Raw genomic sequence first — 920,199 nt, 5'->3', positions numbered from 1 at the left:
GTCATTCACCTCCTCGGCGGTAACGTTACGGCTCAGGGTTACCGTCAAATCCACAATCGACACCACCGGAACCGGCACGCGCAGGGAATACCCGGTCAGTTTACCGTCAAGTGAGGGGATCACTTTCCCCAGCGCTTTCGCCGCACCGCTGGAGTAAGGCACAATCGACAGCGCTGCCGCACGTGCACCGCGCAGATCCTTCTCTGGCTGATCGTGCAGTGCCTGACTGTTGGTATAAGCGTGCGTGGTGTTCATCAGGCCATGCTCAATACCGAACTGCTGATGCAAAACCTGAGCGGCGGGGGCCAGACCATTGGTCGTACAACTGCCGTTACTCACTACGTAATGCTGAGCCGGATCGTACTGTTCATGGTTGACGCCCATGACCACCGTCAGGTCATCGTTTTTGCCAGGGGCGGAGATGATGACGCGCTTAGCCCCACCGTGCGTGATATGCACGGCTGCTTTTTCCCGCTCCGTAAAGAAGCCAGTGGCTTCAATAACCACGTCAACGCCGGCGTCACGCCACGCGATATTCGCCGGATCGCGTTCGCTAAAGACGACGATCCGCTGGCCATCGACCTGCAGCGCACCGTCCGCGGCTTCAACGGGAGCCGGCAGCGTGCCGAGAAGGGAATCATGTTTGAGCAGATGGGCGAGGGTTTTGCTGTCCGTCAGATCGTTAATTGCCACAATCTGCACATCCGGGTTACCCAGCGCCGCGCGCAGGAAATTACGTCCGATACGGCCGAAACCGTTAATACCGACCTTAACCATAATGCACTCCTTATCTCTGTTGTCTGGAGTCACTGTAGGCGTCAGGCCGGATGGCGTAAACGACAAAAAAGGATCACATTATGCCATTTTGCGACAGTGGAAGCGCTGACGATACTCGCCAGGCGTGAGGTGGAGTTGTTTCTCAAAGACGCGACGCAAATTGATGCTGCTGCCAAACCCGCTCTGCTCAGCAATGCGTTCGAGAGGGTAGCTAGTCTGTTCAAGCAGTTGCCGGGCGGCGGCAAGGCGTGCTTCGGTGACATAACGCGCCGGAGAGGCGCCTGTTTCACGGGTGAACACGCGGGTGAAATTGCGTGGGCTCATCGCCGCTTTTTGCGCCAGATTTTCCACGCACAGGTCAGCGGTCAGGTTCTCCAGGATCCAGGTTTGCAGGTCGCTTATCGGGCCGGAGGTGCCGGGCTGCTGAAGATTATAGCGACTGAACTGCAGCTGCCCGCCGGGGCGGCGCAGATACATCACCATATCCTGCGCCACCTCGCGAGCGAGGGTAAAACCGTAATCGTCTTCCACCAGCGCCAGGGTCAAATCAAACCCGGAGCTAACCCCACCGGAGGTCCAGATGGGACCGTCCTGAATATACAGCGGGCCACCTTCCACATGGATGGCCGGGTACTGGGTTTGCAGGGTCTCCAGCAGCCGCCAGTGGGTGGTCGCCCGGCGTCCATCAAGCAGGCCAGTCTGGGCCAGCAGCATCGCGCCGCCGCAGATGGAGGCTATCCGCCGCGCGTGTGGCGCAGCCAGGTGCAGCCAGTCCACCACCGCCGTGCTCTCCTGCTCGTTCATTCCGCGGCCGGTGATAATAATCGTATCAAGCGGTTCACGCGGATCCAGCTCCGGCAGGCGATAATCCGCCAGCAGATTGAGGCCGGACTGGCCGTGGATCACCTGGTGAGGCTGGGTGGTGGCGATGATAATGCGGTAACAGGGATGGGCTAGGCCTTCCGGATGCAGCCGGTTCGCCTGCATCAGAATGTCTGCGATACCGGCGGCTTCAAACAGCATGCCGCCGTCAGGGACGATAATCAGGATCTTCTTCATGTCCTGAAAAGTACCTTTATTGCAAAATAAGTCAAGCTACGAACGAGAGGGAGATCTCGCGCTGCCCGCGTTTCTGGCAAAGCAAAGCGATATAAGTTCTTTGTTATTTCAGGCGTTTTCCCCGATCGTCAGGGCATTCTCTCTGGCGAAACGGCGTCTGAAGGCATGGGTAAACGAAGCTCCCTCTATTTACATCCGCAACAACGCGATCAAATTCATCACCTCGCCTCGGGGTTTTTGTGGCGAAGCGAACTGCCCACGTGGATCGTTATCATCACCCTTTACAGTGGCTGGTTTGCCACGCTGGCGTACTGGAAAACGCTGGGATTGCTGCCCGCCACGCTGCTGCTCATCGGATTTACCACCTGGTATATGTCACTCCAGCATGAACTGATCCACGGCCATCCCACGCGCTTTGCCTGGCTTAACGCGCTGTTTGGCACGCTTCCGCTGGCGGTGTGGTATCCGTATGATCTGTACCGAGACTCTCATCTTGCCCATCATCGCCACGATAGCCTGACGATCCCGGTGGATGACCCGGAGTCGTACTATTTTACCGAGGAGAGCTGGGCACGCTTTTCGCCCTGGCACAAGCGCGTGATCCATGCACGGAATACCTTCTGCGGCCGGCTGTTGCTGGCACCGCTGCTGGATATCCTGCAGACGCTGGCCAGCGCCGTGACGGCGTTTCGCCATCTTCACCTGCGCGCAATGGCAATGTGGCTCGTCCACGCGTCGTTGCTGGCAGCGCTGTTTGCCTGGATGATGCACAACGGTTTCTCGCCCGTCTGGTTTGTGCTGGCGGTAAGTTATCCGGCGCTGGCGCTGACTAAAGTGCGCTCCTTTTATGAACATCGCGCGGCGGATGATCCGCTGGCGCGTTCTGTCATCAACGAAGCAGGGCTGTTCTGGCGGGTGCTGTTTTTAAATCTTAACTACCATTCAGTCCATCACGATTTACCGGGTGTTCCGTGGTATGGGCTAAAAAGCGTCTATCTGCAAAACCGGGCGGCGTACCAGCGGCGTAACCACGGTTTTGTGGTCAGGGGTTATAGTGAATGGATGCGACAGTTTTGGGGGCGGGCGGTCAACGTCACCGCTCATCCAGGGCGTCAACACGAGGGAAGTCATGAGTAACCCGCTGGCGTTTCCGATGTATGCCATCAATCGCGCCGACACGGATGCCCTCTGGCGAGCGGTACAGCACCTGCTTGCCGAACGCGGCGTGCCGGTGAGCGAAGGCGTACCCGATGATTCTCTGCTGGCCCACTGGCAGCAGCCCGGGCTTGTCCTCAGCCAGACCTGCGGCTACCCGCTGATGACGCAATTGCCGGACGTACAGGTCGTGGGCTGTTTTCACTACCAGGCGCCGGGCTGCGAAGCGTTTTATTACCGTAGCCTTCTGGTGACGCGCGCCCAGAAGCGCTCCCGGACACTGGCTGATTTTCGCGGCCGATGGGCGGTATGCAATTCTGCGGATTCGCAGTCCGGTTATCACGCGCTGCGAAAAAAAGTGGCGCCACTTGCACCCGATGGCCATTATTTTGCCCGGACGACCTTTAGCGGCAGCCATCGCCAGTCGCTAATTGATCTAAAAGAGGGTAAGGGCGATATCGCCGCTATCGACTGCGTGACGTACGCGCTACTGCAGCGTCATGAACCGGCGTTGCTCGACGGGCTGGTGGCGATCGACAGTACTCCCCTGACACCCGGGTTACCGCTGATTACCGCGCACAACACATCCCCTGAAACGCTTAACGCTCTCCGTGATGCGCTGAACACGCTGGTGAATGCCCCGCAATACCGGGACGTTTGCAAGGCGGTGCTGATCTGCGGGTTCAGTGTGGTGACGCGTCAGTCTTATTCGGTGTTGCTCGACTGACGCGTTATCACCTCACTCAATGCCGTTGTTCTCTGCAAGATAAAGCGCCTGCGCGTCGGTGAAACAGCGCAGTGCCAGTGAGGAGACGGGGGCCTGTCGCCGCATGATCAGGCCGATCGGGGCTTCGATGTTCGAGTCGGTTATGGGGGTTATCCGGAAGTGGCTGTTCAGGTTCTCCAGCCCGTTGTTCAGCGGCATCACGGCACAGCACACGCCGCTTTGTACCGCCTGAATGATCTGGAACGTGGAATCGCTTTCAAAGACAGACTCGGGATTAATGCCGGCAGATTTAAAGCTCACCTCCATATGCTCGCGATAATGCATCCCCTTGGTCAGAAACCCCAGCGGAAATGCCATCAGTTCCTGCCAGGTCAGCGTCTCCTGATCCAGCTGGAAGTGGCGGATATCGTGCAGCAATCCCATTTCGGTTTTTGGCAGCTGGATAATGTCAAACGGACGGGTGTCGATACTGTTCAGGTAGCAAATCCCCAGTTCAAGCTGATTCCGGCTGACGCCGTCGGCAATTTGTTGCGAGGACATTGAGTAGAGGCTGTAGGTCAGCTCCGGGTATTTTTGCGTCAGCTGGCGGATAAAGATCATCGGATCCACGCTGGCCAGTGGCACCATTCCCAGACGCAATTCACCCACCACTTGCCCTTTGCACAGCGAGGCTTCGGCCTGCAGGCCGTCGTGAGCGGCCAGTACCGCGCGCGCCCATGCCAGAATGCGTTCGCCTTCGGGCGTAAAGCCTTCAAAACGTTGCCCGCGAGTAATCAGCACCAGCCCCAGCTCCTCTTCCAGGCTGCGAATACGCATGGAGAGGGTCGGCTGGGTGATGTTGCACTGCGAGGCTGCTTTACCAAAATGCCGGGTCTGATCGAGTGCGATTAAGTACTTTAACTGTTTTATATCCATCGTATTTCTCTGCGCGGAAAGCCTTACAGCACGCGGATCTCTTTCGAACGCAGGATGAGGCGGACCGGAACCGATTTATAAGACGGCGTACCGCTGTCCTTATCCAGATAATCAAGCGGAACCAGTACGTTGGCCTCCGGGTAGTAAGCTCCGACGGAACCCGGCGCAATGCTGTAGGCCACAACGGTAATGTCTTCCAGACGCTGAACGCTCCCCGGCAGGGCGGTTTCGATATCCACGCGATCGCCATGCTCCAGGCCTGACTGCGCCATATCGTCTTCATTCATAAACAGCACATCGCGACGGCCAAAGACGCCGCGGTAGCGGTCATCAAGGGCGTAAATGGTGGTGTTGTACTGGTCGTGGCTGCGCAGCGTGATCAGGCGCAGCACATTATCGCCTTCACCACTGGCGTTCTCATTGACGCCGTCGAAAACCGAAAACATCGCTTTGCCCGTCGCCGTTGGCCAGATACGTTCTGTGGGCGGCAGCGGCATGCGAAAACCACCAGGAATGCGGATCCGTTCATTGTAATTCTCGAAGCCCGGAATGGTCTGCTCAATCAGGTTGCGGATACGGTCATAATCCTCAACCAGCGTCATCCAGTCTACGCGGGTCTCCCGAAGGGTGGCTTGCGCCATTCCGGCGACAATGGCCGGCTCAGCGCGCAGGCGCGGAGAGGCGGGTTTCAGCTTACCGGAAGAGGCATGCACCATCGACATCGAGTCCTCCACGGTAATGGACTGGCGTCCGGTGGCCTGGACATCCAGCTCGGTACGACCGAGGCACGGCAAAATAAAGGTCTCTTTCCCCACCAGCAAATGGGTGCGGTTGAGCTTGGTACCGATGTGAACGCTCAAATCCAGCGTATTCATTGCCGGAAAACCGTTCTCGTGATCGGGCATCGCCACCGCAAAATTTCCCCCCAGACAGATCAGCGCTTTTGCACGTCCGTCGATCATGGCCTGCGTTGCCTGCACCGCATCATGGCCGTGGTGAGCAGGGGGCTCAAAACCGAATACCTCCTTCAGGCGGTTGAGAAATGCCGGTGTCGGTTTCTCGCTTATACCCACGGTGCGGTTACCCTGAACGTTCGAGTGGCCGCGCAGTGGGCATATCCCCGCGCCGGGTTTGCCAATGTTACCGCGCAGCAGCAGCAGATCAGCGATCAGGCGGACATTCGCGGTGCCTTTATTATGCTGGGTGATGCCCATCCCGTAGGTGATGATGGTGGCATTCGATTTTGCGTAGGCCTCGGCCACGGATTTGAGCGCTGCCCGGCTCAACCCGGATTCACGCTCAATGGCCTCCCAGTCGGTTTGCGCAATATCCGCAGTAAACGCCTCAACGCCCTGGGTGTGTTCAGCAATAAAGGCGCGATCGAGCACGTTTCCGCGTTCGCTCTCCATCTCCAGCAGGTGTTTTGCGATCCCTTTTAACGCAGCGGCATCGCCCCCGGCTTTCACCTGGAAATAGGTGGAGGCGATATCGGTAGAGCTGTAGGTTGCCATCTCAATAACGCTTTGCGGATCCGCGAAACGTTCCAGCGCGCGCTCGCGCAGGGGATTAAAGACGATAATCGGTACGTTGCGGCGAGCCAGCTCATGCAGCGTGCCCATCATCCGCGGATGGTTGGTCCCAGGGTTATGACCAATGGAGATAACCAGCTCCGTTTTATCGAAGTCATCAAGTGAGACGGTCCCTTTCCCGATACCAATGGAACGGGGTAAACCGACGCTGGTGGCTTCATGGCACATATTCGAGCAGTCGGGGAAGTTATTGGTACCGTACTCGCGGGCGAACAGCTGGAACAGATACGCTGCTTCGTTCGAGGCTCTGCCGGAGGTATAAAATTCGACCTGGTCAGGCTCAAGACCGCGCAGCACCTCACCGATACGCTGGAAAGCGTCGTTCCATTCCACTGGCTGGAAGGTATCACTTGCCCGGTCATAGCGCAGGGGATGGGTGAGACGACCGTAACCTTCCAGCTCAAAATCAGATTTAGCCAGCAGCGAGGACACGCTGTTTTTGGCGAGAAAATCCGTGGTGACGCGTTTATTGGTGGCTTCCCAGGTGACGGCTTTCGCCCCGTTCTCACAGAACTGGAACGTGGATTTGTGTTCTTTATCGGGCCACGCACAGCCAGGGCAGTCAAAACCGTCAGGCTGGTTTGTGCGCAGCAGAGTTGCGGGGGCATCCAGCGTATCCATTTGGGTACGTACCGCAATGGCCGTCGCCTTTAACGCCCCCCAGCCACCGGCTGGGCCGTCATAGTGCCTGATACCGGGAACTGAGCGTCTTTTCTTATTCATACCAACTCCTGACTTGTGCGGTCATGACATCACCTGCGTCTATAAACCACCGGGTTTGCCAATAAGCGAAAACAATGATGGCGTCTGTTACCAGAGGCTAGAGCAAAGTTAAATGCATTGAATTGAATGGCTATATTTTACAGTGACTTACAAGCTAATCGGCGTAAACATTTAAAGAAATTATAACGAAATTTTATCATTTTTATAATAAATCTTATCTATCACCTGTTCACTCTGCGCTATGGCGAAAGCGAAGCGATGATGAAGTCAGCGTTAAATTTCAGATGAAGGTGGCTGAAGGGCAGGGCGACGAAGACCCCTGCAGGCAGGAGGAATCGGTGCAAATTAATCGTCGCTTTAACCAGGAATATGTAGCTGTGCTTAATTGTTAATATCGGAAAATTACCAGATTAAATCCGAAAGGGAGATTAAAAGACAAACTTATTTTGAGGTGTAAAATTAACTTTTCTCAGTTTCCCTGAAACAATTTCATATATTGAGACAGGTCTGGCTGAAATTGAAAGTTACCTCGATAATGCAACAAATAATTCATATTGGATATATTTTCTTTGCCCCCCATAAAGCCAGATTCTACTAATTATGGTAGTAGCAGTGATAGGGTTATTGCGTTAATGAAAGTGATTCTCTTTTGTGGAATTTCATTTTAAATCAGATGGATATGTGATTTTGGCTTGAGGGGAATAGACGATTTTAGCTAAATCGTATTTTTTTCTCAGATTAATCCTATAATGTCTCGAGTGCTTCATTAACCATCAGTTATGAAGCGGTAAATATTGAATTGGTGGCAAGCTCATGTAAACTTGCTTACCGTTTGTCAAAATATGTCAGGAAGACGCTGGGCCTTATTCTGAAGGGCTCGTGCGGTAGCTATGCCCTTAAATAGTAACGCCCCGAAAATATACTGACTATTTTAACAATAGCACCTAAGTCAAACTTCATCCCCTTTATCTCCATCATCGAAATATCGCTACGGAAAAGCATATGAAAATGCGCGTACTGTTTTCACTTCTGTTTGTAATGGCGGTGGCGGGCTGTAAAGCGCCGCAGAAACCTGTGATCAACGACGACACGATCGTGACCAGCCAGGTCAATGGCGTCACGTTAACCCACCGTCATGCTGTTTTACCTCCAGCAGAGTTTACTCAGCTCAATGAGCCGTATCGTGCCATGTATCCGGCCTCGCTGATGAGCCGTCCTGACTTCGGCGGAAAGGTTATCCGTACCCTGGAAACCGGTAAAACGTATGTGGTCCTGGGTCAGGTTGAGCACTACTGGATGGCGCTTGCCGATGAGGGAAATGATCAGCTGATTGGCTACGTCCCGATGCGTGCAGTGATCAAAGCCGATCAGTACGAAGCGACCGTCCGTAAGCAGGCCCAGCGTGCGAAAGTGCGTAAGAAGGCAACCTGTGTTGATGTGGACGGTAACAGCAAAGCCTGCAAAGACAGCGCTAACGGTACCTGGATCCTGAACTAAACCGCATCCCTGAGCGTATTTTTATGAATAATAAAAATTTTCATTGGTTGTGGTCCGTCTTTTACGCGGCGATTTTCGCCCTTGTCAGTGGTTGTACGTCGTCTTCACACAGCGACCCTTCCCGCTACAATCTGCAGTTTCAGGCTCATCCACAAATCAATGAATCTGCGCCGCTAAAAGTCAGAGTGCTGTTGCTGAAATCCGATGCGGATTTCATGTCCAGCGACTTCTATTCCCTGCAGAACAACGCGTCAGCCACGCTTGGCGCGAATCTGCTGAACAGCGATGTTTTCTTCCTGATGCCGGGTCAGCTCTCGAAAACCCTGAGTGGACAGAGCTCTCCCGACGCCCGCTACATTGGTGTGATGGCGGAATATCAGATGCTGGATGGCAAAAAATGGCGCGTTTCACTCCCTCTGCCTGTGCCAGGCGAAAACCATATCTACCAGTTCTGGAAATGGTCAGCGGATGAACTCCAGGCCAACGTTTTTCTCGACGTGAATGGCATCCGGGTCATCAGCCAGTAACGCGCTTCATAACAGGAATTACATCATCATGACGAAAGCAGAAAAGGTCGTCTGGACCGAAGGCATGTTCCTGCGCCCACACCATTTTCAGCGGACTGAAAGCTATCTGCTCAACCACGTTCGTGAATGGGGTGCGCTGCAGCGTTCATACCTTTGGGGCTTTCTCGACGTTGAGCTGGACGAAGCGATGCTGCGCCAGGGATGCATTGCCCTGAGCTACTGCAGCGGACTGCTGCCTGACGGAACCTTTTTCCAGGTGCGCAACGGCCGCAATGGTCCGGTGCCGCTGAAAATCCCTGACAATCTCACCAATGAAAAGGTGGTGCTCGCACTGCCGGTTCGCCGTGGAGAGAGAGAAGAGGTGATCTTCAGTGAAGAGCCGGCCTCGCTGGCGCGCTTCATCGCCTTTGAGCAAGAGGTGGAAGACGACAACGCCATGTCGGTAGGCGATGCCACCGTGCAGTTTGGCCGTCTGCGTCTGACCCTGATGCTGGAAAAAGATGTAACGGCAGAGTGGACCGCTATCGGCGTGGCGTTTGTGACCGAGAAACGCAACGATAACCACGTGCGTCTCGATAGCAGCTACATTCCGCCGATGCTGAATGCCAATAACAGCCCGCAGATCTACAGCATGATTAACGATCTGCACGGCTTACTGGTGCAGCGCAGCCAGCAAATTGGCGGTCGTCTGCGCCAGCCTGGCCGCTTTAATACCTCGGAACTGATTGAATTCACGCTGCTCTCACTGGTGAACCGTCATCTGGGCGAGGTTTCGCATTTAAAAACGCTTCCGCTGCTGCATCCGGAAACACTCTGGCGCAGCTGGCTGCCGTTTGCGACCGAGCTCGCTACCTGGGCGTCTCAGCGTACCGCTGAAAGCGTGCTGCCGATTTACGATCACGACGACCTCGCGGGTTGCTTCAGCAAACTGATGATGCTGCTGCGTCAGGGGCTGTCTCTGGTGATGGAAGACCATGCCATTCAGCTGCCGCTTAACGAGCGTTCCCACGGTCTGAACATCGCGACCGTGCCGGAAACCAGCATGGTGCGTGAGTTCGGTTTCGTGCTGGCGGTCAAAGCCAACGTGCCGGGCGAACACCTGCAAACCCATTTCCCTGCCCAGATGAAAGTGGCGCCGGTCTCGAAAATTCGCGATCTGGTTCAGCTGCAACTGCCTGGCATTATGCTGCGCGCCATGCCGGTCGCACCGCCGCAGATCCCCTGGCATGCAGGCTACAGCTACTTCGAGCTGGAGAAGGGGAGCGAGCTGTGGCACGAGATGGATAAGTCCGGCGCTTTCGCCCTGCATCTCGCAGGCGAGTTCCCGGGACTTGATATGGAGTTTTGGGCCATCCGTAGCCCGACTGAATAATAAAGCGAGCGCTTAATATGCAGGAACGACAGGATACCGGCAGTGATGCCGCGTTTACCGGAGCCAGTAGCAACAATCAGCTGGTGGCGGCCGCCAATCCGCTGCTCAATGCGATTCCGCAAATCCGTCATTCGGTATCACATGACGATCAGGTGGCGTTGCGCCAGCGCCTGATCGATGAGATCCGCCGGTTCGAAGTGCGCTGTCAGCAGGCCGGTCTGGCCTATGAGGTGATCGTCGGGGCACGTTACTGCCTCTGTACGGCACTTGATGAGGCCGCCGCGCTTACCCCCTGGGGCAGTAGCGGCGTCTGGTCCAGCAATGGTCTGCTGGTGACGTTTCATAATGAAACCTGGGGCGGCGAAAAGTTCTTCCAGCTGCTGGCGCGTCTGTCGCAAAACCCGCGCGAACATATTCTGCTGCTGGAGATGATCAACTACTGCCTGCTGCTCGGCTTCGAGGGGCGCTATCGGGTGCTGGATAATGGCCGCACCCAGCTTGAAACCATCAAACAACGGCTGTGGCAGATGATTCGTGGCGTGCGTGGCAGTTACCCGCCACAGCTCTCTCCGCATCCGGAAGATCGTCCGGTACTGCGCAAGCTATGGCGACCCATGGTACCTCTGTGGGCCTGCGTGGCGCTGGCCGGGTTTATCGCCTGCCTGTTCTATATCGTGCTTAACTGGCGGCTTGGCGATAGCACCAACCCGGTATTAGCAAAAATTTATCAGTCACAGCTTCCCGAAACGACTATCCAGCAACCTGCCCGCCAGCTGCCTGCGGTGCTGAACCTGCGTGGTTTCCTGAAGCCGGAAATTGAAGCCGGTCTGGTTGCGGTAAAAGATGAAGCGGACCGTAGCGTGGTGATCCTGAAAGGGGACGGCCTGTTTGCTTCCGCCTCAACCGTGGTACGCGACCGTTATGAGCCGGTAATAAACCGTATTGCACAGGCCATGAATAACGTCAGCGGTAAAATTCTGGTGGTGGGCTACAGCGACAACGTGCCAATTCGCAGCGCGCGCTTTGCCTCTAACTATGAACTGTCGCTGGAACGTGCCCGGTCAGTTCAGAAAATGCTGCAGGGAAGCCTCTCTCAACCTGAACGTGTGAAAGCGGAAGGCCGCGGCGAGATTAATCCAGTGGCACCTAACAATACGCCGGAAAACCGTGCCCGTAACCGCCGGGTGGAAATTACTCTGCTGGTGTCGCCTGAAAATACCCAGGCTGAGCTGAACGGATTGCCGCAAGGAAACTAAGGATGCTGACTACTCTTCTTTCCATTTTGACCAATCGCATTCTGTGGAGCTTCCTGGGCGTCACTGCGCTTGCGGCGGTTATCTGGATGATTGGCCCATTGTTGTCCATCGTGGACACCCGACCGCTCGAATCTGAACAGAACCGCATCATCAGTATTGCGGTGGTTTATCTGCTCTGGGCGCAGGGCCACATTCTGCCGCGGCTGTACAATGCCTGGCTGAACCGCAAGCTGATGGACAAACTCAATGAGAACACCACCAGCCCGGAAGCAGCGGATCCGCAGAAGCGACTGAACAGCGAGGAGCAGATCCTCGCCAGCCGTTTTGACGAAGCCGCACAGATGCTGAAAAAAGCGCACTTCAGCAAAGCGGGACAGGGTGCCCAGTGGACGCAGCGCTTTAGCACGCAATATTTGTATCAACTGCCGTGGTACGTCATCATCGGCGCGCCGGGCAGCGGTAAAACCACGGCGCTGGTCAACTCCGGGCTGCAATTCCCGCTGGCCGACCGTTTCGGTAAGACCGCGCTGCGCGGGATCGGCGGCACGCGTAACTGCGACTGGTGGTTCACCAACGAGGCCGTACTGCTGGACACCGCGGGTCGCTATACCACCCAGGAGAGCGAACAGGTTCAGGACGCCGGTGAATGGCTTGAGTTTATGGGGTTACTGCGTAAGTATCGCCGTCGCCAGCCGATCAACGGTGTGATTATTACCATCAGCATTTCTGACCTGCTGACGCTCTCGCCTGAAGCGTCACGCCAGCAGGCGGTCAACCTGCGCCAGCGTCTCTCTGAGCTGCATGAGCAGCTGGGTATTCGCTTCCCGGTGTATGTCATGGTGACCAAAGCTGACCTGCTTAAAGGCTTCCGTGCCTGGTTTGCCGATTACGACAAAGCGCAGCGCGACCAGATCTGGGGCTTCACGCTGCCGTGGGAGCAAACTAAACACGCTGATTACGACCTGATGGGTAACTTCCAGCAGGAATTTTCCCTCTTACAGCAGCGCCTGGATGCCGGACTGCCGGAAACCCTGCTGCAGGAGCATGACGTAAAAGCGCGCGCGGAAGCGTATCTCTTCCCGCAGGAGTTTGCCGCACTGCGTCCGCTGCTGGCTGACTACCTGAGCACGGTCTTTGCCCGCTCTAACTTTGAAACCGAATTTTCCCCGCGCGGGATCTATTTCGCCAGTGGTACCCAGGAAGGTATGCCGTTTGACCGGGTGATGGGCGAACTTAACCGTGCGCTCTCCTTGCCGGAAGGTGAAGAGGGAAATCGCTGGGACTCCGTCAGCAAAGAGGCTCCGATTCCGGGGGCGAAAGGGCAGAGCTTCTTCATCAAGAACCTGCTGCAAAACGTCATTTTCCAGGAAGCCGGCATCGCCGGGGAAAACCGCTGGTGGGAACTGCGTAACCGCGCCGTCATTTGGTCCGGCTATGCGGCGCTGCTGGCCCTGCTGGTGATCCTTGGTGGACTGTGGCTGACCAGCTATGCCAGGAACAAGGCTTATCTGGAAGAGGTGGACGCAAAGGTGCCGCTGCTGGATCAGCAGAGTAAGGCGCTGCAGAATCAGCCTCAGCGCGATCTGTTTGACCTTCTGCCCTTGCTGAATGGCCTGGTCGATCTGCCGAAAAGTGACGCGTTTGATGTTAACGATCCGCCTGTCTCACGCCGTATGGGGCTCTATCGTGGGGATGACGTCAGCGATGCATCGCAGTCTCTGTACCAGAAAGCGCTGGACCAGATGCTGCTCCCTGCCGTGGCGATGCACATCACCACCTGGCTGCGCAACGATAACGGCAGCGATGTGGAATACAGCTATGAAGCGCTGAAGGCCTACCAGATGCTCTATCAGCCGAAGCACTATGACGGCAAATTCCTGCACTCCTGGGTAATGCTCAATCTGCAGCGCAACCTGCCGCAGAACGTGACTCAGGCGCAGCTTCAGCAGCTTGAATGGCACCTGACACAGCTGCTTGAGCCGAAAATTCAGGCCTCGCCGTACGCGCAGGATGAATCCCTGGTCGCGCGTGAAAGGGCGCTAATCAACCAGCAGCCACTTTCCACCCGGGTGTATGGTCGTCTGAAGCGTCTGCTGGAGCATGATGAAAACCTGAAACCGGTATCGCTCTCCGACCTGGGCGGTCCGCAGAGCGAGCTGGTGTTTTCACGCAAAAGCGGCAAGCCGGTGAGTGAAGGCGTACCAGGTCTTTATACCCCGGACGGTTACTGGAAAAGCTTCAACGGCCAGATTGACAGTGTCACCACTGCCCTGCATGAAGACGATGCGTGGGTGCTGGGGGCGACCTCAGCCCAGGAAGATAAACAGCAGATCGATAACGCCGTGCGCCAGCTCTACATGCGCGACTTTATCGCCAACTGGGATCGCTTCCTCGCCGACATTCAGCTTAATAACAGCGCCGATCTCTCCCAGCGCATCAATACCGCGCGTCTGCTCTCCGGGGCAAACTCGCCGCTGCGCCGTCTGGTGCTGAACCTGAGCCAGGTCCTGACGCTTTCACGTAATGCGCCAGCCCCGGACGATGCCGGTAAAGCGCAAGCGCAAAGCAACCGTGCCACCCGCACGCTCGAAGCGTTATTCAGTAATAATGACAATGCCCCGACGCAGGCCGCGGTGGTCACTCAGGCACCTGAACAGCTGGTAACCGATCACTATGCTCCAATGATTGAGCTGGCGCAGCCGCTGGAGAAGGGCGGGAAGACCATCGTCTTTGATGATTTTCTCAAGCAGGTCGATGAACTTTACCGCTACCTGACTGCCGTTCAGGACGCGGCCAACAGCGGCATGCCTGCTCCGGGAGGCGAGGCGATTAGCCGTCTGCAGGCCAGTGCCGGTCGTCTGCCGGGCGGTCTGCAAACCATGTTCAGCAATATGGCGGTGGGGGCCAGCAGTGATACCCAGCGTCGCGACCTCGAAAACGTGCGTAAGCGGATTAACGTCGAAGTCGGCGGTTTCTGCCGTCAGGCAATCGCTGGCCGTTACCCGCTGGTGCGCAGCGCCAGTACGGAGGTCACGCCGGACGATCTCGCGCGCATGTTTGCGCCAGGTACCGGGCTGATGGACACCTTCTTTCGTGACAACCTGACCAATAAAGTCGATACCACGCAGGCGAACTGGCGCTTTATGCCGGGCATTGATGGAAAAACGCTGCCGGGAAGTGAAGGGCTCCTGAGACCGTTCCAGCAGGCGCAGTCCATTCGCGATGCTTTCTTTGCTAACGGTGCCACCACGCCATCTTACAAAGTGACGGTGCGCACCGTCAGAATGGATAACACGATCCTTAACCTGACGCTGGATGTTGACGGTCAACTGCTGCGCTACAGCCACGGTCCACAGGCTGTGCAGATCATGAACTGGCCGGGGCCGGGCGGGACCAACCAGGTGCGTATGCAGCTGGGTCTGGCTAACGGCAGCACGGCTACGCTGGTGACTAACGGTTCCTGGGCGCTGAACCGCTTTTTCGATAAAGCGCGTACCAGCCCGGGGGCGGGAAGTCTGAGTCGCCAGGCGACCTTCAACGTAGACGGACATCAGGTTACGCTGGAATTTGCGCCAAACAGTATTCGTAACCCGTTCCAGCTTCCCCGTTTCTCATGCCCATAACCGCAAGGACAGCCGTATGACGAATACCCCTGCGATGAACCGCTACAGCTGGTATGGCAAACTGCCCAGCGCCGGAGATTTTTTGCAGCGTCGCTTTCCTGACACCCTGCAACGCCAGTGGTCACACTGGTTCCAGGTCGGCCTGCTGGCCTGGCAGCAGGAAGAGCAGCGCAGCGGTGAGCGCCCGTTTAACAAAGCGCCGGTCTGGAATTTTGTCGTACCGCCGATGCTGGGCAGCCAGATGATTCAGATGGGCTGCCTGCTGCCGGGACGTGACAGCGTTGGTCGACAATATCCGGTCTGCATTCAGCTCAGCTTTGCCCCCGCGGACTGGTCATCACGTCTGCTCAGTCAGGCTGAAAGCTGGTATCAGCAGATTGGCCGTCTGGGCCTGCATGCGGTACGTAACAGTTTTTCTGCCTCACAGCTCGATGACATGCTGATGTCCATTCCGGCACCGCAGCCCGTCGAGCCGCAAAAGCGCTCAGATATTCTCGATGTGATTGGTTATGACGAAGACGGCCAAAGCACGCTGGGCTGGCCTCAGGCAGCAGAGTGCTTTGACCCGCTTCGCCAGACCAGCTACTGGTGGACCAACCGCTGCGACGGCTACCCGCTCTACACCCATGTTCACAGCGGGAACTTTACCGGGCAGCTCTTTACGCTGCTGTTCGACCCGGCAGGTGGCGCCCGCCCGGGCCGTCACGGTCTCTATCCGCCTATGTTTGAATAAGCAGGGATCTTATGAATATCGAAGAATTTCTCGCGCCAATAAGCCCCGACAAGCCCTGTGGCGAAAACCTGGAGTATGACGCTGATTTCCAGCTGATGAATCAGGCCAGCCAGGGCAAAGCAGAGCAGCAGTTTGGCGACACCATCATTCCGGCAGAACCTGCTGACTGGAATACGGTGGAAAAATTCGCCACCAGCCTGCTGAGCCGCACCAAAGATCTGCGCGTCATGCTGGCGTTAACGCATGCATGGACACGTCGCCGCGGCCTTGCGGGCTACGCCGACGGGCTGTTACTGGTGCAGGAGGCGATCACGCGTTACTGGGAGCCGCTCTATCCGCTGCTGGAAGAGTATGGCGAAACCGACCCGTTTTACCGCATTAACGCCCTGGCCGGGCTGAGTGATAAGTCTGACCTGACCGTCGCCGTGCGTAACGCCTCGCTGCTGCGATCAAATGGCGATGAAATTTCACTTCGCGACGCTCAGGCACTGCTGGATGGCAGTAAAACCGAATGTCCGGATTACCCCGGTGGCCGCCCAAGACTGATTGACGAGCTGGCCCGCGGCGATCAGCCGGGCACATCGGCGGTGATAGTGATTAACGAACGGCTGCTGGCCATTCGTGAGTTGCTCACCGGCCACCTTGGTGAAAGCGGCGTTCCGGAGATGGAACAGCTGCTGAAAACCGTCGGGCTGGTCGCCAGCGCCTGTCAGGTGACCGACATCAGCAAGCTGCTGCCCAACCGGGAGGCACAGGCTGAGCTCAGCGCTGAACCTCAACCGGCGGTCGCACAACCCGTTCAGCAGGTTACAGACTGGCGCAGCGTGCAGGTCACCAGCCGCGCCGATGCACAGCTGATGCTGGAGAAAGCCAAACAGTATTTTGCGCAGTACGAACCGAGCCACCCCGCACCGTTGATGATTGAACGGGTGCAGCGGCTGTCAGAACTTAACTTTATGGACATTATTCGCGACCTGGCGCCAGACGGCGTTAACCAACTGGAAAACATCTTTGGACGCCGCGAATAACGCGTCCTGGCATTATGACGACAGGCATGGAGCCTGCCGTTTCACCTTCACCGCGCATCTTTGATGGAGAACATCATGGCAATGAGTAACAGTGGGCAGAAATTTATCGCACGTAACCGTGCCCCCCGCGTGCAGATCGAGTACGACGTAGAGATCTACGGTGCAGAACGTAAAATTCAGCTGCCGTTTGTGATGGGCGTCATGGCCGATTTGGTCGGCAAACCGGTGGAAAACCTGCCGGCAGTCGATGAGCGTAAATTCCTCGAAATCGACATTGATAACTTTGACGAGCGCATGAAAGCGCTGAAACCTCGCGTGGCGTTCCAGGTGGATAACACGCTGACCGGCGAAGGTAAGCTCAACGTTGATCTGACCTTCGACAGCATGGACGACTTCCTGCCGGACGCGGTAGCCCGTAAGGTTGAGCCGTTGAACAAGCTGCTGGAAGCACGTACTCAACTCTCCAACCTGCTGACCTATATGGATGGCAAAAACGGCGCGGAAGAGCTGATCGCTAAAATTCTGCAGGATCCGACGCTGCTCAAATCTCTGAGCCAGTTGCCGAAAAATGACGAAAGTGCGAAAGGTAGCGAGGAATAATCGATGAGCAACCAGACTCAACAACACGAGCAGCAGAGTGGTCAGGCGTTCAGCCAGGATGAATTCAGCGCGCTGCTGAACAAAGAGTTCCGCCCGAAAACCGATCAGGCGCGCTCCGCGGTGGAAAGTGCGGTAAAAACGCTGGCGCAGCAGGCGCTGGAAAATACCGTTACCTTCTCCAGTGACACCTACCGCACCATTCAGAACCTGATTGCCGGTATCGACGAGCAGCTGTCTCAGCAGGTGAACCAGATTATTCACCATGAAGAGTTCCAGAAGCTGGAGAGCGCCTGGCGCGGTCTGAGCTACCTGGTGAACAACACTGAAACCGACGAGATGCTGAAGATCCGCTTTATGAGCATCTCCAAGCAGGAGCTGGGTCGTACCCTGAAACGCTTTAAGGGCGTGGGCTGGGACCAGAGCCCAATCTTCAAGAAAATCTACGAGCAGGAGTACGGTCAGTTTGGTGGCGAGCCGTTTGGCTGCATCGTCGGCGACTACTACTTCGACCACAGTCCGCAGGACGTTGAACTGCTGGGCGAGATGGCGCGTATCGGCTCGGCGGCCCACTGTCCGTTTATCACCGGTACCGCACCGGGCGTGATGCAGATGGAGTCCTGGCAGGAACTCGCGAACCCGCGCGACCTGACCAAAATCTTCCAGAACACCGAGTATGCCGCGTGGCGTTCACTGCGTGAATCCGAAGATGCACGCTACCTTGGCCTGGTGATGCCGCGCTTCCTGTCGCGCCTGCCGTACGGTATTCGCACTAACCCGGTCGACAGCTTCGATTTCGAAGAGCAGACCGATGGCGCGAACCACAACAGCTACTCCTGGGCGAACGCCGCGTATGCCATGGCTGCCAACATCAACCGCTCCTTTAAAGAGTACGGCTGGTGTACCTCAATCCGCGGCGTGGAGTCTGGCGGGGCGGTTGAAAACCTGCCATGTCACACCTTCCCGAGCGACGACGGCGGCGTGGACATGAAATGCCCGACCGAGATCGCCATCAGCGATCGTCGTGAAGCCGAGCTGGCGAAGAACGGCTTTATGCCGCTGGTTCACCGCAAAAACTCTGACTTTGCCGCCTTCATCGGCGCGCAGTCTCTGCAGAAACCGGCTGAGTACCACGACCCGGATGCGACCGCTAACGCGCGTCTGGCATCCCGTCTGCCGTACCTGTTCGCCTGCTGCCGCTTTGCCCACTACCTGAAGTGCATCGTGCGCGACAAAATTGGCTCCTTCCGTGAACGTGAAGAGATGGAACGCTGGCTGAACGACTGGGTGATGAACTATGTGGACGGCGACCCGGCTAACTCCTCACAGGAGACCAAGTCCCGTAAACCGCTGGCGGCTGCCGAAGTGCAGGTGCAGGAAATTGAAGATAACCCGGGCTACTACGCCGCGAAATTCTTCCTGCGTCCACACTACCAGCTGGAAGGTCTGACCGTTTCTCTGCGTCTGGTTTCTAAACTTCCGTCACTGAAGACGAAAGATGCGTGATGTGCGTTGCCGGTCCTTCGGGGCCGGTAATATTAGTTTAATGGCGAGACAGCTAATGAATTTAGCGAGCAAAATGATGACGAGGAAATTCATTAGTTATTTTGTAGCATATTTACTGTTGTCGATTTCGTTTATGCTGTTTTTTAGCGTATCCGGTTACTATCTCTTTATCTTTGACTGGTCAAAGGGCGCTCTGATAGTTACGGTGCATGGTTTCTTACTATTCGGACTGATTGCACTCTCGATAGCTATCTATGCTGTCGCGGAAAAAATGAAAGAGCGCAGCTAAACGGCGATTCGTCAATTGTATATATTTTGATAATGAGATCTCACCTGGGCAGGAGAAACTATGAAGTTACTTACCCGATATACGTTGTTAGTTGCTGGTCTACTTGGCGCAACTTACCTCTGGGCTGACAGTGGCCAGGACGATTCATCAAATCTGCTGCGTAATCCTAATACACTGTCCCGCAATGACGTGAGAATGAGTGGTGAGAAATTTATTGCAGCGTGGCTAGCAAAAGATAACGAACAAGAACAGCTTAAAGCCAATATGTATCTTCTTGGCGTAATGGATGCGACAGAAAATAAGGCATGGTGTGGTTATAGCGTCGCGCTACCTGGTTCATTACGAGAGAGTATCTACAACTACTTCAAAAAATTGCCTCAGGATCGTAAAAAAGAGGCCGCTTCGGCATTAATTACAGAAGCCCTTTCACAGGATCTACCGTGCAAGAAAGGAGCACAATCGTGAAGCCACTTTATGCGCAATTAAAAACCCACCATTATTCCTCAAACGAATCACGTCCAGGTTATGTACCGCGTGACGATCTTTTTAACGAAATAGGTTACGACGCCAGTGTGTTAATCAAATCCAATCCGGGTTATATGAACACCTGCGCGGTCCGTATGAGCCTTGCCCTGTTAAAATGTGATGTCAATTTTGAAGGTCGACTGACTATTAAAAGTGGCCCCTATAAGGGGAGAAAAATTGAGCCGGGGGCAAAGCTCTTGGCCGATCAACTCTATAAAGCCAGTGTATTTGGCAAGGCAGAGATTTATACCGATATTCGTCAGGCGGGTGAAAAACTCCGTAATCGAAAAGGTGTGATCTTCTTTAACCGAATCACTAATTATAATGGTGGTCACATCGACCTGCTGGAGCCCGTTGGGGATAACATGATGCAATGTAACTCAGACTGTTATACCGACTGCAAAGAAATATGGTTCTGGGAGCTGAAATAACTTCCTTCTATGCATTAAGATATCATGACGGTAAAGAAAATAGCGCGGCAGGACATAAAGATTTCACACTGGCACGTTGCTTGTCCTGGGGGCTGATAAAAAAGGTCAATTACCTGCCGACACGGCTATGAGCGCAAATTCCACAATTAATTACTGGGAATCCTGAACGAACCTGGATTCAGAATAACCCGCAGTAGTAAAGACTTCACATTCTTTCCTTTCATTCAGGGGGAATGTCAAGACTGTCAAATGACACGGGTCATTTGATATGAGGCAGAGGTAAAATATGGACGGTTTTATTCAGCCCCATGCTTTCCTGTTTGCCATATAAGTGCTTTTTCGAAAGCAATATTGTTCATCCACGAAGAGTAGATATTATGGCTATTGATATGTTTCTGAAGGTCGAGGGTGTTACGGGCGAATCTAAAGATTCTAACCACACCGGCTGGACTGATATTACCTCCTTCTCCTGGGGCGCTTCCCAGCCAGGTAATATGAGTGTTGGTGGCGGCGGCGGTGCCGGTAAAGTTAACTTTAACGATCTGCACGTTAACGCTCTGATCGACAAATCCACTACAGCAATTCTCAAACACTGCGCAAGCGGTAAGCACCTGACTAAAGTTGAACTGTCCGTGTGCAAAGCGGGTGGTCAGCAAGTTGAATATACCCGCATCACACTGGAAGATGTGCTGGTAACTTCTGTTCAGTACACCGGTGCGGACAACGGCGACACCGTTGGTGTGACCTATGCATTCCAGGCTGCGAAAGTGAAACAGCAGTACTGGGAGCAGACCACTGCTGGTGGTAAAGGTGCTGAAAGCAGCGCTGGCTGGAACATCAAAGAAAACAAAGAAGCGTAATGATAGTGGGCCCGAAAGGGCTCACTTTTACGTGACCTTCTTAGGGTGGAGAAAGAAGAATGTCTGCTATGCGTCCTGCTTTTGGTGCTGCCTGGAACAGATTCAGAGAAGTTAACGTTAATGTGGAACAGGTTGGCAAATTATTGGGTGGAAAAGTTCAGCATAATATCGATGCTGGTATTTTTAAAAATGCCTGTCCCATTCGTATGAGCTATGTTTTGAATTATTGTGGTATACCTATTCCGTCTAATAGCAAATACGCGACAGTGACCGGAAATGACAAAAAACGCTATATGTTCCGCGTTAAAGATATGATTGCATTTCTTCCTACTGTTCTGGGTCATGCAGATATGTCAGTCGCCTCTCCTACACCAGCACAATTTTCAGGCAAGCAAGGCATTATTATCTTTACCGGCCATGGGTGGCGTGACGCAACCGGACATGTAACACTCTGGAATGGAAATATTTGCTCTGATGATTGCCATTTCCTTGGATCACCCGGCAATGGTTCGTTTATTCCTACGAATGCAACATTCTGGAGCCTGAAATGAAACGTTTATTACTGCTCGCATTAGCATTAAATGCCACCGTTGTTTATGCCCAAACATTGCCTGATGTCAGTGCTTTTACTCAACAACAAATTTTTGAAAGCTGGGTGCAAAATCGTTGTATCAGTAAGATTGCGGACAGTAAGAGTTTAAAAGATGATGCAGAGGCCAGCGCTGCCGCATGGCTCGAAGCAAGCAATCTACCTGCAGAGAATTTTGAAAAAGCGGACAACATTATTGTTTCCTTACTTAAAGAGAAGGTAGGCGGTAGCGAACCGGGCCATTATCAGGTGTTGAAGTGCAGCTTAATCACCAACAGCGACGCAATTCGAAAGCTAAACACCCAAAAATAGAGTCATTTGGTGGTCATGTAGAAGCTTGCAGGCAAATGAATAATTTTAATATTACGTGAAGAATGATGTGAGTTCGAATATGTTCTCCACGTTATAATTTTTTTTGTTCTGGTGATGAGTTCTTATATATTGATTGTCTAAACCATTCAAGTGAGACTCCGTGAGTCTATCAGCCATTAACGCAAACTGGGTTGCTACGAAAAGAAGATTCCCATAAGTATAATGGCACTCCGTCTGGTTCTGAAATAGTCTGGCTCTCTTCACATAACGAAAAAATTATTTTCACGGTGGCTTTTTTAATGTTTTAATTTTGAAAGGTATTAATTGATTCTGAGTGTTAATTAACTTTACACCCAAACGTCGCTGCTGGGCGGTTGTGATTTTATGCTCCATTGGGCGCGGCACGGATAAAAGCTTCAAAATGAGTAGCTAGATTTGCCAAAGGGATTAGCAAATTGACTTGTTCGGGAGGTAAGTAAATGTCTGAATTAATGCGCTTAATCTTGCTCTCATCAGTATTCTTAGGGTTGTTTATTTCTTTGGTGTTGTATATTTATTTTTATCGAAAGTACTCGCAAGAACTTACAAAAGCATTTCACCTTCTAAGTAGTAAACAGTACTTAGATATAAATGATTATCTTTTTTATAACCAGCTTGGTTTGCCTGGCTTTGCTCATCGTGTTTTTTTAATGAGAAGAATAATTGCGTGCAAGCCGATTAAGCCAGATGATAAAAAGCAAATCACCCCAGAAGCCGGAACATGTATATTATCAATATTTCGATTCCCCTGGATTGAAACGTTTCACAAATTAACAATTTTTGTGGTGATGTTAATGTTATTGTTATTTGTGCTGGTTGCTACTGGGCAATAGTCATGCCATTCCAAAGGATGTTTACTTTTTTATAAATTACTTAAAATGATCTTTGCCTTAACCCCCAAACGCCGCCGTTCTCGCCCCGAGAGCGGCAGCGTTTGAGCGCTAATCATACCAGCAGGAATACGCCATGCGATTCACGATTATTTCTACAAAACCCGGTCATCAGCCGCCGCAGAGCAGCTGTGATTTTTATGCCCCGGGCGGCACCATTGGGCGCGGTACGGATAACAATCTGGTATTGCCGGACAATGACCGCACCATCTCGCGTTTGCAGGCCATTGTTCACGTTGACGCCCAGGGCGAATGCCGCGTCACTAACCGTGGCAGCGTCACCCGCGTGGTATTAAATGACATTCCGCTTGAGCGCGGGCGCCAGGTTGAGCTGCAGGATGGGGACATTCTCGGTATTGATGATTACCGCATCGAAGTGACCGAACTGATTCATGATACGCAGCCAGTCAGCCGCATGGCGGCGACCATGCAGCAGCAGGCGCGTCCAGCCGCGGCCCCTGCGGCAGCCCCGCAGCCAAAGCCTGCGAGCGCCGCCCCGCGCGGGAAGGCGGAACCGACTGCTGTGCCGTCGGAAATCTGGGATAGCCTGATGCAGGAGTTCTCTATCTCCGACAGCATTTCCAGTTCTCGGGCGAAGCCGCAGCCGGCAGCGTCGCACGATCCGTTCTCCCAGCCTGTCGCACCTGAGCGTAACGCTGAAGATCCGCTGGCGATGTTCAATGACAGCGATCCGAAGCTTGAGCGTAAGAACGTGGATCCGGATACGCTGTTCAGTGATGAAGCGTTGTTCAAAAAAGAGAGCATTTTTGACGACGTCACCCCGTCTACGCTGGTGCCGCCCAATGAAGCTAAACCTGCGCAGCCACAAGAAGAGCAGACGGATGAACTCGATCCGCTGGCACTGTTTGGCGGTAGTGCCAGCGCACCTGCTGCACGAAATGATGACCCCCTCGGGTTGATGGGCGGGGCACCGTTAACCCATCCGGATGAGATTGTCGGCGATAAGCCAGAGACCGTCGTTGAGCCAGAACTGACGCCGGAGCCGCAAGCAGAACAGGAAGAGGACGTCCTTGCCGCTTCTCCGCTGTTTGCTCCTGAGCCGCAGGTGCCGCCGCGCGCGGAAGAAGAAGAGCCGGCGCGACCGGATTATGCCGGCTTCACCATGCCAACCCCGCAGGCCGTGGCGCGCAGTAATGCCCAGGCACCTAAAGGGCGTTTGCGTATTGACCCGGTCAAAAACGCGGCGTCGCCAGCAGCCCATAATGGCGAAAAGGGTGAAGTATTGCAGGGCGAATTACTTGAGGCACTGCTGGAAGGGATGGGGCTCAGCGAAATGCAGCCCGTCCCGCAGTTTGACCGTGAAAATATGCGTCAGCTGGGGCAAATTCTGGGCATGTTCTCTCAGGGCACCGTGGCGCTGCTTTCTTCGCGCTCCATTCTCAAGCGCGGCGTAAAAGCCGATATGACCATGGTACTTGATGATGCCAACAACCCGTTCAAACTGTTGCCGACCGGGAAAACCGTTCTGATCCAGATGTTCGGTACGCCAATGCCGGGCTTTATGCCGCCGACAAAATCTGTGCGTGACGCGCTGATCGATCTGCAGGCGCATCAGCTGGGTATGATCTCCGGTATCCGCGCCATCATTGCCGCCATGCTGCAATCCTTCAACCCGGAACAGCTGGAAGAGCAGGCGAAGCAGAACGGGATGACCTCCCGACTGGCGTTGCCGGGCAGCCGCAAAGCCGCACTGTGGGACTACTTTGTCCGCAGCTACGGTGAAACGGCAGGCGAGATTGAGGATGACTTCCACACCCTGTTTGGCGAAGCCTTCCTTCATGCTTATGACATGGAGGTAAATCAGTACAAAGACTCACAGAGCGGATCGGAAGAAAAATGAATATCGCAACGGCTTCTCTCTCCCGCCAGGGGACGCGCGCCAGCAACCAGGATCAGACGGGAGAAACCATAGGGGAACGTTCAGCCTGCTTTGTCGTCTGTGATGGTATCGCTGGTCTGCCGGGCGGTGAGGTGGCCGCTGAACTGGCCCGCAACAGTATTATCTCCCGTTTTGATGGCGACAAGCACCTGAACGCGCAGCATATTCGCGACTATGTGCAAACGGCGAATCGCACCATTCTCAGCGAACAGCAGGCGGTTCAGGATTATCGTCGGATGGGCACCACGCTGGTCAGTCTGTTTATCGACAGAGATTACCGGCTGGCCTACTGGGCACATGCCGGGGACAGCCGCCTGTATCTGTTTCGCCGGGGATGGCTGTGGCATGTCACCACCGATCACAGCCTGGTTCAGCAGATGAAAGATGCAGGGCACGACACCGATAACCTCAACAGCAATTTGCTCTATCTGGCGCTGGGTATTGAAAACGGTGGGCCAGAAGCGAGCTACAGCGATGTGGTGCAGGTCGAAGACGGAGATGCATTTCTACTCTGTACAGACGGTTTCTGGCACGGCGTCAGCGAAGAACAGATGAAACAGTCGCTGCACATGGTTAACACGCCGCAAGAGTGGCTGACCTTAATGAACCAAATCATCCAAAAGAATGGCGAACAGGAGGGGAATGCTCAGGATAACTATACCGCCCTGGCGGTATGGATGGGCAACCCTCAGGACACCACTTTGCTGCATACGCTTTCTGACGCAGCACAATTTCTTCCCTGCGGAACTGATTAGACACACAAGGAACGATATGAAACTTTGGCTATCGGGTTTAGCACTTCTGGCGGTGGCGTCCACCGCGCAGGCTGAGAATTTCCGCATCGTGCAGTCTCCTGCGCAGAAGCTGGATATCTGGATTGATAACATCAAAGACAACACCCCACAGAGCTGGTGTAAGTCAGAGATTGCGCTGCGTATCGTGGCGAACGGCAACAAAGACGTTTCGGTTCTGGAGAACTTTGTCCCGCGTCTGGGCTCGCTGCTGGAACACCAGTGCAGCAAAGTCAGTAAACTGAGCTGGACGCTGAACGATCCGTCCGGGACGACGCTGGCGCAGGGGACAGCAGGCAAAGCGCAGGACTGGGCGCTGGTGGTAAAACAGCAGCAGACTGCGCCAGTGAGTACTCCGGCCAGCGGTGCGTTGCTGCCGCCGGACCAGAACGCGGAAACCCACACGGTTGCTGCCGATCGCACGCCGTGGCAGGAATTTACCCTTCAGGACGGCTGCCATCTGCGTACCTTCTGGGAAGGGGGCTCGTCTGCTCCGGCGCTCTTTATTCCGGATTCAGACACCACCCGCTGCGGAAACGGGAGCTGGCTGAGTGGACACACGGTTATCTCCCAGTCCCGTAGTGGTGGACAAAAAGAGATACCGGTGACCTACATTCACGGCTTCCCGGTCATGGGACTGAATCAAAGTGCCGACCCGGAAAACGCGCTGATCACCTCCGTCAACAAAGAGCGCATGGTTTTCAGCACCTCCAACAGCGACCAGAGCTGGATGATCCTGCCTTACGACAGCAGCCTCAACGGCTGGAAAAGCAACGGCACGGTGGCCGTGGAGATTTCACGTGAGACCGCCAGCGACGATGCAAAACTGCAGGCGCGTATCGCCGCGGTGAAAAAAATCTGGGGCGCCTGGGTTACCCCTGGCACAACGCTCAATATCGTCCTGATTGACACCCTGCGCCCTCAGCTGCGCGATCCGGCAGTCGGCGCCTGGCACGCGGCAAACTAAGGAATGGCTATGAATACGCTCTATCAACACCTGGCGGGTGAATCGCTGAGTGACGCGCTGGTGCGTCTTGAAGCTGAGATCAAAGCCCGTCCGGCCGATGCCGATCTCCGTGCCGCGTTTGTGCAGTTTTTGACCCTCAGTGGTAACTGGACGCGTGCCCTGACTCAGCTGAAAAGCTGGCTGGCACTTAAGCCCCAGGCTAAACCAACCGTTACCCTGCTGGAGCAGTCCATCCAGGGGGAGCTGCAGCGCGCGCAGGTGATGGCGGGGCAGGCTCGTCCTGCCATGCCTGAAACGCAGTGGCCATGGCTTACCACGCTTGCCGCCGCGCTTAATGACGCGGGAGAGCGTGCTCAGGCGCTGCGTCTGGAAGCCCTTGAGCAGGCGCAGGCAACGGCGGGTCAAATCACGCTTGAGAATGACGAGACGCAGGCATTCGCATGGCTGATGGACGGCGATGCTCGTCTGGGGCCCGTGTGTGAAACCATCGTCAACGGCCGTTATTTCTGGCTGCCGTTTAACGCCATCGCCGAGATCCGTTTCCAGGCGCCTGCCAGCGTGACTGACCTGGTGTGGCGTCATGCGCTGGTGCGCCTGACGGACGGTACCGAACAGGTTTGCCAGATCCCGGCGCGCTATCCTTTCGCAGCGGATGCGTCTGACGCGGTTAAGCTCGCGCGCACCACCGAGTGGCTGCCGCTCGACAATGACGGCACGCTGTATGAAGGCATGGGGCAGAAAGCCTGGCTTAGCGAGCAAAGCGAAAGCCCATTGCTGTCGTTGAACCTGGTGACGTTTGCTGCGGATGGAGCCCATGAGTAATCCCGCTGGCGAAGGCGATCTGCTGCGCAGCGGCTGGCAAGCCCGCAGCAAGCAGGAAAAGGTGGGGGCGCGCGATAAAATGCAGCCCTCGCTGCTGGATCGCCTCACCGATAACGACCCGGAAAAAAAACGCGAGTCCGCCAACAGTAATCTGATTACCCACGCCGCCCTGCGCCGCAACGTCCTGCGGGATCTGCAGTGGTTGTTTAACACCATCAACCATGACGCATCCGGTGACCTGAGCGCGTTGCCGCATGTGAACCGCTCGGTGGTTAATTTTGGCGTCGCGCCGCTGGCCGGGAAAAGAATGTCAGACATTGAATGGCACGACATTCAGCGCAAGCTTACCGAGGCCATCATTAACTTTGAACCGCGTATTTTGCCGCAGGGACTGCAGGTCCGCTGCGTGTCAGACACCTCGTCACTGGATCTGCACAACGTGTTGTCCATTGAGATAAAAGGGCGTCTGTGGTGTGTGCCGTACCCGCTGGAGTTTCTGTTTCGCACCGATGTCGATCTGGAAAACGGCCATTTTGAACTGAAAGATGCGGGGTGATCATGGAAAGTAAACTGCTCGAATATTACAACCGTGAACTGGCCTATTTGCGTGAAATGGGCGCTGAATTTGCCGAGCGCTATCCCAAAGTCGCGGGTCGACTGGGCATGCGCGGCATCGAAGTGGCGGACCCGTATACAGAACGCCTGATGGAGGGGTTCGCGTTCCTGACCTCCCGCGTGCAAATGAAAATGGATGCGGAGTTCCCGCGCTTCTCCCAGCGTTTGCTGGAAATGATTGCGCCAAACTATCTCGCGCCAACCCCCTCAATGGCGATTGCTGAAATCCAGCCCGACAGCACGCGTGGCGATCTGAGCAACGGTTTTAAGGTGCCGCTCGGCACCATGATGGACAGCCTGGCGCTGAAAAAGACCGGGGTCACCTGCAGCTACACCACGGCGCATGAAGTTAATCTGCTGCCGCTGAAAATCGATAAGGTCGAGCTGGGCGGTGTGCCTGCCGATCTGCCGCTGGCGCAGCTGGGCCTGAGCCAGCGGGGGATCAACAGCGCGTTACGGATCCGCATTGCCTGCGATGGCCCGCAGCATCTTGGGCATCTGGATTTTGACCGTCTGGAGTTTTTCCTTAGCGGCCCGGATATTGAAGCGCTCAAGCTGCTTGAGCTGGTCATGGAGCACCACGCCGGGATTGTCTGCCAGACCGTCAGCAAGCACCCGCAGCGACAGCTGCTCTCTGCGGATGCCTTGCGACAGGAAGGGTTTGAGCCGGACCAGGCGCTGCTTCCGGACGACCTGCGCAACTTTGACGGCTATCGTCTGCTGCAGGAATACTTTGCGTTTCCGGCACGGTTCCGCTTTATCAGCCTCAGCGGTCTGGGCAAGCTTATCCAGCTCTGTGAAAATGAAAAAGCGTTCGATATTTTCATCCTGCTGGATAAAAGCGATGAGCAGCTGGAGCGGGTGGTTGATGCCAGCCATCTTGCGATGCATTGCACGCCGGTGATCAACCTTTTCCCGAAAGTGGCGGCGCGGCAGAAGCTGAGCGAGAGCCAGCATGAATATCATCTGGTGGTGGATAACATCCGTCCCCTGGATTATGAAATTTATGCGGTAAACAAAATCTTCGGCAGTGCCGACGGCCAGCGTGATGACCAGACATTCCGACCTTTCTGGAGCACCTGGAGCGGTGATGCGGGCAACTACGGCGCCTATTTTTCCCTGCGCCGTGAGCAGCGAGTGCTCTCTGAACATGCCCTGCGCTACGGCACCCGAACCGGTTATATCGGCTCCGAAGTCTTTGTTTCGCTGGTGGATGAACAGCATGCACCCTGGCAGGAAAATCTGCGCTATATCTCCGCGGAAGTATTGTGCACCAGCCGCGACCTGCCGCTGATGCTTCAGCAGGAGCTCGGACAGTTCATCATGGCCGATTCCATGCCGGTGAAATCCCTGACCCTGCGAAAAGGCCCAACGCCGCCGCGTCCGGCTCTGGCCGAAGGGTTTAGCACCTGGCGATTGATCAGCCAGCTGCAGATGAACTATCTCAGCCTGATGGACAGCGAAAACGAAGAGGGCGCCGCCGCCCTGCGTCAGCTGTTGGGGCTGTATGCTAACCTGGCGGAGACGCCGGTTGCACGTCAGGTTGAGGGCGTTCGCCACTGCGTGCTGGAGCCGGTTCACCGTCGCGTCCCGGAGCCGGGTCCGGTGGTCTTTGCGCGCGGGATCGGCATTACTCTGACGGTGGATGAGCGTGCGTTTTCCGGCGCCAGCCCCTGGCTTTTCGGCAGCGTGCTGGAACGCCTGTTTGCCCGTCTGGTGTCCATCAACAGCTTTACTGAATTCACGCTGAAGAGTCAGCAGCGCGGTGAGATTGGCTATTGGGCACCGCGCATGGGGAAAAGGGCACTACTATGAGCGAAGTCGCCTCCGCGCCGCTGCGTGTCCATCGCCTGACGCCGTTGCCGGACGCTTTCTGGCGCGGCGTTCGCGAGACGCCGTGGCGCTACGATCTGTTCCAGCTATTAAGACGCATTGATGCCCAGGGCGGTGAACGTTATCCGCTGGGGCGCGCGCCGCTGCCGAAATTTGAGCCGTTACGTATCGGTCAGCAGCCATCGATGAGCTTTGCGCCGTCGACCCTCGCGCAGGTGCGCCAGCGTGAAGAGAACGGGCTGCACGAGGTGTCTATCCTCAGCTTCGGTCTGTTTGGTCCAAATGGCCCGCTGCCTGTCCATATGACAGAGTACGCCCGGGAGCGTATTCATCATCATCAGGACACCAGCCTGAGCGCGTTTGCCGATCTGTTCCATCATCGCCTGACGCTGTTGTTTTACCGTGCCTGGGCTGATGCGCAGCCCGCCGTCTCTCTTGACCGCGCGGACAACAAACGCTTTGAGGGGTACCTGGCATCCTTGATCGGGATGGGCCAGCCGGGGCAGATGACCAAAGGCAGCCTGAGCGCACATGCCCGTTTTACTCACGCCGGACACCTGACTCGTCACGCACGGGATCCGGAAGGGCTGGAGAAGATCCTGCGCAACTATTTTAACGCCCCGGTAAAACTGGTCACGAACGTGGCGCAGTGGATGCCGCTTTCGCCGCGTGAACAGGCGCAGTTGGGTGAAGGGCGTCGTCTGCCGCGGATGGGAGAATCCGCTTTTCTCGGCGTTGCGGTGCGCGACGTGCAGCACAAGTTTCGTATCGAAATCGGCCCACTGAGCGCGGAAGAATACAACCGCTTCCTGCCAGGCGAAGCGTGGGTCACTGAACTGCGCGACTGGGTACGCCAGTACGCAGGGGTGGAATTTGAATGGGAAACTCGGGTTATTCTGCGCGCCGACGCGGTGCAGGGTGCCTCGCTCGGTAGCGCCGGGCGGTTAGGTTACAACACCTGGCTGGGCCTTCAGCCTCAGCCTGTCCCACGTGGCGATCTGGTGTATCGCGCAGAGCGATAATTTTTCTAACGCATTGTTATCAACGGAACCGAACATGTCAGAAATCAGCCGTGCCGTGCTTTTCGGCAAACTGGATACGCTGTTATTTACCTCACTGGAAAGCGCCACCGCGTTCTGCAAGCTGCGCGGCAACCCCTATGTTGAGCTGGTGCACTGGCTGCATCAGCTGATGCAGCAGCAGGATGGCGATCTGCAACAGGTGATACGTCATTTTGCTCTCGATGAACAGCAGCTGACGCGCGATATCGTGGCCGCACTGGATGCGCTGCCACGTGGCGCGAGTTCTGTTTCCGATCTGTCAGAACATATCGACAGCGCCGTGGAGCGCGCGTGGGTGTTTGGCTCGCTGAAGTATGGCGTCAGCCGTATTCGCGGCGGGCATTTGCTGATTGGCATCCTGAAAACCTGGAATCTGGCTAACGTGCTGAAAAGCATCTCGGCGCAGTTCAGCCGCCTTAACGTCGACGTGCTGATCGAGCAGTTTGATGCGATTTGCGCTCAGAGCAAAGAGACGCTGCAGGCGGCCGCTGCCGCGGATACGCCAGCCGGTACGGTGCCTGCCGCACAGGGGACGTTGGCCCAGTATGGTCAGGACCTGACTGCGCGCGCCCGTGAAGGGAAGATTGACCCGGTTGTCGGGCGCGATGAAGAGATCCGCCAGATGGTCGATATTCTGATGCGCCGTCGCCAGAATAACCCGCTGCTGACCGGGGAAGCTGGCGTTGGAAAAACGGCGGTGGTGGAAGGGCTGGCGCTGCGTATCGCCGAAGGCGACGTGCCGGCACCGCTGCAGAATATTCAGCTTTGGCTGCTGGATATCGGCATGCTGCAGGCCGGCGCAGGCATGAAAGGCGAGTTCGAGGCGCGTCTGCAAGCCCTGATTAATGAAGTGCAGTCCAGCGCTACGCCAGTCATTCTGTTTATCGATGAGATCCACACCCTGATTGGCGCAGGCGGCCAGCAGGGTACCGGTGATGCCGCTAACCTGTTAAAGCCGGCTCTGGCGCGCGGGCAACTGCGCACCATCGGTGCCACCACCTGGGCGGAATACAAAAAATACATTGAGAAAGATCCGGCGCTGACCCGTCGTTTTCAGACGGTACAGGTTCACGAGCCGGACGAAGCCAAAGCGATTCTGATGCTGCGCAGCACCGTGTCACCGCTGGAGACGCATCACCAGGTACTGCTTCTCGACGAAGCGGTCAGCGCGGCGGTCAAGCTTTCACATCGTTATATTCCGGCGCGTCAGTTGCCGGATAAAGCCGTTGCGCTGCTTGATACTGCCTGTGCCCGCGTGGCGGTCAGCCAGAGCGCGCCACCGGCACAGCTGGAAGATTGCCTGCGCCATCTCGCGGCCCTGGATGTGGAGATCGAGATTGCCGGACGCGAAGCGCGCGTGGGTGCCGGCGATCCGGAGCGCGTCGCAGCCTTGACCGCCGAGCGCGATACATACGAAACAAAGCGCGAAGCCCTGACCCAGCGCTGGGAAGAGGAACGTGCTCTTGTGACTGAAATCATCCGCCTGCGTGCCGCGCTGTTTGCCGCGGGTGATGACGAGACCGGCGAACTGCGCAGCGCGCTTAACGCGCAGCAGCAGGCGCTCAACGCTTTACAGGGCGACGAGCCACTGCTGTTTGCGGCGGTGGATGAAAATGTGGTGGCGGCGGTGGTCTCTGACTGGACCGGTATCCCGCTGGGCCGGATGGTAAAAAACGAAATTGATGCGGTGCTCAACCTGGCTGATACCCTCAACCAGCGCGTCATCGGCCAGCGTCACGGCCTGGATCTGATTGCTCGCCGCGTGAAAACCTCGCGGGCGAAACTCGACGATCCGAACAAACCTGTTGGCGTATTTATGCTCTGTGGCCCGTCCGGCGTGGGGAAAACGGAAACCGCACTGGCATTGGCGGAGTCGCTTTATGGTGGTGAGCAGAACGTTATCACCATCAACATGAGTGAATTCCAGGAAGCCCACACCGTTTCCACCTTAAAAGGTGCGCCTCCGGGATACGTGGGTTATGGTGAAGGCGGGGTATTAACCGAGGCCGTTCGCCGTCGCCCGTACAGCGTGGTCTTGCTGGACGAAATTGAAAAAGCGCACCCGGATGTACATGAAATCTTCTTCCAGGTCTTCGATAAAGGCTGGATGGAAGATGGCGAGGGCCGCCATATTGATTTCCGTAACACCATCATTATTCTGACGTCCAACGTCGGCACCGATCTGATCAGCGCCATGTGTGCCGATCCGGAACTGATGCCTGAGCCTGAGGCGTTAAGCGGCGCGTTGCGTCAGCCGCTGCTGGAGGTCTTCCCGCCGGCGCTGCTGGGCCGTCTGCTGGTGGTGCCGTATTATCCACTGAGCGACGAGATGCTGGGGCAGATTGTCCGCCTGCAGCTCAAACGCATTCAGCGTCGTCTGCAAGAGAATCACAATATTATTTCCGAGTTTGATGACAGCGTGGTGGAACAAATTGTTCAGCGCTGTACCGAGGTGGAGTCTGGCGGCCGCATGGTGGACGCTATTCTGACAAACACCTTGCTGCCTCAGATGAGCCAGATATTACTTACCGCCAGCCGCAGCGATGAGCAGTACCGACGTCTGCACGTCACCTGTGAGCAGGGCGAGTTTCACTGTCAGTTTGCCGCGTAATAATCATCAAGAGAACTGTAAAAGATGACGGATAATGATAACAATCGGACTGTCCCAAACGCGCTCCCGGTCGGGTATCGCTTCAACGAGTTTGAAATTAAAGAGGTGATCGGCGGCGGCGGGTTCGGCATCGTCTATCGCGCGTGGGATCATCAGCTCGAACGCACTATCGCTATCAAAGAATTCATGCCTGCCTCGCTCGCCGTGCGCGGCGACGATATGACGCTGGTACTGCGCAGCGAACGTTTTGGCAAAGCGTTTTCCGCCGGCCTGAACAGCTTCATTCAGGAAGCCCGCCTGCTGGCGCGCTTCAACCACCCAAACCTGCTTCACGTGCTGCGTTTCTGGGTGCAAAACGATACGGCCTATATGGGAACGCTGTTCTATAGCGGTACCACGCTCTCCCGCCTGCGCGAACAAAAACCGGAGCTGATTAACGAAGCCTGGATCCGTCGTATGCTGCCCATGCTGTTCGGTGCCATTAAGACAATTCATGACGAAGGCTATCTGCACCGCGACATCTCTCTGGATAACATCCAGATTCAGGATAACGGGCTGCCGGTTCTGCTCGATTTCGGCTCAGCGCGCCGCACCATTGGTAATCTCTCCGACGAGACGGAAACCATGCTGCGCCCGGGCTTTGCGCCGATCGAGCAGTACACGGACGACAACGAAAGCGAGCAGGGCCCGTGGACGGATATTTATGCCCTCGGCGCCGTGCTGCGTACCCTGATTGTCGGCTCACCGCCGCCGGTCAGCGTGGTGCGCTCAATTCAGGACACCTGCAAACCGCTAGTGGAATTGCAGCCACAGGGCTATTCCCTCTCGCTGCTGCAGGCCATCGACCGGGCGCTGGCGTTGCACATGGAAGACCGACCGCAGTCCATCGATGAATTCGCGGCGCTGATTGAGATGCCGGTAGCGGGTATCGACGATGTACTGAGCGCGAAAAAACCGGGCACGATGCTGGTACCGGTAGAGGAAGAGGCACCGGCTTCTGCACTGGACTGGCACCGGTACAAAATCCCGGCAATGGTTGCTGCGGGCGTGCTGGTTGGCGTCGTCGCCGGAGCGATGCTGTTTAGCGGTGGCGACCATGATGCGCCAGAGCAGGCGGCGCAGGCCCCCGCTGAGACGCGCCCCGTTGAAACCGCATCGAACGCGCCGGAAGTGAAACCGGAAACGGCGAAAGCCAGTGAACAGACTGCACCGACTGCGACAGCGCAACCGGCCACCCCGCCGGTGGATGCCAGCCCGGTTGCACTGGTCTATATCCGTATTCTTGACGGTGAGACCCTGAAAGTGAACGGTGAGCCAAAAACACTGCGTCCGGCGAATAACGGTTATGCATCGCTCAAGCTACCTGCGGGCGAGGCCAGAATTGAACTGCAGGGCAACGGGAAAACGCGTACCCAGACGCTGGATATCGCGAAGCCTGGCACCTGGCTGGTGAATCCGTAAGTAAGGTAAGCAGGGACTGGTAACAGGACGGAGCGAATGTATAACCTCAAGTTTGTCTATCTTTTCAGCGAGAATGTCTCGCCAGCGCTTTTCGCGAAAATTATCCGCCCGTCCGTAGCCGGGCAGTGGATAATGTCAGTTCCCGACAATTCGCTGCGCTCGCTGTTTACGCGTTACGATTTGCTGCATTCCATCACCGGGGCGAATCCCTATCAGTCAGGACGCGATACCCGTAAGCTGATCGTGCAGGATCTCGATATCGGCAGGATCGTTGCCATCGACGAGAGTTTCCGTAACTGGTCATCGGTAACGGAGATATTTTATATCAATGCCGATGGCCGACTGCAGGCGGCCTCGCTTACCGGTCTGGGCTGGTATCCGGTAAGCACAATCGTCGATCGCTACGAAACCATGGTGCGAACCTACGGTGCCCGTCCTGCGCCGACGGTACTGCCGAAGCAGGTGGTGAAATCCAAAGCGGCACAGGTGCCGGATGAGGCCACGCCGGGCAAAGACGGTAAAACCTATGCTTCGCAGCTACAGCAGATGACCAAGGCGGAACGCTGGCAGGCGCGTAAGGATCTGATCGCGAAGGGTAGTAATAGCCTTTACCCGGATGCGCAGATCGCCGCTAAACGACTGGCGGCGAATAATATTGCGGTGGAGAAAGCGAAGCTTGCTGAGAATGTTTATAAGACAGTGAATCCGCTGGAGACAACGCCGGGAGTGCCAGAGGGCTGGAAGGATATAAGCAACGATGCATCGGCGCTGGATAAATTCGGTCTTAAAAGCAATGAGCTTTTCGATAAGGCAGAGTCGCCTGATTTTCTTTCTCGCGTGTATCAGCCTGACCCGGACGTTTTCGGTAATGATATGAACCCTACACTGGTATTTAGGGGGTCGAGAGTACCAGAATTTCCGTCGCTCCAGGAACATATCGATTCGCTGAAAAACAGTAAAGAACTGGCATCGGTCAAAAATAGCGCTGACTGGTTGAATAATTTTAAACAAGGAATGGGTTTTGAAGCACCTTATTACCGAAGTGCAGTAATCATCGGTGAAAAACTCGCTATGACAAAACAGCCCATTGATATCGCAGGACATTCATTAGGCGGTGGTTTAGCCTCGGCAACTTCTATGGCAAGTGGAAAAGCGGGTTGGACATTTAATGCCTCTGGGCTTAATAGCGGGACTGTCGAAAAATATGGCGGGCGTTTGCTGGGTAGCACTGAAAACATTCAGGCCTACCGCATCAAAGGTGAACTGCTAACTAAAGTTCAGGAAGTAGATCTTGTGGAGGACTTTAAAACAATGAATGGGCACATTCCATCGTTGATTGCTAAAGAAGAATTGTCAGCGCTTGCCCCTAATGCTGCAGGTATTCCACACGATTTATCCGGTGGAACAGGCGGAGCTTTTGATCGCCACGGCATAGGAGAAGCCATAAATTGTATCGAACAGCAAAAAGACGAAGACATCGCAGTAATCAGGAGTCGTTTGTGAAAAAATTATATACAATTTTTTTGGCGCTTTTATGTTTATTTATGATTCAAGGGTGTAAGCAAAATATGGATTTAAATCCTCAAGATTATTTCAGCGGCCAGCAATTGAGTCTGGCTGAAGCTATTCAGCGCGGGGATATAGATGAAGTAAAAAAACTTGCGTCACAGACTGAACTGAACAAGCCCGGTAAGCAAGATATGACACTTCTGTTCTGGGCCCTGGGGAATAGTATAAATGAGAATAAAACGCCTAAACATTTAAAAATTATTACTTTGCTTGTAAAGTCGGGAGCTGATCCCTTACAGCCAAGACCACAGGGAAAAAACAGTCCTGCAGAGTTTGTATTAAATGCAGATAGCGCAGACTGGATCAATGCGCTGCTTGATGGAGGGCTTTCCCCAAATGCTAAAGACAAAACGTTTCATGAACCTATAATTTTTGAAACCATTAAAGCAAAAAATACTGACACGCTCGATGCTATGCTCAAACGAGGGGCCGACATTAATATCACCGATTCGCTAAATAGTTCACTGTTGTTTGAAGCGTTGAATTATCACGCTTATGACCACGTCATTATGCTTTTAAAACGGGGTGCTGATCCTGAAATAAGAGCCAAAAATGGCTGGGCGATGGGTAATCAACTTCAACGTTATCTGAACAGAACAGAAGAAGGCAGTGAAGAATATAAAAAACTAACTGAAATCAAAGAGACGCTTATTCAACATGGTGGTAAATGGCCGCCAGCACCAGTCAAATAAAGGTTAGGGCGAGCATGACCGCGAAAAATAAAATCTTCTATTTCTGGGGTGTTATGGATGTCATCGGGATTGTGTTTTATTCGATTGGTCCATACCATTTACTTGAGTCATGGTGGGTTTCCACCGGAGGAAATCCGGGTGTAATTATTTTTATGCTGATAGCAGGTGGCGTAAACGGAATAGTGACAGGTGCTTTTTATCTTGTTTATCTCCTCATGCCAGTTTCCTTGCTTTTTTCTGCCTGGTTTTTTTTCACAAAACATCGATATGCGGTCGGTTTTGCTCTTATACAAGAAGTGCTGCGCGTTATCATCTTCAGTTGCTCAGTGACACTTTTCCCTATGGCGATCGTTGGTTTAGGATTGAGCGTTATTTCCATTAATATTGCTTTATTTATATTATCGGAAATAATAAAGATAGGCTCTCTCATATATATAATCAAAACAGTTCGCGCTAAATAACCAATCTGACACTGCATAGTATTGCCATGACACATTTAGTGCCGTGAGTCTTTGCATTGCATAAGCCATACGGAATAAAGATTATGCTCAACCGAATTACCGTTCAGCTCCCGGTGGAGGGGCTTCTGTTCTGGAAACTCACAGGTCGCGAGGCGATGTCCGAGTCGTTCGCCCTGACGCTGACCTTGCTTGGCACGGATGCGCGCATTGACCGCAGCAAACTGCTGGGTCAGCCGGTCACGGTGACCATCCCGACGCAGAGCCTGCTGACGCCCCGCTATATCAATGGAAAAATCACCCGCGTGGCGGTGAGTGCCGTCGAGCTGACGGGCACCCGCTATGCGGTGTATCAGCTGACGGTGGAGCCGGACCTGTGGCCGATGAAGCGCGACCGTAACCTGCGTATCTTCCAGGGTCAGACGGTGCCGCAGATTGTGAAAACCCTGCTGGCTGAACATCAGGTTAACGTGGAAGATAAGCTCACCGGCAGCTACCGGGTGTGGGACTACTGCGTGCAGTATCAGGAGTCGAGCCTGGACTTCATCAGCCGTCTGATGGAGCTGGAGGGGATTGCGTATCACTTCAGCCACGAGGCGGACAAGCACACCCTGGTGCTCACCGACGCCGCGACGCAGCATCAGCCGTTCAGCGGCTACGAAGTCATTCCTTACCACCAGACGCCGTCCGGCGGCAGTACGGATGAAGAAGGTATCAGCCAGTGGGCGCTGGAGGACAGCGTCACCCCGGGGATTTACAGCCTCGATGATTACGACTTCCGCAAGCCGAACGCGTGGCTGTTCCAGGCGCAGCAGAACCCGGCGTCACCGAAACCGGGCAGTATCGACGTGTACGACTGGCCGGGACGGTTTGTTGAGACCGGGCATGCGGAGTTCTACGCCCGTATCCGTCAGGAGCGCTGGCAGGTGGAGCACCAGCAGATTCAGGCGACGGCCACGGCCGCGGGTATTGCACCGGGGCACACCTTCACCCTGACTAACGCCCCGTTCTTCAGTGATAACGGTGACTATCTGGTCACGGCGGCGGGTTACCATTTCGAGGAGAACCGCTACGCGAGCGGCGAGGGGGAAACCCTTCACCGCACTGATTTCGCGGTCATCCCGGCGTCGGTGTCATACCGTCCGGCGCAGAGCACGGCGTGGCCGCGTACTTACGGGCCACAGACCGCAAAAGTCGTGGGTCCAAACGGCGAAAGTATCTGGACGGACAAATATGGCCGCGTGAAGGTGAAATTCCACTGGGACCGTCTGGCGAAGGGGGATGACACCAGCTCCTGTTGGGTGCGCGTGTCGAGCGCCTGGGCGGGGCAGGGGTACGGCGGGGTGCAAATTCCGCGGGTCGGCGATGAGGTGGTGGTGGACTTTATCAACGGTGACCCGGACCGTCCGATTATTACTGGTCGCGTGTACAACGAGGCGAGCATGCCGCCGTGGGCGCTGCCGGCGGCGGCGACGCAGATGGGCTTTATGAGCCGCACGAAGGATGGCTCCGTGGATAATGCCAATGCCCTGCGCTTTGAGGACAAGGCGGGCGCAGAGCAGGTGTGGATCCAGGCCGAGCGCAATCTGGATATTAACGTCAAAAACGACGAAACACATTCTACTGAAAAAAATCGAACCCAGTTTGTTGGTGAAGATGAAACCTTACGGGTAGCGAAAAACCAGAAATCAGGGATTAAAGGCGATGTGGTATGCCTGACGGGGAACAGTCGAAACGATAAGGTCGTTAATAATTTTATACTTTCCGCAGGTAATACGCTGAGACTGGAATGTGGTGAAAGCGCCATCGAGCTATCAAAAGACGGTAGCGTTCATATCATTGGTAATAACTTTAACTTTACTGCAAAACAGAACGCACAAATTAATACGCTTTCCGGCGAATTGCACTTGAACCCTGATGACGGACGAAATGTCATCGATCCGCCTGGTGCATCCCTTCAGGGTGAAATCCAACAGGAAGTGGATAGTTTTTTTGTTATTAATGGCAACAAGTAAGAGTAACCCGAATGGCTGATTATATTCTTCAGGAAGCAACACTCGCCTTACCCGATGTATTTAAAGACAGAACCATGAATTTATTCACCATGAGTGATAACGGAGCTAGCGAGTTTACTTTTGTTGTTTCTCGTGCGACGGCAAAAAACGAAGATAAAGTCCATGATGCGGCCACCCGACTGGCGCGTGAACTGGAAATTACGGTGCCCGACTTTCGTCTTGAATCCTCTCAGATGACTTCTATTGATGGTCATCCGGCGGTAGAGCTTTTTTATCAGTTTAAAAATGATAACTCGGTCATTTTTCAGAAGCAGACGGTGATTTTACTCGCTGACCATCCTGGCGGGCAAAAGATGGTGTGTTACATCGGTACATGCCCGGGCGAATTTAGCGATTATTATCATAATCAATACCAGGAAATTATCCGTAGTATTAAGTTTCACAAACCTGCTCAAACGGATCCCAAAGAAATGCTCGCTGCCGACAGCCAGGGGCCTTTTTTTGCGCTTGATAGTGAGAGTAAAATTCTCCGTGTCTTTGAAAACATTCAGGAACTTTATGGACATCTTTCGCTTCAGCGGGCGAAAGAGGGTCAATATTTACTTTATGAAAAAAAAGGTAAACCACTCAGTATTGCACCCGTTCCGGACAGCCAACCCCTTCGTTATGCGCTCTGGACGACTTCCTCAGACAAATCACATCACTTGCTTCCACAACTTTCCGTATGCCGCCAGGTCTCTGGTTCTGACCAACTTAATACACCCGATCGGATACGTGGGTATCTGATGGCACAGCGAGCCGAATAGTTATGTCAGAATGTCTGGCCGCACGCGTAGATGATGAGATTGCTCATACAGCCTCAAAAGGCTGGATGATCGCAGGATTGGTGGGTGGGGCAATTCTGGGCGCTGCTGCCGTTGTCGTCACCGGAGGGACCGCGCTGGTTGCTGTTTCTGCCGTTGCGGCTGGGGCATGTGCTGCGGGTGGGCTGGGTGAACTCCTCGGCAGTATGTCATGGGCACCGCGTCACACGACAGGTACGCTGAAAGAAGGTTCACCCAATGTTTTTATCAACAGCCGAAAGGCGATCCGCGCACATCTATCAGCCGGAGAGTGTGATGAGCACAGCGGCAGCCTGCAACGGGTCGCGGAAGGTTCGATAAAAGTTTACATCAACAACTTCCCCGCCTCTCGCACAGGCGATAAATTGACATGCAGTGCTGAGATTAGTCAGGGATCGCGTAATGTTATTATCGGCGGAAGCAAGGTCCAGACCGATGAAATAAGTCCTGAAATCCCGGAATGGGTGAACTGGACGATGCTCGCCGTTGGTGCCGGAGCTATGGCGGTGCTCGCCAGTCCTGCTATCGCACTTCTGAGTACCCTCGGGGCGATGGGGGGTGGAACGGTTGGTAGCTACGCAGGTGGGATGCTGTTTGGCGAAGGTAGCGACGGTCAGAAATGGGGGATGCTGATCGGCTCGGTTATCGGCGGCGGGGCTGGCATGAAAGGCGGGGCGCGGTTTGATGCGTGGCGAGCTGGTAAATCAATGCCGCGCGTTAGTGCGGAACCCATTACAGCCCCAGCTTCGCCGAGGATGAGCTTAAGCGAAGCCGTAGGGAAACAACGAGCTGAAAAATGGATTACTCGTGGCAGAGAATTGGCAGATAATCGTGATCCTGCTTTGTCTGCTTTACTCAGTGATGAGCAAGTAGGCGCATTGTATGGTTATACTACCGATCCTGGCTACCAAATGGTAAACCCAGCATTACGAGGTATGAAACCAATGACTAAAGAAATGGAAGCATTTACTCAACATATAAATGATGGCCTGGACCAGCTTCCTGCTTTTAGTGGAGAGACATACCGCGGGATGAACAGCTTACCTTCACACATCTTGGATGGATATACTCCGGGCAAAACAGTTATCGATCCAGCCTTTGTTAGTACTGATGTTAATCAAGGCTTCAGCGGTCCTATCCAAATGCGTATTGAAGGTTTTTCCGGCCGGAAAATTGACTTCCTTTCAGAATTCAATGCAACAGAGACTGAAGTGCTATTTAAGCCTAATACATCGTTTGAGGTTATCAGCAGGTCAGATGAACTTGGGATAACAAATATAGAATTAAGGGAAATACCATGATCGACCTTCATACTGAAGACTCTGTAATCAATCATTATGCCGATCGCTATCGTACATACATGCCAATTAATGTCCGTAAGGCAATAAAAAATGACGGTATTGATGGTTTGAGTTCTTCACAAGCCTGGGATGAAACATTACCTTTAATTACGACTGAAGATATTTCACGTGATAAAGCACTTGGGGCGCTGGTCGGTTTGGCTGTTGGGGACGCAGTCGGCACTACTCTTGAGTTTAAGAAAAGAGACAGTGAACATGTAGCGGATATGATTGGTGGCGGACCTTTTCATTTAAAACCCGGTGAATGGACGGATGATACGTCCATGGCATTATGTCTGGCGGAAACTTATCTTTCAGAAAACAGAATGCATACCGATATACTTAGAAAATATCTCGTTAAATGGTATCTTAACGGTGATAATAGCAGTAATGGTCGGTGTTTCGATATTGGCAATACGACGCGATTTGCGCTTGAACAGTATTTGCGTATCGGGCCTTCCTGGTATGGTAATACCGAGAAACACACTGCTGGTAATGCTGGGGTTATTCGTCAAGCTCCGGTGTCTATCTTTCGTCGAAAATCGCTGCGCGCGATTTACTTCGAATCCCAGGCTCAGAGTCGCGCAACTCATGGCGCGGTAGAGTCAATTAATGCATGCCAATTTCTCGGATTGGTATTGCACTATTTAATTAACGGTTATAAAAAAGAAGAAGCTTTTTCCCCTCATGTTTTCCCACTATGCGCGCGTGTAATGATCATAAATGCGGGTGAGTATAAGCAAAAAACTCGCGATCAGATTCGTTCAAGTGGTTATGTAATAGATACGCTTGAGGCCGCGATGTGGTCCGTATGGAATACGGATAATTTCAGAGATGCTATTCTGTTGGCCGCCAATCTTGCCGATGATGCTGACAGCGTTGCGGCGACGGCAGGACAAATAGCGGGAGCATTATATGGTTATTCTGGTATTCCGTCGGAGTGGAAAAACAAACTTGTACAACACGCGCGTATCGCCAAAATGGCAGGTGAACTGTTTGATAGAGCTCCTGAGGATAATTTTTTATAATTGAATAATTCATATGGCACGGCTATTGTAGCGTGCCATTCAGTTGGAGAGAAAATGTTGGGTTAATGTGAAGTTACATGTGAGGAAAACAACTCACTTTGCCAGCATAGAAAATATACTGAATTATGCAAAAAAAGTAGAGTAGTTCGGTAATATTGCTTCCCGTGCCTGGTATTTGGCTAGTTAAAAATATCCCTACCAGCCAAAAGGTAGGGGGTACAGAATTTATTAAGATAAAAATATGTCTAAAAGTGCTCATGAATAAAGAAAATTATAACGAGCTGAATTATATCAATGATGCCATTAATATAATCAATAAACGATTGGAAACAAAACCTGATTTTTCACTGTATGTTATGGTGAAGTGCCAGTTGGATTATATTAAATCTGTTTTGGTTGGCGCTGAAAAAGATAAAAGTAAATTACATTCATTGAATCTTGGAGTACTTGCATCTAAAGAATTTGATACAACAGATGCCGAACTTGCTGAGCATTTATCTAATGCTAATTATATAGCTTCGCAGATGGGGAAAGGATTGAAGATCATTCTTCCTCATGAACAAGATGTGGAATATTTGAAAAGACAAAAAAGACATCTCAAATGATTAAGTTTTTTGTTTTAATGTATGAAGGTTGTGAATGTTTTAGCCCGGTCGGTCTTATTTTTAATGTTTGTATGGTGATGCTGGAAATATGAGTGGAGAATGAAAAGGTGAAATGGATTGGTTGTATATTTTTCATTTTTGTCACTTTGGCATATATCTGGAATGGAAAAGATTTCTTCAATAAAAAGCAATGGTTCCTGGCCGGATTGATGTTTTTTCTAGTGTTAGTGGCTACGGTCGTTATCGGATTTACGTTGAAATGGCTCGCTCAGTCAATGTCATTATTCTCCGTTGCAACGGCAAAACACTATTCGATTATCTTTTCTATGTCTTTTCTGTGCGTATGGGGACTAAAAGTTACCGTTGTGCTGCTCTGCACGATCTTTTCCGGAATTATAGGGAGGCACAAAAAATACAATGCGGAAAATTATGGAAAAATATCGTCTATGACTCACGTCGTTGCGCCTGGCTTACTTATCATTGCCAAAATTGTAGTTTCCCTGGGTAGCGTCCTTATGTTTTCAGGTTTATGGCTTAAATAAGCACGACATTGACTCAAATTATCTAAATTGAACTTCAGGAAAAGTAGTCTTGTTTTGTGGCAAGGGAAGTAACTCTTACAGCTACTCATCATCACATTAACAGCGCTCCCGCTTTGCTTATCGACGATGAGTTAACTTCTGGCATTGAGATTAGTCCATAGTGGAAGAAAGATTATGCTCAACCGAATTACCGTTCAGCTCCCGGTGGAGGGGCTTCTGTTCTGGAAACTCACAGGTCGCGAGGCGATGTCCGAGTCGTTCGCCCTGACGCTGACCTTGCTTGGCACGGATGCGCGCATTGACCGCAGCAAACTGCTGGGTCAGCCGGTCACGGTGACCATCCCGACGCAGAGCCTGCTGACGCCCCGCTATATCAATGGAAAAATCACCCGCGTGGCGGTGAGTGCCGTCGAGCTGACGGGCACCCGCTATGCGGTGTATCAGCTGACGGTGGAGCCGGACCTGTGGCCGATGAAGCGCGACCGTAACCTGCGTATCTTCCAGGGTCAGACGGTGCCGCAGATTGTGAAAACCCTGCTGGCTGAACATCAGGTTAACGTGGAAGATAAGCTCACCGGCAGCTACCGGGTGTGGGACTACTGCGTGCAGTATCAGGAGTCGAGCCTGGACTTCATCAGCCGTCTGATGGAGCTGGAGGGGATTGCGTATCACTTCAGCCACGAGGCGGACAAGCACACCCTGGTGCTCACCGACGCCGCGACGCAGCATCAGCCGTTCAGCGGCTACGAAGTCATTCCTTACCACCAGACGCCGTCCGGCGGCAGTACGGATGAAGAAGGTATCAGCCAGTGGGCGCTGGAGGACAGCGTCACCCCGGGGATTTACAGCCTCGATGATTACGACTTCCGCAAGCCGAACGCGTGGCTGTTCCAGGCGCAGCAGAACCCGGCGTCACCGAAACCGGGCAGTATCGACGTGTACGACTGGCCGGGACGGTTTGTTGAGACCGGGCATGCGGAGTTCTACGCCCGTATCCGTCAGGAGCGCTGGCAGGTGGAGCACCAGCAGATTCAGGCGACGGCCACGGCCGCGGGTATTGCACCGGGACACACCTTCACCCTGACTAACGCCCCGTTCTTCAGTGATAACGGTGACTATCTGGTCACGGCGGCGGGTTACCATTTCGAGGAGAACCGCTACGCGAGCGGCGAGGGTGAAACCCTTCACCGCACTGATTTCGCGGTCATCCCGGCGTCGGTGTCATACCGTCCGGCGCAGAGCACGGCGTGGCCGCGCACCTACGGCCCACAGACGGCAAAGGTTGTGGGACCAAACGGGGAGAGTATCTGGACGGACAAATATGGCCGCGTGAAGGTGAAATTCCACTGGGACCGTCTGGCGAAGGGGGATGACACCAGCTCCTGCTGGGTGCGCGTGTCGAGCGCCTGGGCGGGTCAGGGGTACGGCGGAGTGCAAATCCCGCGAGTCGGCGATGAGGTGGTGGTGGACTTTATCAACGGTGACCCGGACCGTCCGATTATCACCGGGCGGGTGTATAACGAAGCAAGCATGCCGCCGTGGGCGCTGCCGGCGGCGGCCACGCAGATGGGTTTTATGAGCCGCACGAAGGATGGCTCCGTGGATAATGCCAATGCCCTGCGCTTTGAGGACAAGGCGGGTGCAGAGCAGGTGTGGATCCAGGCTGAGCGCAACATGGACACCAGCATTAAGAACGATGAAACGCACAGCGTCGGTGGCGAGCGCAGCCATTATGTGAAGAAAAATGAGCTGCATCGGGTGGAAGCGAATCAGATCCAGGCGGTGAAAGGCGGAACAGAGATCCTGACGGGCAAAGGCAAGCTGGATGCGGCGGTGGAGCAATATGTCATTGCTTCCGGTACGAAGCTACGGCTGGTCTCTGGTGAAAGCGCAATTGAGCTGAACGCTAACGGCAAGATTAACCTCATCGGCAAAGAGTTTAATTTCTTCGTTGAAGGGGATGGTCATATCACCACCGGCGGTAAGCTGCACCTGAATACGTCTGGCACACAACCGGGCACCACGGCGCCGGGTTCCGGGCATAAAGGGGATATTGATGCGGCGGTGCAGGAGAAATTTACGACGCCGGAAGAGTAACCGTTTTCAGTCTGCCGCCGGGTTGTCTATGGCGGCATGTAAATCCCTTCAGCAATTTGAGACACGAGTTCAGCGATGAAATATACCCTCCAGGAAGGTTCGTTTTCCCTTTTTCCTGCTGCCTGGCAGGACAACAGTATGAATATTATTCGCGATAACGAAAGCGGATTGTCCGTCGTGGTCAGCCGCGGCGGTATCCCGGATGGCAGCGACTATGAGAAAGAGTTTCACCGCCAGTGGGAACTACTACGTCCGCAGATGGGCGAGATTGCCCAAAGCGCATTCCAGGGCGTAAAGGTCGGGCCTGACGGAAAAATTAACGCGCTGGAAGTCGAGACGACTTTTGACAGTAACGGACAGCGCATTTGGCAAAAACAGCTGGCCGTACAAACGCCGGGCAAGCCGGTGTTGATGATTTTTACCCTCTCGGCGCTCAGAGCATTCACCGCAGAGGATGAGGTGCGCTGGAGCGCACTTAAGCAGAGTCTGACGCTAAACGACAACCGGAATGTGTAAGGCATGAGCGATAATAACGCGGCCCGTCAGGGCGACGAGATCATTCACTCCAGCATTTTTGCGGATATCACCAGTATTGTGGCGGAAGGTGCGGCCTATGCCGTTATCGGCGCTGCCGTGGGCGCGGCGGCAACCGTTGCTGCTCCGCTGCTGGGGGCGGGTGCCGCCGCTGCGGGCGTGGCGGCTATTGGATCCAGCTGTCTGTTAAGTGGGATCATTGGCGGCGTACTGGCAAACGTGGCAGGTATAACTGACGATATCAGCAACGCCGCCGAAGGCTTAGGCAACGCGCTGTTCCCACCGTCGCCAGCGGGCAAAATCACCACCGGGTCTGATAACGTTCTGACGAACGCGATTCCCGCTGCACGAGCGGCCGGGACGCTGACGCCCGCCGACACACCGTCACCTGAACCACAGTCTCCGGGCAGCTTTGCCGATTACGCCGGCATGCTGCTTTCCGCCGCTGGACAGTTTGGCAGCGAGATGTGGCAGCCGAGCGTGGCTTCTGCCGCCGCGGGAACCTCGCCGCTGGAAGAAGACAAGGTGGCGTGCGAAAAGCACTCCGGGCCGCAGTATCTGGCGGAAGGCTCTAAAAGCGTCTTTATCAACGGACAGCCCGCGGTACGTGCAAAAGATCGCACCACCTGCGAAGGCACCGTTTCCGACGATGTCTCCCCGAATGTGATCATCGGCGGGGACACGCTCACGGTCCGCGATATCAAAAGCGGTAAAACGCCGGGTCTGGCGCTGGGGATGATTGCGCTCTCCCTGCTGCGCGGACGTCCGGGTAAAATCCTGAAAAATATGCCCTGTGCACTGGCGGCAGCCGGCGGTGGCATGCTGGCCGATATGGCCGTTAATGCTGTGTTTGGCTCCTCGCACCCGGTTCACGCCGCCACCGGCGTAAAGGTGCTGAATGATGACGATGAACTCGATTTCTCACTGCCGGGACGCATCCCGCTGCGCTGGCAGCGCAGCTACAACAGCCTGACCACCCGTGAAGGGCTGTTTGGTCTGGGTTGGGCGACAACCTTTGACAGCTATCTGACGCTCGAAGAGAACAACGCGACCTGGTTCGACGAAACCGGCCGTGAGCTAAGCTTTGAGCTGCCGCCCGTCGATCGCGCGTTTTACAGCATCAGCGAAGGCATCATCATCCGCCGCAATGAGAGCGGCGACGTGGCGATTGCCGACGATGACGGCGCGGTATGGCGTCTGTATAAACCGACCCGGGCGAATCCCACCATCCTGCGTCTGGCCTCCCTCAGCGACGAATACGGTAACGCGCTGCTGACGGAGTGGGATGAACACGGCAGGCTGGTCAATCTTCACGATGAGCCACGGGCGATTGATGTCACCCTGCGCTATGAAGATGAGCGTTTCCCACAGCGCGCCACCTCTGCCAGCCATTTTGACGGCAACCGTACCTGGCCGCTGATGCAGTGGGGTTACGATGCGCGTGGCCAGCTGGCGAGTGCGACGGATGCCTCTGGCGTAGTAACGCGTGAATACCGCTATAACGACCACGGCCTGATGGTCTGGCACCGCCTGCCAGGCGGGCTGGAGAGCGAATACCGCTGGCAAAAATTCGACCACTGGCGCGTGGTGGAAAACCGCACCAGCACCGGCGACGGCTGCCGCTTCACCTATGATTTAGCCGCCGGGCTGACGACCGTCGAGCACTACGATGGCCAGACGCGTAAGCACTACTGGAACGCGCAAAATCTGATTGTCCGCTACGTTGACGAGCGCGGTGAAAACTGGTGCTACGAGTGGGATGAAAACGAACTTCTGACCCGTCGCGTCGATCCCCTCGGGAACGCCGTCACCTTCGTCTACGACGAAATGGGCAACCGGGTGCAGGAAATCGACGCCGACGGCAATACCCGCACCACCACCTGGCTGGAGCACCGCGCGCTGCCGTCAGCCATCATTGAAGCCGACGGCAGTGCGACCCGTTTCTGGTACGACGAACATCACGGGCTGAAGCGTGTGGTAGACCCGATGGGGCAGACAACATTGCTGCGCCGGGACGAGTTTGGTCAGGTCGTTGAAGAAGTTGATGCCGCGGGAAACCGTCGCTACCAGGAGTACAACGAGGCCGGGCAGGTCATTCGTGCCACAGACTGTTCAGGACGAATAACCCGCTATACCTATCATCCGCTGGGCTGGTTAACGACTGAGATCGGCGCTGACGGCGAAGAGACGCGCTATCGCTACGATGCCGCAGGGCGTCCGGTGCAACTCGATCGACCGGAAGGCTGGACAGAGTCGCTCGCATGGAACGAACGCGGCCTGCCGGTGACGCATGCGGGCGCTGATGGCAAAGAAAGTGAGTTTAAATATGACGAGGCAGGACGATTAACCGCTACGCGTAATACTCAGGGTGAAGAGGTCCGCCGCCGCTGGGACAGCCGCGGGCGACTGATTGCCCTGGAAAATGAAAACGGCGAAGCGTACCAGTTCCGCTGGGGCGCGGACTCGCTGCTGCTGGAAGAGGTGGGGCTCGATGGCGTGGCCTCACAGTATCGCTATGACGCCTGCGGGCGTACGATAGCGCGCACGTTTGCCGCCGGTCATCCGGAAGCCATCACCCATGCCTTCGCCTGGAGCGCCAGTGGCCAGCTGGTTGCCCGCACCACGCCGGAAGGGCAGACCCGTTATCACTACACACCGTCAGGTTTGCTGAGTCGTATTGGACTTCATCCGGCACTTTCCGTTGACGCCTGGAGTGCAGAGGCAGAACAGGAACTTGCCTTTGAGTATGACGCCCTGGGGCGTGTCACGCGTGAAGTGGGCGAGCACGGTGAGCTGGCATGGGAGTATGATGCTCTCGGCAACCGCACTTCCGTCACGCTGCCCGATGGCCGCGAGCTGAAACAGTTCTACTACGGCAGCGGGCATCTGCTCAGCATTGCCCTCGATAAGCTGTCGGTCTCTGATTTTACCCGTGACGAACTCCACCGTGAGACCAGCCGCACCCAGGGGCTGCTGACCACCCGTAGCGAATACGATCGTCTTGGGCGACTGCATCGCCGGGACGTCTTTACCGGCAATGCCCAGCGCCCGTCGCCGCGCCGCTGGTCCCGCCGCTGGGATTACGACTACCGCAATAACCTGGTGCGGGAAGAGCGGGACGATAACCCGTTCAGCTGGTACCGCTGGCAGTACGACAGCGCCGGGCGTTTGCTTGTTCAGGACGGCACGCTGCCTGGCCAGGAGCAGTGGCGCTGGGATGCTGCCGGTAACCCGCTTGAAGGTTCTGCTGAGAAGGTCACGCACAACCGCCTGACGCAACTGAACGGCATTCGCTGGCGTTATGACATCCACGGCCGCACCGTGGAGAAGGATAACGGCCAGACCCGCTGGCACTACCGCTACGACGGTGAGCACCGTCTGACGGAAGTCATCAGCCAGCCGCGGGACCGCAACAAACCGCAGACGCAGGTCAGCTTCCGCTACGATCCACTCGGGCGACGCATCAGCAAAACGCGACGCCAGATGCTGGGCGGACAGCCAACCGGCAAGCCGGTTACCACCCGGTTTGTCTGGGAAGGGTTCCGCCTGCTGCAGGAGGTGCACGGGGATGTGCCGCTGACCTACGTCTACAGCGATCAGGACAGCTACGACCCGCTGGCGCGTATTGACGGCGTAGATGCCCCGGAGATCTTCTGGTTCCACTGTCAGCCCAACGGCACGCCGGAGCGGATGACGGATATCGAAGGGCTGGTGCGCTGGGAAGGGGTGAACAGCGCCTGGGGCAAGCTGCTGCGGGAAAGCGAGACGCAGGTATCAGGATATTCTCAGAACCTGCGCATGCAGGGGCAATACCTGGACCGTGAGACAGGGCTGCACTACAATCTCTTCCGGTATTACGACCCGGACTGCGGGCGGTTTACGCAGCAGGACCCGATAGGGCTGGCGGGGGGGATAAACTTATATAAATATACTATTAACCCTCTTACCTGGATAGATCCTCTGGGTTTAGCTGGTTGCACTTTAACAAAATCGAAGTCAAAAAATTACGAATACGTTTTGAAATTGAAACGCTCTGAATATCCTGCAACGTTTGGTCACATATCAGACGCGATCGATTTAGGGCATGCAAAGGTTGTAACAATCCAACGAGGCACTGCGAAAGCTAACAGGAAAACGAGTCTAAAAAATATCAAAACAAAGCCTGGTTATGATCGTGATGAATGGCCTATGGCGATGTTTAAAGAAGGCGGTGATGGCGCTAGCGTAAGATATATAGATCCTAGTGATAACCGTGGTGCAGGTTCAAGTATTGGTAATGTTTTATCAGAACTGCCAGATGGAACAAGAATAAAAGTCGAGGTAATATAATGAGTGATAAGAGCATGCAAACAGTAGATCTACTTATTTCGCATAGTCAAATATTGTTACGATCCCGAGACTATGACGAAAAGCTGAGTCAGTGGGGAAAAGGCAATGTTTCTCAAGGCGCTGTTCTACACAAGGATTATGTTATATTCGATCCATTACCAGAGGACGCGTTTGGAGCAAACGTCAATATCAAAATAGAGAATGCTTTCAAATTGGATGAAAATGCTCAGCGCTGTATTGTTGTACCATTTTTCATTACGGATAAACATAAGCTGCAAATCGCTTCTGCAACGGAGAAATTCGATTTAAATATAGATGTGAACGATAAAGTTTATTCACTCTTTTATGAGATTTGTGAAGGCGATGAAATTTACTATAATTTCACTCTTGTACCGGCAAAAGAAGCTGTTGCTGCTAAGTTTTTACTAGATGACCCTTGGGGAGGAATAAAAGATCATCCTCTCAAAGAGGGGGTTTTTTAAATGTAATACTAACCGGGGAATTAATCTTGGAATAAAAAAATCCACGCCAAAGCGTGGATTTTTTTCATTCAAAACAAATCAAACGTTAAACAGGAAGTTCATCACATCGCCATCTTTAACGATGTAATCTTTCCCTTCCGCACGCATCTTGCCTGCTTCTTTCGCGCCTTGCTCACCCTTGTAGGTGATGAAGTCTTCAAATGCGATAGTCTGCGCACGAATGAAGCCTTTCTCGAAGTCGGTGTGGATCTTACCGGCCGCCTGAGGTGCAGTCGCACCGACAGGGATGGTCCACGCACGCACTTCTTTCACGCCTGCGGTGAAGTAGGTCTGTAGGTTCAGCAGCTCATAGCCTGCACGGATCACGCGGTTCAGGCCCGGCTCTTCCAGACCCAGCTCGGCCATGAATTCATCACGGTCAGCGTCGTCCAGCTCTGCGATGTCGGATTCAACGGCAGCGCAAACCGCTACAACCACTGAACCTTCAGCCGCCGCGATTTCACGCACTTTGTCCAGGTATGGGTTGTTCTCGAAACCGTCTTCGTTAACGTTGGCAATGTACATAGTTGGCTTCAGAGTCAGGAAGCTCAGGTATTTGATTGCCGCCTTGTCTTCTTCCGTCAGGTTTTTCAGCGCGCGCAGCATGCCCGCGTTTTCCAGCTGTGGCAGACATTTTTCCAGCGCAGCCAGTTCTGCTTTCGCGTCTTTGTCGCCACCTTTGGCTTTCTTCTGCACGCGGTGAATAGCGCGTTCACAGGTGTCGAGGTCAGACAGTGCCAGCTCGGTGTTGATCACCTCGATGTCGTCAGCCGGGTCCACTTTGTTGTTAACGTGGATGATGTTGTCGTTCTCGAAGCAACGCACAACGTGACCAATTGCTTCCGTTTCACGGATGTTGGTCAGGAACTGGTTACCGAGGCCTTCGCCTTTGGATGCACCTTTCACCAGGCCCGCGATGTCCACGAACTCCATGGTGGTCGGCAGAATGCGCTGCGGCTTCACGATTTCCGCGAGCTGGTCCAGACGCGGATCGGGCATTGGCACAACGCCGGTGTTCGGTTCGATGGTACAGAACGGGAAGTTCGCCGCTTCAATACCTGCTTTGGTGAGCGCGTTGAACAGGGTGGATTTGCCCACGTTTGGCAGACCGACGATACCGCATTTGAATCCCATTTCTAAATCACCTTAATATCTTGATAATCAATCCGTTAACGATAACCGATTGATGAAAAGTAAATAACTACGCCTATTATACACGTTACCCGCACCACGCGCGGTAAAAAAGCCGTATCGGGCGGATTATTGCGCTTTGAAAGCGTGTAAGCGGTTTGTCGCTTTGGTTAGGCCATCCTGCAGCCAGATTTCAGTGCAGCGCACCGCTTCGTCGACCGCTTCGTCAATCAGTTTCTGCTCAGAAACCGGTGGCTTACCCAGTACGAAACCGACAACTTTGTTTTTATCGCCCGGATGGCCGATTCCCACACGCAAACGGTGGAAATTGGGGTTATTGCCCAGCTTGCTGATAATGTCTTTCAGACCATTGTGACCGCCATGACCACCGCCCAGTTTGAATTTTGCCACACCGGGGGGCAGGTCCAGCTCATCGTGGGCCACCAGAATTTCATCCGGGTTAATGCGATAAAACGTCGCCATGGCTGCAACAGCTTTGCCGCTCAGGTTCATAAAGGTGGTGGGCACCAGCAGACGAACATCTGCGCCAGCAAGATTGATACGTGAGGTATACCCGTAGAATTTTGGTTCTTCACGCAGGGGAGCACGTAACCGTTCGGCCAGCAGATCAACGTACCAGGCACCGGCATTGTGGCGGGTCGCCGCGTACTCTGCGCCTGGGTTCGCGAGGCCGACAATCAGTTTAATCGTCACGATTCAATTCCTAATGGGTTCCAGATCTGGCGCGTAGTTTACTGTCTGACGCGCCGCTTGACAAAATTCTGCTGCCCGAACCGCGAGATATGAATAATTACTTATCTGAACAATTAGAATTTCAAGCTGTTCAATGTGTTATTTGTAAACTTTTGTCTGGGAGTTATCTGTAAATGTGATCATTCACGCAACTCATAAAAGAGCCGTTGTCTATACTTTACACACAAGGATCAGGGGCTTTTCCCCTTACAACCCAAAGTTCCGGAGGTGACATATGAAACGCAAAAACGCTTCGATACTCGGTAATGTGCTGATGGGGTTGGGACTGTTTGTGATGGTCGCTGGCGTGGGTTATTCAATTTTAAACCAATTGCCGCAGCTTGACCTTCCGCAATACTTCGCGCATGGCGCGGTATTGAGTATCTTCCTTGGTGCAGTGCTATGGCTTGCCGGTGCACGCGTGAGTGGACATGAAGAAGTCTGCGATAAATACTGGTGGGTGCGCCATTACGATAAGCGCTGCCGCAGGGACCAGCACAAACACAGCTAACGTGCTACGACGAAAGAACACCGAAACGGCTCCTTATGGAGTCGTTTTTTTTTGCATGAAAGGTTGACCCTCACGTAACGTAAGGCTTCAGAGTGGTGCCACTGGCAAAGTAAAAGGAGCAGTTATGTTGATTCAGGTGGGTGAACTCGCGAAACGTGCCGGGATCACCGTGCGAACATTGCATCACTATGAGCAAACAGGGTTGTTACTGCCTTCTGCCAGAAGTGCGGCAGGTTACCGGCTGTATAATCTGGCGGATGTGCAACGTCTGCATATGATTCAGGTGCTGGCAAAAGCCGGGCTGGAACTTGCTGAAATCAGGGATTTTCTGAAACAAGAGTCGCTGTCGTTAACCGAATTACTCGATGCGCAAATCAGTTTGCTGGATAAGCAACTGCGCAGCATGCTGACGCTGCGCGAGAGACTGGTGGAATTGCGTACCGGGCTTACCAACGATGCGGCACCCAATCTGGAATCCTGGCTACAGACTCTGGAGTTAATGAATATGTACGAACGCTGGTTTAGCAAAGAGGAGTTACAGCAGTTGCCGTTTGCCGTACAGAAGGAGGCACTTGCGGATATCTGGTCAGGTCTGGTTGCTGAGGCAAATAACCTGCTGAAGCATAATATCGACGTTTCGGATCCCCGTGCCAGGGATCTGGCGACGCGCTGGATGTCACGCCTGGAGCAAGATACGGCAGGTAAGCCGGAATTTCTCACCCGGCTGAACGAGATGCACAGCGTCGAGCCGCAGATGCGTGAGCAGACAGGTATTACGGCGGAAATGACTGACTATATTACGCGGGCGTTTGCCGAATCGAAGCTTGCCATCTGGGAAAAGTATCTCTCTGCAGAAGAGATGGCCTTTACCCGCGCACACTATTTTGATCGCATGATGGAGTGGCCGCCACTGGTAGCGAAATTGCATCAGGCGCAGCGGGAAAACCTTGACCCGTCTTCCGGTGAGGCGCAGATGCTCGCTGAACACTGGCGGGTATTGTTCCAGTCATACGCGGGAACGAATCCTGAAACCCAGCAAAAGTTTCGCGTTGCCATGCAGCAGGAGCCGCATCTGATGAAAGGAACATGGATGACGCCTGCCGTGCTTGCATGGCTCCAGCAGGCGATAGCCGTGATGATGCAGAGACGTTTCTCTGCATCAGGGCATTCACAGATCCGCTAACGCGGCTTCACGGTTGGGATAAAAGGCCAGGCGGCCAGGGATCGGTTGCACGCCAGCGCGCGCCATGGTGCGCAGCGGCTGGAATTCGAGATTACTCACCCGCAGTTCACAGCCTTCCGGCAGACGCGAAACGAAGCGCTGGAAGGCATCCAGACCACCCGCATCCAGCACCGGCACGGCATCCCATTTCAGCACAACAATGCGTTTGCCCACGATACGGGTTTCCAGTTCGCTGAACAGACCTTCCGCGGCAGCAAAGAACAACGGGCCAATCACACGCAGCACCAGCACATCGTCAGGTACCTCTACGTTAACCGGGGAAAGGCGCGTCATCTGCGCAATACGGCGCATAAACAGCAGGGAGGCCAGCACGATCCCGACGCTGATGGCGATAACCATATCGAACAGCACGGTCAGCGACATACAAATCAGCATCACGATGATGTCGTCTTTCGGTGCGCGACGCAGCAGATTGACCACCTTATGTGCTTCGCTCATGTTCCACGCCACCATCAGCAGCAGGGCTGCCATGGCTGAAAGCGGCAGCCAGGAGAGCAGCGGGGCGAGGACCAGCAGGGCGAGGATCACCAGCACGGAGTGGATAACTGCCGATACCGGCGACGTCGCCCCGGCACGTACGTTTGCCGCAGAGCGGGCGATGGCCGCTGTTGCCGTAATACCGCCAAAGAACGGGGCGATGAGGTTGCCCAGACCCTGCCCAACCAGTTCGCTGTTGGCTTTATGCTTGGTGCCGGTCATGCCGTCCAGCACGACGGCACAGAGCAGGGATTCAATGGCCCCCAGCATCGCCATTGAGAAGGCCGCGGGCAGAAGGGCGCGCAGGGAGTCCCAGCTTAAGGTGAAGCTGGAACCCGGCATATCCCATGGCAGTACCAGTTGCGGTAACAGTTGAGGAATACCGCTTCCCTGTGAACCGTCAGCGAGAACATAGTGAAACTGAGATCCAATGGTCGCGACGTGGCCACCAAAGAGATTAACGATGGCCATCACCGCACAGCCCAGCAGCAGGGCGGGCAGGTGGCCAGGCAGACGAATGCCTAAACGAGGCCAGATAATCAGCGTGCCCAGGGTAACAATCCCGATGGCGGCATCGCCCGGGTTGGCGGTGGGGAGCGCCATAAACAGCGCCCCGACTTTTTGCAGGTAATGTTCAGGGACGTGGGCCATCTGCAGGCCGAGGAAGTCCTTGATCTGCATTGTCCCGATGGTAATGCCAATCCCGGAGGTGAACCCCAGCGTCACGGAAAGGGGAATGTATTCAATCAGCCGGCCAAAACGGGCCAGACCAAACAGGATCAAAAAGACGCCGGACATCAGGGTGGCGACCAGCAGGCCTGCCAGGCCAAACTGCTGAGAAACGGGATAGAGGATCACCACAAATGCGGCTGTCGGGCCGGAAACGCTGAAGCGAGACCCGCCCGTTAGCGCAATCACAATCCCGGCGACGGCCGCCGTGTAAAGCCCATACTGCGGTGCTACGCCGCTGCCAATTGCCAGTGCCATGGCGAGCGGAATGGCGATAATCCCGACGGTGATACCGGCAATAAGGTCACGCATAAAACGTGAAGCGGTGTATTTCTCTTTCCAGCAAGCGTCGATGAGGGCGCGAAAGGGAAGAACATGTGAGGAGGTTACGTGTTTCACAATTATCTCTCATCCGTGTGCGCATCATCTGTCATATGAATGGCAGGTGAAGGAGGCATTGATCATACAAATAAATATCAGAGACAAAAAAACCCGCCGCAGCGGGTTTTTCGGCCGTGTTCGATTAGTGTTCGAACATTGCTGAGATAGATTCTTCGTTGCTGATACGACGAATCGCTTCGGCCAGCATCCCGGACAGGGTCAAGGTGCGCACGTTTGGCAGCGCTTTGATCTCGTCACTCAGTGGGATGGTATCGCACACCACTACTTCGTCGATAACGGAGTTGCGGAGGTTGTTTACTGCATTGCCGGAGAAGATCGGGTGAGTCGCGTAGGCGAATACGCGCTTGGCACCACGCTCTTTCAGCGCTTCTGCTGCTTTACACAGCGTACCGCCGGTATCGATCATGTCGTCAACCAGCACGCAGTCACGGCCAGCAACGTCACCGATGATGTGCATCACCTGAGAAACGTTAGCGCGTGGACGGCGTTTGTCGATGATTGCCATGTCGGTATCGTTCAGCAGCTTAGCGATAGCTCGAGCACGTACCACGCCGCCGATGTCCGGAGAAACCACGATTGGGTTATCCAGATTCAGCTGCAGCATGTCTTCCAGCAGGATTGGGCTACCGAATACGTTATCAACCGGAACGTCGAAGAAGCCCTGGATCTGTTCTGCATGCAGGTCAACGGTCAGAACACGGTCAACGCCAACGCTGGAGAGGAAATCAGCGACAACTTTGGCAGTGATTGGCACACGCGCGGAACGGACACGACGGTCCTGACGAGCATAGCCGAAGTAAGGAATAACAGCAGTGATACGGCCTGCTGAAGCGCGACGCAGGGCGTCGACCATAACAACCAGTTCCATCAGGTTGTCATTTGTTGGAGCACAGGTGGACTGGATGATGAAAATATCACCACCGCGTACATTTTCATTGATTTGTACGCTGACTTCGCCGTCGCTAAAGCGACCTACAGCGGCGTCGCCGAGGGAAGTGTACAGGCGGTTGGCAATACGTTGTGCTAGTTCCGGGGTGGCGTTACCAGCAAAAAGCTTCATATCAGGCACGAGAAGAACCTCAGGCATGCGTCCAGTGGTGGATAGCGTTCGCCGCAAACTGTGCGGGCCAGGCGAAATGCTATCCAGGCGGTGTATTAAAGAGCGCGATGCAACGTCTGGAACAGGGTGACGTTGTCACCGAAACTCAGTCTGCGCCAGAATGGCTTGCTGTAGGGGGGAGGTGTTCATCCCACGTGCTACAAAACCATGCAGCCAAACCGGCGCTTGCTCAAGCACCTGACGAGCGGCGGATTCGGTGTCAAATTCAGCAAAGACACAGGCCCCTGTGCCAGTCAGGCGCGACGGCGCGTATTCTAACAGCCAGGAAAGCACCGCATCAACCTCGCGAAAACGTTTTCTTGCGATAACCTCGCAATCGTTGCTGAATTCACAATTTAATAACGTTTCTATTGACCGCACCGGGGTATTCCGTGGCAGGTCAGGATCGTTGAAGATGACCGGGGTCGGAATGCTGACGCCCGGGTGGGCCACCAGGTACCATTTTTCCGGCGGCTCGACCGGGGAAAGTATTTCGCCCACCCCTTCAGCAAACGCCGCATGACCGCGCACAAAGACCGGGACGTCCGCCCCCAGCGTTAAGCCTAACGCTGCCAGCTCATCCTGAGATAATCCGCAGCCCCAGAGGTGATTCAGGGCAACCAACACGGTGGCGGCATTTGATGAGCCACCGCCCAGTCCACCGCCCATCGGCAGACGCTTCTCAATACGGATATCCGCGCCGCTTCCTGCCGGCAGGCGACCGGTGTCCGACGCCGCTTTCATCAGCAGACGTGCAGCGCGCACGATCAGGTTATCTTCATGCGCCACACCGTTAACCGGCGTCAGCAGGCAAACCTCGCCGTCCTGACGCGGGTCAATCGCGATCGTGTCGCCGTAATCAAGAAACTGAAACAGCGTCTGCAGGGTATGGTACCCGTCAGCACGCTGTCCGGTGATGTATAAAAACAGGTTCAGTTTTGCCGGAGAAGGCCAGTGGGTCATCATTTAACGATCCAGTTGTCCATTTTCAGCTTGATGCGCTGGCTGCCCTGGGTCAGTTCCATGTTGGATGGCAGGGAAGGCCTGGTGTTGCTGTCATAGGCGCTGTACACCACTTTCCAGGTTTTGCCGTTCTGGGTGTAGTTCACCTGGCTCAGACGGTACTGGTCGTCAAGCTGGTAGTCGGTCGCGTCACCCGGCAGGCCCAGGATCCACTGGCGCAGGCTGTTCAGCGGAATAGGCATTCCGGTCAGCTTGCCGATCATCTCTTCGGCGTCGGTGGCGGTATAGTGCTGGCCTTTGTTGTCGGTGATCTGCGCTTCACCCGGTTTGGCGATAAGCTCCAGTTCGGTGCTGCCCAGTGGGTTTAACAGCAGCAGGCGATAGTTGTCCTGCCCGGTTTGCTGCCAGAAGAAACGCGCATACACTTTTTGTTCATCAGAGAGATAAGCGAAGGCACCACGGGTCTGGTACTGGCTCAAATTGCGGACGTCCTGCTGGTGCTGACGCCACTGCGGTGAATCAGGGCTTTTGCCCGGGCCTTTAGGTTGGGTGACGGTACATGCGGTCAGAACCAGTGCCGCCAGGGGCAGCAGGCGAATCAGTCGGGTCATAATGAGGACAAATCCTTGAGATACGTTGCAGTTATAACTGTTAATGCTAGCGTCGAAGGGTGCCACCGTCTACGTTCAAATTATCTCAAAGCATTGTATAAGCTATTACTCCGAAAGGGGGCAGTCTCTTTTATTGATCTCGCGCATCCTGTATGATGCGTTCTGCTAACCTTATTAACGCTGGTACTACTCCCGCTCAACATGACCCTATTAGCACTCGGTATTAACCACAAAACAGCCCCGGTTTCGCTGCGAGAACGCGTCACGTTTTCGCCGGATACGCTTGACCTGGCGCTGGACAGCCTGCTTGCACAGCCGATGGTGCAGGGTGGCGTGGTGCTCTCGACGTGCAACCGTACTGAACTCTACCTAAGCGTTGAAGAGCAGGACAACCTGCATGAAGCGCTGATCCGCTGGTTATGTGATTACCACAACCTCAACGAAGAAGAGCTGCGTAATAGCCTCTACTGGCATCAGGATAACGATGCAGTCAGCCATCTGATGCGTGTGGCCAGCGGCCTGGACTCGCTGGTGCTCGGCGAGCCGCAAATTCTCGGTCAGGTGAAAAAGGCGTTTGCCGATTCGCAAAAAGGGCATCTGAAAGCCAGTGAACTGGAGCGTATGTTCCAGAAGTCATTCTCCGTGGCGAAGCGTGTGCGAACCGAAACCGACATTGGTGCCAGTGCGGTTTCTGTTGCTTTCGCGGCCTGTACCCTGGCCCGTCAAATCTTTGAATCCCTGTCGACCGTCACTGTGATGCTGGTCGGGGCGGGTGAAACCATCGAACTTGTGGCGCGCCATCTGCGCGAACACAAAGTTAAAAAGATGATTATCGCTAACCGTACCCGCGAACGTGCACAGGTGCTGGCGGACGAGGTGGGTGCCGAGGTGGTTGCGCTGAGCGACATCGATGAGCGCCTGAAAGAGGCAGATATCATTATCAGCTCTACCGCCAGCCCGCTGCCGATTATCGGTAAAGGGATGGTCGAGCGAGCGCTGAAATCCCGCCGTAATCAACCGATGCTGCTGGTGGATATTGCCGTCCCGCGCGATGTCGAACCGGAAGTCGGTAAACTGGCGAACGCCTACCTTTACAGCGTGGACGACCTGCAAAGCATCATTTCGCATAACCTTGCCCAGCGTAAAGCGGCGGCGGTTCAGGCGGAAACCATTGTAGAGCAGGAAACGAGTGAGTTTATGGCCTGGCTGCGCGCGCAAAGCGTCAGCGAGACTATCCGCGAGTACCGCGGTCAGGCGGAGCAGGTGCGTGATGACCTGACCGCCAAAGCGCTGGCCGCCCTTCAGCAGGGCGGCGACGCAGAAGCCATTATGCAGGATCTGGCCTGGAAACTGACCAACCGCCTGATCCATGCACCAACCAAATCTCTTCAGCAGGCTGCCCGTGACGGGGATGATGAACGCCTGACTATTCTGCGCAACAGCCTCGGGCTGGAATAGCGCCCTATACCCATTTTCTATTACAAGGTGCATTTACGCCTATGAAGCCTTCTATCGTCGCTAAACTGGAAGCTCTGCACGAGCGCCATGAAGAAGTACAGGCGCTGCTCGGCGATGCCGGGACCATTGCTGACCAGGAACGTTTTCGCGCGCTCTCGCGTGAATACGCGCAGTTGAGTGATGTATCAAAATGCTTTACCGACTGGCGACAGGTCCAGGAAGATATTGAAACCGCGCAGATGATGCTCGACGACCCTGAAATGCGCGAGATGGCGCAGGAAGAGTTGCTGGATGCAAAAGCGCGTTCTGAAGAGATGGAGCAACAGTTGCAGGTGCTTCTGCTGCCAAAAGATCCGGACGATGAGCGTAACGCCTTTGTCGAAGTCCGCGCCGGGACCGGCGGTGACGAAGCGGCACTGTTTGCCGGCGATCTGTTCCGTATGTACAGCCGCTACGCCGAAGCGCGTCGCTGGCGCGTTGAGATCATGAGCGCCAACGACGGTGAACATGGCGGCTACAAAGAGGTTATCGCTAAAATCAGCGGTGACGGCGTGTACGGTCGACTGAAGTTTGAATCCGGCGGTCATCGCGTGCAGCGCGTACCTGCCACCGAATCTCAGGGGCGAATTCACACTTCTGCCTGTACGGTTGCGGTGATGCCAGAGCTGCCTGAAGCAGAATTGCCCGACATCAACCCGGCGGACCTGCGTATCGATACCTTCCGCTCCTCCGGGGCAGGTGGTCAGCACGTTAACACCACCGATTCCGCTATCCGTATTACCCACCTGCCAACCGGCATCGTGGTGGAGTGCCAGGACGAACGTTCACAGCACAAGAACAAAGCCAAAGCCTTATCCGTGCTGGGTGCGCGTATCCACGCGGCTGAAATGGCAAAACGTCAGCAGGCGGAAGCCTCCACGCGTCGTAACCTGCTGGGCAGCGGCGATCGCAGCGACCGTAACCGTACCTATAACTTCCCGCAGGGCCGTGTTACCGACCACCGCATCAACCTGACCCTGTACCGTCTGGACGAAGTGATGGAAGGAAAGCTGGATATGCTGATTGAGCCTATCGTGCAGGAATACCAGGCCGACCAGCTGGCAGCACTGTCCGAGCAGGAATAATGGAGTTTCAGCACTGGTTACGGCAGGCCGCCAGTGAGCTTTCCGCGAGCGAAAGCCCTAAACGTGACGCCGAAATTTTGCTTGAGTTTGTGACGGGGAAAGCCCGCACTTACCTGCTGGCTTTCGGCGAGACTCAGCTGAGCGCTGAGCAGGAAGCGCAGCTCGCTACGCTGCTTGCCCGACGCAAAACCGGTGAGCCGGTGGCGCATCTGGTCGGGGAGCGTGAGTTCTGGTCACTGCCGTTGTACGTCTCCCCAGCGACCCTGATCCCCCGTCCGGACACCGAGTGTCTGGTGGAGCAGGCGCTGTCGCGTTTACCCGCACAAGCCTGCCGAATTCTCGATCTTGGAACCGGCACAGGTGCAATTGCCCTGGCGCTGGCCAGCGAGCGTCCGGACTGCGAGGTGACGGCGGTTGACGTGATGCCCGATGCGGTAGCGCTGGCGCAGCGTAACGTGGCGCGTCTGGGCTTCCCGAACGTCACCGTTCTGCAAAGCAGCTGGTTTAGCGCGCTGGATAACCGCACGTTCGGGATGATTGTCAGCAACCCTCCCTATATCGACGAGCATGACCCGCACCTGACGCAGGGGGACGTGCGTTTCGAACCGCTGACGGCGCTGGTCTCTGCCAACGAAGGGCTGGCGGATATTGTGCATATTGTGACAACGTCACGACAGCATTTGCTCCCCGGCGGCTGGCTGCTGGTGGAGCATGGCTGGACGCAAGGGGACGCGGTGCGTGACGTGTTCATCGCTGCAGGTTATCGTGCGGTGGAGACCTGCCGCGACTATGGCGGCAACGACCGTCTGACGCTGGGACAATGGGCATGAGTCTGTTTACCGTGCTGATCACGGCCCACCTGATAGCCGTTGCCCTGACCATCAGCTTTTTCATCGTCCGTTACGGGTGGCGTTACAGCAATAATCCGCTGATTGACGCCCGCTGGGTGCGTATTGCGCCGCACTGTATTGACACGGTGCTGTTTCTCTCAGGGGCCGGATTAATGTGGAAGACCGGCTATCTGCCATTTACTGATAAAGGCGCATGGCTGACTGAAAAGCTGTTTGGCGTTATCATCTACATCGTTTTGGGTTTTATCGCGCTTGGGCGTCGTCGTCCGCGCAGCCAGCAGGCCGGTTTTATCGCCTTTCTGCTGGGGCTGGTGGTGCTGTACATCATCATTAAACTCGCCACCACAAGAATACCGTTACTGGGGTAAGTCATGAGGTCCTTAGCCGATTTCGAATTTAATAAAGTGCCGCTTTGCGATGGCATGATCCTGATTTCGGAGATGATCCGCGACGATTTTACGTCGCAGTACGTCTACGAAGAGCTGGAGAATCTGGTCAGCCTGGCGCGTGAAGAGATCAATCAGGCGCGCCCGCAGGACTGGCAATTAGAGAAGCTGCTTGAGCTTTTCTACGGCGAATGGGGTTTCTGCGACACGCGTGGCGTGTATCGTCTGTCTGACGCACTATGGCTGGATCAGGTCCTAAAAAATCGTCAGGGCAGCGCGGTTGCGCTGGGTTCCATTTTGCTGTGGGTCGCGCATCGTCTGGATATTCCACTGGTGCCGGTCATTTTCCCGACGCAGATGATCCTGCGAGCGGAGTGGCTGGACGGTGAGATGTGGCTCATCAATCCGTTTAACGGCGATACGCTGGATGAGCATACGCTGGACGTCTGGTTAAAAGGCAATATCAGCCCGGTTGCCGAGCTCTTTAATGAAGATCTCGACGAGGCGGATAACGCCGAGGTGATCCGTAAACTGCTGGATACGCTGAAATCTGCGCTGATGGAAGAGCGTCAGATGGAACTGGCATTACGTGCCAGCGAAGTGCTTCTGCAGTTTAATCCGGAAGATCCGTACGAAATCCGCGATCGCGGGCTGATTTATGCCCAGCTTGATTGCGAGCATGTGGCGCTGAACGATCTGAATTATTTCGTTGAGCAATGCCCGGAAGACCCGATTAGCGAAATGATTCGTGCGCAGATCAACGCGATCTCACACAAACAAATTACACTGCATTAATCTTAATTCCGATTCACACCTGAATAAGGCGATCCTATGAAACAAAAAGTGGTTAGCATTGGTGATATCAACGTGGCAAACGACCTGCCGTTCGTGCTGTTTGGCGGTATGAACGTGCTGGAATCCCGTGATCTCGCGATGCGTATCTGCGAGCACTACGTGACCGTGACCCAGAAACTGGGTATCCCGTACGTGTTTAAGGCCTCTTTTGACAAAGCCAACCGTTCCTCCATTCATTCTTACCGTGGCCCGGGCCTGGAAGAGGGGATGAAAATTTTCCAGGAACTGAAACAGACCTTTGGCGTGAAAGTGATCACCGACGTGCACGAAGCTTCTCAGGCGCAGCCTGTTGCGGACGTTGTCGACGTTATCCAGCTGCCGGCGTTCCTGGCGCGTCAGACGGACCTGGTGGAAGCGATGGCGAAAACCGGCGCGGTCATCAACGTGAAGAAACCTCAGTTCGTGAGCCCTGGCCAGATGGGTAACATCGTCGATAAATTTATCGAAGGCGGCAACGACAAAGTGATTCTGTGTGACCGTGGCGCAAACTTCGGTTACGACAACCTGGTCGTTGATATGCTCGGCTTCAGCGTGATGAAGAACGTGTCCAACCAGTCTCCGGTCATCTTCGATGTGACCCATGCGCTGCAGTGCCGCGACCCGTTTGGTGCAGCTTCTGGCGGCCGCCGTGCGCAGGTCACCGAGCTGGCGCGCGCCGGTATGGCGACTGGCCTGGCCGGTCTGTTCATTGAAGCGCACCCGGACCCGGACAACGCGAAGTGCGACGGCCCATCCGCATTGCCGCTGGCTAAACTGGAGCCGTTCCTGAAACAGATCAAAGCGATTGACGATCTGGTGAAGAGTTTCGACGAGCTGGATACCAGCCACTAATAAAAAAACCCGCTTCGGCGGGTTTTTTTTTGGTTATTCCTCTTCCGATGGAAGGGGGGGCGGGTGTGGCCTCAGAGCCTCACCGAACAACGCTTAGGCAAATATCGTCATCAGATAGGCCACAAACAGCGCCATGTGCGCCGCGCCGTTCAGCACGTTGGTGCGCCCGGTCGAGAAGGATATCTGACACAGCAGCAGTGAAGCCACCATCACAATCATCTCTGGCGCACCCAGCGCGAACTGCAGCTCGTTACCGGTCATAAAGGCAATCAGCGTCACCACCGGCACGGTGAGTGAGATTGTCGCCAGGACCGAGCCAAAGAACAGATTCATTGCGCGTTGCACCTGATTGTTCAGCACCGCTCTCAGCGCCCCCAGACCCTCAGGCGACAGGATAAGTAGCGCCACCAGGAAACCGGTAAACGCGACCGGGGCATTCACCTCGGTTAACAGCGTCTCCAGCGGGTTGGCGTTCATTTTGGTCACGGCGATAACCGCAATCAGATGTACGATCAGCCAAACCGTATGCCACGCGCTGCTGTGAGCCGACGGCTTACCGTGATGCGGGTCGTCGCCATCATCTTCATGTTCATAGACGAACAGGCTCTGGTGCGTTTTGGTCTGAATCAGCAGGAATACACCGTACATGGCTGCGGAAATCAGCGCAACCAGCAGCGCCTGACCGGTTGAGAAATTGGCCCCCGGCAATGCCATCGGGAAGACCAGCACAATAATTGCCAGCGGGAAAAGGGCAATCAGATACTGTTTTATGCCGAACAGATTCATGTACTGGGTCGCAAATTTGCGGCCGCCCAGTAACAGTGAAAAGCCCACCAGACCACCTGTCACAATCATAATGATGGAGTAGAGGGTGTCACGCATCAGGGTCGGTGCGGCGTCACCGGTCGCCATCAGCGCGGAAATCAGACTGACTTCGAGGATAACCACCGAAAGGCTGAGAATTAGCGAGCCGTAAGGCTCACCCAGGCGATGGGCTAATACGTCCGCATGGCGAACAACGCTAAAGGCGCTGGTTAAGATACCCACCAGAGCAAGAATATTGATACCAACTACCACTGGCAGTGACTGACTGCTTCCCCAGAAGAGCAGCACAGCCAGTGCCAGGACCGGGAAAATGAGTGATGTCTCCTTGTGGCGGGTCTTCACCGCCTCGTGTGCTGCTGTCATGTGCTTCTCCATCAATGCAGGTGCTTGTAATTATAGATAGAATTTTCGGTCATTAAATTAACAGATCTCTGTTAAATACCCTTGATTTTTTACTCAATTTTACTGTTTGTAATTTTTTGGCTGTGTGGGGTCGATAATATGGTGTGTTCTATAATTAATCCTTTAATAACATAATATTAAAATTATCATTTACGCATAATTCTTAATTGACTGGCACCATGCCGTATCGTCGTCCACACTTACCTCTTTAACCAAAAGAGGGGTTAGCTATGCCATATAAAACGAAACGCGAATTACCAGACAGCGTGCAACACGTATTGCCCGCGCACGCGCAGAATATCTACAAAGAGGCCTTTAACAGCGCCTGGGATCAATACAAAGATAAAGAAGATCGACGTGATGATGCCAGCCGTGAAGAGACCGCGCACAAAGTCGCCTGGGCCGCAGTAAAACATGAATATGAGAAAGGAGACGACGATAAATGGCATAAAAAGAAATAGCCGTGAAATCATTCGCTGCCTTCGTTTTGACTTTTCAGGCGGTTGAACTTCCGTTGTATTGCAACTGGCCCGTGAATTGCTTATCGTTACTCAACTGCTGGCAAAATGACCAGCACACAATGCCGGGAAGGCGGATTACAGATGTCGCAAGGAAGCATGCAGTGGCGGAGGTGGAAAGTGTTAACGCGTGATTTCTTAATGAAGGCAGATTGTAAGACGGCATTTGGTGCTATTGAGGAATCGCTTCTCTGGTCAGCTGAACAACGTGCGGCGTCGCTCGCTGCCACGCTGGCGTGCCGCCCGGATGATGGCCCGGTATGGATTTTTGGCTACGGTTCGCTGATGTGGAACCCGGCTCTCGAATTTGTCGAATCGGCAACAGGTACACTTCCTGGCTGGCATCGCGCATTTTGTTTGCGCCTGACGGCCGGTCGAGGTAGCGCGTGTCAGCCTGGACGCATGCTTGCACTAAAAGAAGGCGGACGCACCACGGGGGTGGCCTACCGTCTGCCGGATGCAACGCTGGAAGACGAACTGACGCTGCTGTGGAAGCGCGAGATGATCACCGGCTGCTATATGCCGAGCTGGTGCAAGCTGGAACTCGATGACGGACGTACCGTTAACGCGCTGGTGTTTATTATGGATCCGCGCCATCCGCTGTATGAAGCGGATACCCGCACGCAGGTTATTGCCCCGTTGATCGCTGCCGCCAGTGGACCGCTGGGCACCAACGCGCAGTATCTCTTTTCGCTCGACCAGGAGCTGACGCGCCTCGGCATGAAGGACGATTGTCTGAATGAGCTGGTGGTGAAAGTGAAAGCGCTGCTGGAAGGGAACCCGCTGAATAATACGCTGCGTCCCGGTTTTGCCTGAGAATGCGCCCGGCTGCGTGAGCTGACCGGGCGTTTGTCTCTTATGCAGCAACGTAGCTTACGGAATGCTCCAGTGACTGGCTATGGCTGTCAATCAGGACATCCCACGTGCCGGTGTACGGCACGGTAAGCCATGCCTTGTCATCCTGCACGGTCAGGATATCCGCCTGCGAGTGTTGTTGTGCTTTCGAACTCATCAAATGAATGCGGCAGCGCTCAGAACACCGCACCACGACCGTATCCCCGCCAAACAATTTCAAACTTGTTTTTACCAGTGCCATTTTTTACCCCGTAGTCTTAAACAACGCTCTCCCTGCTGCCATATCCGAGCGTGATATTGTTCACAATTCACTCATGGCATAACACCAAAGGGGGAGGGTGAGGATGCTGACTTTGATCAAAAAATGGCGTAACGATTAAACAAAAATGACAAAATTCCTGAAAATTTACTCTGGCGCGCGTTTTGCCCGGTGAACGCGCGCCACCCTAACATTAAATGCGGAAATGCCCGGCAGTTTCAGCAAGGTCGCCCGCCTGGCTCTGCAGCGCGCCGGCTGCAGCGGCAGATTGCACCACCAGTTCGGCGTTCTGCTGAACCATTCTGTCCAGATGGGTCACCGCATGGTTAATCTCCTGGATGCCTTTCATCTGCTCGCTGGTGGCGATGGAGATTTCACGCATGATGCCCGACACGCTACCGATGCTGGAGCGGATTTCGTTCATGCTTTCCCCGGCCAGATGAACGTAGCGGGAGCCGGTGGCCACGCTGTTGGTGGTGGAATCGATAAGCGTTTTAATCTCTTTCGCCGCCTGCGCGCTGCGGCTGGCCAGATTACGCACCTCGCCGGCCACCACGGCAAACCCACGGCCTTGCTCTCCGGCGCGTGCGGCTTCCACCGAGGCATTCAGCGCCAGGATATTGGTCTGGAAGGCAATCCCGTCAATCACGCTGGTGATGTCGCCAATCTTCGCGGAAGCCACTTCAATGGACTGCATGGTGCTGATGGCCTGAGATACCACCTCGCCGCCGCGAGCCGCCGCCGCAGAGGCCTTACTCGCCTGGTCATTGGCTTCAGCCGCAGACTCGTTCGACTGGGTTACCGACGCGGTGATCTCTTCTACGGCGCTGGCCGTTTCGCGAAGGCTGGAGGCGGCCTGCTCGGTACGCCCTGAGAGGTCCTGGTTACCTGCCGCAATTTCCCGCGCGGCGTTTTTCACCGATGCGCTGGCATCCCGCAGTTGTACCATCACCACCGAGAGCTTGTCGCTGAAGGCGTTAAACGCCTGCGCTATTTGCGCCACTTCGTCATCGCCGCTCTCCGGCAGGCGTTGCGACAGATCGTTAGTGCCGTTCGCAATGTTATGCATCGCATCGCGAATGTCAGACAGGCGCTTCAACAGACGCGCAATCAGGAAGTGAACAATGGCGCCGCTGAGTAAGGCCAGGATCACCAGCGAGATGGCCGAGGCTTTCAGCAGCGAGCGCATTCCGGAGGTGGCATCGCCTGTGTCCAGGGCAACAACCAGCATCCAGTTCGTGCCCGGCACGGCGGTTGCCACGAAGGTTTTTTCGGCGCCATTGAAGGTCCCGTTTACCGGGTTTCCGCTTTTCAGCGCCGCAAAGTCGATGCCTTTGAGGGTTTCGGCGAACGGTTTAAGCGTCAGGGCAGGGTCGCTGGCGGCAATGACGGTGCCATCGCTATTCAGCAGCAGTCCGCTGCTTGCCGGGGTTGGGTGGATCCCGCGCACGTTAGCAACCACGCTGTCCATCGCCACATCGCCAGCCACCACGGCTTTCAGGGTACCGTTTTCTTTCACCGGCACGGCAAACGTCACCACCAGTTTTCCACTACCGGCGTCAACATATGGCGCGGTCACGACCGGGCTATCCTGGTTTACGACCTGCTGATACCAGGGACGGATCGTGGGGTCATAATCCGCCGGTACGCCCGCTGGTTCAGAGAATTTCGCCGTTTTGCTGGCATAGCCAACGTATACGTTAGTGAACCCACCCGCCTGGGCAAGCTGTTTAAAGACCGGAACCGGATCGTCACTGAGCGCAACGGTTTGTGCGGAGGCGATAACCGTCATTTTGCTCTTCACCCAGTCCGCAATCGCCATGTTATGGCTGGCGCTGGTGCTGGTCAGGATGTCGCGCTGTGACTGCTGGTTATCCTGGCGTGTGACCTGAAAATTGATGACAGTATTAAGAAGAAGGGCGACGACCAGACAACCTGTCGTCGCGGCAATGATGCGTGCACGAATGGATCTGAACATAAGTGAAATACCTGCTGTGTTGTTTCCATGCCTATCGGCAACCCTGCAGGTAAACTTGATGCTGAAACCGCGTCCATAAGAAAATAATATTTTTACGGGTTTATTATTAAAAAGTTAATACTTTATCGGCGCGCAGAGTCCACTCGGCCAGCTCAACGAGCGTGCCGATTTCCACACCTTCAATCAGCGGCAATCCGGTGATGCCGCGCCCGTCGGTGCAGGTCTTGCACAGTTTGACCGGAACGTTTTGCGCGGTCAGGATCTCCAGCATCTGCTGGATGTTGTAACCCTCTGCCGGTTTTTGTCCCTTCAGCCCGGCGGTGACCGCATCCGACATTAAAAAGAGCCGTAACTCCAGTTCACTCTCTCTATCACGTAGCGCAATCGCCAGGCGCAGGCTGTTAAAAAGGGATTCGCTGCCGTAAGCCGCACCGTTGGCGACGATAACAATCTTTTGCATGTTGACTCCTGTTCTTTTAAAGGCACGAATATTGCTTAGCTATCCAGGGTTTCGCTGTCCGGGAGAGTAAGCATGACATTAATGGCTGGCATTTCGCCAGGTGCGACCGAATGGCTCCAGCGTGCAAGGTCGATGCGCCGGGAGCAACTGAGCAGGCTGGCACAGCTTGGCGTGCTGGTTAACGCCATCAGCCTGCTGGTGCATATGCTGCAGTGCGAGCGTGGAGCCTCTAACGTCTGGCTCTGCTCACAGGGTAAGCTGTACGCTGCCGAATGCAAAGCGAGCCGGGCGCTGGTGAATGAGAACCTCACTGCACTTTATGACGTTCTGGATAATCACTCCCCGTTCCAGGGCAGCGGCGTGTGCGAACGTATAGCCGGCGCGCTGCTCAGTCTGGATAACCTGTCAGCCCTTCGTGACGGTGTTATTCAGCAAACCATTACGGCCCCGCAGGCGATGGATCACTATTGTCGCATCCTGCGTCATCTGCTCAGTATCGTACCGCAGCTTAATGACAGCATTGACGATCCGCAAATCGCAGGCCGTTTTGTCGCGCTTTATAGCCTGATGCAGGGTAAAGAGCTGGCGGGACAAGAGCGGGCGCTGGGCGCCATTGGCTTCACGCAGGGCTATTTTGACGATGGCATCCGTCAGCGGCTGGTGGACCGGATTGACGGACAGCAGGCCTGCTTCGAGATTTTCATGACCCACAGCACGGCGGATGTGCAAACCACCTTTTCCCAGAATTGCCAGCCTGACCGTGAGACGGAGCAACTGAGGCGCCTGGCCTGTACCCGCCAGCCAGCCGCTGACAATGGCCATACCGCGCTGGCCTGGTTTGCTCTGCAAACGGCACGCCTTGAGCATCTGCGCACCCTGGAGGAGATGGTTATTGCCGATCTGATGATCGCGGTGGACGAGCATATCCATCGACAGGAGGACTACACGCTCCCGGCTGAGGAGCAGGACGATCCGCTGGCCTCTTACCCGGATAAGCCCTTGTTAACCCTGGTTCGCCAGCAGGCGCGCGAGATAGAACAGCTTTCCCGTCAGCTTGCGTCACTGCGCGATACGCTCGAAGAGCGCAAAACCATCGATAAAGCGAAAAGCGTACTGATGACCCATCAAAAGATGAGTGAGGAACAGGCATGGACGGCGCTGCGTAAAATGGCGATGGACAAAAACCAGCGCATGGTGGATATCGCCCGTGCGCTGCTCACCGTGAAGAGCTTGTGGCAGGTAACCCCTAAGGAGTAGGTGCACAATCAGTGGGCATTTAGTGCCTGATTGAGGTGCGCGGTCGTGGGGAAATTCCCGGTAAACGCCCGGAAAACAGGGCAGTAAAACCTGGCATTCCCTTTGCATTATCTGATTAACCATTTTTGACGGTGCGCCAACGGCGGTGCATCTGTCTTCGGGATAAAGGCGTCCAGCGGTGCTTCGGCACGGGTGGGCGCTTTTTTTTGTCTTTTTTTCAGGAGTGGTCATGGCGGATTTGTCGAGACGGCGGTTTTTACAGGCCAGCATGCTGGCGAGCGGCGCCATGTTGTTACCGGGCGTCATGCAGGCCGCGTGGGCGGCAGGCTCGGATAAACCGGAGCAGGAGACGGTGCGCATCGGGTTTATACCGTTAACCGACTGCGCGCCGGTGGTTATCGCGGCGCTGAAGGGGTTTGATAAAAAATATGGCATCACCATCGTGCCAACCAAAGAGGCAAGCTGGGCAGCCGTGCGCGATAAGCTGGTGGCCGGCGAACTGGACGCCGCCCACATTCTTTACGGCCTGCTGTACGGGCTGGAGCTGGGGCTTGCCGGTAAGCCACAGCAGATGGCAAACCTGATGACCCTGAACCAGAACGGTCAGGCCATCACGCTCTCCAGCGATCTGGCAGAGAAGGGCGTTCGCGATCTTGACGGGCTGAAAACGCTGATTGGGCAGCAGGCACCCGGCACTTACACCTTCGCACACACTTTCCCGACCGGTACGCATGCGATGTGGCTGTACTACTGGCTGGCCAGCGCGGGCATTAATCCGTTCGATGACGTCCGGACCGTGGTTGTGCCGCCGCCGCAAATGGTGATGAACATGCGGATTGGCAACATGGTCGGCTTTTGCGTTGGTGAGCCGTGGAATGCGCGCGCCATTAACGACCGCATCGGGTTTACCGCCGCAACGTCCCAGTCGATCTGGGCCGATCATCCGGAAAAAATTCTTGGCACACGCCGCGACTGGGTGGAGAAAAACCCGAACACCGCGCGGGCGCTGGTGAGTGCGGTACTGGAAGCCGCACGCTGGATCGATGCATCACCAGACAACAAACGTGAGACCGCCCAAATCCTCTCTCGCCGGGCGTGGCTGAACACCAAAGAGCAGTATCTCACCGGACGGATGCTGGGAGAGTACGACAACGGGCTTGGCCAGCGCTGGCAGGATGCGCATCCGATCCGTTTCTTCAACGAGGGTGCCGTCAGCTATCCGTACCTCTCCGACGGGATGTGGTTTTTAACCCAGTTCCGCCGCTGGGGCTTGCTCAAATCGGCGCCGGATTATGCCGCCATCGCGCAGCGCATTAACCAGACCTCGGTCTGGCAGGATGCCGCCACGGCGGTGGGAGGCATATCCACCCCGTCATCACCGTATCGCAGCAGCACCCTGATGGACGGTACCGTCTGGAACGGTACCGATCCGGACGGTTACGCCAACCGCTTCGCTATTCACCGTAAAGGGGCCTGATTATGCAGCATCTGCACAGCACGAAATCGAAAGACGAGACGCCGGCGAGCGGGGAAGTGATTACCCTCCCTCCGGTGCAGGTTCGCCGCCGCGCACCGACGTTCACGCGACGGATGAATGACCTTCTGCAGCGCGTGATCCCGGCGCTGCTGGGGCTCGGGTTACTGGTGTTGCTCTGGCAGCTGGCCGCGATCAACAGCAAAGGGTTCCCGACGCCGCTCAGCACGCTGGATTCCGCATTAACGCTCTTCGCTGACCCGTTTTACCGCGACGGGCCAAACGATATGGGTATCGGCTGGAACGTGCTCGCTTCGCTGCAGCGCGTGGCGGTGGGCTTTGGTCTGGCGGCGCTCGCGGGGATCCCGCTCGGTTTCCTGATCGGTCGCTTCACCTTTTGCTCGCGCATGTTCAGCCCGTTGATCGCACTGTTACGCCCGGTCAGTCCTTTAGCCTGGCTGCCTATCGGCCTGCTGCTGTTCCAGAAAGCGGAGCCCGCCTCCAGCTGGACCATTTTTATCTGCTCAATATGGCCAATGGTGATTAACACCGCCGAAGGGGTACGTCGTATTCCGCAGGATTACCTCAACGTTGCCCGCGTGCTGCAGCTCTCCGAGTGGACCATCATGCGGCGGATCCTCTTCCCGGCCGTGCTGCCCGCGGTGCTGACCGGGGTTCGCCTCTCAATTGGCATCGCCTGGCTGGTCATTGTCGCCGCCGAGATGCTCACCGGTGGGCTGGGGATCGGCTTCTGGATCTGGAATGAGTGGAACAACCTCAACGTCGAAAACATTCTCATCGCCATCGTCATCATTGGCGTGGTCGGGTTGCTGCTGGAGCAGGGGCTGATGCTGATCGCCCGTCGCTTTAGCTGGCAGGAAAAATAAGGAGCGAAGATGAAACCATTAATTCAGGTCCAGGCCGTGAGCCAGCGTTTTTCTACCGCCAGCGGCGAGTTTCTGGCGCTGCAGAACGTCTCTTTTGATATTCACGAAGGCGAAACCGTCAGCCTGATTGGCCACTCCGGGTGCGGCAAATCGACGTTGCTCAACCTGATTGCCGGGATCACCCTGCCGACCGAAGGTGGGCTGATTTGCGATAACCGCGAAATCGCCGGGCCAGGACCGGAGCGTGCGGTGGTGTTTCAGAACCATTCTCTGCTGCCGTGGCTCACCTGCTTCGACAACGTTGCGCTGGCGGTGGATCAGGTCTTTCGCCGCACCATGAGCAAGGCGGAGCGCAAGGAGTGGATTGAACACAACCTCGATCGCGTCCAGATGGGGCATGCCCTGCATAAACGGCCTTCGGAAATCTCCGGCGGCATGAAACAGCGCGTTGGCATTGCCCGTGCGCTGGCGATGAAGCCGAAGGTCCTGCTGATGGATGAACCGTTTGGCGCGCTGGATGCGCTCACGCGCGCGCATCTGCAGGACTCGGTGATGCAAATCCAGCAGGCGCTGAACACCACCATCGTGCTTATCACCCACGATGTGGACGAGGCTGTGCTGCTTTCTGACCGGGTACTGATGATGACTAACGGCCCGGCGGCCACCGTCGGCGAGGTGCTGCACGTTGACCTGCCTCGCCCGCGTAATCGGGTTCAGCTGGCGGACGATAGCCGCTATCACCATATGCGTCAGCAGATCCTCCATTTCCTCTATGAAAAACAGCCTAAAGCGGCGTAACGGAGGCGGTGATGCGACTGATCGTTATCGGTAATGGGATGGCCGCAACACGGCTGATTGCCTCGCTGACCGAGCGTGCGCCCGGTCGCTTCACGATCACCGTGTTTGGCGAGGAGTCGGAACACGCTTACAACCGCATCATGCTCTCGCCGGTACTGGGCGGGGAAAAACAGGCGCAGCAGATCCGCCTGCAGGACGACGCCTGGTATCACGCACGGGGTGTGACGGTACGACGTGGCGAAAAGGTGCTTTCCGTGGATGTTGAGAAACGCGAGGTCCGTACCACAGCAACCACGCTGGCCTGGGACGAACTGGTCTTTGCCACCGGGTCGACGCCTTTTGTACCTCCCATTCCGGGCGGTGACGCTCCGCATGTCTTCACCTTTCGTACGCTGGCCGATATCCGCGCGATTCAGGAGAACCCGGGGCCAGCTGTAGTGCTGGGCGGTGGGGTGCTCGGCGTTGAGGTCGCTGCGGCACTGGCCCGGTCTTGTGACAACGTCACGCTGGTGCATCGTGGTGCGTGGCTGATGGAACAGCAGCTCGATCGCCAGGCAGGCGTTTTGCTTGAAGAGGCGCTGGCGGAGCGCGGCGTTCGCTGCGAACTGTCATCGGGAATGACCGCCATTGCGGCGGATGCCGTGACGTTACACAACGGACGCAAGATTAACGCCTCTCGCGTGGTGCTGGCGACCGGCGTGCAGCCCAATGTCGCACTGGCAAAAGGCAGCGGCATTCACTGTGTCCGCGGCATTGTGGTTAACCACCAGATGCAGACCTCAGTCCCGGCGATCAGCGCCATCGGTGAGTGCTGCGAAATCGACGGCCAGACGTTCGGCCTGGTCGCACCTTGCCTGGCGCAGGCGGATATCCTCGCCGCCCGGCTGGCTGGGGAGGCTAGCACGCCATTTGCCCTGACCGACAGCGGCATGCGCCTCAAAGTGCCCGGTGTGGAGCTGTTCAGCGCCGGGCGAGTAGAGGTTCTGCCAGACGATGTGGTCTGGAGCGCCTGGGATCCGCTGACCCGTCACTATCGCCGTTTGTTACTGCATCGCGGTGCGCTTGCTGGCGTGCTGCTGATGGGGGATTGCCGCAACGCGGCAACATTCACCGATTTACTGGCAACGGCTGCGCCCGCCCACGCGGACTGGCTGTTCAATCGATTCACTACGCAACCGCAGGTTGCAGGACAAAACGCTATGACAAAACCTACGCTGGTGGTGGTTGGACACGGTATGGTCGGCCATCATTTTCTTGAAGACTGTGTGAAGCGCAATTTGCACCGGCAGTACCAGATTATCGTTTTTGGCGAAGAGCGCTATGCCGCCTATGATCGTGTGCATTTGTCAGAGTATTTTGGCGGACGAAGCGCAGAATCGCTCTCACTGGTGGACGGTGATTTCTTTGCTGAACACGGCATTGAGCTTCGCCTCTCGCAGCAAATTGTGAGTATCGATCGCGACGCACACGTCGTGCGTACCGCCAGTGGGCATGAAACCCACTGGGACAAACTGGTGCTGGCGACCGGCTCGTACCCGTTTGTGCCTCCGGTACCGGGCAGCACGCTGCCAGGCTGCTTTGTTTACCGTACGCTGGACGACCTGGATAACATCGCCGCGCAGGCAAAGCAATCCCGTCGCGGGGTGGTCATTGGCGGTGGCCTGCTGGGACTGGAAGCCGCGAATGCCCTGAAACAGCTGGGCCTGGAAACGCACGTCGTGGAGTTTGCGCCACACCTGATGGCGGTACAACTCGACAACGACGGTGCGGCCATGCTGCGCAAAAAGATCGAAGCGCTTGGCGTGGGCGTTCACACCAGCAAATCCACCACCGACATCGTCTCTGCGAACGGCGGGCTGGTAATGCGCTTTGCGGACGGTGAACAGCTGGAAACTGATATCGTGGTCTTCTCTGCAGGTATTCGCCCGCAGGATGCACTGGGGCGCAGCAGTGGCCTGGCGACCGGAGAGCGCGGCGGGATTTGCATTGATAACCAGTGCCAGACTTCCGATAAAGACGTGTTCGCTATCGGCGAATGTGCACTGTGGGAGGGTAAAATTTTTGGCCTGGTCGCCCCGGGTTATCAGATGGCGCGGGTGGCATCGGCCACGCTGGCGGGAGAGGCGAGCGCCTTTACCGGGGCTGACATGAGCACCAAACTGAAGCTGCTGGGGGTAGATGTGGCCTCGTTTGGCGATGCCCATGGAAGAACACCCGGCGCGCTAAGCTATCAATGGACGCATGGTCCGCAGCAAATCTATAAAAAGATCGTGGTCAGTGAGGACAATAAAACCCTGTTGGGCGGCGTACTGGTGGGGGATGCCAGCGAATATGCGACCCTGGTGCAGATGATGCTCAACGGCATAGCGCTACCCAAAGAGCCTGAAACGCTGATTTTACCTTCCTTCGCCGGGAGCGCGCCAAAAGCCCTCGGCGTGGCGGCACTGCCTGACAGTGCGCAGATCTGCTCCTGCCATAACGTCAGCAAAGGTGATATCTGTCAGGCGGTAAGTGCCGGTGCCGCGGATATTGGAGCCATAAAACAGTGCACCAAAGCCGCGACCGGTTGCGGAGGATGCAGCGCGCTGGTGAAACAGGTGATGGAGTACCAGCTTGCGGAGCAGGGCGTGGAGGTGAAAAAGGACATCTGCGAACACTTTCCGTGGTCGCGTCAGGAAATCTATCACCTGGTGCGCGTCAATCATATTCGTACCTTCGACCAGCTTATCAGCCGTTACGGGCAGGGGCACGGTTGCGAAATCTGTAAACCGCTGGTGGGGTCAGTGCTCGCCTCCTGCTGGAATGAGTACCTGCTGAAACCGGCACATCTGCCGCTGCAGGACACCAACGACCGTTACTTTGCCAATATTCAGAAAGACGGGACGTACTCCATTGTGCCCCGGATGCCTGCAGGGGAAGTGTCGGCCGACGGCTTGATAGCTATCGGCCAGATCGCCAAACGCTACCAGCTGTACAGCAAAATCACGGGTGGGCAGCGTATCGACCTCTTTGGCGCCACGCTCGACCAGCTGCCGGCGATCTGGCAGGCGCTGGTGGAGGCCGGATTTGAGACCGGTCACGCGTACGGTAAATCCCTGCGCACGGTGAAATCCTGCGTCGGGTCGACCTGGTGCCGCTATGGCGTGCAAGATTCCACGCGTCTCGCGGTCACGCTTGAGCACCGCTATAAAGGCTTACGCGCGCCGCACAAAATTAAAATGGCCGTGTCCGGTTGTACCCGTGAATGTGCGGAGGCTCAGAGCAAGGACGTGGGCGTCATTGCGACCGACAAAGGCTGGAACCTTTATCTCTGCGGTAACGGCGGCATGAAACCGCGCCATGCGGATCTCTTTGCCAGCGATCTGGATGACGAGACGCTGATCCGCACCGTCGACCGCTTCCTGATGTTCTACATCCGCACGGCGGATCGCCTGCAGCGTACCAGTACGTGGATGGACAATCTGGAAGGGGGGATCGACTACCTGCGCGAGGTGATTCTTCACGACAGCCTGGGCATTGCGCACGAGCTGGAACAGGAGATGGCCCGCGTGGTGGAAACCTACCAGTGTGAATGGCAGACCACGCTTAACGATCCGAGCCGTCTGGCGCTGTTCCGTACCGAAGTGAATCGTCAGTCGGTGGAGGAGAATAAACGCTGGCAAGCGGTCTGCGCTATCGATGAGATCCCTGAGCAGGCGGGGATCGGCGCCCGGCTGGGGCGAAAACCGATTGCGCTTTTCCGCTTTGGTCAATCCGTCTATGCCCTCGACGACCTCGAGCCGGGCAGCACAGCAAACGTGCTTTCACGCGGCATTCTCGGCGATGCTGCCGGCGAGCCGGTGGTCATCTCTCCGCTCTATAAGCAGCGTATCCGTCTGCGCGACGGCTGTCAGGCCGATAACGGGGAACCTGCGGTGCGCGCCTGGCCGGTGAAAATAGAAAACGGTCAGGTGTGGGTCGGGAACGACGCGCAGATCTTGCGTGCGGAGGCGTCATGAATGAAACCCGAACGACGTGCCCCTACTGCGGGGTGGGCTGCGGCGTGATCGCAACGGTAGAGGGCGAGAAGGTCACCGTGCGCGGAGATGAACGCCATCCCGCCAGTTTTGGACGCCTGTGCGTTAAAGGCTCGGCATTAGGCGAAACGACCGGTCTGCAGGGGCGACTGCTGCACCCGGTGGTCGACGGGCAGGCGGTGGAATGGTCCCGGGCGCTGGCGGCGGCAGGTGAACGGCTGCAGACCATCATCGACACCTGGGGACCACAGGCGGTGGCGTTTTACGCCTCCGGCCAGCTGTTGACTGAGGACTATTACGCCGCCAATAAGCTGATGAAAGGGTTTATCGGTGCGGCAAACATAGATACCAACTCGCGGCTCTGTATGTCGTCCGCGGTGGCAGGCTACAAGCGCGCGTTTGGTGAAGATGTGGTGCCGTGCAGCTATGAGGATGTGGAAAACAGCGATCTGGTGGTGCTGGTCGGGTCAAATGCGGCATGGACCCATCCGGTGCTGTATCAGCGGCTGGTACAGGCGCGCCAGAACAATCCTGCGATGAAAGTTGTGGTTATCGACCCACGCAAAACGGCCACCTGCGATATTGCTGACCTGCATCTGGCGCTTACGCCCGGCAGTGACGCCGGGCTGTTTGTCGGTTTACTCAATCTGATTCAGGGAACCGACGCGTGGCCCATCGCCCGGGTGGCTGAGTTTTGTGGACTCTCAACCGAGGTCGTGGGGACCTTCTACGACTGGTTTGTGACTGCGCCGCGGGCCATCACGCTCTACACCATGGGCATTAATCAGTCCTCAAGCGGCAGCGACAAGTGTAATGCCATCATCAACGTTCATCTGGCCAGCGGAAAATTCGCCCGTCAGGGTTGCGGACCGTTTTCGCTGACCGGACAGCCTAACGCGATGGGGGGGCGGGAGGTGGGTGGGCTGGCGAACCAGCTTGCCGCTCACATGAATTTCGAGCCGGAGTCTCTTTCGCGGGTGGCGCGTTTTTGGGGTACAGAAAGACTGGCCCAGACGCCGGGCCTGATGGCGGTGGAGTTGTTTGATGCGATCGCCCGCGGCGAAGTGAAAGCGGTGTGGATCATGGGCACCAATCCTGCCGTCTCGCTGCCGGACAGCCACGCGGTGTGCCAGGCGCTGGAACATTGCCCGCTGGTGATTGTCTCCGAGGTGATGCAGGAGACCGACACCAGCCGCTATGCCCATATCCGCTTCCCGGTACAGGCGTGGGGGGAGAAAGACGGTACGGTAACCAATTCCGAGCGGCGTATTTCGCGCCAGCGCGCCTTTCTGCCGGCGCCAGGCGAGACCAAACCGGACTGGTGGGTCATCGCCCGGGTGGCACAGGCGCTGGGCTATGGTGAAGCCTTCGCCTGGGAACATCCGCAGCAAATTTTTTGTGAGCATGCAGCGCTCTCGGCCTTTGAAAATGACGGCGCGCGGGCGTTTAACCTTCATGAACTGGCGTCACTTACCCGTGAGGAATGGGACCGGCTTGAGCCTTATCAGTGGTCAGCGGGGGCCTTTGCGCGCCGGGAAATTGTGCCGGTAGAGCCTCAGCCACACGGTGCGGCAATAAACGCACTATACCCGCTGATTCTCAATACCGGACGTATCCGCGATCAGTGGCACACCATGACCCGGACGGGATACGTCCCGAAACTGATGCAGCATAGTGCTGAGCCGTGTGTTGAGATCGGCGCCGCCGATGCCATGCGCTTCTCACTGTACGACGGACAGCTGGCGCGCATCAGTTCTCCGCGTGGGGTGATGCTGGCAAGAGTGCATATCACTGACGGGCTGCGAGAAGGTGAGCTGTTTGTGCCAATGCACTGGAATGCCCAGTTTGCCCGCCAGGGGAAGGTGAATGCGCTGGTGGAAGGGCGCTGTGACCCGCTGTCCGGTCAGCCCGAGAGTAAACAGACGGCCGTCAGGATTATGCCCTGGCAGCCGGGCTGGCAGGGCGAGCTTTATGCCCGTGAACTGCCGGAGCTTCCACCCGCTGTCTGCTGGTGGCGTAAAGTCTCACGTCTGACGGTGGCGGGGGATAAGCCGTTGCTGGCGTGGGTTATGCAGTACGCCAGTGAACGGGGCTGGCAGCTGCAGGTCGCGCAGACCAGCGAGCGCAGCAGCGTGCTGGCCTGGCATGACGGACAACTGATGCTCGGGTTCTGGGAAGGCACTGCGTTACCGACACTGGCGCACACGGTAATTGAAGCCGCGTTTCGTTCACCTCCCGTGACGCTTGCTGAGCGCCACGCGTTGTTGAATGGACAGGGAACAGGGGACAGTGTCGATCCGGGCCGGATCATCTGCAGCTGTTTCAGCGTGGGGGAAACCGTCATACGCGAGGCGATTGGGGGAGGGTGTGATTCCGTCGCGGCGCTGGGCGCCAGGCTGCGCTGCGGAACGAACTGCGGCTCCTGTGTGCCTGAACTAAAAACAATGTTTCAGGATATTCCGGAAAATTCCTCTTAAGGCTGCAAAACGTGAGGAATAACGGTAAGGTACCCGGTGTTCTCACGTAAGCATCGGGTATTTCTTACGACGTTAATGGCTGTTTCATCTCATCTTCGTTTGCTTGCTTTACTCCCCCTCATTCCGGTCGGAGCCGTTCACGGTGCGCCGAATTCCTTTGTGCAACAGGCACAGAACCCCTTTGATAACAACGGGGATAATCTGCCCGATCTCGGCATGGCGGCGCCCACGACCGAGGGCGAAAAACATCTGGCAGAAATGGCGAAAGCGTTTGGCGAAGCCAGTATGACCGATAACGGCCTGACGACAGGCGAGCAGGCGCGTCAGTTTGCCTTTGGCAAGGTGCGTGACGCGGTGAGCGGCGAAGTGAACCAGCATATTGAATCCTGGCTTTCGCCGTGGGGGAACGCCAGCGTGAACTTGCTGGTGGATGACGACGGCAAATTTAACGGCAGCAGCGGCAGCTGGTTTATTCCGTGGAACGATAACAATCGTTATCTGAGCTGGAGCCAGCTTGGCCTGACGCAGCAGACTGACGGTCTGGTGAGCAATGCCGGCATTGGGCAGCGCTGGGTTGCCGGAAAATGGTTGCTCGGCTACAACACCTTTTACGACAACCTGCTGGATGAAAACCTGCAGCGTGCCGGGTTAGGTGCGGAAGTGTGGGGCGAGAACCTGCGTCTGTCTGCGAACTATTATCAGCCCTTTGCCGGCTGGCGCGATCGCTCTGACATTCAGGAGCAGCGCATGGCCCGGGGGTACGACGTGACCGCTAAAGCGTGGCTGCCGTGGTTCCATCACCTGAATACCAGCGTCAGCTTTGAGCAATATTTTGGTGATAACGTTGACCTGTTCAACAGCGGTACCGGTTATCATAACCCGGTGGCGGTCAATCTGGGGCTGAATTATACCCCCGTTCCGCTGGTAACCCTCACCGCCGGGCATAAGCAAGGAGAGAGTGGGGTGAGCCAGAATAATCTTGGCCTCAAACTCAACTACCGCTTTGGCGTGCCGCTGGTGAAGCAACTTTCTGCCAGTGAAGTCGCCGCCACCCGTTCTCTGCGCGGCAGTCGCTATGATTCGCCAGAGCGGGATAACCTGCCGGTGATGGAGTTCCGCCAGAGCAAAACGTTGTCCGTCTACCTGGCGACACCGCCGTGGGATCTCAAAGGGGGCGAAACCGTGATGCTTAAGCTGCAGATCCGCAGTAAGCACGGGATTCGCCAGCTGCACTGGCAGGGAGATACGCAGGCGCTGAGTCTAACGTCGCCGGCCAACAATACCAGTGAAGACGGCTGGAGCGTGATTATGCCTGCCTGGGATGACAGTGAGGGCGCGAGCAACCGCTGGCGGCTTTCGGTGGTGGTAGAAGATAATGATGGCAAGCGCGTCTCGTCCAATGAGATCACGCTGGCTGTGGCGCAACCGCTTGTGGCATTACCCACCGACGATCCGCGCTGGAAGCTGCTGCCGGATGAGTAATGCTTAAAAAATACGTTCCTGGTGTACCCATACCGCGGCTTCAACCCGGGATTTTAACTTCATTTTCTTCAGCATATGTTTCACATGCACTTTGACCGTGCTTTCGGTGATATCCAGGCGACGCGCAATCATTTTATTCGGCAGGCCCTGGGCAATCAGCTTCAGAATATCGCGCTCACGTGGCGTTAACTGGCTGACATCGCGATCCGAGGTGGCGCGGTTTGCCCGCAAGCTGGCGGCCAGCACCGGCGTTAAGGCTTCGCTCAGTACCATCTCACCCGCGGCGGCCTGTTGCAGGGCCTTGAGCAGATCTTCCGGCTCCATATCTTTCAGCAGGTAGCCGTCCGCGCCACGCTTGAGCGCCGTCACCACATCCTCTTCATGGTTCGAGACGCTAAAGACCACTACGCGTCCGGAGAGCGATTTTTCCCGCAGCTTGTCGAGCGTTTCCAGACCGTTCATGCCCGGCATGTTGAGATCGAGCAGGATCAGATCGGGATCAAGCGATTCGGCAAGCTCAATGCCCTGTTCGCCATTGCTGGCTTCGCCAACGACGGTGATATCGGGTGCCATGCTGACCAGCTGTTTAACGCCAGTACGCAGCATCGGATGGTCGTCGATCAACAGGATGGATGCCGGTTCCTGATTAGTCATGGGTTTCTCCTTGAGCAGTTGTGAGCGGTTTTTCGGGAATAAAGGTGACCACGACTTCCGTGCCACCTGTCTCTCGCCGGCGAACCTGGCAATCACCGCGCAGGCTTTGGGCGCGGTCTCGCATGATAATTAAACCATAATGGTTAGTTCTTTCGGCATTTTCCGGCACGCCGCAGCCGTTGTCATGAACCGTGAGCCTGACCTGATTATCGTGCTGGCTGACGGTAACGGTGACCGCCGTCGCGTCAGCGTGTTTGAGCACGTTGCTCAGGGCTTCACGGGCGATCTGCAATAGATGAATCGCCTGATGGGAGGGGACAAACCGCGGCGGCAGCTGATAATCAAGCTTCACCGGGAACCCCAGTCGGGCGCTAAATTCATGGCAGCTGGACTCCAGCGCGGGGCGCAGGCCAGGCTCGGTCAGCTGCAGGCGGAAGGTGGTCAACAGCTCGCGAAGCTGAATCCATGAGGTATTGAGTTCGTTGCGGATCTGGCTCAGCAGCTGTTTGTTGCTTTCCGGCATCTCCGCATCCTGCATCTGCAGACAGCTGACCTGCATTTTCATACAGGAGAGCGACTGGGCGATGGAGTCATGCAGTTCGCGCGCGATAGTCGCACGCTCTTCCATGACGATCAGCTGTTGTTGCTTTTCCTGATGGCGGTCGAGCGCCAGTGTAGCGGTCAGCTGCTCCACCAGCGTATCGACCAGCTGCTGCTGATCGTGGCTCAGATGCCGCCCGGCGGGCAGCGTGGCCAGCAGGATACCGTACTGGGTATGGCTGTCCGTCAGTCGCCACTTCAGCGTCGTACCGCCGGAGGTCAGGGGCGGCAAGCCTCGCGGGCAAAGATGACAGCCTTTGTCATCGCAGGACATGTCGGACTGACAGGTAAATTCCTGATGATTATCTTCATCTTCCACATCGTAGACCCGCAGCTCCAGGTCATGCAGCAAGGTAAGATTTTGCAGGCCATTCAGCACCGGCGAGAGGCGTTCACATAACGGCACCTGCATATGCAGACGACGGTTGGCCTGCCACAGGAAGGAGAGGATTTCATTTTTCTGCTCCAGCCCTGCCGTTTTCTCCTGCACGCGTTTTTCCAGCACGGCGTAGCTTTCGGAGAGTTCTTCCGACATGGTATTGAGCGCCTGGCCCAGCATCGCCATTTCATTCCGCCCGCTGATATGCGTGCGCTGGGTAAAATCACGTGCGGTCACCGCGCGGGCCATCGCCAGCAGCTGTTTCCAGGGGTTCAACAGCCGGGCGCGCAGCCAGAGGATGGTGAAAATCAGCAGCAGCCCCATAAACAAGGCCATGGCGCGGTGAACCATCAGCACCCGGTCGATACGCAATTCGGTGGTCTGATCGAAAGAGGAGACCAGCGCGTCAATGCGCGACACAAAACCCGCGACGTCCCGTGCCACGGTCTCAGTATTGCGTGCCTGTTTCAGACCAGGCTGAAGCTGGGTGTGCCAGTAGTTTTGCAGGGATTTAAGCTGTGATTCCTGCCCGTCACGGATGGCGGCGCGTTCCAGCTCCGGGCTGAACGCGGTACGCTCCATTTCGTCGATCAGAGGCTGATCGTCTTCCGTCAGCGGTACCGACGCCAGCAGGCGATAACTCTGCATGCGTAGAGAGCCTGCCTCGTTGATGGCATGCGCATTACCCTGTACGCCCTGTACCAGCCAGCCAGAAATCGCCATACCGGTCACACCAAGGGCGGTGGACAGCATAACGATCAGTGCCAACTGGTTAACCAGTGTTAGCGGAGATAAACATCTTTTTAACATAGAGTTGCCGGGCTCCTGACGTGGCCTGCTTGCAGGAATGGCGCTATTCTGGTGCATACCCAGGAGTATACCCATACCAATAAAGGATTACCCCTAAATTGCCAACGGAGTAAGCGGCAGGAGGAGGCGGTATCGGAGACGCTTCAGTGCCGTGAAAAACCACGTCTTTTTTACTGAAATAGCCTACTCACTAAGGATAAGGGCTTTTTTTGCGCTGTAAAACCTCCCACTTTTCCTTTGATTTATATCAACTTACCTCCGCCCTAAAACCCTAATGTTTGCAGCATCATTCGAGAATCAGAGGTGTCTATGAGTCACTCATCCGCTCCCGAAAGGGAAAATGGTGCCGTTATTACTGAATGGCGTCCAGAGGATCCGGCGTTCTGGCAACAGCGCGGCCATCGTATAGCGAGCCGGAATCTGTGGATTTCCGTTCCGTGTTTGCTGTTAGCGTTTTGCGTATGGATGTTGTTTAGTGCAGTGGCAGTCAATCTGCCAAAAGTGGGTTTTACCTTTACGACCGATCAGCTGTTTATGCTGACTGCGTTGCCGTCGCTGTCCGGCGCGCTGCTGCGCGTCCCTTACGCGTTTATGGTGCCGGTGTTTGGCGGTCGTCGCTGGACGGCGTTCAGTACGGGCATCATGATCGTACCTTGCGTGTGGCTGGGTTTTGCGGTGCAGGATACCTCCACGCCTTTCAGCGTGTTCGTGATTATCTCCCTGCTGTGCGGTTTTGCTGGCGCTAACTTCGCCTCCAGTATGGCGAACATCAGCTTCTTCTTCCCGAAAGCGAAGCAGGGCGGTGCGCTGGGTATTAACGGCGGTCTGGGAAACATGGGCGTAAGCGTGATGCAGTTAATTGCACCGCTGGCAATCTCTGTCTCCATTTTTGCAGCCTTTGGTGGCGGTGGCGTCGAGCAGGCGGATGGTTCTTCCCTGTACCTGCAAAATGCGGCGTGGATTTGGGTTCCGTTCCTGGTGGTCTTCACCCTGGCGGCATGGTTCTTTATGAACGATCTGTCGGCATCTAAGGCTTCGCTGAGCGAGCAGTTGCCGGTGCTGAAACGCGGCCACCTGTGGGTCATGGCGCTACTTTATCTGGCAACATTCGGGTCGTTTATCGGTTTCTCCGCAGGCTTTGCCATGCTGTCCAAAACACAGTTCCCGGAAGTGCAGATCCTGCAGTTTGCCTTCTTTGGTCCGTTCATCGGTGCCCTGGCGCGTTCACTGGGCGGGATGGTGTCTGACCGTCTGGGCGGAACACGCGTGACGCTGGTGAACTTTGTGATCATGGCTATTTTCTGTGCGCTGCTGTTCCTGACGCTGCCAGCCAATGGCCAGGGTGGCAACTTTACCGCCTTCTTCGGCGTGTTTATGGTGCTGTTCCTGACGGCCGGTCTGGGTAGCGCATCGACCTTCCAGATGATTTCCGTTATCTTCCGCAAGCTGACGATGGATCGCGTTAAAGCGCAGGGCGGAAGCGAAGAGCAGGCCATGCGTGAAGCCGCGACGGATACGGCTGCTGCACTGGGCTTTATCTCTGCCATCGGCGCAATTGGCGGTTTCTTTATTCCGAAAGCGTTCGGTATCTCTCTGGACCTGACCGGCTCTCCGGCAGGAGCAATGAAAGTCTTCCTCGTTTTCTATATCGCCTGCGTAGTGATTACGTGGCTGGTATATGGCCGTAATACCAAGAAAAATAAGTAAGTGTGATTATCCGTTTGCGCGGCCTTCGGGCCGCGTTTTTTTATTACTACAGTAGTTACAACATACTGATGGCGTTTGAGGAACAATGCCTGTGGGTAACACTGTGATCGCCATCGCTTTACAGGGCGGTCTACCCCTTAATACCTAAGATGTTAAATTTAGCCCTCCTTTTTGTACGATAAATTATAAATATCATTATAAATTAATGGCTTATAAAAATTAAAAATCTACCGCTTTGGTGGTATCCGATCTAATACCCCACCTGAAACTCCCTCTCCGCCTTGATCGTTATCAATTCTCGCCATCTATCAGAGCGTTACCTTCGCTGCAAATCAGCAATGTCGATTTAGAGAGCCACAGGCTCCACACAGGAGATACCCGATGAGCAAATTTTTGGACCGGTTTCGCTACTTCAAACAGAAGGGTGAAACTTTTGCCGATGGGCACGGCCAGGTTCTGGAGACCAACCGGGACTGGGAAGACGGTTACCGTCAGCGCTGGCAGCATGACAAAGTCGTCCGTTCGACCCACGGCGTGAACTGCACTGGCTCATGTAGCTGGAAGATTTTCGTTAAAAACGGCCTGGTGACATGGGAAATGCAGCAGACCGACTATCCGCGTACCCGTCCGGATATGCCAAACCACGAACCTCGTGGCTGCCCGCGTGGTGCAAGCTACTCCTGGTATCTGTACAGCGCCAACCGTCTGAAATACCCTCTGATGCGCAAACGCCTGATGAAAATGTGGCGTGAAGCGAAAGTGCTGCACAGCGATCCGGTTGATGCCTGGGCATCCATTATCGAAGATGCCGACAAAGCAAAAAGCTTTAAGCAGGCGCGCGGTCGCGGTGGCTTTGTTCGTTCTTCCTGGAAAGAGGTCAACGAACTGATTGCTGCCTCTAACGTTTATACCGTCAAAACCTACGGACCGGACCGCGTCGCGGGCTTCTCGCCTATCCCGGCGATGTCGATGGTCTCTTACGCCTCAGGTGCTCGTTATCTGTCGCTTATCGGCGGAACCTGTCTGAGCTTCTACGACTGGTACTGCGACCTGCCGCCAGCCTCTCCGCAGACCTGGGGCGAGCAGACCGACGTGCCGGAATCCGCTGACTGGTACAACTCCAGCTACATTATTGCCTGGGGTTCTAACGTTCCACAGACCCGTACGCCGGATGCCCACTTCTTCACGGAAGTGCGTTACAAAGGCACCAAAACCGTTGCGGTGACCCCGGACTATGCGGAAATTGCCAAGCTGTGCGACCTGTGGCTGGCACCTAAACAGGGTACCGACTCCGCGATGGCGCTGGCGATGGGCCACGTGATGCTGCGTGAGTTCCACCTCGATAAACCCAGCCAGTACTTTACTGACTATGTCCGTCGTTATACCGACATGCCGATGCTGGTCATGCTGGAAGAGCGTGATGGCTATTATGCAGCGGGCCGCACGCTGCGTGCCGCCGATCTGGTGGATGCGCTGGGTCAGGAAAACAATCCTGAGTGGAAAACGGTCGCCTATAACAATAACGGCGAGCTGGTGGCACCCAACGGCTCTATCGGTTTCCGCTGGGGCGAGAAGGGCAAGTGGAACCTCGAGCAGCGTAACGGTACCACCGGTGAAGAGACTGAATTGCGTCTGAGCATGCTGGGTAGCCAGGACGAAATTGCTGATGTGGGCTTCCCGTACTTCGGCGGCGAAGGGTCCGAGCATTTCAACAAAGTTGAGCTGCAGAACATCCTGATGCATAAGCTGCCGGTCAAACGTCTGCAGCTGGCGGATGGGTCGACGGCGCTGGTGACCACCGTGTATGACCTGACGCTGGCCAACTACGGCCTGGAGCGCGGCCTGAATGATGAAAACTGCGCAACCAGCTACGACGACATCAAAGCGTATACTCCGGCCTGGGCAGAGCAGATTACCGGCGTGCCGCGTGGACACATCACCCGTATCGCCCGTGAATTTGCTGAAAATGCTGACAAGACGCATGGCCGTTCAATGATCATTGTTGGTGCCGGTCTGAACCACTGGTATCACCTTGATATGAACTATCGTGGCCTGATCAACATGCTGATCTTCTGCGGTTGTGTGGGTCAAAGCGGCGGCGGCTGGGCGCACTATGTCGGCCAGGAAAAACTGCGTCCGCAGACGGGCTGGCAGCCACTGGCGTTTGCCCTCGACTGGCAGCGTCCGGCGCGTCATATGAACAGTACGTCTTACTTCTACAACCACTCCAGCCAGTGGCGCTACGAGACGGTAACGGCCCAGGAACTGCTGTCGCCAATGGCGGATAAATCCCGCTACAGCGGCCACCTGATCGACTTCAACGTCCGCGCTGAACGCATGGGCTGGCTGCCGTCTGCACCTCAGTTAGGGACTAACCCGCTGCGCATTGCCGACGAGGCGAAGAAAGCGGGCATGACCCCGGCGGATTACACCGTCAAGGCACTGAAAGAAGGCACCATTCGCTTTGCGTCCGAGCAGCCTGAAAACGGCAAAAACCATCCGCGTAACCTGTTTATCTGGCGCTCTAACCTGCTGGGCTCCTCCGGTAAAGGCCACGAGTACATGCTGAAATATCTGCTGGGTACTGAAAACGGTATTCAGGGGAAAGATCTGGGCAAGCAGGGCGGCGTGAAACCAGAGGAAGTGGAGTGGAAAGACAACGGTCTGGACGGCAAGCTGGATCTGGTGGTGACGCTGGACTTCCGTCTGTCCAGTACCTGCCTGTATTCCGATATCGTGCTGCCAACCGCCACCTGGTATGAGAAAGACGACATGAATACCTCGGATATGCATCCGTTTATTCATCCGCTGTCTGCAGCCGTTGACCCGGCGTGGGAATCCAAAAGCGACTGGGATATCTACAAAGATATCGCGAAGAAATTCTCCGAAGTGTGCGTAGGACATCTGGGCAAAGAGACCGATGTGGTGACCCTGCCGATTCAGCACGACTCTGCAGCCGAACTGGCGCAGCCGCTGGACGTGAAGGACTGGAAAAAAGGCGAGTGTGACCTGATCCCGGGTGTGACTGCGCCGCACATTATTCCCGTTGAACGTGACTACCCGGCAACGTACGAACGCTTTACCTCTATCGGCCCGCTGATGGAAAAAATCGGTAACGGGGGTAAAGGGATTGCGTGGAATACCCAGAGCGAAATGGACCTGCTGCGTAAGCTCAATTACACCAAAGCGGACGGCCCGGCCAAAGGCCAGCCAATGCTGAACACGGCCATTGATGCTGCAGAAATGATCCTGACTCTGGCACCGGAAACCAACGGTCACGTGGCGGTGAAAGCATGGGCGGCACTGAGTGAGTTTACCGGTCGCGATCATACCCATCTGGCGACGAATAAAGAGGAAGAGAAGATCCGCTTCCGCGATATTCAGGCTCAACCGCGCAAAATTATCTCCAGCCCGACCTGGTCTGGCCTGGAAGATGAACACGTCTCCTACAATGCTGGCTACACCAACGTTCACGAACTGATCCCATGGCGTACCCTGTCCGGTCGTCAGTCCCTGTATCAGGATCACCAGTGGATGCGCGACTTCGGTGAGAGCCTGCTGGTTTATCGTCCGCCAATCGATACCCGCTCCGTGAAAGCGGTAATGGGTACGAAATCGAACGGTAACCCGGAGAAGGCGCTGAACTTCCTGACGCCACACCAGAAGTGGGGCATTCACTCCACCTACAGCGACAACCTGCTGATGCTGACGTTGTCCCGCGGTGGCCCGATTGTGTGGATGAGCGAGACGGACGCCAAAGATCTGGGCATTGAAGATAACGACTGGATCGAAGTGTTCAACAGCAACGGTGCGCTGACGGCGCGTGCGGTTGTCAGCCAGCGTGTTCCGGCCGGGATGACCATGATGTATCACGCGCAGGAACGTATCGTTAACCTGCCGGGTTCTGAAATCACCGAGCAGCGCGGCGGCATTCACAACTCCGTGACCCGTATTACGCCAAAACCGACGCACATGATCGGCGGCTATGCGCAGCTGGCCTACGGCTTTAACTACTACGGCACGGTAGGATCTAACCGCGATGAGTTCGTGGTGGTACGTAAGATGAAGAATATTAACTGGTTAGACGGCGAAGGTAATGACCAGGTACAGGAGAGCGTAAAATGAAAATTCGTTCACAAGTCGGCATGGTGCTGAATCTGGATAAATGCATCGGCTGTCATACCTGCTCAGTCACCTGTAAAAACGTCTGGACCAGCCGCGAAGGGATGGAGTACGCGTGGTTCAATAACGTGGAAAGTAAACCCGGCACAGGCTTCCCGACCGACTGGGAAAACCAGGAGAAATGGAAGGGCGGCTGGATCCGTAAAATCAACGGTAAACTGCAACCGCGCATGGGTAACCGTGCGATGCTGCTCGGTAAAATCTTCGCCAACCCGCATCTGCCGGGCATCGATGATTACTACGAGCCGTTTGATTACGACTACCAGAACCTGCACAACGCGCCGGAAAGCAAACATCAGCCGATCGCACGTCCACGCTCGCTCATTACCGGACAGCGTATGGATAAGATCACCAGCGGTCCAAACTGGGAAGAGATTCTGGGCGGCGAGTTCGAAAAACGCGCCAAAGACCAGAACTTCGAGAACATGCAGAAGGCGATGTACGGCCAGTTCGAAAACACCTTCATGATGTATCTGCCGCGTCTGTGCGAGCACTGCCTTAACCCGGCGTGCGTGGCGACCTGTCCGAGCGGAGCCATCTATAAGCGTGAAGAAGATGGCATTGTGCTGATCGACCAGGACAAGTGCCGCGGCTGGCGTATGTGTATTACCGGTTGCCCGTACAAAAAAATCTACTTCAACTGGAAGAGCGGCAAGTCTGAGAAGTGCATCTTCTGCTATCCGCGTATTGAAGCCGGTATGCCAACCGTCTGCTCTGAGAGCTGCGTGGGCCGTATTCGTTACCTCGGCGTGCTGCTGTACGACGCGGACGCGATTGAAAATGCAGCCAGCACCGAGAACGAGAAAGATCTCTATCAGCGTCAGCTGGACGTTTTCCTTGATCCTAACGATCCGAAAGTGATTGAGCAGGCGCTGAAAGACGGCATTCCGCAGAGCGTGATTGACGCGGCGCAGCAGTCTCCGGTGTACAAAATGGCGATGGACTGGAAGCTGGCGCTGCCGCTGCATCCAGAATACCGCACGCTGCCGATGGTTTGGTACGTGCCGCCGCTGTCTCCGATCCAGTCTGCTGCGGATGCGGGTGAGCTGGGCAGCAACGGCATTCTGCCAGACGTGGAAAGCCTGCGTATCCCGGTTCAGTATCTGGCAAACCTGTTAACCGCAGGGGATACCCAGCCGGTCCTGCTGGCGCTGAAACGTATGCTGGCGATGCGCCACTTCAAACGCGCTGAAACCGTTGACGGTGTTAACGATACCCGTGCACTGGAAGCGGTAGGTCTGACCGAAGCCCAGGCGCAGGAGATGTACCGTTACCTGGCGATTGCCAATTACGAAGACCGTTTCGTGGTGCCGAGCAGCCACCGTGAACTGGCTCGCGAAGCCTTCCCGGAGAAAAATGGTTGTGGCTTTACCTTTGGCGACGGTTGCCACGGTTCAGACACGAAATTCAATCTCTTCAACAGCCGCCGCATCGATGCCCTGGATGTGACGAGCAAAACGGAGCCGCACCAATGATTGAACTTGTCATTGTTTCGCGCCTGCTCGAGTACCCGGATGCTGCGCTTGCGCAGCATCAGCAGGAGCTCTTTGATGCACTCGCGTCATCTGAAAATCTTGAGAAAGAGGATGCCCAGACACTGGCCGTTTTCCTCCGGGACCTGTTAGCGCGCGATTTACTGGATGCGCAGGCGGATTACAGCCAGCTGTTTGACCGCGGACGCGCGACGTCGCTGCTGCTGTTCGAACATGTTCACGGTGAATCACGTGACCGCGGTCAGGCGATGGTTGACCTGATGGGACAGTACGAGCAACACGGCCTGCAGCTCGACAGCCGCGAGCTGCCGGACCACCTGCCGCTCTACCTTGAGTATCTGGCGCAGTTGCCTAAAGAGGAGGCGCTGGGGGGGCTGCAGGACATCGCGCCGATCCTGGCGTTGCTCGGCGCACGACTTCAGCAGCGCGAGAGCCGTTACGCGGTGCTGTTCGACCTGCTGGTGAAACTCGCCAACGCATCGGTCGACAGTGAAAAAGTTGCGGAGAAGATCGCCGATGAAGCCCGCGATGATACGCCACAGGCGCTGGATGCGGTCTGGGAGGAAGAGCAGGTGAAATTCATGGCTGACCAGAACTGCGGTGAGTCTGAAATCTCCGCTCACCAACGTCGTTTTGCCGGAGCCGTTGCCCCGCAATATTTGAATATCTCTAACGGAGGACAGCAATAATGCACTTCCTGAATATGTTCTTCTTTGACATTTACCCGTATATCGCGGGCACCGTGTTCCTGGTGGGAAGCTGGCTGCGTTATGACTACGGCCAGTACACCTGGCGTGCTGCCTCCAGCCAGATGCTCGATCGCAAAGGGATGAACCTAGCTTCTAACCTGTTCCACATCGGGATCCTGGGGATTTTTGCGGGTCACTTCCTCGGAATGCTGACGCCGCACTGGATGTATGAGTCATTCCTGCCGATTGAGGTGAAGCAGAAAATGGCGATGATTGCCGGCGGTGCCTGCGGCGTGATGACGCTGGTGGGCGGTTTACTGCTGCTCAAACGCCGTCTGTTCAGCCCGCGCGTTCGCGCGACTACCACCGGCGCGGACATTCTGATTTTGTCCCTGCTGATGGTGCAGTGTGCGCTGGGTCTACTGACCATTCCGTTCTCGGCTCAGCATATGGATGGCAGCGAAATGATGAAGCTGGTCGGCTGGGCGCAGTCTGTGGTGACTTTCCACGGTGGTGCGTCTGAGCACCTTGACGGTGTGGCGTTTATCTTCCGCGTGCACCTGGTGCTCGGGATGACGCTGTTTGTGCTGTTCCCGTTCTCTCGTCTGGTGCATATCTGGAGCGCACCGGTGGAGTATCTGACGCGCAAATATCAGATTGTTCGCGCCCGTCGCTAATTTGCTGATTTGATCCCAACCCCGCACTCGCGGGGTTTTTTCTCGCCCCAGCCCAGGTTATTACCTGCCGCCGCAAACAGTATCAATGCACCACCTGCCAGTTGCGTGATATTCAGCGAGTGTCCGAACACCACGTTATCGACAATTATGGCCACCACGGGATAGATAAAAGACAGAGAACCGGTAACGGACGTCGGGAGCTTCTGGATCGCGCTATACAGCAACTGATACATGATCCCGGTGTGGACGACACCTAACGTCAGTAAAATCGGCCAGGGAAAATCAGCTGAAAATGCCGGTTGGTGGGCGAAGGGCAACAGCATGACTACGCCGGTCAGTACCTGAATAAAGGCGATATGCTGGGGCGCAACTGATTTCAGTCTGCGGGCGATTATGGCTGTCAGTGCGTAGAAGAAAGCGGCCCCTATCGCCAGACCGATTCCTGCGAGCCAGCCTTCGCCCTGTGCGCCATTCAGCTCACTGGAGAGCAGGATGACCACGCCGCCAAAGGCGAGAACGAGCCAACCCCATTTCACCAGGCTCACGCGTTCACCTAAAAACATCCCCATCAACACCAGCATAAACGGCTGGGTGTTATAAACCACGGTAGAAAGGCCGATTGAAATACATTCATAAGCCGCGAACAGCAGCAACCAGTTCACCACTAACGCAACACCGCCCAGAATTGCCAGCAACAGCGTGACCCGGGTGAGCGGACTAAATGGTTTTCGACTTATTCGGATGAAAATAAAAAGGGCCATCGCCCCGATCAGGCATCGCCAGAAAACCACTTCCGTCACCGGCAGGCCGGAAAGCAGAACAAACGCGCCAATCGAGCCGGAAATTAACATTGCCAGGCTCATCTGCCAGACGCCTTTTTGTACATAACCCATTATTCACCTCCTGATTAATGACGATATTGTCGAATACCGCTGTCGGGAATGACATGGCTGATATAAGGTGAAAGACAGTGATGACTTTTTTAAATTAGGTAAAAACGATGGAAAACCTTCTCGATGACATCGATCGCCAAATCCTGGCCTGTCTGGTTGAGGATGCGCGCATGTCGCTAAAGGTACTCAGCGGACGTATTGGACTGACATCTCCCAGTACAGCTGAGCGTCTGAAAAGACTGGAAGAGCGCGGGGTGATTGAAGGGTATGGCGCGCGCGTCAATCTGACGGCGTTGGGGTATACGTTGCAGGCGCTGGTGCGTGTTCGTCCTTTACCGGGGTTGCTGCAAAAGGTAGATAAGTACATTCAGGCCATGCCGGAATGTATTGAGAGCGATAAAGTCACCGGTGAAGACTGCTTTGTTATCAGGCTGGTCGTGCGGTCGATTGAGCAACTGGATGCGTTGCTTGATGGTCTGGCGGAACATGCTCAGTGTAATACGTCGATCGTAAAAAGTTCACCGGTGAAGCGCCGGTTGCCACCGATGTGATCGTCTGTTGCTATGCATGACACATCGTTGAAATACATCACTGGATTGGCTTTGAGATGATGGTGGTGGGGGAAGGATTCGAACCTTCGAAGTCGATGACGGCAGATTTACAGTCTGCTCCCTTTGGCCGCTCGGGAACCCCACCAGGGGTAATTCAAATTTTGAAGTAATGCTGAGAGATGGTGGTGGGGGAAGGATTCGAACCTTCGAAGTCGATGACGGCAGATTTACAGTCTGCTCCCTTTGGCCGCTCGGGAACCCCACCACGGGGTAATGCTATTTACTGGCCTGCTTCCTGCTGGAAGCGGGGCGCATCATATCAAATGAGACGCCCCTGTAAAGCGTTACCACAATAAAAATAAACTGGTTGCCTGAATTTTACGCGTTAAGCTGTAAAGCTAACCAGTTCATTTTCTTGTCGATTAAAGAATAATCGTTCTGTTACCGTAAACGAACACACGTTGTGCCAGCACCTGATAGAGCGCACGACTGAGTACGTTCTTCTCTACGTCACGCCCGGCGCGCATCATATCTTCTGCGGTATAGGTGTGATCCACGTGAATCACGTCCTGCATAATGATTGGGCCTTCGTCCAGATTGTCATTCACGTAGTGCGCGGTGGCACCGATGATTTTCACACCGCGTTCGTACGCCTGGTGATAAGGACGTGCACCGATAAAGGCTGGCAGGAATGAGTGATGGATGTTGATGATCTTGTTCGGGAAACGCGCCACGAAGGATGGGGTCAGCACACGCATGTATTTCGCCAGTACCACGTAATCCGGGTTATGCGCTTCGATAGCATTGGCCATCAGGTTGTCATGTTCTTCACGGGTATGGCCTTCATGGCTGACCAGCTCAAACGGAATATCAAAACGTTCAACCAGCGTGCGCAGCGTCTCGTGGTTACCGATAACGGCAGCGATTTCAACATCGAGGCCACCGTAGTTTGCTTTCATCAACAGATCGCCAAGACAGTGGGCTTCTTTCGTCACAAGAATAACAACGCGACGACGGCCAGCGGGTGTCAGTTCACGCACGGAGCCTTCAGGCAGCGCGCTGTCGAGATCGGCAAGCAGGGTGGTGTCGTTGAAAATCCCTTCGAGTTCGGTACGCATAAAGAAGCGTCCGGTACGGTGGTCAACGAACTCGTTGTTCTGCACGATATTCAGTTCATGCTTATAACAAATGTTGGTAATTCGTGCGATCAGCCCTTTTTGATCGGGACAGATGGTGCGCAGAACTTTACGTTGTAGTGATTGCATCGCCGGGAAATCCTGTTTGAGTATTTGCGAAGTCTGGGTTGTCAGGCATTACTGCCCGCAACACTTTTTAAATTTTTTACCTGAACCACAAGGGCAGGGATCGTTACGACCAAACTGTGGGCGCGTTCCGTCAATATAATACCATTGCCCGCTTTCCTTTAAGAACCGGGAACGTTCGATAATGGCACCGGGCTTATTGCGTTCGATAAAGCGGGCAACGAAGCTGACATAACCTTCATCAGCATCACTTCCCGTTGACGATTCATAGACGGTAAGGCCGAGCCATTGGGTATTAGCAAATCCGGCTTCAATATCCTGTCTGAAATCGGCAGCGTGGCAGGACGGGTGCCAGGTTTTAATCAGGTAGTCTGCGTCTTTGATCACAAAAGCAGTATACCGTGAACGCATGAGGTGTGACGGGTCTGGTGCAACCTGATCGCCAGACAGATATCGCTGGCAACATAGGCTATACTCCAGAGCGCTACCACAAGGGCAGAGTTGAGACACGATTCTCTTCCTGGAACAAAAAATAAGGGCGTTAAACGCTTCGGGTAGCACCATGTTAACTGAGCAGTTGCGTTGATGCTATGTCAGGAATCCAGGGGACGTAAAACAGGGCTAATGAGAAAGGTTAAAATTGGACTGGCGCTGGGCTCAGGTGCAGCCCGGGGATGGTCGCACATCGGCGTGATAAATGCCTTAAAGCAGATGGGCATTGACGTTGATATTGTTGCAGGGTGTTCAATCGGATCGCTTGTGGGGTCCGCATACGCGTGTGGAAAGCTTCCGGAACTTGAAACCTGGGTACGCTCCTTCAGTTACTGGGACGTATTGCGCCTGATGGATCTCTCGTGGCAGCGCGGTGGGTTGCTGCGCGGTGAACGGGTCTTTAACCAGTTCCGTCAGATTATGCCTCTCGATGACTTCAGTCATTGTCAGTTACCCTTCGGTGCCGTTGCGACGAACCTCAGTACCGGCCGCGAACTCTGGCTTACCGAAGGGGATATCCATCTTGCCGTTCGCGCGTCCTGCAGCATGCCCGGCTTAATGGCCCCTGTTCCACACAACGGTTACTGGCTTGTCGACGGAGGCGTTGTTAACCCGGTCCCCATTTCCCTGACCCGCGCTATGGGTGCCGATATCGTTATTGCTGTGGATTTACAGCACGACGCTCATCTGATGCAACAAGACCTGATGCCAGTCAATCTTCAGAGTGAAGATGCCGAGGGCGAAAAACTGGCCTGGCATGAGCGTCTGCGCGGACGTCTCGGGCGCATGGCCGCCCGGCGTGCGGTAACTGCACCCACGGCGATTGAAATTATGACGACCTCAATCCAGGTCCTGGAGAACCGCCTCAAGCGCAACCGCATGGCTGGCGACCCGCCGGATATTCTGCTTCAGCCGTATTGTCCGCAAATTTCTACCCTTGATTTCCATCGGGCTGAGGCCGCCATCGCAGCGGGCTCGTTAGCCGTCGAAAAGAAAATAGATGAGTTGCTGCCTTTTGTGCGAACAGCACGTTAAGCACCTTTTTTTGACTACTTCAGCAAAATCTGACAGGCGACAGTGCCGATAGCATGCCACTATGTAGTTACTGTCAGCCAGGGGAGGAACCATGACGAAGCCATTGGCCGGAAAACACATTTTGATTGTTGAAGACGAGCCCGTTTTCCGATCGCTACTGGATTCGTGGTTATCATCACTGGGGGCAAACACTTCACTGGCTGACGATGGCATCGACGCGCTGGAAAAAATGGTCAATATCACGCCTGATCTGATGATTTGTGACCTTGAGATGCCACGGATGAATGGACTGAAGCTGGTCGAACATCTGCGCAATGAAGCCAACCAGATGCCGATACTGGTGATTTCCGCCACAGAGAACATGGCGGATATAGCCAAAGCCTTGCGTCTGGGGGTTCAGGATATTCTGCTTAAACCGGTTAAAGATCTTAACCGACTTCGTGAAACCGTCTTAGCCTGTCTTTATCCCAATATGTTTAATTCCCGTGTTGAGGAAGAGGAGCGCCTTTTCCAGGACTGGGACGCCTTAGTGAGTAATCCCCCTGCGGCGGCGAAACTGTTGCAAGAACTTCAACCGCCGGTGCAACAAAATATTTCTCACTGTCGTGTGAATTATCGCCAGTTGGTGGCCGCTGACCAGCCAGGGCTGGTGCTCGATATTGCGCCATTATCGGATTCAGACCTTGCATTTTATTGTCTTGATGTCACCCGGGCAGGGGATAATGGTGTATTAGCCGCGTTATTACTTCGTGCGCTATTTAACGGGTTGCTGCAGGAACAACTCTCCCATCAGGGTCAGCGGCTTCCCGAGTTAGGCAGTTTACTCAAACAGGTAAACCAGCTTTTCCGTCAGGCCAATTTACCCGGACAGTTTCCGCTGTTGGTAGGTTATTACCACAGCGGTTTGAAAAATCTTATCCTCGTTTCCGCGGGGCTTAATGCCTCGCTGAATACCGGGGAACATCATATTCAGGTCAGTAACGGTGTCCCGCTTGGAACATTGGGTACGGCTTATCTTAATCAAATTAGCCATCGCTGTTCCTCCTGGCAGTGCCAAATTTGGGGTGCCGGGGGACGGCTACGCTTAATGTTGTCCACGGAATAAGCAGTTGGATCTTAATTTTAAGATTGCTTTACCTGTGATTTACGGGGAGTGCTACTATCGCTGCCCGGAATCATGCGTATTTGTCCTAATTGATCGGCAACGCGTTCTTTTCAGACCCGGACTGCGGGATGAGGCTGATATACTTAACGCGTTATTTATTGCATAAAAGTTCAAAACTTGAACAGCTCAGGAGAATTTGAATGGCTGCCCTAAATTCGAAAGTCAGAAAGGCCGTCATCCCGGTAGCGGGATTGGGGACCAGGATGTTACCAGCAACTAAGGCGATTCCTAAAGAGATGCTGCCTCTGGTTGATAAGCCATTAATTCAGTATGTCGTTAACGAATGTATCGCGGCCGGCATTACTGAAATTGTGCTGGTTACACATTCATCAAAAAACTCTATCGAAAACCATTTCGATACAAGTTTTGAACTCGAAGCCATGCTGGAAAAACGTGTTAAGCGCCAGCTGCTGGAAGAAGTTCAGTCTATTTGCCCGCCACACGTCACCATTATGCAGGTGCGTCAGGGTCTGGCTAAAGGTCTGGGTCACGCAGTCATGTGTGCGCATCCCGTTGTAGGTGATGAGCCTGTTGCGGTGATCCTGCCTGACGTTATTCTGGACGAATATGAATCAGATCTTTCTCAGGACAATCTGGCTGAGATGATCAAACGCTTCGATGAAACAGGCAGCAGCCAGATCATGGTTGAACCTGTGGATGACGTTACCGCATACGGTGTTGTTGACTGCAAAGGCGTTAACCTTGAACCGGGTGAGAGCGTGCCGATGATTGGCGTGGTTGAGAAGCCTAAAGCCGACGTAGCGCCTTCTAATCTGGCGGTTGTAGGTCGTTATGTCCTGAGTGCTGAAATCTGGCCTCTGCTGGCGAAAACGCCTCCAGGAGCGGGTGATGAAATCCAGCTTACCGATGCCATTGATATGCTGATCGAGAAAGAGACCGTTGAAGCTTACCATATGAAAGGTAAGAGCCATGACTGCGGTAATAAGCTCGGTTATATGCAGGCGTTTGTAGAATATGGCATTCGCCACAATACGCTCGGTGAAGAATTTAAAGCCTGGCTCAAAGAGAGCGCGGGTATTAAGAAATAACTCAGGCTTCATTTGATCTGAACCGGTGAGGCTCTGCCCACCGGTTTTTTTATGCCCATAACACACCGTCATCACGTCCGATTGTAAGGCAAGCTAAATAGCCAAATAACGCTTTATGACAGAGTGTAAGGGGATGTTTGCGGTAAATTGCGGGTAAAAAAAATCCCGCATTACGCGGGATTTTTCTGAAAGCGAGATGATTAATCCTTGATCAGGAAGTCATCCAGCTGTTTACCTTGCTCGTCCATTGCTTTCTTGATAACAGCAGGAGTACGACCCTGGCCGGTCCAGGTTTTAGTTTCGCCGTTCTCGTCAACATAGCTATATTTAGCAGGACGAGCAGCGCGTTTTGCTTTGGTACCGGTTTTAGCTGCAGCCATGCTGTTCAGCAATTCATTTGGATCGATACCATCAGCAATCAGCATTTCACGATATTGCTGCAGTTTACGAGTACGCTCTTCGATTTCAGCAGCAGCAGCGCTTTCTTCTTCGCGACGTTCATTAACTACAACTTCTAATTTTTCCAGCATTTCTTCAAGCGTTTCGAGGGTACATTCTCTTGCCTGCGCACGAAGAGTACGGATGTTGTTCAGAATTTTAAGTGCTTCGCTCATTGTAGTAATCTCAAACTTATAATGGGGGGTGGTTTGTTGTCCTAATAATAGAGCGATAAATTCAGTTGTGCAATAGCTGGGAATGTAAGGAATTCAAAAAATAGTGAATATTGCCGCTATTATTAATTACGCTAACTTAAATTTCATAACCCGCCAGTCCCGCTTGTTATCACGTAAAGTGGCTAACGCAGTCGATTGCATCTTTTTTTTGTGACATTTGCCTCAGGAATTATAGTTGCGGCGGATAAATATCAGCCTTTTGTATTAGTTTACACCGGGTATGTTAAGGCAGAAATAGTTAATAAATAGTGAATTTTAATGAACGATGATTCCACTATAAAATGAAGTGTTATGTTTGGCTGACCCTATAACATATTGGCTGGGGTGGATGCGTTTACTTCATGTTTTAACGGATTATTTTTGCAAAATGCCGGCGGTAAACCTCGCGCTGAACCGCATAGTCTGTGCGTCGTATCGCTGATAACCAGACAAAATATGGTACAATGAATCATCGGTAATATTACACATTGATTAGGGTTTTACGGCCAATGGCACAACTTTATTTCTACTATTCGGCAATGAATGCCGGGAAATCGACAGCGCTACTGCAATCCTCATACAATTACCAGGAACGTGGGATGCGTACCGTTGTTTATACGGCTGAAATTGACGACCGCTTTGGTGCAGGGAAGGTGAGTTCCAGAATAGGCCTCTCATCGCCTGCGAGGCTGTTTAACCCGCAAACTGACCTGCTGGAGGATATCCGCACAGCGCATGCTTCACAGCCCATCCATTGTGTTCTGGTTGATGAAAGCCAGTTTCTGACGCGTGAGCAAGTTCATGCGCTTTCAGAGGTTGTCGATGAGCTTGATATTCCCGTTCTGTGCTATGGGTTGCGCACTGACTTTCGTGGTGAGCTATTTGCCGGCAGCCAGTATTTACTTGCGTGGTCGGATAAACTCGTTGAACTTAAAACCATCTGTTTTTGCGGCCGTAAAGCCAGCATGGTGCTTCGCCTCGACCAGGCTGGAAAACCCTATGCTGATGGCGAGCAGGTGGTGATAGGTGGCAATGAACGCTACGTATCAGTGTGCCGTAAGCATTATAAGGAAGCGTTGATTGTCGGCTCACTGACAGCGCTTCAGCCTGACAATCGCAAATAATCCTTCACAGTAAAATGCAGACATAAAAAAACCCGCCAGAGGCGGGTTTTTTATCAGGCTTTCAGTTACGCGTTTTTCTTCGCTTTCTTGTCAGCTTTAATGACAGGTGCGTCTACTTTCACAGCAACAGTGTCATTTTCTTTGAACTCGCGGCCGTAGAAGGTATCCAGCAGGATCTGTTTCAGCTCAGAGATCAGCGGGTAGCGTGGGTTAGCACCGGTACACTGGTCATCGAATGCATCTTCAGACAGCTTATCAACATGCGCGAGGAAGTCAGCTTCCTGAACGCCCGCTTCACGGATAGATTTAGGAATACCCAGCTCAGCTTTAAGACTTTCCAGCCATGCCAGCAGTTTCTCAATCTTCGCCGCAGTACGGTCGCCCGGTGCGCTCAGACCCAGGTGGTCTGCGATTTCAGCGTAACGACGACGTGCCTGTGGGCGGTCGTACTGGCTGAAAGCAGTCTGCTTGGTTGGGTTGTCGTTCGCGTTATAACGGATAACGTTGCTGATCAACAGGGCGTTCGCCAGACCGTGAGGAATGTGGAACTGTGAACCCAGTTTGTGTGCCATTGAGTGGCAAACACCCAGGAAGGCGTTAGCAAACGCGATACCGGCGATGGTTGCTGCACTGTGAACACGTTCACGGGCAACCGGGTTTTTAGACCCTTCATTATAAGACGCTGGCAGGTTTTCTTTCAGCAGTTTCAGAGCCTGCAGAGCCTGACCGTCAGAGAACTCAGAAGCCAGTACGGAAACGTAAGCTTCCAGGGCGTGAGTCACTGCATCCAGACCACCGAACGCACAGAGTGATTTCGGCATTTCCATGACCAGGTTGGCATCAACGATAGCCATGTCTGGCGTCAGCGCGTAGTCAGCCAGTGGGTATTTCTGACCGGTTGCATCGTCGGTTACAACAGCAAACGGCGTGACTTCTGAACCTGTACCGGAAGTGGTAGTAACGGCGATCATTTTCGCTTTTACGCCCATTTTCGGGAACTTGTAGATACGTTTACGGATGTCCATAAAGCGCAGCGCCAGTTCTTCGAAGTGTGTTTCTGGGTGCTCGTACATAACCCACATGATTTTCGCGGCGTCCATTGGGGAACCACCACCCAGTGCGATGATCACATCGGGTTTGAAGGAGTTCGCCAGTTCAGCACCTTTACGCACTACGGTCAGGGTTGGGTCAGCTTCAACTTCAAAGAACACTTCAGTTTCAACGCCAGCCGCTTTCAGAACAGAAGTGATCTGGTCTGCGTAGCCGTTGTTGAACAGGAAACGGTCAGTCACGATGAGCGCACGTTTGTGGCCATCAGTAATCACTTCATCCAGCGCGATTGGCAGAGAGCCACGGCGGAAGTAGATAGATTTCGGAAGTTTGTGCCACAACATGTTTTCAGCTCGCTTAGCAACGGTTTTCTTGTTGATCAGGTGTTTTGGACCAACGTTTTCAGAGATGGAATTACCACCCCAGGAACCACAACCCAGAGTCAGGGAAGGTGCGAGTTTGAAGTTGTACAGGTCACCGATACCACCCTGAGAAGCCGGGGTGTTAATCAGGATGCGCGCAGTTTTCATCATCTGACCGAAGTGAGCAACGCGCTCTGGCTGGTTATCCTGGTCGGTGTACAGGCAAGAGGTATGACCGATACCCCCCATTGCAACCAGTTTCTCTGCTTTTACTACCGCGTCTTCGAAATCTTTCGCACGGTACATAGCAAGCGTAGGCGAGAGTTTTTCGTGAGCGAACGGTTCGCTTTCGTCGACAACTTTAACTTCGCCGATCAGAATCTTGGTGGTTGCCGGAACGGTAAAGCCGGCGAGTTCAGCGATTTTATAGGCTGGCTGACCAACGATGGCGGCGTTCAGCGCGCCGTTTTTCAGAATGATATCCTGAACGGCTTTCAGCTCTTTGCCCTGCAGCATGTAGCCGCCGTGGCTGGCGAAACGTTCGCGAACTGCATCATAGACGGAGTCTACAACAACAACGGACTGTTCAGACGCACAGATAACACCGTTGTCGAAGGTTTTAGACATTAGTACAGATGCAACAGCACGTTTGATATCGGCCGTTTCGTCGATAACAACAGGCGTGTTACCCGCACCTACACCGATAGCCGGTTTACCGGAGCTGTATGCTGCTTTAACCATGCCAGGACCACCGGTTGCCAGGATCAGGTTAATGTCCGGGTGGTGCATCAGGGCGTTAGACAGTTCAACAGACGGTTGGTCGATCCAGCCGATCAGATCTTTTGGCGCACCCGCAGCGATAGCAGCCTGCAGCACGATATCCGCTGCTTTGTTGGTGGCATCTTTAGCACGTGGGTGAGGGGAGAAGATGATTGCGTTACGGGTCTTCAGACTGATCAGCGATTTGAAGATGGCAGTAGACGTTGGGTTAGTCGTTGGAACGATACCGCAAATAATACCGATAGGTTCAGCAATGGTGATGGTACCGAAGGTATGATCTTCAGCCAGGACGCCGCAAGTCTTCTCATCTTTATAGGCGTTATAGATATACTCTGAAGCAAAGTGGTTTTTGATCACTTTATCTTCAACGATACCCATGCCGGATTCAGCAACGGCCATTTTAGCGAGAGGGATTCGAGCATCTGCAGCAGCCAGAGCGGCCGCGCGGAAGATTTTATCAACCTGTTCTTGGGTGAAATTGGCGTATTCACGCTGGGCTTTTTTCACGCGCTCGACGAGTGCGTTCAGTTCAGCGATATTAGTAACAGCCATAATGCTCTCCTGATAATGTTTAAACTCTTTTAGTAAACCAGCGCTCGATACGTCTGACAGTATAGACAGAGCCACTACGACTTGCGTTAGATAAAGTAAAACAAAGAGTTACTTTATGCTCTGGCGCGCTAACTTACTAAAAGAGCCTTACCTTAACATCATCCCTTTGTGACAGGTGACCTTCCTGGGGGGCGTAATCAAGATTACTCACTTCTGAGTACGAAAATCATGATCTGCGTCAATTTTTCCCCAAGCTGATACCTTTCAGCAGGGTTATTTATTGTAGATATTTCCAGTGTTAAATAATTAAGTAACTATTGGAATCGACGCTATCACGGATTCTACATCTGTTTAACATCCTGAAAGGATAACGTTTAGGCACAGATTTCTGGTGAAGTATGCTCATAAAAAGCGTATCTTCAGCGCGATTTTTCATGACAAAGTGTCAGTCCCGGGCATGTGCATAAGCGGAGCAAAACGTGATCCAAACGCTCTTTGATTTTCCAACGTATTTTAAATTTTTTATTGGTCTGTTTGCCCTGGTCAACCCGGTAGGGATCATCCCTGTCTTCATTAGTATGACCAGTTACCAGACGGCGGCGGCCAGGAACAAAACCAACCTCACCGCTAACCTGTCAGTGGCCATTATCTTGCTCACCTCGCTTTTCCTGGGTGATGCCATTCTCCAGCTGTTCGGCATTTCAATTGATTCTTTCCGCATCGCGGGTGGCATCCTGGTGGTGACCATTGCCATGTCGATGATCAGCGGTAAGCTGGGTGAGGATAAGCAGAACAAACAGGAGAAATCAGAAACCGCCATTCGCGAAAGTATCGGCGTGGTCCCGCTTGCGTTGCCTTTAATGGCAGGGCCTGGGGCAATCAGTTCCACCATTGTCTGGGGGACACGTTACCATAGCCTGATGCACCTGATTGGCTTTTCTGTCGCCATCGCTATCTTCGCACTGTGTTGTTGGGGGGTTTTCCGCATGGCACCCTGGCTGGTGCGCTGGCTGGGGCAAACGGGCATCAACGTCATTACGCGTATCATGGGCCTGTTGTTGATGGCGTTAGGCATCGAATTTATTGTCACCGGTATTAAAAGCATTTTCCCCGGCTTACTGCACTAATATTTCAAATGAAAGAACGGGGCCTGAGGCTCCGTTTTTTTACGTGATTATCAGCAAATCATATAACTAAAGTTGAAATGCTCACATATCATAATAAATTCTACTAATAATCCGCTTTTCTTATATTTCAATAAGTTATCAATTTGCTTCGTGCCTCTCTGCGCATAAAACCTTCAATCGATCTGTTATTTTACTCACATGATACTCTGGGGCTTGCTGAGTCATAACCGAAATGATATTAGTAATTTCAACGTTCCCCTAGAGGAATGTGCTAAATAATAATCAGTTGTTAAATTTTTGTACAAAACCACTCGATGATAGCGCAGCGACGCGTTTGTAGAGAATGTTTTCTCTATCATATTGAATACCAATGTTTTTATGCGGTATTTGATGTCAGGCAGGGCTGCCCCCCGAGATACGGTACTCACCGTAAAAGAGAATTGCTTAACAAATTTGCAAAATGTATTGGCGCGCGTTTACGCCATTTGATACTTTCCGGCCTAATATTTTGCAGCATAAAACAAGCAGATGAGAATTATTTTCATATAGTCCTCTTCTCAGATATCCAGCACAGGCCTCAGACAGGGGAGACCTGTGAAGAATCGACGCAAGACGGCCATACGAGCGGTCAGTAATAAAAAAGTCGGTGATAGCAAGAAGTAAAAAGAAGAACCTGACAGCAGCAAAAAAAACTCCTGCGCTGTACAGGCCCCAACAGGGGATTACACAGCTGGCGAAGGCCAGTAATTATAATGAGTGGAGTACCAACACAATGTCCATCATCACAAAAAAAAATCTGGTAGCGGCGGGGATTTTAACTGCGCTAATCGCGGGCAACGCTGCAATGGCTGCGGACGTTCCTGCAGGCGTTCAACTGGCTGAGAAACAGACGCTGGTTCGTAACAACGGTGCGGAAGTGCAGTCTCTTGATCCGCACAAAATTGAAGGTGTTCCGGAGTCTAACGTCAACCGCGACCTGTTCGAAGGCTTGCTGGTGACCGACGTAGACGGCCACCCGGCACCGGGTGTGGCGGAAAAATGGGAAAATAAAGATTTCAAAGTTTGGACCTTCCATCTGCGTAAAGATGCGAAATGGTCCGACGGTACGCCGGTTACCGCCGAAGATTTCGTGTATAGCTGGCAGCGTCTGGCGAATCCAACCACCGCCTCTCCGTATGCGAGCTACCTGCAATATGGCCACATCGCCAATATTGATGACATCATCGCCGGTAAAAAACCGGTCACCGACCTGGGTGTGAAAGCGATTGATGCCAATACCTTTGAAGTGACGTTGAGCGAGCCTGTTCCGTACTTCTACAAATTACTGGTTCACCCGTCCGTTTCCCCGGTACCCAAATCTGCGGTGGAAAAATTTGGTGAAAAATGGACTCAGCCTGCCAATATCGTGACCAACGGTGCTTATAAACTGAAAGACTGGGTGGTCAACGAACGTATGGTTCTGGAGCGTAACCCGCAGTACTGGGATAACGCGAAAACCGTCATTAATCAGGTAACCTACCTGCCAATCTCTTCTGAAGTTACTGACGTTAACCGTTACCGCAGCGGCGAAATCGACATGACCTATAACAACATGCCGATTGAACTGTTCCAGAAGCTGAAAAAAGAGATCCCGAAAGAAGTGCATGTTGATCCGTATCTCTGCACTTACTACTACGAAATCAACAACCAGAAAGCACCATTCACTGATGTGCGCGTGCGTACAGCGCTCAAGCTGGCACTGGATCGCGATATTATCGTGAACAAAGTGAAAAACCAGGGCGACCTGCCGGCATACAGCTATACCCCTCCTTATACCGACGGTATGAAACTGGTTGAGCCTGAGTGGTTCAAGTGGTCACAGGAAAAACGTAACGAAGAAGCGAAAAAACTGCTGGCTGAAGCCGGTTATACCGCTGACAAGCCGCTGACGTTTAACCTGCTGTACAACACGTCTGACCTGCATAAAAAACTGGCTATCGCCGTCGCGTCTATCTGGAAGAAAAACCTGGGCGTGAACGTGAAGCTGGAAAACCAGGAATGGAAAACCTTCCTGGATACCCGCCATCAGGGGACGTTCGACGTGGCGCGTGCCGGCTGGTGTGCGGACTATAACGAACCAACATCCTTCCTGAACACCATGCTGAGTGACAGTTCGAATAACACCGCGCACTATAAGAGCCCGGCATTCGATAAGATCATTACTGATACGCTGAAAGTCACAGACGATGCGCAGCGCGCTGATCTGTACGCGAAATCAGAAGAGCAGCTCGATAAAGACTCTGCAATTGTACCGGTCTATTACTACGTTAACGCCCGCCTGGTGAAACCGTGGGTAGGGGGTTATACCGGTAAAGACCCGTTGGATAATATTTCCGTTAAGAATCTTTATATTATCAAGCATTAATGGCAATACGTGGGGCAGGCCTGGCTTGCCCCACTGTGTCTACTTTGTAACATTCATCAGGCACACGCCAGAAGGTACGGGCAATGTTGAAATTTATCCTGCGTCGCTGCTTAGAAGCGATACCAACGTTATTTATTCTAATTACGATTTCCTTCTTTATGATGCGTCTCGCGCCAGGAAGTCCATTTACCGGTGAACGTACGCTGCCACCGGAAGTGATGGCCAATATCGAAGCGAAGTATCACTTAAACGATCCTATCTCCACGCAGTACTTCAACTATCTGAAGCAACTGGCGCACGGTGATTTTGGGCCGTCATTCAAATACAAAGACTATTCCGTTAACGACCTGGTGGCGTCCAGCTTCCCTGTCTCGGCGAAACTGGGTGCTGCGGCATTCATCCTTGCCGTCGTTCTCGGCGTCACCGCGGGCGTTATTGCCGCGCTCAAACAAAATACCAAATGGGATTATACCGTAATGGGGGTGGCGATGACCGGGGTGGTTATACCCAGCTTCGTTGTCGCGCCATTACTGGTGATGATATTTGCCATTACGCTGAAATGGCTGCCCGGAGGCGGCTGGAACGGTGGGGCGCTGAAGTTCATGATTTTGCCAATGGTGGCACTTTCCCTGGCCTATATCGCCAGTATCGCGCGTATCACCCGCGGTTCCATGATTGAAGTCCTGCACTCGAACTTCATCCGTACCGCGCGTGCGAAAGGGCTGCCGATGCGCCGGATTATATTCCGCCATGCGCTCAAGCCTGCGCTCCTGCCCGTGCTCTCCTACCTGGGGCCGGCATTCGTTGGGATCATCACCGGCTCAATGGTTATCGAAACCATTTACGGTCTGCCGGGCATTGGTCAACTGTTCGTTAATGGCGCGCTGAACCGCGACTATTCACTGGTACTGAGCCTGACAATCCTTGTCGGCGCACTGACCATTTTGTTTAACGCTATCGTCGATGTGCTGTATGCCGTTATCGACCCGAAAATCCGTTACTGATACTGGAGCACGCCATGATGTTGAGTAAGAAAAACAGCGAGGCGCTGGAAAACTTCAGTGAAAAACTGGAAGTAGAAGGTCGTAGCCTCTGGCAAGACGCCCGTCGTCGCTTTATGCATAACCGTGCCGCGGTCGCCAGTCTGGTTGTTCTGGTGCTCATCGCGCTGTTTGTCACCCTGGCGCCGATTCTGTCGCAATTTACCTATTTCGACACCGACTGGGGCATGATGTCCAGCGCACCCGATATGACGTCCGGGCACTATTTTGGTACGGATTCCTCAGGGCGCGACCTGCTGGTGCGTGTCGCTATCGGTGGCCGTATTTCGCTGATGGTCGGTATTGCTGCCGCCCTGGTGGCGGTGATCGTGGGTACGCTTTACGGCTCACTCTCAGGCTACCTTGGCGGTAAAGTGGACTCCGTCATGATGCGTATGCTGGAAATCTTAAACTCCTTCCCGTTCATGTTCTTCGTTATCCTGCTGGTGACCTTCTTTGGCCAGAATATCCTGTTGATCTTCGTGGCAATCGGGATGGTGTCCTGGCTGGATATGGCGCGAATCGTTCGTGGTCAGACGCTGAGTCTTAAGCGTAAAGAGTTTATCGAAGCGGCGCAGGTGGGCGGTGTCTCCACCGGTAATATTGTGGTTCGCCATATCGTTCCTAACGTGCTCGGCGTGGTGGTGGTATATGCCTCGCTGCTGGTACCAAGCATGATCCTGTTTGAATCTTTCCTGAGCTTCCTGGGCCTGGGTACACAAGAGCCACTGAGCAGCTGGGGCGCGCTTCTGAGTGATGGTGCAAACTCAATGGAAGTCTCACCGTGGTTGCTTCTGTACCCGGCGGGCTTCCTGGTCGTCACCCTGTTTTGTTTCAACTTTATCGGCGATGGCCTGCGTGATGCCCTCGACCCGAAAGACCGTTAAGGAGCGCCGTCATGACGATTATTGAAACGGCCACTGCGCCACAGGCGCAACAGCAGGGTAACCTTCTGCTGGACGTAAAAGACCTCCGCGTGACCTTTAAAACGCCGGATGGCGATGTGACCGCCGTGAACGATCTCAACTTCAACCTGCGTGCGGGTGAAACGCTGGGGATCGTGGGCGAGTCGGGTTCCGGTAAATCCCAAACCGCCTTTGCGTTGATGGGGCTGCTGGCGTCTAACGGTGTCATTGGCGGTTCCGCCAAATTCAACGGGCGTGAGATCCTCAACCTGCCGGAATACGAGCTGAACAAGCTGCGCGCTGAGCAGATTTCGATGATATTCCAGGACCCGATGACCTCGCTGAACCCGTATATGCGTGTCGGCGAGCAGCTGATGGAAGTGCTGATGCTGCACAAAGGCTTGGGCAAAGCAGAAGCCTTTGAGGAGTCCGTCAAAATGCTCGACGCGGTGAAAATGCCGGAAGCGCGCAAGCGTATGCGCATGTTCCCGCATGAGTTCTCCGGCGGTATGCGTCAGCGTGTCATGATTGCGATGGCGCTGATGTGCCGGCCAAAACTGCTGATTGCCGATGAACCGACCACCGCGCTTGATGTGACCGTCCAGGCACAGATCATGACGCTGCTGAACGAGCTTAAGCGTGAGTTCAACACCGCGATTATCATGATCACTCACGATCTGGGCGTCGTGGCCGGTATCTGTGACAAGGTACTGGTGATGTATGCCGGTCGCACCATGGAATATGGTAAGGCGCGCGACGTGTTCTACCAGCCTGCACACCCTTACTCCATTGGTCTGCTGAATGCGGTGCCGCGCCTCGATGCAGAAGGGGAATCCCTGCTGACCATCCCTGGCAACCCGCCAAACCTGCTGCGTCTGCCGAAAGGCTGTCCGTTCCAGCCACGCTGCCCGCACGCGATGGAAATCTGCAATACGGCGCCGCCGCTGGAAGAGTTTGCACCAGGCCGTCTGCGCGCCTGCTTTAAGCCGCAGGAGGATCTGGTATGAACGCATTAGATGAAAAAAGAAATGTCCTGCTCGAAATTGCTGACCTTAAGGTGCATTTCGACATTAAAGATGGAAAACAGTGGTTCTGGCAGCCGCCGAAAACCCTGAAAGCGGTCGATGGCGTAACGCTTCGTCTGTATGAAGGGGAAACCCTGGGTGTGGTGGGTGAGTCCGGTTGCGGTAAATCCACGTTTGCGCGTGCCATCATAGGCCTCGTGAAAGCCACCGACGGCAAAGTTGCCTGGCTGGGTAAAGATCTGCTGGGCATGAAGCCAGACGAGTGGCGCGATGTGCGTAGCGACATCCAGATGATTTTCCAGGATCCGCTGGCCTCATTGAACCCGCGTATGACCATCGGGGAGATCATTGCTGAGCCACTGCGGACCTATCATCCGAAGATGCCGCGTCAGGAAGTACGCGACCGTGTGAAGGCAATGATGATGAAAGTGGGCTTGTTGCCTAACCTCGTCAACCGTTACCCGCACGAATTCTCCGGTGGTCAGTGCCAGCGTATCGGTATCGCCCGCGCCTTGATCCTTGAGCCGAAGCTGATTATCTGTGACGAGCCCGTCTCGGCGCTGGACGTCTCTATTCAGGCGCAGGTGGTTAACCTGCTGCAGAAACTGCAACGTGAAATGGGGCTGTCGCTGATCTTCATTGCGCATGACCTCGCGGTGGTGAAACATATTTCTGACCGCGTACTGGTGATGTATCTGGGCCATGCGGTGGAATTAGGGACTTACGATGAGGTGTACCATAACCCACTGCACCCCTATACCCGGGCACTGATGTCTGCGGTACCGATTCCCGATCCGGATCTGGAAAAAAATAAAACCATCCAGCTTCTGGAAGGTGAATTACCGTCCCCGATTAACCCGCCGTCCGGTTGTGTATTCCGTACGCGATGCCCGATGGCCGGGCCGGAATGTGCAAAAACACGTCCGGTTCTGGAGGGCAGTTTCCGACATGCGGTTTCCTGCCTGAAAGTAGACCCGTTATAATCGCAAGGGCTGACATGATGTCAGCCCTTATTATTTGCGAGGTTAATGTGTCGCGATTATTCACCTCAGCCCGTCGGCGGCTCTATCATCTTTTATTCGATCCTGAAACGGTAACCGGAAGGCGTTTTGAAGCCCTCTGCGCGCTGTTTGCGCTGCTCAGCGTGGTGATCATTTTTATCGAATCGGGCGTCGGAACGCAGTATCACCTGACGCTGGAAGAATGGCATCTTTTTGTCTGGCTGGAGCTGGTCATTACGCTGGTCTTTACCGCTGAATATTTCCTGCGGGTATTCTGTTGGCCTGACCCGGCCAAATATGTCTTCAGCTTCTGGGGATTTATTGATTTAGCCACGATCCTGCCGCTCTATGTCATGTGGCTATGGCCAGAAATCAGTCTGAGCTATGTTTTTGCCTGGCGAGCGATGCGCGTTATTCGGGTGTTACGCATTCTTAAACTGCTGCGGTTTATGCCGTCATTGCGGATATTTTGGAGTGCCATCGTCAGCGCGCGGCATCAGCTGATCCTGTTTTATTCATTTATTGCCATCGTCATGGTGATATTCGGCGCGCTGATGTATTTGATAGAAGGGCCGAAGAATGGCTTCTCAACGCTGAATGCTTCTGTTTATTGGGCGATTGTGACCGTCACAACCGTTGGCTATGGTGATATAGCCCCTCACACTCCGCTGGGACGGATTGTCGCCTCGGTACTGATTCTGATTGGTTATTCGGTGATTGCGGTCCCGACAGGGCTCATTACTACGCACATGAGCAGCGCCTTTCAGAACCGTAAGGCGCAACGAAAATGCCCGAAATGTCACCAGGGTGAACATGAACACAACGCGCGGTTTTGTAATCAGTGCGGAAGTGAGTTACCGGATTAAATAAAAAAGGCTGCAATCGCAGCCTTTTTTATTATTCGCGCCAGAGAATATGACACAGCTTGTGGTCTTTCTCGCGACACAGCAGGACGCGGGCGAAGATGTCGTTAATTTCACCGCCATCTTCATCGGCCAGGCCAATCACCACTTCGGCAAAGAAGTCAGGATTGAGGTCGAAATCCACATGTTCAGCCCAGTCTTCAGAAGGGTCGAACAACTCGGCGCCCCCGCGCTCTTCAAACTGGAGATTAAAGAGGATCACGTCTGCGGGATCGAGGTTATCAACCGCCAGTTCGAGAAAAATGTCATAGGCCTGTTCGAGCGTTTCGTCTTCGGTCAGGCGATTGTTCAGATCCATTTCCATGATGACTACCTGTTTAACATCGTTGGGCACGTTTTACAGCAACGGACTAAAGAAGTAAAACAGTCGTTCGGTAATTCTCTGCCACAGCGGGCGTTTAACCCACAGTCTGGCATCCAGCAGTCGCGAGCGGGAGATATAATCATCCTGGACCGCGGCCAGATCGCCGCCAAAGCCGGCATCATCGATCACCAGTGTGATTTCAAAGTTCAGCCACAGACTGCGCATATCCAGGTTAACCGTACCCACCAGACTTAACTCGCCGTCGACAAGCACGCTCTTGGTATGGAGTAATCCGCCTTCGAACTGGTAGATTTTCACCCCCGCAGCCAGGAGTTCACTGAAGAATGCCCGGCTGGCCCAGCCCACCAGAAGCGAGTCATTTTTGCGTGGCAAGATGATACTCACATCGACACCGCGCTGTGCCGCGGTACAGATGGCGTGCAGCAGGTCATCGCTGGGAACAAAGTAGGGGGTGGTCATGATCAAATATTCACGCGCTGCGTAAGTGGCCGTCAGCAACGCCTGATGGATCAGGTCCTCCGGGAAGCCCGGTCCGGAAGCGATAGTATGGATGGTGTGCCCGCTGGCCTCTTCAAACGGCATTATATTGCCATCCGGTGGTGGCGGCAGGATACGTTTCCCGGTTTCTATCTCCCAGTCGCAGGAATAAACGATGCCCATCGAGGTGGCAATGGGCCCCTCCATTCTCGCCATCAGGTCTACCCACTGCCCGACACCCGAGTCCTGCTTGAAGAACCGCGGGTCAACCATGTTCATGCTGCCGGTATAGGCAATATAGTTGTCGATCATGATCATTTTACGGTGCTGGCGAAGGTCCATCCTGCGCAGAAACACACGCAAGAGATTGACCTTCAGCGCCTCAACCACTTCAATACCGGCATTACGCATCATGCCCGCCCAGGGACTACGGAAGAAGGCGACGCTGCCAGCGGAATCCAGCAACAGTCGGCAATGAATGCCCCGACGCGCAGCGGCCATCAGCGATTCTGCAACCTGATCGGCCATGCCGCCAGGCTGCCAGATATAGAACACCATCTCGATATTATGGCGAGCCAGTTGAATATCGCGGATGAGGGCCTGCATGACGTCATCCGAGGAGGTCAGCAACTGGAGCTGGTTGCCCTTAACGCCGCCAATACCCTGACGGAGTTCGCACAGCTTAAACAGCGAGGAGGCAACACTGCTGTTCTCCTCGGCAAAGATATGTTTGCAGGCTTTGAGATCGTTGAGCCATTTGGCGGTTGAAGGCCACATGGCGCGGGCACGCTCGGCACGGCGTTTACCCAGATGAAGCTCACCGAAAGAGAGATAGGCAATAATCCCCACCAGCGGCAGGATGTAGATTATCAGCAGCCAGGCCATGGCAGAGGGTACGGCTCTGCGCTTCATCAGGATGCGCAAAGTCACACCCGCGATTAACAGCCAGTATCCCAGAATGACCAGCCAACTCACCACGGTGTAGAAGGTTGTCATAGGTAAAAAAATCCTTTTGAAAGCGTATTGTTATGAGTGTACGCATCAGGAATCATCTGGCAAATAAAAACGCCAGTTAAAAGCGCTGGTTTGCTGCGGGGTTGGGTTTATAATGGGGTTTCTGTTAGAGAAAGAGTTGTAAACATGAAGCGCAGTAGAACAGAAGTAGGGCGCTGGCGCATGTTGCGACAGGTGAGTCGTCGCAAGGCTCGTTGGCTGGAAGCACAATCCCGCCGCAATATGCGTATACACGCCATCAGAAAATGTGGAATGACCAGACACCGTAACGCGTTGCTGTTCGCTACACAGGTTATCTGAGAACCATCAGGGCACCGTTAAGGTGCCCACTGATTTTCAGGCTATCATTTTTCGCAGTCTCTCCCCCGATTCATTCCGCGATATACTCCGCCCTCTTAATCTTATGCATTTCAAAGATGAATCCTTATCTCTGGGTATTTATTGTGCTGCTTGCGCTGGATGCGATCAGGGAAAACGCAGGATTATCGTCATTATCGTCATTATCCGCGTTGATTAATTTACTGCTCAGCGGGATATCGCACTGGATAAACTAAAAAGGAAAAGAGATGAACGGAAAAGTGGTTGCTGCCCTTCTTGGGATTGCCGTGTTGAGCGGTTGTGCCAGCAGTAAAACGTCACCGGAAAGGCATGCTTATTATTTCGTGTCGCATAAAACCAATTTTACTGGCGGCAATTTTACGTCAAGTGTATCGCAAAATTATCGTCTGAATGTTCCTCAGTTCCGTGAGCTGTATGAGCAGGGGAAAACCGATCGCGCTGCAGGACGCACACTGTCTGAGGCTAACCAGTACGCCCAAAGCATTCGCGATCAACTGAAGAATCAGGCGAAAACGGAGCATGCTTTCGACGGTAATACCGCGGATAAATGGACGTCTCAAATGGAAGAGAAGGACGCCGTTTTATTTGGTAACGAACTGGCTACGACTTATCTTGATGGCTATAACGGCGTACAATAGCGTCTGATTTTGGGGATATCGTATTTGCAGCGATATTCCCGTCGTTTTTTAGCAAAAGGAGGGAGAGGTGTTTGCGGAGTTTGGTGTACTTAATTTCTGGACCTATGTTGTAGGGGCATTTTTTATCGTGCTGGTGCCTGGACCGAACACATTGTTTGTACTGAAAACCGGTATTGGGCACGGTGTTAAAAAAGGGTATCTCGCCGCCACTGGCGTATTTATCGGCGATGCAGTGCTGATGTTTCTGGCCTGGGCGGGCGTCGCAGCATTAATCCAGACGACCCCGGTTCTGTTTAATATTGTGCGCTACCTTGGTGCTTTCTATCTTCTGTGGCTCGGCGGCAAAATGCTCTGGTCAGTCATCACCCGTCAGAAGAATAGCCATGAGAGCGGAACCGAGCCTGCGAGCATGATCATGAAACGCTCGCTGGTGCTGAGCCTGACGAATCCGAAGGCTATTTTGTTCTATGTCTCGTTCTTTGTGCAGTTCATCGATGTGAATGCGAAAAACACGGGCACGTCTTTCCTGATCCTCGCGACCACGCTGGAGCTGATTAGCTTTATGTATATGAGCTTCCTGATCTTCTCTGGTGCGTTTGTCACGCGTTATCTGAAAACCAAAAAGAAACTGGCAAAGCTGGGGAACGGGCTGATTGGGCTGCTGTTTGTCGGATTTGCGGCGCGCTTAGCGTCACTGCACTGAAGAGATGAGTGGCTCCTTTCGGAGCCACTTTTGCATCAAAACACTTTCTTGTACGGGCGAACCGTCACCTTCGCATAGACACCTGCGGCAACGTACGGGTCTGCATCAGCCCAGGCCTGAGCCGCTTCCAGGGATTCAAACTCGGCGATCACCGTGGAGCCCGCGAAACCGGCAGCGCCAGGGTCATTGCTGTCTACCGCAGGCATTGGACCCGCGGTCAGTAATCGACCTTCATCCTGGAGCAGTTGTAAACGCGCCAGATGGGCAGGGCGAACGGACTGGCGTTTTTCGAGGGAATCAGCGACATCTTCAGAGTAAATCACGTAAAGCACGGTGAAGCTCCTTAACCATTAAAAGTGTCAGTAACGTTATGTGAAAGGGCAACTGACTGCAATGTAAAGATAAAAACAATGTTAAAACCCTGATCTGAATGCGCCTTTTTTGGCCTCTCTTGCGCTTAAATTGCGCCAGGACAAAGTGTCTTATTGAATATGATTGCTATTTGCATTTAAAATCAGTGTTCGGTTTTTTAACGTTGATGATTATGACTTCGATGACCCTTGATTTACCTCGCCGCTTTCCCTGGCCGACGCTGCTTTCTGTCGTTATTCACGGTGCTGTCGTGGCGGGTTTGCTTTATACCTCGGTTCATCAGGTTGTTGAAATGCCAGCGCCCGCACAGCCTATTTCTGTGACGATGGTATCGCCAGCGGATCTCGAACCGCCGCAGGTTGCGCCTCCGCCGCCACAGCCCGTCACCGAACCGGAACCCGAACCTGAACCGGTGCCGGAACCGCCAAAAGAAGCTCCGGTGGTGATCCACAAACCCGAGCCGAAGCCGAAACCTAAGCCGAAGCCAAAACCGGTGAAAAAGGTAGAAGAACGTCCAAAACGCGAAACGCGTCCGGTTGAACCCCGCGCCACGCAGACGGTAGAAAACGCAGCACCTTCGCGTCCGGTGATGAATAACACCACGACGACCGCCAAACCGACAGTTACCGCACCCGCGGGACCGCGTGCGGTCAGCCGTAATCAGCCGCAGTATCCGGCTCGTGCTCAGGCATTACGTATTGAGGGGCGTGTACGGGTGAAATTTGATGTTACGCCGGAAGGGCGTGTTGAGAACGTGGAAATACTGTCCGCGCAGCCGTCTAATATGTTCGAAAGAGAAGTGAAAACGGCGATGCGCAGATGGCGTTATGAAGCCGGTAAACCGGGCAACGGACTGATCGTGAATATTGTCTTCCGCCTGAATGGCGGGGCACAGATGGAATAAAAAAATCCTCCGCAAGGAGGCTTTTTTTTACCGGGCAATCAGGCCTGAGGAAGCGGTCGGGGTTTACCTTCGTTGTCCACGGCCACATAAATAAACAGCGCTTCTGTCGCTTTATAACGCTGTCCAATGGGTTCGGACGAGACCTTTTTCACCCACACTTCTATGTTAATGGAGATGGAGGTATTGCCACGTTTTACGCAACGCGCGTAACAGCAAACCACATCACCCACTGCAACCGGGCGCAGGAAGGTCATGCCATCCACTCTCACCGTCACTACCCGGCCATGTGCAATCTCTTTTGCCAGAATAGCGCCGCCCATATCCATTTGCGACATCAGCCAGCCGCCAAAAATATCGCCATTGGCATTGGTGTCAGCGGGCATTGCCAGTGTGCGTAAAACCAGTTCGCCCTGAGGGGCGTTATTTGTTGTCATTGTTTTAACTCGTAACTGAAGACTTCAGGCGGGATGCTACTATGATTTCAGGCTGGAGAGAATAGACCAGAACGCCTGCTGCACACGTTCTGGTCGGTGAACGATCAGTGCTGGTCGTCCTGTGGCATGTGGCGATAGATATAAACGCCACTTAACAGCGTGAAGATGAGCGTCAGAGCCGTCAGGCCAAAGACCTTGAAGTTGACCCAGATATTCTGCGGCAGCCAGAAAGCAATATAGATATTGGCAAGACCACAGAGAATAAAGAAGATCGCCCAGGCGATATTCAGTCGAGACCACACTTCCTGAGGCAGCGTCAGCTCTTTGCCCAGCATGCGCTGGATCAGCGGCTTCTTCATCACCCACTGGCTAATCAGTAACGCACCCGCAAACAGAGCGTAAATCACCGTGACTTTCCATTTGATGAATTCATCGTTGTGGAAGAACAGGGTGAGTCCACCAAACACCGCGACCAGGACGAAGGTCACCAGCGCCATTTTTTCAACTTTACGGTAGCGAACCCAGCTGTAGATCAGCACAACCGCTGTGGCCACGATCAGTGCAGTCGTGGCGGCATAAATGTCATACAGCTTGTAGAAAGCGAAAAAGACCACGAGCGGTAAAAAATCAAGAAACTGCTTCATTCTGTGATTCCATCTTCTGTGTAGGGCCGGGCTGACGTTCCCGGCCACAGGATTACTGACGAATTAACATATACAGGCGGAACAGATAGACCAGCAGTACCGCTGAAATGAGGTTGCTCAGCGTATTTGCCACCACCGCGCCAACATTTGGCGTGAGTACCGCAAAATTCGGGGCAAACAGCAGCAGGAGCGTTTTCGCCAACAGCCAGCCGATAACAGCCGGTGCCACCAGGCGTATATTTGCCCAGGCGAGCCGGATGCTGCTGCGCATCGCGGTAAAGATCCCCAGTTTATCCTGCACGACCATTACCGGCGCGAAAGAGAGCACGATAGCCAGTAATACACCCGGCACGACGACCAGCATAATCCCCATTTGCACCAGCATGGTGGTTAAAAAGATGAGGATAAACAGCTTCGGTAATACCGGCGCGCTGGCACCAATCGCCCGCAGGGCGCTGACGCGCTGACCGGCGGAAACCAGCTGAATCATCAGCAGAACGCCACCTGCCAGAATCGCATTGCCGATAAGACCAGAGAATGTCGAAGCAGCGGAAGCCCGCAGCAGGATTTGTTGCTGCTCCGGCGTCATGTTTTGTACCAGTTCAAACAACCCCACGCTATCTGCAAGGTTGTCGCCCTGGCTCAGGCTGGCAATCTGTTCGTCACTTGGCGAGAACGCATGGCCAAGCACCACTGTAATGAAGGCGCATAGCAACGCGATCAGTAAAAAGGTTAAGAACTGATTGCGGAAAAAGTTTCCCGTGTCACGGTAGACAGACTTCGCCGTGATAGACATGCACTCTCCTTGAGTATTGCAGGTGTTAATTAGCCGGCAATTGTACACCGGATAACACTGTCGTGGCAGCATCAAGGCTTGTATGGAAAAGCATATCTTTGTAAAGCGGCGGTAATCCAAAGCGCGCACGGGCACGATTACAGGCTTCATTGACCTGCCCATCCTCACCTGACATGGAAAATTCCCGGCACGGGCTGGGGCGGTGCTCGTAGATAGAGCACCGGGTGGACACCCCAGGTTCACCTTGAAGCGCAGCGCATCGGCACGGTTTTTGGTTGGTGCCGCTCATGCAGCGCAGAAAAGGCGTTAACGGTTCAGTGAGATGAACCGGAACGGTACCGCCGCCATCGCTGGCTTCGGCCCAGTAGAAAGAGACTCGAAAATACGCACAACAGGCTCCGCACGTCATGCACGGGTTAACATCACTCATGGCACACCTGCAAAAGAAGAACGCATCAAATCAACTTGTGAGAGCGCTAAATTATCCAGCCGCGAGAGGAAGAGCAAGAGGGTGAAAAGAGAAAATTTTGTAACGCCGAAATGCCAGAAATTGACCTGACGACAACTTATCGCTTTACGGTGTGTCACCAAAAATTAACCCAGATCAATGAATGTTAACTTACTGGTTTTAATGTGATCTGTAGCAGATCACTTATTACTCATTTGTGAGTATATTCTCCTCCGCGACTAAAACCACAACGATGGAGCGGATATGAAAAAATTAGCGGTGGCAGCCCTTGTATTAAGCAGTCTCTCTGGCGGCGCGTATGCGCATGAAGCAGGTGAATTCTTTATTCGTGCCGGTTCGGCAACGGTGCGTCCAACAGAAGGCTCTGATAGCGTTCTGGGTATGGGCGGTTTTAACGTCAGCAACAATACCCAGCTCGGTTTGACCTTTACGTATATGGCGACGGAGAACATTGGTGTTGAGCTTCTGGCAGCAACGCCATTCCGTCATCGCGTCGGTTTAGGGCCAACCGGGGATATCGCGACGGTGCACCATTTACCGCCAACACTGATGGCGCAGTGGTACTTTGGTGATGCTAACAGTAAGGTGCGTCCGTATATTGGCGCAGGGGTGAACTACACCACCTTCTTCGACGAGAAATTTAACGATACCGGTAAAGAAGCCGGGCTTACCGATCTCAGCCTGAAAGACTCGTGGGGTGTTGCGGGGCAGGTGGGGCTGGATTATCTGATTAACCGTGACTGGTTAATTAACGCCTCGGTTTGGTACATGGACATTGATACCGACGTTCGCTTTAAAGCGGGCGGTGAACAGCAAAGTATCAGCACTCGCCTCGATCCGTGGGTGTTTATGTTCTCCGCGGGTTATCGTTTCTGATTTATCCCCTGAGACTGGCCTGGTTATGGCCAGTCTTGCTTCGGGGGGCGATTAAGGTTGCCCCTCCATATTCCAGCGTGCTGAACTCATCTCATCAAATACATGCTGAACCGTAAACGGCGGAAATACTGCCCGTTTAGCCGCGTCAGTCAACGCCTGACCATAACCTATTCACACCATTCCTAAAGTCGAGGTGCAGGTTGCATCGCTTACCGCTTACCGCTTTATGCGTGAGGATCGGTCAGTGCGGCGTCCAGTGATTGCTCAATGGCGCAGGCCTGTAGCCAGTGGATATTGTTATCCGAGGCTTTACCGGAATGCTTATAAGTACAGGCATCGGGGGCACGTTGTTTGTGACAGCGTTTAGGGGGAAGGGGAACACATCCGGCAAGCACAGCAGTAATACACACTGACGAAAGAATTTGATTCATGAGAAAGTCCATTTATGAAAGTTATTCCGCAAGCAGGCTATCGGAGTTGGGAGGAGATTAATGCCAGATGCCGCAATATACTGTTCTCGAAAAGCGAGACGTTAAATTTTACAGGACATAATATTGAAAAGAATAATTATTGCGGCTGCGGTTATGCTCATTTCTGGCTGCCATCAACAGCCCATGCAACCTGAACCGGCGCAGAAACCGTGCAATGGAATAACGAATAAGCCTTTCCCTGCCATGCCCGTAAAGGCACAGGCGCTGGGCATTGAGGGTAACGTTGTTGTCTCTTTTTCTGTGGGCGACGATGGTCATCCACACGATATACGTATTGTCTCTGCACAGCCTGAAGGGGTGTTTGAACGCGAAACGCTGCGTGCCGTGCAATTATGGTGTTTATCACCGAATAAAAGCCGTCAAACAGAAACGGTCACTTTCACAGTAAATAAGCCCCGATAGCCCGGGGCTTATCTTTCCTCGCAGGCACGCTAACGCACCACCAGCACCGGGCATTTTGCGTGGCGCACGACGACCGCAGCGTTAGAGCCTAACAGATAGGTCGAAATATCAGGTCGATGAGACGCAATAATTATCAGGTCTGCATTGATACTCTCAGCCAGTTTCAGGATCTGATCTTTAGGCGTGCCAGAAATGGCGTGGGTCTGAATGCGGTCGGCCGGTAAATTGAACTGCGTAACGATCTCATTCAATTTCGCCAGCGCCTCCTGCTGCATTTCTTCCAGTTTTGGCATCTCAACGGAATAGGCCAGACCAAGAGAGGAATAGTAGGGGAAAGAAGGAACGACAGTCAGAAAATGCACTTTGCCGTTACTGATTGCTGCGTTCGCCTGAACATAGGGAATCACCTGTTCGGTCAGGCGACGCTCTGAAATATCGACAGGAACGAGAATTGACGCAAACATGCCACACCTCCTGTTTGTTTTTTATCCACTTTAAGTGTAGTTCCGGGGGAGAGCAGGGGACTGTATTTACCGCCAAAGTGGGACGTAAGGCGGATTTTTGGGGCAGGAGACGCCCCCGGTTAAGGAGCGTCTGTGGCGGGATTATTTCTGTATCAAATAACGAATGGTTGGCCCATCCTGTTGAATGTCCAGCACGGTGTAACCGTGGTTTTTAGCATCCAGAGGAATGTTGTTGATAGACTGCGGGCAGTCGCTCACCACCTCCAGAATTTCCCCTTTCCTGAGCTGAGGCAGGGCTTCCAGCGTAGCGACAGCGGGATAAGGGCAGGGTTCGCCCACCATATCCAGACGATAGTCAGGCACGATCTCTTTCATGCGGCATTCTCCTGCGTTTCATTTTTGACAGCGGCACGGCGGAAGAACCGTTTCTCCTGCGCAATCACCAGTAAAAAAGCGACCAGCAGTAGGGCGTACGTTACTAACAGGCCACCGAGCGGGCCGAACGTGCTGAGCAGGTTGACCTTATCCCAGTTTGTCGCGAGGACAGGAGAAAGGGAATCCCAGTAGTACGCAAGGAGAGTTGACCCGAGCACGTTCCCCAGGCCAACCCACCAGTAATGCACCTGACCTTCAACGGCGCGGTACATCCAACCGGTTTCACAACCGCCAGCCAGCACAATCCCGAAGCCAAACAGCAGGCCGCCAATCACCGCATTCGGGCCGGCCCACATGATTTTCGGTTCAACACCTAACTGAACATAGCTGAAGATGCCGATAGCACTCACCGCCATCCCGGCAATAATCGCTTTTGCCATCATTGTCCGCCCGGTGATCCACATATCGCGAAACGCTGAAGTAAAGCAGATCTGCGCGCGTTCAATAAGCAAACCAAAGCCCACGCCAAACAGCATTGCCAGACCCAGTTTAGGTTGATTGAGCGCTGTACACAGTCCCCATGCCACCATGGCGAAAAAGACCAGCATCCCCAGGCGGAAACGACGGTGTGCCTGAGCCGGTTTTTGCGTCAGCGGCGATGCGGCGCTGACCTTAACCATCCTGACGGGAATACGGAACAGCGGCAAAAGGGTAAATTTTGCGCCAAAGTAAGAACCGATGGCGGTAGCGACGGCAAAGAACCAGGCATGTAGCGAAAACTGTGGGATACCGGTAAAGAAGGCGGCAAGGTTACAGCCCATCGCCAGGCGCGCACCGAAACCGGCAATCATGCCGCCGATGACCGCCTGTACGATGCGGATCCGACTTTTTGGCATTCTCAGCTTAACGTTGTTTGCCCACAGCGCGGCGGCAAAACAGCCGCCGAACATGCCGATGATCATCATCCCGTCGATGCGGGTCAGCGGAGTGCCTTCCAGATGAATGAGCTTAAAGTAACCCCACTCTTCAGCATGCACACCGGCAAGCTGCAGCAGCTGTCCACCCCAGCGGGTAAACTCGCCGGTTACAGCCCAGAACGTACCGGTAATGCCGAAGTAGTAAGTAGACAGGATCCCCGCTGCGATAACGGCGGGTACAGGTGACCAGAACTTAACCAGGTAAGTCTGTTTGAAGTATTGCCATGACATGAGTAAGCCTCTGAACTCAGAAGGTATATTTGGATTTAACGGGCTGGAATATATAACTTTTTTTCTTGCTCCAAAACCTCTCCAAAACTTTTCTCAAAAATACCTACCTTTTTTATGACCTCCGTCATCAAATCTTCCTGATATCTCCTGGCAATCACTCACCCGGCTGCAAAATATTCACTCTTTTCGCGGCCCCTCACGCAGAATACGCGAGCGGCAGACATCCAGAATTTCGTCAGCGAGCGCAGAATTATCCGGGCAGGCACGGGACAACACCAGAGCCCCGACAAGATGTGCAAAGGTGTCTATCAGGTCAGCACGTGAGACATTTTCGTCACTTAACATTGCCAGCTGACGTTCAACCCCAGCCGCAAATGTCTCTTTGATGGACTCGGACTGACGGGCGGTGTCGGTGCCCAGGGCAGACATCACACAACCCCTGGCCATATCATCGCGATGCTGTCGGGAGAGGTAATATTCAATGAATTTTTCTCGATCCACACCCGCCAGGTTTTCCGCGGCGTGTACAAAACCACAGTTCATGGCTTCTGACATCAGATCGGCCTTTGAACCAAAGTGCTTATAAAACCCGCCGTGGGTTAAACCCGCCGCAGACATCAGCTCCGCCACGCCCACGCCGTCATAGCCGCGCTCACGAAAAAGTTCTGATGCCGTTTCAACAATGCGCATCCGGTTTTCCCGAACCTGCTCTTTTGACACTTTCATGCTTTCCCGCCCCCTTACAAAACAAGGCTTAATTATACATTGATGATGATCATAATCAAACCAGTTGACTTTATAGATTATGATCATCATCATTAAATCCATGTCCCCGACGGCGCTTCGCAGAGGTATGCGCGCTCCGTCAGTCTGACTGAGATCAGCAAAGAGAGCCGGACATATCCCCGGATTTACCTGCATCGAACAGTGCAGATTCTGTTCAACATTGAATAAAGAAGATCACATATGACGAAAACTTCAGTTCTCATTACAGGCGCATCGACGGGTATTGGTGCTGTTTATGCGCAAAGGTTTGCGAGCCGTGGACATGACCTGGTTCTGGTTGCCCGCGATAAAACAAAATTAGACGCACTCGCCGAGCGTCTGCGACAGGAGAAGGGCGTTTCTGTAGATGTTCTGCCAGCCGATCTCACTCAGGCAGCGGATTTAGCGACGGTGGAAGCTCGTCTTCGTGAAGACGAAAAAATAGGGGTGCTGATTAACAACGCGGGCATGGCACAGTCGGGCAATTTTACCGGCCAGACGCCTGAGGCAATTGAGCGTCTTATCGCCCTGAACGTCACTGCGCTGACGAGGCTTGCCAGTGCCGCGGCGCCTCGGTTTGTCAAAACCGGAGAAGGCGCAATCGTCAATATCAGTTCCGTCGTTGGGCTCGCCCCGGAATTTGCCATGACGGTTTACGGTGCAACCAAAGCCTTTGTGCTTTTCCTGTCGCAGGGATTGCATCTTGAGCTGTCCTCCGCGGGCGTTTACGTCCAGGCGGTACTTCCGGCCGGCACTTACACCGAAATCTGGGAACGTGCAGGTATTGATATCAGTAAGGCGCCCGAGATGATGGAAGTGGGTCAGTTAGTTGACGCAGCCCTGGCCGGCTTTGATCGTCGCGAACTCGTCACCATCCCTCCTTTACAAAATGCTGCCCACTGGGATGACCTGGAGACGGCGCGTCAGGCTCTGCTGGCGGATATCAATCAGGCTAAAGCGGCAGAACGGTACACAGTGTAGCCACGGGGATTCGGCATAACCCTATGCCGCGTTGTTTCCCTGCAGCGTGTTGTTGCGCTGCAGGGTGAGCAGGACTCCATCAAGAGAGCGTAGTGAGAATGACAAAAAAACGTGTAGCACTGGTGACCGGAGCTTCTTCGGGGATCGGTGAGGCGTCGGCTAAAAAACTGCTGGCCGCGGGGTATACGGTCTATGGCACCAGCCGGCGCGGTGCGCAGGCAGGCACGCATCCCTTTGCGTTATTAACGCTTGATGTGACGGACGATGCGTCCGTGAGCGCCGCCATTGAGGCGTTACTGCACCTGGAAGGGCGGATAGATTTGCTGGTGAATAATGCGGGCTCTGGGGTTGCTCCTGCGGCCGCGGAAGAAAGTTCGATTGATCAGGCCAGGCGTATTTTCGACACCAACTTTCTTGGCCTGGTCAGAATGACGCGGGCAGTGATCCCGCACATGCGCCGTCAGGGCAGTGGCCGCATCATCAACATTGGTTCGATATTAGGGATTGTCCCGCTACCTTACGTGGCACTGTATGCAGCCAGTAAGCATGCGGTTGAAGGGTATACGGGCGCGCTGGACCATGAACTGCGCACACAGGGTATCAGGGTTTCCGTGATCGAGCCGGCCTATATAAAGACACAGTTCGACGCAAACAATGTAGAACCTGACGCGAAGCTAGAAGAATATGAACCGCTCCGGGCTAAGCTGAACAACGTCGTCAGCAAGGCAATGGACGAGGCGGAACGTCCGGAAGTGGTGGCTGATGTGGTGGTAAAGGCTGCCCAGTCTTTACGGCCTAAGGTGCGTTATACGGCGGGCACGCTGGCGGGGAAACTGAATTTCATTCGCCGCTTTGCGCCGGCTTCACTTCTGGACAAGGTAGTACGCAACAGTCTTCAGCTCGACGCGAAAGAATAAGAATATGAAATTTTCTCAACTGACTATTCTGACTGCCGGGTTGTTTTTCATCCTGGCGGCGATATGGATGTTCTGCCCGCAACTGCTGTTAACGCAGTGGGGAATCACGCCAACACCGGGAACAGATGTGCTCGGCCATCGCTCTGCCGCCCTGTACGCGGGCCTGGGGGTGATGTGTTTATTCGCCAGGCACGCAGAGCCCTCGCTGGCCCGCTATGCCCTGGCAGCAGGGATCGGTACGTTATGTTTGATTTTAGCCGTGTCCGGCGTTGTTGAGTGGTATGCAGGACACGTTAATGGGCAGATCGTTATTGCAGTATTTATCGAGCTATTCCTGGGTATCGCTTTTTTACTCAGCAACAGCGTTGGTAAGAAACACGCCACCGGCAAACCCGGCAGAGTAAAAGACAAATGAATAAGAAGACGATGAAAGCATTTACGTTCAAACGCTATGGTAAATCCCCTGAACTGGGATTCGACGACGTAGATTTTCCGTCCCCTGGTGATGATGAAATTCTGGTCAAAGTGTATGCAGTAGGTCTGAACCCGATCGATAACATGATCCCGACCGGCATGTTCAAACGTGTTCTGCATTTCAGTCTCCCCGCGACGTTGGGCAGTGACGTGTCCGGCGTTGTCGTTGCCACAGGACGCCGCGTGACGCGTTTCAACGCAGGCGACGAGGTGTTTGCCAGTATTTTTGACAGGGGAACGGGTTCGCTTGCTGAATTTGTGCGGGTGCCAGAAAACCTTGCAGCGTTAAAACCCGCCACCCTGGATTTCGTACAGGCAGCGTCGCTTCCGATGGTCAGTCTCACCTCCTGGCAAGCGCTGACGGAACGCGCGAAGCTGCGAGCGGGGCAGAAAGTATTTATCCCGGCCGGCTCCGGTGGAATTGGCAGTTTTGCTATCCAACTGGCAAAACACCTTGGCGCAACGGTAGGGACGACAACCAGCACCGCCAACATTGACTGGGTGAGCCGCCTTGGTGCAGATGAGGTGGTTGACTATAAAAAGCAGGAATTCGAGAAAGTGCTGAGCGGCTACGATATTGTCCTCGGTACTATCAGAGGTGACGCGATTGAGAAATCCACCCAAATCCTTAAACCGGGAGGGAAGATAGTTTCCCTGATCGGGCCGTTGGATACGGCTTTCGCCCGGGAAAGACACCTCAATGTTTTCCTGCGTTTCGTATTAGGGCTGATGAGCCGCAAAATCATGCAACTATCAAAAAAACGAGGATTAACCTATTCGTTTCTCTTTGTCCGCCCTGATGGCAGCCAGCTTAGCCAAATCGCTGAACTCATGGACGCTCAACGCATCAAGCCCGTTATCGACAACGTTTTCCCCTTTGCCGAAACTGGCGACGCCTTCGCGTATCTTGCTCGTGGGCATGCAAAGGGGAAAGTGGTGGTTAAAATTCATGAGTGATAGCGACGAAGGCTTGCCTCTGCGCTAAGCATAAATGACCAGGGTTATCGCCTTAGGGGAGAGGTATAGTCACTATCACCGTTCGTATCAGTTATAACCTTCCGTCTTCATCGCATAATGCGGCCAGATATCAGGATCGTGCCCGGGAATAATTTCCGCATTATGCTTCTGGGTAACCACTCTTAGTTTTGCCACCGATCGTGCCACCTGACTGGCCGATGTCATCAAGCCAGGCAGGGCTTTATCCTGAAAATGGTCAAGCGTATAGGCAGCATCTATCGCCAGGGTGAACGATTTTCCACTCGGCAGGGAGACGACAAAAGATTGATGACCCGGTGAGTGGCCTGGCGTGTAAATGATTTTCAGAACGCCATCGCCATACAGATCAAAACCGTCATCGGCATCTCCTGCCAGAAACTGCCATTTGAGACCTTCGCGATGAAAATCTTTCCGACAGTAGGCCCCGGCGGTAAACCAGTCCGGTGAAAAGGCATAGTCGTACTCAGCACGTTGCACAAGATGAGTGGCTTCAGGAAAGCGGCCAATCGCGCCGGTATGGTCAGAGTGGAGGTGGGAGAGTAAAACATAACGCACCGATTCTGGCCTTATTCCGAGCTTCGCCAGTTGTCTTCTACAGCCCTGGTTTGTATCCATGATGGGTTGATACTGGTCAACAGTCGGTCCCCAGTAGGCGCGGGGATCCTTCAGCCCTTCCACCGCAAGACCACCGTCAATAACAACATTCCCCTGCGGATGCGTCAGTAAAAACCAGGGGACAGGTATAATGTAGTCGGAGCCTTCACCCTGATTCATCCTGATATCGTGATATTTACAACGCTGATAGCCCGACTGGAACATATAAAGCCTGATATCTGACATGCTTCTTTTCCCGTAAAAAATGAAATGTTCTGTGCGCCATAGCTACACCAGCCGTGGACGCACAGATTTTCATTAATCGAAGGGCCTGCCAGTAGAGGGGCGGGACCACTTTCATTTATCGGTTTTACCAATATAATCGGTGAATGGATTTACTTACGGCAATGCGTATTTTCATTCGGGTGGTTGAGCGCGGAAGCATGTCTGCCGCTGCGCGCGATCTCGGCATCGGACAGCCGGCGGTCAGTGAAAGGATAGAGCGTCTGGAAGCTCATCTTAATACCCGCCTGCTGCGACGTCACACGCGCCGAATGTCTCTCACCAATAGCGGGACGCTGTTCTATGAACGGAGCAAAAGCGCCATTGCAGCGGCTGACCATGCGCTGGCAATCGCGGATAATGGTGAGGCAATTAGTGGAACCCTGCGCATTGCCGCACCCTATGGTGCCGGGGAAGAGTTACTTATGCCCGCCCTGCTTAAACTGCAATTGGCCTATCCGGGCATCAACATTGATCTGGTGCTCAGTGACAGAGTGACGGACCCGGTCACCGAAGGTGTGGATATCTCGCTACGTCTTGGTGAGGCGGGGGAAGGATATTATGTTGCCCGCCCGTTGGGGAAAATTGAGCGGTTGCTGGTGGCCTCTCCCGAGTATTTGCAGCGTTATGATATGCCCCGTACACCGGGCGAGCTCGCCCGACATGCGTTTGCTCGTGTTTCGGGCCTGTTTATGAATAACCATGTGAGGCTGATCGCGCCTGACAACGCGTTACTCACCGTCCCTGTGAGAATAACATTCACTTCCAGCCACTGGCGGCCGTTACGTACTGTGCTTCTGGCAGGAAAGGCAATCGGGGTATTGCAGTCTCCGGTTTGCCGACAGGAGATTGCCGACGGGCATCTCGTACCTGTGTTACCCGACTACCTTGTTCCTTCATTCCCTGCATATCTACTTTATCCTCCGGCTAATATCATCTCCGCTGAAACACGAGCATGTGTCGCTTTCCTTGAAAACGAACTTCGCACAAGCCTTACGCGCTCGGTAACAAAAGGGCAGCTATAGTTCTCAAACTCGAATATGAGGCTGTTTAATAAACGGTTGAACAAAATTTCGTGCCTGCCTGAGGTACACCCCGGTTAATGACTTGCCCAGTCGAGCATGCGTCATTCGCTGCTACGGCGCGGCAACTCTCCGGAAGCTAAATATTCTGCGCGGGTTTGAAACTACTGCAGTGACGTCTTCCCCCACTGCCTGACGTGTTCAATCAGAGCCCGCAGCTTGGGGGCCATATTTCGACGTTGCGGGAAGTACAGATAAAACCCAGGAAAAGGCGGAAGAAAATCATCCAGTAATGAAACAAGCTGTCCTTTTTCAATAAATGGCCTGAATGTTTCATAGGTTGCAAAGGTAATTCCTCCTCCCGCAAGCGCGAGCCTGAGCATGAGACGGAGATCGTTGGTGGTGATATGCGGTTCAACCGCCACGTCGAAAGGTATTCCCGCTTCCTCAAATTCCCAGCGATAGGGCGCGACGTCTGGCGATGGGCGCCAGCCGATACAGCGATGGCGGATAAGCTCTCGCGGATGGCGCGGTGCGCTGTGGGCCGCCAGATACGTTGGTGATGCCACCACCACTTCCCGTTGCTGTCCCGTCAGAGGGACAGCAATCATGTCTTTTTCGATCACGTCACCGAGCCTTACGCCGGCATCATAGCCCGCTGCCACGATATCAAATTCGTCATCCGACACGACGATATCGATGGTGACGGCAGGGTTAGCGGCTGCAAAGGACGCGAGCAGAGGGCCTGAAAGAAATTCTTCTGCAATTGAGGTGACAGCAATTTTCAGATGCCCTCGCGGCTCGTTGTCAGAGAGAACGTCTTCGCACGCCGCGTCAATCGTTGATAGCGGTACGGACAACGATTTTCGCAGCCGTTCTCCCGCTTCAGTCAGGTTTACCGAACGCGTGGTGCGCATGACAAGCAGGGTCCCGAACGTATCCTCCAGGCGTCTGATCCCCTGGCTGACCGCCGATCGCGTCACGCCAAGACGTTCGGCGGCAGCGCTGAAGCTATGTTCCTCTGCGACAGCCAGAAACAGAGGTAAAAGATTAAGGTCAATTTTCATTGTTTAGGTTTGCTAACCAGTGTGTACACCAGTGGCAGGATACACGAAACAATACCCTCGTTCTATTATCCCTCTGAACTCAACTGAAGGAGTAAATCATGGATAAAGTCATCTTGATCACCGGTGCATCCAGCGGTATCGGAGAGGGTATTGCACGAGAGCTTGGCAATGCAGGCGCGAAGTTATTACTTGGGGCACGCAGGAAAGATCGTATTGAAGCTATCGCTGCAGAAATCCGCAGTACAGGCGGGCATGCTGAAGCCTGCGAGCTGGATGTCACAAATCGCCAGTCGATATCTGATTTCGTGCAGGCGGCACTGACTACGTGGGGGCGTATTGACGTTCTGATCAACAACGCGGGAATAATGCCCCTTTCTCCGCTGGCAGCGGGTAAATATGATGAATGGGAACGTACCATTGATGTGAATATCAAGGGCGTACTATGGGGGATTGGCGCCGTGCTTCCCACCATGGAAGCGCAGGGCTCCGGTCAGATAATCAATATTGGCTCTATCGGCGCGCTCTCTGTGGTGCCGACAGCCGCCGTCTATTGCGCCACAAAGTTCGCCGTTCGGGCGATTTCAGATGGCTTGCGACAGGAAAGTGCCAGCATCCGTGTCACCTGCGTCAACCCCGGTGTGGTGGAAAGCGAACTTGCCTCGACCATTACTCATCCGGAAACGCAGGCGGCAATGGAGGTATACCGTTCCATTGCACTCCAGCCGGCTGATATTGCCCGCGCTGTTCGGCAAGTGATTGAAGCGCCTGAAAATGTTGATACAACAGAAATCACGATTCGACCTACCGCGTCTGCGAACTGAACTGGCTAACGCATATGCATCACGAAAGCTGCCTGTAAGGCAGCTTTTTTGTCGCGTCACAGAGTGCAGGGTGAAAATTGTATGTGTATTGAAAAGGTCATAACGCGGGCCAGACAACCGGTTTGGCCCGCATGACAAACTTACCACTGCTGCTCTGTGGGCATGATGAACAATTCTGCCACGTCGACATGATCCGGCGCGCGCAGCACATAAAGGATGGAATCAGCAATATCCTCTGACTTCAGGAACGTCATGTGTTCCTTCAGGTTTTCCATCTGTGCACGGTAGTTTTCGTCAGTAATGTGCTCGAATAATTCACTTTCAACCGCGCCTGGCTGAAGTGAGGTTACGCGAATATTGTATTGAGACGAAAGCTCCATGCGTAATACATCTGAAAATGCGGCTACCGCATGTTTCGTCGCGCAATATACCCCGAGTCCAGCGAACGTTTTTCTGCCCGCAATCGAGGACGTATTGATGATATGCCCTGACTTTTGCGCTTGCATCACCGGGAGTACCGCGGCAACCGTGTTCATTAAGCCCTTAATATTGACATCAACCATACGATGCCACTCCTCCAGTTTGAGACTGGCGATGTCTGAAATGGGCATGAGTCCGGCATTGTTGAAGGCGATATCAATGTGGCCATAGGCGTCGTGCAGTTTCTTCACGCCATCGAAGACTGACGCCTGGTCAGTCACATCCATTTCCAGCGCAATGGCTTCTCCGCCGAAGGCCTTGATTTCTGACACCAGCGCCTGGAGACGATCCCGGCGGCGGGCCGCGAGTCCCACTTTGACCCCCTCTCTGGCCAATTTAATGGCGGTGGCTGCGCCGATACCGCTTGATGCACCGGTCACGATGGCTGATTTACCGTTGAGTTCCATGATTAATCCGCTTATGCGTTTGTTTCAGCGCTTCAGCAAAGAACATCTGAAGTTCGGGTCAATCATGTCTGCAAAAGGCACTCTCTTCGCGCGGTGGTTTGCTCACACTGTCGGTGTTTTGCTACGCATATTTTCGTGGCGATACTGAGAGGGCGAAATACCGGTGTGCTTGCGGAATATGGCAGCAAAATGGCTGGGGCTGTTGTAGCCCACGGTCAGGGCGATGCTGATCATCGAATCCTCTGTCTCGGACAACAGGCGGCGCGCCTCTTCCATTCGCAAGCGGATAAAATAATGGGAAGGCGAAAGCCCGGTAGACTGTTTAAAGACCCGGCTGAAATGGAATTCACTAAGCTCGGCAAGGCCAGCCAGACGTGCTAAGTCAAAGGGGTGAGCCAGCTCTTCATGCATCGCCTTAAATACCCGGTGTAATTTATATGCCTGCAACCCGCCGTGGTGTCGCTTTGCCGATGTCCGGTAAGCACGGGAGAGGTGTACCGCAAGGGCTTGAGCGATACCCTGGATGTAATGTCCACTGGGTGGGTGCTGAAAATAAAGCTCTGCGCGCATAAGTTCCAGCAGGGCTGACAGTGTTTCATCGCGTTCGCCCGACACTTCCCGCAGCTCAATATCCTGCATCATGGACACACCAATATAGACGTGCATAACGATGAAAGGGCTGTCTGGCTCGGCTTGCCATCTCATCTCTGTCGGAGAGGTGTCGGTCGTGAGAAAAAAATCACCTGCGGTAACGTGGTTTTCTGACCACTCTCCGCCCAGAGGCCGTTCTTCAACGACGGCCCGCCCAGAGAGTATCCAGACAATAAAAGGCTCTGGCACGGCCGGGATAATAACGTTGTCCTGCCTCTGTCGACGCGCCAGAATTTGAATGAAGACATCCCGGGAAGATTGTGCCCGATGTTCCTTGAGCAATTCGCCCGGAATGTACGCTTCGAATGATTCAGCGGAAGTACGTTGAGCCATATTCGTCAATAACGTCTCTTAAGCCAGTTTCACAAGGTTTAGCGCGGGAAGGGGACCACCCGGGAATTGTTGCAGATATCCCCCAATCTCAAGACTCCCTAAGTCTATACTGGCGAAGCCCATTCGGGTGGCTAATTCCTCAACGTCCGCTTTTGCATCAGCGTGGTCGCCGGACATAAAGACCACGCGGCGCCCGCCAGATTGGGACGGGTCTTGCGCAAGAACGTTTGCCAGAAGCGTGTTGAAGGCTTTGACGACCCGGGCTCCCGCTGCCCACTCTGAAACGCGCTGGGATGAATTTTTACCCCCCAGATCTGCAAGGGTGTAGCCCGGCAAAAGTACCGGGTTAGTCGCGTCAATCAGAATACGACCCTCCCAGTTCACCCCACTTAATGCGGCCTCGGTTCTGTTCCAGTTGGTACTTATAAAAACGATTTCGGCTTCGGCAGCCTGTTGTACCGTTCCGGCGCGAGCTTTGTCGCCTAATGCCTCAATCACTTCAGCCAGGCTGTCCGGGCCACGACTGTTACTGAGGATGACATTCACGCCTGCGTTGACCAGTTGGTGGGCAAAGGCTTGTCCGATAGCGCCTGCACCAATAATGCCGACAGTATTTGTTTTCATAGTTTGTTTCCTTAAATGAACAGATGCGTTGATGTGTTTGGCGACGTTGCTTGAGAACATGAAAGGAGAATAGTGCTCACCGATCTATCTGTGTAGCCTATATAATTAGATGGTATACATCTAAAGGAGCGATACATGCTGGATGGTATGTCGATTGATCAACTGCGTACTTTCATTGCTGCGGTTGATGAAGGCAGTTTCTCGGCCGCGGGTCGTAAACTTCGCCGGGCGCAGTCCGTCGTTAGCGCTACGCTGGCAAATCTGGAATCTCAGGTAGGCTTTCCTTTATTTGAGCGAACGGGACGTTACCCAAAACTGACGGAGGCGGGGGCAGCCTTACTGGAGGCCGCACGCCATACGCTTGCCGGAATGGACGCGTTTAAGGCTAAGGCGCGTATCCTGGCAGAAGGCCTGGAACCCGAACTCGCCGTGTCTGTGGATGTGATGTTTCCGATAGAGGTACTGACCGCAGTCGTGAAGGAATTTCATCTGGCCTTTCCCGGCACACCGTTGCGTCTTTATGTTGAGGCGCTGGGCGCGGTACTTCAGCCATTGCTGGCCGGCAACTGTCGGGTCGCGATTATCGGCTCGCTACCGGATGTTCCGACCGGGTGTGCCTCTGAGTTCCTGCTCAGTGTTCCTGCCGTGGCTGTGGTCTCACCCGATCATCCTTTGGCTAAAATGGCTGGCCCAATTCTTCGGCCGGTTATGGAGAACGCTGTGCAGCTTGTATTGGCTGACCGCTCATCACTCACGGCGGGTCGCAACTTTGGTGTGATGTCGGCTAAGACGTGGCGTTTGGGTGACATGGGGGCAAAACATGCATTCTTGCGTGCGGGCCTCGGTTGGGGTTATATGCCTTTGCCTATGGTTGAGGACGATCTTGCTAATGGCAGACTGGTTATCCTGAACCTGGAGATGCAGCCCGATGTTGGCCCTGGTTTTTCCATGCATGCGGTACATATGACGCAATATCCTCCAGGGCCAGCCGGACGCTGGTTTATTAATAAGCTTAAAACGCAGTAAACCAGGTTATCTGGCGGTCAGATCACCAGATAACCGATATCCTGCATCAGAATGTATAAAATGCCCCGACGGTAAAGAGAAGATATTCATCCTTTTGCACAATGGGGCTGCTGCTTACACGGTCTGCAAGCGTGATATACTCTAAATCCGCATAGCCGGACCAGTTATCATTAAATGTGTGTTGCCAGTTAATATCGTAATTCACACTGTTTAATCCGCTACCCGCGTTGAAAGGCCTATATCCGGAATGGATACTTTGATTCTTATTCACCCCAAACCAGGTATTATTATACCGTGCGTCGCCGTATTTTCTTTCGGTACTGATTAGCAGAGTATCTGTGTCGTTAGCAAAAAGAACGACATTAAGTTTAATTTTATATTGCATTCCCTGGCTTTCAGTCAGCGGTGCCGTAATATTTCCCTCAAAGCCTATCCAGGGTGCCATCCACCATCCTGCCGTGGTGGTGGTATTCATTACGGTATTAATCTTACCCATACCTTTAAGTTTATCAGAGCCTTCCTGAAGCCAGGCGTTTCCGCTATCCGTGCGGCCAAGGGAATACCCCAGAGCTTGCCCCAGGTAAACGCCATTACTGAACTGATGGGAATAGACAATGCCTTTGTCGGTATTGACGGACCAGTCATCGTGAGTCCATCCGAAATACGGCAGCGTATTGACATCATATTTATTCGAGCCGGTATATTCAGGCGCATATTGTGAACCCACGCCAATCGTGACATAAGATGCTTTTTTATCTGATGATGCCTGTGAAGCGAACGATGCAGCGATGAGTGTTACTAAGGCGATTTTTATTTCCTTCATAAAACTTCCTGAATGAATTATGCTTATATCTATGAATTGCGGAGTATGCGGGCGGTCAATCAATATTCCTGCAAGATTTAATCAAGATTCCATCAAGGTGCGAATGTGAAACGTGTTTTAATTATTGAAGACGATTTGGATGCCGCGAATGTGCTTGAGGCCTACCTTAAGCGCGATCAGTTTCAGACCTCTTCGGCCAGCAGCGGTAACCGGGGGCTTGAACTGGCATTCAGCTGGAAGCCCGACATTATTTTGCTGGATGTGATGTTGCCCGGCATGAGCGGGAACGATGTTCTGCTGGCCCTGCGTCGGCGCAGTGATATTCCCGTGATTATGATCACCGCCATCCGCGACGGCAGCGACAAAATCAGCGCCCTGCGATTTGGCGCGGATGACTATGTGGTGAAGCCCTATAACCCGGGTGAGGTGGTCGCCAGAGTCCATGCTGTACTTCGTCGTTATTCCGGCGAGCGCAGCAGCACGCTTATTGAGTACCGGGGACTGCAGGCAGATACAGAGTCCATGACGGTAAGCGTTGAGAGCGAGAACGGGCAACGGACAGCGCTGGATTTAACGCCGACGGAACTGCTGCTGCTGATGACATTTCTTAAGTCACCGAATAAGGCTTTCACCCGTCAGGCGCTTCTTGAAGCGTGTCTCCCAGAAAGTGAAGCCCTGGAGCGCGTTGTGGACACGCATATCTATAACTTGCGAAAAAAACTCGAGTCAGCGGGGCAGACTGATTTGCTGATAAACGTAAGAGGGATCGGTTACCGATTTGCAAATGCATGAAAAAGTTTACGTTATCGCCACGAGGCGAACCGAGTACGCTGTGGAACTGGATATGCAAGCGGCTGATATCTCTGGCAGTCGGAAGTATTATTCTTATCGCCTTTTTTATGTGGGTGCGATTTTTTGTTGAAAACAAATGGCACGCCTACCGGATGCCAGAGGCCGTCAGGGCTGAACTCTCAGTTCTGAGCAAGCACCCTGAACAGAACATCAACCGCTATCATGAAATTATCGACACCTGGTATGGGCTGTCCTACTCAGATCCGACGATGGGGATTAAGGACTGGGTGATTCTTGGCATCCTGGTTCTGATATTCATACCGATTATTTTTATGCTTACGCTGAAAACAGCGCGCCCCATATCCCATCATATTAGCCGGCTTGCCGGTGCGGCACGGTCTGTTGCTGAAGGCGGGTTTGGGACCCGTGTGCCCGTCCCGGACAATCTGCCGCTTGAATTGCGTAGCCTCAGCGAGAACTTTAACGGGATGTCGATGCAGCTGGAACGCTACGAGAAAGATTTGAAAAAATCGCATGTGATCATGGCACATGAATTGCGCTCGCCGCTGACGGCTGCCATCGGTCGTCTGCAGGGCATTATGGATGGCGTATTTGAACCCAGTCAGGCCCAGTTGAACATGATTATGCAGCAGATGAATGATTTAAACAGACTGGTTGACGATCTGCATCTGTTAAAACTGGCTGATGCCAACCAGCTGAATTTGAGCCTGGTATCAACCAGCCTGGACCAGATAATCCGTGAGAAAGTGGCATGGACGATGCCTTCAGCCCAAAGGGTGGGAGTGAACATTATCTACCATGAGGGGGAATCTGTGACCTGTCGGGTTGATCCGTACCGGATAGGCCAGGTCTTTTTGATCCTGATGGACAATGCGCTGCATTACGCTGCGGAAGGGGGCATCCTGGATATTCGTTATCATGTCAGCGATAAAAAGGTATCCGTTATTTTCCGCGACAACGGTCCGGCAGTCCCGGACGCACTGCTTGAAACCATATTTTCACCGTTTGTGCGTGAGGAGCAGTCCCGTTCACGACATACCGGTGGATCCGGGCTTGGGCTCTCTATTGCCCGAGCGATATGCGAGGCTCATCGCGGTACTGTCTTTGCAGAACGGAATGCCAGCGGAGGGCTATCGTTCACGATGACGATACCGCTAAGCGAAAAGGGACAGCATTGACGGTTCCTTAACAAAGGGTGAACTGAATCTTGTAAAAATTGAGTTTAAATACATGGTAAACGGGGGTTTACCATGTCACCTGAATTACTTCTCTCTCTGCTTTCTGCCTTTCGTAAAATGGTACGATGTGGATGTTTTTTACTGTACATCGCACCGGTGATTGTCATATTTCAGGTTATCATTATTATTTTATTGGATGCGCCGAAAGGAGATAAATAATTGTTGAGGGCAGGGCGGCGAATACAGTTCAAAGAACCAGTGATTTACCTGTCGGCTGGGTTTCGGCCCAAAGCAGTTTATAGTCCCATTTTTTATCATACAATCCGATTGAAAATTGCATTGCCTTATTTTCATTGCGACACACTTCTCGTGCATCAACAATATTTTTCCACATGAGCAGACTTCCTGGACTGAATGCGGTGATCGACGGGTCAATCCCTCCGTTAGGAACATCAAAATACAGGCTTTTTTCACTACGGGCACACAGTACGAGATCTATCGCAACGGGGGCACCTTCAAAGAAAAGTACATTGCCGGTGACCATATGTGGCAGGGCGGTTAACAGTTCAGTGATGTTTTTCCTGTTATAGCATCTGACGCTGTCAGCAAAACGCAGCCTGAAAAGATGCACGTAAATATCAGCAATATCCGCCGGTGACATCTCTCTGAGCGGTATGCATTCTCCGCCCGCAGCCAGCATTTTCTTTAGCTCGCCGTTTCTTTTTTTCACCGTTTTACCTGAGAAAGACGTTTTAATCAGGCAAACCTTACGTTTTTCACGAAAAGCATAGGTGGCATTTATTATATTCCCACGCAGCGATGAAGACAGCCGGTTTGTTTTTACTGGCAGAACGATTTTTTGATCGGCAGCCATGGGGATAATAATTTCATCATAAGATACCGGGTAATCGCGCCAGACATTCAGGCCGAAGGTATTTTCATCACTGGTAAAGTACGCTGCGGTGACCTCGCCATCGCGTCGGTAATGCCAGAATGCGAAATCTTTTTCCTTCTTCTGCATAAAGAAATTGATAATGTCGGGGTGAGTATTAACACTGCCGCCGTACTTATAATAAGCCGCCTGGTAATGCGTGAAGTGTGAACGTTCCCATCCAAAAAGCGAATGTCTGAAGCCCATTATTGTTTCTCCTTGCAATCTCATCAGAGGGCGCTGTCAGCGCCGGGCAGTTCTGTCTGAACAGGCTGATTATCCCGACCGTTAATCAATAAACGGTCAAGGCAAAATCAAGATTGCTGCAATCTTCGTTGGCGGAGTTAATTTTGCCTGTCTCAGGAAATATCTGCTTACATTCCAGCTAACGCTATGCTCTTTACATTGACACTAGTGTCAATGTTGTAGAGTGCATCTATGACGAGGAGAAAGGTATGCGACCATCTGAACTGGCGGCGCTCACTGGCGTCAGCACCCGAGTGCTAAGACATTATGAAGCTAAAGGACTGATTGTTTCTCAGCGGTTGGACAACGGTTATAGGAATTACGACGCAAAAGACGTCGAGAAAGTGAGATGGATAACCTCGCTTTTAAAATGTGGGTTCAGTACCCGACAGATTGCAGAGCTGGAAAAGTTTTCTCAGGTAAGCGACATGGATGATGCGCGTTTTATCCAGTGTCTGGCGCAGCACAGAGAAAAACTTCGGGCACTGGACACGCTTATCGAATTACTTAATGAACGCAGAAATACACTTGCCACGCGTATTCACGCCTACGAGTGATCGCTCTGTCTGAGCAGTAATAACAGGAAACATCATCATGAAACAGTTAGACAATAAAGTCGCGTTAATTACCGGTGGCAGTAGCGGTATCGGGCTGGCCGCGGCCAAACGGTTTAGTGAAGAAGGTGCAAAGGTGATTATCACTGGCAGGAATGCAGAAACCCTGCAGCAGGCGATGAATGAACTCGGTGACGATAATGCACTGCCAATACAACACGATAACGGTGACATACGAAGCCATGAAAACCTGTTTCGCATTATTAACGAAAAGTACGGCAAGCTGGATGTGATGTTTGCAAATGCCGGCGTTATTGTGCTTTCCGATTTCCCGGCCTCCACCGAAGATGATTTTAATACGCAGTTTGATATCAACGTAAAAGGGACGTTTTTCGCCGTGCAACAGGCCCTCCCGTTAATGTCCGACGGTGGCTCGATAATATTAACGTCCTCCATTGCGCATTATAAAGGGTTCGATGGACACAATATCTATGCCGCCTCAAAAGCCGCGCTGCGATCTTTTGCCCGCAGCTGGACGACCGACCTTAAAGGCCGTGGGATCCGCGTGAATTGTCTGAGCCCAGGACCCGTCGCCACACCGATTATCAGTAAAATGGGCGTTTCCCAGAGCGATCGCGAGGTTTTTGACGCCAGCATCGCAAGTCGTATTCCGTTAGGTCGATTAGGCAAGCCTGACGAGGTTGCCGCGGCAGCGCTGTTTCTTGCATCGGATGAAAGCAGTTTTATTTCGGGTATCGACCTGTCTGTCGATGGCGGGATGGGGCAAATTTAGCGGCGCGCGCAGCGCTGATAAAAAAACATCAAATTTGATTAAAGCACATCAATTTTGCTAGAGCAGGCGGGTTTGACTTTCACTACTCTTGGTGCGGTAACGACATTTTCATCATCCGCTGTTAACAGGTATCGCTATGAAAAAACGTATTATTATTGCCGGTTCGGGTTTTGCAGGTATGTGGGCCGCCATTTCAGCAGCAAGGCTGGTACATATGGAAAAGGCAAATGATCGGATTGAGATTTTTTTGGTTTCTCCGGAACCTGCATTAACCATTCGTCCAAGATTGTATGAAGCCGTACTTGAAAATATGGCACCCTCTATTCTGCATGTTCTTGAGGCTGCGGGTGTGCACTATATTGCCGGTTATGTCACCGGTATTGATGCAGAAAATAAAACTATCTCGGTAAAAAAAGAGAGTGGCGAAACCTCAGTTAATTTTGACAGTTTTGTGCTGGCCACCGGAAGCCAGGCATTTCACCCTGAACTGCCGGGGATCACGGAATACAGTTTTGACGTGAACTCATTGAATGCTGCTCATGAACTGGAGCAACACCTCATGTCGTTAGCTTCAGAGCCTGATTCTCCCGCACGAAATACTGTTGTTGTCGCCGGTGGGGGCCTGACCGGGCTTGAGACCGCCACTGAAATGCCGGAACGCCTCAGAGACCTCTTGGGTTCGGAGCGCCATTTGCAGGTTATTATTGTGGATAGTTCGAACAAAATGGGTCAGGCGATGGGTGAGGATGCCTGTGAGATCATCAATCAGGCGCTGGCCAGTAATGGCGTGACTGTTCGAACGGGCGTCAGAGTGCGCGCAATCAACGCTGAGGGGGTGATGCTTTCGGACGATGAATTTATCCCCAGCAAAACGGTGATATGGACGGCGGGAATGCGGGCCAGCGCGTTAGCCGCTCTCATCCCGGGCGACCACGATAATCTGGGTCGTGTTATAGGGGATGCGTATCTGCGGGCACCTGCCGCCAGGGGTATCTTCGTTACCGGCGATACCGTAAAAGTCCCTACGGATGATGAAGGTAATTATAACGTCATGTCCTGTCAGCATGCGATGAGCCTGGGGCGCGTCGCCGGTCATAACGCGGCAGCAGAAATACTGGGATTACCGCTGCATCCTTACAGTCAGCCAAAATATGTTACCTGTCTTGATCTGGGCAAATGGGGGGCGGTCTACACGGAAGGCTGGGATCATCAGGTTATGTACCAGGGCATGGAAGCGAAAAAAATAAAGCAGGAAATTAATACTCAGTGGATTTATCCGCCAGAACCCGACAGAGAGAAAATGTTTTCTGTTGCTAACCCTGATTATATTATTGTTCCGTAACAGGGCATCTCTGTTGATGCTGCCTGGCGGCAGGCAGCATCAACGCGTGTTCTTTTTTTCACGCCATTGACCGGGGGTCAAGCCTGTTATTTTTCTGAAGGCCTGGGTAAATGCATTTTGCGAGCCATAGCCGCTTTCAATGGCAATTTCTGTAATCAGTTTATCGGTGTGTTGTAACTCGTGGAAAGCGCGTTCCATTACGCGCTGCTTAAGCCACCCGTACGGGGTTAAGCCGGTACTGTTTTTAAAGGCACGGCAGAAATGAGCGGAGGAAACTCCCAGCTCAAGGGCCAGTGATTTAATCGTGACATCACCTATCGGGCTGTTATCCAGTTTTTCCAGCGCCATTTTTAATGCGCGCGAAGACAATACTCCTTGCGACTGGCCTGCGGCTGCCAGCGTGTTGGAGTGGTTTTTTATTAACTGTAATATTAATGACAGTGTTAAGTGCTCGCAGAGCAGTTGGTTAATTTTGTTATTGTCCGAAATGATTTCCGCAACGGCCAGCGTAATTTTTGATGCCGTCTCATCAAAATGCGCTGTGCGTAAGAGTAACTCTGCAGTGGGTATCTCCATTTGATTCAGAAGATCGGCGAAAATATTATCAGGAATATATAAATGCATAACATCTACAAGACCAGCAATATCCCAGCGAGATGTACTTCCCTGAGGAATTGTCGTGATGGCGCCTTTCCGGATCGTGTTTTTAACGATTTTATTTTCTGTTTTTCGCTCAACACGCTGCATATGTCCAACGTGAGCAATAATCACATGTTGATCGAGTGGCGGGATAGTTTCATGCAATGGCCCATGCGGCCAGTGATAACAGCGAATTTGCAGCGCATCTCCATTGTCTATGCCTAATTCAGGTCGGTTCTTTAATACCTGAGCCATTTTATGAACGGCATCGTCAAGAGGAATGTCATGATTTTTCATGAGTATACCTGTTAATAACAGTGGGCATCATAAGAGTATAGCGATGTTTTAACCCTGTTTCATTGTGTTCTGTCTGCATGTTTATTTTTGATGATGGGAAATAACAGAGGGGAAAAAGTCATTTCTACGGTGTGTATACCCTTAAATCGATTAATTATGTTGTCTGGAGGAAATATGGCGATATCTAAGAATGATGCAGCGTCGTTAGCACCTGTTAATGGTACTTCGCATGTTGAAGCCGTTTATGAAAAGGTGCCATCACGTTATGCACTACAGGTCGGTAAGATTGATGTTCTGGTGATCAGTGACGGCGTGTTGTCATTACCTGGACCCATGTTGGGTCATAACGCGGAGGCCTCCGAACGTACCCACTGGTTTGAAGATAAGTTTCTGCCTGCCGATTTTCTCGACTGGGCATTAAATGTGGTTCTCGTGCATAGCGGTGACCGGACGATCCTGGTTGATGCAGGGATGGGGGAGGCTTTCCCTGATTTACCCCGCGCCGGTCGAACGGTTAACCGCCTGGCGTCAGCGGGGATAGATCTTGCCAGCGTCACGGATGTGATTATCACGCATCTGCATATGGATCACGTTGGTGGGCTGCTTATTGAGGGTGTGAAAGCGCGCATGCGGTCAGACCTTCGCATTCATGTCGCTGCTGCTGAGGTGGAATTTTGGCGTGACCCCGATTTTTCACAGGTTTCCATGCCGCCTGGTTTCCCGGAAGCACTGCGCCAAACCGCTACCCAATTTTTGCAAGCGTACCAGACTCAACTGCACACATTCGAAGAGGAATACGAGATTGCACCCGGCGTGCGTGTCGTTCGTACAGGCGGGCATACTCCCGGACACAGCGTGGTGAGGCTGGCCTCTGAGGGGGAACGACTCACCTTTGCCGGCGATGCTATTTTCCAGGTTGGGTTTGAACATCCTGACTGGTTCAATGGTTTCGACCATTATCCCGAAGAAGCGGCACAGATTCGCATTCGTCTGCTGCAGGAACTGGCAGATAACAGAGAGTCGTTGATCGCTACTCATCTCTCATTCCCGTCTGTCTGCCATGTTGCTGTCGACGGCGATACGTTCCGTTGCATTCCGGGTCCCTGGGATTATTAAGAATACCGCTGATGTCATACCGGCAGGAACATAAGAGGCATTACCTATACGGCCATCCCTCAGACGAGGGATGGCGTTCAGGAGGGAGAGCGATGTTTACTTCGCCGCTTCCTCAATAAGTGTGGCAACGTCCTGCGGATGAGAAACCATCACGACATGGGATGCGCCCTTGATCACCACGGTGTGTTTTGATCCCGCGCGTTCAGCCATGAATCGCAAACCCTGGGCGGGGATATTCTTGTCGCCGTCACCGTAAATGAAGTAAGAGGGCAGTTTTTTCCAGGCAGGCGCACCTGACTTTTCAGTTAAAGCCGCTTCGGTAATCGGTCTTTGCCCTGCGGCCATCAGCGCCGCCTCTTTAGCTGAAACGTCATGTGCGAATTGCTGGTGGAACTTCGCCTGGTCGATGGAGAGATCGACGCTACCATCAGCCAGCTTCACCGGTGCGGCGAGCGCCTGGCCAAGCGTGCCGCCAGGGAATTTTCCGGCCAGGTCGGCCGCCGCTTCACCGGCATCCGGAGCAAATGCGGCGACATACACCAGCGATTTCACATTGTTTGTATCAAGGGCCGCGTTCGTAATGACCTGGCCACCATAGGAATGGCCGACAAGGACGACCGGCCCCTTAATATTGTTCACCACGGAAGAGACGTAAGCCGCATCAGTCGAAACACTGCGCAGCGGATTCGCCGCAGCGACGACGTTATACCCGTCCTTTTGCAGGATTTGGGTAACGCCATTCCAGCTAGAAGAGTCGGCAAAGGCACCATGAACCAGGACAACAGTCGGCTTAGCGGTTTCTGCGATAGCACTGGCAGACAGCAAAACGGTGGCAACGGCAAGGGAGGCAGCAAATTTGGACATGATCGTTCCTCTTTTCAATTCAGTTTAAAGGCTATGCGTATGAAGGTTGCGGCCTGTCTGGAACAGGCCACATTGTTAGTTGCGAATAAAGGCCAGTACGTCAGCGTTAAAGCGATCGGCTTCTGTCTCCGCCAGTCCATGTGAACCGCCGGCATATATCGTCAGCGTTGCATTCGCGACGATCTCAGCGGCGCGGTGTGCAGATGCCTTAATGGGGACAATCTGATCGTCGTCGCCATGAATAATCAGAGTAGGGCGATCAATCTGTTGCAGGTCGTGTGTGTAATCGACTTCAGAGAACTCATGGATGCAGTCATATTGCCCCTTAATACCGCCCTGCAGGCCGATTCTGCGGAAGTTTTCCCGCAACCCGTCATTGGTGGGGACATGGTCACGGTTGAAGCCATAGAACGGAACCGTCAGGTCGAAGTAAAACTGTGAGCGGTTTTTGGCCGTGCCTTCGCGGATGGCATCAAACACCTCCATCGGGGTGCCGTCAGGATTGGCATCCGTCCGGAGCATCAGAGGAGGGACTGCGCCGACCAGAACGACTTTAGCCACACGTGAGGTACCATGACGACCGATATAATGTGCAACTTCGCCGCCCCCTGTTGAGTGACCCACTAAAATCAGATCCTTCAGATCCAGCGCCTCAATCAGCTCAGCGAGATCGTCCGCATACTGATCCATATTGTTACCGTGGAAAGTCTGGTCCGAACGCCCGTGGCTGCGACGGTCGTGTGCGATGACCCGGAAACCCTTCTGGCTGAAAAACAGCATCTGCTGATCCCATGCATCAGACGATAACGGCCATCCATGAGCGAAGAGGATAGGCTGACCTGAACCCCAGTCTTTGTAGAAAATGCCTGTTCCGTCTGTGGTGGTGAAAGTTGTCATTTCGTTCTCCTGTCATGTGTTGTGCTATTAGTTTGTGTGCGACTTGTTTGTGTGCAAATGAATATGGCAGCCCTTTTTGCCTTTGTCAATCGCTTGCAATTAAATCGTATGCAAATTATTTTAGAGGGACTGGAGGACATATGACTAAACACACTACTTCCGAGGATTCCCTGCCCGATGTGCACGGTATGCTCTGTTTCTCTCTTTACTCAGCGGGACATGCTTTTACCCAGCTCTATCGTCCCATGCTCGATAAGCTTGGCCTGACCTATCCCCAGTATCTGGTAATGGTCACCTTGTGGAATCAGGATGGGCGAACAGTGAAGGAACTGAGTGGAATTCTTTTTCTTGAGTCCAGCACGCTGACCCCTTTACTGAAGCGGCTGGAGACTGCGGGGTTGATCACCCGGACACGCAATCCGAAGGATGAGCGCGAAGTGCTTATCCACCTAACGGAGAAGGGTGAGGCGCTGAAAAGCGAGACCAGCACTATCACGCGCTGTATCGTGGATACCCTTGGCATGGATGCCGACATCATTGCTGACATCAAAGCATCAGTTGATAAGATCCGTGACAAGATCCACCGTGCGCAGAAACCGGACGCCGATGACCTATCCTGATTGAGGCGGATTCGGGTTCCTGATAAGTGTACGTCTGGTGACTGACAAGACAGGTACCGGGGAGTTCCTTTGCTTTAACTGCCGGGGTGGGCGGGTGCAATGTCCGCTGCGCCCCGAAGCGACTCTTCAACAGCGTTCATGCACTGCTGTAAAGAATATTGACTTACCCATTGTTGTTTATTCACTGGCGGTTCAGTTTTGGCAATAACACAAAAAGCAAAAATGACAGTAAGAACATGGCGGTGACTGACATGGCAAGAGGGGTGAGCCCACCCGTAATAAAATGTCCAGTTATGAGTGACCCCAGCGCAGTCGTTATGAAGGTGAGGAAAATCATAAGCGCAGATCCTCTGGCATCATTACTGCCTGCAGAAACGATACCCCTGTAGAAGGCGACGGGGCCCCTTAACCCCAGCGCAAAACCCATTGGCGTAAAGAGTATGGTCATAACAAAAGCCCGGCTTCCGTTCAGGAAACCATATCCCGATAGCGCGAAGGCGCTGAGCAATGCCATAAGCGTGCCGGCAAGAATTACTTTTTCATGGCTAAAACGTTCAGCCAATCCCGGAGAAATGTTGGCGGCGATGATGTAACCTCCTACGTTCAACATTTGCATAAGGATGAAGTCATTCAGGTTCCCGCCCATGGAAAGGATAATGACGCTTGGTGCTCCGAATACGAACGTTATCAGACCGCCAACGGCCAAAGCCTGGCTCAATGCATAGCGAAGATAAACAGCATTTTTCAATAATTGTACGTACGTTCCAGGCGTGTGCTGGCCTGGGTTTCGTTCTGGTCCCTTTGCAAACCTTATCATTACAGCTAAAGCCATCGTCAGTACGCCCAGAGAGATAAACGTGATTCTCCAGTTAAAGAACTGCAGGATAAGTGTACCTACTACAGGGGCTATCGCCGGAACTAATGCCTGTATGCTCCCTAACAATCCAATTGCCCGGGCTGCCTTCCGATGAGGAAACAAACCTCTAATAAATCCAGGGATGAAAACTGATGCTGCAGCAGAAGCCATCCCTTGTATAAATCGTAATATTAAAAGAAGTGTTATTTCTGGAGCATACGCGCAACCAAAAGAAGTTAGTGAAAATAAAAGTAGCGCAAAGAAGAGCATCCTGATTTTGCTGAAGCGATCGGCCAGGTTACCAAATAGTAATAAACCACAGGCACTACCTGCTACATATATGGAGAGTATCCTTTGTGATATCTCCGATGAGATATTAAAGACTGTAGCAAAAAGTGGAATAGCAGGCAAAACCATATCGGTGCCGGCGGCGGTAGACATCGCACAGAGTATTAGATACAAAAATGTGGTCATGTTATTTCATATTCGATGTAATGAGCGCTCATGCCTGTTGTTTAAATGTATGTCTGGGATTATCACCCCGTAAGATTGGCTTTGAGTTGTTTCTTCAGCGGTAGCGAGGCAAAACATGCGTCAATAGCATTGATATTGCAAACCAGAAATTCTTCTGTGTCCCATCCAAAAACATGATGTAATAGTTGATATTCTTTATCCAGTGAGGTGTTGGCAACGGTTCTGGCATCAGTATTAATGCTTAATGAAATGCCTTCACGAAAAAGCGCATTAACAGGGTGCTCTTCAATGGAAGGATAAATATTACAGACAATGTTACAACCCGGGCAAATCTCCAGATGGATATGCTCTGCAAGCAACCGATCTAGTGTCGCTCTGTCAGCAATGCTTCTGACGCCATGTCCGATGCGAGAAACTTTCAGTTTATTAAGCGTTTCATTTACGCTGACGAAATCCTTAGCCTCTCCTGCATGTGCGATACAGTTGCCTCCATGCTGGCGTACATAATTAAACGCCTCAACATGGTTATCCAGCGGATAGCGGGCTTCATCAGCTGCAAGGTCAAGCGCGACAACCCCATAATGCAGGTATTTTGTCACCAGTCTTGCCGTCTCAAGGCTCTGTTCTGCCGTAAAATGACGCAGTGTACATAATATTAAATTGGCTTTGATATCAAAAATATGGCTATTTATCTGCATGGCATCCAGGACGGTTTCAATGACCTCTTCAGCCGTAAGATATTGATTAAGATGTAAGAGTGGCGCAAAGCGTAACTCAGCATAAATTACCCCATCAGCATGGAGTTGATCAAACATGTCTTCGACGGCCTGACGTAATGCAGTGTGGGTTTGTAATAAGCTCAGCTGCGGAGAAATTCTTCTTAAAAAATCTCCCAGGTCAGTACATTGACTCTGTGCGATAAAATTCGACTGAAATACTTTAAGATTCAGTGCAGGCATCAGCATTTTTGCGCAATGATAGCTAATACAAGTATCCAAATGAACGTGAAGCTCAATTTTCGGAATCCTTCGGGAATTAAAATGCATCTAAAGTTCCTCTATACATCATTGCGGAGTCTGCGAGTAACGAGAATAATTTCTCTTTGAACATACCACTTTTTATTTTAAGTATAATTCTGACATTAGGTGCTTTCCCTGTAAGGTTTGTCGCATCGATAACATAATGTCCATACGATGACTCACATTTGTACTCCACCCAGGAATAACGGGAAAACGCCTCCTCAACAATATCAGGAAAAAGCGCTACTGCCATGGTGGTGGGGTCTGGCAAATCAAAACCCTTGCGTACCGTTCGGCCTGCATTAAACTCCATCAAGGATTTGTTGCATCTTACGGCGAACTGACCCAAGGGGCTCAGTTGATTGAGGTATGCTATATCATCTTCATTAATGAAAGCTTCTCCCATGCCTATTTCCCACCCAACGACTGTCATAGGGAGCCCTGATTGCATCACAATATTAGCGGCTTCCGCATCAACAAAAAAATTGAACTCAGCCAGAGGCGTGATATTTCCCGAAGTAAGGCCGGCACCGCCCATGATATAAACATGTTTAATTTTTTTCGCAAGCGTTGGTTCCTTCAGTACTGCCATTGCCAGATTAGTCAGAGGTCCCAGGGTAACGATCTCAAGTTCACCTTTGAATTTTTCTGCATAAAGAAGAATCGCATCTACCGCATGAAGTGATTCCGACTTTAGGGTGGTGGGGGGATTTTCCATATTACCCATACCATCTTTGCCATGAATATGGTGAGAAGTGAAGTGGGTTTTAAAAAGCGGCTTTGTCATTCCGGAAAATACAGGAGGAGCATATGTTCCGGCTTTTTCAATACTCACTAATGCGTTTTGAACACACTGTTCGATCTCACAGTTACCAACGACTACTGTGATTGCTTCAACCCTAACGGTACGCTCTCTGAGTGCCATCACAATAGCGACTGCGTCATCAGAAGCGGTATCAGTATCAATAAGTAATTTTCTCATAGTATTTCTCTCAGTAAGGAAGCTTGTCACGAGATAAGATGACGAACAATGCATCCAAAAAAAAGGACATCTATCTCTTTTTAGTGGACATGCCAGTCGGTCTCGCTTCAATAACGATTAGTATTCTGAGCGCTAACTTCGCTAAGATATTTGTGAAAAAAATCGCGCGCCATAGTTTTTATATATGGTTAGTGCTTTTATAAAATAAAAAACTTGTGATTAAAAAAGGCTTCATATAAATGAACCATCTTCCGATGGCGTTGAAAGCGGCTGTGGTAGAATGTGGTGCGAAGGTTATTTGCAGATTACTCTGGCTTTAATAATTCACTGTCTTTCACTATAATCGTTTTATTCTTGAGTTCTATGATTTGATTTTCTTGTAACTCTGCTAAAACTCGATTGAGATGTCTCACCGAAATGGAAAGAAATGATGCGACCAATTCTCTTCGCTCAAGCCTGATAACGGAACCATGTTTATTATATTCATTCATGAGGTAATTTGAAACTCTCTGTAATGAACTTAAACACATAGTGGTTTTTAATTGAGAAGAGATGAATAATTTATTTGCAAGTTGTTGGCAAAGAAAACGAAGAAAAACTGGCTCATTAAATCCAATAGTATTTATATAGTTAAGTGAAAAATAAACTATCGTTGACGTCTTAAGGATCTTTACTGTACTCAGATTTCTGCTGGTGCTATCATGTTGGAAAATTTCAATGGCACCAATCACAGAGAGAGGTTCTTCTATACAAAAAGTAATATCTTTACCATCTTTAGATAAATGCTCTATTTGTACCTTACCTTTAATTAAACAGTAAACTCCCGATGGGGAATCTCCTTGGTGGAGTAAAATCTCTCCCTTATTAAAAATCAGTAATTTAGCTCTGCTGAGTATGTCATCTGGTAAAATGAATTTAAGTTTAGAGTTCAGAATGTCAGAATGTGATAAATCTATTTGTAATGATTTCATAAAGGTGACTCAACGCTTTGTTTGTGAATTATTATAGATTGCGCATGAAATAATCTCAAGTCATATGCCTGGCATCCCCAGGTTAACCTGTCAGCGATGATATTTCTGGCGCATCTATACCATTTTCTCAAATCGTCATCAATTCTTATAATAAAACTCCTTTCGAAAAAAGGACATGCGTCCTTTTTTTTCGATAAAGCGTTTTTTATACTCCAGGTAAATGGTCTGAGAGTTATTTTATTTGGGGCGGGTTTATGCATTCAGCAACCACTATCGTTACTTTTAGCGGCAAGAAAATTGATTTTCTTAATCTCAGTATAAATGATATAGATATAATTGATATCGCTAAGGGCTTGTCAAATGAATGCCGTTTTGGTGGGCAATGCGAAAGTTTCTATTCAGTGGCTCAGCATTCCGTTCTGGTAAGTTATTTAACGCCAGTGCATTTGGCTCTGGAAGGGCTTCTTCATGATGCCACCGAGGCTTACATAAAAGATTTCCCTTCTCCTTTAAAAAAATGTATGCCGCAGTATATAAACCTTGAGAAAGAAATTGAGTCATTGATCAGAGTGAAATTTAATATTTCCTCCTGTAAAGCCTCAGAAGTTAAGCATGCTGATCGGATCATGCTCGCTACTGAAGCGAGGGATCTGGGTATGGAAAAGGTATTAGACTATCCTTCCCTGCGAGATATATCACCATCGGTTATAATTAAAGTCGTTCCGATGCTACCGAAAGCTGCATTTAGTGCATTTCTTGAGAGATTCGCCGAATTAATAGAGCGTTAAGATGTTAGTCTGCGAATTCACATATAATCACGTGAATTTTTGCTGCGAGGGAGATTGACTTCACCATTAAAAATCTGAAGAAGAGATTTTTGATGTTGTTTTTTTATCTTCATCTGTTCAACGACTATTGATTCTTTTTCACTTTATAAGGGCATTACCTGAACACGGAGCACGCGGATGGCGTTAAGAGAGATGTAACATATTATATTGGGCGCTACAACGTTTGCTTTTGAGAATAGAAGTCCGCTCTCCCTGTGGCGTTCAACTCATCGTCACAGGAAGATTGGCGTGTTTATCGTGCTCTCTAAATACCAGAATCATTTCTGGCGGGGGAGCGACCGGAAAGAGCAGTAGTACCCTACAGATGCTATAAGGCAGAGCATATACCCGAATGACTCGCTGCCTTCCTCCACGACATTTTTGACTACCCTGACGTAGCTTTGATCAAGTATCGCGTACCATAACCCGTGCATTCCAAACAGTCGGGAGAAGACCAGGACTGCCAGCAGACCACTGAGCATCACGCCGTACCACGGGGTACGGGTATAGTCTGCCAGTTGCGTAAGGGTAAGACGATAATGCATAACGGGATAAAGCAAAGCGCAAACGGCGGAAAGCAGTGCAAACCATACCCAACTTCCGTGAGCCAGAAGATCGAAAAATGCATCCAGTTCTCGAATCAGCATGGAGAGGAAAAAGCCGCCAATCAGGATGTTGCAATAGCGCATGAATGCCCATTTCTTCGCCAGCAGGAAGTGTATAAATACGATGCCCCCTAAAACTGTTTCCTGCACAATTTCGGTCAGCGATATCTCCGGTATATCCAGGTTAAATAAATAGATATCCGCCCACAGGCAAAGCACGGGCACAGTGCAGGCTGCTGACGCGAAGAGAAAGAAGAAAAAGCTTTTGAGCACAGACATTAACACCACCACTTTCATTCAAAACACCTATGATAAGTGGCTTCGAACGAAAATCTATTTCACTTTGTGCGCTATAGGCATGAATTTTAAGCATTTTGAGCTACTTAGCGAGGGCGCATTAGCTTTCCACCTCAGACTTCAGCCTTGCATCAGAAATCCAGGTGGAAAGTCGCCTGAGCGATGTAATCCCATGTCACACGAGTTCAGCCTCTGGTTGAGCAGTCACGTGCATACGATGACCCATCGTCAGACGGGTATCCACCCTCAAAAGGGGAAGTATGCTTTAGCTAAACAGGGCGTGAATACGCTGCGCCAGCGCCTTAATTTCCATAGCCATTCAGCCGTCCGGGTGTTTAAGTGGTTATAATAAAAAATAAAAACTTTGCTTAAAAAATTTTTCTGTGCCTAAATAGCGTCATCGGTTTGGAATACAGACCTTATTAAAGCAGTTTAGTAAAGCAGTCCTCAGTTCAGGTGTTATCAATAGATACTCTTCTTCGTGAGCCTCCTCCTAAGTGCCAAATAAGTTACTCTCTAAATACAGGCCATCATCGCCGCGCTTAGTGGCTCAAAAAATAAGGAATTATCTATGTCTAATAAAATGACTGGTTTAGTAAAATGGTTTAACTCTGATAAAGGTTTTGGCTTTATCACTCCTGACGACGGCAGCAAAGATGTATTCGTACACTTCTCTGCTATTCAGAGCGACAGCTACAAATCTCTTGATGAAGGCCAGAAAGTGTCCTTCACCATTGAAAATGGCGCTAAAGGCCCAGCAGCGGGTAACGTTTCTCCGCTGTAAGTCGCGCACATTGTCGGTGAGCCTTACGATAGCGATGAAGACGCGAGTCTGAGCAGTTAAGCTTCACCGATAATAAAAAAACCCGCCAAGTGCGGGTTTTTTTATGGCTTCAGGATGGTGATAGGCTGTCTATTATTCCGTTTGACCGGCCTGTTTTCAAAAAAACTTAACCTTCACCCGGAGGTGGGGTGCGGTCCCGAAGGCTGTGTTCCTGTGATAAACGCCAGAAATCATGTCCTGCCGGATACTGATATAAGCGGAGCGAGAATTGACCGGCGACAGCGGTGATGTATTCAAATATCGCTGACTGAGTATTTTCATACTCCATCCACAGTACGGAAGAGGTAAAGCAATAAATTTCCAGGGGAATACCCGACGGCGTAGGCTTCAGCGTTCTCACCACAATATACATATCTTTGATAATATCAGGCCGATCGGCGAGCCAGGCCATCAGGTAGTGCCGAAAGAGCGTTAAATTTGTCAGGCCATTATCCATAAACCAACTGTCCGGTACGCCCAGGGGATCACGCCCGTCGATGAGTTTTGCCAGCGGTTCATTCGTGCCGCGCAGGGCCAGCATCGGGGCCAGCGTTTCCTGCGTGAGAAATGTAACGGAGTGCTGATCGATCGTGGTGCTGCGCATAATCCGGCGTGCGCCTGACGAAAACATGGCCTGCCAGTTGGTATACGTTTCGGTCAGAAAGTTTTTGGTCGGGATACGCGAGATCGTGTTATCCCAGTTACGGATAGTAATGGTGTGCAGCGCAATGTCGGTCACTTCGCCACTCAGGTTTTTATCGGGCATTTCAATCCAGTCCCCCAACTGCAGGACGTCATTTGACGAAAGCTGGATGTTGGCAACGAGCGAAAGCAGGGTATGCTGAAAGACTAACATCAGCACGGCCGCCACGGCCCCGAGGCTGGAAATAATAATCGCGGGGGATTTATTCGACATGACGGCAAGGATCATGATCGCGGCGATGACGTGAATAAATATTTTCCCTATCTGGATATAGCCTTTGATAGAGTGATTTTTACGCTTCGTCTTGCGTAAATATGAGCTGTTGACAATATCCAGCATCTCATTGAAGAAAACCGACAGAAAAATAAAGAATAGAATCCCACAAATGGTATTTATTGCCGTCACCAGCGATGCAGGCATATTGGGCATAAACTGCAGGACGTAATAAACGATAATAACCGGAATGAAATTCGACAGCTTTTCGGCTATGCGTCGATCTTTTTCCAGCGGGACATCCTGTTTATGGCTGGCAAAGAAGACCTTACGAACGATTTTTATGAGCAGGAATTTGCACATCAGGTGCGCAAAGAAACCTGAGATGACCAACAGAATAAGATTAAATCCAATGGCCAGAGCCGGATTGCTTTCTATAAATGTTAATAAATAATCCAAGTACACCATCGCTTATCGCCTGAATAAGTATGCCAGTTTGTATTAACCTTATTCAAAAGATAAATACAAAGATTTAACCAAATCATATAATGGCATATCCGGTACAGACAAGTCCACGACCTGAATCCTAAGTCGCACAGACCTATTTTGTTTCGGTCGGTAACTTTATTTCCAGAACCGTTCCAGGCAATAAAAGCAGACGATGCCCACCTTCAGCATTTGGATCGCTAAAACATATATCCTCTCCCTGTTCGGTACCGAAGCAGGGAGAGGGGCGTAACATTCTCTGCAGAAGTGGAAGAGGGTGGCACGCCGCGTCGCGCTTAGTCGTGGATTTTTACACCCAGACACCCGCGAACAAACTCAGGGTTAAAGTGTTTAACCGCATCGCCAACATAGCCTAAGTCGAGCGAACTGATTTGCGCCATTTCGGCATCGGTCAGAGAGAAGTCCCAGATAGCCAGGTTCTCTTCAATCCGGTTCTGGTGCGTGGATTTAGGAATGACGGTAACGCCACGTTGCACATTCCAGCGCAGAATGATCTGAGCGATGGTTTTTTGATGCGCTTCGGCAATCCCCTTGAGCATTTCATTTTCGTACGGTTTGTGCCTTCCGCCGCCAAGTGGTGCCCAGGCTTCTGGCTGAACGTTGTAATATTTCATGGTCTCGAGTGCGTCAGATTGCGCAAAGTAAGGGTGTAATTCCACCTGATTTACCATGGGCTTAATTCTGACCGTTTCACAGAAGTTGGTGAGCACGTGGGCGTAGAAATTAGACACGCCAATCGCTTTTAGCTTTCCGGCATCATACTCATCTTCCAAAGCCCGCCACGCGCTGAAATAATCACGCATTGCCTGATGCAATAAGTAGAGATCGAAATAGCCTAATCCCGATTTTTTTAACGAGGCCTCAATACCGGCTTTGGCGGTCTCGTAGCTTGCCATGTCCTGCACCCACAGCTTAGAGGTAATAAATAACTCCTCGCGGGTACACAGACCTTCAGCGATGGCTTCACGAACGGCATCGCCCACGGCGTCTTCATTGCCGTACACTGCTGCGGTATCAATGAGGCGATAGCCTGTACGAATGGCGCTCAGTACTGACTGTTTACATTCTTCTTTATCGGTGACCTGAAAAACACCAAAACCCGCCATCGGCATTCTGAGGTTGTTGCTTAATACTGTATATTCCACTGAAGAGTCCCTCCACCCTGTTTAGACACCATTCAAAAGTATAAACAGAACCACGACGAACCCGTGGTAATCGTCTTTATTCTTTCAAATCGCTGAATACGCTGGTCTACACCCTGTCGGGAATAAACCAGAATGACATCTGATTACTGAACCGTATAACCGCCATCAATTGCCAGAGCCTGTCCGGTGACGAAGCTGGCATCGGAACTGCACAACCATAAGACGGCGCGCGCGATCTCTTCGGGCTCGCCCAGGCGACCAATTGGCTGCAGTTTCATGAGCTCGGCCATTGCGTCAGGCTCGCTGTTCAGCATATTTTCGACCATTGGCGTGCGGATAATGCCGGGACAAACGGCGTTGATCTGTATTCCACGTGCGGCATATTCCAGCGCTGCGCTTTTGGTCAGCCCGAGGACGCCATGCTTTGTCGCATGATAAACGCCGCGCCCGGCAATGCCGACCAGCCCGCCCAGAGACGAACAGTTAACGATAGCGCCACTTTTCTGACGGCGCATTTGTTGCAGCTCATATTTCATGCAGTTCCAGATACCCCGCAGGTTAATCGCGTTGACGCGATCAAACTCTTCGCCGCTGGCATCTGCGGTTTCTGCAATGGGGCTCTGAATACCGGCGTTGTTATAGGCGGCGTCGAGCTGACCAAACGCCTGTACTGCGTTCTCAATCATGCGTCTGACCTGCTCTTCGTCAGTCACGTCGCAGACGACGGGTTTCACGGTATACCCTTCAGCCAGTAGCACATCCGCTTCGCGAGATAACGCATCCTCGCGAATATCCGCCATCACCACCGTTGCGCCAGATTCGCAAAATGCCCTGACGGTCGCGAGTCCCATACCGGAAGCCGCGCCGGTGACCAGCGCCACCTTGCCACTAAAATCATACTTAACCATTTGATACCTCTTACCGTGGAATCACGTGCAATGAAGACGTCTCACGTTGTGTAAAAGTATTCTGCGGGAAATGTGATGTTGTTAAAACTGACTAAATCAAAATGCAGTAATGAGGAATTTTCATAAATTAGATAGACTGCTTCTCGTACAGCGCTGGCGGCCGTCATTTATAATGAACGCCATACCGCCAGAACGCTTTTCGTCTGAAGAGACAGTGTATTGGGATGAATCAGCCACCCATTTTTTCCGGATATCAGAGGCCCAGATTGGCACGAGAAAATCTTAATGACTTAATGGCTTTTATTGCCGTTGCGCGCGAAAAAAGCTTCACCAAAGCTGCGGCCCAATTAGGCGTATCGCAGTCAGCCCTGAGCCATACTATGCGTACCCTCGAATCTCGGCTGGGGATGAAACTGCTGACTCGCACCACGCGCAGTATTGCGTTAACCGATATTGGTCAGTCCATGCTGGATGACCTGGGGCCTTACATCGATGGTATTCAGGGGCGTTTGCAGTCCCTGAAAGATCTCAACAGCAAACCTGCGGGTACGGTGCGCATATCAACGTCAGATTATGCTATCGGGTCTGTTATCTGGCCGAAGCTGGAACCGCTGCTTAAAGAATATCCTGACATTAGTCTGGAGCTGATTGATGACTATGCCTTGACGGATATTGTTTCCGGGCGGTTTGATGCAGGAACCCGTCTGGGGGAACAGATCTCCAACGGCATGATTTCCGTGCGTATTGGCCCGGATGTCCGTTTTGCCGTGGTCGGCTCACCTGATTATTTTTCCCGCAATCCTCAGCCGCAGCACCCTAACGATCTGATTGATTACAACTGCATCAACCTGCGGTTTCCGACGCATGGCAATTTATACGTCTGGGAATTTGAAAAAGAGGGTAAAAGCCTGAACGTGAAAGTCACTGGCCAGCTGGTCTTTAGCCGGATCTATCAGTGCCTTCAGGCTGCAGTGGAAGGGTACGGCCTGGCGCATGTTCCGCGTGATATCGCAGAAAAGCATATTGCCCGTGGGGAGCTTATTAGCGTGCTCGACGACTGGTGCCCCTACTGGGATGGCTATTATATTTACTATCCCGAGAACCGAAATCTATCGAAAGCATTCCAGCTGGTGGTCGACGCGCTACGCCATTACAAACATCCCTGAAGAGAGACGTTTGTCAGCAACGCAAAGCCAGGCCCCTCATCCGGTGCCTGGCGTTTACAGTTGCGTGGCTAAACGTCAGGCTGGATCCCTGCCGGCAAACACCTCTTTAAAGACCGGCATCGCCGAGAAAACATTGGGCCAGCCCGCAACAAAGGCCAGTTGCGTCAGGACTTCGGACGCTTGGGTCCGGGTTAAACCATTGTCCATGGCGCGGTTGAGATGGTAAGGAACCTGGGCCACCTGGCCGGCAGTGACCAACGCACTGACCGTGATCAGACTTCTGTCCCGAGGCGCCAGTCCGGGCCTGAGCCACAGGTTCTGGAATAGCGCGTCGGTCGTGTATTTCACTATGCCCGGCGAGACCTTGCCAAAGTTTGATTCAACCAGCGTGGCACGCTTGTTTTCCGACTCCTCATCCAGCGGCAGGAAATCCACCTTTCCGCCTGGCAAGGAAGCGGTATCGATATGGCGTTGCGCAAACAGCTGACGCGTGATCAGCGCCGCAGAGGTGGCGTTCGGCCAGCCGGCGTAAAAAGCCAGGTGGGTGATTGTCTCTGAGATTTCCGCAGGTTTTACGCCGCTGTCCAGCGCCACGTTGAGGTAGTGGGGAAGTTCCGCCGTATCATTGCGGCTGATCAGCGCTGCAACCGTCACCAGGCTTCGATCGCGTCGCGACAGTTCCGGGCGATTCCAGAGATCTTTGTCAATAAACTGTTCTGAATAGGCAGCCATTGCTGGCGCGACCTGGGCTACAGCGTCCCGTGAGTCTTCCGGTTTCATTGTCGAACTCCTGTTTTGAGTAGTCTGGGAGACACATCCGTTAATCAATAAGAGTGAAACGAAAAGCAGGGCGGTTCTGTTCAGCATTAATGCCCTCCCGCCTGCAGGTACTGCGCATCGCTGACTTTTTCAAGCCAGTTCACGTTTTGCCCCTGCTCATTCGATTCCTGAATGGCCATATGTACCATCGTGGTTTTATCCGTTGCGCCGTGCCAGTGTTTAACCCCTGGCGGGCATTGAATGACATCCCCGGCGTGCACGGTTTTTCGCTCCTGCCCCCACTCCTGCACCCAGCCCGTCCCGGACGTGACCACCAGTGTTTGCCCAAGCGGATGGATATGCCAGTCGGAACGTGCGCCGGGCACGAAGGTGACATACGCGGCGCCTGTTCTTTGCGGGGCGACAGGTGAGAAGAGGGGGTCAATGTAAGCACGTCCGGTAAAGTGGTCAGCGGGTTCGGCAATCGTCGCGCGACTGCCCGTTTCAGACACGGTCATTTGAGCTGAAGGGGTGGTTTCGCTGTGTGCGGACATACCTGCAAATACCAATAGTGATGCTGCTACAGAGGTGAAACGGATCATCATACTCTCCTGTTGTGAATGAAACGGCAAACCCGGTACCGGGAAAAAGAGAAGGGGATAAATGTGTTGTGATGAGATTCGCCGGCTGTGCCGGAAATACATATTCGGGCGGCTACTTATCCGTCAGTAGCTCAAATCGGGCAGTATATTCAGCAGGTGATACGGGCAAGGCATCCGGTTCGTCTAATTGCCCCAGCGTAATTAATCCCGACGCATATCCGTGTGCTTTATAGAAAATCGCCAGATTTCCCCACGGGGCATATAGCGTGATATCACCCTTAGCGGCCGCGGTACCCGCGGGTGCGCCGGCCGTGGACAGGCGGCGAGGAAGATCGCCGATTTTCTCTTCCCCGGCATAATCTTTCAGCTGCAGCGTAAGGGGCAACAGTGCGATAAAGTCACGACTGGTTTGGCTGCTATTTAACGTTGCGGTCAGCGTCTTGTCGTTGAGTATAATTTTTATCTTCATCGGGTGTTCCTGTATGAGTTCGTTGCGCCAGCCGGCATTCGTCTGCAGTCATTGGCAACTATTCTTAACAGAAATAAACCGCGTGTTAATAGGCGTTATCAGAATAGAAAAATGAATAAATTTCATTAATCCGGTCCGGGAAGCAAAATGTTTGTTATCGGCAGATACAGGCCTCAGGGTCTGGCAACGTGGCGTAACCAGTGCCCAACGCCTTCAGCAGCAGCGTCAATTGCGCCGGCCAGATAACCCGAAAATTGCGGTGACCATTCGCTGGCAATCCCGGTTAATTTATCAGCCCATTCTTCCTGCGCCGGAACCTGTTGAGGCTGTGCGTGCCCGACGTCCTGCTGCAGGTCAAATTCTGTCGTCGTAAACGGATCGGCGGCCCAGTCTTTTATCCACTCGGCTTCAGGCTCTGCCGCGTCTTCTCCGAAGAGTCGCACCAGTTGCTCCCGGCAGAGTCGTTTGAGTTCGGCCTCGCTCACCGTCCATCGCGATTTTGCCGGTACGCCAATAAAACCAAAGATAGCCGTTTTGCCGGTATCGGGCTCTGACACATCGTGAATTTCAACCATCGGACCCACACGGCTGCTTACATCACCGCAGAGATGCTGTGCCTGCAAAAAGTCGGTCTGGTACAGGGCGACATATTTTGCGTGAGGCGCCATCCAGGTTGGCGTTTTACGCCAGTGTGAAAGTACCTGCTCCGGCAATGCCGGCTCGAACGTCATTTTTGCTGCCAGCGCGGGAGGCAGGGCGAGGAAAACGTGTTCACCGGTGAAAAGTGAGCCTTCGCCCGTTTCGGACTGCGTCGCGACCTGCATACCCTCGCCGAGACGGGAAATAGAAACCACCTGATGGTCTGACTTAATCTTCTGCGCCGGGATCTGGCGTGTTAATGCGCTCGTCAGCGTCTGCATTCCACCCTGAAGCCTGAACGACTCCGGTGATGTCACATAGGCAGGATAACGTTGCGCAGGGGGCGTCGTCTGGCGTTCATAAAGCATATCCCCCGGTCGCCCCTGAGGGAGAGGCGTTAATCCAAGTTGATGAACCAGGTGTGCGAAGTCAGGCTGAATTTCCGGCCAGAACCAGGTCGCACCCATGTCCACATGAACCCCATCAGGCGTGTTTGCTAACGCCTGACCTGAAAGTACGCGACCGCCGGTTCTTTTCCTCGCTTCCAGTATCACGTAATCCACTCCCGCTTTTTCAAGCAGTGTGCCTGCATACAGGCCGCTGACACCCGCACCAATGATAATAACGCTGCCTTTCATGGTATCGCTCCGGTCAGTGTGGTCGGGCTGAGATGTCCCGTTTTAAGATAAAAAAGTGCCCCAGAGGCGGCGGCCGTCAGCGCCGGCAAATCGCCTTCAGGAAATCTTAGCCAGCTTCCTTTCAGGTAACGACCTTCCGGTGCGCTGATTTCCCCTTCGAGAAGCAGGAGCTCGGCTCCTCCGGCGAGCGGAGCGCAGAAGAGTCGTTCACCCGGTGCGATCCTCTGAAGCTGGGTGGTTTCCGCTACGCTTGCGAACAGGGGACAAATGAGTCTGTGCGGCTGGCCGTGCCAGCGACTCGCCTCGTTGGTATTGATCCTGACCGGTTCCTGTTCTTCGGCGGCGAACTGGCGCAGCTTAACGAACAGGGTGGTGCCGTCACGACTGGACGGTCGATGCGACGAGCCGTCCGGGCTGCGCAGATACCAGCCAGCCGGATAATCGGTTGCGTTTTCCGTAAAGGTACCGCTCAGCACCAGGATCTCTTCTCCGCCGGGGTGGGTGTGCTCAGGAAACACAGAATCAGGGGCATACCTGACAAGGCTGGTTGCGCGGGCCTGCTCGCGGCCAATGCGATCAAGCATGACGCGCTCCACACCGGGTTGCGGGGAAGGCACCCAGCGGTAGTCATCAGGAGTAATGATGGCTCGCTGTGAAAAATCAGAATTCAGTAACATCATAGTCAGTCATTAAACGGCACCGCAGGCGGTGCCGTATGCAGGTTTATTTTGTTGGCAGGTTGTCAAAAACATCCAGAGCCCGGGCGGTATAGGTTAACGCAGCACCGGCGTTCAGACTGATGGCAACGGAAAGCGCTTCAGCTATCTCTTCACGCGTTGCGCCTTTCTTAACCGCAGCTTCCACATGTACCGCCAGGCAACCATCACAGCGAGTGGTAACGGCAACAGCCAGCGCAATCAGTTCGTGGGTCTTGGGATCAAGGTGCTGATTTTCAGAAGCCCCTTTATCCATCTGCTGTAAGCCTTTCATAAATTCAGGCTGCAGTCTGGCAAATTTCCCGACGGTGGCCAGCAGGCTGGTGCGATATTCATTCCAGTTTAAAAACATTCATAGCTCCGGTACGTGTAGGTTTCAGAAAATGCCCGTTACAGGACGTCGTAAATGCGGATTTCAGGCGCGCTGTTCAGATACGGTTTCAGTGCTTCAACGACGTCCTGGGTGAAAAGCGGACTGCTGAGATACGCCTGTGCCTGGGACACGGTTTTAAATCCGTGCAGGACCTGTACGTCCTCGTCACGAACAAGCAGTTCTTTAGAGGTGGCACCGTCGATGGTGGTCAGGAACGGGGTTTTGTATTGCTGGTAGACCCCGGCGGCTGCCGCACGGTTTTCATTACTGATATCAAGGCTGATTTGCAGATAAGCCATCGTTCTCTCCTTCGCTCAGGGTTAAGGCAAGGCGGCCGGATAAGGTACCGGCCTGCTTTACCGTTCGTTGAGGGCGATTATGAGAAAGCCGGTTATCTTCAACAAATCAGTTAATCTTGCGTTGCAGAAAAGAAAAACTATGTCGGACGTCTGAAGAGAGAAGCATCATGCCGGTACGCGATGACCCTTGCTGCGTGATGCTTAAAAAAGGCGGGTTATGGATTGTCAGAGACCACGTCATGAAGAAGCCAGTCGTGAAATATTTTTACTTCTTCACGCATGGCGGTGTGCTGCGGGGTCACCAGGTAGTAAGACCATGTTAACGGCCAGTGATGGTCTGGGTGCAATTGAACCAGTTGCCCGGTTTCAATCAGCTGTTTCACCAGCGCGTGACGTACAATCGCCACCCCCCGGCCGCTCAGGGCCGAGAGAATTACGGCGGAGGTGGAGTTAATATGCAGCCTGCTTTCCAGCGCGCCAGGGGCATTGACGGTACGGAGAACGTCGTCCCATGAGGGAAAATTCGCGCCCGGGTGCGGCGTGTCATCGTGGATCAGCTTCTGCGTGGCGAGCCAGTCACCACAGGCAATTTTCTCCGGAGGCACCAGGCGGGGGCTACAGACCAGCACCGCCTCTTCATCCATCAGCCAGGTTTTATTCACGCCGGGCCAGTCTCCCTGTCCGCAGCGAATGCCGATATCCGCTTCGCCGTGCGATACGTCCATCAGCTTTTCCGTGACGTTAAGCCGCAGATCGATTGTGTCATGTGTTTCTGAGAACCGGTTAAGACGCTCCATCAGCCAGTTCATCATTAATACCTGAGAGGCGGTGACGACCACGACAGAACGTGCGCGACGTCCGCGCAGTTTGTTTAACCCGCTTTCCAGCTTGTCCAGGCCCTGCGTAATGTCCTGCAGCGCATCCTGAGCCTCATCCACCAGCGTCAGACGCTCCTTACCCGACCGCGTACGGCGAAGCAGCGGGTGACCAACCCAGTCTTCGAGCGAACGAACAAGCTGGCCCACTGCGGCAGGCGTCACGCCAAGCTCTTGTGCCGCACCGGTAAAGCTACCGTGACGGGCGGTCGCTTCAAAAGCATGTAGCCATTTAAGTCTGTTCAGGGAACGCATTGCAGGTACTCCGATTTATTCTTTCTTTCAGTATACCTGAGCGAAGAAGATTTTCTTTCCTGTGTCGCAATTTCTTCTCAGTCGTCAACCCTGGTGCAGGGTGGCATTCTGGATGCACACGATGAGGAGCGAGGCTTTTCATCAATGACAACCAAATGTTTTAAAAGAGGTTAGCGATGAACGCATCTTTTGCCGGTAAAAAGCTGTTAGTGGTCGGTGGTACAAGCGGTATGGGCTTCGAAACGGCGAAGCGGGTTCTGAAAAACGGTGGCAGCGTGGTGCTGGTGGGGAACCGCAAGGACAAAGCGGAGCAGGCTCGTCAGGCGCTGGCGGTCGACGGGCCGGTATCCATCATCGTGGCCGACCTGATGAAAGAAGAGGGTATGCAGCACGTGATGAATACCATCAATGCTGAACATAAAGACATCAGCCTGCTGGTCAATGCCGCTGGCGTGTTCTTCCCGAAACCATTTACTGAACATGAAGCGTCAGATTACGACATGTACATGAGCATCAACCGCGCGACCTTCTTCATCACCCGTGATGTGGTGCGCAATATGATTGATGCCGGTATTAAAGGCTCCATCGTCAATATCGGCTCTATGTGGGCACAGCAGGCCATCGGGGCCACGCCGTCTTCCGCATATTCCATGGCGAAAGCCGGCCTGCATGCGTGGACCAAAAACCTGGCTATTGAGCTGGGCGGGAAAGGCATTCGCGTCAATGCCGTGTCTCCGGCCGTTGTTCACACGCCAATTTATGAAGGCTTCATCCCGAAAGACGATGTAAAAGAGGTGATGAACAGCTTCGACAGCTTCCATCCGATTGGCCGCGTGGGTACGCCGGGCGATGTGGCTGAAACGGTAGCCTTCCTGCTTTCTGACAAGACAGGCTGGGTCACCGGCGCAATCTGGGACATTGACGGCGGCGTCATGGCTGGCCGTAACGCATAATACACCGCTCATCACAGGTGATACCGTGAATAAAACTTTTCGTGCTATGCAGATTTCCTCGCCGGGCGTGCTTGAAATGGTCGTCAGACCGTTGCCCGAGCCGGGACCCGAGGACGTACTGATTAAAATTGAGGTATGCGGCGTTTGTGGTGCCGATCTTCAGGACGCGGAGAAGGTACCGGACGCGGGGCAGCCCGGGCGTATTCCGGGCCATGAAATTGTGGGCCACATTACCCGGAAAGGAGATGCAGTTCCCGGGATCTGGCACACCGGTCAGCGCGTGGGCGTCGGGCGTCTTGGGGGATATTGCCAGCATTGCCCGCCTTGCCGTAACGGGCTTTTTCACCTGTGTGAAAATCAGCTAACGCCGGGGCTGAGCTGTGACGGAGGTTACGCCGAGTATGTTGTTATCCGCCATACCGCGCTGATTGCCATTCCTTCAGCGCTCACTTCCGTTCACGCGGCCCCGATCTTGTGCGCCGGTACGGCAACCTTTAACGCGTTGCGTCAATCCGGTGCCAGCGCGGGAGACAGGGTGGCTATTCTCGGTATTGGTGGTTTAGGCCATATGGCGATTCAGTACGCCCGTAGGATGGGGTTTGAGGTTATCGTGATTGCGCGCGGCAGTGAAAAGGCGCATGACGCTTTACAGCTGGGCGCCCATCACTATATCGATGCGCAGACGGAAAACGCGGCGGAACGGCTGAGAGCGGAAGGCGGCGTCGAGATTATTGTGGCCACTGCCCCGGATGCAGACGCGGTTTCAGCGTTATTGCCAGCCCTGGTCCCCAGAGGAAAAGCGATCCTGTTGGGTGCCGGACGCACACCGTTGCAGGTCATGCCGGGTATGATGATTGGCGCGGAACGCACCCTGACAGGTTCATTTGTCAGCACCCCGTCGCAAACCGAACGCGCACTGCGCTTTAGCCACCTCTTTCAGACGCTGCCAGTCACAGAGCTGATGCCCTTTGAACAGGCAAATGAGGCGCTCGACAGGTTACGGCAGGGAAAGGCGCGCTACCGGATAGTGCTTACGATGAACCCGGATAACTGATCGGCAGAAACACCGTCTGGCGGGGAGCCAGACGGTGGCGAGGTTACGCTTTACGCGTTGCCGCTTTCATTGCGCTCACAAACGTTTTCAGCTCAGCCAGCATTTGCTCTGGCTTGTCCACGTTCTTCTCAATGATTTTAACGATAGCGGAGCCTGAGATTGCACCGGCTGCGTTAGCGTCAATTGCCGCCGTGACCTGATCGGGAGATGAAATCCCAAAGCCCTGCAGCGGAGGGGCCGCGTGGTATTCAGCCAGCTTCTCGACCAGATGATGCAGAGGCAGCGCCGCTTTGTTTTCCGCGCCGGTTACACCCGCACGGGAGAGCAGGTAGGTATACCCGCGACCATAAGAGGCAATCTGGCGCAGCAGTTCATCATCGGCGTTTGGCGGGCAGATGAAGATAGGTGCCACGTTATGGCGCATCGCCGCCTGGCGGAACGGCGCAGATTCTTCAACCGGTACGTCTGCCACCAGCACCGAGTCAACGCCCACGCGCGCGCATTCTGCATAAAAGGTATCAATACCGCGACTGAAGACCAGGTTGGCATACATCAACAGGCCAATCGGAATGGTCGGGTGCTTCTGGCGGATAGCGGCCAGCATCTCGAAACATTGCCCCGGGGTGACACCGGCCGCGAATGCCCGCAGCGTTGCGTTCTGGATAGTCGGGCCATCGGCCAGAGGATCGGAAAACGGAATACCCAGCTCCAGCGCGTCGGCACCGGCTTCAATCAGGGTGTCGATAATTTTCAGCGACTGCTCAGGACCCGGATCACCCAGCGTCACGAAGGGAACGAACGCGCCTTCCTGGCGAGATTTCAGTGCTGCAAATGCGTTATCGTAGCGTTCCATCAGATTTCCCCTCGTGCTTTCAAAATATCGTGAACGGTGAAGATGTCTTTATCACCGCGACCGGAAAGGTTAACCACCAGCAGTTGCTCTTTTTCCGGGTTCTCTTTCATCATTTTTAGCGCATGCGCCAGGGCGTGAGAGGACTCCAGAGCAGGAATGATCCCTTCGTGGCGACAGAGCGTTTTAAACGCCTCCAGGGCTTCGTCATCGGTAATGGAAACGTAGTCTGCACGACCGGTGCTGTTCAGGAAGGCGTGCTGAGGCCCAACGGAAGGGAAATCCAGGCCTGCCGAGATAGAGTATGACTCTTCAATCTGGCCGTCATCGGTCTGCATCATCGGCGCTTTCATACCGAAGTAGATCCCGACGCGACCATGTTTCAACGGTGCGCCGTGCTCACCGGTTTCAATCCCGTGGCCTGCAGGTTCAACGCCAATCAGCCCGACGCTGGTTTCGTCGATGAAATCAGCGAACATGCCGATAGCGTTAGAGCCACCGCCAACGCAGGCGATCACCGCATCCGGCAGGCGACCCTCTTTTTCCAGGATCTGCGCTTTGGTCTCTTCGCCAATCATGCGCTGGAATTCACGCACAATCGTCGGGAACGGGTGCGGGCCTGCAGCGGTGCCGAGCATATAGTGTGCGGTTTCGTAGCTGCCAGACCAGTCGCGCAGCGCTTCGTTACACGCATCCTTCAGCGTCGCGGAGCCACTGTGCACCGGGATCACTTCTGCGCCCATCAGACGCATACGGAATACGTTAGGCGACTGGCGCTCAACGTCTTTTGCGCCCATGTAAATGCGGCATTTCAGACCGAGAAGGGCGCTGGCAAGGGCTGATGCCACCCCGTGCTGGCCTGCGCCAGTTTCAGCAATGATTTCGGTTTTACCCATCCGTTTTGCAAGCAGCGCCTGACCCAACACCTGGTTGGTTTTATGCGCGCCGCCGTGCAGCAAATCTTCACGCTTAAGATACAGCGTGGTTTTGGTGCCTTCGGTCAGGTTACGGCATTTCGTCAGGGCCGTTGGACGGCCAGCGTAGTTTTTCAGCAGGTCGGTAAACTCAGCCTGAAACGCCGGATCTTTCTGCGCGCTCACGAACGCTTCTTCCAGCTGGCGCAGGGCGGGCATCAGGATTTGCGGGACGTACATCCCGCCGAACTCACCAAAATAGGGGTTTAGTAATGTCGTCATCTTCTCTTCCTTAATATGCACGCAGAGTTTTAAATACCGAGGCCAGCTTACTGGCATCTTTGATGCCCGGTTGCGACTCTACGCCTGAATTGAAATCGAGGCCCGCGCAGCCCGCTTTGGCGGCTTCCACGCAGTTATCCGGGCTAAGTCCACCCGCCAGCAAAACATTGTCCAGCACTTCGCCGTGCAACAGGGACCAGTCAAAACGCTGTCCCGTGCCGCCCTGGCCGTTATCGAGTACGTATTTATCAACATGATTCAGGTTACGCTCAGGCAACCTGTCGCCCACGCTCTGCGCTTTCCAGATTTGCACCTGAGGTGCCAGCGCGCTGCGCAGGGAATCGATATAGGCCTGATCTTCGTTGCCATGAAGCTGTACCGCATGCAGAGATAACGCTTCGGCTTTTGCTACCACGTCGGCGATATCCGCGTTGCGAAAGACCCCCACATAGCTGAGTGGCGCTGCCGTCATCACCTGACGTGCCTGCGCTTCGGTCACCACGCGCGGGGAGGAGGCGACAAAAATCAGCCCGCCGTAAATCGCACCGGCTTCATACGCAGCCAGGGCATCCTCTTCACGGGTTAAGCCGCACACTTTGTTTTCACCCAACAGTACGCGGCGCACCGCGGCATTGAGATCGTCATGTTCCATCATTGCAGAACCAATCAGGAAACCGTTGGCGAAATGGCTCAGCTCGCGGACCTGTGCGTAGCTGTTAATACCGGATTCACTGATCACTGTGACGCCAGAGCCCAGACGCGGCGCCAGCTGGCGCGTGCGGTTCAGGTCAATCGACAGGTCACGCAGATCGCGGTTGTTGATGCCGACCACTTTGGCTTTCAGCGCAATGGCGCGTTCCAGCTCCTCTTCGTTGCTCACTTCGGTCAGCACGCCCATATTCAGACTGTGCGCGACCGCAGCGAGCTGGCGATACTGTTCGTCATCCAGCACTGAGAGCATCAGCAGGCAGGCATCGGCCTGGTAAAAGCGTGCCAGCCAGATCTGATACGGGTCGACAATAAAGTCTTTGCACAGGATCGGTTGTGGCGCGATCCCGCTGACAACGGGCAGGAAATCGAAGCTGCCCTGGAAATACTTCTCATCCGTCAGCACGGAGATGGCTGACGCATGATGTTTGTAGATACCGGCAATTCGCGCCGGATCGAAATCGTCACGGATAACGCCTTTCGACGGGGACGCTTTTTTGCACTCAAGAATAAACGCGGTGCGTGCGCCCTGCAGAGCATCATAGAAACGACGGCTGCTCGGGACAACGTCATTCTGGAAGCTGGCCAGCGGCTGCTGTGCTTTACGTGCTTCCACCCAGATGGCCTTATCGGCAACGATTTTCGCTAAAACGGTCTGCATTCTTTACCCTCTTGCCGCAAGTGCGGTAACGCGATCGTAAGCTGCACCTGAGCGCAGTACGTTCAGAACTTTTTGTGCGTTGGCTTTGAGATCTTCCTCGCCGTGTAAACGCATCAGCATCGCGACGTTGGCAGCCACGGCGGCCTCGTGGGCGACCTCTCCTTTACCTTGTAATAAGCGCGTCAGAATGTCACGGTTTTCTTCAGGCGTGCCGCCCGCCAGCGCTTCCTGATGGTAAGGCGTTAAACCAAAGTCGCTCGCCTCCAGCTGATAGCTCAGGATTTCACCGTCGCGAAGTTCGGCCACCAGCGTTGGCGCATGCAGCGACACTTCATCCATTCCCCCGCTGTGAACCACCGCGGCACGTTGATAACCCAACACGCGCAGGGTCTCTGCAATCGGCAGAACCAGCTCCGGGCTGTAGACGCCAATCAGCGCCAGCGGCGGATGGGCCGGGTTGATCAGCGGGCCGAGCACGTTAAACAGCGTGCGGGTTTTAAGCTGCTGGCGAACCGGCATCGCATGGCGGAAACCGGTGTGATATTTCGGCGCAAACAGGAAGCAGACGCCCAGGTCGTCCAGGGCTTCACGCGAACGTTCGGCGTTCATCTCGAGATTGATGCCGAATGCGGCCAGCAGGTCCGACGATCCCGACCGGCTGGAGACGCTGCGGTTACCGTGCTTTGCCACTTTCAAACCACAGGCAGCCGCCACGAAGGCGCTGGCGGTGGAGATATTGATGCTGTTACTGCCATCACCACCGGTACCGACGATATCCGCAAACATGTAGTCCGGGCGCGGGAACGGGGCGGCATTTTCCAGTAGCGCCGTTGCCGCACCGGCAATTTCCTGCGGGCTTTCACCGCGAACTTTCATGCTCACCAGCGCGGCCGCCAGTTGTTCAGGCTTCAGTTCACCGCGAACCACGGCGGAGAAGAGCTGGTGGCTCTCTTGCTGGCTCAGGGTCTGTGCCTGATACAATTTTTCCAGAACAGGTTGCAGGGTGTTGGTCTGTTCCAGTTTCTGCAGCGCCCAGTCCAGGGTCTGTTCCAGTAAACGCGCACCGTGAGAGGTGAGGATTGACTCCGGATGGAACTGCATCCCACAGACACGATCGGTATCGTGACGCACGGCCATCACCATACCTTCGAACGAGGCGTTAATGGTCAGGCCAGCCGGGATGTTGCTGCCGACCAGCGAGTGGTAGCGCGCCACCGGCAGCGGATTCGGCAGCCCGGCAAACATCGCCTGACCGTCATGTTCAATGCTGGAGGCTTTACCGTGCAGGATTTCACCCGCCTGGCCGACGTATCCGCCATAGGCTTCAACAATCGCCTGATGCCCCAGGCAGATGCCGATAATAGGCAACTTGCCGCGCATACGGGTCAGCAGTTCAGGCATACAGCCCGCTTCACTTGGGGCACCGGGGCCAGGAGAGAGCATCAGCACCGGGTTTTGCATGGTTGCCAGACGCTCAATCAGGGTTTGCGCCGGGACGTGGTTACGATAAATAACGACGTTGTGACCATTCGCACGCAGCTGATCTGCCAGGTTATAGGTAAAGGAGTCGATGTTATCGAGCAGCAGAATGTCAGCCATCAGAAAATCTCCTGTGCATGGTGTGCGGTAGCGATGGCGCGCAATACCGCGCGAGCTTTATTGCGCGTTTCGTCAGCTTCAGACTGCGGAACAGAATCAAGAACCACCCCGGCGCCCGCCTGGACGGTGGCGATGCCGTCTTCAACATAGGCAGAGCGGATAACGATGCAGGTATCAAGGTCACCGTGCGCGGTGAAATAACCCACCGCACCGCCATAGCTGCCGCGACGACGCCCTTCGGCGGCGGCGATAAGCTGCATTGCACGGACTTTCGGCGCACCGCTCAGGGTGCCCATATTCATGCAGGCGCGATAGGCGTGCAGCACGTCGAGGTCGTTGCGCAGTTCACCCACCACGCGGGACACCAGGTGCATCACGAAGGAGTAACGGTCGACTTTCGTTAAGTCAGCCACATAGCGGCTGCCGGGAGTACAAATACGGGCCAGATCGTTACGCGCCAGGTCAACCAGCATCAGGTGCTCGGAGAGCTCTTTGTGGTCGGTGCGCATTTCCAGTTCGATACGGCTGTCGAGATCGCGATCCAGAGAGCCATCGGCGCGACGCCCGCGCGGACGTGTACCGGCAATCGGGTAGATCTCGATCTGGCGGCTGGTGGCGTCGTATTTCAGGGAGCTTTCCGGTGACGCGCCAAACAGGGTGAACTCGTTGTCCTGCATAAAGAACATATACGGGCTTGGGTTGCTCTTTTTCAGCACGTCATAGGCCGCCAGCGGCGAGGGGCAGGGCAGTGAGAAACGACGGGACGGGACGACCTGGAAAATTTCCCCGGCGCGAATCGCCTTTTGCATCTGACGCACCACGGCACCGTACTGATCGTCGGTCTGGTTAACCTCACAGGTCATCTTCTCTACATGCTGAACCGGCAGTGCGGGTGGCGCTTCGGTCATTTGCTGTTGCAGCTGAGCAATGCGCTGCTCAAGACGTGTTTTTTCGGTCACGGATGGCGTGAACAGGCTCGCCTGAATACGGGTGTATTTTTTCTGATGGTCGATCACCAGCAGGGTTTCGGCCAGGTAGAAGCAGTAGTCAGGGCAGCGGTTGCCCTGTTCGGTTTCCGGCAGGTCTTCGAAACCGGCGACCAGATCGTAAGCAAACAGCCCGCCAAAGAACATCGCTTCGCGCTCATCTTCTGGTACCGAGACCAGGTTTTGCAGCAGGCGGAAGGCATCGAAGACTGACAAAGAACAGAGGCGTGCATCTTCGTCCAGCAGTTGGCTGACCGGCGGGAAATGCAGTACCCGCACTTCCGGGTGACGTTCATTCTCGATGCCCGCTGGCAGGGAAGCGTCCAGCAGTGGCAGCAGCGCGGCACCGTTCTCAGAGAGCGCCTTAATCGTGACAGTGTCACCCAGCGCGGTAATGCGCAATGCGCTGTCGACCAGCAGCAGGCTCTTAAGATCGTCTTTACTGTCAATATCCGCGGATTCCAGCAGCAACGTTGCCGGACGCGCACCGCAGACCTGATGAAACAGCGCGGTTGGGTTGTGGCGATAGACCGCCTCGCAGGTCAGCAATTCGAGGTGTGGTTTGGCTGTTTGCATTATGTTGTTCTCATTTATTCTGTTCAAAAAAAAAGCCCGCTTAGTCGCGGGCTGGGTATCTGTTTGCATTTCGCAGACGTGTGACACTGCCCGATAATCAGGATGTGCGCCACCAACCGTGCAGAGTGAAATGTGCTGTCATTTTTAGATACCTTTCTCGTGTGAACTTGCGTACTAGTTAACTAGTTCGATGGCAAGTTGTCAACCCTTGATTTCAGAATTTCGCGCCAAGCCGTTATCATAGGGGTTTCGGATGTCTTTAACCTGCTATGGGAAGTGCTTTGAGCGATACCACCTACGCCGTAATTTATGATTTACACAGCCATACTCAGGCCTCTGATGGCCTGCTGACACCCGAAGCCCTGGTTCATCGCGCCGTTGAAATGCGTGTCGGCACGCTGGCGATAACCGATCACGATACGACAGATGCTATTCCCGCGGCGCGCGCCGAAATTGCCCGCAGCGGACTGGCGCTGAATCTGGTGCCCGGCGTCGAAATTTCGACAGTCTGGGAAAATCACGAAATTCACATTGTTGGCCTCAATATCGATATTGAACATCCGGCAATGCGTGCGTTTTTGCAAGAACAAAAATTGCGCCGTAACGAACGCGCCGAAATGATTGGTGAGCGACTGGAAAAAGCGCATATTCCCGGAGCGCTGGAAGGTGCACAGAAACTGGCAAACGGTGGGGCGGTGACGCGCGGCCATTTTGCCCGTTTTCTGGTTGAGGCGGGCAAAGCCACAACGATGGCGGACGTGTTTAAAAAATATCTGGCACGCGGGAAAACCGGTTACGTTCCGCCACAGTGGTGTACAATAAAACAAGCTATTGATGTCATTCATCATTCTGGCGGTAAGGCCGTGCTCGCCCATCCGGGGCGGTATAATCTTTCTGCTAAGTGGCTGAAAAGACTGCTGGCACACTTTGCCGAATGTGGCGGTGAGGCGATGGAAGTCGCCCAGTGTCAGCAGGCGCCCAATGAGCGTGCGCAGCTCGCAACCTACGCGCGTCAGTTCGGTCTGCTGGGTTCGCAAGGGTCGGATTTCCATCAACCCTGTGCGTGGATCGAGCTGGGACGCAAGCTCTGGTTGCCCGCAGGCGTTGAACCCGTCTGGCAGCTCTGGGAACAGCCGCAGAAAATTGAAGAGAGGGAAGTATGAGTCAGTTTTTCTATATTCATCCGGATAACCCGCAGCCACGCTTAATTAATCAGGCCGTGGAGATCGTTCGCAAAGGCGGCGTGATTGTCTACCCGACCGATTCTGGCTACGCGCTGGGCTGTAAAATTGAAGACAAAGGGGCGATGGAGCGCATTTGCCGCATTCGTCAGCTGCCGGACGGCCATAACTTTACCCTGATGTGCCGCGATCTTTCTGAACTGTCGACCTACGCGTATGTCGATAACGTGGCGTTTCGTCTGATCAAAAATAACACGCCGGGCAACTACACCTTTATTCTTAAAGGAACCAAGGAAGTGCCGCGCCGACTGTTACAGGAAAAGCGTAAAACCATCGGGATGCGCGTACCGTCCAACCCGATTGCGCAGGCGCTGCTGGAAACCCTCGGCGAGCCGATGCTTTCGACCTCTTTAATGTTGCCAGGCAGCGAGTTCACCGAATCCGATCCCGAAGAGATTAAAGACCGTCTGGAAAAGGTGGTCGAGTTAATTATTCATGGTGGCTACCTTGGTCAGCAGCCAACCACCGTTGTTGACTTAACCGAAGATGCGCCAGAAGTAATTCGTGAAGGCGCGGGTGATGTTAAGCCTTTCTTGTAAGGGTGTAAGCAGATATACTACGCGGCCATCAAAGCAGGGCTGAGCCCTCTTTTGACCTGATTCGACGCCTGTGAAGGCGACACCTGAGGAAGCTCAATGAGCGAGAAGTTACAGAAAGTGCTGGCGCGTGCCGGCCACGGTTCACGCCGTGAAATCGAAGCCATTATTGAAGCGGGTCGCGTGAGTGTGGACGGTAAAATCGCCACGCTGGGTGACCGCGTAGAAATCGTACCGGGATTGAAGATCCGCATCGACGGTCATCTTATCTCCGTGAAAGAGTCCGCTGAGCAGATTTGCCGTGTGCTGGCGTATTACAAGCCAGAAGGCGAGCTGTGTACGCGCAACGACCCTGAAGGTCGCCCGACGGTTTTTGACCGTCTGCCTAAACTGCGCGGCGCTCGCTGGATTGCCGTGGGGCGTCTGGACGTGAATACCTGCGGCCTGCTGCTGTTTACCACTGATGGTGAACTGGCAAACCGTCTGATGCACCCTAGCCGTGAAGTGGAACGCGAATACGCCGTGCGTGTCTTCGGCCAGGTTGATGAGAATAAACTGCGCGATCTGTCACGCGGCGTTCAGCTGGAAGACGGTCCTGCGGCATTTAAAACCATCAAATTTACCGGTGGCGAAGGCATTAACCAGTGGTACAACGTTACCCTGACTGAAGGCCGTAACCGCGAAGTGCGTCGTCTTTGGGAAGCGGTAGGTGTGCAGGTGAGCCGTCTGATCCGTGTCCGTTATGGCGACATCCTGCTGCCAAAAGGTCTGCCACGGGGTGGTTATACCGAGCTGGATCTGACACAGACTAACTACCTGCGTGAACTGGTTGGCCTGACGCCAGAAACCACCTCTAAAGTGGCGGTGGAAAAAGATCGTCGTCGTATGAAGGCGAATCAGATCCGTCGTGCGGTGAAACGCCATAGCCAGGTGAGCAGCAACCGCCGCTCTGGCAGCCGTAACAACAACGGTTAACATAAAAGCCCGGTGATGATCACCGGGCTTTTTTCTTAGTAATCAATACCGATTTGCGCTTTGATTCCCGCGTCAAACGCGTGTTTGACCGGACGCAGTTCGCTGACGGTATCAGCAAGCTCCAGTATTTCCCGATGACAGCCACGCCCCGTGACGATAACCGTCTGGTGCGCCGGGCGATGTTGTAACGCCTCCAGTACCGCATCCAGCGGGAGATAGTCGTAGGCCACCATATAGGTTATCTCATCCAGCAGAACCATATTCAGGGCGGGGTCTGCCAGCATTCTTTTGGCGTGCTCCCAGACTGCAAGACAAGCTGCAGTATCGGTTTCCCGGTTCTGCGTATCCCATGTAAAACCTGTCGCCATCACCTGAAATTCAACGCCATGCGGTTCAAGCAGATTACGTTCGCCGTTCGGCCATTCGCCTTTGATGAACTGAATGACGCCCACTTTCTGCCCGTGACCGACAGCACGCGTGGCGGTGCCAAATGCCGCGGTAGTTTTACCTTTGCCGTTACCGGTAAAGACGATAATTATCCCGCGCTCGTCCTGTGCGGCCGCAACGCGCGCATCGACCTGTTCCTTCAGACGCTGCTGGCGTTGTTGATGGCGTTCTTCACTCATTGCGAAATCCCTGGTTTACGGCCCGGCTGGGCATCGAAGGTCATCCCCGTTTTACGTCGGCTGTCGTCGCCCATCAGCCAGAGATAGAGCGGCATAATGTCTGCGGGTGTTTTGAGTTTCTGCGGGTCTTCCGACGGGAAGGCGCTGGCGCGCATTTTGGTGCGCGTTCCACCCGGGTTAATGCAATTTACGCGCAGATGGCGGCTTTGATACTCCTCCGCCAGCACCTGCATCATCCCTTCAGTCGCGAATTTCGAGACGGCATATGCCCCCCAGTTGGCTCGACCTTCGCGGCCTACGCTTGAGGAGGTAAAGACCAGCGAGCCGGACTCGGATTTAAGTAATAAAGGAAGCAATGCCTGCGTCAGGAAAAACGTGCCGTTGACGTTGACCTGCATCACCTGCTGCCAGATATCGGGATCCTGTTCATCCATAGGACGGACTTCTCCCAGCAAACCCGCATTGTGCAGGACACCGTCCAGCCGCGGGTAGTGGGCGCTAATACGGTGAGCAAGTTCCTGGCACACCGCTGGCGTGCAGGTGAGTAAATCGAGGGTATACCATGGGGCCGGAATGCCGCCTGCCGCCTCTATTTCCTGCGCGACGCTTTTCAGTTTCTCTTCGTTACGACCAATAAGAATAACGCTCGCGCCATAGTCAGCGTAGGTCAGGGCCGCCTCGCGACCAATTCCGTCGCTGGCACCGGTGACCAGAATGATGCGATTTTGCAGCAGATTTTTTTGCGGTTGATAATGCACGGGGACTCCTCTGGCGCGCAGTGACGCAATGACGCCTTCTTTATGACTTTTCGGCTTTATGCCCGAATTAGCATGAGAATTCAATCAGTCTACAGGAGGCATTACTGTAAAATTAACAATTTGCAAATATTTAAACCCCCATGAGGGGATTCCTGAAGCAGGCTCGCAGAGGTAATGTCACGAGCGAGACGCATGGGCAGGGCTGTTGTACACTGCCGTGAAAGAATCGTGGTTAAACAAGGTGGAACGCGTGGAATTACTTTCTCAGTATGGGTTGTTTTTGGCCAAAATCGCAACGGTGGTGATTGCCATTGCGGTGATTGCCGTTCTGATTGTAAACCTGACGCAGCGTAAGCGTCAGCGTGGGGAGTTACGCATTACCCGCCTGAGTGAGCAGTATAAAGAGATGCAGGAAGATATGTCTCTGTCGCTGCTCGATAGCCATCAACAGAAGCAGTGGCTTAAAGCGCAGAAGAAAAAGCATAAACAGGAAGCCAAAGCGGCAAAAGCGAAAGCAAAGCTCAATGCACCGCAGGATGAGGCAAAGCCACGCGTCTATGTGCTCGACTTTAAAGGCAGCATGGATGCGCATGAAGTTTCTTCTTTGCGCGAAGAGGTCACTGCCGTTCTTGCCGTGGCAAAACCGCAGGATCAGGTGGTGGTGCGTCTTGAAAGCCCGGGCGGTGTGGTACACGGTTATGGACTGGCTGCGTCACAGCTGCAGCGCCTGCGTGAAAAACAGATCCCGCTGACCGTTGCGGTGGATAAAGTCGCGGCGAGCGGTGGCTACATGATGGCCTGCGTCGCGGATAAAATTGTGGCGGCACCGTTTTCTATTATTGGTTCAATCGGTGTGGTTGCGCAAATCCCTAACTTTAACCGCTTTCTCAAAAACAAAGAGATCGACATTGAACTGCACACGGCCGGGCAGTACAAACGCACTCTGACGCTGCTGGGGGAAAACACGGAAGAGGGGCGTCAGAAATTCCGTGAAGATCTCAATGAAACGCACCACCTCTTTAAAGACTTTGTGCACCGTATGCGCCCATCGCTCGATATTGAGCAGGTCGCCACGGGTGAGCACTGGTACGGGATCCAGGCCCAGGAGAAAGGACTGGTAGATGAAGTGGGCACCAGCGATGACCTGCTGCTGAACCTGATGGATGGCCGTGAGCTGGTGGGCGTGCGCTTTACGCAGCGCAAGCGTCTGCTCGATCGCTTTACCAACAGTGCGGCAGAAAGTGCCGATCGGCTGTTGCTCCGCTGGCTACAGCGCGGACAAAAACCGTTGCTGTAAACAAAAACGCGAGGCTCAGGCCTCGCGTTTTGCATTAATCAACCAGGTGATATTTCTCTGAAAGCGTATGCGCCAGGTATTTAAACATGTTAAACACGGCGGTGCTTTTCGGGGTAGGTAGCCCCTGTTCGTCAAGGAAGTATTCGCCGCTGAAAACCAGCACGCCATTACGCTGTTCTACGCCGGTGGCTTCAATGCCCGCCAGAGTATCTTCATGATCACGGATAAGCTTGTTTGCTTCGATAAGCAGAGAGACTCGGTCAATTGGTTGGGTTGTATTGTGCATAATCCACTCCTTAAACAGTGACAATAGTCTACGCCGAGGGCGCTTTGGGGGCAAATTTTCCCTGTAATCTGAGGGGATAAGGCGCAGGAGCCTGGCTGGCGTGATTTGCTTTTGCATGCTAATAAAGTTGCGTAACGGATTTTATCAGGTAGAGTGTGCGCTTTCGTCATTCTGGCAACAGAATTGCTTGACATTCGACCGGTAATTCGTCACGAATCATATGAGGCGTGAGAAAAATACCCGAAAACTCAATCACCTGGGCGTCTTTTCTCTGACGTTCGGTAAGACAAAGGGGTTGATATCCCCTGACGCAGTCGCAATATCAATGACGCGTCGTCAGTGGAAGGGAAATCAACGTGCGGCGTATTCCTGGAAGAATTAAATTAGGTAAAGGTGAATATGGGTAAAGCTCTCGTCATCGTTGAGTCCCCGGCAAAAGCCAAAACGATCAATAAGTATCTGGGTAATGATTACGTGGTTAAGTCCAGCGTGGGTCATATCCGCGATTTGCCGACCAGTGGCTCAGCCAGCAAAAAGAGCGCAGACTCTACCTCCACCAAAGGGGCTAAAAAGCCTAAAAAGGATGAACGTAGCGCGCTTGTCAACCGCATGGGTGTTAACCCATGGCACAACTGGGATGCACAATACGAAGTGCTGCCCGGGAAAGAAAAAGTTGTTAATGAGCTGAAACAGCTTGCTGAAAAAGCAGACCACATCTATCTCGCAACCGACCTTGACCGCGAAGGGGAAGCCATTGCGTGGCACCTGCGGGAAGTGATCGGTGGTGATGACAAACGCTACAGCCGTGTAGTGTTTAACGAAATTACGAAGAATGCGATTCGTCAGGCGTTTGAAAAGCCGGGCGAACTGAACATTGACCGTGTAAACGCGCAGCAGGCACGTCGCTTTATGGACCGTGTTGTGGGCTACATGGTGTCTCCACTGCTGTGGAAAAAGATTGCCCGTGGTCTGTCCGCAGGCCGTGTGCAATCCGTTGCCGTGCGTCTTGTCGTTGAACGTGAACGTGAAATTAAAGCGTTTGTGCCAGAAGAGTTCTGGGAAGTCGACGCGAATGTCACCACGCCGGGCGGGGATGCTCTGCCGCTGCAGGTGAGCCATCAGAACGACAAGCCTTTCCGTCCTGAAAACCGTGACCAGACCATGGCCGCGGTGGCGCTGCTGGAAAAAGCACGCTATCAGGTTCTGGAGCGTGAAGACAAACCGACCAGCAGTAAGCCTGGCGCACCGTTTATTACCTCTACGCTGCAACAGGCCGCAAGCACGCGTCTGGGTTATGGCGTTAAGAAAACCATGATGATGGCCCAGCGCTTGTATGAAGCGGGTTACATCACCTACATGCGTACTGACTCGACTAACCTGAGTCAGGATGCGGTTAACATGGTGCGCGGCTATATCGGTGACAATTTCGGTAAGAAATACCTGCCGGAAAGCGCTAACCAGTACGCCAGCAAAGAGAACTCACAGGAAGCGCACGAAGCCATTCGTCCTTCTGACGTCTCTGTGTTAGCGGAATCGCTGAAGGATATGGAAGCCGACGCCCAGAAGCTGTACCAGCTTATCTGGCGCCAGTTCGTCGCGTGTCAAATGACACCCGCGCAGTATGATTCCACTACGCTTACCGTTGGTGCGGGTGATTTCCGTCTGAAAGCGCGTGGCCGTATCCTGCGTTTCGACGGCTGGACGAAAGTCATGCCTGCACTGCGTAAAGGCGACGAAGACCGAACGCTGCCGGCGGTGAACAAAGGGGATGAACTCTCTCTGGTTGACCTCGTGCCAGCTCAGCACTTTACCAAGCCGCCTGCGCGCTTTAGCGAAGCATCGCTGGTAAAAGAGCTGGAAAAACGCGGTATTGGTCGTCCGTCAACCTATGCGTCAATCATTTCGACCATTCAGGATCGTGGTTATGTGCGTGTTGAAAACCGCCGTTTCTACGCTGAAAAAATGGGTGAGATCGTAACCGACCGTCTGGAAGCTAACTTCCGCGAGTTGATGAACTACGACTTTACCGCACAGATGGAAGACAGGCTTGACCAGGTTGCCAGCCATCAGGCGGAATGGAAGAAAGTGCTCGACAGCTTCTTCAGCGACTTTACCAACCAGCTTGAAAAAGCCGAGAAAGATCCTGAAGAGGGCGGCATGCTGCCTAACCAGATGGTACTGACCAGCATCGATTGCCCAACCTGTGGCCGTAAGATGGGGATCCGTACTGCGACAACAGGCGTCTTCCTCGGTTGCTCTGGCTATGCGTTATCGCCGAAAGAGCGCTGCAAAACCACCATCAACCTGGTACCTGAGAACGAAGTTCTTAACGTGCTGGAAGGTGACGATGCAGAAACCAATGCCCTGCGTGCCAAACGTCGTTGTAAGAAATGTGGCACGGCGATGGACAGCTACCTGATCGATCCGAAACGTAAATTGCACGTCTGCGGGAATAACCCAACGTGTGATGGTTATGAGATCGAAGAGGGTGAGTTCCGCATCAAAGGCTATGACGGCCCTATCGTTGAGTGCGAGAAGTGTGGCTCGGAAATGCACCTGAAAATGGGGCGTTTCGGGAAATACATGGCGTGCACCAACGACGAGTGTAAGAACACCCGTAAGATTCTGCGTAACGGTGAAGTCGCGCCGCCGAAGGAAGATCCGGTTCCGCTGCCAGAATTGCCGTGTGAGAAGTCTGACGCCTATTTCGTGCTGCGTGACGGTGCTGCCGGGGTCTTCCTCGCGGCCAACACCTTCCCGAAATCGCGTGAAACCCGCGCGCCGCTGGTGGAAGAGTTGCATCGCTTCCGCGACCGTCTGCCTGAGAAACTGCGTTATCTGGCCGATGCGCCACAGCAGGATCCTGAAGGCAATAAAACGGTGGTACGTTTTAGCCGTAAAACAAAACAGCAGTACGTTGCGGCTGAGAAAGAGGGGAAAGCGACCGGCTGGTCCGCCTTCTTTGTCGACGGAAAATGGGTTGAAGGCAAGAAATAATCTTCCCTTACCGTAACTTACCTGTAAAAGGGCCGGGCTTCCGGCCCTTTTTTATTACCTTGTTATTATTTTTTGTTCCGTACTATACAGTCAGGCTATAAATGATATAGTGGTTATAGTTAACCCTTTTCTTATTATCAAATCGTCTTAAGCGATTGACCGCGTGCGCTAAATCGGATGGTCTGGCATGAAATTACAGCAGCTTCGTTATATCGTTGAGGTGGTGAATCACAACCTCAACGTCTCTTCTACCGCTGAGGGGTTATATACCTCGCAACCGGGCATCAGCAAACAGGTTCGTATGCTGGAGGACGAATTAGGTATCCAGATTTTCGCTCGCAGCGGTAAGCACCTCACGCAGGTGACACCCGCCGGGCAGGAAATCATTCGTATTGCCCGGGAAGTCCTCTCCAAAGTTGACGCTATTAAGTCCGTGGCGGGTGAACATACCTGGCCGGATAAAGGCTCGCTTTATATTGCCACAACGCATACTCAGGCGCGTTATGCGCTGCCAGGCGTTATTAAGGGCTTTATAGAACGTTATCCGCGCGTCTCTTTGCATATGCATCAGGGCTCGCCCACGCAAATCGCTGAAGCAGTTTCAAAGGGCAACGCGGACTTTGCCATCGCGACAGAAGCGCTTCACCTGTATGACGATCTGGTTATGCTACCGTGCTACCACTGGAACCGTTCTATCGTAGTGACCCCGGATCATCCGCTGGCGGGGAAAGGGGCGGTGACTATTGAAGAGCTGGCGCAATTTCCTTTAGTGACATACACCTTCGGCTTCACCGGACGTTCTGAGCTTGATACGGCCTTTAACCGGGCGGGATTAACGCCGCGCATTGTCTTTACCGCCACGGATGCTGATGTCATTAAAACCTATGTGCGGCTTGGCCTGGGCGTTGGGGTGATTGCCAGCATGGCCGTCGACCCGGTTTCAGACCCGGATTTGGTTCGTCTTGATGCGCACGATATTTTCAGCCACAGCACGACCAAAATTGGTTTCCGTCGCAGCACCTTCCTGCGCAGCTATATGTATGATTTTATTCAACGCTTTGCCCCGCATTTAACGCGTGACGTGGTCGATACGGCGGTTGCATTACGCTCAAATGAAGATATTGAAGAGATGTTTAAAGACATCAAACTTCCGGCAAAATAATCACTCCCGGTATCTTTCCCTCACGGAAAGATACCGAATTAACTCCTCAAAGCTAAATCATAATTATCATCATCTACATTTTCCCTGCCATATAATGTCATTACCCATTTAATCTGTATGGTTTTAATGTCGTGAATTGGCGACAAAAGTAGAAAGTAATTTACGGCTACGCAAATATTTCTTTTCAATTATTTATTTCTGGTCAAAAGATTGAATATTTCCCACCAATTGATGCGTAAATTCACTGGCTTTTCGGCTAAAGTTTCTTTAGGATTTATCTCAACAGATGATTAATTGTACCAATTGTTTGGTCCTAAATGATAAGCGATATCGATTGTATGAGGTTAGCAATGCCTTCAGGAAGTGAAGAACCGCAAAGGGATCCTGCGCTCAAGCGTAAAGCCTGGCTGGCGGTCTTTCTCGTCTCCGCCCTGTTTTGGGTAGTGGTTGCTCTCCTTGCCTGGAAATATTGGGGTTGAATATGGCAGTGACGGTACGTACAGAAACGGTAAAACAGATGTGTCAGCATCGTGACAGTGGTCACAAAGGACGCAAAGCACCTGCGACCGTTGTCCCCGCGTCCTGGAAACTGACGCCACAGCAGCAAGCCTTTATTGATGTGTTCGCAGAAGACGAACCCAAAAAACAATAATTTAGTTAATTGCGTAATGATGCAAATAGTCTGAATACAGACTCTGCACCTTTGTACTCTTTAATAAATACACATCAGCAATATAGAACTGAGGGCAAACCTCGGAGCCTTTTTAAAAATAATGCCTGGTGTACCCTATGATGAATAACATGATGTCTCACAAATACTGGTCATGGCTCGGCGTTTTTTCTGTGTCGATCCTGTTCTGGTCTCAGCTCATCTGGCTGGCCTTCCTGTAAATCCAAAACCTCGCTGCGGCGGGGTTTTTTGTTTTCGCACTTCACTGGACCATTCCTAAATTTATCAATTCGGGTTGTTATCAAAACGTTACGACATCTTTGTGTTATCTTTAATTACAGCCCTGATGATTGTCAGGACATCTCTGTAATTAAGGAGGAGCTTATGTCGTTAACCCTACGCGAAGCCAGTAAGGACACATTACAGGCAGAAAACAAAACCTGGCATTACTATAGCCTGCCACTGGCTGCCAGAACGCTTGGGGACATTTCGCGTTTACCCAAGTCCTTGAAAGTTTTGCTGGAAAACCTCTTACGCTGGCAGGATGGCGATTCCGTCACCCTCGAGGATATCCAGGCGCTGGCGGGGTGGCTGAAGAGTGCCCATGCCGACAGAGAAATAGCCTATCGCCCGGCGAGGGTCCTGATGCAGGACTTTACCGGTGTTCCCGCCGTGGTTGATTTAGCCGCCATGCGCGAAGCCGTTAAGCGCCTCGGTGGCGATACGGCAAAAGTGAATCCGCTTTCTCCCGTTGACCTCGTGATTGACCACTCCGTGACCGTTGACCACTTTGGTGATGATGACGCTTTTGGCGAAAACGTACGTCTGGAGATGGAACGTAACCACGAGCGCTATGTCTTCCTGAAATGGGGGCAACAGGCGTTCAGCCGCTTTAGCGTGGTTCCGCCTGGAACCGGTATTTGCCATCAGGTTAACCTCGAATATCTGGGCAAAGCCGTCTGGAGTGAATTGCAGGATAAAGAGTGGGTGGCTTATCCGGATACGCTGGTCGGGACGGATTCACATACCACCATGATTAACGGCCTCGGTGTGCTGGGGTGGGGCGTCGGGGGTATTGAAGCGGAAGCGGCTATGCTTGGTCAGCCGGTGTCGATGCTCATTCCTGATGTGGTGGGCTTCAAGCTCACCGGTAAGCTGTCGGAAGGCATTACCGCGACCGACCTGGTGTTGACCGTTACCCAGATGCTGCGTAAGCATGGGGTGGTGGGTAAATTTGTTGAATTCTACGGTGACGGACTGGATTCGCTGCCGCTGGCCGATCGCGCCACGATCGCCAATATGGCGCCGGAATATGGCGCGACCTGTGGCTTCTTCCCCATCGATGACGTCACGCTGGAATATATGCGCCTGAGTGGTCGCAGTGAAGAGCAGGTCGCGCTGGTCGAGGCCTACACTAAAGCGCAGGGGATGTGGCGAAACCCGGGTGATGAGCCGGTATTTACCAGCACGCTTGAGCTGGATATGGGAAGCGTCGAGGCGAGCCTTGCCGGGCCAAAACGCCCGCAGGATCGGGTCGCGTTACCGGACGTGCCGAAAGCTTTTGCCGCCAGCAATGAACTGGAAGTCAATGTCGCGAAAAAAGATCACCGTCCAATAGACTATGTCCTGAACGGACATCAGTATCAACTTCCGGATGGCGCGGTGGTTATTGCCGCTATCACCTCCTGCACCAACACCTCGAACCCAAGCGTTTTGATGGCCGCGGGACTGTTGGCCAAAAAAGCCGTTGAGCTTGGATTGAAACCGCAGCCGTGGGTTAAGGCTTCGCTGGCACCGGGCTCTAAAGTGGTTTCAGATTACCTGGCGCAGGCAAAACTCACCCCGTACCTTGACGAGCTGGGCTTTAACCTCGTGGGTTACGGATGTACTACCTGTATCGGTAACTCCGGTCCGCTGCCTGAGCCGATTGAAACGGCGATCAAGCAGGGCGATCTTACCGTGGGTGCGGTTCTTTCCGGTAACCGCAACTTTGAAGGGCGTATTCATCCGCTGGTGAAAACCAACTGGCTGGCCTCGCCGCCGCTGGTTGTGGCTTACGCGCTGGCGGGAAACATGAACATCAATCTCACGACAGACCCGATTGGTCACGATCGCAAGAACGAGCCTGTTTACCTGAAAGATATCTGGCCGTCTTCACGCGATATCGCGCGAGCCGTTGAAAAGGTCTCAACCGAAATGTTCCGCAAAGAGTATGCGGAAGTGTTTGAGGGCACGCCGGAATGGAAAGCAATTAACGTCGTGGGCTCGGATACTTATGGCTGGCAGGATGATTCGACCTATATTCGTCTGTCACCGTTCTTCGATGACATGCTGGCTGAACCTGCTCCGCTTAAGGATATCCACGGGGCGCGTATTCTGGCGATGCTGGGCGACTCCGTTACCACGGACCACATCTCGCCGGCGGGCAGTATCAAAGCCGACAGTCCGGCAGGCCGCTATCTGCAAAGCCGTGGGGTGGAACGCCGGGACTTCAACTCCTACGGATCGCGTCGTGGTAACCACGAAGTGATGATGCGCGGGACGTTTGCCAACATCCGCATCCGCAACGAAATGGTTCCAGGCGTGGAAGGGGGCATGACGCGTCATTTACCTGGCACGGAAGTGGTTTCGATTTATGATGCCGCCGTCAAATACCAACAGGAAGGCACGCCGCTGGCGGTGATTGCTGGTAAAGAGTACGGCTCCGGCTCCAGTCGAGACTGGGCAGCGAAAGGTCCGCGCCTGCTTGGGGTACGCGTGGTCATTGCCGAATCTTTCGAGCGTATTCACCGTTCGAATCTTATCGGGATGGGGATCCTGCCGCTAGAGTTCCCACAGGGCGTCACCCGTAAAATGCTGGGGCTGACCGGGGAAGAGCAGATTGATATTAGTGGTCTGCAAAACCTGCAGCCGGGTAAAACGGTTCCGGTGACGTTAACGCGAGCAGACGGTAAAACGGAAGTGCTTGAATGCCGGTGTCGCATTGATACGGCAACCGAGCTGACTTACTACCAGAACGACGGCATATTACATTACGTAATTCGTAAAATGCTGGATTGACGCACTCAGCCCGGCTCGCGATGGCGATGCCGGGCATCTCGCGATCACTCGCTCAGGAGGTGACCCATTTTGGCGGCTTTGGTATCAAGATAGTGGGCGTTTTTCGGGTTACGGCCGACAATCAGCGGAACACGTTCGACGATATTGATCCCCGCTTCGGTCAGGATTTCCACCTTTTTCGGGTTATTGGTCAGCAGACGGACCTCATCTACCCCAAGAAGCTTGAACATATCGGCGCACAGGGTAAAGTCGCGCTCATCGGCGGCAAACCCGAGCTGGTGGTTCGCTTCAACCGTATCGTATCCCTGATCCTGCAGCGCGTAGGCGCGGATTTTATTCAGCAGGCCAATATTACGACCTTCCTGACGGTGATAAAGCAGCACCCCACGACCTTCTTCAGCGATGTGAGAAAGGGCTGCTTCAAGCTGGAAACCGCAATCACAGCGCAGGCTGAACAAGGCATCGCCAGTCAGACACTCCGAATGTACGCGAGAGAGTACCGGCGTCTGTCCTGAAATGTCACCGAACACCAGCGCGACATGATCCTGTCCGGTTGCCAGTTCTTCAAATCCCACCATCAGGAAATCGCCCCATGGGGTTGGCAGTTTGGCTTCTGCCACACGTTTAAGCTGCATGTGATTCTCCAGAGTAGGCTGACACGTTTCGTGCCTTTCGCCTGTTTGGCTTTCTGTATCTGTTCATTTTGCCACAAGCTCAGCACGTTCGCCTAATGGGCGCCATGCTATATGGACGTTAAACGCACGATCCGACATATCCACCCAACAGATGAATTTCAGTTATGATTGTGGTGCTTAGCGAAAAAGGAGAAGACATGCTTTCAATCGCCAGACGTACGGCAGCAGGTGCGGCCATTCTACTTATTATGCCGCTGGCCGTATGGGTCTCAGGCTGGATGTGGCAGCCGGGGCAGAACGCCACATGGCTGAAAACATTATACTGGATAACGGAGACGGTCACCCAGCCGTGGGGAATTATCACGCATGTGATCCTTTGCGCCTGGTTTCTGTGGTGTTTGCGCTTTCGTCTGCGTGCGGCGCTGATGCTCTTTGCGATACTGGGTGGGGCGATCCTCATCGGTCAGGGCGTGAAGTCCTGGGTTAAAGATCATGTCCAGGAGCCGCGTCCTTTTGTCGTCTGGCTGGAAAAAGCGCACCATGTTCCGGTGGATGAGTTCTACAATTTAAAACGTAAAGATCGTGGTGCGCTGGTCAAAGAACAGCTTGCGGAACAGCAGGATATCCCGAAGTTCTTACGTAAACACTGGCAAAAAGAGACCGGGTTTGCTTTTCCTTCCGGCCATACCATGTTTGCCGCCAGCTGGGCGTTACTGGGAGTAGGGCTGCTTTGGCCACGGCGACGTACTGTCACGATCGCGATTTTACTGGTCTGGGCCACAGGGGTGATGGGCAGTCGTTTGCTGCTGGGGATGCACTGGCCGCGGGATTTGGTGGTGGCTACGCTGATCTCATGGCTGCTTGTGACGCTGGCAACATGGCTTGCTGAACGCATCTGCGGTCCGTTAACGCCACCGCCTGTCGAGGAAGAAGAGATCGCCGAAAGGGACCAAAGCGACGCCTGACGGTTGATATTCCGTGTTTTGCCCATAAATCCATGACTGGCGCGTCACTTTTTCCGTTTCGCGCCCGTCACTAAAATGGTAGTTTATAAGGCTGATTGCGGCGAGTTGAACACACTTTATTCGCTTGAACCACATAACGGGAAGTAATGTGAAATATTTACTCATTTTCTTACTGGTATTGGCGATTTTTGTCATTTCAGTCACATTGGGTGCACAAAACGATCAACAGGTGACGTTTAACTATCTGCTGGCGCAGGGCGAGTATCGTGTATCGAGCCTTCTGGCGGTTTTATTCGCCGCGGGCTTTGCGATTGGCTGGCTGGTATGCGGTCTTTTCTGGTTGAAAGTTCGTGTTTCACTTGCGCGCGCTGAACGTAAAATTAAACGACTCGAACATCAAATTGCACCTGCGTCCGACATTCCGGAAAGCTCTGGTGTGCCGGTCGTCAAGGAATAATCGACTATGCTGGAGTTGTTGTTTCTGCTTTTGCCTGTAGCCGCAGCCTATGGCTGGTATATGGGCCGCAGAAGTGCGCAACAAACAAAACAGGATGAGGCTAACCGACTCTCCCGCGACTACGTTGCTGGGGTGAACTTCCTCCTGAGCAATCAACAGGACAAAGCAGTAGACCTGTTCCTCGATATGCTCAAAGAGGATACGGGCACCGTTGAAGCGCATCTCACCCTGGGAAACCTGTTCCGCTCGCGCGGCGAGGTTGACCGCGCCATTCGTATTCACCAGACCCTTATGGAAAGCGCCTCGTTGACCTACGATCAACGCCTGCTGGCGGTACAACAGCTGGGCCGTGATTACATGGCGGCGGGGCTGTACGACCGTGCAGAAGACATGTTCTCGCAGCTGGTGGATGAAACGGATTTCCGCGTCAGTGCCTTGCAGCAGCTGCTGCAGATTTATCAGGCCACCAGTGACTGGCAGAAAGCCATTGATACGGCCGAGCGTCTGGTGAAGCTGGGCAAAGATAAGCAGCGAGTTGAGATAGCCCACTTCTACTGTGAACTGGCCCTTCAGCAAATGGGCAACGACGACATGGACAAAGCCATGGCGTTGCTTAAAAAGGGTGCCGCCGCTGACCGTAACAGCGCACGTATCTCCATCATGATGGGGCGGGTATTTATGGCAAATGGCGACTATGCCAAAGCTGTAGAGAGCCTGTTGCGAGTTATTGACCAGGATAAAGAGCTGGTCAGTGAAACACTCGACATGCTGCAAACCTGCTACCAACAACTGGATAAGCAGGATGAATGGGTGGCGTTCCTGCGTCGTTGCGTGGAAGAGAACACCGGCGCGACTGCCGAACTGATGCTCTCGGACGTGGTTGAGCAGTATGAGGGCAGTGATACCGCGCAGGTCTATATTACGCGTCAGCTGCAGCGTCATCCGACCATGCGGGTATTCCATAAGCTGATGGACTACCACCTCAACGATGCAGAGGAAGGGCGCGCCAAAGAGAGCCTGATGGTACTGCGCGACATGGTAGGCGAGCAGGTACGAAGCAAACCGCGCTATCGTTGCCAGAAGTGTGGGTTTACGGCGTATACACTGTACTGGCACTGTCCTTCATGCCGGGCATGGTCCACCATCAAGCCAATCCGTGGCCTTGATGGGCAGTAATTTTTAAAAACGCTCTATTTTAGTTACAACATACTGATGGGTTTTCAGAAGCCGTTGAGTCCGTGCGGTTTGCCGGCCAGGCAGGAGAGTAAATCGATCCTGTCAATTTGCAGTGCTGGCAGGTAGAATGCTCGCCGTTTATCTGTTCCGCGCCGCTGCGCGCCCATAGACGAAAAGGGCTGGTCATGACGTCTGTTACTTCCTCCGCTTCCCGCGTAAATACTGATTCTCCTGTTGTTGTTGCGCTTGATTACAATAAACGTGACGCGGCACTGGCCTTTGTCGACGGTATAGACCCTCGCGACTGCCGTCTGAAAGTTGGCAAAGAGATGTTCACGCTGTTTGGACCGCAAATCGTACGCGACCTGCAACAGCGCGGTTTTGACGTTTTCCTCGACCTTAAATTCCACGATATCCCGAATACCACCGCGCACGCCGTGGCTGCTGCTGCAGAACTGGGGGTGTGGATGGTCAATGTGCATGCATCGGGTGGGGCAAGAATGATGACCGCGGCCCGTGAAGCGCTCCTGCCGTTCGGCAGCGACGCACCGTTGCTGATTGCGGTTACCGTGCTGACCAGTATGGATGAGAGTGATTTACGCGATCTCGGCGTGACGTTGTCACCTGCTGAGTATGCAGAGCGTCTCGCGCGCCTGACGCAAAATTGCGGGCTTGATGGTGTCGTCTGTTCCGCGCAGGAAGCCGTGCGTTTCAAATCAGAACTGGGCCAGGCTTTCAAACTCGTTACCCCAGGTATCCGCCCGGTCGGCAGCGAGGCAGGCGATCAGCGTCGCATTATGACGCCTGAACAGGCGCTGGCGGCAGGGGTAGACTATATGGTCATTGGGCGTCCTGTGACGCAGTCTGCTAACCCGTCAGAGACGCTCAAAGCGATCAATGCATCACTGAAAAAGGGGGCATAATGACTGATTCAAACAGTCGTCTGGTCTACTCAACAGAAAGTGGGCGTATAGACGAACCAAAAGCGAAAGCCGAGCGCCCGAAGGGGGACGGTATTGTTCGTATCCAGCGTCAAACCAGTGGGCGTAAAGGTAAGGGCGTATGCCTTATCTCCGGCATTGATCTTGACGACGCGGAACTGGTTAAGCTGGCCGCCGATCTGAAAAAGAAATGTGGCTGCGGTGGTGCCGTGAAAGACGGTATTATCGAAATCCAGGGCGATAAACGTGATTTAATTAAATCCCTGCTCGAAGCCAAAGGCATGAAAGTGAAACTGGCGGGCGGCTAAAATAGATGAGCCACGGCATTTGCCGTGGCTCTTTTTTTTACGTGCGCAAGTCAGACCTGAAATGCGTTCTAATATCGCAGTACCGGTGAAGGCTTATTTAATAATTATTTGCCGACCTGGTGACCGATAATACCACCGACAGCAGCGCCACCTAATGTACCCAGCGTACTACCATCTGTTAATACCGCACCGCCCAGAGCACCAGCACCGGCACCAATTGCGGTGTTGCGGTCACGTTTAGACCAGTTAGAGCAAGCGCTCAGGGACATTGCTACAGTGATTGCCAGAACAGCGGCGGCTAATTTTTTGCTGGTTAAGGTCATAATACTTTCTCCTGAATTATCGATTCACGGAAAGAGCTACGCTTTAAGTATAGACGAATTGAATACTTAAAAACTGTTTTCCGTGAAAGCTGGTCGCGCAGGCGTTACGTAATCACGCAGGTGATAGTCACTTCCTGTTATATCGCTAACATTAATTTTACGACTTTAAGGCGGGTTAAACAGGTAAAAACTCTTAAAGGAGGGTTAGGAATCATCTCAGACAGTAGGGACATAGGCGCCCGACATTCGGGCGCTTAAAGGACTCAGGACGACTTTTTAATAATATTGACGATAAGACCGTCATCTTCCAGTTTAATACGATGCTCATCGCTCAAACGTTCGTCGGTAATTACACGGCTAAAGCGAGAGACTGGCCCCATGGTATAAGGGTGAACGGCGCCAAATTTTGAGCTGTCAGTCAGCACAATGGCCTCACACTCTTTTTCCAGCACCGCATTCACCACATCAGAACGCATCATATCGCGGCCGGTGAAGCCCGTTTCTGGCTGCCAGCCATCAATACCAATAAAGGCCTTACTGAAATGGACCTGCTGAACATACTGGCGGGTCAGGGGGCCAACCATGCTTTCGCTTTTTTTCTGGTAAATGCCGCCCAGCAGGATCACCTCGCAGCGGGTCTCTTTGAGCAGGTGCGCGATATAGCTACTGACCGTGATGATAGTAACGTCTTTCTGTTCGGCAAGCGTGCGCGCCAGTAAGGCATTGCTACTGCCGTTTTCGATAAACACCGTCTCGCCATTGTTAACTAAAGACGCGGCAAACTCCGCCAGCTCACGCTTCAGGGCGTAGTTGTTCATCATGCGCGTCTCAACGTCCTCGCTATCGAGCGGGACCGCATATCCATGCGCACGACGCAGGTAGCTCTGTTTCTCCAGCAGGTTAAGATCCTGGCGGATGGTGACTTCTGAAACGCCGGTGGTTTTAGCGAGATCGACTACGCTGACGCGTCCCTGGTCAATGACCATCTGCAAAATGATTTGTTGTCGGGAATTCATAGCATCCAATTAATAAAGCGAAACAGGTTCGAAAACAGCAGGATCAAACTTCCCACGGCGCTTTTGGCTGTCCGTTCTCAGGCGCGTTTTCAGCACCCTTCTGAGCAAGAAGTTCAGACTTCAGGATCTCCAGATTACGGATCGCCGAGTGATAATCGCCTGCCACCAGGATATCCAGCACGGTATCAATACGTTGTGCTACAGCTTGTGCATCAATAGTAGACATAATCTCACCCCAGGTGCGAAAAGGTAATATTTTCAATGATGCAGAAAATGGGATCAAAAGAGAAGGGAAAAAATGCAATAACTAAATCACATAAATGAAAGTGATAAATTTATTCCCCCACATGCTGCGGGCTTAATGAGTGGATTAGTCTAAAACTGCGCGCAAGGCGCTTTTTCTGTGAGGAATTAGACTATGACAGTTATCAACCAGCCTACCTGCACCCTGTTTACCGATACTGAACGTTTCACACAGTTGTCAGCCTACTACGAGGAAGAGCGGCACACCATCTGGATGATGCTGCGGGCGCAACCTCGTCCTTGTTTTAATCATGCGTTAATTGAGGAGATCATGAACCTCTCCTGGCTGGTTCGCCAGTCCGGGTATCTTGTCGATTTTTGGGTAACCGGGTCACTGGTTCCTGAAATGTATAATGCGGGAGGCGATTTACAATTCTTCGTAGAGTGCATTCAAAATGGACGGCGTGAAGCGTTACGCGCGTATGCACGTGCCTGCGTCGACTGTGTGCACGCAGCGTCGCGGGGGTTTGATACGGGCGCGGTCTCTCTGGCACTGGTTGAAGGCAGCGCGCTAGGCGGTGGGTTTGAGGCTGCGCTGGCACACCATTTTGTTCTATCTCAGCGCGATGCCCGTCTGGGCTTCCCGGAAATTGCCTTCAACCTGTTCCCGGGCATGGGGGCATATTCGCTGGTCGCACGTCGGGCAGGGATGAAACTGGCGGAAGAACTCATCTACAAGGGAGAGTCGCATACGGCAGAATGGTACGAACAACATGGATTGGTCGATGTGCTGTTTGAGCCCGGGCAGAGCTACGTCTCCGTCAGAACCTTCATCGACACGCTGCGGCCGAAACTGAACGGGGTAAGGGCGATGTTGCGCGCCCGAACCCGGGTACTGCAACTGCCGCGCAGTGAACTGATGGATATCACGGAAGACTGGGTTGATGCGGCGTTTTGCCTCGAGCCAAAAGATATCGCCTACATGGAGCGTCTGGTGATGCTGCAAAACCGCCATCATGGGGCATTACGCAAAGCCAGTTAACGTTGTTTTCGCGACTGATATCGCTTTAGCCATCGCTCGAATGCGGCAGCGGGCATTGGCTTAGCGAAGAGAAAGCCCTGCCGTTCGTTGACGCCGTTCTTGGTCAGAAAGGCGTCTTCTTTCGCGCTCTCGACCCCTTCAGCAATGACCTGCAGGTTTAAGGCCTGTGCCACCGCGACGATGGCCCGCACCAGAGACTGGGAGATCGATTGTTTATGTATATCCCTGACGAAGGATTGATCGAGTTTAATGGCGTCGATAGGAAACCGCGCCAGTTGCGACAGAGACGAGTAGCCGGTACCGAAATCATCAAGATGAATTTGCGCGCCAAGTTTGCTGAACTGCTGGATCACAGAGAGCGCTAGCTCTTCGTTTTCGATAAGGCAGCTTTCCGTGAGTTCAACGTCGATAGGGCAGTATTCAAAATCCAGATCCTTCAGCGCCTGCTTTAAATCGCTGAAAATGGTCTGGTCGGCCAGCTGACGTGCGGAGACGTTGACCGCCACGCGCAGGTTAATCCCCTTATCGCGCCATTTAGCCACCTGGCGCACCACATCAAGCATCACCCAGCGGCCCAGCGGGACAATCAATCCCGACTCTTCGGCATAAGAGATAAACTCCAGTGGCGGGATCAAACCGCGCTCCGGCGACTGCCAGCGCACCAGCGCTTCCAGACTTCGGATTTCACCCCGCCAGGTAATTTTAGGCTGGTAGTGAATCAGAAGCTGATCGTTATCCAGCGCTTTACGCAGGTTGGTATCCAGCCAGAGATATTCAAATACGCGCTGGTTCATCTCAGGTGAGAAGACGCAGAACTTGCCCCGGCCATTCTCTTTCGCCGTGTACATGGCGGTATCGGCATTACGGATGACGCTTTCCCTGTCGTTACCGTGCTGGGGGGCGAGGGCGATACCGAGCGAGCAACCGGTGTAGATTTCTATCAGGCCGATTCTGAACGGCTGGCGCAGACGGGTTAAGATCCGCGACGCCATCGCTTCCAGAGAGCCCTGAGAGGTATCTGTGGCCATGACAATAAACTCATCACCACCGAGTCGCGCCAGCACCTGACCGTCATCCAGACAGCTCAGAATGGCCAGAGCGACAGCCTGCAATAGCTGGTCGCCAAACATATGCCCGTAGGCGTCGTTGACCTTTTTAAAGTTGTCCAGGTCGAGATACACCACGCCGACCTGCGTTTCACCGCGGCTGGCGATGGCATCTGAAATCAGTTCGTGGATCGCGTTACGGTTTGGCAAACCGGTAATGGTGTCGGTATTGGCCAGCACGCGCAGACGCTCCTGGGCGCGGCGCTCCTCGGTAATGTCGGTGCCGGAACAGATAAGGAAAATTTCATTTTTGCCGCTGCCGCTATGAACAAACTTGTTTCTGAACAAAAACAGCCGTTGCCCTTTACGCGTTTTGATCCAGCGTTCGACCTCGTAGGAGCTGCCGTTGCGAAAAAAACCGGTGATATTGCGCTTTGAAGCTGCCGCTTCGCTGCGGCTCATAAACAGCTTGAACACGTTCTGGCCAATAACTTCTTGTTCTTTCAGACCGGTATATTCTTCACTCAGCCGGTTAAAACGCTGAATATTACCGTTATGATCGAGAATAACGATGACGGAGTTGGCTTCAGAGACAACCTGCTCAGCAAAAGAGAGGCCCTGAGCCAAGTCACGAGCCACGGAGGGCGTATCGTTCCACGCTGACGCGGTGCCGGCCCATTCATTTCGGGTTATTTTGCGCCCCACAAGATGAACCGGGACATCTTCGCCGTACAACGAGAGCGTCATGGAGATGCTGGAAGTAATGACGGTTAACTGGCGGATGAGTTCGGCTTGTTCATCATCCAGCGCCACCACCTCAGTCACATCGGCATTTTCGCTGGCGGCAAGGTGCAGAGCGTTGCTGTCAGCTGTCATTCGCCACCAGGGGCTATGCGTACCCATGTAACGAAACAGCAAATTCTGCTCCAGATCGTCCATCATGTTTTCTCCCGCAGCTGCTCATTAGCGCACAAATCATTCATTTGCCGTCGACTTTTCCGTTGTGAAACAGCGGCAACCCCAAAATGAACGTCGTGTTTTTTCCCGGTTTTCTTATAAAAAACGCGTCTGGCGAAAAAGGATATTTATTGTATAAAAATTCACGTAACCGAATATAACGGCACTCTTTTACTGTAGATAATTATGGCAATTTTGGGCGGGAAGACGCTGAAAATAGTACGAAAAAATAATGATTTTGCGGCGGGGGTTCAAAAGAAAAATTGTCGGCGCTTCCCGAAGGGAAACGGCCGACAGTTTAAGCGGTTATCAGGCGACCGGGCGCGCGATAACGCTGCGGGTTTCCATACGAACTTCAGCGATGTGTACGTCAATCACGTCTGTGACTTTGTAAACTGTTTCACCTTTGATTTGCACAGTACCATTTTCCTGGCTGCAGACCAGTTCGTCACGGACGGCATGCAGGAACGGGGCAGGGATAAAGGCGACGGCACCGTTATCCACCAGGCGAACGCGCATACCGCCCCGGCTGATATCAATGATTTCTGCGGCGAAGCGAGTATCTGTACCCGCTTTATCCTGCAGGTAGCGTGCGTACAGCCAGTCTCCCACGTCACGTTCCGCCATACGGTTCAGGCGACGTCGTTCGGCCATCTGCAGGGTGGTGTCATTTTGCGGACGCGCAATGGACTCACCCTTAATGATCGCCTTCAGCAGACGGTGGTTGACCATGTCGCCATACTTACGAATAGGTGACGTCCAGGTCGCGTAGGCTTCCAGGCCGAGGCCAAAGTGTGGACCCGGCTCGGTGCTGATTTCAGCAAAGGACTGGAAGCGACGGATACGGCTGTCGAGGAAACCGGATGGCTGTGCATCCAGCTCGCGGCGCAGCTTACAGAAGCCCTGCAACGTCAGCACTTCTTCAGGGTCAACGTGCACATCGTGGTTCTTCAGCAGAGCCGCCAGCGCTTCGGTATTGGCCGGATCAAAACCGGTGTGGACGTTGTAAATACCAAAGCCCAGCTTGTCACGCAGGACGCGAGCGGCACAAATGTTGGCAGAAATCATCGCTTCTTCAACAATGCGGTTCGCAATGCGACGCGGTTCAGCCACGATATTCAGCACTTCGCCTTTCTCACCCAGCACAAAGCGATAGTCCGGACGATCCTTAAAGACCAGCGCATGGGTTTTACGCCACTCGCCGCGGTTCAGACAAATGCGGTGCAGCAGGCGGATCTGTGCGGCAATCGCGTCTGATTCCGGTTTCCAGGTGCCGGTATTCTCAAGCCAGTCGGAAACATTGTCGTAGGCCAGCTTGGCTTTCGATTCGATGGTTGCGGCAAAAAATTCAATATCGTCTTCGATCCCGCCATCGGCGGCGATGGTCATGCGGCAGGCAAGGACCGGACGCACTTCATTTGGACGCAGTGAGCAGAGGTCATCAGACAGTTCGCGCGGCAACATGGGGATGTTGAAGCCCGGCAGGTAGTTAGTGAACGATCGGACTTTTGCCATATCGTCCAGCTTGCTGCCTTCAACGATCCAGGCGGTGGGATCGGCAATGGCGACGGTCAAATGCAATTTGCCATCAGCGCTCTCTTCCGCATACAGCGCATCATCCATATCTTCTGTGCTGGCGCTGTCGATAGTGACAAACTCCAGGGCAGTGAGGTCGCGACGCGTCAGGCCTTCGTCCTGCATTTCAGTCGCTACGCCGTCTGGCGCTTCTTTCTCAAGATTATGGCGTGCAAGCGTCACCCACCATGGCACGAAATGGTCGTCGCCAAAGGTGATGAACTGGGTCAGTTCAGCATAAAAGCCACGATCGCCTTTCAGAGGATGACGGCGCATTTCTGCTACGGCCCAGTCACCTTCTTTGAAATCATGCTCAACACCACGGGCGGCGCGGCAAGGAATGGCATCTTTCAGCAGGGGATGATCCGGCACGATAGAAAGACGATCGTCTTTTCGCTGGACCTTGCCCACGAAGCGGGTCAGGAACGGTTCGATCAGTTCTTCCGGCTCGGCGGACTCTCGTTCCTTTTCGGTATGAATGACGGCCGTAATGCGGTCGCCATGCATCACTTTCTTCATTTGCGGTGGCGGAATGAAGTAGCTTTTCTGCGCATCAACTTCAAGGAAGCCAAAGCCCTTTTCCGTGGCTTTTACGACCCCTTCTGCACGCGGCGTCTGGGAATGCAGTTGCTGTTTAAGCTGCGCTAGCAGCGGGTTGTCCTGAAACATAATGTTCTATTTTCGTAGCCATTGAGCGGCTGACAGTTTTACGCGATTCTCACTGTCACAGCAAGCGGTCTTTGGGTAATTAGTATGGTTATTCCCCTTTGCCAAACGCGACTTTCAGGCGTTCAAGCCAGCCATCCATCGCGCTCCGGGTGAGCAGTTTTATCGCCCGTACCGCGGGCAGTCCTTGTTCAGTGAGCGGGGTGAACTGTGCGGCACTGAAGCGGTCCGGAGAACGCGTCAACAAGTCGATTGCCGCCGAAAGCGCCGGCGAATCAAGAGAAATATCATCATGGCTGTTTACCAGGATCTCACCCGTCAGGTCGAGCAGGATGGGCTCATGGCTGAGTACCGGCGTCAGCGCTTCAAGAGCGGGTTCGGCCTGCCAGCGGGAAAGCGATTCAAGCTGATGCGCGCTGGCATAACGCAGTTCAACGACAGGTAAAAGCGCCACCCAGGATTCAGGAGCGGCTGGCAGCGTGTGCGGCTGAATATGGTGGCCGGGTAGCCAGCGTACAGGATGCCCCAGCAGGGCCTGAAAGACGGCCACCACGCGTGCCTGAAAACCGATAAAGCCGATAATCTGATTAATAAGCACCATGTCGTAGGTTGTCAGGCCCACCTCATCAAGCTGCTGCTGTGCTTTATCATCGATGACATCAGGTGAGCTGGCGAGCTGACGGGCGTACTGGGTGATTTGTGCCAGGCGGCGGTTACTTTCGCGTGAGGAGTCAGGGCCGGGAAGCGGGGCGAGGAGGGCGGCATAGTGGTTACACAACCGTTGGACGCCACAGGCCTGCGCGACCGTTAATGCAGTACTCAATCTGTCGTAGGCGCTGAGCGTATGCAGCCGGTTAACGGAGATTGAGAGCGGAAACAACAGGTGGCATAAGGTTCTGGCAGGGGTGAGCCAGCCAGTACAGGCGGCGACAATCTCGTCAGGCAGGGCTAAATCGAGCAAAAAACGATCGTCGACGTTAGCGGCTTCGGGCACCAGAGGCAGAACATCTGTCTGCGCGTGGTTTGACTGGGTTTCGTGGTACCAGTGGCCTTTGCCGGAAAAACGGCGTTGTTCCATGGGCGTTCCTTGATCTCAAAATGGCGATCAATATCCTGGCGTAAGGCAGATGTGGGGAAAAATATTGTTAGGTGATAACAAATAGCTGAACGGAATAACGAAGGGGTCGGGCGGAGGAAGGAAAACTCTCTTCCCGTGAGGGAAGAGAGTCACAGCTTATTTAATTTCCAGCTCGTTCATTGCAGCGATGTTGAAGCCGCCGTCAACGTGAACCACTTCGCCGGAGATACCCGCGGAAAGGTCAGAGCACAGGAACGCTGCAGAGTTACCCACATCTTCAATGGTAACGGTACGACGAATCGGCGTAACCGCTTCGCAGTGCGCCAGCATTTTACGGAAATCTTTGATACCGGAAGCTGCCAGGGTACGGATTGGACCCGCGGAGATAGCGTTCACACGCACACCTTCTGGACCCATCGCGTTCGCCATGTAGCGGACGTTTGCTTCCAGAGACGCTTTAGCCAGACCCATAACGTTGTAGTTAGGGATAGCACGTTCTGCGCCCAGATAGGACAGGGTCAGCAGAGCTGCGCCTGGGTTCAGCATCGCACGGCAAGATTTAGCCATTGCCACGAAGCTGTAGGAGCTGATGTCGTGAGCGATTTTGAAGCCATCACGGGTTACCGCGTTCACGTAGTCGCCGTCCAGCTGATCGCCAGGAGCGAAGCCGATGGAGTGAACGAAACCGTCGAATTTCGGCCATGCTTTTGCCAGTTCAGCAAACATGCCATCGATGCTTTCGTCTTGTGCAACGTCGCATTCCAGAACAAGGCTGGAACCCAGCTGCGCGGCAAACTCTTCTACACGGCCTTTCAGCTTGTCGTTCTGGTAGGTGAACGCCAGCTCAGCGCCTTCGCGATGCATAGCCTGTGCGATGCCGTATGCGATGGACAGTTTGCTGGCAACGCCAGTTACCAGAATGCGCTTACCGGAAAGAAAACCCATAGATTTAATCCTTATATTCATTGCTTATTTTTTGCCTTGTAAATCATAGCATTACAGGCAACATTTCAAAGTCATTCGAAATTAGCTCGAAATTATATCCCACTCAATACCCCTTGTGTCACGCTATTTCTCGCTCAAAGCCCGTGACGTATGTCATGGAAGGGGGTGAGCGAACGCGTTATCACGCTGTTTCACAGGCATCCGTCCATTATATCACTGCGCGACCGGTTCGCCTCATCCAACCAGAGGCGGGCGTTTTTGCGCAAAATGATCCGTTCAGTGGATTTTACGTATTACAATCCAGTTAGAGTCAAAACATGAAAGAAATCATTAACAAACACGTTATAGACTGGGTTGAAGATAATATTTTATCTCTGGAGCATATCGATCGGCTGGTCGTAAAAACGGGTTACAGCAGAAGGACGCTCGAAATCTGGTTTAAACACCAATACCACCAGTCGCTGGGTGAGTATATGCTCAGGAGACGAATGAGCTATACCGCGTCTTTATTAAGGATGACGTCTCTGCCGGTCACCGAAATCGCTCACATTTTTCAGTATCATAGTGGACAGGGTTTTGCCCGCGCGTTTAAGAAATTGACCGGGAAAACACCGTCTCAATATCGAAGCGATGAAATATGGGACTTCCAGCGTTACCATCCTTCACTGTTATTAGAAGGGCTCCGTAAACCTGACGTGAAGATATGTCGGCTGGCGCGGACGTTTTCCTATAACGATACCCTGACGGAATATGATCATATTTTTAATCCTGCGATACAGGATGTGACCAAAAGACTGAGAAAACTTTTGCTTGATCATCGTAGGGAGGTAAAAGAAATCGCCATCAGGGGACGGCGTCCAGAAGGCCTGGATAAAAGCCGGGAAAACATGGCTGAAGTCATAATTGATTATCTGTCACCGGATAATACGTCGCACCAAAAACAGGAATATCATTTTTCCGGTAAATATGCCGTTATGCGGTATGACGGTAGCTGGTGCGCCTACGGTAAGCTCAGCAAAAAGAACTATTTTTATAACCGCTATAGACACCAGAATCTCGCCGTTCCTGCCTCTCATGTGGCAGGCCAGACGGAGCTGGCAACGAGCCTTGCGCTTTCGGAATCGGTTTATCAGACGTTTCAGAACAATAAGCGGCTGTATGTAGACTTCAATAGCCACGGCGATGTGGTGAATGTCAGCACATGGCGCTAGCGTTGCCTCTGGCCTTGCCGGTAAGAGTGATCTCACTGGTGAGTAAAGCGCAGTAGGGAATATCCCGGTTCGGTACGACATCGACCGGGATAATCCACTTCAACAGACTGAGGTCGGTTAACTGAAGCATCTGAAAAGAGGGTGGCAAGCCTGACCGGTTTGCCCCTCGATGTTAAGCAGAGAATGGTGTAAATCGCTCTGCCGTTTCACGTCTTTTATTTATGCGGTATTAATGAACATGAATAACATTACGTTGGCTGAGAAAATGATCGTGCTGTCCGGTGCGCTGCTGTTTGCACTGATGATCGCGGTGAACTCCTTTTTTGTTAATGATAATCCAGGTTTCAGGGTACCCATGACAACCTATTTGATCGTCATGATTGCGCTATTTTTTCTGGATACCATTATCTCTATTTTTATCCAGATGCAGTATGCGTCTGACCGATCTCATTTATCCCTGTTAATCCTGAGCATGGCGTTTCTGAGCGGTCTCATCTATTTCATAGAAACGATTATCGTCATTCAGCTTCCTGAAGACGCAGGGTTAACCCATACGCTAAAAACTAACGATACGGCGGTATTTTATTTTTTCCGCCAGTTAAGTTTTATTTTTTTGCTGGGGCTTGCTGTATGGGTGGAGAAACACACGGCACGGCGACGGTTCACATTACGGAATAAGGTCTGGCTGGCGCTAATATCGTTAATCCCACTGGTTATGTTCCCGGTGCTGGCCCATGCGTTGAGCAGCTACAATCCAACCTGGACATTAACGATAGCCGCGTATCGCCCCGATCAGTATCATCCTGTCTGGGATGTCCGCTACGTTAACGCTCTGATAGTGCTCTGGTCGGCCCTGGCCTGCTACATGACTTACGTGACACGCTTTTCATCTGGCGTCTGGAACAGCATCATCGTGGTGTGCCTTTCTGCGATCACCTATAACTTTTTCCTGCTCTTACTCGATACGTATAACCTGTCGCTCTGGTATATCAGCCGGGCGGTAGAAGTGTTCAGTAAACTATTTGTTATCTGTACCTTACTGTTACATGTCTTCAGCTTGCTGAGATTTTTTGGCGATCGGGTTAACCGCGATCCCCTGACACAGATCTTCAACCGCAAGTACTTTTTTGAGGCACTTCAGCGGCTCCGCATGCTCAGAACAGAAAAGGGCACCAGCATTATGATGCTGGATATCGATAACTTTAAGACCATTAATGACACCTGGGGACATCCTGTGGGGGACCGCGTCATTCTGGCGGTCGTGGATATTATTAAAGACAGTATTCGTGATAACGACGTCTTTGCCAGACTGGGAGGTGAGGAGTTTGGCCTGCTGTTGCCCGACACGGACAGGAGTATGGCCGTAGCCGTCGCAGAACGTATTCGCAAGAATGTTGAGCAACGCACCGGGCAGGGTAACCTGTACGCGGTGCCCCTGACGGTAACATTAAGTATTGGCGTGTGCTCAGCCATTCAGGAAAACGTCAACAGTAGCGATATCATTCGTGATGTGGATGAAGCACTGTATGAGGCCAAGCACGGTGGTAAAAACAGAACCGTGTGCAGACAGGCCGCAGGGTCGGTCTGATCCGGCGTTGCGCGCCTCCCGCGGTGTGATTTACGCGCAAGAAAAAACGGGGTTATAACACAGGAATGTAAATATCAAAGTTAACGCGCTCATCGCTGCAGGCGTTAAAACGCATTAAATGAATGCCATCGCGCAACGTCAGGCGGTTCGTCACCATTGCCTTAACAAACGCAATTTTGTTATAGGCGCTATAACATTCCCAGCTGCCTTCAAAGGACATTTTTGCATATTTTCCGGTAAGTAAAAGTGTGTCTTTCTTTGTTGTTTTAGTGCTGTCTAAACAATATGAAATTAAGACTTCTACCAGATAGGAACGGCTTTTACCCAGACGTTCTGGTCGGCGCGGCACTATGGCAAGCTGTTGGATCCGATCGCGATTCTCAAGCAGGAGTTTTTTGATTTTTTTAGTGACATCGTGCACCGCAGTATCAAAAAGATGATCGTGCTCTATAATCTCATGGGTATACGGAAAAATCTGATTGAGTTCACAGAGTGTTATTTTGGGTGTTTGAAGATCGTCTAATAAAAATGAGGGCTGAAGGATATCAAAATCCCACTCTTTTGCATTTCTGTATTCAGAAGGGGTGAGTCCCGTCATCTTTTTAAAGGCTCTTGAAAACCCCTGGCTGCTTTGGTAGTGAAATAAATAAGCAATGTCCGTAACGGGAAGCGATGTCATTCTGAGCATGATGGCCGCAAGGCTCAGCCTTCTCCTTAGGATGTACTCACCTAAAGAGAAGTGATATTTCTCTTTAAACCATGTTTCGATGGTTCTTCTGCTATACCCGGTATCTTTAACCAGTTGATCAATATGTAAAATAGAAAAGTTATTTTCCTCTACCCAGGTGAGAATATATTTACTAATACTTTCTTTCATTCGATATCTACAGCGTGTGGCGTCATGACGTAATTAATAAATTGCCGGTGGGGATTATGCCGAATACTCGCTTTATTGCGGTGGGATTCTGGCAATGACCTTAATTTCAAAATCAAAGCCCGCAAGCCAGTTTACCCCCACAGCCGTCCAGTTCGGATAAGGGGGGCGGGGGAACGCTAATTTTTTGGCTTCCATGATGGTTGAAAACTGATTTTCAGGATCGGTATGAAACGTCGTCACGTCGATCACATCATCAAACGTACATCCCGCGGCAGAAAGCGTAGCCTGGAGATTATCAAAAGCCAGTTGTACCTGAGCGCCGAAATCCGTTTCAGGTGTGCCGTCGCTGCGGCTTCCAACCTGGCCTGAGACAAATAACAGATCGCCAGAGCGAATGGCAGCAGAATAGCCATGTTCTTCATAGAGGGCATGACGATTAGCGGGAAATACAGGTTCACGTGGGTGCATGGCATTTCCTTTTCGATTGGGGGTATTGTTGAGATCACGCGGTCGTATTAACATACGTGGCGTATGTCAAAATCTAAACCACATACGCCACGTATGTCAAACGGAAAAACACAACGTAACCAAGGACGTCTTATGGCTGCAAAAAGCCGTGCCGAAACGGCCCAGGAAAATCGCGAAAAAATGATTCAGGCAGGGCGCAAAGCTTTTGCCGAGAAAGGCTATGCCGCAGCCTCCATGGATGAGTTGACCGCAAGCGTGGGGTTAACACGTGGAGCGCTATACCATAATTTCACTGACAAGAAAGGCTTGCTGGCTGCGGTGGTCGCCCAGATAGACAGCGAAATGGCACGAAAGGCGAAGGCAATTGCCGCCAGCGCCGAGAATGACTGGGAGCGACTACTGGCCGAAGGCGTCGCTTACATCAAAATGGCGCTCGATCCGGAAGTGCAGCGTATTGTACTGCGTGATGGTCCGGCTGTTCTGGGGGACCCGGCCCACTGGCCCAGCCAGAATAGCTGCCTGGAATCTACCCGTCAGACCATAGAAAAAATGATTGAACGCAAGGTCCTGAAAGACATGGATGCAAACGTCGCTGCACAGCTGTTAAATGGCGCTGCGCTCAATGCTGCACTGTTGATAGCCGCCAGTGAGGATCCGCAGAAGACGTTGCCACATGCGATTGAGGTGTTTGTCCTGCTTGCAAGCGGGTTACGCCATCAGTGAAAGGAAAGGGTTAACGCGCGCGAGCTGCTATTTAACCCTTAAAGGAACGGGGGTGCCGGGGGCATTTTTGTCGGATAAGGGGCGTTAAAACGCCGCGAGGATTTCGCGTGTGGTGAGCGTTGTTAATCCGCCCCTTGCACCAACGCGCTAGCGGTCTTTTCTCCACGCGTCCGCGGTTAATGCTTCACCGAAATGGCCGGCGATCAATCGCTTAGTCAGTTCATGAAGCGGAGAGGCCATAACATCTGCGGTACTGCCACGTTCAACAACCTCACCCTGATGCATGACCATCACCTGGTCGCTGATGTGTTTCATCATCCCCAGATGTTGGGTCACGTAGATATACGAGATACCCTGTTTTTCCTGTAATTCGAGCATCAGGTTAATTAACTGCGACCGCATCGACATATCCAGCGAGGCGAGCGCTTCGTCGGCGATAATCACTTTCGGGCGCAATATCAGCGCACGCGCGAGCCCAAGACGCTGTTTCTGGCCGGGGGCGAGCATGTGCGGATAATAGCTCTCGTGATCGGGCAGCAGCCCAACCATCCGCAGGGTTTCAAAAACGCGTTTGCGTCGCGCTTCTGGCTCGAGATCGGTATTCAGACGCAGCGGAAAATCGAGGATTTGCGAAATACGCTGACGCGGGTTGAGCGATGTCGACGGATCCTGGAAGATCATGCGGATACGCTGGCTGCGGAAAGAGTAATCGCCGAATTCCAGCGGATGGTCATCTATCAGCACTTCGCCGCCGGAGGGTTCGACCATGCCTGCCAGCATCTTCGCCAGCGTGGATTTACCGGAACCGTTCTCACCGATGATCGCCAACGTCTGTTTTTCGCGCAGGGTAAAGCTGAGCGGCTTCACGGCTTCAACGGTCTGACGATGGAACAGCCCGGTACGGTAGCGAAAGGTCTTACTCAGGTTACGGACTTCCAGTAAGGTTTCGACCATTTCACTCTCTCTCCATGTTCAGCGGGAAATGACAGGCATATAGATGATTTTTAGCCCCTGTCAGGCGTGGCGTCTCAATACATTTACGCTGCGCATACGGGCACCGCGGCCCCAGACGACAGCCAATCGGCAAGGACTCCAGTAGCGGGATAGCCCCGGGCAGGGTATTCAGGCGACTCTTGTGCGGCATGGCGCTGCCAAAATCTGGAATGGCGCGGATCAGCGCCTGCGTATACGGATGATGCGGCGCGGTGATGAGGTCTTCACTCGGGGCGGTTTCGACCGTCTGCCCGCAGTACATCACATCAATCTTATCAGCCCATTTGCTGAGCATTTGCAGGTCGTGACTGATTAACAAAATGGTGGTGTTGTTGTTCTGGTTCAGACGCGTCAGCAGGCGGAAAATCTGCGCCTGCGTGGTCGGTTCCATCGCGTTGGTCGGTTCATCCGCAATCAGCAGACGCGGCTGATTGGCCAGCGCGATGGCAATCATCACTTTCTGACACTCACCGTCGGTCAGTTCGTACGGAAAACTGCGCATGGCATCTTTATGATCTTTGATCCCGACGCGGTGCAACAGCTCAATAGCACGACGCTTACGCCAGCCAAACCGTTGCCACCAGCGGCCTTTATAGGTCCACCCGGGAATGTTCTGCATCAGCTGTTTGCCCACGCGCTCGGACGGGTCAAGACAGGATTGCGGCTCCTGGAAAATCATCGATACGTTATGGCCGACCAGCTTGCGACGCTCGCGAGGAGAAAGGCGTTGCAGGTCGATATCATCAAAACGCATACGGTCAGCGGTAACGCGCCAGTTATCCTTCGCCACACCACAGATGGCTTTGGCGATCAGGCTTTTCCCTGAACCGGATTCACCCACCAGCCCACGAATTTCACCCTCAGCAAGGGTGATACTGATGCGATCGACGGCTTTCACCCAGCCTTCACCGGTTTTGAACTCGATGGTCAGGTTGCGAATATCAAGAAGCGGCATTATTGCACCCCCGCATTAATTGCACGGCGTATACCATCGCCCAGCAGGTTGACAAGTAGCACACTCACCATAATGGCTGCGCCCGGTAACATGACCGTCCACGGCGCAACGTAGATAAGCTCGAGCGCGTCACCGAGCATCGCGCCCCATTCAGGCGACGGCAGCTGCGCGCCGAGATCGAGAAAACCGAGCGCCGCGATGTCCAGAATCGCCATCGACAGGGCGCGGGTGATCTCCGTGACCAGCCCGGCAGCGATGTTCGGCAGTACGGCAAACCAAAGGATGTTTAAGGTTGTTGCACCGTCCAGGCGAGCTGCGACGACATACTCTTTTTCCAGTTCGTCATGCACCATGCTGTATACCGAACGCACGATGCGAGGGAGGATCGCCAGCCAGACCGCGAACATGGCATGCGACAGGTGTGGCCCGACAAACGCCACCACAATAATGGCCAGCAGCAGGGACGGAATAGAGAGCAGGGTGTCGAGAATGTGGTTCAGTGCCGCCGAGCGCAGGCCATGCGTCGACCCGGCAAAGATGCCGAGCGCCAGACCGCAGATGGTGGCAGCAAACGTCACCACAAATGCACCGCCGACCGTCGGCGCCGCGCCGCTCAACAGGCGGCTCAATACGTCACGCCCGAGGTCGTCCGTACCGAGGAAGAAAGAGACCTCACCGTAGCGCGACCAGGATGGGGGCAGCAGCTGATAGCCAAGGAACTGCTGATCAATACCATAGGGCGCAAACCAGGAGCCAAAAACGCAGAGCAACACCAGCCCGGCGAAGCCATAAAGGCCAATCATTGCCGTGGTGTCACCATAGAATTTACGCCACACGGTACGCAGCGCACCGGGCGTGCGCTTTTCACTGTATACGTTATCGTAGGGCATACCATTCCTTATGCTTCAACGGGTTGGCCATAGCACCCAAAATATCGGAAATCACGTTAACAATAATCACCAGAGAGCCAATCACCATGACGCCCGCCGAAATGGCGGCGTAGTCCTGCTGGCGGATAGCGTTGATCAACCATCGTCCCAGCCCCGGCCAGCTGAAGACCATTTCGGTAATCATCGCCAGGGTGAGCATGGTGGAAAACTGGAGCCCCAGTCGCGGGATAACAGGTGGCAGGGCGTTATGCAGCACATTACGGCGCAAGATAGTCAGGCGCGATAAGCCGCGCGTGGCGGCCGCTTTGACATAGTTCTGATCGAACACCTCGATGGTGCTCAGGCGCATCAGGCGGATCACTTCGGTTGTCGGTGCCACCGCCAGCGTCAGTACCGGCAAGACCATATGGCGTACGGCGCTGACGATCATCTCATGTCGCCAGGCTGAATCAGACAGCCAGGCGTCAACGATAGCAAACCCGGTCACCGTTTTTACCGTATACAACAGGTCAAAACGGCCAGAAACCGGCAGCCAGCCCAGGTTGAGGGAGAAGAAAAGCGTCAGCAGCAGCGCCAGCCAGAAGATCGGGATCGAGAAGCCGAGCAGGGCGAGGGCGCTGATAAATTTATCCTGCCATTTGTTGCGATAAATCCCTGCCAGCATCCCTACCGGAATACCAACCATTAAGGCAAAACCGAACGCCAGAATGCACAGCTCCATTGTCGCCGGGAAAACCTCCTTCAACTGCTCGGAGATGAGCTGTCCGTTGATGCTTGAAACACCGAAATCCCAGTGCAGCAGACCGTTAAACCAGAAGAGCCACGCATCCCACAGCGACGACCCCTGGAGCGGGGCGTGCGGGGTGAAATAGCTCAGACTGAAACCAACAAAGGTCAGGAAAAAGAGCGTCACCAACAGCAGTAGAAGGCGGCGCAAGGTAAAAATGATCATGGTTTTTTCACCTCTTGTTCTTTTTCGCGAGATACGCCGGCGAAGGAGGCGTTGCCGAACGGACTCAACACCAGGCCTTTAATATCATAGCGATAGGCCTGCAGGCGCAGGGACGAGGCCAGCGGCAGCACGGGCAGCTCTTCGGCAAGGATCTTCTGCGCTTCATCATAGGCGTCTATGCGTGACGCCAGCTGTTGGGACGCCAGCGCTTTTTGCAGCACGCCGTCAAATTCCCGGTTGCACCAGTGGGCATAGTTGGTCTGGGAGTTAATCGCCGCACAGCTCAGCAACGGACGGAAGAAGCTGTCCGGGTCATTACTGTCGGTCGCCCAGCCTGTCAGGGTTAAATCATGGTTCATGTCCATCAGGCGCGCCTCCTGGAAACGACCCTCAACCGGCACGATGATCACTTTCACCCCCACCTGCGCCATATCTGCCTGCAACAGCTCGGCGGTCTTCAGCGGGCTTGGGTTCCAGGCCTGAGAGCTGGTCGGTACCCAGAGTTGCAGCGTCAGGTTTTCCGCCCCCAGCGCTTTCAGCTGTTCACGCGCTTTTGCCGGGTTGTATTCCGTAATTTTAGCTTCACTGTCATAGGCCCACGAGGCTCGCGGCAAAATAGAGGCGGCGGTTTCTGCCGTACCGTAATAGATCGACTGCATCAGACGCTGGTTGTTGATGGCCAGCGCCAGCGCGTGGCGTACGGCAGGGTTGTTCAGCGGCGGCTTATCGGTATTAAACGCCAGATAGGCGATGTTCATGCCGGGGCGTAACGTCAGGCGCAAACGCGGATCGTCGCGCAAAATGGTGAGCTGGCTGGCAGCAGGCCACGCCAGCACGTCGCACTCCCCGGTCAGCAGTTTTGATAAACGCCCCGTCCCGCCAGAGCCAAGATCGACAACTACCTGTGGCATCAGCGGCGTGCCGCGCCAGAAATGCGCATGGCGCTGCAGGCGGATATATTGTCCGGAGCGATATTCGGCCAGCTGGAACGGACCGGTACCGACTGGCTGACGGTCGATTAACTCCTGACGATCGATTTTGCTCAGGTTCGCGGCGTACTCAGCAGACATAACGGACGCATAGTGGGTGGCCAGGTGCCAGAGGAAAGAGGCATCCGGGCGCTTCAGCGAAAACTCCACCGTGCGGTTATCCAGCTTGCGAACGCTTTTAACGGTATCGGCAAACTGCAGGCTGTCGAAGTAGGGGAAATTGCTGCCGTTAACGTTATGCCACGGGTGATTACGGTTAAAGATACGCTGGAACGTAAAGACCACATCATCTGCGTTCAGTTTGCGTGTTGGGGTAAACCATGGCGTGTGCTGAAATGCGACATCATCGCGCAGGTGGAAACGGTAGGTCGCGCCGTTATCCAGGACTTCCCAGCTTTCGGCAAGCTCTGGCACCAGACGGTAGGTGTAGGGATCCACATCAAGCAGACGGTCATAGAGTTGCGCGGCAAGGGTATCCACAATCAGGCCGCTGCCCGCTTTTTGCGGGTTAAATGTATCAACCTGACCGCTTACGCAATAGACGAATCCGCTGTCGCGAATATCAGGTTGCGTAGCGGGTTCGGGCGCAGCAAACGCCAGGCTGCTGAACAGACCAAGTGCAAAGAAGGACGATAAAACCAGACGCATAATTTTTAAGGTTTTTAGGTTCGATCTGCAAAGTGTATCGCACTTACGCCTGCTTCGTAAAAATGTCTGCGGGTAAGTGCTGATATTGTCAGCGCATTTGATGCTTTTTGAGCAATGCCCTTAATTGATGGTAGGTCAGACCCAGGAGTTCAGCCGCCCGTTTCTGGTTATATTTCGCCATCTTCAGGCTCTGCTCAAGCAGCTGTTGTTCCTGTTCATGCTGGAACTGCCGCAAATCCAGGGGAAGTGCAGGGGAAGCTCCGGACGCGGGCGGGGCGGAAGCTGGCTGCGGGCTACGCTGAAAAGGATCGAGAATAATGTTATCCAGCTCGGTCTCACTGCTGCCGTGGCGATAGACAGAACGCTCCACGACGTTTTTTAGCTCACGGATATTTCCCGGCCAGTGGTAAGCGAGGAGTGTCTCCTTTGCATACTCGCTGAACCCCGGAAAAAGCGGCAGGCCGAGCTCGCGACACATCTGAATCGCAAACTGCTCTGCCAGCAGCATGATGTCGCTTCTTCGCTCGCGCAGCGGCGGGAGCTGAACGACGTCAAAGGCCAGCCGGTCGAGCAGGTCGGCACGGAATTTATCCTCTGCCACCATTTGCGGGAGGTTGGCATTGGTCGCGCACACCAGACGCACGTTGACCTGCAGCGGCTGGCTACCGCCGACGCGCTCCAGCTCGCCATACTCAATCACGCGCAGCAGCTTTTCCTGTACCAGCATGGGCGCGGTGGCCAGTTCATCAAGAAACAGCGTGCCGCCGTCGGCGCGTTCAAAACGACCCGGATGGCGTTTTTGGGCACCGGTAAAAGCACCGGCTTCATGACCGAAAAGCTCCGTGTCGAGCAGATTTTCATTCAACGCCGCGCAGTTAAGCGAAATGAAGGGGCCATCCCAGCGTCCGGATAAATAATGTAGACGGTTAGCAATCAGTTCCTTACCCGTGCCGCGCTCACCGATAATAAGCACTGGCTTGTTGAGCGGCGCGAGACGGGAGACCTGTTCGAGGACTTCCAGAAAACTGTTGGCTTCGCCGAGTAAATTGTCTTTGTATCCAGCCATGATGAAATTAACCACTCCTTAGTGATATTCACCAGGTGAGCATAGTGTGCCGATGCCTGGAAATCAACCACATCAAGTAAAATCAACAAGATAAAAACTTGGCACGGTATTTGTATTAGTTATGTAGCAGGGCATCGCCCGATAACAGAACTATGAGGATCACATTATGGGTATTTTTTCTCGTTTCGCCGACATCGTGAACGCCAATATCAACTCACTGCTTGAGAAAGCGGAAGATCCGCAGAAGCTGGTGCGCCTGATGATTCAGGAAATGGAAGATACGCTGGTTGAAGTGCGTTCTACCTCCGCCCGTGCGCTGGCTGAGAAAAAACAGTTAACGCGCCGCATTGAGCAGGCGACCGCTCAGCTTAACGAATGGCAAGAAAAAGCAGAACTTGCGCTGCGTAAAGATAAAGAAGACCTGGCCCGCGCCGCGCTGATTGAAAAACAGAAGCTGGCAGACATGGTCGCGACGCTCGAGCATGAAGTCACACTGGTCGATGATACGCTTTCGCGTATGAAGAAAGAGATTGGTGAGCTTGAGAACAAACTGAACGAAACGCGTGCGCGTCAGCAGGCGCTGGCATTGCGCCACCAGGCGGCAAGTTCATCCCGCGATGTACGTCGCCAGCTGGATAGCGGTAAGCTGGATGAAGCAATGGCACGTTTTGAGTCGTTTGAACGCCGTATCGACCATATGGAAGCGGAAGCGGAAAGTCACAGCATTGGTAAACAAAAGTCACTGGATCAGCAGTTCGCTGACCTGAAAGCGGACGATGAAATCAGCGAGCAACTTGCTGCGCTGAAAGCCAAAATGAAGCAAGACAACCAATAATAATTTGTGCGGCACCTGAGCGTGCCGCCACGCATCGTAAGACAAGGAGTACACATGAGCGCGCTTTTTCTGGCTATTCCCCTGACCATTTTCGTGCTGTTTGTTCTGCCGATTTGGTTATGGCTGCACTACAGCAACCGTTCTTCACGTGGTGAACTTTCCCAGAGTGAACAACAGCGTCTCGTACAGCTGACCGAACAGGCGAATAAAATGCGCGAACGCATTCAGGCGCTGGAAGATATCCTCGATGCAGAACATCCAAACTGGAGAGACCGTTAATGGCTGGACTGAACCTGAACAAAAAATTGTGGCGCATTCCGCAGCAGGGAATGGTACGCGGCGTCTGTGCCGGACTGGCTCATTATCTTGATGTCCCGGTCAAACTGGTTCGCGTGGTAACGGTGCTGTCGATCTTCTTCGGTCTGGCGTTTATCACCCTGGTGGCGTACATCGTGCTGTCGTTTGTACTCGACCCGATGCCGGAAGGTGAACTGGCCGCAGAAGGCGCACCGACCAGCAACGATCTTCTCAACGCGGTTGACGATCAACTCGCCGCTGGGGAGAAGCGGTTACGTGAGATGGAGCGCTATGTCACATCTGACACCTTCACGCTGAGAAGCCGTTTTCGTCAGCTTTAAGAGAGAATATACATGAAGCAAAACTGGCAACAGGCCGGTCAGAAGGTAAAACCCGGCCTGAAAATCGCAGGTAAAATGGTCCTGCTGACGGCATTACGTTTCGGCCCGGCAGGTGTGGCGGGTTGGGCGATAAAATCTGTTGCCCGCAAGCCGGTAAGAATGTTGCTGGCTGTGGCGCTCGAACCCCTGCTGCAAAAAGTGGCAAAACGGCTTTCACGCCGCTACTTTCCCCAATAATTCCTGCGTACGTTAGCCTTTCTCGTTTTCGGGGCAGGCTAGCGATACTTCTTCGCTTTCCCTTTCTTTCTTTGCGGCAGCTCACAATACTGCGTTGAGCTGCTTTGCAATCGCCTTTTTCTGCGTCCCGGTCCGTTGACAGATATTTTTCATGGGAGTAGATTGCGTTCCCTGGGACCGCTACCATGGAAAATAAAATGCAGGCTAAAATTAAAGAAATCATTAATCTTGTTTACGGGGAATCATTTTCCGACACCCATTTTTCGGTGTTGCTGGAAAAGATTGATAACGCGATTTCTGTTATTACAGATAAGCGTAAGGTGGGGTGGGATGAAAAAGATGTTGTCCTGATTACGTATGCCGATCAGTTTTCGGCAGAAGGGGAGAAAGCCCTGCCGGTTTTCACACGGTTTTATAATAAGTGGCTCTCTCACTCCTTTTCACATGTTCATCTTTTACCTTTTTATCCGTGGTCTTCTGACGACGGTTTTTCTGTTATTGATTACCACGACGTCGCACCAGAAACAGGAACGTGGCAGGACATCGCCGAATTAAAACAATCAGCCAGTTTGATGTTTGATTTCGTCTGCAATCACATGTCGGCGCAAAGTCAATGGTTCGCGAATTACCTTAAGCAAATGCCGGGGTATAACGATTTCTTCATTTCTGTTGACCCTGAAACGGATCTGTCGGCCGTCACGCGACCGCGTGCTTTGCCCCTCCTCACGCCGTTTACGCTTCACGATGGCAGCGTACGCCACCTGTGGACCACCTTCAGCAGCGACCAGGTCGATCTCAATTTTGCCTCTCCTCAGGTTCTGATTGCGATGGTAGACGTGCTGCTGCACTACCTGACTGAAGGGGCGCGCTACATTCGTCTGGATGCCGTTGGGTTTATGTGGAAGATACCCGGAACGAGCTGTATCCATCTGGAACAAACCCACCAGCTTATCCAGCTTTTCCGTGCCATTACCGAGGCTGTCGCGCCGGGTACGGTGATTATCACAGAGACCAATGTCCCGCATAAAGACAACGTTGCCTACTTTGGTGACGGCAACAATGAAGCGCAGATGGTGTATCAGTTCTCCTTGCCGCCGCTTGTGCTGCATGCGGTACACCGTCAGGATGTCCGGGCGCTGTGTCAGTGGGCGTCGTCGTTGACGCTTCCTTCCACGAAAACCACCTGGTTTAACTTTTTGGCCTCGCATGATGGGATTGGCCTCAATCCGTTACGCGGAATTTTACCCGAGTCTGAGATCCTCTCGCTGGTTGAGAAACTTCAGGCCGAGGGGGCGCTGGTCAACTGGAAAAACAATCCGGATGGAACGCGAAGCCCGTATGAAATCAATGTCACTTATCTTGATGCGTTAAGCACAAGGGACTGCGATAACAATCACCGTATTGCCCGGTTTATTCTTGCTCATGCTGTACTCCTGAGTTTCCCCGGTGTGCCTGCCGTCTATATTCAAAGTATTCTTGGCTCGCGTAATGATTATGAGGGCGTGGAGCGCCTGGGATATAACCGTGCGATTAACCGCAAAAAATACCTCGCCGGTGCAATCGACAGTGAACTTGAGAATGAAAATAGCCTGCGGCAGACAGTCTATTATAGATTGCGTGAATTAATCTCCCTGAGGCGTGCAGAAAAAGCATTCCACCCTGACAGTCAGGCTTGTTTTAGTACGGCAGGCGAGCATGTATTAAAAATAATGCGTATTGCGCAAAGTGGCGAAAAAGTTACCGCGTTATTTAATTTCAGCGATCGCGTTCAAACGCTTGAGTCAAATATTCCATCCGGCAGGGAATTGATCGCCGGGAAAGATATTACTGGTACGACTCTGACCCTTAATCCATGGCAGGTGTTGTGGATTAAAGAAAACTAAAAAAGGACCTTAAACATGAATATGCCCAAAATTGTGCTGATATCAGCACTGGTTTCGTGCGCCTTGTTGTCAGGCTGTAAGGATGACAAACCCTCTGCTGTCACCATTGAGTTTATGCACTCCTCAGTTGAACAGGAGCGTCAGGCGGTAATTACAAAACTGATTGAAAAATTCGAGAAAGAGAACCCGACGATTACGGTTAAACAGGTACCGGTAGAAGAGGATGCCTACAACACCAAAGTGATTACGTTGGCCCGCACCGGTGCGCTGCCCGAGGTCATTGAGGTCAGCCATGACTACGCAAAAGTCATGGATAAAGAGCAGCTGCTGGACCGGGATGCGATCAACGCCGCCATCAAAGCGGTGGGCGAAAACACCTTCTATGACGGAATTTTACGTGTCGTTCGCACGGAAGACGGCTCAGCCTGGACGGGGGTGCCAATCAGCGCCTGGCTGTCTGGTGTCTGGTATCACAAAGATGTGCTTGCTGCGGCGGGTATTGAGGAGCCGCATAACTGGGAACAGCTGCTGAAAGCCAGCCAACGCCTCAACGATCCGGCTAAAAAACGCTATGGCATTGCGCTACCCACTGCGGAAAGCGTGATGACCGAGCAGGCGTTTTCTCAGTTTGCGCTTTCCGGTGGCGCGAACGTTTTTGACGCCAACGGGAAAATCAACATTGATACCCCGGAAATGGTGAACGCGCTGGCGTTCTATAAAGCACTGGCCGCGACCACCATGCCGGGCTCGAACGATGTCATGGAGATTAAAGATGCCTTTATGAATGGTTCGGCGCCGATGGCGGTGTATTCCACCTATATCCTGCCGGCGGTTTATAAAGACGGCAACCCGGCCAACCTGGGCTTTGTCGTTCCGACTGAAACGTCTTCAGCGGTCTACGGCATGGTCACATCGCTGACGATCACCTCCGGTCAAACCGAAGATGAAACCCAGGCTGCACAGAAGTTTGTCACCTGGATGGAGCAGGCACAGAACGCGTCTGACTGGGTGATGATGTCCCCGGGTGCCGCGCTACCGGTGAACAAACTGGTTGTCGGCACGGACTCCTGGAAAGACAACGAGGTCATTAAAGCGTTTGGTCAACTTCCCTATGAGCTTATCGCCCAGTTCCCGAATGTGCAGGTATTTGGCGCCGTGGGCGACAAAAACTTTACCCGCATGGGTGATGTAACGGGGTCCGGCATCATCAGTTCCATGGTGCATAACGTCACAGTAGGTCAACAGGATCTCACTGCAACGTTAAGCAACAGCCAAAAGCGACTGACTGACCTGATTTCACAACGATAGGAGCGCTCTGCGGAAGGAAATTATGAAGACGTTGTTTTCTGGTCGTTCAGATATGCCTTTCGCCATGCTGCTGTTGGCCCCCAGCCTGATTTTGCTGGGGGGCCTGGTGGCCTGGCCGATGATTTCCAATATTGAAATCAGCTTTTTACGTTTGCCGCTTAACCCGCGCATTAGCGCCGTGTTTGTCGGGCTGGATAACTATGTTCGTATCCTCAGCGATGGCGCATTCTGGCACTCCCTGTGGATGACGTTCTGGTACACCGCCCTGGTGGTGATGGGCAGCACGGCGCTGGGGCTGGCCGTTGCCCTCTTTTTTAACCGGGAATTTCGTCTGCGGAAAACGGCACGTTCACTGGTGATTTTGTCCTACGTCACACCATCCATCTCGCTGGTGTTTGCATGGAAATACATGTTCAACAACGGCTACGGCATTGTGAACTATCTGGGTGTCGATCTGTTGCACCTGTATGACCAGGCGCCGCTGTGGTTCGACAACCCGGGCAGCAGTTTTGTACTGGTGGTGCTGTTCGCCATCTGGCGTTACTTCCCCTACGCGTTTATCTCGTTCCTCGCGATATTGCAGACCATTGATAAATCGCTGTACGAAGCCGCGGAAATGGATGGGGCAAATGCCTGGCAGCGTTTTCGTATCGTCACGCTGCCCGCCATTATGCCGGTGCTGGCCACGGTGATTACACTGCGAACCATCTGGATGTTCTATATGTTCGCTGATGTTTATCTCCTGACCACCAAGGTCGATATTTTGGGCGTCTATCTCTACAAGACCGCATTTGCCTTCAATGACCTCGGGAAAGCCGCTGCCATCTCCGTGGTGCTGTTCGTGATCATCTTCGCCGTCATTCTGCTGACCAGAAAAAGGGTAAACCTCAATGGCAACAAATAAACGCGTACTGAGCCGTCTCGGTTTTTATCTGGGGCTGGCGGTGTTTCTGATCATCACGCTGTTCCCGTTCTTTGTGATGTTAATGACCTCGCTTAAGAGCGCGAAAGAGGCGATATCGCTCCATCCGACCATCCTGCCGCAGGCATGGACGCTGCAGCATTACATCGACATCTTTAATCCGCTGATCTTCCCGTTTGTGGATTACTTCAGAAACAGCATGGTGGTCTCGCTGACCTCGTCGGTGATTGCCGTTTTTCTCGGCACGCTGGGGGCTTACGCGTTATCCAAACTGCGTTTTAAAGGACGCACGACGATCAATGCGAGTTTTTATACCGTCTATATGTTCTCGGGGATTTTGCTGGTGGTGCCGCTGTTCAAAATCATCACCGCGCTGGGGATCTATGACACGGAGCTGGCGCTGATTATCACCATGGTGACCCAGACGCTGCCGACAGCCGTCTTTATGCTGCGCAGCTATTTCGACACCATTCCGGATGAAATAGAAGAAGCCGCGATGATGGACGGGCTTAACCGCCTGCAAATTATCTTCCGCATTACCGTTCCGCTGGCGATTTCCGGCCTCGTGTCGGTGTTCGTCTACTGCTTCATGGTGGCATGGAACGACTACCTGTTTGCATCGATTTTCCTGTCCAGCGCGAGCAATTTCACCTTGCCGGTTGGGCTGAACACCCTCTTTAGCACGCCAGATTATATCTGGGGTCGGATGATGGCGGCATCGCTGGTAACGGCGCTTCCGGTGGTCATCATGTACGCACTGTCTGAACGTTTTATCAAAAGTGGTTTGACCGCCGGTGGCGTTAAAGGCTGAGGCGGCCAGTTTTAACTAGGAGTCAGTCATGAAAAAGTTAGTTGCGACAGCGCCTCGTGTAGCGGCGCTGGTGGAATATGAAGATCGTCCTGTTGCCGTCCATGAAGTGAAAATTCGTGCGCGCTTCGGCGCGCCAAAACACGGCACCGAAGTGGTAGATTTCCGGGCGGCAAGTCCCTTCATTGATGAGGAGTTTAACGCGGAGTGGCAGATGTTTACCCCGCGTGAAGAGGGCGCGGCACGGGGCATTGAGTTTGGTAAGTTCCAGCTGGGCAACATGATTGTTGGCGACATTATCGAATGCGGCGATGACGTGACGGAGTACCAGACGGGTGACCGTGTCTGTTGCTATGGGCCGCTGCAGGAGACGGTCATCGTGAATGCCGTTAATAACTACAAGCTGCGCAAAATGCCGCAAGGGTCTTCCTGGAAAAATGCCGTCTGTTACGACCCTGCGCAGTTCGCCATGAGCGGCGTGCGTGATGCTAACGTGCGGGTAGGGGATTTTGTCGTTGTGGTCGGACTGGGTGCCATTGGGCAGATTGCGATTCAGCTGGCGAAAAAAGCCGGTGCATCCATCGTCATCGGTGTCGATCCTATCGAACATCGCTGCGAAATTGCCCGCCGTCACGGGGCCGATTACTGCCTCAATCCGTTTGGCACCGATGTCGGTCTGGAGATTAAAAAACTGACCGGAAAGCAGGGCGCTGACGTGATTATCGAAACCAGCGGTTTTGCCGATGCATTGCAGTCTGCGCTGCGCGGGCTCGCCTACGGTGGAACGATCGCCTACGTGGCTTTCGCGAAACCGTTCGCAGAAGGGTTCAATCTGGGGCGTGAAGCCCACTTCAATAACGCGAAAATCGTTTTCTCGCGCGCCTGCAGCGAACCCAACCCGGATTACCCGCGCTGGAGCCGAAAGCGTATTGAAGAGACCTGCTGGGAACTGCTGATGAACGGTTATCTGAACTGCGAAGATCTGATTGACCCGGTTGTCACCTTTACCACCAGCGCTGAGAGCTACATGAAGTATGTCGATCAGCATCCGGAACTGAGCATCAAGATGGGCGTCACTTTTTAAGCTAAGGAGAGCATCAATGAAAATCGCAACGCAAAACCAGGCCTTTTTCCCGATTTCTATTCTGCAGAAATTCCAGTACATCAAAGCGATGGGTTTTGATGGCTTTGAAATTGACGGCAAACTGCTGGTGGATAATCTCGATGAAGTGAAAGCCGCAATCACCGCCACGGGCCTGCCTGTGACCACCGCCTGTGGGGGATATGACGGCTGGATTGGTGACTTCATTGAAGAACGTCGTCTGAACGGATTAAAACAGATAGAACGCATCCTGGAAGCACTGGCTGAAGTGGGTGGAAAGGGGATTATTGTGCCCGCCGCCTGGGGAATGTTTACCTTCCGTTTGCCGCCGATGACCTCTCCACGCAGCCTGGCGGGTGACCGCGAAGCGGTGAGTGCTTCGCTGCGTTGGCTGGATGAAGTGGCGGCGCGTACCGGGACCACCGTTTACCTTGAGCCGCTCAACCGCTACCAGGATCACATGATCAACACGCTCGCGGATGCGCGTCGCTATATCGAAGAAAACGCGCTCAGACATGTACAGATCATCGGCGACTTTTACCACATGAATATCGAAGAAGATTCGCTAACAGAGGCGCTGCATCGCAACCGGGATCTGCTGGGTCATGTGCATATCGCCGATAACCATCGCTATCAGCCTGGCAGCGGGACGCTGGATTTTGCCACGTTGTTCGGGCAGCTTCGTGCGGACAACTATCAGGGCTACGTGGTGTATGAGTGCCGTGTCCGCGCCGACGATCCGGCCCAGGCTTACCAGGATTCACTCACGTATCTGCGTGAATGCTAAGGATGACGAGCGTGATGAGTGCTTCAACACCTTCGCTTCTGCGCGTCGCCATTATTGGCGCCGGGCAGGTCGCGGACAAAGTGCATGCCTCGTATTACGCCACACGCAGTGATGTTCAAATGGTCGCTGTCATGGACAGCGGCCTTGAACAGGCACAGGCGTTTGCGGAACGTCATGCAATTCCTTCGGTCTGGCAGAATGCATCTGAAATGCTGCAGGCGGCAAAACCTGATGTGGTCAGCGTCTGCTCCCCAAACCGGTTCCATTTTGAACATGTCATGGCGGCACTGGAGGCCGGATGTCATGTGATGTGCGAAAAACCGCCTGCCATGACGCCGCAACAGGCTGACCAGATGCGCAGGGCGGCCCGTAAAGCGGGAAAAGTGCTGGCGTATGATTTTCACCATCGGTTTGCGCTCGACACGCAGCTGCTACGTGACGCTGTCACAAACGGGGCGTTAGGTGAGATCTACTTTACGTCGGCGCAGGCGCTGCGTCGTTGCGGCGTGCCGGGCTGGGGCGTCTTTACGAACAAATCGCTACAGGGTGGCGGACCGCTGATCGATATCGGTATTCATATGCTGGATGCCGCGATGTATGTGCTGGGTTTCCCGGCGGTAAAAAGGGTGACCGCCCACAGCTTCCAGAAGCTGGGGAACCGTAAAAACAGTGGACAGTTTGGCGAGTGGGATCCCGCCCGGTTTACCGTTGAAGATGCTTTGTTTGGCACAATTGAATTCTGCAATGGCGGCGTTCTGCGCCTGGATACGTCGTTTGCGTTGAATATCCGCGAGCAGTCGATCATGAATGTTTCATTCTGTGGGGAAAAGGCGGGGGCCACGCTCTTCCCGGCACACATTTACCACGATGAGGCGGGCGTTTTACAGACCCTCATGCAGCGTGATGAGGCAGACGACCAGCGTCACCTGCGCAGCATGGAGGCGTTTGTACGCCATGTGCTGGGAGAGCCGGTTATGATCGCAGATGCGGAACAGGGGCTGGTTATCCAGCAACTTGTTGCCGCGCTTTATGAATCGGCGGATACAGGGGAAAGCGTGACGTTATGCTGAATGTGTCTGTTTTAACCGAACCGGGCTTCTCTCCCCACAGTCTGAATAAATACGCCTCCATCATGGCTTGCGGCAATGGCTACATGGGCATTCGCGCGGCACACGAAGAGGATTACACCCAGCAAACCAGAGGCATGTATCTCGCCGGGCTTTATCATCGCGCAGGTCGCAATGAGACCACGGAGTTAATCAACCTGCCGGATATTACCGGTATTGAGGTTGAACTGGATGGTGTGAATTTTACCCTGCTTTCCGGGGCGCTTCTTGAGTGGCAGCGCGAGCTGGCGTTTGCCAATGGTGAACTGCGTCGCAGCGTGCTCTGGCGCTCGCCCGACGGGAAACGCTATCGCCTGGAGAGCCGTCGTTTCGTTTCTCTCGCTCAGTTGCCGTTAGTGGCAATGCAACTCGCCATCACTCCCCTTGATGGGCCCTCGCAGGTGGTGTTGAAAACCGGAATCGATGCGACGCAAACCAACACCGGCAGGCAGCATCTGGATGAGATTTCAGTCCGGGTATTCGACCAGAACTGTATGCAGGGCGTGTATGAAACGCAGGACCGGGTTTCTGATGTCGTTATATCCGCGTTCTGCCGGCTTTCAGCGGGTAGCGAAAGCTGCTTTACCGCTAAAAATCGTCGCATCAGTGCGCATTACGACCTGAACGTTTCGCTGGGTGATACTGTCACGCTTGAAAAGATCGTCTGGGTCGCCCACCGCAGTGACAAAGCCCTTTCGCAGGCGTCGTTTGCGCGTAACGCACTGGCCGAACTCAAGGTGTGCGCAGCGCGAGGCTACGCATCGTTGCTGGAGAGCTCTGCCTGCGCCTGGGAAGACGTCTGGCGAGATGCGCGGGTGGCGGTAACGTCTGCGGAACCGCAGGATCAGCTCGCGCTGGATTATACCGTCTGGCATCTGACCGCCATGACGCCTGCCGACAATGAGCGCTGCAGTATCGCCGCGAAAGGATTGACCGGCGAAGGGTATAAAGGCCACGTCTTCTGGGATACCGAAATTTTCCTGCTGCCTTTCCATCTCTTTACGCGTCCGCAGGTCGCCCGCAGTCTGCTGCGTTATCGCTGGCTCAACCTGGCCGGGGCTCGTGAAAAAGCGCGTCGCAACGGCTGGCCTGGCGCACTTTTCCCCTGGGAGAGCGCCGCGAGCGGTCAGGAGGAAACGCCGGAATATGCAGCAATCAACATCCGCACGGGCACGCGCCAGAAAGTGGCCTCTGCGCTGGCAGAACATCACATTGTGGCGGACATTGCCTGGGCTGTCGTGGCCTACTGGCAGGCGACACATGATGACGCTTTTATGCGTAACGAAGGGCTGACGCTACTGATAGAGACGGCAACGTTCTGGATGGGGCGGGCGACGGAAGTCAATGGTCGCCTGGAAATCCACGATGTGATCGGGCCGGATGAGTACACGGAGCACGTCAATAACAATGCGTACACCAACTATCTGGCCTGGCACAATGTCGCCTGTGCGCGCCAGTTTATGGCGATGTTCAATCGTGAAGATGATGGCTTCATAGAGAATGCCAGCCGGTTTATGTCCCGTTTGTGGTTACCGCAAGCCAACGCAGAAGGGGTCCTTCCTCAGGATAACACCTTCATGGCGAAACCGGCTATCGATCTGAGCCGCTATAAGGCGAAAGCGGGTAAACAGACCATTCTGCTCGATTACTCCCGCGCGGAAGTGAACGAGATGCAGATCCTTAAACAGGCCGATGTGGTGATGCTCAACTACCTGCTGCCGGAACGGTTTACCCCGCAGCAGTGTGCTGCCAACCTGGCGTACTACGAGCCGCGTACCATACACGACTCTTCGCTGAGCAAAGCGATTCACGGAATTGTTGCTGCCCGGTGTGGCGATACGGAAAGGGCCTACGCCTTCTGGCGCGAGGGTGTCGCCATCGATCTGGGCGACGATCCGCACAGCTGCGATGACGGTATTCATGCTGCCGCCACCGGGGCTATCTGGTCCGGCGTTATTCAGGGATTTGCCGGCATGCAGATCGTCCAGGGGGAATTGCATCTTGCCCCGAAGCTGCCTGCCCACTGGCGAAAACTGGCTTTCCCGCTGCGATGGAGAAACGCGCGCATGCACTTCACGTTTGAAAATGATGTTTTAACGATTGAAACCACTGCACCGGTGACCTTAACGCTGTGGGGTAAAACCCTGTGCATAACGGATCGGCAGATCTGTTCTTTCAGGGATTTTTTTACATCTCTTGGTGGGACCGCTACCACAGGAGCAAATCATGATGCCTGAGGCCGTTGTCTTCGATCTTGATGGTGTGATCACCGATACCGCGCATCTGCATTTTCTGGCCTGGCGTGCCGTGGCGCAGGAAATTGGCATCTCGCTCGACGTGGCGTTCAACGACGAGCTGAAAGGGATAAGCCGTATGGAATCGCTGCAACGGATCCTGCGCCATGGCGGAAAAGAGGGGGAGTTTAACGACCAGCAGCGGCAGGCGCTCGCGGATAAAAAGAACGCGCGCTACGTCGGGTCTCTGGCGTCGTTGACGCAGGATTCTCTGCTTCCGGGCATCCGCGAGGTGCTGGCGGAAATTCGTGCGGCGAACGTCAAAATCGGGCTGGCCTCTGTGTCCCTTAACGCCCCCGGTATTTTGCAGGCGCTGGGCATTGAGAGGGCTTTTGATTTCTGCGCCGATGCCTCGCGCATTGCCCGCTCAAAACCGGACCCGGAGATCTTTCTTGCGGCCTGCACCGGGCTGAACGTGCGCCCCGAGCAGGCTATCGGAATAGAAGATGCTGCAGCCGGCGTTGAGGCAATCAACGCGGCGGGAATGCTCTCGGTCGGGATTGGGCCTGGCCTGAACCATGCGGGCTTACAACTTCATTCAACGCAGGAACTGACCTGGAAATGCCTGACGGATTTCTGGGCATCCCGAACGGTAATGATAAGGAATTAAAAATGGCTCAACTGTCTCTGAAACATATTCAGAAAATCTACGATAACCAGGTCCATGTGGTTAAGGATTTTAACCTCGAAATTGAGGACAAGGAGTTTATCGTCTTTGTGGGTCCCTCGGGGTGCGGTAAATCGACGACGCTTCGTATGATTGCCGGGCTGGAGGAGATCTCTGCCGGTGAGCTGGTAATTGACGGTGTCTGCATGAACGATGTGCCCGCCAAGTCCCGCGACATTGCGATGGTTTTCCAGAACTATGCGCTTTATCCGCATATGACGGTTTACGACAACATGGCGTTTGGCCTGAAGATGCAGAAAATTCCCCCCGCGGTCATTGAAGAGCGTGTGAACTGGGCGGCACAAATCCTGGGGTTGCGTGATTACCTCACGCGTAAACCTGGCGCATTGTCGGGTGGCCAACGTCAGCGCGTGGCGTTAGGACGGGCGATTGTGCGCGAAGCCGGCGTCTTCCTGATGGATGAACCGCTTTCTAACCTCGACGCCAAGCTGCGTGTGCAAATGCGCGCTGAAATCAGCAAGCTGCACCAGAAGCTCAACACCACAATGATTTACGTGACCCACGATCAGACGGAAGCGATGACGATGGCGACCCGCATTGTGATCCTCAAGGATGGCGTTATTCAGCAGGTGGGGGCACCTAAGCAGGTCTACAACGAACCTGCGAATATGTTTGTGGCGGGCTTCATCGGCTCACCGGCAATGAATTTTATCCGGGGCGCGATAGACGATCGCTATTTCGTGACGGAAACGCTGCGTCTGGAGATACCTGAAGACACGCTGGCGGCGGTGAATGCCGCCGGATATCAGCGTAAAGCCGTGGTCTTTGGGATCCGGCCGGAAGATATTCTGACGCTGCAAAACCGTGGGGATGATATTGCGGCAAAAGTCAGCGTGGCCGAACTGACCGGGGCTGAGTTCATGCTCTATGCCACCGTGGGCGGGCATGAGCTGGTCGTTCGTGCAGGAGCGGTAAATGATTATGCGGCGGGGGATAATATCGGCATCCAGTTCGATATGAATAAATGTCATTTCTTCGACGCTGATACTGAAGTGGCTATTAGATAAGAAAGGCGTTCGCCGGAAATGCAAATTTCCGGTTTTTTTTGAGTTAATTATAAAGGGAACATTTAAATGAGTACTCTACTAAGAAGTGCTGCGCTCGTTCTGTGCGCAGGGGTTAGCTGCGCGCACGCAACGGAATCAGCAAAACACTGGGAATTTAATATCGGTGCCATGTATGAAATTGAAAACGTCGAAGGTCAGGGCGACGATAAAGATGGATTATATGAACCCTCTGTGTGGTTTAATGCCACATGGGATGCCTGGACCCTTTCGCTGGCAATGTATCAGGAAGGACCGGTTGATTACAGCAGCATGACCCGTGGGACCTATTTTGACCGTCCGGAATTTGAATTACGCTATCGCTTTATTGGCACCGATGATTTTACACTCGGGTTGACCGGCGGTTTCCGTAATTACGGTTATCACTTTAAAGATGAACACGGTGCCAAAGACGGTAGCGCAAATATGCAGCGCTACAAAATTCAGCCGGACTGGGATATTAAATTGTCCGACGACTGGCGTTTTGGTGGCTGGTTTGCCATGTATCAGTTTGCAAATGACCTGGAAAAAACCGGTTATGCCGACAGCCGTGTAGAAACGGAAACGGGTTTTACCTGGACCATTAATGAAACCTTCTCTGCAAAAGTGAACTATTATCTTGAGCGCGGTTTCAATATGGACAGTTCACGTAATAACGGCGAATTTTCAACGCAGGAAATTCGCGCGTATCTGCCTGTTTCATTAGGCCAGACGACGCTCACGCCATATACCCGTCTGGGGCTGGATCGCTGGTCGAACTGGGACTGGCAGGACGATCCCGATCGTGAAGGACACGATTTCAACCGACTGGGTTTACTGTACGCATATGACTTCAACAATGGATTATCCATGACGCTGGAATACGCCTACGAATGGGAAAACCATGACGAAGGCGACAGCGACCGTTTCCACTACGCGGGTGTTGGCGTTAATTACGCGTTCTGACAGACCGGATACCAGGGGCTTTCAGCCCCTGGTTTTAGCGAAGAGAGGGCGCTAACGTAAAGCGGGTATCGACAAGCACTTTTTGTGGCGCAGGCTGACTGGCGATACGCCTGAAAAGAAGATTGCAGCTCTCTTCACCCAGCTTGCGGGTTGGGATATCAAAACCCCCGGGTGCTGGCGTTAAAATGAGGGAGAGCATCGGGTCACTGTATCCTGCAATCACCACCTGCTCGGGGATCCTCAGATCCAGAGTATTCGCCGCGCGATAAAGGCTGAGTAACTTCATGCTGTCGGTGGCAAATACTGCATCAGGTGGCGTGGCCGAGGAGAGCAATTCTGTGGCCGCGGCAAGCGCGCTTTCATGCGTATATCCGCCGTCGATGATCCACGCCGGGTTAATGGCGATGCCGTGCTTTTCCAGGCTGGATTTATAACCGGCAAGACGATCAATCGAAACATGATAATTGAGCGGCGCATGCAGACAGGCAATGTTACGTCGGCCATTTTTAATAAAGGTTTCTGTTAGCGTGGCGCTGTCGTGAAAATTATCCGTGTCGACCGAGTAAATATTCTGAAAATCACCTTCGACTTTCCCGATGACGACCACCGGTACGCCATAAGCATCCAGCGTTGTGAAAAAGGATTCATTTGCCGGTGAGCTCAGCATGATGATCCCTTTAATCATTTTTTGTTTTATTTTACTTTCGCATTTCAGCAGATCGTCTTCACTGCTTTTCGAGGTTTGCAAAATAACGTCAAAACCTTCCTCTTCAGCTTTGGCTGTAATGGCATGCAGAACATCAGAGAAAAAAGGGTTGCCGGCGGTGGTTTTCGTCGAGCGTGTCGAAATAACCATAATGGCGTCGAAGCCAGAAGAGGTCAGGGCGCGGGCGAGTTTATTGGGTTGATAATTTAATTCGTCAATCGCCTTCAACACTTTTTCACGCGCTTCAGGAGAAATATTCGTTTGTTTATTCAGAACGCGGGAGACGGTTGATTTCGAAACGCCGGCAACCCGTGCGATATCATAGATGGTGGGTGACATACACCTTACTCACTCCTGACTAACAGCAATGTCGTTCATCTTACTGGAGAGAAAACGGCAATAGCAATAAATAAGAATTGATAATCAACGATCTGCCCCCATTTATTGTATTCTGAAGCAATGTATTTGAGGCTTCCGGGCAATGAAGGACGGCGATGAAGCGACTTAAGAACGAACTCAATTCACTGGTGAACCGTGGCGTTGACCGTCATCTGCGTCTGGCGGTGACGGGGCTGAGCCGCAGCGGCAAGACGGCGTTTATCACCGCGATGGTGAACCAGCTGCTTAACCTGCACAGTGGGGCGCGGCTGCCGCTGCTGAGCGCCGTGCGGGAAGAGCGCCTGCTGGGGGTTAAACGTGTGCCTCAGCGCGATTTTGGCATTTCCCGTTTTACCTATGATGAAGGGCTGGCTCAGCTTTATGGTGAACCGCCCACCTGGCCGACGCCGACGCGCGGGGTGAGTGAAATTCGCCTTGCGCTGCGTTTTCGCTCTAATGAATCCCTGATGCGCCACTTCAAGGATACCTCCACCCTGTATCTGGAAATTGTGGATTACCCCGGTGAGTGGTTGCTCGATTTACCTATGCTGGCACAGGACTATCTCAGCTGGTCACGGCAGATGACGGGGCTGTTGCAGGGCAACCGCGCCGAGTGGTCGACGAAATGGCGAAAACTGTGCGAAGGCCTGGATCCGCTGGCGCCTGCCGATGAAAACCGGCTGGCGGCGATTGCCGAGGCCTGGACGGAATATCTGCATCAGTGTAAGCTGGAAGGGCTGCATTTCATCCAGCCGGGCCGTTTTGTTCTGCCGGGAGATTTGGCGGGCGCACCTGCGCTGCAGTTTTTCCCGTGGCCGGACGTGGATGGCATCGGGGAGTCAAAACTGGCCCAGGCGGACAAACACACTAACGCCGGAATGCTGCGCGAGCGTTACAATTACTACTGTGAAAAAGTGGTGAAAGGTTTTTATAAAAACCACTTTTTACGTTTTGATCGCCAGATTGTGCTGGTGGATTGCCTGCAACCGCTGAATAGCGGGCCGCAGGCCTTCAACGATATGCGCCTGGCGCTGACACAGTTAATGCAAAGTTTTCACTACGGGCAGCGCACGCTGTTTCGCCGTCTCTTCTCACCCGTTATCGACAAGCTGCTGTTTGCGGCCACAAAAGCCGATCACGTGACGGTCGATCAGCATGCCAATATGGTGTCGCTGCTGCAGCAACTGGTGCAGGACGCCTGGCAGAATGCCGCGTTCGAAGGGATCAGCATGGATTGCCTTGGACTGGCTTCCGTACAGGCGACACAGAGTGGGTTGATTGACCTTAATGGCGAGAAAATACCGGCATTGCGCGGGAACCGTCTCAGCGACGGCGAACCGCTTACTGTCTATCCGGGCGAAGTGCCCGCACGCCTTCCGGGGCCGGCCTTCTGGCAGAACCAGGGCTTCCAGTTTGAAGCCTTCCGCCCGCAGGCCATGACGGTCGATCAGCCGTTACCGCATATCCGTCTGGATGCGGCGCTGGAGTTTTTGATTGGAGATAAATTGCGATGACGGAACCGTTAAAACCGCGCATTGATTTTACCGGAACGCTTGAGCAAGAGCACCCAGAGGCGTTTAAAACTGCGCAGACGTTTAATGGCCCGCAGGCAGATAATTTTGCCCCGGCGCTGACCGAAGAGCTGCTTGTTGAAGAGGGGCCGGCTGAAGCGGTCGTGGAAGCCGCGCTACGCCCAAAACGCAGCCTGTGGCGAAAGATGGTGACTGCCGGGCTGGCATTGTTTGGCGTCAGCGTGGTTGGGCAAGGCGTCCAGTGGGCGGTCAATGCCTGGCAAACCCAGGACTGGGTCGCGTTGGGCGGCTGCGCTGCCGGTGCTCTGATTGTGGGGGCGGGTGTCGGGTCTGTTGCGACCGAGTGGCGTCGCCTGTGGCGCCTGCGACAGCGCGCCCATGAGCGTGATGAAGCGCGGGATCTGCTCCACAGTCACGGAACCGGCAAAGGCCGTGCGTTTTGTGAAAAGCTGGCCAGTCAGGCGGGTATTGACCAGTCGCACCCGGCGCTTCAGCGCTGGTATGCCGCTATCCACGAAACCCAGAACGATCGTGAAGTGGTGACGCTGTATTCCCACATGGTGCAGCCGGTGCTGGATGCCCAGGCGCGGCGCGAAATCAGCCGCTCTGCTGCGGAATCAACCCTGATGATTGCCGTCAGCCCGCTGGCGCTGGTGGATATGGCGTTTATCGCCTGGCGTAACCTGCGTCTGATTAACCGGATTGCTGCTTTATACGGCATTGAGTTGGGGTACTACAGCCGCCTTCGCTTGTTCCGTCTGGTATTGTTCAACATCGCCTTTGCCGGAGCAAGCGAGCTGGTGCGGGAAGTGGGGATGGACTGGATGTCGCAGGATCTGGCGGCGCGTCTCTCTGCCCGTGCCGCGCAGGGTATTGGCGCCGGTTTGTTGACCGCCCGTCTGGGCATCAAAGCGATGGAAGTGTGCCGTCCACTGCCGTGGATTGATGGCGATAAGCCGCGATTGGGGGATTTCCGACGTGAGTTAATCGGTCAGCTCAAAGAGACGCTCAATAAAAAACCGGTTCAGTAGCCGGTTTGGTCATTAATCGTGCTGGCTGTCAATATTTGTTGACAGCCATCTTCCCGATCACCGTGTTCTGACATATCATTTTAATGTTATTGGCTTAAAACGGTGAATTTCCCATGCGTCTTGAAGTCTTCTGTGAAGACCGTCTCGGTCTGACCCGCGAATTACTCGATCTTCTTGTTTTACGTAGCATTGATTTACGTGGCATTGAGATCGATCCTGTCGGGCGAATTTACCTCAATTTTGCCGAAATTGAATTTAATACGTTCAGTAGCCTGATGGCAGAAATACGCCGTATCGCTGGCGTTACGGATGTACGCACCATCCCCTGGATGCCGTCGGAGCGTGAGCATCTGGCATTGAGCGCATTGCTTGAAGCCATGCCAGAGCCTTTCCTCTCCCTGGATTTAAAAAGTAAGGTTGAGCGTGTTAACCATGCCAGCTGCCAGCTGTTCGCGCAGAGTCAGGAAAAACTCAGCAACCACAACGCAGCACAGTTGATTCCCGGCTTTAACTTCCAGCGCTGGCTGGACAGCAATCCGCAGAATACCCACAGCGAGCATGTGGTTATCCACGGGCAGAATTTCTTAATGGAGATAACGCCGGTCTATCTGAAAGGCGAGGCCGACACGCGCGTTCTGACCGGTGCCGTGATCATGCTGCGTTCCACCGTGCGCATGGGCCGTCAGCTGCAAAATATCTCCAGTCAGGATGTGGGGGCATTCAGCCAGATTATTGCCGTCAGCCCGAAAATGCGGCATGTGGTGGATCAGGCGCGCAAACTCGCGAGTCTGACCCCGCCACTGCTGATTACCGGCGATACCGGTACCGGAAAGGACCTGCTGGCGCACGCTGTGCATCTGGCCAGCCCGCGAGCGGCAAAACCGTATCTGGCCCTTAACTGCGCCTCGATTCCGGAAGATGCCGTCGAAAGCGAATTATTTGGTCACGCGCCGGAAGGTAAAAAAGGGTTCTTCGAGCAGGCTAATGGCGGTTCCGTGCTGCTGGACGAGATTGGTGAAATGTCGCCACGCATGCAGGCCAAGCTGCTGCGCTTCCTCAATGATGGCACGTTCCGCCGCGTAGGCGAGGATCACGAAGTTCATGTGGATGTGCGTGTGATTTGTGCGACGCAGAAAAACCTGGTCGAACTGGTGCAAAAAGGGGTATTCCGCGAGGATCTCTACTACCGCCTGAATGTCCTGACCCTGAATATCCCACCGCTGCGCGATTGCCCGCAGGATATCATGCCGCTGACCGAACTCTTTGTGGCGCGCTTTGCCGACGAGCAGGGGGTACCGCGTCCGAAGCTTTCAGCCGATCTCGGCACGGTGCTCATGCGCTACGGCTGGCCGGGCAACATTCGCCAGCTCAAGAACGCCGTTTACCGCGCACTGACGCAGCTGGAAGGTTATGAACTGCGTCCGCAGGATATTCTGTTACCGGATTACGATGCCGGGACGGTGTCAGTAGGTGAAGAGGCGATGGAAGGTTCGCTGGATGACATTACCAGCCGTTTTGAGCGCTCCGTGCTGACGCAACTATACCGTAGCTATCCAAGCACCCGTAAGCTGGCAAAACGCCTTGGCGTTTCACACACGGCGATTGCCAATAAGTTGCGAGAGTATGGTTTGAATCAGAAGAAGGGTGACGAATAACGGTAAAAAGCCTCTGTAAAGAGGCTTTTTTTTACTCATTCTTTTGCGATAGGGGTGCTATTAATGTCGACCTTTGTCTCTCCCTGAATCGATGCAATTCGATTCTCCACGTCTTTCACCTGTTGCGGGTTATGGAGCAGGGTATAGGTCAGATCAAACTGTGTGCTGGCTCCCGGTTGCAATTGCTTAACGCGTTTTTGTTCGCGCTCAATGGTGACCGGGTAGGCGTAGCTGGTACCCGGCTCAATACCGGTGACATAACCTTGCTTGAGGGTGTCGGTGTTTTTCCATAAGGTCAGCACCGGCAACTGGCGGGTATCAAACTGAATGGACGCCCCTTTATCACCGGCTTTATTCACCACGGCCGCGAGGGTTTCGTGGTTGTTATCCGCAAGCGGTTTGAGGTTAAACACCATCTCATCAAAGCCTTTCGTTGGCCCGGCATAGGTCTGCCAGTCGTTGACACCGGCTTTTGCGTAGTCATTGAATGGACTGACGCTTGCGACCGGGGCAAGGAAGCGTGCACCTTCTTCGAGGATCGGGGTACCAAAGTTACTGTGGTAGATGATTTGATAATCATGCGGGTAATCGGCATGGTTTGTCAGGACATCATGCAAACTGAACTGGTTGGTTCCTGGGACGTAACGCAGTTCGGTCATGGTCTGCAAATCTGCTTTTTTGAACGTGCTCTCTTTGATCAAACCGCGAATTCGAATTTCATGGGGGGCAGCGTCAGCCACCTCAACTTCAACCTGCGAGACAGGCGTATTGCCCGCCTTGCCGTGAAGCGTGTAGATTTGGCCGTCAGCCGTGACCGGATGCCCAGTCCACTCATAGCCACAGCGCACCATCATCTCGTTGAAACCTTCCAGCCAGCCAAGCCCGTTGCGACTTTCCAGATTAATATATGCCGGGTTCACGACCTCTTTTACCGGGGAATCCCAGCCCATTCTGGTGCCGAAGCCTTCCACATGGAGCAGGTTCATGCCGCGAGAAGGGCTTAAGGTAATGGTCAGGCCACTTTTACTGCTGATAACAAGGATTTTGCTGCCTTCCTGTTTGCCACCGTGCAACACTTTTTGTTCAATGCTGAACGCCTGATCTTTTACCTTCAGCTCATCGCTCGTTATTTTCCAGTTTCCTTTCTCCACGCCGCTTTCAGCGCTTGTCAGCACCCAGGTTTTCGCCGCAGCATGACCCGAAATCAAAGCTGCAAGGAGCGTAATAGCCAGTTTAATTTTCATATCCCTTCCTTTTTGCTGAAACGATTATTTGCTTTCGTCAGCAAATCTAATGTTTTGACCTGAAGGGAAATGTGATGTGCTTCACTGGGGAAGAAAATATGAATATTTAAGGTCTAATATGAGAATAAGATCGCAATTAAGTTAACTTCAATACAATTAATTGCACAGTAAATGTGAACGGTGAAGGGGGTAGCTTTAACGATTCAGCTTAAAGGGAATAAAAAACCCCGCCAGTGCGAGGTTTGTCATGTGTCGTCTTCCAGAGCCTGCAAAGAGAAATAAACCCTGTTATTTCATTAGATTGCTAAGCTATATAGAATGCTAAGCATTCATTATGCTTTCAACACGTCCAGCGCGGCAGTGTAATCCGGCTCGGTGGTGATTTCGTTAACCAGTTCGCTGAAGACGACGTTGTCATTTTCATCGATAACCAGTACAGCGCGCGCTGCCAGGCCTTTCAGTGGGCCTTCCGCGATGCTCACGCCGTAGTTTTCCAGGAAATCCGGGCTGCGCAGGGTAGAGAGGGTAATGACGTTGCTCAGGCCTTCAGCACCGCAGAAACGGGACTGGGCGAACGGCAGGTCGGCAGAAATACACAGCACAACGGTGTTATCCATTTCCGTCGCCAGCTGGTTGAATTTGCGCACGGATGCAGCACAGACGCCGGTGTCGATGCTTGGGAAAATGTTCAGGACTTTGCGTTTGCCAGCAAACTGAGACAGTGTGACGTCAGACAGATCTTTAGCCACCAGAGTAAAAGCCTGTGCTTTGCTGCCAGCCTGTGGAATGGAACCTGCAACAGTAACCGGGTTGCCCTGGAAATGAACGAGTTGTGACATAGATATCTTCCTGTTTACATATAGTTAACGTCGGGGCTAGTGTATGCCATCAGCGGATAACACGGCAAACCAATTTTTTCGCCTTTCCGGGCCGCAAGGAGTCAGTGATGAGAAGCGTTAAGGTCTATGAAGAAGCCTGGCCATTGCATACCCCGTTTGTGATCTCCCGCGGCAGTCGAAGCGAAGCCAGTGTGGTTGTGGTGGAGATAGAAGAGGACGGCATTAAGGGCGTCGGCGAATGCACGCCGTACCCGCGCTATGGCGAAAGTCTGGCGTCGGTAATGGCACTTATCATGACGCTCGTTCCCGATCTGGAAAAAGGGCTCACCCGCGAGGCGTTACAGCAGCGTATACCCGCCGGCGCGGCGCGTAATGCGATTGACTGCGCACTGTGGAGCCTGGAGGCTGCCAAACAGCAAACCTCGCTGACGACGCTGCTAGGCGTCACGTTGCCGACATCGGTTGTCACGGCGCAAACGGTGGTGATTGGCGAGCCTGAACACATGGCCGCCAGCGCAAAAGCACTCTTTGATGCGGGGGCGACGCTGTTAAAGGTGAAGCTTGACGATCGTCTGATCAGCGAGCGTATGGTCGCTATCCGCTCGGCAGTCCCGACAGCCACGTTAATTGTGGATGCGAATGAGTCATGGCATCCCGAAGGCCTTGCCGCACGATGTCAGCTGCTGGCCGACCTGGGCGTAGCCATGCTGGAACAGCCTCTGCCGGCACAGGATGATGCGGCGCTGAAGAATTTTATCCACCCGCTGCCCATCTGCGCGGATGAAAGCTGCCATACGCGCGATAGCCTGGTTGAACTGCAGGGCCGTTACGAGATGGTCAATATCAAACTCGACAAGACCGGTGGGCTGACAGAGGCGCTGGCGCTGGCAGAACAGGCGCAAGCTCAGGGGTTTTCAATCATGCTGGGATGTATGCTGTGTACATCCCGGGCGATCAACGCGGCGCTGCCGCTGGTAAATCATGTCAGTTTTGCCGATCTTGATGGCCCGACATGGCTGGCGGTTGACGTTTCACCGGCACTCACGTTTACCAGCGGCGTCCTTCATTTTTGAGGTTGCCAGCGCAGAAGCTCCACCATGGCTTTTAAATATTTTTCGCTGGCTTCATCTGACGATATCGGCGGGAATTCCGCGGTGATGCAAGGTAATCCCAGGTCGGCACACCAGCTGCCGAATGAGCCAGGGGTTTCATAGCCCACGCTGGAGACAAGCGGCAGGGCGAAAGCATTCGCCAGCCATTCGCCCAGCTCGGTGTGCCGCGGATCTTCGATGCAGGCCAGCGGATCGTGAAAGGTGACAACCCAGGCCGGGTGGATCTTATGGATTAACTGGCACAGCGCCTGTGTTTCCGGCTCCGAGCCCGGCGTGTCGCCGGTCAGTAAGACAACGTCACGCTCTTCGGCGGAGCTGTTCCAGCGATAAACCGTTTCACCGGCGCGCCAGTTTGCTGCAGGGAAATTACGGTTTAAATCGATGCCCCGCGCATTGGCGCGTAACCCAAGCTGACACCCATCCGGGTTGACGGCCAGAATCACGTGATGACGTCGTAAGCTGGGCGTCAACGTGCGCAGCGCGCACGAGAGCGTGACGACAGACGAGTTCTCGTCGCCGTGCGTGCCGGCAATGATCAAACCGCTGTTGCGATCGGCATCAGGGGCCGAAAACCAAATCAGCGATGCGCCTAAAAATGAACGGCCATACTGCTCTGCACCTGGCGGGAAGGCGCCGCGTTCCGCTCTGGGTCGGGTGATTGCCATAGGAAATCCTGATAAAGAAGTCTCTACTGGCAGTGTTGTGCAAAACTCGCGGTTAATCAAATAGTTTCCGTATGGCGGGAAAATTGCCGGATATCAACTTTCCGGAGGAAGGTATTTGCAATTCTCATTGTCGAAACAAATAATTACGCATCTGCTTATTACCTGAATTCATAAAAGGGGATCTTATGAAGCATCCTGTTTCGCGTCTCTGTGCTGCACTGTTGCTGTGCGGACTCTCTTCACTTTCGTACGCCGCTGATGTGCCACAGGGCACGGTACTGGCGCAAAAACAGGAGCTGGTCAGACACATTAAAGATGAGCCGGCTTCCCTTGATCCGGCAAAAGCCGTGGGATTACCCGAGATACAGGTCATTCGCGACCTTTTTGAAGGACTGGTTAATCAGAATGAGAAAGGTGAACTGACCCCAGGCGTGGCGACGCGCTGGCAGAGTAACGATAACCGTATCTGGACCTTCTCCTTACGTGATAACGCGAAATGGTCTGACGGTTCTCCAGTTACCGCTGAGGATTTTGTCTATAGCTGGCAGCGTCTGGTTGATCCGAAAACCACGTCTCCGTTTGCCTGGTTTGCGGCGCTGGCGGGTATCCATAACGCACAGGCGATAATTGATGGTAAAGCCGCGCCAGATACGCTGGGCGTGACGGCCGTAGATGCAAAAACCTTACGTGTGCAGCTGGATAAACCGCTGCCGTGGTTTAGTAATCTGACGGCAAACTTTGCCTTCTATCCGGTGCAAAAGGCCAATGTGGAGAGCGGCAAAGAGTGGACGCGTCCGGGGGCTCTGGTCGGAAATGGCGCCTACGTTCTGAAAGATCGCGTGGTGAATGAAAAACTGGTTGTGGTGCCAAATACACACTACTGGGATAACGCCAAAACCGTCCTGCAAAAAGTGACGTTCATACCGATTAACCAGGAATCCTCGGCCACTAAACGCTATCTGGCGGATGATATTGATATCACCGAATCGTTCCCGAAAAACATGTATCAGAAGCTGCTCAAGGACATTCCGGGACAGGTGTATACACCGCCTCAGCTGGGCACCTATTACTATGCGTTTAATACGCAAAAAGGACCCACGGCCGATGCCCGTGTACGTCTCGCCCTGAGCATGACCATCGATCGCCGCATCATGGCGGACAAAGTGTTAGGAACCGGTGAGAAGCCCGCCTGGCATTTCACGCCAGACGTGACGGCAGGGTTTACGCCAGAAACCTCGCCGTTTGAGCAGATGTCACAGCAGGAACTTAATGCCCAGGCGAAAACGCTGCTTCAGGCCGCGGGCTATGGCCCTCAGCGCCCGCTGAAGCTGAACCTGTTGTACAACACGTCAGAAAACCATCAGAAAATCGCGATTGCGGTGGCCTCGATGTGGAAAAAAAACCTCGGCGTTGACGTCAAACTGCAAAACCAGGAGTGGAAAACCTACATTGACAGCCGTAATACCGGTAATTTCGATGTGATCCGCGCGTCATGGGTCGGGGATTACAATGAGCCATCGACCTTCCTGTCGTTATTGACCTCAACCCACAGCGGCAATATCTCGCGTTTCAACGATCCGGCGTACGATAAAATTATCCATCAGGCAACGCTCGAAAATACGGCGAAAGCGCGTAACGCAGACTACAACATGGCGGAGAAAATCCTCACGGAAAAAGCGCCAATCGCACCTATTTACCAGTACACCAACGGCCGCCTGATCAAACCATGGGTGAAAGGTTACCCCATTAATAACCCGGAAGACGTGGCTTATAGCCGGACGATGTATATTGAGAAACACTGACGAGCCGGTAACCGCCGGGCTTCGTTGTGAACGTTAAATTAAGAGCTGGCGCATTTGCGCCAGTTTTTCTTTATTGAACGAGGGATGTTTGTTCCGTGAGTCAAAGGGGAGGTAAATGATGACGGATGAAAAGAAAGAGAAAGCGTCTTTCCCGGCAGGGTTAGGGATTATGGATAAAATCTGGGAATGGCAATGGATTATCCGCTTCATCTATATTGTCCTTTTCGCCGATCTGGCGCTGCTGGTATACAGCGGGCAAGGAATGTTGACCTGGCCTGTTCAGACACTTAACTGGACCGAACATCTGGGTTTTTTCTGCGTGGCGCTCGCTGCCTTAGGTTTGATTGCCACCACCCTGATGCCTTTTATAGCCAATATCGTCAGGCTATTACTCAATGAGCTCATCTACAGCAGTATCTTCCCGGATTTCTTGCGCGCGCAGAGTGATTATCAGAAGAGGTCGGGTGAAGTTCCTTCAGGCGAAGTACTTGATTTAGCGTTGAAGGAAAACAACCAGTTCCTGCTGAATTATTATGAAAAACATAATGCAAACTGGCGCACGAAATTTCATGAACGATTTAAAGTCGGGGATTTACTCTTTGGGATCCTCTTTTTCATGATGCTTGATGACCATCCGCAGTGGTTTAGCGACGCGCAGCATTCGCTGGTCATCGATCTGTTCAGCCACGGCGATGAAAGCGGAACCGTTCTGTTTTATACCGTACTTATTATCATCTTTAGTACGCTGATGAGTCTCTGGTTCGGTAAATGGGACTGGGGGAACATCTACTATCCGCCACTGTATCGTGAAAAAGAGGAAGCCCGCAGAAAAGCGCGTGAGCGGGAAGCGCAGTGGGAGCAGCAGGATCGCTAAATCGCCGGGCGACACATTATTCCCAGCAGATTGCTCCCGCCAGGCGCTGCTGCGGGAGCAGGGCAACGTTATTCTAACAATGCACTGAATTTCGCCAGCCATTGCGGATGCGCAGGCCAGGCGGGGGCAGTGACCAGATTACCGTCTACGTGCGCCTGATCGATACCAATATTGGCATAGTGCCCACCGCCGAGGCGGACTTCAGGCGCACAGGCGGGATAGGCGCTACAGGTTCGTCCTTTTAATATGCCGGCAGCAGCGAGCAGTTGCGGTCCGTGGCAAACCGCAGCAATCGGTTTGCGCGCGGCGTCGAAGGCCTGCACCAGTTTCAGCACGTCATCATTTAGCCGGAGATATTCAGGGGCTCGTCCGCCCGGGATTAGCAGCGCGTCATAATCCTGCTCTTTTACGGCGGAAAAATCGGCATTGAGGATAAAACGGTGGCCCGGCTTTTCACTGTAGGTCTGGGCGCCGTCGAAATCATGGATCGCCGTCATGATGTAGTCGCCACGGGATTTGTCCGGGCAGACGGCATCCACCTGATGGCCAATCATCTGTAAAGCCTGAAAGGGCACCATTGTTTCATAATCTTCGGCGTAATCGCCGACCAACATCAGGATTTTCTTGCTCATCATTTCTCACCTTTAGGTTTAACGATGTTTAAGATATAGCCTGGCACAGCTGAATTGCCGGAAATAAAAAAAGCCCGTCAGAGAACGGGCGAAATAAGCAAATGATTTAATGATTCGTTATCAACTTGTTGGAGGATAACGTTGCGTATTTTACGCACCTCTTACCGGTGCTGATACCTGACAAATTCGGTAGGTGAAACAAGGAATTAAACATGCGTCATAGCGCATCGAAGGTGGGGTAGATACTGTTCTCAAGGTATTCCACCAGAAACCAGATCTCACCGCTGAAAATAAACCAGAAGCCGAATATAATAACGAATAAAATAATTATGGTGAGTATTATTTCTGTTTTTCCCATTGCACATCTACCCACCTGTGGTCCATTTATTCGAGATGGGCATTGTAACGAGGCTTACGAAGATACACCAGTTTCATGCCGCCAGGACTTTATTGCGCCCATCACTTTTGGCGCGATAAAGCGCATCGTCCACACGTTTAAACAGCTCATCCATACTCTCGCCCGGATTATGTCGCGCCACGCCAATGCTGACGGTGAAGCGAGGTAAACCCGGGATCGTGATACGGGCGACCGCATCGCGCACAGTTTCGGCGATTTGCAGGGCGGTGTCGAGCGGGGTGCGCGGCAGCAGGATGACGAACTCCTCACCGCCCCAGCGGAAGACCAGGTCCTCTTTGCGGCTACAGGCTTCCAGCGTGCGCGAGAGTGAGATCAGCACCTCATCACCTTTCAGGTGGCCGAAGAGGTCGTTGATATTTTTGAAGTGATCGGTATCCACCAGCAGCAGGCTAAATTGCTGCTGCGCGGGAAGATGATAGGTGTTGGCCTGGTCGGTGATGATATAGAACTGACGCCGGTTGAGCAGGCCCGTCATGGAATCACGCAGTGCCGCGTGTTCCAGCTCCTGCTCCAGCCTTTTTTGCTCGGTGATATCGTGGATAATGCACAACATCAATTTGTCACCGTAAATTTCAATCGGCCCGGCATAGGTCTGAACATGGCGGGTGGAGCCATCGGCCAGACGGTGGATAAAGTTGAGGGGCTTATGGCCGCCCGGCAACGCGGCAATCTCCGTCATCACGGGGATCACATCCCGCCCCAGAGTATTGATTTCCCAGGTATGTTTTCTGCACATTTCATCATGCGCATAACCGTAAAAAGTCAGCGCCGCCAGATTGGCATCCACAATCTGGCCATCCCGGGACGGATCGATAAGCAGCATTGGCGCGCTGTTGGTCAGGAAAAAGCGCGCGTAAAATCCCTGTTTTTTGCGCTGGTAGGTCGCGGAGCGGCTGGCCTTAAGCCCGGAGAGAACCTGCTGCGTCAGCCCTTCAAAAACAATAACATTCCCCTGGGGCACGAAATGGGCAAGCGAGAGACGGCAGCTCAGCGCGGTTTCATGTCCATCGCGGGAGATGGTCCAGATTTCGACGATCTCCTGCTCACTCTTCAGTTCAGGCACATACATCGACAGCACGTGATGCGCATTGGCGGAATAGGTACCTTTGCGTAGGTCATCCAGGGTTTTATCGCCCATGATCTGAGCGGCGGCCACATTTGCAAAAATGATCTGTTCTGAAGCAGGTGAAATGAGCCACACGGGGGTTTTAATTAAATTCAGCGCATCAAAACAATTTTGCGACATAGCGTATTCCTGTACATCGGCACAATGTGCCTGAGGATCATGACAGAATTAACGGGAGTGGACTCCTTTGAAACATACTCTACTTAACCCGGTCAGGCATGATTTTTTTGTGAAATATATGCGGGTTCCGCGTGAATTTTACCAATGGGTATAATTTGTTTGTCTGAGTTTTTTTGCAGCAGCAGCCAGGGAACCTGTTCGGCAGGTAATGGACGGGAGAAAAGAAACCCCTGCAGGTAATCACAGCCGAGGTCCGTCAGCACCACCTGTTGTTCTTGCGTCTCGATCCCTTCCGCAACCACATTCATTTCCATGGTCCTGGCGATATTAATAATGGTTTCCACCAGCTTGCGGCTTTTTTCATTTACCAGCATCGAGTGCACAAAGCTCTTGTCGATTTTTAGCTCTTTAGCGGGCAGAACGCTCAACATCAACAGGTTGGAATAGCCGGTGCCAAAATCATCAATCGAGACGGTAATCCCGGCTTGATTGAACGCATTGAGTAATTCAATACTGCGGTCGAGATTTTTCAGTGCGGTACTTTCTGTCACCTCAAGGATAAGCCGGGAGGGCGACAGATTATATTTATGCAACATCGACGAAATGATGTGGAAGATATCCGGCTGTTCGAACTGGACGGGGGAGAGGTTAAAGGACAATGTCCACTGGCTGAAACCTTGTTCTGTCCAGAAATGAAGCTGACGGCATGCCGCTTCAATCGCCCAGTTCCCCACCGGGATGATCAGCCCCGTTTGTTCCAGCGACGGTAAAAACAGATTAGGCAGCAACACCCCTTGCTCAGGGTGCCGCCAGCGCAGAAGGGCTTCAAAACCGTGAATAGTGGTGTCTTTTGCATGCCAGGTCGGCTGATACCACAGTTCAAACTGATCGCGTTCCAGCGCCTGAGTTAACTCCTGCAGGAAGCCGGGGTTGGCCGGAATGGCCGTTGACATCTCGTTCCGGTAGACGGCCCAGCCGTTTCGTCCATCCTCTTTGACGCGATTCAGGGCCGCATCGGCTTTTAGCTTCAGCTCATGCAGCGTCTCGCCATCCTGCGGGTAGAGGCTGACCCCCGCGCTGATTGTTGTGCTCAGCGTGTGCCCACAAAGTGAAAACGGGCGGCGCATATCCTCCAGCAATGTCGTGAGCAGCGCGTTGAGTTTATCGTCGTCACACTCGGGAACCAGCAGGATAAAGGCGTCGCCGCCAAGCCTGGCGAGGGTCATCTCGCGGGTAAGGCGGGCGGTAATGCGCTGCGCGAGAGAGATTAACAACTCATCCCCGGTGTTGTGGCCCCAGGTATCGTTGATGCGTTTGAAATGATCGACGTTGAGGAAAATCACGGCGAATGGCTTCTTGCTGAGCAATGCGCTGCGCAGGCAATCCTGCATCCGAATGTCCATCTGGTGGCGATTAGCGAGACCGGTGAGCGCATCAAACCGCGCCTGCAGTTCAAGCTGACGATTAAGCTGGCGTAGGTTATCGGTCAGTCGGTTCGTCCGCCGGTGCGAGTCGATGAGCGAAATCATTAACATACCGCCGAGCAGGCACAGTGTGGTGACAGAAACCCAGACCGATAACCCCAACTCGCTGATACCGCCGGGCAGGGTATGCGTCATTTCCTGAAAATGGGCGGCACGCATGCCGGTGTAGTGCATCGCGCAGATGGCGACACCCAGCACGCAGGCCGCGAGAATACGATTGATAAACACCCCTTTGCGCATATCCCGCAGGCGAAATGCCAGCCACAGCGCAGCGCCGGAGGCCATAACGGCAATCAACACGGACACGGCAACAATGCGTCGATCCCAGAGAATATGGCTGTCCAGCATCAGTGCGGCCATACCGATAAAGTGCATACAGACCACGCCAGCACTCAGGAGCACCGTGGCAACGATCAATCGAAAAGGGGAAAGGGTTTTACCCGTTACGGCAATATTGATGGCGACCGTGGATGCAACCACCGCCACGCCCAGTGAGGCGAGGGTTAACCAGAGGTTATAGCTCATTATCATCGGCATTTGCATCGACAGCATGCCGATGAAGTGCATTGACCAGATCCCGATCCCAAGCGTGACGCCTCCGGCGATACGCCAGAACATCGCCGTTTTACGGCTGGAAAGCGGGATTTTTCCGGCGCTGTCCAGGGCCACAAATGAGGCGATAAAGGCCACCAGATACGAGAGGGCTATTAACACAGGGTCCCACGATATATTGAGCATTATGCAATCCCACGCCAAAGAGGGTTACCGATTTCGCCTGCCGGGCACGTCTTTAACTGGCAACGTACATGCGCATTCAAATAATATGAGTTAGGTATCGTGCAAAACGACCGGTCATATTAAAACGTTAAGGCTGGCGGTGAATATAAAATATATTCTTTCCGGCACCTATTAAGCATTGCTAAACAAAGGCGAATAATTGCAGCAAAGCTCCTTAAATATGAGCGCGGCCATATTGTCTCATCGCAGGCGATGGTATCGCTTAAAGTGGCAGGAAACCAGTATCACAGGATGCTGCATATAACATTTTCACTAATACCCTGTTTTTATCTGACTTAAGTTAAATCTCAGGTGGCTAACGGCGAAAGGTGAAACCAGCGTTGTTCATCAGGACAAACAACAACACGAATGCTATAAATCTTAATGCCGACCTAAATATAAAATCGTGGATATAATCATGCTAAGAAATATTAGTGTCAGAACCTTCATTGCCGGGTTCCTTTTATGTCTTTTCCTGGTTGATGCAGGTGTCGTTGTTCTATTTTCCAGCAAATCCTCTCTCTTTATTTCACTCAATATCATTAATTTCGTTGCGCTATTTTTGCTCTGGGGCTACATGACAAAGTATCTTGTGACGCCGATCAATACGGTGAAAAAAAGTATTGAAGAAGTGACTGCAGGCAATCTTGGCGTGACTATCCCTGAATTTGGCAATAACTGTGCAGGGCGTTTAATCCCCGGGATTAACAGCCTCTCCAGCAACATCGCGACCCTGGTACGCGAGATCAGGGCCTCGTCGCAAACCGCCATGACCTTGTCCGATGAACTCTCCGCGCGTAGCGCGCAGCTTTCGGTGAAAACAGAGCAGCAGTCTGCATCGCTGGTGCAAACGGCTGCCAGCATGGAGCAGATGGCAGCAAGTACCCGAAATAATGCCGATAACACCCGACTGGCCAGCGAGCAGGCAAACAGGGCGACATTGCAGGCGCGTAAAGGTGGCGAGTTGATGGGGCAGGTGGCCACCAATATGCAATCCATTACCGAATGTGCACAGCAAATGACGGAGATTATCTCAATGATCGACGGCATTGCCTTCCAGACGAATATCCTGGCGCTAAACGCGGCCGTTGAGGCGGCCAGAGCCGGTGACCACGGAAAAGGGTTTTCGGTGGTGGCAGAAGAGGTGCGAAACCTGGCCCACCGCAGCGCGGATGCCGCCAAAAACATCAAAACGCTGATTGAAGTGACCAGCAATAACGTTACTCAGGGCGTGACCGTTGTGTCCGAAGCTGAAAAGAATATGCAAGAAATTGTGACCGGCTCCGGCAATGTCAGCCAGTTGATGGATGACATTTTCACCTCGACGTCAGAGCAGGAGAAAGGCATTTCCCAGATTACGCTGGCCTTGTCTGAGCTGGAACGGGTCACGCAAAGTAACGTTACGATGGCAGAAGAACTCAACGGATCCTCTGATGTACTGCGTAATCAGGTGAGTGAACTGCAGGCGCGGACGCGTAACTTCCGGCTCGAAAAGGGATATCAGGCTGAATCCACGCCTTCTCATGCTGGCCCGCTGTCATTCCACTCGCGTCCCGGTCACTCCCTCTGATGCACGAAAAGAGCCCGGTTAACCGGGCTCTTTTATCCCGGCTTCTCGCCGCTGAATGACCCTCCCGTGCGGTCTGAAAAGGCGCCTGGCGGAATACGGTTATTTCCTGAGCGAATTCAGCGCGATGCGAAACATAGTTGTTGCTTAACCCCTGATGAAAGCTAGACTGACAACGAAAGAGCTGAAAAGGGGGAGGCACGGTGGAGAGTATAAAAGGATCAGAACTAAACGTTCCTGATGCAGTTTTTGCCTGGGTGCTGGATGGTCGTGGCGGTGCCCGACCGCTGGAAGACAACGATGTCATTGATAATGAGCATCCCTGCTGGCTACACCTTAACTATACCCATCCGGACAGTGCCGACTGGCTGGCCACGACGCCGCTCCTGCCGAACAACGTGCGTGATGCGCTGGCGGGTGAAAGCCTGCGGCCACGTGTGAGCAGAATGGGGGACGGCACGCTCATCACTTTGCGTTGCATTAACGGCAGCACCGATGAACGTCCTGACCAGCTGGTCGCGATGCGTGTTTATATGGACGATGGTCTGATTGTCTCCACCCGTCAGCGTAAAGTTCTGGCGCTGGATGATATCGTGAACGATCTGAAAGAGGGCACCGGGCCGACCGATTGCGGAAGCTGGCTGGTGGACGTCTGCGACGCGCTGACTGACCATGCGAGTGAGTTTATCGAAGAGCTGCACGATAAAATCATCGACCTCGAAGATAACCTGCTCGATCAGCAGATCCCGCCGCGCGGTTTTCTGGCGCTCCTGCGTAAGCAGTTAATTGTCATGCGCCGCTATATGACGCCGCAGCGGGACGTATACGCGCGTCTGTCCAGCGAAAGGCTCAACTGGATGAATGACGATCAGCGACGCCGAATGCAGGATATTGCCGACAGGCTGGGGCGCGGACTTGATGAAATCGATTCCTGTATTGCCCGCACGGGCGTCATGGCGGATGAAATCGCGCAGGTGATGCAGGAGTCGCTGGCAAGAAGAACCTATACGATGTCGCTGATGGCAATGGTCTTTCTGCCGAGCACATTCCTGACGGGATTGTTTGGCGTAAACCTGGGCGGAATTCCCGGCGGCGCGGCCCATTATGGCTTTACCGCATTTTGCGTCATGTTAGTTGTTTTGATCGGTGGTGTTGCATGGTGGTTGCATCGTAGTAAATGGCTGTAAATTTACGCTTTTTTCAGCTTTTACGGAGATCAAAACGCTCTTTTATTTGAGCGAAGTCAATAAACAATGACCCCGTAAGGTGCAATATTACTCCCGCAGGTGAATGCAACGTCAAGCGATGGGCGTTGCGCTCCATATTGTCTTACTTCCTTTTTTGAATTACTGCATAGCACAATTGATTCGTACGACGCCGACTTAACTAGTCGGCTTTTTTTTGCCTCCTGTTCCCCAGCGTCTACCCTAAAAGGGACGTCAGTAAAACCTGGAGGGAATGATGAGCATCTTACTCGCTCTGCAACTGCAGTATTCACGTCAGTCCGATCCGATCCCCACCGATCCGACGCCGATGCCCGATCCTGTTCCGCGTCCGCAACCCATGCCTGACCCGCCGCCCGATGAAGAACCGATTAAATTGTCGCATCGAACCCCGAGATCTGCGAGGATACGCGCCATCTGACCGCAAAGATGACCACGAGAGACTATTGTGACCGCTTTTTCAACCCTGAATGTACTGCCCGCCGCCCAACTCGATAACCTCAACGAGTTGGGATACCTCACCATGACGCCTGTTCAGGCGGCCGCATTGCCCGCCATTCTTGAGGGGCGTGATGTACGCGTTCAGGCTAAAACAGGGAGCGGAAAAACGGCGGCTTTCGGTCTGGGTCTGCTACAGCATATTGATGCTGCGCTGTTTCAGACGCAGTCTCTGGTGCTGTGCCCAACCCGCGAACTGGCGGACCAGGTCGCGGGCGAGCTGCGTCGTCTGGCGCGATTCCTGCCTAACACCAAGATTTTAACCCTCTGTGGCGGACAACCGTTTGGCGCGCAGCGTGATTCGCTTCAGCATCCACCTCACATCATTGTGGCGACGCCTGGCCGACTGCTCGACCACCTGCAAAAAGGTACGGTCTCGCTGGATGCATTACACACGCTGGTCATGGATGAGGCAGACCGGATGCTGGATATGGGCTTCAGCGATGCTATCGATGAAGTGATCCGTTTCGCGCCTGCAGACCGTCAGACGCTGTTATTTTCGGCGACCTGGCCTGAAGCGATCGCCGCAATCAGTGGCCGCGTGCAGAAAAATCCGCTCACCATCGAAATTGACAGTGTTGATGCGCTGCCTGCTATCGAGCAGCAGTTTTATGAAACGTCCCAGCATGGAAAAATCGCGCTCCTGCAGAAGGTGCTCAGTCAGCATCAGCCCGCTTCCTGCGTGGTGTTCTGTAACACCAAAAAAGATTGTCAGGCGGTCTGTGACGCCCTGAACGCCGCAGGTCAGAGCGCGTTATCGTTGCATGGCGATCTGGAACAGCGCGATCGCGATCAGACGCTGGTCCGTTTCGCCAACGGCAGCGCCCGCGTGCTGGTTGCCACCGACGTGGCGGCGCGCGGTCTGGATATTAAATCGCTTGAGCTGGTCGTGAACTACGAGCTGGCATGGGATCCTGAAGTACACGTTCACCGTATCGGCCGTACTGCGCGTGCCGGAAACAGCGGTCTGGCCATCAGTTTCTGCGCACCGGAAGAGGCGCAGCGCGCCAATATTCTGTCTGAAATGCTGCAGATTAAGCTTAACTGGGTGAATGCACCGGGCAACGTCAGTCTCGTTCCGCTGGAAGCAGAAATGGCAACGCTGTGTATTGATGGCGGTAAAAAAGCCAAGATGCGTCCGGGTGATGTGCTCGGTGCGCTGACCGGAGACGTGGGGCTGGATGGGGCGGATATCGGCAAGATTGCGGTACATCCTGCACATGTTTATGTTGCTGTTCGCCAGTCGGTTGCCCATAAGGCCTGGAAACAGCTGCAGAACGGGAAAATCAAGGGTAAAACCTGTCGCGTTCGTCTGCTGAAATAAGGTTTAAACGCGTCTCAGACGGTGGTCTGAGACGCGTTTGCATTATTCCACTATTTCACTTCCACGACATTCAGGCGCAGTTCTTCAAACTGATTGTCATCTTCTTCTGGCTGCCAGCCAGCAGGTTTCACGGGGATCTCTTCCCGGTCAAACGCCAGATCGCCGCCATTCACCACTTCCGACTCATGGTTAATACCTTTGAAATCGAAAAGCTCAACGTCCGCGAGGTGAGAAGGCACCACGTTCTGCATCGCGCTGAACATGGTTTCGATACGGCCCGGGTAGCGTTTGTCCCAGTCACGCAGCATGTCACCAATCACCTGACGCTGCAGGTTCGGCTGAGAGCCGCACAGGTTACATGGAATGATCGGGAACCCTTTGGCCTGAGAGAACCGCTCGATATCTTTCTCGCGGCAGTAGGCAAGCGGGCGGATCACAATGTGTTTGCCGTCATCGCTCATCAGTTTTGGCGGCATGCCTTTCATCTTACCGCCGTAGAACATATTCAGGAACAGCGTCTGCAGGATATCGTCGCGGTGATGGCCGAGTGCGATTTTGGTTGCACCCAGTTCTGTCGCGGTACGGTACAGGATGCCGCGGCGAAGACGAGAGCAGAGCGAGCAGGTGGTTTTGCCTTCCGGGATCTTCTCTTTCACAATCCCGTAGGTATTTTCTTCTACGATTTTATACTCAACGCCCAGTTTTTCGAGGTATTCCGGCAGAATGTGTTCCGGGAAACCAGGCTGCTTTTGATCGAGGTTAACCGCCACCAGGGAAAACTTCACCGGCGCGCTTTGCTGAAGATTACGCAGGATCTCCAGCATGGTGTAACTGTCTTTACCACCTGACAGGCAGACCATAATGCGGTCGCCTTCTTCAATCATATTGAAGTCTGCAATGGCTTCACCAACGTTACGGCGCAGACGCTTTTGCAGTTTGTTCAGGTTGTATTGCTCTTTCTTATTAATATCTTGATTTTGTTGCATTTAATCTGTACTCAAATTTCAAATGGGGCACCAGTGGGGCAAACGGTTTAGAGGGGCAGCTTCTTTCCGCATTGCCCTCTCTTTGCTGTTCATCTCTTCACTCTATGAAGCTTAGATTTCAAACACCCTCTGCGCATTTTAGTGCCCCATCTGACTGGCAATAAAAGACGGGTCAGCGCCTGCGGTTAACCACCAGCATGCGAAAGTGTGCCGTGTATGGTACGGATTGTTGCGCCGAATGCCAGCACGTTTTACAGGATTTTGAATTGTGGACGGCAGCAACCTTGCTTTGTGATATCGCGTATAATGCGGCTTCGACATACTCTGAACATTCCAGTGGCTTGTGCTATGACCCTCAATCGCTTTTGTTATTTGCTTCTGTTGATCGCCGCAATCGGAAGTCTATTCACCTCGCATCCGTTTATCCTGTGGCTCCTGCTTATCAACGTACTGACGTTAGCGATGTATGGCGCCGACAAAATGGCGGCGCGAAGGGCCATGCGCAGAGTGCCGGAAGCCACACTGCTGGTATTTGGCCTTATCGGCGGATGGCCCGGGGCGATTATAGGTCAGCAACTGTTTCGCCATAAAACGCAAAAGCAGCCCTTCAAAACCTACTTCATTGTCACTGTCATTGTCAGTATTTCAGCGATGGTGGCGGTGTACCAACTCTTTCCTGTTTTAACGTACTGAGCGTGTACAAACGGAATGCAATAACGCGCTGACCACGGTAGATAACTCAAAACGACTGCCAATAGTAGTAGGAATATTCTTAAGGTGTTGCTGTTTTTTGCACGATCTGAATAATGTGTGCAACGACACGGATGACAACATCTCATGAAAATTCAAACTATTACACTGGCAATGCTGGTGGTCATTTCTGCGCCTTCGAGGTCAGCTTTTCAGGAGCGGGAATATAATACCTGGTATATAAAAAATGCTGTTCTTTACGATATAACCCAGACTTCAGACGGTTTCCCGGTCATGTTGAGCATCTCTCAGCCTGAGCGGAAATCAGCAAATTTGCTGGTCTCCTATATCAACGAAGGGCGCTGTGACGGGACCCGGCAAGAACTTAACGTGAATGGCAAAGTGCTTCCGGCCACGTATTATTGTGTTCAGGTCGGGCAGAACCGGATAGAGCATTTTTCGGTGAAAGATGCACAGAGCGTTAACGGCATGGTTAACCATCTGAAATCGGATTTTACCTTACTTCTTCAAAACGACATCAAGGTCTGGGCCGCGAACATTAATGCGCCCAAATACGGCCTCGCGCCGCGATTCTGACACGTACACCTCGACCTCATCACCTGTTAGCTAAGGGGTTACGCCCTGTATCATAGAATAAATAGCATCCGTGACAACGCCACGTTTTACCACAATCCTGCTACGCTTTTTGTGTTGTACAAGGGAGCACAAACATGAAGAACAAAGATGAACAAACGGGATTAGTGGGACTGGCAATTGGTGCCGCCGTGATCGGTCTTGTTTCAGCACAGCAACCCATCCATCGCGACAGTATTGTGAGTGAACTGGTCAGACTCGGCAGACAGAAAGGCGATGGCGTTGAAGATGAGGTTTTCGTTAAGGCTGCCGAGCTCGTGAGAAAGGGGGTGTAACCGATGGCTGATATTCGTCATGCACAGTGCCATTGTGGCGCGGTGGCGTTTACCGTTGAACTTTCAGACGGATTAAATACCGCCCGGCGCTGCAGCTGCTCTTTTTGCCGGATGCGGGGCGCCGTGGTGGTCTCGGCACCGCTGTCAGGCATTACCGTAACAAAAGGGGCGGATAAGCTCACGGAATATCGTTTTAACACAGGAACAGCCCGCCATTTCTTCTGCTCGGTCTGCGGGATTTATACCTTCCATCAGCGGCGTTCAAATCCCAACGAATACGGCGTGAATGTGGCCTGTTTTGAGAATGTGACCCCCTTTGATTTTGCCGAAGTGGCGGTGATGGACGGCGTTAATCATCCCGCGGATGGCGACAGCGGGGTTTTCGGCTACCTCTCTTTTCGTCAAAAAGAAGCATAACTGCCGCCTGGCCAGATTTTAACAATGCGGCCTATAGTGGGGAGTGGGTATCCGAAACAGGAGAGAAATATGCTGTATGTTGAGAAAGACGATCCGCGTGAGGCGCCTGAGTCAGGTGATAAAAAGCCTCAGCCGGTCAAAAAATAGTCCGTTGATACGTTTCCCGCCACCGGCCCTGCTGGTGGCGTATTGTTTGGGGGAAACCTTAACTGCCATCCAGATGGTTCAACAGCGCGCCGAGATGCCCAACGACACCACCAAAATCAAAAATTAACGCCATCCATATAATCGCCAGAAGGGTAAGTACGGCAACTGATACACGACCAAACAACGCAGTTATCCTTAATGAAGCAAAGTCTATAAGGCTAGTCTACATGGGTTTCTTTAAACTTACCCTTAACGACACCGTCATAAAATTTCCTTTTGAGATGATTCACACATTCACTGAGCCGAGAGGCGCGAAGAGAGGGAAATATGATGGGAGAGAAGAGGAGGGCTGGCTTCAGGCGTCGCAACGAAAATAACGAGCCCGCATCACGATGCGGGCTCTTGGGATCAGAACTGGTAAACCAGACCTAATGCAACGACATCATCCGTGCTAATGCCGTTATTTTTGTAGAAACTGTCATCTTCATCCAACAGGTTGATTTTATAATCAACGTAGGTGGACATGTTTTTGTTGAAGTAGTAGGTTGCGCCTACGTCAGCATATTTAACCAGATCCTGATCGCCCTGACCGTTGGCCAGGTCTTTACCTTTAGACTGCAGATAAGAAATTGCCGGGCGCAGGCCGAAGTCGAACTGATATTGCGCGGTCACTTCAACGTTTTGCGTTTTATTGGCCACGGCATCCGTATTATCGCCATAAGGGGTCATATTGCGGGTTTCAGAATACATTGCCGCCAGATAAATATTGTTGGCGTCATATTTCAGGCCTGCAGTCCAGGCATCCGCTTTATCGCCACCGGCAGTGGTATTCATCACCTGTTCGTTGGTACGGTCAGAAGAGGTATAGGCAGCACCCGCGCTGATACCCATGCCAAAGTCATAGGTGGTGGAGATACCGAAGCCGTCACCGTTCTCATGGCGCGTGTCGCGACCATTGTTGGTGCCTTCCTGGTTGTTGCTGGCATCTTCGTTCTTACCCTGATACTGCAGGGCAAAGTTCAGACCCTGTACCAGACCATAGAAGTCAGTGTTACGGTAGGTGGCGACCCCGTTGGCACGGCCAGTCATAAAGTTGTCTGCATTGGTGTAAGAGTCACCACCGAATTCTGGCAACATATCGGTCCAGCCTTCCACGTCGTACAGAACGCCGTAGTTACGACCGTAATCGAAGGAGCCATAGTCACCGACTTTAATACCGGCGAAGGCCAGACGCGTCCATGACTGGTTATCAGACCCTTCAGTGTTATTGGCCTGGATGTTGTATTCCCACTGGGCGTAACCGGTCATCATGTTGTTGATCTGGGTTTCACCCTTGAAGCCCAGACGCATGTAAGTTTGATCGCCATCTTTAGAGGCATCGTCGGAGAAGTAATGCAGACCATCTACTTTTCCGTACAGATCTAATTTGTTGCCGTCTTTATTATAAATTTCTGCAGCATGAGCAGCGCCAGCCATTAACAGCGCTGGAATCATCAGGGCCAGTACTTTTCTTTGCATTTTGGAATTCCTTTGCAGTTGTTTTTATTTAATTACGTATTGAACTTTCCGCACGAGAAAGCTGTCTCATGCTAAATCACACCTGACCAAGAATAATAAAATATAATTGTTACGAGTTAAGTTAATTCTTAACCGGATTATGCGACGGTAATAGTCATTGGTTTTATGAATGATTTAAAGCTAATCATATTAAATAAAAATTATTAATTGCCTATTAAATCGGATAATCTCAGCGGCGTTATATGCCTTTAAGATTTTTCATCCATAATTTATGTGAATGTCATTTAGTGAATTAACGTGATATTCATTAATTATCTGGACTCGCCCGGTGTGAATACATCGGGCTTTTTTTATGGCAAAAAAATGCCCGGACAAGCCGGGCAGCAGGAGCGTCAGTCGCGGGTGGGTTTTTCCGCTTTTCCGGCCATTTGCGCCAGGAAATCATACCGTTTTTGCAGATCGGCGGCGGCATCTTTCCACAACTGCTCGGCCACCTCTGGTTGTTGCGCGTTGAGGCGACGGAAGCGCTGTTCCTGCATTAACGTTTCGGCCAGCGCATCGGAAGGCGGGCGTGAATCCAGCGCCAGAGGCAATTTACCTTCATCGGCGCGGCGCGGGTCGAACCGGTAGAGCGGCCAGAAGCCGGTTGCGGTCAGCTGGCGCATCTGATCGTGGCTGAGTGCCAGGTCGTAGCCATGCTCTTCACACGGGCTGTAGGCAATGATCAGCGACGGACCCGGGTAGGCTTCCGCTTCCTGAATGGCTTTCACCGTCTGGTTCAGCTGCGCGCCCAGCGAGATTTGCGCGACATACACGTGGCCGTACATCATCATGCTGACGCCGAGATCTTTACGCGCCTTGCGCTTGCCGTGTTCACCAAACTTAGTTACTGCGCCAAGCGGGGTAGCTTTTGACGCCTGGCCACCGGTGTTGGAATAGCACTGCGTATCCAGAACCAGAATGTTGACGTTTTCGGTGAGGCTTAACACGTGATCCAGCCCGCCAAAGCCGATGTCATACGCCCAGCCGTCACCGCCGATCAGCCAGATTGATTTTTCCACCAGCGCGTCAGCGTCGGTCAACAGCTGCCCGGCACCTTCCACGTCCTGCAGAGCGTTGCGCAGTTCCGCAACCTGCTCACGACGACGTTCTGGCGTTGCATCAGCGTGCAACGCCTCATTCAGCTCCGCCGGGATGTGGACAGCAAACTGTTCCAGTAACCGCATCACGCGTGCGCGGTGCTGGTCAACGGTCAGACGGAAGCCCAGACCAAACTCGGCGTTATCCTCAAACAACGAGTTCGCCCATGCCGGACCGCGGCCATGGGCATCGGTGGTGTACGGCGTGGAAGGCAGATTACCGCCATAGATTGATGAACAGCCCGTGGCGTTAGCGATCAACATTCTGTCGCCGTACAGTTGCGTGAGCAGCTTGATATACGGTGTTTCACCGCAGCCAGAGCAGGCGCCTGAATACTCGAACAGCGGAGTAATGAGCTGCGAGGTACGAATATCAATACGCTCCAGCGTGCTGCGGTCGATCTCCGGCAGGTTCAGGAAGAAGTCATAATTTACCTTCTCTTCTTCGACATGCTCGAGGCGCGACATCATATTGATGGCTTTGATGTCCGGATCCTGACGATCTTTCGCCGGACAGACCTCAACGCACAGATTACATCCGGTGCAGTCTTCCGGAGCGACCTGCAGAACATACTTCTGTCCGCGCATATCACGGGATTTCACATCAAGTGAATGCAGGCTGGCCGGGGCGTCTTCCATCGCTTCCGGGGAGACCACTTTGGCACGAATGGCCGAGTGCGGGCAGGCTGCTACGCAGTGGTTGCACTGGGTACACAGCTCCTCTTTCCAGATGGGGATTTCTTCGGCGATGTTGCGTTTTTCCCAGCGCGTGGTGCCCATCGGCCAGGTGCCATCCGGCGGCAGCGCGGAGACGGGAAGGGCATCACCCAGCCCGGCCAGCATGGCTGCCGTCACGGTTTTCACGAAATCCGGTGCCGCGTCAGAAACCACCGGTGGACGGTTCGGGCTGGACGCATCAACCGCTTGCAGCGGTACTTCAAATAAAGACTCGCGTGCCAGCGCCAGCGCCTGCCAGTTACGCTCGACCAGCTCCTGACCTTTACTGCTGTAGCTTTTGGCAATCGCCCCCTGCAGTTCCATTAGCGCGCTGTCTCCCGGCAGGATCTGCGTCAGGTGGAAGAAGGCCATTTGCATCACGGTGTTAATTCGCGCGGCAAGGCCACACTCGCGGGCAATTTTTGCAGCGTTAATGACGTAGAAGCGGGCTTTTTTCTGGTTCAGCACCGCCTGCACTTCCTGCGGCAGTCGCGACCAGACTTCATCCACGCTGTATGGCGTATTGAGCAGGAAAATACCGCCCGGTTTCAGGCGCTCTGCCATCTGGTACTTATCGATGAACTGCAGCTGGTGACAGCCCACAAAATCAGCCTGCGAGATAAGGTACGCCGAGCGGATAGGGTGCTCGCTGACGCGCAGGTGGGAAACGGTCAGCCCGCCTGCTTTTTTGGAGTCGTAGACAAAATACCCCTGGGCATACCACGACGTGGAGTTCCCGATAATCTTAATGTTGTTCTTGGTCGCGGAGACGCTACCGTCGCTGCCCAGTCCATAAAACAGCGCCTCAAGTTTTGCGGTGGAAGGCAGCGTGTTTTCCGGCAGGGGCAGAGAGAGGTAGGTCACGTCATCATAAATACCGACGGTAAAGCGCGGTTTTGGTTTAGCCTCGCTCAGCTCATTAAACACCGCCAGCACACAGTCCGGGCCAAACTCTTTGGAGGACAACCCATAGCGACCCCCGATCACGCGCGGCAGTGTTTCGCGCTCACCGCAATTAAACGCTTCAGCCAGCGCGGACATGACGTCCAGATACAGAGGTTCTGCGTGGGCGCCAGGCTCTTTAGTGCGATCGAGCACCGCCACGGTGCGCGCGCTTTCCGGCAGGGCGGAGAGCAAATGTCGCGCGGAAAACGGTCGGTAGAGCCGCACTTTGAGCACGCCGATTTTTTCACCACGGGTCAGCAGTTCATCCACTACCTCTTCACAGGTGCCAATGGCTGACCCCATGAGCACAATGACCCGTTCCGCCTGCGGATGACCGTAGTATTCAAACGGTTTGTATTGACGTCCGGTGGCCGCGGCAAAATCATCCATCGCCTGCTCAACGTGATCATAAACGGCGTTGTACCACGGGTTCGTTGCTTCCCGGGACTGGAAATAGGTATCCGGGTTGGCCGATGTCCCGCGGATCACCGGGTGTTCCGGGTTCAGCGCACGGGCGCGATGCGCGTCGATATCCGCTTGCGGCAGAAGATTGAGGAGCGTGTCGTCTGCCAGCGGAACGATTTTATTGATTTCGTGAGAGGTACGAAAACCATCAAAGAAATGAATAAAGGGCACGCGACTCTTCAGCGTCGCCATATGCGAAATTAACGCGAAGTCCTGTGCTTCCTGAACGCTGCTGGCGCACAGCATGGCGCAACCGGTCTGGCGGACGGCCATCACGTCTGAGTGATCGCCAAAGATGGAGAGGGCGTGTGTCGCAACGGTTCGTGCGGCAACGTGAAGCACAAACGGGGTAAGTTGTCCTGCCAGTTTATAGAGCGTCGGGATCATCAACAATAATCCCTGCGACGACGTGAATGACGTCGACAAAGCACCGGTCTGCAGCGCCCCGTGGACGGTGGCGATAGCGCCAGCCTCAGACTGCATTTCCACAACTCTTGGGACGTCGCCCCAGACGTTTTTCAGTCCGTTGCCCGCCCAGGCATCGGCCTGTTCGGCCATCGTAGAACTTGGCGTAATTGGGTAGATGGCGATAACTTCACTGGTGCGAAACGCGACGGACGCGACTGCACCATTACCGTCAATAGTTTGCATAGGACAACACCCTTACATTGCGCAAAAAAAGGAGCCCGAAAAAAACACAACGGGCTTTGAATATTATTCCCTTAGTTTAGCAAAGGTCGGATTTTACGATTTTCGCTTTTGTGTCCTCGGTATTCTCGACATCAATGAGTAGATCAATCTTTTGGCGAAAAAATTGCGAGAAATTGTTTCAGGAGCGCATAAATACGCACTTTCGCTCTCGACGACACGGCATGTGATGCCTATTATGCATAGGTTTCGCATTATTAATGGGGGAGAGAGAGCATGCGTTCAGCATTTTGGGTCGGGTGTGCCGCGTTATTATTATCGGCATGCAGCAGTGAACCTGTTCAGCAGGCAACGGCGGCACACGTAACGCCGGGAATGAAAGCGGCGATGTCCAGCTCCGGACAAGCCAACTGCGCGATGATTGGCGGCTCGCTGTCTGTTGCCCGCCAGCTTGACGGCTCAGCTATCGGGATGTGCGCATTGCCAAACGGCAAACGCTGCAGTGAACAGTCGCTTGCCGTAGGATCCTGCGGAAACTACTGATTACTCCGCACGCTTAAACATTAGCGTTTTATCGGCTGTCGCCAGCGTTAACTGGTCTTCAGTCAGGTCGACCTGCGCCCCTTTGCGCAGCATGTCGCCAATGGCCTGATCCAGTTCGTTCAACTGTGGTTCGGTACAGAGCTTGCGCGTCATGGCGAGCGTTTTGACCTTGAGCTCACCTTCGGACAATTTCCCCTGTCCGTTAAACGTGTTACACATCACGCCGGAAACGCTAATGTTATTAACCAGACTGATATCAGACAGGGCTTTGAAGCTGATCTCTGGTTGCGTTGTCGTGGCCTTAACGGCTTTCCCGTCCACATTCTCCAGCACAAAACGGTGGCTCTTAAGTTGGTCCGGCTGAACGGAGGCTTTACCAGGATTAACGCACCCGGTGAGGACAAGACTGATAAAACTTAACGCAATGAGCTTTTTCATTTTTCTTCTCAGACGATAGATACTGTGAATCTTTTTTTCAGTGTAACGATACTCTGCCGTGCGTTAATGGGGTTTATCTGAAAGTGCGGGCGGGTACCGGGCAACGTTGTCGTTGCCCGCAATACGATCAGTGCGATTTAAACCCTGCGGCCGTCATTAACATGCGAAAGAGCATACTGACCGCCGCCAGTGCCAGTACGCTGCCGCCCCAGATAATGGCCAGCCACATGACTCTTTTCCAGAAAGGTTGTTGCATCAGTGATAACCCTCTCCATGCTGTACTTTTCCGCGAAACACGTAGTAACTCCAGAAGGTGTAGACCAGAATCACGGGAATGATCAACAACGCGCCCACCAGCATAAAGCCCTGACTTTGTGTCGGAGCCGCCGCCTGCCAGAGCGTGATTGACGGGGGAATAATGTGCGGCCAGATGCTGATCCCAAGTCCGCTAAAGCCGAGAAAAATCAGCCCTAACGTCAGGATAAACGGCAGATGATGGCTCTCTGGGTTATTCAGGCAACGCCACTGACACAGGCTCAGGATCACCACCAGCGCCGGCACGGGCAGCAGGAAGAAAAGATTCGGCAGGGTAAACCAGCGCGCGGCGATGGCCGGCTGCGCCAGTGGCGTCCAGAGGCTGATTGCTGCAATGAATACCAGAAGCAGGATCAGTAGCGTTCTGGATACCCGTCGCATTCGCTGTTGCAGCGCGTTTTCGCTTTTCATCACCAGCCATGTCGAGCCTAACAGCGCGTAGGCCACCACCAGACCTGCGCCGCAGAACAGGTTAAAAACGGTCAGCCAGTCGAACGGTCCGCCACTGTAGGCACGCCCGGTGACGCTAAAGCCGTTGATCACTGCGCCCACCGTCATGCCCTGGGTAAAGGTCGCCAGGATCGAACCGCCGATAAACGCTTTGTCCCAGAAAGGGCGGTGTGCCGGCGTGGCTTTAAAACGAAACTCAAATGCCACACCCCGGAAAATAAGTCCGATCAGCATTAACGTCAGCGGAATAGTGAGGGCATCAATAATGACCGCATAGGCCAGCGGAAACGCGCCAAACAGCGCTGCACCGCCGAGCACCAGCCAGGTTTCATTGCCGTCCCAGACCGGCGCAACGCTGTTCACCATCACATCGCGATCGTCGGCATCAGGCGTAGCCGGGAACAGGATACCTATCCCCAGATCAAAACCATCCATCACGATATACATCAGCGTGGCAAAGACGATGATAACAAACCAGATAATGGAAAGATCGATACCCATTATGGTTGCTCCTTATGTTCAGTAGTAACGGCAGAAAGCGGGCGTGCGGGACGTCCATCGGACTCGGTGGCAAACGATTCATGAGGCTGAGGTCCTTTTTTAATCAGGCGGACCATATAGCTGTAACCCACGCCAAATACGGAGGTGTAGACGACGAAGAAGGCCAGCAGACTCGCGCTCATATGCAAGTCACCATGCGCAGAAACCGCATCCTTCGTTCGCTGAAGCCCGTAGACGACCCAAGGCTGGCGGCCCACTTCGGTAGTGACCCATCCGGCCAGGATGGCAATCAGCCCGGTGGGTCCCATCAGGAGGGCAAACCACAGGAAGGGACGCGAAGCGTACACGCGCTTTTTATAACGTAACCAGAGTGCCGTCACCCCAAGCAGCAGCATCAGCATGCCTAAGCCCGCCATAATGCGGAATGACCAGAAGACGATGGTGGAATTTGGCCGGTCTTCTTTTGGAAATTCTTTCAGTGCCGGAACCTGTTTGTCGAGGCTGTGCGTCAGAATAAGGCTGCCAAGCGCCGGGATCTCCAGCCCAAAGCGGGTGCGCTCCTGTTCCATATCCGGCCAGCCAAACAGCAGCAGCGGGGTGGGTTCACCCGGTGGGTTCTCCCAGTGGCCTTCAATGGCTGCTATTTTAGCGGGCTGGTGCTTCAGGGTGTTCAACCCGTGCATATCACCCACCATCGCCTGAAGGGGAGCCACAATCAGGGTCATCCACAGCGCCATGGAAAACATCGCGCGGATGGCGGGGGTGTTGTTTCCGCGCAGCAAATGCCAGGCTGCGGATGCGCCGACAAACAGGGCGCTACTCAGGAAGGCCGCTATCGACATATGCAGCAGGCGATACGGGAAGGAGGGGTTAAACACCACGGCAAACCAGTCCACCGGCACCACCTGTCCGTTGACGATTTCAAAGCCCTGTGGCGTCTGCATCCAGCTGTTTGATGAGAGGATCCAGAAGGTTGAGATAACGGTCCCCAGCGCCACCATACAGGTTGCAAAGAAATGCAGACCCGGCCCGACTTTATTCCAGCCGAACAGCATAACGCCGAGGAATCCTGCCTCGAGGAAGAAGGCAGTAAGCACTTCGTAGGTCAGGAGCGGGCCAGTAATACTGCCGGCAAATTGTGAAAACCCACTCCAGTTGGTCCCAAACTGGTAGGCCATGACCAGCCCGGAGACCACGCCCATACCGAAGTTAACGGCAAAAATCTTCGACCAGAAATGGTACAGCGAACGCCAGACCGGGTTTTTGGTTTTCAGCCACAGGCCTTCTAGCACAGCGAGATAACTCGCCAGACCGATGGTGATTGCCGGGAAAATAATGTGGAAGGATACGGTAAAGGCAAACTGTATCCGTGCAAGATGAAAAGCATCTAAACCAAACATGCACAACCTCAATGTCAAACGGTGTGCTGTTATGGTATAGGGGCGAAATAACGAGTATCAGACGCAGAAAAGCGAAATTTACCTATAACAGTTCATGAAAACATCACGCTTTGCACATCTGATATAGCTCGCGTGAGAGAATAAAAAAATTATTTTTATGAAATTTATGCATTAAACAGCTTGCCTTGTTATCAACAACATGCGTTAATGGCTCTCTGGGTTTGAGTCCAAATAAACATCTGACGTAGTTTTATAAAGCAGTTCTCATCACGTTGTGCCTCTCCGCAGCCTCTCTTGGGTCTTTTTCTACACTCCGATTAGTTTTTGTTTCAAACCACTATCGCCTGAAGGGCCCATTAAGCAATTAACGTTTTTACGTTTACAGGAGAATCCTATGACTTCTTATATCCATTTCCGCTGCCCATGCTGCCATGGTTCGCAGTACCGTACCTCAGCTTTTGATGTGTCTGAGAAAAACCCGTTCGGTGCAAAATGCATTTTTTGCAAATCGTCGATGATTACCCTCGATCATCTGGCCGCTGCCCGCCACGCTCAGCGTAACGTCACCGAACTGCGTAAGTAATGCATCTGGCTAACTATAACAGTTAGCAAAATCTTCTCTTTTTCTCCTGCTGATATACACTGTCGGTCATAAGGAGAATCTGATGAAAAAATACCAGCGTCTGGCGCAACAAATTATCTCGCAGATCGAGCTTGGCGTATGGTTGCCGGGCGATAAGCTGCCTTCTCTGCGAGAGCAGGTCGCGAGCAGCGGCATGAGTTTTATGACCGTTGGCCACGCGTATCAGATGCTGGAAAGCCAGGGGCGTATCGTCGCCAGGCCGCAGTCGGGCTATTACGTTGCCTCGCGCCCGACCGCACACCAACCTGCGCCGCCTGCCCAGGTGATGCGGGACGAAGTGGTAGATATCAACACCTATATCTTCGAGGTATTACAGGCCAGCCGCGACCCGTCGGTTGTTCCTTTCGCTTCGGCCTTCCCCGATCCCCGACTTTTCCCGCTGCAGCAACTTAACCGTTCGCTGGCCAATGTCAGTAAAACCGCCACAGCAATGAGCGTAATTGAAAACCTGCCTCCGGGTAACGTTGACCTTCGCCACGCCATTGCCCGCCGCTATGCGCAGCAGGGAATGAATATCTCGCCGGATGAGATTGTCATTACCGCAGGCGCACTCGAAGCCCTGAATCTTAGCCTGCAGGCCGTTACCGAGCCTGGTGACTGGGTGATTGTCGAAAACCCCTGTTTCTACGGTGCGCTACAGGCGCTGGAACGCCTGAAACTCAAAGCGCTGTCGGTGGCGACGGACGTCCGCGAAGGGATCGATCTGAATGCGCTTGAGCAGGCGCTCAATGAGTATCCGGTCAAAGCCTGCTGGCTCATGACCAACAGTCAAAATCCCCTCGGCTTCACGCTCAGCGCAGAGAAAAAAGCGCACCTGGTCGCGCTTCTCGCCAGGCACAACGTCACCCTGATCGAAGATGATGTCTACAGCGAACTCTATTTTGGCCGGGAGAAACCCCTGCCAGCGAAAGCCTGGGATCGTGACGATATGACGCTGCACTGCTCGTCCTTCTCGAAATGTCTGGTGGCGGGGTTTCGCATCGGCTGGGTGGCGGCAGGTAAACATGCGCGACGCATTCAGCAGCTACAGCTGATGAGCACCTTATCGACCAGTTCACCCATGCAGCTGGCGCTGGTGGATTACCTGGCGACAAAACGCTATGACGCCCATCTTCGCCGCCTGCGCCGCACGCTGGCCGAACGCAAACAGCAGGCGTGGCAGTCGCTTTTGCGCCATATGCCGGCAGGCGTCAAAATTCATCACAACGACAGCGGCTATTTTTTGTGGCTGGAACTCCCGGCGCAGCTGGATGCCGGGCTGCTGAGCGAGAAAGCGCTAATGCACCACATCAGTATTGCCCCCGGTAAGATGTTTTCGACCTCTGACGCCTGGACACCGTTCTTCCGGTTTAATACCTCCTGGGCGTGGGGGGAGCGGGAAGAACAGGCTGTGATTCAGTTAGGGAAATTAATTAGCAGCATGCTCGAATAATAATCTCCGCACCTTTCTAAAATAATCATTCCTTATCCTGATGGCGGTAGGGCGAATATTCCGCAGTACCGCATCATAGGAAATCTGCATACCGCCTCTCAACGCTAACTCCTTGTCTATAATCCAGTTAACGGGGAATGCGCCCTCGGTCACACCTTGATGAAATTTCTTTAAGCCGCACGGTGCGGCGCATTTGCGCGGTCTACGTTTAATAAGGGAGATATTTTTACGGCACGGCTGCCGCTAAATTTCATTGCGACAGGAGTAATTCTTATGAGCAAAAAATTTGCCCGCAGCAGCCTGTGCGCGCTCGGCATGACCCTCATGACAGCGCACGCCGCAGAGCCACCGAAGGCAATCGGCGACGGGGAAGGACGACTGGATATTATTGCCTGGCCCGGGTACATCGAACGGGGACAAACCGATAAAAATTATGACTGGGTCACGCAGTTCGAAAAAGAGACCGGCTGCGCGGTGAACGTAAAAACCGCGGCCACCTCGGATGAAATGGTTAGCCTGATGGCGAAAGGCGGATACGATCTGGTCACTGCCTCGGGCGATGCCTCACTGCGCCTGATCATGGGGAAACGCGTTCAGCCGATTAACCCCGACCTTATCCCAAACTGGAAAACTCTCGACCCGCGGATCGTCAAAGGTGAATGGTTTAACGTCGGCGGCAACGTCTACGGCACGCCGTATCAGTGGGGGCCAAACCTGCTGATGTACAACAGCAAAACGTTCCCGACGCCGCCGGACAGCTGGAGCGTCGTCTTTACGAAACAGAATTTACCTGACGGTAAAACCAATCAGGGCCGCGTGCAGGCCTATGATGGCCCGATTTACATCGCCGATGCGGCGCTGTTTGTCAAAGCCACGCAGCCGCAGCTGGGTATCACCGACCCGTACCAGCTAACAGAAAAACAGTATGCCGCCGTACTGAAGGTATTGCGTGACCAGCATGCGCTGATCCACCGCTACTGGCATGACACCACCGTTCAGATGAGCGACTTTAAAAATGAAGGCGTAGTGGCCTCCAGCGCCTGGCCCTATCAGGCCAATGCCCTGAAAGCGGAGAACCAGCCTGTCGCCACTGTTTTCCCGAAAGAAGGGGTAACCGGCTGGGCGGACACCACCATGCTGCACGCGCAGGCCAAGCACCCGATGTGCGCCTACAAATGGATGAACTGGTCGCTGACGCCTAAAGTGCAGGGCGATCTGGCGGCCTGGTTTGGCTCGTTGCCCGTGGTACCGGAAGGATGTAAAGCCAGCACATTGCTCGGCGATAAAGGCTGCGAAACGAACGGCTACAACTATTTCGACAAAATCATGTTCTGGAAAACCCCGATTGCAGAAGGCGGCAAATTCGTTCCTTACAGCCGCTGGACACAGGATTACATCGCCATCATGGGCGGCCGTTAATCGCAGGAGCAGAACATGACGTACGCAGTAGAGTTTAATGACGTTTCCCGTCTGTACGGTGAAGTGCGGGCGGTGGATGGGGTCACCATTGCTATTCATGACGGAGAGTTTTTCTCCATGCTGGGGCCTTCGGGCTCCGGCAAAACTACCTGCCTGCGTCTGATAGCCGGTTTTGAGCAGCTGTCAGGCGGCGCAATCAAAATCTTCGGTAAAGAGGCGAGCGCACTTCCCCCATGGGAACGTGATGTGAATACCGTGTTCCAGGATTATGCGTTGTTCCCGCATATGTCGATCCTCGATAACGTCGCGTACGGACTCATGGTCAAAGGTATCGACAAGAAAACGCGGCATGCGCAGGCGCGTCAAGCGCTGGAAAAAGTGGGGCTAACCTTTGCTGTCACGCGTAAGCCTTCGCAGCTTTCCGGCGGGCAACGTCAACGTGTCGCCATCGCGCGGGCGCTGGTCAATGAACCCCGGGTATTACTGCTGGATGAACCGCTCGGCGCGCTCGATCTTAAACTGCGTGAGCAGATGCAGTTCGAGCTGAAAAAGCTGCAACAGGAGCTCGGCATCACCTTTATTTTCGTCACTCACGATCAGGGGGAAGCCCTGTCGATGTCTGACCGGGTCGCGGTTTTCAATAATGGCCGCATTGAGCAAGTCGACACCCCGCGCGATCTCTATATGCGTCCAGGAACGCCATTCGTGGCGAGCTTTGTCGGGACCTCAAACGTGTTTGACGCCGGTATGGCACACAACGTGTGCGGGATGGAAGGCATCTATTCTTTACGGCCGGAACATATTCGCCTCAATGAGAGCGGTGAGGTTCAGGTTGAGGGCGTGGTGCAGGCAGTACAGTATCAGGGGGCAGCAACGCGACTTGAACTAAAACTCGCTGACGGTGCAAAACTGCTGGTCAGCCAGGCCAATTTTAGCGATGCCGCAACGCTGAGCGGCGTGACGCCGGGGCAGGCAGTGATGGCGTCGTGGTCACGTGATGCCATGGTTCGCCTGCAAGAGGAGAGGTGACATGAACACGCATGTCGCGCCGCCTCCCGCCCACCGTAGCCGCATGAGCCGCCTTACCGCACTGTTCTGGCGTAAGCCATCGCTTGGGCTGTTCCTGCTGCTGCTCGCGCCGCTAATGTGGTTTGGCATCGTTTACCTGGGATCGCTTCTCACGCTTTTATGGCAAGGGTTTTATACCTTTGACGATTTCACCATGGCGGTCACGCCGGAACTGACGTTCGCCAATATCCTGGCGCTTTTTAATCCGGCAAACTATGACATCATTCTGCGTACGCTGATGATGGCCATTGCGGTGACCATCGCCAGCGCTATCCTCGCGTTTCCGATGGCCTGGTACATGGCACGTTACACTCGCGGCAAGTGGAAGGCGTTCTTCTATATCGCCGTGATGCTGCCAATGTGGGCCAGCTATATTGTTAAAGCCTATGCCTGGACGCTGCTGCTGGCGAAAGACGGGGTGGCGCAGTGGTTTCTGAGCCACCTGGGGCTGGAGCCGATCCTGACCGCGATCCTTACGCTACCGGCCATTGGCGGAAACACGCTTTCCACCTCCGGGCTGGGGCGTTTTCTGGTGTTCGTCTATATCTGGCTGCCGTTTATGATCCTGCCGGTACAGGCGGCGCTGGAGCGGCTGCCCGCGTCGTTACTGCAGGCTTCAGCCGATCTCGGCGCGCGACCACACCAGACTTTTCGTTACGTCGTTTTGCCGCTGGCAATCCCGGGCATTGCCGCAGGGTCAATCTTCACTTTTTCCCTGACGCTGGGCGATTTCATTGTTCCACAGCTGGTGGGGCCGCCGGGGTACTTTATTGGCAATATGGTCTATTCCCAGCAGGGCGCTATCGGCAATATGCCCATGGCCGCGGCCTTCACCCTGGTACCAATTGTCCTCATCTCGCTTTATCTGGCGTTCGTGAAACGTCTGGGAGCATTCGATGCACTCTGAACGCGCACCGTTGTTCCTCAAAGTGGCAGCCTGGGGAGGCGTTATCTTCCTTCATTTCCCGCTGCTGATTATTGCGACCTACGCCTTTAACACCGAAGACGCCGCGTTCAGTTTTCCGCCGCAGGGGTTGACCTTGAAGTGGTTCACCGTGGCCGCGGGGCGTGGCGACATCATTGAATCAGTGACGTTGTCACTTCAAATCGCTGCGCTGTCGACGGCTATCGCGCTGGTGCTTGGCACGCTTGCTGCAGCGGCGCTGTGGCGAAGCGCGTTTTTTGGCAAAAATGCGATCTCGCTGTTGCTGCTGTTGCCGATTGCGTTACCGGGGATTATCACCGGTCTGGCGCTGTTGACGGCGTTTAAAACCATTGACCTTGAGCCGGGTTTTTTCACCATCGTGGTCGGTCACGCCACGTTCTGCGTGGTGGTGGTGTTTAACAACGTGATTGCCCGTTTCAGACGCACCTCCTGGAGTCTGGTCGAGGCGTCAATGGATCTGGGGGCCGACGGCTGGCAAACCTTCCGTTACGTGGTCCTGCCGAATCTCGGTTCGGCGTTGCTGGCCGGGGGGATGCTGGCGTTTGCACTCTCGTTTGACGAAATCATCGTCACAACATTTACCGCGGGACACGAGCGCACGTTACCGCTGTGGTTGCTTAATCAGCTCGGGCGTCCGCGCGACGTGCCGGTCACCAACGTCGTTGCACTGCTGGTGATGCTGGTCACAACCCTACCCATTCTGGGAGCCTGGTGGCTCACCCGCGACGGCGAAAACAGTGCCGGAAGCGGGAAATAACATTGATTTCAACAGGACAATGCTATGCAAACACAACTGCTGATAAATGGTGAACTGGTCGCCGGAGATGGGGAAAAACAGCCGGTCTATAACCCTGCCACCGGAGAGGTACTTCTGGAGATTGCTGAAGCGTCAGCAGCGCAGGTCGACGCGGCGGTCCAGGCCGCCGATCGCGCATTCATTGAATGGGGACAAACCACGCCTAAAACGCGTGCCGAGTGTCTGCTGAAGCTGGCTGACGTGATTGAAGCCCACGGCGAAGAATTTGCCCGTCTCGAATCGCTCAATTGCGGTAAGCCGCTGCACTGTGCGCTGGGAGATGAAATTCCGGCTGTGGTCGACGTTTTCCGTTTCTTTGCCGGCGCCGCCCGCTGCCTGAACGGGCTGGCCGCCGGCGAATATCTTGACGGTCACACATCGATGATACGCCGCGATCCGGTGGGCGTGGTCGCCTCCATTGCGCCATGGAACTATCCGCTGATGATGGCGGCATGGAAGCTGGCACCCGCGCTGGCCGCAGGTAACTGTGTGGTGATCAAACCCTCAGAGATTACCCCACTGACGGCCCTCAAGCTGGCGGAACTGGCGAAAGACATCTTCCCGGCAGGCGTTCTGAACGTTCTTTTTGGCCGCGGAAAAACGGTCGGCGATCCGCTGACCGGCCACGAAAAGGTGCGTATGGTGTCGCTCACCGGTTCTATTGCCACCGGCGAACATATTATTGGACACACGGCGTCCTCGATTAAACGCACCCATATGGAGCTGGGCGGCAAAGCCCCGGTTATCGTTTTCGACGACGCCGATCTTGATGCGGTTGTTGACGGGGTACGTACTTTCGGTTTCTACAATGCCGGGCAGGATTGTACGGCAGCCTGTCGTATTTATGCGCAGAAAGGCGTTTATGCCGCGCTGGTGGAAAAACTGGGTGCCGCGGTGGCGAGCCTGAAGATGGGCGCGCCGGAGGAGGAAACCACCGAGCTGGGCCCGCTGAGTTCCGAAGCCCATCTTTCACGCGTCTGTAAGGCAGTTGATGAGGCTAAAGCCCTGAGCCATATTCGCGTGGTGACCGGCGGCAGCAAAAAAGAGGGGGCAGGCTACTATTTCCAGCCAACCCTTCTGGCAGGGGCAAAACAGGACGATGCTATCGTTCAGCGTGAAGTGTTTGGCCCGGTTGTAAGTGTCACCGAGTTTGATGACGAAGCGCAGGTGCTGGCATGGGCGAACGATTCGCAGTACGGCCTGGCGTCATCGGTCTGGACCCGCGATGTAGGGCGTGCCCACCGGATGAGCGCGCGTCTGCAGTACGGCTGCACCTGGGTTAATACCCATTTTATGCTGGTGAGCGAAATGCCGCACGGCGGGATGAAGTTATCCGGCTACGGCAAAGATATGTCGGTGTACGGCCTTGAAGATTATACCGTTGTCCGCCACGTGATGATAAAGCACTAAGCCCCCATGCCCGGTCGCATTCAGCGCCGGGCATTCTCTCCTTTCAGTACATTGTCCATAGTATTCAGATGGTTATTCTGTAACGAAAAAACTTGATCTGTATCAACATATGACGCATATTGCGTGCGGTTATTTTTTCGGCTCTGGTAAACAGAATGACGTTGTATCAAAAGATGTTGGTTTTTTACGCAATCATGGCTTCTGTCTGTGCATTAATTACCTGGTTCCTCTCTAAAGACCGCAAACGTATCCGACTGCTCAGTGCTTTTCTGGTGGGGTCAACCTGGCCAATGAGCTTTCCCGTTGCGCTGTTGATCTCGCTTTTCTGAAGCACGCTTCCCGTTTTAAAAGATGAACATAGCATTCCAGACACGAAGACTGTATAAATACACAGTGAATCGTTAAAGGAGTGCTTATGAACAGTTTTTACTCGCAGCAGGCCGGCTGCGTTGTGCGCTGGCACGATCTTCCCGGCTCTGGCGATCCTGTGGTGTTTATTCACGGGTTAGGCTGCGCCTCTTCTTATGAATATCCTCGTATCGTCTCTGACGCCCGATTTGGTGCGCGCAGAGCCATTCTTATCGATCTCCCCGGCAGCGGTTACAGCGACAAACCCGTGCAGTATCGTTATCGCACCAGCGAGCAGGCGCGAGTGGTGGCTGAACTGTTGGACCATCTCAAACTCGATAGCTTCTGGCTATATGGCCATAGTATGGGTGGCAGCATTGCTATCGAGGTAGCAGGACTGATGGCGCCACGCGTAAAAGGGTTGATGGTGTCGGAACCCAATTTTCACGCCGGGGGTGGCATGTTCAGCCGCTCTATCGCTGCACAGACGGAACAACAGTTCCTGGCGCAGGGGTATGATGCGCTGCTCAATGCAGAAACCTCACCCTGGGCGGGCAGTCTGCAAAGCAATGCGCCGTATGCCGTGTGGCGTGGCGCGTCCAGCCTGGTGGAAGGGGTAGAGCCGGAATGGGAGGTTCAGTTTTTGTCTCTGCGCTGCCCGGTGACGTTGATTTTCGGCGAGCGGTCTCTGCCTGATGATGATGTGGACTCTCTGCAAAAGCGGGGCGCTGAGGTGAAAATCATCCCAGCGGCCGGACACTCCATGTCATGGGAAAATCCGTCGGCACTGGCGCAGACGTTAGCAGAGTGTATGACCACGACCTGAAAGAATAGCCCGCATCTCTGCGGGCCAGGAGCGCTAACGTAACAGGGCTTGTAATGCCTGGCGTGCGGCAGGCTGTACATCGTGCGGGTGGCGGAAATCGATGTTTTCTATTGCCCGGCTATAGAGGGCGACCAGCCAGTCATAGACATACACCGTTGCCGCATGTACGGGCTGTTCTCCCAGACGCGTCAGGCGCGGCGCGGTACTGTTGACCACCGGCGTGACAAAGATTGCCTGGCCTTTACGGATGCGGCTCGCCGGGCGTGCCTCTGCAGGTGTCCGATCGTAGCCCAGCCAGCCAATGAAGTTGCCCATCACGGCATGCAGTTGGGCTGCACTGCACTTGTCGGTTTCAACAATGTTCTGCAGCTGCTGCGGCAGGTTCAGTCGGTAGCTGGCCACCACCAGAACGTCGGCAATTTGCTGCAAAACAGCGGGTTCCAGCCCAAGGCGCGCGGCAGTGGCATCGTTGCGGCTCCACTGGCGCAGATGGTTTATCCAGACTTTATGTGCCAGGCGAGCTTTGTCTTTGGTCTGGAATGGGCTGGCGTTCTCCTGGGCATGCTCGGCAAACAGGTCAATGGTATCCGTAAACAGTCCGTTCACCTGCTCCTCGCGGGGCTGCTGAACGGCCAGCAGGGTTTCAAAGGCTTTAAGCGGCGGCAGAAGACCTTCAAGCAGTTCACCGTGGCGGGCAGCGGAGCTTTGCAGAACGCGCACCATGTTTTCGGCCTGAGTTCGTCTGGCGCCGGGTTCCTCAACCAGCGGTGCCAGATACCCCTTCATCAGGGCCGAGAGTTCCTGGTGCAGCATTGCTTTCAGCGTGCTAAGACGCTTCTGCCGCTGAGCGGGTAACGTGGCCTGAGACAACCACTCGATCACGCGCTGCATGCTGTGGCTGTCCAGCGCCTGCAGTGTCCCCCAGCGCACACCCGGTTTGCCCAACAGGTGCTGTACCGTTTCATCGAGGTTCTGACGGGTGGTAAAACGTGCGTCGTGAGGCGTAATCGCCCACACCAGCCCCGGCAGGGCGGATTCTTCAACCGGCTGAGTCTCTTTGACCCAGTTCATCAGCACCCGGGCTTTTTTAGCCGTTTGCTCGTGCTGGGCTGTCGCATTGCAGATAACAAGCACGTCCGGCTGCAGCTGCTGGCGATAATGCTCCAGCAACCACTGGCATTTAGCCTGATTCAGTGCATCGGCGCTGTTATCTGAAAAGACCGGAATATCAATAATATCGACATTATCCAGGGCGCTGCTTTCGACCGGCAAGACCAGCTCACGCGTCAGGAAGGCGAGCGTATCGACAGGGATACTGATGGCGTTAAGCATCTCGCCGTTGTTCAGCGGATGAAGCAGCGTCTCCTGGGCCTCCGGAAGGGTAAATGTGCCGTGAGTCAGGAACCCTTCGCCCGGCAGCCCGAAGTTATCGACCAGCAGGCTGAGCGGGGCGGCGAGTGCTCCGGCATGGCTGGTCTGATGCAGGACATGAGCGAGCTTTAACCACTGCTGGGTCAACTCCTGTTGCTCACCCCACAGCAGCGACCAGACGCTGGCTCGCGTGCTGAGATCGAGCGAAGGGACCAGCTGTGCAAACTGATGCCACAGGGCATCATCAATTTGCTGTTTCGCGGCAGGTACTGAGCTTTGCCAGAAGCGGGCGATGGCACCCACGTCCTGAGCCGTAATACCAGGAACGCCCTGCGGCTGGCGCAGGCCACGCCACTTCTCCAGGCGCGTCTCAATGACCGCTTTATCCACGGCGCGGATGTCCGGCTGCAGCGTGGTGCGGGCGATAAACAGCTGAACCAGCTCTGCCTCTGTCACCAGGCTCAGGCGCAGCGGGAACGCCTCATCCATCACCTCTGCATTTCCGCGGGTGAACCGCACGGCCATGTTGGTCAGGGCATGTCCCGGATTAATGTGCGAAAAATAGTCAAATGTACGCTGGCCTGGCGTAACGTTCAGGCGGCCATTACCGCTGCCGCACAGCGATAAAAGCAGATGCGCTTTAGCACTCTGAGAATGACCGTAAAGTCCAATACTGCCCGGGCGGGACAGAGCGCGGTCAATGGCCTGCTCCCGTGCCTGCGTCGCGTTGATGCGCGCAAGAAGGGCATCGGCCTCGTTATCCAGCACAGGGGCGTTCAGGCGCGTCTCATTTATCCACCCGATTAAGGCCTGAGTGGTGGTCATCGTCGCAGTCATTTCAGGTATACGCTCCCGCTGTCGATCCAGTAGTGGCTGCCGCTATGACGGCGATCGGCCAGAGTATTCAGTTTGAAGGTTAAAGCATCAGGCGGAACCGGCGTCCCGTCCTGCAACCAGGCATCGCTCAGCGCGAAGGATTCAGGCCCTTCATGCTTATTGCCGCCGCAAAGTTTGAGCCGCACGTTCAGCACGCCGTCACCCGCAATCGCTTTGGCCAGTTCGGCCGAGTTGATGCTAAGCGTATAGAGCGGCGTTGCCGGCCAGCGCGCGTTCGCCAGCTGGCGGAAACCGAGCGTCACATTTCCGCGCAGCGGGAAGTGCAGACGAGCGTCGAGTTTCGCACCCGGTTTATCCAGGTCGATATCCTGATACCAGACGTTTTCTTCACGCAGGGTGTTTACGGTGTTATCCAGGACGCCCAGATAGCGAACTGTTGAATATGCACCGATATCCGCGGCTTTAAAGTTAAAGCGCGGCAGACGCAGGTCAAGCGCCAGACTGCAAAGCATCGCGCCGACGGCGGCAGTCGATTTTGGATTACCAATGCGTCCTTGCTGGCTGAACGGGTACCATTCATGAACCTGGTATTTATCCAGCCAGACGATGCGATTAACCGGCACCGGCTGCAGGTGGCGAATAAGCGCCTGAACGCCAGGCAGGCAGCCCGGACGCCCCGTGATCAGCAGAATATCGCAGCTGTAATGTGAAATGGCCTCGCACACCGCATGCAGGGGTGACGCCAGCGTGAACTGGCCTGCCAGCATCGCATCCTGCATTTCACGGAAATTCACGTGCAGCGGAACGGCAAACAGATCGAAGGCTTCTGAACCTGCCGGCAAGGCATGATCGACGGCCTGTTGCAGATAATTCATCACGTTGCGGGTCGGTTTCTGCGACAGCAGATCGCCAAAGGTGGCATGCAAGCCTGCCAGCGGATCGTCGATGTCGCTGGATTCCCACGCGGCAAGGATGGCGTGACCAATCGGCATAAAGAGCTGAAGCGCCGTTTGCTGGCGCAATACCGCCTGGGTATCGATGCGTCCTGAGTCACCAAACAGCGAGGCCATCAGCAGAGAGGCATCGGCGATGCCGGACTTCTGCAGCTGGGTTTGCAGGGCGGGTAACACATAGCGCTGGATGACGTCCAGCAGGGTGTCGTCACCGGCCACTTTAAACCCTTCACGGAACAGCAGCTGCGGCGTGATTTTGACGTTGTTACCGGAGCCGTCATCCAGCTGATAATGGGTGATCGCCATGTCGGTTGTGCCACCGCCAATGTCGATAGAGGCGACACGCAGCGAGCGCCCCGGCTGCACGCCCGGTTCAGGTTCACGATCCGGGCGGGCGAGGGAGGCGAAGAACGCTTCCGTCTGACCACCAAAATGCGAGATCGCTTCGTTGTACAGCCACACCAGTTGACCACAGCTGGCCTCGTCCCACTCCATCTGGATTGCAGGTACCGGCACCACGCTTTTTTCCTGGTGCTTACGGGTGGCAAAATCGTCGTCCTGCGGGTGCCAGCCCATCGCTTTCCAGACGATAGCGATCGCTTCGAACATGCGGCGACGGAAGATCTCGCGTTCCTGCTTCGGCATCGCCGAGGGCAGGGTCAGGATCAGCGTACGCAGCTGGCGTGGCGAGGCCGGAAAACCCAGACGCAGGCGTGTGGCAACGCTGTTGATCTGCCCCAGCGCCTGTGCCAGCAGTTCGCACAGCATATGCGTCATCAGCGTGCTGCGGCTGTACTGCGGGGAGAAGACCGGCAGTCGCTCGTCCTGCGGCAGCGTAAAGAGTGGTTCACCGTCATCGTTCATCAGGTTCATCAGCGGGAACGCGGTCGCCAGCGGTTCGCGCTGGGTTTTGCTGTTCATCTGGCTAAAGCGCCAGTCCTGGACCACCGGGGTTTCATCCCACAGGTAGCGACGCGGGCTGGAGATACCGCTGTTACCTTCCGTGCCCAGACGGCGCGTAGCCAGTTTGCGGGCTTCATCGCCCACGCGGACAATAGACGGCCAGACAAAGGCATCTTCACGCCCACTTTCCACCGAGAAGTGCTGCTTGCCAAAACGCGCTTCTGAAAACTCCAGACGACTGGTAAACAGCGGCTCATTGAGGAACTGTGGTTCGCTTAACGAGCGCACCTGCAGTTCGGCCGTCTGGCGCAGACCGTCGTTCGCATCACCGTGATCTTCAATAATAACGCCGCAGGTATGGGTATTCCCGACGTCGAGGATCAGGTCGACCGGAATAGCCGGCGTACTGAGGGTATGGGTGACAAATTTCACTTCCGGCACGGTAAGCTGTTCACCGAGCATGGACAGCAGGTTGAGCCAGTGTGCCTGGTACTCAAAGCTGCGCATTGCCTGCTGCAGGTCGCGTTCCGCGCGGTTTTCAACGTCGGTCGCATAGTGGGTAAACGCCTCGCGCAGCCAGCCGTCAATCCAGGTCTGGTCGAGGAAGCTTTCCACCTCATCGTCACGCCATGCCAGTCCGAAACGGGTGCCGTTGAGAATGTCATTTTCAACCGGGGACAGCGCGGCAGTAGCATGCTCTGCAATCTGGCTGTCGAGAGCGAGCGTGACGCGGTGTGTATTACCTGCCGCATCAGGCGTTTCAAGTTTACGCACCTGGACACGCGCCCAGTTATCCGGCCCGTCAACAAAGGTACGTGGCGGATTGAAGCGCAGGAAGGGAATGGGGAGCCAGACACCATCCAGCACCGTCAGGGACTGATGCAGTGGGATCGTGGTTTCCGGTTTCACCACTTCAGGCTGTCCGCCGTTCAATCCCGGCAGCGTGTAACGGCCGTTGACGAGATCGAAATCGAGACGCAGAAGCGGACCGTTGGCGGTTTTACGTACGAAGCGCCCGTTGCTGGCGGTGTCCTGCGGAGTCAGGCCAAAATCGAGGAATTGCACGCCGCTGTTGGCAATAAGCGTGACGCTCTGTTTATAGTCGCAAAGATTTACCAGCATAGGGTCAGGCACCTGCTTTCTTGAACGTCAGTGGAACGACGGTTTTGGCATCATAACGGGCATTACATTCAGCGACATCGCTGGTGCCTGCTTTACAGGCAACTTCCGGCATCGGGTAGCGTGAACCGTCTGTGCAGCGGGCATTACCGCGACTCTTGATCATCAGTTCGCCATTGCTGTGTAGCCCGGAGAAAACCTCCACGCGGCAGACAACATTGTCACCGTGAACAACACGAGCGAAGCCTTTATTGTTCTGGATCTGATAGCGCAGCGACGGTGGTTTGCCGGTAATCGGATCTTTCACGTCGAGGATCGCACGCCATGTTCCGTTCAGAAAACGCGTCGACCCCGCTTTCACCTGGTTTGCTTCCATGACCATGGCGTCTTTCGGGATCGCCGCAATCACAACCGGCGCAGGCGCTGGGGCGGCAACGGGAGCCGGTTCTTTTTCTTTGCTCGCGACCACCTCTGCCTGATGCAGCGGTAATTTCATCGGCAGTGGCTCAACGGCTTTAATCGGCTTTGGCGCAATGGCGACAGGTTCAGGGGCAACGACAGCCACTGGCTCGGCAGAAGGGGCCTGTTTTGGCCACAGCAACGGGGTGGCAATCGCGGCAACGATCACGGCGGCAACCGGAAGCGTCCACAGGGGAACGCGGCGTTTTTTGGCTACGATCGCAGGCTCTGGCTCGGGTTCTTCCACAGGCGGCACAATGACCGGTGCAGGTTCAGGCGTATACAGTTCGTCCGGCGTGATGCGCACCACCGTGGCCGGGGCGATCAGCGGCTCATCGGCCTGTTCAAAGGTCAGGACTGGGGTCGGTTCCGGCTCGGGTTCAGGGTCTTCAATGACAATCGGGGCTGGCTCAGGGATCAGCGATTCACGTAAACAGTCGAGTACGTCGTCACGCGCATTCTCATTGAGGTTTACAAACCCCCAGAAGCTTATGACCGGCTTTCCATCAACCAGGAAAAGGAAATTTTCGCCGGGAAACTGAAATGCTTTCGACAGCAGGGAGCCGAAAAGCTGTTGCGCTGTTTTTGGCGACTGCAGGCATTTCTTACTCAGCGATTCAACGCTGGCCAGCGTATTTTCCAGATAGCGCAGGGCGCGATAACGATCGTCTTCGTTCGCCGCTTTCCAGCTGGTTACACAACCGTCGACCGGCGAATACCAGTCGACACGGTCGCCACCATCATTGACCTGCGGAATAGCCAGACAGTCGACAATCGCCTGTTGTTTGCGTAACCGGAGCGCTTCCCGGATTTGTAACGCTGATTCAAAAACGGCTTGTCCGCCGCCGCCAACGGCCTGAAAGTCATCCAGATTACCGCTGCGTAAAAGAGTTTTTGCCACGATTTGATCCCATATACTTCTTCACACCGTTACTTTAACGAAATCGGGAAGCAACCAAACGGAGGAAGAGACGCCAAAAGGGACGATTTCTTGTGGCATAGAAAGGTGCGGTTGTGCTTGACGAATAATGGCACTTAAGGCAAATCAACCTCTGGCGCACTGGCTGTAAAACCAGCGGAAAACGTTGCTTTAGAATAACCTGATAGTGATTCGTTATTTGCCAGGTTATAGCGGCTGTGCTGTTATTACAGTCCAATATAATAAAACTGCCAGGGTTATAACCATGTCTACAGGGAAAACGCTGCTCGCCCTCGCGCTGAGCACTCTCTTACCAGCAGGTGCCGCATGGGCGGCGAATAATGACACCATCATTTATTGCTCTGAAGCATCACCGGAGTCTTTCAACCCGCAGATCGCCAGCTCAGGCCCGTCATTCGTGGCCAGCTCTCAGGTCCTGTATAACCGTCTGATCAATTTCGACCCGGTGAAAAACACCCCGGTACCGTCGCTGGCAGAGTCCTGGACAATTTCCCCGGACGGTAAGACTTATACCTTTACGCTGCGTAAAGGGGTCAAGTTCAACAGCAATAAATACTTCAAGCCGACCCGTGATTTTAATGCGGATGACGTTATTTTTTCCGTCATGCGTCAGAAAGACCCTAAGCATCCTTATCACAATGTCTCGCAGGGTAATTACGAATACTTTAATGATGTAGGCCTGGACAAGCTGATTCAGGACGTCAAAAAGGTTGATGATTATCACGTGCAGTTTACGCTGAGCGAACCAAACGCCGCATTCCTTGCTGACTGGGGGATGGATTTCGCCTCTATTCTTTCCGCTGAATACGCTGACGCGATGCTGAAAAAAGGGACGCCTGAGAATGTCGATACCTGGCCGATTGGTACCGGGCCGTACGTTCTGCAACAGTACAAAGTGGATTCGCTGATCCGCTACGTCGCTAACCCGAACTACTGGGAAGGTGCGGTTCCGACGAAACATCTTATTTTCTCCATCACGCCAAACGTAGAAACGCGTCTGGCGAAGCTGCAGACCAACGAATGCCAGATTATTCCTGCGCCGTCACCGGTTCAGTTTGATGTTATTAACAAAAATAAAGACCTGAAGCTGCACGCCGTGGAGGCGTTGAACGTGGGGTATCTGGCGTTCAATACCGAGAAAAAACCGTTTGATAACGTGCTGGTGCGTCAGGCCCTGAACTATGCGACGGACAAAAAAGCCATCGTGAATGCGGTCTTTATGGGTTCCGGTACGGTGGCGAAATCCCCCATTCCGCCGAATATGCTGGGCTTTAATAACGATCTGAAGGACTACAGCTACGATCCTGAAAAAGCGAAAGCTTTGTTGAAACAGGCCGGTCTGGAGAAGGGTGCGGACGTGACGCTGTGGTCAATGCCTGTGCAGCGTCCGTATAACCCTAACTCGAAGCGTATTGCGGAGATGATCCAGAGCGACTGGGCAAAAGTCGGCGTGAAGGCCAAAATTGTCTCTTACGAGTGGGGCGAGTATCTCTCCGGTATGCGTAAAGGGGAGCATGATTCCGCGCTGTTTGGCTGGATGTCCGATAACGGCGACCCGGATAACTTTGCTGATGTACTGCTGGGATGCGACAGCATCAAAACCGGATCGAACGCCGCGCGCTGGTGCGATAAGGGGTATGATGATCTGGTCAAGAAAGCCAAACTGACCAGCAACCCGGGTGAGCGTGCAAAACTCTACAGCCAGGCGCAGGAGATCTTCTATGCCCAGGCACCGTGGATTGCGCTGGCGAACGGCAAAACGTTCTACGCCACCCGCAGCAACGTAACGGGGTACAGCGTGAGCCTGATGGGCAGCGATTTCTCCAAAGCGAAACTGAACTGACATTTTTCCCGGCAGGCACCGCGCCTGCCGGGCATCTGACAAGGAGTGACAATGTCACATTTAAATGAAGTTATCGCCCGTGTCGATACCACCATCGAAGAGGGAGTGATTAGCCGAATGAATGAACTGCTGATCGAACTGAGCGACGACGCAGCGTTAAGCCGTGAAGATCGCTACAGTCAGCAGCAGCGTCTGCGTACCGCGATTGCACATCACGGTAAGCAACATAAAGAAGAGATGGACGCCCGTCAGGAATTGCTGACCAAAGGCGGTACGATTCTGTAGCGGTGAGCCGGGGGTCAGAACTGGCGTCTCGCGACCAGCCACGCCCCGACCACCAGCATTACGGCACCGCACACCGGGCCAATCAGCGCGCGCAAGGGGATGCCATTGCTTCTGAGTACATCCATTACCAGCCCGCCAATCAACTGGCTTGCCACCAGCACGGCGATGGTTGTCGCTGCGCCAACATTTTGATAGCCGCTGATACTGGCAAAAACAAAAAACGACCCTAACAGCCCCGGGATCAACGTCCACCAGCGGATCGTTGAGGCCAGCTCGCTAAATCCGGCGAAGCCCTGTTTTAGCAGCAGAATGCTGACAAATAGCACAATGCCAACCAGCGAATTCAGCAGCATCGCGATAAGAATGGTCGAGGAGGACTGAGTGATGCGCACCATTAAGGTGTTTTGCACCACCAGGCCAATTCCCGCCGCCACCAGAAAAGCCAGCGTCAGAGACTGATTCATGAGATAGCGTCCGGATCGCTGCGCTCATCAAGCTGCAACTGCATAAAGGTCAGATCCAGCCAGCGGCCAAACTTGGTGCCCACCTGCGGCATCTGGCCGGTGGTCACAAAACCGAGCGTCTCATGAAGATGAATAGAGGCCTGGTTTTGCGCCTCAATGCCCGCCACCATGACGTGTTTGCCGAGGGTCCGCGCTTCAATAATCAGCGCGCTCATCAGCGTGCGGCCAATTCCTTTCCCCTGATGATCCGGATGAACGTAGACAGAATGCTCTACCGTATGCCGGAAACCGTCAAAGGCGCGCCAGTCGCCAAACGAGGCGTAGCCGGTGATAACGCCATTCTCTTCACTCACCAGCACCGGGTAGCCTGCGAGGGCACGCGCCTCAAACCAGGCAATGCGGTTATCCGTATCGACGGTTTTATCATTCCAGATCGCGGCAGTATGCAGCACCGCGTGGTTGTAAATCTCCCCAATAGCGGCGCAGTCTTCTTTGCAGGCATGACGAACGATCATGTTTGAACCTCTGAGTGTGTTGTTCACTATAGTATTACGTTATGAGTACGATATTACACAACTGTACAGACGGATGGCTATGACATAAGCCAGATTTTTTTGTTATCAAAACCGCGTTGAAATGCCGTTCATACACTATAGTATGACGTCATGAATACTATGGCAGACACAATGAATCAAAGGATTAGCGCGCGAATTCGCCTTGAACGCGAGTCGCGAGGATGGTCATTAAGCGAGCTTGCTGACCGGGCCGGTGTCTCGCGCGCCATGATCCACAAGATAGAGCGCGGGGACAGCAGCCCGACGGCGACCTTGCTTGCGCGGTTATCCGGCGCGTTTGGCATCAGCATGTCAACGCTGATCGCCAGAGCCGAAATGCAGGAAGGAAAGCTGCTGCGTCTGGAAAACCAGCCCGTCTGGCGTGACCCTCAGACACACTACCTCCGCCGCCACGTTTCACCCCGCACCGATCTGCCCATCGATCTTGTTCAGGTTGAGCTGCCGGCGGGAAGCGATGTCCCTATGCCCGCCTCGTCGTATGCGCTGGCGCGCCAGCTTATCTGGCTGCAGTCTGGCGAACTGGTTTTCCAGGAGGGCGATACCCGTCATGAAATGCACGCCGGTGATTGCCTGGAACTGGGGCCGCCCAACGACTGCCGGTTCATTAATGAGACGAATGAAACCTGTATCTATCTGGTTGTGCGGCTTAACCAGTCTGGCTCGTAAAGTTAAAGCGTTTACGCCGATCATGAGCCAGGCTCTAATGACATTTGTACCAGAAGGAGTTCCTGATGAATCAATCTGTTTCGCAAAATCGCCGCTGGGTTCTGGCTTCTCGTCCGCACGGTGCCCCGGTCGCGGAGAATTTTCGTCTGGAAGAGCAGCCTGTTCCTGAACCTCAGGCAGGACAGCTTTTGCTGCGCACGGTCTGGCTGTCGCTTGATCCTTACATGCGTGGGCGCATGAGTGATGCACCTTCCTATTCACCGCCAGTGGAAATTGGGGCGGTCATGGTGGGGGGAACGGTCAGTCGCGTTGAGCAGTCAAACCATCCGGACTATACGCCGGGTGAGTGGGTGCTGGGCTATAGCGGCTGGCAGGAGTATGAAATTTCAGACGGCAGCGGCCTGGTGAAACTGGGCGATAATATTTCTCACCCCTCGTGGGCGCTGGGCATTCTGGGTATGCCAGGGTTTACCGCCTATATGGGGCTACTGGACATCGGCCAGCCTAAAGCCGGTGAAACGCTGGTGGTTGCGGCGGCGACGGGGCCGGTTGGTGCGACGGTCGGGCAGATCGGTAAAATCAAAGGTTGCCGGGTGATCGGCGTTGCCGGTGGTGCAGAAAAATGCCGCCATGCCGTCGAGGTGCTCGGGTTTGACCAGTGCCTGGATCACCATGCCGATGACTTCGCGGCCCAGCTTGAAAAGGCCTGCCCGAAAGGGATTGATGTCTATTATGAAAACGTCGGCGGGAAAGTTTTTGACGCCGTGTTGCCCTTACTGAACACCTCGGCGCGCGTACCGGTATGTGGTCTGGTGAGCGGTTACAATGCGACGGGTCTGCCGGAAGGGCCGGATCGTTTGCCGTTATTGATGGCGACGATTCTGAAGAAACGTATTCGTATGCAGGGGTTTATCATCGCTCAGGACTACGGCCATCGCATCAAGGAGTTCCAGGATGAGATGGGGCGCTGGGTGCAGGAAGGCAAAATTCACTACCGTGAGCAGGTCACAGACGGCCTGGAGAATGCGCCTGAGGCGCTGATTGGCCTTCTTGAAGGAAAAAACTTCGGCAAAGTCGTGATTCGCGTCGCGGGTGACAATAAATAATCTAAAATATGGCGGGGTTTCCCGCCATATTTATTTGTGAAGATACGATATATTGTCTTTAATTAACTGGACATGGCTTTTCGCGCCTTCCGTTCAGATGAGCACGAAAACGAAAAAAAATAAATTTTGCTTTTCTTGACATTTTTACAGACTTCCCATCACCAGGCATGACGATACAGGATATATCGGAACAGCGTCGTTTATAAAAAACGGCGTTTAAAAATAGCATTAAGTATTAGCTACAGGAATTGAACATGCTTGATTTGGACCATTTAGAAAAAGCGCAAAGGATCAGTCTTACCATGCAAGTCGAACTCAGTTTGAAAGGCGCGTTAATTACAGGCTCACTGAAACCTGGCGCTCGACTGATTACCAAAGAAATTGCTGATAAATTAGGAACCAGTATTACCCCGGTTCGCGAGGCGCTTTTGCGTCTGGTGTCGTCTGGGGCATTGCACGCCACGCCAGCCCAGGCATTTCTGGTTCCTGAGGTCACGCTTGAGCGTTATAACGAGATTAACGCCATCAGGAAACAGCTTGAGCCTATGGCGGTAGCTGCCGCCTGTCAGCATATGACGGAAAATAAGCTGGAGGTGTTGCGCAAGTTATCAGAGACATTCCATGAAGCCATGCGCAACGGGCACGTTCAGCAGGCGCTGCATGCAAACCGCATCTTTCGGTTTACGCTTTATCAGTACGCGGAAATGCCGACACTCAGCGCCTTAATTGAGCAGCTATGGGTGCGTATTGGACCTTGCATGAACTATCTGCATCAGGAGCTTAACGACATCAAGGTGTCGACTTATCACTACGCCGAGCCCCTGTCCGCGCTTGAGCGAAGAGATGTTGATGGCAGTCAGAAGGCGATAGAGACGTTGATTGATGAAGCGAACACGCTTTTACAGCGACAATATTTTAACTGAGAGATTATTTAGCAGAGCGACTATATCCTGCCGCGAATTATATTCCTGGTTAAATACTCCTGATGGCTTATTGCCATCAGGAGCGTTATTCCATTTATAAAAATAATATTCAGCAAAAAAGAATGCTTTTTGCTTACTCGAAGCGATAAGAGACCGACAGACCTACGCCGTAGTTACGGCCCGGTGCAGGTTCGTAATAACGCCCGTTGGATTCATTCACGATAACCGATCCGACATACTCTTTATCGAACAGGTTATCGACGCGACCAAAGACGTCCATTCCCCAGTTACCGTAGTTGAATTTATACCCGGTATTCAGCCCAACCACCGTGTAGGACGGGGCTTTCGCCGTGTTCTCGTCATCCGCCATGATATCGCTCATGTAGCGCACATCCGATCCCGCATACCAGCCTTCTTCCGGCTGCCAGCCAAACGAGGCATAACCCATGTTGCGGGCAATGCCTGGCATACGGTTGCCGTTACAGTCGCCGGTGCTGCACACGTTGGTACGATAGGTGGCGTCCAGATAGGTCCACGCCATTTTCAGCTTCCAGTTCTCAGCAAACTGCTGATCCAGGGAAACTTCAACCCCCTGACGACGGGTTTTACCGGCGTTTTTATAGCTGGTACGACCGCCAGCGCTGGCATCGACGACAATCTCGTCATCCGTATCGGTGCGGAACAGCGCTGCCGTCAGCAGACCATTACCGATACGGGTTTTGCTGCCCACTTCATAGGTATTGTTCGTGGAAGGTTTCAGGCCAATGTTGAGGCCGCCCTGGTTATCCGCACGATAAGAGAGCTCATTGATGGTTGGCGTTTCAAACCCGCGACCTGCCGCAGCATAGAGATTCCACGCATCGGTCACGGCATATTTCACCGATCCGGCCGGGAGCCACTTGTGATAGCTTGCGTCACCGCTGTCGTCTCCGTTGCCCGGGGTCACGTAATGGTCGTTGGAGTCAAACCAGACCGAGCTGTAACGGACGCCGGCATCCACGGAGAGTTTCTGCGTTAACTGCCAGCTGGTTTGCAGGTACGGGTCGACGTTCCACATCAGGTTACGTTCGTTACGACGTTTATCGCCCTTGACGCCGTACTCCGGCACGCCGTTGTTCATGACGAAGTTCTCGTATCCGCGACGATCTTCGCTCATGTTTTCGTAGTTCAGACCGGTGGTAAAGGTTACTGGAACCAGCAGTTCGCCACGGTGCGTCCAGCGGGTATCGATCCCCTGGTAATGGCGCTGCATATCAATCACGCCGCCGGAGTGGGAAGGTCTCAGCTGAGGCTGATAAGGAATTGACTGGTACTGTGTCATTTCACGTTCGCCGGCGTACATCATGACGCTGAGATCGTCCTGGGTGCTGAGCTGACGATCGTAGCGCAGGCCAGCCTGGGTCTGCTTGATGGTCTTGCGCGTATTGTATTGATCGCCACGCGGAGACTGCCGAGGGTTGTCATGCCATTCCTGGGTACTCAGTCCACCCGGATCGTTGGCTTTCATGTCCACGCTGTTGAAAATCAGCGTCAGCTTACTCACGTCATCAATACGAACACCCAGTTTAGCGTTGGCGAGATTCTTCCGCGCGCCGCTGTGGTCGCGATAACCTTTGGTCGTGAAACGGGTAGTGGACACGGTGTAGTCCACATCCCCGGCATGCGTCCCGTCACCCATCGCGCCGGTGGCTTTCATTCCATAGCGCCAGGTACCGTAACTGCCGTAATAGCTGCTGGCCTCGATGGTCGGCGGCTGCTGCCCGGTCTGGGTCGTCATGTTGATCACGCCGCCAGAGGCGTTGCCATAAAGGGCAGAGAAGGGGCCGCGCAGCACTTCTACGCTGTCCACGCTGGAAAGATCGATATTGGAGGTTTGTCCCTGTCCATCCGGCATGGTTGCCGGAATACCGTCGACATACATACGGATACCGCGCACGCCGAAGGTTGAGCGGGCACCAAATCCACGCATTGAAAGCTGGAGATCCTGAGCATAGTTCTGGCGGTTCTGGATCTGCAGTCCCGGCACGCTGCCAAGAGATTCAGACAGGTTAATGCGTGGCGCAGCATGACGCATATCCTCGCCATTCACGACGCTAACCGCCGCCGGGGTATCGAGCTCCGAGACGGTTTGCGGCGTGGCGCTGACGATCATGGTCTGTTCATCGGCACTCATCGCAGTGAGAGGCGCAGAGATAACAGGAACCAGCAGCAGTGGAAGCGTTGCCTTACGGGCAGAAATGATTTTCATGAAATAGACCGGTTATGGAAAAAACGTACCAAATGGAACATGTCCATATATGTTAAATCTTTTGTAAATCTTTTGAAAACTATAACCGCACATTGCGTTAATGAAAGGCCGGGAAGGAAAGAAAAACTCCACATTTAACTCATAAATGATTACTATTCTCATTATCAAAACGGCAATGCCATGACGTTGCCTGCCGGAAGTGATGTCAGCAGTAAACCCTGTGTTCAAAAAAGGAATTGTTATGTCTTTACGTCATCTGTGCTCGCCGCGCCTGAGTATGTCTCTGCTGTCAGGGGCGTTACTGTTTGCCGGAACCTTCCAGGTTCATGCTGCCGAAGAGATGTTGCGCAAAGCGGTAGGGAAAGGCGCATATGAAATGGCCGTGAGCCAGCAGGAGAATGCGCTGTGGGTCGCGACATCGCAGAGCCGCAAAACGGACAAAGGCGGGATTGTCTATCGCCTTGACCCGGTCACGCTGGACGTGACGCAGGTCATTCATAACGATCTCAAACCGTTCGGTGCCACCCTTGATAATGCCACCCAGACGCTGTGGTTTGGTAACACCATCAACGGCGCGGTAACCGCGATTGATGCCAAAACGGGTGAGGTGAAAGGGCGACTGGTGCTGGATAACCGTCAGCGCAGTGAAACCGTCAAACCGCTGCAGCCGCGCCAGCTGGTGGCCGATGACAGCGCAAACACGGTTTACATCACCGGCGTAGGCCAGGAGAGCGCGATTTGGGTGGTGGATGGTGCAACGCTGAAGCTGAAAGAGACCATCGGCAGTACCGGTAAATTCAGTACCGGCCTGGCGCTGGATGCGAAGGCAAAACGTCTTTACACCACCAATGCTGATGGCGAACTGGTGACGATTGATACGGCAACCCATAAAATCCTCAGCCGTAAAAAAGTGCAGGACGACGGTAAGGAGCACTTCTACCTGAATCTGAGCCTGGATACCGCCGGACAGCGTGCGTTCTTAACCGACTCAAAGCAGCCGGAAGTGCTGGTGGTGAATCTGAAGGACGGCAGCGTCATCAAGAAAATTGCCGTGCCTGAATCGCTAGCCGTTCTGTTTAACCCGGCGCGCAACGAAGCGTATGTGACGCACCGTGAAGCGGGTAAGGTGAGCGTAATCGACGCGAAAACCTACAACGTTACCAAAACCTTCGACACCCCGGTCTACCCGAACAGTCTGGCGCTCTCAGCGGATGGCAAAACCCTGTATGTGACGGTAAAACAAAAATCGACCCGTCAGCAGGAAGCCACCCAGCCTGATGACGTGATTCGTATCACGCTCTAAGTTTCGCTCCTCAACACAAAGAAAAAGGGAAGGCGCAATGCCTTCCCTTTGTATTAACCAGCAGGTCGATATTAACGCGACGTCTCTTCAACCAGCGGGGCGTCGTGTTTGGCATCATCAGGATGAACCGGCGCCGTGCTGTGAATTTCTTGTACGCGTTTACGCACGCCAAACCAGCCGGCAATCAGCAATACGGCCAGCAGAGGAATGGTGGCAATCGTGTAGGTACCGTTCGGGTAATCAAACGCCATCAGCACCAGCACGCTGAACAGGAACAGCAGAGTGAGCCAGGAGGTCACCGGTGCGCCCGGCAGCTTAAAGCTGACTTCAGCGGCTTTGCCTTCTTTGATCGCTTTGCGCAGACGCATCTGGCAGACCACGATAAAGGCCCAGGAGGCGATGATGCCGAGCGCGGCAACGTTCAGCACGATTTCGAATACCTGAGACGGTACCAGGTAGTTCAGGAACACGCCGAAGACATACACCACCAGCGTCGCCAGAATGCCCGCGTAAGGCACATGCTGACGGCTCATCTTCGACATGAATTTCGGCGCCGAACCGCCCATCGACATGGAGCGCAGGATACGACCGGTAGAGTAAAGACCCGAGTTCAGACTGGAGAGCGCAGCCGTCAGCACCACGATATTCATGATGCTGCCAACATAAGGCACGCCCAGTTTAGAGAAGAAGGTCACAAACGGGCTTTGACCCGCCTGATAGGCGTTCCACGGCAGCAGCAGAACCAGCAGCACCACGGAACCAACATAAAAGAGACCGATACGCCAGATAACGCTGTTAATGGCTTTAGGTACCATGGTCTGTGGGTCTTTACATTCACCCGCCGCGGTGCCGACCAGCTCAATGGACGCGAAGGCGAACACCACACCCTGAACCAGCACCAGCGCAGGCAGCAGGCCATGCGGGAAGAAACCGCCGTTATCGGTGATCAGGTGGAAACCGGTGGCATTGCCATCGAGCGGTTTACCGCTACCGAGGAACACTGTACCCACGACCAGGAACACCACGATGGCCAGCACTTTTACCAGCGCGAACCAGAACTCCATCTCCGCGAACCACTTCACGCCGATCATGTTCATGGTGCCGACAATGGCCAGTGCGCCCAGCGCAAACACCCATTGTGGCACATCACCAAACGCGCCCCAGTAGTGCATGTAAAGCGCGACGGCGGTGATATCGACAATACCGGTCATTGCCCAGTTGACGAAGTACATCCATCCAGCAACGTAAGCCGCTTTTTCACCGAGGAATTCACGGGCGTAAGAGACAAAACTGCCGCTGGAAGGGCGATGCAGTACCAGTTCGCCCAATGCACGAAGAATGAAGAAAGAGAAGATCCCGCACACCAGATAGACCAGGGCGAGAGCCGGGCCAGCCATCTGCAGACGAGCGCCAGCACCTAAAAACAGACCCGTTCCGATAGCGCCGCCGATGGCGATCATTTGAACCTGACGGTTGCCCATCGCTTTGTGGTAGCCCTCTTCATGGGAGTTTAACCAGCGACGTTTAGCAGCGTGATGATCGGCTGCGCTTTTATTGCTTGTTTTCATTGAGTTACCTGTTTGCCTGTCTGAACCATTATCGTGATAGTCCTGCCTGGCAGAGTGCAATACAAACGATTGCTTCTGCGCAAACACATGTTGCCTTCCCAGTCATTCTGCGTATGGATAAGGCGAAACATGGCGAGGCATCCTACCTGCAATTCATAAGCGACGCAAAATATAACCGTGCCGAAAGTGATGCACGTCGAAGGAAATCGTGTGGTCAGAGCAGACGGGGATCACAACACGCTGAATAGCGGTGAGTTTTTAGACAAATCCATTAATGAAGTGGTGCTTTAATCATCAGTTTCGCTTAATGATTGCGCAAAGCAACCAGCGCATAACGGCGCCTTTTCTCAACCGCCAAAAACGGCAATCGCCTGTTGCAGGCGGGTCGTGCGCTGCGTCAGATGGTGTGCGGCGTCCGTCACGTTATCCACCATACCGGTATTGTTTTGGGTCATTGTACCGATGCGGGAGATGGACGCGTTAATCAGGGTCAGCGCCTGCGTTTGCTCCTGCGTGGCGTGGCCTATCTCCTTAATCAGAGAAGACATCTCCATGACATTGCCAATCATCACCGTCAGCTGCGATTCAGTTTGCTCGACCTTCTCCACGCCGGCGTTCACGCTGGAAACGTTTTTCTCTATAAGCGTTTTGATCTCTTTGGCCGCGGTGGCAGAGTGCTGGGCAAGGTTGCGGACTTCGGCCGCCACGACCGCAAAACCGCGTCCGGCATCACCCGCACGCGCCGCTTCAACGGCCGCGTTCAGCGCCAGAATATTGGTCTGGAAGGCGATACGATCGATGACGCTGATGATGTCGACGATCTGGCTGTTATCCTGCGACAAGGACTGCATCATGCCGATAGTCTCTTTCATCATTGCTTCACCGCGGTGAGCGCTGGTGCGGGTGCGATCTGCCATCAGGATCGCGTCTTTCGCCGTTTCAGCCGTCTGCTGAACCGCGCTGGCAATTTCTTCCACGGCTGAGGCCGTTTGCTGCAGAAAGTCTGCGGTTTCTTCGGTACGTGTCTGTAACGCCATACCTTCTTTCGCCACCTGCTGGCTGATTGTACTTATACCGCTGATTTGCGCACCGACATCGTCCACCAGCGAATGGAGGTTCAGACCCGACTGATTCACCATGCGCATCATCAGGCCGATTTCATCGACGCGGTCAAAATGGTAATAGTCCGCTTTACGTCCTGAAACCACCCGCTGCATTTGCTGGACAATGGATTTTACCGGCTTTGCAATTTGCGCATGAAGATAAACAGCCAGGGCAATAAATAGCAGAGCCAGACCTACAGTCTCAACAATACGATCGGCAAATATAAACAGCTGCAGACAGGCGAGCAGGGCGGTTATCGCAATACCAAGATGGATCCTTTTACTGGTACTGAGGCGTTTAAACAGCGACGTAAAAGAGAACAGACCGTGGCGAACAAACAGGCCTTTATAAAAGCGGTGATGTTTTAATTCATTATTGCGCACTTTCTCATACCGTTTTTCACTGACAGCAATCTCTTCACGCGAAGGAATATTCCGCACAGAAATATAGCCGGTTAACGTTTCATTCTGATAAACCGGGGTGACGTTTGCGCGCACCCAGTAGTGATCGCCGTTCTGGCGGCGGTTCTTGACCAGCCCCGTCCAGGTCTCACCCTGTTGCAGGGTAAACCACATGTCGCCAAACGCCTCGGCAGGCATGTCGGGATGGCGAATAAGATTATGCGGCTCACCGAGAAGACTCTCTTCTTTATAGCCGCTGGCGTCAATAAAGGCAGAGTTCGCATAGGTAATATGGCTGTGCGTATTGGTGGTCGACATGAGCGTCGAACCTTCGTTAAGTAAATACTCGTTTTGTGTAACGGGAGTGTTATTCCGCATCAGTAACCCCATGGTCATATATCAATAAAAAAGAGCCCGTTAAACATTCAGGCAAGATTGAAAGGTTTGTTTTTATTTTTACTGTCGGCATATTCTCTACGAAAGTTATGCGTTCCGGAATACCCTGTGTTTAGTATTTTTTATTTTTAAAATGCGTTCGATGTAATAAAAATGAAAATATTTATCGGTGCGTTTTTGTAGCACCCTGCAAATAAACGCCATAAGGCAAATTAAAAGCGGGAGATCACGCTTCGACGTAAACTGACCCGCCGAAATAGCGTTTCGTTAACAAGATGAAAACGCTATGCTTTAAGGGTTTTTCTTCAACAGGGGGCAACAGGGTGAAAGTGAATGTGATTGGCACCAGCGGGAGTGGAAAAAGCACCCTGGCGAAGCGTATCGCCGCAGAACTGGATATTCCTTACATCGAAATGGACCGACTTTACTGGTGTCCGGACTGGCAGGGCACACCGGACGCTATCTTGCTGGAAAAACTGGAGACGACGCTAAAGGCGTCAGCGGAGTGGGTGCTTGATGGCAACTATAACCGTACGCGTCCTGTGAAATGGCGAGACGTGGATCGGGTGGTGTGGGTGGATTATGGGTTCGCCCGAACCCTGTATCAGGCTGTCACCCGAGCGTTCAGGCGCGCCTGGCACAAACAGGAACTGTGGCCCGGTACGGGAAACTGTGAGAGTTTTCGTCGCTCATTCTTGAGCCGTGAGTCCATTATTATCTGGACAATCAAAACCTGGCGCAGCAACCGCGCACGTTATGCACGCGATATGGTAGACCCGCAATACGCCCATATTCATTTTGTCCGCATTACCCGCCGCAGTGAGGTGGAAAACCTCATTTCATCGCTTAAGTCACACGCGTAGCATGGATTTATATATCTGATTTCCGGCAAACCAAATGTAAATTAATTGTTTCTCAGAGGTGAAATACGCCTTTAATAATGACGACATGTTAAGTCAAACGAGAACGCAACATGTCCTGGCGAATCAGTATTCTGGATAAAAGCCCCATCGCTGAAAACGAAACGGCTGCCGATGCACTGGCGCGAACCCTGGCGCTGGCACAGCAGGCAGAAAATCTGGGCTATCACCGTTTCTGGATTGCCGAACACCACAACACGCCCCAGCTGGCCAGCCCTTCACCCGAACTGTTAATCGCCTGGATCCTCGGGCAAACCCGGCGTATCCGCGTGGGCTCTGGTGGCGTCATGCTCCAGCACTACAGCCCTTACAAAGTCGCAGAAAATTTCAACCTCCTGGCCGCGCTTGCTCCCGGACGCGTGGATCTGGGCGTCGGGAAAGCCCCAGGCGGCCTGCCGCTCTCCACCCGGGCGCTGCAGCAGGGCCTCGATCAACAGCAAAAAGGCAGTTTTGCCGAACAGCTGACACAGCTTCATCACTGGATCCAGCCGGAAAATCAGTCGGTGGACGAGGCCGTTCGCGCGACGCCGCTGCCGCCGGTTCCGGCGCAGGGGTTCCTGCTGGGGGCCAGTACCGAAAGCGCGCTGCTGGCCGCGAAACTTGACTGGCATTTTGTCTTTGCTGCTCACCTGAATGGGGATCCGGCGCTGCTGCGTGAAGTCATCACCACCTGGCGTAACCACAGCGCCCGGGATGCGATTGTGGCGGTGCAGGTCATCGTCGCCCAGTCGCAGGCTGAGGCGGAGGCACTGGCACAACAGGTTGAAGTCTGGGGCGTCGAACTGGCAAATGGGCAGCGCGTCACCGTGGCCAGCGAAGAGCAGGCCTATGCCTTTGCCCGACAGGCCGGCAGCGAGCCGGTGCGCATTGCCCGTCGGGCACAGTCGCTGCTGGCGGGAACAGCCGAATCGGTGCTGGAACAGTTGAACGCCCTGCACGAAAAATGGGGCATTGATGAATTCATTATTGATACCCCCGTTGCGGATGGCGTAACGCGAATACAGTCCCTGCGTCTGCTGGCGCAGGCGAAGCTTAACAAGGAGGTCGCCGTATGCGTTTTGACGAACAACTGATTGCCTGGCGCCGGGAGCTGCACCAGAACCCGGAGCTGTCCGGCCAGGAGGTCGAAACGACCGCTCGCCTGCGTCAGTGGCTGACGACGGCTGGCATTACGCCGCTGCCTTATGCGCTTCAGACCGGTGTGGTGGCCGAAATCGGCACGGGGAAAAAGCTGATCGCGCTGCGGGCCGATATTGACGCCTTGCCCATTGAAGAGCGCAGCGGCGTGCCGTTTAGTTCACAGCGTGCGGGTGTGATGCATGCCTGCGGACACGATATTCATACCAGTGTGATCCTCGGGGCGGCGTTAAAACTTAAAGAGCGTGAAGCGTCTTTAAACGGGCGCGTGCGGATCCTCTTTCAGCCGGCTGAAGAGAACTTTGGCGGCGCGAAAAGTATGGTGCGGGCCGGTGCCTTACGTGATGTCAGTGCCATCTTCGGGATGCATAACGAGCCGGGGCTGCCGGTCGGGGAATTTGCCACCCGCGGTGGGCCGTTCTACGCCAACGTCGACCGGTTTGTTATCCGAATTACCGGTAAAGGCGCGCATGCTGCACGTCCGCATGAAGGTAACGACGCCATCGTGCTGGCGAGCCAGCTGGTAACGGCGTTGCAGAGCGTTGCCAGCCGCAACGTCAACACGCTTGATTCCGTGGTGCTTAGCGTCACGCGCATTACCGGGGGCAATACCTGGAACGTCCTGCCGGAAAGCGTTGAACTGGAAGGCACGCTTCGCACCCACCGCGTGGAAGTGCAGCAGAATGTGAAAGCACGCGTCGGCGAAATTGCCGCCGGGTTTGCCAGCGCGTTTAGCGCGCAGATCGACATCACCTGGTACGCCGGGCCTACCGCGTTGGTCAATGACGCGCACTGGGCCGAATTTGCCACCGCCGTCGCCAGAGAATCTGGGTATGAAACGCAGCACGCCGAGCTGCATATGGGCGGGGAAGATTTCGCGGTGTATCTGCAGCAGATCCCCGGGGCGTTTGTCAGCATCGGTAGCGCCAGTCCGTTCGGTTTACATCACCCGGCCTTCAACCCGGATGAAGCATTAATTGAGCCCGCTGCCCGCTATTTTGCACAGCTTGCGGAAAAAGCCCTGCAACACGTTTAATTCTGAAGAGGTGAATATGTCTGCAACCCGACAATTGCGGCTGGGAACCATTTTGCATGGTGCTTCCGGAAATATGTCTGCCTGGCGCCATCCGACGGCGGTCGCCGATGCCAGCATTAATTTTGATTTTGTAAAAGCCACGGCGTTAAAAGCCGAAGAGGGGAAGCTTGATTTTTTATTCGTCGCCGACGGCCTCTATATTAACGAGAAATCCATTCCGCATTTCCTAAACCGGTTTGAGCCGTTAACGGTCTTGTCCGCACTGGCAAGTCTGACGTCGCGCCTCGGTCTGGTCGGTACCTTATCGACCTCCTACAGCGAACCGTTTACCGTGGCGCGCCAGTTTGCCAGCCTGGATCATTTGAGCAACGGACGCGCAGGCTGGAACGTGGTGACCTCACCGCTCGAGGGGTCGGCGAAAAACTTCTCGCGCGAGAAACACCCTGAACATGCGCTGCGCTACCGGATAGCGGATGAATACCTCGACGTGGTGAAAGGACTCTGGGATTCCTGGGAGGGGGATGCCTTTGTGCGCAACAAAGAGAGCGGGCAGTTCTTTGACCCGGCAAAACTGCATACGCTTGATCATCACGGCGATTTCTTCCAGGTGGCCGGCCCGCTCAATATTGGCCGCACGCCGCAGGGACGCCCGATTGTTTTTCAGGCAGGTGCATCGGATGACGGAAAAAAACTGGCCGCGAAACATGCTGACGCCATTTTTACCCATCATGAAACGTTAGAGGAAGCCAAAGCGTTTTATCGCGACGTAAAACATCAGCTTGAATCCAATGGCCGCAGGGCATCGGACTTACATATTTTTCAGGGCGTCAGCGTGATTGTTGGCAAAGACGCGGAGGACGTGGAGAACCAGTATCAGACAACCGCGGCTCTGGTGTCGATTAACGATGCCCTGAATTACCTCGGCCGTTATTTCGAACATCACGATTTCAGCCAGTACCCGCTTGACGAGCCGTTCCCGGACATCGGTGAACTGGGTAAAAACAGTTTTCGCAGCACGACCGATGAAATTAAGCGTAATGCTCGCGAACGCAACTTAACCCTGCGTCAGGTTGCACTCGAAGCGGCATCCCCGCGCCCGCGCTTTTCCGGTACGCCGGAGGAGGTGGCAGACGGTCTGCAGGGCTGGTTTGAGGCATTCGCCGCGGACGGTTTCATTATTCAGGGTGGAACGCCGGACACGTTCCCGCGTTTTGTTGACCAGGTTGTCCCGGTGTTACAGGCCCGCGGGTTATTCCGCACCGACTATCCCGGCACTACGCTGCGCGACAGTCTGGGTTTAGACGAACCGCAAAACCAGTTCACACAACAATAATAGAGAACCTCGTTATGCAGAAATCATCGCTTATTCTGGCGCTTGCGCTGGCCTTTTCCCCTGCCGTCTGGGCAGAGAATGTGAACATTAACGGTACTGGCGTGAGCCTGGAAGCCAACAAAACGCCCGTCAACACCGCCAAAAACAGCGACGCCATCGCGCAACTGCCGAAAGATTATCGCTTCGCCGTGCCGGGCAAATTCACCGTGGCGGTTGCCGCGCTTAACTCACCGCCGCTGACCGTTTTTTCCGACGACAATAAAACGCTGCTCGGAAGCGAGGTGGACGTTGCCCGTCTGGTGGCCGACAGCCTTGGGCTGGAGCTGAACGTGGTGCCAACCTCCTGGGAGGACTGGCCTCTCGGCGTCGCCTCCGGGAAATACGATGCGGCGATCAGCAACATCACCGTGACCAGAGAGCGCAAAGAGAAGTTTGATTTTGCCACTTACCGTAAAGATTCCCTCGGTTTCTATGTGAAATCGACCAGTCCGATTACCTCGCTGCAGAAGGCGGAGGACATCGCCGGGCTGCGCATCATCGTAGGTTCCGGAACCAACCAGGAGGCTATCCTGCTGGCGTGGAATGCGCAGAACGTGAAGAAAGGCCTGAAGCCGTTTACCCCGATCTACACCAAAGACGATGCATCACAAACCCTGTCTCTCCAGTCAGGCCGCGCAGATGCGTTCTTTGGCCCGAACGTGACTGGCGCATGGAAAGCGGCGCTGACCGGGAAAACCAAACGGGTTGGGATTGTCGACGGCGGCTGGCCGAAGGCGGCGCACATTGCGGTGACGCTGAAAAAAGGCAGCGGCCTGGTCGAGCCGGTACAGACCGCACTTAACGGGGTCATCAAAAACGGCGATTACGACAAAGTGCTGAACCGCTGGGGGGAAGGGGTAGAACGTATCCCTCAATCAGAAGTGAACCCGGCAGGACTGGGTGACTAAGGAGGCGCTATGCGCGAGCAATTTCGGGACGTGTCACCGGAAGACGCCGATCTTCAGCCCATTATCGACGGATTATTCGGTGAATATGCCGCCCGCTATGGCGACTATTTCTCTAAAGACGCGGAAGTGGAGCTCACGGAGTGGTACCTGGCCCCGCAGGGGCTGTTTATTGTCCTTGAGCGTGACGGCGACATCATCGCCACCGGCGCGTATAAACCGTTTGATGAACGCACCGCTGAAATCAAACGAATCTGGACGCACAAGGCGCTGCGTCAACAGGGGCTGGCGGCCCGCGTCGTCCAGGAGCTGGAGCGTCGGGCGGTACAGGCCGGTTACAGCCAGATCTACCTCACCACCGGTTTTCGTCAGCCGGAGGCGGTCAGGCTCTATATCAGTCAGGGCTATCAGCCGCAGTTCGATCTGAACCGCGATCCGGAAGTGTACAGCCAGCCGCCGTTTGATGGCCGGCTGCGTTTCACCAAAACGCTGATCAGTGAAGCGTTCAGTAAAACAGCATGAGGAATGACAATGAGCAACGTTGAAACCATTAAGGTGGTCCCGGCGCGTTATCCGCTGCGGACTGTCGGTGCCGTGGTGGCGCTGTTTGTGCTTGCGGTGGTCATTCAGTCCGTGGCCTTTAACCCGCGCTGGGAGTGGTCTGTCTTTGCCCGCTGGTTCTTTGATCCGGTTATCCTTGAAGGCGTAGGGCAGACATTGCTGTTGACCCTGATCGGCACTGCGCTGAGCGTGGTCATTGGCGGCCTGCTGGCGCTGGCGAGGCTCTCTTCATCCTGGCTGCTGAGCAGCCTGGCCTGGGGGTATATCTGGCTGTTTCGTTCGTTGCCGCTGATTGTGGTTCTGATCATTCTCTATAACTTTTCCTATCTCTACGACACGCTCTCGCTTGGCGTACCCTTCACCGCCATTACCTGGGGTCGCTTCGAAACCATCAACGTGCTGGGACAGTTTTCCACCGCCGTGGTGGGACTGACGCTGGTTCAGAGCGCGTATACCGCCGAGATCATTCGCGGCGGTTTTCTGGGGGTGGATCATGGTCAGTATGAAGCGGCGGCGGCGCTCGGTCTGCCAGCCTGGCGTCGCACGGTGCGTATCATTTTGCCGCAGGCGCTACGCACGATTCTGCCGTCCGGATTTAATGAAATTATCAGTCTCGCGAAAGGTACGGCCATGGTGTATGTCCTGGCGATGCCGGAACTCTTCTATACCATTCAGATGATCTATAACCGCACGCAGGAGGTTATCCCGCTGCTGATGGTCGGTGCGGTCTGGTATCTGGTGATTACCACCGTGTTGTCTGCCATTCAGCATGTTGTGGAGCGCGGGCTTGCCCGCAGCGAACGCCGTTCAGCCGTTAATCAAAACCGAGTAGCCAGTCGCGTCCGTTCTGTATCCACCGCATCAGTACAGGAGCCCGTCCATGCAAACCTCTCCTGAAGGGCATATTTCGATTACCGGCGTCAGTAAGTTTTTTGGCCGCCATAAAGCGCTTGATAACGTCTCGCTGGAGATCCCGCCCGGATCGGTAACGGTGATCCTCGGGCCTTCCGGATCGGGTAAATCGACGCTTCTGCGCACCATTAACCATCTGGAACGCGTCGACGAAGGGTTTATCCAGATTGACGGTGATTACATCGGTTACCGCCGTCAGGGTGACAAACTCTACGAGCTGAAAGAGAAAGAGATCCTCAAACAGCGCGTCAATGTGGGCTATGTCTTCCAGAACTTTAATCTCTTTCCGCATCTCACGGTGCTGGAAAACCTGATTGAGGCGCCCATCGCCCATAAAAAACTGAGTAAGAAAGAAGCCGTTGAAAGGGCATACAGCCTGCTGGATGTGGTCGGGCTGCGCGATAAAGCCGACGCCTGGTCGCGCCATCTCTCTGGGGGCCAACAGCAGCGTATTGCCATTGCCCGCGCGCTGGCGTTACGTCCCCGGGTAATGCTGTTTGATGAGCCCACTTCAGCGCTCGACCCGGAACTGGTTGGCGAAGTGCTGGACGTGATTAAAAAGCTCGCCCGCTCGGGTACCACGCTGGTGGTCGTCACCCACGAGATCGGCTTTGCCCGGGAAGTGGCGGATCAGGTGGTCTTTATGGTCGACGGCAAAATTGTGGAGCAGGGCAGCAGTGACGACGTATTAACCCGTCCGTCGCACCCGCGAACGCGCCAGTTCCTGTCAAAAGTGCTGTAAGGAGTGCAGATGAAATATGCTTTTCTGGCCGGTCTGGCTTTTACGACCGCGAGCCATGCGGGTATCGATTTACACGCCAACGAGCAGCCGCTGCCGGTGACGGTAGATCGGCAGGCCGTCGCGAAGATCCCCGCGAACTATAAATTTGTTGAGCCGGGCACGCTCACGGTAGCGATCTCAGCGCTCAACTCTCCACCGCTGGCGCTGCTTGCCAGCGATAACAGGACGCGGATTGGCAGCGATCCGGATATTGCCCGCTTGCTGGCGGGCAGTCTGGGGTTAAAGCTGAAGCTGGTTCCCACGGCCTGGGAAGACTGGCCGCTGGGGATCAGCTCCGGACGCTATGACGTGGCGCTGGTGAATATTGCGGTGACCGAACAGCGAAAAGAGAAATTTGATTTTGCGACCTATCGCGTCGACTCACTGGCGTTTTCCGTGAAATCCACCAGCGCGGTCCAGGCGATTAACAGCGCAAAAGATCTGGCAGGCAAAAAGGTGATTGTCGGTTCCGGGACCAATCAGGAGCGCATTCTGCTGGGCTGGAATGAAGAGAACAAAAAAGCCGGTCGTGAGCCTGCGCTGCCGGTCTATCTGACCGATGATGCTTCCGGCAACCTCTATATTCAGTCCGGCAGGGCGGATGTGTTCTTCGGACCTCAATCCGTATCCGCCTATAAAGCGGCGTTGACCGGCAAAACGCGCGTAGTGGGTCTCGGGCCGAAGAGAGCCTATGTCGCCACGACGACCAAAAAAGGCAATGGGCTGGTTTATGCTTTGCAGGCTGCGCTGGAGGGCGCTATTACGCGTGGAGAGTACCAGCGGGTGCTGGCACGCTGGGGAGAAGAGGGCGAAGCGGTGACGCAATCCGACGTGAACCCGACTGGGATAACCTATTAGTCGTGTCTACACTTAGGGTTTTCATCCCGGAGGGGGCAACATGATTAAACTCTATGGCGTACCCGGCTGGGGATCGGCAATCAGTGAAGTGATGCTGACTCTGGCAGACATCCCTTATCAATTTATCAACGTGGACGGGTTCGACCAGCCCGGCCCGCAGCGTGAGTTGCTGAAAGCACGCAATCCGCTGTGTCAGGTACCCACGCTGGAACTGGAAAACGGGGCGATCATGACCGAAACGGCGGCGATTGCCCTGATGGTGCTGGACAGATGTCCCGATCTTGCACCTGCCATCGGGCAGGCTGAGCGGCAGCAGTTTCAGCGGTTGCTCATTTGGTTTGTTGCGAACGTTTATCCCACCTTTACCTACGCTGACTACCCCGAACGCTGGGTGCCGGATGCGCCGGAGCAGTTGAAAAACAGCTGTATTGAATACCGAAAATCACTCTATCTGTGGTTTGACAGCCAGCTCAGTGCCACCCCTTTTGCGCTCGGGGAACGGCTGACGCTGCTTGACGTCTACATCACGGTTGCACGCACCTGGGGGCCTCGCCATGCATGGTTTGCGGCGAATACGCCGAAGATAACGGCGATTGCGGATACCGTGTGCCAGCTGCCGGAACTGCACAAGGTGTTAAAGGCAAACGAGATAATCTGATAACGTGGAACTCACATTCATAACTGGAAGCCTGCATATGCCACACGTAGATATCAAATGTTTTCCCCGTGATTTGAACGACGACCAAAAAACCGCGCTGGCGGCGGATATTGCCGAGGTGATTACCCGTCATCTGAACAGTAAAGATCGCTCTATTTCGGTCGCCCTGAACGAAGTGCAGGAAGCCGACTGGAAAGCGCAGGTCTGGGATACCGAAATTGAACCCAACCTGGATCACTTAATTAAGAAACCCGGCTATTCAATGTGAGAGAGGGTCGGGCGGCGCGGAGTCGCCCGACACGACACACGCGTTACTTCGTCTGCAGCAATATTGCCATCAGCCCCGGAAAGCGGGCATCAAGATCGTCCCTGCGCAGTGAAATCATATTTTCTCGTCCCTGCGGGCGCTGCCAAATCACGCCGCTGTCGCGCAAGACGCGCCAGTGATGGGTCATCGTCGATTTCACCACCTCGTCCGGGCGCAGCGCGTTACAGCTCAGTTCGCTGCCATCGGCCAGCCTGCGGATAATCGACAGCCGGAGCGGGTTACCGAGGGCAAAAAGCACATTTTCCAGCAGTATTTGTTCAATTTCAGGGTGGTTCGGGATCATCGTTTTCCTGCGTCTGGTGTCAGATTGAGCTATATCAACAATAGGTCAACCGTAAAAAAATAGTTCGATAATACTCGTACAATAGGACTATTATAGCAAACGAACGAACACGCGACCATCCCGGTCGTCACAACGCAGTCTTAATGACTAAGGAAATATTATGCCCCGACCCATCCCTCTCGAACGTTATCGCAACATCGGTATCTCCGCGCATATCGATGCCGGTAAAACGACCACCACCGAGCGCATCCTGTTTTATACCGGTATGAGCCACAAACTGGGTGAAGTACACGATGGCGCGGCAACTACCGACTGGATGGCACAGGAGCAAGAGCGCGGGATAACCATTACCTCTGCGGCAGTCAGCTGTTTCTGGCCAGGTATGGACCGGGGCTTTGAACCGCACCGGATCAACATTATCGACACCCCGGGCCACGTGGATTTCACCATTGAGGTGGAACGTTCCATGCGTGTACTCGACGGCGCTGTCATGGTGTATGACTCCGTCGGTGGCGTGCAGCCGCAGTCGGAAACCGTCTGGCGTCAGGCGAACAAATATCATGTCCCGCGGCTGGCCTTCGTCAACAAAATGGACCGCCCGGGGGCGGACTTCTTCCGCGTCGTGCGAATGATGCAGGAGCGTCTGAAAGCGAATCCGGTCCCGATTGTTATTCCGGTGGGGGCAGAAGAACACTTCACCGGCGTGGTGGATCTCATCAAAATGCGTACCATTTTGTGGGACGATGCTACCCAGGGCATGGTGTTTACCTATGCTCCTGTGCCGGATGACATAGTGAGTACTGCGCAGGAATGGCGGGAAAAAATGGTCTCTGCGGCGGCGGAAGCCAGCGATGAGCTGATGGATAAATACCTGGAAACGGGTGATTTAGAGGAAGCGGAAATCATCAGGGGGCTGCGTATGCGGACCATCTCCGGTGAAATCCAGCCGATGCTGTGCGGCAGCGCGTTTAAAAATAAAGGCGTGCAACGCATGCTCGATGCGGTCATTGAACTGATGCCGTCGCCTCTGGACGTGCCCGCCATTGATGGTGTGGATGAGAATGGGCAGCATGCCGAGCGTCATCCAGACGACAACGAGCCGTTCTCCGCATTGGCCTTTAAACTGATGAGCGACCCGTACGTCGGACAGCTGACCTTTATCCGCGTTTACTCTGGCGTGCTGCGCAAAGGCGACGCGGTGTACAACCCGGTGAAAGGGAAGAAAGAGCGCATTGGGCGCATCGTGCTGATGCATGCTAACGATCGCCACGAAGTGGATGAGCTGCGCGCGGGCGATATCGCGGCCTGCGTTGGGTTGAAAGATGTGACAACCGGTGACACGCTCACCGACCCGAACGCCGTCATTACGCTAGAACGAATGGAGTTTCCGGACCCGGTTATCTCGCTTGCGATCGAGCCGAAAACCAAAGGCGATCAGGAGAAAATGGGCATTGCATTGCAGCGCCTGGCAGCGGGAGACCCTTCGTTTCGTCTGCACACCGATGAAGAGTCTGGCCAGACAATTATCTCCGGGATGGGTGAGTTACATCTTGAGATTATCGTTGACCGCATGAGGCGTGAGTTCGGCGTTGAGGCGAACATTGGTCGCCCACAGGTCACGTACCGTGAAACCCTGCGTAAAGCGGTGAAGGATATCGAAGGGAAATTTGTCCGACAGTCCGGCGGTAAAGGGCAGTACGGCCATGTGGTGCTCAGTCTGGCGCCGTTAGAGCCCGGCAGTGGTTTTGTATTTGAAGATGCCACCAAGGGCGGCGTTGTCCCGCGCGAGTATATTCCGTCTGTGGAGAAAGGCCTGCGCGAAGCCATGAACAGCGGTGTCCTGGCGGGGTATCCGGTTGTCGATGTGAAAGCGACCCTGACGTTTGGCTCCTATCACGAGGTCGACTCCTCGGAAATGGCGTTCCGCATGGCGGCGATCCTCGGCTTTAAAGAGGGCGCTCGTAAAGCGGACCCGGTGATTCTTGAACCGGTCATGCATGTCGAGGTGGAAACACCGGAAGAGTACGCCGGCAACATCATGGGCGATCTCTCTTCCCGCCGCGGCATGGTGCAGGGAATGGAAGAGCAGTACGGTAGTCAGATTATTCGCGCGGATGTGCCGCTGGCGGAGATGTTTGGCTATGCCACGACGCTGCGTTCGATGTCGCAAGGCCGCGCGACCTACACGATGGAATTCCATCATTTCGCGGAAGCACCGCGTAATGTTGCGGATGAAATTATTGCACGGCGCGCGAAGTAATTTAAAAGCCCTTTCCCTCGCGGAGAGGGCTTTTTTTATAGGCTATTTTTCCAGCGCCTTTACCATTTTCCCACTGGTCACAAACGTCCCGGCCCCCAGATGATGCAGGGTGTTCAGCTTATCGCCGTCAAACTGCCAGCGTCCGGCGACAAACGCGCGTTCATCTGCGGCTGCCGAAACAACCTCACCAAACAGCGTATCGTATTTTTCTGCAGCTGCGGTAACCGGGAGTAAACGACACTCCATCCACGCCAGGCATTTCTCTTCAATCACCGGCAGGTCGAGTACCGGACCTTGCACAACCGGGATCCCGTAGCAGTTGAACTTGTCTTCGTCGCGACCGCTCACGCTGCCGACGGCGTAAGCCCAGTTAGCCGCTGCCACGCCGGGGATGACAATACCGAACTTTCCGCTGCGCTCAATCAGTTCGCGCGACCAGGTGCTTTTGTCCACCACAATTGCGATACGCGGTGGCTCAAACTCTACCGGCATCGACCAGGCCGCAGCCATGACGTTACGACGGTCGATAGACTCATCGCGGCTGGTAATCAGTACCGTAGGGCCATGGTTCAGCAGACGGCTGGCATGCTTTAATTCAACGGGACGAAACGCGCTCATGAACATTCCTCTCAGCAGGTATGCTGGCATTAAACGTCTGATGGGTAGCCGAAATCAAGATGCACCCGCAAAAAGCACTTTTGCGCATATGGAGGCCGGAAAATAGTTTATAAACAGGGAACATCACATCATGGAAGCGAATCATGTCCCCATTTCTGAGTGCTTATTTTGCCCGTACGGGCTGGCAACAGCCTGTACAGGTTGACATCGACACCCTGCGGGCGCTGCATCTACACCACAACTGCGCGATCCCCTTCGAGAATATTGACGTCGTGATGCCGCGCGAGATCCATCTGGAAGATCAGTGCCTGGTCGACAAACTGGTGACGGCGCGTCGTGGAGGCTATTGCTTTGAGCAGAACGGCCTCTTTGAACGCGTTTTGCGTGAAGTGGGCTATACGGTTCGCAGCGTGCTGGGCCGCGTGGTCTTAGCCAGTCCGCCACAGATGCCGCCGCGTACGCATCGTCTGCTGCTGGTTGAACTCAACGGCGAGCGCTGGATTGCCGACGTCGGTTTTGGCGGACAGACGCTGACGGCGCCGATTCGTTTGCTCGCCAACGAGGAGCAGGAGACACCCCACGGGCTGTACCGTTTGCTGAGCGAGGGCAACGACTGGATCCTGCAGTTCAGTCACCACGATCACTGGCAGTCGATGTACCATTTTGATCTGACAACACAGTATTTCAGCGATTACGTGATGGGCAACTTCTGGTCGGCGCACTGGCCGCAATCCCATTTTCGCCACCATCTGTTGATGTGTCGCCATCTGCCTGACGGCGGAAAGCTGACCCTGACCAACTTTAACTTTACCCACTGGCAGAAGGGGCATGTGGAAGAGCAGGTCCATCTTCCCGACGCGAACGCGCTGTATCAGGTGATGCAGTCACGGTTTGGACTGGGCGTTGACGATCCCAAACACGGGTTTTCGCTGGACGCGCTGACGGCGGTGATGGCCGGGTTTGATACACATCCTCAGGCCGGGAAATAGACCGGTGGCGCTGCGCTCAGGCGTAGCGCCACCCGGCAACACTCAGCGGCGCGATCTCACCACCTGATACCTGCGCGTTAAATACTCCACCGGCGCGCTCCAGACGTGCACCAGTCGGGTGAAGGGGAAGATCAGGAAAATGGTCATGCCCAGCACCAGATGAACACGGAAGATAAACGCCACGCCCGCCAGATGTTCGGACGAGCCACCGCGGAAGGTCACTACCGACTGCGCCCAGTCCACCAGCTTGAGCATCTCGCTGCCGTCGGGATATTTCGCGGAGAACGGAATGGTGGTGAGCCCAAGAATACACTGCACCAGCAAAATGCAGAGGATCAGGATATCTGCCGTAGAGGAGGTCGCCCGGATACGCGGGTTCGTCAGCCGGCGAATCAATAATCCCGCACCGCCCACCAGCGTGAGCACGCCGCAAACGCCGCCCAGAATCATCGCCATCAGCTGTTTCTGCGACATCGGCAGAAACCACGAATAAACCCAGTGCGGCGTCAGCATCCCGAAAAGATGTCCGAAGAAGATCCCCAGGATCCCGATATGGAACAGATTTGACCACAGCACCATGCCGCGCTTATCCAGCATCTGGCTGGAGGAGGCGCGCCAGGTATACTGCCCGTAATCGTAACGCAGCCAGCTTCCCACCAGAAAAACCGTGCCACACAGGTAGGGGTAAATATCGTAGAAAAAGACGTTCAGAAACTGGATCATTTTGGGCCTCCCGCACTGACGTCGACATACTGCGGGGCAACGTCCTGGCTAAAGCGTCGTTGATATTGCTGCATCGGTGAGGTATCACACGATGTGGCGTTGTCCTCGATAAACTTGACCTGTTCCTCTTCCCAGACGGCGTCCAGCGCCTGGCGGGTATCATCCCGTTTCTCGGTGGAAACCTGTTTCGCCACGCTGTCGCTGGTCAGACGCGTGCCTGCGAGCGTCAGGAGCGCATCGAATAGCTGATAATGCGCCACGCCGCGCTGCTTCAGGCGACCGCCAATCAGTGCCAGGATCGGCGCAACGTTTTGTAGTCCCTCGCGGGCCTCGTCGTCGGTGACGAGGCTGAGATACTCCAGGTAGAGCGGCAGATAGTCCGGCAGCTCGCGACAGTCCAGCTGCAGGCCGGCTTTTTCGTACTGGCTCATCAGGTCGACCATCGCCTGGCCGCGATCGCGGGATTCAGCATGAACGTGCTCAAACAGCAGCAGCGAGGTCGCACGACCCCGCTCAAACACCTCGCACCATTCGGCCTGCTTATCCAGCAGCGCGGCATCCAGATGCTGGCGGGCAAAGGGCAGTAACGCAGGGAGATTCTGTTCTATCAGGGAAAGTGCTTCCTCGCGATTTTCCCATAATGTTTCATCGGGATACTCAATCAGCAGGGCGATGATTTTGAGGATCTGCATCACTCTCCCTCCCCGTGGTCGCGCACTTCGGTGATGTTGATGGCATCAATGCGGCTGCTGTTAAAGAGGTTGAATTTGGTGTCGGAACCGTGGCACCCGTCGCCAAAGGAGAAGCCGCAGCCGTTGCGTTCCGGGAAGGCGTCGCGCGCCATTTCGCGGTGGCTGGTGGGGATCACGAAACGATCTTCGTAGTTGGCAATCGCCAGATAGCGGTACATCTCTTCGACCTGCTCGACGCTAAGGCCCACTTCTTCGATGGCACGCGTATCGGTCACGCCTTCAACGGTCTGAGAGCGTTTGTAATGACGCATGGCCATCATGCGTTTCAGGGCGCGCAGCACCGGAGCAGGATCGCCCGCGCTGAGCATGTTGGCCAGATACTGCACCGGTATGCGCAGGCTTTCGACCGCCGGTAATACGCCGTCGTTGAGCGGCAGGCCGCCGGCGTCTGCGTAAGACTGGATCGGTGACAGCGGCGGAACGTACCAGACCATCGGCAGGGTGCGGTATTCCGGATGCAGCGGCAGCGCCAGCTTCCAGTCCATCGCCATCTTGTAAACCGGGGAACGCTGGGCGGCGTCAATCACGTTCTGCGGAATACCTTGCTTGAAGGCTTCTTCAATGACCGCCGGGTCATGCGGATCAAGGAACACGTCACACTGGCGTTCATAGAGGTCGGTTTCATGTTCGGTGCTGGCCGCTTCTTCAATGCGATCCGCGTCATACAGCAGCACGCCCAGATAGCGAATACGCCCGACGCAGGTCTCAGAACAGACGGTTGGCTGGCCGGATTCAATGCGCGGGTAGCAGAAGATGCATTTCTCCGACTTTCCGCTTTTCCAGTTGAAGTAGATTTTCTTGTACGGGCAACCGCTGATGCACATGCGCCAGCCACGACATTTGTCCTGGTCAATCAGCACAATGCCGTCTTCTTCACGCTTGTAGATGGCACCGCTCGGGCAGGTGGCCACGCAGCTCGGGTTCAGGCAGTGTTCACACAGGCGCGGCAGGTACATCATGAAGGTGTTTTCAAACTGGCCGTACATCTCCTTCTGGATCTTGTCGAAGTTGCGGTCGCGGGCGCGTTTTTCGAACTCGCCGCCAAGCAGTTCTTCCCAGTTCGGGCCGCCAACAATTTTGTCCATCCGTTTGCCGCTAATCAGCGAGCGCGGGCGGGCCGTCGGGAGGTGATCGCCTTGTGGTGCACGGTGCAGATCCTGGTAATCAAACGTGAAGGGCTCGTAGTAATCATCAATGCCGGGCAGGGACGGGTTGGCAAAGATTTTTGACAGCACGCCCACGCGCCCGCCGAGACGCGGCGTCAGCTTGCCGGTGATCCCGCGTACCCAGCCGCCTTGCCACTCCTCCTGATCTTCCCAGTTTTTCGGGTAGCCAATCCCCGGTTTGGTTTCGACGTTGTTGAACCACGCATATTCCATACCTTCACGCCCGGTCCAGACGTTTTTACAGGTGACCGAGCAGGTGTGACAGCCAATGCATTTGTCGAGATTCAGCACCATTCCAACCTGTGAGCGTATTTTCATTTTTTCGCCTCCTGTACCTGATCCCGACCTTCGCCATCCAGCCAGTTAATGTTTTTCATTTTGCGGATCATGATGAACTCGTCGCGGTTAGAGCCGACGGTGCCGTAATAGTTGAAGCTGTACGCCAGCTGGGCGTAGCCGCCAATCATGTGTGTCGGTTTGGGACAGACGCGCGTCACCGAGTTATGGATCCCGCCGCGACGGCCGGTGACTTCTGAACCCGGAATATTCAGAATACGTTCCTGCGCGTGGTACATCATGGTCATGCCCGGCGGGACGCGCTGGCTCACCACTGCCCGGGCGGTCAGGGCCCCGTTGGCGTTGAAGGCTTCGATCCAGTCGTTATCCTCAATGCCTAACTCTCTGGCATCGGTTTCGCTGATCCAGACGATAGGCCCCCCGCGTGACAGCGTCTGCATCAACAGGTTTTCACTGTAGGTCGAGTGAATGCCCCATTTCTGGTGTGGCGTCAGGAAGTTCAGTGCCTTCTCCGGGAAACCGTTCGGCGGGATTTCGCGCATATGGCTAACGCTTCGGGTATCAATCGGTGGGCGATAGGCCACCAGACTCTCCCCGAACGCGCGCATCCACGGATGGTCCTGATACAGCTGCTGACGACCGGAAAGGGTGCGCCAGGGAATAAGCTCGTGAACGTTGGTATAACCGGCGTTATAGGAGACATGCTCACTTTCAAGGCCCGACCAGGTGGGGCTGGAGATAATTTTCCGCGGCTGGGCCTGAATATCGCGGAAGCGGATTTTCTCATCTTCTTTGTTCAGCGCCAGATGGGTGTGATCGCGACCGGTCAGTTCGCCCAGCGCTTGCCAGGCTCGCACTGCCACCTGGCCATTCGTTTCAGGGGCGAGGGCGAGGATCACTTCAGAGGCATCAATCGCCGTTTCAATACGCGGGCGTCCTTTTGCCGGGCCATCGAGCTTCACGTAGTTCAGCTTGCCAAGGAAATCGACCTCGCTCTGGGTATTCCATGAAATGCCTTTCCCGCCGTTGCCGAGTTTGTCCATCAGCGGGCCGAGTGATGTAAAGCGCTCGTAGGTTTCCGGATAATGACGTTCGACCACCGCAATCGTCGGCGCCGTTTTACCCGGAATGAGATCGCATTCGCCTTTGCGCCAGTCCTGAATATCAAACGGCTGTGAAAGTTCCCCCGGGGAGTCGTGCTGCAGCGGCTGCAGTACCACGTCCGTTTCGGTGCCAAGATGGCCGACGCACACCTCTGAGAAAACGCTGGCAATACCTTTGTAAATCTCCCAGTCGCTGCGGGATTCCCAGGCCGGGTCGACGGCAGCTGAAAGCGGATGAATAAACGGATGCATATCCGACGTATTCATGTCGTCTTTTTCATACCATGTCGCGGTGGGCAGCACGATATCGGAGAACAAGCAGGTGCTGGACATGCGGAAATCGAGCGTCACCAGCAGGTCAAGCTTGCCCTCGATGGCCTGAGTTTGCCACTCCACCTCTTCGGGCTTCACGTCATCCGTCGACCCTAAATCTTCGCCCTGGATGCCGCTTTCGGTACCGAGCAGGTATTTGAGCATGTACTCGTGACCTTTCCCCGAAGAGCCGAGCAGGTTAGACCGCCAGACAAACAGATTGCGCGGGTGGTTTTTACCGTTGTCAGGCTGTTCGCAGGCGAAACGTATATCGCCCGATTTTAATGCCTGCACGGTGTACTCCTGCGGGGTCATGCCAGCGGCGTCGGCCCGGGCTTTAATGTGCAACGGGTTGAGGTTTAGCTGCGGTGCCGAGGGCAGCCAGCCCATACGCTCTGCCCGGACGTTAAAATCGATCAGGTGACCGGTGAATTTTGTCGCGTCCGCCAGCGGAGAGAGTAACTCCTGCGCGGTCAGTTTTTCATAACGCCACTGACAGGCGTGGTTGTAGAAGTACGACGTACTGTTCATCTGGCGCGGGGGACGGTTCCAGTCCAGCGCAAACGCCAGCGGCAGCCAGCCGGTTTGCGGACGCAACTTCTCCTGACCCACATAGTGTGACCAGCCGCCACCGCTTTGACCCACGCAGCCGCAGAACACCAGCATGTTGATCATCCCGCGGTAGTTCATGTCCATGTGGTACCAGTGGTTCACCCCGGCACCGAGGATAATCATCGACCGGCCGTGTGTTTTGTGCGCCGTGTCGGCAAACTCACGGGCAATTTTCTCTATCAGGTAAGCAGGGACGCCGGTGATCTGCTCGCCCCAGGCGGGAGTGTAAGCTTTGATCTGGTCATAGCTGCCCGCCGCGTTGCTGTCTTCCAGACCACGATCGAGGCCGTAGTTAGCGAGAATCAGATCGTAGACGCTGACCACCCGTTTCTGGCTGCCATCGGCCAGCGTCAGGGTTTTACTCGGTACACGGCGCGTCAGGACCGGCTCCTGCTTGACGCTACGGAAGTGTGGATTTTCATTGCCGCCAAAATAGGGGAATGCCACCTCTGCCACGCTGTCGTGGGTAATCAGCAGCGAGAGGGTGAGTTCAGTTTCATGATCTGCCGCCAGCGGCGCCAGGTTCCATTTGCCTTTTTCGCCCCAGCGGAAACCAATGGACCCGTTCGGCACCACCAGATCGCCGGCGATATCAAAGGCGACGGTTTTCCACTCAGCATTATTGGCTTCACCCAGCCCGTCCGTGAGATCAGAGGCCCGAAGCATCCGCCCCGGCACCACGCGGCCATCGGCCTGTTCATCCAGCAGCACCAGCATCGGCATGTCGGTGTAGCGGCGGCAGTAGTTGAGGAAGTACTCGCTGGGGTTGTCGAGATGGAACTCTTTGAGGATCACGTGGCCCATTGCCATCGCCAGCGCGCTGTCGGTGCCTTGCTTGGGTGCCAGCCACTGATCGCTCAGTTTGGCGACCTCGGAGAAGTCCGGGGTGATGGCCACGGTTTTGGTGCCTTTGTAGCGGACCTCGGTAAAGAAGTGGGCATCTGGCGTACGCGTCTGCGGAACGTTAGACCCCCAGGCAATGATGTAGCTGGAGTTGTACCAGTCTGCGGATTCCGGCACGTCGGTCTGCTCGCCCCACGTCATGGGCGAGGCGGGCGGTAAATCACAATACCAGTCATAAAAGCTGAGACAGGTGCCGCCCAGCAGAGAGAGATAACGCGTCCCGGCGGCATACGAGACCATCGACATCGCCGGAATCGGTGAAAAACCGGCCACGCGATCGGGGCCGTAATGTTTAATGGTCCAGACGTTGGCGGCAGCAATCAGCTGGTTCAGCTCTTTCCAGCTGGAGCGGATAAATCCGCCGTGTCCGCGAGCCTGCTTGTAGCTCCGGCTCTTCTGCGGATCGTTCTGAATGGCATCCCAGGCCAGCACCGGATCGCTGTGTTGCGCCAGGGCGTCACGCCACAGTTCGATCAGCGTGCGGCGCACCAGCGGGTATTTCAGCCGGTTGGCGCTGTAAAGGTACCAGGAATAACTTGCACCGCGCGGGCAGCCGCGCGGCTCGTGGTTAGGCAGGTCGGGGCGGGTACGCGGGTAGTCGGTCTGCTGGGTTTCCCAGGTAACCAGGCCGTTTTTGACGTAGATTTTCCAGCTACAGGAGCCCGTGCAGTTCACGCCATGGGTGGACCGCACAATCTTGTCGAACTGCCATCGCTGTCGGTAGCTGTCCTCCCAGTCACGGTTGGTGTTGTACACCTGCCCGTGTCCATTGGCGAAGCTGTCGCCTTTTTGTTTGAAATAGCGAAAGCGATCCAACAGTTTACTCATGACATTTCTCCTGCTTCGATAGCCTTTTCGGAGAGGGCTGCCCACTCTCAGGCGAATGTGTAATTGTTATTGTTGTGAAGATTTGCGGCCATAAACCAGCCAGGTCACCAGGACGCAGACGATGTAAAACACGAGGAAAACTTTCATGGCACCCACAGGCGAGCCGGTCATGGCCAGCGACGTGCCGAAGGCTTTCGGAATGAAGAACCCGCCGACGGCACCGATGGCGGAGATAAAGCCCAGCGCTGCCGCGGTTTCGGTGACTGCTTCATGCTGCGCCTGCTCGTCACTTCCCCCTTGTTGCTTCACGCGGGTGAGGGTGATTTGGCGGAAAATGATGGCAATCATCTGAAACGTTGACCCGCTGCCCAGTCCGGCGGTGAGGAACAGACCCATAAAGACCAGATAGAAGGCGAGAAAACTGCCCGACCCGGAACCGGGAAGCGTCAGGAAAAGCAGGGCGCTGAAAAGCGCCATAAAGACGAAGTTAATCAGGGTGACGCGTACGCCGCCGAGTTTGTCTGAGATCATCCCGCCCGCAGAACGGGCCAGCGCGCCAATCAGTGGGCCAAAGAAAGCCAGATGGAGGATATTGACGTCAGGAAACTGGGTTTTCGACAGCATGGCGAAGCCTGCTGAAAAACCGATAAACGAACCGAAGGTTGCCAGGTAGAGGAGGCTCAGGAGCCACAGGTGAAAACGTTTTAACACCGGTAGCTGGCTGGCAATCGTGGCCTTAGAGCTCGCGATGTCATTCATGCCGAAAAACGCCGCAATCGTGGCCAGCAGGAGAAGGGGTGCCCAAATCCACGCGGCATTGGCCAGCCACATCGTTGAGCCGTCATCCTGCGGCACGCCGTTTACGCCGAGAAAGGTGAACATGGGCAGGAAGATCACCAGCGGCGCGACCAGCTGCATTACGCTCACGCCCAGATTCCCCAGCCCGCCGTTAATCCCCAGGGCGCTACCCTGTTTCGTTTTCGGGAAGAAGAAGCTGATATTGCCCATGCTGGAGGCGAAGTTAGCGCCGGCAAAACCACACAGCAGCGCGATGACGATAAAGATCCAGTAGGGAGTGGCAGTGTCCTGAATCGCGATCCCTAACCAGACGCAGGGAACAATCAGGATCACCGTGCTTAACACCGTCCAGTAGCGTCCACCAAAGAGAGGAACCATAAACGAATAGGGGACGCGCAATATCGCACCGGACAGGGAGGGTAAGGCTGTTAGCATAAAAAGCTGGTCGGTGGAAAAATTAAATCCAACTTTATTCAGATTGACCGCAATGGCACTAAATAACATCCATACGCAAAACGCTAATAACAGGCAAGCCACAGAAATTAAAAGATTTCTTCGGGCAATATGTTTTCCTTTATTCTCCCAGAATTGCGCATTTTCGGGTTTCCAGTTGCTCAGCAGATAAGGATTATTCTTCTCACTTTGTTGTGACATGTCGCCCTCTTGCGTAACCATAAAAAGAAAAAATGGAATAAAAACAGGTGGATGTCTGACAGTGTGTTTATGGAATTATTGGATGGTTTGGGATACATCTGAAAGGATAGATAAAAAAGCGAATCCCTGAGTCGGGAGGGGAAATAAGGGTTCGCTTAATGTGTTACTAATTGTAAGTGAGGGCTGTTAATACTCATAAGTGAGTATTAACACAATTCCAGAGAGATTAATTTATCAAGATGGTTATTAAAGGCAGCGTCGTCCATCTCTGGGATATCTAATATATAAATGCCGTCCAGGCCACACACCAGACCAATTAAACGCCAGGCAATATTTTCCGGCCGATCGCCCGGGGTAAAATCTCCCGCGTCAGTGCCTGCTTTGATAAGGGCGACGGTCTCCTGGTGCCACATCTCCATGGTCAGTACATATGCACCCCTGATGTCCGTATCCCGGCTTGCCAGGATCTGCGCCTCACGCCACAGACGAATATAGGGCTCAAACCGGCCATCATCGCTGCCGAGCATGGCATGCAGTTGCTGTCGCCAGCTGGCCTGCTTGCCGACTACATCCGCATCCAGCAGTTCACGGATCAATCGCACAAAAGCCAGCGATTTTAGCTCTCCGCCAGAGGTGAAATGGTGGTGGACCTGTCCGGTGGCGACGCCGGCTTCGGCGGCAATTCGCCGTACCGTCATTGCGGAAAGTCCGTCAGAGAGCGCCACGCGCATAGCGGCCTGTAAAATCTCTTCCCGCCTTTCATCCTTGCTCAGATATCGCATTTTCACTCACTCTTAATGGGACTGAAACAAGTGTAACAAAAAGCTGGACACTCGTTCAACTTTACGTAGGATCGCAAGCTGGACATGTGTCCATGATTTAAAAGAAAAGGAAATTTATGTTTCGTCAGTGGTTAGCGTTAGTCATTATCGTGCTGGTGTATATCCCGGTGGCGATCGACGCGACGGTACTGCACGTAGCGGCGCCGACGTTGAGTATGACGCTGGGTGCCAGCGGTAACGAATTATTGTGGATCATCGATATATACTCGCTGGTGATGGCGGGGATGGTGCTGCCGATGGGCGCACTGGGTGACCGCATTGGTTTTAAACGGTTGTTGATAATTGGCAGTACGCTGTTTGGCTTGTCATCGCTGGCTGCCGCATTTGCGCCTTCAGCAGGATGGCTGATTGCTGCCCGCGCCTCGCTGGCGATTGGGGCGGCGATGATCATCCCGGCCACGCTTGCGGGGATCCGCACGTTGTTCGTTAATGCGCGCGATCGCAACATCGCGCTTGGGGTCTGGGCCGCCGTCGGTTCAGGCGGTGCGGCGTTTGGTCCTTTGATTGGCGGTATGTTGCTGGAGCATTTTTACTGGGGATCGGTCTTTTTGATCAACGTGCCGATCGTGGTCATCGTTGTTTCCCTTGCCGCGCGTCTGGTGCCTCGTCAACAGGGACGCCCGGAACAGCCGCTGAATATTGCCCATGCAATCATGCTGATTGTGGCGATATTGCTGCTGGTCTACAGCGTGAAAACCGCGCTCAAAGGGGTGCTTTCTCCGTGGCTGGTGGCAATGACGCTGCTCACCGGAGCGGTGATGCTGATGATCTTTGTGCGGATCCAGCTTCGCGCCCGCGTGCCGATGATCGACATGCGTCTGTTCTGTCATCGCATTATTTTAAGCGGTGTCGTGATGGCGATGACCGCCATGATCGCGCTGGTGGGGTTTGAGCTGTTGATGGCCCAGGAGCTGCAGTTTGTGCATGGCTTTACGCCATTTGAAGCGGGGATGTTTATGCTGCCGCTGATGGTTGCCAGCGGGTTTAGCGGGCCGATTGCCGGTGTGCTGGTCGGTCGTCTGGGGCTGCGCCTGGTGGCAGCAGGCGGAATGGGGTTGAGTGCCGTCAGCTTTATCGGTCTGTCGATGCTCGACTTCAGCACGCAGCACTGGCAGGCATGGAGTCTGATGGTGCTGCAGGGCTTCAGTGCCGCCAGTGCGCTGTTGGCCTCAACCTCGGCAATTATGGCGGCTGCGCCAAAAGAGAAAGCGGCTGCCGCAGGGGCGATTGAAACCATGTCCTATGAGCTGGGCGCAGGGTTGGGCATTGCCATTTTTGGTCTGCTGTTAACCCGCAGCTTCTCGGCGTCAATTGTCCTGCCGCAGGGACTGAGCGCGACGCTGGCCGATAAGGCCTCGTCATCGATTGGCGAAGCGGTAAACGTGGCACAGAGCCTGACTCCAGGGCTGGCGGAGTCGTTAATTGCGGCGGCAAAAACGGCCTTTATCACGTCACACAGCGTGGCGTTAGGCAGTGCTGGCGCAATGTTACTGGTGCTGGCGGTCGGGATTTGGTTTAGCCTGGCAAACGTACCGAAACAGTAAAATCAGGCCCGGTGGTGCAATGCTTACCGGGCAACCCTCAGTGTGCGTCATGGGGAGTCAGCAGGCAGCGCTTGTCGTGTGCTTCAATTTCGGTGCCGCTAAAGCGCGCGTATTGCCCGGTCAGGCCAAAGAATGCGGGTTGCGTTTCTGTATAGATTTCAGCGGCAAGTATCAGACGGCGACGTTCGTCTTCGCTCATCTCAAGCTGTGTCCAGGGAATGAAATAGCGCGTCGTTGAGCGTGCGGTCAGCGTGAACCACAGCGGGCAACCGCATCCGGGACAAAACCAGCGTTCGCCGCGCGCAGATGACGTGAAATGAGAAGGGGCTATCGACTCTTCTTCCACAAGCGGTTGCCCCTGCGCTTCCAGATACATGGCCATTCCCCCCGACCATTTCTGGCACTGGGTACAGTGGCAGGCATAGACGTCGAAATTGTTGAGGGAAACGCTGAATTGGCTCATCCCACACAGGCAGCGTCCTTTGAAAATATGCATGGCGTGCTCCTTTATTACGCCAGTCAAACCGAATAAAAAAAGCCAGCCACGAAGGCTGGCTTTTTTATACTAACAAATCTTAGAACTGGTAGGTCAGACCAACAGCAACGATGTTGTCGGTAGAAACACCAGCTGCTTTAGTGAAGCTGCTGTCGTCAACCAGGTTGATTTTGTAATCAACGTAGGTAGACATGTTTTTGTTGAAGTAGTAGCTCGCGCCAACGTCAACGTATTCAACCAGATCCTGGTCGCCGTAAGTACCAATGTCTTTACCTTTGGATTTCAGGTAAGCAATGGATGGACGCAGACCGAAGTCGAACTGGTACTGAGCAACCACTTCGAAGTTCTGCGCTTTGTTAGCGATGAAACCGCTACCGAAGTTGGTCATGTTACGGGTTTCAGAGTAGGTGGTTGCCAGGTAGATGTTGTTGGCATCGTACTTCAGACCCGCAGCCCATACTTCCGCGTTTTCGCCGCCTGCATTCAGATTGCTTGCAGCAGCAACCTGACGGTCAGTACGGTCAGATTTCGCGTAGGTAGCACCTACACCGAAGCCTTCGAATTCATAAGTAGAAGACAGACCCCAGCCGTCACCGTTCGCTTCGGTGATGTCGTTACGGTCGTTTTTACCCTGGTACTGAGCAGCCACGTTCAGGCCATCAACCAGACCGAAGAAGTCGGTGTTACGGTAAGTTGCAACGCCAGTCGTACGGCCAGTCATAAAGCCATCAGTCTGAGTCCAGGTATCACCACCGAATTCTGGCAGAACGTCAGTCCATGCGCCGATGTCGTAAGCAACACCGTAGTTACGACCGTAGTCGAAAGAACCGAATTCGTTGAATTTCAGGCCCGCGAATGCCAGACGGGTTTTGTTGCCGTCAGAACCCTGAGATTCAGAGCGGTTGCCTTTGAACTCGTATTCCCACTGGCCATAACCGGTCATCTGGTCGTTGATCTGAGTTTCACCTTTGAAGCCCAGACGAACATAGGTTTTGTCGCCGTCGTTGCCAGCGTCATCAGAGAAATAGTGCAGACCTGTTACTTTGCCGTACAGATCCAGTTTGTTACCGTCTTTGTTAAAAACTTCAGCCGCGTTTACAACGCCTGCTGCCAACATGGAAGTCACTGCCACTGCAACTAATTTAAGTTTCATCTTAAATATTCCTTATAATTTTCTTCAGTATTTCCTGAGCCACTTTGAACGATTTCTAAACGAGGCTAATCATCAATGGCATGCTATTTTTAAGAATCTTGTAGTAGGGTTTCAATAATAAGTTTCAAAATATTAGCAATAATTTCAATTAGTGTGATCCGGATCGGATAAATTGCGGCTGTAACGAATGAGATGGTGGTGATTTGTGCATTTTTTGATGAATTATTCAACAAAACCATTGGCCGCAATATAGTTTTCAGCCGTTTTAGTTTCTTTTGTTAATTGTCGGTATTTTCTGTCTTTTTACGCGTTTGATATAAATGTCATTTGTTTAAAATCAGTAAGTTAACTATTTCATTATACGGGATAATCGTTGTTGGACATGAAACACACAGAAACACACTATTGCACTTTGTGCTATATACATTGTTAATATTCGCAAGGGATTAATAACGTAACGGTGTCAAGTTATGTCAATAAAGGACGACGGAGATTTACGAAAGGGCGGTAATATAAACAGAATCTAAACGGCTTTTCTAACGCGCCGATCATTATTTTGACGCGCGATCACATATTAAATTTATGTTAATTCCCGCCGGGCGATTATGGACCCGGCAGAAGATAGCGATATTATTTTCGCGTGGCGTACCAGCACAACAAAGACCCGGCACAAACCATTAATGCGCCTTGCCAGAAAGAAAACGAGAGGGGGGAATTCAGCAATACGGCAGCTAGTGCTGCTGAGAGTACAGGCGTGAAATAGGATACCGCTGCGAGTACCGTGACGTTGCCATGAAGAATACCGATATTCCATGCCGCATAGCCAAACCCCAGTGCGACGCTGCACATGATGAGCTTTACGACCACCGGGAGAGTAAACACCATTTGCGGCTGTTCGCTGAACGCATATTTCACCCACAGACTGAGCGCGGTGAGCAGCACGAAAAGCGTTATCCCGTTTTGCCCGTTGGCAAACTTACTGGTGACGGTGCAGTAAGCCGCCCAGATAAAAGCCCCGGCGAACGCCAGCGCGTAGCTGAGCGGGCTTGAGATGACATTACGCATGATGTCATCAAGATGTAGCCCTTGCTCTCCGCCTAATACCCAACAGACGCCCAACAATGAGACGGCTAAGCCCGGGATCACCCACAGGGTGGACCGTTGGCCGTTAAATAAAATGGCAAACACAATCGTCAGGCTTGGCCAGAGATAATTGACCATTCCCACTTCGATAGCCTGGGAGCGCGTTGCGGCATAGCCTAACGACAGGGCAAGGCAAATTTCATAGCTGACAAACAGCACGCTGCCGGCAATAAGATACCGGGGTGAAAACCGTCTGATATCAGGAAATCCTACCGTCACCAGGCACAGTAATCCGCTGAGGGTGTATATCATTGCGGCGCCTCCCACCGGTCCCAGCCCCTCACTGACGCTACGAATGAGGCCAACCATGGTGCTCCACAACAGTATCGCCGCCAGTCCCGTGAGCGTTGCTCTCTTTCTGTCCATAACCCTGCCACCGCTATAAAAATCAAAGGAAAAATTTATAGCATTAATCCTCCTGCCATCGCGAATTATTCTCTTAAGTCTTTAATCAAAAAGAGGTATTTAAATTCCGTGGGGGTGACTATTAAGGGGGTGAAGACAAGTGACCTTGATTTGACGCAAAAAAATCAGGGGCTTTACTGCTAGTTTGCGGCGCGAAGTCTTATATGAAAACGAGGACAACAATGGACGTCAGCCGCAGACAATTTTTTAAAATCTGCGCGGGCGGTATGGCCGGAACAACAGCCGCAATGCTGGGATTTGCACCCAAAATGGCGCTGGCTCAGGCACGCAACTATAAACTGCTGCGCGCGAAAGAGATCCGTAACACCTGCACATACTGTTCCGTAGGTTGTGGGCTTTTAATGTATAGCCTGGGCGATGGTGCGAAGAACGCCAAAGAAGCGATTTATCATATTGAAGGGGACCCGGATCATCCGGTGAGCCGTGGCGCACTTTGTCCGAAAGGGGCGGGTCTGCTGGATTATGTCCACAGCGAAAACCGTCTGCGCTATCCGGAATACCGTGCGCCAGGATCTGACAAATGGCAGCGTATCTCCTGGGATGAGGCGTTTTCCCGAATCGCAAAACTGATGAAAGCTGACCGCGACGCCAACTTTATCGAAAAGAACGCGCAGGGCGTTACGGTGAACCGCTGGCTGTCGACCGGCATGCTGTGCGCGTCCGCGGCAAGTAATGAAACCGGCATGCTGACGCAAAAATTTGTGCGCTCCCTCGGCATGCTGGCGGTAGATAACCAGGCGCGCGTCTGACACGGACCAACGGTAGCAAGTCTTGCTCCAACATTTGGTCGCGGTGCGATGACCAACCACTGGGTTGATATTAAAAACGCCAACGTCGTGATGGTGATGGGCGGTAATGCCGCTGAAGCCCATCCGGTGGGTTTCCGCTGGGCGATGGAAGCGAAAAACAATAACGATGCGACGCTGATCGTTGTCGATCCGCGCTTTACGCGTACGGCATCGGTGGCGGATATCTATGCGCCTATTCGCTCCGGTACGGACATTACGTTCCTCTCGGGCGTTCTGCTGTACCTGATTGAAAACAACAAAATTAACGCTGAATACGTTAAGCATTACACCAATGCCAGCCTCCTGGTACGGGATGATTTTGCCTTTGAAGAGGGGTTGTTCAGCGGTTATGACGCGGAAAAACGGCAGTACGATAAATCGTCCTGGAACTACCAGTTCGATGAAAACGGCTACGCCAGACGCGATGAGACCCTGAGCCATCCGCGCTGCGTATGGAATTTGCTGAAACAGCATGTTTCCCGCTATACGCCGGACGTCGTGGAGAATATCTGCGGCACGCCAAAAGCAGATTTCCTCAAGGTGTGTGATGTACTGGCCTCTACCAGCGCCGCCGACAGAACCACGACGTTCCTGTATGCGCTCGGCTGGACGCAGCATACCGTCGGTGCGCAAAACATCCGCACCATGGCAATGATTCAGCTGTTGCTCGGAAACATGGGGATGGCTGGCGGCGGCGTGAACGCCCTGCGCGGACACTCCAACATTCAGGGCTTGACCGATCTGGGCCTGCTGTCGACCAGCCTGTCAGGCTATCTGACGTTGCCGTCTGAAAAGCAGACTGATTTGCACAGCTATCTGGCGGCCAACACGCCAAAAGCGACGCGTGCCGATCAGGTGAACTACTGGAGTAACTATCCGAAGTTCTTCGTCAGCCTGATGAAGTCGTTCTATGGCGATGCCGCGCAGAAGGAAAACGACTGGGGCTTCGAGTGGTTGCCGAAATGGGACCAGGCCTACGACGTCATTAAGTATTTCAACATGATGGATAAGGGCAACGTTACGGGCTACATCTGCCAGGGCTTTAACCCGGTGGCGTCTTTCCCGGACAAAAACAAGGTCGTTCGCAGCCTGAGCAAACTGAAATACATGGTGGTTATCGATCCGCTGGTGACCGAGACCTCCAACTTCTGGCAGAACCACGGCGAGATGAACGACGTCGATCCTGCATCGATTCAGACCGAAGTGTTCCGCCTGCCGTCCACCTGTTTTGCAGAAGAAGACGGGTCGATTGCCAACTCCGGCCGCTGGCTGCAGTGGCACTGGAAAGGCCAGGATGCACCGGGTGAAGCGCGCAACGACGGCGAAATCCTGGCCGGGATTTACCATCGTCTGCGTGAAATGTATCGCACCGAAGGGGGGAAAGGCGCTGAACCGCTGCTGAGGATGAGCTGGAATTACAAACAGCCGGACCATCCTGAATCCGAAGAGGTCGCCAAAGAGAATAACGGCGTTGCGCTGGCGGATCTGTATGACGCGAACGGCACGCTGCTGGCGAAGAAAGGTCAGTTGCTCAACAGCTTCGCGCTGCTGCGGGATGACGGCACGACCGCATCGTCATGCTGGATCTACACCGGCTGCTGGACGGAGCAGGGTAACCAGATGGCGAACCGCGATAACGCTGACCCGTCAGGGCTGGGCAATACGCTGGGCTGGGCGTGGGCATGGCCACTGAACCGTCGCGTGCTGTACAACCGTGCTTCTGCGGATATCAACGGCAAACCGTGGGATCCGAAACGGATGCTGATCGAATGGAACGGCAGCAAATGGACGGGTAACGATATTCCGGACTTCAGCACCGCCGCACCGGGCAGTGAGACCGGGCCGTTTATCATGCAGCCGGAAGGGCTGGGACGCCTGTTTGCCCTCGATAAGCTGGCGGAGGGGCCGTTCCCGGAACACTACGAGCCAATGGAAACGCCGCTCGGCACCAACCCGCTGCATCCGAACGTCATATCCAGTCCGGTGGTGCGTATCTATGAAGAGGACGTCCTGCGTTTAGGCAAGAAGGACAGGTTCCCGTATGTCGGGACAACCTACCGCCTGACCGAGCATTTCCATACCTGGACCAAGCATGCACGGCTTAACGCCATTGCCCAGCCGGAACAGTTTGTGGAGATCAGCGAAACGCTGGCGAAAGCGAAGGGTATTGCCAACGGTGACCGCGTGAAGGTGAGCAGCAAGCGCGGCTTTATTCGCGCGGTTGCGGTGGTAACGCGTCGTCTGCAGGCACTGAACGTGCATGGTCAGCAGGTGGAAACCGTCGGTATTCCGCTGCACTGGGGCTTTGAAGGGGTGGCGCAAAAAGGCTACCTCGCCAATACCCTGACGCCAAACGTCGGCGATTCCAACTCGCAAACGCCGGAGTACAAAGCGTTTCTGGTCAACATCGAGAAAGCGTAAGGAGCGAATACATGGCAATGGAAACACAGGACATTATTAAACGCTCCGCGACCAACTCCATCACCCCCGCGCCTCGTGCGCGGGATGATAAGGCAGAAGTCGCCAAGCTTATCGATGTCACTTCCTGCGTGGGTTGTAAAGCCTGCCAGGTGGCCTGCTCGGAGTGGAACGATATCCGCGATAAAGTGGGACACTGCGTCGGCGTTTACGATAATCCGGCGGATCTGAGTGCCAAATCCTGGACGGTGATGCGTTTTAGCGAAACCGATCAGAACGGCAAGCTGGAGTGGCTGATCCGTAAAGACGGTTGTATGCACTGCGAAGATCCGGGATGCCTGAAGGCCTGTCCGTCAGCCGGGGCCATCGTCCAGTACGCCAACGGGATTGTCGATTTCCAGCAGGATAACTGCATCGGTTGCGGCTACTGCATTGCGGGCTGTCCGTTTAATATTCCGCGCCTCAGTAAAGAGGATAACCGGGTCTACAAATGCACCCTGTGTGTCGATCGCGTGAGCGTCGGGCAGGAGCCTGCCTGCGTGAAAACCTGTCCGACCGGGGCTATCCACTTCGGGACAAAAAGAGAGATGCTGGAGGTAGCCCAGCAGCGCGTGGACAAACTGAAAGCGCGCGGTTACGCCAGTGCGGGCATTTATAACCCGCAGGGGGTGGGGGGAACGCACGTGATGTATGTTCTGCACCATAACGACCAGCCGGAGTTGTACCACAATCTGCCGAAAGATCCTGCGATCGATACCTCGATCAACCTGTGGAAAGGGGCGCTCAAACCGCTCTCTGCGGCGGGCTTTATCGCTACTTTCGCCGGGTTGATTTATCACTACATCGGTATCGGACCCAACAAAGAGGTGGATGACGACGAGGAGGAACCTCATGAGTAAGTCATGGATTGTGCGCACGAAGTTTGTCGACCGTGCCTGTCACTGGACGGTAGTGATCTGCTTCTTCCTGGTGGCGGTCTCGGGGATCTCCTTCTTCTTCCCGACGCTGCAGTGGCTGACGGAAACCTTCGGGACGCCACAGATGGGGCGTATTTTGCATCCGTTCTTCGGCGTGCTGATTTTCGTGGTGCTGATGTTTATGTTTGCGCGCTTCGTACATCACAATATTCCGGACAAGCATGACATTCCATGGCTGAAGGGGATTATTGAGGTTCTGAAGGGCAATGAGCATAAGGTTGCGAAGGTCGGGAAATACAACGCCGGGCAGAAGATGATGTTCTGGACCATCATGAGCATGATTTTTGTTCTGCTGGTCACCGGCGTCATTATCTGGCGGCCGTACTTTGCGCACTACTTCCCCATTCAGGTGATTCGCTACGCGCTGCTCATTCACGCGACGTCAGCCATCATTCTGATCCACGCCATCCTGATCCACATGTATATGGCCTTCTGGGTCAAAGGGTCGATTAAAGGCATGATTGAAGGGAAGGTGAGTCGCCGCTGGGCGCAGAAACACCACCCGCGCTGGTACCGTGACGTTGAGCGGCTGGAAGCGAAACAGGAAAGTACGAAAGGGATGCCGTAAGTCCCGCGTTCGCGGGTCAGCGAATGACCCGCGAACGCTTCAGTCAAAAACGCTCTTCAACATACCGGAACGGGTATTGGGTCGGCTTCACTTTACCAATCTTACGCTTCGGCAAACTCACCGCTTCGATGTGAATGGCTTTGTACGGGATTTGCGCCAGCAGGTGCGAAATAATGTTCAGGCGCACGCGTTTTTTATCTTCCGAACGGGCGACAAACCACGGCGCCCAGGCGGTGTCGGTGGCAGCAAACATCGCATCTCGTGCCACGGTATATTCATCCCACAAATTGAAAGACTTAATGTCCATTGGCGATAATTTCCAGGTCTTTCGCCCGTCGTTAATACGATCGCGCAGACGACGCTCCTGTTCTTTCGGCGTGACCTCCAGCCAGTATTTAAGCAGGATGATCCCGGCATCCACCATTGCTTTTTCCATCACCGGCGTGCCATCAAGAAACTTCTCGACCTGCTCCGGTGTGCAGAATCCCATCACCCGTTCAACGCCCGCGCGGTTGTACCAGCTGCGGTCAAAAATGACAATTTCGCCGGCGGCTGGCAGGTGGGGGACATAACGCTGGAAATAGAGCTGGGTCTTCTCTTTTTCCGTCGGGGCGGGGAGCGCAACAACCCGGAAGACGCGTGGGCTAACGCGTTCAGTGATGGCTTTAATGGTTCCGCCTTTACCGGCACCGTCGCGCCCTTCAAAGACAATACAGACCTTTAAACCCTTTGCGACGACCCACTGCTGGAGCTTAACCAGTTCAACGTGGAGGCGACGAAGCTCTTTTTCATACTCTTTCGTTTTTAACGGCTCATGCTTTATGACATCAACTGCGACACTGGTTTTCTTCTTGCTTCCCATGATTGTCATCCTCAGGTTGTCCGGCGCGGGAAAAAGCGGGGCCGCACTATGAAGTGTAATCCACCTGAATTAATGGATTAACGTGTCAGCCAGCTGATTTGAACTGGCTCACCATACAAGATTGTTCAATAATGCCCGTCGCGCGTTGTTAACCAGTGGTTGTGGTATGAAAAAGACAATTTTTTCGTTGGCACTTGGCACGTTTGGCCTGGGAATGGCTGAATTTGGCATTATGGGCGTATTAACTGAACTGGCCCATGACACCGGAATTTCAATTCCCGCCGCCGGGAATATGATTTCGTTTTACGCCTTTGGTGTGGTGATTGGTGCCCCGATTGTGGCGCTGTTCTCAGGCAAATTTTCGTTAAAATCCACGCTGTTGTTTCTGGTGGTGCTGTGTGCCGTCGGTAATGCAATTTTTACCTTTTCTACGTCGTATGCCTGGCTGGCGATAGGGCGGCTGATTTCCGGTTTTCCGCACGGCGCCATTTTTGGCGTCGGGGCGATTATTCTCTCGAGAATTGCGCCTCCGGGGAAGGTGACGGTCGCCGTGGCGGGCATGATAGCCGGCATGACGGTTGCCAATCTGGTGGGCGTACCGCTGGGCACCTGGCTGGGTCATGAATTCAGCTGGCGCTATACCTTTTTCCTGATTGCCCTGTTTGATGCTCTGGTGATCATCTCGGTACTGGTCTGGGTGCCGCACATCCATGATCGCTCCGAAATCAAATTGACCGCGCAATTTTCCTTTCTGAAAAAACCGGAGCCGTGGCTGATTTTTGCCGCCACCATGTTTGGCAATGCTGGCGTGTTTGCGTGGTTCAGCTTCGTCAAACCGTTTATGGTCAACGTCTCTGGCTTCTCCGAAGGCGTCATGATGGTCATCATGATGCTGATGGGGCTGGGTATGGTGTTAGGTAATCTCCTGAGCGGGAAATTATCGGGTCGCTTCAGTCCGCTGCGTATTGCCGCCACCACCGACATGGTCATTGTCGCGTCACTGCTGTTGCTATTCGCCTTTGGGGAACATAAAACGGCGTCGCTGGTGATGGGCTTTATCTGCTGTGCCGGGCTGTTTGCACTCTCTGCGCCGCTGCAGATCCTTCTCCTGCAAAATGCGAAGGGCGGTGAGATGCTGGGTGCCGCAGGCGGGCAGATGGCATTTAACCTCGGCAGTGCGATAGGGGCGTATTTTGGCGGGATGATGATCACGCTTGGCTTTAGCTGGAGCTATGTCACGCTGCCAGCGGCTGTGCTCTCATTCTCAGCCATGAGTTCACTGCTGATCTACGCACATCTTCGGGCCAGAAAGGCAGACGCCGGTTCGTTCGCTTCCGCACGTTGAACCGCGCCGGTAAGGCGCGGTAGAAGGGCGCTAGACAAATTTCGCCAACGGATCGGCAGCGGCAAACGCCACGGCTTTGTCCGCTGCTGGCGGGTAGATAAGTTCATTGGTGATGGCGATTTTGATTTTCTTTGCGTCATCACGCACCGATTTGACGGCCTGGTCCCACCCTTCAGTGTAAACGGCACCCCAGGCACCCAGGTCCAGACAGGTCACGTAGTTAACCTGGCGGTAAGGATAAGGCGTGCGATTCAACAGGCTGGCTGCCGCGTTGTGGCCGGCAAATTTACCCAACTGGATCGCGTGCTGGCAGGTCATAAGCGCCGTGTTCCCCATCTCGTCCGTTCTGGCGTAGGCCATATCTCCCGTCGCGTACACGTCCGGATGAGCCGGAACCTGCAGCGTTTCTGTCACTTTCAGACGCCCCTGGTTATCGCGTTCGCCGTTAATCTGTTGTCCAAGCGGGTTTGCTTCAACGCCTGCCGTCCAGACTACGGTTGCAGCGGGGATACGTTCGCCGTTTTTCAGCGTTACGCCGTTCGCATCGATGGCCTCAATTTCACTGTTCAGACGCCACTCAATCCCCAGTTCCTGGCTCGCGTCTTCAATGGTGTTACGTAATGCTTCACTGTATCGTCCGCCAATGACATGACCCCTTTCAACTACGATAACTCTTGTCGCCGTATCATCACCGAAGCGAGCGCGCAGTCGGGCAGGAAGCTCGGTTGCCAGTTCAATGCCGGTAAAACCGCCGCCACAGACAACCACGGTATTGCGCGCAGCGGTGGAAGGGCGCGAGACCAGGGAGTCAAGATGCTGCTCAAAGGTCTGTGCGGATTCAAGCTGATCGATATCAAAGGCGTACTCAGCCAGCCCGGCAATCGGTGGACGCTTGCTCTGACTGCCGGTGGCCAGCACTAACCGCTCGTAACTCACTGCGGCAGTTACGCCATTTGTATCACGATAGGAAACACTTTTCCCTTTTATATCAATGGATTCTGCTTTACCGGCGATAAAATCAATACCCAGTTCAGCGAACAGTCCGGTCAGCGGAGAGACCAGCGACGTCACGTTCTCTTCATAGAAGCGCGGGCGAACACGCAACTCGGGGGCGGGTGCCAGTACGGCGATCTTCAGGCTGTTATTGCCCTCCAGCGCATTCAGACGCGCGGCGCTGACGGCAGCCCACATGCCGGAAAAACCGGTGCCCACAATTAAAATCTGCTTCTTCATCTTCGATCCTTTTGATCATCACGCTGTATACCTGACATAACTGCAACTATACTTGTCGCAGTTAACTGCGACAACTTCTTTCTGAGTTAAATTTTAATGCTGCATAAAATCAGCATGTTAATGAAAAAGGGGAGGGTAGTTGTGATTGTGGGCAATAACGCCGTTATAATGACCCAGATAAATAACTTCGGAGTTAACCATGGCGTTTTACAGTTCCGGTGTGGAATACGGCATTCACAGCCTGATGTGCATGGTGGATGCAAAAGGCAATGAGCGTGAGATGAGCGTCCGGGAAATGGCCGCCCTGCAGGGTGTGCCGTATGATTACCTGGGAAAAATCTTCACCCGTTTGTCACGTGCCGGGCTGGTGAGCAGCACGGAAGGTAAGGGCGGCGGGTTTAAACTGGCGCGCCCGGCGGAGTTGATCACCGTACTGGATGTGGCGCACGCCATTGACGGTGAGAAGAACATGTTTGAGTGTCGCGAGGTGCGTCAGCGGCTGGCGGTGTTTAATGAAACGCCTCCTGCCTGGGTGTGCAATGGCCCGTGTGGCGTACGTTCGGTCATGGACAGCGCACAGCAACGGATGGAAGAGGAGTTAGCGCGACATACCATTCTCGATCTGGCGCGCAAGATGTACCGCAAAGCGCCGGATACCTTTCAGATTGAGGTTCAGGAGTGGATTTCTGACCGGCGATCGTCGTAGTGAAATGCCGGGTAAGGCAAAACCGCCCCCCGGCAACCGGCGATTAAGAGCGTAAATCAATCACCATACGACCGCGGATTTGACCCTGCTCCATCTCTTTAAAGATGGCATTGATATCTTCCAGCGGACGCATTGTCACTTTTGGCACCACTTTGCCCTCTGCCGCAAACTGGAATGCCTCCATCAGGTCCTGACGGGTTCCCACCAGCGAACCGACGACCTGAATGCCGTCCAGAACCAGGCGTGGAATATCCAGGCTCATCGCTTCCGGCGGCAGGCCCACGGCGACCACGCGGCCACCCGCACGCACGGCATCCACCGCTGAGTTGAAGGCTGCTTTTGCCACGGCAGTTACCACCGCGGCATGTGCGCCTCCGGTTTTCTCCTGAACAATTTTCGCTGCATCTTCGCTGCGAGAGTTAATGGTTAAATCTGCCCCCATGCTCGCGGCCAGTTTCAGCTGTTCATCGTTCACATCAATGGCGATGACCTTGGCGTTGAATACGTTTTTAGCGTACTGCAGCGCAAGGTTACCCAGACCACCAAGACCGTAAATCGCAATCCACTGGCCCGGCTTAATGTGGGACACTTTTACCGCTTTGTAGGTGGTGACCCCCGCGCAAGTGATGCTGCTCGCCGCTGCGGAATCCAGACCGTCCGGCACTTTTACCGCATAATCGGCGGTCACGATGCACTCTTCAGCCATCCCACCGTCAACGGAATAACCCGCGTTTTTCACATCCCGGCACAGGGTTTCGTTGCCGGTATTACAGTATTCGCAGTGTCCACAGCCTTCAAAAAACCATGCCACGCTCGCACGGTCGCCAATTTTCAGCGAGTTGACGCCTGGGCCAATCTCTTTAACGATCCCTATTCCTTCGTGACCCAGGATCACCCCGGTCTTATCACCGAAATCACCGTTCTTCACGTGAAGATCGGTATGACATACGCCGCAGCATTCCATCTTCAGCAGGGCTTCTCCATGCTTAAGCGGACGTAATGATTTTTCGGTGACATTGACCTGATGATCCTGAGTGACAACAGCAGCCTTCATATGTTTCTCCTTGTTCATGATGAGATTCTGCATAGCAGGTGTACTACTTCTTAAGGATTAATACTTAGGCGCGTTAATGCAAGGTGGCAGCAACATAATGTCATCATTTGATTCGATTTCGGATTAAGAATACAGCGATCCTCTAATAATCAGGGGGGCGTTCAGGGGGAGAGCGGCCCGGCGAGACACTCGCCGGGCGCGGACTTACAGTTTTGCTTCTATCGCCTCAATCTCCTGGCGCCATTGCGCCTGCAACTGCGGCTTCTGGTGCTTCGGTTTGCGGGCCAGGTCTTCCTCCAGCAATGTCTCCAGCGCGATCAGCCGTTCAAGCAGGTCGTCAAACTGCGAAGGGCGATCGTGCTGTTGTTTCGGTGAACACGGCGATGTTATCAGGCCTGCACTTTCACGCAGCCGTTCAAAGACCGCTTCGGCGTCATGCCATTCACTCAGCCTGCCGTCCTCAATCAGCCAGAAACGGTTGCAGCTTTGGCTGATTAATTGACGATCATGGCTGACCAGCAGCACGCCACCTTCAAATTGCTGCAGGGTTTCTGTCAGCGCCTCTTTGCCTTCCATGTCCAGATGGTTGGTCGGTTCATCCAGCATCAGCAGGCTATAGCGCGCTAACGTCAGGCCAACAAACAGCAGGCGAGAGCGTTCTCCACCGCTGATCGTACTGACTTTCTGACCGTGACGTGGCCACGCAAAGCCGGCACCGATCAGGGCCATCTTGCGATTCTGCGGATCGGGTGCAAACGGCTCCAGTGCGTCAAACAGCGATGCATCGTCCGGGAGCTGGTTCAGCGTCTGGTCATAATAGCCAGGCGATACGCGTGGGTGGAGTTTCAGCCCATCGTCAGCCTGCTCGCCGCGAAAATGCCGCCAGATCAGCTTCATCAGGGATGATTTACCGCAGCCGTTACGTCCAACGATGGCCACGCGATCGCCGCTTTTGAGACGCGCGATGTCAATGTTAAACAGCGCAGGCAGCCCGGGAGCCGGCGGCACCGCGAGGTTTTCCAGCTCCAGCAGACGGTCGGCCCGTAGCGCGTCGCCGCGCAGGGTTAATGTCCACTGACTTCCCGCCGTGACCTCCGTCTGGCTCTCTTTCAGCCGTTCAACCTGCTTTTCCATCTGTTTCGCTTTGCGGGCCAGGTCTTCGTTGTCATAGACTTTGCCCCAGGTCGCCAGTCTTTTTGCGCTGGCCGCGACGCGGTCGATCTCCTTTTGTTCTGCCTTGTGGCGCTGCGCATCACTTTCGTCTTTCGCATCCAGCGCTTTGCGTGCGGCGGTGCAGGGAAGGGCAAAGTAATGCAGCATCTTATCGCGCAGGATCCAGCTGCCGTTGGTTACGGCATCCAGCAGCTGCCTGTCATGTGAAACCAGCACAAAGCTGCCTGACCAGGCCTGTAAAAACTGCTCCAGCCAGAGCATGGTGGGTAAATCGAGGTGGTTACTCGGTTCATCCAGCAGCAGCAGGTCCGGCGCATTAATCAAAGCCCGCGCCAGCAGCAGACGCGTATGTTGCCCGCCGCTCAATGTTGCCGAGGTTAATGTCCAGTCCTGCGGCGTAAAGCCCATACTCGCCAGCAGCGTTTCCGCTTTCCAGCGCAGGCTCTCGCGTTCAGCTGCAGGCAGTTGTGCCAGCACGGCATCCAGCATGCTCAGGGGGTAAATCCCGTCCGGCAGATGTTGTTCTACGCGCGCCATGATGCAGTGCCCGGCCAGCGCGACCGTTCCGGCGGCAGGCGTGTCCGTACCGTCCAGCACCTTCAGCAACGTACTTTTACCGCAGCCGTTGTCGCCCAGCAGACCGATGCGATCGCCTTTTTTCAGCGTAAAGGAGAGCGAGTCGAAGAGCGTACCAAACGCCGTATCAACACGTAGAGATTGTGCAGTGAGTAAAGTGCTCATTGTTGCTTACCCAAGAGTTACAGGCATGTTTATGCCTCGTCAAACATCGCTGACGATAACTCAGTAAGCCCGAGAGAAGGGATTTAGGGGTTGGTGTCTTCGCTCAAGCAGAAGTTATCGCAGCACGATACCGATAACGCTTGAGCTGGTGCGATCACCAAATGTATGTGAAACATTGAAAATTTCACAGTACAGCATAATTGGCCTCCTTATATATTCAGTAGGTTAATGGATGAAGGCAGTGTAGCGGGGATTTTACGGCCCGGCAAGCGCGGGCAGAATGGCAGGCCGGGAGGCATGATTGCCTGACCCGGCCTGTTCTTTAGATAGACGTTCTGCGATAGCTGCGGTATTCCGGCATCCAGAAGTTGTCGTCAATGGCCTGCTGCAGCGCATCGGCGGAGGTTTTCACCGCCACGCCTTGCTGCTGTGCCATTTTTCCTACTGCGAAAGCGATCGCGCGGGACACCTTATGAATGTCTTTCAGCTCTGGTAACACCAGGCCTTCACCGTTATTCACCAGCGGTGAGTGTTTCGCCAGGGTTTCGCTGGCGGACATCAGCATTTCATCGGTAATGCGTGACGCACCGGACGCGATAACCCCCAGACCAATCCCCGGGAAGATGTAGGAGTTGTTGCACTGCGCGATCGGATAGGTTTTATCCTTCCACACCACCGGGTCGAATGGACTGCCGGTTGCCACCAGTGCGTTACCTTCGGTCCAGGCGATGATGTCCTGCGGTGTTGCTTCTACACGGGAAGTCGGGTTAGAGAGCGGCATCACGATAGGGCGTTCGCAGTGTTTGTGCATTTCGCGAATAATCTCTTCGGTGAAGAGACCGGTTTGCCCGGAAACGCCGATAAGAATGTCCGGCTTCACGTTGCGCACCACGTCCAGCAGGGAGAGCACCTCGTTGTCGGTATCCCAGTTTTTCAGGTTCTCGCGTTTCTGAACCAGTCGGGTCTGGAACGGCAGCAGGTTAGGCATACCGTCGGTCAGCAGGCCGAAACGGTCAACCATATAGACGCGGGAACGGGCCAGTTCTTCACTCAAGCCCTCGCGCTGCGTCTGAGCAATAATCTGCTCGGCAATACCGCAGCCCGCAGAGCCTGCCCCCAGGAAGACGATTTTCTGGTAGCTCAACTGGCTGCCTGCCGCACGGCTGGCGGCGATCAGCGTCCCAACGGTCACGGCGGCGGTGCCCTGAATGTCGTCGTTGAATGAACAGATGTCATCGCGGTAGCGGTTCAGCAGCGGCATGGCGTTCTTCTGCGCAAAGTCTTCAAACTGCAGCAGCACGTTCGGCCAGCGAGCCTTAACGGCCTGGATAAAATCATCAACAAACTGATAATACTCATCGTCAGTAATGCGCGGATGACGCCAACCCATGTACAGCGGATCGTTGAGCAGCTGCTGGTTGTTGGTACCCACATCCAGCACTACCGGCAGGGTGTACGCCGGGCTGATACCCCCACAGGCGGTGTACAGGGAGAGCTTACCGATAGGGATCCCCATTCCGCCAATGCCCTGATCCCCGAGGCCGAGAATACGTTCTCCGTCGGTCACAACAATGACCTTGATGTTGTGGTTCGGCACGTTCTGCAGAATATCGTCCATATTGTGACGGTTCTGATAAGAGATGAATACGCCGCGGGAGCGACGGTAGATCTCAGAGAAACGTTCACAGGCCGCACCCACCGTTGGGGTGTAGATCACCGGCATCATCTCTTCGAGGTGGTTCTGAACCAGGCGATAGAAGAGGGTTTCATTGGTGTCCTGAATGTTACGCAGGTAGATGTGCTTATCGATTTCAGTCTTGAAACCCTGATACTGGATCCACGCACGTTCAGCCTGTTCTTCAATGGTTTCCACCACTTCGGGCAGCAGACCAAGCAGGTTGAAGCTACTGCGCTCTTCCATGCTGAAGGCGCTGCCTTTATTGAGCAGGGGGAATTCCAGTAAAACCGGACCGGCATAAGGGATATATAAGGAACGATGTTTTTTCAGTTTGTTGTCCATGTCACTCACTCTTTTTTTGAAGATCCGTCCCTGACACTGCTGTTTGTCATCTTTCTGGCCTGTGCGGTGGGGTGCGGTCAGGCGGTATTATAAAGGAGCTAAATGTTAATTACCGCAACACATAAACAAAAACACCATCGGTTTTGCCGATGGTGTTCAGGATCTCTTACTGGAACTTACTTGCCAGCGTGGCGTTTTCTGCCGGTGGCATGGGTGACTTGCGTTTCACTGTCGCCCTCAATCACCACTTTACGTTGGTTAGAAAGCTTGTAGTTCAGTCCCAGAATATGGCGTGCCTGACGGTTCGATTTCATCTTTACTCCTCAATCCTGTTGATAGTTTTAAGGACAAGTTTGCTTGCGCAAACGAAATGTAACCCCTTAGGTTGCAGATCCAGCTTAGCAGGTTTTTACAAAGAGGCATTCTGTCCACTGACCACGTAGTTAATGGTCTGTTGGTAGATGTCACTGAGGATGTCATTGTCTGTGGATTCCACCCATTTGGTCAGTTCCATCAAAATGTCATCTTCAGTCACAGCACCGTGTTCGGCGTGAAGACCCTGTGCGATCGCGTTAACGAGTTCAGGTTGTGCTGCTGCAGTATTTGCCGGGTAATAAGTAAACATGCTGCCTCCGTGTCGTTGTCTGTGTAATGGTACGGCTCGCAAAAAATGTAATTCACAAACAGAATGGCAAATATTTTCCTTGCTGTGTCTAAGATTCATCTTAGAAATAAAAATGACATAAGTGCATGCTTTTAGACACTTTTAGAAATGGAGAAATAATAACAGGGGACGAGGGGGGATATTTTGATGCCGCTCCTGCTATCCGAGAAAATAGCAGGTGCAGAGATTAATTTACCATTTCATTTCGCCGGTATTCACTTTCGCACTTAATTCCAGCGAGCTCTCTTCGGCCAGGCCCGGATACGCTTTTTTCATGGCGCTAATGACGCCAGCAGAATCTTTGTGATTAGCCAGAGTCTGCTCGAACCGCTGCAGATATTCACGGGTAAAATCGATAGCGCCGGTACCTGACGGTGGCGTCCCCAGATAGTGACCCGGGATCACGCGCTCAGGTTTGTGCGCCGCCATGTTTTCCAGCGTATCCTGCCACTGCTGGCGACGCGCCCTGGTCTGGGTATCGGCCGTCCACAGATGGATGCCCCATGAAACGCCCGTGCCGCCAAGAATCGTCTTCGCTGATGGGATCCAGACATAGGCCGCGTAGCTGTCTGGCTGTTCAATATCGATTTTCTCACCATCAACCATAAACGTGGTGGAGGTCAGCACCTGGGGAACGATCAGCGTAGTTGGCGCGCCGTCTTTCATCTGTGGGCCCCAGAAGGCCAGCTTGGCATCTTTGGTGGCCTTGATATGGTCAACCACCTGCTGAGTCGCCACGACTTTCGCATTCGGGAACGCTTTAACCAGCGGTTGCAGACCAAAGTAGAAGTCCGGATCGCCGGAGGTGATCACAATCTTGTTCAGGGTTTTACCGCTGCGGCGAATTTTCTCCACCAGTGCTTCACCGTCTTTCACGCTGAACTGCGCGTCAAACAGGACGGCCTCTTTCGGGCCGGACACCAGCGTCGACGAGACCGCAAAAATACCTTTCTCCTGCGGGTTCCAGGTATCAATGGTCAACGGTGCGGCGAAGACCGCCGGCGTGAAGAGGGTGCATAGCAGTGCAAGGCGAGTGAGCTTCATCATCATGTCTCTTTTTATCAGGAAAGACCCTATTGTACCGAACTCTACATTTGCCAGAATTCCTGAAACAAGACATGCTTAGTTTCATAAATCGAGCAAATGGAGCGTTATATGGATCGCGTTATTGCCGCACAGGTCTATAACCGGATTTGCGAGCTGGGAAGTTTGAGTGCCGCAGCCCGTGCGCTGGGCATTTCCCGGCCCATGGTAAGCCGTTATCTTGAGCAGATGGAGAAGTGGGCGGGGACCCGGCTGGTGAACCGCTCAACGCGCAAGCTGACGCTGACCGCAGCAGGGGAAAAGGTACTGCAGAAAACGCGTACCCTTTCGCAACTGTCGCAGGAGATTGAAGGTCAGTCGGAGAAAGATTTACCTTCCGGCACCTTACGGGTAGCCTGCGCGCACTTTACCGCCATGCACATGATTGCGCCGGTACTGCCCGGGCTGCTGGCGCGTTATCCGCAGCTCAGAATTGAACTGGATGTGAATAACCATCCCGTGAGTCTGGTGGGCGAGCGTATTGACGTAGCCGTGCGAATTACCGATAACCCGGAGCCGGGGATGATTGCCCGCAGGCTGGGCGAGTGCCGTTCGGTGCTTTGCGCCTCGCCGGACTATCTTGCGCAGCACGGCACGCCCGTGACGCCTGAGGATTTGGCGCAGCACAATTGTCTGCATTACAGCTTCTTCGCGGGTCAGTCGTGGCATTTTGTGACGCTGGAAGGCGAAAGCGTGAGCGTCGCGGTGAGCGGCAATCTTAGCGCCAGTATCTCGTCGTTGTTGATGGACGCGGCGGTTAAACATTGCGGTATTGCAATGCTGCCCGAGCACGAAGCGCAAGGGGCGCTCGAGCAAGGGCTGCTGGTCCCGGTGCTCACAGACTTAGTGCCTAAGCCGCTCGCCATTCACGGGATTTACCAGTCGCGGGAATATCAGCCTGCGGCCCTGCGCGTCTTTCTTGATGAAATTGCAGGGCATCTGAACTGATGCCCGCGCAGTGAGCCTGTGGCTTATTTCGTCGTCAGCCAGGGCGACGTCGTGCTCCAGAAAATAATATCTGCGCCGAGATACGCTTCTGCGAACTGAACAAATTCGTCTTTGGTGAAGGGCTTGCCGGTAGCCGGGTTTCGGTAGGTGAGCGTGGGCTCCTGAACGGCCATGGCGACCAGCGGCAGTTTGTTTTTATACTGGTTAAAGAACGGATAGGCGTTTTTCATTTGCGCCTTGCGGTTGGGAACAATATCCGGTCCGCCAAGCCCGATATTATGGGCACTGGCGTATTCAAACAGCCGCCCCATGTAATTATGGTCATTGTTCCATTCACACGGCCAGAAGTTCACATATTGTACGACATGGGATTGCGTGAAAACCTTTCGCGCAAAGGCGAGGTTTTCCATTTCTCCGGCAAAATAGTTGTCGCACGAAAATCCTGTCGGCGGCTTTTTCTCATCAAGGTCAATCGCGGTTTCCGGTAAGTTCACACCATAAACCTGGCCATCAAAACGCTTCGCCAGGGCTGCCAGTAAGGCCTGATACCGTTCACGCACGGCAGGATCCCACTGCCGGGCTACCCAGCCTGAACCTGTTGGTTTCCCTTCACCAGGGTTGTCAAACTGCGGAGAAATACCGCCGCTGTACTTCGTGTCTGCCATCAGATAATCAGGGACATACCGGGCATCTTTTTCGAAGAAGCGATCCTGAATTTGAATAAACAGCTTTTTATCGCTGGCCTTCAGGCGCGCCAGGTCTCGCTCTATGGGTGAGAAGTCATATCTGTCTTTCTCAGGCTCCAGTGCACGCCAGTTATAAACAATCTGCGCGCCACCGATATCACGACGGGCGATAAACGCGGCGGCGGCATCAAGGTCGCCCGAGCTGGTATAGATAAAATTCTCCGGCGTGCTGGCAAAGAGGGGGAACGTCACGGCGAGCGTGGTCAGCGCCACGACAATCCTGGTGTTTAGCATCATAGGCCTTTCCCTTTTGATGGTTCGAAGTGATGTATCGCATCAACGCCAACCAGAATACTCTGTGTTCCAGGACGCGTCAGATCTCTGGTCTATACTTAACCCTTTGTAAGCCAAAAGGAGAGCAAGAATGACAATTCATAAGCACGGTTCAGCACACTGGTCTGGCGATATTAAACGCGGAAAAGGAACTGTTTCTACCGAGAGCGGCGTTCTCAATCAACAGCCTTACGGCTTCAACACCCGTTTTGAAGGCGAAAAAGGGACCAACCCGGAAGAACTGATTGGTGCCGCACACGCAGCCTGTTTTTCGATGGCACTGTCGCTGATGCTGGGTGAAGCAGGCTACACCGCCGATTCCATTGATACCACCGCCGACGTGTCACTGAATAAAAAAGAGGGCGGTTTCGCCATTACGAAGGTCGCACTGCAGAGCAAGGTTACTGTCCCTGGCATTGACCCTCAGCAGTTCGATGGCGTTATTCAGAAAGCAAAAGCCGGCTGCCCGGTTTCCCAGTTGCTGAACGCGGAAATCACGCTGGATTACACGCTCAATTAAACCTCAGCCGGGTTAACACCCGGCTATCCCTTCAGCGCGGCAGGAAACACCTCTGCCAGCCAGGCGATAAACACTCTCAGTCGATGTGTCAGATGCCGGTTCTGCGGATAAACCACATGAAACGGATAAGCGTCAGGTCGCCAGTTGCTAAGAATTTCAGTTAACGTCCCCGCCTGTAAATGCCTTTTTGCCGAATACTGAAACGTCTGAATAATGCCTAAACCTGCCACCGCCGCCGACAGATGAGCGTTGCTTTCATTCACCCCAAGGAAGTGCGGAATGCTTATCTCCAGCTTTTCTCCCTTTTCCCTGAAGCGAAACGGAAAGGCCCGACCGGTGACGGGAGAAAGGTAGCTAATCAGCTTATGGCCATTGCACAGTTCCCGCGGATAGGCCGGTACGCCATGAAGTTTTAAATAATCGGACGTCGCGCAGGTGACCATTTCGGCGTTGCCCAGATGACGGGCAATAAGGGAGGAGTCGTCCAGAGGGCCGCCACGGATCACGCAGTCAACGTTACCGCTGATCAAATCCACGGGCCGGTCGGCCACGCCAAGGTCGATGCGTATTTCCGGGTAACGCTGCATAAAATCCGGGAGCAGGGGGATCAGCACGTCGCGCGCGGTTGAACCGCCCACATCCACGCGCAGATGGCCTTTCGGCGTCGCGCGAGAAACGCGAAACGACGTATCGATATCTTCAATATCAATCAGCACCCTGAGCGCTTTTTCATAGTACCCGGCACCTTCCGGTGTGGTGACTACCCGTCGTGTCGTGCGATGTAAAAGCCGGATCTCCAGGTGTGCTTCGAGCGATTTCACCAGCTTGCTCAGGGTGGCGATAGGCATATTCAGAGAATCAGCCGCACGCGTAAAACTTCCGGTTTCCACCACCCGTGTAAATGCGCGCATTGCCATGAGCTGGTCCATTCGTACTCCGGATTATTTCCACCTGTGAATAGTGATTTTCATTTTTGCCCGTTTTTCATTAATCCTGCAACCGATAGAGTTTATTCAACGCAAGCGAAAACCTCTTCAACCGTTTTTGCGGGCATCCTGAAAACATGATTAAAGGTTAATAATATGAATACATCTCTCGCAGGTAAAATTGCCCTGGTTACGGGCGGTAGCACAGGTATCGGTCTCGCCACCGCGCAGGAACTGGCGGCCCAGGGCGCGAAGGTTTATATCACCGGACGTCGTCAGGCGGAGCTGGACGCTGCCGTTGCACAAATTGCCACCGCGGCGGTCGGCATCCGTGCGGACGTCTCTCAACTTTCCGACCTCGATAAAGTCTATGCACAGATTGCAAAAGACGAAGGGCGTCTGGATATTCTGTTCGCCAATGCGGGGGGTGGCGACATGCTGCCGTTAGGCGCTATCACTGAAGAGCAGTTTGACCGCATCTTTGCAACCAACGTTCGCGGTGTACTGTTCACCGTGCAAAAAGCGTTACCGCTGTTATCTGCCGGATCGTCGATCATTCTGACCGGATCCACGGTGTCCATTAAAGGAACCGCAAACTTTAGCGTATACAGCGCCAGTAAAGCCGCCGTGCGCAACTTTGCCCGTTCGTGGGCGCTGGATTTGCAGGGGCGCGGTATTCGCGTCAACGTGGTGAGCCCGGGGCCCATCAAAACCCCGGGGCTGGGTGACCTGGTGCCGGAAGAACATCGTCAGGGGCTGTATGACGCGCTGGCCGCCCAGGTGCCGCTGGGACGCTTAGGCGCGCCGGGGGAAGTGGGGAAAGCGGTGGCGTTTCTGGCCTCAGATGCAGCAAGCTTTATCAACGCCACCGAACTGTTTGTCGACGGTGGAATGGCGCAAATTTAAACGTGAAACAGCGCCACCCTGCGTGGCTACTCGCTCAGATTGCGCCAGCAACGCACGCTACAGCCCTCAACTGAAGGCTGTAGCGACTGCGGGCGCTCGCATCCTTGCGCTGCCTGCGGACAGCGGTCCCGGAAATAACAGCCGGTAGGAAGGTGACGATTGCCAGGAAGCTCTGTTTTACGCAGCGCCAGGTTTTCATCCAGCGGTTCACCGGTTCTGGGAACGGAATCAAGCAGCAGCCGGGTGTAGGGATGGCGCGGCCTGACAAGGACCTGATCGGTGGTACCCAGCTCCACGATCTGGCCCAGATACATCACCGCCACACGATCGCTCATGTGTCTGACCACCGAGACGTTATGTGAGATCAACACATAGGTGAGGTTCCGTTCCTGCTGCAGTTTTACCAGCAGGTTGAGGATTTGCGCCTGCACGGAAATATCCAGCGCGCTGGTGGGTTCGTCGAGCACGATGATGTCCGGATTGGACGACAGCGCCCGGGCGATAGCAATGCGCTGGCGCTGCCCGCCTGAAAAGGCATGCGGTAACCGGTCAAGATATTCCGCACGAATACCCACCTGCATCGCCAGCGTCTCTGCAAGCTGGCGCCGTTCGCGTTCACTGCTGCGTTTTTGCACCCACACCGGCTCGGTGATGATGCGCCACACCGGTAAACGCGGGTCGAGGGACGAGAGCGGGTCCTGAAAAACCATCTGCATGCCGCCCGCGTGATGCGTCCGCTGATAGTCGCCGGTGCTGGGCCTGAGCATGCCCATCAATAGCTGTGCCAGCGTGCTTTTCCCGCAGCCGGATTCCCCAACAATGCCCAGCGTTTCGCCGCGACGGATCTGCAGGTCCAGCCCATTGAGGGCATGCACCTGTTCCGTGACGCGGCCCAGCCAGTTTTTGCGCGCGGGAAAGTTGACATGCACGCTATCCAGTTCAAGCAAAATGTCAGACATGGTGTTTCTCCCGTTGCGGGTACCAGCAGGCAGCCATCTGGCCCTCTGCACCATTGGGAAGCAAGCGCGGTGCCTCACCGCATTTCGTCCCGGCGGCAAAGCAGCGCTCGCGGAACGCGCAGCCTTGTGGAAGCTGGCTGAGATTAGGCACCGTGCCGGGAATGGCCGGAAGCAACTCGCGCGGCGCACCATTTTCAGGTGCACATTGCAACAGGCCGATGGAGTAGGGATGAACGGGATGGTGGATCAGCGTTTGCGTGGCACCGCTCTCAATTACGCTTCCCGCGTACATCACATACATCCGGTCACAGAGCTGGGAAACCACGGCCATATCGTGGCTGATAAACAGCACCGAGGTTCCGCTGGCCCGCGCCTTGTGCTTCAGCAGACGCAGTACCTGCAGCTGCACGGTTACATCCAGCGCCGTGGTCGGCTCGTCGGCGATGATAAGCTCAGGCTCGCAGGAGAAGGCAAGGGCGATCATCACTCGCTGACGCATGCCGCCGGACAGTTCAAACGGATAACGCGCCATCACCGCTTTCGCGTCCGGGATTTGCATCTCCTCCAGCAGGGCAATCGCTTTTTGCTGCGCCGCGCGACGGTCGAGCGGCTGATGCTGGCGGATCACCTCCACCATTTGCTTACCAATCCGTCGCGTTGGGTTCAGGGCGGTCATGGGCTCCTGAAAAATCATCGCCACTTTTGCCCCGCGCCACTGGCGAAGCTGTTTCTCCGATGCGGTCAGAACATCTTCTCCCAGCAATGTCACCTGACCGTGATGAATTCGGTAGCTGCCTTCCGGCAACAGGCGCATGGCGAGCATGGCGGTAACTGACTTCCCCGACCCCGACTCGCCCACTACGCCGACAATCTCACCCCGTTTAATCTCCAGCGAGACGTGGTTCAGCGCATGAACCTCACCGCGGTATATCGGGAAACTCAGATGTAAATCCTCGATGGTTAAAACCGAGTCGGTCATGACTGTTTCCCTCCTGATTTCGGATCCAGCAGGTCGCGGATGCCGTCACCAAAAAGATTAAAGCCCACGGCGGTAATCAAAATAGCCGCACCAGGAAAAGCGCAATACCACCACTGGTCAAGTACATAGTTGCGCCCTACGGCAACCATCGCGCCCCATTCGGCGGTGGGTTGCTGTGCGCCCAGACCGATAAAGCCCAGCGTGGCGGCCATCAGAATGGCGCTGCCAATATCCAGCGAAGCCTGCACAATCAGCGGCGGCAGGGCGTTGCGCAGAATATGCCAGCTGATTAAATGCCAGCGTGATGCGCCGAAGGTGCGGGCCGCCTGAACATAGGTAAACTGGCGCACGACAAGGGTTTGCCCGCGAGCCAGACGCACGTAAAACGGAATACGTACAATCGCGATGGCGAGCATTGCGTTAAACAGGCTCGGCCCCAGCGCCGCTGCCAGCGCCATGGTCAGCACCAGCGAGGGAATGGAGAGCATAACGTCCATAATGCGCATAATAATGGCGTCGCCGCGCCCGCCCAGCACGCCAGACAAACAGCCCAGCAGCGAGCCAATACCGCCCGCAATCACCACGACGGCCAGCCCCGCGCTGATCGACTGCTGGCTGCCGGCGAGCACCCGGCTGAACAGATCGCGGCCGACCTCATCGGTGCCAAACCAGTGTTCGGCAGACGGAGCCTGCAGACGCGCGGTCAAATCCAGCGCATTGGGGTCATGCGGCACAATCCACGGTGATGTCACCATCAGCAGGAGCATCAGGATCATGATCGCGGCGCCAATCAGCGTGAGGGGGCTTTTACGCAGCATCCAGAACAGTTTTGCCCAGTTGATGCCTGCTTTCGCTGTTTTAATCGGGACGGGCGTTTCCTGAGTCAACATCATTCGGCACCTCCGCGCCCGATTCGCGGGTCAACCCACAGATAGAGCAGATCGACCACCAGATTAACCAGCACATAGGCCAGTGAGACCACTACCGCGAAGCCCATAACAGCAGGGAAATCGAGTGCCTGAATAGAGGTGACGACCCAGGCGCCCATTCCCGGCCAGGCAAAGACGGTTTCAGTGAGGACTGCGCCATACAGCAGATCGCCCAGTGCCAGTCCAAGCACGGTAATCGACGGGATCATCGCATTGGGCAGGGCATAGCGCAGCACGATGTACCAGCCGGGCAATCCGCTGGCGCGTGCGGTTCGTATGTAATCTTCACTGAGCTGCTCCAGCATGGCCGAGCGGACCTGACGCGCTACAATGCCAAGATGAACAAATGCCAGCGTCATTGAAGGTAAAATCAGATGCTGCAGGGCATTGAAAAAGACCTCCCCGTTGCCTTCCAGCAGCGCATCCACCAGATAAAAGCCAGTAACGCGCGTCGGTGGATCGAGCCAGTCGTCAAGCCTTCCGCCGCCCGGCAGAAGTTGCAGATGCCCGTAGAAGAGGACAATCACCCCCAACCCAAGCCAGAATGCGGGCGTTGAAATGCCCGTCATCGCCATTAACCGCACCAGATGATCCAGCCAGCGGTCGCGGTAGACCGCCGATAAAATCCCCAGCGGCACGCCGATAACCAGCGCCAGCAGCAGGGAACAAAAAGCCAGCTCCAGGGTGGCCGGGAAAAAGGCCTTCAAATCTTCCGCGACCGGACGTCCGGTGCGGATAGAGGTGCCTAAATCGCCATGGGCCAGCGCATCCACATAGCGACCAAACTGGATATACAGCGGTTGATCCAGCCCCAGCTGCTGGCGGATGCCTTGCACAATGTCGTCGCTGGCGCGGTCTCCGGCCAGCAGGCGGGCCGGATCGCCGGGGATCAGGTGTGAAATAATAAAGGTGATGATACAGACACCGGCCACAACCAGGATTAACCCCCAGCATCGCTGGCGCACAATGCTCCAGAACGTCATACACTTTCCCCCGGCGAGAACCGTTATTTACTCATGGTGGCGATGTTAAAGACCTGCTCCAGCATTGGATTAAAGGTGAAGCCTTTCACCTCTTTGTTCATCGCCAGCTGGTAGTTCTTCTGGAACAGATACACGTAGGCCGCCTCGTCGATCACCACCTTCTGCGCCTGCTGGTAATCGTGGGTACGCTCCGCCTGATCGGTGGTTTTCAGGGCTGCCTTCAGCAGGTCGTCAACCTCTTTGTTCTCGTAAAACGAGCGGTTACCCGGCAACCCTTTTTTGTCCGACTCAAACCAGTAGTTCATGAACATGTACGGGTCGGCAAAGTCCGGGCTCCAGTTGCCAATAGCGATGTCATAGTCACCTTTCCCGACACGATCGCGCATGGTGGCGTTAGCCAGTTTTTCCAGCTTCACGTTGATGCCGATCTTGCCGAGGCTCGCCTGCGTGGACAGGGCGATCGGCTCCCAGTTGGGGTCGTTGTCTGAATAGAGGAATGTCAGGCTTGCGGGCTTGTCTTTGACTTTCTCCAGCGCGGCTTTGGCTTTGGCCTCGTCAAAGCTGTACTGCATTGCCGTGGCGTCAAACCCCCACATGCCGTCCGGTATCGGGCCGCGCATCTGTTTACCATTGCCACTCAGGATGCCTTTCACCATCCCCTGATAATCCGTTGCCCAGGAGACGGCCCGGCGTAAATCCACCTGATTGAGCGGGGCTTTGCTGTTATTCAGATAAAGATAGGTCACGCGCAGGGACGGATATTCCGCCACCGCCACTTTGCCTTCTTGCTTAAGGGCTGAAAGCTGATCGACGGGCAGTGAATCGGCGATATCCAGATCGCCACGGGAAAGCTGCAGGCGGCGTGAAGCGCTTTCACCAATAATTTTCACCGAAACGCGCTTGAAGTGCGGCTTCTCACCCGCCCAGTGTGGATTCGGAACGAGCACCAGCTGCTGACCTTTCTGCCAGCTTTTCAGCATGAATGGCCCGGACCCGGCGGTGTTTTGCGCTAAATAACCGCGTGCATCATCGGCAGCGTTCGCCTTTAACACCGCCGGGTTAACGATCGACGCACCGTCGTTGGCCAGGGTGTAGAGGAACGGGGCAAACGGCTGGCTGAGGGTGAATTTCACCGTGTGCGGATCGACCGCATCAATTTTGAGATCTTTCGGGAACGCTTCAGACGGCCCCTGGCTAAGCTTCAGCAGACGTTCAAAGGAGAGTTTTACCGCCTCGGCAGTAACCGGCGTGCCATCGGCGAATTTTGCGTTATCGGTAAGGGTAAAGGTCCACTCTTTCTGATCCTCTGACGCTTTCCAGCCCGTTGACAGGTCGCCCTCCACCTCGGTGGAGCCTGGCTTGTACTTCACCAGACGCTGATAGGCGGGGTAAGTCACCGTCCAGTCGTTGTTATCAATGGTCACCGCCGGGTCGAGCGTTTGCGGGTCGGCCGCTTTCCCGATCACCAGCATATCTTTCGGGACGGCAGCCAGCGCAACCGGGGCGCTGAGTGCCAGCGAGGCGGCGATCAGGGTAGTAAGAAGCGTTGTTTTCATGGCAGTGCTCCAGTTTTAAAGAGGGGTGTGCGTCAACGGGAAACAGGCAAAACGATCGTCAAGCAGGGGATAGCTGGCCGCGTTCGGCAGCTCGAAGTGCCACCATTCGCTGCTGATCCCCACAAAGCCGCCACCGGACATGATGGCGTTAAGCAGCAGGCGATTGCGCTGCGCGTGCGGCGGCACGGACGGGTGCCAGGCGTGCGAGCGATCGTGCATTTCGTCAAAACCGGCCCCCATATCCAGCACGGTGTTCTGTTCGTCCATCAGCGTAACGTCGATGGCCGTCCCGCGGCTGTGGTTGGAACCAATCGCCACATCAACCACGTATTCCGGGTTCGGGCAGGCATCCCACAACTGAGCCTGCGCTTCCTGCGGACGATAAGCGTCGTAGACCACCAGCTTCAGCCCGGCCAGTGCGGCGATGCTGATGGCTTTCGCCAGCGCGGTGGCCGCATCGGTATGCAGCAGGCACAGCGCCTCCTGATAAATCGGACGGCCCGTGATGTTGTCGGCTGTGGCGTATTTCAGATCGATATGCAGCGCAGGGAAGGTCTTCGCCACATCAATCAGTTCACTCTCTGGGGGCATAGCTCCGCTCCTTTAACGTTCGAATTGACCAAACTCTTGTTGTAATTGCCGGTTTACCGCCAGCCGCTGTGGAAGGGCATCACCCAGCGCTTCCACGACACCTGACAGCAGCAGGTTGAACAGACAGCTCACAGGTGCCAGCGAATCCCAGAAATGGCCGGTTTCGGTTTTCACCTGCAGTAAATCAAGCGGGTAATCCCGCGCCCACGGGCACCAGATATCGGTGATCAGGGCCAGCGAAATACCTTTTTCGCTGGCGACCCGACAGTACTGACGCGCAATGGTGGAATAGGTGCGGGTATCGGTCAGCACCACGTAGGGGTGGGCGAAACCGGAGTTCAGGGATTCAACCCAGCTGCCGGACGCGCCTTCGGCGTAGCTGACGCGCGGGCGAAGGTACTCAAGATGACTGAAGAAGGCGTTGGCTATCCCACGAGTCGACTGGATCCCCAGCACAAAAACCGCATCCGCGTGGGCAAGCTGATGAACCACCTGGCGGAATGCGTCGGTGTGCGCCAGCTGATAAACCTGGGTGATGGCATCCACCTCCAGCGACAGAGAGTGTTGAAGGCGGTTGGGCAGAGGGGACTGCTGCTGCCAGGAGTCCAGCCGCTCGTTCATACCCCAGGGCTGATGCGGGTCGCGCAGGCTCTTTTTGGCATCTTCCAGATTGCGGTAGCCGAGTTTTCGCAGAAAGCGTCCCACGGTAATGCCGCTGGTGCCGGTCGCCAGACCCACGCTTTCAGCCGTTTCAAACGGGATCTGTGCGGCATGCGCCAGCAACCAGCTCGCCACCCGCTTCTCGCTGGGGGTCAGCTGGCTGAACGTGGCTTCAATACGGCTCAACACCTCGGGTTTCGTCGTCATACCGCCTCGCTGTTAACAGGCTATCAGTCATCAGGTTTGTGTTATTTGATTAACAATGCATGACGCGTGCCATGTCCACAGAGAGACGGGACGCCGCTGTGCTGCAAACTTCATGCAATATTTAGTTAACCAATGATCAACATTTGTGCAGCGTAGTTCACTTTTGGTGCACTGGCTGAGCGGGGAGGTATGAATTTCGTGAATACGTCAGCGTCTTCACATTTTTGATAAGATAGAGACAACGTAAATATGAAAGGGATCCCGGCATGGCGAACTTGCCCTGGCGTATCAGCGTGCGCCTGATGGCGCTCGCAAAGAAAATGGCGACGATCGCAGGAGTGGTACTGATCGTCCTGCTCGCGGTTCGGGTTTATCTCTCGCAGCAGGGACCGGAACTGCATCTCTGGCATACCTGGCGGGCAGATGAGATGTCCGTACGCGAGATCGATAAGGCGAATTTTGCCCAGTATGTCGCCCGGGAAAACGCCATTTTCACCGATCTGGATAACGCGGTAACGCGCAAAACCCAGGGTGAGGAGCGCACGCCGTTAAACCGTTACTACCGTCAGAGCCTGGTTTGGCCCGGTAAATTTTCACCCGATGCCAACCGCTCCTTTGTGCTGATGCCCGCCGGAACGCCACGCGGCGCGGTGGTGTTGCTGCACGGGCTAACAGATTCGCCTTACAGTGTCCGGCATCTTGCCCGTGATTATCAGCAGCACGGTTTTGTGGCGGTGGTCCCACGCCTGCCCGGGCACGGCACCGCGCCCGGCGCGCTGACCGACGTTGACTGGGAGAGGTGGCTGGCGGCGACGCGCCTTGCCGTTCGCGAAGCCACGCGGCTGGCGGGAGACAATGTTCCCCTGCATCTGGTGGGTTACTCCAACGGTGGGGCGCTGGCGATGAAATATGCCCTTGATGCGCTGGACACGCCTGCGCTTCGCAAACCGCAACAGCTCATTCTGCTCTCGCCAATGATTGGCGTCACGGCGTTCGCCCGGTTTGCAGGATTGGCCGGATTGCCGGCGATGTTACCGCCGTTTGCCAAAGCGGCATGGTTAAACATCTCGCCGGAATATAACCCGTATAAATACAATTCCTTCCCGGTCAATGCGGCGCGCCAGTCATGGCTCTTGACCCAGGCCCTGCAGGAGCAAATGGGGCGGGATGCCCGGGAGCACAGACTGGACCAGCTGCCGCCGGTACTCGCATTCCAGTCGGTGATGGATTCAACGGTCAGCACCCGCGCCGTGGTCACCGGGTTATTTGACCAGCTTCCGGCGAACGGCAGCGAGCTGGTTGTATTTGATATCAATCAGGCCGCCAGCTTCCGTCCTCTCTTTAAACCGTCGTCGTGGGCGGCGACCTCTGAGTTACTGCCTGTGGCGAAAAGGCGTTACGGTGTCACGATTATTACCAATGCCAGCGCGGACAGTTTCGCCGCGGTGGCGAAAATAACCCCGGCGGGAGGCACCGATGAGACCGCGGTACCGCTGGCGATGTCCTGGCCGCAGGAGGTCTATTCACTGTCGCATGTCGCCGTGCCGTTCCCGCCTGATGACGATCTCTATGGCCGACATCCTGCGGAGAAAAACCGGTATGGCATTAGCCTCGGCACGATTGCGCTGTGGGGGGAAACCTCCGTGCTGAGCGTAGGCAAAGACGCGTTAATGCGGGTGACGTCGAACCCGTTTTATGCCTACATGCAGGAGAGAATTGACAGACGCATCGGGGATGAGAAAAAGTAGCCTCTCCCGCAAGGGGTTAATCTGTTAGGTCGCGAAGATGAAGTATGTTAAACAGTAATGTCCAACGCATACCTCTTATCGGAACACGTTTTTGTGCTGACTACTCTTATCTACCGCAGCCAGTTGAATTTATCCTGCCGATCCGCCGAACTCCAGGCGCTGGTTGAACAGGCCAGGACGCGCAATGCCGGGTTGAATATTACCGGCGTTCTTCTTTCAAAAGGGGATGATGTCCTGCAACTCCTCGAAGGCTCGGAAGAGAGTGTGGTTAGGTTGTTTCAGAAGATCCGTGAGGATAAGCGGCATAGCGGCGTGGTTGAGCTTATGCGGGATTACGGCCCCCGCAGACGTTTTGAGAATGTCGGTATGCTGCTGTTTGACCTGCAGAACCAGTCGCCGAAAGACGTTCTGCAGTCGGTGCTGCATTACAGCAAACTGGACAGTTATCTGACATCTGATGATCGGGTGTTCAAATTTATTCAGACGTTTATTACCGGCAAACGTCCGGCCCCGTCGGGGGCGCGTTTTGCCCCGGAGAAATGGACGCTCTCGCGTGAGAAATCGCCGTTTGGCGAGAGTCTGGGTCTGCTGGACAAACAAACCTGCCAGTTCGCCCTCCAGCCCATCGTCGAACCGCTGGAAGGGAAAATCAGTTCGCTTGAGGCCCTTATCCGCGGTAATGACGGGGGAAGCCCGGAGCATTTTTTCAGCCGCCTCGATCAGGACAAAATCTATGAAGTCGATCTCCAGACCAAAGCCTGGGCTTTTGCGCTGGCCGATAAACTGGGGATCGGGAGCCATAAAATCGCGGTAAATCTTCTCCCGATGTCGCTGGTGAAAGTGCCTGGCGCCGTGGAGTTTCTGGTTGAACAGATTAAACAACATGGGCTTCAGCCGGAGCAGGTGGTCATTGAAGTGACCGAAAACGAGATGATTTCCGGGTTCAACAAGTTTAATAGCGCCATTAAACACCTGCGCGCTGAAGGCATTGGCCTGGCGATCGATGATTTCGGTTCCGGATACGCCGGGCTTTCACTGCTGACCCGATTCCAGCCGGATAAAATTAAAATTGACCGCGAAATTGTCAGCAATATTCATCTCAGTGGGCCAAAACAGGCGATTGTGCGCTCGATAGTCAGCTGCTGCACCGACCTTGAAATCACCCTGGTGGCGGAAGGCATCGAGAAGCTGGAAGAGTGGTGCTGGCTTGAATCTGCCGGGATCCGACGCTTTCAGGGCTTTCTGTTTGCTCGTCCAGCGCTGAATGGCGTAGGCGATATTAGCTGGCCACACCTGGTGCGTTAAGCCAATTTTCCTTCCGTATTATTTCCCCTTCGTCCTGCCTGTGCTTAAATAGCTAAAACGGTTTAACATTGTTTAGCTGAGAGGATCACATGCAAAAAATCTGGGTACTTGGCGATGCGGTAGTGGATTTATTACCGGAGGGAGAAGGCCGGTTGCTGCAATGCCCCGGCGGCGCGCCGGCGAACGTGGCGGTCGGTATTGCCCGTCTGGGCGGGAAAAGCGCCTTTATCGGCAGAGTCGGCGACGATCCTTTCGGTCGCTTTATGCATAAAACGCTGGCTGACGAGCAGGTTGACGTAAACTGGATGCGCCTCGACCCGGCACACCGCACGTCAACCGTGGTCGTGGATCTGGACGAACAGGGCGAACGCTCTTTCACCTTTATGGTTCGCCCGAGCGCCGATCTGTTTCTGGCATCAGCCGACCTGCCGCCCTTTAGCGCAGGAGAGTGGCTGCATGTTTGTTCCATTGCTTTGAGCGCTGAACCGAGCCGTTCTGCAACGTTTCAGGCCATGAACGCGGTCAGGGAAGCGGGGGGTTATGTCAGTTTCGACCCCAATATCCGCCCGGATCTCTGGCCGGATGAGGACGACCTGCGCCGCTGCCTCGAACAGGCGCTGCAATGCGCTGACGTCGTCAAACTCTCCGTCGAAGAACTGGCTTTTTTAACCGCCGACCTTGGGGTCACGGAAGGGCTGGCCGCGCTGATGCGCCGCTGTCCGGCCCGGCTGGTGCTGGTCACTCAGGGCAAAGATGGAGTCATCGCCTGGCATGACGGAACGATGAAGCATTATCCGGCAACCCCCGTTGAATGCGTGGACACCACCGGCGCAGGTGATGCCTTCGTGGCGGGACTGCTTTATGGACTGGCTTCCGCTGGGAGTATCGACAGCCACGATCTTCCACGCGTGATCGCATTAGCCCAGCGCTGCGGCGCGTTAGCCACCACGGCTAAAGGGGCGATGACCGCGCTGCCTTATCACCCGCAACTGTAATTCCTCCCGCAACGGGCCGTCTGTCGACGGCCTGAATTGTCGCCTCGATCACACTTACTAAATCGGTTTAGCAAAAAAGATTGCCGATCCAAAATTGGCAGGTTTAGTATCATCAACCTAAACCGGTTTAGCAATTTAGCACTTTCAATGACTTCTTTTAGGGATGCGACAAAATGTATAAAAAACGCAGACTTGCCGTGATGATAGGCATGCTGGCCGGGAGTACCTCTGTTTTTGCCCAAACGGATATGACGAGTATCGAAGCGCGTCTTGCTGCTCTGGAGCAGCGTCTTCAGGCTGCGGAAACCCGCGCGCAGGTTGCGGAGAAACGCGCCACCGACGCAGAACAAAAAACGCAGCAGTTGGTGACTGCCCAGCAGCAGACGCAAACAACAACCCAGCAAGTGGCGCAGCGTACCGCCGCACTGGAGAAGAAAGCCGATCAGAGCAGTGGGTTTGAGTTTCATGGCTATGCCCGTTCTGGCCTGCTGATGAACGATGCGGCGTCGAGCAGTAAAAGCGGTCCTTATCTGACGCCAGCCGGGGAAACCGGTGGCGCGGTCGGGCGTCTGGGGAATGAAGCCGATACCTATGTTGAGCTGAACGTGGAACACAAACAGACCCTGGATAACGGGGCGACCACGCGCTTCAAGGCCATGCTGGCGGATGGTCAGAAAACCTACAATGACTGGTCCGCTGACACCAGCGATCTCAATATTCGTCAGGCGTTTGCTGAACTGGGCAATCTGCCTGATTTTACCGGCGCTCTGAAGGGCAGTACCTTCTGGGCCGGCAAACGCTTTGACCGGGATAACTTTGATATTCACTGGCTGGACTCCGATGTGGTGTTCCTGGCCGGTACCGGTGGTGGCGTGTATGACGTGAAATGGAATGAATCGCTGCGCAGCAACTTCTCTCTTTACGGGCGTAACTTCGGCAGCGAAGAGCAAATCGACAATAACGTTCAAAACTACATCCTCAGCATGAACCACTTCGCCGGGCCGTTCCAGCTGATGGTGAGCGGCCTGCGGGCAAAAGACAACGACGACCGCAAAGACAGCAATGGCGATCTGATAAAAACTGACGCCGCCAACAATGGCGTTCATGCCCTGGTCGGATTGCACAATGAAAGTTTCTACGGCCTCCGCGAAGGTTCAGCCAAAACGGCGCTGCTGTACGGCCACGGGCTGGGGGCAGAGGTGAAGAGCATCGGTTCCGATGGTGGATTGCTCTCTGAGGCCGATACCTGGCGCTTTGCAAGTTACGGTGTCACGCCTCTTGGTGGTGGCTGGCATATCGCGCCTGCCGTTCTGGCCCAGAGCAGTAAAGACCGCTATGTCAAAGGCGACAGCTATGAGTGGGTCACGCTCAATACCCGCCTGATTAAAGAGGTCACGCAGAATTTCGCCCTGGCGTTTGAGGGCAGCTATCAGTACATGGATTTAAATCCGGAAGGGTATAAAGACCGAAACGCCGTCAACGGAAGTTTCTACAAGCTGACCTTTGCCCCAACGTTAAAAGCGGGCAAGATCGGCGATTTCTTCAGCCGTCCTGAGTTGCGTCTGTTCGCCACCTGGATGGACTGGAGCAGCAAACTGGATAATTACGCCAGCGATGATGCCTTTGGCAGCAGCGGTTTCAACGCCGGCGGGGAATGGAACTTTGGGGTACAGATGGAAACCTGGTTTTAACCTTTTACGCTCCCGCAGTGCGGGGGCGTTTTTCACATCATAAAAATACAGTCAGGCAGAGGTATCTATGGATTTTGATAATATCGCCCGCGCGCTCATTCCGCTGCTCGGTGGCAAAGAGAACATCGCCAGTGCGGCGCACTGCGCAACGCGTCTTCGACTGGTGCTGGTCGACGACACGCTTGCCGATCAGCAGGCCATCGGCAAGGTTGACGGCGTTAAAGGCTGTTTTCGCAACGCCGGGCAGATGCAGGTGATTTTTGGTACGGGGGTGGTTAACAAGGTCTACGCCGCGTTTATCCAGGCGGCAGGGATTAGCGAATCCAGCAAGTCCGAAGCGGCCGACATGGCGGCACGCAAGCTGAACCCGTTCCAGCGCATTGCCCGACTGCTCTCGAACATCTTTGTGCCGATCATTCCTGCGATTGTGGCCTCCGGTTTACTGATGGGCCTGCTCGGGATGGTCAAAACCTACGGCTGGGTCAATGCCGATAACGCACTCTATATCATGCTGGATATGTGCAGCTCAGCGGCGTTTATCATTCTGCCGATCCTGATTGGCTTCACGGCCGCGCGTGAATTTGGCGGTAACCCATATCTGGGGGCGACCCTCGGCGGCATTCTGACGCATCCGGCGCTGACTAACGCCTGGGGCGTGGCGTCTGGCTTCCACACCATGAACTTCTTCGGCCTTGAGATTGCCATGATTGGCTATCAGGGAACGGTGTTCCCGGTGCTGCTGGCCGTCTGGTTTATGAGTATCGTGGAGAAAAACCTGCGCCGTATTATTCCGGATGCGTTAGATCTGATCCTGACGCCGTTCCTCACCGTTATTCTCTCCGGCTTTATTGCCTTGCTGATCATTGGCCCGGCCGGGCGTGCGTTAGGGGATGGCATTTCCTTTGTTCTGAGCACCCTGATCGCCCATGCGGGCTGGCTGGCCGGGCTGTTATTTGGCGGGCTTTACTCGGTTATCGTTATCACCGGTATTCACCACAGTTTCCATGCCATTGAAGCCGGGTTACTGGGGAATCCGTCGATTGGCGTTAACTTCCTGCTGCCTATCTGGGCGATGGCCAACGTGGCGCAGGGGGGAGCCTGTCTGGCGGTCTGGTTTAAAACCAAAGACGCAAAAATTAAAGCCATTACGTTACCGTCCGCGTTTTCGGCCATGCTGGGCATTACCGAAGCGGCAATATTTGGTATCAACCTGCGTTTCGTGAAACCGTTTATCGCCGCGCTGATTGGCGGTGCGGCAGGCGGGGCGTGGGTGGTCTCGGTACATGTTTATATGACCGCCGTCGGGCTGACTGCCATCCCGGGCATGGCGATCGTGCAGGCAAGCTCGCTACTCAACTATATTATCGGCATGGTGATTGCCTTCGGCGTGGCGTTTACCGTCTCGCTGCTGCTGAAATATAAAACGGATTCTGAATAATGACGTTACCTTCCCGCTGGCCTGCAATCCTGCAGGCCGTCATGAAAGGCCAGCCGCGTGCGTACGCCGACAGCCATTATCCGCAATGGCATCCGGCACCGGTGACGGGGCTGATGAACGATCCTAACGGGTTTATCTGGTTTGCCGGGCGTTACCACCTGTTCTATCAGTGGAATCCGCTGGATTGCGACCATCGCTATAAGTGCTGGGGACACTGGAGCTCCTCAGACCTGGTGCACTGGCAGCATGAACCGATGGCGCTGATGCCCGATGAGGAGTATGACCGCAACGGCTGCTATTCCGGCAGCGCCGTCGATAACAACGGTGTCCTGACGTTGTGTTATACCGGCAACGTGAAATTTGATGATGGCAGCCGCACCGCCTGGCAGTGCCTTGCCACGCAACAGGCTGACGGTACGTTCAAAAAACTCGGTCCGGTTCTTGCGCTGCCGGAAGGCTACACCGGGCACGTGCGTGACCCGAAAGTGTGGCAGCACGACGGGGTGTGGTACATGGTACTGGGGGCGCAGGATCTGCAAAAACGCGGCAAGGTGCTGCTGTTCACATCTGCCGATTTGCACCACTGGGCGTCTTGCGGAGAGATTGCCGGTCATGGCGTGAACGGCCTGACCGAGGCGGGATACATGTGGGAGTGCCCGGACCTGTTTGCCCTCGACGGGACACACGTACTGATCTGCTGTCCGCAGGGGCTGGCGCGCGAACCGCATCGCTATCTCAATACCTATCCGGCCACGTGGATGAGCGGGGCGTTCGACCATACCCGCGCTTTGTTTGAACATGGCGAGTTGCACGAGCTGGACGCCGGTTTCGAGTTCTATGCTCCCCAAACCACGGTGGCGGAAGACGGACGGCGGATCCTGATTGGATGGATGGGCGTGCCGGACGGAGAAGAGATGCTTCAGCCCACACGGGCGCAGGGGTGGATCCATCAGATGACCTGCCCGCGAGAATTACACTTCCGTGAGGGCAAACTGTGGCAGACGCCGGTGCGCGAACTGCACGCACTGCGCGAAGAGGAATGTTGCTGGCAGGGTAACGCCAGCGATGCCCCGGCTCTTGATGCGACGCGCCTTGAGTTCGAGCTCACCTCATCTTCAGTAACCGTGGATTTCGCCGGTGCGTTGCGCCTTATTGTCGAGGACAGCGGGTTGCGTCTGGAACGCGCCAGCCTGAAAACCGGGGAAACATTGACCCGTTACTGGCGGGGCGACGTTCATCATTTACGCGTCCTGTGTGACAGCTCCAGCGTTGAAATTTTCATCAATCATGGCGAAGGGGTGATGAGCAGCCGCTATTTTCCTGACCATCCGGCACGGGTGCGATTCGAAGGTGGGTCCGACATCACATTACGCTACTGGTCGCTGCGCGGCTGCATGGTAGAATAGGGTTTTGGCAGCCGGATCTAAGTCGTTGTGAGAAAAACAAAACGCGTCACAATTAAAGACATCGCGGAACTGGCGGGGGTTTCAAAAGCCACCGCCAGCCTGGTACTGAACGGGCGCAGCAAAGAGCTTCGCGTGGCGGAAGAGACGCGTGAGCGCGTGCTGGCGATTGCGAAAGAGCATCATTACCAGCCCAGCATTCACGCGCGCTCGCTGCGTGATAACCGTAGCCACACCATCGGTCTGGTGGTGCCGGAGATCACTAACTACGGCTTTGCGGTGTTTTCTCACGAACTGGAGACGCTGTGCCGTGAGGCGGGCGTTCAACTGCTCATCTCCTGCAGTGATGAAAACCCGGGGCAGGAGACGGTGGTGGTTAATAACATGGTGGCGCGTCAGGTGGACGGGCTGATTGTGGCCTCCAGCATGCTCAATGATGCCGACTACCAGAAGCTGAGCGAACAGCTGCCGGTCGTCCTTTTTGACCGCCATATGAACGACAGCACATTGCCGCTGGTGATCACCGATTCCATTACCCCGACGGCGGAACTGGTGGCCGACATTGCGCGCCAGCATCCTGATGAAATTTACTTCCTTGGCGGGCAGCCGCGGCTTTCCCCGACGCGCGATCGTCTGGAAGGGTTTAAGCAAGGGCTGCAAGAGGCCAATGTGGCGCTGCGCCCGGAGTGGATCATTCACGGAAACTATCACCCGAGCTCCGGCTACGAGATGTTCGCCGAGCTGTGCGCCCGCCTGGGACGCCCGCCAAAAGCCTTGTTCACTGCCGCCTGTGGTCTGCTGGAAGGGGTATTGCGCTATATGGGGCAGCATAACCTGATGCAAAGTGATATCCGGTTAGCCAGCTTTGACGATCACTACCTTTACGACTCGCTCACCATTCCGGTTGATACCATTCGCCAGGATAACCGCCAGCTGGCGTGGCACTGCTTTGATCTGATTGGCAAACTGATCGACGGCGAAACGCCACAACCGTTACAGCGAAAACTGGATGCCACCCTGCTGCGGCGCTATAAAGCGAAAGCATAGCCCTGGCTGCTGAAGGGAAACGTTAATAACTTTAATTAATTTAAGTTTTGGATCGGCCGATAACGATAGGGAATGTTTATTCTTGAGGTATCGGTCCATGTCGTTAAAAAAATCATCCCTGATTGTCCTTTTTGCTCTGCTTTTCTTCTTTGTCGTCAGCACCATTACCAGCGTTGGCCTCATTATTAAAAGTAATAATTCCCTGGATAATGTGAACAAAGAAATCCAGGTTGTGCTGTCGATCATTGATCCCATCAACCACAGCCGTACCTTGCGTGTCAGGGTGATGGAGTACGTGAAGATGGTGGAAGCGGGGAACTCGGCTGATGAGTCAGCGAAACTTTCCGCGGTTAAAGAGGCCCTCACAAAAGCGGATCATGCCTTTGCGGCGTTTATGGCGTCTCCGCGCCTGTCGGATGAAGCGCCGCTGGTGAGCGCGTATCAGGATGCCTGGCAAAACTACCGTAACCAGGGGCTGGCACCGTTGATTGACGCCGTCGCTGCGCACGATGTCGCGAAGTTTAATGCGCTTATACCGGAGGTGTCCCGCCTCGACCGTCAGTATGAAATCGTTCTCGATCAGGTGCTTGCCGTTCACCAGAAATATGCCAAAACCCTGAACGAGGATGCGAGCAGTAATTTCATCTCCGGTCTGGCGATCATTGCGGCGATTGCTTTCCTGTTTGTAATCGTGATTGTTGCCGTCAGCCTGCTGATGAAGCGCTTTGTTTTCGCGCCGGTCAACCTGGCACGCAAGCACTGCAGCCAGATCGCCGCCGGTAAACTGGACATTCCAGTGCCGGTAAAAGGCACCTCCGGCAATGAAATCGATCACCTGATGGGCTCAATGGAGCAGATGCGCCAGGCGCTTCTGTCGACTATCGCTCAGGTGCGTGACGCGAGCCATACCGTCACCCACGCCGCGCAGGAAATTGCTTCCGGGAATATCGATCTGGCTTCACGCACCGAGCAGCAGGCCTCCGCGTTAACCCAGACGGCGGCCAGCATGGAAGAGCTGAGCGCGACCGTGGCGAATAACACCGATAACGTTCACCAGGCAGGAAAACTGGTGCAGGACGCGGTGAACAATGCGCACACCGGTGAGGCCGTGACCCGCGAAGTGATCGAAACGATGAATACCATCGCGGCGAACTCTAAGCGCATCGAGGACATCACCAGCGTCATCAACAGCATTGCTTTCCAGACCAACATTCTGGCGCTGAACGCCGCGGTTGAAGCAGCACGCGCCGGTACACAGGGACGCGGCTTCGCCGTGGTGGCCAGTGAAGTGCGCACCCTTGCACAGAAAAGCGCGGTTGCCGCGAAAGACATTGAAAGCCTGATTGCCCAGTCGGTTTCCAGCGTCAAAAACGGTGCTGAACTGGTGAACCGTTCAGGCGAGGTCATTGATTCTATTATCAGTTCCGTGAATAAAGTGAATACGTTGATGGAGCAGATCTCCGTGGCCTCTGAAGAGCAGAGCCGTGGGATCAGCCAGGTTGGTCAGGCGGTGACAGAGATGGATGGCGTGACCCAGCAGAACGCCGCGCTGGTTCAGCAGTCCGCCGCAGCCGCCGCTTCCCTGGAAGAGCAGGCGCAGCAGCTCTCAAGGAGTATTTCGAGCTTTAGTTTGCCGGCGCAGGCTTGATTGATAATGAGAGGCTCCTGAGGGAGCCTTTTTAATGTCTGGCGTAGCTGGAAAGCCGCGCCAGACAAGGCTTCACGTTTTACTACTAGCAGTCAAAAGCCATAAATGCAGGTTTTTTATGTCTTTTCGGAAAGCAGTTTTTTGAAAAAGACATGGTCGTATTGTAATAATGAGCTCATAAAGTATTGATTTTATTGCGACACAAGAGTTAGCATGAGGAATTGTAATAATCTATTGCTTTGTTTTTAAGTCTGGTGTTAAGTAGTTAGGTCTATTTTTCCTATGACTTTATTAATAGCCTAGTCTGGGCTCAATTGATTATATTGTTAAATTACAAGGGTATTTAAAATCACATGGAGATAAAAATCAGTGGTACAGGGCTTAGTATATTAATTCCAGTAGTTATTAGTTTCATTGGTGGTGCGTATGCCGTAGGGCAGTCAATAAATTCTGCTCAAGTAGAACATCAAAAAGAAATAATTGAAGAATACAAAAATTCAAGCCAACTTGATGCGCCTAATCTAATTTCTGCGTTGAGACAGTCAGCAAATGCATTAAAATTATCTGCGACTGAAAGGCATGCATTGGATGATGCAAAAACAAGAGTGGATGAGTATGCAAGGCGAATAGGTGTTTGTGAAGTGAAGTTGAAAGAGTCTGAGCAAAAAATAACTCAAATGACCGAGAGTTCTACTAAAGAGCAAACACAATGCGCTGCTCAAATTCAAAATTTGAAAAGCGAATTGGAATCATATGTGCCAGAAACAAAAGATATTAAACTCAAGCTTGGTATTGCGGCTGAGTTGATACGAGGTAAAGTAATGCTTGGTATTGGCGCAATTTATAATAGCCGCGCTGTTATCAATGTAAATTCAGATACTATATTCTTAAATGTTGGGGAAAGTACAAAAATAAAATCTGACAGACGTGACTGCGACTTGTGGTTAACAGGAGTTGATGAAAAAGCAGGTGAGGTAATTTTCAAATTAAATTGTCCTGTTGAGCGCAAACTCCCTTCTACCTCAGAATAAAATCATATTAAACACATGTTTTTGTTTAAACGTTGAACTAATAAATATAAAATTCATCAGTTTGATTTGTTACTTATCTGCTGGCACTAAAATTTGAAGCCCCGAATAATCGGGGCTTTATCATTCGACATGGTCAATATGTGGACATGACCTGAAATAAATCCTTTTATTTCATTGCGTTGAGGTTTTTAAAAAGGCTCCTGAGGGAGCCTTTTTAATGTCTGGTGTAGCTGGAAAGCCGCGGAAGCACTCTTACCAGGAAAGCGTGGGGGCATTTACGGCCAGCATTTGGACTCTGAGCTGGTACAAATTACCTGAGTAGCCGAATGACGCATCGTTCCAAAGCTTTTGGTCGTTAAGTCTTTGACTCCAAAAAGCAGCCTTGCCGCGCCTCGGAGTCCTGTCGATAACTGTGGAAAGCTCACCGGCGGTGGCGATCCAGATATGACCCTCACACTGTCTGAGCAAGCCGCAGCGGTGTTAAATCTGATTGAGCGCGGGGTTATCGGCTGGAATGAGCCAGACGTGGTGACAAGATTTATTTTGCACGTCTGTAAACGTTGTATTAGCGTGCAAAGTGGTGAGGTCGACTCATGAGACGGTGACGGGATTGCGTGGCGTAAAGTGCGTCTGGTGAGCTCTGGGGATGTGCCGCCTGGAGGCGACATTTTAACTGGGGTCATTCGGTCTCGATGCTGTAATCCTTAAAGCGGATCACCTCCATTCCGAGCCAGTCGTTTATCTCTTTGAAACGCTCCTGAAGCGACGTCAGCTCGTTACGCACAAATATTCGTGATACTTTCTCAACATCGCCGAGCGCGCCTTTACCACTCAGCAGCTGGAATGGTACGCGATTGCGGTTCTCATTTCCGGCATGTAGCGGATGACATGTGCTGCTGAGAAGAATGATCGCACCAGCTGGTAAACACTCTGATCGACGCCGATCGCATCAACGCCAATATAGTCGACGGTGTATTTTTCGGTGAGTGACCTGATGACCTTGGCATGTACGGCAAAATCGATAACTTTCCACCGATGGCGCTCAAGTATGGAGATTTTTTTCACCGGCAACTAGTGGCGGAGCCATTACCGCGCATTCCGCACTGTCGCAGGTATGTTACGAATCATAGCTAATTCTCTAAATTTTCAGGTAAGCAAGTCTGTAGAAGACTGCATAGATTAGGTAAGCTAAGAATCGGCTGGTTTTAATAAGAAAATTTATACATTAATGAAATGTGTGTCACAAAAAAAATCAGCTAACTCTTCTAACATATTGAAAAATATGGCAGCATGCTTTCAATCTTATTGTTGAACTTAGAATCTCTATATATGAATAACAATGACAGCAATCTAAATCTTTATTTAAAAGCTTTGCAAGAACTCAAAGAGGATGATTTTTCGAGAAATGTTCTTAAACCTCTCTTTGAGTCCATGTCTTTTTCTAGAGTGGATTTTGTTGGTGGTCCATACGAATACGGTAAAGATTTAGTTGCGCTACATGAAATCCCACTAAAAGGCACAAGTGTTTACGCAATCCAATCTAAGAAAATTGGGGAAAAATCAAACACTTCTGAAAAAGGTGTTCTTTCTGATTTGATTGTACAGTTAAGACAGTGTTTTTCAAAGAAAATAAAGCTTCACAATGGAAGTGAACAATTACCTGATCATGTTTATCTGGCGACGCCATTTCAAATTAGTCAACGGTTATTGACAGAGATTCACGAGCAGCTTTGTTGGGGTGATAAGAGGATTGAAATTTTAGACGGGCCGAGAGTAATAGAGTTAATTAGAGAATTTAAACCTCTTTTGCTGGAGAAGCTTCTTTCTTTAAGCGATAAACTCCAACTTCATGATTGTGAACAATTAAATAATTTAGAGCTTATCTCTGCACTGAATCAAAAAAATTCCATAGATGAGTTAAACTGCTACAGTGACTTGGCATTTTTTATGGGTACAATAGATAGCAATGTGCTTCTTGATAGTACTTTTACTATAAAAAAAGAAAGGTTTACCCTATCTAAAGGCTCCTGGGATTTAATGAATAAAGAAGTATTTAAGCCTTTAGAAAAATTGATTGGTTTTTATCCCTTAATGCAATCAAGTTACGAAATTGAAAAACATTACAATCATGAGTTAGTTAAATATAAGTCAAAAGAAAATCAAAAAATAAAGGACGATATAACCCAGGCGGAGCAGTTGATTGCTACGAACACTCAGGCGATACGAAGTGTTATGTCTTCAGTAGATTCATCTGTCAATGGAATGTTATCTCAAAAGACAGACAATGCATTGTTACCAGTTGTTTTTGAAAGCCTTAATTTATTGAAAACTTTGGTGAATTCATCTTTCGATGAGACAGATATAAGAAAACTAGATATTTTTATAAGTGAATCTGGGATTGGTAGGCTTGCAGAGCAGTATAAGCAAAGTGTTTTTCCTGCTTTTTTAGAGGCTAGAAAAATAATTGATAGTATCGCTACTCAGAAAAATGAATATTTTGCGCTTAAATCTGAATACCTTGAAGAGCCTCAAATATCTTTAACCTTTCTACATGAGAAGATTGAAAGGTGGATTGAAAATAAATGCAAAGCATATAAGCAAGGTATTGCAGACATCAATAACCAAAGTGATTCTGTTGATTTGGTTTTGTTTTTATCAGATACTCAAAAAACTCTTAATGTACTGGATGTATTTATTAACAAGGCAGAGGATAGCAAGAAATACATTTCAGTTAATAAGAGGGCGAGTGGTTATTGTGATGGGTTGTCAATTTCACCGTTCGAGCTTTTTGACAGTAAATATGATATTGCAGTATTTGGTGGTGCTGGCGCTGGTAAAACAACAACACTTCAGATGTATGTTAAAAAATTACTAAAAGATCCATTGAGCAAAGTTATATACATTGCGTTAAATCGTTACATCAATAAAATAAGTGTTGTGCTGGATGATAAAGTCAAGAATTATGATGTTTTGCTTTCTATAATATTAACAGCTAAGAATTTAGAATCAAACCCCGAAAATATTCTTAGTATTAAGAGTTATTTTTCTGAAGAGGATAAGCTTAAGTTAGTGCTTGATGGTCTTGATGAGGCCTATGCAAAGTATCCAGGAATAATTGATGCAATAAATGAGTTCAAGACAAAGCATCCTTCAATACAAATCTTGATATCGAGTAGGGATTGTGTGAGTTACCTTTCTAAAGTTTGCTTTCTCGGAATCACTCTTCTTCCATTTAGTGAACCCCAGCTTTATAAGTTCATTAGATCTTGGTTCCAAAATAAAGATGTAGAATTAGGCGAAAGGGTGATTGATAGTATAATTGGGAAGGATGTTGCCGAAATAGTCAAGACCCCCTTGCTTGCTACGTTATTATGTGACTTAGCTGAAAAGGGTATAGACATACCTCGAAGTGAGAGTGAAATTTTTACTAAAAGACTTGAGCTATTTTGTGGCGTTTACGATACATATAAAGATATTCGGAGGACGACTCTTTCACAAAGTATTTTACAAAAGGCAGCAATAAAGATAGCTTACTCTTTGCATTCACGCAATCAACGCTCTGCCCAAAAAAGTGATATTATTAAATATCTTAATAATGATGCCGGTTTTAATTATGATAAAAATACGTGCATTACGGCTGTGGAAGAGTTGATTGATCCTTGCAATATTCTTGTGCTCGATACAATTTCAGGAACATATTCGTTTGGGCATTTGCGATATCAAGAGCATTTAACATCACTCGAGCTTTTATTTAATAGGTCTATCGAATTGGTTTCATATTTGAAGAATGATTGGTGGAGAGGCGCTTTATGTCTATATGCTCAAAGTTGTGAGTTTTTTTCACTCATTGAAGAGTTTACTATGAAATATCACAATATAGGCCCTGCGCTAATTACGCTCAGAGAAATGGCAAAATATCGTCCACTTAAAGAGCAAAATAATATTTTGAGTTTGATTAATGGGTATGAGCGAAGTGATGACGGTTATTATCATAAATCTGATTGGGATATGGATGATTCATGGAGAGAGAACTTCTTAGATTATTAAATGGTTTGCAGAGTAGGTTTCGAAAAAAAACACTGGGATCGTGCTAATCTTTAATAAATTAATTACCAGCCATTTGATGTAACTGATTGTTTTAGTTGATAAAAATATTTTTAATTATCTCACCTATCACAAACCCCCTCTCGATTGCCGCTGGCCTTGCCCGGCGGCATTCTTTCCTCATAAATAATTTAGATTTTCTGCAGGAAATCGCACGCGCGATCTCGCAATCTTATCAGCAGCGACATCGTGACCAACGTCGGCCACGACGAAGGCTTTGCCGCGTCCAGACTGGCGGCATGCAAACCATCTGGTTAAACTGACTCACCTCCCGCGCCAGTCGCTCTCTCGTATGGTGGGCTCCCTCGGTTGGTGAGCAGGGATTGCTGGCTATCGGTGGTGGGCTCGACACGTCATTTGTATTACCGGTTATTTCTCTGATGTCCATCCCGCTCTATCGGCCTCGCCTGATGCATTACATGAGTCATGTCCTGTCGGGGCGGTCATCAAATTCCAGTCAGAAAACGGGGTGCTCAGCCTACCAAGCATCCCCCGCAGACGACACGACGTTTCCTCCTACGCCAGCCGTCATGGAGTCGGACACTGACCACTGTCTGCGCATTCAGCAGTCCTTAGAGGGGCTAATTAGTTAAACGAATTTTTCGTACGAGATGATGTGTCGGGAGGCGATGCATAGCGCCCACCCGTCGTGAGTGATATGCGTTAAAATCCATAAGTACAAAAAATTTTATATTCTCCCCAGCAATATTTCCCCGCCTCATCCGTCTACCTCATCACAAGCCATACTCAATCACTGTAAATGAGGTAAACACCATGAGAGATTTCGATATGCACGGAAGAGGGCACGGACGCGGGTTTGGCCGCCACCGTATGGGTAAAGGGCTGGTGATAGGCGCGGTAATCGTCCTTGTGCTTGGACTGGTGGTCATGACCCTCTGGAATGCCTTACTCCCGGCCATTCTTGGCGTGAAAGCCATCGGTTTCTGGCAGGCGCTGGGGATTCTGGTATTAAGCCGGATCCTGTTCGGTGGGCTGGGCTTCCGTCCGGGAATGTTCGGCGCGCACCGTCGTATGCACGAACGCTGGATGAACATGACCCCCGAGCAGCGTGAGGCGTTTATTCAGCAGCGTCGCGAAGGCTTTGGTCGCCATGGTCGCGGGCATTGCGGCTGGCACGGTCATCGCGAAGATAAACGCGACGACAGCACGCCGAAAACGCCGGAAGCAGAGTGAGCGAGATGAAAACCGGGCTGGCGGGAGAGTCATTGCTAATGTCGGCGCTTAATGCCTGCCGCGCCCGGCTGAAAGCCTTTATCCGCGGACGAACGTCCGTGCGCGATGATGCCGACGATATTTTGCAGGAAGTCACCTATCAACTGATGAAAGTGGAGCAGCCGGTCGAAAACGTCGCCGCCTGGCTGTTTCGCGCGGCACGTAATGAGATGACCGACCGGGCGCGGAAAAAACGTGAGGTCTCTCTTTCAGGATATTTTACCGGGGATGATGAGGACTTCCCCGAAGATGAACTGGCGGAAACCCTGTTCGGTGTCCCGCATACGCCGGAGGAGGAGTACCTCAAAACGCTGCTGTGGGAAGAACTGGGCCAGGCGCTGTCTGAACTTCCGCTGCTTCAGCGCGAGGTTTTTGAAAAAACGGAGCTCCAGGGCTACAGCATTAAAATGCTGGCAGAGGAAACCGGGGCCAGTGAGCAGGCGCTGTTATCGCGTAAGCACAAGGCGGTGCTTTTCCTGCGCACGCGACTGCGGGACGTCTATGATGCGCTGACCGGTGACTAACGCCGACAGACAAAACCTTACATTGTCAGGACTTGTAGATTCATCACTATCGTTTATGATCGGGGCGTCTGGTAAATTTGGAACGTTATGCGCAACCGTCAGCTTCTGGGAAAATGGCTTTTGATAATCACGTGTCTGGCGATGGCTATTTGCCTGGTGCAGCGTGCGGTTTATCTCAACCATTTTTTGCAGGGACTGGATCCGCAAACGACCCTGATTGCTGATGCCCCGGCTCAAACCAGCGACGCTGAGCCGTCCGGGCCATCGCCGTGTCAGTTAGGCGCACACTCGCTGCTTTGTGCTCAGCCGCTGTTCTTTGATGGTGCGCTACCGGCGATTATCATCTTCTTCGCGCTACTTCAGTTGTTTACGCAAGGGCGGGCATGCGTTCCGAGAGAACAGCCCGTTCAGGCACCGCCTCCCCGAATACACCTCAAAAACTGCGTTTTTCGTGAATGAAAAGCATCGTCACCACACGATAATTTTCACTATTCACGGAGTAAAACATGTTTAACCTCTTCAGGGGATTCGTCTTCCTGTGGCTGTCCTGCATCGGCATTGTCCATGCGGCGGATACAGGCTGGCTGGTTTCCCCGCAAAACGATCATGCCCGGATCCGCGTTCAGGCGGAAAGGGAGCAAAACCGCATCCTCGCGCTGCTCACCGTTGAGCTGCAGCCAGGCTGGAAAACCTACTGGCGTTCACCCGGCGAGGGCGGCGTAGCCCCGAAAATCACCTGGCCGGCTGGCGTAACGGATGACTGGCACTGGCCGGTGCCTTCGCGCTTTGATATCTCCGGGATGACCACCCAGGGCTATCACGGTAAGGTCATCATCCCCATCACCCTCGACGGTGCGGCGGGGGATGCGCTCGACGGGACGCTTACCCTTTCCACGTGCAGTAATGTCTGTCTGCTGACGGACTATAAGCTGCATCTTGATTTTAACCAGCCGGTGGATGAGGGATTCAGCCACGCGTTTGAACGCGCGATGCAGGCCATTCCCGCGACATCTGGCGTGTCCGCAGACCTGTCAGCCTGGTTATCAGACGACAAGCTGATCATTACGGGAACCACACAAGGGCAATGGGACAAGCCAGGGATCTATTTTGACCCGCTGGAAGGCGACATTCTTCCCGGAGAACCGACCCTCAAAGCCGACGGCAATCAGCTTAGGGTAACGGTGCCCGTGACCGATGAGTGGGGAGATAAACCCACTTCGCTGCAGGGAAAAGCGCTGTCGTTTGTGCTCACCAATGGCGATAAAGCGCAGCAAACCGTGATGACCGTCGGGGCAACGCCCGCGGAACCGTCAGCGGCGGGCGTGTCTGAGGGAACCGGCAAAATGGTGCTCTTTGCGCTACTGGGCGGCTTGATCCTGAACCTGATGCCTTGCGTGCTGCCGGTGATGGGCATGAAGCTCAACAGCGTGCTCCATGCGGGCTCAGACAGGCGGATGATCAGGCTCCGTTTTCTGGCAACCAGTGCCGGGATCCTGGTCTCCTTTATGCTGCTGGCCGCAATGGTGACCGCGCTTAAGCTGACCGGTGCCTCGCTGGGCTGGGGTATTCAGTTCCAGAATCCGTGGTTTATTGGCCTGATGGTCGCGGTGACCTTCCTCTTCGCACTCAATCTGTTCGGGGCGTTTGAGATGCTGCTGCCATCTGCCGCCGCAGGACGGCTGGCAACGGCAGGGGGAACGGGGCTTGCCGGCAGTTTCTGCGAAGGGATGTTTGCCACGCTGCTGGCCACACCATGTTCTGCGCCGTTCCTCGGCACGGCGGTGGCATTTGCCCTTGGCGCACCGCTGCATTCCCTGTGGCTTATCTTCCTGATGCTCGGCGTGGGGATGAGTTTGCCGTGGTTGTTCGTTGCGCTGGTTCCAAAAACCGCCATGCTGCTGCCAAAACCCGGTCGCTGGATGAACGGCCTGAAAATTATTCTTGGCCTGATGATGCTGGCTTCCAGCCTGTGGCTGGTGACGTTGCTTAGCCCGCATCTGGGTGAGGCGGTGAGCCAGAGCGTGATGTTAGTGCTTATCGTCGTCGCTATCGCACTGCTTGCGATGACCGGGCAGAAAACCTCGCCGTTGTTCTGGTGCGTGGTGATCGCGCTGTCAGCCTTTGGCGGGTACCAGCTGCGCGGGTTGCTTACCTCACCGCCTGTAACAAACACCGCAAGCGTCGCTCAGGCAATCCCGTGGCAACCGCTAAGTGAAGACGCTATTCAGGGTGCCCTTGCGCAGGGCAAACGGGTCTTCGTGGATATCTCCGCGGACTGGTGTGTCACCTGCAAGGTAAATGAGCATCGGGTGTTGAACCAGCCTGACGTTATTGCCGCGCTTAGCCAGCCGGACGTGGTGGCGCTGCGTGGCGACTGGAGCAAGCCGTCAGCGTTTATCGCCGAATTCCTTGAAAAGCGAAACCGTTACGCCATCCCGTTTAATGAGGTGTACGGCCCGGGCTTCCCTGAGGGGGAGATGCTTTCGCCGTTGCTGGATAAAGACACGCTTATTGCCACCCTGAACAACGCTAAAGGCTAAATGTATTATGAAAAGAATCCTTATAACGCTTCTGCTACTGTTGACCTCAGCACAGGTGATGGCGGCGCAGACCATGACGCCGGAACAGGAGCAACGTGCACAGAAGATGGTTTATGACTTTCTGTTTAACGACCCGGACTCGCCGCGCATTGGCGCTAAGGATCCGAAGCTCACCCTGGTGGTCTTTACGGATTACAACTGCCCGTACTGCAAGAAATTCGATCCTTACCTGGAAAAGATCGTCGAAAAACACCCGGATGTGGCGGTGGTATTTAAGTTTTTGCCTTTCCGGTCGGAAAGTTCACTGACCTCAGCACGCGATGCCTTAACCGTCTGGCGCGCGCATCCTGAGCAATTTATGAAATTTAACCATACCCTGATGGCCAAAAAGGGATATCACGATGACGCCAGCATTCAGGAGGCGCAAAAGCGGGCCGGGGTGAACGTCACAACGCCTGATGATGAGAGCCTGGTGACGATCAAACGCAGCCTGATTATCGCCGAAAAGATGGGTATCCAGGGAACACCGGCCACGCTGATTGGCGAAGGGTTACTCCCGGGCTGGGTTCCTTTTGAACAGTTCGATGAAATGGTCAGTGACGCACTGAAAAATCGTTAACGTGAAGGGGGCGGTTCGCCCCCCAATAATCCCGGAGCGGAAAATGAAAAAATTACTGTTACTGTCGGTGCTGGCAACGTCAGGGCTGGCGCAGGCCGCTGAAGCGATACCGGATGTGGTGAAGCTCTTCAGCGAGCAGCAGAATATCAAAATCATTAAGAAAATTGATGCACCAGGGGGCGCGCCGGCCTGGCTGGGGCAGTATCAGGATATGGGCGTTACGCTGTTTTTAACCCCTGACGGCAAGCACGTAATTTCTGGCTATCTGTACGATGAAAAGGGAAAAAACCTGAGTGAAGGCTATTTCCAGAAAGAGATCTACGCCCCGATGGGACGCGAAATGTGGAAGCAACTGAACGCGGCGCATCCCCTGAAAGAGGGGGCGGATAACGCTCCGCGCAAAGTCTTCGTCTTTGCCGATCCGTTCTGCCCATACTGCAAGCAATTCTGGTCCGAGGCGCAGCCGTGGGTGAAGGCGGGCAAGGTGCAGCTTAATACGCTGCTGGTGGCGTTTCTCAACCCCAACAGTGGGCGTAATGCCTCCGCTATCCTGAATGCGAAAGATCCCGTTTCGGCATGGCGTGATTACGAGCTTTCTGGCGGGAAAAAATTGCCAAAACCGCAGGGCACTGCATCCCGTGAAACCGTCGACATACTGCAAAAACACCAGACGTTAATGGACAACCTGGGCGCGAACGCTACGCCCGCCATTTATTATCTGAATGCCGATAATGAGCTTCAGCAGGTGGTCGGCATGCCGGATGAGAAACAGCTTGAGGCGATGTTTGGGCCGAAGCCGTAGTAAAAAAAACAGGCAGAAACAGGGTGTTTCTGCCTGATGTTGACCGGTCAGCTACCCCAGCGTCCGCGCAGGTAGCTGACGGCTTCCTGCGTCTGCGGCTGGTTAAGATAATCTTCGCGGAACAGGATCGTGCCATTCACGTTGGGCAGAGAATCGTTGAGATCGAGCTGTTTTTTCAGCTCCGGCACGCCGCCCTGAACCGTCCAGTCCGGCTCATTTTTCGACGGTTCACCTACCTTGTAGAACGCAATGCCGATATACAGGCGGGTATGCGTCGGTTTCACCACCTCTGCCCACCATTTCGTCAGCACGTCATAGCGCGCCGCATCCCGGGAGAAAGGCCAGTAAATTTGTGGCGCGATATAGTCCAGCAGACCCTGCTGCACCCACTGACGCGTGTCGGCATAGGATTCATCGTAGGCTGCGGCACCGCGCGTGTCTGAGCCTGCCGGGTCGAATGAGCGGTTACGCCATACGCCAGCCGGGCTGACACCAAACTCCACGCCCGGTTTCGTCTGCTTAATGGCCCGGGAGACCTGCACAATCAGCTGCTGTGTATTGTGGCGGCGCCAGTCTGCTTTAGAGGCAAATCCCTGACCGTATTGTCTGAAAGTCTGCGCGTCATTGAGCGCGGATCCCGGTGATTCGGTATAGAAATAGTCGTCAAACTGCACGCCATCAATGGGATAGTGCGCAACCACTTCGGTGACTACCTGCGTTATCCAGTCACGCACTTGCGGAATGCCGGGGTCGAGCACAAAACGATCGCCGGCAATGCGGATCCATTCCGGGTGCTGGACATAAACGCTGGAAGGGTGCAATGACGACGTGCGGTTCAGCGCGGCAATGGTCGACGGTTTGGTATTGGTTGAAACGCGGTAAGGGTTGAACCAGGCATGGACTTTCATGCCGCGCTTGTGCGCTTCATCGAGCATAAACTGCAGCGGATCGTAGCCCGGGTACTCGCCGATATTGCCGGTGAGCATATCTGACCACGGCAGAATTTTAGACGACCAGAGCGCCGTGCTGTCCGGTTTGACCTGGAAAAACACGGTATTGATACCGAGGTGCTTAAGCTTGTCGAGCTTGTTCGTCAGGGCCTGTTTTTGCATCGCGATACGGTCTTGCGCATCACGGCCATTCACTGAGGCCACCGGGGGCCAGTCCAGGCGTGAGACGGTTGCCAGCCAGATCCCACGCATCGGCTCGTTAGCCTGCTGGGTCGGTTTGCTCGCGGTTGGGAGAGGCGTTACCAGTGATTTTGGTGGTTTTGAGGAGCAACTAACAAGTAAAAGTGCGCAGGCAGTCAGCGCACCAATCCGTTTTACATGTCGCGTCATTTGCGTTTTAGCTCTTGGTTATCCGACTGTTAGCCCAGGGGTTAAAGGCGGGTTCGTCCGGTTCTGCGATCCCCTCATCATTCAGGGAATCAAGATACAGGGCTTCAACTTCTGCGCGAGCCCAGGGCGTGCGGCGCAGAAATTTCAGGCTCGATTTAACGCTTGGGTCTTTTCTGAAACAGTTAATTTTGATTCGATCGCCCAACTCACTCCAGCCATATCGTGCAACCAGGGCATTGACCTGCATCTCCAGCGTTACGCCATGTAAAGGGTCTTTAGAAAGGTGTGCAGTCATAAGCGTCCGGATGTCTCAGTTCTTGTGGGGTTGGGGTTAACGACGAAAGGGTACAAGAAAGCAGGGGAAGCGGCAATTTCCCTTTTTGCCTGCGATGAAAAACAGAAGAGCGTATGACCCGAAAGCCATACGCTCTTTTGTATCGCGAACGCGCTAGTCGTGTTTTGTGTCAAACAAATCTGGTGCCCACGGACGTGGGTCAACCTCCATAAACGGCGCGCGTTCGAAGCGGTCCTTCAGCGCCCACGGTACCGTGCAATCGAAGATGGTCTTACAGGAAATGCCATTTCCGCGAATCGACGTGCTGTAATCCGGCGACTGCGACGGATCCAGCTGGTGGCCGCGGATCCCTGGAATAGTGGTGATGCTGACATCTCCCTGCATGCGGGTGGTCATCGCCCACAGGATGTCGTCACTGTCGAAAATATCCACGTCTTCGTCGACAAGAATGATGTTTTTCAGCTCGGAATAGGTCGCGAGTGCGATAAGCGCCGCCTGTCCCTGACGTCCTTCATCGGATGGCTGGCGTTTTTTCACCTGCAGAATGCCGAGGAACTTACCGCCGCCCGCGGTATGCGCATAGACATTTTGCAGGAAGCCCGGAATGGCCTCTTCAACGGCATTGCGGATGCTGGCCTCCGTTGGCAGGCCAGCGAGCGTGGTGTGCTCTTCACCTGGCCCCACCAGCGTTTGCAGAATTGCCTGGTGACGCAGGGTGACGGCTTTCACTTTGATGACGGGCAAAGAAGGGTTTGCCTCGCCGCAGTAGCCCGGAAATTCCGGCATCGCATGGCCACTGTTGGTGTGCTGATCTTCTCTAACGCGCACCCCTGGCAGCAGTTCGCCTTCGATAATGATTTCAGCCCGCGCGATCGCTTTCTCTTTTACCGCCACGCCCTGTACCAGTTCGACCGGTTTCTGACGCAGCGCCCCGGCAACGCCCAGTTCGTTATAACCAAACGGCGTCGTGGGCGCTTCAAAGCACGCACCGATATAAATCGCCGGGTCGAGCCCCATGTTGATCGTCACCGGCAGCGGTTTTCCGGCTGCTTCAGCCTTTTTACGAAAGACCTCAATGTGGCGCCCCGCGGCCAGGAACATGGAAAGCTCATCGCGCTCCTGAACGCAGAGACGGTGAATCGTGACGTCAGTCAGCGAACTGTCTTCCGGATCGCTTGCCAGTACCAGCCCCAGACAGAAGAACGGGCCAGCATCAATCGGCGTGTTGGTCGGGGCCGGAAGCAGTTTACGCAGATCAAAATCAGGATCGTCAGCGTAGAATACCTGCTCCTGGCAAGGGGCCTGCGATGCCGGGACAACAACCGGCGCGATCGGGTTTTTCACGGCCTGACCGACGTGCTGCGCGAGCGTCGAGGGTTCACATCCCAGAAGGAGTGCCGCTCTTTCCCGGCTGGCGTGCATGCCAACCAGGATACGCGAATCCGGATAGCCTTTAACGTTATTGAACATCATGGCCGGGCCCGTTCGGGTAGGGCGTTTCACCGTGCCGCCCGCACCAATGTGTCGATAAACACCCGCCAGCTCCGCGTTGGGATCCACCGGATGATCCGTTTCAATATACTGTCCTTCATGGCGTTGCAGTAACGCGATGGCACTTCTGAGATCGTTGACTGGGCTTTCCATTTTTTCCTCCCGTGTTTGCATGCCACCATTTTTATGGCAATAGCCCATAGCATCAATTGCATCATTACTACTATTTTGATAAGAAATTTATTATCAAAAAATCCGGGGAAGCGTTATGCAATTTCGTCAGATGCGTAATTTCATTGTCGTTGCGGAAGAGCTTCACATGCACCGGGCTGCGGAGCGCCTGAACATGGCACAACCCGCGCTGAGTCAGCAGATTAAAACGTTAGAGGAACGGTTAGGCGTTACGCTCTTTAGCCGGGCGAACCGCCGTTTAACCCTGACGCCGGCCGGTGAAGCTTTCCTGGAGAAAGCCAGGCTGGCGATCGCCCTGACGGAACAGGCGGTACTGGACGCCAGGCAAACGGCGAGGGGGGAGCAAGGGGTGTTGAATCTCGGGTGCGTATCGAGCGCCATGTTTGACACCAGGCTGCCTGCCGCGCTGCGCCAGATGCACAGTCGGTGGCCTGCCATCACCATGTCGCTAATGACGGGGAATGTGCAGACGCTCTATACCGCCGTGCAAAGCAACCAGCTGGATGTGGCCATCATCCGGGCGCCGCTGCCGTCTCTGCCTGACGACCTGCAAAGCCGCCCGTTTACGTCCGAGAAAACGGTGCTGGCACTCTCTTCACAGCACCCTCTGGCGAAATCGTCCGCGCTTACGCTCGCCTCGGTGAAAGATGAAAAATGGATCTCCCTGCGCGACCCGGAGGGAATGGGCCTCGAACAGTACTTCTATGACATTTGTTACGTCGCAGGATTCCAGCCTGAGGTGGTACAAAACGCCACCGACGTACCTACTGTCATCAGCCTGGTCTCTGCGGGGTTTGGCATGGCGCTATTGCCGGCCTCGGCCAGGGCAGTCAGCGTGGAGAATGTCGTGTACGTCGACATCATTGACAGGCTCAGGGAAAGCGAGCTGAAGCTGGTGTGCCACCGGATCATTCGCTCAGAGGTGTTAAAGAAATTTCTGCACACCCTCGATCACATCTGACGTCCCGCGGCCAGCAGCAGTTGCTCGCGCAGCCAGAGGCTTGCCGGATCCTGACTGTTTTTCGGGTGCCAGTACATGCTGATGGTAATCGGCTGCAGCGGCAGCGGCGGGGGGAAGATATCCAGCGTCGAGGCAAAGCGTTGCAGCATACGTTCCGGTAAGGTGCAGAGCAGGTCCGTGCTGGCGACAAGCGGAGGTGCCATGGCGTAGCTCTGTGTGGACATCACCACGTTGCGCTGATGCCCCAGTCCGCCCAGGGTTTGATCCACAAAGCCGGTAAACGGGTCACCCTCTGAAGAGACCACCAGATGAGAGAGCGCGCAATAGTGCTCCAGATCCAGTGGCCCGACACCGCGGGGGTGGCCTTTTCGCTGGGCTGTTGCAAACTGGTCATCGAAAAGTTTACGTCTGACCCAGCCGTCGTGCGCGCCGGTGCTCACACCGATATAGACATCCACATCACCCTTTTCCAGCTGCTGTGGCAGGGTTGCCATTTCTGGCAGCGCGAACCGCAAGCGGATCCCCGGGGCATGGGCCCGGAACTGATTAAGCAGTTCGGCACCCAGCATCAGGGCCGGATTTTCATGCAGGGCAATCACAAATGTCCGCTGGCTGGTTTGCGCATCAAAGGTGGTGGGGGCAAACATCGCGTTAATGCCCCGCAATACGGTCATGACCTGCGGCCGCAGCGCTTCCGCTCTGGGCGTGGGCAACACCCCACGTCCATGTGGGGAAGGGATAAACAACGGTTCGCCAAAGAGCGAACGCAGGCGCGCCAGACGGGCGGACATCGCGGGCTGGCTGATGCCGAGCCGCGCGGCCGCATGGGTGATGTTCTGATCCTGGAGCAATGCATCCAGCGTCAGGATCAGGTCGATATCCATCTCAGCAACGGGCGTCATCGTGTTATCCGTTTTACTTTGCGCTGTGGCTGTCACGATTGGTATAGGTGACGGGCACCCAGGCGTAACCGCCGTGCTCGCCTTTCGTGACGTAACCGATACCCGGGAACGGCAGGTGGGGGGCTGCGACAAGGTCTCTGTTTTTCACAAAATCAGCAAAAGCATCCTGGCGGACACGTGCCGCACCGTCCTGATCCTGGTCGTAGGCGATGGTCACGGCGGGCTGCGGGAACTGTACCGCCGCGACGTGGATAATATCGCCGACAAAGGTGATTTTCTCGCCTTTACTTTCCAGCGTATAGAAGGCTGATCCAGGCGTATGGCCCGGGTGAACCGTGCCGGTTATCCCGGGCAGAAGCTGCGAGGTTCCGGAAAAAGGAACCACCTTGCCGGCATCACGATACGGTTTTAAGGTTTTCTGCGCGACATCGAAGTAGTTCTGGTCGTAGCCGGTTTTTTTCTGATTATCGTTGTTAAAGAAAAAGTCGATGTCAGGTTTGCCGACAAAAACGCGCGCATTGGTAAACACCGCCTTGCCATCTTTAACCAGGCCACCGGCATGGTCGGAATGTGCATGGGTCAGTAAAATCTCGGTGATGTCCTGCGGCGCGATCCCCTGCGTTGCCAGACTCTCAATCAGTCGCCCGCCGTTACCGGGGCCAAAAAGCTGGCCTGAGCCGGTATCCACCAGAATCTTGTGGCCGGGTAGCGCAATCAGAAAAGCGTTAATGGACGCCTCTACCGGGTTGGTCTGGAAATTTTGTGTGAGCAACGCATCGGTTTACTGCGGGGTCGTCCGACGAAGTAATTTGTGCAGGTCTTGCGCCACGGTACCGTCGGTAAACGAGGTCACCATAATATCGCCAACCTGCACACTGTACCCCCCGGCAGGCTGTTTAACCACGTGCTGGGGCGTTTCTGCCGAAGCCTGAAGCGCAGGGTAGAACAATAACGAACTGGAAATCAGCGTTGTCAGGGCAAGTTTTTTTACGGTCAGCATAAGGGTCTCCTTCAGAAAGAGCTCATCTTACTTCTCCGTAAAATTATATGAACCCGCCTGATAATGATAGGACCTATAAACGGGATGAATAGGTCGGATCAAATGTCGGGTGGCAGCAATGTGCCACCCGGCAAGCCAGACGTTATTGCTTCAGCGGGGCTTTCCAGCCTTCAAGCGTGGCTTTTGACCACGAGCCATACGCGGCATTGGGCAACACAATCCAGTCACTGCCAAAGCGATCGGCGCTGGCCTCAACGAGTTCACGCTGCGCTTCGCTCGGCTTTTTGTTTTTAAATTGCGCGGCGAAATCGGGCAGGCTGTCACCGAAGAGCATGATTATCTGCTGTTTCTTCAGGATGCTCTGGCGGCGGGCTTCTTTACTGACCGTATCGAGCAGAACGCTATCCTCTGAAACCTGCGGTAAGCCAAGGGATTTTAACGTATTGAGCGTATCTGCTTTGTTTTCCTGCATCCGGTCAGATACATAATAAATACGGATCTTACTTTGATTCACGCGATCAAGAAACGCCTTCGCGCCAGGAATTAATTCCGGTTTTCCCTGTTTTTCCCAGTCACTCCAGGTGTCCCATTTCGTGTAGTCGTGGCACTGTTCGGCATCACGCGCCAGTAACGGAGTGTTATCCAGCACCGTTTCATCAAGATCCATCACAACGGCATAGTTCTCAGGTGCAGTCAGCCCTTTTATTTTTTCGTTAAAACGCTCGGTGGCGAAACGATAGGTCTGCAGCTGAAGTGCCATGATTTCTGCCGATTTCTGTTGATAGCGCAGCGCCATCTCATACGCTTTCGGCTCACAGATATCGTGGTCGGCTGCCGTGGCGGTCGCGCTCAAAACAGGTAATGCCAGCAGTAATGCCTTAGCCATTGAATTCACTCTTCTTTCCTTAACGTCATTGTCAAAATCATGTAAGCGTATTGAAATTAAGTGACAGAAAAATGAAGGGAGGCAGGTGAGTCATATTCTGACGCACATTCCCTTGCGCGCCGGGTGGATAATTTTCAGACTAATCGCTTTCGTCCGCCAATATCCGTTAGAGCCAGGGTCAGATCAGCATGTAATACCAGAACAGGGCGATTTCGTCTTTTTCCGGTAATGCGTTGTAGAGGAAACGATCGTATCCGCCTAACGTAAAGCCATAATGACGGTAGAACAGGCAGGCAGAAACATTCACATTCTGGGTTTCAAGCCTTAATCCAGCCGCGTTGACGCTTCGCGCCCACACGTGTGCGGCCGCCATCAATTTTTGCGCCGCGCCAGCTCTGCGTTTCGTGCGCTCAACGGCAATATAGTCAACGGCGATAAATTTATTCCAGCTCATTGAGGCGGTGATAAAACCGGCAATTTCTCCCTCATCTGTTTCGGCCACAAGAAATATAGCGTCCGGATTAATGCAATGATTTTCAAGGGTCTGCATATCGAGCTCATACGTTTTATGATAAGGCACGGCGACAGCGTCGATATGCAAATCACAATGTATAAAAGGCTCCCGCGCAACGTGACTGACGGTGAATGAAAAGTCACAGCATTCAAGACGTGCGAGGTCGGTATTTAATCCTTTTCGAATCTGCATGGTATTCCTTGTGGCGAATATTTTTATAAATAATAGATGAAGCCATTAAAACCGCTGGCGTAACACTCTTTTGATCCTGAACTAAGCTTGTACTTCATTCCGCGTAAAATGTGGGTCATTCGAGGACAATGAATGGAATTCAGGACATTTCAAAAACACTGGGGTGCTGAGTTTATTTCCAATGACGTTGTACGTTTTCGCGTCTGGGCAGAAGGACAGAAAGAACTTACGCTACGTCTGGCAGAAAACGACTTGCCAATGACGGCGGTCGGCAGCGGCTGGTTCCAGATTGACGTCCCCGGCGTCACGCACGGCACAGAATATCAGTATGTTTTGCAGGACGGCATGGCCGTACCCGATCCGGCGTCGCGCGCCCAGGCTGGGGATGTTAACGGTCCCTCGGTTGTTATCGATGCCAGACGGTATCCGCCCGGCAACCGGGAGTGGGCAGGGCGTCCGTGGGAAGACACGGTGATTTACGAGCTGCACATCGGCACCTTTACCCCGGAGGGCACCTTCCGGGCCGCCATTGAAAAACTGCCTTACCTGGCTGAACTTGGCATTACCCAGATTGAAGTCATGCCCGTCTCACAGTTTGGTGGATCGCGCGGCTGGGGATATGACGGGGTATTGCTGTATGCACCGCACTCTGCCTATGGCACGCCAGAAGACTTCCACGCCTTTATCGATGCTGCGCATGGGCTTGGGCTTTCTGTCGTGCTGGATATTGTGCTTAACCACTTCGGCCCGGAAGGCAATTATCTGCCTGTGTTGTCACCCGCGTTTTTCGACGCGGACCGGATGACGCCCTGGGGCAACGGGATTGCTTACGAGGCTGAGCCAGTCAGGCAATACATTACCGAAGCCCCGCTGTTCTGGCTGACGGAATACCATCTTGATGGATTACGGTTTGATGCCATCGACCAGATTAAAGACGCATCGGATAAACATATCCTGCAGGAGATTGCCGAACGCATTCGCGAGGCTATCCCCGGGCGGCAGATCCATCTCACCACCGAAGACAGCCGTAACGTTATCTTCCTGCATCCGCGTGACGCACACGGTGCGACCCCGCTTTTTACCGCGGAGTGGAACGATGACTTTCACAATGCCGCGCATGTCTTTGCCACCGGCGAAACGCATGCGTACTACCAGGATTTTGCCTTTGAACCGGAGAAAAAACTCGCCCGTGCGCTGACAGAAGGTTTTGTCTATCAGGGCGAGGTTTCTCTCCAGACCGGCAAATCGCGCGGCGTGGAATGTCACACGCAGCCGCCACAGTTTTTTGTCGATTTTATTCAAAACCACGATCAAACCGGCAACCGCGCTCAGGGAGAGAGACTGATCGCCCTTGCGGGGGCCGATAAAACACGGGTGTTGCTTGCTGCACTGCTGCTTTCGCCCCATATTCCGCTGCTGTTTATGGGGGAAGAGTTTGGTGAAACCAATCCGTTTTTGTTCTTTACCGATTTTCACGGTGAGCTTGCCAAAGCCGTGCGGGAAGGGCGCGCAAAAGAGTTTACCGGCCATGCCGGGCACGATGCGTCTGTCCCCGACCCGAATGACGTGAAGACCTTTGTTCGCTCCAAAATTGACTGGAATAAGGTCGCCACCGATGACGGCAAAACGTGGCTTCGCTTCACGCGAACGCTGCTGACGTTGCGCCATCGTCATATTGTTCCGTTACTGCGTAAGGGCGTCACGGTGGAGAGCAAAGTCATCAGGACGGCACCCGGCATGATTGCAGTGAGCTGGCGATTCCCGACCGGAACGTTGTCTCTGGCGTTCAATACCGGCAATAAGGCTGTTGATGTGCCTGCACTGACAGGAGAAACGCTCTTTAGCTGGCCGGAGGTGAACGAAGTGTTACCGCCGAACAGTATTGTTGTTCGCTTTGCTGATGGAGAAGCATCGTTATGATCCCTTCCGCGACCTACCGTATTCAGTTCCGTAACGGCATGACGTTTGACCGTGTCGTGGAACTGGTGCCGTATATGAAAGATCTCGGCATCAGCCATCTTTACGCCTCACCTGTGTTCACCGCCACGACCGGCTCTACACACGGCTATGACGTGACCGACCCGAATGAAATTGACCCCGCCATTGGCGGACGAGAAGGATTCGACCGTATGGCGGCCGCGCTCAGGCAGGCGGGAATGGGCTTGATACTGGATATTGTGCCTAACCACATGTCGACCTCGCTGGAGAATCACTGGTGGCGAGACGTGATTGAGCATGGCAAACAGAGCCGCTACGCACGCTATTTCGATATTGACTGGTCACGGCCGCTTACGCTGCCGTTTCTGGGCGACACCTTTGAGGCGGAGCTTGAGAAGGGTGCCATCACTGTAAAACGTGACCCTGTCACGGACAAAGCCGCGCTGGTCTACTACGACACCGCCTATCCTCTTAACCCCGGGACCTTTGTGGAGGGTAAAAGCATTGCGGCGCTGCACGAGGCCCAGAGCTGGAGGCTGATGTCCTGGCGTGAAGCCCCGAAACAGCTCTCGTGGCGGCGTTTCTTCGAAATCACCGGCCTGGTGGGCGTGCGGGTTGAAGACGCGTCGGTATTTAGTGATACACACCGATTGATCCTTGAACTGGTTCATTCTGGCGTCGTTGACGGTCTGCGAATTGACCATATCGACGGTCTGGCCGATCCGCTGGGCTATCTGCAGCGTTTGCGCCAGGCAACCGGACCGGCGTGTTACATCACAGTTGAAAAAATTCTCGCCAAAGGGGAACAGCTGCCCGTCGAATGGCCAGTCTCCGGCACCACGGGGTACGAGTTTATTGCCTCGCTGGCGGAAGTTCTGGTGGACGACAGTCGCCTGGACCGCCTGGAGAAAATCCATGACGACACGCTCGGGGAAACCGTTGATCGGTTTGCAGCGTTACGGGATGCCAAAGGGCTGATGACCGATCGCAATTTCGAGGGCGAATTCACTACCCTGTTAACTATCGCCACCGATCTTGCCCGACGCAATGCGGTTGAACTGCAACCCGATGAGATCCACCATGCGTTGCGCGAGCTGCTGATCGCGTTTCCGGTGTATCGGACCTACGGCACCCGTGAAGGATTAACCGCCTCTGACGTGGCGCTGCTCAATCGCGTTGTCGCAAGCGTTAACACCTCTGAAGCGGCCCTGAGCCTGATCGTGTGCATTCTCACCGGCGATCTTCCTGAAAATTGCCACGACGACGCGGCTCGTTTCAGAACCCGCTTCCAGCAACTCACCGGGCCACTGATGGCGAAATCCGTGGAAGATACGCTGTTCTTTCGGCATAACCTGGAGCTGGCGCTTAACGAAGTGGGGGCAGACCCGACGCCGCGCGCCTTTTCGCTATCGCGTTTTCATCAGGAAATGCGCATCCGTCTTGCCCGCCAGCCTGACGCCCTACTCGGGACATCCACCCATGACACGAAGCGCGGTGAAGATGCCCGGGCACGCCTCTATACCCTGACGGAAGCGCCGGAACAGTGGGGCGAAAATCTGGCCCGCTGGCGGCAGATGAATCAAACCCACGTGCGTTTTCTGAGCGACGGTACCGCGCCGAACGCTGCCGATACCTGGATGATTTATCAGGCTCTGGCTGGCGTCTGGCCCGCCACGCTGTCACCTGACGATGTCGACGGGCTGAAATCACTCGAAGAGCGCTTCCTCGGCTTCCTGGAGAAAGCGCTGCGCGAAGCCAAACAACGCACAGACTGGATAGACAGCAACGAAAGCTATGAGAGCGTGGTGCTGAGCTATGCCCGGCATCTGCTTTCACCGGGCAACACGCTGTTCCTGAAGGATTTCAGTGAGGCGATGCAGCCCTTTATCCGTGCCGGGCTGATGAACAGCCTCAGCCAGACGGTGATCAAACTCACCGCACCTGGGGTACCGGACATCTATCAGGGCTGCGAAGCGCTTAACTTTAGCCTTGTCGACCCGGATAACCGACGGGAACCGGATTTCCCCGCGCTGGTGCACCACCTCAGCACGGCGGATGACGGGGTGTTTGCCCGCCCGGAATGCTGGCGAGACGGAAGCGTTAAGCAATATGTCACCGCCACGCTGTTACGGCTTCGTCCGCATTATGCCGCGCTATTCCATTACGGTGACTGGCTGCCGCTGAAGGTGAGCGGCGAGCGGGCGGAGAACCTGATTGTTTATGCACGCGTGAAAGACGAGGAGGCGCTGATTGTTGCCGTGCCGCGGCTGGTCTTCGACGTGACGACCCATGAAGCACTGTGGGCCAATACCACTATTGCTATACCCGATGCGCTGGCAGGAAAACGCTACCGGGATCTGTTCACCGGTGAAAGCCGGGTTCTGCAAGAGACGCTGGATGTAACGTCTGAAACGGGATGCTTAATGGTTCTGCTTACCTGCGAATGATCGTGGAGAACAAAAAATGCCAAAGGATAATACGTTTGAAATTCGGGCCGGTCATGGCCAGCAGCAAGGCGCAAATTATGACGGGAAGGGGGTCAACTTTGCGCTGTTTTCAGCACATGCGGAGCGGGTTGAGCTCTGTCTGTTTGACCCTTCAGGAAAAACCGAAATCGCCCGGCTGGAGCTGCCGGAATATACCCATGAAGTGTGGCACGGCTATGTGCCGGATCTGAAGCCTGGCGCGCTGTACGGCTATCGTGTCTACGGCCCCTATGACCCGGAAAACGGCCATCGCTTCAACCCGAATAAACTGCTTATCGATCCGTATGCCCGTGAACTGGTGGGCGATATCGACTGGAACGACGCCCATTTCGGCTATGAGCTGGGTCATGACGATCTCGACCTCAGTTTTGATACCCGCGACAGCGCGCCGTTCACGCCAAAATGCAAGGTCATCGACCCCAATGCTTTTGACTGGCAGGATGATAACCGGCCAACCATTCCGTGGCCGAATACCGTTGTGTATGAGAGCCACGTGAAGGGCTTTACCCAGCTTAACCCGGCGATCCCGCCTGAACTGCGCGGTACGTTTGAAGGGATGGGACACAAAGCCTCGGTCGATTACATTAAAAGCCTTGGCATCACCTCGGTTGAACTGCTTCCGGTTCACTGGTTCCCGGACGATCAACACCTGCTCGACAGGGGGCTGAAAAACTTCTGGGGCTACAACACGCTCGGCTTCTTTGCACCGGCGTCACGCTATTACGGTCCGGCGGGGATCCAGGGTTTTCGCGATATGGTGCGCGCCTATCATGACGCAGGCATCGAGGTGATCCTCGATGTTGTCTATAACCACACGGCAGAAGGCAATGAGCTCGGCCCAACGCTGTCGTTTAAGGGCATCGATAACTTCAGCTATTACCGCACCTTACCCGATCAACACCGGTATTACATTAACGACACCGGCACGGGGAATACGGTGAATACCTCCCACCCGAGAGTGCTGCAGATGGTGATGGATTCGCTGCGCTACTGGGCCGAATCGATGCATATTGACGGTTTCCGTTTCGACCTCGGGACAATTCTGGGCCGTGAGCCCGAAGGCTTTGATCCGCGCGGTGGCTTTTTCGATGCCGTCACGCAGGATCCGGTGTTATCCCGTCTGAAGCTGATTGGTGAGCCCTGGGATATCGGCCCCGGCGGTTATCAGGTCGGCGGCTTCCCGCCAGGCTGGGGGGAATGGAACGACAAATACCGCGATACCGTACGTGAGTACTGGAAGGGCGATAACGTGTCTAACGACTTCGCCGCGCGCCTGCTCGGTTCCGGTGACTTGTACGACCTGCGCGGACGCCGTCCGTGGGCCAGCATCAACTTTATCACCGCCCACGACGGCTTTACGTTGAACGACCTGGTGTCTTACAACGAAAAGCATAATGCCGACAATGGTGAAGACAATAACGACGGGCACAACGATAACCGGTCGTATAACTACGGAGAGGAAGGGCCGACAGAGAATCCGGATATTATCGCTACCCGGGAGCGGCAAAAGCGTAATTTCCTCACCACGCTGTTATTCTCTCACGGCACGCCAATGCTGCTGGCCGGGGATGAGTTTGGCCGTACGCAAAAGGGCAACAATAACGGGTATTGCCAGGACAGCGAGATCTCCTGGATCGACTGGAAGGGGTTATCGGAAAACGACACCGCCCTGCGCGACTTTACCCGCCATCTGATTGCCCTTCGCGCGAAACAGCCGTTGCTGCGGCGTGAAAGCTGGCGCGACGGGCTTGAGATCCGCTGGTTTAACGCCGGCGGCGGCCCGCAGCAGGATGAGCAGTGGGATGAAGGTTCAACCCTCGGCGTATCCATCAGCAGACCGGACCTCAGACAGGAGCCGGGCCTCTGGCACGATGTGCTGATGCTGTTTAACCCGTTTGAAGGTACCGTGCCGTTCCAGATCCCCCAGTTTGGCGAAGGAGGCTGGGTACTGGAACTCTCCACGGCGGATGACGTTGTCCCCGGGACGGTCATCACCAAAGCCGTGGAATACCATCTGGCCGGACGAAGTATTTCGCTTTTCAGACGCCCTTAACTACAGTGATGCCGCCGCCCGCGCGGCGGTGTCATACAGGGAAGATATGGTCCGGAGCAGCTGCGCGGTGTCACCTATAGACGCTCCGGAAATCCCGCTCTCCGCATGGATATTGATCAGGCACGCTTCCCGCACGTCGCGGTATTTCATGCATAGCGCTTTCCCTTCCTCCGTCGTTGAGAAATAGAGCTCTTTTCCGGCTTTTTCACTCGTCACGTAGCCCGCCTTGACCAGCTTCTTCAGTGCATACGTCACCACATGGGTATCTTCCACGTTCAGGACAAAACAGATGTCGGCCAGCTTTTTCTTGCGATCGCGGTGGTTCACGTGATGCAGAAGCGAGACATCAAAAGCGCCCATATCTGGCTCACCGGCGGCGGTCATGCAGCGCACCATCCATTTGTTAAACGCGTTGCTGGTCATGATCAACGCGTACTCCAGCTCTGATAATTCCGCGCAACGTTCCGATACCAGATGGCGAGAGGACACGATACGGCCATCGGTTATATCGTCGTGATTTGATGATCCAGCACTCTTCTTTGCAGTCATAACGTTCCTTACGGGGGGTGACGTTGGCCCGGAAATGTAAACTCATCGATAAAATAAGAACATTTTATTGATAAATTGTTTACATGTTTTTGTGGTTCAGATATAGCTTTTTAGTGCAGGTTCTGCAGAGCCTGACGCAAAACACAACATCGCGCGCCGCACTGCATCCCGCTTCGCCATGATGCGAAGTATTAAAAAAATAGCCGCCGGCGCGCAACGCTCACTTTGGATAGGGTAAACGTTTATGGACGGTTCGACACTGTTGCCGCTCATCGGTATACCGGTGGTGGTTATTGGTTTTGCTCTGCGTTTCAACCCGCTACTGGTGGTTGTGGTGGCGGGGCTGGCTACCGGACTGCTGGTTGGCATGGATTTTGGGATGTTGCTGGAGACCTTTGGCGAGAAGTTCGTCAACAGTCGTTCCCTGGCAACCTTTATTCTGATCCTGCCGGTTATTGGCCTGCTGGAATATTACGGGTTGAAAGAGCGGGCACAGGCGTGGGTGGCAAAGATTGCCAGCGCCACCTCGGCACGTATTCTGATGCTCTATTTTGTGGCGCGTGAAGGGACGGCCGCGCTGGGATTGATGTCGCTGGGTGGGCATGCTCAGACCGTTCGTCCGCTGTTAGCACCAATGGCCGAAGGCGCAGCGCTCAATGAGTATGGCGAACTGCCGCAACATATCCGGGACAAGATCAAAGCGCATGCCGCGGCATGCGACAACATCGCGGTTTTCTTTGGCGAAGATATTTTTATCGCGTTTGGCGCGGTGCTGCTGATCGACGCTTTCCTGAAAGAGAATGGGATACAGGGCATTGAACCGTTGCATATCGGTCTGTGGGCCATTCCGACCGCCATCGCGGCATTGATTATTCATATGACGCGCCTGTTGCGTCTGGATGCCAGCATCCGTCGTGACGTTATGTCCTGGCGCGCTGAGCAGGGTACACAGGAGATCGCGCCATGATGACCCTGATCACCATTAACCGCGTGTATTACCTGATCGGCTTTGTCGTGATGCTGCTGGTCGTGATGACCCTGCGCGATCGCGCGAATCCTAAACGTTTTACCACCGCGCTGTTCTGGTTCCTGTTCGGCGGGATCTTCCTGTTTGGCGACCTGATGGTGCAGGAGCTGGGAAAATCCCTTGCTTATCGAATTATCGGCGGCTGCGTCATTGTGATTGCTCTGCTGGCGGGCTTTGGTCTGGTCGGGAAGGGGCATTATAAAATGGCTACCGATGCCGAGCGCGAAGCCTCGTCAACGCGGCTGAAAAACTGGTTGTTCCTGCCTGCGCTGATGATCCCGGTGGTTACGGTGATCGGGACATTATTCCTGAAAGGGGTGTCGATAGGGGGCGTATTCCTTCTTGACCAGAAACAGCTCACGCTGGCGGCACTGTGTGTCGCCTGTGTGGCGGCGATCCTGACCGGCTGGTGGCTGACAAAAGGCACGCCATTGCAGGCTATTCGCCAGTCCCGACGCCTGGTCGACACCATTGGCTGGGCGGTGATATTGCCACAGATGCTGGCCATGCTGGGCGGGGTGTTTGTGGTGGCGAACACCGGCGAGTCAGTCCAGAAGGTCGTAAGCCTGTTTGTGAACCCCGACAGCCGGTTCATGCTGGTGGTGATTTACTGCGTGGGCATGGCGCTTTTCACCATGATCATGGGCAACGCCTTCGCGGCATTCCCGGTGCTCAGCGCCGGTATCGCCTTGCCGTTTCTGATTAACGTTCACCATGGTAACCCGGCACCGCTGCTGGCGATTGGCATGTACGCGGGCTATTGCGGCACGCTGATGACGCCGATGGCGGCCAACTTTAATATCGTTCCGGCCGCGCTGCTGGAGCTTAAAGATAAGTACCAGGTGATCAAGATCCAGATCCCAACGGCGTTAACCCTGCTGGTGGTCAACGTGTTCTTAATGTATTTCCTCGTTTTTCGCTAAGCGCGGCAACGATCTAAGGAGCTGATATGGAATTAACGCAACACCAGGCCGACGCGTTTGCCCGCATGCCTTTGACCTATTTACGCCAGGAATATCCGAACCACATTATGCACCTGCTTAATGATGATGGTGATGTCCTGCCACCCCGCGAACTGCACCCCATTTTTTATGGCTGCTTCGACTGGCACTCGGCGGTGCACGGCTACTGGCTGCTGCTGCGCTGCGTGCGGCTTTACCCTGAACTGTCGTGCCGGGATGAAATTGTCGCCCTGTTTGATGAACACATCACGCAGGAGAAGGTGGCGAAAGAGCTGGCCTATTTCAAGGCATCGTTTCGCGCCTCGTTCGAGCGCCCTTATGGCTACGGCTGGCTTCTGGCGCTGACGCAGGAGCTGAAGCAATCCGCGTTACCTCAGGCCGCCAGCTGGTATCAGACACTGCAGCCGTTAACGCAGGACATTCGCGACAGACTGGTGGATTACCTCAGCAAGCTCACCTATCCGATCCGTGTCGGTACGCATTACAACACCGCTTTTGCCCTGGCGCTGGGGATTGATTACGCCCGTGAAGTGCAGGATAACGCCCTTGAACAGGCTATTCTGACGGCGGCGACGCGCTTTTATCTGGCTGACACGCATTACCCGGCCCACTATGAACCGGGTGGTGATGAGTACATTTCCGGCGCGCTGACGGAAGCGCTGTTGATGAGTAAGGTGGCGGAGCATTTCCCGGCGTGGTTTGACGCCTTTCTTCCTGATGTGGGGGCTGTTTCGGCCCTGATGCACCCGGCAGAAGTGAGCGATCGTACCGACCCGAAAATTGCCCATCTGGATGGGTTAAACCTCAGCCGCGCCTGGTGCATGAAGCATATTGCCCGCGCGTTGCCCGATAACCATCCGGGACAACAGGCGTTGCGCGAGGCAGTCAACCGACATCTGGCGGCAAGCGTCGAGCATGTGGTGGGAAGCCACTACAGCGGTGGACACTGGCTGGCGAGTTTTGCGCTGCTGGCGCTGGAGTAATTCACAGGTGCAGCGCGTAGTGCGCTGCACCGTGTTTATGCCGTAGCCTGACGCGTGGCGCGCAGCCGGCTCACGCTAAACACGACAGAAACCGCCGAAGCAATGACCGCAATCCACAGTGAATAATGAACGGCCCGATCGTCAAAGGCCGGCTGATTCTGCGTTGTGGCCAGCAGAACGCCGACCACGGCAGCCCCCAGGCATTGTCCAAACGTCCGCACGATAGCCAGTACGCCGGATGCGTAGCTGGCATACTCCCGCACCACGTTAGAGAGCATTTCCCGGTTATTGGGACTCTGAAAACAGCCAAAACCGATCCCGCACACCAGGCTTCTCAGGCAGATATTCCATGCGGAAGGGCTGGCGGGCAGTGTCGCGAGCAGGATCAACCCCACCACAAACACGAATAGCCCAAGGGTAGATATCAGCGGGGCTGAAATTGTGTCTGCCCAGCGGCCCGCATGCGGCGCAATCAGTACGATACCTATCGGCCAGGGTGTGAACAGCAGCGCGGAGACCACCGGACTGTAGCCATATACGCTCTGAAACAGGAACGGCAGGGCGATAAAGGTGATGCCCTGGCTCACAAACGAGGCCAGCGACGTGAGCGCGGCGAGCGTAAAGCGTCCGTTGCGGAAAATAACGGGAGGCAGTATGGGGCTTCGGGCGCGGCGAATATGCCAGACAAAGGTGATGGCGCTAATCGTGGCGAGCAGCGCCCAGCTGATAGCCTCGTGGCTGATGTGGTGCGAAGCATGCTGGAAACTGTTGGCCGTCATGATCATCGCCCCCAACAGGACCGCGGAGAGCAGTGCCCCCGGGGTATCGAACGGAGAGGGATCTGAAGCCGGTTGTCGTGGTAATGCCTTCCAGGCCAACAGCAGGGCAATCGTTCCGGGAACAAGGTTAATGGCGAATAACCACTGCCAGCGCAGTACGTCCAGGATCGTCCCGCCCAGTACGGGTGCAATGGCCGTGCTGGAGGCGATAAGCAGGGCGTGCAGTCCCAGAATGCGGCCAAGCAGTCGACCGGGGAAGACGGCGCGCAGTATCGCCGGGGCAATACTCAGTGTGGCCGCCCCGCCAATCCCCTGCAAAATCCGCATCCCGATCAGCATGTCCGGGGTGCGGGCCAGCGCGCAGCCGAGCGAGGTGAGTGTAAAGACGGCAAGTCCGGTCAGAAACACCGGGCGGTAGCCAACGCGGGCCGCAAGGGCGGCGAAGATGGCCAGAGTCATGGCCGCGGACAACAGATACCCATTGGCGAACCAGACGGCCACATTCGCGGGCACCTGCATTGCGCTTGCCATCGAAGGCAAGGCGATGTTGATCATGGTGCCATCAAAAACGCCCATCAGCGTGGTGGTCATTACTGCGGCCATCACCCGGGCGCGTTCATGGCCGGGCAATCCTTCGTCGCCGGGCTGGTTTGAAAATAGCGTCATCGTCGTAACTCCGGAAAGAATGTTGATGACGAAACTATAATCATGGGATATACAAGGCGGAAGACGCAGCAGTTGCACTGTTCAGTTGCATACAACGCCTTATCTGAGGATGCATCATGTCCGATCCGGATTTTAATTTGCTTGTCGCCCTCGACGTCCTGCTGGCCGAAGCCAGCGTGGCGGGCGCGGCGCGGCGTTTAAACCTGAGTACGTCAGCCATGAGCCGTACCCTGAGCAGGCTGCGAGAGGTGACCGGCGACCCGATCCTGGTGCGGGCAGGGCGTAATATGGTGCTGACGCCCTGGGCCGAGGCCACCCGGGAGCGAGCCCGAGGCGCCGTGTATGAGGCTAGAGCCGTACTGCAGCCCTCCACTGAAACGCTGAAGGTGGAAAACCTCGAGCGGCTGTTTACCATCAGAGCCAATGATGGTTTTGTGGTCGCATTTGGCCCATTGCTGATTGCCGCCGTGGCCGAAGCCGCGCCCGATGTGTGTATTCGGTTCTCGCCGAAGCCTGAGAAAACGTCACGCTATCTGCGGGAAGGGCTGGTTGACCTGGAAATTGGCGTGCAGAGCAACATGGGACCTGAAATACGCCTGCAGCGATTATTTCAGGATCGGTTCATTGCCGCGGTGCGTAAGGGACATCCGCTGGCGGCACACCCCACGGTCAGCCTTCACGATTATGTTTCCTGGGGCCACGTGGTTGCCGCGCCCGACGGGTCGCTACACGGCTTTGTCGACGATGCGCTGGCAGAAGTGGGGATGAAGCGCAAAATTGCCAGCGTCGTGCCCGGTTTCCCGACGGCGTTATCCGTGGCGCTGGCGTCCGATCTGATCGCCATGGTTCCGGCATTGTATCTGCTGAACCAGCCGATGGCGCAGAGTGTGCATGTCTTTGAACTGCCGTTTAAAACCCGAACCATTACGGTATCGCAGATGTGGCACCCGCGAATGGAAAGGGATCCGGGGCACCGCTGGCTGAGAGAGAAAGTGCTGGACGTGTGTCGGGCTGTGCAGCAACCACTCAGTACTGGGTAACCCGCTTAGGCACGGACAAGATAAAGCGCGTCGACTGAGCATCCGATTCGACGCGGACTTTGCCATGATGCGCGGTGACAATTGACTTCACAATGGCAAGACCAATCCCGCTGCCTTCGCCTTTTCGCTGCCTGGAAGGATCCACCCGGTAAAAACGGTCAAACAGCCTGGGTAGATGTTCTTGCGGGACAGGTTTCCCGGGGTTGGCAATCATCAGCTCAAAATCGTTTTCCCGTTCGGCGATTGAGACGGTTACCGTCTTGCCTTCCGGCGTATAGCGCAGGGCATTGGATAACAGGTTGTTGATTGCGCGTCTGAACATCTGCGGATCGCCTTCGATCAGACAGGGCATCCCGTGAAACGTCAGCGTGATATGACGTTCTTCCGCCCAGGCCTCGAAGAAATCAAAGACTTTAATGACCTCCGCGCTTAAATCAAACATCACCCTGTCCGGGATCAGCTGATTGTTATCCGCCTGCGCCAGGAACAGCATATCGCTGACCATCCGGGTCATCCGGTTATACTCTTCAAGGCTGGAGTAGAGGATATCTTCCAGCTCTTTCGGCGTCCGGTTCTGGCTGAGTGCGATTTCAGTCTGGGTCACCAGATTGGTGATGGGGGTTCTGATTTCGTGGGCGATATCGGCAGAAAAATTCGCCTGGCGGGTGAACACATCTTCAATCTTTTCAATCATATGATTGAACGATATCACCAGTTGCTCCAGTTCAACCGGAACGCGCGACGGTTCCAGCCTCGCATCGAGATTTTCAGAGGTGATATTTTTAATGGCATTGCTGACGTTACGCAGCGGCAGGTGTCCCTGACGGACCGCGATTCGAATGATAAGAATAATCAGCAGGCTGATCACCACGGCAATCGCAATCAGGTTCTTTTTCAGCGCATCGAGGTAATGGAGATGGAAATTAATAGAAAGCCCGATCAGCATAACGTAATTCTGCGCTTTTCCCTGCAGCGTTGCCGTGCCTGACGAGGCGATGATCCGGTACGTGTCACTTTTCATCTCATCGCCGGAATGACTCTGCAGGGTGGGGGCATCTACCGTCCAGAGAAACACATCCCGTGCCCGACTGTGCGTGCTGAACGCCGCCGTGTTCACGGCAGGGCGTAACGCTGACCCTTGCGCCGTACTGAACAACACCTCCCCACGCGCGTCGAGAAGCAGAACCGCAACGTTACGATAGCTGGCAATTGACTCTTTGATTTTACTGATTTTCTTCTCGTCCGGATCTGCCGGGGACTGCAGGATACGGTGCATCGCGGTACTGATTTGCTGCAGATCGTTGATATCCTGCTCGGCGAAATGCTTTTCAACGGAGTGCAGCATAAACCAGGTGAAGGCGAAAAATGCCAGTATCGTGGAGAGGCTGATAAAAAACGTCAGCCTGAGGGCTAGTGAAAAAGGGCGTCCGGGTAATTTAACGCGCATCCGGTGCCTCCAGCATGTACCCCACGCCGCGGACCGTCTGGATCAACTTCGGCTCATAATCATTGTCTATTTTCGCGCGAAGCCGTTTGACGGCGACATCAATCGCGTTGGTGTCGCTGTCAAAATTCATGTCCCAGACCTGGGATGCAATCAGGGAGCGGGGCAGCACTTCCCCCTGGTGTCGCATAAAAAACTCCAGCAGGCTGAACTCTTTACTGGTCAGCAGGATGCGGTTTCCCGCGCGGCTCACCTTTCTGGACACGAGATCAATCATCAGATCAGCCACCTGAAACTGGCTTTCCGTGATCACCGTATTGCCCCGTCGCAGAAGCGTCCTGACGCGGGCGAGAAGCTCCGCAAAGGCAAAGGGTTTGATCAGGTAATCATCCGCGCCCAGTTCAAGACCCTTCACCCGGTGTTCAATAGTGCCAAGGGCTGAGAGTAACAGAACCGGCATTCCCTTCCCGGCGGAACGTAGCATGCGGATGATATCCCAGCCGTTCACGTCGGGAAGCATGATATCCAGAATCAGGAGGTCATACTCGGCGGTCATGGCGAGATGATATCCGGTCAGGCCATTGTCAGCGTGGTCCACCACAAACCCCGCCTCAGTCAGCCCCTTGCTGAGGTACTCCCCGGTTTTTATCTCGTCTTCAACGATCAGTATTTTCATCTTACTCCCCTGACTGGCTGCTCTGGACATTCTAGAGAGCCTCAAACCGTTATCAATGACTTACGTTAAGAATGACAACATTGTCATTATCCTGTCACCAGGCAAACAGGAAGCACGCTGTAGAGTAACCCTGGTAATACTCTGGACTTCATTTGAAACATTTACCAGGTCTGCCTGGACGAGAAGCGTGATGTGCACATTAAAACGACTTAGCATTAGCACAATATTTTTCCTGGCAGGCTGCGTCTCGCTGGCACCAGAATATGCGCGTCCGCCAGCACCGGTTCCGCAGCAGTTCTCGTTATCCCGAAATAGCCTCACGCCGGTGGTGGCGGGGTATCACGACAGCGGATGGCGTAGCTTTTTTACCGATCCTCAGGTCGCAGCACTGATCGCCGAAGCCCTGAATAACAACCGTGATTTAAAAATGGCCGCCCTCAAGGTTGAAGAGGCGCGTGCGCAGTTCAACGTGACGGATGCCGACAGGTATCCGCAGGTGAATGCCTCGTCAGGTGTAACCTACAGCGGTGGGCTGAAAACGGACAAGCCGACCACACAGCAGTACGACGCAGGGTTGAACCTCAGTTACGAACTCGATTTCTTCGGCAAACTCAGGAATATGAGTGATGCTGACAGACAGAACTATTTTGCCAGCGAGGAGGCTCGCCGTGCCGTGCATATCCTGCTTGTCTCCAGCGTGTCGCAGAGCTATTTCAGCCAGCAACTGGCCTACAAACAACGTCGTATTGCCCGCGATACGCTAAAGAACTATCAACAATCCTGGGCTTTTGTTGAACAACAGCTGGTAACGGGCAGCACCAACGTTCTGGCACTTGAACAGGCCCGGGGGCAGATTGAAAGTACCCGTGCAGAAATAGCGAAAAGAGAAGGCGAGCTGGCTCAGGCCAATAATGCCCTGCAGCAGGTTCTGGGAACCTATCGCGCGCTGCCGGCAGAGAAAGGAGGCGGCGTCGATGAGATTACACCCGTCAAACTGCCGCCTCGTCTGCCGTCAGAAATATTGCTTCAGCGCCCGGACATTATGGAAGCGGAGTATCAGTTGAAAGCGGCTGATGCCAATATTGGCGCGGCGCGTGCCGCCTTTTTCCCGTCCATTACGCTAACCAGCGGGCTTTCAGCAAGCAGTACGGAATTATCCAGCCTCTTCACCGCAGGAAGCGGGATGTGGAATTTTATTCCGAAAATTGACATTCCTGTTTTTAATGCCGGAAGGAATAAAGCCAACCTCAAACTGGCTGAAATTCGCCAGCAGCAGTCAATCGTCAATTACGAACAAAAAATTCAGGCGGCTTTTAAACAGGTCGCCGACGCGCTCGCATTGCGGGACAGCATCAGTCAGCAACTCGACGCCCAGCAGCGTTATCTTGATTCGCTACATATCACCCTGCAGCGAGCCAGAGGTTTATATTCCAGTGGCGCGGTCAGTTACATTGAAGTGCTCGATGCTGAACGTTCTCTTTTTGCAACACAACAAACCATTCTCGACCTTATCTATTCCCGACAGGTGAATGAAATTAACTTATTCACCGCGCTGGGTGGCGGTTGGGTTGAGTAATTCCTTTTAATTACTCCATCAGGAAATCAAAAAATGAACAGTTTATTTAACGCGGTCGTACTGGGTGCACTCTCCGTTATATTTTCTGCAGGCCTGCATGCTGAAACACATCAGCACGGGGAGATGAGCACAGCCGCACAAGCCACGCCAGAGCAGGTTATCGCGGGAACCGGCGTGGTGAAAGCGGTTGATCTGAGCACTAAAAAAATCACTATCGCGCACGATGCTATTCCAGCGATTGGCTGGCCCGCCATGACCATGCGTTTCACCTTTGTCCAGGCAGACGAAACTATTCTCGCCTTAAAAGCCGGCAGCCACGTTAATTTTACGTTTGTTCAGCAGGGCAATATCTCTTTACTCAAGAGCATTAAATAGCGAGAAAAAGCATGGCCTCTTTAAGAATAAAATTTGCTGCCGTCACCCTCGGCAGCCTTATTGCAGGAGGGCTGATTTCAGTTATCGCCTGGCAGTCTGTGCATTCCGCAGAAAAAACAGAACAGACCACGACGGAGAGAAAGGTACTTTTCTGGTATGACCCGATGAAGCCGGATACCCGGTTTGATAAACCCGGCAAGTCTCCGTTTATGGATATGGATCTGGTGCCGAAATATGCCGATGAAAATGACGAAAAAAGCAGTGAGGGTATTCGTATTGACCCGACGCAGGTTCAGAACCTGGGACTCAAAACGCAGAAAGTGACGCGGGGATCGCTGAATTACGCCCAGACCATACCGGCCAACGTCAGTTATAACGAATATCAGTTTGTCATTGTGCAGGCGCGTTCTGAGGGTTTCGTCGAGAAAGTATACCCACTGACCGTGGGCGATCATGTTAAAAAAGGGACGCCGCTTATCGATATCACCATTCCGGAATGGGTAGAAGCGCAAAGCGAGTTCCTGTTGTTATCGGGTACCGGCGGAACCCCTACCCAGATAAAAGGTGTTCTGGAGCGACTACGTCTTGCCGGCATGCCGGAAGAGGATGTTCAACGTCTGCGTGCGACCCGGAGTATCCAGACCCGTTTTACTATCAAGGCCCCCATAGATGGCGTGATTACGGCGTTTAACCTGCGCACGGGCATGAACATTACCAAAGATAACGTGGTGGCACAGATACAGGGGATGGATCCGGTCTGGATCAGTGCGGCGGTGCCGGAATCCATTGCGTATCTTCTCAAAGACAGCTCGCAGTTTGAAATTTCAGTGCCCGCGTATCCGGATAAATCGTTTGCCGTTGAAAAATGGAACATTCTCCCCAGCGTGGATCAAACTACCCGCACGCTGCAGGTCCGTCTGCAGGTCTCCAACAAAGACGAAAGCCTGAAACCCGGCATGAACGCCTACCTGAAACTGAACGCCAGGAGCCAGGAGATGCTGCTGATCCCATCCCAGGCCGTGATTGATACGGGCAAAGAACAGCGGGTGATTGTGGTCGATGCGGAAGGGCGTTTTGTGCCGAAAAGCATTCATGTTCTGCATGAATCTCAGCAGCAGTCCGCGATTGGCAGCGGACTGAGCGAAGGCGATTCTGTCGTGGTCAGCGGTCTGTTCCTGATTGACTCCGAAGCCAATATTAGCGGTGCGCTGGAGCGCATGCGTCATCCTGAAAAAACTGACGACGCGCATTCGGGCCATTAAGGAGACGATGATGATTGAATGGATTATCCGGCGCTCCGTCGCCAACCGTTTCCTGGTGATGATGGGCGCTTTGTTTCTCAGCGTCTGGGGAACATGGACTATCATCAATACCCCTGTGGATGCATTGCCCGATCTCTCTGATGTGCAGGTGATCATAAAAACCAGCTATCCCGGTCAGGCCCCGCAGATTGTTGAAAATCAGGTCACGTATCCGCTCACGACAACCATGCTGTCGGTACCCGGCGCAAAGACCGTGCGTGGTTTTTCCCAGTTTGGTGACTCCTATGTTTATGTCATTTTTGAAGACGGTACTGACCTCTACTGGGCCCGCTCACGCGTTCTGGAATACCTGAATCAGGTGCAGGGCAAATTGCCTGCCGGTGTAAGCTCAGAAATAGGACCAGATGCCACCGGTGTCGGCTGGATATTTGAATATGCCCTGGTGGATCACAGCGGAAAACACGATCTTGCAGAACTGCGTTCCCTTCAGGACTGGTTCCTGAAATTCGAACTGAAAACCATCCCTAACGTCGCGGAGGTTGCGTCAGTAGGCGGCGTGGTTAAGCAGTATCAGATTCAGGTTAACCCGTTGAAGCTGGCGCAGTACGGTGTCACGCTGCCCGACGTTAAACAGGCTCTCGAATCATCTAACCAGGAAGCAGGGGGATCATCCATTGAAATGGCGGAAGCGGAGTACATGGTCCGCGCCAGCGGTTACCTTCAGTCCATTGATGATTTCAATAATATCGTCCTGAAAACGGGCGAGAACGGCGTGCCGGTTTATCTGCGCGATGTGGCCCGCGTGCAAACGGGCCCGGAAATGCGGCGTGGCATTGCAGAACTTAACGGCCAGGGCGAAGTTGCTGGTGGCGTCGTGATCCTGCGCTCGGGGAAAAACGCACGTGAAGTTATTACCGCAGTGAAAGACAAACTGGAGACGCTGAAAGCCAGCCTGCCAGAGGGTGTCGAGGTGGTGACCACCTACGATCGCAGCCAGTTAATTGACCGCGCCATTGATAACCTGAGTAACAAACTCCTTGAAGAGTTTATCGTGGTGGCCATCGTCTGTGCGCTGTTCCTCTGGCATATCCGCTCTGCGCTGGTGGCGATCGTTTCTCTGCCGCTTGGCCTGTGCATTGCCTTTATCGTCATGCATTTCCAGGGGCTAAACGCCAATATTATGTCTCTGGGCGGGATTGCCATTGCCGTGGGGGCGATGGTGGATGCCGCCATTGTGATGATTGAAAATGCGCATAAACGGCTGGAAGAGTGGGATCATCAACACCCAGGGGAGCAGATAGACAACGCAACCCGCTGGAAGGTCATTACCGATGCGTCCGTTGAAGTGGGCCCGGCGCTGTTTATCAGCCTGCTGATCATCACCTTGTCGTTCATCCCCATTTTCACGCTTGAGGGACAGGAAGGGCGCCTGTTTGGGCCGCTGGCCTTCACGAAGACGTATGCCATGGCGGGCGCGGCCGCGCTGGCAATCATCGTCATTCCTATACTGATGGGGTTCTGGATCAGAGGGAAAATCCCCGCGGAGACCAGCAACCCGCTGAACCGACTGCTGATTAATGCCTATCATCCGTTATTGCTTCGCGTGCTCCACTGGCCGAAAACGACCTTGCTGATTGCGGCGTTAACTATTTTTACGGTCATATGGCCGCTGAGTCAGGTCGGGGGGGAATTTCTGCCAAAGATCAATGAGGGCGATCTGCTGTACATGCCTTCAACGTTACCTGGCGTATCGCCGGCAGAGGCTGCCGCGCTCTTGCAGACGACAGACAAATTAATCAAAACCGTCCCTGAAGTGGCGTCCGTATTTGGTAAGACCGGTAAGGCCGAAACGGCGACCGACTCCGCGCCACTGGAAATGGTCGAAACCACCCTTCAGCTCAAACCTGAAGATCAGTGGCGACCAGGAATGACGATTGACAAGATCGTTGATGAGCTGGATAAGACCGTGCGTTTGCCCGGCCTGGCTAACCTCTGGGTACCGCCGATCCGTAACCGTATAGATATGCTCTCCACCGGCATTAAAAGCCCAATCGGTATCAAGGTGTCTGGCACCGTTTTGTCTGATATTGATGCCACTGCACAACGTATCGAAGCGGTGGCTAAAACCGTGCCGGGCGTGGTTTCAGCACTGGCAGAACGTCTGGAAGGCGGACGCTACATCGATGTGGATATCAACCGGGAGAAAGCCTCCCGATACGGAATGACGGTGGGTGATGTGCAGCTGTTTGTCTCATCAGCCATCGGTGGCGCAACAACCGGCGAGACGGTTGAGGGCGTAGCCCGTTACCCGATCAATATCCGCTACCCTCAGGATTACCGAAACAGCCCACAGGCACTGAAACAGATGCCCATTCTGACGCCCATGAAACAGCAAATTACCCTGGGCGATGTCGCTGATATTCGTGTCGTTTCCGGACCTACCATGCTGAAAACGGAAAATGCCCGTCCTGCCAGCTGGATTTATATTGATGCCCGTGGCAGGGATATGGTGTCGGTTGTGAACGACATTAAAACCGCTATCAGCCAGCACGTAAAATTAAGACCGGGCACCAGTGTCTCTTTCTCCGGACAGTTTGAATTGCTGGAGCACGCCAATAAAAAACTGAAACTGATGGTGCCGATGACGGTAATGATCATATTCATTTTGTTATATCTGGCATTCCGTCGTGTTGATGAGGCACTGCTTATTCTGATGAGTCTGCCATTCGCCCTGGTCGGCGGAATTTGGTTCCTGTACTGGCAGGGCTTCCATATGTCCGTGGCGACCGGAACCGGCTTTATTGCCCTGGCCGGGGTGGCAGCAGAGTTTGGCGTGGTGATGCTGATGTACTTGCGTCATGCCATTGAAGCCCATCCGGCGCTTGCCCAGCGGGAAACCTTTACCGCGGAAGGGCTCGATGAAGCCCTTTATCAGGGGGCGGTACTCCGCGTGAGACCGAAAGCAATGACCGTAGCGGTTATCATTGCCGGTCTGTTGCCCATCCTCTGGGGAACCGGTGCGGGCTCAGAAGTCATGAGCCGGATAGCCGCGCCGATGATTGGAGGAATGATTACGGCTCCGCTGTTATCCCTGTTCATTATTCCGGCCGCCTACAAATTAATCTGGCTGCGAAGACATAAATAAACGCGCGACGATATTAAAAGGACACGCTGGAGTGTCCTTTTTTATGCGTATGGGGCAGGGGGTTATTCCCCGTATGGCCCAGTGACAGAAATGTCATCAGCCCGTCACGGGATAAACAGAGGTCGGTTTTTATAATCAATGATAATTCAGACGCCGATGCATTTATCTCTGACTTTTCATTCAGCGATATTGCAGAGCATGTAAACTTAGGAGATTCGACCGGCTTTGTTGAATAAATCAGATTTCGGGTAAGTCTCCCCCGTAGCGGGTTGTGTTTTCAGGCAATACGCACGCTTTCAGGCATACCTGCTTTCGTCATTTTGTTCAGCGCTCGTACCAGGGCCATAGCCTCCGCAACCTGACCATCGTAGTCACGCAGCGTCAGTGAACCCCCGAACAGCTGTTTTACCCGGTACATCGCCGTTTCCGCTATCGAGCGACGATTGTAATCTGTTGTCCATTTCCACCGCGCATTACTCCCGGTCATTCGCTGATTAGCCACTGCACGGTTACGGTCTGCATATTCACCGGGCCAGTAACCCGCACCTTTTCGGGGAGGGATAAGCGCGCTGATTTTCTTACGCCGCAGTTCATCGTGACATAGCCGGGTATCGTAAGCGCCATCGGCGGCGGCTGACCTGATTTTCCGGTGGGTTTGCCGGATTAACCCGGGGAAGGCCTCTGAGTCCGTAACGTTGTTCAGCGACAGGTCAGCGCAGATGATTTCATGTGTTTTACTGTCAACGGCGAGATGCAGCTTACGCCAGATACGGCGGCGTTCCTGGCCATGCTTTTTGACTTTCCACTCGCCTTCACCGAAGACCTTCAGCCCGGTGGAATCAATTACCAGGTGTGCGATTTCACCCCGGGTGGGCGTTTTGAAACTGACATTAACCGACTTTGCCCGCCTGCTGACACAGCTGTAATCCGGGCAGCGTAGCGGAACGTTCATCAGAGAAAAAATGGAATCAATAAAGCCCTGCGCAGCGCGCAGGGTCAGCCTGAATACGCGTTTAATGACCAGCACAGTCGTGATGGCAAGGTCAGAATAGCGCTGAGGTCTGCCTCGTGAAGAAGGTGTTGCTGACTCATACCAGGCCTGAATAGCTTCATCATCCAGCCAGAAAGTTATGGAGCCACGGTTGATGAGGGCTTTATTGTAGGTGGGCCAGTTGGTGATTTTGAACTTTTGCTTTGCCACGGAACGGTCTGCGTTGTCGGGAAGATGCGTGATCTGATCCTTCAACTCAGCAAAAGTTCGATTTATTCAACAAAGCCGATTCGACCATGAAAAAGATCCTGTTATCCATTGTCACCATTATGGCTGTCACCTCATCTGGCTGGGCAGCAGAAACGATCAACATGCACGACCAGGTTAATAACGCTCAGGCAACTGCGCATCAAACCATGGCTGAGATGCACAAGAAAATGCTCAAAGCTGGCCCCTGTAATACTACTCCCGAATCGGCAAAGTCTTTCTCCGCGATGAATGAGCATGAGAAGGCCGCCGTTGTGCATGAAACGGTGAACAATGGGCCGTCTTCTGTTATTCATCAGCAACAGGCAGAGAAACATCGCCGTATGAATCAGGCGAATTAACTGGCGCGTGGTGGATGTCACGGGTATACGCCCCTCGAGTGTGGGGCGTTTTCAGCATCTTTTAGAAGTTCTTCTAAGGATGCAGCCACCGCTGAGCAGTATCATGCCGATACGGAGAAGCGCTGCAGTTGGTTTGCAGACATGACCAGGCGAGGTTACAGCGCGCGAGAATATTCTTCTCTCTGGCTATCGTTCTTCGCCATATCCATCAATAATGCGATACCAATATAGTTACTCCAGTTAAAAGCATTTTGAAGCACGACTACCGCATTGCCTTTTTGTTTATCGAAACCGATAAAGCTTGAGTAGCCGCCAATATAGCCTACCTGATAAGTAATTTTTTCCAGACCGATAAAGTCGGTGGTCCAGGCAATACCCTGTACACCATCGGGGCGTTGAATATCGGTATTACTGACTTCAGCAAAGACGCTATCCAATAAGCGATTGTCGGTTGTCGCCACATGATAGCGGGCATACGCAGCCAGATCTTCGGCGTTACTGTATAAACTCGCTGCCGCTACCATGTTGTTGGAAAAATGCCAGTCGGGCGTCAGCTGACCGCGCGGGATGAATTTGGGCTGATCGCCAGCGTGGCCAAGCGCACGCTGCGGGTATCCCTTTAACGTCTGGGGAGTAAAACTACTGTTAGCCATTTGCAGCGGTTGAAAAATATAGCGCGAGGCTAAACTCTGAATATCTTCGCCGGTTTTGTGTTTCAGGATATAGCCGATCAGGGCATAGCCGGTATTAGAGTATTGCGGCATTTTATGCTGCGGTGCATGCCAGTTGGCTAAATAGCGCAATACGTTATCGCTATCCAGTTCGCCATAAAAGTTATCGCCACTGCTTAAATAGCTGATGAATTTTCCCAGCATCGGAACATCCATATTCTGACGGGGCAGGCCAGAGGTGTGGGTCACCAGTTCCAGTAGAGTAATTTTTTGTGCATCTGCGCTTAAGGGCGTACCCGGTGGCAGCAATGTCGCCAGGTTATCGTCCCAACTCAGCCTTCCTTCGTTCACCAGACAAGCCACCACTTCCGCCGTAATCCCTTTGCTGAGCGAACCGAGGGCAAACAAGGTATTGGACCCGATCGGGTAGCGATTGGCCGCATCGGTTACGCCCCAACTGTAAAACTGCGGAGAACCGTAATTATGGATCACCGCAACCGTCATCCCGGGAACGGATTTTTGCGCCATATAGTGACGGACCACGCTATCAACGTCGCCGTCCAGCGATTTATGGGTGAGGAGTTCCTGTGTTCCTGCCGGGGAGGACATTTGCGAGAGGGTGCCACAACCGCTCAATGACGGGATAACAAGCAGAAGCCAGCGAAAATGTTGAGTTATGTTCTGCATACCTGTCATGTGTGGTGGTCATTAGAGCGCCCGGAATGTATCACACCTGGCCTGCGTAAACGCCATTTTTCTACGCTTTAGCCGCCAGGGGCGATTTCTGCGGTTATCCCGCCTTTATTACGCAGAAATAGTGGTTTGACAGGAATAGACGTTTTACGGGTACTCATGTGCGCCGTTTGCTTTAGATAATCCCTAAAGTGCGGCGTCTGTCTGTGGAGTTGATAATCTTCCTCACTGGCGTAAATCTCATAAAAATACCAGCGGTGGGGATCATCTACGTCTGTCGCGGCATACATGGCAAGCACGCCTTTTTCTATGTTGAGCGACTGAGCCATTTCAGGAAGGACAATGTTTTTGAATTCGGTCTGATATTCCGGCTTCACCTCGACTACCACCAGATTATTGATGGTCCGCCCATCGGGTATGATGTGTTTGTCCCCTGTAAATTGCGGCACCAGTGTGATTTTCAGCTTCCGATCAATCATATCAGGTGCTTGAGTAACAAACGCTTTATATGGAGAGGCATCCAGATGTTTGCGGTAGGCCAACTCGCTTGCATAAAGCTCAACCATATATGCCTGACGCGCATTGTCACTGCGTTTCAGCGCGTACATCGCCAGCGTGCCCACTTCATGATCAACCGAAGCGGTGATTGTTTGCCTGGCAACCTCATCAAAATGCCTGTCCCGATCGGGTGTGATGCTTATCTCAACGATATTCATCACGGGCGTATCCTGTATGCCCTGACTTTCTGCAAAGGCAGGGCTGCTTATTAGCAGGAAAGTTAAAAACATGAGACTCTTTTTCATGATGATCCTTTTTCTAAACCAGAGACAGGCTACCGCGTCCAGACCTGCTTAACATCTTTGGTATGCGGCGTATTTTGCGCCATAACCCCCGTCAGAAGGTGGGGCTGATAGCATTCTTCCAGATAGCGGATCGCCTCCGGGCTCAGCTGCAGACTCACGGCGTTTACCGCACCTTCGACATGACGTTTTTGCGTGGCACCGACAATAGGTGAGGTGACCCTGGTCAGTAGCCAGGCGAGAGATATTTCCGTCATGGATACCTGATACTCTTCGGCAAGCTCGGCAACGCGTTCGATAATGATCCGATCTTGTTCTGCCGTCCGGTCATACTTCCCGCGGGCGTAGTCATCCTCGACGGCTCGCCGCGTGTGGCCTTCTTTGCGGGAGAGGCGGCCGCTTGCCAGCGCGCTATAGGGCGTCAACGCGATCCCATCCTCAGCGCATAAACCGAAGAGCTCACGTTCATCTTCACGCATAATCAGGTTGTAGTGACTCTGCATGGAAACAAAGGGCGTCAGCCCTTCGCGTTCTGCAAGCGCGTTCGCCTTAGCCAGCTGCCAGGCGTAGCAGTTTGAGATCCCTATAGCGCGCACTTTGCCGGCAGTAACGGCGGCATGCAGCGCTTCAAGCACCTCGGGAACGGGCGTGTTGTAATCCCAGATGTGGTAAATGTAGAGGTCTATGTAGTCCATACCCAGATTTTGCAGACTCAGATCCAGCGAGCGGGCTATTGCCTGTTTTCCGCTGATCCCCTCGGCATTTTGCGCGTGCGTCCGCGGCAGAAACTTTGTAGCCAGCACCACATCATCGCGCTTCGCCATATCACGCAACGCCCGGCCAACAAACCGTTCACTCGAACCGTTCTAGCAGAAAGTATAAGAGCCTCAATGTGAGAAGATAAGGCGACCATTGACTTAAGCATCTTTAGCCTGTACTTAATAATCAGGCGGTAATTGCTTAAGGAAAATGCTATGAATAACGCTCTTTATAATCAGATCCGCATCTTTCAGAGCATTGCACGTGAAGGAAATATCTCGGCAGCCGCGAGGAAACTTGAAATCACGCCGCCCTCCGTCAGCAATGCGCTTAAGTTGCTGGAAGAGCATATTGGTCATCCGCTTTTTGTGCGCACGACCCGGCGTATTGAGCTGACCGAAACCGGGCAACAGTTGCTGGAACAAACGGCCGCCGCGGTGGATTCGCTGGAAAAATCGCTGGAAAGCATTCGCGATCGGAATCAGGAACCCTCTGGTGTGGTAAGAATTACGCTCTCGCGTTTCGCCTATCTGTTAATTCTCAAGCCTGCAATGGCTGCGTTCTGTCAGCAATACCCAAGGATCCAACTGGAAATTTCGGTCTTCGACGGTACCGTGAATATTATCGAGGAGCGTTTTGACCTGGGGATTCGTTTTGGCGATATTCTGGAGGGTGGGGTGGTAGCACGGCCATTAATGAAACCGTTTCGTGAAGGGTTTTACGCATCCTCTGCCTATCTCGCTGAACAGGGTATGCCTGAGGTGCCGGCAGATCTCAGTCATCACCGATTGATTGGTTACCGTTTTATCACTAACAACCGCATCCTTCCGTTGATCCTGAACGATCGCGGAGAACAGTTAACCGTTGAGATGCCCGGACAGTTAATCAGCAACGATATTGACGTTATGGCAGACGGAATTCGTAACGGACTGGGAATTGGGCGCTTGTTCGAACCCATCTGGCGGTTACAGCCAGATCGGGAACAATTTGTACCTGTGATGGAGAGATTCTGGAAAACCTATCCGCCAGTGTATCTCTATTACCCGAAAAACGCGGGGAAAACGAAAAGGGTGAAAGCCCTGATTGATTTTCTGATCTCCGCGACCGAGCGATAAGGTTGCGCAGGCACAGGGCGAAGTCCCGCCAGTAGTGGCGGGAATGTGTTTAACGCTGCATGTTATTGCGTGTCTGGCGAATTTGCTGGCGCCATGCGCGATTATGAAGGGTAAATAGCAGCATCTTATAGAAGGAAGGAGATCGTATACAGAAACCGCTGAGCAGCAACATGACAACACTCACCAGTGCGGCTGTTAAATTGACGCCTGGCCAGATGGTGCCGCTCAGAGCCGCAAGCAGATAAATGACCGTCAGCAGAAGGCTTATGAATGCCAGAGAAAGATGTACCCGCACGGCGCGAATGCTGCCTTTACCCATCATAAACATCGTCAGACCGTTGATGCCGGCGAACAGAAGGGCAATCAGCACTACCCACACAAATACCTTTTCTGCCGGCTGATTGAGTGCGGCGAGTACGCCGTAGCCCAACCATAGCTGCGGAATAGCAAAACTGACAATCACCCCGAGGGTGCTGATTACCGCAGGGATGCCCATAGTATGTAGTCCCACGGGCTTACCCATCTGCTGGGCCAACTGCGTTTTCAGTTCTTGCAACTGTGAAGCGTTGGCATTATTTATACGTACCGCTATGTCATTACAGTGTTGTAGACGACGGGATAGCTCTTTAAGCATTTGAATACTCTACGCTTAATTTGGGGAAAATGACTGTAATAGTCCTACCACATAGCGCCCAGACTTGACTGTGTTCTGTGGATTTCGAATGGTGCCCGTAAGTGAACTACCAACAAATGCCGAGGCATTGGTTACCGCATTAACCAACTCACGCTGCAGTGATTTTTGCAATGATTCGCTGGGGAATCGTTTCGGATAAACACCTGCACGAATTGCAGCCTTAACTCCGGAACTGGAGATGCCAGGATTCTGAGCTTTGATGATTTCTTCTGTAATTCGTTTTCTCTCAGCACGACTAAGGCTCTGGAACCAAGTTATAACTTTACTTGAGGAAGCCGCTTTCATCAGCTTGTAAGTTTCTAATGTACCTTTCAGTGCCGTTCCAGCAGCAGCCAGCGAAATAACATCCAAGACTGTAGAAGTGGCAATATACCAGTCCTGGCTGTCCAGCCAGGCAACATCGGATCCGTGATCGTTATTAATAGCCAGCAGTCTGCCAGCTCCAATCATGCACTGCGCACCGGTCGCGAGTGCACCTGATAGACTAATTGCAGCTATTACCCCGGATCCTCCCGCAGTCATTGGTACTGCCGCACCGGCACCAAACGCCATGACCAACGTTACGATCATCGCACCACAGGCAAAACCAGTTGAGGTAATTTCAGTGGCCAGTGACGGCGCTGTGAGAGCAGCAACAACGGCTTTTTCTGCACTGTGTTGCTTGATATCCGGCACTTTACTTATCACCACATGGCTCACGGTGCTCTGATTAGCATCCGCGATACGGCGGGAAGGGCGTACAAGCCAGCGTTGTCTACCATCGTCAAAAATAATACCGACGTTGTAAAAATTTCGCATGCAGTCCAGCTGTTCAGCCAGTTTTTTAAAATCGATATCTGCACCTGTCTGATTACCGAGACTGCGAGAAAGGTCGTAACCAGGTAAAGTGTTGTCAGGTGAAGGTTGACCAGGGAGGTTCATCAGAGAACTCCTTCGTTCCATGAGGGCAAATGACGCTTTTGTGGACTGCCTGAATATTCAAACGGCAAGCAGAGTAATTTTATGATTTCGATGATAGCAGTGTTAAAACTTTGATCCAATATCTTGGGGCCAGCCAGAATAGGTAGGAATTAGAAAAGGGTAGGATTGCGTAATTAGCATTGCTCAGGAATGGATCATAATAATCAATTTAACATAATATACATTATGCGCACTTACATGGATTAAGGCAGAATCTGGCTTTTTGTGGTCATCCTTGTTCTGGTGTTTGACAGCCTCTAATGCACCTTATCTGCTCCGAATCCTCTAAACCTGCATAGCCATCTTCACTCACGCTGTTTATTCTCTGGCTTCTCTGCCGGCGCTGCATACCAGTTATCTTCCGTCACGACGACCGCGCCTTCTGGTTGCATCACAAAGTTTGGCGACATGATTTGTACATTAAACTCGTTAAAGACATCCTGAATATTGCTGTGCAGTTCATTGCGGGCCTCCGCCAGTGATTGCCCGGCACGCAGCTTCACCTGAAGTTCATAAGCAATATACCAGTCCATCAAACTCAATTGTCTTACCAGCGGCTGTTGTGACTGATCGATACATTTCGCCCGTCTGGCGGCAATCTCCAGCATGGCATGAACTTGCCGCCATGGCGTGTCGTATCCGATAGTGACACCTGTCGTCAGGTTTACGCCACCATCTGGATTTTGCGCGCTGAGATTAGTGATTTTGCCGCTAACTACGACAGCATTCGGTACGGTTACAACGTAATTCTCCCGCGTAATGATTTTCGTCGCGAGCATACCTATCTCGGTGACCAACCCTTCGTTATCCGCGACCCGAATGATGTCGCCTTTTCTCAAGGCTCGCGAGTAAATCAGTACCAGGCCACTCATGGCATGGTTCATCACCCCGGCAGATCCCAGGGTCAACATTAGCCCAAAGAATACACTGATACCTTTAAAGGCCAGTGAATTGGCCCCCGGTAAAAACGGGTATGCTGCAGACAGAGCAAATAACCACACCACCACAGAAATTAACTTCCGCGTCGCGCCGACGGTTTCAGGATGGATCCCTGGAAGGTGTAAACGCCCTGCTTCTACCTGATTTAACAAGACTTTAAGGAGTTTTAGAATGAAGGCTGTGATAAGAAAAATAATCAGGACGATCAAAATGCCCGGCATAGCCGAGACAATCGACAGTGCAATATCCCGCAGAACACGCATGGTCCAGTCACCCAGCGATGCCCCCCAAACGCGCGTCCAGGGAAACAGACTGAATGCCCAACTTAGCCAGATATAAAGCCCGAGAATACCCAAAATAATCATCAGCAAAGCATACAAACGAGTCTCAATCGCGCCGACAAACCTGCGCCAGCGTTGTGGAATGATACTGCGGTTCTCAAGAATGCGGCCTCGGTAAAAACGCCTTACTCCACGCCATGACCGCCAGGCACCGTACCAGAAAACAAACAGTGCCAGCAGCCCTGCGGCCGTTTTGCCTGCCGATAATGCCAGCCACCCGGCGTCATATTGATCGCGAAGTGCCGTACGTTGTGCCTCCATTCGGGTCAGCACACGTTGAGCAGCTTCATCAAGCGTCAGGTCGTCACCCTCATCGAGATCGGCTTGTGCCAGTAACATCACCGGCTTGCCGTTCATCACAATCAGTCTTCCCGGTTGGTTGTAACGGGTAACCGGAATAATTTTCAGGGGCTCCCGAACATCCTGTTGAGAGAAATTGCGCAGCGTATTACGAATGCGCAAAACTCGCTCTTCAGGCGTGGTCAGACCGAATTTTGCCTGCAGCATAACTATCGGCTGATGGAAAATATAAACCGTTCTGGCGCGCTCCCGATCTGTCGGCTCCTGGCGCGGCTCTGCGGCTACGCTGAGAAAGGAGATTACCGAGAGCAAGCATGACACTGTAACGAGCAGGATCCTCTTCATTTCCACCCCCTGAAACGCAAGATTATTGTTATTTTTCAATACGCCCAGAGAATGGCTGATCTCTGTTTTTTGAGCATAGACCAGCTCGACTCTTCTGCAACTGTCTTAAAAAAACCATAATGCACAATATTGCTTGAAATTGCACGAAATTGGCGATTAATATGAAGCCAGAAACAAAAGACGCACAAACGTGCAAACTCATGCATTTTTACTTACTGAGGTTGATATGACACAACAGTTGATTTTAATCGCCGGCCCCTATCGTAGCGGCACCGATGGCGTGCAGGCGCGCATTGATGAAAACCTTGCTCGTCTTGAAAATGCGGCGTTAGCCGTCTATCAACGTGGCCACGTTCCGGTTATTGGCGAATGGCTGGCCTTACCGTTGGCAAAAGCGGCTGGCTCGAAATCGATGGGTGATGAAATCAGTGAAGCAATGCTGTATCCCGTCGCGCACCGACTCATTGCGAAATGTGATGCTATCTACCGGATTGCCGGCGCGTCCAAAGGGGCCGATATGGACATTGAGGTGGCGCAAACGCTGGGGCTTAAGATTTACACTGCGCTTGAGGATATCCCTCAGGTTTGATGTTGCCTGCCAGCCTGTCGGCTTACCGACAGGCCGGATCATAAAGGCTTTTCGCGTGGGTTATGCCTTTTCCGGTTCAGAGGTCATCACCACGGAAACCCCCTTTTCTTTTACCGCGTTAATCCAGGCGCTATCGGTATCGTCTTCAACGACAATCGTGTTCACCAGCGACAGATCGCCAATCACAAAAGATGACGCGGTATTGATTTTTTCGGGGGAAGCCAGCACAACCGTTTCGGCGGCTCTGCCGGAAAATGCACGTTTGATACTCGCCTCTTCAAAATCACCGGTCGTCAGGCCCGCATCAGGATGGATGCCGGTCACTCCCATAAAGAACAGGTCCGCATGGATTTTTTCGATGCCTTCGATAGCAGCCGCGCCGACCGCAACAATAGAGTGTTTATACAGACGGCCACCGATCAGGATAACCTCAATGGAGGGATGTTCGACAAGTCCCAGCGCAATGCCAGGGCTGTGCGTGACCACGGTTATCTTCAAATCAGGAGGTAAAAACGTAATCAGCTCTGACGTGGTCGTGCCGCCGTCAATGATCACCACCTGGCCGTCAGAAATCAGCTGCGCACCTTTACGGGCGACATTTTTCTTGGCATCCATCTTTACCGATTTACGCTCAGCAAACGGGGCAATGGCCGAGGATGACGGCAGCGCCCCGCCGTGAACACGCTGTAAACGCCCTTCTGCCGCCAGCTCGCGTAAATCACGCCGAATGGTGTCTTCAGACACCGCGAAAAGCGTGCTGAGCGCTTTCGACTGGACCTGACCTTCAGCCTCGAGCTTTTCAAGGATCAATTGTTTTCGCTGCGTTGTGAGCATAAGGAATTCCTGATATTGCACGTTTAATCTTGAAACTGCACGATAATGCTGTTTATGATAATTACTCTACGTAAGGAGGAACAAACGTGCAATCAAAACGTGCAGATGTACGCATCATAGAAAGTGAAACACTGTCTGATAACTGGTACATCCTGAAAAAATTCACCATTGATCTGCAGCGACGCGATGGCGAATGGCAGCGGCAAAATCGCGAAGTTTACGACCGGGGAAACGGAGCCACCATCCTGCTTTATAACCGGGATAAAAAGACGGTGATCCTGACCCGCCAGTTCCGCTTCCCTGTCTTTATTAACGGGCACGAAGATGACCTTATTGAAGCTGCTGCGGGCTTGCTCGATAACATGGATCCGGAAAGCCGGATTAAAGCAGAAGCGGAAGAAGAGACCGGCTATAGCGTTTCCCGCGTTGAGAAAATTTTTGAAGCTTACATGAGCCCGGGCTCCGTCACTGAAAAACTCTATTTTTATCTCGCCGAATACCAGCCGAAAGACAGAACCAGTGAAGGCGGTGGACTCAAAGCGGAGGGTGAGGATATCGACGTACTGGAAATGACGCTTGAAGAGGCACTGCGCGGCATTGAAACGGGCAGGATTGTCGACGGGAAAACCATCATGCTGCTTTATCATGTTGCCCTGAAAGGCATTCTGTAATTGCCGCAGGACAGACACCTGCCGCAGTGCAGGTGTCTGCGTGTGCTATTCTTGCTGAAGCATGCACAACGGAGATGCAAAGATGGCTGACTGGAACCCTTCCCTGTACCTGCGATACGGAGCCGAACGTACGCGCCCCGCCGCTGAATTGCTCGCCAGAATTCCCCTGGATGACGTGTCATCCATCGTCGATCTGGGCTGCGGGCCTGGAAACAGTACGGCGCTGTTAAAACATCGCTGGCCTTCAGCGCACGTCACAGGGGTCGATAACTCACCTGCGATGCTCGACGAAGCCCGCAGCGCCTTACCGGATTGCCACTTTGTTGAGGCCGATATCCGCCAGTTTAAGCCCGGCCAGCCGCTGAGCCTGATTTACGCCAATGCCGCGTTGCAGTGGGTGCCTGACCACTACGATCTCCTGCCGCACCTGGTCTCTCTGCTCACGTTAAATGGCGTACTGGCCATTCAGATGCCTGACAACTGGCTTGAGCCCACTCATGTGGCGATGCGTGAAGTTGCCTGGGAGCAAGGCTATCCCGACCGGGGTCGTGAAGCCTTGCCCGGCGTGCATGCCTATTACGACATTTTGACAGACGCCGGTTGTGATGTGGATATCTGGCGGACAACCTATTTCCATAAAATGAGCTCACACCAGGCCATCATTGACTGGGTAAGCGCTACCGGTTTACGTCCGTGGCTGCAGGAGCTTAATGAGAGCGAGCAGAAACGTTTTCTCAAGCGCTACCATGAAATGCTGGAAGAGCAGTATCCGCTCCAGGAAAACGGGCAGATACTGCTGGCTTTTCCACGGTTGTTTATCATTGCTCAACGTCAGCCCTGAGCAACGTTATGAGCGGGCCTCTTTAAGCAGCTGCTGGATAACTTTTTCCTGTTCTTCATAGTTACCTTCACCAAAAGAGGTATAACGTAACTGCCCTTTGGCATCGAAATAATAATGTGCCGGCCAGTACTGGTTACCGAAGGCGTTCCAGATCTGGTAGTTATTATCCGTCACGACCCGATACGGCAGTTGCCATTTGTTCACCGCGTTTTTCACCGACGAGAGCGGTTTTTCCCACGGATATTCAGGCGTATGCACGCCGATGACCACCAGACCCTGGGACTGATATCGCGTGGCCCAGTCGCGGACATGCGGGAGCGTATGCTGGCAGTTGATGCAGTCCCAGGTCCAGAAATCAATCAGGACGACTTTACCCCGCAATGATTCAGACGTGACAGGGTCACCATTAATCCACCCGGTACCTCCACTTAACGAAGGCAACTGACTGCTGGGTTCGGTCATGACGACCGGCTGCAGTTTTACTGGCGCAGTGGCGGGCTTCGCCAGGGTCAACAGCGTGGTTTCAAGACTGTCTGCCACCCCATTTGCACCCTTCAGCACCGAGTTCATCCCCGTGGCGTTGAACGCCACAGCCGCTAACATCACCACGCCCGCCCCCTTGCGCAACCTTTCCATCAGCGCTGATTTGGCCCGCAGCGGTGCCATCAGTTTCCGACCGCCGGCCATAAGCAGGCCCAGCATAAGCGCACATCCGCTGCCATACGCCGCCAACAGCGCGCCGGTGGTGATGGCCGAATGACCCGCAATATTGATACTGAAAATAGCCCCAAGGATCGGTCCGGCACAGGGAGACCAGAGCAGACCGACGGCCAGTCCGGCCAGGAAAGCGGAAAACATTCCGCGCGTTTGTCCGCTGCGGGTATTGAGGATATTGCCCGCGCTGACCGCAGGCCCGGATATACGCTGGGCGAAGGACGGGAAAATTAAGGCCAGCGCGGCTGTAGCCAGAATAATGAGTGCCAGCCAGCGCCCTATTATCGTGGCATCCGTGATCCATTCACTGGCAACCGTGACAACCATCGCCACCACGGTAAACATCACGATCATCCCTGCCAGCAGAGCCAGGATATGTCTTCGCTGCCCCTGAAAACCGGCAAACAGAAGAGGTATCACCGGGAGCGTACATGGACTGAGCAGGCTTATCATCCCGCCCAGAAACGCGATTATCAAAAACATAAAAACCTCACATTACAGATGGCCTGCGACGCTGCAGTGAGGGTATTTCATCGTACGGATGTGTTTGGGATGTGTGCAAAAAGGGACGATTTGTCTGCTCTCGTATCGGTCACGCAACTGGATACAAAACCGTACAATCAGCGACGCGGCAGCGTTACCGTGACCTTCAGCCCGCCTTCAGGAAGGTTTGCCAGCCGCAGTTTCCCGTCAAGCTGCGCGGTCAGCTGTGCGGCAATCGCCAGCCCCAGGCCGGTTCCGCCGGTATCACGGTTACGCGATGTTTCTACCCGATAAAAAGGCTGTAATACCGCGTCGAGTTCAGCCTCGGGTATCCCCGGCCCGCCGTCCAGAATATGGATAGCAATGTGTCCGGCAGAAGAATCATCAATCTCAATAACGGCATAGCCACCAAACTTAAGCGCGTTATCCAGGAGGTTGGTCATCACCCGGCGAAGCGCCTGCGGCCGAGTCACTATCGGCAGGCGGGCGTCGTTTGCCTGAAGCTGCACGTTTTTACCAATGTCCTGATAATCACAGGCAATACTGTTTACCCAGGCATTGAGCTCCAGCTTTAGCGAGGTCTCTTCCAGGGATTCTGATGACCGGGCATAGGCAATCCCCTCCCGCACCAGACGGGTCATGTTATCGAGGTCGTTCAATAACTTGTCGCGTAACTCGGGTTGATCGGCCATCTCGACGCGCAATTTCATGCGCGTGATGGGCGTCTGCAGGTCGTGAGAAATGGATGCCAGGATCTGCGCGCGTTCGCGAAGATAGGATTGAATGCGCGCCTGCATCGCGTTAAAGGCATGCGCGGCTCTTTGCACTTCTACCGGCCCTTTCTCCGTCATTGGTGTGTTTGCCGCCGGGTCCAGCGCGTCAACCGCACGGGTAAACTGAGAAAAAGGCCGAATCACCTGACGCACGGCGATCCAGGCACAGGCCGCAAGCAGCAGCAGCTGCAATACCAGCACGACAGGTAACCAGCTGGCGACCGGCGGCATGCGTGGTGTCAGATCGATGGTCAACGGTGCCCCATCACGTAAGGTGAGATGCGCCTGAATATGGGAAATGGGACCGGGAACGGCGGTAAACGTGAGCGGGTAGTCAGCCGTAAGGGTCTCTTTTAGCGTTCGAATGGCATCGCGTGAACGCTTATCCTCAGGCGGTGCGCCCGGTTCTCCAGGCCCAAGAATATAGCGATAGTTACCGCGCTCCAGCCGCGGCAGCCAGGCCGCCCGCTCCTGGGCGGGAAGCCGGTCAAGAATGGCCACGCTAGTGGCTACATCGTTTTCCAGATTACCCAGCATTACGGTGCGGGCGCTGTGCATACGTTCAACCATCACCAGCGTCAGGCTGAGGGTATTGGCCAGTAAGAGTCCAGCCAGCACGATGACCAACAGCCGGGACAGCAACGAGCGTGGCCAAAGCGTCATTCATTGGCCTCTTTTATGGTCACCGGCATTGTAAAGACATAGCCTTCACTGCGCACGGTCTTGATATAGGCCGGCGTGCGGGCGTCTTCATTCAGACGCTGACGCACCCGGCTCACCAGCAGATCAATCGATCGTTCAAAAAGCTCGGCATCGCGCCCCTGGGTCAGATTTAGCAGTTGATCCCGGGTCAGGACGCGCTGAGGGTGATCGAGGAACACGCGCAGCAGACGATATTCCGCCCCGCTGAGCGCCACCACCATCCCTTCACTGTCGATTAAATGACGGGCCACGGTGTCCAGTTGCCATTCTCCGAACGTGACCAGTCGTCCGGCTTCCGTCACCTGTAAATTAGGGGGCATTGTGCGGAAACGACGTAAAATGGCTTTGATCCGCGCGAGTAACTCGCGTGCAACAAAAGGCTTCACGACATAATCGTCTGCCCCCATCTCCAGCCCCAGGATCCGGTCTGTTTCCTCGTTACGCGCCGTGAGCATCAGAATGGGCAAGTCTTTATGTTTACCGCTTCGGAGTTGACGGCACAGCGTTAATCCGTCATCGCCGGGCATCATGACATCCAGCACCACAAGATCGATATGCTGTTTATCAAGCACAACTCGCATCTCTTTGCCATTTGCCGCGCCAGAGGCGCGATATCCGGACTTAACGAGGTAATCGACAATCAGCTCACGAATATCCCTGTCGTCGTCGACGACAAGGATATGATCAATATGCTCCACAGAAATCTCCAGACTGAAGGGTAACGTATTGAAAATAGCACATTTCAGAGTTTATCTGCGTCCACAACTGCGTTGACGAAATCCTGCGGATCTTCCTGTGGTGGGTTGTGACCTACGGTTTTGCCAAAGGTACGGTGTTCATACTTGCCGGTGAACTTCCCGGCGTAGGCCTGTGGAGCAGGATGCGGCGCCCCGTTGTTTCCGCCTTCGATGGTGATCGTCGGGACGGTAATATTCGGAAGCGTTGCCAGTTTTTGCTCATAACTGTCGTATTTGCGCTCCCCTTTTTCCAGCCCTAAACGCCAGCGATAGTTACTGAGCGTCACCGCGACATGGTCCGGGTTATCAAGGGATTTGGCACTGGCGTTAAACGTTGCATCGCTAAATTTCCAGTCAGGTGATGCCTGCGACCAGATCAAACGGGCGAAGTCATGGGTGTTTTTGGCGTAGCCTTCAGCACCACGTTCGGTGGCGAAATAGAACTGATACCACCACTGAACTTCTGCTTTCGGCGGTAAGGGTTGTTTGCCAATCTGCTGGCTGCTGATCAGGTATCCACTGACGGAGACCAGCGATTTAACGCGTTCTGGCCACAGCGCCGCGACGATGTCCGCCGTACGGGCACCCCAGTCGTATCCTGCAAAAACGGCCTGCTTGATGTTCAGGGCATCCATCAGGTTCACAATGTCTTTCGCCATGGCCGAAGGCTGGCCGTTACGCGGCGTTTTGTCTGAGAGGAAACGGGTAGTTCCGTAGCCACGCAGAGAAGGCACAATCACCCGATATCCTTTGGCAGACAGCGCGGGAGCGACTTGCGCATAACTATGAATATCGTAGGGCCAGCCGTGTAATAAAATGATCGGTTGACCATTTTTCGGGCCGATGTCGACATAACCGACGTTAAGGTCGCCGGCGTTAATCTGCTGAGGATGATCAAACGCCGTCGCGAAATCAGTACCGGTTGCTTCGGCCTGACAGGACATGACGGTACCAAGAGAAACGGTTAACGCCAGAGTTGAGTATGCGAGTTTGCTGAACATGTTGTTATCTCCGATTGAGTACGATTCACGGGGATATAACAACATCGGTTTGTATAGCGGATATGTGCGAATGGGCCTTTATTGCAAGCCTGTGTATGTATCAGAGGCGTTGATACAATGTGATACAAACACAGGTCATTGCGTCTTAAAGCGAGACGCGATAACGAACGTAATCGTCGGCTTCGCCATATTGGTCGTAGAGTTTACGTGCCGGGTTGTTCTGCCGCGTGACCCAGTAAAGTTTCGACCACCCTTCGCGCTTGCCTTCGTCCATCAGGGCGTCAATGAGCGCTTTTCCGGTCCCTGCTCCCCGTTGGCTGGCAGCAACAAACAGGTCTTCCAGATAACAAACGGGCGCTGTCGACCAGGTTCCTTCGTGCAAAATACACATGGCGAAGCCGATGACGTTGCCGTCGCTTTCCGCAACCCGGCAAAACATCGATGATCGCTCGTCGAGCGCCCTTTGCCATGTCGCGGCTGTCACGGACTCATCGAGGACACAGTCATAAAAATGAGTGTAGCCGTCCCACAGCGGACGCCACTGGGAATAATCTTCTGCGCGTAAAGCTCTTACCGTAACAGCCATATATTCCTCATATTACAAATCGAAAGCCTTTTAAAAGCAGTTATTGGTAGTAAAGAAGTCCAGCACACCGAAAAAGAATGTGATAGAGATGAAAATACCAGAAGGTGAACAAAAACATAACGCTTAAACAGGGAGAACCACGGATGACAATACCGACGCTAACGACAGACCGCCTGTTACTCATTCCCCTGGTCGCGGAAGATGCCGTCCAGATACAGCAGCTTTATCCACGCTGGGAAATCGTTCGCTATATGGTCTCCTCAGTGCCCTGGCCCTACCCGGATAACGGCGCGGAGTATTATGTTAATAACGTTGCGCTGCCGGATATGGAAAAAGGCATTGCCTGGTTCTGGAGTATTCGACGTCGCGAGGCGCCGGATGAGCTGATGGGGATTATCTGCCTGTACGATGTTGAAGATAATAACCGTGGGTTCTGGCTGGCGCCGGAGTTTCAGGGTAAGGGATACATGCGTGAGGCCAGTATTGCGGCGACGGATTATTGGTTTAACACCCTGAACAAGCCGGTGTTGCGTGCGCCAAAAGCGGCTGCTAACAGCCGCTCCCGTCGTATTTCAGACAGTAGCGGCATGCGGCTTATCAGGACAGAAAAGAAAGCGTACGTCAGCGGCATACTGGACTCCGAACTGTGGGAAATCACCCGTGACGAATGGAATGCCCGTCAGGTCAGTTGATAATATTTATCCGGTAACAGTCTTTCGGGGATCTCTTCTTCATCGTTCATCTGCAACAGGTCACGTTCCATCATGTTGCAGATGGCGTCCAGCGGCAGGTCGTTATCTTCGGTACCAAACGGGTCTTCCAGCTCTTCCGCCAGCGTATCCAGCGAGATAAAGGTGTAAGAAATCAGCGCTGACACAAAAGGCGTCATGTAGTGCAGATCGACGACCAGCGCGAACGGCAGCATGATGCAGAACAGATACACCGTACGATGAAGGATCAGCGTGTAAGCAAACGGTACGGGTGTCGTCAAAATACGCTCGCAACCCGACAGGACGATGGACATGTCGTTCAGCCGGTTGTTGAGACTGTGGAACAGGATATCTGAGAGCTCGCCATTGCGACGCCTGACGGCAAGCCACTCCCCCATGATCAGTAAAATACGGTTCGCCGGCGAGTTGGCGTTCATCACCTTGCGTAAATCATCTTCCGGAAGATAACGGGAAAGTTGTTCGGCGTTCGTTTCCCGGCGCAGGGTCATGCGCAAACAGTTGGCAAAGGCAATCTGCAGGCGGACAAACTCGCCAAGATGTTTATCGTCCGGCAAGGTGTTTTTTACCTCGCGAAACAGAGAGCGTGCCGCTATCATCAGTTGCCCCCAAAGCTGGCGCGCCTCAACGTAGCGGGAATAGCAGGCGTTGTTTCGGAAACCGAGAAAGATAGCGATCGCCACACCGAGAATGCTAAAGGGCGCAACGGTAAATTTGATGCCAAGGGACGTGTACCACGGCAGCATCAGGATCACGGCGATAGAAAGCAGGAAGTTGAGTAGCAAGCGGGTATAGATTTTTGGCAGTACCGAGCCATGCCAGACAAAGATGAGTTGTAACCAGTGCTGTTTAGGACGAACAATCATAGTGAGTTTCAGGAAAGAAAAAGAGCGTGGCTATTAAACGTGATCCCCCTCACGGTTGCAAGCATGTTAATAAAACATTGAATTTTCTGACCTCGCTAGCCTAAACCGCACGGTGCCAAAGGTGTTTTTTAAAAACAGAGCAAATAGTATGTTGTAACTAATAAGGTCCCCATTAAAACCCGGCCGAAGCCGGGCAACGGTGTTAGCAGAGCGGTTTAACCGCCGCACGCATTCCTTGAAGCAGAATAGCATCCAGATCCCGCGTAGCCTGCTCGACCAGGCCGTTAACCTGCGTAAGATCTTGCTCCCAGTGTTCGCTCACGCTCAGTACCGATTTTACCAGTTGGCGGGTAGTGATCTGGCGATCGTGATGCTGTGTCCACAGCTGCTGGAAACGCGCCAGCCAGTGCGCGTCGTCCTGAACCGGGTAACTTTCCCCGTTACGCTCCCCGCGATAAAACGCAATCAGTGCCGCTAAAGCAAACGTCAGTCGCGCAGGCAATGACCCGGTTGCTTGCTGCCCTGCCAGCAGCTGCGGCAGAATGCGGGTGCGGAACTTGGTCATCCCGTTGAGGGCAATCGACAGCAGCTGATGCCGGATGTAAGGGTTACGGAAACGACCCGTTACCGCACTGGCGAACGATTCCAGCTCATCACGCGGCAAATCCAGTACCGGAATAATTTCCTCATAGATAGCTTTTTCGACAAAAGCGCACACGTCAGCATCGTTCATCGCCTCGCCTACCGTGTCCAGCCCGGCCTGGAAGGCTACCGGTACCAGCGCCGTGTGCGCACCGTTCAGAATGGCGACTTTACGCTCTTTGTAAGGCCGGATGTCATCCACGATCAATACGTTGAGCGGGAACTTATCAAGACGCAGTTCGCTGGCAAGGGAGTCAGGGCCCTGAATCACAAACAGATAGAAGTGTTCGGCGGTATCCAGGAACCCGTCCTGATAACCCAGTTCAGCCTGCAGGGCGGCCACTTCGTCACGCGGGTAACCCGTTACAATGCGGTCAACCAGGGTCGAGCAGAAGCAGTTGGCATCGTTCAACCATTCAGTAAAGGCCGTCGGCAGCGCCCAATCCTGCGCGTAGCGCAGCACCAGTTCCCGCAGCGCATCCCCGTTGTAGTCAATCAGTTCACACGGAATGATGACCCAGCCTTTGTCTGGCGCACCGTTAAAATGACTGAAACGCTCGAAGAGCAATCGCGTCAGTTTCGCCGGGTAGCTGACGGCAGGCGCATCTTCAAAGGTGTCGCCCGCGTGATAACCGATCCCGGCTTCCGTGGTATTCGAGAACACAAAGCGCATCTCCGGGTTATGAGCCAGCCTGAGGAACGCATCGTATTCGTTATAAACGTTGATTTCGCGGTTAACGGAACGGATAAGACGTGCATCGCTCACCGCGTCGCCCTTTTCGTTCAGGCCGCGAATGATCGTGGTATACAGTCCATCCTGCGTATTCAGCGACGGCGGAAAATCACTTTGAATGGGACGAACGACCACCACACCGGCGTTGAGATCGGTATGTTCGTTTAACAGGTCGATTTGCCAGTCGATAAACGCCCGCAGGAAATTGCCTTCACCAAACTGAATGATACGTTCCGGATAGTGTGGACCGGGAAAATCATGACGGTTAAGTGTGTTCACAATGGGTTCCTTTTATAATTAGTCATACAGCCTGATAAGATTGGTACGATAACTTATCAAAACTTTACGACCGGGAACCCTGTTTTGATCAATTCATGATGGAGTTGTGAAAAATAATTATAAGAACTTATAGAACACGGAGGTGGCGGTCATCGCGCCATCCGGCATCAATGCATAGCGCGGAATCTCCCCCACTTTTTGCCAGCCAGCACGCTGGTAGAACGTCTCGGCACCGCTGCCGGTGGACGTATCCAGTACCAGGACCGAAATGCCTCTGGCTCTGGCCTGTACTTCAAGTTCTTCCATCAGGGCCATTGCCGCCCCTTTACGGCGCGCTTTTTCATGGACCAGCAGTTTTGCCACATCCGCGCGATGCGGCTGATTCTCCGGCTGATCGGTGATCAACTGTACCGTGCCGATAACACCGTCCTGCGGATCGATACTGGCCAGCACAAGACGTTCATTGCGTCCCACGCTCTCAGCAATACCGCGCCAGAAAGCACGTGCTTTTTCCGGGCTAAAGGGCAACATAAAACTGACGGATGCGCCGCCGTTAACGCAGTTTTCGAGGATCGCGGACAACGCATCAAGGTGGGTGAGGATCTCTTCCCGGGTGAGGTTTTTGATGTGCAGTGAGGTATTCATTGTTTTTCCTTACGTTGAATACCGTCACTGTGCAATTAACATCTTATTAACGCAAACGGATCGATCATAGGCTTTTGTTATGTCATCTTTCGCGGTGGCGTTGCTGCTTCATGGCATACATCTTTTCATCGGCCTCTTTTAGCCACTGTTGCAGGTCATGGCCATTGTGGTCGAATTCACTGAGTCCCCACGAGAACAGAAGCGACCACGGATGCAGTTTGCGGGCATTATAATTTTCGACCTGCTCGGCCAGATACTGCATCGCAATCCAGGCCCCCTGCTCATCCGTATCGGCGAACAGCACGGCAAACTCATCCCCGCCAAAGCGAACCAGCAGATCCGCCTCACGGAAGGAGGAACGCATCAGTTGCGCCATCACGTTCAGCGCCTTATCCCCTTCCTCGTGACCGTAGCGATCGTTTATCTCCTTAAAACGATCCAGATCCAGCCAGCCGAGGGTTAACGGCTCTGCACGGCGTCGGGCGACGGACAGGGTAAACCGGACGAGCTGATTAAAGCCCCGACGGTTGAATAAGCCCGTCAGTTCATCGGTAGTCGCCGCACTGACGGCGGCAAATTCATCTTCTGCCAGCGCGCCCAGGTCTCCCAGTACGGCAAGATCGGCCGCCGTAAACTCGCGCGGAGAATAATCAATCAGGCAAAGCGATCCGACGCTCGCGCCGTCGCGCAGACGCAGCGGGAAACCAGCGTAGAAACGAACGCCGGGCTCACCGGCCACCAGCGGATTATCGGCAAAGCGGTCATCCTGACGCATGTCCCCCACCACCAGCGGCGCTTCGCTGAGGATCGTATGGCCACAAAATGAGATATTGCGCGGGACAGAGTCCGGTGCCTGGCCATCAGCCGACTTCACGATCAGCGAATGCTCATCGATAAGATTGACCATCGCCAGCGGCACCTGGAAAAAGCGTTTTGCCAGACGCGTCAGGCGGTCAAAGGCCGGCGAACTGTCGATTTCAAGCAGGCCTGATTCGCGCAGCGAGTTCAGACGTTCCGTTTCATTTTCAGGGGTTGCAGGTGTTTTCATAACGTCTCCTGACGCAAGCTTTACTAAAAGCGTAGCTTAAACAGAGACATTGTCAGTGTACGAATATCCTGTTCAGACGCTATTTGTTAACGTCACTGGCTCATGACGACTAATGCAGTGATGTTTCGCTGCCGGACGTTGCAGTAACCTGCTCATCCGACAGCCGGGCGCTGGTCCGATTTCGCCCCGCTTTCTTTGAACGATAGAGATGATCGTCCGCTTCAGCCATCAGCTTATTAAAGACCTCCGTCAACTGCCATGATTCAGATTTACCGCTGCCCAGGCCAATGCTGACGGTCAGATACAGCGTCTGCTGGCGCCAGGTAAACGGATGATGTGCGACGGTGGTTCGGATGCGTTCAGCCAGTTCAAAACCGTGCTGCGCATCCCCGGAGTTCACGACCACCGCGAACTCTTCTCCGCCCATTCGCGCCACCATACCGTCCTCACCGACAACCTGCTGAACCTGCCGGGCAAAGGCCGCCAGTATGCGATCACCGCACTCGTGACCGTAGTTATCATTGATGCTTTTGAAGTAATCGATATCCAGCAGCATGACGGTTAAAAAACGCGAATGCCGGTGCGCCTCTTCTTGCTTTAACGCTTCATAAAGCCCGGATCGGGAATAGACATGCGTCAGAAAATCATAATCTGCCCGCAGTGACACCTGACGAATCAGTGAATTAATGGCCGCCACGCTGACGGAGACCATCACCGGACAAATAGCCATGGTGGCAATGCCCAGCCGGGCTGAGAACATCATCGGGGTCGAAAGCGGTGTCGCGACGGCAATATTGATAATGGAGTTGGCAACCAGAATGATCTCAACGGCGCCCGTGAGAAACGTCAGTAAACAGGTGACGGGCAGCGGGTAGCGTACCGCACACCAGATAAGCGCCGGCAGCGGGAAACAGAGGCTCCCCGCGCCGCCTATCACCACCGACGCGACCACCGAGACTATCAACGCCATAACCGGGAACAGCTGCTCCAGGCGTAACTGAATATCACGTACGGGCAGGCTAATCGTCAGCATACACGGCACAATCAGCACCCCCGTTGAAAACTGCTCGCTAAACCAGTCGGCAAACAGCGGCCAGAAGGTGTGACTGTCGATACCGACCGACCCCACCGCGCCAAGCAAGGCACACAGCAGCGCAGCAATCAGGCAGTAGTTAAACAGACGCAGCGCATTAAGCGGATCGGGGGTTTTCATCAGCCGTTTATCACGCAGAACCAGTATGGCGACCACGACGATAAAAATCATATTCGACAGGTTAATCACCAGCGAGGCCATTCCCCAGCTGGTGGTGACCGCGTCGTACATCAGCATGGCAACATACGCGACCGCGTAGTTATGCAGACGATTCAGATAAGCATAACGGGCGAATACTCCCGCCATAACGCCATTCAGTGGCCAGAACAGCGACAACGCTTCAACCAGACGCAATTCAGCACCCACAAAATAGAATAAGGTGGTGAGAATAAAGATCCACGACGCATTACGCAGCGGAGTATCGGGTTGAAAAAACCTGAAGGCAGAGAGAGCAGAACGCATTAAATATCATTCCGTATAATAACTTATGGCGATTATGTCGATCGTCAGCAGGATCTGAACTAACTTAACCTGCATCTATAACACAAATACAACAGGATCATAACTCGTCAAATTTAGGCGTTCATCTGCAGCACCAGCCAGTGGTGGATCACGCTGACGATATAATGCTGTTGCTGCGCGCTGAGCTGAACACCCTGCGGAATGTTATGCCACTTTGCCAGACAGCCACGACAACAGGTGGCGGTGGCATGCTGAGCGATAAACACCGGATGACCGCGCATGGGCGTCTGTTTCCCGTCATTGGTGGGATGGGCCGGTGCAAGACGCCGGGCAATAAAATCGGCGGCGTGCTGGTCAATGGTTTCGGCACCTTTGTCCCAGCAGTACTGCCGTTCCTTCGTGCCTAAGCGAAAGCGCGAACGAAAAGGCGATCGCGCCAGGCGGGCAAAAAGCGGATCCAGGGTCGACATCAGTATACGGAACGTCCCAGACGTTGGGTCAGTTTCTCCAGAACTGCCACACCGGCAAGTGAATTTCCCGTTTCATCCAGCTCCGGGCTCCAGACGGCAATCGCCATTTCGTGAGGCACGATTGCCACCACCCCGCCGCCGACACCGGATTTGGCCGGAAGACCGACGCGCCAGGCAAACTCTCCGGCGTTCTGATACATCCCGCTGGTCGCCATCAGGGCATTCACCTGACGCGCCTGCATGGGCGAGACAACATCTTGCGCGAGATGCGGCGCATGCCCCTGATGGGCGAGGAACAAGAATGTCTGTGCCAGTTCAACACAGCTCATTTCGAGCGCGCAGTAATGAAAATAGTTTTGCAGCACGGTGGCGACATCGTTATGGAAGTTACCAAACGATTTCATGAGCCAGGCGATAGCCGCGTTACGGGCGGAGTGTTCAAACTCCGAGCGCGCCACCACCGCATTGTAGGCAATATCCGCGACGCCCGAGAGCTGGCGGACAATTTCAAGCATACGCTGGCGAGGGGCGCTAAGACGGCTTTGCAGCATATCGCAAACCACCAGCGCACCGGCATTGATAAACGGGTTACGCGGTTTACCCTGTTCAATTTCGAGCTGAAGCAGTGAGTTGAAAGGCTGCCCGGACGGATCTTTCCCCACGCGGTGCCAGATTTCGTCTTCCTCATACTGGCGCATGGCCGCAACCAGACTGAGTACTTTTGAAATGGACTGAATTGAAAAACGCTCGGTGGCGTCACCGGCCTGGTAACGCTGCCCGTCTACCGTACAAATGGCAATACCCAGCTTATTCCCGCTGACCGAGGCAAGGGCCGGAATATAGTCGGCAACCTTCCCTTTTCCAATTAACGGACGAACCTGCGACAGAATCTCGTCCAACATCTCATTATGGATGACCGCAGCCACACTTTGCTCCTTGCCCTCAGGCTAAAACGGGCTGCGAGTATAACAGAGGCTTATATGTTGCGTCAGGCGCTAAGACGAAAACGCGAAACCGCCTGCAATAAAAGATCGGATTGCTTATGCAGCCGTTCAGAGGCATCCGACGCGTCAGACACCAGCATGTCGGTCTGACGGGAAACCTGATTCAACGCCTGAAGCTGCCGCGTCATCTGATGAATGCTCTCCCCCTGGCTCAGGGTCGCGACCGAGATCTCATTCAGCAGACTGCTTAAATTAGCCACCAGCCCGATCACCTGCTGCAGATTATCTTCCAGCAGGTTAACGGCCCGGGAACCGTCTTCGATGCCCTGCAAAGAGTGATTGATCAGCGCCTGAATAGTCTGCGTCGAATGGCTGCTCTTTCTGGCCAGCAGCCCCACTTCCCGGGCGACAACGGCGAACCCGCGCCCGTGGTTCCCCGCATGGGCGGCCTCGATGGCCGCATTCAGTGCCAGAATGTTGGTCTGAAACGCCACGCTGTCGATCATCGCCACGATCCCGCGCATCTCTGACGATCGGTCAACGATCGCCTGCATGGAGGCATTGACGGTCGTCATCATCCGATCGCCACCCGCGGCTACCTGGCGCGCCTCGTTCGCCCGTGAGCTGGCGAGTTTTGCATAACCTGTATTCCCTTCCACGTGGTTTTCCAGCGCGGCAATGTGTGTCGTCACATCCTCAAGCTCTTTCGCCTGACGAGCCGACTGCAGATACAGCTTCTGGTTGCCCTGAGCCAGCGAGCCTATATTTTCAACCATTGCGTGGGTGGCATTGCTGACCTGGGTCACCAGTTCCTGCAGTCCGTGTTGCAGGGTGGAAACACTGTCGCTTAACTGTCCGATCTCCTTGTTAAAGCGCAGTACGCCCGGCGGTGTACCGGACAGGTCTCCTGCCGCCAGTTGGTTAATGTGAGCAATCAACCGTCGCAGCGGCGTAATGACCCAGCGGGACATGCCGAACCACACCAGAATGGCGATGGCAAGCAGCAGAACCGGCGCTATCAGAAAAAGCGTTTGCAGGCCAGAGAGTTGCGCCATCAGACTCTGGCGGCCCTGCATCGCCTGCTTCTCGCTGGCCTGCTGATAGCGGGCATAGTTTTCGTTGAAGTCAGTCTGAAAAGCCTGGGCAGGTACGGCAAAAAAGGCGTCGATCGTGTTGGTCTTGATGAGCCCTTCCGCCTGCTCCTTGATGGCACCGTAGAAAAGCTGGTAGCTGGTGATCAGGGCATCATCTTTTGGCGGATTGAGCGCCAGCCAGGCGTTCCAGGCCTGCTGAGAAACCGTCAGCGACGCCTGAGCTTCGTCCATCAGGCTGTGCCAGCTTCCTTCAGAGCCGGTCTCTTTATCCTGCATAAACCAGACGCCGGAGCGGTTAAGCAGATCGCTTGCTGCCAGCAGAGACACGCGGGCCAGATCCAGTTTGCTCTGTTGCTGGTACGCCAGCAGATTTTGCTGCTCGTTGCGCTGAGCGTCCTTCAGGGAAGCATTGAGCAAAAATGAAGAGGAGAGTTGCAGTGCGGAGAAAAGACCAATAATACAGAAAATACCGGTCAGCAGGCCAAACTGACGAGGGATGAGGCGCTGCGCAATACGGCGAAAAATTTGCGTTAGGTTCATAATTTTCTTCAGTAACAAGACGTTAGACGCGTGCGAGTCTACGAAACGAAAATGACAGAACCATTGCAGGAAAATGACAACGGCCTTCGTGCTGAAGGCCGTTATCGGAGAGCGAACTAGACTCTGTTCTTCCATACCGTTTGCACGTTACAGAACTCGTGCAGACCGAAGTGGGAAAGCTCACGACCAAAACCGCTCTTCTTCACGCCGCCAAAGGCCACGCGCGCATCGCTGGCGCTGAAACCATTGATGAACACCCCACCGCACTCCAGCTCACGGGAGAATTTCTCCGCCAGCGTATCGTTCGCGGTAAAGACGGTTGCGGACAGACCAAAATCGCTGTCGTTAGCCAACTGCAGGGCGTGCTCCGCGTCTTTCGCAACGCTAACCGCCGCAACCGGACCAAACAGCTCCTGACGAAATGCCGTCATGCTGGCAGTGACATTCCCCAGCACGGTCGGTGCATAGTAGTTACCTTCACCGGCAACTTTCTCCCCGCCAAGCAGCAGCGTGGCGCCTTCGGCCAGCGTGGCCTGCACCTGCTGATGCAGTTCATCACGCAGGTCAAATCGCGCCATCGGGCCAATAAAGTTTTCTTCGCTATCCGGCGCCCCCATCTTCAGGGCTGCCGTCGCCTCGACAAAACGCTGGGTGAAAGCATCAGCGATGCCCTCTTCCACAATAAAGCGCTTAGCGGCGGCGCAAACCTGTCCGGTATTCTGATAGCGTCCGGCCACGGCTGCTTTCACCGCCAGATCCAAATCAGCATCATTGAGCACAATAAACGGATCTGAACCGCCCAGCTCCAGGACGCATTTCTTGAGTGCTGCCCCCGCCTGCGCACCGATCGCCGCCCCCGCGCGCACGCTGCCGGTTACGGTTACGGCAGCAATACGACGGTCGTTGATCGCCTGGCTCGCGCCCTCATTCGTGGCATTCACCCAGCCAAAGACACCCTGCGGAAAACCGGCGTCAGCAAATACCTGCGCAATAAGGTCGGCCGAGCCGAGTACGTTTGGCGCATGCTTGAGTAGATAGCTGTTCCCGGCCAGCAGGATGGGTACCGCGCCACGCAGTACCTGCCAGAGCGGGAAGTTCCACGGCATGACGGCAAGAACAGGTCCCAGCGGCCGGTATTCAATCACCGCGTTCTGGTTTTCTACCAGGGTCGGTTCAGGCTGCAGCATTGCCGGGCCGTGTTCCGCATACCAGTCGCAGAGGCTGGCGGATTTTGCCACTTCAGCACGCGCCTGCAAAATAGGTTTGCCCATCTCACGGGAGATCATTCGGGCCATCTCGTCTGCACGGTTGCGCAGCGCGCTGGCGAGATCGCGCAGCTTTTGCGCCCGGTCTGAAACGCTTACGCGTCTCCACTGACGAAAACCGGCATCAGCCTGCGCAATTGCGCGTTCAACGTCGTCGGTGCTCGCCCACGGATACGCCGCGAGCGTCTCACCGGTGGCTGGGTTAACAGAGAGGGCATGTGTAGCAGAGGAATAAGTCATGATGGTCTCCACGTAATAACGGTTGATTCATTGTGGCGCACTCTGCTATTTCTTAAAAATGAATAATACTAACCACCTTGTTCACGAATCGAGAATGGTATGGACTTAACTCAGCTTGAAATGTTTAACGCCGTGGCGCTCACCGGCAGCATCACCCAGGCAGCGCAAAAGGTGCATCGCGTTCCGTCGAACCTGACCACCCGCATCCGCCAGCTGGAGGCCGATCTTGGCGTTGAGCTGTTTATTCGTGAGAACCAGCGTTTACGTTTATCTCCCGCCGGGCATAACTTCCTGCGCTACAGCAAGCAGATCCTGGCGCTGGTCGATGAGGCACGAATGGTCGTCGCCGGTGATGAACCACAGGGATTATTTGCGCTTGGCGCGCTGGAGAGTACCGCCGCCGTGCGTATTCCGGAAAGCCTGGCGCAGTTTAACCAGCGTTATCCACGTATCCAGTTTGCCCTCTCTACCGGGCCGTCCGGCACAATGATTGACGGCGTACTGGAGGGAACCTTAAGCGCCGCGTTTGTCGATGGCCCCCTTTCGCATCCGGAACTGGAAGGCATGCCGGTTTACCGGGAAGAGATGATGCTGGTCACGCCCGCCGGGCATGCAGAAGTGGCACGCGCCACGCAGGTAAGCGGCAGTGACGTCTACGCCTTTCGCGCAAACTGTTCGTATCGCCGACATCTGGAAAGCTGGTTTCACGCCGACAGAGCCACGCCCGGGCGTATTCATGAGATGGAGTCTTATCACGGCATGCTCGCCTGCGTCATCGCGGGCGCCGGTATCGCGCTGATGCCTCGTTCGATGCTGGAAAGTATGCCAGGCCACCATCAGGTGGAAGCCTGGCCGCTGGCAGAAAACTGGCGCTGGCTTACCACCTGGCTGGTCTGGCGCCGCGGGGCTATGACCCGCCCGCTGGAGGCTTTTATAGCGCTGCTAAACGAACGTCAACCACCAGTGCCTTCTCCATAAACAGGCTCAGCGGGTCATCAACATATGGCGGAAACGCCGGACGTTGCTCATAGCCGCACTGCTCATACAGACGGACGGCGGCATGTTGCCGGATGCCCGTTTCCAGGCGAAGCGTGTGGCAGTGACGGCTCAGGGCTTCATCTTCCAGCGCCGCCAGCAGCATCTCGCCGAGATGTTGCCCGCGATGAGCCGGATCGATATACACCCGTTTCATTTCACCGGTCCCGTCGCCGTTGAGCACCACGGCACCACACCCGACGGCATGAAGCTGCCGGTCCCGAATAATCATCAGGATCAGCGAGGCTGTCGGCAGTTCGGTCAGATCGAGCAGGTGGTTACTTTCAGCGGGATAGAGTTCGCTCTGATAGCGGTCAAGCGCGGCAATCAGATGCAAAATATCAGGGTGATGTGCAGATTCAGCGGTAATGGAATACATGGCGGGCTCCTTGTTGTTTTTATTTCAACATAGCGCAGCCCTGCACACGTGCTTCATACCGTTAACTTATATCAGCATTGCCGTTCAGGCTGACGAGGGTATTCCTTAACCAGCGGTGTCCGGCGTGGTTATGGCTGCGTTCATGCCAGATAAGACTGACGTCAAACGTCTCTTTCAGCCAGGGGAGTTCCACCACGGTGAGCGGGTTAACGGTTCCCATAATCAATCGTCGGGGCACCAGTGCTACCAGATGGCTCATCTGCACCATGCCGGGAACAAACAGAAATGATGCCGCAGACACCGCAACCTTACGTTGCAACCCTGACTCCGCCAGCATGACATCGAGCGGCGTGGTAAAACCGCCTCCCGAGGGGGACACGATAATATGCTCAAGTTTTGCGAACGCTTCCATTGTCAGTTGGTCGTTCAGTTCAGGATGCTGAGGGCGCCCGATAAGCACGTACGATTCGTCATAAAGATGTTGCGTTCTGAGCTGCGCCTGCGCAGGGTCTGGCGTAGCAATGGCAGCATCAACATCGCCTGAGCTCAGTTGATGGGCTAGCTGATGCGGATCGTAATTCCTGACAGCAATACGCACGCCGGGGGCAATCTCTTGCAGGGTCACAATCAGCGGCATAATGACCGCGGCCTGCACGTAATCAGTACAGGCCAGAGAGACCGTTAGCGAATCGTGCAGCGGATCAAAGTCCTCATGTGATTGCAGCGTATCCCGTATTTTTGCCAGCGCCCCGCCAAGCGTCGCCATCAGCTCAAGAGCTTTGGGGGTTGGCGTCATCCCCCTGCGCCCCGGGATCAATAACGGATCGTTAAACATCCCCCTCAACCGGTTAAGCTGCGCGCTGACGGCAGGCTGGCTAAGACAAAGCCGGCTGGCGGCCCTGGTGACATTTTGCTCCGCGACCAGCGCTTCCAGAGTCAGCAGCAGGTTTACGTCAGGCTTTTTGGTATTCATAGGATGGATATCATGTAAGAAATAAATCGATTTCACGCTCGCCGCCCGCATTCCGATAATGCACTACCGCAACAACACAGAGCGAGAATGAAATGTCGTATGATAAAAAACCACTCATAACAGTTTTTGGTGCCACCAGTAAACAAGGACGTAGCGTAACCAGAACCCTGCTGCAAAGTGGGCGCTATCGGGTGCGCGCCTTAACGCAAAACACGGACTCTCCTGCGGCGAAACAGCTGGCGGAACGGGGTGCTGAACTGAGACAAATCACCCTTCAGACGGGCAATGATGCGCATCTGATCGGGGCGTTTGCCGAGTCAGACGGGGCGTTTCTGATGACACCAGGTTTCATCCCCGTATCGACGCAGATGCCAACGGGTGAAACGGCGCTGGGTTACAGGCTTGCAGATGCCGCCGTCAACGCCGGGGTAAAACACCTTGTCTTCAGCAGTCTGGAAAACGTCGAGAGAATAACGGCCGGAACTCTATGGGCTCCTCATTTCAGCGATAAGGGCCGAATTGAGGAGTACATCCGCACACTCCCCGTCAGCGCGTCGTTTATTCAACTGGCGTTCTTTTACACCAATCTGGCCGAATATTATCCGCCGCGTAAAGAAGGTGACGAGCTGATCTTTCCCCTCTATCTCCCGGAAGACGTTCGGGCGCCCTTTGTCGACCCGCTCACGGCAACCGGCCCTGCGGTGCTTGAGATGTTCGATAACCCCGAACACTACAACGGCATGACGTTACCCGTTGTCGGTGAGTGTCTTTCGCCGCGTGAGATGGTGGAAACCTTCACGGAGGTCACCGGCATAAAAGCCCGGTATCGCTCAGCCTACACGCGAGAAGAACTCCTTCACCACTTCCCCGATTTCGCAGACAACGCGGCACTGGTCAGTGAAATTACCGGCATGACGGAATATGCCGTGAACTACGGCTATTACGGAAAAGACCGGGATCTTACCTGGAGCAGAACCATAAACCCTGCCACCTTAACGTGGCGTGAATTTCTGATTGCGTCTGGCTGGCAGGGGGAAAAACGAACGTTTGATTAACGCAAGCCACCGTCATTCCCGATGATGAAATGACGGTGGCCCATTCCTGGCTTACATCGCCTGGCGTAAATAGATATGCCCTTTCAGATACAGGGTGGCCTGACCGCCGATTAACACCCGGTCCCCCGCCAGCTCACAGCGTAAATCCCCGCCCCGTCGCGAGACCTGGCGCGCGTTCAGCACGGTTTTGCCCAGCTTTTCGCTCCAGTAGGGAATCAACATGCTGTGAGTGGACCCCGTGACCGGATCTTCCGGCACCCCTTCTCCCGGACAGAAGAAGCGGCTGACGAAGTCATATTCATCGCCCGGTGCCGTGACGCAGACCATCTTATCCAGCGGAATCATTGCTGAGATATCCGGCGTAAGGGCCTCTACCTGCTGCTGGTTCTCCAGCACCACCATGTAATCGCGCCCGACACGCACCTCTTTTGCCCGCTCAATGCCCAGCGCGCTCAACAGCAGCGCTGGCGGATTGTCGACGACCGCCGTCGGCCAGGCCGGGAAGTTGAGCGTCAGCCAGTCACCGCTGCGTTTTACCGTCAGCTCGCCGACGAAACGGGTGGTGAAGGTGATTTCCGTGTGTGGATAATCAAGGTATTCGAAAATGACATGCGATGCCGCCAGTGTGGCATGTCCACACAGGTTAATTTCGTCAAGGGTAGTGAACCAGCGCAGCTCGAATCCGCCGTCAGTGCGTACGAAAAAGGCCGTCTCAGACTGATTGTGCTGTTGCGCCATGTTGAGCAGCGTCTCGTCCGGCAGCCACTCTTCCAGGGGGCAAACCGCCGCTGCGTTGCCGCCAAACGCCCTGTCGCTGAAGGCATCGACCAAATAGAAATCAATTTCCTGCATTGTCTTTTCCTCTTTTGTTATGGTTATTTAGCGCAGAAAGACGGTGCCTTTCAGATAAAGCGAGGCCTGCCCGCTCATCAGCACGCGTGAACCTTTCAGTTCGCAGCGCAGATCACCGCCACGAGCCGACACCTGGCGGGCAAACATCGCTGTTTTACCCAGTTTTTCACTCCAGTAGGGAATAAGCATTGTATGCGCGGATCCGGTGACCGGATCTTCCCAGACGGCAACTCCCGGTGAGAAAAAGCGGCTCACAAAATCATAATCCCCCTCTCCCCGCGCCGTCACGCTGACCTTATGTTCGCCAGGCGTCATTGCCGAGATATTCGGCGCAAGCGCCTCAACCTGCTGGCGGTTTTCCAGAACCACCATCCAGGCTCGCCCCTTACGGGCCTCAACGTAATGGCCGATCCCCAGCGCCGCAAGCATCGCCGGCGGGGGCGTCTCTTCCTGCGTCGGGCATGCCGGGAAGTCCAGCGTCATCCAGTCCCCTTCCCGGCTAACCGTCAGCTGGCCAGAGGCGGTATCAAAGTGGATACGCGGGTCAGGATAGTTGAGTTCATTAAACAGGACGTACGCGGCTGCCAGTGTGGCATGTCCGCAAAGGTTGACTTCGGTAAGGGTGGTAAACCAGCGTAACTCAATTCCCGCTTTACTGCAGACGAAAAACGCGGTTTCCGACTGATTATGCTGCTGTGCCATTCTGAGCAGTGTCTCATCAGGCAACCATGCGTCTAACGGGCACACGGCCGCCGGGTTTCCACCAAAAGAGGCATTGCTGAACGCATCTACCAGATAAAAATCAATCTCCTGCATTGTCTTACCGCCTGTTTTTGTTGTGATGTTCTTTTATATTCAATGAAAACCATGCCCCCGGCTACCGCTTTTACCAGGTGAATTTTGAGATCTGCATCACATAATGGTTGAGTTTTCGCCGGTTGACGTTTTAAGATCGTCCCCTCTTCTTTTCAGCAACGAATCTCCGACATCGCTATGACAACGAACACAGTTACCCGCAGAGTCGCGTGGCTACGCGTGGTCACGCTGGCAATTGCCGCGTTTATTTTTAATACCACAGAATTTGTTCCGGTTGGGCTGTTGTCTGACATCGCTGAAAGTTTCCACATGGAAACCGCGCAGGTGGGCATTATGTTGACCATCTATGCCTGGGTGGTGGCACTGATGTCACTGCCGTTTATGCTGCTGACCAGCCAGATGGAACGGCGAAAGTTGCTGATCGGGCTGTTTGCCCTGTTTATCGTCAGCCACGTCCTGTCGTTTCTGGCGTGGAACTTTACGGTGCTGGTCATCAGCCGCGTCGGTATCGCCTTTGCCCATGCCGTATTCTGGTCGATCACCGCGTCACTGGCCATCCGCCTGGCACCTGCGGGTAAACGCGCGCAGGCGTTGAGCCTGATAGCCACCGGCACGGCACTGGCTATGGTCCTGGGCCTGCCGATTGGCCGTATCGTTGGGCAATACTTTGGCTGGCGAACCACGTTCTTCGCTATCGGCATGGGGGCAATGATCACACTGGTCTGCCTGATTAAACTGCTGCCGAAGCTGCCAAGCGAACACTCCGGCTCGCTGAAAAGCCTGCCGCTGTTAATGCGTCGTCCGGCATTGCTGAGTATCTATCTGCTGACGGTCATTGTGGTCACGGCGCATTACACCGCCTACAGCTATATTGAGCCGTTCGTTCAGGTCGTGGCCGGCTTTAGCGCCAACTTTGCCACCGTTCTGCTGTTGATCCTGGGGGGCGCGGGCATTATTGGCAGTATTCTGTTTGGTAAGCTCGGCAATCAGCACGCGTCGGCGCTGGTCAGCAGCGCCATTGGTTTACTGCTGGCGTGCCTGGTGTTACTCATGCCAGCGGCGGGCAGCGAGGGTCATCTGGCCGTCCTGAGCCTGTTCTGGGGAGTGGCGATCATGATTATCGGTCTGGGTATGCAGGTGAAGGTACTGGCCCTCGCCCCGGACGCAACGGATGTGGCGATGTCACTGTTCTCGGGGATTTTCAATCTCGGTATTGGCGCGGGCGCGCTGCTGGGAAATCAGATTAGCCTTCACGTGTCGATGTCGGCGATTGGCTATCTGGGTGCCATTCCGGCACTGGTGGCGCTCATCTGGTCCCTGCTCATCTTCCGTAAATGGCCGGTCGCACTGGAAGAACAGGCCCATCACGGGTAGACCGCAGTCAACGTAAAACGGCAACCTTGGTTGCCGTTTTACGTTACCGGGCGGGTGATTAATGGTACGTCTTAATAATCTCCAGCACGCCGTTGATAATAAACTGCACGCCCATACACACCAGTAAGAAGCCCATCAGGCGGGAAATCGCCTCAATACCGCCCTTGCCGACCCAGCGCATGATCGCGCCTGAACTGCGCAAGGATGCCCATACGATGATACCAATCAGTGCAAAAATCAGCGGGGGCGCAACCGTGATGACCCAGTCGGGAAAGGTCGAGCCATCCCGCACCGTTGACGCGGAGCTGATGATCATCGCAATCGTTCCTGGCCCCGCCGTACTGGGCATCGCCAGTGGGACAAAAGCAATATTCGCGCTGGGCTCGGTTTCCAGCTCTTCGGATTTGCTTTTGGCCTCAGGTGACTCATGCGCTTTCTGCGCAGGGAACAGCATACGGAACCCGATGAAGGCAACAATCAGTCCGCCAGCAATACGCAGACCCGGGATGGAGATTCCGAAGGTGTTCATCACCAGCTGTCCGGCGTAGTAAGCCACCATCATGATGGCAAACACATAGACTGAAGCCATCATCGACTGATGGTTACGCTCGGCGCTGTTCATGTTCCCTGCCAGCCCCAGAAAGAGCGCAACCGTCGTTAGCGGGTTAGCCAACGGCAGCAATACCACCAGCCCCAGACTAATTGCTTTAATCAAATCCAACATAGTGCGTCGTTGTCCTTATCCATGTTTATCACCGCAATTATAGGGTGAAAGTGTGACGTTCAGCCATTCGCTCAACGTAACGATTATTTACGGTCATTAACGATAACCCTTCGTTATCTATTTGAATTGAAAGCATGCAAAAAAAGTTCATGAAACGTTTTAGCAATTCGTGGCATCCGCTGATCCATTCAGTTGACTTATACTTGCCTGAGCAATAATATCTGCCGTGACTAAACTACTTGCCAGGGCAACCATTGTGAAAAGCACCAGTGATCTCTTTAACGACATTATTCCGCTGGGTCGTCTTATTCATATGGTTAACCAGAAAAAAGATCGCCTGCTCAATGACTATCTGTCACCGCTGGATATCACCGCCACGCAGTTCAAAGTGCTGTGCTCCATTCGCTGCGAAGTGTGTATCACGCCGGTTGAGCTGAAAAAGGTGCTCTCTGTCGATCTGGGTGCGCTAACCCGCATGCTCGATCGTCTCGTTTGCAAAGGATGGATAGAACGAAGCCCTAACCCGAATGACAAACGCGGCGTCCTGGTGAAACTCACCAGCGATGGCGCGGCTATGTGCGAGCAATGTCATCAACTAGTAGGACAAACACTGCATCAGGAACTAACAAAAAACTTAACGGCAGATGAAGTGGCAACGCTTGAGCTTTTGCTTAAGAAAATACTGCCGTAAACAGAAAAAGAGGTATGACGATGTCCAGACGCAATACTGACGCTATTACTATTCATAGCATTTTGGACTGGATCGAAGATAACCTGGAATCGCCGCTCTCCCTTGAAAAAGTGTCAGAGCGTTCAGGTTACTCCAAATGGCACCTGCAACGGATGTTCAAAAAAGAGACCGGCCATTCATTAGGTCAATATATTCGCAGCCGCAAGCTGACGGAAATTGCCCAGAAGCTGAAAGAAAGCAATGAGCCGATCCTTTATCTGGCGGAACGTTACGGTTTTGAATCACAGCAAACCCTGACGCGTACGTTTAAGAACTACTTCGACGTGCCGCCTCACAAATACCGTATTACCAGCGTGCCGGGTGAATCCCGATACCTGTATCCACTAAAACATTGTAGTTAATCATCGCCTGTAAAGACGTAACCGAGGAAATCATGAAAGTTACAGCCTCCGCCGCCCTCGCCTTGCTGGTGCTGTTTTCCAGCCAGACCTTCGCGGAGCAAACCCCTCGTGCAACGCAGCAAAATAATCGTGACACGATGATTTTGCCGTCAGCACATGACCAGTCACCTTATGACTTCAACCACATGGGTGCTGGTAGTGACAAATCCGACGAGTTAGGCGTGCCTTATTATAATCAGCACAGCTTCTGATTCGTTTTTGCCCCGCGGATGCGGGGCTTTTTTTATGCCTATCCTCTTGCCCGCGTTACCCGACGCACGCGCAAACCAAACACGTTGATGTACAGCCCGGCCATGATCAGCACGGCCCCCAGCAGCTGCAGCGCACTCAGCTTTTCATCGAGCAACAGCGCGGCGCTGGCCAACCCTACCACCGGAACCAGCAGGGATAACGGCGCCACGCGCCAGGTTTCGTAGCGACCCAGCAGCGATCCCCAGATCCCGTAACCAATAATGGTGGCCACAAACGCCAGGTAGATCAGCGATAAAATGGTGGTGAGATCGATTTCCACCAGGCTTTTCAGCATCACGTCCGGCCCATCAAAAATGAGCGCCGCAACCATAAACGGAACAATGGGGATCAAGGCGCTCCAGACCACCAGCGACATCACCTTCGGGCGCGCCTCATGCTGCATAATCAGCTTGTTGAAGATATTCCCGCAGGCCCAGCTCAGTCCTGCCGCCAGCGTTAACATAAAGCCCAGTAACGCCACGTGCTGCCCGTTCAGGCTGGCTTCTATCAGCACCAGCACGCCGAACACCGCAAGGGTGATCCCCGCCAGCTGTTTACCCTGCAGACGCTCGCCAAAGACAAACGCCCCGAGAATGATGGTAAAGAACGCCTGAGCCTGTAACACCAGAGAAGCCAGACCGGCGGGCATCCCGAACTTAATGGCGCAGAACAGAAACGCGAACTGGCCAAAGCTGATGGTCAGGCCGTATCCCAGTAAGAGTCTGAACGGAATTTTCGGGCGCGCGACAAAGAAGAGCGCCGGGAAAGCCACCAGCAGAAAACGCAAACCGGCCAGCATGAGTGGGGGCATGTTATGCAACCCAAGCTTGATGACCACAAAATTCAGACCCCATACGATGACCACCAGCAACGCCAGCAGCCCGTCTTTTCGCGTCATACTCTGCCCCTGAATGATTAAATTTTTGTAAACACTTCAAGGTAACGAAAAAAACATGCCACGAGAAGATCATTATTTCTGGCAGTCAACTGAAGCACTTACGGATAAATTAGGTGCTATACAAGCCCCTTATGTCGTGATACTCCTGATATATACCTAAAATAATACACGTTGCAGGATGGCGGCGAGCAAGCGCGGCCAGAATCTCTGCGGCTCAAAAAAAACAAACGCAATTGTCAGGCAGGAATATGAAACCATCACTCAGGCGCTCAACCGCAGCGCTGCTGGCGTCGTCGTTATTATTAACCATTGGTCGTGGGGCAACGCTGCCGTTTATGACCATCTATCTCACGCGCGTATTTAATATGAGCGTTGAGAATATTGGTTATGCCCTGACCATTGCGCTTACCGTCGGTGTGGTATTCAGTATGGGGTTTGGCATCCTCGCCGATAAGTTTGATAAAAAGCGCTACATGCTGATTTCTATCGTCGCCTTTATTGCCGGGTTTGTTGCCATCCCGCTGGTGGATAACGTCACGCTGGTGGTGCTCTTCTTTTCCCTGATTAACTGCGCCTATTCGGTATTTTCAACGGTGCTGAAGGCCTGGTTTGCCGATGTGCTGACCTCGAGCCAAAAAGCGCGCGTTTTCTCACTAAATTATAGCTTCCTGAACATTGGCTGGACGATCGGGCCGCCGGTGGGCACCTTACTGGTGATGTACAGCCTGCAGCTGCCGTTCTGGCTGGCCGCTTTTTGTGCCGCACTGCCGCTCGGTTTTATCCATTTCTTCGTGCAAAAAAGCGTTGCGCTCGATGCCACCGAAGAGAAAATGCCGTGGCAACCGTCAGTACTGCTTAAAGACCGCGCGCTCTTCTGGTACACCCTTTCCGGCCTGCTGGCGTCGTATGTGGGCGGGTCATTCGCCAGCTGTATTTCGCAGTACGTGTTGGCTGCGAATGCCGACAGCAACTTTGCGCAAAACGTGGTCGCCGTGGTGCTGCCGGTGAATGCTGCGGTGGTCGTCACCCTGCAATACGTTATCGGTCGCAAGATCTCCGCCAGCAATATACGTCCGCTGATGACGGCGGGAACACTCTTCTTCGTCCTGGGTCTGGGCGGTTTTATGCTCTCCGGGGAAAACCTGGTCTACTGGGGCATTGCGGCAGCGGTGTTTACGCTGGGTGAGATTATCTATGCACCTGGCGAATATATGCTGATCGACAATATTGCCCCGCCGGGTATGAAAGCGAGTTACTTCTCTGCCCAGGCGCTGGGCTGGCTTGGGGCGGCGGCAAACCCGATGATCACCGGTATTATCCTTACCAACCTGCCGCACTGGTCACTGTTTGCGATCATGATGGTTGCCATCGTGATTGCCTGGCTGATGATTTTGCGTGGGATGAGCGTGAAGGCGTGGTGCGAAATGCCGAAAGTGGCTTAAGTCCTCAACGCCGGGCGGCATGACGCCCACCCGGCATCGGGCAGGCCATTAATGGTGCAGCATCTCGTCTACCACCTGCTGTTTGTACATTTCGTTCGGGTAGTACGTCGGCCAGTTATCCATCTCTTTTAGCAGCGCCTCGTGGGAGGTGTTGCCCATAAAAATATGGAAATGGGAAGAGGCTTTTGGGGCGATGGTATGGTCGCTGAACTGGACAAACTTCGGCGCCTTGCTGTCCGGATCTTTACACTCGAACAGATAGCGAACCCCTTTCTTACCTGATGCATAAGTCAGGATCTTATAGCCGCTGTAATCATACTGGCAGCGACCGATCGCCTTACCTTTGTGGAATTCCATCACGTTGTTTTCGATGCCGATAGCCTCAACGTCCGTCGCATACCCTGTGCGGTAGTAAGCTTTCACCTCGTCGAAGGATTTTTTATCCTTCTGCGCTTTCTGTTTAAAAACCGGATCCAGCGCGCCATCGAGCAAAAACGGATAGACGGATTGCCATGTCCCATCCCAGTCAGACAGCTTTCTGTCTTTGACGTCTTTATCCTCAAAGACGCCGTTCGCCGCCTTCTGTTCCGCTTCCGTCATCTGATGTCCATGCGAATGGGCAAACAGCTGACCGCTTACCAGCAGCGCCCCCAGAGTCATTGCAAATTTGCCAATATGTGCAGCCAAAACAAACTCCTCACTCCGTTTTATAAGAATGAGGATGTTATAATATAACATTTCAAATCGCAACCAGTCCGCGAACGCCCTCTTGTTCCATTGTATCGCCCCGTCCACGCTGAATGATGGTCCCGCGCGACATCAGCAGATAGCTGTCGGCAAGTTCAGCGGCGAAATCGTAAAACTGCTCTACGAGCAGGATTGCCATATCCCCTCTGTCCGCCAGCTTGCGGATAACCAGGCCTATTTCTTTGATTACCGACGGCTGAATACCTTCCGTGGGTTCATCGAGGATTAACAGCTGCGGCCGGCTCGCCAGGGCGCGACCAATCGCCAGCTGTTGCTGCTGACCGCCGGAGAGATCGCCTCCACGACGATGTTTCATCTCTTTAAGCACCGGGAACAACTGCCAGATATCCTCCGGGACGCGCTTTGCGTCGCGGGCGGGGAAGCGTGACAGCCCGAGCAACAGATTCTCCTCGACCGTTAAGCGTGGAAAAATCTCACGCCCCTGCGGAACATAGGCCACACCGGACTGCACGCGCTGGTGCGGTTTGCTGTGGGTGATTTTTTTTCCCTGCCAGATAATGTCGCCTGTTTTTACCGGGATCAGGCCCATCAGACACTTCAGCAGCGTGGTTTTCCCCACCCCGTTGCGCCCCAGCAGACAGGTCACTTCACCGGTCGCCGCTTCAAAACTGACCCCGCGCAGAATATGACTGCCGCCGTAATACTGATTCAGTTCGTTCACCTGTAACATGACGGCTCCTTAGCGTCCCAGATAGACTTCTATGACCTGCTCATTCGCCTGTACCTGGCGAAGTGACCCCTCCGCCAGCACGCGTCCCTGGTGCAGCACCGTCACGTGGTCGGCAATGGTTTCGACAAAGCCCATATCGTGCTCGACCACCATCAGAGAGTGTTTGCCCGCAAGGGTTCTGAACAGCTCAGCCGTATAGTCGGTCTCAGCGTCGGTCATTCCGGCCGCCGGTTCATCCAGCAACAGCAGATGCGGGTCCTGCACCAGCAGCATGCCAATCTCCAGAAACTGCTTTTGCCCGTGCGAAAGCAGCCCGGCGCGGCGATCGCGCTCGCCGCCAAGCCGCAGCAAGAGCAGCATCTCGTCAATACGGTCCCGCTGCTCGCCGTTGAGTCTGGCCCGCAGGCTCGCCCAGACGGATTTATCGGTTTTCATCGCAATCTCAAGGTTTTCCCACACCGTGAGCGCTTCAAAGACCGTGGGCTTCTGGAACTTACGTCCGATGCCCTGGCGGGCGATCTCGGCGGGTTCAAGCGCCGTCAGGTCGATGGACTGATCGTACAGCGCTCTGCCGCTTTTAGGCCGCGTTTTGCCGGTAATCACGTCCATTAATGTCGTTTTACCCGCACCGTTTGGGCCAATCACGCAGCGCAATTCACCCACGCCAATATTCAGTGAGAGGTCCGTCAGCGCCTGAAAACCATCAAAATTCACGTTGATGGCTTCAAGCTGCAGTACCGGATCGGTCTGGTCGCGATAGCGATCCCCGGGTAACTGGCGGGTAAATAATCCTTCGGCTGGCTGCATTAGTGTTCTCCCTTACGAAACAGACCGTAGACACCGCGCGGTAAAAACAGCGTCACGGCGATGAAAATCAGCCCCAGAAACAGCTGCCAGTATTCCGGCAGGGCGACGGTAAAGACGCTCTTCGCACCGTTCACCAGCGCCGCGCCTATCACCGGGCCGACCAGCGTGCCGCGCCCCCCCAGCGCAACCCAGATGGCCGCTTCAATCGAGTTGGTTGGTGACATTTCACCCGGGTTGATAATGCCCACCTGCGGCACATACAGTGCGCCAGCCAGACCGCATAGTACGGCTGAAAGTGTCCACACCAGCAGCTTGAAACCGCGGGGATCGTACCCGCAAAACGTCAGGCGGTTTTCGGCGTCACGCACCGCGGTCAGAATGCGACCGAACTTACTTTTCGCCAGCGCGAAGCCTGTGCCCAGCGCTATCAGCAACAGCATCACGGTAGCCAGAAACAGCGCAATACGGGTGGTGGTCGCGGTAACGGAAAACCCAAGCAGCGTGGTAAAACCGGTAAAGCCGTTATTCCCGCCAAAGCCGGTTTCATTGCGAAAGAACAGCAACATCCCCGCGTACGTCAGCGCCTGGGTCATGATCGAAAAATAGACCCCTTTGATTTTTGAGCGAAAGGCAAACCAGCCAAACACCAGCGCCAGCAGCCCCGGTACCATCACAATTAATACCAGTGCCCAGACAAAGTGTTGCGTCCCCCACCAGAACCATGGCAGTTCGCTCCAGGAGAGAAACGACATAAACGCGGGCAGCCCGTCACCCGCCGCCTGGCGCATCAGGTACATGCCCATCGCATAGCCGCCCAGCGCGAAGAAGATACCGTGGCCCAGGGAGAGCATTCCGGCATAGCCCCACACCAGATCGAGCGCCACGGCGACAATGGCATAGCAGAGGATCTTACCCGTGAGCGTGAGCATCCAGGTCGAAATCGCCAGCGGATGCGTCGCGGGCAGTAAGGCGAAAAACGGTAAAATCAGCAGGCAGGCCACGATCAGGCTACCGGCTATCTGCGTCGTGCGTGGCGCTTTGCGCGCCAGCGTTAAGGTAAGCGGCTGGCTCATCAGTCAGTAACCCTCCCTTTCAGTGCGAATAACCCCTGCGGACGTTTCTGAATAAACAGAATAATCGCCACCAGGATCAGGATTTTGCCCAATACTGCCCCCATTTGCGGTTCGAGAATTTTATTAAAGATCCCCAGCCCAAACGCCGCGGCCACGCTACCTGCCAGTTGACCCACCCCGCCAAGCACCACCACGAGGAACGAGTCGATGATGTAACCCTGGCCCAGTTCTGGCCCAACGTTGCCTAACTGCGATAACGCCACGCCCCCCAGACCCGCAATCCCCGAGCCAAGCCCAAAGGCCAGCATATCGACGCGACCTGTCGGTACCCCGCAGCAGGCCGCCATGCTGCGATTTTGCGTCACTGCGCGCACGTTCAGTCCAAGACGGGTTTTGTTCAGAATGAGCCACGTGAAGAACAGCACCAGCAGCACAAAACCCAGTACCACAATGCGGTTCCACGGCAGCGTCAGATTGGCAAACACCTGCACGCCACCGGACAGCCATGCCGGGTTTGCCACCTCCAGGTTCTGGGCGCCAAACGTCATGCGTACCAGCTGAATAATCATCAGGCTGATACCCCATGTCGCCAGCAGCGTTTCCAGCGGTCGGCCATACAAATGACGAATAACGGTACGCTCAAGCACCATCCCGATGCTGGCGGTCACAATAAACGCCACCGGCAGCGCAACGATCGGGTAGAGCGCCAGCCACTGTGGGGCGAAGCCGGCCATCACCTGCTGAACCATCCAGGTGGCGTACGCGCCCAGCATCAGCATCTCCCCGTGGGCCATGTTAATCACCCCCAGCAGGCCGTAGGTAATTGCCAGCCCCAGCGCGGCGAGCAACAGTACCGACCCCAGCGAGAGCCCCATAAACGCCTGACCAAGCAGATCGCCCCACATCAGGCGATGCTCAATCAGTTTCAGACTTTCGGCAGCGGCGGCACGCACGCCGGCATCCGGCTCCGTTGCTGCCTGCGTATACGGCGTCAGCCGGGACTGAACGTCCGGATCGTCTGATTGCCCTAACAGCGCCACAGCGTTCAGGCGCACCGCAGCCTGCGGACTTGCCAGCTGGAGGTTCGCCAGCGCCAGCATCAGCGACTGACGGGCCACATCATCCGTTTCGCTGCTCACCCGTTTTTGCAGGAAATCGAGCATTTCAGGCTGTGCATCCCGCTGGAGTTGACGGGCTGCCGTACGCCTTTCCGTGACACTGTCACTCACGAGTTGATGGGTTGCCATTGCCGTCGCCACCAGATTGCGCAGCCGGTTGGTCAGACGCACGGCTTTGGTTTGGCCTGCTGCGGCTTTTGTTTCACCCAGGGGAACCATTGCCCCCTGGCGTTGTGCAAACGCATGTTTCTGGCTGTCGGTGTAGAGACTTTCACTCTGCAGCGCCTGGAGCAGCGGCAACCGTGCCGCCTCCGGCGCGGTTGCCCACTGCGTCAACAATTCTGCCTGCTGGCTGCGACTGGCGGCCACGAATTGGTCGGCATCCGATGCCTGCACCATCCCTGGCAGCAGTCCGGTAAGCCACACAATAGCGATGATCGTGCGTATGGCGTTCATGACTTTTCTCCCTGCGGTGATAACTTAGTTGCTGGCGGTTTTCATCGGCTGATCGGGCTTTTTGTCATTACCGGCAATGAAGGGACTCCACGGCTGGGCGCGCACCGGCTGTTCCGTCTGCCAGACCACATTAAACTGGCCGTTACCTTCAATTTCGCCAATCATGACCGGCTTATGCAGATGGTGGTTGGTGGCATCCATGGTGAGCGTAAAGCCTGAAGGTGCCTTGAAGGACTGACCGGCCATTGCCGCCCGAACTTTATCGACGTCGGTGGTACCTGCTTTTTCAACCGCCTGCGCCCACATGTGGATCCCGACGTAGGTGGCTTCCATCGGGTCGTTGGTGACCACGGTGTCGGCGTTCGGCAATTTGTGTGCCCTGGCATACGCTTTGTAATCCGCCACAAACGCCTGGTTGGTCGGGTTATCAACGGACTCAAAGTAGTTCCACGCCGCCAGGTTGCCCACCAGCGGTTTGGTGTCGATCCCGCGCAGCTCCTCTTCTCCCACGGAGAAGGCCACAACCGGAACATCGGTAGCTTTCAGGCCCTGGTTAGCCAGCTCTTTATAGAACGGAACGTTGGAGTCGCCGTTGATGGTGGAAACCACCGCGGTTTTCCCTCCGGCAGAGAATTTTTTGATACTGGAAACGATTGTCTGGTAATCGCTGTGACCAAACGGGGTGTATACCTCTTCAATGTCTTTGTCTTCCACCCCTTTCGAATGCAGGAAAGCACGCAAGATTTTGTTCGTGGTGCGGGGGTAAACGTAGTCGGTGCCTAACAGGAAGAAGCGTTTCGCGCTGCCTCCGTCTTCACTCATCAGGTACTCCACCGCCGGGATTGCCTGCTGGTTTGGCGCGGCACCGGTATAGAAGACGTTAGGTGACATCTCTTCACCCTCATACTGCACCGGGTAGAACAGCAGTCCGTTCAGCTCCTCAAACACCGGCAGCACCGATTTACGCGACACCGACGTCCAGCAACCAAATACCACCGCCACTTTGTCCTGGCTCAGCAACTGGCGCGCTTTTTCGGCAAACAGCGGCCAGTTCGAGGCCGGGTCAACCACTACCGGTTCCAGCTTCTTACCCAGCACGCCCCCTTTGGCGTTGATCTCATCGATGGTCATCAGCGCAACATCTTTAAGCGGCGTTTCAGAAATCGCCATCGTGCCGGAAAGGGAATGCATGATCCCCACCTTGATGGTATCGGCCGCCTGAGCGCCAAAACTCATCCCCATAGCTACGACAGACGCGGACAATGCGAAGGCTTTTAATAAGGTACGACGGTGCATATTTTCACTCCTGAAAAAGAAAGCTGTGCAAAGGCGTCCGTTACGGCGGGGACGCAGAAAATAAAAACGTCAGCTTAGAGAGAGCAAAAAGGATGCCAGGATGGATAAAGCGCTATGACAGGAGAAGTAACGAAGGATGTAAAAAGAACGACTCAGAATGGTACAGCGCTGCACTTTTATAATGCAGCGCTGTGGCGGAGGGTTTACCAGACTTCGCTGGCGATCTGCGTCACCAGGCGGACTTTGTCCCACTGCTGGGTTTCACTCAGGCTGTTGCCCTCTTCGGTAGAGGCAAATCCGCACTGCGGGCTCAGGCAAATCTGCTCTTTAGCCACGTATTTCGCCGCCTCTTCCAGACGCGCCTTCACCCCTTCCGGGTTCTCCAGCTCGCCATTTTTGGTGGTGATAAGGCCGAGCACCACCTGCTGCTTGCCCGGGCGAACAAAACGCAGTGGCGCAAAATCACCGCTCCGGTCATTGTCGTACTCAAGGAAAAAGGCATCCACGTTGACCGTCCCGAACAGCACTTCAGCCACCGGCTCATAGCCCCCTTCGGAAATCCAGGTTGAACGGAAGTTTCCGCGACAGACATGCAGCCCGATGGTGAGATCGTCCGGCTTGCCCTCCAGTGCCTTATTCAGAACGCGGGCATATATACGCGCCAGCTCGTCGGCATCGTCACCACGCTCGCGGATCTGACGACGTTGATCGTCCGAACAGAGATAGGCCCAGACGGTGTCATCCAGCTGCAGATAACGGCAGCCCGCGTCGTAAAACGCCCGGATCGCGTCCCGCCAGGTGGTCGCCAGATCGTCAAAATAGTCCTTCAAATCCGGGTAGACCGTTGCATCAATGTCTTTGCGCCCACCGCGGAAATGCAGCACGCTCGGGCTGGGAATGGTCATCTTCGGCTGAGCATTGCCGCTAATGCTTTTCAGGTAGCGGAAATCCGCCAGCATCGGGTGATCGCCAAAGCCCAGTTTGCCAGTCACGCGCACGCCGTGGGCTTTGGTCTGTACACCGTTGAATTGAATTCCCTGCTGAGAATCGTAACGCTCAACACCCTGCAGACCGTCGAAGAAATCAAAGTGCCACCAGGCACGACGAAATTCACCGTCGGTCACCACATGCAAGCCACAGGCGCACTGCTGCTCGACAACATGGCGGATCGCCTCATCCTCAACCGCACGAAGCTGCCCGGCATCAATTTCGCCGCTGGCGAATTTCAGGCGAGCCTGTTTGATGGCATCCGGACGTAAAAAGCTGCCAACTACATCGGCGCGGTATGGGGCATGGTGTCGTTGCATGGAAATCTCCTTTATCTGCCGACAATAATTGCCTGCAGTGATAATTCATTATTTGAATCTTTAGACTTCTGGATGTCTAAATGTCCAAAAAAGATGTCATACCTGCCGCCAGCCGGCAAACGAGAAAATTTCACGGGTGTTGAAAAAAATTCATCTTCACAGTGCGGAGAGCGATTCCTGGCTCGCAAACTCAAACTTTTCATCTTCCCAGCCGGTGATCCCACCGAGCATAATTTTCACCGGCAGCCCCAGACGCGCCAGCTTCAGCGCGGCTCTGTCCGCACCGTTGCAGTGAGGCCCGGCGCAATAGACCACAAACAGCGTGCCGTCAGGCCACTGGGCCATGCGTTCGGCGGTGATCTGACTCCACGGCATATGTAGCGCACCGGGAACGTGACGGCGGGCGAACTGCTGCGGGCTCCCGACGACGTGCAGCAGGACGAAATCCTGCTCGTGATTCGTGATGGCATGATGCACATCGGCGCAATCGGTCTCGACGCTCAGGCGTCGCAGAAAATGGGTAACGGCTTCCTGGGGTTCAGCAGCCGGAAATTCAGTAACATAACTCATGATCCTTCCTCATCTTTGGCGTTTGTGTTAACACTACTCTATCCACAAATTCAGCCCGTGAATGCGCTCGCTTATGCCAGAAAACAGCAAAAAGATGACAAACTTAAGACAGATTTCCCGCCCTCAGGTCATTGTGCTGGCGTATGACGGTTTGTGTACCTTTGAGTTTGGCGTGGCAGTGGAAATCTTTGGTCTGCCGCGTCCGGAGCTGGGAGACGAATGGTATCGTTTTGCCGTGGCGGGCGTAGACAGCGGTGAACTTCGGGCGACCGGGGGGATTCGCCTCATCACCGACGGCGATTTAACCCTGCTTGAGACGGCCGACCTGATCGTTGTGCCCGGCTGGCGAGGACTGGATTCACCGGTTCCGCCCGCGCTCTGCGCGGCATTACGTAAGGCCAATGCGCGGGGATGCCAGCTTTTGTCGATCTGTTCCGGCGTGTTTGTTCTTGCCGCTGCCGGGCTGCTGGATGGGCGTAAAGCCACAACGCACTGGCGCTATATTGAGGCGCTTAAGGCCCGGTACCCGGCCATCGAGGTGGTTGAAGATGTACTTTATCAGGACGACGGCGACATTCTCACCTCGGCGGGCAGCGCGGCAGGCATTGATTTATGCCTGCACGTGGTCCGGCGGGATTATGGGATGGAAATCGCCAACACCGTAGCGCGTCGTCTGGTCATTCCCCCGCACCGGGATGGCTCACAGCCGCAGCAGCTAAGCCGCCCGGTGGCGCAACTGCGCGAAAGTCAACGTCTCGGTCAGCTGTTTGATTTTCTGCACACCCATCTTGCCGTATCGCACAGCGTTGATTCACTGGCGCGTCGGGTCGGCATGAGTCAACGCACCTTTCTGCGCCGCTTTCAGGATGCGACCGGCACCACGCCCGCGCGCTGGCTGCTCAATGAGCGCCTGCTGAGGGCAAAAGATTATCTGGAAAGCAGTCGTTTAAGTATCGACAGCATCGCGGAGCAGACCGGATTCGGTCAGGCATCGACCCTGCGTCACCATTTTCGGCAGCAGTTCGCCCTTTCACCGGCCCAGTATCGCAAACACTATTCGCGTCCTGCCCGCTAGTGGCCGGATTGCAGACAAAAAAAACCGCCATAATATGGCGGTAAATGCTTGCATGGATAGATTTGTATTTTGGTCTCTACGTCCCGACACTCCATGGCCGGGCAGCGGATCTCTTACAAACTAACATCCATAGTCTCAATGAAAGGTAAACAGCCTGATTAACCCGCTTTGGTATTGATTTGCAAATAACGCATCAGACCCTGCTCCGCGCTCTGTTTTGCATCATCATTGATGGCTTCCAGATAAAACGAACGCGACACACCATACGGTGCTTTTTCAGACGGATAAACCGCGAACTCGAATGTTTTACCTCTTGCCTGATTGGTGCAGCCTAATTGCCAGCGCTGGTCATCAATTCTGGTGCTATTACAGGCCACGCGTCCGTAATCGCTGGTTAAATATGACCCAACACGCGCTTTCGCGGACTGAATATATTCTGGTTCGTCATTACTAATAGAGTAAATACCTGCACCCGCCCCAACAGCAACCACCAGCAGCGCAAGCGCTATCATTTTTTTCATTTAACAAGACCCATTCCTTAGCCAGAGTTTAACCATTATATAGGATTTATCCTTAAAGCTAGTGGCTAATTACGTACCAGAATTGGCGGTTAACAAACTTGATGCTAATTTTAGGAAAAGTCTCATCACGGCTGTCGCCGCACAGAATTTGACACTCTCTTTGCGCTAATTTGAATTTTTGAATAATTTCCCGAAGAAATTATTGGCATGATAGTCCCGCGATGGCATTCAACGGTGAAATAATGATGAGAAAAGGGTTAACGCTGATATTGCTGGTGTGTGGATTATTTTCAGGTCAGCTCATGGCAGGACATAAAGGCCATGAATATGTGTGGGTAAAGAATGTGGAACATCAGCTCCGCCATGAAGCGGATAGCGATGAATTACGCAGCGTTGCCGAAGAGTCAGCGGAAGGTTTGCGCGAACACCACCTGTGGCAGAAATCGCGCAAACCAGACACGCACTTTCGGTAATTAATTACCCTTACGCTTCGGCAGGGTTTTCATTAAATCGTCCGGGCTCACGGAGGCCACAACGCTACCCGGTGACGGCATTTTGAAAATATGATTTTTCATCTTGCCAATCACATGCATTTCGCACGGACGGCAGTCAAATTTCAGGGTCAGCACTTCGTCGCCATTCACCAGCTGCATCGGTGTGGCCTTCCAGCTTTTAATATTCCCTTTCGCCTGTTTCGGGCAGAGGTTGAAGGCGAAGCGCAGACAGTGCTTGGTGATCATCACCGGCACATCGCCCTTCTCTTCATGCGCTTCATAGGCTGCGTCAATCAGCTGTACGCCGTGACGGTGATAGAATTCACGCGCTTTGTGGTTATAGACGTTCGCCAGGAAGGACAAGTGCGTGTCAGGGTAAACCGGCGCAGGAACGGTTTCGGCCTTGCGGCTGCCGCGTGGATAGTTAGCCAGGCGGGCGGCATCCAGCATTTCTGCCGTCTCGCGGCGGAACTGATTCAGCTGGCTGTTCGGAACAAACAGGGCATCCGGCAGGTTAACGTCGATATGACGCGCGTAGTAAAGGGTCTGCCCCAGCTTCGCCACGCCATCCTTCAGGTTGTTAAGGGCTTTTTCCGCGTTGTTTGCCACCTCGAACAGACCATCAAGCGTATGCGTCACGCTGATACCGTCTTCACAGGTCATGGTCAGGATCAGCTGCTCTTCCCAGCCGCCCAGTTCAATGTCCACCGCGATACGACGTTCGCTCGAGGTTTTCAGTAGCGCCTGCTGCCAGTTGTGGTCAAGGTTACGGTTCAGTGCCGCGTTAGGGCGCGCTTTGTAGAGATCCGCAGGCATCTCGTTTGGCCATACGCGATAGCGATTTTCACCGGTTTTTTCCACCGTATTCGCACGGAAGCCCACCACTTCACGCTTGATCATCACGTTCAGTCCATCGCCGTTGGCCAGCGGCTCGGTCACTTCCACGTCGAGGTGATCTTTTGCCACTTTCAGCACTTCACCCACCGGTAAACCAATAAACTTTGGTGAATCAAACGCACCGATATCCCCTTTACGGGCATTCACAAAGTAGTCAGTGCTGCCGCGGTGGAAAGTTTTGTCCGTTGACGGAATAAAGAAATGCTCGGTACGACCGGCCGACGCACGCGCCAGGTCACCGCGATCTTCAATGATGGCATCCAGCATCTGACGATAGTGAGCGGTGATGTTCTTCACGTAGCTCATGTCTTTATAACGCCCTTCAATCTTGAAGGAGCGCACGCCGGCGTCAATCAGCGCACCCAGGTTGGCGGTCTGATCGTTATCTTTCATCGAGAGCAGGTGTTTTTCGAACGCCACAACGCGGCCCTGATCGTCTTTCAGGGTATACGGCAGACGACATGCCTGAGAACAGTCTCCGCGGTTGGCGCTGCGCCCCGTCTGGGCGTGGGAAATATTGCACTGTCCAGAATAGGCGACGCACAGCGCGCCGTGGATAAAGAATTCAATGGTTGCGTCGGTCGCCTGGTGAATATCGCGGATCTGGTTCAGGTTCAGCTCACGCGCCAGCACGATCTGGGAAAAACCCACATCAGAAAGAAACTTCGCCTTCTCTACCGTGCGGATATCGCACTGGGTACTGGCATGCAGTTCAATGGGAGGAATATCCAGCTCCAGCACGCCCATATCCTGCACAATCAGGGCATCGACGCCGGTCTGGTAGAGAGCGGTAATTAAACGTTGCGCAGGCTCCAGCTCATCATCATGCAGAATGGTGTTCAGGGTCACGAACACTTTCGCCCCAAAGCGATGGGCGAACGGCACCAGTTCAGCAATATCGCTCAGGCTGTTGCTGGCGTTATGACGGGCACCAAAGCCAGGCCCACCAATGTAGACGGCATCAGCACCATGAAGGATCGCTTCACGGGCGATGGAGGCGTCGCGGGCCGGGCTTAAGAGTTCGAGATGATGGGATTGCAGGCGCATACTTCGTCGTTATCCGTTATGGTCAAAATGGCGGCTATTGTAGTCAGAAGTATGCGGCAGCGAAACAGTTTTGCGTCGCTTCAGCGGGGATAATGGATCAGGGAGTGAAAATGCACCGGCCGGTCGCTGCTGTTGCGATAGGCGTGCGGTTTATCCCCGGCAAAACGCACCCCCGAATCGGCAGTAATGGTCTGCCACTCGCCATCAATGTTCATCTCCAGTTCGCCGCTGATCACCACCACGTGTTCAATCACGCCAGCCTCGTGGGGCGTGGATTCGCTCAGGGCACCGGCAGCGAGGGTTATCGAAAAGTGGTCGAATTTTAGCGTCTCATCCCACGGGAATAACGGTTTCACCACCATCGCCTGCTGCTCCGGGTCGAATACCGCCTGCCTGTCAGCTGCCGGCGTGATGAAGGCAGAAAAAGGGATGTTCAGCCCCGTGGCGATTTTCCACAATGTGGATACCGTCGGGCTGGATTCATTGCGCTCGATTTGCCCGAGCATGGCCTTTGAAACGCCGGTCTCTTCCGCCAGTCTGGCGAGGCTCCAGCCACGCGCCTGACGCTCGGTTTTCAGTGTGTAAGCAAGATGTTGTGTGATGTCCATGTTCCCTCCTGATGCGACCGATCATACCACTTGTACGCTATAACGCACAGTGTTACCTTAGGGCGGACGTTATAACGCACAACGGAGTTTTTATGCGCCCTTCATCCTCACTCTTTCCTGCCGTTCTCGCCGGTTTTGTCGCCGTTCTGGTGGGATATGCCAGTTCCGCCGCCATTATCTGGCAAGCCGCTGCTGCCGCAGGCGCAAACGCGCAGCAGATCGCCGGCTGGATGACGGCCCTGGGGATAGGTATGGGGGTCAGCACGCTGGCGCTTTCCTGGTGGTATAAAGCTCCGGTACTCACCGCCTGGTCTACGCCCGGCGCGGCGCTGTTAGCCACCAGCCTGCACGGGGTAACGCTTGCCGAGACCATCGGGATTTTTATCTTTGCCAACGCGCTCATTCTGCTGTGCGGCGTAACCGGGTTGTTTGCTCGTCTGATGAAGCTTATCCCGCATTCCCTTGCCGCCGCTATGCTCGCCGGGGTGCTGCTCAGGTTTGGACTGCAGGCGTTCAGCAATCTTGAGGGGCATTTTTTACTGTGCGGCAGCATGCTGGCGGCATGGCTGTTCGCCAAAGCGCTGGCCCCCCGCTACGCCATTGTCGCCACGTTGCTGGTGGGCAGTATGGTGGCCTGGGCGGGAGGTGACGTTGTCACAAAAGAGTTAACCCTTTCCCTGGTGATGCCCACGTTTATCGCGCCAACCTTTACGTTAACCAGTCTGATAAGCATTGGCGTGCCCTTCTTCCTGGTCACCATGGCGTCCCAGAATGCGCCGGGCTTCGCCACGATGCAGGCTTCCGGCTATCCTCTGGCCGTATCACCGCTGATGATCGTCACCGGAGGGCTGGCACTGGTGTTATCCCCGCTCGGCGTCTTTTCCATCTGTATCGCCGCGATCACCGCTGCGATTTGCCAGAGCCCGGATGCGCACCCGGATGCCACCAAACGCTGGCTTGCCGCCATGGCCGCAGGCGGGTTTTATCTGCTGGCGGGCATTTTTGGCGGATCCATTTCCGGGCTGATGGCCTCCCTTCCCCTGAGCTGGATCCAGATGCTCGCCGGCCTGGCGCTGCTGGGCACCATCAGCGGGAGCTTGTATCAGGCACTGAACAACGAAACGGAGCGCGACGCGGCAATTGTCACCTTTCTGATGACCGCCAGCGGCGTCACGATCCTGGGTATTGGCTCTGCGTTCTGGGGGCTGGTGCTGGGCGGTGTATGTTATACGGTCTTTTCACACCTTCGCCGCGCGTAGCTGCGAGGGCGTTATGCCCATCATGCTGCGAAAGCGGTTACTGAAATGGCTGGCGGAGTTAAACCCGCAGGCCAGCGCGATATCGGTGAGCGGTGTGGTTGTATGCTGCACCAGCGCTTTGGCTTTCTCCATCCGACGCTGCATCACGTACTGATGCGGTGCCAGCCCCATGGACTGACGGAACATCCTGGCGAAATGATACTCGCTCAGCGCGGCCTGTTCGGCCAGTTCCGCCAGCGTCAGCGGCTGGGAAAGGTTCTCTTCGATAAACGCCAGCACGTTACGCAGCACAAACGGCGACAACCCGCCGGTCACCACCGGCAGCTTCCACTGCACGCTGGAGTAATGCTGTAACAGGTGGGTCATCAACAGCGTAGACGCGGTACTCAGGGTGAGCTGGTTAGCTTTTTGCTGCCAGTCGCAGCCGAGCAAAAACTGACGGTAAAGCGCGGTAATTTTCGGGTCGCTGCCGAAGATCTTTTCATCCAGCGTCAGGGACAGCGGGCGCTTGTCCCAGATTTTTTCCCCGACATCACGCAGATGCTCATCGGTGCAGTAGAGATGGACAAACGACAGGTCATCGCGAATATCCCACGTCGATTCACTCTCTTTTGGCATCAGACAGAAACGGTCCGGGCCGCCGCCGTTTTTCCAGCCGCCCGGCGTTTTTTGATAGCTCTCATAACCGTCCGCCACGTACAGGCTGAGGGTATGGTGATTACTTTTTACGGTTATCGTGTCGTGCTTGTTGTACCAGGCTGCCAGTTGAATACCGGAATTCAGCGCAACGGTTTCCCGCAGCACGGCGTTCTGCTGGCGTAGCGTTTCAAAGGTATCGTAAGCGCGAGACATAGCTATTAACGGGTGAGTAATCAGACTCTCAGTCTATGAAGTGTTGCGCCACGATGCCAGATCTGCAGCCACAAAAAAGCGCAAGAATATGCAAGTCCACCGCAAATCGATGAAAGCAATGTCATGCCACTCGCGCCAGACTGCACTTTTCGCTGTGTGAGAAGAGAGCAACAATGAACGCATTACTCTATGGACTGGTGGTGGTGATATGGGGAACAACCTGGATTGCCATTTTCCTGCAACAGGGGCCAGTCGCAGCCCCGGTGTCAATTTTCTGGCGTTTTGCCGTGGCCTGCGCCACGATAATGATCGTCTTAATTGCCCTGCGCCGGCTTCGTAAGCTGGCCTTGCGGGATCATCTCTTTTGCATGCTGCAGGGATGCTGCGTTTTTTGCTTCAACTTCTGGTGTTTTTACACCGCCGCCGCGCACATCAATACCGGGCTGGAGTCGGTCATTTTCTCAATGGCCGTACTGTATAACGCCATCAACAGCTTTATTTTCTTCGGTCAGCGCCCACCCGCACGCTTCTGGACGGCGGCGGCCCTGGGGCTTATCGGGATCATCACCCTCTTCTGGGACGACCTGCTGGCGAGTGGCTGGAGTGCCTCCCTGCTGACGGGGATTGGTCTTTCAGCACTGGGGACCTACGGGTTCTCGCTGGGCAATATGATCAGCATGCGCCACCAGCGAAAAGGGCTGGAGACCATGACCACCAACGCCTGGGCGATGTTTTACGGTACGGTCATTATGGGCTGCATTGCTCTGTTCCGGGGTGACAGTTTTATCCCCGAATGGACGGTGAGTTACATTGGCGCGCTGCTTTATCTCGCCATTTTTGGTTCGGTCATCGCTTTTGGCGCCTACTTCACGCTGGTGGGACGCATTGGCCCGGGCAAAGCGGCATACAGTACGCTGCTCTTCCCGCTGGTGGCGCTGTCAATCTCCACGGTATATGAAGGTTACGTGTGGCATCTCAACGGCATCATTGGATTACTGCTGATTCTGGGCGGGAATATGGTGATGTTTACGAAACCGGAAACCTGGTTCAGACGTTTGCGTATGGCATAAAAAAAGGCCTGCATTGCTGCAGGCCGTTTTGATTATTTCGCGGTTTTCTTAACATCAAACATGGTGGCATCCGTCGCCATGTCATCCACAACCTGTTTTAACGTTGCGAAGCCCATTGGCGTGTTTTCGTTCGCCAGCTCTTTACCTTCGCCTTTACGCACGACCTTCATGACCGGCTTATTCGTGGCCGAATCAATCAGCTCGCCTTCGAAGAAGAGATGGGTATCCATGGTGCGGTGCCCCGTTGCCATCTGCGTACCTGCAACCACTAACGCGACGGGCACTACTTCATAGAACTGCAGACCTTCTTTCTGTGAACTCACACCGGTAATCGCACCGCGGAAGATCAGGCTGTGTTTACCTGGCGTTGTAACAACAGGTTTACGCTGGCTGATTGCCGCTTTCATTTTGGTGTTGGTATAAGCCAGAAGCTCATCAAGCGTTTTTTGACCAATTTGGGTCGTTGGTTTTGGCGCTGGATAATAGGTGATTGGCGTCCATAAAATACTGTCGTAATTTGCCTCGTTATACGACGGGTCGACCCAACGCAGCGTCGGTTTACCCGTTGCGGACGTTGTTTGCTGCAATCCAGAATAATCTTTTAAAAAGCCTGAATATTGTTCGGGGGCGGCGACTTTAGACGAACAGCCCGCTAACGCCAACAGACCAGAAAGCACTGCAACTTTAAAAAAAGTGTGAGTACGCATGATGGTATTCCATGTTATCTGCAAGTATGCATTTGAAGTTATAGCAAAAGTCTGGCGGGTTTGTTGTGACAAAAAATGATGTAAGCAGCACAAATTGCGAAAAGATTGCCCGACTGCACGCCGGGCAGAGAAAAACTACTGATTAATATCAACCTGCCAGAACAAATGCTTGCCAAACGGATCGATTTCATAGCCCGTGACGTCCTTGCGCACCGGTTCAAAAATCGTCGAATGGGCAATCATTACTGCCGGCATCTGGTCATGCATCATCTGCTGGGCCTCTTTATACAGCGCCACGCGTTTATCATGATCGGTTATCGATTTCGCTTCAGCGATAATTTTATCAAATGGTTTGTAGCACCATTTGGCGGAATTAGATCCACCGTTAGCCGAAGTACAGGTAAATAACGGACCAAAGAAGTTGTCCGGGTCGCCGGTTGCGGTCGTCCAGCCCATCAGCGCGGCCTGGTGTTCACCGCCCTTCACCCGCTTAAGATACTCGCCCCATTCATAGGTGACGATTTTGGTCTGGACGCCAACCTTCGCCCAGTCGGCCTGAATCATCTCCGCCATCCGTTTTGCGTTCGGATTGTAGGGACGCTGAACCGGCATCGCCCATAAATCGATGCTGATGCCGTTTGCAAAACCAGCCTCCTTCAACAACGCTTTCGCTTTTTCAGGATCGTAGTCGTAATCCTTCAGTTCGCTGTCGGCGCTCCAGACGCCGGGTGGCAGCAGGTTTTTCGCCGCCGTGCCGGTGCCGTGGAATACCGCGTCAATGATGGCCGGCTTATTGATGGCCATTGCCAGCGCCTGGCGGACCTTCACGTTATCCAGCGGAGGTTTTTGCGTATTGAAGGCCAGAAAACCGGTATTCAGCCCGGCTTTACTCATCAGATTAATGTCTTTGTTAGCCTTCATGCGCGGCAGGTCCGCCGGGTTTGGAAACGGCATCACCTGACATTCGTTCTTCTCGATTTTGGCAAAACGCACCGAGGCATCGGGCGTGATGCTAAACACCAGTCGATCCAGCTTCGATTTGCCCTGCCAGTACTCCGGAAACGCAGTGAACAGGATACGCGAATCTTTCTGGTACTGCGCCAGCTTAAACGGCCCGGTGCCAATCGGGTCCATATCCACCTTCTCCGGCGTGCCGGCTTTCAGCATCGCGTCGGCATACTCCGCCGACAGGATCGAGGCGAAATACCACGCCAGATCGGCGACAAACGGCGCTTCCGGATGGGCGAGCGTAAAGCGCACGGTGTGCTCATCGACTTTATCAATGGCCGTGATCAGGCTACCGAACTCAAGGCTCTCGAAGTTGGAATAGCTGCCGTTAGAGACGTTGTGATAGGGATGATTTACATCCTTCTGGCGCATAAACGAGAAAATCACGTCGTCGGCGTTAAAGTCGCGCGTCGGCCTGAACGATTTATTACTCTGGAATTTCACCCCTTTACGCAGATGGAAGGTATAAACCTTGCCGTCCTCGCTCACCTCCCAACGTTCCGCGAGGCTCGGGACCAGTTCCGTTGTACCCGCCCTGAAATCGACCAGCCGGTTATAGACCGGCACGGCACTGGCATCCACGCTGGTTCCCGACGTGTATAACTGAGGATTAAAATTTTCCGGCGATCCTTCAGAGCAATACACCAGCGTTTTTGCCGCGACGGTGGAACTGACCGTGAGCGCAGCAAGTGCCAGCGTTAACATTGTGAGTTTGCTTTTCATCATTTATTCCTGTCTTTTTAATTCGACGGCTAATTAATTCTTTTGCCATTTCATAAATATCATTAAAGTGATGTAGCAAACACCTGAAAAATAAATACAGAAGGAATCACTATGGGCTCGGCACTCTCCAGACAATTAACGCACCGCTTCTTCCGCTATCTCGCCATCACCAGCCAGAGCGATCCCAGAGTGAACACCCTTCCCTCTACGCCGGGCCAGCACGACATGGCGCGTGAACTGGCCCAGGAGCTGGCGCAGCTGGGTTTAGACGATATTGTGATTGATGAATACGCGACGGTTACTGCGGTTAAAAAAGGTAATGTAGCCGGGGCGCCACGCATCGGTTTTATTACCCATATTGATACCGTCGATGTCGGTTTATCACCGGATATTCATCCACAAATATTAAAATTTACGGGTGAAGACCTCTGTTTGAATAAAGAGAAATCAATCTGGTTACGCGTAAAAGAGCATCCGGAAATTCTGGCTTATCCGGGTGAAGATATTATTTTCAGCGACGGGACCAGCGTATTAGGCGCAGATAATAAAGCCGCCGTCACCGTGGTCATGACGCTGCTGGAAAACCTGACGCCAGAACATCAGCATGGCGACATTGTGGTCGCGTTTGTGCCGGATGAGGAGATCGGCCTGTGTGGCGCGAAGGCGCTGGATCTAAACCGTTTTGACGTTGATTTTGCCTGGACCATCGACTGCTGTGAGCTGGGTGAGATTGTTTACGAGAACTTCAACGCCGCGGCGGCAGAAATTCGCTTTACCGGCGTAACGGCTCACCCCATGTCCGCCAAAGGCGTGCTGGTTAACCCACTGCTGATGGCGACAGACTTCATCAGCCATTTTGACCGCCAGCAAACCCCGGAATGCACAGAGGGGCGTGAAGGCTATATCTGGTTTAACGGCATTCAGGCGGGGCAAAACGAGGCCGTCTTAAAAGCGTATATCCGTGATTTCAATAAAGCACAGTTTGCCGCCCGCAAGCAGCAGATTGCCGATGTCGCGGCGTTGATTGCCGGACAGCATCCTACGGCAAAGGTGGAGTATCGCATTGAAGATACCTACAGCAATATCAGCAATGCGATTGGTGAGGATCGTCGCGCTATCGACCTGATGTTTGAGGCCATGGAATCCCTTGGGATCACGCCCAAACCGACGCCAATGCGCGGCGGTACTGACGGCGCGGCGCTCTCGGCAAAAGGCCTGCTCACGCCAAACTTCTTCACCGGCGCGCATAACTTCCACTCGAAGTTTGAGTTTTTGCCGCTGTCGTCGTTCGAGGCCTCATACAACACGGCCCTGCAGCTCTGCCTGCTGGCCGCCCGTTAAGCGGGCTTACGCGCCAGCAGCGTGGCAAAACGCAGTTTGATGCGGTTACCGTTCTCGTCGGTGCGGTGCAGTTCGCCCACTTCTTCGTTGTACTTGAGCAACGCCCAGCCCTCGTAGTAGTTGCTCAGTTCACCGCTTTTGAACGCAAACGGGAAGCCGACGGTGCACGGGTAATCCGCCGTGTCCATCGCGGCAACAATCAGGTTATAACCGCCGGGTCTGGTGCAGCGCTGCATATTGTCGATCAGACCCGGAATGGTTTTCGCTTCCAGGAACATCAGCACCACGGTAGAGAGAATAAAATCGTATTCGCCCTCAAAGCTCAGGTTGTTCAGATCTTTGATTGCCGTCTGCAGGTTTACGATGCCTTCTTCCGCTTTGATGCGCTCAATATTATCGATACTCAGGGGATTTTTATCCCACGCGGTCACGTCGTAACCGTTGGCTGCCAGATAGAGGCTGTTACGCCCGTTACCACAGCCCAGATCCAGCGTTTTACCCGGTTTCACAATGCCCGCGCTGTACAGCACTTCTGAGTGCGTACGGGTTAAGCTATATTTCTCTGTGAAGTAATTTTCATCAACAGCCATTATTGTTCCTCAGATTGCATAAGCAGCGCTTTATCAGTGCGCACCAGAAGTTTGCCCTGTATCAGCAAGATAAACGTTCGTACCAGCAGCATCCCGATGATGACATTGGTAAAGATAAACAGTGGGACGGCAATGGCGTGGAAAAAGCCCGACGGACTGCTCTGCCCAAGATGAAGCCCCGTGGTGGCCAGGGCCGACACGCCAAACGAGAAGCTCCAGAACGAGGCGTTAAACGGCTGGGACAAATACCATGGCATCAGCCGTAACATAAACAGCAGTTGCAACAGGCCGTAGCCGAACAGCATTTTGGCAAATGTATCCGCCTCACCGCCATTGACGCTAAACCAGGCGCTGCAGGCCACCAGCGCGGGGGCCAGCTGAATACCCAGCGAGGTTCGCAGCGCGGAAGGCAACTCCCCGGCGCTACGAAGTCGTTGCAAAATCACCGGCTCAAGGCTGAGCCAGGAAAAAACGCCCGCCCCGAGAAACACCAGCCCGGCATCTTTAAACCCCAGCGCGCCGCACGCCATGGCGCTGATAAAGTTGTTTGCCACCGTGGGCAGATATAACCCCGGCGTGGTGGCCTCTTGCGGATGGTTACCGCGCCATAATCCGGCGCTTTGCCAGGCAGCATAAGCCAGCTGTATCACCACCCCGAAGCCAAATAACACCAGTGACACCGGGCGCAGCCAGGGCACAAAACCGATGGCGACCAGCATCGTTGTGGCGGGAAAAAGGCTGACAAAACTGCTCATCACCGGGTGGCGCATCTCGGCCAGCACACTTCGCGGAAAACGGATCGCCCGGGCGATAAACGCCACCGTCAGCAAAAACCAAATCACAATCGCAAGGGCCACCAGGCCCTCACCAGGCCAGCGCGTCACGGGCCAGAGCGTGCTGGCGTATCGCCAGGCGAAGCCCATCCCAATGATGCCAAGCACCATACCGAAGTAACCCGCGGGCAGGTTAAGCACTTGTTGAGTGTTGTTATTTTTATTCATTAATTTGAATTTTTAAAATGTATTTTAAATGCCATTTTAAGGGGTTTCCGCGACGGATGCCAGCACTACGAAACGCCGAAAGTTTGCTACGTTTAGTGGAGACGCTTACCCGAGACTCCATGATGAAAAAGTACAGGCTCAGCGAGGACACCCGCCTCTGGCAATGGAAAAACGGCGAGACAACGCACACGACGTCGTTACGACAGATTATTGCCACGGCGAATTTTAACGACATCGTGAGCGGCACGAAAGGCGGCTGGGTTGAAGATGAGAGCGCCCTCGCGCACGAAGGCGACTGCTGGATCTACGATGAAAACAGCGTCGTCTTTGCCGGTGCGACGGTGTCCGGCAACGCGCGCCTTACCCTGCCTTGCATCGTCAGTCATGACGCGCAGATTGGCGACAACTGCTGGCTGGACGGCGCAGAGGTCAGTCACGGCGCACGCATAAGTGACAACGTCACGATACAGCAATCCTGCGTACGCGGCGAATGCCATATTTTCGGCGAGGCGCGGGTGCTTCATAACAGCGTGGTGATTGCTGCCAAAGGGCTTACGCCGGACCATGAGCAGATCCTGAAAATTTATGACAAGGCGACGGTGAGCCAGTCACGCATTGTGCATCAGGCGCAAATCTACGGCGAGGCAATGGTTAATTATGCCTTCGTTGAACACCGGGCGGAAGTTTTCGACAGCGCCATCCTCGAAGGCAACGATCTCAATAACGTCTGGGTATGTGACTGCGCAAAAGTGTACGGTAACGCCCGCGTCATTGCCGGTTTTGACGACGATGCCATCCCTACCGTCCGCTACAGCTCTCAGGTGGCTGAAAACGCGGTGGTGGAAGGAAATTGTGTCATTAAACACCACGTCCTGATTGGCGGTCAGGCCTGGCTGCGCGGCGGCCCTATCCTGCTTGACGATAAGGTCGTGATCCAGGGACGGGCGCGCATCAGCGGCGATGTGCTTATTGAGCATCGGGTTGAAATCACCGACGATGCGGTGATTGAGGCTTTTGCCGGTGAGAACATCCACCTGCGCGGCGAAAAGGTGATTAACGGCGACCAGCGCATCACCCGTACGCCTCTATTGGGGGCGTTATAGCGGGTAAATTTTGCCGTAGAGATTCACATCGTCAAAACGGCCATTCAGGAACTCTGCTTCCCGCAGGCACCCCTCCAGCGTAAAACCGTTGCGCAGGGCAACGTTGTTACTGGGTTTATTCGCCACCCGACACTTAATGACAAAACGGCGGATCTCGCCTTGCTCGACGTAATAGCGCATAAACGCCTGCAGCGCCTGCGACAAAATGCCCTGTCCCTGATGCGCCTCGTCCAGCCAGTAACCGATGTATCCGGCTTTGTTGGCGGGTTCAATCGCATTAAACGACAGCACGCCGACCAGGTCCTCATCCTTGAAAATCAGAAACATTTTGGCGTAGCCGCGCTGGTGCAGCATCTGATTACTCAGCACATTACGACGGGTGTCATCTTCGGTGCCCACATGCTGCGCCCAGTCAAAGGCGGTTTGCAGCCAGGCTTTGTTTCTGATGACCATGTTGTGCAAATCGGCGGTATAGCGCTCTTCGACGGCGCGAAGCTCGAGATGGTCAGTCACCGGGATAATTTCAGATTCAGTGGCGGTCATGGTCCCTTCCCGTCACCCTCTCCCCGCCGGGGAGAGGGAATAAATGGTCAACGCATGATGCGATCGTCAACGTAGTTACGTTTGTCCGGCGCAGGCGGGAAATACTGATACAGCCAGGTCTCACTGATCGCATCTCCCTGACAGCGCAGGAACAGGCGCATATCCACCGGTTCGGTCGAATCCGAGGTAGGATACCAGTCGAACAGAATGCGATAGCCGTCAAACGGCTCAACGTAGAGGATCTCAACCTGCTTCGCTTCACCGCTGGAGAGGGTAATGACCGGCTCAATGCCTTTTGGCGCGGCAGCTTTCAGATCGCCCCCGACGAAGTCGATAGCAAAGCGACGGGCCCACACTTTCGGGTAGTTTTCGCCCGGCGCCCAGCCTTCCGGGAACCCACCCATACCGGTACGGGTCGCGAAGACATTCGCCAGTGGGGAACGGACCGGCGGCATGGCGCTCCAGTAAAGACGGTATTTAAAGTCCAGCTCATCGCCCGCTTTCACCGGTTTTTCTGGCTGCCAGAAGCAGACCACGTTATCCAGTGTTTCACCCGTTGTCGGGATCTCCATCAGGCCAACCGCACCTTTACCCCAGTCGTTACGCGGCTCCACCCAGAGGCCTGGGCGTTTGTTATACCAGCCCATGACGTCCTGATAATGCGAGAAATCGCGATCGAGCTGAAGCAAGCCGAATCCTTTCGGGTTTTTGTCCACAAACGCATTGAACTGCAGCTTCTGCGGGTTGTTCAGCGGACGGCAAATCCACTCCCCGTTACCGCGCCACATGGCGAGACGGTCGGAGTCATGAATTTGCGGGTGGATGGTATCGCACATGCGGCGTTCGTTTGTACCGCAGCTGAACATACTGGTCATCGGCGCAATGCCGAGCTGTTTAATGTCTTTACGCGCATAGAGATGGTTTTCCACCTCCATGATCACCTGGCTCTTCTCGCAGTGGATCACGAACTTATACGCACCGGTGATGCTTGGGCTGTCCAGCAGCGTATAGACGGTGAAGGTAGTGTCGCCCGGTTTGACGGTTTCAAACCAGAACGCGGTAAAGTCTGGGAACTCTTCCGGCGTGTCGGTAAAGGTATCCACCGCCAGACCCCGCGCGGAAAGACCATACTGATAGGTATCATCAACCGCACGGAAATAGCTCGCCCCCAGGAATGAGACGATATCGCGACGCGCCAGTTCCGGTGCCTTGAAGGCGCGGAAACCGGCAAACCCAAGATCGCTTTGCCCTTCCAGCTGCTTCGTATCAACACCGGTTTCACCGTAGCTGAACAGCTCAGGACGGAAGTGGATTTCGCGCGCCTGTGACGTTGACTGATCCAGCGAGAACATGCGCACGCGGCGACGGAAACCCATGCCCATATGGAAGAACTGCACGTCCAGCTGACGGCCTTCAATGTTATTCCACAGTGACTGTTTTTCATCGTAACGGATGGCGTTATAGGCCTGCGGCGTCATGGTCGCCAGCGTGTCCGGTAACGGTCGCGGTGCTCCGCCCCACGGGGTTTTCGCCAGGTCATGGGCCATGGATTGCAGTACGGAGAAGTCAAAACGACGGCTCTGACCGTCAGCAATGTCAGAGTCAGCAGCGTAAGCCGCTTTGGAAAACAGGGAAGCAAGGCCAGTTGTGCCGCTCAGGGCTGCCATTGCCAGCGAGCCTTTTAGAAAACGTCTGCGATTCATGCCTGGAAAAACGTCCTTATGGTCGTGTGAATGTGTTTCGCACTCGGCGAAATGACGGCAAGAAAGAACGCACAGCCTAAACAAAAATGGTTAAGAATCCAATTGTTGGGCGGCGATTATCTGTACAAAGTGCGAAATATTTTCTGTCGACCAGAACGACCCGAAAAAGGTGTAAAGAAAGGTATAAAGACGTGTATAAAAATGCCCCGGCTGGACATCGTCAGTCGGGGCAAATGAGGCGGTTATTTTACGCTGACATCGATACCTGGGAAGTACTTATCAGCGAGTTTAGCGATCGTGCCATCGGCACGCACTTTATCAATTGCGGCATCAAGTTGCTTTTTGGTGGCCTCGTCCCCTTTACGCAACCCAAAGCCGATCCCACTGCCGAGGATAGTGTCGTCCGACACCGGTTTGCCGATAAAGCCAAACCCTTTCCCCTGCGGCTTGCTGAGGAAACCTGCCTGCCCGGCCGCGGACATGACCAGCGAGGCGTCGATACGGCCATTCAGCAGATCGCCCCAGGCCATATTCTGATCTTTATAAGACACCACGGTGACACCCTGCTTTTCCCAGTGCTCTTTCGCATAGGTTTCCTGAATGGAGCCCTGCAGGACACCAATGGTTTTGCCCTTAAGCCCCGCGGGCGTTGCCTCTACCGCGGTACCGGCCTTGCCGACGAGCTGCGACGGGATGCGGTAAATCGGCTGGGTAAAATCAATACTTTTACGTCGCTGTTCGGTGATGTTCATCGCCGAGTTAATGGCATCAAATTTCTTCGCCACCAGGCCCGGTATTAACGCATCAAAAGAGGTTTCAACCCAGGTGCATTTCAGCGCTGCGGCTTTGCAGATGGCATTGCCCAGCTCAACGTCAAACCCTTCCAGTTCGCCAGCAGCATTTCGGCTTTCAAACGGCGGATATTCCGCCTCCAGCCCGTACCGCAGTTCGGTGGCCGCAAATGACGAAAACGTACACAGCAATCCCATGCCGACAACTAACGCGCGTAATTTCATCTCCAACTCCTTAGCGTGGTTTAACCCGACACAGGGCCTGGGCACCTGCCCGTAACGTCGCCTCATCTTTCGCAAAAGAGAGACGAATCAATTTATTATCCGTACCATCCGCATAAAACGCCGACAGCGGAATGGTGGCCACTCCATACTCAACGATCAGCCGTTTCACCAGTTCACTGTCGCGCTCATCGCTAAACTGGCTGTAGTCGGCCAGCAGGAAAAACGAACCGGCGCTCGGCAAGAGTCTGAACGGTGATGCTTCCAGCAAACTTTGCAGCAGATCGCGTTTGCGCTGATAAAACGCCGCCAGCGACAGCCAGGTTTGCGGGTCAATCATGTGTTCTGCAAACGCATGCTGCATTGGCGTATCGGCCGAAAACATCAGAAATTGATGGACTTTACAAATCTCATCCATCAGTACCGCCGGAGCAACACAGTAACCCACGCGCCAGCCGGTCACGTGATAGGTTTTTCCGAAGGAAGAGATAATGACGCTACGCTCCGCCAGCTGCGGATGTGTCGCCATACCGTGGTGCGGTTCACCATCAAAGACGACGTGTTCGTACACTTCGTCAGACAAAATAATGATATCGGTATTGCGGGTCACCGCCACCAGCTGCTGCAGGTCCTCTGCTGAGAAGACCTGCCCGCTCGGGTTGTGCGGGGTATTGATGATAATCATGCGCGTGCGCGGAGTGATCGCCGCACGGACTTCATCCCAGTTGACGGCAAAATCCGGCACCGTCAGTTTAATGGCAACCGGCGTGGCCCCCTGCAGGCGAACAATCGGGGCATAACTGTCAAACGACGGTTCAAAGTAGATCACTTCGTCGCCCGGGTGCACCAGCCCGCTGATCGCCGAATAGAGTCCTTCACTGGCACTGGCGGTGACCAGCACTTCGCTGGCCGGGTCATAGCGCGTGCCGTAGAGGGTGGCAATTTTATCCGCAATACGCTCTTTAAGCGGCTGCAGGCCGGTCATTGCCGCGTACTGGTTGTGCCCTGCCTCCATCGCCCGGGTCACCCCGGCGACCAGTTTGGGATCGCAGGAAAAATTGGGTGCACCCTGAGAAAGATTGATGGCGTTATGCCGGGCGGAGAGCTGGCCGATAACGGTAAAAATCGTGGTTCCCACATCGGGTAATTTGGAACGGGTGTGCACCGGAGTGTGTAACGTCATCCTCTTTCCTTTCTCATGATGAATGCATAACTATTCAAACAACAAGTCAGTTGTCGGGACAATCGAATTGTTGTCATAATAGCCATGAGAAAAACGCATACCTGAGGTGTTTAATGTCGCGCCGTTCGCTCCCGCTTAATGCCATCGACGCCTTTTTAGTCACCGCGCGTCATCTGAATCTGACCCATGCCGCAACAGAGCTCTGTCTGACGCAGGGAGCCGTAAGTCGCAAAATCGCCACCCTTGAAGCGTGGTTCGGCTTTCCGCTGTTCGAGCGCCATGCGCGCGGCCTGCGCCTCTCCCCACAGGGCAGCGCCCTGCTTCCGGAATTGCAATCCACTTTTGAAACGCTGCTGACCCTGGCCGATCGGGCCCGTACCCAGCAAACCGTGATCCGACTCAAAGCACCCACCTGCGCCATGCGCTGGCTGGTGCCTCGTCTGCTGGAGGTGGAGCGTGAGCAGCCGGATCTGCAGATCGCATTGACCACCACTACCGACCATAACGTCAATTTCAAAACGGAATCTTACGACGCGGCCATTGTATTTGGCACCCATATGAGCGCGGGCGATCTGCTGTTTGAAGAGGCGTTAACCCCGGTAATGAGCCCCCTGCGAGCAGGTTGCGAACTGGGCGCGTTAACCTTCCTTCACCCGACACGGGATAAGACAGACTGGTCATTGTGGCTGGCGAAGCAGGAAGGCCCGGGGGTAGTTATGCACAAAAATCAACACTTCGACACGATGGACCTTGCCATCACGGCCGCCATTCAGGGGCTGGGGGTGGCCATTGCTGACGAAACGCTGGTGGAAGAAGATGTCCGCGCCGGAAGGCTGGCGCGGCCTTTTGAGAGCAGCATTAAAACGGGAGCGAGCTACAGACTGGTTCTGCGCGAATCGCCTGGCCAGGAAAATGGGCTGGCGGCGTTTCGCGCCTGCCTGCTCAGTCGAGGCTCACATGGTGTTTCATGACGCGCTTAAAGAGGCTCATTCGCGCGCGCATAAAGCGGTTTTCAAGCCTGAAACCTGCATGTTTATTCACGCCGATACGTAGCAGCACGTCCCTTCCTTTTCGACAGGCCGGCCAGTGCGTCGGGCCAGGAAGACTTTCCCGGTGACCGGCGTCACGCGCAAAGCTCACCCAATAATCTGCAACCTGCGCTGCGAATTGCCGGTCTCGCGCATTAACGTAGTGGCAGGAAGGCTCAATCTCACCAAGGGTGTCAAACACGTACGGCACCTCATTACCGTGCCAGGCACCGTTGATATAGGTTGCGTGCTCTGCTTCCGCCACATAGTCGAACCAGTAACGCCAGCACAAGCCGCCCACGCGCTGCTGGGCCTGCATCACCACATATCCCATGGTGGTAAAAGCCATATCCCGGCACACCTGCCTGCCAAGCTCCACATCCCCTTTCACACCCGGATAGAGCAGTTTGATCAGCCCCAGTCCAAAGCGACGTTCACGGCGAAGCTTCTGGATCTGACCGGCGAGATCGATACCAAATACCGCCATCACGCTGGCTTCGTCACTGTTCGACCCGATCATCACCGGAACAGGATGCTGACGCGCGGCAAAGAACACATCGAGCATTGATTCCGGCAGAACACAGTCTCCGACGATGGGGGCCGGGGCGATGTTCAGCGGCGCGGCCAGCGGCCAGAACGCTTCGGGGGGAATGGCACGTAACTGTTCTGCTGACGCCTCCTCAAGGCCGAAATGCGCCGCCAGCGCTTCCCCTTTTTGCAGGGCCTGTTCCCGCGGCGTATCCGGCAGGGTGTATCCGCTTTGCACAATCGCCTTGTGGAAGAGTCCCTTCGCCAGCGGAGACGCCAGCAGCGACAGCACGCTGCGCGCGCCGGCGGATTCGCCAAACAGGGTCACGTTGTCAGGATCGCCACCGAAAGCGGCAATATTCTCCCGAACCCATTCAAGGGCAGCGATCTGATCCAGCAGCGCAAAGTTATGCACCACCCGGTCTTCTTCTCCCTCCAGCGCGGGATGGGCAAAAAAGCCAAGGTGACCAAGACGGTAATTGATCGTCACAACCATCACGCCACGCGTTGCCAGCGCCTTACCGTTATAGGGCGGCAGGCCACCCGCGCCAATGGTAAACCCCCCGCCGTGCAGCCAGACCATGACGGGAAGCGGCGTCGGGCGCTCGACGGGTGACCAGACGTTAAGATACAGACAATCTTCTGAAAACCGGCCGGGATCGCCACCGCCTAACGCCTGGCAATACTCACTGTTCTGCCAGCTTGAGGGCGAAAAAGCGGTGGCCAGACGCAGCCCCTCCCAGCGTTCAGGCGGCCGTGGCGAACGCCAGCGCCAGTTGCCAACGGGAGGCGCCGCATAGGGAATACCACACCAGAGATGAACGTTTTCATCCGTTAAACCAGACAGTGCGCCCTGGCGCGTTTCAATCACAGGGGCGGAGGGATTTTGCATAACAACCTTCTGTTTCCATCACACCCCAGAAGAGTAACGATTTCAGAGCAAACCGCAACGCTGTTTGCTGCGGATTTCAGCCTCCTGATAGAGCATGAACTCATCGTACGCCGGGCAACCCAGCGCCGCTTCGAACGCGTCGCGACTGGCGTTACCGTGGCTACGCGCCTGGGTTTCATTGCCCAGATTCGACTGGAAAATCCCTGCGGCACTGACCGGGAGGAAATCTTCATAGGTGATCGGCTGAGCGACAACCCACCCGCGCTCAATTAACGGCTGTGGATCGTCTCCCGGACGAAACGCATGACGATGCGCTTCCCCGGATGGCGTCAGGCGATAGCGGAAATAGGCCAGCTCCTGACGGCGCATCAACAATTCGCTGTCCGGGAAGGCGCTGAAGATTTCGCGCAAATGGAGCTGGTGCGTCATGTTGTCTTTACCGGTACCGGCCTCTGCAAGCAGGCTGTCATAAAGCGCACGACCTTTTGGCGTCAGCGCCACGCCACGCTGTTCAATTTCGCCAAAGCGCGCGGTATGCGTTCCTGTATGCTCCCCGGCAAACAGCACCGGCTCTTCCAGCGCTTTAAAGCTGGTCTGGCGCAGTAATACGGGAACCTCGCGGCGCGGTGGTCCTTCAATCAGAATTTTGGGTTCAATCCCGTACTTCGGCATCAGCTCCTGCACCCGGTCAATATCCAGCGTACGTGGCGTGAGGTGGTTGATATGACACCCCGGGAAACAGACCACATCCGCAATCAGTCGGTGCTCGTTATGCAATGCCAGATAGGTCTCCTGGTCGACCGTCGCATGACGATGCCAGCGGAAGGTTTCTAACGCCTCCTGTACAAACGCCTGCGCCTGCGCATCCGTAAAGTGCCCTTCTGCCTCATGCAGCGCGATAAGTTCCAGACAACGCGGGGTAAAGATATTGCGGTGAGACAGGATCTCCGCGGCACGCTCACGCAGGACGACGTTGTCAATCAGTTCGAGGCGCAGCAGCGAGGTAAAGATACGAAACGGATTTCGGCACAGCGCCGCATCATCGACCGGGCGAAACGCCGTGGAGTGGACGGGCACGCCCGCCTGAGAGAGGTCGTAATAGCTGACCGGGTACATCCCCATAATGGCAAACATACGACGCAAGGTCGAAAGCTCTTGCGCGGTACCCACGCGGATCGCCCCGTGACGCTCCACATTCAGGCGCGCCAGTTCATCCGCGTTCGCCAGTTGTTCATGTAATAGTGGGTTATTTTCCAGAACCGCCAGGTTTACGTCCGCAACCAGGTCGAGCAAGGTGCCGTACTGCGGAACTTCCTGCTGGTACATCGCCGACATAGCCTGCGAAAAGTGTTCCCGAATATCATCAGCCGTGATGGTGTTCGCCATGATGTCATGCCTCCAGTGAATATTACCTGGAGTGTAGAGAAACCCGTTCCCTCTGGGGGGAAGAATTTCCGATTTGTGATCTTAAGACAGGAGTGGTTAAAGCGTGTGCTGGCCTGCCCTGACACCCATATGACCTGGCAGATTCACCTTCTCTAAATGTAGATTCACCGTCTCTAAATAAAGCGATTCCTGATTAAACTGTATTATTAATAACCTCATCGCTTAACCATTAAGAGGTAATAAATAGCATTATCTTAAGAGGTAATATCTCATTAAAAACAAATATTAGTGGCATATATCTTATTTCGTTAACGCAACAAGCGGATTTTCAATATTTCTCCTTAAGATTAGTCTGTAATTTTTAGACTGCCGCACGCGCTTCAGGCATAAACAATGCAAGAAAAAACAGTTATCCCCTGCGGCTCGCGGATTAACTCCATGAAGACAGGCAGTTAACCGCAAGCCATCCAGGATATATTCATATTAAACGAAGCGTTAACCATCAGAAATATCTCAGCAACGAAGCGATGGTTTACAAAACATATTTGACGAATATGAAACACCGACTAAAGTTATTATTCGAACGACGAGTGATACGGAATATTTTCGTATCTTAACTGACATAACCAATATATGAGGTTTAATATGGCAGAGCATCGTGGTGGTTCCGGTAATTTCGCACAAGACCGTGAAAAAGCATCAGAAGCTGGACGTAAAGGTGGCCAGCACAGCGGCGGTAATTTTAAAAACGATCCGCAACGCGCATCTGAAGCAGGTAAGAAAGGAGGAGAAAACAGCCACGGTGGTGGCCGTAAAAACTCCTGATCTGATGTAAATCTCTTTTATTTAAAACAGAGAGCATGCTGCGGGCCTCCAGGCTCGCAGTACCCCTTCTTTATTTTACCGGAGCGTAATGATGAATATGAAAAGTGTCGAAGATGTGTTTATTCACCTCCTGTCCGATACCTACAGCGCTGAGAAGCAGCTGACCCGCGCGCTCGGCAAACTGGCTCGTGCTGCCTCCAGTGAAAAACTGAGCGCAGCCTTTAGTGCACACCTTGAAGAGACGCAGGGACAGATTGAGCGTATCGACCAGATTATTGAGCAAGAATCTGGCCTTAAGCTCAAGCGTATGAAGTGCGTAGCAATGGAAGGCCTGATTGAAGAGGCCAATGAGGTCATTGAGAGCACCGAGAAAAATGAGGTGCGTGACGCCGCATTAATTGCCGCAGCACAAAAAGTGGAGCATTACGAAATTGCCAGTTACGGTACCCTCGCCACATTAGCAGAACAACTGGGCTATAAAAAAGCCGTTAAACTTCTGGCCGAAACGCTGGAAGAAGAGAAAGAAACCGATCTTAAACTTACCGACCTGGCCGTAGGCAATATTAACCAAAAAGCGCAAAAATGACGCTATAGCAAAGGTTAAATAAAATGAGCATCAGTCCCAGGACTATTAAACGGTGCCATTTAACGGCAGCAATAATATGGTTCATACTCGCTATCCCTTCCGTTTTATGGTGGAAGAGCAGCGTGCTATGGGTCATTATCATCAGTATCTACGCCAATATTGTCGGCCATTTATCTGGCTACAGTGCTGCGCGTGCCGATCAGGCTGCTGAGAGTGAGACCAAATAAGCGATACCATAATGAGGACATTATAATGAATCACGTAGAACACTACCATGACTGGCTACGCGATGCCCATGCGATGGAAAAGCAAGCCGAATCTATGCTGGAATCCATGGCCAGCCGTATCGATAATTATCCCGATGTTCGCGCCAGAATTGAGCAGCATATTAGTGAAACGAAGCGACAAATTACCTTACTGGAAGAGATCCTCGACCGTAATGATATTTCGCGTTCGGTTTTAAAAGATTCGATGAGTAAAATGGCGGCGCTCGGACAGTCCATTGGCGGGATGTTCCCCTCTGATGAGATCGTCAAAGGGTCTATCAGCGGCTATGTTTTCGAACAGTTTGAAATAGCCTGCTACACCTCCCTGCTGGCCGCGGCCAAAAAAGCGGGCGACATGGCTTCCGTGCCCGCCATCGAAAGTATCCTGGCGGAAGAGCGCGAGATGGCCGACTGGCTGATTCGCCACATTCCACAGACCACCGAACAGTTCCTGCTGCGTTCAGACGCATCCGGTGTCGAAGCAAAAAAATAACCTCAGGAGAGAAGACATGTTTCGACACGTCAAACAATTACAATATACGGTTCGGGTTGCCGAACCGAATCCCGGCCTTGCCAATTTATTACTGGAACAATTCGGCGGTCCTCAGGGCGAGCTGGCCGCCGCCTGCCGTTACTTTACTCAGGGGCTGAGTGATGACGACCCGGGTCGTAAAGATATGCTGATGGATATCGCGACCGAAGAGTTAAGCCACCTTGAAATTATCGGTACCCTGGTGGGTATGCTTAATAAAGGGGCTAAAGGCGCACTGGCGGAGGGCGTGGAAAATGAAGCCGAGCTGTATCGGTCCATGACCGAAAACGGTAACGACAGCCATATTACCTCCCTGCTTTACGGTGGCGGTACTCCGTTGACCAACTCCGCCGGGGTGCCGTGGACGGCGGCTTATGTCGACACCATTGGCGAGCCGACCGCCGATCTGCGCTCAAATGTGGCTGCCGAGGCCCGAGCGAAGATCATCTATGAACGGCTGATTAACGTCACGGACGATCCGGGCGTGAAGGATGCGCTGGCGTTTCTGATGACGCGTGAGGCAGCGCATCAGCTCTCCTTTGAGAAGGCGCTTCAGTCCATTCGTAATAATTTCCCTCCGGGAAAACTACCGCCAATCGAGGAATACACCAACAAGTACTACAATATGTCTGAAGGTGGAGAGGTTCGCGGAAGCTGGAACAGCGATAAACATTTCGACTACGTTGAATCCCCCCAACCTGCCGTTGACGGCGGAGACGGGAGTGCAAGCGTGACGCTGACGACCGAACAGGCCACGCTGGTCAAAGCGATGTCGGCCCGCACGAAGTCCGATCCACATTCCGACCCGCTGACCGGCGCCGAACTGGGTGCCGGGAAGAAAAAACCGTAACCGATTTTGCCAGGCAGCCCCGGACTGCCTGGCAATCCTCGTGCGCAACAGTTCCAGAGGTACGGACCATGTTCGAACTCGACGCATTTCACCTCGCCAGAATCCAGTTCGCTTTTACCGTCTCGTTTCATATTCTTTTCCCGGCGATCACCATCGGTCTTGCCAGCTATCTGGTGGTGCTCGAAGGGATGTGGCTTCGCACCAAAAATGAGGTGTGGCGCTCGCTGTACCATTTCTGGCTAAAGATATTTGCCGTTAACTTCGGTATGGGGGTCGTTTCCGGTCTGGTCATGGCCTATCAGTTCGGCACTAACTGGAGCGGATTCTCACAGTTTGCCGGCAGTATCACCGGCCCCCTCCTGACCTATGAAGTCTTAACCGCCTTCTTCCTCGAAGCCGGTTTTCTTGGCGTGATGCTGTTCGGCTGGAACAAGGTCGGCCCGGGCCTGCACTTTTTCTCGACCTGTATGGTCGCGCTGGGTACGCTGATGTCCACCTTCTGGATCCTCGCCTCCAACAGCTGGATGCACACGCCCCAGGGGTTCAGTATTCAGAACGGTCAGGTCATTCCGGAGGATTGGCTGGCCATCATTTTTAACCCCTCCTTCCCTTACCGTCTCATTCACATGGCTATCGCCGCGTTCCTGAGCAGCGCGCTGTTTGTGGGAGCGTCGGGCGCATGGCATCTGCTGCGCGGTAACGACACGCCCGCGATACGCACCATGTTTTCCATGGCGATGTGGATGGCCCTGCTGGTCGCGCCCATTCAGGCCATCGTCGGTGATATGCATGGCCTGAATACCCTCGAACATCAGCCAGCCAAAATTGCTGCCATCGAAGGTCACTGGGAGAACCCGCCAGGCGAAGCGACACCGCTGCTGCTGTTTGGCCTGCCGGATATGGAGCAGGAGCGCACCCGCTACGCGCTGGAAATTCCTGCCCTTGGCAGTCTGATTCTGACCCACAGCCTGGATAAACAGGTCCCGGCACTGAAAGACTTCCCGAAAGAAGATCGCCCGAACTCACCGATTGTTTTCTGGTCATTCCGCATTATGGTCGGCATGGGTCTGCTGATGATCACGCTGGGTCTGGTCAGCGTCTGGCTACGCTATCGCCATCGACTCTACCAGTCGCGGCCCTTCCACTGGTTCGCGCTGTGCATGGGACCGGCGGGCCTACTGGCGCTGCTGGCCGGCTGGGTCACCACCGAAGTGGGTCGTCAGCCGTGGGTGGTGTATGGCTATCTGCGCACGATCGACGCGGTCTCGCTGCACAGCACGCTGCAGATGAGCATTAGCCTGCTGGCCTTCTTTGTGGTCTATTCGTCGGTGTTTGGCGTGGGCTACGTCTACCTGATTCGGCTTATCAAGAAAGGTCCGCAGCCCGTTGATACCTTGACGTCAAATACCTCGGGCACCCCTGCCCGTCCGCTGTCTGCCGCTGAGTCTGTTCCGGAACAGGAGAGAAACTGATGGGCGTCGATATCTCAGTTATCTGGTTTGCTATCATCGTATTCGCCACGCTGATGTATATCATCATGGATGGCTTTGATTTGGGCATCGGGCTGCTTTTTAACTTCGTGGGCGATGCCAGAGAGCGTGACGTAATGGTCAACAGCGTGGCACCGGTGTGGGACGGCAACGAGACCTGGCTGGTGCTCGGTGGTGCGGGGTTATTCGGCGCGTTTCCGCTGGCCTATGCGGTGATTATCGATGCGCTGACCATCCCTCTTACCGCCATGTTAATTGGCCTTATCTTTCGCGGCGTGGCCTTTGAGTTCCGCTTTAAGGCAACGCCTTCGCACCGCAAATTCTGGGACTACGCCTTCGCCGGCGGCTCTTTGCTTGCCACCTTCACCCAGGGGGTGGTGGTGGGAGCAGTGATTAACGGCTTTGACGTTGAGGGCCGGCGTTTTGTCGGCTCCGCCCTTGACTGGTTAACGCCCTTCAATCTTTTCTGCGGCATCGGGCTGGTAGTGGCCTACACCCTGCTCGGTACTACGTGGCTTATCATGAAAAGTGAAGGCGCGTTGCAAAACCGCATGCGTGAGCTGACCCGGCACGTGCTGCTGGCGCTGGTGGTGGTGATCGCGGTGGTGAGTATCTGGACGCCACTCGGCTGGCAGTACGTTGCCTACCGCTGGTTTACCTTCCCCAACTTCATCTGGTTCCTGCCGGTTCCCCTGCTGGTAGGCGTGTTTAGCCTGTGGATCTGGCGACTGACGCGCAACCCGGCCAGCCACTCGCGTCCCTTCCTGCTGACCCTTGGGCTGATCTTCCTCGGATTTAGCGGTCTGGGAATTAGCCTGTGGCCTAACATTATTCCGCCGCACATTACCCTGTGGGAGGCTGCGGCACCACCGGCCAGCCAGCTGTTTATGCTGGTCGGAACGTTACTGATTATTCCGGTGATTCTGGTGTACACCGCCTGGAGCTACTACGTTTTCCGGGGCAAAGTTTCCGACACGGAAGGTTATCACTGAGGTGAACTATGGCAGACTGGCATACCCGAGCCATTATTTATCAGATTGATACTGCACTCTTTTATGATTTAAACGGCGATGGTTGCGGGGACATCGCCGGGATTGGCGCAAAGCTGCGCTACATTCGCCGCATGGGGGCGACGGTTATCTGGATCACCCCTTTCTACCTCACCCCGTTTCTGGATGAAGGCTACGACGTCAGCGACCATCTGCAGGTTGATCCTCGCTTCGGAAAGCTGGCCGACATTATCGCCTTTATTGAACAGGCCCGGGAGCTGGGTATGCAGGTCATTATTGAGCTGTTGATTCAGCACACCTCGGACGCCCATCCCTGGTTTCAGCAGGCGCGCCGCAACCCAACTTCACCTTTTCGTGACTATTACATCTGGTCGGATAATAACGAGGACGATACCTCCCCGATGTTTCCCGGCGTGGAAGAGAGCGTCTGGACATGGGATGACGAGGCCGGGCAATACTACCGACATATGTTCTATCACCACGAGCCCGACCTGAATCTGAGCTGCCCCGCGCTGCTCAACGAGATCGAAAATATTATCCTCTTCTGGCTCAAGCTCGGGGTGTCGGGATTTCGCCTCGATGCCGCAACGCACCTGACCGCGCAGGCAGGCGGCGGTGACGAGAAAAAGGGGTTATGGATCCTGGAGCATATGCGCCGCCTTATTGAAGCACGTAATCCGGAAGCGATCCTGCTCGGTGAGGTGGACGTCGACGTGGAGGCGTATAAAGACTATTTCGGCGAAAATAACCGTCTGAATCTGGTGCTGAATTTCTGGCTCAATAAGTATTTCTACGTCAGCCTTGCCAGGAAAAGCGCCCGACCGCTGCGCAATGCCATAAGGAAGATGATTGTCCCGCCTGACTCGTGCTGCTTTGCCAACTGGCTGCGCAACCACGATGAGTTAGATCTGGAAGGGATTGGTAAAAAAGAGAAACAGATTGTGGTCGACACCTTCGCCCCTTACGAAGAGATGAACGTCTACCAGCGCGGGATACGACGCCGTCTGGCACCGATGTTAAAGGGCGATCAAAAACGGCTGGCGTTCTGCCACGCGGTGCTCTTCTCACTCCCAGGCGTGCCGGTCATGCGCTACGGCGATGAGATTGGCATGGGTGATGATCTGACGCTGGAAGAGCGCTATGCCGTGCGAACGCCAATGCAGTGGGCGGGGTCAGAAGGCGGTGGCTTTTCAGCAGCGGATCCTGAGCGGTTTATCGCCCCAATCATCGATCGCGGTCCCTGGCGTTATCAGAAAATCAACGTGGCCGATTCCCTGCTGCACCGCAATTCCCTGCTGCACCGGATCATCGACATGGCCAATACGCGCTCTGAATTTCCGGAGATTGCTGTCGCACCGTTTCGTCTCATCAATATTGATGATGACGCGGTACTGGGCATTTATTACGAGGCCGAAGCGCGCAGTATCCTGACCTTCGTTAACTTTAGCGACAAGTCGGTCCAGTTTACCGCCCGCGGGATCCGTCACGCCACCTGGACCGCCTGCCTGGCGGATAAACGCTATGACGACGCGTTAGTCTGTGGCAAAACCGTCCAGCTTACCCTCAGCGGCTACGGCTATCGCTGGTTCTGGACTAACCGTAGCGCGCTGTGCTGATTACCTTTTACGCCGGGTCATGAGCCGCGTCAGCACAACGCCCGCCACCGCGAGGGAGCCTAACAGGACTTTCCCGGGCACACCTGACGTGATCGCCGTGGCGCGGTTTTTCGCTTCCGGGGTAAAACGCCCATGGATTTTGTGCAGGTCGTTGACCGGCTGGTCGAGATAATCCTGGCGATCCCGGTCATTCAGATCGTCAGTCATCTGACCTTCCCAGGCCTTCTTCACCATTAGCCGGTCCAGGAAACCCGGGAAGAGGAATTGTCCGACGATCGACTGAATGGTACTGCTGCCCACCCACAGTTCGCGCACCGGTTTTTGCGCGACCTTAAAAATCGCGCTCGCGGCAACTTCAGGCTCAAACACTGGCGGAACCGGACGCATAGCCCAGGCGAATTTGTTTCTTGCCCAGTCAAACTGCGGTGTATTCAGCCCCGGCATCTGCACCATTGAAAGCTGCACCCGGCTGTTCTCATGCATCAGTTCCGTGCGCACCGCATCGGTGAATCCCCGAATCGCCGCTTTGGCGCCGCAGTAGGCCGATTGTAACGGGATCGAGCGGTAGGCCAGCGCGGACCCGACCTGAATAATCACGCCGCGATCGCGTGGCACCATCAATTCCAGCGCGGCGCGGGTTCCGTTTACGAAGCCAAGATAGGTCACGTCAGTGACGCGGCGAAATTCATCGGGCGTCAGGGTACGAAACGGTGCCAGCACCGCACCCATCGCATTGTTAACCCACACATCAATCGCGCCGAGGCGATATTCAATCTCGTTTGCCGCGTCCACCACCGCCTGGCTGTCGGCGACATCCGCCTGTACCGCACAGGCTTTGACGCCAAATCGCGTTAACTCCTCCTGGGTCGAGTGCAGGCTTGTCTCATCGCGGGCAATAATGCCCACATCGTAGCCTGCCTTTGCGAAGTGCAGCGCCGTTGCCTTTCCCACACCCGCCGTACCGCCGGTAATGACAATCACAGCCATAGAACCTCCGCGTTAATTTACTCGTTATCCCAGCCGGATAATCTGGTCACTAATTCAGACAATGAATATTGCACCGCCTTCTCAACCACATCCTGGCAGTCGCCGGAAAACAGGACGGTACGGGTTTCCGTGTGTCCGCGAAGGTTCCAGGCGAAGCAAACGGTCCCTGCCGCCGTGCCATCGTCGCCCCCTTCTGGCCCGGCATAACCACTGATGGCAATACTGACATCCGCCTGGGCAATCTCCAGAATCCGGGCGGCCATTTCGGTTACCGTCGGTTCACTCACGGCCGTATACCGTTCAAGGGTCTCAGGACGCACGCCCAGAATGCGCTCTTTTGCGCCGTCACTGAACACGACCAGGCCGACATCATAAAATTCGGCCGTGTTCTCTTCAGCACAAAGGGCGACGGAGAGTTTTCCGCCGGTGCAGGATTCTGCCGTGGTTAAGCGAAGCCCTAAGTCTGTCAATTTGCTCGCCACTTTTTTGGTCAGTTCGGCGACGGTATAATTGTTATCATGGTGAAGGTTGCTCATTTCGTGGCCTCTTACTTCTCAAAAGGAATGATTGAAATATGTCCATTGCGCTCAAGAATGGCATATTTAATTTCACTCAGCTGCGTAACACCATTATTCTGGCGTGCCGATACCAGAATATCATCACAGGAAACGTCGACTTTTTTGAGTTTATCTGCTAACGGCACGCCGTTCTCAACCAATATCACCGGAGTACCATCAAGAATATTTTCTACCGGTGAGAAATATTTTTTCATTATCCCAAAGATAATATCCACTACCACCAGCGTGGTAATGGTAATCATTGCGCCGGTGACCGAAAAATCTTCCCCGAGCAGCGCCTGTTGCGTTGCCTCACTGATAATTAACAGGAGAATCAGATCAAAGCTGGTCATCTGCAGCAAAGCGCGCCGTCCGGCAACTTTAAATACCACGACGAGGAACAGATAAATAGCCAGCGCACGAAAGACCATATCCATATCAGCCTCCTACGGGTAAATAAATTGCCAGAAAGGGATTTCCGGCTCGTTGTTTATGCGAACGACATTGTTCCATTTACCTGCGCGTGCAGGGGTCGTGAAAAGTAAGACAGAGAAGTTGTCGGACATTTTCAGGTTGTTATAAACAAAAAAGAGTGTATTCCCGCGACTGAACATGCTGTCCGGTTGCGGCCAAACGCTTCCTGGCTCGTAAACATCGTTGCTCTCGCTGGTCACACTCAGGGTGTATTTCCCTTCTGTTCTGACCGGGAATGAAAGGTGGATCTTCGACTCCGTCTGGCGTCGGCCAAAGCGCTCGTAGTTGATGGTCAGCGACTTTGCCGAGTTTGTTCTTTGCGTATCACTCACCACTCCGCTTGAAAAGAAGCCCGCTATCGCCGCAACGATAATGGCCAGCAGGACAATAAAACCCACCTGACGAAATCCATATTCAAACGTCAGCAATCGGTAATTCTCATCTATCCCAGGTAGCTTATCACTTTGACGCTTCATGGCGGCTATCACCGTTTCGCTTATTAACCGATATTTTTGATTTCAAAAGCGAATGTTTTTAAGACTTATCACATTTGCCACATAAAGGAATAGCAACAATACTTAATAAGTCAAGACACACAAAATGAAGGATATCAGATGAAATTATCGCTTATTTCCGCTTTTTTGATATTTCTGGTACCGACCGCATGGGCAGATAATAACGGCGGGTTACAAAAAGGTGAAGCACCGCCACCGCCGCACGCACTGGATAGCGGTTATCGTGGAACCGATGATGCACGAATTATGACCATCGATCATGCAAAAGAAATGCATGATGGTGCGACTATTTCATTACGCGGAAACCTTATTGACGGTAGCGGCGATAAGTTTGTATTCCAGGATAAAACCGGAAAAATAGACGTTATTATTCCCCAGGCAGTATTCGACGGCAGAACAGTAAAACCCGATCAGATGATCAGTATCAACGGATCGCTTGATAAGAAATCATCGCCGCCTGTCGTGCGCGTCGATCATTTGCAGAAATAATTCAGCGAAGCGTTAACGCTGCAACTATCCATCAAATCTCACCCCTTGGCTTAAGGAGTCAGCTATGAGTGATACTACACAACGTCAGAACGCTTACCCGCAACCCCCTTTCCCGGAGCAACCGCAAACGCCGCCGGGACTGGCATCAGAAATGCAACCCGTACCCGACCACGGGGAAACGAGCTATAAAGGGCATGGCCGCCTTGCCGGCAAGAAAGCATTGATCACCGGAGGTGACTCCGGTATTGGTCGCGCAGTCGCGATCGCTTACGCCCGTGAAGGGGCTGACGTCGCAATTAACTATCTGCCTGAAGAAGAGAAAGACGCGGTTGACGTCATTGAGCTTATCAAAGCGGAAGGACGCATTGCCGTCGCGCTGCCGGGTGACATCCGTGATGAGACGTTCTGCCAGAATCTGGTAGAAGAGGCGGTGGCCAAACTGGGGGGACTGGACATTCTGGTGAATAACGCTGGTCGTCAGCAATACCGGGAATCCCTTGAAGAGCTCACCACGGAAGATTTTGACGCGACCTTCAAAACCAATGTCTATGCGCCTTTCTGGATAACCAAAGCGGCGCTGCGCCATCTGAAACCGTCGGCCTCTATCATTAATACCTCCTCCGTCCAGGCGGTTAAGCCCAGCCCTGTGCTGCTGGATTATGCCCAGACAAAAGCCTGTCTGGCGGTGTTCACCAAATCCTTAGCGAAACAGCTTGGTCCAAAAGGAATACGCGTCAACGCGGTTGCCCCGGGTCCTTACTGGACGGTGCTGCAATCCAGCGGCGGCCAGCCGATGGAAAAAGTGAAAGAGTTTGGTGGTGATACCCCGCTGGGGCGTCCGGGTCAACCTGTTGAAATCGCACCGCTCTATGTCACGCTGGCCTCGGATGAATGTTCATTTACCTCCGGTCAGGTATGGTGCTCTGACGGCGGTGATGGCGTGATTTAACCCGGCTATACACTGACGTAACGCTCTCAATGTGCTCGAAAAGAACAAGGACGTTCTTCCTCTCCCTCCTGCCAAAAAACATGTTGTAACTCAAACAGATCAAATGTTAAAAATATTTTGCTATCAAGTTATCAAAATTAAACAACTTAGCTTGTCACCCGCATCGCTCTGTTTTTAACATCGCCTATGGAAAAAAATGGTCTGTTCAGTCAGCGCATACGCTTGCGCCATTTGCATACATTTGTGGCCGTCGCTCAACAGGGAACGCTGGGGCGAGCGGCTGAAACTCTCAACCTAAGCCAGCCTGCGCTCTCCAAAACGCTGAACGAGCTGGAACAACTCACCGGAACCCGTCTCTTCGACCGCGGTCGGCTGGGGGCACAACTCACCCTCGTGGGTGAACAATTTCTTACGCACGCCGTCAAGGTTCTCGATGCGCTGAATACTGCCGGACAGTCGCTCAACCGCAAAGAGGAGCACGCCACGGAGATTGTGCGCGTGGGTGCCCTGCCAACGGCGGCGCTCGGCATTCTGCCTCCGGTCATTGGACAGTTCCACAAACATCAGCGGCATACCACTATTCAGGTTGCCACCATGAATAACACTATGCTGCTCGCCGGGCTAAAATCCGGCGAACTGGATCTCGGTATCGGGCGCATGTCCGACCCCGAGCTTATGGGCGGGCTTAACTACGAGCTGTTGTTCCTGGAATCCCTGAAGCTGGTCGTGCGTCCCGGCCACCCCCTGCTGCAGGATACGGTGACGTTAAGCCGCGTGATGGAGTGGCCGGTGGTGGTATCCCCAAAAGGCACCGTTCCGCGTCAGAACGCCGAGACACTGCTGCAGATGCAGGGCTGCTCACTGCCTTCAGGTTGCATCGAAACGCTGTCGGCCTCGCTTTCGCGCCAGCTTACGGTGGATTATGACTACGTCTGGTTCGTTCCCTCCGGCGCGGTGAAAGATGATCTTCGCCAGGGCACGCTTACCGCACTGCCGGTAACGTCGCCAGGTGCGGGCGAACCTATCGGTATATTAACCCGCGTGGATACCCCGCTCTCCCCGGGTGCGCAGACGCTGCTCAGCGCCATCCGCAAATCCATGCCTGCCTGAGACGCCTTTACAACTTCAACCACTAACCCGTCCTGTCGACGGGTTTTTTGTTTCTGTGGTCAAAAAATGCGAAATCATCCATTAACAATTGCGTAAAACAATTTAACAGTTTTATCATAGCCGCGAATTCACCAAATGGTTCGCATGCTATTTGTTAAACAGGAATTCAACCGCACATAATGCGGATAAACCGTATAAAACCTCATCCCCCTCCGCGATTATTACCCAATTGGTACATATTCGGCACCGTTCCGCAACGCGGGGGATTTAAAGGAGACAGAAATGGCATTTGGCAGCGCGCCACGTGGGATACCCCGTATCCTGCAGTGGCTCCTTGCCGGACTGATGACGCTCATCGGTCTGGCTGTTGGCGGCTTAGGTTTAAAGCTTGTTACCGTAGGCGGAAGTGGGTACTTCCTGATCATGGGCGTGGCGATGGTGATTGCCGCCGTCCTGATTTTCATCAACCGCGCCAGCGGGATCGTCCTCTATGGCATCGCGTTTATCGCCTCGCTGTTCTGGGCCGTCAGCGATGCCGGATGGGATTTCTGGCCGCTCTTCTCGCGCCTCTTTACGTTTGCCGTGCTGGCCTTCCTCTGTGCCATCGTCTGGCCGTTTATGCGCGCAGCAAACCACAACGCCCCGAACAAAGCACCGGCGTTTGGCGTCGCGGCCGTTCTGGCGGTCGTGATGCTGGTGAGCCTCGGCTGGATGTTCAAGCCGCAAACGCTGGTGGCGGCGAATGAGCCGGTACCGGTAAAACCGGTCGCACCAGGTCAGGAGCAGAAAAACTGGGCGCACTGGGGCAATACCACCCACGGTGACCGCTTCGCCGCCCTCGATCAAATTAACAAACAAAACGTGAACGATCTGAAGGTGGCCTGGATTGCCCACACGGGGGATATTCCTCAGAGCAACGGCTCCGGTGCGGAAGATCAGAACACCCCATTGCAAATTGGCGACACGCTGTATGTCTGTACGCCGTACAGTAAAGTCCTGGCGCTGGACGTCGACTCCGGTAAAGAGAAATGGCGTTACGACGCGAAAGCCTCGGCACCGAACTGGCAGCGTTGCCGCGGTCTGGGTTATTTTGAAGACCACAGCAGCGTGACAACGTCACAGGCAGATGCACAGCCTGCGGCCTGCCCTCGTCGTCTGTTCCTGCCGACCACCGATGCGCGACTGATAGCCATCAATGCGGATAACGGCAAAGTCTGTGAAGACTTTGGCGATCGTGGCACCGTTGACCTGAGCATCGGGATGGGGGAAATCAAGCCGGGCTACTATCAGCAGACCTCCACGCCGCTGGTCGCGGGGAATGTGGTGGTGGTCGGCGGTCGTATCGCGGATAACTTCTCCACCGGTGAACCGCCGGGCATCGTGCGTGCGTATGACGTTCATACCGGTAAGCTGGCATGGGCATGGGATCCGGGTAATCCGCAACTGACCGGCCTCCCACCGGAAGGACAGACCTATACACGCGGCACGCCGAACGTCTGGTCTGCCATGTCTTACGATGCAAAACTGAACCTGATCTATCTGCCAACCGGCAACGCCACGCCAGATTTCTGGGCGGGTGAGCGTACGGCGCTGGATGACAAGTACAGCTCCTCCATCGTGGCGGTGGACGCCGCCACCGGTCAGGTGCGCTGGCATTTCCAGACCACCCACCACGACCTGTGGGACTTTGATCTCCCTTCCCAGCCGCTGCTGTACGATTTACCCGACGGTAAAGGTGGCACCACGCCGGTGCTGGTGCAGACCAGCAAGCAGGGCATGATCTTTATGCTCAACCGCGAAACCGGCAAGCCCGTGGCGAAAGTCGAAGAGCGCCCGGTACCGGCCGGTAACGTTGAAGGTGAACGTTACTCCCCGACCCAACCGTACTCTGTTGGCATGCCGATGATTGGCAACCAGACGCTGACCGAATCGGATATGTGGGGGGCGACGCCAGTAGACCTGCTGCTGTGCCGCATTCAGTTTAAAGAGATGCGTCACCAGGGCGTCTTCACCCCACCGGGTCTCGACCGTTCCCTGCAGTTCCCGGGCTCCCTTGGCGGGATGAACTGGGGCAGCGTCTCAATCGACCCGAACAACAGCCTGATGTTCGTTAACGATATGCGCCTGGGCCTGGCAAACTACATGGTACCGCGTGCCAACGTGGCGAAAAACGCCAGCGGCATTGAGATGGGTATTGTGCCTATGGACGGTACACCGTTCGGGGCTATGCGTGAACGCTTCCTGTCGCCGTTGGGCATTCCGTGTCAGAAGCCACCGTTTGGCACCATGTCAGCCGTTGACCTGAAATCAGGCAAGCTGGTGTGGCAGGTTCCGGTTGGTACGGTGGAAGATACTGGCCCGCTTGGCATTCGCATGCATATGCCGATCCCAATCGGTATGCCGACCCTGGGCGCGTCCCTCGCTACCCAGTCCGGTTTGCTGTTCTTTGCCGGCACTCAGGATTTCTACCTGCGCGCGTTTGATACCGCCACCGGGAAAGAGATCTGGAAAGACCGTCTGCCGGTCGGTAGCCAGTCCGGACCGATGACCTATGTTTCACCGAAAACCGGTAAACAGTACATCATCATCAACGCGGGGGGTGCCCGTCAGTCGCCGGATCGCGGTGATTACGTGATTGCCTACGCGCTGCCGGATAAGCAGTAACGCAATAAAAAAGGGACCTGACGGTCCCTTTTTTTTTCACCCGTTTACCCCGGACGACTCAGAACGTTTCCCAGTTATCACCCGACACCGCAGGCGCAGGACGTAAAGGTGCGTTTTTCACCGCTGGCGCAGACGAGACTGAACGGCCAGGCTTTGCGCCACTCAGACGAAATGCCCCGACAGCCTCGGTCAGACGCGCGCCCTGTTCTTCCAGGGAGGCCGCCGCCGCAGAGGCTTCTTCCACCAGCGAGGCGTTCTGCTGCGTCACTTTGTCCATCTCCGAAATCGCCTGGCTGACCTGCTCGATACCGCGGCTCTGTTCGTCGGAGGCGGCGGCAATTTCCAGCATAATATCGGTGACGCGTTTCACCGCATCGACGATGTCGTTCATGGTGTTGCCCGCGGCGACCACTTCACCCGAACCCTGATCGATCAGGGAAACCGACTCGTTGATCAAGCTTTCAATCTCTTTCGCGGCATTTGCACTTCGGCTCGCCAGGGTACGCACTTCGCTTGCCACCACCGCAAAGCCGCGTCCTTGTTCACCCGCACGCGCTGCTTCTACTGCCGCATTGAGCGCCAGGATATTGGTCTGGAACGCAATGCTGTTAATCACCGCAGTAATCTCAGAGATCTTCTTCGAACTGGTGGAGATATTGCTCATCGTTTTCACCACGCCGGAGACCATCTGGCCGCCACGGCTGGCTTTACCGGAGGCATCTTCCGCCAGCTTGCTGGCATGGTGCGCGTTATCGGCATTCTGTTTCACCGTCGCGGTCAGCTGTTCCATACTTGCGGCAGTCTGCTCAATGGCGGCCGCCTGCTGTTCGGTACGGGATGAGAGATCGGTGTTGCCAGCCGAGATTTCACTGGTTCCGCGATAGATCTCTTCCGCCCCCTGGCGTACGGTGCCAACCGTGGTCTCCAGCGAGTGCTGCATGGTTTGCAGGTCGCGCGTCAGTCGGCCAATTTCGCTGCGCCCGGCGACATCATCCGGCATCGTCAGGTCGCCTTTCGCAATGTTCTCGATTCGGGTGGCAGCACGCTGAAGCGGATTGATGACCGTGCGGCGCAGCACGATAAAGGTCAGCGCAGTCAGCACCAGCGCCAGGGCAAACGCCCCGACCATAAACATCAGGCCCAGTTGCGTGCGGCTGTGCGCCTGCGCCGTCAGGGCATTGGCCCGGTCGGTACGGATCTTAATCGCCTTCAGCAGGACGGCGTTATAGGCGTCATCCAGCGGGCGCGCGGATTCGTTTTCATGGTTAATGATCGCTTCAAACATGCCGTTTTTGGCAAATTTAACCATCGGCTGAAGGCCCGCGATATAGGCGTCAAAGCGTGTTTTCAGTTCGGCATCCAGCGCTTCATCCTCCGCCGTACGAACGGGGCGGTTCATGTACGCATTAAAGCCATCCTGAGACTGCTTAATACGTTTTTCCGCCTCGCTGATGTTCTGCTTCATTGCATCCATCTCGGCGATACGGCTGGCCGCGCCAGCGTGGATCATATTGATACGCGCGGTGCGAAGATGGTTAGAACTGTTCGACAGCCCCATACGCACCTGAATTTCTGATGTGACATCCTGCTGATCGGCGTCTGCCTGCAGCAGGAAATAGCCCGCCAGACCTGAGCTCAAGGCGAACAGCAAAATAATGCCACCGAGAATGGAGGAAAACAGCGGAACCAGCCTGATATGATGCAAAAAGCTCAGCGTGCGCTGCGCCTGCATCGTTGTTGTGTTGTCCATGACCGTCGACTCTCTTGTAGGTAAGATGCGTAAAAACACGCCTGTAAAATAGTCATCGGCACGGCTAGAGATTAGCTTACGGCTAAAAGCGCAAGGCAGGTCACACTTTAGAGAAGATTATGCAGGAAACGCCAGCGGCAAAAAAACCGCTGGCAGAAGAGTTACTTGTCGCCGAAGTGAATCACGGTACGGATGGACTTACCTTCGTGCATCAAATCGAACGCGTCGTTGATTTGCTCCAGCGGCAGGCGATGGGTAATGAACGGGTCGAGCTGAATTTTCCCGACCATTGCATCTTCCACCATGCCCGGAAGCTGGGTGCGCCCTTTCACGCCGCCAAACGCTGAACCACGCCACACACGGCCGGTCACCAGCTGGAATGGACGGGTTTTGATCTCCTGGCCCGCACCGGCAACGCCAATGATGATGCTCTCACCCCAGCCTTTGTGGCAGCATTCAAGCGCGGAGCGCATCACGTTAACGTTACCGATACATTCGAAGCTGAAGTCAACGCCGCCATCGGTCATCTCAACGATCACATCCTGAACCGGCTTATCGTAGTCTTTCGGGTTCACGAAATCAGTGGCACCCATTTCGCCTGCCAGTGTGAATTTCTCCGGGTTAGTATCGACAGCGATAATACGACCCGCCTTCGCCTGCACCGCCCCCTGGATAACCGCCAGACCGATACCGCCCAGACCGAACACCGCAACGGTGTCGCCCTCTTTCACTTTTGCGGTGTTATGCACCGCGCCAATCCCGGTGGTCACGCCGCAGCCCAGCAGGCAAACCTTATCCAGCGGCGCCTGTGGGTTCACTTTCGCCAGCGAAATTTCCGCGCACACGGTGTATTCGCTGAAGGTACTGGTGCCCATGTAGTGATAGATCGGCTCACCGTTATAGGAGAAGCGAGTGGTACCGTCTGGCATCAGACCTTTACCCTGAGTAGCGCGAACCGCCTGGCAGAGGTTAGTTTTGCCGGATTTACAGAACTTACACTCACCACATTCTGCCGTGTACAGCGGAATCACATGGTCACCCGGTTTCAGGCTGGTCACGCCCTCGCCGACTTCCACCACAATCCCGCCGCCTTCGTGGCCGAGTACCGCCGGGAACACGCCTTCAGGATCGTCACCCGAAAGGGTAAACGCATCGGTATGACACACGCCGGTATGGGTAATTTTGATCAGGACTTCGCCTTTCTTCGGCGGAGCCACGTCGATTTCAACGATTTTGAGCGGCTGGCCGGGGCCAAATGCGACAGCAGCGCGAGATTTCATAATGTCTCTTCCCTTATTGTGAGGTCTGTGGGTTTATTTTAGATAAGAGCGCAGCAAATGGCCGACTTCTGCCATGCGAACGGCCCGCTGGTCCGGCGTTGTCTCCCCGGTCACCAGCTCATCTTTGAGGTGAATTTCAACCATTTCGCCCATCAGCCCATTCGCAGCGCCGCGCACGGCGGCAATTTGCTGCAGGATGGACAGACAGGGGTCGCCCGATTCCAGTGCACGCTCAAGAGCATCAACCTGCCCTCGAATGCGGCGGACGCGCGTCAGAATACGTTTTTTATCTGCGGGTGAATGCGGCATACGCCCTCCTGATACTATAGGGGGGTATTGTATCTTTGAAAGCAGCTTTATGTAAACATTAGGTTTGACGTGGTTATCGTGTAGTTAGCTGAGGGGGTAAAAGGCTCTTTCGGACATAAAGTAACTTTATACTCATTCCATTACCTATTTTTCTAAAATATTCAGTAGTTTACATCTCTACACCCACTTATTCTTAGCCAATTGATAGGTACAACGTCGCACCAGGCACGAGAGCCCTGTGGCTGAGCAAACAAGGGACTGTAGCCATCACATCCCGCGCATTCATCACAATAAAAAAGGCCACCTAATGGCAGCCCTGGTCGCTAGGTATTTATCAATATCGTTTCATGGTGCCGACTGGCGTCCTTTCTGACCAATCAGGCCTCTCGCCAGCCATGATCGCACGCTGTTGGGATGGCGTCACAGACTGGGTTATCTCTGGCATAGCCTTGTATTCAGGTTTTTGAGGTGGGCTGAGAACCAGATCGGAACTACAACCTGTCAGCAAAAAAATCGCAAGAAGAGAGGAATTAAACTTGTGCACTCTATACCCTTCCAATGGGATAAAAAATGAAAAGAAAGAATCGTGGTGTCGGGTGCATCCCAGTGACTCTCCCCTGGTAAGCAAAAACGCGTGTATACCTGCGGACAGCAGTAGTCCGAAACGCCCTCTCGTCAAAGAGGATTCACCACAGAAATAAATTATGTCGAATTTATTCCTTCGGTCAATGCATGATTGCTGTGAGTCGTCGCAGGATCGGGGGAATATGAGGTGACGTGATCGGAGCCATAGAAAAGAAACGTGTATGTTTACGTTCGCCGAGGTTTGACCTGAACGTTCACTTTCTTCGATTACGGGACTACAATTCAATAAATTTCATTCACATAGAGTTGATACGATGAGCACAACCCCCTTTATCCGCCCTCAACTTACCCTGCCAGACGGTGCCAACAAACTGCTGCTGCACTCCTGCTGCGCCCCCTGCTCGGGAGAAGTGATGGAGGCCATCCAGGCCTCGGGAATTGATTACACCATATTTTTCTATAACCCCAATATTCATCCACAAAAGGAATACCTCATCCGTAAGGAGGAGAATATTCGCTTTGCGGAAAAACACGGCGTGCCGTTTGTCGATGCCGATTACGACACCGATAACTGGTTTGAACGCGCTAAGGGCATGGAATGGGAACCCGAGCGCGGTATCCGCTGCACCATGTGCTTCGATATGCGTTTCGAACGCACAGCGTTGTATGCGGCAGAAAATGGTTTTCGCGTCATCAGTAGTTCATTAGGGATCTCCCGCTGGAAGAATATGCAGCAGATAAATGACTGCGGCCAGCGTGCGGCAGCGCGCTATCCGGGGATGGTCTACTGGGACTACAACTGGCGCAAACAGGGCGGTTCCTCGCGCATGATTGAGATAAGCAAGCGGGAACAGTTTTACCAGCAGGAATATTGCGGGTGCGTGTATTCGCTCAGGGACAGTAACCTGCACCGCAAGTCTCAGGGCCGCCCGCTTATCCGGATTGGGAAACTGTATTACGGTCAGGATGAGAATGAGAAATAAAAGGTTTATGGCATAGAGATATATCCGAAAACAGGAGGATTTTGTGCCAAATTCCGCCCTGCTTCCCTTAAAACGCAAAAGAGAGGCTATCCTTATACTATCAACACAAGGAGGCAAAAATGACTGATTTCAATACTGATAAAAATACACAGTTTGCAGAAGACAAAGCGAAAAATAAACTCGATGAACTGGCAGGCTCAGCCCAGCAGCAGTTTGGCGATTTCGTTGACTCCCCTAAGCATCAGGTTAAAGGTGCTGCCAAGAAATATGCCGCACAGGCCAGCGACGCCGTTTCCGATGTCACTGAAGCGGTGAGAAACAATCCCCTGACGGGTTTAATTGCTGCGGGGGCGGTAGGTATTGTTCTCGGCCTGTTACTGGGTCGAAAATAAATAAAGGCCCTTCGGGGCTTTATTTTTGCGCTTTAGCTAAACAATCTGACCATGCGATCTAATTCGTCTTCTTTCACCGCTCGCGACAGATAATAGCCCTGAAAGCTTTTAACCCCAAGGGCAACTAACTTCTCAAACTTCTCTTCGCTATCCACCCCTTCAGCAATACAATCCGTGCCTGTCATATCGCTGTATATCTGTATCGCTTTAATAAGATTATAATCGTTGTCATTCGCCACAAAATGCTCGACGATATCCCGGTCAAGCTTTAATCCATCAAAATGCACCTGCCTTACCGGGAACATGGTTTGATGGTTGGAAAAGCAGTCATCGAGAAACAGCCGGCACCCGGTATTGCGTAAACGCCGCATGGTTTCTGGGATCGTCCTATCTTTGGTCACATCAATCTCTTCGGCAAATTCAAAGACCAGTTTGTCGGCCCACTGCGGATTGAGCAGCATCGCCACAGCCTTTTTGGCCATGTCGGGAAGTGCATTCCCCGAGGCAAGTCGCGGGGGGATATTGACGGAAAAATAATATTTACCGTTATATTTATTAATACCCGACACCGCAGCATGAATCACTAGCGCAGTAATTTTTAGCCATATTTCCTGGCTTGAAATATCAGTAAGAAAATTAACTGGTTTGATAATTCTACCATTATTATTCCAGCGAATGAGTATCTCAAACCCCACCCCTTTCTTATACCGATCGGTTATGATCTAATACGCAGGGAATATCTCTCTTTTTAGCAATGCATTATAAACCGCCGTCTCTTTGGCAGAGAGACTTTCTTTTTGCGTTAACCGTTCCGTGCTGCCTTCCATTCTTAAGGCATGCGGATCTTTCAGCCAGCGTCGGATCTGGTGTAATTTTTTCACCCCTTCCTTACGATGGGTATAAACCGTTTTATTAGACAGCCCCATTTTTTCACACTGCTCTTTTACTGACATTCCGCGATAAAAATTTAATAAAACACTTACCTCTCTTTCGGTTAAACCTTTTACGTTTTCCTGATAAGACACCCCCCAGTATTGGTCACGCAATGAACGTGAGTTATCCTTAAATACGTCATTATGCATACGAAAACAGGTCATAACATCAGACACGCTGGCTATACGAATCAATGAAAGCTGGAAAGTATTATTTAAAAGATTCCCCAGCGTTCGATACAGCCAGCCATCCGGCATTTCCCCGTACAGGGTTACCTTTCGAATAACAGGAAGTTTATTTAGCACGCAAGCGAGTCGCTTCAGGCTCTCCAGCAGAGAGACCACACCTTTGCCGAGAAACACCGAGATTTGAGCGTTTTGACTGCTAAGGATATTTTCCAGATCCTGCCGGGAAGGTTCATCCCCCTCAAAACGAACGTGCGAAGCGTCTATACCGTACTGTTTGAGTAACAGACTGTACCCCTGAAATGTGAAATGGCAGGTTGAGATGACAAATTTTTGCTCATAAAAAGCAGCATTTCTGAAAGAAATATTTTGGGTCATAACCTGCTCCTGGGCACAAAAACATATATCCCATTTGTGAATGTAACAAAATATAAAAAACCCTGTTGTTGATAATAATTTTACAGTACACCATCAGGTTAAGAAACCGTTATCAACGTGACTAACGAGAACATCTTTGTGTTAATCACCGCCTGTATCCATATGCAGTATAAATATAAAATTCGCATCAAATAATAACGGTAAATATGTCAATCTCAAGGTATAATGAAAAATCCGAAAGAAGACTGGATACTTCATCTATCGGCTCATTCATATAAGAGACAAACGCTATGGATAATCATATCTCATCCAGGGCCTTGCTACATCGAAGGGATGTCATTAAAAACAATCCGCGATTCAGTGAGGCAATAACAGAGCACTACACCATTAATGACGCCATCTACAAAAAACAACCTTTGTTCTACAAAACGATGCTTCAGGAATCACGGTTCAACATTATTCTTTCCATGTGTTGTTTTATCTTTGGAAATCAGGCTGAGTCAGTATCAGAAATTAAAGAATTATGCTCCCGTTATAAAATTGCCAGCCCCAACAGTGTGATTGCGATCATCACCTTGCTCAGAACCACCGGGCGCATCAAGACCTGGCGCTGCAGTGAAGACAGACGCAAAACGAGAATCGCACCGACTGAAAAGGGACTTAATGAACTTAAACGCTACATGTCCGGCGCATTTTTGCCGGTAAGTATTCTTTTCCCAAAGTTTAATATCAACGTTAATCTGCTGGATAACGACATCCTGCGAAATAACTTTTTCCGTCGCGCAGCGGAATACCTTTTCAGGGGGTTAACGTTCAGGAAGGTTTTGCCTGAAGTGGGATTGTTTATTGATAAAGATGGAGGGCGAATGATAATGTTATATCTTTACCTGCAGGCCATAAAAAATAAAACCGCACATGGTGCAGTAATACCTTATTCAGCCAACTTACTGGCTAAAGAATTTTTTGTTTCACGGATCCACGTCAACCGTATTATCAAATCGGCGCAAGAGGCGGGTTATCTTAAAGATCAGGGTGATGGCCAGATGTCGATTTACCCGGCGTTTATAGAACTGGTCGAAAACTATGCCGGATTATACTTCGCCTATGTGACTCACTATATCAACGTCGTTCCTAAAGAACGACGCCACGTTGTTAACGTAACGTCGACGGTATAATGTTTCTGGCGTTCGGTTTCCCGAACGCCCTTTGTTTACCGTTCCCGCAGTGCCTCTTTCGCCTTATTAAGCGGTTTCAACAGATAATCCAGAATCGTTTTACTGCCTGTTTTAATATCAACGGTCGCAATCATCCCCGGAAACACCGGGAAGGTTTTGCCTTGTTTATTGGTCAGATGGTTACTGTCAGTGCGGATATAGACCCGATAGTAATACACATCCCTTTTCACCTCATCCTGAAGCGTATCCGGCGAAATCATGGTCACCTCGCCCTCCAGCCCACCGTAAATGGAGTAGTCATAGGCGGTCACTTTCACCAGCGCTTTTTGTCCCGGATGAATAAAGGCGACATCGCGCGGCGAGATTTTCGCTTCAATTACCATCTGGTCATCAAGCGGAACCAGGCTCATCAGCTTGCCGTTTGGCGGAATCACCCCTCCCACGGTTGTCACGTCGATATCCTTAACGATCCCGCGCACCGGCGCATTGAAGGTCAGTCTGGTCAACGAATCTTCACGCCCTTTCATCACCGAACGTTGCGCTTCAATCTCCGCGTTCGCTTTCGCCAGCTCTTCACGGGCGCGAACGTAATACTGGTTTTTCATCTCGGTGATTTTGTTCTCAAGCTCATTTTTTTGACGCTCAAGACGTAACACCTCCACCTTACTGGCTGCCCCCTGCGTCACCAGCGGACGGGTTAGCGACAGCTCTCGCTGCACCAGCTCGGCCCCCTGCCGTAACCCTGCCAACCCTTTCTCAAGACTTTCGCGACGAGACTGATACAGCGCCGTTTCCTGTTTGACCAGTTCAACGTCATCATCCAGCTCTGCCGGAAAAGCCAGTGCCGTGTCGTTCACTTCGGCCTTCAGACGCGAGGCGGTTGCCAGCGCGGCATTCAGGCGCGATTCACTCTCCAGCACGCTTGATTCTGTTTTCGTCCGGTCAAGCTGTGCCAGCTGCTGACCACGCTCAACGATGTCGCCTTCACGCACCAGCAAACTGTGAATAATGCCCCCCTCAAGGGACTGGATCACCTGCTCGTGCGAAGAGGGGATCACCTTGCCGCTACCGGTGGTGACCTCATCAAGGCTGAACAGGCTTGCCCAGGTGATAAATACCGCCAGCAGGGCGAACAGCGACCAGGCGACCCAGGTTGACCGCGGCAAGCGTGGCTCCTTCAGGCGGCTGTTGACGCGAGAGAAATCAGTCATGCTACGCCCTCCTCTGCTACTGGTGTCGGTTTCATGGTCACGGTACGCTGTGAGGCTTTTTGCGGCGCCATACCGTGCTGGCGAAGAATGGCGTCGCGCGGGCCATCCATGATCACCTTGCCGTTTTCCAGCACGATGATACGGTCAACCAGTTCCAGAATAGGCAGACGATGGGTCGCGACCACCAGCGTCCGGCGCTTGCCCAACCACGGTTTAAGGTGCTGGATAAACTGCTTCTCACTCATCTCGTCAAGCCAGGCGGTAGGTTCATCCAGCAACAAAATGTTTGGAGAGGTGATCAGAGCACGGGCCAGTAATAACGCCTGACGCTGCCCGCCGGACAGGCCCGCACCGCCTTCGTTGATAATGTAGTTGAGCCCCATTTTCTGTTTGCGGACAAACTCCAGCGCACCACTGTTCACCAGCGCCTGATGGATTTCATCGTCGGTGGCCAGCGGGTTGCCCATCAGAATGTTGTCCCGCACAGAGCCAAAGAACAGCCGCGCCTGCTGGCTCAGCAGCTGCATGTCACGGCGCACGTCAGCCGGGTCCAGATGGTTCAACGCGATATCATCCAGCAGAATGCTGCCCTGCTGAGGCTCCTGCATCCCTGCCAGCAGCTGCAGCAGCGTGCTTTTGCCGGAGCCGTTGCGTCCGAGCACCGCCACCCGCTCACCGGCGCGAATCTGCAGTTTGCTGATGTTCAGAACGGTGAGTTTTTCTTCATCGTCGTACCAGAACCCCACCTCTTCCAGCGCATAATCCCCCCGCAGATGGGCTTTATGCACCTTCTTGCCCTGCTGAGGATCGTCAATCGGGCGCTGCATCAGATCGTCGAGTCCTTTACGCGCCACTTTCGCCGACTGCCAGCGGGAGAGCACGCCTGAAATTTGCGACAGCGGCGCGATGGTCCGCGACGCGAGAATAGAGGTCCCCACCAGCGCACCGGTGGTCATGTCCCCGCTGATAACCAGGTAGCACCCCACCAGCAGCACCACGGCATACACAATCGACTGCACCTCCTGCGTCCAGGTCAGCAACAGCCCGGTCAGCCAGCGCTGCTTCATGCCGACGTTAGCGGCAACATCATTGGTGTTATTCCACTGATTCTGGAAGCGCTGTTCAGCGCGCATCAGCTTGATGTCTTCTATGCCCTGAACCGCTTCCACCAGCGTGGCGTTACGAATGGCGGACTCGCGCATCCCTTCGCTGGACAGTTTGCCCAGCGGGCGCTGGACCAGCAGGCCCGGGATAAGCAGCAGCGGCACGGCAAGCAGGACAACCAGTACCAGCGGACCGCCAATCATCCACAAAATGAACACAAACAGCAGGAAGAACGGCAGATCGGAGATGGCCGCAATGGTAGTGGACGTGATCAGTTCACGAACCGACTCCAGCTCGCGGATCTGGGCAATGAACGACCCGGTTGACTTAGAGCGCGCCCCGTTTTTAATCCTCAGCGCGTGTGCAAAAACGCGTTCAGAAATACGCAGGTCGGCGCGTTTACCCACCACATCCGAAATGTGCACGCGCAGCATGCGCATGATGAATTCGAAAACAATGGCGATCATCACGCCGCCAAACAGGACCCACAGCGTGGCTTCCGATTGCGAGGGCACCACCCTGTCATACACCTGCATGGAAAAGACCATGCCGGAAAGGGCCAGGACGTTAGCGACCAGCGCCACCAGCATAATATCGCTGTAGCGTCGCCAGTCCTTCAGGGCCAGCTGCCAGAACCAGTTTTTCTCATACGGTTTGATGTAATCATCCACCCGGGCATCCGGCGTGGACTCGAGCGGGCGCAGCACCAGCAGTCCAGTTAACCGTGAGCACAGCGCCTCACGCGTCAGCGTCGTCTCCAGGCCGCCGTCACCGCTGAACTGCAGGCTCACGTTGCCCTCGCTGTCCATGCGGTTAATGACCGCGATTTGCCCGCCGGTAAATTCCGCAAGCAGAGGTAAACGCCACGGGTCGAGGGAGACCGCGTCGGCCGCCACCATACGCATCCCTAACCCAAGCTGGCGTGCCATCTCTTCCAGCACCAGCTGGCGTGGAGACTGGCTTTCATGGTTAATCGTGACCCGAACATGCTCTGCCGAGAAGTCCAGCCGATAGTGCTTCGCGATGATGAGCATGCCCTGCAACCAGGGTTCGTACTGTGGATGTGTCTTCATAATGTTGTGAAATCTTTTATCGCTCTTCGTTGTAGCCACGCAAAAGGCCGCGAGGATCGCTCCTCGCGGCATAGTTTTACGCAATTAACAGTTGATGATTTGCCAGCAGCGTAGCCAGATCGGTCTGCACGCCGTTCAGCGTGACCAGCGTTGTGGGTGAGAACTGACCGCCGCTACCGTCCAGGTCAACCTGGATTTCGGTATTGCTGCCGTTTTGCACCACGCGGATGTAATCGGTGATATTCCCCGCACTGCCGTCCAGCGTGGCGACCCCGTTCACATAGCTCGCTGAGCCCGTACCGGTGTAGCCGCTGCCTGAAAGCAGGTCGCGCAGGTCAATACGATCCGTATCCGCCGTGCCTTCCCAGGTGCCTACCGTAAAGCCGTTCACCACATCACTGCCGTTACCGCCTGTGGCATTGGAGGCGTTGATCAACGTGTAGAGCAGCGTATCGTGACCGCCGCTGCCAATATTGAACGTGTCGTTACCGCCACGGCCTTCGAACTGGTTGTTACCGCTGTTGCCGGTAATGACATCGTCAAAGTCCGAGCCGTTAATGCCCTCAATGTTCAGCAGGCGTGAGGTACCAAACCCGGTGTCCTGCGCGGTAGAAAGACGCAGGTCGACGGTCACGCCGGACGTCGCATTGCGGTAGTCCACCACGTCCATCCCCCCGGTGTTACTCCAGGTGTCGTGATCCGAGTGGGTCGTCCAGCCGCCGGAACCGTTATAGGTATACGTGCCGTCCTCGGCGATAAAGGTGTCGTTATACCCGGTACCGGTAAGCGTCCCGCTGTGCCCCCCGGTTGCTGCTTCGGCAGTGAGCACGTAGCCCTCTTTGCCGTTGCCGGCTTCCAGACCGCTCCAGGTGACGTTATCCGACACGTCATTGGTGATTTTCAGGATCTCGGCCGAGTAAGTTTCATTCGGATCCAGACCGTAGAAACTCACCAGTGCAGAGGTATCGTTCGAACCAATACCGGACTGGGCGTTGATGATCTGCGAGGCCACCAGTACGCCCGCCGCGTTATACAGATTGACCGTATTACCGTAGTAGGCGTTGATACCCTCACTGTCGACAATGTGCAGATGCATCGCCGTGCCGTCGGCAACGGTTTTGCTGTTTTGCACCAGCACCACTTTGCCGTTCTGCTGCGACACCAGCAGATCCTGCGCGCCGTCCCAGTTGTAATCCACGGCGGCCACACCGGTGACGTTCGCCAGTCCGGAAGCCAGCTGACTTGATGTCCAGCTTGAACCGTAACCGTTGTTGGTAAACAGGGTTGCGGTCTGCGCTCCGCTGTAGGTACTGAGCTTGATGACGTCCATCTGGCCGTCAGCGTTCCAGTCCACCGCCACCGACAGATACCCTGCTGACGCGTTAGAGGCCTCAACCGCGCTCTTGGTGGTGGACAGTTTCCCGGTACCGTCGTTGTAGTAGATCACCCCGCCGTTGTTGTTGTAGCTGCTGCCCAGGTACAGATCCATGTAGCCATCGCCGTTGAAATCCGCCCACGTCATCGACGCCGCTGTGGTGGTATTCGCCACGTTTGCCACAAACACGTTAGTCAGGTTCTGACCGAGGGATAACGTCCCGTTACCGTTGTTGTTAATCACGGTAAGCGAGTACGCGCCGCTGCGGTTGGTGTGCTGAACCACATCCACGGTGCCGTCGTTATTCAGGTCAACGCCGGAGATTTCACGCATGGTGGTGAATTGTCCCCAGAACCCGGCGCCGCCATAGTTCCCATCCGGCGTGAGTACCCCCTTGTTGTTAATAAGGTAGGTAATGGAGTCCGCACCGGCATCGCCATACGCAAGGTCCAGATACCCGTCACCGGTTTTATCGTAGGCAATGACACCGCCGTACCAGATAGTGGTTCCCATACCCAGTTGGCTGGCGTTGTAAGTGCTGCCATCGTAGGTCCACATCACCTGTGTAGACCCGCCGTAGGTGGTTTCAGTCGCAAAGATGTCCTGCGTGCCGTTACGGTCGAAATCGGCGGCGGTCTGGCTTACGGCAGGGAAGCCACGCGTATTGGTCAGCGCGTTCGCCGCGTAGGTTGAATCATCACTGCTGGAATAGGACTGTCCGTTAGCAATGATATTCCACAGGCCGCTGCTGTTCATGCCGACGGTCATGGTCGAGTTTTCGCTGTTACCCGCCGTGGTGGCCCAACTGGTATTCACCGTGGTGGTGTCAATCACCAGGCTGCCGCTCGCCGTCCCGGTGGTATTGCCGTTACCCGCGCTGCTCTTCACCTGTGCCGTTACGTTATAGCTGGCAACGCTCAGTGCATCGCTGTCCGGGATCTGCAGATACCAGGTGTTGTGATCCGGGTCGACCACCACCGCGCCGCCCGTCTGCGAGGTGTAGGTTTTACCGTTCACATTCACCACCAGGTACTCGCCGTTCACCAGATCCGCGGAGACCGTTCCGCTGACAATCGGCGTGGTATCCGATGTTGTCTGCGCGGTAATTGCCGCCGTGGTGGTCGGGATACTGGTATCGACGTTCAGTACAAACCCGTCCGATTCCGTATAGTTACCGGCTTTATCGGTTACCCGCAGGATATACGTATGATTGCCATCGCTCAGGCCGTTATCCTGGAAGGACCAGCTTGCGCTACCGTTCATCGTGACCTGGCCCAGCAGGATCCCGTCACGATAAAGCTGCACAATCTCACCGTCATCCGGCGCGCGGTTCAGCGTTCCGTTGATCAGCGGCGAGCTGTCATCCGTCGCCATCGCGCTGCCAAAGGAGCCCAGACGCTCACCTTCGTCATCGGTATAGCTCACCACGGTTCCCACGGTGGTTGGCGGCGTGGTATCCACCGTCACCACCTGCGATGAGGTTGAGCCCACGTTGCCTGCCTGGTCGATAATCCGCACCTGATAGGTGTAATCACCGTCAGCCAGATCGCGGGTATCGGTGTAGCTCCAGCGCTGGTTGGTTACCGTTGCATCTGTCCAGGTATTCCCGCCGTCCAGGCTAATCTGCACGCGTTCATCATTGGCCAGCGCGCTGCCAAGCGAGCCGTTGAGCGTAAGCGTGGTGTCCATGGTGATGAAATCAGTGCCGGACTGCCCGGTATCTTCACTGATGCTGTCAATGGTGATGCCGTACTGAGGCGCGTGGGTATCAACCGTGACCGTCTGCGACGTGGTTGCCCCGACGTTTCCGGCCAGATCGACCACCCGCACCTGATAGTTATAGCTACCGTCGGCCAGGGTACGCGTGTCGTTATAGCTCCACTGTGTGCCATTCACCGTCGCGTTAACCCAGGTGGTGCCGCCATCCATACTGACCTGAACATACTCGCCCGCACCGGGTTGCGCCCCCAGCGTCCCGTTCAGGGTGTATGACGTTGAACTGGTCAGGAAGTCGTTGTTGTCAAAGCCGGTATCCACGGTGATGTTATCCACGGTCACCGTAATCGCCGCATCCGGGGCGACCGTATCGACAGTCACCTGCTGATGGGCACTGGATCCCACGTTACCTGCGGCATCCACCACGCGCACATAATAGTCATAGGTGGCATTACCCAACGTACGGCCGTCCACGTAGTACCAGCTGTTGCCGGTGACAATCACGTTCTGCCAGGTCACGCCACCGTCGATGCTGATTTGCGCATATTCGCCGTCAGCCAGCGTCGCACCGAGCGAGCCATGCAGCGTCAGCGAGGTATCATGGGTGATAAAGTCGCTGCTGCTCAGGCCAGTGTCATCGCTGATGCTGTCAATGACGATGGTTTTACTGGCATCAGGTGCCACGGTATCAATGGTGACCACCTGGCTGGTGGTGGCGCTGATATTGCCCGCATCGTCAATCACGCGAAGCTGATAGTTATAATCGCCGTCCGCCAGCGTGCGGGTATCAACCCAGGTCCAGCTCAGTCCGCTGACGCTGACATCCGTCCAGGTTACGCCGCCGTCGAGGCTGATCTGCGCGTGATCGCCACTCCCCAGCGCCGCACCGAGCGTCCCTTTCAGGCTGATCTGGTTATCGCTGGTGATAAAGTCGCTGCCAGACAAACCGGTATCCTGACTGACGGAATCGACCGTAATGGTCGTCGCCGCAGGCGCGGTGAGATCCACCACCACGTTCTGGCTGTCCGTTGCCCCTACGTTACCCGCGTTATCAATCACGCGGACCTGGTACTGATACGTACCGTCCGTCAGGGTGCGGCCATCGGTGTAGCGCCAGGTGGTGCCCGTGACGGCCAGGTCAATCCAGCTCGCCCCGCCGTCCACGCTGATCTGCGCTTTCTCGTTATTGCCGAGCTGCGCGGTCAATGAACCGTTAACAATAATCTGGCTGTCGTTGGTGATGAAATCACTCGCGCTCAGCCCGGTATCGTTTTGCAGGGCGTCGATACTGATCCCAATTGACGGCGCGGTCAGATCCACGGTCACGGTGTGATCGTCGCTGGCAGTGTTACCGATGGTGTTACTCACCTGGGCATGGATCACATACGATCCTCCGTCTGCCAGCGCGGTCACGTCTGCACTGCCTACGGTGTAGTTCCAGCTACCGTCAGCCTGCACGGTTGTGGTGTAGGTTTTGCCGTTCAGGGTGATGGTCACCGTCTGGCCCGCAGGCGCGTCGGTGGTACCACTGACCACCAGAGGGATACCATGTTCAGCGGCGCTGACGATATCGTCCTGCGCAAAGGTGTGGATAGTTATGGTCGGGACATCACCGTTCAGCGTCACGTCGTGCGTCGCGCTGCCCGGGTTACCGGCCTTATCGTTCACCGTCGCCGTTAGGGTGTAATTCCCGTCGCTCAGGCCGAGGAAATCATGCCCCGGCACAAAGACCGACCACGAGCCGTCCGCCCCCACGGTCGCCTGATAGTTGTGATCGTTGAAGGAAACCGTCACCGTCTGGCCCTGTTCCGCCGTGGTGGTGCCGCTGATGGTCTGGCCTGCCAGCTGCTCAGCGTTATTGACAATATCGTCATCCGCCACAGTGCCGATGGTTACGGTTGGCGCCACGGTATCCACCGTTAGGGTGTGAGCAGTCTGTCCGCTGTTACCCGCTTTATCGTTGACTGAAGCGGTCAGCGTCAGCGCCCCTTGATTCAGGGCCGCCAGGTCGGCGGCCGGCACATCCAGCGTCCACGTACCATCGTTCGCCACCGTTGCGCTGTAGGTTTTACCCCCCAGCGTTACGGTAACGGTCTGCCCGGCTTCCGCGCTGGTAGAACCGTGCACGGTCAGCGGCTGCTGTGCTTCTGCTGCATTTAACACGTCGTCGCCAGAGAGCGTATTCACACCGATCACCGGCGCGGTGGTATCCACGCTGATGCTGTGCGTTGCCGACGCGCTGTTGCCCGCGCTGTCCTGGGCAGCAACGGCGACAGGATAATGTCCGCCATCGGTCAGTGCGCCCACATCAGCAGCCGGCACGGTAGTCGTCCAGGAGCCGTCGCTCTGAATGGTGGCGGTGTAGCTTTTACCGTTCAGGGTTACCGTGACCTGCGTCCCGCTGGCAAACTGCGCGCTCGAGCCGTTAATCACCAGCGAGGTGCCTGCTTCTGCCGCGTTGATCACGTCGTCGCCGGCAATGGTATTCACGGTCAGCGCCACCGAGGCCGTGTTGACCACCACATCATGGGTCTTCGTGCTGCTGTTGCCCGCACTGTCGGTAATGGTTGCGCTGAGGGTCGCGGTGCCGTCAGCCAGCGAGGAAATTACGCTGGCCGGTACGCCCACACTCCAGTTGCCGCTCGCATCCACGGTTGTCGTGTACTGATGAGACCCGACGGTAATCACCAGCCTGTCGCCGACGTTTGCACCGGTTGCACTACCGCTGACGATCTGCGCCTGCGCATGCTCCACGCTGTTGATCACATCATCAACGGCGACCGCGTTAAAGCTGATAACCGGTGGCGTGGTGTCAAGGGTAATGGCTTTATCCGCACTGCCTGGGTTACCGGCCGCATCGTTCACGCTAACCTGTACGGTGTAGCCGTTGTCGGCCATCGCGGTCAGGTCGGCCCCGGGCACATTCACACTCCACGTGCCGCCTGACTGAACCTGCGCGGTGTACTGCTTATCGCCGAGCGTTACGGTGACCGTCTGACCCGCTTCTGCCGTGGTGGTGCCGGTGATGGCCACACCTGCAGACGCTTCGCTGGCGTTGATCACGTTGTCGCCGGCAACCGTATCAATCGTCACGGCAGGCGCGGTCGCATCGACGCTGTATTCGCGCCCTGCTGAGGCGCTGTTGCCGTTCACGTTGGTGACGCTCACCTGTACGCTGGCATCGCCGTCTTTCAGACCGGCCAGGTCAGCAGACGGTACGGTATAAGTCCAGTTACCGCTGGCATCAACGGTGGCCGTGTAGTGCTTGCCGCCAAAGGTGATGCTGACGGTCTGGTTGGCTTCCACGTTGCTGGTGGTGCCGGAAAGCAGCAGATCTGCCCCTTTCTCCGCCGCGTTAATCACATCGTCAACGGCAATGGTATCAATGCTGATGGCGACGGCCGCCAGATCAACAGTGACGTCATGGCTGATGGTCACCGGGTTGCCCGTGGTGCTTTGGCCTGCAACGGTAACGCTTACCGTTCCTGCCGGCAGCGCGCTTACATCCGCCGCCGGAATAGCCGCGTTCCAGGTCCCGTCAGCCAGTACGGACGCCGCATAGGTTTTGCCGTTCACCGTTACCGTAAGCATGGTCCCCGCTGCCAGCCCATCGCTGGAGCCGCTGACAATCAGGTTCTGACCATGCTCAATGCTGTTGATCACATCGTCGCCTGCCACGGTATCGACTCGCAGGCCCGGCAGGCTGGCATCGATGGAGATATCACGCTCGCCGGAACCGGTATTGCCGTGCCCGTTGGTAACCGTTGCGGTGACGGTCAGGTCGCCATTACCCAGCGCGGTCAGCACGGACTGCGGGACGTCTACAGACCAGCTCAGATCGCTCTGTACCGTTGTGGTGTAGGTATTGCCACCGACAGAGACCGTCACGGTGTTACCCGCTTTGGCGTTCACCACTTTCCCGCCGATCGTCTGGCCTGCCGCCACTTCCGCCGCATTGATCACGTTGTCACCGGCCACGGTGTTGATGATGACGGTCGGCAGCGCGGTGTCGACCTGCAGGTTCGCCGTATTGCTGACGCTGTTACCCACGGTGTTCGTCGCGGTTGCGCTCAGGGTATAGTTCGCCTCACCCAGCGCGGCCAGATCCGCTGCCGGTACCGTCAGGCTCCAGCCGCCGTCCGCCGCGGTTGTTGCGGTGTACTGTTTACCGTTCAGGGTCACGGTGACCAGGGTGCCTTCCGCAAGGTTGGCACTGGTACCGCTGACGCTCAGATCCTGACCTTTCTCCACCGCGTTCAGCACGTTGTCGCCGCTGAGGGTATCGAAGCCCACGGAAGGCAGCCCGGTATCGACGGTCACGTTATGGGTGCCGGATCCGGTATTGCCCGCGGCATCGGTGACGCTGACGCTGACCGTCACGGTGCCATCCTGCAGCGCGGAAATCACGTTCGCCGGAACGCCCACGCTCCAGTTGCCCGCGGCGTCCAGCACGGTGGTGTAGGTCTGGCCGCCAAGGGTCACGGTGACTTTATCGCCCGCCGCCGCGCCGGTGGCGGAGCCGCTGACGATCTGTGCCTGTGCATGCTCAGCCACGTTAATCACGTCGTCGCCCGCCACGGTGTTGATGGTCACGACCGGCACCGTCACGTCAACAGCCAGGTTATGATCCACCGAGGCCGGATTGCCCGCCTTGTCACTGACGGCGGCCGTCACGGTCACGCTGCCGTCCGTAAGCGCCGCCAGGTCGGCTGCCGGAACGTCCAGCGTCCAGTTACCGTCTGCGCCCACGGTAGTGGTGTAGTGCTTCCCGTTCAGGCTTACGGTGACCGTCTGGCCCGCTTCGGCGGTGCTGGTACCGGACACCGTCAGGTCAGCTTTCGCTTCGGTCGCATTCAGGATGTCATCAGCCGCCAGGGTGTTAATCGTTACGGACGGCGCGGTGGTGTCCACGCTGTACTCGCGCCCCGCAGACGCGCTGTTGCCGTTGACGTTGGTGACGCTCACCTGCACGCGGGCATCGCCCTCTTTCAGACCGGTCAGGTCGGCAGACGGTACGGTATAAGTCCAGTTACCGCTGGCATCGACAGTGGTGGTATAGATTTTACCGCCCATGGCGAGTGAGACGGTCTGTCCGGCTTCCACGTTGGTGGTCGCACCTGACAGCACCAGATCGGTCCCTTTTTCCGCCGCGTTAATCACGTCGTCGGTAGCGATGGCGTTAATGCTGATCGCCACGGTCGCCAGATCCACCGTCACGTCGTGGCTGATGGTCATCGGGTTGCCCGTCGGGCTATCGCCGGTAACGGTAATTTTCACGGTGCCTTCCGGCCACGCGCTGACGTCTGCGGCCGGCACGGCTGCGTTCCAGGTCCCGTCCGCCAGTACGGACGCCGCATAGGTTTTGCCGTTCACGGTGATGGTCAGTGCCGTGCCCGCTGCCAGCCCATCGCTGGAGCCGCTGACAATCAGGTTCTGACCATGCTCGATGCTGTTAATCACATCGTCACCTGCCACGGTATCGACACGCAGGCCCGGCAGGCTGGCGTCAATGGTGATATCGCGTTCGCCGGAACCGGTATTGCCGTGCCCGTTGGTGACGGTGGCCGTCACGCTCAGTCCGCCGTTACCCAGCGCCGTCAGCACCTCTGAAGGCACGTTGACGGACCAGGTCAGGTCATCCTGCACCGTCGCCGTCCAGCTGTTACCGCCCATCGTAACGGTGACGGTATTGCCCGCTTCGGCGTTCATCACTTTCCCGCCGATCGTCTGACCTGCCGCCACTTCCGCCGCATTGATCACGTTGTCACCGGCCACGGTGTTGATGATGACGGTTGGCAGCGCGGTGTCGACCTGCAGGTTCGCCGTATTGCTGACGCTGTTCCCCACGGTGTTCGTCGCGGTTGCGCTCAGGGTGTAGTTCGCCTCACCCAGCGCGGCCAGATCCGCTGCCGGTACCGTCAGGCTCCAGCCGCCGTCCGCCGCGGTTGTTGCGGTGTACTGTTTGCCGTTCAGGGTCACGGTGACCAGGGTACCTTCCGCAAGGTTGGCGCTGGTACCGCTGACGCTCAGATCCTGACCTTTCTCCACCGCGTTCAGCACATTGTCGCCACTCAGGGTACTGAAGCCCACGGAAGGCAGCCCGGTATCGACGGTCACGTTATGGGTGCCGGATCCGGTATTGCCCGCGGCATCGGTGACGCTGACGCTGACCGTCACGGTGCCATCCTGCAGCGCGGAAATCACGTTCGCCGGAACGCCCACGCTCCAGTTGCCCGCGGCGTCCAGCACGGTGGTGTAGGTCTGGCTGCCAAGGGTCACGGTGACTTTATCGCCCGCCGCCGCGCCGGTGGCGGAGCCGCTGACGATCTGCGCCTGCGCATGCTCAGCCACGTTAATCACGTCGTCGCCCGCCACGGTGTTGATGGTCACGACCGGCACCGTCACGTCGACAGCCAGGTTGTGAGCCACCGAGGCCGGGTTACCCGCCTTGTCACTGACGGCGGCCGTCACGGTCACGCTGCCGTCCGTGAGCGCCGCCAGGTCGGCTGCCGGAACGTCCAGCGTCCAGTTGCCGTCTGCGCCCACGGTAGTGGTGTAGTCCTTCCCGTTCAGGCTTACAGTGACCGTCTGGCCCGCTTCGGCGGTGCTGGTACCGGACACCGTCAGGTCAGCTTTCGCTTCGGTCGCATTCAGGATGTCGTCAGCCGCCAGGGTGTTAATCGTTACGGACGGCGCGGTGGTGTCCACGCTGTACTCGCGGCCCGCAGACGCGCTGTTGCCGTTGACGTTGGTGACGCTCACCTGCACGCTGGCATCGCCCTCTTTCAGACCGGTCAGGTCAGCAGACGGCACCGTCGCCGTCCATTTGCCGTCTGCATCCACCGACGCCGTATAGGTTTTACCGCCGAAGAGGATGCTGACGGTCTGATTCTCCTCCACGTTGGAGGTGGTGCCAGAGAGCACCAGGTCCGCGCCCTTCTCAGCCGCGTTAATCACATCATCCGTGGCAATGGCGTCAATCCCGATGGCGACCGCCGCAAGGTCCACCGTCACATTGTGGGTAATGGACACCGGCGTACCGGCGCTGTTCTGCCCCTCAACGGTGACAGCTACCGTGCCTGCCGCCAGCGCGCCAACATCGGCCGCCGGAATAGCCGCACTCCAGGTGCCGTCAGCCAGCACGGTGGCCGGATAGGTTTTATTATTTACCGTTACGGTCAGTGCGGTCCCTGCCGCCAGTCCTTCGCTGGTGCCGGTCACGATCAGGTTCTGACCATGCTCGATGCTGTTGATCACATCGTCACCCGCCACGGTATCCACGCGCAGGCCCGGCAGGCTGGCGTCGATGGTGATATCGCGCTCGCCGGTGCCGCTGTTGCCCACGCCGTTAGTCACGCTGGCGGTGACGGTCAGTTCGCCGTTACCCAGTGCGGTTAACATGGACTGCGGTACGTTGACGGACCAGGTCAGGTCATCCTGCACCGTGGCGGTCAGGGTGTTACCGCCGAGGGTCACGGTGACGGTGTTGCCTGCTTCGGCATTCACCACGGTACCGCTGAGAGTCTGGCCGGTCGCCAGCTCCGCGGTATTGATAATATCGTCGCCAGCCACGGTGTTGATGGTGACACCCGGCAGGACAGACTCCACGTTCACGGTGTGAGTCACGCTGGTACTGTTGCCAACAGCATCGGTTGCAGACGCGGTGAGGGTGTAGATCGCTTCACCCAGTGCGCCGACCTGATCCGCCGGTACGGTAGCCGTCCACAGCCCGTTATCATCCACCGTCGCGCTGTAGGCTTTGCCGTTCAGCATCACGGTGACGATCGCGCCCGCCGCCAGACCTGACGCGGTGCCGGTGAGGGTGAGATCCTGCGTTTTCTCGGTGCTATTGATGACATCGTCGTCTGAAACGGTGTCAATGGTCAGCACCGGAGCGGTAAGGTTGACGGCCACGTCGTGCGTCGCACTGTTGCTGTTACCCGCTTTATCGGTCAGGGTCGCGGTGATGGTGTGATCCCCGGCGGCCAGAGCATTGACGTCGACCGCAGGCACTCCCACGCTCCAGTTGCCCGCAGCATCCAGCGTGGCGGTGTAAGATTTATTATTGATGGTGACGGTGACCACATCACCCGCTGCCGCGCCGGTGACAGACCCGGTGACAATCAGCGCCTGCGCGTGCTCAACGCTGTTGATGACGTCGTCATCCGAAACGGTGTGAATGGTCAACTGCGGCACCGTGGTATCCACCAGCACGTCACGATCCACCGAGGCCGGGTTACCCGCTTTGTCGGATACCGCCGCGGTGATGGTGTAGTTTCCGTCGGTAATGCCGCTCAGGTCGGTTGACGGTACGCTCAGGCTCCAGCTGCCATCCGCCTGCACGGCGGTGGTGTAATCCTTGCCGTTCAGCGTAACGGTCACGGTCTGACCCGCTTCCGCGTTTGTGATGCCGTTAACCACCAAATCCTGCTGCGTTTCAGACGCATTAATGATGTTGTTGTCGCTGACAATGTCGATAGTGACCGTCGGCGCGGTCGTATCCACGCTGTATTCACGGCCCGCTGACGCGCTGTTGCCGTTCACGTTGGTGACGCTAACCTGCACGCTGGCATCGCCCTCCTTCAGGCTGCCTAAATCAGCAGAAGGCACGGTAGCGGTCCAGTTACCGCTGGCATCCACGGTCGCGGTGTAAGACTTGCCGCCAAAGGTGATATACACGGTCTGGTTGGCTTCGACGTGGGTGGTGGTACCCGACAGGACCAGGTCCGTGCCTTTTTCCGCCGCGTTGATCACGTCGTCGGTGGCAATCGCGTTGACGCTGATCGCCACCGCGGCCAGATCGACCGTGACGTCATGCGCGATCGTCACCGGGTTTCCTGCGGTGCTCTGACCCTCAACGGTTACCGTCACCTTGCCTGCGCTCAGCGCGCTGACGTCGGCGGCCGGGATCGCTGCCGCCCAGGTTCCGTCGGCCAGAACCGTCGCCGCATAGGTTTTACCATTGACGGTCACCGTCAACGCAGAGCCGGTTTTCAGCCCATCACTGGAGCCGCTAATAATCAGGTTTTGACCATGCTCGATGCTGTTAATCACATCGTCGCCCGCCACGGTATCGACCCGCAGACCCGGCAGGTTGGCATCAATGGTGATGTCGCGGCTGCCGGAGCCGGTATTGCCGTGACCGTTAGTGACGCTTGCCGTCACGGTCAAATCGCCGTTGCCAATGGCCTTTAAGACTTCAGGCGGCACATTGACCGACCAGCTCAGATCATCCTGAACGGTGGCGGTCCAGGTGTTGCCCCCCATTGAAATCGTGACAGTGTCACCACTTGCGGCACCGCTGACTTTTCCGCTCAGGGTCTGTCCCGCAGTCACTTCCGCCGCATTGATGACATCATCAATGGCGACAGCGTTAACGGTCACCACCGGTAGCGCACTGTCGACAAGTGCCTGATGGCTGGTGCTCGCGCTGTTGCCTGCGGTATCGGTCACGCTCGCGGTAACGGTGTAGTTCGCTTCGCCCAGCGCCGAGACGTTTGCTGCCGGTACCGTCACGCTCCAGTTGCCGCTGGCGTCAGTCGTGGCAGTGTAGTTAATGCCATTCAGGGTCACGACGATCGTGGTGCCGTCCGGCTGGTTGCTGGTGCCGGAGAGTTGCAGATCTTCGCCTTTCTCGATGGCATTGATCACATCATCGCCCGCAACGGTATTGATAGCGATAACCGGAGCGGTCAGGGAAACCGCAATCTCATGCGTCTGCGTGGTGCTGTTGCCCGCTTTGTCGGTGAGGGTCGCAGACATCGTATGGTCGCCATTGCCCAGCGCGCCCGCGTCAGCCGCCGGAATACCCATACTCCAGTTGCCGGACGCGTCCAGCATTGCGCTGTAATTTTTACCGTTCATCGTCACGGTGATCACGTCGCCTGCCTGTGCCCCGGTGACTGTGCCAGAAACGATCAGCGCCTGACCGTGTTCAGCAATATTCAGAATGTCATCACCGGCAACGGTGTTGAAGGTGATCTGCGGCACGGTAGTGTCCACCAGCACAGACGCATCCGTGCTGGCCGGGTTACCGGCTTTATCCGACACGGTCGCCGTAACGACGGCTGTGCCGTCGGTGATACCGGCCAGATCGGCTGCCGGCACGTCAAGCGTCCAGCTGCCGTCAGCCTGTACCTGTGCGGTGTATTGATTGCCATTAAAGGTCACCGTGACCGTCTGCCCCGCTTCGGCAGTCGAGGTGCCGCTCAGGGTGAGATCCTGTGCCGCCTCTGCCGCATTGAGCATGTTGTCGTGACTGACCGTATTGATGGTGACCGCCGGCGCAGTGGTATCGACGCTGAATTCGTGTGACGAAGACGCCGGGTTGCCATTCACGTTGCTCACGCTCACCTGAACGCGGGCATCGCCCTCTTTCAGGCCGCTTACATCCGCAGCCGGAACGGTGTAAGCCCAGTTGCCATTCGCATCCACGGTGGTGGTGTAGCTTTTGCCACCAAAGGTGACCGTCACCGTCTGACCGGCTTCGATCCCAGACGTGGTGCCGGAGAGCGCCAGATCGTGTCCCTTCTCTGCCGCATTGAGCACGTTATCAGGGGTTACGCTGTTAACGCTTATCGCGACCGGGGCGAGATCGACATCCACCACGGTCCCGATATTCACCGGGTTGGCGGAAGCATCCTGTGCGCGGGCTGTAATGTTGAGAGGACCGTCCGGCCACTGGCTGACATCCGCCGCAGGCACAGCCGCTTTCCAGGTTCCGTCGGCCAGGACCGTGGCGACGTACTCAATGTTGTTAATGGTCACGGTAACGGTGCTGCCCGCGGCCAGATCGGTGCTGGTACCGGAAACAATCAGGTTCTGCCCGTGCTCAATGATATTGATAACATCGTCGCCCGCCACGGTATCAATACGCAGACCAGGCAACTGGGCGTCGATGGTGAAGTCCAGCGCGGCAGAACCGGTGTTTCCGTGCGCATTCGTCACGCTGGCCGTAACCGTCAGCTCACCGTTACCGAGCGCGGTTAACTGGCTCTGGGTTAACGGCAGGCTCCAGGTAAGATCGTCCTGCACCGCAACGGTATACGTCTGGCCGCCCAGGGTAAGGGTGACAATGTCGCCTGCCGCCGCGTTGGCGACTTTCCCCGTCAGGGTCTGGCCTGCCGCCAGTTCCGCCGCGTTGATGATGTTATCGCCCGCCAGCGTGTTGAGCGTGACCACCGGCAGCGAGCTGTCTACCAGCACATCATGCGTGGCCGACGCGCTATTACCCACACTGTCCGTGACGCTCGCCGTCACCGTGTAGTGCGCCTCGCCCAGCGCGCTTACTGCGGAGGCCGGTACGGTAACACTCCAGTTACCGCTGGCATCCGTAATGGCGGTGTAGTGAATGCCATTCAGGGCCACGGTGATCGGGGTGCCTTCTGGCTGGTTGCTGGTCCCGGAAAGCAGCAGGTTTTCGCCTTTTTCGGTGGCGTTAATCACGTCGTCCGCCGCCAGAGTGTGAATACCTATCTCCGGCGTCACGGTATTAACCACCACCTCCAGCGTGCTGCTGCCGGTGTTGCCAGATTGATCGGTCACAGAGACCGTAATCGTCCAGGTTCCGTCCGCCAGGCCCTGTACCACAGACGCAGGCAGGCCGAGGCTCCAGTTGCCCGCCGCATCCACCACGGTGGTGTAATCCACGTTATTGATGGTCACCGTGACCCAATCACCCGCTGCCGCTCCGGTCACGGAGCCGCTGAGGACCTGCGCCTGGGTATGGGCAAGCTGGTTAATGGTATTGGTATCGGTGACAAAATCGTTAATAGTCACCTGCGGTACGGTGGCATCCACCAGCCCGACGCGATCAGTGCTGCTGCTGTTACCTGCCACATCGCTCACGGTTGCCGTTACCGTGACGGTGCCATCGGCCAGTGCGCCGACGTCCGCAGCAGGTACTGTCAGTTGCCAGCTACCGTCATGTTGAACGGTGGTCTGGTAGGTTTTACCGTTCAGCGCGACGGTGACCGTCTGGCCCGCTTCCGCCGTGCTGCTACCGCTTAACACGATATCCTGCTGTGCTTCGGCGGCACTGATGATGTTGTCATCGGTCAGATTATTGATCGTGATGTCCGGAGGCAGCGTATCGACCGTCACCACGCGCGACGCATCGGCGCTGTTGCCGTTAACGTTCGTCACGCTGACGCTCACCTGCACGCGGCCGTCAATCAACGTTTCCATGGCGCTGGCCGGTACGGTCAGGCTCCAGGAGCCATCCTGCTGCACCTGCGCGGTATAGGTCCGATCGGCGAATTTCACCACCACAGTCTGCCCGGCTTCCACGCCCTGCGTCTGGCCAGAGAGCGTGAGATCGCTGCCTTTTTCCGCCGCGTTCAGCCGGTCATCACCGGAGATGACATCAACAGTCACCGCCACGGCGTTCAGGTCGAGTTCGATCGGATGTTCAGCGGCAACGGCATTGCCCCACGCATCTTCTGCACTGACGTGCACCGCGATATGGCCCGGCGTCCAGGACTGGAGGTCGCTCGCCGGGACACCAATCTGCCAGCCACCGGTGGCGTTGACCACGGTGACATAGTCGACGTTATTGATGGTGACGGTGATCTGCGTGCCTGCGGCCAGATGGCTGCTGGAGCCGGTCACGGTAAGATCCTGATGCTGCTCAATGGCATTGATCACGTCATCACCGGAAAGGGTGTTAACGCGTAGACCCGGCAGCGCCGCGTTGATATTGATATCGCGCTCGCCGCTGCCCGTATTGCCGTGGCTGTTGGTGACTGACGCGGTAATGGTCAGGTCGCCGTCGCCGAATGCCCTGAGATCCGCAGACGAGATAGTGAGGTTCCAGGTCAGATCGCTACCCACGGTGGCGCTGTAATGCTTGCCGCCAACGGAAACAGACACCGTATCCCCTGCCGCTGCACCCGTGACACGACCGCTGATCGTTTGATCGGCGGCCACTTCGGCGTTATTCACCCGGTTGTCGCCGGCAAAGGTATTGATGACCACCTGTGGCAACACGGTATCAACCAGCAGTGTGGCCTCTGCTGAGCCGCTGTTGCCCACGCTGTCGGTACCGCTGACGCTGACGGTGTACAGCGTGTTCGCCAGTTGCAGGACGTCGGAAACCGGTACCTGAACTGACCAGCTCCCGTTCTCGACAACGGTTTGATAATTGACGTTGTTCAGCGTCACGGTGATGGCGCTGCCGTCTGGCAGCGTGCTGGTGCCGGTCAGGCTCAGCGGCTGCATAGCCTCCTGAGCATTGAGAACGTTATCCTGGCTGATGGCATGAACGGTAAATTCCGGTGGGTTACCGCTCAGCGTAATGCCGTGTGTGGCGCTGCCGGTATTGCCCGCGGCATCGGTAACGGAAACCGTAATGTTGTGGTTGCCTTCTCCCAGCAAGCCCACCACGGACGCAGGCACCCCCACGCTCCAGCTGCCGTCCGCCTGCACCACACCGGTGAAGGTCTGACCGCCAACGGTTACGCTCACGACATCCCCTGCTGCGGCGCCGCTCGCCGTACCGGAAATAATCTGCGCCTGGCCCTGCTCGCTGGTATTGAGGATATTGTCGTCAGCAACGGTGTTAATCGTCACGACCGGGGCGGTGGTGTCCACGGTGAAATCGACGGTCGTGGAAGATCCGTTCCCCGCTTTATCGCTGACGTTCACCGTTAGCGTATGGTCGCCATTCGCCAGCGATTGCACCTCGCTGGCGGGCAGCGTAACGGACCACGTGCCGTCGCTCCCCACCGTGGCGGTATGATTTTTCCCGTTGAGCGTTACCGTCACAATCTGGCCGGCTTCCGCATCGGTTTTACCGGTGAGCGTCAGCGCCTGGTTGTGCTCAGCCGCGTTGATGATGTTGTCCTGCGCAATCGTATCAACAGAAAGCGCTGGCGCGTTGGTATCCACACCTATCGTCTGGCTGCCGCTCACGGTATTGCCCGCGGCGTCTTTACCGCTGACGTTCACCGTCCAGGTGCCATCACCCAGCGCCTGTGCATCCGCGGCAGGCACGTTCACGCTCCATGCGCCGCCGGCCCCCACTTCCGCCGTGTAGGTTTTACCGTTCAGCGTGACGGTAAGCCCGGTTCCCTGCGCCAGATTTTTGCTGGTGCCGGACAGCGTAAAGCCAGCGGAGTGTTCGCTGGCATTGATCACGTTGTCACCGGCCGTTGTCCCCAGCGTGATGCTGGCGTCAGCGGTAGAGATTGTGACGGTAATGCTGCCCGCCTGCGTCGTTTTGCTCCCGTCGATTTGCACGACAGACCAGGTATGTTCGCCGTCAGCCTGAGTCGGGAGTTTTACGGTCCAGGTACCCTCTTTCCCGACCATGGTGCTGGCAATGGTGCTTCCGCTGCTGTCTTTAACCTGAATGGTCGCCCCCGGCTGCCCGGTACCGCTAAAGGTTGGGGTGTTGTCGTCCGTGATCGCTTTTCCACTCAGCACACCCTGCTTATCACCCGCGTTGTCCGTCAGCAAAAAGGTCGGCGTCGCGCTTTCAACATCTTTGGTGTTGTCGATGACTTTGGTTTTGGTTTCGCCGTCACCCCCGTGCGCCAGCAGTGCGCCAATGGCACCGCCGCCCAACGCAGCGCCTGCAATCCATCCCCATGGCGCGTCATTGAGAACGCTTCCCTGCTCAAGGAAAGGCTCAATGCTGGCAACCGGCGTAGCCTGCGCGGTTAACTCGGTAACAGCAACGCCAGACGCTTCCCCGGCATCGGCAAAAGAAATATGCGTCAGTTCCTGCTGATCGTTGAAGACCAGTTCTGATTGATTATGGGTCTGTGGATCTTCAACAAAATAGTTATTGCAGCGAATAACGCTGCCGTCTTTCATATAAATAAGCAGGTCTTTACCCTGGCGAACATAACGCACAACATCCTGAGCAGAACCCTGAATTTCAATCACACTCGGCGAAGAAATAGAAACCGACAAATTACCCTCACCGGTTAATTTCGTTTTCTCGGCCGTTTTGCGAATGATGACATCAACAATTTTTACGTTACTCATTTTCCTCTCCTTGCAGGTGTCCGGATTCCTGTGGATATGTCCACCAAATGGATGTAGCTATCCCTGGGAAAAAGCACCCATTATTTTCTTACTTATTTCGCACAAAAAGACGCGTGTTTTTTAACTCAAATCAGGTAATTTTGCGGCAGCGTTTTTCTCTATTCCGATCAGCGGCATCAAATTATCAACGGCAGATGCGTAATTAATCGCCGAACTCCAGCCATCATATTCAGCCATTATTTTGGCTGAGGTGGCTTGCCAGACATCCTGTTCAACGCTGAGCAAATCGTTAATGCTCCGCTTGCTCAGGGTATATTCATTTCTGTAAACATCCCGGGCGCGTAATGCGCTTTCCAGCTGCAGCTTCCCTGCCTGCATTCTTCCCTGCGCGCCGGTCCAGTCAGCCTGCGCGACAGAGGCTTTTTGCAGGACATCGAACCGCGCCTGGTCAACCTGAGACGATGCCATGGCCCTTGCCCCTTCGGCCTGGCGAACGCGGGCTGAAACGGCGCCACCCTGGTATAGCGGTGCGTCAATATTGAGCTGAATCTGATCATCCCAGTAAGAACGGTTGTCGGACTCGTAGCGGGTGCGGCCTCCTTTCAGGCTTAACGTCGGCCAGTGCTGAGACTTTGCCGTTGCCACGCCATACTGAGCTGAACGCTCCATATTCTGCGCGGCCATGACCGCGGGAATGGCCGAGTAATCAATGCGATTAAGCGAATCTTGCTCAACGGCAAGCTTCGCCGGTACAGGTGAATAGCGCTCGGCCTCCATGCCAGTCAACACCGCAAGCCGTGCGCGGGCGCTGTTTAACGCCGCGTTATACTGCTCGACCGTGGCCTGCATACCGGCAATGCGCGTGCGCGTCTGAAGCTCGTCAGAGGTTGAACTGACGCCTGCGTCGGCGCGGAGTTTGGCCAGTTGTTCAACGTTTTTGAGCGCCTGAACGTTCTCTTTGGCGGCCTGCAACAGGTCGGAATAGCGTTTGACTTCTACGTAGCTGAGCGCCGTTTTTTCCGCCACCGCAGACAAAGTGCTCATCAACTGGTAACGATAGCTATCGCGCTGCGCCGTGGACTGGTCGATGCTGTTGTTGGTCTTGCCAAAATCGTATACCAGCTGCGTCAGACTCAATCCCCAGGCCGCAGAATTGCGCAGCGAGCCGCTGGAATCGGTGGTCTGGCTATGGCCGGTGCTACCGTTTAACGATATTTGTGGCATCCAGCCGCTGCGTGCTTCATCTATTTGTGCCTGACCTATTCCCAGTTGCGCGGCCTGCTGGCTAATCGACGGATCGCGATCGATGGCAAAAAGAATACTCTCTTTTAATGTTGTCGCGGCAATCGGAGCAATCCCCACCTGGCGGCTATTCGCAGAGGCCGTATTAAAGGCCAACGAAATTAATGCCAGGGCGACTGGAAATCTCAGCAACATATTATTTCGCATGATAGTCATTTTTATCTCCCTGACTCTGAATGACGCTTAAATATTTACCCCTAAAGGGGTATAAATAATTCGACAAATATCTTACCTGGGTCCGAATAAATATTGGACAAACGCTCCCCAACCCCATTTCCATTGGAGATGAGAGCCGACCATATTCTTATGACAATAAGAATTTACTTATTTCTTTAACTGGTTTGCAGCATAACAAAATGCGCTATAGGCAACTACACCCACAATGTTAATGTGGTGTTACAGATAAGAAAAAAGATGGGGTTTCTGGACAAAACCTTAAAAAGGGGCTTTCAAATGAAACAAATAAAGTCTTTGTTATTTAAGTAAAATTTTAGAATCGCCGGATGCACATTTTTGCGTTAATTTCAGCATGCGTCAGACACAAAGATTTTCAAAGAAATGTCAGTTTAAGTAACCATAATGCCATATACAACATTAATATCTATGTATATAAATAAACACAGAATTTATTGCTATTTATTAATTTCATTAAAGCATTAATGGTTGCATATTGGTATCACAATGGTTATATCCGCCAGTGTGTTTAATAAAACACAACAATAACATTGCTGTTAACATTTGGAATGAATCACTCACACCGTATTAATAACATTTAAATAATAACCAATGTAAACAATACCGGACATTGATACTCACTTTCGATCAACACCCTTCCCTCTGCGGTAAAATGCTGTAATATGCAACTTATTGCGACATTTTGCGGGATTCACCCATGCACAAAACGGCCAGACAAAAATATGTGCTTGATATCATTAGTGAGCACGGGCAGGCCAGCATTACGGAACTGGCGGACAAACTGCAGGTCTCAGCGGACACCATCCGCCGGGATCTGACCGATCTCGAGAAACAGGGGCTGGCGCAAAAGAACCACGGCGGGGCAATTGCCCTGAATCTGTCGGCCATGAATCGTCAGGGGCGCAATACACTGCTGCCGGAAACCAAACAACGTCTTGGTAAACAGGTGGCGCAGGCTGTTCCGCCAGGTTCGACGCTGTTTCTGGATGCGGGGAGCACGGTAATGGCTGTCGCCTCGTTCCTGAAGGGACCGCTGACAATCATCACCACCTCGCTGGATATCGCGTGGCACTTCAGCGACCGTGACGATATCGAACTGATCCTGCTCGGCGGAAAATGGGATCACAAGCAGCGACTGTTTGCCGGCAGCGCCACCCTCTCCCTGCTGTCACGCTACCGCGCGGATATCGCCATTCTGGGAGCCTGTGCTATCCATGCTGAACTCGGTCTGAGCGCCGGAAAAGAGGCCGATGCCGAGGTCAAACGGGCGATGCTCGCGGCCAGCCATGAGCGCTGGATTGTCGCCGACCATCTGAAACTAAACCGCTGTGAACCGTATCTGGTCAGCGGATTATCCAACATCCAGCACCTCTTTTTAGATCGTCCCTGGCCTGAGCTTGGGGACCCTGGCGCAATGCACATTACGGTTTGCGCGAAATAACGTGGAGAAGGTCATGAGTAAAGTGAAGACAATCAGCATTGCGCTGATCGGGTATGGATTTGTAGGCAAGACCTTCCATGCTCCGCTGATCCAGTCCGTGGACGGCCTTAAGCTGGCGGTGGTTTCGTCTCGTGATGAAGAGAAGGTTAAACGCGATCTTCCTGATGTTCAGGTGGTGGCAACCCCGGAAGAGGCAATTCAGCATCCAGATGTCGATCTGGTGGTGATTGCCTCCCCTAACGCCACCCACGCGCCGCTGGCAACGCTTGCCCTGAATTCAGGCAAACATGTGGTCGTGGATAAACCGTTCACGCTCGACATGCAGGAAGCCCGCGACCTGATTGCCCTGGCGCAAGAGAAGCAACGGCTGCTCTCCGTCTTCCATAACCGCCGCTGGGACAGCGACTTCCTCGGCATTAAGCAGATTATTGAGCAAGGAACCCTTGGCAAGGTCAAACACCTTGAGTCGCACATTGACCGTTTCCGCCCGGAAGTGCGCGTGCGCTGGAGAGAGCAAAACGTGCCCGGTAGTGGTCTGTGGTTTGATCTGGGGCCGCACCTGATTGACCAGACGCTGCAGCTCTTTGGACTGCCACAGTCGGTACAGGGCAATATCGCCACGCTGCGTGACGGCGCGGAAATTAACGACTGGGCACACGTGGTCTTAGATTATCCGCAACATAAAGTGATTTTGCACTGCAGCATGCTGGTGGCTGGCGGAACGGCACGTTTTACCGTTCACGGCGATAAAGGCAGCGTGGTGAAAGCCCGAATCGACCAACAGGAAGCGCAGCTGCTGGCGGGCGTGATCCCCGGCAGTGAGGCCTGGGGCGAGGACAGTGACAGCATGGTGTTCTTTGGTGCAAACGGTGAGCCGCAGACCGTTACCACGCCGAAAGGCGATCAGCGTCAGTACTACATCAACGTGCGTGATGCGCTACTCGGAAAAATCACCAATCCGGTTCATCCGGTCGAGGCGCTGGCGGTGATGGCGGTACTGGAAGCGGCCGTGAAATCCTCAGAGACGGGCACCACTCAGGCGCTGGAGTTAACCCCGGAAGAACGCGCTCAACTGCAATAAAACGCTAAAAAAAAGCCCTGCAGACTGCTGCAGGGCTCGCGGTTATGGGTTACTGGCGTTTTTTTGGCATCATGCGCAGGAGGGTGTTGTCTTTCCAGAAATAGTGATGCATCAGCGCCGCCATCGCGTGCAGACCAATCACAACGTACCCCACGTTGGCCAGCGTCTCGTGCCACTCTTTCAGAACGTCGACCAGATCAAAATTCGATTCTGCCGCGTGCGGCATCACCAGACCAAAGGCTAACCAGTCAGTACCGCGGTTATACATCATGACAATACCAATCAGCGGCAGCGCGATGAACAGCAGATACACCACCAGATGACCAAGATGGGACAGCCCGGTCACCATCGGTTTTGGCTTTGGTTCAATCGGCGGTGCGCGGAATTTAAGGCGAACCACTAAACGCGTCACCATCAACACCAGTACAGAGATGCCGCACGAAACGTGGATCATGTTGATTACCGGCCGGGCGGTGCGTGGGAAGAAGCCTTTGAATTCCATCGCGCAGTAGGCGACGATGATTAACAAAAACACCAGCCAGTGGATAGCAATTTGCAGGCTTGTATATTTAGTACGCATGAGATTTCCTGATAAATAACCGATATCGCGCCAACATAATCCCCTTTCCTTAAAAATTCATTAATTTTTCTGTATGGTTTTTCAAATACTTCCCCTCGCATGAAGCTTCTTCAATTGCCGCCCTGTCCGTGATGGTCTAAGCCTGGATGAGTTCAAACTGTCGCAAAGACGCGTTCACAGGAGTACACCATGAGTAAAATTGGCATTAACGGATTTGGACGCATAGGACGCCTTGTCCTGCGTCGCCTTCTTGAAACCCAGGACAGCAACACCGTCGTCGCCATCAACGATCTCACCTCTCCCAAAGTGCTGGCCTATCTGCTCAGGCATGATTCCAACTACGGTGGCTTCCCGTGGAGCGTAGATTTCACCGAAGACGCCCTGATTGTTGACGGAAAAACTATCGCCGTGTACGCCGAAAAAGAGGCAAAACATATCCCGTGGAAAGCCGCGGGCGTGGATATCGTCGTGGAATGCACCGGCTTCTACACGTCGGCAGAAAAATCACAGGCACACCTTGAGGCCGGTGCCAAAAAAGTGCTGATCTCTGCCCCTGCCGGTGAGATGAAAACCATCGTGTATAACGTGAATGACGATACCATTGACGCCAGTGATACGATTATTTCCGTTGCTTCCTGTACCACCAACTGCCTCGCCCCACTGGCAAAAGCCCTGCACGATGCGTTTGAAATAAAAGTGGGCACCATGACAACCATTCACGCCTATACCGGCACGCAGGCGCTGGTGGATGGCCCGCGCGGGAAAGACCTTCGCGCCTCACGCGCCGCGGCGGAGAATATCATTCCGCACACCACCGGGGCGGCCAAAGCCATCGGTCTGGTGATTCCGGCCCTCAGCGGCAAGCTGAAAGGCCACGCCCAGCGCGTACCGGTGAAAACCGGTTCAGTGACCGAGCTGGTCTCGATTCTGGGTAAAAAGGTCACCGTTGAGGAGATCAACGCCGCGCTGAAAAAAGCGACACAGGGGAATAAATCTTTTGGTTATACCGATGAAGAGATTGTTTCGTCTGATGTGATTGGCTCTCACTTTGGTTCTGTCTTTGACGCCACACAGACCGAAGTTTCAGAGGCTGGCGATCTGCAACTGGTGAAAACCGTCGCCTGGTATGACAACGAATACGGTTTCGTCACCCAGCTGGTGCGCACGCTGGACAAATTCGCCTCGCTGTAATGCCTGTCCCCTCTCCGCGGAGAGGGGAAAACCGCAAACGGCCTCTGCTCAGAGAAGCGACCGGTGGTTCAGGGCATCCGTAAGCACAGGATCCTGCTTTAATCGTGCCCACGCTGCAGTCACCTCGTCGGGGAATTCAACATGTGCAATAAAATCACGCCCGGCCGGGCCATAGCCGTTCATGTCATCACAGAGTCGCGGAAGCTCGCCTAACATGAGCGAGAGATAGCGCTCTACCGGCCAGAGGCCAGCGCTCTCCCCGCTGAACACCAGCCCGTTTTCGCCATTCTTCAGCACCGGTGTATAGCCCGGGTGGCTGACCCACTGCGGCGAAGCAGACTCGTCACGGCACACGCGGGCAAAGGTTGCCATCGTGCGGCGCTGCATGGTCGGATCCTGCACGACCAGCACGCGCCCGGACGTCTGTTGATGTTGTTTGAGCATGTTCCAGCTAAAACGCGCGTTTTCTCCGCAGTTGGTTGATTGATCGTCAACCCACACGCGCGCATCAGGGATCTGCCAGAACTGGCGGGCAATATCGGCCAGAATGCTTGCTTCCGCTCGCCCCGTTACCGGGACAGTGTGATAACGCGGATGCTGAGCGATGGCCGCATACAAAAACGCGGTCGAATGGCCAATCCCTCCGCTAATCAGTAACGGAACGTCGTGTTCAGCGGCAAGACGGCAGGCAGCGTCGATAGTCGGCATCACCGCGTTTCCGGCCAGAATAACCCTGTCAACCGCCGCCACGTCGCGGGTATCGCCCAGATCATCCTGTGCCAGCCACTGGCCGACCGTGTTGATTGCCGCCAGGGTTGACTCCGGCAGAAGGGGAAAATGCGTCTGAACCATGGTGATGTCCTCAGTTGCTCTGGTTCAGATTAACGACTTCAGATCGACAAAACAACGGCCTCCCGGGCCGCTCTTTTTCCTTAACCTGTTCTTCAACATTTGATTAACCTGCGAAAATCATATTCACTTGAATTATCATTTGCGGCAAACGTAGAATCGTTAGCCCACTCATTATTCAATTTTTTCTAAGGTAAAAGACGTTATGCGCCTGCCCGAACGCGACCCTTATGCTCCTCGCGAGTGGCAGCCTCATGAGAAACCCGCCCTGTTGGGTTCACCCTCCACGCCAGAACACAGCACGCCAAAACGGATTGCCTACGGGGTTGTCGGTCTGCTGGTGTGCCTGACGGGGGCGCTGGGTAATGCGGTGGTCACCGCCAATCTGCAAAATCTGCAGGGAACCTTCGGGGCCTGGTCGACAGAAATCGCCTGGCTCCCGGCGGTGTATGTAATGACCAACATCTCCATCAACCTGCTGCTGGTGAAATTCCGCCAGCAGTATGGTTTGCGTGCCTTCACGGAAGGTTTTCTGGTGCTGTATGTGCTGGTCACCTTTTTCCACCTGTTTGTAAACGATCTCAGCTCCGCGCTGATGGTGCGTGCCGCACACGGGATGGTGGCCGCCGCGCTCAGCTCCCTCGGTATTTACTACCAGATACAGGCCTGGCCCGCGAAACACCGTCTGAAGGCGCTGACCATCGGGATTACCGGGTCATCGCTCGCTATCCCCCTCGCCCGCCTCTTTTCGACCGAGCTGCTGCAGCTTGACGAGTGGCGCGGGCTTTACTTCTTTGAGCTCGGGCTGGCGCTCATTTCACTGGCCTGCGTGATAGCGTTGAAATTGCCTCCTGGCGACCGGCGCAAGGTCTTCGAGAAAAAAGACTTCATCACCTTCTTTTTACTGGCCCCGGGGATGGCGCTGCTTTGCGCGGTGCTCTCCTTAGGCCGTCTTTACTGGTGGTTTGAAGCGCCGTGGATCGGCTGGTCGCTGGCATTAGCGCTGGTATTAATCGTGTCTGCGATCGTGTTTGAACATAACCGTTCTAACCCGTTGCTGAATACCCGCTGGCTGTCGAGCGGCAGCATCGTGCGTCTCGGGCTCATTATGCTGCTGATCCGCATCGTGCTGGCGGAGCAAAACACCGGCGTTATCGGCTGGCTGCAGTATGTCGGCCTGCAGAATGAGCAGATGACCCACCTGGCGTGGTCTATTTTTGCCGGTATTGTCTGCGGGATTGTGACCAGCTGTTTGACCATCAAGCCCACAAAACTGGCGTGGCCGATCATTACCTCGCTGGCGCTCATGATTGTTGCCTCCCTGCTGGACAGCCAGTCGAACAACCTGACCCGCCCGGACCAGCTGATGCTCAGCCAGTTCCTGCTGGGCTTCGGCAGCGCCTTCTTCCTCGCGCCTGCCATGCTGGCCGCCATTGGCGGGGTAATCGCCGATCCGCGCAACCTGGTGAGCTTCTCGGTGATGTTTGGCATGAGCCAGAACCTCGGCGGCCTGCTCGGCTCTGCCATCCTGGGGACCTTCCAGACCTGGCGCGAGAAATACCACTCCAGCATGCTGGCCGATCAGCTCACAACCCTGAACCCGCTGGTGAATGACCGTATTCAGGCTTACACCGGGCTGTACCGGAGCCTGATTGGCGACAGCTCGCTGCTGGGCACCCAGGCCATCACCCAGCTGCAAACGGTTTCATCGCTTGAGGCAAATATTCTGGCTTATAACGATACTTATTTACTGACGGCGAGCATTGCCGCCGCCACCCTGGTCTGGATTTTATGGCGCTTGCTGCGCCTGCGCCTGACTGCCCGTATGGCCCTGAAGAAGGCAACAGGCAACAAGTAATGAATATGAAGATGATTTCTCTGGAGATGTTATGAGTCAGCAGGATGCCGCTAAAGAGCAGGCCAACACCCGTAAAAATGTTCGTATCGTTTCGGTTTTCACCGCGGCGGCAATCGGTATTGTCGGCGTACTGGTGATCCTCTACGCCTGGCAGCTACCCCCGTTCACCCGCCACTCGCAGTTTACTGATAATGCCTACGTGCGCGGACAGACGACCTTTATCAGCCCGCAGGTTAACGGCTATATCACTGAGGTGAAGGTGCAGGATTTCGACCGGGTCAAAAAGGGCGAGCTGCTGCTGCAGATTGATGACCGTATCTACCGCCAGCGGGTGCATCAGGCCGAAGCGCAGCTGGCGATGAAGATTGCCGCCCTGAACAACAACCTGCAACAGCGCAAAAGCGCCGAAGCGGTGATCGCCAAAAACGAAGCGGCTCTGAAAAATGCCCGCGCCCAGAGTCTGAAATCCCAGGCGGATTTGAAGCGCGTAAAGGACCTGACGGCGGATGGTTCACTGTCTATCCGTGAGCGCGACGCCGCGCTGGCAAGCGCAGCCCAGGGCAGCGCCGACATTGATCAGGCGAAAGCCACGCTGGAAATGTCGCGCCAGGATCTGCAAACGGTGATCGTCAATCGCGGCGCGCTGGAGGCGGATGTGGAAAACGCCAAAGCGGCGCTGGAGCTGGCGCAAATTGACCTGCAAAACACGCGCATTGTGGCGCCACGCGACGGCCAGCTTGGTCAGATCGCCGTTCGTCTGGGGGCTTACGTTACCGCCGGAACCCACCTCACCACCCTCGTGCCGCCTCAGCACTGGGTGATCGCCAATATTAAAGAGACGCAGCTGGCGGAGCTTCGGGTGGGTCAGCCGGTGAAATTCACCGTCGATGCGTTAAATGATAAGGCCTATCAGGGCCGCGTGGAGAGCATCTCTCCGGCAACCGGCGTTGAGTTCAGCGCCATCACGCCGGATAACGCCACGGGTAACTTTGTCAAAATTGCCCAGCGTATTCCGGTGCGAATTGAAGTATTGGGTGACCAGGAAGCCTATCAGCTTCTGCGTCCGGGCATGTCGGTGCAGGTGACCATTGATACGCGGGAGGCGAAGCAATGACCCTTCGCCCGATAGCCGTTCTGATGATGATGACCGTGCTGGCCGGTTGCCAGTCGGTCGACGTGAAACCGGCGCAGCCGTCGCTGCACATCCCCACGCAATGGCGAGCAACAGCAGGCCCGGCAAGCCCAGCAGAACAGCTCTGGTGGCGTAATTTCCACGACAATAATCTGAACCGCTATGTGGACCTGGCGCTTAAGAACAACAGCGACGTGCTGATTGCCCGCGAACGGATTAACGAGTATCAGGCGCGGGTCTACGCGGCCGACGGCAGCCTGTTTCCGTCGCTGGATGCTGGCGTCACGGGCACCCGCGCGCGGACACAATCTGCGGCCACCGGTCTGCCGATCTACAGCAGCCTGTATAAAGGCAGCCTCACCGCCAGCTATGATGTCGATATCTGGGGCGTAAACCGCAGCACCGCGAATGCGGCTGAAGCCTCGCTGGACGCGCAGAAAGCCGCGGCGGCGGCAGCAGATCTTACCGTGGCATCCTCGGTCGCCTCCGGCTATATCACCCTGCTGTCCCTCGATGAACAGCTTCGCGTCACCCGCTCCACGCTGAAGTCCCGGGAAGAGGCATTCACTCTCGCTAAACGCCAGTTTGAAACGGGCTACAGTTCACGCCTGGAGCTGATGCAGTCCGACTCCGAACTGCGCTCCACGCGGGCGCAGGTTCCCCTGCTGCAGCATCAGATTGCACAGCAGGAGAACGCCCTGAGCCTGCTGCTGGGGAGCAACCCGGGCGAGGTCGCGCACAGTGAAAACTTCGCGGCCCTGACGCCCCTGACATTGCCCTCGCAACTGCCCTCCTCGCTGCTTAATCGCCGTCCGGATATTGTGCAGGCTGAAAAGCAACTGGTTGCGGCTGATGCCTCGCTGGCTGCCTCACGCGCCAGCCTGCTGCCGTCGATCAACCTGACCGCAACCGGATCGATACAGGATCGCACGCTCTCCGGCTTACTCGACAACCCGCTGCAGCTCTGGAGCGTCGGCGGCAGCATTCTTGCTCCGCTGCTCAACCGCCAGGCGCTGAACGCACAGGTGGATATTTCGCAGTCCCAGCGCAACCAGGCGCTTTACAGTTATGAAAAAACCGTCCGTAACGCCTTTGCCGAGGTCAATAACAGTCTTGATGCCATCACGCGCTATCAGGAACAACTGACGGAGCTGCTTGCCCAACAAGATGTGGCGCAAGAGACGCTGCGCATAGCGCAAAACCGCTATCGCAACGGCTATTCGTCGTACCTGGATGTGCTGGATGCCCAGCGCACGCTGTTCTCGGTACAAACCAGCGTCGTGCAGGTCAAAAATAACCTGCTGCTGGCGCAGGTTGATTTGTACAGAGCACTGGGCGGAGGCTGGAGCAACGCGTGACCTGATACCCCACAGGCCCTCTCCGGCATGGAGGGGGCGAAAACCGGATCGCAGCGCAACCCGGTGTCTGCCACTCAGGAGTCAATCTATGCAACAACAGTGGTCTGCAGTTGATAATTACATGATCTCTTCACTCATTCCCGAGGATGATATCCTCCAGCGGGTGCTGGAAAACAACCAGCGTGCCGGTTTACCCGAACACGATGTCGCGCCAAATCAAGGGCAGTTGCTGGCGCTTTTTGTCCGCATGACGCAGGCACGGCGGATCCTTGAAATCGGCACGCTGGGCGCCTACAGCACTATCTGGATGGCGCGTGCGCTGCCACCTGACGGGAAGTTGATCACCCTCGAAGCGGACCCCATCCATGCCCGCGTTGCACGGCAGAATATCCAGCTGGCGGGGCTCAGCGATCGGATTGAGCTCATTGAAGGCCCGGCGCTGCACTCTCTTGAACACGTCGGTGATATTCCGCCGTTCGACCTGATCTTTATCGATGCCGATAAGCCAAACAATCCGGGGTATCTGGAGTGGGCACTGTACTACTCACGCCCGGGAACGCTGATCGTCGGGGATAATGTGGTCCGGGATGGCGAAGTGATTAACGCGCAAAGCGACGATGCCCGCGTACAGGGCGTCAGACGATTTATTGAGATGATCGGAGATAACCCGCGCCTGACGGCGACCGCGCTACAAACGGTGGGCAGTAAAGGTTGGGATGGCTTTACCCTGGCCGTGGTGAATCGCTAAACGCAGATGCCCTCTCTCACAGAGAGAGGGCGAACACCCGACGTTACGCCGAAATCTGCTCCATTGCCTGCAAAATACGTTTATCCGAAATGGGATACGGCGTACCGAGCTGCTGGGCAAAGAAGCTGACGCGCAGCTCTTCGATCATCCAGCGGATCGCCTGCACGTCTTCATCGTCACGGCGCGCCGGCGGCAATTTGTTGAGCCACTGCTGCCATGCCTTCTGCACGCTTTCCACTTTCAGCATCTGCGCGCGGTCACGATGCGGATCGATAGCCATTTTCTCCAGACGTTTTTCGATCGCCTGCAGATAACGCAACGTATCGCCAAGGCGTTTAAAGCCGTTGCCGGTAACGAATCCACGGTACACTAACCCGGCCATCTGCGCTTTCACGTCCGACAGCCCCAGCGCCATGGTCATATCCACGCGCCCTTTCAGGCGTTTGTTGATATTGAACACGGTGGTGAGGATCTGCTCGACCTGTTTCGCAATGTCGACCACGGTGTCGTTCAGTTCTGCCCTGACTTTCTCATGCAGTACCGCAAACTCCGCTTCTGACCAGACCGGACCGCCCGCCTCGTGGATAAGCTTGTCCACGCCACAGGAGATGCAGTCGTCAATCAGATCCAGCACTTTACCGTACGGGTTAAAGTAGAGGCCAAGCTTGGCTTTGTTCGGTAACTTCTCGTGCAGATATTTAATCGGTGACGGAATATTAAGCAGCAGCAAACGACGCAGACCACGCCACATCATCTGCTGTTGTTCCTGTGGATTATCAAAGAGTTTGATGGCCACGCTGTCACGCTCATCTACCAGTGCAGGCCAGGCCTTCACCCTGTAGTTGCCGCGTTTTTGCTCATAGCTTTCCGGAAGCTCTCCAAAGCTCCAGATGTGCAATCCGCTCTGCTCGATACCGTCATCAGCTACCGCAGAAAGCGTCTCCTGGACTTTACCTTTCAGCGCCTCTTTCAGTTCGGTCAGCGATCGGCCTTCCTGCAGCTTTTTGTTTTTGTCGTCCACCACGCGGAAGCTGATTTTCAGGTGATCGGGCACCTGATCCCAGTGCCAGTCGTCGCGGTCGACGGTTACGCCCGTCATGCGCCTGAGCTCACGCTCCAGCGAATCCAGCAGCGGCAACTCCAGCGGCGTTACGCGGCCTAAAAACGCGTCGGCATAGTTTGGCGCAGGCACAAAGTTACGACGCACCGGTTTTGGCAGCGATTTGATCAGCGCAATCACCAGCTCGCGACGCAGCCCTGGAATTTGCCACTCGAATCCGCTCTCTTCGACCTGGTTTAACAACGGCAGCGGAATGTGTACGGTGACGCCATCCGCATCCGCGCCCGGCTCAAACTGATAGGTCAGACGCAGCTTGAGAGAGCCCTGATGCCAGAAGTTCGGGTAATCGAGTTTGCTGACCGACTCCGCCCCCTCTTTGATCAACATGCCCTTTTCAAAGTTGAGCAGGTCCGGGGTCTCTTTGCTGGCCTTCTTCCACCAGCTGTCGAAGTGGCGGGCAGAAATCACATCGTGGCTGATACGCTGGTCGTAAAACTCAAACAGCGCCTCGTCGTCGACCAGAATGTCGCGGCGACGGGATTTATGCTCAAGCTCTTCCACTTCGGCACGCAGTTTGAGGTTTTCACGGAAGAACGCATGACGTGTCTGCCAGTCGCCCTCCACCAGCGCGTGACGAATAAACAACTCGCGGCACAACGCGGGGTCTATCTGGCTGTAGTTAACCTTGCGCGCGCCAACCACCGGCAAACCGTAAACGGTCACTTTTTCGGTCGCCATCACCGCGCCCTGCGCGCGCTCCCAGTGCGGTTCACTGTATGAGCGCTTCAGCAGGTGCTGGGCAACAGGTTCAACCCATTCGGGATCAATGCGCGCCGCAATGCGGCCCCACAGGCGGCTGGTTTCCACCAGTTCGGCCACCATGGTCCATTTAGGCGGTTTCTTGAATAAACCGGACCCCGGGAAGATGGAGAAACGGGCGTTACGCGCCCCGGTATACTCCTGCTTGTCGGCATCCTTCATCCCGATATGGGAGAGCAGACCGGTCAGCAACGCAATGTGAATTTCGCGGTACTCCGCCGGTTCACTGTTAACCGGAATGCCCAGCTCTTTCACCACCTGACGCAGCTGCGTGTAGATATCCTGCCACTCGCGCACGCGCAGATAATTGAGGAAATCGACGCGGCACTGGCGGCGGAACTGGTTCGACGACAGCGCTTTCTGCTGCTCGCCGAGGTAGTTCCACAGGTTCACAAAGGCGAGGAAGTCGGACTCTTTATCGTGGAACCGACGGTGTTTTTCATCAGACGCCTGCTGCTTGTCCATCGGACGCTCGCGCGGATCCTGAATCGAGAGCGCGGAGGTAATGATCATCGCTTCACGCACACAGCCGTGTTTCTGTGCTTCCAGCACCATGCGCGCCAGACGCGGGTCAACCGGCAGCTGGCTGAGCTGACGACCCAGCGGCGTCAGTTTGTAGGCGCTAGCCTGCTCGTCGGTGGTGATGGCACCCAGCTCTTCCAGCAGGCGCACGCCGTCCTGAATGTTGCGCTTGTCCGGCGCTTCGACAAACGGGAACGCGGCGATGTCGCCAAGCCCTAGCGCAGTCATCTGCAGGATGACCGACGCCAGGTTGGTGCGCAGAATTTCCGGGTCAGTAAACTCCGGTCGCGACAGGAAATCGTCCTCGGAATAGAGGCGAATACAGATCCCTTCCGACACACGGCCGCAGCGGCCTTTACGCTGATTAGCGGAAGCCTGAGAAACCGGCTCAATTGGCAGGCGCTGCACTTTGGTGCGATAGCTGTAGCGGCTGATACGCGCCGTACCCGGGTCAATCACATATTTGATGCCCGGCACGGTAAGCGAGGTTTCCGCCACGTTGGTGGCCAGCACAATACGACGTCCGCTGTGCGACTGGAACACGCGGTTTTGTTCGCTGTTTGACAGGCGCGCATACAGCGGCAGAATTTCGGTATGGCGAAGATCGCGCTTGCTGAGGGCGTCAGCGGTATCGCGAATTTCTCGTTCGCCGCTCAGGAAAATCAGAATGTCGCCCGCGCTTTCATTTCCCAGCTCGTCGACGGCATCAAAGATGGCCTGCAGCTGATCGCGCTCGGTATCGTCCGCGTCTTCCACTATCGGGCGATAGCGCACCTCCACCGGATACGTTCGGCCAGAGACCTCGATAATCGGCGCATTGTTGAAATGCTTTGAGAAACGCTCCGGATCGATGGTGGCGGAGGTGATGATAATTTTCAGGTCCGGGCGACGCGGTAACAGTTCTTTCAGATACCCGAGCAGGAAGTCGATATTCAGGCTGCGTTCGTGCGCTTCATCGATAATGATCATGTCGTACTGCATCAGCAGGCGATCCTGCTGGATTTCCGCCAGCAGAATACCGTCAGTCATCAGCTTAACCATAGTGTTATCGCTAACGTGGTCGCTGAATCGCACCTTATACCCAATGCAGCCGCCGGGCTGCGTTTGCAGCTCTTCGGCAATACGGTTCGCCACGGTACGCGCCGCCAGACGACGCGGCTGGGTGTGACCAATCAGCCCTTTCACTCCACGCCCCAGCTCCATACAAATTTTCGGCAGCTGAGTGGTTTTCCCTGAACCGGTTTCCCCTGCGACAATCACCACCTGGTGGTCGCGCACGGCGTCAAGAATGTCCTGTTTTTTCTGACTGACCGGCAGGTTTTCCGGGTAGGTAATCTCCGGACGTGCGGCTTCGCGCAGCACGACTTTCCCTGCCGCCTGTTCAATCTCTTTCGCCATCTCCTGATAAATGGCCTGTTGTGCATCAGGATTTTTAACCTTCTTCACCCCGTGCAGACGGCGGGCGAACCGCTGTTTATCACGCAGCATCAGTGAATCAAGCTGTTGCAGGAGCATCGGGAAGGTTAATTTTTGTTGTTCTGTCATAGCGTTAACGGGCAGTGCACTGCCGGGTAAAATCTCTTTTTAATGATTGCTATAGAGTATCACATTGGCGCTTTGAGTGCCTTATTCAAAAAATTCGAACATAGACTTCGATATATTGCGCTATCCCTGCGACAGGATTGTGAATAGAGTGTCAACAAGCAACGGGGCAACCCCCTTCAATCAAATGCAAAAACAGGAATCACCCATGAGCAAAGTATTAGTATTGAAATCCAGTATTCTGGCAGGGTACTCACAGTCTGGTCAGCTCTCTGACTACTTCGTTGAACAGTGGCGTGAACAGCATTCTGCTGATGAAATCACCGTGCGTGACCTGGCTGCAAACCCGATTCCTGTGCTGGATGGCGAACTGGTTGGCGCGCTGCGTCCAGGCGACGCTCCCCTGACGCCACGTCAGCAGGAAGCCCTGGCCCTCTCTGACGAGCTGATTGCTGAACTGCAGGCGCACGACGTTATCGTGATCAACGCGCCAATGTACAACTTCAACATCCCTACTCAGCTGAAGAACTATTTCGACCTGGTTGCCCGTGCCGGCGTAACCTTCCGTTACACTGAAAACGGTCCTGAAGGTCTGGTGAAAGGTAAGCGTGCGATTGTACTGACCAGCCGTGGTGGTATTCACAAAGACACCCCAACTGACCTGGTTGCACCGTACCTGACTCTGTTCCTGGGCTTCATCGGTATCACCGACGTGAATTTCGTGTTTGCTGAAGGTATTGCCTACGGCCCGGAAGTTGCGACCAAAGCGCAGACTGACGCGAAAGCCGCTATCGACAGCCTCGTAGCCGCTTAATCATCCCCCTCTCACCGCCTGGTGGGAGGGTTTCTTTCTGTCCCCGCCGCTAAAAATTCGCTATCATCCGCACCCACTCTTCTGTCGGGCCGTCTGATGTCTGCGATTATAGATTCTTTTATTGCCCCACCGTGTCACGACGAGATCGAGATCCTCTGGCAGGACGAACATCTGGTCCTGATTAATAAGCCTTCCGGTCTGCTCAGCCTTTCAGGCAAAAATCCGCAAAACCGCGATTCCGTGCATTATCGACTGGTACAGACGTTTCCCGGCTGCACGCTGGTGCATCGTCTGGATTTCGGTACATCCGGGCTGATGGTGATTGCGCGCAATAAAGCGATTAACGCCGCTCTCTGTCACCAGTTCAGCCAGCGCGCCGTGCGAAAGGTATACAGTGCCCTGCTTTGCGGGCATGTGGAAAACGACGAGGGAGTGATTGATGCCCCGATTGCTAAAGATCCGGCGCTGTTCCCGCTGATGTCGATTTGTGCAATTACCGGCAAGCCCGCACGCTCACGCTATCAGGTGGTGGACCGGTTTTATGATGCGGAACTGCCGTTGACGCGGGTCAGACTGACCCCGGAGACCGGGCGAACCCACCAGCTGCGTATTCACTGCCAGCAGTTGGGCTACCCTATTTTAGGCTGCGATCTGTATGGTGGTCTTGCACTGCCGGGCACCGAACCGATACCGCGGCTGATGCTGCACGCCAGTGAGCTGGATTTTGTGCATCCGGTGAGCGCAGAGGCAATTAACGCCCGTCACGCCGCACCGTTTTAAGCGCTGCTTACCACATCAAATCGTCAGGAATTTTGAAATCTGCGTACGGATCGTCTTCATCCTGCTCTTCCTGACTCAGGGCACTATTTAACACGATACTCTCGGCATCGCGCTGGGCGATTTTATCGGCCACCACTGCCGGGATAATCGCATAGTCGCAGTCGCCATTGGCATTAATCACCAGACGCGCAATCGCCAGGCGGCCATTGATCAACTGGGCCTGCGTCTGCTTGTCGACCTCGATTTTTTTGATGAGATTGCCGTCGGTAAAGTTAAAGGCGATGGTGCCTCTGTTCACGGTGATGCGGTTCATTTCGATCAGCTGCTTGACCTGCGCTTTAAACTCTTTCGCCAGCGTCGCTTGCTTCTGTTGCTCGCTCAGCTGCTTGTCACGCTCGAGCTGCGCTTTTTTATTCTCTTCTACTGCTTCCCTTGCTTCACGGGCCTGAACGCGCGATTTCTTGGCCGTGCGCTGAACTTTAGCCATCTTTTTACTGCTGACTAAGCCTGCTTTCAGCATCTGCTCTTGTAGGGTGAGTTTTGTCATGATCGTTTCTAAACCGTATTGAAATTTTGGGGATTATACCTGGAAAGGCGCTGTTCATGAAGATAGCTCATGTTGCAGTGAAATTAAGTCACTTCCCCTCCGTCACGGGCTCAGGCATAAATTATGCATTGGTAACTTCTTAGCAACAAGAACTTAGGATGTATAACGACGATGAGTAATGCTTTTACATTTAGCCTTAAGCGTAGTTGCTTTGATGAAAATTATAACCCTTCAGAAAATACGCGTACCACCACCAACTTCGCCAACCTGGCCCGTGGCGAAAAACGCCAGCAAAACCTGCGTAATACGCTGGTGATGATGAATAACCGTTTTAACGCGTTAGCGCGCTGGGATAACCCAAAAGCCGATCGCTATGCGCTCGAACTGGACATTATTTCTGTGGATTTACATATCGGCGCTGAGAAGCCCTTCCCGGCCATCGAAATATTGCAAACAACGATCGTTGATAAAAAGACCCATGAGCGCATCGACGGTATCGTTGGAAATAATTTCTCGTCCTATGTCCGCGATTATGATTTCAGCGTCTTGCTGCCGGAGCACAATAAAAATCAGTCCCGCTTCGCGATCCCGGATAATTTTGGTGAGCTGCACGGCACTATTTTCCGGCATTTCGTTAACTCACCTGAATACAAAGAGAACTTCAAAAAGGCACCGGTGATCTGCCTGAGCGTCTCCAGCAAAGACACCTACCGCCGCACGGGCAACCAGCACCCGGTACTGGGCATCGAGTATCGTCCGGACGGTACATCCTTAACCGAGCAGTACTTCGGGAAAATGGGTCTGCAGGTTCGTTACTTTATGCCTGAGAATAGCGCAGCGCCGTTTGCGTTTTATTTCACCGGCGATTTATTACGGGATTACTCCAATCTGGAGTTGATTAGCACCATCAGCACCATGGAGACTTTCCAGAAAATTTATCGCCCTGAAATTTACAATGCGAACTCGACAGCCGGAGAATGCTACCAGCCCGATCTGAATCATGAGGATCATTCATTAACAAAAATTGTTTATGACCGCGAAGAACGCAGCCGGCTGGCAATTGAACAGGGCAAATTTACGGAAGCGTATTTCATCAAGCCCTATAAACCTCTTCTTGAGCAGTGGTCAGGTCACAACACGCTTTAATTAATCGATAATAAAGGTCTTCTACTATGAAAACATTGCTCCCGACTTCAACGGCTGGCAGTTTGCCTAAGCCAACCTGGCTTGCGCAACCCGAAACGCTCTGGTCGCCATGGAAATTGCAGGATCAGGAATTACTTGCCGGTAAACAGGATGCGCTGCGTTTATCTCTGGATGAGCAGATCCGTGCGGGCATTGATATTGTCAGCGACGGCGAACAGACTCGTCAGCACTTCGTCACCACCTTTATTGAACACCTCAGCGGCGTTGATTTTGAGAACCGCCAGACCGTGCGAATTCGTAACCGCTATGACGCGAGCGTGCCGACCGTGGTGGATGCCGTCGCGCGTCAAAAACCGGTGTTCGTTGATGACGCAAAGTATTTACGTCAGCTCACGGATAAACCGATCAAGTGGGCTCTGCCCGGCCCGATGACCATGATCGACACCCTCTATGACGCTCACTATAAAAGCCGCGAAAAGCTGGCCTGGGAATTTGCCAAAATTCTCAACCAGGAAGCGAGGGAGTTAGAAGCGGCAGGCGTTGATATCATCCAGTTTGATGAACCGGCCTTTAACGTGTTTTTTGATGAGGTGAACGACTGGGGTATTGCCGCGCTGGAACGCGCCATCGAAGGTTTGCGCTGCCAGACCGCGGTCCATATCTGCTACGGGTATGGCATCAAAGCCAATACCGACTGGAAAAAAACGCTCGGTTCAGAATGGCGGCAGTATGAAGAAGCCTTCCCTAAACTGCAGACGTCCAATATCGACATCGTCTCGCTGGAGTGCCACAACTCCCGCGTACCGATGGACCTGCTGGAACTGATCCGCGGCAAAAAGGTGATGGTGGGTGCCATTGACGTGGCGACCAATACCATTGAGACGCCAGAGGAAGTGGCCGATACGCTGCGTAAAGCACTGCAGTTTGTCGATGCCGACAAGCTGTGGCCATCAACAAACTGCGGGATGGCCCCGCTCTCACGTCAGGTAGCCAACGGAAAGCTCAACGCCCTGAGCGCCGGCGCCGACATTATCCGTAAAGAACTCGGCGCATAATCGCTACGTCTGCCAGTAAGGCGGGGTGCCGAAACGCGCCACGTAATGATCAATCACCGCCCTGACGTTCAGGGGCGGATGACGGGCGTGAGGATAGATCGCCGCAATGTTCAGCGGCTCGGTATTTATGGCGCACTCCCGTTCCGCGAGGAGTGCGACCAGTTCCCCCTTCTGCAGTCTGTCGCCAATCAACCAGTCCGGAAACAGCACGATCCCCATCCCGCCCAGCGCGGCAATGAGCAGCGACTCCGCATTATTGGAGGTCATCAGCGGCACCACGGGGTAATGCACCCAGGCGTCCCCCTGACCTCGCACCAGCCAGCGATTGGGACCTGACGACCCGCGGTAGACCAGGCACCGGTGACGACTGAGGTCATCCGGCCCGTCTGGCACACCGTGTTTTCGCAAATAGTCCGGCGACGCGGCCAGATGGTAACGCTGCTGGCCAAAAACCCGCGCGTGAAAGGTTGAATCCGTCAGCATGCCGATGCGAAAGATAACGTCGGCGGCATCTTTGTGCGGGTCGATAAAGTCATCGGTCAGCGTCAGCTCTATATTCAGCCGGGGATACCGCGCCGCCAGTGCAGGCAGGCCAGGGGCAACGTGTCGCTGCCCAAAGTACACCGGGCCATTTATGCGCAGCGTGCCGGAAGGCTCCGTCGAACGCTCATCCAGCTCCCGACGCGCCTCCTCCAGGCTTTCCACCATCGCTCTGGCGTAGCGGATAAAAAGGTGGCCGCTTTCCGTTGGGATCACCGCCCGGGTATTACGATAGAAAAGCTGCTGGCCGAGCGCATCCTCAAGCTGATGGATAACGCGTGAAACCTGCGAAGCAGACATCCCCTCCCGCCGGGCGACCACAGAAAAGTTTTGCGCTTCGTAAACCGCAATAAAAACCCGCAGCGAGCGGATATTCATATTTCCGGCATCAACCATTAGTGCATTTCCTGCAAAGGTGTTTCCTGCATTATGGCATTTTTCTCATCGATGTTCAGGGCTAGTCTGTTTCGCCTTCAGAACGTAGAGATAATGAATATGCAATGGATGTTAATTTTACTGGTTATTCTCGGCGGCATGGGCCTCTCCGTAGAGGCTGGCTTGCTGGGGCCACTGGGTGGGGAAGTCGGCGATTTATGGGCCACGTTCAGTATTTTCGGTACAGGTGCCGCGCTGACGTTTCTGCTGATGCTGTTTTTCAGCCCGCGTAACAGCCCGTCGTTTTTCGCGCAGCCCGCATGGCAACTGCTCGGCGGCGTACTCGGGCCCGTTTACGTCGTCATTTTGACCCTCGCCACGCCGGCCATCGGCATTGCCCTGACGATGATTGGCATTCTGGCAGGTCAGGTCTTTAAGAGTCTTATTATTGACCACTATGGGTTGCTGGGCACCACGCCCAGAAAGATTAACGGTAAACGCATCATCGCGCTGCTTTTCATCATTGCCGCGCTGATTCTGGTTGCACAGGGGTAACAAAATGACACTGATTATGATTATGTTGGCAGTGTGTGGCGGTGCGACGCTGAGCATCCAGGCCGCCATCAACGGACAGCTGGGAAGCAGCGTGGGCGTCTTTAAAAGCGCGTTTCTGACGTTTTCCGTTGGTGCGCTGGTCACCGCCCTGCTGATCTTCTTCTTTGAACCCAAACAGGCCGTTACCCTGATGGACGTGCCCAAATGGCAGCTGCTCGGTGCCCTGTTCGGCGTGCCCTACATTGTGATAATGGTACTGGCGGTACAACGTATCGGTACCGCCGTCGCCACGGTCGCGGTGATCTTCGGCCAGCTCACCATGAGCATGTTGATTGACAGCTTTGGCTGGCTGGGTAACGCCGTCATTCCGTTTTCGCTGAGCCGTCTCGGGGCCATCGTCTGCCTGGCCATTGCGCTGATCTTCATCTACCTCAGCAGCAAAACCCCAGCCGAACCGGCGCCCGGGAGCGAGTAACGTCACGCCTTGCGGGTAAAGAACAGCGTCACCGTGGCGACGGTGACGCCCAGTTTCTTCAGCTCTGTTTTATTGAACAGATGGGTTTCATCCTGCAGGTACATCCAGTCGTCAAAGTGCAGCAGCCATGTGCTGCCATTGGCTTTCACCTGCATGCTGTAATGCCAGTTGAAGGCGTTTCCCGCCGCCTGCCCGGTCGCCACCCCTTCGATATCCCCTGCCGTGCCTTCGTAGCGATCGCCCCCCATCCGTCGGATATGCCATACCCGCTGCTGCTTTTCGCCGTCGTCATAGACGAAATGTTCATTGAGCGTCAGCGTATCGCCGATAACGTCCCCGGCAATCTCAACGTGAAACCGGCGCAACTGTTTACCGCTGCGATCCTGCACCATGCCCCACGCTTCGGTTTTCCCCTGAAAATAGCGGAAGATATCCAGCTTCGGCTGCTGCTGACGGTATTCCGTCACCTCTGTACTGCAGCCGGCCAGCAGCATCGTTACCGCCAGCGTGATGACCAGTATACGTTTCATTGTTGTCCTCCTGTCAGCTGCTGACGCAGCGCGGGATATTGCGTGCGGGGACTGAGCCAGATTGCCAGAAAGCGCGTACTGAACGCGGCGGACTGACGTGGTCCCAGTGGAATAAAGTTTTTCTGCGCCGCCGAAGCGCGGTACCAGAACTGCCCCTGCCTGTCGGTGACCACAAACGCCAGCTGGCTACCCGGCCCGACATCGGGCCAGAGCGACTGGAGCATACGCAGCCAGGCTTCGCTTTGGGGCTCCTGCTCGAGGATCCCCTGCGCCTGCCACTGATCGCGCGTTGCCTCAACCAGGTCGTCACGGTCGATTTCACGCGCGTAAGTGATGATCAACGCCCGATCCCCGCTCTCCCCGCTGTAACGCCCCTCCGGCGTGCGAAGCTGTGAGGTATAGACGGTGAACGGCCCCCAGGTCAGCGTGGCGTCACCGACCTTGCGCCAGGTCAGCCAGTCGGCAGCCTGAGCCACGGGGGACAGGATTATCAGTAAGAGAAGCAGTGCCGCAGCTCTCATTTTTGTCTCCCCACCAGCAGATGGAAAAACAGCATCAAAACCAGCCAGCCCGGTGCCATCCAACTGATGACAATAAAGGTCGGCTCCAGAAAAGTAATGGCGCCAAGCCGTTCGCCAATCAGATAGGCGACAGGCCCGCCCACGGTTGCCAGCAGGGTCAGCAGCCAGCCGGGTAATGTTGTTGTGCGCGTCAGCTGAGTCCAGACGGTGGCGAACATCAGCCACAGTGCCACCATCCACAGCGGCATCAGTGACTCACCCGTAAACGCAAGCAGGCCCGTCAACGCCCAGAGCGTATCCAGCAGGCTCCCTGCCGCGGCCAGCGCAATGGCGTAAAGTCGGTACGCGGACGGCAACAGCAGGCAGGCCACAACCGCCAGCACGATCCAGATAATCAGGCCCTGCTCGCGAAAGAGCACCACCAGCGCCCAGTAAAAATCGAACGCGATAGCCAGCAGAAAGACCTGCAAATAATGTTTCATACGCGCTCGGCGGTCAGTTGCACCACGCTGATGGTGCGGGCGTTAAACCCGGCTTCGCAGTAGCCGAGGTAGTACAGCCACATCCGACGAAACCGCTCATCGAACCCAAGCTTTTCAATCTCCTGCCATGCATGCACGAAGCGCTGGCGCCAGAGAGCCAGCGTGCGGGCATAGTCGGGCCCCATATCAAAGAGATTGCGCATCACGAAATCGGTGTGGCGCGTCATAAGCTCATTCATGGCGGTGATGCTTGGTAAAAAACCGCCGGGAAAAATGTAGCGCTGGATAAAATCGACGTTTTTGCTGTAGTCGCGATAGCGCTGGTCCTGAATGGTGATGGCCTGTATTGCCATACGACCTCCCGGTCGCAGCCTGGCCTGACAGGTGCGGAAGAAGGTTGGCAGATAGCGCTGCCCCACGGCCTCAATCATCTCTATCGAGACCAGCTTGTCGTACTCTCCGGTGAGGTCGCGGTAATCGCACAGCAGTACCTCAACGCGATCCTGCAACCCGGCGCGGACAATCCGTTCTTTCGCCCAGAGATACTGCTCCTGCGACAGCGTCGTGGTGGTCACCCGACAGCCATAATGACGGGCGGCATATTCCGCCATCGCGCCCCAGCCGGTGCCAATTTCCAGCAGGTGATCATTGGCGTTCAGCGCCAGCTGATCGCACAGGCGAGCCATTTTGGCCTGTTGAGCCGTCGTGAGATCCTGCTCATCTGCGGTGAACAGCGCACTGGAGTAAAGCAACTCGTTGTCCAGAAAATGGGCATAGAAGGTGTTACCCAGATCGTAATGCGCGGCAATATTTTCGCGGGCCTGGGCGCGTGAGTTTCGCCGCGTCCAGTGACGAAGCCGTTCAAGCGGCCTGCTGAACAGGCGAAATCCCTTTTCCAGCCGGCCAAGCACCTGCCCGTTAAGCGCCAGGATCTCAAGCAATGGCGTGAGCTGTGTGGTTTCCCATTCGCCATCCATCCAGGCCTCAGCGGCGGCGAGGCTGCCCCCCGTTAAGACACGCCAGTACACGCCCGGGCTCAGGATCTGAACGTCCGCATGCAGCGCAGCGGATGTCTCGCCGAAATGGAACGTCTGCGCACCCTCACGCAGGGTCAGCGAGCCGCCGCGGATACCGCTTAACAGACGAAACAGCAGCCAGCGCGCGATGCGGACGTTGCGCGGGATATCGGGTTCAAGCGCAAAGACGGGATCGGTCATGAGCGTTCACTCCTGCTGACGGGATGGTTATACAACGGCACGCGCTTGAGCCACAGCCGCAGCGCCTGCCAGTAAATAGCGAAAACGGTTTTGAGGGTCATCAGTGGAATGCGCAGCAGCAGCGACCGCAGTGCCGCCCGGGTAAGCGGCTCCCGGCGTAGCGCCAGCGTGGCGTCAAACACCTTCGCTTCCTGATGGTTTTCAATGTGCATATGCAACGAGTCGTCAGGCGGGTTAAAGCGCCAGTGGTAAACCATGTCCATCGGGTTAAAAGGGGAAACATGAAACGCTTTTTCTGTGGGACGCGCATCCTGCCCATTCACCGCGTAGTAATGACGCTCATTCCACGGGGTATTGCGAACTTCCGCCAGCACCCAGCGCAGCGTCTCCGCCCGGTCATAGCAGTAGTAAAAGTTGATCGGATTAAAATGGAATCCGAAGTAGCGCAGCTGCGTCAGGAGCATAACCCGCCCCTGCGGCCGTTCTCCGGTCAGGCTTTCAAGCCTGGTGAGGACGTTCTCTTTAAGCGGCGTGCCCAGCGGATAATCCGCATCATGGAACGAAGCGGCGGCAACACGATTGCGACGGACCCCGACCGCGGGCAACGTCTCCAGCTCATCAAGATCGAGCCAGGCCATAAAGACGCTGTAGCGGAACTGGTGCGCTTTCGGCCGGAAGCGACGATGGCGTAATACACCGTGATAGAGGCAGCTGTTCATTTCAGTTCCCCTCCCCGACGGCTATCGCATTCACCACGTCCAGCGCACTGCGCACGCCATCTTCATGAAAGCCGTTGTACCAGTAAGCGCCGCAGAACCAGCTACGCTGGTGGCCGTTAATCTCACCGCGACGCGCCTGTGCACGCCAGCTTTTGGGGTTAAACAGCGGGTGTTCATAGACAAAGCGTTTCATAACAAAGCGTTCATCCACGGGGATGTCCGGATTAAGGGTGACGCAGAACAGCGGGCTACCCGCAGGCAACCCCTGCAAAATATTCATGTTGTAGGTGACGCAGGCGCTGGCCTGATCCTGCTGGCTCAGACGGTAGTTCCAGCTCGCCCAAGCACGCTGACGTACCGGTAGCCAGCGCGGATCGCTGTGAAGCACCACCTCATTACGCTGCCAGCCGATATAGCCCAGCACGTCCTGCTCAGCCGCGCTCGGCGCGTCAAGCATCGCCAGCGCCTGCCCGGAGTGACAGGCAAAAATCACCTGATCAACGCTGTGGCTCGCGTTGTCGAGCTGGATCGTTACCCCATTCTGCTGACGAATCACCCGCTGCACCGGGGCGTTGAGGTGCAGCGTCAGGCGGTCACCGAGTTTATCCAGCATGGCGCGGATGTATTCCCGCGAACCTCCGGGCACGACGTACCACTGCGGACGATGCGTCACATCCAGCAGGCCGTGATTGTCAAAGAAACGCAAAAAGAGCGGCAACGGAAAACGTTTCATCTCCTGCAACGACGATGACCAGATGGCTGCCCCCATCGGCAGAATGTAGTGACGTGCGAAAAACGGCGTAAAGCGGTGCCTGTCCAGAAACGTCTGCAGCGTCGCGTGCGGGTCTGGCTCGCTCTCCAGCGCCTGTTTCGCCAGGCGATTAAAGCGGACAATCTCCCCGAGCAGCCGCCAGAACGACGGGTTCACCAGGTTTCGTCGCTGGGCAAATAACGAGGTCAGGGTGTGTCCGTTGTATTCCAGCCCGGTTTGCGGGTTATGCACCGAAAAGCTCATCTGCGTCTTTTGCCCACTGATACCCAGCTCGCTCAGCAGGCCCATAAATCGCGGGTAGGTACGGTCGTTGTAGACGATAAAACCGGTATCGATGGCGAAAGTGCCCTGTGGCGTCGGCACGTCAACCGTCGCGGTATGCCCGCCGGGAGTGGCCCCCGCTTCGAACAGCGTCACCTCATGATGACCGGCAAGTCGCCAGGCACAGGTCAACCCGGCGATGCCGCTGCCGATAATGGCAATCTTCATGAACGCACCATCCTGCGCAGCAGTGTGCGCTGAAGAAATGCGGGAAGCCCTGAGAGCAACCGCAAAATAAGGCCAAACCCCACCGGAAACGCAATTTGCATTTTCCCTTTGGCCAGCCCGGCCCGAATGGCCTGCACGGCCTCCTCAACGCTCACCCTGCCCGGCATGGCAAAGTCATTTTTTCGCGTCAGCGGCGTATCAACGAAGCCCGGGAATACCACCGTCACGGCGACCCCTTTCGGCTCCCAGTCGAGCCGCAGACTGTCGGCAAACCAGCTCAACGCCGCTTTGGACGCGCCGTAAGCCTCTGCGCGCGGGAACGTCAGCCAGTGCGCCATGGAGCTGACCAGCACCACGCGGTTGCCTGAAACCAGCTGCGGCTGTAACGCGGCCAGACAGTTCACCGGCCCGAGGAAATTGGTGGTCATCACCCGCTCTACCAGCGCTGCATCCACCACGCCCTGCTCAAGGTATTCGCAGGTACCGGCGCAGAGAATAACCAGGTCGGCATAGCAGCCCGTCAGCGCCTGGCGACAGGCGTCCCTGTCTGTCATATCGAACAGGCGAACCGTGATAGTGGGGCTGTGCTGATGCAGGGCGTCCAGACGCGCCGGATCGCGCCCGCAGGCGATAACCGTGTGGCCGTCAGCAGCGAAGGATTTCGCCAGCCCGGCGCCGATGCCCGAGCTTGCTCCGGTAATCAGAACCGTGCTCATGCGTTCACCCTCCGCTTCACGCCGCGCACTGCCCAACCGAGCAGCGGAAGGTGTTCGTAGATCATCTCTCCAGCGTCGTAATAGTCACGCTGGCGAGTAATCAACCCATGTTCGGTCTCCACCACCGAACATCCCGGCAGGTCGAGCGGCTCGCCTCCGGCAATGCGCGGATGCGACCAGTGCATAATCCACGTGACAACGAAACGGCGGTCACCGAACAGCGGAGGATCAATGGTAAAACGGCAATTTTCTACATTGGCCAGCAAATGGGTGAAATAGCGCTGGAGCGCGAAAATCCCGTCATGCTCGCCGAACGGATCGATAAGCGTGGCATCCGAATGATAAAGCCCGACCAGCGCTGAGGGCGGCTGGCTATCCAGTGCGGTGTAGTACTCAACAAACCGACTCACGACAGAGGGCAAAGTGCTCATGGGTCACATCCTGGCGGTAAACAACGTGGCGTAATCGCATAATTAAAACTTACACAATTAACGTTATTTGTCCAAGTTTGTGTAAAACTATTTTTTATTTATATTATTTTTCAAAAAGTTACACCTGTGTTGCCGATGCTTTTTTCAGAGCATTTTCTGACGCACCTGTTTCCCGTTTTGCTTTTCAGTTTTACCTTAAGGCGAATTTCCCCTTCTTCTTCCAGACTTATCCTTTTTAATCATAAGGATGAGGAAACCCCGCGATGAAACGTTTCTTTCTGTCACTTTTCTCCAGTCCGGAATCATTGCTCCAGGTGATGAGCCAGCAGGAAATTATCGAAGCCGTGGAGGATGGCGATCGCATCATCATCGACCAGGACGGGAACGCCTCGGTGAACTACAAGAGCAACGAGGTGCGACAGGATTTCCTGCGTCATGTTAACGCGCTGAAGAGGGCCTGATATGGGAACGGCTATCTTTATGGTGCTGATGGTCTGTGGCTACTGGTACACCAGCCGTGACCTGTCGACCCGTTTTAAAATCAAGCGATCTTTCGGCTGGGATGTCTATTTTCTCGTTGCCCTGTATGGCTGTATCTTCGTCCTGCAAGGGGTGATCGCCACGGGGCTGCTCTGGCTGTTGCTCTATGCACTTTCTGCCGCCGACAACACCTTCCACTTCACGGCGCAGACCTATGCCGACTGGCAAATAGATTTTATGAACTGGAGCTTTTTAGGTATTCAGGCACCGGTTGTCGTCATGCTGGCCTTCGCCATCCTGTTTTGTCTTTATCGTTCTAACTGGGCAGGCAGCGCCAGGCTGGACGGTGAAGGCAGGAAGAAGCTCTACAAACGTCTCGCGCAGTCGAGCGGTATCGAACAACTGCTGTATCAGTGTATGGAGCAAGGGGAGCTGGCGCAGGTGACGCTGCGCTCGAGACGGATTTATGTCGGCATGATCCACACCGCAACGCTCGAGTATGAAAAAACCGCCAATATCGTGCTGATCCCCATGCTAAGCGGCTATCGCGATGAAAAGACAATGCGGATTTGCATCGAAAATAATTACAGCAAATGGTATGCCCGCCACGACATTACTCTGGATTCAGAACCCGGAAGCGCAATGGACTTCAGAAAGGTGATCATGCTGAATCAGATCGAGAGTATTTCCCTGTTTGATCCGGCCAGTGCCAGCTCGCTGGCGCTGGCGGAACGGGCAGAAGATGATGACTAAAGGCAGGAGCCTGGCATTTACCTGCCAGGCTCAGCGCCAGCCCTTCCATGCTAAGCGTATTTCGTCGACGGCCGATCGTGCCCCGGGTCAGGCGGCGTTTTCTGTCAGCCGTTCTACTCCCTTTTTCAATGAGCTTATGACCTCATCCGCTGCGATCCCCATTTGCGCATGAATAATCGCACCGTCGATCAGCATCATGATTTCATTAACGGTTTTCTCATCGGTTATGCCGGTCAGGGACGCTATTTTTGCCTTTGTTTCGGTTTTATGATTGCGGCAAATATCTTTTATTTCGCCTTCATTTTCTTCAGATTTTGCTTCTGCACTGGCATTAATAAAGGCGCACCCATGGAATAACGCCGAAATAAACCATTCATACAGCGTGTCAGATAATGCACTGGCCGGGGTTTTACCCGCAGCAAGATGTCGACGCAGCGTGCTTTCAAACCAGTCAATCCATATTTCGTGTCGATAGTGGAGATAGGCAACAATCAGTAAACTTTTTCCCGGAAAATGGCGATAAAACGTCACTTTCGTGACTTTAGCCTGCTTGATAATGGTATCCACGCCCGTTGCTTTAAATCCGCTGGAATAAAACAGATCGTGCGCGGTAAGCAATATTTTTTCCCTCACACTGATTGTTTTATCGTTATTCAAGTTGACTCTGTTCACAGATCGACGGCCTCAATTGACAGGTTGACAGCGTTAATTTACAGGCCTAGATTAACACCAGTAGACAGACCTGTCTACCTAATACCAACCAGAGGTAGCCGAAATGAACACACGCCCCCCTTTACCGCCTTTTACGCGTGAAAGTGCCATCGAAAAAGTCAGACTGGCAGAAGATGGCTGGAACAGTCGCGACCCGGCCAAAATCGCACTTGCCTATTCGCTCGATACCCAGTGGCGAAACCGCGCGGAGTTTGCCACTAACCGTCAGGAAGCGCAGGCATTCCTGGAGCGCAAATGGAAAAAAGAGCTGGATTATCGTCTGATCAAAGAGCTGTGGGCATTTACGGAAAACCGTATCGCCGTGCGCTATGCCTATGAATGGCATGATGATTCAGGCAACTGGTATCGCTCTTACGGTAATGAAAACTGGGAATTCGAGCCGGATGGACTGATGAAGCGCCGCTTCGCCTGCATCAACGATATGCCGATAAAAGCGTCTGAGCGCCTGTTTCACTGGCCGCTGGGCAGACGTCCTGATGACCACCCTTCACTGAGCGACCTGGGGCTGTAGGTTTCGTCAGGATCATGCTTCGCCATTACGGGGGGTTATACGCTCCGGGTAACCTTGCGGTTACCCGGGCGGGCTTATCTTTTACACCATGAAAAAGAGGCAGACTATTATTTAAATCACACCCAACTGTTTCATCAGCGTCAGGTTATCTTCAATATGCCAGTTGGACACTATTTTACCGTTGCCGATCTCATAGATATCCGTCGCGATAAAATCCACGGTCTGACCCTGCCCTTTTATTTTGCCAAATGTCCCGCTGAAATGACCGTGGAAATGCAAATGGGACACGACACGATTACCCGTAACGATCATTTGTTCCACCTCGCAGCGTAAATCCGGCACCGCGGTGCGAAATGCCCTCGAGGCCATAATGGCGCCCTCTGGCCCCTGTTTACGGCCTTCCGGTGGGGTTTTATCCACAAAATTAACCGCCAGCGCTTCCCGCGCCAGAGACTCTTTGCCGGTATCCCAGAACGTGGCATACGTAACGGCCGCATGTTCGCTCGCCGTTAATTGCGTTTGCGACAGCGTGTTATCCACGATAAGAAGATTCGGTTTCACCCGGTCGCTCTGGGCCGAATAAGCCACGCCGGATACGCCAGCCAGAATTAACGCCAGCACAGCTGGACGTGCATATGTTGAATATTGCATAAACGCTTACAACCTGTGATTACGTTTTCCGCCAGCATGTTCACTGCCGGAATCAATTCGGATCAACGCGGGGTCAGTTAATTAATGCCCCGCCCTCAATATCAATCACCGAGCCCGTAACAAAGGCATTATCGATGGCAAAGAGATAGCCCTGAGCAACGTCTTCCGCTCGTCCCCACGCTTTAGCGGGCAACGTCTGTGCTGCAACAGTCAGCATTTTTTCCCGCGCAGCCGCATCCATCCCGGCGTGGGCTTCGGTATCGGTCAGACCCGGGCTGATGACGTTTACGCGACGCGGTGAAAGTTCTTTTGCCAGCACTTTTGTTGCCGCCTCGATGGCGGCGTTCATGGTGGTTTTGACTATGGCACCGGCTACCACGCGGCGTGCAACAAATCCGCTGGTCAGCGTCAGCGTACCGCGGGGCGAAATATTCCCGCTCAGATACCTGGCGACATGCATGCTGCCCCAAAATTTGGTATCAAAAGCCAGTCTCGCCGCGCCAGGGTCGAGGCTGGAAAGCGGCCCTCCCGGTGCCTGAGAGCCGGCCGTGACAATAATATTGTCGACCTCACCCAGCGTTTCGCTTAACGCGATCACCTCTGCTTCATTGCTAATATCGAGGACGAGGGTCTCAACAGAGGCGGGAGATGGACTGAGCCGCGCGCGGGCAGCGTTCAGTTTCTCTTTATTGCGTCCCGCGAGAATAATGGCGTCGCCGCGTGCTGCCAGGGCACGGGCTACAGCAAAACCAATACCGGACGCGCCGCCAATAATTAACGTTTTACGGGTCATCATTTTTCCTCACACAGGTTGTAAGTGGGGTAATCGGTATACCCCACCGCTGTACCACCAAAGAGCGTGGCGGGATCGCTGACGTCATTCAGCGGCCAGTGATGCGCCAGCCGCTGTGGTAAATCGGGGTTGGCAATAAACGGGCGTCCAAACGCAATCAAATCGGCATACCCTGCTGCGAGGATTTTTTCCGCCTTTTCGGGGGTATAATTTCCTGCCACGATCAGGGTGCCACGGAATGTTTCACGCAGTTTTTTGCGGAAACTTTCCGGAACCTGTGGCGCATCATCCCAGTCGGCTTCCGCCAGGTGAATAAACGCAATGCCTCGTTGCTGGCACCAGGCCGCGAGGGTGAGAATGGCTTCGATGACCTGCGGATCGTTCATTCCCCGCTGTGTAATAAACGGCGAAAGCCGGATACCGGTGCGCTCAGCGCCAATGGCCTGCGCAATGGCATCGAGCACCTCCTGCGCGAAGCGGATCCGGTTCACGAGACTGCCGCCATACTCATCCGTGCGGATGTTTGACGTGGATCTCAGGAACTGATCAATCAGATAGCCGTTTCCGCCGTGCACCTCCACGCCATCAAACCCGGCCTGAACGGCATTGAGCGCCGCCTGTCGGTACTGTTCGACGACGCGCGCGATCTCTTTTCGCGACAGCACGCGTGGCGTCGGGCAGTCAACCATTTGACCTTCGCCATGTTCATTCACCACCCATACTTTCGCATCGGGTGCCAGCGCGGAGGGCGCGACGGGCAGTCCGTCTTCGTGAAAACGGGCATGAGACATCCGCCCCACGTGCCAGAGTTGGGAAAAAATCACCCCTCCCGCCTGATGGACCGCGCCGGTAGTGAGTTGCCACCCCGCAACCTGCTCTGGCGTATGGATCCCCGGAGTCCATGAATAGCCCTGGCCCTGAGGCGAGATCTGCGTGGCTTCGGTGATGATTAAGCCCGCGCTGGCCCGCTGTCGGTAATATTCAGCCATCAGCGTCGAGGGAATATTTCCCGGCTGAAGAGCGCGGGCACGGGTCATGGGTGCCATGACGATGCGATTTTTCAGGTTGAGATCCCCTAACCTGTAGCGTTCAAAAAGTGAGGTCTGGTTCATCTGGACGTCCCTTGTGGTTACGATGAAATCACTTTACAGGCGGCATCTGATCTTGATAATTACACTAAAATCAGATGCACTTTTCGGTAAATATGAATAATGGGTAAATTCGAAGATATGGCGCTGCTGGTTGAAGTGGCCGAGGCTGGCGGGCTTTCCGCCGCTGGCCGCCGCCTGTCACTTTCCCCGGCCACCATGACCGCCCGCCTCAAAGCGATTGAAGAACGCTACCAGACGCGCCTGTTTCACCGTTCCACGCGGGCTATCTCCCTCACCCGGGCGGGTGAAGAGTTTTACCATGCGGCACTGCGCGTGCTGGAAGAGATGCATCATGCCGAGTCGTTACTGGCACAAAAAGAGGGCGTGCTCAGCGGCAACATTCGTCTTTCCGCCCCCTCTGACTTTGGCAGGCAGTATCTCAGCCCCGCCGTCATGGCATTTTCCCGCCTGCATCCGGAAATCAAATTTTTCATTTACTTAAGAGAACACGTAGAGGATCTGGTCGCTAACCGGCTGGATATGAGCATTCGCTTCGGCAACCTGCCAGACAGCAGCCTGGTGGTCAGAAATATCCGTCCCAATCACCGGGTGCTGGTCGCGTCAGCAGCGTATCTTGACGACCTGGGTATCCCTGCCTCCTGTGACGCGCTGACGGACCACCGCTGTCTGGCGCTGGAGTCGCAAGGGGTGGTGATGAATGAATGGCGGTTTGAGGTTGAGGGGAAAGAGCGCGTCGTTCGCGTAGAGCCTGCCATGGTCTGTGATGACGGGGCGCTGCTTCGTCAGTGGGCCCTCGACGGGGCTGGCATTGCGGGCAAATCGTGGTGGGACGTGAAGGACGATGTCGAGAAAGGTAGGCTGAAAGTGTTGCTTGCCGGGAGCTTCACCGGCTTTAGCCGGTTTGATCGCAAAGATGTCGGGCTACAGTTTGTCTACCCGCAACGGAAACTCCAGCCGCTTCAGGTCACCGCATTTAGCCAATTTTTTATCGACTGGCTTAAAAAGACTGAACGCGGTGAGCTGATGACGTCGTGAAGCCACCGGTTGCGTTAAACGGCCCCCGTCGGCCGTTTAAAATACATCAACACACGGCTGACCGACTTTATGAAGGGCATCGGTCAAGCGGGTCCGAAGTTCATTCAGCGCCGCTTCTTTCTCCGCCAGTTGCGCCAGTTTGCGCCGCAAAGCGGCCTGTTTTTCCTCCGCGGTAAAGCGGTCATCAACCCAGACCGCCAGAACATCGGCGATTTCAGCCAGAGTAAACCCCAGCATTTTGGCATGCCCGATCAGCTTCAGCCGTTGTAAATCCACAGCCGAGTAGACTTTGTAGTTATTACTGCCGTTTGGCTGCGGAATTTTTTCCAGCAAGCCCGCCCTTTCATAATAACGCACCGTCTCTTTCGATAACCCCGTTCTGGCACACAGCTCGCCGATCCTCATCGCGTCGTTCTCACCTTGTAAAAATCACGCTTGACCGTGTACCTGAGTACACGGTTTATCCTGTGCCGCACAGACAGGGAAAACGGGATTTATGTTATGAATTCTTTTGATTATACAGGAAAAACAGCACTGGTTACCGGTGCATCCTCGGGCATAGGACGGGAGTTCGCCCGCCAGCTCGCGGCCCGTGGCGTGGGGTTGATCCTGGTTGCCCGCTCCGAGGCAACGCTGCAGGCGCTTGCGGCTGAGCTACACAAAACGCACGGCGTATCACTCACCGTTATCGTGCAGGACTTAACGCTGCCTGAGGCCATTACCCACATTGTGGAACGGCTGGAAGCGTTACGGCTTTATCCCGATATTTTGATTAATAGCGCGGGGTTTGCCACCTACGGGCGATTTGAAAAACTATCTCTGGCGCGCCAGCGTGAAGAGATCAACGTCAACTGCGTCGCCCCCGTGGCACTCGCGCACGCCCTGCTGCCCGCGATGCTGCGTAAAGGTTCAGGCGTGATGATTAACGTGGCCTCAACCGCTGCCATGCAACCGGATCCGTATATGGCAATTTATGGGGCAACAAAGGCATTTTTACTCTCCTTTTCGAACGCGCTGTGGGGAGAATACCGCGCTCACGGCATCCGCGTGCTGGCGCTTTGCCCCGGCGCAACGGATACCCCTTTTTTTGAGGTGGTGAATGCCGAGGAAGCGTCAGTGGGCAAAAGAATGCCAGCGCAGAACGTAGTCGCGCTGGCGTTACGGGCCGTGGATACGCAACGCAATACGCTGATCCCCGGCTGCGGCAACTGGCTGCTGGGCCAGTTACACCGGTTTGTCACCCGCCGACGTCTGGCGATCATTGCTGAAAAAGTATTACGACCTAAGCCCGCCGGTCAGGGGTCGCGCTCAGACGCATAATCCCGTTCAGGCCAAAGCGCGACGTTTCAGTGCCGCGCAATTGCACTGAAACGCGCGCAACCTCTCGCAAAGACTGACAATATCCCGCGAAAAACAGTGATACACTTAGCTGACCTGGTTGATGATGCAGTCTTAACGGCTCAGGGCTAACGAGTATTATCCCTCGGGTTCCACAGACGACTGTGCATGTGCCATCTGCCCACTCAACCACGTGACCTAATTACCAAATGGTCACACGTTGTCAATCGGAGCCTGTCACGCTAAGCTGAAATAATGACTAAAGACATGAACACCCCATCCACACGTGGTCCACTCGATCACACGGTCCGAGAGCAAATCGTCGAAGCTGCGTATGAGCATTTCGGCCATTACGGCTATGAAAAAACCACCGTCGCCGAACTTGCCAAAGCCATCGGTTTTTCAAAAGCCTATATCTATAAATTTTTTGATTCCAAGCAGGCAATCGGCGAGGTCATCTGCGCGAACCGTCTTGATATGATCATGGCGGCGGTCAATGCAGCCATCGCTGATGCGCCATCCGCCAGCGAAAAGCTGCGTCGTCTGTTCAGGGCGCTCACCGAGGCGGGAAGTGAACTGTTTTTCCATGAGCGTAAACTCTACGACATCGCCGCCGTTGCCGCGCGGGACAAGTGGCCTTCAACCGAAAGGTATTCAGAACGTCTGCTGAAGCTGATTGAGAGCATTGTTGTCGAGGGCAGAAAAGCCGGTGAGTTCGAGAGAAAAACCCCTCTGGACGAAGCTACACTGGCGATCTATATGGTGATGTGCCCTTTCATTAACCCTGTTCAGCTGCAGTACAACCTTGAAGCCGCCCCGACCGCGGCGGTTGTCCTCTCCTCTCTGATTTTGCGAAGCCTGGCCCCCTGATTAGTGACCATTGACTTTATTGGTCACTAGAATGAGAATGCGGATACCGTCCTGTTAATGTAATAAGGGTTCCCATGCTCAGGCTTCATTCAGCCCGCCTTGCCGTATGCCTCCTGCCGTTTGCCCTGGTGGCATGCGGCGATAACCACGCCAGTGACGATCCGCGCACGCAGCCACCGCTTGTCAGGTCTGCGTCCGTGATCCCTGCGAACGAGACGTCACGCGCCTTTACCGGCGTGGTGGTGGCAAGAACGCAAAGTGATTTAGGCTTCAGGGTGCAGGGCAAAATTCTCGAACGTCTTGTCGATACGGGTCAAACCGTTAAGCAGGGCCAGCCTTTAATGCGTCTGGATCCTGTTGATCTGAAATTACAGGCGCAGGCCCAGCAGCGAGCGGTGGATGCTGCCCAGGCGCGCGCACGTAAAGCGTCCAGCGATGAGGCGCGTTATCGCGGCCTTGTGGCATCCGGTGCAGTGTCGGCGTCGGAATACGACCAGATTAAAGCCGCAGCCGACAGCGCCAGAGCGGAGCTCAGCGCTGCCCGGGCACAGGCAGGCGTGGCGCAAAACGCCACCGGTTATGCCGTGCTACTTGCCGATTCAGACGGCGTGGTGATGGAGACGCTTGCCGAGCCTGGACAGGTTGTCAGCGCCGGGCAGGCAGTGATCCGTCTGGCCCGCGCGGGGCAGCGCGAGGCGCTGGTCCAGTTGCCGGAAACCCTGCGCCCTGCCGTAGGAAGTACAGCCCTGGCAACGCTCTACGGTAACGAAAAGCAGCCCGTTAGCGCGAAGCTGCGCCTGCTGTCTGATTCAGCCGATGCGACCACCCGTACCTTTGAGGCCCGATACGTGCTGGATGGCGCGCTGGCGAACGCGCCGCTGGGGGCGACCGTGACGCTGAGCATCGAACACGGCAAAGGCGACAGCCGGGTGATGCAGGTTCCTCTGGCGTCTCTCTACGATGCGGGGAAAGGGCCTGGCGTCTGGCGTATTTCCGCTCAGCCGACAAAAGTCGTCTGGCAGCCTGTCAGGGTGCTTAGCGTAGGGGATGATATCGCCAGAGTGACCGGCGGCGTGCAGCCCGGAGAGAAGATTGTTGCGTTAGGCGTCCATCTTCTGCACGAAGGCGAAGCGGTCCGGCTGGCGGAACAGCGCGATGCCACTCAGGCGGGGATGACACCATGAGTGGAGGTCGTTTCAACCTGTCAGCGCTTGCGGTACGCGAGCGCTCGGTCACGCTGTTCTTGATTATTCTGGTTACCCTTGCCGGTATTTTCTCGTTTTTTGGCCTTGGCCGCGCGGAAGATCCCCCCTTCACGGTTAAGCAAATGACGGTTATCACCGTCTGGCCCGGTGCAACCGCACAGGAAATTCAGGATCAGGTCGCCGAGCCGCTGGAAAAACGTCTGCAGGAACTCAAATGGTATGACCGCACGGAAACGTATACCCGCCCCGGTATGGCGTTTATCACGTTGTCATTGCAGGACAAAACCCCGCCTTCTCAGGTTCAGGAAGAGTTTTACCAGGCGCGAAAGAAACTGGGGGATGAAACCAAAAACCTTCCGGCAGGCGTCATGGGGCCGATGATCAATGACGAGTTTTCCGATGTCACCTTTGCCCTTTTTGCACTGAAAGCGAAAGGCGAACCACAGCGTCTGTTAGTGCGTGACGCCGAAGCCCTGCGCCAGCAGCTTTTGCACGTTCCAGGTGTAAAGAAAGTGAACATCATCGGGGAACAGGCCGAGCGGATTTACATCTCCTTCTCGCATGACCGTCTGGCAACACTGGGGCTCTCCCCGCAGGATATTTTCACTACGCTCAACAGCCAGAACGCATTAACCGCGGCGGGCTCGATTGAAACGCGCGGGGCGCAAATCTTTATCCGCCTCGACGGCGCTTTCGATAAATTGCAGAAGATCCGCGATACGCCCCTTATCGCGCAGGGCAAAACGCTCCGGCTGTCCGACGTGGCAACGGTTGAACGGGGGTATGAAGATCCACCGACCCTGCAGATCCGTAACCAGCAAGAACCCACCCTGCTGCTCGGTATTGTCATGCGTGAAGGCTGGAACGGCCTGGCGCTGGGTAAAGCGCTGGATGCTGAAACGGCAAACATCAATGCCCATATGCCTCTGGGGATGACCCTGACGAAAGTCACCGATCAGTCGGTGAATATCCGCTCGTCGGTCGATGAGTTCATGATCAAGTTCTTCGTCGCCCTGCTGGTGGTGATGGTGGTGTGTTTTGTCAGTATGGGGTGGCGCGTGGGCATCGTTGTCGCGGCGGCAGTGCCGCTGACGCTGGCGGTCGTTTTTGTCGTGATGGAAGCCTCCGGTATAAACTTCGACCGCGTTACCCTGGGCTCCCTTATTCTTGCCCTCGGCTTACTGGTTGATGATGCCATTATCGCCATCGAAATGATGGTGGTAAAAATGGAGGAAGGCTACGACAGAATCAAAGCCTCCGCCTACGCCTGGAGCCATACCGCCGCGCCAATGCTGGCCGGAACCCTGGTGACAGCCATCGGGTTTATGCCGAATGGTTTTGCGCAGTCAACCGCCGGGGAGTACACCAGCAATATGTTCTGGGTAGTCGGCCTCGCCCTGATAGCTTCGTGGTTTGTGGCGGTGGTATTCACCCCTTATCTGGGCGTCAAAATCCTGCCGGACATCGCAAAAGTCGAAGGCGGTCATGCCGCCATCTATGACACCCCGCGCTATAACCGTTTTCGTCATACCCTGAGCCGCGTAATCGCCCGAAAATGGATCGTCGCCGCGTCCGTCGTGGCCATCTTCACCCTCGCAGTACTGGGGATGGGGCTGGTTAAAAAACAGTTTTTCCCGACGTCCGACCGCCCCGAGGTGCTGGTGGAAGTGCAGATGCCGTATGGCACATCGATTGAGCAAACCAGCGCCGCCACCGCGAAAATCGAAGCGTGGCTGCGCAAACAGCCTGAAGCCAGCATCGTCACCGCCTACATTGGCCAGGGTTCGCCGCGTTTTTATCTGGCGATGGCCCCTGAGTTGCCCGATCCCTCTTTCGCGAAGGTTGTCGTCATGACGGACAGCGAGAAGTCACGCGAGGCGCTTAAGTTCCGCCTTCGCGAAGCGGTAGCCCGCGGGCTGGCTCCGGAGGCACGCGTGCGGGTAACGCAGCTGGTGTTCGGGCCTTATTCTCCCTTCCCGGTCGCCTGGCGAGTAATGGGACCGGATGTCAATAAACTGCGTGACATTGCAGATAACGTCAAAGGTGTGCTGCAGGCCAGTCCGATGATGAGAACCGTCAATACCGACTGGGGTTCACGCGTACCGACCCTGCATTTCACCCTCGATCAGAACCGCCTGCAGGCTACCGGTTTAACATCGAACGCCGTTGCCCAGCAGCTTCAGTTCCTGCTGTCGGGCGTTCCCATCACCTCCGTGCGGGAAGATATTCGTTCGGTACAGGTTACGGGCCGCGCCGCGGGTGATATCCGCCTTGATCCGGCGAAGATAGAGGGCTTTACCCTGGTGGGTAACGCCGGGCAACGCGTTCCGCTGTCACAAATCGGGGAGATTGAGATCCGAATGGAAGATCCGCTGTTGCGCCGTCGCGATCGTACGCCCACGATTACCGTGCGGGGAGACATTGCCGAAAACCTTCAGCCCCCGGATGTGTCAACCGCCATCATGAAACAGCTGCAACCCATTGTTGATTCGCTTCCACCTGGCTATCGCATCGAAATGGCGGGATCGATTGAGGAATCCGGCAAAGCCACCCAGGCCATGGCCCCGCTGTTCCCCATCATGATTGCCCTGACGCTGCTGATAATCATTCTGCAGGTGCGTTCACTCTCGGCCATGGTCATGGTATTCCTGACCGCACCGCTGGGGCTTATTGGTGTGGTTCCTACGCTGCTGCTTTTCAATCAGCCGTTTGGCATCAATGCCCTCGTCGGCCTGATCGCGCTTTCGGGGATCCTGATGCGAAATACGCTGATACTCATTGGTCAAATCGATCACAACCAGAAGGACGGTCTCGAACCGTTCCACGCCGTGGTTGAGGCGACCGTACAGCGCGCGAGGCCGGTCTTACTGACGGCCATGGCCGCCGTGCTGGCGTTCATTCCCCTGACGCACTCCGTGTTCTGGGGAACGCTGGCCTACACGCTGATTGGCGGAACGCTAGGGGGAACCATTATTACCCTCGTCTTCCTGCCTGCGATGTATGCGATCTGGTTTCGGATCAAGCCCGCCGCCTGACGGTGCCGGGCTGGCGTTCGGGATAAGCCCGGCAATCCAGTCTGCAAAAGCACGCACTGCGGGAGAGAGAAAACGCTGATGGGGATAAAGCAACGTAACGGGCACCGAAGGCGGTTGCCAGTCAGCCAGAACCTCAACCAGCCTTCCCTCCCGCAGATGCGCTGAGACAATACTCTCAGCCAGCTGCGCCAGCCCGAAACCTTCAAGGCACATGTTGATATAAAGCCCGGTGGCATTTACGGCCGCTTCGCCGCGGACAGGGATGGAGACGGTCTCTGTCCCGCGGACAAAGCGTAACGCATCCGCCCGTCGGGTCTGATCGGAAAAATAGTGTATCGCCCGATGCTGTGATAAGTCGTCTGGCGAGCGGGGAATACCGAACTTCCTGAGATAGTCCGGTGAGGCACAGGTCACCCAGCGAAACCGGCCCAGAGGACGGGCAACAAGAGTCGAGCTATTCAGATCCCCCGTTCGGATCACACAGTCCACCCCCTCCTGCACCAGATCAACCTGCCGATCGTTGACGCCCAACATCAGGTAGATATCCGGATAAAGCCGGTAAAAATCTTTCAGGTGAGGCATCACGATGAAATCCGCGATCCCGCCCGGCATATCCACCCGCAAGCGTCCCTGCGGGCGCCGGACTGACGCCGTCAGGCTCGTTTCCGCATGCTCGATTAACGCCAGTATTTCCTGGCATTGCGCCAGATACTGCACACCTTCAGCGGTGAGGCTCACCCGCCTTGTCGTTCTGTTAAGCAGGCGCACCTGGAGGTAATTCTCCAGATTTTTTATGCTGCTGGTGACCGTTGACGAAGGCAGAGAAAGCGTTTCGGCTGCGCGGACAAAGCTTCCGGCCTGCGCTACCCGCATGAAGATCTGCATTGCCTGAATACGATCCATTTTTTCTCCCCCGACCGTCGCTCACATTATTCTTCGTAGATTATGAATAATGAAAACACGTTAAGCATCTTTTTCGCCGTAATCGGGTGGCGTAATTTCTCACCCATGAAGAGACAAAGGACAAGAAGATGAGCGATTACCTGAGAAATATGATTAACAATCAAAGCATAACTCCACCCGCCACGTTGATTAAGGGCGCAACCCTGCTCAGCATGGATGACAGGGTGGGTAATTTTGAACGCGGCGATATCCTTATCGAAGGCGCAAAGATCGTCGCCATTGGTGAAAATCTGGCAGCAGAAGGCGCCCGCATAATAGATGCCACACATATGATTGCCATGCCGGGGCTGGTGGATACCCATCGCCATGCCTGGGAGGGACAACTGCGCCGCATTAACCCCGACGCCAAAACGCTTGAAGATTACTGCAACGCCACGCACTTCTCGTTTGCCAGGTATTATCGCCCTGCCGATATTTATATCGGCAACCTGCTCACCGCCCTGGGGTGTATTGATGCCGGAATCACCACGGTGATTGATAATTCCCATAACAGCCGCACCGCTGCGCATTCGGACGCGGCCGTTGAGGCCCTGCTGGATGCAGGGATCCGCGCCGTACACGCTTCCGGTGCACCGGTGTCCGGAGAATGGGACCGCGCGCACTGGCCCGGTAACTGGCAGCGCCTGCAAGAAAAGTATTTCCAGAATAACCCTGAAAGTCTTGTTTCGCTGGCGGTCATGGCCCAGCTGGAACCGGAGAGATGGCTGGAGGCCCGCAGGCTGGGGTTGCCAATCGTGACCGAATTCTTTGGGGGTGAAATGGCGTCGCAGCTTGAGGCGCTGCATCAGCAGGGGCTTCTGGGACCGGACAATATTTTTAATCACTGCACCGCACTGCCGGACGACGGATGGAAAATCCTGCGGGATGCGGGCGTACGCGTGAACGTCTGCCCCCGTTCCGATGCGCACTATGGGATTGAAGACGGCATGTTTGCCCTTCAGTCCGCGCTGCGCCACGGCATCAGCCCCGGCCTCAGCGTTGACAATGAAACGTCGTACAGCGGCGACATGTTTATGGAAATGCGCGTGGCTTTTTACCTCCAGCGCGTCATGGGCATGCATCAGCAGCACTGCTGTGGTTCAGCGCACACCGTAAATACGCTTCATACCCAACAGCTCCTGAAAGCAGCCACCGTCGATGGTGCGGCCTGTGCAGGGTTACAGGAGAGCATCGGCAGCCTGACGCCGGGTAAACAGGCCGACCTGGTGCTTATTAGCGCCGGCGATCTCAACCTCTATCCGTCCGGCAATGCATTTGGCACGGTGGTCCATGCGGCAGAGCGCAGCAACATCCATACCGTCATGATTGCCGGACGAATCGTGAAGCAAGACGGCAACGTGCTGGGGGTAGACATCACCCGCCTTCGCGAGGCCATTGATGAATCACGTCATCATCTCTTTACCTCAGCCGGGTATGAGCCGGACATATTTGCTGACGCCTTCCTGCCGCTGGCGCAGGATTAAGCCCCTTCAACCACAACAAATGTCCCGGTTGCCGCCCCCGCGCGCAGCTTTCTGGCGGCCACGTACCCGGGACTGTTATAAAAACGTTTGGCCTCAGCATACGAATCAAACTCAAAAACGACATGGCGTTCATGCGCCTCCCCTTCGAGATTTTCATATTCCCCTGACCAGACGATGACCCGGGGGTTGAACCCCTGTAGCGCTTCCCCGGCAGCGTTCGCATATTCTGCATAGGCAGCAGGATCTGTGACGGTCACGTGGGCGATTAAATAACCTTTATTCATCTTCTTTATCCTTCCTGAGAACTGTTGCCGGTGGTGTAAAACGCATCAACCTATTTGACAGCGTTACGCGGTATGAAGACACTCTATTAGTCATCAATAAGGGAATAAATCACCCAAAAAATAACGCACTGTTACCCGGAAGGTGAACAATGAAAAACCTGCATGCACTGACTATTTTTGCGCGTGTCGCAGAAATGCAGAGCTTTACTCAGGCGGCGGAGAGCCTGGGCATTAAGAAAGGCCGCGTTTCAATGGTCGTACGTGAGCTTGAGCATGACCTCGGGACGACGCTGTTGCACCGGACTACCCGTGCGGTACAGCTGACCGAAGACGGTCGGGCTTTTTATTCCCGCGCCCGGGATTTGTTGTCAGATGCAGAAGATCTGCAGTCCATGTTTGCGCCTGGCGGCATGTCACTGCGGGGACGTTTACGCGTCGATATGCCAGCAGTGTTGGCCCAAAGCATAGTGATTCCCGCCCTGCCACAACTGCTGGACGCGCATCCTGAACTTGAAATAGAACTTTCAAGCACAGACCGGCGAGTCGATCTGGTTCAGGAAGGCTTTGACTGCGTAATTCGTTTTGGGCCCATTGTTGATGAGACCCTCATTGCCCGACCGCTGGGTCAGTTACGGATGATTAACGCCGCCAGCCCACGCTATCTGGAGCGCGTCGGGGTGCCCGAGACGATTGACGACCTGCTTCGTCAGGGACACCGAATGGTGCATTACATGCGAAATTTTGGTGCCCGGCCTGATGGTTGGCAATACCCGGACGGTGATGGCTACCGGTCCGTCATGTTACCCGGCGCCGCGCGGGTCAACAGCGTACCGGCCTATCATGAAGCCGGGCTGGCGGGTCTGGGCTTAATTCAGGGCGGGTATTCCGCGCTGGCGCCCCATATCCAGCGCGGCGCGCTGGTTGAAGTGCTTCCCCATTTGCCTCCTGAACCGCTTAATGCCGCTTTTGTGGTCGCCCATCGGCGTAATTTATCGCAGCGTGTCAGAGCTTTTATGCACTGGACGGAAGTCATTTTAAAACCGTACTTTGATTAATATCCTGCTAAAGATATTCACGCTAATTGTCGGAGGCCGGACGGCAATATTATCTCGCCCAGGGACGTTTCTTGTGAAAGGAATATACAGCGCAAATGCGAATAATGACTAAAACTGGCAGTTGATTGTTATTTGCGTGGCTTTTAAAATTTAATTGCAAGGTATTTATTAAATTTTAATTAGGGACATAAAAATGACAAGAAATACGCTTTTACTGACGATGATGGCCGCCTTTTCAGGCGCAGTATACGCAGGGGAAACGCAATTTACGCCGAATTTCTCACCTGACAGCGTCACCGTTTCAGCCTCGGGCGGGATGCTCAGCGGGAAATCCCATGAAATGGTGTATGACGACGTCACAGGCAGAAAAATCAGCCAACTGGACTGGAAAATTAAAAATGTCGCCATCCTGAAAGGCGATATTTCCTGGGATGCGTACCCTTTCCTGACCCTGAACGCACGCGGCTGGACCTCGCTGGCATCCGGGTCGGGTCATATGGATGACTATGACTGGATGAACGAAAGACAATCCAGCTGGACAGATCATTCGACGCATCCGGCAACTAACGTCAATTATGCCAATGAATACGATCTCAATGTAAAAGGCTGGATATTGCAGGGCGAAAGTTATAAAGCGGGCGTGACTGCCGGTTATCAGGAAACCCGTTTTAGCTGGACGGCGACCGGTGGCTCTTATAATTATGATAACGGTACCAACACGGGGAATTTCCCGGCGGGCGAACGCGGTATTGGTTATAGCCAGCGCTTCTCAATGCCTTATATTGGGCTTGTGGGGCAGTATCGTATTAATAATTTCGAATTTAATGGCCTGTTTAAATTCAGTGACTGGGTGCGCGCTCATGATAACGACGAGCACTATATGCGCGACCTGACCTTCCGCGAGAAAACCTCAGACTCTCGCTATTATGGTGCGTCAGTGGATGCAGGATATTACGTCACGCCACACGCCAAAGTTTTTGCCGAGTTCGCGTATAGCCGTTACAAAGAGGGCAAAGGCGGCACGCAGATTATTGATACTAACACGGGCGAATCCGGGTCAATTGGCGGTGATGCGGCGGGCATTTCCAACAAAAACTATACCGTTACCGCCGGTCTGCAATACCGGTTCTGATTTCGCGCAACGCATCAGGCCAGCGTAAACATTCACAGGCCCCTGACGGGGCCTTTTTCGATGCGCTGCTTTACTTCCGCAGGTGCGCGCCCCTTCATGACGCCGATTTTGGTCGCAGATCCTCGTCAAACTCCAGACGTTTTCGGCCGGGCTCTACTTCGCGCAGGGGTTCGACCTGATGCAGGGTCAGCTTGCAGCGATCCACCAGCACCTGATACTCACGCGTGCCCTGCTTCTTCCAGGCAATTTCCTGCTCGCTCAGCACACGTATCGCTTTTGCCGGACTGCCAATGATCAAATGGTTGGCGGGCATCTCCGCTTTCGCTTTCACAAAGGCCGCCGCGCCGACAATGCTGTTTTCGCCAATCACCGCGCCGTCCATGACCACTGCGTTCATCCCTACCAGGGCGTTACGGCGGATAATACAGCCGTGCAGAATCGCGCTGTGGCCGATATGTCCGTCCTCTTCCACCACCGTGTCCTGCTCCGGGAAACCGTGCATGACGCAGTTATCCTGAATGTTCGCACCGTCTTTCACCACAATCCGGCCAAAATCGCCGCGCAGGCTGGCATTCGGGCCAACATACACGCCTTTGCCCAGGATCACGTCGCCGATGAGCACCGCCGTCGGGTGAACATAGCTCTCATCAGGCACCACCGGCGTCAGACCGTCAATTTGATAAACGGGCATCTCCACTCCTTATACGATAGTAAGACCACCAAAGCGTTGATAGTAGAGCGTGCCGGGCACAGGCAGTTCGCCGACGGAGGTTTCACCTTTCTCGCTGACAAACGCCAGCGCCCCCGGTGCCACACGCTGATAAATATTAATGCACAGCTGTCGCGCACTTTGTCCGGCCCAGTGTGCAGGCAATAACTCTTCCGGCAACAGTGGGTCTTTCAGCACCACGCGACGGTAAAAATGGATCAGCAACAGCTGGATCTGGAAGCAGCGTTCCGGCGTTAATTCGTCCGGCGCGGCCTCTTTCAGCAGCGGCAGAAGAGGACGGAACGAGTGGATAAACGTCTCGTACATCGCGTTCTGTTCGGTCAACTGCCAGCACTCCTCGACCCGGGCACGCAGCGCCGCGCGGGACAGCGCCAGCGGCGAATGGGCCTCGAAGAAGATGACGTTTTCCGCCACGCCTGCGTCGTGTAAAAGCGACTGCACATCCGCCAGATGCTGCGACGGGGAGGCCATCAGGCTGGGAGCCAGGGTGCCAAAACCCTGCCAGATCAGCTGCTTTTTGACGTCAGCAAGGGTGGTTTTATCCAGACCTTCCGAGAGCAGCAACAGCCACTTGCCGTCCCATGCCGGGAGTTCAGCACGGTAGATTTTACTCTCCGCGCGGCGGGTCAAACGCAGCCCTTTGTCGCTCAGCCGGTAAAAGCTGCGTCGTCCGATACGCGACACATCCAGCCAGCCCTCTTTGTTAAGACGAAACAGCGCAGTGCGCACAAAGCGCTCGCCAAACCCCATCCCTTCCAGTAAGGCGGCGAGGCTGCCAAGCCAAATCTCGCCGCCGCGATGTGAAAGCGCGTCACCGTATAATGAGGAGATAAGCGACGTTCCGCTAACGGGAACCGAGCTAACCGCGTGCTGGATAAAGGCATCGAGTTTATTCATGTGATTCATTCTGTTGTTATTTTTGGTCTGGATGAATCATAGCATATTCCCCTCACCCCGGCCCTCTCCCAAAGGGAGAGGGGGACAACGTACCTTCTCCCCTCCGGGGAGAAGGTTAGGATGAGGGGGTGAGGGAAACTCAACCGTTAGCCGCAACTTTACGCAAATCAAACACCCGACAGGCTTTGCCCTCTGAGCGCGGGATACTGCCGCAGTTGACAATCATCACGTCGGTGGAGATCCCGACCATCGATTTAATCCGATGGCGCAGCTGATGGCACACCTGGCAGCGCTGCTCGTGGGTCAGGGTCAGACTGCTCTCTTTGAGCTCCACCTTCACGGAAAGTGAATCAAGATGGCCGCGGCGGTTGACCTCCAGCTGGTAGTGCGGGGAGAGGTGTTCGAACTTCACGATCTCCTCTTCCAGCTGGGACGGGAAGACGTTGACGCCGCGGATGATGAGCATATCGTCACTGCGACCGCTGATCCTGTCCATACGACGCATGGTGCGGGCGGTCCCAGGAAGCAGGCGCGTCAGGTCACGGGTGCGATAACGAATAACCGGCAGCGCCTCCTTGGTCAGCGTGGTGAACAGCAGTTCGCCCTGCTCGCCATCATTAAGCGGCGTGCCGTCGTTCGGGTTGACGATCTCCGGATAGAAATGATCTTCCCAGATGGTCGGACCGTCGGCGGTTTCGATACACTCCATCGCCACGCCTGGCCCCATGACCTCGGAAAGCCCATAGATATCCAGCGCGGTGATCCCCAGACGTTTCTCGATTTCGCGGCGCATGGCCTGCGTCCACGGCTCTGCGCCAAACACCCCCACACGCAGGGAGCAGGCGCTGGCATCGCCTCCCATCTGGCGCTCCAGCTCTTCGATCAGATTAAGGCAGTAGGATGGCGTCACCATGATCATGTCCGGCTGGAAATCGCGGATCAGCTGCGCCTGTTTCTCCGTCTGGCCGCCGGACATCGGGATAACGGTCGCCCCTAAACGCTCTGCGCCATAGTGCGCGCCCAGCCCACCGGTAAACAGGCCATACCCATAGGCCACATGAATTTTGTCTTTCGCACTGCCGCCCGCGGCGCGCAGAGAACGGGCCACCAGGTTGGCCCAGTTGTCGATGTCATGCTGGGTATAACCGACGACGGTTGGCTTTCCGGTGGTGCCGGAAGAGGCGTGAATACGCACCACCTGCTCCATCGGTACGGCAAAGGTATCGAACGGATAGTTATCACGCAGGTCCTGCTTGGTGGTGCACGGAAACTTACGGATGTCTTCCAGCGTTTTAAAATCGTCAGGGTGAACGCCCGCGGCGTCAAACTTGCGTTTGTACATCGGAACGTTGTTATAGGCGTGATGCAGCGTCCATTTCAGACGCTCGGTTTGCAGCGCCTGTAATTCGTCAATGGAGGCCGTTTCGATCGGATCAAGCTTTGTTGTATTTGTCATTGTAGGGTACTCACACTGTTATTCGCTCAAACACGCTCAAGGATCATGGCAATGCCCTGACCCACACCGATGCACATCGTACACAGCGCATAGCGCCCGTTGCGTCGATGCAATTCATTGCTCGCGGCCAGCGCCAGTCTGGCACCGCTCATGCCCAGCGGGTGGCCCAACGCAATGGCCCCTCCGTTCGGGTTGACGTGTTCAGCGTCATCCGGCAATCCCAGCTGACGTAACACGCCCAGCGCCTGAGAAGCGAAAGCTTCGTTAAGCTCAATCACGTCCATATCGTTGATGCTGAGCCCGGCACGTTCCAGCACTTTGCGGGTGGCTGGCACCGGTCCTAAGCCCATCAGACGTGGCTCCACACCAGCGGTAGCCATCGCCACGATCCGCGTGCGCGGGACAAGCCCTTGCGCGTGCGCCATCGACTCGCTGGCGATGATCAGCGCCGCAGCGCCATCGTTTACACCGGAGGCGTTACCCGCCGTCACGACACCGTTCTTGCGAAACGGTGTTTTCAGCGCGGCAAGTTGTTCAAGCGTGGTATCAGCACGGGGATGCTCATCTACCGAAACTTCCGTAACCGTTCCTTTTTTGCCGGGCACCTGCACCGGCACAATCTCCTGCGCCAGAATGCCGTTCTGCTGCGCCTGAGCAGTACGCTGCTGGCTGCGCAGCGCGAAAGCATCCTGATCGGCCCGGCTGATATTTAACAATTCAGCTACATTCTCTGCCGTTTCCGGCATGCTGTCAGTTCCGAATTGCTGATGCATGAGCGGATTCACAAATCGCCAGCCGAGGGTGGTGTCGAAAATCTCCGCCTGACGCTGGAACGCCGCCGTGGCTTTACCCATTACAAACGGCGCCCGGGACATTGACTCGACGCCGCCTGCAAGCAGCATGTCGCCATCGCCCGCCCTGATTGCCCGCGCGGCAAAGCCAATCGCGTCCAGACCCGAACCGCACAGGCGGTTCAGCGTGGTGCCGGAGACCGTCTGAGGCAGTCCGGCCAGCAGCAGCGACATACGCGCCACGTTGCGGTTATCTTCCCCCGCCTGGTTGGCGCAGCCGAAGATCACATCATCAATCCGCTCGAGGTCGAGCTGCGGATAACGGGCCAGCAGCGCACGCAGCGGCACCGCGCCGAGATCGTCGGCGCGAACGCTGGCCAGCGCCCCGCCATAGCGCCCCACCGGGGTTCGAACGCCATCACAAATAAAAGCGTCACGCATCAGGCTTCTCCTGTCACACTGCCGCCGATGCGGTGAGATTTTCCGCGAAACAGGGCAACGGTTTTCTGTTGTTGGTTCTGAATTTCAATGTCATACACGCCGGTCAGTTTGCCCTGATGCTTAACCCGCGCGGTGGCGGTCAGCGTGTCGCCGGCAAACCCCGGGCGCAGAAAATCGATTGAACAGCCTGACGCCACTGCCGCCAGCCCCTGGCTGTTGCAGGCGTAGGCAAAGGCGGTATCGGCCAGTGAAAACAGCTGCCCTCCGTGGCAGGTTTTGTGGCCGTTGAGCATCTGCGGGGTGATGGTCATCGTTACTACCGCGTAGCCATCGTCCATGTCGATGATGTCGATCCCCAGCGCCTGGGCGCAGGCGTCCTGTTCATACATGGTACGGGCGTTATGCCAGGCGTTATGACTCATAGCTACTCTCCAGAAGCGCACGCTGGCGCAGCAGTGAACAAGGGCGATAGCGTTCTTCGCCGTAATGGCGTTGCAAATTTTCAAGCAGCGTTAACAGCCGTTGCCAGCCCAGACGCTCACCCCAGGCAATGGGCCCGTTCGGGTAATTCACGCCGAGGCGCATGGCAGTGTCGATATCCTTCTCGCTGGCCACCCCTTTTTGCAGCGCATCCAGCGCTTCGTTGGCGATCATCGCCACCGTCCGCCAGACCAGCAGGCCAGGGTAATCGGCAATGCGCAGTACCCGGTGTCCCTGCTGCTGCAGGTACCAGACGGCTTTTTGCGTGGCGGTATGCGGGTTATCCGATGCGGCTGCGATCACCCCCACGTCGCGTTCGATGCGGTCAATCACCACGACCGGACAGTGAAAACGCCGGGCCAGCGCCTGAGCGGTCTCCCCCTGGGTTTCAATCAACAGGAGCTCATCAATTTCCGTGACACCGTCACCTCTTCGCTGCACACGCAGGGGGGTAAAGCTGTCGTTTACTGCGTCAAGCCACGCCACAGACGGTTTCTCACCGTGCCAGTCGTAAACGCCCTTCCCGCTTTTTTTGCCCAGCCGCCCCGCCAGCACCAGTTCCTGCTGCACCAGCGACGGCAGGAAACGACGTTCCTGCCAGAAGGCATTGAACACGGAACAGGTCACCGCAAAGTTGACGTCCTGACCAATCATGTCGGTCAGCTCCAGCGGTCCCATCGGGAAACCGCCGCCGTCGCGCAGGGCGGCATCAATCACTTCTGGCGCGGCGACCTGCTCTTCCAGGGCGCGCCAGGCTTCAGAATAGAACGGACGCGCGACGCGGTTGACGATGAACCCTGGCGTTGACTGGCAGCGGACGGGCTGTTTCCCCCAGTTCAGCGCCAGCTCGCACAGCGCATCGGCCACTTCGGGCGATGTCGCCAGCCCGCTCACCACCTCGACCAGCTTCATGACCGGTGCAGGATTAAAGAAATGCAGCCCCGCGACGCGCTCCGGATGGTGAACATCCGCCGCAATCGCCGTAACAGAAATGGAGGAGGTATTGCTGGTCAGCAAGGTCTGCGGCGGGCAAATCTGAGCCAGTTGCGCAAACAGCGCTTTTTTGACGTCGATACGCTCAGACGCGGCTTCAATCACCAGATCTGCCGCGGCGAGCGCTTCGATATCCGTTACCGGCAGCAGCCTGGCAAGTATCTGGCTGCCAGCATCGGCGGAAAGTTTTCCGCGAGTCACCCGGGAGGCGAGACGCTGGCGGATCCCGTCAATCGCGCGTGAAATCGCGTCTGAAGCAATGTCATACATCAGAACCTGATGCCCATGACTCGCCGCGACCTCCGCAATTCCCGCGCCCATCGTGCCGCTTCCAATGACGGCGACAGTACGAACCGTGATCGCCATCTTATTTCCCCGTGAATGTCGGTGCGCGTTTGGCAAGGAAGGCGCTGACCCCTTCCCGGTAGTCGTCGCTGCGACCGGCCAGACGTTGATAATCGCGCTCCAGGTCAAGCTGGGCGTCGAGGGTGTTGGTCTCTGCCGCGTTAATCGCCTGCTTAATCAGCCCCAGACCAAAGGTGGGCTGAGAAGCAAAGTGCAGCGCCATCTGCTGGGCCGTGGCGGAGAGGTGTTCGTCATCCACCACCTGCCAGATCATCCCCCAGGCGTGAGCCTGTTCGGCGCTGAGTTTGTCTCCGAGTAACGCCAGCCCCATTGCGCGGGCGCGCCCGGCGACGCGCGGCAAGAACCATGTTCCCCCGCAGTCCGGCACTAATCCGAGCTTGCTGAAGGCCATCACAAAGGTGGCAGAACGGGCGGCAATGACCATGTCACACCCCAGTGCCAGGGTGGCCCCGGCCCCGGCGGCCACGCCGTTGACCGCGCAAATCACCGGTTTCGGCAACGTCGCAAGACGGCGAACCAGCGGGTTGTAGAACGTCTCCACGGACATTCCCAGATCCGGTGCCGGGCCGTTAGGGTCGACGTTGCGGTCATTAAGATCCTGACCCGCGCAGAAGCCGCGCCCCGCCCCGGTAATAAGCAGACAGCGGATGGTGTCATCGCGCTCGGCCTGCTTCAGGCACTCAGCGAGTTGCTGATGCATCACGTCGTTAAAGCTGTTCAGACGCTCCGGACGGTTCAGCGTCAGGGTCATCACGCCTTGTTCTACATGACTGAGAATAAATTCCACGATTAGCGTCCTTTAAAGTCGGGGGTACGTTTCTGTAAGAATGCGTCGATGCCTTCTCGCCGGTCTTCGGTCGCTGAAAGCAGCGTAAACAGCTGTCGCTCCTGGACCAGTCCGGCCTGCAGGGAAACCTCCTGAGACTGGCGCAGCGCCTGCTTTGCCGCCTGGAGCGCCAGCGGTGAGTGTCGTGCCATCAGCGCCGCCTGTTTCAGGGCATATTCCAGCGTCAATGAAGCCGGGAACACATCGCTGACCAGCCCGGCGCGCTGCGCCTGCTGCGCGGTAATGCTCTCCCCGGTCAGCACCATTTTGCTGGCCAGCGATTTGCCCACGCTACGAATCAGGCGCTGCGTACCGCCCGCCCCGGGCATGATCCCGAGCGTAATTTCCGGCAGACCAAAACGGGCGTTATCCCCGGCAATCACCATGTCGCACAGCAGCGCAAGCTCGCAGCCCGCGCCCAGCGCGAAGCCGTTGACGGCGGCAATCAGGGGTTTGTTGAAGGCGTTGATCCGGGCCCACAGCTGGGGACGGATATCGTTCAGGGTGGCAGGCAGGTCTTTCTCCGCCATTTCGTTGAGATCTGCGCCGGCAGCAAAGCAGCGTGCGTTGCCGTAAATCACGCAAACGGAGAGATCGCGATCGGCCGCAGCGGCGTCGAGCGCATCAGCAATCTGCTCTAACAGGGCGTTATTCAGCGCGTTACGTGCCGCCGGACGATTAAGCGTCAGCTGCAGGACACGACCATGACGGGTGACCATCAGTTCGCTCATGCCATCCCCCTGGAGTCAAAATCGACGATCACGTCAGCGGTTAACGGCAGCGACTGACAGCTCAGCACATACCCGGCCGCCAGTTCGTCCGGCTCGAGGCTGTAGTTCGTCGCCATATCAACTTTGCCACGCAGCACTTTGCATTTGCAGGTCGCGCATACGCCGCCCTTGCAGGCATACGGCAGGTCGGCGCCCTGACGCAGGGCGGCATCAAGAATGCTTTCATCGTTTGCCGTGAGAGTAATTTCCCGGTCGCGACCGTCCTGACGCACGGTGACTTTCTGCCCTTCAGCCTGCACGCTGACCGTGCGTTTGCCGGTCGAGCCTGGCGTATTAAAACGCTCAAGGTGAATCGATTTCTCTGGCATCCCCAGCGCTTTCAGCGCCGCTTCCGCATCGTCCATCATGGCGGACGGGCCACAAATAAACGCTTCGTCGTACTGGCGGAAGTTGATCAGGGTTTTTGCCAGCGCCTGCAGCTTCTCACCGTCGATACGTCCATGCAGCAGATCGCTGTCGAGTACCTCCTGGCTGAAGATGGCGACCAGCTGCAGACGCTGCGGGTATTTGTCTTTCAGATCGGCAAGCGCCTCGCGAAACATCATGCTCTGGCTGCTGCGGTTGCCGTAGATCAGGGTGAAATGACTGTTCGGCTCGGTGGCGAGCGTGGCGGATAAGATGGCCAGCATTGGGGTAATGCCTGAACCCGCGGCAATGGCCAGATAATGCCCTTCCCGGTCGGCGCGCGGCTGGTAACCAAACTGGCCCTGCGGCACCATGACCTCCAGCACCATGCCCTGTTTGATCTCATCCCGGGCATAGCGGGAAAAACGTCCGCCCTCGATGGCTTTCACCGCTACGCTGATCTCACCCGGCGCGGTACTGCGGCAGATAGAGTAGCAGCGACGCAGCTCATCCTCACCCAGCTTCGCTTTCAGGGTCAGATGTTGTCCGGGACGAAAGCGATAGGCGTCCTGCAACGCCTGCGGTACCGCGAAAGTGATGGTCACCGCGTCGCGGGTTTCGGGTTCCACTTTTGCCACTGTTAATGAATGAAACGTTGTCATGGCAACCTCAAATACATTTGAAATAGTCGAAAGGCTCACGGCAGTCGTTGCAGCGATAAAGCGCTTTGCAGGCCGTCGAACCAAATTCACTGATAAGCGAGGTATGTGTGCTGGCACAGCGTGGGCAACTCACCTCGACCGGGGCATGCGCGTGGCAGCTGTGGCCCACCGGTGGGCTGATGCCATATGCGCGCAGGCGTTCACGCGCATCCGCCGTCATCCAGTCGGTGGTCCAGGCCGGTTCGAGCTGAAGCACAATATGCACTGGCGTAAAGCCGTGTGCGGTCATCGCCTCGCGAATCGCGCCAAGCAAATGTTCCGTCGCCGGGCAGCCTGAATAGGTTGGCGTAAAGCCAATAACCCAGCCTTCGCCCTGCGCCGATACGCTACGCACCATGCCTAAATCGGTGATGGTTAACACCGGCACTTCCGGGTCCGGGATCTGGCTTAACAGCGACCAGATTTGAGGGATCTCCGCGGGTGCAATCCCGGCAAAACGCTGCATCTTCACCTCCGTACTTACCACTGCTGACCCGGATGGGCACGCTGGAGATACTGCATTTCTGCCAGCATTGGGCCGAGATGTTCGGTATGCAGCCCGCGCTTGCCCCCCGAGCGATACGCCACTTCCGACGGCACGCTCAGGGTGGCCTCCTGCAAACCGGAAAACACTTCCTGCTCCCACGGCTGACGAAGCTCGCGCGGATCAACCGCGACGCCGGAGGCAATCAACGCCAGCTCGACGTCATCGGCTTCAAACAGCTCGGCCGTAAACCGCCACAGGGTGTCAACCGCCTGCTGCATACGCTGTGAAGATGTTTCCGTTCCGTCACCCAGACGCACCAGCCAGCCACGACTGAAGCGCAGGTGGTAGCGCGCCTCTTTAATGGCTTTCGCGGCGATGGCGGCAAGCTGGCTGTCGCTGCTGTGGGTCAGGCGTTCATACAGCGCTACGTTCCAGGCATCCATAAAGTACTGGCGCGCGAGCGTGTCGGCGAAACTGCCGTTAGGCTGTTCCACCAGCAACACGTTGTGAAACTGGCGTTCATCACGCCCAAACGCCAGGGTGTCTTCATCGCCCTGACCTTCCAGCGCTGCGGCATAGGTCAGGAAATTGCGCGCCTGCCCCAGCAAGTCGAGGCCGATGTTGGCGAGCGCGAGATCGATTTCCAGCTCCGGCGCGTGACCACACCAGGCGCCCAGACGCTGGGAGAGCACCAGACCGTTGTCGCCCAGACGCAGGGCATATGCGGATAATGTTTTCATCCCTGACCTCACATGTGCTCGATGCCATCAGGGATGGTGTAAAACGTAGGATGGCGGTAAACCTTACTTTCCGCCGGGTCGAAGAACTCGCCGCTATCTTCCGGCTGAGAGGCGACAATCTCGCTCGCCTTCACCACCCAGATAGAGCAGCCTTCACTGCGACGGGTATAGGCATCACGCGCATTTTCCAGCGCCATGCGATCGTCGGCGGCATGAAGACTTCCCACATGACGGTGGGACAACCCTTGTTTGCTGCGTACGAACACTTCGTACAGCGGCCAGTAGACATTGCTCATCGTGTTTCCTCTTAAGCCACTTTGCGGGCGTGTTGTTTTTCCGCGTGCGCCAGTGCGGCTTCACGCACCCACGCCCCGTCTTCCCAGGCTTTACGTTTGGCAGCCAGACGTTCGTGGTTACAGATACCGCGCCCGTTAATGACCTCATCAAACTCGTGCCAGTCGATCTCGCCAAAGCGGTAGTGACCGCTCTCTTCGTCAAAACGCAGGTCAGGATCCGGAACCGTCATACCCAGCATTTCTACCTGCGGAACCGTGTTGTCGACAAAGCGCTGGCGAAGTTCGTCATTGCCGAAGCGTTTGATTTTCCAGGCGAGGCTGCGGGCGCTGTTCGGCGAGTTGTCATCGTTTGGGCCGAACATCATCAGAGCGGGCCACCAGAAGCGGTTAATGGCGTCCTGCAGCATCTGGCGTTGGGCGTCACTCCCCTGCGCAAGCGCCATACAGGCTTCAAAGCCCTGACGCTGGTGGAAACTCTCTTCTTTACAGATTTTCACCATCGCGCGGGCATAGGGGCCATATGAGGTGCGGCACAGCGCCACCTGGTTGACAATCGCCGCACCGTCCACCAGCCAGCCGATCACCCCGATATCCGCCCAGCTCAGGGTCGGGTAGTTGAAGATGGAGGAGTATTTCATCTTGCCGTCGAGCATCTTCTGGTAGATGTCTTCCCGCGCGCAGCCCAGCGTCTCGGCCGCGCTGTAGAGGTACAAACCGTGCCCGGCCTCGTCCTGCACTTTCGCCAGCAGGATCGCTTTGCGGCGCAGCGTCGGCGCGCGGGTGATCCAGTTTCCTTCCGGCAACATGCCGACAATTTCGGAATGCGCGTGCTGACCAATCTGGCGGATCAACGTCTTACGATAGGCATCAGGCATCCAGTCCTGAGGCTCAATCGCCGTCTCCTGCGCTATGCGCTGCTCAAAGCGTTGTTCTTGCGTCACGTCATCACCTTTATGATTCTATTATTTACCACTTAAAGTGAAATACTGAATCACTTCATTTCTTAAAAGTTACACAAAGGTTAAATACAAACCCAAGAAATGTTTCCCCATTTTGTGATGGTGCTCGCAAGGCTTTTTGCACAAGGCCTGCACAACAGGGCTTCCGGCCTTCCACTTCATTACGCTGGATCACAATGTTAACAATTCATTAAAACTCAGCTTGCTTTTTATGATTCATGATTAAACTATTGATAGTGAAATTACGTAACACTTGGAGATAAGCGATGCAGCAGTTAGCCAGCTTCTTGTCCGGTGCCTGGCAGTCTGGCCGGGGCCGCGAACGTACTATCCATCACGCCATCAGTGGCGAAGCGCTGTGGTCCGTGACCAGCGAAGGGCTGGACATGGCGGATGCACGTCGCTATGCGATCGCGCGTGGCGGCGAAGCCCTGCGCGCCATGACCTTTATCGACCGTGCCGCCATGCTGAAGGCGGTGGCGAAACATCTGCTTAGTGAGAAAGAGACGTTCTATGCCCTGTCTGCCCAGACCGGGGCGACCCGAGCGGACAGCTGGGTGGATATTGAGGGTGGGATCGGGACGCTGTTCACCTATGCCAGCCTCGGGAGCCGCGAGCTGCCTGATGACACACTCTGGCCGGAAGATGAGCTGATCCCGTTGTCGAAGGAAGGCGGCTTTGCTGCGCGTCACGTACTGACGTCAAAATCGGGCGTGGCGGTCCATATCAACGCCTTTAATTTCCCGTGCTGGGGAATGCTGGAAAAACTGGCGCCTACCTGGCTTGCGGGGATGCCTGCCATTATCAAACCCGCCACCGCCACCGCGCAGGTCGCGCAGGCGATGGTGAAAGCGATTGTGGAGAGCGGTCTGGTGCCGGACGGCGCTATCAGTCTTGTCTGCGGCGGCGCGGGCGATCTGCTGAATCATCTCGACAGCCAGGATGTGGTGACCTTTACCGGCTCCGCCAGCACCGGCCAGAGCCTGCGCATTCACCCGAATATCGTGGCGAATTCCATTCCATTTACAATGGAAGCCGACTCCCTCAACTGCTGCGTTCTGGGGGAGGATGTGACGCCGGAACAGCCAGAATTCGCACTGTTTATTCGCGAAGTGGTACGCGAAATGACCGCCAAGGCAGGGCAAAAATGTACCGCCATCCGCCGCATAATTGTGCCTCAGGATCGGATGGATGCCGTCAGCCAGGCGCTGATCGCGCGGCTGCAAAACGTGGTCGTCGGCGACCCGGCAGAGGACGGGGTGAAGATGGGCGCGCTGGTGAACGGCGAGCAACGCGCGGACGTGCAGGAGAAAGTCGATCTGTTGATTGCGGCGGGTTGCCAGGTCAGACTCGGCGGAAAAGCGGATCTGCAGGCTGCGGGGGCATTCTTCCCGCCGACGCTGCTTTTCTGCCCACAGCCAGATGAAACCCCCGCCGTGCATTGCACCGAAGCTTTCGGGCCGGTCGCCACGCTGATGCCCTCCCGCAATTCAGACCACGCGATGCAGCTGGCACGAGCGGGTGGCGGGAGTCTGGCCGGTACGCTGGTCACCGCCGACCCGGCTATCGCCCGCCAGTTTATTGCCGGCGCGGCGCGGGCGCACGGACGAATTCAGATCCTTAACGCCGAATCCGCCAGGGAGTCCACCGGACACGGCTCTCCGCTGCCGCAGCTGGTGCACGGCGGTCCTGGCCGCGCAGGTGGCGGTGAAGAGCTGGGAGGACTGCGTGCGGTGAAGCACTATCTGCAGCGCACCGCCATTCAGGGCAGCCCGACCATGCTTGCCACCATCGGCAAACAGTGGGTACGGGGTGCTGCGGTTCATGAAGATCGCGTTCATCCGTTCCGGAAATACTTTGAAGAACTGCAGCCGGGCGACAGCCTGCTGACCCCGCGCCGCACCCTGACGGAAGCCGATATCGTTAACTTTGCCTGCCTGAGCGGCGATCACTTCTACGCCCATATGGACAAAATCGGCGCGGCAGAATCCATCTTTGGCGAACGGGTGGTACACGGTTACTTCCTGATCTCTGCCGCGGCGGGTCTGTTTGTTGATGCCGGCGTTGGGCCGGTGATTGCCAACTACGGCATGGAAAACCTGCGCTTTATCGAACCGGTTAAGCCGGGCGATACCATTCAGGTGCGCCTCACCTGTAAACGTAAAACGCTCAAGAAACAACGGACCGCCGATGAGAAGCCAACCGGCGTGGTCGAATGGGCCGTTGAGATCTTTAACCAGCACCAGCAGGCGGTCGCGCTCTACTCCATCCTGACGCTGGTGGCGCGCCAGCACGGCGACTTCTGACACGTTCCTCTCTCGCACGTTGACCGGGGTGTGATATTGCCCCGGTCTTTTTTTAACCTGGCAAGACCAACAAATAACCTGGCAGATGCAGGCAAACGCTTTTCTCGGGCGCCTGTCAGGATAAGGCTGTCACAACACAATAAACACAACAAGATGAGGTCTACGATGGGAAGCAATTCTTCTTTTTCTGCCCGTAGAACGGCACTGGCTATGGCCGTTGCGCTGTGTTGCGCCTGGCAATCACCTGTTTTCGCACACGGCAGTGAGGCGCATATGGTCCCGATGGACAAAACGCTGCAGGCGTTTGGCGCCGATGTGCAGTGGGATGATTACGCACAGATGTTCACTATTGCAAAGGACGGGGCATATGTGAAGGTCAAGCCCGGCGCGAAAACCGCTATTGTGAACGGCAAAACCCTCACGCTGCAGGTGCCGGTAGTCATGAAAGGCAAAAAAGCGTTCATCTCCGAGACCTTCATCAACGACGTTTTCCAGTCTGGTCTCGACCAGACCTTCCAGGTTGAAAAACGCCCTCACCCGTTAAACGCGCTAACGGCTGACGAAATTAAGCAAGCCGTGGAGATTGTGAAAGGCTCTGCGGATTTTAAACCGAACACCCGCTTCACCCAGATAGCCCTGGCCGAACCCGAGAAAGCCAAAGTGTGGGACTTTGTGCTCAACGGCACGGCGGTGGACTCTCCCCGCCAGGCGAACATCACCATGCTGGACGGGAAACACGTTATTGAAAGTCTGGTGGACCTGAAGGATAAAAAGATCCTGCGCTGGGACGCCATTAAAGATGCCCACGGCATGGTGCTGCTGGATGATTTTGCGACCGTTCAGCAGATCATCAACGAGAGTGCAGAGTTTGCCGAGGTTCTGAAAAAGCGCGGCATTACCGATACGAAGAAAGTGATCACCACGCCACTGACCGTCGGCTATTTTGACGGCAAAGATGGCCTGAAACAGGAAGACCGGCTGCTGAAAGTGGTGAGCTATCTGGACGTGGGCGACGGCAACTACTGGGCGCACCCGATTGAGAACCTGGTGGCAGTGGTCGACCTTGAGCAGAAGAAGATCCAGAAGATTGAAGAAGGTGCCGTTGTGCCGGTGCCGATGACGCCGCGTCCGTATGATGGACGTGATCGCATTAACACGCCGAAAAAGCCGCTCGACATCATTGAGCCGGAAGGCAAAAACTACACCATTACCGGCGATATGATTCACTGGCAGAACTGGGATTTCCATCTGAGTCTGGATTCCCGCGTGGGCCCAATGATTTCTACCGTCACCTACAATGACAACGGCAAAAAACGCCAGATTATGTATCAGGGCTCCCTGGGCGGGATGATCGTTCCTTACGGTGACCCTGACGTGGGCTGGTACTTCAAAGCCTATCTGGATTCCGGCGATTACGGCATGGGCACCCTGACCTCTCCGCTGGTGCGCGGCAAAGACGTGCCGTCCAACGCCGTGATGCTCAATGAAACCATTGCCGATTACACCGGTGCGCCGATGGAGATCCCCCGCGCCATCGCCATTTTTGAACGCTACGCAGGACCGGAATATAAACACCAGGAGATGGGTCAGCCTAACGTCAGTACCGAGCGGCGCGAGCTGGTGGTTCGCTGGGTGAGCACCGTTGGCAACTACGACTACATTTTCGACTGGGTATTCCACGAAAATGGCTCCATCGGGATTGATGCCGGTGCAACGGGGATTGAGGCGGTGAAAGGCGTACAGGCGAAAACGATGCATGACCCTACTGCCAAAGACGATACCCGATACGGCACATTAATTGATCACAACATCGTCGGGACCACCCACCAGCACATCTATAACTTCCGTCTCGATATGGATGTGGATGGCATCAACAACACGCTGGTGGCAATGGATCCACAGGTGAAACCGAACACCGCCGGCGGCCCGCGAACCAGCACCATGCAGATCAATCAGTACGCTATTGATACCGAGCAGCAGGCGGCGCAGAAATTTGACCCGGGCACCATTCGTCTGCTGAGCAACACCAGCAAAGAGAACCGCATGGGGAACCCAATTTCGTATCAGATAATCCCTTACGCCGGGGGGACGCACCCGGTGGCGACCGGCGCGAAATTTGCCCCGGACGAGTGGATCTATCACCGCCTGAGCTTTATGGATAAACAGCTGTGGGTCACGCGTTACCATCCGGATGAGATGTACCCGGAGGGCAAATTCCCAAACCGCTCAACCCACGATACGGGGCTTGGCAAATACAGCAAAGATAACGAGTCGCTAAACGATCAGGATGACGTCGTCTGGATGACCACCGGCACAACCCACGTCGCGCGCGCCGAAGAGTGGCCAATCATGCCAACGGAATGGGTGCATACCCTGCTCAAACCGTGGAACTTCTTCGACGAAACGCCGACACTCGGCAGGAAAAAAGACGAACAAAAATAAAAACAGACCGGGCGTAATGCCCGGTTTTTTATTTGCTGACTGTCTCGTCCTGCTTATCGTTATCTTACTCCAGCCATTCTTTAACACCTTCTGCTGGCTAGTCTTAAGTTCCGTCGTGACAGCGCCCAACGCGATGCCATACTTGGCTGTATGGGTTAGCTCTTATGGTTTAATATTGTGACACCGTAACGGCGATATGTACGGACGGTTCCTCCGCCCGTTCCTGTCTCACTTGCTCCCAGAAAAGGATAAAGAGCATTTATGGAAAAAAGAAAAAAAACGACGCCAGAGCGGGCTGCCTGGCCGACGCGTCAGGCGATGGTTATGCACGGGCTGGCGATGAACCTGCCGTGGCTGGCATTCGTCAACATCAGCTTCGCCGTGATGATCCTGCTGCGCCACGTCTCGCTTAAGCCCGACGACCCCCTCTACCTCCGGTCGCTGCCTTTGCTGAAGTTTATCGATGCCTCGATGTTCGGCATTATTATTCTGTCAGCTGCGTTAATCATCATGGCCTGGCGACGTATTGCCGGCATCAGCGTGGTGCTCTTTTTCTGTAGCGTCATCTGGTCGATATCCTGTTTCTGGTTTATCACCGATCTGTTGCTGCCTCACGTCTGGCCCCTGTGCGCGATTCTGTTACTCGCCGGGTTGACGGCGCTCTACTTTTACCCCCGTGGGTTACTCTCCTTCGTGATCCCGCTCTGGGTCACGCTACCGGTCGCAAGCTGGGTACTCAATGATGGTGTCAACCTTCACTTTGCCGCCGTCTGGACCGTCTTTACGCTGATTTTGCTCTGCGGGCGTTTCATCCTGATAAGCTGGTTTGATGAGGCCTGGCGACGTAACCAGCAAAACCAGCTGTTGATTTCGCGGCTGGAAGCGCTGGCGCATCAGGATCCGTTAACCCAGACCGCCAACCGTCGCAAGATGGAAGTGGTGCTGGAGAATGCCGTTGAGCAGAAAAAAGCCTTCTCACTGATTATGCTGGATATAGATTATTTCAAACTTTACAACGACACCTATGGTCATCAGGCCGGTGACGAATGTTTGACCCGCGTGGCGCAGGTGCTTCGGCAGTCGGTGCGAACACCTGACGATGTCGTGTCTCGCTACGGCGGTGAAGAGTTTGTGGTGATCCTCTTTGATTGCCCGGAAAACACAGCCGAAAAAGTTGCCATGCGTATTCAGGACGGCCTGCGCGCGGAGGCAATAGCGCACGATGCCTCAAAAGTCAGCGATCGCGTCACCGTAAGCATGGGCATTGCAGGAATGGCAGAGGGTCTGGCGGGGACGGAGATTATCGCCCGCGCCGATGAGGCGCTGTACCGGGCGAAAGCGGCCGGACGGGACCGCTGGTCACGATAGCCGTGTCGGGTGGCCGTTGCGCCAGCCCGACACGCTTTGTTTTAATACCGTACACATACCGATTTGGTTTCACACCAGCCATCCAGCCAGTCCGGGCCGAAATCGCGCCCGGTGCCGGACTGCTTCATGCCGCCAAACGGCAGGTTGGCGTCGATCAGCGTATGGCTGTTCACCCAGACGGTCCCCGCCTGCAGCCGGTCGGTGTATTCCAGCGCCTTGCTGATATTTTGCGTCCAGACGCTGGCCGTTAACCCGTATTCGGTGTCGTTGGCCAGCGCCAGCGCTTCTTCGCCATCCGCGACGCGCACCAGGTTGACCACCGGGCCGAACACTTCTTCGCGGGTGAGTCGCAGCGCGGCATCCGGGTTCACCACCAGCGTCGGCGACACGTAATAACCTTTGCCATCCGGCCCCCGGTTACCGGTGATCAACTCCGCATTGCGCGATTTTGCCTCGTCGAGGAAGGTCTGCACTTTATCGCAGTGCGCGCGCGAGACCAGCGGGTTGATGAACGCCTCCGGCGACATGCCCGGCCCGACGCTCAGGGATTTCACCGCCTGCTCAAACCCGCTGACCAGCGTGTCAAACAGCGGCGCTTCAATATAGATACGGGAGCTCGCAGCACAAACCTGCCCCTGGTTCAGGAAGCTGCCGGTCATCAGGCCTTCAATTACCCAGGCCGGGTCAGCATCTTTCAGCACGATAGCCGGGTTTTTACCCCCCAGCTCCAGCGTCACCCCCGTGAGCGTATCCGCCGCCGCGCGGGCAATTTGCTTGCCTGTCGCCGTTGAGCCAGTAAAGCTCACTTTGGCAATATGCGGATGTGAGGTCAGCGCGGCACCGCACACCGCACCGCTTCCCGTGACCACATTAAACACCCCGTCGGGGATGCCCGCTTCACTTGCCAGTTCCGCCACGCGCAGCATCGTGAGCGGCGTGGTTTCTGAAGGCTTAATGACAATGGAACACCCCGCCGCCAGCGCAGGCATGACTTTCCACATCCCGATCATCAGCGGGAAGTTCCACGGCACAATCCCGGCCACCACGCCAACCGGCTCTTTGCGCGTCCACGCCTGATAGCGGGCCCCCTGCGGTAAGGGGATGGAGAGGTCGAGGGTTTTACCGGCAATTTTCGTGGTAAGCCCTGCGGTATAGCGCATCCAGTTCAGGGTGCAGCCCACTTCAAAGGCGCGGGAGATATGAATGGATTTCCCCTGCTCCAGCGTCTCAAGCTGGGCCAGCTCTTCGCTGTGCTGCTCAACCAGATCGGCGAAATGCAGCAGGATACGCTCACGCTCTGCCGGTAATTTTCCGGCCCAGCTACGGGCAACAAACGCACGCCAGCCGGACATCACGGCGCGGTCGACATCATCAACGCTGGCATCGGCGGTGGAGGCGATGACATCGCCCGTTGCCGGATTATAGACATTGAGCCGCTTTTCACTGTCCGACGCGGCCTGACGCCCTTCAATCCACAGGCCATGATGTCGGTCTAAAAACTGCTGTACGGCAGGCTGAACGGCTACCTGAGATTCAGACATAGGGTACTCCTTCGTTTTTATTCGCAGGGTGTTAATGCAGTCTAAGAGGGGTTTTGGATTCTCGCTTTTGTCTCTGTGACATTCGCTTTGCCACCTGTGACAGGCTCCGCAAATCGTGATAATTCCGTCTTATAACGCTGTTACCGGTGAGTGTTCTTTCCTATAGTCAGCCTCATAGCCCTGACAAAATGCAACACAAATGCAACAATGCAAAAACATTGACGGTGCAGCGAGATAAGCGATGGCGTGTGCAAGCGAAGAGGAACAGTATCAACAGTGGCTGGCACAAATTAACCAGGTCTGCGGGCGTTTTAATGCGCGTCCGCTGGAGGGGGAATTCGTCGGCGAGCTGGAAACCAGCTATGCCCGTAGCCTGAAGTTAAGCACCGTAACCGCAGGTGGCGTTAACCTGTTCCGATCCCGCCATGAGATTAACGACAGTAACGATGCCTGGTTCTACACCGTATTTCAGCTGGAAGGCAGCGCGGAGATTGAACAGGACGACCGCCGCGCGGTGCTGAAGACCGGCGATATCACGCTGCTTGATGCTTCCCGCCCGTGCTCCATTGCCTGGCATGAAAAATCCCGCCAGATTTCGCTGCTGGTTCCGCGCCAGATTATTGAGCAACAGTGTCGTTTTCAGGAGGTAAGCTGCGCGCTCACCCTTTCGCGCACGCTGCCCACCGTTCAGTTAAGCCACCACCTGCTGATGGAAAGTATGGGGAATGCCGATCTGAGTGACCGGGAGAGTGAAGCGGCGCTGGAAGCGATGATCTGTCTGCTTCGCCCCGCGTTCCAGCAGCGCGACGTGACTCAGCCACGTAAAGAACGCCTGTTCCGCAATGTGCTGTCATTGATTGACGATCATATTCAGTCTGAATCACTACGACCGGAATGGATTGCTGCACAGAGCGGGATGTCGGTGCGAAGCCTCTACCGCATGTTTGCTGATAAGAGGCTGGTGGTCGCCCAGTACATTAAAAACCGCCGTCTCGACCTGTGCGCACAAGTGTTGCGCTCCGCCAGCGATGATGAAAAGCTGGCGGGCATTGGCTACAGCTGGGGCTTTTCCGACCACAGCCATTTTTCAACCGCCTTTAAGCAGCGTTTTGGCGTCTCGCCTGGCGAATATCGTAAGCGCTTTCGCTAACTACTTCTTCAGCCATTTCCCGTTGATGCCTTTCACGTACTCGCCCGGCTGGGCGCGGGCAACCAGCTTTTGCCCTGCCATTTTCGCCACTTCATCCACCGGCAGATTGTTGCTGTCAGCCAGCTTCTGATAGCTTTCCGTGCGCGCGGCGTTAATGCGATTGACCAGCGCCAGGGTTTCCGCATCCTGTTTGATTGGCGCAAGATAACCGCTCAGGGTTTCCCCCACGCGCCCCTGCGTCCGGGCGTCATTTAAGGTCAGCGTTGCCGCCTGCACGTTCATGCCGAGCGCCAGTAACATCAGAGCTAATCGTTTCATGGCATCCTCAGAACAGATCGCTGCGTGATTTCAGCAGGGTTTCAACGTCTTTATCGACCTTAATGTGGATCTCATGTTCGATTTTGACATTCATATTGATGGTAATCGGCTCCTTCGGCGCGGCGACTTCAATGCGCGGCGTACAGCCGGTCAGTAGCGCGGCAACGGCAACGGTGAGCACACCAGCCATCTTTTTCATTGTTGTTCCTCACTTTCCTTGCCAGTCGAACTGCGGATACCAGGTATTGCCGCGTGTTGCTCAAACCAGGTTTGCAGGTTGTCTCCAAAACGCAGGCTACGCCAGAGGGTAAAGACATTCTCTTCATGGGTATAGTTCAGATTAACGTAGCTGCTTTTACCCTCTACCCGGCTGGTTCCCTTAAGGGTCGCCTGCATGGTTAATTCACCCAGATTATCTAAATTGATTCTTGTCCACGAGCGAGAAATTTCCATATAGCGCAGCCAGTTAATTGCGGCACCCGCCACCATATTATCTTTTACGATGGCGTCCGCCGTGTCTTTATCGATACGCAGCGTCATCGGGCCGGGGTTGGTCAGCCAGCCATCTTTGATGATCCATTTTTCATTGTCCAGCCAGAACGGCAGCGCCCCGCTCACCGGGCCAGACATCGCAAACTGCTTCGGATTAACGGCACTGATCAGCTCGCTGGAGGAGATATTGTCTACCCGCAGCAGCGCCGGATCGTGTTGCGGCATCCTCAACTGCTGCATGGTGATTTTTCCGCCGAGGGTTTCCACCTTCACATTGGTGAGCAAAAGCGGGTTCGCCTCACTCCAGGGGTAGTCACCCTGCAGGTCCGCCGTGATATTCCGCGCGGTCACCAGGTTTACCACCTCGCCAATCCGTAAGGTTACCGGGCCGCGCGTTCCCAGCGACCAGGTGCCCTCACTAAACCGGAACGGCAGGACAAAGTCGACGCCGTTGATCTGGTTGTCTGGCATCCAGGCGCTACCGGCTTTCAGCACGCCGTGACCGCCCGCCTCAAAGCCCTGACCCGCGGCCGCCGAGAAGGCCACCTGCGCATACAGTTCGCCGTCACGCAGCGTCATTTTCCAGTCTGGCGGGATCAACGGCTGGAACACGGTGAGCGATTGTTTCGGCCACCAGGCCTGCCCGCGAAGGCGTTCCCCGTCCCAGCGTCCGTTCACCTGTACCGGACCGATAGCATCGGCATGCAGATCGCCCTTGAACTGGAACAGTGTCGGGTCTGTTCCGTCTACGCTGAAGGTCAGCACCGACGGCGGCAATACACTGCCGCCGCTGAAACGGGTTTGCCCGGCATTCAGCGACAGCGCTCCGCTGAACGTCGGCTTGTCAGGATCGCGATACCAGCGCACCGGGTTATCCAGCACCAGACGGGGTTTACTGACCTCCATGGCACCGTACTTGAGCTGGTCAAAACCGGTTGAAAGCGCGGTCAGCTCAATAAGGTTGTCGCGCCATTCGCCTTTTCCGGCAACATCCCAGCGCGCATTCATTGGGGTGAAGCCCCCTTTGCCCCAGTAGCGCCACTGCCACAGGCCGTTGTCGGGTAAAAAGTCACTGGCCTGGCCATCCAGATGCAGTTCAAAATCACCCATCTCGTTCTCGTGCGCCCGCAAAATGGCCTGCAGGCGTCCATCGACACCCTTTTGGGTCAGCCTGACGCCCGCCAGCGGCCAGCGAATTTCATCAATATCCAGTGAATCGATAATGCGACCACGTGAGCGCAGCAGCGCGCCCGGCTCAAAGGAGAGCTGCGGTTCATACAGGCTTCCGGTCAGTTTTGCCGGCAGTCTGGCATAGAGCACCAGGTCGTTATGTTTCGCCTCGCCGCTCAGATGAAGCGGCATGTCGCTTTGTTCCATACTGAGCCTGCCCGGTCCGATATTCAGCACCGCGTTGCCCTTCCCCGCATCCCCTTGAGTGAGCACATTCAGACGCCCGGTCAGGGTCGCTTTCTCAAGCCCCGCCTGCCAGTTATCGACACGAAGGCCAACGCGCCCGCTCAGCGGCATGCCGGAAAGGTTCCAGTTCCAGCGTCCGTCACTGATATTCAGCTGTTCCGCGGTTATTTGCCACGGCAGATCGAGCAGCGGATCGGGGTTATCCCGCGCCATGACCACCAGTTGCCCCTGATTGGCTTCCCAGTCGAGATCGGCATCGACCAGCGAGGTTAACTGTGGCACGTTAAAGGTCGCAACAGCATGGCCTTTAACCGGCACGCCGTCCGGCACCAGCGGCAGGGTGAATTGTCCCACCAGTTTTATCGGCTGTGGCTGGTCGGGAAGTTGTACATCGAACTGGGTGACAGAGAGGGTCTGACCGCGGAGCATCCCTTTAATGCTGACCTGCTCACCTTTGTAGGTAATCTCCTGACGCGCAGGCGTCAGCGACGCCTGAAGTTCTCCCTGCCACTGCTGCCAGGGCGAGAGCGTCAGACGATGGACAGTAAGCCAGGTATTCGGTAACACCGCCTGCCACTGCGCCAGCGTTTTGGGCGCGACCGTGGACGGTGCGGACTGGGGAATTTTATTGAGGCAAACGGAGTTCAGTTCGAGCGCGCCGACATCCAGTTTCCAGCGGCTGGGGTGCGACAGGGTCGCGTTATCGACTCGGGCAATTTCGCAGTCATCCACAAGATAGCGAAGATCGGGGATGATCAGGGCATGACGCGTGAGTCTGGGACTTTGTTCAAAGGCGATGCGTGTCCCGACAGGAAGCCAGATCCCGGCAAGGGTTGGTACCCACTGGGCAAGGGTCATCAGCAGCGTCAGCGGCACCAGAATGAACAGCAGTAAGAGCGCGATTGCGGCTTTGTATGTACCCCTCATGGGCAGTTAATATCCTGATTTAGCGAAAGAATTAAGCCGACAGTGCCGATCATTGTCGCATGTTTAGCCAGTCAGTTGAAGAGAATGCCAAATTTAAGGATAGATGCTCTAAAATAATTGATAGAACTTATTGAATTCAATAATATTTCAGAAATTGTAAGATAATTTTAATCATGCTAACGTGAATGCAAAATCACTGGAGAAAGTCTTATGAAACTCGCGGTATATAGCACAAAGCAGTACGACAAAAAGTATCTGCAACATGTTAACGAGGCTTACGGGTTTGAGCTTGAATTTTTCGACTTTCTGCTGTCCGAAAAAACCGCCAAAACGGCGCACGGCTGTGAAGGCGTTTGCATTTTTGTGAATGATGATGGCAGCCGTCCGGTGCTGGAAGAGTTGAAAAAACAGGGCGTGAAATATATCGCCCTGCGCTGCGCTGGCTTCAACAACGTGGATCTTGATGCCGCAAAAGAGCTGGGGCTGAAGGTGGTCCGCGTCCCGGCATATTCTCCGGAAGCGGTCGCGGAACATGCCATCGGTATGATGATGTCGCTGAACCGTCGTATTCACCGTGCTTATCAGCGTACCCGTGATGCCAACTTCTCTCTGGAAGGACTGACCGGCTTTACCATGTACGGTAAAACCGCAGGCGTTATCGGTACCGGTAAGATTGGCGTCGCCGCTCTGCGCATTCTGAAAGGGTTTGGTATGCGTCTGCTGGCGTTTGATCCTTACCCAAGCGCTGCCGCGCTGGATCTGGGCGTGGAATATGTCGACCTGCCGACGCTGTTTTCACAGTCTGACGTTATCTCCCTGCACTGCCCGCTGACGCCGGAAAACTACCACCTGCTCAACCAGGCGGCGTTTGACCAAATGAAAGATGGCGTGATGATCATCAACACCAGCCGCGGCGGGTTGATTGATTCCCAGGCCGCTATTGAAGCGCTGAAGACCCAGAAGATTGGCGCGCTGGGGATGGACGTGTATGAGAATGAGCGCGATCTGTTCTTCGAAGACAAATCTAATGACGTGATCCAGGACGACGTATTCCGCCGTCTGTCTGCCTGCCATAACGTCCTGTTCACCGGACACCAGGCGTTTCTGACTGCCGAAGCGCTGATCAGCATTTCAGAAACCACGCTGGGGAACTTGCAGCAGCTGGAAAAAGGTGAAGAGTGCCCTAACGCTATCGTGTAAACCCGTGTGCCGGGTGCGGCTCTGCCCTGCCCGGCCAGCTACGCCCGGTCTGGTGTCCAGCTCCGGTGAGCAAAGCGCCACCAGAGCAGGACAGCCAGCAGCGCAATGGCGCTGAGCACACTAAAGGCCGTCGCAAAAGAGTAATGACCGGCAATGGTGCCGGTTAACGCCGGGCTTATTGCTGCCCCGACACCCTGCATCAGCATTACCACACTCTGCCCGGCATTCACGTGCCCACTCCCGCGCAACAGCACCACGATAAACGACGGCACGACAACGCCCAGGATCCCCGCGGCCAGACCATCAAGAATTTGTACCGGGATCATCATCAACGGGGCGTCTGTGGAGGCTGCCAGTGCCGCCCGAACGGGCATGATCAGCAGGGCCAGCATGATGAAACGCCAGTAACCGTAGCGCTCAATTCGACCTGCCACCCCAATGGCGACGGGGATCATCACCGCCTGAGAAATGATGACGGTGGCCGCCGCAAATAATCCGGGATTGATGGTTGCCGGTGCCGCAGCAACCCTCATGCTCAGCATCGGCAGCAGTGCGGCATTGGCCAGATGGAACAGCAGCAGCGTCAGCCCGGTTATCAACAGCGCCCGGTTTTTAATCAGCACCGCGACGCCGGGGACTGGTTGACGGGCTGAAGAGGTCAGCCCCCGCGCCGCATCGTTGTCGATATCTGTATGACGAATGGCAAGCAGCGCGCACAACGTCAGAAGCGTCGTACAGGTCATCAGCAGGAAAATGCCCCCGACGCCCCAGAACCAGGCAATGCCGCCTGCAATCACCGCCGTCAGGAAATTGCCGGCGTGGTTGAACGCCTCGTTCTTCCCCATCTGCGTGCTAAACCCGCTCGGGCCCGTCAGACCCAGCGTAATACCCGCAATCAATGGCCCCACAAACGCCGCGCAGATACCGGTGATAATTTGCGAGACGGCGACGACGCCGCTCTGCTGACTAAACCAGAGCAGCAGCGTACTCAGCGTAATGGCGATACAAAGCAGTGCCAGAACCGAACGCTTATTGCGGGAGGTATCCGTAATAAATCCCGCCGGCAGCGTTGCCAGTAATCCCGCCAGCCCCCCGGTGGTCATCAGGATGCCGATATCATCCGGGGTCCAGTGACGTTCCGTCAGGAAGATGCCGAGGAAGGGCCCAAGGCCATCGCGAACATCAGCAATGAAAAAACTTGTCAGGCACAACGCCCGCAGTGAACCAAGAGACATACTTCCTGCCTTTTGCATATTGACTGGCTCTGTTAGCGACGGCCTGTACGTTCGACGCCCTGTTAAAATCACGATGCAGTATACCGGAGCGTGTTGAAGCTAAAATGACCACTCCACTCTTCTGCCACGGCAAACTCTTTTTATAGAACTTCACGCTTTCCAGATACGCCCATTTATGGGAGTATTTAGGAATCGATTGTTTCCTAAATGATGAGCACAATGTCTGAGAAGCTACAGAACGCACGCGAGCGCGGACGTCCGCGGCAGTTTGATCTCGATGCGGTCCTGGATCTGGCGATGCCGGTATTCAGAGAAAAGGGTTACCACAGCGCGTCGATAAGTGACCTGAGCGATGCGATGCAGCTCACTGCGGGCAGTATTTATAAAGCCTTTCACGATAAACGTGGCCTGTTCCTGCAGGTATTCGCGCGTTATACCTCCCTGCGCAATCAATCGTTGCGCGAGCGTCTGGCGCGACAACCTGATGGCCGGGCCAAAATAGCCGAGCTGCTGAACTTTTATCTTGAATCGGCCAGCGCTGTCGAAGGGCGCCGCGGCTGCCTGGTGGTCGGCAGCACCCTTGAACTCAGCCAGTTTGACGGCGAAATTGCCGGGCTGGTGCAGAGCGCGCTTGCACGAAATCAGCACACGATCCTCCAGCTGATCGAACAGGGTATGCAGGACGGTTCAGTTAATTCGCGACACGACGCGCAGGCGTTGAGCGGCGTTTTGCTGTGCCTGGTCCTGGGCATGCGTGTGGCGGGCAAAGCCGGAGAATTACCGGCACGCGAACGGCTGGTAGAGACGGTGATGGCGCTACTCGCCTAAAAAATTTACCCATAAAGGAAATGATCATTTCCTAAATAGCTGGAGGTAGTCATGTCTGAGAATTCAATCCCCCTTCCGTGGTCGCAGCCTGTCGCGGGCTTGCCCGGTTTTGCGCACTATTACTCAACGGTCGATGGGGTTCGCCTGCACTATGTCAGAGGCGGACAGACGCAAGGTGAAACAATCGTGCTGCTTGCAGGCTTCCCGCAAAGCGGGTTTGCCTGGCATAAGGTGATGGCTCTTTTAGCCGATCGTTACGATATCATCGCACTCGACCTCCCGGGCCAGGGCGACTCCGATAAGCCACAGTCTGGCTACGATACTCTCACGCTGGCCAGTTCGGTTTTTGGGCTGGTGCAGGCACTCGGGATCACAAGACATTACCTGGCCGCCCACGATGTAGGTGCATGGGTTGCCTGGCCGTATGCCCTGCGTTATGAACAGCAGGTAATCAAGCTGGCTCTGCTTGATGCCGGTATTCCGGGTATTACTTTGCCGGACGCCCTGCCCGCGACGCCAGAAAAAGCCTGGAAAACCTGGCACTTCGCGTTTCATCTTCTCCCCGACCTGCCGGAAGCCTTAATTAGCGGGCGTGAAGAGATTTACCTCGAATGGTTCCTGCGGCGAAAAACCGCCAGTCCGATGGCCTTTAGCGATGCGGATATCGCCCGGTATGTCCGCCTGATGCAGCAAAACGGGGCGCTGCGTGCCGGGCTGGCCCCTTACAGAGAAGCGGCGGTCTCCGCTGTTCAAAACCGGACGCTGGCTGAAACACAAAAACTTCGGGTGCCGCTGCTGGCTGTCAGTGCCGATCAGGGTTCGATTGCCGATATGGCTGCCCCGCTTCGCCAGTTTGCAGAGACGGTGAGTGGCATTACGCTTGCTCATTGCGGTCATTTCATTCCGGATGAACAACCTCAGGCCCTGAGTGAGGCCCTGGCAGACTTCTTCCGTTAACAGGAAGCGCACGGTGTTGATCACTGCTGGCACCGTGCCCTGCTTCATCAACAAAGACAATTGCTGTCGCCATAAAATAAACCTCGCTCAAAATTTATTAAGGAGTTAATCTCGCAAAGAAAATAAGGGGGCATTATGAAAAACTTGATACTCAGTGTTATCGCAAAAATTTCCAAAATGGACGCTGAAGCTAAAGAGCTGGCGGCCAAAGTAGAAGCACAGTCTTTGTTGATAGGCGCGTTGTTACTGACCATTGGTAAAAATGGCGGTATGAACGAAATGCTCGAGAATGTCAGAAAAGCGATCAACGCGGCGCTTGAAGCAGCAGATACGCCGCTCAAATCCGACGCTGAAATGTTACTGAACGAATTCAATAACCTGATTTTATTAACCCAGCTACTCGAAACTAATGACTCAGAGATAAGTATCGAGTCGTTAAAGGAAGCCCCAGGCGAAACGGCCTCAGATTGAAACCCATTCCTAGAGGCTGGAGTTCAGTCTCCAGCTTCTCGTTAAACCCACGCCTTACGCGCAGCGCGCCATGACCGTGTGAGCGTGATTAGACTTTACCAAGCAGAATATTCAACATCCGTCGCAAGGGTTCCGCAGCGCCCCACAACAGCTGATCGCCGACCGTCAAAACCGAGTATATAGGGTCATTGTTAAGCGACATTTTCTTGTAACGGCCAATACCCACCTGCAGCGAACCGCTAATGTTAGCGGGAGTCAATTTACTGACACTGTCATCCTTATTATTGGGCACATAGTTAACCCATGGATGGGAATGCGTCACAAGCTCTGCAAATTCTTCTTCGCTGACTTCACGCTTGAGCTTCAGGGTTATTGCAGCACTATGGCAACGGATCACACCGACCCGAATACACAAGCCATTTACTGCAATCGTACCCGGAGAGAGACCAAGAATTTTGTTCGTTTCTGCCTCACCCTTCCATTCTTCTCTGCTATTACCATCCCCTAAATCGCTGTCAATCCATGGAATAATACTGCCCATTAAAGGCGCGCCGAAATTCTGGATGGGCATGTTAGCACTGTTAATTAATTCACTCACTTTATTGACTAAAGGAAGCACTGAACCTGAGGATTCCAGCTCATCAGAAGATAAATGTTTACTGATATAAGCGCTTTGAGCAATTAATTCCCGGACATATTTAGCACCCGCTCCGGATGCAGACTGATAGGTCATCACACTCATCCATTCTATCAGATCAGCTCTAATTAAGCCTGACAGTCCCATAAGACTCAGCGTAATGGAACAATTGCCCCCAACAAAAAGTTTAATTCCCTCTTTGATGGCACGATCGATATTTGTGCGGTTAACCGGGTCGAGAATAATGCAGGCTTTTTCATCCATCCGGAGCGCTGAGGCCGCATCAATCCAGTAGCCTTGCCAGCCATAGCTAATCAACGCAGGATAAATTGCTTTGGTATAATCCCCGCCCTGACAGGTTATGATGATATCCATTTCGGCCAGGGCGCTAATAGAATTAGCATCTTTGAGTGTGTGGTTGACGCCACCAATGACGGGACCAGCGGCACCTGCACTGGAAGTACTGTAAAAATGCGCGGAAATATTGTCGAAGTCGTTCTCTTCGACCATTCTTTGTAACAAAACAGAGCCCACCATTCCTCGCCAACCAACAATACCAACCTGCTTCATTTGCTTAACCTTAATGACGTTATGAGAATGTTAATTTTTCAAAACATGTTATATCTCATCCCACATTAATGGTCATTACGAATTACATCATATTCGGCAATTATTAAAATGTTTCATACGGCATCAGAAATTTTTATACCTTTTACACGGCATAAATAATTAAAGTTGTGGGTAAGACATAATCAAACAAAAACCGGGCATCACGCCCGGTTTGGTTTCTGACCTGAATAAGCGCTACGCACTCAACCCGCGATTCTCCAGCATCGGTTCAATCCTCGGATCGCGGCCGCGCCAGTTCCGGTAAAGTTCAGCTCAATCACTACTATTGCCGCGCGACAGAATCGCCTCGCGGAATTTCTGCCCTTTCTCGCGGGTTAAGCCGCCCTGCTCAACAAACCACTGATAGCCATCGTCTGCCAGCATTTGCGTCTATAGGTAATCCAGATTCAGTGTTTGATAATACAGATCAACCTTTTTTATCTGTGGTAAACCTTGCTATTACTTCTTTTTCATCTGCAATTTTACCAAGATTTTCTGGCGCTATTCTGCCAACGGGTGTGTATCCGTAGTTTGTCTGAAAGGTCTCATAAAAAAGCACCAGGGTACGATGGCCATATAACATGAGATCGCCCTGATTAATGGTTCCAGGTTTGACCTGGTGGGTCGGTAAGGGATGGGGCAGATCAGCAAATTTCTCGTTCCCGTTAAGTTCCTCCATCGTTAGAGTCAGGGGAAGCTGTTCAATAAATGCCTTTGCGGCTGGATTATTCTTAAGTTCAATGTAAAAAGTTTGCTGATTGATAGTCATTTTAATGGTCACGACTTCTTCCTTGTCTGGCTGTAAAGAATTACCGGCACGAACCGGGAATAAAAAACTCGTGATGATAATAAATAACAGGAATAATATTTTTTTCATCCAGACTCTCTCCCGAAAATGTGCTGCACCTTTCAGGTGCAGCATCAATGATTATGGCAGACAGTTAGCAACTTTCACGGGCAATTAAGGAGGCGCTTAGTTCTAGTGGATTGTAAGTTTGATGTGGGTGGAAGATTGAATAGTCATTTAGCCACGGGCGTATGTATCTACCCGCAGCATAAATGTGAATGTTAAAGCCTTACCTGTTCACGCATAGCGCAAATGGAGACTGGAGGTTACCCATAAGCCAGCCGTTACGCGACGGGTTGATCCGAAGCTGGCGAACGGCTCCCTCAGGAACATAAAAGAAGCTACGTTTGAAACTCTCGTCATCCGCAGTGTCTCTGGCATTTTTGATATAACGCATATCCGAAATCTCGATCTCGCCCGGCCTGTTCATGACATAGTTGAAGTGAATTGTCCGGGAAACTACGTGACCCCCCCGCTCAGAATGAATATTGCCAGATATCACCACATAACCATCGAGGTTTTTCTCAAGGCGGAAAATATATTCAAGAGTGGCGGTGAAGTTGGGTGCCTGATGGTTATACTGCAAAATGGTGGAGCAGTTAACATTCAGGGCTCCTTGTTTCTGCCGCATATGCACAAAGAACCAGGCAGACAACGCAAGAAGCGTCAGTAAAATAACAGCTACGATACCGTATTTTTTATTGGTGGCGTTCATAACCACTCCAGTAGTTGTTCAGGCAAGAGATATACTCATTGTTTTTTTGAGTGCACCGACTTATGAATACCCTCCCCTTGCTACCATAAAGATAATATTCCGAAACCTGATACAAGAAATGCGAACCTTCCAGACACTGGATCTGGTTTGATTCAGCGACTTCTTCAAATATCTTTTTCTTCTGTTCAATAAGCGATGCTGAGTTTCTCTGTACGGTATAAACGGGACAGGTGCCGAAGTTAAATAAAAAATGTGGCGTTACAGCTTCCAGTTGGCGCGGCGATTCTGACTGTATTGCCAACCCTGACCAGAACAGGGCAGCGCTCATGAAAATGACAATCACAGAGAGCGCGTAATAAGAGACCTTAAATCTGCCCTGTGGTCGCGTCCTGCGAATCGAAGGTGCATCGATCTGACTGTTATTTTCTGCCGTAACCGCTTCGCCCGTTGAGGGATTAGCGATTTCCCTCACTTCAATATCACTGTTAAACATAAAGCCCACCCGTGGCAAGGTGGTGATACATTCATCGGCAATGCCCAGTTGCACGAAGTGCTTCCTCAACTCAGAAATATATTTATTCAGCGTATGACTGGACGAACGCAGACCGTAAGCATCCCAGACACTCGCCAGAAGTTCATTTCGCGTCAGAACCTGACCATGCTTTTCCAGAAGACATGCAAGAAGTCTGTTCATTGTCAGGGTCAGAATGACAGTAGAGCCTTCGTCTCCGGATGGCCATATAGCACCATCTTCCGAGCGATAGAAAACCCTATTATCAATCACGAAAACCATCTCTGACTCCTTATCCATGATGGTAATTGAATGGTTTCTCTCGTTTCTCCAACCTACAGAAACCCATCAGCTTCTTTGTTTCATCCTAGCACAGCCAGGCGCGACAGCAGCCTTCCCAGTTTCATTGTTTGTAAATGCACGAATTATTAGGATATTGATTTGTATTTTAACAAATTAACAATACATATATCTACATGGCGTTTTTGGTTGATAGGATTATTCGCAGAAGTGAATGAGCGGATTCTTATTCGTAAGGGATAGTCATCCAAACTACCGCCATTCACAGTATTGAGAAAAAGAAGATTCATCTCGGGTTACGAATCCAATAGGTAAGGAGAGACAGAATGGTACGCACCAAAATGCTCATGAAGGCAGAACGTTTCTTCATTAAAGCACGCACATTGATTAGAGAAACGATCTTATCAGCGGAACTAACCGGTGCTGAATTTGTGCCTTATGTTCAACCGGTGTACAAGGATGACGTGATTGTTGGTGGAGAGGTGTTACTGAGAGTTCTAAAAGATGGCGTTTTTCACTCTCCAGAAAAATACATATCTGCCATGGAGTCATGTGAGATGATTAATGATGTAACATGTTCTCTACTGTCCGGGGTAAAAAGCTATTTTGAAGGATATGAAGGAGATTTACCAAACGACTTCTATCTTTCTTTCAATATTTGTGCAAGGCAACTGAACGCACCAAGAGTAATTGAAGCTGTCACAGATTTTAATAAAACATTTGAAGACCGTATAGCTGTAGTGCTGGAAATTGTTGAACGCGGAACCATGAACTTCGATGATTTTGCTCTTGAATCTATGCAACAACTGACCGCGTCAGGTGTACGTTTTGCTATTGATGACTTTGGAAGTGGAAGCTCATGTCTCAAGTACATTGAACATGCTGGGTTTTCCACAATAAAAATCGACAGATGTCTTACCGTCATCAGCAATGGTTCTCTGGTTTACTCAACAGTGCTTGATGCCATCTTAATGTTATCTAAGAGTCTCGGTATGCAGCTTATTGCTGAAGGAGTTGAGACCGAAGAACAATATCAACTGCTTAAAGAGAAAGGTGTTCTCACTTGTCAGGGATATTTATTCTCTCGTCCAGTATGTCTTGAACACTTTGCCATTAAGTATCTTTAACAAAAAAATGAGAATATGCAATATTCGTATTAGATTCTCATCGATAGGTTTTAGTCTTTAAATGCGACACAGAATTTTTACAAAGAACAACTATATCAAAATTGCATTCATTCATTTGCTTAGGGAAATCTTTCCTAAAACACATGCTTGCATTGTTGACATCGACTCCTATACATCTCTTTCAGAAATACTGGATGAAATAGATGGTATCGAACTCAAAGCCAACCAGTACATATATTTATTAAAAGGAATTAATGTTCATTCAAAAGTGTTAAGTCCATTAGCAACATTCGGCCGTGATGACAACTTGATTGACATTATACACTTGCTGAAAAATGGAGAGCCTATTGACTGGTCAGATTTAAAGCAACACTTAATTATGATGTCGGAACTATCAGTACTATCCAGAAAAGATAAAGAAATCGCTTGGTCAGTAGCTCAACATACAGATGTATCAAGCGTTGCGAAACTAGCCAATGTCAATAACAAAACAATTTACACTCGCATAGCGATCATAGCTAGAAAATTAAACTTGAGGCATTTGAATGAAGTAAGAACTTTTGTTGCTAGCGAGATTAATTATTTATAGTTATTTTTGTGTTCACGCATTCACTATGCAAATAAAAGTCATTGCGAGCAGTATGTATCATTCACTGCCCGTAGTGCATTCCACCCTATTAATTCTGAATGCAGAATTAATATTTTTTGAAACTAAGGATATATCAATGAAAAAGATTTTCGCTGTTGCGTCTATTTCTACCATGATTATGGTTTCTCCGTACACATTCGCAGCAAATGAAGGTGAAACCAGTACTGTAACATTTACTGGCTCTATAAAAGAAAACACCTGTGTGCTAGCTAATGGATCTTTAGGACAGGTTGTGCAACTGGGGGATGTAGAGTCCAGCGTATTTGCATCTGCAGGTTCGGCATCCCAGCCGGTCAATTTCACCATTGCTCTCGAACAGTGCGATTCGGCTAATGCCTCCATCACCTTTAGTGGCACTACCGCAACTGATGAAGTGTTGAGTGTCACCGGTAGCGGGACTGTTGCTTCAGGGTTAGGTATTCAAATCCTGGAAAACGGCACCCCATTGAAGGTCGATGGCTCAGCTGCGTCAGCGATTAAAGCAGTTGGGGCCGGCAGCGCAGATGAGTTCAACTTCTCAGCCCGTTATTTTGCTTTGGACAACAGCGTCTCGGCTGGGGAGGCAAATGCTACCGCGCAGTTTACCGTGAAATACCAGTAATTTCAGCGCCCCGGTATCAGTGGTCCCGGGGCGCTGTCGCTTCTCATTCCTTTTTCCAGGAGAATAATATGTTTTCTCATTCGTTTCTTAAGCCGCTGTCAGCATTTTTATTGTGCTCGACCATGCTGCTGCCACAGTTGGCGTCAGCGGAAGGGATTGTTCTTGGTGGCACCCGTTTGGTGTATCCGATGGATGCTAAACAGGTCACTTTGTCTGTGCGTAACTCCTCAAAAGAGAACAGCTATCTCGTTCAAAGTTGGGCGGAGAATTCACAGGGTGTTAAATCCACTGACTTCATAATCACACCTCCCTTATATGTCAGTAATGCTGGGGATCAGAATATGTTGCGTGTGATATTCAGCGGCTCTTCCCTGCCAATGGATAGAGAAACCCTTTATTACTTTAATGCTAAGGCTATTCCGTCAGTCGACAAGTCAAAACTCGAAGGTAAGAACACCCTGCTGCTGGCAGCTGTGACACGCATTAAGTTGTTCGTTCGCCCTAAAGGGCTGGACGTTCAGGTCGAAAAAGCGCCGTCAATGCTGACGTTTAAACGTAACGGCAACACAGTGCAAATCAGTAATCCCTCTCCATATCATGTGACGTTAGTTCAGATTGCGTTAGATGGTCGAAAGGTAGAAAACACTATGGTGGCGCCGTTTGGCACAGAAGCACTAGCAAGCCCAGGAACCCCCAGAACCATCACTTATAGCACTATCAATGACTATGGTGCTGTTTCTGAACAGCAACGACATAGCCTGTAATGCACTGAAAAGTATCTGTACCTCTTATCTGAGCGGCCTCTGGTTTTTATTATGAAGAAATCATATATATCGCTAGCCTTGACTAGTTTTATTTTTCAGCCGGGTATTGTCGCCCACGCCTCTGATCTTTATTTCCCCCCTGAATTTATGGGAGCAGACGCTGACACAGCTGACTTGGATATGTTCCAGTCTGCCGGTGCGCAGAGTCCGGGTGAATACCTGGTGGAAGTTTTTTTGAATGATAGGAATCAGGGGCAGCGAACGCTGACATTTAACAGGCGCGAAACCCAAACAGATCAGGTTCGCAGCAGAGACAACACCGGCCTCTCGGTATGTCTAACAAAGGAAATGATGGCTTCTCTGGGCGTGAAAATCGCACTATTTCCGGAACTGAAATCCTTGGGGGAAGAAGTATGCGTAACCCCGGAAAAAATAATTCCGGATGCTAACACCCGCTTTGACTTCACCAAAATGCAGCTGTTTATCAGTATCCCGCAAGCTTCTCTGCATAACCAGGCGCGCGGGTATATCGAACCTTCGCTCTGGGATGAGGGAATTAATGCCGCTTTGCTTAATTACAATTTCAGTGGGGGGAGTACATTCGCCGGTGATTTTAATAGTGATAATTATTTCCTGAACCTGAATAGCGGGCTGAATCTCGGAGCGTGGCGCCTGCGCGATTTCCGGACCTGGAGTTATTACAGTAACAAATACCAGACCCTGCAATCCTGGCAACGGCTTAAAACGTACGCTGAGCGCTCTGTTATTCCCCTACGCAGCAATCTGGTGATTGGAGAAAGTTCGACCTCAAACCAGGTTTTTGACTCAATGGGCTTTAAGGGCATCAACTTGTCCACTGATGACAACATGTATCCCGACACCATGCGAGGATTTGCGCCGGTGATCCGCGGCATCGCAGAAAGTAATGCGCAGGTGATGGTTCGCCAGAATGGTTACAACATTTACCAAACGAACGTCTCTCCAGGGGCATTTGAGATAACTGACCTTTACCCCATGTACAGCAGCGGTGATCTGGAGGTCAGCGTAAAAGAGGCCAACGGTAACACGCAAGTATTTACCGTGCCTTACTCCTCAGTTCCAATATTGCAGCGTGAAGGCCGCGTGACGTACAGCCTGACCGCTGGTCGCTTTTCCGGCAGCAGTGATCGGTACGACAACCCCGCGTTTGGCGAAGCCTCATTGCTATGGGGCCTACCTCATAACGTAACCGTGTATGGCGGCGCTCAGTATTCTGATAACTATCTGGCTGAGCAACTGGGGCTGGGTATAAATCTGGGTAGAATCGGCGCATTCTCTGCGGACGTGACACATGCAGACAGTACTCTTGCCGATGGTTCCAGTCATAAGGGGCAATCAGTCCGATTCCTCTATGCACATTCATTTAACCCGACTGGAACAAATTTACGGCTGACCGGTTATCGCTATTCAACAAAAGGCTTCCATACCCTCGACGAAACGGCGCTGAAAACTATGCGAGGCCGTCTGTATGAACATGACGAATATGATGAATACGGTAATCGAGTCCAGGATACCTATTCTGACTACTACAACCTGTACAACACCAAACGGGCAAGGTTAGAAGCCAATATTTCTCAAAGCCTCGGTAACGCTGGATCGCTTTATATCACAGGAATCCGACAGACTTATTGGAATTCGGGAAATTCCACCACCTCCCTGCAGAGTGGTTATAGCAGCATTCTGGGGCCAGTTAATTACGCCCTATCGTACAGCTATAACCAGCAAAAGAATCAAAACTACCCATCATGGACTGATAAGACATTCAATCTGTCACTGTCGGTACCACTTGACCGCTTATTTTCATGGAATAGTAATTCGCGTTCCGTCAACGCAACTTTCAATGGTAGCCGGGATAACCATGGCAACCTAAGTCAGCAGGCGGGGCTGAGCGGAACGGCACTCGACGGCAATACCCTGAACTGGAGTGTATCTCAGGGCTACAGTCACAGCAGTAATGGGTACAGCAGCGGCGGTACCGGGAATGCCGGTATGAATCACCGCGGTGGTTATGGCACTTCATCTCTGGGTTACAGCTACAGCGAGGATTACCAGCGCGTCAACTACGGTCTGAGCGGCGCGCTGATCGCGCATCGTAATGGGCTGACACAGGGACAACAGGTGGTGGGAAGCGCGGTATTGGTAGCCGCTCCAGGCGCCAACGGTGTGAATGTGAAGGGAGCAACCGGTGTATCCACGGACTGGCGAGGCTATGCGATCCAACCTTATGCCACTGCCTATCGTGAAAACAATGTGTCGTTGGACACCAGTACACTTGATGACAAAACCGATATCGAGAGCGGAGTAGCACGCGTAGTACCGACTAAAGGGGCGATTGTGCGGGCACGCTTTGATGTTCAACGTGGTCACCGCGTCATTATGACCCTCACCTATGACGGGAAACCGCTTCCATTTGGCACCATGATTGCCGGTGAGAACGTCAGCGGCATTGTCGGAGATGGCGGTCAAGTATATCTCTCAGGCCTTCAAGATAACGGCACACTTAAGGCGAAGTGGGGTGTACAGGGTAATCAGCAGTGCGCTATCAGTTACCGGATCAGTGAACAGGAACAAAATGCCACTATCGCGAATGTTACCGCCTCATGCCGGTAATGCGCACCAAAATAAAAGGAAGAAAATATGATGGGAATTATCTCTCAACGACACGTACTGTATGGGCTGACTCTGTACCTGTTATCACTCAATTTTACAGTACAGGCCGCCAATATTACTTCGACTGCGTTCGTCATCACCGGCGTTCTGGAAGCGAAAACCTGTACGTTCAATGAAACGACACGCTCAATTGACCTACCAGAAGTGGATACTCGAAGTCTGGTCGGCAGTAATTCCATTCAAGGGAAAACAGACTTTACTTTATCGATAAATTGCAGTGGTGGAGTTACTGAAGTGAATATTACTCCCTCAGGCATGGCGGTTTCGAACGGCGATAGCTCTTTGTTCTTAAATACTAGCTCAGCCAGAAATATTGGACTAAGGCTACTGGACAACACCGGGGGAGTATTAAAGCCAGATGGTTCAAGCAAGATTACAATTAATTACAATGAGTCAGGCGGAAAATACACCTTCTCAGCTGGATACGCTGAAACCGGTGCGGGAAGAGTAAGTGGTGGATTATTTCAAGCTTTGGTCGTTTTTTCATTGGAATACAGTTAACAACATGTATTAGCAAAAACACTTTACGATTACCACATGGGAAGATAATTAAATTGAAAAAACTACTCGTAAAAGCAATAGTTATAGCAGCAAGCTTCATCACACTTCCAGCCTCGACAGCAACACTACAGTGTGAAAGTCTTAAAGGCTGGGCACTTAACGGCACGAGTGTGCTACCTGAAGGTTCAGCCTCAATACTCATAAATAATTTTACATGGAATACGAGTGCATTAGGTTCACCCAAAGTTAAGAATTATCACGTCACATTAAATTTTCCAAGCACTTCAGTAAGCGATGCTTTGGCAGGCAATTGGGTTCAAATATACAATCAATCAAGTAGTGGTAATGCTTCCCTAGCTGCATCAACAGCTATACCTTCAGGTGTTACTCAATTCTCCGTGACCATTCCATGCGTAGCCAATTTGTCCACGCAGTGCGACTATAAAAACACATCAACATGGGTATTATTAAGTTCGACTCAACAGGGACTTACAAAGGCAGCAGTCAACACGGACATAACTTTACCATTATTAAGCAATCCAATAGAAATATCTATGCTTGTAACTTCAAACAATATCCAAGTATCAGATCAAACTATCACAGGTAGCACGACCTTACTTGCAAAACAAACTGTGACAGACTCTATGGTTTTTCCTGACTATCCCGATCTAGGATCTTTGTCTGCTGGGAAAAATAATAACTTAATTGAATCAATGACCTACACAATGAACACAAATAACATACCCATTAATATTCAACCAATTTCCCCAACAGAATCAACACTCCTTGTTGTGAATAATGAAATCGTCCAAGCCGCTAGACAATTTACGCCTCCTCTAAAATTTGGCTTAAATTTGGCCTCAAATGCACAACCTGGCAATAAATCGGTTACCGTATACGCAACATGGACGTGTCCATAAACCGTTAGTATCTAATACCCCGCAAGCTCTGGCGACAGACTGGCGGGGGCTGAATTCTTTCCGCTATTTTCAATTGCATGGATGATTGCCCAGAAATTATTGCTGGCCATGGTCATACCCTCCCGCCAGATTTCAGTTGTTCATACTGAGCTTTGAGAAGTTGCGCCGGTGTTGGCCCTTTGGGTGCGACTGGAGCGGCGAGCACACGGCGAACCGGCGGAACGGAGTTTCCTGCGGCTACACGCTTCTCCCAGGAAATCAGCACTTTTGCCGCTTCGCGCTCCAGTTCCTGACGACTCAACTGCCCTTCTGTGCTGAGACGCCGCAGCTCCAGACAGATGTGATAATAAACCGGCTTAGGCCATGGATATTGCTCACTGCTCGGATACCGGAACACGAGCTTGCGCCACTTCCAGTATTCAGCCATCACGTCAGCGGTAGTGATCCCCAGCACGCTGCGCCCTTCCCTGCACCACTTGATGAACTGGCCTGGCGACGGCAGGAATGGACGCTCCTGACGACGAACCATGCGCATGCCTGCTTCAACCTGCTCCATGGTGGTTATACCGTTTTCTTTGAAGGCCAGCACCCACTGTCGGCGGATTTCGTTCACGTCGTCTTGGCTTCGATTAACCAGGCTTGCCGGGAACGCGGCGGCCAGCTGTACGAATAGCCCGTTGATAATCTGCGCTACCTGCTGCGTTTGTTCGCGCTCGGTGTACTGCTCAGGCAAGTTTTGCGCCACACGACGAGCCTGTTCCCGGTCAAAATCGCGAATACTCTCGGCAAGGTTTTTCATTCCAGCACCCCGTCAATCCAGTCGGTGTTATGCAGGTCAATGCCGCCCCGGGTAGGTTTTACCGTTCCGGTTGCGCGCAGCCGTTTGGTGGTGAGCTGATCCCACTGTTTGCGAAGACTTGAGGGACTCAGGAATTTCCGTTGAGGATGGAAAAACAATGCCGACTTTTCACGAGCTGCGTTCTCTATCGGAGCGTCTGTATGAGGGACAAGGCATCAATACCCAGCAGCTACTAGGTCACTCATCAGACAGGATGACAGCGCAGTATCATAACGATCGCGGTCTCGACTGGGTGAAAGTGAAGGTGTAGCTACGTGAATAATTGGACCGTATCCCCTGCAAATTTCGCAGAATTCAAGAATTCATTTTGGGGAGGAATTTTGGAGGAGTTTTGGGGAAGAAAAAATCGGGCAAAAACCGGGCACCGCGCCCGGTTCTGCTACCAGCCTGAAAAAGCCCTTACGAGCTCAATCCACGATTCTCCAGCATCGGTTCAATCTTCGGATCGTGGCCACGCCAGTTCCGGTAAAGTTCAGCTAAATCAGTGCTGTTCCCGCGCGACAAAATCGCTTCACGGAATTTCTGTCCGTTTTCACGCGTCAACCCGCCCTGCTCAACAAACCACTGATAGCCATCGTCTGCCAGCATTTGTGTCCACAGGTAAGCGTAATACCCTGCCGCATAGCCGCCGCCAAAGATATGGGCGAAGTAGCTGCTGCGATAGCGCGGTGGAACGGCGGGCAGATCCAGCCCCTCTTTGTGCAGTGCTGCCGCTTCAAAGGTGTCAACATCGTCCACGGGTTCGCTGATGCCGTGCCAGTTCATATCCAGCAGCGCAGCGCTAAGCAGCTCGGTCATGTCATAACCTTTATTAAACTGCGTCGCGTTAAGCATTTTATCGCGCAGCGCCTCCGGCATCGGCTCTCCGGTCTGATAGTGGCGGGCATAGTGGGCAAACACCTGCGGGTGGCTCGCCCAGTGCTCGTTGATTTGCGATGGGAACTCGACAAAATCACGCGGCGTATTGGTGCCGGAGAGGGAGGCGTAGCGCTGGCTGGCAAACAGACCGTGCAGCGTATGACCAAACTCGTGGAACAGGGTAACCACATCGTCCCAGGAGATCAGCGCCGTCTGATCGTTAGCCGGTTTTTGATAGTTGCAGACATTGTAGATAACCGGGCGCGAGGCAAACTCATACGATTGCTCGACGAAATTCCCCATCCACGCCCCACCGGCTTTCGATTCGCGGGCAAAGAAATCACCGTAGAACAGCGCCATCCCTTCGCCGGTGTGGTCGAAAATCTCCCACACGCGGACATCAGGATGGTAAACCGGAATATCGAAACGCTCGACAAAGCGGAGGCCAAACAGCTGGCTTGCAGCCCAGAATACGCCATCCTGCAACACCGTGTTGAGCGCAAAGTACGGCTTGATTTGCGACTCGTCGAGGGCATATTTCGCCTGGCGCACGCGCTCGGCATAAAAGGCCCAGTCCCACGCCTGCACGGTGAACCCGCCCTGCTCGTCATCAATCACTTTTTGGATATCGGCTTGCTCAAGCGTCGCTCGGGTGCGTGCGGCGGGCACAATTCCGCGCATAAAAGCCAACGCGGCGGCTGGTGTTTTCGCCATTTGATCGGCGATACTCCAGCTTGCGTAGTCCTCAAACCCCAACAATTTTGCCTGACGCGCACGCAACGCGGTGAGACGCAGGATCAGTGCCCGGGTATCGTTTTCATCCCCTTTCTGGGTACGCGTCCAGCCCGCGTTAAACAAATTTTCCCGCGTCTGACGGTCACGCAGCGCGGAAAGTGCGGGTTGTTGAGTGGTATTCAACAGCGGAATCAACCAGCGATCGTTCAGCCCTTTCTCCGCGGCGGCATGGGCGGCCGTCGCAATCTCGTCAGGACTGAGTCCATCAAGCTGATGAGCATAATCCACGACCAGCCCACCGGCTTTGGTGGCGGCCAGCAGACGCTGATTAAACTGGCTGGTGAGGGTCGCCGCCTCGGTATTCAGCGCTTTCAGCTCCGCTTTTTCTGCATCATTTAACCGCGCACCGGCCAGCACAAAGTGCTGGTACATCTCTTCTGCCAGCCGACGGGATTCGGCGTCCAGCGCAGCACAATCCTGCCAGACGCTCTCCACGCGAGAGAACAGCGTGTCGTTAAGCCAGATATCGTTCGCCAGCGCAGCAAGCTCGGTAGAGATCTGCTCCTCAAGCGCCTGTAAGTCATCATTGGTGTGCGCAGAGGTCATGGCGAAGAAAACACTGCTGACACGCGAGAGCATGGCACCGCTTTTTTCGAGTGCCAGCACGGTATTGTTGAAATCGGGGGCGGCCGTTTGCGCGACAATCGCGTCAATTTCGGCTCGCTTCTGGCGTATCGCTTCATCGAATGCCGGGCGGTAGTGGCCGTCGTTGATTTCGTCGAATCGGGGTGCCTGATAAGGCAACAGGCTGCTTTCAAAAAAGGGATTAGTGGCCGACATCTTTCACTCCTGAGTACGGTTATCTTCCCAGAGTAGGCCAGGCCGCCACTGCCTGCAATGCCGTCATACAAATGTTGCCTTAACGCATCCTTCGCGGCCGTGCTATGTTAGTACAACACAAAAAGCGTTGAGGAACAGTGAGATGATTATTTTAGTTACCGGGGCAACGGCAGGTTTTGGTGAAAGCATCACGCGTCGCTTCGTCGCCAACGGACATAAGGTGATTGCGACGGGTCGTCGTCAGGAGCGTCTGCAGGAGCTGAAAGATGAGCTGGGTGACAGCATTCTGACCGCGCAGCTTGATGTCCGTAACCGTGCCGCCATCGAAGAGATGATTGCTAACCTGCCGGCCGAATGGCGTGCCATTGACCTGCTGGTCAACAATGCCGGTCTGGCGCTCGGTATGGAGCCTGCCCACAAAGCCAGCGTCGAAGACTGGGAAAACATGATCGACACAAATAACAAGGGGCTGGTGTACATGACCCGCGCCGTGCTGCCAGGCATGGTTGAGCGCAATCGCGGCCACATTATTAACATCGGTTCGACCGCCGGAAGCTGGCCTTATGCGGGCGGTAATGTTTATGGCGCGACCAAAGCCTTCGTGCGTCAGTTCAGCCTTAACCTGCGTACCGATCTGCACGGCACCGCCATTCGCGTGACCGATATTGAGCCGGGCCTGGTAGGCGGAACCGAATTTTCCAACGTTCGGTTTAAAGGTGATGACGCGAAAGCAGACAAAACCTACGAGAATGCGAACGCCTTGACGCCGGAAGATGTCACCGAAGCGGTCTGGTGGGTGGCAACACTGCCAAAACACGTCAACATTAACACGGTAGAAATGATGCCAGTCAGCCAGAGTTTTGGCGGACTTAGCGTCCATCGTGGCTAACATTGCCCTTCCCGGCCTGCGGGCCGGGTCTGTTTCAGGCCATAAAAGAATGGTAGTATGTTCAGGCTAACTCTCTGAGAAATGACAACTCATGGCCGCTGAATCGCAACTCAATCCTACCCAGCCCGTAAACCAGCAAATCTATCGCATTTTGCGACGTGATATTGTCCATTGCCTGATCCCACCCGGAACGCCGCTCTCTGAAAAAGAAGTGTCCGTGCGGTTTGACGTGTCCCGCCAGCCCGTGCGTGAGGCGTTTATCAAGCTTGCAGAAAACGGTCTGATTCAGATCCGCCCGCAGCGCGGCAGCTATGTGAACAAAATCTCGCTCTCCCAGGTGCGTAACGGGTGTTTTGTCCGTCAGGCCATTGAGTGCGCGGTGGCGCGCCGGGCCGCATCCTTGATTGATGACAACCAGTGCTACCTGCTGGAGCAAAACCTGCATCAGCAGCGTATTGCGATTGACCGCAAACAGCTCAACGACTTCTTCCAGCTTGATGACGAGTTTCACCAGAAGCTGGCGCAAATTGCGGACTGTCAGCTGGCCTGGGACACGATTGAAAACATCAAAGCCACCATCGACCGCGTGCGCTATATGAGCCTCGACCATGTCTCCCCACCGGAAATGTTGCTCCGACAGCATCATGATATTTTCAGTGCGCTGGAAAAACGCGATCAGGACGGTGTAGAAAAAGCGATGACGCTGCACCTGCAGGAAATCAGCGAATCCGTACAGTTAATTCGTCAGGAAAACAGCGACTGGTTTAGCGAAGAGTAAAATACGCCGCCCCCGTTTCGGTTGCGGCGAAGAGATTAGCGAACCACCAGCACCGGAATACTCGCATAGCGCAGGATAGATTCCGCATTTGAACCGAGCAGATGGGTGCTGATGCTCGGGTTTTTCGACCCGATGACGATCACGTCATATTCCCCTTCTTTGCTCAGTTTGATAATTTCGTCACGCACGTTGCCAAAGCAGACCAGGCTGTGGATATTCTCCCCGGGGAGATCAAACAGCCTTTTTAGCTCGTTCATTTTCTTCCCGGATTCAGCGGTCATAAACGCTTCAAACTTTTTGATATCGGCGTTGAATCCGCGCAGCAACGAGCGGCTGCTGTTGGGGAGAATGTTCACCAGCGTAATCGACGCGCCTTCCGCCTTTGCAAGGTTAGCCGCGTGGCGAACCGCTTTGTCGCTCAATTCCATTTCAAATACATCAACAGGCATTAAAATCTTCTTATACATAAGCCTGACTCCTTATTCCTGTGAAAGGGGTATTCCCTGCTTCAAGAATGACAGCCGCAATATAAACAAACCCTAAACGCTTGCCTGCAGAAACTATCAATAAAGGAAAATAAATGTGGGCTTTGTAAATTGCTGTCGTGAACCGTCAGCACCCACCAATATTGAGAAAAAAGTGTGAGTTTGATCAAAAACAAAAAAATGAGATGCAGACAGGCGTATTTATAGTGCCCCGTGAACGGTGAAACCTGAAATAGCGCCGTAACGGATAAGTGAGAGAGGAGAAAATACCATGATGACATACGACCGTAACCGTAACGCAATTACCACCGGCAGCCGTGTAATGATCAATGGCACAGGACACACCGGCGTGATTAAAGCGATCCACAGCGAAGGGCTGGATGCCGCGCAGGTGCGTCGCAGCAAAACGGTAGAAGTGGAAGGTTGCGAAGGTAAGTTCGAACCGATTGAACTGATTCGCCTGGGTATGCACTGATTCGTGCGACATCATGCCGCCGCACGCGGCGGCATGTGATGACTTAGCAGTTCGCCGCGTACTCTGCGACCGTGGCTTTTGCACCTTTTTGCAGTAACGCCTGGTAAGCACGCATTACCGCATCCACAAAGACGGTTTCATGCGGGAGTTCTTTGCCAAAAATGGCCTCAATGCCCAGCAGCGCCTTCACCCGGACTTCGCCCTCAGCACTTCCCTTCACCGCCGCCTGAATGACCGCCAGCTGCGGGTCGCTCACGTCGATAGCGTTGCCCTGCTCATCGACACCACCGACATACCGCATCCAGCCTGCAATGCCTAATGCCAACAGCGGGAAGCTTTTTTGATGCACCAGATGCCAGCGCACGGAATCGAGCATACGCTGCGGGAGCTTCTGGCTGCCGTCCATCGCGATTTGCCAGGTACGGTGACGTAACGCCGGGTTGCTGTAGCGGGCAATCAACAGGTCAGCATAGTGGCCTAAATCAACGCCTTTCACTTTTAAGGTCGGCGCCTGCTCGTTCAGCATCAGCGCATGGGCGGCAGTACGGTAGTGCGCGTCTTCCATGCAGTCGTTGATATGCGGGTACCCCGCCAGATAGCCAAGATACGCGAGGAAAGAGTGACTGCCGTTAAGCATGCGCAGCTTCATCTCTTCAAACGGAATGACGTCTGAAACCAGCTCCGCCCCGGCCTTTTCCCACTGTGGACGGCCTGCAACAAAGTTGTCCTCGATCACCCACTGACGGAACGGTTCGCACGCCACGCCTGCCGGGTCACGAACGCCAGTCAGCTGTTCAATTTTATCCAGCGTCTCCGGTGTAACCGCGGGAACAATACGATCCACCATGGTGGACGGGAAAGTGACGCTGGATTCAATCCAGTCTGCCAGCTCGCCGTCAACCGCGCGGGCATAAGCGCAGGTCACATTACGCATGACGTGACCGTTCTCCGGCATATTGTCACAGGACATGACGCTAAACGCGGGCAGCCCGGCAGCTTTGCGTCGCGCGAGTGCTTCCACCACCACACCCGGCGCAGATTTCGGCTGATGCGGGTTTTGCAGGTCGGCGGCGATTAACGGGTGATCGAGCATCAGTTTCCCGGTCGCCGGCGAGTGGCAATATCCCTTTTCAGTAATGGTGAGCGAGACAATCGCCACCTGCGGCTCACACAGTGCGGCCAGCACGCGTTCCAGCCCGTCAACCTGCGCATGCAGTGCGTTCCTGACCACGCCCACCACCCGCGATGTCCACGCATCGGCAGACATTTCCGCCACGGTGTAGAGATGATCCTGTGCGTTTAGATCGGCAATCTGCTGTTCACCGCCAATCAGGTTTACCTCACAGTAACCCCAGTCGCTGTTGTGCTCCGCGGCGAGAATGTCGGCGTACACCGCCTGATGCGCACGGTGGAATGCGCCAAACCCTAAATGAACAATGCGTGCCTTGAGGCGTTCGCGAGCGTACTGAGGAAGCGTCGCTTTCGCCTGTAATAACCGGTTTTCCATGATTAAGACTCGTTAAGTTATGTACGCTGGGATTCGCTGCCGCTCTATATGAGCAGCAGCGCCTGCTGACTACACCAACTAGAATGGCAGTCGGGGTAAAAAAGAACTGCCATTAACCATACTGATCCTGCAGTTTGAGATTTTGATTTATATTAACTTTTACGCATGTGGTGTGACATGAACACAAAGTTGTGTGACAGGTCACTCAAGATATAAACCATTACCGCCGCGATGAAACCGCCCCATAGCCAACGGAATCACGTGCCGGCCCCTCCGCCGCATCTTCCGCCACGCTCAAATCACGATCGCAGACCTCTGGCATGCAGATGGCGGCGATCAGCCCAATCACGGAGTAGGCGATCATCATGGCGACAATTGGCCACCAGGAACCGGTCATATTGCAGAAGATCCCGGCGAGCACTGGCCCAAAGCCTACCGCCACCAGCCCGCCCGCCTCTTTTGAGATAGCCATCCGGGTAAAGCGGTTACGCGAGCCAAACATCTCCGCCATCGTGATGTTTTCCAGGGCAAACAGTCCCAGTACGGCGAAATTATGGATAACGATGATGGAAAGCATGATCACGCCCGGCGCATAGCTCTTATCAACGATAATCGACAGCATCGGGTACGCCAGAATAATGGCGGAGATATTGAGCAGAATGTACGGCAGACGACGCCCCACTTTATCGGAGAGCCAGCCCAACAGCGGGATAGAGATAAACCCGAGAATTGAGCTTATCATCAGCGCATCGGTGGGGATCGCTTTATCGAACAGCAGCGTCTGAACCAGATACCCGGCAAGAAACGTCTGGATCAGTCCCGAATTCCCCGCCTGACCAAAACGCAGCCCGGTTGCCAGCCAGAAGGACTTACTCTTCACCATCGCTGCAAATGATAAATCGTGTTTTGTCACCGGTGCGGTTGTCTCAGCCTCGTTCACTTTTTCAAATACCGGGCTCTCCTTGAGGTTCATTCGCAGCCAGATGGCGAAGATCATTACCACCACGCTGGCAAGAAACGGTACACGCCAGCCCCAGGCAACCAACTGTTCGCGGTCGAGGGCGAAGAACATAATTGCCCAGATAGCCGTTGCACTTAGCGTCCCGCAGTTGGTGCCCATCGCCACCAGCGAGGAGATAATGCCGCGTTTCCCTTTAGGGGCGTACTCCGCCAGCATGGTGCCGGCACCGGAGATTTCAGCCCCTGCCCCCAGCCCCTGGATAATACGCAGCGTCACTAACAGGACGGGCGCGAAAATCCCAATCTGCGCGTAGGTCGGCAAGACCCCGATCAGGGTCGTGCAGATCCCCATCATAGTAATGGTGATAAACAGCACCTTTTTACGGCCAATGCTGTCGCCCATTCGCCCGAAGATAAAGGCGCCGACAATGCGCGCGATATAGCCTGCGCCGTACGTCCCCATCGCCAGAATCAGCGCCATTGCGGCCGATTGTTCCGGGAAGAAGATCTCATGGAATACCAGGGCGGCCCCCAGCGAATAGAGCTGGAAATCCATAAACTCCAGTGCGGTTCCCAGCCAGCCGGAAACGGCAGCTTTCACCAGATCTGAAGTCGTTCTTTGTGGTTGTGTTTGCGTCATAATGGCTATCTCTGCAAGGTAAGATGCGTACCACTCAGAGCCTGTCTGCGCAGGCTCTTAACCGCGTGAATTATTATTGCCCGAACGTGAGTAAGACTTTGCAGCACTGCCGCTGATCTTTTTCAAACCGTTCGATGGCGTCTGTTACGTGGTGATAGTCAAAAGTGTGGGTGATCAGTTTGTCCGGGTCGATCAACCCCTTTTCCAGCCAGTCGATGACGACCGGGAATTTGTTGGCATTCAGCCGTGATGAGAATATCGCCAGCTCTTTTCCGGTGATCCCCTGCTGAACAATCTGGCTTGGGTCGCTGGAAAACCCCATCAGCACGATGCGTGCCGCCGGAGAGGCAATGGTGATGGCTTCCTGTAAAATTGTCGGATGACAGGCTGCGTCAATAATAAGCGTCGGTTTGATCCCTTTTTCTTCCAGCGCCGCCTGTAACGACAGCTCCGCGTTGTTGAACACCCAGTCCGCGCCGCTGCGTTGCGCCATCGCCAGCCGTTCATCGATCCGATCGACAACGATAACCTGCTTCACCTTATAGACACCTTTCAGCGCCTGGACGGTGACAAGCCCCATGGGACCTGCGCCGTAGATCAGGGCGATATCCTGCCCGGTGGGTTGTGCGTGCCCCGTCACGTTAGCGGCAATCGTGAACGGCTCAATCATTACCGCGTGTTTATCAGGAATAGCATCCGGAACAACCCAGGCATTTTTTGCCGGTACGACGGCATACTCACTAAAGCCTCCGTCGCGATGAACGCCCAGCACCACCAGAGAGGTACAGACATTGGGTTTGCCCACGGAGCACGGATAGCAGTGTCCGCAGCTGATCACCGGGTCAACCGAGACGCGCTCGCCCACGCGGGCCGGGTCAACTCCCTCACCAACGGCATCAATCTCACCAAAAAATTCATGGCCAATCACGCGCGGGTATCGGGCAAACGGATTATGCCCGCGGTAAATATGGCTGTCTGAACCGCAAATACCGGCCAGTTTGACGTTGACGCGCACTTCACCTGCCGCGGGTTCCGGGAGTGGACGATCTTCAATCACCAGTGCATTGGGTTGTTGAATCACTACGCTTTTCATCGTTCGCTCCTCGTTTACCAGTTCCACAATGTGCCATCTTCGAGACGGGCAACCGGAAGATAGGCAGGATCGTACGGGTATTTCGCCGCCAGTTTTTCGTCAAATTCAATGCCCAGCCCGGGTTTGTCGCCCGGATGCATATAGCCATTATCAAAGCGCCAGCTGTGCGGGAAGACCTCCAGCATCTGTTCGGAGTAACCCATATATTCCTGTACACCAAAGTTTGGCACCCACAGGTCAAAATGCAGCGCGGCGGCGTGGCAAACAGGCGACAGATCCGACGGTCCATGTGAACCGGTACGCACCTGATAAAGCGAGGCGAAGTCCGCGATGCGCCGCATGCCGGTGATGCCGCCCGCGTGGGTAATGGTGGTGCGGATATAGTCGATAAGCTGCTCTTCAATAAGCTGCTTGCAGTCCCAGATGCTGTTAAACACTTCTCCAACCGCAATCGGCGTGACCGTATGCTGACGGATCAGACGGAAGCAGGCCTGGTTTTCCGCAGGCGTAGGATCTTCCATCCAGAACATACGGAATGCTTCAATGCTCTTACCGAATCGCGCCGCCTCAATCGGGGTCAAACGGTGGTGCATGTCGTGCAAAAGATGCTCATTAAAGCCAAACTTATTGCGCACCGCATCGAACAGCTTCGGTGTGAAATCGAGGTATTTTTCGGTGGACCAGAGCTGCTCTTCCGGCCAGTCACCTTTAGTGGCGGGCTCGTAGGCCAGCCCTTTTCCTTTCGACATGCCATAGGTGGTTTTCATACCCGGCACGCCGCACTGAACGCGGATCGCCTTAAAGCCCATCTCTTTATGCCGGGCGTAATCTTCCAGCACGTCATCAATGGAGTGTCCGGTGGTATGACAATAGACCATCACCCCTTCCCGGGATGCGCCGCCCAGCAGCTGGTAGAGCGGCATATTGGCCGCTTTGGCTTTGATATCCCACAGTGCCATATCCACGGCGGAAATGGCCGACATGGTGACCGGACCACGACGCCAGTAGGCGCCTTTATAGAAGAACTGCCAGATATCCTCAATGCGGTGCGCATCACGGCCGATCAACTGCGGGCAAAGGTGATCTTTCAGATAAGAGGCCACCGAAAGTTCACGTCCGTTGAGGGTGGCATCACCCAGCCCGACGATGCCCTCGTCGGTGGTAATTTTAAGGGTGACAAAGTTACGCCCCGGGCAGGTAACAAAGACTTCAGCCCCGACAATCTTCATAATCCATTTCCTTACATCGCTCATTGTGATGCTGAAAACTTACTCTTCTGCACTACTACCATACAAGTATAATGATCATAAAATCAGCGAACGGTCACAAAAAAATCGGGCGCTCAGGCGCGCCCCCATCCGGCAACAATAATCAACATGCCGCACAGCGCAACCAGCGCCCCGGCCCAGTCATACGCGCTGAGCTTCACACCATCCACCACGCGTAACCACAGCAGCGCGGTACAGACATAAACGCCCCCATAAGCGGCGTAGACGCGCCCGCTGGCCGCCGGGTGCAGCGTCAACAGCCAGACAAACAGGGCCAGCGCAATGCCCGCCGGGATCAGCAGGAAGATGGTTGCCCCCTTCTTTAGCCAGAGCCACGGAAGGAAGCAGCCGATGATTTCACACAGCGCGGTGGCAAAAAAAAGCAGAGTGGTTTTGAGCATATTTACGTTCATGTGATGATTTATTTAGACATCATACCTGATGATATCGTTTACTTTTCCATACCCGTGCCGCGGGTATGCCGTTATTTCTCTTTGGTGTAGAATCTGAACGGGATAACTTAATTATCTGCGCCCATTTAAAAGGAAACGCTATGACTACATTAAGCAAACGCCTTTGTCTGACAGCCCTGCTGGCGCTGTCATCGTTCGCCTTTGCCGCCTCTGCCACCGCTGAAACCAGCAAACTCATTATTGAGTCTGGCGACAGCGCGCAAAGCCGTCAGAACGCCGCCATGGACAAAGAACAATGGAATGACACCCGTAGCCTTCGCCAGAAGGTGAACAAACGTGTTGAAAAAGAGTGGGACAAAGAAGATGTCGCTTTCGACGCGCGCGATAAGTGTCAGCAAAGTGCCAACGTTAACGCCTACTGGGAGCCAAATACCCTGCGCTGCCTGGATCGTCGTACTGGCCGCACGGTAGCGCCATAATGTCAGTGCAGTGTGACGTTAAGCTCCGCCCGCTGGAGCGTGAAGACCTGCGCTTCGTCCACCAGCTCGACAATAACGCCAGCGTGATGCGCTACTGGTTCGAAGAGCCTTACGAGGCGTTTGTTGAGCTGTCGGATCTCTACGACAAGCACATTCACGATCAAAGCGAACGCCGTTTTGTCGTGGAGTGTGAAGGTGAAAAAGCCGGTCTGGTGGAACTGGTTGAGATCAACCACGTTCATCGTCGGGCAGAATTTCAGATTATCATTTCACCTGAGCATCAGGGGAAAGGTCTTGCCACGCGGGCGGCGAAGCTGGCGATGGATTACGGATTCAACGTCCTCAATCTCTACAAGCTTTATCTCATCGTGGATAAAGAGAACGAGAAAGCAATCCATATCTACCGCAAGCTGGGCTTTATGGTGGAAGGCGAGCTGGTTCACGAGTTCTTTATCAACGGTGAATACCGCAACACCATTCGCATGTGCATCTTCCAGCATCAGCACCTGGCCGGACACAAACCGTCAGGCGCCAGCCTGCTGAAACCCACCGCGCAGTAACCTGCGCGGCTTTTTCTCAGTAGTATTCAATACTGTTCTTAATGGTGTACTTGCGCTCAACGGCGGGCTTCACACTGTTGTCGGTGATCGTCAGATCGCAACTCACCGGATTATTGTGTCGATCGTAATCACAGCTCTGATTGACGTTGCCCAGCGGCTTGTCATTCAGCATGCTCACGGCGGAGTAATCCATTCTTTTGCGAAGATCTTTAGACGGCGTCGACTGGACGGATAAATGCTGGTCCCCGGAGACGGTGGTTTTCCCCAGCGGATAGCCATCCGCATCATAGCGGTACTTCACTTCCATCTCTTTGCCGTGCGCCGCCACCACAAACCCGTTATCGTCGGTATCCCACGTTACGCCCGCCGACGGCAATTCGGCCAGCTGGCATTTCCCCTGCAGTTTCACTTTTCGCTGCTGGGTTTCCGCATCAAGGTAGTAATTAGCATCCAGTACCAGCGCCACGCCGGTATTGGCCTCGAGGTCGTGCAGTTCGAGGGTATCGAAACACCCTTCCGTCGACATCGTACCGGTTACCCGTTTGGAGACTTCACCTTTGTCATTGAACAGTGTCTGGGTGAAGTCTTTTACCGGGCCGCGCAGAGGGTCAAAATCAAATTCATTGGAGAAGCTCGCCATCTCGGGCGTAAACGACAGCGGCGCGGAAGGGTTGTCGCACCCCACCAGTGTTGCTGCCAGTAGCGTTATCGCTGCGTAGTTCTTCACATCATTTACCGAATCAGGGAGAGTATTCCCGATCATATTAGCAAATACCGTTGTTCACACGATAGCAAAATGTCAGGCGAAAAGAGACGTACAATCAATGCATTAATCTCTCTTGCCCTCTGCAAAACCTCGCCAGAACGAGAAGGCGCTGTGCCTGCTGTTGAACAGGAAACACACCTGCTTTGAGCGCATGACGGATATTATGTGGCATATTAACAACATGAAAACGCCGGCAGATTGCGCCATCTAACTTTTTTCTTTGATATATTAAATGTTTACCATCCCCTTTCTTCCTCTATAAGGATGCGCTACCCTCACAAATGCGTTCGCGTCCAAAACCGCCTGGAATCTCTATGCTTTCTTTATTCATGAAAAAACGTAGGCAAAACGCTGATTTTTGATTGCTCATCAAAGGTTAAAAAATGAAAAAAACAATCCCTGAATATACGCCTGTTGACTTATCACGTTGGGCCAGAAAAGAACATTTCGAGGTATTTCAGTCCTTTGCTCAATCTACATTTAATCAAACTGTTCAAATAGACATCACCGCATTGCGCAAGGATATAAAAGAACTGGGCTGGAAATTTTATCCGACGATGATTTCCCTCCTTTCTAAAATCGTCAACAACCATTCGGAATTCCGTATGGCCATGAAGAACAATGAACTTGTCATATGGAATGAAATTCATCCAAGCTATACCATTTTCCATAATGAAACGGAGACCTTTTCTTCTTTATGGAGTCACTTCGATGGCAATATTGACCATTTCCAGAACGTTTATTCGGAAGATGTTGCTCGCTATGGTAATACCCTTTCTTATTGGCCGAAGGAAGAGTCGCGGGAAAATGTATTTTTCGTGTCGGCGATCCCCTGGTCAAGTTTTACCAGTTTTAATATCAACGTAGCCAATATGCAGAACTTTTTTGCCCCCATGTTCACGATGGGGAAATACGTCAACCAGGGTGGAAAAGTATTGTTGCCCCTCGCCGTGCAGGTCCATCATTCCGTGTGCGATGGTTTCCATGTGGCAAGATTGTTCAATGAGTTACAGGCGATGTGTGATGACTTACGGCATCACTCCGGCGAACGACAGGTGCAGAGCAAAACGCACCGCGCTTAGCGTCACGATGCCGGGCGGGTATAACCGCCCGCAGGACGTGTTGATGGAAATTGGGGAAAATGAGCGCAGGAAGCCTGTATAAGATTGTTCAGAAAGTTATCCCCAATAACAAAAGCTTACACGAACCCTGCTAAGCTTAACCGACACACAGAGAAAAGGAGCTACAGATGAAACGGTTACCCTGGATTACCGCCCTGCTGTTAATGAGCGCTTCTACAGCGGCTCTGGCTGCCCCGGATTCCTGCGAGCGCGTAAAAAGCGATATTCAGCAGAAAATCATCAATAACGGCGTGCCCGAGTCCGGCTTTACGTTAAATATTGTGCCAAACGATCAGGCTGACCAGCCGGATGCACAGGTAGTCGGTCATTGTGCGAACGATACTTTTAAAATTCTCTATACCCGCACCGGTAGCGGTGCCGCATCAGGGATGCAGGATAATGGTCAGGGCGAACCTCAGTGATTTTAATCACTTTCTCGCGGCCAATTCCCTTTGACTTGATGAGGATTAATATTTAATACCTCCAAATAAGTAACATTCACCCCATCATTAGCCCGATTGTAATCACGGTCGAAAATAATACGCAATTAAAATGATGGGGTGAGTTATGTCCGATGTCGAAAATCACGGCGGGATCAGCCGTCGAACGTTGGTTAAATCCACTGCAATAGGCTCTCTGGCACTTGCCGCCGGGGGGATTTCACTGCCTTTTGGCCTCAAAAGCGCCGCTGCCGCGGTACAAAACGCCGTAAAGCCCGCTGAAGACAAAGTGGTCTGGGGTGCCTGCTCGGTCAACTGCGGGAGCCGTTGTGCGCTGCGCCTTCACGTCCGTGATGAAGAAGTTTACTGGGTCGAAACGGATAACACCGGTGAGGATATTTATGGCAATCATCAGGTTCGCGCCTGCCTGCGCGGGCGTTCTATTCGCCGTCGGATTAATCACCCCGATCGTCTGAACTACCCCATGAAGCGCGTAGGGAAACGCGGTGAAGGAAAATTTGAGCGTATCTCATGGGATGAAGCCCTGGACACCCTTACCCGCAGCCTGAAAGATGTCGTCGAAAAATACGGCAACGAAGCGGTCTACATTAACTACTCCTCCGGCATTGTGGGCGGCAATATCACCCGCTCCTCCCCTTATGCTTCGCTGGTCGCGCGTCTGATGAACTGCTACGGCGGCTTTTTAAGCCACTATGGCACATACAGCACCGCGCAAATAGCCTGTGCAATGCCCTACACCTACGGCAGCAACGATGGCAACAGCACCTCAGATATTGAAAACACGAAGCTGGTGGTGATGTTCGGCAATAACCCGGCAGAGACGCGCATGAGTGGCGGCGGGATAACCTATTATCTCGAGCAGGCCCGCGAGCGCTCTCACGCGCGCATGATCGTCATCGATCCGCGGTATACCGACACCGCCGCCGGGCGCGAAGACGAGTGGATCCCGATTCGCCCGGGGACGGACGCCGCGCTGGTCGCAGGTATCGCCTGGGTACTGATCGACGAAAACCTTGTCGATCAGCCGTTCCTCGACACGTACTGCGTCGGCTATGACGAAAAAACGCTGCCGGAAGGTGCGCCTGCTAACGGGCATTACAAAGCGTATATTCTCGGTCAGGGTGATGATGGCATCGCCAAAACGCCGGAATGGGCCTCGCGCATCACAGGCATACCGGCCGATCGCATCATCAAGCTTGCACGGGAAATTGGCAGTACCAAACCGGCCTACATCTGTCAGGGCTGGGGCCCACAGCGCCAGGCCAACGGCGAGCTGACCTCCCGCGCCATTGCCATGTTGCCGATTTTGACCGGAAACGTCGGTATCAACGGCGGTAACAGCGGCGCACGTGAATCGACCTACACGATCACCATTGAGCGTATGCCACTGCCGGATAACCCGGTGAAAACGCAAATCTCATGCTTTAGCTGGACCGACGCCATCGCGCGCGGACCCGAAATGACCGCCCTGCGCGACGGCGTGCGGGGAAAAGAGAAGCTGGATGTGCCGATCAAATTCATCTGGAACTTCAAGGACTTGAAGCGGACCCTTAGTAGGCCTGAGGTCCTGCATTGAGTCAAGACCTTGTGTCATTCTTTGTGCCAGACTTGTGTCATTAGACGGGATGTCTAGACGGCTGGTCAGGACCCCCGGTGGCCTCGGTCTGGACTTGAGGTGGGCCTATGGGGGAAGTCTGCTGGCTTAATGTATTAGATGGTCATTCACATTTTTCTGTCAGAAACCATCGGTCCCACTGTGAGTCCAAACCTAAGGACCTAGAAGTCCACCCACAGCCTTAGACAGAGTGTCGAACACATCCACACCGAGTCGACCAGAGAGGACCATGTAGAGACCCACAGAGAGGAACACGAGTTTATAGACCAGAGTCAGGAGGGACTTCAGGTCTGCGGAAGTCATAGACATAAAGCCCCCCATCTGTTATGTTATATTATTACATTAACAACAGGTCCAGACCATTGGTCCAGACCATAGTTAGTTAATCACAGTGATAGCCCACCACCTGAAGTCCTGCTGATATTCAGTCCAGACTTACCTCTTACCCATTGGTCTTACGCTTCGGTCTTGGTGAACTTCAGGCGTTTGACTACAGGCAGGACGGCAGTAGCTGAGCCAGTGCCCATCTTGACGGTCGTAGCAGCTTCAGCGACAACGAACACTTTACCGAGGATTTCCAGAGAGTGAGACTGAGAGTCACCATCACGGGACAGGACCACCGTAATGTTTGCACCATCGTGACGGAAGCAACCGAAGCTCAGAGCCGTGAAGCGCTTAGCCATCATGAAGACGCCACGGTCTTCACCGTTGTAATAGGCGATGTCTGTCCCCAGCATATCGACGATAGCGTCTTCACCACCAAAGCCCTGCTTAGCAGCCAGACGAGAGAGAGCCTTGATGTGTGACTCATGGGCGATAATGCCATAGTCAGAAACCTCAGAACCGAAAGATGGCTCGGTGTTGTCATACAGAGCGTCCATGATAGCGTCTGCCTTAGCGGTCAGGCTACCAGTCAGGACAGGAAGCTCTACGGTCTTCAACAGTTTGGAGGACTCCAGAACGTCGACCATGCGAGCGTTGATGGTACGGACCACATTCTCACAGATGTTCATAGCGTCCTGCTGAAGTGTGCCCTGAGTGAATCCGGTGGATGACTTGGCGTCCCAGAGCTTGGTCTGCTCAGAGATGAGAATAGCCTGCTCGATTGGTTCGACCACGATTTCTTGTCCAGACGGAACGGTCACGACTTCAGGTCGCTTACCACCACGGACAGGAACGACCACAGAGCGATCAGCCAGAGTGTGAGCAATGATTGGAGTAGGCAGGCTATTGCGGGTAGGCAGGACTTCTACAGGGAACGGGATGTTCTCCTGAGCAGATTTCAGCACACCATTCAGCATTGTCTTAACCAGTTTAGCCAGCTCAAAGGCGTAGACCTGAGGGTCTGCGTTAGTTGGCAAACCTTCGTTAATCTGAATGTTGTCGGTGTCGGTGATACGTACTGGCTCAATGCCGAACTGGAAAGCGTCTTTAATCGTCATAATAATCAATCTCCTGAATTAGTTTGGATACTGTGGGTCCCGACATCGGGTCAGGACCACTTGTGTGTCTGTGTCTTAGAGGCTGTCCATCCAGTTGTCCGTGGACTCAATGTCAGCGACCATAGAAGCACGGGAGCGCCCAGCGGAATGGGTAGCACTGTGGAGGTGCTCACCATAGGTCCGGCGTTCAGCTTTGACCTGTTCACGGCGCTGTAGCTCTTTCTGCCACTCTGCATCAGTCATGTTCTCTTCACGCATACGCTCAGCCTGAATGCGCTGCTCTTTAGCAATACGCTCGGCTTCGACTCGCTTGTTCTGCTGGCGGCGACCATAGGCGGTCATCAGGTCATTACTGAAGAAGTTACCAATGGTCACGCCAGCTTCAGCCAGAGCTTCCAGTAACTCCATCGCCTCGCGGCTGGTGGACGGTAAGCCTGACAGGTAGCCCGGAATCAGGGTCTTAATCGCCAGAGACAGCGGATAGGACTGACCGTCCAGACTCACAGTATTTTCATAGGGATTGATGTCGGTGACTGATAGTTTCCAGTCGTTGTTGTTGAATAACATAAGGTAGTACTCCTATTGAGAAGGTGAGAACTATCGGTATCGCAGACACAGTTATGCCTACGGGTCTCCCCGCATCGGTCATTCTCAAAAGGTGTTTAAATTAAGGTGGTTTACCAGCAGGAAAACTTTTCCGTCTGGCTCAATGCGTCGAAACTTCGGTCAGCAGACGATAGGTTTATGCGGCGGTTTTTCTGCCCCATAAGGTTCAAGACTCCAGTTCACTAGCTGCGCTAGACTTCGCAAAGGCTCGGCGTAACTGATTGTCTAAATCACGGTCCACCAACATAGCTATCAGCTCGTCTCGACTGTAGTACGGGCGTTCGGGGTCTTCGACTCCAAGTCTCAGCAGGGACAGCAGATGACGTGTAGGCAGACCACGGTAACGAAGGGTCGCTTTGCCGATAGGTGTACGAGGGTCAATCATCTTAGAGTCCCTCCACTCGGGACGCCCAGACGCTCCCTGTAGGGATGAGACTCAGCGCCATACCTTTGGTCATGTGACCAGCTTTAACAGCCTTATACAGTCGCTCAGGCTTGCGTCCGTCCGCTTTGCTAAACAGGGTAGACATCTGGTGATGGGCGTAGTCTCGGTCAGCGTTAGAGTGTCGCTCCAGTAGCTCAGCTTCGGCGTGATAGCCCAGCTCAACCATCTTGTTAACGACAACGGTCTGGACTTCAGGCATTGCCAGAACAGCTTCAAAGGCAGCGTAGACCATGTCCTCGAAATCATGAGAGACCCATCCGGCATACTTCATGGTCACTTGCTTGTCAGCCAGAATATAATCATGACCCAGCTCATTACGAGCGGACCGCATTTTTTGCGGGACGGTAGAGAAACGCTTAGCGTCTTTGGTCCTCCACTCGGAGGGAGACTTCCCGCGATGCAGCTCCAGGGTCTTCCAGATTTCGGTCAGGTTCCACATCCCGTCCTCATTCGCTTTGAATGGTTGACCATCGATGTAGATGATGTGGTTAGCGTTAAGCTTTGACATATCGTTGTACTCCTTTTGTTATGTCTCCTGAAGTCACACCCTGAAAGCCTACTCAAGCCCCCAACGATAGGGAGACTCACAGGCAACAGGAGACATACAGAAAGACTTGAGGATTGATGAGGTCGTGTGAAAACCAGAGATGACCATAGCGGCTAATAAAAGGAAATTTTCCTCTTTTGAGGACTGCTCAGTTTTGAGCGCGTTAAGTTCTTCGACCATAGAGACGAAGGTTGCAGGCCGCATGTCAGGACGAGCTGTAAGGACTCCAGATGGTGAGCGGTGATAGACTTAAGCCAATGAGACGACTAAAGAACGCTAACGAGCTGGAGGTCGATACAGGAGGTCTGACAGAGGCGGACTGCTGGCCTTGCTTACTTAGGAGAAAGACTTAATGTCGGGAGAGCTTCCGCATAACTTGACGCATCAAGACCAGAGGCGGAATGTATGGTCTCCCGATAGTGAGGGTGTAATCTTTCTAACAGTGATAGTTAAGCCCTACCACTGGTCATACATACATACCCAACCGCAAGCAACGACCCAATGTATACAGGGTCCCGATGCTTGAAGTCTGGACTGTAGGTAGTAATAGGAATTGTGTTACCACAATCATAATAATGACTTTGGATGAGCCTAAGGTACTAACTTCAGTCTGCCTCCTTAGGTCTTAACTTAAGTCTAACCTTAAGTCGGCATCTATTGGTCTGCCCCCCTACCCCCCATCGCTGGTTGGTCTGGTCTCAGTGTCTGCCCGTTCTTCCTACTAGTGAGAGTTTATTACAGGCCAGAGCAGGCGCCGCTCTCAGCCTAATGACTCACAGTTGAATAAGGTCAGACTCAGCTACCGAATGTCGCTTACCATCGGCTGTTTGCCTGTACATTTGACCAGTAGCGCGGTTTAGTCGGACGTGAGCTGGCTTACCGCCAGTCAATACCTTACCGAGGACAGGTCCAGTCTGGTACTTGATGTCCGCAGCCTTCTGGTCCTTCTCCGTCCACTCGGTCCAACCATCAAAAGCAAACTCCTTGTGATGTTCTTGACGCAGCTCCTGAAGGAAGAGAATCAGGTCGGAGACTGAAGGCGACAACCGCGTGTAGTGTCGACCGCTAAGACGAAGCATAGCCCGATATTGGTCAGCTTTGGCGTAGTAGCTAATGCCCTTAGGCAAATAGTTCTGACGCTTACCGCCGTGACTATCTGCGTTCCATCGGTTCTCCTGATACGTGCAGACCCGTAGGTTGTCAGGATGGTCATTGAGACGATTACCGTCGATGTGGTCTACCACGTACCCGTCAGGGATGCGGCCTTTACACAGGCTGTAGATGACTCTGGAGCGACGATAGGTCTTACCCAGTACATTCACATTGGCGTAGCCTTGCTCACTTACAGCGAAACTCACAGGCTCTCCGGTTGCACGCCTGGATTTGCCGTAAGGTTTCTTAACTCGGAGTAGCTCCGGTATGGTTGAGTCGAAAGTTAGATAGTCGTACAGGCGAGTGCGGAAAGTGTCGGACTCGTAGCGTTTAGACATGTGATGTCCCTCCGTGGAAAGGTTAACGATGTGATTAGATTAAGTGTGGAAGACTTCCCGCATGGACGCTCCGCAAAGGACCAGAGGCGAGGCTGTGAGCTGGCGAGCAGCTAACGTTAATCTCCTGATAGTGAGGATGTAATCCATCCTACTGTGATAGTTAAGCCCCTCCTTATAGATTCCCTTGACAAAAGCATATAAATCATGCAGAGAGACCTAAGATGACTTTTATTTCAAACACTAAGCGAGTTCAACATGGCGACAATAATTGGGCTGGGTGTCATCCTGCTAGCGTTACTTGGGCATATATGGTCCCAGACAAAAAGAATAGAAAAGCTGGAATGGAACAACTGGCGGTTATCAGCAGAAAATGAAAAGCTGAAAAGTGAGCTTACCGCTAGGGACTAAGGGTCGCCCACCTTAACGACCCATCGCTTACCGCCCACTCAAGGACTACGGGGTCGACAACGCTACAGCCAGCGCATCAGCCAGACGTCCTACCGCGTGTCCCTTCCCGTACAGGTCGTAAGTGATTGACTGCGAGCTATGACCTAAGATGCCTTGAGCGTCCACCAGATTGACTCCACGCTCTTTCATACGGGTCGCCAGCCAATGCCTCAGACTATGAAGCGAGACGTTATCAGCGTCTGGCAGGGCCTCAGTCAGGACCCTTGAGTTAAACCAGTTAGAGTAGGCGCTCGGTGTCATCCCGAAGAGAGGACCATCATCAGGCTGAGCGTCTACCCACGACAGGAAGGACGTCAGGTCAAACCCATAAGCGCCATCGGTCAGCGGTACAAGTCGGACTGAATGCTTGTTCTTTACGGACTTCCCGTCCCCATCTTCATTAATGTCGATACAGACCAGTCCATTGTCCAAGGTTACAATGTCACGTTTAGTCAGGTGGCAGACCTCAGCAGACCGAGCACCAGTGACCACAGAGACCAGAGTCGCCCACCTGCGAGCCTCAGAGGTCGTGTGAGCGGTATGTCGTGTGAACTGATACTCAGCCTCTACCCGGACAAGAAGTCTCTCCAGCTCCTCGTCAGTGAATGCTCTACGCTTGGAGTCGATATCCTTGGTCAGCTTCATCCGTTCAATAGGGTTGCGGCCCTCAAGTTGCCCATTCATCAGGCCATAATCGAGACACATCTTCGCTTTGGTCAGCAGCTTGTTGATTGTCGATGGTCTCACCTCAGAAGCCAGCATAGCGTCCCTGACAGCCAGCCACTCAGAGCGAGACATCAGGTCCATGTCTTCAGGCAGGAACCGGGAGACAGTATTTAGTGAGGACGAGAGGTCCTTGTAGCTGGAGGACTTCAGGGTCTGGACCTTCTCAGCCAGCAGTGAGGACACAAGCTCAGAAAAACTACAGATAGCGACCTCAGGTTGGCGCTCCTGCGTGAATACTTCTGGGCTGACTCCCTGCTCGTTACTCAGAATTGCCATAGAGTCGCATATAGTTGAGTAATCCGTAGGGTTATTCATCACAATATCAATCAGGCCAGAGGTATCACCAGTGTCTACCCTCTGCTGTGCTGCGGTCAGGACTTCAAGCGCTAACCTTATGCCCTTCTGCTGGTCCAGACTCAGAGCCTGCGTAGCTGCTAGCTCCTTCAGGTTCGACTTCTCGTCCACCAGAGTAGCGACCTCAAGTCCATTCCAGTAGTCATCACTAGCGTCTGTCAGGAACTGCTCAGCCATAGACCGGAGGTGGTCCGTAAGCTCCTGTAGCGAGACTTCAGGTCTATCCAACATGAAGGCCTTAGCTGTGGCTGCAAGCTCTCTCTGACGCATTTTGGCTACTCTCCTGTCTGTGCTGCGGGTCGATACTGAAAGAAACGGTGTGGTCTGTCCCTTGAGTCTGAAGCGGATAGTATATCGACCATTGGCTCTACGGACTAACTGAGGCTTAGCTACGCCGAGTAGATTGATTTGTGTCAGCCTTGTGTCAGGACTTGAGGTGTAGACTTGCTGATACAGATAGGGAGACCCAGAGAAAGAACTGGATGAATACACAGTATTATCATGATTAATGTCAGTCATATCAGGACCTTAAGTAGCATTGAGTCAACTACTTCAAGTCCATCCATCCGTCTGACAATGGAGTCCATCTGGAACTACGCTGGCAACACCATCATCAACCAGCATTCCGACATCAACAAAACCCACGATATTCTGCAGGACGAGAGTAAATGCGAAACCATCGTGGTGATCGACAACTTTATGACCTCGTCGGCGAAATATGCTGACATCCTGCTACCCGATTTAATGACCGTTGAGCAGGAAGACATTATTCCTAACGATTATGCAGGCAACATGGGCTACCTGATTTTCCTTCAGCCCGTGACCGCGCCGAAATTTGAGCGCAAACCGATCTACTGGATCATGAGTGAAGTGGCGAAACGCCTCGGCCCGGATATTCATCAGCGATTTACCGAAGGACGTACCCAGGCGCAGTGGCTGCAGTATCTGTATGCCAAAATGCTCGAAAAAGATCCGCAGTTGCCGTCCTATGACGAACTGAAAGAGAGGGGTATTTATAAGCGTAAAGATCCGGCCGGGCACTTCGTGGCCTATAAAAAATTCCGCGATGATCCGCAGGCTTATCCGCTCAACACCCCCTCGGGCAAGATTGAAATTTACTCCAGCAAGCTGGCAGAGATTGCGGCTACCTGGGAGCTCGCCGACGACGAAACCATCAGCCCGCTGCCGGTCTATGCCTCGACCTTTGACGGCTGGGACGCCCCGGAACGTCATAAATTCCCGCTGCAGCTCTTCGGCTTCCACTTCAAAGCCCGCACCCACTCCAGCTACGGCAATGTCGACGTGCTGAAAGCCGCCTGCCGTCAGGAGGTCTGGCTTAACCCCGTGGACGCGGCGCAACGCGGCATCAAAAATGGCGATACGGTGCGCGTGTTTAACGATCGCGGCGAGGTACGCATCGAAGCCAAAGTCACACCACGCATCATGCCCGGCGTGAGCGCGATGGGCCAGGGAGCCTGGCATGACGCCAATATGAACGGCGATCGTGTCGACCACGGTTCATGCATCAACACCCTGACCACGCACCGCCCGTCACCGCTGGCCAAAGGTAACCCGCAGCACACCAATCTGGTGCAGATCGAGAAGGCGTAAGGAGTAAGTGATGACCACTCAGTATGGATTTTTTATTGATTCCAGCCGCTGCACCGGGTGCAAAACCTGCGAGCTCGCCTGCAAGGATTACAAAGATTTAACCCCGGACGCCAGCTTCCGCCGTATTTACGAATACGCGGGCGGTGACTGGCAGGAAGACAACGGTGTCTGGCACCAGAACGTGTTTGCCTACTACCTGTCGATTGCCTGCAACCACTGCGAAGACCCGGCCTGCACCAAGGTCTGCCCGAGCGGGGCGATGCACAAGCGTGACGACGGGTTCGTGGTAGTGGATGAAGATGTCTGCATCGGCTGTCGCTACTGCCACATGGCCTGTCCGTACGGTGCCCCGCAGTACAATGCCGCCAAAGGCCATATGACCAAGTGTGACGGCTGCCACACCCGCGTGGCAGACGGCAAAAAGCCGATCTGCGTGGAGTCCTGCCCACTGCGCGCGCTGGATTTCGGTCCTATCGACGAGTTGCGTAAAAAACATGGTCAGCTGGCGGCCGTCGCGCCGCTGCCGTCCGCGCACTTCACGAAGCCAAGCATCGTGATTAAACCTAACGCCAACAGCCGCCCGACAGGGGATACCACCGGCTACCTGGCAAACCCGAAAGAGGTGTGAGATGGGAAGTGGATGGCATGAATGGCCGCTGGTGATCTTCACCGTCTTCGGACAGTGCGTCGCCGGGGCATTGATCGTTATGGGGCTCGTCTGGCTTACTGAAAAAGACGACGCGGTGAAAACACGCCTTGTCCGCAGTATGTTCTTTCTGTGGCTGGTGATGGGCATCGGATTTTTGGCGTCCGTGCTGCACCTTGGCTCCCCGCTACGGGCCTTTAACTCGCTCAACCGCGTGGGTGCTTCGGCGCTCAGTAACGAAATTGCCGCGGGATCCATTTTCTTTGCCGTTGGCGGTTTCTGGTGGCTGGTATCCGTTATCGGTAAAATGCCCCCGGCACTGGGTAAAATCTGGCTGGTCGTTAGCCAGATCCTGGGCGTTGTCTTTGTCTGGGCGATGACCCGGGTTTATCAAATTGATACCGTACCGACCTGGTACACGGGTTACACCACGCTGGCCTTTTTCCTGACGCTGGTATTGGGAGGGCCGCTGTTTGCAGCCCTGTTGCTGCGCGTGGCAAACACGACATATAAAAGCACATTCGCGGCCTCTGTCAGCGTGCTGGCACTCCTGGCCTGCGTGGCGGTCATCGTGCTGCAGAGCAATGACCTGGCGACAATCCACAGTTCCGTTCAACAGGCGAGTGCCCTGCTGCCTGACTATGGCGCACTGCAAATCTGGCGTATCGTACTGCTTGCCGCCGGACTCGGCTGCTGGTTGTGCCCGCTGATGCGTCGGCAGGAGCCTAAAGCCCTCGCTCTTTTTGCAGGCGTGATACTGGTCGTCGTGGGTGAACTGATTGGCCGTGGTCTTTTCTATGGTCTGCACATGACCGCAGGTATGGCGATTGCGGGTTAACACAGTCGCGCGGGCTACTCCGCGCGAGCAAGGAAGGTAGTCATGAAAGAAGTCTCACAGCGTGATTCGTTCGCGTTCAGCGCCCGGGTACTGGGCGCGCTGTTTTATTTTGCTCCGGATAGCGAGCAGACTGCGCCGCTGGTGCAGGCGCTCACCGCAGGCGACTGGATTCAGGACTGGCCGCTGGCGCCGGAAACGCTGCAGCCCGTTGCAGATGCGTTCAAAACGCCATCCGATGAAGCGTTAAAAGATGCCTGGCAACGTCTGTTTATTGGCCCTTACGCACTGCCGTCACCGCCATGGGGTTCCGTCTGGCTGGATCGGGAATCCGTGCTCTTCGGCGACTCCACCCTCGCGCTGCGCCAGTGGATGCGTGAAAACAACATTGCCTTCGAGATGAAGCAGAACGAACCGGAAGATCACATCGGTACCCTGCTGTTACTGGCCGCGTGGCTGGCAGAAAATGGCCGCGACGCTGAACGCGACCAGCTTCTGGCGTGGCACCTGCTGCCGTGGAGTACCCGCTTCCTGTCCGTGTTTGTTGAAAACGCCGGGCACCCGTTCTACACCGCACTGGGCAAACTCGCACAGCTGACGCTCGCGGACTGGCAGGACACGTTAATTATTCCGGTCGCGGAAAAAACGCTCTACCGCTAACGCCAGCACCTGGCTTGCTCACCGCTTCCGGGCAAGCCAGGCTCTCCAGCCACCAAATTCCGTGATATCCCGTGCCCCCTCCAGGCCATACGCCTCGCAGATAAACCCGGTCAACCACCGTCCATCCTGCAGCTCGATTTTTCCCAGCCCCAGGGGTGCGGGGATCCCGGCGAGAAACGACCCCACTTCGCTGTGCGGTAGCTCCCAGACTTCGACCGCAATCCCGGCCCCCTGGTCTGCCACCCGAACCATTCCGGGACGTTTACCGTCCGCCAGCGCATACAGACGGTAATAAGGTGCGCTGGTGGTCGCGTCTACAAGGCGTGCTCCGCGCTCTCGTAACTGAACATTGAGCGCCAGACCGTCCATATGCGCACCGCAGACCACTATCCGCAGGCGGTCATGGGTTGCGGTGCAGGTCGGCGCGTCGTCCAGCATGGCACGATTGCCCGGTAACGTTAATTTTGTGTGACGTTGTAACGCATCAGCCAGACTGAGCAGATACTGATCGGTAAACGCGCGGCCAAACAGCGTGACGCCGGATGGCAGCCCATTGTTCATTTCACCGACCGGGACCGCTACGGCGGCATAGTCGAGCAGGTTCATAAAGTTGGTATAGATGCCCAGCGCCGAGTTGCTTTTAACCGGCTCATCGGCCAGCTCAGCCAGACTCACCGGGCGGGGATACGTCGGGATTAATACGCACTCCAGGTCGGCCATCATGGCATCGCACTCGGCTTTATACCGCTGGAGTTTGTACTGCGCGTCAAACGCCGCCACCGCAGTGGCTGCAGGCGCGTTTTGCAGGACATCACGGATAACCGGCAACACCGCGTCGGGCTGGCATTCAATCAGCGCACCCGCGAGGTGATAACGCTCGGCGACCCACGGGCCGTCATAGAGCAGTTTCGCGGCCGCCAGAAACGGTGCAAAGTTGAGAGTCACGGGCACGCCCCCCAGCGCGATAAGCCCCGTCTTCGCGCGGTGATACAGTGCCTCGCTTTCTGCACAGCCGAGAAACTCCAGCGTCTCCGGCACGCCAAAGCGAAAGCCCGCAGCAGGGACACCAAAAGCCTGCGGGCCGTTCCACGCCGGGTTGGACCGGCTGTATTCGTCACGCGGATCCTGTCGCGCCGTGAGTGCCAGCAGCTGGCTGGCCTCTGCTGCCGTCGCGGTGAAAAACGTGACGCAGTCCAGCGTGCGGCAGGCTGGCACAACCCCAGCCGTAGAGATGAGTCCTTTGGTTGCTTTGAGGCCGACCAGATTATTCAGCGAGGCCGGTACGCGCCCGCTGCCGGCCGTGTCCGTTCCCAGCGCGAAGCTCGCCAGACCCAGGGCGACCGCCAGCGACGACCCCGCTCTGGAGCCACCGGACGGGTAATCCGGATGAACGCTGTTACAACATGGGCCATACGGCGAGCGCGTACCGTTTAAGCCGGTTGCGAACTGATCGAGGTTAGTTTTCCCCAGAGGAATCGCCCCCAGCGCAATCAGCTGCGAAACTATCGTTGCATCCTGCTCTGCCCGATACGCAAATGCCGGACAGGCGGCGGTGGTGTCGATACCCGCCAGATCGATATTGTCTTTGATGGCAAAGGGCACGCCGAACAGCGGCAGCGCGTGCGGCGCTACGCCCTCCAGCGCGGCGAGGTACGGCTCCAGCTCTTCAGGGGTGAGCAGATAAATAAAAGCGTTAAATGACGGGTTCAGCGCCAGCGCGCGCTCGCGTAATGCCGTTATCACCTCACGCGGGACGATCTGGCCTTCACGGTATGCCTCTGCCAGCACAGAGAGACGTAAATCATAAAGAGGCTTCATGCTGTTTTCTCCAGAACGACCACGCACTGGCCCGCCCGCACCGACGACCCCGGCTGGACACGGACCTGACTGACCACGCCGTCCTGAGTGGCAACTAACGGGATTTCCATTTTCATCGACTCCAGCACCACCAGCACATCGCCTTCGCGCACGGTGTTGCCGACCTCAACGTTCACCTGCCACAGGTTGCCGGCAACCGGGCTTTCAACACCGGATTCTCCCGACCGTAACGGCGCGTCGTCACCGTCATCCGTCAGTTCATCGCTACTGTCAAAATGCGCCTGCCCGCCCGCTATCCAGCGCTCACGCTCGGCGTTAAACGCCGCCTGCTGATGCGTACGGAATGCCTCAATCTCAGGTGCTTCGTCAGCCAGAAACTGCTGATACTCCGCCAGTTTCAGCGTGGTGTGTTCAATACGCAGCGGATAACGCCCCAGCGGGAAATCCCGGCGGATATTTTGTAACTCCCCGGCAGAAACCGGATAAAAGCGAATTTGATCGAAGAAACGCAGCAGCCAGGGCTTGCCGCCGAAATCCTCTACCGTGCGATAGCGATTCCACATCTGCAGGGTTCGCCCCACAAACTGATACCCGCCCGGCCCTTCCATACCGTAGATGCAGAGGTATGCCCCGCCAATGCCCACCGAGTTCTCCGCCGTCCAGGTACGCGCCGGGTTGTATTTGGTGGTCACCAGACGGTGTCGCGGGTCGAGCGGCGTGGCCACCGGCGCGCCGAGGTAGACATCCCCCAGCCCCATCACCAGATAACGGGCGTCGAACACCGTTTTATACACTTCATCAATGTTAGCCAGATCGTTTATGCGACGGATAAACTCCAGGTTGCTCGGGCACCACGGCGCATCGCGGCGCACGGTGGTCATGTATTTGTCGATGGCTTTCTGACACGCCGGATCGTCCCAGGAGAGCGGCAGCCAGACGATGCGCGACGGCACGTCCAGCGAGTCCTGGTCACAAACGCCCTGCCACAGCCCGGCGATCACCTCCAGCAGGCTATCCAGGCGCAGCGTTTCCGGCTGATAATGAATTTGCAGGGAGCGGATCCCCGGCGTGAGATCGATAACGCCTTTCAGCGCCCGGTCCTCCAGCGCCTGCATCAGCGCGTGGCCGCGAAAACGCAGCACCAGATCCAGCTCAGGCTCGCCAATCTCCAGCAGCAGATGGGTATCACCCGACACTCTCGCCACCAGACGTTTATCGGCAGTCCCCTGCGTCAGCACAATCGGTGAGTCCAGAACGGCAGGTTGCCACGTGACAGGTTGCGGGGTCAGGCTGGCGATTTGGCGCTCCTGCGCCTGCGCCAGCCGTCGCGCGGTGTCAATATCCACCGGCACAAAGCGAACGTAATCTCCCGCCTTCAGTTGCCCTACCGCGTGCAGATCGGCCTCGATGATGGTGACCGGACAGACAAACCCGCCCAGGCTTGGGCCATCCGGGCCGAGGATCACCGGCATATCGCCGGTAAAATCCACCGCGCCGATGGCATACGGATTGTCATGAATGTTCGACGGATGCAGGCCCGCCTCGCCGCCGCTGTCGCGAACCCATTCCGGTTTCGGGCCAATCAGGCGTACCCCCGTCCGGCTGGAGTTGAAATGCACTTCCCATTCGGTGGCGAAAAACGTCGCGATGTAATCCGGCGTGAAATACTCCGGTGCACCGTGCGGGCCGTAAATCACCCGCAGTTCGCGCACCGCGTCCAGCCTCGTGTGCAGCGCCTGCGGCAGCGGCGCGTCCGCTACCGGCTCGGTTAACGGGGCCAGGTGCAAAATGTCACCTGTGCGGAGCGCCCGTCCGGCGTGCCCCCCGAACTGCCCCAGCGTGAAGGTGCTTTTACTGCCCAGATATTCCGGCACGTTAAACCCGCCGCGCAGGCAAAGATAGCTGCGCACGCCCGCACAGCGGACCTCTCCCATACGCAGCGTCATGCCCGCACGTACGCGAAAAACGTGATTATTGGCCAGCGGTTCACCGTCCAGCGTGAGCGCAATTTCAGCGCCCGTCACCACCAGCTGCGCATCGCAGTTGAATTTCAGCGTCGGGCCGCTGAGGGTGATCTCAAGCGCGGCGGCATCGTCTTTATTGCCCAGCAGACGGTTACCCAGACGCAGCGCCAGGCTGTCCATTGGCCCGGATGGCGGAACGCCAACCGCCCAGTAACCTGTGCGTCCCGGGTAATCCTGCACCGTGGTCTGCGTACCGGCGCTGAGCACCTCCAGCGTGGATGCCTGGTACATCAGGTGCTCAAGACAGCGGGTCCAGGGCTCACCTGCGGCAAACGGCGCGAAGGTCAGGATCTGCTGCAGATAACTGCGGTTGGTTTCAACGCCATAAAGACGGGTCTCCCCCAGCGCGGTATGCAGCACGCGGATAGCGGCTTCGCGTGTCGGCTGCCAGGCGATCATTTTGGCTAACATGGGGTCAAAAAACGGCGGGACTTCGCATCCGGCCTCAACCCAGCTGTCGATGCGCAACGTAACGCGGTCATCGGGCGGGAAAGCCACGTCGGTGAGCAGTCCCGGTGAAGGCTGGAACTGGCGGCCCGGGTTCTCGGCATAGATCCTGGCCTGAATGGCATGCCCCTCCGGTTTCAGGGTGTCACGCAGTGTCGCCAGTGGCGGCAACGTTCCGGCGGCAAGTTCGATCATCCAGCGCACCAGATCCACGCCCCACACCTGTTCGGTCACGCCGTGCTCCACCTGCAAACGGGTATTCACCTCAAGGAAGTAAAAGCGGGCGGCGTCGCTGTCATAGACGAATTCAACGGTGCCCGCGCTGCGGTAGTTGACCGCTTTACCCAGCGTTATCGCCGCCTCGCACAATGCCTGCGCCATGCCCACCGGCAGGTTTGGCGCGGGCGTCTCCTCCAGCACTTTCTGGTTACGCCGCTGCACAGAGCAGTCGCGCACGCCGAGGGCAATCACCTCACCCTTGCCGTCGCCAAACAGCTGTACTTCCAGATGACGCGCCCGCTCAATGTACTTTTCGATAAAGACACCCGCGTCGCTGAAGTTATTTTTCCCCAGACGCACTACCGCATCGAACGCGTCACGCAGCTCTTCTGCGTCATAGCAGACGCGCATACCGATGCCGCCGCCTCCCGCTGTGCTTTTCAGCATCACCGGATATCCCACCCCGGCGGCAGCGTTGACGGCCTGGTTAACATCGGCCAGCAGGTCGGTGCCCTCCAGCATCGGAACACCGTGCGTTTTCGCCAGCGCGCGAGCGGTATGTTTTAGCCCAAACAGACGCAGCTGTTCCGGCGTGGGGCCCACAAAGGCAATCCCCGCGGCGTCACACGCTTCGGCGAACGCGGCGTTTTCCGAGAGAAAGCCGTACCCCGGATGAATGGCCTGTGCCCCGCTGGCTTTCGCGGCGGCGATGATCTTCGTGCTATCCAGATAGGTATTCGCCGCCGGGCCATCGCCCAGACTCAGCGCTTCATCGGCCTCGCGAATATGCAGGCTGCTGATATCCGCCTCGGAATAGACTGCCACACCACGGATTTTCATGGTGCGCAGGGTGCGTAAAATGCGGCAGGCTATCGCCCCGCGGTTCGCAATCAGGAGTGTCGTCAACATAGGTCAGACTCAATCGTGGCGGGTCGTCCCGCCGAAAATCGGCTCACCCATGGTCGTCCATGGGGGAAAAAGCGGTTACGGCAGAATGCGTCCGGCACGAACTTCAAACAGGCGGTACAGCGCCTGGCGCAGTCGCTGCCAGCGGGTGGGCGTCAGTTCCATACCAGCACCTCAGCAGGCGTTGGGTTCCAGCCGTTGCAGGGGTTATTCAGCTGTGGACAGTTGGAGATCAAGACAATGACGTTGCACTCGGCGCGCAGGTCGACGTATTTCCCCGGCGCGGAGATGCCATCTTCAAACGTCAGCCCGCCCTCTGGCGTCACCGGCACGTTCATAAAGAAATTGATGTTGGCCGTGATGTCGCGTTTTTGCAGACGGCCATCGTGCAGACAGGCGCAGAGGAAGTTATCGCGACAGCTGTGCATATGGCGTGTATCGAGGGCGTATCGCACGGTGTTGCTCTCCTGGGCGCAGGCCCCGCCGAGGGTATCGTGACGCCCGCAGGTATCGTCGATAATGGTGAGCAGGGGGTTACCGAGGCTGGAGTACAGGACGCTGCCCCGCGTGAGATAGGCGTTGTTCTGACGGCGCAATGTGCGCTGTGCATCGTAACGTTCACGCGGGTTATCGGCATTGTAGAACAGCGTGTCGACCGCCTGGTTACCTTCCAGGTCGAGCAGGCGCAACGTCTGCCCTTGTTTCACCTCGAACAGGTACGGTTCACCTGCCGGGATCACGTGGCGAAATACCGCGTCTTGCACATGCTTTTCAGAGATCATGGTCATTTTACTGCTCCTTACAGGGCGAAAAGCCGGGTATTGGTCATGGCGCGTTCGTTTTCCGGGCGCGTCAGAAGCGCGTTAACGGCCCCCTCTTCATCCTCAGCCTGTCGCCAGCTCAGCGCGACCGGTCGTGGGGCATATTCCCGGGACGGATCCATCGGATGCTGCAGCGCGGTCATCACCACAAGCGTGTCCATGGGGGCGTACAGCTCCACGTAACTGCCCGACTGCGAATAGCCGCCGTGGAAGGTGAACTGACCGCGGTCATCGACGGTGACTTTGCTGAAGAAGTTGACCACCATCAGCAGATCTTCGAGATTGAGATCCCACTTCCCCATCTCCACCAGCAGGTTGTCCGTTCCGTTTCGGTAAAACCCGTTGCGCAGTTCCTGATAGCGTCCCTGGCCATACTTTTCAGTCACCTCGGCGGCGTTCAGTACGCCGCCAAACGGGTCATGCCAGCCGCAGGTATCTGCGGTGATGCCTGCCAGCACGCGTCCCATGTCGGAGTAAAAGCAATGTCCGGCGGTCAGACGCGCGGTGTGCTGGCCTTTCAGGGTGTCGGGCAGGTTCAGACGTTCACTTTTCTCGTGCGGATTCAGCATCAGCAGGCTGACGTTTGCTCCACCTTCAATGTCGGTCATACGCAGGATCTGCCCGCGCTTAAGCACAAATGAGAGGTGACCGCCGCCGGGCAGGATCTCTTCACGTAACATGGTCATGGTATTCACGGTGTTAACCCCTTAATGCATAAACGTTATCGGGAGCCGTTCCACTCAGCGCGGAGAGCCGCGTCTCGTTGAGCGGAATGTCGTAGGTAATACGGGCGCCAAAGGCGTTGGGCGCCTGCGGGTCGAGGCGCACTTTGTCGAACACCAGTAAGCGGGTGCCGAGGTTAAAGCCTTCCGAAAGATCGTGGGTGACCATAAAGACAGTCATGCGGGTCTCCCCCCACAGCTGAAGCAACAAGGCGTGCATATCTTTACGGATACCCGGGTCCAGGGCGCCAAACGGCTCATCCAGCAGCAACACGCGCGGTTGCATGATGAAGGCCTGCGCAATGGCTAAACGTTGCTGCATACCGCCGGAAAGCTGGGCCGGGTATTTGTGCATCGCATGCCCGAGACCGACTTTTTCCAGCATCCCGGTGGCCCGCTCACGCGCCGCGCGTTTCTTTGCCCCAAACAGGCGCCCGAACAGCGGCGCTTGCGGCAGTTCCAGACCTATGGTGACGTTATCCAGCACGCTGAGATGCGGGAAAACGGAGTAGCGCTGAAACACCACCCCCCGGCTGCTGTCCGGCTCGGCGCGCAGCGGTTTACCGTCGAGCGTAATGGACCCTCGGCTGGGCGCTTCCTGACCGAGCAGCAGGCGCAAAAACGTGGATTTTCCGCAGCCAGAGGCCCCCACCATTGAGCAGAACTCGCCCTCTTTCACCTGCAGATTGAGGCGCTCCAGCACCACGTGTTCGCCGTACTCCTGCCAGATATTGTTGATGGTGATAAAGCTCATGCTTTCCCTCCTTCCGCCCAGGGAAACCAGGTTTTATGTAACTGGCGCAGGGTCAGATCCATCAGCCAGGCCAGCAGCGTGATCCACAGGACGTACGGAATGATCACATCCATCGCCATATAGCGGCGCACGAGGAAAATGCGATAGCCCAGCCCGGCGGTTGAGGAGATGGCCTCTGCCGAAATGAGAAATAACCATGCCGACCCCAGCAGCAGACGCAGCGAGGTCAGCAGCCGCGATAGCAGCTGCGGAAGTACCACGCGCAACACCAGCGTCCAGCTGTTGGCACCCAGCGTCTGGGCTTTGATCAGAATCTCCGGTGGGATTTCGCACGCGCGATGCTCCAGATCGCGCGCCAGCATCGGAGTGATGCCGATGACAATCAGCATCACTTTCGACAGTTCATCCAGCCCGAAAACGATAAATAGCACTGGCAGGATCGCCAGCGGCGGGATCATCGACAGCACCGTCATCAGCGGCGAGAGCGACGCGCGCCACAGCGGGAAAACACCGGCGGTGACGCCAACACAGAGGCCGATGATCGAGGCGATGACCAGCCCCGTCAGAAGACGGGCAAGGCTCACCAGCGTATCCACCCAGAACAGATAGTCACCGCTGCGTTTATCCGGGGTAAACGCCATGCGTGATAGCGCGTCCAGCATCTGCTGCAGGCCAGGCAGCAGCTTGTCCTGCGGGTTAGCCTCCAGCCTGACCGCGGAACCGAAAAAGTACGCGGCCAGCAGCAGGACGAAAGGCAGCATCACGAGCATCAGCCGCATGCCGGGCGTGGGATGGCGATTAATTTGTCGCATGGATGTTCCGTCCGTTATTACAGCGTGCCGGCAGCGGCCATTTTCACGAAGCTGTCGTCAAAGCGCAGCTTCACGTTGCTGGCATCGCCCTGGGTGACATTGCCCGGGAAGCGCATGCCGATGAAATCCGCGCTTTGCGCCCCATCGCCCAGCAGCCCTTTATCGAACGAAAACGTGGCTACGCGCTGCATGGTTTTCGCCAGCTCCGGCGACGTTAAAAAGGCAATATTGTCCTGCGGGGTATAGAACAGGTGGGTTGTTTTCAGCTGCGCCTGATAACCGGCCAGATCGGTACCGGAGGCGGCGGCCATTGCGTTGAGCACGGTGGCATCCTGCGCTTTCATCAGCCCCATCATCTCGTACCATGCGCCGGTTAATGCTTTGCCAAGCGCCGGGTTGTCTTTCAGGGTTTCGCTGTTGACCACCATCATGTCGATAAGCTCACCCGGTACCTGAGAGGAGCTGAACACTTCTGTTGTTTTTGGCGTGCCTTTGATGACCGACAGCTGCGGGTTCCAGGCTACCGCCGCCTGCACATTTGCCGTGCCAAAAGCGGAGACGATGTCCGCGTCAGACGTGTTTACCACGGTGACGTCTTTTTCGGCCAGGCCGGCTTTTTCCAGGCCGCGCACCAGCAGATAGTGGGAAACAGAGAGCTCAGGCAGGTAGACTTTCATCCCTTTCAGGTCGTTGAGCGTTTTGCCCTCGCCCTTCATCACCACGCCGTCGTTGCCTTCTGAATAGCTGCCAAGGATCAGCGCCGTGGTATCAACGCCGCCCGCGGCCGGTATGGTCAGCGCATCCATATTGGTCATGGTGCAGCCGTCAAACTGGCCCGCAGTGTACTGGTTGATGGATTCGATATAGTCGTTGAGCTGAACAACATTGATTTTGATGCCGTATTTATCGGCCCATTTATCGATGATTTTGCTACTGCTGAGGGTGCCCCAGGGCATCCAGCCGGCGTAGATGGTCCAGCAGACGTTGAACTCTTTCTTCACCGCAGCAAAGGTGGGGAGACTGACCAGCATCGCCAGGGAGAGTACCAGGGTGCGGAATAATGGCGTTTTCTTCATGCTTGACCTCTGAGTGGCACAAAATTAGGGGGCAGCGCGACACCTTCAGGTGCTGCTGTCTCCCGGGCTTTTGTCCCGCCGTGTAACCTCTCAGAGGTCGCCAGCTCTTGGACCAGCCATTCACCGCAGTGAACCGGAACCCTAGCCAGCTATTTTTCAAATTGTGGTGTGCTGCCCTTCAGTGTTAAGCGTTGCAAGGGATATGCCAGAATTTTTTATGTTAATTATTAAACTGTTAAGTCTGCCTGTGCAGGCTCTTTCACCGTTTTGGTGAGACAAGGCGAATTGAGTGCACCGTGCTGGTGCTCTTTGGGATGACGCGTGGTGCTGACGGCGTTGCCCACAGAACGTGTCTGCGACAGCAGGAAAGGCTCAAAATGATGTGCTGGTTTTTGCCAGGTCTTTCATCATCGTCGTCGTCAGGCTGAGCTGCTCGCTTCCCATTTTACGTGACAATTCCTCTCTTGCGGACTGCCATACGGGGATCACGGATGTCAGAAGCGCCCACCCCTGCGCGGTCAGGCTAAGTTGTTTTCCACGGCGTCCGCGCCCCCCCGTTGATTCAATAACCCCACGGGACTCCATAATCCGTATGTTTCGGCTCAGTGTGGTTGCATCCACCCCGGCCTTTGATGCAAGCCCTGCCACCGTTTCATTTACGCCACCGCCGATCCCCACCAGCAGGCTGAACTGTTCTGCCGTCAATTCATAAGGTCTGAAGCAGGCGTTGTAATAACGCGTAATAGCCCGTGCTGTTGCACGTGCCTGATACGCCGGACAGGTTTCGGGGATGGTTTTTAGTAACGCCAGATCAACAGTGTTCATACTTTACGCTCGACAGATACGGTGAGATAAAATAGTGTATATACACTATTAACGCTATTCAAGGTATCATGATGCCCGCATTTATCCATATCAATTTACGTGTTATCGACCCTGCACGGCAGGCCAATCTTGCACCTCGCTTCAGACTGGCACTTGAAGAGGCCGGCGGCAAAATTCTGCATTTTGGTCCTATTGTTGAAGTCCTTGAAGGCGATGAAGAACCGCTACCCTTTGCCGGCATTTTTGAGTTCCCTTCACTGCAGCAGGCGCTGGCGTTTTACCATTCGGAAAAATATGCCCCGATCAAAGCTGAACGCCAGCTGGCACAGCAGGCAAAAATGTTCGTTGTCACCACTGACTAAGCGTTTCGTTTCCTTGCCTGCGGTATCGTTTCCAGATTTCTCCACCCGTTCGCCAGAACCGGTGTAGAGTTTTTAAACACTGCATCTCTAAAAGGACACCGGCATCATGTTAAGCATCCTGGGCAAGACAACCTCGATCAACGTACGTAAAGTGCTCTGGACCTGCGAAGAAGCGGGTATCGAGTATCACCAGGAAGACTACGGCAGCGGTTTTGCCTCCACGCAAACCGCTGCCTTCCGCGCCCTGAATCCCAACGCCATGGTTCCCGTGCTGCTCGATGACGAGTTCGTCCTCTGGGAATCTAACGCAATCTGCCGTTATCTGGCCCGTAAAGCCGGCCGTGAGGATCTCCTGCCAACGGAACCGCAGGCCTGCGCCAACGTCGAACGCTGGATGGACTGGCAGGCAAGCGAATTTAACAATGCCTGGCGGTATGTCTTTCCGGCACTGGGACGCAATAACCCGGACTATAACGACCCGGAGCGTATTGCCGCCGGAATTAAAGCGTGGAACCACTGCATTGCTATTCTGGAGGAGCAGTTGCAACGCACCGCAGCCTATACGGCGGGCGAGGTGTTTACCCTTGCAGACGTGGTACTTGGTCTCTCGGTGAACCGCTGGAAAATGACGCCATTTGATAAGCCTGATGTGCCGGCAATTAACGCCTGGTTCGAACGGCTTAATCAGCGACCGGCATTTTTACGTCACGGGAATAACGGTATGGTGTAAGTTTTTCAGCCCACACACATTCAGCAAGGATATTTTATTTAATTACAAAACCCTGAATGCCGTTATCAGGAATAATAATTAAGCAATATCCTGGACAGCCCGTTGCACCGCTTTGCTAGCCTGAATAGTCAGGCAAAGCTCAACCCGGAGGTATTCTTGCTGATTAAACTCAAAAAAGAACGAACGCATCAGGAGGATCGCCTGCTCGCACTCTGGCTGGCGACCTCTGCAGGCTTGCTCAACGCCATCGCCCTCGGGGCATTTGGCTTTTTTCCCTCCCATATGACCGGCAATACCTCCCAATTATCCAGCGAAGTTTCCTCTACCGATCTGAATGATATTTTGTTCTTTGGCGCCATTATTCTGTCTTTTGTTGCCGGCGCAATCATGGCCCGTATCATCGTGTTATGGGGGATTATCCATAATATCAGGCTGGTTTTTTGCCAGATACTGTTGGTCGAGGGATTATTACTGACCGGCGTTTCCTGTTACGAGATGTATTTCCATGCCCTCACGACTAACCGTGAAATTATTATCTTTCTTTGTGGTCTGATGGGGATTCATAATTCAACATCGACCCAGCTTTCCGGCGGCCGGGTAAGATCAACCCATATTACCGGCACGCTGACGGACGCGGGAATATCTCTGGCCTCGGTCCTGGTGGCGATGCTCCGCCGGGATTATTCCAAAGATACGGCAGCGCAAAAAAGTCAGCTCAAAACCCACTTAACCACCATTTTCTCGTTTATTACCGGCGGTATCGCCGGGCTGCTCCTGTTCAGGTGGATTGGGTTTAACGCCATGCTGGCGCTTGGGGTAATGCTCGTCGTTGTCGCCGCCTTTTCCATCATCAGCACCTCAGTGCGCGTTCGCCGGGTGCGCGCCGCCTTCAGCCGATAATGAGGGTCGCAGGCGTGAGGAAACGCTCACGCTCTGTGACACCGTCACATTTTAAATTACGCTTTAGGACAATTCTGTCTGCCCCACAGCCAGCCCTTGCTCCATAAGGCTTAACCTAAGGTTGTCACTAATTTCATAGGGTTACTGATTTTCCCCCTTCGCTGGAACCCATCCCAAACGCTTGCTATAGGTCATCTACCCCTGCCGAAACATGGCATAACAACAGGCAACCCGTGGTTGCTATAACGCATGCGCACAGGGAGACACATCGCAATGCACCCATTACTCAAACGTTCGCTGCTTTTTGTCGGCGCCATTATTGTGGTCATTGCCCTCCTCACCTGGGGAATTGGGCTGGATACAATTAAGGCGCGTCAGGTTGACCTGATTTACCTCGGGCAACAGCATTTAATCCTGGTATTCTCCTCCATGTTCTTTGCCCTGCTGATGGGCATTCCCAGCGGCATTTTGTTGAGCCGCCCGTCAGCACGCGGTATCGCTGAATACGTGATGCAGATCTTTAACGTCGGTAATACCCTGCCGCCGCTGGCCGTTCTGGCGCTGGCAATGGTGGTGATTGGTATCGGTGATACGCCTGCGATTATCGCCCTGTTCCTCGCCTCGCTGCTGCCGATAGTGCGAAACACCTATGCCGGACTGTGCTCGGTTCCGGCGTCGTTACTGGAAGCGGCTAATGGCATTGGGATGACGAAATGGCAGCGTCTGCGCCAGGTCGAACTTCCCAACGCCTGGCCGGTAATGCTCTCCGGGATCCGCATTGCCACCGCCATCAACGTGGGTACCGCCCCGCTGGCCTTCCTGATTGGTGCCAGCAGCTACGGCGAACTGATTTTTCCCGGTATCTACCTCAACGACTTCCCGACGCTGATCCTCGGCGCGGCGGCCACCGCCCTGTTTGCTCTGATCCTCGACACCCTGCTGGCTGCGCTGGGTCGCGTGATGAGTCCACATCTCGCTCGATAACAATAACAAGGAGCTTTTATGAGACTGATATCCAGCCTGACGGCGCTGTGTGCCGCGGCACTGTTCACCAGCCAGGCGATAGCGGCCCCGCTGATCCTGGCGACCAAGAGCTTTACCGAGCAGCACATTCTCTCGGCCATGACCGTCCAGTATCTGCAAAAGAAGGGGTTTCAGGTCCAGCCACAGACCAATATTGCCACGGTAATTTCCCGCAACGCGATGATCAACAAACAAATTGATATGACCTGGGAGTACACCGGCACGTCGTTAATCATTTTTAACCACATCAACAAGCGCATGTCGCCACAGGAGTCTTACGAGACGGTGAAACGCCTGGACGCGAAGCACGGTCTGGTATGGCTCAACCCCGCCGATATGAACAATACCTACGCCTTCGCCATGCAGCGTAAACGCGCCGAAGCGGAACACATCCACACCATGTCTGAAATGGTCGCAAAGATTGAGCAGATCCGTAAAACCGATCCGGATAAAAACTGGCTGCTGGGTCTGGACCTCGAATTTGCCGGACGCAGCGACGGGATGAAACCGCTGCAGGCGGCATACAACATGGAACTGGATCGCCCGCAGATCCGCCAGATGGACCCGGGCCTGGTCTATAACGCGGTGCGGGACGGTTTCGTCGATGCAGGGCTTATCTATACCACCGACGGGCGGGTAAAAGGCTTCGACCTGAAGGTGCTGGAAGATGATAAAGGCTTCTTCCCGAGCTATGCGGTCACTCCCGTGGTGCGTAAAGACACCCTTGACGCCAATCCGGGTCTGAAAGAGGCGCTGAATACTCTCTCCGCCCAGCTCAATAACGACGTTATCACCGAACTGAATAAGAAGGTGGATATCGACCATCAGTCACCGCAGCAGGTCGCCCGTGATTTCCTGCGTAGCAAACAGTTGCTGTAGGAGGCGCTATGGAGACGATTCACTACATTCTGGATAACTGGGACTATCTGTTAACCCTGACGCTGCAACACCTGTGGCTGGTGGCGCTGGCGGTTGGGCTAGCCATACTCATTGGCGTCCCTCTGGGGATTTTGATTGTCCGCCACAAATGGCTGGCGACGCCGGTGCTGGGGATTGCCACCGTCGTGCTGACGATACCGTCCATTGCGCTGTTTGGCCTGATGATCCCGCTCTTTTCGCTGATCGGTCAGGGCATTGGTGCCCTGCCCGCTATCACGGCGGTGTTTCTTTACTCGTTGCTGCCAATTGTGCGTAACACCCATACCGCGCTGGACAGCCTGCCGCCGGGCCTGCGTGAAGCCGGACGCGGTATCGGGATGACCTTCTGGCAGCGTTTGCGCTGGGTTGAAATCCCGATGGCACTGCCGGTGATTTTTGGCGGTATCCGCACCGCCGTCGTGATGAACATCGGCGTGATGGCCATTGCCGCAGTGATTGGCGCTGGCGGCCTTGGCCTGCTGCTGCTTAACGGCATCGGCGGTAGCGATATTCGTATGTTAATTGCGGGTGCGCTGATGATCTGTCTTTTAGCGATTGTGCTCGACTGGCTGCTGCATCGTCTGCAGGTCGTTCTGACTCCAAAGGGGATACGATAATGATAAAACTGGAAAACCTCACCAAACAATTTTCACAGAAACACGGCCAGAGCGTTAAGGCCGTCGACAACGTCAACCTCAACGTGCCTGAAGGGGAAATGTGCGTCCTGCTCGGCCCGTCAGGCTGTGGGAAAACCACCACCCTGAAGATGATTAACCGTCTGATCGCACCAAGCAGCGGCACGATCCTGATTAACGGCGAAGACACCAGCGGGATGGATACCGTGACCCTGCGCCGCAATATTGGCTACGTTATTCAGCAGATTGGTCTGTTCCCGAACATGACCATTGAGGAGAACATCACCGTGGTGCCGCGCATGCTGGGCTGGGATAAAGCCCGGTGTAAAACCCGCGCTGAAGAGCTGATGGATATGGTGGCCATGGACCCGCATAAATTTCTCAACCGCTATCCGCGTGAAATGTCCGGCGGTCAGCAGCAGCGTATCGGCGTGATCCGCGCCCTGGCGGCGGATCCTCCGGTACTGTTGATGGATGAACCGTTCGGTGCGGTGGACCCGATAAACCGCGAGGTGATCCAGAACCAGTTCCTGGAGATGCAGCGCAAACTGAAAAAGACCGTGATGCTGGTCAGCCATGACATCGACGAGGCCCTGAAGCTTGGGGATCGTATCGCCGTCTTCCGCCAGGGGCGTATTGTCCAGTGCGCCAGCCCGGACGAACTGCTGGCAAAACCGGCGAACGAGTTCGTCGGCTCGTTTGTCGGCCAGGACCGTACGCTCAAGCGTCTGCTGCTGGTATCGGCAGGCGATGTCACCGACCAGCAACCGACCCTCACCGTGCGGGGCTCTACCCTGCTTTCTGACGCCTTTGCGATCATGGATGACAACGATATTCGCGCCATTACCGTCGTGGACGATCGGGGTAAACCGCTGGGCTTTGTGAAGCGTCGGGAAGCGCGTAATGCCAGCGGCACCTGTGCCGATATCCTGCATCCGTTCCGTATGACCGGCAAAGCGGAGGATAACCTGCGCGTGGTGCTTTCACGGTTGTATGAGAGCAACACCAGCTGGATGCCGATTGTCGACGAAGAGGGCCGCTATAACGGCGAGATCTCACAGGATTATATTGCCGAGTATCTCAGCTCCGGCCGTACGCGCCGGGCGCTGAATATTCACAGCGAGAGTTAAGCGAAAACACTCCGCCGGGCGGGCCAGACGTATGGCGCTGACCTGCCCGGCGGCACGCTCCCCTACAGCGCATTTGCTCAGGCCGACACGGTTCATCGCACGCATACCTTTTGCTAACCCCGCGATTTCCCCTCACAATATTGTATCTCCCACGTTTAATTGCGGCCCATGCAACGTCTTCACGCTTATCCCGACATCCGCGCGATGTTTCGCAGACTTCTGATTGCCACCCTTATCGGCATACTGGCCGCGCTGGCCGTCGCGGTGTTCCGCCACAGCATGTATCTGCTGGAGTGGCTGTTTCTCAGTAACAACAGCGGCAGTCTGGTGAATGCCGCGGCTGCGTTATCCCCGTGGCGTCGCGCGCTGACGCCCGCGCTGGGAGGGCTGGCGGCGGGGTTACTGTTGTGGGGATGGCAGCGGCTTACGGCGCAACGTCCTCATGCGCCGACAGATTATATGGAAGCACTGGAGACGGGCGACGGCCAGTTTGATTATGGCTCGAGCCTCGTAAAATCCCTTGCGTCACTGCTGGTTGTCTCCAGCGGGAGCGCCATCGGCCGCGAAGGTGCCATGATCCTACTTGCGGCGCTGGCCGCCTCCTTTTTCGCCCAACGCTTTACGCCGAAATCCGAATGGAAATTATGGATTGCCTGCGGAGCCGCGGCCGGGATGGCCAGCGCCTATCACGCGCCCCTGGCCGGTAGCCTGTTTATTGCCGAAATTCTGTTTGGCACGCTGATGCTGGCCTCGCTCGGGCCGGTGGTGATTGCGGCGGCGGTAGCCCTGCTTACCACGCGACTCTTAGCGCCCGGTGCCGGTACGCTCTATGACGTCCATCTGAGTGGCCTACTCAGTGCGGCAGATTATGGCCTGCTTGTCGCGACAGGCCTGCTGGCGGGACTGTGCGGACCGCTGCTGATGTGGCTTATGGCGTTCAGCCATTCGTTATTTCTGCGTCTCAGGCTTTCGCCGCCCTGGCAACTGGCGCTCGGCGGAGCGATCGTCGGGCTGCTGTCGCTCCTGACGCCTGACGTGTGGGGGAATGGCTACAGCGTGGTTCAGGCTTTTCTGCTCGCCCCACCGCTGCTGTCAGTGATAGCAGGTGTATTTATCTGTAAATTGCTGGCGGTACTGGCAAGCAGCGGTTCTGGCGCGCCGGGCGGGGTTTTCACACCGACGTTGTTTGTCGGCATGGCCACAGGAATGCTGTTTGCACAACTCTTCGGGCTGTGGTTTCCGGGGTCTGAAACGGTGATTTTGCTGGGGCTGGCAGGCATGGCGACGTTACTCGCCGCGACGACCCATGCGCCCATTATGTCTGCGTTGATGGTCTGTGAAATGACCGGGCAGTATTTTTTGCTGCCCGGTTTGCTGATTGCCTGCGTGATCGCGTCCGTCTTGTCGCGGACGTTACGCCACGACTCGATCTACGGACAACATGCGACCGAGGGAAGAGAGATCGATGTACTGCGCTAATTCACGCTGTTCGGCACGCGGCAGATAAGGCAGCTCGCCCACCAACGGTCCCGGCAGTTTTTTGCTCAGCACGTCGATGATTTCCGCGTAGTGCGCCAGGCCCGGGTTGATACGGTTTGCGACCCAGCCAATCAACGGCAATCCGTCATTGGCAATCGCCTGCGCCGTCAGAAGCGCATGGTTGATGCACCCTTCCTGAATACCGACCACCATGATCACCGGCAGTTGCTCCTGCACCACCCACTCAGAAAGCGGGCGCAGATCGTTCATCAGGCTGCGCCATCCGCCGGTACCTTCCACCACGACATGGTCGGCCATCTCGCTCAGGTTCGCCAGACCGTCGGACAACAGGGTGTAATTAATCAGACCGCTGTGCGCCACGCTGCTTTCATCTTCGCTTAAGGCAATGGGATTGATCGCGTGATATGGCAGTTCCAGTGACGAGACGCTTTGTAACACCAGGGCGTCTTTATTCCGCAATCCTTCGGGCGTCTCTTTACTGCCTTTTGCGACCGGTTTGTACCCTGCAACGCGTTTACCGCTTGCTGCCAGAGCCTGTAGCAACGCGCGGGATACAACGGTCTTGCCGACAGAGGTATCTGTACCCGTAACAAAGAAACGCTTAAGCATGACTCATTCCACCTCTTGGGTATGCTTCGAAAATATAAACCAGAGAAATAATTCAGTGGGGGAAGTCTACGGGATGCGTGCGCTACCCAGCTTGAGATAGCGCAATTTTTCGTACATCTGCGGAAAAGAGTTAACCCTGTAACAGGCGGATCAGCAGCGAGCCGTTATACATGGCGTCCTTGACCAGGGCTGCTCCAGCCATGGTGCCCTGATTGGAAAACTGGGTGCTTTCCACGGCAATATTTTTGCTGTAGGCCGGGAGCGCCTGTTGATGAATACAGGCCGAGATAGCCGGGAAGAGGATTTCCGCCGCCTGACTCAGCGGTGAGCCAATCAGGATTTTTTGCGGGTTGAAGAGATTCACCATAATGGCCAGAATGCGGCCAACGTTATTCCCCACTCCGGTAATAATATCCTTTGCCAGCAGATCCCCCTGACGCGCTGCGGCGCAGAGTGAATCGACGGTCAACGGTTGTCCGTGCAGCGAAGAGCTCATGGACTGGCTGAGCCTGACCTGCGCCAGCTCCAGCACGCTTTCCACGCTGGCGATGGTTTCCAGACAGCCATGGTTGCCGCAGTAACAGCGCTTGCCGTAGGGATCGACCTGCGTGTGGCCTATTTCGACCAGACTACTGCTTCCGGCATGCAGAAGGCGTCCGTCGGTGATGACGCCCGCCCCGACGTTATGGTCAATCACCACCTGAATCACGTCCCTTGCGCCGCGGGATGCGCCAAACAGCGCCTCCGCCATCGTCCAGGCGCTGATGTCATGCTGAATATAGACCGGCACGCCGGTGTGATTTTTCAGCACCTCGCCCAGCGGCATCTCTTTAACATCGTCGTAGAACGGCATGCGGTGCACGATTCCATTTTCGGTATCAATAATACCCGGCATGGTGATCGCAATGGCCGTTAAGCGTTCAAGGCGTTGCTGATGGCGAATAAAGAAGTGATCGATATGGGTGACAATGGCATCGAGGAGCGATTGTTCAGCCTTGAGCGGCAGCTCCAGCCGGTCTTCTACCACCAGCTTGCTGCTTAAATCGCGCAGGGCAAGGAAGATCTCTCCCCGGCTAATGCGCAGTGACAGGTAGTGCCACGCTTCGGTCTCCACCACCAGGCCGACCGCCGGACGGCCGCGGCTGCCCGGCTCCTGAATTTCCGTCTCCTGGACCAGGTGGGCTTCCAGCATTTCACGAACAATCTTGGTAATACTGGCAGGTGCCAGTTGTGCCAGGCGCGAAAGATCGATACGCGAAACCGGGCCAAGCTGATCAATCAGGCGATAAACCGCGCCAGCGTTGGTCTGCTTAATCTGATCAATGTGCCCTGGCTGACTATCAGCAACCACCTCGTACTCCCTTATTTTCGAGCATCGAAATAAACTGTGGGCTATGGTGAAGCACTTCAATGGCCGTCGTCAAATATTTACTTAGCCATGTGATTTACTGCACATTTTTACCCACTTTTCCCTCTAAATATCGTCCTGCAGAGGCGCTTAACAGCTGTGCTTTAAACCGCTGCGCTGCATGGCTCTGCTCATGATGTTTCGACCATACCAGCCACATTTCCGAAACAGCATCGTCTTCGGCGATAGCAACCCAGCGCATTTCACGCAATTGTACCCGTTTAAACGAGGCCGGAAGAATAGAGACACCCAGCCCCGCCGCGACAAGCCCAATGATGGTCATCGCTTCCCCGACTTCCTGCGTAATGATCGGGGCAAGATCGTAGCGTCGTAACAGGCCCAGAATATCGTCGTACAGACCGGTACCTACCTGCGGGTCGAAAAAAACAAATGGCTCTTTTGCCAGCTCTGCCAGCGTGACCGCCGAACGCGAGGCGAGCGGATGATCGTGCGGGATCATTGCCATCAACGGTTCGCGCAGAATAACCTGCCACGCCAGCGTATCCGGGAGTTGGGTGTTACGCATCAGACCTAAATCAAGAGAACCTTCATTCAGCGGAGCGATTTGCTCGCGGGTATTAATTTCGCGCGTCTGAATATGCACATCCGGAAAATGCCGGCGAAACGACGACAGGGTCTGTGAAACAGCGCTGATAAACGGTGCAGACGAGGTAAACCCAATCCGCAACTCTCCGGTTTCCCCGAGATAAAGCCGCTCTGCCCGGGCTGCCGCCTCATCCACCATACTGAGAATTTGTCGGCTGTCGGCCAGAAATTGCTTCCCGGCCGCCGTCAGGCTCACGCTGCGGTTGGTCCGTGCCAGAAGGCGCGCCCCAACCTGTTGCTCAAGGATCTGGATCTGCTGGCTTAACGGGGGTTGTGAGATATTCAGTCTTGCCGCCGCGCGGCCAAAATGAAGCTCTTCAGCGACGGCGACAAAGTAGCGCAGATGACGCAGTTCGATATTCATATTTTTAAAGTATCATTTGAGATTATTAATATATTAGACAGAATATTTACATTTTCCTACTCTGATCGTGTGGTCATACCCGTCACCCGAAACCACGGGGATGTTTAAGCAAGGACATTGTGTGAGTCGTACATCTACCATTGATATCGATCCGGCCAGAGATATTGATGATTTACCCGCAGCATCGCAGCCGGTTCAGTTCATTAAACGTGGTACCCCCCAGTTTATGCGCGTCACGCTGGCGCTTTTCTCAGCGGGTCTGGCAACCTTCGCCCTGCTCTATTGCGTTCAGCCGATCCTGCCCGTTCTTTCCCATGAATTTGGCGTATCGCCTGCCAGCAGCAGTATTTCGCTCTCCATCTCTACCGGCATGCTGGCGATTGGTCTGCTTTTCACCGGGCCACTTTCCGACGCCATTGGCCGTAAACCGGTGATGGTTACCGCCCTGATGCTGGCTTCGATTTGTACGTTACTCTCGACGATAATGACCAGCTGGCACGGTATCCTGGTGATGCGCGCGTTAATTGGGTTATCCCTGAGCGGCGTGGCGGCGGTCGGGATGACCTATCTCAGCGAAGAGATCCACCCGAGCTTTGTCGCCTTCTCTATGGGGCTGTACATCAGCGGGAACTCGATTGGCGGAATGAGTGGACGTCTGCTGAGCGGGGTGTTTACGGACTTCTTTAACTGGCGTATTGCGCTGGCGGTGATCGGCTGCTTTGCCCTTGCGTCTGCGCTGATGTTCTGGAAAATCCTTCCGGAATCACGTCATTTTCGTTCTACCTCCCTGCGCCCGAAAACGCTGTTTATCAACTTCCGTCTGCACTGGCGTGACAAAGGGTTGCCGCTGCTGTTCCTGACCGGCTTTCTGCTGATGGGCTCATTCGTTACGTTGTTTAACTATATCGGTTATCGCCTGATGCTCTCCCCGTGGCATCTGAGCCAGGCGGTGGTAGGTCTGCTCTCTGTTGCGTATCTCACCGGTACGTGGAGTTCACCTAAAGCCGGAGCGATGACGGCCCGCTTTGGACGCGGTCCGGTTATGCTGGTCTCTACCGCCGTCATGCTGCTCGGCCTGTTGATGACCCTTTTCGCCTCCCTGTGGCTTATCTTCGCCGGGATGCTGCTTTTCTCTGCCGGTTTCTTCGCCGCTCACTCGGTGGCCAGCAGCTGGATTGGGCCACGTGCTCGCCGGGCCAAAGGCCAGGCGTCATCTTTGTATCTGTTCAGCTATTACCTCGGCTCCAGCTTTGCGGGGACGCTGGGTGGGGTGTTCTGGCATAACTATGGCTGGAACGGCGTGGGCGGTTTTATTGCGCTGATGCTCTGCGGGGCGCTGCTGGTAGGGACCCGTTTACACCAGCGTCTGCACTGATTCAGGGTTTGAAATCGAGCGTGTAGTTTTCCCCGATACGCTCACCAGGTACCACTGGGAGCACATGATCGTCACTGGCAGACTGTAAGGCCGCAATGGCGGCCTTACACAGTTCCGGATCGCTGCCTTTTACCACCTGAATGTGGGTCACATAGGCCGCGCCTTTGGGCTGGTGAATCTTTAACGAGCAGAGCTTCCCTTCATACTGCTCTGTGGTCGTCATCCTTTGTTTCACTGTTTCCACATACGCAAACGCCCATGCGTGCGCGGAGTCTTCTTCGGTGTTGAACGGGATCACGTCATGATGATGTGTCTGGCATCCCGTCAGCAACACTGCAATCCCTACACTCACAACCTTGTTCATTTTCCATCCGGCAGTCGTTTTTTTTAGGGTTATAGCACAGCGTTACTGAACGAAATAGCACCAAACTCTAAGGGGTAATGGCTTGGATTCAGGCGGGAATTTTGATACTACTCACTCTTCATGCCTGAAACATCGCCTTGCAAAGAGAAAACGAAATGAGCGAAAACAGCCACTACCAACAACTCACCCGCACCTTCCAGCGCCTCTCCCGTTTCTCCCACCTCTCCTCCATCGCCAGCTGGGATATGTTTACCATGATGCCACCGGGCGGCAGTGCCGCGCGCGGTGAAGCGCTGGCCGAAATGAGCGTTCTGCAACACCAGATCCTGACCGATAAAAAGGTGGGTGAATGGCTCACCGCCGCGGCCGGTGAGGACCTGAATGATATTGAACAAGCCAACCTGCGTGAAATGACGCGTCATTACCAGCAGGCGTCGCTGTTGCCGGAAGCGCTGGTGGAAGCCAAATCGCTGGCAGGCAGCAAATGTGAGCACGCCTGGCGTACCCAGCGCCCGGCCAATGACTGGCAGGGGTTTGCCGCCAACCTGAAAGAGGTCGTCAAACTGAGCCGCGAGGAGGCTCGTCTGCGTGCTGAAGCCAAAGGCTGCAGCCCTTACGACGCGCTGCTGGATATTTTCGAGCCGGACATGACCAGCGCGCGCCTGGACGTACTGTTCGCGGATATGAAATCCTGGCTGCCGGACCTGCTGGCAAACGTTGTGGAAAAACAGGCTCAGCAGTCGTTCGTTCCGCCGCAGGGCCCCTTTCCGACGGCAACGCAGCGTGAACTCGGGCTTGAAGCCATGAAGATGCTCGGCTTTGATTTTAACGGCGGTCGCCTGGACGTCAGTGCACACCCGTTCTGCGGTGGCGTGCCGGAAGATGTGCGCATCACCACGCGTTATGATGAGGACGAGCTGCTCAGCGCGCTGTTTGGCGTGATCCACGAAACCGGACACGCGCGCTACGAGCAAAACCTGCCGCGAACGTGGGCCGGTCAACCTGTCGCGCTGGCCCGTTCAACGGCGATCCACGAATCCCAGAGCCTGTTCTTTGAGATGCAGCTGGGGCGCAGCGACGCTTTCCTTAAACATCTCCTCCCTGCGGTTCACGCCCGTTTTGGCAGTCAGGCGGCGTTCAGTGAAGAGAACTTTATTGCCTGGAACCAGCGCGTGAAACCGGGCTATATCCGCGTCGATGCCGACGAAGTCAGCTACCCGGCACATGTGGTGCTGCGCTATGAAATTGAACGTGCGCTGATCAATGGCGATATCGAGGTGGATGACATTCCGGCACTGTGGGATGAGAAAATGCAGGCCTGGCTCGGGTTATCAACCAAAGATAACTACCGCAACGGCTGTATGCAGGACATTCACTGGACCGACGGCGGTTTTGGCTACTTCCCGTCCTACACGCTCGGCGCGATGTACGCCGCGCAATTGTTCCATGCGGCCAAAACGGCGCTGCCGGGTCTGCAGTCCTCCATCGCTGAGGGCGATTTCTCCGCCCTGTTTGACTGGCTGCGTCAGAACATCTGGCAGCACGGTAGCCGCTTCACCACTTCGCAACTGATTACCCAGGCGACGGGTGAAGACCTGAATATCCGTTACTTCCGCGAGCATTTGACGTCCCGTTATCTGTAATCCAGCGGCCGGAGTACGCTCCGGCCGTTTTCCTTTTGCGCACCCTGTACCGCCCTTTGTACATTCCGTTACACGCCGATACCAATCACTCACGGAAACCCCGAATTTACAGGGATATAGTTCTTTCAACGGCCCCGCAGTGGGGTTAAATGAAAAACCAAATTCGAGGGTATGAACATGAAAAAAGTATTAGCTCTGGTTGTTGCCGCTGCTATGGGTCTGTCTTCTGCTGCGTTTGCTGCTGAAACCACTGCTGCACCGGCTGCTGCTGCTCCAGCTGCAACAACGACTGCTGCTCCGGCAAAAACCGTACACCACAAGAAACACCATAAAGCCGCTAAACCTGCTGCAGAGCAAAAAGCCCAGGCTGCTAAAAAACACCACAAAAAAGCCGTTAAACAAGATGCCGCTAAACCGGCTGTAGAGCAGAAAGCGCAGGCCGCTAAAAAGCACCACAAAAAAGCGACCAAACCTGCTGTAGAACAGAAAGCCCAGGCCGCTAAAAAGCATCACAAAAAAGCAGTAAAACACGAAGCTGCTAAACCAGCTGCACAGCCAGCTGCGTAAGAGTACAAGCTTAACCGTGCCTTTCGGGGCACGTTGGTAAACCGGCGCTGAACCGGAAAGGTCCAGCGCCGTTTTTTTTATCCGGAGGGCGTATGCTGCGGCGCTATCGGTTTGAGCTGATTCTTATCCTGCTTATTTTATGCGCGCTCATCGCAAGCCATTTTTATCTTTCCTGATCGTAGCACGCTGATTTTACTCCCACTTTAGCGCTGTCCCGTCTATAGTATTTTCATAGGGTTCACTTTTAATAATCATAATTGCCCCCACCAGAGTGTGATATGCGTAAATCTGTTGTGTTGTTACTGGGAACGTTTGGTCTTTTTTCTGGATTCTCACATGCGGATGATGGCGGTGATGAAACCATTAGCGCGAAAGAGCTTAAAACGCTGTTTTTCGGTCATGACGATCGTACGCGCGTCGCCGATCCTACCCAGGCACCCTGGGACGCTATCGGGCAACTGGAAACCGCCAGCGGTAATTTATGTACCGCTACGCTGATTACCCCGCAACTTGCCCTGACGGCAGGCCACTGCCTGCTGACACCGCCAGACGGCAAGCCAGACAAAGCCGTTGCCCTGCGATTTGTGTCGCAAAAAGGGATGTGGCGTTATGAAATTCACGGTATTGAGGGACGGGTTGATGCTTCTCTCGGCAAACGTCTGAAGCCCGACGGTGACGGCTGGATAGTGCCTCCGTCAGCGGCATCCTGGGATTTTGGCCTGATCATTTTGCGCTACCCGCCTTCTGGCATTACCCCGCTTCCGTTATTTGACGGAGACAAAGCCGCGCTCACTGCCGCACTGAAAGCCGCCGACCGTAAGGTGACGCAATCAGGCTACCCTGTCGATCATCTGGACGCGCTTTACACCCACACGGACTGTATTGTCACAGGATGGGCGCAAAACAGCGTGCTCTCGCATCAGTGCGATACGTTACCCGGTGACAGCGGCTCGCCGCTGATGTTAAAAACGGATAACGGCTGGCAACTGATTGGTGTTCAAAGCTCTGCGCCAGCGGCAAAAGACAGATGGCGTGCAGATAACCGGGCCTTAGCCGTGACCGGTTTTCGTGACAAGCTGGAAGCACTGGCGCAGCAGTAGCTCAGCACTGTCTGACCTGACGTAACGCCCTGATTGATTCAATCGGCATCGGCTGGCTGAACCAGAACCCCTGCAGCTGATCGCAGCCAGCCAGTCGTAACAATTTCATCTGCTTTTCGTTTTCCACCCCTTCAGCGACCACCGCCATGCCCAGGGCATTGGCGATCCTCACCGTGCCGCTCACCAGCGCCGCCGCCTGCTCATCGTTGTCCACCAGCCCGGCCAGTGATTTATCGATCTTAATGGTGTCGAAATTAAAACGCCGCAAATAGCCAATACTCGAATAGCCCGTGCCAAAATCATCCAGCGCCACCGCGGTGCCCAGCGCTTTAAGGTTGGCAATCGCCGTGCGGGCACGCTCGGGGTTTTCCAGCACATAGGTCTCCGTGACTTCGAGCTGGAGTCGCCTGGCCGGGAAACGGGTGCTTTCCAGAACCCAGGCCACTTTTTCTTCGAATTCAGGATCGCGAAACTGCGCCGGGGAGATATTAACGGAGAGCTTTAATTCGCTGTACGGCTCCAGATCCTGGCAGGCACGCTGCAAAACAAACTGGCCCAGTTTGTAAATCAGCCCGCTCGTTTCCGCAATGGAAATGAAGGTATCCGGACCGAGTTCACCTTCCGGACGACGCGGCCAGCGAACCAGCGCTTCCACACTGCTCATTTTCTGACTGCGGGCGTCAATAATCGGCTGGTACCAGACCTCAAACTCGTCTCGCTCCAGTCCGTTACGGATCTGGTTTTCAATCGCAAGCTTGCGTTCCCGGGCGTTATTCAGCGCCGCGTCATAGTGGGTGACACGCCCTTTCCCGCTAATTTTGGAATGGTACATGGCGATATCGGCGCGGCGAAACAGCTCGGAACTGGTGCATTCAATCAGGGTTCCGCTGGCAATCCCGATGCTGGCACCGATATGAATGGTGCGCTCCCCCAGACGAATGGGGGTATTGAGAAAATCCAGTACGGATTCGGCAAAGGTGGTCGCCAGCGCTTCTGCCCCTTCACCGCCGATGGTCATGGCAAACTCATCGCCTCCCATGCGCGCCAGCATCCCACCCGGTGGAACGCATTCATTCAGCGTTTTGGCGATGGTCACAATGAGATCGTCACCGACGCTGTGGCCGTAGATATCGTTGACGTCCTTGAAGCCATCCAGATCGATAAACACCACGCTTTTGACGTCAATATCGCCACGCAAACTCACGCGGTCCAGCGCTTCAATGAGTGCGCGGCGGTTCGGCAGATGGCTTAGCCAGTCCGTTCTGGCGACCAGACGCGCCTGGCTTTCTCCGCGGGCCAGTTTGTACAGGCCCACACAGCTCACCATAATAAACAGCAGGATCAGCACCGATGCCAGCACCACTATCTGCGTGATATCAGATGATGCGGCCCGGGCCGCCTGCGCGCCAGGAAGGCGTGCCTGCCAGTTGAGGTAACCCAGTAACTCCCCAGCAGAACTGCGCAGCGGCATACTCAGACTGTTGATTTTATCCGGGGTAAAGTTGAGGTTATCAATCTGAAAGGTCTGCCCCAGATCGGATAATATGCCGCTATTCAAATGGCGGGTAATCACCAGATAGCGGCGCGTACCGTCGTTAACCTGCAATCGCCCGATCATCGGTCGGATCAGCCCTATTCCGACAAACGCGACGCCGTGACGCGTTCGAGTGATCCCGGCATAAATATTCTTCTGGCTGGGTAATTCACGTCCGTGCTGCTGAATAAGCGCTTGCAGGCCTTTGCCAAAAAAGTCGAGATTCGTCTCCGCAAAAGGCTGGCTTTGAAACGATCCCCAGATAACGTTGAAATGCTCATCCAGCACGAAAGTGCCGTCATAGAGGTTATTGACTTTAAAGCCCGCTCCCCAGGTGTTGTATAACCATTCGGTATCGAGCTTTGGGCGGTAGACCTCGCGTACCGCATCGTCCCAGACGGCATTATCTATCACCAGGGTCGAGACACGGTTAACCGACGTTTGTATCGCACCCTGCACGGAAAGCGTGGTGCGGTGCTCGTCAATTTCATTGGTTTTGGTGCTGATCAGGTGCAGAGATAAATAGAGCAGCGCGACAATGGAGATGATTAAGCCGATCCCCGCCATGAAGATCATGGCGAACAATGTTCTCGCGGTGGGAATATTGCGCCAGCTTAATGTGCGATACATTAGCCATCCTCTTCAATGTTTTGCTTTTTTTAAGAGTAATACAGGCAGCGAATTTCGCTGCCTGTAAATAATGGCTTAACGTGTATCAGGCGAGTTTTATCATGATCATGCCGGCAAGCAGCAATATCAGTCCAATCCAACCTTTGTTATTTAAACGCTGACCGAACAGCACCCAGCCGGCTGCCAGGGTGGCGGCAATACCAAACCCGCCCCACAGCGCATAGGCCACGGACAGATCGATACCCTTCACTGCCTGTGACAGGGCGCTGAACGCCCCCAGTACGGCGGCAATCGACAACAGTCCGTAAATTTTACGACGAAAACCGTCAGAGAATTTTAGCAGGACGTTCGCTAAAATCTCCAGCACGATGGCAAACCCCAACCAGGCCGCGTGGATCCATTCAAACTGCTGCATGGGTCTGCTCCTTCGGCTGCTTAGTCGGTTTGCGTGTACCCGATTTAATCAGCACGATACCTGCTACCAGCGTCGTTAACCCGGCAATCTTCATTGTTGATAATGTTTCGTCAAATAATAAGACGCTGAACAGGGTGATCAACAAAATACCGATCCCTTCCCACAGCGCATAGGCCACACCCAGCGCAATTTTCTTCACTGCAAACGACAGGAAAATATAGGAAAGTGAAATCATCACCAGCATTAAAATAAAGCCGGTATTGCCATCGCTGACGCTTGCCCATTTCATCGACAGCGTGCCGGTAATTTCAGCGATAATAGCAAGGGCTAATAAAATCCAGTAAAACATGTTTTTCTCCTGCTTGAGAATATAATCCATCGTGGCCTGCTGCGTGCAGCAAACCCAAAAATATGAAATTAAATCAGACAGCTAAGCGCGTAGCGCCAGCTTAGGCAGAAGATGTGACTATAGCGCGTTGCGCCAGTGTTGCTCACCAGAAAGAAGGCAGAAGGAAGTGAAAAATACAGCGGTGTTGTTTGAAGAATACGTCCTGAACAAATTGTCCATAAAATTACAATTATCCGCGTTGTTGCTTCTCGTCTTTGCGGATGAAAATTGTCCTCGGTAGTTGAACACGCCAAATTTGTACCATAAGTAAGGCTTTTACTCAAAGTCTTTTCAATTCTTTACCCATCCCGTTTGATTTTGGTTAGTTTATTGAAACGGCTTTCGCCTTTATTATAAATAAAAATATTATTCAGGAACCCCCATGGCTAAACCCATCATTACCCTGAACGGGCTAAAAATTGTCATCATGCTGGGCATGCTGGTGATCATATTGACGGGCGTCCGTTTTGCCGCCGACATCATCGTGCCGTTTATTCTGGCCCTGTTTATTGCGGTGATCCTTAACCCGCTCATACAGCGCATGACGCGGTTCCGCATCCCGCGCGTGCTGGCAATCACGATGCTTATCAGCATCATTATTATTGCCATGGTGCTGCTGGTCGCTTATCTCGGCACCTCCCTCAATGAACTGACGCGAACGTTACCGAAATACCGCTCGTCGCTGGCGATACCGCTGTTGCAGCTAGAACCCTGGCTGCAGCGTGCGGGAATCGAAGTCTCCGTTGAGGAGTTGCTGAAGTACATTGATCCGAATGCCGCCATGACCCTCGTCACTGGCCTGCTGGCGCAGCTCTCTAACGCCATGACCTCGATTTTCCTGCTGTTTTTAACGGTGGTGTTCATGCTGTTGGAAGTACCGCAACTGCCCGCAAAACTGCAGCAAATTATGGTCCGTCCGGTTGAAGGCATGGGGGCGATTCAACGCGCGCTGGATAGCGTCTCCCGCTATCTGGTCCTGAAAACCGCCATTAGCCTGGTCACCGGGGCCGTGGTCTGGGGAATGCTGATGGCGCTGGATGTCCGGTTTGCGTTCGTCTGGGGATTACTGGCCTTTGCGCTCAACTATATCCCCAACATCGGTTCGGTGCTGGCCGCTATCCCCCCTATTCTGCAGGTGCTGGTGTTCAGTGGGTTCTATGATGCTCTGATTCTGCTGGCCGGGTATCTGGTGATTAACCTGGTGTTCGGGAACATTCTTGAGCCACGCATGATGGGGCGTGGTCTGGGATTGTCCACGCTGGTGGTATTTCTGTCCCTTATATTTTGGGGATGGCTGCTCGGCCCGGTCGGCATGTTGCTCTCCGTTCCGCTGACCATCATTGTGAAGATTGGCCTCGAACAGACGGCGGGCGGGCAAAGTATCGCCGTGCTGCTGAGCGATATGAGCCATAAGCCAGTCGAATAACCTCCGCAGATGCCTGTCTCGTCTCCCTTACCGGGGGTGACGAGACAGGCAGGCGTTACGGCCTTCGCGCGCGGCGCCCGGCGCACAACAAAATGGCTACTCGCGCCATCCCATTGCCGGTGCAACATGCTTCAGAATGGACTCGATAACATGCGCGTTGTAATCCACCCCGAGCTGGTTCGGCACGGTGAGCAATAAGGTGTCCGCTTCGGCAATCGCTTCGTCCTGTTTCAACTGCTCAATCAGCTTTTCAGGCTCAGCGGCATAGCTGCGTCCGAAAATTGCGCGCGTTTTCTCATCAAGGTAACCCACGCTATCGCTGTCGTTCCGGCTTGCGCCGAAGTACATGCGGTCACGATCGTCCATCAGCGCAAAAATACTGCGGCTGACCGAGACGCGCGGCTGACGAGTATGCCCTGCTTCCGCCCAGGCCTGTCGGTAGGCGCGGATCTGTTTTGCCTGCTGAATATGGAATGGCTCACCGGTTTCATCATCTTTCAGGGTTGAGCTTTGCAGGTTCATCCCCAGTTTTGCAGCCCATACCGCTGTCGCGTTCGACCCTGCGCCCCACCAGATGCGCTCACGTAAACCTTCGGAATGTGGCTCCAGGCGCAGCAGTCCCGGTGGATTTGGGAACATGGGTTGTGGGTTCGGTTTTGCAAACCCTTCTCCGCGCAGCACCTCAAGCAGTACCTCGGTATGTCGGCGCGCCATATCTGATTCGTTTTCCCCTTCCTGCGGGACATAACCAAAATGACGCCAGCCATCAATGACCTGCTCCGGAGAGCCCCGGCTGATCCCCAGTTGCAAACGTCCGCCGGAGATTAAATCCGCCGCGCCCGCATCTTCCGCCATGTACATCGGATTTTCATAGCGCATATCGATCACACCAGTACCGATTTCGATGCTTTTCGTTTTCGCACCGATCGCCGCCAGTAAGGGGAATGGAGAGCTGAGTTGACGGGCAAAATGATGCACACGGAAATAGGCACCGTCTGCGCCCAGCTCTTCAGCAGCGACGGCCAGGTCGATGGATTGCAACAGGGTGTCCGTCGCGGAACGCGTGCCGGACTGAGGTGACGGTGTCCAGTGACCAAATGACAAAAAGCCGATCTTTTTCATAACGAGATATCCTGATGATGCTTTGCGTTATCTCTACTTTACGCATTACCCGGGGAGAATAAATGCCCTTTATTTAACGGAATAATTCAAATAAATTGACTGAATTGAGCGGATCGCAATGACGCCCCATAATGAGATATAGTGCGTCTTTCTTTTTCCCTGGCAGGTAAAACCGGCAATGGCTCTGATCCCTAAAAACTACGCGCGACTGGAAAGTGGCTACCGTGAAAAGGCATTAAAAATCTATCCCTGGGTCTGTGGACGCTGCTCACGCGAGTTCGTCTATTCAAACCTGCGCGAGCTCACGGTTCACCATATCGATCACGATCATACTAATAACCCGGAAGATGGCAGCAACTGGGAGCTGTTGTGCCTGTTTTGCCACGACCATGAACACTCGAAATACACCGAAGCAGATCAGTACGGTACTACCGTTGTGGCGGGTGAAGACGCGCAAAAAGACATGGGCGTGGCCACTTTCAACCCGTTTGCCGATCTAAAAGCGATGATGAATAAGAAGAAATAATTCCCTAATATTGCCCCTCTTCGTCATATGGGCCGCACAGTTACAGGTAAAAGGATATGGATACACTCCGTTGCTACTGGGACGTTTTTTTCAATGCTTATGGCTCACTGCTCATGAAAACCGTGCTGGTATTACTGCTGGTGTGGTGGTGTCATCAAACCCTGCAGCGCTTCAGAAAAGAAGCCCCTGACGCTACCGGCCCCATTGCCGAGGCCAATGCCAGAGAACGCTACCAGTGGCGCTACTTGCGGTGGGCTTTAAGTAGCATCCAGGGCATCCTTTCCCTGTATATTATAGGGTTGATTATTACGACGCTTTTTACGTAGCGGATACGGTTTCTGCCCTGAAGACGTCTCAGGTAGCCTCTGTATTTAACAGTCCGCATTGTCGATGATAAGCCGGGGACGCATGCGCAGACTCGATACAGTCCAGCGTCCCCCTGTGGATCACTCAACCGTCAGCGCAAAACAATTTTTCAGTACAGAGGCAATATCATCTTCTGCCAGCTGCTGCGTTTCCACGCCCTGCGCGGTGATCGTTTTCAGCACGTTACCCAGCAAAATCTGGCGTCCTTCCGGGCGATGCTGTACGACGAGCAGCTTCTGCACAAAAATGGCGTCCGGGTGCGTGGAGTTAAGGTAGTTAGCAGGCACAAAATCAATCCACTCCTGAGGAGAGAGGTCAAAGCCGTACTGACTGGCCCATTTACCCTCCACCCATGCCTGAAGCAGATACTCACCCTCCGCGTTACGGGTCAGCCGGAACGTGTCGAAATCCTGCCGGATATCCGTATCAAGCATGTCTAACGCCATCGGCGCACGGATGCCGTAGCTACCGAACCCGAGGTCACAAAGCCACTGACGACCGTCAGTCTCAGCAATGAGTGCCATATGGGTTTTAGGCCGACGCACCGGGTAGAACATCGGGCGCGCCGCGACAAAACGCCAGCGAATGCCCAATGCCTCCAGCGCCATCGCAAATAGCCCATTCACCTCATAGCAATAGCCGCCGCGCTTCTGCCTCAACAGCTTATCGGCAATGTCTTCGGGTACCAGCGAAACGACTTTACCCGCCTGTACATCCCCATTTTCAAAGGGTATCGAAAAGAGCTGATGGCGCATAAGCGCATGCAGGGTTGCAGTATCGGCAGCCGCAGGGCCGGTATAGTTTATGCGCCTGAAATAGGCAGAAATATCGAAATTGTCGCTGTGCATAGTGCCTCCTTGTCTGGAACATGCCGGACACTATAGATGGGGCACTTCATTGGCTGTATAGTCAGTTTTATCGAAAATTTGACTGCACAGATCCCCATGGCCGCCCCGTCCCCCCATTACCGTCGGATTGCTGAGATGCTGCGTCTTACGCTGGCTTCAGGCGCGTTGCAAATCGGCGACCGGATGATCTCTGCACGTAAACTGGCCGAGCGCGAACAGGTCAGTCTCCCGACGGCACTGGAAGCACTCCGCTGCCTTGAGGCCGAAGGCCTGATCGTTGCGCGTCCGCGTTCGGGCTACTACGTCCGTCAGACCCGCCAGTCCCGATGCGTGCAGCCCACGCGTTCCCTGCCCGGCCCCGTGCCTGTGACAATGTCAGCCGTCGCGCGATCGTTATTCAGTAGTGCAGAAGCCCGGCTGGTACCGCTGGGGGCTGCCTTGCCCGACCCCGCGTGGCTACCAGGCGATACCCTGCAACGTGCGCTGCAGTCTGCAGGTCGACGTCTGGAAGCACGTGGGCAAAGCTATAGTCTGCCTCCGGGACGGGTTGATTTGCGCAGTAAGATTGCAGCCCGGGCAGCGCAATGGGGCGGCCGTTTTGGTGCAGAGGATCTCATCATTACCGCTGGCGCGACACAGGCGCTGCGTCTGGCGTTGCGGGCTGTGTGCCAGCCTGGCGACGTGGTAGCGATAGAACAACCCGCCTATTTCGGTACGCTGTTGCTGCTGGAAGATTTGGGCCTGAAGGCGCTGGAGATCCCAACCGATCCTCAAGAAGGGTTGTTGCTGGCGCCGCTCGCCGATGCTATTCGGTGCCATCATCCAGCGGCCGTTCTGGCCTCGCCCACCGTGCAAAATCCGCTGGGCGCCAGTATGTCCGTCCCCCGCAAGCAGGAACTTGTTGCCCTGCTGGAAGATGCAGGTATCCCGTTAATTGAGGACGATGTTTATGGCGATCTGGTCGGCGAAGGGCAACGTCCTCCGGCCTGTAAAGCGTTCGACCAGAGCGGGAATGTCATTTACTGCAGTTCATTGTCTAAAACGCTTGCGCCCGGATGGCGCATCGGCTGGATTGCGCCCGGACGTTACCACGCCCAGGTCCTGCAGGCGCGTATGGCCGGAGACTGGGCAGGCGCGCCGCTGTTCGAGGCCGCAACGAGCGAAATCCTGACCAGTGGCGACTACGATCGTCATCTGCGGCGGCTAAAGCGGCGCATCGCGGAGGGGATTGGTGCCGTCATTGCGCGCGTCAAGGCAAGCTTCCCTCCCGGCACGCGCGTTAACGTGCCGGCTGCCGGTTTCCTGTTGTGGGTTGAACTTCCACACCAGGTGAATGCACTGGAGGTGCACCGCCGCGCGCTGGCACTGAACATTGGCGTTAGCCCCGGGCCGCTGTTCTCCCCCCGCGCACACTTAACGAATTACCTGCGATTAAATTGTGCCAACGAACCCACGCCTCTCCTGCTGAATGCGGTGGATCGGATTGGCGCGCTTTGTCATGAACTGGCCGGCTCCTCTGGCCCTATTCCAGAAAGTGAACATTGAGCGTTCTTTACTCCCTGCATCCGGGTTCGCGTTTTTTACTGCCGTCAGAAACGCACTCCCCTTTTTTTACGGAATAATACGTGCCGCTCTTAGCTGCGAGAACAGGCTGAAAAACATCTCATCGGTTGCCTGCATTCGCGTGAACCCTGACCGGCGGAGCTTACTGCCGTCGCCAAACATGTCGTAATTCCAGCTAAAGACAAAATCGGCAAAATGCCCGTCGTTCAGCTGCAAAATATCCGCCTCCACCAACCGATCCCCGGCAATGTCGCGCCATAACGCACGATAGTCCTTAAACAGCTGATGGAATGACAATCTGACCGGCGGCGCAGAGTCCAGTTCAAACCAGCGAGCGATGCGCGGCCACAGCTCGCTCCAGCGCCAGATGTCCCCATTATTCACGTTGAAAGCCTGGTTATTAGCCCTACGTGATGTGGCTGCCCACAGCGTTGCCTCCGCCAGCAATCCGGCGTCAGCATGATCAACAATGCTGTGCCAGGTCTGTTCCGAACCGGGAAAACGCAGAGGTAAACCCAGAGCCTTACACAGGGACGCATACAGTGCGATGCTCAGCGCAAGGTTCATGGTATTGCCTGGCACCGAACTGCCCACCACGCCTGGCCTGATGGCATTCCAGTGCCAGCGTTTTCCCCGCTGAAAATCACGGAGCCACGCGAGCTGAGCGGCGTTAAATTCTGCCCCGGGTACGCCCGGATCGCTTTCGCGTGCCGGGGTTTTGAACGGTCCCAGGTGCGCGCCATACACTTTGTATCCCTGCATCAGGCTTACCGTCTGCAAAGGTGCCGTTTTTTCAATATTGCTGACCAGGTTGCGCAACATCGTGACGTTCGGTTCAACCATTTCCGTCCAGCTCCCGGCATTCATCCAGGCGCTGTAAAAAATATGGGTGATCTCGCCAGCGGCTTGCAAAGCCCTGGCGCTATCCTCCGCATCCAGTAAATCAACGTTGATCAGCGAAATAGCATCAGGATGGGATAAGGCATGGCGGCTCAGGCCAATCACCTGCCATTTGTTGTCCAGGAGCGTTTTGACGAGCTGTCTGCCTACGATCCCGCTGGCGCCAGCGACCAGCGCGACGTTTTGTGGCTGCATCTTATTCACGGTGTTTCTCCAGTTAGGGTGACAGACACAGTGTGATATATTATTTTTTCCCTACATATCCCCTGAATTCGATGGCACTTATAAGAAAAAACATTAAATGAACAATAAGCTCAACGCCATTTCCACCTTTCTGCGCGTCGCAGAAGCGGGTTCCTTTTCGGCAGCCGCTCGCCAGAGCGGAATGAAGCAGTCTGCCGTCAGCCAGCAGATTGCCGCCCTGGAACAGGAGCTCGGGGTGGTATTACTGCATCGGACAACGCGAATGATGAAGCTCACCGAGCAGGGTGAACGTTATCGCCGTGATATGCAGCTTTTGCTGGATGCCATGCAGGAAGCGGAGAGACGGTTGAACCCTGCCGATCATCAGTTTCAGGGCAGCGTCCATGTTCAGTTGCCAAGCGGTCTGGGGCAGATCGTTTTGCCCCCTCTGCTGGCGCTTCAGCGCCTGCATCCGGCATTGCACCTGACGCTGTCCCTGGATGACCGCATTGCCGACCTGGTGAGCGAAGGGGTGGATGTCGCGCTACGCCTTAGCGCTGAGCCTCCGCAATCGCATGCGGCACGTCTGCTGATGCGGATTGAAACCGCGCTGTTCGCTGCTCCCGGCTTTCAGGCGGTACACTCCGTCAGCGAACTGGCGGCACATCCCCATGTGCGATTTAGCGGCATCCCGCGGGATGCGCCTCTACGGTTGATCGCCGGTGAGGAAACAATTGACGTGAAAGTGCATACCGTTTTTCGTGCCAACACCAGTGACGCCCTGTTACAGGCGCTGGAGTCAGGCATCGGGATTGGCGGCATGCAGCTGCCGCTTGCGGCAAAGGCGTTGCAAGCCGGCACGCTGGTGCCGGTATTACCGGCCTGGCGGTTACCTGACCGGTATCTCTATGCCGTCTACCCCGACGCCCGCTTTATCCCACAACGCGTCAGAAGCGTGATACAGGTGATCGAACAAATCCTGCCGTCGCTTGCCAAATAACCGGCGTCTACTTCGCTACCGGCAAATCCGCGTACCGCGTCGTATAAGCCGGTGACAACATCTCGCGCTTCATCGCCCAGGATTTCTCAATCCCCTGCCCGGCAAACCATATCTTCCCTTTCCCGGAATGATTCACGCTGTCGATCAGCGCCATCAGCGCCGCGCTGTTGGCGCGCAAACGGTTATCGTCAAATAAATTCAGCTGGGCGACGCCGCTACTGAAAAAGTCCGCCAGCATCACCCCCGCTTTCATGTAGCGATAGCCGTCAAGCCATATGCGCCCCAGCGCATCGGTGGCGGCACGGATGATATCGCGCGAGTCATTGGTGGGCGTCATCAGGGTGACAGACGCCTGATTGCCGTAATAAACCTCGTTGTCCGCATGCGGGCTGGTACGCAAAAACACGCTGATAAAGCGACAATATTGATGCTCGCTGCGCAGCTTTTCCGCAGCCCGTTCAGCGTAGGCGCAAATGGCCTGGTGCATCTCCTCGTATTGCGTAATACGGTGTCCAAACGAGCGGCTACAGATAATCTGCTGCTTCGTGGGCGTGAACTCTTCCAGATCAAGACAGGGCTCGCCGCGCAACTCGCGCGCCGTGCGCTCCAGGACAACGTTAAAATGTTTGCGGATGACCCACGAGGAAGCTTGTGCCAGATCCAGCGCCGTGGTGACGCCCATCGCATTAAGTTTTTTGGTAATGCGCCGCCCGACGCCCCACACCTCCTCTACCGGTACGCGCGCCAGCAGTTTACGCTGCCGCTCGCGATCCGATAAATCCACTACGCCTCCCGTGCTGCTCCACCGCTTTGCCGCATAGTTGGCCAGCTTCGCCAGCGTTTTCGTGGGGGCAATGCCTACGCCAACGGTTAATCCCGTATTTTTAAACACCTGCGTGCGCATATGATGACCAAACGCCTCCAGCGCCATGCAGTTGCTGACGCCAGCAACGTTCACAAACGCCTCATCAATGGAGTAAATCTCTATGGCCGGGGCGAAGTCGGTCAGCGTCTGCATCACCCGGCTGCTGAGATCGGCGTAAAGCGCATAGTTCGAGCTAAAGACGTAAACCCGCGCGGGAAAGCGCTTCTCTTTGAATTTGAAATACGGCTCGCCCATTTTTATATCGAACTGCTTTGCCTCCCGCGACAGCGAAATAATGCAGCCGTCGTTATTGGAGACCACCACCACGGGTTTGCCCCGCAGATCGGGCCGAAACACCGTCTCGCAGGAGGCATAAAAGCTGTTCACATCAACCAGCGCGAACATGTTTATGCGTTTTGAGTGTGTGGGTGACAACACCGAAGATCTGCAGTTCCTCTTCGGACTGAAACGTGATCGGCTGATAGCGAACGTTATGCGGCACTAACCTCAGGATCGGGCGGGTCTGCAGCTCTTTGACCGTAAACTCACCCGCGACGGATGCCACCACAATATCCCCGTGCACGGCGTTTAACGAACGATCGACGACCAGCAGATCGCCATCGCCGATCCCAACGCCGATCATCGAGTCTCCGCTCACCTTCACAAAGTAGGTCGCGCTGGGATGCCTGACGGCCAGGCGGTTAAGATCGAGACGATCTTCCACATAATCCTGCGCCGGGCTTGGAAAACCACACGCTACGCGTTCTACAAATAACGGTAATTCAAGGGGTTGCTTTGGATAATAAGAAAAGAGAGTGTCCATAAATGCCTTTCTCGCCAGATACTGTATATAAATACAGTATTACGGATTATGGACAAGGATCAAGGTCCTTTACGGAGGTCACCCCAAACGCATTGAAGTGTGAGCGGATTTAATTCAGCCGTATCCTGCGCATCGGCGAAAGAATAGCCAGATAACGCCTGCGGCAGCGACATTCAGGTTTCAAGAGGGACAAAAAAGCCCAAAGCACTGCTTTGGGCTTATGCCTGTCTGTCTTAATCCGCCAGCGAATCAAGCGTTTCCAGCGCGTCAGCCGGAAGTACCAGCTCCGCCGCCGCAAGATTTTGTCGCAGATGCGCCACGGAGGAGGTGCCGGGGATCAACAGGATGTTCGGCGAGCGTTGCAGCAACCACGCCAGCGCGACCTGCATTGCCGTTACGCCCAGCGAATCAGCGACCGCCTGCAGCCCGGATGATTGCAGGGGTGTAAAACCGCCCAGCGGGAAGAACGGCACATACGCAATCCCCTGCTGCGCCAGCGAATCCACCAGCGCATCATCGCCACGGTTCACGATGTTGTACATGTTCTGCACACACACCACCTGCACCATCTTCTGCGCTTCCGCAACCTGGGTGGCCGTGACGTTGCTCAGGCCAATATGGCGCACCAAACCTTGCTGTTGTAACTCGGCCAGCGTGGCGAGAGGTTCAGCAATTGAGCCTTCTGCTGGCCCGTGTGCGCTGAACATGATGCGCAGATTAACCACGTCCAGCACATCCAGCTGCAGATTACGCAGGTTGTCATGTACCGCATGCGTCAGTTCCTGCGCGGAGAAGGCCGGCAGCCAGGAGGCATCACTGCCGCGACGGGCACCGATCTTGGTGACGAGCGTCAGATCGTCGCGGTACGGATGAAGCGCCTCACGGATCAGCTGGTTGGTGATATGCGGCCCGTAAAAATCGCTGGTATCAATGTGATTCACCCCAGCAGCCACCGCTTCGCGGAGCACATCCAGCGCGGCATTTTTGTCCTTTGGAGGACCAAACACGCCCGGCCCGGCAAGCTGCATCGCGCCATAGCCAAGCCGTTTAACCGTCCGCGACCCCAGTGCGTACGTCCCGCTTTTATCAATGCTGCTCATGTCGACCTTCCTCATAAAAATGATCCGGATTTACAACGAGTTCCTTAACAGACCCCGTAGTTAAGCGCGAGTTAAATTAAAGTTTAATTTCTCTACGACGATAGTATTTGTGTAACCCTGCATCTTCTCTAACGGACGACCGCTATGCTGAAAAATCTGCACGTGATTACCGGTATTATCTTTGCTCTCACCATATTCTGTCTGTTGCAAGTTGTCACGGGAGGGTTGTTCTACTCTGCCGTCAGCAACGACCGCCATAACTTCCAGAACTCCGGGGTGCTCAATGCCCAGCAGGAGAGCCTGAGCGACAGCGTGAACACGCTGATCAAAACGCGCGTCACCGTCACCCGCGTGGCGATCCGCTACCTGAAAAACCAGCGCGACCCGGCGTCCCTTGCGGCGATCAACAAACTGCTTGGCACCGCGGCTGATTCTCTGGCTAAAGCGGAAGCCTATAACAAAGAGTGGCAGAAAATGCCGCAGGTTAACGGCCAGAACGCGGCATTAACCGACGAAATGCAGAAATCATGGAGCCAGATGCATGAAGTGATGCGTCTCTCAATTGCGTATCTGCGTGCCGACAACTACCAGGCCTATGGCGATCTGGATGCCCAACAGGCCCAGGACGATATGGAAGGGGTTTATAACCGCTGGCGCGCCGAAAACAACACCCTGCTGAAAGCCGCAACCGAAGAGAACCAGAGCAGCTTTACCCAGATGCAATGGACGCTGGCAGCGATCTTCCTGGCCGTGATCGCGGTACTGGTGGTGATCTGGCAGGGTTTACAACACCTGCTGTTAAAACCGCTCCACATGATTATGAACCATATTCGCGCCATTGCGGGCGGCGATCTGACGCAGGATATCGCCCTGTCTGGCCGCAATGAGATGGGTCAGCTGGCGGCGGGTCTGCATGAGATGCAGCAGTCGCTGGTGACCACCGTCAGCGCCGTGCGTGGTAGCACCGACTCCATTTACACAGGCGCAGGTGAAATAGCCGCCGGAAGCAACGATCTGTCTGCCCGCACCGAGCAACAGGCGGCTTCGCTGGAGGAGACGGCAGCCAGCATGGAAGAGCTGACCGCAACGGTTAAACAGAACTCCGACAACGCCCGTCAGGCTACGCTACTGGCGAAGAACGCTTCAGAAACGGCGGCCCGTGGCGGTCACGTGGTCGATAACGTTGTCCGTACCATGACCGAAATCGCCGACAGCTCGCAGCAAATTGCGCACATTACCGGCGTGATTGACAGCATTGCCTTCCAGACAAACATTCTGGCGCTTAACGCGGCGGTGGAAGCCGCGCGTGCCGGGGAGCAAGGTCGTGGCTTTGCGGTCGTCGCAGGTGAAGTCCGCACGCTGGCCAGCCGCAGTGCGCAGGCGGCGAAAGAGATCAAAGGGCTGATTGAGAACTCCGTCAGCCGGGTGAATACCGGTTCAGAGCAGGTCAGCGAAGCGGGCGCAACCATGAAGGAGATTGTCGCTGCCGTGACCCGCGTGACCGATATCATGGGCGAGATTTCGTCGGCGTCCGATGAACAGAGCCGCGGCATCGAACAGGTGAGCCTGGCCGTTTCGCAGATGGACAGCGTCACACAGCAAAACGCCGCGCTGGTACAGCAATCCGCCACGGCGGCGGCGGCCCTGGAAGATCAGTCGGAACAACTGCGCCAGGCTGTGGCAGCGTTTCGCCTGAACGGAAAGGAAAAAGCCACCGCGCCCCGCCCGGCCACGGTGAAAACCCCACAGCTGTTACGCCCGGCAACGGCCAACACCGCCACCGACAGCAACTGGGAAACCTTCTGAGTGACAGGCGGGCGAACGTCTCGCCCGCCAGAAGCGCTTAACGGCTGCGCTTAGCGTGCCGTTCCCAGTTCTCCTGTTTCGCTTCGTCAGACTTTCGTAGCGAAACATAGCATGCTCCGCTGCCGCCGTGATGCGGCAGCGCCACGCAAAAGGCCTGCACTTCCTCGAACTCGGTTAACCAGCGCGCCAGATAGCTGCGTACCACGTTGGGATGGGCGTTCTGCTCCCGCCCTTTTCCATGAATGATCACCAGGTTACGTAATCCATCGCGTCCAGCCTGGCGGATAAAGGAAAACAGCATCTGCCGGCAACGCTCGGCGGGCTGGCGTAACAGATTTAAGCTGGCCTGGCGGGAATATTTACCCGAGCGGAGCTTATCAATAACGCCCTGTTGCACCCCTTCCCGTCTGAACGCCAGCGGCTCATCCAGGGGCAGAAGTTCCAGGAAGCCCAGGGTCAGGAAGTTATCCAGTTGCTCGGTATCAATCTCCTGACGCGTTCGCGTGTTGCGGCTCGGCTGCCAGTGAATATCCGTGCAGCGCTTCAGGGGCTGGATACCCTCCATGGCGTCAAGAAAAAGTGATTTGTCGTCAGGGTTCATGGACATCCTCCCGCTACATCTGAGCCTGTACTATACCTGCGCCAGGCATGGGCCTCAATAACCGCTACCCCAGGATGAGGGCATAAATATTAACCTGATGAATATAAAAATTATTTCTTCGCAAAAGTTAAACGCGACTTAACTTAAATTTCAGCACACATAAAACAGAAAGTTTAGGTTAAAAAAATGTGGAATCAATGATGCTAAAACATATCTTTTTGAGGGTTGGCTGTTATAATTAAATAAACCTGCTTCACGGATATAACATTCAGGATCTGCGAAGGGAAGCACTGCTGTGTGTTGTAGGGTCTGTCTGATGTCGGACAGGCTCTGTTTTTTTATTTTACTCCCCACTTCACTCCGATACTATTTTCCGCGCCTCTCTTCTGAATTGCGTAATTAACGATTCGGTCAGGGGTGTCTGACGAGAATCACGACGCTGAATTAAATAATAGGCCGCTTTAGGTAGCGATTCGACAACGGGCAGCATAACCAGACGGTGCGCCAGCAGCGGGTCACAGCCCAGTTCCTTTGGCAGGATACTTAAAAAATCACTTTGTGCAACAAGGCTAATGCAGGAAGAAAACGTTTCGCAGACAACGTCAATGCGTGGTATTTGCGAGCGATGAGTAAAAACATCTTCTAATTGCTTATAATAACTCCCGCGTGGCGTCGGCATTGTCCAGTTATAATTCAGCAATTCGGTAATGGATGTCGCGCCCGTCGCCGGATGCCCTTCCCGACAAAATACGGCGAAAGGCTTTTCGAACAATTTTTCAAACGTAAACTCATGATCGTACGGCCCCTGATAATAGGTATTGATGGTGAAATCCAGCTCGCCCTGGCGTAATTCATTGATCATCGACACCAGTTGCCCTTCCATAATCCGGACTTTTACCTGCGGATGTTGTGCATGAAAGCGGGTGATCACCGCGGGCATAAGGCTTCGCGAAATACTGGCTCCCATTCCAATGTTAATCTGCCCGGCCAGTTCCCCCTGGCGCTGGCGGATATCATCCTGCGCCGCGCGTAACTCTTCCAGAATCAGCCTGGCGCGCGAGTAAAACCCTTCCCCACACTCGGTCAATGCGACGCCTTTACTCCTGCGCACAAAAAGCTGCGCCGCCATCCCCTCTTCCAACTCTTTGATCGATTTGGTCAGCGCCGGTTGCGAAAGATTAAGCGTCCTGCTAGCACCGCGGATACTGCCCTGACGCGCGACTTCAACAAACGCCCGGATTTGATGAAATTTAATCTGAAATGACATAGCCCGACCGATAACCGTTGTTTATCAGAGTAAAGAAACTGTCATCTACTTTAATGGAAATGGATGTGCGAGGGTAATTCCTGAACGGTTAAAACTGTGAAAAAACGGTTAGTGATAAGTAAAAACTATCACAGCGTGAAGCAGTTCACATATTTTAATGATGACAGGAACAGATATGGAATCACTGGCGCAGTACATCCAGACATTAGCCCCACAACTGAGCGCATGGCGTCGCAATTTTCACCATTTCGCGGAGTCCGGATGGCTCGAATTTCGCACGGCGGCGAAAGTCGCGGAAATCTTAGACCAGCTGGGTTATTCGCTGGCGATGGGCCGCGACGTGGTGGACGCCGAAAGCCGTATGGGATTACCCGATGACGCCACGCTGGCGCGAGAGTTTGCCCGCGCCCGGGCGCAAGGCGCACCAGAGAAATGGCTGGCCCCGTTTGAAGGGGGATTTACCGGCATTGTGGCGACCCTGAATACCGGCCGGCCAGGCCCGACGCTGGCGTTTCGCGTGGATATGGACGCGCTGGATTTAAGCGAAGCACTCGATGACAGCCATCGCCCGTTCCGCGACGGGTTTGCCTCCTGCAACCCGGGGATGATGCACGCCTGCGGCCACGATGGCCACACCACCATTGGTCTGGGGCTGGCGCACGTGCTTAAGCAGAATGAATCGCAACTCAATGGCACCATCAAACTGATCTTCCAGCCTGCCGAGGAAGGCACCCGAGGCGCTCGCGCCATGGTGGCCGCCGGGGCGCTCGACGACGTGGACTACTTCACCGCGATTCACATTGGCACCGGTGTGCCCGCCGGTGTGGTAATTTGCGGCAGCGATAACTTTATGGCCACCACCAAGTTCGATGTGCATTTTACCGGGGTTGCCGCACACGCCGGCGGTAAACCGGAGGACGGCCGTAATGCCCTGCTCGCCGCGGCTCAGGCCGCTATCGCGCTTCACAGCATTGCCCCACACAGCGAAGGTGCATCGCGGGTGAATGTCGGCGTGATGCAGGCCGGCAGCGGACGCAACGTCGTGCCGGCTAACGCCCTGCTCAAGGTTGAAACCCGCGGCGTAAGCGAAGCCATTAACCAGTACGTCTTTGAACGCGCGCAGGCCGTGATTACCGGTGCGGCGGCACTCTACGGCGTGAGCGTCGAGATGCGTCTGATGGGCGCCGCCACCGCCAGTGCCCCTACACCGGCCTGGGTAGATTATCTGCGCCAGCAGGCAAGCCAGGTGACCGGCGTGGTGCAGGCCATTGACAGAGTCAACGCCCCCGCAGGTTCCGAAGACGCGACGCTGATGATGGCCCGCGTGCAGCAGAACGGCGGAATGGCGTCGTATATGGTGTTCGGTACCGAGTTAAGCGCAGGTCATCACAATGAAAAATTTGATTTCGATGAGCAGGTCATGAACCTCGCTATCGAAACGCTGGCGCGCACTGCGCTTAATTTCCCGTGGACGCGAGGTGTGTAATGCAGGAGAACTACGCTTTTATTGCCGATGCCATCGACACGCGATGTCAGCTGTTAACCGATATTGCCGACGACATCTGGGATCACCCTGAAACGCGTTTTGAAGAGTTCTGGTCCGCGGAACGGATTGCCGGCGCGCTGGAAGCGGAAGGTTTCACCCTGACCCGTGAAGCCGGCGGGATTCCGAATGCCTTTATCGCCTGCTTCGGCAGCGGTAAACCCGTTATCGCCCTGCTGGGGGAATATGATGCTCTGGCCGGATTGAGCCAGCAGGCACATTGCGCGACGGCACAGTCCGCCACGCCGGGTGCCAACGGCCACGGCTGTGGCCACAATTTGCTGGGAACGGCAGCGCTGGCGGGTGCCATTGCGGTGAAAAGCTGGCTGGAGCAGCACGGGGGGAGCGGCACCGTGCGTTTCTACGGCTGTCCTGGTGAAGAAGGCGGTTCAGGTAAAACCTTTATGGTGCGCGAAGGTTTGTTTGATGACGTTGATGCCGCCGTCACCTGGCACCCTGAAGCATTTGCCGGCATGTTTAACGTCAGCACGCTGGCCAATATTCAGGCCGCCTGGCGGTTTCACGGCGTGGCGGCACATGCTGCTAACTCGCCACATCTGGGGCGTAGCGCGCTGGATGCCGTAACGCTGATGACCACCGGCACCAATTTCCTCAACGAACACATCATTGAGAAAGCGCGCGTTCATTACGCTATCACCGATACCGGTGGAATCTCACCCAACGTGGTGCAGGCGCAGGCTGAAGTGCTGTATCTGATCCGCGCGCCGGAAATGGCCGATGCGCAGCAGATCTACGAACGTATCGAGAAAATCGCTCAGGGCGCGGCAATGATGACCGAAACCACCGTTGCGTGTCGCTTTGATAAAGCCTGCTCCAGCTACCTGCCCAACCGCACGCTCGAAGCGGCGATGTATCGCGCCCTGCAACATTACGGCACACCGGAGTGGACGGAAGAGGAGCGCCAGTTTGCGCAGGATATTCGTGCCACGCTAACGCCAAATGACCTGCAAAACAGCCTGAAGAACATTGCCGCGACGGGGCGAGAAGCCGGTAACGCTTTTGCGCGCCGTCAGCAGGAGATGTTACTGACAGATGAGGTCGCACCTTACGCCATTACCGATAACGTACTGGCCGGGTCAACCGATGTGGGCGATGTCAGCTGGAAAATGCCGGTGGCACAGTGTTTCAGCCCCTGCTTTACCATCGGAACGCCTTTGCATACCTGGCAACTCGTGGCTCAGGGGCGAACCTCCATTGCTCATAAAGGCATGCTGCTGGCCGGAAAAGTGATGGGCGCAACCGCGCTAAATCTGCTCCAGGATGCAACGCTGCTGCAACAATGCCGGGAAGAGTTCGAACAACAAATCACCGAAAAGCCGTACGTGTGTCCGATTCCGGCAGGCGTGACACCGTCACCTTTAAAATAATAAAACACAACACAACAACACAACAACACAACAACAGTCACGAGGAACGCCCATGAGTATGTCTTCCATACCTTCGCATTCCCCATCCGGTAAGCTCTATGGCTGGGTTGAAAGGATCGGCAATAAAGTGCCGCACCCTTTCCTGCTTTTTATCTGGTTGATCGTGGTTTTGATGGTGGCGACAGCGGTGCTGTCCGCCTTTGATGTCAGCGTGCGCAGTCCGGCCGATGGCAGTATGGTGGCGGTCAAGAACCTGTTGAGTGTCGAAGGGTTGCACTGGTTCTTACCGAATGTGGTTAAAAACTTCAGCGGCTTCGCCCCGCTGGGAGCCATTCTGGCGCTGGTACTGGGCGCCGGGCTTGCCGAGCGTGTCGGTCTGTTACCGGCGCTGATGGTGAAAATGGCCTCCCACGTCAGCGCGCGTTACGCCAGCTACATGGTGCTGTTTATCGCCTTCTTTAGCCACATCTCCTCTGATGCCGCGCTGGTGATCATGCCGCCCATGGGCGCTCTGATTTTCCTCGCCGTCGGACGCCATCCCGTGGCGGGTCTGCTGTCGGCAATTGCGGGCGTAGGCTGCGGCTTTACCGCCAACCTGCTGATCGTGACCACCGATGTTCTGCTCTCAGGCATCAGCACGGAGGCGGCCAAAACCATCGACACCGCGATGCACGTCAGCGTCATCGACAACTGGTACTTTATGGCCAGCTCGGTGGTCCTGCTGACCCTGGTGGGCGGACTGATTACCGATAAGCTCATTGAGCCGCGTTTAGGGAAATGGGAAGGCCGAAGTGATGAGAAGCTGGAGACGCTGAGTAAAGAGCAACGCGTTGGCCTGCGCGTGGCAGGCGTGGTCTCGCTGGCGTTTATTGCCGCGGTCGCGCTGATGGTGGTACCGGAAAACGGCATCCTGCGCGATCCGGTAAAACATACCGTTCTCCCCTCGCCGTTTATTCAGGGCATTGTGCCGCTGATTATTCTGTTTTTCTTTGTCGTTTCGCTCGCCTATGGGATCGCCACCGGCAAAATTCGCCGTCAGGGCGATCTGCCGCAGCTTATGATCGAACCCATGAAAGAGATGGCGGGCTTTATTGTGATGGTGTTCCCGCTGGCGCAGTTCGTGGCGATGTTTAACTGGAGCAACATGGGCAAATTTATGGCCGTGGGGCTGACCGATGCGCTGGAAGCGGCGGGGTTAAGCGGCGTCCCGGCATTTGTCGGCCTTGCGCTGCTGTCGTCACTGCTGTGCATGTTTATCGCCAGCGGCTCGGCAATCTGGTCGATTCTGGCTCCCATCTTTGTGCCGATGTTTATGATGCTGGGGTTCCACCCCGCGTTTGCCCAGATCCTGTTCCGTATCGCAGACTCCTCCGTCATCCCGCTGGCACCGGTCTCACCGTTTGTTCCGCTGTTTTTAGGCTTCCTGCAGCGCTATAAACCAGAGGCAAAACTGGGTACCTACTATTCGCTGGTTTTACCCTATCCGCTTATCTTTTTAGGGGTATGGCTGGTGATGCTGGTGGCATGGTATCTTGTCGGTCTGCCGATTGGGCCGGGGATTTACCCAAGGCTGCACTAAAGGATTAACGATGCTGAGATTACTCGAAGATAAAATTGCCACGCCGCTTGGTCCACTGTGGGTGATTGCAGACGAGCAGTTCTGTCTGCGCGCCGTTGAGTGGGAAGAACACAGCGACAGGATGGACACGTTGCTCAACGTGCACTATCGCGCGCAGGGTTATGAACGTATCAGCGCCACCAACCCCGGCGGCCTGAGCGACAAACTGACGGCGTACTTCGAGGGCGATCTCAGCATCATTGACACCCTGCCGACCGCCACGGCAGGCACACCTTTCCAGCGCGAAGTCTGGCAGGCACTGCGCAGTATTCCGTGCGGACAGGTCATGCATTACGGCCAGCTCGCCGGGCAACTCGGCCGTGCCGGCGCGGCCCGCGCGGTCGGCGCGGCAAATGGCGCTAACCCCGTCAGTATTGTGGTCCCCTGCCACCGCGTGATTGGCCGCAACGGCACCCTGACTGGCTATGCCGGTGGCGTGCAGCGCAAGGAGTGGTTACTGCGTCACGAGGGGTATCTCCTGCTCTAGTTTCCAGGCTTTTAGTGCTTAATTTTCTTCCGGTTAGGCTAAAAATCCATAATCAAGCTGTGGAATTTCAAGAAGATGGCAACAGGTTGCCGTCTCTTGTCCTTATTGATGGTTTGGCAGGCTTACGTACTTACCAAAAAGATGTTAAAATTGACCAATATCAATTAAGGCTTGAGCAAACCTATGATCCCGGAAAAGCGAATTATACGACGCATTCAGTCTGGCGGTTGTGCTATCCATTGCCAGGATTGCAGCATCAGCCAGCTCTGTATCCCGTTTACCCTGAATGAGCATGAACTCGATCAGCTTGATAATATCATCGAGCGCAAAAAGCCTATTCAGAAAGGGCAGACGCTGTTTAAAGCGGGAGACGAACTGAAATCGCTCTATGCTATCCGTTCTGGCACCATCAAAAGCTACACCATCACGGAACAGGGTGATGAGCAGATCACCGGCTTCCATCTGGCGGGTGACCTGGTTGGCTTTGATGCCATCGGTACTGGCCATCACCCGAGCTTTGCTCAGGCGCTGGAAACCTCAATGGTTTGCGAAATCCCGTTTGAAACGCTGGACGATCTCTCAGGCAAAATGCCCAATCTGCGTCAGCAGATGATGCGTCTGATGAGCGGTGAGATCAAAGGCGATCAGGACATGATTCTGCTACTTTCCAAAAAGAATGCAGAAGAACGCCTGGCCGCGTTTATCTATAACCTCTCACGCCGCTTCGCGGAGCGCGGTTTCTCCCCGCGTGAATTCCGTCTGACCATGACGCGTGGCGATATCGGTAACTACCTGGGCCTGACCGTGGAAACCATCAGCCGTCTGCTGGGTCGTTTCCAGAAAAGCGGAATGCTGGCCGTTAAGGGTAAATACATTACCATCGAAAACGGTGAAGCTCTGGCCGTTCTTGCCGGTCACTCCCGCAACGTGGCATAACGCCCCCGCATGATTGATGCCAGGCCGATAAATTTTTATGATTTATTGGTCTGGTACGTCACCACTTCCGTTTCACCACGTTTCCCTGGCACCGCCCCACTCAGTCCCTGAAAGGTTCTTGTTGAGGTTATGAATTGAGAGAAAGTTTATTTTTCGTTTCAGTCGTTATCGCCTCAGTGACCTTCATATTCATCTGGATCATGCTTGTCGGGCCAATGAAGGGTGAAGAAAAAACCTACGTACAGGATTCAACGACGTTTGCGATTGCGGTGATGGTACTGCTGTTGATTGCCTTTATCGCGGTAACAACAACGGTTCTTTTTCTGTGACAGATTTTCATGATTTATTGATCTGACAAAAACTTCCCCCCTGTTTCATTCAAGATATATAGGTTACTCTTTTAATTACAGACTGTGGTGACAGTAGTAAGGAGACCTGTATGGCAAAGTATCAAAACATGCTGGTGGCTATCGATCCTAACCAGGACGATCAGCCGGCATTACGACGTGCTGTGTATCTACATCAACGGATTGGTGGCAAAATCAAAGCGTTTTTGCCGATCTATGACTTCTCATATGAGATGACCACCCTTCTGTCGCCTGACGAACGCACCGCAATGCGTCAGGGAGTGATCAGCCAGCGTACCGCGTGGATCCGTGAACAGGCCAAATATTACCTGGAAGCGGGTGTTCCTATCGATATTAAAGTGGTCTGGCATAACCGACCTTTCGAAGCCATTATCCAGGAAGTGGTCGCCGGTGGGCACGACCTGTTGCTGAAAATGGCGCACCAGCACGACAAGCTGGAATCCGTGATCTTTACCCCTACCGACTGGCACCTGCTGCGTAAATGCCCTTGCCCGGTGTGGATGGTGAAAGACCAGCCGTGGCCAGAAGGCGGCAAGGCCGTCGTGGCTGTCAACCTGGCGAGCGAGGAGGATTACCACAATTCGCTCAATGAAAAGCTGGTCAAGGAGACGATCCAGCTTGCCGAGCAGGTTAACCACACTGAAGTCCATCTGGTGGGCGCTTACCCGGTAACACCGATTAATATTGCCATCGAGCTGCCTGAATTTGACCCGAGCGTGTATAACGATGCGATCCGGGGGCAGCACCTGCTGGCCATGAAGGCGTTACGCCAGAAATTCAGCATCGATGAGAAAATGACACATGTGGAAAAAGGGTTGCCTGAAGAGGTGATCCCGGATTTAGCAGAACATCTGCAGGCGGGGATTGTGGTACTGGGTACCATTGGCCGGACCGGTATTTCTGCCGCATTCCTGGGCAATACCGCCGAACAGGTGATCGACCATCTGCGCTGTGACCTGCTGGTCATCAAGCCGGATGAGTATCAGACACCGGTTGAACTGGACGACCCGGAAGACGACTAAGTTCAGACATAAAAAAACCGCCGTTTCCGGCGGTTTTTTTTGTCGCTGATTTACAGCGATTTCAGAATCGCATCGACACTGGCTTTTGCATCGCCAAACAGCATGTGCGTGTTCTCTTTAAAGAACAGCGGGTTCTGAACCCCTGCATAACCGGTGTTCATGGAACGTTTGAAGACAATCACGTTCTGCGCCTTCCACACTTCCAGAACCGGCATACCGGCAATTGGGCTACGCGGATCGTCCTGCGCCGCCGGGTTAACGGTGTCGTTGGCACCAATAACCAGGACGGTGTCGGTATCGGTGAAATCATCGTTGATCTCATCCATCTCCAGCACGATGTCGTAAGGCACTTTCGCTTCCGCCAGCAGCACGTTCATGTGGCCTGGCAGACGCCCCGCTACCGGGTGAATGCCAAAGCGAACCTTGATACCACGCGCACGCAGCTTCTCGGTGATCTCCGCAACCGGATACTGAGCCTGCGCCACCGCCATGCCGTAGCCTGGGGTAATGATGACCGAGTGTGAGTTTTTCAGCATCTCTGCGGTATCTTCCGCGGTGATCTCACGGTGCTCACCCACTTCTTCGTCAGAACCGGTTGAGGAGCCGTCCGAACCAAAGCCACCCGCGATAACGCTGATAAACGAACGGTTCATCGCCTTACACATGATGTAAGACAGGATCGCACCAGAAGAACCGACCAGCGCACCGGTGACGATCAACAGATCGTTGCTCAGCATGAAGCCTGCCGCCGCCGCGGCCCAACCGGAGTAGGAGTTCAGCATGGAGACAACCACTGGCATATCGGCACCACCAATGGAGGCCACCAGGTGCCAGCCAAAGGCCAGAGCAATCAGGGTCATCACCAGTAACGCCAGCACCTGCAGGCCCACGCTTTCAGTGCGCACGAAGACCACCAGCAGCACAAAGGACACGACCAGCGCCGCCAGGTTCAGCTTGTGACGGTTTGGCAGCATCAGCGGTTTAGAAGAGATCTTACCGCGCAGTTTGCCGAACGCGACAATTGAGCCGGTGAAGGTCACCGCACCAATGAAGATGCCGAGGAACACTTCCGTCAGATGGATATTGACCAGAATCGGTTCCAAACCGGGTGTGTGGTACAGGTAGCTGTTGAAGCCCACCAGCACCGCCGCCAGCCCCACAAAGCTGTGCAGAATGGCCACCAGCTCCGGCATCTCGGTCATTTCAACGCGTTTCGCCAGGCGAATACCAATCGCGCCACCGATAATCATCGCCACCAGGATCCATGCAACGTTGCCGGTGTCCGGCCCGAAGATGGTGGCAATCAGCGCAATCGCCATCCCGGCGATACCAAAGTTATTTCCCTGCTGAGACGTTTCGTGTTTGGAAAGCCCCGCCAGACTGAAAATAAACAGGATTGCAGCAACAATGTATGCGGCTGTGACTAATCCTCCAGACATATGCTACCCCTTAGCCTTTACGAAACATTTTCAGCATGCGCTGAGTCACGGTGAACCCACCGAAAATATTGATACTGGCGATCAGCACCGCGATAAAGCTCAGGAAGCTTACCCAGCCGCCGTGGCCAATCTGCAGCAGCGCCCCGACCACGATAATCCCGGAGATGGCGTTAGTGACCGACATCAGTGGCGTATGCAGCGCATGGGAGACATTCCACACGACGTAGTACCCCACCACACACGAGAGCGCGAAGACGGTAAAGTGGCCGAGGAATTCTTTCGGCGCGACATCTGCCAGCCAGCCAAACAGAATAATGACCAGCGCCATGATCGCGTACTTGCGCCACGGAGAAGCCGGTTTAGCTGGCTCTTTAGGCTCAGGCGCCGTTTTCGGTGCCGCCTGAGGCTGCGCGGACACCTGAATCGGTGGCGCAGGCCAGGTGATTTCGCCTTCACGCACCACCGTTACGCCACGCACAACAACATCGTCAAAATCAACGGTGATGTTGCCGTCTTTCTCTTTGCAGAGCAGTTTCAGTAGGTTAACAAGGTTGGTACCGTACAGCTGAGAAGACTGCGTTGGCAGACGGCCCGGCAAATCGGTATACCCGATCACCTTCACGCCGTTAGCAGTGGTGGTCACCTGATTTGGCACGGTGTATTCACAGTTGCCACCGTTTTGCGACGCCAGGTCGACGATCACGCTGCCCGACTTCATTGAGTCAACCATCTCACGGGTAATCAGCTTCGGCGCGGGTTTACCGGGGATAAGCGCGGTAGTGACAATGATGTCGACATCTTTTGCCTGCGCGGCGAAGAGTTCCATTTCCGCTTTGATAAAGGCTTCGGACATGACCTTCGCGTAACCGTCACCGCTGCCCGCTTCTTCCTTGAAGTCCAGCTCAAGGAATTCGGCACCCATACTTTGGACTTGTTCTTTTACTTCAGGACGGGTGTCAAAAGCGCGTACGATAGCGCCCAGGCTGTTAGCCGCGCCGATAGCCGCAAGACCCGCCACGCCCGCGCCAATCACCATCACTTTCGCCGGAGGCACTTTCCCTGCCGCGGTGATCTGACCGGTAAAGAAGCGACCAAACTCATGCGCCGCCTCAACAATCGCGCGGTAACCGGCGATATTCGCCATGGAACTTAAGGCATCCAGCGACTGCGCGCGCGAAATACGCGGTACGGAGTCCATGGCCATCACGGTCACGCCACGTGCTGCCAGCTTCTCCATCAACTCAGGATTCTGTGCAGGCCAAATGAAGCTCACCAGCGTCGTGCCGGGATTCAGCAGTTCAATCTCGCTCTCTTCCGGCGCATTAACCTTGAGAATAACGGGCGACTGCCAGACTTCAGCACCGTCCACCACTTCCGCGCCAGCCTGAATAAAGGCCTCGTCATCGAAACTCGCCAGTTTGCCCGCGCCGCGTTCAACTGCGACGGTAAAACCCAGTTTAAGCAGTTGCTCCACCGTTTTCGGTGTTGCCGCTACGCGGGTTTCATTGGCTAACCGTTCTTTTGGTACCCCAATACGCATAGTTTTCCCTTCCATCGGTTTTTGATGATGGTTTGTCGATAAATGCCCGCGGTTTGTATCAACTTTCGCCAGCAGGACAGCGACGACATATGATTAACCCCAGAAAATAAAACAGTAACAAACTTTCTATAACCTACTGAAAATAACGCCCGTGATCTACCGCCAGAAAACACTATTTCTTACTTTATCTGTGAAAAATAAGTGATCTGCGTCGCTGACAGTGATATTTACCTTAAATTCATCGCTGAGACCGATAAATAGCGCAAGCGAAGCGGTAAAAACATGATATAGCGCCATTAGAGAACAACTTATTAACATTAAATTAACTTGTAAAAGTCATAAGCTTTATCAGTTTTGCTTGTCAGACGCCTGTTTTTTCAACATATCACTAAATGTTATCAAATCAGATGATTCAGTGAGCACAGGCTGTGAAAAATGGCGCAGACAGCGACGGGTTTTAAATGCCATAATCGGGACCGTCTCAAATTAACAACAATACCAGTACATGGTTTGCGCAAGGCGAAGGATTATTTTTATGAAGCTTAAGAACACACTCCTGGCGTCCGCACTTCTCTCCGCGACCGCCCTGTCTGCGAATGCCGCGACAGAGTTAACGCCGGAGCAAGCGGCAGCGTTAAAACCTTTTGACCATACGGTCATTGTGGGTCGTTATAATTCTATTGGCGATGCCGTCGCCGCCGCATCAAAAGCCGCCGATAAAAACGGTGCGGCCTCGTTTTACGTTGTTGATCAGTCTGACTCCGGCAACAGCGGTAACCAGCGCGTGACCATTGCGCTGTATAAAGACAATGCGCCGAAAGCTGACGCGCCGAAAAACCGCGTGATTAACGGCGTCGTTGAATTACCGAAAGATCAGGCGATTGAGCTGGAACCTTATGACACCGTCACCGTGCAGGGCTTCTATCGCAGCCAGCCTGAAGTGAACGATGCCATCACCAAAGCCGCAAAAGAAAAAGGCGCGTACTCTTTCTTTATCGTGCGTCAGGTCGATGCTAACCAGGGTGGCAACCAGCGCATTACCGCGTTCATCTATAAAGAAGATGCGAAGAAACGCGTTCTGCAAAGCCCGGACGCCATCCCTGCAGATTCCGAAGCGGGTCGTGCGGCGATAGCGAAAGGCGGCGAAGAAGCGAAGAAAGTGGAAATTCCAGGCGTAGCCACCTCTGCCGCACCAAGCGCTGAAGTGGGCCGTTTCTTCGAAACGCAATCCACCAAAGGTGGCCGTTACTCCGTTACCCTGCCAGACGGAACCAAAATTGAAGAGCTGAACAAAGCCACTGCAGCGCAGATGGTGCCGTTCGACAGCATTAAATTTACCGGCAACTACGGCAACATGACGGAAGTCTCTTATCAGGTCGCGAAACGTGCGGCGAAGAAAGGGGCGAAGTATTACCACATCACCCGCCAGTGGCAGGAACGTGGTAACAACGTGACCATCAGCGCCGACCTGTACAAGTAACAGAACGGTTGACCCGAGGCGGCGCAATGCCGCCTTTTTTGTTACTTTTTTTTGAATTTCGGCCCCACGTCATTGCATGCTTTCGTGACACTCCGTAAAATCCCGCGCCTTAGTGTGATCCACCATTTTTATGCGCCTGTGCGAAATAATTATTCTGGATTTGGACCTTTCATAACAGGAAGCCAATGGAAAAGAAACTAGGCCTGAGTGCTTTGACTGCACTCGTTTTGAGCTCAATGCTGGGTGCGGGCGTGTTCAGCTTACCGCAGAATATGGCGGCGGTCGCAAGCCCTGCCGCACTGCTTATAGGGTGGGGCATCACGGGTGCCGGGATTTTGCTGCTGGCGTTCGCAATGCTGCTGCTGACCCGCATCCGCCCGGATCTGGATGGGGGGATTTTCACTTACGCCCGTGAAGGTTTCGGCGAACTGATTGGCTTCTGTTCCGCATGGGGCTACTGGCTGTGTGCGGTCATCGCAAACGTCTCCTACCTGGTGATCGTCTTTTCGGCGCTCAGTTTCTTTACCGATACCCCTGAACTGCGGTTCTTTGGCGACGGCAATACCTGGCAGTCCATTGTGGGCGCCTCGGTACTGCTTTGGGTTGTTCACTGGTTGATTCTACGTGGCGTACAGACGGCGGCCAGCATTAACCTGGTGGCAACTCTGGCCAAACTGGTTCCGCTCGGCCTGTTTATCGTGCTGGCCTTTATGGCGTTCCGTCTCGATGTGTTCAGTCTCGATTTCAGCGGTGTCGCGCTGGGCGTACCGGTTTGGGAGCAGGTCAAAAACACCATGCTGATCACCCTGTGGGTCTTCATCGGTGTTGAAGGTGCCGTCGTGGTCTCTGCCCGGGCGCGGAATAAGCGCGATGTGGGTCGCGCCACGCTGCTGGCGGTACTGGCGGCGCTGGGCGTGTATCTGATGGTGACGCTGCTGTCGCTGGGGGTGGTCGCGCGTCCTGAACTGGCCGAAATGCGTAACCCGTCGATGGCGGGCCTGATGGTGAAAATGTTCGGACCGTGGGGTGACGTGGTGATTGCCGCGGGGCTGATTATCTCCGTGTGCGGCGCGTACCTGAGCTGGACCATTATGGCGGCAGAAGTGCCGTTTCTGGCCGCAACGCACAAAGCATTTCCACGCCTGTTTGCTCGTCAAAACAAAAACAGCGCGCCGTCGGCCTCACTCTGGCTGACCAACATCAGCGTTCAGGTCTGTCTGGTGCTGATCTGGCTCACAGGTTCAGACTATAACACTCTGCTGACCATCGCCTCGGAGATGATTCTGGTACCCTATTTCTTAGTGGGTGCGTATCTGTTAAAAATCGCCACACGTCCGGCGCACTATGTGGTGGGTGTCGGAGCCTGTATTTACGGCCTGTGGTTGTTGTATGCTTCCGGGCCTATGCATCTGCTGCTGTCGGTGGTGTTGTATGCACCGGGCCTGCTGGTGTTTATCTACGCCCGCCGCACGCATCAGTTAGAGAACGCGCTTAGACGCCGTGAGATGGCCTTAATCGGGCTGTTACTGGTTGCTGCCGTACCGGCAACCTGGATGTTAATGGGATAGAATCGCCTTTCCCATTGTTGAACTGAAAAGGAGAACACGATGGGAAACGCGCAGCAACGCCCAATACTGATTACTGGTGGAGGCCGTCGTATCGGCCTCGCCCTTGCCCATCACTTTCTCAATCTTCGCCATCCGGTCATCATCAGTTACCGCAGCGAATATCCCTCGATTGAGGGGCTACGCAAAGCCGGTGCGATCTGCATTCAGGCCGATTTCTCAACCGATGACGGTATTCTGGCCTTCGCTGATAAAGTGAAATCTACCACCCCCGGGCTGCGCGCCATTATCCATAATGCCAGCGCCTGGCTTCCCGAAAAATCCGGTACGCCACTCAGCGAAACGCTCTCCTGCATGCTGCAGATCCACGTCAATGCGCCCTATCTGCTGAACCATGCCCTGCTCGACCTGCTGCGCGGTCACGGACATGCGGCGGGTGATATTATTCATTTCACCGATTACGTCGTGGAGCGCGGCAGCGACAAGCACATCGCCTATGCGGCCAGTAAAGCTGCACTCGATAACATGACGCGCTCGTTCGCCCGTAAACTTGCCCCTGAAGTTAAGGTGAACGCCATCGCCCCGGCGATGATTTTATTCAACGAAGACGATGATGCGGAGTATCGCCAGCAGGCGCTGAATAAATCGCTGATGAAAATTGCGCCAGGTGAAAAAGAGGTTATCGATCTTATCGATTATCTGCTCACCAGTTGCTACGTCACTGGCAGAACCTTTGCCGTGGACGGCGGTCGTCCGCTGCGCTAGTGAAAGCGGCTCCAGAAGAAGATAAGCACCCAGGCGCTGAGTCCCCAGCAGACAACGGCCCCGCTCAGCGCCAGGGGAAGTCGCATAAAACCGGTGAAGTACCAGAGTGAAAGCAGATAAAGAAAATAAGGGATGATCGACCACATCCCGAACACGATAGTCGTACGCAATGCTTCCGTGCCTCGTTCTGAGGCGACAATATAGTGCGCTATTAACGCAAAGGTCGGGAAGAGTGGGATCAGCCCGGCAATATAATAATTCCTGGTTTTAGCCAGAACACCTATCAGTAACACCACCAGCGCACCCAACGCGGCTTTTATCACCAGCCCCATCTTTTTCCCTATAACAATCAAATAACACTATGAGCCAGAATAACGGAACTGGCGTTAATTATGAAAGATTAATGGAACGTTAAGGTTGTGCGGTGTATGTTGGCTTTTTTCACGATAACAGACGTTGTATGAATAAGATTGTTTATGTTGAAGACGAGCCCGAAGTGGGGCAATTGATCGCCGCCTATCTGGGTAAACATGATATGGACGTCATTGTTGAGCCTCGTGGCGATCGTGCCGAAGAGGTGGTCTTACGTGAAAACCCGGACCTGGTGCTGCTGGACATTATGCTGCCCGGCAAAGATGGCATGACGGTCTGCCGCGATCTGCGCGCCCGGTGGGAGGGCCCTATCGTACTGCTGACCTCGCTGGACAGCGACATGAACCATATTTTGTCACTCGAAATGGGTGCCAATGACTACATTCTTAAAACCACGCCCCCTGCCGTCCTCCTTGCTCGTCTGCGCCTTCATTTACGCCAGCGTGCCAGCGTTGAACGAGAAGCGCCTGCTCAGTCACTGACCCCGCACAAAGCGATGCGTTTTGGTACCTTGTCTATTGATCCGATTAACCGTCAGGTTCTGCTTTCTGGCGAGCTTATCGCCCTTTCCACCGCAGATTTTGACCTGCTCTGGGAACTGGCAACCCACGCCGGGCAGATCATGGACCGCGATGCATTACTGAAAAACCTGCGCGGCGTCAGCTACGACGGAATGGATCGCAGCGTTGACGTGGCTATTTCGCGCCTGCGTAAAAAACTGCAGGATAATGCCACTGAGCCGTACCGCATTAAAACCGTGCGTAACAAGGGCTATCTGTTCGCGCCTCACGCCTGGGAAACCTGATGCCGGTTCCCCACGACACTGTTTAAAACATTACGCAGACGAGGTCTGACAGTTGCATAAAATAAGAACACTCAGCCTGATCTGCAGTTTTGGGTTAACCGGGTGCGTTGTCGCAGATATGGATTCAAGTCATTATGACTATGTTCCGTATATTCAGACTATCCAGAATCCCTGGACCCCGGGCCATACCAATGTGCAACAACGCCGTGAGGATTTGTACGCCTGCGGCGTTGATCGAAAGTATTCGCTCAATTCATGGGACGAAAACTTCAGTCGTAACCGCCTGCTGCCGGGCGAAACGATAGAACAGCAGGATTCCAGGATCAAAAAAATAGAAGACTGTATGAAATCAAAAGGGTACGTTCTGTGGGATTACTCACAATGCGGGCCCCGTAAAAAACCGAGCGGTATGTGTAACTAGTTTGGGTTTGCGTGTTTGTCTTCGACGCAGGTTGTTAACGTATTGATTTTCGGTGAGATTGAATGAAAAAGCTGTTCGTACAGTTTTACCTCCTGCTGTTTGTCTGCTTCCTGGTGATGACCATGCTGGTTGGGCTGGTCTATAAATTCACCGCCGAACGTGCGGGCAGGCAGTCACTGGATGATTTAATGAAAAGCTCGCTCTACCTGATGCGCAGCGAGCTGCGAGAGATCCCGCCACACGACTGGGCCAAGACCTTAAAAGAGCTGGATCTGAACCTGTCGTTTGATCTGCGCATCGAGCCGATGAAGGATTTCGATTTAGAGCCACCCGCCATGCAGCGACTGCGTGACGGGGACATTGTGGCGCTGGATGAGAAATATACCTTTATCCAGCGCATTCCACGGAGCCATTACGTTCTGGCCGTGGGGCCGGTACCTTATCTCTATTATCTGCATCAGATGCGCCTGCTGGACCTTGCCCTGCTGGCTTTCATTGCCATTTCGCTCGCGTTCCCGGTCTTTATCTGGATGAGGCCACACTGGCAGGACATGCTGAAACTGGAATCAGCTGCGCAACGTTTTGGTGACGGGCATTTTACCGAGCGCATTCACTTCGACAGCGGTTCCAGCTTCGAGCGTCTTGGCGTGGCGTTTAACCAGATGGCTGATAACATCAATGCGCTGATTATCAGTAAAAAACAGCTCATTGACGGAATTGCTCACGAGCTGCGTACGCCGCTGGTACGCCTGCGCTATCGGCTGGAGATGAGCGAAAACCTGACGGAGGCCGAGTCTCAGGCGCTGAACCGCGACATTGGTCAGCTTGAGGGCCTCATTGAGGAGCTCCTGACCTACGCGCGCCTCGATCGCCCGCAAAACGAACTGAACCTCAGTACGCCGGACCTGCCCGGCTGGTTACAAACCCATATTGATGATGTCCAGAGCGTAAACCCGCAACGTACCCTGCTGACACACGTCACGCCCGGCGATTATGGCGCACTGGATATGCGTCTGATGGAACGCGTGCTGGATAATCTGATGAACAACGCCATGCGCTATAGCGAGAGCACGCTGCAGATTGGCTTAGATTTACAGGCTAGTCAGGCCTGTCTGACGGTTGAGGACGACGGACCGGGCATCGCCCCGGAAGCGCGTGAAACGGTGTTTGAGCCGTTTGTACGCCTCGACCCCAGCCGCGATCGTGCCACGGGGGGATGTGGCCTCGGGCTGGCAATTGTTTACTCCATTGCGCAGGCGATGGGCGGCACGGTGCATTGTGAAGAGAGCGCACTCGGCGGCGCGCGCTTCTGCTTTAGCTGGCCGGTATATCACAACATCACCCTTCCCGTCCCTGCCTGACCTTTATCGCACGCTGGCCTGACCCGGCGTGCTGTGCTATATGATAAGTATGTTGTAACTAATGAAGAGTTATCATGGCGACGTACGATCTCATCGAAAGGCTGAACAGCACGTTCCGCGACATTGAACACGAGTTACTGACTCTGACCGAACGTTTGCAGACCTGCCGTCTGTTAGCCGCGCGGGTCTTTACCCTGCCGGATGTGGTGAAAGGCGCTGAACACGACCCGCTGGAAACCATAGAGGTACAGCAGCATATCGGCAAAGCGGCGCTGGAACTGACGCTGCGGCACTACCGTCGCCTGTTTATCCAGCAGCAGTCAGAAAACCGCAGCAGTAAGGCGGCCGTTCGTCTGCCGGGCGTAATCTGCCTGCAAACTGATGCAACAACGCGAGAAGCGCTGGAAAACCAGATTGCGCATATCAACACGCTTAAGGCGACGTTTGAAAAGATCATCACTGAAGAGTCGGGTCTGGCCCCTGCCGCCCGTTTTGAATGGGTACACCGACAGCTACCGGGATTAATCACCCTGAATGCCTACCGTACGCTCACGGTACTGCGTCATCCCGCTACGCTTCGCTTCGGCTGGGCCAACAAGCACATCATTAAAAACTTCACCCGGGATGACATTCTGGCGCAGCTGGAAAAGAGTCTGAAGGCACCGCGGACTGTCGCACCGTGGTCACGCGAGCAGTGGATTGAACGGCTTGAGCAGGAGTACCACAGCATCGCCTCACTGCCTGCGGATACCCGGCTTAAGATTAAGCGTCCGGTGAAGGTGCAACCTATCGCGCGCGTCTGGTATTCCGGCCAGCAAAAGCAGGTACAGTATGCCTGCCCGACGCCGCTGATCGCACTTTATGATGCCGATCAGGGGGCCATTGTGCCGGATATTGGCGAACTGCTGAATTACGATGCTGAAAATGTCCAGCATCGTTACAGACCTCAGGCGCAACCGATGCAGCTGATTATTCCGCGGCTGCACCTGTATGTGGCGCAGTGATTATTTCAGGCTGCCGACCATCGATTCCGGGCGTACCCATGCATCAAACTCAGCCTCCGTCAGGTAACCCAATGCCAGAGCGGAGGCTTTCAGCGTCAGCCCCTCTTTATGCGCTTTTTTCGCAATCTCGGCAGCTTTGTCGTAGCCGATATGGGTATTCAGCGCGGTCACCAGCATCAACGACTCATTGAGCAACTGGCTGATGCGCTCGCGGTTTGGCTCAATGCCTGACGCACAGTGCTCGTTGAAACTCTCCATACCGTCCGCCAGCAGGCGTATGGACTGAAGCACGTTGTGAATCACCATCGGGCGATAGACGTTCAGCTCAAAGTTACCGGATGCGCCGCCCATGTTAACGGCAACGTCGTTACCCATTACCTGGCAGCAGAGCATGGTCATGGCTTCACATTGGGTCGGGTTTACTTTGCCCGGCATGATTGAGCTACCCGGCTCGTTCTCCGGAATGCTAATTTCACCGATACCGCAACGGGGACCCGAGGCCAGCCAGCGCACATCATTGGCGATTTTCATCAACGACGCTGCCAGCCCCTTGAGGGCACCGTGGGTATGAACCAGCGCATCACAGGTGGCCAGCGCTTCAAACTTATTCGGCGCCGTGATAAACGGCTGCCCGGTGATGGCCGCCAGCTCGTCGGCAACGCGCACCGCATATTCCGGATGGGTATTTAACCCCGTACCGACCGCCGTTCCGCCCAGCGCCAGCTCTGCAAGATGCGGCAGGCTGTACTCGATGTGCTTGAGGTTATGTTCTAGCATTGCCACCCAGCCGGAAATCTCCTGGCCGAGCGTCAGCGGCGTGGCATCCTGCAGGTGAGTACGTCCTATTTTGACGATATCGCTGAAAGCCTGCGCCTTCTCGCCAAGGGTGGTTTTAAGCACGTTGAGCTGCGGGATCAGCTGTTCACGAAGCGCAATCACCGCCGCCACGTGCATCGCCGTCGGGAAGACGTCGTTCGAACTTTGGCTTTTGTTTACGTCATCGTTCGGGTGAACCTTACGCTCCATACCGCGCACGCCGCCCAGCAGTTCGCTTGCCCGGTTCGCCAGCACTTCGTTCATATTCATGTTGCTCTGGGTGCCAGAACCGGTCTGCCAGATGGCGAGGGGGAATTCATCGGGATGCTTGCCGGCCAGCACTTCATCGGCAGCAGTGATAATCGCGGTGGCCTTATCTGCCGCCAGCAGGCCTAAATCCTGATTCACTTTGGCGGCCGCACGTTTAGTGAGCGCCAGCGCCTGAATCAGCGAGACGGGCATTTTCTCGGTCGAAATACGGAAATGTTCCAGCGAACGCTGGGTTTGCGCGCCCCATAGCTTGTCAGCCGGGACATCGATCGCGCCCATAGAGTCTTTCTCACGGCGTACCGTAGTCATTACTTTCTCCTTGATAACACTGTCGGGATTGCTCACATGCTTCAGAGATAAGTATTGATTGCTTTACAGAAAAGAAATGGCGCTTTGTGCGCTCTTTGATGTGCCGGGTGACGTGAACGCCACCCGGCTATAGTAGATTACTTCACACACGCCGAACATTGAGAGGACTGGATCTGCCTGAAGAAGTCGTTACCTTTGTCATCCACAAGGATAAACGCCGGGAAATCTTCCACTTCAATTTTCCAGATAGCTTCCATACCCAGTTCCGGGTATTCAATGCACTCAAGGCTCTTAATGCTGCCCTGCGCGAGTACGGCAGCCGGACCGCCGATGCTGCCCAGGTAGAAGCCACCGTGTTTATGGCAGGCATCCGTCACCTGCTGGCTACGGTTTCCTTTTGCCAGCATGATCATGCTGCCGCCGTTGGCCTGCAGCTGGTCAACATACGAGTCCATACGGCCTGCGGTGGTCGGGCCTAACGAGCCAGAGGCGTAGCCTTCTGGCGTTTTGGCCGGGCCTGCGTAGTAAATCGGGTGATCTTTGATGTACTGCGGCAGCCCTTCACCGTTGTCCAGACGCTCTTTCAGTTTCGCGTGAGCGATGTCACGACCAACGATGATGGTTCCGTTAAGAGAGAGACGGGTCGACACCGGATACTGAGACAGCTGCGCCAGAATCTCTTTCATCGGACGGTTCAGGTCAACATGAACGGCTTCACCCTCGCCCGCTTTGCGCAACGCTTCAGGAATGTACTTCCCTGGGTTGTTTTCCAGTTTTTCGATCCAGACACCTTCGCGGTTGATCTTCGCCTTGATGTTACGATCCGCAGAACAGGAGACCCCCATCCCGACCGGGCAGGAGGCGCCGTGGCGCGGCAGACGGATCACACGCACATCATGGGCAAAATATTTGCCGCCGAACTGCGCACCCAGACCGAGGTTACGCGCTTCTTCCAGCAGTTCCTGTTCGAGCTGAACATCGCGGAACGCCTGGCCGTGCTCATTCCCTTCGGTAGGCAGGCCGTCGTAGTATTTGGTCGACGCCAGCTTCACCGTTTTCAGGGTGCTCTCTGCCGACGTACCGCCAATCACAAAGGCAATATGGTACGGCGGGCAGGCAGCGGTGCCGAGCGTGCGCATTTTCTCAACCAGGTAATTCTTCAGCTTGCCCGGCGTGAGCAGCGCTTTGGTTTCCTGGTAGAGATAGGTTTTGTTCGCTGAACCGCCACCTTTGGCGATGCAGAGGAATTTGTATTCATCACCGTCCACGCTATACAGGTCAATCTGCGCAGGCAGGTTTGTGCCCGTGTTGACCTCTTTGTACATATCCAGCGCCGCGTTTTGCGAGTAGCGCAGGTTGTCTTCGGTGTAGGTGTTGTACACGCCGTGCGCCAGCGCCGCTTCGTCGCCGCCGCCGGTCCAGACGCGCTGGCCTTTTTTACCCACAATGATGGCCGTGCCGGTGTCCTGGCAGGTAGGTAAAATACCTTTCGCCGCGATATCCGAGTTACGCAGGAACTGCAGGGCGACGTATTTGTCGTTTTCGCTGGCCTGCGGGTCGCTCAGGATATCGGCAACCTGCTGCTGGTGCGCAGGGCGGAGCATAAACGAGGCATCGTGGAAAGCCTGCTGCGCCAGTAACGTCAGCGCCTGCGGATCGACCTTGAGGATCTCCTGCCCTTCGAATTCAGAGACGGAGACGTGATCGCGGGTTAACAGGTAATATTCGGTTTGATCCTTACTGAGGGGGAAAGGATCCTGATAATGAAAGGGTTTGTTCGACATTGTTCTCTCACTTACTGCTTCAGTCTGATTATTTGGGCAGATGTTCCGCTGCCCGCTTAAAAGCGAGTCAGCTTATCCTACACAATTTTTTAACAAAAACTGAGACTAGTACGACTTTTTACATCCACAGGTTACTTCCATGTGGTTTATTGCTTTAATACCCGGAGTTAATTCCACCATTGAATCAGGGCTTGATAATGCAAAAACTCATTAACTCAGTGCAAAACTACGCCTGGGGAAGTAAAACTGCGTTAACGGATCTCTACGGTATCGCGAACCCAAACAACCTGCCAATGGCAGAACTGTGGATGGGTGCGCACCCGAAGAGCAGCTCAAAAATTGAAGACGCAAGCGGCCAGGTTCGCTCTCTGCGCGACGTGATTGATGCCGACAAAGCCACCCTGCTGGGTGACAAGGTTGCCAGCCGTTTTGGTGAGCTGCCGTTCCTGTTTAAAGTGCTGTGCGCCGACCAGCCACTCTCGATTCAGGTTCACCCGAATAAAAAAGCCTCTGAGATGGGCTTTGCGAAAGAGAACGCGGCCGGTATTCCGTTAGATGCCGCCGAGCGTAACTACAAAGATCCTAACCACAAGCCGGAGCTGGTCTTTGCGCTGACCCCCTTCCTGGCGATGAACGCGTTTCGCGAGTTCTCAGAAATTATCTCCCTGCTGCAGCCGGTGGCGGGTGCTAACAACGCTATCGCTCACTTCCTGGAAAACCCGAATGCAGAAGGCCTGAGCCAGCTTTTCGCCAGCCTTCTGAACATGCAGGGTGAAGAGAAATCTCACGCCCTGGCGGTGCTGAAAGCGGCGCTGGACAGCCAGCACGGTGAGACGTGGGATACCATCCGCCTGATTTCTGAATTCTACCCGGACGACAGCGGCCTGTTCTCCCCTCTGCTGCTGAACGTGGTGAAGCTGAACCCGGGCGAGGCGATGTTCCTGTTTGCTGAAACCCCGCACGCCTACCTGCAGGGCGTGGCGCTGGAGGTGATGGCCAACTCAGACAACGTACTGCGTGCAGGCCTGACGCCGAAATACATTGATATCCCTGAGCTGGTTGCCAACGTGAAGTTTGAGGCGAAGCCTGCGGATCATCTGCTGACTCAGCCTGTTAAACAGGGTGCGGAGCTGGACTTCCCAATCCCGGTGGATGATTTTGCCTTCTCACTGCATGACCTGAGCCCGGCAGAAACCGCCATCGCGCAGGAGAGCGCGGCAATCCTGTTCTGCGTTGAGGGTGAAGCAACGCTGCATAAAGGTGGCGAGCGTCTGGTGCTCAAACCAGGCGAATCGGCATTTGTAGCGGCAAACGAGTCGCCGGTGAGCGTGAGCGGTACCGGTCGTCTGGCGCGTGTTTTTAATAAGCTATAAGCACTTACTGAATTTTTTAACAACTCTTGCTAAGCTAGTTGAAGACTTTACATCACCGGGCGGTTTCTACCGCCTGGTTTCATTTTAGGGATAGTCGCAATGAAAAAATCGGTCGTAGCGGTAGGAGTGATTGTAGCGTTAGGCGTGGTCTGGACAGGTGCCTCCTGGTTTACCGGGAAACAGCTGGAAAGCCGTCTGGCTGAGATGGTGGCACAGGCTAACGGAGAGCTTAAGCGTGGCGCGCCGGAAGCAGGCGTGGAGCTTGCCTACCAGAATTATCAGCGTGGTGTCTTTACCAGCCATATGCAGGTGGTTGTCAAGCCTGTTGCCGGTAATGAAAATGGCTGGCTGAAACCGGGCCAAAGCGTGGTGCTGGATGAAGTGGTCAGTCACGGTCCGTTCCCGCTGGCACAGTTAGCGTCTTTTAACCTGATCCCGTCGATGGCGTCCGTTCATACTGTACTGGTGAATAACGACTTAACCAAACCTCTGTTTGATCTGGCAAAGAATGAGTCACCTTTCGAGGTTAACACCCGCATCAGCTACGCCGGTGACACACGTTCCAGTATCGATCTGAAAGCACTGAACTACGAGAAAGATAACGAGAAAGTGACCTTTAGCGGGGGGAATTTCAAGGTTGATGCTGACCGCGATGGAAATGTCTTCTCCCTGACCGGTGAAGCAGAGAGCGGCCTGATCAATGCCGTCAATGAATACGGTCAAAAGGTTCAGCTGACGTTCAATAACCTGAAAGCCGACGGCGACAGCAAGATGACCGATTTTAAAGAGCGTATCGGTAATCAGAAACTCTCTTTCGACAAGATTGCTATCGCGGTTGAAGGTAAAGAGATGGCCGTGCTGGAAGGCATGGAGGTGGACGGCAAATCCGACGTGTCTAAAGACGGTAAGAGCATCAATACCCAACTGGATTACGCCCTGAAGAGCCTGAAAGTGCAGAACCAGGATCTCGGGACCGGCAAACTGTCGCTGAAGATTGGCAATATCGACGGCCAGGCGTGGCATGAATTTAGCCAGAAATACAGCAAAGAGAGCCAGGCACTGCTGAGCAATGCCGCGCTGCAGCAGAATCCGGAAGTTTACCAGCAGCAGGCCATGGCGGTGCTGATGAACAACCTGCCCATCCTGCTGAAAGGCGAGCCGGTTATCACCGTGGCCCCGCTGAGCTGGAAAAACAGCAAAGGCGAAACCAACTTTAATCTGTCCCTGTTCCTGAAAGACCCGGCAACCGCAACGGGTGAACCTCAGACCCTGGCGCAGGAAGTGGATCGCAGCGTGAAGTCACTCGACAGCAAGCTGACCATCCCTGTGGATATGGCGACCGAGTTTATGACCCAGATTGCGAAGCTTGAAGGGTATGGTGATGAAGATGCCGGCAAGCTGGCGAGCCAGCAGGTGAAAGGCCTGGCGGCAATGGGCCAGATGTTCCGCATCACGAAGATGGAAGACAACACCATTTCCACCAGCCTGCAGTATGCCAACGGTCAGGTCACGCTGAACGGCGATAAAATGCCGCTGGAAGATTTTGTCGGGATGTTTGGTATGCCTGCCCTGGGGATGCCGGAACCGGCTGAACCTGCAGCGCCGGCCGTGCCTGAAGCACCCGCTGCACCCGCTGCACCCGCTGCACCCGCTGCACCACAGCAGTAATCATCAAAACCCCTCTCTGAGGGGTTTTTTATTACCGGTTGCAGGTACTCAGACTGGTGCCACGAAATACTATTTCACCGTCACTAACCGTGCCGACACAATCTGGTGCCCGGCCTGCACGTCTGCTTTTTCGATGCGCTGCATAATCCTGTCCGCCAGCGTGTAACCCATCTCCCGGGCAGGTGTGGTGGCCCAGACAATGGGCAGATCGTCCAGCGCGTTTTCACCGACGTCGGCAAATGCCCCTAACGCCACCTGGTGGCCGAAGAAGGTTTCAACCCCACCCTCGCCGCTCTGACGCCCGGCGCGGATCAGGCCAAACCAGGCTCCCATCGCAATCACCTCGTTATAGCAAATCACGGCGCTTATCGTCGGGCTACTCCGTAATAACGCGTTTATCGCTTCCGCGGCTTTCTTCTGGCGGGATTCGCATTCCACCACCCATTCGCTGTGGAACGGGAGGCCGTATTTAATCAGCGTCGCGCAGTAACCGCCTACCCGCTCGGCTCGCGTCAGGGACGAGCTTTTTCCGCCAAGCCAGGCAATGCGCTGATGCCCACGATGAATGAGATGCTCCGTCAACATTTGTGCGGCCTGCATGTTGTCCGGTCGCAGGGTATCGGCTTCGTCCAGATAACTGGCGCGCGAGGCAAACACCAGCGGCACGCCTTTTTCGGCGGCGCGCTCGCACAAGTCATTACTCACACCCGACGCGCCGGCGACGATCACCCCGTCGACGCCCTGCGTAAGCAGCATATCCAGACGGGAAAGGAGCTGATCGGCCTCGCGACCGCCGTGAAGCAAAAAGACCATCCGTCCCTGCGCTTCAAGCGCTTCGGTCAGGCCCGCGGTCAGTTCGGCATAAAAGGGAGAGGTCAGATCACGCACAATCAAACCGATCACACCGCTTTGGCCGCCGCGCAGCGCTGATGCCTGGCGGTTACGTACAAAGCCCAGTTGCTCAACCGCCTCGTTAACCCGTTGCCCGGTCGCGGGAGAAATGCGTCCTTTCCCGCTGAGCACCAGTGAAACGGTGCTGACGGAAACCCCCGCCGCCAGCGCGACATCGTTGATGGTGATTTTTTTCGCTACAGCCATGTGTCGGCGTGACTCCCTGAAATGAGATCGGTAAAACGTTTTATCAATATGTAATCTTTATACTACCAGTCAAAGCCTGAGAATGTGATTCAGAGCGCACTAAACTTTGATAAAACGTTTTATCTTCTCGCAGCATTGAAGCAGATAAACTGATTTTAACAATAAAGGAGTCGTTTTATGACGGCGAAAGCAGCACAAAAAATATCGCTGTGGGAATTTTTCCAGCAACTGGGTAAAACCTTTATGCTGCCCGTGGCACTCCTCTCGTTCTGCGGGATCATGCTCGGGATCGGCAGTTCGTTGAGCAGTAAGGACGTCATCACGCTGATCCCGTTCCTCGGGACACCTGTGCTGCAGGCGATCTTTATCTGGATGAGTAAAGTCGGCTCCTTCGCCTTCAGCTTCCTGCCGGTGATGTTCTGTATTGCTATCCCGCTGGGTCTGGCACGCGAGAACAAAGGCGTGGCCGCCTTTGCCGGGTTTGTCGGTTATGCGGTAATGAACCTTGCGGTGAACTTCTGGCTGACGGCTAAAGGGATTCTGCCCACTACCGATGCCGCCGTGCTTAAAGCGAACAACATTCAGAGCGTTATCGGAATTCAGTCCATTGATACCGGGATCCTCGGTGCGGTGATCGCCGGGGTGATTATCTGGATGCTGCATGAGCGCTTCCACAATATCCGCCTGCCTGATGCGCTGGCGTTCTTCGGGGGCACCCGCTTTGTACCCATTGTAACCCTTGTGGTCATGGGTCTGTTTGGCCTTATTATTCCGCTGATCTGGCCAGTCTTTGCGCTGGGGATTAACGGGATTGGCCGCATCATCAACGGTGCGGGCGATTTTGGTCCGATGATCTTCGGAACCGGCGAACGTCTGCTGCTGCCGTTTGGTCTGCAACATATTCTGGTGGCGCTGATCCGCTTTACCGAAGCGGGCGGCACAATGGAGGTGTGCGGACACGATGTGAGCGGTGCGCTGACCATCTTCCAGGCACAGCTGAGCTGCCCGACCACGCACGGCTTCTCTGAAAGTGCGACCCGCTTCCTGTCACAGGGTAAAATGCCGGCCTTCCTCGGCGGCTTGCCGGGTGCGGCGCTGGCCATGTATCACTGTGCTCGTCCGGAAAACCGCCATAAAATTAAAGGGCTGCTGATTTCCGGGGTCATCGCCTGTGTCGTGGGCGGTACAACGGAGCCAATCGAATTCCTGTTCCTGTTTGTCGCGCCAGTGCTGTATCTCATCCACGCGGTACTGACCGGTCTGGGCTTCACCGTGATGGCGGTGCTGGGCGTCACCATCGGGAATACCGACGGCAACGTCATCGACTTTGTGGTGTTCGGGATCCTGCACGGGTTGTCGACTAAGTGGTACCTGGTACCGGTGGTCGCCGCTATCTGGTTCGCGGTGTACTACGGAATTTTCCGCTTCGCCATCACCCGCTTTAACCTCAAAACGCCTGGGCGGGATACCGATACCGCCAGCAGCGTTGAGCAGGCTGTTGCAGGTACCGTGGGTAAGTCCGGCTATAACACCCCTGCTATTCTGGCGGCGCTGGGCGGTGCGTATAACATTACCTCTCTGGATAACTGCATCACCCGACTGCGCCTGTCGGTGGCGGACATGTCGAAAGTGGACACCAACGCCCTGAAAGCCAACCGGGCCATCGGCGTGGTACAGTTAAATCAACATAATTTGCAGGTGGTTATCGGCCCGCAGGTCCAGTCAGTGAAAGATGAGCTGGCAACCCTGATGCGTACAGTGGAAGCCTGATGCCTCACCCCCTCGCGCTGAGGGGGTTTTTCTTTAAGGACTTGAGTCATGTTCGATTTTTCAACCGTCGTGGATCGACACGGCACCTGGTGCACGCAGTGGGACTATGTCGCCGACCGCTTTGGCGCGGCCGATCTGCTGCCCTTCACCATCTCCGATATGGATTTCGCGACCGCGCCCTGCATCACCGAAGCGCTGCACCAGCGTATTCATCACGGGGTGTTTGGCTACAGCCGCTGGAAAAATGAAGAGTTTCTCGCCGCTGTGGCGCACTGGTTCCGGCAGCGCTTTAACAGCCACATTGATACCGAATCGCTCGTGTACGGGCCTTCCGTTATTTATATGGTGTCCGAACTGATTCGCCTCTGGTCAACTCCCGGCGACGGCGTGGTGGTCCATACCCCCGCTTACGATGCGTTTTATAAGGCCATCGAGGGGAATGCCCGCCAGGTGGTCGGCGTGGCGATGGAAAAACATGCCACGGGCTGGCAGGGAAATAGGGCCGCCCTTGAGGCGGCGCTGGCAAAACCGGAAAACAAAATTTTGCTGCTGTGCAGCCCGCAAAATCCCACGGGTAAAGTCTGGACCCGTGAAGAGCTGAGTCACATGGCAGAACTGTGCGCCCGTTATGACGTGGCGGTGATCAGCGATGAAATTCATATGGACATGGTGTGGGGAGGCCGTCGCCATACGCCGTGGAATGAAGTGGCACGCGGTAAATGGGCACTTCTGAGCTCTGGTTCAAAAAGTTTTAACATACCGGCGCTCACCGGTGCCTGGGGGCTGATTGGCGATGAAGAGAGCCATAACGGTTACCTCAGCGCATTAAAAGGTCGTGACGGGCTCTCTTCCCCTTCCGTACTGGCGCTGACGGCCCACATTGCTGCCTATCAGCAGGGAGAGCCATGGCTGGATGCATTGCGGGCGTATCTGGAGGAAAATCTGGCGTACATTGCACGCGAATTACACCACGCGTTTCCGACGCTCAACTGGCAGCCACCCGAAGCCACGTATCTGGCCTGGATCGATTTACGCCCACTCAACCTTGACGATAAAATGCTACAAAAAGTCCTGATTGAGCAGCAAAAGGTCGCCATCATGCCGGGATACACCTACGGCGAAGAGGGTAACGGTTTTGTCCGTCTGAACGCGGGATGCCCGCGTAGCAAGCTTGAGCAAGGGGTTCAGCGGCTGATCGCTGGCATAACGACGCTCCTGTAATCAGATTGCGCAACGGAATATTCCCTTGCGCAAATAGCTTTTTACCTCGTTTTGTTTTTATAATATGACGCACTTTAACCAGAAAAGAGTGCGACCATGATTGATACACGCCTGCCACTAACTGATATTCACCGCCATCTTGACGGTAACATTCGTGCCCAAACCATCCTCGATCTTGGCCGCCAGTACAATCTCACGCTCCCTGCACAAACGATTGAGACCCTAATCCCCCACGTTCAGGTTACCTCAAATGAACCGGATCTGGTCAGTTTCCTGAGCAAACTCGACTGGGGCGTGAAGATGCTGGCCTCGCTGGATGCCTGCCGCCGTGTTGCTTTCGAAAATATTGAAGATGCCGCCCGTAATGGCCTGCACTACGTTGAACTGCGCTTTTCGCCAGGCTATATGGCGATGACCCACAACCTGCCCGTTGCAGGCGTGGTTGAAGCGGTAATTGACGGCGTGCGCGAAGGGTGTAAAACCTTCGACGTTCAGGCTCGCCTGATTGGCATTATGAGCCGTACCTTCGGTGAAGCGGCCTGCCTGCAGGAGCTGGAAGGGTTACTGGCACATCGTGATGCGATCGCTGCCGTTGACCTGGCGGGTGATGAACTCGGCTTCCCGGGCAGTTTGTTCCTTTCTCATTTCAACCGCGCGCGTGACGCCGGCTGGCACATTACCGTGCATGCCGGTGAAGCGGCAGGCCCTGAAAGCATCTGGCAGGCCATCCGTGAGCTGGGTGCAGAGCGTATCGGTCATGGTGTCAAAGCCGTTGAAGATCGCGCCCTGATGGATTTCCTTGCCGAGCAGCGTATTGGTATTGAATCGTGTCTGACGTCCAATATTCAGACCAGCACAGTGGCATCACTGGCGCATCACCCGCTGAAAACCTTCCTGGAGCACGGTGTTCTGGCCTCACTGAACACGGACGATCCGGCAGTACAGGGCGTGGATATTATTCATGAGTACACCGTCGCCGCACCGCAGGCTGGCCTGAGTCAGGATCAGATCCGCCAGGCGCAGATTAACGGCCTGGACATCGCTTTCCTGACGCCAGCAGAGAAACAGGCGCTGCGGGATAAGGTCGCCCGCGGCTAATCCCGTTGCCGGGTGGGCGCTTCGCCTTACCCGGCTTTGCCAGAATCATGCCAGACAGAGCGTTGCGCGGTGTTTGGCTGATTCAATCCCCAGTTCAATCAATTCCATAATCTGAATCGCCTGGCTGGCCGGAACCGGGTTATCCCCCGTCCCGTTTAGCGCATCACGGATAGCGGCATAATACGCCGGATAGTTACCCGGGATCGTCAGTAACGTTTCTTCAACCCTCTCCTCGCCTTCCACCCGCGTCACAACCCCGTCCCGCATGTCATAGCCCCAGTCTTCCTGCGGCAAACGCTCGCCGTTTTTCAGGCGTTCTTCCTGAGGATCGAGACCAAACTTCACATAGCTCCCGCGGGTACCGTGAAGGATATAACGCGCTGATTCGGCGGCTGCCACCATTGTCCCGTGCAGTACAATACGCCGCTGCGGGTAACTCAAGACGGCATGAAAGTAGTCAGTGGTTTGCGCTCCGGGTCTGAGCTGGGCCAGATCGACCGTCATGCTGACCGGCAGGCCAAACAAATTTACGGCCTGATCGAGAAGATGCGGCGCTAAATCGTACCAGATGCCGCTGCCCGGCCCGGCTTGCTCACGCCAGCGGTTTCGGACCTGAGGGCGGAACCGGTCAAAGTGCGATTCAAAAAAGAGGATTTCGCCCAGCGTACCTTCATTAAGGAGCGCTTTTACCGTCAGGAAATCACTGTCCCAGCGGCGGTTATGAAATACCGAAAGCACTCTTCCAAAACTTTTTGCCAGCGCATCCAGTTCGCGCGCCTGTGACAACGTCACCGTGAAAGGTTTATCGACAATAACGTGCTTACCGGCTTCCAGTGCGGCCTTTGCCAGCGGAAAATGCGTGTCATTGGGGGTGGGAATGACGATCAGATCAATATTAGGGTCGTTAAAAAGATGCTTAGGTTCAGAAACAACCGGCACGGAGGGCCAGTCGGCATGCACTTTCGTGGCATCGCTACTGGAAACTGCCGCCAGCGCCATGCCCGGCGTCCCGGCAATCAGAGGCGCATGAAAAGTCTTGCTCGCGTAACCGTAACCAATAAGCCCGACGCGGATGCTATCACTCATAATGTTGCCCTCTTTTATGACTATCTTATTTCACACTGGCTACTCTGACGTTCTTACAGATTAATCATGTGCCATATGACGTAAAATAGCAGGCTATGCCGGTTGTTTTTGTTACATAGATTTAACGTTCTGATTTTGTTTAGGGGAACCGTTCCCAAAGCACTTGCCGCGGGGGAAACGGCGCTGTAACATTTGCAACCTGTATTTATGGATAAATTACACGTACCAGTCATGACGTCAATTATTAATCGAATCATTGAATTAGCGGGATGGATTGTCCTTGGGGTATCGGTCATTTTGCTTGGTGTTGCCAGCCATATCGATAACTACCAGCCGCCGGAGCCTGTCACCGTCGCCCAACCTAAGTAACCGGTTACCGCAATAAAGAGTGACATAATATGTCAGTTACTTATTGCCAGCCCTGGTGAACACGGTTAACCTTCTCTTCCAGGCATCGTCTGATGCCTGTACTTTCAGCAAAGAAAACTCCTAATTTAGTCGCGTTATCTGAGTGGGCTGTTTACGTCTTTATTAATCCGTTTATTATTCGGACGAATTACCTTAACTGGTATTACTCACTTTTATATGGAAACTTATTAATATGACAGTTCAGGACTATTTATTAAAATTTCGCAAGATCAATTCGCTTGAGAGCCTGGAAAAACTGTTTGACCATCTGAACTACACGCTGTCGGATAATCAGGAAATCATCAATATGTATCGCGCCGCTGACCACCGCCGTGCGGAGCTGGTCTCCGGTGGCCGTTTGTTCAACGTCGGTGAAGTGCCTAAGTCTGTATGGCGCTACGTTTTATAAGAAAGTAGCCATCCGCGCGAAATGTTATATACTCTCCGCCCTGCAAACTGGCTGTACAACATTTCGCGCAGATTATGGGAGAGTTCATGACCGCAACGCCTGGAGAACGAATTGGAGGCTGGTTAATCGCCCCACTGGCATGGCTGCTGGTTGCCTTATTAAGCGCATCACTTGCGCTGCTGCTTTATACCACCGCACTGATTACACCTCATGCAATCCAGACCCTGATGTCGCAAAGTGTGCTTAATATTACGATGTGGTTTGTGTCGTTCGTTTTTGCAATCGGGATGTGGTACTACACGCTATGGCTGACCATTGCCTTCTTTAAGCGCCGTAAGGGTGTCCCTAAACACTACATTATCTGGCTGCTGATTTCGGTCCTGCTGGCGGTGAAAGCCTTTGCTTTTTCACCAGTTTCTGATGCCCTGGCCGTTCGCCAGTTGCTTTTCCCGTTACTGGCCGCCGCGCTGCTGGTGCCCTATTTCAAGCGTTCGACGCGGGTGAAGAACACCTTTGTGAACCCGTAATAACCTTACAGATAACCTGTTGTCGCCTGCGGTGGTTTGTCCGATAATAGGCGGCTTTTTTATTTCAGGCTAAATAATGACCGATTACTTACTGCTCTTTGTCGGCACTGTGCTGGTTAACAACTTCGTCCTGGTGAAGTTCCTTGGCCTGTGTCCATTTATGGGGGTTTCCAAAAAGCTGGAAACTGCGATGGGCATGGGGCTGGCCACTACCTTCGTGATGACGATGGCGTCTATCTGCGCGTGGTTGATTGATAACTGGATCCTCATCCCGCTGGATTTAATCTATCTGCGTACGCTGTCCTTTATTCTGGTCATCGCGGTGGTAGTGCAATTCACAGAAATGGTGGTGCGTAAAACCAGCCCGGCTCTCTATCGCCTGCTGGGTATCTTCCTGCCGCTGATTACCACCAACTGTGCAGTACTTGGCGTGGCGCTGCTGAACATCAACCTTGGGCATAACTTCATGCAATCGGCGCTGTACGGTTTTTCTGCCGCCGTCGGTTTCTCTCTGGTGATGGTGCTGTTCGCCTCGATTCGCGAGCGCCTGGCAGCAGCGGATATCCCTGCGCCATTCCGCGGTAACGCGATCGCCCTGGTGACAGCAGGTTTAATGTCTCTGGCCTTTATGGGCTTTAGTGGTCTGGTGAAGTTGTAATGAGTACTGTCTGGATAGCCATCGCCTCTATCAGCGTGCTGGGGTTGGTGTTTGGCCTTATTCTGGGTTACGCCTCCCGCCGTTTCGCGGTAGAGGACGACCCTGTTGTAGAAAAAATCGATGAGCTTCTGCCGCAAAGCCAGTGCGGTCAGTGTGGCTATCCTGGCTGCCGCCCCTATGCCGAAGCGGTAGGCGTGCAGGGTGAAAAAATTAACCGCTGCGCACCCGGCGGTGAAGCGGTAATGCTGAAAATAGCCGCCCTGCTTAACGTTGACCCGCAACCTGTTGACGGCGATGAAGATGTGCAGGAGCCGGTTCGCGCCCTCGCCGTGATTGACGAAGCGAACTGTATCGGCTGCACAAAATGCATCCAGGCATGCCCTGTCGACGCCATCGTTGGCGCAACGCGCGCCATGCACACCGTCGTGGCGGATCTGTGCACCGGCTGTAACCTCTGCGTGGCACCCTGCCCGACGCAATGTATCGCGTTGCGCCCGGTTGAACCGACTACCGAAAGCTGGAAGTGGGATCTTCAAACCATTCCGGTTCGCATCATTCCTGTGGAACAACATGCTTAAGTTATTTTCTGCTTTCAGAAAAGAGAAGATTTGGGACTTTGACGGTGGTATCCATCCACCTGAAATGAAAACCCAGTCCAACGGCACGCCGCTGCGCCAAATTCCGCTGGCGTCCCGTTACGTCATGCCGCTGAAACAGCATATCGGTGCTGAGGGTGAACTGTGCGTGAAAGAAGGCGATACCGTCCTTCGCGGCCAGCCGTTAACGTTCGGTCGCGGACGTATGCTGCCGGTCCACGCTCCGACGTCCGGTACAGTGGTGGCGATCGCCCCCCATACCGTAGCACACCCCTCTGCGCTCTCCGAACTGAGCGTCATTATTGAAGCCGACGGAGAAGACCGCTGGATAGACCGTGACGGCTGGAGCGACTACCGCAACCGGAGCCGCGAAGCGCTTATCGAGCGTATTCATCAATTCGGCGTTGCCGGCCTGGGCGGCGCGGGGTTCCCTACTGGCGTCAAACTGCACGGCGGCGGCGATAAAATTCAGACTCTGATCATCAATGCAGCAGAATGTGAACCCTACATCACCGCCGACGATCGTCTGATGCAGGACTGCGCCGCGCAGGTCGTGGAAGGGATCCGCATTCTTGCCCATATTCTGCAGCCGCGCGAAGTGCTGATTGGCATTGAAGATAACAAGCCACAGGCTATTTCGATGCTGCGCGCCGTCCTCAACGGCAGCCACGATATCGGCCTGCGCGTTATCCCAACCAAGTACCCCTCTGGCGGCGCCAAACAGCTGACGCAAATTCTGACCGGCAAGCAGGTTCCGCATGGCGGACGCTCTTCGGACATCGGGGTGCTGATGCAAAACGTCGGGACAGCCTACGCCGTGAAACGTGCGGTGGTGGACGGTGAACCGCTGACCGAGCGCGTGGTTACGCTGACCGGTGAATCTGTCGCACGTCCGGGCAACGTCTGGGCGCGTCTGGGTACGCCGGTTCGTCATCTACTGGAACAGGCTGATTTTTGCCCGGCCAGCGACCAGATGGTGATCATGGGTGGCCCGCTGATGGGCTTTACCCTGCCGTGGCTCGATGTCCCGGTAGTAAAAATCACAAACTGCCTGCTTGCCCCCTCCCCGACCGAAATGGGTGAAGAGCAGGAGGAGAAAGGCTGTATCCGCTGCAGCGCCTGTGCCGATGCCTGTCCGGCGGATTTACTTCCGCAACAATTGTACTGGTACAGCAAAGGTCAGCTGCACGATAAAGCGCAGGCCCATAACCTGGCCGACTGCATCGAATGCGGTGCCTGCGCCTGGGTCTGCCCAAGTAACATTCCTCTGGTGCAGTACTTCCGCCAGGAGAAGGCCGAGATTTATGCCATCTCCATGGAAGAGAAACGCGCAGCCGAAGCGAAAGCACGTTTTGAAGCGCGTCAGGCGCGTCTGGAGCGTGAAAAACTGGCCCGTCAGGCGCGTCACAAACAGGCCGCAGTTCAGCCCGGCGAAAAAGACCAGGATGCGATTAATGCCGCACTGGCACGCGTGCGGGAGAAAAAAGCGACGGCAGCCCAGACCGTGGTGATCCCGGCCGGTGAAAAACCGGATAACAGCGAAGCGATTGCCGCCCGCGAAGCGCGTAAAGCGGCTGCGCGCGCCCGTCAGGCAGAAAAAGCACGGTCAGCCTCCTCTGACGCTGAGATCGATCCGCGTAAAGCCGCCGTTGAAGCCGCCATTGCCCGCGCCAAAGCCCGTAAGGCCGGCGAGCAAAACGTGGTGGTTGAGCAAGAAGTGGAGGCCGTAGATCCCCGTAAAGCGGCTGTTGAAGCGGCGATCGCGCGCGCTAAAGCGCGCAAAGCAGCGGCGCAGACTGAAACCGCTACGCCTGAAGCCCCCGCCGACCCGCGTAAAGCGGCTGTCGAAGCCGCCATTGCCCGCGCCAAGGCCCGCAAAGCAGCACAGCAGGAAGAACAGCAACCGGCCGCAAACGACGACCCACGTAAAGCCGCAGTCGCCGCCGCCATTGCGCGCGTTCAGGCGAAGAAAGCCGCACAGCAAGCAGTTAACGAGGATTAAATGGTTTTCAGAATCGCAAGTTCCCCATACACCCATAATCAGCGCCAGACATCACGCATCATGATGCTGGTGTGCCTGGCGGCGCTGCCGGGCATTGCCGTACAGTGCTGGTTTTTCGGCTGGGGAACGCTGTTCCAGATAGTGCTGGGCTGTGCCAGTGCCTTAGGGGCAGAAGCCCTGGTGCTTAAACTGCGTAAGCTGGCGGTTTCCCGCATCCTTGCCGATAACTCAGCACTGCTGACTGGCCTGTTGCTGGCAATCAGTATTCCGCCGTTTGCCCCGTGGTGGATGGTGGTGCTCGGTACGGTGTTTGCAGTCATTATTGCCAAACAGCTTTATGGTGGGCTGGGCCATAACCCGTTCAACCCGGCGATGATTGGCTACGTCGTACTGCTGATCTCCTTCCCGGTTCAGATGACCAGTTGGTTGCCGCCGCATGACATTGCCGCGACGGTACCCGGCTTTATGGATGCCCTGCACGTTATCTTTACCGGCCATACCGCGCTCGGTGCGGATATGAACGCGCTGCGTATGGGCGTGGATGGCATCAGCCAGGCCACACCACTCGATACGTTTAAAACCTCCCTGCATGCCGGGCACTCCGTCGATCAGATTATGAAATCTGCCATCTTCAGCGGCATGCTGGCGGGCGCGGGCTGGCAGTGGGTGAACCTTGCTTATTTGCTGGGCGGGCTGTTCCTGCTGCAGCAGAAAGCGATCCGCTGGCATATTCCGGTCAGCTTCCTCGTGACGCTGGCGGTCTGCGCCACACTGGGATGGGTGTTCTCGCCAGAATCGCTCGCCAGCCCACAGATGCATCTTCTCTCGGGGGCAACCATGCTGGGTGCGTTCTTTATCCTGACCGATCCGGTAACAGCATCTACCACGAACCGTGGCCGCCTGATCTTCGGTGCGCTGGCCGGCTTGCTGGTGTGGCTCATCCGCAGCTTTGGCGGTTACCCGGACGGTGTGGCATTCGCGGTTCTGCTTGCAAACATCACCGTTCCGCTCATCGACTACTACACGCGTCCGCGCGTGTACGTCCACCGTTAAGGGTTTCGCGATGCTGAAAACAATGCAAAAACACGGCGTCACGCTGGCCATTTTCGCCGCGGTCCTCACCGGACTGACGGCCCTGGTGAACAACCTGACCAAATCGACCATCGACGAACAGGCGGTGAAGCAGCAAAAAGCCCTGTTCGATCAGGTGATCCCCCCTGATTTCTACGATAATGACCTGCAGAAAAGTTGCTTCGTGGTCCAGGCACCTCAGTTAGGCAAAGGCCCGCACCGCGTCTTTATTGCCCGTAAGGGGGATAATGCGGTAGGCGCGGTGATGGAAGCGACGGCGCCCGATGGCTACTCCGGGGCGATTCAACTGCTGGTCGGCAGCGATTTCTCCGGTACCGTGTTGGGTACGCGCGTGACGGAACATCATGAGACGCCAGGACTGGGGGATAAAATTGAAACCCGTCTGAGCGACTGGATTTTGCATTTTGCCGGAAAAGTGATCCACGGCGAAGCGGATCCTGCGTTTGCTGTGAAAAAGGATGGCGGCGAGTTTGACCAGTTCACGGGGGCAACCATTACCCCACGGGCCGTGGTCAATGCCGTTAAACGAGCCGGGCTGTATGCGGAAACGCTGCCCGCGCAGATGAACAATCTTCCGGCCTGTGAGGAGTAATCATGAGCCAGGTTAAAGAGGTTATCGTCCAGGGATTGTGGAAGAACAACTCCGCGCTGGTACAGCTGCTGGGGATGTGCCCGCTGCTGGCGGTGACATCCACCGCCACCAACGCGCTGGGTCTGGGGCTGGCAACCACGCTGGTTCTCACCCTGACCAACCTGTCCATCTCTGCCCTGCGCCGCTGGACGCCATCGGAAATCCGTATTCCGATTTACGTCATGATCATCGCGTCGGTGGTGAGTATCGTCCAGATGCTGATTAACGCTTATGCGTTCGGTCTGTATCAGTCGCTCGGGATCTTTATTCCCCTCATCGTAACCAACTGTATTGTGGTCGGGCGCGCGGAAGCTTTTGCCGTGAAAAACAGCCCGGCGATGTCGGCTCTGGATGGTTTCTCTATTGGTATGGGGGCAACCGGTGCCATGTTCGTGCTCGGTTCAATGCGTGAGATCCTGGGTAACGGAACGCTGTTTGATGGCGCAGATGCGCTGCTCGGCGGCTGGGCTAAAGCGCTGCGCATCGAAGTCTTCCACACCGATACGCCGTTCCTGCTGGCCATGCTGCCGCCAGGCGCGTTTATTGGCCTCGGCATGATGCTGGCGATAAAATATCTGATTGATGAAAAACGTAAGCGCCGCGCGGCTGAGCGCAGCGTACAGGAAGGGATACCCGAGAAGGCCTCATGAATAAAGAAAAGCGCATTGCGATCCTGACCCGTCTGCGGGATGAGAACCCACACCCGACGACGGAGCTGAATTTTAACTCCCCGTTCGAGCTGTTGATCGCCGTGCTGCTCTCTGCGCAGGCTACCGACGTGAGCGTTAATAAGGCGACCGCCCTGCTTTATCCGGTCGCCAACACGCCAAAGGCGATGCTGGAGCTGGGCGTGGACGGGGTGAAGTCCTATATCAAAACCATTGGACTCTTTAACAGCAAGGCTGAGAACGTGATCAAAACCTGCCGGATCCTGCTGGAACAGCACGGGGGTGAAGTGCCGGAAGATCGCGCCGCGCTGGAAGCATTACCCGGCGTGGGTCGTAAGACTGCGAATGTGGTACTTAACACCGCGTTTGGCTGGCCGACTATCGCCGTTGATACCCATATTTTCCGCGTCTCTAATCGCACGAACTTCGCACCGGGCAAGAATGTCGAGCAGGTTGAAGAGAAACTGCTAAAAGTGGTTCCCGCCGAATTTAAGGTGGATTGCCATCACTGGCTCATTCTCCATGGCCGTTATACCTGTATTGCCCGTAAGCCTCGCTGTGGCTCCTGTATTATCGAAGATCTCTGCGAGTACAAAGAGAAAGTGTATCCCTGATATCTTGCGCTTTTCGTTTTCTGACGCAACGGCAATTCCTTACCAAAAGAGGGTCTACCAGAAGACCTTCTTTTGACCATAATTTATCCGCCTTCCTTACCGCTTCCCTTATCACTTGTTCGAGCCTTTAACGCTCAAACAGGTTAATACTTTTTTCATAGCCGAAAATTTCTATACATATGTGATCAAGATCACCCTGATAACTTCGTGTTGAATTTTTGTTGTTAAAAGCGGCGTAAACCCTTTGCCAGACAAGATCAAACTCATCACGAGCAACACATAAGACCAGCTATTTTTCAGAATATGGGCTATATCACTGCAATAAACCTCAAATAGCAGAACATATCGCCATTGAGGGCAAAATACGGGTGAATGCCAGTTAAAAAAACTCCCTTTACAGATCGTATGAAATTTAACGCTGAATAACATTTGTATGAACCGCCGATTATAGCGGCCCAGTTATATGTAACAGATTATTACGAACGTATTGCCAGACGGTGCAGGATAGTGAACATTACCCGCCGTTTCTCCTCCCAATATAACTATAAGGCGGATGGACTACGGCCATCACGCGATGAACACCCCCGTTAATATGGGATGTAAAAAAAGAGGTATATGTGTCGACTGCAAACAATAAACCAACAGATGAAAGCGTAAGTCTTAACGCTTTTAAACAACCTAAAGCGTTCTATCTCATCTTCTCTATCGAGTTATGGGAGCGTTTTGGTTATTACGGCCTGCAAGGGATCATGGCGGTTTACCTGGTAAAACAGCTGGGTATGTCCGAAGCAGATTCCATTACGCTGTTCTCCTCTTTCAGTGCCCTGGTGTACGGTCTGGTCGCTATCGGCGGCTGGCTGGGTGATAAAGTCCTCGGGACTAAACGTGTCATTATGCTGGGTGCGATTGTCCTGGCCGTTGGCTATGCGCTGGTTGCATGGTCTGGTCACGATGCCGCTGTGGTGTATATGGGTATGGCGACTATCGCCGTCGGTAACGGTCTGTTCAAAGCGAACCCGTCTTCCCTGCTCTCTACCTGTTACAACAAAGATGACCCGCGTCTGGACGGTGCATTCACCATGTACTACATGTCCGTGAACATCGGTTCCTTCTTCTCCATGCTGGCAACCCCGTGGCTGGCCGCTAAATTCGGCTGGAGCGTTGCGTTCTCCCTGTCCGTTGTCGGTATGCTGATCACCGTGGTTAACTTTGCCTTCTGCAAACGCTGGGTGAAAGACTACGGCTCCAAACCAGACTTCGAACCGGTTCACATTGGCAAACTGCTGGCGACCATTGTCGGCGTGGTGATCCTCGCGGCAATCGCAACCTGGCTGCTGCATAACCAGGGCATCGCGCGTGCGGTTCTGGGTGTGGTTGCGCTGGGTATCGTGATCATCTTCGCGAAAGAAGCCTTCGCCATGCAGGGTGCCGCTCGTCGTAAGATGATTGTGGCCTTCATCCTTATGCTGGAAGCGATTATCTTCTTCGTTCTGTACAGCCAGATGCCAACGTCTCTGAACTTCTTCGCTATCCGTAACGTTGAACACTCAATCCTGGGTATCGCGTTCGAGCCGGAGCAGTATCAGGCCCTGAACCCGTTCTGGATCATGATTGGTAGCCCGATTCTGGCTGCTATCTATAACAAGATGGGCGACCGTCTGCCGATGCCGCACAAATTTGCTATCGGTATGCTGCTGTGTTCTGGCGCATTCCTGGTACTGCCGCTGGGTACGAAATTTGCGACTGACGCCGGTATCGTCTCCGTTAACTGGCTGATCCTGAGCTACGCGCTGCAGTCTATCGGTGAACTGATGATCTCCGGTCTGGGCCTGGCGATGGTTGCACAACTGGTTCCTCAGCGTCTGATGGGCTTCATCATGGGTAGCTGGTTCCTGACCACTGCGGGTGCCGCCATCATCGCAGGTAAAATTGCAAACCTGATGGCCGTGCCGGATAACGTGACTGACCCACTGGTCTCTCTGAACGTCTACGGTACCGTGTTCATGCAGATTGGTATTGCTACTGCGGTTATCGCGGTTCTGATGATGCTGACTGCGCCGAAGCTGAATCGCATGACTCAGGACGACGACAAGACGGCGAAAGCGACCGAAACCGCTACCGCATAATGTCACTGAGAAACGACTGAACAGAAGCCGCTAATGTATTAGCGGCTTTTTTTTTACCCGTTCGCGCACTAACATAGCTGAAACCTCAGCAAAAAGGAGTTACCGATGAAACTGTTCTACAAACCGGGCGCGTGCTCTCTTGCTTCCCACATTACCCTGCGCGAGAGCGGCAAAGATTTCACGCTGGATGGCGTTGACCTGATGAAAAAACGCCTGGAAAACGGCGATGATTTTTTTGCTATTAACCCGAAGGGACAAGTTCCGGCTCTGCTGCTGGATGACGGTACCCTGCTGACCGAAGGCGTGGCGATTATGCAGTTCCTCGCCGATAGCGTGCCCGACAGGCAATTGCTGGCACCGGTAAGCACGGTTTCTCGCTACAAAACGCTGGAGTGGATGAACTACATTGCGACCGAGCTGCACAAAGGCTTTACGCCGCTGTTCCGTCCGGAGACGCCGGAAGAGTACAAACCGACCGTACGTGCTCAGCTGGAGAAAAAACTGCAGTACGTTAACGCATCGCTGAAAGACGATCAGTGGATTGGGGGCGCGCGCTTTACGATTGCCGATGCCTATCTGTTCACCGTGCTGCGCTGGGCGCGGGCCATTAAGCTCAACATGGACGGGCTGGACCACATTGCATCGTACATGGATCGCGTAGCCGCGCGTCCTGCGGTGGCTGCAGCGCTTAAAGCAGAAGGGTTGAACTGACCGGCGCACTGTATGGCCGGGTGGCGCTGTCGCTACCCGGCTGACAGGAACGTGAACCGTTATAACCGGGTCGCGCTGAAGTAATGCTCCGGTTTCGCGATACGATCCTGTGCCGCGACCACCTGCAGTTCATACTCCTGCATCTCTTTTGTCGCCTTCATGATTTCGTACACCGCAGCAGTCACATGCTCAAGCGCATCCCGCAGCGTGGCTCCCTGAAGTAATTTCACCAGCAGCAAACCGCTTGTCACATCACCGACACCCACCGGCTGACGCATGCCGAAGTCCACCAGCGGACGGCTGATATGCCAGGCTTCGTCTTTCGTCACCAGCAGCATCTCAAAACGGTCCCTGCTCAGCCCTGCGCGCGCGAGATGTTTCACCAGGACAATCTCCGGCCCCTGGGCTATTAGCTCGCGAGAAGCGCTTACCGCCTCTTCTACGCTATTCACCGGATGCTCGCAGAGAATTTCCAGCTCAATCAGGTTCGGCGCAATAATATCGCTGGCCGGCAGCGCGTGACGCACATGGAATTCAGCCACGCCGGGGGCCACGATACAGCCTTTCTCCGGATGCCCCATAACAGGATCACAAAAGTATTTCGCCGCCGGGTTTGCCGCTTTCACCTGGCGGACAATGCCCAGGATATGCTCTCCCTGCTCTGCCGAACCGAGATATCCGCTCAGTATCGCATCACAGCGTTTTAGCTGATCGATATTGGCAATGCCCTGCACAATGTCGGTGAGGTGCGAAGGCGGCATCACGCAGCCGGTCCATTGACCGTATTGAGTATGGTTTGAGAACTGCACAGTATTGAGGGGCCAGACGTTGGCACCGAGGCGGCGCATCGGAAATTCCGCGGCGCTGTTGCCAGCATGCCCAAAGACCACGTGGGACTGAATGGCGAGGATGTTCTTCATTTTTACTTACCAAACCCTGAAAAAACAAAAGGGGCGTGGTTTCCCACGCCCCTGGATACTTTTAATTATTTCCAGCAGACCAGACAGTAGTTTTTCTTACCGCGACGCAGAAGCGTGTAGCGGCCATACAGACGATCGCTGTCAGCGAAGGTGTATTCCGGGTCGGCCTGTTTTTCACCGTTAATGGTGATAGCGTTCGAGGCGATGGTTTTACGCGCCTGACCGCGGGATGGCTGCAGCTCGGAGTCCACCAGGGCCTGCATCAGGTCGGCACCTTTTTCCATCTCAACCATCGGCACGCCATCCTGCGCCAGCTGTTCGAAGTCCGCTTCGCTCAGATCGCTCAGCGTCCCGTTGAACAGGCTTGCAGTAATGCGTTTTGCCGCGGCCAGACCTTCTTCACCGTGAACCAGTTTGGTCACTTCATCAGCCAGTACGTACTGAGCGCGTGGCGCTTTACCGCTGGTTTTGTCTTCTTCTTCCAGAGCATTGATCGTCTCAATGTCCATAAAGGTGAAGAACTTCAGGAAGCGATAAACATCGGCATCCGCCGTGTTAATCCAGAACTGGTAGAATTTGTACGGGCTGGTTTTCTTCGGATCAAGCCATACCGCGCCGCCTTCGGTTTTACCAAATTTGGTGCCGTCGGCTTTGGTGATCAGTGGAACGGTCAGACCGAAGACCTGGTTCTGGTGCAGACGACGCGTCAGATCGATACCCGACGTGATGTTGCCCCACTGGTCAGAGCCGCCAATCTGCAGGCAGACGCCGTGCAGTTTATTCAGGCAGGCAAAGTCATAACCCTGCAGCAGGTTGTAGGAGAACTCGGTAAAGGAGATGCCCTGGTCGTCACGGTTCAGACGCTGCTTCACCGCTTCTTTGTTAATCATCTGGTTAACAGAGAAGTGTTTGCCAATGTCGCGCAGGAAGGTCAGCACGTTCATGCCGCCAAACCAGTCATAGTTGTTGGCCGCAATCGCAGAGTTGTCACCGCAGTTAAAGTCGAGGAAAGGCGCAACCTGTTTGCGGATCTTATCCACCCACTCCTGCACGGTGTCTTCGGTGTTCAGTTTACGCTCGGCAGCTTTAAAGCTTGGGTCGCCAATCAGACCGGTCGCGCCGCCAACCAGTGCGACAGGCTTGTGGCCCGCCATCTGGAAGCGTTTCAGGCATAACAATGGAACAAGATGCCCCAAATGCAAGCTGTCAGCGGTAGGATCGAAGCCGCAATAGAGCGCGATCGGGCCTTGCGCCAGTCGCTCTGCTAACGCTTCCTCGTCCGTCACCTGAGCCACAAGGCCCCGCTCTTGCAATTGTTTAATCAAGTTACTGCTTGCCATCAAATTCTCCATGTATAAACGACTGCACCTTTGCCGGTACACGACTTTTCGCCTGATGCGAAAGGTACATAGAATAAAGCGCAAGCGCGGCCTGCGCTAGCGCTTAAATCAACAAATTTCGGCGATTACGGTGCCAGCCTGTCGATTTTCCAGCCGCCATTTTCACGCTGGTATAAAAAGCGGTCATGCAGACGGTGTTCGCCGCCCTGCCAGAATTCCATCTGCTCGATCGGAATGCGGAAGCCCCCCCAGAAACTGGGCAACGGAACTTCGCCCTGCTGGAATTTCTGCTTCAGTTCGAGGAATTTGCTTTCAAGCACGCCACGCGCCGAAATGCGGCTGGACTGTTTTGAGACCCAGGCACCAATCTGGCTGTCACGCGGACGGCTGTGGAAATACTTCACCACTTCCAGCGTGGAGAGACGCTCTGCTTTGCCGGTGACCATTACCTGACGCTCCAGCATATGCCACGGGAACAGCAGGCTGATACGAGGATTGTTTTCCAGGTGGTGTGCCTTACGACTGCCCAGGTTGGTGTAAAACACCAGGCCTTTCTCGTCATAATGTTTGAGCAGGACGATACGCTGATACGGTTGACCGTTTTCATCTACCGTTGCGACAACCATTGCCGTTGGGTCGGCGAGTTTCGCTTCGCAGGCCTGTTTCAGCCAGCGTTCAAAAAGCACGAGAGGTTCGGCGGGAAGATCCTGGCGACGCAGGCCGCCTTTGGTGTATTCACGGCGCAGATGCGCAATTTGCTGCAGTTCGTCGTTATCTGACATGGCGTTAGCTGACATTGACATTGGGTGGCGCTATTGTGCGCCGCCCCTGTAAAAATCTCAACGCTTCGGATTTTCGAGCTGGCAATTGTTCAGCACAATACGGTCGCGTTTGTAGACGGTGGCACTGTCGCCTTTCGACCAGAAGACATAAATTCCGTCCGTGTAGCGTGCGCCGGAGGCAGAAATGCCCTGCTTGAGGGTGAGCAATTTGTTGTCGTAGACAAAACTGGCTTCCTGACGCGGATTGTTCAGCTTAACGGTCAGCGGTTTTTCATCACAGCGATACTCCAGGGTATCGGTCTGCATGCGATCAAGGAACTGGTTGTAGACGCTGCATCCTGACAGCAATAAAGGCGCGGCAATAAGAAGAAGTTTTTTCATGGGCGTATTCCGAAGACTTTCCTGGTCCTGGAGGGCATGGCTGCCCTCCTGTTTCATTCCATTCTAACGACCACACGCCGCGCTGAATTTCAGTTAACTCTGATTATGACGCGGATTCGCCGGGAAAATGGCCCCGAGGACGCTGGCCTCACGTGCGCCAGTCACCGACGGCAAATTGCCCGGAAGCCCGGCAATGGTGCGCCAGGCAAGCCAGGCAAAGGCCAGCGCTTCCATATCATCGCCGCTGATGCCGGCTTCATCGGTGGTCGTCACCTCGGTACCCGGCAATAACCCGGCAAGACGTGCCATCACCAACGGGTTACGGCTGCCACCGCCGCACACCAGCAGGCGTTCGCAGCCACCGCTGAGAAGAACCTGTTCCGATATCGAAACCGCCGTTAACTCGGCGAGCGTCGCCTGGACATCCTGCGGTGCAAGCGCCGGGAACTGCGCCAGCTGACGTTCGAGCCAGCCATAGTTGAAATATTCGCGCCCCGTGCTTTTGGGCGCCGGTAAAGCGAAGTACGGATCGCTTAGCATGGACTGCAACAGCGGGATGATCACTTTGCCTTCGCTGGCCCACTGCGCGTCTTTATCATACGCCTGACCACGCTGACGCCAGATCCAGGCATCCATCAGCATGTTACCCGGGCCGGTGTCATAGCCGCGTACGGGTTGAGCCGGGATAAGCAGAGACAGGTTGGCAATACCGCCAATGTTCAGCACCATTCGGCGCTCTGTCGGATGGGTCAACAATGCCTGATGAAAAGCGGGCACCAGCGGCGCGCCCTGCCCGCCAAGCGCAATATCGCGACGCCGAAAATCACCGACTACGGTCACGCCCGTCTTCGCCACAATCTGGTTGTTGTCGCCAATTTGCAGGGTATGCGGTGCATCGCCGACCGGCTCATGCCAGACCGTTTGTCCGTGACAGCCGATAGCGACGACATCCTGCGGGCGAAGCTTTTCTTTATGCATCAGGGCCAGTACCGCATCGGCAAACAGCGCCCCCAGCCGCACATCAAGCTGACCAAGCTGAGAAAGCGTCAGTTGCTGCCCCTGACAGACACTGAGAATGTCCTCTTTCAGCGCCAGGGGGATAGGCCAGGTCAGGCTCGCCTGCTGTGCCACCATGTTTTCATCAATAGCGGCCAGAACGACGTCTACGCCATCCAGACTGGTACCCGACATCACACCAATGTAGCGACCCGATTTCATGCGCTTTCCTTACGTTGCGTGGGCTAATGCTCTCCACTCAACCATAAACAGCGCCGCTTTGCTATCCGGCGATAATATTTTTTAACAATCTCAGACAGGTAACCTGCCGGGTGCCCGTTTATGTCTCGTTAAGTTAAATTCAAGTACAATTTTCTTATTGTTAGTGCAAAGATATGAACTATGGCCCCTTATGCCATATAATTTAGCCATAACGGATGCCCGCCATCGGGCGTTTTTGGTGAACAGGAGATTCAAATGATTTTACGTGTACTGGGCGTTTCGCTGATCGGTTTAACCCTTGCAGGCTGTGTGAATGACAGTTCACTTTCTGGCGACGTGTACAGCGCTTCTGAAGCCAAACAGGTTCAGAGCGTCACTTACGGTACCGTTGTTAACGCACGTCCTGTACAAATTCAGGGTGGCGATGACAGCAACGTGATGGGTGCCATCGGCGGTGCTGTGCTGGGTGGCTTCCTCGGTAATACCGTAGGCGGTGGCACAGGTCGTTCGCTGGCCACGGCAGCAGGTGCCGTTGCGGGTGGTGTTGCAGGCCAGGGCGTTCAGGGTGCAATGAACAAAAGCCAGGGCGTAGAACTGGAAATCCGTAAAGATGACGGCAGCACCATCATGGTAGTACAGAAACAAGGTAATACCCGTTTCTCTGCCGGCCAGCGCGTTGTTCTGGCGAGCAACGGAAGCCAGGTCACCGTTTCTCCACGCTAATTCAAACTGGATGTGGTCATCAGACCACATCCATTTAACAAATCTATTTAACAAATCCGTTTAGCGAAGTCCGTAAACAAATCTATTTACATATAATATAATTACCAGCAATATTTTTACAAAAAACATTCCCGCCATGAATCATTAAGCGCGGTATATCTTGTTCCTGCGCAAAGTATTTACTCTCCACGCCTGTTACTCTCTTTCTTACTTTACATTTTTTAATTTTATTATTCCGTCAAATCCCTATGCTTGCACTACAACGATATTTTAAGAACCCTTATATTACATTCTGTTTTGGATGCATCGTCGTCGTTGGAATATTACAAGGTCTCTTTGTAAAACTGGTCGAATTAGTCCCTTCATTCTCACCGCTGCTATTCCCGACACTTACCATATTTTTGCTGGTATTCCACCTGTTTATTGCCTGCTTCATGGTCATGAAATACTGGTGCGACAGACGGCGGTTGTACCTTATCGCCCTCGCCTCGGCCTTCGCCGGGTCGACGATGCTGATGGCCGGTACCCTGTCCAGCTTCCCGTCATGGCTGGATCTCTATCAGTTCAATGTGGTCGACTATAACGACGCCATGATCTTCTTTATGTTCCGTCATATTCTTATGGCGGTGCTGATAACAGTCTCAGCCTTGCTCTATTCTATTCGGGATTATCCCCTTTCACGCCCCGCGCATATTGCCGTGGTTATCGGTACAATGCTGTTTACGGTTTCTATAGTCGCCCTGGCCTGGTTCTGCTCCAGCCACTCGGCACTGATAACACTGGATCTGGTGGATAATGAAACCCGGCAATTTATGGTTCTCTGGAGCCAGGTCATAAATATCTTTTTGATTCTTCTCTGGGTTGTGGCATTAGCAACGTTAATGACGATTACCCGGGTGCGGAATCTTTTTTGGGTTGGCGGTAATTTCTTATGTGTTTGTTATGTCCTGACGCTCTCATTACTGTTAGCCGGCGGGCATGCTGAGGACACGTCCTGGTATCACGCTCGCTTATTCGAAACCGTGGCGACGCTGATGATTATTTTTGTCCTGCTGTACGACGTCTTTAACCTGTATCGCGACTCGCACATAAAGTATCAGCAGTCTTATCAGAACTCGATCCGCGACCCGCTGACGCGCCTCTACAACCGCAGTTATTTTTACGACGCCTTAAATCAGGCACTCAGCATCAGCAAAGCCAACCACCCTGTGTCGGTTATCGTCAGCGATCTCGACCGTTTTAAGCGCATCAATGACTGCTACGGCCATCTGCAGGGAGACAAAGTATTGCAGTTTGTCGCCAACCTACTGATGGATTCCGTCCGCCCACAGGACATCGCGGCACGTATTGGCGGGGAAGAATTTGTCCTGATGCTGACCAATACTTCGTCGGAAGCAGCGTACCAGGTGGCTGAACGCATACGGCTAAGGCTGAGCAGTTTTGATAAGGTCAGCAGCGGGGGTCAGTTACCTGAATCCATCACGATTAGCATGGGGGTGTTTACCGCCACCTCTCCGACGACGACCGCTGAAGCGTGCGTGGAGAATGCTGACAAGGCGATGTATGAAGCGAAAGAGACCGGGCGTAACCGCGTCGTTGTGTCGAGGTAAAAAAGGCCTTGCTGCTGCAAGGCCTTGTGATGGTCTCAGTCGCGTGACTGCAGCTCATGGATGTTCTGCTCAAGGCGCCCAATGAGGCTGATGAGCAGTTCAAGCTCTGCGGGTGAAACCCCGGAAAGGATTTCGCCGCGCGTTTTGGTGATAACGGCTTCCATTTCAGTAATGATAGGTGCCGCTTTCTCAGTGAGCTTAATCCGCTTAGCGCGACGATCGCTGGCGCAGGTTTGCCGGGAGATGAGTCCTTTCTCTTCCAGTTGGTCAAGCGTACGTACCAGTGATGGTTGCTCAATGCCGATCGCTTTTGCCAGTTGAATTTGTGACTGGTCGGGTGGCAGCTGATGAATGTTATGCAGCGTGACCCAGTGCGTCTGTGTCAATTCCAGAGGTTTCAGGCGATGGTCAATCAGAGCACGCCAGACGCGTACCAACCTTGCCAGATCAGAACCTAATGGCGATTCCAATTTCATCTCCTTATAATTAGCTTGCTAAGTTATTATACTGATTTTAGAATAGTGTGCAGCATTTGTATTGGCAAAACAAATGCAATACTGCATTCATCGAACTTAAAAGGATGACTTACACTGAATTGTGATGTTCCATCAGATTAAGACTCGCCCTCGCGGCATTTTGTTCACAGCAAAGGATCTCTGCCCGTGACGTTTTTTCAAAGCTCCGTGGGACTCCCCCTTCAGGACCTGATTTTCGGTGCGTCAGTCTACTTTCCGCCCTTGTTTAAGGCCGTCCTGGTCGGCTTTATGATTTGGCTCATAGCCCATCGCCTGCTTCGCGACTGGATGTACTCCGGCGAGATTTGGCACCCCATGTTAATGGATCTCTCCCTGTTTGCCCTTTCCGTATGCCTGGGCCTAGCTGTCTTGATTGTGTGGTGAATATGCCCCTGAAAACGCTGAAGTACTTTTCCACGCTGATTGTTCTTGCTCTGGCCCTGGTTGCCGGGTGGTGGCTCTGGAATTTTTATATGCAGTCACCCTGGACACGTGACGGCAAAGTGCGGGCTGAGCAGGTCAGCATTACCCCACAGGTTTCGGGCAGCATTACGACGCTTGTTGTGAAAGATAACCAGTACGTTAAAAAGGGTGACGTGTTATTCCGTATCGACGACACCCCCTATCATATTGCGATCCTTAACGCCCAGGCACAGCTGGCGAAGGCCCAGTCTGATTTAGCAAAAGCCAATAACGAAGCCAATCGCCGCCGGCATTTGTCGCGCAACTATATTTCCGCAGAAGATTTAGATACTGCCAATATCAACGTTAAGGCCATGCAGGCGAGCGTGAACGTCGCAGAGGCTACGCTCAAACAGGCGCAGTGGGAGCTGACACAAACCGTTATTACCGCGCCAGTCGATGGATGGATCACCAACCTGTCAGCCCGCGTGGGGAATTATGCCACCGCCGGGCAACCCGTTTTCGCCCTTGTCGACAGCCACTCGTTCTATGTGGTGGGTTATTTTGAAGAGACCAAGCTTCGCCATATTCGCGAAGGGTCTCCCGCTACCATTACGCTTTACAGCGGCTCGCAGAGGTTACAGGGTCACGTCTCCAGCATTGGCCGCGCCATCTACGATCAGAGTGTTGAAATGGATTCAGGCCTGGTACCGGACATTAAACCGAACGTGCCGTGGGTGCGTCTGGCCCAGCGCGTACCGGTTCGTGTGGAGTTTGACCATTTACCGCAGGGCATAACGCTGGTCTCCGGCACAACCTGCACCGTCGCCATCGGGACCCGTTGATGAACCTGCAGGCCTTCTCCTGGCGAAATACGCCGTGGATGAAAGCGACACGTCCGCAGTGGCGCTATGCGCTGCGTAATGGCATTGCGATGTGTCTGGCGCTGACTGTCGCCTATTACCTCAACCTTGATCAGCCCTACTGGGCAATGACCTCTGCCGCGGTGGTGAGTTTCCCCACCGTCGGCGGGGTGATCAGCAAGAGTCTTGGACGTATTGCCGGCAGCCTGTTGGGTGCCACCGCAGCGTTAATCATTGCAGGTCATACGCTGAACGATCCGTGGCTTTTTTTGTTGAGCATGGCGATATGGCTGGGCTTTTGTACCTGGGCCTGCGCGCACTTTACGAATAACGTTGCCTATGCCTTCCAGCTGGCCGGCTATACCGCCGCCATTATCGCCTTTCCGGTGGTGAATGTGCTCGATACCACCGAGCTGTGGGACATCGCACAGGCGCGCGTCTGCGAAGTAATTGTCGGTATTCTGAGCGGCGGTTTCATGATGATGATACTGCCCAGCACCTCCGATGGCACCGCGCTTATTACCGCCCTGAAGACCATGCATACCCGTTTACTGGAGCACGCAAGCCTGCTCTGGCAACCGGATACCAACGACGACATCCGTCTCGCGCACGAAAAGGTGATCGGCCAGATCCTGACCATGAATCTGTTACGCATTCAGGCCTTCTGGAGCCACTATCGCTTTCGTCGTCAGAACACCCTGCTGAACTATCTGTTGCATCAGCAGCTGCGTATGACCAGTTCAATCTCCAGCCTGCGCCGGATGCTGCTCAACTGGCCCACGCCCCCTGCACATACGCGCGCCGTAATTGAAACGCTGCTTGCGGCGCTTGCACGCCCGGATGCCGACATCTACACCGTCGCGAAGATTATCGCCCCGCTCGCGCCAGTAGATGAGTACGATTACCGTCACCGCGCCTTCTGGCAGCGTCTCAACTATTTTTGCCGGTTGTATCTGCGCAGCAGCCGCTGGATTAACGCCGTGGAAAATGCCACCCCGGTAACCGAGTTCGCTGTCCCCGGTAGCCCGGCGCTGGCACGACACACAGACTCGATGGAGGCACTGTGGAGCGGTTTTCGTACCTTTTGCGCGCTCACGCTGGTCGGCGCGTGGAGTATCACCACCCAGTGGGAGTCAGGCCCTGCGGCCCTGACGCTTGCTGCTATCAGCTGCGTGCTGTACTCCGTCGCCGCGTCACCGTTCAACTCCCTCACGCTGCTGCTGCGCACCCTGGTGCTGCTTTCGCTGTTTAGTTTTGCCGTGAAGTTTGGGTTGATGGTGCAGATAAGCGACCTGTGGCAGTTCCTTCTGTTCCTGTTCCCGCTGTTAACCACCATGCAGCTGCTAAAGCTGCAAATGCCCAAACTCGCGGGGCTGTGGGGACAGCTGATTGTATTTATGGGCTCGTTTATCTCCGTCACTAACCCGCCGGTTTATGACTACGCCGATTTTCTCAATGATAATCTGGCGAAGATCCTTGGCGTTGGGCTGGCGTGGCTGGCATTTGCGGTGTTACGTCCGGGTTCAGATGCGCGCAAGAGTCGCCGGCATATCCGCGAGTTACGCAGAGGTTTTGTCGATCAGTTGAGTCGAAAACCGCATTTACGTGAAAGTGAGTATGAATCGCTGGTCTATCACTATGTCAGCCAGCTCAATAACAGCCAGGACTCCCTTTCGCGCCGATGGCTGTTGCGCTGGGGTGTGGTGCTGTTGAACTGCTCTCACGTGGTCTGGCAACTTAGGGCATGGGAAACACGGTCCGACCCGCTGTCGCAGGTTCGTGATGTCTGCATCACCCTGCTACGCGATGTCATGAGCGAACGCGGTGTCCAGCAGCGGCCACTGGAAACCACGCTTGCTGAACTTCAGCGAATTTGCGATACCCTTGCGCACCACCACTCACCTGCAGCACGAGATTTAGCCTCGATAATCTGGCGCCTGCACTGCTCACTGTCGCAGCTGGAACAGGCACCGGCTCCGGGTACAATTGGGGATCACATCACCCCGCAGGCATAGCGAGCCCCGCCACCGCCAAGCGGTTTTGGCTGATCGGACATATTGTCGCCGCCGACATGGATCATCAGCGCCTTGCCTTTCACTTCATCCAGCTTTTTCAGCCGCGGCGCGACGACGGGATCCGTGGCTTTTCCGTCGTTATTCACCACCAGCACCGGCAAATCGCCCAGATGTCCCATACCGTCAGGACCTTCATGCTTACCGGTATGTTGTGGGTCGAGGTGGCCGCCTGCCGCCTCCGCAGCCGAGGCTTTACCCTCTTTTAATGCGGGCTGACAGCTACCGTTGGCATGGACATGGAAACCATGTTCGCCAGGAGGAAGGGCTTTGAGATTGGGCGCGAATTCCAGTCCCTTGTCGGTTTCAGTGATTTTCACCGTGCCGATGGACTGACCTACACCCTGAGAGGTGACGAGATTCATTTCCACTTCATCACTGGCCGCCTGCGCACCTGCACAGACCACCAGCGTGACGAGAGCCAGAGTAAAACGCTTCATATGACCTCCACGGGTTGTTTTTTGCCCCTTAAGTTTATACCAGGGGCAAAGATTTCACCGGAAAGTCACGTTTTACCGGTTACGGGACGTCGTAACCCAGCGCCGCTTTGCGGATGCGGAACCACTGCTGACGGGTCATCTGCAACTCTTCCGCGGCAATGGCGGCGCGTACGCGTTCAATTTTGCCCGAGCCAATGATTGGCAGTGGTTTTGACGGCAAACGCAGGATCCACGCGTACACCACCTGTTCGATGCTTCCGGCATTCAGTTCGCGGGCAATGTTCTCAAGCTCAGTGCGCAGCGGCTGGAATTCATCATCATTAAACAGACGTCCGCCGCCCAGGCACGACCACGCCATCGGACGGATACGCAATTGCTGAAGCTGATCGAGCGTGCCATCCAGCAGCAGCGGCTGATGAACCGGAGAAATTTCAACCTGGTTGGTGGCCAGGGTAAACGGCAGACGAGACTGCAGCAGCGCAAACTGTGCAGGGGTAAAGTTTGATACGCCGAAATGACGCACTTTGCCGCTTTGATGCAGATTCAGAAACGCTTCGGCCACCTCATCGGCATCCATCAACGGATCGGGGCGGTGGATCAGCAACAGATCGATATGATCGGTCGCCAGGTTAACCAGCGACTGTTCGGCGCTCTTAATGATGTGCGCGCTGTCGGTAATGTAATGGCCGAGAGCATGTTCCGGTTTTGCCGTCGTGGCAATCCCGCATTTGGTGACGATCTCCATGCGTTCGCGTAACGCAGGAACCAGTTTGAGTGCCTCGCCGAACGCGGCTTCACACTGATAGCCACCGTAAATATCAGCGTGATCGACCGTGGTGATCCCTAAGTCGAGATGCTCTTCAATAAAGCTTGCCAGCTGGAGGGGGGACATATTCCAGTCCATCAGGCGCCAGTAGCCCATCACAAAGCGGGAGAATTCTGGCCCCTGGGGGGCAAGGGTAATTCGCTGAACCATAACATTTTCCTCAAGGACGTGATGTCATGAGTATACGCAATTACCGTGTTAAAACAGTGAAGGTTGCTGGGGTTCTTCGGTGTCACCGGCTTTGTTTGCGCGTATTTTGCGCAGAAGTCGCTGTCGACAGAGACGGAGCACCTCCTGTTTCTGCGTGTCGCTGAAGTGTTGCCAGTTAAAACGCTCATCGCGCGTGCGCATGCAGCCACGGCAATATCCGCGTTCATCCACCTGACAAATACCCCGGCACGGGCTCTGGATGGGGAAAAACTCCAGTTGCTCTGCCACACTCACCTCCCGATAACGACTATCACCTACAGTGAAGACGGTAAACGTCCCGCGTGCAAGGGCTTTACCACAGTTTTGTGGCATTAAGGTTTCACTAATCTTCGTTCTCTATACTCGCCCCATCATTAAAATTGCAGGTTTTCTGATCGATGTGGCTAATTAAAAAGTTACAATGTAACGATATAAAATTTACTCTGGGCTGTGCACTTTTCTTTACCGTATTAAACGCGCTGTTTATTCAGCGTAGCTGGGCAATTATCGCGCCCGCGCATATCCATGACGTCCTCTTTGCCGCGTCCGTTCCACTGGTGCTGTTTTGCGGCTGGGTCATTGTTTTTAGTCTGCTTAATATCCCGTTTATCCGTAAGCCGCTGCTGATTGTCTTGACCGTCGGATGCGCCGCCGCGACTTACTTTATGTATACCTACGGCGCGGTTATCGATCAGAACATGATTGTTAACGTGTTCGAAACCAACTCTCAGGAAGCCACTGCCCTGGTGACGCCGCAGATGATCCTGTGGATTGTCGTTGCCGGTCTTGTTCCGTCCGTGGTGCTGGCCATGATCCGCATTCGCACCGGGAAATGGTGGTACGCCCTGCTGACCCGTTTTGCCGCAATGCTCGGCGCCCTGCTGGTTATCATCCTCATCGCCGCCCTGTTTTATAAAGACTACGCGTCGCTGTTTCGCAATAACAAAAGCATCGTCAAAATGGTGACCCCCGCAAACTATGTCAGCGCGATGGTCAAATACAGCAAAATGCGCTGGTTTGCAGGCGATCAAACACTGGTCCGGATCGGTGAAGATGCCCATAAAGGGCCGCTGATTGCAGGCCAACAAAAGAAAACCGTTCTGGTGCTGATCATCGGCGAAGCGTCACGTGCCGCGAACTACTCGTTGAATGGCTACGGGCGTGAAACAAACCCCGAGCTGAAAAAGCAGGATGTGATTAACTTCCCGCAGGCCTCCTCCTGCGGCACCGAAACGGCCGTTTCCGTGCCCTGCATGTTCTCCGGTATGACGCGCAGTAAATACGATGCCGATCTGGCCCATCACCAGGAAGGGTTGCTGGACGTGCTCGCCCATGCGGGGATCAATATGCTGTGGCGTGACAATGATGGCGGTTGTAAAGGCGCCTGCGATCGCGTTCCCCATACCGACATGACCCAGTGGAAACTCGATCAGTTCTGCAAAGACAACTCCTGCATTGACGATGTGAACTTCACCCGTCTGGACAATGTTCTGGATGGCCTGAAGCAGGACTCCGTACTGGTCATCCACCTGATGGGCAGCCACGGCCCGGCATACTATCGCCGTTATCCGGATAATTTCCGCAAATTTACGCCAACCTGCGATACCAATGAAATTCAGGATTGCGATCACCAGGCGCTAATGAATACCTATGACAACACCATCCTGTATACCGACAGCATGGTCAGTAAAACCATCGATGCCCTGAAAGCGCGTCAGGCGAGCATGAATACCGCCCTGATTTACCTTTCGGATCACGGGGAGTCGCTGGGCGAAAGCGGGATTTATCTGCACGGCACGCCGTATCTGCTGGCACCAGAGCAACAAACGCACATTCCGTTTATGTTCTGGTTATCACCAGACTATGCGAAAAATTTCGGCGTCAACGAGCAATGTTTACGTGACCATGCAGCAAAAAATGCGGTTTCGCAGGACAATTTGTTCTCTACCGTATTGGGTATGATGGACATTAAATCAAAGGTTTATCAACAACAGCTGGATATTCTGAACGCATGTCGCCACTGAACACGCTTGCAATAGACCGAACGGTCTATTAGAGTGCGGCCATGAGCAGAAATACAGAACACGATACCCGAGAACATTTACTGGCGACCGGCGAGCGACTTTGCATGCATCGCGGGTTCACCGGTATGGGGTTGAGCGAGTTATTAAAAACCGCTGAGGTACCGAAGGGGTCGTTTTATCACTACTTCCGGTCCAAAGAGGCGTTTGGCGTGGCAATGCTGGAGCGGCACTATGCCAGCTACCATCAGCGCCTGGCAGCGCACTTTGCCACGGGCGAAGGTAATTATCGCGATCGTGTTCTGCACTTCTATCAGGAAACGCTGAACCAGTTCTGTCAGCAGGGCATCATCAGCGGTTGCCTGACGGTAAAACTTTCTGCCGAAGTGTGCGATCTTTCAGAAGATATGCGCACAGCAATGGATAAAGGGGCCCGCGGGGTTATCGCCCTCATGGCACAGGCGCTGGAGAAAGGCCGCGATGAAAAAACGCTGACTTTTCCCGGCGAACCTTTAACCCAGGCGCAGGTTTTATACGCCCTCTGGTTAGGCGCGAACCTGCAGGCCAAGATTTCACGCAGTGCGGTGCCGCTTGAAAGCGCACTGGCACATGTAAAAAGCAGCATTACTACGCCTCGCGTATAGCAGGCGTTTTTATTTACGTAATTACTAGACGACTGGTCTACTCAGGAGCCTTTATGTCCGCTGAAAAATTATTTACCCCCTTGAAAGTGGGTGCCGTTACCGCGCCAAACCGTGTGTTCATGGCCCCGCTTACCCGTCTGCGCAGCATTGAGCCGGGTGATATCCCTACCCCGTTGATGGGTGAATATTACCGTCAGCGCGCAAGCTCTGGCCTGATCATCACCGAAGCCACTCAGATTTCTGCTCAGGCTAAGGGTTACGCTGGCGCACCAGGTCTGCACAGCCCGGAACAGATTGCCGCGTGGAAAAAAATCACGGCTGGCGTTCACGCTGAAGAGGGTCATATTGCGGTCCAGCTGTGGCATACCGGTCGTATCTCTCACAGCAGCATCCAGCCTGGCGGTCAGGCACCGGTTTCCGCCTCTGCCCTGAGCGCGAACACCCGCACCTCCCTGCGTGATGAAAACGGCAATGCGATCCGCGTTGATACGTCTATGCCGCGCGCTCTTGAACTGGACGAGATCCCGGGGATTGTTAACGATTTCCGCCAGGCCGTGGCGAATGCGCGTGAAGCCGGTTTCGACCTGGTTGAACTGCACTCCGCGCATGGTTATCTGCTGCACCAGTTCCTGTCACCGTCCTCTAACCATCGTACCGACCAGTACGGCGGCAGCGTTGAAAACCGTGCGCGCCTGGTGCTGGAAGTGGTGGATGCCGTATGTCAGGAGTGGAGCCCGGACCACATTGGTATCCGCGTTTCCCCGATTGGTTCTTTCCAGAACGTTGATAACGGCCCGGACGAAGAAGCGGATGCCCTTTATCTGATTGAAGAGCTGGCAAAACGGGGTATCGCGTATCTGCATATGTCCGAGCCAGACTGGGCCGGTGGTCAGCCTTACACTGAAGCCTTCCGTCAGAAAGTACGCGAACGCTTCCACGGTGTGATCATCGGTGCAGGTGCATATACCCCTGAGAAAGCTGAAGATCTGATTAGCAAAGGTTTGATCGACGCCGTTGCATTTGGTCGCGATTTTATCGCTAACCCTGATCTGGTCGCCCGTCTGCAGCAGAAAGCCGCGCTGAACCCTCAGCGTCCGGAAAGCTTCTACGGCGGCGGCGCTGAAGGTTATACCGACTACCCTACCCTGTAATCTCTTCATTGCTCATTGATAGCGGCGACCTTTCGCCGCTATACTAAAACATCGTTTCTGTTCAAATAGATATTCTATTCCATTGGTTAATGAGGAAATTATGCGCCTACTTCACACCATGCTGCGCGTTGGCGATCTGCAACGTTCTGTCGATTTCTACACTAACGTACTGGGTATGAAACTGCTGCGCACCAGCGAAAACCCGGAATATAAATACTCGCTGGCGTTTGTGGGTTACGGCCCGGAAACGGACGAAGCGGTCATCGAACTGACCTACAACTGGGGCGTGGACAGCTATGAGCTGGGCACCGCTTATGGTCATATCGCGCTGGAAGTGGACAACGCAGCCGAAGCCTGTGAACGTATTCGCAGCAACGGCGGTAACGTGACGCGCGAAGCTGGCCCGGTCAAAGGCGGCACCACCGTGATCGCGTTTGTTGAAGATCCGGACGGCTACAAAATCGAACTGATTGAAGCCAAAGACGCTGGTCGCGGTCTGGGCAACTGATCCCGCAGGGCGCAACATGCGCCCGTACTTTTACTGCATCCCCATCCAAAATTTGCCATAATGCGCACTGCTTTTTTCCCCATGTAAGAGACCCTGATGTCCGATAACGCTCAATTTAGCGGTCTGTGCGACCGTTTTCGTGGTTTTTATCCTGTTGTGATCGATGTTGAAACAGCCGGATTTAACGCTAAAACCGATGCGCTGCTTGAAATTGCCGCCATCACGCTGAAGATGGATGAACAGGGATGGCTTACACCGGACACCACGCTGCATTTCCACGTTGAACCGTTTGAAGGGGCCAACTTACAGCCCGAGGCGCTGGCCTTTAACGGCATCGATCCGCATAACCCGCTGCGTGGTGCGGTAAGTGAATATGACGCGCTGCACGCCATTTTTAAAATGGTGCGTAAAGGTATGAAAGAGAGCAACTGCAGCCGCGCCATTATGGTGGCGCATAACGCCACGTTCGATCACACCTTTACCATGGCCGCCGCTGAGCGCGCGTCGCTCAAGCGTAACCCTTTCCACCCGTTTGTGACCTTCGATACCGCGGCACTGAGCGGTCTGGCGTTGGGACAAACGGTATTATCAAAGGCCTGTATTACGGCAGGCATTGAGTTTGACGGTACGCAGGCGCATTCCGCGCTTTATGACACCGAGCGGACGGCGGAGCTGTTTTGCGAAATTGTGAACCGCTGGAAGCGTCTGGGTGGCTGGCCGCTGCCGATGGGTGACAGTGAAGAATAAAAAAAAGCGACCTCATGAGGTCGCTTTTTTGTCTTCGCAGATAACTTACTCCGCGTCTGGCTCTTCCGTTTTGTACTTCGCAGCCGTTTCTTTGATCAGCTGCTGCAGTTCACCGCGCTGATACATTTCGATCAGGATATCGCAACCGCCGACCAGCTCACCGTCTACCCACAGCTGTGGGAACGTCGGCCAGTTAGCGTATTTAGGCAGCTCAGCGCGGATGTCCGGGTTCTGCAGGATATCAACGTAAGCAAAACGCTCACCACAGGCAGACAGCGCCTGAACCGCTTGCGCGGAGAAGCCACAGCTTGGCAGCTTCGGAGAACCTTTCATATACAGCAGAATCGGGTTTTCAGCGATCTGGCGCTGGATTTTTTCAATAGTGGTGCTCATGTCTTGCTTCCTTTAACTTCTGTTACGGCATTCGTCTGTCATTGTAGCGGTTCAGACTGCCATCGGAAAATAACATTTTTGTCACGTCTTTCTTATTTTACCGCGAGTGATGAAAAGTTGCATTGCAAATGGTGTTTAACCCTGCGGCACTCAGGGTTTTGTTTAGGGAGTGAACAATAGTGCGACAGATTGATGAATTTTTTTGCACTTGCTAACGAAACAGGATTGTAGATTGAAAAATGCTATTAACTTATCGGGTTTTTATAGATTAGAATCGACAGGCTTTGTAAATCATTCGCGGGTATTATTGATGACCTGCATTTATCAGGGGACTGCCCAGTGGCGCGGATAAATAAAATCTCGATCACGCTCTGTGCTTTACTGTTTACAACACTCACTTTCACGCCAGTGGCGAACGCCTCTCAACAGGTGCGGCACTCTGCTGTACAAAAAACGCATCTGGCCAAAACCACAGACCGTAAGAAAAAAACCACCAGCAAGAACGACAAGAAAAAGACCACCACCCAGACTAAAAAGACCGCCTCCAGCAAGACGAAAACAAAACCTTCCCGCACTGCCCACCCAACCAAAAGCAAAGCCTCGCAAACTGCAGCTAATCTCGTGACGGAAAAATGCATCCCCCGCAAAGGTCATAAAGCGAAATGTACGAAGGTCACGAAAATAGCGGAAGTGCATAAGGTTCGCGTGCAGAAAGCACAAAAAACGGCGTTGAACAAACTGATGGGGCAGATCGGTAAACCCTATCGCTGGGGCGGCAGCTCACCACGTACCGGTTTCGACTGCAGCGGCCTCGTCTATTACGCCTATAAAGATCTGGTGAAGTTCCGAATTCCACGTACCGCCAATGAGATGTATCACCTGCGCGACGCGTCACCGGTCAACCGCGGTGAACTGGAGAATGGCGATCTCGTCTTCTTCCGCACTCAGGGGCGCGGCACGGCTGACCACGTTGGCGTATATGTAGGCAACGGGAAATTTATCCAGTCCCCACGTAGCGGCCAGGACATCCAGATAACCTCTCTCAGTGAAGACTACTGGGTACGTCACTATGTCGGCGCACGCCGCGTGATGACGCCAAAAACCATTCGCTAACCCCTGCCCTGCCACAGCCGTGGCAGGGTAAGTTCCTCTTTTGCATACCCTTTCAATTTGCTATTCTGTCCCTGTTGTCTGTGTGGTTATTGGCAACATAAAAAACAATAAGGAGAGAAGCAATGTCGTTCGAATTACCTGCACTACCATATGCAAAAGACGCCCTGGCCCCGCACATTTCTGCGGAAACCCTGGAGTATCACTACGGCAAACATCACCAGACGTACGTCACCAATCTGAACAACCTGATCAAGGGCACCGATTTTGAAGGCAAAACGCTGGAAGAGATCGTCCGCAGTTCAGAGGGCGGTGTCTTTAACAATGCCGCTCAGGTGTGGAACCACACCTTCTACTGGCACTGCCTGGCACCGAATGCAGGCGGCGAACCTACGGGTGAACTGGCTGGCGCGATTAACGCGGCATTTGGCAGCTTTGCTGATTTTAAAGCGAAGTTTACGGATGCTGCAGTCAAGAACTTCGGTTCTGGCTGGACGTGGCTGGTGAAAGACGCGGATGGCAAACTGGCTATCGTTTCCACCTCGAACGCGGGTACGCCACTGACCACCAGCGCAACGCCGCTGATGACCGTGGACGTCTGGGAACACGCTTACTACATTGATTACCGTAACGCGCGTCCGAACTACCTGGAGCACTTCTGGGCACTGGTTAACTGGGCGTTTGTGGCGAAGAACTTCGCCGCGTAAGAGACACGCAGAAGGGGTTGCCCTTCTGCGTTTTTTCATTATTCAGCAGCGCACGCTGCGTCCGGCTGTTTACGGCCAGACATCATCACTAACAGCAGGCCGAGCGCGGCAATTATCGCCCCCATCACCGGCACAAAGCTGTATCCCAGGCCACCAGAAATGACGGCTCCACCGGTAGCGGCACCGAGCGCATTGCCAAGGTTAAACGCGCCAATATTGACCGACGACGAGAGACCCGGCGCCTCATGAGCAACGCGCATCACGCGCATCTGCAGCGGCGGAACCACGGCAAAGGTCGCAGCCCCCCAGACAACCATCGCCATCGCCGCCCCGACTTCATTACGCGCCAGCCATGGAATGGCGATCATGATGACAATCAGCAGCGTTAAAAAGCCTTTCAGCGTCCCGCTCACGGAACGATCGGCGAATTTTCCGCCGAGATAGTTGCCTATAGAGAACCCGACACCAATCAGCACCAGCATCGCGGTCACAAAGAGAGGCGTCGCGTGGGTGATATCGTGCAACACCGGTGAAATATAGGTGTACAGGGTAAACATGGCGCCCGCCCCCAGTACGGTGGTCAACAGCGCGGAGAGCACCTGCGGGCGCATCAGTACCGACAGCTCTTTGCGGACGTCAGGACGTTCACCAGCGCTGCCTTTCGGCAAGGAGAAGTACAACGCCACCATGGCGATAACACCCAGCACGGCCGTCGCCAGGAACGACATGCGCCAGCCGATCGCCTCACCCAGCCAGGTTGCGGCAGGTACACCGCCAATGTTGGCAATCGTCAGACCCATAAACATGGTTGCCACGGCACTCGCCTGCTTGTGTTTTGGCACCACGCTTGCAGCCACAACCGATCCCAGCCCAAAGAACGCGCCGTGGTTAAGACTGGTCAGAATGCGGGACAACATCAGGGTGGTGTAATCCGGAGCAATGGCGGAGAGCACGTTGCCCAGCGTAAATATCGCCATCAGGAAAATCAGCGCATTGCGGCGCGCGCGGTGTGAAAGCAGAAGCGTCATGAGCGGTGCCCCCACCATCACGCCAATGGCGTAGGCGCTGATGAGCATCCCGGCCGCCGGGATAGAAACATCCACGCCCCGGGCGATAACAGGCAGTAACCCCATCGGGGAGAATTCAGTGGTGCCAATCCCAAAAGCGCCAATCGCCAGGGCAAGCAGGGGAAAATTGATTTTCATGCGTCAACTCCGGATGCCGTGTCATGTCGTGACACAGAACAAAGAAGCCGAAAGCATGACATCAATCACAAAAAATGAGAAGTTAACAAATTGGCAAAAGATTTTTGCCGCAGGCGTAACAATCAGGAAAACTGAGAGGGAGAGAGCTCTCCCTCCGTGTAAATCAATGCAATGCAGCCGTCAGACCCGCCGCAACAATCAGAGCCAGTACAATAACGGTGGTCACCAGCGAAAACTTCAGATCGTAGCTCATCAATTTTTCTCCTTTTAATCTCCCCACGAAAAGTGAGCCTGCTCATTTTTACACAGTTTAGTTCAAAAATCTTCCTAGATTTAAACTGATAACCACTTTAGCTCTTCCCCTTTTCATCAAGATAGGACAAAATTCCACGCTAAATTTATTAGCGTACCGGCCATTGACCCCCTCCTGACGTCCTGTGTCGTTTTCCCGGCGTGCCGCAATTCAAGATTGCGTGATAAGGGTGAGAGAAGGCAAACGTTTACCTTCAAGTTTTTCAGGAGTTTAGGATATGGTCTGGAGTGACATTTAATGGCAACAATTAAAGACGTAGCAAAACGCGCAAACGTTTCCACTACAACCGTATCACATGTAATTAACAAAACCCGCTTTGTGGCGGAAGAGACGCGCAACGCCGTCTGGGCGGCAATCAAAGAATTACACTATTCACCGAGTGCGGTGGCGCGCAGCCTCAAAGTTAATCACACCAAATCCATTGGTTTGCTGGCAACCAGCAGTGAAGCGGCCTATTTTGCCGAGATCATTGAAGCGGTCGAGAAAAACTGCTTCCAGAAAGGCTATACCCTGATTCTGGGCAACGCGTGGAACAGCATTGAAAAACAGCGCGCTTATCTCTCCATGATGGCGCAAAAGCGTGTGGATGGCCTGCTGGTGATGTGTTCAGAGTATCCGGAGTCCGTGCTTTCCATGCTGGAAGAGTACCGCCATATTCCTATGGTGGTCATGGACTGGGGCGAAGCACGTGCAGACTTCACCGACTCCGTCATCGATAACGCGTTTGAAGGCGGCTATATGGCAGGCCGTTATCTGATTGAACGCGGTCACCGCGAGATTGGTGTGATCCCGGGTCCACTGGAGCGCAACACCGGTGCCGGACGTCTGGCCGGGTTTATGAAAGCAATGGAAGAGGCGCTGATTACCGTGCCGGAAAACTGGATCGTGCAGGGTGACTTTGAACCGGAATCCGGTTACCGCGCGATGCAGCAGATTGTCTCCCAGTCGCATCGCCCGACAGCCGTTTTCTGTGGCGGTGACATTATGGCGATGGGTGCTCTCTGTGCCGCCGATGAACTGGGTCTGCGCGTGCCGCAGGACATTTCCGTGATCGGGTATGACAACGTGCGCAACGCGCGCTTCTTTACCCCGGCGCTGACCACCATCCACCAGCCAAAAGACTCGCTGGGTGAAACGGCCTTCAATATGCTGATGGACAGGATCGTCAACAAGCGTGAAGAGTCTCAGTCTATTGAAGTTCACCCGCGTCTTATCGAACGCCGTTCCGTTGCGGATGGCCCGTTCCGCGACTATCGTCGTTAATCTTTTACGGGGCCAGTTATACTGGCTCCCGTAGCCATTCCCGGTTAAGCGTCTCACTGTCTCCCAGGTAATCCAGCAGCCAGGCCATTGCGGGCGACACATCATTTTGTTGCCAGGTGAGGCAACAGGCCGCATCCGGAAAAGGATTTTCCAGCGTCAGTTCAACCCATTCACCGGTGTCGATTCGGGGCCGTGCAAAATGGCCAGGGACCATGGCAACGCACAGCCCTGCGCTGAGGCATGTTGCTGAGGATTCCCAGTCCGGCGCAACCACCCGTCGCTGGTTATCCAGCAGCCAGGTAATGCGTTTGGGCAACGAACGCGAGGTATCTTCCAGCACCAGCGAGGGCCAGTTACGGAGCGTTTCGTCGCTGAGCGGCCCGTCCATGGCCGCCAGCGGATGATCGCTTGCCACCACACATTTCCAGCTGAGCATGCCCATGTCGCGAAAGGCAAAGCGTCCCCCAACCGGGATCGCCTGCGTGGCACCGATCGCCATCTCTGCCCTGCCATCCGCCAGCGCATCCCAGACGCCGTTAAACACTTCCTGGGATACCCGCAATTCGACATCCGAGAAATGGCGATAGAAATCGACAATCATTTGCCGGGTACGTTCCGGTTTTACGATGTTATCCACGGCAATGGAAAGATGTCCTCGCCAGCCGTTAGCGATCTGCTGACACTGTTCGCGGGTGATCTGCATTTTTTTGATAACAGAACGCCCTTCTTTCAAAAACCATGCCCCGGCGGGCGTTAATTCCACATCACGGTGACGCCGTTCAAACAGCGGAACGGCCAGCCATTCCTCAAGCTGACGCACCGTATAGCTGATTGCTGAGGGGACGCGGTGTAACTCCTGCGCTGCACCGCTAAAGCTGCCGTTGCGCGCAACAGCATCGACCACTTCAAGAGAATAATCTGACCACATTTTCTGCCTGCAAAAATTTTGAATGCACTCGCCAAATATTAGCGTTTCACAAGCTGCTTTGCACTCCCTACACTCTGCGCAAACATAGACCTGCCTCCCTCAGGAGAAAAAAACAATGCAACCCAGGAAAGGATTTTTAGTCTGGCTCGGTGGTTTAAGCGTGCTGGGCTTTTTAGCCACTGACATGTACCTGCCCGCCTTCGCCGCAATGCAGGAAGATTTACAGACCCCGGCGGCAGCCATCAGCGCCAGCCTGAGCTTATTCCTCGCGGGCTTTGCCTTCGCGCAGCTGCTCTGGGGGCCTCTCTCTGACCGCTTTGGCCGTAAACCGGTGCTGTTGCTGGGGCTGGCTATCTTTGCCGTCGGCTGTCTGGGAATGTTATGGGTACGCGATGCAACCTGGCTGCTGGTACTGCGCTTCGTGCAGGCCGTTGGCGTCTGTGCTGCCGCGGTGACCTGGCAGGCGCTGGTCACCGACTACTATCCGGCCAACCGGACAAACCGCATTTTCGCCACCATTATGCCGCTGGTAGGGCTTTCGCCTGCCCTCGCCCCGCTGCTCGGGAGTTGGATCCTGGCGCATTTCGACTGGCAGGCCATTTTCGCTACGCTGTTTGCCATCACGCTGGTCCTGATGATCCCGGCATTCACACTCAAAGCGGCACATAAGAAAGAGACGCCTGCTGACACAACACCGGTGACCTTTACCTCTCTGCTGAGCACCAAAGCGTACCGCGGTAATGTCCTGATTTATGCCGCCTGCTCGGCGAGTTTCTTCGCGTGGCTGACCGGTTCGCCGTTCATTCTTCACGATATGGGTTACAGCCCGGCCGCCATCGGTCTGAGCTATGTCCCGCAGACCATCGCGTTTCTGGTCGGGGGTTATGGCTGTCGCGCGGCGCTGCAAAAATGGGAAGGCCAGCAGATGCTGCCCTGGCTGCTGGTGCTCTACGCGCTGAGCGTGATCGCCACCTGGGCTGTGGGCTTTATCCCGGGCGCAGGTCTGGCAGAAATTCTGATTCCCTTCTGCGTGATGGCCGTGGCGAACGGTGCGATTTACCCTATCGTGGTAGCCCAGGCATTACGTCCGTTCCCACAGGCAACAGGCCGTGCGGCTGCGCTTCAGAATACCCTGCAGCTGGGTCTGTGCTTCCTGGCAAGCCTGGTTGTCTCTGCGCTGATTGCCACGCCGCTCCTGACCACCACCAGCGTCATGCTGGTTACGGTTGCACTGGCCCTTCTGGGATACCGTATGCAGTCAGCGGCACAACGTGAGCAGGATGACCGCGCAGAGGTGAAAACCTCGCATGCATAATCGCGCCAGAAATTATGTTAAATATCAGTGATTAGGTTGCTAAGAATTTTCTATTGAATCACCAAATTTTGAGGCCTATACTAAATTTGGTTCGATTAAATACGATAAATATTAAGTGTTAACGGGAGCCGGAGCGCTCCCGTTTTACCATGGAAGGCATTTCGGCAAGGGTTATCTCCCTTCCTCTGTTCTACGTCGGATACTAGCCTCACGGGGAAATACCGTGAGATTTCTCACAAACCATAAAAAGCGTCTACGCTGTTTGAAGGTTCTGATCACAGTAAGGTGATGGAGAAGCTATGAGTTCATCGTGTATAGAAGAAGTCAGCGTTCCGGACGATAACTGGTCCCGGATCGTCAGTGAACTGTTAGGTCGTGCAGGCATCACTATTAATGGATCTTCGCCATCCGATCCACAGGTTAAGCATCCCGACTTTTTTAAACGCGTATTGCGGGAGGGATCGTTAGGCCTGGGGGAAAGTTATATGGACGGCTGGTGGGAGTGTGAACGGCTGGATATGTTTTTCTCCAGCGTGTTACGCGCCGGTCTGGAAAACCAGCTCCCCCGCAATCTGAAAGATACGTTACGTGTCGCCTCCGCCCGGCTGTTTAATCTGCAAAGCAAAAAACGGGCGTGGATCGTCGGCAAGGAGCATTACGACCTCGGTAATGACCTGTTCAGCCGCATGCTCGATCCTTTCATGCAATATTCCTGCGCCTACTGGAAAGAGGCCTCAACCCTTGAAGAAGCACAGCAGGCTAAGCTGCGTCTGATTTGTGAAAAACTGCAGCTACAGCCGGGCATGCGTGTGCTGGATATCGGTTGTGGATGGGGTGGTCTGGCCTATTTTATGGCGAAGCATTATGGTGCCAGCGTGGTCGGTGTGACCATTTCAGCTGAACAGCAAAAAATGGCACGGGAGCGCTGCCAGGGCCTTGATGTGGATATTCGCCTTCAGGATTATCGCGACCTGAACGAGCAGTTTGATCGCATAGTCTCCGTCGGCATGTTCGAACACGTGGGGCCGAAAAACTATGACACCTACTTCAGCGTGGTGGACCGTAACTTGAAACCTGACGGCATCTTCCTGCTGCACACCATTGGTTCTAAGCGCACCGACAATAACGTCGATCCGTGGATCAACAAATACATCTTTCCGAATGGCTGTTTGCCGTCCGTTCGCCAGATTGCTAACGCCAGTGAACCTCATTTCATTATGGAAGACTGGCATAACTTTGGCGCGGATTATGACACCACGTTGATGGCATGGCATTCACGTTTCCAGGAAGCCTGGCCAGAAATTGCGGACAACTATTCTGAACGGTTTAAACGGATGTTCAGCTATTATCTCAATGCCTGCGCAGGCGCCTTTCGCGCGCGTGATATTCAACTTTGGCAGGTTGTTTTCAGCCGAGGGATAGAACACGGTTTGCGGGTCGCACGCTAAAAAAAACCCCGGATATCCGGGGTTCATTTTATTCTTCTTCTGCGGTCTTTATTATTGCGGCTTCTTTTGCCGCCAACAGCCGCTCAACGGTATCCACAACCGCCTGAGTCTGCGGATCGATTTCGATATTAACCCGATGCCCCAGTTTTTTCGCCCCCAGGGTTGTACGCTGGAGAGTTTCAGGAATTAAATGCACGCAGAAACGGGTCGGCGTCACTTCCCCAACCGTCAGGCTAATCCCATCAATACCAATAAATCCTTTATACAGGATGTATTTCATTAATGAAGGATCCTGCACTTTAAACCAGATTTGACGGTTATTTTCCGAGGTGACAATCTTCGCCACTTCCGCGGTGGTCATAATATGGCCTGACATCAGATGGCCGCCAATCTCATCGCTGAACCTGGCCGCACGCTCTACGTTTACGGTATCCCCCACCACCAGCTCGCCCAGGTTGGTGATGCGCAGCGTCTCTTTCATTAAATCAAAGCTAATCTGGTTACCGTTAATTTCGGTTACCGTCAGGCAACAGCCGTTATGTGCAATCGAGGCGCCAGTTTCAATGCCATCAAGCATATATTCCGGAAGCTCAACCACATGAGTTCGGAAATTAGGTTTTTCATCAATGGACACCACTTTGGCGGTGCCCTGCACAATACCAGTAAACATGCTTACAACTCCTGTTTTTTCCGGACGGTGGTGACACCGTTTAATCCCACCACAATAACAGTTGGAAAAACAGGTTGCCAGCGGAGCGCATTTTGTGGCGATTTTTTCACTAGATAAATAGCTAAACCCCGCTACAATAGCTGGCACCCCCCTGCATTTTCTTCTTGCTGCCAGTTACGGCGGCCTTTTTAGTCTCTCAAATAACTAGAATATAAAGGTGTTCACGTGCAGAAGTACATGAATGAAGCGCGCCAGTTATTGGCACTGGCTATACCAGTGATCATCGCGCAAGTGGCCCAGACCGCAATGGGATTTGTGGATACGGTAATGGCGGGTGGCTACAGCGCCACCGATATGGCCGCCGTGGCAATAGGCACCTCGATCTGGCTTCCGGCCATCCTGTTTGGCCACGGCCTGCTGCTCGCCCTCACCCCGGTTATCGCTCAGCTAAATGGCTCAGGGCGACGTGAACGTATTGCCCATCAGGTTCGACAGGGGTTCTGGCTGGCAGGGTTTGTCTCCGTGCTGATAATGGTTGTGCTGTGGAATGCCGGTCATATCATCCGCGCCATGCATAATATTGACCCGGCACTGGCTGAGAAAGCCGTCGGCTACCTGCGGGCCCTGCTGTGGGGTGCGCCTGGCTATCTGTTCTTCCAGGTCGCGCGTAACCAGTGTGAAGGTCTGGCGAAAACCAAGCCCGGAATGGTGATGGGCTTTATCGGCTTGCTGGTGAATATTCCGGTGAACTACATCTTCATCTATGGTCACTTCGGTATGCCGGAGCTCGGCGGCGTCGGCTGCGGCGTGGCGACGGCTGCCGTCTATTGGGTGATGTTCTTCAGTATGATCTCCTATGTGAAACGTGCCCGTTCAATGCGCGATATCCGCAATGAACGTTCGTTCAGCACGCCAGACTGGAACATCATGACGCGTCTGGTGCAGTTAGGCCTGCCGATTGCACTGGCGCTGTTCTTTGAAGTGACGCTGTTTGCCGTGGTCGCCCTGCTGGTTTCTCCGCTCGGCATTGTGAACGTAGCCGGTCACCAGATTGCGCTGAACTTCAGTTCCCTGATGTTCGTATTGCCGATGTCGCTGGCCGCAGCGGTGACCATTCGCGTGGGCTTTCGTCTGGGGCAAGGTTCGACGCTGGATGCGCAAACGGCGGCCCGCACGGGGCTTGGCGTCGGTGTCTGTATGGCCATCTGTACGGCACTGTTTACCATCACGCTGCGTGAGCAAATTGCCCTGCTTTACAACGACAACCCGGAAGTGGTGGCGCTGGCATCCCATCTGATGCTGCTTGCCGCGGTGTACCAGATCTCCGATTCCATACAGGTGATTGGCAGCGGCGTACTGCGTGGGTATAAAGATACGCGTTCGATCTTCTTTATCACCTTCATCGCTTACTGGGTGCTGGGTCTGCCGTGTGGTTATATCCTGGCGCTTACCGACCTGGTGGTTGACCGCATGGGGCCGGCAGGATTCTGGATGGGCTTTATCATCGGCTTAACCTCTGCGGCAATTATGATGATGCTGCGCATGCGCTTCCTGCAACGCCAGTCATCCTCGGTAATATTGCAACGCGCTGCACGTTAAATACGCAGTAGCCGCCAGCTGGCGGCTACTTTCTCTTCACTTTGCGCGGTAATAAAGCAATCGCGTGAAATCAGAGAGAAAAATGCATTTTCCCTCTTGCCTCAACGATGCTGTGCCGCTAATATTCGTCCCCGTTGTCACCGACAACACGTTGCGTTCATAGCTCAGTTGGTTAGAGCACCACCTTGACATGGTGGGGGTCGTTGGTTCGAGTCCAATTGAACGCACCATTCTGCGTCCGTAGCTCAGTTGGTTAGAGCACCACCTTGACATGGTGGGGGTCGGTGGTTCGAGTCCACTCGGACGCACCATTTCAGTCCTGAAATGGTGCAAATCCTCTTCTTAACCCCTGATTTTTCTTAATACCCCAATTTCATCATTATTCTCCTGCTACGCTTTTCTTATGGAAAAAAAACAGGAAGACTGTCGATGAAGAAAATCGCCATTATCGGCTCCGGCCCTACAGGGATTTACACCTTTTATTCTCTTCTTAAGAACGCGTCGCCGCTCTCTGTCTCCGTTTTTGAACAGGCAGACGAAGCTGGCGTGGGAATGCCCTACAACGACGACGATAACTCTCGCCTGATGCTGGCCAACATTGCCAGCATTGAGATCCCGCCCCTTTTTATGACCTACCTCGACTGGCTTAAGCGCCAGAGTGAAGCCCATCTGGCGCGCTTTAAGGTTGATAAAGCCGCCTTGCATGACAGACAGTTTTTGCCCCGTATTCTGCTGGGCGAGTATTTTCGCGACAGTTTCCAGACAATAGTCCAGGAAGCTAAGAGACGGGGATTTCAGGTTGAGATCCACACGTCTGCCACCGTCACCGATGTTGCCCCGTCCTCCTCCGGCGTGACGCTTTCGGTCAATGACACGCCGTTTCCGGAACGATTCGATCTCGCCGTGATCGCCACCGGGCATGTCTGGCCAGAAGAAGAGGAAGCCACGCGCGCGTATTTCCCAAGCCCGTGGTCAGGGTTGATGGATGCCCGCATCCGCCCCTGCCGCGTCGGTATTATGGGAACATCCTTAAGCGGGCTAGACGCGGCGATGGCCGTGGTCATGCAGCACGGTGAATTTCGCGACGGCACGTTCCTCCTCGATAAAGGAAGTGAAGCGTTAAAAATTGTACTCATGTCCAGGACCGGGATTCTGCCAGAGGCCGATTTTTACTGCCCTATTCCGTACGAACCGCTGTCGGTATTAACCGAATCGGTACTCGAAGCCGAAATCGCCAAAGGATCAGACGGTCTGCTTGACCGCATTTTCGCCCTGATGGTGAAAGAGCTTGAACTCGCCGACCCGGCCTGGTGTGAGAAAATATCGCTGCGCATGCAGACGGCGGACAGCCTTCGCGAAGCGTGGTTTGAGGATCGAAAACAGCACGGTCCGTTTACCTGGGCTGAAGAGAACCTGAATGAGGTCGAGCGGAACAAACGTGACCGGCGCACGGTGGCCTGGCGCTACACCGTGCTTCGGCTGCATGAAGTGGTTCAGGAGATGGTTCCTCATCTTACCGAGGAGGACGCTGAACGCTTTAAAAACGGGCTGGCACGCGTCTTTATCGACAACTATGCCGCCATTCCCCCGCAATCCATTCGCAGGCTTCTCGCGCTTCGTGAGGCCGGCATCATTAGCGTTGTGGCGCTGGGTGATGATTACACGCTGGATATTGGCAGCGCGCAGACGGTCATCACCACAAAAGAGACGACCTACCGTTTCGACGTCTTTATTGATGCCCGCGGGCAAAAGCCGCTTAAAACAAAAGATCTGCCCTTCCCGACGCTGCGCAAGCAGCTACAGGCGACGGGCGATGAGATCCCGGATATTGGCGAGGATTACACGTTAAAAGCGCCGGAAACGCTTCGCGGACGCATTGCATTTGGCGCAATCCCGTGGCTGATGCACGATCACCCTTTTGTTCAGGGACTGGCGGAATGTGCAGAGATAGCAGAGGCGATGGCAAAAGCCGCAGAGAAAACCGCATCGGGTTCAAGAAGGAAATTACCGTACAGTGATGACTGACAGGGCATCCGTGCCCTGCAACGCGGGATTACTCGAAGTAAACCTGCGGGTTATCGGATAAAGAGACGAAGGTTTTCGTCTCTTTATCCAGTGCAAGGATTTTGCCGCTTTCAATGTCATACACCCAGCCGTGAAGACGGATGGCGTTGTTGCGCAGGCCCACCGCCACTGACGGGTGAGTCTTAATGTTGCTCAGCTGCGCAAACACGTTTTCCTGCACCATCGCATTCACTTTATCGATTGGCTTATCCCAGGTTTTCTTCTCAACCACCGCTTTTGCCGCATCGGAATAGCGTAACCAGTGAGAAACCGCCGGCATAGGTTCGAGGTCCGCATTGTCGGCAATGGCTTTCATCGCCCCACAGTTGGAGTGGCCGCAGATAACAATATCGGTCACGCCCAGCGCGACAACCGCGTATTCAATCGTTGCGGAGACACCGCCTGGCTCAGGGCCGAACGGTGGCACGATGTTGCCAGCATTACGAATGACAAAGAGTTGTCCTGGCTCTTGCTGAGTGACCAGTTCTGGGACCAGACGGCTGTCAGAGCATGAGATGAACAGCGCTTTGGGATTCTGGCTGGACGCTAAACTGCGGAAGAGCTCTTTACGTTGCGGGAAAATCTCTTTTTGAAAGCTGAGAAAACCTTCAATGATATGTTGCATAGCAATTTCTCTTTTATCTGTTTTAGTTTAGGTATGATCGGGATCACACAAGTAAAGTTTACCCACCGGACTTTACTTCAGACAAGCAATATATTTCTGGCCCGACCGCTGCACAATCTCATCCGCATTCGCCAGGATATTTTGCCCTTCAAAAGCGCCGTACAGGCGAGCGAATTTTTTCCCCACCAGCCGCCTGGTCACGTCTTCGACGCTGCGGGCGGGCAACGGCAGCATATTCGGATAGCTCCACATAAACGAGACGGCATCTTTGCCCGGCGTGACCTGTAGAATATCGCCTGCCAGCAAGACACCATCACCCTCCTGCCAGTGCAGCACCGTTCCGCCAGCGAAATGTCCTCCGAGACGTAATAACGTTACCGCGGGGAAAATGTCCAGCGTATCGCCCTGCCAGAAGTGGAGCATCGGACTGTCGCGCATAACCCACTCGCGATCGTTCGCGTGCAGGTAAACCGGCGCATCGAAAGCCCCGGCCCACTCCTGCATCGTGGTGTAGTAGTGAGGATGTGAAATCGCGATCGCGCTGATGCCGCCGAGCGCCGTGATGATGGTTCTGGTTGCCGGGTCGAGATTCGCAATGCAATCCCAAAGGATATTGCCGTGGGGGGTACGCAGAAGCAGCGCGCGCTGGTTGATGGCAAAAGCGGGCACCGTTTTGATACTGAGCAGCTGCGGCTCAAGCTGCTGCCATTTATTGCTGTGTGTGGCCGTCACCGTCGCAAAATCACTCCACGCCTGGCCGCTGGCCGGAACATACTGGCGTTCATCCTCGCACACAGGGCATCGCGCCGGCGTTGCGTCATAAGAGGTACCGCAGGTTTTACACAGTGTAATCATGAGCTCTCCTCAGCGATAAAGCACTGAGTATGGCAGGGATTATCGTTATGTGCTGCGCGGTACATTGCCGGCTCTTTTTGCCCTATACTGTGCCAGTATCAAAAACCGAACAAAGCAGGTGCCATATGGAAATTGATCTCGAAAACTTGGTCTTTAACGGGCTGGATGAAGCTGAAGAGCGTAACGCGGAACGTCTCGACGACGCTGATAAAAAAGCGCAGTCGATTATCGCCGATGACGACTGCGGTGATGCCTGCAAGATCTGATGATAAAGCACCGGAAAACCCGGTGCTTTTTTATATTATTTCTTCAGCCCGTCAATCGCCGCCTGCGCGCACGCTTCATCCAGATGACCACCCGGCGCACCGCCGATCCCTATTGCGCCGATCACCTCATCCCCCTCTTTCACCGGCAGACCACCGGCCAGCAGCAGGAAGCCCGGAATATCACGCATGTTTTGTGCGCCGGCATTGCTCTGCGCGGCTTCCATAACCTTGCCTGACGCATTTTTTGCACTCAGCGCGGTATAGGCTTTCATTTCGCTGGCTTTTACCGTGTGTGGCCCGGCATTGTCGGTACGCTGCACCGCTTTGACCACACCGGCGCGGTCCACCACGGTTACCGTCACCTGGTAGTTTTTCGCTACGCAGGCCTGAATGGCGGAGGTCGCCAGCGCGTTGGCCTGCGCCAGGGAGAGATTTTTCTGGTTCAATGCGTCGGCCTGTGCCGTCAGGCTTACGCTACCGGCGACAAGCGCGGCTGCCATCATTACTTTTTTCATCGCACGTCCTCGAATGATTGAATACCGTTCGATCGTACTCAGACGCGCGATGAAGCGTAATTCGGTTGATTACGCAATTATCCTGGTAGTTATACGGATTGTAATTTGTCGTAATCGCGGATTGCCTGCACCAGGCTGGTCACGCCAAGCTTGGCGAACGCCGCGGCCCGGTGCGCTTCAACCGTTCTGGGCGAGAGGTTCAGCTGCAGGGCCACCTCTTTATTGCTGCATCCTTCCATCAGCACCGCCAGCACCTCGTGCTCACGCGCCGTCAGTTGTTCGAAACGCGCTTTAATCCGCGACGTTTCTTGCCAGCGGGTCAGTCGTCTCTGGCTCTCTTCGAAGGCGAGCCCTACCGTTTCAATGAGCTTATCGGCATCCAGCGGCTTGGTGAAAAACTCAAAGACGCCATTGCGAAAGGCGCGGCGGCAGGCATCAACGGTGCCGTGTCCGGTCATGACGATAACCGGCAGCAGCGGCCAGGGCCATTTGCCCTCCTCCAGCCAGGTCAGCCCGCCTTTTCCCGGCATGCGCATATCCAGCAGCAGACAGCCGACGAGCGCCGCGCGCCCACCGTGCGCTGACGTAAACGCGTCAATGCTTTCAAACCCATTGACCTGCCAGCCCATTCCCGAGAGTAAGAAGGCCAGCGACTCACGGATGGATTCATCGTCATCAATCAGCCAGACTGTGTTATCCACGCGTATTTACCTCTCCACTCGCCAGTTGTAACCGGACCTGCGCCCCGCCCTGGGGCGCATTGCCCAGCGTAATTGATCCGTTCATGCGCGTCATCAACGACTCCGTTAACGTCATTCCCAGCCCTATTCCCTCCTTCCGCCCGCTGTAAAACGGCATAAAGGCGTTCTGCAAAGCCTCCGGGCTAAAGCCAGGTCCGCCATCGGTGAGGGTGATATAAATCCAGTTTTCCCGTTTCTCGCTGGTTATTTTTACCCACCCTTGCGCGCACTCTTGCTGGGCCTGAATGGCATTACTGAGCAGATTATGCAGCACCTGTTCAAGCCAGAGTCGGTCTGCCAGAACCCGCGTGGCACCTGCCGCGAACGCATGGCTCACCGCGATATGCTCAGAGCGGCGTTCATGTTCCAGGAGATCGACCACCTGCTGCCAGCACGGTTTCAGGTCGATGTCGCGCAAGGTGACTTTTTCCTGAACCACATGTTCGCGAAAGCGGGTTAAGAGCGCGCTGATACGCTGGGTTTGTACCAGCGCGGCAGCCAGCGCCTGCGATACGGCCTGCGGATTCGCCTGCAGTTGTTGGCGCTGAGCACCCTGAATCCAGGTCTGAACGGCAGTCAGCGGCTGGTTTATCTCATGCACGATCCCAGCGGTGATCTCTCCCAGGGTGTTGAGCCTTGCATGCTGGTAATAGTGTGCGCGCTGTTCGGCGTGCTGGCGCTGCCGCCGTTGCCAGAGCAGCAGGCTGGCCGCGGCGATAAGCACTGCCCAGCCGAAGAACAGGAACGGATATACCCACCAGGAGACAGCCAGCCAGTGCGGCTTTGCCGTGGCAATAAGGGTAAAGGGTTGTGTGGGTTGCGTGAAGGTCCGCTGCCAGTGCCAGAAAGCCCCGGCAGGGAGCGCGTTATCTGCGTCATTGAAGCGAATGGCAAGTGCGTCAAAGGTATGTTGGGTGCTGAGCAGCGGCGCAAGATCGATAAGTACGCGGATCTGACGCCAGGGATTATACAGCCAGTACTGATAATCGCGGGTCGATTCCACACGGGCAGCGTTCAGCGCACGGCCTGAGGTTTTCTCAAGGGCGAGGATGTGCGGGAATTTTTTGCGCAGGGCCGCGAGGTCTTCCTCACCGTTGAGTAACGGCAAAACAGATTCATTTTGCGTCAGCACGGCGCTAAGGGTGGAATAGCGTGTCGAAAACTCACGATCGCGTACCCAGAACTGGCGGCGGATCTGTTCGGCATAAAGCAAAACGCCGCTGATGAGGCACGCCAGGAGCCAGACAATAACCGTGCGCCTGAAAAGAGTGTTATTCATTCCGTTAACGGGTCAGGAGATTCATCCTGCCGACATTAGCAGTTAACCGTTGTCAGAACAAAATTTCGCACAGCTCATTCCAGTACATTTCGCGCGTGCGGCGCAGTTCAGCGTGACGTTTTATCATGGAACCACTCCGGATCAATGTTGGCAACGTCCACGCCATACAGGCTGGCGACAGGCAGTACGGACTCAAGAACACGTTGCGCGCTGTTCTCCGCATTCGCTGGTCGGGTCGCAAAAAACCGCCGTAACGTGTTTATCCACTTTTTCATCGTCTTTCCCCCTTTCGCTTCACTTGCCCTAAGTTAAACACCCAACACCCGCACAGGGGAAATACCAAAATCCACTGTCGATGTGCAGGATTTGCAAATAGCCCTCCATTCTTTTACTCACCATTAACACCTTGTTCACTAATGCTTTTTTGCTAATAGCAAAGAACGATTTCTTATTTGGCGAGAGCTTTCGCTTATGGGAGCGTAACGGGGTAAAACAAAAACAACGGGATGAACAATCACTATGGCAGCAAACACGAAAGGGTTTAAAAAAAGGACACTGGTGCTGGGCTTACTGGCGGCAGGCGGTCTGTTCTCAATGCAGGTGCAGGCCGATCAACTGGCGGATATTAAAGCCGCAGGCGTGGTCAAAGTTGCCACCTTTGATGCCAATCCGCCGTTTGGCTCCATCGATGCAAAGACCCATGAGATTGTCGGCTACGACGTCGATTTCGCCAGAGCGCTTGCCAGTGCACTTGGCGTGAAGCTTGAACTGGTTGCCACCAACCCGGCTAACCGCATTCCCCTCCTGCAGTCCGGTAAGGCGGATTTGATTGTGGCAGATATCACCATTACCCCGGAACGGGCGCAGGTGGTTGATTTCTCCCTTCCCTATTTCGTGACCGGCCAGCAGTTCCTGGTACCGGTAAAAGCTGCCGATACGCTTGAGGCCTATAGCCGGGCGCGCATTGGCGCGGTAAAAGGCACAACGGGTGAACAGGCGCTGCACCAGCGTTTCCCGCACGCCCGCGTGCTCTCTTATGACGATATTCCGCTGGCGCTGACGGCCCTGCGCAACGGTAACGTGCAGGCTATCACTCAGGACAGTACGATTCTGGCCGGTCTGCTGGCGCAGGCGCCGGACAAGGCGAACTTTAAAATCCTGCCCGATCTGCTCAGCAAAGAAGAGATTGGCGTGGGGGTAAAAAAAGGCGAAACCGCTCTGCTGAAAGCCGTCAACGACGAGCTTGTTAACCTTGAGAAGAACGGTCAGGCGGCAAAAATCTATGACGTCTGGTTCGGTCCGGATACCCCCTCCCCACAGCCTCGTGCCTTTAAAATAGAAGCTCAGTAATATGCTCTCAGCGCTTTTTTCACACTCCGCGGCCGGTGCCGCGGATTTTTCACATCTGGAACACGCCAGCGTCGAGTTTCGCGATGTGCAGAAACATTACGGTAACCATCAGGTCTTAAAGGGCATTAACCTCACCATCACGCCAGGTGAAGTGGTGGCCATTCTCGGGCCTTCGGGTTCCGGTAAATCTACCCTGATCCGGCTTATCAATCAGCTTGAAACCCTGAGCGGTGGGGAGATCCTGATCGATAACAAACCCACCGGACGGCTCGCCGGTACCGCGCTGCGTCAGTTGCGCAGCCGCGTCGGGTTTGTGTTTCAGCAGTTCAATCTTTACGCCCATCTCACCGCCAGTCAAAACATCACTCTGGCGCTGGAGCATGTTCACGGCTGGAAGGCCCAGCCAGCTCAGGCGCGGGCGCTGGCACTGCTGGAAAAAGTGGGGATGCTGGAAAAAGCACACCATTTCCCTGCCGAACTTTCCGGCGGTCAGCAACAGCGCGTGGCGATTGCCCGCGCGCTGGCCTCTTCACCGCAAATCATTCTGTTCGATGAGCCAACCTCCGCGCTTGACCCGGAGATGATTGGCGAAGTGCTGTTCGTGATGAAGGCGCTTGCGCACAGCGGGATCACCATGATTGTGGTGACGCATGAGATGCAATTTGCCCGGGAAATTGCCGACCGGATTGTGTTTATCGACGCCGGGCACGTTCTTGAAACCGCGCCACCGGAGCAATTTTTCAGGCAACCGTCGCACCCACGCGCTCAGCGATTCCTGCAAAAAGTCCTGAACCCGCTGCATCAGGAGCATCTCTAATGCCCACACTTGACTGGCAGGGCGTGCTGACCGGACAGCCCCTGCAGTGGATCGTATCCGGATTTCTCACCACCCTGTGGGTGACGCTCGCGGGGATGCTGCTGGCAACCCTGCTCGCGCTGCTTTTTCTGCTTCTTCGCCTGACGGGTGGACGTGTCGGGAACGCGGTCGTCAGTAGCTGGGTGTCGCTGTTTCGCAATACACCGCTGCTGGTGCAACTGCTGTTCTGGTATTTCGCCGCCTGGAACGGGTTACCGCAGGCGTTCCGGGATGCCGTGAATGCGGATCACCGCTGGTCCGTTTTGCCCGGTGACGTCTGGTGGTTTACCCCCGAGTTTTTATGCTCTGCATGGGGGTTAGGCGTATTCACCTCGGCTTTCTTGATTGAGGAAGTGGCATCGGGACTACGTTCAGTCCCTGCCGGGCAACGGGAAGCGGCGCTCGCACAGGGATTTTCCGCGTGGCGCTTGTTTCGTTACATCCTTCTGCCGCAAGGGCTGGCCAACGCCTGGCAACCCGTTGTCGGGCAGTATCTCAATCTGATGAAACTCTCATCGCTCGCCAGCGGCATTGGCTTTGCCGAATTGACCTATCAGGTGAGACAGATTGAAAGCTACAACGCCCATGCGCTGGAGGCGTTTACCGTCGGCACCGTCCTGTACCTGCTTACCGGTATGCTGATGGGGGCGGTGCTGGTGCGCCTCGGCCCAATCTCAGGGAGGGGAAACCATGCTTGCCGGACTTAATGTCATTACCGATAACCTGGATTACCTGCTCTGGGGACGTGCGGCAGTTGGGGAGCCTGGCGGGGTCTTGCTCTCATTGCTGATGGCGCTGGGCGCGGCGGCTCTCGCCCTGCCCGGTGGAATTGCTCTCGCGTGCCTGGCCTGGCGTTTTACGGGGCTTGTGCGCAAGGCGCTCTTTGTATGGGCGGAATTAATTCGCGGGATCCCGCTAATCTTTGTGATTTTCTGGATGTGGTATCTGCTGCCGCTCATCACCGGCGGCGATCTCCCGGGGGCGCTCACCGTCACGCTGGCCCTGGCCTGGTTTACCGCGGCCTCGGTTATGCATTCAGTACTGGCCGGACTCAGCGCCTTACCGTCAGGGCAGTACGAGGCCGCCCTGTCTCAGGGTTTCAGTACCCGGCAAACGCTGTCGCGCGTGCTGCTGCCGCAGGCGATGCGCGATATTCTGCCGTCACTGGTGGGGATTTTTATCAGCCTGCTGAAGGATACGTCGCTGGCGTTTATTGTGAATGTCCCTGAGCTCACCACGGTGGCCGGCCAGGTGAACAACCGGGTGCAAATTTACCCGGCAGCCATTTTTATCTTTACGGGTGTGGTCTATTACCTGCTCTGCTGCTCCCTTGAGCAGCTTGCGAAACGCTGGCGCTTCAACCGGCCAGCGCTTTGACCACGGTTTCCATTGCCTGGGTGGTTAACTCGCTACGTTTTACGCGCTGGTTCGCCAGCGCCGTACGCAGCACCCCCGCAATGACAATATGCTTCGGCTCCTGCCCCAAATCACGCATCTCCAGAACGACCTTCCCGACCACCCGACACATCTCCTGATACAGCGCTTCGTCTTTGGTCACATTACCCATCGTCATCACTCCATTGCCCTAAACTCTCAGCTTAAATGATTCATCGCCCGGATACAAAAAAGAAGCCCGGCGAGAGTCCCGCCGGGCTTCATTCGTAAAATCAATAAATTAGTTGTTTACCGGGATCACTGCGCCTTTGTATTTGGTGCGGATCCAGTCCTGGATCGCTTTGGAGTGCAGAACGTTCACCAGCGCGACGATATCTTTCTTCTTCTCGTCACCACGATGAACGGTAATGATGTTGGCATATGGGTTATTTTCACCACTCTCTACCGCAATCGGGTCATGTACAGGATCAAGGCCCGCATCAATCGCGTAGTTGGCGTTAATCACGACCGCGTCACCTTCGTCGTTGTTGTACATCTGTGGCAGCAGAGAGGCTTCCACGTTAGGCGTAAACTGCAGTTTTTTCGGGTTTTCCACGATATCGCTGATACGCGCGGTCACTTTGTCGATGCCCGGCTTCAGTTTGATCACCCCCTCTTTTTCGAAGATAGAGAGAATACGGCCCTCTTCAGATACAGCATCACGCATGATGATTTTGCCGCCCTGCGGCAGATCTTTCAGGGATTTGTATTTTTTGGAATAGATCCCGATTGGCTCGATGTGGATCGCGCCCGCGCTGACAAAATCATAATCCTTATCACCGGCGTGATCTTTCAGCACGCTGTTCAGGTAAGGAATATGCTGGAAATAGTTAGCGTCAATATCATGACCCGCCAGCGCGGTGTTGGGCAGAATGTAGTCCTGGAAAGGTTTGATCTCCAGATCGATACCCTGCTTCGCCAGGATAGGCTTCGCCTGCTCCAGAATTTCGGCGTGCGGCGTGTTGGATGCCCCCACGGTCAGGGTATCAGCCCAGGTGGCAAAGCTCAGGGCGCTCAGGGTTGCTGCGGCGATCAGTGTCAGTGTTTTTTTCATGATGATGGTTCCTGTGTGTTATTAGAGATTATCGTTTATCTAACAGTGAGGTCAGGACGTCGCCGCAGAACTGGATAATGAAAACGATGATCAGAATGGTCACCGTCGCCACCAGCGTGACGTCGCCATGGTTGCGCTGGAATCCTTCCAGATAAGCCAGATTTCCCAAACCGCCTGCGCCAATCACCCCCGCCATGGCGCTGTAACTCACCAGCGCAATCAGCGTTACCGTAATACCTGATACCAGTGCAGGTGATGACTCCGGCAGTAAAACCCGAAACACCAGGGTGCTCAGTCGTGCGCCCATTGAGCGCGTGGCCTCAATAACCCCCTTGTCCACTTCACGCAGGGCAATTTCGACCAGGCGTGCGTAGAACGGTGCCGCACCGACAATCAGAGCCGGCAGCGCCGCGTTGGCGCCAAGAATGGTGCCGACAAGGGTTTTCGTGAACGGGATCAACAGCACAATCAGAATGATGAACGGGATAGAACGAAACACGTTCACCACAATTGAAATCACGCTGTAGACCGCGTGGTTGTGGAACAACCCGCCGCGCGCGGTTAAAAACAGCGCCAGGCCAAGGACGATCCCAAGAACAAAGGTTGCCACGCCGGAAAGGGCAGTCATGTACAGCGTTTCCAGCGTCGCCGCCCAGAGTTGCTCCCACTTCAGATGAGGAAAAAGCGTCTCAGCCATGTTTAATTACCTCGCCTTCAATATCGCTGTGCTTCAGGTCGGCGAGGATATTGCTCAGTTGTTCATCCGATGCCACGACGTGTACCCAGAGTTGCCCAAATACGCCGTGGGCCGTTTGGGTCATTTTTCCGTGCAGAATGTTAAACGGCAGGCCGTAGCGCAGAGTCAGCTCGCCCACGATCGGCTTATGGGTGCTGTGGCCCGTAAAGGTCAACCTGATGACGCTACCTTCAAGGTCAGCTGCCAGCTCCGTATTAAACGTCTCTTCCTCGGCATACTGGCTCACCTGGCGGACAAACTGCTGAGTGATAGGCTGCTGCGGACGGGTAAAGACGCTCAGCACCTCCCCCTCTTCCACCACTTTGCCGTTCTCCATCACCGCCACGCGGTCGCAAATTTTGCGCACCACGTGCATCTCGTGCGTGATCAGCACAATGGTCAGCCTGAAGCGGCGGTTAATGTCCAGCAGCAGATCGAGGATTTGATCGGTGGTCTGCGGGTCGAGGGCTGACGTGGCTTCATCGCACAGCAATACGTCGGGGTTATTGGCCAATGCACGTGCAATCCCCACACGCTGTTTTTGCCCGCCACTCAGCTGCGAGGGATAGGCGTTCTCGCGTCCCTTCAGCCCAACGAGATCGACCAGTTCAGCCACGCGGGCCTTAATGTTGGCTTTTGGCACACCGGCGATTTGCATTGAGAACGCGATATTCTCACTCACCGTGCGCGACCAAAGCAGATTGAAGTGCTGGAAGACCATGCTGATCTTCAGACGCGCCTGGCGCAGTGCTTCGCCCTTTGCGGCAGAAATGTCCTGTCCGTTGATGGTCACGTTGCCGCGAGTGGGTTTTTCCAGTCCATTCAGCAAACGAATAAGAGTACTTTTACCCGCGCCGCTGTAACCGATAATGCCGTATATCTGCCCCTGCTCTATCGTCAAATTGACGTTATCAACGGCTGTGAGTGCAACCTTCCCGTTGTCAAAAACCTTCGAAATATTGCTGAGTACAATCATTCTTATGTGTAATCCGTCCCGCGCATGGCGGTTTAGCAGTATGGATGTCCAAATGATAGTAAACAGGCGTTATCACCTTTTAAATGAACAAAAAGGAATTTGTTATAACTTGCAGGAATAAATAGCGGTTTTCGCGCCGGCAGGCATTTAGACCAATTTCAGAAATGATTATCTGGCATGTGCATATCAGCGGGTCATCACCTGATGAAAACGGTTAATTTTGCAGCATTTTTGACTGATATAGCCATCCTCACATCCAGAGCACTTTACGTCTTGCTATCCTTCCATCCAAAAACGGCATTTATATTCTTTTCTGTTCTAAAACGGAGTGAAGGATTCTTTAAGGGGTTGATTTCCCCACCCTATCATCCTGTCATGACCTCCTGAAAGGAAAACACCATGACGATTTACCACTCCGTCACCGAACTGATTGGCCACACCCCGCTTATCCAGCTGCATAAGCTTGATACCGGTCTCTGCTCGTTGTTTCTGAAGCTGGAAAACCAGAACCCGGGCGGTTCGATTAAAGACCGCGTTGCACTGTCGATGATTAACGAAGCGGAGCGCAACGGCCAGCTCCAGCCAGGCGGTACCATCATTGAGGCGACGGCGGGAAATACCGGTCTTGGCCTGGCCTTGATCGCCGCGCAGAAAGGCTATTCGCTGATCCTGGTGGTGCCAGACAAAATGAGCCGCGAGAAGATTTTCCACCTGCGGGCACTGGGGGCTCAGGTGGTACTGACCCGCTCCGATGTCAATAAGGGCCACCCTGCCTACTATCAGGATTACGCGCAACGTCTGGCGAATGAACTGCCGGGGGCCTATTACATCGATCAGTTTAATAACGAAGCCAACCCGCTGGCGCACCGCACCACCACTGCGCCTGAACTGTATGAACAGCTTGACGGTAAGATTGACGCCATCGTCGTCGGCGTGGGGTCTGGCGGGACGCTGGGTGGGCTACAGGCGTGGTTCGCTGAGCACTCACCGCAGACTGAATTTGTGCTGGCCGATCCGGCCGGTTCGGTCCTGGCCGATCAGGTAGAAACGGGACGCTATCAGGATGCGGGCTCGTGGCTGGTTGAGGGGATTGGTGAAGACTTTATTCCTCCGCTGGCACACATCGAAGGGGTGAATCGTGCCTGGCGCATCACCGATCGCGAGGCTTTCACCACCGCCCGCGAGCTGCTGAAAACGGAAGGCATCCTGGCAGGCTCCTCCAGCGGCACCCTGCTGGCGGCCGCGCTGAAATATTGCCAGGCACAGACCACCCCGAAACGGGTTGTGACCTTCGCCTGCGACAGTGGTAACAAATATCTCTCAAAGATGTTCAACGATGACTGGATGCGCCAGCAGGGTTTGATCTCCCGGCCGCAGGCTGGCGATCTCTCCGACTACATTGCCCTGCGCCACGATGAAGGCGCAACCGTCACCGCCGCGCCAGATGACACCCTCTCCACCGTACTGGCGCGGATGCGTTTGTATGATATCTCCCAGCTGCCGGTTCTGGAGAACGGTCAGGTCGTGGGCATCATTGACGAGTGGGATCTTCTGCGCCATATCGGTGGCGATGGCGACCGCTTCTCGCTTCCCGTGACCGCGGCAATGACCCGTCAGGTGGAGTTCCTCGATAAAAACGCCCCGGAAAGCGCCCTGAACGCCATTTTCGATCGCGGTCTGGTGGCGGTCATTAATGACAATGACCGCTTCCTGGGCCTGATTACGCGCAGCGATGTTCTTACCGCCTGGCGCAACCGTCTTCAGCAATAAAGGAATACATGATGAAAAATCTGGCAACCCTGAGCGTACACAGCGGTGAGTTTAACGATCGGCATGGCGCGGTCATGCCCCCGATTTACGCCACCTCCACGTTTGCGCAACCGTCACCTGGCGAGCACACCGGCTATGAATATTCGCGCAGCGGCAACCCGACCCGCCATGCGCTGGAAACCGCCATCGCCGAACTGGAAGGCGGGACCCGCGGCTATGCCTTCGCTTCCGGCCTCGCCGCCATCTCTACCGTGCTTGAACTGCTGGACAAAGACAGCCATATCGTCGCCATTGACGATGTCTACGGCGGGACCTGGCGCCTGATTGAAAACGTGCGCAAACGTAGCACCGGCCTGCAGGTGAGCTGGATCAAGCCGGACGATTTGGCCGGTCTTGAAGCCGCCATTCGGCCGGATACGCGGATGGTATGGGTTGAAACGCCAACCAATCCGTTGCTTAAACTGGCGGATCTGGCGGCTATCGCCGACATCGCCCGTCGTCATCACGTCATCAGCGTGGCCGATAATACCTTCGCATCGCCCGTCATCCATCGCCCGCTGGAAACGGGTTTCGACATCGTCGTGCACTCTGCCACCAAATACCTGAATGGTCACTCGGACGTGGTCGCCGGACTGGCAGTTGTGGGGGATAACGCCGCGCTGGCGGACAAGCTTGCCTACCTGCAGAACGCAGTCGGCGGTGTACTGGATCCGTTTAGCAGCTTCCTGACGCTACGCGGTATTCGTACGCTGTCGCTGCGGGTAGAAAAGCACAGCACCAACGCGCTGGCCATTGCGCAATGGCTGGAGCAACAGCCGCAGGTCGAAAAGGTATTTTATCCGGGGCTGGAATCACACCCGCAATATTCGCTTGCCCGCACGCAGATGGCGCTGCCGGGCGGCATGATTTCTCTGGTGGTGAAAGGCGATGCGCAACGGGCCACAGAGGTGATCCGCACACTGAAATTATTCACCCTCGCCGAAAGCCTGGGTGGCGTGGAAAGTCTGGTCAGCCAGCCTTACAGCATGACTCACGCTTCGATTCCGCTTGAGCAGCGGCTGGCCAACGGCATCGTACCGCAGCTGATTCGCCTGTCCGTGGGCATTGAAGATGCCAAAGACCTGATTGCCGACCTCAGCCAGGCGCTGAAAAACTAAGCAAAACGCGGCAGGTCACGCACCTGCCGCGATAAGATGTCATCTAACCTTAACGCCTTGATAACAATCTCATGTGGATCTGCACAGATTATTTTTGAAACGCTGTTTTCATTTTCCTTTTATCTTAAAATCAGCGTATAATGCGCGCCTAATCCCTGGTGAATGGTTTCAGCGCTTGGAATACAAAAAACAACGTACAACTACTCCTCTCCTTCGTTGGGCTGTCACTCAGGCACACTTTCTTCTGCACGCTCATTTGATGTCTCCTATCCTTAGTGCGTGTCATATACTCTTTTGCAACACAGGTTTGACTCCGCGGCGGTGCGCCCCCGGAGCGAGATTTCCATATCCTTCCCAACTTAAAGACTAAGACTGTCATGAAAAAGACGAAAATTGTTTGTACTATCGGCCCGAAAACCGAATCTGAAGAGATGCTGAGCAAAATGCTGGACGCCGGCATGAACGTTATGCGTCTGAACTTCTCCCACGGTGACTATGCTGAACACGGTCAGCGTATCCAGAACTTGCGCAACGTGATGAGCAAGACCGGTAAAAAAGCAGCCATCCTGCTGGATACCAAAGGTCCAGAAATCCGCACCATCAAACTGGAAGGCGGTAACGACGTCTCTCTGAAAGCGGGCCAGACCTTCACCTTCACCACTGACAAGACTGTTGTCGGTAACAACGAAATCGTTGCGGTCACCTATGAAGGTTTCACCAGCGACCTGTCCGTTGGCAACACCGTGCTGGTAGACGATGGTCTGATCGGCATGGAAGTGACCGCCATCGAAGGTAACAAGGTTATCTGTAAAGTGCTGAACAACGGCGACCTGGGTGAAAACAAAGGCGTTAACCTGCCAGGCGTTTCCATCGCGCTGCCAGCCCTGGCTGAAAAAGACAAACAAGACCTGATCTTCGGTTGCGAGCAAGGCGTCGACTTCGTTGCGGCATCCTTCATCCGTAAACGTTCCGACGTGGTTGAAATCCGTGAGCACCTGAAAGCGCACGGCGGCGAGAAGATCCAGATCATCTCCAAAATCGAAAACCAGGAAGGCCTGAACAACTTCGACGAAATCCTCGAAGCGTCAGACGGCATCATGGTTGCACGTGGTGACCTGGGTGTTGAAATCCCGGTTGAAGAAGTTATCTTCGCGCAGAAGATGATGATCGAGAAGTGTGTTCGCGCGCGTAAAGTGGTTATCACCGCAACGCAGATGCTGGACTCCATGATCAAAAACCCACGCCCAACCCGCGCAGAAGCTGGCGACGTGGCTAACGCCATCCTCGACGGCACCGATGCAGTCATGCTGTCCGGCGAATCCGCGAAAGGTAAATACCCGCTGGAAGCCGTTGGCATCATGGCGACCATTTGCGAACGTACTGACCGCGTGATGACCAGCCGTCTGGACTTCAACAACGACAGCCGCAAACTGCGTATTACCGAAGCAGTCTGCCGCGGTGCGGTAGAAACCGCTGAGAAACTGGAAGCGCCTCTGATTGTGGTTGCCACCCAGGGCGGTAAATCTGCTCGCGCAGTCCGTAAATACTTCCCGGACGCGACGATCCTGGCGCTGACCACCAACGAAACCACTGCCCGTCAGCTGGTGCTGAGCAAAGGCGTGGTTGCGCATCTGGTGAAAGAAATCGCGTCTACTGACGATTTCTACATTCAGGGTAAAGCGCTGGCGCTGGAAAGCGGCCTGGCACAGAAAGGCGACGTTGTGGTCATGGTTTCTGGTGCGCTGGTACCAAGCGGAACCACCAACACAGCATCTGTTCACGTGCTGTAATAATTCCCGAACGAATTAATTTTCATAAAAAGCGTCCTCCGGGACGCTTTTTTTATTTCATGCATTAGCCAAAGTCATTCAAAAAGCAAATCGGGTTTCTCTATTTAATTGCGAATTATCTAAGATGAATCCGATGAAAAATGCCTTTTTTTACAGAGCTTTTTGCCAAAAAAGGGCCGATTCGATGCTTCTTTGAGCGAACGATCAAAAATAGGCGTATTCCCATCAAAAAAATATTCTCAACCTAAAAAACTTTGTGTAATACTTGTAACGCTACATGGAGATTAACTCAATCTAGAGGGTATTAATAATGAATCGTACTAAACTGGTACTGGGCGCGGTAATCCTGGGTTCTACTCTGCTGGCTGGTTGCTCCAGCAACGCTAAAATCGATCAGCTGTCTTCTGACGTTCAGACTCTGAACGCTAAAGTTGACCAGCTGAGCAACGACGTGAACGCAATGCGTTCCGACGTTCAGGCTGCTAAAGACGACGCAGCTCGCGCTAACCAGCGTCTGGACAACCAGGCAACTAAATACCGTAAGTAATAGTACCTGTTAATAAAATGGCGCACATTGTGCGCCATTTTTTTTGTCTGCGTCAAACCCCTACTGCGTCACCTTCTCACCGTCATCTTCCGCGACCGCAGCGGATGTCCGACTGTTCTGTACTGACAACACGTTCTGACGCGCTGACGCGCCGTTATCGGCCGACACGGCTACCGGGATCCCCGCGCGGCGTGACAAGGCTTTATCGATAAGCGCTTTATCACTTCCTGACTGCGAGACAAACGTCGCAAAGTCTGCGGAATGCGAAATGGGTGTCATCTGGGGGTTTTCACCCTCAACCTGCGCCAGCGGACGATGCACTTCAATATAGCGTTTACCGTCAGGCTCGACGGAGAACTTCACCGGCTCATTAATGATTTGCACCCGCGTGCCGACCCGCACCTGCTCAAACAGCGCTTTGATATCCGGCGCGTTCATGCGCATACAGCCGGAGCTGACCCGCAGGCCGACGCTGTCCGGTGCGCTGGTGCCGTGGATCAGGTATTCCCCGTGACCCACGCCTAAACGCAATGCAAAGCGTCCTAGCGGGTTATTTGGCCCGGCCGGGACCACGGGCGGTAATTTAATACCCTGCTCCAGAGAGCGCGCTCTGATGCCCGGTGTTGGGGTCCAGGTAGGATTAGGGATCTTCTGGCTGACCCGGGTGGTGGTGACCGGCGTTTCAAGTCCTAGTTGCCCAATGCCGAGAGGGAAAACCTGAACGATGTTTTCGCCCGGCGGGAAGTAGTAAAGCCGCAGCTCCGCCAGGTTCACGACAATCCCCTCACGGGGCGTGTCGGGCAACAGCATCTGCGAAGGGATCGTGATCACCGTCCCCGGCGCAGGGTTTACCGGCGCAATAGTATTATTGGCTTCAAGGATAAGCTGTGCTGCAGTATTAAACCGGCGAGCGATGGTCTGAAGTTTATTATCCCCTTCCTGTATCGTGTAGGTTTGATTTTGCCCAATCAGACGGCTGCCTGCGGGCGGCAACGGGTAATCCATCGCGCGGGCCGAATTAAGAGCACCGAGCGAACCCAGGAGTAATAGAGTTATTAGAGACGCGCGCTTCATGCTGAGATTCCTTATTCACTGGCCGGATGCCAGAAAGCTGAAAAACCAGCGAGGCGGGAACCACCTCGCGAAACAGAATGAATGCTGTTTTGTAAGTCTAGCTAAGGATTGCAGCTTTGGCGCGGATGGCGCGAATCATCGCTTCCAGCCCCTGGGAACGGGACGGGGTGAGGTGTTGGGTCAGGGCCATTTTTTCAAACCACGGGCGGACATCAAAAGCGACAATATCCTGCGCTGACATCTGGTGATAGAGAATAAATACCACCGCAATAAGCCCTTTCACAATAGCGGCATCGCTGTCGCCCTGTAATTCGATCACGCCGTCGCGCGTCTGATCCATCACAATCCAGACCTGGCTCTGACAGCCCTGAATAATATTTTCCGGGTTGTGTGCCTCTTCGCTGAGCGGTGGTAAACGCTGGCCCAGTTCAATGATATAGAGGTACTTCTCTTCCCAGTTTGCGCAACGCCCGAAGTTACGCAGTAATTTTTCTTTATCCGGCAAATCTGCCATCTTTCGCCTCTCCGTTAGCCCAGCAACTGGTGAATGCGTTTAAGCCCCGCCACCAGTCTGTCGACCTCTTCCGTTGTGTTGTACATCACCAGCGATGCGCGGCACATCGCCGGCACCTGGTAAAACGCCATCAACGGCATAGCACAGTGGTGTCCGGTACGCACGGCCACGCCGTAGTTATCGAGGAAACTGCCCACATCGTATGCATGGTGTTTACCGAGATTGAACGCAATCACCCCCTGGCGGTCCGCCGGACCATACAGGGTCAGCGCCGGTACGCTGGCAAGCTCCTGCAGCGCGTAGTGCATCAGCAGGTGTTCGTACTCCTGAATCGCGTCAAGGCCAACAGACGTGACATAGGCGATGGCCGCCCCCAGCCCGATAATCCCGCCGGTATTCGGCGTGCCAGCTTCAAAGCGCCACGGTGCGCGTGCATAGGTGGTCCCCTCTGAGAGACTGACGGTCGCGATCATCGAGCCGCCCCCTTCCCACGGTGGCATCGCCTGCAGAATATCTTCTTTCACGTACAGCACGCCAATCCCGGTCGGCCCATAGAGCTTGTGCCCGGAGAAGACGTAGAAATCGCAGTCCAGCGCCTGGACGTCGACCGCGTGGTGCATGACCGCCTGCGCACCATCAATCAGCACCTTCGCGCCAGCCTGGTGGGCTTTCTCAATAATCGCTGCCACCGGGTTCTCGGTTCCCAGCACGTTAGAAACCTGGGTCACGGCCACCAGCCGCGTACGCGCATCCAGCAACGCGTCAAGTTGCCCAAGCTGCAGGGTGCCATCAACGTTCAATGGGATCACCCTCAGTTGCGCGCCGACACGCTCACAGAGCATCTGCCACGGTACGATATTGGCATGGTGCTCCATCTGGGTGATGATGATGTTATCCCCCGCGTGGACCTGCGCGTTGCCCCAGCTGTTGGCAACAAGGTTGATCCCCTCGGTGGTACCACGCACAAACACCAGTTCCTCTGGCGAGCGTGCATTGAGGAAAGTGGCGATTTGGGTACGCACATTTTCCATACGCTGGGTCGCCTCCGCACTCAGGGTGTGGATCCCCCGGTGCACGGCGGCATAACCGTGGCGGTAGAATTCCGCTTCCGCTTCGATCACCTGATTCGGTTTCTGCGCGCTGGCCGCACTGTCCAGATACGCCAGGGGCAGACCGTTCACTTCACGGGTCAGAACCGGAAAATCTGCCCGTACTTTCTCTACGGGAAAACTCATGCTTCGCCTCCAGGCAGACGCTGCCCGATACGGGCCAACACCTGCTGTTTTAACAGGCCATCGTGCAGCGCTTCCGTCAGTTCAGCGGCAAACGCATAGATAATCATTTGCTGCGCCGCCTGCTGGTCGATACCGCGGGAGCGTAAATAGAACATCTGTTCGTCATCAATTCGCCCAACCGTCGCGCCATGGCTGCACTTCACGTCATCAGCATAGATTTCAAGCTGTGGTTTGGTGTCCACTTCCGCCAGGCGTCCCAACAGCAGGTTGTTGTTGGTCATCTGCCCGTCGGTTTTAATCGCGTGCTGCGCCACGTTAATCAGGCCGTTAAACACCGCCCGCCCTTTGTCGCTGACAATGGTTTTGTGCAGCTGGCGGCTGTTACAGTAGCCTTTGTTGTGCTCAAGCCAGGTGCGTGTATCGCACACTTGCGTTTTAACCGGCATCGCCAGGCTGTTGATGCGAAGCGTTGTATTCTCGCCGTTAAGCTGCGTGCTGGTGTTGTGGCGCAGTACCGCGCTGCCCAGCAAAAAGCTGTGGCTGTATGCCGCGGCATCTTGTCCTAGCAGCATGTCGTTATGCGCAAAGTGGTGGCTCTGCGGGTTTTCAAACGCCAGTTTGATATGGTGAAGCTGGGCATTGGCGGCAACATGCATTGTCAAACGCGCCCCGGTAAAGTGCCGGGCCTCGTTGAGGCTGACGTAATGCTCAATCACCGTGGCCTCCGCCCCTTCCGCCAGCTCAAGATGGTGGCGGTAGTGAGCAGTGTTGATCTCGTCGCCGTCTGCTCCCTGGGTGATGTGCATCAGCAGCAGCGGTTTTACCGGACGCTGGTTACGCTTAACGCGAATATGCGTCACGCTCCGCGCCAGGCTCTCGGTGAGATGCAGGAAGACCTCGGGCTGTACCGGGGCGCTCAGGTTCTGACGGTCATCGTTAATGGCAATCTCAAACCCGCTATCCTGGATGCTGTCACTCAGCTCAGGGCGGAACTGACCATCGACGAAGACCAGACGCACGGCATCCACGGTCAATGCCAGGGCATCACGCTGCGCCGGGCTGATGTCTGCCAGGCGGGTGACAAACTCGCCGTTCAGCAGGCCATCAAGCGGCGTGTATTTCCAGTTCTCCTGCTTGCGTGACGGCAAACCGAGACGCAGCATCTGCTGCAGGTGCTGTTGCGCCTGTTCCGAGCGCGTATTGCCCTGCGCTTCAAACAAACGGTGCCACTGCTGGAGCGCATTACTGCTGTTCGGTAAGCCAGCCATAACCCTGCTCCTCCAGTTGTTTAACCAGCGTGAAATCACCGGATTTCACAATACGCCCCTGGTAAAGCACATGGACGTAATCCGGCTTGATGTAATCCAGAATACGCTGGTAGTGAGTGACAATGATGAACGCGCGTTTGCCGTCGCGCAGGGAGTTCACCCCGTCGGCGACAATCTTCAGGGCATCGATATCCAGACCGGAGTCGGTTTCATCCAGAATGCACAGTTCAGGCTCAAGGACCGCCATCTGCAGAATGTCGTTACGCTTTTTCTCACCGCCTGAAAAACCGACGTTGACCGAGCGGGTCAGCAGGTCTTCCGGCATTTTCAGCAGCTTAATCTTCTCTTCCATCAGGTCCTGGAAATCAAAGCGGTCCAGCGCCTCCAGTCCGCGATATTTACGTACCGCGTTCAGCGCCGTTTGCAGAAAGAACTGGTTACTCACCCCCGGGATCTCCACCGGATACTGGAAGGCCATAAAGATACCTTCACCGGCCCGCTCTTCCACCGACATCTCCAGCAAATCTTTGCCGTTAAACTCGACCGACCCGTGGGTCACTTCGTAATCTTCGCGTCCTGCCAGCGTCGCGGAGAGCGTACTTTTCCCGGAGCCATTGGGCCCCATAATGGCGTGGACTTCACCCGGTTTGACGTCAAAATTGAGACCACGCAGGATCTCTTTGTCTTCCACACTAACCTGTAAATCTTTAATACTTAACATGTGCTTTCCTTAACCGACGCTGTGTTCAAGACTAATGGCGAGGAGTTTCTGGGCTTCAACGGCAAATTCCAGCGGCAGTTCAGAGAACACATCCTTACAGAAGCCGTTCACAATCATTGAGATGGCATCTTCCTCACTGATCCCGCGCTGCAGGCAGTAGAAGAGCTGATCTTCCCCAATACGTGACGTCGTCGCCTCGTGCTCAAGCTGGGCGGTATTGTTACGGCACTCAACGTACGGGAAGGTGTGTGCCCCGCAGTCTGCGCCTATTAACATCGAGTCACACTGGGTAAAGTTTCGGGCATTGGTGGCCGTCGGCATGATTTTGACCAGCCCACGATAGCTGTTCTGACTGTGCCCGGCGGAGATGCCTTTGGAAATAATGGTCGATCGGGTGTTTTTACCGATGTGGATCATCTTGGTACCCGTATCTGCCTGCTGATGGCCGCTGGTCAGGGCCACGGAGTAGAACTCACCGATCGAGTTATCCCCACGCAGAATACAGCTCGGGTATTTCCAGGTGATCGCAGAGCCGGTTTCCGACTGGGTCCAGGACATTTTGCTGTTTTCGCCTTCGCACAGCGCACGCTTGGTCACGAAGTTCAGAATACCGCCGGTGTTGCCATCGCCCGGGAACCAGTTCTGCACCGTGGAGTATTTCACCTCGGCATCTTTATGAATGATGACTTCAACCACCGCGGCGTGAAGCTGGTAGCTGTCACGGACCGGTGCGGAGCACCCTTCAATGTAACTGACGTAGCTGCCTTCATCGGCCACCAAAATGGTGCGTTCGAACTGACCGGTTTTTTCCGCGTTGATGCGGAAATAGGTCGACAACTCCATCGGGCAGCGAACGCCTTTTGGCACGTAGATAAAGGTGCCATCAGACGCTACCGCCGCATTAAGCGCGGCAAAAAAGTTATCGTTACTTGGCACCACGGTGCCGATGTACTTTTTCACCAGCTCAGGGTGCTCGTGAATCGCTTCGCCGAAGGAGCAGAAAATAATCCCCTGCTCTGCCAGTTTTTCACGGTAGGTTGTCGCCACTGAGACGGAGTCAAAAATGGCGTCCACCGCCACCTCTTTCCCTTCGCGAACGGGCACACCCAGCTGGTTAAACGCCTCTTCCACTTCTTTGCTCAGGAAGCTGTTGTCCGCACCGGTTTGCTGCACCGCGCCAGGCTGTGAGGCGCAGGTGTCGTCGCAACTCCCGCAGGATGGCGCAGAGTAGTAGCTGTAATCCTGATAGTTCAGCTTGTCATAATGCGCTTTCAGCCAGTGAGGTTCTTCCATTTCCAGCCAGGCCCGGAAGGCGCTCAGACGAAACTCCAGCATCCACTCAGGTTCATTGCGTTTGGCCGAGATCGCCCGGACGACATCTTCATTGATGCCTTTCGCCAGTTCATCGGTCTGCAGCTGGGTAAAGAACCCCTCTTTATAATTGAGGTGGCCGCCGCTCCAGGTGTTAACATCACTCGTTGCTTCAGTATTACGTGACATAGTACCGCCTATACCCCAAAGCTTTCGCCGCACCCACATTCGTTCTGGGCTTTCGGGTTATGAAATTTGAATAACTGGTTTAAACCTTCACGTACGTAGTCCACTTCCGTGCCGTCAATAAACGGCATGGCCTGCAGGGCGACATACAATTTTGCGCCGTCAGTTTCGAATACCAGATCATCTTTCTCGGGTTCTGTGACGGTATCGAGCACGTAACCGAATCCTGCGCAGCCGGTCTGTTTCACCCCCAGGCGCACGCCGAGGATCTCTGGCTTTTTCGCCACCAGTTCGTGAATATGTGCCGCCGCCGCTGGCGTGAGCGTTAAGCCACGCCAGGCGAAGTCGGCAGGATTGAAGGTTTCTGAATGCAGTTCCATAGGTCCACCTCATCTAATAAGCCCCAGGGCATAACACCATGTTAGTGATAACGATTATCACTTCAACCCTCTGTCAGCAGGGGCATTGGGCTAAATCGCCCTTTTTGCATACTTTTATTAAGCATAGACCCTGTCAGCGGATGCGGGCGGGATGGATTTAATTGTTCAATACTTTGAAAAATAATGGGTTATCGAATCAGAAAAGCGGAGTAAAGGGGAAAAGTAAAATATGCATCGGAAATGCCTATTTTTAAGATAGATTTTATCCAGGGGAACGACGAGCAAAAAAAAAAGGCCTTCAAGGCCTGCGGAAATTAATGATGAAAGGAGACAACAAAACCCTGTTCACGCCAGTGGTCAAGCAGTTCCTGCTGACGCGGCGTCGGCGCTTTACCGGTCCAGACGAAAATTCTTTGCCCAGGAAAAAGCTCCGGACGAGGGGAATCAATCGGGTCGGCCAGCACGTCAATATGCCACCCCTTTTGTGCCAGACGCGCAGCCTCAAGCCACAGGTGGGTCCGGTCATCGCACTCCCAGCCAATAAGCAGAGCATCTTTACCGGCTTTCTTACGTGACTCCGCCAGGCTTGCGACAGCAAACTCTATCAGCACACCGTCAAGCAGGCTCGCCATATGTCGCACCGTATTTTGATCCTGATTCATTCGCTGACGAACGGGAGAAATAATATTATCGATAAGCGCATCCATCGCGTGATCGCGGCGGAATTCGCCTATTTTGGCGCGCAGCTTTGCCGGGCTGGCATAACGCAAAACCGTCATCATCTCTTCCTGGATTGATGCCCAGTTACCCTGAGTCATCACTTCTTTGTTTTCCAGCAAGCCTTTGACTTTGCCGACCGAAACGCCGCTTTTCATCAGGCGTTTGATCTCTTCAATACGCAGGATATCTTCATCGTCAAACTGACGATGGCCCCCTTCGCTTCGCTGCGGCTTCAACAATCCATAACGGCGCTGCCAGGCACGCAGCGTAACGGGGTTGATACCGCATCGTTCGGCCACTTCGCCGATACTGTAATAGGCCATTAACTCCCTCACGCTTAGAACTTCCATACCCAACCAGACCAACCTTATCAGATTGTACAAACCATTTGTATAACTAAGGCCTCTTTTTGAGCGGGTGAAGGGTATACAAGTTCCTTCACCCGTTAATGTATTGTTGTACAAATTTTGCCGCGCGTACAGTCAAGCTTGCAGGTTTATGTACAGCTTTCTCAAAATTCAAACTTCTTCTCTGGCCACGCGATCGCCGGAATTCCCCCGTGACGCGGGCTGGCAAACAGATGCCCCTGGAACTGGGAAATGCCTGCAGACTCCAGCCACATCCACTCTTCAGGCTTCTCAACGCCGACGGCACAGAACTGGATCTCCAGCGAGGAACAGCAGGTGATAATCGCCTGAATGATGGCCTGCCGCGGGCCGCTTTTGTGCACATTCGCGACCAGATCGCGGTTAATCTTAATTCTGTCAGGCTGGAATTGCGCCAGTAACTGCAGACCGGCAAAACCGGCACCAAAGTGATCGATGGTTACGCTGATACCGGCACTTTTTAGCTGCCTGACCGAATGGGTAAACTCTTCAAAACGGGAAATCGCTTCGCTCTCGGTGAATTCCACCACAATCTGCTCCGGCACAAAGCCATTCGCGTCAATGGCCGTCAGCAGGAAATCCACGGCGCCAGGCACGTTGACCAGCGTCATGGGCAGCAGGTTAATGGATAATGTCTGATCCTGTAATCCCAGAGCGCTCGCCATGGAGAGCGCAACCTGCTTGCTTTTCAAATCAGAGGCGTACACCTCTTCACGAGGAATTTGGGCAAAATAGGTTCCGGGCGATTCACCGGTGGGCGTGCGGATCAAGGCCTCCCAGGAGACGACCTGCTGCATAAACGGATCCACGATAGGCTGGAACGCAAAGCTGCAATCCGCGCCTTTAGCCACCACCTCCGGTTGCGCCGATAAAGGCGTCTCTTCCGGGATAAAATCCCAGGCATCTGCAGGGGGCAGTTCAAAGTAGTTGGCTTTTTCCGTGGCCTCCACGAAAGTGCGGAAAAACTGCAGGGCGCGATCGCTATATGTCAGCTGATACCTGCTGGTGCCTTTGTCGAGAACCTGCTGAAGCACCTCTTCCCTGTCGAACTGACGCAAGTCAAAAAGCTCCATGCCAACCTTGCCGAAGCGTCGGGAGGGGCCGTGATCGCGCATCAGCTCCACCACGTTATGGTGGCGCGTGTCCTGGCAAATCTGCTCGTAAATGGATGAAACGTTTTCCGCAGGGCCTTCGAGCAACTGAAAAAAATGCGTGCCGTTAAACAGCAAGATCCCCGTGACATTGGATTGCCGGTTTTTACTATTTGCAGCAGCTACCATGTTTTCCAGCGCTTTCACTGGAACGTCCTCGCAGATATGACTGCGGTATATGATGGTTGTAAGCATGCTTATCCTGAAGGGGGTTAGGGGTTGGCCACAAAAACACGTCGGTAAACATCTGTTATAGCATATTAATTACGTGACAAATAATTTACATCTCAATCATTTACGGCACCTAATGCATCCGTTTCCTGCGTTGTACAACTTATCCATCACCGTGCGTATTGTACAATATATTCTGTAACGGAAATGCTTCATTTTTATGACCCAACCGCCTGATAAACATAGAATTTATAAAATATATCACAATTATTTTAAAAAATTGTACATTTTCTATGTACAGATTTTGAAATTGTGTATACCTTAAATGTAACGTTAGTGATTACATTTTTTTACAGGAGCGAAACATGCAGCAGAAGGACTATGTCGCAGATTCAGCAGCAGCGATCGCGCACTACTTCGAGAAGGCCGCGCTTCCTACCCAACAGGAGACGCTTGGTCAGGTCGTGGTTGAGATTCTTAGCGACGGGCGAAATCTGAATCGCAAATCGCTCTGTACCAAACTCTTAAGCCGCCTCGAAAAGGCCGATGGGCCTGAAGAGGAACAGCATTACCACATGCTGCTTGGTCTGCTTTTCGAACGGTAATGTTATGAACAGCAGTGATGCAGACCGACTGATTGACCAGCTTATCGGTGAAGCCGTTCTTTCTCTTTTGAAAGAGCGAGGCCCCGTCACAACCGAAGCTCTGGTCCAGCGTCTGCGTGATATGAAAGCGCATGAAAAGGATCCCCAGCGGCGGGAGACACTTGCGATGGTGATTGCCGACATCGGTTCAAACAACATCGCCCTGAAACGTCGCAGAACCGCGCAAGGACGAACCGATAGAGAGGGATCTCTCAACGTTAAAAGAGACAATGTAGTGCCGTTATTTGGAAATGGAAAACCGTCCGATCCCAGGAAAATACATTGACTGCAATTTTACAGCTACGGTGAGAACAAATGAGACAAAATATTCAGCTTCAACCCGAATACCATTCCGCTTTTTTAGAAAGCGCGCTGTCGGAATATTTCCGTCACGCAGGCGATCGTTTTGCTGAAGAGTCCGCTGTTTTTTCTACTGCAGTACGCTGTGTTCTGGCTTCTGAAGGACACCTGTCCAATAAAGCGATCATTCTGTGGCTGATCCAGACGCTGGAATCCACAAACGACGTTGTGCAGGCAGATGTCATTCGTAAGACCCTGGAAATCGTTGTGGGTCACACCATGGACGATCTCTAAAAACCCTCCCCTCTGTGAAGGCTAACGTGTCATCGTCAAAACTGACGATCGGGCTGACGATGACACGTTCCCTCCTCGTATAACACCCTGTAAAACCTACAAAGTAAATGTGGCATGGTTCCTGCTTACTCCCGTTTACGGGACTGGGCTATCCAGTCAACTTTGCTTCATTTCTTAACAGGTCTGTTATTGATGAAAAAAATCGCCAGCGTCTGCCCCTACTGTGGTGCAGGCTGCAAATTAAACCTTGTCGTCGAAAATAACCGTATCCTCCGTGCCGAAGCGGCCGAAGGCGTAACAAACCAGGGCACCCTGTGCCTGAAAGGCTTTTATGGCTGGGACTTCCTGAACGATACGCGTCTGCTTACCCCCCGTCTGACTCAGCCCATGATCCGCTACCACAAGGGAGAGGCTTTTACCCCCGTCACCTGGGAAGAGGCTATCCGCTATACCGCCCATAAACTCAGGAGCATAAAAGAGCAGTATGGCCCACGGTCCATCATGACCACCGGTTCCTCCCGGGGAACAGGGAATGAAACGAACTATGTGATGCAAAAATTTGCCCGTGCGGTGCTGAATACCAACAACGTGGACTGCTGCGCGCGCGTCTGTCACGGCCCTTCTGTTGCCGGGTTACAGGAAACTCTCGGCAACGGTGCAATGAGCAATTCCATTAACGATATTGAAAACTCAAAATGCCTGCTGGTGTTTGGCTATAACTGCGCCGATTCGCACCCCATCGTCGCCCGTCGGGTCTTAAAAGCCCGCGAAAATGGCGCGAAAATCATCGTCTGCGATCCCCGTCGCATTGAAACCGCACGCATTGCCGACCAGCACCTGCAGCTGAAAAACGGCAGCAACATGGCGCTGGTCAATGCGTTTGGCTATGTCCTTCTGGAAGAGGAGCTGTACGACAAAAACTACGTCGCGCGCTTCACCGAAGGGCTTGACGCTTATCGGGAAACGGTCAAAGACTACGCGCCCGAAAACGTCGAACATCTCACCGGCATTCCAGCCCGGGATGTGCGTCAGGCGATGCGGACGTTCGCGGCTGCGCCTTCCGCCACCGTCATGTGGGGCATGGGCGTAACGCAGTTTGGTCAGGCTGTAGACGTGGTCAAAGGTCTCTCCAGCCTGGCACTGCTGACCGGAAATCTTGGTCGACCTGCTGTCGGCGTTGGGCCAGTACGTGGTCAAAACAACGTTCAGGGCGCGTGTGATATGGGCGTTCTGCCCAATATGTTCCCGGGGTATCAGGACGTTACGAACCCGGCGGTCCGGCAGAAATTCGCCGCTGCCTGGGGAATCGATGTCGGGATTATGGACAAAGAGGTTGGAACGCGTATCACCGAAGTCCCTCACCTTGCGCTGGAAGGCAAGGTAAAAGCCTATTACATCATGGGCGAGGATCCGCTGCAGACTGAAGCCGATCTGGGGCTGGTGCGCCGCGGTTTTGAAGCACTCGATTTCGTGGTGGTTCAGGACATCTTTATGACGAAAACGGCGGAAGTGGCGGATGTTCTGTTACCTGCCACATCGTGGGGAGAACACGGTGGCGTCTTTACCTGTGCCGACCGTGGTTTCCAGCGTTTCGGTAAAGCCATTGAGGCCAGCGGCAACGTGAAACGTGACTGGGAGATCATCAGCCTGCTTGCTACCGAAATGGGCTATCCGATGCATTACGCATCCAACCAGCAGATCTGGGACGAGATGCGCGAGCTCTGTCCGCTGTTCTATGGCGTGACATACGAAAAAATGGGTGAAATGGGCCATGTGCAATGGCCGTGTCCAACGCTCGATCACCCGGGGACGCCGTATCTCTATAAAGATAACCAGTTCGATACGCCGAGCGGCAAAGGCCAGCTTTTTGCGGCAGCCTGGCGCGCGCCTGCCGAGATCCCGGACGAAACGTATCCGCTGGTGCTCTGCACCGTGCGTGAGGTCGGCCACTACTCCTGCCGTTCAATGACCGGCAATTGCGCCGCGCTGCAAAGCCTTGCCGACGAACCAGGCCGTGTACAAATGAACCCCCTTGATGCGGACAACCTGGGCATTAAAGACGGACAGCTGGTGTGGGTGCATTCCCGTCGGGGCAAAGTCATTACCCGTGCCAGCATCAGCGAGCGCATCAACGCCGGTGCGGTTTATATGACCTACCAGTGGTGGATTGGTGCCTGTAACGAACTGACGCAGGATAACCTTGACCCGGTCTCCAAAACCCCAGAAACCAAGTATTGTGCGGTTAAGCTTGAGGCGATTGAAGACCAACGCTGGGCGGAAGACTTTGCGGCGTCGTCTTATCAGACCATGAAGACGCGGTTAATCACGGCAGTAAACGTCTGAGGAAAAAGAGGCTCGCCACGGCGAGCCTCGTTATACGTTAGCCAATGAGCAGCAGGCACGAGAGGTCGTCCCCACCGTTAATCTTATCGATAGCAAAATCCATACGGGCATCAATGGTCTGATTGTGCAGGGTCTTTTCTGAGAAGCTGGCGATGGTTTTCATGACCATCTGCTGGTCCAGTTGTTCATCCATTGATTTGACGCTCAGGAAAACTTTCAGGTAGAAAAAGTCCAGAACGATGCGATAAAACTGACGCATAATGGTGGCGGTATTCTTACCCGGGAAATAGCCGCTGTAGAGTTTGTACAACAGATAGTTGCGTAATACGTACGGCTCTGACAGACAGGATTCCTGGCAAAGTTTCCCCCACTGCTGGTTAATCGCGTCGAATTTCTGCGCCAGCCTGGCGGGATCGCTGTCATGGCTGAAATTCAAAAAGTCAGCAATTTGCCGATGCCCTTCGTTGATATACCCATCCCGTGCAGAATCTCGCGCCACGTTCGTGCCGAGGATCGACAACGCCAGATATTTCATCGCATTTGATCGCCCGACATTGCTTTCAGAGAGCAGCGATTTACCGCTCTGCAACGCTTCCAGCAAGGCTTCGTAAAAGCGTTCAACCTGCTCATACTGATTGTGCAAATCGAAGTTCACATGCTGTAAGGTCAGGATCAACTGAGCCAGCGCCATCAAATTTTCTTCAACATTCCTCGCTGGCGACTGGATTATTTTCCACGCAAGGAGATGAATGACCTGGCTGCTTTGAGGCATAGACTGGCGCTGACCAATCAGATTGGTTTTATAAACGGCCAGCAGTTCATCCTGCTCCTGCAATAACATCGCGTCGGGGTCGAAGAGAACCCGCCTGACCACTTCCGGACATGAAAGGGTCATGCTGTGGCGAGTTTCATCCAGATAGCGGGTTGAGCTTCGGGGATAAGTACTGCAGGTGTGCGATAAGGCACTTTCACCTAAATCACGGTGTACCATACAAAGCTTATTTTCATCGATAAACGGACACTCCCCTTTTTCATCCAGTTTAATACGGGAATAATTTACTTTGCCTTTACGCTGCAGAATCAGATTGTCTTTGGCTATTGCAGCGATACCAGGATGCGTTGATGAAAGATATTTTTGATGTGTTTTTTTATCAATGGAAATTGTCCAGCCGCGGCAGCAGGAAATTAAACATTCCGGGCCCACACACTTGAACCTGGTCACAAAAATCGGTTTCAGGGTTTTATGAATTTGCATCGCTAATTAATCGTTATATAAAACGTAAAAATAACATGCTGCAGATGCAACTCTAAAGTTTCATAACCGAACACTTGTTTCCGTTATTCCTGTCATCAATAAAAGTGCCTTTACGCCTCCAGACAGGGGCGGTCCTGTAAACCCTGTCTCACAGAATCACGAAAAATATTGGGGGTGCCGTTTTTCTTCACCATCCTGTTGAGCAGCGCGATAAGCTCATAATCACTTCGCAGGTTAAATTTTTGCATGATCATGTACTTGTGTGCAAAAACGGTCTTATAGCTGATCTGTAACGCGTCTGCCGTCTGCATAACGGATAAGCCTTTATACAGGTTCATGACGATGCGTATTTGCTGCGGTGATAATATTTTATGCTCGCAATCGAAACAGGACGTTTTCTGCAGCACATGCCCCTTCAACTGCGTTTTACGCCACGCGCACCATACCGTCTCGCCAATCATGTCAAGAGAGGCCCTGCGGGAGATGAAAATAATATCCTGATAACAGGATTGCGACGCCGTAGACCGTTGCTCATCGTCAACCCAGCCGATCACAATGCCTTTTTGCCGTGACTGTAATTCCGGAAAACAGGTCAGGGTTTCCCCCTGGCATAAAGAGAGGACAATAATATCCGCCGTGCTGACGTTATGCGGCGTCATTTCATAATCAAAGTGAATACAGTCATTAAAATTACGCCAAAAGAAATCCATAAAAAAATACTGCAGACCAGACTGAAATAACGAATCCGTCTCGCTAATTAAAATATTCAACATAGGCTACACCGACGGGAAGCAAAAATGCGCGTGAAATCCCGCGCGACTTAATTGTATTGCAGCGTAATGACCACCACTGCGCTGAGGGTGCCGGGCGCCGCCCTGCCTCCGGTGGATATAACCGCAGCCTGCATCGCCATCTTCGCCGTCCGGTCTGAGGCAACATATTCCGTCATGCTGGAGCCGTTCCCTTTCAGTATGCCACTTCCGGCCTCGCGCATTGCTATCGCCACGTGGGTGGCCGTACCGCGGTTAATGTAATAGTCGGCGCCGGCAACAGGGTCGGGTGTACCCGTAAAGGTAGCGGTGACGCTACGCGTCCCCACCGGACATTGGGTAAATAACAGATCAAACGTAACCGGGTCTGATGATGATCCTGGCGTCACCATATTACTCGCCTGGATATTGCCCAGATTAATATCGAGATTCGTATTGCCGTTATTAAACAGGCAGGGTGAGGCCACGATATTTCCGGAGACCCCGATATTTACGCTGTCTGCACATAGCGCTTTGCCGCACAGTAAACCCGACACAAGCAACGCCGTGGGAATTATTTTCATCATCTCACCGGTTATTGATAGGTTATCGTAAGCGTGGCTGACGCATTTGCCGAGCCTGATTCCACGGTGGTTAACGTCTGGTAATAGCGCGCGGTTAACGGGAGCGTCTCCTGTCCTCCCGCAGACTGTTTTAATAACAGTCGACCGTTCATCACCAAAGGAGAACCGTTATAAAGTAGCTGAACCCCTACCCCTTTTGCCGTACCGGCATTCCCCTGACCGGTTAATGCCATGACGCTGGTATTGGCGCTGTCCGGATTTTGCATACCGCTGAGTGACACACTGATATTGGTGCCGGCACTGCAGGTTAACCCCAGATTTTGCGTATTTTGGGCGCCGGATGGCGTGGTTCCAATAACGGAGCCAAACGATGAGGCCGGAATATCGCCTATCGGGAACGTCAACTGCGCCGTCGTTATCGTGCATGCCAGCGCATTAATTGTGCCGTCAGTTAACTGGACCGTCAGACCGTCACGATAAACACCGTCACTTCCCTGAAGCGCCACGGTTCCGATAACGCCCGGCGTTAAAGCGCCCGACGTTACCGGGCCGGTCACCACCAGCTCAACTTTTCCACCAAACCAATCCACATACGACGTCACCGCGTTATACGAAAACGTGTAAGCCGGGTTTTCAAAATAATTCCCCGAGGAAAAGCGAATACCAATACCGCTGACATTGGTGGCATAAACATGGTTACCGTAGCTGCTCAGGTTCCCAATGTTATATCGCATACTGAATCCCAGCATCAGCGGGTTAGAACATCCCGTTAAATAGGTTCCCGTTGATGAGGCGGCGCGAGAAAAAATAATGGTGCCCACGGGGGCATCACGCTGCACGTTAATCGTGCCCACAGATATCGTCGATATTTGCGGCGTGATGGTTGTACAGGTGCCGGCACGGGCGCTATTCCACCCGCTCAGTAAACAGAGCAGGATCAGAGATAAAGCAAATTTCATTTTTAACCTTCCTGGCGGCAAAGCGCGTTAACGTCGGTTATTCCGCCGTAGGTGGGATGTGCAGGCAGGCTAAACTGCGCGCGGCACTGCTGACCGGGTTGATTTCCCCAGGTTGCCACGATTTCTCCCTGTCCGGGCAGTCCCGTTAAATAGACCTGACCACGGTCGCCCACAATAAAGCTGCTGTTGCTGTCGCCTTTGAGCGTGACGACCGCACCAAACGGAACGGCATACTGTCCGTCGGACAGGGTCATTAGCACCCGGCGCCCGATTTTAGACTTATAATCGGCTTCCACTATCGCCCCGCGGGTCGGTGTTACGGTGCGCGTATTAATCTCAAGTTCCACGTCATCCGGCATAGTTTCCGGCTCAAGAGTGATGTCGTTTTTTCGGTATACCGACAGATTGTTAACCACTGTATACCCGCGGAAATCCGTACGAACCCCGGGTTGATTGCGAATATCGACACCGTTTGCACCCGGCGCTTTCACCAGGATATTGGTTTCACCGAGCGGCTGCGAAAGCGTGATGCCGTCACGGTGAGCAATGACGCCCCCCTGCAACCCGTAATTCAGGCGCTCGTTGTGTTTGTCGTAGCTGTAGCCCGCGACAATTTCGCCATAGGTGCCTTTATAGTCGCCGTTCAGGTTGCCGGTATTTCCCGTGCCCTGTGTGCCATGACCTTGCTGCACGTTCCAGTTCAGGGCGCTGTTTTCCAGAGACACGCCGTTCAGCCCGACCACGTGCGTCGTGCCGTTGTGCTTACTGGCGTTCATGCCATAGTTAGCCCAGGTACGCGGCAAGAATTTGTCCAACGGTACGCTGACGTTAAAGGCCAGCAACCGATCGTGGTCCGCGTTTTGCGCGCTCCCGCGTCCATTCTTGCTGTAGGTCCAGGTCAAACCGTAACTGACGTTGTTCCAGTCATTGTTGTAGCCCACGCTCCAGGAGGCCATCGCCTGACCAGAATTCCAGTAATCCTCGCGTGCGGCGCTGAGCGTCAGTGAACCCAGTGCGCCGCCCAGCGTCTGGCTCATGGTCAGTTCAGCACGGTTACGCCGCCGGTCCTGCAGGGCACTGCTGTCGCCGTAGGAATCCAGCACGTCCTGCATCCCGTAATAGCCACGGGTTGAATATCGGTATCCCGCAATTGAAAAGTTTGTCCCGGTCTTCGCCATATTTTTGCTGTAACGCGCGCGCAAGGACTGACCGGATGTTTTGTCGGTGTTATTCGGCGTTGACCAGGCCTGGGTCACGTCGGCAGAGATCGCGCCGATATCCCCCATGTTTTTACCGATGCCAAACGCCACTGAACGGTATTTATCAGACCCCTGCATCCCACCGTAAAGGGTGATGCCGTGCTGAATCCCATAAATACCGGTGATTTGACCAAAGGACGTTTTCTCCACGCGGCTGTTGTAGGCGCGATACTGCCCGGCCGTCACCGCATACTTCAGTCGTCCTTCCCGCTGCAGGACCGGCAGCGAGGCATAAGGCAGCGTGAAATGCTGCTCACTCCCGTCAGCCTCTTTGATGGTCACATCCAGATCGCCTGCGCCGCCGGTGGGATACATGTCCGAGATTTCAAACGCGCCTGGCGCCACGTAGCTCTGATAAATTTGATAACCATTCTGGCGGACCACCACCTGCGCATTGGTTCGCGCGATGCCGCGGACCACGGGCGCATAGCCTTTAAGAGAGTCCGGCAGCATGTCATCATCCGAGGCCAGCTGACCGCCGCGAAATGGCATACTGTCGAAAACATCCGCCGGTGCGGTACTGTCCCCGATAATCAGCTGTGCTTTCAGCGGAATGACGGCGCGCTGCGCATAGGTATACACGTTGTCCCACCGATCCTCACCGGTGGAATCCCGTGACCAGGTGGTGTAATTACGTAAGCGCCACGGCCCGATATTGACCCCGGGGCGCAGGTTGGCGTACTGGCTATCATTCTGGCTGCCGCGAGTGTTCTTCGCCCACGCGTTTGCGCCGCTCAGACTGTAATTAAGCATGGCGGCATTAATCCCCTCATCCCACATCTCTGGCGGAACCGCGTCCCTGGCTGGCAGGTCGATGGCGGCCTGAGGAATGCTGATCACCAGCCGCTGTGCGCCAAACTGAAAATCGCTGCTGGCCTGCGGGATCGCCTGAAGGTTTGCGCATTCACCGTTGTTCGCCGCCAGCTGCGGGAAAAGCGTGGTTCTTACGCCCCACTGTTTTAACTGGTCAAGACTCAGGCACGGTCGGAGGACGTCATTGCCCTTTTCGTCTTTTACTGCAGTAAAGGTGATATCGCGGGTCGCCATTAGCTGGTCATCAAGAACAATATCGACGTGATAGGTGCCGGGTGCCTGCGATCCGGATTCAAATGCCGATAAATCCGTTCTCCCCCTTCCTGGATTATCAAGTTCAACCAGTTCGGCATTAAATGTCTCACCGGCAAAAAGCGCCTGCGATGAACCTGCAAGTATTAATCCGATCACTGTCGCCAGGGTGCAGGTCGAGCCCGAAAATAATGTATTGCCATCGCTTTGAACTCATTTATGACAGGCAATGCCCGCATTTCACCGGTTATAAGGTTGCCTGATGCGCGCCCCCAGGGCTGCCGAAGTCATTAATCACTTTAAACGTCAGTACGCTGCTGCTGGCCCCTTGCGGTAACGTGAAACGGACTGAGCCACCGGGTAAGACATACGACACGTCATCGATTTTTTTACCCCCAAGGGTGATTTCATTAAAATTGATGACATACGCGGTCGGGTTATTAACCTGAAGTTCATTCCCGGTTCTGCGCCAGCGTAATTGACTGGCCTGTTCGTCAGGCGTGGACGCGTGCAGCTCAGCGGGCCGATAAATCAGTTTGATGCGCGTTTTAACCGCAATTTGTAATGCGTTCATCTGCGTTGAGGCAGACGGAATCGCTTTAATATTCAGCCAGAATAAACTTTCCCGATCCTGAGGCAGTGCCCCCGTCATCACGATGCGCTCAACGTTTTTTTGCCCGCCATCAAGACGATACAAAGGCGGCGTAATAATAAAAGGCACCTTGCCTGACGCCCCTTCCGGCACGTCGATCCATGACTGAATTAAATACGGCGTACCATCAGGGTTATTCACACTGAGTGACGTTTCCTTTTTAGCGCCATCAAAAATAATGCGCGTACCACCAATAATGACGCCGGCATGAGCCGTTGACAGCATCAGAGATAACAACGCTGTTGCCAGTAAAGGGGTTCTGAAAAAATACATTCTGTTCCTCATAAAATTGGGGGCCGGGGCGACCCCCGACGTTCAGGCAAAAGAGCTAGTTATAAACCACCGAGAAGTTGGCGACAGAATTCGCCGGGCCTGCCGTGACGCTGGCCGTGGTCGAAATATACTGGGCATAGAAATTGAGCGTATTGTCTGCGGAGCTGCTGAGCATGTAGGTGTAACCATTGCTGCCATGCAGAGGCAGGTCGGCTTTATCCGCGGTCATCAGGTTGATCGCCACGCCCGTTGCGGCACCCGCCACGGAGGTGTCAATCGCCAGAAGATTACTATTAGACGCATCCGGAGTACCGTCAAAGCGCACTTTGGCGTTCGTGACCGAGACCGGACAATTTTTCAAAATAATATCGAATTTCGTTGCCGCGGTTCTCGCCCCCGTCGCGGTAAACTCTGTTTTATAATAATCCCCAAGTACAACCACCTGGTTCTGCGATGCCACATCAACATCACAGGCAGAATCCAGAATATTTCCGTTAAAATTAACGGTACCTGCAGCGGCAAACGCATTGGCCATTGTCAGTACGGAACCTGCTGCGATCGTTGCCAGAAGAAGTGTTTTTTTCATCATGCTATATCCTGTATTACTTTATTTATTATTAACATTCAGACAAAAAGACGCGTCGGTTTTTTCACCCGCTTAATGTTTTGCCTTTTACAGACAGCAGCGAAAAAAATGAAATAACTTTATTTCATTAAACGTCTGAAGACGCATATGACTTGCTGTCGATGAAATAAAATTTATACAACTCCGTTGACGTCGACAATCATTTTCGGAGTCTTTCCGTAGACCCGTAATTAACAAAAATAAAACATTGTAAATAAGGAATGCCTTATGCATATAACAGGCAGTCTATTAATAGACCGGAGTGTTAAGATCATTAAATTCAAAATGTTAGTCAGGATAATATTGAAAGTCTACTTTTAGACCTGTGCTGCATATTCCCGTAGTCGCTGTTTTTTAAGATAATTCTCTACGCCGGTCACCCATGATCGCAATGAAAGCAGTGGAGCACCTTATGAACACGCGAATGACAGCGGTCCTCACCGATGTAAAATCTACCGTACTGGATTTAAAGCCGTATGCCCATATTGATAAGTTAATCAGTACTGTGCTGCCTTTTACGGAAAGGCATATTCTCGCGAAAGGCGAAATTATCCAGTATCACAATAATGATGTTCGCCTCTGTTTTTTGCTGTTACACGGCAGCGTTGCGCTGCATCGTCGTGGCGATGGTATTGTTTTAAACTCAGAATCCTCACCTTTTATTCTGGGTGTCAGCAGCCAGTTCTCCTCTGAACATCTGTACGTCAGAGCGCTTGAAACCTCAGAAATAGCGCATGTCTCTCTGGATAATTTTAATAAGATCGTGGCGGAAAAAAACTTATGGGAACATTTTTCAAAGTTACTCATCTATACCGCCTCCCGGGTATACGAGCACTGCGCACAAATATCGCAGATGTCAGCCTATGACATTATCCGGTTTCAGCTGGTCGAACTGATGCAGGAGCCAGATGCCGTACGGAAAAACATCACGGCGGCAGCGTATATCAAGAGTCGAACCTACCTTTCACGCAGTGGGATTATGCGTATTCTCGCGGAACTGCGTACCGGAAAGTACATCACGATGGAGCGTGGCGTGCTGCTGGAAATCCGTCATTTACCACGTAAATACTGATTGGCCTCGTGTTTACGATAAGGAGTAACGCTATAATCAGGGGGGTTATCGCTACGGGTTATAGGTTATGTCCTCTACTGAAAAAACGCATCGTGGTTCTCCTTACGCGCGAGAACTGATTTCATTCCTGCAACCCTACTGTACCACGCGCAATGTCGCTCCCGGCGAACAGCTGGATCTCCAGGTTAATGGCCAGAGCGTGTGCTATTTGATCCTCGAAGGCACCGTTGCTATCTACCGCAGAAGCGACAACATGATGCTCACTACCGCACGTAGCCCGGCGCTTTTTGGCCTCGCCAATCTGACAGACATCTACTTCAATGATTATCTGAAAACCGTGACCCCCTGCCTGACGGGTATGCTTACCACCGCTCAGGTGGAAGCCGTTATCAAAGAGAATGGGTTATGGGGGTTGTTGTCTAAGCACCTGATGTTTGTTTATAACCGGCTATACAATAATGTGATGCCTCAGGGCGCGCCCACGGCCTATGAGATGATTCGCCAGCAATTGATAAAGCTGATGGATGAAGATGAGAGTTATCGCAACGCCATCACCGCAGAGCGGTATATTCGCGAAAAAACCCAGCTGTCGCGCAGTGGGGTAATGCGTATTCTGGCGGATTTGAAAACAGGCGGGTTCATTGAGATAGAAGATGGCAGGCTCGTTAAAATCAATAAACTGCCTGCCCGGTACTGAACGTCAGATACAAAAAAGACCGCTGACGCGGCCTTTTTTTTACTGTCACGATCAATGGACGTGAACGCCCAACCGCCAGGCAAAGTAGATCTCTTCTTTAAGCTCATTTGAAGAGAGCGCCAGCAAATCTGTGAACTCCAGTTCAAGCTGTTTCAGCTTTTTCAGGTACTGCGCCGGAGACAGGTTGCTTTTATCACGACGTAAATATTCAATTGCCAGCTGTGTTGGGGTTATTTCAGTATCCATGATGTCCTCGCTTATGTACAAAACCTGACCAGTATATCACAAGAGGCTGGCTAGTTTTTGACCAAAGGCAAAACATCTGAAAACTTTACACGACCGCCGTCGTCAGTCGCGACGAGCAGCAGAGCCGATCCTGCTCGTCAAGAATGTCAATCTGCCACACCTGATGGCGGCTACCGGCGTGTAGCGCGCGACAAACGCCGCGCACCCGTCCACTTCGCACCGAGCGAATATGGTTCGCGTTCACCTCAAGCCCGACGACCTTTTGCTCCCCTTCGGTGCAAAGATAACCCGCCACGGACCCCAGGGTTTCGGCCAGCACGACGGATGCGCCGCCGTGCAATAAACCAAACGGCTGATGCGTGCGATGATCGACAGGCATCGTGGCCTCCAGTTCATCCTCGCCAATACGCGTGAACTGAATGTCCAGCAGCCCTACCATATTCCCCTCGCCCATGGCATTCAGCGCCTGCAGTGTCACGGCTCGTTTCCAGATCATCCAATTATCTCCAGTAAGGCCTGTAATGGGTGACGCACCCCGTTCCCTTCAACCCGTTTCACCTGGCTTCGGCAGGAGTAGCCCGTGGCCAGACAGCGGTTCCTCGGCAAACGCTGCATCGCCTGATGCCACGACAACTCATAGATACCGAGCGAGTTCTCGTGGTTTTTCACTTCGTGCCCGTAGGTACCTGCCATGCCGCAGCAGCCCACGTTGACGCTCTCAAGCTTCGCCCCGAAGCGGGCAAAGATAGAAGCCCACTGCGCCGGGGCGCCCGGCAGTGCCGTCACTTCCGTGCAGTGGCCGAACAGATACCACGATTCACCGCTCACATCCTTCACGGTCGCCTGTTGCAGCGCCGCCGGCAGCCACTCGTGCACCAGCATGACGTGGAAATCACCACGTTGCTCCCCCAGCGTCTGCTTATACTCATCGCGGTAGCAGAGCACCAGCGCCGGATCGACACCGACCATCGGCATCCCTAGCTGCGCCACCCGGTTGAGGAAGTCAGCGGTTTTCCGCGCCGTTTTCGCAAAACGGGTAAGGAAACCTTTAATGTGCTGCGCTTTGCCGTTTGGTGAGAACGGCAGTACCACCGGCTGATAGCCCAGTTTTTCTACCAAACGGATAAAATCGGCCACCACCTGGGCATCGTAGTAGCTGGTAAACGGATCCTGCACCACCAGCACCACATTGGCTTTCTGCTCAGGGGTCAGCGCCTCAAGCTGCTCCAGCGTCATGTTCGCCGAGCGGTGCCCCACGAGCTGACGCTGTAGCGAAGGGACTGACAGCAGCGGCAGGTCCACCATCCCGATATGTTTTTCGGAAAGCTTTCGCACCAGCGGCTGATTGATGAAGAAGTTAAAGGTCTTCGGCGCACGCGCCATCAGCGGGGCATAGCTCTCCACCGTCGCCACCAGATGGTCACGCATTGGACGCAGATAGCGGGTATGGTAAAGCTGCAGGAACCGTGAGCGAAACTCCGGCACATCAATCTTGATCGGACACTGGGTTGAGCAGGCTTTACAGGCCAGGCAGCCGGACATGGCCTCCTTCACCTCGTGGGAGAAATCATACTCGCCTTTGTTCGCATGCCAGCTGTTGCGGGTACGTTCAATCAGCGAGCGCAGACTGGCGCGTTTTTCCGGTAATTCCTGTTCCAGCTTCAGCGGATCAACCCCGCGGTCGGCCAGCAGACGCAGCCATTCGCGGACCAGCGTCGCGCGGCCTTTGGGCGAGTGAATGCGGTTACTGGTAATTTTCATCGACGGACACATTGGGCTTTTCACGTCGAAGTTGAAACAAAGACCGTTACCGTTACACTCCATTGCACCACGCCAGGAGGCGCGCACCGCAATCGGGATTTGTCTGTCATAGGTGCCGCGCTTAACGGCGTCCACCTGCAGCATTGGGGCATCGACGCCCTCTGGCGGGCAAATTTTACCCGGGTTGAGACGGTTATCCGGATCGAATGCCGCTTTGACCTTACGCAGCTCAGCGTAGAGCGTTTCACCGAAGAACGCCGGGCTGTACTCCGCGCGGAACCCTTTCCCGTGTTCTCCCCAGAGCAGGCCGCCATATTTCGCGGTCAACGCCACCACATCGTCGGAGATCTGTTTCATCAGGATCTCCTGCTGCGGATCGCACATGTCCAGCGCAGGACGCACGTGCAGCACCCCGGCATCCACGTGGCCGAACATGCCGTAGCTCAGACCGTGGCTGTCCAGCAGGGCGCGGAACTCAACGATGTAATCCGCCAGATGCTCAGGCGGGACGCAGGTGTCTTCAGCAAAGGGAATCGGTTTGGCAGCCCCCTTCGCGTTGCCCAGCAGCCCCACCGCTTTTTTACGCATCGCGTAAATACGCTCAATGCCGGAGAGTTCGCTGCAAAGCTGCCAGCCAATCACCCCACCTTCGCCTGCTGCAATCAGTTCGTCCAGCCGCTGACAGAGCGTGGTGACCTGGCTTTCAATCAGCGCTTCGTCATCGCCGGCAAATTCAACGATGTTGAGACCCAACATCTCTTTATCAGGTACATCGGTGATAAGCTCACTCACCGAGTGCCAGACGATGTCTTCCCGAGCCAGATTAAGCACTTTAGAGTCGACGGTTTCCACCGACAGCGCCCGCGCGTCAACCATAAAGGGCGCATTGCGCAGGGCAGAATCGAAGGAGTTGTATTTGACGTTCACCAGCCGACGCACTTTCGGCAGCGGCGTAATGTCCAGCCGCGCCTCGGTAATAAATGCCAGCGTCCCTTCGGAGCCGGTCAGCACGCGGGTTAAATCAAACTGCGTCAGGTCATCGTTAAAGACATGACGCAGGTCGTAGCCGGTTAAGAAGCGGTTCAGTTTAGGGAATTTGTCGAGGATCAGCTGGCGGTTTTCGCGACAGCGCTCAAGCACGGTGCGGTAAATCCGCCCGTTGGCCGTGTTATCTTTACCCAGCGTTTCCGCCAGTTCGACCGGCATCGGCTGGGTATCCAGGATATCGCCGCCCAGCAGCACCGCACGCACGCCAAGAATGTGATCGGAGGTTTTACCGTAGACCAGCGACCCCTGCCCGGAGGCATCGGTGTTAATCATCCCACCGATTGTCGCACGGTTGCTGGTAGAGAGCTCAGGGGCAAAGAAGTAACCATAAGGCTTGAGGTACTGGTTAAGCTGATCTTTGATGACGCCCGCTTCGACACGCACCCATCCTTCTTCGGGATTGATCTCAATGATGCGGTTCATATAGCGCGACATATCAATGATGATGCCCTGGTTCAGCGCCTGACCATTGGTGCCGGTGCCGCCGCCGCGTGGCGTGAACACCAGCGAGGTAAATCGCTCCTGCGTTGCCAGTCGCGCAATAAGCGCCACATCGGCCGTTGAACGGGGAAACACGACTGCATCGGGAAGAAGCTGGTAGATACTGTTGTCGGTCGCCATTGTCAGCCTGTCGGCATAATGTGTGGCGGTATCCCCTGTAAAACCCTGTTGCTCCAGTGCCTGCAAAAAATTAAGCACCAGCTGAACGACGCCAGGTGCCTGAGAAATCTGTGGGATCATTACTGTCGACCCTAATTAGAGGTGTGAAATCGTTTGCGTGTATCGTAAAAGTTTTATCACATTTTTTTCTTATACGCTCTGCAGAATTACAGGCAGAATTCGCCTGTCAAAAATCGCTGAAATCATTAATGATTAGAGAATCGCGGTTTTCCGTTCCCGCCAGCCACGCTGGTGTTCAATTAAGGAAAGTTTCATTTATGGTCAATCTTCGCCAGCCCAGGGATGTTGCGCAAATTTTGCTGTCGGTGCTGTTCCTGGCCCTCATGATTATTGCGTGTTTGTGGATCGTTCAACCCTTCATTCTCGGCTTCGCCTGGGCTGCAACCGTTGTGGTTGCCACCTGGCCTTTACTCTTACGGTTGCAGAAACTGCTCTTCGGACGTCGTGGGCTGGCGGTCCTGGTGATGACGTTGCTGTTGTTCCTGCTGTTCATTATTCCCGTTGCGCTGCTGGTCAACAGCCTTGTCGACTCCAGCGGCCCGGTGATTCGCGCCGTGACCAGTGGCGATCTGACGCCGCCGGATCTCGCCTGGCTTAACAGCATTCCGGTTGTTGGCGCAAAACTTTACAGCGGCTGGCATGGCCTGCTGGAGATGGGTGGCAGCGCGCTGATGGCGAAAGTGCGCCCGTATATTGGCACCACTACCACCTGGTTTGTGGGTCAGGCGGCGCACATTGGCCGCTTTATGATGCACTGTACGCTGATGCTGGTCTTTAGTGCCCTGCTGTACTGGCGCGGTGAGCAGGTGGCTTTGGGCGTGCGTCATTTTGCCACTCGCCTGGCGGGCAAACGGGGTGATGCCGCGGTTCTGCTGGCGGCGCAGGCCGTGCGCGCGGTTGCGCTTGGCGTCGTGGTAACGGCGCTGGTTCAGGCGGTGCTGGGCGGTATTGGTCTTGCGATTTCTGGCGTGCCGTACGCCACCGTCTTCACCGTGGTCATGCTGATGACCTGCCTTGCGCAACTGGGTCCGTTGCTGGTGCTGGTACCCAGCATTATCTGGCTGTACTGGACCGGAGATACCACGTGGGGCACCGTTCTGCTGGTATGGAGCTGCGTGGTCGGCACCATGGATAACGTTATTCGTCCCATCCTTATTCGCATGGGCGCAGACCTGCCGCTGATCCTTATTCTCTCAGGCGTAATTGGTGGATTGATTGCCTTTGGGATGATTGGTCTGTTTATTGGTCCGGTGCTTCTGGCCGTGACCTGGCGTCTGTTCTCCGCCTGGGTGCACGAAATCCCGCCTCCGGGAACGGACCCGGACGTGATTTTGAGCGAACTGGAAGAGCTGGAAGATAAGAACAAGCAGTAATGGACAGGCCGGGTAACGCAGTCGCGTACCCGGCCTACATATTCCCCTTCAATACTTAAACGTTGCTAAAGTATTTATTCGTTGCGCACTGGTCAGACCCGCTATTACGGCTCTAAGTCCCCTATTAACCTCAAGAAATCTTTACGTCTCTTTAACTATTGAGACGAATCTGATCGACGCTAAAAGCTGACATGCCTACTATTAGGACACGGTTATAAATCAACACCTTGATTTATAAGCATGGAAATCCCCTGAGTGAAACAACGAATTGCTGTGTGTAGTCTTTGCCCATCTCCCACGATGGGCTTTTTTTTATCCTGATTACGCGCGGCTGACGTCACAGGTGCTGAGCATCCGCCATTCCGTTGACAATACACGGGTTTCCCCGGTCACATTGACCGTCACCACCTCGCGAATATCCGCCGACGATGCACCAATCTGCAGCTCAAATTCACCCGGTTCGACGATCCGTTTGCCGTCACGACGGGTAAAGTTGAACATCTCAACGGGCAACGTAAAGGTGAGCGTGGCGGTTTCACCCGGTGAGAGCGTGACGCGCTGGAACGCCTTCAACTCCTGCAATGGCCGCACCTGCGTGGCGACGTTATCCCGGACATAGACCTGTACCACCTCGCTGCCGCTGCGCTCACCGGTATTGGTGATATCCAGGCTTACAACCACCTCGCCGTCGATCGGAACGCGGGGTTCAGCCACGCGCGCCGCTCCCCAGCTAAACTGCGTCCAGCCGAGACCGAAGCCAAAGGGATAGCGGGAGCCAAAATGGAAAGCGAACGGTGTGCCGCCACTTTTGAGCTTGTGGTTGTAGTAATAGGGCATTGCTCCCGCGCTTTTCGGCACGCTGACCACCAGACGTCCCTGCGGTTCAGCACGGCCCGTTAATACATCCGCAATCGCCCAGCCGCCCTCCTGCCCTGGCGCCCAGGCCATCATCAGCGCGGCGACGTTATCTTCCAGCCCCTGAAGGTTGTAAGGCCTCCCGCCGGTCATGACCACGATAACCGGCTTGCCGGTGGCCACCAGCGCAGCCAGCAATTGTTGCTGTACGCCCGGCAGATTCAGAGAGTCGGTATCAGAGCCCTCCCCGACGGTTCCGCTCTGGAACAGCCCGGCGAGATCGCCAACGCAGGCCACCACCACGTCACTCTCCTGTGCGGCTTTTACGGCTTCAGGGATCAGGTCGGTACGCTGCGAGACCGGAGATTGCTGCATGGGTTTACCGCCGCTGTCACCCGGAAACACCGGCGCACCCGCCATCCGTTTTTCGATAATGTGACAGCCTTTGGCATAACGTACCCGCGAGGCCCCCAGATACTGCTCGAGCGCCGCGCGCGGTGTCGTGACCTGCGAGGTCTCTTCCACCATGTCGCTAATAATTAAGTGCACCGGAAAACTGTAACCGCTGAGGAGCGCCAGCGGATCGTCTGCCGTTGGCCCGACGACCGCCACGTGAGGGTTGCCGCCGAGGGGCAAAATGCCGTTATTCTCAAGCAGCGTCAGCGAACGGGTCGCCACTTCCCTTGCAACCTGACGCGTTGCCTCATTTTGCAAATCGATGCCCTGTTCATCGGCATACGGTTTTTCAAACAAGCCAAGACGGAATTTTTCGGTCAGGACGCGAGCAACAATTTCATCGACTTTCGCCATGGAAATCAGTCCGCGCTCAACGGCGTGTGCCAGATGACGCGCGCAGTCATCTTTTGGTAGTTCGACATCCAGCCCGGCATTGAAGGCCAGCGCTGCAGATTCGGCGGCATCGTGCGAGATGCCATGATGCTGGTGCAGCAGGCTCACGCCGCCATAGTCCGCAACGATGATCCCATCGAACCCCCACTGCTCACGCAGCACGGTTGTCATCAGGAAGTGGTCGCTGTGTCCGGGCTGGTTATCGATATCGTGATAGGCAGGCATCACCGAACCGGCGTTGGCCAGCTTCACCGCCATCTCAAACGGCAGCAGGAAGGTGTCGTTCAGTTCGCTAAGGCCCAGATGCACCGGCGCGTGGTTGCGTGCCCCTTCGCTGAAGGAGTGGCCCACATAATGTTTGAGCGTTGCCAGAAGATCGCGCTTATCGCCCTGCAAACCCTTCACGTATGCCGTAGCCATCACCCCCACCAGCCACGGGTCTTCTCCGAAGGTCTCTTCGGTGCGTCCCCAGCGAACGTCGCGAGAGACATCCAGCACCGGGGCCAGCCCCTGCTGGCAGCCAACAGAGCGTGCTTCTTTGCCAATCTGTTCTGCCGCACGCTGCACCAGCTGCGGATCCCAGGTCGAACCGTAGTTCAGCGACGACGGGAACAGCGTGGCATCTTTGCACAACAGCCCCACCAGGCACTCTTCATGGAACAGCGCCGGAATACCGAGGCGCGTCTCTTCCATCATCATGCGCTGCAGGCGGTTAGCGGCACGCACGCCTGTTTTCGCATCAACGATATGGGTGCCCAGTGGACGCGTAATCTGTCCCACCCCCAGTTTCAGCCGTTCGCTAAGCGCAGCCTGTTCGCTCACACCCGCGAATTCATCGCTCAGATCGCTGCGTTCGCGGTGGTTACCGTTTTCATCGAGGATCAACCAGTAGGCATGCATCTGGGCGAACTTCTCTTCCGGGGTCATGCGTGCCAGTAGGTCGGCGACGCGTTCATGCACGGGACGTCCCGCGTCCTTATAAATCGCAGTCATGTGTTACTCCTGTATTGCGGAATGGGTGGCCGGGGTGAGTTGTCCTGTCTCGTCTCGCACCTCGCGTTTGCTGGCCAGCTCGCGGGCGATGGAATTGACGAGCTTGCTGTTGAGTTTGTAAATGGTCAGCAGCGCGACCATACAGAGGAACAGCACGCAGGGGATGAGGGTGAAGAGCGCATTAATGGTAGAGAGCACGTGCGGTGCCTGGGTTGCCTGACCGGGCGCATAATCCACCATCCCGAGAACCCAACCGACCACCGCCCCGCCCAGCGCCAGACCAAATTTGATGGCAAACAGCGCGGTAGAAAAGACCAGACCATCCAGACGACGGCCGCTGCGATGCTCCTCATAATCGACCACATCAGAGAACATGGTCCACTGCAGCGGCGTGGTCAGGTTCTGAATAAAGCTAAAGATAATGTTGAGGCCAAAAATCAGCCAGATCTGCGAAGGCGGCAGAAAGAAAATCAGCGCGCCGAAAATCACGAAGGAAATAATGGTCCACTGATAGGCACGGACGCGGTCAAATTTCCCCAACAGACGTTCAGATAATAATGCCCCCGTTAAGGACGCCACCATCCCGGAAACAATAAAGGCAAATACCAGCTCCGGGCGCAGAAGCACATATTTCACGTAATACATGGTGGCAGAACCACGCGTCACCACTGCGGTTAACAGCAAAATATTAAACAGGAAAACAATTCGCCACTGGCTATTTCCGGCCAGCAGTTTTAAATCGCCGATCATCGAACCCGAGGTGTCATTGCGCGGGGAATAACGCTCGCGGGTCATCAGAAAACAGCAGAAGAAGAGAATAATACCCAGCAGGCCCATCATGCTCATGGCATAGAAATAGCCTTTCTGAACGTTGCCCTGGCCTAACAGCGAGACCAGCGGTAAGGCGATCACTGTCACAATCAACCCGCCGATGAACGACAGGCCGAAGCGCCAGGACTGCAGCGAGTGACGCTCACGCGGATCCAGCGTCAGCGCCCCGGGCATGGCGCAATACGGGACGTTAATCGCGGAATAAATAAGGCTTAAGATGGCGTAAGTAACGCAGGCATAGACGATTTTCGCCGTCGGCCCGACGTCCGGTACATAGAAGGTGATAAGGCAGCTTACGCCAAATGGGATGGCAAACCACAATAGCCAGGGACGAAAGCGACCGTGCCGCGTCTGAGTGCGGTCGACCAGCGCGCCAATGCAGGGGTCGACAAAAGCATCCACCACGCGCACCACTAAAAACATGGTGCCCATGATGGCCGCTGGCAAACCGAAAACATCCGTATAAAAATAGGCGAGAAATAAGGTTGCCGTTTGCCAGACCAGCGCACTGGCCATATCACCTAAGCCATAACCTATTTTATCTTTGGTACGCAATACAGAGGAGATTGTCATTGTTATTTGCCTTTTTATCAGGTTAAAACGTATTTCAACCAGTTGCGCATCAGCGAGGGAAATGCGCGGTAAGGCTCAAGTATTAGCAACGCTTTGCGCGCTAACAATTGTCTAAATTAACAGACAAATTATGATATTTGGTTTTTTACTTTATTTGTGATGGGGAGCAAATAAGGCATGAAATAAAAAAGGCGAGGAATATATCCTCGCCTTTTTCTGGTGCTGATGGCGTTACTTGTTGAGTTCGGCCAGGCTCAGCCAGGTTTGCACCACGGTGTCCGGGTTCAGGGACAGGCTGTCAATCCCCTCTTCCATCAGCCATGCGGCAAAGTCTTCATGGTCAGACGGACCCTGACCGCAAATCCCGACATATTTACCCTGTTTCTTCGCCGCGCGGATGGACATCGACAGCAGCGCTTTCACCGCCTCGTTACGCTCATCAAACAGTTCAGAGACCACGCCGGAGTCACGGTCAAGACCGAGCGTCAGCTGCGTCATGTCGTTCGAGCCGATAGAGAAGCCGTCGAAGTACTCCAGGAACTGCTCAGCCAGCAGGGCGTTGGACGGAATTTCACACATCATGATAATCTTCAGCCCGTTTTCGCCGCGCTTCAGACCCTGACGTGCCAGCTCCTCCACCACCGCTTTCGCCTGATCCACGGTACGCACGAACGGGATCATGATCTCAACGTTGGTCAGTCCCATGTCGTTGCGCACGCGCTTCACGGCGTCACATTCCAGCGCGAAGCAGGCACGGAAGCTGTCAGAAACATAACGTCCGGCGCCACGGAAGCCGAGCATTGGGTTCTCTTCTTCTGGCTCGTAACGCTCACCCCCCACCAGATTCGCGTATTCGTTTGACTTAAAGTCGGACAGACGCACGATCACGCGCTTCGGATAAAACGCCGCGCCCAGCGTGGCGATCCCCTCGGTCAGACGACCGACGTAGAACTCTTTTGGCGAGTCGTAACCTTTCATCATCTCGCGGATTTCGTTCTGCAGCTTCGCGTCCTGGTCGTCGAATTCCAGCAGCGCGCGCGGGTGAACGCCAATCATACGGTTGATGATAAATTCCAGACGCGCCAGGCCAACGCCTTCGTTCGGCAGGCAGGCAAAGTCAAACGCACGGTCCGGGTTACCAACGTTCATCATGATCTTCAGCGGCAGATCCGGCATGGTATCGACGCTTGAACTCTTCACGCTGAAGTCGAGAATATCGGCATACACGTAACCGGTATCGCCTTCCGCACAGGAGACGGTCACTTTCTGATCGTCCTTCATGCGCTCGGTCGCGTCACCGCAACCGACAACGGCAGGGATCCCCAGCTCACGGGCGATGATTGCCGCGTGGCAGGTACGGCCACCGCGATTGGTGACGATGGCCGCCGCTTTCTTCATGATCGGTTCCCAGTCCGGGTCGGTCATGTCGGTCACCAGCACATCGCCTGGCTGAATGCGGTTCATCTCGCTGATGTCATGGATCACTTTGACAGGACCGGCACCGATGCGATGGCCAATCGCGCGGCCTTCCGCCACGATTTTGCCCTGTGCGTGCAGGGTATAACGCTCCATCACCTGACCGCGGGAGCGGACAGTTTCCGGACGCGCCTGCACGATAAACAGCTTGCCGGTGTTGCCATCTTTGGCCCATTCGATATCCATCGGACGGCCGTAGTGTTTTTCGATCTGTACCGCCTGTTTCGCCAGCTCCTGCACTTCTGCATCGGTCAGGGAGAAACGGTCACGCATTTCCTGCGGTACGTCTTCAATCTTAACCTGCTTGCCATGCTCCTGCGTCGGGGCATAGATCATGCGGATTTTTTTCGAGCCCATCGTGCGGCGAACGACCGCCGGACGGTTTGCGGCCAGTGTCGGCTTATGAACGTAGAATTCGTCAGGGTTCACCGCGCCCTGTACTACCATCTCACCCAGACCCCACGCCGAGGTGATGAACACCACCTGGTCGAAGCCGGATTCGGTGTCGATGGAGAACATCACGCCGGAAGAGCCCACGTCGGAGCGCACCATGCGCTGTACGCCAGCAGAAAGCGCCACGCCGCGATGGTCATAGCCCTGGTGCACGCGGTAAGAGATGGCGCGGTCATTGAACAGGGACGCGAAGACGTGCTTCACCGCCACCAGCACGGCGTCATAACCCTGGACGTTAAGGAAGGTTTCCTGCTGTCCGGCGAATGACGCATCGGGCATATCTTCCGCGGTGGCAGAAGAACGCACGGCAAACGACGCCTGAGCATCATCCGCAGAGAGCTGGTTGTAGGCTTCGTGAATGGCTTTTTCCAGTTCCGGCTGGAAAGGTGTGTCGATAATCCACTGGCGGATTTGGGCACCGGCTTTCGCAAGCTCGGTCACATCATCAATATCCGTTTTATCCAGCAGGTCATAAATGCGCTGGTTTACACCGCTCTGGTCTAAAAACAGGTTAAAGGCATCGGCGGTTGTGGCAAACCCGTTCGGTACGGAGACACCCATACCCGACAGATTTGTAATCATTTCACCCAGGGAGGCATTTTTGCCCCCAACTCTGTCTACATCATTCATGCCGAGTTGGTTATACCAAAGCACCAGCGGTGACGAGCCATTGTTGGACATCGAAACAATCCTTTTGTGATATTTGATCGGAGTAAGAAACACCTGACTACGTATTTATACTGGCATAATTATTTCCGCTAAAAAAACGGTGAATCGTGTAAGCAATTTAAATTTTCAACTTTTCGGATACTTTCCCACCATCCGCTAACCCGATGATTCCTATATATTCAGCCAAAACCCTAAAAATAAAGTCGCTAATTGAAAAATGAAATCCACTTTTCAGGAAAATCAAAAACACCGTTTCATTTATAATTAGGATAAGTTCTTTGCTGTGTAATTTACTTTTTTAATTTATGCTTTCAGACAATTACGTACGATATTCAGGGTGGGTAAAATGGATAATGCTGTCGATCGCCACGTTTTTTATATTTCTGATGGTACGGCGATTACCGCCGAAGTGCTGGGACATGCGGTGATGTCGCAGTTCCCCGTTTCGATTAACAGCATCACGCTGCCGTTTGTGGAAAATGAGAGCCGTGCAAAGGCGGTGAAGGACCAGATTGACGCCATCTTCCAGCAGACGGGGGTCCGCCCGCTGGTCTTCTACTCCATCGTGATCCCTGAAATTCGCGCGATTATTTTGCAAAGTGAAGGGTTCTGTCAGGATATCGTCCAGGCGCTGGTGGCCCCGCTGCAGAGCGAACTGAAACTCGACCCGACGCCTATCGCCCACCGAACGCACGGGCTGAACCCCGGCAACCTGACCAAATACGATGCGCGTATCGCCGCCATTGATTACACCCTGGCGCACGACGACGGTATTTCGCTGCGTAACCTCGACCAGGCGCAGGTGATACTGCTTGGCGTCTCGCGTTGCGGGAAAACCCCGACCAGCCTTTACCTGGCGATGCAGTTCGGTATCCGCGCCGCCAACTACCCCTTTATTGCTGACGACATGGACAATCTGGTGCTTCCAGCCGCCCTTAAGCCGCTCCAGCACAAGCTGTTTGGCCTGACCATCAACCCGGAACGGCTGGCGGCAATACGTGAAGAACGCCGTGAGAACAGCCGCTACGCCTCAATGCGCCAGTGTCGAATGGAGGTTTCCGAGGTGGAAGCGCTGTACCGCAAAAACCAGATCCCGTGGCTAAACAGCACTAACTATTCGGTAGAAGAGATCGCCACCAAAATCCTCGATATCATGGGGCTCAACCGACGCATGTACTAACATGCTAGTACAATAACTCAGAATCGGGTATCATCACCACATCCTCGGCGCGCAGGCGCGCCGAACTTGAATTCAGCAGGGATTGGTTTAAGGTGATGCCCATCACTTCCCGGTAGTCTGCCGATGAAGCAAAAATTTTTCTGAGACATTTCATGAATAAAACCGATGAACTCCGCACTGCGCGCATTGACAGCCTGGTCACACCGGCTGAACTGGCACAGCGGCATCCTGTTTCCGCGGGTGTAGCGGAACATGTCACGGCATCCCGCCGTCGCATTGAAAAAATCCTTAATGGCGAAGACAAACGTCTTCTGGTGGTGATTGGCCCTTGCTCCATCCACGATCTGGATGCCGCAATGGATTACGCAAAACGGCTTCAGGGACTGCGGGACAAGTACCAGCATCGCCTTGAAATTGTCATGCGCACCTACTTTGAAAAACCGCGCACCGTCGTGGGCTGGAAAGGGCTGATTTCCGACCCGGACCTGAACGGCAGCTACCGTGTTAATTATGGTATTGAGCTGGCGCGTAAACTGCTTTTGCAGGTCAATGAGCTGGGCGTACCGACGGCCACCGAGTTTCTCGATATGGTGACCGGACAGTTTATCGCCGATCTCATCAGCTGGGGCGCTATCGGTGCGCGCACCACGGAAAGCCAGATCCACCGTGAGATGGCCTCTGCCCTCTCCTGCCCGGTTGGATTTAAAAACGGTACCGATGGCAACACGCGAATTGCCGTTGACGCGATCCGTGCATCGCGTGCCAGCCATATGTTCCTGTCGCCGGATAAGCGCGGTCAGATGACCATTTATCAGACCAGCGGCAACCCATACGGGCATATCATCATGCGTGGCGGGAAAAAGCCTAATTACCACGCGCAAGATATTGCTGCGGCGTGTGAAACGCTGGCCGAGTTCGACCTGCCGGAACACCTGGTGGTGGATTTCAGCCACGGCAATTGCCAGAAACAGCATCGCCGCCAGCTGGACGTGTGTGATGAGATCTGCCAGCAGATCGTCAGCGGTTCAACCGCCATCGCGGGCATTATGGCCGAAAGTTTTATCCGGGAAGGCACGCAAAAAATCGTAGCCGGACAGCCAATGGTTTACGGCCAGTCGATCACCGACCCGTGCCTGAGCTGGGAAGACAGCGAACTGCTGCTGGAGAAACTGGCGGCAGCAGTCGATTCACGTTTTTAGTCCTTGCCTTTTACCCTCTCCTGCGGGAGAGGGTCTACGTTCGCGCACGGCCACATCCTCTTCTGTTTTGATCCCATCACAGTTTTTTCACAAAAACGCTTGCCGTGAATTTTCACTTTGTTGATAATGATTATCATTGTTACATTGATTGTTATTTATAAACATTATGTCACGTACGGATAACAACGCGGCAACGCCCGAAAACACACACACAGCACCTGCCCCAGCGCGCACCGATCGTCGGATCGACAGTAAAAGCCTGCTGGGGGACGAGGGACGCGTGATCATCGAGCATGACGGCCAGCTTTATCTGTTGCGCCAGACCCATGCCGGGAAGCTGATCCTCACCAAATAAATACCACAATACCTTCGCCAGCCACCCAGGTGATCCCCAGGCAGCCAGCGCTTTCGATTCTTTATGGAGAGTTGCTATGCCACACCTGCATTCCGCATTTTTGCGCCCGTCCTGCCTTGCGCTATCCGTTGTCAGCGCCCTGCCGGGCGTCACGTTTGCGGCCACAGATGACATGACCGTTATCGCCACCGGCAACGCCCGCAGCGCCTTCGAAGCCCCGATGATGGTCAGCGTGATTGACACCGCGGCCCCGGAAAACCAGACCGCCAGCTCGGCCGCCGACCTGCTGCGCTACGTCCCAGGCCTGATGCTTGACGGCACCGGGCGCACCAACGGTCAGGACGTCAACCTGCGCGGTTACGACCGCCGCGGCGTGCTGGTGCTGGTGGATGGCGTGCGCCAGGGGACCGACACTGGCCACCTGAACAGCACGTTCCTCGACCCGGCCCTGATTAAACGTATCGAAGTGGTTCGCGGCCCGTCAGCCTTACTGTACGGCAGCGGCGCGCTGGGGGGCGTGATCGCGTATGACACCGCCGATGCAAATGACCTGCTGGAACCGGGAAAAAACAGCGGCTACCGCGTGTTTGGTACGGGCGCGACGGGCGATCACAGTCTGGGCATGGGGGCCAGCGCTTACGGGCGTACCGAAACCCTGGACGGACTGGTTGCCTGGTCGAGCCGCGATCGCGGCGATCTGCGCCAGAGCGACGGTGGAAAAGCGCCGAATGACGAATCCATCAACAACATGCTGGCAAAAGGTCGCTGGGCCATCGACCCGGCCCAGACGCTGAGCGGATCCCTGCGCTATTACAATAACGCGGCGCAGGAGCCAAAAAACCCGCAAACCCCCGCCGCGGACGCCAGCAGCAATCCCATGACCGATCGCTCCACCATTCAGCGAGACGCTCAGCTGGGCTATCACCTGGCTCCCCAGGGCAACGACTGGCTGAATGCCGATACGAAACTCTACTGGTCTGAAGCGCGCATTAACGCCCAGAACATTGACGGCACCGGCGAGTTTCGCAAGCAGACCACCAAAGGTGGCAAAGTGGAAAACCGCACCCGTCTGTTCAGCGACACGTTTGCCTCACATCTTCTGACCTATGGCGGCGAATACTACCGTCAGGAGCAACATCCGGGGGGCACCACCACCGGCTTCCCGGAGGCTAAAATCGATTTCAGCTCCGGCTGGCTGCAGGACGAGATCACCCTGCGCGACCTGCCGGTCACGCTTCTCGGCGGTACCCGTTACGATAATTACCGCGGGAGCAGCGAAGGATACGACGATGTGAACGCGGACAGATGGTCCTCCCGTGCCGGACTGACCGTCAGCCCGACCGACTGGCTGATGCTGTTCGGCTCTTACGCACAGGCCTTCCGTGCGCCGACCATGGGTGAAATGTATAACGACGCCAAACACTTCTCCATCGGCCGCTTTTACACTAACTACTGGGTGCCGAACCCGAACCTGCGTCCGGAAACCAATGAAACGCAGGAGTTTGGCTTCGGACTGCGCTTTGACGACGTCATGCTTGCTAACGATGCGCTGGAATTCAAGGCCAGCTACTTCGACACCAAAGCCAAAGACTACATCTCCACCAGCGTCGATTTTGCGGCTGCGACCACCATGTCCATGAACGTTCCCCACGCCAAAATCTGGGGCTGGGACGTGATGGCGAAATACACGGCCGACCTGTTCAACCTCGACGTCGCCTACAACCGCACCCGGGGAAAAGATACCGATACGGGCGAGTATATCTCCAGCATTAACCCGGATACCGTCACCAGCAAGCTGGATATCCCGGTGGCGCAAAGCGGTTTCTCCGTCGGCTGGATCGGCACCTTCGTCGATCGCTCAACCCATATCAGCAGTAGCTACAGCGAACAGCCGGGCTATGCGGTTAACGATTTCTACGTAAGCTATAAAGGCCAGGAGCAGCTCAAAGGGGTAACCACGACGCTGGTGCTGGGTAACGCGTTCGACAAGGCGTACTGGTCTCCTCAGGGCATTCCTCAGGACGGACGCAACGGTAAGATTTTTGTGAGTTACCAGTGGTAATCCCCACGCCCCGGCCTGCCGGGGCCCTTATTCGAAAGGAAGAGACAATGAATCACTACACACGCTGGCTTGCGCTGAAAGAAGAAAATCCAGGTCAATACGCACGTGACATCGCAGGCTTAATGAACATCAGCGAAGCAGAGCTGACCTTCGCCCGCGTGGGCCACGACGCCTGGCGCCTGCACGGCGACATCCGCGAAATCATCGGCGCGCTGGAAGCCGTGGGCGAGACCAAATGCATCTGTCGTAACGACTATGCAGTTCACGAGCAGGTGGGCGCGTTTACGCATCAACACCTTAGCGGCCACGCCGGGCTGGTACTGAATCCGCGGGCGCTGGATCTGCGCCTGTTTCTCAACCAGTGGGCGAGCGCGTTCCACATCAGTGAAACCACCGCCCGCGGTGAGCGTCAGAGCATTCAGTTCTTCGACCTTCAGGGCGATGCCCTGCTGAAAGTTTACACGACCGATAACACCGATATTTCTGCCTGGGGCGACCTGCTTACGCGCTTTATCTTTGCCGATAATCCGCCACTGGCACTGAAGCATGCCGATGTCCCTGCCCACAACGAAAAGGCTGATGCCGCCCTCGTTGACCAGGAGTGGCGCGCCATGACCGACGTGCATCAGTTCTTCGGCCTGCTGAAGCGCCACAATCTGAGCCGCCAGCAGGCGTTTCGTCTGGTGGGCGACGATCTGGCCTGCAGGGTGGACAACACCGCTCTGGCACAGCTGCTGGAAACGGTCCGCCTGGAGGGGAATGAAATGATGATCTTCGTCGGCAACCGCGGCTGCGTGCAGATCTTTACCGGCGTGGTGGAAAACGTCGTCCCGATGAAAGGCTGGCTCAACATCTTCAACCCAACCTTTACCCTGCATCTGCGGGATACGTCCATCGCCGAAACATGGGTGACGCGTAAACCCACCGCTGACGGGCACGTCACCAGCCTGGAGCTCTTCGCCGCCGACGGGACGCAAATCGCTCAACTGTACGGTCAACGCAGCGAAGGTGAACCAGAGCAGCGTCAGTGGCGCAGCCAGGTTGACGCCCTGACCCGAAAAGGGCTGGCCGCATGAAAAAATGGCTCGCCCTGCTCTGCGCCCTGCCGCTGGTGACGTTCGCGGCCACACCGCAGAAAATTGTCGCCCTGGGGGGTGACGTGACTGAGATTGTTTATGCCCTTGGCGCGGGATCGTCACTGGTTGCCCGCGACAGCACCAGCCAGTGGCCGCAGGCGGCGAACGCCCTGCCCGACGTCGGCTATTTGCGCCAGCTTAACGCGGAGGGGATCTTATCCATGCGCCCGACGCTGGTGCTGGCCAGTGCTCAGGCACAACCATCTCTGGCGTTAAAACAGGTCGAGGAAAGTCACGTCAGTGTCGTCACCGTTCCCGGCAGTCATGATCTGAGTGTGATTGACGAAAAGGTGCGAGTCATTGCCGAAGCGACGCATCGCGAAGCACAGGGTGACGCATTGCGCGCCAGGCTGCGCCAGGCGCTGGCAGCCCTGCCCACCTCGCCACTCGACAAACGGGTGCTGTTTATCCTCAACCACGGCGGGATGACCGCGATGGCTGCCGGACAACAGACCGCCGCGGATGCAGCCATTCGCGCAGCGGGTTTGCAAAACGCGATGCAGGCCTTTACCCGTTATCAGCCGCTGTCCCAGGAAGGGGTGATTGCCAGCCAGCCTGACCTTGTGGTGATTTCGCAGGATGGCGTAAAGGCATTGGGTGGCGAAGCGAATGTGTGGACACTTCCCGGCCTGGCGCAAACGCCGGCGGGACGGAACAGGCAGGTGCTGACCATCGACGATATGGCGCTGCTGGGCTTTAGCGTGCGCACGCCGCAGGCCATACAGCAATTGCGCACCCGGGCGGAGCAACTGCCCTGATGTCCAGACGGATCGCGTTGTCGCTGTGGATGCTGGCCGCCATCCTGACGATCATGACGCTGGCGGCCTCCGGGGCTGGCGCACTGCATCTGCCGGTCAGTCTGCTGTGGCGCGGCAGTGATGAAAGCCTGCGTCAGATCTGGCTGACCATTCGTCTCCCCCGGGTCCTGCTGGCGCTGGTCACCGGCGGCTCGCTGGCGCTGGCAGGCTGCGTAATGCAGGGGCTTTTTCGTAATCCGCTGGCGGATCCGGGGCTGCTTGGGATCAGCAGCGGCGCGGCGCTGGCCGTGGCGCTGTGGGTGGTTATTCCCCTCTCGCTCCCCGCGCTGATGATGCTTTACGCTCCCATGATCGCGGCATTTGGGGGTGCGCTGGCGGCCACTTTCGTCATTTTCGTCCTAAGCCAGCAGCGTAACAGCACACTTTCACGGCTGTTACTGGTGGGCATTGCCCTCAATGCCCTGTGCGGTGCGGCAGTCGGCGTACTGTCATGGCTCAGCAATGATGCCCAGCTTCGCCAGCTCTCCCTCTGGGGCATGGGCAGCCTGGGTCAGGCGCAGTGGTCTACGCTGCTGGCCGTCACCTCGCTGATGGTGCCAGGCGTTCTGATTATCTGGCGTCTTGCCTGCGCGCTCAATTTACTGCAGCTGGGTGAAGAAGAAGCGCACTACCTTGGCGTGGCGGTGGCGACGGTACAGCGGATCCTGTTGCTGTGCAGCGCCTTACTGGTTGCCGCCGCGGTTGCCGTCAGCGGGGTGATTGGTTTTGTCGGTCTGGTGGTGCCGCACCTGATACGGATGTGGCTGGGCGCCGATCACCGGGCCGTGATCCCCGGCTCCGTACTGGCCGGGGCGTCGCTGCTGCTGGTTGCCGATACGGTGGCGCGCACGCTGGTCGCACCGGCTGAAATGCCGGTCGGTTTACTGACCAGTATCTTCGGCGCGCCGTGGTTCCTGTGGCTCATTTTTCGTCGTGGAGGCGCACATGGCTGAACGCTACTGCGCGGAACGTCTTGTTTATCAGGTCGGGCAACGGACACTTATCAACGACGTGTCGCTGGCGTTATCTCCGGGGGAAATGGTGGCGTTGATTGGGCCTAACGGTGCCGGAAAATCGACGTTACTGCGCCTGCTCACAGGCTATCTCACGCCTTCTGGTGGGCAATGCAGCCTGGCGGGTACGCCGCTTGAGGTGTGGCACCCGCAAAAGCTCTCACGCCGCCGGGCAGTGATGCGCCAGAATACGCAGCTCGGTTTCGACTGGCCGGTCGACGCGGTGGTGGGTATGGGCCGCGCGCCCTGGACGCGCTACCCTGAAGCCCCGGTTGTCGAAGCCGTAATGGCAATAACGGGCTGCCTGCCCCTCGCAGACCGACACTTTTCGGCCCTCTCCGGTGGCGAGCAACAACGGATCCAGCTCGCCCGCGCCCTGGCGCAGCTCTGGCATGACGGCGGTCCGCGCGGCTGGCTATTTCTCGATGAACCCACTTCCGCGCTGGATCTTTACCACCAGCAGCATCTGCTGCGGTTGTTGAAATCCCTGACCCGTCAGGGCGATTTTCACGTGTGCGTGGTGCTGCACGACCTCAATCTGGCAGCGCTGTGGGCGGACCGGATCCTGCTGCTGCATAACGGCACGCTGGTTTCTCAGGGCACGCCGGAAACGGTTTTACAGGCCGACGCGCTGGCCCGGTGGTATGGCGCGCAGGTATACGTTGGCCCACATCCGGTTCACGCCTCACCGCAGGTATTTCTCGCCCCCTGACCGGGCTGATAAAAATCTTTCAGCGTCTCAAGCAGGGCATGCGCCGCTTTTGAAAGCTGCGTGTGCCCGGGGTGGATCACGCCGATGCATTTTTCAATTGGCGGGTTATCGAGTGGAATACAGACCGCGCCTAACGAGGTCATCTGCGCCTCACACAGTGCCGGGACCGCACTGCCGCCCAGACCGCTGGCGACCATTCTGCCCACCGTCACCAGTTGATGGCTCTCCAGAGCCACATCCAGTTTACGACCGCTGCGGGCCAGCTCTTCTTCCATCATCAGACGAACGGCCGAAGGGCGCTGCAGGGTAATAAAATCCAGCGTCAGTAGCGCCTCCCATGAAAGGCGTTTTTTGGCTGCCAGAGCGGATGATTTCGGCACAATGGCGACAAATCGATCGAGACCCAACGGCGTAAAAAGCAGGTTATGGGTCGGCGCCGGTTCAAACGCGATCCCCATCTCGACCCGCCCTTCCCGCACCATTTCAATTACCTGCTCGTTGATAACATCGTGCACGGTGACGTTGATCCCGGCGTGGCGATCGCGAAATGCCTTGAGCACCTCCGGCAGGACATTCGCCGCAAATGACGGCATCGCCGCGACTGAGATTTTGCCGCGCTGCAGCGTAAAGCACTGATGCATGGCCTCTTCGGCGTTATCCCAGTCCGCCAGCAGCTGCCGCGCCATCGGTAAAAAGGTCTCCCCCTCCTGCGTCAGCGCCACCTTGCGGGTGCTGCGCTGCAACAGCGGTCCCCCCAGCGCCTCCTCCAGGCCTTTAATCGTCAGGCTAAGCGCCGGCTGGGAAAGATTCAGCCGTTCACTGGCATGCGCGAAATTCAGAGTGTGAGCTACCGCTAAAAACGCGCGTAACTGTTTGACACTCATTCTCATTTTTCACCTTGTTAACTAATTGAAAAAATTTAGTTAACAGCAAATTAATAAAAAAACCAAATGAGTGGGTCACAAATTCAAAATTAACAAATGAGTCGCCGCCCCTAATGATACCGGCACGGATAACGGGAGGGATGATTATGGCGGGACTGGATAAGCGCGTCGGCAGCTATGCGCAGGCGCTGGACGGGCTGACGGACGGAATGACATTGCTGGCAGGCGGCTTCGGCCTGTGCGGCATTCCTGAGAACCTGATTGCCGAAGTCAGACGCCGTCAGGTGCAGGGGCTGACGGTGGTTTCAAACAACTGCGGCGTCGATGGTTTTGGTCTCGGGATACTCCTTGAGACGCGCCAGGTACGAAAAGTGGTGGCGTCGTACGTGGGCGAAAACGCGCTGTTCGAACAACAGGTGTTGAGCGGCGAGCTGGAAGTGGAACTCACCCCACAGGGAACCCTGGCAGAAAAGGTTCGCGCTGGCGGAGCGGGTATTCCGGCGTTTTACACGGCCACCGGCTATGGTACCCCCGTGGCTGCTGGCAAGGAAGTTCGCCAGTTTGCCGGCAAGCATTATGTCCTCGAAGAGGCCATCACCGGCGATTTTGCGCTGATCAAGGGCTGGAAAGCGGACTGGTACGGCAACGTTATCTATCGCCATACCGCCCAAAACTTTAACCCGCTGATGGCCACCGCGGGCCGGATAACGGTGGTGGAAGTGGAAGAGATCGTCGCCCCGGGCGAACTGCCCCCGTCGGCCATTCATACCCCGGGGATCTACGTCGACAGGCTGATTGTCGGCCAGTTCGAGAAACGCATTGAACAGCGCACGCTGCGCGCAGAGGGAGTCTGAAGATGTTAACCCGTGAACAGATGGCCATGCGCGTCGCCCGAGAACTGCGCGACGGTTACTACGTCAACCTGGGGATAGGGATCCCGACCCTTGTGGCGAACTATATTCCGGCGGGAATGGACGTAATGCTCCAGTCTGAAAACGGCCTGCTGGGGATGGGAGCCTTTCCGGATGAGCAGAGCCTTGACGCCGACATGATTAACGCCGGTAAGCAGACCGTCACCGCGAGGATCGGTGCCGCCATTTTCGACTCGGCTCAGTCGTTCGCCATGATCCGGGGTGGCCATGTTGACCTGACCGTACTCGGGGCGTTCGAAGTGGATGTCGAAGGCAACATCGCCTCGTGGATGATCCCGGGCAAGATGGTGAAAGGGATGGGAGGCGCGATGGATCTGGTCGCCGGGGCGCAGAACATCATTGTGGTGATGACCCATGCCGCAAAAAACGGAGAGTCAAAACTGCTGCCGCGCTGCACGCTGCCGTTGACCGGCGCTGGCTGCATCCGTCGGGTGTTAACCGACCTTGCGTTGCTGGAGATTGAAGACGGCGCGTTCATTCTGCGGGAATACGCCCCCGGCGTCAGTATTGACGACATCGTCAGTAAAACAGCCGGGAAAATCATCGTGGCGGACGACGTGCGCGAGATGCGCTTCAACTGAGGAGTGAACATGAATGAGGTCATGATTGTCGGGGCCACGCGAACCCCTGTAGGCAGTTTTCGCGGATCGCTCTCCTCCCTTTCCGCGGTTGAACTGGGTGCCGTAGCGGTTCGTCGCCTGCTTGAGAACAGCCAGCTGTGCGCAGATCAGGTAGACGAACTGATTTTCGGTCAGGTGCTGACGGCAGGGTGTGGACAAAACCCCGCCCGTCAGACCGCTCTCACGGCCGGATTGCCCGTCAGTACGCCCGCGACAACCGTCAATCTGGTGTGCGGTGCCGGCTTAAAAGCGGTACAGCTCGCCGCGCAGGCTATCCGCTGCGGCGATGCCGACGTGGTTATCGCTGGCGGCCAGGAGAGCATGAGCAATGCCCCTTACCTGCTGGACGGTGCGCGGTCAGGGTTGCGTTTTGGTCATACAGGATTGCAGGACAGCATGATAACGGATGGCCTGTGGGACGCATTTAACGATTATCACATGGGCATCACCGCGGAAAACGTTGCCCGCCAGTATGGCATCTCCCGCGAGCAGCAGGACGCTTTTGCCGCCCGGTCGCAGCAAAAAGCGGCGTCGGCCATTGCGCGCGGTCTGTTTAACGCGGAGATGGCTCCGGTCACGGTGAGCGAGGGTAAAAAGCCGCCGCGCCTGGTCAACAGTGATGAACAACCCCGGCCGGGAACCACCGCTGAGCAACTCGCGCACCTGCGCCCTGCCTTTCGTCGTGAAGATGGAACGGTCACGGCGGGTAATGCCTCAACCCTGAACGATGGTGCCGCTGCGGTGCTGTTGATGAGCGGTGAAAAAGCGCGGGAAAGCGGATTACCGATCCTGGGACGGGTCGCGAGTTATGCCGTGACCGGCGTTGATCCATCGGTGATGGGCATCGGGCCGGTCAGCGCCTGCCAGACGGCTCTGGCCCGGGCAGGCTGGGCGCTGGATGAGGTGGACATCATTGAAGCGAATGAAGCCTTTGCCGCGCAGGCGCTGGCCGTTGGCAAACTGCTCGGCTGGGATGAACGCAAGGTGAACGTTAACGGTGGTGCGATTGCGCTTGGCCACCCCATCGGCGCCTCTGGCTGTCGGATCCTCGTCACGCTGCTGCATGAGATGCAACGCCGCGACGCGAAAAAAGGGCTCGTCACCCTGTGTGTGGGAGGTGGGCAAGGCATTGCGTTAACCCTTGCGCGCTAACCGCGCCCGGACATCTCGTTGGTACCCGAATATAACAATGATAGTGAGGAGTCATAATGAGTGTGTTGATTGCCCTGGCGGCGCTGGCATTGCTGATGCTTGCGGCCTATCGCGGATACAGCGTTATTCTGTTTGCCCCCATCGCAGCGCTGGGTGCCGTGCTGCTGACCGACCCGGGGGCCGTCGGCCCGACGTTTACCGGTCTGTTTATGGAAAAGATGGTCGGCTTCGTCAAGCTCTACTTCCCGGTGTTCCTGCTGGGTGCCGTGTTTGGCAAGCTGATTGAACTTTCCGGTTTCTCACGCGCTATCGTCGCTGCAGCGATCCAGATCCTCGGGCGCCGCCATGCGATTCCGGTCATTGTGCTGGTGTGTGCATTGTTAACGTACGGCGGCGTTTCGCTCTTCGTGGTGGCCTTTGCCGTCTATCCTTTTGCGGCCGAACTGTTCCGCCAGAGCGGCATCCCCAAACGTCTTATCCCGGCGACCGTGGCTCTGGGTGCGTTCTCGTTTACCATGGACGCCCTGCCCGGTACGCCGCAGATCCAGAACATTATCCCCACCAGCTTCTTTGGCACTAACGCCTGGGCCGCGCCGTGGCTTGGGTTGATTGGCTCGCTGTTTATCCTCTGTTTTGGCCTGATCTGGCTGGAGCGTCAGCGGCGAAAGGCGCTCAACAACAATGAGGGCTACGGTTCCGATCTGAAAAATGAACCTGAAACGCCGGACAACATTAATCTGCCCCATCCGCTGATCGCCATTTCCCCTCTGCTGCTGGTGGGGATCCTCAACCTGCTGTTTACCCGCTGGATCCCCGGCTGGTACGGGACGCACCATGAGCTTACCCTGCCCGGGCTGGCGAAGCCGATTGTCACCGAGGTCAGCAAAATCACCGCCATCTGGGCCGTGGAAGCGGCGCTGATCGCGGGTATTGTCATGGTACTGCTTTTTGGATTTCGCAATATCCGGGGACGGCTGGCAGAAGGCAGCCGGACGGCGGTCAGCGGCGCCATTCTGGCGGCAATGAATACCGCATCTGAATACGGTTTCGGGGCGGTGATCGCTGCGCTGCCCGGTTTTCTGGTCTTATCCAAAGCGCTCGCCGCTATCCCGAACCCGTTGCTCAACGAAGCCATCAGCGTGACCGTGCTTGCCGGGATCACCGGTTCGGCGTCGGGCGGGATGAGCATCGCCCTTGCGGCCATGGCCGATACGTTTGTCGCGGCCGCCCACGCAGCCAATATCCCTCTGGAGGTTCTCCACCGCGTGGCCTCGATGGCCAGCGGCGGCATGGATACGCTTCCCCATAACGGGGCCGTAATTACGTTGCTTGCCATTACGGGTCTGAGCCATCGTCAGGCGTATGGCGGCATTTTCGCTATCACCCTCATCAAAAGTCTGGCGGTGCTTTTTGTCATTGCCGTGTTCTATCTCACCGGCATTGTGTAAGGAGAATAAAATGAATCTGAACGGTAAAACCGCACTGGTGACCGGCTCGACCAGCGGTATTGGACTTGGGATCGCTGGCGTGCTGGCGAAGGCCGGCGCGCAGTTGATTCTTAACGGTTTCGGCGACAGTGAATCGGCAAGAGACGAAATCGCGAAACGGGGTAAAACGCCGGGCTATCACGATGCGGACCTGCGTGACGTCCAGCAGATTGAAGCCATGATGCACTACGCCGAAAGCCGGTATGGCGGAGTCGATATTCTGATCAACAACGCCGGTATACAGCACGTCGCACCTGTTGATGCGTTCCCGGTGGAGAAATGGAACGACATTATCGCCATCAACCTCTCTTCCGTCTTTCACACCAGCCGGCTGGCGCTGCCTGCGATGCAGGCGAAAAACTGGGGGCGCATCATTAATATCGCCTCCGTGCATGGGCTGGTCGCGTCGAAAGAGAAATCCGCCTATGTTGCCGCCAAGCATGGCGTGGTGGGCTTTACCAAATCCCTGGCGCTGGAGACCGCCCGCACCGGTATTACCGCCAATGCCATCTGCCCGGGCTGGGTGTTGACCCCGCTGGTGCAGCAGCAAATCGACAGACGTATTGCCGATGGCGTCGCACCGGATGTCGCTCGTGAGCAACTGCTGGCAGAGAAACAGCCCGCCGGTGAGTTTGTTACGCCGGAACAGCTAGGCGAGCTGGCGTTGTTTTTGTGCAGTGACAGCGCCGTACAGGTCCGCGGCGCCGCCTGGAATATGGATGGCGGATGGGTCGCACAGTGACCGCGGTATCGGCATAAAAAAACCTGGCACCGCAAGGTGTCAGGTTTTGTCCGCCCGGGCTAGCTCGAACAGCTCACTTCCAGGCGTTTTCCCCAGTCCGGCGGACGGCTGACATAGTCGTCATCACGGTCAGCAAACGGCGTACGCAGAGCCACATGCAGGCGATGTAATTCGTCATACTCACCCTGTTCTGCCTGTTCAATGGCCCGCTGCGCCAGCCAGTTGCGCAACACCATCGCCGGGTTCGCCGCGTTCATTTGCGCCTGCCGGGTTGCGTCGTCGACCTGCTCTTGCTGCAATCGCGCACGGTAAAGCGCAAACCAGTCGTCAAAGCCCTGCCTGTCAATGAACTCGTCGCGCAGCGGTGAGGCACTACTGTGTTGCTCAGTCTGGCTCAGCATCCGGAAGGTGCGGGTGTAATCGCTGCCTTCACGTTCCATGAGTGCAAACAGAGCGTTCAGGATGTCGTTATCGCCCCTCTCCTGCGTCACCAGCCCCAGTTTGTTGCGCATCAACGCGCCGTATTCGCGCAGTAAAATGTCCTGGTAGCTGTCGAGCGCATCATTCAGGGCATCAACGTCGATAAACGGCGACAGAGTTTGCGCAAGGCGCTGCAGGTTCCACAGGCCAACAGCCGGCTGATTGTCGAAACTGTAACGTCCCTGATAGTCAGAGTGGTTGCAGATATAACCCGGCTGATAGTCATCAAGGAAGCCAAACGGACCGTAATCAAAGGTCAACCCGAGAAGTGACATGTTGTCCGTGTTCATCACCCCATGGGCAAACCCGACCGTCTGCCAGCGGGCAATCATGGTTGCGGTACGGGCTACCACATCGCGGAACCAGAGAATGTACTTATCGGCCTCGTCCTGGAAATGAGACCAGTGATGACGAATGGCATAATCCGCAAGCTGGCGGACTTTTTCCGGCTCACGACGATAATAAAAGTGTTCAAAGTGGCCAAAACGCAGATGGCTTTGCGCAACGCGCATGAGCATCGCCCCTTTTTCCATCGTTTCACGTGCCACCGGGGTGTCACTGGTTACAATCGACAGTGCGCGAGTGGTGGGGATCCCCAGCGCATGCATCGCTTCGGATGCCAGACATTCGCGAATAGTCGAACGCAATACCGCGCGCCCGTCGCCCATTCGCGAGTAAGGGGTCAGGCCGGCCCCCTTCAGGTGCCAGTCCACCGTCTCCCCGTTGGGCAGCCGTTGTTCGCCCAGCAGGATCCCCCGGCCATCGCCCAGTTGTCCTGCCCAGACGCCAAACTGATGTCCGCTATAGACCTGAGCCAGAGGCTGCATACCGGCAAGCAGCGTTTCGCCTCCCCAGACGCCAGCGCCGTCGGAGGGCTGAAACATCTCAGGTGGAACAGCCAGCTCTTCTGCCAGCCGATCGTTATGCCAGATAAGACGGGAATTTTGTAACGGTGTGGGTTTGAGTGCGGTATAAAAACCCGGCAACTCGTCATGCCAGTGAGCAGTAAAAGACAGGGTCATAGGTCCTCCTGCTTTTAGTGTAGTGGGTTTACCCGGACTTAAACACGGGCGAAAGAGAGGGTTATCACTGAACGAGCGTGGTGACGTGCTCTGCAGAGACGGCCGGCCAGAGCGCCCCCTGCATTGCGCCAAAGTTAAAGGACAAGACGCGCTGCAATAAACCGTGGTCATCAATGCCGCCGACGAGCACTGACTGACAGTGAGGCGTTATTTGCCAGAGGATTGCGCGCATAAAAGGCTCAAAAGAGAGTTCAGAAGCACGCTGCTGGATAAATCCCTTGTCGAGAATGACCCGTTTAAACAATCCATCATAAACGGCTTTCAACGACGCTGCGCCTGCGCCAAAGTTTGCAAGCACCAGCGGAAAATGGATTGCCATTCTCGCCAGTTGCAGATCGTCCTTCCCGTTATTTAAACCTGGATAATTCTCATTAACAGTAAACTCAAGAAACGGATAACGCTCAAGTATTGAAACAGCGTTCCCATTACTTAATAAAAATTCAACAATTACAGGTGTAATATTGATCCATGCAATTAACTGATGCTGAATAAAAAACAGTTTACAGGTATCAAGCAATTGCAATTTCTCGTTAAACAACGCTAACTCTTCTTCAGCCGAAAGCCGCGGGATAACGAGTTCGGTGGGGATCCGAACGTGGGTACCGACGCCAGTAAAGTTAACCAGAACCTCTAAACCTTTAAGCTCACCGGCGCTATTACGGGCAGGCAGAAGCATCAGTTCAGACTGGTAAGCATTATCTATGCGTAATAATCATTGCACTCGCCCCGCATTAAAGATGAGAGAGGACATCCTGGAGCAATTGCCGACACAATTCCACTGTCTTGATTTTAATAAGATTAATTTCATTAGTTCCGTATTATTTTTCAGATTTATCCCTGAATCTAAAATAATCTTATCCTGGTTGCTCAGTAATAGCCAGTTTTAGATAAAACAGACACCTGAGGAGATAAGTCATTTTTCGTAAATTTAACTTTAAACCTCTTATTTGAGAAAAAATGGCATGATTTATTAGTTATCATGCCATCATAAGAGACTGCTCTTTGACAGACTAAATACGTCGTGCCTGCCAGAAGTTTTTACGCCAGTAAACATTATCGAGCGACGAGCGCATCACCCCACGACTGGTCGAGGCGTGAATAAACTGATTATCGGTATCATAAATACCGACGTGAAGCCCACTGTCACCCGAGCCGGTTTTGAAAAAAACCAGGTCGCCGGGCAGCAAATCATCTTTATCGATTTCCGTGCCAATTTCCGCCTGTTTGCGCGTTTCGCGCGGAAGCTGTAAATCAAACTTATCGCGAAACGTCATCAGAACAAAGCCAGAACAATCTACGCCCCCACGGCTCATGCCGCCATAACGATAGGGCGTGCCGCGCCAGTTGCTCAGCTGATCGTTAAGGCTGGCAATGACGGTAATAGAATCTGAAAGCCGCGGGTTAGGCGGCGGCGCACGATGGCTACTGCATCCCGCAAGAAATAACGCGGCCATCAGGAGAAACCAGAATCGCATTTTCAGACGAATCCTCTGCTTTTTTTGTTCTTTTCGTAATTTAGCGTGCAACGGCGTTAACAGGCAAGAAACGGTTACGCCTGCGCGGTAGAAATCAGCATCTTATGCCCTTCTATATCCAGCCTGCGGAAAGACATATTGTACGCGCGGGCAAGATTTGGCGGCGTCAATACCGCATCGCGCGTGCCGCTGGCAATCATCTTTCCTCGCGCCAACAGCCACACCCGGTGGGCGTGACGCAGCGTATGGTTCAGGTCATGACTGCTCATGACCACGCCGATCCCTTTTCTGCTCAGGGAGCTTAACAGGGTGTCCAGCGCGGCCTGCTGTGCCACATCCAGACCGCTCATCGGTTCATCCAGAAGCAGCAGTCTGCCATGTGGATTGCCGGCCGGGTGAATCTGCAAAATGACGGCCGCCAGACGCACGCGCTGCCACTCGCCCCCCGAAAGCTGGCTGGCATGCCGGGACAGTTTATCTTCTAGCCCTAATCCCGCCGCCACCTCAGTGAGCAGCGACGTATGCTGTTTATCGTGCAGATGCAGCATCAGGTAGTGCCAGACGGGCATCGCAAAGGGCGGGACCTGCTGCTGCACCAGATAGCTGCGCCTGTGCGCCAGCGAGACTGGCGACCAGTCAGCAAGGTTATGCTCCAGCAGGGTTATCTCCCCCGCGCCGGCGGTCAGCCCCGCCATGCGCGCCAGTAAGGTGCTTTTTCCTGCGCCGTTCGGCCCGACAAGATGCAGGATTTCGCCTGCATTGATGGCACCGGTTATCGGCTCCAGACGCCCCGTATCGGCGACGTCCGTGAGCTGCATCAGCAACGTCATTATTTCGCCAGTGCCAGCTTGATAGACTCCATCACAATCGGATCTTCAGGCGTCATGTCCGGTGAAAAACGCTGCACCACCTGTCCGTCACGACCAATAAGGAATTTTTCAAAATTCCACAGGATATCGTCCGGATAGAGCGGCGCGCGTCCTTTACTGGCCATGCGCTCATAAAAACCGCTGCCTTCCGGCGCAACGGCGGTCGGCGCGGCCGCCACCAGCTTCGCATACAGGGGATGGCGATGTTCACCGTTAACGTCGATTTTGCTGAACATCGGGAACGTCACACCGTAGGTGGTGCTGCAAAACGTTTTGATTTCGTCTTCGCTGCCCGGCTCCTGGCCCAGGAACTGGTTGCACGGGAAGCCCAGCACGGTGAAACCGTCTTTCTCCCAGGCTTTTTGAATGTTTTCCAGCTGTTCGTACTGCGGCGTCAGGCCACATTTGGAGGCCACGTTCACGATGAGCAGCACGTTGCCTTTATAGCTTTCCAGCGTGGTTTTCTCACCCTCAATGGTGGTCACTTCGGTATTCAAAATATCAGACTGCATAGCATTCCCTCAGGTTATCTTACGGGTAGTGATTTAACGTCCGGATTTTAATAGTAGCCAGATAAATACCGGCGCGCCCAGCGTGGCGGTCACCACGCCTATTGGCAGCTCAGCGGCTGTCAGGGCGAGCCGGGCGATGATATCCGCCACCAGTAGCGTTACCGCCCCGGCAACCGCCGAGGCCGGCAGTAAGGTTCGATGGTCGGTGATCCCGCACAGACGCAGCATGTGCGGGATAACCAGCCCAATAAAGCCAATCGCCCCGGCCAGTGCCACGCTCACACCAACCAGCCAGCCAATGGCAATGACCAGCACGTTACGCCAGAAGCCTATCGGCATGCCAAGCTGGCGGGCCGAGGTTTCCCCCAGCGCGAGAATATTCAGCGGCTGTGCCTGCAGGCCTGCCCACAGCAAGACCGGTATCAGCAGTGCCATCAGCCAGCCCTGGCGCCAGTCTACGCCCCCGAAGCCGCCCATCATCCAGTACATCAACTGACGCAAGTCAAAGGACGTGGAGAAGTACACCGCCCAGGTCATCAGCGCGCTACAGATGATCCCCAGAGCCACCCCGGCAAGCAGCAGCCGACTGGTTGATAAGTGCCGTCTGGCAAAGCGCAAAAGGATTACCGTTATCAGCAACGCGCCGATAATGGCGCTGAGGCTAATCCCCCATGAGGAGAGTTCCCCCCCGCCCAACATCACCGCCGCCACCAGCCCTACGCCCGCGCCATTCGACACACCGAGCAGCCCGGGCTCCGCCAACGGGTTATCAAATAATGCCTGCATAATGGTGCCGCACAATGCCAGCGCGGCGCCCACCAGGATCACCGCCAGCGTGCGCGGCAGACGGATTTGCCAGACGAAAAGCTGCCCCTCAGGCTCAAACCAGTGTTCAGGCCCTATCCACTGTTCCCCGGCGCACAGGCTAACGCCTGCGGTAACAATGAGCAGCAGCACGAGCAAAAGCAGGTGTCGTTGATCTAAACGGTGCTGGCGATGGGCATAATCAAGCATGGACATGGTTTTAGTAGCGTGTGATGTAATTGATTTTACGGCGGGTTTGCCAGAGAGCGCAAAGAAAAAAGGCCGCGTGAGCGGCCTTTTTAGTTAGTTCATATTACTCTGCTTTGGGCGTTGCGTTTTCGACACGGCTTTTTAACTTCTGGCCGGGTCTGAAGGTCACCACGCGGCGGGCTGTAATCGGAATATCTTCCCCCGTCTTCGGGTTACGGCCCGGACGTTGGTTTTTGTCACGCAAATCAAAATTGCCAAAACCGGAGAGTTTTACCTGCTCACCATTTTCCAGAGCACGACGGATCTCTTCGAAAAACAGCTCTACCAGCTCTTTGGCATCTCGTTTGCTAAGCCCAAGCTTATCAAACAGATATTCTGACATTTCAGCTTTTGTAAGCGCCATAGGTTCAATCCCTCAATGATGCCTGGAATCGCTCTTTTAATGCCTCTACACATTTGGCGACGGTAGCGGCAATCTCCTCTTCTTCGAGTGTACGGCTGGTATCCTGAAGGATAAGGCTAATAGCGAGGCTCTTGAAACCTTCTGCTACGCCCTTGCCGCGGTACACGTCAAATAAGTTTACGCCAACTACCTGATTTACGCCAACTTTCTTACATTCGGCCAAAATATCTGCTGCGGGCACATTTTCCGCGACCACAACCGCGATATCACGGCGGTTTGCCGGGAAGCGTGAGACGTCGCGGGCCTGAGGAATGACGCGGTCTGCAACCGGGCTCCATTCCAACTCGAACACGATGGTACGGCCGTTCAGGTCCAGCTTGCGCTCCAGCTCAGGATGAACAACGCCAATGAAACCAATGCGTTTGCCGTCTAAATAGATAGCCGCGCTCTGGCCTGGGTGCAGCGCAGGGATCGCTTCTGCACGGAATTCAATTTCAGATAATTTACCGGTCAGATCGAGAATTGCTTCCAGATCTCCCTTCATATCGTAGAAATCAACCGTGCCTTTTGCCAGGTCCCAGTGCTCTTCGTAACGGTTACCGCTGATGGCACCAGCCAGCATGAGATCCTGACGGATGCCTAAATTTGCCTGATTATCCGGTACAAAGCGTAAACCACTTTCGAAAATTCGCACGCGGTTTTGCTGACGATTCTGGTTGTAAACGATAGTCCCCAGCAGACCGGTCCACAGGGACAGGCGCATCGCAGACATTTCGCTGGAGATTGGGCTTGGCAGGATCAGCGCTTCCTGACCCGGATGGATCATCTGCTGCAGTTTTGGATCAACAAAGCTGTAGGTGATCACTTCCTGATAGCCTTTGTCGTTCAGCATGGTTTTCACACGCTTAAGAGACAAATCTGCTTCACGGTGGCTTCCCATCACCAGACCCGCCTGAACAGGCTCATCCGGGATGTTGTTATAGCCGTATACGCGAGCCACTTCTTCCACCAGATCTTCTTCGATCTCCATGTCGAAACGCCAGGATGGCGCAACGGCTTTCCACTCGTCCTGCCCTTCGGTCACGTCACAACCCAGTCGGCGAAGGATATCGCTGACCTGTGCGTCAGCAACATGGTGACCAATCAGACGATCCAGCTTGCTACGACGCAGGGTAATGGTCGCACGCTTCGGCAACGTCGCTTCGTGGGTGACGTCGATAACCGGGCCCGCTTCACCGCCGCAGATGTCGATCAGCAGACGCGTCGCACGCTCCATCGCTTTGTGCTGCAGTGCCGGATCGACGCCACGCTCATAACGGTGAGAGGCATCGGTATGCAGGCCGTGACGACGTGCGCGACCGGTGATAGAGAGCGGGCTGAAAAACGCACATTCCAGCAGAACGTTTTGCGTTTCATCATTTACACCGGAGTGTTCGCCACCAAAGATACCGCCCATCGCCAGCGCTTTAACGTGGTCCGCGATCACCAGCGTATCAGCATTCAGTTTTGCTTCGCTGCCGTCGAGCAGAAACAGGGTTTCGCCCTCTTTCGCCATACGCACCACAATACCGCCTTCGATACGATCTTTATCGAACGCGTGCATCGGCTGACCCAGCTCCAGCAGAACATAGTTGGTCACGTCAACGACGGCGTCGATAGAACGAATACCACAGCGACGCAGCTTCTCTTTCATCCACAGCGGGGTTGGCGCTTTTACGTTGATGCCTTTCACCACACGACCAAGGTAGCGTGGGCACGCATCAGCGGCTTCAACCTGAATCGGCAGTGTGTCACTGATGGTAGCGTCAACCGGTACGATTTCCGGTACGTTCAGTTCAGTCTGGTTCAGCACGGCCACATCGCGGGCCACGCCGATAATACCTAAGCAGTCCGCACGGTTTGGCGTCACGCTGATTTCAATGGTGTTGTCATCAAGTTTCAGGTATTCGCGGATGTCGGTACCAATAGGCGCATCAAGCGGCAGCTCAATGATGCCATTGTGATCGTCGGAAATACCCAGCTCAGAGAACGAACACAGCATGCCTTCAGACGGCTCACCGCGCAGTTTCGCTGCTTTAATTTTAAAATCGCCAGGCAGTACAGCCCCCACGGTCGCCACGGCCACTTTCAGGCCCTGACGGCAGTTTGGCGCGCCGCAGACGATATCCAGCAGGCGATCGCCGCCTACGTTAACTTTTGTCACACGCAGCTTGTCTGCGTTAGGGTGCTGACCGCACTCAACCACTTCGCCCACAACGACGCCATTGAAAGCGCCAGAAACCGGCTCAACACCGTCAACTTCCAGACCCGCCATGGTGATCTGGTTGGAAAGCGCTTCGCTATCAAGCGTGGTGTTCACCCATTCGCGTAACCACAGTTCACTGAATTTCATTGTTCTGTCCTGCCCTTATTTAAACTGTTTGAGGAAACGCAGATCGTTTTCGAAGAATGCACGCAAATCGGTCACGCCATAGCGCAGCATTGTCAGACGCTCCATGCCCATACCGAACGCAAAGCCGGAGTAGACTTCTGGATCGATACCCACGTTGCGCAGAACGTTTGGATGCACCATGCCGCAGCCCAGCACTTCCAGCCATTTGCCGTTTTTACCCATCACGTCAACTTCCGCAGACGGTTCAGTGAACGGGAAGTAGGACGGACGGAAACGAACCTGCAGGTCTTCCTCAAAGAAGTTGTTCAGGAAATCGTGCAGCGTACCTTTCAGGTTGGTAAAGCTGATGTTCTTATCAACAATCAGGCCTTCCATCTGATGGAACATCGGGGTATGGGTCTGATCGTAGTCGTTACGGTACACGCGGCCCGGTGCGATGATGCGGATCGGGGGTTCCTGTTCCTTCATGGTACGGATCTGAACGCCCGAGGTCTGAGTACGCAGCAGACGGGTGGCGTCGAACCAGAAAGTGTCGTGGTCAGCACGTGCCGGATGATGGCCTGGAATGTTGAGGGCGTCGAAGTTGTGGTAATCATCTTCGATTTCCGGGCCAGTCGCCACGGTAAAGCCGAGCTCACCGAAGAAACTTTCAATGCGATCAATGGTGCGGGTAACCGGATGCAGACCACCGTTTTCAATACGGCGACCCGGCAGGGAGACATCGATAGTCTCTGCCGCCAGACGCGCATTCAGCACCGCGCTTTCCAGCTCAGCTTTGCGCGCGTTCAGTGCCTGTTGCACCTGCTCTTTGGCTTCGTTAATGACCGCACCCGCTGCCGGGCGTTCCTCTGGCGGCAGTTCACGCAGGGTTGTCATTTGAAGGGTCAAATGCCCTTTCTTACCGAGATATTCGACGCGGACATTGTCTAACGCGGCAACATCTGAGGCCTGATTAATGGCGGCTGTTGCACTGGCAACCAGCTCTGCGAGATGTGACATGATTTTCCTCATTATGTCGGTGCAGACACCGATTTGGTGGAGTTATTCTCTCGAATTTAGACACAAAAAAAGCCTCCATCAGGAGGCTTATCTGGCGCTGTTTTTCGTTTCATCTTTCACGCGCTAGCCTCCTGAATTCAGGTGCTAAAGTAAAAGAAGAAGCGGAAAATAGCAGCATTCATGCTTGCGTTACCTTGTGTGGTAAAAAACCGTTAAGACCTTATTGAAAAGGTTGCACGGGTAAAAGTCAATGTTCTGATGGTGTTAAATGAAAAGAGGGAGCGAAGCCCCCTCTTTCAACTGGCTTATGCCAGTGCTGCTTTCGCTTTTTCGACCAGAGCGGTGAACGCTACTTTGTCGAATACTGCGATGTCAGCCAGGATCTTACGGTCGATTTCAACAGAGGCTTTTTTCAGGCCGTTGATGAATTTGCTGTAAGAAATACCGTTCTGACGTGCTGCTGCGTTGATACGCGCAATCCACAGTTGACGGAACTGACGCTTACGTTGACGACGGTCACGGTAAGCGTACTGACCTGCTTTGATAACAGCCTGGAAGGCAACGCGGTATACGCGTGAACGCGCACCGTAGTAGCCTTTAGCTTGTTTCAAAATTTTCTTGTGACGTGCACGTGCAATTACACCACGTTTTACGCGAGCCATATGTGCTCTCCTGTATCTATATTCTTAGTAAAAAATTAAACGTTAACGGCTTATGCGTACGGCAGGCACGCGATAACCAGACCCAGATCGCCTTTAGAAACAAGGCCTTTTGGACGCAGGTGACGTTTACGCTTAGTAGATTTTTTGGTCAGAATATGACGCAGGTTTGCGTGCTTACGCTTAAATCCACCACCACCGGTTTTTTTGAAGCGCTTAGCAGCACCGCGTACGGTCTTAATTTTTGGCATCTTAATTACTTCCACTTCGCATTGTTAAATAAACGAAACATAGGCGAACAAAACCTATGAGACCCGAAGGCTCCACAGGTTTTGCTGCTTGAAGGCCTTACTGTTTCTTCTTAGGAGCGAGCACCATGATCATCTGGCGGCCTTCGATCTTCGTAGGGAAGGATTCGACTACTGCCAGTTCACTCAGATCGTCACGGACGCGGTTAAGCACTTCCATACCAATCTGTTGGTGGGCCATCTCACGACCGCGGAAACGCAGTGTGATCTTGGCCTTATCGCCATCTTCCAGAAAGCGAATCAGGCTGCGGAGTTTTACCTGATAATCGCCATCGTCGGTACCAGGACGGAATTTAATTTCCTTAACCTGGATAACTTTTTGCTTTTTCTTCTGTTCCTTAGAAGACTTACTCTTTTCATAAAGGAACTTGCCGTAGTCCATGATACGACAAACTGGCGGTTCGGCGTTAGGGCTGATTTCAACTAAATCTACTCCAGCTTCTTCAGCCTTTTCGATCGCTTCTCTCAGACTCACAATCCCCAGCTGCTCGCCTTCCAGACCTGTTAAGCGAACTTCCTGGGCGCGAATCTCGCCATTGATACGATTCGGACGTGCCGTTTGAACTCGTTTTCCGCCTTTAATACCTTATTCCTCCAGTTGTTGAAGACTGCGGCTGCGAATCTCTTGTTGCAGCTTCTCAATCACTTCACTTACGTCCAGGCTCCCCAGGTCTTTACCACGGCGGGTGCGAACGGCAACTTTGCCTGCTTCCACCTCTTTATCACCACAGACCAACATATACGGGACACGACGTAAAGTGTGCTCGCGGATTTTAAAGCCAATCTTCTCATTTCTCAAGTCTGCTTTTACGCGAATGCCCGCATTTTGTAGTTTCTGCGTCAATTCTTTAACGTATTCAGCCTGAGAATCGGTAATGTTCATCACCACGACCTGCACTGGCGCAAGCCAGGTTGGGAAGAAGCCGGCAAACTCTTCAGTCAGGATGCCGATGAAGCGCTCCAGAGAACCGAGGATTGCACGGTGAATCATAACCGGTACCTGACGTTCGTTGTCTTCGCCAACATAAGAGGCGCTTAAACGCTGCGGCAGGGAGAAGTCCAGCTGTACAGTACCGCACTGCCATGCGCGATCGAGGCAGTCATACAGGGTAAATTCAATTTTCGGACCGTAGAATGCGCCCTCGCCCAGCTGGTATTCGAACGGAATGCCGTTCTCTTCCAGCGCCACGGCGAGATCCGCTTCTGCGCGATCCCAGGTCTCATCGCTACCGATACGTTTTTCCGGACGCGTTGAGAGTTTGACAACGATCTTCTCGAAGCCAAAGGTGCTGTACATATCGTAGACCATACGAATACAGGCGTTAACTTCATCACGAACCTGATCTTCAGTACAGAAGATATGCGCATCATCCTGAGTAAAGCCACGAACACGCATCAGACCGTGCAGTGCACCTGATGGCTCGTTACGGTGGCAGCTACCGAACTCTGCCATACGCAGCGGCAGATCGCGGTAGGATTTCAGACCCTGGTTGAAGATCTGAACGTGGCCAGGGCAGTTCATTGGCTTAATGCAGTATTCACGGTTCTCAGAAGAAGTGGTGAACATTGCATCTTTGTAGTTGTCCCAGTGGCCGGTTTTTTCCCACAGCACACGGTCCATCATGAACGGGCCTTTCACTTCCTGATACTGGTACTCTTTCAGCTTAGAGCGTACGAACGTTTCCAGCTCACGGAAGATAGTCCAGCCGTCATTGTGCCAGAACACCATACCCGGCGCTTCTTCCTGCATGTGGTACAGGTCAAGCTGCTTACCGATTTTACGGTGGTCACGTTTAGCCGCCTCTTCCAGGCGCTGCAGGTAGGCGTTAAGGGCTTTTTTATCGGCCCACGCGGTACCATAGATACGCTGCAACATCTTGTTGTTGCTATCGCCACGCCAGTAGGCGCCCGCGATTTTCATCAGCTTAAAGTGATGACAGAAGCGCATGTTCGGCACGTGCGGTCCACGGCACATGTCGACGTATTCTTCGTGATGGTACAAGCCAGGCTTGTCATCATGAGAGATGTTTTCATCAAGAATAGAGACTTTATAGCTCTCGCCACGCTTCACGAAGGTTTCACGCGCTTCGTGCCAGCTGACTTTCTTCTTAATGACGTCATAGTTAGTTTCGGCGAGCTCGTGCATACGTTTTTCGAGCGCGTCGATATCTTCCTGAGTCAGGGTATGGTCAAGATCAACGTCATAGTAGAAACCGTTGTCGATAACCGGACCGATCGCCATTTTGGTGTTCGGCCACAGCTGTTTGATCGCATGACCTAACAGGTGCGCGCAGGAGTGACGAATGATCTCCAGACCTTCTTCGTCTTTCGCTGTGATGATAGACAGCTGCGCATCGCTTTCAATCAGGTCAGATGCATCAACCAGCTCACCATTAACACGGCCAGCGATGGTTGCTTTCGCGAGTCCAGGACCAATGTCCAGGGCAACATCCATTGGGCTTACAGCGTGGTCGTAATGGCGTTGGCTGCCATCAGGAAGAGTAATTACAGGCATTTTATATCCTTATTTGCAGTGATGCCCCACACATAAGAGCATATACAAAGAAAATAATCGTGATTTGACAATAGATTACGACACCATCTGACCAACAATCGTCAAATTGGCTCGCGATCATTCACCCGCCGAAAATCAGATAAATGCGGATTTACGGCAAGCCCTGCAATGGTAACACTAACAAAAGAGAGATTGCACCCTTTGCTGGCAGATTGCTGCGCTGGCACTTTCGCATGAATTTGCAGGGCGCATATCTCCGGCGCTCGCATTCCAGAGATGCTGGGCTACTCTTGAACAAGTCTTTAAACCCAAAGGTGCATACCATGAACGTATCAAGTAGAACGGTTGTGATATTGAACATCCTTTCAGCCACCGGTTTATTGTTGATTCTTGCAGAACGATTCCACTGGTTCTAACCGAACCGGAAGTAGGCATAACCTGATTCACCACTGGAGAAGGGGCATTTCCCCGCCCTGTTTGGTAGACTGTTCGCATCAACTTACAAGGATCAGGTTATGCCAACAAAACGATTTGCCGTAAAACACTGGAAAATGGTACTGGTGCTGATTGCCATCTGCGGCGCGATGCTGCTTCTGCGTTGGGCGGCAATGATTTGGGGCTGAACGGGGATATAAATAACTGCGCAGGGAATAACGTCGTTATCCGTAATACCCTTTTGCGGGTATTCATCGCCAGGACGAAATACGGACGATGCGTTTACGTCAAATAGGTTTGCCGCGAAAAAACCGGTACCACAAAATCCGGTTTTTTTGGCGCGATGAATTAGCGTTTAAACGTCAATAACAACACGGCAAAACCCATCAGGACCATTCACCTGCAACCAGTTTATGGACGTCAAAAGCATCATTCATAGACTGACCGGTGGACTGAGAGGCTGGCGCGATGTTAGACCCGGCTTCAACGTCAGCGGCTTTCGCAATGCCGATTTGGCTGTGGGTCTCACTGGCTGTCGGGGTGGTTTCATCAGCAGCAAATACGCCAAAAGACAGTGCGGAAAGCACCATCGCTGCTGCGGCAGTTTTGATTTTTTTCATAATGTTTTTTCTCTTTCTACATTTAATACTAATAATGCTAAATTCCTTAAGGCCGAATTCTGCCCGTGCTAAGAGTGTAGATCCAGATCACACTTTTGCCTAGCCTGTTACGTTATCAATTCGTGTCAAATAAGCCGCAAATTAATGAAAATGCATTATGAAGAAATGATGGAGATATCAGCAGACCAGATATTTCAAAACAGTGTTTAATATAAAACAGCACAGTTTCAAAAAATAAAAAACGGGCCGATAGCGTAATCGGCCCGAGAATATTACATTTTATAACCCAGTGAAACCGTGGTTCTGCGGTCGGTATGATCCGGAGCAGAATCAGGAGGAGAAGAGTTCCAGGTGACGTTGTAGGCCACTTTCAGGCCAAAGTGTTCGTTGATAGCCACGTTCAGCGCTGTTTCTGAGTTCAGCGTCGTATCGTCGGCACCAAACACAGACACCCCCTGGGTAAATTTGGTGTTGTCAGTCATCTGCCAGGCATAGGTGCCGGAAGCGTAACCGAGCGGTTGAGTTTTGGTTTCGCCGTCGGTGTACTCGTCGTAGCGCACACCTGGACCGAATTCAAAACGTAAACTGTGTACCGGACCGTTCAGGAACTGACGACCGTAACCGGCAGTGAACACATCACGCTGGCGATAGCCGTTGTAACGGTCAGTTAACCAGCTGGCCTGACCAAACAGGTAGTCAAAGTCGGTCATGTTGTAACGGCTACGTCCGCCAACCGCATATTTCTCGGAAGAGCGTTCGTCATTCGCGGAGGTGTTACTGGCATTTCCCCACAGAGACCAGGCGGTGGTATTACCGTACCAGGTCAGCGTACTGTCCGCCGTGAGAGAGGAGCTTTTCGTGTTACCGGATTGTGCAAGATAGCCAGCGTTCAGGTTACCTTCAAACGGTTTTTGCGCGGTGGCTGGATCGTCCATGACAGTAAAAACGGAATCATCTGCGGTCGCGTTCATTGCAGCAAACACGCCACCCGCCAGCATCAGTGCAGCGGGTACTGTCTTCAAAAGCTTCATTTTATTAAGGAGTCCGTACAACAAAAAAAGAGACCACACGGTCCCGGAAACTTTCTTGAGGATCAATGACAAGGCGTCCAGAGAAAGGTAACAAATTATAAAAAGCCGCAAATAACATAGCAATGATTTCTTATTTCATTTTTTGAATAAGAACGATCTCAAAAAGCGTTTTATTTTATATAAGCCGCAGCAGACTTTATGTCAGTATTCATATTTAAAATCATACTGTTATTTACATTGCCTTCCTGACAAATGGTGCCAGACTAAAAGGAACCCACGCTAAAAGGAGGTAATGATGGTTTCTATCTACACCCTGACGCTCTCCCCTTCCCTCGACTCCGCCACCCTGACGCCCCAGATTTACCCGGAAGGTAAATTGCGCTGCAGCGCCCCGGTGTTTGAGCCCGGCGGCGGCGGTATCAATGTGGCGCGAGCCATAACGCACCTCGGTGGAAAGGCGACAGCAATTTTCCCCGCAGGCGGCGCGACCGGTGAGCACCTGGTCTCTCTGCTGGCCGATGAACAGGTGGCCTCGCAGACCGTCGAGGCCAAAGACTGGACGCGGCAAAACCTGCATGTGCACGTGGAGTCCAGCGGCGAGCAATACCGTTTCGTCATGCCGGGTGCAAAACTCAGTGAAGATGAGTTTCGTCAGCTTGAAGAGAAGGTGCTGGCCATTGAGAGCGGTGCTCTGCTGGTGATAAGCGGCAGCCTGCCGCCCGGTGTCAGCACGGAAAAACTGACGGCGCTGATTCGGGCCGCGCAGCAACGCGGTATCCGCTGCATTGTCGACAGTAGCGGCGAGGCGCTGCAGGCAGCCCTGACGCCGGGCAATCTTGAACTGGTTAAACCCAACCAGAAAGAGTTAAGCGCGCTGGTGAACCGCGAACTGAACCAGCCGGACGATGTTCTCACCGCCGCGCAGGAATTGGTTCACAGCGGCAAAGCGCGACGGGTCGTGGTCTCCCTTGGCCCGCAGGGTGCCCTGGCCGTGGACGAAACGGGGTCCGTTCAGGTTGTCCCGCCGCCGATGAAAAGCCAGAGTACCGTGGGCGCAGGTGATAGCATGGTTGGAGCGATGACCCTGAAACTGGCCCAGGGTGCTTCATTACTGGAGATGACACGCTACGGCGTCGCAGCGGGTAGCGCTGCCACCATCAACCAGGGCACACGTCTCTGCTCGCTTAGCGACACGCAAAAAATCGTCGATTACCTGTCCCGAAATTAATCCCCCTTTTCCCCTTCTCTGTGAAGGGGAAATACGCGCCATAGTCGCCAAACGCAGCCTATCGACTATGCTAAGAAAACTTCCAAGATAACAATGAGGTGAATTATGAGCAGTGGTGACATCACCCGCTACGTCGTTACCATCAACATTCATCAAGCGTCGCTGACCGAGCTTAATGAGCTCAACAACGCCTTTACCCGGGCCAATTTCCTGCTCACACTCACGGATGACGAGGGCAATATCCATGATTTAGGCACCCTGACGTTTGGCCTGATCAGCGCCCTGAGTAAAGAAGAGGTTCACGCTCTGGCGGCCAGTCTGGTCGAAAGCGTGACCGACAAAGCGGCAGAAATTGATCTTGATACCTGGGAAAGCTGGCAGAAAAAAGAACAATAAGTGCCCTGCATGAATTTAAACCGCTCAGGTGTGCGTTAGTTCGTATTTTTTTACCGCAATTATGCGCTAACTTTATGATCTGGCAGACAACATGGGAGAGACAACATGTGGCAGGCTATCAGTCATCTTTTAAGTGAGCAACTGGATGAAGGTGAAATTGAACTGCGGAACGAACTGCCAGGCGGAGAAATCCACGCCGCATGGCACTTACGCTACGCCGGGCGCGATCTTTTTGTTAAATGCGATGAGCGAGAGCTGCTTCCGATTTTCACCGCCGAAGCCGACCAGCTGGAACTGTTGTCGCGCAGTAAAACGGTGACGGTCCCGCAGGTCTGGGCCGTGGGCAGCGACCGCGACTACAGTTTTCTGGTCATGGAATTTCTTCCTGCCCGCCCGTTAGACGCCCATAACGCCTTCATTCTCGGCCAACAGTTAGCGCGACTGCATCAATGGAGCGACCAGCCGCAGTTTGGTCTCGATTTTGACAACGACCTCTCCACCACCCCACAACCCAATGCCTGGCAACGACGCTGGTCGACATTCTTTGCTGAGCAACGCATTGGCTGGCAGCTGGAACTGGCTGCGGAGAAAGGTCTGGAGTTTGGCAATATCGATGCCATCGTCGAACACATTCAGCAGCGTCTGGCATCCCACCAGCCTCAGCCGTCTCTGCTGCATGGCGATTTGTGGTCAGATAACTGCGCGCTGGGTCCTGACGGCCCCTATATCTTCGACCCGGCCTGTTACTGGGGCGACAGGGAGTGTGACCTGGCGATGCTGCCACTGCACCCTGAGCAACCGCCGCAAATATACGACGGTTATCAGTCCGTGCTGCCTCTGCCGCAGGGTTTTCTTGAGCGCCAGCCGGTGTATCAGCTCTACACACTGATGAACCGCGCTATTCTGTTTGGCGGAGAGCATCTGGTCAATGCCCAGAGGGCACTTGAACGTGTGCTTGCCGCGTAATGGCGGGACGGGTGGCTATGTCGCCACCCTTATCGATTACAGGAATCCCAACAGCGAAAAGAAGAAGTACCCCACCACGATGATAATGACTGGCAGGATATACAGCGGGAAAATTTGCAGGAAAATGGTGTGACGCGGCACAACAATGCGGGACTCAATCTGCTCGCGGCTCATCCCTTCCGGGCCTTTCGCCTGTTCGAGAATCATCTGGTCTTCCACACCTTCGCGTAAAAAGCGCGTCTGACGGCTCATGCGTGCGCCAGAGGCCTGCAACGCCATACCAATAAAGATCAGCGCGTAGATCACCCAAAACCCGAGATTCAACTGCTGATGAAAATTCGGCGTCGGCGAATTGAACCAAAAGACATTCAGAAACGGCGTGTTAAAACGCATCATCTCAATCATGACATGAGCAAAATCAAGCATTACCGCATTAATACCTGGCTGTTTTTCACTGTGATCGTACATAAATTTGAGCACAGAGATCAGCGTCGAAATGGCGGCTGGAATAAAAATTAGCCAGCCAGCAATACGTTTTAAGACAGCAATGCGTCCAGCTTGTTGATACGTCATCAGTTCCCCTTCATAAAGACGCGTTATTTCTGCCTAAGTCTACCTGCTGACCATCATTTTCGCCCGCTCTTTAAAGGCAATATGCTAAATTGCAGAGTGCACTTAGCATTTATCGTCTGTCGTACACCCTGGATAAGGAGACGTTGTGATGTCGACACCGCGCCAGATTCTTGCCGCAATTTTTGACATGGATGGATTACTGATCGATTCCGAACCGTTGTGGGATCGCGCCGAACTGGACGTTATCGCCAGCCTAGGCGTTGATATCAGCCGCCGTAATGAACTTCCGGATACGCTTGGTCTGCGCATCGATATGGTGGTGGACCTGTGGTATGCCCAGCAGCCGTGGGTGGGACCCGATCGCGACGAAGTGACCGCGCGCATTATCAGCCGCGCCATCTCACTGGTGGAAGAGAGCAAGCCCCTGCTGCCCGGGGTGCGTGAAGCCGTCGCGCTGTGTAAAGCACAGGGGTTGAAAGTCGGCCTGGCGTCAGCTTCACCGCTGCATATGCTGGAAAAAGTGCTGACCATGTTTGAGCTGCGCGACAGCTTCGACGCGCTGGCCTCAGCGGAAACGTTGCCATACAGCAAGCCGCACCCGCAGGTCTATCTCGACTGTGCCGCTAAGCTCGGTCTTGATCCCCTCTGCTGTGTCGCGCTGGAAGATTCCGTTAACGGAATGGTGGCCTCGAAGGCCGCGCGCATGCGCTCGATTGTTGTTCCCGCGGAGGAAGGCCGACACGATCCCCGTTTTGCCCTTGCCGACGTGAAGCTGAACTCACTGGTTGAGCTGACGGCGCAGCACCTGCGCGGCGAGTAACCCGCCCCTTTCAGGCAGCGTCAGGCTGCCTGCTTTAAAAACAAAACATCGTTTCATTTTGTTTGCTTTTCTTATCCCCCGCTTCTATCCTTAGCGTCAGAATGACAATAACCTTACTTCTGAGGCGCGTATGATACTGGATAACTTCACTCTGTCTGGAAAAGTGGCCATCGTCACCGGATGTGATACCGGTCTGGGACAAGCCATGGCCATTGCGCTGGCGCAGGCGGGATGCGACATCGTGGGTGTTAACCGCAAAGCGCCGGAGGAAACGGCTGCCTGCATTAGCGCACTCGGAAGGCGGTTCAGGGCGATTCGGGCCGACCTCAGTCAGCAGGAGAGTCTTCAGAACGTTGTTGACAGCGCGGTTGCTGAGATGGGGCGAGTCGATATTCTGGTGAATAATGCCGGGACCATACGCCGTGAAGATGCTCTCGCGTTCAGCGAAAAGGACTGGGACGACGTCATCAACCTGAATCTGAAATCGCTTTTTTTCCTCTCCCAGGCCGTGGCTAAACAGTTTATTGCGCAGGGCCAGGGCGGGAAAATCATTAATATCGCCTCGATGCTCTCATTCCAGGGTGGCATCCGCGTGCCCTCTTACACCGCGTCCAAAAGCGGCGTGTTGGGGATCACGCGTCTGCTGGCGAATGAATGGGCGACACACGGCATCAATGTTAACGCCATCGCGCCGGGCTATATGGCGACCAACAACACTCAGCAACTGCGAGATGACCAGCAACGCAGCCAGGAGATCCTCGACCGGATACCTGCCGGGCGCTGGGGAGTACCGGAAGACCTGCAGGGAGCGGTGGTCTTTTTAGCCTCCGCCGCCTCGGATTACGTGAACGGTCATACGTTAGCCGTCGACGGGGGCTGGCTGGCGCGCTAGGCGCGTTTGTGACATACAGTTACACCGTCACCTCTTTCGTCTACTGTATAAAAACCCTATACTGTATGAATTGACAGTTTCGTGGGTTTTATCATGACGGCGGAAGGCCATCTGCTTTTTTCCATTGCGTGCGCAGTTTTTGCCAAAAACGCTGAACTTACCCCTGTGCTCGCACAGGGGGACTGGTGGCATATTGTTCCGTCCGCCGTGTTGACCTGTCTGCTGCCCGATATCGACCATCCAAAATCGTTCCTGGGACAGCGGCTAAAGTGGATATCAAAACCCATCGCCCGCGCGTTTGGTCACCGTGGGTTTACCCACAGCCTGCTGGCCGTATTCGGCCTGCTCACCCTTTTCTATTTAAAAGTCCCTGAGAGCTGGGTAGTGCCCGGCGATGCTATCCAGGGAATGGTGCTGGGTTATTTAAGCCATATCCTTGCCGATATGCTGACGCCTGCGGGCGTGCCGCTGCTCTGGCCATGCCGCTGGCGTTTCCGTTTGCCCATTCTTGCGCCGCAGAAAGGTAATCAGCTTGAGCGTGTGTTGTGTATGGCGCTCTTTGCCTACGCCGTCTGGATGCCGCAAACCTTGCCCGAAAACAGTGCAGTGCGCTGGTCATCCCAGATGATCAATTCGCTGCAATTTCAGTTTAATCGGTTCATTAATCACCAGATTGAACACTAAGCACACAAATTATTTCCATTTGTCATAACCCATTCCATTTGGATATAAGCGCCACATCACACTTCTGATAACCTTGCGCCAACAGGATCGGTAAAAACCGACCGTATAATAAATCAGGAGAACGGGGATGAATTTTCCACTCATCGCGAACATTGTGGTGTTCGTTGTATTGCTATTGCTTCTCGCGCAGGCGCGCCACAAACAGTGGAGCCTCGCGAAGAAAGTGCTGGTTGGTCTGGCCATGGGTGTCGTGTTTGGTCTGGCGTTGCAGGCTATTTATGGCTCCGATAATCCAGTTCTGAAAGATTCTATTCAGTGGTTCAACATCGTCGGTAACGGCTATGTCCAGCTGCTGCAGATGATCGTTATGCCGCTGGTGTTTGCCTCTATTCTGAGCGCCGTTGCCCGTCTGCATAACGCCACCCAGTTGGGTAAAATCAGCTTCCTGACCATCGGTACGCTGCTGTTTACCACGCTGATTGCAGCTCTGGTCGGTGTGCTGGTCACCAACCTGTTCGGGCTGACCGCTGAAGGTCTGGTCCAGGGTACGGCTGAAACGGCGCGTCTTACGGCGATTCAGACCAACTACGTGGGTAAAGTCGCTGACCTGACGGTGCCACAGATGGTGCTCTCTTTCGTGCCGAAGAACCCGTTTGCTGACCTGACCGGTGCCAGCCCAACCTCCATTATCAGCGTGGTGATCTTTGCGGCCTTCCTCGGTGTGGCGGCGCTGAAGCTGCTGAAAGACGACGCGCCGAAAGGCGAGCGCGTGCTGGTGGCTATCGATACCTTGCAAAGCTGGGTAATGAAGCTGGTCCGTCTGGTGATGCAGTTGACCCCTTACGGTGTTCTGGCGCTGATGACCAAAGTGGTTGCCGGCTCTAACCTGCAGGACATCATTAAGCTGGGTAGCTTCGTCGTCGCCTCTTATCTGGGTCTGGGCATTATGTTCGTGGTGCACGGTATCCTGCTGGGCGTCAATGGCGTTAGCCCGCTGAAATACTTCCGTAAAGTGTGGCCGGTACTGACCTTTGCGTTTACCAGCCGTTCCAGCGCCGCGTCTATTCCGCTGAACGTTGAAGCGCAGACCCGTCGTCTGGGCGTACCGGAATCTATTGCCAGCTTCTCTGCCTCCTTTGGTGCCACCATTGGTCAGAACGGTTGCGCAGGTCTCTACCCTGCAATGCTGGCGGTAATGGTTGCTCCGACCGTGGGTATTAACCCACTGGATCCCGTCTGGATTGCCACGCTGGTCGGGATTGTTACCATCAGCTCCGCAGGCGTTGCGGGTGTTGGCGGTGGCGCAACCTTCGCCGCGCTGATTGTCCTGCCGGCCCTGGGTCTGCCGGTGACGCTGGTTGCCCTGCTGATCTCCGTTGAGCCGCTGATCGACATGGGTCGTACTGCGCTGAACGTGAGCGGTTCCATGACCGCCGGTACGTTGACCAGCCAGTGGCTGAAGCAGACCGATAAAACCATTCTGGAAAGTGAAGACGACGCTGAACTGGCGCACCGTTAATCACGGATGAATAAAAAAAACCGCCTGATGGCGGTTTTTTTTGGCTGTTATTCTTCAATCTCTTCATCCTGGCGGACCTGGTTCGCCCATCGCTGGGCCGACTCCGGCCCCGAAAACGCGGGCGAACGGCGGAAGTGTTCTCCCATCAGAACAAACGCTACGTATTTACCGCGCAGTTGCCAGACATCACGAAAACCATCCACCTTCAGGGCATGTTCGGGCGGCGCGGGTTCGACGCGGGGCACGTAGCTAATGACAGGGCGGTTTTGTTGACGAAAAGGTTTCATAAGCGACGGGTTCACTAAAGCACATTCTGGAAGCAGGAAAATTCTATGATAGCCGATCCTCCCCCCACGCGTCGCGCCCTGCATCGCTCTGATAGCGCATTCCTTAACCAGGTCATCTGAAAACTCTTAGTTCGCCCGCCCTTTCGCCACATTGTTCTATAGTTAACAAGGTTTTTAGCAATGGATAAAGGAGAAGCGTGCAATGTCGAACAAAGATGAAACACATCAATCACCCATTCATGGCACTGAAGAATCTCAACCAGGCATGGACTCTCTGGCCCCAGCGGACGGCTCTCACCGCCCGTCCCCCGGCCCTTCCGCACCTGGCGAACAGCCTACCGCGCCGGGAAGTATGAAATCCCCGGATACCGGAAACGAGAAGCTGAAATCCCTTGAGTCCCACCGTAAAGGCGGCGAAGGTTTTGCACTTACCACCAACCAGGGCGTGCGCATTGCTGACGATCAGAACTCGCTGCGTGCGGGAACGCGCGGACCGACCCTGCTGGAAGACTTTATTCTGCGGGAAAAAATCACCCATTTTGACCATGAACGTATACCTGAGCGCATCGTTCACGCGCGTGGCTCCGCGGCACACGGCTACTTCCAGCCCTACAAAAGCCTCAAAGAGATAACCAAAGCGGATTTCCTTTCCGATCCGGACAAAATCACACCGGTCTTTGTCCGCTTTTCAACCGTGCAGGGCGGCGCGGGTTCGGCAGATACCGTGCGTGATATCCGCGGCTTCGCCACCAAATTTTATACCGAAGAGGGTATTTTCGATCTCGTCGGCAATAACACCCCGGTGTTCTTCATTCAGGATGCGCATAAATTTCCTGACTTTGTCCATGCGGTAAAACCGGAGCCCCACTGGGCCATACCGCAGGGACAAAGTGCGCATGACACCTTCTGGGATTATGTCTCACTGCAGCCAGAAACGTTACACAACGTGATGTGGGCGATGTCAGACCGTGGCATTCCGCGCAGCTACCGCACGATGGAAGGGTTTGGTATTCATACCTTCAGGATGATCAACGCGGACGGGAAAGCCACATTCGTACGCTTCCACTGGAAGCCTGTGGCGGGCAAAGCCTCGCTGGTGTGGGATGAAGCCCAGAAGCTGACCGGGCGCGATCCGGACTTCCACCGTCGTGAGCTGTGGGAGTCGATTGAAGCCGGTGACTTCCCGGAATATGAACTGGGGTTACAGCTGATCCCGGAAGAGGATGAGTTTAACTTCGATTTCGATCTTCTCGACCCGACAAAGCTGATCCCAGAGGAGCTGGTGCCGGTTCAGCTGGTGGGTAAAATGGTGCTCAACCGTAACCCGGACAATTTCTTTGCCGAAAATGAGCAGGTCGCGTTCCACCCGGGGCATATCGTTCCGGGGCTGGATTTCACGAACGATCCCCTCCTGCAGGGGCGGTTGTTCTCCTATACCGATACGCAGATCAGTCGCCTTGGCGGGCCCAACTTCCACGAAATTCCGATTAACCGTCCAACCTGCCCGTACCACAATTTCCAGCGCGACGGGATGCATCGCCAGGATATCGATACCAATCCGGCTAACTATGAGCCGAACTCCATCAACGATAACTGGCCGCGCGAAACGCCGCCTGGACCGAAACGCGGTGGTTTTGAGTCGTACCAGGAGCGCATCGATGGCAATAAAATCCGCGAGCGTAGCCCGTCATTCGGCGAGTATTATGCCCAACCTCGCCTGTTCTGGAACAGCCAGACGCCGATCGAGCAACAGCACATTATCGGTGGCTTTAGCTTTGAACTGAGCAAAGTGGTGCGGACTTACATCCGCGAGCGCGTGGTCGATCAGCTCGCCCATATCGATATTCAGCTTGCCCAGAGCGTGGCGGATAACCTTGGCATTACGCTGACGGATGAGCAACGCAATGCGACCCCACCGAAAGACGTTAACGGACTGAAGAAAGATCCGTCCCTGAGTCTGTATGCGGTGCCGGGTGGCTCGATAAAAGGCCGGGTAGTGGCCATTCTGCTGAATGACAAAACCCGTGCCAGCGACGTGCTGGGGATTATGCAGGCGCTGAAAACCAAAGGCGTTCACGCCAAACTGCTCTATTCCCGCATGGGGGAAGTGACCGCCGACGACGGTTCAGTGCTGCCGGTTGCGGCCACCTTTGCCGGAGCACCATCGCTCACCGTTGATGCGGTGATTGTGCCGTGCGGCGACATCGACAGTCTGCTGAACAATGGCGATGCGATTTATTATCTGCTGGAAGCCTATAAGCACCTGAAGCCGATCGCCCTGTCCGGCGATGCGCGACAGTTTAAAGCGCACCTGAAGGTGGCTGAGCAAGGTGAAGATGGCATTGTCGAAGGCGATAACGTCGATGATGCGTTTATGACGAAGCTGTTCGATCTGCTCGCAGCGCACCGTGTGTGGTCACGCAGCAGTAAGATTGATCGTATACCGGCATAAGAAAAGCCGGGTCTGGCTTTGCCCGACCCGGCGCTGATTGGTATCGTTTACTCAGCCCGGCAGGCACCGCGCCTCCGGGCTATTTTCATACATCCTCAAAGGTGCCCAGACGGTACCCACGCTCGGCAATGGCGTATTTCAGCGATGCCGACGTCAGCACATCCAGTTCCGCCAGTCGCGGCCAGCAGTAGGCACTTTTACGCACAATGTTATCGACAAACGCCGGGTGTGCCATCACTTCCAGCGACCGTTCCCCGCGCGTGGCGGACTCATCCAGCACCTGCAGGAACAGCGCTTCGCTAATCTCGTCGCCGTAGAACGCGCTACTGAACCCGTCCGTTGTGGGCACAGAAGACAATGACAGCCCGTGCAGCGCCTGCACCTCACGATCCACGCGCATTGCCACGCCTTTGCGCTGTGCAAATTCCGCCACTGACGGGAAAAGTGCCGGGATCATATGCACGTGATGATGGCTGTCAATATGCGTGGGTTCACGGCCAAAGAGATCGACGAAACGGTTGAACTGACAGTCCAGCTCGCGGGTAATCTCCTCGAGCGGCAGCGTGCCCTGCTCTGCCTGCTCCCAAATCCATTTGCCCAGCTGTCCGTCCCGCGTCAGTCCCGGCATCGGTGAAAGGGGCATCCCGAGCGTCAATACAAAGTGCATGCCGACGCCCAGCGCTGGCACCTCGCGGCTGAGCTGCGCCGCGTGTTCAACCGCGTCACCATTAACCAGTGCCGTTGTTGAGGTCACCACACCCCGGCGGCAGGCTTCAATAATGCCGTAGTTTTGACCTTTTGAGAGACCAAAATCATCAGCATTGACGATCAGCAGGTTTTCCATCACACATCCTCTCAGTGCTGTTTGAATTTCAGCTTCTCAATCGTGGCGGCAAAATTAGGCAACCATTTTTCATGCGCCAGAATCATTTCGCTGGCCAGTTGCTCGGCATCGCGATCGGAATGGACCAGCGGGCTGAGATTGAGTGCCAGAAGAACGTCATTGAGTTCACCGCTCAGCGCCGCGTTGCTGGCTGCCACTTCAAACCCTTTGATGGTGTGGATCAACCCCATCACTTTGTCGTCAAAGTGGGTAATCCGTGGATGCGGCCTGGCGCCATCACGTCCCAGAATGCAGGTCATCTCAACGGCCCAGTCAGCCGGGATATTGTCGATATGACCGTGATGCGGCACATTGACGTAGTGCTCGGCCTGCTTGTCGTTGTAAATGGCGTTGATCACTTCACACGCCGCATCGGAATAATACGCTCCGCCGCGCAGCTCAAGCTCTTTCGGTTTCACGTTCAGGTTCGGATCTTTATACAAATCAAACAGCTGCTTTTCAACTTTCTGCACCACCTGAGCGCGTGCGCCACCCTTATAGTACTCACCCATCTCGATGGCCAGCATCTCTTTCTGTTTGAAGTAGTAAAGCAGGTATGAGCAAGGCAGCAGATTAAGCGAGCGGATCAGCCCTTCGCTGAACGGCAGGTCAAAGATGTTTTTCACTGACGCAGCGGTCAGACGTCCGGAGGCTACGCCGTCAAGCAGTTCGCTAAAGCGAGACTGACCATTCACGATGACATCTTTGATAAACACCATGTGGTTCAGGCCAAAGAGATCGATAGAAAGATCGTCGGTATCGGTCAACTCCAGCACATCGCTGATGAACATCTTCATGCCAATCGGAATATTACAGACGCCGATAAAGCGTTTGAAACCGGTGTGGCGATAGACCGCCTCGGTCACCATCCCGGCCGGGTTGGTGAAGTTAATCACCCACGCGTTGGGGCAGATCGCTTCCACATCGTTGATGATGTCAAAAATGACCGGAATGGTACGCAGCCCCTTGAACAGGCCACCCGCGCCGTTGGTCTCCTGCCCCAGATAGCCGTGGCTCAGTGGAATACGTTCATCCATTTCACGCGCTTTGAGCTGGCCGACGCGCAGCTGGGTCGTCACGAAGTCGGCATCCTGCAGCGCCAGGCGACGGTCGAGGGTTTTATGCACGGTCAATGGCACACCGGCTTTCGCGACCATCCGCTTGCAGAGCTCAAAAATGATATTCAGTTTCTCCTGACCTTCCTCAACGTCCACCAGCCATAATTCGCTGACCGGTAATTCATGATAACGTTTCAGGAAACCTTCGAGTAATTCCGGGGTATAACTGCTGCCGCCGCCAATGGTTACGACTTTTAATTTCTTCTGCATAATATCTCCCTTAGCATATCAGGTTAATCGCCTGCAAGGTGTAGCGTACTCTTCCCGCTCTGTGGGCAAGCAATCAAGGCAATATTTGTGGCGGGTAAATCCGCCGAAATTTAATTAATTACCGTCAGGTTCTTCCGGTAACTGTTCGGTGTGAACGAAGTCAATTTCTTAAAGGTCTTAATAAACAAGCTGGGGCTACTGTAGCCTGACTCATAAGCAATATCGGTAACCGAGTAGTTGGTTATTTCCAGCTGTTTTTTAGCAAAATTAATGCGGATTTCATTAATAATTTGCACTGGCGTTTTACGATAATAACGCTGAGTTGCTCGGGTCAGATATTCCTGTGATTTACCGGACAAAGCGACCATATTTTCCAGCGCATTTTCGCTGAATTGTCCTTTATCGTGCATCAGTTCAACCGTACTGCGCAGCCACTGCGGAATATCATCGCTTACCTGCTGCTCTTCACGATGATGGCGCAGACGGTTAATCACATAAAACGTCACCGTTTCAATAAACTCATCAAATTCATTCTCGCGAAAGTTAAGCGAGGCGATAACCGTTTCAATCCAGGTCATGAACTCGTTTTTGATGCGATAGACCTGCGAGGCCACAAAGCAGAACGGCACCAGCGGCAGATAGTGTTTCTCAAAGAAGCGTCTGCTGACACCTACGTTAAGAATGCGGGTTGCACCAAATTCATAAAAGCTCTGGTGATGGGACCCCATCGGCAGGAAGACGAAATCTCCCCGCTCAAGCAGGACGCGCTTGCCGTTGATTTCCTGGTAGTAGCGACCGGTCAGAACAATCGTGAACTCATAGTAGTCATGCTGATGCAGACCGCTCGCGCTCTCCGTCTTGTTGTAAATAATCACGTGAAAATTTTTGCCATTAAACAGTTGCTGTTCAAGTGCGGTTTTTATTTCCATCGCGCTGACCTCCTGCTGCAAAATCTGCCTTACTGCATCTTCTCGTGAAGCTCAATTAACTCGGCCACCAGTTCACGTGCCAGCATCGACGTCATCAGATGATCCTGCGCATGCACCAGCACCAGACTGACCTTCATCTTGCCTTCACCCTGGTCACTTTCGATAAGCTTTGTCTGCACCAGGTGCGCTTCGTTCAGCGCCGTACGGGACTGTGCCATCATGGTTTTCGCGGCTGCGAAATCACCCTGCTTGGCCTGCTTGAGCGCGGCATACGCCAGGCTACGCGCCTGCCCGGAATTGATGATAAGCCCCATCACCACCTCTTCCAGATCGTTCTCTGCGGTTTCTTCTGCGACAATACTGTCCAAATCTAACATTTTTAAGCTCCTTTTGGCTGGCGCGGGTTGCCCCGCGCCGTGCAATTTTAGAATTTCAGTGCGAGGGCGATATCCTCTTCGCTCTCTTCTTCATCGATAACGGTTGCAGCTTTGTTTGCTATCGCCACGAATGGCATATAGAGCAGTGTTGCAATCCCGAGGTTGAATATCGCCAGCAGGAAGGCAGCCACGCTACCGTTGGTGTTGAAGAACGCCCCCAGACCCGCCGGCATGGTCCACGGCGCAATGTTGGTGACGGGCGGGATAATGCCCAGGTAATAGGCCGTCAGGGTTATGGCCGCCAGCAGTGGCTGAACCAGAATGAACGGAATGAACATTACCGGGTTCATGATGATTGGCAGACCAAACAGAATCGGCTCGTTAATCTGGAAGATGCCTGACGGCAGCGCCAGCTTCGCAACCTGACGATGGTCAGCGCGACGAGAAACAATAAAGACCGCGATGATCAGACCCAGCGTCGCCCCGGTACCCCCCAGGAAGATATAAGAGTCAAGCATCGGCTTCGCCCACACATGGAAGGTTTTACCGGCTGCCAGCGCCGCGTCAACGGAGCCGTACTGCTGGTAAAGTGCAACGTTTTCCAGTGCCCATGGGGTCATGATACCGCTGTCCAGCGCCGCCAGTGCCAGTGAACCATGCACGCCAAAGAACCACAGCAGGGAGGTGAAAATCACATACGCCCAACCGACCACGCTACCCATTGACGCCAGCGGCGTTGAGATAGAGTCCATAATGATCTGGTGGAAGTTAGTGCCCCAATGAGAGAGCGCCCAGGCGATAATCCCCATGATGGAGAGAATAATGAAGCCTGGAATCAACGCGGAAAATGAACGAGAAACGGACGCCGGCACGCTATCCGGTAAACGGATAACCCAGTTGCGACGAATAATAAAGGTGAACATCTCCGCAACCACCAGACCGATAACGATACCGGAGATGATATTAGCGCCCCCCAGCCAGTTGGCCCCTACGGCATAGGCCTCACCGACGCTGTATGGCGTCACGGTCATAAAGGCGGCAATGGATAATAAACCTGCGGCCAGCGGATCCACTTTCCGCTCTTCCGCCAGTGCCATGCCAATAAAGAAAGGTGCCATCAGCGACATAATACCTAACGTACCGTTATATACGTTGCCGCCGATGGCTTTTAAACCATTAAGGGTTTCAATTGTGGAAGCGTCTAATCGAATTCCTAATGAATAAAAGAAGGAACCTTCACCAAAGCTCAGAAAAACGTTGTTAATTAAAACGAACATTGCCCCAGCCAGCGTCAACGGCATTAATCTAATAAAACCGTTTTTGATGGCATTAACGTGAGGCTGCTTTCCTATTTTAACAGCAAAAGGAAGGAGTACCTTTTCAAGTGAAGCGATGACTTTACTCATAGGAAAATACCCTTAAATGCCGCAACGCAGGTTACGGCGTATTGTGTGTGAAATAACTCTTTGACGGGAAAAATAAAAATTAATTAGCAGCTTTTTTAATGGCTGCAACAGCAGCTTTCAATACACCTAAACCATCAATCTTGCCGTACAATCCCGAATCGATCACTTCGACCGGTTTATTGGGTAACAGACGTTGAATTTCGGGTAACATATAGGCAATTTGCGGCCCCAGTAAAACGACGTCGGCTGTTTGGCCCTTTTCGCCCGCCAGCGTCTCCGGAAACGCTTCGATCACCACCGGGACTTCATACTTCTCAGCCTGAGCACGCATCTTTGACACCAGAAGCGAGGTTGACATGCCTGCTGAGCAGAACAGATAGATATGTTTCTTTTCCATAGTAACTTCTCTCTCGTATGACTACCTGCCATCGCGCTATCACTCGACTCGCTATCCTGGCAGACAGGTAGTTTGCTTACTGTTGTTTGTCGTTGGAGTGAGTATACGCAATGGTACAGACAGGAGATAATTCTGCACAGGGGAAAATTGTCTCTCATTGACCTGCCGTGTTGACTACCTTCACATTTCAGGCAAATAATTCGCGAGAAGAAATAAGATTTACGTATGTATAAAAAAACCGGCCCAACGGCCGGTTTGTTAACATACTCAAGCAAGAAGGGTTACTGCGCCTTAGGTGCCTGCGGATCGGTATCGTATTCAGTACAGGTCTGGTAACCGGAGTTGATCACATGACCAGTCTCATCCAACGCAACGAAGTAGGTCTCTGCCTTACCATCACGCTGACCCAGGATATAGGTCTGGCAGGTACCGCGTGCATGAATCATTGTCACTTCCGAAGAAGGCTTGCCGGCAATCGCAGCCACCTGCGAACGGGTCATGCCTTTTTTGACATCTTTCACTACGGGCTGTGTAAACTGATCTTTGGTGCGGTCGTAGGCCGTACACCCTGCCAGCATAGTCAGTACCGCCGCTGCGCTAAGAATTCCTGCTACGTTCTTGTTCATATTCCGTCCTCTTGTTTATCAGCGTGTTATCTAAGCATGGAATAAAAAGTACTATTGTTCAACTTTGTGAATTCCGCCAGACGAATTTCGGAAAATTCTAATAAAACAACGATAACCTGCTAAATCGCCGCAATTTAGCGCACTCGAAACTGTGATCCTTGTCGTTTCTCGTTCAAAGGGTTAGTTTTAACAGTTAACACAATCTGTTTATGTTCTGCATATGGAGGGCGTGATGGCTCTGCAACAAGAGATTATTCAGGCGCTGGGCGCAAAGCCCGCGGTAGACGCACAAGAAGAGATCCGCCGCAGCGTGGATTTTTTAAAGTCTTATTTAAAAACTCACTCGTTCCTGAAATCCCTGGTGCTGGGCATCAGCGGCGGTCAGGACTCTACCCTGGCCGGTAAACTCTGCCAGATGGCAATTTCAGAGCTCCGCGAAGAGACGGGTGATGACGCGCTGCAGTTTATTGCCGTGCGTCTTCCCTATGGCGTGCAGGCCGATGAACAGGATTGCCAGGATGCCATCGCCTTCATCCAGCCCGATCGCGTACTCACCGTCAATATCAAAGGATCGGTGCTGGCCAGCGAGCAGGCGCTTCGCGAAGCAGGCATTGAGTTGAGCGATTTTGTCCGCGGCAATGAAAAAGCCCGTGAACGTATGAAAGCGCAATACAGCATTGCCGGGATGACCAAAGGCGTTGTGGTCGGTACCGACCATGCGGCAGAAGCCATCACGGGTTTCTTCACCAAGTATGGCGACGGCGGTACCGATATTAACCCGCTCTTCCGTCTCAATAAACGTCAGGGTAAGCAGCTGCTTGCCGCGCTGGGTTGCCCGGAGCACCTTTACAAGAAAGCGCCAACGGCAGATCTGGAAGACGATCGCCCCTCCCTGCCGGATGAAGCGGCCCTGGGTGTCACCTATGACAATATTGATGATTATCTGGAAGGCAAAAAACTGGATGAAGGTACCGCGAAGATCATTGAAAGCTGGTATCTGAAAACCGAGCACAAGCGTCGCCCACCGATCACCGTGTTCGATGATTTCTGGAAAAAGTAACACTCTGGCACCCTCTCTCTGGGGAGAGGGTGTTCGCCCGCACCGTCCGTTGCGCCATCCGGCTCTTTTTTAACCAAACCGGCTCTGATACACTGTATGCCTGAACAGTATATGGAGTAGTATGTGAGCAGGCGTCAATCCGCCCCGCGTCTTGAGTTTGAAGCGGCGGCTATCTACGAATATCCCGAACATCTTCGCCCCTGGCTTGAGGAACTGCCTAAACAGCCGGGCGTGTATATCTTTCACGGTGAGAGTGACACCCTTCCGCTCTACATTGGCAAAAGCGTAAATATTCGCAGCCGGGTCATGTCTCATCTGCGCACGCCAGACGAGGCGGCAATGCTGCGCCAGTCGCGACGCATCACCTGGTTTCGTACCGCCGGAGAGATGGGCGCGCTTTTACTGGAAGCGCGGCTGATCAAAGAGCAACAGCCGCTGTTCAATAAGCGCCTGCGCCGCAACCGGCAGCTCTGCTCCCTGCAGATAAACGCCGGTAAGCCGCAGGTTGTCTACGCCCGCGAAGTCGATTTTTCTCACGCCCCCAATCTCTACGGGCTGTTCGCTAACAAACGGGCGGCTCTGCAAGCTCTGCAAACGCTGGCCGATGAATTACAGCTGTGCTACAGCCTGCTAGGCCTCGAAGCAACCACCCGCGGGCGTGCCTGTTTCCGCTCAGCGTTAAAGCGCTGCGCAGGGGCCTGCTGCGGGAAAGAAAGCATTGAGGAACACCACGCCCGGCTCCTCGCAGGGCTGGCGGCGCTTAGCGTTAACTGCTGGCCGTGGGAGGGTGCCGTTGCGCTAAAAGAAGTCGGTGACGCGATGACCCAGTATCACATCATCAACAACTGGCTCTGGCTGGGTGCTGTTGACGATGTAAACGATGCGGCAACCTTGCTGCGCACACCCGCCGGTTTCGACCACGATGGCTACAAAATTCTCTGCAAGCCCGTGTTAACCGGCAAGTATGAGGTCATTGAGCTTAGTGCCCCGGCAGCCAGTTAATTTCGCTGAATAATAAGGTGCCCTGAGCCTCCAGCAGGCGGAGAGTATGGACGCCCTCCTCCCAGCTGGCGCCCTGATCGGCCGTCAGCAACTTATCGCCAAGCTGCCACGCCCCGCTTAACACGAACGCGACGCCCCCGCGGGAGCCGAACGTGGTAAAGGTGCGGTCAGCGACACGCACTTTCGCCTGACAACGGTCACGCCGGGTCATGATGTTGAAATCCATCGACATCCGTCCTTCGGAAAGCAGTGCTTTCACCGGCTGATCGCCGGAAAAATGGTATGGCTGATGATGTTTCAGGGTATGGCAGAACGCCTGACCGGCATCCAGCGTTACCTCACCCCCTTCAAGCAAGGTAATCACCCGATCGACACCGGGAAAAGAGGAGAATTCGCCATTGCTGGCGATGGTCGCGATACTGGCACGCCAGTAAAAATCGCGCGTTGCGGGCGGAAAACAACAAATTTCCCGCGTCTCGCCTGCGCCATTGCGCCAGAGGCTGACCGGCATCTTACGGATATCAAAGAACTCCATCACCACTCCTGGCCAGGGCAAGGATATCGCTATCGTTGCTGTCTTGTTTGTTATCGTTGGGTTTTCACAGACACAGTATCGGCAGCAGAGGGGCAGGCCTTAGCGGAACGTTAATAAAAATTATAACGCCATGACTCTGCAAACATTCTCTGAAGCGACTACAGGAGAATACCGCTCTGGCGGTGGCAGACAAGAGGGCAGGAAAGAAAAACCGCCGGTCCTGTCCACAGCGTTAGCGCTTTTGTGGACAGGATCCCGGCGGTCTTAAGATGTTGAACCGATTATTCGGTTGGTGCTGGCATTTTACCTTCCATTGCTGGACGTTCTGTCAGACGCTTCTCAAAATTGGCATTAAATTGTTTTTTCTGTTCCGGCGTCAGAATGTTGTAGATCTTGTTCTGGGTTTCCATATGCGCCAGCATGCGGGCTTTATGCTGCTCAGCCATTTTGTCGATCTGCGCTTCGGCTTTTGCTTTATCGAAGCTGTCGCTGGCGATGATGTCATGCATCGCGCGGCGTTCGTCCAGTGACGGACGTTTCATCTGGTCGCGCTGGCTTTTCATGATGTCGCGGACCTGCTGTTTCTGTGCATCCGTCAGGTTCAGATCTTTAAACATCATCATCTCGTGGTGCATACCCGGCTTGCCTTTATGATGCATCATCATTTTGCCTTCGACAGGCGCGGCAGTGGTGGTGGTCGCGGTATCTGCAGCGAACGCCATGCTGGTAGCGCCCAGAGCCAGGGTAGAAGCAACAAACAGTGCAGTAAACTTACGCATAATTTATTTCCTTACTTTCAGTTATTCTTCGGCGCTATGCCGTGTTGACGAGATTAACTTTACGGGCTTTATCGTCAATTAATCAGAGCAACAGTAAAACAATGAAAGTGTAAAAAACAAATTATCGCCAAATGTGGAGGAATTAAGGATAAAGGATGGAGAGTTGCAACGAAAATATTCAAAATGATGATTTTCAAAGCAATTTAAAAAAGTATAGCGAAGTGAAGACCAATAATAAAGCAATTCACCAGGAATATTCTGCAATAGTTGTCATTGCGCTTTAATCGCTAAGAAAAATATTTTGACGTTCCCCTCTCAGGCAATGAGAGGGGAGATGTTCAGGACACTTTTTCCAGCATCAGCCCGGCGCGCAGGCCAAACGCTACCGATGGATTTGGGAACAGAACATATTCAGTGGTTTTCTGCACCTCGTAACGCTCGTCGCCATCTTCCGCCAGCAGAACGCCTTTGCGAAAAGGGGTGAAGTTCAGCGTGTGGGCGGCCATATGCAGCCGGAAGGCCTCGCTGCGACGAGTGATCTGCTGTACGACCCGATAGCGCACGACAGTCTGTTCCGTTGGCTCGGGTGCCAATCCTCCGAGCAGCGCGCGAAGCGCAAGATGCGTTGGCGCGAAGCGCGCGAGATCGTTCTGGCCAAACGGTAGCGCTTTTCCCAGCTCCAGCGTGCAGGCCAGCGCGCCGAAATGCTCACAGGTGAAATGGGTAAATGTGCCCCCCGGCGACTGATGAAACACCAGAGCCTCCAGCCCGGCGTCGCCCAGCCAGCTCAGAAACGCCTCATCCCACGGCTGGTTACGCTGGGGCAGAACACCAAAGCGCACATGATAAGAGGCGCGAATTGCCGTATGCAGGTCGAGATGCCAGCGCACGGGACCGGCCGCGGCGAAAAATGTGGCAACCACGTGCTCAAGCCACTGCGCCCGCGACGTTTCATCGCCCGGCACAAACTGTGACCAGCGGCCGCCAAACATGCGGTTAAGGTCGCTCTCAAGATAACGTTTGTTTTGCGCCAGCGCTGGCGGGTTGCCAAGCACCACCAGCAGACGGCACTGCAGGGTGATATCTCCCCGATACAACGCGCGAAGCAGCAGGTCGACAATTTCAACCGGCGCGGTTTCATTGCCATGGATGCCGGTTGAAAGCAGCAGCGATAACTCACTCTTCGCGGCCGGTGTCAGTTCAAGGACGCCGCGACCCAGCCACCGCCAGTGAAATGAGGGGCCCTCCCCCTCATGCTGTTCGGGGGTTTCATCGGCCAGTGTCAACGCCAGTAAATTTTCCATAGCCACTCCTTTAGCGCTGGAACGGATAAACCGATCCCAACTGCAGGATTGTTGTTAACGCGTCCAGTGCCTCACGCCCTTCACGCAGTAGCTGAGGGTCGACCAGATCGGCCTGCGTTAATCTGTCACGATAGTAACGATCCACCCAGTCATTCAGGGAGTTAAACAGCGTCTCATTCATCATCACGGCCGGATTAACAGCCTGCATTTCGTTCTGCGTCAGCACAACGCGCAGGCGTAAACAGGCCGGACCGCCGCCGTTGGCCATGCTTTCGCGCAGGTCAAAGACGCGCAGTTCATCGATCGGGTTATCGGCCTTCACCAGTTCAGACAGATAACGCCACACCCCTTTATGGTCCTGCGACTCTTGCGGCAGCACCAGCATCATGCTGCCGTCCTCACGGCTCAACAGCTGGCTATTAAAGAGGTAAGTTTCAACCGCGTCCTGTACGCTGACCGCCTGGGTCGGCACCTGAATCGGCATAAATCCCGGCACCCGCTCATGCAGCGTAGCGAGCAGCTTCTCCTGATGGGCAAACGCCTGCTCATGGCAGAACAGCACCTGGCGGTTAGAGACGGCAATGACGTCATTGTGGAAAACCCCCTGGTCAATCACCTGCGGGTTCTGCTGAGCAAAAATCACCTGTGAGGGATTCACCTGATTCAGCCGCGCGACGGCCTGGCTTGCCGCCAGCGTCTGGCGGGCGGGATAACGGACAGGTGCCGAATGGCCGCCCTCTTCTCGCCCGTAAATGAACAGTTGCACGCCGGGATCGCCATAATCCCCCCCAAGACGGTTATGGTTTGCCGCTCCTTCATCCCCGAACATGGCCACCTGTGGCAACGCCTGATGGACCTCAAAGTGAGCCTCATGACGGAAAATCGCACGCAGAACGCGCTCGGTCGTCTCCGCTTCAGTGGCACGGTGGAATTTGTTATTCAGGTTCGCCACCGTTAAATGCACTTTGCCATCCAGCGTATCGGCCGACGGTGCAACGGTAGCAGCGTTTGCCACCCACATCGACGAGGCAGAGCTCGCCGCTGAAAGCAGGTGAGGCGTCTGCGTACCCGCTTTTTCGATAACCTGCTCATCGCTGCCGTTAAAGCCGAGCTGACGTAACACCGCCACGTTCGGGCGCTCCTGCGGCGGGATCACCGCCTGCGGGAAACCGGCATCCGACAGGGCTTTCATTTTCAGCAGCCCCTGCTTCGCCGCCTGTTTCGGGTTAGAGACCTGAAAACGGTGCTTCGTCGAGGCTTCATTACCAAACGAGAGGCCGGCATAGTGGTGCGTCAGCCCCACCAGCCCGTCAAAGTTAACTTCACGCGCTTTCATGACGATCCCCCTGAGTAAAATCCAGCCCCGGACTCAGCGTTTCCGGCAGCGTCAGCGCAGGCGTTTCCAGGCTCGCCATCGGCCACGCGCAGTAATCTGCGGCATACCATGCGCTGGCGCGGTGGTTACCCGAAGCGCCTACCCCGCCAAACGGTGCCGTACTCGCCGCACCGGTAAGCGGTTTATTCCAGTTCACAATCCCGGCGCGTGCTTCGAGCAGCAGCTGATCAAATTTCTCACGATGCGGGGAAATCAGACCGCTCGACAGGCCATAGCGGGTGTGATTGGCCATCTCAATGGCGCTGTCAAAATCGTCATAACGCCAGACGCAGAGCAGCGGGCCAAAGACCTCTTCATCCGGCACGTTGCGTGCGCCACTCATCTCAACAATGCCCGGCGTCAGGAGCGATGTTCCGGGCTTGATTTGCTTTGGCTCAAGCAGGGTTTTCGCCCCGCGCGCCACGTGATCCTGCCAGGCTTTCAGCACGTTCAGCGCGGCCTGCTCGGAAATCAGACCGCCGATAAACGGCTGTGGGTTGGCATCCCACTGCGCAGGCACCAGACGCGCGCTGATTTCCACCAGCCGCGCGAGAAAGGCATCGCCCTGTGCACCCCGTTTCACCAGCAGACGACGCGCGCAGGTGCAGCGCTGTCCGGCGGTAATAAACGCTGACTGGAGGGTCAAATGCACCGCCGCGTCGATATCATCGGGATCTTCAACGATCAGCGGGTTGTTACCGCCCATCTCCAGCGCGAGAATTTTTTCCGGCTGCCCCGCCATCTGGCGATGCAGTTGGTAGCCCGTTCCGGCGCTGCCGGTAAACAGCAGGCCGTCGATATCACTCAACGCACTCAGCGCCTGGCCGGTTTCACGCCCCCCCTGCACCAGGTTGAGCACCCCGTGCGGTAGACCAGCCTGTTCCCAGAGCTTCACCACCACCTCACCGGTCAGTGGCGTTAACTCACTCGGCTTGAAAATCACGCTATTGCCCGCCAGCAGCGCGGGCACGATATGCCCGTTCGGCAGATGCCCCGGGAAGTTATAGGGGCCAAATACCGCCAGCACGCCGTGCGGACGGTGGCGCAGCGTGGCCGCGCCGTCAGGCATATCGGTATGTTGCTCACCGGTACGGGTATGGTACGCCTTCACCGAAATGGCGATTTTATTGATCATCGCCGTCACTTCCGTGGCCGCCTCCCAGCGCGGCTTGCTGGTTTCCTGAGCGATAACGCGCGTCAATTCGGCTTTATTGGCCTCCAGCAGTGATGCAAATTTCTCGACAATTCCCTGACGTACGGAGAACGGTTGTTTCGCCCATCCCGGGAAGGCGCGACGGGCGGCGTGACAGGCCTGTTCGACCTGCCCGGCGCTGGCATCATTTCCCTTCCAGAGCACTTCTTGTCCGACCGGATTGGTCTTTATGCGCGGCTCGCCTTCGCCCGTGACCCAGTCACCGTTGATCCATAAAGTCATGCTGTTTTCTCCTCAGGGCAGAGACGCACCAGGCGAACCGTGTCGCCGGCGTTACATTTCAGGGCATCCAGTTGCGCGGCCGTCAGCACCAGACGTTCACTTTTCGGGTTGGTTCGCACCAGCATGGCGCGGAAATTGTTGTACTGCTCGTTAGCCACCAGACATGCCGGCCACTCACCCGGTGCAGGCTGGCCTTCGGAAACCTCAACCAGCCGGCTTTTACGGATCGCACGCACGCGGTCGATATCGCACTCCAGGGTGGGTCCGCCGTCAAAGATGTCCACATAGTTACGGTAGCGGAAACCCTCTTTTTCCAGCACCGCCCGGGCCGGCGCGGTTTGCGGGTGCACTTCGCCAATCACCGCCTGCGCCTGTGGGCTTAAGAAATGGGTATAGATGGGATGTTTCGGCATCAGTTCGGCGATAAACGCTTTCTGCCCGGTGCCGCACAGATAGTCCGCCCGGCTGAACTCCATCGAGAAGAAGCGCTCGCCGAGGCTCTCCCAGAAAGGTGAATAGCCGGTGTCGTCGATCACGCCGCGCATCTCGGCGACGACCTTTTCGTTAAAACGATCGCGGAACGCGGCCATAAACATGAAGCGCGACTTGGAGAGCAGATAACCGTTGCCCTCTTTGCGCCACGCAGGATCGAGGAACAGCGTGCAAAGCTCGCTGGCTCCCGTGTGGTCATTACAGAGAAAAAGCGTGGGCAGCGCGTTATAGACGTTCAGCTCTTTTGAGGCGTGAACCATCGTACCGACACGGTAGTTGTACCACGGGTCGTTAAGCCCGACGGCCACTTCGATTGCGCAAATGCCGGCCACGGTACCGGTGTCGGTATCTTCCAGAACGAACACATAACCCTGTTCGCTTTTTGGCAACGTCCCCTGCCAGGTTTGCAGGGCGCGCTCAATGCGCGCCGACAGCGTTTTTTCATCGGCAGGAAGCGAGGTCAGCCCGCCTCCCGTCTTACCGGCAAGCTGCATGAGCCCGGCGATATCGCCGCGCTCAACGGGACGGATGACCATCATGATGACACCCCGGACTTAACATGTTCACAGGCCAGTGCAAAACGGTCTAAACCGGTTCTCACCTCTTCTTCGCTGACAATCAGCGCAGGGGCAAAACGCACCACGTTGGCACCGGCAATCAGTACCATCACGCCCATTTTTGCCGCTTCCTGTGAAATAAGTTTAGCTTTTCCGGCAAACTCAGGTGTGAGTTCGCAGCCAATTAACAGACCCAGACCGCGGATCTCTTTAAACAGTCCCGTCTTGCTGTTGATGGCGTTCAGGCGCTCAACAAACCAGTCATGACGTTGTTTAACGCCCTTGAGCACTTCCGGCGTGTTAATGATGTCGAGAACCTGCCCGGCCACGGCGGTAGCCAGCGGGTTACCACCGTACGTTGTACCATGCGTACCCACGGTCATTACGCTGGCGAATTTATCAGTGGTCAGCATGGCGCCAATCGGGAAGCCGCCGCCCAGCGCTTTCGCCGTAGAGAGCACGTCCGGCGTTACGCCGTAGTGCATATAGGCATACAGCTCACCGGTACGCCCCACACCCGTCTGGACTTCATCGAAAATCAGCACCGCGTGATGACGATCGCACATCTCACGCAGCCCCTGCAGGAACGCTTTTTGCGCCGGAAGGACCCCACCCTCACCCTGCATAGGCTCGACGATCACCGCACAGGTGGTGTCGTTGATAAGCTCGCTGGCGGACTGCAGATCGTTATACACGCCGTGACGAATATCCGGCGGCAGTGGCGCAAAATCCTGCGAGTATGACGGCTGACCGCCGGCGCTGACGGTAAAGAGCGTGCGGCCGTGGAACGCGTTTTTAAACGCCACAATGCCGCTCTTATGAACGCCGAATTTATCGTGTGCATATTTGCGTGCCAGCTTCAGGGCAGCTTCGTTTGCTTCCGCACCTGAGTTACAGAAAAAGACTTTTTCGGCAAACGTTGCGTCGATCAGCTTTTTCGCCAGTCGCAGAGCGGGCTCGTTGGTAAAACCGTTACCGGTATGCCAGAACTTCGCCGCCTGGTCGTTTAACGCCTGACGCAGTGCAGGGTGCGCGTGACCCAGCGCGTTTACCGCAATCCCGCCTGCAAAGTCGATATACTCTTTGCCCTGTTGATCCCACAGGCGTGAGCCTTCCCCCCGTACCGGAATAAAAGCCGCCGGAGCGTAAACCGGCATCATCCATTCATCGAAATTTTCACGCGTAATTGACAGAGACATAGCGACCTCATCCGGTAAATAAAAGGTTATTTAGATGTTAAATAATTGAGTGTTTGCACTGTGAATGTAGATTGCAGCCTTCGTGCCAGCCAGCGATAAAAATGCATAAACGGGTTAGGGTTACAGAATATCAATAAGTTACGATATGGAGTTATTCACTGTTATTGCATAAAAAGTGAATATTTTTACGACAAGCGGCGCTTTGCCGCACGAAAATAAGAAAGAGTATGCAGAAGCCAAATATAATTCTGGAATTGTGATCGCTCGCGAAATTTATCGGTTCTTTACGCCCTGTTGGGGGGCAATGCGCGTCAGAATGGTGCAAATATTGCACCGTTGGCATGATCTGTCGCAGTTATTGGTCGAACCCCGTAACAGTTGACGCAAATTCTGCTACCATCCATGCACTATTCACCTTGCATTGGCAGCGACTATGAAATTTGTCTCTTTTAATATCAACGGCCTGCGTGCCCGCCCTCACCAGCTTGAAGCAATTGTTGAGCAACATCAGCCAGATGTGATCGGCCTGCAGGAGACAAAAGTTCACGACGATATGTTCCCCCTCGAAGAGGTGGCGAAGCTCGGTTACAACGTCTTCTATCACGGACAGAAAGGTCACTATGGCGTGGCGCTGCTGACCAAAGAGACGCCGGTTTCCGTACGTCGTGGCTTCCCGGGCGATGATGGCGAAGCGCAGCGTCGCATCATCATGGCGGAAATTCCTTCACCACTTGGCAATATCACGGTGATTAACGGGTATTTCCCGCAGGGTGAGAGCCGCGACCATGAGACAAAATTCCCGGCCAAAGCAAAGTTTTATCAGGATCTGCAGGATTACCTGACCACCGAACTGAAAAAAGAGAATCCGGTGCTGATCATGGGCGACATGAATATCAGCCCGACCGATCTCGATATCGGCATTGGAGAAGAGAACCGCAAACGCTGGTTGCGTACCGGTAAATGTTCTTTCCTGCCGGAAGAACGCGAGTGGATGGAACGCCTGCTCGGCTGGGGTCTGGTTGATACTTTCCGCACCGCCAACCCGGAAACGCAGGATCGCTTCTCGTGGTTTGACTACCGCTCAAAAGGCTTTGATGACAACCGCGGTCTGCGTATTGACCTGCTGCTGGCCAGCCCGCCGCTGGCGGAACGCTGCATCGAAACCGGCATCGACTACGATATCCGCAGCATGGAAAAACCGTCTGACCATGCGCCGGTCTGGGCGAAATTCAAACTGTAACCTCGTGTGAACACGCAAAAAATACTCCTGATGTGCGCCCTTCTGGGCGCATTTGTTCTGACCTTCGTCTTTCTTCCGCCGGGGACGCTCTCCCTGGAAACCATCAAAACGCACCAGCAGTCGCTTCTCTTGCATGTGGAACAGGCACCGTGGCAAAGCGCGTTTTTCTTTTTCGCCCTCTACGTGTTGGTCTCCGCCCTGTCGATACCCGGTGCGGCGATACTGACGCTGCTGGCGGGAGCGCTGTTTACGCTGTGGGAAGGTACCCTGCTGGTCTCGTTTGCTTCTACCCTCGGCGCCACGCTGGCGATGCTTGCCAGCCGTTATCTGCTGCGCGACTGGGTACAGCGGCGATTCACATCGCAGATGAATACGGTGAATGCCGGTATGGCGCGAGACGGTGCAAGGTATCTTTTTGCCCTGCGTCTGATGCCCTTGTTCCCGTTTTTTCTGGTGAATCTGCTCATGGGGCTGACCCGTATTGCGGTCAGTCGCTACTGGTGGGTGAGCCAGGTCGCCATGCTGCCTGCAACCATTATCTTTCTGAACGCCGGACGCGCGCTGGGGAAAGTGAATTCGCTTCGCGATATTTTATCGCCGGGACTGATATTCGCCTTTACACTACTGGGGTTATTGCCGCTGGCGACGCGCTGGCTGTTTTCCCGTTTTACCCCATCATCAAAAAAGTGAGGCATTATGCGCCGTGTGCGTTTTTGCACGTTTCTGAGCGGTCTGCTGCTGGCAGCCCCGCTGTTTGCAGCGGACAACTGGCAGGCTATCCAACAACAAGCTAAAGGCCAGACCGTCTGGTTTAACGCCTGGGGCGGCGATCGGGCGGTAAACCGCTACCTCGAGTGGGTAAGCGGTGAGATGAAAACGCATTACGACATAACCCTTAAAATCGTCCCACTGGCGGATGCCGCCGATGCGGTCAAACGTATTCAAACAGAGGCCGCCGCAGGCCGGAAAACGAACGGGTCAGTCGACCTCTTATGGGTCAACGGTGAGAATTTCCGTACCCTTAAAGCCGCTAACCTGCTGCAAACCGGATGGGCGCAGACCTTGCCCAACTGGCGCTATGTCGATACCCGTAAACCGGTTATGGAGGATTTTGCTGTCCCCACCGATGGCGCGGAATCCCCGTGGGGCGGTGCACAACTCACCTTTATTGCCCGCCACGCAAGCCTGCCTGCGCCCCCAAACGATCCTCAGGCGTTGCTGGCGTATGCGCAGCAGCATCCGGGCAAAGTCAGCTACCCACGCCCGCCCGATTTTACCGGTACGGCATTTCTGGAACAGTTGCTCCTGACCCTCACCGCTCACCCGGAGGCGTTGCAAAAAGCCCCTGATAACACCTTTGCCCAGGTGACGGCTCCGCTGTGGCACTACCTGGACAAATTACACCCGCTGCTGTGGCGAAAGGGAGAGGACTTTCCTCCCTCGCCCGCCAGAATGGATACCTTGCTTGCCAGCGGTAGTCTTAATCTCTCCCTGACCTTTAACCCGGCACATGCGCAGCAAAAAGTGGCCAGCGGTGAACTGCCTGCCGACAGCTACAGCGTTGGTTTTGACAACGGAATGATAGGCAACGTCCATTTTGTGGCCATTCCGTCGAATGCCAGCGCAAGCGCAGGCGCGAAGGTGGTCGCCAATTTCCTCCTTTCACCGCAGGCGCAAATTCGCAAGGCCGACCCGGCCATCTGGGGAGACCCGAGCGTACTGGATGCGAAAACACTGCCCGAAAAAGAAGCGAAGCAGCTCGCTGCCCATACGCCGGCAGGGCTGCCGAAAATACTTCCCGAGCCGCACGCTGCCTGGGTTAACGCGCTGGAGCAGGAATGGCTGCGTCGTTACGGCACCCGCTGAGCTGGCTCGTCTGGCTGGCGATGGCGGTCATCTATATGCCGCTGCTCCCCGCCGCCGCCATACTGTTTGCCCCGGCATTCTCGCTGAACAACTGGCAGTTGCTGCTTAACGACCCGCAACTGCCACAGGCAACGGTCGCCACGCTGGTCTCAACGCTTATCGCGACGCTGGGGTCGATGTTTATCGCTCTGGTGATCGTGGCCCTCCTGTGGCCGGGCGAGCGCTGGCGACGGCTCAGCAGCCGGCTGCCGTGGCTGCTCGCCGTTCCTCATGTGGCCTTTGCCACCAGCGCTTTACTGCTGTTTGCCGAAGGGGGCCTGCTGTATCAGGTGTGTAGCGTCTGTACGCCACCGCTTGACCGATACGGTGCAGGGCTGGGGCTGACGCTTGCGGTAAAAGAGAGCGCGTTTGTGCTGTGGGCCCTTTACGCCGTCCTGCCGGAAAAACGCCTTGCGCAGCAAAAGGTCGTGCTGCATACCTTCGGCTACGGGCGTTTTCAGGCGCTGAACTGGCTCATCCTTCCAACGATCGCGCCGGCTCTTGGCGCGGTGATGCTGGCGGTGCTGGCCTGGTCCCTGTCGGTTGTGGACGTGGCGATGGTGCTCGGGCCTGGCAATCCCCCGACGCTTGCCGTACTGGCGTGGCAGTGGCTCAGTCAGGGCGATGCGCAGCAGCAGACAAAGGGAACGCTGCTGTGCCTGCTTCTCCTTCTGCTGCTGGCCGCGTTTTCTGCACTGGGTTACGGCGCATGGAGACTCTGGCGTCGCACGTTACCGGACCTGAGCGGACGCCGTCGAATGTCGCTTATCGCGCCACCAGCGCGTCTGTTCAGCGGATTTCTGCCCGCCTGCGGGGTGCTTTGCGCGGTCGTGCTGCTCATGCTGGCGCAGCGGGACGACATCGGTGCGGTTGGCACCAGTCTCTCCTTTGGTCTGCTCGCCAGCCTGATTTCGCTGGGAGTAATCTTTCTCTGGCTTGAGTGGGGACCGCAGCGAGGCACACAGTGGGTGTGGTTGCCGCTGGCGCTGCCGGCGCTGCCCCTCGTTACTGGACAATACGTTATCGCGTTGCGACTGGGTATCGACGGGCACTATGCCGCCGTGCTGTGGAGCCATCTGCTGTGGGTTTTACCGTGGATGTTGCTGGTCCTCCAGCCAGCCTGGCAGAGGATCGATCCCCGTCTGATCCTTACCGCCAGAACGCTCGGCTGGCGGCGGGGAAAAATCTTCTGCTTACTGAAATGCCCCTTGCTGGTACGCCCGGCGCTGCTGGCTTTCGCGACCGGGTTTTCCGTCAGCATGGCGCAATACATGCCAACCCTCTGGCTGGGCGCAGGCCGTTTTGCGACGCTGACCACTGAAACCGTGGCGCTCAGCAGTGGAGGCAGCATTCCGCTTCTGGCTAACCGGGCGCTGGGGTTGCTGTTGGTCACGGGGAGCGTGTTTGCCCTTGCCGCCCTGCTATCCCGGCTCGCAAGCCGTTACCGACGAGGATTACGTTAATGCTGCAGGTCAGCAATCTCACCATTGAACCGCTTTTCCGCGAGGTCAATTTTTGTGTGCCACGCGGCGAAATAGTCACGCTGATGGGGCCTTCCGGCAGCGGAAAATCAACCCTTTTTGCCTGGATGGTGGGCGCACTGTCAAACGACTTTCAGGCTCAGGGCGAACTGTGGCTTGATGAACGTCGCTGCGACGGACTGCCCGTGGAGGCCCGCGGGTTGGGGATCCTCTTTCAGGATGCCCTGCTGTTTGACCATTTCAGCGTCGGACAAAATTTGCTGCTGGCATTACCTGAACGGATTGTCGGACGAGCACGGCGAGAAGCGGTCGAGCAGGCGCTCGGTTCTGCCGGGCTTGCCGGGCATTACGCCAGCGATCCGGCGACCCTTTCCGGCGGCGAACGTGCCCGGGTCAGTCTGCTGCGTGCCCTGCTTGCAGAGCCGCAGGCGTTACTGCTGGATGAACCGTTCAGCCGTCTCGATAATGCGTTACGCGCCTCGTTTCGGGCATGGGTATTTGACACTACCCGCGCACGCAATATTCCTGTGGTTCTGGTCACGCATGACGACGAAGACGTGCCCCCGGGCGGCGAAGTGATTGAGATTTCTCGCTGGCAATAATGTGCTAACGCAATGTTTTACCTTTCAGGAGAGACGACAATGCCCCCCTCTTTTACTGACGTCAGGTTATTCGATGAAACGTGTTTCTCAACTGACCGCGCTGGCCATGCTGTGCGGCCTCGCTTCATTTTCCTCTCTGGCTGCTGATATGCCGCACGCCATGACGCTGTCTCAACTTCAGGCACAACACGGCGCGGTGATCGACACCCGCGCCAGCGCGTTTTACAACGGCTGGCCGCAAACGCTGAGCGCGCCCTCCGGGCATGAGCCCGCCGCACTTAACCTTTCCGCCTCCTGGCTTGGCGCGATGAGCGATGACCAGATTGCCGTCTGGGCCAGACAGCACCAGCTTACGCCGGCCATGACGATCGCGCTCTACGGTCGCGACGCCGATAATCAGGCGGTCAAAGCGCGGCTGGAAAAAGCCGGCTACCACCAGATTTCCGTGCTCAACGATGCCCTGCAGGTACCTGAGCGTCTGCAGCGTTTGCCGCACTTTGAACAACTCGTCTACCCGGAGTGGATCCACCGGCTTCAGCAGGGTAAACCCGTCACTGCTGCGCCAACGGGCGACTGGAAAGTCATTGAAGCCGCATGGGGCGCGCCGAAGTTTTATCTGCTGAACCATATTCCCGGTGCCGGCTACATTGATACCAACGAAGTGGAAAGCGAACCGCTGTGGAATAAAGTTTCTGACGACACGCTAAAAGCGATGCTGGCGAAGCACGGGATCCGTCACGATACGACCGTCATTCTGTATGGCCGTGACGTATATGCCGCCGCCCGCGTGGCGCAGATCATGCTGTATGCGGGCGTGAAGGACGTCCGCATTCTTGATGGCGGCTGGAAAGCCTGGTCTGACGCGGGTCTGCCGGTTGAACGGGGAATGCCCAAAGACGTGAAGCCCGCCCCCGATTTTGGTGCACCGATCCCCGGCCAGCCGCAGTTGATGGTGGATATGGCGCAAGCACGCGGAATGCTGCATCGCCAGGACGCGTCGCTGGTCAGCATTCGTTCCTGGCCGGAGTTCATCGGCGAAACCAGCGGCTACAGCTACATCAAGCCAAAAGGTGAAATTGCCGGTGCCCGCTGGGGTCATGCCGGTAGCGACGCCACCCATATGGAAGATTTCCATAATCCGGATGGCACCATGCGCAGCGCTGACGACATCGCCGCCATGTGGAAAACCTGGAACATCCTGCCGGAACAGCACGTCGCGTTTTACTGCGGCACCGGCTGGCGTGCGTCCGAGACGTTTATGTACGCACGGGCGATGGGCTGGAAAAATGTCGCCGTCTATGACGGCGGCTGGTACGAGTGGAGCAGTCATCCACAGAACCCCGTCTCCAGCGGAAAACGCGGGCCAGAAAGTTCACGCTAACGGGTAAGTGACTTCAGCGTCACATACCCGCTCCAGATGCGCGTTGTGGTGGTCAGCCAGCACAACGCGCCAAATATCCACGCCAGCACGCTGAAGTTCGCTGGAAAGAGGCAGCACAGCACAAACAGCGCGATCGTCTCCGTCCCCTCCGTTAACCCACCAATATAGTAAAACGACTTATGCGCGTAGCCGGGGTTGTCGATGTTGTGTTTCGCTGCCAGCGCGGCAAATGCCAGAAAACTGCTCCCGGTACCGATAAAGGCAAACAACAGCCAGCCAGCGGCAAGCGCATTCTCTGCGGGGGCCGCCAGCGCGAATCCGAAGGGAACCAGCGCGTAAAACAGAAAATCGAGGGCGATATCAAGAAATCCTCCCGCATCCGTCAGCCCGCGCCGGCGCGCCAGCGCACCGTCCAGACCATCCAGCAGGCGATTCAGCACGATGGCGACGAGCGCCGCCGGATACCAGCCGAGGGCCAGAAACGGTAAGGCCAGAACGCCTATGGCAAACCCGGTCAGGGTTAATCCGTCAGGCGTGATCCCCGGCTTATCCACTACTGACACCAGTCGGTTGAGCGTGGGTTTAATCCGCGGGTGCAGATGATGATCAAGCATGGGGATCCTCTTTAAACGTGGCACATAACCCCTGCGCCGGGATGTCCAGCGCGGCATTAAAGCGTGCAGAGAGATTCTGAAACGCAATCAGCGCCGTCATTTCGGCGATCGCGTCCTCGCTGAAATGGCGTTTGATCTCACTTTTGATTTCGTCATCCACACGGGGCGGCGTCGCGGTGACAGCCTCGGCATAGGCCAGAGCCGCACGCTCCTCTTCGCTAAAAAGAGCGGAATCACGCCACGCGTTGACGGCCTGAACCTTATCCAATGCGCCCGAGCGCTCCGCCAGGCGCAAACTGTTGGCATCGATACAAAAAGCGCAGTGACAAAGCTGCGATACCCGGGTCATTAACAGCGAACGGAGCACCGGCGACAGGCGCGCGTGACGACGTTCGAGAAAACCGACGAACAATGCCACCAGCCAGAAAAGACGTGGCATCCTTCCCCACCAGCGCGTGGGGTTAAGCACGGCACCAAAGTGTTTTTTCTGCATGGCGGCAATCGGTTTTATGCTGACCGGAAGGGTGGCGATGGGATCTACCCAAGTGGACGTCTCTTTCACCTGATTCTCCTGATGGCTGGACTCTTAGAAAGGGCACGATAATATGGTGTTTTTCGCTAACAAGTATTGACGACCATGCTAAAAACAGTCGATGTCGTTGCGGCAATCATCGAAAAAGACAACAAAATTTTACTGGCCCAGCGCCCGGCTCATGCCGACCAGCCGGGCATGTGGGAATTCGCAGGCGGAAAAGTAGAAGCCGGTGAGACACAGCCCGAGGCGCTTGTCCGCGAGTTGCACGAAGAGCTCGGCATCCACGCGCAGCCAGGTGAGTATGTGGCAAGCCATCAGCGTGAGGTGTCACAGCGGTTAATCAACCTTCACGCCTGGCACGTTCCGGCATTCAGCGGCGCGCTGACGGCGCATTACCACAGTGCGCTGGTGTGGTGTACGCCCGAAGACGCATTTGGTTTCAACTTAGCGCCTGCGGACATCCCGCTGCTGGAGGCGTTTATTGTTTTACGCGACGCCAGACCAGCGGATTCGTGCTAATGGTGCGTTCATCACGCTGGCACTGCAACAGAATACCGTCCGCTTTTACCACTGCCCCTTCCGAATAGTTCTGATCCTGATAGATGCAGCACTGGTTACACGGCTGCGCTCGCTGGCCACTGGAGCTGAACACCTCCGGCGGCACATTCACGTCCACATCCGGGCGAATGCGGTCTGCCTGCGCGCCTGCGGTAAACATCAAACATAACGCGGCTATCACGTAACGGTTCATAGACTTATTTTCCTGTTGTGCCCTGATAAAGACTATAACGGTAAACCGGCGCAGAACCTTTAATTTATCTCGTCATCGCTTTTGGTTATGACGCAGCCCCGCTGATTAATTTCCCTTTCGGCATGCATTTCTGCTTGCTTCACAAAGCGGTACGGATGGTATAGTCAAAAAAACAACACAATTCGTATAAGCAATATACATAAAATAATATAAGGGGTTCTTATATCTATGGATCAGACACGCTCTCTGGAAACTTTCCTCTCTTATGTTCAACAGCGCGACCCGCATCAAAGTGAGTTTGCGCAGGCCGTACGTGAAGTCATGACCACGTTGTGGCCGTTCCTTGAAGAAAACCCGCGTTATCGCCAGATGTCACTGCTTGAGCGCCTCGTGGAGCCGGAGCGCGTGATCCAGTTTCGCGTGACCTGGGTAGATGACCGTAATCAGGTCCAGGTTAACCGCGCGTGGCGCGTGCAGTTTAATTCCGCCATCGGCCCGTTTAAGGGCGGGATGCGTTTCCACCCTTCCGTGAATCTGTCGATTTTAAAATTCCTCGGCTTTGAGCAGACGTTTAAAAACGCCCTTACGACCCTGCCCATGGGCGGCGGGAAAGGCGGCAGTGATTTCGATCCGAAAGGCAAAAGCGAAGGCGAAGTGATGCGTTTCTGTCAGGCGCTGATGACCGAACTCTATCGTCATCTTGGTCCCGATACAGACGTTCCGGCGGGCGATATCGGCGTCGGTGCGCGTGAAGTGGGCTTTATGGCCGGCATGATGAAAAAGCTTTCGAATAACAGCGCCTGTGTCTTTACGGGCAAAGGGCTCTCCTTTGGCGGCAGCCTGATCCGTCCGGAAGCCACCGGCTACGGGCTGGTCTATTTTACCGAGGCGATGCTGAAGCGCCACGGCTTAGGGTTTGAAGGTATGCGCGTGGCGGTGTCCGGCTCCGGTAACGTGGCCCAATACGCCATTGAGAAAGCAATGCAGTTTGGTGCCCGCGTGGTTACCGCGTCAGATTCACGCGGTACCGTGGTGGATGAAGCCGGTTTTACGGCCGAGAAGCTGGCTCGCCTGTGCGACATTAAAGCCAGCCGCGACGGCCGTCTGGCGGATTATGCCCGTGAATTTGGTCTGACCTGGCTCGAAGGCAAACAGCCGTGGGGCGTGCCGGTCGATATCGCCCTGCCATGTGCGACCCAGAACGAACTGGATACCGAGGCCGCACGCACCCTGATTACCAACGGCGTGAAGGCCGTGGCCGAAGGGGCGAATATGCCAACCACCATCGAAGCGACCGATCTGTTCCTTGAGGCTGGCATGCTGTTTGCGCCGGGCAAAGCCGCGAACGCCGGCGGCGTGGCGACCTCTGGCCTGGAGATGGCGCAAAACGCCGCGCGCCTCGGCTGGAAGGCAGAGAAAGTGGATGCGCGTCTGCACCACATTATGCTGGATATTCACCACGCCTGCGTCGAGTACGGCGGTGAGGCATCGCAAACCAACTACGTGCGTGGCGCAAATATCGCCGGGTTCGTGAAGGTCGCGGATGCGATGATTGGGCAAGGGGTTATCTAAGCACGCTGTCGCCCTTTCCCGTTGGGAGAGGGCGACAACCGAAAGCACATCAGGCTGCGCTTTTTTTCTTTTTGAACGGTTTCTTCGGCGCACCACCCGGTGCAACCATCCCCCGGAACTGCTTCACCGGCGTATTACGCGCCTGGTTAATCAGCTCGTACAAGGTCCCCACCAGCGGTTGCATAAAGTCCTGATAGCGACACTGCTTTTCACTGATTTGCGTCAGCACAGATTCCCAGTGTGCCGTCATGTCCGGCCTTGCGGCCAGCTCAGGCAGCGAGTGGATCAATGCGCGCCCCGGTTCAGTCGAGTGGATATAGCGCCCTTTTTTCTCCAGAAAACCGCGCTTAAACAGCAACTCGATAATGCCCGCACGGGTCGCTTCCGTGCCCAGTCCGTCGGTAGCACGCAAGATCTTCTTCAGATCCTTATCCTGAACAAAACGGGCGATTCCGGTCATTGCCGAGAGCAGTGTCGCATCGGTGAAGTGGCGCGGCGGTTGGGTCTGGCGTTCAACCACTTCGCCTTTCTCACACAGCAGCTCGTCATCTTTGGCGACCACCGGCAGCGGCGTGCCGTCATTCTCTTCGTCACGCTCTTTGTTGCCAAGCAGCGTGCGCCAGCCAGCCTCCGCCAGGAAACGCGCCTTGGCGATAAATTTTCCTTTGGCAATTTCCAGCTCAATCACGCATTTGCGGAACACTGCGTCCGGGCAGAACTGCATCAGGTACTGACGAGCCACCAGGTTATACACCTTCGCTTCGTTTTCCGTGAGGTTAACATTGCTGGCGCGCGCCGTCGGGATAATCGCATGGTGGGCATCCACCTTTTTATCATCCCAGCAGCGGTTATGAATGTCCGGATTCACAACCGGTTGTGGCAGCAGATCCGGCGCGTGAACAGCAATGGCGTTCATCACCGAGTGACGGCCGGCAAAGTGCTCTTCTGGCAGATACCGGCTGTCCGAACGCGGATAGGTAATGAGTTTGTGGGTTTCGTAGAGCTTCTGGCAGATATCAAGGACGTTCTGCGCGCTCAGACCGAAGCGTTTCGCCGCTTCAATCTGCAGCGCGGAAAGCGAGAACGGCAGCGGCGCGGGTTCTGATTCCCGTTTATCGTTATAGCTGGTGACAATAGCAGGCTGACCGGTAATCCGGTTGACCACGTGCTCCGCCAGCGGACGGTGCAGCAACCGCCCCTCTTCATCCTGATACGATTCGCAGGCATCGCTTGGCTGCCAGACGGCGGTAAAGCGCTCGTCTTTCGGCGTGACGATATGCGCTTTAACCTCAAAGAAATCTTTGGCGACGAAATTCTCAATCTCTTCGTCACGACGCACCACCAGCCCCAGCACCGGCGTTTGCACACGCCCGACGGAGAGGACGCCCTGATAACCGGCATTACGCCCCAGGATGGTGTAGGCGCGGGTCATGTTGATCCCGTAAAGCCAGTCCGCACGAGCGCGGGCCAGCGCGGAAACGCACAGCGGAATAAACTCGCTGTTCGCGCGCAGACGTGAAATGGCCCGCTCCACGGCCTGCGGATTGAGGTCGTTAATCAGGCAGCGCTGGACCTGCTGGCGTTTTTCCGGCGCCAGCTCCAGATAGTCCAGCACCTCATCCACCAGCAGTTGCCCTTCCCTGTCCGGGTCACCCGCGTGGATGACTTCCGTCGCGTCATGCAAAAAACGTTTAATCACGTTGAGCTGTTTGGTGACGGAAGGCCGTGGCTGCAGGCGCCATTTTTCAGGGACGATGGGCAGGTCATTGAGGTTCCAGCGGGCATAGCGGCTGTCGTAGACATCCGGCTGCGCCTGCTCAAGCAGGTGACCGATACACCAGGTGACCACTTGCCCGTTACCGCATTCGATAAAGCCGTCTCCCTTGCGATGCGGCTTCGGCAGCACATCGGCAATGGCACGGGCCAGACTCGGCTTTTCGGCAATAAACAACCGCATTGAATTAACGGATCTCAATCATCGGTCGTCCACCGCGCGCGGTCACCAGTTCACCGATCGCCGTCAGGGTAATACCAAACTCTGCGGCCGTCGCCTGGACGTCGGCTTCAGCGTCTGGCGTGACCGCCAGCAGCAAACCACCGGACGTTTGCGGATCGCACAGCAGATTGCGCCACGCTTCAGGCATTTCGCCCATCAGATGACCATAGCTGGCAAAGTTACGCTGGGTACCGCCCGGAACGGCGCCCGCTGCAATGTACTCCTCCACACCCGGCAGCTTCGGCACGTCCTGATACCAGACCTGCGCCTGTACGCCCGCGCCCTGACACACTTCGGAGAGGTGTCCGAGAAGGCCAAAACCGGTCACGTCGGTCATGGCTTTCACGCCGTCGATATTCGCGAAAGCCGCACCCGCGAGATTCATCTGGCACATGACCTCGGTTGCCAGCCCCTGGTGTTCCGGCTTCAGCAGCGATTTTTTCTCCGCAGTAGTGAGGACACCAATGCCCAGCGGTTTGGTGAGGAACAGCTTGCAGCCCGCCTGCGCGGTGCTGTTGCGTTTCACGCGCTCGGTGGGCACCACGCCCGTGACCGCGAGACCGAAGATCGGCTCCGGCGCATCGATAGAATGACCACCGGCCAGCGCGATCCCCGCCTGCTGGCAGGCAAAACGTCCCCCTTCAATCACCTCACGGGCAATTTCAGGGGCAAGGGTGTTAATCGGCCAGCCCAGAATGGCAATCGCCATAATCGGTTTGCCCCCCATGGCGAAAATATCGCTGATGGCGTTGGTGGCCGCAATACGCCCGAAATCGAACGGGTTGTCGACAATCGGCATAAAGAAGTCGGTGGTACTGATAATGCTGGTGCCGTTACCCAGGTCATAAACTGCCGCATCGTCACGCGTTTCGTTACCGACAAGCAGGTTCGGGTCGACAAACTTCGCCTGTTCACTGTGGAGAATGGTCTCCAGCACTTTCGGGGAAATTTTACAACCGCAACCGGCTCCGTGGCTGTATTGCGTTAAACGAATGGTTTGCTCGCTCATGGACGTCTCCTGTCATCTCAATCGCGCTATGGTAGCGCTCATTCCATAAAGAGGTAAGTATGACTGTCTGAATTCTGCGGCAGATGCTCAGAATCCAGACAGTTTAGCGCGCGTTATCAGAAACGGCTGACGAAAGGCGTGGTGTCCGGCACATTAATGGTGGCGGAGGCTTTAAGCTGAGGCGTGCCGAGATAGAGGAAGCCGACAATTTTATCATGTTCGCCACAGGCGAATCCGTCGCGAACCGGCTGGCTGTTGGTCAGCGGCCCTGTGCGCCAGATACCGTTAAACCCTTGCGCCACGGCGGCCATTTGCATTGCCATGACGGCACAGCCGGCAGACATTTCCTGCTCCCAGACCGGCACTTTGTGGTCGGCCTGACATTTCGCCACGACAGCGATGATCATCGGCGCACGGAATGGCGCACTGCGGGCTTTCTCAATACCCTTCTCATCCTGACCTGCGGCAACCGCCCCCTGCTCCAGTATCTGACTGAAACGATCGCGGCCTTCACCTTCAATCACAAAGAAGTGCCATGGCTGCAGCGTACCATGATCCGGTGCACGCAGGCCGGCACGCAGAATATTCTCCAGTTGCTCCCCTGCCGGCGCCGGCTCGGTGAGACGTGAAGCGCTACGGCGGTTAACAAGCAGTTCAAGTGCGTCCATTGGTTAACTCCTTTCTTGAAATTTACTCACAAAATTAACACGGCGGCAGATTTTGTTACAGCGTAGCAGGCGATTCCTGCTGACAAGTGACGGTTGGGTCATTACGATAACCGCACATTGCCGTCCCGTGGCGACGGAAACAGTCATTTTCTGGTTAGGGAGAATACATGCGAACCCTTTGGCGAATCATTGCCGGTTTCTTTAAATGGACGTGGCGACTGCTCAACTTCGTCCGCAACCTGGTGATGAATATCTTCTTCATCCTCCTGGTTCTGGTTTGCGCAGGCGTCTGGATGCATATCAGCAACGCAAATCAGGCGCAGCATTCGACTCGCGGGGCGCTGTTACTTGATATCACGGGCGTCATCGTCGATAAGCCGTCCACCAGCAATCGTCTGGGCGTTATTGGCCGTCAGCTGTTTGGCGCGACATCAGACCGTCTTCAGGAAAACTCCCTGTTCGATATCGTCGACACCATTCGTCAGGCAAAAGATGACCGCAACATTACCGGCATCGTGCTGGATCTGAAAGATTTTGCCGGCGGCGACCAGCCTTCAATGCAATACATTGGTAAAGCACTGCGCGAATTCCGCGACAGCGGCAAGCCGGTGATTGCGGTCGGGGACAGCTACAGCCAGGGGCAATATTATCTGGCCAGCTTCGCCAATAAAATCTGGCTCTCCCCGCAGGGTACGGTCGATCTGCATGGCTTTGCCACTAACGGTCTGTATTACAAATCGCTGCTCGACAAACTGAAAGTCACCACCCACGTCTTCCGCGTCGGAACCTATAAATCCGCCGTGGAGCCGTTTATTCGTGATGATATGTCCCCTGCGGCCCGTGAAGCGGACAGCCGCTGGATTGGTGAGCTGTGGCAAAACTATCTGAGCACCGTGGCCGCTAACCGCCAGATAACCGCTGAACAGGTGTTCCCTGGCGCGCAGGGCGTGCTGGAAGGCCTGCGCAAGGTTGATGGTGATACCGCAAAATATGCGCTGGATAACAAACTGGTCGATGCGCTGGGCACCAGCGCGGATATCGAAAAATCACTGAGCAAACAGTTTGGCTGGAGCAAAGAGGATAAAAACTTCAGCGCTATCAGCATGTACGATTATGCGACCAAAAAGCCGGATGACAGCGGTGACAGCGTCGCGGTGGTCTTTGCTAATGGTGCCATCATGGACGGCGAGGAAACGCCGGGTAACGTGGGCGGCGATACCACCGCATCGCAAATCCGTGATGCTCGCCTTGATCCGAAAGTGAAGGCGATCGTACTGCGCGTAAACAGCCCTGGCGGCAGCGTCAGCGCTTCTGAAGTGATCCGCGCTGAACTTGCCGCGGCACGTGCAGCCGGCAAGCCGGTAGTGGTGTCGATGGGTGGAATGGCGGCCTCGGGCGGTTACTGGATTTCAACCCCGGCTAACTACATCGTCGCCAACCCGAGCACGCTGACCGGCTCGATTGGCATCTTTGGGGTGATTAACACCGTGGAAAACAGCCTGGATTATCTGGGCGTCCATACCGATGGCGTTGCCACTTCACCGCTGGCGGATGTGTCGGTCACCAAATCGCTGCCGCCTGAAGTCTCTGAGATGATGCAGCTCAGTATCGAGAACGGCTACAAGCGCTTTATTACGCTGGTGGCAGAGTCCCGTAAAAAGACACCGCAACAGATCGACGACATTGCGCAGGGCCACGTCTGGACCGGCCAGGATGCGAAGAATAATGGTCTGGTAGACAGCCTGGGCGACTTTGATGACGCGGTGAAGAAAGCCGCCGAACTGGCGAAGCTCAAGCAGTGGCACGTTGAGTATTACCAGGACGAGCCGTCGTTCTTTGACCTGGTGATGAACAGCATGTCCGGCTCCGTGCGTGCCATGCTGCCTGAGGCGCTGCAGGCGTATCTGCCTGCGCCAGTCGCGACGGCGGCTAAAGCGATGAAAGCGGAAAGCGACAAACTGGCGGCCTTCAACGATCCACAAAGCCGTTACGCGTTTTGTCTGACCTGTGCAAACGTCCGTTAAACACCGTCCCCTCTTCCCGTGAAGAGGGGATTTTTTTCTTTTGAAGAACAAGAACTCACTACCATGCAGAAGAAATCGATTTATGTAGCCTACACTGGCGGTACCATCGGTATGCAGCGCTCTGAAAACGGCTATATCCCGGTCTCCGGCCACCTTCAGCGCCAGCTCGCGCTGATGCCTGAATTCCACCGTCCTGAAATGCCTGACTTCACCATCCACGAATACGAGCCGCTGATGGACTCCTCCGATATGACGCCGGAAGACTGGCAGCATATCGCGGACGACATTAAAGCCCATTACGACCAGTACGACGGCTTTGTGATCCTGCATGGTACCGACACAATGGCGTTTACCGCCTCGGCACTCTCCTTCATGCTGGAGAATCTGGGCAAGCCCGTCATCGTCACCGGCTCGCAAATTCCGCTGGCGGAGCTGCGTTCTGACGGGCAGATCAACCTGCTCAACTCCCTGTATGTGGCAGCGAATTACCCGATTAACGAAGTGTCGCTGTTCTTCAACAACCGACTGTATCGCGGCAACCGGACCACGAAGGCGCACGCCGATGGTTTTGACGCTTTCGCCTCACCGAACCTGCAGCCGCTGCTGGAGGCGGGCATCCATATTCGTCGTCTGGGCACCCCGCCTGCGCCGAGCACGGCGGGCGAACTGATTGTTCATCCGATCACGCCGCAACCGATTGGCGTGGTAACGATTTACCCGGGTATCTCTGCAGATGTGGTGCGTAACTTCCTGCGCCAGCCGGTGAAAGCGCTGATCCTGCGCTCTTACGGCGTGGGCAATGCCCCGCAGAACGGCGAGTTTCTGAAAGAGCTGCAGGAAGCGAGCGAGCGCGGGATCGTGGTGGTTAACCTGACGCAATGCATGTCCGGTAAAGTCAACATGGGCGGTTACGCCACCGGTAACGCCCTCGCGCATGCAGGCGTTATCAGCGGATTCGATATGACCGTTGAAGCCACGCTGACTAAACTTCACTATTTACTGAGTCAGGATCTGGACATTCAGTCCATCCGCAGCGCGATGATGCAAAACCTGCGCGGCGAACTGACGCCGGACGAATAAGGAGGCACCATGACGCAACGCGCCCTGTTACTGGTCGATTTGCAAAATGATTTCTGTGCGGGCGGCGCACTGGCCGTCGCTGAAGGTGACAGCACCGTAGACGTGGCGAATACGCTGATTGAGTGGTGCAAAACGCGAGGTGAGGCAGTTGTCGCAAGCCAGGACTGGCACCCGGCTGACCACGGCAGTTTTGCCAGCCAGCACGGCGTTGAGCCCTTCACTCAGGGTGAACTTGACGGCCTGGCACAAACCTTCTGGCCGGATCACTGCGTGCAACAGACGGAAGGTGCGCAGCTGCATCCGCTGCTGAATCAGAAGGCCATCGACGCGGTGTTTCATAAAGGGGAAAACCCGTCTATCGACAGCTACAGCGCCTTCTTTGATAACGGGCATCGCCAGAAAACGGCGCTGGACGGGTGGTTACGCCATCACGAAATCACCGAACTGATTGTGCTGGGTCTGGCGACGGATTACTGCGTGAAGTTCACCGTGCTGGACGCCCTCCAGCTAGGCTATACCGTCAGCGTCATCACCGACGGCTGTCGTGGGGTGAACATTCAGGCGCAGGACAGCGCCCAGGCGTTTATGGATATGGCCGCGGAAGGCGCCACCCTGTATACCCTGGAAGACTGGCTGGAAACGCACGCCTGACCTTCTCGCCGGGCAAGCCACAGTGCTGCCCGGCACGCCCCGTCTCATTCCCCATAAAGTGAACTCCCTCGCATCACCAGCGAAGCGGCAATGCTATTCTCTTCAGGCTGTTTTTTCGCCACGCCTTTTCCGTGGCGTGGTTATTTTTGTTAAGTCAAAGAGGAACTTGTATGAAACGTTTGCCTTTGCTGGCAGCATTACCCCTGCTTTGCGCGTCAGTTGCTTCCGCCACTCCCCTGATGTCTGTGGGATATTTTAATGGCGGTGGCGATGTCACCGCCGGTCCCGGTGGTGATATCAATACGCTCGACGTTCGTCAGATTACCCACCTGAACTACTCATTTGGTCTGGTTTATAACGATGAGAAAGACGAAACCCATGCTGCGCTGAAAGATCCGGCGAAACTTCATCAGATCTGGCTGTCGCCAAAAGTCGCCGCCGATCTGGCGCTAATCCCGATGCTGCGTAAGCAAAATCCAAACCTGAAAGTGCTGCTCTCCGTGGGCGGATGGGGTGCGCGTGGCTTCTCCGGCGCAGCCGCGACCCAAGAGAGCCGTGCGGTGTTTATCCGCTCGGCTCAGGAGATTGTCGAAAAATATGCACTCGACGGCATCGATCTTGACTGGGAATACCCGGTAAATGGCGCATGGGGACTGGTGGCCAGCACGCCAGCCGATCGCGATAACTTCACCGCACTGCTGAAAGAATTGCGCGCCGCCTTCGGCCATAAAAAACTGGTCACCATCGCGGTGGGGGCAAATGCAGAAAGTCCGAAAAGCTGGGTGGATGTGAAGGCCATTGCCCCGCTGCTCGACTACATCAACCTGATGACCTACGACATGGCGTATGGCACACAGTATTTCAACGCCAATCTGTATGACTCCAGCGACTGGCCAACGGTGGCCGCCGCAGATAAATACAGCGTGGATTTTGTGGTGAACAACTATCTGGCGGCCGGGCTGAAGCCGCAGCAGATGAACCTCGGGATTGGTTTTTACGGCCGCGTGCCGAAACGCGCCGTGGAGCCCGGTATTGACTGGACAAAACCCGATGCGCAAAACCATCCGGTGACCCAGCCCTACTTTGGGCCTCAGGAAACCGGCTTGTTCGCGTCACTGGGTTACGACCTGACCAAAGATACGTATGTGAAGTACAACGATATTGTGAAAAAGCTCTTAAACGATCCGCAGAAGCGTTTTACCGAACACTGGGACGAACGGGCGCAAGTGCCGTGGCTTTCAGTGAATGCGGCGGACGGCAAGGCGCTGTTTGCCCTTTCCTATGAGAACCCGCGTTCCGTCGCCATCAAAGCGGATTACATCAAGGAGAAAGGTCTCGCCGGGGCGATGTTCTGGGAGTACGGCGCGGATGACAATAACCAGTTAGCGAAACAGCTGGCGGAGTCGCTGGGAATTAAACCCAAAGAGTAAGATAAGCACGCCCTCTCTCCAGAGAGAGGGCGTTGGCAGGACTGCCGCCCCACCGTTACTGCATCTTTATCGTCGCGATCGGCTTTGGCGTGATACCAAAGTCCTCTTTCAGCTCGCGCTTGCTCTTCATCACCATCTGGCCTTGAGTGTCGATAGTCATGTGTTGCGCGTCGGTATTGTTACGCGCCTGCCAGAGCATCACCAGTTGCAGACTGTTCTCTTTTTGCTCCGGCGTGAGCGCGACACCGTCCGGCCATTTTCCCAGTTCAACAGCAGTCACCAGGCGCTGATACACCTCCGGCGTCATACCGCTAATCATGTCATCAATATTCACGATCTCTCCCTTTCAAAGGAATAATTTGCTGAATCGTTTTTTCAACCTTTGATCTGGTCACCGTTTTCATCATCGGTGAAGCTCATCGACGCTGAATTCACACAGAAACGCTCACCCGTCGGTTGAGGGCCATCCGGGAAGACGTGTCCAAGGTGGGCGTCACAGGTTCCGCAACGAATTTCAGTTCGCACCATGCCGTGCGACGTGTCGCTCAGGTAGCGGATCGCATCGTCGCTGACCGGCTCATAAAAGCTTGGCCAGCCACAGCCAGAATCGAACTTCGTTTGGGAATTGAACAACGGGGCGTCACATACCAGACAGTGGTAGACACCGTCGCGCTTGTTGTGCAGTAAACGGCCAGTAAAAGGCGGTTCGGTTCCGTGATTTTGCGTCACGTAAAACTGCATTTCGGTGAGGTTTTTTTTCAAATCGTCAGGGTTACGTTGGTTCGACATATGCTTACATCTCGCTGTAGAAACAGACACCTTTTAACCCGGATTCTAACAAAACATTAACACCCTTGCGTGCACTTTTGTTCTAAACTTATGTGTCGCGAAAAGGCGGTCAGGCAATTGTGATCATGTTCACATTTTTATCCTGCGAGGACTTTAAAATGCCGCGCGCAGCCCCCATGTGGTTGCTAGCTCAAAGGGAAAGTGAGGCGAGTCAGTCGCACAAACGTTAGTCACAGGATTGATTTGTCGCAATGATTGACACGATTCCGCTTGACGCTGCGTAAGGTTTTTGTAATTTTACAGGCAACCTTTTATTCACTAACAAATAGCTGGTGGAATATATGACTATCAAAGTAGGTATCAACGGTTTTGGCCGTATCGGCCGTATTGTTTTCCGTGCTGCTCAGAAACGTTCTGACATCGAAATCGTTGGTATCAACGATCTCCTGGACGCTGAATACATGGCGTACATGCTGAAGTACGACTCAACTCACGGTCGTTTCGACGGCACCGTTGAAGTGAAAGACGGCCACCTGGTTGTTAATGGCAAAACCATCCGCGTTACTGCTGAGAAAGACCCAGCTAACCTGAAATGGAACGAAATCGGTGTTGATGTTGTAGCTGAAGCTACCGGTATCTTCCTGACCGACGAAACTGCGCGTAAACACATCACCGCGGGTGCGAAAAAAGTTGTTCTGACCGGTCCTTCTAAAGACAACACCCCAATGTTCGTTCGTGGTGCAAACTTCGAAACTTACGCTGGCCAGGACATCGTTTCTAACGCATCCTGCACCACCAACTGCCTGGCACCGCTGGCGAAAGTAATCAACGACAACTTCGGCATCGTCGAAGGTCTGATGACTACCGTCCACGCGACCACCGCGACTCAGAAAACTGTTGACGGCCCGTCTCACAAAGACTGGCGTGGCGGTCGTGGCGCGGCTCAGAACATCATCCCATCCTCTACCGGTGCAGCTAAAGCTGTAGGTAAAGTACTGCCAGAACTGAATGGCAAACTGACTGGTATGGCGTTCCGCGTTCCAACTCCTAACGTATCCGTTGTTGACCTGACCGTTCGTCTGGAAAAAGCTGCTTCTTATGAAGAAATTAAGAAAGCAATCAAAGCTGCTTCCGAAGGCGCAATGAAAGGCGTTCTGGGCTACACCGAAGACGACGTTGTATCTACCGATTTCAACGGCGAAGTGTGCACTTCCGTGTTCGATGCTAAAGCGGGTATCGCACTGAACGACAACTTCGTGAAACTGGTTTCCTGGTACGACAACGAAACCGGCTACTCTAACAAAGTACTGGACCTGATCGCTCACATCTCCAAATAAGTTGAGATGAGTGCTTGATCCAAAAAGGCGACTTCGGTCGCCTTTTTTATTGTTTTTAGACAGAGGATTGCTTAATGATTAATAAAATTTTTGCACTTCCGGTAGTCGAACAACTTACCCCTGTGCTCTCCCGCCGCCAGATTGATGGTGCGGATATCATCGTCGTTGACCACCCGCGCGTAAAAGCCTCCGTGGCGCTGAACGGCGCACACCTGCTCTCCTGGAAACCTGAAGGCGAAACGGAAGCACTGTGGCTGAGCGACGCGACTTCCTTTAAAAAAGGGGATGCGATTCGCGGCGGCGTGCCTATTTGCTGGCCATGGTTTGGTCCTTCCGCTGAGAAAGGCCTGCCTTCTCACGGTTTTGCCCGTAACCAGCAGTGGACGCTGAAAGCGCACAATGAAGACGATAACGGTGCGGTACTGACCTTTGAGCTGCAGGCGAATGATGAAACCCGCGCCCTGTGGCCGCACGATTTCACCCTGTACGCACGCTTCAAGCTGGGCAAAACCTGCGAAATCGAACTGGAAGCGCACGGTGAATTTGAAACCACCTCCGCCCTGCACACCTATTTCAACGTTGGTGACATCAGCGCTGTGAAGGTGAGCGGCCTTGGCGATACCTTTATCGACAAAGTGGATAACGCGAAAGAAGGAAAACTGAGCGACGGCATTCAGACGTTCCCGGACCGTACTGACCGCGTTTACCTGCATCCGGAAGCGTGCAACGTGATCCACGACAGCGCCCTGAACCGTGGTATCGAAGTGGTACACCACCATCACAGCAACGTGGTGGGCTGGAACCCAGGCCCGGCACTTTCTGTCAGTATGGCCGACGTGCCTGATGACGGTTACAAAACCTTCGTCTGTGTGGAAACGGCGTGCGTCACTGCGCCACAAAAAACCAGCGAAGAAAAACCGTCTCGCTTAGGGCAGACAATCAGTATTGTGAAGCGCTAATACGCTACCGCCCCTCTTCCTGTAAAGGAGAGGGGCATGCGTCAGGATTAAACGACATCCAGCGGGAGTTTATGGGTGGGTGGTGGGAAAGCATTATCCAGTTTGTGACGTTCTTCCGCGGTGAGGGTTATCTCCAGCGCTCCAGCGTTGGCGTTAACATGCTCAATCGAGGCCGCTTTCGGTATGGCAATAACACCCTGCTGGCGGATAACCCACGCCAGCAGAATTTGGGCGGCAGTGGCGCGGTGGTTATGCGCGATGGCATTCACGACCGGATGGTTCATCAGCCCCGAACGCAGGCGCCCGGCCTGAGCCAGCGGGCAGTAAGCCATCACCGGCATCGCCTGTTGCTGACACCAGGGAAGCAGATCAAATTCAATTCCCCGTGACGCCAGATGATAAAGCACCTGATTAGTGGCACAGGCGGAACCGCCCTCTTCACGCCACAGCGCCTGCATATCTTCATAATCCAGGTTTGAGACGCCCCAGCGGCCAATTTTTCCCTGCTGCTGGAGTCTTTCCATCAGCGTAATGGTTTCATCCAGGCCATAGTTACCGCGCCAGTGCAGAAGGTAGAGATCGATGTGGTCTGTCCCGAGACGTCGCAGACTGGCATCACACGCCGCCTGGCCTTTCAGACCGCCAGCGTTCCACGGGTAGACTTTTGATACCAGAAAAACGTTGTCGCGCTGGCCCTTAATGGCCTCCCCGACCACCTCTTCCGCTCCGCCTTCGGCATACATTTCAGCGGTATCAATTAACGTTAACCCCAGATCAATGCCCGCCCGCAGTGCATTCACTTCGGATTTACGCTGGCTGGCTTTTTCTCCCATATACCAGGTACCCTGTCCAATAGCCGGAAGTGGACGCCCTGCGGAAAAGGTCACGGTTTTTACGCTCATATCATCCCCTCTTTTTCGTTGCACCACACCAATGCAAACGGGGCGCAAGCGCCCCGTTTTGATGCAATGATTGCACTGTTTTAATGCACAATCAGAACTTGTAGGACACACCGACTGAGAATATGCCCGCCCAGGACTTATCAACCATCGGGCTGTCTTTCACTTCATCGCTCAGACGCTCATAGCGCCCGGTACCGTAGACGTTCCAGTCACCGAGGAAGTTATAGCTTGCCGTCAGCTCAAGGTACGGATCCCAGCCGTCGTCCGCACTGTAGCTCTTCAGACCGCTACGACGGGATTCGTTCTTAGAAACACCATAGTAGTAGTCGTTGTAGTTCTCACTGTTATATTGCACACCGATACCCGGGGTTAGCGTTAACGCACCGTTGGTGTAGCGATAGAGCCAGGCCAGATCCCAGATAAAACCGTTGCTGTTATCCAGCGTATCCCCCGCAAGCGCGGTACGCAGGAAGCCATATTCGGTGTTATGCACATAAGAGAGTCCCGCCATCATGGTGCTCTTACGCTTATCGAGCTGGCGAAGCGCATGACTGTCGCTGTCACCCGGCTTGAAGTGCGTCGGATCGTAGTAAGCCATGATGGAGAGCTTGTCGGCCGTATCATTCCAGAGATAGTAGCCACCGCCCAGACCGCGGAACCAGAAGTTATCGCCTTCATAGGTGACAACCGGAACTGGATAAACATCACGATCATACTGTTTGTATGGGCTGTTAATCACGCCAACGCCCGCGCCAACAGTCCACTGACTTTCCGCCGCCTGTGCAGTGCTAACAGCGGTTGCGGCAAGTACGCCCAATGCCAGAAGTTTGAGTTTGGTCACAATCCATTCTTTCCTGTAGTCAAATAATCAGCGAGAGAAGTTTAACCGCCATTGTCGTACATCCCAAAATTTTTTGCCTGCTAATCAGTCTGATTAACCCGTTATTTTCAACTTTTCAGGTGACAGCCTGCTTTCATTTATATGACTACTGAATGAAAAACGTGCTTTTACCCTAAAACAGCAGGGTAAATTTTTGGATGAGTTATTGATATGTCATTGAAATTAGATTTTATCGGCATGCAAGTTTTGCAAATGCCATCTACGCTTTAAATTAAGAAGAGTTTTTTCTGAACACCCTGCGGTTCTTAGCGTCTGACCTGGCACACAGGTTGCTGCTCTGGCAGTGAGGTGCGAGAGATTCTCTTCCGGGAGCCTCCACTACTCATACGAACGGCTCTTATCCTGTGCTAAAAAACGAAAGGACGCATATGATCATCAATAGGAACATTTGTAAAATTCAAAAAAAAGAGGCCAAAAGCCTCTTTTGTCTTAGTGAGCATTAACCTTTCGGTGGGTATGGATCCTTACCATGCGAGTCGCTATCTCGAATCTGTCCGTTAGGGCGATGAATGACTAATTCGCTCCCCTGATTTCGGGATATAGCTCGCCCAGCATCAATAGCTTCTTGCTGAGTACGGTGAGTTGATGTCACTTTTCCGTTACCTTCACCTCTGACAGCCCATTGTCCGTTATGAGGCACTACATGTTGTTTTTTACCCATACCAGTTACCTGCTGTGTGAAGTACACCATATGGTGTCACTTCTAATTATAGACACTATATGTAGCGTTACGTTTGCATGAAATCACATTTTTAGTACTCAACCGTCACAACCTCACAAATGACCGTTGTACCGTTCCACTCATCTTTGTAGATACTGGTGTCAATACCGCAACCAGCTTGGAAAGTGTACCCCGTATCATTAACAAACTTCTGGTACTTAGCTGTTTGTACTGAAGCGTCATAGTACCTATGGCCTGAGTACTTAAACCCTGCGGAACCTTGCGGTACGATCCATACCCCATATGAGGATAAGGTACTCGCATGTTCAATCACCTTGTATTCAAACTCTGAGCCTGTATAACGGCCTATATACGCTTCTGATGTGTTGATCTTACCGAAAGGTGGATTGCCATAGGCAACATCATAGAAACGGTCTGGTGAGTAGTGGAGAGCATCACCAGTGATCCACTCCGCCTCCGGTAGTACCCTCTTCCCAATCATCACGTATTCAGGGTTAAGTTCAACGCATGTAATGTACGTTGGCTTGTTTCTTAAGTATTGGTAGTAACTGAGTCGACCGATACCCGCACATAGTTCGATACACCGACCAGTACACCCAGCATCAAGTATGAAATCCCATGCAAGCATTTCAGGGGTAAAGAAAGCACCAGTTGCTCCTATACCATCGCCTTTGTAGTTGTTGAAGATGAACTCTTTATTGTCTTGTGTGAGTTGCTTATCAGAGTGGATGAGATCCATAACCTGAATGTGTAATGCTGATTCCTTTTTAGTAATTCTTGCCATAAGATACCCTTGTACAGTAGTTGTACGGGTATTTAGGAAATAATAATGAAATCCCTAATAATGATTCTTATCCCGTTAACATTAGCGGGATGTGCAGCAGTAGAATATAATGATGGTAAAACTGTTAGTATTCAGTCTGACGGTTGGTATGGTTTAGATAGCTTACAAAAAACAGCAAATGAAGCATGTCAGCAGTATGGAAAGGAAAAGGCAACATACGTTCATAGTGCCAATATGAACCCACATCTACCTAAAGGTAGTGGTGTACAGAATACGATCTGGAAGTGTGAATAAATTTTTGGGCTACAATTTAATGTAGCCTAAAATAATTCTCTATAACATCTAATAATTAATCTAATCATTTAAAAACAAATAAACTATCCACATCGACAGTATCACTTTGTATTTTAGAAACTTCATTATTGAACTGTTTGTAATAATATAAGGATTGCGTAATAGAGTCATTGAGCTTGTCAAGTTGTGACTCTACCTTACCTGGGTTAACAAACTGACCAAGTTCTTCATTATTTTCATATTCTAATGAAGTTATAAGGACTTCTCGAATACCAATCACACTAAGCATCAAAAATTGGTGATTTCTCAGAATTTTATCAAAAGTATCAACATCATCTCTAATTTTGCAACCAAGTATAGATGCACTCAGCAAATTTGTTTTTAATATATTATTTTTATTATGTAAATCTTTAACTACAGCACTTAATTTTTCATTATACTTAATAAAAACATCAATACAATAATGCTCTTCATCGGGGGTCAAACTTTTATGAAACCGTTTTATAGTCTGCTCCAAAACATAGAGGCTATCAAAAACCTCATCTAATTGTGAAATCTGTGGCAAATCCTTTTGAATTATATCAAAAGCTAATTTTGCTGCATTCTTTCTTTTTTCCTGAACTAAATAATCTTTTGCAAAATAGAAGGCATAAAAAGCTATTAAAAGCGATACCATCGATGATATAGCACTTATATAATCAGTAATTTTAACATCTTTGAATAGAGCAGGATTAAAAATAAACAGCGAGCACAATAACAAAAATGTAAAAATCAGAACCACAGCCGTGGAGATTATATATTTCACAATCAATACCTCTAAAATATATTAACTTATGTTCAAGTGCGGTCGATTTATCAACATTAGATCAACAAAATACATGTAATGTTATCAACAAAGAGCTTTTAATTTCAAGTGTTTTATAAAAATAATTAACACTATATAGCATAATTTCTTATTAATTGCTTCATAAACCAACGAAATTGTTTTGCATACATTATTAACAACACAATTGCTTTTATACATTTAAAAAACAACATAAGCAACCCTTTTAAAATTTAAAAAAGCCCTTATGGGGCTTTATAATTAGTTACCACTAAGTAGCAAAATTAGAATTCTGATAATGTCAGATAGTGGCAACGAGAATACAACGATACCAAAGTAATCTAAGATAGGTACTATAATGTAGTTGTATGTAATAATGATAGTACATGCATAACCTAAGAATGATCTCCAGCCTCTACCAGCTTTGATCTCTTCACGGTTTGTTTCCTGTGCTTCATTCGTTTTTTCTGTTTCAAGTTCGTCTTTAGATTTTTCAACTTCGGTTTTATTCTTGGTAAAAAGGCTAATCCCTGATTTGATAAGATCCATGATAATACTTAACATATTTTATCCTTGTATTTGGCAAACACAAGAAACTACGCGATGACCTTTAAAGATGTGGTTGTAAGATAATAGTACCTTTACTTCTAATTGTTCTTTTAGTAGTTCAACCATCAATACATCATCTTCATTTACTTTAGGTGTTGTATGATGATGAAAACTATATACGACTAAATCGCCTTTTGTTTTGTCTACTTTCTTTTTTATGAGCTTACTACCAGATAGTGCTTTATCATATGGTATGGTTACACTTACTGGTTGGATTGTCTGAAAAGAAAAATCTGTTAGTACAGAATGATCATAACATGGGAAATTTTCTAAGTTATCCATCTTAATTCCTCCAACGGTAATCAAACGTACCGCGTAATGTTCTTAATTGTTCTATTACTTGTTTCTCGGTTTCATCGTAGAAATCAAACAATGGTTTTCTGCCTACGGAACCATAGTAACCAATAACCCTCTTTTCACGTGCCAGCTTTGGATTACGCTTAGATGATTTCTTGGTAGTGTCGATTAAGTACGAGTTACCGTTCCTGCTCTTCACCTTTTTGTATTTATTACTTCTGGATTTAGCCCGAAGTTGCTTAATGTTCCCTTCTTTAGTCATATTTGCGTTACTACTAATAGGAATGATTTTCTTTTCTGTAGTAGTCTTATAGGAAGGGTCAAGGATGTACTTTAAGTATGAGGTTTGGTTAGGTAATACTATGATCTGGTTTACGGTTTCAAAGTTATTAACTTTTTGAAATTTGAAGAATACAGAACGTGATGTAAATGACACTACCCCGCCTGCCGCTTCACTGCTTATCTTCTGTTGAATTTCTTTCGAAACAATCCGCATACGATCACTTAGTTCTTTCTTGAACTGTGAACCTATACGTGGGCTGTTTCGGTTAATGAAGGTTCTCATATTTTGTGGGCTATGCCCTCTACGCCATGCCATAAATCATCCTTAATTTAAAATTTCATATAGTGATTGTAGGATTCCACTTATACGTACAGCATCCTTACCACTTGGCAGACGTGCCTTATGCATAACGGAAAGATTAATATTTCCCATTTTCAATCCCTGATTAATGATTAGTGCTGTTTCTACAAATAGTGTTTCTTTCATTGATGGAAAAGCCCATAAAATGGTACGAGTATAATCTAATCCATCTTCTATCTTTTGATTAACTATCTTTGAACTTGAACTGTACTCACGCCATCCATTTTCAACTGAATTAGCTTTTAGTTTCTTAACGTCCTTAACTCTCTTATACATCTGTTTACTACCTATATAAAAAGTACTGTCTTCAAACTGGAACAAGTACACGAATCCAACATAACTACCGTTTGTTAATTCTTCCTCACTCCAATTATCATTGTAATTCCACTGCTTCATATAAATACCCTATGATAATTGTTATAAGGTATTTATTTAATGGATTTAAAAAACAGGCTAATTAGCTATGAGGGATCAATTGCCTATCAAACTAAAGTTGGTTATTTTAAGAATGGTAAATTTTGGACATATAAAGATAGTCTTGGTTATCCAACTATTGGGTACGGTCGACTACTAAAACCTGGTGAATCATATCCAAACGGTATTACACCAGAACAAGCCGAACGGATGTTAGAAGAAGATATCAGTACTGCTAAGTCTGCTGTTAGCTCATTAGGATTAGATTTGCCTGCTGACTGGCAGTACTTCCTGACCATTATGGTTTTTCAACTTGGCCTATCAGGTACTTTAAAGTTCAGAAAGATGATGCAAGCCTTACGTGAAAAAAACTATAAGGAAGCGATTGTACAGGCAAAGGATTCACTCTGGTACAGACAAACCAAATCACGAGTAGATCAGATGATTGCAGAACTCACCAACAAATAAAAAAGGGGCTATTTAGCCCCTTTTATTTTTTAGCGTTTCAAGCATTGTAATTACACGCTCAATTTTAATATCAAGCATATGTACACTATCTTCTAAGTTTTTTAATGTCTTCTTCATTTGATCTTGTTCCTGCTCAAGCGAAGTTAGAGACTGTGACCTGCTCCCCGTTGATTAGTACACCCCGATGTTAGTAATGTCTTCATAAGCCACATGAGGACATCCCCATGAAGAAGCGTTTTTCCGACGAACAGATCATCAGTATTCTCCGCGAAGCCGAAGCTGGGGTACCCGCCCGTGAACTCTGCCGCAAGCATGCCATTTCCGATGCCACGTTTTACACCTGGCGTAAGAAGTATGGCGGTATGGAGGTGCCTGAAGTTAAGCGCCTGAAGTCGCTTGAGGAAGAGAACACCAGACTCAAGAAGCTGCTTGCCGAAGCCATGCTGGATAAAGAGGCGCTTCAGGTGGCTCTTGGGCGAAAGTACTGACGACAGACCAGAAGCGGGAAGCCGTGATGTTGATGTGTGATGCGACCGGTCTGTCGCAACGTCGTGCCTGCAGGCTTACAGGTTTATCCCTGTCGACCTGCCGCTATGAGGCTCACCGTCCGGCTGCTGATGCGCATTTATCAGGGCGCATCACTGAGCTGGCACTAGAGCGCAGGCGTTTTGGCTACCGTCGTATTTGGCAGTTGCTGCGCCGTGAAGGGCTTCATGTTAATCATAAGCGCGTGTACCGGCTTTATCACCTCAGTGGCCTGGGCGTAAAACGCAGAAGACGTCGTAAAGGGCTGGCAACAGAACGTCTGCCGCTGCTCCGTCCGGCGGCGCCCAATCTGACCTGGTCGATGGATTTCGTCATGGACGCACTTTCCACCGGTCGCAGGATCAAGTGTCTTACCTGCGTCGATGATTTCACAAAGGAATGCCTGACGGTCACTGTTGCCTTTGGGATTTCAGGCGTTCAGGTCACGCGTATTCTGGACAGCATTGCACTGTTTCGAGGCTATCCGGCGACGATAAGAACTGACCAGGGGCCGGAGTTCACTTGCCGTGCACTGGATCAATGGGCCTTTGAGCATGGTGTTGAGTTGCGCTTAATCCAGCCGGGCAAGCCAACGCAGAACGGATTTATTGAGAGCTTTAACGGACGATTTCGCGATGAATGTTTGAATGAGCACTGGTTCAGCGATATCGTTCATGCCAGGAAAATTATTAATGACTGGCGGCAGGATTATAACGAATGCCGCCCGCACTCCACGCTGAATTATCAGACACCGTCTGAATTTGCAGCGGGCTGGAGAAAGGGTCATTCTGAGAATGAAGATTCCGACGTTACTAACTGAGTGTTGTATCTAATCGTGGGGGCAGGTCAACTGATCCATCAAAGCAACTTTCGTTTCAACGGTAGAAATACGTGCATCCAATTCCTCTTCATCAGATGTTGTATCCCTATAAACAGTCCAGCACAATACTAAAGCTGAAACAATCAATGAACCAATCGTTAAGATGTCCATTTATATTCCTATATATTATATTTGGTAATAGTATTTATTACGCATTATATAAAGGTTGATCACCAGCACGATATAGGAATGAAGACCAGTTAGCAGGAACATTAAGTGAAGCAATGCCACTACGTGAAGTTGTACACATCACATAGATATAGTTCCAATTTCCGCGACCAACAGGAGGTACATATATAGAATTTAATCTGAACGATGTAGAACTACCGCCGTTACCAGCATCATAATAGAACAAGTTAGTTAAACCAATTCCATCACCACCCATACGAATATAGAAGTATTGACGTTCATATGAAGTCAAGCTAATTGATAAATCACTATCAAAGTAACGTGCGAAATCTTCACCACGAATACGCAACGCTACATAGTGTTGGTTAGCTACTGGATCTAATGCGGCCTGACCACCTGAAACAGTACGTGAACCAAAGATAAACGGTACAGGGTTGATACCCGTCGATTGTGGACGGCAAATATCACCTACGATACGTGCGGCACTCAACGTACCAAGAATGTTACAGTTTTCATTGATAGTAACGTTGTTAAGTACACCAGAAGTTGCCTGGATATTCCCACGTACAGTTACGTTACCAAAATTGGCCGTACCGTTCTTGTTAATCATCCACCCGTTCGTACCATCCCAATTAGATGATTGAATTTGCTGGGAAATTTTAGCCGAATCAATAACCCCATTAACAATATGCCCATTAAGGATCGAGGCTTGTGCAATTTTTGAACTGTCCACGGCCTCGGACTGAATTTTGGCCCGTGAAACGGACAGGTCATTTATCATAGCCTCATTTATGCTCGCTGACGCTATCACCGCTGAGTTAAGAAAAACTTTCCCATTTTGAACAACAAGTGGATAAACCCTGTCTGATAGTTTGGCACTATCAGTACTGATGACACTAAAGCGATCCGCCATGACGGTAAAGACTGATGTTTTTTCGTCTGCGGCCAAGGCAATACCAGAAACATTTCCATTGTTCGATACCTGTAGCTGCCAGCGTGAACCAAGTTCATCTACGATCTGTTTCTCAACAATGCCAGTAGCCGTATCACTATTAAGAAGACTATCAATAACATCTTCATTCAATTTGCTGTATGGAACCTTCGTATTCTGGTTAAAGCCGATAGTAGGCGACCATACCAATTCATCCTGTCCGAACACGTCGTAGGCTGCTACACGTGCGAACCATGAATTATCTAAAATTCCAAACGATGCTGAATAGCGGTTAGCACTGCTAAAGTACTTCGAGCCTGAGCTAAACCCCTCATCAAGTGCGATTTGAAGAACTACCCCCGCATAATCCGGTACGTTTGATTCTGTCCAGTCAATGAACACGGAATCATAACCACTCTTCAAATTGATACCTAACAACTGTGGATGTTGTGGGTTACTAACTTCAATCTGAACTTCTTCACTATAGATACCAGTACCCCAACCATGAGCGATAATCCCAAATACACGGTAACGGCTTAGGCCATCAGTGGTATTCATTGCAAATGTATATGTCCAGTTACTTGTATTGGTGTAATACGAGGTGATGTAGTTCCTGTATCGGTCATACACACGAATTTCATAGTGTTTGAAGAAATCAGCAAATGTTTTACCATTTACGGCTATGTTAGCCTGGTCATCCCAACGTAAAATAAAATCTTGAGCATAAGTCTGGTTTAAACCTACATCATCATTCAGGCTTTGTTGAATAAATCGAACTTTTGCTGAGTTGAAGGATCAGATCACGCATCTTCCCGACAACGCAGACCGTTCCGTGGCAAAGCAAAAGTTCAAAATCACCAACTGGCCCACCTACAATAAAGCCCTCATCAACCGTGGCTCCATAACTTTCTGGCTGGATGATGAAGCTATTCAGGCCTGGTATGAGTCAGCAACACCTTCTTCACGAGGCAGACCTCAGCGCTATTCTGACCTTGCCATCACGACTGTGCTGGTCATTAAACGCGTATTCAGGCTGACCCTGCGCGCTGCGCAGGGCTTTATTGATTCCATTTTTTCTCTGATGAACGTTCCGCTACGCTGCCCGGATTACAGCTGTGTCAGCAGGCGGGCAAAGTCGGTTAATGTCAGTTTCAAAACGCCCACCCGGGGTGAAATCGCACACCTGGTAATTGATTCCACCGGGCTGAAGGTCTTCGGTGAAGGCGAGTGGAAAGTCAAAAAGCATGGCCAGGAACGCCGCCGTATCTGGCGTAAGCTGCATCTCGCCGTTGACAGTAAAACACATGAAATCATCTGCGCTGACCTGTCGCTGAACAACGTTACGGACTCAGAGGCCTTCCCCGGGTTAATCCGGCAAACCCACCGGAAAATCAGGTCAGCCGCCGCCGATGGCGCTTACGATACCCGGCTATGTCACGATGAACTGCGGCGTAAGAAAATCAGCGCGCTTATCCCTCCCCGAAAAGGTGCGGGTTACTGGCCCGGTGAATATGCAGACCGTAACCGTGCAGTGGCTAATCAGCGAATGACCGGGAGTAATGCGCGGTGGAAATGGACAACAGATTACAATCGTCGCTCGATAGCGGAAACGGCGATGTACCGGGTAAAACAGCTGTTCGGGGGTTCACTGACGCTGCGTGACTACGATGGTCAGGTTGCGGAGGCTATGGCCCTGGTACGAGCGCTGAACAAAATGACGAAAGCAGGTATGCCTGAAAGCGTGCGTATTGCCTGAAAACACAACCCGCTACGGGGGAGACTTACCCGAAATCTGATTTATTCAACAAAGCCCTTCACTTGTTTCAATTGCTGGAAGAAATTTACCATCCTTGAATTTCTTCACTTCTGATTCAGAACTACTACCAAAAGCAAAGTTACAGGGATCATTTGCCATTAGACTAAAAGCGATTGATTGAAGTACTGTTGTTTTCAAAAGCTGTGAACATGATTGAAGTACAATCTTTTTAGTACTTCTCTCTTGAGCTATATCCATTGGTTCTTTTTGGAAACTAAAGGGTATCCAATCAAGGCCCATATTCGGCCCATCAACAAATTTAACTACACCATTACTAATCCACTCACTGGTTTTCTGAATCTTCGGCGGTTGTATCGTTGGTAGTACTTTCTTCAGAATCCTCGTTAATTTCTTTTTGTTTGTTTCCATCCTCTAATACTTCCATGTCATCGGGTAGCTCAAATTCCATTGAGCCTAATTGGTATAATGTTTTATCAATATGCGTTCTTAATACATCGCGTAAATCCTTTGCATCTGATTGTGCAAATAATTCAAGATAAGTTTTTGATGGTATTGCACGTACTGCTGTTTTGATCTGGAATAGATATTCTGTTAGTACTTGTTCTACATATTCAGTACTGACCACCAGCCCATTCTTTTCTGCTAATTCTAATTCTGCTAACTGCCTTTCTGCTGAAAGTTTCTTCAAACGTTCTTGTTCAATTTGTTCTTTTGTATTAGTATCACGCAACGGCTTTAGTACATTATCTACAATCCAACTTCTTGCGTTAGAATCAGTGCCTGTCGGCATTCCCTTTTCTACCCAAGTTCGAACTGTAGATTCATCGTATCCGTACTGTCTTGCTAATGATCTTAATGAGATATCCATATTTAATCCTTTTTATTTTATTTATAGGGTTTTCAATGTCAGACCGTAACAATGATTTTTCTCTGTTAGTCAAATTGCTGAACGGGTTTTTGAAGAAAGATGAGATAAAAAAACGGCTATATTCTTTTGTTGAAAAAGAAACTAATGATTGGGAAAAATGGCTGCAAATAGAATTTGCTCATTATCTCACTTCAAAAAAGAAGTACGAGCTACATCGTGAAGTCACAATATACCTCGATCCAATAGATTACCCTGATAGCAGACTTGCTAAAGTAGATTTAATTCTGCGTGAAAAATCCTCACCCTCTGATGATTATATTTTTATAGAGTTTAAATGTACTAAACGTGTTGCATCATTGGTTAGGGGCTTAGCGGCCGACCAAAAGAAAATTAGTGCTATTAGACAGTGTAACTACAAAATGCGTAATTATCTTGGTGTCGGGTTTCATCTTTTTTGTGAACCAGATGATATCCATTTTATGGAAAAGTACGTTAGTGAAGAACTCAATGGCTCTTACGCTGTTTTTAAACTATGTGAGTGTCCCGTAAGATATAATTGCCAATGTGAATTAAATGAAATTGGCGTTGTTCTTTTTTGATTGCGGTGCGGGTATAGTTATTTCGTTCACACACAAATGATTAAATCCGGTGGCGAAACTACGCGGTCTTTAGAAAGTTCAGGGAGAACCTATTTTTTTATAGTTGATTATTTATTCAATTAATTTTATATTCTTTCTAATTGCCTTGGAGGATAAGAACGCATGAGCAAAATTACAGAAAGACTTAAACATGTAAGAATTGATGAGGGTTACTGCAATATATGCGGGAATTTTGGGAGACTCACCAGAGACCACGTACCGCCTAAGAGTGCATGCAAGCCGGAGAAAATGCTTCAGAAGTCTGTTGTAGAATATTTTTCACTTAGTGAAGTTCGCCCTCTTGATGCTAAAATTGGTACAACTTTTAAAACCATATGTATCAAATGCAATAACGACCTGTTAGGCTCGCTTGATAATGAGATTGGTAAAGTAACAAAAGAATTCACGCTACTACTAAATCATTATTTTAAGGGTACATCATTTCCTTACAACATGATTTCTTTCAAGGCCGATGTTGTTGTATTTACACGAGCAATGGTAGGCCATTTGCTTGCAGCTACTTCAGTAACAGATTGCATAAACCCACCTGTTGATTCACCTTTTTACACCCCTTTAAAAAAATTTGTTCTTGGTAAAAATGAGGACATACACGCTACTCACGACTTTTACTATTGGTTTTATCCTCACAAGCTGCAAATAACAGCCCAAACTGTTGGCTTCTTTAATAACGGTCATAACTGTGTTTGTTCATGCCTACATTTCTACCCAATGGCTTTTTTAGTAACACAAGCTGGTGAAGGTACATTCCCAGCACACGCAACACAACTCACGATGAATGATAAGAAGCTGTACTTCAACATGACTTCCAGTAATTTCAAATATGTTTCTTTCCCTTTTGTTCCTCTTGAAGGCAACCAGATGACTTTGATGAGTTCTGGTCATACCTGCGTCAGCTACCCAAGCAACAAGTAAAATTGATACATTTTAAGGCCACTCAAAAAGCGGCCTTGGTTTAAATTAAAGTATCTACCTTTAGAAAATTAACTGACCTGTACAGATAACCTTGTACTGCTGATACTCCAGCATTGCGTAGTACTGGTAGTTCTTGCCGCTGCTCTACTCCCTCAACGATCACATACGGGCAGTACTTCATAATGTTCTTCATCAGTATGTTGAATGTGGGTTTCTGTACTTCCTGACGATAGAACGCTCTATCAAGTTTTACCGCCTCATAGCATCCAGTAGTTAGTGCTTCGACATTGGCACGGCCTGAGCCAAGATCATCAAGGAACAAACGATAGCCAACGTTTAACATTGTTCTGAGTATCGGATGTTCAATACCCATTTCAAGCCCTTCAAAGTTCTCTGAGATCTCAAGCCTGATGAAATCCATCTTATCCAATAGCTGAATAATATCCCTGTCAAAGACACATAGCCGTGCCTGTACGGTATCAACGTTAACGGTACAGAAAAGCCGGTGTTCTCTGAACCATGACGCAAGAACTTCTACTGTCTCTAATTGTTGTTTGAGTAGTTCCTTCTTCCCTTCGACCGTCATGGCCATGATGAAGTACTTACTGTTCAGTACTGGAAGTTCTTCACGGTGAAAGCGTGTTAGCAGTTCGCATCCTACAAGCTGGCCTGCCGGAGTCATTATTGGTTCCGCAATGAAGGTTTTAGTTATCATCCGTGCTTATCTCTAAAAATGGTAGATGATCAATTATTGATCATTTTTAGATATCAATGATAGAGCTACCCTGCCAAATAACATTACTTAAGCTATTGAAAATGATCATTTTTATGTAATTTTTAGCGTTTCGTATTGATCAACACCAAACCACTGTATAAATTTACAGTATCGTGATCTCATCGGAGGGCAGGAAAATGGGTAATAAGAATCTGTTTGATCCAAGTGTTAGAAAGGGTGTTCAAATGTTTTGGCAGTGCGGACAACTGATAGTAGTTGTTCATTCTGGAGGATACTTGGAATGTATTGAAGACGGGCAATGTGTCTTGTTCGAGACAACACCTCATGAGGATGGTACTCGTTTGTACTGGTTCGGTGTGGCTTCAAGTAACGCATACTACTTTATGCTTGAGGTAGCTCAACCAGTGGATATCTTTGCTGTCAGTAGTTGGTTCTACGCACAACAAGCTATGTTAGAGGCACATGATAAGGATGATGCATTCTGTGATATGCAGGGTGAGCTGCCGTTTTGATAGCACCTTAAACAATGTTGTGGTACATACAATACAAAAGATTTTATCGGGAAGTGATTCATGGATTGGGGCAATGGTTCAGATCTGATTAGTGCTGCCTGTAATGCAGTAATGGCAGTGGTAGCTGTGTATGCTGCTGCAAATGCAAAAGATTGGCTTTCACCTAAACTTAATGAGCGAAAATTTAAATTTGCAGATGAACTTATTGATCAATTCTGTAAGTTACAACAGGAATCTTTTTACTTGCATAGTGATGTTAAACAATTGATTAATACAGAACCTGATGAGCAACATGATGAAGCTAAATTCAGGCTGCTCTGGGAAGAGCTTTTGCAAAGAGAAACAACATATAGAAAAAATATAATCAATTTACGTACAGCGATGGAAAGGATGGATCTTTGGGGATTGCAGCCTATTAATGGACGCCATTTCATTGAAATAATAGAGTCACATTTATCTTTAACATACACAATAAGTGATGCATTATCTGTTGGATCTGAAGAGATTTTTGTAAAACTACCTGTTTGTTTTGATTTCGACATGAGGATAAGTGAAAAGTATAGAACTGTTCGAGCCTCACATAACAATATAATAAAGCACTATAGCGAACTATTTACTGATTGAGGTGACTTATGGCTTGGTATGAAGTAACTGGGACAATAGCGGATTGGGTAATGGCTGGTGCTGCTGCATATGCCGCGTTTAATGCCAAACAATGGTTCTCTCAAAGATCTCACACTAAGGGTTTTGATAAAGCGGAGGAAATTTTATCTACAACTGATTGTCTATATAACTCAACATATAAAACCATAGAAGAACTTTATCCAGTCCTTAATTATCTTAATGAATTGAATAGTGGTCTAAAAAAACCCGATTTAAAAAAAGCTCAAGAATTTGAGTTGTCAGAAAATAAACACAGAGAATTTATATCAAAAATTGACAATTTAGTAAAAGAATTGGATCTTATGGAAAGATGGTCAATTAAAGTTGAAAACAAAGACATTATCCTCGGAGTCACTAAATCGCTCAGAGAAGTTAATGCATCTGCTTGCAACGCTTTTATATCAGTCCAATCAAGCATTCTTGAATGCGTCAACAATAACCAACGAGGCTTTGAGTTAAGTAAGAAAAATTTCAAACAACATTATGAGGAATATTTAAAAACCCTGGCTATTTCAGAAATAGCCTATAATAAATTTAAAAAACAAAAATTTATAACTTTCTTCAAGGTCAAATAACCATTTCCTAAATTGATTACCTACAGAACAGGAGTAGTTAGTTAATGATTAACAAATGTTGTGAAGTCACACGCCCACCCACACCTTAAACTTAAACAAACCTACCCAAAGTGGGTGGGCGTGATGTTCAGAGTGTACTTGATTGTGGCTGTAATGGTAAAGTACTAACTCAAGATTCACTATCATGCCGGAAACAAGTAAATGGAATATAAAATTCTAAACCAAACAATACTTGCAGTTGTATTGATTCTTTCATTACTTTTGATTTGTGTCATCTTGAAAGCACTTTTTTTTGGAAGTAATAACTTTTCATGGGGAAGTTTCACAGATTGGATTAGTTCTTTATCAACGCTGGGGACTTTAGCGGTTGCTTATGCCGCATATAAAAAAGCACCAGAATGGATGTCTCAAAAGCACTACGATGTAGTTTCTAAGATTATTGAAGAAGCTATATATGAAGACTTGCGAAAGCTGTCATCACTTAGTAATCAATATAAAAGCCATATTGTCCATACATGCATGACTCTTAAAACATGCTTAAGAAATCATGAAGAGTTACCTCACCAAATGGGGGAGACTTTAGACAAAGTAGAAAATTTGCTAATCGAATTTTTCAATTTATCATACTCAATACAAAATAGATTAAAGGCCATCCCGAGGTATAACTATATTATCACCCCTTATACTGTGAATATAATGAACAATATAAAGCATATAGCTGATAGTTATAATAGTCTTCAAATTCAATTTGAACAGGCGGCCTCTGAAGTTCCAATGCTTATGCATGCAGGTGAAGAAGCTATAAGTATAACGAAACAAGAAATTAGCAATTTACAGCTTGAGGCTATCGAATTAAACAATTACTTGAAGGATTTTGTCAAATCGATTTACAATGATAATAAATCAATAACTGCGTTTATTAATATTATGAAGTAAGTATCACAATCTTATCACTGTGGCATACATTTAAGATTAAAAACTAAAATAGTATAAAGCATTGTTGCAGCTTCAATAACAGTCTCTAAGTACTGATTTATTAGGCTTTCATTGAAGTACTCATCCTTTCTATCTCTGATGGTTAAGTACTGGAACGGCTCACCTAAATCTCTTACCCTCGAATCGAAGGTTTCCATCTGCAAACCATCAGCACCATTAGTTTCAATACGTACTTCCTCTGTAACATACAGGAAGTAGTATGTCCCATCATCGTAGGTGTTAAATTCCATTCTTATCATTTCGTAAATCCTATAGTGGGTTAGTACTGCTAACCTTTACAGGTATTTACTAATAATCATGAAGTAATCACTAAAACAGAGCATATGACTATTTGAAAAATACCCTCACCATATGCAGTGAGGGTACTTAATAAAATTGGGTATTAACGATTGGCCTTAAACTTTCTTAGTACTAAACGTGCGAGCAAGAACAGTACCGTAGCGTAGATGAGTACCATCAGGATTAAGGCAATGAACCTTACCGGATCTGCATCAGCTTCATATGAACCACTCAGGCCGGAACCGAAAGTACTATAGGCGGTATCCATGACCCATTGAGTTAGTCCATTGAGAGGCTTACCGAAACTTGATAGCCACCATGCAAAGACAATACAGATACTGTATATGGCCGCATTCTTAACGAATCCTGCACTTCGCATAGTCGCTCCCCCCTTGTACATCAACATAACCATATGCCATCAATCCAGTCCTTGATCCTGGTACTTTAACCTTTTTAGTACGGAGCAACTGACTACGTACAGTATAGAAATCCGGTCGATTGACGAAAGTAATACACCCCTCTGAGAAACCAGAGCCATCCGGCCTGAGTGGATGTAACCGGAAACTACCACGTGATACACCGTTAATCATTATGCTATCTGTCATGGTTTGAGCACTAAAGAGTGCAAACCATTCGGAGTGGTCATTACCTGTGATTGTATCAACGCCCCATGCCCGGATCTTATTCAATGTAGAGCCAGTTGGCCTGTCTACTATCCAGTACCGTCCAGTAGGTATTGCACTGTTAGGCATAAACGCACAGTTGGGATCATTGGTATATGGATTTTGCCCACTGAAAACCGAGAAAGTTCCTATTCCATAGACGTGTAATTTGGCATAGCCATTATTATCAATGTCGTCGTATGTCATCCTCATTATTTGCATTTTGTTTTCCCTGCTGTTTGCATCTGGCAATTCTATCATATGGATAGTGCATTGAGCAGACCTATAAAAAATGGTAGGAAGATAGCGATAGTGGTACTGAAGAACTATGTTTCACTACAGCGAATTTCACCCCTTTGGTTGGAATAATAACAAGGGTAATTGTCAGTACATAAAGGGCTTAAACAGCCCGATACCCCGCCCTTTGAGCGAAGCGGTACAGCGAAATACCTTAGGCACGTAGTGCCGCCCCCTACTTTTATGTACTTAATGAAAAAAGAAATTGAATGATATTTGTATGTACTCGCCAGTATTAGGTACTTTCAGGAAGAAGTACATTAACTACTCAAGCGAGCACATAGAAATAGAAATTCAAAGCCGAACGCGTTAGCGTTTGTGCTTCTTTATATTAATCTCGATAAGGCAGTTGCAAGCAACCGCCTTATGTCGAACTCACTGCGAAAAAAAGAACGAGCAAAGCCCGTTCTTTTTGTTCTTGCTCGGTTTTTTTTTCTAATTTTGTCTCCTTTTATTACCTATAATATTAGATAGTTTTTAGAGACATTTTTATGATCATAGGAGTGAATTGTACTTAGATACAAAATGTGCTCTTTGTTGTTCATTGAGTACTAACTGTGCTTTCTTGTTCATCCACTTATTGAATAACTCAATTGTAGGGAACTGTTCAAGAGATATGCGTTGGTATGCCTTCTTCTGTGAAGTACTGAGATTTAAAGGAACAAAAGTACTAACTGATTTGGCACTATTTGTTACTTCAATTCCTAAATCTAAGAAGATAGGTGTATCTGAAAGTGAAAGTGCTTGTTCTTTATCGAACACATAGATATCTACTACTTCATCACTTTTATAATCGCGTAGTTTGGTACGCTGTACGAATTGATATAGTTCTTCCTTCTCTCGTGCCTGTACTATCTGTTCGTATGTAAGACCAAACATTAGTTCACACTGTTTTACTTCTACATTGGAAGGTTTGAGACTACTTAACCAAACGGCTTTTGTATAGCTCTTGTAATCATTGATACCACGGCTTTTTGGCGGTACATACTTACCATTAAGTACCTTTTCACTCTGATCGCTGTTCACGGTAAAGATGTAATCAGTAAGGTTCTCTCTTACCCATGCTAAAACCTTCTCAAACTGTTCTGGGGAGTTTGAACGTAGTGATGCCGTCAAAGGTACATCACTAAAGTAATGTACTCTCATGCGTTGATTTAGGGGTACTGTTCGCTCTCTAAGTGACAATGTTGTACGTTCAAAACTATCAGGGGATGACAAGTACACAAGGGTGTTCTCAAAGTCATTAGCCATAAAGGTAATATCAAGCCCAATGAAGCGTTTTAGGTTCACCCATGACATAACCTGTAGCTGGTCTTTCTCCTGCTTGTACTGATTAGTACCACCTACTTTCTCAAAGAAACGTGCATTGAAAAGGAAGTGATCGTACTGCTGCACGAAAGCAAACGCTTTAGCGGCATTTTCAAGTACTACATCATCAAAATCGGTGACAGGTTTAGCCGTTACGTGATTATCCCCTACTGCTTCAAAGCTATGAAACAACTCATTCTCAATGAGTGATTTCTGGTTTGTATTAGGTGTAGCAAAGTGATGGAAAGAAACAACATCATCAAGATAGATTTTCCATTTTTGTAGTAACGTAATATCACGTATCTTTAGGAAAGCAATATCAGTTATTATTAGTACACGGTGTGTAGGGTTTAGTAGAAACTCAATCATATCCTCATGGACATTTTTTGAAGTTACTGATGTGATTAGTTTTGCCACTTCACCTAAATCTTTTGCGGTCTGCTGTGTAAGATGTAATGTACCCTGGACAACAATATAGTTATCTGGTGTTCGTAAAATTTGCTGTACCAACGAGTGTGTTTTACCACTACCACAATCACCGCTGATAAACTTCATTTTATTTTTCGATAAATAGTTATACATTATATAATATCTCCATATATTTTATGGCACTACCTCCACGTAGTGCCTTTTTTATTAAATTTTGTTAGCGTGTTCTAATAGTGCCGCACTTAGTTTTTCAAACCCCTTGTACTTCTCAGCGAGTTCTATCAAACGTGCCTTACGCCACTTCATATGTACTTTATGTGCTTCAAGTTCTGTGGGATAAGTACCTAAACAAATCTTTTTCCCATCAACACTACAATAAGCTTTGAATTTCTTACCTGATGCTTCAACACCTTTCATGTACTTACCAGGTTTGGTACTTTTGAAGAGTTGGTTAACTTCAGGAGGAACATACATACAGTTTTGAGGTGAGTACTCACGAGAACCAGGAGTTAGTATATCTTTATCAAGTTGCCAATCTTTTACATAATTCTGATCATGCCAATCTAAGAATGATGTTAGATTACTAAATTCTTTACTAACATCTACATCAGCATAATCAGGATTGTACAATGTCCTATCGAACATGTTATTGAATGCCTTACGACCTGCTTTTAGATTTGGGTAGTCTTTATGTTCACGTACATTTTTTAAATTATTAACTCTTTCCATTTTAAGAATCCTTTCTTTTGTGGTGAAACATCCTGTCTCACCATTTGCTATAACTTTATTAGGCGTACAGCATTAGCCTTTTTTCAAAATAATGAATTGCGTCAGTAGGTGCTGAAAAGCACTTGCCAATGTTTCACGCTCGCAGACGCCACTCTTAGATAGTTCCTGCAATGCGATTAACTGAGCGTCAGTTAATCGCACGGTCACACAATTAGTTTTTACATCATTTTTGTTTTTCATTTATTTTTCCTTATTTAATGATTTCGATTTCGTAATAAAACCTATGTAAAAAGAACCCTACGGCGTAGGGTTCTTTTCAATGGAAGGATAGATGAGTCACAATCTATATATTATTTATTATTATTTTTCGAAACATGCGAGATATGTGAAGACATTTTTAGTATAGGATTTTTTTCAAAATCGTTTCACGGATTTTTAAATCCTTATTGTTGATTCAATCTGGAAGTACTGAAGAAGTTGGGAAACAGCATTAAGTACTTGATACCTGTATTATACCATGTTTATTTTTCCCGTTTCAGGTAGTTCCTAACCCATCTATTTATTACTGGTATCTTCAAAGGTAGTGTAATGATACATAGCACCATAAAGAAGATTGAACAGACTATGTACATGGGGAATATAACTAAAATGTAAAGAATGGCTGCGAGTACTTCTATTAGAAAATTCATTTGAGGTTCCTTTTTAATTATCTTTTAGATATTTATTCGGAACCTTCAAAAAGTTGTTGAAATGAAAGGTAGTATGTGAGGGTTTGAACACTCTTGTTTATTATCAATCAGCCAAGAGTGTTCATAAGTTAATCTATCCAATCAATCAAATCTTCATTCACCAAGATCTCAAAATTTTCACGATTGAGTAAATTAAGATACAATCCAACATCATCCAGTGTTTTTGTACGACTAATAGCAAGTGACCACATATCAGTACCAGATGTTACTGACGCAATGAATACTGTTTTACCTTCTTCATTGACCGTATAAACACGTTCACCATTAGATTCTGAAATGACAATTTCATGTAGTACTTCACCACCACCACGCTTATTATCAATCACAAGTACATGGGATAGGATCTCATTGAAATATTCTAACTGAACGAAAATACGCTTTCCAAAAATCCAGTACTTTACTGATTTAAGTACTAATCTTAATTCCTTTCTTAGCTTTGCACGTAGTTCAACATTCATCGGATCAAGTACTTTATTAATATCAAAGTCAAAAACAGGGATTTCTTTGATATTTTTAGCATTTAAAATATCGGATTCAATTTCTTCAATTCTATCTTGAACCTCGGTCAAACCAGTCATTAATGGTAAAGAGGTCTTCTTACCTGCTACCTTACGTTCATTAATTTTTATCTGATAGGTTTCCTCTTCCTTCTTCAGAGTAGACAATTCTTCTCGTAACGATGCCAGCAAAAGGTCAGAATCAGACTGTCCTTCCATCATTAATTTATTGAAATCGATGTTTTTGACAAGCTGAAGAATATTCTTCTCAATTCTTGTGTACTGGAAAGATTTGGCATCACAAATCTTCTTCTCTTCCCTGTTGCGACAAATGACGTACTTAGTTCTGACATGGTTATAGTGAATGGCGATGTTCCCTCCACAATTACCACACTTTAATATTTTGGGGAACAGGTTTGTGATGTAATCATCCTGAGCAATTGTTATATCCTTACGAATACGATTGGCTATACCATTCCTTGATAACTTCTCATTGACCCGTTCAAAAGTGAGATTATCGATAATCTTCATAGTAACTACTTTCTTATCGCGTAGTACTCGCAATACATTCACGGTACTCCATCCCTTGGGCAGGCGTTTAACAATTGCCCCTGAGCCAAGTCCACTTTCGTACAGTTTAAAAATTTCACGAACTACATCCGGTTCAAGTAACAGATCCTCGGCTGGCTTTTTCTTCTCCAGCATTACGCGATCCATCATTCTGTTCGCCGTTAAGAACAAGTCTTCATCAATTATTTTCGGGTAAACATTTGGTACAACCTCACCATTATATCGCTCATGTTCACCCAATAAGCGGCGGTCACGTATTAGCCTTGACACTGTTACCATCTGCCACTTTTTACCGATACGCTTAACAATCTCTCCAGTACTAAGCCCTTCCCTATACCACTCGAGACACTTAACAATAAGTTCAGCCTGTTCAGGGATCACCTGATACTTGTTATCAACATTTTTTAACCAGTTAGGCATACGATTGGAAATCACCTCTCCATTCTGTAATGCACGTAAAATTTTGTTATCCCAAGCTAACTTAGCACGTACCGACTTCATCAATGATTCATTGTGCGAGCGATGCTGTATGAGTTCCATATGGATTTTCGACATAGGATCATCTTCCCGTAACACAAGGTTTGTAGAAATGTCGTGAATCTCAATCCCACTATTCACGATGAACTGGATAGTACTTTCAGCCCAACTTGAACGACGCGATAACCTATCAAGGCTAATGACTATAAGTGCGTCACCCTTACCGTACTTGCGATCCCGCACATCCTGTAAAAATTTACCAAGATTCGACGTAGCTGAAATGTTGGCATTTTTGTATGCCGATAATCCTGCGTCCTGTATAAAAATCCTGTCAGTACTGAATTTTCCAGCATTTCGGTCTAAATATGCTGTCAAAGATGACCGTTGGTCGTCCAAACCATTTGCCATCACTGCTTGATAGATTGTTGAAACTCTCTCATAACATATAGGACGGAGCATTTTTTATCCCGTTGAAGAATTAAGCTAAAAGTGCTGATTCACAAATGTTCCCAGATTATACAAAAGGACGGCATGCCATGAATATATTCGATCACTATCGCCAGCGTTATGAAGCTGCCAAGGACGAAGAGTTCACACTGCAGGAGTTTCTTACCATTTGTCGGCAAGATCGCAGTGCCTATGCCAATGCGGCAGAACGGCTATTAATGGCTATTGGTGAGCCAAACATGGTTGATACTGCCCTGGAACCTCGGCTTTCCCGTCTCTTTTCGAATCGGGTGGTCGCCCGCTACCCGGCGTTTGAAGAGTTCTATGGTATGGAAGATGCCATCGAACAGATTGTCTCCTACCTGAAGCATGCCGCCCAGGGTCTGGAAGAGAAGAAACAGATCCTTTATTTACTCGGCCCTGTGGGTGGGGGTAAATCATCACTGGCTGAACGTCTGAAATCACTGATGCAGCGCGTCCCTATTTATGTGCTGAGCGCTAACGGTGAACGCAGCCCGGTGAATGACCATCCGCTGTGCCTGTTTAATCCGCAGGAAGATGCGCAAATTCTGGATAAAGAGTTTGGTATTCCGCGGCGCTATCTTGGCACCATCATGTCGCCTTGGGCGGCAAAACGCCTGCACGAGTTTGGTGGGGATATCACCAAATTCCGCGTCGTCAAGGTGTGGCCATCCATTCTGGAACAGATTGCTAACGCCAAAACTGAACCGGGGGATGAGAACAACCAGGATATCTCCGCCCTGGTGGGTAAAGTCGATATTCGTAAGCTGGAAAACTACGCGCAAAACGACCCGGATGCCTACGGTTACTCGGGTGCGCTGTGCCGCGCCAACCAGGGGATTATGGAGTTCGTTGAGATGTTTAAAGCACCGATTAAAGTGCTGCATCCGCTGCTGACGGCCACCCAGGAAGGCAACTACAACGGTACGGAAGGTATTTCCGCCCTGCCGTTTAACGGCATTATCCTCGCGCACTCAAACGAATCTGAGTGGGTCTCCTTCCGTAACAACAAAAACAATGAGGCGTTCCTTGACCGTGTCTACATCGTCAAAGTGCCTTATTGCCTGCGGATCTCCGAAGAGATAAAAATTTACGAGAAACTGCTTAACCACAGTGAGCTGGTACACGCACCTTGCGCACCGGGCACCCTGGAAACGCTGTCGCGCTTCTCCATTCTCTCGCGCCTGAAAGAGCCGGAAAACTCCAGCATCTACTCGAAAATGCGTGTGTATGACGGGGAAAGCCTGAAAGATACCGACCCGAAAGCGAAGTCTTATCAGGAGTACCGCGACTACGCCGGTGTGGACGAAGGGATGAACGGTCTGTCCACGCGTTTCGCCTTTAAGATCCTCTCCCGCGTGTTTAACTTCGACCATGCGGAAGTGGCGGCGAACCCGGTTCATCTGTTCTATGTGCTGGAGCAGCAAATTGAACGCGAGCAGTTCCCGCAGGAACAGGCTGAACGCTACCTTGAGTTTCTGAAAGGCTATCTGATCCCGAAATATGCGGAGTTCATCGGCAAAGAGATCCAGACCGCCTACCTGGAGTCTTATTCAGAGTACGGGCAGAACATTTTTGACCGTTATGTCACCTATGCTGACTTCTGGATCCAGGATCAGGAGTACCGCGACCCGGATACCGGCCAGCTGTTCGATCGGGAATCCCTGAACGCAGAGCTGGAAAAAATCGAGAAGCCGGCCGGGATCAGTAACCCGAAAGACTTCCGTAACGAGATTGTGAACTTCGTCCTGCGCGCCAGAGCGCATAACAACGGACGTAATCCGAACTGGACCAGCTACGAGAAACTGCGCACGGTAATCGAGAAGAAAATGTTCTCCAATACCGAAGAGCTGTTGCCGGTGATTTCGTTTAACACCAAAACGTCAACCGATGAGCAGAAAAAGCACGACGATTTTGTCGACCGTATGATGGAGAAAGGCTACACCCGTAAACAGGTTCGCCTGCTCTGCGAATGGTATCTGCGCGTACGTAAATCGTCTTAATACAAGTACAAATGCCCGGTAGCGCATACGCCTGCCGGGCTACAAAAAAATGTCCGGCACGTCCGGACACTGCAAGTTGGCAAATGCAGTACGGGGGATATATGACCTGGTTTATTGACCGTCGTCTTAACGGCAAAAACAAGAGCACGGTAAATCGCCAGCGCTTCTTGCGCCGTTATAAAGCGCAAATTAAACAGTCGATCTCCGAGGCCATCAACAAACGCTCGGTGACCGACGTCGACAGCGGCGAATCTGTCTCCATCCCCACCGATGACATCAGCGAACCGATGTTTCATCAGGGACGTGGCGGCCTGCGCCATCGCGTACACCCAGGTAATGACCACTTCGTGCAGAACGACAGAATCGAGCGCCCGCAAGGCGGCGGGGGCGGTTCAGGAAGCGGTCAGGGACAGGCCAGCCAGGACGGTGAAGGACAGGATGAGTTTGTCTTCCAGATTTCAAAAGATGAGTATCTCGACCTGCTGTTTGAGGATCTTGCGCTGCCGAATCTGAAAAAGAACCAGCATCGTCAGCTTAACGAGTACAAAACCCATCGCGCGGGATATACCGCAAACGGCGTGCCCGCCAACATCAGCGTGGTCCGTTCGCTGCAGAACTCTCTGGCGCGACGCACGGCCATGACGGCAGGTAAACGGCGCGAACTCCGCGAGCTGGAGAGCAACCTGAAGGTGGTGGAAAATACGGAACCGGCACAACTGCTGGAAGAGGAACGCCTGCGCAAAGAGATAGCCGAACTCCGGGCTAAAATAGACCGGGTACCGTTTATCGACACCTTCGACCTGCGCTACAAAAATTACGAAAAACGCCCCGAACCGTCGAGCCAGGCGGTCATGTTCTGTCTGATGGATGTCTCCGGCTCGATGGACCAGGCCACCAAGGATATGGCGAAGCGTTTTTATATTCTGCTCTATCTGTTCCTGAGCAGAACCTATAAGAACGTGGAAGTGGTCTATATTCGCCACCACACTCAGGCGAAAGAGGTGGATGAACATGAGTTCTTCTACTCGCAGGAGACCGGTGGCACCATCGTGTCGAGCGCTCTGAAACTGATGGATGAAGTGGTGAAAGAGCGTTACGACCCGGCGCAGTGGAACATCTATGCCGCGCAGGCATCAGATGGCGATAACTGGGCAGATGACTCCCCGCTGTGTCACGATATTCTGGCGAAGAAAATTCTGCCGGTGGTGCGTTACTACAGCTATATCGAAATTACCCGCCGTGCTCACCAGACGCTGTGGCGTGAGTATGAACATCTGCAATCGATGTTCGATAACTTTGCCATGCAGCATATCCGCGATCAGGATGATATCTATCCGGTGTTCAGGGAACTGTTCCATAAACAAAGTTCAACAACAAGTTAATCATCATTAATCAGCCAGTTATTTATACTAACTGGCTGATCTTTTGGCTTTCAGGGTAATTTGCCTGTAAAGGGCAAGCGGATTATTTAATACTTCAACAATCCCATGTTTGACTAAAATTCTTTCTTCCGATATTGGCACACCCCTACCAGGGTTATATGTTTGTTGGATAAGCTATACGATAAACTAAGGATAAGCATATCCGGAGAAGGAAGAACAACAGGCGCATAAAAATTGCCCAAAGCAGGAACGTATTGCTGACCTACCAAAACCGAACATTGAATCCACCTTACCTCCAGTGTTAGAGTCATCAACTCGCGGCCATTTACACATAATTTTAAGCGTTAAGCCCCGTAGGGCCTTTTCACAGATGCGTTATGCAGCCATTGAAAATATTTCTCCACCGACGGCAGAACAACTTACCCAACTCCAGGGCGCACCAGAGTTTACTGACGCACAGGTGGCCTACCTCGCAGTACTGACTGGTAGCAATCACTACAGGTAATATACGGGTGGAGAGCCTCCTCGGGGATGGGAATGCATATACTATTTTTATGGATGTCGCGCTGACTTTTAGTCAAAATGAAAAGAAATTGGTACTACGCTAACTAACACCAGATAAGTATTCAAGGAGTCTTTAATGTTTCGATGGATAAAAAAAGCAAACAGATCTAAAAACTATTTTTTGAAAAGGATCAAACTTAAGTTAAAACTTAACTTATTGAGTATGATTGCCGCTCAGGGGCGTACTTCTCGAACGAGACATGGGTCGGGCACAAACCATCTGATTATCCCCTTCATTGGTAAAGGGATTGGTGATGCTATTGTCATTGGTGGTGTGATTGAGACTCTGGTAAGAAACAATTTTCAGGTCTCTGTTATTGCAGATAAAAGGACGCACTTTCTCTTCAAAGAATGGCGCAATTTAGAAGCTCTTTACTTTTATGAACCTAACAACAAAAAGATGCTAATCAAGGTGTTAAGGGAACTTCCACCTTTTGTATTTGTTGACTCGCATGAAATAACTCATTCAAATGTCGAAACATTTAATTTAATCAGACTAATAAAACCACACAAAACAATCGGTTTTACCAGGAAGTATCGTATCTATGATGAAGTAATTAACATTAGCTGCCCTTTGTCACATATAAGCACAAGATACATTGATTTCCTGATGCATCTGGGGATATCGGCACAGAACTATGATTACACAGTGATCATACCTGACGACGATGTACAAAAAGCAAAGGATTTTCTTAAGAAAACCACTGATAAAAAAACGGTTGCGTTCATTCCTTACGGCAGTGTGAGTGAACGTTTCTTCTCAACAGGGCAGATTGAGGCCATTACCAGTCACATGGCTAAATATAAAGATACTTTTCACTTAATCATTCTTGGCGAACAACATAAAATAAAGCCTATTCCCGATTCAGATCATGTCACTAAGAGCTCATTGCCCTCATTCTTTTCGGCTGCACAAATTATAAAAGAGAGTGCACTCGTCATTTCTCCAGATACATCATTCGTGCATGTATCCAGAGCATTTAAGAAAAAACTAATTTGCCTCTATCCATTTAAAATGCTTGTCGCTCAGGCAGATAATGCTGATGTCTGGGGACCAAACTATGAATCAGCTATCCAGGTTAGACTGAAAGAGCGCCGCGTGATGGATACCGATGTTCGGCCTATACTGAATATTATTGACGAGCAATTGAAGAGTATCGCCGATAATAGTTCGAGATAAAGAAATCACATCTGTAATTTTTCTCGCTTCTCAGGACTTTCACTTTATGAAACCTGAGAAGCTTCATGCCTGTTAAGCGTTTTTAAATCTTTCTCCGATTTCACCAGCACATTGCAGCTGGATATAATCTCTTCTGATGCCGACACTTAATCAGCGGGAAAAACAATCGCCCAACAGCAACGTCTATACCAACGGCGAAATATTCTGTGCTAAGGTTAAACGCTGCGTATTGGTATTTAACAGGTAAATCGCTATGTCTGATGACGTTAAGGGAACAACAACCCACCAGCAACTCATTACGTTGTTAACCCAGCAGGGCGCACGATTTCGCGTCATGGAGCATGACGCCGTGGGGAAATGTGAAGCGGTGAGTGAGATCCGCGGAACCGATCTGGGGCAAGGGGCAAAAGCACTGGTCTGTAAGGTGAAGGGAAACGGCGTTAAAAAACACGTTCTGGCGATCCTCGCCGCCGATCTGCAGGCCGATTTAAGCCAGCTTGCCAGCCATTTTGGGGGGATAAAAGCGTCTCTCGCAAGCCCTGCCGAAGTCGATACCCTGACCGCCTGCGTTTTTGGCGCCATTCCGCCTTTTAGCTTCCATCCCGATCTGGCACTGGTGGCCGACCCGCTCCTGTTTGAGCGTTTTGATGAAATCGCGTTTAACGCCGGTCTGCTGGAAAAATCCGTGATTATGGATACGCAGGATTATTTGCGTATCGCCCGTCCTGAGCTGGTGACGTTCCATAAAGCGTAATCGTGTAGGCTGGCATCACGTCAGCCTTTTTTTTCCAGAAAAATAACTGACGCGACCAGGATAATGGCAACAGCGAAAAACGATGAAGAGATGATCAGCGTTTCGACAAACATGTGATCGTACATTTTTGCGACCCTTTTTCGATGCCTGCCCCTGTTTTATCCCCCGTAAATGACAGGGTTATGACAGCAGTAAAATCTTTTTAAAAACTGTCTTCAGCCGTGTTTCCGCGTAAAGTAAGCAGGCTTACTCTTTTGGCAAGGATTCCTTATGTTTGACCCGACTCTGCTCATTCTTCTGGCCCTCGCTGCGCTTGGCTTTGTCAGCCATAACACCACCGTCGCTATCTCAATTCTGGTGCTGATCATTGTGCGCGTGACCCCGTTAAACACCTTTTTCCCGTGGATAGAAAAACAAGGTCTCACCATCGGGATCATCATTCTGACCATTGGGGTGATGGCACCTATCGCCAGCGGTACGCTGCCTGCCTCGACGCTGCTGCACTCGTTTGTGAACTGGAAATCGCTGATAGCGATAGCGGTAGGCGTTTTTGTCTCGTGGCTGGGCGGGCGTGGCGTTACGCTGATGAGCAGCCAGCCCTCGCTGGTAGCCGGTCTGCTGGTGGGAACCGTGCTCGGTGTGGCGCTCTTTCGTGGCGTCCCGGTGGGCCCGCTGATTGCGGCCGGGCTGGTCTCACTGTTTATCGGGAAGTCATAGTCAGGCTGGCAATATAGCGCGCTGGCGTCTGCCCCAGCCCCTTCTTAAACATCGTGATAAACGCGGTGGTGGAGTCGTACCCCAGCGACTGTGCCACCTGCTGTACCGACTTACCCCCAATCAACAGCTGTAACGCCACAATAAGCTGCAGCTGATGCCGCCAGCGGCGAAAGCTCAGGCCCGTCTCTTTTACCACCAGGCGCGCCAGATTGCGCTCACTCATGGCGAAGTGGCTCGCCCATTGCGCCAGCGTCTGCCAGGCAGCAGGCTCTTCCGCCATCTTCTCGCTCATCAGCCGGATTTTTGGATGAGGCGAAACGGGCAGTTGCAAATGTTCCTGACGCTGCAGCGGTAGCTCGTCAAAAAGAACATCCACCAGACGCGATGTGGCAGCAAGCGAAAGCGCTTCACGTGATTTTTCCGCCAGCGATAAGATCAGTTCCCGCACCAGAGGGGAGATCTTCAGGGTGCAGCAGCGATCGGGCAAACTTACCGCTCCGGGTTCAATAAACAAAAAGCAAAGCTGGGCACCCGGCGTGGCCTTATTGCTGTGCGGCATCTGGCCAGGGATCCACACGGCATATTGGGGCGGTACCATCAGCATGGCGTTTTCCACTTCGCAGGTAATGGCTCCCCCCAGCGCCAGAATCAGCTGTCCCTTACGATGTTGGTGTCGCGGAATGTATTGTTCCTCCGCCACCACGCGGATGCGAAACGCGACAGCCGCATCATGCTGGCTATCGGGATCGTAGCCGTCCAGTCCGAGACCAATCATCAGGTTGTCCGATATTAGCGATAAACTGTCATTTTAGCCTGATTTCAACCGTGGAGAAAATCGGTATTGTGTGCGCTCGCTTGAACGTATGAGAACACAATGACTACTGCAATTCGGGTTTCAGGAAAACAGGGCGCGCTGCTGATCGCAGGTATCCTGATGATTGCCACTACGCTTCGCGTCACTTTTACCGGAGCAGCACCGCTGCTCGATACCATTCGTCTCGATTATGGCTTGAGTACGGCGCAAACCGGTCTGCTGACCACCCTGCCTCTGCTGGCTTTCGCCCTTATCTCCCCGCTCGCCGCAGGTGTTGCCCGGCGTATCGGCATGGAGCGCAGCCTGTTTATCGCCCTGCTGCTGATTTGCGTCGGCATTGCTGTGCGCTCCCTGCCTTCCGCCCCCCTGCTTTTCATCGGTACGGCGGTGATTGGCTGCGGTATCGCACTGGGCAATGTGCTGTTGCCTGGGTTAATTAAACGTGACTTCCCGGGACAGGTTGCCAGACTCACCGGCGCGTATTCCCTGACGATGGGGATCTCCGCGGCGTTAGGCTCCGCACTGATTGTTCCGCTGGCGCAGGGGGAAGCCGGCTGGCATGGCGCCCTGCTAATGCTGATGGCCTTTCCGCTGGCTGCACTACTGCTCTGGCTGCCACAGTGGCGTCAGAAACACGTTGCGACGGTGACCGGTGCAGGCGCGTTACATAACCGCGCCATCTGGCGCTCTGCCCTCGCCTGGCAGGTCACCCTTTTTCTGGGGATTAACTCGCTGATTTACTATGTCATCATCGGCTGGCTACCGGCGATCCTGCTCAGCCACGGGTATAGCGAAGCCCAGGCGGGTTCTGTGCACGGACTCTTACAGCTGGCCACCGCCGTGCCGGGTCTCGCTGTCCCGCTAATCCTCCATCGTCTGAAGGATCAGCGAGCAATCGCCGGCATCGTGGCGCTGTTGTGCGCGATAAGCGCAGCAGGTTTGTGGTTTGCGCCGGGAATGGCGGTCATGTGGACGCTGGTTTTTGGTTTTGGTACCGGGGCAACGATGATCCTTGGCCTGACCTTCATCGGGCTGCGCGCCAGCTCTGCCCATCAGGCCGCGGCCTTGTCCGGCATGGCACAGTCGGTTGGCTATCTGCTGGCCGCCTGTGGCCCGCCGTTGATGGGCAAAATTCACGATGCTGCCGGTGACTGGCGGTATCCGCTTCTGGCCTGTGCACTGGCCGCCGTGATCATGGCCGTTTGTGGTATGCTTGCCGGGCGTGACCGGGAGGTCACGCCCCGTTAGTAGAATGGCAGACCACCAGGTCTGCCTTTTTTATCCGCGCGCCGCGCGCAGCATTGCCTGTACCAGCACCACCGGTCGACCTTCCAGCGCGGCACGTTCATGCTGGAATAAGGTGATCACGAAGAACGGATGGGTCAGTAGCTCCGCGGCGCGAATTTCACCCTGCTCGTCCCAGCCGGTGACGCGCATTTCACCGCTCTCCAGCTCCCGTGCAAATTCCGGCGACACACCGTAATTGCAGTGATATCCCTCCACGATTTCCGGTTTGCCATAGGCTTTGGCGATGAGCGTATTGTTGCGCAGCTCAATTGCATCGGTTTTTTCCACCAGCGAGCAGGTTAATGGCGCAATCACCATTGTGCCTTCGGTATCCGTTTCGGCGTGCGCCGCATCGTGCCAGCCCAGCACATTACGGGCGTACTCAATCAGCGCATGCTGGAACCCGCCGCAGGTACCGAGGAAGGGAATACTGTTTTCGCGTGCGTAGCGTGCAGCGATAAAGGCCGCCGCCGTGTTTTTGTACGGGCTTGCAGGAACCAGCCAGATAGCGTCATAACCCACCAGATCTTCCGGGCTGGTCAGTTCCGTGGTCGCGAGCCAGTCATAATCAGCGGTGAGGTCAAGAACGGCAGCGGCGTCGTCAATTGCCAGCGGGATCGCCTGGTGCGCAATAACATCGGGATTGTAATCGCCAACCAGCGCAATGCGCAGTGTGGTTTTAGCCGGGAGGTGTTCCATGAAAGGTTCCTTATGCCTGAGTATTAGCAGATAACATAAGGAACCTCAGACTACCGATCTTCTGCAATTATCACAATACCTTAAATTGGGTGGGTAAAGACAAAGTGCTAGAGTAATACGCAGAACGTTTTGCCGCACCTGAGGAGAAAAGATGATCCAGTGTAAACGCGTATACGAACAGGCAAGCCCGGACGATGGTTATCGGGTGCTGGTAGACAGACTCTGGCCGCGTGGCGTGAAGAAAACCGATCTCGCGTATGATGAATGGTGTAAAACACTCACCCCGTCCAACGATTTACGCAAGGCTTTTCATAGCGAAACCCTTGATTTCAACGCCTTCAGCAAGGCGTACCGGGAAGAGCTGGCGCAGCACAAGGACGAGGGGTTGCGTCTTGCGGCGCTGGCCAGCAAGCAGACCTTAACCCTTCTCTATGGCGCGAAAGATAAGGAACACAATCACGCCCTGGTGTTAGCCGACTGGCTGCGTAATGTCTAGTCAGTCGATCATCAGTTCATCAAGGATTTGCGGCGCCGTATCCGGGGTAAGCGGCATCAGATGTTCGGCGCGAATAAACGCAAAGCCGTGCTGATTGTCAAACGCGAAGACATCACCGGTCACCAGCCAAAGCGCGCGATCCGAGGTGGTGGGTAGCTGCGTCATGACGCCATTGACCGGATTAACGAAACGCTGGCCGGGCTGACACAGCCCAAACAGTTCAACAGATTTACCAATATTACGACGGCCGGACGCCGTGCGGGCACCGATGATCATCGCCATGCTGCCCGGTTTAAGCTGAAACATACTTCTCTCACGATAACGGTAGCCATCGAAAGGCTAAGAATAATCCTAAAGAGAAGTGTACCGCAGCCACTGTCCCGCTGTCACCTGGCAGGTTGCGGATGATCGCGACGATAAAGCGCCCATTCATCGATTACTTCGCCGCCAGGCAACTTGCACTCCGTGCGAACCCCTTGCGGGCTCTGAACCGGGACCTGTTCCCCGCCTTTATTCAGGCAGTAGACGGAGGCGGGATTAGCCATCCCGATAACATGGGGCGGTTTCGGGGCATCAGGCGGGGATGTTTTGGAGGTACAGGCAGCCAGCGGTAACGCCAGTGCCAGAAGCAGTAATCTCATCTCATTGATCCTTTTAACTTCATCAGACTTTAAGGGTAACGGGTCATCGCCGCTTTCTCCACGATTTCTCCATCTTAACTGCACTTTTCCACACTACAGTGGCACGTGTTCTCAATGACCAGAGAACATCATTCCGTAATCAAGATGTCTTTGCCCCGGTCTCAACATCGGGGCTTTTTTTCTCCCCCGCTCCCCTGTGATGAATATTAAAATTTTTATATTCATGTTTTACTATGCCCGAAGTCGAAAAATTCAGCATAACATGCAGATGCAGACGTCTTCTGCATGGGAGTGAGCCTACGTCATGTCGGATATTATCCTTGCCCGTGTTTCAGAAACGCTCGCCACTGAGCAGTCCCTTGAAAGTCTCGTTCGCCAGCTGCTGGAGATGCTGGAGATTGTGACTGAAATGGAGTCCACCTACCTGACGAAGGTCGATATCAATGCGCGGCTGCAGCATATCCTCTACGCCCGCAACAGCAAGCAGATGCAGATCCCTGAGGGGCTGAGCGTTCCGTGGGGCGACACGTTGTGTAAGCGCGCCATCGAGAGTGGTACGTTGTTCAGTAACGAGGTGGCTGAGCGCTGGCCGGATTGCGATGCCGCGAAAGCCCTTGGCATTACAACCTACATGAGTATCCCCATTCACCTTGCGGATGGTTCACTCTATGGCACGCTCTGCGCCACCAGCACGGAAAAGAAACATCCCAGCGATCGCGGTGAACAAGTTTTGAAATTATTCGCCGGGTTGATTGCCCAGTATATTCAGAAAGAGTCGCTGGTGATCCAGCTTCGGGAAGCCAATGCAGCACTCATTGCGCACTCTTATACCGATGCCCTTACCGGATTACCAAACCGCCGCGCCATCTTCGAAGAGCTGACGACCCTGTTTTCGCTGGCAAAGCACCTTAAACGCAACGCCATCATCGCGTTTATCGACCTTGATGATTTCAAGCTGATTAACGACCGTTACGGGCATGAATCAGGCGATCGGTTCCTGATTGAAGTGGGTAAACGTCTGACTGAAGAAAAACAGGCGGACGAGATAATCGGCCGGCTGGGCGGTGATGAGTTTCTGGTGGCCTCGCTTAGCCAAACCAACAGTACAGGTGAGAACACACAGATTAACCTGCTTAAAACGCGCCTCGACGCCCGTATTGCAGGAGAATACTGGCTGGGGAGCGTGAACATTATTTATCCTGGCGCCAGCTTCGGTGTGATTGAAGTTGACCCCACCGTGACCGATCCGGACAGTGCGTTACGCGCGGCTGATGTCGCGATGTATCAGCATAAGAAAGGAAAAAGCAAAACGCGCTTTCTCGCGATGGATTAACCCCGTACACTCTACGACGTTATAAAAACCGAAACAGGTGATGGTATGAGAATAGGGATCCTCTTCCCGGTCGTTATTTTTATAACGGCGGTAGTGTTTTTGGCCTGGTTTTTTGTCGGTGGTTACGCTGCTCCGGGGGCATAAATGAGAAAAACAACCCTCATTATGCTGATCGTGGCAATCGTGGCTGTTGCAGGCTCGCAGCTAGGCTGGTGGTAAACCCACCACGTAAAAAGGCCGCCATATGGCAGCCTTTTTCAACATTTATCAGGCTTAGCTTTTGATTTTTCTGTAGATAAACAGAACAACCAACGCACCGATCACCGCGACAGCGAAGCTGCCGAAGTTAAAGCCATCGACCTTACCAAAGCCGAACAGCGTACTGATCCAACCGCCCACCACTGCACCGATAATCCCCAGTATTACGGTGACGATAAACCCACCGCCATCTTTGCCCGGCATAATCCACTTCGCCAGAATACCTGCAATAAGCCCAAAGATAATCCAGGATAAAATTCCCATAAGTTTCCTCTCCGTATGGTTTTTGTCATTAAATCAACGACACAAGAAAGGATAGCACAGGATTTCAGAAAGGAAATTTGTGATAAGCATCACAGTGAGAGAGTGCGCGTTTATTCATCAACAGCACCACAAGAAATATGGGGTTGCATCTTTTGTTGAGAAAGATTATCTTTCTCAACACTGAATAGTTGAGTGAAACACTCAGATATTCAGTACGACATTGCTCACATTGCTTCCAGTATTTCTTGCCCACTCTAAAGTGGGCTTTTTTTTGCCTACACCGCAACAAAAGCGTGCCGGTTTCGCCCTGCACGTTTTGCCTGATAGAGCGCCTGGTCAGCGGCTATAATGATGTTCTGCTGGCTGCCCGCGATATCCACGGCACGCGCAGTGGAGATCCCGACGCTAACCGTGACCCGCCCGAAGGGACTGAAAGCATGTTCAATATGCAGCGAAAAGACATTGCGAATGATCGTCTGACCGAGGCGGATCGCTTCCTGGATATCCGTGTCTGGCAGGATCAGTGCAAACTCTTCCCCACCATAGCGCGCCACAACCTGGTTGTCCCGGTTCAGGCTCTCCCTGAGGCTATTTCCCAGCAGGGTTAAACAGCGATCCCCTTCGGGATGACCATAGTTATCGTTGTATTTTTTGAAGTAGTCCACATCGACAATCAACACCGAAATCGGGGCGTCGCTGGCCGCACAGGCCGCAATTTCTGACAGAATTTTTTCATCAAAAATGCGTCGGTTGAAAAGCCCGGTTAGCGCATCTTCAGACGCAATAATCTTCAGCGCTCTGTTATCCCGTGTTTTTCTGGATAAATCGGAATAGAGGAAACAGGACGCCGCAATGAGTATCGCGGTAAAAACCAAAATGAGTACAGAAAGCTGGAGAGCCTGCTTGCGCCAGGGGGCGAGTGCTTCTTGCGTACTGACCGCCACGGTGGTGACGAGCCCGTAGCGCTTGTTCTTCTCGAAGGCATAAATGCGTTCGATTTTATCAAACCTTGAGACAGAGCTGGCGATACCCGCGTTTTGTACCTTGAGGTATGTCCTGAAGAGAGGCGAATCCGAAACAATCGCGCCAATGTAATTATTTTTAAACGGATGACGTACCAGCAACACGCCTGACTGGGTTGTTAAGCCGATCACGCCTGAGTGACCAATATTGATCTGCCCGTATAACGCCAGAAAATTTTCGATACCCAGCGTAACCACAACGACACCGTTAAACGCGCCGGTAGGGGTTTCCAGCCGACGACTAATGGTTATGACCCATTTACCATTCGTTCTGCTGACCACCGGCTGGCCAATAAAAATCTGCTGGCTCTTATTTTCTTTGTGGTAGATAAAAAACGACCTGTCCACCCCTTTCCGGGGTCCGGAAAAACTTTCATGCAGTGCCGTAAAAATATTCCCTTGCGCATCGTAAACAACCACATTATTTATCTGGATAAGAAGATTATCCTGATTGCTTATCATCCGCTGGATATTTTTGGCCTGTTGTGGGGTCATGCCATAAATTTTGATTATGTCGGAAACCGAAGTAATCAACATTTCACTTTGGCGCATGATCCCTTCGCTGTACACGTCTAAGGTATGGCTCAGGTTGGCAACGCTGGTGTTTATTTGCTGGATTGACTGCTGCCTGGACGTGGTAATTTGGACGGCAAGCGACAGCGAAATGATCAATGAGACAATGATGACGGTAATAGTTGTTGTGTAAAAAGTATTTTTCACATGCACGAGCTCTTCCACCTTATCACGCCTGACATCCCTGGCTGACAACTAGAGTCACTGTAACAAAGCTCAGGATAAGAGGAAAATGAATTGCACTTAAGCATACAACAGAAATCTGATGATATTTCGCTTTTCGCAAACGGGCATCAGATATTATTACTGGGCCCCTTTCACAGAAAAAAATCTCTTACAGACTGACCTTCTCCAGCGGCTTAGATAAGATGACTTTAATAAATTCTTTATACGAGACCGGTTTACCAAAATAGTATCCCTGCAACAGGGTAATCTGATTACGGTTGAGATAGTCCAGTTGCTCCTTCGTTTCTACCCCTTCAGCCACGATATGCAGTGAGAGTTTTTTCGCCAGGTCAATCACACAGTCCAGCAGGATTGTAGAGTCTTTCGCCTCTGATACCCGGTTCACGAAACTTTTATCGATTTTAATATAATCAATCGCCAGCGCGTGCAGACAGGAGAGTCCGGAATACCCGGTCCCAAAGTCATCAAGCGCAATAACGAAACCGGCGTTATGTAACGCATTGAGATTTTCCACCAGATGAGGATTATCGATCAGCGGTTCACGCTCGGTCACTTCGAGAACCAGTTTGACCTCTTTACCATAAAAGCCTTTTCCAAAGACCCGGCAGTCAGCGATAAAAGAAGGCGCATTGATGTGTCTGGCGCTGATGTTCACCCCGATGTGAAATCCGTCCGGCAACTTAGGCAAAAGCGGCTTAAGCTCGGTCACCACTTTCGCCATTAAACTTTTGGTCAGCGGAATTATCAGGCCGCTGCGCTCGGCAATCGGAATAAAAACATCCGGTGGGATAAAGCCTGATTTTGGGTGCTTCCACCTTGCCAGTACTTCCACGCCATACAAACCGCCGGTATCGCCATTCACGATCGGCTGATAGTACGGAACGATCTGGCCGTGGATGATGGCTTTACGCAGATCGTCTTCAAACGAGCTGCTTTTCCCCCTGTAGCGACGGATAAGAATGCCAACAGCCGCAGATAACGCAAGGATAAGCAGTATCACGCTCCATCCCTGATGCAGTAAACGCGTCAGGCTGAAAAAGGCGGGAGGCTGCCAGGCCATGCTAAACGGAAAATGTGCCGATGCTGTTGAGGAACCCGCCCACTTCACGGGGGGCCAGCCGGTCACATCGCCCGCGCCGGCTATTGCTTTATCGCCAACAACCAGCCTCAGTCCCGTGTTGTTTGCTGCACTCGCAATAACATCCCGCAAATGCGCGTCGCTAACGCTTACGATAACGCGCCCTTTCGCGACAGGCATCTGAAAAAGTAACACCGGAATGCCGTTCACCAGGCGATTACCGGGGAGCAGCATCAATCCTTTGTTGGGCAGCGTCTGCGGGCGAACAATCAATACGCCGTTTCCGGGAAGGGAGGTACAGACGATCCTGCCCTGCTGCTCAATCATAATGGCGCGAAGATGCGGTTTCAGCGCAGCTTCCGAACCCAGTTCACGCTGTCCGGTGTCGGTACACCCTTTGGCGGCGACCCGTTTTGCGGTATTTGCAGCACTGACAGCCTCAGCAAGAATGGCCTCAATTTTACGCGTGCTTGCGGCGGTGGTTTCGGCATAATTTGACCGGGCCATATGCCACAACTGCCAGTTAATGATCAGCATGCCACTCAGAAACACAAATAAGGCACACAGAATGGGGAGCATAACGTTGCGCACGATTTTTTCCTTAAGAGAAAAATGCTCATTTATGACCTGTATAAGGCGATCGCCTGGCAAACTCTGCGCTGCTTAAAGCAATGTGAAAAGTTTAGTTAAGATTTATCTTAAAAAACTGGTACTTCCGCATGAGTTACTCTGACTGAATAAGATAAACCTCCGTTATTATCAGGCTTGTGCCTTGCCCTGGCTGTGTTAAGATTTGTGCAATCAGGGAGCGGACGGGACCACTGGAAAATGAAAAAGATCATTGCCGTTGCTATCATTTCAACGTTGCTGGTCGCCCTCTCTCTCTACGCGGTTAATGCGGTTATCGTGGCCCAGCAAAAGAGCAAACAGCTCGAGGTTTCCCATTCCCTTTTACAATATTCAGAAGGCCTCTCTCAAAGTGTGGCGCAGGCGCTCAAAAGCATTACTACACAGGGTTGTGATAAAACCAGTCTTGATAGTTACAGGCAGATAAAGTTAGATAGCCTCTATTTCGGGGATATCGGTTTTATTGAAAAGGGGAAAATAGCCTGTACTGCTTTTTGGGGTAAACTCGCCACTCCCGTTGCCCTTCCTGCAGAGCTACATAAAACGCCACGGGGTTTTCTTCTGGCACAGTTTTCCAGAAAAGATTTTTTTACAGGCAATGCGTCAATTTATAATAACGTGATTATATTCACCTCCCGCTATGCTTACGATAAGTTCACGCCGATTACGGCGAACTATTCACTGAGTACGACGACCAAAGATTTCGGCAGAACATTTTTCTCAACCTCCCCGGTGATAAAAGAACAGAGCTGGCTGCATTCGAATCTGTTTACCTTAACCCTGACGCAGTGCAGCGCCGTATGGGATTTGTGTGTGATCGTGAAGCATCACAACGCAGGGCTGGCTTCATTGTCGCTGGTGGTGTTTACCCTTCTCACGGCAATTCTGGCTTTCATCTGGATAGCGATCACGCTGTTTTTCTTCCGCATCTATGAAGATCGGTTCTCACTGGAGCGCACGCTGGTTAACGCGGTAAAAGCCAATACCATCAGCGTTAACTACCAGCCCATTATTCGAATCCAGGATAAAAAAATGGTGGGCGTTGAAGTTCTGTCGAGATGGCGCGATAACAATCATGGAGAGGTCTCGCCTGAGCTCTTTATTCCCTTAATTAAGAAAATTGGCCTGTATCAAAAGTATTATATCAATATCATCGAAAAATCCCTGGCAGAAATCGCCTCGCTGGCGATTAAACATCAGCTGGTGATTTCATTAAACATTGGTCGAACCGAGATTGAAGACGGGCAATTCATTAAGATTCTGTGTCGTGAGTGTTTAGTGAATAGCATTCCACTCTCCTTGATAAAAGTCGAACTCTCTGAAAAGGCGGTCTCCACTGCGGATGTTCTCGAAGGGTTTTGTCAGGCGTTAAAATCACTGGGTGTGAGAATATCAATTGACGATTTTGGAGTGCAAAACTCTAACCTCGCCCGCATATCGCTTCTGGAATACGATGAGATCAAAATAGATAAATCGCTGGTAGATGGTATTAATGAGCATTATAAACAGAATATATTCGTCATCTTTAGTGACGCCCTCGCCAGACTGAATAAAACGCTCGTCTTTGAAGGTGTGGAAAGCGAAACGCAATATCGCTTTATCGCTGACCGGTATCCTGATGCCCTGATTCAGGGATGGTATTTCTCTAAATCACTGACCATTGGTGAACTGACGCAGCAACTTAACAACGATAAGCAAAAACCAGCACGTTAACGTGTCAACATTGATGACGTGACGGCTCTGCATAGCGTCCAGTTATAATTCACGACGTTGAGTTTTAGCTCTCCGCAAACCTCACCGTAACGCTGCATGCGGCGCTCACGGAAAAACGCCCTCAGTGATTCAGGCAGACAGTCTGCCTGGTAGCGCAAAAGCGTAGTGTGCCAGAACGGCGCTGGCAAAGGGGTATTGCCATGGCGTAAGCGCAACGCCGCTTGCCAGTCCGTGGTTAACAGACGTTCACAAAACGCCTGCCGCTGCCTCAAGGCAAGTGTATCGGGTATGCCTGCAAGCAAGAGCTGGTTGGGCAATGCCACCAGCCTGAGTTCACGAACCGTGATACCCAGACCGGCAAAAGGGGTCCATGCGTCGATAAGCTGATGCGTCTTCGCCGGTAACGGTGCATTCTCGTCGTAGAGAGGGAGCGTTATGGGTACGAAGGTGAAATGGAAGCCGGATGGCGGCTGGAGGTCTACTAACGAGTCGTGGCGGGTCAACGCCCGCAGTTCCCGAAACAACATGTCGACAGACGCGGCCGTTTCCGGCTGGAAAACTGTCGCCAGTGCGAGCTTTTGCGTAGAATAAAACGGCTCCCTTACCGCTCCGATACCGTCCCGCTTTTCCCAGAGTGCCAGCGTCTTAGCGTTGGTGTCGTGGTAATGTTTTTCCAGATCAGACGTTTCCATTTCTTTCCTAAAAACATATAGTCGTCACATTCAGACCGTAGATTACCCTGAAGCACACTCTCATTTGGTTAAAACGTGAAAAATTCTCTGTTGTTTCCGCTGGTACTCTTTTTCCTGATCGTTATTTTCGCCCTGCTCATCGGTAAACCCTCAACGCACATCCCGGATAAAAAATGCATGTGGTCCGATAGCGTGATGCTGAGCTGTTTAGCAAAGCATCAGCACAACGGTTTTTGAGGCGGACTATTCATTTCCCCACTGATTGAGGAAGTTCGCAATATCATCAATGCGCGCGCTACGGATGCCGGCTTCACTCGCCATCTCTTGCTGGGCTTCCTCGCTGATCTCTTCATTGTTCGATAAACGGGTGAGCAGCAACTGGAAATAACAGGCAAGAGGATCGCGCTCTGCCTCACTTACCGGCTCCGCGGCTTCCGACGCGTATTCATCGACGATGTCATAATACTTAAGTGGAACTTCATTGTGCATAAACAGTCTCTTCTCTGACCTTTAAGGGTAATGCCTGAGTATATCGGACGGCACTCTTAGACCAAAGCCTTGTTAATCAACGCAACCACAGTGCAATCAATGCAGCCAGCGCCGGTAAAGCCTGAACATAGAGTATTTTTCGGCTGGCGGTCATGGCACCGTAAATGCCCGCAATCAACACGCAGGTCAAAAAGAAGAAGACCACAGGAACACCGCTTTCACCAAGCCACAGTCCCCAGAGCAGTCCCGCTGCCAGAAAACCGTTATACAACCCCTGATTTGCGGCCAGCACACGGGTGTCGCGTGCAAAATCAGGGCTGAGATTAAATGCCTTGTGGCCTGTTTTTGTGTTCCACAGGAACATTTCCAGCACAAGTATGTAGAGATGAATTAATGCAACAATAGCGACAAGGATCGTAGCTAACATCTTGCAGTCTCCCGCAGGCAGAGGAAAAAAACGGGGACCCTCTGGCCCCCGTTCATGTTTAACCCAGAATCTGGATGACATATTCGCGATGATCGCGTCGCCAGACTCTGAACATTTTAGCATCTTCTATAGCGTTAACGATCGGGCCAGCGACTTCAACCATTTTATATGGTGCATCAACGTGACACCGGAACGTACATTAACTCAGAACGCTGCCGTTCCATACCTCTCCGAGATTTATTACCCGGTCATTATTGTATGCACCAGAGGCATTCAGGTTTTTCAGCGGGCTCCAGTCATTGTTCCAGGGGATAAACATGGTTGCTTTAGGGTATTTCTGAAGAATAACACTCACTAAGTTTGCATAATCAAACTGGCCGTTAATTGTTGATGGCCCCACTTCTGCAAAGGCAAACGGCTTATTCAATGCCACCATTTCATCGTAACCGTTTACAGTGGCAGGATTGTCTGTATACAAGTCCAGGCCAGTAATATCAACATACTCTGCGCCAGGGTAATAAGATGTCTTATAATCCCGGTTTGCATCAGGAGAGAAGACCCAGAGTAAATTGTTTAACCCTTTCGTTTTAACGAAATAGTTAAAGATATCCTGATACAGGCGTCGATACAGATCCATACGTACAGTATCGTTTGTATTCTCACCGGTTGCCCCCCACCAGAACCACTCGCCATTCATCTCATGCAAGGGTCGATAAAAGACGGTGACACCTTTCTCATTCAGTTGCTGTAGGCCCTGAGCGACCTTATCAAGCATTGCCAGCCAGCGCCCACGCGACGGTGTTCCAGACTGTAAGATTGCAGAAAATTCATCATTACTCACAGGATGCTTGAGAGCCCCCTTTCCATCACCAGGATTATTCCCCGCAAAACAAGGGTTTGGTAAATGGTGACTGATCGCAACCAGTCCGCCTTTTTTCCAGTGGTCGATCAGATCGGCATTACAACCAAAATCGATCAAACTGGCTTCCTCTCCAGGGGTACAGGCATCCCAGCCACGGGCATAGTCAGCGCTATAAATAGCGGGGAATTTCCCGGTCAGGGTCTGCAGGTCTTTTCCTTGTTGCAGGGAAAAAGCATCGACGCCGCCGATATTGCTATAGCCACCAAAAATACCTGAAATGAGCTTTTTACCCTGTCGTTCGGACAGACCACTCAACCACTGATAAATCATTTTCGCATTATTATCTGCAGACTGATTTGCGGGTACTACAGTAAAAGTACTCATTTGTAGAATATCCTTACGTCTCGATTGGAAAATACATGGCAATGAATGACCATGCGTGTTTGCTACGTACACAATAAAACCGACATTGCCCGGCTTTATTTTTTCGTACAGTTTGTCTGGCGTTTACCACTACCGCGGACAGTGCCAGCGCAGCAATACCGTTTGATTAAACAACTTGCTGCGACAGGGATATTTATATCAGCCGTCTACTTAAAATGATGCTAATTCACGTTGTGCTATCTCCCGTAATACGAGTGATATTCCGCACACCAGAAAGTTATGCTGACAACAGAATTAATGAGGGTTTCACCGTAATCGTCGTACCCGATAAGTTAGATCAGGTATTCATGATCGCGGCACCAGATGAGGCCGTACACCATAACAATGAATTTAGTGAGACGTGGAATTAAGATATTCAAGAAATTTTGGGGTATACATCGCCGAATCAAACGACGAAAGCGCATGATGGCCCGGTAAAACGTGGACGGTAAATGCTATTGAAGGAGGGGTTTTGATAACCGTACGAAATCGAATAATAAAAAACGGGAACCAGTTGGCTCCCGTTCTTGTTTAACCCAGACTCTGGATTACATGTTCGCGATAATCGCGTCGCCAAACTCTGAGCATTTCAGCAGCTTAGCGCCTTCCATCAGACGTTCGAAATCGTAAGTTACGGTTTTCGCGTTGATCGCGCCTTCCATACCTTTAACGATCAGGTCTGCGGCTTCGAACCATTCCATATGACGCAGCATCATTTCTGCAGACAGGATGATAGAACCTGGGTTCACTTTATCCTGGCCGGCATATTTTGGTGCCGTACCGTGGGTCGCTTCGAACAGTGCGCACTCGTCACCGATGTTCGCACCAGGGGCGATACCAATACCGCCAACCTGCGCCGCCAGGGCGTCGGAGATGTAGTCACCGTTCAGGTTCATACAGGCGATAACGTCATATTCAGCAGGACGCAGCAGGATCTGCTGCAGGAACGCATCGGCGATCACATCTTTAATGATGATCTCTTTGCCGGTGTTCGGGTTCTTGATCTTCTGCCATGGACCACCGTCAATCAGCTCACCACCGAACTCTTCCATCGCCAGCTGGTAGCCCCAGTCTTTGAATGCGCCTTCGGTGAACTTCATGATGTTGCCTTTGTGAACCAGCGTCACAGAGTCACGGTCGTTGGTGATCGCGTATTCAATGGCCGCACGCACCAGACGTTTAGTCCCTTCTTCGGAGCAAGGCTTGATACCGATACCGCAATGCTCAGGGAAGCGAATTTTCTTCACGCCCATCTCTTCGCGCAGGAATTTAATCACTTTCTCTGCGTCAGCAGAGTCCGCTTTCCACTCGATGCCCGCGTAAATGTCTTCTGAGTTTTCGCGGAAGATAACCATGTCGGTCAGTTCAGGGTGCTTAACCGGGCTTGGGGTGCCCTGATAGTAACGAACCGGACGCAGACACACGTACAGGTCCAGCTCCTGACGCAGCGCAACGTTCAGGGAACGAATACCGCCACCGACTGGAGTTGTCAGAGGGCCTTTAATAGCAACGCGGTAGTCGCGGATCAGGTCCAGCGTTTCAGCTGGCAGCCAAACGTCCTGGCCATAAACTTGAGTAGATTTTTCACCGGTGTAAATTTCCATCCAGGAAATTTTACGCTCGCCTTTGTAGGCTTTCTCAACAGCGGCATCAACCACTTTCAGCATTGCCGGGGTAACGTCTACACCGATACCGTCACCTTCGATGAACGGGATAATCGGATTGTGAGGAACGTTAATCTTGCCGTTTTGCAGGGTGATCTTTTTACCTTCCGCCGGAACAACTACTTTGCTTTCCATTAACCTCTCCTTCGAGCGCTTCTGGTTGTTACTGATCTTATGTTAATAAATTGTAATGAGCCCTTCGATAGTACCTGATTGTCCGACGCCATGAAAGGTCTTCGTTAATAGGCTATAATGCGGCAATTGATAACGTCTGAAAATACCATGAAGAAAACTTCTTTTACAAAACACCGGGTTGAGCGATTCAGCTCACGACAAGCCGCCAGAAGACCACAAGAATCCCAGCCAAAGCGGGTTATTTTGTTCAATAAACCCTACGATGTTTTGCCGCAGTTTACTGACGAAGCCGGACGCAGCACGCTGAAGGATTACATTCCTGTTCAGGGCGTCTACGCCGCCGGCCGTCTGGACCGGGATAGCGAAGGACTTCTGGTCTTAACCAACGATGGTGCCTTACAGGCCAGGCTCACTCAGCCGGGCAAACGCACGGGAAAGATTTACTTCGTCCAGGTTGAAGGTGAACCGGATGAAGAGACGCTGGCGACATTACGCCGCGGCGTGACGTTAAACGATGGTCCTACCTTGCCTGCAGGTATTGAGCTCGTCAGCGAGCCGGAATGGCTGTGGCCACGCACGCCGCCGATCCGCGAGCGCAAATCCATCCCGACGAGCTGGCTCAAGATCACCCTTTATGAAGGCCGTAATCGCCAGGTTCGTCGGATGACCGCACACGTGGGCTTCCCTACCCTGCGACTTATTCGCTACGCCATGGGCAACTACACCCTGGATTCACTGGCAAACGGTGAATGGCGGGACGTTACCCCTTAAGGAGTCACTATGTTTAAACCGCATGTCACGGTCGCCTGCGTGGTTCACGCGCAAGGTAAGTTTTTGGTCGTAGAAGAGAGTATTAACGGCAAGGCGCTCTGGAACCAGCCAGCCGGGCACCTTGAAGCCAATGAAACCTTACTGCAGGCCGCCAAACGCGAACTGTGGGAAGAGACCGGTATCCACGCGGAGCCGCAGCACTTCATCCGTATGCACCAGTGGATTGCCCCTGATCACACCCCGTTCCTGCGCTTTTTATTTGCCGTCGAGCTTAGCGAAACGTGCGCCACAGAGCCGCAGGACGATGATATCGATCGCTGCCTGTGGGTCACTGCCGAAGAGATCCTAAATGCGCCAAACCTGCGCTCGCCGCTGGTTGCCGAGAGTATCCGCTGCTGGCAGTCTGCTGGTCGCCTGCCGCTTGAGGTGATTGGAGAATTTAACTGGCCGTTTACAGAGGGTGCCAATGGTGGGGGGGCGTGATAGAATACGCCGCCTTGAAGTTCAATGTCGTGAGTATTCCATGTCAGATAACAGCCAGAAAAAAGTGATCGTCGGCATGTCCGGCGGTGTCGATTCCTCCGTTTCCGCCTACCTGTTGCAACAACAGGGCTATAAGGTGGAGGGCCTGTTCATGAAGAACTGGGAGGAAGATGATGGCGAGGAATATTGCACTGCTGCTGCGGATCTCGCCGATGCGCTGGCGGTGTGCGATAAGCTGGGCATTGAACTGCACACCGTTAACTTTGCCGCAGAATACTGGGACAACGTCTTCGAGCTTTTCCTGGAAGAGTACAAAGCCGGTCGTACCCCGAACCCGGACATTCTGTGCAACAAAGAGATCAAATTTAAAGCCTTCCTGGAATTCGCCGCAGAAGATCTGGGCGCAGACTATATTGCGACCGGGCACTACGTGCGTCGTGCCGATGTGAATGGCAAAAGCCAGCTGCTGCGCGGTCTGGATGGCAACAAAGATCAGAGCTACTTCCTTTATACACTCAGCCACGAACAGATTGCGCAAAGCCTGTTCCCGGTAGGCGAGCTTGAAAAGCCGCAGGTGCGTAAAATCGCCGAAGAGCTGGATCTGATCACCGCGAAGAAAAAAGATTCTACCGGTATCTGTTTTATCGGCGAGCGTAAATTCCGCGATTTCCTTGGTCGTTACCTGCCGGCACAGCCGGGCAAAATCGTTACCGTCGACGGTGATGAGATTGGTCAACATCAGGGGCTGATGTACCACACGCTGGGCCAGCGTAAAGGGCTGGGTATTGGCGGCACCAAAGAAGGCAGCGAAGATCCGTGGTACGTCGTAGATAAAGATGTCGAAAACAATATTCTGGTTGTTGCTCAGGGCCACGACCATCCGCGTCTGATGTCCGTCGGCCTCATCGCACAACAGCTGCACTGGGTCGATCGTGAGCCGCTGAAGGGTACGCTGCGCTGCACGGTAAAAACACGCTATCGCCAGACCGATATCCCTTGTACCGTCACCGCGCTGGATGATGAACGCATTGATGTGCGTTTCGACGAGCCGGTTGCGGCGGTCACCCCAGGCCAGTCCGCCGTATTCTACAGCGGCGAAATCTGTCTGGGCGGCGGGATCATTGAACAGCGCCTGCCGCTGCCGGCCGTTTAACACGATTGCACACATAAAGGAGAACGTGTGGCGAAGAACTATTATGACATCACCCTGGCACTGGCTGGAATTTGCCAGTCTGCCCGTCTGGTGCAACAGCTGGCGCATCAGGGTCATTGCGATGCTGACGCGCTGCACGTTTCACTCAACAGCGTTATCGACCTCAACCCCGGTTCGACTCTGGGTGTCTTCGGTGGGAGTGAAACCAATCTTCGTCTCGGTCTTGAAACTTTGCTTGGCGTGCTTAACGCCAGTAGCCGTCAGGGGTTGAACGCGGAGCTGACCCGCTACACGTTAAGCCTGATGGTACTGGAGCGTAAGCTCAGTGCGGCCAAAGGCGCGCTTGATACGCTCGGTGACCGCATTGCCGGGCTGCAGCGCCAGCTCGACCATTTTGATCTGCAGTCCGAAACGCTGCTCAGTGCCATGGCCGGCATTTATGTTGGCGTCATCAGCCCGCTGGGCCCACGTATTCAGGTCACCGGCTCTCCTGCCGTGCTGCAAAGCCCGCAGGTTCAGGCAAAAGTCCGCGCCTCCCTGCTGGCGGGTATTCGTGCCGCCGTGCTGTGGCATCAGGTTGGCGGTGGCCGCCTGCAGTTAATGTTTTCTCGTAATCGCCTGACGACTCAGGCAAAACAAATTCTTGCTCATTGTTAACCTCCCGGAGTTGCGAATTATGGAATTATCCTCACTGACCGCCGTATCCCCTGTAGATGGACGCTACGGCGATAAAGTCAGCGCGCTGCGCGGGATCTTCAGCGAATATGGTTTGCTGAAGTTCCGTGTTCAGGTTGAAGTACGCTGGCTGCAAAAGCTGGCCGCCCAGGCAGCAATCAAGGAAGTTCCTGCTTTTGACGCCCAGGCAAACGATTACCTCGATAAAATCGTTGCTGACTTCAACGAAGAAGATGCTGCGCGCATTAAAACTATTGAGCGCACCACCAACCATGACGTAAAAGCGGTTGAGTATTTCCTTAAAGAGAAAGTGGCAAGCGTGCCTGCGCTGCATGCCGTGTCTGAATTCATTCACTTCGCCTGCACCTCAGAAGACATTAACAACCTGTCTCATGCACTGATGCTCTCCACCGCACGTAAAGACGTGGTGCTGCCTTACTGGCGTAAAATCATCGACGCGGTAAAAGCACTGTCTGTCGAATATCGTGATATTCCGCTGCTGTCCCGTACCCACGGTCAGCCGGCCACTCCCTCCACGATGGGTAAAGAGATGGCAAACGTGGCGTACCGTATGGAACGTCAGTATCGTCAGCTGGAGCAGGTCGAGATTCTGGGTAAAATCAACGGTGCGGTAGGTAACTACAACGCCCACATCGCCGCCTACCCGGAAGTGGACTGGCATCAGTTCAGCGAAGCGTTCGTGACCTCTCTGGGCATTCAGTGGAACCCATACACCACCCAGATTGAGCCGCACGACTATATCGCGGAACTGTTTGACTGTATCGCTCGCTTCAACACCATTCTGATCGATTTCGATCGTGACGTGTGGGGTTACATCGCGCTGAACCACTTCAAACAGAAGACCATCGCCGGTGAAATTGGCTCCTCAACCATGCCGCACAAAGTCAACCCAATCGACTTCGAAAACTCCGAAGGCAACCTGGGTCTGGCGAATGCGGTGCTGCAGCACATGGCGAGCAAACTGCCGGTTTCCCGCTGGCAGCGCGACCTGACTGACTCCACCGTGCTGCGTAACCTGGGCGTGGGTATCGGCTACGCGCTGATCGCGTATCAGTCCACCCTGAAAGGTGTAAGCAAACTGGAAGTGAACCGCGACCGTCTGCTGGACGAGCTGGATCACAACTGGGAAGTGCTGGCAGAGCCCATTCAGACCGTCATGCGTCGTTATGGCATTGAAAAACCGTACGAGAAACTGAAAGAGCTGACGCGCGGCAAACGCGTAGACGCCGAAGGCATGAAACAGTTTATCGACAGTCTGGAACTGCCAGAAGACGAGAAAACCCGCCTGAAAGCGATGACCCCGGCAAACTATATCGGCCGTGCCATCACCATGGTTGACGAGCTGAAGTAACCTCCCTTCCCCCTTTCCGCCTGGAAAGGGGGCTGCTTTTCCCCGGTTTACTTAATGTTTATCCCCACAACAACATAATCAGCGTTAAACTATTCATACCATTCATATAGGGAGAAAAGATGATGCGCGTACTGGTTGTTGAGGATAACGCATTGCTACGCCATCACCTGAAGGTTCAGCTTCAGGAGATGGGACATCAGGTGGACGATGCCGAAGATGCAAAAGAAGCCGATTATTATCTCAATGAGCACCTGCCGGACATCGCCATCGTCGATCTCGGATTGCCTGATGAAGACGGTTTGTCGTTGATTCGTCGCTGGCGCAGCCATGATGTCTCCCTTCCGGTTCTGGTGTTGACCGCACGTGAAGGCTGGCAGGACAAGGTTGAAGTGCTCAGCGCGGGCGCGGATGATTACGTCACCAAGCCGTTTCACATCGAAGAAGTGGCGGCACGCATGCAGGCACTGCTACGCCGCAACAGCGGCCTGGCCTCCCAGGTGATTTCGATTCCCCCTTTCCAGGTTGATCTCTCCCGTCGTGAATTCTCGATCAATAATGAAGTCATTAAGCTGACCGCGTTTGAATACACCATCATGGAAACGTTAATCCGCAACAGCGGCAAAGTGGTGAGCAAAGATTCCTTAATGCTTCAGCTTTATCCGGATGCCGAGCTGCGTGAGAGCCACACGATTGATGTGTTGATGGGACGTCTGCGCAAGAAAATTCAGGCGGAGTACCCGCTGGACGTGATCACGACCGTCCGTGGTCAGGGTTATCTGTTCGAAATACGCTAAATGAAAGGGATCTTGCGTCATATTCTGCCCCTCTCGCTGCGGGTTCGCTTTTTACTGGCAACAGCCGCCGTCGTGCTGGTGTTATCCCTCTCCTACGGCATGGTGGCTCTGGTGGGCTACAGCGTCAGTTTTGATAAAACAACTTTTCGACTGTTGCGTGGTGAAAGCAACCTGTTTTATACCCTGGCGAAATGGGAAAACAACACGATCACCGTCGAAATGCCGGAAAACCTTAACCAGCAAAGCCCGACCCTGGCCCTGATTTATAACGAAAAGGGAAAACTACTTTGGGCACAACGCGATATCCCATGGCTGGTTAAAAGTATTCGTCCGGAATGGCTTAAGACCAATGGTTTCCACGAACTTGAAGCCGATCTGAACACCACCAGCTCGCTGCTGCGCGAGGACCGCTCCCTGCAGCAAAAGCTGAATGAGATCCGCGCAGACGATGCCGAAACAGAAATGACGCTCTCCGTGGCGATTAACCTCTACCCGGCCACGATGAACATGCCGCAGTTAACCATCGTGGTAGTCGATACCATCCCGGTCGAACTTAAACGTTCTTATATGGTATGGAACTGGTTCGTCTATGTTCTGGCCGCGAATCTGCTGCTGGTGATCCCGCTGCTGTGGCTCGCCGCGTGGTGGAGTTTACGCCCCATCGAATCGCTGGCGAGAGAGGTGCGCGAGCTGGAAGAACATCATCGTGAGAAGCTCAACCCGGAGACTACCCGCGAGCTGACAAGCCTGGTGCGTAACCTCAACCGTCTGCTGAAAAGCGAACGTGAGCGCTATGATAAATACCGCACCACCCTCACCGACCTCACGCATAGCCTGAAAACGCCGCTGGCGGTGATGCAAAGTACCCTGCGTTCGATGCGCAGCTCAAAGCTGAGCGTTGATGACGCCGAGCCGGTGATGCTGGAACAGATCAGCCGTATTTCTCAGCAAATTGGTTACTATCTGCACCGTGCCAGCATGCGTTCCGGCAGCGCGTTATTGAGCCGCGAACTGCATCCTGTGGCACCGCTTCTGGATAACCTCACCTCCGCGCTTAACAAGGTTTACCAGCGCAAAGGGGTCAATATCAGCCTCGATATCTCTCCCGAAATCAGCTTTGTTGGTGAAAAAAATGATTTCATGGAAGTGATGGGCAATCTGCTGGATAACGCCTGTAAATATTGCCTGGAATTCGTGGAAGTTTCCGCGCGTCAGACGGATAACGAATTGCATATTATCGTTGAGGATGATGGCCCGGGGATCCCGCGCAATAAACGTGATGTGGTATTCGACCGCGGTCAGCGTGCGGATACGTTGCGCCCCGGCCAGGGGGTTGGGTTAGCGGTGGCACGCGAAATCGTCGACCAGTACGACGGAAAAATTGAAACCGAAGACAGTTTACTCGGAGGCGCCAGAATGGAGGTCATTTTCGGTCGCCAGCAGCCCACATCGAACGATAGTTAACCCGTTATGTGAAAAATGCGAGGATCTCGCACCCAGGCTCCTGTGCTTCCGTTATAATCCGAGTCAGTAAGAGCCTGCGGAATAAAAAAATATGGATTATCACTTAACACTTAACTGGCCCGAATTTATTGAACGTTACTGGCAGAAACGCCCGGTCGTTCTTAAACGCGGGTTCAGCAATTTTGTCGATCCCCTCTCCCCTGACGAACTGGCCGGCCTGGCCATGGAGAGCGAAGTCGACAGCCGCCTGGTAAGCCACCAGGACGGGAAATGGCAGGTCAGCCACGGTCCTTTCGAAAGCTACGATCACCTCGGTGAAAACAACTGGTCATTACTGGTTCAGGCGGTTAACCACTGGCATGAACCGACTGCGGCGTTAATGCGTCCGTTCCGCGCCCTGCCCGACTGGCGAATGGACGATCTGATGATCTCCTTCTCCGTGCCAGGAGGGGGCGTTGGTCCGCATCTGGACCAGTACGACGTATTCATCATTCAGGGTACAGGCCGCCGCCGCTGGCGCGTGGGCGACAAAGTGCCGATGAAACAGCACTGCCCGCATCCGGACCTGCTTCAGGTCGATCCGTTTGAAGGGATTATCGATGAAGAGCTGGAGCCGGGTGATATTCTCTATATCCCACCTGGGTTCCCGCACGAAGGGTATTCGCTGGAAAACTCGCTGAACTACTCCGTCGGATTCCGCGCACCAAGCGGTCGCGAAATGATCAGCGGCTTTGCTGACTACGTGCTGCAGCGTGAACTGGGCAGCCATCGTTACAGCGATCCGGATGTGCCTGCACGCGAGCACCCTGCTGATATTGTGCCAGCCGAACTGGACAAGCTTCGCGGCATGATGCTGGATTTGATCAATGAACCGGCGCATTTCAGCCAGTGGTTTGGTGAGTTTATCAGCCAGTCACGCCATGAGCTGGATGTGGCACCGCCAGAGCCGCCATACCAGGCCGACGAGATTTATGACGCACTGCAGCAGGGCGACAAACTGGTTCGTCTGGGCGGGTTGCGCGTACTGCGCATCGGTGAAGATGTTTTCGTTAACGGCGAGAAGCTGGACTCCCCTCACCGTCCGGCGCTGGAGGCTATTGCCAGCCACCTGACCTTAACGGCTGATACCTTTGGCGATGCGCTGGAAGATCCCTCTTTCCTCGCGATGCTCGCCGCGCTGGTGAATAGCGGGTACTGGTTCTTTGAGGACTAAACCGTAAAGAAAAGCGTGCCGGGTGGCGGCTTCGCCTGACCCGGCCTTTTTTTTCGTCATTACCGCGCCGCGGTCAGTTCCGCAATTCGCACAATCACCTTCACCGCTTTTTCCATTCCTTCCAGCGTCACGAACTCGTGCTTACCGTGATAGTTGTAGCCACCGGTAAACAGATTCGGGCAAGGCAGCCCCATGAACGACAGCTGCGAACCGTCTGTGCCGCCACGAATCGGTTTTAACAACGGTTCAATATCACAGTCACGCATTGCCTGTTGCGCGATATCGAGGATATGCGGATGCGCCATCACTTTCTCGCGCATATTGTAGTAGCTGTCTTCGATAATCAGCTCGATATAGCAATCCGGATGCAGGCCCTTACCAACTTTTTTGGCTATCTCCATCATCTTACGTTTACGCGCTTCAAAAGCTTTACGGTCAAAGTCGCGAATGATGTAGTGCATCTGCGCACTGTCTACGGTGCCCTTAATGCTGGTCAGGTGATAAAAACCTTCATAACCATCGGTCTGTTCCGGGCTCTCTTCTGGCGGAACTTCCGCATGAATACGCGACGCCAGCGACAACGCATTCACCATGACCCCTTTGGCGGAGCCAGGATGAACGTTGTTTCCGACGATTTTGATTGTCACGGACGCGGCGTTGAAATTCTCGAACTCCAGTTCCCCTACGCCGCCACCGTCGACGGTATAGGCCCACTTCGCGTTAAAGGCATCTACGTCGAAGTGTTTTGCCCCCTTGCCGACCTCTTCATCCGGCGTAAAGGCGACACGGATATCCCCGTGCGGGATATTTTTCTCTTTCAGCACCGCCAGCGCCGTCATGATCTCGGCAATCCCCGCTTTGTCATCGGCACCCAGCAGCGTTTTGCCGTCGGTGGTGATGAGCGTCTGACCGAGCAGCTGGTGCAGCACCGGGAACATCACCGGCGACAGTACTTCGTCACCAATCCCCAGCGCAATGTCGCCGCCGCGGTAGTTTTCAACAATCTGCGGGTTCACATGTTTACCGCTAAAATCCGGAGAGGTGTCGACATGGGAGATAAAGCCAATCGCCGGGATATCACCGGAGACATTCGCAGGCAGCGTTCCCATCACAGTGCCTTTCTCGCTTAACGTGACGTTAACCAGCCCCATGGCGTCGAGCTGCTCTTTGAGCAGGTTTAATAACTTCCACTGGCCTTCGGTGCTTGGCACCTGGCGGACACCCGGTTTAGATTGGGTATCCAGCGAAACGTACTGTAAAAAACGCTCAAGTAATTTATCCATGCAGTCACCCTCACTTTTTGTGACAACATTATCAATAAGCATCAAAAGGCAAATATTGCGTCAGGTCACTTTTATCCCGCAAACGAGAATATTTTCCGTTTATATCGTATCCGTTAGTAAATGTAGCTTATGAATCAGTGACAAGGATTGGCGATTACAGTGGTTTGCCGTAGAATGTCCGCCCTCATTACGAGTCACCAAGGTGGTTACACACAAACCCCGCTTCGGTCTGCATCCCGGAGCGTCTATATGGGACAGCGCAAAAATTGAATACACAATCCCGTTCACGTTCACCGCTGGTGCAACTGGAACGAATTCGTAAAAGTTTTGATGGTAAAGATGTTATTTCCGGGCTCAACCTGACCATCAATGACGGTGAGTTCCTCACGCTGCTTGGCCCCTCTGGCTGCGGCAAGACAACCGTACTGCGCCTTATCGCCGGACTGGAAAACGTCGATAGCGGTCACATCCACCTTGAAAACCAGGATATCACCCAGGTTCCCGCCGAAGAGCGGCACGTGAATACCGTCTTTCAGAGCTATGCCCTGTTTCCGCACATGACCGTGTTCGAGAACGTCGCATTTGGCCTGCGGATGCAAAAAACGCCGGCCAGCGAGATCCCTGCTCGCGTTACCGACGCGCTGCGCATGGTGCAACTGGAAGAATTTGCCCAGCGTAAGCCACACCAGCTTTCCGGCGGCCAGCAGCAGCGCGTTGCTATCGCCCGCGCTGTGGTCAATAAACCGCGTCTGCTCCTGCTGGATGAGTCACTTTCCGCGCTGGACTACAAACTGCGCAAGCAGATGCAGAACGAGCTTAAAGCCCTGCAGCGCAAGCTCGGCATTACCTTTGTCTTCGTTACCCACGATCAGGAAGAGGCACTCACCATGTCGGACCGTATCGTGGTGATGCGTGACGGCAAAATCGAGCAGGACGGCACGCCACGTGAAATCTATGAAGAGCCGAAAAACCTGTTCGTGGCCAGCTTCATTGGGGAGATCAACATTTTCAACGCCACGGTGATTGAACGCCTGGACGAACAGCGCGTGCGGGCCAACGTAGAAGGCCGCGAGTGCAATATCACCGTGAATTTCGCCGTCGAAAAAGGGCAAAAGCTTAACGTCCTGCTGCGCCCGGAGGATCTGCGCGTTGAAGAGATCCACGGCAATACTGATGCCGAGGGCCTGATTGGCTATATCCGGGAGCGCAACTATAAAGGGATGACGCTGGAGTCTGTCGTCGAACTGGAAAACGGTAAGATGGTGATGGTCAGCGAGTTCTTTAATGAGGACGACCCTGATTTCGACCACTCCCTCGACCAGAAAATGGTTATCAACTGGGTAGAAAGCTGGGAGGTTGTACTGGCTGATGAAGAACACAAGTAAATTCCAGAATGTGGTGATTGCTACTATCGTCGGTTGGCTTGTGTTGTTTGTCTTCTTACCCAACCTGATGATCATCGCCACCAGCTTCCTGACCCGCGACGATACTGACTTCGTAAAGCTGGTCTTTACGCTGGACAACTACTCGCGTCTGCTCGATCCGCTCTATTTTGACGTGCTGTTGCACTCGCTTAATATGGCGCTGATCGCCACCGTTGCCTGCCTGGTGCTGGGTTATCCCTTTGCATGGTTTCTGGCACGTCTGCCGCAAAAAGTGCGTCCACTGCTGCTCTTTTTGCTGATCGTGCCTTTCTGGACCAACTCCCTGATCCGCATCTACGGGCTGAAAATTTTCCTCAGCACCAAAGGCTATCTGAACGAGTTCCTGTTGTGGCTGGGCGTGATTGATACGCCAGTGCGCATCATGTTTACGCCGGGTGCGGTCATTGTGGGTCTGGTCTACATCCTGCTGCCCTTTATGGTGATGCCGCTCTACTCCAGCATTGAGAAGCTGGATAAACCGCTGCTGGAAGCTGCGAGAGACCTGGGCGCCAGCAAACTGCAGACCTTTATCCGGATTATCATTCCGTTGACCATGCCTGGCATCATTGCAGGTTGTCTGCTGGTAATGCTGCCGGCAATGGGCTTGTTCTACGTGTCCGACCTGATGGGTGGCGCGAAAAACCTGCTTATCGGCAACGTGATTAAGAGTCAGTTCCTGAACATTCGCGACTGGCCGTTCGGTTCCGCCACCAGCATTACGCTCACGGTGGTAATGGGCCTGATGCTGTTGATCTACTGGCGTGCTTCACGATTACTGAATAAAAAGGTGGAACTCGAATGATCGGTCGACTGCTTCGCGGCGGTTTTATGACCGCCATCTATGCCTATCTTTATATTCCGATCATTATTTTGATCGTGAACTCGTTTAACAGCGCGCGTTTCGGTATCAACTGGCAAGGTTTCACTACCAACTGGTACAGCCTGCTGATGAACAACGACAGTCTGCTGCAGGCTGCTCAGCACTCCCTGACGATGGCGATTTTCTCCGCCACCTTCGCCACGCTGATTGGTTCGCTTACCGCCGTGGCGCTCTATCGCTATCGCTTCCGGGGTAAACCGTTCGTCAGCGGGATGCTGTTTGTGGTGATGATGTCGCCGGATATCGTCATGGCGATTTCGCTGCTGGTGCTGTTTATGCTGCTGGGCGTCCAGTTGGGCTTCTGGTCACTGCTGTTCTCCCACATCACTTTCTGCCTGCCGTTTGTGGTGGTCACCGTCTTCGCACGCCTGAAAGGGTTTGACGTACGCATGCTGGAAGCCGCAAAAGATCTGGGTGCCAGTGAGATGACGATCCTGCGCAAAATCATCCTGCCGCTGGCGATGCCCGCCGTTGCTGCCGGATGGCTGCTGAGTTTTACCCTGTCGATGGACGATGTGGTGGTCTCCTCCTTCGTCACCGGCCCGAGTTATGAAATTCTGCCATTGAAGATCTATTCAATGGTGAAAGTCGGCGTCTCGCCCGAGGTGAACGCGCTGGCGACCATACTGTTAGTGTTCTCGCTGGTGCTGGTGATTGCCAGCCAGGTTATTGCTCGTGATAAAACAAAATCTCAGGGGACAATGAAATGAAAAAAATGCTTGCCGCTGCGGCACTGGTGCTCGGAATGGGTGCCGCGCACGCTGATGACAGCAAAACGCTCTATTTCTATAACTGGACCGAGTATGTGCCACCTGGCCTGCTCGAGCAGTTCACGAAAGAGACGGGCATCAAGGTTATCTATTCTACCTATGAGTCGAATGAAACCATGTACGCCAAGCTCAAAACTTACAAAGAAGGCGCGTACGATCTGGTCGTCCCGTCGACCTATTTCGTCGATAAAATGCGCAAAGAGGGCATGATTCAGAAGATCGATAAAACGAAGCTCACTCACTTCAACAATCTCGATCCGGAGATGCTCAATAAGCCGTTTGACCCGAATAATGACTACTCCATTCCTTACATCTGGGGCGCAACCGCCATTGGTGTCAACAGCGAGGCTATCGATCCGAAAACCGTTACAAGCTGGGCCGATCTGTGGAAACCGGAATACAAAGGCAGCCTGCTGTTAACCGACGACGCGCGCGAAGTGTTCCAGGTAGCGCTGCGTAAGCTCGGCTACTCAGGCAATACGACGGACCCGAAAGAGATTGAAGCGGCCTATAACGAGCTGAAAAAGCTGATGCCTAACGTGGCGGCATTCAACTCTGATAACCCGGCAAACCCCTATATGGAAGGCGAAGTGAATCTGGGCATGGTGTGGAACGGCTCCGCGTATGTTGCCCGTCAGGCCGGTACGCCGCTGGAGGTAGTGTGGCCGAAAGAAGGCGGGATCTTCTGGATGGATAGCCTCTCTATTCCTGCAAACGCGAAGAACGTTGACGGTGCCCTGAAGCTGATTAACTTCCTGCTGCGCCCGGACGTCGCGAAACAGGTTGCGGAGACCATTGGTTATCCCACCCCGAACCTCGCCGCGCGCAAGCTGCTCAGCCCGGCCGTCGCGAACGACAAATCGCTCTATCCGGATGCGCAAACCATCAGTAAAGGCGAGTGGCAAAACGATGTCGGTGACGCAAGCCGCATCTATGAAGAGTATTACCAGAAATTAAAAGCGGGCCGTTAAGCGGCCAGGCTTTCTTCCTCACTCCGTCTTAGCGGAGTGAGGAACGATTAACTGACGGCGTTCTCACCGGCCCAGATCGTGGCCTTCCTCATCGCCTCTACGATGTCTTCCTCTGCCAGCCCCAGCGCGTGACTTATTCTGCTTGCCTCATCCCACTGCTGTTGCTCGTAGTAATGGCAGAGGCGTACCATGTCCGCTAACTGCCCTTCCTGATGACACAACGCATTACTCACGCTCTGCGGGACAGCAATTTGCGTCATCAGCTCTGCCATCGGCAGCTCAAGCAGGGTATCAAGCAGTGAGAACAGACCGCACATGAACGCATTCTCAGCCAGCATCGGCTCGTTCAGCTTTTCGGCAAGCAGTTCACAGAATTTCCCGCGCATCATACTCATCGGGTAAAGCTCGGTGACGGTGTCGTTGGCTGCACTTGCCAGCACTACAACGGCCACAAACCTTCTGAGCTGATTTTCCCCGAGATACCTCAGCACTTCACTCAGCGTTAACTTGCTGAAATTACAGGCCCCCATGTGTTTAAAAGCGGTGTGCTTCATATAGCGCATGATTTTATAGGACAGCGTGAGGTCGCTTTTGATTAACGACTCGATGATCCGAAAGTCAGGTTTATTGCGCCCTACTTCCATTTGCAGACGGAAAATTGCAAGCTGATTTTGCGATAGCCGTTTATATTTAATCACCTCCGGACGACAGAAAAAATATCCCTGAAAAAGAGAAAATCCGGCATCGCTGTATTGTTTGAATTCCTCTTTAGTCTCAATTTTTTCAGCCAGATATTTAATATGCCCGGTCAGGCGTTTACGCTCACTCAGGTAATTTTTAATTTGCGCTAAGGTGTAATTCTGGACATCGAATTTGATGATGGAAATATAGGGCAAAAAAACATCCCATTCCGGTGCGAGAGTGAAATCATCGAGCGCAAAGCAGTACCCGTGCTCATACATTTCTCTCACGGCCTGCAAAAGCGCCTCACCCGGGTCAGCATCTTCAAGGATCTCAATGACCACGTTGTTTTTGTCCAGCGCCTCAGCGCTGCGGTCGATGATCATCCGGGAAGGAAAATTGATAAACGACGTATGTTCCCCGGCGATGCGCTGGGACGGCACGGATAAGAACTGGTCTGATATCATTCTGGACGTGGCATATTCCGCCGACACATCGGGGAAACGGTTGGTCATTCCGTCTCTGAAAAGCAGCTCATAGGCCACGGTATTCATATCGAGGTTAAAAATGGGTTGTCTCGCGATAAATCCATACATATCCCATCCTCCTGAACGTCTTTATATTTATTAGCATCCCATATCTGCACAACGATAACGAGCATTATCGAACACTAATTTGATTGAATGCACAAAATAAAAGCATCCACACTAATTAACGGGAATTAGCGATCAAAAATTTAAATTAAATATACCCGGTGCTCTACAGAAACATGGCGAAATATCCGATAAGTGATCTGTGCCTGCCCGACATGCACGTCATTACGGGAGTTGAGAATGAAAGACGCCATGGTCCGAAAACAAAAAATAAGAGTCAAGACGTTGATGCTATTGTCCATTTTCCTCACCGTGACGGTGGGCTTTACGGCAACGATCGGTTTTATGATGTGGCAGTGGATGGATCAGCAAGAAGTGCTGGCTAAAAAACACATCCGTCAGATTGCTGAAGTGCAGTCGTTGCAGGTCAGTAAACAGATGGATTCCGCCCTGGCGGCCGCGCGTGACATGGGAAATAGCGCTCAGGCACTGCGCGACGCGGGCATCGTTGATCGACAGGGACTCAACCAGCTGCTAATCCATTATCTCTCAGCGCACCCTCAGTTTCTTTCAATGTCGATGGCCTTTGAACCTGATTCCTTCGATGGCAACGATGCCACCTTTGCCGGTCAGAGCGGTGAAGATCCCGCCGGACGTTACGCCCGCTACGTTGACCGCGACGCCACAGGCAAACCGGCATTACATCTGCTGACGGACATCGAAACGCCCGGCAGCGGCGATTATTATCTGCTGCCGAAGCAACGGCAAAAAGATGTCATCATCGAACCCTATATTTATCCCTACAATGGGGTGGACGTAATGCTCACCTCGATTGCCGCACCCATCATGCGTGAGGGTCAGTTCCTGGGGTCCGTCACGTCGGATTTCTCACTCGCCACCCTGCAATCGATGATCGGGGCGATTAAACCGTGGAACGGTACAGGCTACGCCCTGCTTCTGTCAGCGGGCAACAGCGTGGTTTCCAGCCCGGATAAACGTGCCGTAGGCAAGCCTTACACCGGAACTGTCACAGGGGATGAGGTGATACGCACAAACGATCCTCAACTGAAGGAAGAGGCGTTTATCACCTGGCAGCCGATTACCATCGGCAACAGTCAGACGCCCTGGAAGCTGGCTATCGTCACCCCGGTCAGCGAAGTGATGGCCGAGGCAAGACAATTTTTACTAAAAGCCATCCTCCTGATGGTGTTAAGCATTGTGGTTGTCAGCCTGGTCATGGCGCAAATCTTTACCCGTAAAGTGGACCGCCCGGTGGGGGGCGAACCGTCAGATGCCGCCGGGATCGCGCTGGCCGTGGCCGGAGGCGACCTGAACAACGCTATCCCGGTGCGTCCCGGGGATACCAGCAGTATTTTTTACGCCCTGCACACCATGCAGATGCAGCTCAAGCGCATCGTGGGTAACATCAGCGAAGCCAGCCACTCCGTTCACGGTGGCACCAGTGAAATTTCGGCAGGCAATCTCGATCTGGCCTCACGCACCGAAGAACAGGCAGCGGCGATTGTCGAAACCGCGGCCAGCATGGAAGAGATTTCGGTCACGGTGAAAAATAACGCCGACAATGCGCACAAAGCTACCACCCTTACCGATCGTGCCGCGACCCTTGCCGGACATAGCGAGACGCTGGTCAACGATGTCGTGGTGGTGATCGGGGAAATTGACGAAAGCGCCCGTAAGATTGGAGAGATCAACAGCATTGTGGACGGTATCGCCTTCCAGACCAATATTCTGGCGCTGAATGCCGCCGTAGAAGCGGCGCGCGCGGGCGAACAGGGGCGCGGTTTTGCAGTGGTGGCGGGTGAAGTGCGCAACCTTGCCCAGCGAAGCGCCAACGCGGCAAAAGAGATCTCCCAGCTGATAGCCGAGTCTTCAGGCCGTGTCAGCAAAGGCGTTGAGCTGGTCAATGAAACCGGCGTCATGATGAAGCAGGTCATTGAGGCCGTGTCGCATGTGCATCTGGTGATTAACGATATTGTTCAGGCTCTGGATGAGCAGAATCGGGGAATTAGCCAGGTCAGCATTGCCGTCAATCAGATGGACAGCACGACCCAGCAAAACGCGTCCCTGGTACAACAGATCTCGGCAGCGGCCCTGTCACTGGACGAGCAGGCGAAATCGCTGGAGAAAACGCTGGCGTACTTTACGCCATAAACAAAAAAGGCACCCGCAGGACGGGTGCCTTTTCAGGCTATCGCGATTACAGCCCTTTCAGGAGTTTATCGACAAACTCCGGTACGACGGTACTGGCCAGGCCATAGTGCTTCTCTTCGAACTCGCTGCCAACCTGGCTCGGCT

The 920,199-nt window shown here is 54.0% G+C and carries 861 protein-coding genes, 4 tRNA genes, 1 other RNA gene, 15 pseudogenes, 1 riboswitch and 2 other annotated features (2 of these 884 running past the window's edge); of the genes and pseudogenes, 456 read left to right on the top strand and 425 right to left on the bottom strand.

Features of this window, described 5'->3' with window-relative positions:
• A protein-coding gene (gene gap, locus HV340_RS12920) for a type I glyceraldehyde-3-phosphate dehydrogenase (protein WP_020883448.1) crosses the window boundary here: on the bottom strand, positions 1–777 show its 5' portion. Its footprint begins 234 nt before the window's first position; 777 of the gene's 1,011 nt are visible here — the first part of the coding sequence; its start codon is at positions 775–777; the stop codon falls past the left edge of the window.
• Positions 778–855: 78 nt separating this feature from the next.
• Positions 856–1,836 carry a helix-turn-helix domain-containing protein gene (locus HV340_RS12915; protein WP_059305786.1) on the bottom strand — a complete coding sequence of 327 codons (981 nt, stop codon included), beginning with the start codon at positions 1,834–1,836 and terminating at the stop codon, positions 856–858.
• Positions 1,837–2,001: 165 nt separating this feature from the next.
• Here HV340_RS12915 and HV340_RS12910 point away from each other — a divergent pair, with 165 nt between their 5' ends.
• Together HV340_RS12910 and HV340_RS12905 are read left to right on the top strand one after the other, a co-directional pair.
• Positions 2,002–2,973 carry a fatty acid desaturase gene (locus HV340_RS12910; protein WP_181216016.1) on the top strand — a complete coding sequence of 324 codons (972 nt, stop codon included), beginning with the start codon at positions 2,002–2,004 and terminating at the stop codon, positions 2,971–2,973.
• Positions 2,966–3,718, top strand: coding sequence for a PhnD/SsuA/transferrin family substrate-binding protein (locus tag HV340_RS12905; protein ID WP_181216015.1), 753 nt, complete (start codon positions 2,966–2,968; stop codon positions 3,716–3,718). The genes HV340_RS12910 and HV340_RS12905 overlap by 8 nt, the downstream gene beginning before the upstream one ends.
• Before the next feature lie 12 nt (positions 3,719–3,730).
• Here the strand turns inward: HV340_RS12905 and HV340_RS12900 are convergent, their stop codons facing one another.
• Entirely contained in the window at positions 3,731–4,633 is a 903-nt protein-coding gene (locus tag HV340_RS12900; RefSeq protein WP_020883452.1) for a LysR family transcriptional regulator, read from the bottom strand.
• Positions 4,634–4,656: 23 nt separating this feature from the next.
• Positions 4,657–6,945: an FdhF/YdeP family oxidoreductase gene (locus HV340_RS12895; RefSeq protein ID WP_181216014.1), complete on the bottom strand. Its 2,289-nt coding sequence runs from the start codon at positions 6,943–6,945 to the stop codon at positions 4,657–4,659.
• A gap of 1,002 nt (positions 6,946–7,947) precedes the next feature.
• On the opposite strand from HV340_RS12895, the gene HV340_RS12890 reads away from it, so the two are divergent.
• The 37 genes from HV340_RS12890 to comJ all read left to right on the top strand — a co-directional run bounded on the left by HV340_RS12890 (position 7,948) and on the right by comJ (position 51,613).
• Positions 7,948–8,442 (top strand): hypothetical protein, encoded by a 495-nt coding sequence (locus tag HV340_RS12890; protein ID WP_014170557.1) that lies wholly within the window; start codon positions 7,948–7,950, stop codon positions 8,440–8,442.
• Positions 8,443–8,465: 23 nt separating this feature from the next.
• Positions 8,466–8,969, top strand: a complete 504-nt coding sequence (gene tssJ, locus HV340_RS12885; protein WP_014170556.1) for a type VI secretion system lipoprotein TssJ — start codon at positions 8,466–8,468, stop codon at positions 8,967–8,969.
• A gap of 28 nt (positions 8,970–8,997) precedes the next feature.
• A complete protein-coding gene (tssK, locus tag HV340_RS12880) occupies positions 8,998–10,341 on the top strand; it encodes a type VI secretion system baseplate subunit TssK (protein WP_020883454.1) in 1,344 nt (447 codons plus the stop codon).
• 17 nt (positions 10,342–10,358) lie between these two features.
• Entirely contained in the window at positions 10,359–11,597 is a 1,239-nt protein-coding gene (locus tag HV340_RS12875) for a DotU family type VI secretion system protein (protein WP_014170554.1), read from the top strand.
• 2 nt (positions 11,598–11,599) lie between these two features.
• Entirely contained in the window at positions 11,600–15,220 is a 3,621-nt protein-coding gene (tssM, locus tag HV340_RS12870) for a type VI secretion system membrane subunit TssM (RefSeq protein ID WP_181216013.1), read from the top strand.
• Between the two features lie 16 nt (positions 15,221–15,236).
• The gene (gene tagF / locus HV340_RS12865) at positions 15,237–15,953 is read left to right on the top strand and encodes a type VI secretion system-associated protein TagF (RefSeq protein WP_020883457.1); all 717 of its coding nucleotides are present in this window, start codon (positions 15,237–15,239) and stop codon (positions 15,951–15,953) included.
• A gap of 11 nt (positions 15,954–15,964) precedes the next feature.
• Positions 15,965–16,981, top strand: coding sequence for a type VI secretion system protein TssA (gene tssA / locus HV340_RS12860; protein ID WP_020883458.1), 1,017 nt, complete (start codon positions 15,965–15,967; stop codon positions 16,979–16,981).
• Between the two features lie 75 nt (positions 16,982–17,056).
• Entirely contained in the window at positions 17,057–17,581 is a 525-nt protein-coding gene (gene tssB / locus HV340_RS12855) for a type VI secretion system contractile sheath small subunit (RefSeq protein ID WP_008502644.1), read from the top strand.
• 3 nt (positions 17,582–17,584) lie between these two features.
• Positions 17,585–19,084: a type VI secretion system contractile sheath large subunit gene (gene tssC, locus HV340_RS12850; RefSeq protein WP_014170549.1), complete on the top strand. Its 1,500-nt coding sequence runs from the start codon at positions 17,585–17,587 to the stop codon at positions 19,082–19,084.
• Positions 19,085–19,433: 349 nt separating this feature from the next.
• Complete coding sequence (locus tag HV340_RS12845) at positions 19,434–19,838, top strand: Rap1a/Tai family immunity protein (protein ID WP_223399073.1); 405 nt, start codon at positions 19,434–19,436, stop codon at positions 19,836–19,838.
• Positions 19,835–20,329, top strand: coding sequence for a T6SS effector amidase Tae4 family protein (locus HV340_RS12840; protein WP_025203891.1), 495 nt, complete (start codon positions 19,835–19,837; stop codon positions 20,327–20,329). Before HV340_RS12845 ends, HV340_RS12840 begins: the two co-directional genes overlap by 4 nt.
• A gap of 377 nt (positions 20,330–20,706) precedes the next feature.
• Positions 20,707–21,189 carry a type VI secretion system tube protein Hcp gene (locus tag HV340_RS12835; protein ID WP_014884229.1) on the top strand — a complete coding sequence of 161 codons (483 nt, stop codon included), beginning with the start codon at positions 20,707–20,709 and terminating at the stop codon, positions 21,187–21,189.
• A gap of 59 nt (positions 21,190–21,248) precedes the next feature.
• On the top strand, positions 21,249–21,740 hold the full coding sequence (locus tag HV340_RS12830; RefSeq protein WP_020883461.1) for a type VI secretion system amidase effector protein Tae4: 492 nt from the start codon (positions 21,249–21,251) through the stop codon (positions 21,738–21,740).
• Positions 21,737–22,090, top strand: coding sequence for a T6SS amidase immunity protein Tai4 family protein (locus HV340_RS12825; RefSeq protein ID WP_181216012.1), 354 nt, complete (start codon positions 21,737–21,739; stop codon positions 22,088–22,090). Before HV340_RS12830 ends, HV340_RS12825 begins: the two co-directional genes overlap by 4 nt.
• Positions 22,091–22,569: 479 nt before the next feature.
• A complete protein-coding gene (locus tag HV340_RS12820) occupies positions 22,570–22,962 on the top strand; it encodes a hypothetical protein (RefSeq protein WP_059305782.1) in 393 nt (130 codons plus the stop codon).
• A gap of 133 nt (positions 22,963–23,095) precedes the next feature.
• Positions 23,096–24,880, top strand: a complete 1,785-nt coding sequence (tagH, locus tag HV340_RS12815; RefSeq protein WP_063156541.1) for a type VI secretion system-associated FHA domain protein TagH — start codon at positions 23,096–23,098, stop codon at positions 24,878–24,880.
• Positions 24,877–25,674: a protein phosphatase 2C domain-containing protein gene (locus HV340_RS12810; RefSeq protein ID WP_014170545.1), complete on the top strand. Its 798-nt coding sequence runs from the start codon at positions 24,877–24,879 to the stop codon at positions 25,672–25,674. The genes tagH and HV340_RS12810 overlap by 4 nt, the downstream gene beginning before the upstream one ends.
• Positions 25,675–25,690: 16 nt before the next feature.
• Positions 25,691–26,677 (top strand): hypothetical protein, encoded by a 987-nt coding sequence (locus tag HV340_RS12805; RefSeq protein ID WP_181216011.1) that lies wholly within the window; start codon positions 25,691–25,693, stop codon positions 26,675–26,677.
• 9 nt (positions 26,678–26,686) lie between these two features.
• The gene (locus tag HV340_RS12800; RefSeq protein ID WP_041162721.1) at positions 26,687–27,499 is read left to right on the top strand and encodes a type VI secretion system accessory protein TagJ; all 813 of its coding nucleotides are present in this window, start codon (positions 26,687–26,689) and stop codon (positions 27,497–27,499) included.
• Positions 27,492–28,055, top strand: coding sequence for a type VI secretion system baseplate subunit TssE (tssE, locus tag HV340_RS12795; protein ID WP_010432861.1), 564 nt, complete (start codon positions 27,492–27,494; stop codon positions 28,053–28,055). The genes HV340_RS12800 and tssE overlap by 8 nt, the downstream gene beginning before the upstream one ends.
• Positions 28,056–28,057: 2 nt before the next feature.
• A complete protein-coding gene (gene tssF, locus HV340_RS12790) occupies positions 28,058–29,929 on the top strand; it encodes a type VI secretion system baseplate subunit TssF (RefSeq protein WP_181216010.1) in 1,872 nt (623 codons plus the stop codon).
• Positions 29,926–30,969, top strand: coding sequence for a type VI secretion system baseplate subunit TssG (tssG, locus tag HV340_RS12785; protein ID WP_020883468.1), 1,044 nt, complete (start codon positions 29,926–29,928; stop codon positions 30,967–30,969). The genes tssF and tssG overlap by 4 nt, the downstream gene beginning before the upstream one ends.
• Positions 30,970–31,003: 34 nt before the next feature.
• Positions 31,004–33,619, top strand: coding sequence for a type VI secretion system ATPase TssH (gene tssH, locus HV340_RS12780; RefSeq protein WP_063924858.1), 2,616 nt, complete (start codon positions 31,004–31,006; stop codon positions 33,617–33,619).
• A 24-nt stretch (positions 33,620–33,643) separates the two neighbouring features.
• Positions 33,644–35,080, top strand: coding sequence for a serine/threonine-protein kinase (locus HV340_RS12775; protein ID WP_059305778.1), 1,437 nt, complete (start codon positions 33,644–33,646; stop codon positions 35,078–35,080).
• A 36-nt stretch (positions 35,081–35,116) separates the two neighbouring features.
• On the top strand, positions 35,117–36,583 hold the full coding sequence (locus HV340_RS12770) for a hypothetical protein (RefSeq protein ID WP_059305777.1): 1,467 nt from the start codon (positions 35,117–35,119) through the stop codon (positions 36,581–36,583).
• Entirely contained in the window at positions 36,580–37,341 is a 762-nt protein-coding gene (locus HV340_RS12765; RefSeq protein WP_059305776.1) for an ankyrin repeat domain-containing protein, read from the top strand. Before HV340_RS12770 ends, HV340_RS12765 begins: the two co-directional genes overlap by 4 nt.
• Positions 37,317–37,802 (top strand): hypothetical protein, encoded by a 486-nt coding sequence (locus HV340_RS12760; RefSeq protein WP_226876134.1) that lies wholly within the window; start codon positions 37,317–37,319, stop codon positions 37,800–37,802. The genes HV340_RS12765 and HV340_RS12760 overlap by 25 nt, the downstream gene beginning before the upstream one ends.
• An 83-nt stretch (positions 37,803–37,885) precedes the next feature.
• Positions 37,886–39,814 carry a type VI secretion system tip protein TssI/VgrG gene (tssI, locus tag HV340_RS12755; protein ID WP_050736957.1) on the top strand — a complete coding sequence of 643 codons (1,929 nt, stop codon included), beginning with the start codon at positions 37,886–37,888 and terminating at the stop codon, positions 39,812–39,814.
• Positions 39,815–39,825: 11 nt separating this feature from the next.
• On the top strand, positions 39,826–40,620 hold the full coding sequence (locus tag HV340_RS12750; protein ID WP_059305775.1) for a DcrB-related protein: 795 nt from the start codon (positions 39,826–39,828) through the stop codon (positions 40,618–40,620).
• 2 nt (positions 40,621–40,622) lie between these two features.
• The gene (locus HV340_RS12745) at positions 40,623–41,957 is read left to right on the top strand and encodes a PAAR domain-containing protein (RefSeq protein WP_044867268.1); all 1,335 of its coding nucleotides are present in this window, start codon (positions 40,623–40,625) and stop codon (positions 41,955–41,957) included.
• Positions 41,954–43,024 carry an ADP-ribosylarginine hydrolase Tri1 gene (gene tri1, locus HV340_RS12740; protein ID WP_059305774.1) on the top strand — a complete coding sequence of 357 codons (1,071 nt, stop codon included), beginning with the start codon at positions 41,954–41,956 and terminating at the stop codon, positions 43,022–43,024. The genes HV340_RS12745 and tri1 overlap by 4 nt, the downstream gene beginning before the upstream one ends.
• Before the next feature lie 257 nt (positions 43,025–43,281).
• Complete coding sequence (locus tag HV340_RS12735) at positions 43,282–43,629, top strand: immunity protein Tsi6 family protein (RefSeq protein ID WP_063924861.1); 348 nt, start codon at positions 43,282–43,284, stop codon at positions 43,627–43,629.
• Between the two features lie 92 nt (positions 43,630–43,721).
• On the top strand, positions 43,722–44,171 hold the full coding sequence (locus tag HV340_RS12730) for a hypothetical protein (RefSeq protein ID WP_230941190.1): 450 nt from the start codon (positions 43,722–43,724) through the stop codon (positions 44,169–44,171).
• A gap of 174 nt (positions 44,172–44,345) precedes the next feature.
• Complete coding sequence (gene tssI, locus HV340_RS12725; RefSeq protein WP_063924862.1) at positions 44,346–46,268, top strand: type VI secretion system tip protein TssI/VgrG; 1,923 nt, start codon at positions 44,346–44,348, stop codon at positions 46,266–46,268.
• A 75-nt stretch (positions 46,269–46,343) separates the two neighbouring features.
• A complete protein-coding gene (locus HV340_RS12720; protein WP_025203902.1) occupies positions 46,344–46,784 on the top strand; it encodes a DcrB-related protein in 441 nt (146 codons plus the stop codon).
• Between the two features lie 3 nt (positions 46,785–46,787).
• Entirely contained in the window at positions 46,788–51,131 is a 4,344-nt protein-coding gene (locus HV340_RS12715) for an RHS repeat-associated core domain-containing protein (RefSeq protein ID WP_074176872.1), read from the top strand.
• A complete protein-coding gene (gene comJ / locus HV340_RS12710) occupies positions 51,131–51,613 on the top strand; it encodes a competence protein ComJ (protein ID WP_059305517.1) in 483 nt (160 codons plus the stop codon). The genes HV340_RS12715 and comJ overlap by 1 nt, the downstream gene beginning before the upstream one ends.
• 78 nt (positions 51,614–51,691) lie before the next feature.
• Here the strand turns inward: comJ and ychF are convergent, their stop codons facing one another.
• Both ychF and pth read right to left on the bottom strand, forming a co-directional pair.
• On the bottom strand, positions 51,692–52,786 hold the full coding sequence (gene ychF, locus HV340_RS12705) for a redox-regulated ATPase YchF (RefSeq protein WP_014170508.1): 1,095 nt from the start codon (positions 52,784–52,786) through the stop codon (positions 51,692–51,694).
• 126 nt (positions 52,787–52,912) lie between these two features.
• The gene (gene pth / locus HV340_RS12700; RefSeq protein WP_006175913.1) at positions 52,913–53,497 is read right to left on the bottom strand and encodes an aminoacyl-tRNA hydrolase; all 585 of its coding nucleotides are present in this window, start codon (positions 53,495–53,497) and stop codon (positions 52,913–52,915) included.
• Between the two features lie 274 nt (positions 53,498–53,771).
• Between pth and ychH the strand changes: the two genes are divergently transcribed.
• Entirely contained in the window at positions 53,772–54,047 is a 276-nt protein-coding gene (gene ychH, locus HV340_RS12695; protein ID WP_014170506.1) for a stress-induced protein YchH, read from the top strand.
• Between the two features lie 124 nt (positions 54,048–54,171).
• The gene (locus HV340_RS12690; protein ID WP_020882341.1) at positions 54,172–55,230 is read left to right on the top strand and encodes a MerR family transcriptional regulator; all 1,059 of its coding nucleotides are present in this window, start codon (positions 54,172–54,174) and stop codon (positions 55,228–55,230) included.
• On the opposite strand, the gene dauA is transcribed toward HV340_RS12690, so the two are convergent.
• From dauA to lolB, 4 genes are all read right to left on the bottom strand, one after another.
• Entirely contained in the window at positions 55,216–56,895 is a 1,680-nt protein-coding gene (dauA, locus tag HV340_RS12685; RefSeq protein ID WP_059305518.1) for a C4-dicarboxylic acid transporter DauA, read from the bottom strand. The genes HV340_RS12690 and dauA overlap by 15 nt on opposite strands.
• A 124-nt stretch (positions 56,896–57,019) precedes the next feature.
• Positions 57,020–57,967, bottom strand: a complete 948-nt coding sequence (gene prs / locus HV340_RS12680) for a ribose-phosphate diphosphokinase (protein ID WP_003856663.1) — start codon at positions 57,965–57,967, stop codon at positions 57,020–57,022.
• 126 nt (positions 57,968–58,093) lie between these two features.
• On the bottom strand, positions 58,094–58,963 hold the full coding sequence (gene ispE, locus HV340_RS12675; RefSeq protein ID WP_059305519.1) for a 4-(cytidine 5'-diphospho)-2-C-methyl-D-erythritol kinase: 870 nt from the start codon (positions 58,961–58,963) through the stop codon (positions 58,094–58,096).
• Complete coding sequence (gene lolB, locus HV340_RS12670) at positions 58,960–59,571, bottom strand: lipoprotein insertase outer membrane protein LolB (protein ID WP_025203912.1); 612 nt, start codon at positions 59,569–59,571, stop codon at positions 58,960–58,962. The genes ispE and lolB overlap by 4 nt, the downstream gene beginning before the upstream one ends.
• Positions 59,572–59,772: 201 nt before the next feature.
• On the opposite strand from lolB, the gene hemA reads away from it, so the two are divergent.
• The 6 genes from hemA to kdsA are packed head-to-tail and all read left to right on the top strand — an operon-like array spanning position 59,773 to position 65,076.
• Positions 59,773–61,029 (top strand): glutamyl-tRNA reductase, encoded by a 1,257-nt coding sequence (gene hemA, locus HV340_RS12665; RefSeq protein ID WP_014170500.1) that lies wholly within the window; start codon positions 59,773–59,775, stop codon positions 61,027–61,029.
• A 41-nt stretch (positions 61,030–61,070) separates the two neighbouring features.
• Positions 61,071–62,153 (top strand): peptide chain release factor 1, encoded by a 1,083-nt coding sequence (prfA, locus tag HV340_RS12660; RefSeq protein ID WP_014170499.1) that lies wholly within the window; start codon positions 61,071–61,073, stop codon positions 62,151–62,153.
• A complete protein-coding gene (gene prmC, locus HV340_RS12655) occupies positions 62,153–62,983 on the top strand; it encodes a peptide chain release factor N(5)-glutamine methyltransferase (RefSeq protein ID WP_059305520.1) in 831 nt (276 codons plus the stop codon). The genes prfA and prmC overlap by 1 nt, the downstream gene beginning before the upstream one ends.
• Positions 62,980–63,372 carry an invasion regulator SirB2 gene (gene sirB2, locus HV340_RS12650; RefSeq protein ID WP_059305521.1) on the top strand — a complete coding sequence of 131 codons (393 nt, stop codon included), beginning with the start codon at positions 62,980–62,982 and terminating at the stop codon, positions 63,370–63,372. The genes prmC and sirB2 overlap by 4 nt, the downstream gene beginning before the upstream one ends.
• Before the next feature lie 3 nt (positions 63,373–63,375).
• Entirely contained in the window at positions 63,376–64,185 is an 810-nt protein-coding gene (sirB1, locus tag HV340_RS12645; protein ID WP_014170496.1) for an invasion regulator SirB1, read from the top strand.
• A gap of 36 nt (positions 64,186–64,221) precedes the next feature.
• Positions 64,222–65,076 (top strand): 3-deoxy-8-phosphooctulonate synthase, encoded by an 855-nt coding sequence (gene kdsA, locus HV340_RS12640; RefSeq protein ID WP_014170494.1) that lies wholly within the window; start codon positions 64,222–64,224, stop codon positions 65,074–65,076.
• A gap of 93 nt (positions 65,077–65,169) precedes the next feature.
• On the opposite strand, the gene chaA is transcribed toward kdsA, so the two are convergent.
• A complete protein-coding gene (gene chaA / locus HV340_RS12635) occupies positions 65,170–66,264 on the bottom strand; it encodes a sodium-potassium/proton antiporter ChaA (protein ID WP_181216009.1) in 1,095 nt (364 codons plus the stop codon).
• A gap of 269 nt (positions 66,265–66,533) precedes the next feature.
• Here chaA and chaB point away from each other — a divergent pair, with 269 nt between their 5' ends.
• Together chaB and HV340_RS12625 are read left to right on the top strand one after the other, a co-directional pair.
• A complete protein-coding gene (chaB, locus tag HV340_RS12630) occupies positions 66,534–66,764 on the top strand; it encodes a putative cation transport regulator ChaB (protein ID WP_181216008.1) in 231 nt (76 codons plus the stop codon).
• Positions 66,765–66,941: 177 nt separating this feature from the next.
• Positions 66,942–67,637, top strand: coding sequence for a gamma-glutamylcyclotransferase (locus HV340_RS12625; protein WP_020882351.1), 696 nt, complete (start codon positions 66,942–66,944; stop codon positions 67,635–67,637).
• 40 nt (positions 67,638–67,677) lie between these two features.
• On the opposite strand, the gene HV340_RS12620 is transcribed toward HV340_RS12625, so the two are convergent.
• The 3 genes from HV340_RS12620 to HV340_RS12610 form a co-directional block, all read right to left on the bottom strand.
• Positions 67,678–67,917 carry a DUF1883 domain-containing protein gene (locus tag HV340_RS12620; RefSeq protein WP_014170489.1) on the bottom strand — a complete coding sequence of 80 codons (240 nt, stop codon included), beginning with the start codon at positions 67,915–67,917 and terminating at the stop codon, positions 67,678–67,680.
• A 211-nt stretch (positions 67,918–68,128) separates the two neighbouring features.
• On the bottom strand, positions 68,129–69,913 hold the full coding sequence (locus HV340_RS12615; RefSeq protein WP_063924865.1) for a methyl-accepting chemotaxis protein: 1,785 nt from the start codon (positions 69,911–69,913) through the stop codon (positions 68,129–68,131).
• 106 nt (positions 69,914–70,019) lie between these two features.
• On the bottom strand, positions 70,020–70,373 hold the full coding sequence (locus HV340_RS12610) for a DsrE/DsrF/TusD sulfur relay family protein (protein WP_047744786.1): 354 nt from the start codon (positions 70,371–70,373) through the stop codon (positions 70,020–70,022).
• A 72-nt stretch (positions 70,374–70,445) separates the two neighbouring features.
• On the opposite strand from HV340_RS12610, the gene nasR reads away from it, so the two are divergent.
• The 7 genes from nasR (at position 70,446) to HV340_RS12575 (ending at position 82,764) form a co-directional block, all read left to right on the top strand.
• Positions 70,446–71,630, top strand: a complete 1,185-nt coding sequence (nasR, locus tag HV340_RS12605; protein WP_047744785.1) for a nitrate regulatory protein NasR — start codon at positions 70,446–70,448, stop codon at positions 71,628–71,630.
• Positions 71,631–71,859: 229 nt separating this feature from the next.
• Positions 71,860–73,107 carry a CmpA/NrtA family ABC transporter substrate-binding protein gene (locus HV340_RS12600; RefSeq protein WP_025203917.1) on the top strand — a complete coding sequence of 416 codons (1,248 nt, stop codon included), beginning with the start codon at positions 71,860–71,862 and terminating at the stop codon, positions 73,105–73,107.
• Between the two features lie 2 nt (positions 73,108–73,109).
• Positions 73,110–73,991, top strand: coding sequence for a nitrate ABC transporter permease (ntrB, locus tag HV340_RS12595; protein ID WP_014170482.1), 882 nt, complete (start codon positions 73,110–73,112; stop codon positions 73,989–73,991).
• A gap of 9 nt (positions 73,992–74,000) precedes the next feature.
• Entirely contained in the window at positions 74,001–74,789 is a 789-nt protein-coding gene (locus tag HV340_RS12590; protein WP_014170481.1) for an ABC transporter ATP-binding protein, read from the top strand.
• An 11-nt stretch (positions 74,790–74,800) separates the two neighbouring features.
• Positions 74,801–78,787, top strand: a complete 3,987-nt coding sequence (nirB, locus tag HV340_RS12585; RefSeq protein ID WP_163387247.1) for a nitrite reductase large subunit NirB — start codon at positions 74,801–74,803, stop codon at positions 78,785–78,787.
• Positions 78,784–81,282, top strand: coding sequence for a nitrate reductase (locus tag HV340_RS12580; RefSeq protein WP_063924867.1), 2,499 nt, complete (start codon positions 78,784–78,786; stop codon positions 81,280–81,282). Before nirB ends, HV340_RS12580 begins: the two co-directional genes overlap by 4 nt.
• A gap of 75 nt (positions 81,283–81,357) precedes the next feature.
• Positions 81,358–82,764, top strand: coding sequence for a YchO/YchP family invasin (locus tag HV340_RS12575; RefSeq protein ID WP_032669735.1), 1,407 nt, complete (start codon positions 81,358–81,360; stop codon positions 82,762–82,764).
• 3 nt (positions 82,765–82,767) lie between these two features.
• Here the strand turns inward: HV340_RS12575 and narL are convergent, their stop codons facing one another.
• Positions 82,768–83,418, bottom strand: coding sequence for a two-component system response regulator NarL (narL, locus tag HV340_RS12570; RefSeq protein ID WP_003856701.1), 651 nt, complete (start codon positions 83,416–83,418; stop codon positions 82,768–82,770).
• Positions 83,411–85,207 carry a nitrate/nitrite two-component system sensor histidine kinase NarX gene (gene narX / locus HV340_RS12565; RefSeq protein WP_025203922.1) on the bottom strand — a complete coding sequence of 599 codons (1,797 nt, stop codon included), beginning with the start codon at positions 85,205–85,207 and terminating at the stop codon, positions 83,411–83,413. Before narX ends, narL begins: the two co-directional genes overlap by 8 nt.
• Positions 85,208–85,516: 309 nt before the next feature.
• Between narX and HV340_RS12560 the strand changes: the two genes are divergently transcribed.
• The 5 genes from HV340_RS12560 to narI (HV340_RS12540) all read left to right on the top strand — a co-directional run bounded on the left by HV340_RS12560 (position 85,517) and on the right by narI (HV340_RS12540) (position 93,955).
• Complete coding sequence (locus HV340_RS12560; protein WP_063214300.1) at positions 85,517–86,914, top strand: NarK family nitrate/nitrite MFS transporter; 1,398 nt, start codon at positions 85,517–85,519, stop codon at positions 86,912–86,914.
• Between the two features lie 381 nt (positions 86,915–87,295).
• Positions 87,296–91,039 carry a nitrate reductase subunit alpha gene (locus HV340_RS12555; protein ID WP_063924868.1) on the top strand — a complete coding sequence of 1,248 codons (3,744 nt, stop codon included), beginning with the start codon at positions 87,296–87,298 and terminating at the stop codon, positions 91,037–91,039.
• A complete protein-coding gene (narH, locus tag HV340_RS12550; protein WP_020882363.1) occupies positions 91,036–92,571 on the top strand; it encodes a nitrate reductase subunit beta in 1,536 nt (511 codons plus the stop codon). Before HV340_RS12555 ends, narH (HV340_RS12550) begins: the two co-directional genes overlap by 4 nt.
• Entirely contained in the window at positions 92,568–93,278 is a 711-nt protein-coding gene (gene narJ, locus HV340_RS12545; protein WP_040017698.1) for a nitrate reductase molybdenum cofactor assembly chaperone, read from the top strand. Before narH (HV340_RS12550) ends, narJ begins: the two co-directional genes overlap by 4 nt.
• Positions 93,278–93,955 carry a respiratory nitrate reductase subunit gamma gene (narI, locus tag HV340_RS12540; protein ID WP_014170469.1) on the top strand — a complete coding sequence of 226 codons (678 nt, stop codon included), beginning with the start codon at positions 93,278–93,280 and terminating at the stop codon, positions 93,953–93,955. The genes narJ and narI (HV340_RS12540) overlap by 1 nt, the downstream gene beginning before the upstream one ends.
• Here the strand turns inward: narI (HV340_RS12540) and HV340_RS12535 are convergent.
• A complete protein-coding gene (locus HV340_RS12535) occupies positions 93,952–94,848 on the bottom strand; it encodes a DMT family transporter (protein WP_063924869.1) in 897 nt (298 codons plus the stop codon). The genes narI (HV340_RS12540) and HV340_RS12535 overlap by 4 nt on opposite strands.
• Before the next feature lie 107 nt (positions 94,849–94,955).
• Between HV340_RS12535 and HV340_RS12530 the strand changes: the two genes are divergently transcribed.
• Positions 94,956–95,399: an Lrp/AsnC family transcriptional regulator gene (locus HV340_RS12530; protein WP_014170457.1), complete on the top strand. Its 444-nt coding sequence runs from the start codon at positions 94,956–94,958 to the stop codon at positions 95,397–95,399.
• Between the two features lie 60 nt (positions 95,400–95,459).
• Here HV340_RS12530 and HV340_RS12525 read toward each other — a convergent pair.
• The 4 genes from HV340_RS12525 to HV340_RS12510 form a co-directional block, all read right to left on the bottom strand.
• Positions 95,460–95,544, bottom strand: a tRNA-Tyr gene (locus HV340_RS12525).
• A gap of 35 nt (positions 95,545–95,579) precedes the next feature.
• A tRNA-Tyr gene (locus HV340_RS12520) sits at positions 95,580–95,664 on the bottom strand.
• 157 nt (positions 95,665–95,821) lie between these two features.
• Positions 95,822–96,664, bottom strand: coding sequence for a formyltetrahydrofolate deformylase (gene purU, locus HV340_RS12515; RefSeq protein ID WP_014170456.1), 843 nt, complete (start codon positions 96,662–96,664; stop codon positions 95,822–95,824).
• Positions 96,665–96,712: 48 nt separating this feature from the next.
• Complete coding sequence (locus HV340_RS12510) at positions 96,713–97,171, bottom strand: YchJ family protein (RefSeq protein WP_025203926.1); 459 nt, start codon at positions 97,169–97,171, stop codon at positions 96,713–96,715.
• A gap of 114 nt (positions 97,172–97,285) precedes the next feature.
• Between HV340_RS12510 and rssA the strand changes: the two genes are divergently transcribed.
• The 3 genes from rssA to galU all read left to right on the top strand — a co-directional run bounded on the left by rssA (position 97,286) and on the right by galU (position 100,402).
• The gene (gene rssA, locus HV340_RS12505; RefSeq protein WP_032669742.1) at positions 97,286–98,188 is read left to right on the top strand and encodes a patatin-like phospholipase RssA; all 903 of its coding nucleotides are present in this window, start codon (positions 97,286–97,288) and stop codon (positions 98,186–98,188) included.
• A gap of 91 nt (positions 98,189–98,279) precedes the next feature.
• The gene (gene rssB / locus HV340_RS12500; protein WP_014170453.1) at positions 98,280–99,293 is read left to right on the top strand and encodes a two-component system response regulator RssB; all 1,014 of its coding nucleotides are present in this window, start codon (positions 98,280–98,282) and stop codon (positions 99,291–99,293) included.
• Positions 99,294–99,493: 200 nt separating this feature from the next.
• Positions 99,494–100,402, top strand: coding sequence for a UTP--glucose-1-phosphate uridylyltransferase GalU (galU, locus tag HV340_RS12495; protein WP_014170452.1), 909 nt, complete (start codon positions 99,494–99,496; stop codon positions 100,400–100,402).
• A gap of 200 nt (positions 100,403–100,602) precedes the next feature.
• Here the strand turns inward: galU and hns are convergent, their stop codons facing one another.
• Positions 100,603–101,016: a histone-like nucleoid-structuring protein H-NS gene (hns, locus tag HV340_RS12490; RefSeq protein ID WP_008502781.1), complete on the bottom strand. Its 414-nt coding sequence runs from the start codon at positions 101,014–101,016 to the stop codon at positions 100,603–100,605.
• Positions 101,017–101,564: 548 nt separating this feature from the next.
• On the opposite strand from hns, the gene tdk reads away from it, so the two are divergent.
• The gene (gene tdk, locus HV340_RS12485; RefSeq protein WP_025203928.1) at positions 101,565–102,179 is read left to right on the top strand and encodes a thymidine kinase; all 615 of its coding nucleotides are present in this window, start codon (positions 101,565–101,567) and stop codon (positions 102,177–102,179) included.
• Positions 102,180–102,244: 65 nt separating this feature from the next.
• Here tdk and adhE read toward each other — a convergent pair whose 3' ends face one another.
• Positions 102,245–104,923, bottom strand: a complete 2,679-nt coding sequence (gene adhE / locus HV340_RS12480) for a bifunctional acetaldehyde-CoA/alcohol dehydrogenase (protein ID WP_025203929.1) — start codon at positions 104,921–104,923, stop codon at positions 102,245–102,247.
• A 479-nt stretch (positions 104,924–105,402) separates the two neighbouring features.
• Here adhE and HV340_RS12475 point away from each other — a divergent pair, with 479 nt between their 5' ends.
• The 7 genes from HV340_RS12475 to HV340_RS12445 all read left to right on the top strand — a co-directional run bounded on the left by HV340_RS12475 (position 105,403) and on the right by HV340_RS12445 (position 113,291).
• Complete coding sequence (locus HV340_RS12475; protein ID WP_014170449.1) at positions 105,403–106,050, top strand: YchE family NAAT transporter; 648 nt, start codon at positions 105,403–105,405, stop codon at positions 106,048–106,050.
• Positions 106,051–106,822: 772 nt separating this feature from the next.
• Positions 106,823–108,454 carry an oligopeptide ABC transporter substrate-binding protein OppA gene (gene oppA, locus HV340_RS12470; protein WP_020882381.1) on the top strand — a complete coding sequence of 544 codons (1,632 nt, stop codon included), beginning with the start codon at positions 106,823–106,825 and terminating at the stop codon, positions 108,452–108,454.
• Positions 108,455–108,537: 83 nt separating this feature from the next.
• Entirely contained in the window at positions 108,538–109,458 is a 921-nt protein-coding gene (oppB, locus tag HV340_RS12465) for an oligopeptide ABC transporter permease OppB (RefSeq protein WP_014170447.1), read from the top strand.
• A gap of 14 nt (positions 109,459–109,472) precedes the next feature.
• Positions 109,473–110,381 (top strand): oligopeptide ABC transporter permease OppC, encoded by a 909-nt coding sequence (oppC, locus tag HV340_RS12460; protein ID WP_014170446.1) that lies wholly within the window; start codon positions 109,473–109,475, stop codon positions 110,379–110,381.
• An 11-nt stretch (positions 110,382–110,392) separates the two neighbouring features.
• A complete protein-coding gene (locus HV340_RS12455; RefSeq protein WP_014170445.1) occupies positions 110,393–111,406 on the top strand; it encodes an ABC transporter ATP-binding protein in 1,014 nt (337 codons plus the stop codon).
• Entirely contained in the window at positions 111,403–112,407 is a 1,005-nt protein-coding gene (gene oppF, locus HV340_RS12450) for a murein tripeptide/oligopeptide ABC transporter ATP-binding protein OppF (RefSeq protein ID WP_014170444.1), read from the top strand. Before HV340_RS12455 ends, oppF begins: the two co-directional genes overlap by 4 nt.
• A gap of 14 nt (positions 112,408–112,421) precedes the next feature.
• On the top strand, positions 112,422–113,291 hold the full coding sequence (locus HV340_RS12445) for an ion transporter (protein ID WP_059306235.1): 870 nt from the start codon (positions 112,422–112,424) through the stop codon (positions 113,289–113,291).
• Positions 113,292–113,322: 31 nt separating this feature from the next.
• Here HV340_RS12445 and HV340_RS12440 read toward each other — a convergent pair whose 3' ends face one another.
• Together HV340_RS12440 and cls are read right to left on the bottom strand one after the other, a co-directional pair.
• Complete coding sequence (locus tag HV340_RS12440; RefSeq protein ID WP_006810881.1) at positions 113,323–113,652, bottom strand: HI1450 family dsDNA-mimic protein; 330 nt, start codon at positions 113,650–113,652, stop codon at positions 113,323–113,325.
• 33 nt (positions 113,653–113,685) lie between these two features.
• Entirely contained in the window at positions 113,686–115,146 is a 1,461-nt protein-coding gene (gene cls, locus HV340_RS12435) for a cardiolipin synthase (protein WP_014170441.1), read from the bottom strand.
• Positions 115,147–115,290: 144 nt separating this feature from the next.
• Between cls and HV340_RS12430 the strand changes: the two genes are divergently transcribed.
• The 3 genes from HV340_RS12430 to leuE all read left to right on the top strand — a co-directional run bounded on the left by HV340_RS12430 (position 115,291) and on the right by leuE (position 116,844).
• Positions 115,291–115,464, top strand: a complete 174-nt coding sequence (locus HV340_RS12430; protein ID WP_086463573.1) for a YciY family protein — start codon at positions 115,291–115,293, stop codon at positions 115,462–115,464.
• Positions 115,465–115,730: 266 nt separating this feature from the next.
• Positions 115,731–116,141 carry an Exc2 family lipoprotein gene (locus tag HV340_RS12425; protein WP_032678335.1) on the top strand — a complete coding sequence of 137 codons (411 nt, stop codon included), beginning with the start codon at positions 115,731–115,733 and terminating at the stop codon, positions 116,139–116,141.
• 67 nt (positions 116,142–116,208) lie between these two features.
• Positions 116,209–116,844, top strand: a complete 636-nt coding sequence (gene leuE, locus HV340_RS12420) for a leucine efflux protein LeuE (protein WP_014170438.1) — start codon at positions 116,209–116,211, stop codon at positions 116,842–116,844.
• 35 nt (positions 116,845–116,879) lie between these two features.
• Here the strand turns inward: leuE and HV340_RS12415 are convergent, their stop codons facing one another.
• Entirely contained in the window at positions 116,880–117,176 is a 297-nt protein-coding gene (locus tag HV340_RS12415) for a YciI family protein (protein ID WP_014170437.1), read from the bottom strand.
• Positions 117,177–117,397: 221 nt separating this feature from the next.
• Here HV340_RS12415 and tonB point away from each other — a divergent pair, with 221 nt between their 5' ends.
• A complete protein-coding gene (gene tonB / locus HV340_RS12410) occupies positions 117,398–118,120 on the top strand; it encodes a TonB system transport protein TonB (protein WP_059306666.1) in 723 nt (240 codons plus the stop codon).
• Positions 118,121–118,158: 38 nt separating this feature from the next.
• On the opposite strand, the gene yciA is transcribed toward tonB, so the two are convergent.
• From yciA to HV340_RS12390, 4 genes are all read right to left on the bottom strand, one after another.
• Positions 118,159–118,554, bottom strand: a complete 396-nt coding sequence (gene yciA / locus HV340_RS12405; RefSeq protein WP_014170435.1) for an acyl-CoA thioester hydrolase YciA — start codon at positions 118,552–118,554, stop codon at positions 118,159–118,161.
• A gap of 104 nt (positions 118,555–118,658) precedes the next feature.
• On the bottom strand, positions 118,659–119,198 hold the full coding sequence (locus tag HV340_RS12400) for a septation protein A (RefSeq protein WP_020882387.1): 540 nt from the start codon (positions 119,196–119,198) through the stop codon (positions 118,659–118,661).
• A 52-nt stretch (positions 119,199–119,250) separates the two neighbouring features.
• The gene (locus tag HV340_RS12395) at positions 119,251–119,994 is read right to left on the bottom strand and encodes a YciC family protein (protein WP_020882388.1); all 744 of its coding nucleotides are present in this window, start codon (positions 119,992–119,994) and stop codon (positions 119,251–119,253) included.
• A 25-nt stretch (positions 119,995–120,019) separates the two neighbouring features.
• Positions 120,020–120,424 (bottom strand): YkgJ family cysteine cluster protein, encoded by a 405-nt coding sequence (locus HV340_RS12390; RefSeq protein WP_032680849.1) that lies wholly within the window; start codon positions 120,422–120,424, stop codon positions 120,020–120,022.
• Positions 120,425–120,706: 282 nt separating this feature from the next.
• Between HV340_RS12390 and ompW the strand changes: the two genes are divergently transcribed.
• Complete coding sequence (gene ompW / locus HV340_RS12385) at positions 120,707–121,339, top strand: outer membrane protein OmpW (RefSeq protein ID WP_014170432.1); 633 nt, start codon at positions 120,707–120,709, stop codon at positions 121,337–121,339.
• Positions 121,340–121,563: 224 nt separating this feature from the next.
• On the opposite strand, the gene HV340_RS24635 is transcribed toward ompW, so the two are convergent.
• Positions 121,564–121,770 (bottom strand): hypothetical protein, encoded by a 207-nt coding sequence (locus tag HV340_RS24635; protein WP_226876133.1) that lies wholly within the window; start codon positions 121,768–121,770, stop codon positions 121,564–121,566.
• A gap of 123 nt (positions 121,771–121,893) precedes the next feature.
• On the opposite strand from HV340_RS24635, the gene HV340_RS12375 reads away from it, so the two are divergent.
• On the top strand, positions 121,894–122,232 hold the full coding sequence (locus tag HV340_RS12375; RefSeq protein ID WP_080472752.1) for an energy transducer TonB: 339 nt from the start codon (positions 121,894–121,896) through the stop codon (positions 122,230–122,232).
• Between the two features lie 29 nt (positions 122,233–122,261).
• Here the strand turns inward: HV340_RS12375 and uspF are convergent, their stop codons facing one another.
• From uspF to HV340_RS12355, 4 genes are all read right to left on the bottom strand, one after another.
• Positions 122,262–122,696, bottom strand: a complete 435-nt coding sequence (uspF, locus tag HV340_RS12370; RefSeq protein ID WP_014170429.1) for a universal stress protein UspF — start codon at positions 122,694–122,696, stop codon at positions 122,262–122,264.
• A 141-nt stretch (positions 122,697–122,837) separates the two neighbouring features.
• Positions 122,838–123,071: a sulfurtransferase-like selenium metabolism protein YedF gene (gene yedF, locus HV340_RS12365; protein WP_014170428.1), complete on the bottom strand. Its 234-nt coding sequence runs from the start codon at positions 123,069–123,071 to the stop codon at positions 122,838–122,840.
• Positions 123,068–124,279 carry a selenium metabolism membrane protein YedE/FdhT gene (gene yedE, locus HV340_RS12360; RefSeq protein ID WP_047744770.1) on the bottom strand — a complete coding sequence of 404 codons (1,212 nt, stop codon included), beginning with the start codon at positions 124,277–124,279 and terminating at the stop codon, positions 123,068–123,070. Before yedE ends, yedF begins: the two co-directional genes overlap by 4 nt.
• Before the next feature lie 177 nt (positions 124,280–124,456).
• Positions 124,457–125,005 carry a TetR/AcrR family transcriptional regulator gene (locus tag HV340_RS12355; RefSeq protein ID WP_059306668.1) on the bottom strand — a complete coding sequence of 183 codons (549 nt, stop codon included), beginning with the start codon at positions 125,003–125,005 and terminating at the stop codon, positions 124,457–124,459.
• Between the two features lie 240 nt (positions 125,006–125,245).
• Between HV340_RS12355 and HV340_RS12350 the strand changes: the two genes are divergently transcribed.
• The 4 genes from HV340_RS12350 (at position 125,246) to HV340_RS12335 (ending at position 128,373) form a co-directional block, all read left to right on the top strand.
• The gene (locus HV340_RS12350) at positions 125,246–126,025 is read left to right on the top strand and encodes an SDR family oxidoreductase (protein WP_025203939.1); all 780 of its coding nucleotides are present in this window, start codon (positions 125,246–125,248) and stop codon (positions 126,023–126,025) included.
• A gap of 98 nt (positions 126,026–126,123) precedes the next feature.
• Complete coding sequence (locus HV340_RS12345; protein WP_059306669.1) at positions 126,124–126,942, top strand: oxidoreductase; 819 nt, start codon at positions 126,124–126,126, stop codon at positions 126,940–126,942.
• Positions 126,943–126,946: 4 nt separating this feature from the next.
• Positions 126,947–127,357 (top strand): hypothetical protein, encoded by a 411-nt coding sequence (locus HV340_RS12340; protein WP_059306670.1) that lies wholly within the window; start codon positions 126,947–126,949, stop codon positions 127,355–127,357.
• The gene (locus HV340_RS12335) at positions 127,354–128,373 is read left to right on the top strand and encodes an NADP-dependent oxidoreductase (RefSeq protein WP_059306671.1); all 1,020 of its coding nucleotides are present in this window, start codon (positions 127,354–127,356) and stop codon (positions 128,371–128,373) included. The genes HV340_RS12340 and HV340_RS12335 overlap by 4 nt, the downstream gene beginning before the upstream one ends.
• 87 nt (positions 128,374–128,460) lie before the next feature.
• Here HV340_RS12335 and attM read toward each other — a convergent pair whose 3' ends face one another.
• The gene (attM, locus tag HV340_RS12330; RefSeq protein WP_063924871.1) at positions 128,461–129,252 is read right to left on the bottom strand and encodes an N-acyl homoserine lactonase AttM; all 792 of its coding nucleotides are present in this window, start codon (positions 129,250–129,252) and stop codon (positions 128,461–128,463) included.
• A 161-nt stretch (positions 129,253–129,413) separates the two neighbouring features.
• Between attM and HV340_RS12325 the strand changes: the two genes are divergently transcribed.
• Complete coding sequence (locus HV340_RS12325; RefSeq protein WP_063924872.1) at positions 129,414–130,313, top strand: LysR family transcriptional regulator; 900 nt, start codon at positions 129,414–129,416, stop codon at positions 130,311–130,313.
• Between the two features lie 161 nt (positions 130,314–130,474).
• Here the strand turns inward: HV340_RS12325 and HV340_RS12320 are convergent, their stop codons facing one another.
• Positions 130,475–131,377, bottom strand: a complete 903-nt coding sequence (locus HV340_RS12320) for a LysR family transcriptional regulator (protein WP_063924873.1) — start codon at positions 131,375–131,377, stop codon at positions 130,475–130,477.
• 98 nt (positions 131,378–131,475) lie between these two features.
• Here HV340_RS12320 and HV340_RS12315 point away from each other — a divergent pair, with 98 nt between their 5' ends.
• Positions 131,476–132,198 carry an SDR family oxidoreductase gene (locus tag HV340_RS12315; protein ID WP_063924874.1) on the top strand — a complete coding sequence of 241 codons (723 nt, stop codon included), beginning with the start codon at positions 131,476–131,478 and terminating at the stop codon, positions 132,196–132,198.
• A 140-nt stretch (positions 132,199–132,338) separates the two neighbouring features.
• Here HV340_RS12315 and HV340_RS12310 read toward each other — a convergent pair whose 3' ends face one another.
• The 3 genes from HV340_RS12310 to HV340_RS12300 all read right to left on the bottom strand — a co-directional run bounded on the left by HV340_RS12310 (position 132,339) and on the right by HV340_RS12300 (position 134,693).
• On the bottom strand, positions 132,339–133,085 hold the full coding sequence (locus HV340_RS12310; protein ID WP_020882399.1) for an SDR family oxidoreductase: 747 nt from the start codon (positions 133,083–133,085) through the stop codon (positions 132,339–132,341).
• A gap of 102 nt (positions 133,086–133,187) precedes the next feature.
• Positions 133,188–134,069, bottom strand: a complete 882-nt coding sequence (locus tag HV340_RS12305) for an AraC family transcriptional regulator (RefSeq protein ID WP_063924875.1) — start codon at positions 134,067–134,069, stop codon at positions 133,188–133,190.
• Between the two features lie 18 nt (positions 134,070–134,087).
• Positions 134,088–134,693: an NAD(P)-binding domain-containing protein gene (locus HV340_RS12300; RefSeq protein WP_059306677.1), complete on the bottom strand. Its 606-nt coding sequence runs from the start codon at positions 134,691–134,693 to the stop codon at positions 134,088–134,090.
• A gap of 147 nt (positions 134,694–134,840) precedes the next feature.
• Between HV340_RS12300 and HV340_RS12295 the strand changes: the two genes are divergently transcribed.
• Positions 134,841–135,719 (top strand): LysR family transcriptional regulator, encoded by an 879-nt coding sequence (locus HV340_RS12295; protein WP_311776065.1) that lies wholly within the window; start codon positions 134,841–134,843, stop codon positions 135,717–135,719.
• A gap of 46 nt (positions 135,720–135,765) precedes the next feature.
• Here HV340_RS12295 and HV340_RS12290 read toward each other — a convergent pair whose 3' ends face one another.
• Entirely contained in the window at positions 135,766–136,542 is a 777-nt protein-coding gene (locus HV340_RS12290) for a MipA/OmpV family protein (RefSeq protein WP_059306233.1), read from the bottom strand.
• A 105-nt stretch (positions 136,543–136,647) separates the two neighbouring features.
• Here HV340_RS12290 and HV340_RS12285 point away from each other — a divergent pair, with 105 nt between their 5' ends.
• On the top strand, positions 136,648–137,334 hold the full coding sequence (locus HV340_RS12285; protein WP_020882404.1) for a response regulator: 687 nt from the start codon (positions 136,648–136,650) through the stop codon (positions 137,332–137,334).
• Positions 137,331–138,533, top strand: a complete 1,203-nt coding sequence (locus tag HV340_RS12280; RefSeq protein WP_181216007.1) for an ATP-binding protein — start codon at positions 137,331–137,333, stop codon at positions 138,531–138,533. The genes HV340_RS12285 and HV340_RS12280 overlap by 4 nt, the downstream gene beginning before the upstream one ends.
• A gap of 247 nt (positions 138,534–138,780) precedes the next feature.
• On the opposite strand, the gene HV340_RS12275 is transcribed toward HV340_RS12280, so the two are convergent.
• A complete protein-coding gene (locus HV340_RS12275) occupies positions 138,781–139,671 on the bottom strand; it encodes a GNAT family N-acetyltransferase (protein ID WP_059306231.1) in 891 nt (296 codons plus the stop codon).
• A gap of 248 nt (positions 139,672–139,919) precedes the next feature.
• On the opposite strand from HV340_RS12275, the gene HV340_RS12270 reads away from it, so the two are divergent.
• The 3 genes from HV340_RS12270 to HV340_RS12260 all read left to right on the top strand — a co-directional run bounded on the left by HV340_RS12270 (position 139,920) and on the right by HV340_RS12260 (position 142,399).
• Positions 139,920–140,267, top strand: a complete 348-nt coding sequence (locus HV340_RS12270; protein ID WP_025203954.1) for a MerR family transcriptional regulator — start codon at positions 139,920–139,922, stop codon at positions 140,265–140,267.
• A 34-nt stretch (positions 140,268–140,301) separates the two neighbouring features.
• Positions 140,302–141,057, top strand: a complete 756-nt coding sequence (locus tag HV340_RS12265) for a glucose 1-dehydrogenase (RefSeq protein ID WP_237770633.1) — start codon at positions 140,302–140,304, stop codon at positions 141,055–141,057.
• Positions 141,058–141,193: 136 nt separating this feature from the next.
• Entirely contained in the window at positions 141,194–142,399 is a 1,206-nt protein-coding gene (locus tag HV340_RS12260) for an FAD-dependent oxidoreductase (protein ID WP_059306229.1), read from the top strand.
• A gap of 39 nt (positions 142,400–142,438) precedes the next feature.
• On the opposite strand, the gene HV340_RS12255 is transcribed toward HV340_RS12260, so the two are convergent.
• Entirely contained in the window at positions 142,439–143,335 is an 897-nt protein-coding gene (locus HV340_RS12255; RefSeq protein ID WP_059306228.1) for an AraC family transcriptional regulator, read from the bottom strand.
• A gap of 174 nt (positions 143,336–143,509) precedes the next feature.
• On the opposite strand from HV340_RS12255, the gene HV340_RS12250 reads away from it, so the two are divergent.
• Positions 143,510–144,451, top strand: a complete 942-nt coding sequence (locus HV340_RS12250; RefSeq protein ID WP_063924877.1) for an MBL fold metallo-hydrolase — start codon at positions 143,510–143,512, stop codon at positions 144,449–144,451.
• Positions 144,452–144,547: 96 nt separating this feature from the next.
• On the opposite strand, the gene HV340_RS12245 is transcribed toward HV340_RS12250, so the two are convergent.
• Together HV340_RS12245 and HV340_RS12240 are read right to left on the bottom strand one after the other, a co-directional pair.
• Positions 144,548–145,315, bottom strand: a complete 768-nt coding sequence (locus HV340_RS12245) for an alpha/beta hydrolase (RefSeq protein WP_059306227.1) — start codon at positions 145,313–145,315, stop codon at positions 144,548–144,550.
• 75 nt (positions 145,316–145,390) lie between these two features.
• Entirely contained in the window at positions 145,391–146,212 is an 822-nt protein-coding gene (locus HV340_RS12240; protein WP_063924878.1) for an alpha/beta hydrolase, read from the bottom strand.
• Positions 146,213–146,352: 140 nt separating this feature from the next.
• On the opposite strand from HV340_RS12240, the gene HV340_RS12235 reads away from it, so the two are divergent.
• The gene (locus HV340_RS12235; RefSeq protein WP_025203961.1) at positions 146,353–146,832 is read left to right on the top strand and encodes a MarR family transcriptional regulator; all 480 of its coding nucleotides are present in this window, start codon (positions 146,353–146,355) and stop codon (positions 146,830–146,832) included.
• Positions 146,833–147,013: 181 nt separating this feature from the next.
• On the opposite strand, the gene HV340_RS12230 is transcribed toward HV340_RS12235, so the two are convergent.
• The 4 genes from HV340_RS12230 to HV340_RS12215 form a co-directional block, all read right to left on the bottom strand.
• Positions 147,014–148,162 (bottom strand): MFS transporter, encoded by a 1,149-nt coding sequence (locus HV340_RS12230; protein ID WP_063924879.1) that lies wholly within the window; start codon positions 148,160–148,162, stop codon positions 147,014–147,016.
• Between the two features lie 62 nt (positions 148,163–148,224).
• A complete protein-coding gene (gene add / locus HV340_RS12225) occupies positions 148,225–149,208 on the bottom strand; it encodes an adenosine deaminase (protein ID WP_063924880.1) in 984 nt (327 codons plus the stop codon).
• Positions 149,198–150,163 (bottom strand): nucleoside hydrolase, encoded by a 966-nt coding sequence (locus HV340_RS12220; protein WP_063924881.1) that lies wholly within the window; start codon positions 150,161–150,163, stop codon positions 149,198–149,200. Before HV340_RS12220 ends, add (HV340_RS12225) begins: the two co-directional genes overlap by 11 nt.
• A 305-nt stretch (positions 150,164–150,468) precedes the next feature.
• On the bottom strand, positions 150,469–151,134 hold the full coding sequence (locus HV340_RS12215) for a Crp/Fnr family transcriptional regulator (RefSeq protein WP_181216006.1): 666 nt from the start codon (positions 151,132–151,134) through the stop codon (positions 150,469–150,471).
• A gap of 254 nt (positions 151,135–151,388) precedes the next feature.
• On the opposite strand from HV340_RS12215, the gene HV340_RS12210 reads away from it, so the two are divergent.
• Positions 151,389–151,922: a hypothetical protein gene (locus HV340_RS12210; protein WP_025203966.1), complete on the top strand. Its 534-nt coding sequence runs from the start codon at positions 151,389–151,391 to the stop codon at positions 151,920–151,922.
• A 317-nt stretch (positions 151,923–152,239) separates the two neighbouring features.
• Here the strand turns inward: HV340_RS12210 and HV340_RS12205 are convergent, their stop codons facing one another.
• Positions 152,240–152,845, bottom strand: coding sequence for a hypothetical protein (locus tag HV340_RS12205; protein WP_063925456.1), 606 nt, complete (start codon positions 152,843–152,845; stop codon positions 152,240–152,242).
• A gap of 589 nt (positions 152,846–153,434) precedes the next feature.
• Between HV340_RS12205 and cspA the strand changes: the two genes are divergently transcribed.
• Positions 153,435–153,647, top strand: a complete 213-nt coding sequence (gene cspA, locus HV340_RS12200) for an RNA chaperone/antiterminator CspA (RefSeq protein ID WP_014170400.1) — start codon at positions 153,435–153,437, stop codon at positions 153,645–153,647.
• A 166-nt stretch (positions 153,648–153,813) separates the two neighbouring features.
• Here cspA and HV340_RS24485 read toward each other — a convergent pair whose 3' ends face one another.
• The 4 genes and pseudogenes from HV340_RS24485 to HV340_RS12185 form a co-directional block, all read right to left on the bottom strand.
• Positions 153,814–154,542 (bottom strand): mechanosensitive ion channel domain-containing protein, encoded by a 729-nt coding sequence (locus HV340_RS24485; protein ID WP_323133848.1) that lies wholly within the window; start codon positions 154,540–154,542, stop codon positions 153,814–153,816.
• 107 nt (positions 154,543–154,649) lie between these two features.
• Positions 154,650–155,070: pseudogene (locus HV340_RS24480) on the bottom strand (hypothetical protein).
• 314 nt (positions 155,071–155,384) lie between these two features.
• Entirely contained in the window at positions 155,385–156,254 is an 870-nt protein-coding gene (locus HV340_RS12190; RefSeq protein WP_163387348.1) for an aldo/keto reductase, read from the bottom strand.
• 143 nt (positions 156,255–156,397) lie between these two features.
• A complete protein-coding gene (locus tag HV340_RS12185) occupies positions 156,398–157,162 on the bottom strand; it encodes a glucose 1-dehydrogenase (protein ID WP_063924883.1) in 765 nt (254 codons plus the stop codon).
• 266 nt (positions 157,163–157,428) lie between these two features.
• Between HV340_RS12185 and HV340_RS12180 the strand changes: the two genes are divergently transcribed.
• A complete protein-coding gene (locus tag HV340_RS12180; RefSeq protein WP_014170396.1) occupies positions 157,429–158,328 on the top strand; it encodes a LysR family transcriptional regulator in 900 nt (299 codons plus the stop codon).
• Positions 158,329–158,403: 75 nt separating this feature from the next.
• Here the strand turns inward: HV340_RS12180 and HV340_RS12175 are convergent, their stop codons facing one another.
• From HV340_RS12175 to HV340_RS12140, 8 genes are all read right to left on the bottom strand, one after another.
• Positions 158,404–159,195: a carboxymuconolactone decarboxylase family protein gene (locus tag HV340_RS12175; RefSeq protein ID WP_080472754.1), complete on the bottom strand. Its 792-nt coding sequence runs from the start codon at positions 159,193–159,195 to the stop codon at positions 158,404–158,406.
• A complete protein-coding gene (locus HV340_RS12170; protein ID WP_237770623.1) occupies positions 159,195–159,692 on the bottom strand; it encodes a cupin domain-containing protein in 498 nt (165 codons plus the stop codon). Before HV340_RS12170 ends, HV340_RS12175 begins: the two co-directional genes overlap by 1 nt.
• A gap of 109 nt (positions 159,693–159,801) precedes the next feature.
• On the bottom strand, positions 159,802–160,158 hold the full coding sequence (locus HV340_RS12165; protein WP_020882425.1) for a cyclophilin-like fold protein: 357 nt from the start codon (positions 160,156–160,158) through the stop codon (positions 159,802–159,804).
• A 173-nt stretch (positions 160,159–160,331) separates the two neighbouring features.
• Positions 160,332–161,435: an FAD-dependent oxidoreductase gene (locus HV340_RS12160; protein WP_063924886.1), complete on the bottom strand. Its 1,104-nt coding sequence runs from the start codon at positions 161,433–161,435 to the stop codon at positions 160,332–160,334.
• Positions 161,432–162,115 carry a cupin domain-containing protein gene (locus HV340_RS12155; RefSeq protein ID WP_079230917.1) on the bottom strand — a complete coding sequence of 228 codons (684 nt, stop codon included), beginning with the start codon at positions 162,113–162,115 and terminating at the stop codon, positions 161,432–161,434. Before HV340_RS12155 ends, HV340_RS12160 begins: the two co-directional genes overlap by 4 nt.
• A 43-nt stretch (positions 162,116–162,158) precedes the next feature.
• Positions 162,159–162,503: a carboxymuconolactone decarboxylase family protein gene (locus HV340_RS12150; protein ID WP_014170390.1), complete on the bottom strand. Its 345-nt coding sequence runs from the start codon at positions 162,501–162,503 to the stop codon at positions 162,159–162,161.
• Between the two features lie 38 nt (positions 162,504–162,541).
• A complete protein-coding gene (locus tag HV340_RS12145) occupies positions 162,542–162,823 on the bottom strand; it encodes a hypothetical protein (protein ID WP_014170391.1) in 282 nt (93 codons plus the stop codon).
• Between the two features lie 215 nt (positions 162,824–163,038).
• Positions 163,039–163,953 carry a LysR substrate-binding domain-containing protein gene (locus tag HV340_RS12140; RefSeq protein ID WP_063924887.1) on the bottom strand — a complete coding sequence of 305 codons (915 nt, stop codon included), beginning with the start codon at positions 163,951–163,953 and terminating at the stop codon, positions 163,039–163,041.
• Between the two features lie 176 nt (positions 163,954–164,129).
• Between HV340_RS12140 and HV340_RS12135 the strand changes: the two genes are divergently transcribed.
• Together HV340_RS12135 and HV340_RS12130 are read left to right on the top strand one after the other, a co-directional pair.
• Positions 164,130–164,906, top strand: coding sequence for an SDR family oxidoreductase (locus HV340_RS12135; protein ID WP_047356776.1), 777 nt, complete (start codon positions 164,130–164,132; stop codon positions 164,904–164,906).
• A 25-nt stretch (positions 164,907–164,931) separates the two neighbouring features.
• The gene (locus HV340_RS12130; protein WP_126547683.1) at positions 164,932–165,960 is read left to right on the top strand and encodes an alcohol dehydrogenase catalytic domain-containing protein; all 1,029 of its coding nucleotides are present in this window, start codon (positions 164,932–164,934) and stop codon (positions 165,958–165,960) included.
• A 43-nt stretch (positions 165,961–166,003) separates the two neighbouring features.
• Here HV340_RS12130 and trpA read toward each other — a convergent pair whose 3' ends face one another.
• From trpA to HV340_RS12105, 5 genes are read right to left on the bottom strand one after another with little or no spacing between them, the layout of a single operon-like run.
• Complete coding sequence (gene trpA / locus HV340_RS12125; RefSeq protein ID WP_014170385.1) at positions 166,004–166,813, bottom strand: tryptophan synthase subunit alpha; 810 nt, start codon at positions 166,811–166,813, stop codon at positions 166,004–166,006.
• Positions 166,813–168,006 carry a tryptophan synthase subunit beta gene (gene trpB / locus HV340_RS12120; RefSeq protein WP_020882431.1) on the bottom strand — a complete coding sequence of 398 codons (1,194 nt, stop codon included), beginning with the start codon at positions 168,004–168,006 and terminating at the stop codon, positions 166,813–166,815. Before trpB ends, trpA begins: the two co-directional genes overlap by 1 nt.
• Positions 168,007–168,016: 10 nt before the next feature.
• On the bottom strand, positions 168,017–169,375 hold the full coding sequence (trpCF, locus tag HV340_RS12115; protein ID WP_063924889.1) for a bifunctional indole-3-glycerol-phosphate synthase TrpC/phosphoribosylanthranilate isomerase TrpF: 1,359 nt from the start codon (positions 169,373–169,375) through the stop codon (positions 168,017–168,019).
• A 3-nt stretch (positions 169,376–169,378) separates the two neighbouring features.
• A complete protein-coding gene (gene trpD / locus HV340_RS12110; RefSeq protein WP_014170382.1) occupies positions 169,379–170,974 on the bottom strand; it encodes a bifunctional anthranilate synthase glutamate amidotransferase component TrpG/anthranilate phosphoribosyltransferase TrpD in 1,596 nt (531 codons plus the stop codon).
• Complete coding sequence (locus HV340_RS12105; RefSeq protein WP_025203978.1) at positions 170,974–172,536, bottom strand: anthranilate synthase component 1; 1,563 nt, start codon at positions 172,534–172,536, stop codon at positions 170,974–170,976. The genes trpD and HV340_RS12105 overlap by 1 nt, the downstream gene beginning before the upstream one ends.
• Positions 172,537–172,562: 26 nt before the next feature.
• Positions 172,563–172,657 (bottom strand) — a sequence feature (Trp leader region).
• 148 nt (positions 172,658–172,805) lie between these two features.
• Here HV340_RS12105 and rnm point away from each other — a divergent pair.
• The 3 genes from rnm (at position 172,806) to rluB (ending at position 175,288) form a co-directional block, all read left to right on the top strand.
• Positions 172,806–173,699: an RNase AM gene (gene rnm, locus HV340_RS12095; RefSeq protein WP_131631878.1), complete on the top strand. Its 894-nt coding sequence runs from the start codon at positions 172,806–172,808 to the stop codon at positions 173,697–173,699.
• The gene (locus HV340_RS12090; protein WP_023335953.1) at positions 173,696–174,316 is read left to right on the top strand and encodes an L-threonylcarbamoyladenylate synthase; all 621 of its coding nucleotides are present in this window, start codon (positions 173,696–173,698) and stop codon (positions 174,314–174,316) included. Before rnm ends, HV340_RS12090 begins: the two co-directional genes overlap by 4 nt.
• Before the next feature lie 96 nt (positions 174,317–174,412).
• Positions 174,413–175,288: a 23S rRNA pseudouridine(2605) synthase RluB gene (gene rluB, locus HV340_RS12085; protein WP_008502809.1), complete on the top strand. Its 876-nt coding sequence runs from the start codon at positions 174,413–174,415 to the stop codon at positions 175,286–175,288.
• Positions 175,289–175,323: 35 nt separating this feature from the next.
• Here the strand turns inward: rluB and cobO are convergent, their stop codons facing one another.
• The gene (gene cobO / locus HV340_RS12080) at positions 175,324–175,914 is read right to left on the bottom strand and encodes a cob(I)yrinic acid a,c-diamide adenosyltransferase (protein ID WP_047356769.1); all 591 of its coding nucleotides are present in this window, start codon (positions 175,912–175,914) and stop codon (positions 175,324–175,326) included.
• Complete coding sequence (locus HV340_RS12075; RefSeq protein WP_020882436.1) at positions 175,911–176,672, bottom strand: YciK family oxidoreductase; 762 nt, start codon at positions 176,670–176,672, stop codon at positions 175,911–175,913. Before HV340_RS12075 ends, cobO begins: the two co-directional genes overlap by 4 nt.
• Before the next feature lie 250 nt (positions 176,673–176,922).
• On the opposite strand from HV340_RS12075, the gene sohB reads away from it, so the two are divergent.
• Positions 176,923–177,969, top strand: a complete 1,047-nt coding sequence (gene sohB / locus HV340_RS12070; RefSeq protein WP_020882437.1) for a protease SohB — start codon at positions 176,923–176,925, stop codon at positions 177,967–177,969.
• Between the two features lie 34 nt (positions 177,970–178,003).
• Here the strand turns inward: sohB and HV340_RS12065 are convergent, their stop codons facing one another.
• A complete protein-coding gene (locus HV340_RS12065) occupies positions 178,004–178,255 on the bottom strand; it encodes a YciN family protein (protein WP_020882438.1) in 252 nt (83 codons plus the stop codon).
• 399 nt (positions 178,256–178,654) lie between these two features.
• Here HV340_RS12065 and topA point away from each other — a divergent pair, with 399 nt between their 5' ends.
• The 6 genes from topA to acnA all read left to right on the top strand — a co-directional run bounded on the left by topA (position 178,655) and on the right by acnA (position 186,144).
• The gene (gene topA / locus HV340_RS12060) at positions 178,655–181,252 is read left to right on the top strand and encodes a type I DNA topoisomerase (protein ID WP_181216005.1); all 2,598 of its coding nucleotides are present in this window, start codon (positions 178,655–178,657) and stop codon (positions 181,250–181,252) included.
• Positions 181,253–181,439: 187 nt separating this feature from the next.
• Positions 181,440–182,414, top strand: coding sequence for an HTH-type transcriptional regulator CysB (gene cysB / locus HV340_RS12055; protein WP_063924890.1), 975 nt, complete (start codon positions 181,440–181,442; stop codon positions 182,412–182,414).
• Positions 182,415–182,752: 338 nt separating this feature from the next.
• Complete coding sequence (locus HV340_RS12050) at positions 182,753–182,893, top strand: YmiA family putative membrane protein (RefSeq protein WP_214579162.1); 141 nt, start codon at positions 182,753–182,755, stop codon at positions 182,891–182,893.
• A gap of 2 nt (positions 182,894–182,895) precedes the next feature.
• Complete coding sequence (locus HV340_RS12045; protein WP_032669764.1) at positions 182,896–183,066, top strand: hypothetical protein; 171 nt, start codon at positions 182,896–182,898, stop codon at positions 183,064–183,066.
• A 140-nt stretch (positions 183,067–183,206) separates the two neighbouring features.
• On the top strand, positions 183,207–183,305 hold the full coding sequence (ymiC, locus tag HV340_RS24475; RefSeq protein ID WP_032669830.1) for a small membrane protein YmiC: 99 nt from the start codon (positions 183,207–183,209) through the stop codon (positions 183,303–183,305).
• 163 nt (positions 183,306–183,468) lie between these two features.
• A complete protein-coding gene (acnA, locus tag HV340_RS12040) occupies positions 183,469–186,144 on the top strand; it encodes an aconitate hydratase AcnA (protein WP_181216004.1) in 2,676 nt (891 codons plus the stop codon).
• Between the two features lie 44 nt (positions 186,145–186,188).
• Here the strand turns inward: acnA and ribA are convergent, their stop codons facing one another.
• Entirely contained in the window at positions 186,189–186,779 is a 591-nt protein-coding gene (ribA, locus tag HV340_RS12035) for a GTP cyclohydrolase II (RefSeq protein WP_003856813.1), read from the bottom strand.
• A 197-nt stretch (positions 186,780–186,976) separates the two neighbouring features.
• On the opposite strand from ribA, the gene pgpB reads away from it, so the two are divergent.
• The 5 genes from pgpB to yciH all read left to right on the top strand — a co-directional run bounded on the left by pgpB (position 186,977) and on the right by yciH (position 190,626).
• The gene (gene pgpB / locus HV340_RS12030; RefSeq protein ID WP_020882442.1) at positions 186,977–187,744 is read left to right on the top strand and encodes a phosphatidylglycerophosphatase B; all 768 of its coding nucleotides are present in this window, start codon (positions 186,977–186,979) and stop codon (positions 187,742–187,744) included.
• 148 nt (positions 187,745–187,892) lie between these two features.
• Positions 187,893–188,201 carry a LapA family protein gene (locus HV340_RS12025; RefSeq protein ID WP_013096374.1) on the top strand — a complete coding sequence of 103 codons (309 nt, stop codon included), beginning with the start codon at positions 187,893–187,895 and terminating at the stop codon, positions 188,199–188,201.
• A 6-nt stretch (positions 188,202–188,207) separates the two neighbouring features.
• Positions 188,208–189,377 carry a lipopolysaccharide assembly protein LapB gene (lapB, locus tag HV340_RS12020; RefSeq protein ID WP_014170367.1) on the top strand — a complete coding sequence of 390 codons (1,170 nt, stop codon included), beginning with the start codon at positions 188,208–188,210 and terminating at the stop codon, positions 189,375–189,377.
• 185 nt (positions 189,378–189,562) lie between these two features.
• Positions 189,563–190,300 carry an orotidine-5'-phosphate decarboxylase gene (pyrF, locus tag HV340_RS12015; protein WP_059306768.1) on the top strand — a complete coding sequence of 246 codons (738 nt, stop codon included), beginning with the start codon at positions 189,563–189,565 and terminating at the stop codon, positions 190,298–190,300.
• Positions 190,300–190,626, top strand: coding sequence for a stress response translation initiation inhibitor YciH (gene yciH / locus HV340_RS12010; protein ID WP_014170365.1), 327 nt, complete (start codon positions 190,300–190,302; stop codon positions 190,624–190,626). Before pyrF ends, yciH begins: the two co-directional genes overlap by 1 nt.
• Positions 190,627–190,730: 104 nt before the next feature.
• Here yciH and osmB read toward each other — a convergent pair whose 3' ends face one another.
• From osmB to HV340_RS11995, 3 genes are all read right to left on the bottom strand, one after another.
• Positions 190,731–190,949, bottom strand: coding sequence for an osmotically-inducible lipoprotein OsmB (gene osmB / locus HV340_RS12005; protein WP_008501216.1), 219 nt, complete (start codon positions 190,947–190,949; stop codon positions 190,731–190,733).
• Between the two features lie 263 nt (positions 190,950–191,212).
• Positions 191,213–191,965, bottom strand: coding sequence for a DNA-binding transcriptional regulator YciT (locus HV340_RS12000; protein ID WP_020882444.1), 753 nt, complete (start codon positions 191,963–191,965; stop codon positions 191,213–191,215).
• Positions 191,966–192,008: 43 nt separating this feature from the next.
• Positions 192,009–192,191 carry a hypothetical protein gene (locus HV340_RS11995; protein ID WP_025204000.1) on the bottom strand — a complete coding sequence of 61 codons (183 nt, stop codon included), beginning with the start codon at positions 192,189–192,191 and terminating at the stop codon, positions 192,009–192,011.
• Positions 192,192–192,383: 192 nt separating this feature from the next.
• Between HV340_RS11995 and HV340_RS11990 the strand changes: the two genes are divergently transcribed.
• Positions 192,384–193,250 (top strand): crotonase/enoyl-CoA hydratase family protein, encoded by an 867-nt coding sequence (locus tag HV340_RS11990; protein ID WP_059306769.1) that lies wholly within the window; start codon positions 192,384–192,386, stop codon positions 193,248–193,250.
• Here HV340_RS11990 and pdeR read toward each other — a convergent pair.
• From pdeR to fabI, 4 genes are all read right to left on the bottom strand, one after another.
• The gene (gene pdeR / locus HV340_RS11985; RefSeq protein WP_025204002.1) at positions 193,247–195,238 is read right to left on the bottom strand and encodes a cyclic di-GMP phosphodiesterase; all 1,992 of its coding nucleotides are present in this window, start codon (positions 195,236–195,238) and stop codon (positions 193,247–193,249) included. The two genes, HV340_RS11990 and pdeR, sit on opposite strands and share 4 nt — an antisense overlap.
• A gap of 324 nt (positions 195,239–195,562) precedes the next feature.
• Positions 195,563–197,497, bottom strand: a complete 1,935-nt coding sequence (locus HV340_RS11980) for an exoribonuclease II (protein WP_059306770.1) — start codon at positions 197,495–197,497, stop codon at positions 195,563–195,565.
• A gap of 88 nt (positions 197,498–197,585) precedes the next feature.
• Positions 197,586–198,572, bottom strand: coding sequence for an oxidoreductase (locus HV340_RS11975; protein ID WP_014170359.1), 987 nt, complete (start codon positions 198,570–198,572; stop codon positions 197,586–197,588).
• Positions 198,573–198,728: 156 nt separating this feature from the next.
• Positions 198,729–199,517, bottom strand: coding sequence for an enoyl-ACP reductase FabI (fabI, locus tag HV340_RS11970; RefSeq protein WP_020882447.1), 789 nt, complete (start codon positions 199,515–199,517; stop codon positions 198,729–198,731).
• Between the two features lie 317 nt (positions 199,518–199,834).
• Between fabI and HV340_RS11965 the strand changes: the two genes are divergently transcribed.
• Positions 199,835–200,728, top strand: coding sequence for a helix-turn-helix domain-containing protein (locus tag HV340_RS11965; protein WP_059306889.1), 894 nt, complete (start codon positions 199,835–199,837; stop codon positions 200,726–200,728).
• 238 nt (positions 200,729–200,966) lie between these two features.
• The gene (locus HV340_RS11960; protein WP_047744895.1) at positions 200,967–202,316 is read left to right on the top strand and encodes a GGDEF domain-containing protein; all 1,350 of its coding nucleotides are present in this window, start codon (positions 200,967–200,969) and stop codon (positions 202,314–202,316) included.
• A gap of 52 nt (positions 202,317–202,368) precedes the next feature.
• On the opposite strand, the gene HV340_RS11955 is transcribed toward HV340_RS11960, so the two are convergent.
• Positions 202,369–203,193, bottom strand: a complete 825-nt coding sequence (locus HV340_RS11955; RefSeq protein WP_059306890.1) for a helix-turn-helix domain-containing protein — start codon at positions 203,191–203,193, stop codon at positions 202,369–202,371.
• 72 nt (positions 203,194–203,265) lie between these two features.
• The gene (locus HV340_RS11950) at positions 203,266–203,661 is read right to left on the bottom strand and encodes a RidA family protein (protein ID WP_020882451.1); all 396 of its coding nucleotides are present in this window, start codon (positions 203,659–203,661) and stop codon (positions 203,266–203,268) included.
• A 132-nt stretch (positions 203,662–203,793) separates the two neighbouring features.
• Here HV340_RS11950 and HV340_RS11945 point away from each other — a divergent pair, with 132 nt between their 5' ends.
• The gene (locus tag HV340_RS11945; RefSeq protein WP_020882452.1) at positions 203,794–204,384 is read left to right on the top strand and encodes a TetR/AcrR family transcriptional regulator; all 591 of its coding nucleotides are present in this window, start codon (positions 203,794–203,796) and stop codon (positions 204,382–204,384) included.
• Between the two features lie 147 nt (positions 204,385–204,531).
• Here the strand turns inward: HV340_RS11945 and sapF are convergent, their stop codons facing one another.
• From sapF to pspF, 6 genes are all read right to left on the bottom strand, one after another.
• Positions 204,532–205,338 carry a putrescine export ABC transporter ATP-binding protein SapF gene (gene sapF, locus HV340_RS11940; RefSeq protein WP_014170351.1) on the bottom strand — a complete coding sequence of 269 codons (807 nt, stop codon included), beginning with the start codon at positions 205,336–205,338 and terminating at the stop codon, positions 204,532–204,534.
• Position 205,339: 1 nt separating this feature from the next.
• Positions 205,340–206,332: a putrescine export ABC transporter ATP-binding protein SapD gene (gene sapD / locus HV340_RS11935; RefSeq protein ID WP_014170350.1), complete on the bottom strand. Its 993-nt coding sequence runs from the start codon at positions 206,330–206,332 to the stop codon at positions 205,340–205,342.
• Complete coding sequence (gene sapC / locus HV340_RS11930) at positions 206,332–207,222, bottom strand: putrescine export ABC transporter permease SapC (RefSeq protein WP_014170349.1); 891 nt, start codon at positions 207,220–207,222, stop codon at positions 206,332–206,334. The genes sapD and sapC overlap by 1 nt, the downstream gene beginning before the upstream one ends.
• A complete protein-coding gene (gene sapB / locus HV340_RS11925; RefSeq protein WP_014170348.1) occupies positions 207,209–208,174 on the bottom strand; it encodes a putrescine export ABC transporter permease SapB in 966 nt (321 codons plus the stop codon). Before sapB ends, sapC begins: the two co-directional genes overlap by 14 nt.
• On the bottom strand, positions 208,171–209,811 hold the full coding sequence (sapA, locus tag HV340_RS11920; RefSeq protein ID WP_020882454.1) for an ABC transporter substrate-binding protein SapA: 1,641 nt from the start codon (positions 209,809–209,811) through the stop codon (positions 208,171–208,173). The genes sapB and sapA overlap by 4 nt, the downstream gene beginning before the upstream one ends.
• 88 nt (positions 209,812–209,899) lie before the next feature.
• Positions 209,900–210,877, bottom strand: a complete 978-nt coding sequence (pspF, locus tag HV340_RS11915) for a phage shock protein operon transcriptional activator (RefSeq protein WP_032680894.1) — start codon at positions 210,875–210,877, stop codon at positions 209,900–209,902.
• A gap of 166 nt (positions 210,878–211,043) precedes the next feature.
• Between pspF and pspA the strand changes: the two genes are divergently transcribed.
• From pspA to HV340_RS11840, 15 genes are all read left to right on the top strand, one after another.
• On the top strand, positions 211,044–211,712 hold the full coding sequence (gene pspA, locus HV340_RS11910; RefSeq protein ID WP_014170345.1) for a phage shock protein PspA: 669 nt from the start codon (positions 211,044–211,046) through the stop codon (positions 211,710–211,712).
• A gap of 54 nt (positions 211,713–211,766) precedes the next feature.
• A complete protein-coding gene (gene pspB / locus HV340_RS11905) occupies positions 211,767–211,991 on the top strand; it encodes an envelope stress response membrane protein PspB (RefSeq protein ID WP_025204011.1) in 225 nt (74 codons plus the stop codon).
• A complete protein-coding gene (pspC, locus tag HV340_RS11900; protein ID WP_014170343.1) occupies positions 211,991–212,350 on the top strand; it encodes an envelope stress response membrane protein PspC in 360 nt (119 codons plus the stop codon). The genes pspB and pspC overlap by 1 nt, the downstream gene beginning before the upstream one ends.
• A 12-nt stretch (positions 212,351–212,362) precedes the next feature.
• Entirely contained in the window at positions 212,363–212,587 is a 225-nt protein-coding gene (pspD, locus tag HV340_RS11895) for a phage shock protein PspD (protein WP_181216003.1), read from the top strand.
• Between the two features lie 185 nt (positions 212,588–212,772).
• Positions 212,773–214,470: a sugar phosphorylase gene (locus HV340_RS11890; RefSeq protein WP_272755281.1), complete on the top strand. Its 1,698-nt coding sequence runs from the start codon at positions 212,773–212,775 to the stop codon at positions 214,468–214,470.
• 15 nt (positions 214,471–214,485) lie between these two features.
• A complete protein-coding gene (locus tag HV340_RS11885) occupies positions 214,486–215,778 on the top strand; it encodes an ABC transporter substrate-binding protein (RefSeq protein ID WP_020882458.1) in 1,293 nt (430 codons plus the stop codon).
• Positions 215,779–215,800: 22 nt separating this feature from the next.
• Positions 215,801–216,682: a sugar ABC transporter permease gene (locus tag HV340_RS11880; RefSeq protein ID WP_025204014.1), complete on the top strand. Its 882-nt coding sequence runs from the start codon at positions 215,801–215,803 to the stop codon at positions 216,680–216,682.
• Positions 216,669–217,511, top strand: a complete 843-nt coding sequence (locus HV340_RS11875; protein ID WP_020882460.1) for a carbohydrate ABC transporter permease — start codon at positions 216,669–216,671, stop codon at positions 217,509–217,511. Before HV340_RS11880 ends, HV340_RS11875 begins: the two co-directional genes overlap by 14 nt.
• A 28-nt stretch (positions 217,512–217,539) precedes the next feature.
• The gene (locus HV340_RS11870; RefSeq protein WP_047356413.1) at positions 217,540–218,592 is read left to right on the top strand and encodes a zinc-binding alcohol dehydrogenase; all 1,053 of its coding nucleotides are present in this window, start codon (positions 217,540–217,542) and stop codon (positions 218,590–218,592) included.
• 16 nt (positions 218,593–218,608) lie between these two features.
• Entirely contained in the window at positions 218,609–219,397 is a 789-nt protein-coding gene (locus tag HV340_RS11865) for a sugar phosphate isomerase/epimerase (protein ID WP_181216002.1), read from the top strand.
• Between the two features lie 11 nt (positions 219,398–219,408).
• A complete protein-coding gene (locus HV340_RS11860; protein WP_154820319.1) occupies positions 219,409–220,467 on the top strand; it encodes a Gfo/Idh/MocA family oxidoreductase in 1,059 nt (352 codons plus the stop codon).
• A complete protein-coding gene (locus tag HV340_RS11855) occupies positions 220,461–222,740 on the top strand; it encodes a glycoside hydrolase family 65 protein (RefSeq protein ID WP_181216001.1) in 2,280 nt (759 codons plus the stop codon). The genes HV340_RS11860 and HV340_RS11855 overlap by 7 nt, the downstream gene beginning before the upstream one ends.
• The gene (gene pgmB, locus HV340_RS11850) at positions 222,730–223,407 is read left to right on the top strand and encodes a beta-phosphoglucomutase (protein WP_063924895.1); all 678 of its coding nucleotides are present in this window, start codon (positions 222,730–222,732) and stop codon (positions 223,405–223,407) included. Before HV340_RS11855 ends, pgmB begins: the two co-directional genes overlap by 11 nt.
• 2 nt (positions 223,408–223,409) lie before the next feature.
• A complete protein-coding gene (locus tag HV340_RS11845) occupies positions 223,410–224,492 on the top strand; it encodes an ABC transporter ATP-binding protein (RefSeq protein ID WP_063924896.1) in 1,083 nt (360 codons plus the stop codon).
• Between the two features lie 66 nt (positions 224,493–224,558).
• Positions 224,559–225,473, top strand: a complete 915-nt coding sequence (locus tag HV340_RS11840) for an OmpG family monomeric porin (protein WP_025204021.1) — start codon at positions 224,559–224,561, stop codon at positions 225,471–225,473.
• 34 nt (positions 225,474–225,507) lie between these two features.
• Here HV340_RS11840 and HV340_RS11835 read toward each other — a convergent pair whose 3' ends face one another.
• The gene (locus tag HV340_RS11835) at positions 225,508–226,518 is read right to left on the bottom strand and encodes a LacI family DNA-binding transcriptional regulator (protein ID WP_063924897.1); all 1,011 of its coding nucleotides are present in this window, start codon (positions 226,516–226,518) and stop codon (positions 225,508–225,510) included.
• Positions 226,519–226,673: 155 nt separating this feature from the next.
• On the opposite strand from HV340_RS11835, the gene HV340_RS11830 reads away from it, so the two are divergent.
• The 3 genes from HV340_RS11830 (at position 226,674) to tyrR (ending at position 230,775) form a co-directional block, all read left to right on the top strand.
• Positions 226,674–228,071, top strand: coding sequence for a YcjX family protein (locus HV340_RS11830; RefSeq protein ID WP_181216000.1), 1,398 nt, complete (start codon positions 226,674–226,676; stop codon positions 228,069–228,071).
• Positions 228,068–229,120: a YcjF family protein gene (locus tag HV340_RS11825; protein ID WP_063924899.1), complete on the top strand. Its 1,053-nt coding sequence runs from the start codon at positions 228,068–228,070 to the stop codon at positions 229,118–229,120. Before HV340_RS11830 ends, HV340_RS11825 begins: the two co-directional genes overlap by 4 nt.
• 113 nt (positions 229,121–229,233) lie before the next feature.
• A complete protein-coding gene (gene tyrR, locus HV340_RS11820) occupies positions 229,234–230,775 on the top strand; it encodes a transcriptional regulator TyrR (RefSeq protein WP_063924900.1) in 1,542 nt (513 codons plus the stop codon).
• Positions 230,776–230,810: 35 nt separating this feature from the next.
• On the opposite strand, the gene HV340_RS11815 is transcribed toward tyrR, so the two are convergent.
• Together HV340_RS11815 and tpx are read right to left on the bottom strand one after the other, a co-directional pair.
• The gene (locus HV340_RS11815; protein ID WP_014170324.1) at positions 230,811–232,019 is read right to left on the bottom strand and encodes an aldose 1-epimerase family protein; all 1,209 of its coding nucleotides are present in this window, start codon (positions 232,017–232,019) and stop codon (positions 230,811–230,813) included.
• A gap of 332 nt (positions 232,020–232,351) precedes the next feature.
• A complete protein-coding gene (gene tpx, locus HV340_RS11810) occupies positions 232,352–232,858 on the bottom strand; it encodes a thiol peroxidase (RefSeq protein WP_020882472.1) in 507 nt (168 codons plus the stop codon).
• A 107-nt stretch (positions 232,859–232,965) separates the two neighbouring features.
• Here tpx and ycjG point away from each other — a divergent pair, with 107 nt between their 5' ends.
• Positions 232,966–233,931, top strand: a complete 966-nt coding sequence (gene ycjG, locus HV340_RS11805) for an L-Ala-D/L-Glu epimerase (RefSeq protein WP_032678269.1) — start codon at positions 232,966–232,968, stop codon at positions 233,929–233,931.
• On the opposite strand, the gene mpaA is transcribed toward ycjG, so the two are convergent.
• Entirely contained in the window at positions 233,922–234,635 is a 714-nt protein-coding gene (mpaA, locus tag HV340_RS11800; protein WP_063924901.1) for a murein tripeptide amidase MpaA, read from the bottom strand. The two genes, ycjG and mpaA, sit on opposite strands and share 10 nt — an antisense overlap.
• Before the next feature lie 185 nt (positions 234,636–234,820).
• Between mpaA and HV340_RS11795 the strand changes: the two genes are divergently transcribed.
• Together HV340_RS11795 and HV340_RS11790 are read left to right on the top strand one after the other, a co-directional pair.
• Positions 234,821–236,437 (top strand): peptide ABC transporter substrate-binding protein, encoded by a 1,617-nt coding sequence (locus HV340_RS11795; protein ID WP_063924902.1) that lies wholly within the window; start codon positions 234,821–234,823, stop codon positions 236,435–236,437.
• A 115-nt stretch (positions 236,438–236,552) separates the two neighbouring features.
• On the top strand, positions 236,553–237,311 hold the full coding sequence (locus HV340_RS11790) for a hypothetical protein (protein WP_181215999.1): 759 nt from the start codon (positions 236,553–236,555) through the stop codon (positions 237,309–237,311).
• A 68-nt stretch (positions 237,312–237,379) separates the two neighbouring features.
• On the opposite strand, the gene HV340_RS11785 is transcribed toward HV340_RS11790, so the two are convergent.
• The 4 genes from HV340_RS11785 to HV340_RS11770 all read right to left on the bottom strand — a co-directional run bounded on the left by HV340_RS11785 (position 237,380) and on the right by HV340_RS11770 (position 241,829).
• Complete coding sequence (locus HV340_RS11785) at positions 237,380–237,943, bottom strand: DJ-1/PfpI family protein (protein WP_025204027.1); 564 nt, start codon at positions 237,941–237,943, stop codon at positions 237,380–237,382.
• A 217-nt stretch (positions 237,944–238,160) separates the two neighbouring features.
• Positions 238,161–238,301, bottom strand: coding sequence for an Ecr family regulatory small membrane protein (locus HV340_RS11780; protein WP_020882478.1), 141 nt, complete (start codon positions 238,299–238,301; stop codon positions 238,161–238,163).
• Positions 238,302–238,374: 73 nt separating this feature from the next.
• The gene (locus HV340_RS11775; protein WP_040017617.1) at positions 238,375–239,607 is read right to left on the bottom strand and encodes a sensor domain-containing diguanylate cyclase; all 1,233 of its coding nucleotides are present in this window, start codon (positions 239,605–239,607) and stop codon (positions 238,375–238,377) included.
• 92 nt (positions 239,608–239,699) lie between these two features.
• Positions 239,700–241,829: a GGDEF domain-containing phosphodiesterase gene (locus tag HV340_RS11770; RefSeq protein WP_040017616.1), complete on the bottom strand. Its 2,130-nt coding sequence runs from the start codon at positions 241,827–241,829 to the stop codon at positions 239,700–239,702.
• 457 nt (positions 241,830–242,286) lie between these two features.
• On the opposite strand from HV340_RS11770, the gene HV340_RS11765 reads away from it, so the two are divergent.
• From HV340_RS11765 to dbpA, 3 genes are all read left to right on the top strand, one after another.
• Positions 242,287–243,438: a methyl-accepting chemotaxis protein gene (locus tag HV340_RS11765; protein WP_063924904.1), complete on the top strand. Its 1,152-nt coding sequence runs from the start codon at positions 242,287–242,289 to the stop codon at positions 243,436–243,438.
• Positions 243,439–243,638: 200 nt separating this feature from the next.
• The gene (gene zntB / locus HV340_RS11760) at positions 243,639–244,622 is read left to right on the top strand and encodes a zinc transporter ZntB (protein WP_014170313.1); all 984 of its coding nucleotides are present in this window, start codon (positions 243,639–243,641) and stop codon (positions 244,620–244,622) included.
• A 484-nt stretch (positions 244,623–245,106) separates the two neighbouring features.
• Positions 245,107–246,480, top strand: coding sequence for an ATP-dependent RNA helicase DbpA (gene dbpA / locus HV340_RS11755; RefSeq protein WP_014170312.1), 1,374 nt, complete (start codon positions 245,107–245,109; stop codon positions 246,478–246,480).
• A gap of 50 nt (positions 246,481–246,530) precedes the next feature.
• Here dbpA and ttcA read toward each other — a convergent pair whose 3' ends face one another.
• Together ttcA and HV340_RS11745 are read right to left on the bottom strand one after the other, a co-directional pair.
• Positions 246,531–247,466, bottom strand: coding sequence for a tRNA 2-thiocytidine(32) synthetase TtcA (ttcA, locus tag HV340_RS11750; protein WP_032678259.1), 936 nt, complete (start codon positions 247,464–247,466; stop codon positions 246,531–246,533).
• Positions 247,467–247,580: 114 nt separating this feature from the next.
• Positions 247,581–247,721, bottom strand: a pseudogene (locus HV340_RS11745) (tyrosine-type recombinase/integrase); the annotation flags it as partial.
• A gap of 93 nt (positions 247,722–247,814) precedes the next feature.
• Here HV340_RS11745 and HV340_RS11740 point away from each other — a divergent pair.
• From HV340_RS11740 to HV340_RS24465, 5 genes are all read left to right on the top strand, one after another.
• Entirely contained in the window at positions 247,815–248,159 is a 345-nt protein-coding gene (locus HV340_RS11740; protein ID WP_059305716.1) for a DUF1294 domain-containing protein, read from the top strand.
• A gap of 144 nt (positions 248,160–248,303) precedes the next feature.
• The gene (locus tag HV340_RS11735; protein WP_059305717.1) at positions 248,304–248,753 is read left to right on the top strand and encodes a hypothetical protein; all 450 of its coding nucleotides are present in this window, start codon (positions 248,304–248,306) and stop codon (positions 248,751–248,753) included.
• A gap of 134 nt (positions 248,754–248,887) precedes the next feature.
• Positions 248,888–249,085: a hypothetical protein gene (locus HV340_RS11730; protein ID WP_014170281.1), complete on the top strand. Its 198-nt coding sequence runs from the start codon at positions 248,888–248,890 to the stop codon at positions 249,083–249,085.
• A gap of 3 nt (positions 249,086–249,088) precedes the next feature.
• Positions 249,089–249,502: a GFA family protein gene (locus HV340_RS11725; protein WP_020884007.1), complete on the top strand. Its 414-nt coding sequence runs from the start codon at positions 249,089–249,091 to the stop codon at positions 249,500–249,502.
• A 69-nt stretch (positions 249,503–249,571) separates the two neighbouring features.
• On the top strand, positions 249,572–249,649 hold the full coding sequence (locus HV340_RS24465; RefSeq protein WP_223263916.1) for a hypothetical protein: 78 nt from the start codon (positions 249,572–249,574) through the stop codon (positions 249,647–249,649).
• Between the two features lie 58 nt (positions 249,650–249,707).
• On the opposite strand, the gene HV340_RS24600 is transcribed toward HV340_RS24465, so the two are convergent.
• The 3 genes from HV340_RS24600 to nifJ form a co-directional block, all read right to left on the bottom strand.
• Positions 249,708–249,833: a hypothetical protein gene (locus tag HV340_RS24600; protein WP_255320659.1), complete on the bottom strand. Its 126-nt coding sequence runs from the start codon at positions 249,831–249,833 to the stop codon at positions 249,708–249,710.
• Between the two features lie 224 nt (positions 249,834–250,057).
• A complete protein-coding gene (locus tag HV340_RS11720; protein ID WP_032678256.1) occupies positions 250,058–251,167 on the bottom strand; it encodes a porin OmpS2 in 1,110 nt (369 codons plus the stop codon).
• 392 nt (positions 251,168–251,559) lie between these two features.
• Positions 251,560–255,084, bottom strand: coding sequence for a pyruvate:ferredoxin (flavodoxin) oxidoreductase (gene nifJ / locus HV340_RS11715; RefSeq protein WP_059305718.1), 3,525 nt, complete (start codon positions 255,082–255,084; stop codon positions 251,560–251,562).
• A gap of 273 nt (positions 255,085–255,357) precedes the next feature.
• Here nifJ and HV340_RS11710 point away from each other — a divergent pair, with 273 nt between their 5' ends.
• Positions 255,358–255,624: a DUF333 domain-containing protein gene (locus tag HV340_RS11710; protein WP_014170276.1), complete on the top strand. Its 267-nt coding sequence runs from the start codon at positions 255,358–255,360 to the stop codon at positions 255,622–255,624.
• Here HV340_RS11710 and hslJ read toward each other — a convergent pair whose 3' ends face one another.
• The 4 genes from hslJ to HV340_RS11690 all read right to left on the bottom strand — a co-directional run bounded on the left by hslJ (position 255,625) and on the right by HV340_RS11690 (position 258,728).
• Positions 255,625–256,062: a heat shock protein HslJ gene (gene hslJ, locus HV340_RS11705; protein WP_059305719.1), complete on the bottom strand. Its 438-nt coding sequence runs from the start codon at positions 256,060–256,062 to the stop codon at positions 255,625–255,627. It abuts the gene before it with no gap.
• A gap of 127 nt (positions 256,063–256,189) precedes the next feature.
• Positions 256,190–256,318: a DUF2474 domain-containing protein gene (locus tag HV340_RS11700; protein ID WP_014170274.1), complete on the bottom strand. Its 129-nt coding sequence runs from the start codon at positions 256,316–256,318 to the stop codon at positions 256,190–256,192.
• Positions 256,318–257,328 carry a cytochrome d ubiquinol oxidase subunit II gene (gene cydB / locus HV340_RS11695; RefSeq protein WP_032678254.1) on the bottom strand — a complete coding sequence of 337 codons (1,011 nt, stop codon included), beginning with the start codon at positions 257,326–257,328 and terminating at the stop codon, positions 256,318–256,320. Before cydB (HV340_RS11695) ends, HV340_RS11700 begins: the two co-directional genes overlap by 1 nt.
• Complete coding sequence (locus HV340_RS11690) at positions 257,328–258,728, bottom strand: cytochrome ubiquinol oxidase subunit I (RefSeq protein ID WP_032678253.1); 1,401 nt, start codon at positions 258,726–258,728, stop codon at positions 257,328–257,330. Before HV340_RS11690 ends, cydB (HV340_RS11695) begins: the two co-directional genes overlap by 1 nt.
• Positions 258,729–259,122: 394 nt before the next feature.
• Between HV340_RS11690 and HV340_RS11685 the strand changes: the two genes are divergently transcribed.
• The 9 genes from HV340_RS11685 (at position 259,123) to HV340_RS11645 (ending at position 267,616) form a co-directional block, all read left to right on the top strand.
• Positions 259,123–259,311 carry a hypothetical protein gene (locus HV340_RS11685; protein WP_020884014.1) on the top strand — a complete coding sequence of 63 codons (189 nt, stop codon included), beginning with the start codon at positions 259,123–259,125 and terminating at the stop codon, positions 259,309–259,311.
• 82 nt (positions 259,312–259,393) lie between these two features.
• Entirely contained in the window at positions 259,394–260,803 is a 1,410-nt protein-coding gene (locus tag HV340_RS11680; RefSeq protein ID WP_059305720.1) for a PLP-dependent aminotransferase family protein, read from the top strand.
• A 273-nt stretch (positions 260,804–261,076) separates the two neighbouring features.
• Positions 261,077–262,222 carry a putative ABC transporter substrate-binding protein YdcS gene (gene ydcS, locus HV340_RS11675; protein ID WP_020884016.1) on the top strand — a complete coding sequence of 382 codons (1,146 nt, stop codon included), beginning with the start codon at positions 261,077–261,079 and terminating at the stop codon, positions 262,220–262,222.
• Between the two features lie 15 nt (positions 262,223–262,237).
• The gene (locus HV340_RS11670; RefSeq protein ID WP_059305721.1) at positions 262,238–263,251 is read left to right on the top strand and encodes an ABC transporter ATP-binding protein; all 1,014 of its coding nucleotides are present in this window, start codon (positions 262,238–262,240) and stop codon (positions 263,249–263,251) included.
• Between the two features lies 1 nt (position 263,252).
• Positions 263,253–264,197: an ABC transporter permease gene (locus tag HV340_RS11665; protein ID WP_049022762.1), complete on the top strand. Its 945-nt coding sequence runs from the start codon at positions 263,253–263,255 to the stop codon at positions 264,195–264,197.
• On the top strand, positions 264,187–264,993 hold the full coding sequence (locus tag HV340_RS11660) for an ABC transporter permease (RefSeq protein ID WP_032680927.1): 807 nt from the start codon (positions 264,187–264,189) through the stop codon (positions 264,991–264,993). The genes HV340_RS11665 and HV340_RS11660 overlap by 11 nt, the downstream gene beginning before the upstream one ends.
• Positions 264,994–265,017: 24 nt before the next feature.
• On the top strand, positions 265,018–266,442 hold the full coding sequence (patD, locus tag HV340_RS11655; protein WP_059305722.1) for an aminobutyraldehyde dehydrogenase: 1,425 nt from the start codon (positions 265,018–265,020) through the stop codon (positions 266,440–266,442).
• A 155-nt stretch (positions 266,443–266,597) separates the two neighbouring features.
• Positions 266,598–266,771: a GhoT/OrtT family toxin gene (locus HV340_RS11650; protein WP_032670341.1), complete on the top strand. Its 174-nt coding sequence runs from the start codon at positions 266,598–266,600 to the stop codon at positions 266,769–266,771.
• An 86-nt stretch (positions 266,772–266,857) separates the two neighbouring features.
• Positions 266,858–267,616, top strand: coding sequence for an alpha/beta hydrolase (locus HV340_RS11645; RefSeq protein WP_059305723.1), 759 nt, complete (start codon positions 266,858–266,860; stop codon positions 267,614–267,616).
• A gap of 33 nt (positions 267,617–267,649) precedes the next feature.
• On the opposite strand, the gene HV340_RS11640 is transcribed toward HV340_RS11645, so the two are convergent.
• The 3 genes from HV340_RS11640 to HV340_RS11630 are packed head-to-tail and all read right to left on the bottom strand — an operon-like array spanning position 267,650 to position 274,159.
• A complete protein-coding gene (locus HV340_RS11640; protein WP_063924906.1) occupies positions 267,650–269,824 on the bottom strand; it encodes a virulence factor SrfC family protein in 2,175 nt (724 codons plus the stop codon).
• On the bottom strand, positions 269,821–272,802 hold the full coding sequence (locus HV340_RS11635) for a virulence factor SrfB (protein WP_020884023.1): 2,982 nt from the start codon (positions 272,800–272,802) through the stop codon (positions 269,821–269,823). The genes HV340_RS11640 and HV340_RS11635 overlap by 4 nt, the downstream gene beginning before the upstream one ends.
• Before the next feature lie 4 nt (positions 272,803–272,806).
• Positions 272,807–274,159, bottom strand: a complete 1,353-nt coding sequence (locus HV340_RS11630) for an SrfA family protein (RefSeq protein ID WP_063924907.1) — start codon at positions 274,157–274,159, stop codon at positions 272,807–272,809.
• Positions 274,160–274,442: 283 nt separating this feature from the next.
• Here HV340_RS11630 and HV340_RS11625 point away from each other — a divergent pair, with 283 nt between their 5' ends.
• Together HV340_RS11625 and HV340_RS11620 are read left to right on the top strand one after the other, a co-directional pair.
• Positions 274,443–276,041, top strand: a complete 1,599-nt coding sequence (locus HV340_RS11625; RefSeq protein WP_025204114.1) for an ABC transporter substrate-binding protein — start codon at positions 274,443–274,445, stop codon at positions 276,039–276,041.
• A 51-nt stretch (positions 276,042–276,092) separates the two neighbouring features.
• A complete protein-coding gene (locus HV340_RS11620) occupies positions 276,093–276,326 on the top strand; it encodes a YdcY family protein (RefSeq protein WP_063924908.1) in 234 nt (77 codons plus the stop codon).
• 14 nt (positions 276,327–276,340) lie between these two features.
• Here the strand turns inward: HV340_RS11620 and HV340_RS11615 are convergent, their stop codons facing one another.
• Both HV340_RS11615 and mddA read right to left on the bottom strand, forming a co-directional pair.
• Positions 276,341–276,790: a DMT family transporter gene (locus HV340_RS11615; RefSeq protein WP_014170257.1), complete on the bottom strand. Its 450-nt coding sequence runs from the start codon at positions 276,788–276,790 to the stop codon at positions 276,341–276,343.
• Positions 276,787–277,305, bottom strand: a complete 519-nt coding sequence (gene mddA / locus HV340_RS11610) for an L-methionine sulfoximine/L-methionine sulfone acetyltransferase (RefSeq protein ID WP_181215998.1) — start codon at positions 277,303–277,305, stop codon at positions 276,787–276,789. Before mddA ends, HV340_RS11615 begins: the two co-directional genes overlap by 4 nt.
• Before the next feature lie 150 nt (positions 277,306–277,455).
• Here mddA and HV340_RS11605 point away from each other — a divergent pair, with 150 nt between their 5' ends.
• The 3 genes from HV340_RS11605 (at position 277,456) to HV340_RS11595 (ending at position 280,060) form a co-directional block, all read left to right on the top strand.
• Positions 277,456–278,031 (top strand): helix-turn-helix domain-containing protein, encoded by a 576-nt coding sequence (locus tag HV340_RS11605; RefSeq protein ID WP_014170255.1) that lies wholly within the window; start codon positions 277,456–277,458, stop codon positions 278,029–278,031.
• Between the two features lie 65 nt (positions 278,032–278,096).
• On the top strand, positions 278,097–279,137 hold the full coding sequence (locus tag HV340_RS11600; RefSeq protein ID WP_040017592.1) for an NADP-dependent oxidoreductase: 1,041 nt from the start codon (positions 278,097–278,099) through the stop codon (positions 279,135–279,137).
• 254 nt (positions 279,138–279,391) lie between these two features.
• Complete coding sequence (locus HV340_RS11595) at positions 279,392–280,060, top strand: GntR family transcriptional regulator (protein WP_181215997.1); 669 nt, start codon at positions 279,392–279,394, stop codon at positions 280,058–280,060.
• A gap of 133 nt (positions 280,061–280,193) precedes the next feature.
• Here the strand turns inward: HV340_RS11595 and pqqU are convergent, their stop codons facing one another.
• Positions 280,194–282,308, bottom strand: a complete 2,115-nt coding sequence (pqqU, locus tag HV340_RS11590) for a TonB-dependent receptor PqqU (protein ID WP_040017591.1) — start codon at positions 282,306–282,308, stop codon at positions 280,194–280,196.
• Positions 282,309–282,549: 241 nt separating this feature from the next.
• On the opposite strand from pqqU, the gene HV340_RS11585 reads away from it, so the two are divergent.
• A complete protein-coding gene (locus tag HV340_RS11585; protein ID WP_040017589.1) occupies positions 282,550–283,611 on the top strand; it encodes a YncE family protein in 1,062 nt (353 codons plus the stop codon).
• 71 nt (positions 283,612–283,682) lie between these two features.
• Here HV340_RS11585 and ansP read toward each other — a convergent pair whose 3' ends face one another.
• Positions 283,683–285,179, bottom strand: coding sequence for an L-asparagine permease (ansP, locus tag HV340_RS11580; protein WP_020884034.1), 1,497 nt, complete (start codon positions 285,177–285,179; stop codon positions 283,683–283,685).
• A gap of 347 nt (positions 285,180–285,526) precedes the next feature.
• Entirely contained in the window at positions 285,527–287,062 is a 1,536-nt protein-coding gene (locus HV340_RS11575; protein ID WP_181215996.1) for a PAS domain-containing methyl-accepting chemotaxis protein, read from the bottom strand.
• Positions 287,063–287,403: 341 nt separating this feature from the next.
• Between HV340_RS11575 and HV340_RS11570 the strand changes: the two genes are divergently transcribed.
• The 10 genes and pseudogenes from HV340_RS11570 to pptA all read left to right on the top strand — a co-directional run bounded on the left by HV340_RS11570 (position 287,404) and on the right by pptA (position 296,488).
• The gene (locus HV340_RS11570) at positions 287,404–287,943 is read left to right on the top strand and encodes an AAA family ATPase (protein ID WP_020884036.1); all 540 of its coding nucleotides are present in this window, start codon (positions 287,404–287,406) and stop codon (positions 287,941–287,943) included.
• A gap of 110 nt (positions 287,944–288,053) precedes the next feature.
• Positions 288,054–289,073 carry an LLM class flavin-dependent oxidoreductase gene (locus HV340_RS11565; RefSeq protein WP_047356439.1) on the top strand — a complete coding sequence of 340 codons (1,020 nt, stop codon included), beginning with the start codon at positions 288,054–288,056 and terminating at the stop codon, positions 289,071–289,073.
• Positions 289,052–290,173, top strand: a complete 1,122-nt coding sequence (locus tag HV340_RS11560) for an amidohydrolase (protein WP_020884038.1) — start codon at positions 289,052–289,054, stop codon at positions 290,171–290,173. The genes HV340_RS11565 and HV340_RS11560 overlap by 22 nt, the downstream gene beginning before the upstream one ends.
• A 16-nt stretch (positions 290,174–290,189) precedes the next feature.
• A pseudogene (locus HV340_RS24460) lies at positions 290,190–292,453 on the top strand (NtaA/DmoA family FMN-dependent monooxygenase).
• A gap of 9 nt (positions 292,454–292,462) precedes the next feature.
• Positions 292,463–292,972, top strand: coding sequence for a GNAT family N-acetyltransferase (locus HV340_RS11545; protein ID WP_181215994.1), 510 nt, complete (start codon positions 292,463–292,465; stop codon positions 292,970–292,972).
• Between the two features lie 9 nt (positions 292,973–292,981).
• Positions 292,982–293,908 (top strand): amino acid ABC transporter permease, encoded by a 927-nt coding sequence (locus HV340_RS11540; RefSeq protein WP_020884042.1) that lies wholly within the window; start codon positions 292,982–292,984, stop codon positions 293,906–293,908.
• Entirely contained in the window at positions 293,892–294,665 is a 774-nt protein-coding gene (locus tag HV340_RS11535) for an amino acid ABC transporter ATP-binding protein (RefSeq protein ID WP_014170239.1), read from the top strand. Before HV340_RS11540 ends, HV340_RS11535 begins: the two co-directional genes overlap by 17 nt.
• A 9-nt stretch (positions 294,666–294,674) precedes the next feature.
• Positions 294,675–295,562: a transporter substrate-binding domain-containing protein gene (locus HV340_RS11530; protein WP_068794663.1), complete on the top strand. Its 888-nt coding sequence runs from the start codon at positions 294,675–294,677 to the stop codon at positions 295,560–295,562.
• 40 nt (positions 295,563–295,602) lie between these two features.
• On the top strand, positions 295,603–296,220 hold the full coding sequence (locus tag HV340_RS11525) for a glutathione S-transferase family protein (protein WP_181215993.1): 618 nt from the start codon (positions 295,603–295,605) through the stop codon (positions 296,218–296,220).
• Positions 296,221–296,257: 37 nt separating this feature from the next.
• A complete protein-coding gene (gene pptA / locus HV340_RS11520; protein WP_020884045.1) occupies positions 296,258–296,488 on the top strand; it encodes a tautomerase PptA in 231 nt (76 codons plus the stop codon).
• A 43-nt stretch (positions 296,489–296,531) separates the two neighbouring features.
• On the opposite strand, the gene HV340_RS11515 is transcribed toward pptA, so the two are convergent.
• Positions 296,532–296,831 (bottom strand): helix-turn-helix domain-containing protein, encoded by a 300-nt coding sequence (locus HV340_RS11515; protein ID WP_181215992.1) that lies wholly within the window; start codon positions 296,829–296,831, stop codon positions 296,532–296,534.
• A 160-nt stretch (positions 296,832–296,991) separates the two neighbouring features.
• Here HV340_RS11515 and fusA point away from each other — a divergent pair, with 160 nt between their 5' ends.
• Complete coding sequence (gene fusA / locus HV340_RS11510; protein ID WP_181215991.1) at positions 296,992–299,091, top strand: elongation factor G; 2,100 nt, start codon at positions 296,992–296,994, stop codon at positions 299,089–299,091.
• Positions 299,092–299,133: 42 nt separating this feature from the next.
• Here fusA and HV340_RS11505 read toward each other — a convergent pair whose 3' ends face one another.
• Complete coding sequence (locus tag HV340_RS11505; RefSeq protein WP_181215990.1) at positions 299,134–299,709, bottom strand: flavin reductase family protein; 576 nt, start codon at positions 299,707–299,709, stop codon at positions 299,134–299,136.
• 143 nt (positions 299,710–299,852) lie between these two features.
• Between HV340_RS11505 and nhoA the strand changes: the two genes are divergently transcribed.
• On the top strand, positions 299,853–300,698 hold the full coding sequence (gene nhoA, locus HV340_RS11500; RefSeq protein ID WP_014170232.1) for an N-hydroxyarylamine O-acetyltransferase: 846 nt from the start codon (positions 299,853–299,855) through the stop codon (positions 300,696–300,698).
• Positions 300,699–300,740: 42 nt separating this feature from the next.
• Here the strand turns inward: nhoA and narI (HV340_RS11495) are convergent, their stop codons facing one another.
• The 6 genes from narI (HV340_RS11495) to HV340_RS11470 all read right to left on the bottom strand — a co-directional run bounded on the left by narI (HV340_RS11495) (position 300,741) and on the right by HV340_RS11470 (position 309,628).
• Complete coding sequence (gene narI / locus HV340_RS11495; RefSeq protein WP_014170231.1) at positions 300,741–301,421, bottom strand: respiratory nitrate reductase subunit gamma; 681 nt, start codon at positions 301,419–301,421, stop codon at positions 300,741–300,743.
• Positions 301,418–302,113 carry a nitrate reductase molybdenum cofactor assembly chaperone gene (narW, locus tag HV340_RS11490; protein ID WP_160890601.1) on the bottom strand — a complete coding sequence of 232 codons (696 nt, stop codon included), beginning with the start codon at positions 302,111–302,113 and terminating at the stop codon, positions 301,418–301,420. Before narW ends, narI (HV340_RS11495) begins: the two co-directional genes overlap by 4 nt.
• On the bottom strand, positions 302,113–303,657 hold the full coding sequence (gene narH, locus HV340_RS11485; RefSeq protein ID WP_020884050.1) for a nitrate reductase subunit beta: 1,545 nt from the start codon (positions 303,655–303,657) through the stop codon (positions 302,113–302,115). The genes narW and narH (HV340_RS11485) overlap by 1 nt, the downstream gene beginning before the upstream one ends.
• A complete protein-coding gene (locus HV340_RS11480; protein WP_025204127.1) occupies positions 303,654–307,394 on the bottom strand; it encodes a nitrate reductase subunit alpha in 3,741 nt (1,246 codons plus the stop codon). Before HV340_RS11480 ends, narH (HV340_RS11485) begins: the two co-directional genes overlap by 4 nt.
• 66 nt (positions 307,395–307,460) lie before the next feature.
• Complete coding sequence (locus HV340_RS11475) at positions 307,461–308,846, bottom strand: NarK family nitrate/nitrite MFS transporter (RefSeq protein WP_025204128.1); 1,386 nt, start codon at positions 308,844–308,846, stop codon at positions 307,461–307,463.
• 206 nt (positions 308,847–309,052) lie between these two features.
• Positions 309,053–309,628: a TetR family transcriptional regulator gene (locus tag HV340_RS11470; protein ID WP_020884053.1), complete on the bottom strand. Its 576-nt coding sequence runs from the start codon at positions 309,626–309,628 to the stop codon at positions 309,053–309,055.
• Positions 309,629–309,744: 116 nt separating this feature from the next.
• Here HV340_RS11470 and HV340_RS11465 point away from each other — a divergent pair, with 116 nt between their 5' ends.
• On the top strand, positions 309,745–311,232 hold the full coding sequence (locus HV340_RS11465; RefSeq protein WP_181216540.1) for an MFS transporter: 1,488 nt from the start codon (positions 309,745–309,747) through the stop codon (positions 311,230–311,232).
• A 37-nt stretch (positions 311,233–311,269) separates the two neighbouring features.
• On the opposite strand, the gene HV340_RS11460 is transcribed toward HV340_RS11465, so the two are convergent.
• From HV340_RS11460 to yddG, 3 genes are all read right to left on the bottom strand, one after another.
• Positions 311,270–311,728, bottom strand: a complete 459-nt coding sequence (locus HV340_RS11460) for a GFA family protein (RefSeq protein WP_020884055.1) — start codon at positions 311,726–311,728, stop codon at positions 311,270–311,272.
• A 79-nt stretch (positions 311,729–311,807) separates the two neighbouring features.
• Positions 311,808–312,881 (bottom strand): porin OmpD, encoded by a 1,074-nt coding sequence (gene ompD, locus HV340_RS11455; RefSeq protein ID WP_020884056.1) that lies wholly within the window; start codon positions 312,879–312,881, stop codon positions 311,808–311,810.
• A 630-nt stretch (positions 312,882–313,511) separates the two neighbouring features.
• Positions 313,512–314,390: an aromatic amino acid DMT transporter YddG gene (gene yddG, locus HV340_RS11450; RefSeq protein ID WP_014170222.1), complete on the bottom strand. Its 879-nt coding sequence runs from the start codon at positions 314,388–314,390 to the stop codon at positions 313,512–313,514.
• Positions 314,391–314,611: 221 nt separating this feature from the next.
• Between yddG and fdnG the strand changes: the two genes are divergently transcribed.
• The 3 genes from fdnG to fdnI are packed head-to-tail and all read left to right on the top strand — an operon-like array spanning position 314,612 to position 319,201.
• A complete protein-coding gene (gene fdnG, locus HV340_RS11445; RefSeq protein WP_106504149.1) occupies positions 314,612–317,659 on the top strand; it encodes a formate dehydrogenase-N subunit alpha in 3,048 nt (1,015 codons plus the stop codon).
• 11 nt (positions 317,660–317,670) lie between these two features.
• Positions 317,671–318,555 (top strand): formate dehydrogenase subunit beta, encoded by an 885-nt coding sequence (fdxH, locus tag HV340_RS11440; protein ID WP_181216539.1) that lies wholly within the window; start codon positions 317,671–317,673, stop codon positions 318,553–318,555.
• The gene (gene fdnI, locus HV340_RS11435; RefSeq protein WP_044859317.1) at positions 318,548–319,201 is read left to right on the top strand and encodes a formate dehydrogenase-N subunit gamma; all 654 of its coding nucleotides are present in this window, start codon (positions 318,548–318,550) and stop codon (positions 319,199–319,201) included. Before fdxH ends, fdnI begins: the two co-directional genes overlap by 8 nt.
• Positions 319,202–319,244: 43 nt before the next feature.
• Here fdnI and ppk2 read toward each other — a convergent pair whose 3' ends face one another.
• Positions 319,245–320,063: a polyphosphate kinase 2 gene (gene ppk2, locus HV340_RS11430; protein WP_025204134.1), complete on the bottom strand. Its 819-nt coding sequence runs from the start codon at positions 320,061–320,063 to the stop codon at positions 319,245–319,247.
• Positions 320,064–320,229: 166 nt separating this feature from the next.
• On the opposite strand from ppk2, the gene araJ reads away from it, so the two are divergent.
• Complete coding sequence (araJ, locus tag HV340_RS11425; RefSeq protein ID WP_181216538.1) at positions 320,230–321,408, top strand: MFS transporter AraJ; 1,179 nt, start codon at positions 320,230–320,232, stop codon at positions 321,406–321,408.
• A 30-nt stretch (positions 321,409–321,438) separates the two neighbouring features.
• Here the strand turns inward: araJ and HV340_RS11420 are convergent, their stop codons facing one another.
• Positions 321,439–322,641, bottom strand: coding sequence for an NAD(P)/FAD-dependent oxidoreductase (locus HV340_RS11420; protein ID WP_181216537.1), 1,203 nt, complete (start codon positions 322,639–322,641; stop codon positions 321,439–321,441).
• Between the two features lie 199 nt (positions 322,642–322,840).
• On the opposite strand from HV340_RS11420, the gene HV340_RS11415 reads away from it, so the two are divergent.
• A complete protein-coding gene (locus HV340_RS11415) occupies positions 322,841–323,347 on the top strand; it encodes an Rrf2 family transcriptional regulator (RefSeq protein WP_014170178.1) in 507 nt (168 codons plus the stop codon).
• Between the two features lie 43 nt (positions 323,348–323,390).
• Here HV340_RS11415 and adhP read toward each other — a convergent pair whose 3' ends face one another.
• The 6 genes from adhP to HV340_RS11385 all read right to left on the bottom strand — a co-directional run bounded on the left by adhP (position 323,391) and on the right by HV340_RS11385 (position 330,043).
• Positions 323,391–324,401, bottom strand: coding sequence for an alcohol dehydrogenase AdhP (gene adhP, locus HV340_RS11410; protein ID WP_020884077.1), 1,011 nt, complete (start codon positions 324,399–324,401; stop codon positions 323,391–323,393).
• A 204-nt stretch (positions 324,402–324,605) separates the two neighbouring features.
• On the bottom strand, positions 324,606–326,315 hold the full coding sequence (locus HV340_RS11405; RefSeq protein WP_068794658.1) for an ABC-F family ATP-binding cassette domain-containing protein: 1,710 nt from the start codon (positions 326,313–326,315) through the stop codon (positions 324,606–324,608).
• A gap of 322 nt (positions 326,316–326,637) precedes the next feature.
• Entirely contained in the window at positions 326,638–328,335 is a 1,698-nt protein-coding gene (locus tag HV340_RS11400; protein ID WP_020884079.1) for an NAD-dependent malic enzyme, read from the bottom strand.
• A gap of 176 nt (positions 328,336–328,511) precedes the next feature.
• Positions 328,512–328,649 (bottom strand): stationary-phase-induced ribosome-associated protein, encoded by a 138-nt coding sequence (gene sra, locus HV340_RS11395; RefSeq protein ID WP_013096533.1) that lies wholly within the window; start codon positions 328,647–328,649, stop codon positions 328,512–328,514.
• Positions 328,650–328,744: 95 nt separating this feature from the next.
• Positions 328,745–328,960 carry a biofilm-dependent modulation protein gene (bdm, locus tag HV340_RS11390; protein WP_020884080.1) on the bottom strand — a complete coding sequence of 72 codons (216 nt, stop codon included), beginning with the start codon at positions 328,958–328,960 and terminating at the stop codon, positions 328,745–328,747.
• Between the two features lie 231 nt (positions 328,961–329,191).
• Positions 329,192–330,043 carry a Vmh family MBL fold metallo-hydrolase gene (locus tag HV340_RS11385; RefSeq protein WP_025204138.1) on the bottom strand — a complete coding sequence of 284 codons (852 nt, stop codon included), beginning with the start codon at positions 330,041–330,043 and terminating at the stop codon, positions 329,192–329,194.
• Between the two features lie 111 nt (positions 330,044–330,154).
• Between HV340_RS11385 and HV340_RS11380 the strand changes: the two genes are divergently transcribed.
• Complete coding sequence (locus tag HV340_RS11380) at positions 330,155–331,030, top strand: LysR family transcriptional regulator (protein ID WP_020884082.1); 876 nt, start codon at positions 330,155–330,157, stop codon at positions 331,028–331,030.
• Between the two features lie 23 nt (positions 331,031–331,053).
• Here the strand turns inward: HV340_RS11380 and HV340_RS11375 are convergent, their stop codons facing one another.
• On the bottom strand, positions 331,054–332,013 hold the full coding sequence (locus tag HV340_RS11375; RefSeq protein ID WP_014170172.1) for a hypothetical protein: 960 nt from the start codon (positions 332,011–332,013) through the stop codon (positions 331,054–331,056).
• Between the two features lie 127 nt (positions 332,014–332,140).
• On the opposite strand from HV340_RS11375, the gene HV340_RS11370 reads away from it, so the two are divergent.
• The gene (locus HV340_RS11370; RefSeq protein ID WP_063924918.1) at positions 332,141–332,569 is read left to right on the top strand and encodes an OsmC family protein; all 429 of its coding nucleotides are present in this window, start codon (positions 332,141–332,143) and stop codon (positions 332,567–332,569) included.
• Between the two features lie 23 nt (positions 332,570–332,592).
• Here HV340_RS11370 and HV340_RS11365 read toward each other — a convergent pair whose 3' ends face one another.
• On the bottom strand, positions 332,593–333,498 hold the full coding sequence (locus tag HV340_RS11365; RefSeq protein ID WP_063924919.1) for a LysR family transcriptional regulator: 906 nt from the start codon (positions 333,496–333,498) through the stop codon (positions 332,593–332,595).
• A gap of 153 nt (positions 333,499–333,651) precedes the next feature.
• On the opposite strand from HV340_RS11365, the gene HV340_RS11360 reads away from it, so the two are divergent.
• Positions 333,652–334,401 (top strand): SDR family oxidoreductase, encoded by a 750-nt coding sequence (locus HV340_RS11360; RefSeq protein WP_020884087.1) that lies wholly within the window; start codon positions 333,652–333,654, stop codon positions 334,399–334,401.
• A 26-nt stretch (positions 334,402–334,427) separates the two neighbouring features.
• On the opposite strand, the gene HV340_RS11355 is transcribed toward HV340_RS11360, so the two are convergent.
• Genes HV340_RS11355 through HV340_RS11325 form a run of 7 tightly spaced genes read right to left on the bottom strand, consistent with a single transcriptional unit; the run spans position 334,428 to position 341,265 of the window.
• Positions 334,428–335,360 (bottom strand): ABC transporter ATP-binding protein, encoded by a 933-nt coding sequence (locus HV340_RS11355; RefSeq protein WP_063924920.1) that lies wholly within the window; start codon positions 335,358–335,360, stop codon positions 334,428–334,430.
• The gene (locus tag HV340_RS11350; protein ID WP_020884089.1) at positions 335,353–336,339 is read right to left on the bottom strand and encodes an ABC transporter ATP-binding protein; all 987 of its coding nucleotides are present in this window, start codon (positions 336,337–336,339) and stop codon (positions 335,353–335,355) included. Before HV340_RS11350 ends, HV340_RS11355 begins: the two co-directional genes overlap by 8 nt.
• Positions 336,336–337,232, bottom strand: coding sequence for a D,D-dipeptide ABC transporter permease (gene ddpC, locus HV340_RS11345; protein ID WP_181216536.1), 897 nt, complete (start codon positions 337,230–337,232; stop codon positions 336,336–336,338). Before ddpC ends, HV340_RS11350 begins: the two co-directional genes overlap by 4 nt.
• On the bottom strand, positions 337,229–338,251 hold the full coding sequence (locus tag HV340_RS11340; protein ID WP_014170162.1) for an ABC transporter permease: 1,023 nt from the start codon (positions 338,249–338,251) through the stop codon (positions 337,229–337,231). The genes ddpC and HV340_RS11340 overlap by 4 nt, the downstream gene beginning before the upstream one ends.
• A 23-nt stretch (positions 338,252–338,274) precedes the next feature.
• Positions 338,275–339,807 carry an ABC transporter substrate-binding protein gene (locus HV340_RS11335; protein ID WP_032680965.1) on the bottom strand — a complete coding sequence of 511 codons (1,533 nt, stop codon included), beginning with the start codon at positions 339,805–339,807 and terminating at the stop codon, positions 338,275–338,277.
• 15 nt (positions 339,808–339,822) lie between these two features.
• Entirely contained in the window at positions 339,823–340,398 is a 576-nt protein-coding gene (gene ddpX / locus HV340_RS11330) for a D-alanyl-D-alanine dipeptidase (protein ID WP_014170160.1), read from the bottom strand.
• A gap of 12 nt (positions 340,399–340,410) precedes the next feature.
• Positions 340,411–341,265, bottom strand: coding sequence for a MurR/RpiR family transcriptional regulator (locus HV340_RS11325; protein ID WP_025204147.1), 855 nt, complete (start codon positions 341,263–341,265; stop codon positions 340,411–340,413).
• A 266-nt stretch (positions 341,266–341,531) separates the two neighbouring features.
• Here HV340_RS11325 and HV340_RS11320 point away from each other — a divergent pair, with 266 nt between their 5' ends.
• The 10 genes and pseudogenes from HV340_RS11320 to HV340_RS24455 form a co-directional block, all read left to right on the top strand.
• Positions 341,532–343,013, top strand: coding sequence for an alpha/beta hydrolase (locus HV340_RS11320; protein ID WP_047744690.1), 1,482 nt, complete (start codon positions 341,532–341,534; stop codon positions 343,011–343,013).
• A 93-nt stretch (positions 343,014–343,106) separates the two neighbouring features.
• Positions 343,107–344,318: a diguanylate phosphodiesterase gene (locus tag HV340_RS11315; RefSeq protein ID WP_025204149.1), complete on the top strand. Its 1,212-nt coding sequence runs from the start codon at positions 343,107–343,109 to the stop codon at positions 344,316–344,318.
• Positions 344,319–344,407: 89 nt separating this feature from the next.
• Positions 344,408–345,313, top strand: coding sequence for an aminoimidazole riboside kinase (locus HV340_RS11310; RefSeq protein WP_063924923.1), 906 nt, complete (start codon positions 344,408–344,410; stop codon positions 345,311–345,313).
• A gap of 173 nt (positions 345,314–345,486) precedes the next feature.
• On the top strand, positions 345,487–347,004 hold the full coding sequence (locus tag HV340_RS11305) for a carbohydrate porin (protein ID WP_063924924.1): 1,518 nt from the start codon (positions 345,487–345,489) through the stop codon (positions 347,002–347,004).
• A gap of 67 nt (positions 347,005–347,071) precedes the next feature.
• Positions 347,072–348,442 (top strand): sucrose-specific PTS transporter subunit IIBC, encoded by a 1,371-nt coding sequence (locus HV340_RS11300; RefSeq protein ID WP_014170153.1) that lies wholly within the window; start codon positions 347,072–347,074, stop codon positions 348,440–348,442.
• Positions 348,442–349,848 (top strand): sucrose-6-phosphate hydrolase, encoded by a 1,407-nt coding sequence (locus HV340_RS11295; protein WP_063924925.1) that lies wholly within the window; start codon positions 348,442–348,444, stop codon positions 349,846–349,848. The genes HV340_RS11300 and HV340_RS11295 overlap by 1 nt, the downstream gene beginning before the upstream one ends.
• Positions 349,849–349,875: 27 nt before the next feature.
• Entirely contained in the window at positions 349,876–350,892 is a 1,017-nt protein-coding gene (locus tag HV340_RS11290; RefSeq protein ID WP_063924926.1) for a LacI family DNA-binding transcriptional regulator, read from the top strand.
• A gap of 97 nt (positions 350,893–350,989) precedes the next feature.
• A complete protein-coding gene (locus tag HV340_RS11285) occupies positions 350,990–352,540 on the top strand; it encodes a methyl-accepting chemotaxis protein (protein ID WP_181216535.1) in 1,551 nt (516 codons plus the stop codon).
• A 353-nt stretch (positions 352,541–352,893) separates the two neighbouring features.
• On the top strand, positions 352,894–353,571 hold the full coding sequence (locus HV340_RS11280) for a hypothetical protein (protein WP_181216534.1): 678 nt from the start codon (positions 352,894–352,896) through the stop codon (positions 353,569–353,571).
• A 270-nt stretch (positions 353,572–353,841) separates the two neighbouring features.
• Positions 353,842–354,099, top strand: a pseudogene (locus HV340_RS24455) (replication endonuclease); the annotation flags it as partial.
• Between the two features lie 151 nt (positions 354,100–354,250).
• On the opposite strand, the pseudogene HV340_RS11275 reads toward HV340_RS24455, so the two are convergent.
• Together HV340_RS11275 and HV340_RS11270 are read right to left on the bottom strand one after the other, a co-directional pair.
• Positions 354,251–354,433: pseudogene (locus HV340_RS11275) on the bottom strand (Presumed portal vertex protein); the annotation flags it as partial.
• Positions 354,424–354,679 (bottom strand): annotated as a pseudogene (locus HV340_RS11270) (oxidoreductase); the annotation flags it as partial. The pseudogenes HV340_RS11270 and HV340_RS11275, both read right to left, overlap by 10 nt.
• 221 nt (positions 354,680–354,900) lie before the next feature.
• Here HV340_RS11270 and HV340_RS11265 point away from each other — a divergent pair.
• The 9 genes and pseudogenes from HV340_RS11265 to dsbG all read left to right on the top strand — a co-directional run bounded on the left by HV340_RS11265 (position 354,901) and on the right by dsbG (position 363,393).
• On the top strand, positions 354,901–357,618 hold the full coding sequence (locus tag HV340_RS11265; protein WP_126547780.1) for a hypothetical protein: 2,718 nt from the start codon (positions 354,901–354,903) through the stop codon (positions 357,616–357,618).
• Between the two features lie 179 nt (positions 357,619–357,797).
• Positions 357,798–358,156, top strand: a pseudogene (locus tag HV340_RS24450) (phage baseplate assembly protein V); the annotation flags it as partial.
• 7 nt (positions 358,157–358,163) lie between these two features.
• A pseudogene (locus tag HV340_RS11260) lies at positions 358,164–358,265 on the top strand (baseplate assembly protein); the annotation flags it as partial.
• 184 nt (positions 358,266–358,449) lie between these two features.
• Entirely contained in the window at positions 358,450–358,869 is a 420-nt protein-coding gene (locus tag HV340_RS11255; protein WP_025204156.1) for a hypothetical protein, read from the top strand.
• Between the two features lie 5 nt (positions 358,870–358,874).
• Positions 358,875–359,432, top strand: coding sequence for an RNA polymerase sigma factor (locus HV340_RS11250; RefSeq protein WP_080271902.1), 558 nt, complete (start codon positions 358,875–358,877; stop codon positions 359,430–359,432).
• An 87-nt stretch (positions 359,433–359,519) separates the two neighbouring features.
• Positions 359,520–359,891, top strand: a complete 372-nt coding sequence (locus tag HV340_RS11245; RefSeq protein WP_040017533.1) for a hypothetical protein — start codon at positions 359,520–359,522, stop codon at positions 359,889–359,891.
• 47 nt (positions 359,892–359,938) lie between these two features.
• Positions 359,939–361,972: a protein-disulfide reductase DsbD domain-containing protein gene (locus tag HV340_RS11240; RefSeq protein ID WP_059306095.1), complete on the top strand. Its 2,034-nt coding sequence runs from the start codon at positions 359,939–359,941 to the stop codon at positions 361,970–361,972.
• 7 nt (positions 361,973–361,979) lie between these two features.
• The gene (locus tag HV340_RS11235) at positions 361,980–362,591 is read left to right on the top strand and encodes a DsbA family protein (RefSeq protein WP_020884110.1); all 612 of its coding nucleotides are present in this window, start codon (positions 361,980–361,982) and stop codon (positions 362,589–362,591) included.
• 43 nt (positions 362,592–362,634) lie between these two features.
• On the top strand, positions 362,635–363,393 hold the full coding sequence (gene dsbG / locus HV340_RS11230) for a thiol:disulfide interchange protein DsbG (RefSeq protein ID WP_032678179.1): 759 nt from the start codon (positions 362,635–362,637) through the stop codon (positions 363,391–363,393).
• Positions 363,394–363,440: 47 nt separating this feature from the next.
• Here the strand turns inward: dsbG and HV340_RS11225 are convergent, their stop codons facing one another.
• From HV340_RS11225 to HV340_RS11215, 3 genes are all read right to left on the bottom strand, one after another.
• Positions 363,441–364,733, bottom strand: a complete 1,293-nt coding sequence (locus HV340_RS11225; RefSeq protein WP_014170106.1) for a glycoside hydrolase family 10 protein — start codon at positions 364,731–364,733, stop codon at positions 363,441–363,443.
• Between the two features lie 7 nt (positions 364,734–364,740).
• Positions 364,741–365,028 (bottom strand): VF530 family protein, encoded by a 288-nt coding sequence (locus HV340_RS11220; protein WP_014170105.1) that lies wholly within the window; start codon positions 365,026–365,028, stop codon positions 364,741–364,743.
• Between the two features lie 153 nt (positions 365,029–365,181).
• A complete protein-coding gene (locus HV340_RS11215) occupies positions 365,182–366,672 on the bottom strand; it encodes a UbiD family decarboxylase (RefSeq protein ID WP_020884113.1) in 1,491 nt (496 codons plus the stop codon).
• A 115-nt stretch (positions 366,673–366,787) separates the two neighbouring features.
• Between HV340_RS11215 and HV340_RS11210 the strand changes: the two genes are divergently transcribed.
• Positions 366,788–367,672: a LysR substrate-binding domain-containing protein gene (locus HV340_RS11210; protein WP_063924929.1), complete on the top strand. Its 885-nt coding sequence runs from the start codon at positions 366,788–366,790 to the stop codon at positions 367,670–367,672.
• On the opposite strand, the gene HV340_RS11205 is transcribed toward HV340_RS11210, so the two are convergent.
• The 4 genes and pseudogenes from HV340_RS11205 to HV340_RS11190 form a co-directional block, all read right to left on the bottom strand.
• Positions 367,663–368,574: a LysR family transcriptional regulator gene (locus tag HV340_RS11205; protein WP_063924930.1), complete on the bottom strand. Its 912-nt coding sequence runs from the start codon at positions 368,572–368,574 to the stop codon at positions 367,663–367,665. The two genes, HV340_RS11210 and HV340_RS11205, sit on opposite strands and share 10 nt — an antisense overlap.
• 13 nt (positions 368,575–368,587) lie before the next feature.
• Positions 368,588–369,574, bottom strand: a pseudogene (locus HV340_RS11200) (MBL fold metallo-hydrolase).
• A 142-nt stretch (positions 369,575–369,716) separates the two neighbouring features.
• Positions 369,717–370,469 (bottom strand): 5'-nucleotidase, lipoprotein e(P4) family, encoded by a 753-nt coding sequence (locus tag HV340_RS11195; RefSeq protein WP_063924931.1) that lies wholly within the window; start codon positions 370,467–370,469, stop codon positions 369,717–369,719.
• A gap of 169 nt (positions 370,470–370,638) precedes the next feature.
• The gene (locus HV340_RS11190) at positions 370,639–371,166 is read right to left on the bottom strand and encodes a GNAT family N-acetyltransferase (protein ID WP_063924932.1); all 528 of its coding nucleotides are present in this window, start codon (positions 371,164–371,166) and stop codon (positions 370,639–370,641) included.
• A 132-nt stretch (positions 371,167–371,298) separates the two neighbouring features.
• Between HV340_RS11190 and treZ the strand changes: the two genes are divergently transcribed.
• From treZ to glgX, 3 genes are read left to right on the top strand one after another with little or no spacing between them, the layout of a single operon-like run.
• Positions 371,299–373,086, top strand: a complete 1,788-nt coding sequence (treZ, locus tag HV340_RS11185) for a malto-oligosyltrehalose trehalohydrolase (protein ID WP_063924933.1) — start codon at positions 371,299–371,301, stop codon at positions 373,084–373,086.
• Positions 373,083–375,551, top strand: a complete 2,469-nt coding sequence (treY, locus tag HV340_RS11180) for a malto-oligosyltrehalose synthase (protein WP_063924934.1) — start codon at positions 373,083–373,085, stop codon at positions 375,549–375,551. The genes treZ and treY overlap by 4 nt, the downstream gene beginning before the upstream one ends.
• A 16-nt stretch (positions 375,552–375,567) precedes the next feature.
• Positions 375,568–377,643, top strand: a complete 2,076-nt coding sequence (gene glgX / locus HV340_RS11175) for a glycogen debranching protein GlgX (RefSeq protein ID WP_032680984.1) — start codon at positions 375,568–375,570, stop codon at positions 377,641–377,643.
• On the opposite strand, the gene HV340_RS11170 is transcribed toward glgX, so the two are convergent.
• Positions 377,644–378,192 carry a winged helix DNA-binding protein gene (locus HV340_RS11170; protein WP_014170092.1) on the bottom strand — a complete coding sequence of 183 codons (549 nt, stop codon included), beginning with the start codon at positions 378,190–378,192 and terminating at the stop codon, positions 377,644–377,646.
• A gap of 244 nt (positions 378,193–378,436) precedes the next feature.
• Between HV340_RS11170 and HV340_RS11165 the strand changes: the two genes are divergently transcribed.
• The 3 genes from HV340_RS11165 to HV340_RS11155 are packed head-to-tail and all read left to right on the top strand — an operon-like array spanning position 378,437 to position 381,164.
• Positions 378,437–379,159, top strand: a complete 723-nt coding sequence (locus HV340_RS11165; RefSeq protein WP_014170091.1) for a DUF969 domain-containing protein — start codon at positions 378,437–378,439, stop codon at positions 379,157–379,159.
• On the top strand, positions 379,156–380,142 hold the full coding sequence (locus HV340_RS11160) for a DUF979 domain-containing protein (RefSeq protein WP_014170090.1): 987 nt from the start codon (positions 379,156–379,158) through the stop codon (positions 380,140–380,142). The genes HV340_RS11165 and HV340_RS11160 overlap by 4 nt, the downstream gene beginning before the upstream one ends.
• Positions 380,143–380,168: 26 nt before the next feature.
• Positions 380,169–381,164, top strand: a complete 996-nt coding sequence (locus HV340_RS11155) for a DUF2891 domain-containing protein (RefSeq protein WP_181216533.1) — start codon at positions 380,169–380,171, stop codon at positions 381,162–381,164.
• 35 nt (positions 381,165–381,199) lie between these two features.
• Here the strand turns inward: HV340_RS11155 and HV340_RS11150 are convergent, their stop codons facing one another.
• Positions 381,200–382,609 carry an MFS transporter gene (locus HV340_RS11150; protein ID WP_063924936.1) on the bottom strand — a complete coding sequence of 470 codons (1,410 nt, stop codon included), beginning with the start codon at positions 382,607–382,609 and terminating at the stop codon, positions 381,200–381,202.
• A gap of 116 nt (positions 382,610–382,725) precedes the next feature.
• Here HV340_RS11150 and HV340_RS11145 point away from each other — a divergent pair, with 116 nt between their 5' ends.
• On the top strand, positions 382,726–383,649 hold the full coding sequence (locus tag HV340_RS11145) for a LysR family transcriptional regulator (protein ID WP_032680987.1): 924 nt from the start codon (positions 382,726–382,728) through the stop codon (positions 383,647–383,649).
• Here HV340_RS11145 and HV340_RS11140 read toward each other — a convergent pair.
• Both HV340_RS11140 and silR read right to left on the bottom strand, forming a co-directional pair.
• Positions 383,636–385,096, bottom strand: coding sequence for a Cu(+)/Ag(+) sensor histidine kinase (locus tag HV340_RS11140; protein ID WP_063924937.1), 1,461 nt, complete (start codon positions 385,094–385,096; stop codon positions 383,636–383,638). The two genes, HV340_RS11145 and HV340_RS11140, sit on opposite strands and share 14 nt — an antisense overlap.
• The gene (gene silR / locus HV340_RS11135; RefSeq protein ID WP_032670366.1) at positions 385,086–385,769 is read right to left on the bottom strand and encodes a copper/silver response regulator transcription factor SilR; all 684 of its coding nucleotides are present in this window, start codon (positions 385,767–385,769) and stop codon (positions 385,086–385,088) included. The genes HV340_RS11140 and silR overlap by 11 nt, the downstream gene beginning before the upstream one ends.
• A gap of 190 nt (positions 385,770–385,959) precedes the next feature.
• Between silR and HV340_RS11130 the strand changes: the two genes are divergently transcribed.
• Genes HV340_RS11130 through silA form a run of 4 tightly spaced genes read left to right on the top strand, consistent with a single transcriptional unit; the run spans position 385,960 to position 392,127 of the window.
• Positions 385,960–387,345: an efflux transporter outer membrane subunit gene (locus tag HV340_RS11130; RefSeq protein ID WP_049022558.1), complete on the top strand. Its 1,386-nt coding sequence runs from the start codon at positions 385,960–385,962 to the stop codon at positions 387,343–387,345.
• Positions 387,346–387,378: 33 nt separating this feature from the next.
• The gene (gene cusF / locus HV340_RS11125) at positions 387,379–387,720 is read left to right on the top strand and encodes a cation efflux system protein CusF (RefSeq protein ID WP_014170083.1); all 342 of its coding nucleotides are present in this window, start codon (positions 387,379–387,381) and stop codon (positions 387,718–387,720) included.
• 11 nt (positions 387,721–387,731) lie between these two features.
• Positions 387,732–388,982, top strand: coding sequence for an efflux RND transporter periplasmic adaptor subunit (locus tag HV340_RS11120; protein ID WP_063924939.1), 1,251 nt, complete (start codon positions 387,732–387,734; stop codon positions 388,980–388,982).
• Between the two features lie 10 nt (positions 388,983–388,992).
• Positions 388,993–392,127, top strand: coding sequence for a Cu(+)/Ag(+) efflux RND transporter permease subunit SilA (gene silA, locus HV340_RS11115; protein WP_063924940.1), 3,135 nt, complete (start codon positions 388,993–388,995; stop codon positions 392,125–392,127).
• Between the two features lie 277 nt (positions 392,128–392,404).
• On the opposite strand, the gene HV340_RS11110 is transcribed toward silA, so the two are convergent.
• Positions 392,405–393,328 carry an IS5-like element IS903B family transposase gene (locus HV340_RS11110; protein WP_001118619.1) on the bottom strand — a complete coding sequence of 308 codons (924 nt, stop codon included), beginning with the start codon at positions 393,326–393,328 and terminating at the stop codon, positions 392,405–392,407.
• An 86-nt stretch (positions 393,329–393,414) separates the two neighbouring features.
• Here HV340_RS11110 and HV340_RS11105 point away from each other — a divergent pair, with 86 nt between their 5' ends.
• Entirely contained in the window at positions 393,415–393,726 is a 312-nt protein-coding gene (locus tag HV340_RS11105) for a hypothetical protein (RefSeq protein ID WP_059306304.1), read from the top strand.
• A 155-nt stretch (positions 393,727–393,881) separates the two neighbouring features.
• On the opposite strand, the gene HV340_RS11100 is transcribed toward HV340_RS11105, so the two are convergent.
• From HV340_RS11100 to HV340_RS11090, 3 genes and pseudogenes are all read right to left on the bottom strand, one after another.
• On the bottom strand, positions 393,882–395,084 hold the full coding sequence (locus tag HV340_RS11100; protein WP_080472772.1) for a serine hydrolase domain-containing protein: 1,203 nt from the start codon (positions 395,082–395,084) through the stop codon (positions 393,882–393,884).
• Between the two features lie 77 nt (positions 395,085–395,161).
• Positions 395,162–395,893, bottom strand: a complete 732-nt coding sequence (locus HV340_RS11095; protein ID WP_059306302.1) for an antibiotic biosynthesis monooxygenase — start codon at positions 395,891–395,893, stop codon at positions 395,162–395,164.
• A 29-nt stretch (positions 395,894–395,922) separates the two neighbouring features.
• Positions 395,923–396,756, bottom strand: a pseudogene (locus HV340_RS11090) (aldo/keto reductase); the annotation flags it as partial.
• Between the two features lie 108 nt (positions 396,757–396,864).
• On the opposite strand from HV340_RS11090, the gene HV340_RS11085 reads away from it, so the two are divergent.
• Complete coding sequence (locus HV340_RS11085; RefSeq protein WP_059306301.1) at positions 396,865–397,764, top strand: LysR family transcriptional regulator; 900 nt, start codon at positions 396,865–396,867, stop codon at positions 397,762–397,764.
• A 49-nt stretch (positions 397,765–397,813) separates the two neighbouring features.
• Here HV340_RS11085 and HV340_RS11080 read toward each other — a convergent pair whose 3' ends face one another.
• The 3 genes from HV340_RS11080 to HV340_RS11070 form a co-directional block, all read right to left on the bottom strand.
• On the bottom strand, positions 397,814–398,275 hold the full coding sequence (locus HV340_RS11080; RefSeq protein WP_230074987.1) for a hypothetical protein: 462 nt from the start codon (positions 398,273–398,275) through the stop codon (positions 397,814–397,816).
• Positions 398,276–398,413: 138 nt separating this feature from the next.
• Complete coding sequence (locus tag HV340_RS11075; protein WP_063924941.1) at positions 398,414–399,379, bottom strand: hypothetical protein; 966 nt, start codon at positions 399,377–399,379, stop codon at positions 398,414–398,416.
• Positions 399,380–399,723: 344 nt separating this feature from the next.
• A complete protein-coding gene (locus tag HV340_RS11070; RefSeq protein ID WP_040017485.1) occupies positions 399,724–401,343 on the bottom strand; it encodes a mechanosensitive ion channel domain-containing protein in 1,620 nt (539 codons plus the stop codon).
• A gap of 226 nt (positions 401,344–401,569) precedes the next feature.
• Here HV340_RS11070 and HV340_RS11065 point away from each other — a divergent pair, with 226 nt between their 5' ends.
• On the top strand, positions 401,570–401,932 hold the full coding sequence (locus HV340_RS11065; RefSeq protein ID WP_020884136.1) for a DUF4406 domain-containing protein: 363 nt from the start codon (positions 401,570–401,572) through the stop codon (positions 401,930–401,932).
• Positions 401,933–401,992: 60 nt separating this feature from the next.
• On the opposite strand, the gene HV340_RS11060 is transcribed toward HV340_RS11065, so the two are convergent.
• A complete protein-coding gene (locus HV340_RS11060; RefSeq protein ID WP_020884137.1) occupies positions 401,993–402,766 on the bottom strand; it encodes a DeoR/GlpR family DNA-binding transcription regulator in 774 nt (257 codons plus the stop codon).
• An 86-nt stretch (positions 402,767–402,852) separates the two neighbouring features.
• Here HV340_RS11060 and HV340_RS11055 point away from each other — a divergent pair, with 86 nt between their 5' ends.
• Both HV340_RS11055 and tam read left to right on the top strand, forming a co-directional pair.
• Positions 402,853–403,437, top strand: a complete 585-nt coding sequence (locus HV340_RS11055; RefSeq protein ID WP_063924942.1) for an NUDIX domain-containing protein — start codon at positions 402,853–402,855, stop codon at positions 403,435–403,437.
• Between the two features lie 82 nt (positions 403,438–403,519).
• Positions 403,520–404,278: a trans-aconitate 2-methyltransferase gene (gene tam, locus HV340_RS11050; RefSeq protein WP_104439986.1), complete on the top strand. Its 759-nt coding sequence runs from the start codon at positions 403,520–403,522 to the stop codon at positions 404,276–404,278.
• Between the two features lie 6 nt (positions 404,279–404,284).
• Here tam and HV340_RS11045 read toward each other — a convergent pair whose 3' ends face one another.
• The 5 genes from HV340_RS11045 to HV340_RS11025 form a co-directional block, all read right to left on the bottom strand.
• Positions 404,285–405,475, bottom strand: a complete 1,191-nt coding sequence (locus tag HV340_RS11045; protein ID WP_063924944.1) for a cytochrome c biogenesis protein/redoxin — start codon at positions 405,473–405,475, stop codon at positions 404,285–404,287.
• A gap of 137 nt (positions 405,476–405,612) precedes the next feature.
• Positions 405,613–406,911 (bottom strand): ATP-binding protein, encoded by a 1,299-nt coding sequence (locus HV340_RS11040; protein WP_063924945.1) that lies wholly within the window; start codon positions 406,909–406,911, stop codon positions 405,613–405,615.
• Positions 406,908–407,648: a response regulator gene (locus HV340_RS11035; RefSeq protein ID WP_025204193.1), complete on the bottom strand. Its 741-nt coding sequence runs from the start codon at positions 407,646–407,648 to the stop codon at positions 406,908–406,910. Before HV340_RS11035 ends, HV340_RS11040 begins: the two co-directional genes overlap by 4 nt.
• 44 nt (positions 407,649–407,692) lie before the next feature.
• Positions 407,693–408,688 (bottom strand): alpha/beta hydrolase, encoded by a 996-nt coding sequence (locus HV340_RS11030; protein ID WP_181216532.1) that lies wholly within the window; start codon positions 408,686–408,688, stop codon positions 407,693–407,695.
• Between the two features lie 145 nt (positions 408,689–408,833).
• A complete protein-coding gene (locus HV340_RS11025) occupies positions 408,834–409,274 on the bottom strand; it encodes a GNAT family N-acetyltransferase (protein ID WP_014170062.1) in 441 nt (146 codons plus the stop codon).
• Positions 409,275–409,417: 143 nt separating this feature from the next.
• Here HV340_RS11025 and HV340_RS11020 point away from each other — a divergent pair, with 143 nt between their 5' ends.
• Positions 409,418–409,966 (top strand): GNAT family N-acetyltransferase, encoded by a 549-nt coding sequence (locus HV340_RS11020; protein WP_181216531.1) that lies wholly within the window; start codon positions 409,418–409,420, stop codon positions 409,964–409,966.
• On the opposite strand, the gene HV340_RS11015 is transcribed toward HV340_RS11020, so the two are convergent.
• From HV340_RS11015 to sad, 9 genes are all read right to left on the bottom strand, one after another.
• A complete protein-coding gene (locus HV340_RS11015; RefSeq protein ID WP_014170060.1) occupies positions 409,954–410,868 on the bottom strand; it encodes a bestrophin family protein in 915 nt (304 codons plus the stop codon). The two genes, HV340_RS11020 and HV340_RS11015, sit on opposite strands and share 13 nt — an antisense overlap.
• A 202-nt stretch (positions 410,869–411,070) precedes the next feature.
• Entirely contained in the window at positions 411,071–412,522 is a 1,452-nt protein-coding gene (locus HV340_RS11010; RefSeq protein ID WP_181216530.1) for a tagaturonate reductase, read from the bottom strand.
• Between the two features lie 117 nt (positions 412,523–412,639).
• Positions 412,640–413,167 carry a GNAT family N-acetyltransferase gene (locus HV340_RS11005; RefSeq protein ID WP_020884147.1) on the bottom strand — a complete coding sequence of 176 codons (528 nt, stop codon included), beginning with the start codon at positions 413,165–413,167 and terminating at the stop codon, positions 412,640–412,642.
• Between the two features lie 82 nt (positions 413,168–413,249).
• On the bottom strand, positions 413,250–414,215 hold the full coding sequence (locus HV340_RS11000; RefSeq protein ID WP_014170057.1) for a sensor domain-containing diguanylate cyclase: 966 nt from the start codon (positions 414,213–414,215) through the stop codon (positions 413,250–413,252).
• A 109-nt stretch (positions 414,216–414,324) separates the two neighbouring features.
• Positions 414,325–415,770, bottom strand: a complete 1,446-nt coding sequence (locus HV340_RS10995) for a GGDEF domain-containing protein (RefSeq protein WP_020884148.1) — start codon at positions 415,768–415,770, stop codon at positions 414,325–414,327.
• Positions 415,771–415,883: 113 nt separating this feature from the next.
• Positions 415,884–416,240: a DUF4186 domain-containing protein gene (locus tag HV340_RS10990; RefSeq protein WP_014170055.1), complete on the bottom strand. Its 357-nt coding sequence runs from the start codon at positions 416,238–416,240 to the stop codon at positions 415,884–415,886.
• A complete protein-coding gene (gene glsB / locus HV340_RS10985) occupies positions 416,240–417,166 on the bottom strand; it encodes a glutaminase B (RefSeq protein WP_025204200.1) in 927 nt (308 codons plus the stop codon). The genes HV340_RS10990 and glsB overlap by 1 nt, the downstream gene beginning before the upstream one ends.
• Positions 417,167–417,228: 62 nt before the next feature.
• Positions 417,229–418,818 carry a methyl-accepting chemotaxis protein gene (locus tag HV340_RS10980; protein ID WP_059306734.1) on the bottom strand — a complete coding sequence of 530 codons (1,590 nt, stop codon included), beginning with the start codon at positions 418,816–418,818 and terminating at the stop codon, positions 417,229–417,231.
• A 116-nt stretch (positions 418,819–418,934) separates the two neighbouring features.
• Positions 418,935–420,323, bottom strand: coding sequence for a succinate-semialdehyde dehydrogenase (sad, locus tag HV340_RS10975; RefSeq protein WP_181216529.1), 1,389 nt, complete (start codon positions 420,321–420,323; stop codon positions 418,935–418,937).
• A 99-nt stretch (positions 420,324–420,422) separates the two neighbouring features.
• Here sad and HV340_RS10970 point away from each other — a divergent pair, with 99 nt between their 5' ends.
• Positions 420,423–421,301 (top strand): LysR family transcriptional regulator, encoded by an 879-nt coding sequence (locus HV340_RS10970; RefSeq protein ID WP_014170051.1) that lies wholly within the window; start codon positions 420,423–420,425, stop codon positions 421,299–421,301.
• Here the strand turns inward: HV340_RS10970 and HV340_RS10965 are convergent.
• Together HV340_RS10965 and HV340_RS10960 are read right to left on the bottom strand one after the other, a co-directional pair.
• Positions 421,255–421,737, bottom strand: coding sequence for a GNAT family N-acetyltransferase (locus tag HV340_RS10965; protein ID WP_014170050.1), 483 nt, complete (start codon positions 421,735–421,737; stop codon positions 421,255–421,257). The two genes, HV340_RS10970 and HV340_RS10965, sit on opposite strands and share 47 nt — an antisense overlap.
• Before the next feature lie 61 nt (positions 421,738–421,798).
• Positions 421,799–422,710 carry a LysR family transcriptional regulator gene (locus HV340_RS10960; RefSeq protein WP_226876130.1) on the bottom strand — a complete coding sequence of 304 codons (912 nt, stop codon included), beginning with the start codon at positions 422,708–422,710 and terminating at the stop codon, positions 421,799–421,801.
• 92 nt (positions 422,711–422,802) lie between these two features.
• Here HV340_RS10960 and HV340_RS10955 point away from each other — a divergent pair, with 92 nt between their 5' ends.
• Positions 422,803–423,765, top strand: a complete 963-nt coding sequence (locus HV340_RS10955) for an NmrA/HSCARG family protein (protein ID WP_059306735.1) — start codon at positions 422,803–422,805, stop codon at positions 423,763–423,765.
• A 51-nt stretch (positions 423,766–423,816) separates the two neighbouring features.
• On the opposite strand, the gene HV340_RS10950 is transcribed toward HV340_RS10955, so the two are convergent.
• Together HV340_RS10950 and HV340_RS10945 are read right to left on the bottom strand one after the other, a co-directional pair.
• Positions 423,817–424,617: a PhzF family phenazine biosynthesis protein gene (locus tag HV340_RS10950; protein ID WP_032681016.1), complete on the bottom strand. Its 801-nt coding sequence runs from the start codon at positions 424,615–424,617 to the stop codon at positions 423,817–423,819.
• Positions 424,618–424,644: 27 nt separating this feature from the next.
• Positions 424,645–425,433, bottom strand: a complete 789-nt coding sequence (locus HV340_RS10945; RefSeq protein WP_059306736.1) for a PhzF family phenazine biosynthesis protein — start codon at positions 425,431–425,433, stop codon at positions 424,645–424,647.
• Positions 425,434–425,610: 177 nt separating this feature from the next.
• Here HV340_RS10945 and HV340_RS10940 point away from each other — a divergent pair, with 177 nt between their 5' ends.
• Positions 425,611–426,807: a sugar transporter gene (locus tag HV340_RS10940; protein ID WP_025204208.1), complete on the top strand. Its 1,197-nt coding sequence runs from the start codon at positions 425,611–425,613 to the stop codon at positions 426,805–426,807.
• Between the two features lie 58 nt (positions 426,808–426,865).
• Here HV340_RS10940 and HV340_RS10935 read toward each other — a convergent pair whose 3' ends face one another.
• The gene (locus HV340_RS10935; RefSeq protein ID WP_025204209.1) at positions 426,866–427,531 is read right to left on the bottom strand and encodes a MarC family NAAT transporter; all 666 of its coding nucleotides are present in this window, start codon (positions 427,529–427,531) and stop codon (positions 426,866–426,868) included.
• Between the two features lie 256 nt (positions 427,532–427,787).
• Here HV340_RS10935 and marR point away from each other — a divergent pair, with 256 nt between their 5' ends.
• The 3 genes from marR to marB are packed head-to-tail and all read left to right on the top strand — an operon-like array spanning position 427,788 to position 428,874.
• Entirely contained in the window at positions 427,788–428,222 is a 435-nt protein-coding gene (gene marR, locus HV340_RS10930) for a multiple antibiotic resistance transcriptional regulator MarR (protein ID WP_020884159.1), read from the top strand.
• Between the two features lie 20 nt (positions 428,223–428,242).
• Positions 428,243–428,623 carry an MDR efflux pump AcrAB transcriptional activator MarA gene (gene marA / locus HV340_RS10925; protein ID WP_008502237.1) on the top strand — a complete coding sequence of 127 codons (381 nt, stop codon included), beginning with the start codon at positions 428,243–428,245 and terminating at the stop codon, positions 428,621–428,623.
• Positions 428,624–428,655: 32 nt separating this feature from the next.
• Positions 428,656–428,874 carry a multiple antibiotic resistance protein MarB gene (marB, locus tag HV340_RS10920; protein ID WP_014170042.1) on the top strand — a complete coding sequence of 73 codons (219 nt, stop codon included), beginning with the start codon at positions 428,656–428,658 and terminating at the stop codon, positions 428,872–428,874.
• A gap of 38 nt (positions 428,875–428,912) precedes the next feature.
• On the opposite strand, the gene eamA is transcribed toward marB, so the two are convergent.
• Positions 428,913–429,812 (bottom strand): O-acetylserine/cysteine exporter, encoded by a 900-nt coding sequence (gene eamA / locus HV340_RS10915; protein WP_020884160.1) that lies wholly within the window; start codon positions 429,810–429,812, stop codon positions 428,913–428,915.
• Positions 429,813–430,045: 233 nt separating this feature from the next.
• On the opposite strand from eamA, the gene ydeE reads away from it, so the two are divergent.
• Positions 430,046–431,254, top strand: a complete 1,209-nt coding sequence (ydeE, locus tag HV340_RS10910) for an efflux MFS transporter YdeE (RefSeq protein WP_162268651.1) — start codon at positions 430,046–430,048, stop codon at positions 431,252–431,254.
• A 48-nt stretch (positions 431,255–431,302) separates the two neighbouring features.
• Here the strand turns inward: ydeE and zinT are convergent, their stop codons facing one another.
• The 8 genes from zinT to HV340_RS10870 form a co-directional block, all read right to left on the bottom strand.
• A complete protein-coding gene (gene zinT, locus HV340_RS10905; RefSeq protein ID WP_025204211.1) occupies positions 431,303–431,941 on the bottom strand; it encodes a metal-binding protein ZinT in 639 nt (212 codons plus the stop codon).
• Between the two features lie 52 nt (positions 431,942–431,993).
• Positions 431,994–432,692: an urea ABC transporter ATP-binding subunit UrtE gene (urtE, locus tag HV340_RS10900; RefSeq protein ID WP_014170038.1), complete on the bottom strand. Its 699-nt coding sequence runs from the start codon at positions 432,690–432,692 to the stop codon at positions 431,994–431,996.
• Positions 432,693–432,701: 9 nt separating this feature from the next.
• Entirely contained in the window at positions 432,702–433,499 is a 798-nt protein-coding gene (gene urtD / locus HV340_RS10895; protein WP_020884163.1) for an urea ABC transporter ATP-binding protein UrtD, read from the bottom strand.
• Entirely contained in the window at positions 433,499–434,572 is a 1,074-nt protein-coding gene (gene urtC / locus HV340_RS10890; protein WP_032678138.1) for an urea ABC transporter permease subunit UrtC, read from the bottom strand. The genes urtD and urtC overlap by 1 nt, the downstream gene beginning before the upstream one ends.
• Entirely contained in the window at positions 434,572–436,146 is a 1,575-nt protein-coding gene (gene urtB, locus HV340_RS10885) for an urea ABC transporter permease subunit UrtB (RefSeq protein ID WP_126547777.1), read from the bottom strand. The genes urtC and urtB overlap by 1 nt, the downstream gene beginning before the upstream one ends.
• Positions 436,147–436,170: 24 nt before the next feature.
• Complete coding sequence (gene urtA, locus HV340_RS10880; RefSeq protein ID WP_020884166.1) at positions 436,171–437,442, bottom strand: urea ABC transporter substrate-binding protein; 1,272 nt, start codon at positions 437,440–437,442, stop codon at positions 436,171–436,173.
• Between the two features lie 203 nt (positions 437,443–437,645).
• A complete protein-coding gene (locus HV340_RS10875; RefSeq protein ID WP_040017460.1) occupies positions 437,646–438,749 on the bottom strand; it encodes a cobalamin-independent methionine synthase II family protein in 1,104 nt (367 codons plus the stop codon).
• 156 nt (positions 438,750–438,905) lie between these two features.
• The gene (locus HV340_RS10870; RefSeq protein WP_059305983.1) at positions 438,906–439,319 is read right to left on the bottom strand and encodes a rhodanese-like domain-containing protein; all 414 of its coding nucleotides are present in this window, start codon (positions 439,317–439,319) and stop codon (positions 438,906–438,908) included.
• Positions 439,320–439,392: 73 nt separating this feature from the next.
• Here HV340_RS10870 and ftrA point away from each other — a divergent pair, with 73 nt between their 5' ends.
• Positions 439,393–440,394 carry a transcriptional regulator FtrA gene (gene ftrA, locus HV340_RS10865; RefSeq protein WP_032670382.1) on the top strand — a complete coding sequence of 334 codons (1,002 nt, stop codon included), beginning with the start codon at positions 439,393–439,395 and terminating at the stop codon, positions 440,392–440,394.
• 158 nt (positions 440,395–440,552) lie between these two features.
• On the opposite strand, the gene HV340_RS10860 is transcribed toward ftrA, so the two are convergent.
• Positions 440,553–440,915, bottom strand: a complete 363-nt coding sequence (locus tag HV340_RS10860; protein ID WP_014170029.1) for a hypothetical protein — start codon at positions 440,913–440,915, stop codon at positions 440,553–440,555.
• A gap of 242 nt (positions 440,916–441,157) precedes the next feature.
• On the opposite strand from HV340_RS10860, the gene HV340_RS10855 reads away from it, so the two are divergent.
• Positions 441,158–441,388 carry a DUF2554 family protein gene (locus HV340_RS10855; protein WP_025204219.1) on the top strand — a complete coding sequence of 77 codons (231 nt, stop codon included), beginning with the start codon at positions 441,158–441,160 and terminating at the stop codon, positions 441,386–441,388.
• On the opposite strand, the gene HV340_RS10850 is transcribed toward HV340_RS10855, so the two are convergent.
• Positions 441,389–443,353: a U32 family peptidase gene (locus tag HV340_RS10850; RefSeq protein ID WP_063924958.1), complete on the bottom strand. Its 1,965-nt coding sequence runs from the start codon at positions 443,351–443,353 to the stop codon at positions 441,389–441,391. It lies immediately after the preceding gene.
• An 80-nt stretch (positions 443,354–443,433) separates the two neighbouring features.
• The gene (locus tag HV340_RS10845) at positions 443,434–443,961 is read right to left on the bottom strand and encodes an XRE family transcriptional regulator (protein ID WP_014170026.1); all 528 of its coding nucleotides are present in this window, start codon (positions 443,959–443,961) and stop codon (positions 443,434–443,436) included.
• A 92-nt stretch (positions 443,962–444,053) separates the two neighbouring features.
• Here HV340_RS10845 and HV340_RS10840 point away from each other — a divergent pair, with 92 nt between their 5' ends.
• The gene (locus HV340_RS10840) at positions 444,054–445,220 is read left to right on the top strand and encodes a benzoate/H(+) symporter BenE family transporter (RefSeq protein WP_059305985.1); all 1,167 of its coding nucleotides are present in this window, start codon (positions 444,054–444,056) and stop codon (positions 445,218–445,220) included.
• Here the strand turns inward: HV340_RS10840 and HV340_RS10835 are convergent.
• Complete coding sequence (locus HV340_RS10835; protein WP_032681026.1) at positions 445,200–446,072, bottom strand: AraC family transcriptional regulator; 873 nt, start codon at positions 446,070–446,072, stop codon at positions 445,200–445,202. The genes HV340_RS10840 and HV340_RS10835 overlap by 21 nt on opposite strands.
• A 173-nt stretch (positions 446,073–446,245) precedes the next feature.
• Here HV340_RS10835 and HV340_RS10830 point away from each other — a divergent pair, with 173 nt between their 5' ends.
• Positions 446,246–447,142 (top strand): EamA family transporter, encoded by an 897-nt coding sequence (locus tag HV340_RS10830; protein WP_014170023.1) that lies wholly within the window; start codon positions 446,246–446,248, stop codon positions 447,140–447,142.
• A 32-nt stretch (positions 447,143–447,174) separates the two neighbouring features.
• On the opposite strand, the gene HV340_RS10825 is transcribed toward HV340_RS10830, so the two are convergent.
• Both HV340_RS10825 and HV340_RS10820 read right to left on the bottom strand, forming a co-directional pair.
• Positions 447,175–447,849 carry a DUF3313 domain-containing protein gene (locus HV340_RS10825; protein ID WP_020884175.1) on the bottom strand — a complete coding sequence of 225 codons (675 nt, stop codon included), beginning with the start codon at positions 447,847–447,849 and terminating at the stop codon, positions 447,175–447,177.
• Positions 447,850–447,984: 135 nt separating this feature from the next.
• Positions 447,985–449,580, bottom strand: coding sequence for an ABC transporter substrate-binding protein (locus tag HV340_RS10820; RefSeq protein WP_181216528.1), 1,596 nt, complete (start codon positions 449,578–449,580; stop codon positions 447,985–447,987).
• A gap of 111 nt (positions 449,581–449,691) precedes the next feature.
• Between HV340_RS10820 and pepT (HV340_RS10815) the strand changes: the two genes are divergently transcribed.
• The gene (gene pepT / locus HV340_RS10815) at positions 449,692–450,921 is read left to right on the top strand and encodes a peptidase T (protein WP_181216527.1); all 1,230 of its coding nucleotides are present in this window, start codon (positions 449,692–449,694) and stop codon (positions 450,919–450,921) included.
• On the opposite strand, the gene tehB is transcribed toward pepT (HV340_RS10815), so the two are convergent.
• Both tehB and tehA read right to left on the bottom strand, forming a co-directional pair.
• On the bottom strand, positions 450,918–451,511 hold the full coding sequence (tehB, locus tag HV340_RS10810) for a tellurite resistance methyltransferase TehB (RefSeq protein WP_059305988.1): 594 nt from the start codon (positions 451,509–451,511) through the stop codon (positions 450,918–450,920). The two genes, pepT (HV340_RS10815) and tehB, sit on opposite strands and share 4 nt — an antisense overlap.
• The gene (tehA, locus tag HV340_RS10805; protein WP_059305989.1) at positions 451,511–452,512 is read right to left on the bottom strand and encodes a dicarboxylate transporter/tellurite-resistance protein TehA; all 1,002 of its coding nucleotides are present in this window, start codon (positions 452,510–452,512) and stop codon (positions 451,511–451,513) included. Before tehA ends, tehB begins: the two co-directional genes overlap by 1 nt.
• A 122-nt stretch (positions 452,513–452,634) precedes the next feature.
• Between tehA and ydcK the strand changes: the two genes are divergently transcribed.
• Positions 452,635–453,615 (top strand): YdcK family protein, encoded by a 981-nt coding sequence (gene ydcK / locus HV340_RS10800; RefSeq protein ID WP_025204226.1) that lies wholly within the window; start codon positions 452,635–452,637, stop codon positions 453,613–453,615.
• On the opposite strand, the gene rimL is transcribed toward ydcK, so the two are convergent.
• From rimL to HV340_RS10780, 4 genes are all read right to left on the bottom strand, one after another.
• On the bottom strand, positions 453,610–454,158 hold the full coding sequence (gene rimL / locus HV340_RS10795) for a 50S ribosomal protein L7/L12-serine acetyltransferase (RefSeq protein WP_032681033.1): 549 nt from the start codon (positions 454,156–454,158) through the stop codon (positions 453,610–453,612). The two genes, ydcK and rimL, sit on opposite strands and share 6 nt — an antisense overlap.
• A gap of 47 nt (positions 454,159–454,205) precedes the next feature.
• The gene (locus HV340_RS10790) at positions 454,206–455,861 is read right to left on the bottom strand and encodes a glucan biosynthesis protein (protein ID WP_025204228.1); all 1,656 of its coding nucleotides are present in this window, start codon (positions 455,859–455,861) and stop codon (positions 454,206–454,208) included.
• Positions 455,862–456,103: 242 nt separating this feature from the next.
• The gene (locus tag HV340_RS10785) at positions 456,104–456,877 is read right to left on the bottom strand and encodes a transporter substrate-binding domain-containing protein (protein WP_025204230.1); all 774 of its coding nucleotides are present in this window, start codon (positions 456,875–456,877) and stop codon (positions 456,104–456,106) included.
• A 10-nt stretch (positions 456,878–456,887) separates the two neighbouring features.
• Positions 456,888–458,057 carry a pyridoxal phosphate-dependent aminotransferase gene (locus tag HV340_RS10780; protein ID WP_063924965.1) on the bottom strand — a complete coding sequence of 390 codons (1,170 nt, stop codon included), beginning with the start codon at positions 458,055–458,057 and terminating at the stop codon, positions 456,888–456,890.
• A gap of 113 nt (positions 458,058–458,170) precedes the next feature.
• On the opposite strand from HV340_RS10780, the gene HV340_RS10775 reads away from it, so the two are divergent.
• On the top strand, positions 458,171–459,028 hold the full coding sequence (locus tag HV340_RS10775; protein WP_020884185.1) for a LysR family transcriptional regulator: 858 nt from the start codon (positions 458,171–458,173) through the stop codon (positions 459,026–459,028).
• On the opposite strand, the gene HV340_RS10770 is transcribed toward HV340_RS10775, so the two are convergent.
• Positions 459,000–460,505 (bottom strand): carboxylesterase/lipase family protein, encoded by a 1,506-nt coding sequence (locus HV340_RS10770; protein WP_163387361.1) that lies wholly within the window; start codon positions 460,503–460,505, stop codon positions 459,000–459,002. The genes HV340_RS10775 and HV340_RS10770 overlap by 29 nt on opposite strands.
• Before the next feature lie 42 nt (positions 460,506–460,547).
• Positions 460,548–461,891: a VOC family protein gene (locus HV340_RS10765; RefSeq protein WP_181216526.1), complete on the bottom strand. Its 1,344-nt coding sequence runs from the start codon at positions 461,889–461,891 to the stop codon at positions 460,548–460,550.
• 645 nt (positions 461,892–462,536) lie between these two features.
• On the opposite strand from HV340_RS10765, the gene HV340_RS10760 reads away from it, so the two are divergent.
• The 8 genes from HV340_RS10760 to HV340_RS10725 all read left to right on the top strand — a co-directional run bounded on the left by HV340_RS10760 (position 462,537) and on the right by HV340_RS10725 (position 469,066).
• Positions 462,537–462,716, top strand: coding sequence for a general stress protein (locus HV340_RS10760; protein ID WP_020884187.1), 180 nt, complete (start codon positions 462,537–462,539; stop codon positions 462,714–462,716).
• Positions 462,717–462,807: 91 nt separating this feature from the next.
• A complete protein-coding gene (locus HV340_RS10755; protein ID WP_020884188.1) occupies positions 462,808–463,302 on the top strand; it encodes a ferritin-like domain-containing protein in 495 nt (164 codons plus the stop codon).
• Positions 463,303–463,325: 23 nt separating this feature from the next.
• Complete coding sequence (locus HV340_RS10750) at positions 463,326–463,529, top strand: hypothetical protein (RefSeq protein WP_020884189.1); 204 nt, start codon at positions 463,326–463,328, stop codon at positions 463,527–463,529.
• A 25-nt stretch (positions 463,530–463,554) separates the two neighbouring features.
• Complete coding sequence (locus tag HV340_RS10745; RefSeq protein WP_014170004.1) at positions 463,555–464,061, top strand: ferritin-like domain-containing protein; 507 nt, start codon at positions 463,555–463,557, stop codon at positions 464,059–464,061.
• 16 nt (positions 464,062–464,077) lie between these two features.
• The gene (locus HV340_RS10740; protein WP_020884190.1) at positions 464,078–464,950 is read left to right on the top strand and encodes a manganese catalase family protein; all 873 of its coding nucleotides are present in this window, start codon (positions 464,078–464,080) and stop codon (positions 464,948–464,950) included.
• 68 nt (positions 464,951–465,018) lie between these two features.
• Positions 465,019–466,422 carry a cytochrome ubiquinol oxidase subunit I gene (locus tag HV340_RS10735; protein WP_014170002.1) on the top strand — a complete coding sequence of 468 codons (1,404 nt, stop codon included), beginning with the start codon at positions 465,019–465,021 and terminating at the stop codon, positions 466,420–466,422.
• A complete protein-coding gene (gene cydB, locus HV340_RS10730) occupies positions 466,422–467,432 on the top strand; it encodes a cytochrome d ubiquinol oxidase subunit II (RefSeq protein ID WP_181216525.1) in 1,011 nt (336 codons plus the stop codon). Before HV340_RS10735 ends, cydB (HV340_RS10730) begins: the two co-directional genes overlap by 1 nt.
• A gap of 8 nt (positions 467,433–467,440) precedes the next feature.
• The gene (locus tag HV340_RS10725) at positions 467,441–469,066 is read left to right on the top strand and encodes an alpha-amylase family protein (protein WP_181216524.1); all 1,626 of its coding nucleotides are present in this window, start codon (positions 467,441–467,443) and stop codon (positions 469,064–469,066) included.
• Here HV340_RS10725 and HV340_RS10720 read toward each other — a convergent pair whose 3' ends face one another.
• The 4 genes from HV340_RS10720 to HV340_RS10705 are packed head-to-tail and all read right to left on the bottom strand — an operon-like array spanning position 469,067 to position 471,560.
• A complete protein-coding gene (locus tag HV340_RS10720) occupies positions 469,067–470,053 on the bottom strand; it encodes an SDR family oxidoreductase (RefSeq protein ID WP_025204235.1) in 987 nt (328 codons plus the stop codon).
• A 17-nt stretch (positions 470,054–470,070) separates the two neighbouring features.
• Positions 470,071–470,589, bottom strand: coding sequence for a 2-oxo-tetronate isomerase (locus tag HV340_RS10715; RefSeq protein WP_063924969.1), 519 nt, complete (start codon positions 470,587–470,589; stop codon positions 470,071–470,073).
• Between the two features lie 11 nt (positions 470,590–470,600).
• Entirely contained in the window at positions 470,601–471,047 is a 447-nt protein-coding gene (locus HV340_RS10710) for a YetF domain-containing protein (RefSeq protein WP_020884195.1), read from the bottom strand.
• A gap of 9 nt (positions 471,048–471,056) precedes the next feature.
• Positions 471,057–471,560: a hypothetical protein gene (locus HV340_RS10705; protein ID WP_041162595.1), complete on the bottom strand. Its 504-nt coding sequence runs from the start codon at positions 471,558–471,560 to the stop codon at positions 471,057–471,059.
• A gap of 138 nt (positions 471,561–471,698) precedes the next feature.
• Here HV340_RS10705 and HV340_RS10700 point away from each other — a divergent pair, with 138 nt between their 5' ends.
• The 4 genes from HV340_RS10700 (at position 471,699) to HV340_RS10685 (ending at position 476,811) form a co-directional block, all read left to right on the top strand.
• Positions 471,699–472,088, top strand: coding sequence for a YdeI family stress tolerance OB fold protein (locus HV340_RS10700; protein WP_014169995.1), 390 nt, complete (start codon positions 471,699–471,701; stop codon positions 472,086–472,088).
• Positions 472,089–472,152: 64 nt separating this feature from the next.
• Positions 472,153–473,037: an SDR family oxidoreductase gene (locus HV340_RS10695; RefSeq protein ID WP_014169994.1), complete on the top strand. Its 885-nt coding sequence runs from the start codon at positions 472,153–472,155 to the stop codon at positions 473,035–473,037.
• A 186-nt stretch (positions 473,038–473,223) separates the two neighbouring features.
• Positions 473,224–474,147, top strand: coding sequence for a LysR substrate-binding domain-containing protein (locus HV340_RS10690; RefSeq protein ID WP_014169993.1), 924 nt, complete (start codon positions 473,224–473,226; stop codon positions 474,145–474,147).
• Positions 474,148–474,429: 282 nt separating this feature from the next.
• Positions 474,430–476,811, top strand: coding sequence for a glucose/quinate/shikimate family membrane-bound PQQ-dependent dehydrogenase (locus tag HV340_RS10685; protein ID WP_181216523.1), 2,382 nt, complete (start codon positions 474,430–474,432; stop codon positions 476,809–476,811).
• A 58-nt stretch (positions 476,812–476,869) separates the two neighbouring features.
• Here the strand turns inward: HV340_RS10685 and HV340_RS10680 are convergent, their stop codons facing one another.
• The 3 genes from HV340_RS10680 to HV340_RS10670 all read right to left on the bottom strand — a co-directional run bounded on the left by HV340_RS10680 (position 476,870) and on the right by HV340_RS10670 (position 480,150).
• On the bottom strand, positions 476,870–478,561 hold the full coding sequence (locus HV340_RS10680; protein ID WP_025204238.1) for a methyl-accepting chemotaxis protein: 1,692 nt from the start codon (positions 478,559–478,561) through the stop codon (positions 476,870–476,872).
• A gap of 161 nt (positions 478,562–478,722) precedes the next feature.
• Positions 478,723–479,841 (bottom strand): S-(hydroxymethyl)glutathione dehydrogenase/class III alcohol dehydrogenase, encoded by a 1,119-nt coding sequence (locus tag HV340_RS10675; protein ID WP_014169990.1) that lies wholly within the window; start codon positions 479,839–479,841, stop codon positions 478,723–478,725.
• Positions 479,842–479,874: 33 nt separating this feature from the next.
• Positions 479,875–480,150 (bottom strand): metal/formaldehyde-sensitive transcriptional repressor, encoded by a 276-nt coding sequence (locus tag HV340_RS10670; RefSeq protein WP_063924972.1) that lies wholly within the window; start codon positions 480,148–480,150, stop codon positions 479,875–479,877.
• A gap of 899 nt (positions 480,151–481,049) precedes the next feature.
• On the opposite strand from HV340_RS10670, the gene HV340_RS10665 reads away from it, so the two are divergent.
• On the top strand, positions 481,050–481,718 hold the full coding sequence (locus HV340_RS10665) for an epoxyqueuosine reductase QueH (RefSeq protein WP_059305507.1): 669 nt from the start codon (positions 481,050–481,052) through the stop codon (positions 481,716–481,718).
• A 119-nt stretch (positions 481,719–481,837) separates the two neighbouring features.
• Positions 481,838–482,110, top strand: coding sequence for a CsbD family protein (locus tag HV340_RS10660; RefSeq protein ID WP_014169987.1), 273 nt, complete (start codon positions 481,838–481,840; stop codon positions 482,108–482,110).
• A gap of 32 nt (positions 482,111–482,142) precedes the next feature.
• Here HV340_RS10660 and HV340_RS10655 read toward each other — a convergent pair.
• Positions 482,143–483,606: pseudogene (locus HV340_RS10655) on the bottom strand (EAL domain-containing protein).
• Between the two features lie 290 nt (positions 483,607–483,896).
• Here HV340_RS10655 and HV340_RS10650 point away from each other — a divergent pair.
• Positions 483,897–484,781, top strand: coding sequence for a MarR family transcriptional regulator (locus tag HV340_RS10650; RefSeq protein WP_014169985.1), 885 nt, complete (start codon positions 483,897–483,899; stop codon positions 484,779–484,781).
• A 35-nt stretch (positions 484,782–484,816) separates the two neighbouring features.
• On the opposite strand, the gene HV340_RS10645 is transcribed toward HV340_RS10650, so the two are convergent.
• From HV340_RS10645 to HV340_RS10630, 4 genes are all read right to left on the bottom strand, one after another.
• Positions 484,817–485,992 carry an HlyD family type I secretion periplasmic adaptor subunit gene (locus HV340_RS10645; protein WP_025204243.1) on the bottom strand — a complete coding sequence of 392 codons (1,176 nt, stop codon included), beginning with the start codon at positions 485,990–485,992 and terminating at the stop codon, positions 484,817–484,819.
• A complete protein-coding gene (locus tag HV340_RS10640) occupies positions 485,989–488,169 on the bottom strand; it encodes a type I secretion system permease/ATPase (RefSeq protein WP_020884205.1) in 2,181 nt (726 codons plus the stop codon). Before HV340_RS10640 ends, HV340_RS10645 begins: the two co-directional genes overlap by 4 nt.
• A gap of 76 nt (positions 488,170–488,245) precedes the next feature.
• Positions 488,246–506,251 (bottom strand): Ig-like domain-containing protein, encoded by an 18,006-nt coding sequence (locus HV340_RS10635; RefSeq protein WP_181216522.1) that lies wholly within the window; start codon positions 506,249–506,251, stop codon positions 488,246–488,248.
• 120 nt (positions 506,252–506,371) lie between these two features.
• Complete coding sequence (locus tag HV340_RS10630) at positions 506,372–507,709, bottom strand: TolC family outer membrane protein (protein WP_063924974.1); 1,338 nt, start codon at positions 507,707–507,709, stop codon at positions 506,372–506,374.
• Between the two features lie 736 nt (positions 507,710–508,445).
• Between HV340_RS10630 and HV340_RS10625 the strand changes: the two genes are divergently transcribed.
• Together HV340_RS10625 and HV340_RS10620 are read left to right on the top strand one after the other, a co-directional pair.
• Complete coding sequence (locus HV340_RS10625; protein ID WP_020884208.1) at positions 508,446–509,189, top strand: DeoR/GlpR family DNA-binding transcription regulator; 744 nt, start codon at positions 508,446–508,448, stop codon at positions 509,187–509,189.
• Positions 509,190–509,202: 13 nt separating this feature from the next.
• Complete coding sequence (locus tag HV340_RS10620) at positions 509,203–510,270, top strand: oxidoreductase (RefSeq protein ID WP_181216521.1); 1,068 nt, start codon at positions 509,203–509,205, stop codon at positions 510,268–510,270.
• 49 nt (positions 510,271–510,319) lie between these two features.
• Here HV340_RS10620 and cybB read toward each other — a convergent pair whose 3' ends face one another.
• On the bottom strand, positions 510,320–510,850 hold the full coding sequence (gene cybB, locus HV340_RS10615) for a cytochrome b561 (protein WP_025204247.1): 531 nt from the start codon (positions 510,848–510,850) through the stop codon (positions 510,320–510,322).
• Between the two features lie 189 nt (positions 510,851–511,039).
• Between cybB and gap (HV340_RS10610) the strand changes: the two genes are divergently transcribed.
• Positions 511,040–512,041, top strand: a complete 1,002-nt coding sequence (gene gap / locus HV340_RS10610) for a type I glyceraldehyde-3-phosphate dehydrogenase (protein WP_020884211.1) — start codon at positions 511,040–511,042, stop codon at positions 512,039–512,041.
• A 48-nt stretch (positions 512,042–512,089) separates the two neighbouring features.
• Here the strand turns inward: gap (HV340_RS10610) and HV340_RS10605 are convergent, their stop codons facing one another.
• Positions 512,090–512,893, bottom strand: a complete 804-nt coding sequence (locus HV340_RS10605) for a YdcF family protein (protein ID WP_181216520.1) — start codon at positions 512,891–512,893, stop codon at positions 512,090–512,092.
• 202 nt (positions 512,894–513,095) lie between these two features.
• On the opposite strand from HV340_RS10605, the gene HV340_RS10600 reads away from it, so the two are divergent.
• The 4 genes from HV340_RS10600 to HV340_RS10585 all read left to right on the top strand — a co-directional run bounded on the left by HV340_RS10600 (position 513,096) and on the right by HV340_RS10585 (position 517,986).
• A complete protein-coding gene (locus tag HV340_RS10600) occupies positions 513,096–514,748 on the top strand; it encodes an MFS transporter (protein WP_032681063.1) in 1,653 nt (550 codons plus the stop codon).
• 31 nt (positions 514,749–514,779) lie between these two features.
• Positions 514,780–515,862 carry an HlyD family secretion protein gene (locus tag HV340_RS10595; protein ID WP_014169974.1) on the top strand — a complete coding sequence of 361 codons (1,083 nt, stop codon included), beginning with the start codon at positions 514,780–514,782 and terminating at the stop codon, positions 515,860–515,862.
• Positions 515,859–517,238, top strand: coding sequence for an efflux transporter outer membrane subunit (locus tag HV340_RS10590; protein ID WP_181216519.1), 1,380 nt, complete (start codon positions 515,859–515,861; stop codon positions 517,236–517,238). Before HV340_RS10595 ends, HV340_RS10590 begins: the two co-directional genes overlap by 4 nt.
• Positions 517,239–517,326: 88 nt before the next feature.
• Complete coding sequence (locus HV340_RS10585; protein ID WP_063215367.1) at positions 517,327–517,986, top strand: O-methyltransferase; 660 nt, start codon at positions 517,327–517,329, stop codon at positions 517,984–517,986.
• A 43-nt stretch (positions 517,987–518,029) separates the two neighbouring features.
• Here the strand turns inward: HV340_RS10585 and hrpA are convergent, their stop codons facing one another.
• On the bottom strand, positions 518,030–521,932 hold the full coding sequence (hrpA, locus tag HV340_RS10580; RefSeq protein ID WP_181216518.1) for an ATP-dependent RNA helicase HrpA: 3,903 nt from the start codon (positions 521,930–521,932) through the stop codon (positions 518,030–518,032).
• A gap of 205 nt (positions 521,933–522,137) precedes the next feature.
• On the opposite strand from hrpA, the gene azoR reads away from it, so the two are divergent.
• Together azoR and HV340_RS10570 are read left to right on the top strand one after the other, a co-directional pair.
• Positions 522,138–522,743: an FMN-dependent NADH-azoreductase gene (gene azoR, locus HV340_RS10575; RefSeq protein ID WP_025204253.1), complete on the top strand. Its 606-nt coding sequence runs from the start codon at positions 522,138–522,140 to the stop codon at positions 522,741–522,743.
• A 96-nt stretch (positions 522,744–522,839) separates the two neighbouring features.
• Positions 522,840–523,523, top strand: a complete 684-nt coding sequence (locus tag HV340_RS10570; RefSeq protein ID WP_047955576.1) for an RluA family pseudouridine synthase — start codon at positions 522,840–522,842, stop codon at positions 523,521–523,523.
• Positions 523,524–523,530: 7 nt separating this feature from the next.
• Here HV340_RS10570 and HV340_RS10565 read toward each other — a convergent pair whose 3' ends face one another.
• Positions 523,531–524,070 carry a DUF2058 domain-containing protein gene (locus HV340_RS10565; RefSeq protein WP_181216517.1) on the bottom strand — a complete coding sequence of 180 codons (540 nt, stop codon included), beginning with the start codon at positions 524,068–524,070 and terminating at the stop codon, positions 523,531–523,533.
• Between the two features lie 171 nt (positions 524,071–524,241).
• Here HV340_RS10565 and HV340_RS10560 point away from each other — a divergent pair, with 171 nt between their 5' ends.
• Together HV340_RS10560 and HV340_RS10555 are read left to right on the top strand one after the other, a co-directional pair.
• Entirely contained in the window at positions 524,242–525,216 is a 975-nt protein-coding gene (locus HV340_RS10560) for a DUF1852 domain-containing protein (protein ID WP_151712626.1), read from the top strand.
• A 26-nt stretch (positions 525,217–525,242) separates the two neighbouring features.
• The gene (locus tag HV340_RS10555; protein WP_032681068.1) at positions 525,243–526,271 is read left to right on the top strand and encodes a methionine synthase; all 1,029 of its coding nucleotides are present in this window, start codon (positions 525,243–525,245) and stop codon (positions 526,269–526,271) included.
• Positions 526,272–526,274: 3 nt separating this feature from the next.
• Here HV340_RS10555 and HV340_RS10550 read toward each other — a convergent pair whose 3' ends face one another.
• Entirely contained in the window at positions 526,275–527,207 is a 933-nt protein-coding gene (locus HV340_RS10550; protein WP_181216516.1) for a LysR family transcriptional regulator, read from the bottom strand.
• Positions 527,208–527,306: 99 nt separating this feature from the next.
• On the opposite strand from HV340_RS10550, the gene HV340_RS10545 reads away from it, so the two are divergent.
• Together HV340_RS10545 and HV340_RS10540 are read left to right on the top strand one after the other, a co-directional pair.
• Complete coding sequence (locus tag HV340_RS10545; RefSeq protein ID WP_032682002.1) at positions 527,307–527,741, top strand: DMT family transporter; 435 nt, start codon at positions 527,307–527,309, stop codon at positions 527,739–527,741.
• A 4-nt stretch (positions 527,742–527,745) separates the two neighbouring features.
• On the top strand, positions 527,746–528,216 hold the full coding sequence (locus tag HV340_RS10540) for a DMT family transporter (RefSeq protein WP_032681070.1): 471 nt from the start codon (positions 527,746–527,748) through the stop codon (positions 528,214–528,216).
• A 2-nt stretch (positions 528,217–528,218) separates the two neighbouring features.
• Here the strand turns inward: HV340_RS10540 and HV340_RS10535 are convergent, their stop codons facing one another.
• Genes HV340_RS10535 through HV340_RS10500 form a run of 8 tightly spaced genes read right to left on the bottom strand, consistent with a single transcriptional unit; the run spans position 528,219 to position 534,093 of the window.
• Entirely contained in the window at positions 528,219–528,746 is a 528-nt protein-coding gene (locus HV340_RS10535) for a DUF3833 domain-containing protein (RefSeq protein WP_181216515.1), read from the bottom strand.
• Positions 528,743–529,267, bottom strand: coding sequence for a hypothetical protein (locus HV340_RS10530; RefSeq protein WP_032681072.1), 525 nt, complete (start codon positions 529,265–529,267; stop codon positions 528,743–528,745). The genes HV340_RS10535 and HV340_RS10530 overlap by 4 nt, the downstream gene beginning before the upstream one ends.
• Positions 529,264–529,749 (bottom strand): DUF2878 domain-containing protein, encoded by a 486-nt coding sequence (locus HV340_RS10525; RefSeq protein ID WP_014169960.1) that lies wholly within the window; start codon positions 529,747–529,749, stop codon positions 529,264–529,266. Before HV340_RS10525 ends, HV340_RS10530 begins: the two co-directional genes overlap by 4 nt.
• A complete protein-coding gene (locus HV340_RS10520) occupies positions 529,746–530,966 on the bottom strand; it encodes a cyclopropane-fatty-acyl-phospholipid synthase family protein (RefSeq protein WP_181216514.1) in 1,221 nt (406 codons plus the stop codon). Before HV340_RS10520 ends, HV340_RS10525 begins: the two co-directional genes overlap by 4 nt.
• Positions 530,963–531,685, bottom strand: coding sequence for a DUF1365 domain-containing protein (locus HV340_RS10515; RefSeq protein ID WP_181216513.1), 723 nt, complete (start codon positions 531,683–531,685; stop codon positions 530,963–530,965). The genes HV340_RS10520 and HV340_RS10515 overlap by 4 nt, the downstream gene beginning before the upstream one ends.
• 1 nt (position 531,686) lies before the next feature.
• The gene (locus tag HV340_RS10510) at positions 531,687–532,946 is read right to left on the bottom strand and encodes an FAD-dependent oxidoreductase (protein WP_181216512.1); all 1,260 of its coding nucleotides are present in this window, start codon (positions 532,944–532,946) and stop codon (positions 531,687–531,689) included.
• The gene (locus tag HV340_RS10505) at positions 532,943–533,662 is read right to left on the bottom strand and encodes an SDR family NAD(P)-dependent oxidoreductase (protein WP_068794602.1); all 720 of its coding nucleotides are present in this window, start codon (positions 533,660–533,662) and stop codon (positions 532,943–532,945) included. The genes HV340_RS10510 and HV340_RS10505 overlap by 4 nt, the downstream gene beginning before the upstream one ends.
• Entirely contained in the window at positions 533,659–534,093 is a 435-nt protein-coding gene (locus HV340_RS10500) for a nuclear transport factor 2 family protein (RefSeq protein ID WP_014169955.1), read from the bottom strand. Before HV340_RS10500 ends, HV340_RS10505 begins: the two co-directional genes overlap by 4 nt.
• A 263-nt stretch (positions 534,094–534,356) precedes the next feature.
• Between HV340_RS10500 and HV340_RS10495 the strand changes: the two genes are divergently transcribed.
• Positions 534,357–534,554 (top strand): hypothetical protein, encoded by a 198-nt coding sequence (locus tag HV340_RS10495; RefSeq protein WP_008502331.1) that lies wholly within the window; start codon positions 534,357–534,359, stop codon positions 534,552–534,554.
• Between the two features lies 1 nt (position 534,555).
• Positions 534,556–535,326: a hypothetical protein gene (locus HV340_RS10490; RefSeq protein WP_014169953.1), complete on the top strand. Its 771-nt coding sequence runs from the start codon at positions 534,556–534,558 to the stop codon at positions 535,324–535,326.
• A gap of 87 nt (positions 535,327–535,413) precedes the next feature.
• Here the strand turns inward: HV340_RS10490 and HV340_RS10485 are convergent, their stop codons facing one another.
• The gene (locus HV340_RS10485) at positions 535,414–535,998 is read right to left on the bottom strand and encodes a TetR/AcrR family transcriptional regulator (RefSeq protein ID WP_068794601.1); all 585 of its coding nucleotides are present in this window, start codon (positions 535,996–535,998) and stop codon (positions 535,414–535,416) included.
• A gap of 103 nt (positions 535,999–536,101) precedes the next feature.
• On the opposite strand from HV340_RS10485, the gene HV340_RS10480 reads away from it, so the two are divergent.
• Complete coding sequence (locus tag HV340_RS10480) at positions 536,102–536,569, top strand: DUF1348 family protein (RefSeq protein ID WP_014169951.1); 468 nt, start codon at positions 536,102–536,104, stop codon at positions 536,567–536,569.
• Positions 536,570–536,680: 111 nt separating this feature from the next.
• Here HV340_RS10480 and HV340_RS10475 read toward each other — a convergent pair whose 3' ends face one another.
• From HV340_RS10475 to HV340_RS10465, 3 genes are all read right to left on the bottom strand, one after another.
• Positions 536,681–537,220 carry an ester cyclase gene (locus tag HV340_RS10475; protein ID WP_025204268.1) on the bottom strand — a complete coding sequence of 180 codons (540 nt, stop codon included), beginning with the start codon at positions 537,218–537,220 and terminating at the stop codon, positions 536,681–536,683.
• Positions 537,221–537,293: 73 nt separating this feature from the next.
• On the bottom strand, positions 537,294–538,016 hold the full coding sequence (locus HV340_RS10470) for an SDR family oxidoreductase (protein ID WP_181216511.1): 723 nt from the start codon (positions 538,014–538,016) through the stop codon (positions 537,294–537,296).
• The gene (locus HV340_RS10465; RefSeq protein ID WP_181216510.1) at positions 538,013–539,125 is read right to left on the bottom strand and encodes an alkene reductase; all 1,113 of its coding nucleotides are present in this window, start codon (positions 539,123–539,125) and stop codon (positions 538,013–538,015) included. The genes HV340_RS10470 and HV340_RS10465 overlap by 4 nt, the downstream gene beginning before the upstream one ends.
• Before the next feature lie 99 nt (positions 539,126–539,224).
• Between HV340_RS10465 and HV340_RS10460 the strand changes: the two genes are divergently transcribed.
• Positions 539,225–540,160: a LysR family transcriptional regulator gene (locus HV340_RS10460; RefSeq protein WP_181216509.1), complete on the top strand. Its 936-nt coding sequence runs from the start codon at positions 539,225–539,227 to the stop codon at positions 540,158–540,160.
• Positions 540,161–540,196: 36 nt separating this feature from the next.
• On the opposite strand, the gene HV340_RS10455 is transcribed toward HV340_RS10460, so the two are convergent.
• Positions 540,197–540,565 (bottom strand): MerR family transcriptional regulator, encoded by a 369-nt coding sequence (locus HV340_RS10455; protein WP_020884230.1) that lies wholly within the window; start codon positions 540,563–540,565, stop codon positions 540,197–540,199.
• Positions 540,566–540,661: 96 nt separating this feature from the next.
• Here HV340_RS10455 and HV340_RS10450 point away from each other — a divergent pair, with 96 nt between their 5' ends.
• The 4 genes from HV340_RS10450 to HV340_RS10435 all read left to right on the top strand — a co-directional run bounded on the left by HV340_RS10450 (position 540,662) and on the right by HV340_RS10435 (position 546,608).
• Positions 540,662–541,480: an SDR family oxidoreductase gene (locus tag HV340_RS10450; RefSeq protein ID WP_181216508.1), complete on the top strand. Its 819-nt coding sequence runs from the start codon at positions 540,662–540,664 to the stop codon at positions 541,478–541,480.
• A gap of 273 nt (positions 541,481–541,753) precedes the next feature.
• A complete protein-coding gene (locus HV340_RS10445; protein ID WP_014169944.1) occupies positions 541,754–542,368 on the top strand; it encodes a TetR/AcrR family transcriptional regulator in 615 nt (204 codons plus the stop codon).
• Positions 542,369–542,442: 74 nt separating this feature from the next.
• The gene (locus HV340_RS10440) at positions 542,443–543,552 is read left to right on the top strand and encodes an efflux RND transporter periplasmic adaptor subunit (protein ID WP_025204274.1); all 1,110 of its coding nucleotides are present in this window, start codon (positions 542,443–542,445) and stop codon (positions 543,550–543,552) included.
• Positions 543,549–546,608: an efflux RND transporter permease subunit gene (locus HV340_RS10435; protein ID WP_181216507.1), complete on the top strand. Its 3,060-nt coding sequence runs from the start codon at positions 543,549–543,551 to the stop codon at positions 546,606–546,608. The genes HV340_RS10440 and HV340_RS10435 overlap by 4 nt, the downstream gene beginning before the upstream one ends.
• On the opposite strand, the gene HV340_RS10430 is transcribed toward HV340_RS10435, so the two are convergent.
• Positions 546,531–547,511, bottom strand: coding sequence for a LysR family transcriptional regulator (locus HV340_RS10430; RefSeq protein WP_181216506.1), 981 nt, complete (start codon positions 547,509–547,511; stop codon positions 546,531–546,533). The two genes, HV340_RS10435 and HV340_RS10430, sit on opposite strands and share 78 nt — an antisense overlap.
• 128 nt (positions 547,512–547,639) lie before the next feature.
• On the opposite strand from HV340_RS10430, the gene HV340_RS10425 reads away from it, so the two are divergent.
• Entirely contained in the window at positions 547,640–549,034 is a 1,395-nt protein-coding gene (locus tag HV340_RS10425; RefSeq protein ID WP_126488596.1) for an amidohydrolase family protein, read from the top strand.
• Here HV340_RS10425 and HV340_RS10420 read toward each other — a convergent pair.
• Positions 549,031–549,318, bottom strand: a complete 288-nt coding sequence (locus HV340_RS10420) for a DUF1330 domain-containing protein (protein WP_181216505.1) — start codon at positions 549,316–549,318, stop codon at positions 549,031–549,033. The genes HV340_RS10425 and HV340_RS10420 overlap by 4 nt on opposite strands.
• Before the next feature lie 149 nt (positions 549,319–549,467).
• Here HV340_RS10420 and HV340_RS10415 point away from each other — a divergent pair, with 149 nt between their 5' ends.
• Together HV340_RS10415 and HV340_RS10410 are read left to right on the top strand one after the other, a co-directional pair.
• The gene (locus HV340_RS10415) at positions 549,468–550,373 is read left to right on the top strand and encodes a LysR family transcriptional regulator (RefSeq protein ID WP_181216504.1); all 906 of its coding nucleotides are present in this window, start codon (positions 549,468–549,470) and stop codon (positions 550,371–550,373) included.
• A 193-nt stretch (positions 550,374–550,566) separates the two neighbouring features.
• Entirely contained in the window at positions 550,567–551,505 is a 939-nt protein-coding gene (locus HV340_RS10410) for an omptin family outer membrane protease (protein ID WP_025204278.1), read from the top strand.
• Between the two features lie 94 nt (positions 551,506–551,599).
• Here HV340_RS10410 and paaY read toward each other — a convergent pair whose 3' ends face one another.
• The 13 genes from paaY to paaA all read right to left on the bottom strand — a co-directional run bounded on the left by paaY (position 551,600) and on the right by paaA (position 562,786).
• Entirely contained in the window at positions 551,600–552,196 is a 597-nt protein-coding gene (gene paaY, locus HV340_RS10405) for a phenylacetic acid degradation protein PaaY (protein ID WP_020884237.1), read from the bottom strand.
• 9 nt (positions 552,197–552,205) lie between these two features.
• The gene (gene paaX, locus HV340_RS10400; protein WP_014169935.1) at positions 552,206–553,141 is read right to left on the bottom strand and encodes a phenylacetic acid degradation operon negative regulatory protein PaaX; all 936 of its coding nucleotides are present in this window, start codon (positions 553,139–553,141) and stop codon (positions 552,206–552,208) included.
• Between the two features lie 130 nt (positions 553,142–553,271).
• Positions 553,272–554,588, bottom strand: coding sequence for a phenylacetate--CoA ligase PaaK (gene paaK, locus HV340_RS10395; protein ID WP_014169934.1), 1,317 nt, complete (start codon positions 554,586–554,588; stop codon positions 553,272–553,274).
• 26 nt (positions 554,589–554,614) lie between these two features.
• On the bottom strand, positions 554,615–555,820 hold the full coding sequence (gene pcaF, locus HV340_RS10390; RefSeq protein WP_040017391.1) for a 3-oxoadipyl-CoA thiolase: 1,206 nt from the start codon (positions 555,818–555,820) through the stop codon (positions 554,615–554,617).
• Positions 555,820–556,242, bottom strand: coding sequence for a hydroxyphenylacetyl-CoA thioesterase PaaI (gene paaI, locus HV340_RS10385; RefSeq protein ID WP_020884240.1), 423 nt, complete (start codon positions 556,240–556,242; stop codon positions 555,820–555,822). Before paaI ends, pcaF begins: the two co-directional genes overlap by 1 nt.
• A complete protein-coding gene (gene paaH / locus HV340_RS10380; protein WP_181216503.1) occupies positions 556,232–557,659 on the bottom strand; it encodes a 3-hydroxyacyl-CoA dehydrogenase PaaH in 1,428 nt (475 codons plus the stop codon). The genes paaI and paaH overlap by 11 nt, the downstream gene beginning before the upstream one ends.
• A 1-nt stretch (position 557,660) precedes the next feature.
• On the bottom strand, positions 557,661–558,449 hold the full coding sequence (gene paaG / locus HV340_RS10375) for a 2-(1,2-epoxy-1,2-dihydrophenyl)acetyl-CoA isomerase PaaG (protein ID WP_025204280.1): 789 nt from the start codon (positions 558,447–558,449) through the stop codon (positions 557,661–557,663).
• Complete coding sequence (gene paaF, locus HV340_RS10370) at positions 558,449–559,216, bottom strand: 2,3-dehydroadipyl-CoA hydratase PaaF (protein WP_181216502.1); 768 nt, start codon at positions 559,214–559,216, stop codon at positions 558,449–558,451. Before paaF ends, paaG begins: the two co-directional genes overlap by 1 nt.
• Positions 559,213–560,283, bottom strand: coding sequence for a 1,2-phenylacetyl-CoA epoxidase subunit PaaE (gene paaE / locus HV340_RS10365; protein ID WP_041162586.1), 1,071 nt, complete (start codon positions 560,281–560,283; stop codon positions 559,213–559,215). The genes paaF and paaE overlap by 4 nt, the downstream gene beginning before the upstream one ends.
• A 7-nt stretch (positions 560,284–560,290) precedes the next feature.
• Positions 560,291–560,788 (bottom strand): 1,2-phenylacetyl-CoA epoxidase subunit PaaD, encoded by a 498-nt coding sequence (paaD, locus tag HV340_RS10360; RefSeq protein ID WP_040017387.1) that lies wholly within the window; start codon positions 560,786–560,788, stop codon positions 560,291–560,293.
• A 14-nt stretch (positions 560,789–560,802) separates the two neighbouring features.
• Entirely contained in the window at positions 560,803–561,549 is a 747-nt protein-coding gene (paaC, locus tag HV340_RS10355; RefSeq protein ID WP_181216501.1) for a 1,2-phenylacetyl-CoA epoxidase subunit PaaC, read from the bottom strand.
• Between the two features lie 8 nt (positions 561,550–561,557).
• Entirely contained in the window at positions 561,558–561,845 is a 288-nt protein-coding gene (paaB, locus tag HV340_RS10350) for a 1,2-phenylacetyl-CoA epoxidase subunit PaaB (RefSeq protein WP_050736745.1), read from the bottom strand.
• An 11-nt stretch (positions 561,846–561,856) separates the two neighbouring features.
• Positions 561,857–562,786, bottom strand: coding sequence for a 1,2-phenylacetyl-CoA epoxidase subunit PaaA (paaA, locus tag HV340_RS10345; RefSeq protein ID WP_014169925.1), 930 nt, complete (start codon positions 562,784–562,786; stop codon positions 561,857–561,859).
• A gap of 284 nt (positions 562,787–563,070) precedes the next feature.
• Here paaA and paaZ point away from each other — a divergent pair, with 284 nt between their 5' ends.
• From paaZ to HV340_RS10330, 3 genes are all read left to right on the top strand, one after another.
• Positions 563,071–565,110 (top strand): phenylacetic acid degradation bifunctional protein PaaZ, encoded by a 2,040-nt coding sequence (paaZ, locus tag HV340_RS10340; RefSeq protein ID WP_050736744.1) that lies wholly within the window; start codon positions 563,071–563,073, stop codon positions 565,108–565,110.
• Between the two features lie 165 nt (positions 565,111–565,275).
• Complete coding sequence (gene tynA, locus HV340_RS10335; protein WP_181216500.1) at positions 565,276–567,552, top strand: primary-amine oxidase; 2,277 nt, start codon at positions 565,276–565,278, stop codon at positions 567,550–567,552.
• Positions 567,553–567,813: 261 nt separating this feature from the next.
• Positions 567,814–568,920 carry a membrane-associated sensor domain-containing protein gene (locus tag HV340_RS10330; RefSeq protein WP_025204287.1) on the top strand — a complete coding sequence of 369 codons (1,107 nt, stop codon included), beginning with the start codon at positions 567,814–567,816 and terminating at the stop codon, positions 568,918–568,920.
• A 41-nt stretch (positions 568,921–568,961) separates the two neighbouring features.
• Here HV340_RS10330 and HV340_RS10325 read toward each other — a convergent pair whose 3' ends face one another.
• Positions 568,962–570,461, bottom strand: a complete 1,500-nt coding sequence (locus HV340_RS10325; RefSeq protein ID WP_014169921.1) for an aldehyde dehydrogenase family protein — start codon at positions 570,459–570,461, stop codon at positions 568,962–568,964.
• Between the two features lie 241 nt (positions 570,462–570,702).
• Here HV340_RS10325 and feaR point away from each other — a divergent pair, with 241 nt between their 5' ends.
• The gene (gene feaR, locus HV340_RS10320) at positions 570,703–571,611 is read left to right on the top strand and encodes a transcriptional regulator FeaR (protein ID WP_181216499.1); all 909 of its coding nucleotides are present in this window, start codon (positions 570,703–570,705) and stop codon (positions 571,609–571,611) included.
• On the opposite strand, the gene HV340_RS10315 is transcribed toward feaR, so the two are convergent.
• From HV340_RS10315 to HV340_RS10305, 3 genes are read right to left on the bottom strand one after another with little or no spacing between them, the layout of a single operon-like run.
• On the bottom strand, positions 571,612–571,929 hold the full coding sequence (locus HV340_RS10315) for a YdbL family protein (protein WP_014169919.1): 318 nt from the start codon (positions 571,927–571,929) through the stop codon (positions 571,612–571,614). It lies immediately after the preceding gene.
• Between the two features lie 7 nt (positions 571,930–571,936).
• Positions 571,937–572,128 (bottom strand): YnbE family lipoprotein, encoded by a 192-nt coding sequence (locus HV340_RS10310; protein WP_014169918.1) that lies wholly within the window; start codon positions 572,126–572,128, stop codon positions 571,937–571,939.
• Positions 572,125–574,764, bottom strand: coding sequence for a YdbH family protein (locus HV340_RS10305; protein WP_063925005.1), 2,640 nt, complete (start codon positions 574,762–574,764; stop codon positions 572,125–572,127). The genes HV340_RS10310 and HV340_RS10305 overlap by 4 nt, the downstream gene beginning before the upstream one ends.
• 210 nt (positions 574,765–574,974) lie before the next feature.
• On the opposite strand from HV340_RS10305, the gene HV340_RS10300 reads away from it, so the two are divergent.
• Positions 574,975–575,964 carry a 2-hydroxyacid dehydrogenase gene (locus HV340_RS10300; RefSeq protein WP_014169916.1) on the top strand — a complete coding sequence of 330 codons (990 nt, stop codon included), beginning with the start codon at positions 574,975–574,977 and terminating at the stop codon, positions 575,962–575,964.
• A gap of 38 nt (positions 575,965–576,002) precedes the next feature.
• On the opposite strand, the gene HV340_RS10295 is transcribed toward HV340_RS10300, so the two are convergent.
• Complete coding sequence (locus tag HV340_RS10295) at positions 576,003–577,199, bottom strand: MFS transporter (RefSeq protein WP_181216498.1); 1,197 nt, start codon at positions 577,197–577,199, stop codon at positions 576,003–576,005.
• A 219-nt stretch (positions 577,200–577,418) separates the two neighbouring features.
• Here HV340_RS10295 and HV340_RS10290 point away from each other — a divergent pair, with 219 nt between their 5' ends.
• From HV340_RS10290 to iraP, 3 genes are all read left to right on the top strand, one after another.
• Complete coding sequence (locus HV340_RS10290; protein WP_074176880.1) at positions 577,419–578,027, top strand: TetR/AcrR family transcriptional regulator; 609 nt, start codon at positions 577,419–577,421, stop codon at positions 578,025–578,027.
• 51 nt (positions 578,028–578,078) lie between these two features.
• Positions 578,079–578,984, top strand: a complete 906-nt coding sequence (locus tag HV340_RS10285) for an alpha/beta hydrolase (RefSeq protein ID WP_014169913.1) — start codon at positions 578,079–578,081, stop codon at positions 578,982–578,984.
• Positions 578,985–579,119: 135 nt separating this feature from the next.
• Positions 579,120–579,455: an anti-adapter protein IraP gene (gene iraP / locus HV340_RS10280; protein ID WP_014169912.1), complete on the top strand. Its 336-nt coding sequence runs from the start codon at positions 579,120–579,122 to the stop codon at positions 579,453–579,455.
• 88 nt (positions 579,456–579,543) lie between these two features.
• On the opposite strand, the gene asd is transcribed toward iraP, so the two are convergent.
• The 5 genes and pseudogenes from asd to HV340_RS10255 all read right to left on the bottom strand — a co-directional run bounded on the left by asd (position 579,544) and on the right by HV340_RS10255 (position 583,056).
• Complete coding sequence (gene asd, locus HV340_RS10275) at positions 579,544–580,662, bottom strand: aspartate-semialdehyde dehydrogenase (RefSeq protein ID WP_063925008.1); 1,119 nt, start codon at positions 580,660–580,662, stop codon at positions 579,544–579,546.
• 234 nt (positions 580,663–580,896) lie between these two features.
• A pseudogene (locus HV340_RS10270) lies at positions 580,897–581,100 on the bottom strand (M3 family metallopeptidase); the annotation flags it as partial.
• A 28-nt stretch (positions 581,101–581,128) separates the two neighbouring features.
• Complete coding sequence (locus tag HV340_RS10265) at positions 581,129–581,578, bottom strand: cyclophilin-like fold protein (RefSeq protein ID WP_063925009.1); 450 nt, start codon at positions 581,576–581,578, stop codon at positions 581,129–581,131.
• A 199-nt stretch (positions 581,579–581,777) separates the two neighbouring features.
• Positions 581,778–582,263: a hypothetical protein gene (locus HV340_RS10260; RefSeq protein WP_063925010.1), complete on the bottom strand. Its 486-nt coding sequence runs from the start codon at positions 582,261–582,263 to the stop codon at positions 581,778–581,780.
• Positions 582,247–583,056 carry a helix-turn-helix domain-containing protein gene (locus tag HV340_RS10255; protein ID WP_063925011.1) on the bottom strand — a complete coding sequence of 270 codons (810 nt, stop codon included), beginning with the start codon at positions 583,054–583,056 and terminating at the stop codon, positions 582,247–582,249. Before HV340_RS10255 ends, HV340_RS10260 begins: the two co-directional genes overlap by 17 nt.
• A 344-nt stretch (positions 583,057–583,400) precedes the next feature.
• On the opposite strand from HV340_RS10255, the gene HV340_RS10250 reads away from it, so the two are divergent.
• The 7 genes from HV340_RS10250 (at position 583,401) to HV340_RS10220 (ending at position 590,345) form a co-directional block, all read left to right on the top strand.
• The gene (locus HV340_RS10250) at positions 583,401–584,201 is read left to right on the top strand and encodes an EAL domain-containing protein (RefSeq protein ID WP_063925012.1); all 801 of its coding nucleotides are present in this window, start codon (positions 583,401–583,403) and stop codon (positions 584,199–584,201) included.
• A 61-nt stretch (positions 584,202–584,262) separates the two neighbouring features.
• Complete coding sequence (locus HV340_RS10245; RefSeq protein WP_041162579.1) at positions 584,263–584,790, top strand: hypothetical protein; 528 nt, start codon at positions 584,263–584,265, stop codon at positions 584,788–584,790.
• Between the two features lie 136 nt (positions 584,791–584,926).
• Complete coding sequence (locus tag HV340_RS10240; RefSeq protein WP_050816903.1) at positions 584,927–585,451, top strand: fimbrial protein; 525 nt, start codon at positions 584,927–584,929, stop codon at positions 585,449–585,451.
• 68 nt (positions 585,452–585,519) lie between these two features.
• Entirely contained in the window at positions 585,520–586,215 is a 696-nt protein-coding gene (locus tag HV340_RS10235; RefSeq protein WP_014169904.1) for a fimbria/pilus periplasmic chaperone, read from the top strand.
• A gap of 51 nt (positions 586,216–586,266) precedes the next feature.
• Positions 586,267–588,864, top strand: a complete 2,598-nt coding sequence (locus tag HV340_RS10230) for a fimbria/pilus outer membrane usher protein (protein WP_014169902.1) — start codon at positions 586,267–586,269, stop codon at positions 588,862–588,864.
• 27 nt (positions 588,865–588,891) lie between these two features.
• Positions 588,892–589,425 carry a fimbrial protein gene (locus HV340_RS10225; RefSeq protein ID WP_041162577.1) on the top strand — a complete coding sequence of 178 codons (534 nt, stop codon included), beginning with the start codon at positions 588,892–588,894 and terminating at the stop codon, positions 589,423–589,425.
• Between the two features lie 53 nt (positions 589,426–589,478).
• Complete coding sequence (locus HV340_RS10220) at positions 589,479–590,345, top strand: hypothetical protein (RefSeq protein ID WP_014169900.1); 867 nt, start codon at positions 589,479–589,481, stop codon at positions 590,343–590,345.
• Between the two features lie 112 nt (positions 590,346–590,457).
• On the opposite strand, the gene HV340_RS10215 is transcribed toward HV340_RS10220, so the two are convergent.
• Complete coding sequence (locus HV340_RS10215; RefSeq protein ID WP_063925013.1) at positions 590,458–591,144, bottom strand: replication protein P; 687 nt, start codon at positions 591,142–591,144, stop codon at positions 590,458–590,460.
• 130 nt (positions 591,145–591,274) lie between these two features.
• Here HV340_RS10215 and HV340_RS10210 point away from each other — a divergent pair.
• Positions 591,275–591,454, top strand: a pseudogene (locus HV340_RS10210) (integrase); the annotation flags it as partial.
• A gap of 149 nt (positions 591,455–591,603) precedes the next feature.
• Here HV340_RS10210 and dcp read toward each other — a convergent pair.
• Positions 591,604–593,637 (bottom strand): peptidyl-dipeptidase Dcp, encoded by a 2,034-nt coding sequence (gene dcp, locus HV340_RS10205; protein ID WP_063925014.1) that lies wholly within the window; start codon positions 593,635–593,637, stop codon positions 591,604–591,606.
• Positions 593,638–593,779: 142 nt separating this feature from the next.
• Between dcp and ydfG the strand changes: the two genes are divergently transcribed.
• Both ydfG and HV340_RS10195 read left to right on the top strand, forming a co-directional pair.
• Positions 593,780–594,526, top strand: a complete 747-nt coding sequence (gene ydfG, locus HV340_RS10200) for a bifunctional NADP-dependent 3-hydroxy acid dehydrogenase/3-hydroxypropionate dehydrogenase YdfG (protein WP_020884259.1) — start codon at positions 593,780–593,782, stop codon at positions 594,524–594,526.
• 91 nt (positions 594,527–594,617) lie between these two features.
• The gene (locus HV340_RS10195) at positions 594,618–595,304 is read left to right on the top strand and encodes a GntR family transcriptional regulator (RefSeq protein WP_014169893.1); all 687 of its coding nucleotides are present in this window, start codon (positions 594,618–594,620) and stop codon (positions 595,302–595,304) included.
• A 35-nt stretch (positions 595,305–595,339) separates the two neighbouring features.
• Here the strand turns inward: HV340_RS10195 and HV340_RS10190 are convergent, their stop codons facing one another.
• On the bottom strand, positions 595,340–595,771 hold the full coding sequence (locus tag HV340_RS10190; protein WP_014169892.1) for a universal stress protein: 432 nt from the start codon (positions 595,769–595,771) through the stop codon (positions 595,340–595,342).
• A gap of 289 nt (positions 595,772–596,060) precedes the next feature.
• Here HV340_RS10190 and ydfZ point away from each other — a divergent pair, with 289 nt between their 5' ends.
• On the top strand, positions 596,061–596,264 hold the full coding sequence (gene ydfZ / locus HV340_RS10185) for a putative selenium delivery protein YdfZ (RefSeq protein WP_013096785.1): 204 nt from the start codon (positions 596,061–596,063) through the stop codon (positions 596,262–596,264).
• Positions 596,265–596,307: 43 nt separating this feature from the next.
• Here ydfZ and HV340_RS10180 read toward each other — a convergent pair whose 3' ends face one another.
• The 5 genes from HV340_RS10180 to HV340_RS10160 all read right to left on the bottom strand — a co-directional run bounded on the left by HV340_RS10180 (position 596,308) and on the right by HV340_RS10160 (position 602,133).
• Positions 596,308–597,771: a mannitol dehydrogenase family protein gene (locus tag HV340_RS10180; RefSeq protein ID WP_063925015.1), complete on the bottom strand. Its 1,464-nt coding sequence runs from the start codon at positions 597,769–597,771 to the stop codon at positions 596,308–596,310.
• A 220-nt stretch (positions 597,772–597,991) separates the two neighbouring features.
• Positions 597,992–599,371, bottom strand: a complete 1,380-nt coding sequence (locus HV340_RS10175; RefSeq protein WP_014169890.1) for an MFS transporter — start codon at positions 599,369–599,371, stop codon at positions 597,992–597,994.
• Between the two features lie 73 nt (positions 599,372–599,444).
• Positions 599,445–600,464 carry a Zn-dependent oxidoreductase gene (locus HV340_RS10170; RefSeq protein ID WP_041162575.1) on the bottom strand — a complete coding sequence of 340 codons (1,020 nt, stop codon included), beginning with the start codon at positions 600,462–600,464 and terminating at the stop codon, positions 599,445–599,447.
• A gap of 14 nt (positions 600,465–600,478) precedes the next feature.
• Positions 600,479–601,693 carry a starvation-sensing protein RspA gene (gene rspA / locus HV340_RS10165; protein ID WP_041162574.1) on the bottom strand — a complete coding sequence of 405 codons (1,215 nt, stop codon included), beginning with the start codon at positions 601,691–601,693 and terminating at the stop codon, positions 600,479–600,481.
• 113 nt (positions 601,694–601,806) lie between these two features.
• Complete coding sequence (locus HV340_RS10160; RefSeq protein ID WP_040017363.1) at positions 601,807–602,133, bottom strand: YnfA family protein; 327 nt, start codon at positions 602,131–602,133, stop codon at positions 601,807–601,809.
• 152 nt (positions 602,134–602,285) lie between these two features.
• On the opposite strand from HV340_RS10160, the gene HV340_RS10155 reads away from it, so the two are divergent.
• Together HV340_RS10155 and speG are read left to right on the top strand one after the other, a co-directional pair.
• The gene (locus tag HV340_RS10155) at positions 602,286–602,624 is read left to right on the top strand and encodes a DUF1283 family protein (protein ID WP_020884264.1); all 339 of its coding nucleotides are present in this window, start codon (positions 602,286–602,288) and stop codon (positions 602,622–602,624) included.
• Positions 602,624–603,184 carry a spermidine N1-acetyltransferase gene (speG, locus tag HV340_RS10150; RefSeq protein ID WP_020884265.1) on the top strand — a complete coding sequence of 187 codons (561 nt, stop codon included), beginning with the start codon at positions 602,624–602,626 and terminating at the stop codon, positions 603,182–603,184. Before HV340_RS10155 ends, speG begins: the two co-directional genes overlap by 1 nt.
• A gap of 16 nt (positions 603,185–603,200) precedes the next feature.
• On the opposite strand, the gene HV340_RS10145 is transcribed toward speG, so the two are convergent.
• Positions 603,201–603,947 (bottom strand): YnfC family lipoprotein, encoded by a 747-nt coding sequence (locus tag HV340_RS10145; protein ID WP_032670404.1) that lies wholly within the window; start codon positions 603,945–603,947, stop codon positions 603,201–603,203.
• Positions 603,948–604,333: 386 nt separating this feature from the next.
• Here HV340_RS10145 and catA point away from each other — a divergent pair, with 386 nt between their 5' ends.
• The 3 genes and pseudogenes from catA to HV340_RS10130 form a co-directional block, all read left to right on the top strand.
• A complete protein-coding gene (gene catA / locus HV340_RS10140) occupies positions 604,334–605,032 on the top strand; it encodes a type A chloramphenicol O-acetyltransferase (RefSeq protein WP_063925016.1) in 699 nt (232 codons plus the stop codon).
• A gap of 167 nt (positions 605,033–605,199) precedes the next feature.
• Entirely contained in the window at positions 605,200–605,493 is a 294-nt protein-coding gene (locus tag HV340_RS10135; protein ID WP_014169881.1) for a DUF1161 domain-containing protein, read from the top strand.
• A gap of 145 nt (positions 605,494–605,638) precedes the next feature.
• Positions 605,639–607,063, top strand: a pseudogene (locus HV340_RS10130) (molybdopterin-dependent oxidoreductase); the annotation flags it as partial.
• Between the two features lie 539 nt (positions 607,064–607,602).
• Here HV340_RS10130 and HV340_RS10125 read toward each other — a convergent pair.
• The 6 genes from HV340_RS10125 to HV340_RS10105 form a co-directional block, all read right to left on the bottom strand.
• Positions 607,603–608,592, bottom strand: coding sequence for a hypothetical protein (locus HV340_RS10125; protein ID WP_181216549.1), 990 nt, complete (start codon positions 608,590–608,592; stop codon positions 607,603–607,605).
• Positions 608,593–608,664: 72 nt separating this feature from the next.
• On the bottom strand, positions 608,665–609,156 hold the full coding sequence (locus tag HV340_RS10120) for a hypothetical protein (protein ID WP_097743065.1): 492 nt from the start codon (positions 609,154–609,156) through the stop codon (positions 608,665–608,667).
• 205 nt (positions 609,157–609,361) lie between these two features.
• The gene (locus HV340_RS24445) at positions 609,362–609,580 is read right to left on the bottom strand and encodes a hypothetical protein (RefSeq protein WP_024184170.1); all 219 of its coding nucleotides are present in this window, start codon (positions 609,578–609,580) and stop codon (positions 609,362–609,364) included.
• Position 609,581: 1 nt separating this feature from the next.
• The gene (locus tag HV340_RS10115; protein ID WP_079934165.1) at positions 609,582–610,148 is read right to left on the bottom strand and encodes a hypothetical protein; all 567 of its coding nucleotides are present in this window, start codon (positions 610,146–610,148) and stop codon (positions 609,582–609,584) included.
• A gap of 812 nt (positions 610,149–610,960) precedes the next feature.
• Entirely contained in the window at positions 610,961–611,677 is a 717-nt protein-coding gene (locus HV340_RS10110) for an HNH endonuclease (RefSeq protein WP_052686864.1), read from the bottom strand.
• Between the two features lie 453 nt (positions 611,678–612,130).
• Positions 612,131–613,723 carry a site-specific integrase gene (locus HV340_RS10105; RefSeq protein ID WP_181216496.1) on the bottom strand — a complete coding sequence of 531 codons (1,593 nt, stop codon included), beginning with the start codon at positions 613,721–613,723 and terminating at the stop codon, positions 612,131–612,133.
• A 57-nt stretch (positions 613,724–613,780) separates the two neighbouring features.
• Between HV340_RS10105 and HV340_RS10100 the strand changes: the two are divergent.
• From HV340_RS10100 to dmsD, 4 genes and pseudogenes are all read left to right on the top strand, one after another.
• A pseudogene (locus HV340_RS10100) lies at positions 613,781–614,815 on the top strand (molybdopterin dinucleotide binding domain-containing protein); the annotation flags it as partial.
• A 10-nt stretch (positions 614,816–614,825) separates the two neighbouring features.
• Positions 614,826–615,443: a DMSO/selenate family reductase complex B subunit gene (locus tag HV340_RS10095; protein ID WP_063925018.1), complete on the top strand. Its 618-nt coding sequence runs from the start codon at positions 614,826–614,828 to the stop codon at positions 615,441–615,443.
• Between the two features lies 1 nt (position 615,444).
• Complete coding sequence (locus HV340_RS10090; protein WP_020884269.1) at positions 615,445–616,299, top strand: dimethyl sulfoxide reductase anchor subunit family protein; 855 nt, start codon at positions 615,445–615,447, stop codon at positions 616,297–616,299.
• A gap of 42 nt (positions 616,300–616,341) precedes the next feature.
• A complete protein-coding gene (gene dmsD, locus HV340_RS10085; protein WP_020884270.1) occupies positions 616,342–616,956 on the top strand; it encodes a Tat proofreading chaperone DmsD in 615 nt (204 codons plus the stop codon).
• 18 nt (positions 616,957–616,974) lie between these two features.
• Here dmsD and atzF read toward each other — a convergent pair whose 3' ends face one another.
• The 8 genes from atzF to HV340_RS10045 all read right to left on the bottom strand — a co-directional run bounded on the left by atzF (position 616,975) and on the right by HV340_RS10045 (position 627,380).
• Positions 616,975–618,774, bottom strand: a complete 1,800-nt coding sequence (atzF, locus tag HV340_RS10080; RefSeq protein ID WP_181216494.1) for an allophanate hydrolase — start codon at positions 618,772–618,774, stop codon at positions 616,975–616,977.
• Complete coding sequence (uca, locus tag HV340_RS10075) at positions 618,771–622,373, bottom strand: urea carboxylase (protein WP_181216493.1); 3,603 nt, start codon at positions 622,371–622,373, stop codon at positions 618,771–618,773. The genes atzF and uca overlap by 4 nt, the downstream gene beginning before the upstream one ends.
• A 152-nt stretch (positions 622,374–622,525) precedes the next feature.
• Positions 622,526–623,158: an urea amidolyase associated protein UAAP2 gene (locus HV340_RS10070; RefSeq protein ID WP_063925021.1), complete on the bottom strand. Its 633-nt coding sequence runs from the start codon at positions 623,156–623,158 to the stop codon at positions 622,526–622,528.
• A gap of 11 nt (positions 623,159–623,169) precedes the next feature.
• Positions 623,170–623,877: an urea amidolyase associated protein UAAP1 gene (locus HV340_RS10065; RefSeq protein ID WP_032679675.1), complete on the bottom strand. Its 708-nt coding sequence runs from the start codon at positions 623,875–623,877 to the stop codon at positions 623,170–623,172.
• 13 nt (positions 623,878–623,890) lie between these two features.
• Positions 623,891–624,667 (bottom strand): ABC transporter ATP-binding protein, encoded by a 777-nt coding sequence (locus HV340_RS10060; RefSeq protein WP_063925022.1) that lies wholly within the window; start codon positions 624,665–624,667, stop codon positions 623,891–623,893.
• Positions 624,664–625,479, bottom strand: coding sequence for an ABC transporter permease subunit (locus HV340_RS10055; RefSeq protein WP_063925023.1), 816 nt, complete (start codon positions 625,477–625,479; stop codon positions 624,664–624,666). Before HV340_RS10055 ends, HV340_RS10060 begins: the two co-directional genes overlap by 4 nt.
• A 17-nt stretch (positions 625,480–625,496) precedes the next feature.
• Positions 625,497–626,555, bottom strand: a complete 1,059-nt coding sequence (locus HV340_RS10050) for a putative urea ABC transporter substrate-binding protein (RefSeq protein WP_032681129.1) — start codon at positions 626,553–626,555, stop codon at positions 625,497–625,499.
• Positions 626,556–626,612: 57 nt separating this feature from the next.
• Positions 626,613–626,711: riboswitch (guanidine-I (ykkC/yxkD leader) on the bottom strand.
• A gap of 216 nt (positions 626,712–626,927) precedes the next feature.
• A complete protein-coding gene (locus tag HV340_RS10045; protein ID WP_014169866.1) occupies positions 626,928–627,380 on the bottom strand; it encodes a MarR family winged helix-turn-helix transcriptional regulator in 453 nt (150 codons plus the stop codon).
• 71 nt (positions 627,381–627,451) lie between these two features.
• Between HV340_RS10045 and HV340_RS10040 the strand changes: the two genes are divergently transcribed.
• The 8 genes from HV340_RS10040 (at position 627,452) to clcB (ending at position 634,557) form a co-directional block, all read left to right on the top strand.
• Positions 627,452–627,742 (top strand): DUF1330 domain-containing protein, encoded by a 291-nt coding sequence (locus HV340_RS10040; RefSeq protein ID WP_063925024.1) that lies wholly within the window; start codon positions 627,452–627,454, stop codon positions 627,740–627,742.
• Positions 627,743–627,848: 106 nt separating this feature from the next.
• Positions 627,849–628,472, top strand: coding sequence for a glutathione S-transferase (locus tag HV340_RS10035; protein WP_014169864.1), 624 nt, complete (start codon positions 627,849–627,851; stop codon positions 628,470–628,472).
• 156 nt (positions 628,473–628,628) lie between these two features.
• On the top strand, positions 628,629–629,372 hold the full coding sequence (locus HV340_RS10030) for a YoaK family protein (protein WP_049022289.1): 744 nt from the start codon (positions 628,629–628,631) through the stop codon (positions 629,370–629,372).
• Between the two features lie 273 nt (positions 629,373–629,645).
• The gene (gene osmY, locus HV340_RS10025; protein ID WP_063925025.1) at positions 629,646–630,356 is read left to right on the top strand and encodes an osmoprotectant ABC transporter permease OsmY; all 711 of its coding nucleotides are present in this window, start codon (positions 629,646–629,648) and stop codon (positions 630,354–630,356) included.
• Positions 630,357–630,374: 18 nt separating this feature from the next.
• Positions 630,375–631,274 carry an osmoprotectant ABC transporter substrate-binding protein OsmX gene (osmX, locus tag HV340_RS10020; protein ID WP_063925026.1) on the top strand — a complete coding sequence of 300 codons (900 nt, stop codon included), beginning with the start codon at positions 630,375–630,377 and terminating at the stop codon, positions 631,272–631,274.
• Between the two features lie 8 nt (positions 631,275–631,282).
• Positions 631,283–631,930, top strand: a complete 648-nt coding sequence (osmW, locus tag HV340_RS10015; RefSeq protein WP_063925027.1) for an osmoprotectant ABC transporter permease OsmW — start codon at positions 631,283–631,285, stop codon at positions 631,928–631,930.
• Complete coding sequence (gene osmV, locus HV340_RS10010; RefSeq protein ID WP_014169859.1) at positions 631,930–633,078, top strand: osmoprotectant ABC transporter ATP-binding protein OsmV; 1,149 nt, start codon at positions 631,930–631,932, stop codon at positions 633,076–633,078. Before osmW ends, osmV begins: the two co-directional genes overlap by 1 nt.
• A 168-nt stretch (positions 633,079–633,246) precedes the next feature.
• The gene (clcB, locus tag HV340_RS10005) at positions 633,247–634,557 is read left to right on the top strand and encodes a voltage-gated ClC-type chloride channel ClcB (protein WP_049022295.1); all 1,311 of its coding nucleotides are present in this window, start codon (positions 633,247–633,249) and stop codon (positions 634,555–634,557) included.
• Here clcB and bioD read toward each other — a convergent pair.
• The 3 genes from bioD to HV340_RS09990 form a co-directional block, all read right to left on the bottom strand.
• Positions 634,492–635,187 (bottom strand): dethiobiotin synthase, encoded by a 696-nt coding sequence (gene bioD, locus HV340_RS10000; protein ID WP_014169857.1) that lies wholly within the window; start codon positions 635,185–635,187, stop codon positions 634,492–634,494. The two genes, clcB and bioD, sit on opposite strands and share 66 nt — an antisense overlap.
• A 130-nt stretch (positions 635,188–635,317) precedes the next feature.
• Complete coding sequence (mlc, locus tag HV340_RS09995; protein WP_020884286.1) at positions 635,318–636,538, bottom strand: sugar metabolism global transcriptional regulator Mlc; 1,221 nt, start codon at positions 636,536–636,538, stop codon at positions 635,318–635,320.
• Positions 636,539–636,632: 94 nt separating this feature from the next.
• The gene (locus HV340_RS09990; protein ID WP_032678049.1) at positions 636,633–637,565 is read right to left on the bottom strand and encodes a LysR family transcriptional regulator; all 933 of its coding nucleotides are present in this window, start codon (positions 637,563–637,565) and stop codon (positions 636,633–636,635) included.
• 121 nt (positions 637,566–637,686) lie between these two features.
• Between HV340_RS09990 and HV340_RS09985 the strand changes: the two genes are divergently transcribed.
• A complete protein-coding gene (locus tag HV340_RS09985) occupies positions 637,687–638,940 on the top strand; it encodes an MFS transporter (protein WP_063925028.1) in 1,254 nt (417 codons plus the stop codon).
• 1 nt (position 638,941) lies between these two features.
• Here the strand turns inward: HV340_RS09985 and HV340_RS09980 are convergent, their stop codons facing one another.
• Positions 638,942–639,304 carry a cell envelope integrity protein TolA gene (locus HV340_RS09980; RefSeq protein WP_181216492.1) on the bottom strand — a complete coding sequence of 121 codons (363 nt, stop codon included), beginning with the start codon at positions 639,302–639,304 and terminating at the stop codon, positions 638,942–638,944.
• 155 nt (positions 639,305–639,459) lie between these two features.
• Between HV340_RS09980 and HV340_RS09975 the strand changes: the two genes are divergently transcribed.
• The 3 genes from HV340_RS09975 to HV340_RS09965 all read left to right on the top strand — a co-directional run bounded on the left by HV340_RS09975 (position 639,460) and on the right by HV340_RS09965 (position 642,614).
• Positions 639,460–640,947 carry a carboxypeptidase M32 gene (locus tag HV340_RS09975; RefSeq protein WP_059306010.1) on the top strand — a complete coding sequence of 496 codons (1,488 nt, stop codon included), beginning with the start codon at positions 639,460–639,462 and terminating at the stop codon, positions 640,945–640,947.
• Positions 640,948–641,124: 177 nt separating this feature from the next.
• Positions 641,125–641,514 carry an acid resistance repetitive basic protein Asr gene (gene asr, locus HV340_RS09970; protein WP_032670412.1) on the top strand — a complete coding sequence of 130 codons (390 nt, stop codon included), beginning with the start codon at positions 641,125–641,127 and terminating at the stop codon, positions 641,512–641,514.
• 278 nt (positions 641,515–641,792) lie between these two features.
• On the top strand, positions 641,793–642,614 hold the full coding sequence (locus HV340_RS09965) for a serine protease (RefSeq protein ID WP_020884292.1): 822 nt from the start codon (positions 641,793–641,795) through the stop codon (positions 642,612–642,614).
• 1 nt (position 642,615) lies between these two features.
• On the opposite strand, the gene HV340_RS09960 is transcribed toward HV340_RS09965, so the two are convergent.
• From HV340_RS09960 to mdtJ, 3 genes are all read right to left on the bottom strand, one after another.
• Positions 642,616–644,778: a bifunctional diguanylate cyclase/phosphodiesterase gene (locus HV340_RS09960; protein WP_020884293.1), complete on the bottom strand. Its 2,163-nt coding sequence runs from the start codon at positions 644,776–644,778 to the stop codon at positions 642,616–642,618.
• An 85-nt stretch (positions 644,779–644,863) separates the two neighbouring features.
• The gene (gene mdtI, locus HV340_RS09955) at positions 644,864–645,193 is read right to left on the bottom strand and encodes a multidrug/spermidine efflux SMR transporter subunit MdtI (protein ID WP_014169849.1); all 330 of its coding nucleotides are present in this window, start codon (positions 645,191–645,193) and stop codon (positions 644,864–644,866) included.
• The gene (gene mdtJ, locus HV340_RS09950) at positions 645,180–645,542 is read right to left on the bottom strand and encodes a multidrug/spermidine efflux SMR transporter subunit MdtJ (RefSeq protein WP_025204323.1); all 363 of its coding nucleotides are present in this window, start codon (positions 645,540–645,542) and stop codon (positions 645,180–645,182) included. Before mdtJ ends, mdtI begins: the two co-directional genes overlap by 14 nt.
• A 421-nt stretch (positions 645,543–645,963) precedes the next feature.
• Between mdtJ and HV340_RS09945 the strand changes: the two genes are divergently transcribed.
• Positions 645,964–647,007 carry an AI-2E family transporter gene (locus tag HV340_RS09945; protein WP_014169847.1) on the top strand — a complete coding sequence of 348 codons (1,044 nt, stop codon included), beginning with the start codon at positions 645,964–645,966 and terminating at the stop codon, positions 647,005–647,007.
• Positions 647,008–647,103: 96 nt separating this feature from the next.
• Here the strand turns inward: HV340_RS09945 and HV340_RS09940 are convergent, their stop codons facing one another.
• On the bottom strand, positions 647,104–648,129 hold the full coding sequence (locus HV340_RS09940; RefSeq protein WP_049023846.1) for an LLM class flavin-dependent oxidoreductase: 1,026 nt from the start codon (positions 648,127–648,129) through the stop codon (positions 647,104–647,106).
• A 178-nt stretch (positions 648,130–648,307) separates the two neighbouring features.
• Between HV340_RS09940 and yajD the strand changes: the two genes are divergently transcribed.
• Together yajD and HV340_RS09930 are read left to right on the top strand one after the other, a co-directional pair.
• Positions 648,308–648,655: an HNH nuclease YajD gene (gene yajD, locus HV340_RS09935; RefSeq protein WP_014169845.1), complete on the top strand. Its 348-nt coding sequence runs from the start codon at positions 648,308–648,310 to the stop codon at positions 648,653–648,655.
• Positions 648,656–648,711: 56 nt separating this feature from the next.
• Positions 648,712–648,981 carry a hypothetical protein gene (locus HV340_RS09930; RefSeq protein ID WP_063925031.1) on the top strand — a complete coding sequence of 90 codons (270 nt, stop codon included), beginning with the start codon at positions 648,712–648,714 and terminating at the stop codon, positions 648,979–648,981.
• 120 nt (positions 648,982–649,101) lie between these two features.
• Here the strand turns inward: HV340_RS09930 and HV340_RS09925 are convergent, their stop codons facing one another.
• A complete protein-coding gene (locus tag HV340_RS09925; protein WP_063925032.1) occupies positions 649,102–649,869 on the bottom strand; it encodes an arylamine N-acetyltransferase in 768 nt (255 codons plus the stop codon).
• 36 nt (positions 649,870–649,905) lie between these two features.
• On the opposite strand from HV340_RS09925, the gene HV340_RS09920 reads away from it, so the two are divergent.
• Positions 649,906–651,414, top strand: coding sequence for a PLP-dependent aminotransferase family protein (locus tag HV340_RS09920; protein WP_063925033.1), 1,509 nt, complete (start codon positions 649,906–649,908; stop codon positions 651,412–651,414).
• Between the two features lie 66 nt (positions 651,415–651,480).
• Here the strand turns inward: HV340_RS09920 and HV340_RS09915 are convergent, their stop codons facing one another.
• Positions 651,481–652,536, bottom strand: coding sequence for an SDR family oxidoreductase (locus HV340_RS09915; RefSeq protein ID WP_063925034.1), 1,056 nt, complete (start codon positions 652,534–652,536; stop codon positions 651,481–651,483).
• Positions 652,537–652,633: 97 nt separating this feature from the next.
• Between HV340_RS09915 and HV340_RS09910 the strand changes: the two genes are divergently transcribed.
• On the top strand, positions 652,634–653,515 hold the full coding sequence (locus HV340_RS09910) for a LysR family transcriptional regulator (RefSeq protein WP_014169840.1): 882 nt from the start codon (positions 652,634–652,636) through the stop codon (positions 653,513–653,515).
• Positions 653,516–653,522: 7 nt separating this feature from the next.
• On the opposite strand, the gene umuC is transcribed toward HV340_RS09910, so the two are convergent.
• From umuC to HV340_RS09895, 3 genes are all read right to left on the bottom strand, one after another.
• Positions 653,523–654,785 carry a translesion error-prone DNA polymerase V subunit UmuC gene (umuC, locus tag HV340_RS09905; RefSeq protein ID WP_014169839.1) on the bottom strand — a complete coding sequence of 421 codons (1,263 nt, stop codon included), beginning with the start codon at positions 654,783–654,785 and terminating at the stop codon, positions 653,523–653,525.
• The gene (gene umuD, locus HV340_RS09900) at positions 654,769–655,203 is read right to left on the bottom strand and encodes a translesion error-prone DNA polymerase V autoproteolytic subunit (RefSeq protein ID WP_014169838.1); all 435 of its coding nucleotides are present in this window, start codon (positions 655,201–655,203) and stop codon (positions 654,769–654,771) included. Before umuD ends, umuC begins: the two co-directional genes overlap by 17 nt.
• Before the next feature lie 233 nt (positions 655,204–655,436).
• On the bottom strand, positions 655,437–656,303 hold the full coding sequence (locus tag HV340_RS09895) for an aldo/keto reductase family oxidoreductase (RefSeq protein ID WP_063925035.1): 867 nt from the start codon (positions 656,301–656,303) through the stop codon (positions 655,437–655,439).
• A 144-nt stretch (positions 656,304–656,447) separates the two neighbouring features.
• Between HV340_RS09895 and HV340_RS09890 the strand changes: the two genes are divergently transcribed.
• Positions 656,448–658,109 carry a methyl-accepting chemotaxis protein gene (locus HV340_RS09890; protein ID WP_014169836.1) on the top strand — a complete coding sequence of 554 codons (1,662 nt, stop codon included), beginning with the start codon at positions 656,448–656,450 and terminating at the stop codon, positions 658,107–658,109.
• Positions 658,110–658,146: 37 nt separating this feature from the next.
• Here the strand turns inward: HV340_RS09890 and smrA are convergent, their stop codons facing one another.
• Together smrA and HV340_RS09880 are read right to left on the bottom strand one after the other, a co-directional pair.
• Positions 658,147–658,710 carry a DNA endonuclease SmrA gene (gene smrA, locus HV340_RS09885; protein WP_044866938.1) on the bottom strand — a complete coding sequence of 188 codons (564 nt, stop codon included), beginning with the start codon at positions 658,708–658,710 and terminating at the stop codon, positions 658,147–658,149.
• A 355-nt stretch (positions 658,711–659,065) separates the two neighbouring features.
• Positions 659,066–659,977 (bottom strand): LysR family transcriptional regulator, encoded by a 912-nt coding sequence (locus HV340_RS09880; protein WP_014169834.1) that lies wholly within the window; start codon positions 659,975–659,977, stop codon positions 659,066–659,068.
• Positions 659,978–660,152: 175 nt separating this feature from the next.
• Here HV340_RS09880 and HV340_RS09875 point away from each other — a divergent pair, with 175 nt between their 5' ends.
• From HV340_RS09875 to uspE, 6 genes are all read left to right on the top strand, one after another.
• Entirely contained in the window at positions 660,153–661,463 is a 1,311-nt protein-coding gene (locus HV340_RS09875; RefSeq protein ID WP_063925036.1) for a M20 family metallo-hydrolase, read from the top strand.
• Positions 661,463–662,908: a M20 family metallopeptidase gene (locus HV340_RS09870; RefSeq protein ID WP_181216491.1), complete on the top strand. Its 1,446-nt coding sequence runs from the start codon at positions 661,463–661,465 to the stop codon at positions 662,906–662,908. Before HV340_RS09875 ends, HV340_RS09870 begins: the two co-directional genes overlap by 1 nt.
• 52 nt (positions 662,909–662,960) lie before the next feature.
• Complete coding sequence (gene abgT, locus HV340_RS09865; RefSeq protein ID WP_020884305.1) at positions 662,961–664,487, top strand: p-aminobenzoyl-glutamate transporter; 1,527 nt, start codon at positions 662,961–662,963, stop codon at positions 664,485–664,487.
• Positions 664,488–664,497: 10 nt separating this feature from the next.
• Positions 664,498–665,013, top strand: coding sequence for a methylated-DNA--[protein]-cysteine S-methyltransferase (gene ogt / locus HV340_RS09860; RefSeq protein WP_020884306.1), 516 nt, complete (start codon positions 664,498–664,500; stop codon positions 665,011–665,013).
• A gap of 183 nt (positions 665,014–665,196) precedes the next feature.
• Positions 665,197–665,949: a fumarate/nitrate reduction transcriptional regulator Fnr gene (gene fnr / locus HV340_RS09855; protein ID WP_014070017.1), complete on the top strand. Its 753-nt coding sequence runs from the start codon at positions 665,197–665,199 to the stop codon at positions 665,947–665,949.
• A gap of 439 nt (positions 665,950–666,388) precedes the next feature.
• Entirely contained in the window at positions 666,389–667,339 is a 951-nt protein-coding gene (gene uspE, locus HV340_RS09845) for a universal stress protein UspE (protein ID WP_014169827.1), read from the top strand.
• A gap of 50 nt (positions 667,340–667,389) precedes the next feature.
• On the opposite strand, the gene pntB is transcribed toward uspE, so the two are convergent.
• Together pntB and pntA are read right to left on the bottom strand one after the other, a co-directional pair.
• Positions 667,390–668,778 carry a Re/Si-specific NAD(P)(+) transhydrogenase subunit beta gene (gene pntB, locus HV340_RS09840; RefSeq protein ID WP_025204333.1) on the bottom strand — a complete coding sequence of 463 codons (1,389 nt, stop codon included), beginning with the start codon at positions 668,776–668,778 and terminating at the stop codon, positions 667,390–667,392.
• Between the two features lie 10 nt (positions 668,779–668,788).
• Positions 668,789–670,318, bottom strand: a complete 1,530-nt coding sequence (gene pntA, locus HV340_RS09835; protein ID WP_063925038.1) for a Re/Si-specific NAD(P)(+) transhydrogenase subunit alpha — start codon at positions 670,316–670,318, stop codon at positions 668,789–668,791.
• Between the two features lie 535 nt (positions 670,319–670,853).
• Here pntA and ydgH point away from each other — a divergent pair.
• The 3 genes from ydgH (at position 670,854) to folM (ending at position 674,128) form a co-directional block, all read left to right on the top strand.
• On the top strand, positions 670,854–671,798 hold the full coding sequence (gene ydgH, locus HV340_RS09830) for a DUF1471 family protein YdgH (protein WP_020884309.1): 945 nt from the start codon (positions 670,854–670,856) through the stop codon (positions 671,796–671,798).
• Positions 671,799–671,983: 185 nt separating this feature from the next.
• A complete protein-coding gene (locus HV340_RS09825; RefSeq protein WP_020884310.1) occupies positions 671,984–673,366 on the top strand; it encodes an amino acid permease in 1,383 nt (460 codons plus the stop codon).
• A 39-nt stretch (positions 673,367–673,405) separates the two neighbouring features.
• Positions 673,406–674,128, top strand: coding sequence for a dihydromonapterin reductase (folM, locus tag HV340_RS09820; RefSeq protein ID WP_020884311.1), 723 nt, complete (start codon positions 673,406–673,408; stop codon positions 674,126–674,128).
• On the opposite strand, the gene HV340_RS09815 is transcribed toward folM, so the two are convergent.
• Entirely contained in the window at positions 674,125–674,460 is a 336-nt protein-coding gene (locus HV340_RS09815) for a GlpM family protein (protein WP_025204336.1), read from the bottom strand. The genes folM and HV340_RS09815 overlap by 4 nt on opposite strands.
• 128 nt (positions 674,461–674,588) lie before the next feature.
• Here HV340_RS09815 and rstA point away from each other — a divergent pair, with 128 nt between their 5' ends.
• The 3 genes from rstA to tus all read left to right on the top strand — a co-directional run bounded on the left by rstA (position 674,589) and on the right by tus (position 678,091).
• Positions 674,589–675,305, top strand: coding sequence for a two-component system response regulator RstA (gene rstA / locus HV340_RS09810; RefSeq protein ID WP_025204337.1), 717 nt, complete (start codon positions 674,589–674,591; stop codon positions 675,303–675,305).
• Between the two features lie 483 nt (positions 675,306–675,788).
• Positions 675,789–677,087 (top strand): two-component system sensor histidine kinase RstB, encoded by a 1,299-nt coding sequence (rstB, locus tag HV340_RS09805; protein WP_063925039.1) that lies wholly within the window; start codon positions 675,789–675,791, stop codon positions 677,085–677,087.
• Positions 677,088–677,161: 74 nt separating this feature from the next.
• A complete protein-coding gene (gene tus, locus HV340_RS09800) occupies positions 677,162–678,091 on the top strand; it encodes a DNA replication terminus site-binding protein (protein WP_063925040.1) in 930 nt (309 codons plus the stop codon).
• On the opposite strand, the gene fumC is transcribed toward tus, so the two are convergent.
• Positions 678,092–679,486, bottom strand: a complete 1,395-nt coding sequence (fumC, locus tag HV340_RS09795; RefSeq protein WP_020884315.1) for a class II fumarate hydratase — start codon at positions 679,484–679,486, stop codon at positions 678,092–678,094.
• 137 nt (positions 679,487–679,623) lie between these two features.
• Positions 679,624–681,270 carry a class I fumarate hydratase FumA gene (gene fumA, locus HV340_RS09790; protein ID WP_025204339.1) on the bottom strand — a complete coding sequence of 549 codons (1,647 nt, stop codon included), beginning with the start codon at positions 681,268–681,270 and terminating at the stop codon, positions 679,624–679,626.
• A gap of 197 nt (positions 681,271–681,467) precedes the next feature.
• Here fumA and manA point away from each other — a divergent pair, with 197 nt between their 5' ends.
• Entirely contained in the window at positions 681,468–682,643 is a 1,176-nt protein-coding gene (gene manA, locus HV340_RS09785) for a mannose-6-phosphate isomerase (RefSeq protein WP_032681152.1), read from the top strand.
• 99 nt (positions 682,644–682,742) lie between these two features.
• On the top strand, positions 682,743–684,311 hold the full coding sequence (locus tag HV340_RS09780) for a YdgA family protein (RefSeq protein WP_181216490.1): 1,569 nt from the start codon (positions 682,743–682,745) through the stop codon (positions 684,309–684,311).
• Between the two features lie 69 nt (positions 684,312–684,380).
• Here HV340_RS09780 and HV340_RS09775 read toward each other — a convergent pair whose 3' ends face one another.
• Entirely contained in the window at positions 684,381–685,409 is a 1,029-nt protein-coding gene (locus HV340_RS09775) for a Mal regulon transcriptional regulator MalI (protein ID WP_063925042.1), read from the bottom strand.
• A gap of 177 nt (positions 685,410–685,586) precedes the next feature.
• On the opposite strand from HV340_RS09775, the gene malX reads away from it, so the two are divergent.
• The 3 genes from malX to add (HV340_RS09760) all read left to right on the top strand — a co-directional run bounded on the left by malX (position 685,587) and on the right by add (HV340_RS09760) (position 689,498).
• Positions 685,587–687,179 (top strand): maltose/glucose-specific PTS transporter subunit IIBC, encoded by a 1,593-nt coding sequence (gene malX, locus HV340_RS09770; RefSeq protein WP_181216489.1) that lies wholly within the window; start codon positions 685,587–685,589, stop codon positions 687,177–687,179.
• A gap of 48 nt (positions 687,180–687,227) precedes the next feature.
• Entirely contained in the window at positions 687,228–688,400 is a 1,173-nt protein-coding gene (locus tag HV340_RS09765; RefSeq protein ID WP_032678030.1) for a MalY/PatB family protein, read from the top strand.
• A gap of 96 nt (positions 688,401–688,496) precedes the next feature.
• Positions 688,497–689,498 (top strand): adenosine deaminase, encoded by a 1,002-nt coding sequence (gene add / locus HV340_RS09760; protein WP_014169807.1) that lies wholly within the window; start codon positions 688,497–688,499, stop codon positions 689,496–689,498.
• A 45-nt stretch (positions 689,499–689,543) separates the two neighbouring features.
• Here the strand turns inward: add (HV340_RS09760) and HV340_RS09755 are convergent, their stop codons facing one another.
• The gene (locus tag HV340_RS09755; RefSeq protein ID WP_014169806.1) at positions 689,544–690,584 is read right to left on the bottom strand and encodes an oxidoreductase; all 1,041 of its coding nucleotides are present in this window, start codon (positions 690,582–690,584) and stop codon (positions 689,544–689,546) included.
• Positions 690,585–690,827: 243 nt separating this feature from the next.
• Here HV340_RS09755 and blr point away from each other — a divergent pair, with 243 nt between their 5' ends.
• The 12 genes from blr to gstA all read left to right on the top strand — a co-directional run bounded on the left by blr (position 690,828) and on the right by gstA (position 701,026).
• Complete coding sequence (gene blr, locus HV340_RS09750; RefSeq protein ID WP_168112406.1) at positions 690,828–690,953, top strand: division septum protein Blr; 126 nt, start codon at positions 690,828–690,830, stop codon at positions 690,951–690,953.
• 232 nt (positions 690,954–691,185) lie between these two features.
• The gene (gene ydgT, locus HV340_RS09745; RefSeq protein WP_006174966.1) at positions 691,186–691,401 is read left to right on the top strand and encodes a transcription modulator YdgT; all 216 of its coding nucleotides are present in this window, start codon (positions 691,186–691,188) and stop codon (positions 691,399–691,401) included.
• An 86-nt stretch (positions 691,402–691,487) separates the two neighbouring features.
• Positions 691,488–691,928, top strand: a complete 441-nt coding sequence (locus HV340_RS09740; protein WP_025204344.1) for a DUF2569 domain-containing protein — start codon at positions 691,488–691,490, stop codon at positions 691,926–691,928.
• A 76-nt stretch (positions 691,929–692,004) separates the two neighbouring features.
• Positions 692,005–692,586: an electron transport complex subunit RsxA gene (rsxA, locus tag HV340_RS09735; protein WP_014169803.1), complete on the top strand. Its 582-nt coding sequence runs from the start codon at positions 692,005–692,007 to the stop codon at positions 692,584–692,586.
• Positions 692,586–693,164 (top strand): electron transport complex subunit RsxB, encoded by a 579-nt coding sequence (gene rsxB, locus HV340_RS09730; protein ID WP_032678028.1) that lies wholly within the window; start codon positions 692,586–692,588, stop codon positions 693,162–693,164. Before rsxA ends, rsxB begins: the two co-directional genes overlap by 1 nt.
• Positions 693,157–695,184, top strand: coding sequence for an electron transport complex subunit RsxC (rsxC, locus tag HV340_RS09725; RefSeq protein WP_181216488.1), 2,028 nt, complete (start codon positions 693,157–693,159; stop codon positions 695,182–695,184). The genes rsxB and rsxC overlap by 8 nt, the downstream gene beginning before the upstream one ends.
• Positions 695,185–696,237 carry an electron transport complex subunit RsxD gene (gene rsxD, locus HV340_RS09720; protein WP_059306042.1) on the top strand — a complete coding sequence of 351 codons (1,053 nt, stop codon included), beginning with the start codon at positions 695,185–695,187 and terminating at the stop codon, positions 696,235–696,237.
• 10 nt (positions 696,238–696,247) lie between these two features.
• Entirely contained in the window at positions 696,248–696,868 is a 621-nt protein-coding gene (gene rsxG, locus HV340_RS09715; protein WP_020884325.1) for an electron transport complex subunit RsxG, read from the top strand.
• A 2-nt stretch (positions 696,869–696,870) separates the two neighbouring features.
• On the top strand, positions 696,871–697,557 hold the full coding sequence (locus HV340_RS09710; RefSeq protein ID WP_020884326.1) for an electron transport complex subunit E: 687 nt from the start codon (positions 696,871–696,873) through the stop codon (positions 697,555–697,557).
• On the top strand, positions 697,554–698,189 hold the full coding sequence (gene nth, locus HV340_RS09705) for an endonuclease III (protein WP_014169797.1): 636 nt from the start codon (positions 697,554–697,556) through the stop codon (positions 698,187–698,189). The genes HV340_RS09710 and nth overlap by 4 nt, the downstream gene beginning before the upstream one ends.
• Before the next feature lie 617 nt (positions 698,190–698,806).
• A complete protein-coding gene (gene dtpA / locus HV340_RS09700; protein ID WP_014169796.1) occupies positions 698,807–700,315 on the top strand; it encodes a dipeptide/tripeptide permease DtpA in 1,509 nt (502 codons plus the stop codon).
• 105 nt (positions 700,316–700,420) lie between these two features.
• The gene (gstA, locus tag HV340_RS09695; RefSeq protein WP_014169795.1) at positions 700,421–701,026 is read left to right on the top strand and encodes a glutathione transferase GstA; all 606 of its coding nucleotides are present in this window, start codon (positions 700,421–700,423) and stop codon (positions 701,024–701,026) included.
• Positions 701,027–701,085: 59 nt separating this feature from the next.
• Here gstA and pdxY read toward each other — a convergent pair whose 3' ends face one another.
• The 5 genes from pdxY to anmK all read right to left on the bottom strand — a co-directional run bounded on the left by pdxY (position 701,086) and on the right by anmK (position 705,667).
• Positions 701,086–701,946, bottom strand: coding sequence for a pyridoxal kinase PdxY (gene pdxY / locus HV340_RS09690; protein WP_014169794.1), 861 nt, complete (start codon positions 701,944–701,946; stop codon positions 701,086–701,088).
• A 65-nt stretch (positions 701,947–702,011) separates the two neighbouring features.
• Positions 702,012–703,286, bottom strand: coding sequence for a tyrosine--tRNA ligase (gene tyrS / locus HV340_RS09685; protein WP_032678025.1), 1,275 nt, complete (start codon positions 703,284–703,286; stop codon positions 702,012–702,014).
• A gap of 125 nt (positions 703,287–703,411) precedes the next feature.
• A complete protein-coding gene (pdxH, locus tag HV340_RS09680) occupies positions 703,412–704,068 on the bottom strand; it encodes a pyridoxamine 5'-phosphate oxidase (protein WP_025204349.1) in 657 nt (218 codons plus the stop codon).
• 57 nt (positions 704,069–704,125) lie between these two features.
• On the bottom strand, positions 704,126–704,449 hold the full coding sequence (mliC, locus tag HV340_RS09675) for a C-type lysozyme inhibitor (RefSeq protein ID WP_020884329.1): 324 nt from the start codon (positions 704,447–704,449) through the stop codon (positions 704,126–704,128).
• 93 nt (positions 704,450–704,542) lie between these two features.
• The gene (anmK, locus tag HV340_RS09670; protein WP_059306043.1) at positions 704,543–705,667 is read right to left on the bottom strand and encodes an anhydro-N-acetylmuramic acid kinase; all 1,125 of its coding nucleotides are present in this window, start codon (positions 705,665–705,667) and stop codon (positions 704,543–704,545) included.
• A gap of 255 nt (positions 705,668–705,922) precedes the next feature.
• Between anmK and slyB the strand changes: the two genes are divergently transcribed.
• Positions 705,923–706,390 carry an outer membrane lipoprotein SlyB gene (gene slyB / locus HV340_RS09665; RefSeq protein ID WP_014169789.1) on the top strand — a complete coding sequence of 156 codons (468 nt, stop codon included), beginning with the start codon at positions 705,923–705,925 and terminating at the stop codon, positions 706,388–706,390.
• A gap of 248 nt (positions 706,391–706,638) precedes the next feature.
• Positions 706,639–708,000 (top strand): GGDEF domain-containing protein, encoded by a 1,362-nt coding sequence (locus tag HV340_RS09660; RefSeq protein ID WP_059306044.1) that lies wholly within the window; start codon positions 706,639–706,641, stop codon positions 707,998–708,000.
• A 35-nt stretch (positions 708,001–708,035) separates the two neighbouring features.
• Here HV340_RS09660 and slyA read toward each other — a convergent pair whose 3' ends face one another.
• Positions 708,036–708,476 carry a transcriptional regulator SlyA gene (slyA, locus tag HV340_RS09655; protein ID WP_014169785.1) on the bottom strand — a complete coding sequence of 147 codons (441 nt, stop codon included), beginning with the start codon at positions 708,474–708,476 and terminating at the stop codon, positions 708,036–708,038.
• Between the two features lie 186 nt (positions 708,477–708,662).
• Here slyA and HV340_RS09650 point away from each other — a divergent pair, with 186 nt between their 5' ends.
• Genes HV340_RS09650 through HV340_RS09640 form a run of 3 tightly spaced genes read left to right on the top strand, consistent with a single transcriptional unit; the run spans position 708,663 to position 711,795 of the window.
• Positions 708,663–708,899 carry a DUF1656 domain-containing protein gene (locus HV340_RS09650; protein ID WP_020884333.1) on the top strand — a complete coding sequence of 79 codons (237 nt, stop codon included), beginning with the start codon at positions 708,663–708,665 and terminating at the stop codon, positions 708,897–708,899.
• 2 nt (positions 708,900–708,901) lie between these two features.
• Positions 708,902–709,762: an HlyD family secretion protein gene (locus HV340_RS09645; protein ID WP_040017309.1), complete on the top strand. Its 861-nt coding sequence runs from the start codon at positions 708,902–708,904 to the stop codon at positions 709,760–709,762.
• Entirely contained in the window at positions 709,762–711,795 is a 2,034-nt protein-coding gene (locus tag HV340_RS09640) for an FUSC family protein (protein WP_047366454.1), read from the top strand. Before HV340_RS09645 ends, HV340_RS09640 begins: the two co-directional genes overlap by 1 nt.
• On the opposite strand, the gene sodC is transcribed toward HV340_RS09640, so the two are convergent.
• From sodC to HV340_RS09625, 3 genes are all read right to left on the bottom strand, one after another.
• Entirely contained in the window at positions 711,774–712,292 is a 519-nt protein-coding gene (sodC, locus tag HV340_RS09635; protein WP_020884336.1) for a superoxide dismutase [Cu-Zn] SodC, read from the bottom strand. The two genes, HV340_RS09640 and sodC, sit on opposite strands and share 22 nt — an antisense overlap.
• Before the next feature lie 79 nt (positions 712,293–712,371).
• A complete protein-coding gene (locus HV340_RS09630; RefSeq protein WP_047366452.1) occupies positions 712,372–713,268 on the bottom strand; it encodes an aldo/keto reductase family oxidoreductase in 897 nt (298 codons plus the stop codon).
• 48 nt (positions 713,269–713,316) lie between these two features.
• Complete coding sequence (locus HV340_RS09625) at positions 713,317–713,556, bottom strand: DUF1289 domain-containing protein (RefSeq protein WP_020884337.1); 240 nt, start codon at positions 713,554–713,556, stop codon at positions 713,317–713,319.
• A 149-nt stretch (positions 713,557–713,705) separates the two neighbouring features.
• Between HV340_RS09625 and eptA the strand changes: the two genes are divergently transcribed.
• The 5 genes from eptA (at position 713,706) to rnt (ending at position 718,378) form a co-directional block, all read left to right on the top strand.
• Positions 713,706–715,331: a phosphoethanolamine transferase EptA gene (gene eptA, locus HV340_RS09620; protein ID WP_059306045.1), complete on the top strand. Its 1,626-nt coding sequence runs from the start codon at positions 713,706–713,708 to the stop codon at positions 715,329–715,331.
• Positions 715,332–715,372: 41 nt separating this feature from the next.
• Positions 715,373–715,972 (top strand): TetR/AcrR family transcriptional regulator, encoded by a 600-nt coding sequence (locus HV340_RS09615; RefSeq protein ID WP_014169778.1) that lies wholly within the window; start codon positions 715,373–715,375, stop codon positions 715,970–715,972.
• A gap of 53 nt (positions 715,973–716,025) precedes the next feature.
• The gene (locus HV340_RS09610; protein WP_059306046.1) at positions 716,026–717,123 is read left to right on the top strand and encodes an alkene reductase; all 1,098 of its coding nucleotides are present in this window, start codon (positions 716,026–716,028) and stop codon (positions 717,121–717,123) included.
• Positions 717,124–717,223: 100 nt separating this feature from the next.
• On the top strand, positions 717,224–717,631 hold the full coding sequence (gene gloA / locus HV340_RS09605) for a lactoylglutathione lyase (protein ID WP_020884340.1): 408 nt from the start codon (positions 717,224–717,226) through the stop codon (positions 717,629–717,631).
• Positions 717,632–717,727: 96 nt separating this feature from the next.
• The gene (gene rnt / locus HV340_RS09600; RefSeq protein WP_014169774.1) at positions 717,728–718,378 is read left to right on the top strand and encodes a ribonuclease T; all 651 of its coding nucleotides are present in this window, start codon (positions 717,728–717,730) and stop codon (positions 718,376–718,378) included.
• A gap of 45 nt (positions 718,379–718,423) precedes the next feature.
• Here the strand turns inward: rnt and grxD are convergent, their stop codons facing one another.
• A complete protein-coding gene (gene grxD / locus HV340_RS09595; RefSeq protein ID WP_003832760.1) occupies positions 718,424–718,771 on the bottom strand; it encodes a monothiol glutaredoxin 4 in 348 nt (115 codons plus the stop codon).
• Between the two features lie 339 nt (positions 718,772–719,110).
• On the opposite strand from grxD, the gene HV340_RS09590 reads away from it, so the two are divergent.
• Both HV340_RS09590 and sodB read left to right on the top strand, forming a co-directional pair.
• The gene (locus tag HV340_RS09590; protein WP_181216487.1) at positions 719,111–719,884 is read left to right on the top strand and encodes a C40 family peptidase; all 774 of its coding nucleotides are present in this window, start codon (positions 719,111–719,113) and stop codon (positions 719,882–719,884) included.
• Between the two features lie 122 nt (positions 719,885–720,006).
• The gene (gene sodB, locus HV340_RS09585) at positions 720,007–720,588 is read left to right on the top strand and encodes a superoxide dismutase [Fe] (RefSeq protein ID WP_020884341.1); all 582 of its coding nucleotides are present in this window, start codon (positions 720,007–720,009) and stop codon (positions 720,586–720,588) included.
• Positions 720,589–720,626: 38 nt separating this feature from the next.
• Here sodB and HV340_RS09580 read toward each other — a convergent pair whose 3' ends face one another.
• Positions 720,627–721,793 carry an MFS transporter gene (locus HV340_RS09580; protein WP_059306779.1) on the bottom strand — a complete coding sequence of 389 codons (1,167 nt, stop codon included), beginning with the start codon at positions 721,791–721,793 and terminating at the stop codon, positions 720,627–720,629.
• 163 nt (positions 721,794–721,956) lie between these two features.
• Positions 721,957–722,046 carry a YnhF family membrane protein gene (locus HV340_RS09575; RefSeq protein WP_032670423.1) on the bottom strand — a complete coding sequence of 30 codons (90 nt, stop codon included), beginning with the start codon at positions 722,044–722,046 and terminating at the stop codon, positions 721,957–721,959.
• 297 nt (positions 722,047–722,343) lie between these two features.
• Here HV340_RS09575 and purR point away from each other — a divergent pair, with 297 nt between their 5' ends.
• A complete protein-coding gene (gene purR / locus HV340_RS09570; protein WP_014169769.1) occupies positions 722,344–723,369 on the top strand; it encodes an HTH-type transcriptional repressor PurR in 1,026 nt (341 codons plus the stop codon).
• Positions 723,370–723,385: 16 nt separating this feature from the next.
• On the opposite strand, the gene punR is transcribed toward purR, so the two are convergent.
• Positions 723,386–724,297: a DNA-binding transcriptional activator PunR gene (punR, locus tag HV340_RS09565; RefSeq protein WP_044857172.1), complete on the bottom strand. Its 912-nt coding sequence runs from the start codon at positions 724,295–724,297 to the stop codon at positions 723,386–723,388.
• 115 nt (positions 724,298–724,412) lie between these two features.
• On the opposite strand from punR, the gene punC reads away from it, so the two are divergent.
• Entirely contained in the window at positions 724,413–725,612 is a 1,200-nt protein-coding gene (punC, locus tag HV340_RS09560) for a purine nucleoside transporter PunC (protein ID WP_014169767.1), read from the top strand.
• Between the two features lie 299 nt (positions 725,613–725,911).
• Positions 725,912–727,060 carry a cyclopropane fatty acyl phospholipid synthase gene (gene cfa / locus HV340_RS09555; RefSeq protein ID WP_014169766.1) on the top strand — a complete coding sequence of 383 codons (1,149 nt, stop codon included), beginning with the start codon at positions 725,912–725,914 and terminating at the stop codon, positions 727,058–727,060.
• A 28-nt stretch (positions 727,061–727,088) separates the two neighbouring features.
• On the opposite strand, the gene HV340_RS09550 is transcribed toward cfa, so the two are convergent.
• Positions 727,089–727,730: a riboflavin synthase gene (locus tag HV340_RS09550; protein WP_020884345.1), complete on the bottom strand. Its 642-nt coding sequence runs from the start codon at positions 727,728–727,730 to the stop codon at positions 727,089–727,091.
• A gap of 225 nt (positions 727,731–727,955) precedes the next feature.
• Here HV340_RS09550 and mdtK point away from each other — a divergent pair, with 225 nt between their 5' ends.
• From mdtK to HV340_RS09530, 4 genes are all read left to right on the top strand, one after another.
• Positions 727,956–729,329: an MdtK family multidrug efflux MATE transporter gene (mdtK, locus tag HV340_RS09545; RefSeq protein ID WP_059306778.1), complete on the top strand. Its 1,374-nt coding sequence runs from the start codon at positions 727,956–727,958 to the stop codon at positions 729,327–729,329.
• Positions 729,330–729,482: 153 nt separating this feature from the next.
• A tRNA-Val gene (locus HV340_RS09540) sits at positions 729,483–729,559 on the top strand.
• A 4-nt stretch (positions 729,560–729,563) separates the two neighbouring features.
• Positions 729,564–729,640: transfer RNA gene (locus HV340_RS09535), tRNA-Val, on the top strand.
• A 118-nt stretch (positions 729,641–729,758) separates the two neighbouring features.
• A complete protein-coding gene (locus HV340_RS09530) occupies positions 729,759–731,354 on the top strand; it encodes an FAD-NAD(P)-binding protein (protein WP_032681167.1) in 1,596 nt (531 codons plus the stop codon).
• 28 nt (positions 731,355–731,382) lie between these two features.
• On the opposite strand, the gene HV340_RS09525 is transcribed toward HV340_RS09530, so the two are convergent.
• Entirely contained in the window at positions 731,383–732,018 is a 636-nt protein-coding gene (locus HV340_RS09525) for a carbonic anhydrase (RefSeq protein WP_014169762.1), read from the bottom strand.
• A gap of 72 nt (positions 732,019–732,090) precedes the next feature.
• The gene (locus HV340_RS09520; RefSeq protein ID WP_086463348.1) at positions 732,091–732,873 is read right to left on the bottom strand and encodes an MBL fold metallo-hydrolase; all 783 of its coding nucleotides are present in this window, start codon (positions 732,871–732,873) and stop codon (positions 732,091–732,093) included.
• Between the two features lie 125 nt (positions 732,874–732,998).
• Here HV340_RS09520 and HV340_RS09515 point away from each other — a divergent pair, with 125 nt between their 5' ends.
• A complete protein-coding gene (locus HV340_RS09515) occupies positions 732,999–733,139 on the top strand; it encodes a hypothetical protein (RefSeq protein WP_020884349.1) in 141 nt (46 codons plus the stop codon).
• Positions 733,140–733,174: 35 nt separating this feature from the next.
• On the opposite strand, the gene HV340_RS09510 is transcribed toward HV340_RS09515, so the two are convergent.
• The 4 genes from HV340_RS09510 to HV340_RS09495 form a co-directional block, all read right to left on the bottom strand.
• On the bottom strand, positions 733,175–733,654 hold the full coding sequence (locus tag HV340_RS09510; protein ID WP_020884350.1) for a heme-binding protein: 480 nt from the start codon (positions 733,652–733,654) through the stop codon (positions 733,175–733,177).
• An 89-nt stretch (positions 733,655–733,743) separates the two neighbouring features.
• Positions 733,744–734,355, bottom strand: a complete 612-nt coding sequence (locus HV340_RS09505) for a LuxR C-terminal-related transcriptional regulator (protein WP_086463347.1) — start codon at positions 734,353–734,355, stop codon at positions 733,744–733,746.
• On the bottom strand, positions 734,348–735,673 hold the full coding sequence (locus HV340_RS09500) for a HAMP domain-containing sensor histidine kinase (RefSeq protein WP_181216486.1): 1,326 nt from the start codon (positions 735,671–735,673) through the stop codon (positions 734,348–734,350). The genes HV340_RS09505 and HV340_RS09500 overlap by 8 nt, the downstream gene beginning before the upstream one ends.
• A gap of 107 nt (positions 735,674–735,780) precedes the next feature.
• Positions 735,781–735,948 (bottom strand): hypothetical protein, encoded by a 168-nt coding sequence (locus tag HV340_RS09495; protein WP_014169756.1) that lies wholly within the window; start codon positions 735,946–735,948, stop codon positions 735,781–735,783.
• A gap of 244 nt (positions 735,949–736,192) precedes the next feature.
• Between HV340_RS09495 and HV340_RS09490 the strand changes: the two genes are divergently transcribed.
• Genes HV340_RS09490 through HV340_RS09475 form a run of 4 tightly spaced genes read left to right on the top strand, consistent with a single transcriptional unit; the run spans position 736,193 to position 739,256 of the window.
• The gene (locus HV340_RS09490) at positions 736,193–737,023 is read left to right on the top strand and encodes an ABC transporter substrate-binding protein (protein ID WP_020884352.1); all 831 of its coding nucleotides are present in this window, start codon (positions 736,193–736,195) and stop codon (positions 737,021–737,023) included.
• 1 nt (position 737,024) lies between these two features.
• A complete protein-coding gene (locus HV340_RS09485; RefSeq protein ID WP_063925049.1) occupies positions 737,025–737,840 on the top strand; it encodes an amino acid ABC transporter ATP-binding protein in 816 nt (271 codons plus the stop codon).
• The gene (locus HV340_RS09480) at positions 737,840–738,586 is read left to right on the top strand and encodes an amino acid ABC transporter permease (RefSeq protein WP_032681174.1); all 747 of its coding nucleotides are present in this window, start codon (positions 737,840–737,842) and stop codon (positions 738,584–738,586) included. The genes HV340_RS09485 and HV340_RS09480 overlap by 1 nt, the downstream gene beginning before the upstream one ends.
• A complete protein-coding gene (locus tag HV340_RS09475; protein WP_181216485.1) occupies positions 738,570–739,256 on the top strand; it encodes an ABC transporter permease subunit in 687 nt (228 codons plus the stop codon). The genes HV340_RS09480 and HV340_RS09475 overlap by 17 nt, the downstream gene beginning before the upstream one ends.
• Here HV340_RS09475 and fumD read toward each other — a convergent pair.
• From fumD to HV340_RS09455, 4 genes are all read right to left on the bottom strand, one after another.
• Positions 739,237–739,446, bottom strand: coding sequence for a fumarate hydratase FumD (gene fumD / locus HV340_RS09470; RefSeq protein ID WP_014831602.1), 210 nt, complete (start codon positions 739,444–739,446; stop codon positions 739,237–739,239). The genes HV340_RS09475 and fumD overlap by 20 nt on opposite strands.
• Before the next feature lie 108 nt (positions 739,447–739,554).
• Positions 739,555–740,367 (bottom strand): MetQ/NlpA family ABC transporter substrate-binding protein, encoded by an 813-nt coding sequence (locus HV340_RS09465; protein ID WP_014169750.1) that lies wholly within the window; start codon positions 740,365–740,367, stop codon positions 739,555–739,557.
• Positions 740,368–740,395: 28 nt separating this feature from the next.
• Complete coding sequence (locus HV340_RS09460) at positions 740,396–741,064, bottom strand: methionine ABC transporter permease (RefSeq protein ID WP_181216484.1); 669 nt, start codon at positions 741,062–741,064, stop codon at positions 740,396–740,398.
• Positions 741,057–742,079 carry an ATP-binding cassette domain-containing protein gene (locus HV340_RS09455; RefSeq protein ID WP_181216483.1) on the bottom strand — a complete coding sequence of 341 codons (1,023 nt, stop codon included), beginning with the start codon at positions 742,077–742,079 and terminating at the stop codon, positions 741,057–741,059. The genes HV340_RS09460 and HV340_RS09455 overlap by 8 nt, the downstream gene beginning before the upstream one ends.
• Before the next feature lie 399 nt (positions 742,080–742,478).
• Between HV340_RS09455 and HV340_RS09450 the strand changes: the two genes are divergently transcribed.
• From HV340_RS09450 to lpp, 4 genes are all read left to right on the top strand, one after another.
• Complete coding sequence (locus HV340_RS09450) at positions 742,479–743,849, top strand: pyridoxal-phosphate dependent enzyme (protein WP_014169746.1); 1,371 nt, start codon at positions 742,479–742,481, stop codon at positions 743,847–743,849.
• An 11-nt stretch (positions 743,850–743,860) separates the two neighbouring features.
• Positions 743,861–745,006, top strand: coding sequence for a PLP-dependent aspartate aminotransferase family protein (locus tag HV340_RS09445; RefSeq protein WP_181216548.1), 1,146 nt, complete (start codon positions 743,861–743,863; stop codon positions 745,004–745,006).
• A gap of 377 nt (positions 745,007–745,383) precedes the next feature.
• Positions 745,384–746,796, top strand: coding sequence for a pyruvate kinase PykF (pykF, locus tag HV340_RS09440; RefSeq protein ID WP_014169744.1), 1,413 nt, complete (start codon positions 745,384–745,386; stop codon positions 746,794–746,796).
• Between the two features lie 310 nt (positions 746,797–747,106).
• Positions 747,107–747,343: a murein lipoprotein Lpp gene (gene lpp / locus HV340_RS09435; RefSeq protein ID WP_001082307.1), complete on the top strand. Its 237-nt coding sequence runs from the start codon at positions 747,107–747,109 to the stop codon at positions 747,341–747,343.
• A 60-nt stretch (positions 747,344–747,403) separates the two neighbouring features.
• Here lpp and HV340_RS09430 read toward each other — a convergent pair whose 3' ends face one another.
• From HV340_RS09430 to HV340_RS09390, 9 genes are all read right to left on the bottom strand, one after another.
• Positions 747,404–748,417: a L,D-transpeptidase family protein gene (locus tag HV340_RS09430; RefSeq protein ID WP_020884361.1), complete on the bottom strand. Its 1,014-nt coding sequence runs from the start codon at positions 748,415–748,417 to the stop codon at positions 747,404–747,406.
• Positions 748,418–748,514: 97 nt separating this feature from the next.
• Positions 748,515–748,931: a cysteine desulfuration protein SufE gene (gene sufE / locus HV340_RS09425; RefSeq protein WP_032681178.1), complete on the bottom strand. Its 417-nt coding sequence runs from the start codon at positions 748,929–748,931 to the stop codon at positions 748,515–748,517.
• 14 nt (positions 748,932–748,945) lie between these two features.
• Complete coding sequence (gene sufS, locus HV340_RS09420; RefSeq protein ID WP_181216482.1) at positions 748,946–750,166, bottom strand: cysteine desulfurase SufS; 1,221 nt, start codon at positions 750,164–750,166, stop codon at positions 748,946–748,948.
• Positions 750,163–751,434, bottom strand: a complete 1,272-nt coding sequence (gene sufD / locus HV340_RS09415; RefSeq protein WP_181216481.1) for a Fe-S cluster assembly protein SufD — start codon at positions 751,432–751,434, stop codon at positions 750,163–750,165. Before sufD ends, sufS begins: the two co-directional genes overlap by 4 nt.
• On the bottom strand, positions 751,409–752,155 hold the full coding sequence (sufC, locus tag HV340_RS09410) for a Fe-S cluster assembly ATPase SufC (RefSeq protein ID WP_020884365.1): 747 nt from the start codon (positions 752,153–752,155) through the stop codon (positions 751,409–751,411). The genes sufD and sufC overlap by 26 nt, the downstream gene beginning before the upstream one ends.
• A 9-nt stretch (positions 752,156–752,164) precedes the next feature.
• Positions 752,165–753,655, bottom strand: a complete 1,491-nt coding sequence (gene sufB, locus HV340_RS09405; protein WP_020884366.1) for a Fe-S cluster assembly protein SufB — start codon at positions 753,653–753,655, stop codon at positions 752,165–752,167.
• Positions 753,656–753,663: 8 nt separating this feature from the next.
• Complete coding sequence (gene sufA / locus HV340_RS09400; RefSeq protein ID WP_008500631.1) at positions 753,664–754,032, bottom strand: Fe-S cluster assembly scaffold SufA; 369 nt, start codon at positions 754,030–754,032, stop codon at positions 753,664–753,666.
• 314 nt (positions 754,033–754,346) lie between these two features.
• Positions 754,347–755,075, bottom strand: coding sequence for a MerR family transcriptional regulator (locus HV340_RS09395; RefSeq protein WP_020884367.1), 729 nt, complete (start codon positions 755,073–755,075; stop codon positions 754,347–754,349).
• A gap of 188 nt (positions 755,076–755,263) precedes the next feature.
• Positions 755,264–756,484: a diguanylate phosphodiesterase gene (locus HV340_RS09390; RefSeq protein ID WP_014169734.1), complete on the bottom strand. Its 1,221-nt coding sequence runs from the start codon at positions 756,482–756,484 to the stop codon at positions 755,264–755,266.
• A 341-nt stretch (positions 756,485–756,825) separates the two neighbouring features.
• Between HV340_RS09390 and ycgZ the strand changes: the two genes are divergently transcribed.
• The 4 genes from ycgZ (at position 756,826) to fdhF (ending at position 760,041) form a co-directional block, all read left to right on the top strand.
• Positions 756,826–757,065, top strand: coding sequence for a regulatory protein YcgZ (gene ycgZ / locus HV340_RS09385; RefSeq protein WP_020884368.1), 240 nt, complete (start codon positions 756,826–756,828; stop codon positions 757,063–757,065).
• A 4-nt stretch (positions 757,066–757,069) separates the two neighbouring features.
• Positions 757,070–757,390, top strand: a complete 321-nt coding sequence (locus HV340_RS09380; RefSeq protein WP_020884369.1) for a hypothetical protein — start codon at positions 757,070–757,072, stop codon at positions 757,388–757,390.
• A 29-nt stretch (positions 757,391–757,419) separates the two neighbouring features.
• Positions 757,420–757,698 (top strand): biofilm development regulator YmgB/AriR family protein, encoded by a 279-nt coding sequence (locus HV340_RS09375; protein ID WP_014169732.1) that lies wholly within the window; start codon positions 757,420–757,422, stop codon positions 757,696–757,698.
• A 192-nt stretch (positions 757,699–757,890) separates the two neighbouring features.
• The gene (fdhF, locus tag HV340_RS09370; RefSeq protein ID WP_020884370.1) at positions 757,891–760,041 is read left to right on the top strand and encodes a formate dehydrogenase subunit alpha; all 2,151 of its coding nucleotides are present in this window, start codon (positions 757,891–757,893) and stop codon (positions 760,039–760,041) included.
• 37 nt (positions 760,042–760,078) lie between these two features.
• On the opposite strand, the gene fliB is transcribed toward fdhF, so the two are convergent.
• From fliB to HV340_RS09335, 7 genes are all read right to left on the bottom strand, one after another.
• Positions 760,079–761,296, bottom strand: coding sequence for a flagellin lysine-N-methylase (gene fliB / locus HV340_RS09365; RefSeq protein WP_047357325.1), 1,218 nt, complete (start codon positions 761,294–761,296; stop codon positions 760,079–760,081).
• 110 nt (positions 761,297–761,406) lie between these two features.
• Positions 761,407–762,069 carry a LuxR C-terminal-related transcriptional regulator gene (locus HV340_RS09360; protein WP_086463342.1) on the bottom strand — a complete coding sequence of 221 codons (663 nt, stop codon included), beginning with the start codon at positions 762,067–762,069 and terminating at the stop codon, positions 761,407–761,409.
• Between the two features lie 47 nt (positions 762,070–762,116).
• On the bottom strand, positions 762,117–762,629 hold the full coding sequence (locus HV340_RS09355) for a fimbrial protein (RefSeq protein ID WP_063925056.1): 513 nt from the start codon (positions 762,627–762,629) through the stop codon (positions 762,117–762,119).
• Positions 762,630–762,640: 11 nt separating this feature from the next.
• A complete protein-coding gene (locus HV340_RS09350) occupies positions 762,641–763,588 on the bottom strand; it encodes a fimbrial protein (RefSeq protein WP_063925057.1) in 948 nt (315 codons plus the stop codon).
• Positions 763,589–763,590: 2 nt separating this feature from the next.
• Complete coding sequence (locus HV340_RS09345; protein ID WP_181216547.1) at positions 763,591–766,080, bottom strand: fimbria/pilus outer membrane usher protein; 2,490 nt, start codon at positions 766,078–766,080, stop codon at positions 763,591–763,593.
• Positions 766,081–766,159: 79 nt separating this feature from the next.
• Positions 766,160–766,837 carry a molecular chaperone gene (locus HV340_RS09340; RefSeq protein ID WP_063925059.1) on the bottom strand — a complete coding sequence of 226 codons (678 nt, stop codon included), beginning with the start codon at positions 766,835–766,837 and terminating at the stop codon, positions 766,160–766,162.
• Between the two features lie 55 nt (positions 766,838–766,892).
• Entirely contained in the window at positions 766,893–767,423 is a 531-nt protein-coding gene (locus HV340_RS09335) for a fimbrial protein (RefSeq protein ID WP_020884377.1), read from the bottom strand.
• A gap of 451 nt (positions 767,424–767,874) precedes the next feature.
• Between HV340_RS09335 and HV340_RS09330 the strand changes: the two genes are divergently transcribed.
• Both HV340_RS09330 and HV340_RS09325 read left to right on the top strand, forming a co-directional pair.
• Complete coding sequence (locus HV340_RS09330; protein WP_025204381.1) at positions 767,875–768,534, top strand: winged helix-turn-helix transcriptional regulator; 660 nt, start codon at positions 767,875–767,877, stop codon at positions 768,532–768,534.
• 67 nt (positions 768,535–768,601) lie between these two features.
• Entirely contained in the window at positions 768,602–769,231 is a 630-nt protein-coding gene (locus HV340_RS09325) for a winged helix-turn-helix transcriptional regulator (RefSeq protein ID WP_014169722.1), read from the top strand.
• A gap of 51 nt (positions 769,232–769,282) precedes the next feature.
• Here the strand turns inward: HV340_RS09325 and HV340_RS09320 are convergent, their stop codons facing one another.
• The 3 genes from HV340_RS09320 to HV340_RS09310 form a co-directional block, all read right to left on the bottom strand.
• On the bottom strand, positions 769,283–769,477 hold the full coding sequence (locus HV340_RS09320; protein WP_003857766.1) for a YdiH family protein: 195 nt from the start codon (positions 769,475–769,477) through the stop codon (positions 769,283–769,285).
• A gap of 85 nt (positions 769,478–769,562) precedes the next feature.
• Positions 769,563–769,973, bottom strand: a complete 411-nt coding sequence (menI, locus tag HV340_RS09315) for a 1,4-dihydroxy-2-naphthoyl-CoA hydrolase (RefSeq protein ID WP_020884381.1) — start codon at positions 769,971–769,973, stop codon at positions 769,563–769,565.
• On the bottom strand, positions 769,970–773,026 hold the full coding sequence (locus tag HV340_RS09310) for an FAD-binding and (Fe-S)-binding domain-containing protein (RefSeq protein WP_059305558.1): 3,057 nt from the start codon (positions 773,024–773,026) through the stop codon (positions 769,970–769,972). The genes menI and HV340_RS09310 overlap by 4 nt, the downstream gene beginning before the upstream one ends.
• Positions 773,027–773,223: 197 nt before the next feature.
• Between HV340_RS09310 and ydiK the strand changes: the two genes are divergently transcribed.
• Together ydiK and rprA are read left to right on the top strand one after the other, a co-directional pair.
• A complete protein-coding gene (gene ydiK / locus HV340_RS09305; RefSeq protein WP_020884383.1) occupies positions 773,224–774,339 on the top strand; it encodes an AI-2E family transporter YdiK in 1,116 nt (371 codons plus the stop codon).
• A gap of 208 nt (positions 774,340–774,547) precedes the next feature.
• Positions 774,548–774,655: antisense sRNA RprA (rprA, locus tag HV340_RS09300), an RNA gene on the top strand.
• A 5-nt stretch (positions 774,656–774,660) separates the two neighbouring features.
• Here rprA and HV340_RS09295 read toward each other — a convergent pair.
• From HV340_RS09295 to ppsA, 3 genes are all read right to left on the bottom strand, one after another.
• Positions 774,661–777,036 (bottom strand): glycoside hydrolase family 3 N-terminal domain-containing protein, encoded by a 2,376-nt coding sequence (locus tag HV340_RS09295; RefSeq protein ID WP_059305557.1) that lies wholly within the window; start codon positions 777,034–777,036, stop codon positions 774,661–774,663.
• 3 nt (positions 777,037–777,039) lie between these two features.
• Positions 777,040–778,440 (bottom strand): MFS transporter, encoded by a 1,401-nt coding sequence (locus HV340_RS09290; RefSeq protein WP_020884385.1) that lies wholly within the window; start codon positions 778,438–778,440, stop codon positions 777,040–777,042.
• Positions 778,441–778,671: 231 nt separating this feature from the next.
• Positions 778,672–781,050: a phosphoenolpyruvate synthase gene (gene ppsA, locus HV340_RS09285; RefSeq protein ID WP_020884386.1), complete on the bottom strand. Its 2,379-nt coding sequence runs from the start codon at positions 781,048–781,050 to the stop codon at positions 778,672–778,674.
• Between the two features lie 334 nt (positions 781,051–781,384).
• On the opposite strand from ppsA, the gene ppsR reads away from it, so the two are divergent.
• The 8 genes from ppsR to HV340_RS09245 all read left to right on the top strand — a co-directional run bounded on the left by ppsR (position 781,385) and on the right by HV340_RS09245 (position 789,492).
• A complete protein-coding gene (ppsR, locus tag HV340_RS09280; RefSeq protein WP_020884387.1) occupies positions 781,385–782,218 on the top strand; it encodes a posphoenolpyruvate synthetase regulatory kinase/phosphorylase PpsR in 834 nt (277 codons plus the stop codon).
• Between the two features lie 152 nt (positions 782,219–782,370).
• Positions 782,371–783,417, top strand: coding sequence for a 3-deoxy-7-phosphoheptulonate synthase AroH (gene aroH, locus HV340_RS09275; protein WP_025204385.1), 1,047 nt, complete (start codon positions 782,371–782,373; stop codon positions 783,415–783,417).
• 166 nt (positions 783,418–783,583) lie between these two features.
• Positions 783,584–783,772 carry a hemin uptake protein HemP gene (hemP, locus tag HV340_RS09270; RefSeq protein ID WP_020884389.1) on the top strand — a complete coding sequence of 63 codons (189 nt, stop codon included), beginning with the start codon at positions 783,584–783,586 and terminating at the stop codon, positions 783,770–783,772.
• A gap of 76 nt (positions 783,773–783,848) precedes the next feature.
• On the top strand, positions 783,849–785,834 hold the full coding sequence (locus HV340_RS09265) for a TonB-dependent hemoglobin/transferrin/lactoferrin family receptor (protein ID WP_059305556.1): 1,986 nt from the start codon (positions 783,849–783,851) through the stop codon (positions 785,832–785,834).
• A gap of 47 nt (positions 785,835–785,881) precedes the next feature.
• On the top strand, positions 785,882–786,910 hold the full coding sequence (locus HV340_RS09260) for a hemin-degrading factor (protein WP_059305555.1): 1,029 nt from the start codon (positions 785,882–785,884) through the stop codon (positions 786,908–786,910).
• Complete coding sequence (locus HV340_RS09255; protein WP_059305554.1) at positions 786,907–787,728, top strand: hemin ABC transporter substrate-binding protein; 822 nt, start codon at positions 786,907–786,909, stop codon at positions 787,726–787,728. Before HV340_RS09260 ends, HV340_RS09255 begins: the two co-directional genes overlap by 4 nt.
• Positions 787,728–788,720, top strand: coding sequence for an iron ABC transporter permease (locus HV340_RS09250; protein ID WP_063925060.1), 993 nt, complete (start codon positions 787,728–787,730; stop codon positions 788,718–788,720). Before HV340_RS09255 ends, HV340_RS09250 begins: the two co-directional genes overlap by 1 nt.
• The gene (locus HV340_RS09245; RefSeq protein WP_063925061.1) at positions 788,713–789,492 is read left to right on the top strand and encodes a heme ABC transporter ATP-binding protein; all 780 of its coding nucleotides are present in this window, start codon (positions 788,713–788,715) and stop codon (positions 789,490–789,492) included. Before HV340_RS09250 ends, HV340_RS09245 begins: the two co-directional genes overlap by 8 nt.
• Here HV340_RS09245 and HV340_RS09240 read toward each other — a convergent pair.
• The gene (locus HV340_RS09240) at positions 789,459–790,382 is read right to left on the bottom strand and encodes a LysR family transcriptional regulator (RefSeq protein ID WP_020884395.1); all 924 of its coding nucleotides are present in this window, start codon (positions 790,380–790,382) and stop codon (positions 789,459–789,461) included. The two genes, HV340_RS09245 and HV340_RS09240, sit on opposite strands and share 34 nt — an antisense overlap.
• A gap of 140 nt (positions 790,383–790,522) precedes the next feature.
• Here HV340_RS09240 and HV340_RS09235 point away from each other — a divergent pair, with 140 nt between their 5' ends.
• From HV340_RS09235 to HV340_RS09215, 5 genes are read left to right on the top strand one after another with little or no spacing between them, the layout of a single operon-like run.
• A complete protein-coding gene (locus tag HV340_RS09235) occupies positions 790,523–791,230 on the top strand; it encodes a CoA transferase subunit A (protein ID WP_032677981.1) in 708 nt (235 codons plus the stop codon).
• 2 nt (positions 791,231–791,232) lie between these two features.
• Positions 791,233–791,889 (top strand): CoA transferase subunit B, encoded by a 657-nt coding sequence (locus HV340_RS09230; RefSeq protein WP_014169704.1) that lies wholly within the window; start codon positions 791,233–791,235, stop codon positions 791,887–791,889.
• A 9-nt stretch (positions 791,890–791,898) separates the two neighbouring features.
• Positions 791,899–793,080, top strand: a complete 1,182-nt coding sequence (locus tag HV340_RS09225) for an acetyl-CoA C-acetyltransferase (RefSeq protein WP_063925062.1) — start codon at positions 791,899–791,901, stop codon at positions 793,078–793,080.
• 53 nt (positions 793,081–793,133) lie between these two features.
• Entirely contained in the window at positions 793,134–794,528 is a 1,395-nt protein-coding gene (locus HV340_RS09220; RefSeq protein WP_181216546.1) for a GntP family permease, read from the top strand.
• Between the two features lie 10 nt (positions 794,529–794,538).
• The gene (locus HV340_RS09215; RefSeq protein WP_049022628.1) at positions 794,539–795,309 is read left to right on the top strand and encodes a 3-hydroxybutyrate dehydrogenase; all 771 of its coding nucleotides are present in this window, start codon (positions 794,539–794,541) and stop codon (positions 795,307–795,309) included.
• 59 nt (positions 795,310–795,368) lie between these two features.
• Here the strand turns inward: HV340_RS09215 and selO are convergent, their stop codons facing one another.
• The 14 genes from selO to thrS all read right to left on the bottom strand — a co-directional run bounded on the left by selO (position 795,369) and on the right by thrS (position 808,017).
• Positions 795,369–796,811 (bottom strand): protein adenylyltransferase SelO, encoded by a 1,443-nt coding sequence (selO, locus tag HV340_RS09210; RefSeq protein ID WP_063925063.1) that lies wholly within the window; start codon positions 796,809–796,811, stop codon positions 795,369–795,371.
• A gap of 64 nt (positions 796,812–796,875) precedes the next feature.
• A complete protein-coding gene (locus tag HV340_RS09205; protein WP_181216480.1) occupies positions 796,876–797,547 on the bottom strand; it encodes an EAL domain-containing protein in 672 nt (223 codons plus the stop codon).
• A 334-nt stretch (positions 797,548–797,881) separates the two neighbouring features.
• The gene (locus HV340_RS09200; RefSeq protein WP_020884403.1) at positions 797,882–798,346 is read right to left on the bottom strand and encodes an NlpC/P60 family protein; all 465 of its coding nucleotides are present in this window, start codon (positions 798,344–798,346) and stop codon (positions 797,882–797,884) included.
• A 74-nt stretch (positions 798,347–798,420) separates the two neighbouring features.
• Complete coding sequence (btuD, locus tag HV340_RS09195) at positions 798,421–799,176, bottom strand: vitamin B12 ABC transporter ATP-binding protein BtuD (protein ID WP_020884404.1); 756 nt, start codon at positions 799,174–799,176, stop codon at positions 798,421–798,423.
• A complete protein-coding gene (locus tag HV340_RS09190; protein WP_014169696.1) occupies positions 799,176–799,727 on the bottom strand; it encodes a glutathione peroxidase in 552 nt (183 codons plus the stop codon). The genes btuD and HV340_RS09190 overlap by 1 nt, the downstream gene beginning before the upstream one ends.
• A 33-nt stretch (positions 799,728–799,760) precedes the next feature.
• Entirely contained in the window at positions 799,761–800,741 is a 981-nt protein-coding gene (gene btuC / locus HV340_RS09185) for a vitamin B12 ABC transporter permease BtuC (protein ID WP_025204397.1), read from the bottom strand.
• A 103-nt stretch (positions 800,742–800,844) separates the two neighbouring features.
• Positions 800,845–801,144: an integration host factor subunit alpha gene (ihfA, locus tag HV340_RS09180; RefSeq protein WP_003857805.1), complete on the bottom strand. Its 300-nt coding sequence runs from the start codon at positions 801,142–801,144 to the stop codon at positions 800,845–800,847.
• Between the two features lie 4 nt (positions 801,145–801,148).
• The gene (pheT, locus tag HV340_RS09175) at positions 801,149–803,536 is read right to left on the bottom strand and encodes a phenylalanine--tRNA ligase subunit beta (protein WP_181216479.1); all 2,388 of its coding nucleotides are present in this window, start codon (positions 803,534–803,536) and stop codon (positions 801,149–801,151) included.
• Between the two features lie 15 nt (positions 803,537–803,551).
• The gene (gene pheS, locus HV340_RS09170) at positions 803,552–804,535 is read right to left on the bottom strand and encodes a phenylalanine--tRNA ligase subunit alpha (protein ID WP_020884406.1); all 984 of its coding nucleotides are present in this window, start codon (positions 804,533–804,535) and stop codon (positions 803,552–803,554) included.
• A 62-nt stretch (positions 804,536–804,597) separates the two neighbouring features.
• Positions 804,598–804,722, bottom strand: a sequence feature (Phe leader region).
• A complete protein-coding gene (pheM, locus tag HV340_RS09165; protein ID WP_001386830.1) occupies positions 804,673–804,717 on the bottom strand; it encodes a pheST operon leader peptide PheM in 45 nt (14 codons plus the stop codon). (Overlaps the previous feature by 45 nt.)
• A 118-nt stretch (positions 804,723–804,840) precedes the next feature.
• Positions 804,841–805,197 (bottom strand): 50S ribosomal protein L20, encoded by a 357-nt coding sequence (gene rplT / locus HV340_RS09160; RefSeq protein ID WP_000124850.1) that lies wholly within the window; start codon positions 805,195–805,197, stop codon positions 804,841–804,843.
• Between the two features lie 50 nt (positions 805,198–805,247).
• Positions 805,248–805,445, bottom strand: a complete 198-nt coding sequence (gene rpmI / locus HV340_RS09155; RefSeq protein ID WP_003030583.1) for a 50S ribosomal protein L35 — start codon at positions 805,443–805,445, stop codon at positions 805,248–805,250.
• Between the two features lie 97 nt (positions 805,446–805,542).
• Complete coding sequence (gene infC / locus HV340_RS09150; RefSeq protein ID WP_023616141.1) at positions 805,543–806,085, bottom strand: translation initiation factor IF-3; 543 nt, start codon at positions 806,083–806,085, stop codon at positions 805,543–805,545.
• Positions 806,086–806,088: 3 nt separating this feature from the next.
• A complete protein-coding gene (gene thrS, locus HV340_RS09145) occupies positions 806,089–808,017 on the bottom strand; it encodes a threonine--tRNA ligase (protein ID WP_014169692.1) in 1,929 nt (642 codons plus the stop codon).
• A 143-nt stretch (positions 808,018–808,160) separates the two neighbouring features.
• Between thrS and yncL the strand changes: the two genes are divergently transcribed.
• Together yncL and yniD are read left to right on the top strand one after the other, a co-directional pair.
• On the top strand, positions 808,161–808,433 hold the full coding sequence (gene yncL, locus HV340_RS24630) for a stress response membrane protein YncL (RefSeq protein ID WP_072255720.1): 273 nt from the start codon (positions 808,161–808,163) through the stop codon (positions 808,431–808,433).
• A 99-nt stretch (positions 808,434–808,532) separates the two neighbouring features.
• Complete coding sequence (yniD, locus tag HV340_RS09135; protein WP_008500658.1) at positions 808,533–808,640, top strand: small membrane protein YniD; 108 nt, start codon at positions 808,533–808,535, stop codon at positions 808,638–808,640.
• A 198-nt stretch (positions 808,641–808,838) separates the two neighbouring features.
• Here the strand turns inward: yniD and HV340_RS09130 are convergent, their stop codons facing one another.
• Positions 808,839–809,072 carry a hypothetical protein gene (locus HV340_RS09130; RefSeq protein WP_014169691.1) on the bottom strand — a complete coding sequence of 78 codons (234 nt, stop codon included), beginning with the start codon at positions 809,070–809,072 and terminating at the stop codon, positions 808,839–808,841.
• Between the two features lie 272 nt (positions 809,073–809,344).
• The gene (locus HV340_RS09125; RefSeq protein WP_025204400.1) at positions 809,345–810,103 is read right to left on the bottom strand and encodes a YdiY family protein; all 759 of its coding nucleotides are present in this window, start codon (positions 810,101–810,103) and stop codon (positions 809,345–809,347) included.
• A 295-nt stretch (positions 810,104–810,398) separates the two neighbouring features.
• On the opposite strand from HV340_RS09125, the gene pfkB reads away from it, so the two are divergent.
• The 3 genes from pfkB to HV340_RS09110 all read left to right on the top strand — a co-directional run bounded on the left by pfkB (position 810,399) and on the right by HV340_RS09110 (position 812,693).
• Positions 810,399–811,331 carry a 6-phosphofructokinase II gene (gene pfkB / locus HV340_RS09120; protein WP_032681207.1) on the top strand — a complete coding sequence of 311 codons (933 nt, stop codon included), beginning with the start codon at positions 810,399–810,401 and terminating at the stop codon, positions 811,329–811,331.
• A gap of 105 nt (positions 811,332–811,436) precedes the next feature.
• Positions 811,437–811,727: a type V toxin-antitoxin system endoribonuclease antitoxin GhoS gene (gene ghoS, locus HV340_RS09115; protein ID WP_014169688.1), complete on the top strand. Its 291-nt coding sequence runs from the start codon at positions 811,437–811,439 to the stop codon at positions 811,725–811,727.
• A gap of 105 nt (positions 811,728–811,832) precedes the next feature.
• Complete coding sequence (locus HV340_RS09110) at positions 811,833–812,693, top strand: fructosamine kinase family protein (protein WP_059305546.1); 861 nt, start codon at positions 811,833–811,835, stop codon at positions 812,691–812,693.
• A 36-nt stretch (positions 812,694–812,729) separates the two neighbouring features.
• Here HV340_RS09110 and HV340_RS09105 read toward each other — a convergent pair whose 3' ends face one another.
• Complete coding sequence (locus HV340_RS09105; RefSeq protein WP_181216478.1) at positions 812,730–813,266, bottom strand: YniB family protein; 537 nt, start codon at positions 813,264–813,266, stop codon at positions 812,730–812,732.
• Positions 813,267–813,414: 148 nt separating this feature from the next.
• Here HV340_RS09105 and hxpB point away from each other — a divergent pair, with 148 nt between their 5' ends.
• From hxpB to HV340_RS09085, 4 genes are all read left to right on the top strand, one after another.
• Positions 813,415–814,086 (top strand): hexitol phosphatase HxpB, encoded by a 672-nt coding sequence (gene hxpB / locus HV340_RS09100; RefSeq protein WP_025204401.1) that lies wholly within the window; start codon positions 813,415–813,417, stop codon positions 814,084–814,086.
• A gap of 130 nt (positions 814,087–814,216) precedes the next feature.
• Positions 814,217–814,978, top strand: a complete 762-nt coding sequence (gene kduD / locus HV340_RS09095; RefSeq protein ID WP_181216477.1) for a 2-dehydro-3-deoxy-D-gluconate 5-dehydrogenase KduD — start codon at positions 814,217–814,219, stop codon at positions 814,976–814,978.
• Positions 814,979–815,071: 93 nt separating this feature from the next.
• Positions 815,072–815,662 carry a metal-dependent hydrolase gene (locus tag HV340_RS09090; protein WP_181216476.1) on the top strand — a complete coding sequence of 197 codons (591 nt, stop codon included), beginning with the start codon at positions 815,072–815,074 and terminating at the stop codon, positions 815,660–815,662.
• A gap of 127 nt (positions 815,663–815,789) precedes the next feature.
• Positions 815,790–817,181: an L-cystine transporter gene (locus HV340_RS09085; RefSeq protein ID WP_014169681.1), complete on the top strand. Its 1,392-nt coding sequence runs from the start codon at positions 815,790–815,792 to the stop codon at positions 817,179–817,181.
• Positions 817,182–817,228: 47 nt separating this feature from the next.
• Here the strand turns inward: HV340_RS09085 and cedA are convergent, their stop codons facing one another.
• Positions 817,229–817,468 carry a cell division activator CedA gene (cedA, locus tag HV340_RS09080; protein WP_025204404.1) on the bottom strand — a complete coding sequence of 80 codons (240 nt, stop codon included), beginning with the start codon at positions 817,466–817,468 and terminating at the stop codon, positions 817,229–817,231.
• A gap of 202 nt (positions 817,469–817,670) precedes the next feature.
• On the opposite strand from cedA, the gene katE reads away from it, so the two are divergent.
• The gene (gene katE / locus HV340_RS09075; RefSeq protein ID WP_059305969.1) at positions 817,671–819,920 is read left to right on the top strand and encodes a catalase HPII; all 2,250 of its coding nucleotides are present in this window, start codon (positions 817,671–817,673) and stop codon (positions 819,918–819,920) included.
• Positions 819,921–820,005: 85 nt separating this feature from the next.
• On the opposite strand, the gene chbG is transcribed toward katE, so the two are convergent.
• The 7 genes from chbG to osmE all read right to left on the bottom strand — a co-directional run bounded on the left by chbG (position 820,006) and on the right by osmE (position 825,866).
• Positions 820,006–820,764: a chitin disaccharide deacetylase gene (chbG, locus tag HV340_RS09070; protein WP_059305970.1), complete on the bottom strand. Its 759-nt coding sequence runs from the start codon at positions 820,762–820,764 to the stop codon at positions 820,006–820,008.
• Positions 820,765–820,775: 11 nt separating this feature from the next.
• A complete protein-coding gene (locus HV340_RS09065; protein ID WP_025204406.1) occupies positions 820,776–822,131 on the bottom strand; it encodes a 6-phospho-beta-glucosidase in 1,356 nt (451 codons plus the stop codon).
• 110 nt (positions 822,132–822,241) lie between these two features.
• Positions 822,242–823,084, bottom strand: coding sequence for a transcriptional regulator ChbR (chbR, locus tag HV340_RS09060; RefSeq protein WP_154820320.1), 843 nt, complete (start codon positions 823,082–823,084; stop codon positions 822,242–822,244).
• 5 nt (positions 823,085–823,089) lie between these two features.
• Positions 823,090–823,437 (bottom strand): PTS N,N'-diacetylchitobiose transporter subunit IIA, encoded by a 348-nt coding sequence (chbA, locus tag HV340_RS09055; RefSeq protein WP_032681213.1) that lies wholly within the window; start codon positions 823,435–823,437, stop codon positions 823,090–823,092.
• A gap of 47 nt (positions 823,438–823,484) precedes the next feature.
• Positions 823,485–824,843: a PTS N,N'-diacetylchitobiose transporter subunit IIC gene (chbC, locus tag HV340_RS09050; RefSeq protein WP_014169674.1), complete on the bottom strand. Its 1,359-nt coding sequence runs from the start codon at positions 824,841–824,843 to the stop codon at positions 823,485–823,487.
• Between the two features lie 79 nt (positions 824,844–824,922).
• Entirely contained in the window at positions 824,923–825,240 is a 318-nt protein-coding gene (chbB, locus tag HV340_RS09045; protein ID WP_008500676.1) for a PTS N,N'-diacetylchitobiose transporter subunit IIB, read from the bottom strand.
• Positions 825,241–825,521: 281 nt separating this feature from the next.
• Positions 825,522–825,866, bottom strand: a complete 345-nt coding sequence (gene osmE / locus HV340_RS09040; protein WP_014169673.1) for an osmotically-inducible lipoprotein OsmE — start codon at positions 825,864–825,866, stop codon at positions 825,522–825,524.
• A gap of 232 nt (positions 825,867–826,098) precedes the next feature.
• Here osmE and nadE point away from each other — a divergent pair, with 232 nt between their 5' ends.
• Together nadE and cho are read left to right on the top strand one after the other, a co-directional pair.
• Positions 826,099–826,926 (top strand): ammonia-dependent NAD(+) synthetase, encoded by an 828-nt coding sequence (nadE, locus tag HV340_RS09035; RefSeq protein ID WP_020884418.1) that lies wholly within the window; start codon positions 826,099–826,101, stop codon positions 826,924–826,926.
• Between the two features lie 123 nt (positions 826,927–827,049).
• Entirely contained in the window at positions 827,050–827,928 is an 879-nt protein-coding gene (cho, locus tag HV340_RS09030; protein WP_014169671.1) for an excinuclease Cho, read from the top strand.
• Here the strand turns inward: cho and ves are convergent.
• The 7 genes from ves to HV340_RS08995 form a co-directional block, all read right to left on the bottom strand.
• Positions 827,906–828,463, bottom strand: coding sequence for an environmental stress-induced protein Ves (gene ves / locus HV340_RS09025; RefSeq protein ID WP_020884419.1), 558 nt, complete (start codon positions 828,461–828,463; stop codon positions 827,906–827,908). The two genes, cho and ves, sit on opposite strands and share 23 nt — an antisense overlap.
• 281 nt (positions 828,464–828,744) lie before the next feature.
• Entirely contained in the window at positions 828,745–829,242 is a 498-nt protein-coding gene (spy, locus tag HV340_RS09020; protein WP_020884420.1) for an ATP-independent periplasmic protein-refolding chaperone Spy, read from the bottom strand.
• A gap of 338 nt (positions 829,243–829,580) precedes the next feature.
• Positions 829,581–830,546: a succinylglutamate desuccinylase gene (gene astE, locus HV340_RS09015; RefSeq protein WP_181216475.1), complete on the bottom strand. Its 966-nt coding sequence runs from the start codon at positions 830,544–830,546 to the stop codon at positions 829,581–829,583.
• Positions 830,547–830,556: 10 nt separating this feature from the next.
• Positions 830,557–831,882 (bottom strand): N-succinylarginine dihydrolase, encoded by a 1,326-nt coding sequence (gene astB, locus HV340_RS09010; protein WP_050736656.1) that lies wholly within the window; start codon positions 831,880–831,882, stop codon positions 830,557–830,559.
• Positions 831,869–833,356, bottom strand: a complete 1,488-nt coding sequence (gene astD, locus HV340_RS09005; RefSeq protein ID WP_181216474.1) for a succinylglutamate-semialdehyde dehydrogenase — start codon at positions 833,354–833,356, stop codon at positions 831,869–831,871. Before astD ends, astB begins: the two co-directional genes overlap by 14 nt.
• The gene (gene astA / locus HV340_RS09000) at positions 833,353–834,387 is read right to left on the bottom strand and encodes an arginine N-succinyltransferase (protein WP_014169664.1); all 1,035 of its coding nucleotides are present in this window, start codon (positions 834,385–834,387) and stop codon (positions 833,353–833,355) included. The genes astD and astA overlap by 4 nt, the downstream gene beginning before the upstream one ends.
• Positions 834,384–835,604, bottom strand: coding sequence for an aspartate aminotransferase family protein (locus HV340_RS08995; protein ID WP_181216473.1), 1,221 nt, complete (start codon positions 835,602–835,604; stop codon positions 834,384–834,386). The genes astA and HV340_RS08995 overlap by 4 nt, the downstream gene beginning before the upstream one ends.
• 433 nt (positions 835,605–836,037) lie before the next feature.
• Here HV340_RS08995 and xthA point away from each other — a divergent pair, with 433 nt between their 5' ends.
• The 6 genes from xthA to HV340_RS08965 all read left to right on the top strand — a co-directional run bounded on the left by xthA (position 836,038) and on the right by HV340_RS08965 (position 842,213).
• Entirely contained in the window at positions 836,038–836,844 is an 807-nt protein-coding gene (gene xthA, locus HV340_RS08990) for an exodeoxyribonuclease III (RefSeq protein ID WP_020884424.1), read from the top strand.
• Between the two features lie 6 nt (positions 836,845–836,850).
• Positions 836,851–837,534: a TVP38/TMEM64 family protein gene (locus tag HV340_RS08985; protein WP_032677962.1), complete on the top strand. Its 684-nt coding sequence runs from the start codon at positions 836,851–836,853 to the stop codon at positions 837,532–837,534.
• A gap of 6 nt (positions 837,535–837,540) precedes the next feature.
• Positions 837,541–838,710 (top strand): ABC transporter substrate-binding protein, encoded by a 1,170-nt coding sequence (locus HV340_RS08980; protein ID WP_072126374.1) that lies wholly within the window; start codon positions 837,541–837,543, stop codon positions 838,708–838,710.
• Positions 838,683–840,212 (top strand): thiamine ABC transporter permease, encoded by a 1,530-nt coding sequence (locus tag HV340_RS08975; RefSeq protein WP_181216472.1) that lies wholly within the window; start codon positions 838,683–838,685, stop codon positions 840,210–840,212. Before HV340_RS08980 ends, HV340_RS08975 begins: the two co-directional genes overlap by 28 nt.
• Entirely contained in the window at positions 840,212–840,832 is a 621-nt protein-coding gene (locus tag HV340_RS08970; protein ID WP_181216471.1) for an ATP-binding cassette domain-containing protein, read from the top strand. The genes HV340_RS08975 and HV340_RS08970 overlap by 1 nt, the downstream gene beginning before the upstream one ends.
• Before the next feature lie 73 nt (positions 840,833–840,905).
• Entirely contained in the window at positions 840,906–842,213 is a 1,308-nt protein-coding gene (locus HV340_RS08965; protein WP_181216470.1) for a rhodanese-like domain-containing protein, read from the top strand.
• Here HV340_RS08965 and HV340_RS08960 read toward each other — a convergent pair.
• Both HV340_RS08960 and HV340_RS08955 read right to left on the bottom strand, forming a co-directional pair.
• The gene (locus HV340_RS08960; RefSeq protein WP_181216469.1) at positions 842,210–842,827 is read right to left on the bottom strand and encodes a CDP-alcohol phosphatidyltransferase family protein; all 618 of its coding nucleotides are present in this window, start codon (positions 842,825–842,827) and stop codon (positions 842,210–842,212) included. The genes HV340_RS08965 and HV340_RS08960 overlap by 4 nt on opposite strands.
• On the bottom strand, positions 842,820–843,389 hold the full coding sequence (locus HV340_RS08955; protein ID WP_014169655.1) for a carboxymuconolactone decarboxylase family protein: 570 nt from the start codon (positions 843,387–843,389) through the stop codon (positions 842,820–842,822). The genes HV340_RS08960 and HV340_RS08955 overlap by 8 nt, the downstream gene beginning before the upstream one ends.
• Before the next feature lie 75 nt (positions 843,390–843,464).
• On the opposite strand from HV340_RS08955, the gene HV340_RS08950 reads away from it, so the two are divergent.
• The gene (locus HV340_RS08950; RefSeq protein ID WP_025204417.1) at positions 843,465–843,881 is read left to right on the top strand and encodes a pyrimidine (deoxy)nucleoside triphosphate diphosphatase; all 417 of its coding nucleotides are present in this window, start codon (positions 843,465–843,467) and stop codon (positions 843,879–843,881) included.
• Here HV340_RS08950 and HV340_RS08945 read toward each other — a convergent pair.
• Complete coding sequence (locus tag HV340_RS08945; protein WP_014169653.1) at positions 843,841–844,113, bottom strand: YnjH family protein; 273 nt, start codon at positions 844,111–844,113, stop codon at positions 843,841–843,843. The genes HV340_RS08950 and HV340_RS08945 overlap by 41 nt on opposite strands.
• 228 nt (positions 844,114–844,341) lie before the next feature.
• Between HV340_RS08945 and gdhA the strand changes: the two genes are divergently transcribed.
• Positions 844,342–845,685, top strand: coding sequence for an NADP-specific glutamate dehydrogenase (gene gdhA / locus HV340_RS08940; RefSeq protein ID WP_063925074.1), 1,344 nt, complete (start codon positions 844,342–844,344; stop codon positions 845,683–845,685).
• A 49-nt stretch (positions 845,686–845,734) separates the two neighbouring features.
• Here the strand turns inward: gdhA and HV340_RS08935 are convergent, their stop codons facing one another.
• The 3 genes from HV340_RS08935 to HV340_RS08925 all read right to left on the bottom strand — a co-directional run bounded on the left by HV340_RS08935 (position 845,735) and on the right by HV340_RS08925 (position 849,358).
• A complete protein-coding gene (locus HV340_RS08935; protein WP_020884435.1) occupies positions 845,735–847,642 on the bottom strand; it encodes a DNA topoisomerase III in 1,908 nt (635 codons plus the stop codon).
• A gap of 4 nt (positions 847,643–847,646) precedes the next feature.
• Entirely contained in the window at positions 847,647–848,690 is a 1,044-nt protein-coding gene (gene selD, locus HV340_RS08930; protein WP_020884436.1) for a selenide, water dikinase SelD, read from the bottom strand.
• Positions 848,691–848,806: 116 nt separating this feature from the next.
• Positions 848,807–849,358 carry an NAD(P)H nitroreductase gene (locus tag HV340_RS08925; RefSeq protein ID WP_014169648.1) on the bottom strand — a complete coding sequence of 184 codons (552 nt, stop codon included), beginning with the start codon at positions 849,356–849,358 and terminating at the stop codon, positions 848,807–848,809.
• A 167-nt stretch (positions 849,359–849,525) separates the two neighbouring features.
• On the opposite strand from HV340_RS08925, the gene sppA reads away from it, so the two are divergent.
• The 4 genes from sppA to HV340_RS08905 all read left to right on the top strand — a co-directional run bounded on the left by sppA (position 849,526) and on the right by HV340_RS08905 (position 854,543).
• On the top strand, positions 849,526–851,382 hold the full coding sequence (sppA, locus tag HV340_RS08920) for a signal peptide peptidase SppA (protein ID WP_014169647.1): 1,857 nt from the start codon (positions 849,526–849,528) through the stop codon (positions 851,380–851,382).
• Between the two features lie 63 nt (positions 851,383–851,445).
• Positions 851,446–852,462, top strand: a complete 1,017-nt coding sequence (ansA, locus tag HV340_RS08915; RefSeq protein WP_020884438.1) for an asparaginase — start codon at positions 851,446–851,448, stop codon at positions 852,460–852,462.
• 9 nt (positions 852,463–852,471) lie between these two features.
• Complete coding sequence (gene pncA / locus HV340_RS08910; RefSeq protein ID WP_032681225.1) at positions 852,472–853,113, top strand: bifunctional nicotinamidase/pyrazinamidase; 642 nt, start codon at positions 852,472–852,474, stop codon at positions 853,111–853,113.
• A gap of 170 nt (positions 853,114–853,283) precedes the next feature.
• Positions 853,284–854,543 (top strand): glycoside hydrolase family 18 protein, encoded by a 1,260-nt coding sequence (locus HV340_RS08905; RefSeq protein ID WP_063925075.1) that lies wholly within the window; start codon positions 853,284–853,286, stop codon positions 854,541–854,543.
• A gap of 55 nt (positions 854,544–854,598) precedes the next feature.
• Here HV340_RS08905 and HV340_RS08900 read toward each other — a convergent pair whose 3' ends face one another.
• The gene (locus tag HV340_RS08900; protein ID WP_014169643.1) at positions 854,599–854,877 is read right to left on the bottom strand and encodes a YeaC family protein; all 279 of its coding nucleotides are present in this window, start codon (positions 854,875–854,877) and stop codon (positions 854,599–854,601) included.
• A gap of 41 nt (positions 854,878–854,918) precedes the next feature.
• Complete coding sequence (gene msrB / locus HV340_RS08895; RefSeq protein WP_020884441.1) at positions 854,919–855,332, bottom strand: peptide-methionine (R)-S-oxide reductase MsrB; 414 nt, start codon at positions 855,330–855,332, stop codon at positions 854,919–854,921.
• A gap of 341 nt (positions 855,333–855,673) precedes the next feature.
• Between msrB and gapA the strand changes: the two genes are divergently transcribed.
• Both gapA and HV340_RS08885 read left to right on the top strand, forming a co-directional pair.
• Positions 855,674–856,669 (top strand): glyceraldehyde-3-phosphate dehydrogenase, encoded by a 996-nt coding sequence (gene gapA / locus HV340_RS08890; RefSeq protein ID WP_020884442.1) that lies wholly within the window; start codon positions 855,674–855,676, stop codon positions 856,667–856,669.
• A gap of 74 nt (positions 856,670–856,743) precedes the next feature.
• On the top strand, positions 856,744–857,628 hold the full coding sequence (locus HV340_RS08885; protein WP_063156113.1) for a D-hexose-6-phosphate mutarotase: 885 nt from the start codon (positions 856,744–856,746) through the stop codon (positions 857,626–857,628).
• A 47-nt stretch (positions 857,629–857,675) separates the two neighbouring features.
• Here the strand turns inward: HV340_RS08885 and HV340_RS08880 are convergent, their stop codons facing one another.
• From HV340_RS08880 to HV340_RS08865, 4 genes are all read right to left on the bottom strand, one after another.
• Entirely contained in the window at positions 857,676–858,530 is an 855-nt protein-coding gene (locus HV340_RS08880) for an aldo/keto reductase (RefSeq protein WP_063925076.1), read from the bottom strand.
• Positions 858,531–858,621: 91 nt separating this feature from the next.
• Positions 858,622–859,371, bottom strand: coding sequence for a MipA/OmpV family protein (locus HV340_RS08875; protein ID WP_014169638.1), 750 nt, complete (start codon positions 859,369–859,371; stop codon positions 858,622–858,624).
• A 499-nt stretch (positions 859,372–859,870) separates the two neighbouring features.
• Positions 859,871–860,092, bottom strand: a complete 222-nt coding sequence (locus HV340_RS08870; protein ID WP_181216468.1) for a DUF2188 domain-containing protein — start codon at positions 860,090–860,092, stop codon at positions 859,871–859,873.
• A gap of 91 nt (positions 860,093–860,183) precedes the next feature.
• Positions 860,184–860,897, bottom strand: coding sequence for a methyltransferase (locus HV340_RS08865; protein ID WP_181216467.1), 714 nt, complete (start codon positions 860,895–860,897; stop codon positions 860,184–860,186).
• A gap of 45 nt (positions 860,898–860,942) precedes the next feature.
• Here HV340_RS08865 and HV340_RS08860 point away from each other — a divergent pair, with 45 nt between their 5' ends.
• The gene (locus HV340_RS08860; RefSeq protein ID WP_181216466.1) at positions 860,943–861,191 is read left to right on the top strand and encodes a hypothetical protein; all 249 of its coding nucleotides are present in this window, start codon (positions 860,943–860,945) and stop codon (positions 861,189–861,191) included.
• Positions 861,192–861,255: 64 nt separating this feature from the next.
• On the opposite strand, the gene HV340_RS08855 is transcribed toward HV340_RS08860, so the two are convergent.
• The 5 genes from HV340_RS08855 to HV340_RS08835 form a co-directional block, all read right to left on the bottom strand.
• The gene (locus HV340_RS08855; protein ID WP_181216465.1) at positions 861,256–861,996 is read right to left on the bottom strand and encodes a hypothetical protein; all 741 of its coding nucleotides are present in this window, start codon (positions 861,994–861,996) and stop codon (positions 861,256–861,258) included.
• A gap of 279 nt (positions 861,997–862,275) precedes the next feature.
• Positions 862,276–862,578, bottom strand: a complete 303-nt coding sequence (locus HV340_RS08850) for a hypothetical protein (protein WP_181216464.1) — start codon at positions 862,576–862,578, stop codon at positions 862,276–862,278.
• A 3-nt stretch (positions 862,579–862,581) separates the two neighbouring features.
• Complete coding sequence (locus HV340_RS08845) at positions 862,582–862,905, bottom strand: hypothetical protein (RefSeq protein WP_181216463.1); 324 nt, start codon at positions 862,903–862,905, stop codon at positions 862,582–862,584.
• Between the two features lies 1 nt (position 862,906).
• On the bottom strand, positions 862,907–863,518 hold the full coding sequence (locus HV340_RS08840; RefSeq protein WP_181216462.1) for a hypothetical protein: 612 nt from the start codon (positions 863,516–863,518) through the stop codon (positions 862,907–862,909).
• Positions 863,519–863,527: 9 nt separating this feature from the next.
• Positions 863,528–863,959 (bottom strand): hypothetical protein, encoded by a 432-nt coding sequence (locus HV340_RS08835; protein WP_181216461.1) that lies wholly within the window; start codon positions 863,957–863,959, stop codon positions 863,528–863,530.
• Between the two features lie 39 nt (positions 863,960–863,998).
• On the opposite strand from HV340_RS08835, the gene HV340_RS08830 reads away from it, so the two are divergent.
• On the top strand, positions 863,999–864,445 hold the full coding sequence (locus tag HV340_RS08830) for a glycoside hydrolase family protein (RefSeq protein WP_181216460.1): 447 nt from the start codon (positions 863,999–864,001) through the stop codon (positions 864,443–864,445).
• Between the two features lie 224 nt (positions 864,446–864,669).
• A protein-coding gene (locus HV340_RS08825) for an IS3-like element ISSen4 family transposase (RefSeq protein ID WP_085950818.1) occupies positions 864,670–865,790 on the top strand; the annotation gives its coding sequence in 2 pieces (ribosomal slippage) (positions 864,670–864,928 and positions 864,928–865,790; 1,122 coding nt in all).
• A 9-nt stretch (positions 865,791–865,799) separates the two neighbouring features.
• On the opposite strand, the gene HV340_RS08820 is transcribed toward HV340_RS08825, so the two are convergent.
• The gene (locus HV340_RS08820) at positions 865,800–865,961 is read right to left on the bottom strand and encodes a hypothetical protein (RefSeq protein ID WP_181216459.1); all 162 of its coding nucleotides are present in this window, start codon (positions 865,959–865,961) and stop codon (positions 865,800–865,802) included.
• 37 nt (positions 865,962–865,998) lie between these two features.
• Entirely contained in the window at positions 865,999–867,468 is a 1,470-nt protein-coding gene (locus HV340_RS24440; RefSeq protein ID WP_181216458.1) for a DUF1983 domain-containing protein, read from the bottom strand.
• A gap of 274 nt (positions 867,469–867,742) precedes the next feature.
• Between HV340_RS24440 and HV340_RS08810 the strand changes: the two genes are divergently transcribed.
• The gene (locus tag HV340_RS08810; RefSeq protein WP_001118619.1) at positions 867,743–868,666 is read left to right on the top strand and encodes an IS5-like element IS903B family transposase; all 924 of its coding nucleotides are present in this window, start codon (positions 867,743–867,745) and stop codon (positions 868,664–868,666) included.
• A gap of 45 nt (positions 868,667–868,711) precedes the next feature.
• On the opposite strand, the gene HV340_RS08805 is transcribed toward HV340_RS08810, so the two are convergent.
• Together HV340_RS08805 and HV340_RS08800 are read right to left on the bottom strand one after the other, a co-directional pair.
• A complete protein-coding gene (locus HV340_RS08805; protein WP_249415716.1) occupies positions 868,712–868,966 on the bottom strand; it encodes a phage terminase large subunit family protein in 255 nt (84 codons plus the stop codon).
• A gap of 43 nt (positions 868,967–869,009) precedes the next feature.
• Complete coding sequence (locus tag HV340_RS08800) at positions 869,010–869,555, bottom strand: terminase small subunit (RefSeq protein WP_229255560.1); 546 nt, start codon at positions 869,553–869,555, stop codon at positions 869,010–869,012.
• 35 nt (positions 869,556–869,590) lie between these two features.
• On the opposite strand from HV340_RS08800, the gene HV340_RS08795 reads away from it, so the two are divergent.
• Entirely contained in the window at positions 869,591–870,154 is a 564-nt protein-coding gene (locus HV340_RS08795) for a hypothetical protein (protein ID WP_181216456.1), read from the top strand.
• 162 nt (positions 870,155–870,316) lie between these two features.
• Complete coding sequence (locus tag HV340_RS08790; protein ID WP_181216455.1) at positions 870,317–871,126, top strand: chaperonin; 810 nt, start codon at positions 870,317–870,319, stop codon at positions 871,124–871,126.
• A gap of 40 nt (positions 871,127–871,166) precedes the next feature.
• Here HV340_RS08790 and HV340_RS08785 read toward each other — a convergent pair whose 3' ends face one another.
• The gene (locus HV340_RS08785; RefSeq protein ID WP_181216454.1) at positions 871,167–871,841 is read right to left on the bottom strand and encodes an EAL domain-containing protein; all 675 of its coding nucleotides are present in this window, start codon (positions 871,839–871,841) and stop codon (positions 871,167–871,169) included.
• Positions 871,842–872,038: 197 nt separating this feature from the next.
• Here HV340_RS08785 and HV340_RS08780 point away from each other — a divergent pair, with 197 nt between their 5' ends.
• The 4 genes from HV340_RS08780 (at position 872,039) to HV340_RS08765 (ending at position 874,548) form a co-directional block, all read left to right on the top strand.
• Positions 872,039–872,374, top strand: coding sequence for a hypothetical protein (locus HV340_RS08780; protein WP_181216453.1), 336 nt, complete (start codon positions 872,039–872,041; stop codon positions 872,372–872,374).
• A gap of 60 nt (positions 872,375–872,434) precedes the next feature.
• Positions 872,435–872,998 carry a hypothetical protein gene (locus HV340_RS08775; protein ID WP_181216452.1) on the top strand — a complete coding sequence of 188 codons (564 nt, stop codon included), beginning with the start codon at positions 872,435–872,437 and terminating at the stop codon, positions 872,996–872,998.
• An 8-nt stretch (positions 872,999–873,006) separates the two neighbouring features.
• Positions 873,007–873,612: a hypothetical protein gene (locus HV340_RS08770; RefSeq protein WP_181216451.1), complete on the top strand. Its 606-nt coding sequence runs from the start codon at positions 873,007–873,009 to the stop codon at positions 873,610–873,612.
• Positions 873,613–873,813: 201 nt separating this feature from the next.
• A complete protein-coding gene (locus HV340_RS08765; protein WP_181216450.1) occupies positions 873,814–874,548 on the top strand; it encodes a hypothetical protein in 735 nt (244 codons plus the stop codon).
• Positions 874,549–874,562: 14 nt separating this feature from the next.
• Here HV340_RS08765 and HV340_RS08760 read toward each other — a convergent pair whose 3' ends face one another.
• The 6 genes from HV340_RS08760 to HV340_RS08735 form a co-directional block, all read right to left on the bottom strand.
• Positions 874,563–874,847, bottom strand: coding sequence for a hypothetical protein (locus HV340_RS08760; RefSeq protein WP_181216449.1), 285 nt, complete (start codon positions 874,845–874,847; stop codon positions 874,563–874,565).
• 396 nt (positions 874,848–875,243) lie between these two features.
• Positions 875,244–875,639 (bottom strand): DUF2778 domain-containing protein, encoded by a 396-nt coding sequence (locus HV340_RS08755; RefSeq protein ID WP_345944390.1) that lies wholly within the window; start codon positions 875,637–875,639, stop codon positions 875,244–875,246.
• Positions 875,640–876,341: 702 nt separating this feature from the next.
• Entirely contained in the window at positions 876,342–877,736 is a 1,395-nt protein-coding gene (locus tag HV340_RS08750; RefSeq protein WP_181216448.1) for a hypothetical protein, read from the bottom strand.
• 54 nt (positions 877,737–877,790) lie between these two features.
• Positions 877,791–878,312: a hypothetical protein gene (locus HV340_RS08745; RefSeq protein ID WP_181216447.1), complete on the bottom strand. Its 522-nt coding sequence runs from the start codon at positions 878,310–878,312 to the stop codon at positions 877,791–877,793.
• Between the two features lie 72 nt (positions 878,313–878,384).
• Positions 878,385–878,552 carry a hypothetical protein gene (locus HV340_RS08740; RefSeq protein WP_181216446.1) on the bottom strand — a complete coding sequence of 56 codons (168 nt, stop codon included), beginning with the start codon at positions 878,550–878,552 and terminating at the stop codon, positions 878,385–878,387.
• A 577-nt stretch (positions 878,553–879,129) separates the two neighbouring features.
• A complete protein-coding gene (locus tag HV340_RS08735) occupies positions 879,130–881,064 on the bottom strand; it encodes a recombinase family protein (RefSeq protein WP_181216445.1) in 1,935 nt (644 codons plus the stop codon).
• A gap of 77 nt (positions 881,065–881,141) precedes the next feature.
• Between HV340_RS08735 and yeaG the strand changes: the two genes are divergently transcribed.
• From yeaG to HV340_RS08715, 4 genes are all read left to right on the top strand, one after another.
• A complete protein-coding gene (gene yeaG / locus HV340_RS08730; protein ID WP_181216444.1) occupies positions 881,142–883,076 on the top strand; it encodes a protein kinase YeaG in 1,935 nt (644 codons plus the stop codon).
• Positions 883,077–883,177: 101 nt separating this feature from the next.
• On the top strand, positions 883,178–884,458 hold the full coding sequence (locus tag HV340_RS08725; RefSeq protein ID WP_025204423.1) for a YeaH/YhbH family protein: 1,281 nt from the start codon (positions 883,178–883,180) through the stop codon (positions 884,456–884,458).
• 640 nt (positions 884,459–885,098) lie between these two features.
• Positions 885,099–886,202, top strand: a complete 1,104-nt coding sequence (locus tag HV340_RS08720; RefSeq protein WP_063925077.1) for a glycosyltransferase family 9 protein — start codon at positions 885,099–885,101, stop codon at positions 886,200–886,202.
• A gap of 253 nt (positions 886,203–886,455) precedes the next feature.
• Complete coding sequence (locus tag HV340_RS08715; protein ID WP_014169635.1) at positions 886,456–886,956, top strand: YbaK/prolyl-tRNA synthetase associated domain-containing protein; 501 nt, start codon at positions 886,456–886,458, stop codon at positions 886,954–886,956.
• 20 nt (positions 886,957–886,976) lie between these two features.
• Here HV340_RS08715 and yoaI read toward each other — a convergent pair whose 3' ends face one another.
• Positions 886,977–887,081: a small membrane protein YoaI gene (gene yoaI / locus HV340_RS24435; RefSeq protein WP_014169634.1), complete on the bottom strand. Its 105-nt coding sequence runs from the start codon at positions 887,079–887,081 to the stop codon at positions 886,977–886,979.
• Between the two features lie 145 nt (positions 887,082–887,226).
• Here yoaI and HV340_RS08710 point away from each other — a divergent pair, with 145 nt between their 5' ends.
• Positions 887,227–887,673 (top strand): DUF441 domain-containing protein, encoded by a 447-nt coding sequence (locus HV340_RS08710; RefSeq protein WP_014169633.1) that lies wholly within the window; start codon positions 887,227–887,229, stop codon positions 887,671–887,673.
• Here HV340_RS08710 and HV340_RS08705 read toward each other — a convergent pair.
• Positions 887,657–888,448, bottom strand: a complete 792-nt coding sequence (locus HV340_RS08705) for a helix-turn-helix transcriptional regulator (RefSeq protein WP_020884444.1) — start codon at positions 888,446–888,448, stop codon at positions 887,657–887,659. The two genes, HV340_RS08710 and HV340_RS08705, sit on opposite strands and share 17 nt — an antisense overlap.
• Positions 888,449–888,547: 99 nt before the next feature.
• Between HV340_RS08705 and HV340_RS08700 the strand changes: the two genes are divergently transcribed.
• On the top strand, positions 888,548–889,735 hold the full coding sequence (locus HV340_RS08700; protein ID WP_126547656.1) for a CynX/NimT family MFS transporter: 1,188 nt from the start codon (positions 888,548–888,550) through the stop codon (positions 889,733–889,735).
• Between the two features lie 30 nt (positions 889,736–889,765).
• Here the strand turns inward: HV340_RS08700 and HV340_RS08695 are convergent, their stop codons facing one another.
• The gene (locus HV340_RS08695; RefSeq protein WP_014169630.1) at positions 889,766–890,473 is read right to left on the bottom strand and encodes a CTP synthase; all 708 of its coding nucleotides are present in this window, start codon (positions 890,471–890,473) and stop codon (positions 889,766–889,768) included.
• A gap of 151 nt (positions 890,474–890,624) precedes the next feature.
• On the opposite strand from HV340_RS08695, the gene HV340_RS08690 reads away from it, so the two are divergent.
• The gene (locus HV340_RS08690; RefSeq protein ID WP_014169629.1) at positions 890,625–890,969 is read left to right on the top strand and encodes a DUF488 domain-containing protein; all 345 of its coding nucleotides are present in this window, start codon (positions 890,625–890,627) and stop codon (positions 890,967–890,969) included.
• Here the strand turns inward: HV340_RS08690 and HV340_RS08685 are convergent, their stop codons facing one another.
• Positions 890,970–891,275 (bottom strand): hypothetical protein, encoded by a 306-nt coding sequence (locus HV340_RS08685; protein ID WP_020884446.1) that lies wholly within the window; start codon positions 891,273–891,275, stop codon positions 890,970–890,972.
• A gap of 80 nt (positions 891,276–891,355) precedes the next feature.
• The gene (locus tag HV340_RS08680) at positions 891,356–891,610 is read right to left on the bottom strand and encodes a DUF333 domain-containing protein (protein WP_020884447.1); all 255 of its coding nucleotides are present in this window, start codon (positions 891,608–891,610) and stop codon (positions 891,356–891,358) included.
• A 304-nt stretch (positions 891,611–891,914) separates the two neighbouring features.
• Here HV340_RS08680 and HV340_RS08675 point away from each other — a divergent pair, with 304 nt between their 5' ends.
• Complete coding sequence (locus tag HV340_RS08675; protein ID WP_020884448.1) at positions 891,915–892,943, top strand: sensor domain-containing diguanylate cyclase; 1,029 nt, start codon at positions 891,915–891,917, stop codon at positions 892,941–892,943.
• A gap of 45 nt (positions 892,944–892,988) precedes the next feature.
• Entirely contained in the window at positions 892,989–893,087 is a 99-nt protein-coding gene (locus HV340_RS08670) for a YoaK family small membrane protein (protein ID WP_014883431.1), read from the top strand.
• Positions 893,088–893,216: 129 nt separating this feature from the next.
• Here the strand turns inward: HV340_RS08670 and HV340_RS08660 are convergent, their stop codons facing one another.
• From HV340_RS08660 to HV340_RS08650, 3 genes are all read right to left on the bottom strand, one after another.
• On the bottom strand, positions 893,217–893,465 hold the full coding sequence (locus HV340_RS08660) for a GlsB/YeaQ/YmgE family stress response membrane protein (protein WP_006174788.1): 249 nt from the start codon (positions 893,463–893,465) through the stop codon (positions 893,217–893,219).
• 275 nt (positions 893,466–893,740) lie between these two features.
• Positions 893,741–895,213: a sensor domain-containing diguanylate cyclase gene (locus HV340_RS08655; protein WP_063925462.1), complete on the bottom strand. Its 1,473-nt coding sequence runs from the start codon at positions 895,211–895,213 to the stop codon at positions 893,741–893,743.
• A 181-nt stretch (positions 895,214–895,394) separates the two neighbouring features.
• Positions 895,395–896,915 carry a cyclic diguanylate phosphodiesterase gene (locus HV340_RS08650; protein ID WP_080472760.1) on the bottom strand — a complete coding sequence of 507 codons (1,521 nt, stop codon included), beginning with the start codon at positions 896,913–896,915 and terminating at the stop codon, positions 895,395–895,397.
• Between the two features lie 237 nt (positions 896,916–897,152).
• Between HV340_RS08650 and HV340_RS08645 the strand changes: the two genes are divergently transcribed.
• Complete coding sequence (locus HV340_RS08645; protein ID WP_063925080.1) at positions 897,153–898,664, top strand: cyclic diguanylate phosphodiesterase; 1,512 nt, start codon at positions 897,153–897,155, stop codon at positions 898,662–898,664.
• On the opposite strand, the gene HV340_RS08640 is transcribed toward HV340_RS08645, so the two are convergent.
• The 5 genes from HV340_RS08640 to icd all read right to left on the bottom strand — a co-directional run bounded on the left by HV340_RS08640 (position 898,661) and on the right by icd (position 903,356).
• Complete coding sequence (locus tag HV340_RS08640) at positions 898,661–899,356, bottom strand: hypothetical protein (RefSeq protein WP_181216443.1); 696 nt, start codon at positions 899,354–899,356, stop codon at positions 898,661–898,663. The genes HV340_RS08645 and HV340_RS08640 overlap by 4 nt on opposite strands.
• Positions 899,357–899,599: 243 nt before the next feature.
• Positions 899,600–899,845, bottom strand: a complete 246-nt coding sequence (locus HV340_RS08635) for a YmjA family protein (RefSeq protein ID WP_063925082.1) — start codon at positions 899,843–899,845, stop codon at positions 899,600–899,602.
• A gap of 76 nt (positions 899,846–899,921) precedes the next feature.
• Positions 899,922–900,272: a DUF1304 domain-containing protein gene (locus tag HV340_RS08630; protein ID WP_020884453.1), complete on the bottom strand. Its 351-nt coding sequence runs from the start codon at positions 900,270–900,272 to the stop codon at positions 899,922–899,924.
• 199 nt (positions 900,273–900,471) lie between these two features.
• Entirely contained in the window at positions 900,472–901,518 is a 1,047-nt protein-coding gene (locus tag HV340_RS08625) for a glycosyl hydrolase (protein ID WP_059305426.1), read from the bottom strand.
• A gap of 587 nt (positions 901,519–902,105) precedes the next feature.
• The gene (gene icd / locus HV340_RS08620) at positions 902,106–903,356 is read right to left on the bottom strand and encodes an NADP-dependent isocitrate dehydrogenase (protein ID WP_014169617.1); all 1,251 of its coding nucleotides are present in this window, start codon (positions 903,354–903,356) and stop codon (positions 902,106–902,108) included.
• A 117-nt stretch (positions 903,357–903,473) separates the two neighbouring features.
• Between icd and rluE the strand changes: the two genes are divergently transcribed.
• The 8 genes from rluE to HV340_RS08580 all read left to right on the top strand — a co-directional run bounded on the left by rluE (position 903,474) and on the right by HV340_RS08580 (position 911,281).
• Positions 903,474–904,127: a 23S rRNA pseudouridine(2457) synthase RluE gene (rluE, locus tag HV340_RS08615; protein WP_032681233.1), complete on the top strand. Its 654-nt coding sequence runs from the start codon at positions 903,474–903,476 to the stop codon at positions 904,125–904,127.
• Between the two features lie 9 nt (positions 904,128–904,136).
• Positions 904,137–904,610 carry an NUDIX hydrolase gene (locus HV340_RS08610; RefSeq protein ID WP_020884456.1) on the top strand — a complete coding sequence of 158 codons (474 nt, stop codon included), beginning with the start codon at positions 904,137–904,139 and terminating at the stop codon, positions 904,608–904,610.
• 40 nt (positions 904,611–904,650) lie between these two features.
• On the top strand, positions 904,651–905,763 hold the full coding sequence (gene mnmA, locus HV340_RS08605; protein WP_059305427.1) for a tRNA 2-thiouridine(34) synthase MnmA: 1,113 nt from the start codon (positions 904,651–904,653) through the stop codon (positions 905,761–905,763).
• A gap of 27 nt (positions 905,764–905,790) precedes the next feature.
• Positions 905,791–906,420, top strand: a complete 630-nt coding sequence (hflD, locus tag HV340_RS08600; protein WP_181216442.1) for a high frequency lysogenization protein HflD — start codon at positions 905,791–905,793, stop codon at positions 906,418–906,420.
• Between the two features lie 19 nt (positions 906,421–906,439).
• Entirely contained in the window at positions 906,440–907,810 is a 1,371-nt protein-coding gene (gene purB / locus HV340_RS08595; protein WP_020884458.1) for an adenylosuccinate lyase, read from the top strand.
• 122 nt (positions 907,811–907,932) lie between these two features.
• On the top strand, positions 907,933–908,604 hold the full coding sequence (gene phoP / locus HV340_RS08590; protein WP_063925464.1) for a two-component system response regulator PhoP: 672 nt from the start codon (positions 907,933–907,935) through the stop codon (positions 908,602–908,604).
• Positions 908,605–910,068 carry a two-component system sensor histidine kinase PhoQ gene (gene phoQ, locus HV340_RS08585; RefSeq protein WP_181216441.1) on the top strand — a complete coding sequence of 488 codons (1,464 nt, stop codon included), beginning with the start codon at positions 908,605–908,607 and terminating at the stop codon, positions 910,066–910,068.
• 91 nt (positions 910,069–910,159) lie between these two features.
• The gene (locus HV340_RS08580; RefSeq protein ID WP_032677894.1) at positions 910,160–911,281 is read left to right on the top strand and encodes a cupin domain-containing protein; all 1,122 of its coding nucleotides are present in this window, start codon (positions 910,160–910,162) and stop codon (positions 911,279–911,281) included.
• Between the two features lie 59 nt (positions 911,282–911,340).
• Here the strand turns inward: HV340_RS08580 and pepT (HV340_RS08575) are convergent, their stop codons facing one another.
• Positions 911,341–912,564: a peptidase T gene (gene pepT, locus HV340_RS08575; RefSeq protein ID WP_020884649.1), complete on the bottom strand. Its 1,224-nt coding sequence runs from the start codon at positions 912,562–912,564 to the stop codon at positions 911,341–911,343.
• A gap of 233 nt (positions 912,565–912,797) precedes the next feature.
• On the opposite strand from pepT (HV340_RS08575), the gene potA reads away from it, so the two are divergent.
• From potA to potD, 4 genes are read left to right on the top strand one after another with little or no spacing between them, the layout of a single operon-like run.
• On the top strand, positions 912,798–913,949 hold the full coding sequence (gene potA, locus HV340_RS08570; protein WP_171032980.1) for a spermidine/putrescine ABC transporter ATP-binding protein PotA: 1,152 nt from the start codon (positions 912,798–912,800) through the stop codon (positions 913,947–913,949).
• Positions 913,933–914,790 carry a spermidine/putrescine ABC transporter permease PotB gene (gene potB, locus HV340_RS08565; RefSeq protein ID WP_020884651.1) on the top strand — a complete coding sequence of 286 codons (858 nt, stop codon included), beginning with the start codon at positions 913,933–913,935 and terminating at the stop codon, positions 914,788–914,790. The genes potA and potB overlap by 17 nt, the downstream gene beginning before the upstream one ends.
• Positions 914,787–915,578 (top strand): spermidine/putrescine ABC transporter permease PotC, encoded by a 792-nt coding sequence (gene potC, locus HV340_RS08560; RefSeq protein WP_181216440.1) that lies wholly within the window; start codon positions 914,787–914,789, stop codon positions 915,576–915,578. The genes potB and potC overlap by 4 nt, the downstream gene beginning before the upstream one ends.
• Positions 915,575–916,609, top strand: coding sequence for a spermidine/putrescine ABC transporter substrate-binding protein PotD (gene potD / locus HV340_RS08555; protein WP_014169602.1), 1,035 nt, complete (start codon positions 915,575–915,577; stop codon positions 916,607–916,609). Before potC ends, potD begins: the two co-directional genes overlap by 4 nt.
• Positions 916,610–916,656: 47 nt before the next feature.
• Here the strand turns inward: potD and HV340_RS08550 are convergent, their stop codons facing one another.
• The gene (locus HV340_RS08550) at positions 916,657–917,886 is read right to left on the bottom strand and encodes an HDOD domain-containing protein (protein WP_025204441.1); all 1,230 of its coding nucleotides are present in this window, start codon (positions 917,884–917,886) and stop codon (positions 916,657–916,659) included.
• A 237-nt stretch (positions 917,887–918,123) separates the two neighbouring features.
• On the opposite strand from HV340_RS08550, the gene HV340_RS08545 reads away from it, so the two are divergent.
• Positions 918,124–920,055, top strand: coding sequence for a methyl-accepting chemotaxis protein (locus HV340_RS08545; protein WP_181216439.1), 1,932 nt, complete (start codon positions 918,124–918,126; stop codon positions 920,053–920,055).
• A gap of 46 nt (positions 920,056–920,101) precedes the next feature.
• Here HV340_RS08545 and cobB read toward each other — a convergent pair whose 3' ends face one another.
• On the bottom strand, positions 920,102–920,199 hold the end of the coding sequence (cobB, locus tag HV340_RS08540; protein ID WP_014169599.1) for a Sir2 family NAD+-dependent deacetylase. Its footprint extends 724 nt past the window's final position; 98 of the gene's 822 nt are visible here — the last part of the coding sequence; its start codon lies beyond the right edge, outside the window — the gene reads right to left on this strand; its stop codon occupies positions 920,102–920,104.

Origin of the sequence: Enterobacter sp. RHBSTW-00975 (assembly GCF_013615235.1) — a bacterium.
GTDB lineage: Bacteria > Pseudomonadota > Gammaproteobacteria > Enterobacterales > Enterobacteriaceae > Enterobacter > Enterobacter ludwigii.
This window is presented reverse-complemented; position numbering and strand designations above follow the sequence as displayed.

Excerpts from the sequence above, each read along its gene's own strand:
- HV340_RS11600 (WP_040017592.1), top strand. The coding sequence starts at position 278,097 with ATGAATCAATCTGTTTCGCAAAATCGCCGCTGGGTTCTGGCTTCTCGT.
- HV340_RS11625 (WP_025204114.1), top strand. The coding sequence starts at position 274,443 with ATGTCTACAGGGAAAACGCTGCTCGCCCTCGCGCTGAGCACTCTCTTA.
- HV340_RS12600 (WP_025203917.1), top strand. The coding sequence starts at position 71,860 with ATGGCGGATTTGTCGAGACGGCGGTTTTTACAGGCCAGCATGCTGGCG.
- HV340_RS12065 (WP_020882438.1), bottom strand. The coding sequence starts at position 178,255 with ATGCACAATACAACCCAACCAATTGACCGAGTCTCTCTGCTTATCGAA.
- HV340_RS09485 (WP_063925049.1), top strand. The coding sequence starts at position 737,025 with ATGCTCTCAGCGCTTTTTTCACACTCCGCGGCCGGTGCCGCGGATTTT.
- HV340_RS12800 (WP_041162721.1), top strand. The coding sequence starts at position 26,687 with ATGAATACGCTCTATCAACACCTGGCGGGTGAATCGCTGAGTGACGCG.
- tssI (WP_063924862.1), top strand. The coding sequence starts at position 44,346 with ATGCTCAACCGAATTACCGTTCAGCTCCCGGTGGAGGGGCTTCTGTTC.
- cspA (WP_014170400.1), top strand. The coding sequence starts at position 153,435 with ATGTCTAATAAAATGACTGGTTTAGTAAAATGGTTTAACTCTGATAAA.
- nhoA (WP_014170232.1), top strand. The coding sequence starts at position 299,853 with ATGTCCCCATTTCTGAGTGCTTATTTTGCCCGTACGGGCTGGCAACAG.
- anmK (WP_059306043.1), bottom strand. The coding sequence starts at position 705,667 with ATGAAATCGGGTCGCTACATTGGTGTGATGTCGGGTACCAGTCTGGAT.
- HV340_RS11470 (WP_020884053.1), bottom strand. The coding sequence starts at position 309,628 with ATGCGATATCTGAGCAAGGATGAAAGGCGGGAAGAGATTTTACAGGCC.
- HV340_RS10215 (WP_063925013.1), bottom strand. The coding sequence starts at position 591,144 with ATGAAAAACCTTGCCGAGAGTATTCGCGATTTTGACCGGGAACAGGCT.
- HV340_RS11140 (WP_063924937.1), bottom strand. The coding sequence starts at position 385,096 with ATGCGCGTTAAATTACCCGGACGCCCTTTTTCACTAGCCCTCAGGCTG.
- HV340_RS10265 (WP_063925009.1), bottom strand. The coding sequence starts at position 581,578 with ATGAAAAAAATATTATTCCTGTTATTTATTATCATCACGAGTTTTTTA.
- ddpC (WP_181216536.1), bottom strand. The coding sequence starts at position 337,232 with ATGATGTTGACTCAGGAAACGCCCGTCCCGATTAAAACAGCGAAAGCA.
- HV340_RS11965 (WP_059306889.1), top strand. The coding sequence starts at position 199,835 with ATGAAAGAAATCATTAACAAACACGTTATAGACTGGGTTGAAGATAAT.
- HV340_RS10870 (WP_059305983.1), bottom strand. The coding sequence starts at position 439,319 with ATGAGTTATGTTACTGAATTTCCGGCTGCTGAACCCCAGGAAGCCGTT.
- HV340_RS10310 (WP_014169918.1), bottom strand. The coding sequence starts at position 572,128 with ATGAAAAAGATGGCTGGTGTGCTCACCGTTGCCGTTGCCGCGCTACTG.
- fumD (WP_014831602.1), bottom strand. The coding sequence starts at position 739,446 with ATGGGTAATGTGACCAAAGACGAAGCGCTGTATCAGGAGATGTGTCGG.
- rsxB (WP_032678028.1), top strand. The coding sequence starts at position 692,586 with ATGAGTACTGTCTGGATAGCCATCGCCTCTATCAGCGTGCTGGGGTTG.
- pdxH (WP_025204349.1), bottom strand. The coding sequence starts at position 704,068 with ATGTCAGATAACGACGAACTGCAGCAAATTGCGCATCTGCGCCGTGAA.
- spy (WP_020884420.1), bottom strand. The coding sequence starts at position 829,242 with ATGCGTAAGTTTACTGCACTGTTTGTTGCTTCTACCCTGGCTCTGGGC.
- HV340_RS12145 (WP_014170391.1), bottom strand. The coding sequence starts at position 162,823 with ATGGCTTATCTGCAAATCAGCCTTGATATCAGTAATGAAAACCGTGCG.
- HV340_RS10495 (WP_008502331.1), top strand. The coding sequence starts at position 534,357 with ATGAAACGTTTCTTTCTGTCACTTTTCTCCAGTCCGGAATCATTGCTC.
- HV340_RS08715 (WP_014169635.1), top strand. The coding sequence starts at position 886,456 with ATGTCTGATGACGTTAAGGGAACAACAACCCACCAGCAACTCATTACG.
- HV340_RS08845 (WP_181216463.1), bottom strand. The coding sequence starts at position 862,905 with ATGGATAACTTAGAAAATTTCCCATGTTATGATCATTCTGTACTAACA.
- HV340_RS11235 (WP_020884110.1), top strand. The coding sequence starts at position 361,980 with ATGAAAAGAATCCTTATAACGCTTCTGCTACTGTTGACCTCAGCACAG.
- HV340_RS09455 (WP_181216483.1), bottom strand. The coding sequence starts at position 742,079 with ATGATTGTACTCAGCAATATTTCGAAGGTTTTTGACAACGGGAAGGTT.
- HV340_RS10305 (WP_063925005.1), bottom strand. The coding sequence starts at position 574,764 with ATGAGGGGTACATACAAAGCCGCAATCGCGCTCTTACTGCTGTTCATT.
- HV340_RS09110 (WP_059305546.1), top strand. The coding sequence starts at position 811,833 with ATGTGGCAGGCTATCAGTCATCTTTTAAGTGAGCAACTGGATGAAGGT.
- HV340_RS09215 (WP_049022628.1), top strand. The coding sequence starts at position 794,539 with ATGAATCTGAACGGTAAAACCGCACTGGTGACCGGCTCGACCAGCGGT.
- HV340_RS11780 (WP_020882478.1), bottom strand. The coding sequence starts at position 238,301 with ATGGGAAAAACAGAAATAATACTCACCATAATTATTTTATTCGTTATT.
- astD (WP_181216474.1), bottom strand. The coding sequence starts at position 833,356 with ATGACTTTATGGATCAACGGTGACTGGGTCACGGGCGAAGGCGAGCCG.
- HV340_RS09335 (WP_020884377.1), bottom strand. The coding sequence starts at position 767,423 with ATGAAAAAAACACTTCTTCTGGCAACGATCGCAGCAGGTTCCGTACTG.
- hxpB (WP_025204401.1), top strand. The coding sequence starts at position 813,415 with ATGTCGACACCGCGCCAGATTCTTGCCGCAATTTTTGACATGGATGGA.
- HV340_RS11305 (WP_063924924.1), top strand. The coding sequence starts at position 345,487 with ATGTATAAAAAACGCAGACTTGCCGTGATGATAGGCATGCTGGCCGGG.
- paaY (WP_020884237.1), bottom strand. The coding sequence starts at position 552,196 with ATGCCCGTTTATCAAATTGACGGTCTGACGCCGGTGGTGCCTGATGAG.
- HV340_RS10755 (WP_020884188.1), top strand. The coding sequence starts at position 462,808 with ATGAATATGAAAAGTGTCGAAGATGTGTTTATTCACCTCCTGTCCGAT.
- paaH (WP_181216503.1), bottom strand. The coding sequence starts at position 557,659 with ATGGCGATCACGGTTCGTACTGTCGCCGTCATTGGAAGCGGCACGATG.
- HV340_RS10835 (WP_032681026.1), bottom strand. The coding sequence starts at position 446,072 with ATGTCTCGCGCTTACGATACCTTTGAAACGCTACGCCAGCAGAACGCC.
- HV340_RS12170 (WP_237770623.1), bottom strand. The coding sequence starts at position 159,692 with ATGATGATCCGTTTCACCTCTGTAGCAGCATCACTATTGGTATTTGCA.
- HV340_RS11515 (WP_181215992.1), bottom strand. The coding sequence starts at position 296,831 with ATGATCCCGAACCACCCTGAAATTGAACAAATACTGCTGGAAAATGTG.
- HV340_RS10600 (WP_032681063.1), top strand. The coding sequence starts at position 513,096 with ATGCGCCTGCCCGAACGCGACCCTTATGCTCCTCGCGAGTGGCAGCCT.
- HV340_RS12160 (WP_063924886.1), bottom strand. The coding sequence starts at position 161,435 with ATGAAAGGCAGCGTTATTATCATTGGTGCGGGTGTCAGCGGCCTGTAT.
- tyrR (WP_063924900.1), top strand. The coding sequence starts at position 229,234 with ATGCGTCTTGAAGTCTTCTGTGAAGACCGTCTCGGTCTGACCCGCGAA.
- rstA (WP_025204337.1), top strand. The coding sequence starts at position 674,589 with ATGAATAAGATTGTTTATGTTGAAGACGAGCCCGAAGTGGGGCAATTG.
- ydcS (WP_020884016.1), top strand. The coding sequence starts at position 261,077 with ATGAGCAAAAAATTTGCCCGCAGCAGCCTGTGCGCGCTCGGCATGACC.
- HV340_RS11465 (WP_181216540.1), top strand. The coding sequence starts at position 309,745 with ATGTTTCGTCAGTGGTTAGCGTTAGTCATTATCGTGCTGGTGTATATC.
- HV340_RS10250 (WP_063925012.1), top strand. The coding sequence starts at position 583,401 with ATGGTACGCACCAAAATGCTCATGAAGGCAGAACGTTTCTTCATTAAA.
- yciA (WP_014170435.1), bottom strand. The coding sequence starts at position 118,554 with ATGACAACAAATAACGCCCCTCAGGGCGAACTGGTTTTACGCACACTG.
- tehA (WP_059305989.1), bottom strand. The coding sequence starts at position 452,512 with ATGAATAAAAATAACAACACTCAACAAGTGCTTAACCTGCCCGCGGGT.
- HV340_RS09245 (WP_063925061.1), top strand. The coding sequence starts at position 788,713 with ATGGCTGAACGCTACTGCGCGGAACGTCTTGTTTATCAGGTCGGGCAA.
- uspF (WP_014170429.1), bottom strand. The coding sequence starts at position 122,696 with ATGTTTGCGTCAATTCTCGTTCCTGTCGATATTTCAGAGCGTCGCCTG.
- HV340_RS08885 (WP_063156113.1), top strand. The coding sequence starts at position 856,744 with ATGATTAATAAAATTTTTGCACTTCCGGTAGTCGAACAACTTACCCCT.
- HV340_RS10315 (WP_014169919.1), bottom strand. The coding sequence starts at position 571,929 with ATGAAACGATTAGCTCTGATGTTACTGGCGCTCGGCATGAACGTGCAG.
- malX (WP_181216489.1), top strand. The coding sequence starts at position 685,587 with ATGACGGCGAAAGCAGCACAAAAAATATCGCTGTGGGAATTTTTCCAG.
- pdeR (WP_025204002.1), bottom strand. The coding sequence starts at position 195,238 with ATGATGGACGATCTGGAGCAGAATTTGCTGTTTCGTTACATGGGTACG.
- HV340_RS12910 (WP_181216016.1), top strand. The coding sequence starts at position 2,002 with ATGGGTAAACGAAGCTCCCTCTATTTACATCCGCAACAACGCGATCAA.
- HV340_RS11845 (WP_063924896.1), top strand. The coding sequence starts at position 223,410 with ATGGCTCAACTGTCTCTGAAACATATTCAGAAAATCTACGATAACCAG.
- HV340_RS12205 (WP_063925456.1), bottom strand. The coding sequence starts at position 152,845 with ATGTCTGTGCTCAAAAGCTTTTTCTTCTTTCTCTTCGCGTCAGCAGCC.
- HV340_RS10725 (WP_181216524.1), top strand. The coding sequence starts at position 467,441 with ATGGCAGACTGGCATACCCGAGCCATTATTTATCAGATTGATACTGCA.
- ycgZ (WP_020884368.1), top strand. The coding sequence starts at position 756,826 with ATGCAGCAGAAGGACTATGTCGCAGATTCAGCAGCAGCGATCGCGCAC.
- sapF (WP_014170351.1), bottom strand. The coding sequence starts at position 205,338 with ATGGTCGAAACCTTACTGGAAGTCCGTAACCTGAGTAAGACCTTTCGC.
- HV340_RS11540 (WP_020884042.1), top strand. The coding sequence starts at position 292,982 with ATGAGCAACGTTGAAACCATTAAGGTGGTCCCGGCGCGTTATCCGCTG.
- HV340_RS09130 (WP_014169691.1), bottom strand. The coding sequence starts at position 809,072 with ATGAAAAAAATCAAAACTGCCGCAGCAGCGATGGTGCTTTCCGCACTG.
- selD (WP_020884436.1), bottom strand. The coding sequence starts at position 848,690 with ATGAGCGAGCAAACCATTCGTTTAACGCAATACAGCCACGGAGCCGGT.
- HV340_RS09450 (WP_014169746.1), top strand. The coding sequence starts at position 742,479 with ATGACGATTTACCACTCCGTCACCGAACTGATTGGCCACACCCCGCTT.
- silR (WP_032670366.1), bottom strand. The coding sequence starts at position 385,769 with ATGAAAATACTGATCGTTGAAGACGAGATAAAAACCGGGGAGTACCTC.
- HV340_RS08635 (WP_063925082.1), bottom strand. The coding sequence starts at position 899,845 with ATGCACAATGAAGTTCCACTTAAGTATTATGACATCGTCGATGAATAC.
- HV340_RS12610 (WP_047744786.1), bottom strand. The coding sequence starts at position 70,373 with ATGCAAAAGATTGTTATCGTCGCCAACGGTGCGGCTTACGGCAGCGAA.
- HV340_RS12825 (WP_181216012.1), top strand. The coding sequence starts at position 21,737 with ATGAAACGTTTATTACTGCTCGCATTAGCATTAAATGCCACCGTTGTT.
- HV340_RS12445 (WP_059306235.1), top strand. The coding sequence starts at position 112,422 with ATGATGTCAGCCCTTATTATTTGCGAGGTTAATGTGTCGCGATTATTC.
- HV340_RS11975 (WP_014170359.1), bottom strand. The coding sequence starts at position 198,572 with ATGGAACAACGCCGTTTTTCCGGCAAAGGCCACTGGTACCACGAAACC.
- HV340_RS09090 (WP_181216476.1), top strand. The coding sequence starts at position 815,072 with ATGACGGCGGAAGGCCATCTGCTTTTTTCCATTGCGTGCGCAGTTTTT.
- HV340_RS11885 (WP_020882458.1), top strand. The coding sequence starts at position 214,486 with ATGAATATGCCCAAAATTGTGCTGATATCAGCACTGGTTTCGTGCGCC.
- HV340_RS10695 (WP_014169994.1), top strand. The coding sequence starts at position 472,153 with ATGAGTGATACTACACAACGTCAGAACGCTTACCCGCAACCCCCTTTC.
- HV340_RS11210 (WP_063924929.1), top strand. The coding sequence starts at position 366,788 with ATGCAATTTCGTCAGATGCGTAATTTCATTGTCGTTGCGGAAGAGCTT.
- urtB (WP_126547777.1), bottom strand. The coding sequence starts at position 436,146 with ATGAACGCCATACGCACGATCATCGCTATTGTGTGGCTTACCGGACTG.
- HV340_RS11525 (WP_181215993.1), top strand. The coding sequence starts at position 295,603 with ATGATTAAACTCTATGGCGTACCCGGCTGGGGATCGGCAATCAGTGAA.
- tdk (WP_025203928.1), top strand. The coding sequence starts at position 101,565 with ATGGCACAACTTTATTTCTACTATTCGGCAATGAATGCCGGGAAATCG.
- acnA (WP_181216004.1), top strand. The coding sequence starts at position 183,469 with ATGTCGTTAACCCTACGCGAAGCCAGTAAGGACACATTACAGGCAGAA.
- gapA (WP_020884442.1), top strand. The coding sequence starts at position 855,674 with ATGACTATCAAAGTAGGTATCAACGGTTTTGGCCGTATCGGCCGTATT.
- HV340_RS12875 (WP_014170554.1), top strand. The coding sequence starts at position 10,359 with ATGCAGGAACGACAGGATACCGGCAGTGATGCCGCGTTTACCGGAGCC.
- hemP (WP_020884389.1), top strand. The coding sequence starts at position 783,584 with ATGTCACGTACGGATAACAACGCGGCAACGCCCGAAAACACACACACA.
- HV340_RS11960 (WP_047744895.1), top strand. The coding sequence starts at position 200,967 with ATGAATAACATTACGTTGGCTGAGAAAATGATCGTGCTGTCCGGTGCG.
- HV340_RS12325 (WP_063924872.1), top strand. The coding sequence starts at position 129,414 with ATGCGTATTTTCATTCGGGTGGTTGAGCGCGGAAGCATGTCTGCCGCT.
- HV340_RS11360 (WP_020884087.1), top strand. The coding sequence starts at position 333,652 with ATGAATACATCTCTCGCAGGTAAAATTGCCCTGGTTACGGGCGGTAGC.
- HV340_RS10535 (WP_181216515.1), bottom strand. The coding sequence starts at position 528,746 with ATGAAACGTATACTGGTCATCACGCTGGCGGTAACGATGCTGCTGGCC.
- rluE (WP_032681233.1), top strand. The coding sequence starts at position 903,474 with ATGCGGCAATTGATAACGTCTGAAAATACCATGAAGAAAACTTCTTTT.
- HV340_RS11735 (WP_059305717.1), top strand. The coding sequence starts at position 248,304 with ATGAAAATTCAAACTATTACACTGGCAATGCTGGTGGTCATTTCTGCG.
- HV340_RS11945 (WP_020882452.1), top strand. The coding sequence starts at position 203,794 with ATGGCTGCAAAAAGCCGTGCCGAAACGGCCCAGGAAAATCGCGAAAAA.
- prmC (WP_059305520.1), top strand. The coding sequence starts at position 62,153 with ATGGAGTTTCAGCACTGGTTACGGCAGGCCGCCAGTGAGCTTTCCGCG.
- HV340_RS09890 (WP_014169836.1), top strand. The coding sequence starts at position 656,448 with ATGCTGAAAAATCTGCACGTGATTACCGGTATTATCTTTGCTCTCACC.
- HV340_RS24440 (WP_181216458.1), bottom strand. The coding sequence starts at position 867,468 with ATGAATACCACTGATGGCCTAAGCCGTTACCGTGTATTTGGGATTATC.
- HV340_RS10455 (WP_020884230.1), bottom strand. The coding sequence starts at position 540,565 with ATGAGGATCGGCGAGCTGTGTGCCAGAACGGGGTTATCGAAAGAGACG.
- yeaG (WP_181216444.1), top strand. The coding sequence starts at position 881,142 with ATGAATATATTCGATCACTATCGCCAGCGTTATGAAGCTGCCAAGGAC.
- tssB (WP_008502644.1), top strand. The coding sequence starts at position 17,057 with ATGGCAATGAGTAACAGTGGGCAGAAATTTATCGCACGTAACCGTGCC.
- HV340_RS11145 (WP_032680987.1), top strand. The coding sequence starts at position 382,726 with ATGTCCGATCCGGATTTTAATTTGCTTGTCGCCCTCGACGTCCTGCTG.
- nth (WP_014169797.1), top strand. The coding sequence starts at position 697,554 with ATGAATAAAGAAAAGCGCATTGCGATCCTGACCCGTCTGCGGGATGAG.
- HV340_RS09530 (WP_032681167.1), top strand. The coding sequence starts at position 729,759 with ATGAAGAAAATCGCCATTATCGGCTCCGGCCCTACAGGGATTTACACC.
- HV340_RS08935 (WP_020884435.1), bottom strand. The coding sequence starts at position 847,642 with ATGCGGTTGTTTATTGCCGAAAAGCCGAGTCTGGCCCGTGCCATTGCC.
- HV340_RS12050 (WP_214579162.1), top strand. The coding sequence starts at position 182,753 with ATGAGGTTAGCAATGCCTTCAGGAAGTGAAGAACCGCAAAGGGATCCT.
- pheS (WP_020884406.1), bottom strand. The coding sequence starts at position 804,535 with ATGTCACATCTCGCAGAGCTGGTTGCCAGTGCAACAGCCGCCATTAAT.
- HV340_RS11085 (WP_059306301.1), top strand. The coding sequence starts at position 396,865 with ATGAATAACGCTCTTTATAATCAGATCCGCATCTTTCAGAGCATTGCA.
- HV340_RS11220 (WP_014170105.1), bottom strand. The coding sequence starts at position 365,028 with ATGACTGCACACCTTTCTAAAGACCCTTTACATGGCGTAACGCTGGAG.
- HV340_RS08800 (WP_229255560.1), bottom strand. The coding sequence starts at position 869,555 with ATGGATATCTCATTAAGATCATTAGCAAGACAGTACGGATACGATGAA.
- HV340_RS10565 (WP_181216517.1), bottom strand. The coding sequence starts at position 524,070 with ATGACAAAACTCACCCTACAAGAGCAGATGCTGAAAGCAGGCTTAGTC.
- HV340_RS09290 (WP_020884385.1), bottom strand. The coding sequence starts at position 778,440 with ATGACAATCTCCTCTGTATTGCGTACCAAAGATAAAATAGGTTATGGC.
- HV340_RS10175 (WP_014169890.1), bottom strand. The coding sequence starts at position 599,371 with ATGACGCAAACACAACCACAAAGAACGACTTCAGATCTGGTGAAAGCT.
- HV340_RS10480 (WP_014169951.1), top strand. The coding sequence starts at position 536,102 with ATGAACACACGCCCCCCTTTACCGCCTTTTACGCGTGAAAGTGCCATC.
- paaC (WP_181216501.1), bottom strand. The coding sequence starts at position 561,549 with ATGAAAACATTATCCGCATATGCCCTGCGTCTGGGCGACAACGGTCTG.
- HV340_RS12830 (WP_020883461.1), top strand. The coding sequence starts at position 21,249 with ATGTCTGCTATGCGTCCTGCTTTTGGTGCTGCCTGGAACAGATTCAGA.
- HV340_RS11765 (WP_063924904.1), top strand. The coding sequence starts at position 242,287 with ATGCTAAGAAATATTAGTGTCAGAACCTTCATTGCCGGGTTCCTTTTA.
- HV340_RS09990 (WP_032678049.1), bottom strand. The coding sequence starts at position 637,565 with ATGAATATCGAACTGCGTCATCTGCGCTACTTTGTCGCCGTCGCTGAA.
- HV340_RS12355 (WP_059306668.1), bottom strand. The coding sequence starts at position 125,005 with ATGAAAGTGTCAAAAGAGCAGGTTCGGGAAAACCGGATGCGCATTGTT.
- HV340_RS09920 (WP_063925033.1), top strand. The coding sequence starts at position 649,906 with ATGGGGCACTTCATTGGCTGTATAGTCAGTTTTATCGAAAATTTGACT.
- HV340_RS09325 (WP_014169722.1), top strand. The coding sequence starts at position 768,602 with ATGTCCTCTACTGAAAAAACGCATCGTGGTTCTCCTTACGCGCGAGAA.
- HV340_RS10040 (WP_063925024.1), top strand. The coding sequence starts at position 627,452 with ATGCCCGCATTTATCCATATCAATTTACGTGTTATCGACCCTGCACGG.
- HV340_RS10145 (WP_032670404.1), bottom strand. The coding sequence starts at position 603,947 with ATGATCGGGAATACTCTCCCTGATTCGGTAAATGATGTGAAGAACTAC.
- HV340_RS10160 (WP_040017363.1), bottom strand. The coding sequence starts at position 602,133 with ATGCTCAAAACCACTCTGCTTTTTTTTGCCACCGCGCTGTGTGAAATC.
- HV340_RS09230 (WP_014169704.1), top strand. The coding sequence starts at position 791,233 with ATGTTAACCCGTGAACAGATGGCCATGCGCGTCGCCCGAGAACTGCGC.
- HV340_RS12770 (WP_059305777.1), top strand. The coding sequence starts at position 35,117 with ATGTATAACCTCAAGTTTGTCTATCTTTTCAGCGAGAATGTCTCGCCA.
- HV340_RS10630 (WP_063924974.1), bottom strand. The coding sequence starts at position 507,709 with ATGACTATCATGCGAAATAATATGTTGCTGAGATTTCCAGTCGCCCTG.
- HV340_RS10120 (WP_097743065.1), bottom strand. The coding sequence starts at position 609,156 with ATGTTATTCAACAACAACGACTGGAAACTATCAGTCACCGACATCAAT.
- HV340_RS09960 (WP_020884293.1), bottom strand. The coding sequence starts at position 644,778 with ATGTATCGCACATTAAGCTGGCGCAATATTCCCACCGCGAGAACATTG.
- ntrB (WP_014170482.1), top strand. The coding sequence starts at position 73,110 with ATGCAGCATCTGCACAGCACGAAATCGAAAGACGAGACGCCGGCGAGC.
- HV340_RS10945 (WP_059306736.1), bottom strand. The coding sequence starts at position 425,433 with ATGCAGGAGATTGATTTTTATCTGGTAGATGCGTTCAGCAATGCCTCT.
- tssE (WP_010432861.1), top strand. The coding sequence starts at position 27,492 with ATGAGTAATCCCGCTGGCGAAGGCGATCTGCTGCGCAGCGGCTGGCAA.
- HV340_RS10295 (WP_181216498.1), bottom strand. The coding sequence starts at position 577,199 with ATGTCTCTTGGTTCACTGCGGGCGTTGTGCCTGACAAGTTTTTTCATT.
- sapD (WP_014170350.1), bottom strand. The coding sequence starts at position 206,332 with ATGCCGCTTCTTGATATTCGCAACCTGACCATCGAGTTCAAAACCGGT.
- HV340_RS10230 (WP_014169902.1), top strand. The coding sequence starts at position 586,267 with ATGAAGAAATCATATATATCGCTAGCCTTGACTAGTTTTATTTTTCAG.
- pykF (WP_014169744.1), top strand. The coding sequence starts at position 745,384 with ATGAAAAAGACGAAAATTGTTTGTACTATCGGCCCGAAAACCGAATCT.
- asd (WP_063925008.1), bottom strand. The coding sequence starts at position 580,662 with ATGAAGCAGGTTGGTATTGTTGGTTGGCGAGGAATGGTGGGCTCTGTT.
- tehB (WP_059305988.1), bottom strand. The coding sequence starts at position 451,511 with ATGGCTGTTGATGAAAATTACTTCACAGAGAAATATAGCTTAACCCGT.
- sufD (WP_181216481.1), bottom strand. The coding sequence starts at position 751,434 with ATGGCTGGCTTACCGAACAGCAGTAATGCGCTCCAGCAGTGGCACCGT.
- HV340_RS11670 (WP_059305721.1), top strand. The coding sequence starts at position 262,238 with ATGACGTACGCAGTAGAGTTTAATGACGTTTCCCGTCTGTACGGTGAA.
- paaK (WP_014169934.1), bottom strand. The coding sequence starts at position 554,588 with ATGACAAATACAACAAAGCTTGATCCGATCGAAACGGCCTCCATTGAC.
- HV340_RS10980 (WP_059306734.1), bottom strand. The coding sequence starts at position 418,818 with ATGAACCTAACGCAAATTTTTCGCCGTATTGCGCAGCGCCTCATCCCT.
- bioD (WP_014169857.1), bottom strand. The coding sequence starts at position 635,187 with ATGCTTAAGCGTTTCTTTGTTACGGGTACAGATACCTCTGTCGGCAAG.
- azoR (WP_025204253.1), top strand. The coding sequence starts at position 522,138 with ATGAGCAAAGTATTAGTATTGAAATCCAGTATTCTGGCAGGGTACTCA.
- HV340_RS08805 (WP_249415716.1), bottom strand. The coding sequence starts at position 868,966 with ATGGGCCTTGATTGGATACCCTTTAGTTTCCAAAAAGAACCAATGGAT.
- HV340_RS08780 (WP_181216453.1), top strand. The coding sequence starts at position 872,039 with ATGGGTAATAAGAATCTGTTTGATCCAAGTGTTAGAAAGGGTGTTCAA.
- HV340_RS12250 (WP_063924877.1), top strand. The coding sequence starts at position 143,510 with ATGGCGATATCTAAGAATGATGCAGCGTCGTTAGCACCTGTTAATGGT.
- sapA (WP_020882454.1), bottom strand. The coding sequence starts at position 209,811 with ATGCGTCTGGTTTTATCGTCCTTCTTTGCACTTGGTCTGTTCAGCAGC.
- HV340_RS11880 (WP_025204014.1), top strand. The coding sequence starts at position 215,801 with ATGAAGACGTTGTTTTCTGGTCGTTCAGATATGCCTTTCGCCATGCTG.
- HV340_RS10660 (WP_014169987.1), top strand. The coding sequence starts at position 481,838 with ATGACTGATTTCAATACTGATAAAAATACACAGTTTGCAGAAGACAAA.
- HV340_RS10180 (WP_063925015.1), bottom strand. The coding sequence starts at position 597,771 with ATGGAAAACCGGTTATTACAGGCGAAAGCGACGCTTCCTCAGTACGCT.
- btuC (WP_025204397.1), bottom strand. The coding sequence starts at position 800,741 with ATGCTTGATTATGCCCATCGCCAGCACCGTTTAGATCAACGACACCTG.
- ychH (WP_014170506.1), top strand. The coding sequence starts at position 53,772 with ATGAAACGCAAAAACGCTTCGATACTCGGTAATGTGCTGATGGGGTTG.
- HV340_RS11790 (WP_181215999.1), top strand. The coding sequence starts at position 236,553 with ATGATGACGGATGAAAAGAAAGAGAAAGCGTCTTTCCCGGCAGGGTTA.
- HV340_RS10505 (WP_068794602.1), bottom strand. The coding sequence starts at position 533,662 with ATGAGCACGGTTCTGATTACCGGAGCAAGCTCGGGCATCGGCGCCGGG.
- HV340_RS12280 (WP_181216007.1), top strand. The coding sequence starts at position 137,331 with ATGAAAAAGTTTACGTTATCGCCACGAGGCGAACCGAGTACGCTGTGG.
- HV340_RS11365 (WP_063924919.1), bottom strand. The coding sequence starts at position 333,498 with ATGGACCAGCTCATGGCAATGCGCGCATTTACACGGGTGGTGGAAACC.
- HV340_RS12275 (WP_059306231.1), bottom strand. The coding sequence starts at position 139,671 with ATGGGCTTCAGACATTCGCTTTTTGGATGGGAACGTTCACACTTCACG.
- fdnI (WP_044859317.1), top strand. The coding sequence starts at position 318,548 with ATGAGTAAGTCATGGATTGTGCGCACGAAGTTTGTCGACCGTGCCTGT.
- HV340_RS10830 (WP_014170023.1), top strand. The coding sequence starts at position 446,246 with ATGAACGCATTACTCTATGGACTGGTGGTGGTGATATGGGGAACAACC.
- HV340_RS09085 (WP_014169681.1), top strand. The coding sequence starts at position 815,790 with ATGAATTTTCCACTCATCGCGAACATTGTGGTGTTCGTTGTATTGCTA.
- HV340_RS10195 (WP_014169893.1), top strand. The coding sequence starts at position 594,618 with ATGGCCGCTGAATCGCAACTCAATCCTACCCAGCCCGTAAACCAGCAA.
- adhP (WP_020884077.1), bottom strand. The coding sequence starts at position 324,401 with ATGAAGGCTGCTGTTGTCACTCAGGATCATCAGGTCAATGTCACCGAA.
- nifJ (WP_059305718.1), bottom strand. The coding sequence starts at position 255,084 with ATGCAAACTATTGACGGTAATGGTGCAGTCGCGTCCGTCGCGTTTCGC.
- pyrF (WP_059306768.1), top strand. The coding sequence starts at position 189,563 with ATGACGTCTGTTACTTCCTCCGCTTCCCGCGTAAATACTGATTCTCCT.
- HV340_RS11045 (WP_063924944.1), bottom strand. The coding sequence starts at position 405,475 with ATGTTTTTGATAATCGCGTTTCTGGGCGGGATGATAAGCCTGCTCAGT.
- HV340_RS08690 (WP_014169629.1), top strand. The coding sequence starts at position 890,625 with ATGATCCAGTGTAAACGCGTATACGAACAGGCAAGCCCGGACGATGGT.
- osmB (WP_008501216.1), bottom strand. The coding sequence starts at position 190,949 with ATGACCTTAACCAGCAAAAAATTAGCCGCCGCTGTTCTGGCAATCACT.
- HV340_RS10710 (WP_020884195.1), bottom strand. The coding sequence starts at position 471,047 with ATGGATATGGTCTTTCGTGCGCTGGCTATTTATCTGTTCCTCGTCGTG.
- HV340_RS08685 (WP_020884446.1), bottom strand. The coding sequence starts at position 891,275 with ATGTTTCAGCTTAAACCGGGCAGCATGGCGATGATCATCGGTGCCCGC.
- HV340_RS11710 (WP_014170276.1), top strand. The coding sequence starts at position 255,358 with ATGCGTTCAGCATTTTGGGTCGGGTGTGCCGCGTTATTATTATCGGCA.
- HV340_RS11775 (WP_040017617.1), bottom strand. The coding sequence starts at position 239,607 with ATGTCGCAAAATTGTTTTGATGCGCTGAATTTAATTAAAACCCCCGTG.
- HV340_RS09775 (WP_063925042.1), bottom strand. The coding sequence starts at position 685,409 with ATGGCTGTAGCGAAAAAAATCACCATCAACGATGTCGCGCTGGCGGCG.
- HV340_RS12210 (WP_025203966.1), top strand. The coding sequence starts at position 151,389 with ATGCATTCAGCAACCACTATCGTTACTTTTAGCGGCAAGAAAATTGAT.
- cobO (WP_047356769.1), bottom strand. The coding sequence starts at position 175,914 with ATGAGTGAAGAACGCCATCAACAACGCCAGCAGCGTCTGAAGGAACAG.
- HV340_RS09740 (WP_025204344.1), top strand. The coding sequence starts at position 691,488 with ATGACCGCAACGCCTGGAGAACGAATTGGAGGCTGGTTAATCGCCCCA.
- HV340_RS10840 (WP_059305985.1), top strand. The coding sequence starts at position 444,054 with ATGCGCCCTTCATCCTCACTCTTTCCTGCCGTTCTCGCCGGTTTTGTC.
- ddpX (WP_014170160.1), bottom strand. The coding sequence starts at position 340,398 with ATGCCCCCAGAGAGTGAACTGATTGATGTGGCGAAGACCTTCCCTGCG.
- HV340_RS10240 (WP_050816903.1), top strand. The coding sequence starts at position 584,927 with ATGAAAAAGATTTTCGCTGTTGCGTCTATTTCTACCATGATTATGGTT.
- HV340_RS10500 (WP_014169955.1), bottom strand. The coding sequence starts at position 534,093 with ATGAGCACTTTGCCCTCTGTCGTGAGTCGGTTTGTTGAGTACTACACC.
- HV340_RS10735 (WP_014170002.1), top strand. The coding sequence starts at position 465,019 with ATGTTCGAACTCGACGCATTTCACCTCGCCAGAATCCAGTTCGCTTTT.
- rluB (WP_008502809.1), top strand. The coding sequence starts at position 174,413 with ATGAGCGAGAAGTTACAGAAAGTGCTGGCGCGTGCCGGCCACGGTTCA.
- asr (WP_032670412.1), top strand. The coding sequence starts at position 641,125 with ATGAAAAAAGTATTAGCTCTGGTTGTTGCCGCTGCTATGGGTCTGTCT.
- HV340_RS10845 (WP_014170026.1), bottom strand. The coding sequence starts at position 443,961 with ATGGACATCACACAACATCTTGCTTACACACTGAAAACCGAGCGTCAG.
- HV340_RS09630 (WP_047366452.1), bottom strand. The coding sequence starts at position 713,268 with ATGGTTCAGCGAATTACCCTTGCCCCCCAGGGGCCAGAATTCTCCCGC.
- narL (WP_003856701.1), bottom strand. The coding sequence starts at position 83,418 with ATGACTAATCAGGAACCGGCATCCATCCTGTTGATCGACGACCATCCG.
- HV340_RS12270 (WP_025203954.1), top strand. The coding sequence starts at position 139,920 with ATGCGACCATCTGAACTGGCGGCGCTCACTGGCGTCAGCACCCGAGTG.
- oppF (WP_014170444.1), top strand. The coding sequence starts at position 111,403 with ATGAACGCATTAGATGAAAAAAGAAATGTCCTGCTCGAAATTGCTGAC.
- HV340_RS08660 (WP_006174788.1), bottom strand. The coding sequence starts at position 893,465 with ATGGGAATTTTATCCTGGATTATCTTTGGGCTTATTGCAGGTATTCTG.
- tssI (WP_050736957.1), top strand. The coding sequence starts at position 37,886 with ATGCTCAACCGAATTACCGTTCAGCTCCCGGTGGAGGGGCTTCTGTTC.
- HV340_RS08680 (WP_020884447.1), bottom strand. The coding sequence starts at position 891,610 with ATGAGATTACTGCTTCTGGCACTGGCGTTACCGCTGGCTGCCTGTACC.
- HV340_RS10110 (WP_052686864.1), bottom strand. The coding sequence starts at position 611,677 with ATGTCTAAACGCTACGAGTCCGACACTTTCCGCACTCGCCTGTACGAC.
- HV340_RS11740 (WP_059305716.1), top strand. The coding sequence starts at position 247,815 with ATGACCCTCAATCGCTTTTGTTATTTGCTTCTGTTGATCGCCGCAATC.
- HV340_RS12750 (WP_059305775.1), top strand. The coding sequence starts at position 39,826 with ATGGCTGATTATATTCTTCAGGAAGCAACACTCGCCTTACCCGATGTA.
- HV340_RS09205 (WP_181216480.1), bottom strand. The coding sequence starts at position 797,547 with ATGCTTCTGCCTGCCCGTAATAGCGCCGGTGAGCTTAAAGGTTTAGAG.
- yajD (WP_014169845.1), top strand. The coding sequence starts at position 648,308 with ATGGCTCTGATCCCTAAAAACTACGCGCGACTGGAAAGTGGCTACCGT.
- HV340_RS11255 (WP_025204156.1), top strand. The coding sequence starts at position 358,450 with ATGAGAGATTTCGATATGCACGGAAGAGGGCACGGACGCGGGTTTGGC.
- HV340_RS10550 (WP_181216516.1), bottom strand. The coding sequence starts at position 527,207 with ATGGTTGATGCCGGAAATATGAATATCCGCTCGCTGCGGGTTTTTATT.
- punC (WP_014169767.1), top strand. The coding sequence starts at position 724,413 with ATGCAACCCAGGAAAGGATTTTTAGTCTGGCTCGGTGGTTTAAGCGTG.
- btuD (WP_020884404.1), bottom strand. The coding sequence starts at position 799,176 with ATGACGTTGCTGATGCAGCTCACGGACGTCGCCGATACGGGGCGTCTG.
- rnt (WP_014169774.1), top strand. The coding sequence starts at position 717,728 with ATGTCCGATAACGCTCAATTTAGCGGTCTGTGCGACCGTTTTCGTGGT.
- HV340_RS09475 (WP_181216485.1), top strand. The coding sequence starts at position 738,570 with ATGCTTGCCGGACTTAATGTCATTACCGATAACCTGGATTACCTGCTC.
- HV340_RS12090 (WP_023335953.1), top strand. The coding sequence starts at position 173,696 with ATGAGTCAGTTTTTCTATATTCATCCGGATAACCCGCAGCCACGCTTA.
- HV340_RS12425 (WP_032678335.1), top strand. The coding sequence starts at position 115,731 with ATGAACGGAAAAGTGGTTGCTGCCCTTCTTGGGATTGCCGTGTTGAGC.
- HV340_RS09525 (WP_014169762.1), bottom strand. The coding sequence starts at position 732,018 with ATGCAACATATCATTGAAGGTTTTCTCAGCTTTCAAAAAGAGATTTTC.
- punR (WP_044857172.1), bottom strand. The coding sequence starts at position 724,297 with ATGTGGTCAGATTATTCTCTTGAAGTGGTCGATGCTGTTGCGCGCAAC.
- HV340_RS10590 (WP_181216519.1), top strand. The coding sequence starts at position 515,859 with ATGACCCTTCGCCCGATAGCCGTTCTGATGATGATGACCGTGCTGGCC.
- HV340_RS11565 (WP_047356439.1), top strand. The coding sequence starts at position 288,054 with ATGTCCTGGCGAATCAGTATTCTGGATAAAAGCCCCATCGCTGAAAAC.
- atzF (WP_181216494.1), bottom strand. The coding sequence starts at position 618,774 with ATGAAGCCTCTTTATGATTTACGTCTCTCTGTGCTGGCAGAGGCATAC.
- HV340_RS12530 (WP_014170457.1), top strand. The coding sequence starts at position 94,956 with ATGGAAAACCTTCTCGATGACATCGATCGCCAAATCCTGGCCTGTCTG.
- pgmB (WP_063924895.1), top strand. The coding sequence starts at position 222,730 with ATGATGCCTGAGGCCGTTGTCTTCGATCTTGATGGTGTGATCACCGAT.
- HV340_RS08840 (WP_181216462.1), bottom strand. The coding sequence starts at position 863,518 with ATGGCATGGCGTAGAGGGCATAGCCCACAAAATATGAGAACCTTCATT.
- HV340_RS09940 (WP_049023846.1), bottom strand. The coding sequence starts at position 648,129 with ATGAAAAAGATCGGCTTTTTGTCATTTGGTCACTGGACACCGTCACCT.
- lpp (WP_001082307.1), top strand. The coding sequence starts at position 747,107 with ATGAATCGTACTAAACTGGTACTGGGCGCGGTAATCCTGGGTTCTACT.
- HV340_RS10825 (WP_020884175.1), bottom strand. The coding sequence starts at position 447,849 with ATGCGTACTCACACTTTTTTTAAAGTTGCAGTGCTTTCTGGTCTGTTG.
- HV340_RS09660 (WP_059306044.1), top strand. The coding sequence starts at position 706,639 with ATGCTTGCACTACAACGATATTTTAAGAACCCTTATATTACATTCTGT.
- HV340_RS12690 (WP_020882341.1), top strand. The coding sequence starts at position 54,172 with ATGTTGATTCAGGTGGGTGAACTCGCGAAACGTGCCGGGATCACCGTG.
- HV340_RS09875 (WP_063925036.1), top strand. The coding sequence starts at position 660,153 with ATGGAATCACTGGCGCAGTACATCCAGACATTAGCCCCACAACTGAGC.
- tssC (WP_014170549.1), top strand. The coding sequence starts at position 17,585 with ATGAGCAACCAGACTCAACAACACGAGCAGCAGAGTGGTCAGGCGTTC.
- HV340_RS12580 (WP_063924867.1), top strand. The coding sequence starts at position 78,784 with ATGAATGAAACCCGAACGACGTGCCCCTACTGCGGGGTGGGCTGCGGC.
- msrB (WP_020884441.1), bottom strand. The coding sequence starts at position 855,332 with ATGTCGAACCAACGTAACCCTGACGATTTGAAAAAAAACCTCACCGAA.
- oppC (WP_014170446.1), top strand. The coding sequence starts at position 109,473 with ATGATGTTGAGTAAGAAAAACAGCGAGGCGCTGGAAAACTTCAGTGAA.
- paaZ (WP_050736744.1), top strand. The coding sequence starts at position 563,071 with ATGCAGCAGTTAGCCAGCTTCTTGTCCGGTGCCTGGCAGTCTGGCCGG.
- hemA (WP_014170500.1), top strand. The coding sequence starts at position 59,773 with ATGACCCTATTAGCACTCGGTATTAACCACAAAACAGCCCCGGTTTCG.
- sapC (WP_014170349.1), bottom strand. The coding sequence starts at position 207,222 with ATGCCCTACGATAACGTATACAGTGAAAAGCGCACGCCCGGTGCGCTG.
- ansP (WP_020884034.1), bottom strand. The coding sequence starts at position 285,179 with ATGAAAACAAGCAATAAAAGCGCAGCCGATCATCACGCTGCTAAACGT.
- HV340_RS10490 (WP_014169953.1), top strand. The coding sequence starts at position 534,556 with ATGGGAACGGCTATCTTTATGGTGCTGATGGTCTGTGGCTACTGGTAC.
- narJ (WP_040017698.1), top strand. The coding sequence starts at position 92,568 with ATGATTGAACTTGTCATTGTTTCGCGCCTGCTCGAGTACCCGGATGCT.
- HV340_RS12150 (WP_014170390.1), bottom strand. The coding sequence starts at position 162,503 with ATGTTTTTAAACTGGAATGAATATCGCACCAGCCTGCTGGCCACCGTC.
- fabI (WP_020882447.1), bottom strand. The coding sequence starts at position 199,517 with ATGGGTTTTCTTTCCGGTAAGCGCATTCTGGTAACTGGCGTTGCCAGC.
- urtC (WP_032678138.1), bottom strand. The coding sequence starts at position 434,572 with ATGAGCCAGCCGCTTACCTTAACGCTGGCGCGCAAAGCGCCACGCACG.
- osmW (WP_063925027.1), top strand. The coding sequence starts at position 631,283 with ATGGAGACGATTCACTACATTCTGGATAACTGGGACTATCTGTTAACC.
- HV340_RS11215 (WP_020884113.1), bottom strand. The coding sequence starts at position 366,672 with ATGGAAAGCCCAGTCAACGATCTCAGAAGTGCCATCGCGTTACTGCAA.
- tam (WP_104439986.1), top strand. The coding sequence starts at position 403,520 with ATGGCTGACTGGAACCCTTCCCTGTACCTGCGATACGGAGCCGAACGT.
- HV340_RS11955 (WP_059306890.1), bottom strand. The coding sequence starts at position 203,193 with ATGAAAGAAAGTATTAGTAAATATATTCTCACCTGGGTAGAGGAAAAT.
- HV340_RS09235 (WP_032677981.1), top strand. The coding sequence starts at position 790,523 with ATGGCGGGACTGGATAAGCGCGTCGGCAGCTATGCGCAGGCGCTGGAC.
- HV340_RS10465 (WP_181216510.1), bottom strand. The coding sequence starts at position 539,125 with ATGAACCAGACCTCACTTTTTGAACGCTACAGGTTAGGGGATCTCAAC.
- HV340_RS08820 (WP_181216459.1), bottom strand. The coding sequence starts at position 865,961 with ATGGACATCTTAACGATTGGTTCATTGATTGTTTCAGCTTTAGTATTG.
- HV340_RS10435 (WP_181216507.1), top strand. The coding sequence starts at position 543,549 with ATGAGTGGAGGTCGTTTCAACCTGTCAGCGCTTGCGGTACGCGAGCGC.
- HV340_RS10700 (WP_014169995.1), top strand. The coding sequence starts at position 471,699 with ATGAAATTATCGCTTATTTCCGCTTTTTTGATATTTCTGGTACCGACC.
- HV340_RS11040 (WP_063924945.1), bottom strand. The coding sequence starts at position 406,911 with ATGACGCTTTGGCCACGCTCGTTGCTGTCCCGGCTGTTGGTCATCGTG.
- HV340_RS09460 (WP_181216484.1), bottom strand. The coding sequence starts at position 741,064 with ATGGCTGAGACGCTTTTTCCTCATCTGAAGTGGGAGCAACTCTGGGCG.
- HV340_RS08880 (WP_063925076.1), bottom strand. The coding sequence starts at position 858,530 with ATGAGCGTAAAAACCGTGACCTTTTCCGCAGGGCGTCCACTTCCGGCT.
- pntB (WP_025204333.1), bottom strand. The coding sequence starts at position 668,778 with ATGTCTGGAGGATTAGTCACAGCCGCATACATTGTTGCTGCAATCCTG.
- HV340_RS10570 (WP_047955576.1), top strand. The coding sequence starts at position 522,840 with ATGTCTGCGATTATAGATTCTTTTATTGCCCCACCGTGTCACGACGAG.
- gloA (WP_020884340.1), top strand. The coding sequence starts at position 717,224 with ATGCGCCTACTTCACACCATGCTGCGCGTTGGCGATCTGCAACGTTCT.
- HV340_RS11060 (WP_020884137.1), bottom strand. The coding sequence starts at position 402,766 with ATGCTCACAACGCAGCGAAAACAATTGATCCTTGAAAAGCTCGAGGCT.
- HV340_RS09260 (WP_059305555.1), top strand. The coding sequence starts at position 785,882 with ATGAATCACTACACACGCTGGCTTGCGCTGAAAGAAGAAAATCCAGGT.
- araJ (WP_181216538.1), top strand. The coding sequence starts at position 320,230 with ATGAAAAAGACAATTTTTTCGTTGGCACTTGGCACGTTTGGCCTGGGA.
- HV340_RS10530 (WP_032681072.1), bottom strand. The coding sequence starts at position 529,267 with ATGAGAGCTGCGGCACTGCTTCTCTTACTGATAATCCTGTCCCCCGTG.
- ydfZ (WP_013096785.1), top strand. The coding sequence starts at position 596,061 with ATGATGACATACGACCGTAACCGTAACGCAATTACCACCGGCAGCCGT.
- gap (WP_020884211.1), top strand. The coding sequence starts at position 511,040 with ATGAGTAAAATTGGCATTAACGGATTTGGACGCATAGGACGCCTTGTC.
- HV340_RS10470 (WP_181216511.1), bottom strand. The coding sequence starts at position 538,016 with ATGATGACCCGTAAAACGTTAATTATTGGCGGCGCGTCCGGTATTGGT.
- yncL (WP_072255720.1), top strand. The coding sequence starts at position 808,161 with ATGCGGATTTACGGCAAGCCCTGCAATGGTAACACTAACAAAAGAGAG.
- HV340_RS11725 (WP_020884007.1), top strand. The coding sequence starts at position 249,089 with ATGGCTGATATTCGTCATGCACAGTGCCATTGTGGCGCGGTGGCGTTT.
- HV340_RS09895 (WP_063925035.1), bottom strand. The coding sequence starts at position 656,303 with ATGAGCAGCATTGATAAAAGCGGGACGTACGCACTGGGGTCGCGGACG.
- HV340_RS10525 (WP_014169960.1), bottom strand. The coding sequence starts at position 529,749 with ATGAAACATTATTTGCAGGTCTTTCTGCTGGCTATCGCGTTCGATTTT.
- HV340_RS09930 (WP_063925031.1), top strand. The coding sequence starts at position 648,712 with ATGGATACACTCCGTTGCTACTGGGACGTTTTTTTCAATGCTTATGGC.
- HV340_RS09200 (WP_020884403.1), bottom strand. The coding sequence starts at position 798,346 with ATGCGATTCTGGTTTCTCCTGATGGCCGCGTTATTTCTTGCGGGATGC.
- HV340_RS11405 (WP_068794658.1), bottom strand. The coding sequence starts at position 326,315 with ATGAGCACTTTACTCACTGCACAATCTCTACGTGTTGATACGGCGTTT.
- HV340_RS11300 (WP_014170153.1), top strand. The coding sequence starts at position 347,072 with ATGGATTTTGATAATATCGCCCGCGCGCTCATTCCGCTGCTCGGTGGC.
- HV340_RS10955 (WP_059306735.1), top strand. The coding sequence starts at position 422,803 with ATGTCGTATGATAAAAAACCACTCATAACAGTTTTTGGTGCCACCAGT.
- tssJ (WP_014170556.1), top strand. The coding sequence starts at position 8,466 with ATGAATAATAAAAATTTTCATTGGTTGTGGTCCGTCTTTTACGCGGCG.
- HV340_RS11310 (WP_063924923.1), top strand. The coding sequence starts at position 344,408 with ATGCAAAAAATCTGGGTACTTGGCGATGCGGTAGTGGATTTATTACCG.
- HV340_RS10460 (WP_181216509.1), top strand. The coding sequence starts at position 539,225 with ATGGGTAAATTCGAAGATATGGCGCTGCTGGTTGAAGTGGCCGAGGCT.
- HV340_RS11840 (WP_025204021.1), top strand. The coding sequence starts at position 224,559 with ATGAGTACTCTACTAAGAAGTGCTGCGCTCGTTCTGTGCGCAGGGGTT.
- chbG (WP_059305970.1), bottom strand. The coding sequence starts at position 820,764 with ATGGAAAACCTGCTGATCGTCAATGCTGATGATTTTGGTCTCTCAAAA.
- HV340_RS11870 (WP_047356413.1), top strand. The coding sequence starts at position 217,540 with ATGAAAAAGTTAGTTGCGACAGCGCCTCGTGTAGCGGCGCTGGTGGAA.
- HV340_RS10605 (WP_181216520.1), bottom strand. The coding sequence starts at position 512,893 with ATGGTTCAGACGCATTTTCCCCTTCTGCCGGAGTCAACCCTGGCGGCA.
- HV340_RS09310 (WP_059305558.1), bottom strand. The coding sequence starts at position 773,026 with ATGATCCCACAGATTTCTCAGGCACCTGGCGTCGTTCAGCTGGTGCTT.
- HV340_RS08735 (WP_181216445.1), bottom strand. The coding sequence starts at position 881,064 with ATGCTCCGTCCTATATGTTATGAGAGAGTTTCAACAATCTATCAAGCA.
- pcaF (WP_040017391.1), bottom strand. The coding sequence starts at position 555,820 with ATGCGTGACGCTTTTATTTGTGATGGCGTTCGAACCCCGGTGGGGCGC.
- fumC (WP_020884315.1), bottom strand. The coding sequence starts at position 679,486 with ATGACTACGGTACGCCGTGAGAAAGACTCTATGGGCGCGATCGATGTC.
- HV340_RS08905 (WP_063925075.1), top strand. The coding sequence starts at position 853,284 with ATGAAACGTTTGCCTTTGCTGGCAGCATTACCCCTGCTTTGCGCGTCA.
- HV340_RS11005 (WP_020884147.1), bottom strand. The coding sequence starts at position 413,167 with ATGAATACCTCACTGCACATCAAAAACCTCACCCGGGAAGAGATCCTC.
- paaE (WP_041162586.1), bottom strand. The coding sequence starts at position 560,283 with ATGACAACGTTTCATTCATTAACAGTGGCAAAAGTGGAACCCGAAACC.
- HV340_RS10760 (WP_020884187.1), top strand. The coding sequence starts at position 462,537 with ATGGCAGAGCATCGTGGTGGTTCCGGTAATTTCGCACAAGACCGTGAA.
- HV340_RS11855 (WP_181216001.1), top strand. The coding sequence starts at position 220,461 with ATGCTGAATGTGTCTGTTTTAACCGAACCGGGCTTCTCTCCCCACAGT.
- yniD (WP_008500658.1), top strand. The coding sequence starts at position 808,533 with ATGCCAACAAAACGATTTGCCGTAAAACACTGGAAAATGGTACTGGTG.
- HV340_RS11795 (WP_063924902.1), top strand. The coding sequence starts at position 234,821 with ATGAAGCATCCTGTTTCGCGTCTCTGTGCTGCACTGTTGCTGTGCGGA.
- cydB (WP_032678254.1), bottom strand. The coding sequence starts at position 257,328 with ATGGGTATCGATCTTTCCATTATCTGGTTTGTTATCATCGTCTTTGCC.
- HV340_RS08950 (WP_025204417.1), top strand. The coding sequence starts at position 843,465 with ATGCTAAAAACAGTCGATGTCGTTGCGGCAATCATCGAAAAAGACAAC.
- HV340_RS24465 (WP_223263916.1), top strand. The coding sequence starts at position 249,572 with ATGCTGTATGTTGAGAAAGACGATCCGCGTGAGGCGCCTGAGTCAGGT.
- kdsA (WP_014170494.1), top strand. The coding sequence starts at position 64,222 with ATGAAACAAAAAGTGGTTAGCATTGGTGATATCAACGTGGCAAACGAC.
- ydfG (WP_020884259.1), top strand. The coding sequence starts at position 593,780 with ATGATTATTTTAGTTACCGGGGCAACGGCAGGTTTTGGTGAAAGCATC.
- HV340_RS11595 (WP_181215997.1), top strand. The coding sequence starts at position 279,392 with ATGCTTGATTTGGACCATTTAGAAAAAGCGCAAAGGATCAGTCTTACC.
- HV340_RS10715 (WP_063924969.1), bottom strand. The coding sequence starts at position 470,589 with ATGAGCAACCTTCACCATGATAACAATTATACCGTCGCCGAACTGACC.
- HV340_RS09320 (WP_003857766.1), bottom strand. The coding sequence starts at position 769,477 with ATGGATACTGAAATAACCCCAACACAGCTGGCAATTGAATATTTACGT.
- trpB (WP_020882431.1), bottom strand. The coding sequence starts at position 168,006 with ATGACGACATTACTAAACCCCTATTTTGGTGAGTTCGGCGGGATGTAC.
- chaB (WP_181216008.1), top strand. The coding sequence starts at position 66,534 with ATGCCATATAAAACGAAACGCGAATTACCAGACAGCGTGCAACACGTA.
- HV340_RS11575 (WP_181215996.1), bottom strand. The coding sequence starts at position 287,062 with ATGCGGAATAACACTCCCGTTACACAAAACGAGTATTTACTTAACGAA.
- HV340_RS11505 (WP_181215990.1), bottom strand. The coding sequence starts at position 299,709 with ATGAGCGCGTTTCGTCCCGTTGAATTAAAGCATGCCAGCCGTCTGCTG.
- HV340_RS08745 (WP_181216447.1), bottom strand. The coding sequence starts at position 878,312 with ATGGAAAGAGTTAATAATTTAAAAAATGTACGTGAACATAAAGACTAC.
- HV340_RS09250 (WP_063925060.1), top strand. The coding sequence starts at position 787,728 with ATGTCCAGACGGATCGCGTTGTCGCTGTGGATGCTGGCCGCCATCCTG.
- ribA (WP_003856813.1), bottom strand. The coding sequence starts at position 186,779 with ATGCAGCTTAAACGTGTGGCAGAAGCCAAACTGCCAACCCCATGGGGC.
- aroH (WP_025204385.1), top strand. The coding sequence starts at position 782,371 with ATGAATAAAACCGATGAACTCCGCACTGCGCGCATTGACAGCCTGGTC.
- HV340_RS12615 (WP_063924865.1), bottom strand. The coding sequence starts at position 69,913 with ATGTTCAGATCCATTCGTGCACGCATCATTGCCGCGACGACAGGTTGT.
- HV340_RS11165 (WP_014170091.1), top strand. The coding sequence starts at position 378,437 with ATGGACGGTTCGACACTGTTGCCGCTCATCGGTATACCGGTGGTGGTT.
- HV340_RS08580 (WP_032677894.1), top strand. The coding sequence starts at position 910,160 with ATGGATTATCACTTAACACTTAACTGGCCCGAATTTATTGAACGTTAC.
- HV340_RS24485 (WP_323133848.1), bottom strand. The coding sequence starts at position 154,542 with ATGTTAGTCTTTCAGCATACCCTGCTTTCGCTCGTTGCCAACATCCAG.
- HV340_RS10995 (WP_020884148.1), bottom strand. The coding sequence starts at position 415,770 with ATGCGTTCTGCTCTCTCTGCCTTCAGGTTTTTTCAACCCGATACTCCG.
- HV340_RS11150 (WP_063924936.1), bottom strand. The coding sequence starts at position 382,609 with ATGACGCTATTTTCAAACCAGCCCGGCGACGAAGGATTGCCCGGCCAT.
- HV340_RS09125 (WP_025204400.1), bottom strand. The coding sequence starts at position 810,103 with ATGAAGCTTTTGAAGACAGTACCCGCTGCACTGATGCTGGCGGGTGGC.
- HV340_RS09395 (WP_020884367.1), bottom strand. The coding sequence starts at position 755,075 with ATGGCCTATTACAGTATCGGCGAAGTGGCCGAACGATGCGGTATCAAC.
- HV340_RS11340 (WP_014170162.1), bottom strand. The coding sequence starts at position 338,251 with ATGACGTTCTGGAGCATTGTGCGCCAGCGATGCTGGGGGTTAATCCTG.
- HV340_RS09925 (WP_063925032.1), bottom strand. The coding sequence starts at position 649,869 with ATGCACAGCGACAATTTCGATATTTCTGCCTATTTCAGGCGCATAAAC.
- HV340_RS08760 (WP_181216449.1), bottom strand. The coding sequence starts at position 874,847 with ATGATAAGAATGGAATTTAACACCTACGATGATGGGACATACTACTTC.
- HV340_RS10850 (WP_063924958.1), bottom strand. The coding sequence starts at position 443,353 with ATGCGCCTGCAATCCCATCATCTCGAACTCTTAAGCCCGGCCCGCGAC.
- patD (WP_059305722.1), top strand. The coding sequence starts at position 265,018 with ATGCAAACACAACTGCTGATAAATGGTGAACTGGTCGCCGGAGATGGG.
- HV340_RS11875 (WP_020882460.1), top strand. The coding sequence starts at position 216,669 with ATGGCAACAAATAAACGCGTACTGAGCCGTCTCGGTTTTTATCTGGGG.
- sirB1 (WP_014170496.1), top strand. The coding sequence starts at position 63,376 with ATGAGGTCCTTAGCCGATTTCGAATTTAATAAAGTGCCGCTTTGCGAT.
- HV340_RS08670 (WP_014883431.1), top strand. The coding sequence starts at position 892,989 with ATGAGAATAGGGATCCTCTTCCCGGTCGTTATTTTTATAACGGCGGTA.
- osmV (WP_014169859.1), top strand. The coding sequence starts at position 631,930 with ATGATAAAACTGGAAAACCTCACCAAACAATTTTCACAGAAACACGGC.
- pptA (WP_020884045.1), top strand. The coding sequence starts at position 296,258 with ATGCCACACGTAGATATCAAATGTTTTCCCCGTGATTTGAACGACGAC.
- HV340_RS08795 (WP_181216456.1), top strand. The coding sequence starts at position 869,591 with ATGTCAGACCGTAACAATGATTTTTCTCTGTTAGTCAAATTGCTGAAC.
- tynA (WP_181216500.1), top strand. The coding sequence starts at position 565,276 with ATGGGAAGCAATTCTTCTTTTTCTGCCCGTAGAACGGCACTGGCTATG.
- HV340_RS09360 (WP_086463342.1), bottom strand. The coding sequence starts at position 762,069 with ATGTTGAATATTTTAATTAGCGAGACGGATTCGTTATTTCAGTCTGGT.
- HV340_RS08860 (WP_181216466.1), top strand. The coding sequence starts at position 860,943 with ATGAAATCCCTAATAATGATTCTTATCCCGTTAACATTAGCGGGATGT.
- HV340_RS11700 (WP_014170274.1), bottom strand. The coding sequence starts at position 256,318 with ATGCAACAACCTTTCTGGAAAAGAGTCATGTGGCTGGCCATTATCTGG.
- oppB (WP_014170447.1), top strand. The coding sequence starts at position 108,538 with ATGTTGAAATTTATCCTGCGTCGCTGCTTAGAAGCGATACCAACGTTA.
- urtA (WP_020884166.1), bottom strand. The coding sequence starts at position 437,442 with ATGCACCGTCGTACCTTATTAAAAGCCTTCGCATTGTCCGCGTCTGTC.
- hns (WP_008502781.1), bottom strand. The coding sequence starts at position 101,016 with ATGAGCGAAGCACTTAAAATTCTGAACAACATCCGTACTCTTCGTGCG.
- HV340_RS11825 (WP_063924899.1), top strand. The coding sequence starts at position 228,068 with ATGACGGAACCGTTAAAACCGCGCATTGATTTTACCGGAACGCTTGAG.
- cfa (WP_014169766.1), top strand. The coding sequence starts at position 725,912 with ATGAGTTCATCGTGTATAGAAGAAGTCAGCGTTCCGGACGATAACTGG.
- HV340_RS11635 (WP_020884023.1), bottom strand. The coding sequence starts at position 272,802 with ATGCTGGTAAATCTTTGCGACTATAAACAGAGCGTCACGCTTATTGCC.
- ydgT (WP_006174966.1), top strand. The coding sequence starts at position 691,186 with ATGACAGTTCAGGACTATTTATTAAAATTTCGCAAGATCAATTCGCTT.
- HV340_RS11100 (WP_080472772.1), bottom strand. The coding sequence starts at position 395,084 with ATGCAGAACATAACTCAACATTTTCGCTGGCTTCTGCTTGTTATCCCG.
- eamA (WP_020884160.1), bottom strand. The coding sequence starts at position 429,812 with ATGACGCGAAAAGACGGGCTGCTGGCGTTGCTGGTGGTCATCGTATGG.
- HV340_RS12235 (WP_025203961.1), top strand. The coding sequence starts at position 146,353 with ATGACTAAACACACTACTTCCGAGGATTCCCTGCCCGATGTGCACGGT.
- trpCF (WP_063924889.1), bottom strand. The coding sequence starts at position 169,375 with ATGCAGACCGTTTTAGCGAAAATCGTTGCCGATAAGGCCATCTGGGTG.
- HV340_RS10235 (WP_014169904.1), top strand. The coding sequence starts at position 585,520 with ATGTTTTCTCATTCGTTTCTTAAGCCGCTGTCAGCATTTTTATTGTGC.
- HV340_RS10775 (WP_020884185.1), top strand. The coding sequence starts at position 458,171 with ATGTCGCGCCGTTCGCTCCCGCTTAATGCCATCGACGCCTTTTTAGTC.
- HV340_RS09330 (WP_025204381.1), top strand. The coding sequence starts at position 767,875 with ATGAACACGCGAATGACAGCGGTCCTCACCGATGTAAAATCTACCGTA.
- HV340_RS10105 (WP_181216496.1), bottom strand. The coding sequence starts at position 613,723 with ATGACTGACATTAATCATGATAATACTGTGTATTCATCCAGTTCTTTC.
- HV340_RS11015 (WP_014170060.1), bottom strand. The coding sequence starts at position 410,868 with ATGATTGTTCGTCCTAAACAGCACTGGTTACAACTCATCTTTGTCTGG.
- HV340_RS12230 (WP_063924879.1), bottom strand. The coding sequence starts at position 148,162 with ATGACCACATTTTTGTATCTAATACTCTGTGCGATGTCTACCGCCGCC.
- selO (WP_063925063.1), bottom strand. The coding sequence starts at position 796,811 with ATGACCCTGTCTTTTACTGCTCACTGGCATGACGAGTTGCCGGGTTTT.
- HV340_RS12335 (WP_059306671.1), top strand. The coding sequence starts at position 127,354 with ATGAATAAGAAGACGATGAAAGCATTTACGTTCAAACGCTATGGTAAA.
- HV340_RS12245 (WP_059306227.1), bottom strand. The coding sequence starts at position 145,315 with ATGTCCAAATTTGCTGCCTCCCTTGCCGTTGCCACCGTTTTGCTGTCT.
- HV340_RS10420 (WP_181216505.1), bottom strand. The coding sequence starts at position 549,318 with ATGAATAAAGGTTATTTAATCGCCCACGTGACCGTCACAGATCCTGCT.
- yciH (WP_014170365.1), top strand. The coding sequence starts at position 190,300 with ATGACTGATTCAAACAGTCGTCTGGTCTACTCAACAGAAAGTGGGCGT.
- nirB (WP_163387247.1), top strand. The coding sequence starts at position 74,801 with ATGCGACTGATCGTTATCGGTAATGGGATGGCCGCAACACGGCTGATT.
- marA (WP_008502237.1), top strand. The coding sequence starts at position 428,243 with ATGTCCAGACGCAATACTGACGCTATTACTATTCATAGCATTTTGGAC.
- HV340_RS10780 (WP_063924965.1), bottom strand. The coding sequence starts at position 458,057 with ATGACGTTACACACTCCGGTGCACACCCGTTCCAAATTACCCGATGTG.
- HV340_RS12175 (WP_080472754.1), bottom strand. The coding sequence starts at position 159,195 with ATGCTGAACAGAACCGCCCTGCTTTTCGTTTCACTCTTATTGATTAAC.
- sufB (WP_020884366.1), bottom strand. The coding sequence starts at position 753,655 with ATGTCACGTAATACTGAAGCAACGAGTGATGTTAACACCTGGAGCGGC.
- HV340_RS11650 (WP_032670341.1), top strand. The coding sequence starts at position 266,598 with ATGACGTTGTATCAAAAGATGTTGGTTTTTTACGCAATCATGGCTTCT.
- tssG (WP_020883468.1), top strand. The coding sequence starts at position 29,926 with ATGAGCGAAGTCGCCTCCGCGCCGCTGCGTGTCCATCGCCTGACGCCG.
- narX (WP_025203922.1), bottom strand. The coding sequence starts at position 85,207 with ATGTTAAAAAGATGTTTATCTCCGCTAACACTGGTTAACCAGTTGGCA.
- HV340_RS09225 (WP_063925062.1), top strand. The coding sequence starts at position 791,899 with ATGAATGAGGTCATGATTGTCGGGGCCACGCGAACCCCTGTAGGCAGT.
- sodC (WP_020884336.1), bottom strand. The coding sequence starts at position 712,292 with ATGAAGCGTTTTACTCTGGCTCTCGTCACGCTGGTGGTCTGTGCAGGT.
- manA (WP_032681152.1), top strand. The coding sequence starts at position 681,468 with ATGCAAAAACTCATTAACTCAGTGCAAAACTACGCCTGGGGAAGTAAA.
- HV340_RS11995 (WP_025204000.1), bottom strand. The coding sequence starts at position 192,191 with ATGTCTACTATTGATGCACAAGCTGTAGCACAACGTATTGATACCGTG.
- sufC (WP_020884365.1), bottom strand. The coding sequence starts at position 752,155 with ATGTTAAGTATTAAAGATTTACAGGTTAGTGTGGAAGACAAAGAGATC.
- rnm (WP_131631878.1), top strand. The coding sequence starts at position 172,806 with ATGGGAAGTGCTTTGAGCGATACCACCTACGCCGTAATTTATGATTTA.
- HV340_RS09445 (WP_181216548.1), top strand. The coding sequence starts at position 743,861 with ATGAAAAATCTGGCAACCCTGAGCGTACACAGCGGTGAGTTTAACGAT.
- ppk2 (WP_025204134.1), bottom strand. The coding sequence starts at position 320,063 with ATGGGAAGCAAGAAGAAAACCAGTGTCGCAGTTGATGTCATAAAGCAT.
- HV340_RS10290 (WP_074176880.1), top strand. The coding sequence starts at position 577,419 with ATGTCTGAGAAGCTACAGAACGCACGCGAGCGCGGACGTCCGCGGCAG.
- icd (WP_014169617.1), bottom strand. The coding sequence starts at position 903,356 with ATGGAAAGCAAAGTAGTTGTTCCGGCGGAAGGTAAAAAGATCACCCTG.
- HV340_RS08850 (WP_181216464.1), bottom strand. The coding sequence starts at position 862,578 with ATGTTAAGTATTATCATGGATCTTATCAAATCAGGGATTAGCCTTTTT.
- mddA (WP_181215998.1), bottom strand. The coding sequence starts at position 277,305 with ATGATCGTTCGTCATGCCTGCAAAGAAGACTGCGCCGCTATTGGGGAG.
- HV340_RS08725 (WP_025204423.1), top strand. The coding sequence starts at position 883,178 with ATGACCTGGTTTATTGACCGTCGTCTTAACGGCAAAAACAAGAGCACG.
- HV340_RS11095 (WP_059306302.1), bottom strand. The coding sequence starts at position 395,893 with ATGAAAAAGAGTCTCATGTTTTTAACTTTCCTGCTAATAAGCAGCCCT.
- HV340_RS10770 (WP_163387361.1), bottom strand. The coding sequence starts at position 460,505 with ATGCAAAATCCCTCCGCCCCTGTGATTGAAACGCGCCAGGGCGCACTG.
- HV340_RS10940 (WP_025204208.1), top strand. The coding sequence starts at position 425,611 with ATGACAACGAACACAGTTACCCGCAGAGTCGCGTGGCTACGCGTGGTC.
- add (WP_063924880.1), bottom strand. The coding sequence starts at position 149,208 with ATGCATTTTAATTCCCGAAGGATTCCGAAAATTGAGCTTCACGTTCAT.
- HV340_RS09355 (WP_063925056.1), bottom strand. The coding sequence starts at position 762,629 with ATGAAAATAATTCCCACGGCGTTGCTTGTGTCGGGTTTACTGTGCGGC.
- ydgH (WP_020884309.1), top strand. The coding sequence starts at position 670,854 with ATGAAGCTTAAGAACACACTCCTGGCGTCCGCACTTCTCTCCGCGACC.
- ispE (WP_059305519.1), bottom strand. The coding sequence starts at position 58,963 with ATGATGACCCACTGGCCTTCTCCGGCAAAACTGAACCTGTTTTTATAC.
- HV340_RS11265 (WP_126547780.1), top strand. The coding sequence starts at position 354,901 with ATGAATAACAATGACAGCAATCTAAATCTTTATTTAAAAGCTTTGCAA.
- HV340_RS11285 (WP_181216535.1), top strand. The coding sequence starts at position 350,990 with ATGTCGTTAAAAAAATCATCCCTGATTGTCCTTTTTGCTCTGCTTTTC.
- HV340_RS10685 (WP_181216523.1), top strand. The coding sequence starts at position 474,430 with ATGGCATTTGGCAGCGCGCCACGTGGGATACCCCGTATCCTGCAGTGG.
- HV340_RS10640 (WP_020884205.1), bottom strand. The coding sequence starts at position 488,169 with ATGAAGACACATCCACAGTACGAACCCTGGTTGCAGGGCATGCTCATC.
- HV340_RS11815 (WP_014170324.1), bottom strand. The coding sequence starts at position 232,019 with ATGAAAATTAAACTGGCTATTACGCTCCTTGCAGCTTTGATTTCGGGT.
- HV340_RS12575 (WP_032669735.1), top strand. The coding sequence starts at position 81,358 with ATGGCTGTTTCATCTCATCTTCGTTTGCTTGCTTTACTCCCCCTCATT.
- HV340_RS10115 (WP_079934165.1), bottom strand. The coding sequence starts at position 610,148 with ATGTCAAAGCTTAACGCTAACCACATCATCTACATCGATGGTCAACCA.
- HV340_RS10965 (WP_014170050.1), bottom strand. The coding sequence starts at position 421,737 with ATGTATTCCATTACCGCTGAATCTGCACATCACCCTGATATTTTGCAT.
- fnr (WP_014070017.1), top strand. The coding sequence starts at position 665,197 with ATGATCCCGGAAAAGCGAATTATACGACGCATTCAGTCTGGCGGTTGT.
- HV340_RS08995 (WP_181216473.1), bottom strand. The coding sequence starts at position 835,604 with ATGTCTCTGTCAATTACGCGTGAAAATTTCGATGAATGGATGATGCCG.
- yedF (WP_014170428.1), bottom strand. The coding sequence starts at position 123,071 with ATGAAAGAGATCGTGCCTGACTATCGTCTGGATATGGTGGGCGAACCC.
- paaF (WP_181216502.1), bottom strand. The coding sequence starts at position 559,216 with ATGAGCGAACTGATGGTCACCCGTCATGGTCGTGTCCTGCAGCTGACG.
- HV340_RS11385 (WP_025204138.1), bottom strand. The coding sequence starts at position 330,043 with ATGAAGCTCACTCGCCTTGCACTGCTATGCACCCTCTTCACGCCGGCG.
- HV340_RS10690 (WP_014169993.1), top strand. The coding sequence starts at position 473,224 with ATGGAAAAAAATGGTCTGTTCAGTCAGCGCATACGCTTGCGCCATTTG.
- paaB (WP_050736745.1), bottom strand. The coding sequence starts at position 561,845 with ATGAGCAATGTCTACTGGCCGCTGTACGAAGTGTTCGTACGCAGCAAA.
- menI (WP_020884381.1), bottom strand. The coding sequence starts at position 769,973 with ATGATCTGGAAACGAGCCGTGACACTGCAGGCGCTGAATGCCATGGGC.
- HV340_RS10060 (WP_063925022.1), bottom strand. The coding sequence starts at position 624,667 with ATGAGCTTTATCACCATCAACAATATCTGGCAGGAGTACGGCGAACAC.
- astA (WP_014169664.1), bottom strand. The coding sequence starts at position 834,387 with ATGATGGTCATCCGTCCCGTTGAGCGCGGCGATATCGCCGGGCTCATG.
- prfA (WP_014170499.1), top strand. The coding sequence starts at position 61,071 with ATGAAGCCTTCTATCGTCGCTAAACTGGAAGCTCTGCACGAGCGCCAT.
- uca (WP_181216493.1), bottom strand. The coding sequence starts at position 622,373 with ATGTTGACGACACTCCTGATTGCGAACCGCGGGGCGATAGCCTGCCGC.
- HV340_RS12760 (WP_226876134.1), top strand. The coding sequence starts at position 37,317 with ATGGCCGCCAGCACCAGTCAAATAAAGGTTAGGGCGAGCATGACCGCG.
- HV340_RS08790 (WP_181216455.1), top strand. The coding sequence starts at position 870,317 with ATGAGCAAAATTACAGAAAGACTTAAACATGTAAGAATTGATGAGGGT.
- HV340_RS12320 (WP_063924873.1), bottom strand. The coding sequence starts at position 131,377 with ATGAAAATTGACCTTAATCTTTTACCTCTGTTTCTGGCTGTCGCAGAG.
- ihfA (WP_003857805.1), bottom strand. The coding sequence starts at position 801,144 with ATGGCGCTTACAAAAGCTGAAATGTCAGAATATCTGTTTGATAAGCTT.
- HV340_RS11170 (WP_014170092.1), bottom strand. The coding sequence starts at position 378,192 with ATGACTGCAAAGAAGAGTGCTGGATCATCAAATCACGACGATATAACC.
- paaX (WP_014169935.1), bottom strand. The coding sequence starts at position 553,141 with ATGAATCACATGAATAAACTCGATGCCTTTATCCAGCACGCGGTTAGC.
- lapB (WP_014170367.1), top strand. The coding sequence starts at position 188,208 with ATGCTGGAGTTGTTGTTTCTGCTTTTGCCTGTAGCCGCAGCCTATGGC.
- HV340_RS10170 (WP_041162575.1), bottom strand. The coding sequence starts at position 600,464 with ATGAAAAGCGTAGTGATTCAACAACCCAATGCACTGGTGATTGAAGAT.
- HV340_RS12890 (WP_014170557.1), top strand. The coding sequence starts at position 7,948 with ATGAAAATGCGCGTACTGTTTTCACTTCTGTTTGTAATGGCGGTGGCG.
- tssH (WP_063924858.1), top strand. The coding sequence starts at position 31,004 with ATGTCAGAAATCAGCCGTGCCGTGCTTTTCGGCAAACTGGATACGCTG.
- HV340_RS11770 (WP_040017616.1), bottom strand. The coding sequence starts at position 241,829 with ATGCTCAATATATCGTGGGACCCTGTGTTAATAGCCCTCTCGTATCTG.
- HV340_RS12900 (WP_020883452.1), bottom strand. The coding sequence starts at position 4,633 with ATGGATATAAAACAGTTAAAGTACTTAATCGCACTCGATCAGACCCGG.
- HV340_RS10595 (WP_014169974.1), top strand. The coding sequence starts at position 514,780 with ATGAGTCAGCAGGATGCCGCTAAAGAGCAGGCCAACACCCGTAAAAAT.
- HV340_RS12775 (WP_059305778.1), top strand. The coding sequence starts at position 33,644 with ATGACGGATAATGATAACAATCGGACTGTCCCAAACGCGCTCCCGGTC.
- narH (WP_020884050.1), bottom strand. The coding sequence starts at position 303,657 with ATGAAAATACGCTCACAGGTTGGAATGGTGCTGAATCTCGACAAATGC.
- HV340_RS10750 (WP_020884189.1), top strand. The coding sequence starts at position 463,326 with ATGAGCATCAGTCCCAGGACTATTAAACGGTGCCATTTAACGGCAGCA.
- ansA (WP_020884438.1), top strand. The coding sequence starts at position 851,446 with ATGCAGAAGAAATCGATTTATGTAGCCTACACTGGCGGTACCATCGGT.
- HV340_RS11155 (WP_181216533.1), top strand. The coding sequence starts at position 380,169 with ATGGAATTAACGCAACACCAGGCCGACGCGTTTGCCCGCATGCCTTTG.
- umuC (WP_014169839.1), bottom strand. The coding sequence starts at position 654,785 with ATGTTCGCGCTGGTTGATGTGAACAGCTTTTATGCCTCCTGCGAGACG.
- HV340_RS10820 (WP_181216528.1), bottom strand. The coding sequence starts at position 449,580 with ATGAAAAGCAAACTCACAATGTTAACGCTGGCACTTGCTGCGCTCACG.
- tri1 (WP_059305774.1), top strand. The coding sequence starts at position 41,954 with ATGATCGACCTTCATACTGAAGACTCTGTAATCAATCATTATGCCGAT.
- ppsR (WP_020884387.1), top strand. The coding sequence starts at position 781,385 with ATGGATAATGCTGTCGATCGCCACGTTTTTTATATTTCTGATGGTACG.
- pqqU (WP_040017591.1), bottom strand. The coding sequence starts at position 282,308 with ATGAAAATCATTTCTGCCCGTAAGGCAACGCTTCCACTGCTGCTGGTT.
- HV340_RS10475 (WP_025204268.1), bottom strand. The coding sequence starts at position 537,220 with ATGCAATATTCAACATATGCACGTCCAGCTGTGCTGGCGTTAATTCTG.
- HV340_RS11130 (WP_049022558.1), top strand. The coding sequence starts at position 385,960 with ATGTGCACATTAAAACGACTTAGCATTAGCACAATATTTTTCCTGGCA.
- HV340_RS10440 (WP_025204274.1), top strand. The coding sequence starts at position 542,443 with ATGCTCAGGCTTCATTCAGCCCGCCTTGCCGTATGCCTCCTGCCGTTT.
- ogt (WP_020884306.1), top strand. The coding sequence starts at position 664,498 with ATGCTGAGATTACTCGAAGATAAAATTGCCACGCCGCTTGGTCCACTG.
- HV340_RS12155 (WP_079230917.1), bottom strand. The coding sequence starts at position 162,115 with ATGATGTTACTGAATTCTGATTTTTCACAGCGAGCCATCATTACTCCT.
- HV340_RS08785 (WP_181216454.1), bottom strand. The coding sequence starts at position 871,841 with ATGATAACTAAAACCTTCATTGCGGAACCAATAATGACTCCGGCAGGC.
- HV340_RS11380 (WP_020884082.1), top strand. The coding sequence starts at position 330,155 with ATGGATCGCGTTATTGCCGCACAGGTCTATAACCGGATTTGCGAGCTG.
- HV340_RS12430 (WP_086463573.1), top strand. The coding sequence starts at position 115,291 with ATGAAGCGCAGTAGAACAGAAGTAGGGCGCTGGCGCATGTTGCGACAG.
- HV340_RS09945 (WP_014169847.1), top strand. The coding sequence starts at position 645,964 with ATGGCTAAACCCATCATTACCCTGAACGGGCTAAAAATTGTCATCATG.
- HV340_RS10415 (WP_181216504.1), top strand. The coding sequence starts at position 549,468 with ATGAAAAACCTGCATGCACTGACTATTTTTGCGCGTGTCGCAGAAATG.
- purU (WP_014170456.1), bottom strand. The coding sequence starts at position 96,664 with ATGCAATCACTACAACGTAAAGTTCTGCGCACCATCTGTCCCGATCAA.
- HV340_RS10970 (WP_014170051.1), top strand. The coding sequence starts at position 420,423 with ATGGACTTAACTCAGCTTGAAATGTTTAACGCCGTGGCGCTCACCGGC.
- HV340_RS08755 (WP_345944390.1), bottom strand. The coding sequence starts at position 875,639 with ATGCCTAACAGTGCAATACCTACTGGACGGTACTGGATAGTAGACAGG.
- uspE (WP_014169827.1), top strand. The coding sequence starts at position 666,389 with ATGGCAAAGTATCAAAACATGCTGGTGGCTATCGATCCTAACCAGGAC.
- attM (WP_063924871.1), bottom strand. The coding sequence starts at position 129,252 with ATGTCAGATATCAGGCTTTATATGTTCCAGTCGGGCTATCAGCGTTGT.
- HV340_RS10555 (WP_032681068.1), top strand. The coding sequence starts at position 525,243 with ATGAAAACATTGCTCCCGACTTCAACGGCTGGCAGTTTGCCTAAGCCA.
- HV340_RS11280 (WP_181216534.1), top strand. The coding sequence starts at position 352,894 with ATGGAGATAAAAATCAGTGGTACAGGGCTTAGTATATTAATTCCAGTA.
- HV340_RS12000 (WP_020882444.1), bottom strand. The coding sequence starts at position 191,965 with ATGAATTCCCGACAACAAATCATTTTGCAGATGGTCATTGACCAGGGA.
- HV340_RS10190 (WP_014169892.1), bottom strand. The coding sequence starts at position 595,771 with ATGTATAAGAAGATTTTAATGCCTGTTGATGTATTTGAAATGGAATTG.
- sra (WP_013096533.1), bottom strand. The coding sequence starts at position 328,649 with ATGAAATCGAACCGTCAGGCACGCCATATTCTGGGACTGAACTACAAG.
- HV340_RS10785 (WP_025204230.1), bottom strand. The coding sequence starts at position 456,877 with ATGAAATTACGCGCGTTAGTTGTCGGCATGGGATTGCTGTGTACGTTT.
- chbC (WP_014169674.1), bottom strand. The coding sequence starts at position 824,843 with ATGAGTAAAGTCATCGCTTCACTTGAAAAGGTACTCCTTCCTTTTGCT.
- HV340_RS10935 (WP_025204209.1), bottom strand. The coding sequence starts at position 427,531 with ATGTTGGATTTGATTAAAGCAATTAGTCTGGGGCTGGTGGTATTGCTG.
- HV340_RS10875 (WP_040017460.1), bottom strand. The coding sequence starts at position 438,749 with ATGCAACGACACCATGCCCCATACCGCGCCGATGTAGTTGGCAGCTTT.
- rsxG (WP_020884325.1), top strand. The coding sequence starts at position 696,248 with ATGCTGAAAACAATGCAAAAACACGGCGTCACGCTGGCCATTTTCGCC.
- HV340_RS09340 (WP_063925059.1), bottom strand. The coding sequence starts at position 766,837 with ATGTATTTTTTCAGAACCCCTTTACTGGCAACAGCGTTGTTATCTCTG.
- pspF (WP_032680894.1), bottom strand. The coding sequence starts at position 210,877 with ATGGCTGGATACAAAGACAATTTACTCGGCGAAGCCAACAGTTTTCTG.
- HV340_RS10055 (WP_063925023.1), bottom strand. The coding sequence starts at position 625,479 with ATGCGACAAATTAATCGCCATCCCACGCCCGGCATGCGGCTGATGCTC.
- urtD (WP_020884163.1), bottom strand. The coding sequence starts at position 433,499 with ATGCAGCCAGCCGAAGGATTATTTACCCGCCAGTTACCCGGGGATCGC.
- galU (WP_014170452.1), top strand. The coding sequence starts at position 99,494 with ATGGCTGCCCTAAATTCGAAAGTCAGAAAGGCCGTCATCCCGGTAGCG.
- HV340_RS10410 (WP_025204278.1), top strand. The coding sequence starts at position 550,567 with ATGACAAGAAATACGCTTTTACTGACGATGATGGCCGCCTTTTCAGGC.
- HV340_RS10285 (WP_014169913.1), top strand. The coding sequence starts at position 578,079 with ATGTCTGAGAATTCAATCCCCCTTCCGTGGTCGCAGCCTGTCGCGGGC.
- HV340_RS12350 (WP_025203939.1), top strand. The coding sequence starts at position 125,246 with ATGACGAAAACTTCAGTTCTCATTACAGGCGCATCGACGGGTATTGGT.
- ydiK (WP_020884383.1), top strand. The coding sequence starts at position 773,224 with ATGGTCAATCTTCGCCAGCCCAGGGATGTTGCGCAAATTTTGCTGTCG.
- HV340_RS12735 (WP_063924861.1), top strand. The coding sequence starts at position 43,282 with ATGAATAAAGAAAATTATAACGAGCTGAATTATATCAATGATGCCATT.
- rsxD (WP_059306042.1), top strand. The coding sequence starts at position 695,185 with ATGGTTTTCAGAATCGCAAGTTCCCCATACACCCATAATCAGCGCCAG.
- yoaI (WP_014169634.1), bottom strand. The coding sequence starts at position 887,081 with ATGTACGATCACATGTTTGTCGAAACGCTGATCATCTCTTCATCGTTT.
- HV340_RS11320 (WP_047744690.1), top strand. The coding sequence starts at position 341,532 with ATGGCGAACTTGCCCTGGCGTATCAGCGTGCGCCTGATGGCGCTCGCA.
- rimL (WP_032681033.1), bottom strand. The coding sequence starts at position 454,158 with ATGACCGCCACTGAATCTGAAATTATCCCGGTGACTGACCATCTCGAG.
- HV340_RS12395 (WP_020882388.1), bottom strand. The coding sequence starts at position 119,994 with ATGTCTATCACGGCGAAGTCTGTCTACCGTGACACGGGAAACTTTTTC.
- HV340_RS11400 (WP_020884079.1), bottom strand. The coding sequence starts at position 328,335 with ATGGACAACAAACTGAAAAAACATCGTTCCTTATATATCCCTTATGCC.
- HV340_RS12590 (WP_014170481.1), top strand. The coding sequence starts at position 74,001 with ATGAAACCATTAATTCAGGTCCAGGCCGTGAGCCAGCGTTTTTCTACC.
- tssF (WP_181216010.1), top strand. The coding sequence starts at position 28,058 with ATGGAAAGTAAACTGCTCGAATATTACAACCGTGAACTGGCCTATTTG.
- HV340_RS09190 (WP_014169696.1), bottom strand. The coding sequence starts at position 799,727 with ATGCAGTCTGATATTTTGAATACCGAAGTGACCACCATTGAGGGTGAG.
- cysB (WP_063924890.1), top strand. The coding sequence starts at position 181,440 with ATGAAATTACAGCAGCTTCGTTATATCGTTGAGGTGGTGAATCACAAC.
- HV340_RS09105 (WP_181216478.1), bottom strand. The coding sequence starts at position 813,266 with ATGACGTATCAACAAGCTGGACGCATTGCTGTCTTAAAACGTATTGCT.
- HV340_RS10665 (WP_059305507.1), top strand. The coding sequence starts at position 481,050 with ATGAGCACAACCCCCTTTATCCGCCCTCAACTTACCCTGCCAGACGGT.
- ydcK (WP_025204226.1), top strand. The coding sequence starts at position 452,635 with ATGAAAAAGTACAGGCTCAGCGAGGACACCCGCCTCTGGCAATGGAAA.
- HV340_RS09065 (WP_025204406.1), bottom strand. The coding sequence starts at position 822,131 with ATGCAGAAGAAATTAAAAGTCGTAACCATTGGCGGCGGCAGCAGTTAT.
- topA (WP_181216005.1), top strand. The coding sequence starts at position 178,655 with ATGGGTAAAGCTCTCGTCATCGTTGAGTCCCCGGCAAAAGCCAAAACG.
- HV340_RS12295 (WP_311776065.1), top strand. The coding sequence starts at position 134,841 with ATGTCGATTGATCAACTGCGTACTTTCATTGCTGCGGTTGATGAAGGC.
- feaR (WP_181216499.1), top strand. The coding sequence starts at position 570,703 with ATGGCGTGTGCAAGCGAAGAGGAACAGTATCAACAGTGGCTGGCACAA.
- osmX (WP_063925026.1), top strand. The coding sequence starts at position 630,375 with ATGAGACTGATATCCAGCCTGACGGCGCTGTGTGCCGCGGCACTGTTC.
- HV340_RS10065 (WP_032679675.1), bottom strand. The coding sequence starts at position 623,877 with ATGACCATGTTACGTGAAGAGATCCTGCCCGGCGGCGGTCACCTCTCA.
- HV340_RS09490 (WP_020884352.1), top strand. The coding sequence starts at position 736,193 with ATGGCAGCAAACACGAAAGGGTTTAAAAAAAGGACACTGGTGCTGGGC.
- ftrA (WP_032670382.1), top strand. The coding sequence starts at position 439,393 with ATGCCAGAAAACAGCAAAAAGATGACAAACTTAAGACAGATTTCCCGC.
- ghoS (WP_014169688.1), top strand. The coding sequence starts at position 811,437 with ATGAGCAGTGGTGACATCACCCGCTACGTCGTTACCATCAACATTCAT.
- HV340_RS11105 (WP_059306304.1), top strand. The coding sequence starts at position 393,415 with ATGAAAAAGATCCTGTTATCCATTGTCACCATTATGGCTGTCACCTCA.
- HV340_RS10095 (WP_063925018.1), top strand. The coding sequence starts at position 614,826 with ATGACCACTCAGTATGGATTTTTTATTGATTCCAGCCGCTGCACCGGG.
- HV340_RS12215 (WP_181216006.1), bottom strand. The coding sequence starts at position 151,134 with ATGAAATCATTACAAATAGATTTATCACATTCTGACATTCTGAACTCT.
- HV340_RS10545 (WP_032682002.1), top strand. The coding sequence starts at position 527,307 with ATGCAATGGATGTTAATTTTACTGGTTATTCTCGGCGGCATGGGCCTC.
- HV340_RS08645 (WP_063925080.1), top strand. The coding sequence starts at position 897,153 with ATGAAAAAGATCATTGCCGTTGCTATCATTTCAACGTTGCTGGTCGCC.
- HV340_RS08610 (WP_020884456.1), top strand. The coding sequence starts at position 904,137 with ATGTTTAAACCGCATGTCACGGTCGCCTGCGTGGTTCACGCGCAAGGT.
- HV340_RS10050 (WP_032681129.1), bottom strand. The coding sequence starts at position 626,555 with ATGAAGAAAACGCCATTATTCCGCACCCTGGTACTCTCCCTGGCGATG.
- HV340_RS10255 (WP_063925011.1), bottom strand. The coding sequence starts at position 583,056 with ATGGTTTTCGTGATTGATAATAGGGTTTTCTATCGCTCGGAAGATGGT.
- HV340_RS11980 (WP_059306770.1), bottom strand. The coding sequence starts at position 197,497 with ATGTTTCAGGACAACCCGCTGCTAGCGCAGCTTAAACAGCAACTGCAT.
- ttcA (WP_032678259.1), bottom strand. The coding sequence starts at position 247,466 with ATGCAACAAAATCAAGATATTAATAAGAAAGAGCAATACAACCTGAAC.
- mnmA (WP_059305427.1), top strand. The coding sequence starts at position 904,651 with ATGTCAGATAACAGCCAGAAAAAAGTGATCGTCGGCATGTCCGGCGGT.
- HV340_RS10135 (WP_014169881.1), top strand. The coding sequence starts at position 605,200 with ATGAAACGGTTACCCTGGATTACCGCCCTGCTGTTAATGAGCGCTTCT.
- hrpA (WP_181216518.1), bottom strand. The coding sequence starts at position 521,932 with ATGACAGAACAACAAAAATTAACCTTCCCGATGCTCCTGCAACAGCTT.
- HV340_RS11415 (WP_014170178.1), top strand. The coding sequence starts at position 322,841 with ATGGCGTTTTACAGTTCCGGTGTGGAATACGGCATTCACAGCCTGATG.
- pgpB (WP_020882442.1), top strand. The coding sequence starts at position 186,977 with ATGCTTTCAATCGCCAGACGTACGGCAGCAGGTGCGGCCATTCTACTT.
- HV340_RS12185 (WP_063924883.1), bottom strand. The coding sequence starts at position 157,162 with ATGGTTAAGTATGATTTTAGTGGCAAGGTGGCGCTGGTCACCGGCGCG.
- HV340_RS11030 (WP_181216532.1), bottom strand. The coding sequence starts at position 408,688 with ATGTTCAGCAAACTCGCATACTCAACTCTGGCGTTAACCGTTTCTCTT.
- HV340_RS10675 (WP_014169990.1), bottom strand. The coding sequence starts at position 479,841 with ATGAAATCTCGCGCTGCTGTCGCATTTGGCCCCGGCCAGCCGCTCAAA.
- narI (WP_014170231.1), bottom strand. The coding sequence starts at position 301,421 with ATGATCCAGTTTCTGAACGTCTTTTTCTACGATATTTACCCCTACCTG.
- HV340_RS11560 (WP_020884038.1), top strand. The coding sequence starts at position 289,052 with ATGCGTTTTGACGAACAACTGATTGCCTGGCGCCGGGAGCTGCACCAG.
- potD (WP_014169602.1), top strand. The coding sequence starts at position 915,575 with ATGAAAAAAATGCTTGCCGCTGCGGCACTGGTGCTCGGAATGGGTGCC.
- narW (WP_160890601.1), bottom strand. The coding sequence starts at position 302,113 with ATGCAGATCCTCAAAATCATCGCCCTGCTGATTGAGTATCCCGATGAA.
- HV340_RS10425 (WP_126488596.1), top strand. The coding sequence starts at position 547,640 with ATGAGCGATTACCTGAGAAATATGATTAACAATCAAAGCATAACTCCA.
- HV340_RS10450 (WP_181216508.1), top strand. The coding sequence starts at position 540,662 with ATGAATTCTTTTGATTATACAGGAAAAACAGCACTGGTTACCGGTGCA.
- HV340_RS10960 (WP_226876130.1), bottom strand. The coding sequence starts at position 422,710 with ATGAATACCAAAAAGCCTGACGTAAACCTGCTGCTGACTCTGGAAGCG.
- HV340_RS10620 (WP_181216521.1), top strand. The coding sequence starts at position 509,203 with ATGAGTAAAGTGAAGACAATCAGCATTGCGCTGATCGGGTATGGATTT.
- HV340_RS09780 (WP_181216490.1), top strand. The coding sequence starts at position 682,743 with ATGAAAAAATCGGTCGTAGCGGTAGGAGTGATTGTAGCGTTAGGCGTG.
- HV340_RS12720 (WP_025203902.1), top strand. The coding sequence starts at position 46,344 with ATGAAATATACCCTCCAGGAAGGTTCGTTTTCCCTTTTTCCTGCTGCC.
- tssK (WP_020883454.1), top strand. The coding sequence starts at position 8,998 with ATGACGAAAGCAGAAAAGGTCGTCTGGACCGAAGGCATGTTCCTGCGC.
- HV340_RS09500 (WP_181216486.1), bottom strand. The coding sequence starts at position 735,673 with ATGAATAACACTCTTTTCAGGCGCACGGTTATTGTCTGGCTCCTGGCG.
- chbA (WP_032681213.1), bottom strand. The coding sequence starts at position 823,437 with ATGTTAGATTTGGACAGTATTGTCGCAGAAGAAACCGCAGAGAACGAT.
- HV340_RS12845 (WP_223399073.1), top strand. The coding sequence starts at position 19,434 with ATGAAGTTACTTACCCGATATACGTTGTTAGTTGCTGGTCTACTTGGC.
- lolB (WP_025203912.1), bottom strand. The coding sequence starts at position 59,571 with ATGACCCGACTGATTCGCCTGCTGCCCCTGGCGGCACTGGTTCTGACC.
- bdm (WP_020884080.1), bottom strand. The coding sequence starts at position 328,960 with ATGTTTACTTATTACCCGGCAAATACTGCAGCAGCACAACCTGAACTC.
- potC (WP_181216440.1), top strand. The coding sequence starts at position 914,787 with ATGATCGGTCGACTGCTTCGCGGCGGTTTTATGACCGCCATCTATGCC.
- HV340_RS10300 (WP_014169916.1), top strand. The coding sequence starts at position 574,975 with ATGAAACTCGCGGTATATAGCACAAAGCAGTACGACAAAAAGTATCTG.
- HV340_RS12805 (WP_181216011.1), top strand. The coding sequence starts at position 25,691 with ATGAAACTTTGGCTATCGGGTTTAGCACTTCTGGCGGTGGCGTCCACC.
- HV340_RS11205 (WP_063924930.1), bottom strand. The coding sequence starts at position 368,574 with ATGACGCCCGTTGCTGAGATGGATATCGACCTGATCCTGACGCTGGAT.
- abgT (WP_020884305.1), top strand. The coding sequence starts at position 662,961 with ATGAGTATGTCTTCCATACCTTCGCATTCCCCATCCGGTAAGCTCTAT.
- speG (WP_020884265.1), top strand. The coding sequence starts at position 602,624 with ATGTCAGTGCAGTGTGACGTTAAGCTCCGCCCGCTGGAGCGTGAAGAC.
- HV340_RS12290 (WP_059306233.1), bottom strand. The coding sequence starts at position 136,542 with ATGAAGGAAATAAAAATCGCCTTAGTAACACTCATCGCTGCATCGTTC.
- yddG (WP_014170222.1), bottom strand. The coding sequence starts at position 314,390 with ATGGACAGAAAGAGAGCAACGCTCACGGGACTGGCGGCGATACTGTTG.
- HV340_RS11075 (WP_063924941.1), bottom strand. The coding sequence starts at position 399,379 with ATGAACCTCCCTGGTCAACCTTCACCTGACAACACTTTACCTGGTTAC.
- HV340_RS08750 (WP_181216448.1), bottom strand. The coding sequence starts at position 877,736 with ATGTATAACTATTTATCGAAAAATAAAATGAAGTTTATCAGCGGTGAT.
- purB (WP_020884458.1), top strand. The coding sequence starts at position 906,440 with ATGGAATTATCCTCACTGACCGCCGTATCCCCTGTAGATGGACGCTAC.
- HV340_RS10635 (WP_181216522.1), bottom strand. The coding sequence starts at position 506,251 with ATGAGTAACGTAAAAATTGTTGATGTCATCATTCGCAAAACGGCCGAG.
- sufE (WP_032681178.1), bottom strand. The coding sequence starts at position 748,931 with ATGGCAGATTTGCCGGATAAAGAAAAATTACTGCGTAACTTCGGGCGT.
- mdtJ (WP_025204323.1), bottom strand. The coding sequence starts at position 645,542 with ATGTTTTACTGGATTTTATTAGCCCTTGCTATTATCGCTGAAATTACC.
- sirB2 (WP_059305521.1), top strand. The coding sequence starts at position 62,980 with ATGAGTCTGTTTACCGTGCTGATCACGGCCCACCTGATAGCCGTTGCC.
- HV340_RS11480 (WP_025204127.1), bottom strand. The coding sequence starts at position 307,394 with ATGAGTAAACTGTTGGATCGCTTTCGCTATTTCAAACAAAAAGGCGAC.
- HV340_RS12105 (WP_025203978.1), bottom strand. The coding sequence starts at position 172,536 with ATGCAAACAGCCAAACCACACCTCGAATTGCTGACCTGCGAGGCGGTC.
- HV340_RS11620 (WP_063924908.1), top strand. The coding sequence starts at position 276,093 with ATGTCACATTTAAATGAAGTTATCGCCCGTGTCGATACCACCATCGAA.
- HV340_RS08765 (WP_181216450.1), top strand. The coding sequence starts at position 873,814 with ATGGAATATAAAATTCTAAACCAAACAATACTTGCAGTTGTATTGATT.
- HV340_RS08975 (WP_181216472.1), top strand. The coding sequence starts at position 838,683 with ATGGCTGCGTCGTTACGGCACCCGCTGAGCTGGCTCGTCTGGCTGGCG.
- HV340_RS09910 (WP_014169840.1), top strand. The coding sequence starts at position 652,634 with ATGAACAATAAGCTCAACGCCATTTCCACCTTTCTGCGCGTCGCAGAA.
- HV340_RS08550 (WP_025204441.1), bottom strand. The coding sequence starts at position 917,886 with ATGTATGGATTTATCGCGAGACAACCCATTTTTAACCTCGATATGAAT.
- HV340_RS09880 (WP_014169834.1), bottom strand. The coding sequence starts at position 659,977 with ATGTCATTTCAGATTAAATTTCATCAAATCCGGGCGTTTGTTGAAGTC.
- HV340_RS08710 (WP_014169633.1), top strand. The coding sequence starts at position 887,227 with ATGTTTGACCCGACTCTGCTCATTCTTCTGGCCCTCGCTGCGCTTGGC.
- HV340_RS12310 (WP_020882399.1), bottom strand. The coding sequence starts at position 133,085 with ATGGAACTCAACGGTAAATCAGCCATCGTGACCGGTGCATCAAGCGGT.
- HV340_RS10225 (WP_041162577.1), top strand. The coding sequence starts at position 588,892 with ATGATGGGAATTATCTCTCAACGACACGTACTGTATGGGCTGACTCTG.
- HV340_RS09965 (WP_020884292.1), top strand. The coding sequence starts at position 641,793 with ATGCGTAAATCTGTTGTGTTGTTACTGGGAACGTTTGGTCTTTTTTCT.
- HV340_RS10515 (WP_181216513.1), bottom strand. The coding sequence starts at position 531,685 with ATGAACAGCTGCCTCTATCACGGTGTATTACGCCATCGTCGCTTCCGG.
- trpD (WP_014170382.1), bottom strand. The coding sequence starts at position 170,974 with ATGGCTGACATTCTGCTGCTCGATAACATCGACTCCTTTACCTATAAC.
- ves (WP_020884419.1), bottom strand. The coding sequence starts at position 828,463 with ATGGAGTTCTTTGATATCCGTAAGATGCCGGTCAGCCTCTGGCGCAAT.
- HV340_RS12810 (WP_014170545.1), top strand. The coding sequence starts at position 24,877 with ATGAATATCGCAACGGCTTCTCTCTCCCGCCAGGGGACGCGCGCCAGC.
- HV340_RS11865 (WP_181216002.1), top strand. The coding sequence starts at position 218,609 with ATGAAAATCGCAACGCAAAACCAGGCCTTTTTCCCGATTTCTATTCTG.
- HV340_RS11020 (WP_181216531.1), top strand. The coding sequence starts at position 409,418 with ATGACAATACCGACGCTAACGACAGACCGCCTGTTACTCATTCCCCTG.
- HV340_RS08695 (WP_014169630.1), bottom strand. The coding sequence starts at position 890,473 with ATGGAACACCTCCCGGCTAAAACCACACTGCGCATTGCGCTGGTTGGC.
- HV340_RS12220 (WP_063924881.1), bottom strand. The coding sequence starts at position 150,163 with ATGAGAAAATTACTTATTGATACTGATACCGCTTCTGATGACGCAGTC.
- HV340_RS12400 (WP_020882387.1), bottom strand. The coding sequence starts at position 119,198 with ATGAAGCAGTTTCTTGATTTTTTACCGCTCGTGGTCTTTTTCGCTTTC.
- umuD (WP_014169838.1), bottom strand. The coding sequence starts at position 655,203 with ATGGACACTCTCTTTTCTTATTATCCAAAGCAACCCCTTGAATTACCG.
- HV340_RS09710 (WP_020884326.1), top strand. The coding sequence starts at position 696,871 with ATGAGCCAGGTTAAAGAGGTTATCGTCCAGGGATTGTGGAAGAACAAC.
- HV340_RS10740 (WP_020884190.1), top strand. The coding sequence starts at position 464,078 with ATGTTTCGACACGTCAAACAATTACAATATACGGTTCGGGTTGCCGAA.
- HV340_RS10585 (WP_063215367.1), top strand. The coding sequence starts at position 517,327 with ATGCAACAACAGTGGTCTGCAGTTGATAATTACATGATCTCTTCACTC.
- HV340_RS09645 (WP_040017309.1), top strand. The coding sequence starts at position 708,902 with ATGCCCCTGAAAACGCTGAAGTACTTTTCCACGCTGATTGTTCTTGCT.
- potB (WP_020884651.1), top strand. The coding sequence starts at position 913,933 with ATGAAGAACACAAGTAAATTCCAGAATGTGGTGATTGCTACTATCGTC.
- HV340_RS08770 (WP_181216451.1), top strand. The coding sequence starts at position 873,007 with ATGGCTTGGTATGAAGTAACTGGGACAATAGCGGATTGGGTAATGGCT.
- HV340_RS10540 (WP_032681070.1), top strand. The coding sequence starts at position 527,746 with ATGACACTGATTATGATTATGTTGGCAGTGTGTGGCGGTGCGACGCTG.
- HV340_RS12305 (WP_063924875.1), bottom strand. The coding sequence starts at position 134,069 with ATGGCTCAACGTACTTCCGCTGAATCATTCGAAGCGTACATTCCGGGC.
- HV340_RS09520 (WP_086463348.1), bottom strand. The coding sequence starts at position 732,873 with ATGATTACACTGTGTAAAACCTGCGGTACCTCTTATGACGCAACGCCG.
- urtE (WP_014170038.1), bottom strand. The coding sequence starts at position 432,692 with ATGTTACAGGTGAACGAACTGAATCAGTATTACGGCGGCAGTCATATT.
- HV340_RS10560 (WP_151712626.1), top strand. The coding sequence starts at position 524,242 with ATGAGTAATGCTTTTACATTTAGCCTTAAGCGTAGTTGCTTTGATGAA.
- HV340_RS12340 (WP_059306670.1), top strand. The coding sequence starts at position 126,947 with ATGAAATTTTCTCAACTGACTATTCTGACTGCCGGGTTGTTTTTCATC.
- HV340_RS09510 (WP_020884350.1), bottom strand. The coding sequence starts at position 733,654 with ATGAAAAAAGTAATGATGGCAGCCGCGCTTGTCGCCGGTAGCGTAAGC.
- HV340_RS09575 (WP_032670423.1), bottom strand. The coding sequence starts at position 722,046 with ATGAGCTACGATCTGAAGTTTTCGCTGGTGACCACCGTTATTGTACTG.
- sodB (WP_020884341.1), top strand. The coding sequence starts at position 720,007 with ATGTCGTTCGAATTACCTGCACTACCATATGCAAAAGACGCCCTGGCC.
- osmE (WP_014169673.1), bottom strand. The coding sequence starts at position 825,866 with ATGAACAAGAACGTAGCAGGAATTCTTAGCGCAGCGGCGGTACTGACT.
- glgX (WP_032680984.1), top strand. The coding sequence starts at position 375,568 with ATGCCAAAGGATAATACGTTTGAAATTCGGGCCGGTCATGGCCAGCAG.
- grxD (WP_003832760.1), bottom strand. The coding sequence starts at position 718,771 with ATGAGCACCACTATTGAAAAAATCCAGCGCCAGATCGCTGAAAACCCG.
- HV340_RS12455 (WP_014170445.1), top strand. The coding sequence starts at position 110,393 with ATGACGATTATTGAAACGGCCACTGCGCCACAGGCGCAACAGCAGGGT.
- gdhA (WP_063925074.1), top strand. The coding sequence starts at position 844,342 with ATGGATCAGACACGCTCTCTGGAAACTTTCCTCTCTTATGTTCAACAG.
- HV340_RS12045 (WP_032669764.1), top strand. The coding sequence starts at position 182,896 with ATGGCAGTGACGGTACGTACAGAAACGGTAAAACAGATGTGTCAGCAT.
- HV340_RS10625 (WP_020884208.1), top strand. The coding sequence starts at position 508,446 with ATGCACAAAACGGCCAGACAAAAATATGTGCTTGATATCATTAGTGAG.
- add (WP_014169807.1), top strand. The coding sequence starts at position 688,497 with ATGATTGATACACGCCTGCCACTAACTGATATTCACCGCCATCTTGAC.
- HV340_RS09295 (WP_059305557.1), bottom strand. The coding sequence starts at position 777,036 with ATGACTGCGATTTATAAGGACGCGGGACGTCCCGTGCATGAACGCGTC.
- pheT (WP_181216479.1), bottom strand. The coding sequence starts at position 803,536 with ATGAAATTCAGTGAACTGTGGTTACGCGAATGGGTGAACACCACGCTT.
- ompW (WP_014170432.1), top strand. The coding sequence starts at position 120,707 with ATGAAAAAATTAGCGGTGGCAGCCCTTGTATTAAGCAGTCTCTCTGGC.
- HV340_RS11475 (WP_025204128.1), bottom strand. The coding sequence starts at position 308,846 with ATGTCACAACAAAGTGAGAAGAATAATCCTTATCTGCTGAGCAACTGG.
- tssM (WP_181216013.1), top strand. The coding sequence starts at position 11,600 with ATGCTGACTACTCTTCTTTCCATTTTGACCAATCGCATTCTGTGGAGC.
- HV340_RS10855 (WP_025204219.1), top strand. The coding sequence starts at position 441,158 with ATGATGAGAAAAGGGTTAACGCTGATATTGCTGGTGTGTGGATTATTT.
- HV340_RS11585 (WP_040017589.1), top strand. The coding sequence starts at position 282,550 with ATGTCTTTACGTCATCTGTGCTCGCCGCGCCTGAGTATGTCTCTGCTG.
- HV340_RS11890 (WP_272755281.1), top strand. The coding sequence starts at position 212,773 with ATGGAAAATAAAATGCAGGCTAAAATTAAAGAAATCATTAATCTTGTT.
- tagH (WP_063156541.1), top strand. The coding sequence starts at position 23,096 with ATGCGATTCACGATTATTTCTACAAAACCCGGTCATCAGCCGCCGCAG.
- trpA (WP_014170385.1), bottom strand. The coding sequence starts at position 166,813 with ATGGAACGCTACGATAACGCATTTGCAGCACTGAAATCTCGCCAGGAA.
- osmY (WP_063925025.1), top strand. The coding sequence starts at position 629,646 with ATGCACCCATTACTCAAACGTTCGCTGCTTTTTGTCGGCGCCATTATT.
- rplT (WP_000124850.1), bottom strand. The coding sequence starts at position 805,197 with ATGGCTCGCGTAAAACGTGGTGTAATTGCACGTGCACGTCACAAGAAA.
- HV340_RS08625 (WP_059305426.1), bottom strand. The coding sequence starts at position 901,518 with ATGAGTACTTTTACTGTAGTACCCGCAAATCAGTCTGCAGATAATAAT.
- tyrS (WP_032678025.1), bottom strand. The coding sequence starts at position 703,286 with ATGGCAAGCAGTAACTTGATTAAACAATTGCAAGAGCGGGGCCTTGTG.
- cusF (WP_014170083.1), top strand. The coding sequence starts at position 387,379 with ATGAACAGTTTATTTAACGCGGTCGTACTGGGTGCACTCTCCGTTATA.
- HV340_RS12255 (WP_059306228.1), bottom strand. The coding sequence starts at position 143,335 with ATGAAAAATCATGACATTCCTCTTGACGATGCCGTTCATAAAATGGCT.
- HV340_RS09380 (WP_020884369.1), top strand. The coding sequence starts at position 757,070 with ATGAACAGCAGTGATGCAGACCGACTGATTGACCAGCTTATCGGTGAA.
- comJ (WP_059305517.1), top strand. The coding sequence starts at position 51,131 with ATGAGTGATAAGAGCATGCAAACAGTAGATCTACTTATTTCGCATAGT.
- HV340_RS09515 (WP_020884349.1), top strand. The coding sequence starts at position 732,999 with ATGGAAATTGATCTCGAAAACTTGGTCTTTAACGGGCTGGATGAAGCT.
- HV340_RS10260 (WP_063925010.1), bottom strand. The coding sequence starts at position 582,263 with ATGAACGCCACCAATAAAAAATACGGTATCGTAGCTGTTATTTTACTG.
- HV340_RS11065 (WP_020884136.1), top strand. The coding sequence starts at position 401,570 with ATGACACAACAGTTGATTTTAATCGCCGGCCCCTATCGTAGCGGCACC.
- paaD (WP_040017387.1), bottom strand. The coding sequence starts at position 560,788 with ATGCAGCGTTTTGCCGGGATTGCACCCGCGGAGATCCCTCAAATCTGG.
- pepT (WP_020884649.1), bottom strand. The coding sequence starts at position 912,564 with ATGGATAAATTACTTGAGCGTTTTTTACAGTACGTTTCGCTGGATACC.
- HV340_RS11990 (WP_059306769.1), top strand. The coding sequence starts at position 192,384 with ATGACAGTTATCAACCAGCCTACCTGCACCCTGTTTACCGATACTGAA.
- thrS (WP_014169692.1), bottom strand. The coding sequence starts at position 808,017 with ATGCCTGTAATTACTCTTCCTGATGGCAGCCAACGCCATTACGACCAC.
- cedA (WP_025204404.1), bottom strand. The coding sequence starts at position 817,468 with ATGAAACCTTTTCGTCAACAAAACCGCCCTGTCATTAGCTACGTGCCC.
- HV340_RS11245 (WP_040017533.1), top strand. The coding sequence starts at position 359,520 with ATGCGCAACCGTCAGCTTCTGGGAAAATGGCTTTTGATAATCACGTGT.
- HV340_RS12715 (WP_074176872.1), top strand. The coding sequence starts at position 46,788 with ATGAGCGATAATAACGCGGCCCGTCAGGGCGACGAGATCATTCACTCC.
- sad (WP_181216529.1), bottom strand. The coding sequence starts at position 420,323 with ATGACTTATTCCTCTGCTACACATGCCCTCTCTGTTAACCCAGCCACC.
- chbB (WP_008500676.1), bottom strand. The coding sequence starts at position 825,240 with ATGGAAAAGAAACATATCTATCTGTTCTGCTCAGCAGGCATGTCAACC.
- HV340_RS11240 (WP_059306095.1), top strand. The coding sequence starts at position 359,939 with ATGTTTAACCTCTTCAGGGGATTCGTCTTCCTGTGGCTGTCCTGCATC.
- HV340_RS11660 (WP_032680927.1), top strand. The coding sequence starts at position 264,187 with ATGCACTCTGAACGCGCACCGTTGTTCCTCAAAGTGGCAGCCTGGGGA.
- HV340_RS10070 (WP_063925021.1), bottom strand. The coding sequence starts at position 623,158 with ATGACCATGATCTCTGAAAAGCATGTGCAAGACGCGGTATTTCGCCAC.
- HV340_RS12315 (WP_063924874.1), top strand. The coding sequence starts at position 131,476 with ATGGATAAAGTCATCTTGATCACCGGTGCATCCAGCGGTATCGGAGAG.
- oppA (WP_020882381.1), top strand. The coding sequence starts at position 106,823 with ATGTCCATCATCACAAAAAAAAATCTGGTAGCGGCGGGGATTTTAACT.
- ychF (WP_014170508.1), bottom strand. The coding sequence starts at position 52,786 with ATGGGATTCAAATGCGGTATCGTCGGTCTGCCAAACGTGGGCAAATCC.
- dcp (WP_063925014.1), bottom strand. The coding sequence starts at position 593,637 with ATGTCGGCCACTAATCCCTTTTTTGAAAGCAGCCTGTTGCCTTATCAG.
- HV340_RS10430 (WP_181216506.1), bottom strand. The coding sequence starts at position 547,511 with ATGGATCGTATTCAGGCAATGCAGATCTTCATGCGGGTAGCGCAGGCC.
- yedE (WP_047744770.1), bottom strand. The coding sequence starts at position 124,279 with ATGTCATGGCAATACTTCAAACAGACTTACCTGGTTAAGTTCTGGTCA.
- HV340_RS09265 (WP_059305556.1), top strand. The coding sequence starts at position 783,849 with ATGCCACACCTGCATTCCGCATTTTTGCGCCCGTCCTGCCTTGCGCTA.
- HV340_RS12535 (WP_063924869.1), bottom strand. The coding sequence starts at position 94,848 with ATGGGTTATGTACAAAAAGGCGTCTGGCAGATGAGCCTGGCAATGTTA.
- HV340_RS11000 (WP_014170057.1), bottom strand. The coding sequence starts at position 414,215 with ATGAAAACACCTGCAACCCCTGAAAATGAAACGGAACGTCTGAACTCG.
- HV340_RS08870 (WP_181216468.1), bottom strand. The coding sequence starts at position 860,092 with ATGGGTAAAAAACAACATGTAGTGCCTCATAACGGACAATGGGCTGTC.
- HV340_RS12440 (WP_006810881.1), bottom strand. The coding sequence starts at position 113,652 with ATGGAAATGGATCTGAACAATCGCCTGACCGAAGACGAAACGCTCGAA.
- ymiC (WP_032669830.1), top strand. The coding sequence starts at position 183,207 with ATGAATAACATGATGTCTCACAAATACTGGTCATGGCTCGGCGTTTTT.
- HV340_RS11295 (WP_063924925.1), top strand. The coding sequence starts at position 348,442 with ATGACGTTACCTTCCCGCTGGCCTGCAATCCTGCAGGCCGTCATGAAA.
- HV340_RS11830 (WP_181216000.1), top strand. The coding sequence starts at position 226,674 with ATGAAGCGACTTAAGAACGAACTCAATTCACTGGTGAACCGTGGCGTT.
- HV340_RS09550 (WP_020884345.1), bottom strand. The coding sequence starts at position 727,730 with ATGTTTACTGGTATTGTGCAGGGCACCGCCAAAGTGGTGTCCATTGAT.
- HV340_RS11325 (WP_025204147.1), bottom strand. The coding sequence starts at position 341,265 with ATGACGACGAAACCCGAGGTGTTGAGCCGTATTGAAGCCACGTTCAGC.
- HV340_RS08925 (WP_014169648.1), bottom strand. The coding sequence starts at position 849,358 with ATGGACGCACTTGAACTGCTTGTTAACCGCCGTAGCGCTTCACGTCTC.
- marB (WP_014170042.1), top strand. The coding sequence starts at position 428,656 with ATGAAAGTTACAGCCTCCGCCGCCCTCGCCTTGCTGGTGCTGTTTTCC.
- fliB (WP_047357325.1), bottom strand. The coding sequence starts at position 761,296 with ATGCAAATTCATAAAACCCTGAAACCGATTTTTGTGACCAGGTTCAAG.
- HV340_RS08705 (WP_020884444.1), bottom strand. The coding sequence starts at position 888,448 with ATGATTGGTCTCGGACTGGACGGCTACGATCCCGATAGCCAGCATGAT.
- pepT (WP_181216527.1), top strand. The coding sequence starts at position 449,692 with ATGGGCTCGGCACTCTCCAGACAATTAACGCACCGCTTCTTCCGCTAT.
- phoP (WP_063925464.1), top strand. The coding sequence starts at position 907,933 with ATGCGCGTACTGGTTGTTGAGGATAACGCATTGCTACGCCATCACCTG.
- silA (WP_063924940.1), top strand. The coding sequence starts at position 388,993 with ATGATTGAATGGATTATCCGGCGCTCCGTCGCCAACCGTTTCCTGGTG.
- cybB (WP_025204247.1), bottom strand. The coding sequence starts at position 510,850 with ATGCGTACTAAATATACAAGCCTGCAAATTGCTATCCACTGGCTGGTG.
- tonB (WP_059306666.1), top strand. The coding sequence starts at position 117,398 with ATGACCCTTGATTTACCTCGCCGCTTTCCCTGGCCGACGCTGCTTTCT.
- HV340_RS10245 (WP_041162579.1), top strand. The coding sequence starts at position 584,263 with ATGCGACACAGAATTTTTACAAAGAACAACTATATCAAAATTGCATTC.
- astE (WP_181216475.1), bottom strand. The coding sequence starts at position 830,546 with ATGGAAAATTTACTGGCGTTGACACTGGCCGATGAAACCCCCGAACAG.
- HV340_RS09580 (WP_059306779.1), bottom strand. The coding sequence starts at position 721,793 with ATGAAAATCAATTTTCCCCTGCTTGCCCTGGCGATTGGCGCTTTTGGG.
- treZ (WP_063924933.1), top strand. The coding sequence starts at position 371,299 with ATGGAATTCAGGACATTTCAAAAACACTGGGGTGCTGAGTTTATTTCC.
- HV340_RS12240 (WP_063924878.1), bottom strand. The coding sequence starts at position 146,212 with ATGACAACTTTCACCACCACAGACGGAACAGGCATTTTCTACAAAGAC.
- pntA (WP_063925038.1), bottom strand. The coding sequence starts at position 670,318 with ATGCGTATTGGGGTACCAAAAGAACGGTTAGCCAATGAAACCCGCGTA.
- tssA (WP_020883458.1), top strand. The coding sequence starts at position 15,965 with ATGAATATCGAAGAATTTCTCGCGCCAATAAGCCCCGACAAGCCCTGT.
- HV340_RS12390 (WP_032680849.1), bottom strand. The coding sequence starts at position 120,424 with ATGAGTGATGTTAACCCGTGCATGACGTGCGGAGCCTGTTGTGCGTAT.
- HV340_RS12140 (WP_063924887.1), bottom strand. The coding sequence starts at position 163,953 with ATGCGTTCCCTGAACAGACTTAAATGGCTACATGCTTTTGAAGCGACC.
- pspD (WP_181216003.1), top strand. The coding sequence starts at position 212,363 with ATGAAGCAAAACTGGCAACAGGCCGGTCAGAAGGTAAAACCCGGCCTG.
- HV340_RS11420 (WP_181216537.1), bottom strand. The coding sequence starts at position 322,641 with ATGAAGAAGCAGATTTTAATTGTGGGCACCGGTTTTTCCGGCATGTGG.
- HV340_RS10990 (WP_014170055.1), bottom strand. The coding sequence starts at position 416,240 with ATGTCGACCCTGGATCCGCTTTTTGCCCGCCTGGCGCGATCGCCTTTT.
- folM (WP_020884311.1), top strand. The coding sequence starts at position 673,406 with ATGGGAAACGCGCAGCAACGCCCAATACTGATTACTGGTGGAGGCCGT.
- HV340_RS12620 (WP_014170489.1), bottom strand. The coding sequence starts at position 67,917 with ATGGCACTGGTAAAAACAAGTTTGAAATTGTTTGGCGGGGATACGGTC.
- purR (WP_014169769.1), top strand. The coding sequence starts at position 722,344 with ATGGCAACAATTAAAGACGTAGCAAAACGCGCAAACGTTTCCACTACA.
- HV340_RS09755 (WP_014169806.1), bottom strand. The coding sequence starts at position 690,584 with ATGAGTGATAGCATCCGCGTCGGGCTTATTGGTTACGGTTACGCGAGC.
- smrA (WP_044866938.1), bottom strand. The coding sequence starts at position 658,710 with ATGAACCCTGACGACAAATCACTTTTTCTTGACGCCATGGAGGGTATC.
- HV340_RS12555 (WP_063924868.1), top strand. The coding sequence starts at position 87,296 with ATGAGCAAATTTTTGGACCGGTTTCGCTACTTCAAACAGAAGGGTGAA.
- HV340_RS10510 (WP_181216512.1), bottom strand. The coding sequence starts at position 532,946 with ATGAAGATTGCCATTATCGGCAGCGGCATCGCCGGGTTGACCTGTGCC.
- HV340_RS09240 (WP_020884395.1), bottom strand. The coding sequence starts at position 790,382 with ATGAGAATGAGTGTCAAACAGTTACGCGCGTTTTTAGCGGTAGCTCAC.
- treY (WP_063924934.1), top strand. The coding sequence starts at position 373,083 with ATGATCCCTTCCGCGACCTACCGTATTCAGTTCCGTAACGGCATGACG.
- ycjG (WP_032678269.1), top strand. The coding sequence starts at position 232,966 with ATGAGAAGCGTTAAGGTCTATGAAGAAGCCTGGCCATTGCATACCCCG.
- HV340_RS10045 (WP_014169866.1), bottom strand. The coding sequence starts at position 627,380 with ATGAACACTGTTGATCTGGCGTTACTAAAAACCATCCCCGAAACCTGT.
- pfkB (WP_032681207.1), top strand. The coding sequence starts at position 810,399 with ATGGTTTCTATCTACACCCTGACGCTCTCCCCTTCCCTCGACTCCGCC.
- sufS (WP_181216482.1), bottom strand. The coding sequence starts at position 750,166 with ATGAGTTTTCCCGTAGAGAAAGTACGGGCAGATTTTCCGGTTCTGACC.
- rssB (WP_014170453.1), top strand. The coding sequence starts at position 98,280 with ATGACGAAGCCATTGGCCGGAAAACACATTTTGATTGTTGAAGACGAG.
- HV340_RS12165 (WP_020882425.1), bottom strand. The coding sequence starts at position 160,158 with ATGAAGATAAAAATTATACTCAACGACAAGACGCTGACCGCAACGTTA.
- paaI (WP_020884240.1), bottom strand. The coding sequence starts at position 556,242 with ATGAGTCATAACGCCTGGCATAACGCCCGTACCATGTATGAACAGGAC.
- cydB (WP_181216525.1), top strand. The coding sequence starts at position 466,422 with ATGGGCGTCGATATCTCAGTTATCTGGTTTGCTATCATCGTATTCGCC.
- nadE (WP_020884418.1), top strand. The coding sequence starts at position 826,099 with ATGGCTCTGCAACAAGAGATTATTCAGGCGCTGGGCGCAAAGCCCGCG.
- mpaA (WP_063924901.1), bottom strand. The coding sequence starts at position 234,635 with ATGGCAATCACCCGACCCAGAGCGGAACGCGGCGCCTTCCCGCCAGGT.
- rsxC (WP_181216488.1), top strand. The coding sequence starts at position 693,157 with ATGCTTAAGTTATTTTCTGCTTTCAGAAAAGAGAAGATTTGGGACTTT.
- xthA (WP_020884424.1), top strand. The coding sequence starts at position 836,038 with ATGAAATTTGTCTCTTTTAATATCAACGGCCTGCGTGCCCGCCCTCAC.
- HV340_RS11665 (WP_049022762.1), top strand. The coding sequence starts at position 263,253 with ATGAACACGCATGTCGCGCCGCCTCCCGCCCACCGTAGCCGCATGAGC.
- fdhF (WP_020884370.1), top strand. The coding sequence starts at position 757,891 with ATGAAAAAAATCGCCAGCGTCTGCCCCTACTGTGGTGCAGGCTGCAAA.
- HV340_RS08630 (WP_020884453.1), bottom strand. The coding sequence starts at position 900,272 with ATGTTAGCTACGATCCTTGTCGCTATTGTTGCATTAATTCATCTCTAC.
- HV340_RS11350 (WP_020884089.1), bottom strand. The coding sequence starts at position 336,339 with ATGACCGACTCGGTTTTAACCATCGAGGATTTACATCTGAGTTTCCCG.
- astB (WP_050736656.1), bottom strand. The coding sequence starts at position 831,882 with ATGAAAGCGCGTGAAGTTAACTTTGACGGGCTGGTGGGGCTGACGCAC.
- fumA (WP_025204339.1), bottom strand. The coding sequence starts at position 681,270 with ATGTCGAACAAACCCTTTCATTATCAGGATCCTTTCCCCCTCAGTAAG.
- katE (WP_059305969.1), top strand. The coding sequence starts at position 817,671 with ATGTCGAACAAAGATGAAACACATCAATCACCCATTCATGGCACTGAA.
- HV340_RS08700 (WP_126547656.1), top strand. The coding sequence starts at position 888,548 with ATGACTACTGCAATTCGGGTTTCAGGAAAACAGGGCGCGCTGCTGATC.
- HV340_RS11730 (WP_014170281.1), top strand. The coding sequence starts at position 248,888 with ATGAAGAACAAAGATGAACAAACGGGATTAGTGGGACTGGCAATTGGT.
- HV340_RS09815 (WP_025204336.1), bottom strand. The coding sequence starts at position 674,460 with ATGGGGCTGGTGATAAAAGCCGCGTTGGGTGCGCTGGTGGTGTTACTG.
- sufA (WP_008500631.1), bottom strand. The coding sequence starts at position 754,032 with ATGGAACTGCATTCAGAAACCTTCAATCCTGCCGACTTCGCCTGGCGT.
- slyB (WP_014169789.1), top strand. The coding sequence starts at position 705,923 with ATGATTTTACGTGTACTGGGCGTTTCGCTGATCGGTTTAACCCTTGCA.
- HV340_RS10520 (WP_181216514.1), bottom strand. The coding sequence starts at position 530,966 with ATGACCGATCCCGTCTTTGCGCTTGAACCCGATATCCCGCGCAACGTC.
- HV340_RS10745 (WP_014170004.1), top strand. The coding sequence starts at position 463,555 with ATGAATCACGTAGAACACTACCATGACTGGCTACGCGATGCCCATGCG.
- HV340_RS12745 (WP_044867268.1), top strand. The coding sequence starts at position 40,623 with ATGTCAGAATGTCTGGCCGCACGCGTAGATGATGAGATTGCTCATACA.
- phoQ (WP_181216441.1), top strand. The coding sequence starts at position 908,605 with ATGAAAGGGATCTTGCGTCATATTCTGCCCCTCTCGCTGCGGGTTCGC.
- HV340_RS10445 (WP_014169944.1), top strand. The coding sequence starts at position 541,754 with ATGACTAAAGACATGAACACCCCATCCACACGTGGTCCACTCGATCAC.
- HV340_RS08640 (WP_181216443.1), bottom strand. The coding sequence starts at position 899,356 with ATGGAAACGTCTGATCTGGAAAAACATTACCACGACACCAACGCTAAG.
- rspA (WP_041162574.1), bottom strand. The coding sequence starts at position 601,693 with ATGAAGATTGTCGGGGCTGAAGTCTTTGTTACCTGCCCGGGGCGTAAC.
- fusA (WP_181215991.1), top strand. The coding sequence starts at position 296,992 with ATGCCCCGACCCATCCCTCTCGAACGTTATCGCAACATCGGTATCTCC.
- eptA (WP_059306045.1), top strand. The coding sequence starts at position 713,706 with ATGTGGCTAATTAAAAAGTTACAATGTAACGATATAAAATTTACTCTG.
- HV340_RS24445 (WP_024184170.1), bottom strand. The coding sequence starts at position 609,580 with ATGATTGACCCTCGTACACCTATCGGCAAAGCGACCCTTCGTTACCGT.
- HV340_RS09765 (WP_032678030.1), top strand. The coding sequence starts at position 687,228 with ATGTTCGATTTTTCAACCGTCGTGGATCGACACGGCACCTGGTGCACG.
- HV340_RS10035 (WP_014169864.1), top strand. The coding sequence starts at position 627,849 with ATGTTAAGCATCCTGGGCAAGACAACCTCGATCAACGTACGTAAAGTG.
- HV340_RS10650 (WP_014169985.1), top strand. The coding sequence starts at position 483,897 with ATGGATAATCATATCTCATCCAGGGCCTTGCTACATCGAAGGGATGTC.
- HV340_RS09495 (WP_014169756.1), bottom strand. The coding sequence starts at position 735,948 with ATGAAAAAGTGGATAAACACGTTACGGCGGTTTTTTGCGACCCGACCA.
- HV340_RS11120 (WP_063924939.1), top strand. The coding sequence starts at position 387,732 with ATGGCCTCTTTAAGAATAAAATTTGCTGCCGTCACCCTCGGCAGCCTT.
- HV340_RS08720 (WP_063925077.1), top strand. The coding sequence starts at position 885,099 with ATGTTTCGATGGATAAAAAAAGCAAACAGATCTAAAAACTATTTTTTG.
- tagF (WP_020883457.1), top strand. The coding sequence starts at position 15,237 with ATGACGAATACCCCTGCGATGAACCGCTACAGCTGGTATGGCAAACTG.
- catA (WP_063925016.1), top strand. The coding sequence starts at position 604,334 with ATGAAAAAAACAATCCCTGAATATACGCCTGTTGACTTATCACGTTGG.
- HV340_RS10325 (WP_014169921.1), bottom strand. The coding sequence starts at position 570,461 with ATGTCTGAATCTCAGGTAGCCGTTCAGCCTGCCGTACAGCAGTTTTTA.
- HV340_RS11190 (WP_063924932.1), bottom strand. The coding sequence starts at position 371,166 with ATGCAGATTCGAAAAGGATTAAATACCGACCTCGCACGTCTTGAATGC.
- HV340_RS11615 (WP_014170257.1), bottom strand. The coding sequence starts at position 276,790 with ATGAATCAGTCTCTGACGCTGGCTTTTCTGGTGGCGGCGGGAATTGGC.
- sppA (WP_014169647.1), top strand. The coding sequence starts at position 849,526 with ATGCGAACCCTTTGGCGAATCATTGCCGGTTTCTTTAAATGGACGTGG.
- HV340_RS12895 (WP_181216014.1), bottom strand. The coding sequence starts at position 6,945 with ATGAATAAGAAAAGACGCTCAGTTCCCGGTATCAGGCACTATGACGGC.
- HV340_RS09390 (WP_014169734.1), bottom strand. The coding sequence starts at position 756,484 with ATGCTTACAACCATCATATACCGCAGTCATATCTGCGAGGACGTTCCA.
- HV340_RS12345 (WP_059306669.1), top strand. The coding sequence starts at position 126,124 with ATGACAAAAAAACGTGTAGCACTGGTGACCGGAGCTTCTTCGGGGATC.
- HV340_RS10645 (WP_025204243.1), bottom strand. The coding sequence starts at position 485,992 with ATGACTGATTTCTCTCGCGTCAACAGCCGCCTGAAGGAGCCACGCTTG.
- HV340_RS08830 (WP_181216460.1), top strand. The coding sequence starts at position 863,999 with ATGGATTTAAAAAACAGGCTAATTAGCTATGAGGGATCAATTGCCTAT.
- narH (WP_020882363.1), top strand. The coding sequence starts at position 91,036 with ATGAAAATTCGTTCACAAGTCGGCATGGTGCTGAATCTGGATAAATGC.
- HV340_RS11370 (WP_063924918.1), top strand. The coding sequence starts at position 332,141 with ATGACAATTCATAAGCACGGTTCAGCACACTGGTCTGGCGATATTAAA.
- HV340_RS11225 (WP_014170106.1), bottom strand. The coding sequence starts at position 364,733 with ATGACGCGACATGTAAAACGGATTGGTGCGCTGACTGCCTGCGCACTT.
- HV340_RS11460 (WP_020884055.1), bottom strand. The coding sequence starts at position 311,728 with ATGCATATTTTCAAAGGACGCTGCCTGTGTGGGATGAGCCAATTCAGC.
- sapB (WP_014170348.1), bottom strand. The coding sequence starts at position 208,174 with ATGATCATTTTTACCTTGCGCCGCCTTCTACTGCTGTTGGTGACGCTC.
- rstB (WP_063925039.1), top strand. The coding sequence starts at position 675,789 with ATGAAAAAGCTGTTCGTACAGTTTTACCTCCTGCTGTTTGTCTGCTTC.
- pspC (WP_014170343.1), top strand. The coding sequence starts at position 211,991 with ATGGCTGGACTGAACCTGAACAAAAAATTGTGGCGCATTCCGCAGCAG.
- hslJ (WP_059305719.1), bottom strand. The coding sequence starts at position 256,062 with ATGAAAAAGCTCATTGCGTTAAGTTTTATCAGTCTTGTCCTCACCGGG.
- iraP (WP_014169912.1), top strand. The coding sequence starts at position 579,120 with ATGAAAAACTTGATACTCAGTGTTATCGCAAAAATTTCCAAAATGGAC.
- nasR (WP_047744785.1), top strand. The coding sequence starts at position 70,446 with ATGACATTAATGGCTGGCATTTCGCCAGGTGCGACCGAATGGCTCCAG.
- HV340_RS09255 (WP_059305554.1), top strand. The coding sequence starts at position 786,907 with ATGAAAAAATGGCTCGCCCTGCTCTGCGCCCTGCCGCTGGTGACGTTC.
- HV340_RS08970 (WP_181216471.1), top strand. The coding sequence starts at position 840,212 with ATGCTGCAGGTCAGCAATCTCACCATTGAACCGCTTTTCCGCGAGGTC.
- HV340_RS12915 (WP_059305786.1), bottom strand. The coding sequence starts at position 1,836 with ATGAAGAAGATCCTGATTATCGTCCCTGACGGCGGCATGCTGTTTGAA.
- HV340_RS08775 (WP_181216452.1), top strand. The coding sequence starts at position 872,435 with ATGGATTGGGGCAATGGTTCAGATCTGATTAGTGCTGCCTGTAATGCA.
- HV340_RS11685 (WP_020884014.1), top strand. The coding sequence starts at position 259,123 with ATGACTTCTTATATCCATTTCCGCTGCCCATGCTGCCATGGTTCGCAG.
- HV340_RS12135 (WP_047356776.1), top strand. The coding sequence starts at position 164,130 with ATGAACGCATCTTTTGCCGGTAAAAAGCTGTTAGTGGTCGGTGGTACA.
- HV340_RS11785 (WP_025204027.1), bottom strand. The coding sequence starts at position 237,943 with ATGAGCAAGAAAATCCTGATGTTGGTCGGCGATTACGCCGAAGATTAT.
- HV340_RS09870 (WP_181216491.1), top strand. The coding sequence starts at position 661,463 with ATGCAGGAGAACTACGCTTTTATTGCCGATGCCATCGACACGCGATGT.
- HV340_RS10790 (WP_025204228.1), bottom strand. The coding sequence starts at position 455,861 with ATGAATCGCAGACGTTTTCTAAAAGGCTCGCTGGCAATGGCAGCCCTG.
- HV340_RS10860 (WP_014170029.1), bottom strand. The coding sequence starts at position 440,915 with ATGAAAAAAATGATAGCGCTTGCGCTGCTGGTGGTTGCTGTTGGGGCG.
- HV340_RS09640 (WP_047366454.1), top strand. The coding sequence starts at position 709,762 with ATGAACCTGCAGGCCTTCTCCTGGCGAAATACGCCGTGGATGAAAGCG.
- tpx (WP_020882472.1), bottom strand. The coding sequence starts at position 232,858 with ATGTCACAACTCGTTCATTTCCAGGGCAACCCGGTTACTGTTGCAGGT.
- HV340_RS12835 (WP_014884229.1), top strand. The coding sequence starts at position 20,707 with ATGGCTATTGATATGTTTCTGAAGGTCGAGGGTGTTACGGGCGAATCT.
- HV340_RS10705 (WP_041162595.1), bottom strand. The coding sequence starts at position 471,560 with ATGAAGCGTCAAAGTGATAAGCTACCTGGGATAGATGAGAATTACCGA.
- HV340_RS08965 (WP_181216470.1), top strand. The coding sequence starts at position 840,906 with ATGAAACGTGTTTCTCAACTGACCGCGCTGGCCATGCTGTGCGGCCTC.
- HV340_RS09615 (WP_014169778.1), top strand. The coding sequence starts at position 715,373 with ATGAGCAGAAATACAGAACACGATACCCGAGAACATTTACTGGCGACC.
- HV340_RS10090 (WP_020884269.1), top strand. The coding sequence starts at position 615,445 with ATGGGAAGTGGATGGCATGAATGGCCGCTGGTGATCTTCACCGTCTTC.
- slyA (WP_014169785.1), bottom strand. The coding sequence starts at position 708,476 with ATGAAATTGGAATCGCCATTAGGTTCTGATCTGGCAAGGTTGGTACGC.
- HV340_RS08980 (WP_072126374.1), top strand. The coding sequence starts at position 837,541 with ATGCGCCGTGTGCGTTTTTGCACGTTTCTGAGCGGTCTGCTGCTGGCA.
- HV340_RS09825 (WP_020884310.1), top strand. The coding sequence starts at position 671,984 with ATGGAAAAGAAACTAGGCCTGAGTGCTTTGACTGCACTCGTTTTGAGC.
- HV340_RS12260 (WP_059306229.1), top strand. The coding sequence starts at position 141,194 with ATGAAAAAACGTATTATTATTGCCGGTTCGGGTTTTGCAGGTATGTGG.
- HV340_RS11535 (WP_014170239.1), top strand. The coding sequence starts at position 293,892 with ATGCAAACCTCTCCTGAAGGGCATATTTCGATTACCGGCGTCAGTAAG.
- HV340_RS11375 (WP_014170172.1), bottom strand. The coding sequence starts at position 332,013 with ATGATGCTAAACACCAGGATTGTCGTGGCGCTGACCACGCTCGCCGTG.
- HV340_RS10720 (WP_025204235.1), bottom strand. The coding sequence starts at position 470,053 with ATGGCTGTGATTGTCATTACCGGCGGTACGGCGGGTGTGGGAAAGGCA.
- HV340_RS11355 (WP_063924920.1), bottom strand. The coding sequence starts at position 335,360 with ATGTCTGACATTTTGCTTGAACTGGATAGCGTGCATGTCAACTTTCCC.
- HV340_RS12560 (WP_063214300.1), top strand. The coding sequence starts at position 85,517 with ATGAGTCACTCATCCGCTCCCGAAAGGGAAAATGGTGCCGTTATTACT.
- HV340_RS10950 (WP_032681016.1), bottom strand. The coding sequence starts at position 424,617 with ATGCAGGAAATTGATTTCTATTTGGTCGATGCCTTCAGCGACAGGGCG.
- HV340_RS10680 (WP_025204238.1), bottom strand. The coding sequence starts at position 478,561 with ATGGACAACACAACAACGATGCAGGCGCAGCGCACGCTGAGCTTTTTG.
- ppsA (WP_020884386.1), bottom strand. The coding sequence starts at position 781,050 with ATGTCCAACAATGGCTCGTCACCGCTGGTGCTTTGGTATAACCAACTC.
- rsxA (WP_014169803.1), top strand. The coding sequence starts at position 692,005 with ATGACCGATTACTTACTGCTCTTTGTCGGCACTGTGCTGGTTAACAAC.
- kduD (WP_181216477.1), top strand. The coding sequence starts at position 814,217 with ATGATACTGGATAACTTCACTCTGTCTGGAAAAGTGGCCATCGTCACC.
- HV340_RS09610 (WP_059306046.1), top strand. The coding sequence starts at position 716,026 with ATGTCCGCTGAAAAATTATTTACCCCCTTGAAAGTGGGTGCCGTTACC.
- chaA (WP_181216009.1), bottom strand. The coding sequence starts at position 66,264 with ATGACAGCAGCACACGAGGCGGTGAAGACCCGCCACAAGGAGACATCA.
- HV340_RS08675 (WP_020884448.1), top strand. The coding sequence starts at position 891,915 with ATGTCGGATATTATCCTTGCCCGTGTTTCAGAAACGCTCGCCACTGAG.
- HV340_RS08945 (WP_014169653.1), bottom strand. The coding sequence starts at position 844,113 with ATGAACCGTTACGTGATAGCCGCGTTATGTTTGATGTTTACCGCAGGC.
- HV340_RS24635 (WP_226876133.1), bottom strand. The coding sequence starts at position 121,770 with ATGAATCAAATTCTTTCGTCAGTGTGTATTACTGCTGTGCTTGCCGGA.
- HV340_RS08545 (WP_181216439.1), top strand. The coding sequence starts at position 918,124 with ATGAAAGACGCCATGGTCCGAAAACAAAAAATAAGAGTCAAGACGTTG.
- HV340_RS12300 (WP_059306677.1), bottom strand. The coding sequence starts at position 134,693 with ATGAAAACAAATACTGTCGGCATTATTGGTGCAGGCGCTATCGGACAA.
- HV340_RS09375 (WP_014169732.1), top strand. The coding sequence starts at position 757,420 with ATGAGACAAAATATTCAGCTTCAACCCGAATACCATTCCGCTTTTTTA.
- pspA (WP_014170345.1), top strand. The coding sequence starts at position 211,044 with ATGGGTATTTTTTCTCGTTTCGCCGACATCGTGAACGCCAATATCAAC.
- HV340_RS09350 (WP_063925057.1), bottom strand. The coding sequence starts at position 763,588 with ATGAAATTTGCTTTATCTCTGATCCTGCTCTGTTTACTGAGCGGGTGG.
- pspB (WP_025204011.1), top strand. The coding sequence starts at position 211,767 with ATGAGCGCGCTTTTTCTGGCTATTCCCCTGACCATTTTCGTGCTGTTT.
- HV340_RS11545 (WP_181215994.1), top strand. The coding sequence starts at position 292,463 with ATGCGCGAGCAATTTCGGGACGTGTCACCGGAAGACGCCGATCTTCAG.
- HV340_RS10765 (WP_181216526.1), bottom strand. The coding sequence starts at position 461,891 with ATGGCGAACACCATCACGGCTGATGATATTCGGGAACACTTTTCGCAG.
- HV340_RS09480 (WP_032681174.1), top strand. The coding sequence starts at position 737,840 with ATGCCCACACTTGACTGGCAGGGCGTGCTGACCGGACAGCCCCTGCAG.
- HV340_RS11835 (WP_063924897.1), bottom strand. The coding sequence starts at position 226,518 with ATGTCACCCACCATCTATGATATCGCACGGGTTGCCGGCGTTTCGAAA.
- pdxY (WP_014169794.1), bottom strand. The coding sequence starts at position 701,946 with ATGAAGAACATCCTCGCCATTCAGTCCCACGTGGTCTTTGGGCATGCT.
- HV340_RS11950 (WP_020882451.1), bottom strand. The coding sequence starts at position 203,661 with ATGCACCCACGTGAACCTGTATTTCCCGCTAATCGTCATGCCCTCTAT.
- HV340_RS11720 (WP_032678256.1), bottom strand. The coding sequence starts at position 251,167 with ATGCAAAGAAAAGTACTGGCCCTGATGATTCCAGCGCTGTTAATGGCT.
- HV340_RS08835 (WP_181216461.1), bottom strand. The coding sequence starts at position 863,959 with ATGAAGCAGTGGAATTACAATGATAATTGGAGTGAGGAAGAATTAACA.
- HV340_RS10670 (WP_063924972.1), bottom strand. The coding sequence starts at position 480,150 with ATGCCGCATTCACCCGCAGATAAAAAACGTATTCTGACGCGCGTCCGC.
- HV340_RS09465 (WP_014169750.1), bottom strand. The coding sequence starts at position 740,367 with ATGAAAAAAACACTGACACTGATCGCCGCAGCAACCCTGAGCGCCCTG.
- HV340_RS11160 (WP_014170090.1), top strand. The coding sequence starts at position 379,156 with ATGATGACCCTGATCACCATTAACCGCGTGTATTACCTGATCGGCTTT.
- HV340_RS11530 (WP_068794663.1), top strand. The coding sequence starts at position 294,675 with ATGAAATATGCTTTTCTGGCCGGTCTGGCTTTTACGACCGCGAGCCAT.
- cls (WP_014170441.1), bottom strand. The coding sequence starts at position 115,146 with ATGACAACCTTCTACACCGTGGTGAGTTGGCTGGTCATTCTGGGATAC.
- adhE (WP_025203929.1), bottom strand. The coding sequence starts at position 104,923 with ATGGCTGTTACTAATATCGCTGAACTGAACGCACTCGTCGAGCGCGTG.
- ompD (WP_020884056.1), bottom strand. The coding sequence starts at position 312,881 with ATGAAACTTAAATTAGTTGCAGTGGCAGTGACTTCCATGTTGGCAGCA.
- gstA (WP_014169795.1), top strand. The coding sequence starts at position 700,421 with ATGAAACTGTTCTACAAACCGGGCGCGTGCTCTCTTGCTTCCCACATT.
- HV340_RS12905 (WP_181216015.1), top strand. The coding sequence starts at position 2,966 with ATGAGTAACCCGCTGGCGTTTCCGATGTATGCCATCAATCGCGCCGAC.
- narI (WP_014170469.1), top strand. The coding sequence starts at position 93,278 with ATGCACTTCCTGAATATGTTCTTCTTTGACATTTACCCGTATATCGCG.
- HV340_RS09980 (WP_181216492.1), bottom strand. The coding sequence starts at position 639,304 with ATGAACAAGGTTGTGAGTGTAGGGATTGCAGTGTTGCTGACGGGATGC.
- tus (WP_063925040.1), top strand. The coding sequence starts at position 677,162 with ATGGCGACGTACGATCTCATCGAAAGGCTGAACAGCACGTTCCGCGAC.
- HV340_RS12820 (WP_059305782.1), top strand. The coding sequence starts at position 22,570 with ATGTCTGAATTAATGCGCTTAATCTTGCTCTCATCAGTATTCTTAGGG.
- HV340_RS11605 (WP_014170255.1), top strand. The coding sequence starts at position 277,456 with ATGAATACTATGGCAGACACAATGAATCAAAGGATTAGCGCGCGAATT.
- HV340_RS11250 (WP_080271902.1), top strand. The coding sequence starts at position 358,875 with ATGAAAACCGGGCTGGCGGGAGAGTCATTGCTAATGTCGGCGCTTAAT.
- clcB (WP_049022295.1), top strand. The coding sequence starts at position 633,247 with ATGCAACGTCTTCACGCTTATCCCGACATCCGCGCGATGTTTCGCAGA.
- HV340_RS08865 (WP_181216467.1), bottom strand. The coding sequence starts at position 860,897 with ATGGCAAGAATTACTAAAAAGGAATCAGCATTACACATTCAGGTTATG.
- HV340_RS10330 (WP_025204287.1), top strand. The coding sequence starts at position 567,814 with ATGGAAAAAAGAAAAAAAACGACGCCAGAGCGGGCTGCCTGGCCGACG.
- HV340_RS11640 (WP_063924906.1), bottom strand. The coding sequence starts at position 269,824 with ATGACTGCGACGATGACCACCACTCAGGCCTTAATCGGGTGGATAAAT.
- HV340_RS09975 (WP_059306010.1), top strand. The coding sequence starts at position 639,460 with ATGAGCGAAAACAGCCACTACCAACAACTCACCCGCACCTTCCAGCGC.
- HV340_RS11025 (WP_014170062.1), bottom strand. The coding sequence starts at position 409,274 with ATGGCTGTTACGGTAAGAGCTTTACGCGCAGAAGATTATTCCCAGTGG.
- fdxH (WP_181216539.1), top strand. The coding sequence starts at position 317,671 with ATGGCAATGGAAACACAGGACATTATTAAACGCTCCGCGACCAACTCC.
- HV340_RS10155 (WP_020884264.1), top strand. The coding sequence starts at position 602,286 with ATGACTACATTAAGCAAACGCCTTTGTCTGACAGCCCTGCTGGCGCTG.
- HV340_RS11680 (WP_059305720.1), top strand. The coding sequence starts at position 259,394 with ATGAAAAAATACCAGCGTCTGGCGCAACAAATTATCTCGCAGATCGAG.
- HV340_RS09430 (WP_020884361.1), bottom strand. The coding sequence starts at position 748,417 with ATGAAGCGCGCGTCTCTAATAACTCTATTACTCCTGGGTTCGCTCGGT.
- HV340_RS11070 (WP_040017485.1), bottom strand. The coding sequence starts at position 401,343 with ATGAAGAGGATCCTGCTCGTTACAGTGTCATGCTTGCTCTCGGTAATC.
- pncA (WP_032681225.1), top strand. The coding sequence starts at position 852,472 with ATGACGCAACGCGCCCTGTTACTGGTCGATTTGCAAAATGATTTCTGT.
- rssA (WP_032669742.1), top strand. The coding sequence starts at position 97,286 with ATGAGAAAGGTTAAAATTGGACTGGCGCTGGGCTCAGGTGCAGCCCGG.
- HV340_RS08740 (WP_181216446.1), bottom strand. The coding sequence starts at position 878,552 with ATGAAAAACAAAAATGATGTAAAAACTAATTGTGTGACCGTGCGATTA.
- HV340_RS11335 (WP_032680965.1), bottom strand. The coding sequence starts at position 339,807 with ATGAAAACAACGCTTCTTACTACCCTGATCGCCGCCTCGCTGGCACTC.
- HV340_RS08960 (WP_181216469.1), bottom strand. The coding sequence starts at position 842,827 with ATGCTTGATCATCATCTGCACCCGCGGATTAAACCCACGCTCAACCGA.
- HV340_RS11645 (WP_059305723.1), top strand. The coding sequence starts at position 266,858 with ATGAACAGTTTTTACTCGCAGCAGGCCGGCTGCGTTGTGCGCTGGCAC.
- mliC (WP_020884329.1), bottom strand. The coding sequence starts at position 704,449 with ATGAAAAAACTTCTTCTTATTGCCGCGCCTTTATTGCTGTCAGGATGC.
- mdtI (WP_014169849.1), bottom strand. The coding sequence starts at position 645,193 with ATGCAGCAGTTTGAATGGATCCACGCGGCCTGGTTGGGGTTTGCCATC.
- dmsD (WP_020884270.1), top strand. The coding sequence starts at position 616,342 with ATGAAAGAAGTCTCACAGCGTGATTCGTTCGCGTTCAGCGCCCGGGTA.
- rpmI (WP_003030583.1), bottom strand. The coding sequence starts at position 805,445 with ATGCCAAAAATTAAGACCGTACGCGGTGCTGCTAAGCGCTTCAAAAAA.
- dsbG (WP_032678179.1), top strand. The coding sequence starts at position 362,635 with ATGAAAAAATTACTGTTACTGTCGGTGCTGGCAACGTCAGGGCTGGCG.
- HV340_RS11690 (WP_032678253.1), bottom strand. The coding sequence starts at position 258,728 with ATGTTTGGTTTAGATGCTTTTCATCTTGCACGGATACAGTTTGCCTTT.